Source organism: Burkholderia sp. AU31652 (assembly GCF_002223155.1).
Taxonomy (GTDB): Bacteria; Pseudomonadota; Gammaproteobacteria; order Burkholderiales; family Burkholderiaceae; genus Burkholderia.
On the sequence record NZ_NKFG01000003.1, the window covers coordinates 563168 to 1485913 of the forward strand.

Genomic DNA, 922746 nt, shown 5'->3' on the forward strand with positions numbered 1-922746 from the left:
AACACGCTGCACTACGGCGATTCGCTAGGTTTTCGACCCTGGCGTCGCGACGCCGACAGGGCTTAACTGACGTAAATGACCTCTGGCGGTATTGCTACCGGTCTTGCGACACTAGCCCGTCAGTGAACTAGGCAGAGGACGGCGGCCCTTAGGCTGCCAGTGCGAACGTATCGTCGTTTGCAGTTACGATTTTCCCATTGATTAACGAGGTGACGGGTCCTCGACATGCCCTAGCCGCTTCACAACCCCTGTCGAAACCAGGTCGCCCCCGCGGATAAGATCAATCATTATAGCCCAACATCGCGCAGCAGTTCGCGCAGTTGCAGCGTCGTGTCGACGAGATGCTGCGCTTGCCAGTCGGCCGGCGCCGCGCCATCACCGCAATAGCCGTACGCCGCCGCGACCGTCGCCATGCCGGCGGCGCTGCCGGCTTGAATGTCGCGCAGGTCGTCGCCGACGTAGACGATGCGCGCAGGCGCGAGCGTCAACTGGTCGGCCGCATGCAGCAGCGGGGCCGGGTGCGGCTTCGGGTGCGGCGTTGTGTCACCCCCGACGACGCAGGCGGCGCGCCGCGCGAGGCCGAGCAGGTCGACGAGCGGCGCCGTGAGCCGCATGGCCTTGTTCGTGACGATGCCCCAGCGCACGCCGCGCGCGTCGAGTTCGTCGAGCACGTCGTCGATGCCGGGGAACAGCGTCGTATGCACGCATAGATCCGTCGCGTAGTTGGCCAGGAACTCGTCGCGCATCGCTTCATAACCGGGCGTGTGCGGATCGATGCCGAATGCGCCGCCGAGCAGGCCGCGCGCGCCGGCCGAGGCTAGCGGCCGCAGCACGTCGAGCGGTGTCTCGGGCAGGTCGCGCACGCGTTGCATCTTGTTGACGGCGGCCGCGAGATCGGGGGCCGTGTCGGCGAGCGTGCCGTCCAGGTCGAACAGCACGGCATCGCAGTGCAGCAGGCGCGGTTCGTCGAGTGGCGCCCGCGCGGTCGAGAGGGGAGTCGTCATGCCGGTTGGAAGGTCACGCGCCGCGACGGCACGCGACGAGGTAGTTGATGTCGGCGTCGTTCGACAGCGCGAAGCGCTTGCCGATCGGGTGATACGTGATGCCCTTGATCTCCACGATGTGCAGATCCGTTGCCCGCACGAAGCTGGCCAGTTCCGACGGACGGATGAAGCGCGCGTAGTCGTGCGTGCCCTTCGGCAGCATTTGCGCGATGTACTCCGCGCCGATCACGGCGAACAGGTATGCCTTCAGGTTGCGGTTCAGCGTCGAGAAGAACACCCAGCCACCCGGCTTCACGAGCGTCGCGCAGGCGGCGACGATATCGCCGGGCGACGGCACGTGCTCGAGCATTTCCATGCACGTGACGACATCGTAGGTGCCCGGTTCGCGCGCGGCGATCGCTTCGGCCGCGATGGCCTCGTAATCGACCGAGATGCCGCTTTCGAGACTGTGCAGGTCGGCGACGCCGAGTGCTTCGGTCGACAGGTCGATGCCTTTCACCTGCGCGCCGAGTCCGGCCATTGATTCGGACAGAATGCCGCCGCCGCAGCCGATGTCGAGTGCGCGCTTGCCGGCGAGGTGCGCATGCGCATCGATCCAGCCGAGCCGGACCGGGTTCAGGTCGTGCAGCGGCTTGAATTCGGCATTCGGATCCCACCACCGATGGGCGAGGTCGCTGAATTTCTGGAGTTCGTGCGGGTCGGCGTTGGTCATGTCGGCAAACGGGCTACGGAAGGAGGGCGGTGCTGCGATTCGTCAGCCCCGAGTATATAAGAAGCGGACGAGCGGCGAAGCGGCGAGCGCCTGGACGGGCGTCAAAGAAAAAGCCCCGCCGGAGCGGGGCTTTGAAGCAGTCGAAAACCGCGGCTTAGTTTGCCGGAACGGTCGTCTTCTGCACTTGCTGCGTACCAACCACTTCCACTTCCACGCGGCGATCCGGTGCGAGGCAGGCGATGAGTTGCTTGCGGTTCTTCTGGTTGCAGCCAGTCGTAACCGGGTTGCGCTTGCCCTTGCCTTCCGTGTAGATCTTGTTGGCCGGCACACCCTTGCTGACCAGGTACGACTTCACGGCTTGCGCACGGCGCAGCGACAGACGGTCGTTGTACTTGTCCGAACCGATGCGGTCCGTGTAGCCCGTTGCGACGACCACTTCCGTGTTCATGCCTTCGATCTTCGAAGCCAGTTCGTCCAGCTTTTGCTTGCCCAGCGGCTTGAGCGTTGCCTTGTCGAAGTCGAACAGTGCGTCAGCTTGATACGTGATCTTCTGGCTCGTGATAGCCGGAGCGACCGGAGCGACCGGCGGCTGCGGTGCCTGGGCGACCAGTGCGCCATCGCACTTCGCGTTGGCGGTGGCCGGCGTCCAGAACGCATCGCGCCAGCAGAGCTCGTTCGTACCGTTCATCCACACCCATTCGCCCGTGCCGTTGACCCAGTTGTCATTGACGGCTTGGCGCGACGCCGGCACCGACTGTGCCGAAGCGGATGCAGCCATAACTGCGGTAGCTGCAATGAACGCGAGCTTTGAAAGTTTATTCATATTTCTCCTCTCGAAATTGAGATTACCGCAGGTTTACTGCGAGCCTGTTGACGGTGACAAGTCATACATTGCTCGAAGTATAACATTGGTGCGGCACAAAAAACGCGGCGCCGCCTCTGTGTAGACTTCGAGCAGCGTCTAACTTTCAGTGCGTTGGCATTTTGCCATATCGTTCCCTTCCTACGAAAAAAAATCCTCCCCACCCCAAGATCGCTTCAACTTTGTGGTGCATGCGCAACACTGGCCTGCCGTAACTTTTAGAAATTGTCAAGAGTGTGGCGGCGAAATTGCGCCGATGAATGCAGTTGTTTACTCGTGCGCGAGGAACGCGTGACGCGGCAATCGTCTGTGATGACGAGTCGGGGGCGATTGCGATGTGCCATTGCGGCCGATTCGCCGACGCCGCGATTTTTGCTATTCATATATAGAGGGGGCGAATTGGCGGCTGATGGGCGCATGTTAGAATCTCGCGTTGCGTTGCGCATGCAGCGCCCACGCGAAAGGCGTTCGCCGTCTTCGCTCCGAAACGATACGGATACATGGATCAATTCGCCAAAGAGACCCTGCCCACCTCCCTAGAAGAGGAAATGCGCCGTTCGTATCTCGATTACGCGATGAGCGTGATCGTCGGACGTGCCCTCCCGGATGTCCGCGATGGCCTGAAACCCGTGCACCGGCGCGTGTTGTTCGCGATGCACGAACTGAACAACGACTGGAACCGCGCGTACAAGAAGTCGGCGCGTATCGTCGGTGACGTGATCGGTAAGTACCACCCTCACGGTGACACCGCGGTCTACGACACGATCGTGCGGATGGCGCAGGACTTCTCGCTGCGCTACATGCTGATCGACGGGCAGGGCAACTTCGGCTCGATCGACGGCGACAATGCCGCGGCGATGCGTTACACCGAAATTCGCATGGCGAAGATCGGTCACGAGCTGCTCGCCGACATCGACAAGGAAACGGTCGATTTCGAGCCGAACTACGACGGCAACGAAATGCAGCCGTCGGTCCTGCCGTCGCGCATCCCGAACCTGCTGATCAACGGCTCGTCGGGTATTGCGGTCGGCATGGCGACCAACATCCCCCCGCACAACCTGAACGAAGTCGTCGACGCGTGCCAGCACCTGCTGGGCAACCCGGAAGCGACGATCGACGAGCTGATCGAGATCATCCCGGCGCCGGATTTCCCGACGGCCGGCATCATCTACGGCGTCGCCGGCGTGCGCGACGGCTATCGCACCGGGCGCGGCCGCGTCGTGATGCGTGCTGCCACGCACTTCGAGGAGATCGACCGCGGCCAGCGGATGGCGATCATCGTCGACGAGTTGCCGTACCAGGTGAACAAGCGCTCGCTGCTCGAGCGGATCGCCGAGCTCGTCAACGAGAAGAAGCTCGAAGGCATCTCCGACATCCGCGACGAGTCCGACAAGAGCGGCATGCGCGTCGTGATCGAGCTCAAGCGCGGTGAAGTGCCGGAAGTGGTGCTGAACAACCTGTACAAGGCGACGCAGCTCCAGGATACGTTCGGCATGAACATGGTCGCGCTCGTCGACGGCCAGCCGAAGCTGCTGAACCTGAAGGAAATCCTGCAGTGCTTCCTGTCGCATCGACGCGAAGTGCTGACGCGCCGCACGATCTACGAACTGCGCAAGGCCCGCGAACGCGGCCACGTGCTCGAAGGTCTCGCGGTCGCGCTCGCGAACATCGACGAGTTCATCGCGATCATCAAGGCCGCGCCGACGCCGCCGATCGCGAAGGCGGAGTTGATGGCGAAGCCGTGGGATTCGTCGCTCGTGCGCGAGATGCTCACGCGTGCCGAGAGCGAGAACGCGGCGGCCGGCGGCCGCTCCGCGTATCGCCCGGAAGGCCTGAACCCGGCGTTCGGCATGCAGGCCGACGGGCTGTACCGCCTGTCCGACACGCAGGCCCAGGAAATCCTGCAGATGCGTCTGCAGCGCCTGACCGGCCTCGAGCAGGACAAGATCATCGGCGAGTACCGCGAAGTGATGGCCCAGATCGCCGACCTGCTGGACATCCTCGCGCGCCCCGAGCGGATCACGACGATGATCGGCGAGGAGCTGACCTCGGTGAAGGCCGAGTTCGGCGACGCGCGCCGCTCGAAGATCGAGCTGAACGCGACCGAGCTGAACACCGAAGACCTGATCACGCCGCAGGACATGGTCGTCACGATGTCGCATGCGGGCTACGTGAAGTCGCAGCCGCTGTCCGAGTACCGTGCGCAGAAGCGTGGCGGTCGCGGCAAGCAGGCGACGCAGATGAAGGAAGACGACTGGATCGAGACGCTGTTCATCGCGAACACGCACGATTACATCCTGTGCTTCTCGAACCGCGGCCGCGTGTACTGGGTCAAGGTCTATGAAGTGCCGCAGGGCTCGCGCAACTCGCGCGGCCGCCCGATCGTCAACATGTTCCCGCTGCAGGAAGGCGAGAAGATCAACGTCGTGCTGCCGGTCAAGGAATTCTCGGCCGACAAGTTCATCTTCATGGCAACGTCGCTCGGCACCGTGAAGAAGACGCCGCTCGAGGCATTCAGCCGTCCGATGAAGAAGGGCATCATCGCGGTCGGTCTCGACGAAGGCGACTTCCTGATCGGTGCGTCGATCACCGACGGCGCACACGACGTGATGCTGTTCTCCGACTCCGGCAAGGCCGTGCGCTTCGACGAGAACGACGTGCGTCCGATGGGTCGCGAGGCGCGCGGCGTGCGCGGCATGCAGCTCGAGGATGGCCAGCAGGTCATTGCGCTGCTGGTTGCCGGCAGCGAGGAGCAGACGGTGCTCACCGCGACCGAGAACGGCTACGGCAAGCGCACGCCGATCACCGAGTACACGCGTCACGGCCGCGGCACGAAGGGTATGATCGCGATCCAGACGTCCGAGCGTAACGGCAAGGTCGTGGCTGCAACGCTCGTCGATGCCGAAGATCAGATCATGCTGATCACGACGGCCGGCGTGTTGATTCGCACCCGTGTCTCGGAGATTCGCGAGATGGGGCGTGCCACGCAAGGTGTTACACTCATCAGTCTCGATGAGGGTACCAAGCTCTCTGGCCTGCAGCAGATCGCGGAGGCCGAAGAGGGAGAGGGCGAAGCCGACGAGGCGTCGGACGGCGAAGCCTGAAGAACGGATGAGACTCTAGCCGCCGCAGGCGCGAAGCGCCGCGGCCGGCGAGCAACCATTCATATTTCCAAAAGGGAGTGATGATGCAAAAGCAATTCAAGCAACTGGTTCTGCTGGCTGCACTGGTGCCGACGTTCGCGATGGCGCAAGCGCTGTCGAATTCCGCACCGGCAGCTCCGGCAGCAGCTGCGCCGATCGACGCCGACAAGAAGGCAGCGATCAAGGATCTGCTCGACGCGATCGACGCGCCGAAGCTCGTGTCGGCAATCGGCAACAGCGCCGAAATGCAGGCCAAGCAACTCGTCCCGGCAATCCTGTCGGACGCGCTGTCGGAAAACAAGACGCTGAACGACAAGCAGAAGCAGGCTGCCGTTCCGACGCTGCAGAAGAACGCGGTGCCGAAGCTGGTTGACGGCGCAGGCAAGGTGTTCGGCACGCAACAGTTCCAGAGCGACGCGATGTCGGCTCAGTACGACGCCTACGCGAAGTACTACAGCACGTCGGAGATCAAGGATCTGACGACGTTCTACAAGAGCCCGACGGGCCGCAAGTTCATCCAGGTTCAGGATCAGGTCGGTCGCGACGTGGTCAACGGCCTGATGCAGAAGTACATGCCGCAAGCTATCCAGGCAACGCGCACGCAGGCTGACAAGGAAGTCGCAGCAGTCAAGCCGGGCAAGTAAAGCCGTCCGGGCACGCCCCCTGCCGTTCGGCCGGGTTTGGCGGGAGCCTGACGACAGTGCGATAATGGCCGTTTGCGCGCGAGCGCAAGCGGCCATTTCTTTTCTGGCGCGTTCTGCCGGCGGCGAGCCGGTCGCGTCCCTCCGAGGTTTTCACGATGCGCGTCTTTAATTTCTCCGCCGGCCCTGCGGCGATGCCCGAGGAAGTGCTGCGGCAAGCGGCCGACGAAATGCTCGACTGGCATGGCAGCGGCATGAGCGTGATGGAGATGAGCCATCGCGGCAAGGAATTCATGTCGATCCACGAGGCCGCGCTGACCGACCTGCGCGACCTGCTCGGCGTGCCGGCCAGTCACCGGATCCTGTTCCTGCAGGGCGGCGGTATCGCGGAAAACGCGATCGTCCCGATGAACCTGCTCGGGTCGCGCACGACGGCCGACTTCGTCGTCACGGGCTCGTGGTCGCAGAAGTCGTTCAGCGAAGCGAAGAAATACGGCACGCCGCATCTCGCCGCAACCGGCAAGACGGAAGACGGCTTCACGCGTGCGCCCGCGCGCGCCGAATGGCAGCTGTCGGACGATCCGGCCTACGTGCATCTGTGTACCAACGAGACGATCGACGGCGTCGAGACGTTCGAGATTCCCGATCTCGGTGACGTGCCGCTGGTCGCGGATGTCTCGTCGCACATCCTGTCGCGTCCGCTGGACGTCGCGAAGTACGGCGTGCTGTTCGGCGGCGCGCAGAAGAACATCGGGATGGCCGGCGTGACGCTCGTGATCGTGCGCGAGGATCTGCTCGACCGTGCGCTGTCGATCTGCCCGTCCGCGTTCGAATGGAAGACCATCGCAGCGAACAACTCGCTGTACAACACGCCGCCCACCTACGCGATCTACATCGCGGGCCTGGTGTTCCAGTGGCTGAAGCGGCAGGGTGGCCTCGAAGCGATCGAGGCCCGCAATATCGAAAAGGCGAAGCTGCTCTACGACACGATCGATGCGAGCAGTTTCTATCTGAACAAGGTCGAGCCGGCAGCACGTTCGCGGATGAACGTGCCGTTTTTCCTGGCCGACGAAACGCGCAACGAAGACTTCCTTGCCGGCGCAAAGGCGCGCGGGCTGCTGCAGCTGAAGGGCCACAAGTCCGTCGGCGGCATGCGGGCGTCGATCTACAACGCGGTGCCGCTCGAGGGCGTGAAAGCGCTCGTCGAGTACATGAAGGACTTCGAGCAGCGCGGCGCCTGACGGCGGCGCTGTTCAAACAGCACGGCAAAACGCATGGACGACGAACTGAATTCCCGCCTGAAACCGCTGCGCGATCGCATCGATGCGATCGATGCGCAGCTGATCGCGCTCCTGAACCAGCGCGCCGCGGTGGCGCTGGAGGTGGGCGAGGTCAAGAAGCATTTCAACGCGCCGGTGTTCCGGCCGGAGCGCGAGCTGCAAGTGATCGCCCGGCTGCAGGACATGAGCGCGGGGCCGCTCGCGAGCGAGCATATCAGCGCCATCTGGCGCGAGATCATGGCCGCGAGCCGCGCGCTCGAGCAGACGATCCACGTCGCGTTCCTCGGGCCGGTCGGCACGTATAGCGAGCAGGCGATGCTCGAGTATTTCGGCCAGTCGATCGAAGGGCTGCCGTGCCCGTCGATCGACGAGGTGTTCCGCTCGGTCGAGGCCGGCGCGTCCGCGTTCGGTATCGCGCCGGTCGAGAATTCGACCGAAGGCGCCGTGTCGCGCACGCTCGACCTGTTGCTACAGACGCAATTGCTGATCAGCGGTGAACTCGCGCTACCGATCCATCACAACCTGCTGACGCAGAGCGGCACGCTCGACGGCGTGAAGCGCGTCTGCGCACACGCGCAGGCGCTTGCGCAATGCCAGCAGTGGCTCGCGGCGAATGCGCCGCAGCTCGAGCGGCAGGCGGTGGCGAGCAACGCGGAGGCTGCGCGTCTCGCGGCGGCCGATCCGACCGTCGCGGCGATCGCGGGCGACCGCGCGGCCGCACACTACGGCTTGCAGATCGCGTTCTCGCTGATCCAGGACGATCCGCACAACCGCACGCGCTTCGTGATCATCGGCAAGCAGCCGGCCGGGCAGAGCGGTCACGACCAGACGTCGCTGATCGTGTCGGTGAAGAATGAACCGGGCGCCGTGTTCAAGCTGCTCGAGCCGCTCGCGCGGCACGGCGTGTCGATGACGCGCTTCGAGTCGCGTCCGGCGCGCGTCGGCACGTGGGAGTACTACTTCTACATCGACATCGAAGGGCACCGGGACGATGCGTCGGTTGCGGCCGCGCTCGCGGAACTCGGCCAGAAGGCCGCGTTCCTGAAGATACTCGGGTCGTATCCGCGCGCACGCTGATGCGTGGCGGCCCGTGGCCTGTTCGCGCAGGCGTTGCGGCCACGCGGGCAGGGCAGGCCGATCGGTGCTGCCGAAGGCGGGTTCGGGCGGCATCCGGCGCAGGTTGCGCCGGGTGCGGGCCCGTGGCCCGGAATCTGGAATTCCGCGTGCGGGGCGTCGTCCTGCGCGCGTAACTTGGCTCTAGTCGTGTCAGGCTTTGCATTCAACAAACTGGTCATCTTCGGCGTCGGCCTGATCGGCGGATCGCTGGCCCGCGCGCTGCGCGAGCGCGCGCCGGGCGGCGCGGGCGAGGTTGTCGGCGTGGGCCGTTCGCGTGCTTCGGTCGAGCGTGCGCTCGCACTCGGCGTGATCGACCGCGCGGCGGCGCTCGACGACGACGCGCAATTGCGCGACGCGCTGACGGGTGCCGATCTGGTGCTGCTGGCTGCACCTGTCGCGCAGACGGGCCCGCTGCTCGCGCGCATCGCGCCGTGGCTTGAAGCGGCGACGATCGTCACCGATGCAGGCAGCACCAAGTCCGATGTCGTTGCGGCCGCGCGCGAAGCGCTCGGCGCGCGGATCGCGCAGTTCGTGCCGGGTCACCCGATCGCCGGCCGCGAGTCGAGCGGCGTCGAGGCCGCGTTGCCGGATCTGTACGTCGGCCGCAACGTCGTGCTGTGCCCGCTGCCGGAGAACGCACCCGAATCCGTTGCGCGGATCGATGCGATGTGGCGTGCAACGGGCGCCGACGTGCGCACGATGAGCACGGAGCAGCACGATCGCGTATTCGCGTCGATCAGTCATCTGCCGCACGTGCTGTCGTTCGCGCTCGTCGAGCAGATCCTCGGCGAGGCCGACGCGGAACTGAAATTCTCGTACGCGGCGGGCGGCTTCCGCGATTTCACGCGCATCGCGGCGTCGAGCCCGGAGATGTGGCGCGACGTGTGCGTCGCGAACCGCGCGGCGCTGCTCGATGAGCTCGATGGCTACACGCGTGTGCTCACGCGGCTGCGCGCGGCGATCGACGCCGGCGACGGCGCGGCGCTCGAAGCGGTGTTCACGCGCTCGCGCGCTGCGCGCAAGGCATGGCAGGAGCGTGGCGGTACGCCCGCTGCCGAACCGGTCAAGAAATAACAGGACGATTCCCATGGACTATCTCGATCTCGGCCCGTACTCCAGCGCATCGGGCACCGTGCGCCTGCCCGGCTCGAAAAGCATTTCGAACCGCGTGCTGCTGCTCGCGGCGCTTGCCGAAGGCGAAACGACGATCACCAACCTGCTCGATTCCGACGACACGCGCGTGATGCTCGACGCACTCGGCAAGCTCGGCGTGAAGCTCGCGCGTGATGGCGACACCTGCGTCGTGGCGGGCACGCGCGGCGCATTCACCGCGAAGACGGCCGACCTGTTCCTCGGCAACGCGGGCACGGCCGTGCGGCCGCTGACCGCCGCGCTCGCGGTGAACGGCGGCGACTATCGCGTGCACGGCGTGCCGCGCATGCACGAGCGGCCGATCGGCGACCTCGTCGACGGTCTGAGGCAAGTCGGCGCGCAGATCGACTACGAGCTGAACGAAGGCTACCCGCCGCTGCGGATCAAGCCGGCGAACATTTCGGTCGACGCGCCGATCCGGGTGCGCGGCGACGTGTCGAGCCAGTTCCTCACGGCGTTGCTGATGACGCTGCCGCTCGTGAAGGCGAAGGACGGCAAGATCGTCGTCGAGGTCGATGGCGAGCTGATCTCGAAGCCGTACATCGACATCACGATCCGGCTGATGGAGCGCTTCGGCGTGACGGTCGAGCGCGACGGCTGGCAGCGCTTCGTCGTGCCGGCCGGCGTCCGCTATCGTTCGCCGGGGCGGATCATGGTCGAGGGCGATGCGTCTTCCGCGTCGTACTTTCTCGCGGCCGGCGCGCTCGGCGGCGGCCCGCTGCGCGTCGAAGGCGTGGGGCGAGCGAGCATCCAGGGCGATGTCGGCTTCGCGAACGCGCTGATGCAGATGGGCGCGAACGTGACGATGGGCGACGACTGGATCGACGTACGCGGCATCGGCCACGACCACGGCAAGCTCGAGCCGATCGACATGGACTTCAACCTGATCCCCGATGCGGCGATGACCATCGCGGTCGCGGCGCTGTTCGCGAACGGCACGAGCACGCTGCGCAACATCGCGAGCTGGCGCGTGAAGGAAACCGACCGCATCGCCGCGATGGCGACCGAGCTGCGCAAGGTCGGCGCGATCGTCGAGGAAGGCCCCGACTACCTCGTCGTCACGCCGCCGGAAAAGCTCACGCCGAACGCGGCGATCGACACGTACGACGATCACCGGATGGCGATGTGCTTCTCGCTCGTCAGCCTGGGCGGCGTGCCCGTGCGGATCAACGATCCGAAGTGCGTCGGCAAGACGTTCCCCGACTATTTCGACCGCTTCGCCGCGCTCGCCAAAGCCTGACCCCACTGTTCTGATGAAATCGACCCGACCCTTTCACCCGACTCCCGTCATCACGATCGACGGCCCGACTGCTTCCGGCAAGGGCACCGTCGCCGCGCTCGTCGCCGCGCATCTTGGCTTCCACCTGCTCGACAGCGGCGCGCTGTACCGGCTCGCCGCGCTCGCGAGCGTGCGCTATGGCATCGAGGCTGAGGACATCGACGCGCTGGTGAAGCTGATCGACGATCTCCACATCACGTTCCGCGAAGGCTGCGCGCAGCTCGACGGCGTCGATGTGTCGAACGACATCCGCGCCGAAGCGGTCGGCAACCGCGCGTCGGCGATCGCCGTGCACGGGCCGGTGCGCACCGCGCTCGTCGCGCGCCAGCGCGCGTTCCGCAAGACGCCGGGCCTCGTTGCGGACGGGCGCGACATGGGTACCGTGATCTTCCCGGACGCCGTGCTGAAGGTGTTCCTGACGGCCAGCGCCGAGGCGCGCGCGACCAGACGGCATAAGCAATTGATGCAAAAAGGTTTTTCTGCTAATATAGATGACTTGCTCCGGGATCTTCGTGAACGTGACGCGCGCGACAGCAATCGCGCGGCCGCGCCGCTTAAGCCCGCAGCAGATGCCAAGCTGCTCGACACATCGGCGCTTTCGGTCGATGAAGCGGTCGACCAGGTGCTGCAGTGGTACCGGGCGCTCGGCCAGCCGGCCTGAGAAGGCGGGCAGCGGTAGGTGTTCCGTGCGTAATTGCGGAGCGTGTTTCGAACCCTTAACCCCGTGTGGACCTCGATCTGGCCCTTTCAGCCTGCCATTCCGGCCGGCGTGGCACAGCGATCCATGCACAATCAGATTTTTATGTCCGACCTGCAAACCTCTACCCCGAATACTGAATCTTTCGCGGCTCTGTTCGAAGAGTCGCTGACCCGCCAAGACATGCGCGCCGGCGAAGTGATTTCCGCCGAAGTCGTGCGCGTCGACCACAACTTCGTGGTCGTCAATGCAGGCCTGAAGTCCGAGGCTTACATTCCGATCGAGGAATTCCTGAACGATCAGGGCGAGGTTGAGGTGCAGTCGGGCGATTTCGTGTCCGTCGCGATCGACGCACTCGAAAACGGCTACGGCGACACGATCCTGTCGCGCGACAAGGCGAAGCGCCTTGCATCGTGGCTGTCGCTGGAAAAGGCGCTCGACAACAACGAACTCGTCACCGGCACGATCACCGGCAAGGTGAAGGGCGGCATGACCGTGATGGTCAACGGCATCCGCGCGTTCCTGCCGGGTTCGCTGGTCGACACGCGTCCGGTCAAGGACACGACCCCGTACGAAGGCAAGACGCTCGAGTTCCGCGTGATCAAGCTCGATCGCAAGCGTAACAACGTCGTGCTGTCGCGTCGTGCAGTGATCGAAGCAACCCAAGGCGAAGAGCGCGCGAAGCTGCTCGAGACGCTGAAGGAAGGCGCGATCGTCAACGGCGTGGTCAAGAACATCACCGATTACGGCGCGTTCGTCGACCTCGGCGGCATCGACGGCCTGCTGCACATCACCGACATCGCATGGCGTCGTGTGCGTCACCCGAGCGAAGTCCTGTCGGTTGGCCAGGAAGTCACCGCGAAGATCCTCAAGTTCGACCAAGAGAAGAACCGCGTCTCGCTGGGCATCAAGCAACTGGGCGACGATCCGTGGGAAGGCATCTCGCGCCGTTACCCGTCGGGCACGCGCCTGTTCGGCAAGGTCACGAACATCACCGACTACGGCGCATTCGTCGAAGTGGAATCGGGCATCGAAGGCCTCGTCCACGTGTCGGAAATGGACTGGACCAACAAGAACGTTGCTCCGTCGAAGGTTGTCCAGCTGGGCGACGAAGTCGAAGTCATGGTCCTCGAGATCGACGAAGACCGTCGTCGTATCAGCCTCGGCATGAAGCAGTGCAAGCCGAATCCGTGGGATGACTTCAGCCGCAACTTCAAGAAGGGCGACAAGATCACGGGCGCAATCAAGTCGATCACCGACTTCGGCGTGTTCATCGGTCTGCCGGGCGGCATCGACGGCCTGGTCCACCTGTCGGACCTGTCGTGGAGCGAAGCTGGCGAAGAAGCGGTTCGCAAGTACAAGAAGGGCGACGAAGTCGAAGCAATCGTGCTCGGTATCGACGTCGAGAAGGAACGTATCTCGCTCGGCATCAAGCAGCTCGAAGGCGACCCGTTCAGCAACTACGTTGCAATGAACGACAAGGGCTCGATCGTCGACGGCGTCGTGAAGACGGTCGATGCGAAGGGTGCGGTCGTTACGCTGACGGGTGACATCGAAGGCTACCTGCGCGCGTCGGAAATCTCGCAGGATCGCGTCGAAGACGCACGCAACGTGCTGAAGGAAGGCGACAAGGTCAACGCGATGGTGATCAACATCGATCGCAAGTCGCGCGGCATCAACCTGTCGATCAAGGCGAAGGATTCGGCTGAACAACAGGAAGCGATCCGCGGCCTGCAGTCGGACTCCAGCGCTGCTGCGACCGGTACGACCAACCTCGGCGCGCTGCTGAAGGCGAAGCTCGACGGCCAGAACCAGTAAGCCTCACGAGGTCTGCTGAAGTATGACCAAATCCGAGTTGGTCGCGCAGCTGGCATCGCGATTTCCGCAACTTGTCCTCAAGGATGCGGATTTCGCGGTGAAAACGATGCTCGATGCGATGTCTGACGCCCTGGCGAAAGGGCATCGCATTGAAATTCGGGGTTTCGGCAGCTTTGGCCTCAACCGTCGCCCGGCGCGCGTCGGACGCAACCCGAAGTCAGGGGAGAAAGTGCAGGTGCCCGAGAAGTTCGTGCCGCACTTCAAGCCTGGCAAGGAATTGCGCGAACGCGTCGACGGCCGCGCCGGTGAACCGCTGAAGGCTGATGATCCGGACGACGAGCGTTAAGCGTCATCCGGTTTGCCCGGAACCTATCCGGCGAAGGCTGAAAAGAAAAGCGCCCCTTGCGGGCGCTTTTTTCATTTCCGGCGATCATCGCGCAACGGCGGCACGCAGGATCTGCGCAGCCGCGGAAACGCATCCTTTACAATACGGGTCGATTCGGTGCGACGAAGGGGAGTCGCGCGCCGCGGCAAACCTCAACAAAGAGAGGGCTTCATGAAGTTTATCGTCTGGCTGATCCGGGTATTGGTGTTCGTACTGCTGCTGGTGCTTGCGCTGGCCAATACGCAAACCGCGACGCTGAATTTCGTTGCCGGCTATTCATGGCAAGCGCCGCTGATCCTGATCGGCCTGGCGTTCTTCGCCGTGGGGCTGCTGGCCGGCTTGCTGTCCGCGCTGCCTTCGATCTTCCGCCTGCGTCTCGAGAACGGGCGCCTGAAGCGCGATCTGCGTGCGGCGCGCGAAACGCCGGCCGTCATCGACCAGCCGCCGATGCCGCCCGTCATTTAACACGGACGCCGCGCGGTCATCGCGCGGTTTTCGTCTCTGCTTCGATATTTCGCATGGATCTGGATTTCTGGTGGTTGCTCGCGATTCCGGTTGCGTTCGCGCTCGGTTGGGCGGCGTCACGCTATGACCTGAAGAATCTCCTGTCGGAGAGTGCCAACCTGCCGCGCTCGTATTTTCGCGGCCTGAATTTTCTGTTGAACGAACAACCCGACAAGGCGATCGATGCGTTCATCGAGGTCGCCAAGCTCGATCCCGAGACGGTCGAGCTGCACTTCGCGCTCGGCAACCTGTTTCGCCGCCGCGGCGAGACCGATCGCGCGATCCGCGTGCACCAGAACCTGCTGAGCCGCACGGACCTGCCGGTCAACGAGCGCGACCACGCGCTGTACGAGCTCGGCCAGGATTTCCTGAAGGCCGGGCTGCTCGATCGTGCCGAAGAGGCGTTTCACAAGCTCGCCGACGGCGATTACGCGCTCGGCGCGCAGCGGGCGCTGCTGACGATCTACGAGATCGAGAAGGACTGGAACAAGTCGATCGATACGGCGAAGCGCATCGAGTCGATGAGCGACAAGCCGCTTGGCGTCGAAATTGCCCAGTTCCACTGCGAACTCGCGCAGGACGCGCTGCAGCGAAAGAACGCGGCAGCGGCCGCCGAACAGCTGCGCCTGGCGCTGGCCGTGAACCCGCAGAACGTGCGCGCGACGGTGCTGTCCGGCGACGCGGCGGAAGCCGAGGGCAACCACGCGGCTGCGATCGAGCACTGGAAGCGCGTCGAGGCGCAGAATCCGGCGTATCTGCCGCTCGTCGCCGACAAGCTGATGAAGGCGTACGTCGCGCTCGGCAAGCATGCCGAAGGCGCCGAGCTGCTGATGGGGTATATCGACCGCTATCCGTCGAACGACCTGCTCGACATCGCGTACCAGCACATCGCTGGGTTGCGCGGCCAGGATGCCGCGCACACGCTCGCGCGCACGCAGATGGAGAAGTCTCCGAACCTGTCGGGGATGCTGCATCTGCTCGATGCGCAAATCGCCGCGGCCGACGAACCGCGTCGTAAGGAACTTGAAATGATGCGTGCGCTGATCAAGCAGCGCACGAAGAATCTGCCACGGTATACGTGCCAGAATTGCGGTTTCCGGGCACGGCTCTTCTATTGGCAGTGCCCCGGATGCAGCGGCTGGGAAACCTATGCGCCGCGCCGCGTCGAACCTGCGATGCCGGGCTGATCCCGGCGAGCGGAAACGCGCTGCGGTTGTCGCCGGGCTCGTCCCGGCGGCCAAGTTAGTCAATTACCGGGAAGTACCGGAACATCTATGAAAATCACCATCATCGGCACCGGCTATGTCGGTCTCGTCACGGGCGCCTGTCTCGCGGAGATCGGTCACGACGTCTTCTGTCTCGACGTCGATCAGCGCAAGATCGACATCCTGAACAACGGCGGGATGCCGATTCACGAACCGGGGCTGCTGGACATCATCGCGCGCAACCGCGCGGCGGGGCGCCTGCGCTTCTCGACCGATATCGAGGCGAGCGTCGCGCACGGCGAGATCCAGTTCATCGCCGTCGGCACGCCGCCCGACGAGGACGGCTCGGCCGACCTGCAGTACGTGCTCGAAGCCGCACGCAACATCGGCCGCCACATGACGGGCTTCAAGGTGATCGTCGACAAGTCGACAGTGCCGGTCGGCACCGCGCAGCGCGTGCGCGGCGTGGTCGACGAGGCGCTTGCCGCCCGCGGTCTGGCAGGCAGCGTCGCGCATCGCTTCTCGGTCGTGTCGAACCCGGAGTTCCTGAAGGAAGGCGCCGCGGTCGAAGACTTCATGCGTCCGGACCGGATCATCATCGGCGTCGACGACGACGAGACGGGCACGATCGCGCGCGAGAAGATGAAGAAGCTTTACGCGCCGTTCAATCGCAACCACGAGCGCACGATCTACATGGACGTGCGTTCGGCCGAATTCGCGAAATATGCGGCGAACGCGATGCTCGCCACGCGCATCTCGTTCATGAACGAGATGTCGAATCTGGCCGACAAGGTCGGCGCCGACATCGAGGCCGTGCGCCGCGGGATCGGCTCCGATCCGCGCATCGGCTATCACTTCCTGTACGCCGGCGTCGGCTACGGCGGCTCGTGCTTCCCGAAGGACGTCCAGGCGCTGATTCGCACGGCCGGCGAGAACGGCCAGCCGCTGCGCATCCTGGAGGCCGTCGAGGCGGCCAACTATGCGCAGAAGGACGTGCTGATCAGCAAGATCGAGCAGCGCTTCGGCGCCGACCTGACCGGCCGCGAGTTCGCGGTCTGGGGCCTGGCGTTCAAGCCGAACACCGACGACATGCGCGAGGCGCCGAGCCGTCGCCTGATCGCCGCGCTGCTCGAACGCGGCGCGACCGTGCGTGCGTACGATCCGGTCGCGGTCGACGAGGCGCGGCGCGTGTTTGCGCTCGATTTCGGCACCGATCCGGACGCGCTGACGCGGCTGCATCTCGTCGAGACGCAGGACATCGCCGTGACGGGCGCGGACGCGCTCGTGATCGTGACCGAGTGGAAGGAATTCCGGAGCCCCGACTTCACGCGCCTGAAGGCCGAACTGAAGGCGCCGGTGATCTTCGACGGTCGCAACCTCTATGAGCCGGATGCGATGGCCGAACTGGGCATCGACTACTACGCGATCGGCCGGCCGTATGTCGATCCCCAGTCGTCCACCCGTGGCTGACCACACGATGAATACTCTCCGCGAAGTCGTTCCGGTGCCGCGCGAGCAGATCGCGCGCTCGCGCGTGCTTGTCGTCGGCGACGTGATGCTCGACCGTTACTGGTTCGGCAACGTCGATCGCATTTCGCCTGAGGCACCGGTGCCGGTCGTGCACGTGCAGCGTCAGGAAGAGCGCCTCGGCGGTGCGGCCAACGTCGCACGCAACGCCGTGACGCTCGGCGGCCAGGCCGGATTGCTGTGCGTCGTCGGTTGTGACGAACCCGGCGAGCGGATCGTCGAGCTGCTCGGCAGCAGCGGCGTGACGCCGCATCTCGAGCGCGACCCGGCGCTGCCGACCACGATCAAGCTGCGCGTGCTCGCGCGCCAGCAGCAACTGCTGCGCGTCGACTTCGAGGCGATGCCGACGCACGAGGTGCTGCTCGCGGGGCTCGCGCGCTTCGATGCGCTGCTGCCGCAGCACGACGTCGTGCTGATGTCGGATTACGCGAAAGGCGGCCTGACGCACGTCACGACGATGATCGAGAAGGCGCGTGCGGCCGGCAAGTCCGTCCTCGTCGACCCGAAGGGCGACGACTGGGCACGCTATCGCGGCGCGTCGCTGATCACGCCGAATCGCGCTGAACTGCGCGAAGTGGTCGGGCAGTGGAAGTCGGAAGACGATCTGCGCGCGCGCGTCGCGAAGCTGCGCGCGGAACTCGACATCGACGCGCTGCTGCTCACGCGTTCGGAGGAAGGGATGACGCTGTTTTCCGCCACCGGCGAACTGCACGCCCCGGCGCTCGCGCGCGAGGTGTTCGACGTGTCGGGCGCGGGCGATACCGTGATTGCAACGGTCGCGACGATGCTCGGCGCGGGCGTGCCGCTCGTCGACGCCGTCGTGTTCGCGAATCGCGCGGCGGGCATCGTGGTCGGCAAGCTCGGGACGGCCACGGTGGACTACGACGAACTGTTTCACTGAGCGCATGCGGTGGCGCGACGAGCGCGCCGCACGCATGGCTCGCACTTTTCAGGCAGGACGATCATGACCCTCATCGTCACCGGCGCAGCCGGTTTTATCGGCGCGAACATCGTCAAGGCGCTCAACGAGCGCGGCGAAACGCGCATCATCGCAGTCGACAACCTGACGCGTGCGGACAAGTTCCGGAATCTCGTCGATTGCGAGATCGACGACTATCTGGACAAGACGGAATTCGTCGAACGTTTCGCGCGCGGCGATTTCGGCAAGGTACGCGCGATTTTCCACGAAGGCGCCTGTTCGGACACGATGGAAACCGACGGCCGCTACATGATGGACAACAACTTCCGCTACAGCCGCGCGGTGCTCGACGCCTGCCTCGCGCAGGGCACGCAGTTCCTGTACGCGTCGTCGGCCGCGACCTACGGCGGATCGACGCGCTTCGTCGAGGAGCGCGAGGTCGAGGCGCCGCTGAACATCTACGGCTATTCGAAGTTCCTGTTCGACCAGGTGATCCGTCGCGTGCTGCCGACCGCGAAGAGCCAGATCGCCGGCTTCCGCTATTTCAACGTGTACGGCCCGCGCGAGACGCACAAGGGGCGCATGGCGTCGGTCGCGTTCCACAACTTCAACCAGTTCCGTGCGGAAGGCAAGGTGAAGCTGTTCGGCGAGTACAACGGCTATGCACCGGGCGAGCAGACGCGCGACTTCGTGTCGGTCGAGGACGTGACGAAGGTGAACCTGTTCTTCTTCGATCATCCGGAGAAGTCGGGCATCTTCAACCTCGGCACCGGCCGTGCGCAGCCGTTCAACGATATCGCGTCGACGGTCGTGAACACGCTGCGTGCGCTCGACAACCAGCCGCCGCTGACACTCGCGCAGCAGGTCGAGCAAGGGCTGATCGAATACGTGCCGTTCCCCGACGCACTGCGCGGCAAGTACCAGTGCTTCACGCAGGCCGATCAGACGAAGCTGCGCGCGGCCGGTTACGACGCACCGTTCCTGACCGTGCAGGAAGGCGTCGATCGCTATGTGCGTTGGCTATCTGGCCAGGTTTAAACGGAAGCGTTGCATCGATAGACTGGGTCTCACGGTCGGCAGCCGCCGGCCGTTTTTCATCGGAGATCCAGCACATGATCAGGAAATGGTTGGCCGCAGCGGCAATGCTCGGCACGATCGCGTCGGCCTGGGCGGCCGTTGACGTCAACACCGCGAACGAGGATGCGCTCGTCGGCATCAAGGGCATCGGCCTGGCACGGGCGAAGGCGATTCTCGACGAACGCGGCGCACGCGGTCCGTTCAAGAATGCGGAAGATCTCGCGTCGCGCGTGAAAGGCATGGGCGGCCATACCGTCGAGCGGCTTCAGCGGGAAGGCCTGACGGTCGGTGCGGCCGGCACGGGTGCCACGCCGCCCGCACCGGGCAAGCCGCCCGGCAAGCCCGCGGCCCCACCTGCCCGCACGGCACAGAAGTAACGCGACGCGCGCGACCGACAACGAGCTCCTTCAGTCGCCGTCATTGCGACGGCTTCCCGCGGCATGCCGCGGGTTTTTTGCGTGGGCGCGGTGTAGGCGGCGGCGTGTTGCACGGCACGCGTATTCCATCGTCGCAATGGGGTTGCCGGCGTGAGCAGCGGTGCTGGTTTACAATCGATCGATTGATCGGCCTCGTACTCACGGTATCTCCATGGCTTACAAAACTATCGAAGACACGATCGGCAATACGCCGCTCGTCCAACTGGTCCGCTTGCCGGACGATGAAATTCGCGCGCGCAACAACGTGGTGCTCGCGAAGCTCGAAGGCAACAATCCGGCGGGTTCCGTGAAGGATCGTCCGGCACTGTCGATGATCAGCAAGGCCGAGGCGCGCGGGCGCATCAAGCCCGGCGATACGCTGATCGAGGCGACGAGCGGCAATACGGGTATCGCACTTGCGATGGCAGCGGCGATCCGCGGCTACAAGATGGTGCTGATCATGCCGGAGGACCTGTCGGTCGAGCGCCGCCAGAGCATGGCTGCCTACGGCGCCGAAATCATCCTGACGCCGGTGAAGGGCGGGATGGAGCTGGCACGCGATCTCGCGGACCAGATGCAGCGCGAAGGCAAGGGCGTGATCCTCGACCAGTTCGCGAACCCCGACAATCCGATTGCGCACTACGAAGCGACCGGCCCGGAAATCTGGCGCGATACCGAAGGGCGCATCACGCACTTCGTGTCGGCCATGGGCACGACGGGCACGATCATGGGCACGTCGCACTATCTGAAGGAACAGAATCCGGCAATCGAGATCGTCGGTGCGCAGCCGGAAGACGGTTCGCGCATTCCCGGCATCCGCAAGTGGCCGGAAGCGTACATGCCGACCATCTTCGATCGCAGCCGCGTCGACCGCGTCGAGAGCGTGAGCCAGGCCGCGGCGGAAACGATGGCGCGCCGGCTCGCGTCGGTCGAAGGCATCTTCGCGGGCATTTCGTCGGGCGGCGCATGTGAAGTCGCGATGCGCATCGCGCGTCAGGTCGAGAATGCGACGATCGTGTTCATCATCTGCGATCGCGGCGACCGCTACCTGTCCACGGGCGTGTTTCCTGCCTGAACGCAGGCAGGTGCGCGCAACGCGCGTGCGATAAAAAAAGCGCCGCTAGTGCGGCGCTTTTTCTTTGAGCGGTTGGTGCTTATTGCGATTCGGTGTCGGCGGTGGCCGGCTGAAGTGCGCCGCTCGCTTCCATCTGCGCCTTCACCGCCTCGCCAAGCTGGTACACGGTGAGCGCGTAGAAGAAGCTGCGGTTGTAGCGCGTCAGCACATAGAAATTCTTGAGGCCGAGCATGTACTCGGTCGCACGCCCCGGCGACGGCAGGTCGACCACCGTCACGGGGGTACCGCCTTCGGTCGTGATGTTGACCGTCGGCTCGTTCAGCGTCATGCCCGCGCGCAGCAGTTGCGACAGCGCCCAGTGCGGTTCGGGCTGGCCGTCGGCGGCGGCCTGGGCGATCCCCAGGCTGCCCGTGTCGGGCGTGATCTGCCAGACCACCGGGCGGTCGGTTTCCCAGCCGTGCTGCTTCAGGTAGTTCGCGACGCTGCCGATCGCATCGACGGGACTGCTGCGCAGGTCGACATGGCCCGTGCCGTCGAAGTCCACCGCGTATTCGCGGATGCTGCTCGGCAGGAACTGTGGAATCCCGATCGCGCCTGTATACGAGCCGAGCACGGTGGTCGGGTCGAGCTGGTTGTCGCGCGTCCAGACCAGGAAATCCTCGAGGTTCTTGCGGAACGTCGCCTGGCGGCTGTCGCGATTCGGCGTATCCGGATAGTCGAACGTGAGCGTCGTCAGCGCGTCGAGCACGCGGAAATTGCCCATGTAGCGGCCGTAGATCGTCTCGACGCCGATGATGCCGACGATCACCTCGGGCGGCACGCCGAATTGCTCGGACGCGCGCTGCAGCGTTGCCTGGTTCGCCTTCCAGAATTTCACGCCCGCGTTGATGCGGATCGGCTCGATGAAGCGCGAGCGGTAGACGCGCCAGTTCTTGACCGTCGGCGACGGGGCCGGCTTCACGAGCTTGACCGCTGTCGCCGAATAGCTGATGCGCGAGAACAGCGCATGCAAGCTGGCGGAGTCGAAGCCGTTGCGGCTGACCATCTCGTCGATGAACGCATCGACCTTCGCGTTGTTCGCGTAACGCTGCGGAACAATTTCCTCTTCGAAGGTCTGGCCTGGCGGCGTCGGCTGCTGCGGCTGGGCCTGCGCGACGAGCTTGCCCGTGGACTTCGCGGGTTGCGTCTGCGCGCCGGCAGGCGCGGTGCCGAGGGCCGCGACCACAGCGGCCGCGACGAGCGGCACGCGAGTACGGAACAGCGCGGAGAGAAGGGCGGCAGGCTTGCTGGAATTCATGTCGAAGCGGGCGGACAAGGCGATTGGGTTCGGCGCAGTATACCCGACGGATCCGGCGCGCCGGGGCGTGGCGGGCCCCCGTTGTGGTAAGTTAGCGGCGAATTCGCGGCAGACGATGGACATCATTGATGGAGACCTGCGGCGCACCGTGCGCCGCGGATGACAGCTTATGGCAACCGCTTTCTATACGCACCCCGACTGCATGCTGCACGAGATGGGGGAATGGCATCCGGAATGCCCGGCCCGCCTGTCGGCGATCCAGGACCAACTGATCGCGAGCCGCATCGACGACCTGATCGTGCACGAAACCGCGCCGTTCGCGAGCGAGGTGGCGCTGGGCCGGGTGCATACGCAGGCGCATATCGACTACATCCGGAGCATGACGCCGGTCGACGGTTACGTCGAGATCGATCCCGATACGCTGATGAACCGCGATACGTGGCGTGCGGCGCTGCGCGCGGCCGGTGCCGCGATCGCGGCGACCGACGCGGTGATCGAAGGCCGCTATGCGAATGCGTTCTGCGGCGTGCGCCCGCCTGGCCACCATGCGGAGCCCGCGCGTGCGATGGGTTTCTGCTTCTTCAACAACGTCGCGATCGCCGCGCGGCACGCGCTCGACGTACACGGTCTGGAGCGCGTGGCGATCATCGATTTCGACGTGCATCACGGCAACGGCACCGAGGCCGCATTCGCGAATGACGAGCGCGTGCTGATGTGCAGCTTCTTCCAGCATCCGCTGTACCCGTTCACGGGCGCCGATCACCAGGCGCCGAACATGGTCAACCTGCCGATGCCCGCGCGCAGCAACGGGATGGCGATCCGCGAAGCCGTCGACATGTTCTGGCTGCCGCGCCTCGATGCGTTCAAGCCGCAGATGCTGTTCGTGTCGGCGGGTTTCGATGCGCATCGCGAGGACGATATCGGCAACCTCGGCCTCGTCGAAGCCGACTTCGAATGGCTGACCGCGCAGATCGTCGACGTGGCGCGCCGGCATGCGCAGGGCCGCATCGTGAGCTGCCTCGAAGGCGGCTACAACCTGTCCGCGCTCGGGCGCAGCGTCGTCGCACACCTGCGCGTACTGGCCGGGATCTGATTGCCGATTGACCGGCCGGGCCGGGCGCGCTCAGCGCGCCGGCACGCGTGCGTGAATCCACGCGATCAACGCGTCGATCACGCGATCGCGTTCGAGATCGTTCATCGTTTCGTGAAAGCCGCCTTCGTATAGCGTCAGCGTGCGATCGGGCGAGCCGACGCGCGTGCCGAACGCCCGGCTGCCGTCGGGCTCGGTCAGCTTGTCCTCGGTCCCGTGATAGACGAGCACCGGAACGCGCAGCCCGCCGCGGCCGCTTTCGATGCGCGCCATCGCGTCGAGAATCTCCGCGCCAGTGCGCGCGGGCACCGCGCCGTGATGCACGAGCGGATCAGCACGATTGGCCGCGACGATGGCCGGATCGCGCGACAGCAGTGCTGCATCGATCCTGATGGCGGGGAAGGTCGGCCAGACGCGGCTGATGACGCGGCTCACCGCGAGCATCCAGCGTGGCACGTCGCGCCCCGGCGCGAGCGCCGGGCTCGACAGCACGAGGCCTGTCAACGCGTGGCCGCGCGTCGGCGCGCGTTCGATCGCGTACAGCGCCGAGACCGCGCCACCCATGCTGTGCCCCATCAGGAACAGCGGCGAATTGCCGCGCGCCGCTTCGGCGACCAGCGCATCCGCATCGTTCAGGTAGCCGTCGAAGCGCTCGACCCACGCGCGCTTGCCGGGTGACTGGCCGTGCCCGCGCAGGTCGATCGCGAGCACGTCGATGCCGGCCGCATTCAGCCGGCCGGCGAGTGCGGCATAGCGCCCCGCGTGTTCGGCAAGACCGTGAACGAGCGCGATCGTCGCGCGCGGCGGCGTGGAGCCGTCGCCGGCGGCCCACCGGTACGATGCCAGTTCGAGCCCGTCCGCGGTACGCAGCCGGCCCATGGTCGGCGCGGGCGGCGACGAAGGCGCCGGTCCGGCGGTGGCGGGTGCGGCGGCCGGCGTAGTGGTGGCGGTCATCTGGCGTGTCCCCTGTTAGTTGGCATGTGTGTTCCGGATCATAGTCGCGGCACCGTCGCGGCGCGCCAGCGGTGCTCCTCTAATTTCGTGCGGTTATGAAAAGATCGAAATCGATTATTAAGGGGAATGAGGGGTTTGCGGTAAAATCGACGGTTATTCCAGATGCATCGGCGGCCGACTGGCGGGCCAACTCGCCAGCCGGGCCGCCGTTTTGTTTACATGATCGAATTACGCAATCTTTCGCAGCGATTTCCCGGGCCGGGTGGCTGGGTCGAGGCGCTGCGCAACATCAACCTGACGATTCCGCAGGGTGAGGTGTTCGGCATCATCGGCCGAAGCGGCGCCGGCAAGAGCACGCTCGTGCGCACCATCAACCTGCTCACGCGGCCGACCGAAGGCAATGTCGTCGTCGGCGGGCGCGATCTCACGCTGCTGCCGGCCGGCGCGCTGCGCGAGGCGCGCCGCGAGATCGGCATGATCTTCCAGCACTTCAACCTGCTGTCGTCGCGCACGGTGTTCGACAACGTCGCGCTGCCGCTCGAACTGGCCGGCGCAAGCCGTGCCGAGATCGAGGCTGCCGTGCTGCCGCTGCTCGACCTCGTCGGGCTGTCCGCGCAGAAGGATCGCTATCCGTCGCAGATCAGCGGCGGGCAGAAGCAGCGCGTCGGCATCGCCCGCGCGCTCGCGAGCCGGCCGAAGGTGCTGCTGTCGGACGAAGCGACGTCCGCGCTCGATCCCGAGACCACGCGCTCGATCCTCGACCTGCTGAAGCGCATCAACCGTGAGCTCGGCCTGACGATCGTGCTGATCACGCACCAGATGGAAGTGATCAAGCAGGTGTGCGATCGCGTCGCGGTGCTCGATGCGGGGCGCGTGGTCGAGGAGGGCCGCGTGATCGACGTGTTCCTGCAGCCGCATCACGAAGTGACGCGCGCGCTGATCGGCGACGTGATCGCGCAGGAATTGCCGCCCGCGCTGAAGGTGCGCGTGGCCGAGCGGCTGAAGACGGGCAGCGGGCATTTGCTGCGGCTCGCGTTCACGGGCTCGGGTGTCGACCAGCCGATCCTGTCGGAGACGATTCGCCGGTACGAACTCGATTTCAACATCCTGCATGGCCAGATCGACGAGATCCAGGGGCAGGCATTCGGTTCGCTCGCGGTCCTCGCTGGCGGCGAGCCGGGCAAGGTCGGGCAGGCGCTCGCGTTCCTGCGCGAGCAAGGTGTGGTGGTAGAGGAGCTTTCGTATGTTGAGTGAGATGTTCGATATGTTCGTGCAGTCGTTTTGGGAGACGCTGATCATGGTCGGCATCTCCGGAGTGGTCGGCGCGCTCGTCGGCCTGCCGCTCGGCGTGCTGCTCTACCTGACCGACCGCCAGGGCGTGCTGCAGAATCTCGCGGTGAATCGCGTGCTCGGCGGCATCGTGAATGCCGTCCGCTCGACGCCGTTCATCATCCTGCTGGTCGCGGTGATTCCGTTTACGCGGCTCGTTACGGGGTCGTCGATCGGCACGGCCGCGGCGGTCGTGCCGCTGACGCTCGCGGCCGCGCCGTTCATCGCGCGTCTCGTCGAGACGGCGTTGCGCGAAGTCGACCGCGGGCTGATCGAGGCTGCGCAATCGATGGGCGCGACCACGTCGCAGATCGTCTTCAAGGTGCTGCTGCCCGAGTCGCTGCCGGGCGTCGTCGCGGGCCTGACGATCACGTTCGTGTCGCTGGTCGGCTATTCGGCGATGGCGGGCGCGATTGGCGGTGGCGGCCTCGGCGATCTCGGGATCCGCTATGGTTACCAGCGCTATCTGCCCGAAGTGATGTGGACGGTGGTCGCGATCCTGATCGTGTTCGTGCAGATCGTGCAGTCGTTCGGCGACTGGCTCGTCCGCCGGCTGAGCCACAAGTAAAACAAGATTGATCCGTCAGGGGACTCTCGATGCAACGACGCTTCATGCTGAAATTCGCGGCGGCACTGGGCGCGGCCGCGCTGTTCGCGGGCGCGCAAGCGCAGGCCGAAACCATCAAGGTGGGCGTGACGGGCGGGCCGCACGCGCAGATCATGGAAGCGGTGAAGAAGGTCGCGGCGAAGAGCGGCCTCGACATCCGCATCGTCGAATTCTCCGATTACGTGCAGCCGAACGCCGCGCTTGCGTCGGGCGACCTCGATGCGAACAGCTACCAGCACGATCCGTATCTGCAGGCGCAGGTGAAGGATCGCGGCTATAAGCTGGTCAAGGTTGCGGATACCGTCACGTTTCCGATGGGCATCTATTCGAAGCGCGTGAAGTCGCTGGCAGAACTGAAGCCGGGCGCACGCATCGCGGTCCCGAACGATCCGACCAATGGCGGCCGTGCGCTGCTGTTGCTGCAGAAGCAGGGCCTGCTGAAGCTGCGCGCGGACGCGGGGCTGAAGGCGACGCCGCTCGATATCGTCGACAATCCGCGCAAGCTGAAGATCGTCGAACTCGATGCGGCGCAGATTCCGCGCTCGCTCGGTGACGTCGACGCGGCTGCGATCAATACCAACTACGCGATGGAAGCGGGGTTGAAACCGAAACAGGACGCGATCGCGATCGAGGGCCCGAACGGGCCGTACGCGAACATCCTCGCGATCCGCGAGGCGGACCGGAACAAGCCGTGGGTCGCGAAACTGGTCGCGGCCTACCATTCGGCCGAGGTGAAGCAGTTCATCGAAGGCAAGTTCGGCGGCGCGGTCATTGCCGCCTGGTAACAGGCGAAGCACGGGACGCCCGGCGAGATTAGAGTCGATGATCGAAAACCCGGGCTTTGCGTCCGGGTTTTTTCTCTTTTAAAATAGAACGACCGTTCGCTATCATTGGCGCGTCGCCAAGAAGCGGTATCCTCGACAACCACGAAGGTTGGGTCCGCTTGGCCGCGCAGTCATGAGGCCTCGCTATAGAATGGCCTCTGGTCGTATTCGTAACTTTGGAGCGTGTGCATGAAAATCCTGGTGCCAGTGAAAAGAGTGGTCGATTACAACGTGAAGGTCCGCGTGAAGTCGGACAACACGGGCGTCGACATCGCGAACGTGAAGATGTCGATGAACCCGTTCGACGAAATCGCTGTTGAAGAAGCCGTGCGCCTGAAGGAAGCGGGCGTGGCGACCGAAGTGATCGCCGTATCGGTAGGCGTCGCGCAAGCGCAGGAAACGCTGCGTACGGCGCTGGCGATCGGCGCGGATCGCGCGATCCTCGTCGAGTCGAACGACAGCGTCGAGCCGCTGGGCGTCGCGAAGATCCTGAAGGCGCTGGTCGACAAGGAACAGCCGCAACTGGTGATCCTCGGCAAGCAGGCAATCGACGACGATTCGAACCAGACGGGCCAGATGCTGGCTGCGCTGGCAGGCCTGCCGCAAGCGACGTTCGCATCGAAGGTCACGGTGGCTGACGGTAAAGCAACGGTTGCACGCGAAGTCGATGGCGGTGCGGAAACGCTGTCGCTGACGCTGCCGGCCGTGATCACGACCGACCTGCGCCTGAACGAGCCGCGTTACGTGACGCTGCCGAACATCATGAAGGCGAAGAAGAAGCCGCTGGAAACCGTGAAGCCGGAAGACCTGGGTGTCGACGTCGCGCCGCGTCTGAAGACGCTGAAGGTGGTCGAGCCGCCGAAGCGCGCAGCCGGCGTGAAGGTGCCGGACGTGAAGACGCTGGTCGAGAAGCTGAAGACCGAAGCCAAGGTGCTGTAAGAGGGAGCGGAAAGAAATGACGATTCTGGTGATTGCAGAACACGACAACGCGTCGATCAAGGCCGCGACGCTGAACACGGTGGCGGCGGCGGCGAAGATCGGCGGCGACATTCACGTGCTGGTCGCGGGCCACAACGCGCAAGGCGCAGCCGACGCGGCAGCGAAGATCGCAGGTGTGTCGAAGGTCCTCCTGGCCGACGCGCCGCAACTCGAAGCGGGCCTCGCGGAAAACGTCGAAGCGACCGCGTTGAACATCGCGAAGGACTACTCGCACATCCTCGCGCCGGCGACGGCCTACGGCAAGAACATCGCGCCGCGCATCGCCGCGAAGCTGGACGTCGCGCAGATCTCGGACATCACGGCAGTCGATTCGGCCGACACGTTCGAGCGCCCGATCTACGCGGGCAACGCGATCGCGACGGTGCAGTCGAGCGATCCGATCAAGGTCATCACGGTGCGTGCAACGGGTTTCGATCCGGTGGCAGCGGAAGGCGGCAGCGCATCGGTCGACAAGATCGAAGCGGCAGCTGATGCAGGCAAGTCGCAGTTCGTGAGCCGTGAAGTGACGAAGCTGGACCGTCCGGAACTGACGAGCGCAAGCATCATCGTGTCGGGCGGCCGCGGTCTGGGCAGCGGCGAGAACTACACGAAGGTGCTGGAGCCGCTGGCGGACAAGCTGAGCGCGGCGCTGGGTGCCTCGCGCGCGGCAGTCGACGCGGGCTACGTGCCGAACGACTATCAGGTCGGCCAGACCGGCAAGATCGTCGCACCGCAGCTGTACATCGCGGTCGGCATCTCGGGTGCGATTCAGCATCTGGCCGGCATGAAGGATTCGAAGGTGATCGTCGCGATCAACAAGGATCCGGAAGCCCCGATCTTCAGCGTGGCCGATTACGGCCTCGTCGGCGATCTGTTCGCGCTCGTGCCGGAGCTCGTAGCCGAGCTCGGCTAAAGCAGTGTGACGCTTCGGCGGTAAGCACACGAGAAGAGGGGCGCCACGAGCGCCCCTTTTTTTCGCCATCGACAGAGGGGGAAGAGGGTGACACCTCATGAACCATCACGCCGCTGACCGGCATGACAACGCGATTCGATGAAATGAAAAGGCGCCCCGAGGGGCGCCGTTCTTTTTGATGCCGGCCGCTTGCACGGCTGCGGGCTGTGGCTTATGCGTACGCCGGGCGCGTCTCGCCGGCCACGTCCTTCAGGTAACGATGCACCGACAGGTCGTCGGCCTGGATCGCGGGCATCTTGCCCGAGATCAGGTCCGCGAGCAGCTGGCCCGAGCCGCACGACATCGTCCAGCCGAGCGTGCCGTGGCCGGTGTTCAGGAACAGGTTCGACACCGGCGTACGGCCGACGATCGGCGTGCCGTCCGGCGTCATCGGGCGCAGGCCCGTCCAGAACGTTGCCTTCGACGTGTCGCCGCCGCCCGGGAACAGGTCGTTCACGCACATTTCAAGCGTTTCGCGGCGCGCGGCACGCAGCTTCTTGTCGAAGCCGACGATTTCCGCCATGCCGCCGACGCGGATGCGCTGGTCGAAACGCGTGATCGCGATCTTGTAGGTCTCGTCGAGCACGGTCGACACGGGCGCGGCCGCTTCGTTGACGATCGGCGCGGTGATCGAATAGCCCTTCAGCGGATAGACGGGGATCTTCATCAGGTTCGAGATGAAGCTCGTCGAGTACGAGCCGAGCGCGACGACGTACGCGTCCGCGCGCACCGTTTCGCTGCCGCACTGCACGCCGGCGATCTTGCCGCCCGCGATCGCGAGCGCATCGATCGGCGTGTTGTAGCGGAACTTCACGCCAAGCGATTCGGCGAGCGCGGCAAGGCGCGTCGTGAACAGCTGGCAGTCGCCCGTTTCGTCACCCGGCAGGCGCAGGCCGCCCGTCAGCTTGTGCGAGACGGCGGCAAGCGCCGGTTCGGCTTTCTTCAGGTCGGCCGGCGACAACAGTTCGAACGGCACGTTCGCTTCCTGAAGCACGGCGATGTCCTTCGCCGCGCCGTCGAGTTGCTGCTGCGTGCGGAACAGTTGCAGCGTGCCACCCGTGCGGCCTTCGTACTGGATGCCGGTATCGGCGCGCAGTGCCTGCAGGCAGTCGCGGCTGTATTCGGCGAGGCGGACCATGCGGCCCTTGTTGACCGCGTAGCGCTCGGCCGTGCAGTTGCGCAGCATCTGATACATCCACTGGAGCTGGAAGCGCGTGCCGTCGAGGCGGATCGCGAGCGGCGCGTGCTTTTCGAACATCCACTTGACGGCCTTCAGCGGCACGCCGGGTGCGGCCCACGGCGCGGCATAGCCGGGGGAGATCTGGCCTGCGTTCGCGAAGCTCGTCTCGAGCGCCGGGCCGGCTTCCCGGTCGATCACCGTGACTTCATGGCCGGCGCGCGCGAGGTAATACGCGCTTGCCACGCCCACCACACCGCTGCCCAGAATGACGACTCGCATAGCTGCTCCAGATGGAAGGGACCAGATCGAGGCCGGGCGCACCTGCGTCTCCGTGTAACCTCTAGCTGATCTAGTTTTTTGCGCTATGGTATTGTCGAATGTGTAGGTTTTGTTATCGTATTTTTCAGGTTTTCAGCATAAACAAATGAGAACGCAACGTCAGCCCGTACGCTCGCTCGACAAGCTCGATCGACGCATCCTGAAACTGCTGCAGGACGACGGTCGGATGGCGATGAAAGACCTTGCGGAACAGGTTGGACTGACCGTGACGCCGTGTATCGAGCGCGTGCGGCGCATGGAGCGGGATGGCGTGATCACCGGTTATCACGCACGGGTCGACCCGCACCAGCTGGATGCCGCGCTGCTGGTGTTCGTCGAGATCACGCTCGGCCACAAGGGCGGCAACATGTTCGAGCAATTCCGCCGCGAAGTGATGAAGATCGACGAGGTGCTCGAGTGCCACCTCGTGTCCGGTGATTTCGACTACCTGATCAAGGCGCGGATCGGCGAGATGGCCGACTACCGGAAGCTGCTCGGCGACATCCTGCTGCAGCTGCCCGGCGCCGTGCAGTCGAAGAGCTATGTCGTGATGGAAGAAATCAAGGAGACGCTGACGATCGCGGTGGGCGACTGACGCGCCTGCGGCGGGCCGTCGGGCCCTTTATCCCGCCCTTGGCATGCTGCACCCAATACTGTATAAATATACAGTATTGGGTGCAGGCGAATGGGTGGGCACATGGACGATCGATCCGACAACGAATTTCCGATAGCGCCGCCCGTGCCCCGCAAGGGGCGCGGCGCGGTCGACAACCTGCAGGGGCGATACGAGATCGCGCAGCGCGAAGCGGTCGACGACGGCTGGGCACACGAGTCGGACGATACCGATTTCCCCGCGCCGCTGCGCACGCAAGTCTTCGAGGAGCGTGCGAAGAGCATCCTGACGCACAACCAGTCGCCCGACATTCCATTCAGCGTATCGCTCAATCCGTATCGCGGCTGCGAGCACGGTTGCATCTACTGCTTCGCGCGGCCGACGCACAGTTATCTCGGCCTGTCGCCGGGGCTCGATTTCGAAAGCCGCATCTATGCGAAGGTCAATGCGGCCGAACTGCTCGAGCGCGAGATTTCACGCAAGCGCTACGTGCCGGAGCCGATCGCGCTCGGCGTCAACACCGACGCCTACCAGCCGGTCGAGCGCGACCTGCGCATCACGCGCAGCGTGATCCAGGTGATGCACGATCGCGGGTTGCCGTTCGCCGCGATCACGAAATCGTCGCTGATCGAGCGTGATCTCGACCTGCTCGCACCGATGGCCGAACGCGGGCAGGTGATGGCGGCGGTCACGATCACGACACTCGATGCCGATCTCGCGCGCACGCTCGAGCCGCGCGCGGCAACGCCGGCGCGCCGGTTGCGTACGATTCGTGCGCTGAGCGAGGCGGGTGTGCCGGTCGGCGTGAGCATTGCCCCGATGATTCCGTTCGTCACCGAGCCCGACATGGAGCGCGTGCTCGAGGCGTGCGCGGAAGCCGGCGCGACGCATGCGAGCTACATCATCCTGAGGCTGCCGTGGGAAGTCGCGCCGCTGTTCAAGAACTGGCTTGCCGCGCATTTTCCCGATCGCGCGGAGCGCGTGATGAATCGCGTGCGCGACATGCGCGGCGGGAAGGACTACGACTCGGATTTCTCGAAACGGATGAAGGGCGAGGGGATCTGGGCCGACCTGCTGCGGCAGCGTTTCCGCCAGGCCGTCAAGCGGCTCGGGTTGAACGAGCGCACGAACGGGATTCTCGATCTGTCGCAGTTTCGCGGTGCGCCGGCCGCCGCGGCGCCGCGCGTTGCTGTTCGTTCAGCCGCGACGCGGTCGACGCAGTCGCGTGACGACACGCAATTGAACCTGTTCTGACCGGCGAGCCAAACCGGCGCACGGCGCCGGTGCGTAGCGGCCGTTACGCTTACTGCGAAATCTGCTTCGCCGCTTCGACCTGCGACTCGAAGTACGTCTGGAACGACAGCGCGAGTGCGGTCATCAGCAGGAAGGCACCGATCAGCAGCGAGAAGATCACCACGAAGATCACGGTCCAGCCCGACTTGCTGTGCTTGCCCGTCTCCGCGTTGAATTGCGCGTCCCATTTTTCGTCGGGGCGCAGCCCGTAGACGAGCGCGGCGAGGAACGCCGCCAGCAGCGAGATTGCGCCGGGAACGGCAAGCCACCAGCCGAGGCCCGCGCTGCGCTGGGTTGCGGCGAGCAGGAGGAAGCCCGGGATGCCGACGATCGTCGCGAGCAGGTGCGCCCAGCCGAACACGTCGCGGAAGCCATACAGATAGAAGCGGTGCGCGCCGAGCGATCCGAACAGGAACGCGAGGGCGGCGGTGAGCGTCTTGGAGCGAAAGCGGCGGGACGGTGCGGTGCTGCTGGACATGGATGGCGGCGTATTGTCGTTGGCATGGGCGGCCGGCGGGCCGGCGCGGGCGCGCGGCCCGGCACGCATTCTACGACGCCCGGTCGGGCCCGGTCACCCCTGTCCTGCGTCAAGGTGCCGCATAGGTCACGCGGTAGATCGCGCCCGCATAGTCGTCGCTGACGAGCAGCGAGCCGTCCGGCAGCGGCAGTACGTCGGCGGGGCGTCCCCATACCGTGCCGTCGGGTCGCAGCCAGCCGGTGACAAACGGAGTCTGGCGCGCCTGGCTGCCATCCGCCGAAACGACGACGCGCATCACGCGGTAGCCGACCTTCGTGCTGCGATTCCACGAGCCGTGTTCGGCGATGAAGACATTATTGCGATACGAGGCCGGAAACATCGACCCTGTATAGAAGCGCATGCCGAGTGCTGCGACGTGTGCGCCGAGTTTCAATACGGGCGGCACATAGCGGCGGCATACGTCGGCGCTGCCGAATTCGGGGTCGGGCGTGTCGCCGCCATGGCAGTATGGGAAACCGAAGTCGAGGCCGGCACGCGGTGCGCGGTTCAGCTTGTCGTCGGGCACGTCGTCGCCCATCATGTCGCGCCCGTTGTCGGTAAACCAAAGCTCGCCCGAATCCGGGTGCCACGCAAAGCCGACCGTATTGCGTACGCCGCGGGCAACAACCTCATTCCCGCTGCCGTCCGCCTTCATGCGTGCGATGATCGCGTAGCGGCTGCGATCGGCGAGACAGACGTTGCACGGTGCGCCGGTCGGTACATACAGCTTGCCGTCGGGGCCGAACGCGATGAATTTCCAGCCGTGATGGTGTTCGGTCGGCAGCGCGTCGGTGACGACGGCAGGTGCGGGCGGCGTGGCCAGCCGGTCGTCGATGTGATCGAGACGCAGGATGCGTGAGACGGCGGATATATAGAGTGCGCCGCCACGGTAGGCGACGCCGACCGGCATGTCGAGCCCGGACGCTACAACATAGCGCGCGCTGATCCGGCCCTCGTGCATGACGAATGCGTGAACGCGGCCTTCCCGCGTGCCGACATACAGGATGCCGCGCGGCGACCACGCCATTTCGCGCGCGGTCGGTACCGCGTCGACCAGCACTTCGATGTGGAAGCCGGGCGGCACGACGAGTTCGCCCACCGGCAACGGCGCGGCAAACGCCAGTGCGGACGCGAGGCAGGCAAGGCCGGCAAGCAGCGCCGCGAAACGGTGCTGCGCGCGGCGCGTCGAGGCGGCGCGAAGGGGCGGCATGACGGTGTAGAACGTCCCGGACACGACGATTGTATGCCCGGCGGACAGGCCGCCTCCGGATTTTTTCCGCGTAAGTGTTTGTTGTACCTCTGGTTTCCGGCTATAATCGCGTGTTTCAGTAGTTTCGAACCCGGTTTTCCCGAAGGACATCATATGGTTATCATCCGTCTGGCTCGTGGCGGCTCGAAGAAGCGCCCGTTCTACAACATCGTTGCTACCGATTCGCGCAACCGTCGTGACGGCCGCTTCATCGAGCGCGTCGGCTTCTACAACCCGGTCGCTACGAAGGGCGAATCGCTGCGTATCGCTCAGGATCGCCTGACGTACTGGCAAGGTGTTGGCGCGCAACTGTCGCCGACCGTCCAGCGTCTCGTGAAGGAAGCGCAAAAGGCGCAACCGGCTGCCTAACATGGCACGGTGTGCCGGTCGTGCCGGCTGTGAGGTGCATTGATGGCGGGTCACGATTCCGGTAATGCAAGGCGCGGGCGTGCGTCGTTTGGCGCATTCGTCCGCAAGCCGGTCGAGCGCGACGCTGTCGCGAACGCCGGTCAGGCTGCCGAGCAGCAGGGCAGTCTCGAAGTGGCGCAAGCCTGGCCCGACGATGCCGTCGAGGTCGGAGCGGTGGTCGACGCCTATGGCCTGAAGGGTTGGGTCAAGGTGGCGACGCATGCCGACGCCGGCCGCGGCGGCGATGCGCTGCTCAAGGCGCGCCACTGGTGGCTGGAACGCGGAGCGGAGCGGCTTTCCGTCCGCATCGTGCAGTCGAAGGCGCACAGCGACACCGTCGTTGCGCAACCCGCGGGCGTCAGCGACCGCGATGCCGCGTACGCGATGCGCGGCTTTCGCGTGTTCGTGCGCCGGGAAGATTTCCCGGCATTGGCCGCGGACGAATTCTATTGGGTCGACCTGATCGGTCTCGACGTCGTCAACGAGCAATCGGTGGCACTCGGGAAGGTGAGCGGGATGATCGACAATGGCGTGCATTCGATCATGCGTGTCGAGTATCCGGCGACCGGCAAAGACGGTCAGCCGACCACCGACGAGCGATTGATTCCGTTCGTCGGCGTATACGTCAAAACGGTGGATCAGGCGGCACGTCGTATCGTCGTCGACTGGGAAGCCGATTACTGAAATGAACCAGGTTACCGAGAGCGCGGTGCAGTTCGACGTCGTCACGCTCTTTCCCGAGATGTTCCGTGCACTGACCGACTGGGGGATCACCAGCCGGGCCGTCAAGCAAGGGCGCTTCGGGCTGCGCACCTGGAATCCGCGTGATTTCACGACGGACAACTACCGCACGGTCGACGATCGTCCGTACGGCGGTGGTCCGGGCATGGTGATGCTGGCCAGGCCGCTCGAAGCCGCAATCGATGCCGCGAAAGCGGCGCAGGCGGAGCAGGGCATCGCGAGCACGCGTGTCGTGATGATGTCGCCGCAGGGCGCGCCGCTCACGCACGATCGTGCGGTGCGGATGGCGCAGGAACCCGGTGTCGTCGTGCTGTGCGGCCGCTACGAAGCGATCGACCAGCGCCTGCTCGATCGTTGCGTCGACGAGGAAATCAGCCTCGGCGATTTCGTCCTGTCCGGCGGAGAATTGCCGGCGATGGCGATGATGGATGCTGTCGTACGATTGCTGCCTGGTGTGCTGAACGATTCGCTGTCGGCCGTGCAGGACAGTTTCGCTGACGGCCTGCTCGATTGTCCGCACTACACGCGCCCCGAGGAATACGACGGCGTGCGCGTACCGGACGTGCTGCTCGGCGGGCATCATGCCGAGATCGAGAAGTGGCGGCGCCAGGAAGCATTGAGGAATACGCTGCGGAAGCGGCCGGACCTGATCGTCCGGGCGCGCCGCGAGAAGTTGTTGAGCCGTGCCGACGAGGCGTGGCTCGCGAACCTCGCACGCGAAGCGAAGGACGCCTCCTGAGGCGGCTGCGCGAGCGGGAATTGGCGGTGCCGTACATGCGTGTGCGGCGCCTGATGTGAATCCATCCTCTATCGGGGCCAGGCCTGGAAGCAGGCGGGTGTGAACGCCGACACGATGGCATAAGGAGTCAGTAATGAATCTGATCGCAAAACTTGAGCAGGAAGAAATCGAGCGCGCGCTCGCCGGCAAGACGATCCCCGAATTCGCCCCGGGCGACACGGTGATCGTGAACGTGAACGTGGTTGAAGGTAACCGCAAGCGCGTTCAGGCTTACGAAGGCGTCGTGATCGCGATTCGCAATCGTGGTCTGAACTCGAACTTCATCGTCCGCAAGATCTCGTCGGGCGAAGGCGTCGAGCGTACGTTCCAGACGTACTCGCCGCTGCTGGCAAGCATCGTCGTGAAGCGCCGCGGTGATGTGCGTCGTGCGAAGCTGTACTACCTGCGCGAGCGTTCGGGCAAGTCGGCTCGTATCAAGGAAAAGCTGGTGTCGAAGGATCGCGCCGCAGCAGCTTCCCAAGAGTAAGAGCTGTAAGGAAAAAGCACCCAACCGGGTGCTTTTTTCATTCTGGCGCGAGAATATGCTCGATACGACACGAACCCGAGAGCCCCATTGAATCGCCGCCCCATCATCGATCCCGAAGTCCTGCCGGTCGAAGGCACCGGCGCCGGCCTGCCGGCCATCGATTCCCGCCTGATGACGCCGTCCGGCCTGCGCGACCGTTTCGCGCGCACGCTCGAATGGAGCGTCGAGCCCGGCGAGGCGAGGCTGCAGGAGGGCGTCGACCCACGCAGCGCGGCCGTCCTCGTGCCGCTCGTCGTCCGCGAGTCCGGCCTCACCATGCTGCTGACCCAGCGCGCCGACCACCTGAACGACCACGCCGGACAGATCAGCTTCCCCGGCGGTCGTCGCGAACCGTTCGATCGCGATGCAACCGCCACCGCGTTGCGCGAGGCGAAGGAAGAGATCGGTCTGGCAGACGAGCGTGTCGAGATCCTCGGCGCGCTGCCCGACTACCTGACCGGTACGGGCTTTTGCGTGACACCGGTGGTCGGCCTCGTACATCCGCCGTTCACCGTGCAGGCCGACACGTTCGAAGTGGCCGAGATTTTCGAGGTTCCGCTCGCGTTCCTGATGAATCCCGCCAACCATCAGGTCCGTGTGTTCCGCTGGGAAGGCGGCGAGCGTCGTTTTTTTGCGATGCCCTATCCGAATGGCGAACCCGGCGGGCATTACTTCATCTGGGGCGCAACTGCCGGCATGTTGCGCAATCTGTACCGCTTCTTGGCCGCCGGCTAGGCGTGCACGGTTGTCGGCGTGCGTGGCCGGCTGGCGGGCGGCTGCACCGGCAGCCATCCGGTGCTTACGCTGTGTTATCGTTATGCAAAAAATGACATAACTCCGAAGACGGCGCCACGCATGACTTTCTTTTCGGTTCTCCTCGCTCTCATCATCGAACAGGTCCGCGCGTTGTCGCCGAACAATCCGGTGTTCGCGCTGTTCCAGTTTCATGCGGAAACCGTCGCGCATGGTCTCGACGCGGGCAAGCAGAAGCACGGCATCCTCGCCTGGCTCGCGGTCGTGCTGCCGTGGGTGCTGATCGTCGCGCTGATCTATTTCCTGCTGTTCAAGGTGAGCTTCGTGCTCGCATTCATCTGGAACGTCGTCGTCGTGTATTTCACGCTCGGCTTCCGTCAGTTCAGCCATTACTTCACCGACATCCACCTCGCGCTCAATAACGACGACGTGCCGCGTGCGCGCGAAATCCTGCACGAGTGGACGGGCATTGACACGGTCGACATGCCGGTCGGCGAAATCGTCCGCCATACGCTGATTCACGCCGTGGTCGCATCGCATCGCCACGTGTTCGGCGTGTTCTTCTGGTATGTGCTGCCGATCGGCCCGGCCGGTGCCGTGCTGTACCGGATTTCCGAATACCTCGCACGCAGCTGGTCGACGCCGGGCGACGACCGCACGGCGGCCTTCTCGACGTTCGCGCAGCGTGCGTTCTTCGTGATCGACTGGATTCCCGCGCGATTGACCGCGCTCGGCTTCGCGATCGTCGGCAATTTCGAGGACGCGATCTATGCGTGGCGCAACCACACGCGCCAATGGCCCGATCCGAACGATGGCGTCCTGCTGGCAGCCGGCAGCGGTGCGCTCGGCGCACGCCTCGCGGGGCCGCTCGCGGAACCGTCGAGCCTCGATGCGCTGGCCGTCGGCGACAGCGGCCCGTTGACGGTCGGTGACGATTGCACGCCGCGTACGCTGCAATCCGCGGTGGGTCTCGTCTGGCGTGCGGTGATCCTGTGGATGATTCTGCTGCTGATGCTGACGCTCGCCGTCTGGGTGTCGTGACGGGGCAGTGCGGTATCCGATGAAAGGCAGAAGGCCGGCTTGAAGCCGGCCTTTTTGCTGTGGTTCAGTCGTCTTCCAGCGGATCGCGCACGGCGCCGCACTGCCAGCACGCGGTGAACTGGGCTTCGAGCGCCTCACCGCACTGCCGGCAGCGCCACGGCGCGGTGCCGGCCGACGGGCCGTGCGACGCGGCATCGAGGAGCCGGCGTGCGAGTGCGTCGTCGCGTTCGTCGTCGAGCCACAGTTCGGGCGTGCAGGCGTCGGCGGGCAGGCCGCCGAGCGCGCCGGTCGCGTAGCAGTTATGCAGCTCGCAACCGATGCCGGCTACCTGAAGCACGTTGGCCCAATGCTGCGCCGTCGCGAGATCGGGTGCCTTGAAACGCATCGCGGCTCCTGTCGGTGAACGCCGGCCCGCATGGTACCGGCTGCCCGCCGCGCGCGTGCCGCGCGGTCAGCGGACGATCTGGCTCGCCTCGTGCACGAGCTGCGCATACAGCGCATGCCGCGACGGTGCGATGCGGCCGTCGGCGACAGCGTCGAGAATCGCGCAGCCGGGTTCGTGCAGATGATGGCAATTATAGAAACGGCAGTCGGCCAGCAGCGGCCGGAACTCCGGGAAGGCGCGCTCGAGACGGCCTTCCGTTAGGTGGTAGAGGCCGAATTCCTGGAAGCCCGGCGAATCGATCAGCGCGCCGCCGCCCGCCAACGGGTAGAGGCGCGTGAACGTCGTCGTGTGACGGCCGCTGTTGAGTGCGGCCGAAATCTCGCGCGTGGCGGCTTCGGCATCGGGAACGAGCAGGTTCACGAGCGTCGACTTGCCCATCCCGGACTGGCCGAGCAGGATCGTCGAATGCCCGGCGAGGTGCGGCATCAGTTGTGCGCGCGCGTCGTCGGGCGAGCCCTTCACGGACAGCTCGAGCACGTCGTAGCCAAGGGCGCGGTAGGGCGCGAGGCGTTCGCGCGCGACCGGCAGCGCGGCTTCGACGTCGATCTTGTTCAGCACGACGAGCGGCTTCAGCTCGTTCGCCTCGGCGGCGATCAGCGCGCGGCCGAGCAGGTCCTCGCTGAAGTAGGGCTCGGTCGCTAGCACGATCAGCAATTGATCGAGGTTGGCCGCGAACAGCTTCGACTTGAACTGGTCGGAACGGTACAGCAGGTTGCGCCGCTCGCCGATCTCGACGATGACGCCCTGGTCGGCCGATGCGAGTTCGTACACGACACGGTCGCCGACCGCGATGTCGCTCTTCTTGCCGCGCGGGAAGCACTGCAGCATCGGGCCGCCGTCGTCGGGCGCGACGATGTAGTGGCGCCCGTGCGCCGCGATCACGCGGCCTTCGACCCGTTGCGCATTCGACGCGCGCGGGGCCGGCTTGCGGGAGGTCGGCCGGCTCATGCGTGCTGCATCAGGCGGTCGATCCGCTGCGACGCAGGCGGATGCGAGTAGTAGAAGGCCGTGTAGACGGGGTCGGGCGTCAGCGTCGACGCGTTGTCCTCATAGAGCTTCACGAGCGCGCTGACGAGATCCTGCGCGTCGGTCTGGCTGGCCGCGAATGCGTCGGCCTCGAATTCGTGCTTGCGCGACGTGAGGCTGCCGAACGGCGTTGCGAAGAACAGGAACACGGGAATCGCGAGGAAGAACAGCACGAGTGCGGCGCCCGCGTTGCTCGTGTCGAGCGATGGCGTGACGCCGAGCCCCGTGTAGAACCACGTGCGTTGCGCCAGCCAGCCGAGCAGCGCGAGCAGCACGAGGCTCAGCACGAACGACACGAGCATCCGCTTCATCACGTGGCGGCGCTTGAAGTGGCCGAGTTCGTGCGCGAGCACGGCCTCGATTTCCTGGCCGGACAGGCGCGCGAGCAGCGTGTCGAAGAACACGATCCGCTTCGATGCGCCGAAGCCCGTGAAGTACGCGTTGCCGTGCGCGGAGCGGCGGCTGCCGTCCATCACGAACAGCCCCTTCGCCGCAAAGCCGCAGCGCTTCATCAGCGACTCGATGCGCGCGCGCAGCGCGTCGTCCTTCAGCGGTTCGAACTTGTTGAAGATCGGTGCGATGAAGGTCGGGTAGATCAGCAGCACGAGCATCTGGAATGCGACCCAGACGATCCAGGTCCACAGCCACCACAGGCTGCCGGCCTGGTTCATCAGCCACAGCACGACGAACAGCAGCGGCAGGCCGAGCGCGGCGCCGAGCAGCGAGTTTTTCAGCATGTCGGTGAAGAACAGCCGCTTCGTCATCCGGTTGAAGCCGAAACGCTGTTCGATCCCGAACTGGCGGTAATACTCGAACGGGACGTCGATGACGCTCGTGATCACGAGCACCGCCGCGACGAGCGCGACCTGCTGCCCGTAGCCGCGGCCGATCCAGCCGGTGAGCAGCGTGTCGAGCGCGCCGACGCCGCCGAGCAGCGTGAGACCGACCAGCACGGCCGCGCTGACGACGATTTCGAGCATCGTCAGCCGGGTGCGCTCGACCGTATAGTCGGCCGCGCGCTGGTGGGCGGTCAGCGGGATGGTTGCGCTGAACTGCGCGGGGACGTCGTTACGGTGCGCCGCGACGAAGCGGATTTGCCGCGACGCGAGCCACAGCTTGGTGACGACCATCGCGAGCACGGCGAGCGCGAACAGCAGGGTGAACGAAAAGGGTGACATCGAAGGCGCCAAAGGGTTCTATGCGAGAATTATATGTTCTTGCGGACCGGCCCCGCTGATGCGATGCCGGCCGCCCGGGCGGCGCCGCGCGCCGTCCGCCATTTTCCAGGATGACTCATGACCGATACCGCCGCTTCCGCCAGCCAGCCCGCGCTCGTGCGCAACGAGTTGAACCTCGTCTGGCTCGACATGGAGATGACGGGCCTCGACCCGGATAACGACCGCATCATCGAGATCGCGGTCGTCGTGACCAATTCCACGCTCGACATCGCCGTCGAAGGCCCCGTGTTCGCGATCCACCAGAGCGACGAAACGCTCGCGAAGATGGACGACTGGAACAAGTCGACGCACGGCCGCTCGGGCCTGATCGACCGCGTGCGCGCGTCGACGGTGACCGAGGCGGAAGCCGCCGAGCAATTGCAGGCCTTCCTCGCGCAGTACGTGTCGCCCGGCAAGTCGCCGATGTGCGGCAACTCGATCTGCCAGGACCGCCGCTTCATGGCGCGCTGGATGCCCGAATTCGAGCGGTTCTTCCACTACCGCAACCTCGACGTCAGCACGCTCAAGGAGCTGTGCCGCCGCTGGCAGCCCGCGATCTACAAGGGTTTCCAGAAGCGGGCGATGCACACGGCGCTCGCGGACATCCACGAGTCGATCGACGAGCTGAAGTACTACCGCGAGCATTTCCTGATTCCGGCCGCGTCGGCTTCGGCAGGCGAGTCCGCGCCGGCCGCCTGAGCGGGCCGGCACGCGTTTAGCGCGGTGCGCGCTGAGCGCTTTTCGGCCGGAACGCCGCGACCACCGCGGCGTCGGTCTCGATGTACGGGCCGCCGATCAGGTCGATGCAGTAGGGCACCGCGGCGAAGATGCCGGGTACGGTCGACTTGCCGTCGGCATCGCGCAGCCCTTCGAGCGTTTCCCGGATCGACTTCGGCTGGCCGGGCAGGTTGACGATCAGCGCCGCATGGTCGGCCGTCTCGCGGATCACCGCGACCTGCCGCGACAGGATCGCGGTCGGCACGAAATTCAGGCTGATCTGCCGCATCTGTTCGCCGAATCCCGGCATTTCCTTCGTCGCCACGGCCAGCGTGGCCTCGGGCGTCACGTCGCGGCGCGCCGGGCCCGTGCCGCCCGTCGTCAGCACGAGGTCGCACCCCGCGACGTCGACGAGTTCGGCGAGCGTGGCGGAGATCGTCGGCGCGTCGTCCTGGATCAGGCGCGTTTCGGCGCGCCACGGCGACACCAGCGCGCCGGCGAGCCACTCCTGCAGCGCCGGAATGCCCTTGTCTTCGTAGACCCCCGTGCTCGCGCGGTCGCTGATCGACACGAGGCCGACGACGAGCTCGTCCGGGTGGTTACGCTTCGTCGTCGTCATGGTCGTCTCCGGCGTCGTCCGCCGCTTCGTCGTCCGCATGGGACGTGCCGCCGGCGGTCTTGATCCACTGGAACAGCTCGCGGAAATAGCGCGGCGGCTTGCCTTGCTGCGCTTCCTTGCGTGCGTTGCGGATCAGCGTGCGGCCTTCCTGGATGTCGGCTTCCGGGTGCTGGCGCAGGAATTCGGTCAGCGCGTCGTCGCTCGCGAGCAACTGTTCGCGGGTGCGTTCGATCCAGTGCAGGCGGGCCGTCGCGGCCTTGTTCACGCCGCGTTGCGCGTCGAGCGCGGTGCGCAGCGCGGCCGTCTCGTCGTCGGTCAGCGAGCGCATCACGCGGCCGACGTACTGGAGCTGGCGGCGCTTGCCTTCGTGATCGGTGATCCGGCGCGCCTCGCGCACGGCGTCGCCGAGGCTTTCGGGCATCGGCATGCGTTTCAGCGCGTCTTTCGGCAGATCGACGAGTGCCTGGCCGAGTACCTGCAGCTCGTGCATCTCGCGCTTCAACTGGGATTTGCTGGGGCGATCGTAGCCATTGTCGTCCTCTTCGGCGGCATGCTCGATCGGCTGGATTCGGGTTTTGCGTGTCATGGACGGCATTGTATCGCGCCGCGGACACCCCAAGCTTGTCGGTGTCCGGCCCCGGACCTTGCTATGATCGCGGGATACGCAACATTTTGAACATGCGGGCGCCCGCCCGCCACCGGATATCAAGACGATGGCAGCCAATCTCGACGTACAAGCGCGCTATTTCCCGCACACGCAGGACCAGCTCAAAGAAATCGCCTCCGACATCCTTCGCCATGCGAAGGCGCTCGGCGCGACGGACGCCGCGACCGAAATCTCCGAGGGCGACGGCCTGTCGGTGTCGGTGCGCCGCGGCGAAGTCGAAACGATCGAGCACAACCGCGACAAGATGGTCGGCGTGACCGTGTTCATCGGCAAGAAGCGCGGCAACGCGAGCACGTCGGATTTCTCGCCGGGCGCGATCAAGGATACCGTCGCCGCCGCGTACAACATCGCGCGCTTCACGGCCGAGGACGAGGCGGCCGGCCTGGCCGAAGCCGAGCTGCTCGAAACCGACCCGCGTGACCTCGACCTCTACCACCCGTGGGCGCTGTCGGCCGACGAGGCCGTCGAGCTCGCCCGCCGCGCGGAAGACGCCGCATTCGCGGTCAGCCCGCAGATCCGCAACTCGGAAGGCGCGAGCGTGTCGGCCCAGCATTCGCAGTTCGTGCTGGCCACGTCGCGCGGCTTCCTGTCCGGCTACCCGTACTCGCGTCATTACATCGCTTGCGCGCCGATCGCGGGCAGCGGCCGTCACATGCAGCGCGACGACTGGTATTCGTCGAAGCGCAGCGCGATCGATCTCGCGGCACCCGAAGCGGTGGGCCGTTACGCGGCCGAGCGTGCGCTTGCCCGGATGGGTGCGCGCCGCCTCGATACCCGCAAGGTACCCGTGCTGTTCGAGGCGCCGCTCGCGGCCGGCCTGCTCGGCGCATTCGTGCAGGCGGTGAGCGGCGGTGCGCTGTACCGCAAGACGTCGTTCCTCGTCGACAGCCTCGGCAAGCCGGTGTTCGCGCCGCACATCCAGGTCGTCGAGGATCCGCACGTGCCGCGCGCGATGGGCAGCGCGCCGTTCGACGAGGAAGGCGTGCGCACGCGTGCGCGCAGCGTCGTCAAGGACGGCGTCGTCGAAGGCTACTTCCTGTCGACCTATTCGGCGCGCAAGCTCGGCACGCAGACCACCGGCAACGCGGGCGGCTCGCACAACCTCGCGCTGCGCAGCTCGAACACGCAGGCGGGCGACGATTTCGACGCGATGCTGAAGAAGCTCGGCACGGGCCTGTTGCTGACCGAGCTGATGGGGCAGGGCGTGAACTACGTGACGGGCGACTATTCGCGCGGTGCGGCGGGCTTCTGGGTCGAGAACGGCGTGATCCAGTATCCGGTCGAGGAAATCACCGTCGCGAGCACGCTGCAGGAAATGTTCCGGCATATCGTCGCGATCGGTGCCGATTCGATCGTGCGCGGCACGAAGGAAACGGGCTCGGTGCTGATCGAGCAGATGACGATCGCCGGGCAGTAAGCGGCACGCGGCATCGGCCGCCATCAAACGAAAAAGCCCGACGGCTCGCGTGAACTGACCCCGTAAAGTTGGACGGGTTATGACGGCTAGGGCTGAGTTCTGTATTGCACGGGACTCAGCCCTTTTAGTTTCAGTTTGATGCGGTCGTGATTGTAGTAGTGGATGTAGCTTGCCAAGCCGGTTTGCAGTTCGTCCAGGTTGCGGAACCGATTCAGATGGAAGAACTCGGATTTCAGCGTGCCGAAGAAGCTCTCCATGGCGGCGTTGTCCAGGCAATTCCCTTTACGCGACATGCTTTGCGTGAGCGCTCGTTGCTGCAGTAGGCGGCGATACGCAGGCATCTGGTACTGCCAGCCCTGATCCGAATGCAAGAGAGGCCGCTCGTGTGACTTCAAGCGCGCCAATGCCTTGCGAAGCATTGCGCTGACCATCTCGAACGCCGGGCGCCTCGCGGTTTCATAAGCAATGATCTCGCCGTTGTACAGATCGAGCACTGGTGACAGGTACAGCTTCTGGCCACCCACGTTGAATTCCGTGACATCCGTTACCCACTTCTCATTCGGACGCTTTGCGTAGAACCGACGCTGTAAAACATGAGGTGCAACACGTCCGACGCTACCTTTGTAGGAGCGGTATTTCTTCGGGCGCACACAAGACTTCAGCCGCAACTCACCCATCAGACGCGCCACAGTCTTGTGGTTAATCACCTGTCCCAGATTACGTAGAGCGAGCGTGATGCGTCGATAGCCGTAGCGGCCCTTGTGCCGTTCGAACAGCGAGCAGATTCTTGCCCTTGTATCGGCATACTTGTCGGCTGCTCCGAGCAATTTCTGATGATAGTAGAACGTGCTGCGCGCCAAGCCGGCAACCTTCAACAAGCCCGCAAGCGGATATTGCTGCCTTAGCTCGAGCACGATTTGCGCTTTTTGCGTTGCGCTGATCGCTGCTGCGCTTGAGCCAAGGCTTCGAGCTTTTTTAAGTACGCGTTCTCCATGCGCAGGAAGTTCAACTCGTCGAGTAGTTCCTGTCGGGAGCGCGTATCGTCCTCGGGTAGCGGCGGTGGCGTGAGCGGTGGCTTGGGCATCTTCCTGGGGCGCCCCCGCTGGCGCGGCGACAGTGCGTCTATACCGCCTTCATCATACTGGCGTTTCCACTGGCCGATGGCCGTACGGTTCCTAATGTTGAAGCGTGCAGCCGTCTCACGCGCTGACAACCCTTCGCTACGCATTTGCTGCAGTACAAGCAACTTGAACTCTGCGCTGTAGCGCTCGCACTTCTTCTTCAAGCCTGCCGGACCATGTATGCGATGGGCCGCCACCCACTTGCGGATCGTCGCCTCATCGACGCCGTGGCGCTTGGACATCTCACGGAACCCAGCGTGGCCGGACTCGTACTCCTCTGCAATGGATACCTTGAACTGCTCCGTGTACTTGCTCATGAAAAACACCCCAAAGGTTGGATCGATGTCCAACTTTTGGGGTGCAGTTCAATGTGCGGGGCTTTTTTCATCGTGCTGACGCGTCAGCCGCGCTTGCGCTCGTAGACGACGAACGCATAGCCGAACGTATTCGGTGCGGCCGCCTGGTGCGCATCGCGCGACACTTCCTGCCACTGCGCGGCGTCGGGTGCAGGGAACGAGGCGTCACCGTCGAAGTCGGCATCGATCTCGGTGACGACCAGCCTGTCGGCGAGTGCGAGACCTTCCGTGTAGAGCTGCGCGCCGCCGATCAGGAACGCCTCGGGCACGCCGTCGCGCGCGGCGAGCGTCAGCGCATCGGCGAGCGACGTGACCGTGTCGCAGCCGTCGAAGCGACGCGTCGCGTCGCGCGTGACCACGATATTGCGGCGGCCAGGCAGCGGCCGGCCGATCGACTCGTGGGTCTTGCGGCCCATCACGATCGGTGCGCCCATCGTCGTGCGCTTGAAGAAGGCGAGATCCTCGGGAAGTTTCCAGGGCAACTGGTTGTCGCGGCCGATGATGCCGTTGCGGGCACGCGCGACGATCAGGGTCAACGTCGTCATGAAGGTCGGGGGAAGGAAAACCGGAATGGCGCCGATTTTACCGGAACGGCGGCCTGCGCCGGTTCCGGGTATGCGCATCCGCCTTTCCGCACTGCGCGCCGCGACGCCCGAGGCAATGCGTCGCGGCGACGGAATGAATAAAAAGAGTGCCCGCCGGGGGACGGAGCACAAAAACCGTTTCGTGTTGCGAGCGCGACGATGCCGGCATTGGGTCGATGCTGTCCGGCTCGTACAAATCAATACGTCATCCTGATCAAGTGGTTCTACTCGTGCCATCACTGATGGGTACTGCCGTGCGTGGTGCCTTCCATCACGTGCTGCACATCGCCCGGCTGCGGTGCCGGAAGCGGCATCGGCAATTGCGGTGGTGGCGGGATCTCGTCCCACAGGGTCACCGACGTCCTGCCGGTCGGCAGCGGTTGCGGTGACGACACGGTCACGATGCCGAACCCGTTGCCGTGCTGCATGCTCGGCGTGTTTTCCGCAAGCAGCATGGCGCGACCCGGATTCGTGCCTTCGTCTGCGTGTACGGGCGTGGGCGGGCCGGCGGCCGCGACCGCAATGGTCAGCGGCACGAAAGAAAGAAAAAGATGTTTTCGCATGGTCGCTGTCTCCGACGGTTTCCATGTTCAGCGAAATGCATGCCATCGCGCCGGGACCGTTGTCGAGACTGCGATTCGTGCTCAAGCGTTGCGAATTGTGTCGGAAAACGGCTGAAAATGTTTCAGGCCTGAAACGAGGGGGCTTGGGAATACTGCTGATTCAATCGATACGCCTCAAGGATGAAAATCGTCGCAAGTGTTGATGACAGAGCGTATCGCTGCGCCGGGGCTATGTGCAGACGATTGACATGCATCGACCTCCTGAGCGATACGGCCGCATCGCCCACCGCGCTGAAATTGGATTGTCGTATTCAGTGCCTATAACTAAGCTGTCTTGATCAAAATAACTGGACGCGAGATAAGCGCCATCATGCGAGGCTTTGTCGTCGCCACGCATCGGCATGGCGAATCGAGCCGCCTTCGGCTGACCCGATTCGATCCTTTTCGCACGTGACCTGACGTGCACGGCAATCGTTAGACGGTTGATGAACGGGGTGAGCTATGGGCGCCGATCAGCGGCACGTGATCTACTATTCGCGCGAACCGAACGACGCGTTGCGCGGCCATTTTGACGAATGCGGTTGGCGTGTCGATCTCGCGGAGACCGTGCGAGACGTACGGCGCGTCGTGCAGCATGGTGTCGCAACGGCCGGGCTGCTCGATTTTTCGCCGGGCTTCAAGCCTTCCGACCTGCGCGAACTCGAATCCTGTCTGAGCATTCAGCACATCGGCTGGATTGCGGCGACGCGCCGCGGCCAGTTGCAGGACGCTACGCTGCGCCATCTCATTCGCGACTACTGCTTCGACTACGTGACGATGCCGTACGAAACGGCGCGGATCGTCGAGACTGTTGGCCATGCACACGGAATGATCGCGCTGACCGAAACCGTTGCGCCGCCCGTCGGCGCCGGACGCAGCGAAGGCGAAATGGTCGGGACCTGCGATGCGATGCTCGGGCTCTTCAGGACGATACGCCGTGTCGCGGCGACCGACGCGCCGGTGTTCATCTCCGGCGAATCGGGTACCGGCAAGGAACTGACGGCGGTCGCGATTCATGAACGTTCGTCGCGCGCGCAGGCGCCTTTCATCGCGATCAATTGCGGTGCGATTCCGTCGACGCTGCTGCAGGCCGAACTGTTCGGCTATGAGCGCGGCGCGTTCACCGGCGCGAACCAGCGCAAGATCGGCCGCGTCGAGGCTGCCAACGGCGGCACGCTGTTTCTCGACGAAATCGGCGACTTGCCGCTCGAAAGCCAGGCGAGCCTGCTGCGCTTCCTGCAGGAAGGCAAGATCGAGCGGTTGGGTGCCCATGTGTCGGTGCCCGTCGACGTGCGCGTGATCTGCGCGACGCACGTGGACATGGAAGCGGCGCTGCGCGAAGGGCGGTTCCGTGAGGATCTGTTCCATCGCCTGTGCGTGCTGAAGATCGAGGAGCCGCCGCTGCGCGCGCGCGGCAAGGACATCGAGGTGCTCGCGCGCCACATGCTCGAGCGTTTCAAGGGCGACGCGCATCGTCGCCTGCGCGGCTTTTCCCCTGACGCGGTCGCGTCGCTGTACGGCTATTCGTGGCCGGGCAACGTGCGCGAGCTGATCAATCGCGTGCGCCGCGCGATCGTCATGTCGGAAGGCCGGCTGATCACCGCGGCCGATCTCGAGCTGAACGACTTCGCGACGCTTGCGCCCGTGTCGCTGCTGGAGGCGCGCGAGGCGGCCGAACGGCAGGCGATCGAGCAGGCGCTGTTGCGGCATCGCGGCCGTTTCGCGGATGCCGCACGCGAACTCGGTGTGTCGCGCGTCACGCTGTACCGGCTGATGTGCGCACACGGCATGCGCGATCGCGGCGACACGCTGGCAGGGTTTTCGGCGCCGTTGCCGGAGCTTCCTCGCCACGCTTGCTAAAATTGGCGGGTACGGCCGCCCTCGCGGCCGAAGGAACCCGCATGAAACAGTATCTCGATCTCGTTCGTACCATTCTCGATACCGGCACCTGGCAGGAGAACCGCACGGGGATCCGCACCATCAGCATGCCGGGCGCGATGCTGCGCTTCGACCTGCAGCAAGGCTTCCCGGCCGTGACGACCAAGAAGCTGGCCTTCAAGTCGGCGATCGGCGAACTGGTCGGCTTCCTGCGCGCGACGCGCAGCGCGGCCGATTTCCGCGCGCTCGGCTGCAAGGTGTGGGATGCGAACGCGAACGAGAACGCGCAATGGCTCGCGAACCCGTATCGCCAGGGCGTCGACGATCTCGGCGACGTGTACGGCGTGCAATGGCGCCAGTGGCCGGGCTACAAGGTGCTCGACGCGGGCGCCGACGCGCAGATCGCCGATGCGACGCGCCGCGGCTTCCGGATCGTCACGCGTTTCGACGAAGACGGTGCGCCGAAGGTGCTGCTGTACAAGGCGATCGACCAGTTGCGCCAGTGCCTGGACACGATCATGGAGAATCCGTCCGACCGCCGCATCCTGTTTCACGCGTGGAATCCGGCCGTACTCGACCAGATCGCGCTGCCCGCATGCCACCTGCTTTACCAGTTCCTGCCGAATGCGACGAAGCGTGAAATCTCGCTGTGCCTGTACATCCGCAGCAACGACGTCGGCCTCGGTACGCCGTTCAACCTGACGGAAGGGGCGGCGCTGCTGGAACTCGTCGGCCGGCTGACGGGCTACACGCCGCGCTGGTTCACGTACTTCATCGGCGACGCGCACATCTACGAGAACCAGCTCGACATGCTGCAGCGCCAGCTCACGCGCGAGCCTTACGACAGCCCGCGGCTCGAGATTGCCGAGCGCGTGCCGGAATACGCGAAGACGGGCGTCTACGCGCCCGAGTGGCTGGAACAGATCGAGCCGTCCGATTTCTCGCTCGTCGGCTACCGCCATCATGAGCCGCTGACCGCACCGATGGCGGTCTGATCGAGCAAGCCGGGGCGCGCGGATGCATCGCGCCGCGCCCCGTAGAAAAATGGCCCGTGATCCCGGTCGGGCCTTTTTGTTTCACGTTTGCGGCGCTTACTGGCGATGCCGCTCTTCGTGACCGCCTTGCGGCGGCGGGTTGCTCGGGTGAGGTGCCTCGACGTGCGGCGCCGGTTGCGGCCGCGGTTCCATGTGCGGTGCGGGCATCGACGGACGCGGTTCCATGCGTGGCGCCGGCTGCGGTCGCGGCTCCATACGCGGTGCAGGTTGCGGCCGAGGCTCCATGCGCGGCGCCTGCGGTTGCGGGCGCGGCATGTCATGCACGGCGGGGGCCGGCGGATGGTACTCGTTCACACGGGGCGGCGCGACTTCGCGATGCGGCGCCGGTTGCGCGAATTCGGCGTGCGGTTGCGGCGCAGGTGCGGCCCGTTCCGGTTGCGATTGCCCGTGCTGCGCCGGCGACTGGAAATCGGGGCGCGGACGCGGCTGCGGAATCTGCGCCGTGTTGTCGAGCCGCGGTTGCGGCAGGGCGCGCGGCGCTTCGTTCCGGCTGCCGGGCTGCGCGCCCTGCGGAGTCGGCACGCCTTCCGGATGTGGTACCGACGCGCTTCGCACGGGCGGCAGCGCATTCTGTCCCGCCGCGTGGAGCGCGGTCGGCGGCGCGGGGCGTTGACGTTCCATCGGTGTGTGCGGCTGCATCCACGCGGGTGACGGCGTCTCGGCCGCATGTGCATTGCCGATGCCCGCCGGACCGGTGTTCGCGACCGGCGGATGCGGGACGCCGTTGCCGGGCCCGAATGCCTGATGCGGCACCGGGTTGCCGGGCGCCTGCGGCATGCCGCCGTTGGCGAAACGCGCTGCGTTGGGGGTTTCGCCGTTCGCCGGCCGCGCGACATTCGGCATGCCCGGCATCGGTGTGCCCGGCCGCCCGGCCTGCCCGGCGGCCGGCTGGCCTTCGCGAGGCGCGCGAGCCGGTTGCACGACGGGGCCGTGCGGATTCACGAGCTGCACGTTGTGCATCGCCCATGCGCCGCCGTCCGGCTTGCCCGGAACGCGGACCGGGCGAGCCGTGTAGTCGGCCGGCACGTTCGTCTTCACGACAGGTGCGCCGGCACCCGGTACGCGCCCGCCTTGCTGCGCGAGGTGGGCCGCCGCGTGGTCGCGATACGCGGCCGGCACGGCGGGATTGCGCGTCGCGACGTACGGGTGTTGGGCAATCGCCGCAGGCGGACGGTAGCTCGCATTGCGCAGCCCGCCCGTGAAGCTCTGGCGCACCGGCGCAATCCCCGGTGTCCCCGGCGTGACGTGCGCGTTGCGCCATTGTTGCGGATCGACGTGCTGCGAGAAGTGCGCGACCGGCTGGCCGTGGACGAACGCGGAGGCCGGTACGGCCGTGATCGCGTGCGGCGCGCGGAAGTTCACGTACGTCTTGTTGATGTTGGTGATATTGGTGATGTTCGTCACGTTCACGGTCTTGTTCACGTTGACGTTGTTCACCACGATGTTGCGGTTCACGCGGTCGTAGTAGTGCGGGCTCCAGCCGCCCCAGCCCGGATGCCACGGTTCGCCCGGGCCGAGCGCGAACCACGCGCAGCCGGCCGCGGCGACGCCGCCCACCGTGAGCGCGACACTCCAGTCGGGGCCGCCGCCACCGCCGACGAACGCGACGAGTGCCGGCGCATAGACCGGCGGCTGGCTGACGACCATCGGGCCCGGTACCCAGGCCCAGCTATCGTCCACGTATGCCCAGCGGCCGTAGTGATACGGCGCGAAACCCCACGGCGCGTCGTCGACCCACGTCCAGCCCCATGGTGCCTGCCAGATCCAGTGGCCGTCGTGATACGGCGCCCAGTCGGCCGGCGTATCGTTCGGCACCCAGACCTGGCCGTAGTTCGGGGTTTCGCGCCACGTGCCGTTCGCGTCGAGATCCTGGTAGCCGGGGATGTCGCGGGACACATAGCGGGCCGATACCGAGCGCTCCTCGGCCGCGTCGCGGCTGGCGGCCCACTGGTCGAGCGGATCGGGGCCCGGGGCGGCGGATTGCTGCGCGACCTGCAGGTCGGTGCCCGTGAACACGACCTGCTGCCCGGGCGACAGCGGGTACTGGCCGTTGCTGCCGTAGACGGTCGCACTGCCGCTGCGCACCGTGACCGTCGTGCTCGCACCGTTCGGCGCGACGTCGACGCGATAGTCGCCGGGGCCCGTGATGCCGAGCGCGAGATTAGGCGTGTCGATTTCGTACGATCCGCCGGCCGGCAGATCGCGCACGTGTGTCGATACGGTGCCGAGCCCCACTTTCAGCTGGGTCGTCGTGTCGTCGAGGTTCAGCACCGACAGGTTCGTCGACTCGCCGAGCCGCACCGCGGTCGAGCCGATGTGCAGCTCCGAGCGCGCACCGGCATCGTTCCAGAGCTGGTCCCCGGTCGTCAGCGGCCGGTTCACGGCGGCATACGACCACGTATCGGTGCCGGCCGGTTCGGTCGTCACGGCACCCGACAGGTAATTGAGCCGCGCGACCCGGCTGGGTGGATCGCCGCCCGGTTGCCGTGCTGCGGCCGCGTAGGGCGGCGCGCCGGCCGATTGCGCGAATGCGGGGGGCAGTGCCGCAAGCGCGACGAACGCGACCAGCGTGCAGCGGGCGGTTCGCTTGAGCGTGAACAGGGTGGCCATGGTGAGCGTCTTCGTCATTATCGCGGCGCGTCGATTCGTGCCGTTGAGTTCACAATATCCGCTCGGCCTGTTTCAATGCTCGGTGTTTTGTAAGTCGAATGGCACCCGATGTAACAAAACCTGTCGATCGCGCGGCGTTGTCGTGCAGACGCAATCCAGGCGTCAAGCGGACGTAAGCCACTCGTCGAAAACCTGCTGTCCGGGCACCGTGACGCGCAGCACGCGCGGCCGTGCGGCGCGTTCGATCCAGCCGTGCGCGCAGAAGCTGTCGAGCAGCGCCGCACCGAGTGCGCCGCCGAGATGCGAGCGCCGTTCGCTCCAGTCGAGGCAGCCGCATGCGAAGCGGCGCCGGCGCGTGCGCTGCTGCGCGACGTCGATGCCCCATTGCGCGAGCGCCTGGGTGCCGAGTTCGGTGGTCTCGATCGCATCGCCGTCGGCAAGCAGCCAGCCGCGCGCGGTGAGCCCGTCGAAGATGCGCACCGCGAGTTCGCCGGCCATGTGGTCGTAGCAGGTGCGCGCATAGCGCAACTCGGCCGGGACCGTGCGGGACGGCGCCGGAACCGGGCGATGCGGCGCGGCTGCGCGGGCGACGTTCGCGAGCGCCTCGAGCGAGGCCGCGATGTCGGCCGACGCGATCCGGTAGTAGCGGTGCCGGCCGCGCACGTCGAGCGCGAGCAGGCCGCCCTCGGTCAAGCGCGCGAGATGGGCGCTTGCAGCGGACGGCGACAGCCCCGCGATCATCGTCAGCTCGCCTGCCGGTCGCGCGCTGCCGTCCATCAGCACCCACAGCATCGCGGCGCGCCCCGGGTCGGCGATCAGCGAGCCGATGCGGCTCAGGCCCGGGAAGTGGTGGTCGTCTTGGTCGGTCATCGTCGTGTCTCGTCAGGCGGGATGAGCTTCAGTGTAGTGGGCGTGCGCATTCGATGTTTCGCTTTTGGCTGAAATGTCGGATGCACTGGCGCGGGCGTCGTCGATGCGGCGGAGCCGGGCTGCGGCCGCTTGCGGCGCGCGCGTAGAATGGCTGAAAGCGGCCGCAGCGGGCGGCCGCACGTGACACGATGCAATGATGAAGACGATTTTCTGTTTGCTGGCGGCCGCGCTCGTCTGCGCGGCCTGTGCGCAGGGCGGTGCGGGTGCGTCCGGCGAGCGCGGCGGCAGCATCGAGATGTACGGAACCATCGATCAGGGCATCACGGTGCGCCGCTGACCGGTGCCGGCCGAGCGCGCGCCGGGCCAATCCCCGGCAGCCGCGCCATACGGGGCGCCCCGCGACGCGTTGCCGCAGTGCAACGTATAATGGCCCGATTACAGCGCCCCTGCCGCCTGGAGCCAACAAGATGTCCCAACCGTCCCCCGTACCGGCCGCCCTCGACCGCACCGAAACCGTATTCCGCTTCCTCGCCGAGCCGTCGTCCGTGAACTTCGGCGGCAAGGTGCACGGCGGCGCGCTGATGAAGTGGATCGACGAGGTTGCGTATGCGTGCGCGGCCGTCTGGTCGAGCCGCTATTGCGTGACGGTCAGCGTCGGCAACATCCGTTTCCAGCGTCCGATCATGGTCGGCAATCTGGTCGAGCTGAAGGCGCGCGTCGTCGCGACGGGCCGCACCAGCATGCACATCCATGTGTCCGTGCATGCCGGCGATCCGAAGGGCGGCATGCTGCGCCAGACGACCGATTGCCTCGTCGTGTTCGTCGCGGTCGACGAGAACGGCAACCCGGTGCCGGTGCCGCCGTTCGTGCCCGAGACCGACGAGCAGAAGGTGCTCGCGAAATATGCGGCCGACGTGCGGGCCGCGCTCGACAAGATCGTCGAGATGAAGCCGGAAGAGGTCGCGAAGGGCGCGGTCTGACCGCTGCGGGCGCCGCGCATCGCGCCGCGCCCGTCATCCTGCCTCTTCCTGCCGTTACTGCGACCCGATCATCTGCTCGGGACGTACCCACGCATCGAATTCCGCCTCGGTCAGGTAGCCGAGCGCGAGCGCGGCCGCCTTCAGCGTCGTGCCTTCCTTGTGCGCCTTCTTCGCGATCTGCGCCGACTTGTCGTAGCCGATATGCGGATTGAGCGCCGTCACCAGCATCAGCGATTCGTTCAGCAGCAGGTCGATCCGCGAGCGGTTCGGCTCGATGCCCACCGCGCAGTGATCGTTGAAGCTCTGCGCGCCGTCGGCGAGCAGCCGCACCGACTGCAGCACGTTGTGCGCGATCATCGGCCGGAACACGTTCAGCTCGAAATTGCCGCTCGCGCCGCCGACGTTGACCGCGACGTCGTTGCCGAACACCTGGCAGCACAGCATCGTCACGGCTTCGGACTGCGTCGGGTTCACCTTGCCCGGCATGATCGAGCTGCCCGGCTCGTTTTCAGGAATCGACAGTTCGCCGAGCCCGCAGCGCGGCCCGCTCGCGAGCCAGCGGACATCGTTCGCGATCTTCATCAGGCCGGCCGCGACCGTCTTCAGCGCGCCGTGAGCGAACACCAGCGCATCGGCCGCTGCCATCACCTCGAACTTGCTCGGCGCCGTCACGAACGGCAGCTTCGCAAGCCGGCCGATTTCATCGGCGACGCGCACCGCGAACTCCGGATGCGCGTTCAGCCCCGTACCGACCGCGGTGCCGCCGAGCGCGAGTTCGTACAGGTGCGGCAATGCCGATTCGACGTGACGGATGCCCTGGTCGAGCTGCGCGACGTAACCGGAAAACTCCTGGCCGAGCGTGAGCGGCGTCGCGTCCTGCAGGTGCGTGCGGCCGATCTTCACGATGTCGGCGAATGCCTTCGATTTCGCGTCGAGCGTCGTGCGCAGCGTGCGCAGCGCCGGCAGCAGGTGGTTGACGATCGCGTACGCGGCCGCGACGTGCATCGCGGTGGGGAAGACGTCGTTCGACGACTGGCCGCGGTTCACGTCGTCGTTCGGATGAACCTTGCGCGCTTCGCCGCGCTCGCCGCCCATCAGTTCGCTCGCGCGATTCGCGATCACCTCGTTGAGGTTCATGTTGGTCTGCGTGCCGGAGCCCGTCTGCCACACGGCGAGCGGGAATTCGCGCGGATGCTTGCCGGCGATGATCTCGTCGGCCGCGTCGATGATCGCGCGCGCCTTGTCGTCGGCCAGCACGCCGAGCGACTGGTTCACGGCCGCCGCGGCGCGCTTGACGATCGCGAGCGCGTGGATCAGCTCGGGCGACTGCTTCTCGGTCGAGATCCGGAAATTCTGCAGCGAGCGCTCGGTTTGCGCGCCCCAGAGCCGGTCGGCCGGCACGGCGATCTCGCCGAACGTATCGCGTTCCATCCGAACTGCTTCGTTCATGATCCACTCCTCCAGGAAAGGGGAAAGGCCGCGCGTGGTCGCGCGGCATCAGACGTAATCAGACGTATCGTGAGGCAGTCGCGCCGCTCGCGCGGCGTCTCGAGATCTTCAGCCGACTAGCATAGCGCCGGCGCGGATTTCGCGTCTTGTCGCGCTCAGTGCGGCGACGTCACGAGCGACGCGCTCTTCAGATGGAAGCGCCACGCCATCAGCACGGCCACGCTGGCGAGGCCGGCCGCGAGGCCCCACCAGAGGCCGCGGGCGCCGAGGCCCACGTGGAACGCGAACCAGTAGCCGGTCGGAAAACCGATGCCCCAGTAGCCGAGGGTGGCTGCGAGCATCGGGATGCGCGTGTCCTTCAGGCCGCGCAGCGCACCCGACCCGACGGTCTGCGCGCCGTCGACGATCTGGAACACCGCGGCGATGCCGAGCAGCGACGCGGCGAGCGACACGGTGGCTGCGTTGGCCGGATCGTCGAGGTTCAGGTACAGGCCGACGATCGCATGCGGCGCGACGATCAGCACGATGCCCGACAGCGTCATGAACGCCACACCGAGGCCGAGTGCGACGAAGCCGGCATGCCGCGCGGCGACGGGCGCCCCTGCGCCGACCCAGTAACCGACCCGCACGTTGGCGGCCTGGCCGATCGCGAGCGGCACCATGAACGCCACCGATGCGACGTTCAGCGCGATCTGGTGCGCGGCCAGCGACGTCGCGCCGAGCACGCCGACCGTCAGGCCGGTCGCGAGGAACAGTGTCGACTCGACCCCGTACGTGATCGCGACGGGCCAGCCGATGCCGATCAGTTCGCCCATCATCGGCAGCTTCGGGCGGGCGGCGGTGACGAAATGACGGAAGCGCTGCCGGCCGTGCAGCAGCCAGATCAGGGCGAATGCGGTGAGCCAGATCGTGATCGTCGTTGCGACCGCCGAGCCGAGGAAGCCGAGGCGCGGCAGTCCGAACGCGCCGTGGATCAGCCCGTAGTTCAGCACGGCATTGACGCCGACGCCGCCGATCGACACCCACAGCAGCCGGCGCGCCGCGCCGATCGCCGGCAGGAACGCGCGCATCAGCCCGACGCCGATCAGGCTGCCGAGCGCGGCGAAGCGCAGGATGCCGGTGTATTCGCCGACGTGATGGGCGAGCAGCGGCGGCTCGTGGAACATCAGCAGGATCGGTTCGGACAGCGACAGCGCGATGATGGCCGGAATCGCGAGCAGCACGGACAGCGCGAAGCCGGTCCAGTAGATGTGCGGGACGCGCTCGTCGGCCTTGGCGCCGCGCGCATGCGCGACGCTGACGCTGACCGACGACAGCACGCCTTGCAGCACGGTCACGATGACGAAGAAGAAGTTCGCGCCGAGGCCGCCCGCCGCGAGCGAATCGGGGCCGAGCGAGCCGAGCAGCACCGTGTCGGTGACGCTCATTGCCATCTGCGAGAGCTGCGCGATCGCGAGCGGCGCGGCAAGGCGCGCGGTATCGGCGGCATGACTGGACAGGGACGGCGGCGCGGCGGCCGTCCGCGTAAGACCGGAATGCGACATGGAATGGGCGCTCGCGCGGGTGCGGGCCCGCGCTATATGTATTTATTTTGAGAGACGGCTAGCTTACGGCTTTATTCGAACGGTGTCGAACGCGCGCGCCGATGGCCATGTCGCAGGCAGGGGGAACCGTCGGCCCTAGGCTTCGCGCACGGCAATGCGCGTGTCGCCGAGCAGGACGACCTGGCCCGCGCGGATCTTGCAGGTCTTGCGCAGCTCGACCGCGCCGTCGACTTTCACCGCGCCGGACGCGACGATCAGCTTCGCGGTGCCGCCGCTGTCCGCGAGGCCGGTGATCTTGAGAAGGTTGTGCAGCTCGACGTATTCGCCGGTCAGCGTGAAATCCAGATTGGGCATGACGAAGAAGGTGCGCAAAGCGCGGGAGGAATCGCCTCGCATCATACGGCACCGCGGGCCGGCGCGCGAGCGCGGCCGGCCGCCGCCCGCAGTTGTTAGGGAGTGTGAGCCATTCGTCAGCAAATGAAACGGTGGGTAACAGTCTGAGAGATTCGAGAACTGGCCGCGCGGGCTGCGGGTCTTCTGTCGTACCTGCTGCGTGTTGCGGCGGGGGACGCAACGGACCGCATCGCTGCGGTTCGGGCGCACAACTTCCTGAGGAGAATTGCCATGTCCAAGATTCGTACGATGCTGATCGGTGCCGCGTTGACGGCGTTCGCCACTTCGGCCGCATTTGCCCAGACGGGTACGGCGGTGCAGGGCGCAGCCGGTGCCGGCGTTCAGGGGCAGACGCCGGCGGCGGGTGCCGGTGCCGGCATGCAGGGCGGTGCGGGCGCGAATGCGTCGGGCAATGCGGCAGGCGGTGCAACCGATGCAGTCGGCGCGGCAGCCGATGGCGCGAAGGACTCGACGTCGTCGGCCGTCCACTCGGCCAAGAAGCATACGAAGCATGCCGCGAAGTCGGCCAAGAGCCATGTCGGCTCGGCCAAGGCGAAGGCCGGCGAAGCAACCGAAGGCGGTGCGTCGGTCGGCGCAGAGGGCGGTGCATCGGCCCAGGGCGCCACGCAGTAAGCGGTGCCAGGCGCCGCGCGACGCTCGCCCTCGACGACGCGTCGCGACGGCGGCCATCCGATGGCCCGGTTCGCGTTGCGCGAACCGGGCCGCTTTCATTTGTCGATGGGTTCGGGCGCGCCGTTAGGGCCGCCGTTGGCTCTGCCCTTGGCCCGGCTGACCCTGCGCCGGCCGCGCGGCCGTCGGCGTGAATACGCTGCGCAACCATGCGGCGAGCCGGGCGAAGACGTCGTACGGTTCCTCGACGAAGATCTCCGGCTTCAGCAGCCGCAGGTATTCCATGATCTGCTGTGCTTCCTGCTTCTGGAACGAACCGTGCGCGAGCCCGAGCCGCAGCAGCCCGCGCAGTTCGCCGAGCTTGTCGCGCGCGGTGCTGCCTATGCTCATCTCGCACGCAAGCTTGGCCTCGTAGACCCGTTGTCGCAGCGATTCCGCGAGCCGCCACGCAGGCGTCTGCATCAGTTCCTCGAGCGTCTGGATGTCTTGCGCGGCTCCCTTGATCTGCGAGGCGAGCGGATCGATCAGCGACGGGTCGCCCTGCGCTTCGGCGACGATCGCTTTCGCCCAGTCACGGCAAGCCTTCGCGAGTTCGTCGGGGGTCCATTCGGAGCGCGACGCGAAGCCGAAGCCGAATTCGCCGGCCTGTCGCATCAGGATCGCGACGACGTCCGGAAATTCCTTGTCGAGCGTGCGTTTTGCCCACGCGTACTGGCCGCCCTGCAGCATCCGCTGCACCGCGTGTTCGGTCAGCGGCACCATGTTGTCGAGCAGCTTGGCGCGCAGGAAATCCTCGAACGACGGCGTCGCGAACTGCGGGTCGAGTTTCAGCGACACGCGGACGAACGCGTCGTAGTCCTTGCGCAGGGACTCGAGCGTGTCGTCCTTGAGGGAAAGGGTGATCTGGCCCATGAATCGTCTCGATGGCGGCCCGTGCCAGCCGGCGGCCGGCACGGCGCACCGGGACGGGCGCAGCGTCGACTGACCGGTGCGCGCCGAGGCCGGTGGCGGGTATTCATTCCCTATATCGGCGCGCCGGGCGGAAACTTGAGTACGAATGACCGAGTGTGTACTCAGGCGGGTAGCCAGTGGGGCAGCACGACCCCTTGCCAGAAAAAGAACACCGCGAGCCCCACCGCGATCGTCACGAGCGGGCGGCGGGTGGCGGCCGACACGAGCACGGCGGCGAGCGCGCCGACGAGCTGTGGATTGCGCCAGGTCAGCTCGGCCGTGCCGCCGTGCGGCGAGACGACCATCGGCACGATGATCGCGGTCAGCACGGTGACGGGCACGAAGCCGAGCGCGGTCCGCACGAGCGGCGGGAAGGTCAGCCGTTCGCCGAACAGGAACAGCGTCGAGCGGATCGCGTACGTGATGACGGCCATCCCGAGGATCAGCAGCGCGTAGCTCACGATGCGGCCTCCGTGCGCGAGCCGGCGCGCGTGCGTTCGTGCCGCAACGTGAGCGCGACGCCGACCGCGACGCCGGCGGCGACCGCGCCGAGCAGCCCGAGCTTGTACGGCCAGCCCTGCCAGAAGTACGCGAGCGTGCCGGCCGTCACGGCTGCCGCGAAATAGCGCAGCGTGCCGAGTTGGGGGACGACGATCGCGATGAAGGTCGCCGCCATCGCGAAATCGAGGCCAAGCGACTGCAGGCCCGGGAATGCCGCGCCGAAGCCGATGCCCGCGAGCGTCCAGACCTGCCAGTTCAGGTACATCGCGAGCCCCGAGCCGAAGAAGTAGTGGGGGCCGATCGCGCCCGGCGGGAAATGCCGGTAGTGCGCATAGGCGACCGCGAACACCTCGTCGGTCATCAGTGCGCCGAGCGTCGCGCGCCAGCGCAGCGGCAGGTGGGCGACATAGGGCGCGAGCGTCGCGCTGTACAGCAGGTGACGCAGGTTCACGATCAGCGTGGTCGCGAGCACGACGACGAAGCTCGCGCTGCCCGCGATCAGGCCGAGCGCGATGAACTGCGCGGAGCCCGCGAACACGGCGAGCGACATCAGTGCGCCATGCCAGGCGGCGAGCGGGCCGCCGCCCACGAGCGTGCCGAAAATCACGCCGAACGGCGCGGCGCCGATCATCATCGGGATCGTGTCGCGCGCACCGTCGAGCCATTCGTTCAATGGACGGCGGGCAGGCGATGCGGGTATCGGATTCAAAGGGTGCTCCTCCATGAACGGGAGGATAGCGGGCAGGGGGTGTGCCGGCTTGTATGTTCTTGCGCTTGCGGGGTCGGGCGGTATCGCGGTGGCGGGCGGGACGCTGCGCGTCAGCTCGCCTGCCAGCGCCCGGGCGGCACGCCGAACATGCGTTTGAAATGCCGGGTGAAGTGGCTTTGGTCGACGAAGCCGCTGGCCGCCGCGACGTCGGCGACGGGCACGCCCGCGCGCAGCGGCGCCAGCGCGCGCTGCAAGCGCAACTGGTTGCGCCACGCATGCGGCGGCATGCCGGTCGTGCGGGTGAACAGGCGCGCCGCGTGGAACGGCGACAGGCCGGCCGCCTGCGCGACTTCGTCGAGCGTCACCGTGCACACGAGGTCGGCGGCGAGCCGCTCGCGCATGACGTCGACGCGCGGTTCGTCCGCTGCGAGCGGCGCCGGTCGCGGCTGTGCGTCGGCATGGCGCACGATCAGCGTCGACAACGCATCGAGCATCGCCGTTTCGGCGGCGAGCGGATCGTAGGCGCGCGGTGCGCCGGTCGCCGGATCATGCGCCGGCTGCCCGTGTGCCTGCAACGGCAGTGCGCGCTCGCTGCCGGCCTCCATCATTCGGTGCGCGAGCGTGAGCCGGGCCGCAAGATCGGCGTCGCGAATCACGTCGGGCGCAAACCACGGCGCGTCCTGCGGGCGGCCGGCGATCGAACAGGTGAGTTCGCGGATGAATTCGACCGGCATGTAGCTGACGCGATAGCACCAGCCTTCATCGGCCGCGCGCGACCCCGTATGCACCTCACCGGGATTGATGACGGGCACGGAGCCGGTTTCGGCGACATAGCCGCTGCCGCGATAGGTGAAGCGCTCCGCTCCTTCGAGAATCACGGGGATCGTGTACGCGTCGTGCCAGTGGGGGGCGAACGCATGATCGCGATAGGTGGCCGTGAGGAGGTCCGCATCCGGCAGCAGCGGCGTGCGCCAGTAGCGTGCGGAGTCGGGAAGGCGGGTGGCGGACATGATCGGGCGCGGGAGCGGTCGAATCGACAGTGTATCGCTCGCGCGCCCGGCAGGCGCGGGCTTTACTTGACCGGAATCGTCGTGCCGGCCGGCATCGGTACCGCGGTGACGGCGTTCTTCGGGCTGCCGCTCACGATGCGGTCGCTGTAGGTCAGGTAGACGATCGTGTTGCGCTTGGTGTCGACCACGCGCACGACGTGCAGGGTCTTGAAGATGAACGACATGCGCTCGCTGAACACGTCGGTCTGCTGCTTGAGCGGCTCCTTGAAGCTGATCGGGCCGACCTGCCGGCATGCGATCGACGCCTCGCTCGGATCCTCGGCGACGCCGAGCGTGCCCTTGATCCCGCCGGTGCGGGCGCGTGACACGTAGCAGGTCACGCCGTTCACGATCGGATCGTCATACGCCTCGACGACCACGCGATCGGAGCCCGTGACGCGGAAATGGGTGTTGACGCTGCCGACTTCCTCCGCGTGCGCGAGCGGCGCCGCGGCGAACGCGGAAAGCAGGAGGGCGAAGGGGGCTAAGCGGAGGAGGCGGTGCTTCATCGATGGAACCGGATGCGAATGCGGGACAGAGACTCTAGCATGCGCGCGACCGGACGATGAAAGCCGAATGGCAGGCCGGAAAAACAAAAGGCCCGTCGAATGACGGGCCTTTCGCTATTTGGCTCCCCGACCTGGGCTCGAACCAGGGACCTACGGATTAACAGTCCGGCGCTCTACCGACTGAGCTATCGGGGAATAAATCGGTACATCTGCATGCCTGTTTGTCTACCAGCAAAAAGCCCGTCCACTTTCAACGGGCCTTTGCGTTTTTGGCTCCCCGACCTGGGCTCGAACCAGGGACCTACGGATTAACAGTCCGGCGCTCTACCGACTGAGCTATCGGGGAACAAACAACAACAGCAGAGAAACGAGATTATATGGAGCGTTGATCAGGTCGTCAACACTTTTGAGCCGCAGCGCACAAAAAAATTTCTGCGCCGGCTGCGCGATCAGCGCTCGAGCAGGTGCAGCTTGTCCTGCACGTCCTTCCACTCGTCCGCGTCGGCGGGTGCCGGCTTGGTCTTCGTGATCGACGGCCAGTCCTTCGCCAGCTCGGCGTTCAGCGCGGTGAACTGCTGCTGGTCGCCCGGAACGTCTTCTTCGGCATAGATCGCATTGGTCGGGCACTCGGCGACGCATACGGCGCAGTCGATGCACTCGTCCGGATCGATGGCGAGAAAGTTGGGACCTTCACGGAAGCAATCCACCGGGCACACATCCACGCAGTCCGTGTATTTGCACTTGATGCAGCCTTCGGTCACAACGTGAGTCATTAAAACGCTCCTGCTTGGCGGTATATATGGGGTGGCGTTTGCGCCAAAACCGGCATTGTAACTGAAGCGCAAAACCCGCATGGCGTGGTCGGCTATCCGGCTTATATCGTTTCGTGATTAGTTTATGGGGCCCTCCACGGGGCGCTGAAGGGACGCACCGGCGGCAGTGCGTGCCCCATATACGCCGGAACGGGCAGTGCGGCCGGAGCAGGGCGGCAGGCGGTTTCACGATGGTCGGGCCCGCATTCGGGTAACATGGCCGACAGACCGGGCGGCGCGCGGTGCGCCGGGGCCCGGTCACGATATTGGCGGTGCCGTCATCATGATCATCACTTCGCTGCTCGACACGGATCTCTACAAGTTCACGATGATGCAGGTCGTCCTGCATCACTTTCCCGCTGCAAGCGTCGAATACCGTTTCCGGTGCCGCACGCCCGGCGTCGATCTCGTGCCGTACATCGACGAAATCCGCGACGAGGTGCGCGGCCTGTGCGCGCTGCGTTTTTCCGACGTCGAACTCGACTACCTGCGGAGGATGCGCTTCATCAAGAGCGATTTCGTCGACTTCCTCGCCCTGTTCCACCTGAACGAGAAGTACATCTCGATCACGCCGTCGCCGAAGGGCAACGGTGAAATCGACATCGAGATCACGGGGCCGTGGCTGCACACGATCCTGTTCGAGATCCCGGTGCTCGCGATCGTCAACGAAGTGTATTTCCGCAATACCCAGCGCGAGCCCGACTATCGCGAAGGCCGCGAGCGGCTGCGCGAGAAGATCAAGCTGCTCGGTGCGAAGCCCGAATTCGCCGACTGCAAGATCGCCGACTACGGTACGCGCCGGCGTTTCTCGAAGGTCTGGCACGAGGAGGTCGCGCTCACGCTGCGCGACGGCCTCGGCCCGCAGTTCGCGGGCACCAGCAACGTGCTGTATGCGATGAAGCACGGCATCACGCCGCTCGGCACGATGGCGCACGAGTACCTGCAGGCCTGCCAGGCCCTCGGCCCGCGGCTGCGCGATTCGCAGATCTACGGCTTCGAGATGTGGGCGAAGGAATATCGCGGCGACCTCGGGATCGCGCTGTCGGACGTCTACGGGATGGATGCATTCCTGAACGACTTCGACATGTACTTCTGCAAGCTGTTCGACGGCGCGCGCCACGATTCGGGCGATCCGTTCGAATGGGGCGAGCGGATGCTGCGTCATTACGAGATGAACCGTTGCGACCCGCGGACCAAGGTGCTCGTGTTCTCGGACGCACTCGACATCCCGAAGGTCATGCAGTTGTACGAACGTTTCCGCGGCCGCTGCAAGCTCGCGTTCGGCGTCGGCACGAACCTCACCAACGATCTCGGCTACGTGCCGCTGCAGATCGTGATCAAGATGGTCCGCTGCAATGGCCAGCCGGTCGCGAAGCTGTCGGATTCGCCGGGCAAGAGCATGTGCGACGACAAGGCGTATCTCGCGTACCTGCGCCAGGTGTTCGGCATCGCGCAGCCGGTCGAGGAAGACGCGTCGAAGTAAGCGTCGGCCGAACGGCCAAAACTGCGTGGCGGCGGGGGCGGCCGGTATAATCCGACGGTATCGCCCGCCAACGTCACGAGGACCGTTCATGGACACTTCCGCTGCCCGTCGCCAGATCCTCGCGCGCATTCGCGCGGCGCAGGGGCGTGCGGCCGAACCCGATGCGGCCGAGCGCGACGGCGTTGCCGATTATCTCGCCCGTCATCCGGAAGGCCCGCGCCCGCCGGCGCCGGCCGATCTCGTCGCTGCCTTCGTCGACGAAGCGGTACGCCTGTCGACGACGGTCGACGAAGTCGCGACGCTTGCCGACGTACCGGCCGCCGCGGCTCGCTACCTTTCCGCTCACGGCCTGCCGACGCAGGCCGTCGCGTGGCGCACGCTGGCCGATTTCGACTGGGCGGGCGCAGGCCTGTCGGTCGAATGCCGCAAGCCGCGCGACGGCGATCTGGTCGGCCTCACCGGCTGCTTTTGCGCGACGGCCGAAACGGGCTCGCTGGTGCTGCTGTCCGGCCCGGACACCTATGCGTCGGCCGGCCTGCTGCCGGAAACGCACATCGCGATCGTTCCCGCGTCGCGGATCGTCGCCGGTCACGAAGACGCCTTTGCGCTGATCCGCTCGGAGCGCGGCGAATTGCCGCGCGCGGTCAACTTCGTGTCGGGCCCGTCGCGCACGGGCGATATCGAGCAGACCATCGTACTGGGCGCGCACGGCCCGTACCGCGTGCACGTGATCGTCGTACGGGGCGCATGACGCGCCCGCTGCATCCACTGCCACTCGAACAAGGAAGTTCTGCATGAAACGACATGCCGCCTGGGCGGGCATGGCGTCGGGGATCGCGCTTGGCGCCGTCCCCGCGCTTGCATCGGCCGCAACGCTCGACGGTGCCACGCTGTCCGCTCTCTGGGGCATCCCGTTCGCCGGGATCCTGCTGTCCATCGCACTGTTCCCGCTCGTCGCCCCCGTGTTCTGGCATCACCACTTCGGCAAGATCGCGGCCGGGTGGGCGGTCGTGTTCCTGGTCCCGTTCGCGTTCGCGTTCGGCGCGGGCACCGCGTTCGGCACGCTCGTGCATGCGCTGCTCGAGGAATACATCCCGTTCATCGTGCTGCTCACCGCGCTCTATACGGTCGCGGGCGGCATCTGCGTGAACGGCAACCTGCACGGCACGCCGAAGCTGAACACCGCGATCCTCGCGCTCGGCACGCTGCTCGCGAGCGTGATGGGCACGACGGGCGCCGCGATGCTGCTGATCCGGCCGCTGCTGCGCGCCAACGACAATCGCAAGCATGTCGTGCACGTCGTGATCTTCTTCATCTTCCTGGTCGCGAACGCGGGCGGCTCGCTGTCGCCGCTCGGCGATCCGCCGCTGTTCCTCGGTTTCCTGAATGGCGTGAGCTTCTTCTGGACGACCACGCACCTCGCACTGCCGATGCTGTTCATCTGCGTGGTGCTGCTGACGCTGTTCTTCGCGCTCGATACGTACTTCTACCGGAAGGGCGGCGAGGAGCGGCCCGCCGCACTCGACCCGACACCCGACAGTGCCCGGCTGTCGATCGACGGCAAGATCAATTTCGTGCTGCTCGCGGCCGTGATCGGCCTGGTGCTGATGAGCGGCATCTGGAAGCCGGGCATCACGTTCGACGTGTGGGGCACGCACGTCGCGCTGCAGAATCTCGTGCGCGACGTCGCGCTCGTGGGCGTGACGCTCGCCTCGCTCGCGCTGACGCCGCGTTCCGCGCGCGAGGGCAACGCGTTCAACTGGGCGCCGATCGAGGAAGTCGCGAAGCTGTTCGCGGGGATCTTCGTGACGATCGCGCCGGTGATCGTGATCCTGCGCGCCGGTGCCGACGGCGCATTCGCGCAGATCGTCCATCTCGTCACGGGGCCGGACGGCAAGCCGATCGACGCGATGTACTTCTGGGCGACCGGCATCCTGTCGTCGTTCCTCGACAATGCGCCGACCTATCTCGTGTTCTTCAACCTCGCGGGCGGTGATGCGCAGTCGCTGATGACGACCGGCGCGTCGACGCTGGCCGCGATTTCTGCAGGCGCGGTGTTCATGGGTGCGAACAGCTATATCGGCAACGCGCCGAACTTCATGGTGAAGGCGATCGCCGAATCGCGCGGCGTGAAGATGCCGAGCTTCTTCGCTTATCTCGGCTGGGCGCTGATCGTGCTGATACCGGTATTCCTGCTTACGTCGTGGATCTTCTTCACGGCGTAAGCTGACGATTTTCAACCTAGAGCGGGTGGTTCCAGTGGCGCACGGCGCGCAGCGATCCGCCCGCGGCATGCGGAGATGGCGATGCAGAAGATCCTGGTCGCGCGTCCGATCTTTCCGGACGTGATCGAGCGGCTCAAGCAGTATTTCGACGTCGACTGGAACAACGGCGACGCACTCGCGCCCGACGCGCTCGCCGCGCGTCTGGCCGACAAGGACGGCGCGCTGACGGCCGGCGATCCGGTCGGTGCGGCCGAGCTCGCGGCGGCGCCGCGCCTGCGCGTCGTGGCGAACATGGCGGTCGGCTACAACAATTTCGACATGGCCGCGTTCAACGCGGCGAACGTGCTCGGCACCAACACCCCCGACGTGCTGAACGAGTCGACCGCCGATTTCGGCTGGGCGCTGATGATGGCCGCGGCCCGCCGGATCGCCGAATCCGAGCACTGGCTGCGGGCCGGCCACTGGCAGAAGTGGGCGTACGACGGTTTCCTCGGCAGCGACATCTACGGCTCGACGCTCGGCGTCATCGGGATGGGGCGCATCGGCCAGGCGCTCGCGCGCCGCGCGCGCGGCTTCGGGATGCAGGTGATCTATCACAACCGGTCGCGGGTCGCGCCCGAGATCGAGGCCGAGCTCAATGCCGAATACGTGTCGAAGGACGCGTTGCTCGCCCGCGCCGATCACGTCGTGCTCGTGCTGCCGTATACGAAGGAGAACCATCACACGATCGGCGCGGCCGAACTCGCGAAGATGAAGCCCACCGCGACGCTGACCAACATCGCGCGCGGCGGGATCGTCGACGACGCGGCGCTGGCCGTCGCGCTGCGCGCCGGGACGATCGCCGCGGCCGGCCTCGACGTGTACGAAGGCGAGCCGACGGTCCATCCGGCACTGCTCGAGGTGCCGAACGTCGTGCTGACGCCGCATATCGCGAGTGCGACCGAAAAGACGCGCCGCGCGATGGCGAACCTCGCCGCCGACAACCTGATCGCGGCGCTGGGCGAGGGGCCGCGCGCAGGGCAACCGCCGAATCCGATCAACCCTGACGTGATCGGGAAGCCGCGCGCATGACGATGACGTTGTTGCTTGCGGCGGTCGTCGTGCTGGCCGTCGCGCTTGCAGTGGCGATCGTCGCGCTCGTGCGTGGCGGTGGCCGCCACGACGACGCGGCGATACTCGGCGACCAGATCGAGGACGCCGCGCATGCGCAGGCGCGCGCAGTCGAGCGGCTCGAGCGCGAATTGCGCGGCGAGATCGTCGAGAACGCGCGCGGTTCGCGCACCGAGCTGGCCGGCAGCTTCGCGCAGCTTCAGCAGACGCTCGCCGCGCAACTGACGAGCGTCGCGACCGTGCAGAACAACCAGATCGAGGGTTTTGCACAGCAGCTCGGCAAGCTCGTCGCCGGCAACGCGCAGCAGTTCGACGCGATGCGCGAGAGCGTGCAGCGGCAGGCGCAGCAGGCGCGCGAGGAGCAGACGGGCGCGCTCAGGCTGTTCGGCGACACGTTGAACCGGCAGCTCACGCAATTGACCGAAGCGAACGACCGCCGGATCGGCGAGGTGCGCGCGACGCTCGAACAGCGGCTGAAGGAAATCGAGACGAACAACGCGGCGAAGCTCGAGGAGATGCGCCGCACCGTCGACGAGAAACTGCACGCGACGCTCGAGCAGCGGCTCGGCGAATCGTTCAAGCTCGTGTCGGACCGGCTCGAGCAGGTGCATCGCGGGCTCGGCGAGATGCAGACGCTCGCGGCGGGCGTTGGCGACCTGAAGAAGGTGCTGACCAACGTGAAGACGCGCGGCACCTGGGGCGAAGTGCAGCTCGAGGCGCTGCTCGAACAGATGCTGACGCCCGAGCAGTACGCGAAGAACGTCGCGACGGTGCCGAAGAGCAGCGAGCGCGTCGAGTTCGCGATCCGGCTGCCGGGGCGCGAGGCCGGCACGCGCGACGCGCCGCCCGTGTGGCTGCCGATCGACGCGAAATTTCCGCGCGAGGACTACGAGCGGCTGATCGACGCGCAGGAGCGTGCGGATGCGGTGGCGGTGGAGGAGGCGGCCCGCGCGCTCGAGGCACGCGTGCGGCTGGAGGCGCGCACGATCGCCGAGAAGTATGTCGCGCCGCCGCACACGACCGATTTCGCGCTGCTGTTCCTGCCGACCGAGGGGCTCTATGCGGAGATCCTGCGCCGCCCGGGGCTGACCGACCTGTTGCAGCGCGACTATCGCGTGACGGTCGCCGGCCCGACGACGCTCACCGCATTGTTGAACAGCCTGCAGATGGGTTTCCGCACGCTCGCGATCGAGCAGCGGTCGAGCGAGGTGTGGCAGGTGCTCGGGGCGGTGAAGACGGAGTTCGGCAAGTTCGGCGACGTGCTCGCGCGCACGAAGTCGCAGCTCGAAACGGTCACGCGCTCGATCGAGGCCGCCGAGCAGCGCACCCGCGTGATGAACCGCAAGCTGAAGCAGGTCGAGGCGCTGCCGGGCGATACGGCGGCAGGGCTGCTGGGTGCGGAAGGGGCCGACGGTGCCGATGCGGACGACGCATGACGCACATGGCCGACATCGGCTGGAAAGCAAAAACGGGCGCCGCGGCGCCCGTTTTCTTTTGACGCGATGGCCGGCGTGGCCGGCTCGCGGTCAATGCCCGGCGAGCGTATCCAGTGCGTCGCCCGTGACGCGAACGATGCGCCAGTCGGGCAGCACGGTTGCGCCCATCTTTTCGTAGAAATCGATCGCCGGCTGGTTCCAGTCGAGGACCGACCATTCGAAGCGTCCGCAACGGCGCTCGACGGCCAGGGCAGCGAGGTGACGCAGCATCGCGGTGCCGAGGCCCGTGCCGCGCTGCGACGGCTGCACGTACAGGTCCTCGAGATAGAGGCCGCGACGGCCGAGGAACGTCGAATAATTGTGGAAGAACAGCGCATACGCGACGATCGCGCCGTCGTGCTCGGCCACCCTTGCCTCGGCGGCAGGCTGCTCGCCGAACAGCGCGTCGGCGAGATCGGCCTCGGTCGCGACGAACAGGTGCGCAAGTTTCTCGAACTCGGCCAGCTCGCGCATCAGCGCGAGGATCGCGCCGACGTCGCGTGCCTGGGCCGCGCGGATCAGCGGTGTGCCGCTCACGCTTCTTCCGGCGGGTCGGACAGCACGATCTCGATGCCGCCGAAGCGCGATGCGACCCAGTTGTACGCGTGGCATGCGATCCACAGCAGTACGAAGCCGAGGATGGCGTTCAGCAGCAGCGCGCTCAGGATCGTGCTCAGTTCGACCATCCCGTAGCGAACGTACGCGACGAGAATGCCGAGCAGCACGATCGGCACGCTGAACGTCAGGTAGACGAGGATCAGCGCTTTTGCGGTCTGCCCCGCGGCGATCGACGAAATTTGTTTCTTCATGTGCGGATTGCCCCCGTAGAGATATACCGATAGTGGAATTCAGATCAGGCCGTCGAGCGGCAGGATGTCGACCGGGGTGCCCGCGTCGACTGCCGCGGTATCGTGGCCCAGGACGATGAAACAGTTGGCGGCCGCGAGGCCGCTCAGCGACGCGGAACTCTGCGAGCCGGCCGGTGCGACGTGCCAGCGGCCGTCGGCGGCGCGCGTCGCGACGCCGCGCAGGTAGTCGGTGCGGCCCGGGCGCGTCTTCAGCGCTTGCGTGCTGAGTGCGGTATGCATCGCCGGCGGCTGGGCCTGCGCGCCGGCCAGCGTCAGCAGCGCGGGGCGCACGATCGCGTAGAACGTCACGGCAGACGCGACCGGGTTGCCGGGCAGGCCGAAGAACAGCGTGTGACCGGCGCCGTCGGCGGCGCGTGCGAGCGTGCCGCACGCGAGCGGCCGGCCGGGACGCAGCGCGAGGCTGGCGAACGTTACGTCGCCGAGCCGTGCCATGACGTCGCGCGTGAAGTCGGCTTCGCCGACCGATACGCCGCCCGACGTGATCACCGCATCGGCCTGCGCGGCGACCGCGCTGCGCAAGGCGGCTTCGAGCGCGGCCGGGTCGTCGCGGACGATCCCGAGATCGACCGCGTCGACATGCAGCCTTTCGAGCATCGCGATCAGCATCCCGCGGTTGCTGTCGTACAGGGCGCCGGGGCCGAGCGGCTCGCCGGGCTCGCGCAGTTCGTCGCCGGTGGAGAACACGGCGACGCGCACGCGCCGGCGCACCGCAACTTCGGGGAAACCGAACGACGCGAGCAGGCCGAGATCGGACGGCCGCAGGATGCGGCCTGCGGCAAGCGCGCACGCGCCGCGCGCGAGGTCCTCGCCGGCCTTGCGGCAGTTCGCGCCGCGCGCGATGTCGTGCGCGGCGAAGTGGATCGTGTCGCCGTCGACGCGCACGCGTTCCTGCGGAATCACCGTGTCGCAGCCGGCCGGCATCGGCGCGCCCGTCATGATGCGCACGCATGATCCCGCCGCCACGGCGCCGTCGAACGGATGGCCGGCGAGCGCGGTGCCGGCGATCGTCAGCGCGACCTCCGCTTGCGGCGATGCGTGCGTGCCCGTGCTGCCGTCGAACGCATAGCCGTCCATCGCCGAGTTGTCGTACGCGGGAATGTCGAACGGGGCGTTCACGTCGGCCGCGAGCACGCGGTCGAGTGCATCGCGCAGCGTCACCGTGTCACACGCGTCGACCGGCACCGCGAAGCGGCACGCGAGCGCCTGCGCGTCGGCGAGCGACAGCGGGGCATCGGAATCGGGTGCGGTTCGGGGGGCGGGCGAGGATTGCGTGATCATCAGTCGGACTGCGCCGCAAGGCGTATCGGGTTCGTGGCCGGTGGCGCGAGGAGGGTGCCTGGGCGCGGGTTGCGCGTGCGGCGGGCGGGAACCGCGCGGGTGCCGTCAGCGGCGGGCCAGCGCGGCGAGTTCCTGCCAGGAGTTGGCATTGTAAAACGCACGCTCGTCGTGAAACTCGACTTCGACCGTCTTGTGGCGTGCGTACCACGCACGCACCTTGCGGTCGCCGGCGGCGAGCCGGGCGGCGAGATCATCGGCCAGCGACGTGCGCAGCAGCGCGAACGTCGGCTGCGGCGAGCGCACTTGTTGTGCATCGACGGTCACCGCCATGGCGATGTCGGCCTGCCGCGCGTCGAGCGCCGCTTGCAACCGTGCGACGAGGTCGGCCGGCAGATAGGGTGTATCGCATGGCGAACACGCGACGAGCGGCGCGCGTGCCGCCCGCATGCCGGCGAGCAGGCCCGCGAGCGGGCCGGGGAAGTCGGGTGTTTCGTCCGCGACGATGCGCGCGTCGAATGGCGCACCGAGTTCGGCGTAGCGATCGGCATGGCGATTCGCGCTGATCAGCGTCTCGTCGACCTGCGGCGAGAGCCGGCGCAGCACGTGCAGCGCGAGCGGCATGCCGTCGAGCAACTGCAGGCCCTTGTCGACGCCATCCATGCGTGTGGCGCGCCCGCCTGCGAGCAGCAGGCCGGCGATCGTGGGAGAGGCGGAAGCGGGCATGGTAAGAGGGCGGGATGGGCGGCGTGCGTCAGCCGCCGATATACGACATCTCGACCCGCTTGCCGGCGCCGTCGGGCACGGCGTCGGCCGATGCGCTGCCGCGCAGTTGCGAATAACGGTCGGTGCGGGCCTGCCAGATGCGGGCGATCGCGGTCGCGATCTCGGCGTCGCTCGCGCCGCCGCGCACGAGCGCGCGCAGATCGTGGCCGGTCGACGCGAACAGGCACAGGTACAGCTTGCCTTCGGTCGACAGCCGCGCGCGCGTGCAGTCGCCGCAGAAGGCCTGCGTGACGCTGGAAATCACGCCGATCTCGCCGCCGCCGTCCGCATAGCCCCAGCGCTGCGCGGTTTCGGCCGCCGTGTGCGGATCGAGCGGTACGAGCGGGAAGTGTTCGGCGATCCGTGCGATGACGTCGGCCGATGGCAGCACCTCGGTCATGTTCCAGCCGTTCGACGTGCCGACGTCCATGTATTCGATGAAGCGCAGGATCACGCCGGTGCCGCGGAAACGCTCGGCCATCGGCAGGATCTCGCTGTCGTTGGTGCCGCGCTTCACGACCATGTTGACCTTGACCGGTGCGAGGCCCACGGCCTGGGCCGCGAAGATGCCGTCGAGCACGTCGGCGCTCGCGAACTCGGCATCGTTCATGCGCTTGAACAACGTATCGTCGAGCGCGTCGAGGCTGACCGTCACGCGCGTGAGCCCGGCGTCCTTCAGCGCGCGCGCCTTGCGTGCGAGCAGCGAACCGTTGGTCGTGAGCGTCAGGTCGAGCGGGCGGCCGTCGTGGGTGGTCAGGCGGGCGAGGCGCTCGATCAGGAATTCGAGATTCTTGCGCAGCAGCGGCTCGCCGCCCGTGATGCGGATCTTCTCGACGCCGTGTGCGACAAAGAGTCGCGCCACGCGTTCGATTTCCTCGTGCGTGAGCAGCGCTCTGTGCGGCAGGAACGGGTAGTCCTTGTCGAAGACGGCGCGTGGCATGCAGTACACGCAGCGGAAGTTGCAGCGATCCGTCACCGAAATGCGCAGGTCGCGCAGCGGCCTGGCGAACGTGTCGGCCAGCGTGCCGTCCGGGGCGTGCGCGACGCCGGAGACGTCCGGCATCCCGCTGACGTCGGCGAGAGGAATGATGCGTCGGGACATGTTGAAAGAAGTGCGAACCAGACCTCTATTTTAGCCGCAAGCGGCCGGTCGGTCCGGTGGGCGGAAACCCGCAGCGCGGACATGAAAAAGCCCGCCGGAGGCGGGCTTTTCCTGGTCGGACGATACGTCGATCAGTGATGCGTCGTTTCGACCTGCTGCATCGGGGCCGTATCGACCGGCGGCAGCGCCTTGCGTTCGCGCGGCACGCGAGCCGGACGCGGGAGGCGCGACGCGGCTTCCTGCGCAGCGGCGAACTTGCCGGCGTCCGTGTTCACCCAGACGAGACCAGCCTGCTCCAGCACGGTATCCAGGCTCGCCGAAGCGGGCGCGGCCGCCGGTTGGGCGGGGGCCGGAGTCGGTGCCGGTGCGGCGACGGCCTCGACCGGCGCGGCTTCGACATGGGCCGGCTCCGCAGCCACCGGAGCGGCTTCGGTCGTCACGGCCGGTGCGGCTTGCTCGACGGGGGCCTGCTGAGGCGCCTCGACGGCGACGGGCGCTGCCGGCACTTCGAACGCGTCGGTCGGCGAAACCGCGACCGGAGCCGGACCGGCTTCCGTATCGACGGCCGGTGCGACCGGTACCGGTTCTGCTGCCTGGGCGACCACGGCTGCTTCGACCGGTGCTGCCTCGACGACGTGTACCGGTGCCGGTTGCGGCTCGACAGCGGCCGGTGCTGCCGGTTCGGCATGGTGCTCGACCACGGCTTCGGCGACGACGGCGCTTGCCGCGGCGGCTGCCACGACGACTGCCGGTGCGGCCGGGTGGGCCGGTTCGGCAGCAGCCGGTGCTTCCGGCGTCACGGCTTGCACCGTCACTTCGCCTTCTGCGCCTTGCTCGGCGTGGTCGACGACTGCGCCGTCTTCCTCGCGCTCGCGACGACCGCCGCGGCGGCCGCGACGGCGACGGCGACGTTCCTCGCCATCACGCGCGCCGGCTTCCGCATCGGCTGCCAGCTCGGCGCCGGGCAGGGCTTCCGCGACGGCCTTGTCGGCTTCCGCGTCCGGATGGGTTTCGCCGCGGGTGACGGTTTCCAGCGTGGCCGCATGCTGAGTCGGCTTGCGGCGCTCGCGACGTTCCTGGCGCTCGCCACGACCCGCAGCTTCAACGCCTTCCGGCTGCTCGACACGCTCGCGCGGTTCACGCGGTTCGCGGTTCTCACGCGGTTCGCGCGGCTCACGGCTTTCACGCGGCTCGCGGCCTTCGCGCGGGCTGCGGCCCTCGCGACCTTCGCGGTTCTCGCGACCTTCACGCGGTTCACGACCCTCGCGCGGTTCGCGGCCTTCACGCGGCTCACGAGCCTCACGCGGTTCGCGCACTTCCTTGCCTTCGCGCTCCTGGCGTTGCGGCTGGCCACGGCCTGCCGCGACCTGGTCGCGGCCGCCTTGCGCCTGCTGGGCGCCGCCGCGACGGTTGCGGTTGCGATCGCCACCGCGTTCGCCGCGTTGCTCGGACTTCTCGGCGCGTTCGCCGCGAGCCGGACGGGCTGCCTGCTCCTTCGCCGGGGCCGGAGCAACCGGTGCGGGTGCGGGCGCCGGCGATACGCCGAACAGACCCTTCAGCCAGCCGATGAAGCCGCCGGTTGCCGGCGCGACAGGCGCGGGCGCTGCAACGGGTTCGACCGGGCGCTGCGGTGCCGGGCTCGGGGCCGGACGCTCGGGCGTGATGCCCTTGACCGCGGCTTCCTGCTTCGGCTTCACTTCCGCCGCGCGCTTGCTGTAGCCGGTTTCCGACTCGAGTTCGCGGGCGGCTTCCTCGGCCATCTTCCAGGACGCGCGCGGGTCGTCGAGACGGGCGTCGTCGTGGCGCAGGCGCTCGAGCTTGTAGTGCGGCGTATCGAGGTGCTTGTTCGGGATCAGCACGATGCCGACCTTGAAGCGCGACTCGATCTTGTTGATTTCCTGACGCTTTTCGTTGAGCAGGAAGGCGGTCACCTCGACCGGCACCTGGCAGTGGATCGCCGCGGTGTTTTCCTTCATCGCTTCTTCCTGAATGATCCGCAGGACCTGCAGCGCGGACGATTCGGTATCGCGGATGTGACCGGTGCCGTTACAACGCGGGCAGGTCACGTGGCTGCCTTCCGACAGGGCCGGACGCAGGCGCTGGCGCGACAGTTCCATCAGGCCGAAGCGGGAGATCTTGCCCATCTGGACGCGCGCGCGGTCATGCTTGAGCGCGTCTTTCAGGCGCTGCTCGACTTCGCGCTGGCTCTTCGCCGATTCCATGTCGATGAAATCGATCACGATCAGGCCGCCGAGGTCACGCAGGCGGAGCTGGCGGGCGACTTCGTCGGCCGCTTCGAGGTTCGTGCGGGTCGCCGTTTCCTCGATGTCCGCGCCCTTGGTCGCACGCGCCGAGTTCACGTCGATCGCGACGAGCGCTTCGGTGTGGTCGATCACGATCGCGCCACCCGACGGCAGCGGTACCGTGCGCGAATACGCGGTTTCGATCTGGTGTTCGATCTGGAAGCGGGAGAACAGCGGCACGTCGTCGTGGTAGCGCTTCACCTTCGCGACGTTGTCCGGCATCACGATGTCCATGAAGGCGCGGGCCTGATCGTGGATTTCGTTCGTGTCGATCAGGATTTCGCCGATATCGGGCTGGAAATAGTCCCGGATCGCGCGGATCACGAGGCTCGATTCCAGATAGATCAGCATCGGCTGGCCGGGGTTGCCGCTTTGCGACGCCGCTTCGATCGCGCGCCACAGTTGCAGCAGGTAGTTCAGGTCCCACTGCAGTTCCTCGGCGCTGCGGCCGATGCCCGCGGTACGGGCGATCATGCTCATGCCGTCCGGGATCTGCAGTTGCGCCATCGTCTCGCGCAGTTCCTGACGCTCGTCGCCTTCGATCCGGCGCGACACGCCGCCGCCGCGCGGATTGTTCGGCATCAGCACCAGGTAGCGGCCGGCGAGCGAGATGAACGTGGTGAGGGCGGCGCCCTTGTTGCCGCGCTCTTCCTTCTCGACCTGGACGATCAGTTCCTGGCCTTCGCGCAGGGCATCCTGGATGCGCGCGGAGCGCATGTCGATGCCTTCCTTGAAGTACTGGCGGGCGACTTCCTTGAACGGCAGGAAGCCGTGGCGGTCCTCGCCGTAGTTGACGAAGCACGCTTCGAGCGACGGCTCGATACGGGTGATGACACCTTTGTAGATATTGCCTTTGCGCTGTTCGCGCCCGGCTGTCTCGATGTCGATGTCGATGAGCTTTTGCCCATCGACGATGGCGACGCGCAGCTCCTCCTGCTGCGTCGCATTGAACAGCATGCGTTTCATGAACGACTCCAGGCGGCTCTGCTGGCGGCGCCTCGCGGTTGTCAGTCGCGAGGGCGGGAACGACGGCAGGCCGCACCTTGTTGTGTTGTCACGAGCACGCTGGAGCGGGAACGATGGCGGGGAGAATTGCCTGAAGAGGCGCTTGGGCCCGAAAGACGGGGCCGGCGGCCATAGGGCACCTGCGAACACGGCTTCAAAGCACGGCGTCCACACACCGCACGCTGTCAAAGCGCGCTAAGCCTGAGGCCGGGCACTGCCGCGGGGCGCGTCGCCATGCGACGCGCGTGCCAACGGGCGGCAGATGCTGCGGCTCGGGCCGCAGCGGGGAGTATCGAATCCAGCCCGACTTTCCCGCCTGGGGTGTACTTCCCTGGTTTGACGTCGCCAGGCCCCGCACGCTTCGCGGAGCCAAATCGGGCGCAACGCCGTAATTTTCGCAACCGGCAGCCTGCGCGGACGCACTTCGCGCCGTCGGGCTGCCGATCAAATTCTTTTCAACCAACTTTCCGTTACCGCGGCGCCTTGCCGACCGAATCCGCCTGTGGGCGCGATCCTTGCCGACGGGCGGCGCCGTGCGTGCAACTTGCTGCATCTCTTTGATTAGGGGCGAGCAGCAGACCCCCGGCGCAAGTAAAATAACGGTTTGCGCTTGCGCCTTGCCCGGTTGGTCCGGGCCGGCCGGTGAGGCCGCCCGCAACGTCAGGCTGGGCAAAATTATATTCAGTATGAACGAGTTAGGCAAAATATCCCAGAATTCGGTCGCAAGCGGCCAGGTATCGATGATCGAGATCGATGAAAACTCGGCCGGTCAGCGTATCGACAACTTCCTGTTGCGCGTCTGTAAAGGCGTGCCGAAAAGCCATATTTACCGGATCCTGCGCAGCGGCGAAGTGCGCGTGAACAAGGGTCGGGTCGATGCGCAGTACCGGCTCGCGTTCGGCGACATCGTCCGCGTGCCGCCCGTGCGCGTGGCCGCCGCCGACCTCGCGCGTGCCGAAGCCACCATCGTGCCGCCCGCGCACTTCGACGTGCTGTTCGAGGACGACGCGATGCTCGTCATTAACAAGCCGGCCGGGGTGGCGGTCCACGGCGGCAGCGGCGTCGCGTTCGGCGTGATCGAGCAGATGCGCCAGGCGCGCCCGCGCGCGAAATTCCTCGAACTCGTGCACCGGCTCGACCGCGAGACGTCCGGGATCCTGATGCTCGCGAAGAAGCGTACGGCGCTGGTGGGCCTGCACGAACAGATTCGCGAGAACAGGATGGACAAGCGCTACTTCGCGTGCGTCCACGGTGAATGGCAGTCCGACTGGGGGCGTCGCCGCGCGGTGAAGGCGCCGCTGTTCAAGTATTCGACCCCGGAAGGGGAGCGCCGCGTGCGGGTGCAGGACGACGGGCTGCCGTCGCATACGGTGTTCAACCTCGTCGACCTGTGGCCCGAGTACGCGCTTCTCGAGGCGGAACTCAAAACGGGTCGGACCCATCAGATCCGTGTGCACCTCGCGCATCTCGGCCTGCCGATCGCCGGCGACGCCAAGTACGGCGATTTCGCACTGAACAAGGCGCTGGCGCGCGCGAATGCGCAGCCGTCGTTGAAACGGATGTTCCTGCATGCGTACCGGCTGCGCCTCGCCCACCCGCTGACCGGCGAGGCACTGCAGTTCGATGCGCCGCTGCCGGACGAATGCCGGCGCTTCCTCGATCAACTCAGCGCACTGCGCGATACCGCCTGAACTGCATGGCTCGACAGCAATTTGACCTGATCGTCTTCGACTGGGACGGCACGCTGATGGATTCGACTGCGCACATCGCGCACAGCATCCAGGCCGCATGCCGCGATCTCGGCTTGCCCACGCCGTCCGACGAGGCGTCACGCTACGTGATCGGCCTCGGCTTGCGCGATGCGCTGCAGATTACGGCTCCGACCCTCGATCCGTCCGACTATTCGCGGCTCGCCGAGCGCTACCGCTATCACTATTTGCTCGACGACCAGCGCATCGAGTTGTTCGCCGGCGTGCGCGAGCTGCTGGCCGAGTTGCGCGACACGGGCTATCTGCTCGCCGTTGCAACCGGCAAGGGTCGGGTCGGGTTGAACCGCGTGCTCGACCAGTCGAAGCTGACGAGCCTGTTCGATGCGACGCGCTGCGCCGACGAGACCTTCTCGAAACCGCATCCGGCGATGCTGCACGAACTGTCCCGGGAATTGGGGCAGGACCTGTCGCGCACCGTGATGATCGGCGACACGACCCACGACCTGCAGATGGCCGCGAGTGCCGGGGCCGCCGGCGTCGGCGTCGCGTACGGCGCGCACACGGCCGACGCACTGGCCGCGCTCGCGCCGCGCTTCGTCGCGCCGGACGTCGGTGCGCTGGCCGCGTGGCTGCGGGAGCACGCATGAGCGCGGCGCCGGACGCCGTGCGCGTGTGCGCATCGGATGCGCTGGCCGACGGCGGCGCCGGCGTGCGCGTCGATGCGACGCTGCGCGGCGAGCAAGCCGTCGTGTTCTTCGTGCGCTACGAGGGCCACGCATACGGCTACCTGAATCGCTGCGCGCATGTGCCGATGGAGCTCGACTGGGCCGAAGGGCAGTTCTTCGAATCGTCGGGCCTCTACCTGATGTGCGCGACGCATGGCGCGATCTACGAGCCGAACACCGGCAAGTGCGTCGGCGGCCCGTGCCGCGGCGGCCGCCTGCGACCGGTCGAGGTCGACGAGCGCGACACGTCCGACGGGCGTGCGGTATTCTGGGTGCCCGACGCCGACCTGCGTCCCGCTGTTCCCGCCACGACCGACTAACGATAACCCTGCATGGCCGACCAACCGAATTCCCCTGATTCCTCCCCCCGTTCCGATAGCCGTGAACCGAACTGGGAGCGTGCGGCGCTCGAGCGGATCGCGCTCGCGGCCGTCAAGGAGCAGCGCGCGGCGCGGCGCTGGAAGATCTTCTTCCGCTTCGCGTTCCTCGCCGTATTCGTGCTGTTCGCGTTCGCGCTGATCGATTTCTCGAGCGATTCGAAGTTCTCGTCGAGCGGGCGGCATACGGCGCTCGTGACGATCGACGGCGAGATCGCGGCCGGCGTCAACGCAAATGCCGAGGACATCAACACGGCGCTCGACGCCGCGTTCGACGACGACGGCACGGCCGGTGTCGTGCTGCGGATCAACAGCCCGGGCGGCAGCCCGGTGCAGGCGGGGATGGTCTACGACGAGATCCGCCGGCTGCGCGCGAAGCATCCGGACAAGCCGTTGTATGTCGTCGTGACCGACATGTGCGCATCGGGCGGCTATTACATCGCGTCCGCGGCCGACAAGATCTTCGTCGACAAGGCGAGCATCGTCGGGTCGATCGGCGTGCTGATGGACGGGTTCGGCTTTACCGGGCTGATGGGCAAGCTCGGCGTCGAGCGGCGCCTGCATACGTCGGGTGAAAACAAGGGCTTCTACGACCCGTTCTCGCCGGAAACGCCGAAGATGGACGCGCATGCGCAGGCATTGCTCGACCAGGTGCACGCGCAGTTCATCAAGGCCGTGAAGGATGGCCGCGGCAAGCGGCTGCACGAGACACCCGACATGTTCTCGGGACTGTTCTGGACCGGCGAGAAGAGCGTCGAGCTCGGGCTGGCGGACGGTTACGGCACGACCGACACGGTCGCGCGCGACGTGCTGAAGGCGCCGGATCTTGTCGACTATACGGTGAAGGAAAGCCTGACGAACCGCGTCGCGCGCAAGTTCGGTGCGGCCGTCGGCGGCGCCGCGATGAAGGCGCTGACGGCCGGCGGCGCGTCGGTCAGCCTGCGCTGACCGGAGGCGGGCGGGCCGCGATGGCCCGCCGTTCACCTGGCGGAGCGCCTGCCGCGTTCAGTTCGCCAGCAGCAGGAAGATCGCAGGGCGCTTGTGCAGATTCGGCGCAGGCGCCTTTTTCCAGTCCGCGACGGTACGACTCGCGATCGTCTCGGTCGCGAGGGTCAGGTCGGCCGCGACGCAGATCTGCGTCGACGGCGCGCAGGTCGCGACGAGCGTGTCGAGCATCGCCTGATTCCGGTACGGCGTTTCGATGAAGATCTGCGTCTGGCGCGCCTTGCGTGACAGTTGTTCGAGTTCGCGCAGGCGTTTCGCGCGCGCGGCCGCGTCGACCGGCAGGTAGCCGTTGAATGCGAAGCTCTGGCCATTCAGGCCCGATGCCATCAGGGCGAGCAGGATCGAACTCGGCCCGACGAGCGGCACCACCTTCACGCCGCGCTCGTGCGCGCGGCGCACCAGCAACGCACCGGGGTCGGCGACGGCCGGGCAGCCGGCTTCGGACACGAGGCCGGCGTCCGCACCGGCCAGTACGGGCGCGAGCAGCCGGTCGATGGCGCCGGCCGGCGTGTTGACGTTCAGTTCGCTGATCTCGATTTCCTGGATCGGGCGCGTCGTGCCGATCTTCTTCAGAAATGCACGCGTCGTCTTCGCGTTCTCGCCGATGTAATAGCCGAGCGTGCCGGCGCGCGCCTGCACGGCCGCGGGCAGGACGGCCGCGAGCATCGATTCGTCGCCTTCGCCGAGCGTGTTCGGGACGAGGTAAAGCGTGCCGGCGGTCATGCGCGGTCTCCACGGGTGGTTGCAAACAACGGATAGTCGGCGGCGCGCAGCATGCGCGTGAGCGCGATCAGCGGCAGGCCGACGAGCGCGGTCGGGTCATTCGAGTCGATCGCGTCGAGCAGCGCGATGCCGAGCCCTTCGGACTTCGCGCTGCCGGCGACGTCGTACGGCGTTTCGGCGCGCAGGTACGCATCGAGTTCGGCCTCGGGCAGCGAGCGGAAGCGCACGTGCGTGACGATGTCCTCGACCTGCGCTTCACCCGTCCGGCTGTCGTACAGGCATAGCGCGCTGTGGAATTCGACTTCGCGGCCCTGCATCGACACGAGTTGCGCGAGCGCGCGCTCATGGGTGCCGGGCTTGCCGATCTGGAGCCCGTCGAAGGTCGCGACCTGATCCGACCCGATCACGAGCACGCCGTCGGGCGCGTCGATCGTCGCGGCGACGGCGCGCGCTTTCGCGCCGGCGAGCCGCAGGGCGGTCGCGGCCGGCGTTTCGCCGTCGTGCGGGGTTTCGTCGAGGTCGGGCGACACGACGTCGAAGGGGATGCCGAGGCGCTCGAGGAGCGCGCGGCGGTAGCGTGAACTGGAGGCAAGAATCAGCCGCGGCGGGCGGCAAACGGTATCCGGCATGGTCGGTTGGATCGGTGAGTCGTCAGGTGTTGTGCGGCGTTGCGCGGACGCAAGCTTAAGTGATTGACCGCAAAAGGTAAAACAGGTATGCTTTCCCGCTTTTCGTCGGCAGGCTTCCGTGTGGTGGCGCCTGCCGGGTCTTCGGAAGTAAAGTACGTCATCCGTGGATGAGCCGTACGCGAGCGGTACCAAGCCGGATTCGCAAGTCAGCCTGTAGGCAGGAGCGCACATGAACACTTCTTCTGGCAAACCGGCTGCGGCGCTTGATCCGCATGCAATCGACCTGTTCGAGTTCGCCCGCAGCGGGCGGCAGGCATCTGGTGCGGTGCGCCTCTCGCAACTGCCGCGCATGTTAAACGAAGTGCCCGCGGACGCGCCAGATCGCGACACGGTCTTCACATGGCAGGCGGAAGGGTTCACCCAGAAGGAATTGCAGGACGACGGCGCCGACGGGCAGCAGCCGTATCTGCGACTTGCGGTGCACGGCCATGCGTGGCTCACGTGCCAGCGCTGCATGACCCCGTACGACCAGGCGTTCGACGTCGACATGACGTACCGGGTCGTCGCGACCGAAGAAGAAGCTGAAGAATTTCCGCTCGACGACGATGAAGCCGATGTGATCGTGGGCTCACGCCAGTTCGATCTCGTCGACTTGATCGAAGAGGAATTGCTGCTTTCGTTGCCGCTCGTGCCCAAGCACGAGGTTTGCCCGGCAGTTCACGAAAGCCTCGTGTCGGGTGCGAGCGGTCCCGCGGAAGCGGCGGACGAAGAGTCCGACGAAGCCGGGGACGAAGGCAAACGGCCGAATCCGTTCGCAGCGCTGCAAGCGCTGAAGAAGGACGGTGACGGCACCAAGAAACACTAAGCAGTTGTGGCGCGGGAAGGCGTAAAGGCTTTGGGCCAGGGTAGTTAAGCGCCGGATCGGGCTGTGTTAGAATCCGGAAAATTATTTAGGAGTTAGTCATGGCAGTCCAGCAAAACAAGAAGTCGCCGTCGAAGCGCGGCATGCATCGTTCGCACGATTTCCTGACGGCAGCGCCGCTGGCAGTCGAGCCGAGCACGGGTGAAGTGCATCTGCGTCACCACGTCAGCCCGAACGGCTACTACCGCGGCAAGAAAGTCGTCAAGACGAAGAACGACTAAGCGTCAAGTCACGCGTTGCGCGCTACGCTTGCCGTTCGCGTGACAACTGGTTCGCTTGACACTTTCCTGGCTCAACAAAAAGGCGGCATTCAACTGCCGCTTTTTTGTGCCTGAAATTCGTCGCATTCCATGACCGTAAAGCTCACAATCGATTGCATGGGAGGCGACCACGGCCCGTCCGTGACCGTTCCCGCGGCAGTCAAGTTCGTCCGCGCGCATCCCGATGCGCACCTGATGCTCGTCGGCATCGAAAGCGCGATTCGCGCTCAGCTGAAAAAGCTGAAAGCCCTCGACGATCCCGCGCTGACCATCGTTCCCGCCACCGAAGTCGTGGCGATGGACGACCCTGTCGAAGTGGCGCTGCGCAAGAAGAAGGATTCTTCGATGCGCGTCGCACTCAACCACGTCAAGGAAGGCGCGGCGCAGGCCTGCATCTCCGCCGGCAATACCGGCGCGCTGATGGCCGTTTCCCGTTACGTACTCAAGACGCTGCCCGGCATCGAGCGGCCCGCGATCGCGTTCGCGCTGCCGAACCCGACCGGCTACACGATGATGCTGGACCTCGGCGCGAACGTCGACTGCGAGCCGCAGCACCTGCTGCAGTTCGCGGAAATGGGGCACGCACTCGTGGCGGCGCTCGAAGGCAAGGAGCGTCCGACGATCGGCCTGCTGAACATCGGCGAAGAGGTGATCAAGGGCAACGAGACGATCAAGCGCGCAGGCGAACTGCTGCGTGCCAGCACGCTCAATTTCCGCGGCAACGTCGAAGGCAACGACATCTACAAGGGCACGGTCGACGTGATCGTGTGCGACGGCTTCGTCGGCAACGTCGCGCTGAAGACGTCCGAGGGGCTCGCGCAGATGCTGTCGGACATCATCCGCGAGGAGTTCGGCCGTTCGCTGATGTCGAAGCTGATGGCGCTGCTCGCGCTGCCTGTCCTGATGCGTTTCAAGAAGCGCGTCGACCACCGCCAGTACAACGGCGCGGCGCTGCTGGGGCTGAAAAGCCTCGTGATCAAGAGCCACGGTTCGGCCGATGCCTACGCGTTTGAGTGGGCGATCAAACGCGGGTATGATGCCGTCAAAAACGGCGTGCTGGAGCGCCTCGCGCGCGCGATGGCGGATAATTCAGTGTCGCTCGGCGAAGGCGAGCACGACGCGGGCGGTGCGGGCCATGCAAGCCCTGCCGCAGGCCATCACGCCGACCCTTCCGCTGCGCAATCCTCTAAAGCATAAATGGCCCAATCGACTCTCTATTCCCGCGTGCTCGGCACGGGCAGCTACCTGCCGCCTGACCGCGTCACGAACCAGCAGTTGACCGATCGCCTTGCGAAGGAAGGCATCGAGACGAGCGATGAATGGATCGTTGCGCGCACGGGTATCCATGCGCGCCATTTCGCCGCACCCGACGTCACGACCAGCGATCTCGCGCTCGAGGCGTCGCGTCGCGCGATCGAAGCCGCCGGCATCGATCCGCAGTCGATCGACCTGATCATCGTCGCGACTTCGACCCCCGATTTCGTGTTCCCGAGCACCGCGTGCCTGCTGCAGAACAAGCTCGGCATCAAGAACGGCGGCGCGGCATTCGACGTGCAGGCCGTGTGCTCGGGCTTCGCGTACGCGATGGCGACGGCCGACAGCTTCATCCGCAGCGGCCAGCACCGCACGGCGCTCGTCGTCGGCGCGGAGACGTTCTCGCGCATTCTCGACTTCAAGGACCGCACGACCTGCGTGCTGTTCGGCGACGGCGCGGGCGCGGTGATCCTGTCCGCGTCGGAAGAGCCGGGCGTGCTCGGCAGCGCGCTGCACGCGGACGGCAGCTATTCGCACATCCTCTGCACGCCGGGCAACGTCAACCGCGGCGTGATCGAAGGCAGCGCGTTCCTGTACATGGACGGGCAGGCCGTGTTCAAGCTCGCGGTCAACGTGCTCGAGAAGGTCGCGATCGAGGCGCTCGCGAAGGCGAATCTCGCGCCCGAGCAGATCGACTGGCTGATTCCGCACCAGGCCAACATCCGCATCATGACCAGCACCTGCCGCAAGCTCGGCCTGCCGCAGGAGCGCATGGTCGTGACGGTCGACCAGCACGGCAACACGTCGGCCGCGTCGATCCCGCTGGCGCTCGATACCGCGGTGCGCGACGGCCGCATCCAGCGCGGCCAGCACGTGCTGATCGAAGGCGTCGGCGGCGGCTTTACCTGGGGCGCGTCGGTCTTCCGCTACTGATCCGCGGCGCGCGACAGCTGCGCGCGGATCCCATCGGCGCGCCATTCGTGCGCACCGTCCGAATCGATTCAATTGGGGACGATATGAAATTTGCATTCGTATTTCCGGGGCAGGGCTCGCAGGCGGTCGGCATGCTCAACGCATTCGCCGATCTGGCCGTCGTGCGCGAGACGCTCCAGGAAGCGTCCGATGCACTCAATCAGGATCTCGGCAAGCTGATCGCCGAAGGCCCGGCCGAAGAGCTGAACCTCACCACCAACACGCAGCCCGTGATGCTGACCGCAGCCTATGCGTGCTATCGCGCGTGGCAGCAGGCAGGCGGCCCGGCGCCGTCGATCGTCGCCGGCCACAGCCTCGGCGAATACACGGCGCTCGTCGCTGCCGGCGCGCTCGCATTCAAGGACGCGGTGCCGCTCGTGCGCTTCCGTGCGCAGGCGATGCAGACGGCCGTGCCGGTCGGCCAGGGCGGCATGGCCGCGATCCTGGGCCTCGATGACGACACGGTGCGCGCGGTCTGCGCCGAAGCCGCGGAAGCGGGCATCGTCGAAGCGGTGAACTTCAATGCACCCGCGCAGGTCGTTATCGCAGGCAACAAGGCCGCGGTCGAAAAGGCCTGCGAGATCGCGAAGGCGAAGGGCGCGAAGCGCGCACTGCCGCTGCCGGTGTCGGCGCCGTTCCATTCGTCGCTGCTCAAGCCGGCGTCGGACCAACTGCGCGACTATCTTGCGAACGTCGACGTCAAGGCGCCGCAAATTCCGGTCGTCAACAACATCGACGTCGCCGTGGTCAGCGATCCGGCTGCGATCAAGGATGCGCTGGTGCGCCAGGCCGCGGGCCCGGTGCGCTGGGTCGAGTGCGTGCAGCACATCGCCGGCACGGGCGTCACGCACGTGATCGAATGCGGCCCGGGCAAGGTGCTCGCCGGCCTGACGAAGCGCATCGACGGCAACCTGGCGGGCGCGTCGGTATTCGATCCGGCTTCGCTCGACGAAGCGCTCAAGCTGGTGACCGCCTGACGCGGCGCCTTTTCTCAAGAGACGGATATTCGATTCATGGACAAGACTCTCGATAAACAGGTTGCGATCGTCACCGGCGCATCGCGCGGCATCGGCCGTTCGATCGCGCTCGAGCTCGCGCGCCTGGGTGCGACGGTGATCGGCACGGCGACGAGCGAATCGGGCGCCGCTGCGATTACCGCGGCGTTCGCGGAAGCGGGCGTCACGGGCCGCGGCGCGGTGCTGAACGTCAACGACGCGGCAGCCGCCGAGGCGCTGATCGACGCGACCGTGAAGGAATTCGGCGCGCTGAACGTGCTCGTCAACAACGCGGGCATCACGCAGGACCAGCTCGCGATGCGGATGAAGGACGAGGACTGGGACGCGGTGATCGACACCAACCTGAAGTCGGTGTTCCGCCTGTCGCGCGCGGTGCTGCGCCCGATGATGAAGGCGCGTGGCGGCCGCATCATCAACATCACGTCGGTGGTCGGCTCGGCCGGCAACCCGGGTCAGGTCAACTACGCGGCTGCGAAGGCCGGCGTGGCGGGCATGACGCGTGCGCTTGCACGTGAAATCGGCAGCCGCGGCATCACCGTGAACTGCGTGGCGCCGGGCTTCATCGACACCGACATGACGAAGACGCTGCCGGAAGAACAGCAGGCCGCGCTCAAGACCCAGATTCCGCTCGGCCGCCTCGGCAGCCCGGAAGACATCGCCCATGCCGTCGCGTTCCTCGCATCGCCGCAAGCCGGTTACATCACCGGTACGACGCTGCACGTGAACGGCGGCATGTACATGTCGTAACGATTTTCGTTTACCATCCGCGCCGTATCCCGTTTTTCAGGCGGACCGGCGCTTGATCGACCATCAAGCCAACGCGCGTTTTGGCGTCAGCAAACCTGATAAAATGCGCGCACTTGTAAATCTGAACTTTCCCTCGGAGGGGTAATGGACAACATCGAACAACGTGTCAAGAAGATCGTCGCTGAACAACTGGGCGTCGCGGAAGCCGAGATCAAGAACGAAGCTTCGTTCGTGAACGACCTGGGCGCCGACTCGCTCGACACGGTCGAACTGGTGATGGCTCTGGAAGACGAGTTCGGCATGGAAATCCCGGACGAAGAAGCAGAGAAGATCACGACCGTTCAGCAAGCGATCGACTACGCTCGCGCAAACGTCAAGGCGTAAGCGCCTTTCGCGCTTGTCCGCCACGTCTCCGCGATCTTCGCGATTGACGCGCCATCCTGCCGGCTTCGCGCCGGACGGACTAACAGCCACAGGGCTCGCAGGGCTGGTTCCTGTGGCCACTGTGGCTTTTGTTTTTGTCATCCAATAATGGAAAAGAGGTTACCGTGAGCCGCCGTCGTGTTGTTGTTACAGGCCTGGGGCTGATTTCGCCTGTTGGCAATAATGTTGCCGACGGCTGGGCCAATCTCGTCGCCGGCAAGTCCGGTATCGCCACCGTCACGAAGTTCGATGCGTCGAACCTCGCCTGCCATTTTGCGGGCGAAGTGAAGGGCTTCAGCGCCGAGGAGTACATCCCGGCGAAGGAAGCCCGGAGCATGGATACGTTCATCCATTACGGCATCGCCGCCGGCGTCCAGGCCATCAAGGACAGCGGGCTGGAAGTGAACGAAGCCAATGCGGAGCGCATCGGCGTGATGGTCGGTTCCGGCATCGGCGGCCTGCCGATGATCGAAGATACGCACCAGACCTACGTCGATCGCGGCCCGCGCCGGATTTCGCCATTCTTCGTGCCGGGTTCGATCATCAACATGATCTCGGGTCACCTGAGCATCATGTTCGGCCTGAAGGGCCCGAACCTCGCGGCCGTGACGGCCTGCACGACCGGCCTGCACAGCATCGGCCTCGCCGCGCGCCTGATCCAGGCCGGCGACGCCGACGTGATGGTTGCGGGCGGCGCCGAATCGACGGTGTCGCCGCTCGGCATCGGCGGTTTCGCGGCAGCGCGTGCGCTGTCGACCCGCAACGACGATCCGGCCAGCGCATCCCGCCCGTGGGACAGGGACCGCGACGGCTTCGTGCTGGGCGAGGGTGCCGGCGTGATGGTGCTCGAGGAGTACGAAGCGGCGAAGGCACGCGGCGCGAAGATCTACGCGGAAGTCTCGGGCTTCGGCATGACGGGCGACGCGTACCACATGACCGCGCCGAACATGGACGGCCCGCGCCGCTGCATGGTCGCGGCACTGCGCGACGCCGGCATGAACGCGGACGAGGTCCAGTACTTGAACGCGCACGGCACGTCGACGCCGCTGGGCGACAAGAACGAGTCCGACGCGGTGAAGGCGGCCTTCGGCGAGCATGCGTACAAGATCGTCGTGAACTCGACGAAGTCGATGACGGGCCACCTGCTGGGCGGCGCGGGCGGCCTCGAATCGGTGTTCACGGTGCTGGCGCTGCACAACAACGTGTCGCCGCCGACCATCAACATCTTCAACCAGGACCCGGAGTGCGATCTCGACTACTGCGCGAACACCGCGCGTGACATGAAGATCGACGTTGCCGTGAAGAACAACTTCGGCTTCGGCGGTACGAACGGCACGCTGGTGTTCAAGCGCGTCTGACGCCGTAATCGCTTGACGAGTCCATTCGATGCTCCGGCCGGGCGCCCGCAACGTTTTGCGTTGCGGGCCTCGGCCGTGTCGTATTTCGTGCTGGCCGTGTTCGTCGCGTCGGCTACCGCGTCGGCCTATCTGTTCTGGGCGCCGCGCGCGGGCGCGGCCGCCGGCGCAGGCGTGTCAGCCGTGACGGCCGCGCTGCTGGCCCTGTGCGCTGCGCGGGCCTGTGCCCGCCGGCTGCCGGCCGAGTTGCAGATCGACGCGTTCGGGGAAGTCGCGGCGTTTGGCCGCACCGGGCGCCTGCTGGCGCGCGGCCGCGTGACGGGGCATGCGCACTGGAGCAGCCTGCTGCTGGTGCTGTCGGTCGGGCAGGGTGCCCGGCGGGCCCGGCCGCTGCTGATTCCGGCCGATGCGCTCGACGCCGCATCGTTCAGCGCGCTGTCCGTGCTGGCGAGAACGGCGGGCGCGGCGGGGCGGGTTTGACGGCGGCACGGTTACCTACCGTAACCAGCGGCCGGCGCGGGAACGCTACAATAGCGCTCCGCGTTGCATCCCTAGTTAACGGATTTGTCAGGTGAGTGAAAAAGAAATCGATCAGGCTCTGGTCGAGCGCGTACAGAAGGGCGACAAGGCAGCGTTCGAACTCCTGGTCTCCAAATACCACCGCAAGATCATTCGGCTGATTTCGCGCCTCGTGCGGGATCCCGCCGAGGTCGAGGATGTGGCCCAGGACGCGTTCATCAAGGCGTATCGTGCGCTGCCGCAATTCCGCGGCGAGTCGGCGTTCTATACGTGGTTGTACCGAATTGCCGTCAACACGGCGAAGAACTACCTTGCGACGCAAGGCCGCCGGGCGCCGACCTCGACGGAGGCCGATGCGGAGGAAGCGGAAACTTTCTCCGACGCAGACCAACTAAGGGATATCAACACGCCTGAGTCGATGTTGATGAGCAAGCAGATTGCCGAGACGGTCAACGCTGCCATGGCTCTGCTGCCCGAAGAACTGCGCCAGGCAATTACGCTGCGCGAGATCGAGGGCCTGAGCTACGAAGAGATCGCGGAAATGATGGGCTGTCCGATCGGGACGGTCCGGTCGCGGATCTTCCGCGCACGCGAGGCAATCGCTGCCAAATTGCGTCCGCTGCTCGATACGCCCGAAGGCAAGCGCTGGTAAGCGCGATGGGCGGAGCGACGCGGGTCGGGGTCTAGTTACGGTTAGAGTCGTGAAGTCACGACGGGGTGTGCAAGATGGGGAGCATCATGGGGTCGGTCAATACGCAGTCGCAAGCGTGCTCGCGCGGCGAGCGCCTTTCCGCGCTGGTCGACGGCGAAATGTTCGAGGGCCCGGACAACGGGCAGTTTCTGGCTGAGCTCAACCGCGCGGATCGCGCTGCGTGGGCCCATTACCACCTGATCGGCGATGCGCTGCGCTCGGACGAGCTCGCGCTGTCGCCCGCGCTGAGCGTGGCGTTCACCGCGCGCATGTCGGCTGCGCTCGAAAGCGAGCCGCACCTGCTCGCGCCGGCGGCCGCACCCGTCGCGCGCAAGCTGCTGTCGCTGCGCCGGCGCGTCGTGCCCGCGTTCGCGGTTGCTGCCGCGGCGGCCACGCTGACGTGGATCGTCGTCCCGCAAATGCAGACGGCCGGTGCCCCGGGCGCCGTCCAGGTCGCGTCGGCCGGTGCGCCGCAAGGCGGCAACCTGCAGCGCGTGACGGTTGCGCAGGCATCGGCCCAGCCGGGCCTGCAGGACGTCAACATCATTCGCGACGCCAGCCTCGACCAATACCTTGAAGCGCACCAGCAATTCGCGCAGCAGCCCGTCGTCACGGGTTCGATGCCGCTGATCCGCGCTGCCGTGACCACCACGCCAGGCCAATAAACCCGATGCGGACATTGCAGTTGAATCACGCCATCTCCGGATGGAAGCGGCTGCCGGCCCTCCTGCTTTGCGCAGCCGCCCTGTTGTCCGTTCAATCCCTTCCTGCCAGCGCCCAGCAACCGGACGATCCCGTCGCGACCCGCAAGGGTGCCGCCGACTGGCTCGACCGTGTCCAGCAAGCGGCGCAGCAGCAGAGTTACGAAGGCACGTTCGTCTACCAGCGCGGCGGTTATGTGCAGTCGTCGCGCATCGCGCACGTCGCGTCCCGCGACGGCGAGTTCGAGCGCATCGAGACGCTCGACGGCAAGCCGCGCAAGCTTCTGCGACATAACGACGAGCTGTACACGTTCGTGCCCGAGCGCAAGCTGTGCGTGGTCGAGCGCCGTCAGACGCGCGACTCGTTCCCCGCGCTGCTCGGCGCGAGCGGCGAGCACGTGATGTCCGTCTACGACGCGAAGTCGCTCGGCAAGGACCGCGTGGCAGGGATCGACGCGCAGGTCGTCGAACTCGTGCCGAAGGATGCGTACCGCTTCACGTACAAGCTGTGGGCCGACGCGCGCACGGGGCTGCTGCTGCGCTCGCAGACGCTCGATGCGAACGATCACGTGCTCGAGCAGATCGCGTTCTCGCAACTGCAGACGGGCGGCGCAAGCGGCGACAAGGCCGCGATCGCGGCCGGCATGCGCAACCTGAGCGGCTGGACGGTCGTGCGGCCGCCGGTCGCGACGGTCGACATGGAAGCACAGGGCTGGCAGCTCGCCCCGAGCGTGGCCGGTTTCCAGAAGATTCGCGAAGTGCGCCGGCCGATGGCCGCGCGTGACGCGGGCGAGCCGCCGATCCCGGTCGATCAGGCCGTCTTCACCGACGGCCTCGCGACGATCTCGGTTTTCATCGAGCCGGCCGAAAAGAATACGCGCAAGGAAGGCGCGGGCAGCACCGGTGCGACGAACGTTCTCGTGAAGCGCCGCGGCGACTACTGGATCACCGTACTCGGAGAAGTGCCGCCGGCTACGTTGCAGCAGTTCGCGTCTGCCATAGAATACAAGGCTTCCAAGTAACGCTACGGCTTCCGACATGACGAAACTCACGCTGCGCAAAGTGCTCGCGGCGGCGGCGCTGTGTGCCTGCCTGCCGCTCGTCCCGCAAACCGCGGTCGCTGTCACGCCTCCCGCTGCCAGCCTTCCCGATTTCGCCGATCTCGTCGAAAAGGTCGGCCCCGCGGTCGTGAACATCCGGACCACCGCGAACGTGCCGGTACCCGGCCCGCGCGGCGTGCTTCCGCCGGGCTTCGACAACGGCGACATGTCGGAATTCTTCCGTCGCTTTTTCGGCATTCCGCTGCCGCAGGCGCCGGGCAACGGTAGCGGCAATGGCGGCGGCAATCCGAAGAACGCGCCGACGCCGGACAATCCGCCCGACACCGAACAGAATCGCGGCGTCGGCTCGGGCTTCATCGTGTCGGCCGACGGCTACGTGATGACCAATGCGCACGTCGTCGACGATGCGGACACCATCTACGTGACGCTGACCGACAAGCGCGAATTCAAGGCGAAGCTGATCGGCGTCGACGATCGCACGGACGTCGCGGTCGTCAAGATCCAGGCGTCGAACCTGCCGGTCGTCGCGATCGGCGATTCCAACAAGGTGCGCGTCGGCGAGTGGGTCGTCGCGATCGGTTCGCCGTTCGGCCTCGACAACACGGTCACGGCCGGCATCGTCAGCTCGAAGAGCCGCAATACGGGTGACTACCTGCCGTTCATCCAGACCGACGTCGCCGTGAACCCCGGTAACTCGGGCGGTCCGCTGATCAACATGCAGGGCGAGGTGATCGGCATCAACTCGCAGATCTACAGCCGTACCGGCGGCTTCATGGGCATCTCGTTCGCGATTCCGATCGACGAGGCGATGCGCGTGGCCGACCAGCTGAAGGCGACGGGCAAGGTCACGCGCGGCCGGATCGCGGTGGCGATCGGCGAGGTGACGAAGGACGTGGCCGATTCGATCGGGTTGCCGAAGGCCGAGGGCGCGCTCGTCAGCAGCGTCGAGCCGGGTGGCCCGGCCGACAAGGCGGGTATCCAGCCGGGCGACATCATCCTGAAGTTCAATGGTCGTTCGGTCGACGCGGCGTCGGATCTGCCGCGCATGGTCGGTGACACGAAGCCCGGCACGAAGGCGACGGTCAGCGTATGGCGCAAGGGTCAGGCACGCGATCTGCCGATCACGATCGCGGAAACGCCGGCCGAAACGACGGCAAAGGCCGAGCAGCGCAAGAACGCGCCGCAGAAGCCGCGCCAGACCAATTCGCTCGGTCTGACGGTCAGCGACCTGACGGCGGAGCAGATGAAGACGCTGAAGCTGAAGAACGGCGTGCAGATCGACGGCGTCGACGGCCCGGCCGCCCGTGCGGGCCTGCAGCGCGGTGACATCGTGCTGCGCGTCGGCGACACCGACATCACGAACGCGAAGCAGTTCGCCGACGTGACCGCGCAGCTCGATCCGCAGAAGGCGGTCGCGGTGCTCGTGCGGCGTGGCGACAACACGCAATTCGTGCCCGTGCGGCCGCGCCAGAAGTAACGCGCCGATGTTCACGCTTTACGGACGCGGCTGGTGTCACCTGTGCGACGACATGCGCGACGCACTGGCGCCGGTGGCGGCCGAATTCGGCGTCGCGGTCGATTACGTCGACATCGACGCCGATGCGGCGCTCGTCGCCCGCTACGACGAGGACGTGCCCGTGCTGTTGCTGGACGGGGCGGAGGTATGCCGCCACCGGTTCGACGACGCGCGGGTGCGCGACGCGCTGTCGTCCCGGCGCCGAGCCTGACCTGCCGCGGGCGCGCGTCGTTTCGCACGGGGCTTGGCCCGGCGGGCGCCCCCCCGGCGACCACCGCCCGGCCCGGCGTAGGAAATACCGCCCGGCAAAGGCCTTTTCGGCTAAAATAAGCTGTTTTTTCACCGACTTACACAAGGCGTGCTCTGCAGTCGTCGAGCGCGCCTTTTTCGCTTGATCGGCACTGAATGGATCATATTCGCAATTTCTCGATCATCGCGCACATCGACCATGGCAAGTCGACGCTCGCGGATCGCATCATCCAGGTATGCGGCGGCCTCGCCGACCGTGAAATGGAAGCGCAGGTGCTCGACTCGATGGATATCGAGCGCGAGCGCGGCATCACGATCAAGGCGCAGACTGCCGCGCTGTCCTATCGCGCGCGCGACGGCAAGGTCTACAACCTGAACCTGATCGACACGCCGGGGCACGTCGACTTCTCGTACGAAGTCAGCCGTTCGCTGTCCGCGTGCGAAGGCGCGTTGCTGGTCGTCGATGCGAGCCAGGGCGTCGAGGCGCAAACCGTCGCGAACTGCTACACGGCGATCGAGCTCGGCGTCGAGGTCGTTCCGGTGCTGAACAAGATCGACCTGCCGGCCGCGAACCCCGAGAACGCGATCGAGGAGATCGAGGACGTGATCGGCATCGACGCGACCGACGCGACGCGTTGCAGCGCGAAGACGGGCCTCGGCGTCGAGGACGTGCTCGAGTCGCTGATCGCGAAGGTGCCGCCGCCGAAGGGCGACCCGGCCGCGCCGCTGCAGGCGCTCATCATCGACTCGTGGTTCGACAACTACGTCGGCGTCGTGATGCTGGTGCGTATCGTCAACGGCACGCTGCGCCCGAAGGACAAGATCAAGATGATGGCGACCGGCGCGCAGTATCCGGTCGAGCACATCGGCGTGTTCACGCCGAAGTCGCGCAACCTCGAATCGCTGTCGGCGGGGCAGGTGGGCTTCATCATCGCGGGCATCAAGGAACTGACGGCCGCGAAGGTCGGCGATACCGTCACCCACGTGTCCAAGGCCGCCACCGAGCCGCTGCCGGGCTTCAAGGAAGTGAAGCCGCAGGTGTTCGCGGGGCTGTATCCGGTCGAGGCGAACCAGTACGACGCGCTGCGCGAATCGCTCGAGAAGCTGAAGCTGAACGACGCATCGCTGCAGTACGAGCCGGAAGTGTCGCAGGCGCTCGGCTTCGGTTTCCGCTGCGGCTTCCTCGGGTTGCTGCACATGGAAATCGTGCAGGAGCGGCTTGAGCGCGAGTTCGACATGGATCTCATCACGACCGCACCGACGGTCGTCTACGAGGTCGTGCAGAGCGACGGCTCGACGATCAAGGTCGAGAACCCGGCGAAGATGCCGGAGCCCGGCCGTATCGCCGAAGTCCGCGAGCCGATCGTCACCGTGAACCTGTACATGCCGCAGGATTACGTGGGCTCGGTGATCACGCTGTGCGAGCAGAAGCGCGGCTCGCAGATCAACATGCAGTATCACGGCCGCCAGGTGCAGCTCACGTACGAGATCCCGATGGCCGAGATCGTGCTCGACTTCTTCGATCGCCTGAAGTCGGTGTCGCGCGGCTATGCGTCGATGGACTACGAGTTCAAGGAATACCGTTCGTCGGACGTCGTGAAGGTCGACATGCTGATCAACGGCGACAAGGTCGATGCGCTGTCGGTCATCGTGCACCGTTCGCAGTCGCAATATCGCGGCCGCGAAGTGGCCGCGAAGATGCGCGAGATCATCCCGCGCCAGATGTACGACGTGGCGATTCAGGCCGCGATCGGCGCGCACATCGTCGCGCGCGAGAACATCAAGGCGTTGCGCAAGAACGTGCTCGCGAAGTGCTACGGCGGTGACATCACGCGAAAGAAGAAGCTGCTCGAAAAGCAGAAGGAAGGCAAGAAACGAATGAAGCAGGTGGGTTCGGTCGAGATCCCGCAGGAAGCGTTCCTTGCGATCTTGCGCGTCGAAGACAAATAACAGGACTGATCCTTTTATGAATTTTGCGCTGATTCTTTTTGTGCTCGTCATCTTGACGGGCGTAGCGTGGGTGCTGGACAAACTGGTGTTTCTGCCGCAGCGTCGCAAGGCGGCCGACTCGGCGATCGAGGAGTTCGATCGCCAGCAGTCGCGCATCGACAAGCGCTTCGCGGATGAAAACGCGGTGCAGACGCGTTCGAAGCTGCGCGACGAGAAGTTGCGCCAGCCGTGGTGGCTCGAGTACACGGCGAGCTTCTTCCCGGTGATCCTGGCGGTGTTCGTCGTGCGTTCGTTCGTCGTCGAGCCGTTCAAGATTCCGTCGGGCTCGATGGTGCCGACGCTGCTCGTCGGCGATTTCATCCTCGTCAACAAGTTCGAATACGGGCTGCGCCTGCCGGTCACGAACACGAAGATCACGCAGGGCAGCCCGCTGTCGCGCGGCGACGTCGTCGTGTTCCGTTATCCGAAGGACGAGTCGGTCGACTACATCAAGCGCGTGATCGGCCTGCCGGGCGATACCGTCGCGTACCAGGACAAGCAGCTCACGATCAATGGCCAGCCGGTGCCCGAAACGCCGCTGCCCGATTTCTTCGACGACGAGCGCCAGAATTACGCGAAGCAGTTCGAGGAAACGATCGGCAACAAGAAGAACGCGATCCTCAACAACCCGGCCGTGCCGCCGTTCGTGATGGGCGCATACGACTATCCGTTTCGCGACAACTGCACGTACAACAGCCGCGGTGTGATCTGCAAGGTGCCGCCCGGTCACTACTTCATGATGGGCGACAACCGCGACAACAGTGCGGACAGCCGCTACTGGGGTTTCGTGCCGGACCAGAACATCGTCGGCCGCGCGTTCTTCATCTGGATGAACTTCAGCGACCTGAAGCGCATCGGTTCCTTCAACTGATCGCAATCGACTCACTCGCACTACGCGACGCACGGGCCGCGTCGCGTATTGCCGAACTACTTTAAGAACCGGCGGTAACACCGCCTCGTCACGCCTTTTCGCGTCCGGCCGTGCCGTTTCGGCCCGACCGGGCGCCCGCGTTATACTCCTGCACATGCCCTCATCCCAGTTGGAAAGCCGGCTGCGCTACGAATTTCGCAATGCGGAATTGTTGCGCCAGGCTTTGACCCATCGCAGTCACAGTGCCACGCACAACGAACGGCTCGAGTTTCTCGGCGACTCCGTTCTGAATTGCGCGGTGGCCGCCCTTTTGTTCCAGCGTTTCGGCAAGCTGGACGAAGGCGATCTGTCGCGCGTACGCGCCAACCTCGTCAAACAGCAGTCGCTGTACGAAATTGCTCAGGCCCTGAATATCTCGGACGGACTGCGGCTCGGCGAGGGCGAGCTGCGCAGTGGCGGGTTCCGCCGCCCGTCGATCCTCGCGGACGCGTTCGAAGCCATCATCGGGGCCGTGTTCCTCGATGGCGGCTTCGAAGCCGCCCAAGGGGTCATCAAGCGCCTCTATATCCCGATTCTCGACCACATCGATCCGCGCACGCTCGGCAAGGACGCGAAGACGCTGCTGCAGGAATACCTGCAGGGGCACAAGATCGCGCTGCCGACCTACACGGTGGTGGCGACGCATGGTGCGGCGCACAATCAGCAATTCGAAGTCGAATGCACGGTGCCGAAGCTCGACGTGAAGGTGTCGGGCTCCGGTGCGAGCCGGCGCGCAGCCGAGCAGGCTGCCGCGAAGAAGGCGCTCGATGAAGTGATGGCGGCCGCGCCGATGCTGGCCGCGAAGCCGAAGCGCTCGAAAAACGCGCGCGGGTCGAAGCATGTCGAACCCGAAATCGTGCCGGGCGTGAAGGGCGTGCAGGAAGCGCTCGACCTGCGCTCGCCGGAGCGGAAGGAACGCGCGGCGGCGCGCGAGGCGAGGGCGGCCGGTGCGGCGCCTGCGGCCACCGCTGCGACCGGTACCGAGCCGGCCGCGGCGCCGATGGCCGCGATTCGCGCGGCGCATGTCGACGCGGCTGCGGAAAAGGGCGAACGGGCGGCGAAGCCGGCGGCCGACAAGCCTGGCGACAAGCCGGCCGAGCGAGCCGACAAGGCCGCGGAGAAGCCCGCGGAAGCCGTGCCCGCTGCACGCGCAGCCGACAAGCCGGCTGGCCAGTCCGCCGATCCGGCATCGTCGTCCGCCGACAAGTCTTCCGCCGGTACCGACCCCGCTTCGCGTGCGGCTGCGCGCACACGCGACGCCGCGGCACCGGATTCCGAGACGCCTCCGGGCGGCGCGAGCCTCGCCGCTGCGCAGGCGCGCGTGGCCGATGCCGACCACTGAATTGCCCATCGATCGTGCCGCGCGCCGCGCGGCCGTTTCCGAACCTGTCTCCCAAACGATATGAACACTCCCGCTCCTACCGGTTTCCGTTGCGGCATGATCGCGATCGTGGGCCGCCCGAACGTCGGCAAGTCGACGTTGATGAACGCACTCGTCGGCCAGAAGATCAGCATCACGTCGCGCAAGGCGCAGACGACCCGCCACCGCATTACCGGCATCAATACGTTCGACGACGCGCAATTCGTGTTCGTCGACACGCCGGGTTTCCAGACCCGCCACAGCACCGCGCTGAACCGTTCGCTGAACCGCGCGGTCACGTCGACGCTGACGTCGGTCGACGTGATTCTGTTCGTGATCGAGGCCGGCCGCTTCGGCCCCGACGACCAGAAGGTGCTCGACCTGATTCCGCCCGGCATGCCGACGCTGCTGATCGCGAACAAGATCGACCGCGTGAACGACAAGGCCACGCTGTTCCCGTTCATGCAGAAGGTGAGCGAGCTGCGCGAATTCACCGAGCTCGTGCCGCTGTCGGCGCAGAAGCCGGAAGACATCAAGCGCCTGCTGGACACGATCAAGCCGTACCTGCCGGAAGGCGAGCCGATCTACGGCGAGGACGAGCTGACCGACCGCAGCTCGCGTTTCCTCGCAGCCGAAATCCTGCGCGAGAAGGTGTTCCGCTGGACCGGCGACGAACTGCCGTACACGAGCACCGTGCTGATCGACAAGTTCGAGGAGGAAGGGCGCCTGAAGCGCATCTTCGCGACGATCCTCGTCGAGCGCGATTCGCACAAGGCGATGGTGATCGGCAAGAAGGGCGAGAAGCTCAAGCAGATCAGCACCGAGGCGCGGATGGACATGGAGAAGCTGTTCGACGGCCCGGTGTATCTCGAGACCTTCGTGAAGGTGAAGAGCGGCTGGGCCGACAACGAGGCAGGGCTGCGCGCCTATGGGTACGAATGACGCGCTGACGTCGACTGAAGACGCGGTGACGGCCGGCGCGAACGACGCGCCGCTGCCGGCACCGCCTGAACCGCCGCGCAAGGCGCGGCGCGCGACGTCACGCACGTCCGATTTCCGCGTCGCGGAGCAGCCGGCATACGTGCTGCACAGTTATCCGTATCGGGAAACGAGCCTGATCATCGACGTGCTGACGCGTGATCATGGCCGGCTTGCGCTCGTCGCGAAGGGCGCGAAGCGCCCGCACTCCGCGCTGCGCGGCGTACTGCAGACCTTCCAGCCGCTGCTGCTGTCCTGGTCCGGCAAATCCGAGGTGCGCACGCTGACGGGCGCCGAGTGGGTCGGCGGGATGCTGCCGCTCGGCGGCGACGGGCTCTTGTGCGGCTTCTACGCGAACGAGCTGCTCGTGAAATTCTGCGCACGCGAAGATCCCCAGCCGCCGCTCTTCAATCATTACGTGCTGACCCTCACGCGCCTCGCGCACGGCGAACCCGCGGTGCAGGTGCTGCGCTCGTTCGAGCGCGTGCTGCTGCGCGAGACCGGCTACGCGATGGCGCTGAACCGCACGGTCGCGCGCCGCGCGGTCGAGCCCGACCGTCGCTACGTGTTCGATCCCGAGCGTGGCGTGCGCAACGCGGACGACGAAGTCCCGTCGCATTGGCCGGTCATTTCCGGACAGACGTTGCTCGATATGGAGCAGGACGATTACCATCGAGCCCAGACGGTTGCGCAAAGCAAGACGCTGATGCGCTTCCTGCTGAACACCTATCTCGGCGGTACGCCGCTTGCCACGCGTCAGATCCTGATCGACCTGCAAAACCTATGAGTTTCTTCCTGACAACGCCCACCGCCATCGACCTCGGCGTCAACATCGACCACGTCGCGACGCTGCGCAATGTGCGCGGCACGACCTATCCCGATCCGATCCGCGCGGCGCTCGCCGCCGAAGAAGCCGGTGCGGATGCGATCACGCTGCACCTGCGCGAGGATCGCCGCCACATCGTCGATGCGGATGTGCGCAAGCTGCGTCCGCTGCTGAAGACGCGCATGAATCTCGAATGCGCGGTGACGGCCGAGATGCTCGATATCGCCTGCGAAGTGCGTCCGCACGACGCGTGCCTCGTGCCCGAGAAGCGCGAGGAACTGACGACCGAAGGCGGTCTCGATGTCGCCGGCCACTTCGAGGCCGTGCGTGCGGCATGCAAGCAGCTTGCCGACGTGGGTGTGCGCGTGTCGCTGTTCATCGACCCGGACGAGACGCAGATCCGTGCCGCACACGAAGCGGGCGCGCCGGTGATCGAGCTGCATACGGGCCGTTACGCGGAAGCGCACGACGAAGCCGAGCAGCAGCGCGAATACGAACGCATCGTCGCGGGCGTTCAGGCGGGCGCGCAGCTCGGCCTGAAGGTCAATGCCGGTCACGGCCTGCACTACACGAACGTGCAGCAGATCGCCGCGATCGACGGCATCGTCGAACTGAACATCGGCCACGCGATCGTCGCGCACGCGATTTTCGCGGGCTGGGACAACGCGGTGCGCGAAATGAAGGCGATCATGGTCGCCGCACGCGTTGCCGCGCTGCATGGCGGCGCGCGCTGAAGATGACATGCCACCGCGCGTCGCGCGTCATGCCTGACCCGGCCCGGCCGGGTCGTACCGGCGCGTACTGACATGGCGATCTACGGCATCGGTACCGACATCGCCCAGGTGAGCCGCATCGCGGCCGTGCTCGAACGCACGGGCGGCCGGTTTGCCGAGAAGGTGCTGGGCCCGGACGAGCTGCGCGTGTTCCATGCGCGCCGCGCTCGCTCCGAGGCGCGCGGCATCGCGTTCCTCGCGACGCGCTTTTCCGCGAAGGAAGCGTTCTCGAAGGCAATCGGCCTCGGCATGCACTGGCCGATGACGTGGCGTGCGCTGCAGACCCTCAACCACCCGAGCGGCGAGCCGTACGTGGTCGCATCGGGCGAGCTGGCCGACTGGCTGGCGGCCCGTGGCATCACGGCGCGCGTGACGGTCAGCGACGAACGCGACTATGCGGTGTCGTTCGTGGTCGCCGAGACGGACGCCGCGCCTGCACCTGTTTCCCGAACCTCCTCCTGACGGAATACCCGATTCGATGAAAACGACTCCCGGCCCGGTCATGCTCGACGTCGTCGGCACGGCCCTGTCGCGCGACGATGCGCGGCGCCTCGCGCATCCGAATACCGGCGGCGTGATCCTGTTCGCGCGGCACTTCCAGAACCGCGCGCAACTGACCGCGCTGACCGACTCGATCCGCGCGGTGCGCGAAGACATCCTGATCGCCGTCGATCACGAAGGCGGGCGCGTGCAGCGTTTCCGCACCGACGGCTTCACGGTGCTGCCCGCGATGCGCCGCCTGGGCGAGCTGTGGGATCGCGACGTGCTGCTCGCGACGAAGGTCGCCACGGCCGTCGGCTACGTCCTGGCCGCCGAGCTGCGCGCGTGCGGGATCGACATGAGCTTCACGCCCGTGCTCGACCTCGACTACGGGCACTCGAAAGTGATCGGCGATCGCGCGTTCCATCGCGATCCACGCGTCGTCACGCTGCTCGCGAAGAGCCTGAACCACGGGCTGTCGCTCGCCGGGATGGCGAACTGCGGCAAGCATTTCCCGGGGCACGGCTTCGCGGAGGCCGACTCGCACGTCGCGTTGCCGACCGACGACCGTACGCTCGACGCGATCCTCAAGCAGGACGTCGCACCGTACGACTGGCTCGGTTTGTCGCTGTCCGCGGTGATTCCCGCACACGTGATCTACACGCAGGTCGACAAGCGGCCGGCCGGTTTCTCGCGCGTGTGGCTGCAGGACATCCTGCGCGGACGGCTCGGCTTCACGGGCGCGATTTTCAGCGACGACCTGTCGATGGAAGCCGCGCGCGAAGGCGGCACGCTCACGCAGGCGGCCGACGCCGCGCTCGCGGCCGGTTGCGACATGGTGCTCGTCTGCAACCAGCCGGACGCGGCCGAGGTCGTGCTGAACGGGCTGAAAGCGCGGGCCACGGACGCGTCGGTGCGACGTATCAAGCGGATGCGTGGGCGCGGCAAGGCGCTCAAGTGGGACAAGCTGATCGCGCAGCCCGAGTATCTGCAGGCGCAGGCGCTGTTGAGCAGCGCACTGGCCTGAGCGGGGAGGGGATGGCGCGCCCCGCGCCGTTCCGGTTACCGAAACAAAAAGCCGCGCAATCGCGCGGCTTTTTCATGGATTACTGCTGGTGCGAACCGGGCAGCTTCAGGAATCAGGCAGGTCGACGTAGTGAGTTTCAGCGCAACTAACGGTCAAGCCATGCAGTACCCTCGAGCATCGCCGCCTGCTCAGTTCACCTTCATCCGCTGCAGCTTGTTGTACAGCGTCTTCGGACTGATGCCGAGCAACGTTGCCGCACGGTGGCGCGTGCCGCCGACGGCGTCGAGCGTCGCGCGGATCAGCAGATCCTCGACATCGGACAGCGGCGTGCCGACCTTGATCTGCACGCTGCTGCCGTTCAATGAGGCGCCTGCCGAGAAGCTCGGCTCGCCCGCGCGCAGCGTCTCGATGAAATCGCCCGATGCGTCGTACGCGAAGCGAACGCGCTCCTGCAGCTCGCGCACGTTGCCCGGCCATTCGTAGGACAGGCATTCACGGACGAAGCCCGGCGCCGCGCGCTTGTCGGTCGTGCTGCGGCCGGTTGCGCGCGCGTCGCGGTTCAGTTCGTCGATCAGCGCATCCGCGATCGCGAGCGCATCGCCGTCGCGCTCGCGCAGCGGCGGCATCGTGATCGATGCCGCATCGAGGCGCAGCCACAGATCCTCGCGCAGCGTGCCGTTCGCGACCGCTTCGCGCGCCGGGCGGCGCGTGGTCGCGATCAGCCGGAAATCGCTCGTGATCGAGCTCGTGCCGCCGATCCGCATGAAGTTCTGCGAATCGAGCGCATGCAGCAGCGCTTCCTGCAGCACGAGCGGCAGTGCGGTGATTTCGTCGAGGAACAGCGTGCCGCCACCGGCCTGTTCGAACAGGCCCGATTCGCGGCGCTCGGCGCCATCGAACGCACCGCGCTCATGGCCGAACAGCACGCTGTCGAGCGACGCACCGTGCCGCCCGGCCTGTGCGATCGTCCGGCAGTCGAACGATACGAACGGCCCCTTGCGGCGCCGGCTCAGGTCGTGCAGCGTGCGCGCGGCCAGTTTCTTGCCGGTACCCGCTTCGCCCGAGAACAGCACCGCCGTTTCGGTGCGCGCGTTGTGCTCGATCATGTCGTACACGTGCTGCATCGCGTCGCTGCGGCCGACCAGCGCGCCGAAGCGGCCGAGATGGCGCAGCGACGCGCGCAACGACTGCACTTCGTCGATCAGTTCGTACGGACGCGGGATCCGCGCGAGCAGGCTGCGCAGGCGCGGAATGTTGATCGGCTTCAGCAGGTAGTCCCAGATGCCGTGACGCAGCCCCTCGATGGCGCTCTCGACCGTCGCATTGCCGGTCAGCACGATGACGGGCAGCGAGCCGTTCGGCTGTTGCTGCGGCAGGTGCTGGAGCAGGTCGAACCCGCTGCCGTCCGGCAGGTTCAGGTCGACCAGGACGACATCGGGAATCGAGCGGCCGAGCGCCGTGCGCGCTTCTGCGAGCGACGTGGCCGTGTCGACCGAGAAGCCGTCCGCGGCGAGCAGCGCGGTGAGGCCGGACAGACTGTTGGGATCGTCTTCGACAATCAGGGCGTGTGGCATGGTGGACGCAAGTCGAGTCAAGAGAGGCGGGCTGTCGGTCATCGTGGCCGCAGCCGCATGTCAGATTAAAGACTGATTTTATGCCCCGCTGAACGCGTAACGAGCAATATTTCTCCGGCGCTATAAAACAGTTACCGATGATACAAATTGAATATCTTTACCGGTGGCTTTTGTGCTTTACATGAGCCTGACTCTCGCCCGGTTGTTGGTGCCGGACAAACAAAAAGCGCCCCGAAGGGCGCTTTGTTCGATGCGGGTATCGCTGGCGATTACGCGCGGCTGCGGTATTCGTTCGTACGCGTATCGATTTCGATCTTGTCGCCGGTGTTGCAGAACAGCGGCACTTGCAGTTCGAAGCCCGTTGCGAGCTTGGCGTTCTTCAGCACCTTGCCCGACGACGTGTCGCCCTTGACAGCCGGTTCCGTGTAGGTGATCTCGCGAACCAGGACCGTCGGCAGTTCGACCGAGATCGCCTTCTCGTTGTAGAACACGACTTCGCAAGCCATGCCGTCTTCGAGGTAGTTCAGCGCTTCGCCCATCATTTCCGCTTCGACTTCGAACTGGTTGTAGTCGGCGTCCATGAACACGTACATCGGATCGGCGAAGTACGAGTACGTCACTTCCTTGCGGTCGAGCACGACGACGTCGAACTTGTCGTCAGCCTTGTAGACCGCTTCCTGGCCTGCGTTCGTCAGCAGGTTCTTCATCTTCATCTTGACGACGGCGGAGTTACGGCCCGACTTGTTGTATTCAGCCTTGGCGATGACCCATGCGTCGCTGCCGATCTGCACGACGTTGCCTACGCGGAGTTCCTGTGCGGTTTTCATAAAAAACTGTCCTGATCAAATCAAATAAATAGGTGCCTGAGCGTTGCGCAACGGGTGAGGCGCCAAGCGGTGCATTCCGGTGGACGCCAAAAGCGAGCGCTTGCCTGGTCAGCCGTCGGATAACCGCTTATTTTAACTGAGATTTTGCGTATTCCGCCAGCTTTCCTGCGAGATCGCCGACGGCCGCGAGCGCATCGGCCCAGCGGGCCGCGTTGGCGTCCAGTGCGGCGCGGTGCTGCCAGAAATCGGCCCAGTCGGGCGTGCCGACGCCGTTCCATGCATGCCAGAACCGCTCGAGCGCCGCGCGCGGCGCGTCGGCGAGGCCGGCCGACAGGTGCGCGAGCGCCGCGTCGAGCTTCGGCAGGTGGACGTCGTCGGCCTGCGGGTAGATGTGCCACACGAACGGTTTGCGGGCCCACTGCGCCCGGACGAACGAATCCTCGCCGCGCACGAAATTGACGTCGGCCACCCACAGCAACGGATCGTAGTCGGCCTGGGGGACGAACGCGAGCCCGTGAGCAGTCAGGTTGCCGCTGCGCGCATGCGTGCCCGCGCCGAACGACTCGACCCCGAAAAAACGGGCGACGGCAGGCGACACGCGGCCGGCCGGCACGAGTGCGACGACCGGCGTCGGGCCGTCGCGCCACTGCGCGAGCAGCGTGTCGACGGCCGGATTCTCGTACGCGAACAGGCTGACGACCGTCGTGCCGGCGGCCGGCGGCGCGCCGCCGGTCGCGCGCTGCCACCAGGCATCGCGCGCCGCCGCGTCGGCTTCGAAGGCCGTGCGGCGCGCATCGAGGTCATGCTCCTTCAGGACGCCGCCGGTTCCGGCCGACAGGCCGGGGAAGAAAAACGTCTTCAGCAGCGGGTAGCGCGGATGCGGCGACGGCCGCAGATGGAAATCGGCGACCCAGTCTTCGGCGCTCAGGTATTCGAGGTTGATCCACACCGGGCGCCGTTCGCGTCGCGCCATCGCCGCGAGATACGCGCCGGGCAGCTCGCACGCGAACGCTTCGATCACGACATCGGCGATCTCCAGCGCGTCGCCGGCTTGCGCATGCCAGTGCTCGATCACGATCGCGTCGACCGTCTGCCGCCCCGCGTCGGGATCGACCCCGGGCAGCAGGCGCGCGAACGTGCGCAGGTCGTCGACGAACAGGCGAACCTGCCAGCCGTGCTCGTGCGCGAGCTGGCGCGCGACGCGCCAGCAGACGCCGATGTCGCCGAAATTGTCGATCACCGTACAGAAGAGGTCGCAGGCAATCGGTTCGCCCGGCGCGAGCGGCGCGGCGGGCAGGGGGGCAGCGGTGGTGCGGGGCATCGAAGCGGGCCGGTGAATGCTCTAAACTGGCGATTCTAATAGACCCGTTCCGCGTTACAAGGCGCCCGGATCACGCATGACATCCCCTGAAGCTTCCGATACCCCGTTCGAACCGAAGAAGATCCTTGCGCAATTGCCGCACATGCCGGGCGTCTATCGCTATTACGACACGGCGGGCGCCGTGCTCTATGTCGGCAAGGCGCGCGACCTGAAGAAGCGTGTATCGAGCTATTTCACGAAGACGCAGCTGTCGCCGCGCATCGCGATGATGGTCACGCGCATCGCGCGCATCGAGACGACCGTCACGCGCTCGGAGGCCGAGGCGCTGCTGCTCGAGAACAACCTGATCAAGGCGCTCGCGCCGCGCTACAACATCCTGTTTCGCGACGACAAGTCGTATCCGTACCTGAAGCTCACCGCGCACCGTTTTCCGCGGATGGCCTACTACCGCGGCTCGGTCGACAAGCAGAACCAGTATTTCGGGCCGTTCCCGAGTGCCTGGGCCGTGCGCGAGAGCATCCAGATCCTGCAGCGCGTGTTCCAGCTGCGCACCTGCGAGGATTCGGTCTTCAACAACCGCACGCGGCCGTGCCTGCTGCACCAGATCGGGCGCTGCACGGCGCCGTGCGTCGGCGCGATCTCCGACGAGGATTACGCGATCGACGTATCGAATGCCGCGCGTTTCCTGCTCGGCCGGCAGTCCGAAGTGATGAAGGAACTCGAGCAGAAGATGCACGCGTTCGCGGCCGAACTGAAATTCGAGCAGGCGGCGGCCGTGCGCAACCAGATGAGCTCGCTCGCGACGGTGCTGCACCAGCAGGCGATCGAGGTCGGCAGCGACAGCGACGTCGACATCCTGGCCGTCGTCGCGCAAGGCGGGCGCGTGTGCGTGAACCTCGCGATGGTGCGCGGCGGCCGGCATCTCGGCGACAAGGCGTATTTCCCGACGCACGTCGAAAGCGCGCTGACGCTCGCCGAGGGCGGGATCGGCGACGAGTCCGAGCTGGCGGAGGCGGCCGATGCGTCCGCCGATGTATTGCCCGACCTGCCCGCGGAAGAACCCGGCCGCACGCGCGGTGACGCGGTGGCGTCGGTCGAGGCCGAAGTGCTCGACGCGTTCATCGCGCAGCACTATCTCGGCAACCGCGTGCCGCCGGTGCTGGTCGTGAGCCATGCGCCCGCGAGCCGCGACCTCCTCGAGTTGCTGTCCGAGCAGGCCGGCCACAAGGTGTCGCTGGTGCGGCAGCCGCAGGGGCAGCGGCGCGCGTGGCTGTCGATGGCCGAGCAGAATGCGCAGATCGCGCTCATGCGGCTGCTGTCCGAGCAGGGCTCGCAGCAGGCGCGCACGCGTGCGCTCGCGGAGACGCTCAGCTACGAATGCGACGATCTCGCGACGCTGCGGATCGAATGCTTCGACATCAGCCATACGATGGGCGAGGCGACGCAGGCGTCGTGCGTGGTCTACCACCATCACAAGATGCAGTCGGGCGAATACCGCCGCTACAACATCACCGGGATCACGCCGGGCGACGACTACGCGGCGATGCGGCAGGTGCTCACGCGCCGCTACGAGAAGATGGTCGAGCAGGCCGCGCAAGCGGCTGCCGCCGACGATGCGGCCGGCATCGACGGCGAGTCGACGCGCCAGGCCGAGGCGTCGAGCCTGCTACCGAACATCGTGCTGATCGACGGCGGCAAGGGTCAGGTCGAAATCGCGCGCCAGGTGTTCACCGAGCTCGGCCTCGACACGTCGATGCTGGTCGGCGTCGCGAAAGGCGAGGGGCGCAAGGTCGGCCTCGAGACGCTCGTGTTCGCGGACGGCCGCACGCCGCTCGAACTCGGCAAGGAAAGCGCCGCGCTGATGCTCGTCGCGCAGATCCGCGACGAGGCGCACCGCTTCGCGATCACCGGTATGCGTGCCAAGCGGGCGAAGGCTCGCCAGACATCGCGGCTCGAGGAACTCGAGGGCGTCGGCGCGAAGCGCCGGCAGCGGCTGCTCGCGCGGTTCGGCGGGTTGCGCGGCGTGGTTGCCGCGAGCGTCGAGGAACTCGCGAGCGTGGAGGGCATCTCGCACGCGCTCGCCGAGCAGATCTACAAGCAGCTTCACTGACGCGGCCGTGCGGCCGGCCGCGTTGCCAGCGTTCTTGTGGCAGGCCGGTCGACACGGCACAATTGCGAATCCTTTACTGTCCCGCATGCCATGCCGTTCAATTTCCCGATTTTCCTGACGTGGGTACGGATCGTGCTGATTCCGCTCGTCGTCGGCGTGTTCTATCTGCCGGACACGGTGATGGGCGGCGCGCACCGCAATCTCGCGGCGGCGGCGATCTTCATTCTTGCGGCGCTGACGGACTGGTTCGACGGCTACCTGGCACGAAAGTGGAACCAGACATCGTCGTTCGGCGCATTTCTCGATCCGGTGGCGGACAAGCTGATGGTGACGGCCGCGCTGCTGATCCTCGTACAGATTTCGCGGGTCGACGCGGCAATCGCACTCGTAATCGTCGGGCGCGAGATCGCGATTTCGGCGCTGCGCGAGTGGATGGCGCAGATCGGCGCGTCGAAGAGCGTCGCGGTGAACCAGCTCGGCAAGTTCAAGACCGCATGCCAGATGGTCGCGATTCCGATGCTGCTGTTCTACGGGCCGCTGCCGCTCGGCGTCGCGACGATCGACACGCGCGTGTGGGGCGAATGGCTGATGTATCTCGCGGCGGTGCTGACGATCTGGTCGATGCTGTACTACATGAAGCTTGCATGGCCGCAGATTCGCGAGCGCGGCGGCGCGTGATGCGTCCGGTCGAGCAGGTTTTTGTAAAAAGGGCTGGAAAAGCCCTTGACACACGAATGTGCCTTCGACATAATCTCGCTTCTCCGCTGCACGACGAAGTAAGTGTGTGACGGGGAAGCAGTAGCGCAGCAATACGCGGGAGTAGCTCAGTTGGTAGAGCGCAACCTTGCCAAGGTTGAGGTCGCGAGTTCGAGACTCGTCTCCCGCTCCAGATTTTTTCTGGCAGCGTGTTGTACGGCAAAGCGCTGCAGATGCAGGACACATGCGGGAGTAGCTCAGTTGGTAGAGCGCAACCTTGCCAAGGTTGAGGTCGCGAGTTCGAGACTCGTCTCCCGCTCCAGATTTTTCTGGCAGCGTGTTGTACGGCGAAGCGCTGCAGATGCAGGACAATGCGGGAGTAGCTCAGTTGGTAGAGCGCAACCTTGCCAAGGTTGAGGTCGCGAGTTCGAGACTCGTCTCCCGCTCCAAGTAATGGGGAAGCCACGCTTCCCTTTTTATTTGATGGACTTTCAGTCCTCGAATAAAAATCTGTCGCTTGCCTCACGGCATTCGCACAGTCCGCTTTTGGCGCGATAGCAAAGCGGTTATGCAGCGGCCTGCAAAGCCGTTTAGGCCGGTTCGACTCCGGCTCGCGCCTCCAGGTAGAAAGAGAAAAAGCCCCGCTTCGGCGGGGCTTTTCTTTTTTCTGCATCGCTTGCGGCCGTCGTGCATGGTGCATGCGACGGCCTGCGGGCGATCAACCATCCACCGGCTGCGCCGGCGTGTCGAGCGTCAGCTGATAGAACGCCGCGTCGAGCCACCGGCCGAACTTGAATCCCGCCTGCGTGATCGTGCCCGAGTGCGCGAATCCGAGCTTCGTATGCAGTGCGATGCTTCCCGCATTGGTCGCATCGATACAGCCGACCACCACGTGCACCTGCGCTTCGCGCGCGCGCCGGACTACCTCGCGCAGCAGCACCTCGCCCAGCCCGCGGCCGCGCTGGTCGCGATGCACGTACACACTGTGTTCGACCGTGTACTTGAAGGCGGGAAACGCGCGGAACGTGCCCCAGCTCGCAAAGCCCAGCAGCGTGCCCGACGCGTCGACCGCGCCGATGACCGGGAAGCCGCCCGCGCGCTTCGCCGCGAACCACGCGACCATCGCTTCCGGCGGACGCGGCTTGTAGTCGTACAGCGCGGTCGAGTTCGCGATCGCGTCGTTCAGGATCTCGAGGATGGCCGGCGCATGCTCGGCCTCGCTGCAATCGATCAGGCGGACGTCGTCGCGCTGTTTCGGGGAATTCATACCGGCTCCTGTAGGCAATAAATAGGGCGCGCGCATCGCTGCTGCGACGACGCGCTCATCAGGGGTTCCGCACGCCGGCGGCGGCAGACGCATCGCAGATCGCGACGACATAGCGCGCGGCATGCGACGACGGATTGCTGAAAATCAGCGGCTGGTCGAGCCGCATGGCCAGGCAGTCGCCTTCGTGAAGTTCGTGAAGTGCGTCGCCGAACGTGACGTCGACGCGGCCACTGATGACCCACACCTGCTGATGCAGCGCGCTTTCACGTCCGCCGCTGTCGTACGCGACGCGTGCACCGGGCGGGAAATCCACCTCGACGAGCTGGATCGGCGACGGCCAGCCGGCCGGGGAGAGGTTGCGGCGCACATAGCCGGACGCCGGATCTCGCCATTCGGCCTGCTGCGCGCGGCGGGCCAGCGGCTGCGCGGGCGTGTCGTCCTGGTCGCCGCCGAACAGGCCGGCCAGCGATACGCCGAGGCCGGCCGCGAGCTTGTCGAGCACGACGGCCGTCGGGCTGGCCGAAGCGCGTTCGATGAGCGAGATCATCGAACGACTGACGCCGGAGCGCGCGGCCAGCGCATCGAGCGTGTAGCCTCGCACGGTGCGCAGGTCGCGTACGCGCCGGGCGATGCGTTCGTTGATGCCGGTGTCGTCGGCAACGGCGGTTGCTGATTCTTTCATGATGGATTTATTTTCCAGCAAACTGGAATTCGATGTCAACGGGGTCGACCTCAGGCGGCTCGACGGAACTCGAACGGCTTGCTCGGCAGTCGTGCGCGGCGTAATATACGAATCGACTACGTTTCGTTTAATTGGGGATATATGGGCATCATCAAGATTTCCGAGCACATGCACGAGCGGCTGCGCTCGACCAGCACGGCGCTGAGCCGCTCGATCAACGCGCAGGCCGAACACTGGCTGCGCGTCGGGATGCTGTCGGAACTCAATCCGGCGCTGTCCTACGGCGATATCTGCCGGATGCTGATCGAGGCCGAAGCGCGGGGCGGTGAGACGGGGCCGGCGGAACCGGTCGAGCACGGCATCGAGCAGGTGGCGTAATGGCGAAACGAGAAATCCCGATCCGCGGCGCCGCGGAAATCGCCAAGTCGCGTGAAGCCGCGAAGCTCGCGTCGCAGGTGCTGACGATGATTACCGAGCATGTGAAGCCGGGTGTCACCACCGACGAGCTGGACGCGCTCTGCCGCAACTACATCGTCGACGTGCTCGGCGCGATACCGGCGAACATCGGCTATCACGGCTTTCCGAAAACCGTGTGCGCGTCGGTCAATCACGTCGTGTGTCACGGCATTCCGACGTCGCGGCCGCTGCGCGACGGCGACATCGTGAACCTCGACATCGCGGTGATCAAGGACGGCTGGTTCGGCGATACGAGCCGCATGTATTTCGTCGGCGAACCGAACGAGCTCGCGCGGCGCCTCGTCGCGACGACCTATGAGGCGATGCACGCGGGCATTCGCGCGGTGCGTCCGGGTGCGACGCTCGGCGACGTCGGCTACGCGATCCAGCAGGTCGCGCATCGTGAAGGATTCAGCGTGGTTCGCGAGTACTGCGGGCACGGCATCGGCGACGTCTATCACGACGAGCCGCAGGTGCTGCACTACGGCCGCCCGGGCACCGGCGTGCCGCTCCGGCCGGGGATGATCTTCACGATCGAGCCGATGCTCAACGCGGGCAAGCGAGACACGCGCATGCTGGCGGACGGCTGGACGGTGGTCACGAAGGACCATTCGCTGTCGGCACAATGGGAGCACATGGTCGTCGTGACGGAAACGGGCTTCGAGGTGCTGACCGAGGACGCGAAGCCGCAGGCGTTCCCGGCGCTGTCGGGCACGCACGCCGCCTGACGCATGCAGTGCGCCACGAAGGGTGGTGCGGTGGCACAGTGGAACGGGCCCCTTTGCGGGGCCCGTTTCGTTTTCGTTCGAGGTCGCGAAGCGCGGCGCGATTTACGCGCGAACGCGGCGAACGGTTGCTTGGTGGCGGAGCGCGGCCCGGCCGCCGCTCAACTGCGCGCCTTCTGCCATGCGGATTCAACGAACATGCGGCACAGCGCTTCCATCCCCTTGCAGTCTTCGTCGTCGAAGCGCGCGGCGACCGGGCTGTCGACGTCCCACACGCCGATCAGCGTGCCGTCGGCGGCCACCAGCGGCACGACGATTTCCGATTCCGAGGCGGCGTCGCACGCGATATGGCCGGGGAAGTCATGCACGTCGCGCACGACCTGCGTTTCGCGCGTCTGCGCGGCCGTGCCGCACACGCCCTTGCCGAGCGCGATCCGCACGCAGGCGGGCTTGCCCTGGAACGGCCCGACCACGAGTTCCGTCCCGTCGAAGAAGTAGAAGCCGGCCCAGTTGAGACGGTCGAGCGAGTGGTAGACCAGCGCGGAGAAGTTGGCCGCGTTCGCGGTCAGGTCGCGTTCGGACTCGACGAGCGCGCGTGCCTGCTCGACGAGCGTCGCGTATTGATCGGCCTTGGAGGCGTTGGGGTCGTTGGACAGCGTGAACATGGCGGGAAAGCGATCAGGGTTGTGGAATGCGCGATGCGCGTACCGCAGTCTACGGCACGCGCGCAGGGTTTGCAGCGCCCGGTCACGCGTGAAGCGGCGCGCTCAATCAGGTTCGAGTTCAGCAAACTGCTCCGCGAGAAAATCGAGCAGGGCGCGCACCGCGGGCAGCAATCCCCGGCGCGACGCGAACACCGCATGCACGATTTCTCGACGCGGCGCCCAGTCGGGCAGCAGGGTCACCAGCTCGCCGCGCGCGACCTCATCGCGCACCATCATCGTCGGCAACTGCACGATGCCGACGCCCGCGACGGCTGCCGCGCGCAGCGCGAGCATGCCGCCCGTCACGAAGCGCGGCTGGTGATGAATTTCCGCGTGAGCACCGTCGGGCCCGCGCAGCCGCCACACGTGCGCGGACTGCGGGGCGCCGTGATCGAGGCTCGGCAGGCGCGCGAGATCGGCGGGAACGGCCGGGGCGCCATGCTCGCGCAGCAGCGCCGGGCTTGCGACGAGGCACTGGCCGCGCTCGGCCAGCACGCGCAGCGCGAGATCGCTGTCTTCGAGCGGCGGCGGGCGCACGCGGATCGCGACGTCGATTCCTTCACCGACCACGTCGACGCGCCGGTTGGTCGCTTCAAGGTGAATTTCGACGCGCGGGCACGCGACCATGAACGCGGCGATCATCGTGCCGACCAGCGAATCGAGCAGCACGATCGGGCAACTGACGCGCACGATGCCGCGCGGCTCCTCGTGCAGCAGCGCGATCGCCTCGTCGGCGGCATCGGCCTCGACGAGCATCGCGCGGCAATGCGCGTAATAGGTCTGTCCGACGTCGGTGACCGTGAAGCGGCGCGTCGAGCGCTGGATCAGCCGCATCCCGAGCCGCGCCTCGAGCAGCGCGATGCGGCGGCTCAGCTTCGATTTCGGCATGTCCAGCGCCCGCCCGGCCGGTGCGAAGCCGCCGTGTTCGACGACTTGTACGAAGTAATAGAGATCGTTCAGATCCCGCGCTTTATCGTTCATGAAATGGAACGCTGCGTGCGATTTTGGCAGTCTACCGGATCGATCGTTCCACCACTATATTTCTACCCAGGATGCGAAACACGTGTTTCGCCGCAATTCGGAGAAGGCAATGAAGAAGATCCAGGGTGTGTACAGTGCGCCGCGCGGCCATTGGGTCGGCGACGGTTTCCCGGTGCGTTCGATGTTCAGCTACCAGTCCCACGGCGCGCACCTGAGCCCGTTCCTGCTGCTCGATTACGCCGGCCCGACCACGTTCGAGCCGGGCTCGGCCTCGGCACCGCGCGGTGTCGGCCAGCATCCGCACCGCGGGTTCGAAACGGTGACGATCGTCTATGACGGCGAGGTCGCGCACCGCGACTCGACCGGCGCGGGTGGCGTGATCGGCCCGGGCGACGTGCAGTGGATGACGGCCGCGAGCGGGATCCTGCATGAGGAATTCCACTCGGAAGGGTTCACGCAGCGGGGCGGCCCGCTCGAGATGGTGCAGCTGTGGGTGAACCTGCCCGCCGCGGACAAGATGGGGGCGCCCGGCTACCAGACGCTGCTGAACGCCGACATCCCCGTGGTGGAGCTGCCGGACGGCGCGGGGCGCGCGCGGATCATCGCGGGTGAACTCGACGGGCGGCGCGGGCCGGCCCGCACGCATACGCCGATCGACGTGTGGGACGTGCGGCTCGTGGCCGGCGGCCATGCGCGGTTCCCGGTCGCCGAAGGGCGCACGCTCGCGGTGGTCGTGCTGAGCGGTACCGTGCAGGTGAACGGCGAAACGGTCGCCCGCGAAGCGCAGTTCGTGCAGCTCGGCCGCGAAGGCAGCGACGTCGAGATCGAAGCGAACGGCGACGCGAAGCTGCTGATCCTGAGCGGCGAACCGATCGACGAACCCGTCGTCGGTTACGGGCCGTTCGTGATGAACTCGCAAGCGGAGATTCGTACCGCGATCGAGGACTTCAACAGCGGCCGCTTCGGCCAGATGCCGGCATGACGGACAGGCCCCGCGCAATGCGGGGCCTGTTTTTATGCGCGGGCAGTCGGTCGCGCGGCGCGTGCGCTTCGAGGCATAATCGTCGATTGCCGCGCGCCGGCCGGCGCGCCCGAATCAGGACCGACCATGAACGCATCCGCTGCATCCCCGAGCGCCGCCGATCTCGACTGGCGCTGGAAATCCTTCGACGCGCTGACGGCGCGTGAAGTCTATTCGATCCTCGAAGCACGCAGCGCGGTGTTCGTCGTCGAGCAGAACTGCGTGTATCGCGACATCGACGATGCGGACCAGGCTGCATGGCACCTGGCCGCCTTCGATCCGGCAGGCCGCCTGGCCGGCTATCTGCGGGTGCTGCTGCCCGATGCGCAGAACACCGACGTACGCATCGGCCGCGTGCTGACGACCGCCGCGTTTCGCGGCGCGGGCCTCGGCAACGGGCTGCTGTCGCGCGCGCTCGAGCATATCCGCGCGCAGTGGCCGGAGACGCCGGTGAGCCTGCATGCGCAGGCCCACTTGCAGCGTTTTTACGGCGCATTCGGCTTCACGCCGAGTTCGGACGTGCACGACGAGGACGGCATCCCGCACGTGTGGATGAGCAGCGCACGCGCGTAATGCGCGATGCGCCGCGCCGCGCAGCAGTCAGTGCGCGGCGTGCGCCACCGGCGGCCGGTTCGCGCGCTGCGCGGCACGTTCATCGATCAGGCGGCCGCGCGCGGACAGCCGCAGCCAGTGGCGCAGCGCGATCAGCGCGCCGATCACGCTCATCATCGAGCCGGGAATCCACAGCATCAGGCCGCCGATCTGCTGGTCACGCAGCGGGCTCAGCCACGTGAACGCACGGCCGCAAATCGAATAGATCGGATACAGCTCGTGCGGCGTGAAGAAGATCAGCGCGCCGAGCGCGATCTGCGGCGGGATCGCCGCGACGACGATCAGGATCCGGCGGCCCGGCGACAACCGCGCGGGCGGCGCGGGACGCGGATCGACGACGAGCCACCAGAACAGCAGCCCGTCGATCACCATGCTCCAGTTCATCACGCGATAGAGACGCCAGTCGAGCATCGCGATGAAATGGATCGGCGACAGCAGCCAGAAATAGATCAGCCCGACGAACAGCACGACCGCGACGACGGGATGGAACACCACGTCGAGCGTCGCGCGCACGGGCGCCCACGCGAGCGCGGGGCGCACGAAACGCTGCCGCCAGCGAAACGGGATGCCCGCGCGCATCGCCGCGCCCGGATACGACAGCGCGATGAAGAACGGCCCGAGGTGGTGCAGCACGAGGTGCTGCGCGCGGTGCAGGAAGAACTCGTGCTCGAAGAAATAGTCGAGCCGCGTATGCAGCGCGATGTAGAGCGCCGTTAGCCCGAACCAGAACGAGAACTGCCGCAGCGGCGACACCTTCGCCTTCTTCACGCCGCGTGCGAACAGCACGGCGGCGGTCAGCACCGCGATCACCACGGTGGGCGACGGTTCCCACGGATCGAGCCAGTACAGGAGGTTCATCGCGCGCGCATCACTTCGCCTGGGCCGGCGATTTCACGGCGAACGGCGCATCGACCGTTGCGCCGTCGGAGAATTTCAGGCGCAGGTGCACGGTGTCGCCCGGCTTGATCGCGTGCTTCGGCTCCTCGAGCATGAAGTGGTAGCCGCCCGGCGCGATATCGACCTTGCCGCGCGCGGGGATCGTCAGCTTGTCGACCATTTCCATTTTCTGCGTCGAGCCGTTCGAGACGGTCTGGTGCAGCATCGCCATCCCGTAGTCGGGGCTGTCGACGTCGACGAGATCGACCGGCTTGTCGCTCGTGTTCACGAGCGTCACGTAGCCGCCGGCCGGCAGCTTGTTCGGCAGCCAGCGCACCCAGGCGTTCTGCGCGGTGACCGCGCCGGCGGCATACGCGTGGGCGCCGGCGCACAGCGCGGCGAGGAGGGCGAGTGTCTTGAGGGTCGTTTTCGTTTTCATGTCGGGATGCATTCAGGTCGTGGAGGCGGTGTCGATGATCCGGCGCAGATCGGCGGCGATGGCGTCGGGCGAGTCGCGGTCGGTCGCCAGTAGGCGGGCGCGGCCGCTCGCGTCGAAGATGTAGACGGCCGAGCTGTGCGTGACTTCGTAGCCGCCGGACGGATCGCGCTTTTCCATCTGGTACGCGACGCGATAGCGCTTCGCGAGCGATTCGATCTGGCGGTCGGTGCCGGTCAGGCCGCGCGCATGCGCGGCGTCGAACGCGGCGACATACGATTGCATTGCCTGCGGCGTGTCGCGTGCAGGGTCGACCGAGACGAACAGGATGCGCACGTTGTTGGCCTGCGGGCCAAGCTTCGCCAGCACTTCCATCAGCCGCGCCATCGTTTCGGGGCAGACATCGGGGCAGTGCGTGTAGCCGAAGTAGACGAGCGCGACCTGGCCGTGGAACGCGTCGGCGTCGACGGGATGGCCGTCGCCGCCCGTCAGCGTGAACGACAGGTCGGGCAGGTGGCCGGTAACGTTGGTCAGGTTCCAGCGCGGCTCGTCGTGCGTGCACGCGGCGAGCGCCACGGCGGCGGCGAGGGCCGCGGCCGTGCGGATGAGGCGGGAGAAGCGCCGGTGCGGCGTGGTGCAGGCAGACGACATCCTGGGGCTCGATCGGACGGAAGGTTGGCCGGCCGGCGCGGCGCCATGCGTCGCGCGGCAGGCGGTTGCGACTGTAGCGCAATTCGCGCGCCCGCGTCCTTTCGAAACCCGTACGCCGCGGGCGAGCGGGGCAATATGTCGCAGTTGACGCAAGCCGCGGCGCGATGCCGGCGCCGCACCGGTTTCGCCCATCTCGATGCGCAGGCGCGGTAAGATGCGCACAATTCCATTCGCGCAGCGGCCGCCCGGCGTTTGCCGGCCGGCCCTCACACTATCGAATCGATGCAATCCGTTCCGGCTTCCCTGTCCCTGACCGATACCGCGTTCTTCTTCGACTTCGACGGCACGCTCGTCGAACTGGCGCCGACGCCCGACAGCATTCATGTTCCGCCGTCGCTGCTGACGCTGCTCGACGAGCTGCGGCGCCGCTCGCACGGCGCGGTCGCGATCGTGTCCGGGCGCGGCATCGACAACATCGACACGTTCCTGAAGATGCCCGGCATGCCGATCGCCGGCCTGCACGGCGCGGAGCGCCGCGATGCGAACGGCGACACGCAGCGCATCGGCTTCAACGACGAACGCCTGCTGCGCATCGAGCGCGAGCTGGCGGCCGTCGTCGACCGTCATCCGGGCATGCTGCTCGAAATCAAGGGCGCGGCCGTCGCGCTGCACTACCGCAACGCGCCCGAGCGCGAGGCGGCGGCACGCGCGGCCACCGAGCGCCTCGTCGCCGACTATGCCGATGCGTATGTGCTGCAGCCCGGCAAGATGGTGTTCGAGATCAAGCCGAAAGGCGTCGACAAGGGGCGCGCGCTCGCTGCGTTCCTCGACGAGCCGCCGTTCGCGGGGCGCGTGCCCGTGTTCGCGGGCGACGACCTGACCGACGAGAAGGGCTTCGCGGTGGTCAACGCGCGCGGCGGCCTGTCGATCAAGGTCGGCGCGGGCGAGACGTCTGCCCGCACGCGGCTCGATTCGGTCGACGCGCTGCATGAGCAGATCGCGCGCTGGCTCGGTGCGGAGCAGCCGGACGCATGAGTCGCCTCATCATTGTTTCAAACCGCGTCGCGCCGATTTCGGAAGGCGAACCGGCAGCGGGCGGCCTCGCGATCGGCGTCTACGATGCGCTGAAGGAGACGGGCGGCATGTGGTTCGGCTGGAGCGGCGAGGTCGTCGCGTCCGGTGCGCCGCAGATCCGCGTCGAGGAGCACGGGCCGGTCACGTTCGCGACCATCGGCCTGTCGCGGCGCGACTACGACCAGTATTACCGCGGCTTCTCGAACGCGACGCTGTGGCCCGCGTTTCACTACCGCACCGACCTGATCCAGTACGACCGTCACGAGTTCGAAGGCTATGGCCGCGTGAACGTGTGGCTCGCCCAGCAGCTCGTGCCGCTGCTGCAGGACGACGACGTGATCTGGGTGCACGACTATCACCTGATCCCGTTCGCGCGCGCGCTGCGTGCGGCCGGCGTGAAGAACCGCATCGGCTTCTTCCTGCACATCCCGTTTCCGGCTGCGCAGGTGCTCGTCAGCGTGCCGCCGCATCGCGACCTCGTCGAGTCGCTGTGCGCGTTCGACCTGCTCGGCTTCCAGACCGAACCCGACCTGCGCGCGTTCTGCGACTACGTCGAGTCGGAAGCGGACGGCGCGATCGAGCGCGACGGCCACCTGGCGACGGTGCACGCATTCGGCCGGACGCTGCGCGCGGCCGCCTATCCGATCGGCGTGCATCCGGACGAGATCGCGTCGCTCGCGCAGGCCGGCGAGCACGGCAAGGCGGTGCGTACGCTCGCGACCTCGCTGCGCGGCCGCAAGCTGATCATGAGCGTCGACCGGCTCGATTACTCGAAGGGGCTCGTCGAGCGCTTTCGCGCGTTCGAGAAGCTGCTCGAGCACGAGCCGTCGCATCGCAATCGCGTGTCGTTCCTGCAGATCGCGCCGTCGACCCGCGCGGAACTGCGCGCGTACCAAGACATCCGCCTGCAGCTCGAAGGGGAGTCGGGGCGCATCAACGGACGCTTCGCCGAGCTCGACTGGGCGCCGATCCTCTATATCCATCGCCAGTACGACCGCCAGCTGCTCGCCGCGCTGTACCGGCTCGCGCGGGTCGGCTACGTGACGCCGCTGCGCGACGGGATGAACCTCGTCGCGAAGGAGTACGTGTCCGCGCAGAATCCGGACGATCCGGGCGTGCTCGTGCTGTCGCGCTTCGCCGGTGCCGCACGCGAGCTGACCGGGGCGCTGATCGTCAATCCGATCGATATCGACGGGATGGCCGATGCGCTGTCGCAGGCGCTGACGATGCCGCTCGCCGAGCGGCGCGCGCGTTATACGGACATGATCGCGCAGCTGCGCGAGAACAACGTGTCGGTGTGGCGCGACAACTTCCTGCGCGATCTGCAGCACGCGTAACCGGCGGTTCATCGAGCAATGAAAAAGCCGCAGTGCGACGCGCACTGCGGCTTTTTTGTCGGCTGCGGACCGGTGTGTCAGGCCACGCGTTCGCCGGTCGGCGTGCTGCCGTCGGGGGCCGGGTGGTGGCGGCCGTGCTGTTTCGCGAGCAGGTCGCGGTACAGGCCCGGACGGTTGCGCAGCACGTCGGGCGGGCCGTCGTCGATCACCTTGCCGTTGTTCATCACGATGATCCGGTCGAAGTTGCGCAGCGTCGACAGGCGGTGGGCGATCGCGATCACCGTGCGGCCGACCATCAGGCGGTCGAGCGCGCTCTGGATCGCTTCCTCGGATGCGCTGTCGAGCGCGGACGTCGCTTCGTCGAGCAGCAGGATCGGCGCATCCTTCAGGATCGCGCGCGCGATCGCGATACGCTGGCGCTGGCCGCCCGACAGCTTGACGCCGCGGTCGCCGACGATCGTGTCATAGCCTTCCGGCATCGCTTCGATGAACTCCGCGCAGCGGGCGTCGCGCGCGGCGGCGAGCACTTCCTCGCGAGTCGCGTCGGGGCGGCCGTACGCGATGTTGTCGTAGATCGTCCGGTGCAGCAGCGAGATGTCTTGCGGCACGAGCGCGATCGCGTGGCGCAGGCTGTCCTGCGTAATCGTCTTCACGTCCTGGCCGTCGACCTTCACGGCGCCGTCCTGCGTGTCGTAGAAGCGCTGCAGCAGCGCAAGCACGGTCGACTTGCCGGCGCCCGACTTGCCGATCAGGCCGACGCGCTGGCCCGGCTCGATATGGAGTTCGAAGTGGTCGAGGATCGCGCGGCGGTGCGGATACGCGAACGTCACGCGCTCGAAATCGACGCGGCCGCCCTTGGCCGACAGCGGCTGCGCGTCGGAGCTGTCCGGCATCCCGTGCGGCTCGAGCAGCGTCTTGACCGCCTCGGACAGGCGCGCGATGTGCTGCGTGACGTCGACGAGCGCGACCGCGAGATCGCGTGTGCCGTGCAGGATCGTGAAGCCGAGCGAGCTGACGAGCACGATGTCGCCCGACGTCGCGCGGCCCTGATCCCACAGCCACAGCGCCCAGCCGAGCAGGCCGGCGGACAGCATCGCGGTGATCACCGCGTGCAGCAGGCGCAGCTTCTCGAGATAGAGCAGGCTCTGCTGGCGCGCATCCATCTCGGCCTTGACCGTCGCGCCGAAGCGCTTCTGCTCGCGCAGCGTCATCCCGAACGCACGCACGAGGCCCATGTTGCCGATCACGTCGACGAGCTCGCCGTCGACCGCCGCGGCCTTCGCCGCGAACGCGTGATGGCGGGCCGAGCCGCGCCCGGCGAGCTTGAACAGGATGACGGACAGCACGGCCGAACAGCCGAGCAGGCCGGCCGCCATCATCGGATTGACGACGATGATCATCAGGATCGCGCCCATCACCGCGATGCACGGCGGCAGCACGTTCCACGCCATCGTGTTCTCCGACGTGTAGACCGCGTTCGACGTGGCCGTGATGCGGCTCGCCAGCGTGCCGGGCTGCTTTTCGGCGTAGTAGGTGGGCGAATGGCCGATCAGGTACTGGAACAGGTCGCGCCGCAGGTCGCCGGTGACCGCGACGAACGTGTGCGCGGCGAACCAGCCGCCGACGCGCCACAGCAGGTTGTCGGCCGCGATCAGCCCGACGAGCAGCGCGAACGCGCTCCACAGCGGGCCGGGGTGATGCCGCCCGGTCGCCAGCACGTCGATCAGGTGCTTGATCGCGTATTGCGAGCCGAGCGCGCAGCCGACGGCGGCCAGCACGCTGCCGAGCACGATCAGGTGGGCGACGGGATGCAGGCGGATGTAGCGGAACAGGAACGCGATCGGTCGATGCGCGTAGCTCGACAGCTTCGCGTTGTGGGCGTTGCGCTGGGCAGGGGTGAGAGATTCCAAAATATGCGTGCGGTGATTCGGTGAGTGAGCGTGGCGGCTGGATCGCAGGCCGGCGTTCGCCCGGACTGAATAATCCGGCATTGTAAACAAGCCCGCGTGTCGCGCTGCGCGAATCTTGCCTTGGCCAGGGGCTCGCGGTCGATTTTGAGATAAAATCCGGCATCCCGTCCTGCCTCATGTGCCGGAATCACGCTGCCGGCGGTCACGGGGTCAAGGAATGCCAAAAGGGCCTTCCACTCTAGAACGGACGCCCAAGTCCGCGGGTTGCAAAGTGTTGCACCTTTGTAACAAAGTAAAGTGTTTGAAATGTTGTGCGCCGTATCGGGATTAACCCTAGATAATCGGCTCCGGGTTCGATTCCAGGTTTTTTACGAACCCCTGTCAACGGGTCTTCGTTTCAAACGTTCTATGCCTGTCGCGTCGCCGACGCTCCTTGAGCAGCGCGGGTTCGACGCCCCCGGCAGGCTGATTCGTCCGATCTTCGGACGACCTGCATCCAGCCCGGACCGCCGGCAGGTTGCCGACCCATACCTGGTTTTTAGCCGATTTTTTAGGAGTTACGCATGCGAATCGCCCAAATCGCTCCGTTGCACGAAGCGGTGCCCCCGAAACTGTACGGCGGCACCGAGCGAGTGGTGTCCTACCTCACCGAAGCACTTGTCGAGATGGGGCATGACGTCACGCTCTTCGCGAGCGGCGATTCGCAAACCTCCGCGAAGCTCGAAGCCTGCTGGCCGCAGGCGCTGCGCCTCGACCCGACGATCCGCGACGTGATGGCCCCGCACATGCTGCTCCTCGAGCAGGTGCGCCGCCGCGCGGAAGAGTTCGATGTCCTGCACTGCCACATCGACTACTACCCGTTCTCGCTGTTCTCGCGCCAGCCGGTCCCGCATCTGACGACGATGCACGGCCGTCTCGACCTGCCGGAACTGCAGCCGATCTTCAACGCATTCAGCGACGTGCCGGTCGTGTCGATCTCCGACAACCAGCGCATCCCGCTGCCGCAGGCGAACTGGCTGTCGACCGTCTACCACGGCCTGCCGGAAAACCTGCTGACGCCGATCCCGAACGTCAAGCCGAGCTACCTCGCGTTCCTGGGCCGCATCTCGCCGGAGAAGCGCGTCGACACGGCGATCCGCATCGCCGAGCAGGCCGGCCTGCCGATCAAGATCGCCGCGAAGCTCGACAAGGCTGACCGCGCGTACTACGAAGAGAAGATCAAGCCGCTGTTCGCGCTGCCGCACGTCGAGTACATCGGCGAAATCAGCGAGTCGGAAAAGACCGAATTCCTCGGCAACGCGCATGCGCTGCTGTTCCCGATCGACTGGCCGGAGCCCTTCGGCCTGGTGATGATCGAGGCGATGGCCTGCGGCACGCCGGTGATCGCGTTCAAGCGCGGCTCGGTGCCGGAAGTGATCGACAACGGCGTGTCGGGCTTCGTCGTCGAAGACGAGCTGTCGGCCGTTGCCGCGCTCAAGCGCCTCGATACGCTGCCGCGCGAGAAGGTCCGCGCCGCGTTCGAAGCCCGCTTCTCGTCGAAGGTGATGGCGCAGAACTACGTGAAGGGCTACGAGGAACTGCTGCGCCAGAAGCGTCGCACGGTGCTGCGCGAAGTCAACGCAAGCTGATTGCGGGCCGCCGCCGCGCTGCGGCGCGCGGCTTGCCATCGACGCCCCGTCCGGGTTCCCGGCGGGGCGTTGTCACATCCACGGCGCGGATCTGTTGTATTCTCGCCGCGCCCGACGCTGCGAACGGCCCCCGAAGCGGCCCGGCAGGGCATCCGTCCGTCTGTCCAGACGGTAATGTCCCTATAATGGCCGTGCCGTGAAATCCGGCCCCGCACGAATAACCAGAGGAGAGCAGTCTTGGCGAGAACGAAATCCACGCGCGCAGCGCCGGCCCCCGGCGCCGGTGTGATCTTCGCGTTGCGTGCGATCGGTCTCGTGCTGCTCGCGCGCTGGCTGTTCTCGATGTCCCAGATGGGCTATCGCTCGTCGCTGTCGGCGATGGTGTCGTCGCCCTGGGCGTTCATCTACCTTCTCCTGATCTTCCTGCTGCTCGCGCTGCCGGGCGCCGTCGCGCGCGCCGAACGGCCGTTCCATCCGCTGCCGCAATGGCTGCGCCAGGCGCTGCGCGTCTTCGCGCTGATCGGTTTGCTGTTCGCGGTCTGGTCGATCGGCATGTTCGTCTGGGTGGACGGCTGGCGCCTCGCGCTGCAGGCGGTGACGGCGACCAACGGCTGGCTTGTCGCCGCACCGGCGCTTTATGCGGCGATCGTCTGGATCTGCCGCCCGCGGCCGCTGTGGCGGACCAACGTGGCCGCCCGCCGCTTCGCGGTCGGCCGTTATGCGATTTCGCTCGACGTGCTGACGCGCACCGCGATCGTGTGGATGGAAAGCCGCAAGGTTGGCCAATACGACGCGCGCGAACTGTCGGTGCGCTGGCCCGGCCGGGCGGCGCCTGCCGCAGGCGACGGTGCCGCGGACGCGCAGCCGGCCGTCGTGCCGCCGCGCCGCGGCAGCCTGTTCAATCGGCCGAAGGTCGAACTGCTGTGGGATTCGCCGGCGGCCGTCGGCCATAACCGGCAGATCGTCATGCGGGCGCCGCTCGCGACCGAAGGTGATCGCGTCGCGGTGCTCGCGCTCGACGCCGCGCTCAAGCAGATCGTCTGACAAGGCCCGCGCACGGCGTGCGGGCGACAAGGAGGCGAGATGATCGTCCGTTGGTTGCTGGCTGCCGTTCACCTGAGTGCGTTCGGCGTCGCGTTTGCCGCGATTGCGGGGCGTAACCGCGCGTTGCGCCGGCTCATCGCGTCGGCGCAGGCGGCCGACTTGCCCGGCGTATTCAAGGCGGATGCCGCGTGGGGGCTATCGGCGCTCGTGCTGATCGCGACGGGCATAATGCGCGCGTTCGGCGGTTTCGAGAAAGGCGCCGCGTACTACCTGCACGAACCGCTCTTTCACCTGAAGATGACCGCGCTCGTGCTGATCCTGCTGCTCGAGGTCGTGCCGATGCTCGGGCTGATCCGGTGGCGCATCGCCGCGCGGCAGCAGCAGATGCCTGATCTCGGCCGTGCGCGCACCTATGTGCGGATCGGCCATTGGCAGGCGGTGCTCGTGATCGTCATCGTGTTCGCCGCGTCGGGGATGGCGCGGGGGATTGGGGCGGCCGGCTAGGCCTGGCCGGGTAGGTGCGGCCGGGTAGGGCCGGCCCCAGCTCGACCGGGCGACCCTGCCGCCCGGCCGCACCCGCGCTCAGCGCACGAGGCAGGGGCGCTTGTTGTTGAAGGTCCAGCCCGGAATCAAATACTGCATCGCCGCCGCGTCGTCACGGGCACCGAGCCCGTGCTGCTTGTACAACTCGTGCGCGACCGCGACGGCATCCATGTCGATATCGATGCCGAGCCCCGGCCGTTTCGGCACTTCCACCAGCCCGTTCTCGATCTTCAGCGGTTCGCGCGTCAGCCGCTCGCCGTCCTGCCAGATCCAGTGCGTGTCGATCGCGGTGACCTGGCCCGGCGCGGCGGCCGCGACGTGCGTGAACATCGCGAGCGACACGTCGAAATGGTTGTTCGAATGCGAGCCCCACGTGAGGCCCCAGTCGCGGCACATCTGCGCGACGCGCACCGAACCCTGCATCGTCCAGAAGTGCGGGTCGGCGAGCGGGATGTCGACGGCCTGCAACTGCACCGCTTGACCCATTTGCCGCCAGTCGGTCGCAATCATGTTGGTGGCGGTCGGTAGCCCCGTCGCGCGGCGGAATTCGGCCATCACCTCGCGGCCCGAGTAGCCGTTCTCCGCGCCGCACGGATCTTCCGCGTACGCGAGCACGTGATGCTGGTCGCGGCACAGCCGCACGGCCTCGTCGAGCGACCACGCACCGTTCGGGTCGAGCGTCACGCGCGCGTCGGGGAAGCGCTCGGCGAGCGCCGTCACGGCCTCGATCTCGCTCGCGCCTTCGAATACGCCGCCCTTCAGCTTGAAGTCGTTGAAGCCGTAGCGCGCATGCGCGGCCTCGGCCAGCCGCACGACGGCCTCGGGCGTCAGCGCGGCTTCGTCGCGCACGCGCGTCCAGTCGTCGGTCGCGCCGCTGCCGTCGCGGTAGGCGAGTGCGGTCTTCGTGCGATCGCCGATGTAGAACAGGTAGCCGAGCATTTCGACGCGCTCGCGTTGCTGGCCCTCGCCGAGCAGCGCGGCGACCGGCACGCCGAGATGCTGGCCGAGCAGGTCGAGCAGCGCGGCTTCGAGCGCGGTGACCGCGTGGATCGTCGTGCGCAGGTCGAAGGTCTGCAGCCCGCGGCCGCTCGCGTCGCGGTCGGCGAAGGTGCGCCGCACGTCGTTGAGCACCGCGTGGTAATTGCCGACCGGCTGGCCGACGACGAGTGCGCGCGCATCGTCGAGCGTGCGTCGGATACTTTCGCCGCCCGGGACTTCGCCGACGCCGGTGCGGCCCGCGCTGTCCTTCAGGATCACGAGGTTGCGGGTGAAGAACGGGCCGTGTGCGCCGCTCAGGTTGAGCAGCATGCTGTCGTGGCCGGCGACCGGAATCGCTTGCAGGTCGACGATACGCGGCGTGTCGTGGGAGGGCGAGGCAGTGACGGCGTTCATGGGCGGCGATGGCGAAAGGGTGGGCAATGCCGTGCGGCAAAAGCTTTGCCGCGCGCGACGGGAGGTGCGATCATTCGACAACCGACATGCGCGGCGCGCAAGCCCCGCAGGTCGACGCAACCCGAAACGGGGTGGGAGCGACAACCTGACCAGCGGAGCGCAGAACGCGAACGCTGGCTGATCGTAAGACATGGGACCAGGCGGCGCAGGAGTGCTCGCTTGAGTCGACAGGAGATCCGTGTTTCGATCATCAGTCGTCGGATGACTTGTGACGCAGTATAATGAATCATCGGCTTTCGCTCAAACCCCGCGTAAACCCTCGGCTCACATTACGATCATTCAAAAAGGAACCGGCCTCATGTCCGTGCCTACGCTTCCCGCAGCGCCGCGCCGTCGCGCACGCAGCCTCGCACAAGATGTCGTCGACGCGCTGACCGCGCAGATCGAAAACGGCACGCTGCGTCCCGGCGACAAGCTGCCGACCGAAACCGAAGTCATGGCGGCGCAGGGGGTGAGCCGGACGGTCGTGCGCGAGGCGATCTCGCGGATGCAGGCGAGCGGCCTCATCGAGACGCGCCACGGCATCGGCAGCTTCGTGCTGGAGCCGTCGCGCCGCCAGACGCTCGGCATCGACCCGGCGACGATCACGACGCTGCGCGACGTGCTCGCGGTGCTGGAACTGCGCATCAGCCTCGAGAGCGAATGCGCGAGCCTGGCCGCGCAACGCGCGAACGATACCGACCTGGCCGCGCTGCGGCGCGCGCTCGACGCGATCGCATCGGGGGCGGGCGGCGGCCGCGACACGGCGCAGCTCGACTTCCAGTTCCACCTGCAGATCGCGCAGTCCACCGGCAACCGCTATTTCGTCGACATCATGACACAGCTCGGCACGTCGATCATTCCGCGCACGCGCGTGAATTCGGCCCGCTTTGCCGGCGACGATCTGGAGCGCTACGTCGGCCGGCTGAACCACGAGCACGAGGATATCTACGAGGCGATCGCGCGCCACGACCCGGAAGCGGCACGTGCGGCGATGCGCACGCACCTCACCAACAGCCGCGAACGGCTGCGCCGCGCGCACGAGGCGGCCGAAGCCGAGGCCGGCTGACGCACCGGGCGGCGCGGCCCACGGTGCCGCCGGCCGGTCGAATCGCCTCAACATCAGTCGTCATACAAGATCGATCTCCCTTCATCGATCGCCGAGGCCGGGCGGCGTTGCCGCCGCCGGCCGCCGGCACCGCCGATCAGCCTCCCTTCGTCGTGATCGTCTTCCACGCGCCGCTCTTCACCTGGTACAGCGTCGACATCCCGCTCTTCAGCGAGCCGTCGGTCGCGAACGAGATGCGGCCGGTCACGCCTTCGAAGTCGATCTTCTTCAGCGCCGGGCGATAGACCTTCGGGTCGGTCGAGCCGGCCGCCTGCATCGCCTTGATCGCCGCCCACGCCGCGTCGTAGCCGAACTGCGCGTACGACAGCACGTCGACGCCGAAGCGCTTCTTGAAGCGCGCCTCGAAATCCTTCCCTTGCGGCAACTCGTCGAGCGGCCGGCCGTATTCCCACGCCATCGCGCCTTCGGCGGCCGGGCCCGCGATCTTGATGAACTCGTTGTCCTTCACGCCGCCGCCGCCGACGAACTGCGCATTCAGCCCGAGCTGGCGCATTTGCTTGATGAAGTTCGCGGCGAGCGAATCGAGGCCGCCGAAGAAGATCAGGTCGGGATTCTTCGCCTTCAGGCTCGTGATCTGCGCGCGGAAGTCGACCGCCTGGTTGCTGGTGAATTCGCGGCCGATGAGGTTCCCGCCCGCCGCCTTCACGGCCTTCTCGAACTCGTCGGCCTCGCCCTGGCCGAACGCGGTGCGGTCGTCGATGATCGCGATGCGCTTCGCCTTCGTCACGTCGACCGCGTACTTGCCCGCGTTGCCCGCGTTCTGGCCGTCGGTCGCGATCACCATGAACATGTTCGCGAGCCCGCGCGCGGTGAGCGTCGGGTTGGTCGCCGCTGGATCGATCACCGGGATGCCGGCCTTGTCGTAGACGACCGATGCCGGAATCGTCGTCCCCGAGTTGAAGTGGCCGACCACGACCGACACGTTCTGGTCGACGAGCGCCTGCGCGGCCTGCACGCCGATGCGCGGGTCGGCTTGGTCGTCCTGCACGACGAGGTTGAAGTGGACAGGCTTGCCGGCGATCTGCACTTTCTGCGCGGCGGCATCGTCGAGCGCGAGCTGCACGCCGTTCTGCAGGTCCTTGCCGTAACCGGCGTTCACGCCGGTGAGCGGCGCGGCGAAGCCGACCTTCACGTCGGTCGTATCGGCGGCCTGGGCGGCCTGTTGCGAGAGGAGAGCAAGCGCGGATGCAATCGACACCGACAGCAGGGAATGACGGAATTTCATGTTGTTCCTCTTGTTCGACACCTGCGAGTGAGTACCGCATGCGCCCGGGCGGGCCGGACGCGTGCGACGGGCGGGCGGTTCGACCGCTTCTCGGAATCGGGCGGGGAGGTCGGCATCGTTATCCTCGGAAGAATCTCCCGTCAGGCTCTGCGAAGAAGCGCCCCGATCGCCTCGATATATAGGTCGCCGATATGCCGGGGTCTTGGCAATTCGCCGCGCATTCGGTGCGGATTTGCGCATAGCTTCCGCGCGTGCGGCGGCAGCCGGTATCGGGAGTTTCCCGTCGCGAACGGAGCGGGCGGAGAGGAGGGGGAGACAGGAAGGCGGCGCGGCCCGCCGGGGCCGCGCCGCGCACGCGACGCCGTCAGTCGGACAGGGCGTCCGATGCGGCTTCGGCATCGTCGTGCGATGCGTGCGTGCGGATCAGGGGATCACTGGTGCTCGGGCGGCCGGTTTCGACGTGCCCCGCGAAGCGGCGCAGGAAGCCGAGCAGGCGGCCGTCGCTGACGGTCAGGTCGTACCAGCCGTGGCTGCCGCGCAGATCCCAGTAGTCGTCGACCTGCTGGCCCGGTGCGAGGTCGAACGTGCGCGCGCGGCCGTGGCCGTACGCGTTCGTGACCTTGAGCCGCACGGCCTTGTGGCCGCGGTTCATCAGGCGCAGCGTGATGTTGCCGTTCGCGACGTCGTAGCCGTAGATCACCTCGGGGTTCACGTTCGCGCTGCCGACGCCGGTCGCGAACGGGCCGCGGAAATGGCAGTAGAAGCCGTTCGGGCCGTACACGTCGAGGTCGTACAGGCCGAGCGACGCCGCGGCGCTCCACGTGTCGGCGATCCGCTTGCCGGCTTCGACCGTGTACGCCCACGGGCCGTCGAGGCGATTGCGCGACTGCACCTGGAACGCGGCGCCTGCCCGGCCCGTGTTCGCGAAGGTCAGCCGGAACAGCCCGTTCACCGATTCGACGCGGCCGTGCACGAACAGCTCGTACGGCAGCGCGCGCGCCGGACGCAGCCCGGCCTCCTGCTTCGGCAGCTTCTGCAGCACCGGCGGCACGGGGATGTAGTCGGGATGGCGCAGGCGGTCGGGCGGCGCATAGCTGCTCGTATCCGGCAACGTCGGCCAGCCGGCATCGGCCGTGGCGAAATCGAACGCGGCGGTCAGGTCGCCGCACACCGCGCGGCGCCACGGCGAGATGTTGCCGGCCTTGACCGGGTATTGCGCGCCGAAACGTGCCTCGATGAATTGCAGCAGCGACGTGTGATCGTAGGTCTGCGAGCAGACCCAGCCGCCCTTCGTCCACGGCGACACGACGAGCATCGGCACGCGCGGCCCGAGCCCGTACGGGCCGGCCATGTGCGATGCGTCGCCGGGGAACACCTCGTTGGTCGTCGCGACCGTCGACAGCCCGTTGTCGCGCGACTGCGGCGCGAACGGCGGCTGCACGTGGTCGAAGAAGCCGTCGTTTTCGTCGTACGTGATGAAGAGCGCGGTCTTGCTCCATACCTCCGGGTTCGACACGAGCGCCTTCAGCACCTGCTCGATGTACCACGCGCCGTAGTTCGCCGGCCAGTTCGGGTGCTCGGAATACGCTTCCGGCGCGCAGATCCACGACACCTGCGGCAGCGTGCCGTTCTTCACGTCCTGCTGCAGGATGTCGAACAGCGTGCCGCCCGCGCTGATGTTGGTGCCGGTGCGCGCCTTGTCGTACAGCGGCGTGCCGGGCAGCGCGGTGCGGTACTGGTTGAAGTAGAGCAGCGAGTTGTCGCCGTAGTTGCCGATGTACGGGTTCTGCGTCCAGCCCCACGACCCGGTGGCGTTCAGGCCGGTGCCGACGTCCTGGTAGATCTTCCACGACACGCCGGCGTTCTCGAGCACTTCCGGATAGGTCGTCCAGCCGTAGCCCGCTTCCTCGTTGCCGAGCACGGGGCCACCGCCCGTGCCGTCGTTGCCGACGTAGCCCGTCCACATGTAGTAGCGGTTCGGGTCGGTCGAGCTCGGGATCGCGCAGTGGTACGCGTCGCAGATCGTGAACGCGTCGGCGAGCTGGTAGTGGAACGGGATGTCGTCGCGCTTCAGGTACGCCATCGTCGTGGTGCCCTTGTTCGGCACCCACTGGTCGTAGCGGCCCTTGTTCCAGGCGGCGTGCATGTCCTGCCAGCCGTGCGGCAGGTCCTGCAGGAACTGCAGGCCGAGCTTGTCCGCGCCCGGGTGGAACGGCAGCAGCTCGGCCGGGCCGACCGGCTGGTGGAACACCGACTTGCCGTTCGCGAGGCGCAGCGGACGCGGGTCACCGAAGCCGCGGACACCGCGCATCGTGCCGAAGTAGTGGTCGAACGAGCGGTTCTCCTGCATCAGGATCACGATGTGTTCGATATCGCGGATGGTGCCGGTGCGGCGGTTCGCAGGAATCGCAAGCGCATCGCGAATCACGGGGGGGAACAGGTTCAGCGCGGCGGCGCCGGCGGTGCCGGCAGCGACGCGCAGGAAGTCACGACGGTTCGATCGGGTCATGGTCGTTATCGTGCGGTAAAGGGGGGAGCCGATTGGCAGGACCTGCTGGAAGGGCGCGCCCGGGTCGCAGGATGCGGCTGCGCCGGGTGGTGCCGCCGCGAGCATAGCGAGAAATCGGTGTCATTCATGTGAAGTCCGGAAACGTTTGCATCCGCGTCGAAGCGATATCGAAGCGGCGTCGGGCGAATGTCGCCAGCGGTCGCGGTGCGGCAGGGATGAGGCGGGAAAGCGATGTGGCGCGGGATGCGCGCCGGTGAAGCGCAGGGCGATGCCGGCGTGTCAGGCGTCCGTGACCCACGCGCCGAACCATTCGCTCGGGCGCGCGATTTCGTCCTGCGCGGCGACGAGTTCGAGCTCGTAGCGGCGCGCATCGTAGGTGGCCTTCACGACCGCGTGCACGGCCGCGAGCGTGTGCTCGAATGCCGCGCGCACGGAGTCGCCGCGCAGCCGGCAGGCGACGAAAATCGCGCTGGTCAGGTCGCCGACGCCGACCGGATGGCGCGGAAACGCGTACAGGGGGCGCTGGCCGATCCACGCTTCGGTTTCGGTGACCGCGAGCATGTTGAAACGATCGGCGGGGCTGTTGCGGTCGTGCAGGTGCTTGACGAGGATGATCTGCGGGCCGCGACGGATCAGCGAGCGGCAGGCTTCGACGGCTTCGGCGACGGTTTCGATGCGCCGCCCGGCGAGCTTCTGCAGTTCGGTGTGGTTCGGCGACATGCCGTCCGCGAGCGCCGGCACCTCCTGGACCATGAATTCCTCGACGCCGGGCTCGGGCCGGATGCCGCCCGTCTGGCCCATCGCCGGATCGCAGAAGTACCACGCGTTCGGATTCATCGCCTTCACCGAGCGGACGATCTCGATAGCCGCACGCGCCTGCGGCGGCGAACCGAGGAAGCCGGACAGCACGGCGTCGCAGCGCTTGAGTGCGCCGATCGCCGCGATGCCGTCGACGAGCTGCTCCATCTTCGCGGCATCGATCGCGCTGCCGGCCCAGTGACCGTACTGCATGTGATTCGACAACTGGACGGTATTGAGCGGCCAGACGTTGACGCCGAGGCGCTGCATCGGGAACACGGCCGCACTGTTGCCGGCATGGCCGTAGATGACGTGCGACTGAATGCTGAGGACGTTTTTCATGGGAAGCGCCTGCACGCGTTTCAGGGTCACGTCACACGATACCCGAGTTCGTCGCGGGCGCGGAAGTCGCGCGGCGCCGGAGTGTTGCGCGCCGTCGTCAGCGCGACCGCGTAGAATCGCGGGGCGCGAGAACGGCCCGGCCGCCCGCGTGCGTCTCCAATCACCGTGATCGCCATGCTTTCGATTCGCAAGATGTTGTTTGCCGCGCGCGCCGCCGTGCTCGGCGCGGGTGTCGCCGTCGCGTGCGCCGTGCCTGCCATGGCGGCCGCCGCATCGCCCGCCGGCAACGACGGGCCCGTGTATGGCCCGCGCCTGGAAGGGTTCGCCTATCCGGCGCCCGTGCATCTCTACACGTTCGTGTCGCAGCGCGAAACCCTCGAGATGGCCTACCTCGATGTGCAGCCGGCCCACCCGAACGGCCGCACCGTCGTGCTGCTGCACGGGAAGAACTTCTGCGCGGCGACCTGGGAGGACACGATCGGCGTGCTGAGCCGCGCCGGCTATCGCGTGATCGCGCCGGACCAGATCGGTTTCTGCAAGTCGTCGAAGCCCGATCGTTACCAGTACAGCTTCCAGCAGCTCGCACGCAATACGCATGCGCTGCTCGAATCGGTGGGGGTGAAGTCGGCGACGATCGTCGGCCACTCGACGGGCGGGATGCTCGCGATGCGCTACGCGCTGATGTATCCGAAGGCGACCGACCAGCTCGTGCTCGTGAACCCGATCGGCCTCGAGGACTGGAAGGCGCTCGGCGTGCCGCCGCTGCCGGTCGACTACTGGTATGCGCGCGAGCTGAAGACCACGGCCGACGGCATTCGCCGCTACGAGCAGGGCACGTACTACGCGGGCAAGTGGTCGCCGTCGTACGAGCGCTGGGTGCAGATGCTGGCCGGGATGTACCGTGGCGTCGGTCGCGACGCGGTCGCATGGAACTCCGCGCTGATCTACGACATGATCCTCACGCAACCGGTGATCTATGAACTCGGCGCGATCCGCGTGCCGACGCTGCTGATGATCGGCGACAAGGACACGACCGCGATCGGCAAGGACGTCTCGCCGCCCGACGTGCATGCGAAGCTCGGCCGCTACCCGGAACTCGCGAAGCGCACGCAGGCGGCGATCCCCGGCGCGCAGCTCGTCGAGTTCCCGGCGCTCGGCCACGCGCCGCAGATCCAGGATCCGGACGCGTTCCACAAGGCGCTGCTCGACGGGCTGGAGGCCGTGCACCCGCAGTGATGCGGGGCCGGCCGCAGGCGGCCCGGGCGCGCGCCGTCAGCGCGCTTCGCTCGCGAGCTCGTCGCGGATCTGCGCGGTCAATTCGAACGAGCGCAGCCGTGCCGCATGATCGTAGATCTGCGCGGTGACGATCAGCTCGTCGGCTCCCGTCTGCGCGATGCGGTCGCGCAGCTTGTCGCGCACCGTGTCGCGCGAGCCGACCGCCGCGAACGACAGCGAATGCGCAACGGTCGCGAGTTCGAGCTCGTTTGCCTCGAGCACGTCGACCGGCGGCGGCAGCTTGCCCGGCGTGCCGCGCCGCAGATTGATGAACTGCTGCTGCAGCGACGTGAACAGGCGCCGCGCCTCGTCGTCGGTATCGGCGACGAACACGTTGACGCCGACCATCGCATGCGGCTTCGGCCATGCGGCCGACGGCCGGTACTGCGCACGATAGATCTCGAGCGCGCGCATCAGGTAATCCGGCGCGAAGTGCGACGCGAACGCGAACGGCAGCCCGAGCATCGCGGCGAGCTGGGCGCTGAACAGGCTCGAGCCGAGCAGCCACACGGGCACGTCGAGCCCTGCGCCGGGCACCGCGCGCACGCGCTGGCCGGGCACCGGCTCCGCGAAGTAGCGCTGCAGCTCGGCGACATCATCCGGAAACGAGTCGGCGCTGCCGATCAGGTCGCGGCGCAGCGCGCGCGACGTGGTCTGGTCGGTGCCGGGCGCGCGGCCGAGGCCGAGGTCGATGCGCCCCGGATACAGCGACGCGAGCGTGCCGAACTGCTCGGCGATCACCAGCGGCGCGTGGTTCGGCAGCATGATGCCGCCCGACCCGACCCGGATCGTCCGCGTGGCGCCCGCGACATGGCCGATCACGACGGCCGTTGCCGCGCTCGCGATGCCGGGCATGTTGTGATGCTCGGCGAGCCAGTAGCGCTGGTAACCCCAGCGCTCCGCGTGCTGCGCGAGATCGACGGTGTTGCGGAATGCCTGGGAGGCGTCGGCGCCGGCCGGAATGGGGGCGAGATCGAGTACGGAAAACGGAGTCATCGGATGGCCTTCGAAAGGGGCGCGCGCGGTGATGCGCTGACGCAACAAATGCCAAGGATTTTGCCAAAGGGTTCCGGAACGTGCTGGCGGCGGCCCGATACCCATGCGCGGTTCAGGGGTGCAGGGTCGAATTCGGCGGTCGTTGCAAAAATCAATCTAATCGCCGATTAATTACCGTTCTTTACGGCGATTGGATGTGAATCCGCATCGACGTACAAATTTGCACGAAACGTAGTCTTTTCAAGACTGCAATACGCCTGCAAACCGCTTACGCTAACGTGAACGCGGGTGCGCCCAAATGGTTCGCCGACTGCGCAGCTTTGCCGGAATTGCACCAGTCCGTTTCTCGTAGCGCCGAGCGCGGGGTGCCGCAGGCTGCTAAAATCCGGCGCCTACCCATGTTGTGCCGAAGGTAGCCATACGAATCTTCCCGCATCCCGTCCGGGCGTCGCGCGGAGATGCACCACGCGAAGCCGGGCATGGCCGTATCCGAAGGATGGGCCGAGCCTCCCTCATATACAGGCGCTGCTGGAACAAGGAGTCGGGTCGTGCCCGCGTTCGTCGTTGTCGGAATACCGAATCACGCGCAATCATGCTCAAGCGTTCTCCATGGCGTTCAGGTCGCCGGGAGGCGTCGCGCATGACGGCAACCGCAACGATGCTCGACTGGCTCCTGATCGTCTTCACGCTGGCCGCGGCCGGCTATGCGCTCGTCGCCGCGTTCGCACCGCGGCCGCGTACGCCGCGCACGGCCGTGCGCGACGGCTTCGAGCCGGTCAGCGTGCTCAAGCCGCTGTGCGGCGCGGAGCCGCACCTGTACGAAAACCTCGCGACGTTCTGTGAGCAGCGCCATCCGCGGTATGAAGTGCTGTTCGGCGTCGCGTCGGCGGCCGATCCGGCGATTGCCGTGGTCGAACGGCTGCGCGCCGATTATCCGGAGTGCGACATCACGCTCGTGATCGACGCGCGCGTGCACGGCAAGAACCTGAAGGTCAGCAACCTGATCAACCTCGCCGAGCGCGCGAAGTACGGCCGCATCGTGATCGCGGACAGCGACATCGCGGTGAAGCCCGACTATCTGGAGTGCGTGACGGCGCCGCTCGCCGACGTGTCGGTCGGTGTCGTCACGTGCCTGTATCATGCGCGCAGCGTCGGCGGGTTCTGGACGCGGATCGGCGCGCAGTTCGTCGACGCATGGTTCGCCCCGTCGGTCCGGATCACGCACCTCGGCCGCTCGAGCCGCTTCGGCTTCGGCGCGACGCTCGCGCTGACGCGCGACACGCTCGACCGGATCGGCGGCTTTCCCGCGCTGAAGGACGAACTGGCCGACGATTTCTGGCTGGGCGAGCTGCCGCGCCGGCTCGGGCGACGCACCGTGCTGTCGGAGGTCGAGGTCGCGACCGACGTGATCGAACCGTCGTTCGGGCCGCTGTGGCACCGCGAGACGCGCTGGCTGCGCACGATCCGTTCGCTGAACCCGGCCGGCTTCGCGTTCCTGTTCATTACGTTTACCGTGCCGTGGCTCGCGATCGGCGCGGCGCTCGCGCTGCGCCTCGACGGCACCTTCGCCGGCGCGCTGGCGGGCTGGGCGGCCGTGGTGGGCGCGTTCGGGCGGCTCGTGCTGCACGCCCGCGGTGAAGATGGCTGGCGCGCGTTCTGGCGCGACCTGCCGCTCGTCGCGGTGCGCGACACGCTGCTCGCGCTCGAGTGGCTCGCGGCCGTGTTCGGCACGCACGTGGTGTGGCGCGGCGCGAGGATGACGGTCGTCGGCGGCGAACGCGCGACGGCGGCGGTGGAAGCAGTGGACGGCCGCTAGGGCCGTTCCGACCGAACCCGGCCCGAGGGCCGAGACGCGCTGCGCGGCGAGGCCGCGCGGCGCGACATGACAGAGAGGCGGGCGCCGGCAGGGCGGCCCGCGGTTTTTTGACTGAATCGTTGTGACGAATCGAACTATGCAGGCTACCGGAGCATTCATGAAAACGCTGTTCTTGCAGGCCCCTTCGTATGACGGCTTCGACGGCGGAGCCGGGTCGCGCTATCAGGCGAAGCGCGAAATCCGTTCCTTCTGGTATCCGACGTGGCTCGCGCAGCCGGCCGCGCTCGTGCCGGGCAGCCGCGTCGTCGACGCACCGGCCGACGGCCTGTCGGTCGAGGAAACGCTGAAGATCGCCAACGACTACGACCTCGTGATCATCCACACGAGCACGCCGTCGTTCCCGACCGACGCGATGTTCGCGCAGGACCTGAAGAAGATGAAGCCGTCGATGCTGGTCGGCATGGTCGGCGCGAAGGTGATGGTCGATCCGCACAACTCGCTCACGGCGAGTGACGCAATCGACTTCGTGTGCCGCGAGGAATTCGACTACACCTGCAAGGAAATCGCCGAAGGCAAGCCGTTCCCCGAGATCAAGGGCTTGAGCTGGCGCGCGAAGGACGGCTCGATCGAGCACAACGAAGCGCGTCCGATCCTCGAGAACATGGACGAACTGCCGTTCGTCGCGCCCGTCTACAAGCGCGACCTGAAGATCGACAACTACTTCATCGGCTACCTCAACTATCCGTACGTGTCGATCTACACGGGCCGCGGCTGCAAGTCGCGCTGCACCTTCTGCCTGTGGCCGCAGACGGTCAGCGGCCATCGCTACCGCACGCGCTCGGTCGAGAACGTGCTCGCGGAAGCGAAGTGGATCCGCGACAACATGCCGGAAGTGAAGGAACTGATGTTCGACGACGACACCTTCACCGACGACCTGCCGCGCGCTGAAGCCATCGCCATCGGCCTGGGCAAGCTCGGCATCACGTGGTCGTGCAACGCGAAGGCGAACGTGCCGTACAAGACGCTGAAGGTCATGAAGGAAAACGGCCTGCGCCTGCTGCTGGTCGGCTTCGAATCCGGCGACGACCAGATCCTCGTGAACATCAAGAAGGGCGTGCGCACCGATTTCGCGCGCCGCTTCAGCGCGGACTGCAAGAAGCTCGGCATCAAGATCCACGGCACCTTCATCCTCGGCCTGCCGGGCGAGACGCAGGAGACCATCAAGAAGACGATCGAGTACGCGAAGGAAATCAATCCGCACACGATCCAGGTCTCGCTCGCCGCACCGTATCCGGGCACGACGCTCTACAAGCAGGCCGTGGAAAACGGCTGGATGGAAGAGAACAAGACCATCAACCTGGTGAGCAAGGAAGGCGTGCAGCTCGCGGCGATCGGCTATGCGCACCTCTCGCGCGACGAGATCTATCACCATCTCGAGCAGTTCTATCGCCAGTTCTACTTCCGCCCGTCGAAGATCTGGGAGATCGTCCGCGAGATGCTGACGAGCTGGGACATGATGAAGCGCCGCCTGCGCGAAGGTGTCGAGTTCTTCCGCTTCCTGCGCGCACACGAGGCCTGATTCATGGCGACGCAGCCGGCGGCGCGGGCGCTGATCTTCACCGCGGACGACTTCGGGCTGCACCCGCGTGTCAACGCGGCGGTCGAGCGCGCGCACCGCGACGGCGTGCTGAATGCCGCCAGCCTGATGGTCGGCGCGCCCGCCGCGCACGATGCGATCGAGCGCGCGCGGCGGCTGCCGTCGCTCGCGGTCGGCCTGCATCTCGTCCTCGCGGACGGGCCGGCCACGCTGCCCGCACGTGAGATTCCCGCGCTCGTCGGCCCCGACGGGCGGTTCGGCGATGCGATGGCGAAGGACGGCTGCCGCTTCTTCTTCCTGCCGCACGTGCGGGCGCAGCTGCGCCGCGAGATTCGCGCGCAGTTCGACGCGTTCGCGGCGAGCGGCTTGCCGCTCGACCACGTGAACGCGCACAAGCATTTCCACCTGCATCCGACCGTCCTGTCGCTGATCATCGAGATCGGCCGCGACTACGGGTTGCGCGCGGTGCGGCTGCCGTACGAGACGAGCGCGCCCGCGCTGCTCAAGCCGTGGATCGCGCTCGTGCGCGCGCGGCTCGACCGCGCGGGGCTCGCGCACAACGACTATGTGGTCGGCATCGAGCATACGGGCGCGATGGACGAGGCCGTGCTGCTCGATGCGCTCGCCAAGCTGCCGCCGGGTGTCGGCGAGATCTACTGCCATCCGGCCGAGGCCGGCGACGGCCCGATCACGCCGACGATGGCCGGCTACCGTCCGGCGGACGAACTCGATGCGCTGCTGTCGCCGCGCGTCGCGGCCGCATTGAAGGCGGCGGGCGTCGCGACCGGCGGCTTTGCCGACGTGTTCGGCCAGCCCGCCGCACGGCGCGCCGCGCCGGCGTCGCGCGCACCGGGAGCGCAGCCGTCATGACCAAGTGGATCAAATGGCTCGGCTGGCCGCTCGGCATCGGCATCCTGCTCGCGCTGGGGCTGCACGAAGGCATCGGCGACGTGTCGCAGATGCTCGCGCGCGCCGGTTATGCGTTGCTGTGGCTCGTGCCGTTTCATGCGCTGCCGCTGCTGCTCGACGCCTACGCGTGGCACCTGCTGCTCGACAAGCGCTCGTCGCTGCCCTTCCTGTGGTGGATCGCGACCGTGCGCGAGGCCGTGAACCGGCTGCTGCCGGTGGTCGGGATCGGCGGCGAGATCGTCGGCATCCGCCTCGCGCGCTGGCAGGTGCCCGACGCGAGCCGCGTGACGGCATCGGTGATCGTCGAGTTGCTCGTGACGATCGTCGTCCAGTATGCGTTCGCCGCGCTCGGTCTCGTGCTGCTGCTCGCGACGACGGACAGCATGGGCGGCGGCACGATCGGTCTCGCGTTGCTGCTCACGCTGCCGCTGCCGGTGCTCGGCGTCGTGCTGATGCGCCGTGGCGGCATCTTCCATGCGATCGAGCGTTTCGCGGGCCGCCTGCTCGGCGATTCGCACCGGCTGCTGCAGGGCGTCGACGGCAAGCGGCTCGACGCCGACATCGATGGGCTGATGTCGCGCACGGGCCTGCTGTTCAGCGCATTCTTCTGGCAGCTGGCCGGCTACGTGCTCGGCGCGCTCGAGATCTACTGGGCGCTCGCGCTGCTCGGCCATCCGGTGTCGATCGGCGGCGCGATCGCGATCGAGGCGATGGCGCAGGCCGTGCGCCATGCGGCATTCATGGTGCCGGGCGGCCTCGGCGTACAGGAGGCGACCGTCGTGCTGCTCGCGCAGATGTTCGGCGTCGACCGCGAGACGGCGCTGTCGCTCGCGCTGGTCAAGCGCGGCCGCGAGGTGCTGTTCGGCTGCCTGGCGCTCGGTTCGTGGCAACTGGCCGAACTCGTGCGCACGCGGCGCCGTATCGACGTGCCGCCGGCCGTGCCACGGGCGCCGCAAGCGACGAGCCGCACGACCCGGGCCGAGACTGAAACCGAAACGATGCATTGAACGCGAGACGGGCCGCGCGCCCGTCTCGCGCTTTTGGCGCTGCGCGGGTATCCTTGCCGCGTGTTTTCTCGACGCGCATTTCTTCCGATGAATTTCCGTTTCCGGCTGCTTCCCGTGACGATGCTGGCCGCCGCGCTGGCGCTGACCGGCTGCGACGACAAGCAAGGCAATCTCGACGTGCAACGTATCAGGGATTTCTTCAACGCGATCAAGCCCGCGCCGCTGCTGCTGAAGGGGCTGAAGGTCGGCGAATCGACCGAGGCCGACGTGCGCGGCACGATGGGCAAGCCCGAGACCGAGCGCGACTTCACCGACGGCTCGAAGCGGCTCGAATACCCGCGCGGCCCGATGGGCAACCAGACGTGGTTCGTCGATCTCGATGCGAACGGCCGCTACACGGGCGCGACGCAGGTGCTGACCGCCGAGAATTTCGCGAAGGTGCGCCCCGGGATGAACGAGGACGAGGTGCGGCGCCTGCTCGGCAAGCCCGGCGACATCGCGCAGTATCCGCTCAAGCCCGAGATCGTCTGGAGCTGGCGCTGGCTCGAGGACGGCGTCAACACCGACGCATTCTTCAACGTCCATTTCGGCCCGGACGGGCTTGTCTATACGACTTCGCGCTCCGACATCCTGAAGGGGCGATAGGCGTAGCCGCAGCCTCCTTCGGCGCTATATCGAAAAAGCGACCGGAAAATTGCAAAAAGTCCGCTTCCCCGCCGGTTATCCGGTTGTCAGGAAGCGGCTTTTTTCCTTTTGAAACAGCGGCGTACGCCGTGGTTGCAAATGATGGGACGGATTGTTGCGACGCAGCAATCACGCGCAAGGTGGTTTGAGGCAATCAATTTCGCTTGCGACTATCCGCGTCAGCCCGGCGCGGGACAGGCAGACGCGTCGGCATCCATTCCAACTCTGGAGACGCGCGTGTTCCTTTACGGCTTTGGTCCTGTCCTCTGGGCCGGCACCGTGCAGACCATCGAGCTGTCGGTGCTGTCGCTCGCCACTGCGGTGGCGCTGGGGCTGATCGGCGCGGTGGCGAAGCTGTCGCACAACCGGGTGCTGCGAGCGATCGCGACCGGCTATACGACGCTGATCCGCTCGGTGCCCGATCTCGTCCTGATGCTGCTGTTGTTCTACAGCATCCAGATCTGGCTGAACCAGTTCACCGACTTCGTCGGCTGGGACCAGATCGACATCGACCCGTTCGTGGCCGGCGTGCTGACGCTCGGCTTCATCTATGGCGCGTACTTCACCGAGACGTTCCGCGGTGCGTTCCTGTCGGTGCCGCGCGGCCAGCTCGAAGCCGGCGCGGCGTACGGGATGAGCGGCGCGCGCGTGTTCGCGCGGATCATGTTTCCGCAGATGATGCGCTTCGCGCTGCCGGGGATCGGGAACAACTGGCAGGTGCTCGTGAAGGCCACCGCGCTGGTGTCGATCATCGGCCTCGCGGACGTCGTGAAGGCCGCGCAGGACGCCGGCAAGAGCACGTTCAACATGTTCTTCTTCATCCTCGTCGCGGCGCTGATCTATCTCGCGATCACGACCGTTTCCAACCTCGTGCTGATCCAGCTCGAGAAGCGTTATTCCATGGGCGTGCGGCACGCAGATCTATGATCGAAATTCTCCAGGAATTCGGCCAGGCGTTCCTTTACTGGGACGGCCAGCGCCTCTCCGGCCTCGCGGTGACGCTGTGGCTGCTCGTCGCATCGATTTCGCTCGGCTTCGTATGCGCGGTGCCGCTCGCGGTTGCACGCGTGTCGAAGAACAAGTGGGTGTCGACGCCGGTGCGGTTCTACACGTACGTGTTCCGCGGCACGCCGCTCTACGTGCAGTTGCTGCTGCTGTACACGGGCATGTACAGCCTCGAGTTCGTGCGATCGCACTCGCTGCTCGACGCGTTCTTCCGCAGCGGCTTCAACTGCGCGATTCTCGCGTTCGCGCTGAATACCTGCGCGTACACCACGGAGATCTTCGCGGGTGCGATCCGCGCGATTCCGCACGGTGAAGTGGAGGCTGCACGGGCGTACGGGATGTCGCCGTTCACGATGTATCGCCGCGTGATCCTGCCGTCGGCGCTGCGCCGCGCGCTGCCGCTGTACAGCAACGAGGTGATCCTGATGCTGCACGCGACGACTGTCGCGTTCACCGCGACCGTGCCGGACATCCTGAAGGTCGCGCGTGACGCGAATTCCGCGACCTACATGGCGTTCCAGTCGTTCGGGATCGCCGCGCTGATCTATCTTGCGGTATCGTTCGCACTCGTCGCGGCGTTTCGCCGCGCGGAGCGCCACTGGCTTGCGTATCTCGCGGCCGCCCGTCATTGAATCACTTCGAGGAGAGCCAGTTGGCCGAGATCACTCAAACGAGCGCTGCCGCTTCCACCAAGCTTGCCGCGGTCGACATTCACAAGCGCTACGGTGACAACGAAGTGCTCAAGGGCGTGTCGCTGAACGCGAAGGCCGGCGACGTCATCAGCATCATCGGCGCGAGCGGCTCGGGCAAGAGCACGTTCCTGCGCTGCATCAACTTTCTCGAGCGGCCGAATGCGGGGCAGATCGTCGTCGACGGCGAGGCCGTGCGCACGAAGACCGACCGCGCCGGTGCGCTCGAAGTCGCCGATCACAAGCAGCTGCAGCGCATCCGCACGAAGCTCGCGATGGTGTTCCAGCACTTCAACCTCTGGGCGCACATGAACGTGCTCGAGAACGTGATGGAAGCGCCGGTGCACGTGCTCGGCATTTCGAAGAAGGAAGCCGAGGAGCGGGCGCGCGAGTACCTGGAGAAGGTCGGCTTGCCGCCGCGCGTCGAGAAGCAGTATCCGTCGCATCTTTCGGGCGGCCAGCAGCAGCGCGTGGCGATTGCACGGGCGCTGGCGATGCATCCGGACGTGATGCTGTTCGACGAGCCGACGTCGGCGCTCGACCCTGAGCTGGTGGGCGAAGTGCTGAAGGTGATGCAGAAGCTCGCCGAGGAAGGCCGCACGATGATCGTCGTCACGCACGAGATGGGTTTCGCGCGCAACGTGTCGAACCACGTGATGTTCCTGCATCAGGGGCGGACCGAGGAAGAGGGCGATCCGAAGGAAGTGCTGGTCCGCCCGCAGAGCGAGCGGCTGAAGCAGTTCCTGTCGGGCAGTCTCAAGTAACGCGACAGGGCAGGTTTCGACCGTGGTACCGGTGTCTCGTCCCGCAGGCGCCACCCGCACGACGCAGGTGGCGATCGTTGCATTGCCGCCCGTGTCGATGTCGGGCGTGGGTCCGATCGTCGATGCGCTGAATCTCGCGAACGAGATCGACGGGCGGCTGCTGTATCGCTGGCAGGTGTGTTCGTGGGACGGGCGGCCGGTGCCGCTCGCCGGCGGCGCGCAGTGGCATGCCGATGCGGCGTTCAACGATGCGATCGCGTGTGACTGGGTCATCGTCGTGTCGGAGCGGTTTCAGCAGTTTGCCGACTATCGGTTGTTTCTCGCGAGTCTCGCGAGGGTGGGGCAGCGCACGCCTGTCGTGACCGGCATTCATCATGGCGTTTGGTGGCTGGCCATGGCCGGGCAGCTTTCCGGGTATCGCGTGAGCGTGAACTGGGAGACGTATCAGCAGTTCGCCGAACAGTTCGAGCGGTCGATCGTCACGCAGCAGATCTTCGAGATCGATCGCGATCGGGCTACCTGTGCGGGTGGGCAAGCCACCGTTGACTTCATGCTGGCCATGATTGGCCGGGAACATGGGCCGGATCTCGCGGAAAGGATCGCCGATGCGCTCGGCGCCGGGACTTTGCGGAGCGGCGAGGAGCGGCAGCGGATTCCTTTTGTGACTGCGCCGGGCGAGCGGCATCCTCGGTTGAATGACGCTTTGCTTTTGATGGAAGCCAATGTCGAGGATCCGTTGACCACCGATGAAATCGCCGAGCTCGTTGGCGTGTCACGCCGGCAACTGGAACGGCTCTTTCGACAGTATCTCGGGGCGATGCCCTCCAAGTATTACCTCAATCTTCGGTTGCTCAAGGCTCGGACTCAGTTGCAGCGGACTAGCAAGTCGGTTGTTCAAGTTTCTCTCGCCTGTGGGTTCTCTTCTGCTGCGCACTTTTCTAACGCTTACCGCGAAAGGTTTGGAGTCACGCCTCGGGAGGATCGGCGAGCCTGGCTCGAGAAGCAGACCGGGGGCGGCGGCGAGCCTCGTGGGGGCGCGCTTGTCGAGCGCGGGGATAGGGGGTGATTTTGTTCTTTTGGTGGTTCGCTTGCGGTTTTCGTGAAGCACCTGCTGTCTTGTCGGTCTATTAGCGTCGCCCCTGCGCGGGGCGGCGGTTACTTTTCTTTGTCTTGCCAAAGAAAAGTAACCAAAAGAAAGGCGCTGTGAGAACGCATGACCTCCCGGTGCCGTAGTGCGCGGAGTGGACCGCGCCTAAGTGTCCGCGCCAGTCCAGAACGCGGAGTGGTTCGAGCAATGGTTCTGACATCCTCCACTACCCAACAGAGCGGTATACCGCCCGCCAGCTCCATCCTCGCTACGCTCGGCTGCAAGGTACTTCACGTCGCATTGCTGCACTTGCGTGCTTCTGCTGGCGATGCATCAGCAAACCACCCAACCCTCTTTTCTCACATCATTCGTACCTATCGGACTGCTTGCCATTGGTGAGTGTTTGATAACGTCGTGAGCACGTAGGTGCGTGCTGCGTCCCTTTTTCCTGGCGAATGAGGGCATGCCTTGATTCGCTGAATTAGGGGGCTCGCGAGTGATTGCTGGACTGATTGACCTGGAGCGTTACTGGAGGGGGTGTACCTGTCGGCCGAGCGAAGCGAGGGCGGAGCTGGCGGGCGGTATACCGCTCTGTAGGGTAGTGGGAGGTGTCAGAACCATTGCTCGAACCACTCCGCGTTCTGGCCTGGCGCGGACACTTAGGCGCGATCCACTCCGAGTGCCATGGCACCGGGAAGTCATGCGTTCTCCGAGCGCCTTTCTTTTGGTTACTTTTCTTTGGCAAGACAAAGAAAAGTAACCGCCGCCCCGCGCAGGGGCGACGCTAATAGACCGCTAAGACAACAGGTGCTTCACGAAACCCGCAAGCGAACCGCCCAAAAAGCCTCAAAATACGCCCACCAAAACCGAAGCCCCCGCCCGGAAGGGCAAAAACAAACCGCACTATCCGCTTCCGATAGAACCCGTCGCAATTCCGCAAGACGCTTGCGTCACCCTTACCTAAACTTGATCCTGTTGAACCCTCTTACGAAACCGAAAGGAACGACCATGACGACCTCGACCGTGACCCGCCAGACATTCGATGAAGTGATGGTGCCGGTATTTTCCCCCGCGCCGTTCGTGCCGGATCGCGCAGAGGGCTCCCGCGTGTGGGATACGGCCGGCCGCGAGTACATCGACTTCGCGTGCGGCATCGCGGTGACGTCGCTCGGCCACGGCCACCCGGAACTGCTGAAAGTCCTGGACGAACAAGGCCGCAAGCTCTGGCACATCGGCAACGGCTACACGAACGAGCCGGTGCTGCGCCTCGCGAAGCGCCTCGAATCGCTGACTTTCGCCGACCGCGCGTTCTTCGCGAACTCCGGCGCGGAAGCGAACGAAGCCGCCCTGAAACTCGCGCGCCGCGTCGCATTCGATCGCCACGGCGCCGATAAAGCCGAAATCATCTCGTTCGTGCAGTCGTTCCACGGCCGCACGTTCTTCACGGTCAGCGTCGGCGGCCAGCCGAAATACTCGGAAGGCTTCGGCCCCGTGCCGGAAGGCATCAAGCACCTGCCGTACAACGACATCGAAGCCGCCAAGGCCGCGATCGGCCCGCAAACCTGCGCGGTGATCGTCGAACCCGTGCAAGGCGAAGGCGGCGTGATCCCGGCCGATCCGGCCTTCCTGAAGGCACTGCGCGAAGCGTGCGACGCGCACGGCGCGCTGCTGATTTTCGACGAAGTACAAACGGGCGTCGGCCGCACCGGCCAGTTCTACGCTTACATGGATACCGGCGTCACGCCGGACATCCTGACGACCGCCAAGGCGCTCGGCAACGGCTTCCCGATCGGCGCGATGCTGACGACGAACGAACTCGCTGCGCACTTCAAGGTCGGCGTGCACGGCACGACGTACGGCGGCAACCCGCTTGCCTCGGCAATCGCCGACAAGGTCGTCGAACTGATCAGCGACCCGGCGCTGCTCGAAGGCGTGCGCGAACGCAGCGTGCGCCTGAAAGGCGCGCTCGAGCGCATCAACGCGCGCTTCGGCATCTTCAAGGACGTACGCGGCAAGGGCCTGCTCGTCGGCGCGGAACTCACCGCGGCATTCGACGGCCGCGCGAAGGACTTCGTCACCGCCGCCGCGGAAAACGGCCTGATCATGCTGATCGCCGGCCCGAACGTGCTGCGCTTCGTGCCGTCGCTGGTGATCCCGTTCGACCTGCTCGACGAAGGCATGAAGCGCTTCGAGAAGGCAGTCGAGCAAGTGCTCGCCGCCCAGGAAGCCACCGCGCGCTGATCGGCGCACCCATCGCAGACAGGAACGACGATGCTATTTGTTCGCCCCGGCAAACTCACGGATCTCGATGCGCTCGCGCACATGGCGCGCACCGCGCAGCCGGTCCTGCACTCGCTGCCGCACGACCGCGCGGCGCTCGAAGCGCGTGTGGCGCTCTCCGAGGATTCGTTTCGCGCGGACGTCGACTTCGCCGGCGAGGAGTTCTACCTCTTCGTGCTCGAGGATTCGTCGACCGGCAAGCTGCTCGGCACGGCGAGCATCGTGGCCGCGGCCGGCTACTCGGAACCGTTCTACGCGTTCCGCAACGACGCCTTGATCCACGCGTCGCGCGAGCTGCACGTGAACCGCAAGATCCACGCGCTCACGATGTCGCACGAGCTGACCGGCAAGAGCCGGCTGGCGGGCTTCTACGTCGATCCGTCGCTGCGCGGCGACGCGGCCGCGCACCTGATCTCGCGTGCGCGGATGATGTACATCGCCGCGAACCGCCGCCGCTTCACGCCGGAAGTGTTCACGCTGCTGCTCGGCGTGAGCGACGGCACCGGCGCATCGCCGTTCTGGGAAGCGGTGGGCCGCAAGTTCTTCGGCCGCGACTTCGCCGACGTCGACATCGCGTCGGGCGGCCGCAGCCGCACCTTCATCGCCGAAGTGATGCCGGCATATCCGCTCTACGTGCCGCTGCTGCCGGAAGCCGCGCAGCGCGTGCTCGGCGAGCCGAACGAGTCGGCGCTGCTCGCCTATGACATCCATCTCGAGGAAGGCTTCGAGCCCGACCGCTTCGTCGACATCTTCGACGCGGGCCCGGTGCTGACCGCGCAAGTCGACCGCACCGCGTGCGTGAAGCACGGCGCCGAGCGCACCGTGCGCGAGGCCGCGCACCAGCAGGGCGATGTCGCCTACATGGTGTCGACGGGCAGCGGCGAATCGTTCCGCTGCGTGCTGGCCGAGCTGCCGGGCGAGACGGATGACGCGCCGCTGGCCGGCGACGTGCGCGCGGCGCTCGATGTGAAGGATGGCGATGTCGTGCGCTGCGTGCCGCTGCACCGCCGCGACGATGAAGATTTGAAGGGAGACGCAGCATGATCGTCGTTCGGGTCGTACAAACGGGCGACGTCGACGCGCTCGTGTCGCTCGCGAAGGAAACCGGGCCGGGCCTGACCACGTTCAAGCCCGATCGCGACGCGCTCGCCGCGCGCATCGAGCGCACGCGCCGCACGCTCGCGGGCGAGGCGGCGGCCGGCGAGGCCGGCTACTTCTTCGTGATGGAAGAGTCGAAGACGGGCGACATCGCGGGCGTGTGCGGGATCGAGACGCAGGTCGGCCTCGAACAGCCGTTTTACAACTACCGCGTGAGCACGGTCGTGCACGCGAGCCAGGAGCTCGGCGTGTGGACGCGGATGTCCGCGCTGAACATCTCGCACGACCTGACCGGTTACGCGGAAGTGTGCTCGCTGTTCCTGAGCCCGCGCTATCGCACGGGCGGCGTGGGCGGGCTGCTGTCGCGCTCGCGCTTCATGTTCATCGCGCAGTTCCGCGAGCGCTTTCCGGAACGCATCTGCGCGGAACTGCGCGGCCACTTCGACGACGACGGCACGTCGCCGTTCTGGCGCGCAGTCGGTTCGCACTTCTACCAGATCGATTTCAATGCGGCCGACTATCTCAGCTCGCACGGCCGCAAGTCGTTCCTCGCGGAACTGATGCCGCGCTATCCGGTGTACGTCGACCTGCTGCCGCAGGACGCGCAGGACGCGGTCGGCCTCACGCACCGCGATACGCTGCCGGCCCGCAAGATGCTCGAGGCGGAAGGGCTGCGTTACCAGAATCACGTCGACATCTTCGACGCGGGCCCCGTGCTCGAATGCCACGTCAACGACCTGCGCACGGTGCGCGAGAGCGTCGTCGTGCCGGTCGCGATCGGTGTGCCGGATGCGCGGGAAGACGCCCCGAAGTCGCTCGTGTCGAACACGTCGCTCACCGACTTCCGCGTCGGCGTCGCGCCGGGCGTGGTCGCGAACGGCTCGTTCGTGCTGTCGGCCGACGATGCCGTCGCGCTCGACGTGAAGGCCGGCGATCCGGTGCGCGTGCTGCCGCTCAAAGTCAAACAGGGATAAACGAATCATGACGGAACTCTTCATCGACGGCGCCTGGGTCGCAGGCTCGGGCCCCGTGTTCGCTTCGCGCAACCCCGGCACCGACGAGATCGCGTGGCAAGGTGAAAGCGCGTCGGCAGCCGACGTCGATCGTGCGGTCGCAAGCGCGCGCCGTGCCTTCGCCGGCTGGTCGGCGCTCGACTTCGAATCGCGCTGCGCGATCGTCAAGCGTTTCGCCGCGCTGCTCAACGAACGCAAGGAAGCGATCGCGACCGCGATCGGCCGCGAGACGGGCAAGCCGCTGTGGGAAGCACGCACGGAAGTCGCGTCGATGGCCGCGAAGGTCGGCATCTCGATCCAGGCCTATCAGGAACGCACCGGCGAGAAGCGCCAGGACATGGCTGACGGCGTCGCGGTGCTGCGCCATCGCCCGCACGGTGTCGTCGCGGTGTTCGGCCCGTACAACTTCCCCGGCCACTTGCCGAACGGCCATATCGTGCCCGCGCTGATCGCCGGCAATGCGGTCGTGTTCAAGCCGTCGGAGCTCGCACCGGGCGTCGCGCGTGCGACGGTCGAGGTGTGGAAGGACGCCGGCCTGCCGGACGGCGTGCTGAACCTCGTGCAGGGCGAGAAGGACACCGGCATCGCGCTCGCGAACCATCGGCAGATCGACGGGCTGTTCTTCACCGGCAGCTCGGATACCGGCACGCTGCTGCACAAGCAGTTCGGCGGCCGTCCGGAAATCGTGCTCGCGCTCGAGATGGGCGGCAACAACCCGCTCGTGATCGGCGAAGTCGAAGATATCGACGCGGCCGTCCATCACACGATCCAGTCGGCGTTCCTGTCGGCCGGCCAGCGCTGCACGTGCGCGCGCCGCATCTTCGTGCCGCAGGGCGCGTTCGGCGACCGCTTCCTCGCGCGTTTCGCCGACGTGACGTCGAAGATCACGGCCGACGTGTTCGACGCCGATCCGCAGCCGTTCATGGGCGCGGTGATCTCGGCACGCGCAGCGGCGAAGCTCGTCGATGCACAGTCGCGCCTGGTCGAGCAGGGCGCGAAGCCGATCATCGCGATGACGCAGCGCGATCCGCGCCTCGGCTTCGTGAACGCGGCGATCGTCGACGTGACGGGTGTCGCGAACCTGCCCGACGAAGAACATTTCGGCCCGCTCGCGCAGATCGTGCGCTACGCAACGTTCGACGAAGCGATCGAGCGCGCGAACGACACGGCGTTCGGCCTGTCCGCCGGCCTGCTCTCCGACGACGCGAAGGTGTGGGAACACTTCCGCCGCACGATCCGCGCCGGGATCGTCAACTGGAACCGGCCGACCAACGGCGCGTCGTCTGCCGCGCCGTTCGGCGGCACCGGCCGCTCGGGCAACCATCGTCCGAGCGCGTACTACGCGGCCGACTATTGCGCGTATCCGATGGCGTCGGTGGAAAGCACGCAACTGACCTTGCCCGCGAGCCTGTCGCCGGGCCTGCATTTCTGATCGAGGGAACGACGATGAACGCACAAGAAGCCAATTTCGACGGGCTCGTCGGCCCGACCCACAACTACGCCGGGCTGTCGTTCGGCAACGTGGCGTCGCTCAACAACGAAAAGTCGGCCGCGAATCCGAAAGCCGCCGCGAAGCAAGGGCTGCGCAAGATGAAGCAGCTCGCGGATCTCGGCTTCGCGCAAGGCGTGCTGCCGCCGCAGGAGCGGCCGTCGCTGCGCCTGCTGCGCGAGCTCGGCTTCTCCGGCAAGGACGCGGACGTGATCGCGAAGGCCGCGAAGCAGGCGCCCGAACTGCTCGCCGCGGCGAGCTCGGCATCGGCGATGTGGACCGCGAACGCAGCCACCGTCAGCCCGTCGGCCGATACGAGCGACGGCCGCGTGCACTTCACGCCGGCGAACCTGTGCAGCAAGCTGCATCGCGCGATCGAGCACGAAGCGACGCGCCGCACGCTGTCGACGCTGTTCGCCGATCCCGCGCATTTCGCGGTGCATGAAGCGCTGACCGGCACGCCGGCACTCGGCGACGAAGGCGCGGCGAACCACACGCGCTTTTGCGCCGAATACGGCAAGCCGGGCATCGAGTTCTTCGTGTACGGCCGCGCGGAGTACCGCCGCGGCCCCGAGCCGAAGCGCTTCCCGGCGCGCCAGACCTTCGAGGCGAGCCGCGCGGTCGCGCATCGCCACGGCCTCGACGAAGAAGCGACGGTCTATGCGCAGCAGGATCCGGACGTGATCGACGCGGGCGTGTTCCACAACGACGTGATCTCGGTCGGCAACCGCGACACACTGTTCACGCACGAGCGCGCGTTCGTCAACAAGCAGGCGATCTACGACACGCTGACCGCCGCGCTCGACGCACGCGGGGCGCGCCTGAACGTGATCGAGGTGCCCGAGGCCGCCGTGAGCGTGAACGACGCGGTGACGTCGTACCTGTTCAACAGCCAGCTGCTGTCGCGCGCGGACGGCTCGCAGGTGCTCGTCGTGCCGCAGGAATGCCGCGAGAACGGCAACGTCGCGGCCTATCTCGACGAACTCGCGGCCGGCAACGGCCCGATTCACGACGTGCTCGTGTTCGACCTGCGCGAAAGCATGAAGAACGGCGGCGGCCCAGCGTGCCTGCGCCTGCGCGTCGTGCTGAACGAAGCGGAGCGCGCGGCCGTCACGTCGAACGTGTGGATCAACGACACGCTGTTCGCGTCGCTCGACACGTGGATCGACCGGCACTATCGCGACCGCCTCGCACCGGAAGACCTCGCCGATCCGGCGCTGCTCGACGAATCGCGCACCGCGCTCGACGAGCTCACGCAGATCCTGCGCGTCGGTTCGCTGTATGACTTCCAGCGCTGATTCCCGCATGGCCGGCGCGCTGCTCGACGACTTCCTCGCGTTCACGCTGACCGGCGGCGCACCGTCCGCGACGGACGGCACCTGCGCGGCCGGCGCCGTGCGCTGGCAATGGCGCGGCGACGGGCTGCTCGCGCTCGAACCGGTGGCGGCCGAGGCCGCCGGCGCGGCGCGCGCGAGCGTGCTCGTGTCGGCCGGCGTGCACGGTGACGAGACGGCGCCGATCGAGCTGCTGTCGATGCTCGTGCGCGATCTCGCATCGGGCGCGCTGCCGCTCGCGTGCCGGCTGCTCGTCGTGCTCGGCAACGTGCCGGCGATGCGCGCCGGCGAACGCTATCTCGACGACGACCTGAACCGCCTGTTCAGCGGCCGTCACGCGCAGGTGCCCGACAGCCGCGAAGCACCGCGCGCCGCGCAGCTCGAAGCGGCCGCCGCTGCATTCTTCGCGGCCGCGCCGGCCGGCGCCGCGCGCTGGCACATCGACATGCACACGGCGATCCGCGCGTCGGTGTTCGAGCAGTTCGCGCTGCTGCCGCACACGGGCATGCCGCCGACACGCACGATGTTCGAATGGCTCGGCGACGCGCGGATCGCGGCCGTGCTGCTGCATACCGCGAAGGGCAACACGTATTCGCATTTCACGGCCGAGCATTGCGGTGCGCTCGCGTGCACGCTGGAACTCGGCAAGGTGCGCCCGTTCGGCCAGAACGACCTGGCGCGCTTCGCGCCGGCCGACCGCGCGGTGCGCAAGCTCGTGTCGGGCGCCGCTTGCGAGGCCGACGCGCCGTTGCCGCGCGTCTTCACGGTGATCGACCAGATCACGAAGCAGAGCGACGCGCTCGAGCTGTTCGTCGCGGCCGACGTCGCGAATTTCACCGCGTTCGCACGCGGCACGGTGCTCGCGCAGGACGGCGATTACCGCTACACGGTGACGCACGACGAAGAGCGCATCGTGTTTCCGAATCCGTCGGTGAAGCCGGGGTTGCGCGCGGGCCTGCTCGTCGTCGATACGACCCGCGAGACGGTCGCCGCGCTCGTCTGACGGTGCCCGACTGCGCGTGGCCGCGGTGACCCGCGGCCCGCGCATCGCCCGGCCACCATTCCTGTTTCGAGATAATGCCCACCCGCTGCGCAGAAGGCCCGCGGGTCGCGCTTGCGTATTTGCGACATCGTCTTGCAAGTTCGACGGGCCGCCCGGCTGACGTCGGCGCCCGCAGCGCAGCATCACGTGCCGGCGGCTGCTTTGCCATATCGGGCCGCGCGGATTGGTACAATCGCGGCCTTGCGGCTGTTGCGCCGCATCACGGCGCGGCGGCAGCATTGCCGTGGTCATCCGACCCTGCAATGATGCATGCGCCCGTAGTTCCGGAACATTCGAGTATCGAGGAGAACACCTGATGAAGTTGGATTGGCGTAAAGTGGCCGCGCATGCGGTGGTGGCGGCATCGGCCGTGGCGGCAGGCAGCGCGATGGCAGCGGATCTGAAAGAGATCCGTTTCGGCGTCGAAGCCTCGTACGCGCCGTTCGAATACAAGACGCCCGACGGCAAGCTGACCGGCTTCGACATCGATATCGGCAACGCGGTGTGCGCGAAGCTGAAGACGAAGTGCGTGTGGGTCGAGAACGACTTCGACGGCCTGATCCCGGCGCTGCAGGCGCGCAAGTTCGACGCGATCAACTCGGACATGACGATCACCGACCAGCGCAAGCACGCGATCGCGTTCACCGATGCGATCTACACGATCCCGAACCAGCTGATCGCGAAGCAGGGCAGCGGCCTGCTGCCGACCCCGCAATCGCTGAAGGGCAAGCGCGTGGGCGTGCTGCAGGGCACGATCCAGGAAGCGTACGCGAAGAAGAAGTGGGCGCCGGCCGGCGTCGAAGTCGTGCCGTACCAGACGCAGGACCTGGCCTACGCCGACCTGAAGTCGGGCCGTCTCGACGCGACGTTCCAGGACGCGGAAGCCGGCTCGAAGGGCTTCCTGACGAAGCCGCAAGGCCAGGGCTTCGCGTTCGCGGGCGGTACCGTGAGCGACGCCGAGATCCTCGGCTCGGGCGTCGGCTTCGGCCTGCGCAAGAACGACGCGGCGCTGAAGACCGCGCTCGATCAGGCGCTGAAGGAACTGAAGACCGACGGCACGATCGACAACCTCGCGAAGAAGTACTTCAGCGTGCCCGTGACGCTCAAGTAAGCGCTGCGCTCGATCGCACGATGCAAGCAAACCGGCCGCTGATGCGGCCGGTTTGTTTTTGGGGGCGGGAAATGACGAAAAACCGCGGACGACGGGAAACCGCGGACGGGAACCCGCGCGGCAGCGGCCAGCGGTGGCGTCAGGCCGGAAAGAACCGGCCCAGTTCGCGCGCCAGCTCGTTGAGCACGGCCATCTCCTGCTGCGTGATCTTGCGCGCGGGCTGCGCGCCGGCCCAGTCGCCGTACAGCAGCGCGACGGTCGTCGTGCCGACGCGCACCGGCAGCAGCACGAACGCGCGCGTGTCGTCGAATGCGTCGAGATACCACGCGGGCAGGCGCTTGAGCATCTTCGGCTCCTGCGCCTGCTCGATGAAGATGCCGACCGAGTTCGAGATCGCGAGATGAAACACGTCCGGCTCGAAGCGCTCGTCGAAGCGCAGCCGGTCGAGCGTCGTGTCGACGCCGGGGCCGAAGCCGAGGCGCGCGGCGAACATGCCGTCGTCGTGGCGCACGAACATCACGGTGCGCGTGAACGCGAGGCCGGCCAGCAGGCTTTCCGACGCGAGCGCGAGCACCGGCGTCAGCACGTGCTCGGACGGCAGCGCACGCAGGTCCGCGAGGCCGGCTTCGAGGCACGCCTCGGGCGCGGCCTGCGCGCGCGCGATCGCATCGGCGTTCGCGCGCAGCTCGACGATCTCGCGCATCACGGTGTCGCTCGCTTCCTCGCGCGCGAGCCGCTCGGCGATCTCGACGAGCGCGTCGGATTCCATGTCGAGCTCCGCACCGTAGTGCTGCGCGAGCGCCGCGATGCGCGCGTCGCGCTGCGGGCTCGCGGGCATCACCAGCGCGCCCGCGACGTCGGTCGAGCAGCGGCTGATCGCGCGCAGCCAGCGGACGCGGTCGGCCGGGCCGTCATCGGTCGCACGGCCCGCGTCGTGATCGTCATCGTCGTTGCCGAACGCGTCGGCATGGACCACGTGGTCACGATCGGCCATCCCCGCGCGGATCACGTCGGGCAAGCGCCAGCGCGCGGCGGCCTCGAGCCCGATCTCGTCGAAGCCGACGCCGAGCACGTCGATGCAGGCGGCCGCTTCGTCGCCGTTCAGCTCGGCCGCGCGACGGCGGATCCGGTCCCATTCGCTGTCGAGATAGCAGACCACGAGCAGCTTGCCGACCTGGCGCATCAGCGTGCAGACGACGGCTTCCTCGCCCGCGCGCAGCTCGGCGCGCTCGGTGAGCTTGCGTGCGACGCAGCCGGACAGCAGCGCCCGGTTCAGCTCGAGCTTCGCGTCGATGCGCCGCGGCGTACTGTGGTGGAAATGGTCGACGAGCTTGAGCCCGACGACGAGGTGGCCGACGGCGTCCATGCCGAGCACCATCAGGGCGCGGGTCACGGTCGTGATGTTGCCGCCGAACGCCATGTACATCGCGGAGTTCGCGAGCCGCAGCACTTTCTGCGTGAGCGCGAAGTCCGACAGCACGACGCGCACGAGCGCGGTGAAGTCGAGGTCGTCGTTCTTCATCGCGGCCATCGTCGCGCGCAGCGATTCCGACAGCAGCGGGAAATCGCCCCGTTCGTTCATCCGGGCCCACAGCTTGTCGAGCAATGCGGTGCGGGGCAGGTGTTCGGTGATTGACATTCGGATCTGTCCGGTTCGCCGCGCGCGTCAGGCGGCGGCGTGCAGGTGCAGCTGCTGCGCCTCGAAGCGCCGCGCGAGCTCCTCGGACGGCAGCGCCTGGCAGACGAGCCAGCCCTGGATATGGTTGCAGCCCATCTCCGTCAGCAATTCGCGCTGCGCCTCGGTCTCGACGCCTTCGGCGACGAGTTCGAGATCGAGCGTCTGCGCGAGGCCGACCACCGCCGACACGATCGCGCGGTCGTTGCGCGAGGTCAGCAGGTTCTCGACGAAACTGCGGTCGATCTTCAGCTTCGCGAGCGGGAAGCGCTGCAGGTACGCGAGGCTCGAATAGCCGGTGCCGAAATCGTCGATCGCGAAGCGGATGCCGAGATCGGTCAGCTCCTCGAGCAGCCCCTTGGCCTGCGCGGGATCGTGCATCAGCAGGCTTTCGGTGATTTCGAGCACGATGCGGCGCGGGTCGATGCCCGTCAGCGCGATCGCCTCGCGCACGCTTTGCGTGAAGCGCGGGTCGCGGAACTGCTGCGGCGACACGTTGACCGCCACGTACTGCAGCGCGAGCCCCTGACGGTCCCAGGCGACGAGCTGCATGCACGCGGCCTTGAGCACCCAGTTGCCGAGATAGTTGATCAGGCCGATCGATTCGGCGAGCGGAATGAAGGTCGCCGGCGGCACGAGGCCGTGCACCGGATGGCGCCAGCGGATCAGCGCCTCGACCCCGACCACCGCGCCCGACTGGCTGCGCGTGATCGGCTGGAAATGGAGCGAAAACTCGCCGTTGCGCACGCCGTCGTACAGGTCGGCCTCGAGCTTCAGCCGTTCGGCGTCGGCCGGATCGTCGACGGGGGCGTGGAACGCGAGCGCATTGCCGCCCGACGCCTTCGCCTGCGCGAGCGCGTGGTCGGCGCGGCGCAGCAGCGGGCTGTGGTGCTGCGCGCGGTGCGGCGCCGAGCGCTCGTCAGGGTAGAGCGCGATGCCGATGCTCGCGGACAGGTGCACGGTCTGCCCCTGGTACACGTAGGGCTCGCGCACCGCGGCCTGCAGCCGGCGTGCGAGTGCGTCCGCCGCATTGCTCGCCTGCGTGCGGTTCGGCGCGCCGAGCACGACCGCGAACTTGTCGCTCGCGACGCGCGCGAGCTGCTCGTTCGGCGTGACGAGTGCCTTCAGCCGCTGCGCGGTCTCGCGCAGCAGCGTGTCGCCCGCGTCGTAGCCGAGCGCGCGGTTGATCCGCTGGTAGTCGTCGAGGTCGAGCAGCAGCAGCGCCGCGCAGGAGCCGTCCCCGTCGGCGGCCTGCTGCGCGCGCATCAGCGCGGGCACGAGCGCGGACAGGTTGTCGAGCCCCGTCATTGGGTCGTGGTGCATCTCGTAAGTCAGGCGCGCCTCGAGCGCGCGCCACGACGACACGTCGAACGCCGCGATCGCGAACCCGTCGACGCCGTGGTGACGGCTCTTGAACGCGCGGATCTCGACGTCCAGCGGGTAGGTGAGCGACTTGACGATGCACATCGTCGCCTTCTCGACCTGGCCGGAACGCGCGGCGCGTGCAAGCAGGCCTTCGAGCGCCGCGGTATCCTGTTCGGCGATCAGGTCGCGCAACGTCAGCGTGTGCAGGTAGTCGCGGTGGTAGCCGATGAAGCGCAGGCTCGCGTCGGACACGTACAGAAAGCGCAGTTCGCGGTCGACATGGGCGAGGAAATCCACCGTGCCGACCGTCTGTTCCAGCCAGTTGCGCACGGAGTCGTCGCGTCGCGGCGTACCGGCGCGCGCGGGCATCAGCGCGCCGCCCGACCAGGCGAAGCGGCGCAGCGTATGCAAGGCGCTGCGCCAGGAGCCCTTGCGTGACGTCTGTTTCCTGTTGGCTTCCATGTTTCTCGCTGACGTGAAGGGCTGGAACCGGTTGTCCGGAAGGAATAACGGCAGACTGTGCGGAATCTTTAACGGACCGGTCGCGGATGGCGTTGCCGCTGGACCGGATCGGCCACGCGGGTGTTCGACAGGCGAACGCAGGCGGGGCCTACATCGAGGCTGACTTTATAAGAAATGAGGACGCAGATGAAGCGAAAACTGTTGCTGGGCGCCGCCGTGGCGGCGCTGGTGGCCGGCCATGCGCTGATGGCGCAGGCGGAATTGAAGCCGGGTGCCGCGGCGCCCGATTTCACGACGCAGGCGTCGCTGGGCGGCAAGACTTACACGTACTCGCTCGCGGACGCGCTGAAGCAGGGGCCGGTCGTGCTGTATTTCTATCCGGCCGCGTTCACGAAGGGCTGCACGATCGAGGCGCACGCGTTCGCGGACGCGGTCGACCGTTACAAGGCTTACGGTGCGACGGTGATCGGCGTTTCGGCCGACAAGATCGACACGCTGACGAAGTTCTCGGTGAGCGAGTGCCGGAGCAAGTTCCCGGTCGCGGCCGATCCGGATGCGAAGATCATCCGGGAATATGATGCGAAGCTGCCGGCGATCGACAAGGCGAACCGCGTGTCCTACGTGATTTCGCCGGAAGGGAAGGTGCTCTACGAATACACGAGCATGTCGCCCGACAAGCACGTCGAGAACACGCTCGCCGCCGTGAAGGCGTGGGCTGACGCGCATCCGAAGCAGTAATCGGGCGGCCCGCACGGCAAAGCGGCCCGTCCTGCGGGCCGCCGGTACGGAGCAACGCGCCGCCCGGGCGGCGGCGCGAGGGGCCGCTAGGCGCGCAATGCCTGCTCGATCGGCACGCTGCCGCCGACGAAGCCGACGATCTTGCGCGAGATGCCCAGCTTGATCGCCTCGATCGCGGCCCAGGCGACATCCTGGCGCGACACGGGTGGGGCGCCATCGAACCATGCGTCGGTGAGCGCGATCTTGCCGACACCCGGATCGTCCGTGAGCGGGCCGGGGCGCAGGATCGCGTAGTCGACGCCCGACGCGATCACGCGATCGTCGCCTTCGCGCTTCATCTGCGAATAGTGGCGCAGCGCGTCCGGGCCGAGCTCGGGCCGGTACGCGGACAGCGAGCTGATCACCACCAGCTTCTGCGCGTTGTAAGCCAGCGCGTATTCGGCGGCGCGGGCGACCGCGTCGCGGTCGACCTGCTCCTCTTCGGCCGCGCCCTCCGATTCGGCCGAGCCGGCCGCGTAGATCACGTGCGAGATGCCCTGGAATGCGTGCGAGAAATCGTTCTTCAGGTCGGCTTCGACCACCCGTGCGCCCGCCAGCGCATAGCCGTGCCGGCGCACGAGCGCCGTGACCTCGAACTCCGGCTGCTTGAGCAGCAGATCCGCGCAGGCCTGGCCCGTTCGACCGGTCGCGCCAATCAGCAGTACCTTCGTCGTCATGAAACCGCTCCTTGCTCGATGCGTCATCCTCCCAGATAGGGACGGACGACCGATAACTCAAGTGTAATGTCGATTTGCCGATGCGGCGGGTGTGTATTAAGGGGCATACCGGCATCGGGCATACCGGCAGCGGGCGTACCGGGAGCGACATCCCGGCGGCCATTCATTCACACGGATGCGGGAATGACGCGCCGACCGGCTATCATGTGCGCGATGCATTTTTCGCCGTTACGTCATACAACGCATCGGCCCACTGGTTGGAGTACACATGGCAATACCCCTGGACAACGTCAGCATGGCCGTGTTCTGCGACTTCGAGAACGTCGCGCTCGGCGTGCGCGACGCGAAGTACGAGAAGTTCGACATCAAGCCCGTGCTGGAGCGCCTGCTGCTGAAGGGCAGCATCGTCGTGAAGAAGGCCTATTGCGACTGGGATCGCTACAAGGGCTTCAAGGCGTCGATGCACGAGGCGAGCTTCGAGCTGATCGAGATTCCGCACGTGCGCCAGTCGGGCAAGAACTCGGCCGACATCCGGCTCGTCGTCGATGCGCTCGACCTCTGCTACACGAAGTCGCACGTCGATACGTTCGTGATCATCAGCGGCGACTCGGATTTCTCGCCGCTGGTGTCGAAGCTGCGCGAGAACGCGAAGAAGGTGATCGGCGTCGGCGTGAAGAAATCGACGTCGGACCTGCTGGTCGCGAACTGCGACGAATTCATCTTCTACGACGACCTGGTGCGCGAGCAGCAGCGCGCGCTCGCGAAGCGCGAACAGCAGCAGCGTGCGGGCAACGGCGGCGCGAAGCGGCCGGACGAGCCGTCGTCGCGCAAGCACGACATGGACGCGCGCAAGGCCGAGGCGATCGCGCTGGCGGTCGAGACGTTCGACGCGCTCGCGTCGGAGCGGGACGACGTCGGCAAGATCTGGGCGTCGGTGCTCAAGAGCGCGATCAAGCGTCGCAAGCCGGATTTCAACGAGTCGTACTACGGATTCCGCGCGTTCGGCAACCTGCTCGACGAGGCGCAGGCGCGCGGCCTGCTCGAAGTGGGGCGTGACGACAAGTCGGGCGCGTTCGTGTCGCGGGCACGCCAGTCGGCGGCTGTGGAGCATGTCACAGCGGGCGGTGAAGGCGGCGGGCACGGCGGCGCGCACCACGGCACGCGTGCGGCCGAGCCGGCGCGGGCCGGGCGCAATGCGCAACGTCGCGGGCAGCGGGCGGAAGCGGTCATGCACGAAAGCGTGCAGGTCGACGCGGACGAGACGGAAGTGGCCGAGGTCGCCGAGGCGGCCGAGGCGGCACCGCTGATGTCGCCGGCGGAAACGGCCGGAGTGGCCGAAGTGGCCGATGCGCATGGCGATGCGAAGGATGGCCGCAAGCGCGCGCGCAAGACCGCGGCGAAGAAGGCCGGCGCGAAGAAGGGCGCCGCCGCGAAGAGCGCAGGCCGTCAGGCAGCCGGGAAGCCGGACGCTGCCGGGCATGGCGCGCCGATGCACGGCGACGACAGGCACGCGCACGGCAAGCATGCCGACGACGCGCATCGCGACGCGGCGCAGGTCGACGAGCAGCATGTCACGATGACGCACGCCGGGCCGGCGGCAGGCGATGCCGGCGGCGAGCGTGCCGCTGCGCAGCCATCGCACGACGCGGCGCCGGCTGAAGCCCATGCCGACGCGGTTGCGCAAGCGCCGGCCGCTGCCAAGCCGAAGAAGCCGGCCCGCAAGGCCGCACCGCGCGCGCGTCGTCCGCGCAAGACGGCGGCGGACGCTGCCGAGTAACACCGATCGGCCGGATGCCGTCCCGAGCGGGGCGGCAGCCGCGCCACGGGGCCGGCCGGTGCAATGCCGGCCCGTCGAACTAGCCGTTCAGCGCATAAGGCTGCGTCATCACTTCGAGGAAGTGGCCGTCCGGATCGTCGAAGTACACGCCTCGGCCGCCGTTGTGGCGGTAGATGTCATCGGGTTGCCGCTTCGCCGGATCGGCCCAGTGCGGCAGCCCGCGCTCGCGAATGCGCGCGAGCACGCGATCGAAGCCTGCTTCGTCGAGCAGGAACGCGTAATGCTGCGACGCGATCTCTCCCGATTGTTCATAAAAATCGAGCGACACCCCGTTGCCGAGCGGGACGACCAGCATCGCGCCGAACGGGGTCGGCGGCGGCAATTCCAGCAGCTCGGTGAGGAAGCGGCTCGACGCGCGCTTGTCGCGGCACCAGACGATCGTGTGGTTGAGCTGGACGTTCATGGCGGGTTCCCGGGAAGGGGACGGCGGTGGGCATGGACACACGATAGCCGATTGCGGCCCGTCCGCAAGCCGGGGCTGCGGCGAGCCGGGCGGCACGCGCCATTCGTCGACTGAAACGATCTGGACGAACGGCTACTTTTTCGGGAGCAAAGGTCATTGGCGCCGCTTTTTGCGCCGCCAAGAATTCCTGTCAGGCCATCGCCGTCATCCGCCGGATGACGAACGGGCGATGCGCAACAGGGAGACAGACGATGCGCTTCATGCTGAACGGCCAGCCGTTCGATTTCGACGGCGATCCCGATACGCCGCTCCTGTGGGTCATTCGCGACTCGGCCAGACTGACGGGCACCAAGTACGGCTGTGGCATCGGCGCGTGCGGCGCCTGCACCGTGCACCTCGACGGCGAAGCCGCGCGTGCGTGCGTGCTGCCGGCGGCGAGCGTCGCGGGCCGCGCGGTCACGACGATCGAGGGGCTGTCGCACGATCGCTCGCATCCGGTGCAGCGCGCGTGGATCGAGAAGGACGTGCCGCAATGCGGCTATTGCCAGTCGGGGATGGTGATGGCGACGGCCGCGCTGCTCGTGCGCCACCGCAAGCCGACCGACGCGCAGATCGACGCGGCCGTCACGAACCTGTGCCGCTGCGCGACCTATCAACGCATTCGCGAGGCGATCCATGTCGCGGCCGGCTGACGCGGTGCGGGTACAGCCGGTGCCGAACGTGGCGCGGCGCGTGTTCCTGAAGGGCGGCGTCGCGCTGGCGGGCAGCCTGCTGCTGCCCCTGGCGTTCGGCGACGTCGTTCAGGCGGACGGCGACGGTGCGCGCTTTCGCGAGATCAACGACTGGGTGCGCGTCGATACGGACGGCAGGACGATCATCGGGCTGTCGCAGGCGGAAGTCGGGCAGGGCGTCTATACCGGGCTGCCGCAGGTGCTGGCTGACGAGATGGATGCGGACTGGCGCAGCGTGACGGTCGAGTTCGTCACGGGGCGCGATGCGTACCGGATCGATGCCGCGAACGAGGCGCCGCAGCAATTCGTCGGCGCGTCGATGTCGGCGACGATGTTCTACACGCGCTTGCGGATCGCAGGTGCGCAGGCGCGCTCGGCGTTCCTGCGGGCCGGCGCCGCGCTGCTCGGCGTGCGCGACACGCAGTGCGTGACGCGCGACGGCCGCGTCGTCCATCCGCCGAGTGGTCGTTCGCTGTCGTACGGCGTGCTCGTCGACGATGCGGCCAGGCTGCCGCACGATCTGCAGCCGCGCCTGAAACCGGCCTCCGCGTACACGCTGATCGGCCGTCCGCTGCACAAGCTCGACGTGCCCGCGAAGGTCGACGGCAGCGCGATCTTCGGCATCGACGTGCAGGTGCCCGACATGCTGGTCGGCGCGCTGACGATGGCGCCCACGCTGAACGGCAAGCCGACCGCCGTGAAGAACCGCGACGCGCTGCGCGCCATGGCGGGCGTGACGGACGTCGTGCTCGCGAAGGACGCGGTGATCGTCGTCGCGCAGACCTATTGGCAGGCGAAGAAGGCGTGCGATGCGGCGGACATCGTGTGGGACGCGGGCCCGACGCCGGCATTCGACAGTGCGACGATCCTCGCGCAGCGCAAGGGCGCGCTGCAGGCGGAGCACGCGGTGGTCGCGACGCAGATCGGCGAGCCCGGGCGCCATCTTGCCGAGTCCGGCAGCGTCGTCGAGGCCGACTACCACACGCCGTACATCGTTCACGCGACGATGGAGCCCGTCAACGCGACCGTGCACGTGCGAGCCGGCGAGATCGAGGTCTGGGGGCCGATCCAGGGGCAGGACAAGGTGCGCTGGACGCTGTCGGCGCTGTTCGGCGTGCCGGCCGAGCGCGTGATCGTCAACACGACGTTTCTCGGCGGCAGCTTCGGCCGCAAGTACGTGCCGGATTTCGTCGTGCATGCGGCCGTCGCGTCGAAGGCGGTCGGGCGGCCCGTGAAGGTGATCCGCTCGCGCGAGGACGATATCCGTCACGGTTTCTACCGGCCGTGCGCGTCCGCGCGGTTTCGCGCGGCGCTCGGCCGCGACGGCCTGCCGGTCGCGCTGCATGCGCGCGTCGCCGGTCATTCGCTGTATGCGGCAATCAAGCGCGACCGCTACAACAAGGCGGGCGGCTGGGACGAGACGATGCTCGACGGCCTGTACGACCTTTGCTACGACGTGCCGAACCTGCTGGTCGATTCGGTCACGGTGATGCAGCCGATCCCGGTCAGCTTCATGCGCAGCGTCGGCAGCACGTCGACCGTGTTCTTCCTCGAAAGCTTCGTGAACGAGCTCGCGCATACGGTGCGGGCCGACCCGGTGCAATACCGGCGCGCGTTGCTGAAGCACGATGCGCTCGCGTTGCGCGTGCTCGAGGCGACGGCCGCGCGCGCGAACTGGTTCGGCCGCGCGCCGGCCGGCCTGTCGCGCGGGGTCGCGTATTCGCTGTACACCGGGCGCGGCGGCGCATTCAGCACGTACGTCGCGGCGATTGCCGAGGTGCGCGTCACGCGCGGCAACGTGAAGCTCGAACGGATCGTGTGCGGGATCGACTGCGGCCGCGCGATCAATCCGCTGCTGATTCGCGAGATGGTCGAGGGCGGCGTCGGCTTTGCGCTCACCAACACGTTCAGGAGCGAAATCACGTTCGAGCATGGCGCGGTCGTGCAGCGCAATTTCGCCGACTATCCGCTGCTCGGCCTGGCCGCGATGCCAAAGATCGAAGTGGTGATCGTCGACAGCGACCGCGATCCGCAAGGCTGCGGCGAGGTCGCGTTGCCGCCCGTCGCACCGGCGGTGGCGGATGCGATCTGGCGCGCGACCGGCGAGCGGCCGCGCGCGATGCCGTTCGATACGCCGCTCGCGACCTGAACGACCCGATATCCCCCACCGGCCGGCGGCGCCGAGTGCGTCGCCGGTCGATAGAAAGCATAACTACACGATTGGTCTGGAGACTTCGATGAAAACCTTTCGCACGGCCGCGACGGCCATCTCGTTCGCGGCCGCCGCCGCCGCATCGCCGGACGCGCAGGCGCAGGGCAGCGTGACGCTGTACGGCATCGTCGACACCGGCGTGCAGTACTACAACCATGCAGCCGGCGGTGGCGCGGTCGCCGGCATGCCGTCGCTGACCGGCGAAGTGCCGTCGCGCTTCGGGTTGCGCGGCGTCGAGGATCTCGGCGGCGGCTTCCGCACGTTCTTCGTGCTCGAAAACGGCTTCGCGCTGAACTCGGGCGCGCTGAACTACGGCGGCCGCCTGTTCGGCCGACAGGCGAACGTCGGCGTCGATTCGCCGTATGGCACGCTCACGCTCGGGCGGCAGATGAACATGTCGATGCTCGTGCTGCTCAACGCCGACGTGATCGGCCCGTCGATTCATTCGATGGCGAGCTTCGACAGCTATCTGCCGAACGCGCGCAGCGACAGCGCGATCGGCTATCTCGGCCACGTCGGCGGCGTGACGCTCGGCGGCACGTACAGCACCGGGCGCGATGCGGCGGGCCCGGCCGGCCCGTCGGCCACGAACTGCGCGGGCAACGTGCCGGGCGACCCCGTTGCCTGCCGGCAATACACGATGATGGTCGCGTACGACGCGCCGCAGTTCGGCATGGCCGCTTCGTACGACGTGATGCACGGCGGCACGGGCGCGTCGGCGCCGCTGTCGAACCCCGGCTATACCGACACGCGCACGATCGTCGATGCGTACGTCAAGTTCGGCATCGCGAAACTCGGCGCGGGCTGGATCCGCCGCAACACGGCGGCCGCGGCCCACGGCCAGTCGGACCTCTTTTTCGCGGGCGGCACGGTCTACGCGACGCCGGCGCTATCATTCGACGCACAGGCCGTGCGCTATCTGCTGCGTGGCCGCTACGACTCGAACCTGTTCGTCGGGCGGGCCAACTACAGCCTGTCGAAGCGCACGCTGGTCTATACGTCCGTCGGTTACATGATGAACAGCGCGCTCGGCACGTCGGCGGTGGCAGCAGGCGGCACGGTCCGCACCGGCCGCGACCAGGTCGGTGCGATGGCGGGCATCCAGCAGCGCTTCTGACGCGGCGGCGCGCTCCACGGAGATTTCGACGATGACGACCGATCTTCTCAGCGACGTGCTGACCGACCTGCGGGCCGGTGCAGTGGTCACGGGACGCTTCACACTGAGCGCACCGTGGGCGATCCGCAAGCCGGCCGTCGCGGGCGCGCCATTTCGCACCTGCGCGGGCAGCCCGTTCTTCCTGTCGGTCGCCGGCGCCGCGCCCGTGCACGTCGAGCCGGGCGACTTCGTGCTGCTGCCGCACGGCGACGAGCACGTGATGGCGTCGTCGCTCGACGTGCCGCCCGTGCCGTTCGATACGCTGATGGCCGACAAGGGCATCCGGCCGCGCTTCGACACGCCGCTCGCGTTTGCCGCGGGCGGCGGTGGCGCGACCAGCGAACTCTATACGGGGATCGTCGTGTATCGCGACATCGTGCGCAGTCCGCTGTTCTCGGTGTTGCCGACGCTGATTCACGTGCGCGCCAACGATGCGGCCGTCGCGCCGTGGCTCGCGAGCACGCTGCAGAGCTTCATCCAGGAATCGATGGCGTGCCAGCCGGGCTGGGCGATCGCCGCGACGCGCCTGGCCGACGTGCTGTTCGTGCAGTTGCTGCGCGCGCATCTGCAATCGTCGGCGAATCACACGGGCTGGCTGCGTGGCCTCACCGATCCGCAGATCGGCCGCGCGATGGCGCTGATGCATCGCGATCCGCGGCGCAACTGGCAGCTCGCGAGCCTCGCGGCCGAGGCCGGCATGTCGCGGTCGCGCTTTTGCACGCATTTCGCCGAACTCGTCGGCGAGACACCGATCGGTCATCTGACCGCCTACCGGATGTATCTGGCGAGCGGCGAGCTCGCGAACGGCAAGCTGCGGCTGATCGAGATCGCCGAGCGGGTCGGCTACACGTCGGAGAAGGCGTTCGCGCGCGCGTTCCATCGCTGGTCGGGGATGGCGCCGCGCCGCTATGCGCGCAACGCACGGGACCTGTATGACCTTGCACGACATGGATGACCGCGCAGCGCGCCCTCGGGTGCCGGCGCTCGCGCGCGGGCTCGCGATTCTCGAAGCGGTTGCGGCCGGGTCGTCGTCCGCGACCGCCGCGGACCTCGCGTCGCGGCTCGGCGTGCCGCGCAACTCGATCGCCCGGCTGCTGAGAACGCTGGTTCGGTACGCGTTTCTCGTTGTCGATCCGCACGGCCGCTATCGACCCGGGCCGGCTGCCGCGCGGGTCGCGGCCGCGTATCTCGGCGCGCGGCCTGAAGTCGCGCATGCGCAGCCGGTGCTGGACGCGTTGTGCGCGCGCAGCGGGCTCGCTGCGCAGTTGCTCGGACGGGATGGCGCGGAAGTCGTCGTGCTCGCGCAGGCGGCGCCCGACGGGGCCGCCTGCCTCATCACGCGCGTCGGCGCGCGGTTCGCGGGGCGGGCGGTGGCGGATGTGGATGGCGAAAACGATGCGGCCGAGCCCGACGGCCAGCCCGTCCGGCGGTTGGGCCGGCAGGGCGTGTCCCGGCAGGCGGCCGGCATCGTCGCGACGCCGGTGGTTGCGGGCGGTGCGCTCGCGATCGGCGTCGCGCTCGATGTGCCGGACGACGCGCGATGGCGGCAGATACCGGAAATGATCGGCGACGCGGCGCGGCGCCTGTCGGACGCGCTGGCCGATCCGGCCGAGGCCGCCCACCGCTGAGCGCCATCGGCCGTCGTCGCGGTCCACCGGCGCGGGCGCCGGCCGCGCGCCACGTTCGCGGCGACGCGGGCCGACGAACGGAGCGGGCGGTACGACATGTCCCGCCCGCGGGCCGCTTCATCACTCCCCGGCGACGGCCGGCCCGCCGTTGTTCCCGCGGCGGTTGCGCCGTTTCTCGGCCCACACGCGGAAGCGGTCCATGTACAGGTAGACGACCGGCGTCGTATAGAGCGTCAGCACCTGCGACACGATCAGCCCGCCGGCGATCGCGATCCCGAGCGGCGCGCGCAGCTCGGCGCCGTCGCCGTGGCCGAACGCGAGCGGCAGCGCGCCGAGCAGCGCGGCCATCGTCGTCATCATGATCGGGCGGAAGCGCAGCAGGCACGCCTCGTGGATCGCGTCGAACGACGACTTCTGGTTGTTGCGCGTCTGGTCGATCGCGAAGTCGACCATCATGATCGCGTTCTTCTTCACGATCCCGATCAGCAGGATCACGCCGATCAGCGCGATGATGCTGAACTCGGTCTTGAACAGCAGCAGCGCGAGCAGCGCGCCGACGCCGGCCGACGGCAGCGTCGACAGGATCGTGATCGGGTGGATGTAGCTCTCGTACAGGATCCCGAGCACGATATAGACGGCCAGCAGCGCCGCGAGGATCAGGATCGGCTGGTCGTTCATCGACTGCTGGAACGCCTGCGCGGTGCCCTGGAAGCTGCCGACGATGGTCGGCGGGACGCCGACCTGCGCCATCGTCTGGTAGATCACCTGCGTCGCCTGCGACAGCGACACGCCGGGCGGCAGGTTGAACGAGATCGTCGTCGCGACGAACAGCCCCTGGTGGTTGACCGACAGCGGCGTCGTGCTCGGCCCGAACGTCGCGATCGCCGACAGCGGGATCATCGTCGACTTCGACGTCGATACCGACGCACCCGACGACGCGCTCGACTTGCCGCTCGCCGCGATCGAGTTGAGCGCCTGGTTGCGCGCGGAGTCGGACGCGATCGCCGCGGCGCTCTGCGTGGCCGTGCCGGCGCTCGACGTGCCGGCGGAGGTCGCGACGTAGGTGCCGGCCGCCGCGTTGGTGGTCTGCGAGCCGTTCGCGCTGCCGCCCGACGTGCTGATCCACACCTGGTTCAGCATCTCGGGGCTCTGCCAGTACTTCGGCGCGACTTCCATCACCACGTGGTACTGGTTCAGCGGGTTGTAGATCGTCGAGACCTGGCGCTGGCCGAATGCGTCGTACAGCGTATTGTCGATCTGCGCGGGCTTGATGCCGAACCGCGCGGCCGTCGCCCGGTCGATCGTCACCATCGCTTCCATGCCGCCTTGCTGCTGGTCGGAGTTCACGTCGGTCAGCTCGGGGCGCTTCTGCAGCGCCTCGGTCAGGATCGGCCCCCACTTGTACAGGTCGGCGCTCGAATCGCCGAGCAGCGTGAACTGGTACTGCGCGTTGCTCTGCCGGCCCCCGACGCGAATGTCCTGCGCGGCCTGCAGGAACGTGCTTGCGCCGGCGACATCCGACAGCGGGACGCGCAGTTGCTGGATCACCTGGTCGGCGGACAGCTTGCGCTCGGTGCGATCCTTCAGCGTGACGAACATGAAGCCCGAGTTGGTCTGCGTGCCGCCGGTGAAGCCCGCGACGCTCTTCACGTTCGGGTTGCTCTGCACGATGCGCATCATCTCGGAGAATTTCAGCTTCATCGCCTGGAACGACGTCGACTGGTCGGCCCGGATGCCGCCGATCATCAGCCCGGTGTCCTGCTGCGGGAAGAAACCCTTCGGCACGACGATGTACAGGTAGACGTTCAGCCCGATCGTCGCGAACAGGGTCAGCAGGATCAGGAGCGGCCGGCGCAGCGCCCACGACAGCGAGCGCTCGTAGCCGCGCTGCATGCGGCTGAAACAACGTTCCAGGAAACGCCCGAAGCGGCCTTCGTTTTGCGGGTCGTGCGACTCGGGCAGCAGGCGCGCGCACATCATCGGCGTGACCGTGAGCGACACCGCGAGCGAGACGGCGATCGCGAGCGACAGCGTCAGTGCGAACTCGCGGAACAGTCGCCCGACGATGCCGCCCATCAGCAGGATCGGCAGGAACACCGCGACGAGCGAAATGCTCATCGACAACACCGTGAAGCCGACCTCGCGCGCGCCGTCGAACGCGGCCTGCATGCGCGACTTGCCGTTCTCGATATGCCGCGAGATGTTCTCGAGCACGACGATCGCATCGTCGACGACGAAGCCGGTCGCGACGATCAGCGCCATCAGCGACAGGTTGTCGATCGAGAAGCCGAGCAGGTACATCGCGCCGAACGTGCCGATGATCGAGATCGGCACCGCGACGCTCGGGATCAGCGTGGCGCGCCAGTTGCGCAGGAACAGGAACACGACCATCACGACGAGGCTGACCGCGATCAGCAGCGTGTGCTCGGTGTCCTTCAGCGACGCGCGAATCGTGGTCGAGCGGTCGAGCACGGGCGTGACGGTGATGTCGGCCGGCAGCGACGCGGTGAGCTGCGGCAGCGCCGCGCGCACGCGGTCGATCGTGTCGATGATGTTCGCGCCGGGCGAGCGGTAGAGGATCACGAGCACCGCGCGCTTGCCGTTCGACAGGCCGAGGTTGCGGAGATCCTCGACCGAATCGACGACGTCCGACAGGTCGGACAGCCGCACGGCCGAGCCGTTGCGGTAGGCCACGACGAGGTCGCGGTATTGCGACGCCTGGGATGCCTGGTCGTTCGTATAGAGCTGGTAGTGCCGCGGGCCGAACTCGATCGCGCCCTTCGGCGCGTTGGCGTTCGCGGAGGCCAGCGCCGCGCGCACGTCCTCGAGGCCGATCCCGTAGTGGAACAGCGCCTGCGGTTCGAGCTCGACGCGCACGGCCGGGTTCGCGGAGCCGCTCACCGTCACCTGGCCGATCCCGTCGATCTGCGACAGCGACTGCTGCAGCACCGTCGACGCGGAGTCGTACAGCTTCGCGGGCGACGAGGTCTCCGACGTCAGCGACACGATCATGATCGGCGAATCGGCCGGGTTGACCTTGCGGTAGGTCGGGTTGCTCTTCAGCGCGGCGGGCAGGTCGGCGCGCGCCGCATTGATCGCGGCCTGCACGTCGCGCGCGGCGCCGTCGATGTCGCGGTTCAGCCCGAACTGCAGGATGATCCGCGCGTTGCCGACCGTGCTCGTCGACGTCATTTCGGACACGTCGGCGATCGAGCCGAGATGCCGCTCGAGCGGGCTCGTCACGCTGGTCGCGACCGTTTCCGGGCTCGCGCCGGGTAGCGACGCCTGCACCGAGATCGTCGGGAAGTCGACCTGCGGCAGCGGCGACACCGGCAGCTTGACGAACGCGAACAGGCCCGCGAGCGCGACGCCGATCGCGAGCAGCGTCGTCGCGACGGGGCGGGTGATGAAGGGGCGTGACAGGTTCATTGCTTGCTACGCATCCGTGCGCGGGCCGGCTTGCGGGCCGTGGCGTTCGAACCAGCCGCGCACGCGGCGCGCGAGCGAGTCGAAGCCGAGGTAGATCACGGGCGTCGTGAACAGCGTCAGCACCTGCGACACGATCAGGCCGCCGGCGATCGCGATCCCGAGCGGCTGGCGCAGCTCGGAGCCCGCGCCGGAGCCGACGATCAGCGGCACCGCGCCGAGCAGCGCGGCGAGCGTCGTCATCAGGATCGGCCGGAAGCGCAGCAGGCACGCCTGGTAGATCGCCTCGCGCGGCGGCTTGCCTTCGACGCGCTCGGCCTCGAGCGCGAAGTCGATCATCATGATCGCGTTCTTCTTCACGATGCCGATCAGCAGCACGATGCCGATGATCCCGATGATGTCGAGGTCGTGCCCGGTGATCATCAGCGCGAGCAGCGCGCCGACGCCGGCCGACGGCAGCGTCGACAGGATCGTGATCGGGTGGATGTAGCTCTCGTACAGCACGCCGAGCACGATGTACATCGTGACGACCGCGGCCAGGATCAGGAACAGCTGGTTCGACAGCGATGCCTGGAACGCGAGCGCCGCGCCCTGGAAGCGCGTCTGGAACGACGCGGGCAGCCCGATGTCCTTCTCGGCGGCGCCGATCGCCTTGACCGCCTCGCCGAGCGACGCGCCCGCCGCGAGGTTGAACGAGATGGTGGTCGACGGGAACTGCGACAGGTGCGCGACCAGCAGCGGCGACGGCCGCTCGTGGAACGACGCGATCGACGACAGCGGCACCTGGCCGCCGCCCGCCGACGGCAGGTAGATGTCGTTCAGCGATTGCGCGTAGTGCTGCTCCTTTGGCTCGGACTCGAGAATCACGCGGTACTGGTTCGACTGCGTGAAGATCGTCGACACGATGCGCTGGCCGAACGCGTCGTACAGCGCGTTGTCGACGGTCGCCGGCGTGATGCCGAAGCGCGCGGCGCTCGGGCGGTCGATCTCGATGTAGACGGACTGGCCGTTGCTTTGCAGGTCGGTCGCGACGTCGGCGAGCGACGGCTCCTGCTGCAGCCGGGCCACGAGCTTCGGCACCCAGGTCGCGAATTCTTCCGAGTTCGGGCTCGTCAGCATGAACTGGTACTGCGTCGGGCTGACGGTCGAGTCGATCGTCAGGTCCTGCACCGACTGCATGAACAGCGAGATGCCGGTGATGTTCGCGACGCGGTGCTGCAGGTCGCGGATGATCTGCGCGGCCGACTCGGCGCGTTCGTCGCGCGCCTTCAGGTTGATCAGCATCCGGCCGCTGTTCAGCGTGATGTTGCTGCCGTCGACGCCGATGAACGACGTGAGGCTCTCGACGTTCGGATCCTTCAGGATCTCGGCCGCGAGCGCCTGCTGGCGCTCCGCCATCGCGCCGTACGAGATCGACTGCGGCGCCTGCGTGATCGCCTGGATCACGCCGGTATCCTGCGCGGGGAAGAAGCCCTTCGGCACGTAGACGTACAGCAGGCCGGTCAGCGCGAGCGTCAGCAGCGCGACGACGAGCGTCGAGCGCTGGCGGTTCAGCACCCATTCGAGCGCGACCGCGTAGCGCGCGATCACCCAGTCGATCGCCCGGTGCACGCGCGCCTCGAAGCGATGGCTCTCGGGCGGCGGCGAATGGCGCAGCAGCTTCGCGCACATCATCGGCACGAGCGTGAGCGACACGATCGCCGAGATCACGATCGTCACCGCGAGCGTGATCGCGAATTCATGGAACAGGCGCCCGACCACGTCGCCCATGAACAGCAGCGGGATCAGCACCGCGATCAGCGACACCGTCAGCGAGATGATCGTGAAGCCGATCTGCCGCGAGCCCTTCAGCGCGGCCTCGAGCCCCGTCTCGCCTTCCTCCACGTAGCGCGCGATGTTCTCGATCATCACGATCGCGTCGTCGACGACGAAGCCGGTCGCGATGGTGAGCGCCATCAGCGACAGGTTGTTCAGCGAGAAGCCGGCCATGTACATCACCGCGAGCGTGCCGATCAGCGACAACGGCACCGACAGGCTCGGGATGATCGTCGCGTAGACGTTCGCGAGGAACAGGTACATCACGAGCACGACCAGCGCGACCGCGAGCATCAGTTCGAACTGCACGTCGCGCACGGCGGCGCGGATCATCGTCGTGCGGTCGGTGACGATCTCCACGTCGAGCGCGGCCGGCAGCGTTTCCTGCAGCTTCGGCAATTGCGCCTTGATCGCGTCGACGGTCGCGATCACGTTCGCGCCCGGCTGGCGCTGCACGTTCAGGATGATCGCGGGGTCGGCATTCACCCACGCGCCGAGCTTGGTGTTCTCCGAGCCGGCGACGACCGTCGCGACGTCGGTGAGCATCACCGGGCGGCCGTTCTTGTAGGCGACGACCGCGCTGTTGTACTGGTCGGCGCTCGTCAGCTGGTCGTTCGCGTTGATCGTGTACGCGCGCGTCGGGCCGTCGAAGTTGCCCTTCGGCGTGTTCACGTTCAGGTTCGAGATCGTCGTGCGCAGGTCGTCGAGGTTCATCCCGTACTTCGCGAGCGCGGTCGGGTTCGCCTGGATCCGCACGGCCGGGCGGTTGCCGCCCGACAGGCTGACGAGACCGACGCCCGCGACCTGCGAGATCTTCATCGCGAGGCGCGTGTCGGCGAGATCCTGCACCTGCGTGAGCGGCAGCGTCTTCGACTTGACGGCGAGCGTCAGCACCGGCGCATCGGCCGGGTTGACCTTCGCGTAGATCGGCGGGGCAGGGAGGTCGGACGGCAGCAGGTTGCCGGCCGCGTTGATCGCGGCCTGCACTTCCTGTTCGGCGATGTCGAGCGGCAGGTCGAGCGAGAACTGCAGCGTGATCACGGACGAGCCGGCCGAGCTTTGCGACGACATCTGGTTCAGCGACGGCATCTGCCCGAACTGCCGTTCGAGCGGCGCGGTGACCGACGAGGTCATCACCTCCGGGCTCGCGCCCGGGTAGAAGGTCTGGACCTGGATCGTCGGATAGTCGACTTCCGGCAGCGCGGCGAGCGGCAGGAAGCGCAGCGCGACGAGACCGGCCAGCATGATCGCCGCCATCAGGAGGGCGGTGCCGACCGGCCGGAGAATGAAGAGGCGGGATGGATTCATCGAGCGGCCCGCGCGTTACTGGGCCGCGGAGGCCGCTGCCTGCGACGCGCCGTGCTTGCGTTCGCCGCGATGGCCGCCGGCGCCCGATGCGCCCGACGCCGCACCGGCGCCGCGCGCGCCCGACGCGCCTTTCGGCTTGTCGGCCGGGATCGAGATCTTCGCGCCTTCGCGCAGGCGGTCGGAGCCGTCGGTCACCACGCGCTCGCCGAGCGACACGCCGCTGACGATGCTCGTGCGTTCGCCGTCGACCGGGCCGATCGTGACCTTGCGCACGGTCACCGTGTTGTCGGGTTTCACGACGTAGACGAACTGGCCGATCGAGCCGGTCAGCACGGCCGAGGTCGGCACGATCGTCGCGTTGCGCAGCACGTCGACGAGCAGGCGCGTGTTCACGAACTGATTCGGGAACAGCATGCCTTCCTTGTTATCGAAGTTCGCGCGCAGCTTGACGGTGCCCGTGCTCGTGTCGATCTGGTTGTCGAGCGTCGCGAGCGAGCCCGTCTCGAGCGGCACCGTGTTGTTGCGGTTGTACGCGGTGACCGACAGCTTCTGGCCCGCGTTCACCTGCTTGAGGATCTGCGGCAGGTTGTCTTCCGACGTCGTGAAGATCACGCTCATCGGCTGCAACTGCGTGATCACGACGAGGCCGTTGGTATCACCGGGCGTCACGTAGTTGCCGGGGTCGACCTGGCGCAGGCCGACGCGGCCCGACACCGGCGCGGTGATGCGCGCATACGTGAGGTTCAGCTTCGCGGAGTCGATCGCGGCCTGGTCGGTCTTCACCGCGCCTTCGTATTGCTTGACGAGGGAGGCCTGCGTATCGACGGTCTGCGACGCGATCGAGTCCTGCGACAGCAGCGTCTGGTAGCGCTTCAGGTCGAGGCGGGCCGTCGCGAGCAGCGCCGAGTCGCGCGCATGCGTGCCTTCGGCGTTCTCGAGCGCGACCTGGTACGGGCGCGGGTCGATCTGCGCGAGCAGGTCGCCCTTCTTGACGATCTGGCCTTCCTGGAACGCGACCGACTGCAGGTAGCCGGACAACTGCGTCTTGACCGTCACGTTCGCGAGCGGCGTGACGGTGCCGAGCGCGGACAGCACGATCGGCATTTCGCCCTGGGTCGCGGTCGCGACCTGCACGGGTTGCGGAACGTTCGCCATCGCGGCGGGGCCGCCACGGCCGCGGTGGCCGCCGGCACCCCCGGCGGCGCTTGCGCCCGCACCGCTCGCACCACTGCCGGCTGCCGGCGTGCGGTTCCACGGATGCCACCACAGCAGGCCGCCGATGACGACGACCGCGAGTGCGCCGGCCATCAGCGTGCGGCGCGGGCGCCGCGCGGCGGGGGACGCGGGGTCTTTCGAAGGAGGCGTGGGCTTTTGTTCGTTATCCATCGTGATCTGTCAGGAAGACGGCGCGGCGGGCCGGAAATCGGGCTGCCGGGCTGCGCGTGGGCAAGCGGTGCCGGGGGAGGCGCCCGGCTCGGTCCGGGCCCCCGCCGGTCTGCGCGGGAAAAGAGCGGTGCGCACCGCGAGTGCGGCGCGACGATGGGCATGATCCTACGTCCCGTCCCCGTTACAGTCCAGTGGCCTATCTTTCAACGGGTTACGGTCGTTACAGAACGCGACAGTGCGATGACGAAACGATTACACGCTGATGCGACGGGCCGGTGCGCCGCCGATCTCGCGGGTGATTTTCGCGATACATTCATGCAGCGCGGGCACCACGTGTTCGTGCAGCCACTCGGGCGGGCACTGGTGCGACGCGCCACCGCAATTCACCGAATAGCGCTGGCCCGACGGGCCGACGAAACCGGCCGCGACGGCATTCAGGCCTTCGCGCCATTCGCCGATCGCGATCGCGTGGCCGTCGCGCATCGCGTCGTCCAGCGCGGGGGTCAGGCGGGCCGACACATGCGGCCAGTCGTCGCCCGCCGTGGTGCGCAGCGACTCGAGCAACTGGCGGCGTTCGTCGTCCTCGAGTGCGGCGAGATACGCGCGGCCGACCGCGGTGCGCGCGATGTCCATCCGCGAGCCGATTTCGAGGCGCGTGACGAGTACGGCCGAACGCGGACGGATCACGTCGATCGCGACCATGTCGAGCCGGTCGCGCACCGCGAGGTGCACGGACAGCGACGTGCGTTCGGCCAGCTCGATCATGAACGGCCGCGAACGCGCGCGGATGTCGAAGTTGCGCAGGAAGCCGTGGCTCAGCTCGAGCACCGACGCGGTGAGCACGAAGCGCTCGCTGTCGGGCAACTGGAACAGGAAGCCGGCGCTGACGAGCGTCGCGGTGATGCGCGAGACGGTCGGCTTCGGGATGCCGGTCAGTTCGGTCAGCTCGCGGTTGCTGACGGGCGCGTCGGCCGCCGCGATGCGGCGCAGCACGGCGAGGCCGCGGGCAAGGGCGGTGATCTCGTCGGGCGACGATTCACGGTCCCGCGACGCGGGAGGGGTTACAGTTGTCGACACGAGGGATTCTCTCTAATTCCGAAACTCGATTTCAATTTTGTTGGTATTGTAGGACTATTGTCAAAGGATGCATGTTCTGCGGGCGAACCGGTCATTGGATGAGATTTTACGGGTTCACCCTTGGTTTATTAGGAAAACGCTCAAATGAGCGTTGCCAGAAAGTGCATGAACCGGTGCAAATACCGCTTGACTTGTCGGGCGGAAACGGAAAGAATGTCTCACGTTTTCGAAACATCGTTTCAAGAGTTTAACCGGCAACGATGTTTCGCGCAGTCTCTCAGGTTCTAGCACGGCCCTCGGAATGGCTAGAACTTTTTTAGCGCCACGGTCTCCGTGGCGCTTTTTTTTGCCTGTCTTTCTGCCCGTCCGCCCGGACGCGTCAGGCCCGTATTATCCCCCGATCGTCGCAACCCCCGTTTGAACGCGGGCAGCGTCTGTTTGCGCGCGCGCCTTGCGTGATTCGCGTGCGCAAAAAAAAGCGCGATGCCCGCCCTGGGCATCGCGCATCAAACGGCGTGGAGCGCCGACGAATGAACGGTGATGAAGAAAGGGGCCCACCAGGGGGCGGACCTCCTCGCGTGACCCGGTCAGGCCTTCGCGAGCTGGATGCTGGTCTGCTCGGCCGTCAGGTAGCCGACGCTGGCGCCGAAGCGGTCCTTGAAGTTCGTGCGCACGAGCGGATCGAGCGTCGGCTTGACCTTGTCGTGCAGCGGCGATTCCCAGTCGCCCGCGTGCTGGAAGTTGCTCATGATGTAGGTCCAGCCGTTGATCTCGTCGACCGCGTGCAGGCCCGTCGATTCGGCGCCGGCCGGGCACGACAGCACGCGTACCAGCGACTTCGTGTCGACGTTGTAGGCCCACAGGAAGTTGTTCACGTGCATGCCCGAGTCTTCGCCGATGAAGAGCGTGCGCAGCTTTTCGGAGAACTTCAGGTTGTCCGGGTTCGCGATCTTGTCCGGGTTCGCGAGGTTGCCGAGCCCGTCGGCCGCGGCGAGATCCTCGCCGACGAGCGCGGCCGGCGCGCCCATGTCGACCGGCACCCATTCGCTGTCGATCGCGCTGCCCGTCGTGTCGCGCTGGCTGCCCTTCAGGTTCAGTGCATAGACGGCGCCCGCGGCGATCTTCTTGTCGACCGCGACGTCGCGCGACACCGCATTGCCCTTGACCATCGACGTCTCGATCCGCGACATCGCCGTGTAGACGATCTTGTCCTTCGCGTTCACGGTCGTGCCTTCGAGCTTCGTGAAGCCCATGCTGCCGCCGAGCAGCGCCGCGTAGCGGTGGGTCTCGAGGAATGCGGCCGCCTTTTCCATCCCCGGCTTCACGCGCATCCAGTTGAACTTGCCGCCGAAGTGGATCTTCGTGTAGCTCGCATCGTTCGGGTCGGTGGTCGCGAGGTCCATGATGTCCGACGCCTTCAGCGTGTTCGCGAGCGCTTCGATCTCGCTGCTGGTTGCGTGGCCGATCTTGATCCACGTGAGCGTCGCGGTGCCCGCGCCGGCCGACGACGTCTGCGTCCACTTCGCGACGTACAGCGTGCCGGCCGACAGGTCGGCCGCCTTGTCGGCGACGAACATGAACAGGCCGCCGTTGGTGGCGTCGTCACCCATCATCACGGTGCGCTGGTCCGGCATCACCTGGATCAGCTCATGCGAGATGCGGCCGAGGCAGTAGTGCTTCTTCACGGTGCCCGTGCCGTCCGGATTCACGGTGATCTCGGGCAGGTGGCCGTAGTGGTAGGGGTTCGCCTTCGTCTCGTCGCCGAACGTGTTCTTGCTGAACGCCTTGAACTGCGCGTCGGTCGCGACCTTCGTCGCGTCCGGCTCGTACTCCTCGCTCGACAGGTGCGTGCCCCACGGCGACAGGCTCGCGCCGCACGTGATCCACAGGCCGTGCGCCTTCGACGTGTCGACGTTGTGGTACTTGACGACCTTCAGCGCGCCGTTGGCCGGATCCTGATCGAGCGTGATCACCGCGATCGGCGACGGCAACTGGCCGTATTGCGACGCGCTCGCCTGGTCGCGCGTCGTGTATTCGAACTGCACGACGGCGAACACCGTGTTGCCCTTCACGCCGGGCACGTTCGCGTTCTTCAGCGTCAGCAGCGAGCTACCGTCCGGGCAGTCGGAGTAGAACTGGCGCTCCTTGCCGGCCACCGAGCGATCGATGATCGGCTGGTTGTTGATGTCGTAGTAGCCGCCCGCGAGCGTCGTGCCGCCCTTGCCGTCCGGCACCAGGTCGCCCGTCACGAAGAACGGCCGGTACGCGAGCTTGAAGTTGCGCGCCGAGCCGTCCGAGAACGACACCGACAGCGTCGAGCCGACCGTCGTCGTGGCCATCGCGGCCGCGTTGTCGAGCGTCGGGGCGGCCATCGCCGAGAACGTCGCCGACGTGTATGCAGCGGCGACCGGGGCCGGCGTCGACGCGGGATTGTCGTCGCCGCCGCAACCCGTCAGCAGGGCCGGCAGCGCGAGGCCGGAAAGAGGAAGCATCGGCGCGCCGGCGAGGATCTTCAGGGCCTGACGACGGGCAGCATTGGGCAACGCGGGCATGTGGAGTCCAGTTTCAGTTGTTGGAAGAATGGCCTTTGCGAAGCAGGCGGTCGGCAAGCTCGGCGAAGGCAAATTGAAAACTGGACGGAAGTGTAGGGACGCTAGATGAAAGTTTTTTGAATTGAAAACGTAATGATGTGTCGGGCGGCCGTCAGGTGAGCGGACGGCCGCCGGTCGCAAGCGTTTGCGCTCAATCGCGTTCGGGCGTCGCCGAGATGCGGTGGATCGACAGGTCCGCGCCGTCGAACTCGGCTTCGCGGTCGAGGCGCAGCCCGACGGTCGCTTTCAGCGCGCCGTAGACGAGCGTGCCGCCGGCGGTCGCGATCGCGATGCCGCCGAGCGTGCCGACGAGCTGCGACATGAACGACACGCCGCCGAGACCGCCGAGCGCGGGCAGGCCGAACACGCCGGCCGCGAGGCCGCCGAGCGCGCCGCACATGCCGTGCAGCGGCCACACGCCGAGCACGTCGTCGATGCGCCACTTGTTCTGCACGCAGGTGAACATCGCGACGAACAGCGCACCGGCCGCGGCGCCGGTGACGAGCGCGCCGATCGGGTGCATCACGTCGGAGCCCGCGCACACCGCGACGAGGCCCGCGAGCGGCCCGTTGTACGTGAAGCCCGGGTCGTTGCGGCCGGCCATCCACGCGGCGAGCGTGCCGCCGACCATCGCCATCAGCGAGTTCACGGCGACGAGGCCGCTGACCTTGTCGAGCGTCTGCGCGCTCATCACGTTGAAGCCGAACCAGCCGACCGCGAGTACCCACGCGCCGAGCGCGAGGAACGGGATGTTCGACGGCGGGTGCGCGGCGATCCGGCCGTCCTTCGCATAGCGGCCGTGGCGCGCGCCGAGCAGCAGCACGGCGGGCAGCGCGACCCAGCCGCCGAACGCGTGCACGACGACGGAGCCCGCGAAATCATGGAACGGCGCACCGAACGCGTGCGTGAGCCAGGCCTGCACGCCGAAGCGGTTGTTCCAGGCGATCCCTTCGAAGAACGGATAGATGAAGCCGACGATGATCAGCGTCGCCACGAGCTGCGGATTGAACTTCGCGCGTTCGGCGATGCCGCCGGACACGATCGCCGGGATCGCCGCCGCGAAGGTCAGCAGGAAGAAGAAGCGCACGAGCGCATAGCCGCTGTGCTGCGACAGCGTGCCGATGTCGTCGAAGAACTCGACGCCGTACGCGATCGTGTAGCCGATGAAGAAATACGCGAGCGTCGACACCGAGAAGTCGACCAGGATCTTCACGAGCGCGTTGACCTGGTTCTTCTTGCGGACCGTGCCGAGTTCGAGAAATGCGAAGCCCGCGTGCATCGCGAGCACCATGACGGCGCCGATCAACAGGAACAGTGTGTCGACGCCGGATTTCAGACCATCCATGCCGTGGCTTCCTTGCGCAAAAAACGGGCGAGGAATGCAAGTATCGAGCCAACTTGGTGAACGGCTGCGTGGAGTTGGTGCTTCAACACCGTGTGGTGCGGCAATCCGGTGAATCGTGCACGGGAAGGGGGCGTGGCCCTTGCGGGTGCGACGGGATGCCGATTGCACGCGTGTGGTGCGACGTGTGCGGAACTGGTGCGCGTGATGGGCCGATTGGCGCGACGTGGTGCGTGGTGGTGCGGTGCCGCGCACCGTTTCGGCGCGTCAGTGGCGCGGGAACAGCAGCGGCGGCCGGCGCAGCCGCAGTGCGCACGCCGACCAGTAGGCGGCGACGGTCGCCAGCCCGAGGGCGGCAAACGCGAGTGCCGCGAAGCCCGCCAGCGACTGACCGTCGGCGGTGGGGCCGAGGATGCCTTCCGCGACGATCAGCGCGGCCGTCCAGAAGCCGATCACGGCCTGTGTGAGCAGGCGCGCGGACGCGACGCGGCGCGGGCGCCCGGATTCGGCCAGGCGGCGCGCCGACGGCGGGCGCAGGCACAGGAAAAGGGTGGCGGCGAGTACGGCGGCCAGGGCGATGAACCAGTCGACGAGGAAATCCATGAGAAAAAGGGGGCGCGTCCAAAGCGGATTGAAGCGTGCCCACTTTAGTGTCCTCGCGTGTGCGATTGAATCAGACGAGTCCGAAATTGAAAGCCATTTTTAATCACGGTGCGTGATTGGCCCTGTTCCACAGGCGGTATCATCGACGTCGGTCCAACCACGAGGCCGCGCGACGCGCGGCCGGAGATTGCTGATGAACATGAAGACATCGCGGGCGCGTCGCGTGCCCGGGTTCGTACTGGCGGCCGTGGCCGCCGGTGCGCTGCTGTTGCTCGCGGGCTGCGAGAAGTCCGGTGCGCCGGTCACGCAACCCGATACGGCCGCGAGCGCGGCCGCCGATGCCGCGAACAATGCGGCCAAGGCGCTCGACCAGGTGGCGAGCACCGTCAACCAGCAGCTCAACGCCGCGAAGGCCGGCATCGCGTCCGCGGCGTCGGCCGTGCCGCCGCTGTCCGCGAGCGGCCTCGCCTCCGCCGCGCAGGCACAGATCGACGCGGCCGCGTCCGCGGTCGTCGCGCATGCGGCTTCCGAAGCCGGCGCGAAGATCGCCGAAGCCGGCAAGAAGCTCCAGCAGTGGAGCCAGCAGAATGCGCCGGGCGCCAAGCCCGCGAGCGGAGAGTGACGCGGGCTTGCATGATCCGCTAAATGTAATTATGATGGTTACACATGTCGCCGGCTGCGGGATGGGCCGGCGTCGTCAAATGAGTCAGGAATGAATACCAGCAGCCGGTTCGCGTTTGCCGTCCACGTGCTTGCCTTGCTGTCGATGCAGGAGGGCGTGCCGTTGTCGTCCGACATCATCGCGGGCAGCGTGAACACGAATCCGGCGCTGATCCGCCGGTTGCTGTCGATGCTGGCGGCCGCGGGGCTGACCACGTCGCAACTGGGCGCGGGCGGCGGTGCGTTGCTGGCGCGCGAGCCCGGCGCGATCACGTTGCTCGACGTGTATCGCGCGGTCGACGATGCGCAACTGTTTGCGCTGCACCGTGAGGCGCCGAATCCCGCGTGTCTCGTCGGGCGGCACATCCAGGGCGCGCTGATCGATTACATCGGCGACGCGCAGCGTGCGATGGAAGCATCGCTTGGCACGCGCACGCTGGCCGACGTGACGGCCGACGTGCTGGAGTTGGAGCAGCGCACGCAGCAGGCGGCACGCGCCGGCGGGTGAGTGGCGGCAAGGCAGGAGGCCGGACGGCGCGCGAGGCGTGGCGACCGGCGCAACGGGGGCTTTGCCCCGTTTTTTTCGGTCTTATATGTAATTAACTACGTTACATATTTTTCTTACTGGAGAATCGATATGACGCAACGTACCTTGAATTTCGCGCTGTTCGGCGCCACCGGCACGATCGGCTCGCGCATCGCCGCGGAAGCGGCACGACGCGGCCATCGCGTGACCGCGCTGTCGCGCCATCCGGGCGCAGCCGGCGACGGCATCACCGCGAAGGCGGCCGACCTGTTCGACGCGGCCAGCATTGCGGCCGCACTGCCGGGCCATGACGTCGTTGCGAGCGCGTACGGCCCGAAGCAGGATGATGCGGCGAAGGTCGTCGCAGCTGCGAAGGCGCTGGTTGCCGGCACGCGCCAGGCGGGGCTGAAGCGGCTCGTGGTGGTGGGCGGCGCCGGTTCGCTCGAAGTTGCGCCGGGCAAGCAGCTGGTCGACAGCGAAGGTTTCCCGGAGGCGTACAAGGCGGTCGCGCTCGCGCACCGCGACGCACTCGACTACCTGAAGACGGTCAGCGATCTCGACTGGACGTTCTTCGCGCCGGCCGCGCTGATCGCCCCGGGCGAGCGCACGGGCACGTTCCGCACGGGCGTCGGCAAGCTGATCGCGGACGCACAAGGCAACAGCAAGATCTCGGCGGAAGACTACGCGGTCGCGTTCGTCGACGCGCTCGAGCAAGGCAGCTTCGTGCACGAGATCGCGACGGTCGCGTATTGAGCAGTGCGCTGACGCTGGCCCGTGGCGCGTGAGCGCCGGGCTGGCCGCGACGTGCAGGAACGCCAGGCGATTCCACCTTCACGGGCGGAGTCGCCTGTTTCATTTGGCGCGTGCGGTGTGGCGGCGGATTCGCTCGCTGCGCGCGCGTGCCGGATCGGTATTTATACCGGTCGACGCGGCGAAGCCGTTTTCATATTGTTCCCCGTTGTGCAGGATGAATAGAATAAATTTCTATCTACGAGGGACTGGAGAAATGGACGCCATCGATCGCAAGCTGCTGGAGCTGTTGCAGGCCGATGCCACGCTGCCGATCGCGGAACTGGCGCAGCGTGTGAACTTGTCGCAGACGCCGTGCTGGAAGCGCGTGCAGCGGCTCAAGGAAACCGGCGCGATTCGCGCGCAGGTTGCGCTGTGCGATCCGCGCAAGCTCGGGGTCGGCACGACCGTGTTCGTCGCGATCCGCACGAACCAGCACACCGAGGAATGGGCGCAGCGTTTCACGCAGGCCGTGCGCGACATGCCGGAAGTGGTCGAGGTGTACCGGATGAGCGGCGAGACCGATTACCTGCTGCGCGTCGTGGTGGCCGGCATCGACGATTACGACCGCGTCTACAAGCAGCTGATTCGCACGGTGCCGCTGTTCGACGTCAGCTCGTCGTTCGCGATGGAGCAGATCAAGTATTCGACCGCGCTGCCCGTGCGCGATCTTGCCGAGCCGGCCTGACACGGCAATGAAGCGCGGCAACGAAACGCGGCGATGAACCAACCGGGGCGCGCATCGCGCCCGCGGGTTCAGCGGCCGCGCGCCAGTGCGCGCGCGCGTTCGTCGGCCAGCGCGTCGCGGCGCACGAAATCCGCGACGAACGGGCTGGCCGGATGGTGATGCAGCGCGTACGGCGTATCCCATTGCGCGAGCAGGCCATCCTTCATCACGCCGATCCGGTCGGCGATCGCGAACGCTTCGGCCTGGTTGTGCGTGACGAGGATCGCGGTGTGGCCCGTGCGTTTCAGGATGTCGCGCAGCTCGAACGCAAGCCGCTCGCGGGTATCGACGTCGAGGTTCGAGAACGGCTCGTCGAGCAGCAGTAGCTCCGGCGACGGTGCGAGCGCACGCGCGAGTGCGACGCGCTGCTGCTGGCCGCCCGACAGCTCGTGCGGATACGCACCGCCGGAATCGGCGAGGCCGACGAGTTCGAGCATTTCCGCGACACGCACGCGCCGTTCGGCCTTCGGCATGCGCCGCAGGCCGAACGCGACGTTGTCCGCCGCGCTCAGGTGCGGGAACAGCGCGTAATCCTGGAACATCATGCCGATGCGCCGCCGCTCGGGCGGCACGTCGAGCGACGGCGCCGCGACGGGCACGCCGTCCAGCATGATGCGCCCCATGCGCACCGGCTCGAAGCCGGCGATCGCGCGCAGCACGGTGGTCTTGCCGCAGCCGGACGCGCCGAGCAGGCAGCCGATGTCGCCGCGCGGCAGCGCGAGGCTCAGCCCGTCGACCACGGTGCGGCGGCCGTGCGGCGTGTCGTAGGCGAGGCAGAGGTCATCGAGTTCGAGCAGGTTCACGGTGTCAGGCTCCGATCTTGTGGCGGGTGCGGGCGAGCAGGATCACGGGCACGAGCCCGGCCAGCACGATCGCGAGCGCGGCGACCGCGCCTTCCTCGTAGGTGCCGCGCGCGGCTTCCGCATACAGCCAGGTCGCGAGCGTGTCGAAGTTCAGCGGACGCAGCAGCAGCGTCGCCGGCAATTCCTTCATCGCGTCGACGAACACCAGCAGCGCGCTCGTCGTGAGCGCGGGCCGCAGCAGCGGCAGGTGCACGCGGCGCAGCGTGCCGCCGGCCGTCTCGCCGAGCGAGCGCGCCGCCTGTTCGAGCGACGGCGGAATGCGCGCGAGGCCGGCCTCGATGCTGCCGGCCGGGATCGCAAGAAAGCGCACGGTATAGGCGATCACGAGCGCGGCGGTCGATCCCATCAGCAGCAGCCCGTCGCGGCCCAGCACCATGCCGAACAGCCGGTCGGCCGCCGCGAACGGGATCAGCAGGCCGATCGCGAGCACGGTGCCGGGCACCGCATAGCCGAGGCTGGCGATTCTCGCGCACACGCGGGCCGGGCCCGCGCGGGCGCTGTCGCGTTGCGCGCGCGCGGCCCATGCGACGACGAGCCCGCACAAGAGCGTCGCGACGGTGGCGGCGGTGGCGATCGTCAGCGTGTTCGCGAGCCCCGTCACCAGCTGTGCGGATACGCCGCCGACCAGATGCAGCCGCTTGGCCGTCTCGACCGCGAGGTACGCGGCCGGTGCGCCGAAGCCGAGCAGCACGGGCAGCCAGCCGAGCACCGCGGCGCCCAACGCGGCCGTGCCCGTCAGGCGGCGCGGCGCGATCGGCCGCATGCGCCGGCCATGCGCATAGCGCTGGCGGCGGCGCCCGTAGCGTTCGAGCACGATCATGCCGACGACGATCGCGAGCATCGCGAGTGCGATCTGCGCGGCGCCGGCGAGGTCGGAGCGCGTGATCCACGTCGTGTAGACGGACACGGTCAGCGTTTGCACACCGAGGAATTCCGACGCGCCGATATCGTTCAGTGTTTCGAGCAGCGCGAGGCTCACGCCCACCGCGATCGCGGGCCGCGCGAGTGGCACGACGACGCGCCAGAACGTGGCGATGCGTCCCGCGCCGAGCGTGCGCGCGGCTTCGAGCAGGCTCGCGGACTGCGTGACGAACATCGCGCGCGTGCTCAGGTAAACATACGGATACAGCACGAAGCCGAGCACGAAGATCGCGCCGGGCAGCGAGCGCAGGTCGGGCAGGCGGAACTGGCGCGGGCTGTCGAAGCCGAGCAGCCAGCGGATCGCGCCCTGCACCGGGCCGATCGGGTGCAGCAGGTCGAGATAGGCGAACGCGACGATGTAGGTGGGAACCGCGAGCGGCAGCAGCAGCGCCCACGTCAGCATCCGGCGGCCGGGAAAGTCGTACGCGGTGACGAGCCACGCGCAGCCGGTGCCGACGATCGACACGATCGCGCCGACGCCCGCGAGCAGCAGCAGCGTATTGACGAGTGCCTGCGGCAGCACGAATTCGGCGAGATGGCGCCAGTGCGCGAGATCGGCGTCGAACGCGGCGGCCACGAGTACCGCAAGCGGCGCCGCGACCGCCGCGGCGATCGCCAGCGCCGCGAGCAGCCACAGGCTGCCCGCGCGCGGCAGCACGCTCGGCCGGCGCGTGCCGCCGGTGGTTGCGTCAGTTGTCAAAACCGACCTTGTCGACCAACTGGCTCGCCTGCTTGCGATGCTTCGCGATGTCCGCCAGCGGCAGCGGGTCGATCTTCAGCGTGCCGAAGCTGGCGATCACCGGGTCGAGCTTCACGTTCGCGCGCACCGGGTATTCGTAGTTCGCCTGCGCATACAGCGCCTGCGCTTCCGGCGATACGAGGTACTCGAGCAGTTTCACCGCGTTGGCCTTGTGCGGCGCGTGCTTCGCGACCGTCGCGCCGCTGATGTTCACGTGCGTGCCGCCGCTCTTCGCGTTGGTGAACGTCGGCCGCACGACCTTGATCGCGTCGCCCCACTTGCGCGCGTCGCTGCCGGGCTCCGCGTTCTTCATGTGGCCGACGTAGTAAGCGTTCGCGAGGCCGACGTCACAGATGCCGCCGAGGATGTCGCGCGCGACGTCGCGGTCGCCGCCCGTCGCCTTGCGCGCGAGGTTCGCCTTCACGCCGCGCAACCACTTCTCGGTCGCCGCTTCGCCGTCGTGCGCGATCATCGCCGCGACGAGCGCCGTGTTGTACGGGTGCTGGCCCGAGCGGATGCAGACCTTGCCCTTCCATTTCGGATCGGCGAGATCCTCGTAGCGGAATGCATCGACCTTCAGGTCCTTCTCGACGTACAGCACGCGGTCGCGCAGCGACAGCGCGTACCAGTCGCCGTTCGCGCCGCGCAGGTTCGCGGGAATCGCGTCGTCGAGCGCCTTCGAGCGCACCGGCTGCGTGAGCCCGCCGTCGACGAGGTCGAGCAGGTTGCCGACGTCGACCGTCATCAGCACGTCGGCCGGCGACTGCGCGCCTTCCGCCTTCACGCGCTCGAGCAGGCCGTCCTTCACGAACACCGTGTTGACCTTGACGCCGCTCTGCTTCGTGAAGGCGTCGATGAGCGGCTGGATCAGCTTCGGTTCGCGGGTGGTGTACAGGCTCACTTCCTCGGCCGCGTGGGCCAGCGGCGCGAATGCGGCGGCGGCAAGGACGAGGGCGCCGGCAAGCGGCAGCAGGCGGGTGCGCGGATTCGACATGAAGACTCCGGAAGGGGCAGGTGGACGATGGGAGCGTTCCGGGGCGCGCCTGCCGCCCGAGCGACCCGAAACATTACAAAATGAAAGACTGGAGATTCTAGATCGAAATGGGAATGGTTATCAAATGAAAGCTTGCGGTGGGCGGGCGGAGGACGGGGAAGGGGATCGGAAACGGCGCGTCGCAGCGGGCGCGCAAGCGCGTAGAATGCCCGCTTTGATGAATTTGACGGAATCGCCCCGACCATGAACGATCAGCGCAAGAAGAACCCTGTCCGCAACGTGAGCATCCTGATCGTCGTGGCCGTGCTGCTCGTGATCGGGACGATCCTGTACAACGCGATTTCGCAGAAGCACGCGTACGACGAGGCCCATCCGGCCGAGGCCGCGAGCGCGGCGTCGCACTGACGTACCGATGCGCGGCCCGGCGGGCCGCGCACGCAGGTGCATGCGAAGGCGCGGAATCCCCGGCTGCTGGCGCGCGGGATGCCGCGCGGAGCCGGGAGAGAAGCGGGCGCCGGAACCGGCGCGCCGCGTAGGCAGGTCAGTCGTGCGTCAACGTGACGCAGCGGCGAACTTCGGGCGGATCCGTGCGTAGAACACGACCGCGAGCAGCGCGAGCCAGGCCGCGCCGACGACCAGCGCGACGCGCGTGTCCTCGAACCAGCCGAGCATCACGATCACGAAGCCCATGAACGCGATCGTCAGTGCCGGCGCGACCGGCCACAACGGCACCTTGAACTTCAGCGCCGCGACTTCGGCGCTCGACAGCCGGCGGCGCATCGCGACCTGCGACAGCAGGATCATCAGCCACACCCACACGGTGGCGAACGTCGCGATCGCGGCGACCATCAGGAACACGTCCTTCGGCATCAGGTAATTGAGCAGCACGCCGACGAGCAGCGCGACCGCCATCACGAGCACCGTGACCCACGGCACACCGTGCCGCGACGTCGTCATCAGCACGGCCGGCGCCTGGCCCTGGCGCGCCATGCCGAACATCATCCGGCCCGCGCCGAAGATGTCGCTGTTGATCGCGGAGATCGCCGCGCTGATCACCACCAGGTTGAGGATGGTTGCGGCCGACTTCACGCCGAGCGCCGAGAAGATCTGCACGAACGGGCTGCCGTCGTTGCCGACACCCGTCCACGGGCTGATCGACATCAGCACGACCATCGTCAGCACGTAGAACAGCAGGATGCGCGCGGGCACCGCGTTGATCGCGCGCGGAATCACGCGCTCCGGATCCTTCGCCTCGCCGGCGCTCATGCCGATCACCTCGATCCCGCCGTACGCGAAGATCACGACCGACAGCGACGCGATCAGCCCGCCGACGCCGTTCGGCAGGAAGCCGCCATGGTTCCACAGGTTCGCGAACGTCGGCACGTCGGCCGAATGGCCGAAGTGCATGCCGGTCAGCAGGATCGCGACGCCGCCGCCGATCATCGCGACGATCGCGCCGACCTTGATGATCGACAGCCAGAACTCGAGCTCGCCGAACACCTTCACGTGGCACAGGTTCAGCCCGCAGATGATCGCGACCACGCCGAGCACCCAGATCCATTGCGGGACATCCGGAAACCAGAAGCCCATGTAGATGCCGAACGCGGTGATGTCGGCGATCGCGACGATCACCATTTCGAGCGTGTAGGTCCAGCCGGTGACGAACCCGGCGAACGGGCCGAGGTTCTCGGTCGCGTAGTGGCCGAACGAGCCGGCGACGGGTTCGCGCACGGCCATCTCGCCGAGCGCGCGCATCACCATGTAGACGGCCGCGCCGCCCAGGATGTACGCCAGGATCACGGCCGGGCCCGCGAGCTGGATCGCGGACGCCGACCCGTAGAACAGGCCCGTGCCGATCGCCGAACCCAGCGCGAGAAAGCGGATGTGCCGCGCGCTCAGGTGGCGCTGCAAGTTTTTCATCGTGTCTCCGATATCGTTATGCGACGGACCGGGCGAGCGGAGCCGGTCCGATTGGCTCAAGTTGTATAGACAACTTAAATGTGAACAAATGATAACAAGCCGGGCCGGGTGACCGGAATCGGGTATTCCCTGACTGGCGCGACGGGCGCAATGCGGGGCGGGGCGGTCGCGCTACGAGGGCGCGGGCCGCGTGGAACGGGCGGGTCATGCTTCGGGGATCGCTGAATCGGGGGGCGCCGGGGCCGATCCGCGGCAGGCGCGGGCCGGCCACCGGCGGGGTCAAGCCTGGGTCAGGCGGGCAGGCGGATCACGCTCGCATCCTTGCGGATCAGCAGCGACGACGCGAGCATCTGCTTGCACTGGTGCGCGAGCACCTTCAGGTCGTGCGTGAGCTCGGCCCCCACCGCATCGGATTGCTCCGCGGACACGACCATCGCGTCGAGGTCGCGCGTGATCTGCTTCGACGCGTCGAGCTGGTCGGCGGGCGGCGGCTCGCCCGCTTCGGCCTTCTCGAGATTGTCGAGCACGGCGGCGAGGCCGCGATGCAGCGCGTCATCGTGGAGGATGCTGCCGTCGGCCGCGCAGGCCGTGCGGATCAGCGGCGCGGCGGCCGTGATCTGCGCGCCGAGCACGTGCGTCTGCACGAGCAGGTCGTTCAGTTCGGGCACGAAGCGCTGGTGCGCCTTCGGCTCGATCATCATCCGCTGGAACGCCTGCCCGAGATTCGCGAACGCGATGTGCACGTCCTTGCGCGCGAGGCGGTAGCGGTAGTCGTCGTCGAGGGCCGTGGACGGTGTCTCGATGGCCGCGGCGACGACCGGCACGACGGCCGCGCCGTCGGCGGCCGGCACCGGCGGCGGCGACATGCCGCGCCCGGCGCGCCACACGGCTTCGAAATACTTGCGGGTGGCGGTGAGCATGTCGGCGACCTGCTTGCCCATCAGCCGGTATTCCCAGTACGGGAACAGCCGGCTCGCGGCGATCGCGATCATGCAGCCGACCACCGTGTCGATCGCGCGCTCGCCGATGATCCGCATGCTGCCCGGCGCGAGCAGGTGGAACATCAGCAGCACGTACGACGACGTGAACACGACGCTCGCCGCGTAGTTGAACAGCAGCAGGCTGTAGCTCATCACCATCGACCCGAACATGATCGCGATCAGCAGGTGCGTATCCTTGACCGTGTAGATCAGCGCGACGCTCGCCGCGCAGCCGATCAGCGTACCGACGATACGCGCCGCGTTGCGCTGCTTGGTGAGCGAGTAGCCGGGCTTCAGGATGATGATGGTCGTCATCACGATCCAGTACGCATTCGTGAGCGGCAGCAACCGGCCGAGCCAGAACCCGACCGCCACCGCGATCGTCACGCGCAGCGCGTGGCGGAAGCTCGGCGAGCGCATGTTCAGGTTCGAGAAGATCAGGAGCGGCGACATCCGGCGGCGCTGCAGGAAGCGCGTGAGCGCCTTGTCGATCTTCAGTTCGGTTTGCTGCGGATCGGCGTGGCCCGACAGGTTGCGGCGCATCCGGTCGATCAGGCGCGTCGCGCTCCAGATGCGCCGGAACGTGGCCAGCACGGCCGCATACGCTTCCGCATTGGTGGCCGGGAAGTTCTTCTTGCGCATCAGCTCGATCTCGTACTCGATCGCGCGCAGCTCGGCCTTCACGCTGATCCGCGAATGCGGTGCGCGGTTCTCGAGCACCGCGAGGCCGATTTCCTCGAGATCGGCAGCCGCCTTGCGGATCAGGTCGCGGTAGAAAATGATCAGGTCGGAGCCGCCGAACGTATTGCGCACCAGCGGGTAATCGGTGTGGGCGCCGACGAACAGCTCGTGCAGGTCGACGCTGTTGATGAACAGGTTGTACATCGTCGTGCGGCCGGGGTCGAGCTTGCCGCGCCGCAGCTTCGGCAGGTTGCGCAGCACGATGTCGCGCGCGGTTTCCTGCGTTTCGACCGCCGTGATCTGCTTGGCGACGAGATTGCGGTAGCACTCGTCGAGATCGGCATCGAGATCGTAGAACTGCGCGCGCGCGAGCAGGTAGTCGGCGCACGCGAACAGGCTCTCGGCAAGCGCCTGCTGCTCGATCCGGCGCGCCTGCCATTGCGACACGAGCGTGGCCCAGTACGTGTACCAGAGCCCGCCCGCGAGAATCCAGCCGGCGTTGATGAACGCCTGCAGCGGCGTGAATTTCTCCTCGAGCGTCATCACCATCATGAACAGCGTCGCGAAGCTGATCTGCGGCCAGCGGTTGCCGTAGACGACGATCAGCGACAGCACGAAGGTGAGCGGCACGATGGTGAGCCACAGCACGAAGATGTTCGGTGTCGCGAGGCCGGTGGCGAGCGCGGCCAGAAAACCGATCACGCTGCAAGCGAGCATTTCGTTGTGCTTGTACTTGAGCGGGCCCGGCATGTCGACGACGCAGGCGCCGAGCGCGCCCGTCGAGATCGTGAAGCCGAGCTCCCGGTTGTGAAACACGATCAGGCACAGCACGGCCGGCAGCGAAACGCCGACCGCGATCCGCAGGCCGCCGAAAAAGTACTGGCTGTAGAAAAACTTTCTGATTTCGACCGAATAGCGCATCGATGGGCTGAATAGCAGACGAAGACGCCCGGGGGCGGCATCTTGACTGGCGACGAGTCTATCGTATTTCGCGATCCGTAAAACCTGGCCTTCCGGACGAGGTTCGCGACGGCGGCCCATTTGCTATCCTTGGTGATCCTGTTCGCCCGGCCCGGCCGGCGCGAGGTTCCGACGCCTGCTTCATGCTCCATCTCTTCTATTCGAACCGTCACGAAACGCTGGCCGATGCGCTGCTCGAGGATCTGGCCGCGTTCCCGGCCCGCAATGGCCCGTGGGCGCCGCAACAGGTCATCGTGCCGAGCGCGGCGCTGCGCCGCCGTCTCGAGCTCGACATCGCCGCGCGCAACGGCGTGTGCGCGAACGTCGAGTTCACGTATCTCGCGCAATGGCTGTGGGCGCAGATCGGCCGCGTGCTGACGGTTCCCGCGCGTTCGCCGTTCGCACCCGATCGCCTCGTGTGGCGCTGCTACCGGCTGTTCGCGCAGGCGGCCGACGGCGCGCCGTGGCTCGCGTCGCCGCGGCTGGCCGCGTATCTGTCCGCGTCCGACGATGCGATGCGCTACGAGCTGGCACACCGCGTCGCGGCCGTGCTCGATCATTACCTGACCTATCGTCCCGAATGGCTGGCCGCATGGCAGGCCGGCGAGTCCGTGCTCGCGGGCGACGGCGCGCCGCGCGGGATCAGCGACGCCGCACGCGACGACGAACGCTGGCAGGCCGCGCTGTGGCGCGCGCTGCTCGCCGAGCTGAGCGACAGCGGCACGCCGCCGGCGCACCGTTTCCTCGTCGAGGCGCGCCATCTCGATCCGCAAGCCATCGCGCGCGCGGACTGGCCGGAATCGGTCAGCGTGTTCGCGCTGCCGACGATGCCGCCGCTGCACGTCGCGTTGCTGCGCGAGCTGTCGCGCTGGATCGACGTGCGCGTCTATGCGCTGAACCCGTGCCGCGAATTCTGGTTCGACATCGTGACCGCCGCGCATGCCGAGGCGCTCGATGCGGCCGGGCGGCTCGATTACCAGGAAGTCGGCCATCCGCTGCTCGCCGAATGGGGCAGGCAGACCCAGGCGCAGCTGCACATGCTGCACGAGCTGACTGAAAGCGCCGCGTCGGGCGACGCGTCGCGTTTCGTCGAGAATCCCGCGCCGACGTGGCTCGCGCGCGTGCAGAACGCGATCCTCGAACTGCAGCCGGAGGCCGAAATCGGCGACACGCCGGCCGAGCGCGGGATCGAGGTGCACGTGTGCCACAGCCTCGCGCGCCAGCTCGAGGTGCTGCACGACCGGCTGCTCGCGTGGTTCGACGCCGACGCGAGCCTGCAACCGTCCGACGTGCTCGTCGCGGTGGCCGATCTCGCCGCGGCCGGGCCGCTGATCGACGCGGTGTTCGGCACGGCCGGCGCCGGCGGCTCGCGTGTGCCTTACCGGATCACCGGCCTGCCGCCGTCGCAGGCGAACCCGGTCGCGCGCGTGCTGCTCGACTGGCTCGCGTTGCCGGAGCGGCAGGTCGGTGCGCCCGAACTGGTCGAATGGCTGCGCGTCGACGCGGTGGCGGCGCGCTACGGTATCGATGCGGCGGCGCTGGAGACGGTGCAGACCTGGCTCGCGGCCGCCGGCGCGCGGCGCGGGCTGGCGCCGCTCGCGAGCGACGATGCAGCCGTGCCGTCGCCGCGCCATACGTTCTCCGATGCGCTCGCGCGGCTCTTTCTCGGTTATGCGATGCCTGAGGGCGCGGCGCCGGTCGGCGCGTGGCTGCCGATCGAGGCGGCCACCGGCAGCGAGGCCGAACTGCTCGGCCGGCTCGCACGCTTCACCGACGATCTCGACGGCTTCTCGCGGCGGCTGGCCGAATCGCATACGCCGCAAGGCTGGAGCGAGCTGTTCGCCGATACGCTCGCGCGGTTCTTCGATTCGGGCGCCGCGTATGCGGACGCGCTCGCGGGCGTGCGCGACGCGCTCGACGCGATGCTGGCCGCGATGACGGAGGGCGCGCCGGACGAAGCGTTGCCGGCGGCGGTCGTCCGGGCGGGGCTGGCCGCCGCGCTCGACGATCCGGCGCGCGGCGGCGTGCCGTGGGGCGGCGTCACGTTCTCGTCGCTGACGAGCCTGCGCGGCCTGCCGTATCGCGTCGTCTGCCTGCTCGGGATGGACGATGGCGTGCTGCCGAGCCTCGCGCGCGCCGACGAATTCGACCTGATGGCCGTGTTGCCGAAGCTGGGCGACCGCCAGCGCCGCGACGACGAGCGCAACCTGTTTCTCGACCTGCTGCTCGCCGCGCGCGACCGGTTGATGATTGCCTACACGGGCCGCAGCATTCGCGACAACGCGCCGTTGCCGCCCGCGGCACTCGTCGACGAACTGCTCGACCATCTCGCGCTCGTCACGGCCGGGCCCGACGCGGCGCCGGACGCGGTCGATGCCGCGCGGCGTGCATTCGTCGTCGAGCATCCGCTGCAACCGTTCGCGGCCGCCTATTTCCAGCCCGGCAGCGAACTCGTTTCCTTTGACGCCGAGCGTGCGACGCTCGCGTCGCTGCTGGCCGCCGAGGCGTCGCGCGACGGGCCGCGCGAGTTGCCGTTCTTCGCGCAGCCGCTGCCGGCCGAACCGGTCGAGCCTGTCGCATTCAGCGAATTCGAACGCTTCTGGCGCCATCCCGCGCGTGCGCTGCTGCGCGCGCGGCTCGGCATCGTGCTCGCCGACGCGCAGGCCGAACTGCTCGACACCGAGCCGTTCGCGCTCGACTTCGCCGGCAGCGATGCACTCGCCGAGCGCGTGCTGCCGTTGCTGATCGAGTCGGACGAGGGCGGCGTGCACGATCACGCGCTGCGCATTGCGGACGCGAGCCCCGAACTGCCGGGCGGCGCGACCGGCGCCGTGTGGCGCGACCAGGCGCTCGGATCGATGACGCAGCTTGCGTCGAACGTGCGCCGCGCGCTGGCCGACGGGATGGAGCGGCGGCCGTTCACGCTCACCGTCGTGCCGGCCTGGCCGGACACCGAACAGGCGCTGTTCGGCGCCGACGACGCGCGGCTGTCGGGCGACGCGGTGAGCGCGCCGCTCGACCTGCACGGCACGCTGAACCGGCTCACGCCGGCCGGGCAGATCATCTATCGCTATGCACGGCCGAGTGCGCGCGACTACCTGTCCGCGTGGCTCGCGCATCTTGTCTACTGCGCGGTGGAGCCCGGTGGCCCGCGCCGCACGCTGTGGTTCGGCAGCGGCGGTGCATTCGAGCTGACGCCGGTCGCGGCGCCGCTCGAGCAGCTCGCGCCGCTGGCCGCGCTGTTTCGCGCGGGGCGGCGCATGCCGCTGCGGTTTTTTCCGCGCAGCGCGTGGGCGAGGGTGTCCGACGGCGAGGCGAAGGCCGCGAGCGTCTGGATCAACGAACGGGTCGTGAGCGAGGCCGACGATCCGGCCATCGCGATCGCGTGGCGCGGTGCGCATGCATCGCTCGACGAGCCGTTCGGCACCCTCGCGCGGCTCGTGTTCGATCCGCTCGTCGCACATCTGAAGGAGGTCGCATGAGCGCCGTGTCGCAGCCGCAGCAGGCGCTCGAACTCGACGTGTTCGCGTGCCCGCTCGACGGTGTCAACCAGATCGAGGCGTCGGCCGGCACCGGCAAGACCTGGAACATCTGCGCGCTGTATGTGCGCCTGCTGCTGGAGAAGGATCTCGGTGCGGATGAAATCCTCGTCGTGACCTTCACGAAAGCAGCGACCGCCGAGCTGCACGAACGGATTCGCGGCCGGCTCGCGCAGCTGGCCCATGCGCTCGACACGGGTGACGACGGCGGCGATCCGTTCATCGAGCGTCTGCTGGAAACCACGCTCGGCGAAGACGGCGCGCTCGATCCCGAAACGGCCGCGAAGCGGATCCGGCGTGCGCTGCGCGCGTTCGACCAGGCCGCGATCCATACGATCCATGCGTTCTGCCAGCGCGCGCTGCAGGAAGCGCCGTTCGCGGCGGCGATGCCGTTCGCGTTCGACATGGAGGCCGACGATGCGTCGCTGCGCTTCGAACTGGCAGCGGATTTCTGGCGCACGCGCGTCGAGCCGGCAGCCGCGCGCTGGCCGGGCTTCGCGACCTGGCTCGTCGAATCGGGCGCCGGCCCGGCCGCGCTCGATGCGCAGCTCGCGCGCCGGCTGAAGAAGCCGCTCGCCGCGCTGCGCTGGGACGGCGTGACCGAGCCGGACGAATCGGCCGAGGCGGCGGCCGCCGAATGCTTCGCCGAGGCCGAGCGGATGTGGGCGGCCGAGCGCGACGCGATCGATGCGTTGCTGCGCACCGCGCAGTCCGCGCTCAACCAGCGCTCGCACAAACCCGAGGCCGTGGCCGATGCGCTGGCCGCATGGACCGCGCATTTCGCGCAGGGCGACGCGACGGCTGCGCTGCCGAAGGCTGCGCTGAAGCTCACGCACACCGCGCTCGTGAAAGCCACGAAAAAAGGCGGCGCGACGCCCGAACACGCATTCTTCGACGTGGCCGACGCGCTCGAAGCGGCCGTGGCCGCGGCCGAGGCCGCGCAGCGCGCGCGCTGGCTCGCGCTGATCGCCGAATGGCTCGACATGGCGCCGGGCGAGCTGGCCGAGCGCAAGCGCACGCGGCGCGTCGTCTCGTTCGACGATCTGCTCGCGAACCTGTACCACGCGCTGCATGCGCATCCGTGGCTTGCCGAAACGCTGCGCGCGCGCTATCCGGCCGCGCTGATCGACGAGTTCCAGGATACCGACCCGCTGCAGTTCGCGATCTTCGACCGGATCTTTGCGCCGGGCGGCCCGCTGTTTCTGGTCGGCGATCCGAAGCAGGCGATCTACAGCTTCCGCGCGGCCGATCTGCATACCTATCTCGCCGCGCGCGCACGGGCGAGCGCGTGCTACACGCTCGCGGTCAACCAACGTTCGACGCCCGCGATCGTCGATGCATGCAACCGCTTCTTCATGTCGAATCCGCGCGCGTTCGTGCTCGACGGGCTCGACTACTACGCGGTGCGTGCCGGCACGCGCGCGCGCGCGCCGTTCGTCGACGCAACCGATCCGGGCCCGGCAGGCGACTTCCGGGTGTGGGCGTTGCCGGGCGGCGAAGGCACGTTGCTCAAGCGTGATGCACAGGCACAGGCCGCTCAGGCCTGCGCCGCCGAGATCGCGCGGCTGATGCGCGGCGCGCGCGAAGGGCGCGTGCGGCTCGGCGAGACACCGCTGTCGCCGGGCGACATCGCGGTGCTCGTGCAGACGCACCGGCAGGGCAGTCTCGTGAAGCGCGTGCTGTCGACGTGGGGCATCGGTAGCGTCGAACTGGCGCAGGCTTCGGTGTTCTCGACCGGCGACGCCGAGCAGCTCGAGCGCGTGCTGGCGGCGATCGATGCACCGGGCGACCTGCGGCGCTTGCGCGCGGCGCTCGCATCCGACTGGTTCGGCCTCGATGCCGGTGCGCTGTGGCGGATGGAGCAGGGCGACGGCGACGCGCAACGGGAAGCATCGGCGGCGGACAGCGCCGACGCGATGAGCTGGGTCGAGCGCTTCTCGCGGTATCGGCTGTTGTGGCGCGAACGCGGCTTCGCGGTGATGTGGCGCACGTTCACGCGGGAGCTGCGGATTGCCGAGCGCCTGATGGCCGGCGCGGACGGCGAGCGCCGCGTGACCGACATCAACCATCTGGCCGAACTGACGCAGGCACGCGCGTCCGCGCAGCCGGGCATCGCGCCGACGCTGCGCTGGCTCGCCGCGCAACGGCTCGACGGCGGCGGCGAGGAAGCGCAGCTGCGGCTCGAATCCGATCGCAACCTCGTGCAGATCGTCACCGTGCACAAGTCGAAAGGCCTCGAATACGCGATCGTGTTCTGTCCGTTCCTGAACGACGGCGCGTTGCGCGAGCCGCCCGCGTCCGCATTGCCCGATGCGCGCGAGTATCACGACGAGGCGGGCGACGCGGTGCTGCATTACGGCTGCGACGACGAGGCGGCCGAGCATGCGGCGCGGCAGGCGCTGCGCGAGCAGGCGGCGGAACGCGCGCGGCTCGTCTACGTGGCGCTCACGCGCGCGGTTTATCGCTGCTACGTCGTCGCCGGGCCGTACCTGTCGTCGCGCTCGACGCGTGAATCACGGCGCAGCGTGCTCAACTGGCTCGTCGCGGGCGCCGGCCAGTCATTCGATGCGTGGCTCGACGAGCCGCCCGACGAGGCTGCGCTCGATACAGCGTGGCAGGCGCTCGCGGGTGGCCCCGTGAGCGTCGCGCCGCTACCGGCGCCCGTGCGACCCGAACGTCTCGCGGCCGGGCACGACGCGTCACAGACGCTCGCGGCGCGCCATGCGACGCGCGTGCTGCGCGATGCGTGGCGGATGGCCAGCTTCAGTTCGCTGACCGCGTCGATGGCGCGCGAGGAGGCGGGTGTCGCGGCCGTGCCCGATGACGAGCTGCGGCCCGATCACGACGCACTGGCCGCGGTGGCGCCGGATGGCGAATGGCTCTTGGCCGATCCGGTTGCGCCCGAGCCGCCGGACGACGATATCCTCGTGTTCCCGCGCGGCGCGGCGGCCGGCGAGTGCCTGCACCGCCTGTTCGAGCTCAGCCGCTTCACCGAGCCCGAGTCGTGGCCCAGGGCCGCGCTCGGCGCGCTGCACGACCGGCCGGTCGAGGCCGTGCCCGAGCTGGCCGCGCACCTGCCGGCGATGATGGTGCAGCTGGTCGACGATGTCGTGCACACCGAGCTCGTGCCGGGCATGCGGCTCGCCGATCTCGATCCCGCGAAGCGGCTCGACGAAATGGGTTTCCTGTTCCCGGCGCCCGCGCTCGACCTGATGGCGCTGCGCCGGCTGCTGGTCGCGCACGGCTACCCGGACGTTGCACTGGAGGCGGGCATGCTCGCCGGTTTCATCAAGGGTTTCATCGACATGATCGTCGAACACGACGGCCGCTTCTGGATCGTCGACTGGAAGTCGAACCATCTCGGCACGACGCCGGACGCCTATGGCCCGCGCGCGCTCGACGTCGCGATGGCCGATCACGCGTATCACCTGCAGGCGCTGCTCTATACGGTCGCGCTGCATCGCTACCTGCGCGGCCGGCTGCCCGACTATGACTACGACACGCATATCGCGGGCTACCTGTACCTGTTCGTGCGCGGTGTACGGCCCGGCTGGCGCAGCGGCGGCGAAGCGGCCGGCGTGCATGCGCGGCGGCCCGAGCGTGCGCTCGTCGACGCACTCGACCGGATGATGGAAGGGGGCCGCGCATGAACGTGAACGCGCAGGACGACACGCTCGAATTTACCGGTGGCCTCGTCGCACGGCTGCCCGAGCCCGCCGATTTCGGCATCGCGCTCGCGGAAGGGTTTGCGCGCCGCATCGGCGATCTGGCTCGTCGCGCCGGTGCGCCGGCCGCGGCCGCGCGCTGGGCGGCGCGTGCCGCGTTCGCGACGAGTCGCGCGACCGCGGGCGGCCACGTGTGCGTCGCGCTCGGCGCGCTCGCGCAGCGCTACGAAGCCCCGCTCGACGAAGTCCGTGCGGCGCTTGCCGCGAGCGGCGTGGTCGCGTTCGGCACGCTCGCACGCGGCGACGAGCGGCCGCTGATCGTCGACCGCCACGACCATCTGTACCTGTCGCGCTATTTCGACTACGAACGGCGGCTTGCCGATGCGCTCGTCGCGCAAGCCGGTGTGGCCGCGCCGGACGAAGGTCTCGCGCCCGACCGGTTGCGCGACAGCCTCGCGCGTTACTTCGGGCCGGCAACCGGCGAAGTCGACTGGCAGCGCGTCGCGGCGATCGTCGCGCTGACGGGCCGCGTGACGATCGTCAGCGGCGGCCCGGGCACGGGCAAGACGACGACCGTCGTCGGCGTGCTGGCCTGTCTGCTCGACGCGCATCCGGTGCTGCGCGTCGCGCTGGCCGCGCCGACCGGCAAGGCCGCGCAGCGGATGCAGGAAGCGCTGCATGCACGGGCCGGCGACCTGCCGCCCGAACTCGCGGCGCGCCTGCCGGATACGTCATACACGCTGCACCGGTTGCTCGGCGGCGGCGGGGCGGCCGGGTTCCGGCATCATCGCGACAATCCGCTGCCGTACGACCTGATCGTCGTCGACGAGGCGTCGATGATCGACGTCGCGCTCGCCGCGCATCTGCTCGATGCGCTCGCGCCGGGGGCGCGGCTCGTGCTGCTCGGCGACAAGGACCAACTCGCCGCGGTCGAGGCGGGTGCCGTGTTTGCAGAGTTGAGCGCGCGGCCGGCGTTTACCGCCGCGGCGCGCACGCGCATCGCGCAGGCGCTCGGCATCGACGAGGCGGCATTCGTCGCGGCGCTGCCGCTGCGGGACGACGCCGCGACCGCCGCCGCTCCCGCTGCGCATCCGGCTTCCGCCGCGGTGGAGGCGCCGGCGCCTGCCGCGGCCGCTACGCGCAAACCAGCGTCGCGACGGAAAGTCGACGTGCGACAGGCATCGCTTTTCGACGACGAATCGCAGGATGACGACAGTTCGCCGTCCAGCGTCGCGCCGCCGCCGGCCGCAGGTCCGGCGCTGACCGAAACCCGTGAGCCAGGTGAGGCTGGCGCGGCAGGCGACGCCCCCGCGTGGATCGAGGTCGACGAACTTGCGTGGCTCGACGCCGTCGAGCTGCCGCCGTTCGACGCGGGCGACGCGGCGCTTGCGTCGATCACATCGATATTGCCGGGCGAACCCGCCGCCGCGCCCGCCACGCCCGCACCTGCACCCGCACCCGCACCCGCACCCGCACCCGCACCCGCACCCGCACCCGCACCCGCACCCGCACCCGCACCCGCACCCGCACCCGCACCCGCACCCGCACCCGCACCCGCACACGCACCCGCACACGCACCGCTCGCCGACTGCGTGGTCTGGCTCGAACGCAATTACCGCTTCGGTCTCGATTCACCGATCGGGCGGCTGTCGCTCGCGATCCGCAGCGGCGACGTGCAGGCCGCGCTCGACGCGCTGCCCGCCGACGATTCGGCCGCCGCGTCATTCCACGACGATGCGGGCGAGTCGCTCGCGTCGTCGACGGTCGAGCGGCTCGCGCGGCGCTTCGGCGCTTACCTCGACGCGTTGCGCGACACGCTGGCCGCGCCGGCGCCCGATCCGTTGCCGCTGTTCGACGCGCTCAACCGGTTCCGGATCCTGTGCGCGACCCGCAGCGGCTTGCGCGGCGCGGAGCACGTCAATGCGCTCGTGGCCGCGCACGTGCGCCACGCGGCGCGGGTGCCGCTGGCGGTCGGCGCGCACTGGTTCACGGGGCGGCCGATCATGGTGACGCGCAACGACTATGCGCTCGGGCTGTTCAACGGCGATATCGGCATTGCGCTGCCCGACGCGCACGGCGTGCTGCGCGTGTGGTTCAGGCGCGCGGACGGCACCGCGCGCGCGGTGTCGCCGGCCGCGCTGCCGCCGCACGAAACCGCGTTCGCGCTGACGGTCCACAAGTCGCAGGGCTCGGAATTCGACGAAGCCGCGCTCGTGCTGCCGGCGTCGTTCGGCCGCGTGCTCACGCGCGAGCTCGTCTATACGGCCGTCACGCGTGCCCGCACGCGCGTGCAGGTGATCGGGCCGCGGCGCGTGCTCGCGCAGGCGGTCGCGACGCGTACGCAGCGCGATTCTGGGCTCGCGGCACGCGTCGACGAGGCGCTGGCACGGCGCCGCAAGGAGGCTGCGCGATGATGATCCGCTATACGCTCGATCCGGCCGAAGTCGAATGGACGGCCGTGCGCGCGCAGGGCGCGGGCGGGCAGAACGTGAACAAGGTGTCGAGCGCGATCCACCTGCGCTTCGATATCCGCGCGTCGTCGTTGCCGCCCGTCATCAAGGAGCGGCTCCTTGCACTGTCCGACCAGCGCATCACGCGTGACGGCATCGTCGTGATCAAGTCGCAGGAATATCGCACCCAGGAGAAGAATCGCGAAGCCGCGCTGGCGCGACTCGATGCGTTGATCAGCGGCGTTGCATTCACGCCGCGTGCGCGGGTCGCCACGCGGCCGACGCGTGCGTCGAAGGAGCGGCGGCTCGAGCACAAGTCGCGCCGCAGCGTGGTGAAGTCGGGAAGAGGGAAGGTGACCGACTGACGAGTGGATGAGCCGACGAGCGACGGGTGCGACAGCCGAACGCTCGCCGTCGTGCCGGCTAGCGCATCACGGTCCCGGCGCTGTCGAGCACGAAGTCGACGCAGAACACGACCAGCCGGTTCTGCGCGCGGATCGCGACGGCGGCCGTATAGCAGTCGCGGCCTTCCGTCAGCGAGAAGTGCGGGCCCATCAGCGCGACGCGTCCGGGCGCGGCGATCGCGCGCTGGAAATACGGGCGCCGCGACCAGTTGCTGTGGGTTTCCGGGAAGAGCGGCGAGAGGCGGGTGAAGCCCGCCTGGCCGTCGTCGGCGCGCGCGCCGATCGACGGCAGGAACTGCTCGCCGGTTTCGTCGGTGACGAACACGCGGCGCGCGGCCGGCACCGCGAACACGCGCTGCGCGGCGTCCTGCAGGTTGCCGCTTGCGGAAAACGCCGCCGCGCCGGACAGCACGAGCCGCTCGATCGCGTCGAAGCCGGGCTGCTCGGCGGCGACCGGTGCGTGCCGGCGCGCGATGAAGCGCTGCCACGCGGCGTCGAGCATCGCGGGTGCTGCCGCGCTGGCATGGGCGATCGATGCATCGGGCTGGCCGAACTGGAAACCCTGCACGAAATCGATGTCGGCTTCCATCAGCGCCTGCAGCGAGTCGTCGCTCTCGACGCCCTCGGCGAGCACCATCGCACCGGCCTGATGCAGCATCGACACGAGGTGATGCATGATCCTGCGATCGTCGGCCGAACCGGTCGAGCGGACGACGAGCGAGCGATCGAGCTTGACGATGTCGGGGCGCGCGCGCCACACGCGGTCGAAATTCGAGAATCCCGTGCCGAAGTCGTCGATCGCGATCAGGAAGTCGCGATGCTGGATCATGTCGATCGTGCGGGCGAGCGCGGCTTCGTCGCGCGACGGCTGTTCGACGACTTCCAGCACGATGCGGTTCGGCGGCAGCGCGAAATGGCGGCACAGCGCCTCGACGAATTCGCGCTGCACGAGGCCCGAGTCGAGCACGCGCGGGTTGACGTTCAGGAACAGCCAGCCGTCACCGATGCCCTGCGCGACGAAGTTGGCCGTGTGCAGGCAGCGCGCGAGCCGGTCGAGCAGCAGCGCGTCGGCGTCGGCGCGCGTCTTGTCGAACAGCGCGGCGGGCGAGATCAGGGCGCCGTTCGGATCGACGACGCGCAGCAGCGCTTCGTAGCCGACGACCCGCTTGTGCGTGATCGACAGCACGGGCTGGAACACGCTGCGCAACGTCGTAGTGCGATAGGTGGCGACCCAGCCGCCGGGCGTCGGCGTGAGGCGTTCGAGCAGGGAGTCGAGTGAGAGGTCGCGGGCGGGCTTCATGTCAACGGTGCCCGGGGCCAAGCGGCAGAACGACGGCGCGCCGCCACGCTGAAGCAGTCGCACGCGCCGGCGGACGCGAAAGGACATGGAACATCGAGGCCGCCTTCTGCGGGTAAGTGTCCGGAGTGTAACGGGAACGCGGCGGCTCGCGTATCAGGGAAACTCCAGACACACGCGGGAACGGAACTGCGGCCGGCGCCGCTCGCATGCGCGCCGCGCATGACCGCCGCGCAGCGTCGGGCGTCGCCGCCGCACATGACAATCCGGCAGCATGCCATGCGAGGCGAGGCGAGGCGAGGCGAGGCGGGAAATCCTGGCGGCCGGCAAGTAGTGAGCGGCGGTCGCCGTCAGACGAATGCCGTCGCGCCGCGGCACCATTCGCGGGCGCGGCGATCAACAGCCTGCGCCCGGTCGTCACGCATCACGGCCGGAACGATGGCGGCGCGTGCACCCGAATGTATCGTCAGGTCGCTTCGCCGCTGCGCGGCCGGATCCCGGGAATCCGCTTGATCGCGCCGGTCGCGAGCGCGGTGCCGACGAGCACGATCGCGCAGCCTTCGATCATCACGGCCGATACGTGTTCGCCGAGGAACAGCGCGCCCCACAGCAGGCCGAACACGGGGATCACGAACGTCACGGTAATCGCTCGCGCGGGGCCGATGTGCGCGATCAGGTGGAAGAAGATGAAATACGCGATGCCGGTGCAGGCGACGCCCAGCGCGAGCACCGAGCCCCATGCGTGCGCGCTGACCGGCGCGGCCGGCCAGGTGGCGATCGCGAACGGCAGCAGCAGGAGGGTCGAGCCGATCATGCTGCCGGTCGCGTTGACGAGCGGATCGACGCCGGTCAACTTGCGCTTCGTGTAGTTGGCCGCGATGCCATACAGCAGCGTCGCACCGAGCGCCGCGGCGGCGGCGAGCGCGGTCGCGGCGGCGCCCGTTTCGCCGTGCGCATTCGCGATCTGGTTCCACACGAGCGTGAGCACGCCGGCGAAACCGATCACGAGGCCGAGCGCGCGCGGCAGCGACAGCTTGTCCTTCAGCCACAGGTAGGCCACGAGCGCGCCCCACAGCGGCGTCGTCGCGTTGATCACCGACGTCACGCCGGCCGACAGCGTCAGTTCGGCGAACGCGAACAGGCAGAACGGAATGCCCGAGTTCAGTGCGCCGACGACGAACAATGGCCACGCATGACGGCGCAGCCGGGCGCCGAGATCGGTGGGTTTGAAGCGCGTCAGCGCGAAGCCGGCGAGAAACAGCGCGCCGATGCCCACCCGCAACGCCATCAGCGGCGCGACGCCGAAATCGACCACGCCGACTCGGATGAACAGGAAGGACGCGCCCCACAGGGCGGCGAGCACGGTCAGCAGGAGAGCGTTCTTGGGTGACATCGATCGGCGAGGGCGGGGACGGGATGCGAGGAATCTTACACCGCGTTACCGCCCCGTCGTTTCACGATCGGATGAAACGACAAGAAACGGCCATTCCGCCGGTTTGCCGCCGGCCGGCGGCCGCGCCGCCACGTGCGGCGCGGCCGATCAGGTCAGTGATGACGCCAGCCGCCGCGTCCGCCGAAGCCGAAATTGAGCGACAGCGCCGGGCCCCAATAACCGCCCCATGCGGGCGCATAGGCCGGCGCCGGATAGTAGTAGGCGGGGGCCGGATCGACATACACGGGCGCGGGCTGTACCGGCACCGGCGCCGCCGTGTAATAGCCGCCCGGATAGTAACCGTACGGGTAATAGCAGCCGGCAAGCGTCGTGCAGGCAAGCGCCGTGGCGACGAGGGTCCTGTTCATGATGTGTCTCCGGCGGAGCCGGCTATCGGCAGATGCTTGAAGCTTAGGCCGAGTCCCGATGACACGGTATGAGAAACGGTAACCGATCATTTCCGGGGGGCGGCCGCGCCAGTTGCGGCGCGACAGACGAAAACGGCGCTTCCGCCCCGCGGAAACGCCGTTGAACCGCCCGGCCCGCCGCTGGGCGACGACGCCCGGCCGGCCGATGTCGGACTGCTTACTTGCCGACCTGGTTACCGATGATGCCGCCGGCCGCCGCGCCGCCCAGCGTCGACAGCGCGTTGCCGCCGATCGCCGCGCCGGCGACGCCGCCGACGCCCGCACCGATTGCCGTATCACGCTGGCGTCGCGACATCGAATCGCAGGCCGACAGGCTGGCCACTGTCGCGACGAGGAGAGCGTATACCCCAAAACGCCGAATCGAATTCATGATCGTTGTCCTTGTGGTAGTGAACGGAAGGCGCACGACCGGCTGGCGGCCGTGCATGTCCCCAATCTACGCGCCGTCCCGCGCTGCTGCTGTAAGGACTTGTTAAGGCTCGCGCGGTTTCGTAATCAATTGTTTCGCATGGACCGGCAGGCACGCGACATGCGCAAAAAAGCCCGCTCGAAAGCGGGCTTCGTGCCTGGCGAGACGATCCGGCGGGGAGCGCCGGACCGCGCATTCGCTTACTGGCGATGATAGATTTCGGCGCCGGTCTTGACGAACTCGACCGCCTTCACTTCCATCCCCTTCTTCAGCGCCTCGGTTTCCGACACGCCCTGCTGCGCCGCGAACTCGCGCACGTCCTGCGTGATCTTCATCGAGCAGAAGTGCGGGCCGCACATCGAGCAGAAGTGCGCGACCTTCGCGGAATCCTTCGGCAGCGTTTCGTCGTGGAACTCGCGCGCCTTGTCCGGATCGAGGCCGATGTTGAACTGGTCTTCCCAGCGGAACTCGAAGCGCGCCTTCGACAGCGCGTTGTCGCGCACCTGCGCGCCCGGGTGGCCCTTTGCGAGATCGGCGGCGTGCGCGGCGAGCTTGTACGTGATGATGCCTTCCTTCACGTCGTCCTTGTTCGGCAGGCCCAGGTGCTCCTTCGGCGTCACGTAGCAGAGCATCGCGGTGCCGAACCAGCCGATCATCGCGGCGCCGATGCCGGACGTGATGTGGTCGTAGCCCGGTGCGATGTCGGTGGTCAGCGGCCCGAGCGTGTAGAACGGCGCTTCCTTGCACCAGTCGAGCTGGAGATCCATGTTCTCCTTGATCAGCTGCATCGGCACGTGGCCGGGGCCTTCGATCATCACCTGCACGTCGTGCTTCCACGCGATCTGCGTGAGCTCGCCGAGCGTCTTCAGTTCGCCGAGCTGCGCTTCGTCGTTCGCGTCGTAGATCGAGCCGGGGCGCAGGCCGTCGCCGAGCGAGAAGCTCACGTCGTACGCCTTCATGATCTCGCAGATCTCTTCGAAGTGTTCGTACAGGAAGCTTTCCTTGTGATGCGCGAGGCACCACTTCGCCATGATCGAGCCGCCGCGCGACACGATGCCGGTCATCCGGTTCGCGGTGAGCGGCACATATTGCAGGCGCACGCCCGCATGGATCGTGAAGTAGTCGACGCCTTGCTCGGCCTGTTCGATCAGCGTGTCGCGGAAGATTTCCCAGGTGAGATCCTCGGCCTTGCCGTTGACCTTTTCCAGCGCCTGGTAGATCGGCACCGTGCCGATCGGCACCGGGCTGTTGCGGATGATCCACTCGCGCGTTTCATGGATGTGCTTGCCGGTCGACAGGTCCATCACCGTGTCGCCGCCCCAGCGGATCGCCCACGTCATCTTGTCGACTTCCTCGCCGATCGACGACGTGACGGCCGAGTTGCCGATGTTCGCGTTGATCTTCACGAGGAAGTTGCGGCCGATGATCATCGGCTCGGATTCCGGGTGGTTGATGTTCGCGGGGATGATCGCGCGGCCGCACGCCACTTCCGAGCGCACGAATTCCGGCGTGATCTCGGCCGGTGCGTTCGCGCCGAAGGCCGCTGCGCCGAACGCCTGGCCCGGGTGCTGGCGGCCCATCATCGCGGCGAGCTTCGCACCGTTCGGGCCGCTCGCCTTCAGGCTCTCGAGGTACTCGGCGCGGCGCTGGTTCTCGCGGATCGCGATGTATTCCATTTCCGGCGTGATGATGCCCTGGCGCGCGTAGTGCATCTGCGTGACGTTCTTGCCGGCCTGGGCACGGCGCGGGTTGCGGTGCAGGCCCGGGAACCGCAGGTCGGCGGTGGCCGGGTCGGCCGCGCGCTCGAGGCCGTACTGGCTCGACAGGCCGCCGAGCACTTCGGTGTCGCCGCGTGCCTCGATCCAGCCCTGACGCAGCGCGGCCAGGCCCGCGCGGATGTCGATCTTCGCGTCCGGATCGGTGTAGGGGCCCGATGTGTCGTACACGTAAATCGGCGGATTCTTTTCGCCGCCGAAGCCGGTCGGCGTGTCGGCCTGCGTGATTTCACGCATCGGCACGCGGATGTCGGGCTGGGAGCCGGTGACATAGACCTTGCGGGAATTCGGCAGCGGGGCGACGGCCGCGGCATCGACATGAGCGTCGGCGGACAGAAACTTCGGATTGGCGTTCATGCAATCTCCTGTGTGAGCGCCGGACAGGCGCTTCGGCGCTTGCCCGGAGCCCTTGACGTATGTGGGGCTCGAGCTAAGCAGGAGACGAGGCTTGGTGAGGCGGCGGATTTCGTCAGAAGGATGGCGGCGAAATCCGTACGCTTCCCTGCGCTGGCATTATCCAGATCAGGTTCAAAGGGTATTTCTCACCCGCAATGCCGGCTGTTTGACCGGGCGCATTGCAGGACCCCCGCGTTAGCAGGGCACACGATACACTGGCTTGGCGGCGGTTTCAACCGGGAGAGGATCGGCTGCCTCGGTGCGGCCGCAGCATGGCGGGCGGCACGGTGGCCCGTCGAAATGGCAGCGCGTGTCGCCGCCGCATGGCCTCCCGGCTGGGCCGGCCACGCAATGCGGTGCAGCATGACGCGCTTTCGCGCAACTTCAAAAAAAATTTTCGCAGCGGCTGTCATTTCCCGCGACGTCGTCCGTCTATTCGGCTCCTTAAACCCATGTTGTTTTGGAGAGATGTCATGAAAAAAGTACTGATTGCCGCTTGCGTCGCCGCTTTCGCCACGATCGCCACGGGCGCGTATGCGCAGAACGATGCGATGTCGCAGCCGGGCTCGTCGATGTCGAAGGACGCGATGGGCCACGACGCGATGGCCAAGGATGCAATGGGCCATGACGCGATGAAGAAGGACGGCATGAAGAAGCATGCGATGAAGAAAGACGCGATGAAGAAGGACGCGATGTCGCACGACGAGATGGGCAAGCCGTCGGGCGACAAGATGGCGCCGTCGAACTGACGAAAGGCGGACGCGGCGCGGCCGGCGCGTGCGTCGCACGGCGGCCGCCCGCATCGCGTCCCGTCCCGTTGACTCATTCCGGGAGTCTTCATCATGCAAACCGTTCCCGCCACCGGGCGCGCGGCCGCCACGCCGCCCGCGCGCCCGATCCATCCGCTGTGGGTGCGCGCGAGCCACTGGCTCAACGCGCTCGCGGCGATCCTGATGGTGCTGTCCGGCTGGCGCATCTACGACGCGTCGCCGATCTATCCGCCGTTCACGTTCCCGCACGGGATCACGATCGGCGGCTGGCTCGGCGGCGCGCTGCAATGGCATTTCGCGGCGATGTGGCTGCTCGTCTTCAACGGACTGTTCTACCTGACGATGTCGATCGCGACGGGGCGCCTCGCGCGCAAGATGCTGCCCGTCACGCCGGCGTCGATCTGGCGCGACATCCGTGCCGCGCTGGGCGGGCGGCTGTCGCACGCCGACCTGAGCGTCTACAACGCGGTGCAGCGCGCCGCCTACCTGACCGCGATTGTCGATCTCGTCGTGCTGGTGCTGTCGGGGCTCACGATCTGGAAATCCGTGCAATTCCCGCTGCTGCGCGAATTGTTCGGCGGCTACGACAACGCGCGAGTCGTGCACTTCTGGGCGATGTCGCTGCTCGTCGCATTCATTGCCGTTCACGTCGCGATGGCGCTGCTGGTGCCGCGCTCGCTGCTCGCGATGCTGCGCGGGCGCTGACCCGTCAACCTCGGGTGAAGGAAATCATCATGTCGGAATCCGAAACCAAGCGCGACGGTTCGCGCTGGACGCTCGACCGGAAGTCGCTCGAACTCGACGTGCGCCGCGAGCTCGAGATGCCGTCGCGGCGGCTGTTCAACCGGCGCGTGCTGACGCTCGGCGGGCTGACGATGCTGACCGGCTGCACGCTGAAGGACGACGCGTCGGTCAACACGTTCCTCGAGACGGTGTCGCGCATGAACGACCGCGTGCAGGCCTGGCTGTTCAGCGGCGAGCGGCTCGCGCCGACCTACACCGAAGCCGACATCACGCGACCGTTCCCGTTCAACGCGTACTACGGGATCGACGACGTGCCGCACGTCGACGCGTCGACGTATCGGCTCGTGCTGTCCGGCCGCGTGACGGGCAAGCGCGTGTGGACGCTCGACGAACTGTATGCGCTGCCGCACGCGGAACAGATCACGCGGCATATCTGCGTGGAAGGGTGGAGTGCGATCGGCCGCTGGGGCGGTACGCCGTTCGGCGCGTTTCTCGCCCGCGCCGGCGCCGACACGCGGGCGAAGTACGTCGGCTTCAAGTGCGCGGACGATTACTACGAAAGCATCGACATGCCGACCGCGCTGCATCCGCAGACGCTGCTCGCGTTCGACTACGACGGCCAGCGGCTGCCGCCGGAGTTCGGTTTCCCGATGAAGCTGCGGATGCCGACCAAGCTCGGCTACAAGAATCCGAAGCACATCATGGAGATCTTCGTGACCGATACGTTTCCGGGCGGCTACTGGGTCGACCAGGGGTACAACTGGTTCGGCGGATCGTGAGCGGTGCGGTGCGGTTGGCGGCGGGAGGTGGCGGCGCATGCGCGTGCCGCGATGCGTCGGGCATCGCGGCATCGCACGTGACGCGTCACGCGGATTCGCGCACCTGGAGGTCGACGCGCAGGCCGACGGCCGCCGCCATGTTCACGAGCGCGTCGAGCCCGAACAGGTTGATCTTGCCGCGCATCAGGTCGGAGACGCGCGGCTGCGTGACGCCCAGTTGTTCCGCAGCCTGGGCCTGACTGAGCTCGAGCTGCGCGATGCGCTGCTTGAGCGCGATCATCAGTTCGGATCGCAGCTTCATGTTCTCGGCTTCAGCCGGCTGGCCCTCGATTGCGTCCCAGACGCTTGAATGACGGTCGTTGGTCATCGTTTCCTCTCCATCGTCAGCACGCGATAGCGCCGGGCGGCCAGTTCGATATCGGCCCTGGTCGTGCGCGCCGCTTGCTTCCGGAAGCGGTGCAGCACGTAGACGGCGTCGGCGAATGTCGCGACGTAAATGATCCGGAACGCGCCGCTCGCATCGCGCAGGCGAATTTCCCGCACGCCGATGCCGACGGTGCGCATCGGCTTCCAGTCGTCGGGCGCGAACCCGCGTTGTACCTGGTCGATCTGGTGGCCGGCTTCGCGTCGTGCGGGCAGCGGAAAGCCGCGAAGATCCGCTAGCGCGCTGCCGACGAAGACAACAGGCTTCGTCGGGAGAATGGTTGGATTATACAAAATTTTGTATGGGCGGTACGGGTGTCGAAGGAAGGTCGTCCAGCGCATGACGCGCGTGAGCCGACCGTCACGATAAGGGGGAAGCGCGGGCCGGCGTGCAGGACTGGCCGTTCGGCCGATGGCTGACTCGATCGCGACGGATGGCGTGGATGGCGGGGCGGATTGACACCCTGGCAACGCACGCGTGTCGCATATCCGGCCCCCGATTTCACCCGCCCACCGGTCGGGAAATGTCGCGCGGAAACATCATTCGCGATCCTTTCAGACTGGTCCGACGATGCTTTCGAATCCTTGATGCCATAATGCCGAGCGTGCGCAGCCGAAACGGTTGCGCGCGTTTTTTTTGTCCCTCTGCCGCCGCTTGCCGGTTCTCTTTCGTCGCCGTTCGCACTGCCATGTCGTTCCGCACGTTCGCTCTGCCTTCCCGGTCCCGCCAGGGCCGTTTGCCGGCATCGCCGGCGCCTTTCAGCGGAGCACGCGGCGTGACGTGCGGGCAGGCTGCTCGATGACGCCGCTCGACCGCCTCCTCGATTTCTTCGCCCGCTTCTCGTTCCGGATCCGCCTGCCGCAAAGCCGCGGCGGCCGCGTCGCGCTGGCGCTCGTCTTCATCTATTTCGTCTGGGGTTCGACCTACAGCGGCCTGCATTTCGCGCTGCAGTCGTTCCCGCCGCTGCTGCTGTCGGGGCTGCGCAACCTGCTCGGCGGGATCGGCCTGTTCATCTTCGCGCTGCGGCGCAAGCCCGAATGGCCGACGCTGCTCGAAATCCGCAATGCGGGGATCGTCGGCACGATGCTCGTCGCGCTGTCGTCCGGCACGATCGCGCTCGGGATCAGTCTGGTCAGCAGCGGTTCGGCCGCGGTGATGGTGGCCACGGTGCCGCTGTTCGCGACCGTGATCGCCGCAGTTGCCGGGCGGCCGGTCACGAAAGGCGAGTGGTCGGCCGTGGCGCTCGGGATGGTCGGCATCGTCGTGCTGAACTCGGGCGGCGCGGCCGCGCACAATTCGGCGCTCGGCACGATCTGCGTGCTGGCCGGCGCCCTGTTCTGGGCCGGTGGCGCGCATCTCGCGACGCGGCTCAAGCTGCCGTCCGACCTGTTCCTGTCCACGTCGCTGCAGATCGGCCTCGGCGGCATGATCTCGACGCTCGTCGCGTGGCTGGTCGGTGAGCGCGTCGAGCACCTGATGGTGGGGCCGGTGTTCGCGTTCCTGTACCTGATGGTGTTCTGCACGATGGCCGCGTACGTCGCGTACGGCTACCTGATCCGCCACACGAGCCCGATCATCGCGAGCAGCTGCATGTACGTGAACCCGATCGTCGCGGTCGCGCTCGGTGCGCTGCTGCTTGGCGAGCCGGTGACGATGGCGACGGTGGTCGCGACCGTCGCGATCCTCGGCAGCGTCGGGCTGTCGTTCGTATTCGATCCGGCGCGCCGGCCCGCGGCGCGCGCGGCGGCTGCCAGCTCGGCGGCCGTGGCGGCTGCGTCGACGGCGGAGGCTGCAGCGGCGCCCGAACAGATCGCGGTGCCGGAGGCGGCGCCGATCCTGGCGCCTTCCGCCGTTCCGCTGGCCGTGCCGACGCCGGCTGCCGTGATGGATCCTGCCGCGGTCATTGAACCGGCACCGGCGTTCGCCACGCCGCCCATCGCCGAACCGGCACCGGCGTTCGCTCCATCACCCGCCGCCGAACCGGCCGCACCCCGCGCCGACGCGTGACGCGTGACGTGGCCGGTCGCGCTCAGTCGCGCCGGCCGCCGCGATGGTGGAACCATCCCCCGAGCGCGGTGAACACCAGCCCGGTTGCACACATGCCGATCCAGCCGAACGCGTGCCATGCGGCGACGCCGGCCGACGAGCCGAGTGCGCCGCCGATGAAATAGCACACCATGTACACCGTGTTGACGCGGCTGCGCGCCTCGGGCTTCAGCGCATAGATGCGCGACTGGTTCGAGATCTGCGCGGCCTGCACGCCGACGTCCAGCACGATCACGCCGATCACGAGCCCGACGAGGCTCGAGCCCGACAGCGCGAAGATCACGAACGAGAGCGCGAGCAGCGCGATCGCGAGCGAGATGATCGCGCGCGGGCCGCGCTTGTCCGCGAAGCGGCCCGCGTACGGTGCCGCGAGCGCACCCGCCGCGCCGACGATCCCGAACAGGCCGGCGGCCTGCGGGCCGAGATGGAACGGCGCGCCGGCGAGCAGCAGCGTCAGCACGGGCCAGAACGCGCTGAATGCCGCGAACAGCGCGGCACCCGTCAGCGATGCCTCGCGCAGCCCGCGCAATTCGATCGCCAGATGCCACATCGAGCCGAGCAGCTTGCCGTACGACAGCGTCGACGTCGGCGAGCTGCGCGGCAGCCGCAGCACGATCACGGCGGCGAGCGCGACGAGCGCCGCGACCGACGCGGCGAACACCGCGCGCCAGCCGAAATACTCGGCGACGAAGCCGGCGGCCGTCCGCGCGAGCAGGATGCCGAGCAGCAGGCCGCTCATCACGGTGCCGACTGCATGCCCGCGTTCGGCGGGCGGCGCGATCTCGGCGGCGAACGGCACGGCCTGTTGCGCGATGGTCGCGAGTACGCCGATCGCGAGGCTCGCGACGGCAAGCACGGCCAGCGACGGCGCGGTGGCCGCGACGATCAGCGCGACCGACAGGCCGGCGATCTGCATCAGGATCAGCCCGCGGCGGTCGAAGCGGTCGCCGAGCGGCGCGAGCAGGAACATGCCGGCCGCATAGCCGAGCTGCGTCGCGGTCGGCACCGCGCCGATCCACGAAGCGCCGTCGGGAAACGCCGAGCGGAAGCTGTCGAGCAGCGGCTGGTTGTAGTAGATGTTCGCGACGGACACCCCCGCGATCGTCGCGAGCAGCAACAGCAGGCTGCGCGAATAGTGAGGCGAGGCGGCGTCGGTCGGACGGTCGGTGGGGGCGGTGGACATGGCTGCGCGAACGGAAGTGGGGCGGCGCAGCGCGCGGCGCACGCGTCGGGTGCGCAGGCGGGCGGGGCGCCGTCGAGGCTGCCGATCATACCGGAGCGACGGGAATCCTGCCGGACGGGGGCAGATCGGCCAAACCGGCCAAATCTGTGTAACCGGCCGGTCGCTGCCCGTCATCGTGCGTGCGTCAACCCGTCAGTCGACCAGCTCACCCGTCGGTTCATAGAACGGATACGGCCCGGCCCCTTCGTCGACATACACGTGATGTGACGTCATCCCCGCATCGGGCACATAGTGATGGACCGCGAACGCCGGCGGTTCGAGCCGGAACGCGGAAGGCCCGTCGGGCCGCAGGTCGAATGCGACCTGATGCGCGGGCGACGGCACCGCGGCGGCGAGCGTGCCGCCGAAGCGCGTGAACATCGTGCGATGCACGTGGCCGCACAGCACGCGCTCGACGTTCGGATGGCCGCGCAGCAGCGCGTCGAGTTTCGCGGAGGCGGCCGGCGCGAGGCGCAGCTTGTCCATGTGGCCGATTCCCGACGCGAACGGCGGGTGATGCAGCGCGACGATCACCGGGCGGTCGCGCGCCGCGTCGAGTTGCGCGGCGAGCCAGGCGAGCCGTGCGTCACACAGGTCGCCGTAGCTTGCGCCCGGCACCTGCGAATCGAGCGCGAGCACGCGCACCGCGCCGATGTCGAGCGTGTATTGCACGAATTCGCCCGCCTGCAGCTCGGCGCGATCGGCGAACGCGCGGCGCAGCCCGGCGCGGTCGTCGTGATTGCCGATCATCAGGTAGTACGGAATCTCGAGCGCGGCGAGCAGCCCGCGCAGGTTGCCGTACTCCTCGTCGTGGCCGAAATCGGTCAGGTCGCCGGTGACGAGCACCGCATCCGGGCGCGGCACGAGCGCGTTCAGTTTTTCGATGCAGCGCGTGAGCGCGGCCGCGGTGTCGACGCGCCGGTACGCGAGCTGTCCCGGACGCTTGATGTGGAGATCGCTGATTTGAGCAAGCAGCATCGTCGTTCCTCGGAATTGTCTGATTGTTGTCACGGCGTCGTGCGCCGCGGTGGGGTGCTGCATGAATGATGCCGGAAGGACGGATCAGGCGCCGAGCGCGATCAGGCCTTCGGGCGCGACCGTGAGGCCGACCGCCGTGCCGCGTGCGAGTGCGATGCGGCCCGGCACGTCGATCACGAGCGCGTCGGGGGCCGCGTGCTCGATCGTGAGCCGCGTGCGCTCGCCGAGGAACGCGCATGCACTCACGACGCCGCGCAACGGCGCATGCGCGGGATCGGCCAGTTGCGCATCCTCGGGGCGGAAGAACCACTCGTCGGCGGCGTGCGGCGTCGCGATCGCGCCGCCCGTGGTCACCAGCGTGCCGTCACGCCATTGCCCGGCGAGCCGGTTCAGCGTGCCGATGAACTGCGCGACCGTGCGGTTGGCCGGGTGGTAGTAGATGTCGCGCGGCGTGCCGATCTGCTCGATGCGGCCCGCGCCCATCACGACGATGCGGTCGCCGAGCTCCATCGCTTCGGCCTGGTCGTGCGTCACGTAGACCGTCGTCACGCCGAGTTCGCGCAGCAGCGCATTCATCTCGCGACGCAGCGTGTCGCGCAGCTTTGCGTCGAGCGCGGTCAGCGGCTCGTCGAGCAGCAGCACGCGCGGTCGCACCGCCAGTGCGCGGGCCAGTGCGACGCGCTGGCGCTGGCCGCCCGACAGCTGGTCGATCGGCTTGTCCGCATGCGCGTCGAGCCGCATCATCGCGAGCAGCTCGTCGACGCGCTCGCGCAGCGCGCGTGGCTCGGTCTTGCGGATCTTCAGCCCGTAGCCGACGTTGCCGCGCACCGTCAGGTTCGGAAACAGCGCGTAGTTCTGGAACACCATGCCGACCTGCCGGCGCTCGATCGGCAGCGCGGTCACGTCGTCATGGCCGAATGCGATCGTGCCGCCGGCGTCCGGCGTGTCGAGGCCCGCGATCAGGCGCAGCGTCGTGGTCTTGCCGCAGCCGGACGGCCCGAGCAGCACGAGCGTTTCGCCCGCGCCGATCGACAGGTCGAGCGGCTCGAGCACGCGCGTGCCGCGGAACGTCTTCGCGCAGCGGGTGAGGGTGATGGGAGTGGAATCGAGTTTCATGTCTGCAAGAAATTCAGCGCGGGCGCTTCTTGAGTGCCCGCGTGCCGGACGGATCGACGCCGAGCCACTGCATCGCGACGAGCAGCGGCAGTGTCATCAGCAGGAACAGGATCGTGTACGCGCTGCCGACTTCGAGGCGCAGCGACGCATACGTGTCGGCGAGCCCGACCGGCAGCGTCTTGGTGTCGGGCGTGTGCAGCATCCACGTGAGGTTGAATTCGCCGATCGACAGCGTGAGCACCGCGAGCGCACCCGCGACGATGCCGGGGCGCAGGTTCGGCAGCACGATCGTGACGAAGCGCGTGACGAACGACGCACCCAGGCTGGCCGCGCCTTCCTCGAGCGTGCGCAGGTCGGCGCCGGCCGCGACGGCCGCCACCGCGCGCACCATGAACGGCAGCGTGAACACGACGTGGCCGACGACGATGAACCACAGGCTCATCCGGAACGCGGTGAAGCCGCCATACACGACCAGCAGCGCGAGCGCCGATGCAAGGCCGGGCAGCGCGACCGGCAGCACGAGCGCCTCCTCGATCGCGCGCGCGGCGCGGCTCTTGCTGCGCGCGAGCGCGTAGCCGGCCGGCACGCCGATCGCGAGCACGATCGCGAGCGTCGCGAACGCGACGTAAAGCGACAGCGCGACCGAGCCGTGATACTGCTGCCACACCTGTTCGAGCCAGCGCAGCGTGAGGCCGCTCGACAGGCCGCGGAAATAGTTGACGGTGAGGCCCGCGAGCACCGACATCACGACGGGCACGATCAGGAACGCGCAGAGCAGCAGCGTGACGCCCCATTGCAGCGCGGCGATCGCGCGCGCGCCGGTGACGCGCGGCGCGCGGCGGGCGACGCCGTTCGCCTGCGCGGGAGCGGGAGCCGGGGCCGGCGACGGCGCGGAAGAGCCGGAAAGCGATTGCATGCAGGAATCCTCAGGCCGCGGCGGCGGCGGTGTGGCCGGTGAAGCGGCGCGCGAGTGCGAGCACGGCCCAGGTGACGATGCCGAGCACGATCGACAGGCCGGCCGCCGTCGCGATGTTCGCGTTCAGCGTGAACTCGGTATAGATCGTCATCGGCAGCACGTTCAGGTCGGTGGCGAGCGTGAACGCGGTACCGAACGCGCCCATCGCGGTCGCGAAGCAGATCGCGCCGGCCGCGATCAGCCCCGGCGCGAGCGCGGGCAGCACGATGTCGACGAAGATGCGCCACGGCGATGCGCCGAGCGAACGCGCGGCTTCCTCGAGCGACGCGTCGAGCTTGGACGCCGCCGCGATCACGGTGACGATCACGCGCGGAATCGAGAAGTACAGGTAGCCGATGAACAGCCCGGCGACTGAGTACGCGAACACCCACTTGTCACCGGTGAGCTTCGCGGACAGCATGCCGATCAACCCCTGCCGGCCGGCGAGCATGATCACCATGAAGCCGACGACGACGCCCGGGAACGCGAGCGGAAACGTGAGCAGCGCGAGCAGCACGCGCTTGCCCGCGAATTCGCGGCGTGCGAGCAGGAGGCCCGAGATCGTCGACAGCGCGAGTGTCGCGAGCGTGACGCCCGCGGACAGCGCGATGGTCTCGCCGAGGCTCTTCATGTAGCGCGCATTGCCGAGCAGCGCCGCGTAGTGCGGGAAGAACGCGCCGTCGGCGGACACCTGCACGAGTGCCGCCATCGGCAGCAGCCAGAACGCGGCGAACACCGCAAGCGCCGGCGCGACGAGCGCGACGCGCCAGCGCAGCGGGAAAGTCAGGTCAAGCATCGATGAGGTCCGGCCGCTTACTGCATGACTTGCAGGTATTGCTGGCCGAATGCCTGCTGGCCGGCTGCCATCTTGCCGAAGTCGACCGGTTTCGCACGCGCATATTCGCTCGCCGGCAGGAACTTCGATGCGATGTCGGCGCCGAGCGTCTGCGCGCGCACCGGGCGCAGGTACGCGTTGGCCCACAGCTTCTGGCCTTCGTCGGACAACACGAAGTCGAGCACCTTCTTGCCGTTCGCGTCGTGCGGGGCGCCCTTCACGAGACTCATCACGTACGGCACGGCGATCGTGCCTTCCTTCGGAATCACGAACTCGACGTTCGCGCTGTCCTTGTACTTCGCGCGATACGCGTCGAAGTCGTAGTCGAGCAGGATCGGAATTTCACCCGACAGCACGCGCGCGTATGCGGTCTGCTTCGGCACGATCGGTGCGTTCGTCTTCAGCTTCCTGAACCAGTCGAGCGCCGGCTTGAAATTGTCGAGGCTGCCGCCGAGCGCCTGGTTCACGGCCACCGCGCCCGCATAGCCGACGAACGCACTCGACGGGTCGAGATAGCCGACCATGCCCTTGTATTCCGGCTTCAGCAGATCGGCCCACGAGCGCGGCACCGGCTTGCCGTCGAGCGCGTCCTTGTTCACGAAGAAGCCGAGCGTGCCCGAATGGATCGCGAACCAGTAGCCTTGCGGGTCCTTCAGGTTCGCGGGGATGTCGTTCCAGTGCGTGGGCTTGTACGGCGCGATCACGCCCTTGTCTTTCGCCTGGAACGCCGACGACACGCCGAGGTAGACGACGTCGGCGACCGGGCTCTTCTGCTCGGCGATCAGCTGCGCGATCGACTGGCCCGAGTTCTTGTTGTCGAACGGCACGCGGATGCCGGTCTTCTGCTTGATCGCCGCGATCTGCGCGGCCCAGTCGGCCCATTCGGGCGGGCAGTTGTAGCAGATCGCCGTTTCGTCGGCGTGGGCGGCGGGCGCGCCGGCGAGGAGCGCGGCGCAGGCGACGGGCGCTGCGAGCGCGCGCAGCAGCGAGGTCAGGCGAAAGGACACGGTAGGTCTCCGGGCGAGGGTGAGGCGCTGGGGTGGCGTGGTGGTGTACAGGGTGCGCGGCGCGGGTTCAGGCCTTGCGCAATTGCAGGTCGGTGGCCGGCGGCGCCACGGTTGCGCCGTCGCGCACTACGTGCGGCAGGATCAGCGACGTGCGTTCGATCGCTGCGCCGCCGATGCATTCGACGAGGCGCTGCCATGCGTGGCGGCCGATGTCGCGGTTCGGCGTCGCGACGCTCGCGAGCGGCGGTGCGAGCAGTTCGCCGAGCGCGATCCCGTCGAAGCCGAGCACCGACAGGTCGTCGGGAATCGAGAAGCCCGCGCGGCGCAGGCCGCGCATCACGACCATCGCGAGCAGGTCGTTGCTGCAGAAGAGCGCGGTCGGGCGCGTCGCGTGCGCGGTGAGATGCGCGAGCACCGCGTCGGGCAACTCGGGCGCGTTGAAGTCGACTTCGACCGGCGGCAGCGTGGCGACGCCGATTTCCTCGAGGGCCTGCGCATAGCCGAGATGACGCTGGCGTGCGCGATCCGACGCGGCGAGCGAGCCGGCCAGCATCAGCACGCGGCGGTGGCCGCGCGCGGTCAGCAGCCGCACGCCGTCATACGCGGCACGGCGGTTGTCGACCGACACCGACGGGCGACGCTGCGTGTCGTTGTGCATCAGCACGTAGTGCGGGCCGTCGTGGTCGAGCATGTCGAGCAGCGGGTGGGTATCCGCATCGGCGACGGTGAGGATCAGCCCTTCGACGCGCTGCTCGCGCAGCGTCTCGATCGCGTGACGCTCGCGCGCCGCGTCGTATTCGGTCGTCATCAGGATCAGCTTGAAGCCGGCCGCGGTCGCGAGTTCGTCGATGCCTTGCAGGCAGTCGGCGAACACGGGGTTCGACAACGTCGGCACGACGACGCCGACGAGGCGCGTGCGCTCGCCGCGCAGTTGCCGGCCGAGCGGGCTCGGGCGGAACTGCAGCGTATCGATCGCGGTGCGGATCGTTTGCAGCGTGGCGGGGCTGACGGTATGCGGGGCGTTGATCGCGCGCGAGACGGTGGCGATCGAGAAGCCCGCGAGGGCAGCGACGTCCTTGATGGTCGAGGTCATGAAAGCTTGCGATGTAAACGTTTTCGGCCGGGAAATTATCGAAAACGTTTGTGACTTCGCGATGACTTAGGCGACGCTTGTTTCGCAAAAAGCACGACACAAACGTCTGACGGATAGGGCCGTCGGACGACGCGGATTCGATTGTATCGGGGATGCTGCGGCGCGGGAGGAAATCGTTGGCGGCGGTGTGGCGGCGTCGACGACAAAGGATGAATCCGTGGGGGCGTGATGCGGCGGCGCGGAATAAGGGAACGCATGGGCAAGCAATGGTAGAATCGCGTCCGCCCTCTTGCCGGGGTGATGAAATTGGTAAACATAGCGGACTTAAACGATTGAGTGCCCGGTCGGAAACGGTCGGTGCAGAACCCTTCAAATTCGGCGAAACCCCTGATGCGCGCATCGAGGCAACGCCGAGCCAAGCCTCGCGGCATCCGCGAGGAAGGTGTAGAGACTAGACGGGGGGCGCCTAAGGCGCATGGGCAGCAGGTAAAGCCCGCGCGCGACGGCGAAGGCATAGTCCAGCGCACGAACGGCATCGCGCACGCGACGCCGGCTTTGAAAGAAGCAGTGTGACGAAAATCCGCCGCCTTAACTGGCTTGCCGGTTCGAGTCCGGTCCCCGGCACCAATTTGCAATCCAAGAGCGTCTCTGGGACATACAGAAACCCGCGATAGCGCAAGTCTTCGCGGGTTTTTAATTCCAGCGATGTCCAGTGCTGCCCTCCTGAATCCGGGGCATGTGGGGGCACCTTCGCGGGAATATGAGTTTGCAGTAAATACCCCTGAGAAAAATGCCCCCTCGGGCCGCAATGTGCTCCGTGCCGTTGACAGGCCGCGCTATCCGAAAACCCCCCACGTGATAAGTCGAACCGCCTTCCAGATGGCGGTGGAATGTATCTGGCGGTATCTCCAGCGGGTGGGAAATATTGGCGGCTTCAAGTATCGTTTTGCGGGCAAGGAGATCATCACTGAACTCCTGAAAGGAGAGAGGGGCGTCGACGTACGATTGCGTCGGCGAAGCGCCCGACTTGCTCGGGCTCTCAGCGGTGACATACGGCTCAAATATTTTTGAATTGTCGGGCCACGGGCAAGGTTCGAAAAGGGGGCGGCGTACGGGGGCCTTGAACTTCGATCCTGCCTTTCCGTTGTCAGCCACATTCCCGCATTGCGGCTCGCCTTCAGTTGCGGCGATGACTGGTCACATGCTGACGCAGCGCAAATATAGTGCCAATCGCGGGCAGGTGATAAAGTTGACCACTCAGCTATATTTACAAAAACGCATTGTCGATACGGGGTGCAGGGTGCATGAAACTACAGAGCATTCGACTGTCGGGTTTTCTGTCGTTCGGACAAGAACCAACTGAAATTACTTTCAATGACATTACATACCTGATCGGTCCCAACGGCTCAGGCAAGACTGCGGCACTTCAGGCTATATGTCGCCTGTTCGCCTTCGATCCCTCATTGAGACGAATTCAGCGCTCGGATTTTCACGTTCCATACGACGAGGATGCTGTTCCGGACGAAAGACAACTCTGGATCGAAGCCGATTTTGTCTTCCCTGAACTCGGTGAAGATGGCGAAAATTCGACGGTGGCACCGCACTTCAGCCACATGCGCTTGGACACCGCTGATGACTTACCGCGAGTTCGGTATCGGCTGAGTGCCACAATGGGAGTGGATGGCGATATCGAGGAAACCTTGGTCTATGTGCTGGATCTGAATGGCGACGGGTCTCCCCTGACGACTGCACAGGTTCCACGAGCCGAAAGAAATCACGTGCAGGTTCACTACCTGCCTGCTCGCCGCGATCCTGCGGAACACATTGCGTACAGTACAAGTGCATTACTCGGGCGGATGCTGAGAGCAGTTAACTGGGAAAACGAGCGCGAGGAAGTCAAAGGCTTCACGGACCAGATTAGTGAAAGTCTCGCCGCAAACCCCTCTATTGCGGCTTTGAGCGAGAGCTTGAAGACGACCTGGGGTACATTGCACAAAGGCAGTTTCTTTGCCGATCCGCATATCACCTTCGTTGCTTCCGAGATCGAGGCCCTTCTACGACATTTGTCTGTCTCCTTCTCGCCCGGACACGACGAAGATCTAGTCGATTTCTCTAGACTGAGTGATGGTCAGAAGTCCATGCTTTACTTGTCGTTGGTGCTCACAGCTCAGTCGATCGGGCGCGCCGTCCTCGCCGGAGAGGACGATTCATTCGACCCGGACAAGCTGCGTCCACCGGTATTTACGATCGTTGCGCTCGAGGAACCCGAAAACAGCCTATCGCCGCATTACCTGGGACGCATCGTGAATGCGTTAGTGGCCATGACGGGAAAGGAGGACGCGCAGGCCCTCATCGCCACGCACGCGCCCTCCATGCTGAGGCGTGTCGACCCGCAGCACATTCGCTACTTGCGACTCACGGATGAACGTACGACAAAGATCACGCGCATTCGAATGCCCAAGAAAACGGACGAGGCACACAAGTTCGTTCGGGAGGCTGTACAGGCGTACCCTGAAATCTACTTTTCCCGGTTGGTCATCCTGGGAGAAGGTGACAGCGAAGAAATTGTCTTGCCCCGAATCCTGCGTGCCAAGGGCGTCCCGGTTGACGAATCCGCAGTGACCGTCGCACCGCTAGGAGGCCGGCATGTCAACCACTTCTGGCGCCTGCTCTCCGCGCTCGAAATCCCGCATCTCACTTTGCTCGATTTGGATGTCGCCCGGTATCAAGGTGGATGGGGACGATTCAAATATGCCAACGATCAGTTATCGGAGTACCGAGCCAAAAACGTCCTTCCTGAAAATTACGGAATTCCCAAGTGGAATTCAGACAAAAATAAGGTCCGAAAGTACCCCTGGTACATCGAGGCGCTTGAAGAACGCGGAATCTTTTTCTCTTTTCCGATGGACCTCGACTTCGCGATGCTTCTTTCCTATCCGGAAGAGTATGGCGTTGAATTGAATCCACCGAGTGAGCCCACCATCAAGGCCGTCCTCGGCGACAGCCACCACGATGCCGAGCAATACAATACCGATGAGCTTGGTCTGTTCGGCACCTATCACAAGCGCTTCAAGCTGGGTAGCAAGCCGGCAGCACACATCGAAGCACTGGCCCAACTGAGCGACGAAGAACTCCTCGCTGACATGCCTGAGTCTCTGAGTCGCCTGGCGGACGCGGTGATCGCCAAGCTGGAGGAGTTGCCAGAGTGATCGCAGCGGACACTTGGCATCCAGCAGATGGGCTGACGCTCGAACCCAACGCCAGGCGCGCGGCGATGGAAGCGGAACGCTGCCTTGCCCTGACAGCTGGGCCCGGGGCGGGTAAGACCGAAATGCTGGCACAGCGCGCCGACTTCCTGTTGCGTACTGGAACCTGCCCCTATCCAAAGCGGATACTGGCTATCTCGTTCAAAGTTGACGCCAGTAAAAACCTGAAGGAGCGTGTGAAGCGCCGGTGCGGTTCAGATATGGCCGCGCGGTTCGACAGCTACACCTTCCATGCCTTTGCGAAGCGGATAATTGATCGGTTTCGACCGGTGCTAACCGGGCAAGATGCGCTTGATGTCGATTACCGGATTGGTGGCCAGCGAGTCGCGCGACGCCAGATCGAATTCACGGATCTGGTGCCTCTGGCTACTCAGATTTTGAGAGTCTCGGCCGTTGCCCGTCGTGCTGTCCGTCAGACCTACAGCGACGTCTTCTTGGACGAGTTTCAGGACTGCACAAATCACCAGTACGAGTTGGTGAAGATTGCCTTTCAAAGAACGGCCATCCGCCTTACAGCGGTCGGAGACACGAAGCAGAAGATTATGGGATGGGCGGGCGCGCTAGACGGTATCTTCCAGACCTTTGCAACAGACTTCGGTGCGGTGCCGCTCAACATGTACCGCAACTTCCGTTCGAAGCCCCGCCTGTTGCGCATGCAGAACGAGATCATCCGTGTGATGGACCCATCTTCTGTTATGCCCGATGAGCAACTTGGAGGTGAGGAGGGGCTCATCTTTGCGTGGCGTTTTCCGGACAGCCGGCAGGAAGCGGAGTGTGTGGCTAACGCAATTGACGGCTGGATCAATCATGACAAGCTTGTACCGTCGGAAATCGCAATTCTGGTTGCCCGACAACCCGACCTGTATGCCGATCATCTAATGGCAGCGATGGAGCGACGAAATATCCCATTCCGAAATGAGCAGCAGATCCAGGACATTTCGGTAGAGCCAGCCGCAAGACTCATCGTTGACTACCTGTCCTGTGTGTACGGGCAGCGCGCCCCCAAGGCTTGGATTCGTCTAATGGACCAGTTGATTCCTTTCGGTGATGAAGACGTCCAGGCCAACATGCGGCGAAACACCCAACGCTTCATAGCGGAGCAGCGGAAAAAGGCCGTTCTTGTCGAATCGTTGGGCGAGCCTGCAACGGATTGGTGGGAGTCCGTACGTGAATTCTTGCGCCATGTGGGGATCGAGATCCTGTCCGCACTTTTGCCGGACTACGAGTCCACGGCTCGATTGAAGGAGGTCATTGCTGACACCAAGGTTCGGATCGAAGAACTGCTGAAGATCGAGCCTGACTTGCCGAAGGCGCTAGAGCGTTTTTCCGACGATCAGGCGGTACGAATCCTCACCATACACAAGAGCAAAGGGCTCGAATTCGATTCAGTGGTAATTCTTGGTGTCGAAAACCAAACGTTCTGGGGCAACGCAGATGCAGAGCGATGTGCTTTTTTTGTGGCGGTCTCTCGAGCTAAGAGTCGTCTTGTCTTGACCGTAAGTGATCGCCGACAAACGCCCCCGTCGAATCCCCACCGATGGCAGGAAAATAGGACGACTCACAACGAATTCATGGCCTATGCCACACCGTTTCTCAGCCTCCAATGAGTGATGAATCGGTGAAGGTGGCATTCAACGAAAGTGACGATTGACAGGTGAATGTAGCGATGAACGTTTTCAAGTTGCGGCAGGGAGAGCACGATTACCAGAAGCTTACGGAGACGGGCTTCCATTTTGCGACAGGCAAGCAACATCCCTGGTATCAAAGCCGTGCCGGCAAGACGATGCACTATGCGGTTTGTCCAGAGTGCGAGAACCCGGTGCATATCGTCAACTTAGACGTTGACCGCAAGGTAGACGCCGACGGAAAGGGTTTGCCGTTGTACGCCAAGCACGCTGTTGGGGACATTGAAGGCATCGGCAAGTTCGATAAGGACGCGTACGACGAGTGCTCTCTCGCGGACCCGAAGTCGTTTAATGGTCGAAACAAAACTCGGCGGCCCGGGGTGATTACGGCCGGCGTCATCGAGATACTCGTGAATCATGCCGATGCGGTTCACTACATGGTCGAACGATTTCTCGGCGCGTCGGTGTCCGACCGACTGTTCGCGTCGATGCTCGAACAGTTCCACGAGCAGGAGGGCTATCTCTATCGGGAGGTAAGCACTTCCAACGTCCCATATGCCTTGTTGTACATGGCCGGAAATCAGCAAGTCACAGGTTGTGGGCCGAAAGACGATTCAGTGCTCGCCCGTGCTGTTGAGAAAAGCCAAAATTTCGAGCTGTCTCGGCGGCGAATTAGGCGGAAAGCAGATTCGAAAGCACAGCTCCATTTTTTCGTGACAAACCACGTTATCAAAAGGTCCGATTCTGGGAACGAGCAAACGATGACAGTCGTGATAGAGGAGGAAAACGCCGGGACTAGACATCTTCTCCTCCGAGAGGCGGTGGCGCTTGAGATCGACTACTTTCGCAATATATTGGCGAAGCGAAATCGTCTTCGCGACATGGCACGCAAAGAATTTAACGGCCTCCCGAGAGCGGACTGAGGAGCATCCTGCGATAGTGCAAATCAGCGTCGAGGGATGACCGCTACTCCGCGGGCGCAGCTGGATACGGAAACAAGCCGTAGCGCCCACGATGCGGACTCTTACCGAACATCAGGTATTGCTTGAGCTTCATAATTGCATCGGGCGGATCTCCTCCAGCTTCTTGCGCAGTTCACGTCGTTTCCCGGAGACATGCCGAAACTCCGCTTCCGTCGTGTTAACTTGAGCGGCTTGCTGGCGCAGCGATGTATCGATCTTCTCAAGCTGCTCTTCCAACTCTTTGGGGCTCCTCGTCAACTCTTTGAGTCGGTCCCGGTAACAACAGACAACCGGTTGCGTAGAGGTGCTGATAGAGAAATCCTCGGTGGACCGCTTCGATTCGTTTAAGTTGGAGCGAATCTAAGACGTTGGGCTGGCTAGCCATACGGGCGCGTTATATAGGTGAGGTTCATGCCGCAGACGGAGGCAGGGTAGGGGTTTGCATGTCGCGTCGTCGTGCGGTGCGCCCCGACTTTCCGGCCGGCCTATCCGATTCCGCAGCATTGCGGGCGGGCTTGTAGTTTGCGGTTTTCAGAAAGTCGGGGGTTATGTCGATACGTTCAAGCGCGACTCGGAAGCCAAGCCCATTCAAGCCAATGATTGCATTCTTGAGGGTAATTTTTGAAAAGAACGGCAGGTCCTTCGGAAGTTCCTTTGTGGTCGCGATGGCATAGACGATCCGATAGTTTTCGGCCATCGGACGCGCTAGAGGGTCGTCGAGCCTGATACTGGTGGGAAGCTTTTCATTGAGCTTGACCCGAAACTCTTCGTGGCGCATGAACGTCTCTGCCGAAACGCTACCTTGGGCGAAGAGGTGGCTGAGCGTCGCCGAACTTCGATACAGCTTGACGTGGATCAGGTCGCTTCCGTCGCGCACGAGATCGCAAAATTCAATCTTGTCATAGGCGTTGCCGAAAGAGATGTTCTTCTTGTCCAGCAGATCATATCCAGCATTCTCATTTGCGACGCTCTCGTTGTATAAGCCCTCGTTGGCATGTTGGTAAGCGGGCATCTTTGCCGGTTCGGCGTCGAGCCGCTTGAAGTAGGAGTCGATTTCGTCGACGAATTTCCTGCTGACTTCGTACCACAGTCCATTTCTCAGAATAAACGTCTCCTTACCCATCGGAAGCTCCGCATATAGGCAGCGGTAGGCGGTCCAGCTCTTGATCGACTGGTAATTCGCGTCGTTCACGTGTACCGAGATGGACCGCAGTAGCGCCGCGCTTGGCCTCTCTCCATGTTCGGTGATGTATTCGAGCAGCTGGTCGATTTGCAGCGTGCGGTGGCGGGCCGTCCTCGACCGCTGGTCGAACGAGTAGCCAGTCTGCGTTTCCCAGTCCACGATTTCCGGCTCTCCTAGCCAAAGGTTTTCAGGCCGAGGATCCGATCGCAAGGCGTCAGTGAGCGCGTCGTCAAGACATTCGATCATCGTCGAATCGCGGACTCGATGGACATTGTCAATCCAGGCGAATCGCTCGGGCAGAGGCTTGTTCCGGCGGGCGAGCGCTTCGGACAGAATCTTGGGGAGGTCGTCGAGGGTCACTGGTGGGTTGATCGTCAACGCGTCACGGCCGCTGATGTGTTCGCCGAAGAGTGCGACCTCTGATGTCCCGGTGACTGCGTGGACCATGTCGAGCTCTGGGTCGATGTTCAAATCGAATATGTCGGCGTCTCGCGCGCTCTGGCTCCGTATGTGCAACGGATTGACTTCGTGGCTCGCTTTGTCGAGGCTGCGCAGCTTTAGTGGATCGATCGAATTGAGCGTTACACGCAATCCGAAGTCGCGCTCGACCAGATCCAGGTTTATGAGGTGGTGCCCCATCCCGAACGACAGCGCGAAAAGCGCGCCGACATGCCGGACTAGCAGGACAGCCCCTTCGGACCGGGTGCCTTCGAAAAGGTTGGACGGCACGTCTTGGTTGCGAACGAGAAATGGAGCCCAGTCGGGCAGTTTCGGACGCGAGCTGTTCTTGGCGTAAAGGCGAGCGGCTCCCTCGCTTATTTTCAGTTCGTAGGGTGGCTTTGCCCGATCGGTCTTGACGATCTGTTCGTCTGTCAGTTTCGCGTCCTTGACGAGATATATTGTTAGATGCTCCCGCCTGGCTTGATGCTCTTTCATCATCGCCCCCGCAACCATTTTGTTTTTTCGCCATATCCCGCCCAGTGGCGCGATATGGAGATTTGAGACTTTGCTCCGCGGGCGGGCGATCGTCAACAAGTCGTGCCGTCCAGGGCTGTCCTGGATGACACAGTGGCATTCAGCAGTCGAGGGTGCTGGGCGTTGCGCTTGCCCCCATTCGGGCACTGAAGTCAAATGTGCTACTGAACCAAAGTGTTCCGGTAAGTTGGGGGCACATTTGGGGGCATGAACAAGTGATCGAGTGGATCAATTCCTTGTGTGGGCGTTGACGGGATTAATTCTGTTCCGGTCCCCACCACGATCGCTTCAGGGCGATTCGATAAAGGGACGAAAGCCCGCGAGAAGCCATGCGCTCGCGGGTTTTTTGTTTTGTGGCGTGGCATCGAGGGTGATTGCCGACCACCGAACGGCGACGCCACGCCATTAGCGACGCGTCAATGGACGGGCAGGCCGGTCTCCGGCGGCATTACGGCGAGTCGTCACAGGCGCGTGGTGGAACTCGCGGCTCCTGACGAAGCCGCGCGCCTCACCACGCAAACGCCACGTCATGAAGTGACTCGGAGTCTACGAATCACACCGCTCGCGCATGAAAGTCAAGTTGCGCGTGCGCGACGTGTCGATGCGAAAGCGCGTCACCTCGTGACCCGAGCGCTCCACCGTCAAGACGCCGTGCATGACGGCCATCTGACCGGCAGGGTCGAACGTGAAAATGTCGTCGGCCACCGGTTCCAGCCGATAGCCGGCACTGCCGGCGGCGCCGGTCATGGTGAGGGTGAGTTCACCGTTCGTCACGGCGATCGTCGCACGTGCCGCGGCATCGTGACCGTGATACGCGCCCGCCAGGCCCGCCGACGCATCGGAGAGCGACGGCGCGTGATCGGGCAAGCGCTCGAGCGTCTCCGCGTGACCGCAGTCCACCAGCTCGATCGCCGTCACGCGAGCCGCCGCCGTCGACGCTCGAGGTTTGATCAGCAGCGCTCTGCCTGTCCCGTCGTCTACCCGCAATCCGGCCTCCGTCTCGATGAGCGCCTGGGGCATCTGCTGGACGTTCTGAAAGCTCGCGTTGAGCTGCCCGTCGTGATCGCCGATCACGCAATACGTCCCGGACGTACGCGAGTGGTACCTGCCGAGCAAGGTTTCGTGCCCTGCCGTCGGCAACGGCGCGGCGGGCTTCGCGCCAAGGACGACGTCGCCCAGAACGATATCGACTATCTGCGTGGCCACTTCAACCGGATTGACTGCCGCGCCGTTCGTGAGAATGATGACGTCCAGTGCGTGCTCGGCCACCGTCAACATCTGACAAGACCCACCGAACACACCGCCGGCATGGTGCAGCACCTCCACGTCGCGATGCGGCGTGCGCATCAGCCCGAGCGCGTAGACGCCTTCCGCGCCGCTCGAATAGTGCGGTCGGGTCAGCATCTGGCGCCAGCTTGCTTCGCTGCCGACCCGCTTGGGGCCGCGCAGATGCGCGAGCCAGCGCAGCATGTCGTCGACCGTCGACACGATCCCGCCCTCGCCGAGCACTTCCCACGTCGGAAAGAGGCCGCGCATGAATCCGCCTTTTCCATCCGGCACATGCTGGGTCGCCATGCGCGGGCGAATGCGCATGTCGTCGGCGACCGATTCCGTGTCGACCATGCCCATCACGTCGAAGATGCGCGCCTTCAGAAAGGTCTCGAAGGGAATGCCGCTGACCCGCTCGATCGCGAGCGACAGCAGGTGATATCCGCCGTTGCAGTAGATCATCCGCTCGCCCGGCGGAAAATTGACGTCGCGTTGCCGGACTTGCGCCGCCAGCACGCCGCCACGCGGCAACGTCGCGACGCCTTGCGCAAGCAGCGTGAGATCGAGATAGCAGCGGTAGCCGCCCGTATGCGTCATCAGCTGGCGCAAGCTGGGGTCGCCTGCGAGCAGCGGCAGTTCAGGCAGGTACGTGCGGATCCCGGCGTCGACGTCGAGCTTGCCGTCTTCGGCGAGCAGGAGGGCGGCAAGGCACGTGAAGTGTTTGCTCGTCGAGCCGATGCGCAAGCGCGTGGCCGGCGTATTGGCGACGCCGTGTTCCAGGCTTGCCATGCCGAAGCCTCGCCGGTAGAGCACTTCGCCTCGATGCGCGACGGCCACGACGAGGCCGGGTTCGTCGCTCTTGTTGAAGCGTTCGAAAAGGGTATCCAGCTGCTCGACGATGTCGTGCGATGCTTGAGTCATTTTAGGTATCCATATGATCTAGAACGGAACGGTCAGCGCCGCGCCGATCGTGCGGGGCTGAATCACGCTGACGAGCGCCGGGCCGCCCATCGGTATCAGCGACGTGCCGGCCGCGATCAACGCGCGCCGGTCGAACAGGTTGCGAACGTAGAACGCCAGGCTGAACTTCCTGAAATCCACGCCCGCTTGCAGATCCGTGATCGCGTAGCCCGGCAACGGATAATCCGGCCGGCCCGAGCTGGCGTCGAACCCGCTATGACGTCGGCCGACAAAGCGTTGGGTCACACCCGCATACGACGGATACCCTTGCGCGCTGAACAGATAGGTGCCCGAGAGCGTGGCGGCGACCTTGGCCGAGTTCGGCAATGGCGCGCCCGCCGTCGTCCCCGCGTTAGCGTTGCCGCTCGTCAGGCTGGCGTCGATGAGCGACAGGTTCGCACTGAAGTTCCAGTGCGGGGTGGGGCGGAACGTGCCGGAGAACTCCAGGCCCTTGATGCGCGCGTTGCCGGCGTTGATGACCTGATTGACGCCATCGACCGTGCCGAGCTGCTGGATGTTCTTCCACTCGATGTCGTAGACCGACGTTTCCAGCGACAGCCGCTTGTCGAGCAGGTCGGCCTTGTAGCCCGCCTCATAGCTCCACAGCGTGTCGGGTGCGAAGGTCGGGCTGCCCGCTGCGCGCATGCCGGTGAGCGGATCGATCAGCAGGGCATTCGGGCCACCGGGCCGGTATCCGCTGGCGATGCGGACATACGCATTGCTGTTGGCGGTCAGCGCATAGCGCGCGGTGAACATGTAGGTCTTGCTGGTGTCCGACGACGGTGCCGAGATGGTCTGTGTCGGGCCGGCGAGCGTGCCGTAGGTCGTCTGTTCGTAGGTCTGGGTATTGTGGGCGATCCGCACGCCGCCGGTCAGCGAAAGGCGCGGCGTCAGGTGATAAGTCAGGTCGCCGTATGCCGCGTACTCGTTGTACGTGCTGGGCGCCTGGAGCTCCGACAGGTCCGGGCCGGGCGAGCCATCGGGCAAGGTCGTCAGAAAGCCCTCGCTCGAATGGCTGCGCTCGTGCGTATAGAAGAGGCCGGCCAGCCATTCGAGTCGCTGGTTGCCCGGCGAAGTCAGGCGAAACTCCTGGGTCACCTTGTTCGTGGTGGCCACATCCTTGGCGACCACCGAACCCAGGTTCAGCCCCTGGGCGGCAAATAGCGGCCCGTAGACACCGGTCAGGTCCTGCGGCGCACTCGTGTTGATCCTTTGATACGACGTGATCGAGTTCAGGCGCGCCCAGCCGAGCTCGTATTCGATCCCGGCCGAATAGAGCTGGATGTTTTGATGAAAGGGCTGCGGGGCGAACTGTCGCGTGGTCAGGTCCCCCCAGACCGGCTTGCCGTCGGCGCCATATTCAACGTAGTTCGGATCGTTGCGATTGATGTTCTGCGAGAGCGCGGTCAGCCGGACCGTCAGATCGCGGGTGGGCGTCAGCAGCAGCGACGCGCGAGCACCGTAGGTGTCGCCGCGATCGATGTGGGTGTCCGCCTTGGGGCCCACTGCGTCGACATACCCGCCATCGTGCTGCCCGAACACGGAGACGCGCAGTGCGGCAACGTCGGTCTTCAGCGGGATATTCAACGCCGCGTTGGCCGTCCCGCTCACACCGCCATGCGCCGTTCCCGATACGCCGGTGCCGACCTGCCCGGAAAACTGACTCGGGTCCGGTTCGTTGGTCACGTATTTCAGCAAGCCGCCCATCGCACCCGCGCCATACAACGTGCCCTGCGGACCTCGCAGGATTTCGACGTGGTTGAGGTCGAGCAGGCTCATGTCGAGCGAGAACGTCGCGCTTTGGGAGAACAGCGTGCTGCCGCCGAACGCGACGTCGTCGACATACATGCCGACGGTCGGCCCCGTCTGAACACCGGTCGTCACGCCGCGAATACTGACTTGCCCCGACCCGCTGCCGCCGCTGGCGTTCAAGTCGACGCCCGGCTCCGAGGACAGGAAGTCGGACATCGTTTTCGCGCCGCTCTTCTGCAGCTCGTCGGCCGACAATACATTGACCTGCATGGGGACTTCGCGAGCCGGTTCGCGTCGGCGTGTCGCGGTCACGACGACGGTGTTGAGCGTCGCGCCACCGTTGCCTTGCACCTTCGTCACCTCGGCCGGAGGGGGATTCGGCGCAGCGGCGGCAGGCGTCGCGTTGGACGCCGCATCAGGCGCGGCGACCTGTTGCGTCGTCGCGGGCGTTTGCGCGTGTTCCTGCGCGTGCACGCCCAACGATGCCAACCCGAATACGGGGCCGACGAAGAGGGGGGCGTAACGCCCGCCGTGTCGCAGCGGTAACGTTGCCGAGCCCGCCGCGCGCTTCGTCCGGTTTTTCATCTTCACCATCGTCTCCTCCTGGTTTTGCAATCGACTGAACGCGATGCCGTGTAGCGCAACTCAGGGTGAACGGTAAGTGCCGGTTATTTCTGGTTCATGTGGCGTTTGTATCGGTGCTGATACAAACGATCGATGACGGAGCGGGGCCGCCACGCCGGCCGACGCGGTGCAAAACCGGGACGAAGACTTGTTTCAGGTTTGCAATAAAGGGCTCACATGGCCCCTACATTCACGGGCGATAATCGACGCCATCGCTCGCCGTCGGCCAGGACCATGCACAAACCCCGCTTCGATTCGGCTTTCTATCGCCTGTTCTTCGTGATGATCTCGATCATCCTCGTGATGCAGATCAGTGCCGGCCTGCTGCTCTTCAAGCTCTACAGCACCGCGCCCTTCAAGCCGCCGCCGGGGATGAGCGCGGCGTTGCAGTGGGGCGCCGCGGTGATGATCCAGGTGATGCCCGCGCTGATCTCGTCCTGGATCGGCGCGCGCATGCTGGCCGCCCCGTTCCGAACGCTGGCCGTGGGGGCCGCCGAACTGTCGAGGAATATCGATGCGCCGCCCATCCGGGAAATCGGTCCTGTCGAGGCACGTCAGGCCGCCAGCGTGTTCAACACGATGCAGGCCTCGCTGCGGCGGCAAATGAGTGAGCGCAACCGCTTCCTCGCCGCCGTATCGCACGATTTGCGCACGCCGCTGACGCGCATGAAGCTACGTCTTCGCTCCGCTCAGGATGCCGAATTGAGCGAACGGATCAGGGACGACATCGACGAGATGACGCAGCTTCTGGAAGCCACCCTGTCGTTCCTGCGCAATGAAGAGGTGGTCGAGGAATTCAGTCCGGTCGATATCAATGCACTGGTGGATGCCATCGCGGAAGATGCGGCCGAACACGGTCAAAAAGTGACGATCAGTGGTGAGGTGCCGCCGATCTCGGCGCAACCGCTGGGCCTCAAGCGCTGCCTGACGAATCTGGTCGCCAACGCGATTCGATACGGTGAAGACGCGCACATCCGCCTGATCGACGCACCGTCGTGCGTGCGAATCCAGATCGTCGATCACGGCCCGGGCATCCCGGAGTCGCAACTGGAGCGCGCGCTGGAGCCGTTCTACCGGGTGGAAAGTTCGCGCAACCGGAACACGGGCGGGACGGGGCTGGGCCTCGCCATCGCGAACGACGTCGTGAAGCGTCACGGCGGGGAGCTGGTGTTGCGCAACGCTCCGGAAGGCGGGCTGGTCGCACAGGTCACGTTGCCGCGTCGATAGGGATAACGGCCCGGATCGACCGTTGGCACTGCTCTGTTTCACGCTTGATACAGACTGCTCACAAAGCGGAAATGGCGGGTGCTTATAGTCGTTTCACACCCTTCAATCCCATTCGGCAGACCTCGTCATGAAAATATTCACGGCTCAGCTTTCGACGGAAACCAATACCTTTGCCCCGTGCCCGACCGGATGGGGCGGCTTCGAAGAGAACACGATCTTTCACGGCGACGCGAGTGTGCGCGAGCCCGACGGCGTGGGGCATGTGCTCGCGGAAGTGCGGCGCCTCGCGCAGGCCGACGGTCACGACATCGTCGAAGGCCTGTGTGCCGAAGCCCAGCCGTCAGGCCGCACGATTCGCGCGGTCTACGAGTCCCTGAGGGACGACATTCTCGATGGCGTAAAGGCCGCCTTGCCGCTGGATGCCGTGATTCTGCTGCTGCACGGCGCGATGGTGGCGGAAGGCTACGACGATTGCGAAGGCGACCTGCTCGCCGGCGTGCGCGCCATTGTTGGCCCCGACGTTCCGATCTCGGTCACGCTCGACCCGCATTGTCATTTCACGCAATTGATGAAGGCGTCGGCCGATGTCCTGATCGCTTACAAGGAGTATCCGCATATCGACGCCGTCGAGCGGGCGCGCGACGCCTATCGACTGACGCTCGATATGGCTGCCGGACGCATCCGTCCGACGATCGGCGTGTTCGATTGCCGAATGGTCGGTGCCTGGCACACCACCAGCGAACCGATGGCGGGGTTCGTCCGGCGTATGCAGTCGTTCGAAGGGCGCGACGGCGTGCTGTCGGTGTCGCTCGGCCATGGGTTTCCGTGGGGCGACGTGCCGGAAGCCGGCGCGAAACTCTGGGTGGTGACGGACGACGATCTCGCCAAGGCCGACGCGCTGGCGGCGCAACTGGCGCGCGAGTTCTGGGCGTTGCGCGACGCGACACGCCCTGCATGGCTCGATATCGAGGCCGGGCTGGATCGCGCGCTGGCGGTCGAGGGCGGCCCGGTCGTGCTGGCGGATGTCGCTGACAATCCCGGCGGTGGCGCGCCGTGCGACAGCACGTTCATTCTGCGTCGCGTGGTCGAGCGACAGATTGCGAATGTTGCGATCGGGTGTTTCTGGGATCTCGGTGCTATCCAGATCTGCAAGGACGCGGGTGTCGGGGCCACGCTGAATCTGCGCATCGGCGGCAAATGCAGTGTGTACTCCGGAGAACCGGTGGACCTGCGCGTCACCGTCCGCAACGTGGTCGAGCGGCATACGCAAAGCATCATGGGCCTCGAGCAACCGCTCGGCCGGGCGGTGTGGGTGGAAGCGGACAACGGGCTCGACATCGCGCTGATATCGGTTCGCACCCAGGTGCTCGGCGTGGACGCATTCACCGGCCTTGGCATCGACTTTGCCGGCAAGAAGCTGGTGGTCGTGAAATCGACGCAGCATTTCCAGACCGACTTCGCGCCGCGTTCGAAGGCCGTCTTCCATATCGCCGCGCCAGGGGCGCTCTCGATGAACTTCGCCGAACTGGACTATCGGCTTCGTGACCTCAACTACTGGCCGCGCGTGTCGAATCCGTTTGCGTCGGTGAAGTGAATACGTGCCGGCGTCAACCGACGCCGGCCAGCGTCAGGCGTCGGCGTGTACCCGTGTGAAGGCCAGATGCCGGGTGCGCGGCGTATCGACGCGAAAGCCGGTCACGTCGCCGCGCGTTGCGTCGCGCGTCAACGTAAGCATTCCGGTCGTGATGTTTACTGGATCAATCGGCACCAGTTCGAAAGCATCGTGGGCCAATGGCGTGAGGCGGTAGTCGCAACGGCCCACCGCGCCGTGCAGGCGAAGAATGAGGGCTTCGTTGTCGAGCCGAATGATCGCGTGGGCATCGGCGTCGTGGCTTGCGAATACGCCGGACATCGCGGCGACGAGATCCGGCGTCATCGCGGGCGCTTCGCCGACGCGTGCGAACGTGTCGACGTGGCCGCAATGCACGATGCGCAGGCTCGAGAGATCGTTCGGTGTGCAGGATGATCCCCACCGCAGCGCCAACAGACCGTCGCCGCTCGCTTCGACCTGGACGTCGTTCAGTTCATCGGCGCTGTCGTAGAGCGTCATCGAGCGTCTGGGGCAAAGGGGGCCCGCCAACACCAGCGCGCCTTCGTGATCCTCCAGTGCATACACGGCGCCGCTGCGGGCCGACCGGTAGCGGCCGAGGCGTGCTGCGTGATCTGCGGCGCGCGCCGCGACAGGCGGGCCATCGCCATCCAGCTCGTCCGCCAGCACGATATCGACCACACGCTTCGACAGTTCGAGCGGTGCGTCGAGCGCGCCGTTGCTGAGCAATACGACGTCGAGCCCATGTGCCACCGATACCAGCATCTGGCAAGTTCCACCTACGACGCCACCGGAATGCTGTATCAGCTCGACACCGCGATAGGTGCTCTGCGTGAGACCGAGCGAGTATTGACTACGCAGACCGCTGGAGAATGCGGGCAACGCCAGCATCTGGCGCCAGGTGTCGGCGTTGCCGACGATCTTCTCGCTGCATCGCAGGTGCGCGGTCCATCGCAGCATGTCGTCGACGGTCGAGACGATCGAGCCTTCGCCGAGCAGTTCCCACGTCGGAAAGATGCCGCGCCGGAATCCGCCCATGCTGTCAGGCACATGCATCGTCGCGATGCCGTGCTCGATCGTCATGTCGTTGGGCACGCACGCGGTGTCATGCATGAGCAGGGGCGCGAAGAGCTGGGTCGCGAGAAACGCGTCGAACGCCATTCCGCTCGCACGTTCGACGGCAAGCGAAAGCAGGTGATAGCCGCCGTTCGAATACATCATGCGTTCTCCCGGCGGAAAATTTTCGTCGTGTTGACGTTGCTGCGATGCGAGGTACGCGCCAGGCGGTGACATCGCGAGACCCTGCGTCAGGAGCGCAAGGTCCAGCGCGCATCGCTGCCCGCCGCGATGCGACATCAACTGCCGCAGCGTCGGTCGGCCGGCGGCCGGCGGCAGCTCCGGCAGATACGTGCCGATGGGGGCATCGGCGTCGAGCGCGCCGCGCTCGCACAGGAGCAGCACGGCGAGGCAAGTGACATGCTTGCTGACCGAGCCGATGCGCATGCGGGTGGCCGGCGTGTTGGCGATGCCGTGTTCGAGGCTGGCCATGCCGAAACCGCGCCGATACAGCAGTTGGTCGCGATGGACGATGCCGGCGATCAATCCGGGTGCATCGGCGCGGCGATAACGCGCGAACAGCGCGTCGAGCTGCGTCGTCGTGGTGGATGAGTCGGATGTCATGTCGATGGCTCAGCGAGAGGAGGCAGGGGGGCCAGCGTGGCCCCAGACGTTGGACGGGCAGTGCAGCAGGCCGTCGATGTACGCGACACCCGGCTCGCGATCGCGTGCGAGGAAGATCGGTCCGTCGAGATCGACGTGATCGCACAGTTGCCCGAGCAGAAACGCGGGGGCGATCGCCAGCGAGGTGCCTGCCATGCAACCGACCATCACGGACAAGCCCGCTTCGCGTACCCGCGCGGCAAGGTCGAACGCGCGCGTCAGGCCGCCGCATTTGTCGAGCTTGAGGTTGACGATGTCATAACGGCGCGCGACGGCGGACAGGTCGCCGAGATCCTGAAACGATTCGTCGGCCGCGAGCGGGACCGGACAATCGATTGCTTCGAGACAGGCGTCCGCACCGATCGCAAACGGCTGTTCGAGCATGCGGACGTCAAGCTGTTGCAGCACGGGGAGCATCGTGTCGAAGTGCGCGCGCGACCAGCCCTGGTTCGCATCGACGGCGAGCGGTATTTCCGGGCGCATGTCACGGATGGCGAAGAGGCGCACGGCGTCGGCGGCGCTGCCGTCCAGCTTGACCTTCAGCGCCCGCGCGTGGCGCAATCTCTGCGCGGCCCCGGCCATGGCATTCGGCGTATCCACGCCGATCGTCATCGTGGTCCGCAACGGGCGTGGCTCGGAGAGGCCCGCGATGCGCCAGACAGGCATCGCTTGCCGTTGAGATTCGAGCGCCCACAATGCCGCATCGACTGCATTGCGTGCGCCGCCGGGCGGCAATACGTCGAGCAATCGCTCTCGCGTGATGCCCGCTTCGATCGATGGTCGGACGCGCTCGATTTGCGCGGCGATGGATTCCGGCGTTTCACCGAAGTAAAAGACCCCGGAGGCTTCGCCGTTGCCGGCGTGGTGCCCGTCGTCGACGGTCACGCTCACGAGGCGAGCGGCGTCGATGACGTGGCCGGTGATATGGAACGGAGCGGCCAACGGCCAACGTTCGATACGCAGCGAGAGTGAGAGCGGGCAGGGTGACATGGGAGCGGAAGGACGAAGGGAATCACGCATAGCGTTCGATTGCGTCGCGCACACCGCGGCCCGCCGCGCGCATCAACAGGCAGGCGGCAAAGAAGCCGAACGCCGCCACGCAGACGATCGACCACAGCAAGCCCTGGCTGAACGCATGCAGACGATCCGACATGAACCCGATGAACACGGGGCTGCCGGACTGCACGACGATCGACGTCAGGGCGCCGATCGCCGCCACGCGCGAGCGCAGGTGGGCAGGGCAGATGTTCTGCATGAGGGTGGGAAACAGCACCATGCCCGCGACCATGCAGGCGAGCTGTGCGCCGAAGAGCGCGTAGACCGGCGTGAGCGAGCCCACGGCCAGATAGAGGAAGGATAGGCCGCCGGCGACCAGCGCGCCACATTCACACACACGCAATGGCGCGAGCACGCCGAAGCGCGCTCGCATGCGGCCGGCAACGAGTCCGCTGAGCACGCAACCCGCGATGCCGCCGGCCATTGCCGCCACGCCCATGCCGCCGCCGGCTTCAGCCGGTGTCGCGCCGAAGGTGCGCACCGCCACGACCGGCATCCATGTCGCGACACCGCCGAACGACAGGTTGACCAGCCCGATGGCGCCGAAGAACTTGAGCATCATGAGGGCTTCGCGCCGGAAGTAGACCGGTGCGGAGGGCAGCGGCGCGGAAGTCCGGTGACGCGCGGTGGCTGCTTCCGTATCGCCGTGCTTGCCGGGTCGAATGAGCAGAACCAGCACGGCCAAAACGGGTGCGGGCAACGCAACGGCAAGGAACGCGAGCCGCCACGGTTCGAGATCGGCGAGTCCCGCTGGCAACGCGCCGTGCGCCGCCGCGATGCCGTGCATCAGTGCGCCGCCGAGCGCCATCCCCGCCCCCGAGCCCAACAGGTTGGCGAGCGCGAAGATCGCATTGGCGAGCACGCGCTGGCGCGCAGGGAACAGATCGGGAATCAGGCCGTAGATCACCGGCACCAGTCCGGCTTCGCCGATCCCCAGCCCGACGGTGGCGATGAACAACTGCCAGAAGTGGGTGGTCATGCCGCAGATCGCGGTGGCGGCGCTCCAGACGAGGACGCACGCAACCAGCACGACACGGCGGTCCACGCGATCGGCGACCCAGCCGATCGGCAACGATGCCACGCCGGCGAACAGGGCGATGCCTGCGCCTTGCATCAGGCCGATTTGCGTGTCGGTCAGCCCGAAATCGTGGCGGATGGGTTCCGTCAGCAGGATCAGCATCTGACGATCGACGAACGCGAAGAACGCCACGATCACGAGTATCGCGAGACCGAACCAGGCGCGTGGCCCGGCCGGTGAATCCGATGGCGGGCTCGAGGCCGCCACGGGGGCGAGCACGTCGGGGTTGGAGTCGAACATGAGGGCTCCGTGATGAGAAGGCGGTTACTGCATGAACTGCTCGTTGCCCACGAGCCCGATGCGGTTCGCGCCGAGCCGCTGCGCGGACGCCATGACCATGGCGACGGCGCGGTAAGGCGCCGCCTTGTCGGGCCGCAAATGCAGTTCGGTCGGCGCGGGGCCGACGGCGACGTCGTGCAAGCGCGTTTCCAGTTGCTCGCGCGAACTTAGCGTCTCGCCGTTCCATGCGATGGCGCCGTCGGCCGCGATATCGATCTGCACCACCGGCGGTGTCCGCGGTTGCGACGGCGGTGCGCCGGTCGGCATGTCCAGCTTGACCGCGTTCGTCTGTATCGGAATGGTGAGGATCAGCATGATGAGCAGGACCAGCATCACGTCGATGAGCGGCGTGGTGTTGATCTCGATCATCACGTCGGCTTCGTCGGCGTTGCCGGTGGGCATCGTCATGGCCATGTCGGGTCTCCTGGTCGGTATGAAGGGATCATTGGCGCGGCGGCGGTTCGGTGATGAAGTCGACCTTGACGATGCCCGCCCGCTGGCAGGCAAACACGACCCGGCCGATGGCGGCGTAGCGCGCGTCGAGGTCGCCGCGGATGTGGACTTCGGGTTGCGGCGACTGCACGGCAACCGCCTTGAGTTTCTCGACGAGCGTTGCCGCATCGGGCACGCGCCGTTCGTCCCAGAACACGTCGCCTTCTTTCGTCACGGCGAGAATCACGTTCTGCGGCGTCGTGTGCAGCGGCTGCACGGCTTCCTTGGGCAGCGTGACCGGCACGGTGTGCGACACCACCGGAATCGTGATGAGGAAGATGATCAGCAGCACCAGCATCACGTCGACCAGCGGCGTCGTGTTGATGGACGACATGGTCTCGTCGTGCTCGGCGCCGTCGCGCGGGCCCGTGGTCATGGCCATGGCTCACCCCACGCGGGTGAGGGCGGCGGCCTTGGTCGCGGCGGCGGCCCCGGCCGTGGTCGTGCCGGTCAGGATGACGATGTGCAGTTCCGTCGAAAACCCGCGCACGCGTTCCATCACCGCCTTATTGCGGCGCACGAGCCAGTTGTAGCCGAGCACGGCGGGCACGGCGACGGCCAGGCCGATCGCGGTCATGATCAGCGCCTCGCCGACCGGCCCCGCGACCTTGTCGATGGAGGCCTGGCCCGCGATGCCGATCGCCGTCAGCGCGTGATAGATGCCCCACACCGTGCCGAACAGGCCAATGAACGGCGCGGTCGAACCGACGGTGCCGAGAAACGCGAGGCCGTCCTGCAGGCGGCTCGAGACGGACGTGGTCGCCCGCTCGATGGCCGCCGCGACCCACTGGTTGAGATCGACCTGTTCGACCAGCGCGCCTTCGTGATGGTCGAACGCCGCGAGACCTGTTTCGGCGATGAAGCGGAACGGGCTGCCGGCGTCCAGCTTTTTCGTGCCTTCGCTGAGACTGCCTGCTTTCCAGAATCCTGCCTCCGCTGCCTTCGCGCGGCGCAGCACACGCGTTTGCTCGAGCAGTTTCGCGACGATGATGTACCAGCTGCCCATGGACATGACGACCAGGATGAGCAGCGTGCCGCGTGCAATGAAATCCCCGCCTTTCCAGAGCGCATCGAGACCGTAGGGATTCGTCACCGTGTCGGTGGTGGCGTGGGCGGCGCTGGCCGCGAGGAACAGTGCCGTCGCGAGGGCGGCCTTGCGGGTTCGGTTGAGCATGAACGTCTCCTGAAATGCGTTGCCAAGTGGAAAGGGAACGGCTGTCGAGGGCAGCCTCAATCGAGCTTGAAAGAGAAGGGCACCTGCACGCGGACTTCCTCGCCCTGTGCGACGCAGTGGAACTGCCGCACGGCGTTTTCCGCGGCCCGGTCGAGAACGGGCGCGGCCGACTGGGTCACGCTCAGGTCCTTGACGTTGCCGTCGGTGCCGACCACGAACGACACGACGACGTCGCCGGTCAGGTTGTCCTTGAGCGCTTCACGCGGATAGCGAATGGCGGCGCGAACCTGCGTCGAGTTGGGACACACCACGCCGACGCTCGTCGACACCGGCGCCGCAGCGGCGGGCGGCGCGGGCGGCGCGACGGGGGCCGACGGCGCGGGCGTGGTCGATTGCGCGGCGATCGCGTTCGGCGACGGCGGTGCCGCGACGCGCACTTCCGGGGGCGGCACGAACGGCGGCGGGGGCGCGACGTGCTTCGGCGGCGGCGGTGCGATGTGCTTCGGCGGTGGTGGTGGTGGAGGGGGCGGCGGCTTGATCTCTTCGATGATGCGCGTCTCGATCGGCTGGCGAATCACGTCCACGACTTTCGTCGCGAGACCGGTGAGCAGTGCGTAGACGATCACCGCATGCAATCCGACCACGAAGGCGATGCCGCCAATGCGCCGGACAGGTGGCTTGGGTTGTGCGTAGTTCATGTCCCGCGTGTCTCCTGCGTCGATATGACTTGGGAGCCACGTTAAAACCCGGGCATTTCTGGTTCATATCGGCTTTGTATCGGCGCTGACACAAAGTCTTTCCGGATGGGCCATGTCGCGGCGGGAGTCGAGAAACCAGACGGAGCGGCGAAGGCGGACGATGCCGAGCGGCGTTTCTTCGGGAAAATACCGGGCGGGTTATCCATGACGTGAGCGCTCGTCAGGCATCCCGATCGTTCCGGACGACCTTGTGGGGCAAGGTGCGGGGCAATTATTTCAACGCTGCAACAATTCGTGCAAAAAGCCCTTATATTGACGGGCAATAATGAGTGTGGGGCACATCTCACCGCCGCAACATCGGAGACAAGACGCCGTGAACAAAGCGATTCGTATTCTCGTCGTCGACGACGACTCGCAGATTCGCAGCCTGTTGTGCGACTGCCTGGCAGACTTCGGCATGACGACTGCGCAAGCCGGCAGCGGCGCGGAAATGCATCACGCGCTCGGCGAGGGCGGCTTCGATCTCGTGGTGCTCGACCTGATGCTGCCGGACGACGACGGCCTCAATCTCTGCCGCGAGATTCGTGCGACCTCGGAGATTCCGTTGATCATCCTGACCGCGCGCGGCGAGATGACCGACCGGATCGTCGGGCTGGAACTCGGTGCCGACGACTACATCGTCAAGCCGTTCGAGCCGCGTGAACTGGTCGCGCGCATCCAGACGATCCTGCGCCGCGTGCGTGCGCAAACGCAGGGCCGGACGCGGGCGCAGGAGGAAAGCCGCTTCGCCGGATGGCGGCTTCACCAGATCGGCCGCCACCTGATTGCGGCCGACAACACGGTCATTCCGTTGTCGAACGCGGAATTTCGCCTGCTCAATGCGTTCCTCGCCGCGCCGGGGCGAGTACTGAGCCGCGAATACCTGATGGATACCGCGCGCGGCAAGTCGATCGACACGTTCGACCGCAGCATCGACGTGCAGATATCACGCTTGCGTCAGAAGTTGCGCGAGGACATCAAGGAGCCGCGCCTGATTCGCACGATTCGCGGGGAAGGGTACATGCTGGATGTCGGTCATCGTTAGGTGTGCGTGCGGCTGATTGCACGGACCGAGTACGGTTCAGGCACGACGCCTGATGCGTCATTCAGATCAGGCCCATTGCCGACGCCTTGAGCGTCGCTGCCGCGCGTGTCGAACATCCGAGCTTGCGGAACACGCTTTCGATGTGCGTGCGCACCGTGCTCGGGCTGATGGTCAGTTCCCGCGCGGCCTCCTTGTTGCTCGCGCCGCGCGAGATCACACGCAGCACGTCGATCTCCCGCTCGGACAGGCCGGCGCCGGAGGATGCACTTCGGGAGACGCGTCTGGCGACGGGGCTGCCTGCCGACGTCAGCACACCGACCGCTTCGCCGCACAACCTGCCGTCTGCGACCTCGTCCTGCAACAGACGGGCGGCCGCGTCGTCGGTCATCGCGGCACGCCAGGGGCGCGGCGATCGCAGTGCGACCCACGCGACGGATGCCGCCAGCACGCGTGCTTCCAGTGTCAGCGCAGGCGCATGTGCGCCGCGAAAATACCCCGAACCGTCCAGCCGTTCGTAAGCATGCGATGCCAGCAGCGCGGCGTGGCGCAGCGCGCCGGACTGTTTGCCGGCGCGCTCCGTCCAGTACGGTACCAGCCGCACCTTCTCCCACGCGCTTGCGGGCAACGCCGTGGGCAGGTTCCAGATGTCGTTGGGTACGGCGGCCCTGCCGATGCCGTGAATCAGTCCGGCCTGGTAGACGAGCGAACGCCCGGCGTCATCCGCCTTGAGCCGCGCGTGACACCCGGCCGCCGTCACGGCGACCGCGCGCGAAAAACCCGTCATCCACGGCACTTTCAGGTCGACGATGTCGGCGATCAGTTCGGCGTAAGTCGTCCGTTGCATATCGGAGGTCGCCAGTGCGATGTCGAACTCGGCCGGCGACGTGCGTTCCAGTTCCGTCAGCCAGGCGTGCGCGTGACGTAGCGTCGTCGCGACGAGGTGCGCCGGATATCGCGTGTCGGCGCGCTGTTCGATCAGTCCCAGGGCCCGCTCGACGCCATACGTGCGACCCAGCACTTCCAGATCGCCGGCAAGCGCGACGACCGGCACGGCGGCGGGCACGTGTTCGCGTGCGAGCTGCGCCGGGAAGCCGCTGCCGTCCCAGGCTTCGAAAATGTGACGCAGCGCCGTTTCGGTCGCCGTCGACAGCCCGAGTATCCGCGCGACCTCGCCGGCGACTTCGCAGTGAATCCGTGCGAGTTGCGTCATCGACGCGGCGGCGCCTCCGATGGCCTCGGCTATGCCGGGCCGGTTATCGAGCATCGCCGTGCGGATCGCGATGTCGTCGCCGAACGCCTGCGCGAACCCGGCTGCGTTCGCCGTACAGCCCGACCAGCGAAGCAGCGACACCTCGCGAACCGTATCGCACGCGGACGCGCCCAGTCCGGCCGCGCCTGCGAGTCGTACACCCAGCCATGCGGTGCGAAGCGAATGGTCGGTCGGCTGTCCCATGCTCAGATCGCCGATGAAGGCGATCGCCCTCGCGGAATCGAAGATGCGCAGTGTGGCGTGGCTGGCGTCGGCGTCGAACATCGGGCTCGGCTTGGAAAAAACGCAGGGACGAGCGAACGATCATACGCCACGCGGGTGCGGGCGCCCCGTTGCGTGACGCTGTCCGGGGTCGGTCATTTGACCGATCCCGGACGGCCCGAGCGATCGGGACAATCTGGCTGCAAGTGGGGCAAGCGACATGCCATGCCGCATGAATGCTTCCTTGCGCCTTTGGAGTCGCCGGAGTCGTGGCGACCGGGGCCCACCTTGTCAGAAGGAGTCGTCGTCTTATGCCTCATCCCATTTCCGCCTTGGGTGCCGGTCACACCCTCGTCAGCCTGGTGACGTTCGCCGCGGGGCTCTACAGCTTTGCCCGGTATCAGAAGATCGACAGCGCGACCCGGTCCGCCAGGATTTACGTCGCAGGCATGGTGATATCCGTGTTCACGTCGTTCGGCTTGTCCAGTACCGGCGGTTTCAATGCCGGGCATGCACTCGGCATCCTGGCGCTGATCGCGACATCGGGAGGGCTCCTCGTGCCGCGCATCGAAGCGCTGGGGCGTGCACGGCGGTACCTGGCCCAGTTCGCATTCTCGTTCAGCTTCTTTCTGTTGCTGGTTCCCGGGATCAACGAGACGCTGACGCGGCTGCCGATCGGTCACCCGCTTGCCAATGGCCCCGCGTCGCCCCTCGTGCGCGGCTCGCTCGCCGCGTGGCTGGGCATCTTCGTGCTTGGATCGGTGGTGCAGCTGGTGCGGCTTCGGTCGTATCGTAGCCGCGCCTGAACGTGCGGAACGAGGGCGCTAAATTGCTTCATCGCCCGGCGGGCCCGGCCGTGCCGCTTTTCGAGTCGGTACGTGTTGGCCGCACTCGCACCATGTCGATCAACGCCCGCAGCCCGCCCGAAACATGGCGATGACCGGGGTAGTACAGGCACAGCCCCGGCATGACCGGGCACCAGTCTGCCAGCACGCGTTCGAGACGCCCATCGGCCAGCGCATCGCGAACGAGATGGTCGGGCACGAAGGCGATCCCGATCCCGTCGATCGCTGCGTCGACCATCAACGGCTGGTCGGTCAGCGTGAGCGGGCCGCTGACGTTCACCGTTTCGACGACACCGCGGCGCTCGAATTCCCAGCGGTAGAGCGCACCGCTATCGAAGCGAAAGCGGATGCAGTCGTGCCGGTCCAGATCCTGCGGCACGTCGGGGCGGCCGCGCGCGGCGAAATAGGCCGGCGACGCGACGGCGGCGAACCGCACCGGATCGGACACGCGCACCGCGATCATGTCCTGCGGCACGGCTTCGGCCAGCCGGATTCCCGCGTCGAAGCCGCCGGCGACGATGTCGCCGAGCTTGCCGTCGGTCACGATGTCGAGGTGGACCTGCGGGTAGTCGCGCAGGAAGCGCGCGAGCACCGGCTTCAGCACGAGGCGGATCGCCCCTTCGCTGGCGTTGATGCGGACGGTGCCGCTGGGCGTGTCGCGCATCCCGTCGACTGCGAGCATCGCCTCCGCGACCGACGAGATTGCCGGGCGGAGCTTGTCGGCGAGCCGCTCGCCGGCGTCCGTCAGCGACACGCTGCGCGTGGTGCGATTGAACAGGCGAACGCCCAGGCGCTGCTCGAGGCTCTTGATCGAATGACTGATCGCCGACGGCGTGACGTCGAGCTCGACCGATGCCGTGCGGAAGCTGAGGTGCGTGGCCGCCGCGAGGAACACATTGAGCGAGAAGAGATCGCCGCTTTTCAATTGATGAGCTGATTTCATCGTAACATAAAGATTGGCGAGATTGTCATGATAATGCGCCTTTTCTAGACTAGGCCCTGCGTTCGGTTGAACAAGGAGCAGGCAATGAAGATGAAGGCGATCGTGATGACGGGGGCCAACCGGCCCTGGGAAGTGCAGGAAGTGCCGATGCCGGTAGCCGGGCCGGGGCAGGTGCTGGTGAAGGTGCATGCGTCCGGGATGTGCTACACCGACGTGTGGGCCACGCAGGGCTACGGTGGCGACATCTATCCGCAGACACCGGGCCACGAGGTGGTCGGTGAAATCGTCGACGTGGGCGCGGGCGTGCAGGCGCGACGGGTGGGCGACCGGATCGGCACGACGTGGGTGCAGTCCGCGTGCGGGCGCTGCCCGTACTGCCGCGAACATCGCCCGCTTTCCGGCCAGACGGCCGTGAACTGCGATGCGCCGCGGACCACCGGGTTCGCATCGCAGGGCGGCCATGCGGAGTACATCGCCGTCGCGGCCGAGGGCACGGTGCTGTTGCCCGACGGGCTGGCCTATGTCGATGCCGCGCCGATGATGTGCGCGGGCTACACGACGTGGAGCGGCTTGCGCGATGCGGCGCCGCAACCGCACGAGAAGGTGGCCGTGCTCGGCATCGGCGGGCTGGGGCACGTGGCGCTGCAGCTGTCCCGCGCGTGCGGCTTCGAGACCATCGCGATCACGCATTCGGCCGACAAGCGCGATCTCGCGATCGGGCTGGGCGCGGACCGGGTCGTCGCGAACGGTGCGGAACTGCGCGATCTGGGCGGCGCGGATGTCCTGCTGGTCACGACCAACGAGTTCAGTACTGCAGAGGAAGCGATGACGGGCGTGCGGGTCGACGGCCGGGTGATCCTGTGCGGGCTCGACTTCAGCAAGCCGTTCTCGATCGCGTCGCAGCGCAAGCCGTTCCACATGATGCGCCAGCAGGTCATCGGCTCCACGCATGGCGGCTTGCGTTACCTGAGCGAGGTGCTGGACCTCGCCGCCAAAGGCAAGGTCAAGCCGATCGTCGAGACGTTCTCGCTGGACCAGGCGACCGATGCCTATGACCGCCTCGCGTCCGGGAAGATGCGCTTTCGCGGCGTGTTCACGCCCGCGCAAAGCCACTGACGCTCGAGCGTGCCGGGAGATGCGGGGACGTATCTCTCGGCAAGCGCGCGTGGCAGGCTCGCCGCGCTTCGCATTCGCGCAGTGATCGAATTGGCCACACCGATCGGCGGCGTTCGTCCGCGATCGCCGTTTCGCTGACATCGACTGCCGCCCGATCGGGCGCGGCGTGGCGATGTTGTCCGGCGCATCCGGTCGTAGCCCGGCATCGGTCGTAGCGACATCCGCGATTTCCCGTCAGGCCCTGCTTTGCGCCGGCACGGCGACGCCAGACCACCGGCCCATGCCCGCCTGGCGGCCCTCCCGCACCCGACATGGCAAATCTGCTCACCGCAATCGAGCGGCTTGGGCATCGACGTCCGCCGCCGCAAGGCATAGATTTCCAAGGTTGACGTGCCTATCCGCACGCCAGCCCGCGCGCAGGCCGGCAACCGGCCGCGCGTTCCCAATCAGCGTGAGACACAATCGAGCGTGGAGACGACACGATGAGCCTGTCAGAGCCATTGCGTCTGCATGTGCCGGAGCCCACTGGGCGCCCGGGCTGCAAGACGGACTTTTCCTATCTGCATCTATCGCCGGCCGGCGCCGTTCGCCGCCCGCCGATCGACGTTGCCGCGGCGGACACCGCCGATCTCGCCCGCAGCCTCGTGCGCGTGCTCGACGACAGTGGCAAGGCCGTCGGCCCGTGGGCACCGGATCTCGACGATGCGCGGCTGATCGCCGGCCTGCGCGCGATGCTCAAGACCCGCATTTTCGACGCGCGCATGATGATCGCGCAGCGTCAGAAGAAAATCTCCTTCTACATGTTGAGCCTCGGCGAAGAGGCGATCGGCACCGCGCACACGATGGCGCTGCGCGACGGCGACATGTGCTTCCCGACCTACCGGCAGCAAAGCATCCTGATCACGCGCGACGTCCCGCTCGAACGGATGATCTGCCAGCTGATGTCGAACGAAGGCGACCCGCTCAAAGGCCGCCAGCTCCCCGTGATGTACTCGGACCGCGAAGCGGGCTTCTTCTCCATCTCCGGCAACCTCGCGACGCAGTTCATCCAGGCGGTCGGCTGGGCGATGGCGTCGGCGATCAAGGGCGACACGAAGATCGCGTCCGCGTGGATCGGTGACGGCGCGACGGCCGAATCCGACTTCCATACCGCGCTCACGTTCGCGCACGTGTACCGCGCGCCGGTCGTGCTGAACGTCGTCAACAACCAGTGGGCGATCTCGACGTTCCAGGCGATTGCGGGCGGCGAAGGCACGACCTTCGCCGGGCGCGGCGTCGGCTGCGGGATCGCGTCGCTGCGCGTCGACGGCAACGACTTCCTCGCGATCTACGCGGCATCGAGCTGGGCGGCCGAACGCGCGCGCCGCAATCTCGGCCCGACGCTGATCGAGTGGGTGACCTACCGTGCGGGCGCGCACTCGACGTCGGACGACCCGACCAAGTACCGGCCGAGCGACGACTGGTCCCATTTCCCGCTCGGCGATCCGATCGAACGTTTCAAGCACCACCTGATCGTCAAGGGCATCTGGTCCGACAGCGCGCACGAAGCGTTGACGGCCGAGCTCGAGGCCGAGGTGATCGCCGCGCAGAAGGAAGCGGAGAAATTCGGCACGCTGGCCGACGACCGGATTCCGTCGCCGGCGTCGATGTTCGACGACGTGTACAAGGAGCTGCCCGCGCACCTGCGCCGTCAGCGCCAGGAACTGGGAGCGTGATCATGGCGCAACACGAGACAGGCACGGCAACGCAGCCGATGACGATGATCCAGGCGCTGCGCTCGGCGATGGACGTGATGCTCGGGCGCGACAGCGACGTGGTCGTGTTCGGGCAGGACGTCGGTTATTTCGGCGGCGTGTTCCGCTGTACCGAAGGACTGCAGAACAAATACGGCAAGTCGCGCGTGTTCGACGCACCGATCTCCGAAAGCGGGATCGTCGGCGCGGCGGTGGGGATGGGCGCGTACGGGCTGCGCCCGGTGTGCGAGATCCAGTTCGCCGACTATTTCTATCCGGCGTCCGACCAGATCGTGTCGGAAGGCGCGCGGCTGCGCTATCGCTCGGCGGGCCAGTTCATCGCGCCGATGACGATCCGCATGCCCTGCGGCGGCGGCATCTACGGCGGCCAGACGCACAGCCAGAGCCCGGAGGCGATGTTCACGCAGGTGTGCGGGCTGCGCACGGTGATGCCGTCGAATCCGTACGACGCGAAGGGGCTGCTGATCGCCTCGATCGAGAACGACGATCCGGTGATCTTCCTCGAACCGAAACGGCTATACAACGGGCCGTTCGACGGCCATCACGACCGGCCGGTCACGTCGTGGCTCAAGCATCCGGCCAGCGCGGTGCCCGAAGGCTACTACACGGTGCCGCTCGATACGGCCGCCGTGGTGCGCCCCGGCAACGACGTGACGGTGCTGACCTACGGCACGACGGTGCACGTGTCGCTCGCCGCGGCCGAGGAGACGGGCATCGACGCGGAGGTGATCGACCTGCGCACGCTGTGGCCGCTCGATCTCGACACGATCGTCGCGTCGGTGCGCAAGACCGGGCGCTGCGTCGTGGTGCACGAGGCGACGCGCACCTGCGGCTACGGCGCGGAACTGGTGTCGCTGGTCCAGGAACATTGCTTCTACCACCTCGAGGCGCCGGTCGAGCGCACGACGGGCTGGGATACGCCGTATCCGCATGCGCAGGAGTGGGCGTACTTTCCGGGCCCGGCCCGGGTCGGTGAAGCGTTGCGACGCGTGATGGAGGCGTGAGATGGGGATTCATGTCATCAAGATGCCGGATATCGGCGAAGGGATTGCCGAGGTCGAGCTGGTGGCCTGGCACGTGGAAGTCGGGCAGACGATCAAGGAAGACCAGCCGCTCGCCGATGTGATGACCGACAAGGCGGCGGTCGAGATTCCGTCGCCGGTGACGGGCAAGGTGATCGAGCTCGGCGGCCGGATCGGCGAGATGATGGCGGTCGGCAGCGAGCTGATCCGCCTCGAGGTCGAAGGCGACGGCAACCTGAAGGCCGGCGCACCGGTGCGGGAATCAAAGGTAGCAACCGCACCGGTCGCTTCGGCGCCGTCGAAGTCGGTGGTCGAGGCGCCGGCCGAATCGTCCGCCAAGCCGGCGGCGAAGCACGCACCGGCGGAGCCGCGTCGCGCGAAGCATGCCGAGCATGCGGAGAAAGCGGAACCGCCGCGCGCGGCGCTCGCGCCGGGCGAACGGCCGCTCGCGTCGCCGGCCGTGCGCCAGCGCGCGTGGGACATGGGCATCGAGCTGCGCTATGTGCGCGGCACCGGCGAAGCAGGGCGGATCCTGCACGCGGACCTCGATGCGTATGCGGGCACCGGCAGCGGTGCGGCGCGTGGTTCGCACGCGCATGGCTACGCCGAACGCAACGACGAAACCGACGTGCCGGTGATCGGCCTGCGGCGCGCGATCGCGCGCAAGATGCAGGAAGCGAAGCGCCGCATTCCGCACTTCAGCTACGTCGAGGAGATCGACGTCACCGAGCTCGAATCGTTGCGCACGGAACTGAATCGCCGCCACGGCGACACGCGCGGCAAGCTCACGCCGCTGCCGCTGCTGATCCGCGCGATGGTGATCGCATTACGCGACTTCCCGCAGATCAACGCGCGTTTCGACGACGAAGCAGGTGTCGTCACACGCTACGGCGCGGTGCACATGGGCGTCGCGACGCAGACGGACGGCGGCCTCACGGTGCCCGTGCTGCGTCATGCGGAAGCGCGCGACGTGTGGTCGATTTCCGCCGAGATCGCGCGGCTTGCCGACGCAGTGCGCGCGAACCGCGCGCAGCGCGACGAGCTGAGCGGCTCGACGATCACGATCTCGAGCCTCGGCGCGCTCGGCGGCATCGTGTCGACACCGGTCATCAATCATCCTGAAGTGGGCATCGTCGGCGTGAACCGCATCGTCGAGCGGCCGATGATCCGCGACGGCGCGGTCGTCGCGCGCAAGATGATGAACCTGTCGTCGTCGTTCGACCATCGCGTCGTCGATGGCGCGGATGCGGCCGAATTCATCCAGGCCGTGCGCGCGGTGCTCGAGCGCCCGGCACTGCTGTTCGTGGAGTGATCACGCAATGAAGAACGAACACACCACGCTGCTCGTGATCGGCGGTGGCCCGGGCGGCTACGTCGCCGCGATTCGCGCCGGCCAGCTCGGCATTCCGACCGTGCTCGTCGAGCGCGACCGGCTCGGCGGCACGTGCCTGAACATCGGCTGCATTCCGTCGAAGGCGCTGATCCACGTGGCCGATGCATTCGAACAGGCCCGCGGCCACGCGGGCGAGGGGGCGCTCGGGATCCGCGTGCGCACGCCCGAGATCGACATCGCGAAAAGCGTCGCCTGGAAGGACGGTATCGTCGACCGGCTGACGCGCGGGGTCGGCGCGCTGCTCAAGAAGAACGGCGTGCGCGTGCTGCACGGCGATGCGCAGGTGGTCGACGGCAAGACCGTCGACGTCGTCGGCGGCGGCCATACGACGCGCATCAGCTGCGAGCACCTGTTGCTCGCGACCGGCTCCGAGCCGGTCGCGCTGCCGTCGATGCCGTTCGGCGGGCATGTCGTGTCGTCCACCGAGGCGCTGTCGCCCGAGACGTTGCCGAAGAGGCTGGTCGTCGTCGGGGCCGGGTATATCGGGCTCGAACTCGGGATCGTCTATCGCAAGCTCGGCGTCGACGTGAGCGTGGTCGAAGCGGCGGAGCGCGTGCTGCCCGCGTACGATGCCGAACTCGCGCGGCCGGTTGCCGATTCGCTCGCGCGGCTGGGCGTGCGGCTGTTGCTCGGCCACAAGGTGCTCGGGCTCGCGGAGCACGGCGCGGTGCGTGTGCAGGCCGCCGATGGCGCGGAGCAGACGTTGCAGGCCGACCGCGTGCTGGTGGCGGTGGGCCGCCGGCCGCGTGTCGACGGCTTCGGGCTCGAGTCGCTGCCGCTCGATCGCAACGGCCGCGCGCTGTGGATCGACGACGAGTGCCGGACGTCGATGCGCAACGTCTGGGCGATCGGCGACGTCGCCGGCGAGCCGATGCTCGCGCATCGTGCGATGGCGCAGGGCGAAATGGTGGCCGAGCTGATCGCCGGCAAGCGCCGCAAGTTCGTGCCCGCATCGATCCCGGCCGTGTGCTTCACCGATCCGGAGATCGTCACGGCCGGCTGGTCGCCGGATGACGCGCGGGCGGCCGATGTCGACTGCGTGAGCGCGTCGTTCCCGTTCGCGGCGAACGGGCGCGCGATGACGCTGCAGGCGACCGACGGCTTCGTGCGCGTCGTCGCGCGGCGCGACAACCACCTGATCGTCGGCTGGCAGGCAGTCGGGCGCGGCGTGTCGGAGCTGGCTGCCGCGTTCTCGCAGTCGCTGGAGATGGGCGCGCGGCTGGAGGACATCGGCGGCACGATCCATGCGCACCCGACGCTCGGCGAAGCGCTGCAGGAGGCCGCGCTGCGTGCGCTTGGGCACGCGGTGCATGTGTGACGGGCGAGCCTCCTGAAAAAGCGCCGCGGATGCGCAACGCGCGTATCCGCGGCGATATTTACGACAGGTAGACGGCAGACACGTTCATTCGATATCCGGCACGCTGCGATGCCGGTGCTCCGGGTTTCGCCTAGTCCTCCGGATCGTATTGACCGTCGTCCGTCCTGCTGCGGCCGGCGGATGCCGCCCGCATCCTCAATTCCCGCGGCGTTACGCCGAAGTGCCGCCGAATCGCGGTCGACAGGTAGCTTTGCGTGCCGAATCCGCAGTCCAGTGCGATCGACAGGATGCTGTCCGACGTATGTTCGAGCAGCAGGCGTGCGCGTTCCAGCCGCCGCTCGATGATGTATTGCGCCGGCGTGCGGGAAAACTGCATCCTGAATGCGTCGATCGTCGCGCGCTCGCTCATGCCAACCAGTCGGCAGAGGTCGGCCGTGTCGATACGGCTTTCCAGCGACGCATCGATGAACCGGTTGATCGTCTGTGCGCACAGCGGCGCGCTGGCGGCGTCGGCTGTCAACGGCTGATCGGCGGCGTGCGGGTTTCGCCGGTAGGTGGCGCCGGGCGGTTCGCCGAAGCGACGGTAGTACTCCCGAATGAAGCGCGCCGTGATCGAGAATCCATGCGCATGCAACGTCGCATCGAAATCCGGCCCGTCGCCTCGCGCGAGCGCGCGGTTCACGTGGCGAAAGCGCGCTTCGTTGCGCAGCTCGGTCGATGACCGGCCTGTCAGGCGGCGGATGCCGTGCTCCAGCGCCTCGGTCGCGCAGCCGAGCACGTGCGCGATCGCGCCGAGCGTTTTCCACCGCAGCGGCGCGTCCTCGAGCATGTGGATTGCCATGCGAGTCTGGTGTTCGGGCGTGCAATGGTCGCGGTCGAACAGCGCGCCGTGGTTGTTCGCGTGGCCGGCCACCATGATCTTCAGCATGTGTTCGAGCAACGCGTCGACGGCGACGCCGGGAATGGGCGACATCCTGATCATCCGGCGCAGGCAACCGGCCGCGGCATTCCATTGCATCCGCAGCTCGGGCGAGACCGGTGTCAGCCCGAACTCGACCGGCTCGAGCCCCGGCCGGCCAATCCATTGTGCGAGAAAGCGGTTGACCCGGTCCGCATCGATGATGACCGACAGATGGCCGAATCCGTCGCCCCCCGTCGTGCAGAACGAGTGGCCAGTCGACGAAATCGGCATGACGTCACCCGTCGTGCAGGCCGCATCGTCACCGTTGCTTTCGTAACGAGCGTGGCCACGACGGCAGGACAGGAACAGGTAGTTCGGACGCGCATCGTTCGAGCGGAAGTGAAAAGGCATCAGGTAGTCGACGTCGTAGACGCCGATGCCGTTCCATTCATGTCCCGTCATGCTGACATTCCGACGAACCGCGTGCTGCGCCGTGAACTGGTTGTCGGCATAGATCGTGCCGATGAAATCGGACACTTCGTCGGGGTCGTCGCTGTGAAACCGGTGCGTCCTGCGAAGCGGGTCGCTCATGCTGGTTTCCACTCCGAACGGATGCCGGCGCGACTCGATGCCGGCGGCGGTGTGACGGGACGCACGCAACCGGCGTGCGTGCCCACTATTGCACCTTGCCGGCGCACCGTGCGTCAAGAATTGTCAAACGGGCGGCTGCACGCGGAAGGCCCGTGTTGTCTGATGAAACACCGCGCGGCAACGTCGATGTGTCCGCTCGGCCGGCTTCCGGATTTTCATTTTTCCGGTACGCATTCTTGAAAGAACCGGCACGGTCGGAACGCTAATATGGTTGAACCGATTGTTAGTCAATCGTGGATAGTGCATCTCGACGCGCCCCGTTCATTCGCGCCATCGGCTCGACTACACTCGATCCATCCCAATATTTTCAGTGATCCGGAGTTTTCGAATGAACACAGCATCGATGGCAGACAAGGTCGTATTGATCACTGGCGTCTCGTCCGGTCTCGGTCGCGAACTGGCGCAACGGCTGCTCGCAGAAGGCGCGCGGGTCGCGGGCACCGTACGCGGAGCGGAGCAGGTCGCCGAATTCGAACGGCTTGCGCCCGGGCGTGCGCTCGGTGTCCTGATGGACATCACGCAGCCCGACACGGTAGCGGCGGGCGTGCAGCGTGTGATCGAGCAGTTCGGCCGGATCGACGTGCTCGCCAACAATGCTGGCGTCGGCACGGTCGGCGCGGTCGAGGAGACGACCGAAGCCGATGCGCAGCAGATCTTCGACGTGAATTTTTTCGGCGGGTTGCGCCTGATCCATGCGGTCTTGCCCACCATGCGCCGCCAGCGCTCGGGGCACATCGTGCAGTTCTCGTCGATCGCCGGGTTCGCGGGCTACCCGGGGCTGGGCGTGTACGCCGCGGCCAAGGCCGCGACCGGCGTGCTCGGCGAGGCGTTGGCCGGCGAGCTCGCACCGCTCGGCATTCATGTGACGGTGCTGACGATCGGCATTTTCGAAACCCAGTTCGCCGGACGTTCGCTGGCGTATACGTCGAACCGGATCGACGACTACGCGGACACGCCGGCCGGCCAGTTCCGCGGATTCATCGGCCAACTGCAAGGCAAGCAGCCCAATGTGCCGGAAAAGGGCGCACAAGCGATCGTCGATATCCTCAAGGCGGAGAAGCCGCCGGTCCATCTCGCGCTTGGTGCCGATGCGGTGGGAACGATGCTCGGCCGAGCCGAATCGATCGAGCGTGATATCCGTGCATGGGAAACCGTGTCGCGATCGACTCAGCGCGACTGAGCGGGTATCCGGTTCGTTCGGGTAAGGTCCGGATCAATAGTATCGGTGTGCTAAGTAACGGGAAGGAATCGTCGTGAATCGGCCCTCGTCGCGATCGATATCGCGCGGGCCAGGCATGCGTCCGGATGCGCTGGACGCGAAACCGTGGAGAAGCAGACATGAACAATCGAACAAGCGTGGCGATCGTGACCGGCGCATCGCGAGGTATCGGCGCGGCAATCGCGCGGCGCCTGGTGGACGACGGGCTGGCCGTCGTCATCAATTACGCAGGCAAGGCGAGCGAGGCCGAGGAACTGGCGAGCGATCTCGCGGGCGAGGGCGGGCGGTCGCGGTCCAGGCGGACGTCAGCGATCCGGCTGCCGTGGCGCGGCTGTTCGATGTGGCCGAAGCGAAGTTCGGCGGCGTCGACGTGCTGGTGAACAACGCCGGAATCATGAAGCTGGCGCCACTGGTCGATAGCGACGACGCGCTGTTCGACACGCAGATCGCCATCAACCTGAAGGGGACGTTCAACACGCTGCGCGCGGCGGCGCGCCGGCTGCGCAACGGCGGGCGCATCGTCAACCTGTCGAGCAGCGTGGTCGGACTGAGGCCCGAGACGTACGGCGTCTATACGGCCACCAAGGCAGCGGTCGAAGCGATGACGGGCATCCTGTCCAAGGAGCTGCGCGGTCGCTCGATCACCGTCAACGCCGTCGCGCCGGGGCCGACCGCGACCGACCTGTTCCTGAACGGCAAGTCGGCGGAGCTGATCGAGCGCCTGTCGAAGATGAATCCGCTGGAGCGTCTCGGTACACCGGCCGATATCGCGAACGCGGTCGCGTTCCTCGTTGGTCCGGACGGCGGCTGGATCAACGGGCAGGTGCTGCGCAGCAACGGCGGGATGGTTTGAGTCCGCACGGTTCGTATCGAAGGATCGCAGTCGTCAATCAAGGAGCATCGTCATGGGCAAAACCATTCTCATTACCGGTGCGTCGAGCGGCTTCGGCCGCCTGACGGCCGAAGCGCTGGCGGCGGCCGGCCACACCGTGTTCGCGTCGATGCGCGATACGGCCGGACGCAATGCGCCGGTCGTCGCGCAGATGGCCGCGCAGTCGAAAGCGCAGGGCATCGATCTGCGCACCGTCGAGATCGACGTGCAGTCGCAGGATTCCGTCGACGCCGGCGTCGCCAGCGTGATCGCCGAGGCCGGCCGCATCGACGTGCTGGTGCACAACGCGGGGCACATGGTGTTCGGTCCCGCCGAAGCGTTTACGCCGGAGCAGTATGCGCACCTGTACGACGTGAACGTGCTGAGCACGCAGCGCGTGAACCGCGCGGTGTTGCCGCATATGCGGAAAAGCGCCCGAGGCCTGCTGCTCTGGGTCTCCAGCAGCAGCTCGGCGGGCGGCACGCCGCCGTACCTGGCGCCGTATTTCGCGGCGAAGGCCGCAATGGATGCGATCGCGGTGCAGTATGCGCGCGAGCTGTCGCGCTGGGGCATCGAGACGTCGATCGTCGTGCCGGGCGCATTTACCGGCGGCACCAACCATTTCGCGCATGCGGGCGCGCCGGCCGACGCGTCGCGTGCGGCCGAATACGATGCGGGGCCGTATGCGGGCTTCGGCGAGCAGGTGCTGAAGGCGTTTGCGGACATCGTGCCGGCCGACGCCGATGCAAGCGAGGTGGCACGTGCGATCGTCGACATCGTGGGCATGCCGTTCGGCAAGCGTCCGTTCCGCGTGCACATCGATCCGACGCAGGACGGCGCGGCTGTCGGCTTCGCGGTGCTCGACCGCGTGCGTGCGGAGATGCTGCATCGCGTCGGCCTGTCCGACCTGCTGCAGCCGAAAGCGAATGCGTGACGCGCCGGGCGGCCGGCCGCAGCCGGCGCGTGGCCACTGATCCGGAACGTCATCCCGGACGTGGATCGAACAGGAAATGAATCAGGAGAGCGAAATGGCAAATCATGAAATCAAGGGCAAGACCGTACTGATCGCCGGCGGCGCGAAGAACCTGGGTGGCCTGATCGCACGCGATCTGGCCGCGCATGGCGCGAAGGCCGTCGCGATTCACTACAACAGCGCAGGCTCGAAGGCGGACGCGGAGACGACGGTCGCGGCGATCAAGGCGGCCGGCGCCGAGGCGGTCGCATTCCAGGCGGACCTGACGAGCGCGGCGGCCGTCGAGAAGCTGTTCGCCGATGCGGTTGCGGCGGTCGGCCGCCCGGACATCGCGATCAACACGGTCGGCAAGGTGCTGAAAAAGCCGTTCACCGAAATCAGCGAAGCGGAATACGACCAGATGAGCGCGGTGAACGCGAAGTCGGCGTTCTTTTTCCTGCGCGAAGCGGGGCGGCACGTGAACGACAACGGCAAGATCGTCTCGCTGGTTACGGCGCTGCTCGGCGCATTCACGCCTTATTACGCCGCGTATGCGGGTACGAAGGCGCCCGTCGAGCACTACACGCGCGCGGCGGCGAAGGAGTTCGGTGAGCGCGGCATTTCGGTGACGGCAGTGGGGCCCGGCCCGATGGACACGCCGTTCTTCTATCCGGAGGAGGGGGCGGACGCGGTCGCGTATCACAAGACGGCCGCCGCGCTGTCGAAGTATTCGAAGACGGGGCTGACCGACATCGAGGACGTCGTGCCGTTCATTCGTCACCTGGTCAGCGACGGCTGGTGGATCACCGGCCAGACGATCCTGATCAACGGCGGCTATACGACCAAGTAACACACCTCGGCTGCCCGTGTTTTGCCCGGCACGCGTTGCCTGCCCGTCACGCGTCGGGGCAGGACGACGGGCGGCCGTCTTTCATCGAGGATCGGCATCGTGAACACCGACATACTCCACCATCCGGTCGTGCGGCGCGCGATCGACGCGCTCCAGCAAGGCGATGGCGCGGCATGGGCCGCGCTGTTCGCGCCCGATGCGACGCTGTACGACGACGGCCGGCCACGAGACCTGCACGCATTCAACCGGGACGCGATCGGGACCGAGCGCTTCACGACGATCGATCGCGTCGACAACGACGGGCTCGAGATCCACGGCCGGTTTCATTCGGATCGCTGGGGCACGTTCCGTACGTACTTCAAGTTCCGGGTCGACGCCGATGGCCGGATTACCCGGCTCGACATCGGGCAGGCCTGAGCCGTCCGCATGCCGCCCGTTGCCGCTCCGGCCGGCGGCTTCCCCAAGGAGAACGCGACCATGTCGAACCCCTACCAGTCCGTGCTCGACGCGCAACGTGCGCGTTTCGACTCGGACGTCACGAAAACCCTTGCATGGCGCATCGCGCAGCTCGACCGGATGGAGCGGATGCTGCACGATCACCAGGACGCGCTGTGCGCGGCGCTGTACGAGGATTTCGGCAAGCCGCCGTTCGAGCAACTGTTCGAAATCTCCGTGCCGACCGGTGTCATCCGCTACTACCGCGAGCATCTGCACGAACTGATGGCGCCGCAGACAGTGGCGATTCCGCCGGCGCTGGAGGCGGCCGGCAACGCCGGCATGATCTACAAGGAGCCGTACGGCGTGACGCTCGTGATCGGCCCGTTCAACGCGCCGATTCTGTTGCTGCTGGATCCGGCGATCGCGGCATTGGCAGCCGGCAATACGGTGGTGCTGAAGCCGGCGAACACCACGCCCGCGACGGCCGCGCTGCTGAGCCGGCTCGTGCCGCAGTACTTCTCACCGGAGGACGTCGCCGTCGTCACGGGCGGTCGCCAGGAAATCGGCGCATTGCTGGAGTTGCCGTTCGACTTCATCTTCTTCACCGGCAGCTCGGCGGTCGGCAAGGTCGTGATGCGCGCCGCCGCCGAGCATTTGACACCGGTCTTGCTGGAACTCGGCGGGCAGAACCCATGCATCGTCGACGAAACCGCGAATCTCGACATCGCGGCCGACCGTGTCGCGTGGGGGCACAACGCGATCTCGGGACAATGGTGCATCGCGCCCGGCTATGTGTACGTGCATGAATCGGTGGCCGAGGCCTTCATCGCGAAGCTCAAGGCGTCGATCACCGCGATGTACGGCGACGATCCGCAACAAAGCCCCGATTTCGCGCGAATGATCAGCGAACACGATGCCGAACGCGTCGCGTCTTACATCGTCGCCGACAAGGTCGTGCACGGCGGCCGCCACGACATCGCGGCACGCTATGTCGAGCCGACCGTGCTGTACCCGTCGACCTGGGACGATTCGGCGATGCAACAGGAAGTGTTCGGCCCGGTGCTGCCCGTGCTGCCGTACCGCGAACTGCGCGAGATCGTCGGCATCATGAAGCGCAAGCCGAAGCCGCTCGCGTGCTACGTGTTCAGCAAGCGGCAGGCGAGCATCGACTGCGTGCTCAACAGCCTGTCGTTCGGCGGCGGATGCGTGAACCAGACCAACCTGCATTGCTGGATCGACAGTTTGCCGTTCGGCGGCGTCGGCAACAGCGGGATGGGGAAGTACTACGGCAAGGCCGGCTTCGACGCGTTGAGCAATACCAAAGCGATGCTGATCGGCAATCCCGACGCGGTGCTCGACGTGTTCCCGCCGTATGCGGGAAAGGACATCGGCAAGATGCTCGGCGTCTTCGCGTAACCGGGGGCACGATGCATACACTTTGGACGATCGTCGCCGGCGTGCTGTTGCTGACCGTGTTCCTGTTGTTCGGGCAATTGTGGGGCACGCACGCGGCATCGCTGGCGTTTGCCGCCCAGGCGTTCGTGCCGGTCTGGCTCGTTGTCTCGCTGGCCAACCTGTGGGTTGGCGTGCATCGGGCCGGCTACGGCGTACGCGAGGAGCTGCCGATCCTCGCGATCGTATTCGGCGTGCCGGCCGTGGTTGCGGTGGCTGCCACGCTGCTGTTCCAACGCACCTGAATGGCAGGAGGACGACGGGCCGGGTGCGGGCACGGCCGTCGTCGACGTGCCGCTTCCATTCACCCGTCGTTCATCTCTTCGCCATGAAGATCGATATGCCATTGTTTGCCGCGCCGCCGGCGCAGGCCGTCATCACGTTCTGGATCGATGCCGGGCCCGCGCAATGGTTCGCAAAACATCCCGATTTCGATCGCCGCTTTCGCGAGCGCTTTCTCGATACGCACCTGGCCGCTGCAAGGCGCGAGCTGGACGGCTGGTTGTCGACGCCATACGGGACGCTCGCGCTGCTGTTGCTCACCGACCAGTTTCCGCGCAATGCGTTTCGCGGCACCGCGCGCATGTATGCGACCGACGCGCTCGCACGGCAGTTCGCGATGCACGCGTACGAGCACGATCAGATGGCGCAGGTCGAGCGGCCGCTGCGCCTGTTCTTCTGTTTGCCGTTCGCCCATTCCGAAGACCTCGACGACCAGCGGATTTCCGTCGAACTGAACGGCAGGCTCGGCCAGCCGTGGCTGTCGCATGCGATCGGGCACCGGGAGATCGTCGCGCGCTTCGGCCGCTTCCCGCATCGCAACGGGCTGCTCGGCCGCGAGACGACGCGCGACGAGGCGCGCTTTCTCGCATCCGGCGGCTTCGCCGGATGAGCCCACCGGTTCGCGCGGCATGGCCGCCGTGGCGGCCATGCGTGCGTCAGCGCAGGAACTCGATGCCGAACGTGCCGGCCGTATCGACGATATGCCCCGCGTGCGGTGCCTCGAAATGACCGGGCAGCAGCAGTGCGCCGTGCTCGACGCAATGCGCGAGCAGCTCGAAGCGGCTCTTCGCGGCGAGCGTGCGATCGTCGCAGACCTTGCTGCTCCATTGCCAGAACGGGATCTGGATCGGCGAGTGCAGCATGTCGCCGCTGAACACGCCGCGCGAGCCTTGCGACGTCAGCTCGATGCGCACGTGACCCGGAGAATGGCCCGGCGCGTGGCGGATCAGGAACGTGTCGTCGAGCTCGTAGGTGTCGTCGAACATCGTGGCCTGGCCGGCCTCGATCACGGGCAGCACGCTGTCGTTGTACATCGGGCTGAACCACGCGGGGCCGGCGGGGCCTTCGCCCCGGATCGCGCGGACCAGGTGATCGTGCTCGACCTGCGAGATCACGTAGCGCGCGTTCGGGAAGGTCGGCACCCACACACCATTGACGAGCTGCGTGTTCCAGCCGACGTGATCGGCGTGAAGGTGGCTGCACATCACGTAGTCGATCTCCTCGGGCTGGATGCCGAGTGCGCGCATCCGGTCGAGATAGCGCGTCGACAGCCGGTGCATTTCCGGCAGCCCCGGCCGCTCCTTGTGGTTGCCGATACAACTGTCGATCAGCACCGTATGCCGGCCGGTCCGCACGATCCAGCTGTGCACGGGCATCGGGATGCGGCCGCTTTCGGGATCGTAGTGTGTCGGCGCGAGCCAGTGCTCGTGTTCCGCCACGCGTGCGCGGTCGAAGTCCGGCAGCCAGCTCTGCGCGGTTTCGCCGAGCAGCGTCGTGTCGTACAGCCGGATGATTTCGACGTTGCCGAGCGCGAGGGAAAAAGCATGCGGTTCGGCATTCGTGATGTGCGCATGGCAATGCGCATGCCCGCAGGAATGGGTCATCGGTGTCTCCTGAATGAATTGGAATGAATCGAAGCGGGGCGTGGTGCGCTGCCCCGCGCGCGACTGTCTATATCCGTGCCGTGGCGCGTGCCTGCGCCTGCGGCACCGGCACGGCTTTCCCGGTCATGAAATCCGCCGCGCGTTCGGCCATCATCATGATCAGCGCGTTGGTCGGCCCGCGGATGATGCGCGGGATCGCGGAGCCGTCGACCACCCGCAAGCCGGCCACGCCGCGCACGCGCATCTGCGTATCCACCACGGCCGCCGGATCGTCGTCGCGGCCCATGCGGCACGTGCCGACCGGGTGATGAAGGGTGATCGCGATGCGACGAATGAACGCGTCGACATCTGCATCGCTCTGGACTTGCGGGCCCGGTGCGATCTCTGCGTCGATGAACGGGCGCAGTCCGGCCTGCGCGCCGATTTCCCGCATGCGCCGGAACATCTCCCGCGCAGCGATGCGATCATTCTCGGTGGCGAGGAAGTTTTGTTCGATCCGCGCATGCTCGGCCGGATCGGCCGACTTCAGCGACACGCGTCCGCGACTTTCGGGCGTGAGGAAAATGCCCTTGATCGCGAACGAATCGGCATACGCATGCTTGAACGGCTCGAAATACGGCGCGGCGTTCATCGCGCCGGCCGCGAGGATCAGCTGCACGTCCGGCAGCGGCAGGTGAGGCTGGCTCCTGACCAGGCCAAGCGCGGCGGCGGGGATCGTGCTCGAGAAGCCGTTGCCGCCGGCAAACGTGCGCACGACGTCGAACGCGATGCGATCGGCACGCATCATCCGGTGCAGCGGGCCGGGTTCCTTGCGGCTCCAGCGCAGGTCGAACACGATGTGATCGTGAAGGTTCGTGCCCACGCCGGGCAATTCGACCGTCGACGCGATGCCGTGCGTGCGCAGGCTGTCGGCCGCGCCGATGCCGGAGAGCATCAGCAGTTGCGGCGAATTGATCACGCCGCCGCAGAGGATGACTTCGCGGCGCGCATCGGCGCGGTAGTCGGATTCGCCCCGGCGATACTCGATCGCGATGGCGCGCGGCGCGCCCCGGTCGGTATCGAGCACGATGCGCTTCGCGAGGGCGCCCGTCACCAGCGTGACGTTGCCGCGCGCGAGCGCCGGGCGCAGGTAGGCGACCGCGGCGCTGCAGCGCAGGCCGTTGCGGATCGTGGCCTGCATCGGCCCGAAGCCTTCGACGGATGCGCCGTTGTAGTCGTCGTTCTCGGGATAGCCGCAGGCACGTGTCGCGTCGAGGAAGCCACCCACCAACGGGTCGCGATAGTCGAGCCGGATCACGGTGAGCGGGCCGCGGCCGCCGCGCAGCGCCGATTCGCCGCGCTCCCACGATTCGGAGCGCTTGAAGTACGGCAGCACCGCGTCGTAGGACCAGTCGGTCAGGCCGAATTCGTCGGCCCAGCCTTCGTAGTCTTCCCGCGCGCCGCGTGCGTAGGCCATGCCGTTGATCGACGACGAGCCGCCCACTACCTTGCCGCGCGCGCATTCGATCCGGCGGCCGTCCATGCCGGCTTCCGGCTCGGTGAAATAGCCCCAGTCGAACAGCCGGTTCTTCAGGATCTGGCCCCACGTCAGCGGCACCTTGATGTACGGCGAGCGATCCTGCTCGCCGGCCTCGATCACGAGGATGCGGACGTTCGGGTCCTCGCCGAGCCGGTAGGCGAGTGCGCAACCGGCCGAGCCGGCGCCGACGATCACGTAGTCGTACGTATCGGTTTTCATCGACGCACCTCGCGGTGCCGGGCGGCAGGGCAGGCCGGCGCGACCCGCGAACGCGGGGCGCGGCGACCGGCCGGAACAGACGTCGAACGAACCATGATGTCTCCAGGTGGGCCTGAACGCAGGCCTCTCGGTTGTGGGTTCATTCGATTGTGCGTAACCTGAAACATATCTTCCAATACGTATTACGGTGCCATCCGATACCCGGATGGCTATGGGCGAGGGGACTGTGCGCGGATTCGATTCGTATCTCACTTTTCAGAAGCTCGAGGTGTTCTGCACGGTGGTCGAGCTCGGCAGCGTCACGCGCGCGGCCGACCGCCTGTGCATCGCGCAGCCGGTCGTGACTGCGCACGTGCGCAGCATGGAGAAGCGGCTCGGCTACGCGCTCGTGAAGCGCGCCGGCCGCAACATCGCACTCACGGAAGCCGGCGAGCGCATCTATCGCTGGGCGACCGAGGTGATCACGCGCACTCGCGAGGTCGAGCGCGAACTCGCCGGTCTCGAACAGGGCGAAATGGGCACCGCGGTGGTGGCGACGTCGATGTCGATCGGCTCGTACGCGTTGCCGCCGCTGTTCGCCGAGTTCCACCGGCGGCAGCCCGACGGGCTCGTGACCGTGCAGATCCTGACGCCGCAGGCGGCCGTCGATGCGACCCGTGTCGGCGGTTGCGATTTCGCGGTCATCCTGATCGCGGCCAATCAGGATCTCGAAGGGTTGGCGACCATTCCCGTGTGGGAGGACGAACTGCTGCTCGTGTGCGGCGCGTCGAGCCCGTGGGCCGCGCAGCCGGCCGGCGATCTCGACCTGCGCCGCGTGCCGTTCGTGAGCACGCCGCGCAACCAGCCGCGCCGCGAGCTCGAAGAGGCGCTGCTGCGCGAGCGCGGCCTCGAACAGCGCAAGGTCGTGATGGAACTCGGGCATCCGGAGGCGATGAAACACGTGGTGCGCGAGAACCTCGGCGTGAGCTTCATGTTCGCGTCGGCGGTGCGTGCGGAGGTCGAGCGCGGCGAGCTGGTCGTGCTCGATCGCCCGGAGCTGTCGATGAAGGTGCCGATCTATCTCGTGCATCGCGACGACAAGCGCTTCTCGGCGTTCCAGGCCGAACTCGTGCAGTTCATCGTCGATTCCGCGTCGCCGGGCGCGGCAGCGGGCGTCCCGAATTCATAGTCATCGGGCTATCTGTTTGGCGATCAATAGCTAATAGACCTATGGTCGGCGCGGTCCTAAGCTGGCCGGGTGCTTGACGGTCCGCCTCGCGACGCGAAGCGGGCGTGCGCACTGCCAGTCAACCCGAAAACAGGCCGACCCATGTGTACTCTTCATCTTCAATCCGGCGGCGCAGCCGCGTATGCGGACGATGCCGGGCGTCCCGCCGATGCGCCGGATCCCGCGCTCGTCGAGGATCTCGTCTGCGCGAACCGCATCCTGTTCGACCAGGGCATCGTCGATGCCTTCGGTCACGTCAGCGTCCGTCACGACAAGGATCCGCAGCGCTTCCTGCTGGCGCGCAACATGGCGCCGGGCACCGTCGGCATCGACGACATCGTCGAATTCACGCTGGACGGCGTGCCGGTCAATGCCGGCGGGCGCGCCGTCTATCTGGAGCGTTTCATCCACGGCGAGATCTATAAAGCGCGTCCGGACGTGCAGGCGATCGTCCACAGCCATTCGCCGACCGTGCTGCCGTTCAGCGTGACGCAACGCACGCCGCTGCGGCCGGTGTGCCACATGAGCGGATTTCTCGGCGCGGGTACGCCGGTGTTCGAGATTCGCGATACCGCCGGCGATGCGACGGACCTGCTCGTGCGCGACAACGCGCTCGGCGCGGCGCTGGCGCAGCGGCTCGGCAGTGCGGCGTTCGTACTGATGCGCGGTCACGGTTCGACCGTGGTCGCGCCGACGCTCAAGCAGGCCGTGTATCGCGCGGTCTACGCGGAAGTGAACGCGCGGATGCAGATCGAGGCGCTGCAACTGGGTGACGTGGTTTATCTGAGCGAGCAGGAAGCCGCAACCGCGTGCGCGAACATCGAAACGCAGGTCGAGCGCCCGTGGGCGCTGTGGAAGCGGCGCGTGCAGCACGAGCAACACACGGGCGCGCGTTGACCGGCGATCGAATCATCGAGGAGACGAGTATGGACGAGCAGTGGATAACCGGCCGTTTGCTGATCGACGGCGAACTGGTGGAAAGCGAGACCGGCGAGTGGGCGGCGTCGATCAACCCGGCTACCGAGGAAGTGATCGGCCGCGCGCCAGCCGGCTCGCGCAAGGACGTCGCGCGGGCCGTGGATGCGGCCCAGCGCGCGTGGCCCGCGTGGGCCGAACGCACCGGCGAGGAGCGCGGCGAACTGTTGCGCGGGTTTGGCGAGCGCTTGCTCGAACGCGCGGAGGCGTTGTCACGCATCGAGGTGCTCGATTCAGGCAACACCTACGTGCCGACGCTTGCGAGCATGCACGAGACGGTGCGCAGCCTGCGCTATTACGCGGGGCTCGTGCACGGGCTGCACGGCGAGACGATCCCGGCCACCGGCCGCCATCTGCACATGACCGTGTACGAGCCGTATGGCGTCGTCGGCCGGATTGCCGCGTTCAATCATCCGGCGATGTTCTCCGCGGCGCGTACCGCATCCGCGCTCGTGACCGGCAACACGGTGGTGGTGAAGCCGCCCGAAACGTCGCCGTTGTCCGTGCTCGTGCTCGGTGAGGTCGCGCGCGAGACATTGCCGGCCGGCGTGTTCAACATCGTCAACGGAACGGGCGCGGAAGTCGGCGATGCGTTGGTGCGCCATCCGGACGTGAAGCGTCTTGCGCTGATCGGGTCCGTGCCGACCGGGCAGGCGATCCAGCGCAGCGCGGCGGAGGTGGGCGTCAAGCACGTGACGCTCGAGCTGGGCGGCAAGAATCCGATGATCGTGTTTCCGGACGCGGATCCGGACGCGGCCGCCGAGAGCGCGGTGCGCGGGATGAATTTCTCATGGCAAGGCCAGTCGTGCGGATCCAATTCGCGGCTGCTGGTGCACGACGACATTTACGACGACGTGCTCGCGCGTGTCGTCGAGCGCGTGGCCGCGATCCGCGTCGGCGATCCGATGTTGCCCGACACGGGCATGGGCCCGATCAATTCGCGCAAGAGCTACGAACACGTGATGAGCTTTCTCGACCCGGCGCAGACGCATGGCGCGCGGCTGATGACGGGCGGCCGCCGCCCGCCCGGGCACGCTTTCGAAAAAGGCTTCTGGGTCGAGCCGACCGTCTATGCCGATGTCACGCCCGAGATGCGGCTGTGGCGCGAGGAAGTCTTCGGCCCGATTCTGTCGGTCGCACGATGGCGTGATGTCGACGAAGTGGTCGCGATGGCCAACGACACGGAATACGGGCTCTCGGCCGCGATCTGGACCAACGACATCCGGCAGGCGCTCAACACCGCGCGTCGCATCCGTGCGGGCAGCGTGTTCGTCAACGGCAGCAACACGCACTTCCTCGGCGTGCCATGGGGCGGCTTCAAGAACAGCGGCGTCGACCGGGAAGAGGGGATCGAGGAAATGTATAGCTATGTCGAGAAGAAGGTCATCAACGTGATGCTGTAACACGCGCGACTCGCCGCCGGTCGTTCCCGTCATCGACGGGTTCGGCCGGCGACGGCGCGCGCGATCCATCAGTCGACGCCGGGTAACCCGGCCCACGGCGGCGCATCGAGCGGGGAACACATATCCCGCACGCGCCAATTAGATAGTTTTACTAATAAAAATGACAGTCCGACGTGTGGTTCGCTCGTATGCGAACGGTGCGTCGGACACTGACGGTTTGGAGACAGCATCCGTGAGAATGAAGACAATGGCCGTCGCGCTGGCGATGGTGTCGTGCCACGTGCACGCGCAGAGTTCGGTCACGCTGTTCGGTCTGGTCGACAACGGCATTTCGTACGTGAGCAATTCGGGCGGCAAGGCGCTGGTTCAGGCGATGTCCGGCATCCAGGCGCCCAACCTGATCGGGATCCGCACGGTCGAGGATCTCGGCGGCGGGTTCCAGGCGCTCGTCTTCATGGCGTCGCAGCCCGATATCAACAGCGGCACGGTGCGCGGCGGCGCACTGTCCGGACGCGAGTCCTATGTCGGCATCGTCACGCCGTACGGCACCGTGACGCTTGGCAGGCAGTTCGACTACATGTTCGACAACCTGTCGCTGCATCGCTGGGGGCACGAGATTTCGTATGTCAGCCTGTACCAGCTGCCGGGCGGCCCGTTCTCGAAACTGGGCGCGGCGCTCGGCACCTTCGACTACACGCGTACGACGGGCGGGGGCGCAACACCGAACGCGATCAAGTTCACGTCCGCGTATTACGGCGGGTTCCGGTTCGGCGCGTTGTATGGCTTCAGCAACATCGCCGGGCAGACCGGCAGCAACAGCCTGTCGAGCTTCGGCGTGTCCTACGACAACGGGCCGTTGCGGCTGGATGCGGCGTACACGTATTCGAAAGAAGAGGGAATCGACAACGGGCACCTCGGCATCCGCAATGCCGGCGCGGGCGGACGCTATACATTCGGCGACTTCGCGCTCGACGCGCTGTACGTGAATACGCGCAACACGCTGACGGGCGCGCACGTCGACACCTACGAGATCGGCGGGCTGTACCGGTTCGCGCCGGATTTCTTCGCGTATGCGAACTACCTGTACGCGAAGGGCAACCGGCAACTGACCGGCAATCATTCGAACCAGGCCGGCATCACGCTCGATTACCTGTTGTCGAAGAAGACCGACGTCTACATGAGTGCCGTGTATCAACAGGCGAGCGGCGGCGAGGACGTGATCGCATCGGTGTGCGGTACGTTCACCGCATCGTCGGGCGCGCGGCAGGGCGTGTTGCGGGTCGGCGTTCGAACGGTGTTCTAGGCGATCCGCGCCCGGCATTCACTTTGCCGTCACCTCCCGATAGAACGCATCGATCGCCTCGACCATCTGCGACAGCCCCGGCTGTTCGAGCGGATAGTGGCCCGCATTGTCCAGCATGACGACCTTCACCGGCACTTTCCGCACGCGCTGCAGGAACGGTTCGCTCAGGTGCAACGGCGTCCAGCGGTCCGCGGCCGGTTGCGTGAGCAGGATCGGGCACACGGCGAAATCCTCCGGCTCGACCGCCGGCCGGTACGACATGTAGGAATCGAGAAACGCGATCGTCATCGCGTTGCCGGCGGAGGTGCGATCAGACAGCCATACTTTCAGCGCATCCCGATCGTTGACGAGCGCGGACATCTTGCTGGCGAGCGTCATCGGCACCCGCATCGATTTCAGCGGCGTCATCGCGGTGAGATGCATCAACGGGCCGCCGACGCGGCTCATTAACACGTTGCGCGCGGTTTCGTCGCGCACCTGCTGAAGGCGCTGGTCGAGGAAGGTCATCCCGACGATGCCCTTGACCTTGCCGTTCAGCGCAGCCACGTGATACGTGAGCATGCCGCCGGCGCTGAGTCCGTAGAGCACGATCGGCCGGCCGTCCTTCGCGCGCTCCGCGTCGATCAGGTCGCTGCCCGCGCGCACCCAGTCGTCATAGCGGACCCGTTTGCCCGTGGCGACTTCGGTCATCCCGTACTCGGGCATGTCGACCGCGATCGCTTCGTAGCCGCGGCGCGCGAGCTGCTCGCCGAGGATCATCGACATCTGCCGGCCGTTGGTGCCCACGCCATGGAACAGGATCACCTTCACCCGCGCCTGGCGGTTGCGGTACGTGTCGAGATGCATGCGATGGCCGTGCCAGGACCACCATTCCTCCGTCGGTTGCCGGCCGTCCTTCCACTGGAAGTCGGTCGGAAGGAATGTCTGCATGTCGCGCCAGACGGGCTGGTCGGCGTAGGTCTTGGGCATGGTGGCGGACTCCGGTGGATGGGGCGAAACGGCGGCGTGGGCCAGTGCCGGTACGAGCGGTGCGCTCGACAGGCCGGCGGCCAGCAGCAGCGCGCGGGCAGCACGAAAGAGCGACGGACGCTTCATGGTGATCGACGCCGTGCGGGTTGCGATGGCGTTCATCATCGGCGCGCGGGCTCGCGCGATCCATGCTGGGGCGGGCCAACCGCTTTAGAATCTAGGCCAACCCACGTCGCGAGGCGTCTGATGAATGTCTGGAACTTTGCCCGCAGCCCGGCTTCCGTCCTGCTGATGATCGATTTCGGCCGCGACCGCAAGATCGCGCCGCAGGCGTTGCTCAAGGGGTCGCAGCTCACGCTGAAGCAGCTTGCCGACCCGGACTTCACGGTGCTGGCCGCGCAGGAGCTGGCCGTTGCGTCGAACCTGCTCGACCTGACCGCCGGGGAGGCCGGCGTCGGCCTCGAGGTCGGCCTGTCGTACCAGCTTTCGGCATACGGGCTGCTCGGCTACGGGCTGCTGAGCAGCGCGACCGGCATGGACGCGGTCGCGCTCGCGGGCCGCTACCTGGCGCTGACCTATACCTTCGTCGGGATGACGTTCCGCCGGGCCGGGCCGCGCGACGTGATTCAGTTCGACGCGTCGCCGGAGCTCGCCGCGAACGTGCAGCGCTTCTTCGTCGAACGCGCGATGGGCGCGACGTGCCGCGTGCTGCGCGACGTGATCGGCAGCGCGTTCGAACTCGCGACGTTCGATCTTGCGTATGGTGCCGGCCCCGGCGCTGGCGCGCAGCAGCCGGTGCTCGGCGCGACGATCCGGCACGGCCAGCCCGCCAGCACGCTCACGTTCGAGCATGCGCATCTCGAGCGACCGTTGCCGCAGGCGAATGCCGCGACCGCGGCGATGTGCGAGCGCATGTGTGCCGAGCTGATCACGCGCAGGCGGACGCGCGTCGACCTCGTATCGTTCCTGAACGAGTACCTGGCCACGCGCCCGTTCGACCGGCCGCCGCAGCTGAAGGACATCGCGACGTTGCTCAACACCAGCGAGCGCACGTTGAAGCGCCGGCTCCAGGAAGAGGGCGCATGCTTCCGGGACATTTCGAGCGCGGTGCGCAAGACCCGCGCGCAGGCGTTGATCGCGGAAGGGCGCCGGTCGATCAAGGAAATCGCGCAGGAACTGGGATTCAGCGACATGTCGTCGTTCTCGCAGGCGTACAAGCGCTGGACGGGTGTCGCGCCGAGCGTGTCGCGACAGGCGGCGGGTTTGTAGCGCACCCTGTAACTTTTGGAGATGTTGGAGGGTTGTCGGCGCCGAGTCGGCCGACGATCATGGGGGAAGCCGTAAGCCGGGCCGTTCCCGGCTCGCCAAGGCAGGCTCTACTCGGAGGGATCGGACATGAAATTGCTGCTCGTCGGCGCGACCGGACTCGTCGGGCGTCACGTCCTCGAAGTCGCGCTCGCCGATGCGCGGGTCGATCAGGTGATCGTCGTCGCGCGCCGCCCGTTGTCGCCGCACCCGAAGATGCGCGCGCTCGAGGTCGATTTCGATCATCTGCCCGACACGGCCGACTGGTGGCACGCCGATGCAGTGATCTGCACGCTCGGCACCACGATGCGCGCTGCGGGCTCCCAGGCGGCATTCCGGCGCGTCGACCACGACTATCCGCTCGCGGTCGCGCGGCTCGCACACCGCCACGGCACACCGGCTTACGTGCTGAATTCCGCACTCGGCGCGGATCCGGCGTCGCGCATCTTCTACAACCGCGTGAAGGGCGAGGTCGAGCAGGCGCTCGCCGGCGTCGGGTTCGCGGCGCTCACTTACGTGCGGCCCGGCCTGATCGGCGGCAGCCGCGACGAATTCAGGTTCGGCGAGCGGCTGCTGGTGTCCGTGTTGAACGTGGCCCGGCCCGTGCTGCCGGCGAAGTGGCGCGTGAATCCCGCGTCGCGGATCGCCCGCGCGATGCTCGACGCGGCAATCGACGCGCGGCCGGGCGTGCAGGTCATTGCGTCGGACCAACTCGTCTGACGCAAAGCGGGCGGCGCGCGCCGGTCACTGATCCGCGAAGCCGTCGAGCCCGCCGAACTGTTCGGCAAGCGCCGCCGTGAACGCCTCCAGCGCTTCGCTGCCGTCGCAGTTCCTCGGCGTCGCGAGCTGGAATTCGACCGTATGGCTCAGCTTGCTCGCGAGCAGCCGGCGCATCTTGCCTGCGGCGACCCACGGCGCCGCGACGTGGTCGGGCAGGAACCCCACATGCGCGCCGGACAGGATGAAGATCACGTCGGCGTCGACGTTTTCGGAGAACGCGGTCGGTTGCGCGTTGCGCGGCGCCGCACCCGACGTAGTCGTCTTGTAGAGCCGCGCGACGTTGCTCGCGTTCGCAATGTCGTTGACCGACACGGTCTTCTTCGCGAACAGCGGATGCCGCGCGCCGCAGTGCAGCGACTGGTGTTCGACGAACAGCGGTGCGTAGTGCAGGCCGGCCTGGTGGCCGGAAAAGTAGCCGATCGCGAGCTGCAGTTCGCCCTTCAGCAACCTGCGCTCCAGTTCATCGGGCGGCACCGCGATCATCTCGATCAGCACATCGGGCGCCCGTTCGCGGAAGCGGCCGACGCTCGTCGCGATCGATTCGACGATGTCCGGTGCGAGCCGCTCGGACAGCCCGATGCGCAGTTCGCCGAGCAACGTGCCCGACACGTGCTGCGTATCGCGCGTGAACACGTCCATCGCGTGCAGGAGCCGCCGGGTCGACTGCAGCACGCGTTCGCCCTTCGGCGTCAGCCGGAAGCCGCTCTTGCCGCGATCGCACAGCCGGAACCCGAGGCGCGTCTCGAGCTTGGCCATCTGCGTGCTGATCGTCGAAGGCGCCATGCCGAGCGTGCCCTGCGCGGCGCTGAAGCCGCCGCTTTCGACGATCGTCAGAAAGAGCCGCAGCAACTGCAAATCCATGTCTCTCAATCGGGTCAGCATGGCGATACGTCGCGTTTCGTGAAGTCGGCTTATGTTAGTTCAAATTTTTCGTCGGATGCCGTGACGGCAGAATCGGGCACGAGGTCGCCAGCCGCGCGGCCGTTTCCCACCAGACAGGAATCCGACGATGAGCCAGAACGATTTCGCGTTCACGCGCGCCAGCCTCTACGGCACGCAGGCCGAACCGACCTTCGCGGGCGCGACGAGCTTCATGCGCCGGCGTTTCAGCCGCGATCTCGGCGGCGTCGACCTCGCGATCACCGGCGTGCCGTTCGATTCCGCCGCATCGCACCGGCCCGGCACGCGCTTCGGCCCGCGCGGGTTGCGGATCGCGTCGACGGGCATCGCGTGGGCGCGCCCGTGGCCGTGGTCGTTCGATCCGTTCGACGTGCTGGCCGCGGTCGACTACGGCGATTGCGCATTCGATCTCGGGCAGCCCGAATCGGTGCCGGGCGCGATCGAGCGGCATGCGGATGCGATCCTCGCGCGCGGCTGCGCGATGCTGACGCTCGGCGGCGATCACTTCATCACGTATCCGCTGCTGAAGGCACATGCGAAGGTGCACGGGCCGCTGTCGCTCGTGCACTTCGATGCGCATACCGACACGTGGCCCGACCGCGACGTGAAGCGCATCGATCACGGCACGATGTTCTATCACGCGGCGCGGGAAGGGTGGGTCGTGCCCGAACGGTCGGCGCAGATCGGGATCCGGACGACCAACGACGAGCCGATGGGCTTCGACATCCAGGATGCGCGCCGGGTGCATGCGTCGACGCCCGCCGCGGTCGCCGCGCGCATTCGCGAGCGGGTCGGCGACCATCCCGTGTACCTGACGTTCGACATCGACTGCCTCGATCCGGCGTTCGCGCCGGGCACGGGGACGCCGGTCTCGGGCGGGTTGTCGAGCCATCAGGCGCTCGAGATCCTGCGGCATCTGGACGGCATCAACCTGGTCGGCATGGATGTGGTCGAAGTGTCGCCGCCGTACGATCATGCGGAAATCACGTCGCTGGCCGGCGCGACGATCGCGCTGGAACTGATCTGCCTGTACGCATCGCGCCGGCGGCGAGCCATGGGAAAATAGATTCGTAAAACTGTTTCGTCATACAAAACAATAGCGCGACCGCGGCCCTGCGCTGACCTACGATGGAAACATTGCATCCATCGTCCGCCGAGCCGTGTGCACTCACTACCGCGCCCCCGACGAAGACCCGGGCATCAGCGAACTGAAGATCGGCATCGGCGATCTGTATCGCCGCGACCCGTGGGCCCCCGACGTGTATCCCGACTACGCGGCGCCGATCGCGCGTGCCGATAGCGACGGCCTCGAAGTCGTCGCGGCCGTGTTCGGCTTCTGGCCGAAATTCATGCAGCCGGAGCGGCTCGACGAGAACGGCCGTAAAAAGAAGAAGCTCGACACGGTGAACGCGCGCGCGGAAACGGTCGGCTCGTCGCGGCTCTACGGCAACGCGTGGCGCAACGGCCAGCGCTGCCTGATTCCGGTGCGCTGGATCTTCGAACCCTGCTACGAAACCGGCCGCAACGTGTGGCAGCGGATCGGCGTCGACGGCTGGCAGCCGTACTGCGTCGCCGGCATCTGGCGGCGCTACGAAGGTGACGACGGCCGCGAGCGCGTGGGCATGGCGATGCTCACGGTCAACGCGGATACGCACCCGCTGTTCGCGCGGATGCATCGGCCCGGCGAAGAGAAGCGGGGCGTCGTGATGCTGCGTCGCGACGACTACGACGAATGGCTGCACGTGCGCGACATCGAGGCCGCCCGGCGCCTGCTGAATCTCCTTCCCGCCGCCGACATGACGGCCGAGCCCGATCAGGCATCGCCCGCACGCGCCTGAGCTTTCATTATTCCGACATTCATCTTTCGACTGGACAGGCCGAACGTGGCCCGATCATTCGGACATTTTCGAAAATCGGCGGATTCCGGGTAATCACCGATACCTCGCAAGTTGTATATACAAGATCATCCGCTGGCAATGTCGGCACACATCGTGCCGCTTGCGCGCCAGTGCGCAGACCATGCGTGCGTGGCGCATGCCGGCGATCCACGGCGCCCCGCACCCGCCGAGCCGAAAGGGCGGCTCGCAGCTTCCCGTCTCGTTCCAACCATTTGTGATCCTGAGTATTTTGGAGATTTCCCCGTGTCAACGAATCCCAGTGGAAAAGCCGGCGGCCTGATCGAAGTCCGTTCGATCGACTTCATTCCCGACGCCGAGCGCCACGGCGGCTTGCTGAGCCAGTTCACGCTTTGGCTGTCGGCGAACATGCAGATCACGGCCATCGTCACGGGCGCACTCGCGGTCGTGCTCGGCGGCGACGTGTTCTGGTCGCTGGTCGCGCTGCTGCTCGGCCAGTTCATCGGCGGCGCGGTGATGGCGCTGCATGGCGCGCAGGGGCCGCAGCTCGGGCTGCCGCAGATGATCTCGAGCCGCGTGCAGTTCGGCGTCTATGGCGCGATGATCCCGATCGTGCTCGTGTGCCTGATGTACATCGGCTTTTCCGCGAGCGGCTCGGTGCTGGCCGGGCAGGCCGTCGCGCAGCTGCTGCACATCGACGACGCGGCCGGCATCCTGCTGTTCGCGGCCGTGATCGTCGTGCTGACCGTGTTCGGCTATCGCGCGATCCACGCCGTCGGCCGGATCGCCAGCGTGGTCGGCATCGCCGCGTTCGTCTACATGTTCACGCAGCTGTTCGCGAACCACGACATCGGCGCGCTGCTCGCGAACAAGCATTTCTCGCTCGCGAGCTTCCTGCTGTCGATGTCGCTGTCCGCGTCGTGGCAGATCGCGTTCGGCCCGTATGTCGCCGACTATTCGCGCTACCTGCCGCGCTCGACGTCGTCGGTCGCGACGTTCGTGGCGGTCGGCCTCGGCTCGGTGATCGGCGCGCAGGCGGCGATGGTGTTCGGCGTGTTTGCGGCCGCGCTGGCCGGCGGCCAGTTCGCGCACCATGAGGTCGCGTATATCGTCGGTCTCGGCTCGACGGGCGCCGTGGCCGCGCTGCTGTACTTCAGCATCGCGTTCGGCAAGGTGACGGTGACGGCGCTCAACGCGTACGGCAGCTTCATGTCGATGGCGACGATCGTCAGCGGCTTTCGCGGCAAGCACGCCGTGTCGTCGCGCAGCCGCCTCGTCTACATCTTCGGGATGATCTGCGTATCCACGCTCATCGCGCTCGCGGGCCGCCATTCGTTCCTGAAGGAATTCACCGCGTTCATCCTGTTCCTGCTCGCGTTCTTCACGCCGTGGAGCGCGATCAACCTGGTCGATTACTACTGCTTCACGCGCTCGCGCTACGACGTGCCGGCGCTGTCCGATCCGGACGGCCGCTACGGCCGCTGGAACGTGATGGCGATCACGATCTACGTGGTCGGCATCCTCGTGCAGTTGCCGTTCATGTCGACGCACATCTACACGGGGCCGCTCGTCGACGCGCTCGGCGGCACCGACATCTCGTGGATCCTCGGCCTGGTCGTGCCGGCCGTGCTGTACTACATCGGCGCACGCGCATCGCGCCGCAGCATTCCCGAGCGCCTGATCCTGCCGCTCGAACGCGGCGAAGTTCACCACTGACGACACGTCACGCGCCTCGGGCCGGCCGGTTGCCGGCCTGACTGTCGCGCGAGCCGGGCGCCGCCTGCGCCCGGTTCTTCCCCACGTTTTCTTTTCCGCGATGCCGGTGCGGCGCGACTGCCGCGCCCGGTGTCGTTTCATTCTCTGACCATTGAATAGTATGACTAAACAAACGATAGCGCGCGGAAGCGATTCCCGGGCGCGGATGGTGCACGCCGGTCTTCGCATGACGGTCGCGGTGGCGTGCGTCGCCGGACCGGGCGCCGCGTTCGCGCAGGACGGCGTCACGCTGTACGGCGTGATCGACGAATTCGCGCAGTACGTGAATACGGGCAACGGCTACACGGCGGCGATCAATTCGGGCGGCCAGTGGGGCAGCCGGTTCGGGCTGAAGGGCGGCGAGGATCTCGGCGGTGGGCAGAAGATCGAGTTCGCGCTGGAGAACGGCTTCAATCCGAACAACGGTTCGCTCGCGAGTGCGGGCAGCCTGTTCAACCGGCAGGCATGGGTCGGCATCGCGGGGCAGTGGGGCAAGGTGCGCGCGGGCCGCCAGAATTCGCCGCTGTTCAACGACCAGGGCGGACAGGATGCGTTCGGCGGCGTCACGCAGGCGTCCGGCATGGACAACCTGACCGTGTTCGCGTTCCGCACCAGCAATACGCTGTCGTACCAGAGCCCGGAGATCGCCGGCTTCCAGGGTGGGCTGTATTTCGGGTTCGGCGATGCGGGCGGCGTGCGCTCGGCAGGCTCGAGCCAGCAGTTCGACCTGACCTACGAACACGGGCCGTTCGGCGCGTTCGTCGCGGGCCAGTGGCTGAAGAACGCGACGGCGACCACCACCGATCGCACGATCATGGCCGGCGCGTCGTACGAGATCGGCAAGGCCACCGTGTACGGCGGCTTCTCCGCGGTGAAGTGGGCCGACCTCGGCATCGATTCGCGCGTGTACGGGCTGTCGGTCAAATACCAGTTCAATCCGGCGAACTACGTAGCGCTCGGCTACGCGTATCTGCACGACCAGTCGTCGCAGGGCAACCATGCGGACCAGGTCGGGCTGATGTACGAGTACGACCTGTCGAAGCGCACGAGCTTCTACGGTGCGCTGTCGTACCTGCGCAACCGCAAGCAGGCCGGCTATACGCTTGCCGGCGCGGCGAACCCCGGCCTGCCGCTCGCGTATCCGGGGGCGAATGCACGGGGTGTGCAGCTGGGGATCGTGCATCGGTTCTGACGAGGCCGACGCGCATGGCCGTGCGCGCCCCGTGCATTTCGCGGGCGCGTTCGCGCGGCTACTTCCCCAACCGCTCCGCCAGCGAATAGCGCTGCATGCAGCGCTCCATCGCGTCGAGAAACGCGTGCTCCGCCGCGTTCATCTTGCGATCGCGATGCCACAGCAGGAACACGTCGACATCGACGAGCCCGTCGTCGGGCGGCAGCCGCCACAGTCGCTGCTGGGCGATGTCGTCGCGCACGATGTGCTCGGGCAGGCAGCCGATCCCGTAGCCGGCGAAGATCAGCCGCCGCACTTCCTCGAGGCTTGGTGACGACGCGACGATGCGCCCCGTGAAGCCCCGCTGGTCGCGAAACACGGTGAGCGGCGACAGGCTGTCGCCGATCTGGTCGCTCGTGAACGACACGAAATTCTCGGCGAGCAGGTCGTCCATCCGCAGTTGCGTCTGCCCGAACAGCCGGTGATGGCGGCCGCAGTAGATCGCATAGCGCTGGCGCAGGAAGCAGCGCATCTCCAGCTTGTCGTGCGGCGTGCGGCACAGGCCGAGCCCGGCCGTGGCCGTTTTCTGCAGCAGCGAAGACAGAATGTCCGACGAGCGCATCACTTCGATCTGCAGATCGATGCGCGGGTACGCACGATGGAAGTCCGCGAGGAATTCATCGTAGACGGGCGACTCGATGCGGCTCACCGTCAGCAGCCGGATCGATCCGGTCAGGTCGGCGGTGCTGTCGTCGATTTCGGTCTCGAGGCGCGAGATGCCGCCGTAGATGTCGCTCGCGATCCGGTAGACGGCTTCGCCGGCAGGCGTCGGCGCGAAGTGCGTGCCGCGCCGCTCGATCAGCTTGCGCTCGAGCGTGTCCTCGAGCCGCCGCAAGGCCTGGCTCACCGCAGGCTGCGTGACGTGCAGGCGCGCGGCCGCGCGGCTCACGCTGCGTTCCTGGATGATCACGAGATAGGTGCGCAACAGGTTCCAGTCGAGGCGGTCGTTCAGGAACGGGGCGAGGTCGGGGCGCATCGGGTCTCCGGGCGAGCCGTCAAGGTGGGTATTAGCTGAATTTATACGGCGAATAATAACTTGAAATTTGACTAATGATTTGCGGTCACCGATAAAGGAGGGGTGCCGCAGCGTGCGGCGCAAGGCCGCGACAGACGGCCGTCACACGAATTGTGCGTCGCCCGCAGCGGCGCGCATCAGGAGCCCGCATGACCCAGTCCCTTTCTTCCGCCCGCCAGCCGGCGCGCGCCGCGACGGCCGCATTCATCGGCACGATGATCGAGTGGTACGACTTCTACATCTACGCGACCGCCGCCGCGCTCGTGTTCGGCGAACTCTATTTCCCGTCGCATGACCGCTTCGTCAGCACGATGGCGTCGTTCGCGACGTTCGCGGTCGGCTTCTTCGCCCGGCCGCTCGGCGGCGTGATCTTCGGCCATCTCGGCGATCGAATCGGCCGCAAGAAGGCGTTGATGACGACGCTGATGATGATGGGCGTCGCGACCGTCTGCGTCGGGCTGCTGCCCGACTATTCGAAGGTCGGCATGCTCGCGCCGGTGCTGCTCGTCGCGCTGCGCGTGGTGCAGGGGATCGCGGTCGGCGGCGAATGGGGCGGTGCGGTGCTGATGGCGGGCGAGCATGCGCCGCAGGGGCGTCGCACGTTCTTCGCGTCGTTCGCGCAGCTCGGCAGCCCGGCTGGGCTGATCCTGTCGCTGATCGCGTTCCGCGCGGTCACGTCGATGGACAAGGCCGACTTCCTCGCGTGGGGCTGGCGTCTGCCGTTTCTCGCGAGTTCGGTGCTGCTCGTGGTCGGCATCCTGATCCGGCTCGGCGTGAACGAGTCGCCGGAATTCGCGCGTGTAAAGGAAGCCCACCGCACGGTGAAGCTGCCGGTCGCGGAAGTGTTCCGCTCCGCGTCGGGGCTCGTGGCGCTCTGCATCGGCGCGAACACGATCGGCATCGCGGGCGTCTATTTCACGAACACGTTCATGATCGCGTACACGACGCAGTACGTCGGCGTGTCGCGCTCGCTGATCCTCGACAGCCTGTTCGCGGTCGCGATCATCCAGTTCGTCGCGCAGCCGATCGCCGCATGGATCGCCGAGCGCATCGGCGGCGCGCGCTTCCTGAAGCTCGCGGCGCTGCTCGCGATGCTGTCGCCGTATCCGATGTTCATGCTCGTGCAGGGCGGCACGTCCGCGTCGCTGATCGCGGGCATCGCGCTCGCGGTCGTCTGCATGGCCGGCTTCTATTCGGTGATCGCGGGTTTCGTCAGCGACGTGTTCCCCGCGCACGTGCGCTATTCGGCGATCTCGCTCGCCTACCAGGTTTGCGGTGCGATCGCGGGCGGGCTGACGCCGCTGGTCGGCACGTGGCTCGCGCATCGCTTCGCGGGCCAGTGGTGGCCGCTCGCGGTGTTCTACACGTGTCTCGCCGGCATCTCGCTGCTGTGCATCGTCGCGCTCGACGCACGCCGCGCGGCACGGCCGGCCGCCGCCGAAGCGCTCGGCTCGCAGTGACCCTCAACGAACGAATTCATCCGGAGTGCACATGAAAGACCTGCTGGAAATCGACGGCGCCCGTTTGTGGCAGAGCCTGGCGGACATGGCGCGTGTCGGCGCGACGCCGCGCGGCGGCGTGCGACGCCTCGCGCTCACCGACGACGATCGTCGCGGGCGCGACCTGTTCGCGCAGTGGTGTCGCGACGCGGGGATGACGGTGAGCGTCGACGCCGTCGGCAACCTGTTCGCGCGGCGCAACGGCATCGATGCGCAGGCAGCGCCTGTGCTGATCGGCAGCCATCTCGACACGCAGCCCGAAGGCGGCCGCTTCGATGGCGTCTATGGCGTGCTCGCCGCGCTCGAACTCGTGCGCACGCTGAACGACGCCGGCATCGCGACCGACAAGCCGCTCGAGATCGTGTCCTGGACCAACGAGGAGGGCGCGCGCTTCGCGCCGGCGATGCTCGGCTCGGCCGTGTTCACGGGCGCGTTGCCGCTCGACGAAGCGCTCGCGAAGCAGGACGCCGACGGCGTCACGCTCGGCGTGGCGCTCGACGCATGCGGCTATCGCGGCGCGCGTGCGGCGGGCGGCGCGGTCGATGCGTACTTTGAGGCGCATATCGAACAGGGCCCCGTGCTCGAGGCGAACGGCACGACGATCGGCATCGTCACGGGCGGACAGGCGATCCGCTGGCTCGACGTGACGGTGACGGGCGTGGCCGCGCATGCGGGCACGACGCCGATGCCGTATCGCAAGGACGCGTATTTCGCGAGCGCGCAGATGGCGCTCGAACTCGAACGGATCGTCGCCGCTTATCCGCCGCGCGGGCTCGCGACGATCGGCCAGGTCGGCATCCGCAACGCATCGCGCAACACCATAGCGGGCGACGTGACGTTCACGGTCGACCTCCGCCATCACGACGATGCGCAAGTCGATGCGATGGAGCGCGACTTGCGCGAGGCGTGCACGCGTGTCGCCGCCGCGCGTGGCGTGCAGGTCGCGATTGAGACCTGCTGGCGCAGCCCGGCGACGCCGTTCGACCGCGACTGCGTCGAACAGGTCGCGCAGGCGGCCGCCGCGTTCGGCTATACGAACGAGCGGATCGTCAGCGGCGCCGGGCACGACGCGATCCTGCTCGCGCGTTGCGTGCCGACCGCGATGGTGTTCATCCCGTGCGTCGACGGCCTGTCGCACAACGAAGCCGAGGATGCGCTGCCGGATGACGTGACGCGCGGCACGAACGTGCTGCTTCATGCGGTGCTCGCGCGCGCCGGCGTCGCGGCGGGCGTTGCCGTGACGGCCGCCGCGCAGCACGCATGACGCGGCGAACCGATAATTCGAAAACCGACGAGGGCGAACGATGAAAACCTATTTCCATCCCGAGCAGTTGCTGCACCATCCGCGCAGCTACCTGTCGCGCGGCCAGATGCGTGAGCCGCAGGAAGTACCCGAGCGCGCGGCGCGGCTCGTCGCGGCCGTGCGCTCGCTCGACTTCGACGTGCGCGAGCCGGCCGACCGCGGCACCGCGCCGATCGCGGCCGTGCACGACATGAACTACCTGCGCTTCCTGGAAGAAGCGCATCGCGACTGGAAGCAGATGCCCGACGACTGGGGCGACGAAGTGATGTCGAACGTGTTCGTGCGCGACCCGAACCCGCTGCGCGGCGTGCTCGCGAAAGCCGCGCGCTACCTCGCCGACGGCAGCTGCCCGGTCGGCGCGAACACGTGGCGCGCCGCATACTGGTCCGCGCAGGGCGCGCTGGCGGCCGCGGCCGACGTCAACGACGGCGCGCGCGAGGCCTACGCGCTGTGCCGGCCGCCCGGCCATCACGCACGTCGCGACGCGGCCGGCGGCTTCTGCTACCTGAACAATGCGGCGATCGCCGCGCAGTCGCTGCTCGGCCGCCATCGCCGGGTCGCGATCCTCGACACCGACATGCATCACGGGCAGGGCGTGCAGGAGATCTTCTACGGCCGCGACGACGTGCTGTACGTGTCGATCCACGGCGACCCGACCAATTTCTACCCGGTCGTCGCGGGCTACGAGGAAGAGACGGGCACCGGGGCCGGCGACGGCTTCAACCTCAACCTGCCGATGCCGCACGGTGCGCCGGAGTCGGCGTTCTTCGAGCGGCTCGACGACGCGCTGCGCGCGCTTGCGCGGTTCGAGCCCGATGCACTCGTGCTCGCGCTCGGCTTCGATATCTACAAGGACGATCCGCAATCGCAGGTGGCCGTCACGACCGACGGCTTCGGCCGGCTCGGCGGCGCGATCGGCGCGCTCGGGTTGCCGACGGTGATCGTGCAGGAAGGCGGCTATCACCTCGACAGCCTCGACGCGAACGCGCGTGCATTTTTCGGCGGATTCGCCGCCGCGCGCTGACCGTCATCGCGGGGCCCGATCGCAGGCGTGCGGACTCAAGATTTCCGCACGCCTGCCGATAATTCGCGCATATGCTGGATGGATGCACGAAGGAGGGCCGAACGATGACAGCCGGCCAAATCAGACGCGGTGCGATCGCGCTCGCGGCGCTGGGCGTCGGGTCGCTCGCCAGCGCGGCCGATCCGTCGATCCCGCTGCGCGTCAGTCTCACCATTCCCGAAATCTGCACGATCGGCCCCGGCGTGCCGCAGGCCGTCGATGCCGACATGCCGAGCGTCAGTTGCGCGCACGGTACGCCGTTCGTGCTCAGTCACGCGCCGCCGCCCGACGTGCGATCGGCGCCGCGCAGCATCGGCGCGGGCGTGCTCCCCACCTGGACCGTCACGTTCTGAGCGCTCGCGCGCGCTCGCCCATGCCACTGAGCGCTAGAAACTGATCGTCGCGGTGATCGTGTCACTGTAGTTGCCGGGCGCGGGCGTCGTTTGCGCCGGCACCGCACCGTACACGGTCACGGCCTGCGAGGTGCCCGTGCCGACGCCCGTGACCGTCGAACTGCCACCCGTGCCGTCTCCCCACGCGATCGAACGCGCGGCATCGGTGTAAAGCCCGTAGCCGATCGTGCCGCCGCCGCCGCTGCGCTGCATCTGGCGCGCCGTCACGCTGCCGCTGCTGCCGCCGCTCAGCGCGATCTTCCACGCGTCGCCGTTGGTGCATTGCGCGGTGATCGAACCGGTCGCGGTGAGCGCGCCCGACAGCACGCTCGCGGTGCCGAAGCTGACGTTGGTCGCGCTGATGTTGCAGTTGTTGATGACGTTGGCGGTCGCGCTGAACGGGAAGGTGCCGTTCGACGCCGTCAGCGACGCGCAAGTGGGCGCACCGAGCAGGTAGAACCCCGCGTTGATCGATGTCGTGTTGCCGCCGAACGTCTGCGAGTAGGGGGTCGTGCTGTTGCCGGTCGTCGGCACGGTCGGCTGGTTCGCGGTGATCTGCCCGTAGATCGTGACCGTGGCGCTCGCGCTCGTGCCGAGCGCGGGTTTGACGAGCGTCACCGATGCCGGCGTCGTGCCGGAGTAGATGGAGCCCCACGCGACCGAATGCCCGGCATCGAGATAGAGGTCGTACTGCATCGCGTTGGTGCCGTTGACGAGGCTGCGCGGGCTCGTGCCGCCGAGACTCAGGCACACGAGCACGTTCGGCGTCAGCGTGACGGCCGACCACGTGCAGGTGATGCTGACGGTGCCGGTCGCGGCGACCGACGCGCGCGAGATCGGGCTGACCGAGCCGAAGCTCACCGTCGACGCGGTGGCCGTGCACGTCTCGGCCTGCGCATCGTGCGGCACGCCGCACCACATGGCGAACGCGACGAAGAGGAGCAGTGCGAACTTCATGGCGCGGGCCGGCAGGTGAGCGGGCCGAGGGTCGGCAGCGTGCCGTTGCCGGGCGCCGTGAACGCGAATGTCGCGACGCAGCGCTGCGTGCCGTAATCGATCACGAGATGGTTGTCCTCCTTCAGTCCGTCGATGAACGTGAGCCCGTCGTAGCCGACGATCGTGTCCGCGCCGCTTTCCGCGTGATGCACGTGCGCGCCGGCCGGCAGCGGGCGGCCGGCCGCGTCGTGCAGGATGACCGACGCCGCGCGATAGCGCGACACGCCGAAATGCGCGACGACGCCCGATTGCGCCTGCGGCACGACCGTCATCGAGGTCCGGGCGATCCGCGCATCGGCGGGCAGCTTCATCGAGTCGATCGCGATCTGGTTGTTCTGGTACGCGTTCAGGTCGGGCACGAGCAGGTGTCCCGCGCGATCCGTCGTGCCGATCACGCGGTTCTCGTGCAGCACCGGAATGCCCGCGACGCCGTCGGTCGACACGAGCGCGAAGCCGTCGTCGATGCGGCGTGACATCTGCAGGCTGCGGTCCATGAACACGAGCGCGCCGCTGACGTCGAGCGACGCGCCGGTCTGGCGGTCGATGTTCTGCGCGGCCGCGATGACTTCGCCCACGTGGCCCAGATAGCGCAGTTGCGCTTGCCGGTACGGCACCGCGCCCGTGCCGCCGGTCTGCACGCCCCAGCCCCAGCCGCCGTCGTAGTCGGGCGGGCGGCTCGCGTCGACGGTGTAGTTCGACTGGCCGCGCTGCCGGCCGACGGTCGTATTGATCGACGTGTTGCGGCCGAGCCCGATGTTCAGCGAGACGAACGCGCCGTTCGCACCCTGCTGCGCGAAGTCGCGGTACGCACTCACGCTCACCGACGCGAGATCGCCGAAGCTCAGCGTGTACGACACCGTGCCGATTCGCGCGCTCGGGCCTTGCGGCAGCCGGAAGCCGATATAGCTGAGCGACAGCGTCTGGCGGTGCATGAACGGCAGCGCGAGCGTGGCCTGGTCGGTCGCCGACGGCACCGGCGAGCCGTCGCGCGACGCGAGGTCGCCGTAGCGGCCGAACGCGCGGATCGTCTGCGCGTTGATCGAGAAGCGCGGTTCGATCACCTGGTAGCCGACGCTTACCTGCGTGCCCGGATAGCGTCCGGCGCTGCCCGCGACCGCGCCGCTCACGACGCCCGCGTAGCCGAGCCGCATCAGGGCGCCGACGCCGGCGTTGACCATGCCGCCGGTTGCTTCCGCATGCCCCTCGATGGTCAGCGCATCGGTCACGCCGCGCCGCATCGAGCCGCTGACGGCCGGCCGCGCGTCGTAGTCGAACGACTGCAGCCCGTAGTTGCGGCGCAGGAAGCCGGCTTCGAACGAATAGCTCGACAGCCCGGCGGACAGCATGCGCGTATCGACGTAGAGCGGCACCGACGTCGCGACGGTGCGCCCGAGCGCGTCGCGCGTGATGACGGTCGCCTGGCCGGCGCCCGTGATGCCCGGCACGTCGTGGATGATGAACGGGCCGCTCGGCACGTTGCCGGTGTACTGGCGCACGTTGTTGATGTACAGGTCGACCGCCGACGGCACGGCGGCGGAGCCCGCGAGCGACGGAATCGGGAACGTCACGAGGTCGGGCCGCAGCGCGAAGTTGCTGCGCCACTGGAAGCCGCCGAGGCGCACCGAGCGCGTCCACGCGAGCGATCCCGAGATCGCGTCGCCGATCTGCGTCGTGCTCGGCCGTGCCGGGTCCGAGCGGCTCCACGACGTATCGAAGCGCGTATAGCGCCGCTGGCCGTTGTAGAAATACGCGGTGCCCGTCGTGTTGAACACGCCGTTCGGGTCGAAGTAGCGCACGCCGGTATAGAGCGAGAACTGCCGGTCGCCGATCGTCTGCGCGTACGCCTCGTAGTTGATCGCGAGGCCGCGCGACGCGCTGGCCTCCTGCGTGGCCGGCAACGCGCGGCTGTCGACCGCGTACGGGCGGCGCAGCGCGTCGGGCAGCTGCAGGTCGACGCTCTGGCGTGCCGCGTCGTAGCGGTAGCGCAGGCCGGGAATCGTGTCGAGATCGACGGTCGCCGCATCGGCGATGCCGAGCCGGTCGGTCGCGAAGCCGATCGTGCGCAGGTCGGCGCCGCTCGCCGACAGATGGCCGTCGCGCTCGCGGAAGTGCGCGAGCAGCGCCGTGCTTTCGCCGTTGACACTGACTTCGAGGACCACGTCGTGCGTGCTGTCGGTCATCACGAGTGCCGCGGGTTCGTCCGCGCGGGCCGAGCCGATCACGAGCAGGCTGCCGGCCACGATGGCCGCAAGCGCGGCGCGCGGCGAGCGGTGCGGCGTTTCGCGTCCGTTGGCGGGGAACCTGCCGGCGCGTGGCGAAGGGGGCGAGGCCGGGCGGCGCACCGGCGGTCTAGCCCGGCGGCTCCACCGTGACGACCGCGCTGGCCGGCTGCGAATTGACGGCCGCCCGCACCGTGACCTTGCCGCCGAGCGTGACGCCGGCCGGCAGCGGCACGCTCCACTGGCCCGTGCGGCCCGCGAGCGCGTAGCCGAGCAATCCGCGCGTGAGCGGGTACGCGTGGCCGTCGCCGGTCACGAGCTCGACCGACGCGAGCTGCGCGCGGCGCGCGCCGCCGTTGCGCACCCGCAGCACCCAGCCGCCGTTGCTGCGCAGCAGCGCCCAGTCGAGCTGCGGCGCGCCGTCGGCCGCGGGCTCGACGAACACCGGAATCGAATAGCGCAGCCGGATCGACACGCCGTTGGTCGGCGCTTCGCCGGGCTGCGGCAGCTCGTCGATCAGCAGCCGGTAGCTCTGCTCGATGCCGGAAGGCGTGCGCGCCGCGCGCACGACGCGGATCAGCTGCTCGGACTGCATGCCGACCTCGATCAGCGGCGGGCTCGCGACCAGATCCTGGGTGGGCGTCAGCGTGTCCTGGCCGTCGGCCTGGTCCCAGCGGAACACGCGCACCTGCCCGTACACCGGGCGCTCGCCCGGATTGCGCAGCGTGATGCCGGTGGCCGTGTCGTCGGTGCCGAATTCGATCGTGACGGGGGAAATCTGCAGCGACGCGGCGTGCGCGGTGCCGGCCGCGCACAGCAGCGCGGCGAGCGTTCGACGTAATGCGGTCATGCGTTGCTGCGCCGGTCAGAAGTAGACGGTTGCGGTGACGGTCGTCTGATAGGTATCCGGCTTCGGCGTCGCCTGCGCGGGCACCTGGCCGTAGACGGTCAACGCCTGCGCGGCGCCCGTGCCGGTGCCGGCCACGGTGTTCGTGCCTTGCGTGTTGCCCCAGATCGTCGTGCGCCCGGCGTCCTGGTAGAGCTGGAAGCCGACGGTCGTCGTCGTGTTGCCGGTCGACGTGCCGGCCATCAGGCGGCTCGCGACGCTCGAACCCGTGACCGAGCCCGCGTCGAGGCCGACGTTGTACGGTGTCGTGTTGGTACAGGTGACGCTGACGGTCGTCTGCTGGTTGATTGCCGTGGCCAGCACCCCGTTGGTGCCGAAGGCCAGCGGGTTCGCGGCGATCGTGCAGTTCGGCTGCAGTGTCAGCGTGACGTTGAAGGTGGCGGTCGCAGTGCCGTTCGAATACGTGGCTGCGTCGGCGGCAGGTGTCGACAGGCCGATTGACAGCGCGAGCGACAATGTCGTGGAAGCGATGGCGACTTTCACACGGATCCCTCATCGAGCGGTTTTTCATTGGATTTATGCCGCGCTTCGCATGCCACGGCATTGCGAATGCTGATACGAATTGATGAGTCTTTCAATCGCAATGTTCGGGCTGTTTCATTTTGTTACAGTAAAGCCGGGAGTCGATGGAATAAAGCCGGAAAACATTACGGTTTTCGATTTTCTCTCGTGCGGCGCGAGCGAAAGATTTTCCTGTGATGCGGCAATAGTTTCGCGGCTTTGGCGGGGTGCGAAGCGATTTTTCCGATTGACGCAGTGGATTGAAACGGCCGATGCGGAATGGTTGACTGAAATGCCCGGTGAAGCGAAATAGGCAGGCATTGAATCGTTCAGGCAGATTGGATCGTTTTCAGTTTTCCGTTAATGAATCGGATTTTTCAGCGATGCAAGATGTGCCGAATTTCCCGATTTTTATGATTGGCGAATCGGTGAATCGGCATTGACGAGTGAAAACGAAGACGGCCGCATTGCGCGGCCGTGAGTGTGTTCGCCCCACGTGCGGCTGCCCGTCGCGCATGACCGGCGCGACGAGTCGCGATTACGAATTCGCGGCGGCCGGTGCGCGGCGCTGCTGCGCGATCTGCACGAACACGAGTGCGAGCCCGGCCGCGGCGATCAGTCCGCCGACGAGCGGCACGGCCGCATAGCCGAAGCCCGCCGAGAGCGCCGCGCCGCCGGCCGCGGCGCCGAGCGCGTTGCCGAGGTTGAACGCGCCGATGTTGACGGCCGACGCGAGGCCCGGCGCTTCGTGGGCTGCCCGCATCACGCGCATCTGCAGCGGCGGCACGACCGCGAACGTCGCGACACCCCACACGAGCAGCGTGACGGCGGCGCCCGCATGCGTGCGGGCGAGCACCGGGAACGCGGCCATCGTCGCGATCAGCAACAGCAGGAACCCGATCAGCGTGCCGTCGAGCGAGCGGTCGGCGAGGCGCCCGCCCGCGATGTTGCCGATCGAGAAGCCGACGCCGATCAGCACCAGCATCGCGGTCACGAAGCCGGGCGTCGCGCCGGTCAGGTGTTCGAGCGTCGGCGCGACATACGTGTAGAGCGTGAACATCGCGCCGGCGCCGAGCACGGTCGTCCCGAGCGCGCCGAGCACGACGGGGCGCGTCAGCACCGAGAGTTCGGCGCGCAGGTCGGGCATCTTGCCGGCTTCGCCCTTCGGCAGCGCGGCGAACAGCCCGGCGATCGCAACCAGGCCGAGGCCCGCGGTCGCCGCGAACGACATGCGCCAGCCGATGATCTGGCCGAGCCAGGTCGCGGCCGGCACGCCGCCGACGTTCGCGATCGTGAGACCCATGAACATCGTCGCGACCGCGCTGGCCTGCTTCTCGCGCGGCACGAGGCTGGCCGCGACCACCGAGCCCAGTCCGAAGAAGGCGCCATGGTTGAGGCTCGTCACGAGGCGGGCGAGCAGCAGCGTCGTGTAGTCCGGCGCGAACGCCGACAGCAGGTTGCCGATCGTGAAGATCGACATCAGCGCGATCAGCGCCGAGCGGCGCGACCAGCGCGCGAGCAGCAGCGTCATCAGCGGCGCGCCGACCATCACGCCGATCGCATAGGCGCTGATCAGCATGCCGGCTTGCGGAATCGACACGTGCACGCCGTCGGCGATCACGGGCAGCAGGCCCATCGGCGAGAACTCGGTCGTGCCGATGCCGAACGCACCGGCGGCGAGTGCCAGCAGCGGCAGCGCGGCGCTGCCACCCGGGCGGGAAGGAGAGGAAGTCGTGATCTTCACGCGATGGGCTCCTGTAGTCGAGGGACAACGGCAGGGGCCGTTGAGGACAGGGTGAAGTGTGCCTGCATGACTTTTGCGGAAAAAGCCGGGTCCGGACGAAATTATCTTGATTTCATGTCAACAATGCAGCGAGCGCTTGAAGCCCGGCGATGGGGCGAGCGAAAGCGATGTTTTTGTGAAAGATATTTGTAAAGGTCGGCATGCGGCTTCAGGGCGGGAGATCGCGATCCACCGGCGCTTCGACGCGGGCTGACGCTCGCTCCCGCCGGATGAGCGGGAAGCCGCCCACCGACTTCCCGGCGATGGGTGGCCGTGCGGATCGGACGGGCCGAGCAGGCGGTCGGCATCACGCCAGGCGAATCTCGCATCGTCGCCGAAAACCCTTTGCAGACAAGGCCCGCGGCCAAAAAAAGCCCCGATCACAGGGGGACCGTGACCGGGGCGGAAACGCATCCTCTCTTTGGCACGAGGGTTGGATGCGCGCGCAGTATATTTCGCACCATGACAATTCGAAGCGACGTTAAACGGCCGTTTTTGGTGCCAATTTAAAAACACCGGTGCTGAGGCGTCCGGTGTCGTCGTTTTGTAAGAATTTTCGTGGAAAAGATGCGGTTGTTTAGCGTGTTTCGGCAGTCGAAGCGACAGTTGGGCGAGAGGGGATTGCGCCCGTCATTCGGCATCGCGAATCGGGTCGCTCAAGTGCCGGGTGAGGTCGCCGCACCTGCTGTCCGCTCAGCCCGCTTCGCTCGCTTCGCCGGTCGCATCACGCACGGCCTCGAGAAACCGCGCGACGACGGGCGACGGGGGCACGGCCGCACCGTCGAACACGAACTCGATGTCGAAGCGGCGCGCGAGTTCGTCGAGCGCGACGAGCCGGACCGTGTGCGGGCAGGTCGGCGACGCGCTTTCCGGCACGAATGCACAGCCCATCCCGGCCGCGACGAGGCCGATCAACGTCGGAATGTCGCTGCCGACCTGCGCGATGCGCGGCGTGAAGCCGGCCTGCTGGCACTGCGCCATCAGGAATCGGTGGTGCGCGGCGGAGCGCTGCGCGTCGAACCAGACGAACGGTTCGTTCGCGACGTCGGCCAGCGTGCGCGGCGCGGTGGAGCGTCCGCCCGGCGGCGCGGGCATCGCGAGCACGAAGCGGTCGCTCAGCAGCCGCACGCCCGACAGGTGCGGCGCCTCGTCCTGACGCCACGCCATGATCCCGCCGTCGAGCTGGCCGCGCATCAGCGCATTCGCCTGTTCGGCCGACAGCATCGGCGCGATCGACAGCTTCACGTCCGGGCACGCGTCGCGAAACGCCTTGAGGACGGTGCCGACGACGGGCAGCGGCAGGCAGTTCGGCAACGCACCGAGCCGCAACTCGCCCAGCTGGCCGGCCGCGCTGCGCAGCGCGCGCTCACGGCTGTCCTGCAGCGTCGCGAGCAGGCCGGTCGCGTCCTGCAGGAAGCTGGCGCCGGCCGCCGTGAGCGTGACGCCCGTTGCGCGGCGCACCAGCAGCGGCGTGCCGATCGCGTCCTCGAGCTCGCGGATCTGTCGCGACAGCGCGGGCTGGACGATGCCGGCCGCGCGCGCGCCGGCCATCACGCTGCCGGCTTGCGCGACGGCCACGAAGTAGCGCAGGTGACGCAATTCGATCTGGCGCATGCGGCATCCTTTCAGGTTTATCAATATACCTGTCGAGCATAGCAAACGCCATTCGATGGTATTGGAAAGCATGGGAGGCGTGCCGTACGATGACCGTCATTGCCGCTCGCCGTTGCACGTCGCGTGCGTTCCCCCGTTTCCCTCCGTTTCCATTGGTCCCGCCCCATGCCGCTTCATATCCCGACCCCTTATCTTTGCTCGCCAATCGCATCCCGCCGGCTCGGCAGGACCATCCGGCTGAAGCTCGATGCGCTGCAGCCGTCGGGCTCGTTCAAGCTGCGCGGCATCGGCGCCGTCTGCGAAGCGCGGCACGCGGCCGGCGCGCGGCGCTTCGTGTCGTCGTCGGGCGGCAACGCGGGCATCGCGGTCGCGTATTGCGGCCGCGAGCTCGGCGTGCCGGTGCTCGTCGTCGTACCGGAAAGCGCGTCGGCCCGTGCACGCGAGCTGATCCGCGTCGAGGGCGCCGAGCTCGTCGTGCACGGGGCGAGCTGGGCCGAGGCGAATGCGTTCGCGCAGTCGGCGCTCGGCGAGCATGATGCGTTCGTGCATCCGTTCGACGATCGCGTGCTGTGGCAGGGCCACGCGACGATGATCGACGAGATCGCGGCGGCCGGCCCGAAGCCCGACGCGATCGTGCTCGCGGTCGGCGGCGGCGGGCTGCTGTGTGGCGTGCTCGAAGGGCTGGCGCGCAACGGCTGGCACGACGTGCCGGTGGTCGCGGCCGAAACGGAAGGCGCCGACTGCTATGCGCGCTCGCTCGCGCAGGGGCATGGGGTCGAATTGCCGGCAATCACGAGCATCGCGACGTCGCTCGGCGCGAAGCGGCCGTGCGACGCGGCGGTCGAGTGGGCCGCGCGACACGAGATTCACCCGGTTGTCGTGTCCGATGCCGAGGCGGTGGCCGCCTCGCTGCGTTTCCTCGACGAGCACCGGATCGTCGTCGAGCCCGCGTGCGGCGCCGCGCTGGCCGCGCTCGAGCGGCCAGTGGCCGGGCTCGCGTCGGCGAAGGAGATCGCCGTGATCGTCTGCGGCGGCGTGACGGCGACCGTCGAGCAGATGCAGACGCTGCGTGCGACGTTGCGGTAGGCGGGGCGGCCGGCGCCAGCCGGTTTGTCGTGGGACGGCTGGGTGGAGGTCGACGTCGACGACGGATATCTCTGCGATCGTCTGTGATGACGTGACGGCCATCGCCGAGCCGATGCAGACGCTGCGTGCGGCGTTGCAGAAGGCGAGAGGGGCCGGCGGCAAGCAAGTCTGCCGTGGGATGGTCGGATGGCGGTCGACGGCGGATATCGCCGCGATCATCTGCGGCGCGTGACATTGAGCATCGAGCCGATGCAGACGCTGCGTGCGATGTTGCAGAAGGCGGGGGCGGCCGGCGCTAGCCGGCCTGTCGGATGACGGCCGGACGGCAGTCGATCCCGGCGAACGTCGGCATCGGCTACGCATACACCGTCGCGAAGCATCGAAGCAACGTCAGCGACACAACGGGTATGCAGCCGGCGGCGCTGAGATTCCCGTGATGAATGAGGGAGAAGTGTGCGTATCGTCGCGCGGCGCCGGATATGGCCGCGCGACGATACGGACGGCCGGTCAGTGTGCGGCCGGTGCGCTCGCGCCGGACGGTGCGGACGAGGCGACGGGGTTGGCGGCGGCAGGCGCGGGCGATGCGCTCGAGGGCGCCGATGCCGATACGGGGGCCGAAGCGGTGGGTGCAGGCGCCGGTGCGACCGGTGTCGGTGTTGCAGCGGCCGGTGCCGAAGCAGCGGGCGACGATGCCGGGCCGGAAGCGGATGCAGGCACGGAAGCCGAAACCGGCACGGACGCCGATCCGGACGCCGGAGCGGGCGTCGACGACGCGGCCGCTGCAGGCACCCCACCCGAAGCCGATACCGCCCCCGCACCCGACGCCGCCGCCGGCGCGGCAGCCCGCATCGCCGCCGGCGCAACCACGGCCGACGCGGCGGCCGGCACGGCGTTCGCCCCCGACTCGGGCGCGACCGCCGGCAACGAAAGCGGCACCGGCGCCGCGGGCGGCGTCGGCACGACCGGGGTCGTCATCTTCATCGGCTCGCCTTGCGGCGTCGGCGCGGGTTCGGGCAGCGGCGCGACGGGTTCCTTCTCGGCGGCCTTGACGGTCGCGCGGTCGCGGCGGGCCGGGTCGATCTTCAGGAAATGCTCGACGAGATTGAAAAAGCGCTCATAGAACACGCCGGCGGGAATCGTCTCGCTGGCGGTCTTGACGAGCGCGTCGTCGCTCGACCCGATCGGCAGCGACAGCGAGCCGAACACGCTCAAGCCGACACTGGCCGACGTATTCGACTTCTTCAGCGTATAGCGATCCTGCACCGCGTTCACGTACGCGATGCTCGACGTGCCGTCCGCGTTCGCGTCCGCGCACACGACGTGAAACTCGATCACGACGTGCATGTCGTTGTTCGGCTGGAAATTCTTGCTGCCGTCGACCGCATCGTTGCGCGACGACGACACCACATAGCCCTGGCTCAGCAGCGCGCGCCGCGCGGCCTCGCAGGCTGCGTCGGATTTCGAGTGGAACGTATGCGCGTACGGGCTGCTGGTCGCGTCGAACTGTTCCTGCTGGTAGATCGGCTTGGGCGGCGACGAGCACGCCGCCAGCACGGTCGCGGCCGCGAGCGCGCACGAAACGGAAAACAGGCGAAATCGGTTGTGCATGGCGTCTTTCAGAAGGCTTGGCGAGAGGCCGCGCAACGGCGGTGCCTGGATGAAGCGCGCGGCAATCTCGTAAGGCCGGGGCGTCATTATAGTTTCCTTTGATGTCGCGCTCGCTTCAGTCGGCCGAAGCGCCGCGTGCCGCGGCCAGCAATTGCGACGTCAGCGGATGGTGTTCGCCGCGCCGCGAGCGGATCGCGTGGATCTCCTCGGTCACGTCGCCGGCACGCCCGAGCCGGCGCAACCCGCGCAGCAGCGACGCGTCGTTCGCGCCGAGTTCGCTCAACGGGAACACGCCGAGGCCGCGCGCCGCGAACACGGCCATCAGCGCGCTGTCCTCGAATTCCCCGGCCACGCGCGGCACGATCCGTTCACCTTCCAGCCACAGGTCGAGGCGCGCGCGCAGCGCGGAATGCGCGGTCGGCAACAGCACGGGCAGGTCGGCGAGGCACTGCGGAAAGTGCTGCCGCGCGGCCGGCGTGACGAGCGCCGCGGGGCCATACCAGTCGACCGGCGACGCGACGAGCCGCTCGCTCGTCACCCGCAGGTTCGAGCCGGACGGCGCGCCCTGGCCGGCCAGCACCAGATCGAGATGATGCAGCGCCAGCTCCGCGAGCAGCGCATCGTGCTCGCCTTCGTGGCACAGCAGCCGCAGCGTGGGCGTATCCAGCACGGGTGCGAGGATCGCGTGCGCGGCGAGCTTGGAAATGCCGTCCGCGAGGCCGACCGCGAGCCGCACGGTCGGCTGGCTGGCCGCCGCGCGCACATCGTCGGGGATCAGCCGCCCCATCTCGAAGATCACCTCCGCGCGCGCAAACGCGGCCTGGCCGGCGTCGGTCATCGTGACGCCGCGCCCGGCCGGGCGCAATAACTGGTGCCCGAGCGCTTTTTCGAGCTCGCGCACCTGCGCGCTGATGGTCTGCACGGCCATGTCGAGCCGCGCGGCCGCGCGCGCGAAGCCGCCTTCCTTCACGACGACCCAGAAGTAGTACAGATGTCGGAAATTGAGCATCGGAGCGAAATTTCGGAAAAACCGAACCAAAATTCAGATTCTCTCTGATTTTTCCGAAGTTCGGGGCGGCCTATGATCGGGCTTTCCACTTTCGTATCGGCCCATCTCATGGACTACCTGCTGACGCTTGCCGTTGACCCCGCCGTCTGGGCGGCGCTCCTGACGCTCGTCGTGATGGAAGTCGTGCTCGGCATCGACAACCTGATCTTCATCTCGATCCTCAGCAACAAGCTGCCCGAGGCGCAGCGGGCCCGCACGCAGCGCCTCGGCATCGCGCTCGCGCTGGTGATGCGCCTCGCGCTGCTCGGCAGCGTCGCATGGATCGCGAGCCTCACCGAACCCGTGTTCACGCTGCTCGACCATGCGTTCTCGTGGCGTGACCTGATCCTGCTGTCGGGCGGCCTGTTCCTCGTGTGGAAGGCGACCACCGAGATCCATCACCACGTGTCGCGCGACGGTGAAGGCGCGGGCGGGTCGGGCGGGGCGGTCGGCCTGACGATGTGGGCCGCGATCGGCCAGATCGTGATGCTCGACATCGTGTTCTCGATCGACAGCATCGTGACCGCGATCGGCATGACCGAGCACGTGCCGATCATGTTCGTCGCCGTGATCGTCGCCGTCGCCGTGATGCTGTTCGCCGCACAGCCGCTCGCACGCTTCATCGACCGCAACCCGACCATCGTGATGCTCGCGCTGTCGTTCCTGGTCGTGATCGGCATGACGCTGATCGCCGAAGGTTTCGGTTCGCATGTGCCGAAGGGCTATATCTACGCGGCAATGGCGTTCTCGGCTTTCGTCGAAGGCATGAACATGCTGGCGCGGCGCGCGAAGACGAAGCGCTCGGCACCGACGGATGGCCACTGAGCCGGCGCGCGTGACCCGGCTGCCGCTGCGGTGGCAGGCATCACGCGCGTCATATGGAATCCAGACGAAATTCGCACGGAAAGGAGAAGCGCGATGAAATGCCCTGTCTGCAAGACGCCCGACCTGCTGATGGCCGAGCGCCAGTCGATCGAGATCGACTACTGTCCAACCTGCCGCGGCGTGTGGCTCGATCGCGGCGAACTCGACAAGCTGATTGCGCGCGAAACCGGCGATGCGCCCGCGCGCCGCGATGAAGCCCCTGTGCGACACGATGCGCAAGCACCGCGCGGCCACGATGGCGGGTGGGGGCGCGACGCTCGCTCGCACGACAGCCGTGACAGACACGATGGCCGCTCGCACGACGGCCGGCGTCGCAAGAAATCGGTGTTCGACCTGTTCGACTTCGACTGATCGCACCGCACGTCGTAAAAGAAAGCCCCGCCGGGCGCGTACCCGGCGGGGCTTCTTCATGCGTGCGGGATCACGGCATGCACCAATGCTTACGCGTTGCCGGCCGTCACGTCGATGCGGCGCGGACGCGTTTCCTCGCGGCGCGGAATCGTCAGCGTCAGCACGCCGTCGCGCAGGTTCGCGTCGATCCTCGCCGTGTCGAGGTCCGGGCTCAGCACGAAGCTGCGCGCATAGCGCGTCCCACGGATTTCCGCGTGGCGCACGCGCAGGTCGGCCGGCGTGTCGAGACGCGTGTCGGCTTCGATCGTCAGCGTGTTGTCGTGCACCTTCACGTCGAGGTTCTCGCGCGGCACGCCGGGCAGGTCGGCCCGCAGCGTGACGCCGAGATGATCTTCGACGATGTCGACGGCCGGCGTGATCGCGGGACGGCGGGCCGCTTCGGCGGCAGCGGGGTGGACGGTGTTGGTCTGACGCTCGGCCAGGGTCGGGTTCGCATTCATGTCGGTATCCTGAATATTATTGAATGGTGATCGCACGCGGCTTCGATGCCTCGCGCCGGCCGACGCGAATTAGCAGGCAGCCGTTTTCGTAGCGGGCGCTGACCTGGTCGGGATCCGCGTCCCGCGGCAGCTCGACGACACGGCGGAATGCGCCGTGAAAGCGTTCCTGCGCATAGGTGCGCAGATCGTCGCCTTCGCCGCGCGGTGCGGGCTTGCGCTCGCCGCTGATCGTCAGCAGGTCCTTGTCGATCGACACGTCGAAGTCGGCCGCGGCCATGCCGGGTGCGAACGCGACGATCTCGATCGCGCCGTCGGTGGCACCGACGTTGAGCGCGGGAAAGGCGCCGGGCCGTACCGCGCGAATGCCGGCCGGACGATCGCCGAGCAGGCTGGCCACTTGCCGCTGCACGCGGGCGAATTCGTCGAACAGGTCGCTGCCGAAATGGATACCGCTCATGTTGGTCCTCCTGAACAGGGAACGCGGGAGACGTGACGGCGCGACGCCTGCGGCGGGCGCGTCGTGGAAGCTCCACTGGGTCGAAACGGGGGCGGTGCGCTGCATGCTGCACGGCCCGACGACGTGTAATTAGTGGCAGCCGAAGCGCATTTCAAGAGGGAATCCGCAATCTGCGTCAATGCAGGCCCGCGCGATTCGATGCGACAATCGCCGCCATCTATTGGCAGACCAACGACACGGGACAATCATGGACATTCGACGCATTGCGATCGTCGGCGCCGGCGTGATCGGCGCGAGCTGGGCCGCCTTCTATCTGACGCAGGGCTTCGACGTCGTCGCGACCGATCCGGCGCCGCAAGCCGACACGCGGTTGCGCGACGCGCTGGCCGCGTTTCTCGGCGACCGGGCCGCTGAACTTTCCGCGCGGCTGTCGTTCGACGCCGATCTCGTGCGTGCGCTCGACGGCGTCGACTTCGTGCAGGAGAACGGGCCGGAGCGGCTCGACCTGAAGCGCGAGCTGTACCGGCAGATGGACGACGTGCTGCCCGCGCACGTGCCGATCGCGTCGAGCTCGTCGGGCCTGAAGATGTCGGACATCCAGACCGCGTGCGACAAGCATCCGGAGCGTTGCCTGATCGCGCATCCGTTCAATCCGCCGCACCTGATTCCGCTCGTCGAACTGGTCGGCGGCGATGCCACCAGCCAGGACGTGATCGCGCGCGTGAAGGATTTCTACGATGCGCTCGGCAAGCAGACGATCGTCCTCAACAAGGAAATGACCGGCCATGTCGCGAACCGGCTCGCGGCCGCGCTGTTCCGCGAGGTGTATCACCTCGTCGGCGAAGGCGTGGTGAGCGTGGCCGATGCGGACAAGGCCGTCGCATGGGGGCCCGGCCTGCGCTGGGGGTTGATGGGGCAATGCCTGACCTATCACCTCGGCGGCGGCGCGGGCGGGATCGCGCACTTTCTCGAACACCTGTCGGGGCCGATCACGAGCTGGTGGGACGATCTCGGCACGCCGTCATTCGATCCGGACGTCGATCGCAAGCTGAACGACGCATTGCGCACGATCCAGGGCGAGCACTCGATGCAGGAGCTCGCGGCCGAACGCGACCGCCTGCTCGTCGAGCTGATCGACGCGCGCCGCCGCAGCTTCCTGCCGTGATCCTGATTGCGTTGCGCCGGCGCGGCGGCGCCGGTCATTGCTGCGACGTCGCCTGGCTGGCGGGCGGCGTGTGGGCCAGCCACGCCGGGCTCACGGCCTGCACGAGTTCGCGGTTGCGCGAACGTGTCGCGGCGTCCGGCGGGTAGTTGCCGTCGTTGGTCGGCAGTTCGCCGTCGAGATAGGCCTGCTTGAGCTGGTCGATGACTTCCGCGCGTGTCAGGCCCTGTTGTGCCGGGGCCGAAGCGTCGGTCTGGGCAAAGGCGGGGGAGAGCAAGGCGGCTGCAGCGGTCGCGACGGCGAATCGCAGGACGTTGTTCATGGCGGGCTCCGATCAAGGGGACGGGTACCGGACGCGCGCGGCGATGCGCGGTGCGTTCCGATGGGTCCCATTGTCGCGAGCGAGTGCTGCGCGGACGATGACGCGTTCCGGGCAAAGCTGTCAGGTGCGGGTGCGGCGCCCCCTGTGTGGGTCGCGCCAAGCGCGGCTACAACTCCGAAGCGGCTGTAATCAGCGTCGCTTCGAGGGCGAGCGTCGAACGCGACGCGGCCGTCGGCCGGTCGATCACGTATTCGAGTTCGCCGAGTTCGGGCAGCCCGGCGTCGAGCCGCGCGAGCCCGGCCGGGATCACGTAGCCGGCGAACGCGCTGACGCCGAGCCCCGCGCTCGCGGCAGCGCGCAACACCGCGACGCTGCTGCTCACGACCGCGATCCGGTACGGCCGCCCGATGGCCTCGAGCGATTCGAGCACGCGGCGGCGCGACACGCTCGGCTCCGGATGCATCGCGAGCGGCAGCACGGCCTCATGGCCGGTGATCCGCGAATCGGGGCCCGTGCACCAGTACAGCGGCTCGCTGCGGATCACGCGGCCGCGCCGGCTGCCGGCGATGCGCTTCGCGAACACGAGATCGTGCCGCCCCTCGTCGAGCGCATCGAACAGGTCGCCCGACAGCCCGGTCGAGATCGCGAGCTCGACGTCCGGATTGCGCTGCACGAAGCTCGCGAGCGCGGCCGTCAGGTGCGCCGACGCGAAATCCTCCGACATCGCGAGCCGCACCTTGCCCGACAGCGGCGGCCCGCACACCGACGTGACGGCCTCGTCCATCAGTTCGAGAATGCGCACCGCGTAGCGGAACAGCGCGTCGCCGTGCTGCGACAGGTGCACGTTGCGCGTGTCGCGCTCGAACAGCGGCCGGTCGAGCAGCTCCTCGAGGCGGCGGATATGCTGGCTGACGGTCGACTGCGACAGGCTCACGCGCTCGGACGCGGCGGTGAAGCTGCCGGACTGGGCGACGGCGACGAAGCTGCGCAGCAGCTCGGGCGGTAACGGGCGCATTGCTAAATCCACTGAATCGGTTTCGACAACTTCATAAATGGCCGGATTGTGCGGCGCTAGTATCGGATCACGCGCCAGTGCGGCCTCCGCCAATGGGGGGCACCGGACGCGTAGCCCGTGTCGCGCCGCCGATGGCATCGGTCAGTCTAAGCCATCCGGCGTCCGGCCCGAAACCGCATCATCCCATCGACCCCGAGAACGCGCTCGCACGACGAGCCGCCGGGCCGCGGCGCCCCGCCGCAGGAGACAGACAGTCCGCCCGGGACCGGCGTGCGGGCCTGGCTCCCGCACGCGTCAGGCGCCCGTCACGAAGAGACTGGAGACGACTCATGATCATCTACGGAACCGCGCTGCTGGCGTTCTGCCACCTGGCCGGACTGTTCCTCGGCGACCTGCTCGGCAGCGCGATCGGCGTGAAGACCAACGTCGGCGGCGTCGGCATCGCGATGCTGCTGCTGATCTGCCTGCGCCTGTGGCTGCACCGCCGCGGCTGGCTGCCGAAGGAGACCGAGGCCGGCGTCGGTTTCTGGGGCGCGATGTACATCCCCGTCGTCGTCGCGATGGCCGCGAACCAGAACGTCGTCGCCGCGCTGAAGGGCGGCCCGGTCGCGCTGCTGGCCGCCGTCGGCGCGGTCGCGATCTGCGCATGCTGCATCGCGGTACTCGTGCGCACCGGGCGCGACGACACGGCCTTCGCGGGCGTGCCGCAATTCGAAGAACAGTAACGGAGGCCGCCATGCTGCAGATGCTCGAAAAAACCGTCGCCCACAACGGGCTCGTCGCGTCGTTCGCGCTGGTCGGCCTGATCATGTGGCTGTCGTCGATCGCGTCGCGCAAGCTCACGTTCGGCCGCGTGCACGGCTCCGCGATCGCGATCGTGATCGGTCTCGTGCTGGCCTATGTCGGCGGCGCATTCACCGGCGGCGAGAAGGGGCTGGCCGACGTCAAGCTGTTCGCCGGCATCGGCCTGATGGGCGGCGCGATGCTGCGCGATTTCGCGATCGTCGCGACCGCGTTCGAAGTGCAGCCGACCGAGGCGCGCAAGGCCGGGCTCGTCGGCGTCGTGTCGCTGCTGCTCGGCACCGTGCTGCCGTTCATCGTCGGCGCGTGCATCGCGCGCGCCTTCGGCTATACCGACGCGGTCAGCATGACGACGATCGGCGCGGGCGCCGTCACCTACATCGTCGGCCCCGTCACGGGCGCGGCGATCGGTGCAAGCTCCGACGTGATCGCGCTCAGCATCGCGACGGGGCTGGTCAAGGCGATCATCGTGATGGTCGGCACGCCGGTCGCGGCCAACTTCATGGGCCTGAAGACACCGCGCTCCGCGATGATCTTCGGCGGCCTGGCCGGCACCGTCAGCGGCGTGAGCGCGGGGCTCGCCGCGACCGACCGACGGCTCGTCCCGTACGGCGCACTGGTCGCGACGTTCCACACGGGCGTCGGCTGCCTGCTCGGCCCGTCGCTGCTGTTCTTCACGACGCGCGCGCTGGTCGGCGCGTAGGCCCGACCGATGGGCGGCGCGTGCGCGGGCCGCATCCATCGCGGCGTCCTCTGAGTCGCATTCGTCAACATCATCAATCGGCGGCGGCGCCAGGCTTAGAATGCCGCTGAACCATCGAAGCGGGAGAACTGTTCATGACGGGATGGAATCACGCGCGGCAGGCGCGCGATGCACGGCTCGCGGCCGGCGCGGCTTACGCGCAGGGCAAGCGGGTCGATGCGCGCGACACCGTGGCGTTGCTCGAAGCGGTGCTGCGGCCCGGCGATCGCGTCTGCCTCGAAGGCGACAACCAGAAGCAGGCCGACCTGCTCGCGACGGCGCTCGCCGACGTCGACAGTGCGAAGATCCACGACCTGCACATGGTGCAGTCGGGCGTCGTGCTGCCCGAGCATCTCGACGTGTTCGAGCGCGGCATCGCGAAGCGTCTCGACTTCGCGTATTCGGGCCCGCAGTCGCAGCGCATCGCGAAGCTGCTGTTCGGCGGCAAGATCGCGCTCGGCGCGGTGCACACCTATCTCGAGCTGTTCGCACGCTACTTCATCGACCTCACCCCGCAGGTCGCGCTGATCGCCGCGGTCAGCGCCGATCGCGACGGCAATCTCTACACCGGCCCGAACACCGAAGATACGCCGACCGTCGTCGAAGCCACCGCGTTCAAGGACGGCATCGTGATCGCGCAGGTCGACCGCATCGTCGACAAGGTGCCGCGTGTCGACATCCCGGGCGATCGTGTGCATTTCGTCGTCGAGGCCGGCCGGCCGTTCTACGTCGAGCCGCTGTTCACGCGCGATCCGGCGGCGATCACCGAAACGCAGATCCTCACCGCGATGCTCGCGATCAAGGGCATCTACGAGCCGTACGGCATCAAGCGCCTGAACCACGGGATCGGCTTCAACACGGCCGCGATCGAGCTGCTGCTGCCGACCTACGGCGAGAAGCTCGGGCTGAAGGGCAAGGTCTGCTCGCACTGGGCGCTCAATCCGCACCCGACGCTGATTCCCGCGATCGAGTCGGGCTGGGTCGAGCAGATCCACTGCTTCGGCTCGGAAGTCGGGATGGACGACTACATCCGCGCGCGTTCCGACATCTGGTTCACGGGCTCAGACGGGTCGCTGCGCTCGAACCGCGCGTTCTGCCAGACCGCCGGCCTCTATGCGTGCGACATGTTCATCGGCTCGACGCTGCAGATCGACCTGTCCGGCCATTCGTCGACGGTCACGGCCGAGCGTATCGCCGGTTTCGGCGGCGCGCCGAACATGGGCAGCGACGCGCGCGGCCGGCGCCATCCGAGCGAGCCGTGGCTGAAGGCCGGCGCGGAAGCCGACCCCGACACGCCGGCGGCGCTCAGGCGCGGCCGCAAGCTCGTCGTGCAGATCGGCGAGACGTTCGGCGACAAGAACGTGCCGATGTTCGTCGAGAAGCTCGATGCGCTGAAGCTCGCGGACAAGCTGCAGCTCGACCTCGCGCCGATCATGGTCTACGGCGACGACGTCACGCACATCGTCACCGAGGAAGGGATCGCGAACCTGCTGATGTGCCGCGACAAGGACGAACGCGAGCACGCGATCCGCGGCGTCGCCGGCTATACGGAAATCGGTCGCGGCCGCGACCGGAAGATGGTCGAGCGGCTGCGCGAACGCGGCGTGATCCGCCGCCCGGAGGATCTCGGCATCGATCCGCTCGACGCCGACCGCCGCTGGCTCGCCGCGCGTTCGATCAAGGATCTCGTGCACTGGTCGGGCGGCCTGTATGCGCCGCCGGCCCGGTTCCGCAACTGGTAAGGACAAGGGCATGGAACAGTTGAACTATCGCTTCATCGCGCGCGAGCGCGCGAAGGGCGAGCAGGCCGCGGCGCTCGTCGGCGTGGTGGCATCCGGCAATCTCGAAGTACTCGTCGAACGTGTGCTGCCGGGCAACGAGTGCGAGATCGACATCAGCACGGCGGCGGTCGGCTTCGGCGCGGTGTGGCAGGCCGTCGTCGCGGATTTCGTCGAGCGGCGCACGCCGGGCGGCCTGAAGCTGTCGATCAACGACGGCGGCGCGCGGCCCGACATGGTGTCGCTGCGGCTCGCGCAAGCGGTGCGGGCGATCGAGGGGGACGCCAAATGAACAACCCCCACGCTCACATTCGTTCGCTGCCCCCCGAGGGGGCGGGCGCCTCCCTAGGGGCGGCCCGTCGGGAGGCGCCGAACGACGCGATCCACGATACGCGCGATACGCCCGCGTTCGTCGCGAATGCCGCGAGCTGGTACGAAGCATCGGCGCGGCAGCGCATCGACGGGCTGCTGGACGCCGGCAGTTTCAGCGAATTCCTCGGCCCGGCCGAGCGCGTGACGAGCCCGCACCTGCCGCTGTTCGACCTGCCGCAGCAGTTCGACGACGGGATGGTGGTCGGCCACGGCCGGTTCGACGGCCAGCCGGTGTTCGTCGCCGCGCAGGAAGGCCGCTTCATGGGCGGCGCGTTCGGCGAAGTGCACGGCGCGAAGCTCACCGGGCTGCTGCGCGCCGCGCGCGACACCGGCAAGCCGGTGCTGATCCTGTTCGATACGGGCGGCGTGCGGCTGCAGGAGGCGAACGCGGGCGAACTCGCGATCGCCGAGATCATGCGCGCGCTCGTCGAAGCGCGCACGGCCGGCGTGCCGGTGATCGGGCTGATCGGCGGCCGTGCGGGCTGCTACGGCGGCGGCGGGTTGCTCGCCGCGTGCTGCTCGGCGCTTGCGGTATCGGAGCAGGGCCGCATCAGCGTGTCGGGCCCCGAAGTGATCGAGACCAATCGCGGCGTCGAGGAATTCGATGCGAAGGATCGCGCGCTGATCTGGCGCACGATGGGCGGCAAGCACCGACGGCTGATCGGTGGTGCGGATCGCTACGTGGCCGACACGCCCGCTGCGTTCCGTGCAGCGGCGCTCGCGCTGATCGGCCGTGCACCGAAGTTCGATGCGGCGATGCTGCGCGCGGAGCAGGCCCGCCTCGAAGCGCGGGTCGAACGGTTCGGCGCATGCAAGGATGCGCTCGACGTGTGGCGTGCGCTGCGCGCATCGGCGCCGGAAGCGATCCCAGGGATGCCGGACGATGCGTTCGCCGCGCTCGCGGACCAACTGCAGGAGAGCCCGCATGACGCTCGATGAAGTATTGAGTTCACTGTTCCCGCAAGGCCATTCGATCGCCCGTCACGGCGGGCTGCTGACCGGCCACGCGGAACTGGCCGGCACACGCGTCGACGTGATCGGCGTCGCCGACCGTTTGCCGTTCGGCATCGACGAGGCGCTGACGCTCGCGTCACACGTGCTCGACACGATCGCACGCGGCGACGACACGCCGATCCTCGTACTGGTCGACAGCGACAGCCAGCGGATGAGCAAGCGTGACGAACTGCTCGGCCTGAACGAAGGGCTGTCGCATCTCGCGAAGTGCCTGATGCACGCGGATCTCGCCGGGCACCGGACGATCGGCGTGCTGTATGGCCACACGGCCGCCGGCGCGTTCATCGCGACCGCGCTCGCGACGCGCACGCTGCTCGCGGTGCCGGGCGCAGAGCCGGAGGTGATGGACCTGCCGTCGATGTCGCGCGTGACCAAGCTGCCGATCGACGTGCTGAAGGAGATGTCGCGCTCGACGCCGGTGTTCGCGCCGGGGCTCGACAATCTCGTGAAGATGGGCGCCGTCGACGCCGTGCTCGATCCGGCCCGCTCGCTCGACGCGCAGGTCGTTGAATGGCTCGGCAAGCCGGCCGACCGCGTCGACCGGCGTGCGTCACGCGGCCGGCCGGTTGCCGCCGACGTCGCCCGGCGCGTCGAGGCACTCGCGCGTGCTGCACGCTGAGCTGCCGCTGCGCCGCCACACGCTCGTCACGCTGACGGCGGCGGGGTGGGGCGCGGCATTCGCGCGCGATCCCGCGCTCGCGGCCGATCCGCTCGCGCGCGCGTGGGCCGAACGTGGCTGGCCGCTGATCGTGCGCCGCGCGTCGCCCGACGAGGCCGATGCCGGTCGCGTGCCGCTTGGCCTGCCGCTGCCGCCTTCCGCGGGCAAGCGGCGCATCGCGCTGAACGCGGCGGCCGACGCGCTCGCGACGGTTGGCCCGCTGCCCGCGTTGTCCGACGTGCTTGTCGCCGCGCCCGACGCATGGCGCACGGCGTTGCGCGAACTCGATGCGCTCGGCGTGCGTTACGGCGTGCCGGGCCGCGTGTTCGGCAGCCTCGCATGGCAGGCGCTGACGGGCGAACCCTACCTGGGGACGTCGTCCGATCTCGACATCGTGTTCCCGCTGCCGGACCCTGCGTCGCTCGCGCCGCTGCTCGACGGCCTCGCGGCGATCGACGCGCGCGCGCCGATGCGCATCGACGGCGAACTGCTGCGCGACGACGGCGCGGGCGTCAACTGGCGCGAACTGCACACGCGGCAGCGTGAAGTCGCGGTCAAGACCGCGATCAGCGTCGAACTGATGCCGGCCGACGCATTCATCGGAGGTGTGCAATGAGTGCATGGGCTGCCTGCCGCGTACCGGCGCCGTCAGAGGCCGAGCGCATCGCCGAACTGGCCGAGCGCAGCCTCGTGCTCGAGATCGAGACCTATCCGAAGCCGGGGCTCGTCAGTCACGTCGACACCGGCAGTCACACCGACATGGACGCCGCGACGTTCGCCCGCAGCTCCGCCGTGCTGCGGCCGTACTTCGCCGAGTTGGCCGACGCGGGCGCGCGCGGTGCGGACATGGCCGTGCTGCGCAAGATCGGCCTGCGTGCCGAGCACGCGATGCTCGCCGCGACCGGTGGCGTCAACACGCATCGCGGCGCAATCTTCGGGCTCGGGCTGCTGTGTGCGGCCGCGGGCCGCCGTGCGGCGCCGGGGGCCGTACCGGTCGGAATGACGCTCGGTGCGATCGTCTCCCGCCGCTGGGGTGCCGAGATCCTCGGTGGCCCGCGCTTGCCCGACAGCCACGGCGAACGCGCGAGCCGCAGCTACGGTGTCGGCGGTGCACGTCGCGAGGCGGCCGACGGTTTCACGACCGTCTATGCGGTCGGGCTGCCCGCGCTGCGTCGCGCGCAGCGTGACCTGCCGGGCGATCCGGAAGCCGCGCGCGTCGATGCATGCTTCGCGCTGATCGCCGCGCTCGACGATACGAACCTGCTGCACCGGGGCGGGCAGGCCGGCCTCGAGTTCGCGCGGGTAACCGCACGCGCGTTCGTGGCACGTGGCGGCGTGCGGGCGCGCGACTGGCGGCTGCGCGCGGCCGCCGCGCATCGGGCGTTCGTGGCACGGCGGCTGAGCCCGGGCGGCGCGGCCGACCTGCTCGCGATGAGCGTCTTCGTCGATGCGCTCGAAATTGACGAGGGCGCGCGATGACGCTGGCCATCCTCTGTTCGGGGCAGGGCGCGCAGCGCGCCGACATGTTCGACCTGACCGGCACCGCGTCGCAGGCCGACGCGCTGTTCGCGCATGCCGGCCGGCTCCTCGGCGACGATCCGCGCGCGTGGGTTCGGCAGGCCGGGCCGGACGCGCTGCGCGAAAACCGTGCCGCGCAGATTCTCTGCACGGTCCAGGCGCTCGCCGCCGCCGCGCTGCTCGACGCGGTGTGGCCGCGCCGGCGTTGCGTCGCCGGCTACAGCGTCGGCGAAGTCGCGTCGTGGAGCGTCGCGGGGATGATCGAATCGGACGCCGCGCTCGACCTGGCCGACGCGCGTGCGCGCGCGATGGATGCCGCGAGCGGCGGCGACGAGCGGATGGTGTTCGTACGCGGCCTGACGCGTGCCCAACTCGCGCGGTTGTGCGACGGCCGCGACGCGGCGATCGCGATCGCGAATCCCGGCGACGCGTTCGTGGTCGCGGGGCGGCAGGCCGATGTCGACGCGGTGGCCGACGATGCGTCGCGCGCCGGCGCGCTGCGCGTCGCGCCCGTCTGCGTGCGGATCGCGTCGCACACGCGTCGGCTCGCCGCGGCCGTGCCGGTGTTTCGCGCGTCGCTCGCCGCGACCGACGTACGGCGGCCGCTGCCCGGCACGCGGCTGTTTTCGGGGATCGATGGCGCATCGGTGCTGGACGTCGACGCCGGCCTCGACAAGCTTGCGCGGCAGGTCGCGGAGCCGGTCGAGTGGGCGGCCTGTCTGGCCGCGTGCGTGGAGGCCGGTGCGACCGCGTTCCTCGAGCTCGGTCCCGGCCGCGCGCTGGCCGAGATGGCCGGTGGTGCCTATCCGGCGCTGCCGGCGCGCAGCCTCGCGGATTTCCGCTCCGTCGACGGCGTGGCGAGCTGGCTCTCACGCGTCGCGGCGGGCTGATCGGCCGCATGAAAAACGCGCGCTGGCCCGTTCGCCAGGCACCCGTTTTGCGCTGTGTGTTGCGCCGGCGCAGCAGCCTCTCAGGTGGTGCTTGCCACGCGAATTGGCGTCGCTACAATGGCGCCCGCCATGAGACCAGCCGCCTTCCTTCTCGCCGCGCTTTGCTGCGCGGCGAGCGCCCACGCCAGCCAGATTCCGTCCGATGCCGCATCGGTCGGCACATACTTTTCGTATGACAATGCAGCGGCCGACGCGACCGTCGACCTGATCGGGCAGGCGCAGCGCCGCGTGCTGCTGGCCGGCTACACGCACGTGCCGCCGGCGGTCGCGAGCGCGCTGCGCGCGGCCCGCGCGCGCGGGGTCGAGGTGCGTGTCGTGCTCGTGCGTTCGCCGCGCGCGGGCCGGTACAGCGGCGCGGGCTATCTGAAATCTTCCGGTATCGACGTGGCGATCGATTCGCGGCACGGCGATCCCGCCCCGCGCTTCGTGATCGTCGACGACAGCGTCGCGCTGACCACGCTGTCCGAAGGCGCGGCCGCGCATGCGGAAACGGTGAACGTGTTCCAGCGTGCGCCCGAGCTCGCGCAATCCTATGCCCAGTCGTTCTGGCGGCTGTACCGGCAGGCCGGCGGCCTCTGACCCTTTCCGTCGGCGCCGCGCGTGCCGGTGTGACCCTGCTTGCATCGGCGCGGCCGATGAACCATGCTCGTTGACAGGCGCCGACGCGGGTTTCGCGCATCCGGCGCAACGGCAGGGAGCCGATCGTGTTCGAGTGTTTTGCCGATCGCGCCGATGCCGGCTGCCAGTTGGCCGGTGCTTTGCGCGAATACGCGGGGCGAGGCGATGTCGTCGTGCTCGCGTTGCCGCGCGGCGGTGTGCCCGTCGCCTATCCGGTCGCGTGTGCGCTGCATGCACCGCTCGACGTGCTGGTCGTGCGCAAGCTCGGCGTGCCGTACGATCCCGAGCTCGCGATGGGCGCGATCGCGACGGGCGGGGCGATTCATCTGCAGCGTTCGGTGCTCCGCTCGATGAACGTGCCCGACGCGGAGCTCGCCGACGTGATCGCGCGCGAGACGGCCGAGCTGCATCGACGCGAAGCGCTGTACCGCGGCGCCGAGCCGCCGCTGCCGGTCGAAGGGCGCATCGCGATCGTCGTCGACGACGGCGTCGCGACCGGCGCGTCGATGCGTGTCGCGCTGCAGGCGTTACGCGAGCGTCATCCGGCGCGGATCATCGCGGCTGCACCGGTCGCGCCGGCAGGTACACGGCACGTGTTCGACGATCTGGCCGACGCGTTCGTCACGGTGATGCTGCCGCTGGTGTTCTTCGGGATCAGCCAGTTCTACGCGCGCTTCGAGCAGACGAGTGACGACGAGGTGCGCGCGTTGCTCGACGCGGCGCGGCGCTGATTCGGTGTCACGTCCGCCTGATGCGGCGCGGGCGAGGGCGGCGGGCTTCGGCCCACGCGAACACGCGCTGCAGCATCGGATGCACGTCCCCGTGCCAGCGCGCCCCCGTAAACAGCCCGTAGTGATCGCAGTCGTCGATGTCGATGCGAAAGCGCTCGTCGTCGGCGAGGCCGCTGCACAGGTCGAGCGCCGCATGTGTCTGGCCGGCGCCCGTGACCTTGTCGCATGCGCCTTCGACGGTCAGCAGGACGATGCCGCGCATAGCCGCCGGCTCGACGCGCTGGCCGCCCACGTCCCACGTGCCGAGCGCGAGGCTCATGCGCTGGAACACGATGTCGACCGTATCCAGGAAATACTCGGCCGGCATGTCGAGCAGCGCCGTGTATTCGAGCAGCGCGCGCCGCGCGCCGGCGAGTCCGGTCATGTCGAAGCGCGACGCGGCCAGCGCGTACGCTTCGATCAGCGACAGGAAGCGCTGCGGGTACACGAGCGCGATCTCGCCCTGTTGCAGATAGGTGGGAAACACGTGGCGGCCGTGCCCCGCGAAACCAGGTGGCACGACGTCGATCAGGTGGCGGCGGCACCAGCCGAGCGAATGGGCGGCAGCGGCGGTGCCGAGCGCACTCGGATTCCGGCGCGCGTCGAGCGGGCCGCCGATCAGCGTGACGCTCGCGGGCGAGGGGAGACCGCGCGCCGCCCGCAGCGCGAGCGCGCCGAGCGCCGGCACGGTCGCCTGGCACACGGCGACGACATGCAGCGGCCGGTCGTCGTGCGCGAGCCCGTCGACGAAGCCGTCGAGCGTCGCGACGTACTCGTCGAGCCCGAAACGGCCCGACGCGAGCGGCACGTCGCGCGCATTGCGCCAGTCGGTCACGCAGACATCGCCGTCCGCGAGCAGCGTCTCGACGGTTTCCCGCATCATCACGGCCGCGTGCCCGGCGAGCGGCGCGCACAGCAGCACCGTGCGCTGCGCGTCGGCCCGCGTGAAGCGCCGCAGGTCGCAGAACGGCGTGCGCGCGACGACGCGCTCGCCGAGCGCCGGCCATCCGATGTCGAAGTGCGGGGGGCCGTCCGGCGGCCCGAGCAGCGGCTCGAACAGATCGTCGTAGCACGACGACGCCGCGTGCGGCAGCGTGGCCGCGGGCCACGCGTCGAACGCGTGCCGCGTCGCCGCGCGCCACGCGCGCATCCATTCCCGCTGCTGCTCGACGAGGGCATACCACATGGCGAACCTTGGGGCGGAAGGGGGGTGAACTTGCATTATGGTCACTGTGGCCGGACATCGTGAGTCCCGCGCGCGGCGGGTTGATGCGCATCGGGCGCACGGGCGCGAAGGCCGGCCGAGCACGTTCCGCCATTCGGCAAACGCGGTCGCGCAGCCGGCCCCCGCTCGTTGCGGGCGGGAACGGGCCCTAGGCGATGCCGCGCGACGCTGCTACAGTCGTCGCTCCCATTCCCCTCAAGCGGAGCGTTCGCGATGAAGCTGATCGGCATGCTGGATTCCCCGTTCGTGCGTCGGGTCGCCATTTCGGCGAAACTGCTCGACCTCCCGTTCGAACACGAGTCGATCTCGGTGTTCCGTCATTTCGAGCAGTTCAGGGCGACCAACCCGGTCGTCAAGGCGCCGACGCTCGTGACCGGCGACGGCGCGACGCTGCTCGATTCGTCATTGATCGTCGACTATCTCGATCATCTGGTCGCGCCCGAGCGGCGCTTGCTGCCCGATACCGCCGATGCTCGGCTGCGCGCGCTCGTGCCGGTCGGCTTCGCGCTGGCGGCCGCCGAGAAGACCGTGCAGGTCGTCTACGAGCAGGCGCTGCGTCCGGCCGACAAGCAGCATGCGCCGTGGCTCGAGCGCGTGCTGAGCCAGATCGAGGGCGCATACGGCGCCCTGGAGCCGCTCGTCGCGGCCGCGAACGGCTGGTTCGGCGGCGCGCGCCTGCTGCAGTCCGACGTGACGGTCGCGGTCGCATGGCGCTTCACGCAGTTCATGGCGGCCGACTACCCGGTGCTCGCGCGGATCGATCCGGCCCGTTATCCGGCACTGGCTGCGCATTCGGCGCGGGCGGAAGCGCTGCCGGCGTTCGTCGAAACACCGCTCGTCTAGGCGTCGAGGCGACCTGCGGCGGGGCCCCGCGCCGCGGCCCGTCGCCCGCCCAGCCTTGTCAGGCAAGGTGTTGTCGATTGTTCTCGGCGGCTGACAAGTGACTTCGCATTCGCGCTGTTTATCCGGACGCGGCCGGTCCCTAGAATCCACTCCATCGAATGACGCCTTGCCTGATGGAGCCGCAGATGAAAGCCCTGATCGAATCGAGCCTGTACCACCCGTCCCTCGTGTTGCCGCTTGCCGCGCTGACGCAGTTGATGGTCGAGCGCGATTTCAATCTCGGTCAGGTCGGGCTGATCGTCGCGGCGCGCGGTGCGCAGGCCGCCGTGTCGCGCTCGCGAGCGCTGATTTTCTGCCGCCACTGCGAAGCGCAGGCATGAGCGCGCCGGCGTCGAATGGATGAAAAAAAGCCCGGCCGGCGCAAGCCGGTCGGGCGGATCGGGTTCGATCGGGCCCCGGCTTCGGCCGGGGCTTTTTCATGGGTGACGCTCAGGCGCGTGCCGGCGACCCGACACTGTAGATATCCGCTTCGTCGTCCTCGCGCATCTGGCGCACGAGCTGGTGGGCTTCGCGGCGCGACGCGACGGCCGGCGGCGAGCCCTTGAGCGGCTGGCGCGCGGTTTCGGCGAGCGCGACGACCGACACGATGCCGATCACGGCGGCGCCCATCATGTAGTACGCGGGCATCATCAGGTTGTGCGTGACGTCGACCAGCCAGGCGGTCACGAGCGGCGTCGTGCCGCCGAACAGCGACACCGACACGTTGAAGCCGATCGCGAGCGCGCCGTAGCGGATCTCGGTCGGGAACAGCGCCGGCAGCGCCGACGGCATCACGCCGGTAAAGCACGACAGCAGCACGCCGAGGATCAGCAGGCCGCCGAACACCGACGCCGTGGTGCCCGCATGGATCAGCATCATCGACGGGATCGACAGCGCGAGCAGGCCGACGCAGCCGGCGAGCATCACGGGCTTGCGGCCGACCTTGTCCGACAGGCGGCCGGCGGCGAGCGTCAGCGGCATCATCAGCACCATCACGATCAGCACGAGCACGAGGCTATGCGATTCGTCGAAGTGCAGCGTCGACGACATGAAGCTCGGCAGGTACGACAGCACCATGTAGTCGGTCACGTTGAAGATCAGCACGAGGCCGACGCACAGCAGCAGGGCGCGCCAGTTGCGCATCAGCGTTTCGCGGAAGCGCGCCTTCGGCACGGCCTTGTCCTGCGCTTCGCGCTCTTCGGCCTGGCGCTTGAACGCGGGCGTTTCCTCGAGCCGCATCCGGATGTAGAGGCCGATCAGGCCGAGCGGGCCGGCGATCAGGAACGGCACGCGCCAGCCCCACGACAGCAGTGCTTCCTGCGACAGCGACGCGGTGAGCAGCGCGACGACGCCCGCGCCCATCACGTAACCGATCAGCGTGCCGAACTCGAGGAAGCTGCCCATGAAGCCGCGGCGCTTGTCGGTCGAGAATTCGGCGATGAAGGTGGCGGCGCCGCCGTACTCGCCGCCGGTCGAGAAGCCCTGCACGAGGCGGGCGACGAGCAGCAGCACGGGCGCCATGATGCCGATCGACGCGTAGCTGGGGATCAGGCCGATCGCAAAGGTGCCGACGGCCATCATGATCATCGTGGCGGCGAGCACGCGCTGGCGGCCGATGCGGTCGCCGAGCGGGCCGAACACCATGCCGCCGAGCGGGCGCACGAGGAACGCGGCCGCGAACGTGCCGAAGGTCGCGAGCAGCTGCGCGGACGGGCTGCTGGACGGGAAGAACACCTTGCCGAGCGTGACGGCGATGTAGCTGTAGACGCCGAAGTCGAACCATTCCATCGCGTTGCCGATGGCCATGGCGCTGACGGCGCGCTTGAGGAGGCTCTGGTCGACGACGGTGATGTCGTCCGCGACGAGCGGGGCTTCGCCGGACGACGAAGCGGTGGAAGAAGCAGCGGTCGGGCTGACGTGTGTTGCGGTCAAGGTCATGCACTCCTTTGACTGCGCCGAACGGGCGGGCCGTCCGACACGGTTTGCCGGCGAGCGCGGTGTCGGATGCGGCGCGTCGGGGCAGACCTTTAAGCACTTACTGCATTGCAGGCGGTAAAGGGCCGTAAGGGGCTGCTTCGACGCGGGCCCGATGGGCCGTCGCGACAGTGCGCTCATGAAGAATGGGCCGCGTGATGCTGGCGGCAGATGCCGGCGCGGACGGTGTCCAGCGTTCCGGCAAGCGCCCCGGAGGGGCAACGAAACGAGAAAAGCGGGCCTGTCGGGCGGGCTTTCCTGTGTGTGCAATTTCGGTCGAAGCGCCGGCCCGCAACGCGCGGATGGACTTCTCTCGAAATCGAATAGACAGAGATTGAATGTTGAAACAGGCGACATGATAGCACGATGACGGATGATCGTGCAAATTGCCGGGAAACGCCCGGCTGGCGGGGCGTCCGGCGGGGGCGGCTCGGGTATGATCGGCGGCGCACGGCGGGGCCGTGCGGCCCCGGGTGACGGGGGCCGAATTCACGAGGAACCGGATGACCGAACTGATGAGGATCGCGGCGCTGTTTGCCGCCACCGCGCTGGCCGAAATCGTCGGCTGTTACCTGCCGTGGCTCGTGCTGAAGGACGGCCGGCCGGTATGGTTGCTGGTGCCGGCCGCGCTGTCGCTCGCGCTGTTCGCGTGGCTGCTGACGCTGCACCCGAGTGCGGCGGGGCGCACCTATGCCGCGTACGGCGGCATGTATATCGCGGTGGCGCTGGTCTGGCTGCGGGTGGTCGACGGTGTCGCGCTGACCCGCTGGGACGTGGCCGGCGCGGTGCTCGCGCTCGGCGGAATGGCGGTTATCGCGCTGCAGCCGCGCGCGTGAGCGCGGCCGCGGCGCGTGCCGCCGGCCACCTGCTTCAAGCCGCTTCGGCGGCGCCCGTGTCGGCGGACGTGCGCCACACGCAGGTGCCCTTGACCGACTTGTCGAGTTCGTCGAGCTGCGCCTGGTGCGCGGCGAGTTCGTCGTCGCTCGCGGTCACCACGGCCAGGTCGAGCGCGGCGAGCGACACGCGCTGGCCGTTGCCCGCGCCGCCGTCGGCGCCCACGTCGTCGAGCATGTCGATCACGAGGCTGTCCTGGCCGCGCGTCATCGCCAGATACACCTCGGCGAGCAGCTCCGAGTCGAGCAGTGCGCCGTGCAGCGTACGGTGCGCGTTGCTGATGCCGAAGCGGTCGCACAGCGCGTCGAGCGAGTTGCGCTTGCCGGGGAACATCTGCTTGGCCTGCACCAGCGTGTCGATCACGCCGCCGCAATGCTCGGTGAACGGCGGCAGACCGAGCCGCGCGAATTCCGCGTCGAGGAAGCCAAGGTCGAACGGCGCGTTGTGGATGATCAGCTCGGCATCCTTCACGAAGTCGAGGATCTGGTGGGCGACTTCCGCGAATTTCGGCTTGTCGCTCAAGAATTCGGTCGTGAGCCCGTGCACCGCCAGTGCGCCCGGATCGCTGTCGCGCTCCGGGTTCACGTAGAAGTGCAGGTTGTTGCCGGTGAGCCGCCGGTTCAGCAGCTCGACGCAGCCGATTTCGATGAGGCGGTCGCCCGTGCGGGCGTTCAGGCCGGTGGTTTCGGTATCGAGAATGATCTGGCGCATGTCGGGAAAAACAAAAGAAACAGGGGAGCGGCCCGCGTTCAGGCCGTGAGCGATTCGACGCCGCGATTCGCGAGTGCGTCCGCGCGCTCGTTTTCGGGATGACCCGCGTGGCCCTTGACCCAGCGCCACTCGACCTCGTGCTGCGCGACGAGCGCGTCGAGCCGCTTCCACAGGTCGGCGTTCTTCACGGGCGTCTTCGCCGCGGTGACCCAGCCTTTCTTCTTCCAGCCGTGGATCCACTCGCTGATGCCTTTCTGCACGTATTGCGAGTCGGTGTGCACGATCACCTGGCACGGCCGCTTCAGCGCTTCGAGTGCGGCGATCACGCCCATCAGCTCCATGCGGTTGTTGGTCGTGTTGGGCTCGCCGCCGAACAGCTCCTTCTCCTTGTCGCCGTAGCGCATCAGTGCGCCCCAGCCGCCGGGGCCGGGGTTGCCCTTGCAGGCGCCGTCGGTATAGATGTCGATGGTATCGGTAGTCATGAATGTTCTTGATGGGTGGTCGGGGAGGCCGCCGGCGTCAGGCCCGGTGCGAGCACGGGCTTCTTCATCCGGATCTGGCCGACGAGGCGCATGCCGCGCACGCGCTTGACGGCCGTCACCATGTAGACGGCGCCGAAGATCGGCCACCAGCGGTCGCCGGCGGCTTCCATGAAGCCGTAGCGGGCCAGCCACTTGTCGGTGACGAGCGGCGGCCGGTAGCAGCCGAAGCGGCCGCGTTCGAGGTCGAAGCCGAGCAGCTTGATCCAGTCCTTGAGCCGGATGAACGCGATCTGGTCGCGCGTGGCCGGCACGAACGGGCGGTTCGCCATGCGACCGAACGATTGCCGCATGCCCCACAGGCTGAGCGAATTGAAGCCGGTGATCACGAGCTGGCCTTCCGGCATCAGCACGCGCTCGGCCTCGCGCAGCAGCCGGTGCGGATCGGACGTGAATTCGAGCGTGTGCGGCATCACGATCAGGTCGACGCTCTGCGACTCGAACGGCAGGTCGAGCAGGTCGCACCAGGTCGTGCTGCGGCCGTCGGGCGCGTGCTCGGGCGCATGCGCTTCGCGCGCCCACGGATACTGGTATGGCGCGCTCGCGCCGCTCGCCGGATCGAGCACGAGGCCGCGATACGGCATGCGGTTCTCGCGCAGCGCGTCGAGCTGCGGCAGGCCGAGTTGCAGCGCGTGGAACCCGAAGACGTCGGACACGATCCGGTCGAGCTGCGCCTGTTCCCAGCCCAGCACGTAGCGGCCGGGTGGTGAGTCGGTCCAGGCGGGCCAGTCTATAATTTGACGATCGGACATAACGATGATTGCGCGCCCATGAACGAGCTGGAATACATGCCGGTTCCGGCATTCGATGACAACTATATCTGGCTCGTCTCGGACGGCCGCGATGCGATTGCCGTCGATCCGGGGGAAGCCGCGCCGGTGCGCCGGGTTCTAGCCGAACGAGGCTGGCGGTTGACCGCTATTTTACTCACGCACCATCACGCCGACCACGTCGGCGGTGTCGCGGCCCTGCGCGATAGCCAACCGGACGATGTTCCGCTCGTCGTTTACGGCCCCGCGGCCGAGGCGATCGGCGTGGTCACGCGGCCGCTTTCGGGCGGCGCACGCGTGACGCTCGACGCACCCGCCGCCACGTTCGACGTGCTCGACGTGCCGGGCCATACGCGCGGCCACATCGCCTATTTCCAGGCGGCCGGGCCGGGCAACGCGGCGCCGCACGTGTTCTGCGGCGACACGCTGTTCTCGTGCGGTTGCGGGCGCCTGTTCGAGGGCACGCCCGCGCAGATGCTCGCGTCGCTCGACGCGCTCGCGGCGTTGCCGGGCGACACCCACGTGCATTGCGCACACGAATACACGCTGTCCAACATCCGCTTCGCGCTCGCGTGCGAACCCGGCAACGCGGCGCTCGCCACGTGGCGCGACGACGCCCAGGCGCTGCGCGCGCGCGGCGTGCCGACACTGCCCACTACGATCGCGCATGAGCGTGCCGTTAACCCGTTCATGCGGGCGGACAGCGAGGCGATCCGCGCGACGCTCGAAGCGGAACTGCATGAAACGGTGCCGGATCGTCTGACGGCGTTCACGCTGATGCGCGAGTGGAAAAACCGGTTCCGATGATGATTTTCGGAGGACTCCAAAGCTCAAGCGGAGTCTGTAAAAATTGCTCCAAATGTAGGATTTCGCTGAGTTTTCGGTGTTTTTATTGACGTGAAGCACGCACTTCCGTAGTATCGCCTGCAATTTCCAGCCGTCGGAAGCAGAGATTTTCATGCGACTTATATTGAGTGCGATGGTGGTTCTGCTGCTCGCCGCTTGTGCGAGCCAGGCCCCTGTCGCCAACAACGCCGCCGATTCGCAGGCGACGTCCACCTACCTCCGCAAATCAGCCACCGCCAAAGAAACGGTCGACGTCGACAAGCAATCCGTCGGCGACCTGACCAGTGCGGATTCCGATCTCTGGGGTCGCATCCGCCGCGGTTTCCAGATGCCCGACCTGCAGACCGACCTCGTCGACATGCAGACCACGTGGTACACGCAGCGCCCGGACTACGTGCAGCGCATGACCGAGCGCTCGCAGAAGTACCTGTACCACATCGTCGAGGAACTCGAGGCGCGTCACATGCCGACCGAGCTCGCGCTGCTGCCGTTCATCGAGTCCGCGTACAACCCGCAGGCGCTGTCGGTCGCGAAGGCGGCCGGCATGTGGCAGTTCATGCCCGGCACGGGCCGCACGTACAACCTGAAGCGCAACATGTGGCAGGACGAGCGCCGTGACGTGCTCGCGTCGACGAGCGCCGCGCTCGACTACCTGTCGCGCCTGCATGACATGTTCGGCGACTGGTATCTCGCGCTGGCCGCGTACAACTGGGGCGAGGGCAACGTGCAGCGCGCGATCGCGCGCAACCAGGCGGCCGGCCTGCCGACCGACTACCTGAACCTGCGGATGCCGAACGAGACGCGCAACTACGTGCCGAAGCTGCAGGCGGTGAAGAACATCATCGCGAATCCGCAGCAGTACGGCCTTGCGTTGCCGGACATCCCGAACCACCCGTATTTCGTGACGGTCACGACGTCGCGCGACATCGACGTGGCGGTGGCCGCGAAGCTCGCGAACCTGTCGCTCGACGAGTTTCGCTCGCTGAACCCGTCGTTCTCGAAGCCGGTGATCCTCGGCGCGACCGAGCCGCAGATCCTGCTGCCGTTCGACAACGCGTCGGCGTTCGAGAAGAACCTGAAGGCGTACAACGGCCAGCTGTCGTCGTGGACCACCTATACGGTCAGCGAGCGGGCGCGGCCGGCCGCGATCGCCGAGAAGATCGGCGTGGACGCCGATACGCTGATGTCGATCAACAAGATTCCGGCCGGCATGCGCCTGAAGCCGGGCTCGACGATCGTCGTGCCGCGCGGCGATGACGACGACGAGGACATCAGCGCCGACGTCGCCGAAAACGGCGCGCTCGCGATGGAACCCGACGTACCCGACACGCGCAAGATGCTGATCCGCGTGCGCCGCAAGCAGTCGATGGCGGCGCTCGCCGGCCGCTACGGCGTGTCGGTCGGCCAGCTCAAGGCGTGGAACCGTACGCACCGCGATCTCGTGATGCCGGGCCAGGCGCTCGTGCTGCACGTGCCGGTCGGCCGTTCGGTACCGGCGGAACCCGGTCCGGAGCGGATCGCGACGTCGGCCGGCGGGGCGCACATCGAGCGCGCGAGCCTGGCGGTGGGCGGCAAGTCGCACGGCGCGAAGCGCGGCGCGGCGAAGCCGGCGGCCAAATCGGCGAAGGCGGCCCCCGCGAAAGCGGCACCGGCCAAGGCCGCCGCGCACAAGGGCAAGAAGAAGTAACGCCGTCGCGCGCGCATCGTGCGGCCGGCCCGGTTCGCGCGGTTGCGGTATCATCCGACGAAATGCAAGAAACGCCGTCACCGAGGTGACGGCGTTTTTGTTTGTGCGCGGCGCGGGGGCGCTGCTTCGCAGGTCTTCATATAAGAAGGGGAAGAGATGTCGTCGGTGCAGGTGAGGGTACTCGCGCTGTTTTCGGTCGGGTATTTCGTGTCGTACGTGTTTCGCGGCGTCAATCTGGGCTTCGCGCCGTTCGTCACGCAGGAGCTCGGATTGTCGGCCGCCGATCTCGGCCTGCTCACCAGTCTCTATTTCCTCGGCTTCGCGGGCGCGCAGATCCCGGCGGGCGTGATGCTCGACCACTTCGGCCCGCGCCGCGTGACGGCCGGCATGCTGCTGTTCGCGGCCGCCGGCGCGGCCGTGTTCGGCGCCGCGCACAGCCTCGGCACGATGATGGTCGGCCGGCTGCTGATCGGCGTTGGCGTCTCGGTGTGTCTCGGCGCGGCGTTCAAGGCGCTCGCGCAGCATTTCCCGGTCGGCCGGCTGCCGCTCGTCAACGGCCTCGTGATGGCCGTGGGCGGCCTGGGCGGCGTGATGGTCGGCTCGCCGCTGACCTGGCTGCTCGGCTGGACGAGCTGGCGCGCGATCTGTTTCGGCCTCGCGGTGCTGACGGTGATCGTCGCGGCGTCGATCGGCCTCGGTGCACCGGAAGCGCAGCAGGTGCGCCACCAGGGCGGGCTCGTCAGCCAGTTCAAGGGCACGTGGCATATCCTGAGCAGCCGCGCGTTCTGGAAGATTTCGTCGTTCTCCGTCGTCACGCAGGGCGTGTTCTACGCGATGCAGTCGCTGTGGGTCGGGCCGTACCTGCGCGACGTCGCGGGGTTCGATGCGCCGCATGCCGCGCGCCTCGTGTCGGTGCTCGGCTTCGCGATGATGGCCGGCTGCGTCGGCTTCGGCGCCGCGGCGCGGGTGCTCGAGCGGCGCGGCGTGTCCGTGTACGCATTCTGCGGCGTCGGCATGGCGCTGTTCGTCGCGACGCAGGCCGCGATCGTCGCGCGCGTGCCGTTGCCGCCGGCCGTGCTGTGGGCCGCCTACGGGATGTTCGGCGGCGTCGGCATCCTGACCTACGCGGTGATGGCCGGGCATTTTCCCGCTCACCTGATCGGCCGCGCGAACACGACGCTCACGCTCGTGATTTTCCTGCTGATCTTTGCGTTCCAGATCGGGGTCGGCGCGGTGCTGTCGCACTGGCCGGCGGTCGACGGCCGCTATCCGGCCGCCGCGCACTTCGCCGCTTGGGGTGTGCTGCTCGCGCTGCAGCTCGCGAGCGCGGTCTGGTACGTCTGGCCCGCGCGCGGCGCTGGTCAAGCGCACTGATCCGGCGGTACGCTGGCGGGTAGGGCGGCCGCGTAAACGGGGCCGCAGCGCGTTGCGCCGCGTCGCCGGACGCGGCGCGCGCACGATCGGACGGCCATATCAATTGAAGATAGGGCCATTTTCAGGCTATAATTTGAAAGTTTGTGCTGATCAACCTCGCACCCTAGCGCCTACCTCATTCATCCGTTCATCCGCCGCACGCCGCCTGCCGGGCGATGCCGCGAAGCCTCGTGCGCCACGCGCCGGGTTCGCGTCTCGACAACGCAGGTCGCGTCCAGCAAGCGACCACGCGCGCCCACGCAGCGCGGCGCTCGCGCGGCAGGGTAAACAGGTCGGCAGCAGGGTGTTCCCCAAGGAGCCTCCCGTGTTGCCGTCTTTTACTCCCGCCTTGCTTGCACTCGCCGACGGCACGGTCTTTCGTGGTTATTCGATCGGGGCCGAAGGCCACACGATCGGCGAAGTCGTGTTCAATACCGCGATCACCGGCTATCAGGAAATCCTGACTGACCCGAGCTACTCGCGCCAGATCGTCACGCTCACCTATCCGCATATCGGCAACGTCGGCGTCAACGCCGAAGACGTCGAAGCCACGAAAGTCCATGCCGCCGGCCTGATCATCCGTGATCTGCCGTCGCTCGCATCGAACTTCCGCATGGACCGCACGCTCGGCGATTACCTGCGCGACGAAGGCGTCGTCGCGATCGCCGGCATCGACACCCGCAAGCTGACCCGTATCCTGCGCGACAAGGGCGCGCAGAACGGCTGCATCCTGACGGGCTCGGACGACGAAGCGAAGGCGATCGAGCTCGCGCGCTCGTTCCCGGGTCTCGCGGGCATGGATCTCGCGAAGGTCGTGTCGACCACGAAGCCGTTCGAGTGGAAGCAGACCGAATGGCGCCTCGAAGGCGGCTACGGCATGCAGGAAGCGCCGAAGTACCGCGTCGTCGCGTACGATTTCGGCGTCAAGTACAACATCCTGCGCATGCTCGCGGAGCGCGGCTGCCACGTGACGGTGCTGCCGGCACAGGCGAGCGCGGAAGATGCGCTCGCGCTGAATCCGGACGGCGTGTTCCTGTCGAACGGCCCCGGCGATCCGGAGCCGTGCGACTACGCGATCGCGGCCACGAAGCAGTTCATCGAGCGCGGCGTGCCGACCTTCGGCATCTGCCTGGGTCACCAGATCATGGGCCTCGCGGTCGGCGCGAAGACGCTGAAGATGAAGACGGGCCACCACGGCGCGAACCACCCGGTGAAGGATCTCGGCGACGGTCGCGTGGTGATCACGTCGCAGAACCACGGCTTCGCGGTCGATGCGGATTCGCTGCCGGCCAATGCGCGCGTGACGCACGTGTCGCTGTTCGACGGCACGCTGCAGGGCTTCGAGCTGACCGACAAGCCGGCATTCTGCTTCCAGGGCCACCCGGAAGCGTCGCCCGGCCCGCACGACATCGGCTACCTGTTCGACCGTTTCACCGCGCTGATGGACGCGGCGAAGCAGCGCAACGCCTGACGTCAACGACGCAACCGAAGAACGGGAGATTCGCATCATGTTCGGCCACGCACTCGGCATCACGGATATCTGGACCTACGTGTTCGGCGTGATCTTCATCATCCTGCTGCCGGGGCCGAACTCGATGTACGTGCTGTCGCTCGCGGCGCAGCGCGGCGTGAAGGCCGGCTATCGCGCGGCGTGCGGGGTGTTCGTCGGCGACACGGTGCTGATGGTGCTGTCCGCCGCCGGCGTCGCGTCGCTGCTGAAGGCGAACCCGCTGCTGTTCTCCGTCGTCAAGTACGGCGGCGCCGCGTATCTGCTCTACATCGGCACCGGCATGCTGCGCAGCGCGTGGCAGAAGCTGCGCGCGCCGGCGAATGCGCCGGTCGAGGCAGCGCCCGCGGTCGATGGCGAGCGGCCGTTCCGCAAGGCGCTGATCGTGAGCCTGCTGAATCCGAAGGCGATCCTGTTCTTCATCTCGTTCTTCATCCAGTTCGTCGACCCGGCATTCCCGCATCCCGCGCTGTCGTTCGTCGTGCTCGGGGCGATCGCGCAATGCGCGAGCTTCCTGTACCTGAGCACGCTGATCTTCGCGGGGGCGCGGCTTGCCGAGCACTTCCGCCGCCGCCGCAAGCTTGCAGCAGGCGCGGCGAGCAGTGTGGGCGGCCTATTCATCGGATTTTCGGTGAAGCTCGCGCTGGCCACGATGAGCTGAGCGGGTCACCCGACGAGCGAACGCCTGCGCGTTTGCAGGTCGGGTGTCGGGCCAATAAAAAGAATCGACCAATCATCCGGGGAAACCATTTTGACTGACACGCCAGGAAGCAATTCATTGAGCGAGAGCACTGCATCGATCGATTTGACGGCCGCATCCGCGGCTGCCGCGCCGCGGAACGAGGCGGACGGGGCGGTCGCGCGCATTCGGACGTCGATCGACATCGAGTCGTCCACTGCCGTGCTGTCCTTCGGCGACGACGCGATGCGCGAGCTCAGCGCGTATTCGGATCGCATCCTGGCAGACGTGAAAGGCAAGGATGTAGGCGAAGCGGGGGCGCTCCTGTCGAATCTGCAGGACCAGATCCGTTCACTGGATCCGGAGTCGTTGCAGAAGCAGGGTTTCGTTTCGCGTATGCTCGGCACCGCGCAGCGGGCAGTCGAGCGTTTCGTGCGCCGCTACGAGGATGTGTCGGCCCAGATCAACGAGGTGGCGCTGCGGCTCGAGATGTGGCGCGAGGCGATGCGTCGCGACATCGCGATGCTGGACGACCTGCACGCGAACGGCGTCCAGTATGTGAAGAACCTGGACACCTACATCACGGCGGGCGAGCAGTACGTCGCCGAATTCCGGCAAAGCCGTATGCCGGAACTGCAGGCCGCGATGAGCGGCTTGTCGGACGACGAGCGCGCGCTCCAGCAGGAGAAGGTGCAGGATCTCGCACGCAACATCGATCGGCTCGAGCGCAAGGTGCATGACCTGAAGCTCGCGCGCATGGTCGGGTTGCAGCGCCTGCCGCAGATCCGCATCGTGCAGAACGGCGATGCCCTGCTGGTGGACAAGATCCATACGGCGATTCATACCGCGATTCCCGCATGGAAGGCGCAGTTCATCACCGCGCTTGCGCTTGAGCGGCAGAAGCAGGCGTACGAGACGCAGCAGGCCGTGGTCGACATGACCAATGAACTGCTGCGCAAGAATGCCGAGCAGCTGCACCGCAGCGCTACGTCGATCGAGCAGGCAAGCCAGCGTAGCGTCATCGATATCGAATCGGTGCGTCATGCGAATGAACTGCTGCTGCGCACGGTCGGTGACGTGATGGAAATCCAGGCGGAAGGCCGGAAGAACCGCGCAGCGGTCGAGGTCGAGTTGAAGAAGCTCGAGTCGGATCTGCGGACGTCGTTGGCGCGTCAGGCGGCGGGGGCGTAATGCTGCGCTGGAGCGGACGTCTTCAATTGCCCAAGGTGCGGCCGAAAGGCGGCACCCGGCTCTTTGTCCGTGCGCTGTGGATGAGCTTGTGGCACGGATTCGTGGCTTACGGTTCCGCGTTCGCGGGAACGGCGGTCGGGGTCGGCGCGGCGTCGCTAGTCGCCGCAGTCGGTCTGGTGGACAAGTTGCAGGAATTCGACAAGCACGCCCGGTTCGTGGATTTTGGGCCGTGGGTGATCGCGGTGATGATTGCGGGTGCAGGCATGTCGCTCTTCCTGATGGGAGCGGTGATGGGGTTGGCGTTTCGCCACCTGTACCTGGTGCCGCGCATCCATCTCGGCATCGGGCTTCTGACCGCTTTTGCCTATTTTCTGCCGACGGTCTGGCTGAGCGTAGGATGGATCGTGTTGCCGGCTGCGCTGCTCGTCTGGTGGGGGTTGCGCGCGCTGGAAAACCCGGACTCCGCGCGGATCGAGTGGTTGTTGCACAAGTATTACCGCGGGTTCCCGGAACTGCAGGACTGGATTCGGGAATACGTCCTGACCGCGTGGATGTCGTCGTCTCGACCGGCGCCGCAGCCGCTGCAGCAAGCCGAGCTTTCGTCCGTGGCTGGTGCGGCGGCGAACCGGCACGGACTGGCGTCAAGCCTCCTCGACGAACAAATGGCCGAGATGAGCCGGATGTACGCGCAACTGAAGGGCAGTGTGATCGAGGACGAATGGAGTGCGCTGATCAGGACCAGCCAGCGTATCCATCGAATGGTGGGCACCGATGCCGAGCGGTACAGCCTGTTGAACCACTTTCTCGCGTCGCAATTGCCCAACGCGATCAGGCTTGGTTGGTTTTTCATCAAGGCTGACGGATTGACGGAATCGAACCCGTCCCGAGCGGAACACATGCGTGAAATCGAGGCGGGTCTCAAGGGACTGGTCGGGCAGTTCGAGAAGGTGCAGAACCAGATGGCGGAGAGTGATCTGGAGGGACTCCAGGCGCTACTTCGCGTCCTGAATGAAGATTTGAAGCAGGCAGAGCAGCGGGAGGCCAGCGCGCCTCCCCTGTGAAGTCGGCGGCCGGCAAACCGGTCGCGACATGCAGCATTAACGTTTATTTATTGATTGACAGAGCCATGCCAAAACGCACAGACATCAAAAGCATCCTCATCATCGGCGCCGGCCCGATCATCATCGGCCAGGCGTGCGAGTTCGACTATTCGGGCGCGCAGGCTTGCAAGGCGTTGCGTGAGGAGGGCTACAAGGTCGTTCTCGTCAACAGCAACCCGGCGACGATCATGACCGACCCGAACACGGCCGACGTGACCTACATCGAGCCGATCACGTGGGAAGTCGTCGCGCGCATCATCGAGAAGGAGCGCCCGGACGCGATCCTGCCGACGATGGGCGGCCAGACCGCGCTGAACTGCGCGCTCGACCTGCACCACCACGGCGTGCTCGAGAAGTTCGGCGTCGAGCTGATCGGCGCGTCGCCAGAAGCGATCGACAAGGCGGAAGACCGCCAGAAGTTCAAGGAAGCGATGACCAAGATCGGTCTCGGTTCCGCGAAGTCGGGCATCGCGCACTCGATGGAAGAAGCGACCCAGGTGCACGCCGAGATCATGGCGCTCACCGGCGGCAGCGGCTACCCGGTCGTGATCCGCCCGTCGTTCACGCTCGGCGGTTCGGGCGGCGGCATTGCCTACAACCGCGAAGAGTTCGAAGAGATCTGCAAGCGCGGCCTGGACCTCTCGCCCACGCGCGAGCTGCTGATCGAAGAGTCGCTGCTCGGCTGGAAGGAATACGAGATGGAAGTCGTGCGCGACCGCGCCGACAACTGCATCATCGTGTGCTCGATCGAGAACCTCGACCCGATGGGCGTGCACACCGGCGACTCGATCACGGTCGCGCCGGCGCAGACGCTCACCGACAAGGAATACCAGATCCTGCGTAACGCATCGCTCGCGGTGCTGCGCGAGATCGGCGTCGACACGGGCGGCTCGAACGTGCAGTTCTCGATCAACCCGAAGGACGGCCGCATGGTCGTCATCGAGATGAACCCGCGCGTGTCGCGTTCGTCGGCGCTCGCGTCGAAGGCCACGGGCTTCCCGATCGCGAAGGTCGCGGCGAAGCTGGCGGTCGGCTACACGCTCGACGAACTGAAGAACGAAATCACCGGCGGCCAGACCCCGGCGTCGTTCGAGCCGACGATCGACTACGTCGTCACGAAGATCCCGCGCTTCGCGTTCGAGAAATTCCGCGAAGCCGATTCGCGCCTGACCACGCAGATGAAGTCGGTCGGCGAAGTGATGGCGATCGGCCGCACGTTCCAGGAATCGTTCCAGAAGGCGCTGCGCGGCCTCGAAGTGGGCGTCGACGGTCTCGACGAGAAGTCGACCAACCGCGACGAGATCGCGATCGAGATCCACGAGCCGGGCCCGGACCGCATCTGGTACGTCGGCGATGCGTTCCGGATCGGCATGACGGCCCAGGAAATCTTCGCGGAAACCGCGATCGACCCGTGGTTCCTCGAGCAGATCGAGCAGATCATCCTGAAGGAAAAGGCGCTCGGCGGCCGCACGCTCGCATCGCTGTCGTTCGACGAACTGCGCTACCTGAAGCAGAGCGGCTTCTCCGACCGCCGCCTCGCGAAGCTGCTCGGCGCGACGCCGGAAGACGTCCGCAAGCGCCGCGTCGAACTCAACGTGCGCCCGGTCTACAAGCGCGTCGACACCTGCGCGGCCGAGTTCGCGACGAAGACCGCGTACATGTACTCGACCTATGAGGAAGAGTGCGAGGCGCAGCCGACCACCAACAAGAAGATCATGGTGCTGGGCGGCGGCCCGAACCGGATCGGCCAGGGCATCGAGTTCGACTACTGCTGCGTGCACGCGGCCCTCGCGATGCGCGAGGACGGTTACGAAACGATCATGGTCAACTGCAACCCGGAAACGGTGTCGACCGACTATGACACGTCCGACCGCCTGTACTTCGAGCCGCTGACGCTGGAAGACGTGCTCGAGATCGTCGACAAGGAAAAGCCGGTCGGCGTGATCGTCCAGTACGGCGGCCAGACGCCGCTGAAGCTCGCGCTCGACCTCGAGGCGCACGGTGTGCCGATCGTCGGCACGTCGCCGGACATGATCGACGCAGCCGAAGACCGCGAACGCTTCCAGAAGCTGCTGCAGGACCTCGGCCTGCGCCAGCCGCCGAACCGCACCGCACGCGCCGAAGACGAAGCGCTCGCGCTCGCGGAAGAGATCGGCTATCCGCTGGTCGTGCGCCCGTCGTACGTGCTGGGCGGCCGCGCGATGGAAATCGTCCACGAGCCGCGCGACCTCGAGCGCTACATGCGCGAGGCCGTGAAGGTGTCGAACGATTCGCCGGTGCTGCTCGACCGCTTCCTGAACGACGCGATCGAGTGCGACGTCGACTGCATCTGCGACGGCGAAGCCGTGTTCATCGGCGGCGTGATGGAGCACATCGAGCAGGCGGGCGTCCACTCGGGCGACTCGGCATGCTCGCTGCCGCCGTACTCGCTGTCGAAGGAAACCGTGGCCGAGTTGAAGCGCCAGACGGGCGCGATGGCGAAGGCGCTGAACGTGGTCGGCCTGATGAACGTGCAGTTCGCGATCCAGCAGGTGCCGCAGGCGGACGGTTCGAAGCAGGACATCATCTACGTGCTGGAAGTGAACCCGCGCGCATCGCGCACGGTGCCGTACGTGTCGAAGGCGACCAGCCTGCCGCTCGCGAAGATCGCGGCGCGTGCGATGGTCGGCCAGAAGCTCGCGCAGCAGGGCGTGACGAAGGAAGTCGAGCCGCCGTACTTCAGCGTGAAGGAAGCGGTGTTCCCGTTCGTCAAGTTCCCGACCGTCGATCCGGTCCTCGGGCCTGAAATGCGTTCGACCGGCGAAGTGATGGGTGTCGGCCAGACGTTCGGCGAAGCGCTGTTCAAGTCGCAGCTCGCGGCCGGCTCGCGCCTGCCGGAGTCGGGCACGGTGCTGCTGACCGTGATGGACGCCGACAAGCCGAAGGCGGTCGAAGTCGCGCGCATGCTGCACGACCTCGGCTACCCGATCGTCGCGACCAAGGGCACGGCTGCCGCGATCGAAGCGGCCGGCGTGCCGGTGAAGGTCGTGAACAAGGTGAAGGACGGCCGTCCGCACATCGTCGACATGATCAAGAACGGCGAGATCGCGCTCGTGTTCACGACGGTCGACGAGACGCGCCAGGCGATCGCCGATTCGCGTTCGATCCGCATGAGCGCGCAGGCGCACAAGGTCACGTACTACACGACGATGTCGGGCGCGCGCGCGGCGGTTGAAGGCTTGCGCTACCTGAAGGATCTGGAAGTCTATGATTTACAAGGTCTTCACGCTCGCCTAAACTAAGCAGTCAGTTACCTGTCGAAGCAACACGTGCCGCGATTAGGCGGTGTTTCCAGTGCATCGGAAACGCGCTTAATCGCGGTGATTTTTTTTAAAGCCGTTTTTAGCGATTGAGCCGTTTATGAGCACCATTCCGTTGACAAAGCGTGGCGCGGAACTCCTGCGCGATGAATTGCAGCGCCTCAAGTCCGTCGAGCGGCCGGCCGTGATCAACGCGATCGCGGAGGCCCGCGCACAGGGCGACCTGTCCGAAAACGCCGAATACGATGCCGCGAAGGAAAAGCAGGGCTTCATCGAGGGTCGTATCGCGGAACTCGAATCGAAGCTGTCGGCCGCGCAGGTCATCGATCCCACCGTGCTCGATGCCGAAGGCCGCGTGGTTTTCGCATCGACCGTCGAACTCGAGGATCTCGAGTCGGGCGACACCGTCAAGTACCAGATCGTCGGTGACGACGAAGCCGATATCGACCACGGCCTGATCTCGGTCAGCTCGCCGATCGCGCGCGCACTGATCGGCAAGTCCGAAGGCGACGTCGCGGCCGTGCAGGCGCCGAGCGGCGTGCGCGAGTACGAAATCATCTCGGTCAGCTACATCTGAAGCGGGGCGACGTGATGCCGCATCGCGTGTTCCGTCTGCTGTCGGCCGTGTGGGTCGGCAGCCTGCTGACGATCGGGTATGCGGTCGCGCCCGTGCTGTTCAAGACGCTGGAGCGGATGACGGCCGGTTCGGTCGCCGCCCAGCTGTTCCGTATCGAGGCGGTCCTCGGTGTCGTGTGCGGCGTGCTGCTGCTCGCGTTGTCGAACCAGCAGGTGCGGCGCGGCAGCAGCGAATATCGCCGCGTGCGCTGGATCGTCGCCGCGATGGTCGTGTGCGTGCTGGTCGGGTATTTCGCGCTGCAGCCGTTCATGAATGCGCTGCGGGTGGCCGCGATGGACGCGGGCACCGATATCGCGAACTCGCCGTATGCGAGCCGCTTCGGGATGCTGCACGGCGTCTCGAGCGTGTTCTACCTCGTCGAGAGCGTGCTGGGGCTGATGCTGATCTGGCGTCTGCCGGCGCGCGACGCCTGACGCGAATGCCGCGCGGGCCCGGTCGAGGCCGGGCCCGCGCGGCAGGGTGGCGACACGGTGAGCCGTGCCGCCTCGATGCTTACTTGTCCTGGAACGGACGCTTCGTGCTGGCCTGGCGCTTCTTGGCGCGCTTCACGTTGCCGCCTGCCGTCACGCGCTCGTTGCCGCGCACCGTGACCTTGACCGGCCGCGGGCGACGCACGGGGCTCGCGTTCGGCGATACCTTGACGACCTTGACGGTGCGCGGTGCACGGCCTTTCTTGTCGTCGACGGCTTCGGCCGCGCTGGGCACGGTGCCGGCACGACGGCCGCGAGCCGGAGCCGCTGCGGCGCCTTCGGGCTTCCAGATCACCAGCAGCTTGCCGATGTGCTGGATCGGTGCCGCGCTCAGGCGGTCGCAGATCTCGTCGTAGATCGCGATGCGCTCGTCGCGCTCGTCGCCGAACACGCGGATCTTGATCAGCTGGTGCGCGTCGAGGTGCACCTTGATTTCCTTCAGCACGGCATCGGTGAGCCCTTCGGCGCCGATCAGCACGACGGGCTTGAGCGCATGGGCCTGGGAGCGCAGCGCGGAGCGCTCGGCGGGAGAAAGCGAAAGGGCGGGCATGGAAATGTCGAAATCTAAATAAGGGCGCGCTGACTGAATAGCGATCGCGGGTAGTTACCGCGTCAGCCGTGCGCCGAAACCACGTAAAATCGCGGCTTGGGCCTGAAAAGGGGCCGCAGCCGCGCGAAGAAGACGCGTATTATCCGCTAAAAGCGCGGCTTCACGAAGCAATTGGCAGCAATCTCTCTCTCGAATGGCAAAAAACCGCTTCAACCAGCACTGGCTGCACGACCACATCAACGACCCCTACGTCAAAATGGCGCAGCGGGAGGGCTATCGCGCGCGCGCCGCGTACAAGCTGAAGGAAATCGACGAGCAGGACAAGCTGATCCGTCCGGGCCAGGTGATCGTCGACCTCGGCGCGACGCCGGGCAGCTGGAGCCAGTATGCCCGCAACAAGCTCGCGCAGGGCAAGAAGCGCGACGCGGAGCGCGAAGGCGGCATCGACGGCACGATCGTGGCGCTCGACATCCTGCCGATGGAGCCGATCGCCGACGTCCACTTCCTGCAGGGCGACTTCCGCGAGGACGAAGTCCTTCACCAGCTCGAAGAAGTGCTCGAAGGGCGCGCGGTGGACCTTGTTATTTCCGACATGGCCCCCAACCTCTCTGGCGTGGCCTCGGCAGACGCGGCGCGCATCGAGCATCTGTGCGATCTGGCGCTCGAATTTGCGCAGAATCATCTGAAGCCGGATGGTGCGCTGCTCGTGAAATGCTTTCACGGCAGCGGCTACAGCCAGATCGTCGAGAAATTCAAACAGCAGTTTAAGACCGTCGCGCCGCGCAAGCCGAAGGCGTCCCGCGACAAATCGTCCGAAACGTTCATTTTGGGTCGGCATCTGAAACGTCCGCGCTGATGCGCAGCGAGGTGCCGCAAACGGGCTCCGGCCCTTGCCAGACAAGCGAAGCGCTATCGCGGCGGTTGTCAATGCTTATGGCGAGGGTGGTCGGACTGGATTAGAATGACCGAGGGGCGCCGCAAGGAAAATGTAGGCGCTCGTCTACGAGTGAAGGAGTGGTGCTTTGAACAACAATATGTTTTCGAAGGCAGCGGTGTGGCTGGTGATCGCACTGGTGCTGTTTACGGTGTTCAAGCAGTTCGACAAGCCCCGCGTCCAGGAAGGCGTGTCCTATTCGCAGTTCATGGACGACGCCAAGAACGGCAAGGTCAAGAACGTCATCGTTCAGGGGCGCAACCTCACCGTCACTCCGGCTGATGGCCAGAAATACCAGATCGTGTCGCCCGGCGACATCTGGATGGTTGGCGATCTGATGAAGTACGGCGTGCAGGTCAGCGGCAAGGCCGACGACGAGCCGAACGCGCTGATGTCCGCGCTGTACTATCTCGGGCCGACGATCCTGATCATCGTGTTCTGGTTCTACATGATGAGGCAGATGCAGGGGGGCGGCAAAGGCGGCGCATTCTCGTTCGGGAAATCGCGCGCGCGGCTGATCGACGAGAACAACAACGCGGTGAACTTCTCCGACGTCGCGGGCTGCGACGAAGCGAAGGAGGAAGTGTCCGAACTCGTCGACTTCCTGCGCGATCCGCAGAAATTCCAGAAGCTGGGCGGCCGCATTCCGCGCGGCGTGCTGCTCGTCGGCCCTCCGGGTACCGGCAAGACGCTGCTGGCCCGCGCGATCGCGGGTGAAGCGAAGGTGCCGTTCTTCAGCATCTCGGGTTCGGACTTCGTCGAAATGTTCGTCGGTGTCGGCGCGGCGCGTGTGCGCGACATGTTCGAGCAGGCGAAGAAGCATGCACCGTGTATCGTGTTCATCGACGAAATCGACGCGGTCGGCCGTCATCGCGGCGCCGGCATGGGCGGCGGCAACGACGAGCGCGAACAGACGCTGAACCAGATGCTCGTCGAGATGGACGGCTTCGAGGCGAACTCGGGCGTGATCGTGATCGCCGCAACCAACCGTTCCGACGTGCTCGACAAGGCGCTGCTGCGTCCGGGCCGCTTCGACCGCCAGGTCTACGTCGGTCTGCCGGACATCCGCGGCCGCGAACAGATCATGCGCGTGCACCTGCGCAAGGTGCCGATCGCGAACGACGTCGACGCGGCAGTCATCGCACGCGGCACGCCGGGCTTCTCGGGCGCCGATCTCGCGAACCTCGTGAACGAGGCTGCGCTGTTCGCCGCACGTCGCGGCAAGCGTATCGTCGAGATGCAGGATTTCGAAGACGCGAAGGACAAGATCTTCATGGGTCCGGAGCGCAAGTCGGCCGTGATCCGCGAAGAAGCGAAGCGTGCGACCGCTTATCACGAGTCGGGCCACGCGGTGATCGCGAAGCTGCTGCCGAAGGCGGACCCCGTGCACAAGGTCACGATCATCCCGCGCGGTCGCGCGCTGGGTGTCACGTGGCAGTTGCCGGAGCATGACAACGAAACGTACTCGAAGGACTACCTGATGGACCGCCTTGCGATCCTGTTCGGTGGCCGGGTGGCGGAAGAGCTGTTCATGAACCTGGTCAGCACCGGCGCATCGGACGACTTCAACAAGGCAACGCAGACGGCGCGTGCGATGGTGGCCCGTTTCGGCATGACCGACGCGCTCGGGCCGATGGTCTACGTCGACGATGAGAACGATGCATCGCCGTTCGGCCGCGGCTTCACGCGCACGATCTCGGAAGCGACGCAGCAGAAGGTCGATTCGGAAATCCGCCGTGTGCTCGACGAACAGTACGGCCTTGCGCGCCGCCTGCTCGAAGAGAACCGCGACAAGGTCGAAGCGATGACCGCCGCGCTGATGGAGTGGGAGACGATCGATGCCGATCAGATCAACGACATCATGGAAGGCCGTCCGCCGCGCTCCCCGAAGAGCTCGCCGGCTGTCGGCGGCGATTCGTCGGGCGGTGGCAGCAGCGCCGAGGTGAAGCCCGCCAACGCGCCGGCGCCTGCTTCGCCGGCGGCATAATCTCCGCTTTAGCGCCGTTCACGGGCTGGTGTGGCTTCACACCGGCCCGTTTTGCATTCATTCACGCCAGTTGCTCGTGTCCGATTCCGCTGTTTCCCCATACACTCCCGCGCCACTCCGGTGCGGCCGCTTCGAACTGACGTTCGAACGCCCGCTCGTGATGGGCATCCTCAACGCCACGCCTGATTCGTTCTCCGACGGCGGCCGCTTCCTCGCGCGCGACGATGCGCTGCGCCAGGCCGAGCGGATGATTGCCGAAGGCGTCGACCTTCTCGATATCGGCGGCGAATCGACGCGCCCCGGCGCGCCGCCCGTGCCGCTCGACGAGGAGCTTGCACGCGTGATCCCGCTCGTCGAAGCGCTGCGGCCGCTGAACGTGCCGCTGTCGATCGATACCTACAAGCCGGCCGTGATGCGTGCGGCGCTGGCTGCCGGCGCCGACCTGATCAACGACATCTGGGGGTTCCGCCAGCCGGGCGCGATCGACGCGGTGCGCGACGGCAACTGCGGGCTGTGTGCGATGCACATGCTTGGTGAGCCACAGACGATGCAGGTCGGCGAACCCGATTACGGCGACGTCGTGACCGACGTGCGCGATTTTCTCGCCGAGCGCGCGCTGGCGCTGCGCGATGCGGGGATTGTGCCGGAGCGGATCTGCGTCGATCCCGGCTTCGGATTCGGCAAGGCGGTTGTCGACGACAACTATGCGTTGCTGGCCGCGTTGCCGGACACGGCACCCGTGCGGCCCGACGGCCGCGCGTACCCGATACTCGCGGGCATGTCGCGCAAGTCGATGCTCGGCGCGGTGATCGGCGGCAAGCCGCCGATGGAGCGCGTCGCGGCGAGCGTGGCGGCCGCGGTGTGCGCGGTCGAGCGTGGGGCGGCGATCGTGCGCGTGCACGACGTCGCGGCAACGGTCGACGCGCTGAAAATCTGGGTTGCCGTGCGCGAAGCCGCGCGGCAACGATAAGTCAGAAGACGAAGGAGGAAGATTCACCATGGGACGTCGATATTTCGGCACGGACGGCATTCGCGGCACGGTGGGCGAGGCGCCCATCACGCCGGATTTCGTGTTGCGTCTCGGCTACGCAGCCGGCAAGGTACTGGCCAGCTCGGCCGATGTCGCGGCAGGCTCGCGCCCGACCGTGCTGATCGGCAAGGACACGCGCGTGTCGGGCTACATGCTCGAAGCCGCGCTCGAGGCCGGGTTCTCGGCGGCCGGCGTCGACGTGATGCTGGCCGGCCCGATGCCGACGCCGGGCGTCGCGTACCTGACGCGCGCGCTGCGCCTGTCGGCGGGCGTCGTGATCAGTGCATCGCACAACCCCTATCACGACAACGGGATCAAGTTCTTCTCCGCCGACGGCAACAAGCTGCCGGACGACACCGAAGCCGAGATCGAAGCGTGGCTCGACAAGCCGCTCGAGTGCGCATCGTCCGACGGTCTCGGCAAGGCGCGCCGCCTTGACGACGCGGCCGGCCGCTACATCGAGTTCTGCAAGAGCACGTTCCCTGCCGCATTCAACCTGCGCGGGCTGAAGCTCGTGATCGACTGCGCGCACGGCGCCGCGTACCAGATCGCGCCGCACGTGTTCCACGAGCTCGGCGCGGACGTGATCCCGATCGGTGTCGCACCGAACGGCTTCAACATCAACGATGGTGTCGGTGCGACCGCGCCGGACGCGCTGGTGCGCGCGGTGCGTGCGAACCACGCCGATCTCGGGATTGCGCTCGACGGCGATGCAGACCGCCTGCAAGTGGTCGACTCGACCGGTCGCCTGTACAACGGCGACGAGCTGCTCTACGTGCTCGTGAAGGACCGGATCGCGACCGACGGCAAGGTCGAAGGCGCGGTCGGCACGCTGATGACGAACCTCGCGGTCGAAGTCGCGCTGCAGCGTGAGGGCGTGAAGTTCGTCCGCGCGGCGGTCGGCGATCGCTACGTGCTCGAGCAGTTGCGCGAACACGGCTGGCAGCTCGGCGCGGAAGGGTCGGGCCACATCCTGTCGCTCGATCGCCACTCGACCGGCGACGGCATCGTGTCGGCGCTGCTCGTGCTGGCCGCGCTGAAGCGCAGCGGCAAGACCCTCGCGCAGATGCTCGACGGCGTCACGCTGTTCCCGCAGAAGCTGATCAACGTGCGGATGAAGCCGGGTGCCGACTGGAAGGGCAGCACGTCGATTCGCGCCGCGATCGACGCAGCCGAAGCCGCGCTCGCCGGCAGCGGCCGCGTGCTGATCCGCGCATCGGGCACGGAGCCCGTGCTGCGCGTGATGGTCGAGGCGCAGCAGGCCGCCGACGCGGTGCGCCATGCGGAGACGATCGCCGACGCGGTGCGCGCGGCGACGACCTGACGCGCGGGCCCGGCGCGTCAGGTCAAACACCTGCGCGCCGGTGTTCCGGTGAACCCGCACACGGCGCCTTCGGGGCGCCGTGTTTTCGTCAGACGCAAAGGTTTGCGATACCTATAGAGAGAAGGGCGCGTCGCCCCCGCAATCCAGGGTCGAAAAATCGTCAGACCCCTGATATCGGGGCAGCCACAAGCGGGGGCTTTCCATGGCGCGGACACCGCGCTACGATCCGCTCGCACCGATGTAAGACGGGAAATCTCCGTCCCTTCCAGGCAGGCAATTCTTGCCGCCGCCACCGTTCCGGCGCCGCCCGGGCGCCGCGCCCGCCGCACCCGATACTCCCTTTCAACCAGTCATGTTACTGTCACGCCAGTTTCATCGATTGTCACATTACCGTCATGAGGAGCCCCTAACCTTCGCGGTGCCGTAGTCATCCGCTCACACACTGGAGGTCTCATGAAATTGATGCAAACCGCGATTGCCGGCCTGGCTGGCGCGCTTTTCGCCGTCGCCGCCCACGCTGCCGACATCACGGGCGCAGGCAGCACGTTCGCGATGCCGATCTATACGAAATGGGCTGCTGACTACCAGCAGACCGGCGGCGCGAAGGTCAACTACCAAGGTATCGGCTCGTCGGGCGGCCTGAAGCAGATCGTCGCGAAGACGGTCGATTTTGCCGGTTCGGACGCTCCGCTGAAGGATGACGAGCTCGCGAAGGAAGGCCTGTTCCAGTTCCCGACGGTGGTCGGCGGCGTGGTGCCGGTCATCAACGTGCCGGGCGTGAAGCCGGGCGAACTGACGCTGTCGGGCCCGGTGCTCGGCGACATCTACCTCGGCAAGATCAAGAAGTGGAACGACCCGGCGATCGCCGCGCTGAACCCGAAGGTCAAGCTGCCGGACACGGACATCGCCGTGGTTCGCCGCGCTGACGGCTCGGGCACGAGCTTCATCTGGACGAACTACCTGTCGAAGGTCAACGACGAGTGGAAGTCGAAGGTCGGCGAAGGCACGACGGTCAACTGGCCGACGGGCACGGGCGGCAAGGGCAACGACGGCGTCGCAGCGTTCGTGCAGCGCCTGCCGGGCGCGGTCGGCTACGTCGAATGGGCGTACGCGAAGAAGAACAACATGGTCTACACGGCCCTGAAGAACTCGACGGGCACGGTGGTCGAGCCGAAGACGGAAACGTTCAAGGCCGCTGCTGCCGGCGCGAACTGGTCGAAGTCGTTCTACCAGATCCTGACGAACCAGCCGGGCAAGGAAGCATGGCCGGTCGTCGGCGCGACGTTCGTGCTGCTGCACGCGAAGCAGGACAAGCCGGAGCAGGGCGTGGAAACGCTGAAGTTCTTCAGCTGGGCGTTCAAGAACGGCGAGAAGGCTGCTGACAGCCTCGACTACATCTCGCTGCCGCCGGCAGTCGAAGCGGAAATCCGCAAGCAGTGGAAGGTCAAGGTGACGGACGCTTCGGGCAAGCCGGTCGCCGCCGAGTAAGCATTGCAGCGGTTCGCTGCCCGGCCGTGCCGGTCGGGCAGTGTGTGCGGTAAAGCCGGGCGTTACGGCGCCCGGCAATCAAACGCAGGCACCCATGTCTGATATTTCCTATACGTCCTCACGGTCCGCCGACGTTGCGCAGCAACGCGCGCCGAGCCGCCTCGGGGATGTCGTATTCGGCGGTCTCGCACGGCTTGCCGCCATCGTGACCCTGCTGCTGCTCGGCGGGATCATCGTTTCCCTGATCATCGCGTCGATGCCGACCATCCAGAAGTTCGGCCTCGGCTTCCTGTGGCAATCCGAGTGGGATCCCAACTCGGACATCTACGGCGCGCTCGTGCCGATCTACGGCACGATCGTGACGTCGGTCATCGCGCTCGTCATCGCGGTGCCGGTCAGCTTCGGCATTGCGCTGTTCCTCACCGAGCTGTCGCCCGTGTGGCTGCGCCGCCCGCTCGGCATCGCGATCGAGCTGCTCGCCGCGATTCCGTCGATCGTGTACGGCATGTGGGGCCTGCTCGTGTTCGCGCCGATCTTCGCGGAATATTTCCAGAAGCCGATCGGCCGCCTGTTCAAGGACGTGTGGGTGCTCGGCCCGCTGACCGCCGGCCCGCCGATCGGTATCGGCATCCTGGCCGCCGGCGTGATCCTCGCGATCATGATCATCCCGTACATCGCATCGGTGATGCGTGACGTGTTCGAGGTCACGCCCGTGCTGCTGAAGGAGTCGGCGTACGGGATCGGCTGCACGACCTGGGAAGTGATGTGGAAGGTCGTGCTGCCCTACACGAAGACCGGCGTGATCGGCGGCGTGATGCTCGGCCTCGGCCGCGCGCTCGGCGAGACGATGGCCGTGACCTTCGTGATCGGCAACACGAACCTGCTCGACAGCGTGTCGCTGTTCGCGCCGGGCAACAGCATTACGTCGGCACTCGCGAACGAATTCGCGGAAGCGCAGCCGGGCCTGCATACGTCCGCGCTGATGGAGCTGGGCCTGATCCTGTTCGTGATCACGTTCATCGTGCTGACCATCTCCAAACTGCTGCTGCTTCGTCTCGAGAAGGGAGAGGGCAAGAAATGAGCGAGCCCATCATGAATTTCCCGGGTCCGGACGGCGCCGTGCTCGACGCGATGCGCAACCGCCTGCAGCGCAAGCGCAAGGCCATCAACGCGATCGCGCTCGCCGCGTCGCTCGGTGCGATGGCATTCGGCCTCTTGTGGCTCGTGTGGATTCTCTACACGACGGTGCATCTCGGCGTCGGCGGCCTGTCGCTGCAACTGTTCACGGAATCGACGCCGGCCCCGAACACGGAAGGCGGCGGTCTCGCGAACGCGATCGTCGGCAGCTTGCTGCTGTGTGGTTTCGGCACGCTGGTCGGCACGCCGATCGGCATCCTGGCGGGCGTCTATCTCGCCGAATACGGCCAGAAGAACCTGCTGGCGAGCACGATCCGCTTCATCAACGACATCCTGCTGTCCGCGCCGTCGATCGTCATCGGCCTGTTCGTGTACGCGATCGTCGTTGCAAAGTCGGGGCGCTTCTCAGGCTGGGCCGGCGTGATCGCGCTCGCGCTGCTGCAGATTCCGATCGTGATCCGCACGACCGAGAACATGCTGAAGCTCGTGCCGAACGCACTGCGCGAAGCGGCCTTCGCGCTCGGCACGCCGAAGTGGCGCATGGTGCTGAAGATCACGCTGCGCGCGTCGGTCGGCGGGATCATCACGGGCGTGCTGCTCGCCGTCGCGCGGATCGCCGGCGAAACGGCGCCGCTGCTGTTCACCGCGCTGTCGAACCAGTTCTTCTCGGTCGACATGAGCCAGCCGATGGCGAACCTGCCCGTCACGATCTACAAGTTCGCGATGAGCCCGTTCGCGGAATGGCAGTCGCTCGCATGGGCGGGCGTGTTCCTGATCACGCTCGGGGTGCTTGGACTCAACATCCTGGCGCGCTCGATCTTCTCGAAAAAGTAACGGCGGAGCAATCCGATGAATATGGCAGAAAGCCACCTGAATCCCGTCGAGCGCACCGCTGCGCCCGCCGGCACGCACGACGCGGCGCACGGCCGTCCGCTCGAGCCGCTGAACGCGAAGATCGAGGTCAACAACCTCAACTTCTTCTACAACAAGTTCCACGCGCTGAAGAACATCAACCTGAGCATTCCCGAAGGGAAGGTGACGGCGTTCATCGGCCCGTCGGGCTGCGGCAAGTCGACGCTGCTGCGCACGTTCAACAAGATGTTCGCGCTCTATCCGGAGCAGCGCGCCGAAGGCGAAATCCTGATGGACGGCGAGAACCTGCTGACGACGAAGCGCGACATCTCGCTGCTGCGCGCGCGGATCGGCATGGTGTTCCAGAAGCCGACCCCGTTCCCGATGTCGATCTACGACAACATCGCGTTCGGCGTGAAGATGTTCGAAAAGCTCACGCGCTCGGAGATGGACGATCGCGTCGAGTGGGCGCTCACGAAGGCCGCGCTGTGGAACGAAGTGAAGGACAAGCTGAGCCAGAGCGGCTACGGCCTCTCGGGCGGCCAGCAGCAGCGTCTGTGCATCGCGCGCGGCATCGCGATCCGTCCGGAAGTGCTGCTGCTCGACGAACCGTGCTCGGCGCTCGACCCGATCTCGACGGGCCGCATCGAGGAGCTGATCGCGGAGCTCAAGAGCGACTACACGGTCGTGATCGTCACGCACAACATGCAGCAGGCCGCACGCTGCTCGGATTTCACGGCCTACATGTACCTGGGCGAGCTGATCGAATTCGGCGAGACCGAAAAGATCTTCATCAAGCCGGTGCGCAAGGAAACGGAAGACTACATCACCGGCCGCTTCGGCTGATGACGGAGAACAACAGCCATGTCGGATAAACATCTGTCGAGCCAGTTCGACGCCGATCTCAACGCGGTGTCGTCGAAAGTGCTGGAAATGGGCGGGCTCGTCGAGTCGCAGATCGTCGGCGCGATGCACGCGCTGAACGAATTCGATCGCGATGCGGCCGAGAAGGTGATCGCGAACGAAGAAGTCCTGAACACGATGGAAGTCGACATCGACCAGGAGTGCGGCAACATCATCGCGCGGAGGCAGCCTGCCGCGCGTGACCTGCGCCTTTTGATGTCGATTTCGAAAACGATTACGAACCTCGAGCGCGCAGGCGACGAGGCCGAGAAGATCGCGAAGCGCGTGCGCCGCCTGGTCGACGAGCCGACCGCGCGCACGGTCAACATCGCCGAGATCAAGGTGTCGGGCGAGATGGCCGTGACGATCCTGCGCCGCGCGCTCGACGCGTTTGCGCGTCTCGATACCGTGGCCGCCGCGCAGATCGTCAAGGACGACAAGGAAATCGACCAGGAATTCCGTGCGTTCGTGCGCAAGCTCGTGTCGTACATGCAGGAAGATCCGCGCACGATCTCGGTCGGCCTCGACTACCTGTTCATCGCGAAGGCGATCGAGCGGATCGGCGACCACGCGAAGAACATCGCCGAATTCATCATCTACATCGTGAAGGGCACCGACGTGCGGCACCAGCCGCGCGACACGCTCGATCGCGAAGCCAACAGTTAATCGACTCCGTAAGGAAGAACAGAGGTGCCGATGCCCAGCAACATTCTCGTCGTTGAAGATGAGCCCGCGATTTCCGAACTGATCTCGGTGAATCTCCAGCACGCCGGTCACTGCCCGATTCGGGCGTACAACGCCGAACAGGCGCAGAACCTGATCAGCGACGTGCTGCCCGATCTCGTGCTGCTCGACTGGATGCTGCCGGGCAAGTCCGGCATTGCGTTCGCGCGCGACCTGCGCAACAACGAACGGACCAAGCACATCCCGATCATCATGCTGACTGCACGTGGCGATGAGCAGGACAAGGTGCTCGGCCTCGAAATCGGCGCGGACGACTACGTGACGAAGCCGTTCTCGCCGAAGGAGCTGATGGCGCGGATCAAGGCCGTGCTGCGCCGTCGCGCGCCGCAGCTGACCGAGGACGTCGTGTCGATCAACGGGCTGCGCCTCGACCCGGCCACGCATCGCGTCGCCGCGCATGCGGAAGGCAGCGAGATCAAGCTCGATCTCGGCCCGACCGAGTTCCGCCTGCTGCATTTCTTCATGACGCATCCGGAGCGCGTGCACAGCCGCACGCAACTGCTCGACCAGGTGTGGGGCGACCATGTATTCGTCGAGGAGCGCACCGTCGACGTGCACATCAAACGATTGCGCGCGGCCTTGAAACCGGCCGGCTGCGATGCGATGATCGAGACCGTGCGCGGCAGCGGCTACCGGCTCGCCAAGCACGCGTAACGTATCCACGCATGCCGTGTGCCACGGCATGCCGTTCATTCTTTCGGGCGCTGAATCATGAACATCATCTGGGCGCGCTTTCTGGTGTCGCTCGTGCTGCTCGTGCTGATCGGCGTATTGGTCGGCGTCTTCGCCGGCCCGACCGCGGGCCTCGTGTTCGTGGTCGTGATGCTGGTCGCGCAGGGCTTTTTCAGCACCTTTCATACGCAGCGTCTGTGGCGACTGCTCGATGCACCCGTCTATGGCGAGGTGCCGAGCGCGCCGGGCATCTGGGGCGAGATCTACTATCGTCTGCACAAGCTCGCGAAGCAGTGGCATGCGCAGGTGCGGCAGGTCGAGCAGCAGCATTCGCGCTTCATCCAGGCGATCCAGGCGTCGCCGAACGGTGTCGCGATGCTCGACGATCACGACCAGATCGAGTGGTGCAACGCGATCGCCGAGGTCCATTTCGGCCTCGACGCGAAGCGCGACCTGCGCCAGCACATCACCAACCTGGTGCGCCATCCCGAGTTCGTCCGCTATCTGAACGCGCAGCATTACGAGGAGACGCTCGTGATGCGCGGCATGGGCGATTCGCGGCAGAACGTGCTGGAAGTGCAGGTGTTTCCGTACGGCGAGAATCGCAAGCTGCTGCTCACGCAGGACATCACCGAGCTCGAGCGGACCGACGCGATGCGGCGTGACTTCGTCGCGAACGTGTCGCACGAGCTGAAGACGCCGCTCACCGTGCTGTCGGGGTTCCTCGAGACGATGCGCGAGCTGCCGCTGAACGAGGAAGACCGCGCGCGCTATCTCGACATGATGGAGCAGCAGGCCTCGCGGATGCGGCACATCGTGACTGACCTGCTGGTGCTCGCGAAGCTGGAAGGCGAGAGCAAGCCGCCGCTCGATCGCGCGATCGACATGCGGGCCGTGTTCGACCATCTGAAGGAGGACGCGCAGACGCTGTCGAACGGGCATCACGACATCGCGTTCTCGATCGACGAGACGCTCGGCGTCACCGGCGCGCAGACGGAGCTGTTCAGCGCGTTCGCGAACCTCGTCACGAACGCGATCCGCTATACGCCGGAAGGCGGCAAGATCGTCGTGACGTGGCGGCGCGAGGGCGCGCAGGGCGTGTTTTCCGTCACCGACAGCGGCTTCGGGATTCCGGCCGCCGACCTGCCGCGGCTCACCGAGCGCTTCTATCGCGTCGACCGCAGCCGTTCGCGCGACACCGGCGGCACGGGGCTCGGCCTTGCGATCGTCAAGCACGTGCTGCAGCGGCATGACGCGCACCTGTACGTGCAGAGCGAGGAAGGGCGCGGCAGCACGTTCACCGCGCGCTTCCCGGGCTCGCGCATCATCGCGATCCGGCCGGCCGCTTACGAGGCATGATCGCGTAACGGTATCCGTCGCTCGTTCGGTGAGCGGAGGTAGGCCGGCTCCGCAACAAAAAACGCAGCCAGTCGGCTGCGTTTTTTATTGGGAGCGACGCGGCGCGCGACTTGTGCCGCGCGGCCGATTCTTCAGGAGCAGAACTTCGCGAGCAACCCGAGTTGCGCGTTGCGGATCGTCTTGCCGGCGCGGCGGCGGCGGTAGTGACCGTCGCTGTGCATCTGCCACGCCGACTGGTTGTCGCCGAGGCACACCGACAGGCCCTCGGCGATCACGCGCCGCTTGAGCTTGCGATCGCGGATCGGGAACGCGACTTCGACGCGGCGGAACAGGTTGCGGTCCATCCAGTCGGCGCTCGACAGATAGACCTCCTCGGCGCCGTTCGCGTGGAAGTAGTAGATCCGGTGGTGCTCGAGGAATCGGCCGACGATCGAGCGCACGGTGATGTTTTCCGACAGTCCCGGCACGCCGGGCTTCAGCGCGCAGACACCGCGCACGATCAGGTCGACCTTGACGCCGGCCTGCGACGCTTCGTACAGCGCGGCGATCACCGTCGGCTCCAGCAGCGCGTTCATCTTCGCGACGACGCGTGCGCGCTTGCCGGCGCGCGCATTGTCGATCTCCGCGCGGATCGAATCGATGATGCGCGGATGCAGCGTGAACGGCGACTGCCACAGCTCGTGCAGCGTGAGTTCGCCGCCGATGCCGGTCAGCTGCTGGAACACGTGATGGACGTCTTCGCAGATCTTCTGGTCGGCCGTCATCAGGCCGAAGTCGGTGTAGAGGCGTGCCGTGCGCGGATGGTAGTTGCCGGTGCCGAGGTGCACGTAGCGGCGCAGCGACGCCTTGCCGGCCTGCACGACGCGCCGCACGATCAGCATCATCTTCGCGTGGCACTTGTGGCCGACCACGCCGTACACGACATGCGCGCCGACGGCTTCGAGCTGCGACGCCCAGTTGATGTTGGTTTCCTCGTCGAAGCGCGCGAGCAGTTCGACGACGACGGTCACTTCCTTGCCATTGCGCGCAGCTTCCATCAGCGCGTCCATCAGCGGCGAATCCGTGCCGGTGCGGTAGATCGTCTGCTTGATCGCGACGACGCTCGGATCCTTCGCGGCCTGCTGCAGCAGCTCGAGCACCGGCTGGAAGCTCTCGTACGGGTGGTGCAGCAGGATGTCGCCGTTGTCGATCGCGTCGAACATCGTCGGCGCGTTCGTGATCGCGGACGGCGTCGACGCGGTGAACGGCGTGAACTTCAGGTCGGGACGGTCGACGAGATCGGGAATCTGCATCAGCCGCACGAGGTTCACCGATCCGGCCACGCGATAGCAGTCCTTCTCGCCGAGTTCGCTTTCCTCGAGCAGGCGGCGCACGATGTGCGGCGGCGTGTCGGCCGACACCTCGAGGCGCACTGCATTGCCGAGGTGGCGCGCGGGCAGTTCGCCCTGCAGCGCCACGCGCAGGTTCGTGATTTCGTCCTCGTCGACGAACAGCTCGCTGTTGCGCGTGATGCGGAACTGGTTGCAGCTCTTCACGCTCAGCTGCGGGAAGAGTTCGCCGACGAAGCGCTGCATGAACGAGCTCAGCAGCACGAAGCCGTGCTCGAAGCCCGACAGCGCGTGCGGCATGCGCACGACGCGCGGCAGCGCGCGCGGCGCCTGCACGATGCCCATCACGGCCTGGCGTCCGAACGCGTCGCGGCCTTCGAGCTCGACGACGAAATTCAGGCTCTTGTTCAGCACGCGCGGGAACGGATGGGCGGGATCGAGGCCGATCGGCGTGAGCACCGGCAGCAGCTCGTCGAGGAAGTAGCGCCGCGCCCATTCGAGCTGCTCGTCGTTCCACGTGTCGCTCGCGTGGAAGTAGATGCCTTCCTGTTCGAGCGCGGGCAGCACGGTTTCGTGCAGCATCGTGTACTGTCGATGGACGAGCCGCTGCGCGCGTTCGACGACGAGGTCGTAAGCATGTTGTAACGACATGCCGTCGGGCGTCAGTGCGCCGGGGTTGTCGCGGATCTGCTCCTGCAGCCCGGCCATCCGGACTTCGAAGAATTCGTCGAGGTTGCTGCTGGTGATGCAGATGAAGCGAAGGCGCTCGAGCAACGGGACTTGCGGATCAGCGGCCTGGGCCAGCACGCGCTCGTTGAAACCGAGGATGCCGAGTTCACGATTGAGAAGCGGATAACGGACGGACATCGGCAGAGTAGGGGGTGATTCGGGCGATGATTCGAAAGGACGCTCGGAAACTCTCACGGTACGATGACGTGCGAATGACAATGATGTATTTATATCGGGAAATTCTACGCTGTAACCGTTTCGTCTCATAAATGTTTCGGCTATATGCAATCGAGCAGTGTGCATGCCCGTGAAGCGTGGCAATGGCAAGCGTTCCACGCTTAAAATGTCGCCTTTGATTGATCGTCCGCGGTTGCCGCACAGGCCGCCTCGGGTGAACGCGCACGGAGCCCCCTTCTGATGGTTACAACCCCCCACTTGCTGGCTGCCGTGGATCTCGGCTCGAACAGCTTCCGGCTGATCGTCGGACGTGTCGAGGAAACGCCGGCGGGCAGCCAGATCTATCCCGTCGACGCGCTGCGCGAGCCCGTCCGGCTGGCCGCGGGCCTGTCGAGCGACAAGATGCTCGATCGCGCGTCGCAGGAGCGTGGCTGGGAAGCGCTCAAGCGGTTCGGCGAGCGCCTGCGCGATTTCCATCCCGATCACGTGCGCGCGGTGGCGACCAACACGCTGCGCGTCGCGAAGAACGCGGGCGAATTTCTGGGCGAAGCCGAAGCGGCACTGGGTTTCCCGATCGAAGTGATCGCGGGCCGCGAAGAAGCGCGGCTGATCTATGCGGGCGCCGCGCATTCGGTGCCGGCGAGCGCGGGCAAGCGGCTCGTCGTCGACATCGGCGGCGGCTCCACCGAATTCATCATCGGCTCGCACTACACGCCGATCGTGATGGAGAGCCTCTATATCGGCTGCGTGAGCCATAGCCGCACCTTCTTCCCGGCCGGCAACGTCGACGAATACACGATGCGGCAGGCCGAACTCGCGGCCAAGCGCGAGATCCAGATCATTTCAAGCGAGTACAAGAAGGCCGGCTGGGACCAGGCGATCGGCTCGTCGGGCACCGCGCGTGCGCTCGCGGAACTCGTCGAGGCAAACGGCTTCAACGATCCGGGCATCACGCACGGCATTTCGCGCGGCGGCCTCGAGCGGCTCAAGCGTGCGCTGATCAAGTCGGAGAACGTCAATCGGCTGAAGCTGATCGCGCTGAAGCCCGATCGCGTGCCGGTGCTCGCGGGCGGCCTCGCGATCATGCTCGCGGTGTTCGAGGAACTCGGTGTCGACTACGTCGATACGACCGACGGCGCGCTGCGCCTCGGCGTGCTGTACGACCTGCTCGGCCGGACGCAGCACGAGGACATGCGTGCGGTGACCGTCGAGGGCTTCACGCGCCGCTACGGTGTCGATCGTGCGCAGGCCGAGCGGATCGGCGCGCTGGCGGGGCGTTTCTACGACGAACTCGAGGAAGCCGACGAAGAGGCGCGCGAGGAAGGGCGGATGTTCCTCGGCTGGGCGGCCGCGTTGCACGAGATCGGTTTGTCGATCTCGCACAGCGCGTATCACAAGCACTCGGCTTATATTGCGAGCAACGCGGACATGCCGGGTTTTTCGCGCACCGACCAGGCGCGCCTCGCCGCGCTCGTGCTCGGTCACGCGGGCAAGCTCGGCAAGCTGTCGCAGGCGCGCGAGGTCGAGTGGCCGCTGCTGTTCTGCCTGCGACTCGCGGCGCTGCTGTGCCGGCGCCGGACCGATGCCGGGCTGCCGGACATTTCCGTTTCGCAGATGAAGAAAGGCGGGTATGAAGTGCGCCTGCCGAGCGCGTGGGTCGAGCAGAACCCGCTGACCGACTACAGCCTCAGCCAGGAGGCGGCCGAGTGGGAGAAGGTCGGTATCCCGTATCGCGTGGTGTATACCGGCGCGTAACCGGCCGATAGCGAGGCCGAAGCGAGGTCGATAGCGGGGCTGGGAGGGGCCGGGCAGCAGGCAGGCTTGGTGCCCCTCAGGCTTGCCGCATCATCGTCCTGACGGCCGCTCAGTCCGACGAGCAGACGATCGCAGTCAGGAACGGAAACGCCTGCTTGACGGTCGCGTCGCTGCCGGCCTTGCGCACGGCTTCTTCCACCGCGCTTTTCGTGCCCCGCACCACGACGCCATAGGCCCAGTCGCCGATCGGCGTGCCGTCGCCCGGACGGAAGATCGGGTCGTTCGCCTGGTATCCGAGCACGACATAGACGCCGAAGCCGTACGCCGTCAGGGCGTGGCTCGTGCGGAATGCATTGACCGAGTTCGATTCGACGTGCATCGGCTCCGACTGGATGTCGCCGGCGGCGAGCAGCGGCGCGACGAATTTGTGGCCGGTCGAGTGGCAGTCGAGTGCGTCGTCGAGCGCCTTGGCCGACGCGGTGCCGGCAGTCGCGAGCGCGAGCAGCGATGCGCAGAGGGCGGTCTTGAGGATGTTGTTTTTCATGCGCGAAGGCAGGGTTGTCCACGCGCATTATCGCGTGTTCCGGCAAGTGCCGTATGCGGGCTGCGGATGGCTCGTTGGCCCGTATGTCGGTGATTCGACGGGCCGGCCAGGTGGACGCTCGATCCTTTCCAGTCAGCCTTTCCTGCATTGAAAGCGCAAGGCCTTAAGCCATTTGCTTTGTGCCGACGTTCGAAATATGGCCGCCCAAGGCTGCGTGGATCGTTGTAGCGTCGATGCCCCAATTGATCCCTACAATGAATCGAGGCGCTGCGAACCGGGAATCCCGGTTGACGCTTGAAGGGCCCAGAAACGGAAAAGGGGCTACGGTATTAACCGTAACCCCTTGATTCCTTGGTCGGAGCGATAGGATTCGAACCTACGACCCTCTGATCCCAAATCAGATGCGCTACCAGGCTGCGCTACGCTCCGACGAGCCAAAGATTGTATCGTTGAACATCTGACCCGGTCAATCCCTATATGCGGGTAAATGCCGCGGCGGCAAACGCCCGCAATTTGCGACAATTCGCCCGGTCATCGGCGGGCCCGCTCGCCGCAGCAAGGAGAACATCATGATGAACCTGATCCTGTGGCGCCATGCCGAAGCCGAAGACTACGCGACGAGCGATCTCGCGCGGCAGTTGACCGTCCGGGGCCGCAAGGACGCGCAGGCGATGGCCAAATGGCTGCGTGGCCGGCTCGAGACGAACGCCGTGATCCTCGTGAGCCCGGCGGCCCGCACCGTGCAGACGGTCGAGGCGCTGACCGACCAGTACCGGACGGTCGACGCGCTCGCGCCGGGCGGCAGCGTCGACGACGTGCTGGCGGCGGCCGGCTGGCCGGAAGGCATCGCGCCGACGGTCGTGATCGTCGGGCACCAGCCGACGCTCGGCAGCGTTGCCGCGCAATTGATCGCCGGCGGCGACGACAGCTGGAGCGTCAAGAAGGGCGGAATCGTGTGGCTGGCGAGCCGCACGCGTGACGGCAGCCGGCAGGCCGTATTGCGCGCGGTATTGACGCCCGATCTGCTGTGAGGCCCGCCTGAAGTGCTTTGAAGGGATTCATCGTACGGTTCTGCAAGCTTTCTGCTAAAGTCAATTCGGCGACACGTCATTGAAAGGACACGGTCGTGCCACATAACGGTCACGGCCGATTACTACATTGGCGGGCATGTCGCCCTATTCCTTACGACCAGGAAAGCCTAATGCGAGAACTGCCGACGCCTACGCTCCCTTTTGCCTCGCTGCCCCTCGACACGTCGCGGCGTCACCTGCCGCGCGCTGCTGAAACCGTCACATCGGAGTATCGCCTGCGCGCCGCATGGGCGCGTACGGAAGACGAATTGCGCGAAGCCCAGCGCCTGCGTTACAGCGTGTTCGCCGAAGAGATGGGCGCGCAGGTCAGCGGCCCGTCCGGTCTCGACGTCGATCCGTTCGATGCGTACTGCGACCATCTGCTGGTTCGCGATCTCGACACGTTGAAAGTCGTCGGTACGTACCGCGTGCTGCCGCCGCACCAGGCGGCGCGGGTCGGCCGCCTGTACGCCGAAGGCGAATTCGACCTGTCGCGCCTCACGCACCTGCGCGGCAAGATGGTCGAGGTGGGCCGCTCGTGCGTGCACAGCGACTACCGCAGCGGCGCCGTCATCATGGCGCTGTGGGGCGGCCTTGGCGCGTACATGATGCAGAACGGCTACGAGACGATGCTCGGCTGCGCGAGCGTGTCGATGGCCGACGGCGGCCACTATGCGGCGAACCTGTACCAGTCGCTGTCGGCAGGCTCGCTGACGGCGCCGGAATATCGCGCGTTCCCGCACACGGCCCTGCCGGTCGACGAACTGCAGACGGGCACCGTCGTGGCGCCGCCGCCGCTGATCAAGGGTTACCTGCGTCTCGGCGCGAAGATCTGCGGTGCGCCGGCCTGGGATCCCGACTTCAACTGCGCGGATTTCCTGACGCTGTTCCGCCTGTCCGACATCAACGCGCGCTACGCCCGCCACTTCCTGGGCTGAGCCGTCGGAATCGCGTCGCGCCCGCTCGCCCGGGCGCGCGCAAGCGAACGCCGTCGCGTGGCACGAGCCGCGCGACGGCGTTCGTCCATCTGATCGATGTGTGTGAGTCGAACCCTGTTAATTTCGGCGATACGCGATCACCACCGTGCCGAGCGACGGCACGTTCGAGAACGGCCCGGGGAAGGGCCGGACGGCAGCGGCGCGCTTAGTGCTTGCGCCGCCAGTCGAGCAGGTGGTGTTCGGCCATCCAGTGGTGGATCATCCCTTCGCCTTCATGGTTGCGCTTGTATTCGCGCGACTCGAAGAACGACAGGGCGACGAGCACCATCAGACCGACGAACAACCCGATCAGGCCGGCAATTTCTTCAGACGACATGGCAGCCTCCTTTCCACGGCACAGCGCCATGCGTACATAGTAGGACATGCGCGGCACGACTCCGAAGCGAGATTTCCGCTAGACTCGGCGCGGTCCCGGCGTGCGATGGGCGCGCCGATTTCCGGAGCCCTACCCGATGACCCGTTTCATGCTGGCCGTGCTGGCCGCATCCTTGCTCGCCGGCTGTACCAGCGATCCGCATCAGGCCCGTCGCGGCCATCCGCCGGAAGATCCGGCCGACTATCACGGCGTGCCGACCGACAGGACGCCGCCGTCGATGCTCGACGCGCCGCCGCCGAAACCCACGCAGTAACGGCTGGTTCGGCTCGCCCGTCAGGCGCGGGCTGCGGGCGCGTCGGCGCCGATGAGCCGCAGCAGCCCCGGCAGGTAGCGCGCCAGCGTCGCGCCGCGCGCGGCCATGAACAGCAGCAGCGCGAACCAGAGGCCGTGATTGCCGAACGTGCCGACGGCGGCGAGCGTGGCCACGACGAAGATCGAGAACGACGCGACCATCGCACGCATCAGCGATTGCGTCTGCGTGGCGCCGATGAACACGCCGTCGAGCAGGAAGCCCCAGACCGACACGATCGGCGAAAGCGCGGCCCACGGCAGGTAGCGCAGCGCCGTTTCGCGGATCTCGGCCTGGTCGGTCAGGCGCGCGACGATCCAGCTGCCGGCGGCCCAGTACACGAGCGTGAACAGCAGCGCGCCGAGCGCAGACCAGAGCAGCGTGACGCGTACGGCCTGCCGGAACGCGCGGCGGTCGCGCGCGCCGGCCGCCGCGCCGACGAGCGCCTCGGCCGCATGTGCGAAGCCGTCGAGGCCGTACGCCATGAACGTCTGGAAATTCAGCAGCAGCGCGTTCGCCGCGAGCGTCGCATCGCCCTGTTTTGCACCGAGGTGCGCGAACCAGCCGAATGCGCCGAGCAGGCACAGCGTGCGCAGGAAGATGTCGCGATTGAGCACGATCAGCCGCTTGAGCGCGACGCGGTCGGCGAGTGCACGTACCGCGATCGGCGCAAGGCCGCGCGGCCGCAGCCGCCACAGCATCCATGCGCCGAGCGCGAAACCGCATGTGTCCGCGGTGGCCGTCGCGGCGCCGATGCCGGCGATGCCCCAGCCGAAGCCATACACGTAGAGCAGCACGGCGCCGATGTTCACGGCATTGATGAACACCTGCGCGACGAGCGCGAGCCGCACGTGCTGCATGCCGAGCAGGTAGCCGAGCACGACGTAGTTCGCGAGCGCGAACGGTGCGCTCCAGATTCGCGCATGGCTGTAGGCGAGCGCCGTGGCGCGGACGGCGTCGCTGCCGCCGAGCGCGGACAGCGCAAATGACAGCAGCGGCACCTGCAGCGCCAGTACCGCGGCGCCGAGTGCGAGCGCGACGATCAACGCGCGCAGCAGGTTCAGGCGGATCCCGGCGGCGTCGCCGGCGCCATGCGCCTGCGCGACGAGGCCCGTCGTCCCCATCCGCAGGAAACCGAACCCCCAGAACACGAAATTGAAGAACAGCCCGCCGAGCGCGACGCCGCCCAGGTACTGCGTGCCGTCGAGGTGGCCCGCGACGGCCGTGTCGACGGCACCGAGGATCGGCTGGGTCAGGTTCGCGAGGACGATCGGGAACGCGAGCGCGAGGACACGCCGGTGCGTGACGGCGGCCGTGCCGGCCCCGTGCGGTAACGCGGCTTCGGACATGGCGGACGCGTCAGGCGCGTTCCTGCACGCAGACCCAAGGCGAGACGACGACCGCCCACAGCTCCGGGTTGCGCGCCGCGTAATCGGCAGCGGTTTCGGCCGGCATGCGTACGACGAGGCCCGCCGACAGCCAGCGCGTGACCTGCTCGGCATCGTCGTCGGCAACGGCTTCCGCGACGCTGACGAGATCGAGGTCGCGTGCCACGGACAGCAGCTTGCCCTGCGCGAAGAAGCGTTCGAGATCGCACCAGTCGATCTTGGCGGTTTCGCCGAGGAGTTTGGCGTAGAGCGGGCTGGGCGACGCGCCCGCGTCGGAGTGGTGATCAGAGGACATCGTTTTCTAGGAAAGACTGCGTGGTGGCGCCACTATAAACCATCCGGCCGGGCCGGCGGCACGGGGGGCGGCCGGCCTACGCGTCGCGCAGCGCGCGGCGCACGATCTTGCCGGTCGCGGTCATCGGCAGGCTGTCGACGAACGCGATCGCGCGCGGATACTCGTGCGCGGCGAGGCGCGTGCGCACATGTGCCTGCAGCGCCTGCACGAGCGCCTCGTCGCCGGTGTGGCCGGGATTCAGCACCACGAACGCCTTGACGATCTCGGTGCGCGTCGCGTCGGGCACGCCGACGACGGCGGCCATCCGCACCGCCGGATGCGTGAGCAGGCAGTCCTCGATCGGGCCCGGGCCAATCCGGTAGCCGGCGCTCGTGATCACGTCGTCGTCGCGGCCGACGAAGCGCACGAAACCGTCGGCGTCGATCGTGCCCGTGTCGCCGGTGAGCAGGTAGTCGCCGGCGAACTTGTCGCGCGTCGCGTCGGCGTTGCGCCAGTATTCGAGGAACATCACCGGATCGGGGCGGCGCACCGCGATGCGCCCTTCGACGCCGGGCGGCAGCGGCGTGCCGTCCGCGTCGACGATCGCGACCGCATGGCCGGGCACCGCCTTGCCGATCGCGCCGGGCTGCGCATCGAACAGCGCCGCGCACGACGACAGCACCATGTTGCACTCGGTCTGCCCGTAGAACTCGTTGATCGTCACGCCGAGCGCGTCGCGCCCCCAGGCCGTCAGCTCGGTGCCGAGCGATTCCCCGCCGCTCGCGACGGATTTCAGCGACAGCGCGTAGCGTTCGCGCGGTGCCGTGACGGTGCGCATCAGCTTCAGCGCGGTGGGCGGCAGGAATGCATGGGTGACACCGTGCCGCGCCATCAGCGCGAACGCCGCGTCGCCGTCGAATTTCTCGAAGCGGCGCGCAAGCACCGGCACGCCGTGATGCCACGACGGCAGCAGCACGTCGAGCAGGCCGCCGATCCATGCCCAGTCGGCGGGCGTCCAGAACAGGCGCGCGTCGCGCGGGAAGCACTGCTGCGACATCTCGACGCCCGGCAGGTGGCCCAGCAACACGCGATGCGCGTGCAGCGCGCCTTTCGGTTTGCCCGTCGTGCCGGACGTATAGATGATGACCGCCGGATCGTCGGCGGCCGTATCGGCCGGCACGAAGTCGGGTGTTTCGGCGGCGAGCGCCGCGTCGTAGCGCAGCACGCCCGGGTGATCGGGCTCATCGGGCGTATCGGGCGCATCGTCGCCGATGCAGTAGACGTTATGCAGTGCCGGCAGCCGGGCGCGCAGCGGCGCGATTTTCGCGTAGCCGGCCGCATCGGTGACGAGCGCAGCCGCCTCGCTGTTCGCGAGCCGGTATTCGAGCGCATCGACGCCGAACAACGTGAAGAGCGGCACCGCGATTGCGCCGAGCTTGTATGCGGCGAGGTGCGCGACGGCCGTTTCGGGGCCCTGCGCGAGAAAGATGCCGATCCGGTCGCCGCGCCGAAGGCCGGCGCGCGCAAAGCTGTTCGCGAGCCGGTTAGAAGCATTCTTCAAGTCGTCGAACGTGATCCGAAAAACGTCGCCTTGCGCCGTTTCATGGATCAGCGCGAGGCGTCCGCTGCCGTCCGCCCACTTGTCGCAGACATCCACGCCGATGTTGTAACGCGCCGGAACGTCCCACGCGAAGCGGGAGAGCAGGTCGTCGTAGCGGTCGGCGGCGGGCAGCATCGAGGTGTCTCCTGGGGGGCGAACGTGGCGTCGCGCGAGCGGCTTACATCAGGATTTCACGCAAACGAATCCACAATGGCGTCTGAGGGTAGGGAATCTTCGTACTCGTCCAATAGCCTCGGCTCAGTGCACGATTCCACAATGACGCATAAGATCACGAAAAAATCAGTGTGTGACCATGGATTTGCTTCTGATAGCTGCGGGGTTCAGCCTGATCGGAATCGGCGTACTGGTAGCGTTTGCCCGTCACGTCGATCCGTTGTCCGGCCGGTTCACCGGACGTCTGCGCAAGCGCTGACATCACCTTTCCCGGTTTTCACCGCGACGACACGCGATGCGTGCCGGCATCGCGTGTCGTCCATCGGGTGCTCAGCGCGCCGGCAGGTAGCGTGACGGGTCGATCGATCGGCCGCCGTAGCGCAACTCGAAATGCAGCGCGACGCGATCGCTGTCGCTGTTGCCCATCTCGGCGATCGATTGCCCTTGCGTGACCGACTGGCCTTCCTTCACCAGCAGCGCGCGGTTGTGCGCGTAGGCGGTCAGGTAGTCGGCGTTGTGCTTGAGGATGATCAGGTTGCCGTAGCCGCGCAGCCCGTTACCCGCATAGACCACCACACCGGGCGCAGCCGCGACCACCGGCGTGCCCGGCGAATTCGCGATGTCGATGCCCTTCGATTTCGAGCCGTCGAACGTGCGGACCACATTGCCGGCTGCCGGCCAGATCAGCGCGATGCTCGAGGCCGGCTTGACGGCCGATTCGACCGGCGCGGAAGGCGCGGGGCGGGCCCGGCCGGCACTGCCGGTGCCGGTGGTCGACGGCGTCGATGCCGTGGTCGTGCCGGGCGGCGGCGCGACGCGCAGCACCTGGCCGACTTCGATCGCATCGGGGTTCGTCATCTGGTTCCAGCGCACGATGCTCGATACCGACGTGCGGTTGTCGCGCGCGATCTTGTAGAGCGTATCGCCGCGTTCGACGCGATAGAACCCGGGGCCGACGGGCGCGGAGCCGCACGCGACGAGCAGGGCGGCGCAGGCGGCTGCGAAGAGTCGCTTCGTTGTTGTTCCGAACATTGAACCTCGCAAAACCCTGCCGCGCGTGACGCGGCAGGCAACACAAAACGTCCGATTTTAACGGGTTCGACCCGCGCACCGCAGTTTGGGCCCTTATCGGGGCTGCGGCGCGCCGGTTCCACGGGTTGCCTGAGGGCGTTTCAGCCTGCGTATCAAGCCTGTGTATCAGCCGGCGAGCGGAAGGACGCGAATCCGCAGCGTGGCCGTTTCGGTCGCGCCCGGCGCGAGCAGGCGCAGCCCGAGGCCGTTGTGGATCGCATCCGGCAGGCCGAGCCACGGCTCGACGCAATAGAAGTCCGAATCCGGCTTTTCGGTCCAGGTCGTGACCGCGTACCACGGGATCGAGCCCGGCACGTCGAGCGCGATCTCGATCGTGCGGCGGCGGCCCGGCATCACGATGCGCACCGGTGTGGCCGGCACGCTGTCGAGGCAGTGGAAGCGGTCGAGGATGTCCGGATTGTCGAGGTGATAGCGGGCTTCGCCCGGCTCGGGCGTGCTGATCGAACCGTCGGCCTGCTGCGCGCAACGATGCGTGGGCGGCAGCTCGAGCGTGGTTTCGGCGCGTTCGCCGTGCGGCAGCGCGAAATAGAAATGGTGGCCGGCGTAGTAGGGCAGCGGCGTGTCGCCGCGATTGGTCGTCGTCAGCGCGACTTCGAGCGTGTGCGAGTCGGCCAGCCGATAGGTCGTTTCGAACCGGAAGTCGAACGGGTAACCGGCGCGCAGCGCGTCGGTCGCGTCGAGCGTCATCGACAGCGCGGCGCCATCGGTCGACGGGTGCGCGGCGAACGGCAGGTCGCGCGCGAACCCGTGCATCGGCAGGTCGCGCACCACGCCGGCGGCGTCGCGCCAGCGGCCGAGTTCGCCGTCGACGCGGTGTCGGCCGAGGAACGGGAACAGCAGCGGGTTGCCGCCGCGCACGCGTGCGAGGTTGCTCCAGTCGGCCGTGTCCGGCCAGAAGATCACCGGTTCGCCGTCGACATCCCATGACAGCAGGCGGCCGCCGAATTGCGGAGCGACCCGGACGAGCGACGGGCCGGCGTGAAGTTCGTGAATGTCGTGTTGCTGGAAGGTCGGCATGGCGAATCGGGTTGGGCGGGTGGACGGGAACGGCGCGCTCCATTATCGGGCCGTGGCGGCTCGGGGAAAACCCTTCTCGGGAAATTGCGAGTTTTTAAGACCGTCATCGGTCGGGATAATGCCTCTAAACCGGTGATGTTGCCGGGTCATGACACTTCGTGGAGGGGGCCATGGATCTGGCAATGGCAATGGGTATCGCACTGTTCGGCATGTTCACCGGCAGCACGGTATTATTTTTCTATCAGCTCGGCCGCTGACGGCAATTCCTGCCGAAGTCGAAAGGCCCGCCATGCAAATGGCGGGCTTTTTACTTTCTAAGTGCTTACAAATTGCAAGCGTTTGTGTGCATTGCCGCAATATCCAGCCAAATGCCTTGGCGCAGTAATCCGGGCTCGGCATAATCGGGGCGCGTTTTTACGGACGCGCATCGCGTCGTCCGCTTCTCTTTCCGCTTAATTTTCACTAAAAGGACCGACGCGTGAGTCTCTGGTTTCTGGTATTCCTGAGCGTCCTGCAGGGCGTCACCGAACTCTTCCCCGTCAGCAGCCTTGGCCATACGCTGCTCGTGCCGGCGCTGTTCGGCATGCACATCGACAAGCACGCCCCGCAACTGCTGCCGTTCCTCGTCGCGCTGCACCTCGGCACCGCGCTGGCGCTGCTGTGGTATTTCCGCGCGCGCTGGATCGCGTTGATCAGCGGCTTCTTCGCGCAGCTCGGCGGCCGCAAGAACGACGACGGGCACCTGATGTGGGCGCTCATCATCGGTACGATCCCGACCGGCATCGTCGGGCTGCTCCTCGAGAAGCGCATCGAACGCGTGTTCCACGACCTGCGGATCGTCGCGGTCGCACTGATCGTGAACGGCGTGCTGCTGTGGCTCGGTGATCGCATCCAGCGCAGCCGCGCGCATCAGGCACCGGAGAAGATGACGTTCAAGCAGGCGTTCTTCGTGGGTCTCGCGCAGATCGGTGCGCTGATTCCGGGCTTCTCGCGCAGCGGGCTGACGATGATCGCCGGTAACGCCGCGGGGCTGACGGCGGAGAAGGCTGCGGAATTCTCGTTCCTGCTCGGTACGCCGATCATTTTCGCGGCGGGGGTGCTCGAGCTGCCGAAGCTGTTCCATGCGCGCGACCAGCTCGCCGATGCGCTGCTCGGCGGCGTGCTGACGGCGATCGCCGCGTACCTGAGCGTGCGGTTCCTGATGCGCTACTTCGAAGGGCGTGGCCGGCTGGCTTCGTTCGGCGTGTATTGCGTGATCGCCGGTGTGTTCTGCCTTGGCTGGTTCATGCTGCATCCGCAGCCGGTTTGATGCTGCGAAGGTCGATCTCGCGTGATGTGGCGCGATGATCGGGTATAATTTCGGGCTTGGGTTCATGCCGGGCCCGTTTTGTTTCGGGGCTTCGAGTTGGTGGTTTTGCTGCCGCTTGAAGCCTTGCATCAAATGCAGCCCGCGCCGGCCGTGTCTTTTCTCCCCGACCGCCCTTAGCTCAGTTGGATAGAGCAACGGCCTTCTAAGCCGTAGGTCACACGTTCGAATCGTGTAGGGCGGGCCAGTCCGATCAAGCTTCTGCGGTTGCCTTCCTCGACGCACGTCTCCGTACTGGAGTTCCATGTAACCGCTATGTAACCTGATTTCATCAATTCGGGGCGAGGACCGTGCCGCACACAAGTTTTGGAATGCACGCGCCGCGCTCGGTGGATTCCAGGATCGCGTCTCGATACAAAACCTAGCAAATTCGCCATACCCCTTATAAGACAAGGTCCCATCAATTCGACAGGGCCATTGTGTACCGTAGTGTGTACCATAAACATTGGGTGCCAAATCAATCGAGCGCAGGATTTGCCGGCGGCCTCCGGACATGCTGAGCGGAAATGGCAGAGTTCGGGCGTAGGGCCCAACTTGAAAATTCATGGCGATGGAGCGAACCATCGTGCCCGCAAAGCGAGCTTCCACTTAATAGCAGGCGATGTCCCAGCCGATGTCGATGCCTTACCTAGGCGAGGTGTGAGCCAAGATTAACTGGGCGGAACACGGCAGGTAACATTTTTCGGGTACTCACGACTTGTCAAGCTTCACACTTCGGCCGGATGATAGCCGACGTTACAGATTGACGCATGCGCGCTTTGATGATTGCCGTCACATTGCTGACGGTTTCGCAAAGTGACGTCGCCCATTCCAACGAGGACAGCCACCAACTGCAACGTTGGATAGCGGCAAAACCCGCGTCGTCAATGTTCTCGTGCGATACCTCCAAGAGCACGCGCAAATAAGACAATCGTTTTGAAAGATAACGGGGTACGGGGTGAAACATGAAGATCGGACAACTTCGGGGCGCAGCTGCCTGCATATCTCTCGCCGCGGCCTGCAACACGTTTGCGGCAAACTGGGTCGAGATCGGCCGATCTTCGGATGGAACCGCAACCGTCCTACTTGACGTCACGAGCGTGGCATTCTCTGGCGGCCATGCAAAAGCATGGTTTCTACAGGACAACATGTACTCACTGGATGTGCCCGGCACATACGTCAACACGAGATATGTGTCCGATAAGGCGCTAGTGCTGTTTAACTGCGATCAGCGAACGTCTGCTGCAACACAAACCGTCTACTACGACGATCATCGCGGGAATGGCAAAGTCGTTTGGTCGTGGTCGACGGCTCCAGCTACAGCAGTCTATTCAGACATCGTTCCAGACACCATTGGAGAGGCTATGCTCGAAAGCGTCTGTGCATTCCGACACAAGACAAAGTCCGCACGAAAGTCGCTCGGGCCATCGATGTGATCGGGTCTTGTATCAGCTGAGCACTAAGCCGGCGCGAATGTCAAACCCCAACGAATTCAGTGGCGCCTATCCGGAACCTCGGGACGCGCTAATTGCGCGACTCACAGCGCTGTATCCGCACCTTATGGACGTGGAGCTGGAGGCGTTCGGTCTGTAGAAACCAACGGGGACGTTGGCCCCCATTTTCGATTGCATTGCGTTCCCCCCTTAGGGAGACTTACGAATATCCTCAGCGGCCTTTTCCTTCATCAGGTCACACATCTGCCGCGTCATCCGGCGCTCACTCCCCAATGCGCTATCAGCGATCATTTGATCGCATGCTGCTTCAACCCGTGCTTGCTGATCATATGCTGCACTTCTTTCTGGTGACATCGTTGCCCCGACGATGAGCAACACGGTTAAAAAAACGCATGCGCCGCCGCCCACGATATACATTGCCTTTTTCATTGTTTCCCCCGAATACCCACCTCGACGACGGCGAGCTTTAATAACTGCCGGCATGCAGTCGAGCAGCGACCTCGACTCGACGTCGACCAATGCGGCTACTTTAGTAGACGCGCATTTCACTCTAAATGCTCCATGCGTCGTCACGGCCCGTTCGCATTCGCTTGAACGGTGACCGCCGTCAGAGCCCACACGAACGCCGCGATCCAGCCGATCACGGACCACCCGAGTAGCACGTTTAGCGCTGTAATCGCGGTTCGGTTGTGGTGACGCCGGCGAAACGCGATGATGGCCGGAATAAAATAAAGCAGGAGCAACATGATGAGGAAGCCGCTGCCGTCGTGAGTCTGTGACGACGTACTGCTTTCGGCAGCATGTGCGCTCTGCGCAATAAAGGACTGATGGTCATGCATGGTGGTCACCCCGTACCTAGACAGTCGCGCGAGACGGCCGCGAACAAATTCGCGACACCTTGCCGGCCGTTCGTTCGCCCGATGGTTATCTTTGTGGCTCACTGAGCGTGATGTGCAGCCGTTCACCTGCGCGTCTTGGCCATGCTGCAAGTCGCATGCCACCCGTTGCGTTTGCGATTCGCGCATTGAAACCGTGCCTCAAAGGTGACGAAACGCACTTTGACGAGAGGAGAATGTTTCAACTTCGAAACAGGCTGGACGCCTCACGAGGCTGCACCACTGCTGCTTCCCCGCTGATAGGCCCTGTCAGCGCGCCAGATGCGCAGCTGAGAACCGACTGCGCGCCGTGCTGCTCGACGATCGAATTGGTTGCGAAAGCGAAACCTGCGTTCTATAAAGGCGGCCAAAGCCGCCATGCCCGATCAGGACGTCCTGGCATACTGCTCCAGTCGGCCGATTCGCTGTTCGAGATCGCACATTTCGAACATCTTCGCGATCTGCGACAGCGCGAAGACGAAGCGCGCGCCGTCCTGGCTGTCGATCCGGTTCGTCCGCATGTCGCGGTAGACTTTCGCCATTTCTCGGCGTACAGCGTCGAGGTTGTGCAAGTTGACGCGGGGGGCAGGCAAAACGACGAGTTCAGTCGTTGCCTCGCTCACCGGGTAGGCGTTTGTGAATTTTCGCCGCATAGCACCTCCCTTTTTTCACGGTCGCGACGGCCGTTATCCGGCAACCAGACGACGTAAGTCAGGTCGCGTTCTCGCGCAACCGCGTCGAAGTCCGGCGGGTTGCTAGGATCGTAGATCAGCACGCAATAGGTAACGTTCGTCTCGACGGACTGAACAGCGAGCGTCTCCTCAAGTCGCTCGATGCGAGTCTTGATTGTCATGGCATCCCTCCGGTACCCGAGCGTGGTATTACCGGCGGTGGTTGCTGCTGAACGTCCTGCGCGGCGCGGCTGCGCACGACGTTCAGCCTGTCGCGAAACCACGTGAGATCGTCGCGCACGGTCGAGAGCGAAGGCTGGTGCTCAACCAGGTAGAAGATGTAGGCGCGGTACTCTGCTGACCATCTGTCGATCGCAGCCAACTCCGCGACCAGCATGCGCAGTTCGCACCGCCACTCCGCTAGCATCTCCAGCGTGATGCACGGCCCCCAAGGGCAAAACGATGCTCCGCTCTCTTCGTCACGAGGCCAGCCGACGCCGGCGTCGCGACTAGAACGAGCATCAGGCGAGGCAGTGCCAGAAGTGCCATGAACCCCTTCTGGCACCTCTGGCACCGAAGCGTGTACACCCCTTTTCAGTTTCAGGCGTTCGAGATACGGATTCATGGTTGCGTATCCGGGTGCATTTCGAACACCGTTTTAGTGCGCCCGTCTGTTGCTAGGGTGACGCCGCGAACCCAGCCATACTCGCCGAGCACGCTAAGCGCGTTGGCAACATCTTCCGGTGTTTGCAACATCGACCAATGGTGACGATAAATGTCGCGTGCTGTGAACCGGTCAGCCACCTCACCATGACGTATACGCTTGAGCAGCGCCTTTGCACTGTCAAGGTCATCACCGGTTCCCAGGGCATAAGCACGTTCGGCATGCGATCGAAGGTAATGAGCCCAGGCCAGTGCACGCAGCATCGCGGAATCACTTATTGCCCCCTTGCCGTCGTTCGCAAGATGACAAAGCAGCGCCAGACTGGGCACAAGCTTCCGGTACTTCGCGAGATGGGATTCGACAGCCGGGTGCAGATGTCCGCTGCGCAGATCGCTCTCGTAAGCAATTCGCCATTCGAGAAAGTGCTCGGCCGCCGCCTCGTCGAGTCGAAGGAAAGGCGGCTGTCGGAAATCTGGTTGATTGTCGTGTCCGGTGACGATTTCGGCTCCCCAGTCGCCCAGCGGATCGGCAGCATCAAGCCTCGCGAATAACGCAAAGGCTTTTCGCTGCGCGTCACTGTCGGGAATTCGATCGACGTTGCACCACTCGCCTGCGACGTCTGGATACACCAACAGGCCGAAGCGTTGAATCAATCCATCGTCGGCAGCGCCACCTTGCGTCGCGGCACGGATGTATCCCGCAATTCGGCCCGGTTGCGTCGAGCCGAGCACGGACAGGCAAACAGCCTCCGCGCGCAGGTTACGGCCACGGCCGATTCGGTCAGCCACATATGGTTGGTTGCCGTTCCACCCGGTCAGATAGAAGCCGCGTGAACCTTCCTGTCCGTCCCGTTCAAGAGATTGCAACAGGGACGCCAGCTCGTCACGATACGCACCGATGCCTTTCGGATTCTCACGACAGATTTCGAGTAGCGCTTCACACGTCGTATCGTTGACCAGATAGCGCCGCATGCCCGGCGCTTCGGGTTCCAGGATCGATTCAAAATTGACACTCGCCGCCGGATTCTCCGCAAGCTGTCTTGCGATGCTCTTTTTCTGCGCGTCGAGCCGCATCGCATGAATCTGCGCGGCTGCATCATATTCGGCCTTCTAAGCCGTAGGTCACACGTTCGAATCGTGTAGGGCGGGCCAGCTTGATTCCTCAAGGACCTTCACCAGTCCGCCTCGGTTATCCAGCCCCCTCACTCAACCGTCACCGATTTCGCCAGATTCCTCGGCTTGTCGATATCCGCGCCACGCAGACACGCCGCGTGATACGCAAGCAGCTGCAACGGCACCACATGCAGGATCGGCGACAACAACCCGTAGTAATCGGGCATCCGCAGCACCGACACGCCTTCGCTGTTGTCGATTCGCGTATCGGCATCGGCGAACACGTAAAGCTGCCCGCCGCGCGCCCGCACTTCCTGCATGTTCGACTTCAGCTTCTCGAGCAACGCGTCGTTCGGCGCGATCGTGGCAACCGGCATCGTGTGCGTTACGAGCGCGAGCGGCCCATGCTTCAACTCGCCCGCGGGATACGCCTCCGCGTGGATATACGAAATCTCCTTCAGCTTCAGCGCGCCTTCGAGCGCGATCGGGTAGTGCAGCCCGCGCCCGAGAAACAGCGCATTCTCGTGTTGCGAGAATTCCTCCGCCCAGCGCTCGATTTGCGGTTCGAGCCCGAGCACATCCTCGAGTGCACCAGGCAGCCGCCGCAATTGCATCGTGTAGCGCGCGAGCTGCGCATCGTCGACGTAGCCGCGCAGCCGGCCGAGCGTGACCGCGAGAATGAACAGCGCAACGAGTTGCGTCGTGAACGCCTTGGTCGACGCGACGCCGATTTCCGGGCCGGCCCGCGTCAGGAAGCGCAGGCCGGTCTGCCGCATCATCGCGCTGGTCGGTACATTGCAGATCGCCAGCGTGTCGATATGGCCCAGCGCCTGCGCGTACTTGAGCGCGGCGAGCGTGTCGGCGGTCTCGCCGGATTGCGACACGCTCACCACCAGCGTATTCGGCATCGCGAGTGCGTCGCTGTAACGGTATTCGCTCGCGATCTCGACCTGCGCGGGCACGCGCGCGATCGTTTCGAGCCAGCGGCGCGCGGTCAGGCCGGAATAGTGGCTCGTGCCGCACGCGAGAATCAGCACGTTGTCGATCTGCTCGAACGCTCGCGCGGCGTCGGGGCCGAATACGGCCGGATCGAACAGCCCCGCGTCCGGGATGGTCGCGGCCACGGCCTCCGGTTGCTCGAAAATCTCCTTCTGCATGAAATGCCGGTACGGCCCGAGTTCGACCGCGGCCTGCGCGGAGGAAATGGTTTGTACCGCGCGCTCGACCGGTGCGCCGCCACGATCGAGTACGCGAACGCCGCCCGGCGTCAGTTCGACGATGTCGCCTTCCTCGAGAAAGATGAAGCGGTCGGTGATGCCAGCGAGCGCGAGTGCGTCGGAGGCGAGAAAGCACTCGCCGTCCTTCAAGCCGACGACGAGCGGTGAGCCGACCTTCGCGCCGATCAGCCTTTGCGGCTCATGCTTGCTGAACACGGCGATCGCGTAGGCGCCGTGAAGCTGCGATGTCGCCGCGCGCACGGCGGCGAGCAGGTCGCCGCGATACTGGCTGTGGATCAGGTGCGCGACGACCTCGGTGTCGGTCTGACCGTCGAATTCGTAGTGCGCGTCTGAAAGTTGCCTGCGCAACGTTTCGTGGTTTTCGATGATGCCGTTGTGCACGAGCGCGATTTCGTCGCGCGAGAAGATCGGATGCGCGTTGCAGGTTGCCGGTGCGCCATGCGTCGCCCAGCGCGTGTGCGCGATGCCGGTGCTGCCGGTCAGGCCGGTGGTGCGCACGTGCGCGTCGAGATCGGCGACACGCGACACACTGCGTTCGCGACGCGCCTGGCCGTTCACGACCGTCGCCACGCCGCATGAATCGTAGCCGCGATACTCGAGGCGACGCAATCCTTCAATCAGAATCGGGACGATGTCCCGTTGCGCGACCGCGCCGACGATGCCACACATGACACGTTTCCTCCCTGTTAGTCCTCATGGACCGCGCACGCCGTTGCGTCAGCGCGATGCGGTTGCCGTTGCCGCTGCCGTCGTGAATCCGCATCGAGCGGGGATGACGGGCGCGGCCATCCGGCTTTCGAATGCCAGATAAAGCGACTCCTCCAGTACGTTCCAGTGCGCGCCGTGCCGGTATGGGGCCGATCGCGCTTGCCAGCAGGCGACGGTGCCCCAATCGTTCATCTTGAGCGCAACCAGCGCGATCAAGCTCCACGGATAATCGGTGTTGGCGAGTTGCGGCCAGCTCTTGCCGTGCTTCCGCATCCACTGCGCGTAGAACGTCTCGCCGGATTGTTCGGGTACCTGAATACCTGAGAGGAGCGGGAGGATCTGCGCGATCTTCGCCGGATAAAAACTCGTATCGCTGACCTGCTGCGTGCTCGCACGAAACCCGGATCCGCTGCCGCGCCAGAAGACCCTCAGGATCGCGGATGCCAGCTGGTCGGCACGCTGGCTCCACGGTCCCGCATGCGTGGAGTCGGCGCGTCGGACGTAGTACGCCGCGAGGGCCTGGAACGCGCTGTGGACTTCGACGTTGTCCATCAGTAATGCGACATGCAGCGACGACGAGATCTGATAGACGCCGGACGCCTTGTCGAGCAGCGTGTCCAGGTGCAAACCGGCACGGTTCAGGCTGAGTTCCCACGCGGCGGGCAAGCCGTCGGGCGGCGCGAAGCGAGCGAGCAGTTCGATCCAGGTCGCGATCATCGCGTCGTCGGTTTCCGCGTCGGCGCATGCGCGGTAGCGGCCATTCTTCACGCAGTAGCGATCGAAACCGCCATCCGGGCGCTGGCGCGGCAGCAGCCATGCGATCCACGCGAGTGCCGCCGGACGGGCATCGAGTTGCGCGTCGGACGCGGCGAGCAGCGCCTTCGCCGCGAAATACGGATCGATGCCGACGCCGTTCAGGCGCACGGTGATCGCACCGTCGGCGCGTTGGTACAGCCCGTTGAGGCGAAGTTCGGCGGCGCTTGCGTGCAGCGCGAAACCGCACGCAGCGATACAGCAGGCGACGTGCCACAGGCGACACAGTGCGACGGTGGCCGCTACGCGAGAGCGTACGGTCGGGCAAAGCGCGGGCCGGTTCATGGTCTTGGGCTCCTGCGCGGCGGTCCTGTGCAATCGTCGCCGGGCGAGGCGTTGGCCGCGTCGCGCCCGGCGTGCGTGTCGACGTTGTGGCTCGGGCCGCCGTAGTGCGGGTGAACCCGAGGCTGGTACCGATGTTTGCGTTCACGGGCCGGTTCCTGGCTTCGAAGCCGGAACCGGGCTCGTGGATCGCGCGTACTTCAACGGGTCGCGTCGGCTCGTTCGGATCGCCGGAGCACTCGTTCGCTCCACGCGGACGCGTCGCGTTTCCCTCCTGTTTCGTTGCCTGGGTGCCCCGGTTCGTCCGCTGCCGGGCGAGTGTTTCGGGGCACACCTGTCTGTCATTAAGCAAGGCGTGAGCCATCGGCCGCGATGCCACGCGCGGCAAGGGGCGGGGGTGGAGGGTGGGCGCCTGGCGCGAACGACGGCGATGATTTTTGATTCAACGAAGAATCAGCGTGCGCACCCGCCGAATGCCCGCACTTGATCGGCGTCGCGGCATGGACGTGTCGTGCGTGGAGCGAATCGTCTGCCGAACCTGCGCCGCCTTGGCAGTGCGATGTCGCGCGGGGATGCGCATCGCGTCGTGCGTTCCATGTGCATCGGCTGGCGTGCCGGTGTGCTTCATGAGCGCGCGTGGGTTAGATGGGCCGGACGCCGATGCAACCGCCCCGTTCCGGACCCGCGTTACACATTCGCAACGTTTCCCGCGCCGTCGATTCGTGCGACGTGAATGACGTTGCGTGTCGGGTTGAACCATCGAGGATGACCACCGCCAGACGATCGATCTTGCCGCCGTCTGCACAGACAAAAGTGGCGGATCAAGGAAGCGCAACGCGCTTCGACAGATGCGAGCGATTCGATGCGCGACGGACGCTCGACATGCGTTCGAGATTCGTCGGACGACGTCGTCGAAGGGACCGTGCGACTGCCCCGGTGTTTGCGTGTATCGCGCCTGATTGGCGTAGCAGTTGTGAAACATTCCGTCGCGCACTGCAGGTGCGCGGTGCACGCAGCGGTGAACCGGATACGGTCGCAGGGCGGCTGGTTTGAATATTGCTGTAGAGGAAAAGACGTGAAGAACCGACGTGACGCCTGGCCAAACGAGGAACGACTCATGACGTGACTGATCAAGCGCAACAGGACGCCGGTAGTACGACGATTCGCGTGGCGTGGACCGCGCGAACCGGGCGGCGCGCTCGCTCCGCGACACCGCAACGTGTCGACCGCGTGCGAGTACGGGAGGCGCCGCCTGAATACATGCTTCGCGCCACGAGCAGGGTCATTCAGCGCGAAATGGCTCAACGAGGATAACGATGAAAAAGATTTTGCTTGTGTTCGGGACTCGGCCGGAGGCCATCAAGATGGCACCGCTGGTGCGTGCATTGAAGGCGCAAGCCGGTGTCGACGCCAGGGTATGCGTAACCGCGCAGCACCGCGAAATGCTCGATCAGGTGCTGACGCTGTTCGACATCAAGCCGGACTACGATCTCAACGTGATGCGTCAAAGTCAGACGCTGACCGACGTAACGACGGGCATTCTGCAGGCAATCGGCATCGTGTTCGACGAATTGCGCCCCGACGTCGTGCTGGTACACGGCGATACGACGACCACGCTCGCGGTCAGTCTCGCGGCGTTCTACCGCTATCTGCCGGTCGGGCACGTGGAGGCCGGCTTGCGCAGTGGTGACATCTGGTCGCCGTGGCCGGAGGAGCTGAACCGCCGTGTGACCGACGCAGTGTCGTCGTGGCATTTCGCACCGACCGGGCAAGCACGCGACAACCTGCTCAGCGAGGGCGTACCGGGTGGGGCGGTCGTGCTGACCGGCAATACCGTGATCGATGCATTGCACGAGGTGAAGCGCATGCTCGATCACACCACGGCGTTGTCGGAAAAGGTTGCGGGGCAGTTTCCGTTTCTCGAACCGTCGCGGCGCGTCGTGTTGATCACCGGGCATCGTCGCGAAAGTTTCGGCGAGCCGTTCCAGAATTTCTGCGATGCGTTGTGCACGCTCGCGAACCGTTATCCCGACGCGCAGTTCGTCTATCCGCTGCACATGAATCCGAACGTGCGGGAGCCGGCGCGTGCGCGGCTCGGCCACCTGCCGAACATTTACCTGATCGAGCCGCAGGAATATCTGTCGTTCGTATTCCTGATGTCGCGCGCGCATTTCATCATCACCGATTCGGGCGGCATTCAGGAGGAAGGGCCCGCGCTGGGCAAGCCGGTGCTGGTCACGCGCGAGACGACGGAGCGACCCGAGGCGATCCAGGCCGGCACCGCGCGGCTCGTCGGCACCAATCAGGAGCGGATCGTGTGGGAGGCATCACGGTTGTTCGATAGCGACAGCGCGTACGGGGAGATGGCGCGCGCGAGCAATCCGTACGGCGACGGTCATGCGAGTGAGCGGATCGTTCACGCGCTGATGCGCAATCCGGGGGCACCCACGAAGGCGACGAGCTTTTCGATGGGGTCGTCGGAGATGCCGTTCAATGCGCTCACGCTCGGGTTGCAGGCGTTGCGATCGCCGTGAGCGTGGTGCGTGCCCGCATGCCGTATGAGCGGGGTGCCCGGCAATCACTTTGAGCGCCGATCGCGGCCACGCAAGTCGGGAATCGTACCGGGTCACCCGGCGCGGCATCGTTCCCGGCCTGCGTCGGCAATCCATTGAAGCTCGTGCAATCGGCTTGAAGCATTGGCGCTCGATGTCGGCGCCATGTGGCGCACGCGTGCTTCGTTCACGACTCATCCGCCCTGACGGCGTGATCGAGTAATTTGCGCTCGGTTCGCACGGCGACCTGAAGCAGGCTGCGATCACGATCTGTCGCGGCAGGGATCACGAGAAGGCCGTTGCGGATGGGGTCCGGATATCACGAAGTACCGCCGCGAACGGTCGGCGCGTGGGTTCTCGCGCTAGCGTCGCCCCCTTATCGCTCGCCGGAACAGGCGCGTCAGTCGGTTCCACTCGCATGACAAACGTCATGCGTCATCAATTCCCTTTCAACATCTCCCCGGTTTGTCTCTCGCCCGTGCCGATACGCACCGACGACGCAAAACTGCCGCACATCAGTTAGAGTTGGAGCCCGGGCGATTCCACATACGATTCTGGCTCCCCGGGCAATGTCGAAGCCGCCGGGGGCTGGACGTGGCACGCAAGTCCAGCGATCCGAGTCGCCATTTCTGGCAGTTCCGACATGATCGCGTTGCCTGAGTGACGGTTTGCATGGGGCAGAATCCGGGCTGGTGCGTGCCCGCTATCCATCCGGATCGCATGCCCGGTGGCCATCCCGAGCCAGCCGCACCGATCACCACGCATTGACCGCCGGTCCTGCCGGCGGAGCAGTCCACAAGACGGCATCGGGCCGGCGCAGCAGGACGCACCCGCCGCCGTTCGAATCCCCACCCGGCACCCGTGGTGCGATGCGGGCGCCTCGACCAGGAGGTGAACGATGATCACGCTGACCGTCAACGGTAGCGAGCAGCACTTCGACGGCAATCCCGACATGCCGTTGCTCTGGTATCTGCGCGATGTCCTCGGCGACACCGGCACCAAGTTCGGCTGCGGCATGGCGCTGTGCGGCGCATGCACCGTGCACCTCGACGGCGTTGCGATCCGCTCGTGCATCACCCCGGTCGCGGCCGCTTCCGGCAAGCGCGTGACGACGATCGAGGGACTGTCGACGGACGTCAATCATCCGCTGCAGCAGGCCTGGCAGGAACTGAACGTCGCGCAGTGCGGCTACTGCCAGTCCGGGCAGATCATGCAGGCCGCGTCGCTGCTGAAGACGAATCCTCATCCGAGCGACGCCGACATCGATGATGCGATGTCCGGCAACATCTGCCGCTGCGGCACCTACACGCGCATTCGTGCGGCGATCCGCCTGGCCGTACGCCGCGGAGGTGCCGCATGAGCGCGCCTGAACTCTCCGTCCATAACGAAAGCCGTCGCGCATGGCTGCTCGGCTTCGCATCCGGCGGGCTGCTGCTCGCGTTCGGCGTGCCGTCGCTCGTCCGTGCGGCGACACCGGTGCAGCCGCCCGTCAGCGCGAATCCGCAGTATGGCGGCGCCGGGATGCCGCACGGGTTGCGCGACGATCCGCACCTGTTCGTCGCGATCGCACCGGACGGCACGGTCACCGTGACCTGCATCCGCTCCGAGATGGGGCAGGGCGTGCGCACGAGCGTCGCGCTCGTCGTGGCGGACGAACTGGGCGCCGACTGGGCGCGCGTGAAGGTCGCGCAGGCCGTGGGCGACGAGCCGCGCTACGGCAACCAGAACACCGACGGATCGCGCAGCCTGCGCCAGAGCTTCGCCGCACTGCGTCGCGCGGGTGCGGCCGCGCGCACGATGCTCGAACAGGCGGCGGCCGCGGCATGGGGCGTCGATGCGCGTCAGGTCAAGGCGACGGTGCATGAGGTCGTCGACACGAAGAGCGGGCGCAAGCTCGGCTTCGGCGAACTGGCGGCGAAGGCGGCCGCGTTGCCGGCGCCGGATCCGGCCACGGTGGCGCTCAAGGCGCCGGCCGAATTCCGCTATATCGGCAAGGGCGAAACGGCGCTGATCGACGGGCGCGACATCGTCGGCGGCCGCGCGCACTACGGGATCGACACGCGGCTCGACGGGATGCTGTATGCGGTCGTCGCGCGATCGCCGGCCTATGGAGACACGGTCGCGTCGTTCGATGCATCGGCGGCGGAGAAGCTGCCGGGGGTCGTCAAGGTCGTGCAGTTGGCGCCCACACCGCTGCCGTCCGGTTTCCAGCCGCTCGGCGGCGTGGCCGTCGTCGCGCGCGATACGTGGACGGCGATCCAGGCGCGCGCGCAACTGAAGATCGACTGGAAGCACGGGCCCAACGCGAACTACGATTCCGCAGCGTATCGCAAGACGCTCGAAGCGGCTGCCGCGCAACCGGGCGACGTGATCCGCAACGACGGCGATGCGGCGGCGGCGCTGGCCGGCGCCGCGAAGCGCGTGCGCGCAACGTACTACATCCCGCATCTCGCGCACGCGACGATGGAGCCGCCCGCGGCCGTCGCGCGCGTGGCCGACGGCCGCTGCGAAGTGTGGACCTGCACGCAGGCGCCGCAGACCACGCGCGACGAGGTCGCGAAGGCGCTCGGGTTGCCGACGGAGCGCGTGACGGTCAACGTGACGCTGCTCGGCGGCGGTTTCGGCCGCAAGTCGAAGCCGGACTACGTGGTGGAGGCGGCGTTGCTGTCGAAGGCGGTCGGCGCACCCGTCAAGCTGACGTTCACGCGCGAGGACGACATCGCGCACGACTACTTCCACGCGGTGTCGCTCGAGGCGTTCGACGGCGGGATCGATGCATCGGGGAAGGTGGTCGCGTGGCAGCATCGCACGGTCGCGCCGTCGATCCAGTCGACGTTCAGGGCCGGTGTCGAGCATGAGCAGCCGGGCGAGCTCGCGCAGGGGATCGCGGACCTGCCGTTCGCGATTCCGAACGTGCGGATCGAGAATCCCGCCGCGCAAGCGCACACGCGGATCGGCTGGTTCCGCTCGGTCTACAACATCCCGCATGCATTCGGCATCCAGAGCTTCGTATCGGAGCTGGCGCACGCGGCCGGTCGTGACCCGAAGGATTTCCTGCTCGAACTGATCGGGCCCGCGCGGCGTTTCGAGCCGCACATCACGGTGAAGAACACGAACTACGGCGAGGATCCGGCGCTGTATCCGATCGATACCGGCCGGCTGCGGCGCGTGGTCGAGACGGTCGCGCGCGGCGCCGGCTGGGGGCGCAAGCTGCCGAAGGGGCACGGGCTCGGGATCGCCGCGCATCGCAGCTTCGTGTCGTACACGGCGGCGGTGTGCGAGGTGCAGGTCGATGCCGACGGCAAGATCACGGTGCCACGAGTCGACGTCGCGATCGACTGCGGCCCGCAGGTCAACCCGGAGCGGGTACGCTCGCAACTCGAGGGCGCGGTGGTGATGGGGCTCGGCATCGCGCTGCACGGCGAGATCACGTTCAAGGACGGCCATCCGGAGCAGAGCAACTTCAACGGCTTCCAGGTGCTGCGCATGAACGAGGCGCCGCGCGAAATCCGCGTGCATCTCGTCGCGCCGGATGATTTTGCGACGCCGCTCGGCGGCGTGGGCGAGCCGGGCCTGCCGCCCGTCGCGCCGGCGCTGACCAATGCGATCTTCGCGGCGACCGGCACGCGCATCCGCAGCCTGCCGGTTGCCGATCAGTTGTCGAAGCCGAGAGCGGCGTAACGACGCATTGCGCGCCAGGCCGTCCGCATGGCCCGGCGCGCGCTTTCCAGAATCAACTGCGGGCATTCAATCGCAGTATTCAGGCTCGACATTCTCAATAAAACAGAATAAATCTCGCTGCAATATCGGGTTTGCCCGATGGTGCGGTATCGTACAAAGAACGCCCGGAAAGTGTCGGATCATTGGGCCGTCGAATTCAGTGCTGTAAAAATTTCAGAGGGGAAATCGGGTGTCGATAAACCGTTCGACGATGTTTAGTTTGATTCGGTGAACGACATTTAACGCGCAATTATTCCCGGTCGATCCTCCGGCGAGTATTCATTCTCATTTCATTCTTTGCATTTCATGACGTGCGGGCGCTGCGGCATCCACGCGCGGCGGCGTCTGCGCGTCCGTTGTCCGGCGCCTTGCAGCGAGGGGCGCCGGGGGGCGGGGGAACAATCGCAGGTCGTCGGTAAATCACTGTCCGGTTTCCGATTAGGGTTAAAGATCGATGGATTCATTCGGGTCGCCGGGATTTTGCGTGTCATTCGAATGGAATCGACGAATTGAATTAATTCGGCTCGAACGATGTGATCGTGCCGTTCGAAAGTTTAAATGTATTTAACGTATTGATCATCGTCGCAATTGCGGCGTTGTTCGATGCCCCGCTAGATGGGTTATCTAGCATTTTCAAACTGGAGAAATGCAATGCAAGAGCTGAATCAGCAGGAAATCGCCCAGGTTGCCGGTGGCTACTACGGCGGCCCGGGCATTCCCTCGGCGCTGGGCAACATCATCGAATGGGGCGGCAGCACCGCGGAGAGCATCGGCAATGCGCTGACGTTCGGCATCTTCGCCGCACCGGTCAAGCAGGCATACAACATCGGCGAGACGATCACGACCGCCGCCGTGAACCTGCTGGACGGCCTGTTCGGCGGCCCGATTTACTGAGTTGCCGCAATTGAGGCAACGCGGTAGACGCCGCGTTTCCCGATGATGGAAGCGATGATCCGGTATGCATGGACCTACTTTGCATACCGGATCGCTTTGGCCGGCTCCGGCGCGCGGCCGCGGGGCGACGGCTGATTCCGCAATTTGGCGATACGTGGGTGAAAATGGAGTTCGGTCTCTTTCGTTCTGAAGCGGCACAGGCTCAACGGATGCGCGTGCTGGGCGACATCGTGCTCGTGCACCCCATGTCCATGACGCTGATGACGGCCGTCGCGCTGGTCATGGCCACCTGCGTGGTGCTGTTCTTCGCGTTCGGTACCTATACGCGGCGCACGACGGTCAGCGGCGTGGTGATGCCGGATTCGGGGCTGGTCAAGGTCTACGCATTGCAGCCGGGCATCGTCGTCGAGCGCGACGTGAAGGAAGGGCAGCACGTGACGCGCGGGCAGACGCTCTATACGGTATCGACCGACTTGCAAAGCGCGGCGGAAGGCGCGACGCAAGCCGCGCTGATCGCGCAGGCGCGGCAGCGCAAGGCGTCGCTGCTCACGGAAATCGACAAGACACGCAGCCTGCAGCAGGACGAGCGCGACACGCTGCGCGCGAAGATCGCGAACCTGAAAGGCGCGCTCGCGCAAATCGATGACCAGCTCGCGGCCCAGCGGCTGCGCACGTCGATCGCGGCCGACGGCGCGGCACGCTATCGCGGCCTGCTCGCGCAGGATTACATCTCGAAGGACCAGGCGCAGCAGCGCGAGGCCGATCTGCTCGACCAGCAGTCGAAGCTGAACGGGCTGCTGCGCGACCGCGCATCGACGCTGCAGTCGCTCACCGAGGCGAGCAACGAACTGTCGGGGCTCGGCTTCAAGCAGCAGAACCAGCTCGCGCAGATCGACCGCAACGTGATCGACGTCGACCAGAACCTGATCGAAAGCGAGGCGAAGCGCCGGATCGTCGTCGCCGCGCCGGAGACGGGCATCGTGACGGCCGCGATCGCCGACGTCGGCCAGTCGGTCGAACCGTCGCGACCGCTCGCGAGCGTCGTGCCGGGCGGTGCGCGCTGGCAGGCCCACCTGTTCGTGCCGAGCACGGCGATCGGCTTCGTGCGGGTCGGCGAGCCGGTGCTGATCCGCTATCAGGCGTTTCCTTACCAGAAGTTCGGCCAGTACGGCGCGACGGTCGTGTCGATCGCGCGCACGGCGCTGTCGGCGGCCGAACTCGCGAACGACGGCGGCCCGGCGGCGACCCCGGGCGAGGGCCGCGACGCGACCTTCTACCGTGTGACCGTCGCGCTTGAGGCGCAGCACGTCACCGCGTACGGCGCGCAGCAGCCGCTGCAGGCCGGCATGACGCTGCAGGCGGACATCCTGCAGGAACGCAGGCGCCTGTACGAGTGGGTGCTCGAGCCGCTCTACAGCCTGACCGGCAAACTCTGACGAGGTCGCGCATGGCATTACTCGATCGACTCTCGTTCGGCCTCGGCCGCCGGCTGCCGATGATCCTGCAGACCGAAGCCGCGGAATGCGGGCTCGCGTGTCTCGCGATGGTGGCCGGCTATCACGGTCACCACGTGGATCTCGCGACGCTGCGCGGCCAATTCCCTGTCTCGCTGAAGGGCGCAGGCCTCGCTCGCGTGATCGAGGTCGCGCAGCGTCTCGCGCTCGGCACGCGCGCGGTGAAGCTCGACCTGGCGCAGCTCGGGCAGCTTCGCCTGCCGTGCCTGCTGCACTGGAATTTCAACCACTTCGTCGTGCTGAAGGAAGTGAACGGCAAGACCGCGACGATTCACGATCCGTCGCACGGCGTCCGCAAGGTGCCGCTCGCCGACGTGTCGCGCGCGTTTACCGGCGTCGCGCTCGAGCTGTGGCCGGCCTCCGGCTTCGCGCCGCGCGCGGCGCGTCCGGCGGTCAAGCTGCGCGAACTGCTGGGCCCGGTGTCGGGACTGTCGCGCTCGCTCGCGCAGATCCTGGGGCTGGCAATCGCGCTGGAAGTGTTCATGCTCGTGCAGCCGTTCTTCCTGCAGTGGGTGATCGACGAAGTGATCGTCAGCGCCGATCGCGACCTGCTGACGGTGCTGGCGCTCGGTTTCGGCCTGCTGCTGCTGATGCAGCAGGCGACCGGCGCGATGCGTGCGTGGGCGCTGATGTATGTCGGCGTCACGCTGAACATCCAGTGGCGCGCGAACGTGTTTACGCATTTGCTGAGCCTGCCGGTGCGCTATTACGAGCGGCGTCATCTCGGCGACGTCGTGTCGCGCTTCGGTTCGATCGACACGATCCAGCAGACGCTGACGACGTCGTTTCTCGGCGCGGTGATCGACGGGCTGATGACGATCGTCACGCTCGCGATGATGTTCGTGTACAGCCGCGTACTCGGCGTGGTCGCGCTCGCGACGATGGCGCTGTACGCGCTCGTCCGATGGATGTGGTACGCACCGCTGCGGCGCGCGACCGAGGATCAGATCGTGCACGCGGCCAAGCAGCAGAGCCATTTCCTCGAGACGGTGCGCGGCGTGAAGACGATCAAGCTGTTCAATCGCCAGACGGAGCGCCGCGCGAGCTGGATCACGCTGCTGGTCGAGCAGGTCAATGCGGGCCTGCACGTGCAGAAGCTGCAGATCTTCTACCAGCAGCTCAACGGCCTGCTGTTCGGCATCGAGAACGTGCTGATCATCTGGCTCGGCGCGCGGATGGTGATGGACGGTCAGTTCACGGTCGGCGTGCTGATGGCGTTCAACGCGTACAAGAGCCAGTTCGACAGCCGGGTCGGCAGCCTGATTGACAAGTATTTCGAAGTCAGGATGCTGCAGCTGCAGGGCGAGCGGCTGGCCGACATCGTGTTCGCGCAAGCGGAGCCGGACGCGAGCCTGCGCAACGTGCCGGGCGAGGCCGAGGCGCTCGACGCGAGCATCGAGATCGACGGCCTGTCGTTCCGTTACGCAGACGGCGAGCCGCTGGTGCTGGACGGTGTCAGCGCGACGATCGCGGCCGGCGAATCGGTCGCGATCGTCGGGCCGTCCGGTTGCGGCAAGACGACGCTGATCAGCGTGCTGCTCGGGATTCACGAACCGACGGGCGGCACCGTGCGGATCGGCGGCCTCGACGTCGCGCGACTCGGCATCGACCGGCTGCGCGGGCTCGTCGGCACGGTGCTGCAGGACGACGTGCTGTTCGCGGGCTCGATCGCGGACAACATCAGCTTCTTCGACCCGGAGGCGGACCCGCAGTGGGTGGCCGAATGCGCGCGCATCGCGGCCGTGCACGACGACATCGCCGCGATGCCGATGGGCTACAACACGCTCGTCGGCGACATGGGCACGGTGCTGTCCGGTGGCCAGAAGCAGCGCGTGCTGCTGGCGCGCGCGCTGTACAAGCGGCCGGCCATTCTGGTGCTCGACGAGGCGACGAGCCATCTCGACGTTCAACGCGAGAAGCAGGTCAACGTGGCCGTCACGCAGCTCGCGATGACGCGGCTCATCGTCGCGCACCGGCCGGAGACGATCGCGTCGGCGCAGCGCGTCATCATGCTGCAGGGTGGCAAGATCGTGCTCGACCAGTCGACCGAGGCGCTGCGCGCGGCGGCCGCGGCGAAGGCGTCCGGCAGCGTGCCGGCCGCATCGCCCCAGGCGATGCACGCGACGCAGGATGCCGGTTCGGCACAGCCGGTCGCGGGGCGCTAGACGATGACACGCGCTCTCACCATCGTGTCGGCCGCCGTTGCATGCGCGGCATTCGCGTCGTCCGCAGGCGCGCAGATGCTCGACGTCTATCGCACGCGCGACGATGTCGCGGCGACGCAGGCCGGGTCGATGGCGTCGGCGACCGCGTGCGGCGCACCGCACGTCGACGGCCGCCCGCTCGCGCTCGAGGATGCGATCCTGCAGGCCATCTGTGCTCATCCGAAGTTGACCCGGACGTGGTCGGACGCACGCGCGGCGGCGGCCGAGGTCGGCGTGTCGAAGGCCGCGTACTGGCCGACGCTGAACGCGACGGCCGGCATCCAGCGCGACAACCTGACGACGGACTACAGCGGCGGCTTCTCGCAGAACCAGCGCAGCAGCAGCCGCTACGGGATGCTCAACCTGAGCTGGGTGCTGTTCGATTTCGGCAAGCGCGGCGCGAATCTCGATCGTGCGCGCGCGCTGCTGCGCGCGGCCAACGCCGCGCACGACGATACGTTGCAGAGCGTCTTCTACGACGCGGCGCAGGCGTTCTATGCGCTGCGCGACGCGCAGGCGGCGCTCGAGGCGGCGCAGGCCGTCGAGCGCGCGGCGCAGGAGAGCTTCGCCGAAGCCACCGCGCGTCACGACGGCGGCGCGGGCACGCTCGGCGACGCGTTGCAGGCCCAGACGACCTATCGCAAGGCGCTGCTCGATCGTGTGAGCGCGGAAGGCGACCTGCAGAACGCGATCGGCACGCTCGCGACGACGCTCGGCGTCGATGCCGACACGCCGTTGCGCATCGCCGACGCGGAACCGTCGCCCGATCGCGACGACTTCACGCGCGGCGTCGCCGACCTGATCGCCGAAGCGAAGCGCCATCACCCGAAGCTGATCGCCGCGCGCGAGAAGCTCGAGGCCGCACGCGACCAGATCCGCTCGGTGCGGGCGCAGACGCTGCCGACGATTTCGCTGACGGGCAGCCTGTCGCGCAACAACCCGTCGTACCAGCAGCAGCCGTCGCTGTTCCAGATCCAGAGCAGTCACGGCAATTCGATCGGCATCCAGGTGTCGATTCCACTGTTCGAAGGGTTCGCGTCCGGCTATCGCGTCGCGGAGGCGAAGGCGCAGGCCGATGCGCAGGAAGCCGATGTGCGCAGCACCGAACTCAAGGTGTCGCTCGACGTGTGGAAGAGCTACCAGAGCCTGCAGACCGACACGACGAACCTCGACAACTCGCAGCATCTGCTCGACACCGCGCTGCATTCGCTCGACATCGCGCGCGGCCGTTACAAGGCCGGCGTCGGCACGTTCACGGAACTGTTGAATGCGCAGTCGGCGCTCGCGGATGCGCGCCGGCAGCGCGTGCTCGCGGTGTCGAAATGGCGCACCGCGAGACTGAAGTTGGCCGAGAGCCTCGGGAGATTGGGATTATGGAACGACGCGAGTTGATTCATGCGGGGCCGGAGGCGGGCGGCGCGCAAGCGCGCGGCTGTGCGTTCCTGTTCCCCGGACAGGGCGCGTTCTACGCGGGCGCGCTGCGGCAGCTCGCCCGCGAGCACCGCAGCGTGCGGCAGACGCTCGACACGATCGACGCGATCGCGAGCGAACGGCTCGGCCGGCCGCTGACCGGCGCGCTGTGGCGTGACGACGCGGGGCTCGACACGTGGCTGCGCGACGCCCCCGATTTGCTGCAGCTCGGGATCTTCGGCGCGTCCGTCGGGATGTTCGGCGTGCTGCACGCACGCGGCGTCGTGCCCGACGTGCTGATCGGACACAGCTTCGGCGAGATCGCGGCGCTGGTGTGCGGTGGCCTGTATTCGATCGAGCAGGGTGCGCACATCGTCTGCGACCGGATTGCGTCGCTGCAGGCGGCCGCGCCGGCAGACGGGATGATGGCCGCGATTTCCGCGGGCGCCGACGCGACGCGCGAGCTGATCGATGCGAGCGCCTACACGCATGCGGTGCGCAACGTGTGCGTCGCGGTCGAAAACCATCCGTCGCAGACCGTCGTGTCGGGCCCGCGCGATGCGCTGGAATGCTTCGTCGCGGTCTGCGCGGCGCGCGGCGTGACCGCTCAGGCGATCAGGTCTCCGTATGGATTTCATCATCCGGACCTGGCCGGCGCGCGTGAACAGTTTGCCGCGCGGCTGGCCGCCTATCCGCATCGCACGCTCGCGATTCCGGTGTATTCGCCGATCCTCGGGCGCCGCTACAGCGTCGCCGACGATCCCGGTGCGCGGCTCGCGTCGCATTTCGTGCTGCCGGTTCGGTTCGCGGATGCGATTCGCGCCGCGCGCGCGGACGGCATCGGGCGCTATGTCGAATGCGGCGCGCTCAACACGCTGGCGCGCATCGTCGTGCGCATCGCGGGGCCCGGCACGGTGAGGACGTTCGGCGGCCCGTCGAACGCGACAGAGGAGTCGAGCGTCGTCACGACGATCACCCGATATTTCCAGGAGGACAGCATCATGAAAGACGATATTCGCATCGACAACGCCGGGTCCGGTTTCGACGCGTTCTGGCATGCACGCGGACCGCACATCGTCGACTGGCTCAAGGGCGAACTGCGTCGCGCATTCGACGCGGCGAGCGCGGCACCGGCAGGCGCCGCACCGAGCGCGACGTCGTTCGCGCCGCAGCCGGAGTCGAGCGTCGCACCTGCGCCGCGGCTGGCCGCCGTCGGCGGGCCGGCGTTGACGGCGGCGCCGGCACCGTCGGTCGCACACGAACCGTTCGCGGCGGCGGCTGCCGCGGCTCGCGCTCCCGCTCCCGCGGCGGCAAGACCCGCACACGTGCCGCGCGAGCGGCTGTTCTCCGAGCTCGTCGATATCTATGCGCAGGCGATGGAGTATCCGGCCGAGGTGTTCTCCGAATCGATCGAACTCGAGGCCGAACTCGGCATCGACTCGGTCAAGCAGACCGAGATCATCCAGCGCATCACGGCGCGCTACGCGCTGCCGCCGCTGCCCGCGAATTTCCGCAGCGGCGATTTCAAGGCGATGGGGCAGATCGTCGATTTCGTCTACGAGAACCAGGGGAAGGCAGCCGCCTGACGGCGGCGGACCGAAACGGTGATCGGCAGGGGGGCCCTGCCCGAAATGACACATTCTCGATAGGCAGGCGATCCATGTCGAATACCAGCATGCGCGGCAAGCTCGTTCTCGTGACGGGCGGTGCGAAAAACGTGGGCAAGGCGATCTGCAGGCGGTTCGCCGAGCAGGGCGCGCACGTGATCCTGAATTTCTTCCACTCGCTCGACGCGTCGAAGGAGACCGCGGAGGAACTGCGCGCGCTCGGCGCGACGGTCGACGTGATCCGCGCGTCGGTCGCGCAGCAGGCGCAGGTCGACCGGATGTTCGACGAGATCGAACGGCGCTACGGCCGCCTGGACGTGCTCGTCAACAACGCGGCGTCCGGCGCGCTGCTCGGCGTCGACGAGATCGGCGCCGAGCATTTCGATCGCGCGCTCGATACCAACCTGAAAGGCGCGTTCTGGTGTGCGCGACGTGCCGCGGCGCTGATGGCGCGCTCGGGCGGCGGCGCGATCGTCAACGTGTCGTCGGTGGGGGCGACGCTCGTGCCGGCGAACTATCTCGTCGTCGGCACCGCGAAGGCGGCGCTCGAGTCGCTCACGCGCTATCTCGCGGTCGAGTACGCGGGCCGTGACATACGCGTGAACGGCGCATCGTCCACGCTGATCGACGGCGACGTCGCCGCGCAGTTTCCGGACCCGGAGAACACCAAGCGCTCGAGCATCGCGGCGACGCCGCTCAAGCGACTCGCGCGCGCGGAAGACCTCGCGGATCTCGTCGTGTTTCTCGCGTCGGACGCGGCGCGCTGGATCACCGGGCAGGTGGTCGTCGCGGACGGCGGGCTGTCGCTGTGCAGCGAGGGATTGTCGCCGCGCGCGGAATGGGCGACGGCGGCGCCGGCTGCGAATGCGGGCGACGATACGGTTGCCGCGGCCGCGCGGACGGCACACGCACCGGCCGCACGGGCCGATCACGCCCCCGCCGGCGACGACAGCGAGGATAGCGACGACATCGCCGTGGTCGGCATGGGCGTCGCGCTGCCCGGCGCGAGCGATCCGGAAGCATTCTGGCGCGCGCTGCTGGACGGCCCCGAGCTGTTCGGCAACGTGCCGCCGGATCGCTGGGATTACCGCTCGTTCTACTCGCCCGATACGTCGGCGGAGGACAAGAGCTATCAGTCGCGCTCGGTGTTCATCGAGCGGTTCGAGCCGTGCCCGACGGTGCGCGCGGAGCTCGACGCCGGCACCGCGCCGCGAGAGCTGACGACGCTGTGGCTGCGCCACGCGCTGTGCCAGTCGCTTGTCGGCGTGACGCTGCGCGACGCCGATCGCGTCGCGTTCCTCGTCGGCTATACGGCCGACGGCAGCCAGCATCTCGAAGAGGGCATGGTGCTGGCCGCTGCCCGCGAGCGCCTGAACGCGGTGCTGATCGACGCGGGTGTCGATGCGGCCGAGCGCGCGCGTCGCGTGGCCGCGATCGATGCGGTGCTGAGCGCGCGCTATGCGCGCGGCGCCGGCGAGCTCGCCTCGTTCTTCCCGCACCGCGTCGGCCTGAACGCGATGAAGGGCGTGCTGCCGGACGACGCGCAAACCATGATGGTCGATACCGCCTGTTCGTCGTCGCTGTATTCGATCGATCTCGGGATCAAGGCGTTGCTGCTCGGCCAGCAGGACGTGGTCGCGTGCGGCGGTGCATTCGCGCTCGCGCCGCGCGGCTCGATCCTGTTCTCGAAGCTGCACGGGTTGTCGCGCAGCGGCGAGGTGCGGCCGCTCGATCGCAACTGCGACGGCGTGCTGTTCGCGGACGGCGCGGGCGTCGTGATCCTGAAGCGCGTCAAGCGCGCGCGCGCGGACGGCGACCGCATTCTCGGCGTGCTCAAATCGTTCGGCTCGTCGTCGGACGGCAAGGGCAAGGCGATCTATGCGCCGAATTCGGCCGGCCAGCGTATCGCGATCGACCGCGCGTACGCGCGCACCGCGACGGTGCCCGCCGACGTCGACTGGGTCGTTGCGCACGCAACCGGTACGCCGGCCGGCGATCTCGCCGAATTCCAGAGCCTGCGGGATGCGATCCGGCGCGACCGGCCGGTGCAGCTGACGTCGAACAAGTCGCTGGTCGGACATACGGGCTGGGCGGCCGGCGTCGTGTCGGTGATCCAGGTGCTGCTCGGCTTGCGGCATCAGATGATCCCGCCGCAGCATCGCTTCAGCGAACCGCCGCCGGAGTTCGACCTTGGCGGCACCAGCCTGCGGATTCCGGTCGCGCCGGTACCGTGGCCGGCGCGGCGCGAATCGGCGCGCGTCGCCGCGGTGTCCGGGTTCGGCTTCGGCGGGACGAACGGGCACCTGATCGTGTCGGAATACCGCGAGGATCTGCCGGCCGGCGCGGCGAGCGGCCGCTTCAAGCGCGAGCCGCTCGCGATCGTCGGATGGTCGGCGAAGTTTCCCGGCCTCGACGACGACGCGCAGGTCGCAGCCTGGCTGCGCGGCGAAGGCCGCGCGCCCGACGCGAGCTTCGGGGTCGGCTATCCGCTGCCGAGCTTCGCGCGCGTGAAGATGCCGCCGGCCGTGCTGCGCGCGCTCGACCGCTGCCAGCTGATGGCGCTCGATGCCGCACACGACCTGCGCGAACGCCTCGGCCCGTTCTGGCGCGAGCACGCGGACACGATCGGGCTCGTGATGGGGCACATGGGGCCCACGCGCAACGCGGCGCTCTACGCGAGCCGCTGCTATCTCGACGACATCGCGACCGCGGTGCTCGACGCGACGCGGCCGGACGAGCGCGCGGCGACCGAACGCCTCCTGAACGGCCTGCGCGAGGCGACGAAGCAGCTCGTCGCGCCGACGACCGAGAATTCGTTCCCGGGGATGATGCCGAACGTGATTCCGGCGCGCGTCGCGAATTATCACGACCTGCACGGGATGAACATGACGGTCGACGCGGGGCATGCGTCGACGCTGGCCGCATTCGAGGCGGCCGAGCGCTTTCTGTGCAGCGGCGAACTCGACATGGCGATCGTCGGCGGGATCAACGGCAACTCGGCGGAAGAAGTGCGCCCGGCGTTCGACCTGCCGCTCGCGGAAGGCATCGTGCTGTTCGCGGTGACGACCGTGCGGCGGGCGCAGGCCGAAGGGCTGCCGGTGTTCGCGGTGGTCGGCGGCGGCGACGCGCGGGCGGCCGTCGAACCGGCCGCGCCGCGCGACGCAATGGGCCGCGCGGTCACCTATGCGGGCGCCGACTCGGCGATTGACGTGCTGCGCGCGGTCGTCGCGCGTGAGGCCGGCACGACGCTCACGCGCGACAGCGGCCGCGATCGTGCGCGCTATGCGCTGCACGTCGCCTGCGACTGCGCGGGCACGCAAGCGGCCGCGTCAGGCGAGGCGCATGGCGCGGCGACGCATGAGCTGTCTGCCCACCGGGCGGCGCCAGCCGCCGCTGCGGTCGCGCCGGCCGACCCGTGCACCGCACCCATTTCCCCCGGCGCCTTGCTGCACGGCACGCTGCGCCGGACCGGCGTCGCGGCCGACGGCGAGCCGCTCGGCGTCGCGCGTTACCGGATCGAATGGCGCGACGCGCCGTGGCGGCCCGCGGGGCAGTCGACGCCGTTCATCACGCCGCGCTGCGTGATCGTGACCGACATGCCGGAAGTCCTGGCCGCGCAGGCCGAGCCGGGGCCCGGTTGCGTGGTGCTGTCGACGCGGCCGTTCGCCGCCCGCAGGCCGGGCTGGCACTGGATCGAGCGGATCGACGCGGCGGCGCTCGACACGCAGCCCGACGACATCGGCCACGTGCGCGTGCTGACGTCGCTCGACGCCGGCGCGCTCGCACCGGACGCCGCCGCGCCGGCCGCACCCGCGCGGCTCGCATTGCACGACCTCGCGTTCCTCGCGATCAAGCGTTGCCACGACGCACTCGAGCGCGACGGCACGTTCGTCGCGTTGCTGCTCGACGCGCTCGTGGGCGACGTGCCGCATCCGGATGCCGGCCTGTTCACGGGCCTCGTGAAGGCGCTCGCGATCGAGATGCCGAAAGCCCGCCCGGTCGCGGTGCTCACCGATGCACGCACGCTGCCCGATGCGTTGCGCGATGCCGAGCGCGAGAGCGGCGCACGGCACTGGCTGCCGGTCGTCGCATTGGGCGCGGGGCGGCGCCGCACGCCGCGCGTGATCGAGGAAGCAGGCGAGTTGCGTGCCGACGAGCGGCTGTCGCTTGGCCAGGACTCGGTCGTCGTCGCGATCGGTGGGGCGCGCGGGATCACCGGCGAGCTGATGAAGACGCTCGCCGCGCACGTGCGCCCGACGCTGTACCTGATCGGCAGCAGCGCGCTCGACGTGGTCGATGCGGCGTGGCTCGAGATGGACGACGAAGCGTTCGCGAAGAGTCGCCCCGATTACATTCGCCAGCAGAAGGCGCTGCATCCGGAACGGCCGTTGCCGGAAATCATCCGCGCATTCGAACGGCGTGCCGACGCGCGCACGGCGTGCATCAACATCGAAGCGATGCGCGCGTTCAGCGGCGCGCATCGTGTGACCTACGTGCGCGCCGACGTGCTGGACCCGGACAGCGTGAAGACGGCCATCGACGCGATCCTCGCACGCGAGCCGCGCGTCGACCTGCTGGTCAACGCGGCCGGGTTGAACCGTTCGGCGTCGGTGCGCGTGAAGTCGCTCGACGACTTCGTCGCGGTGCGCGACATCAAGGTGCGCGGCTACTGGAACCTGCGCCGTGCGTTCGGCGCGCGGCAGCCGCGGCTGTGGTGCAACTTCGGGTCGTTCATCGGCCTGACGGGCCAGGCCGGCGAAACCGACTACGCGTCGGGCAACGACTTCCTGAACACGCAGGCGTCGTATCACCGCACGGCGCTCGGCCACGACGAATTCACGATCGGCTGGACGCTGTGGCGCTCGGTCGGGCTCGGCGCGAATCCGGTCACGCGCGCGTTCCTGGAGAAGAGCGGGTTGTTCACGAGCATGCGCACCGCGGAAGGGCAGCATCACTTCATGCGCGAGCTCGGGCTCGGCGAGCGCGCGGCGATGTCCGTCCATCTCGGCGATGCCGAGCGACGTGCGATCGAAACGCATCTGCCCGGTTACTTCGAAACCGACGAACCGGCGCCGGCCGCGGCGTGCGCGCCCGATTTCTATCTCGGCCGCGAGCTCGCGCGCAGCGCCGACAGCGTGACGTTCGAGCGCGTGTTCGATCTCGAGCGCGACGCGTACCTGCAGCATCACGTCGTCAACGGCTTCCCGACGCTGCCCGGCACGTTCGTGCCCGAAGTGGCTGCCGAAGCCGCGCTGCGGCTCGTGCCGGGCCTCAAGGTGGTCGGTTTCGCGGACGCGACCTTCCTGCACTTCCTGCGTGTCTACGATGCGAAGCGGCCGAGCGTGAAGCGCATCCATGCGCGGATCGTGTCGCGCGACGCCGACGCCGTGCTGGTGCACGTGCGGATTGCCGGCGACGTGCTGGCGCCGGGCGGCCAGGTACTCGTGCGCGACAAGCCGCACTTTGAGATCACCGTGCGTCTCGCCGAGACCTACCCGCCGGCGCCAGTGTGGAGCGAACCGGCGGTCGGCACGTTCACGCCCGTCGCCGATCCGTATCACTTCGACGCGGCGCCGGTACGGCTGACCGGCATGTTCGTGTCGACGTCCGACACCGGCATGAGCGAAACGGGCAAGCATGCGCGTTTCCGTCTGAACGTACCGGACGGCGATCCGGTGTTCTCGCGTTTCGTGGTGCCGAGCATCCTGCTCGACGGGCTCGCGCGCGTGGCGGCGCTCGATCATGTCGCAGGAGACTACATCCCGCTCGCGGCGCCGATGTCGATCGGCCGCATCGATCTGTACGAAGCCGGCAACGACTGCGAGCTGTCGGCCCGCCACGCGTCGATCGCGCTGCGCGTGACGCCGCGCGCGTTCGCGCTCGAGGGGCCGGCAAGCAGCGGCAACCGGTTCGTCGCGGTGCGCCCGGACGGCAGGGTCCTGATGCAGATGCGCGACGTGACGGGCATCGTGATCGGCTACGTGCATCGCGTGACGGGCGCGTTCGCCGCGCGTGGCGAAGTCGACGCGCAACGCGCGGCGCAGGCGGCTGCCGAACAGGTGTCCGCATGAGCACGAAGCGTCTCGCGCCCGGCCCGCGCGGCAGCGTCGTGATGGGCAATCTGGCGCAATACAAGCGCAATCCCGTCACGATGCTGCTGAAGCTGCAGCAGCAGTACGGCGACGTCGCCCGCAACCGCCTCGGGCCGTTCCTCACGCATGCGCTCGCGCATCCGGACGGCGTCCAGCACGTGCTGCAGGACAATCACCGCAACTACGTGCGCGGCCGCTTCTACGACAACTTCAAGATGTTCTTCGGCGACGGGCTGCTGACGACCGACGGCGAATTCTGGCGGCGTCACCGGCGCGTCGTGCAGCCGCTCTTTCACCGCAAGCAGGTGGACGCGCACACGGCCGCGGTCGGCGACGCGGCGCTCGCGCTCGTCGAGCGCTGGTCGAGGCGGCCCGCGCATGCGCCGTTCGACGTCGTCGAGGACATGATGCACGTGAGCCTGCGCATGCTCGGGCTGATGCTGTTCAACGCGGACATCTCGCGGCACGCGGACGAGGTCGGGCCGGCCGTGCGCTTCGGCATCGAGGCGATGATGCCGCAGGGCAACCTGAACGATTTCGTGCCGCGCTGGATGCCGACGCCGTTCAATCGCCGGATCGCGCACGCGCGCCGCGGCATCGACACGATCGTCGACGCGATCGTCGCCGGGCATCGCGCGGGGCGCAGCGAGCCGAGCGACGTGATTTCGCTGCTGCTCGCCGCGCGCGACCCCGACACGGGCGCGCCGCTGACCGAGCGCGAGGTGCACGACGAGGTGATGACGGTGTTTCTCGCCGGCCACGAAACGACCGGAAGCGGCATGGCGTGGGGGCTCCATGCGCTCGCGCAGCATCCGCACGTGCTGCGCCGGCTGCGCGAGGAGCTCGACGCGGTGCTCGGCGGGCGCGCGCCCGACGCGGGCGACCTCGAGCGCCTGCCGTATCTGGTGCAGACCGTCGACGAGATCCTGCGCCTGTATCCGCCGATCTGGGGCTTCACGCGCGATCTGGTCGACGACGACGAAATCGGCGGCTATCACGTGCCGGCCGGCTCGTCGGTGTTCATGTCGCCGTACGTCACGCATCGTCATCCGGCGCTGTGGGCCAACCCCGACGCATTCGATCCGGAGAACTTCGGATCGCACGCGCCGGCGCGGCACAAGTATGCGTATTTCCCGTTCGGCGGCGGCATGCGCAAGTGCATCGGCTATCAGACCGCGCTGCTGCAGATGCGCGTGCTGATCGCGGTCGTCGCGCAGCACGTCGACCTGAGCGCGGTGCCGGGGCATTCGCTCGAGACCGGTGCGACGATCTCGCTGCGCCCGCGCGACGGAATCCGAATGATCGCGAAGCCGCGCTCGCGCGAACGGGTGCCGACGCAGCAAACGGTACGCGACGCGAGTGTGCCGGCCGGGCGCACAGCTGCGTGTCCGTTCACGGGCACGCCAGCGCGACACGTGCAAGCAGGCGCGCCCGAGTCGTCGTGGCAGGGGCCCGATGCGGCGCAACCGGCGAGCGCGGCATCACCCACGCGCACGCCGACGCCCGTGCAGCCCGCCGGCCCGACGCTGGCTCCGGACGTGCTGGCTTTTTTGCAGCGCGACTTGACGACGTACGACGCACGGCAGCGTACCGACGCAGCGCCGACACACCGCTTCACGTGGCGGCCGGTCGAGATCGAGCCGTTGCCCGACGTGCCGGCGGCCGAACTGAGCGGCAAGCGGATCGCGATCGTCAACGGTCTCGGCCGCACGGTCGAGCGCGTGGTGGCGGCGCTGCTGCGCGCGTGCGCGAAGCCGAGCGTGTTCGCGCCGGCCGACGGCGTCGATCCGGCGAGCGCCGCGATCGCGTTCGTCGCGCAGTCGGGGCCGTTCGACGGCATCGTCGATCTCGGCGTCGAGGCGCCGTTCTCGCTCGACGGACGCGACCAGTGGGAGGCGCCGTTGCGCCGCACGGTCGCGTTGCTGCAGGCGTGCTACGGCGACTGGGCGCAGGAGGAATCGACGTCGCGGCTGTTTTATCTCGCGCTCACGTGGCAGGACGGGCTGATGGGCTACGGCGACGACACGCTCGTGCAGCCGCTCGGCGGCTTGTGGGCCGGGCTCGCGAAGACGCTGCCGCAGGAATTGCCGAACTGCAACGTGCGCGTGCTCGACATCGCGCCCGACGAGACGGGGCGCGTCGACCGATTGATCGTGCGCGAACTTTACCGCTGGGGGCGCTTCGAGGTCGGCCATCGCGGCGGGCGCCGCCATACGCTCGTCGCGAGCCGCGACGATCTGCCGGCGCACGCGGCGCCCGACTGGGGGCCGGGCGACGTCGTGCTGTTCTCGGGCGGCGCACGCGGGATCGGGTTCCTGGCCGCCTGCGAGATCGCGAAACGTCACCGCTGCACGGTGATCGTCACCGGCCGCGACGCGTTGCCGGCCGGCGACGAGCCGTGGCTCGCGCTCGACGACGCCGGCTTCAAGCGTTACGGGCTCGACCTGCTGCGCCAGGCGACGCCGGAGCGGCCGCCGAAGGCGATCCGGCACACGTTGCGGCAGCTCGAACGGCGTCGCGAACTGAAGGCGTCGCTCGACGCGGTGGCCGCGCTCGGCCTGCCGGTGCACTACCGCATATGCGACGTGACCGATGCAGCCGCGGTGCGCGCGCTGTGCGACGAATGCGGCGATCGGCTGCGCGGCGTGATCCACAACGCCGGCATCGACCAGCCGGTGCGGTTGTCGCGCAAGCGCGCCGACGAATTCCTCGGCACCGTGCGCGTGAAAGTGCTCGGCTTCATGAATCTTTACGCGGCGGTGCGCGAGCGGTCGCGCGTCGACTGCTTCGTCAACGTCGGCTCGCTGACCGGCCGCTGGGGCGGGATGACGGGCGAGACCGACTATGCGGCGGCGAACGAGGCGCTTGCGCGGCTCGGCTGGTGGGCGCGACGCGACGCCGGCAAGCGCAGCGTGAAGACGCTCGCGTGGCCGACGTGGAACGGTGTCGGGATGATCACGAACCTTGCCGTCACGCGGCGCTACGTGACGCCGATGCGCATCGACGACGGCGTGCGTCACTGGCTCACGGAGCTCGCGGCGCCCGTGGCGTCCGCGGCGTCCGATAGCGGCGAACCGATGTACATGGGCGCGGTCGGCCGCGCGCTGACGCCGATCCAGTTGCGCGGCTTCGACGCGGTCGACGGCTTGCCGAATCTCGGCGAACTCGCGACGCGCCGGCATCACGCGGGCGAGCCGACACGATTCCGGCCGTTCGCGTTCTTCTCGACGCGCTATCGCACGGCCGGCGCACCCTATACGCGCGCATTCCGCTTCGGCGCTCGCGCGGCGATGCCCGCGTCGCTGCTGCTCGAGCATGCGCGCGTGGTGGCCGACTGGGTCGCGCCGCCCGACGGCGAGCCCGCCTACCTGCACGAAGCCGTCGACGTGACGATCGCGCTCGATGCGCTCGCCGACGCGCTCGACGCGCGCGGCGACGTCGTGCTCGACACCGACGCGGCGGGCCGCACGGCGGATGACGGCTGGCGCGTGACGGTCCGCTGCGCATCGGTGGCCGGCCGCGCGTTGCTCGATGCGACGTTCGTGTATCGCAGCCGTCCGCCGGCAGGCTCGATGGTGTCGTTGCCGCGCGATGCGCAACGCGATGCGTCGCGGCCGGTCACGCGCGCGAGCTGGCGCGGCGACTTGCTGCCCGACGCGTGCTGGCGCGATGGAATCGGGCAGGCGCCGGCCGCCGACGCCGACGCGTTGTGGCGTGCGTCGTCCGACGGGGCGGGCGCGGGCGACGACGCGCCGTGCCCGCAGCTCTGGCTGCCCGTCAACCATCTGGAAAACGTGTTGCGCGTGCTGCTCGGCGCGTGGCCCGACGACGGCGAACCGCCGCGCACGTGGCGCATCGGCGGCATCGTGTTCGGCGCGGCGCAGCCCGGCGACGCCGAGATGCTGCTGCGCTATCCGCACGGCCGCTTCGCGATCGGCGATCGCGCGGGCGCGTCGATCGTCGATCTGCACGACGCTCGGCTCGCGGGCGCGACCGACGCGCAGGCCGTGGCCGCGTCGGTTCTTTGAACGGGAAGAGGAGATCCACCATGACGGAACGCAACGACGGCGCACGGTACTGCATCATCGGTGCGGGCGCGGCCGGGATTGCCGCCGCGAAGAACCTGCTCGCGGCCGGCATCGGCTTCGACGTGATCGAGCGCGAGGACGATGTCGGCGGCAACTGGTACTACGGCCGGCCGAGCGGCGCGGTGTATCGCTCGATCCACATGATCAGCTCGAAGCGGTTTTCCGAATACACCGATTTTCCGATTCCCGACGATTACCCGACCTACGCGCGCGGCGACCAGGCGCTCGCGTATCTGCGAGCGTACGCGCGGCGCTTCGGCGTGTACGACCGGATCGAGTTCGGCCGCTCGGTGCTCGAGATCGCGCCGGTTGCCGGCAGCACGCAGTGGCGCGTCGAACTGGATCGCGGCGAGGTGCGCACCTATCGCGGCGTGATCGTCTGCAACGGCCATCTGTCGCATCCGCAACTGCCCGACTATCCGGGCCGCTTCGACGGGCTGCAACTGCATTCGTCGCAGTACCGCACGCCGGAGATCTTCAGCGGCAAGCGGGTGCTGGTGGTGGGCGCCGGCAACTCCGGCTGCGACATCGCGGTCGAGGCCTCCCATCATGCACGCGCGGTGTTCCACAGCACGCGGCGCGGCTACTACTACTGGCCGAAATTCCTGTTCGGGATGCCGGCCGACGAGTGGGCCGAATGGCCGCTGCGGCTGCGCATGCCGCTGTGGGCGCGGCGTTTTTTCGGCGAGCGGCTGCTGCGCCTGACCACGGCCGGGCAGCCGGCGGACTACGGGCTGCGCAAGCCGGACCACAAGCTGTTCGAATCGCATTTCATCATCAACTCGACGCTGTTCTATCACCTGGGCCATGGCGACCTCGCCGCGCGGCCCGACGTGCGCGAGCTGAAGGGCGATCGCGTCGTGTTCGTCGACGGCAGCGAGGAGCCGGTCGACGTGATCGTGTACGCGACCGGCTACCGGCCGAGCTTTCCGTTCATCGACCAGGCGCATCTTCAATGGCCGAAGTCGCGGCCGTCGCTGTACCTGAACATGTTCGACGCGCAGCACCGCGACCTGTTCTTCATCGGGCTGTTTCAGACATCGACCGGCAACTGGCCACTGATGGACTATCAGGCGCAACTGCTCGCGCGCTACCTGCATGCACGCGAGGCGGCGCCGCGCAAGGCCGCGCGCCTGGACCGGCTGATCACGCGCGGCCGCTCGGACTGGAGCGGCGGCATCGCGTTTCATCGCACGCCGCGGCACGTGATCGAGGTCGAGCATTTCGCCTACCGGCTGCAGTTGCGGCGGCTGATCCGCGGGCTGCCGGCCGTACCCGGCGCCCACGCCGGCGCGAGCGCGTCGCAAGCGGCGCCGGTGCGGCACGTGCGCGCGGGAGGGGCGTCGTGAGTCTCGTGACCGTCGAACACCTGTCGAAGACCTACCTGCTCGACAGCGTGCGCGTGACCGGGCTCGCCGACGTGTCGGCGACGCTCGACGCGGGCCGCTTCACCGTGCTCAGCGGCCCGTCGGGAAGCGGCAAGACGACGCTGCTGAACATGATCGGCTGCATCGACCGCCCCGACAGCGGACGCGTGACGATCGCGGGCCAGGACACCGCGTCGCTATCCGACGACGCGTTGTCGGATTTTCGTGCGCGCCACGTCGGCTACGTGTATCAGACGTTCAACCTGCTGCCGGTGCTGTCCGCGTACGAGAACGTCGAGTATGCGCTGCTGATGGCGGGCTGGGCGCCCGCGCGGCGCGCGGCGCGGGTGCGGGACCTGCTCGATGCGGTCGGGCTGGCCGACAAGGCGCGGCACCGGCCGAGCCAACTGTCGGGCGGCCAGCGCCAGCGGGTCGCGATCGCACGGGCGCTCGCTGCCGAGCCGGCGATGGTGCTCGCGGACGAGCCGACCGCGAACCTCGACAGCGCGACCGGGCACGCGATCATCGAACTGATGCGCGCGATCCAGCGCGAGCGCGACGTGTCGATCATCGTGTCGTCGCACGATCCGCAGGTCGTGCGCGTCGCCGACGAGGTGATCCGGATCCTCGACGGCCGCATCGTCGGCCACGACCGCGGCGGCGACGATGCCGCGGCGCAGGAGGCAGGCCGATGACCCATACGCTGATGCTCGCGCTGCGCAACCTGCAGCGCAACCGCCGGCGCTCGCTGACCACGCTGCTCGCGATGATCGTCGGCGTCAGCGCGATCCTGCTGTTCGGCGGCTTCAGCCGCGACATCACGCTCGGCCTGCAGACCGACTTCGTGCAGCGCAGCGGCCATCTGCAGATCCAGCGGCAGGGCTATTTCCTGTACGGTACGGGCGACCCGGCCGCGTACGGCATTCGCCGCTACCCGGCGCTGATCGAGCAACTGCGGCGCGATCCGCTGCTCGCTCCGCTGCTGCAGGTCGTCACGCCGACGCTGCAGTTCGGCGGGATCGCCGGCAATTTCGCGGCCGGCGTGTCGCGCACGGTGATGGGCTTCGGCGCGATTCCGGACGATCAGTACCGGATGCAGCAATGGAATGCGTACGGTTTTCCGCTGCGGCCGCGCGAATTCGCGTGGCGAGGCAGCGCCGACGACGCGGCGATCGTCGGCCTCGGCGTCGCGCGCGTGCTGCATCTGTGCGGGCCGCTGCACGTGCCGGATTGCCAGGACGCCCCGGCCGGGCCGGCCGAGCCGCCGGCCGACGCCCCGGCCGCGACCGCGCCGCCCGACGTGCTGGCGCTCGCGCAGGGCGAGGCCGGTGCGCGGCCGGCCGACGGCGGCGCGACCCATATCGAGGTGCTGACCGCGAGCGCGGGCGGGGCGCCGAACGTCGGCCGCTTCTCGGTCGTGAAGGCGGAGCAGCAGGGCGTGAAGGAACTCGACGACGTGTATCTCGCGGTGCGTCTGCCGCAAGCACAGCGGCTCGTCTACGGCGGCGCCGAACCGCGCGCGACCGCGATCGAGATCCAGCTCGCGCGCACGGCCGATCTGCCGGCGGCGCGCGCGCGCCTGGCGCAGTTGCTGCACGGCGGCTTCGACGGCCAGCCGCTCGACGTCGTCGACTTCGCGACGCTGAACCCGTTCTACGACCAGACCAACCGGATGTTCTCGGTGATCTTCGGTTTCGTGTTCGTGCTGATCAGCGCGATCGTGCTGTTCGTGATCAGCAACACGATGAGCACGGCGATCATCGAGCGCACGGTCGAGATCGGCACGCTGCGCGCGATGGGGATGCGGCGCGGCGGCATCCAGGCGCTGTTCGTCTGCGAAGGCGCGCTGCTCGGCGTGGCCGGCGCGTCGCTCGGCGTGCTGGTCGCGCTCGCGATCGCCGCGGCTGTCAATCACAGCGGGCTCGCGTGGACGCCGCCCGCGCGGATCGACGCCGTCGCGCTGACGGTGCGCGTGTGGGGCGAGTGGCGCTCCATCGCCGTCACGTTCGTCGGGCTCGCGTGCGTGGCCGGGCTGTCCGCGTGGCTGCCGTCGCGGCATGCGGCGCGGCTGTCGATCGTCGACGCGCTGCGGCATGTGTGATGCCGCCCGTGCATCGCGTGGTTCGTTCATTTCACTTTCGGGAGAGCGCACGTGCGTCGCCTGTTCGTTTCATGCTGTCTGAGTCTTTCGTTCCTGGCCGGCGTCGCGCCTGCGCAGCCGGCGCCCGATCCGCAGAAGGTGCTCGCGGCGAGCGACGCGATCCGCACGCCGGAGAAATCGTTCGTGCTGACCGCGACGCTCGTCGAGTACCGGTCCGGCAAGCAGGTCGACGGCAATACGCTGTCGATCTATTCGAAGCCCGATGCGCCGGGCGGCGCGTTCCGCACGCTGGTGCGCTTCGTCGCGCCGGCGCGCGACACGGGCAAGCTGATGCTGAAGAACGGCAACGACCTGTGGTTCTACGATCCGGCGAACCAGGCGAGCGTGCGGATCTCGCCGGACCAGCGGCTGCTCGGTCAGGCCGCGAACGGCGACGTCGTGACGGTCAATCTCGCGCACGACTATACGGCCGAGCTGAAGGGCATCGAGGACATCGCCGACGGCGACCGGCAGACGCGCCGCGCATACCGGCTCGCGCTCACCGGCCACGGCGACGGGCTGACCTACCGCCGCATCGAGATCTGGATCGACGCGGCGAACAGCCGGCCGCTGAAGGCGCGCTTCTATTCGGAAAGCGACCGGCTGCTGAAGACGGCGTTCTACCGGCGCTACACGATGCAGCTCGGCGTCGAGCGGCCGACCGAGACCGTCATCATCGACGGGCTCGACAGCAACTGGGTCACGGTCATGCGCTCTTCCGACTACGCATGGCGCGACATTCCCGATGGCTGGCTGCAGCGCGACTACCTGTCCCGCTTCCAGGCGCAATGACGGTGCGGCGTCGAGGCCGGATCACCGCGCTCGCGTGTGTGCTGCTGCCGGCGCTCGCGTGCGCGGCCGAGGCGGGCGGGGCGGTGGGGGCGGCCGGCATGGGCGGTGCGGGCGGCGTGGATACGGCCGCCGTGGATACGGCCGACGTGGATACGGCCGACGCCGCGGCGCTCACGCTCGCCGACCAGTCGCCCGCGCCGTTGGCCGATACCGCGAAGCCGTGGAAGCTGAACGTGCAGGACGCGTTGCGCACGAGCCGCTATCGCGACGGCGGCGATGCGGGCCGCAACCAGCTGTCGATCGAATTCGAATACGGGCAGTGGCTGACGCCGGCCTTCGCCGCGCACTTCTCGATGCGCTTCGACCGCTTCGATCCGCTCGGGACGTCGCGCACGTCGTCGCGCGACGTGACGCTCGTGAAGGAAGCGTATGCGAGCTGGCGTGCGTCGCCGGCGTTCGTCGTCGACGCGGGGCGCGTGAACGAGCGGCTCGGCGCGGCGATCGGCTACAACCCGACCGACTTTTTCCGCGCGGGCGCGGTGAGCCTCGACGTGCCGCCCGACCCGGACAGCCGCCATACGAACCGGCTCGGCACCGTCGCGCTGCGCGCGCAGCAGGTGTGGGACACGGGCTCCGTCGCGGCGCTGCTGTCGCCGCGGCTCGAACGCCGCGCCCTGCCGGGCGACGCGGCCGCGGCGTCCGACCTGCAGCGCACCAACGGCGTCGATCGCTGGATGCTCGTCGCGAGCCAGCGGTTCACCGCCGCGCTCCAGCCGCAATGGATCGTCTACGGCGAAAGCGGGCAGGCGCCGCAGTTCGGCCAGAACCTGAGCGTGCTGCTCGGCAACTCGGTGGTCGCGTACGTCGAATGGGCGGGCGGCTACCGGCGCTCGTTGATCGCGCGGGCGACCGGCGCGGGCCACGACAGCGCGTTTCGCACCAGTTCGTCGGTGGGCGCGACGTGGACGCTGCCGGTCGACCTGTCGCTGAGCGCCGAATTCCAGAGCAACGGCGGCGGCGCGGATGCCGCGCAGTGGCGATCGCTGCAGCGCGCGAACCCGTACGCGTGGGGCAGCGCGGTGCGCACGACCATTGCCGCGCAGGAGCTGCAGACCCGTCACGGCGTGTTCCTGATGGCGGCGTGGCGCAATGTCGGCGTGCGCCGTCTCGACCTGTCGGGTTTCATGCAGGCCGATCTCGGCGGCGGCCGGCAATACTGGGTCGAGCTGCGTCGCCGCTTCGACCGGTTCGACGTCGCGCTGCAGTGGCTGCGTCAGGACGGGCCGTCGTGGAGCCGCTTCGGTGCGATGCCGGAGTCGAGCAGCGTGCAGGTGCTGGGCATTTTCTATCGATGACGAGGCAGGGAGAATTCGAATGAGCAAACGTGCGCTTCAGGCGGCGACCGCCGTGCTTGCGCTGGTCCCGACGATCACAGGGGGGCTCGGCATGATGGGCATTCACGATCCGCTGTATGCGTCGCTCGGCATTGCGCTGCCCGCGGACGCGACGCTGGACGGCAACCTGCGCTTCTACGCGGGCGTGTGGTTCGGGCTCGGGCTCGCGGCGTTCTCGGTGATCCCGCGAATCGAGCGCCAGGGGCGATTGTTCGCGACGCTCTGGGCGATGATCTTTCTCGGCGGTATCGGGCGGCTGATTTCACTCGCGTCGCTCGGGCTGCCGTGGCCGCCGTTCGTCGGCTTCACGGCGCTCGAAGTCGTCGGCGCGCCGGCGTTCATCGCCTGGCAGCGGCACGTGGCCGCCCGCGCAACCGGGGAGCACGCACATGCATGACATCGACCGCTTCATCGACCGGCGCGCCGCGCTCGCGCGACGCCTGGCTCGCGTGTGCGCGCGCTTCCTGTCCCGCGCGGCGCTGCTCGCCTGCGTCGCGCTGGCTACGCCGCCGGCCGGCGCGCAGACGGCGGCCGGCGCCGCGCTCGACCACTACGCGGCCACCCGCTATCCGATCATCCTCGTGCACGGCCTGACCGGTACCGACGACTATTTCGGCGTCGTGCCGTACTGGTACGGCATGCAGGCCGACCTGCAACGGCATGGCGCGACCGTCTATGTCGCCGACCTGTCCGGTTTCCAGAGCGATCTCGGTCCCAACGGGCGCGGCGAGCAACTGCTCGCGTACGTGAAGCAGGTGCTCGCGGTCACGGGCGCGGCCAAGGTGAACCTGATCGGGCACAGCCAGGGCGGGCTGACGTCGCGCTACGTGGCGTCGGTCGCGCCCGCGCTGGTCGCGTCGGTCACGACGATCGCGACGCCGCATCGCGGCTCGCAGTTCGCCGATTTCGTGCTGGGCGCGCTGAAGCTCGACCCGACGGGCCTCACGACACCGGTGTTCGGCACGCTGCTGAACCTGTTCGGGATCCTCACCAGCGACAAGCACAATACGAACCAGGATGCGATCGCCGCGCTCAACGCGCTCGGGACGACGTCTACCGCGCAGTTCAACCGCTTGTTCCCGAGCCCGGGCCTCGGCGCCGGCGCGTGCGGCACCGGCGCACCGGCCGAGACGATCGGCGGCAACCTGCATCTGCTGTATTCGTGGAGCGGCGCCGCCTACCAGCCCGTTTCGCTGCTCGGCATCGTGACGGGGGCCGTCGACACCAGCGTGATTCCCGTCATCGACCCGGCCAATGTGCTGGATCCGTCGACGCTGATGTTCCTGACGGCCGGCAACGTCATGGCGCTGGCCGGCGCGGGGCCGAACGACGGCTTCACGTCGACCTGCAGCGCGCTGTTCGGCACGGTCATCTCGACGCGTTACCGCTGGAATCACTTCGACGCGATCAACCAGTTGCTCGGCATTCGCGGCGCGTATGCGGAAGATCCGGTCGCGGCGCTGCGCGTGCATGCGAACCGGCTGAAACTGCAGGGCGTGTGAGCGATGAGGACCGGGACGCTGTTGCAGCGCGCAGTGCTATATGGCGCGGCCGGCACGATCGCGGCGGCCGCGGTGTGGCACGCGCTCGGGCCGCCTGCGGTGCCGGCGGCCGTCGCGGGCGCCGCGCCCGCCATCGACGCCGGGGCGCCCGGCGCGGCGGCGGTGCGCCCGCCCACGGGCGCCGGGGCCGATGTCGCGCTGCCCGCGGCGCTGGCGGGGTCGAGTGCGCCGCGCCTGCCGGTCGGGCCGGACGGGCATCTCGCGAAGCGGCGCGCGGTGCGGGAATTCTTCGATTACTTTCTGCTCGCCCGGCACGATCTGACGCCGGCCGCGCTCGACGCGCTGGTGGCGCGCGCGCTCGCCGCGCAGCCGATCGGCCCGCTCGCGCAGCGCGATGCGCTCGACCTGTGGCCGCGCTATCGCGCGTGCGTCGCGGCGTTCGATGCGCAGCCGGGTGTCGCGTCGCCCGGCCCCGGCCTCGATCCGGACGCGATCGCGGGCGCGCTCGAGCGGCGCGCGTCGCTCGCGAGCCGTTGGCTCGGCGACTGGAGCCCGCCGTTTTTCGGCGACGAATTCCGGCAGCAGCGCGACGACCTCGAGCGAATCCGGATCGCGCGCGATCCGTCGCTCGGCGATGCGCAGAAGCGCGAACGTCTGGCCGCGCTCGATCAGTCGCTGCCGCCCGGCATGCGCGACGCACGCGAGCGGCTCGCGCGGCAGCGTGACGCGATCACGACGGTCGCACGGCTCGACGCGCAGCGCGCGACGCCCGATGCGCTGCGCGCGCAGCTCGGCGCCGACATCGCCGGGCGGGTCGTGCAGATGCAGCAGCGCGACGACGCCTGGCAAGCGCGCTATCGCGACTACACCGCTGAACGCACGCGGCTCGACGCGCAACACCTCGCGCCCGACGCACGCGACGCGCAGCTCGCGCAACTGCGACAGCGCGATTTTCCGGATCCGGCGGACGCGCTGCGCGCCGCGTCGCTCGACGCGGGCAGCACGTCCGGCGCCGCAGCCGCGCACTAGCGCGCGGCCTCACCCGATGTCGGCACGGCATGCCGGCGCGAGCCCGCTCATTCCACGCCCGTCATCGCGGAAGTGTGGGGCATGTCACTCAACCCGCATTATTTCCGATAATGAATTATTTTGATTTGCGGATGTAATCGCATTCCGGGGAATTGAATTTCATTGGTAATTTTCAATGATTCAAAAGGAATCCATTTTTGTTGAGCGGAGATTTAAGCGTTCAATGAATGATTGGCCGTGAAAAAACTCCCTGTGGCTGAATAAACTGTCAAATTACTTCATGTAACAAAGGCGGGGCGGCGCGAAGGACGGGCCTGCGTGATACCTTTTTGCTCAATGAAACCGGGATGAAAGCGTCAAAGCCGGGAAAACCGGAAAATCCATTCGGTTTAAAAGAGCATGAAGTTCGATGGCAGGGGCAGGGATACAACGTACGAGGTGCGCCGTGATACACGAGGCAAACAACGTCATCGAGTTGCCGCATGCACTTGGTGCCAATCATTTCCTGGCTGCGCTTGACGGAATGAAACTCGCGGAACTGGCGCCTCATCTGCAGCTGGCGAATCTCAAGACCGGCGAGGTGCTGTGCGAAGCCGGCGAGAACCCCGGTGCCGCCTATTTCCCCGTGACGGCGGGCATTTCGCTGCAGTACGCGTCAGGGGGCAAGGCGACGCTGAGTGTCGCGGAAATCGGCCGCGAGGGTGTCGTGTGCGACGACATCATCGGCAGTGTGATGCAGCGGCGCGTGGTCGTCTATCGCGGCGGCTTCGCCTACCGGCTGCCGTCACGCCGGTTCGCGCAAGCGTGCGACGCATCGGCCGCGATGCGGCGGCAGGTGTTCGCACGCATGCAGCTCGCGCTCTCGCAGGCGTCGCAAGTGATGTTCTGCAGCCGTCATCACGCGATGCGGCAGCAGCTCGGCCGATGGCTGTTGATCGCCTACGAGCGCTCGCGCAGCATCGAGATTCCCGTCACGCACGGCATGCTCGGCCAGTTGCTGGGCGTACGGCGCGAGACCGTCTCCGACACCACGCGGCAGCTCCACGAACTGGGCCTGATCCATCAGCACCGCGGCGCGATCGTGCTGTCGGATCTCGCGAATCTCGAACGGCACGGGTGCGACTGCCATCGCGTGATCCGGGACGAAGCGCGCCGCATCCTGGCGGTCGATGCCGTGGCGAATGCCGGCGTCGGGTCGTCGTGCCGGGTGAGGACGACCTAGCCGCCCCGGGGCGCGGCGAGCCACGCGGGCGCGGAGCAGGGAGAGGCATCGATGCCGGACGCCCGGCCGGTGGCGTCGACAATAATCAGAAAAGCAGCCATTCAGTATGGAAAACATGTCGAAGCGCCAGAGTGAGCGCAGCTCGTTTTACGTGTGGCCGTGGAGTCCGGCGCTGGGCATCCTGCCGATCGTTGTCGTGATCGTCGCGCTGGCGGGGTTCGTTGCGGTCAGCCTGATCGTGATCATGTCGCTGCGTGTGTATGTCGGCGGCGAGAGCAGCTGGTCGAAGGCGCAGAAGGATGAGGTGATCCTGCTGACGCGCTATGGCCAGACCGGCGACGAGAAGCTGTTCGGCGACTACCTGACGGCCGACCGGACCCTCACGTTTCTCGGCGTCGCGCGCCGCGCGATGGTCGGCGTGCCGGCGGATTCCGGCATCGCGCGCGCGGCGATGATCGCGGCCGGCATCAATCCCGTCGATGCGGCGGCGGTGGTGTGGTTCTATCCGCTCCTGAGCAGCTTCGCGAGCCTGAGCGTCGCGCTGCGGTACTGGGAGGACGCGGACCGGCAACTGGTCGACCTGCGCCGGCTTGCCGACGCGCTGCGCGAGGCCGTGCAGGCGGCCGACGTGCGCCGCACGCGCCGTCTGAACCGCGAGATCTGGGATCTCAATTCGCGCATCGAGCCGCTGCCGAAGCGCTTTTCCGACGAACTGAGCGCCGAATTCCGCTCGGCGGTGATCCAGCTGTTCCTGTCGTACCTCGTGGCGTCGCTGCTGATCCTCCTGCTGTCGGTGCGCTGGGCGAGTCGAGCGCGACGTCAGCAGCTGTCGATGCAGACGGAGCTCGACCGGAGCCAGGCGTTCGCGGAAGCCGCGCTGCGCTCGGTGGCCGACGCGATCATCACGATCGGCCTCACGCGCAGCATCGAGACGCTCAACCCGGCGGCCGAGCAACTGCTCGGCGCATCGTCGGACCAGTGCGTCGGCAAGCCGATCAACGACGTGCTGGACCTGATCGATACGTCGACCGGCATGTCGATCAAGCTGCTCGCGTCGTTCAGCAACAGCGGCGATCACACCTTCACGCGCGATCTCGACCTGATCCGCGGGTGCCGTTCCGCGGTGGCCGTGCGCGCCTCGCTGTCGAAGATGGACAACGCGGCGGGCCACTGCGTCGGATACGTGCTGATCCTGCGCGACATGTCGCGCGAATACCAGCTGATCGAGAAGCTGACCTGGCAGGCGTCGCACGATGCGCTGACCGGCCTCATCAACCGCTCCGAGTTCGAGCGGCGCCTCGGTGAAGCGCTGACGCAGCGCGCGGGCGGGATGCTGATGGTGCTCGATCTGGACGGCTTCAAGGAAATCAACGACGTATGCGGCCACGCGGCCGGCGACGCGCTGCTGCGCGACGCGACGGCGCTGTTCCGGCGCGGCCTCGACGACGCCGACGTGGTCGGTCGGCTTGGCGGCGACGAGTTCGGCATCCTGTTGCCGGCCGGCCGCGACGGTGTGCCGGACGGCGGCAAGGCCGAGCGGATCCACGCGAGCGTGGAGGATTTCACGTTCCGATGGGAAGGCGAGCCGTTCAAGATCAGCGTCAGCATCGGCGTGCTGGATCTCGCATGCCGGCCCGACAACGTCGAGACGGCGATGCAGATGGCCGATATCGCCTGCTATGTCGCGAAGGACCGCGGCCGCAATCGCGTGCACGTCGCCGATTCGCGCGACCTGAATTCGGGCCGCCAGGCGTATCACATGCAATGGAGCCGCCGCGTGAAGACGGCGCTCGAAACGGATTCGTTCCAGTTGTATGCGCAACGGATCGTGCCGATCCAGTCGGGACACGACGCGCAGGAACACGCGGAAATCCTGCTGCGCATCCCGGACGCTGACGGCAAGCTGATCTCGCCGGTGTTCCTGCCGGCCGCGGAGCGCTACGGCCACATGACGATGATCGACCGCTGGGTCGTGCGCACCGTGATCCGGCGCCTCGCGCGGCTCGAGCGGCGCCAGTACGTCGAATACAACGTGAACCTGTCGGCGATGTCGATTACCGACGAGCGCTTCGTCGAATTCGTGATGGCCGAGCTGTCGGCGTCGGCGCTCGATCCGTCGTTGCTGTGCTTCGAGATTACCGAGACGAGCGCGGTGCGCAACCTGGAAATCGCGTCGCGCTTCATGTGCGAGCTGCGCGATCTCGGCTGCCGGTTCGCGCTCGACGATTTCGGCGCCGGCATGTCGTCGTTCTCGTATCTGCGCCAGTTGCCGATCGACTATCTAAAGATCGACGGCGGCCTCGTGTCGAATATGACGTCCGACCACATCAAGCGCGGCATCGCGTGCGCGATCAACGACGTCGCGCACGTGCTGCAGTACCGCACCGTCGCCGAGCACGTCGAGGATACGGCGACGGCCGACATGCTGCGCGCGCTGGGCGTCGATTATTGCCAGGGCTATTACTTCGGCCGCCCCGCGCCCTGGCAGGAAGGGGGCTTTCATTGAACCACGGAGGATCGAACGCATGAGTGCTCCATTTGAGCTGACCGGCGACCTGATGGACCTGGCCAGCTATCCCGGCTGGTTGCGCGATGTGGTCGGCGCGACCGACGAGCTGAAGGCCCGCGTTCTCGCGCATCCGGTGTTCGCGGCGATGAGCGCCGGCACCTTGCGCGCGTCGCAGCTGCGCACGTTCTTCGTGACCGGCTGGGCGGTGGTCAGCCAGTTTCCGGAGTACATGGCGATGAACCTGGTGAAGACCGCCGCGTATCGGTCGCGCGGCGACGAGAAGGCGCGGCGCTACCTGATCCGCAACATCCGCGTCGAGCAGAATCACGTCGACCACTGGGCCAACTGGGCCGCCGAGTCCGGCGTGACGATCGACATGATGCTGGGCGGCGATGCGTCGCCGGACGGCTTCGCACTGAGCCACTGGTGCTGGCGCAGCGCCAGCGCCGACGCACTCGCGCCGAGCATCGCCGCGACCAACTATGCGATCGAAGGCGTGACGGGCGAATGGAGCGCGCTGCTGTGTGCGTCGTCGTACGAGACGCAGTTCGATCCGGCGGCGCGGCATCGCGCGATGCGCTGGCTCAAGTTGCATGCCGACTACGACGACCGGCATCCGTGGGAAGCGCTCGACATCGTCGCGACGCTGCTCGGCCGGTCGCCCGCCGCCCGCGACGTGCGCGACGTCGAGACGTCGATTCGCAAGAGCCTCGGCTATTTCGCGACGAGTCTCGATTGCTGCATGCAGGGGTAGGAGCCGGCACCGCGCGATCGCCGGCGCGCGAGCCGGCAGGATCGGCGCAACGTCGGCGTGTGTCGTCCAGGTTGTCGTGTCGAGCAATTTTTCATGGCCACCCAAGTTCTCGTCGTAGAGTCGAATCCGCGCACGCGCGACATGATCCGCGCGTTGCTGCGCAGTGCGCAGATCGATACGGCCGCGTTCGACGACGTGTCGATGTTGCCGACGCGCGTGGCGGCGGGGCCGCCGGCGCTGGTCGTGCTGCGCGTCGAGCAGCCGGCGACGCCCGCGTATGTGGCGCTCCGCGCGCTGCGCCGCGCGGGGTGCGACATCCCGGTGATCGTGCTCAGTCGCAGCGCGCAGACGCCCGACAAGGTCGTCGCGCTCGAGATCGGCGCGGACGACTACGTCGTCGAGCCGTTCGAGCCGATGGAGTTCATCGCGCGCGTGCGCTGCGCGATGCGCCGCCACGCGGCGACCCGTCCTCAACGGCCGCGCGCATCCGGCATTCCCGCGCCCTATGCATTCGGCGACATCGAGGTGGATTTCGCGAACCGGCGCGCGAGCCGCGCGGGGCGCGATCTCGGGTTGCGCGCGAGCGAGTTCACGCTGCTCGAGCTGTTCATCACGCAGCCGATGCGCGTGCTGTCGCGCACCGAGATCCTCGTGCTGCTCGGACTCAAGACGGCCGGGCGTTCCGAGCGCGGGCTCGACGTGCTGATCTTCCGCCTGCGCAACCTGATCGAGCAGGCCGTCGGCGACTATCGCTATATCCGCACCGTGCGCGGCAAGGGCTACATGTTCGTGCCGCTCGGCACGCTCGCCGACGACGGGCCGGCACCGCCGGACGCATGAGCGCCGCGGCCGGCTTTCACGATCCTTCCCGCCGGCCCGCTTGCAGCCGGATGACCGGGCAAGCGAGCATCCGGGCATTGTCGGTTTAGAACGACCGTGCTAAATTCCCGCCAGCACTAGCAGTCACCGACTCACAGATCCGGTGCCGGCAACCGGCGCCCACGACGCGCGCCGGCGGGCCGCCCGACAGGAGACAGACGTGATGGAGCTTGCATCGTTCGGGCGTGCGCGGATCGACCGCGGCGCGCAGCGTACCGGCCGCGCGCCGCGGGCGCCGGGCACGCGGAGGGCAGCACGATGAGCCTGTTGATGTCGCGGCGCGATCTCGCGTTCCTGCTGTATGACTGGCTCGACGCGCAAGCGCTCGTCGCGCTGCCGCGTTACGCCGAGCACAGTCGCGAGACGTTCGACGCAGTGCTCGACACCAGCGAGCGGATTGCCGAAGACCTGTTCGCGCCGCATGCGGCGCGCGGCGATCGCGAGGAGCCGCAGTTCGACGGCGAGCGCGTGACGCTGATCCCGGAAGTCGAACCGGCCGTGCGCGCCTTTGCGGATGCCGGGCTGATCGCCGCAGGCCACGACGAAGCGCTCGGCGGCATGCGCTTGCCGAAGCTGGTCGAGGCCGCGTCGTTCCTGTTCTTCCAGGCAGCGAACATCGCCACGTCCGCCTATCCGTTCCTGACCGCCGCCAACGCGAACCTGCTCGTCGCGCACGGCAGCCCCGCGCAGATCGACGCATTTGCGCGCCCCGAGCTGGAAGGGCGCTATCTCGGCACCATGTGCCTGTCCGAGCCGCAGGCCGGTTCGTCGCTGTCCGACATCGCGACGCGCGCGGATTTCGAAGGCGATTCGCCGCTCGGCCCGCGCTACCGGCTGACCGGCAACAAGATGTGGATCTCGGGCGGCGAACACGAACTGACGGAGAACATCGTCCACCTCGTGCTCGCGAAGATTCCCGACGAACACGGCCGGCTGCTGCCCGGCACGCGCGGCATCTCGCTGTTCATCGTGCCCAAGTACCTGCCGGGCGGCGACGGCGCGGCGCAGGGCGAGCACAACGACGTGGTGCTCGCGGGGCTGAACCACAAGATGGGTTACCGCGGCACCACCAACTGCCTGCTGAACTTCGGCGAAGGCACGCGCTACCGCCCGGAAGGGCGCGCAGGCGCGATCGGCTATCTGGTCGGCCAGCCGAACCACGGCCTCGCCTACATGTTTCACATGATGAACGAGGCGCGCATCGGTGTCGGCGCGGGCGCGGTGGCGCTCGGCTACACGGGTTACCTGCACGCGCTCGACTATGCGCGCAACCGGCCGCAAGGGCGCCCGCTCGGGCCGGCGGGCAAGGATGCCGCCGCGCCGCAGGCGCCGATCGTCGACCATCCGGACGTGCGGCGCATGCTGCTCGCGCAGAAGGCCTATGTCGAAGGCGGTCTCGCGCTGATCCTGTATTGCGCGAAACTGGTCGACGAAGCACGCGCGCACGACGATGCGGACGTGCGCGCTCAATCCACGCGCCTGCTCGACATCCTGACGCCGATCGCGAAAAGCTGGCCGTCGCAGTGGTGTCTCGCGGCGAACGACCTCGCGATCCAGGTGCACGGCGGCTATGGCTACACGCGCGACTATGCGGTCGAACGGCTCTATCGCGACAATCGTCTCAACCCGATCCACGAAGGCACGCACGGCATCCAGGCGCTCGACCTGCTGGGCCGCAAGGTCGCACAGGACGATGGCGCGTTGCTGCACGCACTCGATGCGCGGATCGGCGCGACTGTCGAACGCGCGCGGACGCTCGATGCCGACCTGCGCGAGCGGGCCGATGTGCTGGCGCGGCGGTGGGCGCGGCTGGTCGAGGTCACACGGCAACTCGGCGCGATCGGCGATCCGCAGGCGCGGCTCGCGAACGCGAGCGTCTATCTGGAAGCGTTCGGCCATCTTGTCGTGGCATGGCTGTGGCTCGACGTGACGCTCGCCGCGCACGGGCACGCCGACGATTTCCACGACGGCAAGCGTGCGGCGGCCCGCTATTTCTTCAACTGGGAATTGCCGAAAGTGGATGCGCAGCTCGATCTGCTCGCGAGCGTCGACACGACGACGCTCGACATGCGCGACGCGTGGTTCTGATCATTGCTTCACCGACATTCCGGTATGAAGACGATGTCGCGGATGCCGATTCCGTCGGCTGTTGCGGATTCGTCGTGAACCGGCCATGCGGGCGCGCCCCGCAGGATGACTCGATGCGCGGCGACGCCGCACAAGGAGAGAGACGAACATGAAAGCCCTGTTGTGTACCGCATTCGGCCCGATCGACAGCTTGCGCATCGAGGACGTGGCGATTCCCGAGCCGGCCGCGGGCCAGGTCCGGGTTCAGGTGAAGGCCGCGTCGCTCAATTTCCCCGACGCGCTGATTGTCCAGGGGCTGTACCAGGTGAAGCCGGCGCTGCCGTTTTCGCCGGGCGCGGAATTTGCCGGCGTGATCGACGCGGTGGGCGAGGGCGTGACCGCGTGGCAGCCGGGGGATGCGGTGGTCGCGTTCACCGGGCACGGCGGCTTTGCGCAGCAGTGCGTGGCCGACGTGCACCAGATTGCCGCGCTGCCGCCGGGCATGACATTCGAGCAGGGCGCGGCGCTCGTGCTGGCGTACGGCACGTCGCTGCACGCGTTGCAGCAGCGGGCGCGGCTGCAAGCAGGCGAGACATTGCTCGTGCTGGGCGCGGCGGGCGGCGTTGGCCTCGCCGCGATCGAGATCGCGAAGGCACTCGGCGCACGCGTGATCGCGGCGGCGTCGAGTGCGGACAAGCTGGCGCTGTGCCGCGAAGCGGGCGCCGACGAGACGATCGACTATGCGACCGAAGACCTGCGCCGCCGCGTGGACGAATTGACCGGCGGGCGCGGTGCGGACGTCGTCTACGATCCGGTGGGCGGTGCCTACAGCGAAGCGGCGTTGCGCGCGACCGCGTGGCGCGGCCGGTTCCTCGTGGTCGGCTTCGCGGCCGGCGAGATTCCGAAGCTCGCGCTGAACCTGGCGCTGCTCAAGGAGCGCGACATTCTGGGCGTGTTCTGGGGCGATGCGGTGCGCCGCGAACCGAAGCAGCATGTCGCGAACATGCGCCTGCTGGCCGAATGGTTCGCGGCCGGCAAGGTACGACCCGCGATCACCGAGCGTGTGTCGCTGGCCGGTGCGGCCGATGCGATCGCGCGGATGGCCAACCGGCAGGTGAAGGGCAAGGTGGTGATCCTGCCGGACGCATGACCGGCTTTCCGCGCGCGGCGTGCCGTGTTCCGGCACACGCCGCGCCGCTGCCGTTCGGCGCTCGTGCGCGTTACGCGATCTGCTGCAGAAGGGCCGCGACCCGCTGCCCGAGCGCACGATGCTGATCGGCCGCGAAGTGAACGCCATCCACCGGGCTCACCTCGATGATCGCGCCGGCATCGAGAAAGTGCGCACCGGCGTCGCTTGCCACCTGTTCGTACCGCTTCGCGAGCTGCCGCGACTTCGCTGCGCCGCCCGCGAAGATTTCGCCGAGGAAGCCGACTTCGATGATCGGCGCAGGTGCCATCAGCACGAGCGTCGGTGACGTACCGGACGGGCCGGCACCGCACGCGGCGATCTCGGCAAGCAGCACGCCGACCGACGTCGCGATGTCGGCCGGTGTGACCGAGAAGCGTGTCTTCAGATCGTTGGTCCCGAGCATCAGCACGACGACATCGACGGGCAAGTGACTTTCGACGCACGCGCGCAGATACGACAAACCGTTCTTGTGCCGGCCTTCGATCGGATCGTCATGCACGGTCGTGCGCGCGGGCAATCCTTCTTCGATGACCCGCCAGCTCGCGCCGAGCGTTTGCGCCAGCACGCCGGTCCAGCGTTCTTCGCGTGCGAACCGCTCCAGTACGCCGGCACGCGTCATCGGGCGTGTACCGTGTGTGTTCGAATCGCCGTAGCAGAGCACGGTTTTCTGCGTCATCGTCAGGTCCTCCGTCAGTCGTTCAGTCGTTCAGTCTTTCGGCAAGCGCAGCACGTCGAGCGCGTGCTGCGAGAATTCGACCCAGAACCGCTCGTTCGCGATGCCGGCTTGAAGGACCAGGTGCTGAAGGCGCTTCGTGCGCGAATCGGCGCTTTCCGAAAAGTCGCGAGCCTCGATCTGCAGATACAGGTCGAGCTTCTCCTGGTGCAGCGCGATGCGCCGCCTGATTTCGTCCTCGAGGCCGGCTGGGCCGAGCACCGCTTCCGCGCGCAGGCGCACCATCAACGCTTCGCGCAGCGGCGTCGGGTCTTCCGGTTCGGCGATCCAGCGGCGCAACTCCTTCTTGCCCGCCGGCAGGATCCGGTACGCGCGCTTGCGGCCGCGCCCCGATTCGGCCGGCAGCGATTCGATCCAGCCCGTTTCCTCGAGACGTCCCAGCTCGCGATAGATCTGCTGGTGCGTCGCCTGCCAGAAATAACCGATCGAGCGATCGAAACGGTCGGCGAGTTCGGAGCCCGAACCCGGGCGTTCGGCAAGCGCGGTGAGGAGTGCGTGGGGCAGGGACATGTCGGATCGGAGGAGGCCGCGGAATGAACCGCATCTTGCCATATCGGGGCCACAGTACAAGATGACGGATGCGTTTATGCAACGGGTTGCATAAACGAAAGCGGTCGACTACTATCTGTGCAACTTGTTGCATAAAAATTGGAGACACCCCATGACATCGCGTTATCCGCATCTGACGACCCCGCTCGAGCTCGGCTTCACGTCGCTCAGGAACCGCGTGCTGATGGGGTCGATGCACGTGGGCCTCGAGGAAGCGCCGAACGGCTTCGAGCGGATGGCGGCGTTCTATGCGGAGCGTGCGCGCGGCGAGGCCGGCCTGATCGTCACGGGCGGATTTGCGCCGAACGAGCGGGGCCGTCCGGCGCCCGGCGGCGCGATGCTGACGACCGAAGCAGAAGCGGAGCGTCATCGTGTCGTGACGCGCGCGGTGCATGCGGAGGGCGGCAAGATCGCGCTGCAGATCCTGCATTTCGGGCGCTACGCGTATCACCCGGCGCTCGCCGCGCCGAGCGCGCTGAAGGCGCCGATCAACCCGTTCACGCCGCATGCGCTGACGAGTGATGAAGTCGACGAGACGATCGCCGATTTCGTCCGATGTGCGGCCCTCGCGCAGCAGGCGGGCTACGACGGCGTCGAGATCATGGGATCCGAAGGCTATCTGATCAACGAATTCATCGCCGCGCGCACGAACCATCGCGACGACGCATGGGGCGGCGCGTACGAGAACCGCATCCGTTTCCCGGTCGAGATCGTGCGGCGCGTGCGCGAGCGGGTCGGCACGAACTTCATCATCATCTACCGGTTGTCGATGCTCGATCTCGTCGAAGGCGGCTCGACGCTCGACGAAGTGATCCGGCTCGCGCAGGCGATCGAAGCGGCCGGTGCCACGATCATCAATACGGGCATCGGCTGGCACGAGGCGCGCATTCCGACCATCGCGACGAAGGTGCCGCGCGCCGCGTACGCCTGGGTCACGCGGCAGTTGATGGGCAAGGTCGGCATCCCGCTCGTCGCGACCAACCGGATCAACACGCCGGAAGTCGCGGAGCAACTGCTGGCCGACGGCTATTGCGACATGGTGTCGATGGCGCGGCCGTTTCTCGCCGATGCCGAGTTCGTGCGCAAGGCACGGGAAGGGCGCGCGGACGAAATCAACACGTGCATCGGCTGCAACCAGGCCTGCCTCGACCACACGTTCAGCGGCCGGATCACGTCGTGCCTCGTGAATCCGCGTGCGTGCCATGAAACCGAGCTCGTGATTCGCCCCGCGCAGCAGCGCAAGCGGATCGCCGTGGTCGGCGCCGGGCCGGCGGGCCTCGGCTTCGCGGTCACCGCGGCCGAGCGCGGTCATGCGGTGACGCTGTACGAAGCCGGCGCCGAGATCGGCGGCCAGTTCAACATCGCGAAGAAGGTGCCCGGCAAGGAGGAGTTCAACGAGACGCTGCGCTATTTCCGTCGGCAGCTCGAACTGCGCGGCGTGACGCTCCACCTCAATACGCGCGCGACCGCCGAGCTGCTGCTGCAACACGAATTCGACGAAGTGGTGATCGCGACGGGCATCGTGCCGCGCACGCCGCCGATCGACGGTGTCGGGCACGCCAAGGCGCTCGGCTATCTCGACGTGCTGCGCGACGGCAAGGCGGTAGGACGCAGCGTTGCGATCGTCGGCGCCGGCGGGATCGGCTTCGACGTCGCGGAATATCTTGTGCATCGTGCGGGCGCCGGGCACGTCGACGCGGACCGCTTTTTCGCCGAGTGGGGTGTCGACCCGTCGTATGCGAACGCAGGCGGCTTGCGTCACGCGCACCCCGAGCCGGCAGCGCGGCAAATCCATCTGCTGCAGCGCAAGGCATCGAAAGTTGGCGACGGGCTCGGCAAGACCACCGGATGGATCCACCGCACGGCGCTGAAGGCGCGCGGGGTCGGGATGTCGTCGGCGGTGACCTACCGGCGTATCGACGACGAAGGATTCCACGTGACGATCGATGGCGTCGAGCAGACGCTGCCGGTGGACAACGTCGTGATCTGCGCGGGGCAGGAGCCGTTGCGCGAACTGGCGGAGCAACTGGAGGCCGCCGGGCGCAAGGTGCACGTGATCGGCGGCGCGTACGAAGCGGCCGAGCTCGACGCGAAGCGCGCGATTCACCAGGGCACGACGCTGGCCGCGACCCTTTGAGACCGATACGTTTCTTTTCCGCCCGACGATACAGGAGTTTTCGATGACGAACGCACCGCTGCATCTTCAACCCGCTGTCGCGCAATCGCTCGACACGTGGCACGCGATGGTCGAACGCAAGGATTTTGACGCACTGGAATCGATCGTCCATCCGGACGCCGTGTTCCGCTCACCGATGGCGTTCAAGCCGTACGGGCCGGCGCCCGCGTTATTGCTGGCGTTGCGCACGGTCATCACGATCCTCGAGGATTTCACCTATCACCGCCAGTTCGTCACCGACGACGGCGAGAGCGTGGTGCTGGAGTTCAGTGCGGCCATCGGCGACAAGGCGCTGAAGGGGATCGACATGATCCGCTTCGACGAAGAAGGGCGGATCGTCGAGTTCGAGGTCATGATCCGGCCGTTCAATGCGCTGCAGGCACTCGGTGCCGAAATGGGCGCGCGGCTCGCCCAGCAGTTGCCGTCGTTCAAGCTCGGCGGTTGAGCGGGGCGATTGCGGCGCAGTGGCCGCCGCGCGCTTAGCGCGCGAGTTGTGCCTGCGCGAGCCGCCCCAGGCAGCGGACGCCGTCCTCGATGTGTTCGTTCCACACGTGCCCCGCGCTCAGGCGCAGGCAATGGCGAAAGCGCCGGCTGGCCGAGAAGATGTCACCCGGCGCGAAGCAAATACCCTGTTCGAGCGCGGCATCGAACAGCGCGCGTGAATCGAATCGCTTCGGCAGTTCGAGCCAGAGCACGAAGCCGCCGGCCGGCCGGCTCACTTTCGTGCCAGGCGGAAAGCTGGCCTCGATCGTGCGCGTCATCCGCGCCAGGTTGTCCTCGAACACGCGCCGGACGCGGCGCAAATGCGCGTCGTATGCGCCGCTCCGCCAGGAAGTCGGCCAGCGCGAGCTGCAGCAACACGGGGCCCAGCATCGATGCGGCGACGAGGCCGGTCGGGCCGTAGCCGACGATCGCGTCGTCACAGTGTTCGATTCAGCGCGCGGTCGTACCGGGCAGGTTGCCGTCGAATGCGTCCTGCAGCAGCGCGCGCAGGCCGTCGCGTTCGATCGGGCGCGGGTTCCAGTACGGATTGGCGGCCGCGAGATCGGCGGCGCGATCGAGGTCGGCTTCCTGCATCCCGATCGCCTTCAGCGAGACCGGCGCGCCGTTGTCGAGCGCCAGGGCGTAAAGGCCGCGTGCGGCGTCGTTCGTGCCGATCGCGCGGGCGATCCGCTGCATTGCTTCCGGCGCGTGCGCGGCGTTGTACGCGAGCGCATGCGGCAGCACGACCGTGTGGGTCGGCGCGTGAGGCAGGTTGAAGCTGCCGCCGAGCGTGTGACAGAGCTTGTGGTGCAGCGCCATGCCGACGTTGCCGAGCACCATGCCGCACAGCCACGCGCCGTAGAGCGCGTCGCTGCGCGCGTCGAGATCGGCCGGGTCGCGCCGCACGCCGGGCAGGCCGCGCGCGAGTGCGCGAATGCCTTCTTCGGCCACGAGGCTCATCACCGGATTCGCGTTGTTCGCGTAGAGGCCTTCCGCCGCGTGCGCGATCGCATTGAGGCCGCTCGTCACCGACAGCCCGATGGGCAGCGTGACGGTGAGCGCGGGATCGTAGATCACCGTCTTCGGCAACACGCGAGCGTCGGAGCCCGTGCGCTTGACGCCGCCTTCGGTCAGGCCGTAGATCGGCGTCATCTCGCTGCCGGCGTACGTCGTCGGAATCGCGAGGATCGGCAGGCTGCTTTCGAGCGCGATCGCCTTGCCGAGGCCGATCGTCGAACCGCCGCCGATCGCGATCGCGCAGTCGGCATCGCGCGACCTGGCGAACGCCTGCGCGTCGCGGGCAATCTCGATCGGCACGTGCATCGTCGCGCGATCGTACAGCCCGGCCGCGCGCGCACCGAGCCGCTCGACGAGGCGTTGCGCGAGATCGCGCTGTTCCGGCGTGCAGAGCACGATCGCGCGTTGCGCGCCCAGTTCCAGCACTTCGCGTTCGAGATGCTCGAGGCTGCCTGCGCCGAAGATCACGCGGGCGGGGCGGGCCTGGTAGATGAAGTTCATGGCGTCGTTACTCCGTTGCGTAGTCGACCTGATGGCGCGAGATGCGCAGGCCCGTCAGTGCGTCGCGTACGCGTGCGTGTTCGGGATGCGTCGCGTATGCGTCGAGTGCTTCGCGCGATTCGAAATCGGCGACGAGAATCAGGTCGCACGCGTAGTCGGCCGCGCTGAAATCCGCGCCGACTTCGAGGTGCATCATGCCCGGAATCCGGCCGCGCAGGCTTTCGAAGGCGGTCTTGACGATGGTGCGTGCCACCGCGCGCTCGGGTTCGGTCGCGCCGGCGACGTTCCACATCACGACGTGGCGGATCATGCGGCGCGCTCCGCGGGATTGAGCACGAAGTCGTAATCGAGCGTGTAGAACGGCGTGTCCATGCGCGAGCCGTCCGGCGCGATGCCGGGCGCGTGCCGGATCCAGTCGGCGACGAGCGTCGACCGTACGCCGAACACCGCATCGGAGTCGAGATAGCGGTCGCCGTCGCGGAACACGTGCGTAATCAGCGTTTCGTAGCCGCGCGCCTCGATCATGAAGTGCAGGTGCGCGGGCCGCCACGGATGACGGCCGAGCGCGTCGAGCATCGCGCCGACGGGGCCGTCGTGCGGAATCGGATACGGCTCCGCGAGGATCGAGCGGAATGCGTAGCGGCCGTCGGTATCCGTGCGCAGCCGGCCGCGCGCGCGGTGCGTGACCGAGCCGTCGTCGGCCGGAAGCTGCACGTCGTAGTGCCCGTCCTCGTCGGCTTGCCAGACTTCCAGCGACGCGTGCGCGATCGGCAGGCCGTCGATGCCGCGCACGTGGCCCGACACGAAGCACGGCTCGCCGCAGGCGCCGTTCGCGATGTCGTCGAACATCCCGAAATCGCGGCTGCCTTCGACGTAGAACGGGCCGAACACGGTCGCCTCCGTGCAGCCGGCCGGCTTCGCGTGATTCTGCGCGGTGACGAGGGTCGACAGCCCGAGCACGTCGGACAGCAGGATGAACTCCTGGCGCTTGTCGTCGGTGATGTGGCCCACGGCCGTCAGGAAGCCGATCGCGGCTTGCCATTCGGCCTCGGTGAGCTTCGTCTCCCGTGCAAACGAGTGCAGGTGCTGGACGAGGCTGGTCATCACCGTGCGCAACCGCTCGTCGCGACAGCCGCCCAGCGACGCGATCACGGCCTGTGTGATGGTGTCTTCGTTGAGATTGCGCATAGGGGGTGTCTCCTGATGTCGTTGGATAGCGCGTTGACGTAACATTAATTCCTCCCGGGATCGTAAAAAAGAGGGTTTGGAGGAGTTTTGTTCTCCGCCAGGTGGAAGAATCGAACGCATGGACAAGTGGACGCAGATCGAATTTTTCGTGCAGGTCGCCGAGCTGGGCAGCCTGTCGAAGGCCGCCGAGCGGCTCGGGATGTCGAGCGCGGCGGCGAGCCGCTGCCTGAACGCGCTGGAGGAGCGGCTGGGGGCGCGGCTCGTCGAGCGCACCACGCGGCGCCTGTGGCTGACCGATGCCGGGCATGAATACCACCGGCGTTGTGTGGCAATCCTGATGGAACTGTCGGAGGCCGATGCGGCGGTCAACGAGGCGAGCGTCAACCCGGCCGGCACGCTGCGCGTGACCGCGTCGGTATCGTTCGCGTCGATCTATATCGCGCCCGCGTTGCCCGAGTTCCATCGGCGCTACCCGAACCTGAACGTGCAGATCGTCGCGGCGAACCGCTATCCGGATTTCATCGAGGCCGGCATCGACGTGGCGATCCGCACGCGCGAGCATGAAGCGGATTCGGGCATCACCGTGCGCAAGCTCGCCGAGACGCGGCGCGTGCTGGCCGCGTCGCCCGGGTATCTGGCGAAGCACGGCGCGCCGGCGACGCCCGATGCGCTGTGCGACCACCGGCTGCTGGTGTACAACCTCGCGAACGATCCGTACGTCCTGCATTTCCGCCACGGCGCGAAGAAGCAGTCGGTCACGATCAAGAGCGTGCTCGATGCTAACGAAGGGCAGGTGATCCGCGCGGCGGCGCTTGCCGGGCTCGGCATCCTGATCCAGCCGCTCTACATCATTCACGACGATATCGTCGCGGGGAAGCTGGTGCCGGTGCTCACCGACTGGCAACTGCCGGCGCTCACCGTCAACATCGCGTACCAGAGCCGCCGTCACCAGCCGGCGAAGATCCGCGTGTTCACCGAGTTCCTGATCGAGCGCTTCGAACGCCTCGGGCTCGCGCGCAAATGGAAGGAAGTCGGCCGTTGATCGCAGGACGGCGTCAAGGTCGCGTCGGACGGCTCGCGGGCAATCGGTCGCGATCGGCCCGCAGCTGCGTGTCATGTGGGGGCAGGCGTCGGGCGTGGTTGAAGTACCAGCACGAGTTCGCGGTGCGCAACCGGCCGCGGGGCGACAAGCTGTGGGTGCAGTTCAGTTTTCCGTTGTAGGCGCGGCGTACGGCCCCGGCCACGCACCCGGCCGGGACAACCTGACGAAATCCTGACGAATCAAGGTGATATATTGTATCATCTGAGGTTTGCGTCACCGACGGGCCGGGCTGCCGGGCACGGCCGCGTGCGACGCCACCCTCCGAAGATCGATACGACGTGACGAAAACCAGACACACCCCGGCGCGCGGGGAGCGGCACCACGCCGCGTCGCGCCGGAACGGCGACGCCTGGCGCGTTCGCGCGGCCCGCGGCTGCACGGCCCTGCTGGGCTGCGCGATGGCGAGCTCCGGCGCGTTGGCCGCCGAAGCGGCCGCACCCGCACCGGACGAACGGCATGCGCTGCCGGCGATCAACGTCAGCGCGCCATCCGCACCGGCCGACCCGCTGACGCAACCGCTCGAAACCGGCTCGCGGCTCGGGCTCGCGAGCCTCGACACGCCCGCGAGCGTCGAGACGGTCACGGCCGACACGATCGACGCGCGCGGCGATCGCACGGTGCTCGACGCGGTGACGCGCACCGCGGGGTTCTCCAGCGCGATGGCGCCCGGCACCGGCGGCACCGCATTGAGCGTGCGCGGCTTCAGCGGACAGGAATCGGTGATGACGCTGCTCGACGGCGTGCGGCTGATGCCGGCCGCCGGCACGATCACGTTCCCGTTCGATACGTGGTCGGTCGAGCGCATCGAGGTGCTGCGTGGCCCGGCGTCGGTGCTGTACGGCGAAGGGGCGATCGGCGGCGTCGTGAACGTGGTGCCGAAACGGCCGCAGCGCACGCGCGAGACGACGCTGCAGGTCGGGGTCGGCCTGGATGGTGCGAAGCGCGCCGCGTTCGATACGACGGGCGCGCTCGGCCCGAAGCTGTCGTATCGCTTCCATGCAAGCGATGCGCGCGCGAACGGTCTCGCCGAGCGGGCCGATACGCATACGACGGCCGTCGGCGGCGCGCTGAAGGTCGACGTGAGCCCGACGCTCACGCTGACGCTCGACTTCGACTATGGCCGCCAGATGCCGGCGGCCTACTATGGCGTGCCGGCGCCGAACGGCGTGCTCGATCCGTCGCTGCGCAAGCACAACTACAACGTCGCCGACGCGTCGATTTCCTATTACGACCAATGGACGCGCCTGTCGGCGACCTACCGGCCGACGGCCGGCGTGACGATCGACAACCAGCTCTACTACCTGACGTCGAATCGCCACTGGCGCAATGCCGAATCGTATGCGCTCGATGCCGCGACGGGGCGCGTCACGCGCGGCGACTATCTCGACATCGGCCACCACCAGCGGCAGATCGGCGATCGGCTGAGCGCACGCTTCGACGGCACGCTGTTCGGCCGCGCGAACCGCTTCGTCGTCGGCACGGAATTCAGCCAGATCACGTTCAGCGGCACCAACAATTCGCCGTACGGCGGCGAATCGATGGTGCCCGCGCACGGCTTCGACCCTGGCGTGTTCACGAGCCCCGACCCGACGGTGCCGCAGTTCAGCACGCGCGCGCGGCAGGCGGCGGTGTTCGCCGAGAACCGGCTCGAAGTGCTGCCGCGGCTCGCGTGGGTGAGCGGGCTGCGCTACGACCACATCGCGTTCAGCCGCGAGCAGGCAGCGACCGGCGCGGGCTTCGACAAGCGTTTCGCGAACGTCGGCTGGCGCACCGGCTTCGTGTTCGAGGTCGCGCCGACGCTCAGCGCATATGCGCAGTACACGACGGGCGCGGAGGGCCTCGGCTCGCTCGTGACGCTGTCCGCGTCGCAGGCGGGCTACCGGCTCGCGACCGGCGAGCAGTGGGAAGCCGGCGTCAAGCAGACGTTGCTCGACGGCCGCGCATACTGGACGTTCGCCGTGTACGACATCACGAAGCGCAACCTGCTCAGCACCGATCCGTTCAATCCCGCGCGGCGCCAGCAGGTCGGCCGGCAATCGTCGCGCGGCCTCGAGCTGACGGGCGGCGCGCGGCTGCCGCACGGCTGGACGGTCGATGCGAACGTCGCGCTGCTGCGCGCGCGCTATGACGCGTTCAACCAGAAGGTCGGCAGCGCGACGGTGTCGCACGCCGGCAATACGCCGGCCAACGTGCCGCGGCAGACGGCGAACCTGTGGCTCGGCTGGGCGTTTGCCGAGCGCTGGCAGGCGAACGCGGGCGTGCGCTACGTCGGCGCGACCTACGGCGACGACGCGAACCGCGTGCAGGTGCCGTCGTACACGGTGTTCGACGCGTCGCTGCGCTGGCAGCCGACGTCGCGCACCGAGCTGGCGCTGATCTTGCGCAACCTCGCGAACCGCACGTATGCGGTGACGACGTCGAACGCCGGCGAGCAATGGCTGCTCGGCCCGTCGCGCTCGGCGGAGCTCGTCGCGACGATGCGCTTCTGATGCGGCACGGCGCACCTCCCGTGATGCACATGCTCGACATCGAACGCGTGAGCTGGTCTCCCGGCGGCGCGATCACCGTGCTCGATTCGGTGACGCTGAGCGTGGCCGACGGCGAGTTCGTCGGGCTGGTCGGCCCGAACGGCAGCGGCAAGACGAGCCTGCTGCGCTGCGTGTTCCGTTATGCGCGGCCCGATGCCGGCCGTGTCGCGCTCGATGCGCAGGACGTGTGGCGCATGCGGCCGCGCGCGGTCGCGCAGCGCGTCGCGGTGCTGCAGCAGGAGACGCCGGACGATTTCGGGCTGACGGTCGACGAACTGGTCGGATTGGGGCGCACGCCGCACCAGCGGCCGTTCGATGCAGAGACGGCGGACGATCGCCGGATCGTCGAATCCGCGCTGCACGACGTCGGCCTCGTCGAGCGCCGTGCGCAGCGCTTCGCGTCGCTGTCGGGCGGCGAGAAGCAGCGCGCGCTGCTGGCCCGCGCACTCGCTCAGCAGCCCGAACTGCTGCTGCTCGACGAACCGACCAACCATCTCGACCTGCGCCATCAGCTCGAACTGCTCGCGCGCGTGCGGCGCCTCGGCATCGCGACGCTCGCCACGATTCACGACCTCAATCTCGCGGCCGCGTATTGCGACCGGCTCTACGTGCTCGCGCACGGCAGGGTCGTCGCGTCGGGCGTGCCGGCCGACGTGCTGACCGAAGCGCTGCTGCGCGACGTGTTCGGCGTCGCCGCGCTCGTCGATCGCCATCCCGTCACGGGCCGGCCACGCATCACGCCGCTTCATCCGGAATGATTGCCATGCCGTTTCCTGTCTTGTCCTCTGCTTTGTCGCCTGTATTTCGCCGGCTGGTTGCCGCGACCGTGCTCGGCTGCGCGGCCGCGCATGCGGGCGCCTATCCCGTCACCGTGCGCAGCTGCGATCGCGACGTGACGTTCGAGCGCGCGCCGACGCGTGCGGTGAGCAACGACGTGAACCTGACCGAGATGATGCTCGTGCTCGGCCTGAAGGACCGGCTCGTCGGCTACACCGGGATCGGCGGCTGGAAGACGGGCACCGCACGCGTGCGTGAAGCGCTGCGCGGCGTACCCGAACTGGCGAGCCAGTATCCGTCGCTCGAGGTGCTGGCGGCCGCGCGCGCCGACTTCTATCTCGCGGGCTGGAACTACGGGATGCATGTCGGCGGCCCGGTGACGCCCGCGACGCTCGCGCCGTTCGGCATCCGTGCGTACGAGCTGACCGAATCGTGTTCGCACGTGATGAAGCAGGCGGCCGCGTCGTTCGACGACGTGTTCCGCGACCTGAACAATCTCGGCCGGATCTTCGGCGTCGACGCGCGCGCCGCGCAGGTCGTCGCGTCGATGCGCACGCGTCTCGCGGCGGTGTCGCGCACGATCGGGCATCCGGAGCCGCTGCGCGTGTTCGTCTACGACAGCGGCACCGACAAGCCGATGACGGCCGGCGGGCTCGCGATGCCGACCGCGCTGCTGGCGGCGGCCGGCGCGCGCAACGTGATGGCCGACCTGCCGCGCAGCTGGACGCAGGTGAGCTGGGAAAGCGTGGTCGCGCGCGATCCGCAGGTGATCGTGATCGTCGACTATTCGGCCGTGACGGCTGCGCAGAAGCAGCAGTTCCTGCTGAGCCAGCCGTCGCTCGCACGGGTGGCCGCGATCCGCGACCGGCGCTTCATCGTGATTCCCTACGATGCGGCGACGCCGGGCCCCGAGAACGTCGCGGCCGTCGAGACGCTGGCGCGCGCGCTGTATCCGGCCGCGTTCGCCGGGCCGGCGCGATGAGCGTGCACGCGCGTGCAGCGCGGCCCGCCATGCGCGTGGTGCTGCCGGCGCTGGCGCTGCTGCTGATCGTGTCGATCGTCGCGTCGGCCGCGTTCGGGCCGGCGCCGATCGCGATGCCGGCGGCGGTGCGGATCGTCGCCACGCATATCGTGTCGGCGTTCGGCGAGGCCGGCGCAGTGGCGGCGGGGGCGGGCGACGACAGCATCGTCTGGCTGATCCGGATGCCGCGCGCACTGCTGGCCGCGATCGTCGGCGCGACGCTGGCGGCGGTCGGCGTCGCGCTGCAGGCCGCGACCGCGAACCGCCTGGCCGATCCGCACCTGCTCGGCGTGAGTGCGGGGGCGATGCTCGGCGCCGTCGCGGTCACCGTGATGGCCGGTGCGGCGTTCGGCCCGTTCACGCTGTCGGCTGCCGCGTTCGCGGGCGCGCTCGCGGCGACCGCCTGCGTCGTCGCGCTCGCTTACCGGCGCGGCCGGCTCGAATCGGACCGGCTGCTGCTCGCGGGGGTCTCGGTGTCGTTCATGATGGCCGCGTTCGGCAACCTGCTGCTGTATCTCGGCGACCAGCGCGCCGCGTCCTCCGTGCTGTTCTGGATGCTCGGCGGCGTCGGGCTGGCGCGCTGGGATCTGCTGCCGGTGCCGGCCGTCTGCGCGGCGCTCGCCGGCGGCGCGTTGTACGCGCGCCGGCGCGAACTGAATGCGCTGATGTCGGGCGATGTTGCTGCGGCTGCGCTCGGCGTGCCGAGTGCGCGGCTGCGGCGCGAGGTGTTCGTCGTCGCGTCGTTCGCGACGGGCGCGATGGTGGCGGTGAGCGGGGCGATCGGCTTCGTCGGGCTCGTGACGCCGCATCTGTGCCGTCGCGTCGTCGGCGCCGAGCATGGCAGGCTGCTGCCGGTGGCCGCGCTGACGGGCGCGATCCTGCTCGTCTGGGCCGATGTGGCCGCCCGCACGCTCGCGGCGCCGGAGGATCTGCCGATCGGGATCGTGACTGCGATGTTCGGCAGCCTGTTCTTCGTCGCGCTGCTGCGCCGCCGCTGAGCGGCGCGCAGGTCAGGCGACGGCGGCCGGGGCGCCGCCTGCCGCGCGCTTCATTGCCGCGGGAGGGCCATGCCGGTGCTGGCGCCGAACGCGTCGGCATGCGAGAGGGGCTCCGGCAAGTCGAACAGGTTGTCCGGCAGCGACAGCGCGGGCAGCGTGATCACGAAGCGTGCGCCGCCGAGCGGTGAATCCTCGAGCCGCACGTCACCGCCATGCACCTGCGCGACGCGCCGCACGATCGCGAGCCCGAGCCCGAAGCCGCCGGTCTGCCGGTCGCGGCTGGAGTCGAGCCGCTGGAACGGTTCGAACACGCGGGCGCGTTCGGCGGCCGGAATGCCGGGGCCATCGTCGTCGACGCTCAACACGAGCGCGCCGGACGCGTTGTGCTCGGCGGCGAGTAGCACCGTGCGCGAGGCGTAACGTGCGCCGTTGCGGATCAGGTTCAGCAATGCACGGGCGACCAGCTTCGGGTCGCATACGTGGGTCGCGGGCGCGTCGAGGGCCGACACGTCGAGCGTGATGCCGCGATCGACGATGTCGTTCGCGACGTTGCCGGCGACACTGTCGAGCAGCGCGTCGACGACGACTTCCATCGGCGCGAGCTGGCTTGCACCCTGTTCGAGCCGGCCGATCGTCAGCAGCTCGGTGACGAGCTCGTCGAGCTCGCGCACGTCGCGCCGCAGCGCGTCGCGGCGTTCGCGCATCCGGGCCGTTTCGTCAGGCTCGGCGAGCAGCGCGAGCCCGAATTCGAGCCGCGCGAGCGGCGTCTTCAGTTCGTGCGAGATGCCGTGCATCATTTCGCGCTGCTGCTTGATCGACGCCTCGATGCGCTCGGCCATGTCGTTGAACTGCTGCGACAGCTCGTAGATGTTCGACTTGCCGGACAGCTTCACGCGCGTCGACAGCGTACCGGCGCCGAATGCGCGGGCGGCTTCCTGCAGCCTGCGCAGGTCGCGCCAGTGATAGTGAATCCACAGCACCACCGCGAACAGCGTGCTGAGCGCGAGCAGCATGTACGCATAGATCCTGATGTCGAGGCTGAATGCCTCGATCGGCCGCGCATGCAGCACCGAACCATCCGCGAGCGGCATGTAGTAATCCTTCGCGTCGTAGCTGATCGCGATCAGGCCGGCGTCGAGATCGCGCAGCGGCTCGCCGCTCAATTGCGCGCGGGCGGTGGCCATCGGCATGAAGTCGAACCGTTCGTTGCCGTGCTTCGCGAGCTCGCGCAGCGCCACCTTGCGCTGCTCGCCCGGATGGCGTTCGAGGTAGTCGTTGAGCACGAACGCGTAGGTCGTCAACGCGTCGCGCTCCGCCTGCGCGCTGCGATCGTAGAAGATCCGGTCGAACGACAGCTGGATGAAGATGATCGACGCCGCGACGAACAGGATCACGACGAGGTACAGCCGAATCAATGGGCGGAGCATTTATTCGTCCCACGCGGAAGGGCTGAACAGGTAGCCGCGGCCCCAGATCGTCTTGATCTTGTGCGGCTCCGACGACGCATCCTCGAAGCGGCGGCGCAGCTTCGAGATGCCGGAATCGACCGAGCGATCGAGCCCGTCGAACTCGATCCCGCGCAGCTGCTTCAGGATGTCGTCGCGGCTCAGCACGGTGCCGGCCGCGCGCGCGAGGATCAGCAGCAGGTTGAATTCGGCGGTCTTCAGGTCGACCGGCTCGCCGCGCCACGTGACGGTGCGGTTTGGCGGCGAGATCGCCAGTTCGCCGAACACGAGCGCTTCGGGCGCGGCCACCGGCGCTTCCGCGACGGCCGGCTGCGCGCGGCGCAGCAGCGCGCGGGCGCGGGCGACCAGCACGCGTGGTTCGATCGGCTTCGTCACGTAGTCGTCGGCGCCCGTCTCGAGGCCCGCGACCTGGTCGTAGACGTCCAGGCGCGCAGTCAGGATCAGCACGGGGACGTTGGTGAACGCGCGGATGCGCCGGCAGACTTCCATGCCGTCGAGGTTCGGCAGCATCAGGTCGAGTATCACGAGGGCCGGCTGGTGCTCGCGCACCGCGGCGACGGCGAGGTCGCCGCGTCGCACGATCGTCACCGCGAATTCATAACCGTCGAGGTATTCGCGGACGAGCTGCGCCAGGCGGTCGTCGTCTTCGATCAGCAGTACACGGTATTTGAGTGGGTCTTCGTTCATGGTCTCCTCGAGGCGCACGCGCCAACGCACGCCCGGGCAAGCCGGTGCGTGGCGCGGCACGCGAATTCTATCCGGCGCATCGAAGGCCGGGGGAGCGGGGCGACAATCTCGAACAATCGAACACAATTGAGCACAGATTCTCCGAATATTCAGGACAGTCGCGGCGCAGGGCGGCACCTAGACTGCGGGCTCCGTCACTTTTATCTCAATATTGTGCGCCCACTACTCCGCCGCTACCGCTATTGCATGCCGCTCGCCGGCCTGACCCTTGCCGCCGCCGCCCACGCGGAAAACCAGTATTCGTTGTCGCTGGGTGGCGGTATCGCGCCGCGCTACCCGGGCAGCAACCAGTCTCGCGGCGTCGTCGCGCCGGGGTTTTCCGCGAAGTTCGGCAATGGCTTCTTCATCGACAGTACCCAGGGCGCCGGTTACCGGCTGGACCTGCCGCACGGCGCGTTCGTGTCGGCGGCGGTGAGCTATGACCCGGGTCGAGCCGACGAGAACCGCCTCGACTTGCCGGGCTCCGACTACCTGAAGGGCATGGGCCGGGTTCCGGGCTCGGTGCTGGTCGGCGTGCGCGCGGGCGTGACGCTGTTCAACGCGGCGGAACTGAGCGTCACGATCGACTCACCCGTGACGCATACGTCGCGCGGCGTGTCGGGGCACATGGATCTCGCGGTGCCGGTGTTCAAGACCGCGCAGCACGAGATCATCGTGACGGGCACCGTGCATGCGGGCTCGGGGCGCTACACGCAGACGTTCTACGGCGTGACCGATGCGCAGTCGATGACGAGCCGGTTCCGGCCGTATTCGACGCGCGGCGGGATCGACAGCGCGTCGATGGCGCTCGCGTGGAACTGGACGCTGTCGCAGCACTGGTCGGTGCTCGCGACCGGCGGCGTGACGCGATTGCTCGGCCGCTACGGCGACAGCCCGATCGTCCAGTCGCGCAGCAACTACTACGCCATCGCGGGCGCGACCTACAAGTTCTGAGCGAATCGTCGCGGCACGCATCGTGTGGCGCGATCGGCCTGCACGTGCCGTCACGCCGCGCGGCGTGCGGTAACATGCAGGCGGCTTCGGCGGCAGGCCGAACCCGCGGCTGGGGACACGCGGAATCGGCGTGGCCCGGGCGCGCGGACCGAACATGCATGCAACGCCCGGTCGGCGGGAACGCCGCACAGGTTCCACCGGGCGCAACAGGGAGAATCCGATGAAGAAGACGATCGCGATGATGATGGCGCTGGTTGCGGGCGCAACGTTTGCGGGATGCACGGACATGAAAACGAAGAATGCGACCGCGGGCGGCATGGTGATGAATGGCGAGCCTGCACGCACGTCGCAGGCCTGCAAGGCGGACGCGGGGCCGGACGACGCGCTGGTCGGCAAGACCGAGGCCGATGCGGCGGCGCAACTGGACGGCTGCCTGTGGCGCGTGCTCGAGCGCGACGGCAAGTCGTTGCCGGGCACGATGGATTACCGGCAGGAACGCCGCAATCTCGGCATTCGCGACGGCAAGGTGATCTGGGTGCGGCGCGGGTGAGCGGTATGGCCGGCGGCGGCGTGTGTGCGGGTATGCGCGTGAATGTGGTCGGCATGCGTGCGGTGTCCGGGATTGCCGCGTTTGCGAGGCTGTCGACGCAGACCAGGGCAGGGGCCCGCGCGCTGACACTGGCGGTGCTGGGCGTGCTCGGCATGCTGGCCGGATGCGAACGACATGACGGCGCAGCATCGTCGGCGCGTCGCACCGTTTGCGTCACCGGCTATAACGAGTACACCCGCAAGCTTCACGAGTTCTGGCTCGACGGCGAACACAAGTCCGGATGCTTCGGCAATCCGTCCGCGCGGGAAGTCGGTGAAGCCTTCGGCGGGGGTGGCGGGTTCGCTTGCGGCTGCAAGGTCGCGCCGGGGCAAACAGTGAAGCTCGCGTGGGTGTTCGCGCAACCGCTGGACGAGATCGAGCGTGGCGTCGCGGCGGAACACAAGACGATCGACGTGACGATTCCGCAGCCGGAATCGTCGACGTCGCGCTATTTGCGCGTGTATTTCAGGAAGAACGGCACGGCCGAACTGCAATGGGTGGACGACATGAACGCGCCCAAGCTGCCGCCGACCGTGGCGCAATGATCGCCGCGCGACGCGCGCGATCGGCGGTGCGCTACTTCGAGATGTACCACAGCGCATCCGCGCTGGCGCGCGACGGCTGAGCGGCTGCAGCGGGCACCTGGGCCGGCGCGGGCGGCGGCGTGTTCGACGTGATCGCGGTCGGCAGCGTGGCCGGCATGTTCGCGGTCGACGGCGAGGCCGCCGCGGTTCCCGACGTCGAAGGCGTATTCACGTACCACAGCGCATCGGCCGACGCCGTGCGCTTTGCCGCGGTCGCTGCCGCCGCCGGATTGGCTGCCGTATTCGTCGCCGTATTCGCCGACTTTTTCGACCCGGCGGCCGCAGCCGCGCCCCCCGTCCCGGCCTGCGCCGTCATCCCGGCGCCATTGCCCGCGCTACGCTGCGCGCGTGCCTCGAACGGCCCGAGCTGGAAGATCAACGTTTGCGCGGGACGTGTCAGGACGGCATACGGAAACTGCAGCTCCCACGACATCAGCACGCGCCCGGACGACGTCTCGGTGAAGATCGCCGGCACGTGCTTCATGTCGCTGAACTGCACGTAGATCCGCGCGCCGTCGTCGAACACCTGGGTCGGCTTCGCCTGGTCCGCCCCCGTGACCGTCCATCCGAAGTTGTATGAGCCGGCCGGGCCGGCGGGGCCGCCCTGCGGCGGCGGAGGCGGCGGAGCCGACGAAATGGTGCGCGGACGCGTGACCTGCTGCGGGGCGGACACGCTCAGGCTCGCGAACGGGTTGTACGCCTGGGCCTGTTGCGGCGGCGTAAAGGACGGTGGAAGGATGGGCATGGGAGTATCCGGCGAATCCGGCATGGTCCGGATTGCATCATAGACCTTGCGCGCATACGCGAGGCGCTTGTCGGGCGAGGCGGAGTTGTACGCGCCGATCGCGTTCCAGTTGGCGCCGAGTTGGCGAATGTTCTGCGACAGGATCCACGCGCCGACGTACGCGTTCGTGCAGGCATCGAACAGGCTCTCCCGCGTGATGCCTTCGCGCGCGAGCGTCGGCAGCCAGGTGCTGTTGATCTGCATCAGGCCGATGTCGACCGTGCCGTTCGTGTTGGTGTTGACGGCGCTCGGATTCATGCCCGACTCGACCTGCGCGATGCCGCGCATCAGGCTGACGCTCACGTGCTGGAACGCGGCCGCGTCGTCGAGGCAATCGGCCCGCGCGACACCGGCGAGCGCGCACGACAGCGCAATCGTCGCGGCGATTTTCAGCGTATCTCGGCTGATCGAACGGGTTGTCTGACGCGGCATGGCAGGATGGGGCGGAAACCGGCCGCCCGGTGCAAGGAAATTACGCAGACGCGAAGTGTGCCATAGCGCGCACGCAAATGGCTCACGTCAAACTTTCCTTTGCATTTGCCCATGCGTTCGCCACGCATTTTTATCGCGTCGGATCACGCGGTTCGGCGAAGCATTATCGGTAAAAATGGCCGGATTTTCGCGCGAATACCAGCGTAATGGCGGGGCCGGAATACTGACGCGTCGCGTCATTTACTCGCGGAAATCGGTGCTGAATCAAACCGGATGGAAATCGCGCTGAAGTCGATATCCGGGATGAAAAGGGAAGGGCGATTCAAAAGCAACGGCGGCCGAAGCCGCCGTATCGGTGAAAGCGCACCCGACCGGCCGCGCGGCGCGCAGCCGGCCGTCTCGCATCAGAAGCGGTGCCGCAGGCCGAGGTTGACCATCGTCTGCGAGCTCGTGCCCGCATAGCCGTACGAACCGATCGACGCCTGCGCGGCCATCGAGCCGCCCTGGCCGTCGCCGGTCTGGCCGCTGGCGTGCTGGTACGCGGCGGTCAGGTAGACGTCGGTGCGCTTCGACAGGGTGTAGTCCGCGCCGGCCGATACCTGGTGATAGGTGGCCGACGTGTCGCCGCCCGAGCGCGTATAGCTGTAGCCGACGCCGACCAGCAGCGCATTGGTCGCCTGGTAGTTCACGAAGCCTTGCCCGGTGTTGTAGTGCTCGTTCGAGCCGAACACCGAGCTGCCATCGCGGCGGTACTGCGCGTTGCTGTAGCCGAGGCCGACCGTGAACGGGCCGGCGACGTACTGGCCCGCGATGCGCGCGATGCCGATCGAATGCGCGCTCGCATAGCCGCTGTTGACCGGGCCGTCGAACGTGCCGTCCGACGAGCTGGTCCAGCCGGTGCGCTGCGTGTTCGACGCGGGGCTGTTGGTCGTGTGGAAGTAGCCGCCCGCGACGCTGAACGGCCCGTTGCTGTACGACACGGCGGCCGAATACGAATTCGCGGCGCCGGTGCTGCCGGCGATGCCGCCGAACGAGTACATCGCCGAGAACTGCAGGCCCGAATAGACGGCCGACGTGTACTTCACCGCGTTGTCGACGCGGAAGCTGTTGTCGTAGTTGTCGACGTCGCCCGCCGTTGCGAACACGCTGCCGAGATAGTTGTCGGCGGTGATGCCTTGCACGAGATCGACGAGCGGATCGTACTGGCGGCCGAACGTGAGCGTGCCGTAGCGGTCGCTCGTCAGGCCGACGAACGCCTGCCTGCCGAACAGGCGGCCGCCCTGGCCCATCCGGCCGTTGCTCGGGTCGAAGCCGTTCTCGAGCTGGAACAGCGCCTTGAGCCCGCCGCCGAGATCCTCGGTGCCTTTCACGCCCCAGCGGCTGCCGGCCAGGTTGCCCGCGCTGCTGTTGCCGAGCATCCACGCGTTGTCCTTGCCCTGCGCATGATTCACGTAGGTGATCGACGTGTCGATCACGCCATACAGCGTGACGCTCGACTGCGCCTGCGCGACGGGTATCGCCGCGAATGACGCGACGGAAATCAGCGAGAGGGTCGTGCGTTTCATTGTCATCTCCTTGCGCATTGGCTTGTGTGCGTGATCCGGAATGGCAGGAGACTACCGAGCCCGATTAAAACGGCAAAAATGAAATTCTCTTTTGTGGCCTGACGCAGACAGGGATGTCCTCCGATTGCCGCGATCGAGGGATTTGAATTGTTGAAAATTGCGTATCAATCGATTGGCATTTCGCGATTTGGCCATTGCGGCTTGCATATCTCGCGATAATTTCGGGCAATTCGCGGAGGAATCGGGATGGCCGGGATATTGTTATCGATCCGTCAAATAATTATTGAATGAATCGAATTGGCCCGGGTGTAATGAATGTGTTAATTACGCGGCGCGTGCGGCCGGCGACGGCCTCATGGTTGGGTGGCCGATTCCTCATCATGGGTGCCGCGCATGTGGAACGTCGTGCGTGTGTCACGCCGGCGTGACCGACAGCACCGCGCCGCCCGCCCCAGCGCAGCCATCACCCCCGCGCACCGAAACGCCGGTCGCCGATCTGGTTTTGTATATAATAATCATTCTCATTTACAAAATCGTTGACGCCTGCGCCTCCCGGAACCCGGCCATGTCTGCTGACAAGCTGTCTCTCCATCGAGAAATCGACGCCCTCTACACCGGCCATCACGCGTGGCTGCGCGGCTGGTTGAGCCGGAAGCTCGGTTGCGCGCACCGCGCGGCCGATCTCGCGCACGACACGTTCATGCGCCTGCTTGCGCGCGACGAGCCGATCGGCGCCGACGAGCCGCGCGCGTTCCTGACGACGGTCGCGCAGCGCGTGCTGAGCAATCACTGGCGGCGCGAGCAGATCGAGCGCGCGTATCTCGATGCGCTCGCACTGCGCCCCGAAGCGCATGCGCCGTCGCCGGAGGAGCGGGCCGTCGTGCTCGAGACGCTGCTCGAAATCGACCAGCTGCTCGACGGCCTGCCGCTCGCCGCGAAGCGGGCGTTCCTGCTCGCGCAGCTCGACGGGCTCACGCAGGCCGAGATCGCGCGCGAACTCGGCGTGTCGCTGGCGACGGTGAAGCGCTATCTCGTGAAGGCCGGCACGCAGTGCTTCTTCGCGATGGCGGCCTGACCGATGGCCGCCCCGGGAGCGCCGGTGGTGCCGCCGCAAGTGGCGCGGCGCGCGGTGGAATGGTGGGTCGACCGGCAGGCCGGCCGCACCGACGAAGCGTTCGATGCCGCGCTCGCGCGCTGGCGCGCCGAGGATCCGGCGCACGACGTGGCATGGCGTCATATCGAAGCGATGCAGCGCCGGTTCGGCGGGCTGGCGGCCGGGCTCGACCCGCAGGCCGCGCAGGCGGCGCTGCTGCCGCCGCGGGCGGGCCGCCGCCGCGCGGCCGTGAAGGCGCTGGCCGTGCTGCTGTGCGCGGGCGGTGCCGCATGGATGGCCGAACCCGCGCGGCGCGCGGCGATCTGGCCGGCGGACCTGCGCACGGCGGTCGGCGAGCGGCGCACGGTGACGCTCGCGGATCGCACGGTCGTCGTCCTCGATACCGACACGGCGCTCGACGTGCGCTTCGACGATACGGCGCGCGGCCTGCGCCTCTTGCGCGGCACGATCATGGTGACGAGCGGCCGCGACGAACGCGTGCCCGCGCGGCCGCTGGTCGTCGCGACGGCACAGGGCGAACTGCGGCCGCTCGGCACGCGCTTCGCGGTGCGGCAGCGCGACGGCGCGACCCGCATCGAGGTGTTCGCCGGTGCCGTGCGCGTGCAGCCCGACGATGCGATGGCCGACGCGCGCGTGATCGCAGCCGGAGAGGGCGCGGATTTCACGCGCGACACGATCGGTGCGCCGTCGCCGCTCGATGCGTATGCGTCCGCGTGGACGGGCGGCATGCTCGTCGCGTCGCGCATGCGGCTGGCCGACCTCGTCGCCGAGCTCGATCGTTACCGCCGCGGCAGCCTGCGCTGCGACGCGGCCGTGGCCGACCTGCGCGTGTCGGGCACCTATCCGCTCGACGATCCCGCGCGCGTGCTCGATACATTGAAGGCGACGCTGCCGATCGACGTTCACTACCTGACGCGCTACTGGGCGACGGTCGTGCCGGCCCGTTCGTGAGCGTTTCAAAAAATATTTCCGCTGACCTGAGCTGTTTCTCGATGTTCGCGTGACAGGGGTAGTGAAAGCAGCACTGGCCCATCGTCCACCGACCTCCCGATCATGGTTTCCATCCGTCTCACGTATCGGCGCCGTCCGGCGCCTGCCCGACATCTGCCGCGCGCGTCGCGCCCGGCCGCATCCGCCGCATCGGCCGCGCCGGGTCGCCTCGCGCGCCGGCTGGCCGGCGCCGTCCTGGTGTCGGCGCTGCTGCCGCTGCCCGCGCTGGCCGACACCGACACCGATGCGGCGCCGGCCGTGCAGCGCGCGGCGCGCCGTGCGTTCGACATTCCGGCCGGGCCGCTCGAAGCGGCGCTGAACCGGTTCGGCCGCGACGCGGGCATCCTGCTCGCGTTTCCGGCGGAACTGACCGCCGGCCTGACGAGCGGCGGCGTGCAGGGGCGCTTCGACGTCGACGGCGCGCTCGACCGCCTGCTCGCGGGCACCGGGCTCGTCGCGTTGCGGCAATCGGGCGGCGGTTACACGCTCAAGCGCGCGGACGGTTCGGTCGCACGGCCCGCGGCGGCCGGCGTCGCGGCGGGCGCCGAGTTGCCCGCGATCAATGTGCGCACCCGCGCGCTGCGCGCCGAAAGCTATCGCGCGCCGAAGGAAGCGGGCGTGCTGCGTTCCGAGATCCCGCTGCTCGACACCGCGCAGGCCGTCAACATCGTGCCCGCGCAGGTGCTGCGCGACCAGCGGCCGCGCAACCTGGACGATGCGCTCGGCAACGTCAGCGGCATCACGCAGGGCAACACGCTCGCAGGCACGCAGGACACGATCATGAAGCGCGGCTTCGGCGGCAACCGCGACGGATCGGTCATGCAGAACGGGATGCCGCTCGTGCAGGGGCGCGCGTTCAACGCGGCGGTCGACAGCGTCGAGGTGCTGAAGGGGCCGACGTCGCTGCTGTACGGGCTGATGGACCCGGGCGGCGTGGTCAACGTCGTCACCAAGCAGCCGCAGCTCAAGCGCTACAACGCGATCTCGCTCGGCGCGTCGACGTTCGGGCACGGCAAGAACGGCGGCAGCGCGACCTTCGATTCGACCGGGCCGGTCGGCGATTCGCGGCTCGCGTACCGGCTGATCGTCGACCAGTCGAACGAGCAGTACTGGCGCAACTTCGGCGAATACCGGCAGACCTTCGTCGCGCCGTCGCTCGCGTGGTACGGCCGCGATACGCAGGTCGCGGTGTCCTACCAGTACCGGAAATTCCATTCGCCGTTCGATCGCGGCACCGCGCTCGACCCGCGCACCAACGCGCCGCTCGACATTCCCGCGCGGCGGCGCATCGACGAGCCGTTCAACAACATGGACGGCGAATCGCACCTCGCGCAGGTGAGCGTCGATCACCAGTTCAACGCGGACTGGAGCGCGCATTTCGGCTACAGCTACAACCGCGAGACCTACGACGCGAACCAGTTGCGCACGACCGGTGTCGATCCGGTGAAGGGCACGATGACGCGCAGCAACGACGCGACGCACGGCTCGCTCAGCACCGACAGCTACGGGATCGGCTACGTGAACGGCAAGCTGATGCTGGGCGGGATGCGGCACGACGTGCAGGTCGGCTTCGATACCGAATACCGCCGCATCTACCGCAAGGACATGCTGCGGCAGGCCGTGAAGACGCCGTTCAGCTATCTCAACCCCGTCTATGGGCTGCTGCCGCCGTCGAGCACGGTGTCCGCGAGCGACAGCGACCAGACCGACACGCTGCACGATGCGTCGGCGTTCGTGCAGGACACGATCCACCTGACCGACAAGTGGATCGTGTCCGGCGGGTTGCGCTACATCACGTACAACCAGGTCGCGGGGCGCGGGCGGCCGTTCGTCGCGAACACCGATCTCAGCGGCTCGAAGTGGCTGCCGCGCGCGGGTGTCGTCTACAAGTGGACCGACACGTTCTCGCTGTACGGCAGCTATTCGCAATCGCTGAAGCCGTCGTCGTCGATCGCGCCGATGACGGGCTACATCATCGACGGTGCGACGCCGCCCGAGGAAGCGACCGCGTGGGAAGTGGGCGGCAAGCTCGACCTGCCGGGCGGCATGACGGGCACGCTCGCGCTCTTCAACATCGACAAGAAGAACGTGCTCGTGTCGCAGTACAACGACGCAACCAAGCTGACCGACTGGCGCACGTCGGGCAAGGCGCGCTCGCGCGGGATCGAGCTCGACGTGTCGGGCAAGATCGGCGAGCGCGTGAACGTGATCGCGAGCTACGCGTACATCGACGCGAAGACGACCGAGGATCCGCTGTACGCGGGCAACCAGCTGTGGAACGTCGCGCGTCACACCGCGTCGCTCGCGGCCGTCTACGACTTCGGCACGGTGGCCGGCGGCGACGACCTGCGCATCGGCGCGGACATGCGCTACGTCGGCGCGCGGCCCGGCGATTCGGCGAACAGCTTCACGCTGCCGTCGTACGTGCTCGCCGACGCATTCGCCACGTACGACACGCGGATCGGCAAGCAGAAGCTGTCGTTCCAGCTCAACGTGAAGAACCTCTTCAATCGCACGTACTACCCGTCGAGCGCGAACCGTTACTTCGTCGCGATCGGCGATGCGCGACAGGTGTCGCTGCTCACCACGCTGCAATTCTGACCATGCAATCGCCGCGCGGCCGTCACGGCGGCGCGCGGCTTCGGAGAAGATCCAGATGAACCGGAACATGAAGACCGGCGCCGTGCGCGCCGTGGCCGCGAGCGCTCGGCGCCGCGCAATGCGCGCGATCGCGGGCTCGGTGCTCGCGATCGGCGCGGGCCTCGGCCTCGGCGCAGGTGCCGCTACGCCTGCATTGGCGGCCGATGCACCACAGGCCGTGACGCGCGTCGCGATGCTCGTGCAGCTGCGCGGGCCGAACCTGAAGGTCGACGAACGCATCGTCCAGCATCTCGGCGAGCGCGGCTACGCGGTGCGCCTGATCGACGAGTCGTCGACGCCCGATGCGGCGCGCGATGCCGACCTGGTCGTGATTTCGTCGACGGTGTCGTCGAAGAACGTGCGACCCGGCTGGCGCACGCTCGACAAGCCGCTCGTGACCTGGGAAAACGACCTGCTCGACGATCTCGCGATGACGGGCAAGCGCCACGACGTCGACTTCGGCGAAACGGGCAAGGAGCGCTACCTGTGGCTCGTCAATGCACCGCACCCGATCGCGGCCGGGCTGCCGGCCGGCGCGACGAACGTGTACGGCAAGCAGGCGCCGATGAGCTGGGGCAAGCCGGGGCTCGGCGCGATCACGATCGCGACCGTGTATGGCCAGCCCGACAAGGCCGCGATCTTCGCGTACGAGAAGGGTGCGACGATGGACTACGAAGCGCTCGCGCCCGCGCGTCGCGTGATGTTCTTCCTCGACAACGACACGTTCGTGAACCTGTCGCCGGCCGGTGTCGCGCTGTTCGACGCGGCCGTCGACTGGGCGGCCGGGCGGCGCTGATCGGCAACGCCGGCGCTAGGCCGGCTGCCGTGCCGCCGCTTCGATCAGTTGCGCGAGCTTCTGCGCCGGCTCCGACATCGTGCGCCGCGCGCGATGCACGAGCCCGATGTCGCGGTGGAACGTGTGATGCCCGAGGTCGATCGCGCGTACGCCGGCCGGCCAGCGGCGATACACGGCGGTCTGCGGGACGATTGCGACGCCGACGCCGTTCTCGACCAGCTTGACGATCGCGTCGAGCTCGTCGAGCTCACACGTGTCACGCACCGCGATATGCATCTTCCTCAGGAAGCGGTCGACCTGTCGGCCGCCGAACGACGCGCGGTCGTAGCGCACGAACGGCTCGCGCGCGAGCAGCTCGGCCCAGTCCTTGCCCTTCACGCTGCGCGGCACGATCAGCCGGAACGGTTCCTGCACGAGGGTCGTCCAGTGCAGGTCGCTCTGCAGCGAAAACGGCGGCCGGATGATCGCGGCCATGTCGATTTCACCGGCGTCCACCCGGTTGACCAGCTCGATCGACAGCCCCGGGATCACGCGCGTCCGGCACGCGGGATCGCGGCGATGGAAATCGGCGAGCGCGGCCGGCAACAGCGCGCTCTGCACCGACGCGATCGCGCCGATCGTCACGCGCACGGCGGCCGGCGAGCCGGGCGACGTCGAGCTCAGGTTCTCGTACAGACCGATCAGCGCCTGCGCCTGGTCGAGCACGTGATGACCCATCTCGTTGAGCCGCGCCGAGCGGCCTTGCCGGTCGAACAGCGCGAAGCCGAGTTCCGCTTCGAGCCGCTGCATCTGCGCGCTCACGGCCGCCTGCGTGAGCCCGATACGGTTGCCGGCCGCGGCGAACGTGCCTTCCCGGGCGACGGCGACGAGGGTTTTCAGTTCGCGGATCATTCATCAATTTCGTTTGTGAATGACGCAACTATATATTGATTTAATTTCTGCTTGACCTTGACTACCATGGTGCCGTCCTCGCGCCACGCGAGCGTTCCATCACGAGGCCACCATGAGTCTTTCCCCGTTTCACCTGGCGATTCCCGTCTACGACCTGCCGGCCGCGCGCGATTTCTACGGCCGTGTGTTCGGGCTGGCAGAGGGGCGCTCGAGCGCGCAGTGGGTCGACTTCGACTTCTACGGGCACCAGCTCGTGATTCACGAGCATCCGAAGACCGCGTCGCAGGAAGGCGCGCATACGAACGCGGTGGACGGTCACGACGTGCCGGTGCCGCATTTCGGGATCGTGCTCGACTGGCCGAGCTGGGAAGCGCTGGCCGAGCGGCTGAAGTCGTTCGGCGTGACCTTCGTGATCGAGCCGTATGTGCGGTTCCAGGGGCAGGTCGGCGAACAGGCGACGATGTTCCTGTTCGATCCGTGCGGCAACGCGCTCGAGTTCAAGGCGTTCCGCGATATCGGCCAGTTGTTCGCGAAGTGACCGGCGGCGCGGTCAGCGCCGATTGACATTGGGTGCGAGAATGCGGCCTCCGGCCCGGTTGCGCGCCTGCGCACCGGCCGGCGCCGCGCCGCACGGCATCCGTCCGTGCGAGCCGTTCTCCAAGGAACCCGTATGGACAGTCACATCGCTCCGGTGGAGCTGAAGAAGGCCTACCGTCTCCTCAACCACGGCCCGACCGTGCTCGTGTCGGCCCGCCACGATGGCGTCGACAACGTGATGGCTGCCGCCTGGGCGTGCGCGCTGGATTTCCTGCCGCCGAAGCTGACGGTCGTGCTCGACAAGACCGCGAAGACGCGCGAGCTCGTCGAGCGCAGCGGTACGTTCGTGATCCAGGTGCCGACGGCCGCGCAGCTGCGGCTCACGCATGCGGTCGGCAGCCACAGTCTCGCGGAGCGCCCCGACAAGCTGCGCGAAGCGGGTGTCACGCTGTTCGACGTCGAAGGCCACGACCTGCCGTTCGTCGCCGGCTGTTCCGGCTGGCTCGCGTGCAGGCTGGTTCCGGAGCCGCACAACCAGCAGACCTACGACCTGTTCATCGGCGAGGTGGTCGCGGCGTGGTCCGACACGCGCGTGTTCCGCGACGGCCACTGGTATTTCGAATCGGCCGATCCGGCGCTGCGCAGCCTGCACTACATCGCGGGCGGCAATTTCTATGCGATCGGCGAATCGCTGCACGTCGATCCGGACGCGAAGTAAGCACCGATCCGGGCGCGCGGTTCACGCGCGCTTGTTCAATTCCGTCAGCATGGCTTCGGCGAACGCCTGCGCGACGCGCGGCAGCGTGCGGCCGCGCTTCGTGACGAGCGCGATCGGCCGCACGAACGCGGGGTCGTCGATCGGCTTCGCGACCAGCTCGGGCTCGGCGCGCACCTCGCGCGCGGTTGCCGGCAGGATCGTCACGCCGAGCCCGCCGCGCACCATCGCGACGGCCGTCATCATGTAGGTCGGCTCGCACGCAATGGCGGGCGTGCAGCCGGCCGCGTCCAGCGCGGCATCGACGACGCTGCGCACGCTCGTACCCCGTGCGGTGAGCACGAGCGGCACGGCTGCGACGTCCGCAGTGGTCAAGCGGCGCTTGCGCGCGAGCGGATGATCCTTCGGGCACACGGCGACGAGCTGGTCGGCGCCCGCATACAGCACCTCCAGCGACGCATCGAAGGTGTCGCCACCCGTCAAGCCGAGATCGGCTTCCTCGTTGCGCACGAGCGCCGTGACGAGGCTCGCGACGCCGTCGCGGATCTCGAAGCCCGCAAGCGGCACCTCGCGCCGGAACGACTGGATCAGCTCGGGCAGCACGCTGGACGCGAAGGTCGGCAGGCACGCGAGCCGCACCGTGCCGCTCGTGCCTTCGCCGAGCGCACGCGCGTCGCGCAGCACGCGCTCCATGTCGTCGAGCGAGTGTTGCAGCAGCGGCAGCAGCTCGCGCCCGGTCTGCGTGAGCGCGACGCTGCGGCTGTTGCGGTCAAACAGGCGCGCGCCGACGATCTCCTCGAGCCGGCGGATCTGCACGGTCAGCGCCGGCTGCGACAGATGCAGGCGTGCGGCCGCACGCGTGAAGTTGCCGGCCTGCGCGACGGTGACGAACGCGCGAATGTCGCGAAGATTCAGATCCATAACGGTTCGTGATTGCTGCGATCAAATCATTTCAATTGTGCTATCGCTGCGCCGACCTTACGCTCGTCTCCAACAAAAGACAAGGTAGGAGACACGGATGCTGCCGTTACTCGGGCTGGGCACGATCGTCGTGCTGCTGGCCGCGATTCTGTCGAAGCGGATGTCGCCGCTCGTCGCGCTGATCATCGTGCCGATCGCCGCGTCGCTGATCGGCGGCTTCGGGCTGCACACCAGCAAGTTCGTCATCGACGGGCTGAAGGGGCTCGCGCCCGTCGTCGGGATGTTCGTGTTCGCGATCCTCTATTTCGGGACGATCACCGACGCCGGCACGCTCGACCCGATCATCGACCGCATCCTGCGCGCGGTCGGCACGCGGCCCACGCGTATCGTGATGGGGACGACGCTGCTCGCGCTGCTGATTCACCTCGACGGCTCGGGCGCCGTCTGCTTCCTCGTGACGATTCCGGCCGTGCTGCCGCTGTACGACCGGCTGAAGATGGACCGGCGCGTGCTGGCCGCCGCGGTGTCGATGGCCGCGGGCATCAACTTCCTGCCGTGGACGGGGCCGATGATCCGCGCGTCGGCGTCGCTGCACCTGCCGGTCTCGGCGCTGTTCAATCCGCTGATCCCGGTGCAGGCGATCGGGCTCGTGTTCGTGTTCGGCGTCGCGTACTGGCTCGGGCGGCGCGAGGAGAAGCGGCTCGGCCTGTCGCGCGACGATGCGTCGATCCCGCTGCCGAAGCGCGAGCTGACGCCCGACGAGCAGGCGCTGCGCCGGCCGCACCTGTTCTGGTTCAACCTGGTGCTGACGCTCGTCGTGCTCGGCACGATGGTCGTGATGGGCGAGAAGATCCCGCCCGCGATCATGTTCATGGTCGGCCTGTGCATCGCGCTGATGGTGAACTACCCGGACGTCGACATGCAGAGAAAGCGCATCGACGCGCATGCGCGCGCCGCGCTGATGATGGCCGGCATCCTGCTCGCGGCCGGCGTGTTCACGGGGATCATGCAGGGCAGCGGAATGCTGAAGGCGATGGCGCAGGCGGCGGTCGGCTTCGTGCCGCCGTCGATGGCCGGCCACATCCCGGTGGTGCTCGGCCTCGCGTCGATGCCGCTCAGCATGCTGTTCGATCCCGATTCGTTCTATTTCGGCGTGCTGCCCGTGATCGCGGAAGTGGCCGGCCAGCTCGGCGTGCCGGCCGTGCAGGTCGGGCAGGCTGCGTTGCTCGGCCAGATGACGACCGGGTTCCCGGTCAGCCCGCTGACGCCCGCGACCTTCCTCGTCGTCGGCCTGTGCGGCATCGAGCTGGCCGAGCACCAGAAATTCACGTTCCCGCTGCTGTTCGGCGCCTCGATCGTGATGACGATCGCGTGCGTCGTGCTGGGCATCTTTTGATCTTTCCCGGCGGTGACCGCCGCCGGACGACGGTACGGACATGACAGCAAAGCAACCTGAACGGCGCGTGCGCATCGGCGCGGGCGCCGGCTACTCGGGCGACCGGATCGAGCCCGCGGTCGAACTGGCCGAACACGGGCAGCTCGACTATCTCGTCTTCGAATGCCTGGCCGAGCGCACGATCGCGATCGCGCAGCAGGCGCGGCGCCAGGACCCGGCACTCGGCTACGACCCGCTGCTCGACGCGCGGATGCAGGCGGTGCTGCCGGTCGCCGTGCCGAAGGGCGTGCGCATCGTGTCGAACATGGGTGCGGCGAATCCGCGTGCGGCCGCGCGGCGCACCGCGCAAATCGCGCAATCGCTGGGTTTCGCGAAGCTGAAGGTCGCGGCGGTCGAAGGCGACGACGTGCTCGACGTCGTGCTGCGCGGCGCATTCCGCTTCGAGGAATCGGGCGACGACGTCGCCGCGTATCGCGACCGCATCGTGTCCGCGAACGCGTACCTCGGCGCCGCGCCGATCGTCGATGCGCTCGCGGCCGGCGCGGACGTCGTGCTGACCGGGCGCGTCGCCGATCCGTCGCTGTTCGCCGCGCCGCTGATCCACGCGTTCGGCTGGCGGATGGACGACTGGGACACGCTTGGCGCCGCGACGGTCGTCGGCCACCTGCTCGAATGCGCGGGGCAGGTGACGGGCGGCTATTTCGCCGATCCCGGCTACAAGGATGTGCCGAACCTCGCGCGCCTCGGGTTTCCGATCGGCGAAGTCGCGGCCGACGGCACGCTCGTGATCACCAAGGTGCCGCACGCGGGCGGCCGCGTGAGCGCGGCGACCTGCAAGGAACAGCTGCTCTACGAGATTCACGATCCGGCGCGGTATCTGCAGCCCGATGTCGTCGCGGATTTCACGCAGGTCACCGTCGCCGAGGAGGCGACCGATCGCGTGCGCGTGACGGGCGGGCGCGGCACCGCGCGGCCCGATACGCTGAAGGTATCGGTGGCTTATGTCGACGGCTGGATCGGTGAAGGCCAGATCTCGTACGGCGGGCCGGGCGCGCTCGAACGCGCGCGTCTCGCGCTCGAGATCGTTCGCGAGCGGTTGGCATTGACCGGCGTCGCCGCGACCGAGTTGCGCTTCGACCTGATCGGTGCCGATGCGCTGTATGGCGACGCGACGCCGGCCGTGCGCGGCGAGCCGGCCGAGGTGCGCGTGCGGGTGGCCGGCCGTGCGGCGAGCGCCGCCGAAGCCGCGCGCATCGGCAACGAAGTCGAGACGCTCTATACGAACGGGCCGGCCGGCGGCGGCGGCGCGTTCAAGTCGACGCGCGAGGTGATCGCGGTGCAGTCGGTGCTGCTGCCGCGCGCGGCCGTGACGCCGTCGTTTTCATTCGTGGAGGCATGATGCAACTGCGTGAACTCGCGCATGCGCGCACCGGCGACAAGGGTAATACGCTGAACGTGTCGGTCATCTGCCACGATCCGCGTCATTACGATCACCTGCGCACGCATCTGGATGCCGACGCCGTGAAGGCGTGGCTCGCGGGCATCGTGCACGGCGACGTCGTGCGCTATGAACTGCCGGCGCTCGGCGCATTCAATTTCGTGCTGCGCGATGCGCTCGGCGGCGGCGTCACGCGCTCGCTCGCGCTCGACGCGCACGGCAAGTCGGTCAGTTCGGCGCTGCTGGCGATCGAGGTGCCCGCCCCGGCGTGACGGATGTCGCCGCCGGAGGCGGGCAGCCGCTTAAGGAATCAGCAGTTCGCGCAGGCCGTTGGCATGCTCGATGCGTTCGCCTGCGATGCGCAGGCGCTGATCGCGGCGATAGTCGTAGACCGCGCGCGACGCGGCGAGCTGGTCGAAATCGAGTTCGACCGCATGACGCGATTCGGTATTGCCGGCCTCGAAGATCAGGTTGCCGAACGGATCGGCCGCGAGGCTGCCGCCCGCGAACACGATGTCGTGCGCGCTGCCGCCGACGCGGTTGGCGACCACTGCGAACACCTGGTTCTCCATCGCCCGCGCCGTGGCCGACGTGCGGTGGACGGGGCGGTACGGCTCCATGTTGCCGTCGGTGATGAGGATCAGCTCGGCGCCGAGCGCGGCGAGCGCGCGGCCGGTTTCGGGGAATTCGTTGTCGTAGCAGATCAGCAGGCCGATCCGCACGCCGCGCCATTCGATCGTCGCGAAACGGTCGCCGGGCAGCACGACGCCGTGCTCGCTCACCCACAGATGCGTCTTGCGATAGCGCAGCGCGATGCCGTCCGGCGTGACGAAGACGGTCGTGTTGTAGAAGCGGCCGCCGTCGTTTTCGATCAGCCCGACCACGACCGCCACATCGCGTGCGCGTGCGGCTGCCATGACCGCGCCGACGCTCGGGCCATCGAGCGGCTCGGCGCATTCCGCGAGATTCGACGGATCGAGGAAGCCGGTGAGCTGCGCTTCCGGGAACATCACGATGTCGGTGCCCGGTGCGCAGGTTGCGATCGCGTCGAGCGTGCGTTGCAGGTTGTAGGGCGTGTCGCCGTCGCGACCGGCGAGCTGGACGATATCGAGCTTCAGTTTCATGGCGATGTCGGTAAGCAGGGGCCCGTCGCCGGTGGCGCCGGAAGGGTGGGTAAGGAGGCCCCAGTATGCGCCGAAGCGGCGGATTTCCCATCCCGCCGGCGCGTTAACCCTTCGGGGGTATTGATCTGTGACGCCGCCGGTGCCGGCGAGCACCGGCACGCGCGGCCCGCGATGCGTGTCAGGTGCCGGTTTGCGCGTTCAGGAACAGCGAGAACAGCTCCGATTGCGAGTTGATGGCGAGCTTCCCGTAGATGTTGCGGCGATGGACCTTGACCGTTTCGGCGGATATCGCCAGCTTGTTCGCGACTTCCTTGTTCGAGCGCCCGCTCAGGATCAGCCGGATCACGTCGAGTTCGCGCGCGGTGAGCGGCGTGCCGAGCCGCGCCATGGCGCGCTCGAAGCCGTCCTGCGTACGCGTGCCGGCCCGCGGCGGCACCGCGGCTTCGACGGCGGCCGGCTCGAACGCGAGCCGCTGCCGCATCAGACCGGCCACCCATGGCCGGATCAGGTCGAGCAGCGCCACCTGCTCGGGGCCGAAGCGCCGCTTGCTGCCGAGCGACAGGCACAGCGTGCGCGCATCGTCGAGCACGACGTTGAACTGCACCTCGTCCTCGACGACGTTGTGCGTGAAATAGAGCGTGTAGTACTCGGTATCGCGGAAGCATTCGGGCGCGACGTCGGACAGCCGGAACAGGCCGCTCTTGGGCGCGTCGCGGTTCGCGATGTAGAACGGGTCGAGCTGGTACAGGCCCTGCACGTAGTCGCGGAACAGCGGGTCGGGGCCGCCGCCTTCGTACGGGCATTCGGCGAACACCTGCGGGCGGCCGTCGCCGAACGTCAGCGCGACCCAGCTGTCGACCGCGACGTATTCCTCGATCAGCCGGATCAGCGCCAGCCAGAAGCCCGGCTGGTCGAGCGACTCGATGAGCCGCCCGACCGAGCGGTGCCAGGCGACGTCCTGCAACGTGAGGTTCATGCGTGTTCCGGGTCGGGCGGGACCGGTCGGGACGCATCGCGCCGTCGCGCCATGCGCATCGACCGGATCCGGGAATGAAGAACGAGATCGTAACGCCGGACGACGCGAATGGCGAGGCCGCGCACCGCCTCCGTCTCCTGATAAGCTATCGCGATTCCGAGAGGGGGGTAGCCGTTGCCCCCAGTGCCTATACCAAGACCAAGACTCATAACGATATGACAACGATGCCTTTGACGGGCCAGTCGCTCGACACGCTGATGAACCGGCTCGAAGCCGATCTCGAAGAAAGCGACTCGAGCCGCGAGAGCGACCTTGCGGCAAGACTGCGGGCCCAGCCGTTGCGTGCCGATTCGCTCGACGCGATCGAGCGCCTGCACACGCTCTGGATGCACGCCGGCGATCCGGCCGCTGCACGCGCCGTGCTCGACGACGACGGCGCAGGCGTGCACGACGCGGCGCCGCCCGACGCGCGGCCCGACATCCGCATGCAACTCGCGCTGTACCGGTTGCAGATCGCCCGGCACCTGGGCGAGAACGACGCCGTCACCCACGCGATCGGCGAGATGCATGACGTCGTGCGCACGTCGCCGACGCTCGATGCCGATCGCTTCGTCCGCGCCCGCATTCTCGATACGCTGGAATACGACCACGCGGAGCACGCGCTCGACGCGATCGAACTGCGTCACGCATTGAATGGCGCACTGGCCGACCGCGCCGCGTTTCGCGCCTGGGACGAAGCGAACCGGCAATGCCTGCGTGCGTGGGCCTTGCGGCGGCTTGGCCGGGACGACGACGCGCGGGCGGCGGCCGAGGCCGCGGTGGCGGCCATCGCATCGGCAGGTGCGGACCAGGACATCGACGCCGATGACTGGCTGCGGATCGGCCGGGCGATGATCGAGATTGCGCCGCTGCAGTTCGACACGATTCGCCGGGCCGTCGAGTCGCGCATCGCCGACTGGGCACTGCCGCCGCGCCGCGAGGCCGAGGTGAGGCTGGCGCGGCTTGCCGCGCGGGCGGCACATGCGCAAGGCGATCTCGACGGCGCGCTCGCCCGGTGCGAGATGGCGAGTCACAGCCTCGAGTCGGACGGCGGCGACGACTTCATCGAATACGAACTGCCGTGGCTGCTCGAGGCGGGTCGCTTCGACGACGCGGGGCGCCGCGCGTTCTTCCACGTGTACCAGATCGAAAGCAGCATGCTCGACCGGGTGGGGCAGATCATCCACGCACGCCTCGCCGAGCCGACCGACACATCGGTCTGGTGGCCGCTGTGTGCGATGCGCGCAGCCGGTTTCGCGCCGACGCTCGAACGGCTCGTCGAACTCGGCGCGGAACAGCCCGACGCGCTGGCCGCGCGTTCGCCGACCCACGGCGAGATCTTTGCCGCGCTCGGCTCGCTCGAGGGCGACGCGTTGCGCTACGCGATCGCCGACGCCGCGCGCGAGGTCGCGCTGCGGCGCGCGCCCGGCCATCCGTGGATCGCGCGGCTCGCGGCGGTCTACGACGGCGAAACCGGCCGCATCGATGCGACGACCCAGGCCGCGCGCCTGTTCGCGGCCGCGCAGGAAGGCGAGATGCACGACAACCGCACCGCGTTCACGCTGACCGAGGCGCGCATACGCGCGCTGGGGGTCGCCGCCGCGCTGAGACTGCCGCCGCCGTCGCTGCGCAGCGGCTTGTGGAGCTACGCATTCTCGGGCTGGATCGAGGACCGGGTCGAGGAGGCGATCGAGGCACTGCCGGCCGCGGAACGGGCGCCGGTGCGTGCCGACCTTCAGCGCCTGCGGATCGCCGCGTACGAGCAGGGCCGTGCGTGCATGGAGCGCTTCTTCGAGACCGGCAAGGGGCACCCGTACGATTCTTGTGCGCACCTGTATTCGATGCTCTGCAACAACCTCGCGATTCTCTACCGCGACGAGGACCGTTACGACGAGGCGCTGGTCCTGCATCGCAACGGGATTGCGGCGAGCTCGTTTGCCGAGCATTACTCCGGTGTCCGCTACGTGCTCGCCTGCCAGGGCAAGGACGACGAGATGGTCGAGGCCGCCGAGCAGCTCTGGCATTACGCCGCCGAATACGGTTTCAGCCGGCATGACCCGAACTGGTACGTGCGCGACGTGGTGCGCGCGCTGTATCGCCTCGATCGTTGCAACGAACTGCCGATCTGGCTCGAACGCCTCGTCGGCTGGCAGCGCGAACACGATCAGGTCGACGGCAGCCTGCCCGACGAAGCGCTGATCGCCCGCTTCGTGTTCGCCTCCCACATGGCGGCATCGCATCCGGATCAGGCGTCGGCGCTGTACGACGCCGCGCGCGGGCAGGCCGATGCGTCGCACGATCTGGATGTCCTGCTCCGGGCTGCCGACGCGGCATACGAACTGGGCCGCCGGTCGGATGCGAAGTATTTCTACGAGCGTGTGCTTGCCGGCAACCGGCACGCTGCGGAACCGCTCGACCTGATGGAGGACGTGATCGAGCGACGGATCCGCGAGGCCGATGCGCCGGCCTCGCCGGATTCAGCGACCGCCGCGCCGAACAAGCGCTGGTGGAAGTTCTGGCAATGACGGCCGTCGATCGGCGGGCCGGCTACGCGCCGCGCAACGCGCTGAACGCCGATGCGCTGAAAGCGGCGATCGCCGCGCGCAGCACCGCGCGGGGCGATGCCGACGCGGTGCGCGCGTGGCTGCTCAATCATTTCTACCGGCATGTCGTCGCCAACTTCGAGCCCGCGCGCACGATCGGGTCGCTCGACGAGGCGCGGCAGGCGCTCGGCCAGGCCGCGCCGCCGGCGTGGGTCGCGCGGCGCTTCGGGCCCGGCGCGAAGACGATCGGCGAGGGCGACGCCGGCCGGCAGGCCCCTGTCGTCTGGGTCGACCCGGCCGATCCGCACCTTCTCGCACTCGAAACCACGCTCGTCGAGTTTCTCGAATCGCGCAAGGGCACCGGGCTCGAGGGCAAGCTCGACCGTGTCAATTGCCCGCAGGCGCTCGCGATGTGGGAACGCGAGCATGCGGAGATGGCGGACCGGATCGCGCGCGGCTGGCGCGAGAGCCAGCCCGATGCGCTGCGCACGTGGTGCGAAACCGCCAACGGGCGCTTTGTCGAATTCCTGCCCGACAGCGCGCTGCTGCGCGCCGAAATGGCGTTCGAGAGTTACGTGATGCGCCATTGCCTCGGCCAGTTCGCCGACCGGCAAGCGCTGACGGGCGGCTACGGCGGGCGCTATGCGGAAGCGATCGAGGCGCGCACGCTGCGGTTGCTGAGCTTTCGGGATGCGGGCGGCCAGCCGCACATCACGATCAGCGTCGCGGTGCAGGCGGACGGCAGCCTCGACGTCGATCAGGTCAAGGGCAAGCAGAACCGGCCGCCGGTCGAGCGCTACGTCGACGACGTGCTGGCCTGCCTGAATGCGCTGGGGACGACGGATCGCACGCCGCCCGACTGCATCGCGCTCGGCGTCGTCCATACGCCGTCGGGGTGGTGCAGGATCGAGGACGTGACGGATGCCGCGTCGCAAGCACGGCTCGTCGCGCGCCATCCGCAATTGTTCGGACGGCTCGCCGAGCCGACGCCGACCGTCGAGTGGCTGGTCGCCGCGCGGCAGCCTGAACTGCTGCACGCGCGGCCGCCGCGTGCCGGTTCGGTGCGTTACGCGGTGCGCGCGACGCTGGCGCCGGCGGTGCCGTCCGCACGGCCGGACGACGCGCAGCCTGCCTTTGCCACCGAGGGCGTGCGCTGGCCCGGCTACGACGCGCCGCGTGGCGTCGGTGCCGCGCAATGACGGGGCGAAGACCATGATATTCAAGTTGATCGTTGCGCTGTTCGTGCTGTGGCGCATCGTGCGCTACTTCCGCCGGCGCGGTGGGCGCTATTCGGCGTTGCCGGCCCGCAAGCACTGGGCGCTGCTGCTCGCGCACCCGTACGTGGAAGCGACGGGATTCTCGGGTTTCGACGATGCGGACACGAGCCACCTGAACGACACGTCGCGCAAGTTCCTGCGTGCCCAGATGCTGCACCAGATGGAGTTGCGCACCGACGCGACGGACGACGATGCGCGCGCGCACCTGGCGCGCGTGCTCGAGACGCAGTGGTTTCGCGCCGACCTGCATGCGCTGCGGCCGACCGACGACCCGCGTGCGGCGCTCGCGTTCGCCTGTGCGCGGATGGCGTTCCTCGCGCGCGTGGCGATGCTGATGGGCTGGACCGAGCCGGACACCGCCTGGCGCGTGTTGTTGCTCAACGCGCAGCGCGCCCAGGACTGCTTCGACAGCTGGACGGATTTCGGCCACGCGTACGTCGCGGGCCGCAGGCAGTGGGTGGCGGGATTTCGCGCCGATCCGTTCGGCAAGGCGTTCGACGACGCGACGCTGCAAGGCTGGCTCGCACCGGGTGGCGGTGCATGGGGGCACGCGGCGTGGCCGGGGCTGGCGGCGTTCGATCCCGAGCCGGTCGCGCAACCGCGTTGATGCCGTGATGCCGCTGGCCGTTTGCTTCCCGCACCGTTTCTCATTCCTGGCGACGCCGACATGATTTCATCCATTCCTCCCCTGGTGCGACGCCTGGGGCTGTCCGCTGCGTGTGCGGTGCCGGCGTTGACGTTGCCGGCTGCGGCGCACGCGATCGAGCCGGCGGTGGCCGACCGGCTGCTGCGCACGTTCATCCACGACAGCTATGGCAACTGGCGTGCGGACCGCAAGGGCTGGCAGGCGGACGGGGACGATCTTGTCTATGCACCATGCGGCTCGCTGCGCGTCGCGACCGCGGAGGGCCCGCGCACGCTGCTCGCGATGTGCGGCGAGACCGAGGCGGCCGTGCAGAACGGGATGCCGGGCATGGATACGGACGCGACGACCGGCACGATCGACCTGTACGTGCTGAAACCGGCGGCGGACGGCAAGACGCTCGAGCCGGTCATGAAGAAAACGGAGATCGCGTCGGGCGGGCGCGGCGAGCCGGGCACGGTGCGTATCGAGCGGCTCGGGCCGCATCTGTTCGGGTTCGTCATCGGCGAAAGCGACACGCGGCAAGGCTATTCGCAACGCTTCCGCGCGATCTGGCTGCCGGTCGGCAATGCACTGGTGCTGGCGGCGGCGCGCATCGACGAGGCGCTCGACAACGCGGAGTCGACCGAATGCGCGCACGCGCGGGCGCGCTGCGAGGAACGCCGCTTCGAGATCGCGCCGGACCTGACCGGCGCCGGCGACGTCTATCCGCTGACGGTCACGGAAACGGGCACGCGCGGCGACAGGACGATCCACGCGCGCCATACGGTGAAGTTCGACGCGGCGCGTGGCCGCTACGTCGTGCCGAAGGCCTTGCGCGAAGGGTACTGATCCATCGCGCGCAGGAACGGGCGGCGTGGCGCCGCCCGCGCATCACACGTACAGATACCGCACGAGGTGGAAGAACACCGGCGCGGCGAAGCAGATCGAGTCGACGCGATCGAGCATCCCGCCGTGGCCCGCGATCATCGAGCCCCAGTCCTTGGTGCCGAGCGAGCGCTTGACGGCCGACAGCACGAGGCCGCCGACGAAGCCCGCGATCACGATCGCGAGCGAGATGCCGAACGCCGACCCGAAGCTGAACGGCGTCACGCGATACAGCGAGGCGCCGCACAGCGTGGCCAGCAGGCCGCCGCCGATGAAACCCTCGATCGTCTTCGACGGCGACAGCTGCGGTGCGATCTTGCGCTTGCCGAACAGCTTGCCGACCACGTACTGCAGCACGTCGCTGATCTGCACGACGAACAGGAAGAAGAACAGCAGCAGCGCGTTCTGCCCCGCGTAGTGCGGAATGTCGAGGATCAGCACGGCCGGCGCATGGCTCAGCCCGTACACGCACACCATCAGCGCCCAGTTGATCTTCGCGTTGCGGCTCAGGAAGTCGCGCGTGTCCTGCGTGAGTGCCGACACGAGCGACATCGCGAAGAACAGGTGCACGGGCACGAAGATCGAATACATCCCGTACCAGTTGATCCCGAGCAGCAGGTATTGCACGGGGATCGCGACGAAGAACGCGATGAACAGCGTCGTATGGTCGCTCGGCGTGGTGGGCGTGAGCGTGATGAATTCGCGCAGCGTCAGGTAGGACAGCACCGCGAACACGAGATAGGTGATGTTGTTGCCGAGGCCGATCGCGATGGCCATGATCGCGATCATCGCCCACCACGCACGGATGCGCTGGTTCAGGTTGACGATGGTCGCGCTGGTGCCGCCGCTGCGTGCGCCGAGGATCGCACCGATCACGGTCGCGACGACGAGCACGCCCGTGACGCCCGCGACCAGTTCCCAGAAAATGGTTCGCATTATTGATATCCGGAAAAGGGAGAAGAGAGCGCCGCGTTCAGCCGGCCGGCCGCTGCGGCGGCGCGAGCGCGACGACCGCGTCGCGCATGCGGGCGAGGAACGTCGGCTTGTCCTCGTCGGCGCCGCGCTGTTCGTTCGCGCCGAAGTGCACCTTGCAGATCAGCGGCACCGGCCAGATCGCGCCCTTCGGCATGATCCGCTGCAGGTTCTCGAGATAGACGGGCGCGAGCGCGACGTCCGGAAACTCGGTCGCGAGGTGGAACAGCCCGCTCTTGAACGGCTGCGGCAGGATCTCGGCGCCGCGCGTGCCTTCCGGGAAGATGATGATCGAATGGCCCTGCTTGAGCGCGTCGCGCACCGGGTCGAGCGGGTCACCGCCGGATTCGCGGTGGCGGTCGATCAGCACGACGTTCAGCAGCTTCTGCGCGATGTGGCGCTTCATGTCGCTGCTGTCCCAGTAGTCGCGCGCGGCGACCGGCCGCACGACCGCGCGCACGTTGCGCGGCAGCGCGGCGAGGATCGCGAGCGTGTCGATGTGGCTCGTGTGGTTCGAGAAGTAGATCTTCTGCGTCGGGGACGGCGGCGCCTGATGCCAGACCGGATACGCACCGGCGACGAGCCGCACGATGGACAGCAGGAAATCGCGCTGCCAGACGTTGAGGATGTTCATCGGCGCTGCGCCTCCTGCGTGCCTGCATGGCCCGCTGCGCATGAGCGGCGGGCGGGACCCCGGAATGCCGGCGCGGCAGGATGCGCGCCGGACGGCCCTTGTTTAAATTTTTTCAAATTCGTGGCTGCCTGTCGCAGGTCCGCGATAATCGGACGAGTCGCCGTCATACGCTGTTGCGTCGCGGCGAATGCGCCGGTCGGCGGCGTGATAATCGGCTGTTGCACGCGTGCCCGTTTGCAGTTCGAATGGATCTCGCTGCGATCGGGCCAGCGGATTATCGCGAGTTTCCGTCAAAAACGCCAGATTGGCGCCGCGCGTGCGGGCCGGGCGCGTGCTTGACGCATCGGGGCCGCTCGGCGACGATGAGGGCCGTCCATGGAAGGCCGTCCAAGGCCGTTTCGCCGCCCGGGGCATGGCGGCGGGAAATGTATCCGACTGTGCCGCGCAAATAAAACGATGAGCCTCTACGCACTCAAACCCAAATTCCAGAACACCCTGCGCCCGTTCGCGAACTCGCTCGCGGAACGCGGCGTGACGGCCAACCAGGTCACGCTGTTCGCGGCCGGCGGCTCGATCGTCGTCGGCGCGCTCGCCGGCCTCGGCGTGTTTGCCCGCGCGCTGTTCCTGCTGATCCCGCTGTGGCTGTTCGCGCGCATGGCGCTCAACGCGATCGACGGGATGCTCGCACGCGAGCACGGCCAGAAGAGCACGCTTGGCGCGTACCTGAACGAGCTCGGCGACGTCGTGTCCGATGTCGCGCTGGTGCTGCCGTTTCTCGCGATTTCCGCGTTCGCTCCGGCAGACGTCTGGCTGTTCGCGCTGACGGCGGTGATCGTCGAATGCGCGGGGCTGATCGGCCCGCTGGTCGGCGTGAGCCGCCGCTACGACGGCCCGTTCGGCAAGAGCGACCGTGCGCTCGCGCTCGGCGCGTTCGCGCTGTGGATCGGACTCGGCTTTCCGGTCGGCGGCGTCGCCGTCTGGCTGTGGCGCCTGCTGATCGTGCTGTCGATCGTGACCGTGGTGCGGCGCGTGCAGGCCGGCATCGCGGAAAAGGGCGGTTGAAAGGGCAGTTGAAGCGGCGGGTGAAACAGTCGTCAACACAGTTGCGGTACCGGGCGCCGGAGGGCGGCGCACCAAGATTCGAATAACGAAACGAGAGAGAAACGCATGAGCGCACGCATGGCCCGCGAGGCCGACTTCATCACGCACGACGGCGAAACGCTGTTCTATCGTCACTGGCCCGCCACGGGCCCGCGCTGCCGCGGCGCCATCGTGTTGCTGCACCGCGGCCACGAACACTCGGCGCGCGTCGCGCACCTGGTCGACGAGCTCGACCTGCCCGATTTCGCATTTTTCGCATGGGATGCGCGCGGCCACGGCCGCTCGCCCGGCGCGCGCGGCTACAGCCCGAGCGCGGCCGCGTCGGTGCGCGACCTGCAGACCTTCGTCGAACATATCCGCGACTCGCACGGCATCGCGATCGAGGACATGGCGGTGGTCGGCCAGAGCGTCGGCGCGGTGCTCGCGGCCACCTGGGCGCACGACTACGCGCCGCCGATCCGCGCGCTCGTCGTCGCATCGCCGGCGTTCCACATCAAGCTCTACGTGCCGTTCGCGCGGCAGGGCCTGCGGTTGATGCACAAGCTGCGCGGGCTGTTCTACGTGAACAGCTACGTGAAGCCGAAATTCCTCACGCACGATCCCGAGCGGATCGCGAGCTATGCGTCCGATCCGCTGATCACGCGGCCGATCGCGGTCAACATGCTGCTCGACCTGCACGACACCGCGCAGCGGATCGTCGCCGACGCGGCCGCGATCACCGTGCCGACGCAGCTGCTGATCTCCGGCGCCGACTGGGTCGTGCATCGCGGCCCGCAGGACCGCTTCTTCGAACGCCTCGGCGCCGCGCGCAAGGAGCGCATCGTGCTGCCGGGCTTCTATCACGACACGCTCGGCGAACGCGACCGCGCGCAGGCGCTCGCCCCGCTGCGTGCATTCGTGCTGCGCGAATTCGATGCGCCGAGCCCGCGCGTGTCGCTCGCCGACGCCGACCGGCGCGGCGCGTTCCACGACGAATACGCGGCGCTCGGCCGGCCGCCCGCGAATGCGTTCGCGCGGGCGTACTGGGCGCTCACGCGCGCCGGCCTGAAGGCCGGCGGCGCGCTGTCGGACGGCATCGCGCTCGGGCTGCGCCTCGGCTTCGATTCGGGCTCGACACTCGACTACGTGTACCGCAACCGCGCGCAAGGGCGGCTCGGCGTCGGCGCGCTGATCGACCGCACCTATCTCGATTCGCCGGGCTGGGTCGGCATCCGCCAGCGCAAGGTGCATCTGCAGGAGCTGATCGGCGCGGCGATCGGCCGCCTGCGCGGCCACGGCGCACCGGTGCGGATCGTCGACATCGCGGCCGGGCACGGGCGCTACGTGCTCGACGCGATCGCGTCGGCCGCCGAGCGCGACGGCGCGGCGCCCGACGACATCACGCTGCGCGACTACAGCCCGCCGAACGTCGAGGCCGGGCGCGTGCTGATCGCGCAGCGCGGCCTCGAGTCGATCGCGCGCTTCGAGCGCGGCGACGCGTTCGACGAGGCATCGCTCGCGACGCTCGAGCCGCGTCCGACGCTCGCGATCGTGTCGGGCCTCTACGAGCTGTTCGGCGAGAACGCGCTGATCGAGCGCTCGCTGCGCGGGCTCGCGCAGGCCGTACCGCCGGGCGGCTATCTCGTCTATACGGGGCAGCCGTGGCATCCGCAGCTCGAGTTCATCGCCCGTGCGCTGAACAATCACCGCGGCGAAGCGACCTGGGTGATGCGCCGCCGCTCGCAGGCCGAGATGGACGAGCTCGTCGCGCGCGCGGGCTTCCGCAAGCTCGACCAGCGGATCGACGAAATGGGCATCTTCACGGTCAGCCTCGCGCAGCGGGTCGACGCGTCATGAGCGCGCTCGGCGGCGGCGCGAGCGACCTCGCCGAACCGGCCCCGGCGGCCGGCGCCGGCGCGCGCGACGCGTCGTTCGCGCTGCGTTTCGGCTGGCTCGCGGTGATGGGGGCCGTGTTCTTCTCGACCTACGGCTTCGCGAACTGGCTCGCCGCGCGCCGCGTGGCGGTGCCGACCTTCGCGTTCGGCTGGGAGCACGCGATCCCGTTCGTGCCGTGGACGATCGTGCCGTACTGGTCGATCGACCTGCTGTATGCGCTGTCGTTCTTTTTCTGGACGCGCCGCGCCGACCTGCTCGATCACGTGAAGCGGCTGTTGACCGTGCAGCTGATCTCGGTCGCGTGCTTCATCGCGTGGCCGCTGCGCTTCGGGTTCGAGCGGCCCGACGCCGGCGGCGTGGCCGGTGCGCTGTTCACGCTACTGATGGGCTTCGACAAGCCGTTCAACCAGGCGCCGTCGCTGCACATCGGGTTGCTCGTCGTGCTGTGGGCCGTGTATGCGAAGCACCTGCGCGGCACGCTCGCGCGCGGCGTGCTGCACCTGTGGTTCGCGGCGATCGGCGTGTCGGTGCTGACCACCTACCAGCATCACGCGATCGACGTGCCGACCGGCGCGGCCGTCGGCTGTCTCGCGCTGTTCCTGTTTCCGCTGCGCGATGCCGCGGGCCGGCTGCCGGGCGCCGATGCGTCGCCGGGCGCGGCCGGCCGTGCGCTCGCGCGCCGCTATGCGCTTGGCGCGGCGGCGCTCGCGCTCGTGGCGCTCGGGTGCGTGCCGCGCGCGCCCGGCTGGGCGCTGGCGGCCGGGTGGGTCGCGCTGGCGCTCGCCTGTGTCGCGTGGATCTACCGGCGCGGCGCGCCCGGCGCCTTCCAGAAGGACGCGTTCGGGCGGTTCCCGGTCGTCATGCGCTGGCTGCTCGCGCCGACGATTGCGGGCGCGTTCATCAATTCGCGGCTGTGGACGTTCCGGCAGCCGGCGCCGGTGCGGATCGACGAACGCGTGTCGATCGGGCGTACGCCGACGACACGCGACGTGCGCCGCCACGGCTTCACGGCGCTGGTCGACCTGACCGCCGAAATGCCGCGCTGGGCGTCGGTGGATGCGTCGCTCGCGTATGCGACCGTGCCGCAGCTCGATCTCGTCGCGCCGACGGCCGGGCAACTCGCGCAGGCCGTCGCGGCGCTCGAAAGCCTGCACAGGGAAGGGCGCGACGTGCTGGTCTGCTGCGCGCTCGGCTACGGGCGCAGCGTGCTGTGCGCGGCCGCGTGGCTGGCGGCGCGACGCGGGCTCGGCGATGCGCGCGACGCGCTGGCCGCGGTGCGTGCGGTGCGGCCGCATGCGGTGTGGTCGGACGACGGCGTGGCCGTGCTGCAGCAGTGGATCGATCGCCGTCGCGGCGCGGGAGGCGCGTGATGCGCGACCCGTCCGCGCCATTCAGGATTGCCGCCGCGCGCGGCGCGCTCGATGCGGGTGCGTGGGCGATCGCGGCCGCGCTGGCCGCGGCCGGCGCCGGCTGGTGGATCGCGTCGGGCTGGGCGCCGGCGACGATCGCCCGCGTGCTGCTGGCGGTGGTCAGCACCGGGTCGGGGATCGTGGCGCTGTGGTACGCGGTGCGCATCGAGATCGACCGCCGGCTGTTCGCCGCGCTCGCGCGTGCGGCGGCGGGCGACGGATCGGTCGACGACGGCCTCGCGGCGCTCGACCGCGCACTCGCCGATCTCGGCTGGATCGATGCGTCGAAGGCCGGGCGCGCACTCGACGCACGCGTGCGCGGTGCGGTCGGGCTGTGCCGGGCCAGTGTGCTCGTCGCGATCGTCCAGTGGCTCGTGGTCGGGCTCGCGATCGCCGTTCCGCAGATCGGCTAGCGCCCGTTCAAGGCAGCCGCCGCCGCCGGCTGGTCGAGCCGCGTTACGCGTGAGCGACCCGCTGCGACCGCGTGCGTTTCACTTCATACATCGCCTGGTCCGCGTGCTCGATCAGCGCGTTCATGTCGGTGCCGTCGTCGGGCAGCAGCGCGATCCCGACGCTGACGCCGAGCCGCATCGGGCGCCCCTCGAATTCGAACGGTTCACCGACCTGGCGCGCGAGCCGCGTGCTTTGCGCATGCGCATCGTCGCGATTGCCGATGTTCGGCAGGATCACCGCGAATTCGTCGCCGCCGATGCGCGCGACCGTGTCCGAGCGCCGCACCGCCCCCTGCATCCGCGTGGCGATCTCGCGCAGCGCCGCGTCGCCCGCGCGATGGCCGAACCCGTCGTTGATCGGCTTCAGCCCGTCCATGTCGATGTTGAGGATGCCGAGCCGGCCGTTCGCGCGCAGCGTCGTGTGCATCGACTGCCGCAGGCGGTCGTAGAACAGCGCGCGGTTGGGCAGGCCCGTGAGCGCGTCGTGTGTCGCGCGCAGGTACAGTTCGTTCGCCTCGTTGCGCGCCGCGTGGAACATCGCGGCGGCGATCAGGTCGGCCGTCAGCCGCAGCGTGGCCGCGTCGGCCTGCGAAAAGCCGTCGACTTCCGGCGACATCACTTTCAGCACGCCGACGGTCGTGTCGGCATGGGTGAGCGGCATCACGAGCATCGAGCGCAGGCCGACCCGGCGGCAGGCGTCGCGGTCGACGCGCGGGTCGGTTTCCGAATCGATGCAGTGCAGCAACGCGCCTTGCTGCACGCACAGGCCCGACAGGCTGCCCGAGCGCCGCAGCCGCAGGCCGAGCATCCCGGCGGCCGTGCCCGACGCGGCGCGGTACACCATGTCGTCGCCCTCGGCGAATTCGACCGCGGCGGCGCTCGCGCCGGTGAGCTGCGGCACCTGCTCGGCCACGTAGGCCATCACGCTGCCGAGATCGAGGCCGAGCTTCGCGATCTCGGTCTGCACGGCGATGATGCGCAGCAGCGTATCGGGGGACGGGGTGGCAGTGTCGACGATTTGATTCAAGTCAGTTTTCCGTGAAAGAAAGCACGTCCGGCAGCGCGGATTGCGGTAGCATACGCGCCGCCTCGCGGCCGCGCGTTTGGCGGGGTGGTGGTCTGCAACGGACCGCCGCCGGCCAGCCGATCCGCGCCGGCAGTATGCCGTTCGGCCTGCCGGGCGACAACGGCGCAATTCTTACCATTCATCCCTCTCGCGCAGCATTTCCGACCGGATTGAGGTTTTTTCGCTTCAATGTCGCGAATCGTGGTGAGTTTTGTCCTGTTTTTGAGATAGTGTGACGAATGGGCGTGTGCCGGTGCCAGGCGCGCGTAGCACGATGCCGTGCGATTAAAGAAATCGCCGCATCGTTTCGATAAATGAATCAGGCCAGTTGGATACATATGAGGGAAGCAGTGGGGATGTTCACTCACGGGCATAGCTGCTTTGCGGGCATCGATTTCGATGCGACGGACGACCGGATGATCCTGATGAAACGGAGTGCCGCATGAAGCCGGCCGTGTCGCTGCTCATCCTCTCGGCCGCGATGGTCGGCGCCTTTCATGCCGCCGCGCTGTCGGCCGCGCCGATGCCGGCCGTGCCAGTTGCGGCCGCGTCCGGCGCTGCGCCGGCGCCGGTGCTTGCGGCCGCGCCCGCGGCGGCCAGCGCGAGCCCAGCCGGCCTGCCGGCGACGACGGTGCGCCTGCCGTTCGCGTCGCTCGGCGCGTTCGATCCGCTGCGCCTGCGCGGCGCCGACGACGCCCGCACGATCAATGCGGGCGTGCGGCTCGACCGCGTGGTCACCGGCGCGCGGCTGCGCCTGACCTACGCGTATTCGCCGTCGCTGGTGTTCCCGATGTCGCACCTGAAGGTGTCGGTGAACGGCGAGGTCATCGCGACCGTCCCGTTCGACGCCGCGCAGGCGGGCCGCACGGTCACGCAAGAGATCCCGATCGATCCGCGCTACTTCTCGGATTTCAACCAGATCGGCCTGCGCCTGATCGCGCACTACACGCTCGACCATTGCGAGGATCCGTCGAACTCGGCGCTGTGGGCCGACGTGAGCCCGAAGAGCGAGCTGATCCTCGACGAATCGCCGGTCCGCCTGCCGAACGATCTCGCGCTGCTGCCCGCGCCGTTCTTCGACCGGCGCGACAACGGCCGCGTGCGGCTGCCGTTCGTGCTGCCGGCGTCGCCCGATTCGGCGACGCTGCGCAGCGCGGGCGTGCTCGCGTCGTGGTTCGGCGCGCTGGCCGACTACCGGCATGCGCGCTTCCCGGTGTCGACCGGGCTGCCGGCCGACGACCAGGCGGTGGTGATCGGCACGGCCGCGACGCTGCCGGCCGGCCTCGCGCTGCCGTCGATCAACGGCCCGCTGCTCGCGGTGGCCGACAACCCGGCCGCGCCGGGGCGCAAGCTGCTCGTCGTCACGGGCCGCACGGCGGCCGAGGTCGACGATGCGGTCGCGACGCTCGTGCTGGGCCGCGCGGCGCTGTCGGGGCCGTCGGCGACGGTCGCGCACGTCGATCTCGGCGCACCGCGCAAACCGTACGACGCGCCGCGCTGGCTGCCGGTGAACCGGCCGATCACGTTCCGCGAGCTCGTGTCCGATACGCGCGAGCTGGAAGTGCGCGGCACGTCGCCCGACGCCATTCGCCTGAACCTGCGCGTGCCGTCCGACCTCCATTCGTGGAACGGCGCGGGCGTGCCGATCACGCTGCGCTACCGCTACACGGCGCCGACGGTGCAGGACAACTCGACGCTTGCCGTCGAGATCAACGACCAGCTCGTGAAGTCGTACCGGCTCGGGCCGGCCCATGCCGAGGACGCGCACGGCCGCATGCAGCTGCCGTTGCTGTCGGTGCCGGAAGGGCGCGTGACGAGCGACGTCGACATCCCGGCGTTCCGGGTCGGCAGCGGCAACCAGCTGCAGTTCCGCTTCACGCTCGACTCGCAGAAGACGGGCCTGTGCTCGAGCACGGCGACCGAGCCGCAGCGTGCGGCGATCGATCCCGATTCGACGATCGACTTCTCGCACTTCGTCCATTACGCGCAGTTGCCGAACCTGGCGTTCTTCGCGAACAGCGGCTTCCCGTTCACGCGCTTCGCCGACCTGTCGCAGACGGCCGTCGTGATGCCCGACCGGCCGTCGCCGCAGGAGCTCGAGGCCTACCTGACGATGCTCGGCCACATGGGCGAATGGACCGGCTTCCCGGCGCTGCGCGTGCAGGTCGCGCGGCCCGGCGACGTCGCCGCGCTGTCGGGCAGCAAGGATCTCCTCGTGATCGACGGCTCGCCCGCGTCGCCGCTGCTCGCGCACTGGCGCTCGGCGCTGCCGCTCGTGATCGGCGAGCAGGGCAGCGCGGGCGGCGAGGGCGCCGCGCGCATCGCCTTCTCGGTGAAGGAGCGCTGGCGCAACGGCGTCGGCCTGACCGAAGGCGGCGCGCACATCGAGCAGACGGGCTCGCTCGCGGCGCTCGCCGGGTTCGAGCTGCCGGGCAGCCGGGGGCGCAGCGTCGTTGCGCTGACGGCGACCGACCAGCCGCGCCTCGGCGATCTGCTCAACGTGTTCGAGAACGCCGGGCTCGTGTCGCAGCTGCAGGGCGACCTGGCGCTGGTGCGGCCGGGGCAGGTCGACAGCCTGCGCGTCGGCGAGCCTTACGTGGTCGGGTTCGTGCCGTGGTATGCGCGGGTGTGGACGCAGGCGGCGCGGCATCCGGTCGTGCTGGGCGCGGTCGGCGTCGTGGCGGGGCTGCTGCTCGCGCTTGGCGTGTTCAGCGTGCTGCAGAGAATCGCCGCGCGTCGACGGGGGATGTAACGGATGGCGCGGGCAATGGCGAAGCGACGGGCAACGCGGCCGGCGCGGCGCGTCGGCGCGGCACTCGCGCTGGCGGTGGCGATGACGTGCGCGGCGGCCGGCATGGCCACGCGCGCGCAGGCCGCGGGAGCCGCTGCGGCCGACGCGGGATGCAGTGCGTCGTGGCCGCGCTGGGACGCGTTCAAGCGCGATTTCATCTCGGCCGACGGCCGCGTGATCGACGTCGGCTCGGCCGATTCACGCACGGTATCGGAGGGGCAGGCGTATGGACTTTTCTTCGCGCTGGTCGCGAACGACCGGCGCATGTTCGACACGATCCTCGCATGGACCGAGAACAATCTCGCGCAGGGCGACCTGAGCGCGCACCTGCCCGCGTGGCTGTGGGGCCGCGCGCCCGACGGCGCGTGGCGCGTGCTCGACGCGAACGCGGCATCGGACGCCGACCTGTGGATCGCGTATGCGCTCGTCGAGGCCGGGCGGCTGTGGCACGAACGCAGCTACACGGCGCGCGGCGCGCTGCTCGCGAAGCGCGTGCTCGACGTCGAGACGGCGACCGTGCCGGGCCTCGGCCTCACGCTGCTGCCCGGGCCGACGGGGTTCAAACTCGCCGACGGCCAGTGGCGCGTGAACCCGAGTTATTCGCCGCCGCAGGTGATCCGTGCGCTCGGCGCGCGCCTGCCCGACGACAAGCGCTGGGCCGCGCTCGTCTCCAGTACCGGCCGCGTGCTGCTCGACACCGCACCGAAAGGCTTTTCGCCCGATTGGGCGCTGTATCGCGCGGGCACGGGTTTCGGGCCCGACCGCGACACGCATGCGGAGAGCGCGTACAACGCGATTCGCGTGTATCTGTGGGCCGGCATGCTCGACCGCGCCGATCCGCTCGCCGCGCCGCTGCTCGCGCGTTTTGCGCCGTTCGCCGACCATATCGCCGCACATGGCGCGCCGCCGGAGAAGGTCGACACGACGACCGGCGTCGCCGGGCCGAACGACGGCAACGGCGGCTTCTCGGCGGCGGCCGTGCCGTTCCTCGACGCACGCGGCCAGCGCGCGCTGGCCGATGCCCAGGCGGCGCGTGTCGATACGCTCGCGCGCCAGTCGCCGCCCGGTTACTACACGAGCGTGCTGACGCTGTTCGGGCTCGGCTGGCGCGACGGGCGCTACCGGTTCGGCGCGGACGGCACGCTCGACGCCCGCTGGGGAGGCCGCTCGTGCGCCGCCCGCTGAAGCGCGCCGCGCCGCACGTCGCGGGATTCGCGTGGCTCGCGTCGTCGGTGTGCGCGGCGGCGCCGGGCACCGCCGCGCACGCGCCGCTGGCGAACCCCGCAGCGCCGGCGACTGCCGCGTCCGCCGATGCGCAGCGTCTGCTCGACACTGCGCGGATGTGGGGCGTCAAGCATCGCGACGACCTCGCGCGCGACGCGCTGCGCAAGGGGCTGCTGATCGCGCCGGGCGATCCCGAGCTGCTGGCCGAACAAGTGCGCGTGCTGTTGCGGCTCGGCGACGCGAAAGGCGCGCAGGCGTCGCTCGCGCGGCTGCAGGCGCAGTCGCCGAATGCGCCCGCCACGCGGCGGGTGGCTGACGAATATCGCGTCGCGACGAGCGGGCGCGGCGAGATGGCACAGATCCGCCTGCTCGCGCGCAGCGGCCGCGCGGACGAAGCGGCCCGGCGGATCGTCGCGCTGTTTCCGAACGGCGCGCCGTCGGGTGCGCTCGGCGCCGAGTATTACCAGATCGTGTCGAATGCGCCGGGCGGACGCGAGCCGGCGATCGCCGCGCTGCGCCGCGCGGTCGCGGCCGATCCGCAGGACACGAGCGCGACGATGGCGCTCGCGCGGCTCTTGAACCAGCGTGCCGACACGCGACCGGAGGCGAACCGGATCGCCTGGGCGCTCGCGAAGCGCGCCGACGCCGACCATACGGAGGCGATGGCGCTGTGGCGGCGCGTGCTGCAGTCGGCCGGCAGCGATCCCGCGTATCTCGATGCACTGCATGCGTATCTCGTGCTCGTGCCGGGCGATACCGAATTCGTCGACCGCGTCGCGGAACTGGATCGCCAGCGCGACGCGCAGCGCCAGCTCGAACGCAATCCCGACTACATCGCGCAGCAGCGCGGCCTGCAGGCGCTCGCGCGCGGCGACCTGGCCGGCGCCGATCCGCTGCTCACGCGCGCCGCGCGGGCGCGGGCGGACGACGCCGACGCGGTCGGCGGACTCGGCCTGCTGCGCCTGCGCGAAGGGCGGCACGACGAAGCGCGCACGTTGTTCACGCGCGCCGCGACGCTGTCGACCGACCAGCGCGGCAAATGGCAGGGCCTCGCGCGCACCGCGCAGTTCTGGGGGCTGCTCGCACAAGGCCGCGCGGCAGCCGCGGCAGGCCGTCCGCAGGACGAGGAGCGCGCCGCACGCGCGGCACTCGCGATGCAGCCGGACAGCCCGGATGCGAAGCTGCAGCTTGCCGACGCGTTGCTCGCGCAGCGCGACTGGGCACGCGCGGAGCCGTTGCTGCGCGAGTTGCTGGCCGCACGTTCGCCGGACCTCGCGGCCGTGCGCGGCACGGCCACGCTGTACGAGAACACCGGCCGCGCGGACCAGATCGGCCCGCTGCTCGGTGCGCTGCAAGGCCGCGTGACGGGCCGCGACGATCGGCGCGCGCTCGACGGCCTGCGTGCCGACCTGCTCGCGGACCAGGCGCGCGCGCTGGCGGACAAGGGCGAACGCGGGCCCGCCGCGCAGCGCTACGAGGCGGCCGTGCGCGCGGCGCCCGACGCGCCGTGGACGCGCTTCGCACTCGCGCGCCTCTATCGCGACATGGGGCTGCCGCAGCTCGGCCGCACGGTGATGGACGACGGGCTGGCGCAGAGCGCGACGCCCGAGATGCGCTACGCGACCGCGCTGTACCGCAATTCGCTCGACGACGTCGCGGGCGCGCAGGCCGCGCTCGCGCCGGTCGACGACGCGCACCGTTCGGACGGGATGCGCGCGCTCGCGCGCAAGCTCGATGCGCAACGCGCGCTGGCCGACGCACGCGGCGCGCTCGCGCGCGGCGACCGCACGGCGTTTGCCGCGTTGCTCGCACAGGCGCAGGCGAGTGCGCCGGACGATCCCGACATGCTCGCCGCGATCGGCGCGCAATGGATCGACGCGGGCGAAGCCGACCGCGGGCTCGCACCGTTGCACGACTGGATCGCCGCGCACCCGCGCGAAGCCGACGCGGACGTGCGGCTGCGCTACGGCGACCTGCTCGGCAGCGCGGGGCGCGACGACGCGCTCGCCGCATGGCTCGACACGCTGCGCCGGGAACCGTCGCTGACGCCCGCACAGACGGCGAGGATCGAGGACCAGTCGCTGCGGCTCGTGCTGCGGCAGACGGACGACGCGATCGCGCAGCAGGATTACGCGCAGGCGCGCAAGCTGCTCGATCGCGCGAGCCCGGCCGGCCGCGCGGACCAGCGTTATGCGCTCGAACTGGCCGATCTCGAACGTGCGCAAGGCCATTACGATGCGGCGCGCGCCGCGCTTGCGCCGGCCGTCGCGCGCACGCCGGACGATGCGGATACGCAGCTCGCGCTGGCCCGCATCGACGAGGACAGCGGCAATCGGGCCGCGGCGCTTGCACGCGTGCAGGCGGTGCTGGCCCGCACGCCGGACGACGACGTCGATACGCAACTGTCGGCCGTGCGTCGCCTGAATGCGCTGCGCCGTCCGGACGAAGCCGGGCAGGTGACCGATCGGCTGCATGCCGCGTACCCGGCGCGCGCCGACGTGACGGTCGCGGCCGGCCGCGTGGCCGAGGCGCAGGGGCGCTATGACGATGCGGCGTCGCTGTACCGGATGTCGCAGTCGCAGGAGCGCACGACGGGCGTGAGCCCGGGCCGTGACGGACTGACGCCCGCGCAGGCCGCGTTCGCGGATCTCCAGCAGCGGCGCAATCCCGAGATCGAAACCGGCTGGACGCCCGCCTACAAGTCGGGCGACGAAGGCATCTCGTCGTATCGCGCGCAGCAGGTGCCGATCTACATGCAGATGCCGATCCGCTACGACGGGCACGTGTTCGCGCAGATCGACACCGTGCATCTCGACCCGGGCACGCTCGACACGAGCAACCCGAACGCGTATTCGCTCAGCACGTTCGGCAGCTACGCGGCGCTCAAGGCGCAGAACGCGCTGACCCCCGCATCGATCGCGAATCCGCCGGGCTCGCTGCACCAGACCGCCACGGGCGTCGCGCTCGGCGCCGGCTACCTGACGGACGCATGGCGCTTCGATCTCGGCACGTCGCCGCTCGGTTTCCCCGTGCATTACCTGGTCGGCGGCGTGCGCTATCGCTTCGACGCCGGCCCGGCCAGTTTCTCGGTGAATGCGTCGCGGCGGCCGGAAACGAGCAGCGTGCTGTCGTACTCGGGGATGCGCGACCCGTGGACGGGCGCGGTCTGGGGCGGCGTGCGCCGCGACGGCGTGACCCTGCGCGCGTCGGTCGACGTCGGCCGCACGAACCTGTTCGCGGAACTCGGCGCGGGCGTGCTGTCCGGCCGCAACGTCGAACGCAACGCGGAAGTCACGCTGCGCACCGGCTTCACGGTGCCCGTGTACGAGCGTGCGACGATGAAGGTCAGCACCGGGCTCGTCGGCAACGCATGGCACTACGCGGAGAACCTGCGCTACTACACGTACGGGCAGGGCGGCTACTACAGCCCGCAACGCTACCTGTCGCTCGGCGTGCCGATCGAATGGGCGGGGCGGCACGATGCGCTGTCGTGGGACCTGACCGTCACCGGCGGGATCTCGAACAGCTACGAGAAGGATTCGCTGTATTACCCGATGTCGTCGGACCAGCGGGCCGCGCAGGTGGCGGCCGGGTTCGTGTACACGGGCAGCTCGACGCGCGGCGTGTCGTTCTCGTACGGGATCAACGGGATCGTCGAGTACCGCGTGAACCCGCACCTGAGCGTCGGCGCGCAGCTGAAGGTCGACCGGTCGCACGACTACGCGCCGAGTTCGGCGCTCGTGTACCTGCGCTATGCGTTCGACGCGCGCGCGCAACGCAGCTGGCTCGTCACGCCGACGCCGGTGCGGCTTTATTCGGATTACTAGGTTACTAGGGGAACGCCGTGAATACGGAACTCGATGCCACCCGTCCCGCATTCGGCGCCGCCGGCCTGCTGGGCCGCCTGCGTGCGCTGCTGGGCGCGCCGGCCGGCGGCCGTATCGGCACGGTGAGCCGGCTCGCGATCGACGGCTTGCCCGATGCGTGGACGCAACTGGAAGCCGGCGGCCTGTACGCGATCTACGCGGCCGGCGGCACGCCGGCCTGCGACGCGCTCGTGTGGGAGAGCGCGCGACAGGCGCGCACGCGCGACGTGACGGTCGTGCTCGCGCGCGACGCGGCCCACGTTGCCGACCAGATGCAGGCGCGCGGCTTCGCGGGCGGCGCGCAGCCGGCCGGCTGGCCGCGCAACCTGAACGTGCTGGCGATGCCGCCCGCGGCCGAGCCGGCCAACGGTGACAACCCCGGCGCCGGCGCAACCGCGGACGCCCCGCGCCGCGCGCCACCGGGCCCGTTTGCACGACTGACCGGCGGCCTGCGCGCGCTGAAGCGCTACGGCTTTCGGGCGCGCTCGCTGTATTTCGTCGAGGGCGCGCAGCGCTGGTTCAGCTGGGACGACCCGATCGCGCTCGCCGACGAGGCGCACGCACTCGCCGACTGGTGCCGCACGCGCCGGATCGCGCTGGTGCTGCTGCTCGATCCCGAGGCGACCCGTGCGGGCGGCGCGGCGCGCACCGACGATGCGCCGCTCGTGCGCGATGCGGATCGCACGCCGCGCAGCGGTTTCCACGGTATCTGCTCGGGCGTCGCGCAGTTGCAGCGCACGCACGGCGAGCTGCTGTGGGTCGTCGATTTCTGGCGGGCGGGCGACACGCTCGCGGCCGGCGAAGTGCGGCCGCTGCGCTTCGCGCCGGGCGGCCGGCTGTCGGCGAACGTCGACGGCGGCGCGACCGAGCCCGCGCACCGGATGAAGCTCGCGAGCGACGAGGATCGCGTCGTCGTCAGCCGCGCGGTGCTCGAAGGCGCGAACCGCGTGCCGGACGGCTGGGAGATCGTCGAAGACAACGCGGCCGTCGTCGCCGCCTGCGCGCATGCGCAGGCCGCCACCGCGGTGCTCGTGTTCCGCTCGCATGCGCAGCTCGAAGCGCTCTGCGCGGACGTGCACGCATTGCGCCGGCAGTGCGGCGGTGCGCTGAAGATCGCGGTCGTCGAGCGCGGCGAAGTGCTGCGCCAGCAGTTCGAGATGCTCGTGCTGAGCGTCGGCGCGAGCCGCGTCGTCGCGCGCGACCTGCCGGTCTCGCGGATGCAGGCCGCCGTGCACGCGTTGCGCGGCCAGCTCTATGCGCGGCCCGTCGCGGCCGACTATCGTGCGGCGCTCGCGGCCGCGCTCGGCGATTCGGTGCTCGGCTACCTGCCGGTCGGCGCGTTCTGCCTGCGGATTCGCGCGGTGCTCGATCGCGGCGCCGTGCTCGCGCTGCCGCACACGCTCGCGAAGATCGCGCTGCTGCCGGGCGTGTCGCACGTCGACGCGCTGCGGTGTTGCCGGCCGCGCCGCGCGGGCGACGTCGTGACGGCCGATGCCGCGCACCTGTACGTGTTCCTGTTCGCGTGCGAGCCGGCCGATGCGGAGGACGCGCTCGCGCGCATCTTCGACGTGCCGGTCGACACGCTGTCCGACCGCGTCGTGTGCCTCGGCCACGGCAGCATCGACACCGAGCTCAATGCGCTGAAGGCCGAGAACCGGCGCGCGCCGATCGCCGACTACAGCGACCTGTTCGCGGCCACGCAGCCGGCGGGCGCGACGCGCCAATCGTCGGTCGACCTCGGCGCGGCGGTGCCCGACGCGGGCGAAGTGAGCGGCGCGATCGACGCGATCGATACGATCGTCGCGCTCGAGGCGATCGGTGCGACATCGACGGCCGCGGCTGTCGACGCATCGGCGCCGGAACCCGTCATTCCCGCCGCGCGCAAGCGCAGCGCCGTCCGCAGCGCGATGCCGCTGCGCAAGGAGGGAGTCGCATGATTGCCGAAATCGTCATCGGTTTCATCGTCGGCATCGTGATCGCGGTGCCGGTGTGGATCGTCGCACAGCACCTCGGCATCGGCCGCGGTTTTCATGCGCCGCGCGGCCTCGACCGGCGCGACGCGGTGCCATGCGAGCTCGTGCCGGTCGCGCTGCGCGGGCGGCTGCTGCCCGATGCGGCGCGCGGCGAGCGCAGCGGCGAGGCGGCCCGATGAAGACGATCGCTATTGCGTCGACGACGGGCGGCGCGGGCCGCACGACGCTCACGGCCGCGCTCGCGGTGCTGCTCGCGCGTCGCGGCCGACCGGTCGTCGCCGTCGAATTCGATGCACAGAACCTGATGGGCGCGACGCTCGGCCTCGACTCGCTGGCCGAGCATGGCCTCGCGCAGAGCCTGCTCGGCGGCGGCGAGCCGTGGCATGCCCATACGTGGCGCAACGCCGACGGCGTGCTGTTCGTCCCGTACGGGCAGGTCGACGCGGCCGGCGCCGCCGCGTGCGATGCGCGGCTCGCGGCCGATCCCGCGTGGCTCGCGCGCGCGCTCGACGAGATTGCGCTGCCGGCCGACGGCGTCGTGCTGATCGACACCGCGCGCTATCCGTCGACGCAGGCCGAGCAGGCGATTCGCCGCGCGGACCTCACGCTCGTCGTCGTGCCGCCCGAGCCGACCGCGTGCGCGACGACGGCCGCGCGGCTCGGCGCGCTGCGGGCCGGCGGCGGCGAACTGCAGATCGTCGTGAACCGGCTGAATCCGGCGCGCGACATGCAGCGCGACGCGCTCGGCATGCTGCGCGCGGTCGCGGGGCCGGCGTCGATGCTCGAGCAGCGCATCCACGTCGATGCGGCCGTGCCCGAAGCGCTCGCACGCGGCAGCTGGATCTTCGACGACGCGCCGTATTCGCAGGCGTCGCACGACCTGAACGGCGTCGCGAACTGGGTCGATGCGTGGCTGGCGGCAGGCGCCGCCGGTCGCCGCGGAGCGGCGCGATGAACGCGGGCTTCGCGCTGCGCCTGCGTGTGCTCGGCCGTCGTGCGGCCGACTGGCTCGCACGCGGCATCGGGTTGCCGGCGCAACGCACGCTGGTCGACTGGATCGTGCGGCTGTTCTTCCACGCGCCGCCGCCGGGCCGGCCCGATCACGTGCGCCGCTGGGTGCGCGTCGCGTCGCTGCGGCTGGCGCAGGAGTGGGGCGTGCTGCAGCCGCTCAGCCCGCGCGAATGGCTGTGGCGCGCGATCGTGCGGGCGCCGCGCTCGGCGGAAGGCCGGCCCGCGCGCGATCCGCTCGCCTGGTTCGACCGGTATGTCGTGCCCGTCTACGTGGCCGGGCGCGCGGTCGGCCGGCGCATCGATGCGCTGCTCGCGCGCCTGCCGTGGGTGCGCTGGGGCGGCTGGCTCGATGCGCGCGCGAACGGTGTCGGCCGGCACCGCTGGCTCGCACCGCTGCTGCTGGTGGCCGGCGCGCTGCTGTGGGCCGCGGCCGGGATGTCGCCGCTGATGCCGGGCGCGCAGTTCGCGTTCTTCGCGATCGTCGCGGTGCTGGCGCTCGCGCTGCGCCGCCTGCCGGGCCATCTGCCGACGCTCGCGCTCGCGTCGCTCGCCCTGCTCGCGACGGTGCGCTACATGTGGTGGCGCACCACGCAGACGCTCGATTTCCGCAGCCCGGTCGAGGCCGTCGCCGGCTATCTGCTGTACGGCGCGGAAGCCTATACGTGGATGATCCTGCTACTTGGCTTCGTGCAGACCGCATGGCCGCTCGACCGGCCGATCGTGCCGCTGCCCGACGACCCCGACACCTGGCCGACCGTCGACATCTACATCCCGACCTACAACGAGCCGCTGTCGGTCGTGAAGCCGACCGTTTTCGCCGCGCAGAGCATCGACTGGCCGACGGCCAAGCTGCGCGTGTATCTGCTCGACGACGGCAAGCGCCCCGAATTCGAGGCGTTCGCGCGCGAGGCCGGCATCGACTACGTGACGCGCGACGACAACCGCCACGCGAAGGCCGGCAACATCAACCGCGCGCTGCCGAAGACGCACGGCGAATACATCGCGATCTTCGACTGCGATCACGTGCCGACGCGCTCGTTCCTGCAGACGACGATGGGCGTGTTCCTGCGCGACCCGAAGTGCGCGCTCGTGCAGACGCCGCACCATTTCTTCTCGCCCGATCCGTTCGAGCGCAACCTCGGCACGTTCCGCGAGATCCCGAACGAAGGCAACCTGTTCTACGGCCTCGTGCAGTCGGGCAACGACCTGTGGAACGCGACGTTCTTCTGCGGCTCGTGCGCGGTGCTCAAGCGCAGCGCGCTGGAAGAGGTGGGCGGCGTCGCGGTCGAGACCGTGACCGAGGATGCGCACACGGCGCTCAAGCTGCACCGGCGCGGCTATACGTCGGCCTACCTGCCGACCGTGCAGGCGGCCGGCCTCGCGACCGAAAGCCTCGCGGGCCACGTGAAGCAGCGCACGCGCTGGGCACGCGGGATGGCGCAGATCTTCCGCATCGACAACCCGTTCCTCGGGCGCGGGCTCGGCCTCATCCAGCGGATCTGCTACGGCAACGCGATGCTGCACTTCTTCTACGGGATCCCGCGGCTGGTGTTCCTGACGATCCCGCTCGCGTACCTGTTCTTCCACCTGTACTTCATCAACGCGTCGGCGCTCGCGCTCGCGAGCTACGTGATCCCGTATCTCGTGCTCGCGAACGTCGCGAACTCGCGGATGCAGGGGCGCTACCGCCATTCGTTCTGGGCCGAGGTCTACGAATCGGTGCTCGCGTGGTACATCGCACTGCCGACCACCGTCGCGTTCTTCAGCCCGAAGCACGGCAAGTTCAATGTGACCGACAAGGGCGGCAAGATCGACGAAGGCTACGTCGACTGGTCGACGTCGAAGCCGTATCTGGTGCTGTTCGGGATGAACGTGCTCGCGATCCTCGCCGGCCTGTGGCGGCTCGTGGCCGACCAGGGCGACGAGGCGTCGACGATCCTGATCACGCTCGGCTGGACCGTGTACAACCTCGCGATGCTCGGCGCGGCGCTGGCCGTGGCGCGCGAAACCAAGCAGGTGCGCGTCACGCACCGGATCGCGATGCGCGTGCCGGCCATGCTGCTGCTCGCCGACGGGTCGACCGCCGCGTGCTTCACGAGCGACTACTCGACCGGCGGCCTCGGCCTCGAAGCGGTGCCGGGCCTCTCGCTTGCCGTCGGCGACACGCTGACGGTGTGCGTGACGCGCGGCGACCGGCCGTTCCCGTTCCCGGTGCGCGTGAGCCGCGTGACGCCGACCCATGTCGGCGTGAGCTTCGACGAACTCACGCTCGAACAGGAGCGCCAGCTCGTGCAATGCACGTTCGGCCGCGCGGACGCGTGGCTCGATTGGCACGAAGGCCAGCGGGTCGACACGCCGCTCGGCGGGCTGAAGGAAGTGTTGCGGATCGGCCTGGACGGCAACGTACGGATGTGGAAGGGTGCGGCGCGCGGCCTGCTGGCCATGCTGGCGCCGAAACTCGATCGGGCGCGCGACTGACGCGGCGCTCATCATGGAGTGGGTTAGATGACGTTCTGGAATCTGTATTTCATCCTGAAGTTCGCGCTGTTCGCGACCGGGCACCTGCAGCCGTTCTGGCTCGCGAACCTCGCGTTCGCGGTGGCGCTCGCGGCGAGCGCGCCGATCCGGCGGCGCGCGTGGCGCATCGTCCGGCAGGTCGTGGCGATCGCGATCGCGGTGCCGCTGCTCGCGCGCGAGATGCATGCGCCGCCGCTCGCGCGGCTCGCCGAAGCCGCGCGCGAAGTGAGCACGTTCCGCCTCGAGTACTGGATGGAGCTGCTGCCGCGCCTGCTGCCGCCGGTGCTGCTGCTGACGGTGGCCGGTGTGCTGATCGTCTATTTCATCGTCAATCGCTGGCTGCGCGTCGCGACGTTCGTGCTGGCCGTGCTGGTCGTGATGCCGCTGTGGCAGGCCGGCAGCGGGCTGATGGCGCGCGTCGTCGCACCGCTTCCGCAGCAGGCGAGCGCCACGGGCACGACGCTCGCCGGCCAGCCGGAGGATCACAACGCCGCGCTCGCGACGTTCCGCACGCAGGAATCGCAGCGGCAGGTCGCGTTCGGCCATCTCGGCAACGATCCATCCGCGCAATTCGACGTGATCGTGCTGCACATCTGCTCGCTGTCGTGGGACGACCTCGATGCCGCGAAGGTGCGCAACCATCCGATGCTGAGCCACTTCGACTACCTGTTCAATAACTTCAGCACGGCCGCGAGCTACAGCGGCCCGGCGGCGATCCGCGTGCTGCGCGCGAGCTGCGGGCAGGAAGCGCACGCCGACCTGTACAAGCCGGCGCCGCAGCAGTGCTACCTGTTCTCGCAGTTGGCGAGCGCGGGCTACAAGGTGCAGTCGCTGCTGAACCACGACGGCCACTTCGACAACTTCCTGCAGGTGATCCACGACAACATCGGCGTGCCCGACGCGCCGCCGGTGTCGAACGCGGCCGCGCCGGTCGCGATGCACGCGTTCGACGGCTCGGAGATCAAGAGCGACTACGCGACGCTCGCGAACTGGTACGCGCAGCGCGCGTCGGTGCCGGGCCCGGTCGCGCTGTACTACAACACGATCAGCCTGCACGACGGCAACCGCGTCGTCGGCAGCGCGCTGACGAGCATCGACTCGTATCCGCAGCGCGTGACGAAGCTGATGGACGACTTCGATCACCTGGCCGACCTGATCGCGCAATCGGGCCGGCGCGCGGTGATCGTGTTCGTGCCCGAGCACGGCGCCGCGCTGCGCGGCGACAAGTACCAGGTCGCGGGCCTGCGCGAGATCCCGACGCCGCGCATCGTGCACGGGCCGGTCGGCGTGCGGCTCGTCGGCTTTACCGGCAACCACGGCGCGACGACCGTGATCGACCAGCCGACCAGCTTCCTCGCGCTCGCGCAACTGCTGTCGAACCTCGTGTCGAACAGCCCGTTCAAGCCGGGCACGACGCTCGCGCAGTACGCGGCCGACCTGCCGCGCACGCGGATGGTGGGCGAGAACGAGGGCACGGTGACGATGCAGACGGCCGCGGGCTACGCGGTGAAAACTCCGGATGGCGTATGGATCGACGAACAGTGATGCTCCCCGCCGACAGCGACGATGATCGCCTGTCGCAACCGAACGACGTGCTCGGCCTCGCGCGGCATTTGCCCGCGCTCGATCCCGAGCGTTACGTCGACGAGCAGGCGCGCCGCGCGTTCATCGAGTCGCTCGACCGCTGGCCGACGCTCGCGAAACTGATGGGATTGAAGCGGTAAACGCGCGACGGCCGTCATGGGAGCCGGCCGTTGCTTGCATGCGTGCGAACCCGCTTGCTGCGCGTTGTGACCTTACTGCGCCTTGCGTTCCGGCTGGCGCGTCCACTCGTGTTCTTCGCCCGGCACCTTGCCGAAGGTCTGATCGGCCCACGCTGCACGGGCCGCATCGATCTTCGCGCGCGCGCTCGATACGAAATTCCATTCGATGAACCGCTCTCCCGGCAGATGGGCGCCGCCGAGCAGCATCACGCGGGCGCCGTTCGTGCTGGCGAGCGTCACGGTCGCGCCCGGCTCCAGCACGGCCATCGTCGCGGCGGCGAGCGGCGTGCCGTCGATCGAGAGATCGCCGTCAACGAGGTACACGCCGCGCTCCTCATGTTCGGCATCGAGCGCCAGCGTGCCGCCTGCCGCGAATTCCGCAACCGCATAGAGCGTGGGCGAGAACACGGCGACCGGCGACGTGAGCCCGAACGCGGTGCCCGCGATCACGCGCACGCTCGCACCGTCGCGCGTGAACGACGGCAGCGTGTCGGCCGCATGATGGACGAACGCGGGCGCGGTGTCTTCATGCTCGACCGGCAGCGCGACCCAGGTCTGGATCCCGTGGACCGGCTGATCGCGCGGCCGATCTTCGTCGGGCGAGCGCTCCGAATGCACGATGCCGCGGCCGGCGGTCATCCAGTTCACGTCGCCCGGCACGATCTTCTGCCGGCAGCCGAGGCTGTCGTGATGCATCAGCGAACCGTCGAACAGGTAGGTGACGGTCGCGAGGCCGATGTGCGGATGCGGCAGCACGTCGATGCCGCTGCCGGCCGGCAGCACGGCCGGCCCCATCTCGTCGAAGAAGATGAACGGGCCGACGAGGCGGGCGGCGCGCGCGGGCAGCACGCGGCGCACGACGAGGTTGCCGATGTCGCTTTCGCGCGGCGTGAGCAGGGTCTTGATCGAGGCGGACATGGTGGGGTTCTGGTAGTCGAGGCGGGGCGCGTCAGGCGATCGCCGTGTCGATGGTGATCGGATGCGTGAGGATCTTGTGCACCGGGCACGCGTTCGCGATCTGCAGCAGCCGTTCGCGCTGTTCGCCGGACAGGTCGCCTTCGAGCGTGATGCGGCGCACGATCGTGCTGCCCGCGCTGCCCGATTCGTGCGCGAGCTTCACGTGTACTTCGGTGAGCGGCCAGCCCTTGCGCTGTGCGTACATTTTCAGCGTGATCGCGGTGCACGCGCCGAGGCTCGACAGCAGCAGCGTGACGGGCGCGGGCGCCGCATCGCCACCGCCGAGCGACGCCGGTTCGTCGGCGCGCCACTGGTGGACGCCATCGCTGAAGTGGACGAGGTAATCGACGGAGCCGATGCTCGCTTCGACGGACAGTTCGCTCATTGCAGTTCCATGTGAAAAAAGGGGAGGCCGGCGGCCGGGCCGGGCGTCACGGTTCGAGCAGCCGCTGCAGCCGCAGTTCCTCGAAATCGAGTTCCGATTCGATCCGGTGCAGCACGGCGTCGTCGACCTTGCCGTCGCGATGCAGGTCGAGCAGCGCGCGGCGCGACACGCCGACGAGGTCGAGTTCGACGCGCAGCATGCGCGCGCGCACCTGGGCCGGCTCGGCGCCGTGGCGATGCGCGCGCTCGTTGAAGGTGACGCGGTTCCGGTATTCGGCGAGCAGGCGGTCGAGCGACGGCCGCTCGAGGGTCGAGCCGCGCTGTTCGAGCGCGTCGAGTTCGGCGAGCGCCGCGCCGAACGCGTGTGCGCGCACCGCATGCTCGGACATCGTGTGCCGCGCGGCCGGGCGCAGCTTCAGCACGCGGATCAGCGGCGCGAGCGTGCCGCCCTGCACGACGAGCGTGGCGATGATCAGCAGGAACGTGCTGAACAGGATCAGGTCGCGGCCGGGGAAGTTGGCGGGCAACGCGATCGCGGCCGCGAGGCTCACGACGCCGCGCATGCCCGACCAGCCGAGCACGACGGCCTCGCGCCACGACCACGGTGCGTGGCCGGCGCGCGGCGCGCGCAGGCGGCCCGGCAGCCACATCGCGACGAACACCCACACGATGCGCGCGGCGATCGTGGCGGCGGTGGCGGGCAGCGCGACGCGCAGGCCGGCCATCAGCACCGCGCCTTCGTGGTTCACGCGCGCGAGGATCGCGTGCAGCGCGAGGCCGATCAGGATGAACACGAGCGCGTCGAGCACGAACACGATCGCTTCCCAGGTCGCCTTCGCCTTGATCCGCATGTCGGCGTCGAACACGCGATGCTGGCGCACGCCGAGCACGAGCCCGCAGGTGACGACCGACAGCACGCCCGAGCCGTCGACGGCTTCCGCGATCCCGTAGCTGCCCCACGCCATCGCGAAGGTCACGACGATGCCGAGCATCGGGTCGCGCAGGCGCGGCAGCACCCAGCTCATCGCATGGCCGCACGCGAGGCCGACCGCGATGCCGATCAGCGTGAGCGAGAAGAACAGGCCGGTGGCGCTCGCGGCCGTGATCGACACGGCGAGCGCGGCCGACACGGCCATCTGGTACAGCAGCAGGCCCGACGCATCGTTGACGAGGCTTTCGCCTTCGAGCACCGCGACGAGTCGCGCGGGCAGCGGGTGGCGCTGCAGGATCGCCTTCGCGGCGACCGCATCGGGCGGCGACACGATCGCGCCGAGCGTGAAGCAGGCGGCCCATGGCAGCGCCGGGTTCACCGCATGCACGGCGAGCGCGACCGCGACGGTCGTGAACACCACGGCCCCGAGCGCGAGCGACGCGATCGATGCGAGCTCCTGCCGGAATTCCTTCCACGCGGTGTAGAACCCGCTCGACATCAGCAGCGGCGGCAGCACGGCCGCGAGCAGCAGCGCCGGGTCCATGTCGGGCACGCGCTTGCCTGCAACCGCGACCACGCAGCCGCCGAGCAGCAGCACGACGGCCGGCGGAATCGAGATCCGTTCGGCGAGCCACGTGAGTGCGCCGGCACCGCAGATCAACAGCAGCAGGTAATGAAACAGTTCGACGTTGGTCATGCGTGGCCGGTGATGAACGATTGCGTCACGACGGCTTGCGGTCGTTCGTGGTGCCGCCGGGCAGCGCGCCGAACATGTGCTGGCTGCACTTCGCATCGCGCCATGCGGTGTTCAGCCGGTGGCCCGCGAGCATGCGTCGCGCGACCGGCAGGATCTGTTCGCCGGCCAGCATGCCGAGCAGGCAGGTGAGCGCGATGATCGGCGGGGCCGGCGAGTTCACGCCGAGCGCGCCGTAGATGACACCGGCGAGGACGCCGGCGAGCAGCGACAGGACATAGGCTTTCATGATGGGCGTCTCGTGGTCTCGTGATCGAACGACGGGTGGCGACGAGTGCATCGTCGAGGTCCCTCGAAGCGTATCGGGTTTACGTGAAGAAAAAAAGGGCGGATTGCCCTTGGGCGACCACCTATTCTGGAATCCGAGTGATTCCATTTTTTGGGTGTTCGTATCAGAGGATTGCGGTTTTAATGAATCGAGACGGACGAAGCAGATCAAGCGTCGTACCCAACTCGATTCCTCCCGCGTTCGCGGCGAGGCAAGATTCCCCTTCCGTTCCAAGGATGATCACGCCATGAGCAACCCGAAGCTTGAAGTACTTACTCCGCAGAACAGCCAGGTGATCTTCATCGACCAGCAGCCGCAGATGGCGTTCGGTGTGCAGTCGATCGATCGTCAGACGCTGAAGAACAACGTCGTCGGCCTGGCGAAGGCCGCGAAGGCGTTCAATATCCCGACCACGATCACGACGGTCGAAAGCGACAGCTTCTCCGGTCACACGTATCCGGAGCTGCTCGACGTCTTCCCGAACCAGAAGACGCTCGAACGCACGTCGATGAACTCGTGGGACGACCAGAAGGTGCGCGACGCACTGGCCGCGAACGGCCGCAAGAAGGTGATCGTGTCGGGTCTGTGGACCGAAGTCTGCAATACGACGTTCGCGCTGTGCGCGATGCTCGAAGGCGGTTACGAGATCTACATGGTGGCCGACGCATCGGGCGGCACGTCGCAGGCGGCGCACGATTTCGCGATGCAGCGGATGGTGCAGGCCGGCGCGGTGCCAGTGACCTGGCAGCAGGTCATTCTCGAGTGGCAGCGCGACTGGGCGCGTCGCGACACGTACGACGCGGTGATGGCGGTTGTGAAGGAGCATTCGGGCGCGTACGGGATGGGCGTCGACTACGCGTACACGATGGTCCACAAGGCCGCGCAGCGTACCGCGACGCCGCACGAGTCGATCCCGGCCGTGCCGGCGAAATAACGGGCGACCGGCGGCGGGCGACCGGCTGCGGGCGCCGTATCCGATGCAAGCGGCGGCCCGCGGCGATCCGCCGGCCGCCGCCCGCTCAGGCCGCGGGCAGCGCCCACGGCGCGTGCGAGAAATGTTCGGCGAGGAAATCGAGCAGCACCGTCACGCGCGCGGCACGCAGCATGCCGGGCGGCGTCATCAGGTTGACGTTGACGTCGGCGATCCTCCAGTCATGCATGACTTCTTCGAGTACGCCGCGCTGCAGTTCGTCCCACACCAGGAACTCGGGCTGAAGCGCGAGGCCGTGGCCGGCGATCAGTGCGGGGACGATCACGTCGGCGTTGTTGGTGCGGATGCGCCCGTGCACGTTCACGCCGAAGTCGTCGCCCGAGGCCGGGTGGCGAAAACGCCAGTGCTCGGGCGTCGGCAGGTTGGTGTAGGTGAGGCACACGTGCTTCTCGATGTCACGCGGATGCGTGGGCCGGCCATGCCGGGCCAGATACGCCGGCGACGCGACGAGCGGACGGCGCACCGCACACAGGCGGCGCGAGCGCAGCGACGAATCGCTGAGCTCGGCAATCCGGATCGCGACGTCGAACCCGCCGGACACGATGTCGACGATGTGGTCGGTGAGCACGAGGTCGATATCGACGCGCGGATGGCGCTCGAGAAACGCGGGCAGCAGCGGCGACAGATGGCGCAGCCCGAACGACATCGGCGCGTTCACGCGCACGAGGCCGTGCGGTTCGAGCGCTTGCGCGGACGCCTCGCTCTCGATCAGCTCCGCATCGGCGAGCAGGCGGATCGCACGGTCGCGCAGCAGTTCGCCGGTCGGCGTGAGCGACAGCTTGCGCGACGTGCGGTACAGCAGCATCGCGCCGAGGCGCTTTTCGAGACGCGCGATCGCCTTCGAGACGGTCGGTTGCGACACGCCGAGGAGCTCGGCGGCTTTGGCGAACGAACCGAGCTCCGCGACGCGCGCGAAGATGGCCCAGGCTTCGAGATCAGGAAGGTGTTGCATGGTCGGACAGAGTGGCAGGGAAGCGAAGTGGATACGGCGGCGCAGCATGCGGCCGGCGCGATGCGGCTCATTCTAATCCGGCCGGGGAGAATAATCGTTATGGAATCTTATCTATTGTCGCTGGCGGCAGGCGTGCTGATCGGCGTCGTGTACAGCGTGATCAAGGTGCGCTCGCCGGCGCCGCCGCTCATTGCGCTGATCGGCCTCGCCGGCATGCTGATCGGCTCGCAGGCCATCGGCTCCATCCGCCACTGGCTCGGCTTCTGACCGCATCGAGGACATATTAATGAGTGCAACTGATAATCAACCGGATCTTATCCTGCACAACGGACGCATCACGACGCTCGACCGTGCGAACCCCGTTGCCACTGCGGTCGCGATCAAGGACGGCCGCTTCGTCGCGGTCGGCAGCGACGCGGAGGTCATGCCGCTCGCGGGCCGTGCGACGAAGGTGGTCGACCTCGGCTGCCGCCCGGCGCTGCCGGGCCTGACCGACAACCATTGCCACGTGATCCGTGGCGGCCTGAACTACAACATGGAGCTGCGCTGGGACGGCGTACGCTCGCTCGCGGTCGCGATGGAGATGCTCAAGCAGCAGGTTGCGATCACGCCTGCGCCGCAGTGGGTGCGCGTGGTCGGCGGCTTCACCGAACACCAGTTCGCCGAGAAGCGCCTGCCGACGATCGACGAGCTCAACGCGGTTGCGCCCGATACGCCGGTGTTCATCCTGCATTTGTACGACCGTGCGCTGCTGAACGCGGCCGCGCTGCGTGTCGTGGGTTATACGAAGGACACGCCCGAGCCGCCGGGCGGCACGATCCTGCGCGACGCCGCGGGCAATCCGACGGGCCTGCTGCTCGCGAACCCGAACGCGACGATCCTCTATGCGACGCTCGCAAAAGGCCCGAAGCTGCCGTTCGAATATCAGTACAACTCGACGCGTCACTTCATGCGTGAGCTGAACCGGCTCGGCGTGACGGGCGTGATCGATGCAGGCGGCGGCTCGCAGAATTACCCCGACGATTACGAGGTGATCCGCAAGCTGCATGACGCGGGCGAGATGACGATCCGGATCGCCTACAACCTGTTCACGCAGAAGCCGAACGCGGAGAAGGAAGACTTCGTCAACTGGACGAAGAGCAGCAAGTACCACGACGGCACCGATTACTTCCGTCACAACGGCGCAGGCGAGATGCTGGTGTTCTCGGCAGCCGACTTCGAGGATTTCCGCGTCGCGCGCCCGGATCTGCCGGCGCAGATGGAAGACGATCTCGAAGGCGTCGTGCGCGTGCTCGCGCAAAACCGCTGGCCGTGGCGCATGCATGCGACCTACGATGAAACGATCAGCCGCGCGCTCGACGTGTTCGAGAAGGTCAACCAGGACATTCCGCTCGAGGGGCTGAACTGGTTTTTCGATCACGCGGAAACGATCTCCGAGAAGTCGATGGACCGGATCGCGGCGCTGGGCGGCGGCATCGCGGTGCAGCACCGGATGGCGTACCAGGGCGAGTACTTCGTCGAGCGCTACGGCGCGCAGGCGGCCGAAGCGACGCCGCCGGTCGCGAAGATGCTGTCGAAAGGCCTCAAGGTGTCGGCCGGCACCGACGCGACGCGGGTGGCGTCGTACAACCCGTGGGTGTCGCTCGCATGGCTGGTGACGGGCAAGACGGTGGGCGGGATGCGCCTGTATCCGCAGCGCAACCTGCTCGATCGCGAGACCGCGCTGCGGATGTGGACCGAGTACGTGACGTGGTTCTCGAACGAAGAGGGCAAGAAAGGGCGCATCGCGGTCGGGCAACTGGCCGACCTGACGGTCCCGGATCGCGATTTCTTCACGTGCGCGGAGGACGATATCGTCGATACGACGGCGCTGCTGACGGTGGTGGGCGGCCGGATCGTGTGGGGGGCGGGGCCGTTCGCGTCGCACGACGCGCCGATTCCGCCGGCGATGCCGGACTGGTCGCCGGTGCGCGCCTACGGCGGCTACGGTGGCTGGGGCGCGACGCAGCGCGACGGCGCACCGCTGCAACGCGCGGCGGCTGCCGCGGCGATGTGCGGTTGCGCGAGTGCGTGCGGCCTGCACGGCCATGCGCATGCCAGCGCATGGAGCCGCGCGCTGCCGACCTCGGACGCGAAGGGCTTCTGGGGCGCATTCGGCTGCTCGTGCTGGGCGGTCTGACATGACGGCGCGCACTGCCCATGGCAACCCGGCATGGATCCGCGCGCTGCTGTCGCAGCCGTGGGTCCTGCCGCTCGCGCGTCTGGCGCTCGTTTCCGCGTTCCTCATCGGCGGCGTCAACAAGGCGATGCACTTCGGCGACGCGGTGGCCGAGCAGGCGCATTTCGGCCTGCAGCCGGCCGCGCTGTGGGCGGCGCTGGCGATCGTGGTCGAGATCGTCGGCTCGTTGTGCGTGGTGTTTCGCCGCTTCACGTGGCTCGGCGCCGGCGCGCTTGGCATGCTGACGCTGGTCGCGATGGTCGTGGCGAACGATTTCTGGAACCGCTCGGGTGCCGAACATTTCATGGCACTCAACAGCTTTTTCGAGCATCTTGGGCTGATCGCGGCCCTCGTGCTTGCGACCGTGCTCGGCGATGCACGGCAACCGGCCGATGACGGCCGCTCCATCCGATGACAATGAAACAACCAGGGAATCCCGTGATGAAATCCATTCGTTCCGTGCTGCTCGCCGCGCTGTTCGCGGGCGGTCTTGCCGTCGCACCGGTGGCGTTCGCGAAGCCGCCGGTGCCGCCGGCGGCCACGCCGACGGTGGCCGTCGGCCCGCAATACGACACGACGCACGTGTGCGTGGCGCCGGAAGACTTCGACCGCTTCACCGACAGCTTCGTCGCGACGTTCGGCGGCAAGAAGTCGAAGCAGGGCGTGTTCCAGGTCACGCCCACGCCGAGCCAGACGATGTCGCAACTGGTGCTCACGCCGGTCGGCACGGTCTCGGTGTTCGGCTTCAAGACACCGATCCCGTATCCGTTCTGCGCGGAGCGCACCGGTTATCTCGTCACCGACATGGACGTCGCGATGAAGACGGCACGCGCACACGGCGCGGACGTGATCGTCGACACGTTCCCCGATCCGATCGGCCGCGACGCGATCATCCGCTGGGCCGGCGTCCTGAACATGCAACTCTATTGGCATACCGAAGCGCCGCGCTACGACGCGCTGGAGACGGTGCCCGAGAATCGCGTGTACGTATCGCCGGAAAGCGTGCGCAAGCTGGTGCACGATTTCGTGAAGTTCTCGAACGGCAAGGTGGTATCCGACACCCTCAAGGCGCCGGGCATCGAGATCGGCCGGCCGAACGACACGTATCGCCGCATTCGCATCGAATCGGGCTTCGGCAAGATGACCGTGCTCGTGACCGACGGCCACCTGCCTTACCCGTTCGGCCGCGAAATGACCGGTTACGAAGTGCACGATCTCGCCGCGACGCTGGAGAAGGCCAAGGCAGCCGGCGTGACCGTGCTCGTGCCGCCGTTCACGTCGGACGGCCGTGACGCGGCGCTCGTGCAGTTCCCGGGCGGCTACGTCGCCGAGATCCACGCGAGCGCCGCGCGATGAAGCACGAGGACACGATCCTTGCCGCGGTGGCCGGCTTCGTCGACACGCTGAGCTTCGTCGCGCTGTTCGGGCTGTTCACCGCGCACGTGACCGGCAACTTCGTGCTGATCGGCGCGGGCATCGCGGGCTTCGGCCAGGGTGTCGTGCTGAAGCTCAGCGTGTTTCCCGCGTTCGTCTGCGGCGTGATCGCGAGCAGCCTGATCGCGCGGTCGATGTCCGGGCGGCCCGCCTGGCAGGGCACGCGCACGCTGCATGCGGTGCAGGCCGTGCTGCTGCTCGGCTTCTGCGCGGCCGGCGTATGGGCGACGCCCGTCACGCAGCCCGACAGCCTGCCGGCACTCGTGGCCGGCATCGTCGGCACGTTCGCGATGGGCGTGCAGAACGCGCATCCGCGCGTGATTGCGCGCGCCGGCGGCGTGCCGAACACGGTGATGACCGGCAACGTGACGCAGGCGATCCTCGACGTCGTCGACATGCTTTCCGCCGGCACCGCCGAGGCCGCGCGCGCGGCGGCGCGGGCGCGCTTCGGCAAGATGCTGCCGGCGATCGTGGCGTTCGCGCTCGGTGCCGCATGCGGCGCGCTCGGGTTCCGCTTCGTCGGGTTTTTCGCGCTGCTCGCGCCGGTCGGCGCGCTCGCGACGCTTGCCCTGTGCGCGGCACAAACGGCGGGGACGACCACACAGGAGCGCGCATGATCGAGCGGGGAGGGGGGAGACATCACGGCCAGCACGCCGCACGGGCCGCGCGCGCGTCGATCGTCGCGGGGCTGCTGTTCGCGGGCGCCGACGCGGCATGCGCGCAAACGGCGCCGGCATCGACGCCGGCTTCCACGCCGGTGCAGGAGCCGGCGCCGGCCGCGTCATCGGCAACGCCAACCGCCGCTGCCGCATCGACCTGCACGGCCAAGCGCCCCGTGGTGCTGTTCAACCGCTGGCAGGAGGACTGGTCGGTGCTCGCGAATCCGTGCGTGCCTCGCGCACCCCTCGACGGCCTGAAATATCTTCCGCTCGGCAACGATCCGGCCTCCTATCTGTCGCTCGGCGTGAACCTGCGCGAGCGTCTCGAGACCAATGACGCGCCGCTGTTCGGCATCGGTTCCGCGCAATCGGATACGTACCTGATCCAGCGCATCGAAGTGCATGCCGATGCGCATCTCGGCCAGCACTGGCAGTTCTTCGTGCAGTTGCAGGACGCCCGCGCGTTCGGCAAGAACACCGTGTCGCCGGTCGACAAGAACCCGCTCGATCTCGAGCAGGCGTTCGCGACCTACACGGGCGCGCTCGGCGGCGGCACGTTCAAGTTCCGCGTCGGCCGGCAGGAGATGGCGTTCGACTTGCAGCGGTTCATCGCCACGCGCGACGGCCCGAACGTACGGCAGGCGTTCGATGCGGTCTGGGCCGTTTACGAGTACCAGAAATGGCGCTTCATCGGCTATGCGACCCAGCCGGTGCAGAACCGCAACGCGTCCGATTTCGACGACGTGTCGAATCGCGACCTCACGTTCAGCGGCGTGCGCTTCGAGCGGCAGTCGGTCGGGCCGGGCGACCTGTCCGGCTACTGGTCGCGCTACAACCGCAACAACGCACGGTTCCTCGACGCGAGCGGTCCCGAGCATCGCGACGTGTGGGACGTGCGCTACACGGGCACGCTGGGGCGCTTCGATTGGGATCTCGAAACGATGCTGCAGACCGGCACGGTCGGCAACGCGACGATCGGGGCGTGGGCCGTGGGGTCGATCGCCGGCTACAAGCTCGATGCGCCGTGGTCGCCGCGCATCGCGCTGCAGGTCGACGCGGCGTCGGGCGACCGGCATCCGCACGACGGCCGTGTGAGCACCTTCAACCCGCTGTTTCCGAACGGCTATTACTTCACGCTGGCTGGCTATACGAGTTACGCGAACCTGATTCACGTGAAGCCGTCCGTGACGCTGAAGCCGTCGGCGAACCTGTCGCTGCTCGGTGCGCTCGGCTTCCAGTGGCGCGAGACGACCGGCGACGCCGTCTATCAGCAGCCGAACATCCCGGTGCCGGGCACGGCGGGCAAGGGCGGGTTGTGGACCGGGATGTACGTGCAGCTGCGCGCGGACTGGACGATCGCCGCGAACCTGATCGGTGCGATCGAGGCCGTGCATTTCCAGGTCGGCGATGCGATCCGCCAGGCGGGCGGGCATAACGCCGACTATGTCGGCGTCGAGCTGAAGTATGGGTGGTAGCACGCGCGGCGCTGCGCGTGCGCTGGCGAAGCGTTGCCCGATGCGTGGTGCCGGATGAATGCGCGTGTGCAGGTGCTCGCGTATTCGGACGAGATGCTGATCGTGCGCTGGCTCGCGCCGGGCGGCGCGGAACAGCGCTGGGCGCCGGCGCGTGCGCTGCGCTCGGGCCACTGCGCGCTGTCCGGCGAGAAGATCGTCTGCGGCGACGCCGTGTTCAGCCCGCGCGGGCGGGCGCCATTCGAATCGAAAGCGATGATCCTGGCGGCGGCGCTCGACCGTCCGCGCGTGTCGACGGTTCGCCCGCACGTCCAGGTGCTCGAGCGCTCGGCGCAGCTGCTGGTCGTGCGCTGGGTCGAGCCGGGGCGTGCGCATTTCGGCGAGCAGCACTGGAAACCGGGGCGCGCACGGCAGGCCGGTGTCTGCGTGCTGTCGGGCGCGCGGATCGCGTGCGGGGACGACGTGTTCCGCCCGAGTGGGCGCCCGACGCCGCCGAATGCGCGCGCGATGATCCTGGCCATCGCACTCGATACCGCCGGGCTGAAGCACGGCGGGTGATGCGACGCGCACGTGCCGATGTTCGCATGGGTGCGTTTGCGCCATGACACAGGGCGGCCGAAGCCGCCCTGTGTCATGAGGTGGCCGGCATCGCGCCGGCCGGTTCATTGCAGAGCCGCCAGGCCGTTACAGGTTCGGCGACAGTTGCAGCGCGTTCGTCAGGTCGCCCATCGGCTGCCCGCCGTTGGCCTTCAGCGCGTCGTCGCGCTGTTGCAGGCCCGCGAGGCGCGGCAGCGAGAAGCGGCGCGTGATGAAGCGCAGGATCGAACCCGTGTCGTACTGCGTGTGGTCGACGAAGCCCTTCTTCGCGTACGGCGACACGATCAGCGCCGGAATGCGGGTGCCCGGGCCCCAGCGGTCGGCATTCGGCGGCGCGGCATGATCCCAGAAGCCGCCGTTTTCGTCGTACGTGACGACCACGACCATGTTCTTCCACTGCGGGCTTGCCTGCAGGTGCGCGATCACGTCGGCGATGTGCTGGTCGCCGGAGGTGACGTCGGTGTAGCCCGGGTGCTCGTTCAGGTTGCCTTGCGGCTTGTAGAACGCGACCTGCGGCAGCGTGCCCGCGTCGATCGCCTTGATGAACTCGGCGCCGTTCGCGCCGCCGTCGAGCAGGTGCTGCGCGCGGCTCGCGGTGCCCGGCGCCTGGTTCGCGAAGTAGTTGAACGGCTGGTGGTGCGGCTGGAAGTTCGGCGTCGACAGATCGGCACCGTAGATCACGTTCGACGTGCCGTTCTGGCTCGCCTGCAGCGCCTGGCCCCACGCGCCGCCGTACCATGCCCACGACACGCCCGCATTGGTCATCAGGTCGCCGATGTTGGTCGCAGTCTGCGGCGGCATCGTCGACGGGTTGGCCGGGTCGGCGAGCAGCGGATCGCCGCCCGTGGCCGCCTTGTTGCCGCTCGGCTGGTACGCCGGCTGCATCGTGTTGATGCCGTAGAAGTCAGGCGTCAGCGCGCCGTCGTTGACGAACTTGGGCGGCCCGCTCAGCGCGGAGGCCGGCGAGTTCGCGGCGACCTTCAGCGACTTGCCGTCGGCGTTCAGGACTGCGATCTTGCCGGCCGCCGGGCTCTTGTCCGCGTTCGCATAGAACGGCGCGCACGCGCAGATCAGGTACTGGTGGTTCAGGAACGAGCCGCCGAACGCACCCATGAAGAAGTTGTCGGCCAGCACGTACTGCTGCGCGACCTTCCACAGCGGCAGCTTCGACGGATCGGCGGTGTAGTGGCCCATCGTCAGGCCGCCCGCATCGGTCCACGCGGCATACATGTCGTTCTTGCCGCCGTTGATCTGCATCTGGTCCTGGTAGAAGCGATGCACGATGTCGCGCGTCGCGATGCTCATCGACTGGTTGAAGCCTTTCGGATCGTCGATCGCGAACGGCGTGTTCGGCAGGTTTGCCGTCATCGCCTCGGTCACCGCCGGCGTGATGCCGGTCGCGGTCAGGCCGCCCCAGATCTTCGGCAGTGTCGCCATCGTCGAGCCGTCGCGATCCTTTTGCACCGAGTTCGCGGCCGTTGCGTTCTGCAGGCCGTTCGCGCCGGGGAAGTTGCCATACAGGTTGTCGAAGCTGCGGTTTTCCGCATAGATCACGACAACGTTCTTGACGGCCGACAGGCCTTGCTGCGTGACATCGTCGCCGCCGCAGGCGGTCAGGCTGAGCGCGGCCGCGAGGGCGATCGGCGTATAGCGAATCCAGGCGTGCTTCTTCATGCGATGTTCTCTCTTTCGTCGTTTGTCGCGTGTGGGAACCGGGTTGATGTACGGCCGGTGCGGGCACTGCGAGGCACCGACCGGTTGCGCGCATTATCTGGAACCGATTTGACAGGCGGGTGTAGGGCCGCTTTCAATTGACTGTCGGTGGAACGTCATGCAACGGTCATGGAACTGACATAAGCTCCGGCCGATTGCCCACCGCTACAAGAAGAACGACGATGCACAGCCTTCTGAAACCCGTCGCGTTCGCGCGATCGTTGACCCCTGCCGCGGCCGCGCTTGCGCTGGCCGCCGGGCTCGCGGCGCTCGCCGGCTGCGATGCGCGGCCCGGCGCGACTACGTCGGCCGCGTCCGTCGTGCCGGCGGCGCAAGCGGCCCCGGCCGCTCCCGCGGTCGCGCCGGCCAGCCAGCCGCAGACGCGCGCGCAGGTATTCGAGGGCGTCAAGCAGATGACGGCGCTCGGCAAGCAGCTGTTCTTCGATCCTTCGCTGTCGGGCTCCGGCAAGCTCGCGTGCGCGTCGTGCCATAGCGCCGAGCATGCGTTCGGGCCGCCGAACGCGCTGTCGGTGCAGCTCGGCGGCGACGACATGCACCGCACGGGCTTTCGCGCGGTGCCGTCGCTGAAGTACCTGCGCGGCATCCCGCCGTTCAGCGAGCACTTCCACGATTCGCCGGACGAAGGTGACGAAAGCATCGACGCGGGTCCGACCGGCGGGCTGACCTGGGACGGCCGCGTCGATACGCGCGATGCGCAGGCGCGCATTCCGCTCACGTCGCCGTTCGAGATGAGCAGCTCGCCGGCGAGGGTCGCGCAGGCGGTTCGCGCCGCACCTTATGCGGACGCGTTCCGCAACGCGTTCGGCGCTCAGGTGCTCGGCAACGACCAGGCGACCTTCGACGCGGTGCTGCGCGCGCTCGACGCCTTCCAGCAACAGCCGGCGCTGTTCGATCCGTACACGAGCAAGTACGACGCGTACCTGGCCGGCCATGCGCAGCTCACGCCCGCGGAACTGCGCGGGCTGCAGCTGTTCAACGATGAGAAGAAGGGCAACTGCGCGAGTTGCCACATCAGCCAGCGCACGCTCGAAGGCGGCCCGCCGCAGTTCAGCGATTTCGGGCTGATCGCGGTCGCGGTGCCGCGCAACCGCGCGCTGCCCGTCAATCGCGACCCGCGCTTCTACGATCTCGGCGCCTGCGGCCCCGAGCGCACCGACCTGAAGGGCCGCGACGAATTCTGCGGGTTGTTCCGCACGCCGTCGCTGCGCAACGTCGCGCTGCGCAAGACGTTCTTCCACAACGGCGTGTATCACTCGCTGGAGGACGTGATGCGCTTCTACGTCGAACGCGACATCCATCCGGAGAAGTTCTATCCGGTCGTGCACGGCAAGGTGCAGATCTACGACGATTTGCCGAAGCGCTACTGGCCGAACATCAACCGCGAGCCGCCGTTCGACCGCAAGCGCGGCGACCAGCCGGCGCTGAACGCGGCCGAGATCAAGGACGTGATCGCGTTCCTCGGCACGCTGACTGACGGATATCAGCAAACGGCCGCACCGGCCAAGCCGTAGGGGCATTCATTACGGCACGCATGCTATGCTCGCTCGCTGACGGGCGTGGTGCGTACCGGATGGCCGGCCCCCGGTTCGCCGGTATGCACCACGCCGTTCGATCGAACATCCAAGGAGAAAAAACATGTCGATGCGTGCATCCCTTTCCGTCGTCACGCGCGTGCTGGCCGGCGCCGCGTGCGCAGCCGCGATGCTGCCCGCCCATGCACAGAACAACCTGAACTTCCTGAACGACACGCCGATCAGCTATTTCAGCAAGACCGACCGCGCGTCGCTGTCGAAGGCGGTCGTGCAGGTGCGCGACGAAGGCAAGGACGGCGAGACCACGACGTGGCAGAGCAGCGGCCGCGGCACGCAGATCGATGCGAAGCTCACGCCGAGCACGACCGAGACGGACGGCAAGACCTGCCGCGAAATCGCGACCGAAATCACCGCGAAGGGCCAGACGATGACGCTCAAGCCCGTCTATTGCAAGACGGCCGCGGGCAAGTGGCAGCTGCAGAAGCGCTGAGCACGCGCGTGATGAAGCGGGGCGCCGCGCCGCGCACGGTGTCGTGCGGCGTCGTGATCCTCGATGCGGCCGGCCGCGTGTTCCTCGCGCACGCGACCGATACCACGCACTGGGACATCCCGAAGGGGCAGGGCGAGCCGGGCGAGACGCCGGCCGACGCGGCGCTGCGTGAACTGCTCGAGGAAACCGGCATCGTGATCGGCGCCGAGCGGCTGCTCGATCTTGGCCGCTTCGCGTACCGGCACGACAAGGATCTGCACCTGTTCGCGGTGCGCGTGGCCGACGACGAAGTCGATCTCGCGCACTGTACGTGCACGTCGCTGTTTCCGAGCCGCCGCGACGGCTCGATGATTCCCGAGATGGATGCGTATCGCTGGACCCCGCCCGGCGACATCGACGCGTATGCGAGCCGCAGCCTCGCGCGGCTGTTTCGCACGAAGCTGTCGCTCGCGGACTTGCATCGGCGGTTGATGGGTCCGTGACCTCGGCATGCATAAAAAAACCGGCGAAAGCCGGTTTTTTCGTTCATCCAATTCGTCGTCAATGGGTCACGATGGTCCATCGGTCCGTGTCGCGATGCTGGTCGAGCCCGATCGCTTCGAATTCATCGCGCGCCTCGCCTTTGGCGACGCCGAGATAGCGAAGCGCTTCGTTGATCGCATGGTCCGACACGACGAGCGGGCTAGCCGCACGGCCATCCGAAAAGAGCACATGTGCCTGGCAGCCGCTGCCGCCAAAGAATTCGGCTTCGATATAGGCGAGTGCAAATTGCACACTCAATTGTTGGCACAGCGATAGAAGTGCGGGCGGCAGCACCGTACCGTCGCCGTCCGTAAACGGACAGAACGGGATGTCGTGAGCCTTCCGGAATGCAGTGTGGAGCGGGATCATGTCGATGTCACCGCGCAGGCGAACGACGTGCAGCCCTTGCGGCAATGGCGCGGACGAAAACGCGCCGGATCTGGCGACAATGGCCTGAAGCGAATATGCCACGGTAACGGTTCCTGACATGGAGTCCGGGGAAGGCTGCCCCGACGATCGGTCAATCGGGCTACGCATCGGTGCAGCCGTTGACCGCGAATGACGATCTGACCGGGCGCGTGCGTTCGGCACTGCGCCCGACCAACCGTCAAGCCGGCTTGCCCCAGCTGTCGCGCAGCCCGACGATCCGGTTGAACACCGGCTTGCCCGGCTTCGAATCGACCCGATCGGCGACGAAGTAGCCGTGACGCTCGAACTGCAGGCGCGTCTCCGGTGCGATGTCGTCATTGCCCGGTTCGATGTAGGCCTGCACGATCTTCTTCGAGTCGGGATTCAGCGCCTCGAGGAAGTTCGCGCCGCCCGCGTCCGGATGCGGCTCCTTGAACAGGCGGTCGTAGATCCGCACTTCGGCCGGCTGCGCATGCTTCGCGCTCACCCAGTGGATGTTGCCCTTGACCTTGTACGTGTTCGCGCCTTCGGTGCCCGACTTGCTGTCCGGGAAGTAGTTGCAGTGCACGGCCGTCACGTTGCCGTCGGCGTCCTTGTCGAAGCCCGTGCATTCGATCACGTAGCCGTAGCGCAGGCGCACCTTGTTGCCCGGGAACAGGCGGAAATAGCCCTTCGGCGGGTTCTCGACGAAGTCCTCGCGCTCGATCCACAGCTCGCGCGAGATCGGGAACGTGCGCACGCCGCGATCCGGGTGGTGCGGGTGCACGGGCGCCGTGCACGCTTCCTCGAGGTCTTCCGGGTAGTTGTCGATCACGAGCTTCAGCGGATCGAGCACGGCGACGGTACGCGCCGCCTTGTCGTCGAGGTCGTCGCGCAGCGCGCCTTCGAAGATGCTCATGTCGATCCACGAGTCGATCTTCGTCACGCCGATCCGCTCGCAGAACAGGTGGATGCTCTCCGGCGTGAAGCCGCGGCGGCGCACGCCGACGATCGTCGGCATCCGCGGGTCGTCCCAGCCGTCGACGTGGCCTTCGGTCACGAGCTGCAGCAGCTTGCGCTTGCTGGTGATCGCGTACGTGAGGTTCAGTCGCGAGAATTCGATCTGTTGCGGCAGCGGGCGCGTGAACATGCCGGCTTCCGCGAGTTCGTTCAGCACCCAGTCGTACAGCGGGCGGTGATCCTCGAATTCGAGCGTGCACAGCGAATGCGTGATGCCTTCGAGCGCATCCGAGATGCAGTGCGTGTAGTCGTACATCGGATACACGCACCATGCGTCGCCGGTGCGGTAGTGGTGCGCGTAGCGGATCCGGTAGATCACCGGGTCGCGCATGTTCATGTTCGGCGAAGCCATGTCGATCTTCGCGCGCAGCACGTGCTCGCCTTCCTTGAACTCGCCGGCCTTCATGCGGCGGAACAGGTCGAGGTTTTCTGCCGGCGTGCGATCGCGGAACGGCGACGGCTTGCCGCCTTCCGTCAGCGAGCCGCGGTTCGCGCGCATTTCATCGGCGCTCTGGCTGTCGACATAGGCCTTGCCGCGCTGGATCAGCAGCTCGGCGAACTCGTACAGCTTGTCGTAGTAGTCGCTCGCGAAGTACTGGTGATCGACCGCGTCCTTGCGCCAGTCGAAGCCGAGCCAGCGCACCGCGTCGACGATCGAGTCGACGTACTCGACGCTTTCCTTTTCCGGGTTCGTATCGTCGAAGCGCAGGTGGCACACGCCACCGTAGTCGCGCGCGACGCTGAAGTTCAGGCAGATGCTCTTGGCATGGCCGATGTGCAGATAGCCGTTCGGCTCGGGCGGAAAGCGCGTCTCGACGCGGCCGCCCCATTTGCCGGTGCGGTTGTCGTCGTCGATGATGTTGCGGATGAAATTGGAAGCCGCGGGGGCGTCGTTGCGTTCGGTGCTCATGCGGATGGCGTCAGGTTGTGTCGGCGCGTCGCGCCGGTTTAATCCTGTGATTCTACCTGACCGGGGTCCGTCCCGCGCGGCTTGCGGCATGACGGGGGCGGGTTTCGACCGATTATCTCGATATTGTGTCGGCTGTAACACGACGTAAATCGGATTGCCCGTGCCGTTTGGCGTTGCCTATGATGGCTTCACCAAATCAATGCCGCCGTTCGGGATGCCGCGCGGCGGGAGGACAAAAAAATCATGATGAAGAAGACCACGTTTATCGTTCGTACCGCCGTGATCGTCGCGGCCCTGTCGCAACTCGGCGCGTGCGCCATGACGCATACGCAGCGCAATGCCGGTATCGGCGCAGCCGCCGGCGGCGCGCTCGGCTACCTGGTCACGGGCGGCCCGCTCGGCACGGTCGCCGGCGCCGCGGCAGGCGGCATCGTCGGCGCGAACGTGCGCTGACCGATGACATGACGCGAGCCGCCTGCACGGCGGCTCGACGTCCGGTCGCGACGCTGCGCTCGACGCGTCCCGACCCCACGCACATCCTTCCGGTATCAGACAGGCAGCATCAGGGAGGAACGGGTGTGCGACACTGCGCCGACGCACCATAACGATTTCACCCGTCGACGCACTTTCCATGAGCCGATTCCCCGTTCTCGTCCTGCCGGGCTACGCCAATTCGGGCCCGCTTCACTGGCAGAGCCGCTGGGAGCGTGCCGATGCACGCTTCTCGCGCGTCGCGATGCCCGACTGGGACCGCGCGTTCCGCAACGGCTGGTGTCTCGCGCTCGATCGGGCGGTCGAGGCCGCGCGCGGGCCGGTGCTGATTGCCGGTCATAGCCTCGGTACGCTGACCACCGCGTGGTGGGCGACGCGCTATGCGCGCCCGGCCGCGCTCGCCAAAGTGCGCGGCGCGCTGCTCGTCGCGTTGCCCGATCCCGACGGTCCCGCGTTTCCGGCCGACGCGCACGGCTTCGGGCCGGTGCCGTATGAACGGCTGCCGTTTCCGACCTGCGTCGTCGCCAGCAGCGACGATCCGTATGGCTCGCTCGCGTTCGCCCGAACCTGCGCGAATGCATGGGGCAGCGCCTTCCACGACATCGGCCCGCGCGGCCACATCAACGCGGACAGCGGGCTCGGCGACTGGCCCGAAGCGTGCGGCTGGCTCGACGCGCTCGCCAATCGCGATTGAAAGATCGATTCACCGCTCGATGGATCGCGCGGGGCGGGGCGGCGGTTGAGGCCGCTGCCACGCCGGCCGTCCGCACCCGCACCACCTGCCGCGTTCAGATCGCCTGTTTCGCCCGCAGCGCGGCGATCTTCGCGTCGTCGTAGCCGAGCATGTCGCGCAGCACGTCGTCGGTCTGCGCGCCGAGCAGCGGCGGGGCCGTGCGTGCTTCGGGCGGCGTCGCGCTCATCCGGATCGGGTTGCGCACGAGCTTCGCGTCCGCGCCGCACGGGTGCGGCAGCGACACCTGCATCCCGCGCGCGACCACCTGCTCGTTGTCGAACACCTCGTCGAGATCGTTGATCGGGCCGCACGGCACGCCGGCTGCTTCGAGCGCACCGATCCAGTCGGCCTTGTCGCGCGCCTTCACCATTTCCGCGAGGATCGGCACCAGCGTGTCGCGATGGCGCACGCGCGACGGGTTCGTCGCGAAACGCTCGTCGTCCGCCAGCTCGGGCCGGCCGCCGGCCTCGACGAACTTGCGGAACTGCCCGTCGTTGCCGACCGCGACGATGATCCAGCCGTCGCTGGTCTGGAACGTCTGGTACGGCACGATGTTCGGATGCGCGTTGCCCCAGCGCACCGGCGGCTTGCCGCTCGCGAGGAAGTTGGTGTTCATGTTCGCGAGCAGCGCGACCTGCACGTCGAGCAGCGCCATGTCGATGTACTGGCCTTCGCCGGTCCGGTCGCGGTGCGCGAGCGCGGCGAGCACCGCGATCGTCGAGTAGAGGCCGGTCGCGAGGTCGGCGATCGCGACGCCGGCCTTCTGCGGGCCGCCGCCCGGCTCGCCGTCGCGCTCGCCGGTGATGCTCATGAAGCCGCCGATCCCCTGGATGATGAAGTCGTAGCCCGCGCGGTGCGCGTACGGGCCGGTCTGGCCGAACCCGGTGACCGAGCAGTAGACGAGGTCGGGCTTCACCGCGCGCAGCGAATCGTAGTCGAGCCCGTATTTCTTCAGCTGGCCGACCTTGTAGTTCTCGAGCACGACGTCGCTCTGCGCGGCGAGCTCGCGCACGATCTGCTGGCCTTCGGGCGTCGCGATGTCGACCGTCACCGAGCGCTTGTTGCGGTTCGCCGCGAGGTAGTACGCGGCCTCGGCGGTATCCGCGCCGTCCGCGTCCTTCAGGTACGGCGGCCCCCAGTGGCGCGTGTCGTCGCCGGCGCCGGGGCGCTCGACCTTGATCACGTCCGCGCCGAAATCGGCAAGCGTCTGCGCGCACCACGGGCCCGCGAGCACGCGGGTGAGGTCCAGCACGCGGATATGGCTCAGGGCACCCATCGTCGAATCGTCTCCTTTCATGGCTCGCCTTGTCGGGCAGGGCCGGTTGGCATGCCGAGCATCTTAAGGCGAATCGGCTGCGGCAGTGGCCCGGCGCGCTCGTCCGCGGAGGCGGGCCGCCCGTACGGCCGCGCCGGCTGGGGCGCCGGTCTGTATCGTATAATCGATCGTTTACGATAACTGCCGCCGTGCGTCCGTGAGGACGGCCGGCGTTTGAAGCCGTCTCAGCCAGACACTCCCCGCACGCCATGAAAGCTGCCGAAATCCGCGAGAAATTCCTCAAATTCTTCGAATCGAAGGGCCACACGATCGTCCGCTCGTCGAGCCTCGTGCCCGGTAACGACCCCACGCTGATGTTCACGAACTCGGGCATGGTCCAGTTCAAGGACGTGTTCCTCGGCACGGACCCGCGTCCGTACTCGCGCGCCACGACGGCGCAGCGCAGCGTGCGCGCGGGCGGCAAGCACAACGACCTCGAGAACGTCGGCTACACGGCGCGCCACCACACGTTCTTCGAGATGCTCGGCAACTTCTCGTTCGGCGACTACTTCAAGCACGACGCGATCAAGTTCGCGTGGGAACTGCTGACCACGGTCTACCAGCTGCCGAAGGAGAAGCTGTGGGTCACGGTCTACCAGGAAGACGACGAGGCGTACGACATCTGGGCGAAGGAAGTCGGCGTGCCGACCGAGCGCATCATCCGCATCGGCGACAACAAGGGCGCGCGCTACGCGTCGGACAACTTCTGGACGATGGGCGACACCGGCCCGTGCGGCCCGTGCACCGAAATCTTCTACGACCACGGCCCGGACGTGTGGGGCGGCCCGCCGGGGTCGCCTGAGGAAGACGGCGACCGCTACATCGAGATCTGGAACCTCGTGTTCATGCAGTTCAACCGCGACGCGCAGGGCAACATGACGCGCCTGCCGAAGCAGTCGGTCGACACCGGCATGGGCCTCGAGCGTCTCGCCGCGGTGCTGCAGCACGTGCACAGCAACTACGAGATCGACCTGTTCCAGAACCTGATCAAGGCCGCCGCGCGCGTGACCGAAATCAGCGACCTCACGAACAACTCGCTGAAGGTGATCGCCGATCACATCCGCGCATGCTCGTTCCTGATCGTCGACGGCGTGATTCCCGGCAACGAAGGCCGCGGCTACGTGCTGCGCCGGATCGTGCGCCGCGCGATCCGCCACGGCTACAAGCTCGGCCGCAAGGGCTCGTTCTTCCACAAGCTGGTGGCCGACCTCGTCGCCGAGATGGGCACGGCCTATCCGGAGCTGAAGGAAGCCGAACAGCGCGTGACCGACGTGCTGCGCCAGGAAGAAGAGCGCTTCTTCGAGACGATCGAGCACGGCATGTCGATCCTCGAAGCCGCGCTGGCCGACGTCGAGGCGAAGGGCGGCAAGGTGCTCGACGGCGAGCTCGCGTTCAAGCTGCACGACACCTACGGCTTCCCGCTCGACCTCACGGCCGACGTGTGCCGCGAGCGCGGGATGACGGTCGACGAGCCGGCATTCGACGACGCGATGGCGCGCCAGCGCGAGCAGGCGCGTGCGGCCGGCAAGTTCAAGGCCGCGCAGGGCCTCGAATACACGGGCGCGAAGACCACCTTCCACGGCTATGAAGAAATCGCGTTCGACGACGCGAAGGTCGTCGCGCTGTACGTCGACGGTTCGTCGGTCAACGAAGTGAAGACGGGCCAGGACGCGGTCGTCGTGCTCGACCACACGCCGTTCTACGCGGAATCGGGCGGCCAGGTCGGCGACCAGGGCGTGCTCGCGAACGCCGCGACGCGCTTCGCGGTAGCCGACACGCTGAAGGTGCAGGCCGACGTGATCGGTCACCACGGCACGCTGGAGCAGGGCACGCTGAAGGTCGGCGACGTGCTGCGCGCGGAAATCGACGCGCATCGCCGCGCCCGCACGCAGCGCAACCACTCGGCCACCCACCTGATGCACAAGGCGCTGCGCGAAGTGCTCGGCGCCCACGTGCAGCAGAAGGGTTCGCTGGTCGACGCGGAAAAGACCCGCTTCGACTTCGCGCACAACGCACCGATGACCGACGACGAAATCCGTCGCGTCGAGCAGATCGTCAACAACGAAATCCTCGCGAACGCGCCGGGCATCGTGCGCGTGATGCCGTACGACGAAGCCGTGAAGGGCGGCGCGATGGCGCTGTTCGGCGAGAAGTACGGCGATGAAGTGCGCGTGCTCGACCTCGGTTTCTCGCGCGAGCTGTGCGGCGGCACGCACGTGCACCGTACCGGCGACATCGGCTTCTTCAAGATCGTCGTCGAAGGCGGCGTCGCGGCCGGCATCCGCCGCGTCGAGGCGATCACCGGCGACAACGCGGTGCGCTACGTGCAGGAACTCGACGCGCGCGTGAACGAAGCCGCGGCCGCGCTGAAGGCGCAGCCGTCGGAGCTCACGCAGCGTATCGCGCAGGTGCAGGACCAGGTGAAGTCGCTCGAGAAGGAGCTGGGTGCGCTGAAGTCGAAGCTGGCGTCGAGCCAGGGCGACGAGCTCGCGCAGCAGGCGGTCGAAATCGGCGGCGTGTTCGTGCTGGCCGCGACGCTCGACGGCGCCGACGCGAAGACGCTGCGCGAAACGGTCGACAAGCTGAAGGACAAGCTCAAGAGCGCGGCGATCGTGCTGGCCGCCGTCGAAGGCGGCAAGGTCAGCCTGATCGCGGGTGTCACGCCCGACGCGAGCAAGAAGGTCAAGGCCGGCGAGCTCGTGAACTTCGTCGCGCAGCAGGTCGGCGGCAAGGGCGGCGGCCGTCCGGACATGGCGCAGGCAGGCGGCACCGAGCCGGCGAACCTGCCGGGCGCGCTGGCCGGCGTGAAGGGCTGGGTCGAAGCGCGGCTCTGATCGTCACGACCGATGTGATGCCGTCTCGTGGCGGCATCGCTTGAAACAAGAAAGACCCGATCGGCATCTGCCGGTCGGGTCTTTTTGTTGGTACGCGGGCACAACGCGTGCCGGCCGCCCGGCGATCAGGCCGGTACGGTGACTGGCGGCTTCGTTGCATCGTCCGGTTGTCGCGCGGCTTCGGTGAGCGCCTCGCGCAACGCGGCCAACGCCGCCGATGCATAACCCTGCCGCCACGCGAGCAGCGTATCGATGCCTTCCAGTTCGGGGATCACGTGCGCGGTGATGTTGCCGGTCTCGGGCTGCAGGTCGAGCACCGAACGCGGCGCGACCGCGATGCCGGCCCCCGCCGCGACGCACGCGACGATCGCGTGATACGACCCGAGTTCGAGCACGCGCGCCGGCTTGACGCCGTGCCCCGCGTACCACTGCTCGACGTACTTGCGATACGTGCAGCCGCGCTCGAACGCGATCAGCGTCGGCAGGATCACGTCGCGCGGCGTGCGCACCGGCGGGTGGCCGCGCGGCGTGAGCAGCACCAGGTCCTCGCGGAAGATCGGCACCGTCTCGAACGTGTCGGGGAGCGTCTCCGGCGCGGGCGGGCGGGCGAACAGCGCGGCGTCGATCTCGAAGTCGCGCACGCGGTCGATTAGCCAGCCCGTCGTGCCCGTCAGCAGCTCCAGCGACACGTCGGGCCACGCATGGTGATAGCGCGCGAGCACGGTCGGCAGGCGGCTCGCGGCCGTGCTTTCCATCGTGCCGAGCCGCAGCCGCCCGCGCGGCGTGTCCTCGCGTATGGCGTCGCGTGCCTCGTCGGCGAGCGCGAGCAGGCGCTCCGCATACGGCAGCAGCGTGTGCCCGGCCGGCGTCAGCACGAGCCGGCGGCCGTCGCGCACGAACAGCGCCGCGCCGAGTTCCTCCTCGAGCTGCTTGATGCGCGTCGTGACGTTCGACTGCACGCGATTGAGCTTGGCCGCCGCGCGCGTCACGCCGTTCTCGCGCACCACGGCCCGGAAAATCGCCAGCGCCGCCAGGTCCATGATTCTCTCCGAGCGATGATTGGATTCTCAATTATTCATTTTTCGAGAACGTTTGGTCAAGCTAGGATGGAAGCATTCCGATTTCCGATCCGGCCTGCGCGTTGAACGCCGGCCCTTGCCGCCATGTCCCGCTCCGATGCCCCGACCGCCGCCGCCGGCGCGCCTTCCGTCGATGATGCCGACCGCCGCGCCCGCACGGCCGCGCTGGCCTGCATGGTCGGCCTCGCGGTCGTGCTCGGCGTCGGCCGCTTTGCGTTCACGCCCTTGTTGCCGCTGATGCTCGCGGACGGCTCGATCGGCCTGAAGGCCGGAGGCTGGCTCGCGTCGGCGAACTACGCGGGCTACTTCGTCGGCGCGGTCAGTTGCGCGGCGCTGCGGGTGGCGCCCGCGCGCATGGTGCGCGTCGGGCTCGTGGCCACCGTGCTGCTTACCGCCGCGATGGGCGTCGGCCACCTGCTGCCGGTGTGGCTCGCGGTGCGTTTCGTCGCGGGCATCGTCAGCGCGTGGACGTTCGTGTTCGTGTCGCAATGGGGGCTGCGGCGGTTGGCCGACCTGCATGCGCCGGAGTGGAGCGGGGTGATCTATGCGGGCCCCGGCGTCGGCATCGTGGTGACGGGCCTGATCGGCAGCGCACTGGCCGGCCAGCGCGCGGCGTCGGGCTGGCTCGGTTTCGCCGCGCTGTCCGCGGTGCTGTCGGTCGTGATCTGGCGCACGTTTGCGGCCACCCCGGCGCAAGCCGTGCCGTCGGGCGGCGCCGCGCCGCAGGCGGCCGCCGCAACCGCGTCGCACCACGCGCACCACGCGCACAAGCGCCGCCATCGCGCGGACGCCGCTTGGCTCGTCGTGCTGTACGGCATGCCGGGCTTCGGCTACATCATCACCGCGACGTTCCTGCCGCTGATCGCGCGCGCGGCGCTGCCGGCCGGCTCGCCGTGGCCCGACCTGTTCTGGCCGATGTTCGGCGCGGCGCTGATCGTCGGCGCGATCACCGCCGCGCGGCTGCCCGGGCACTGGGACAACCGGCTGCTGCTGGCGGCCGGCTGCGCGACGCAGGCGCTCGGCATTGCCGCCGGGATCGTGTGGCCGAACGCGGCCGGTTTCTCGGTCGGCAGCGCGCTGCTCGGCCTGCCGTTCACCGCGATCACGCTGTTCGCGATGCGCGAGGCGCGGCGTCTGCACGGCGAGCGGGCCGCCGGGCTGATGGGCTATGCGACCGCGTCGTACGGGGTCGGGCAGATTCTCGGCCCGCTCGTCGCCGCGCCGCTGGCCGCGCGCTTCGGGTCGTTTTCCCCCGCGCTGTGGGTCGCGGTGGCCGCGCTGCTGCTGGGCGCCGCCGGTTTCGCGGCGACCGCCGCACGCGGGCGGCGGCAACCCTGACGTCGGCGGGGCCGGATCGTCTGCGGCACGGGCAAACTCGCTAGAATGAAGCCTTTCCCGCGCCGAGCGGGTGCGCGGGCAGCCGGCAGGCGGCCGTCCGGCGCCTGCCAGATTCCCATCGATGACCACCGCCGATTACCGCTTTTGCCCGCGCTGCGCGAGCCCGCTCACCGAGCGCGCCGATCCCGACCATGAAGGCGGCCGCCTTCGCCAGGCGTGCCCCGACGACACCTGCGGCTATGTGCACTGGAACAACCCGCTGCCCGTCGTCGCGGCGATCGTCGAGCTCGACGGCAAGATCCTGCTCGCGCGCAACGCGGCCTGGCCCGAAGGCATGTTCGCGCTGATCACCGGCTTCCTCGAGAACGGCGAGACGCCCGAGGACGGCATCGCGCGCGAGGTGTTCGAGGAAACGGCGCTGAAGGCCGAGCACGTGTCGCTGGTCGGCGTCTACGAATTCATCCGCAAGAACGAGCTGATCATCGCGTACCACGTGCGGGCGTCGGGCACGGTCGCGCTGTCGCCGGAACTGCTCGAATACAAGCTCGTCGATCCGCCGCTGCTGCGACCGTGGCGCGCCGGCACGGGCGTCGCGCTCGCCGACTGGATGCGGGCGCGCGGCCTCGATTTCGAATTCGTCGACCGGCCGGGGCAGTGACGGGCCGGCCCGTCAGCCGCGTTGCATCCGCCGTGCCGCGAGCGATCGCGGCGCGGCGTTCCGCTTCTCGCCGGCGCGCCGTGTCATGCGGCCGCTGCGCTTCGCCCACCTCGCTTCCCTCGTCCTGACCGCCATCGCCATGTCCGACAAGCCGCAACCACGCCCGCGCGACGCCTATCGCCACTTCCTGCCGATCACGACCCGCTGGATGGACAACGACGTCTACGGGCACGTGAACAACGTCGTCTACTACAGCTACTTCGACACGGTCGTGAACGAATACCTGATCCGCGCCGGCGTGCTCGACGTCGAGCACGGGCAGACGATCGGCCTCGTGGTCGAGACGCAGTGCAACTACTTCGCGCCGCTCGTGTTCCCGCAGTCGGTCGACGCCGGGTTGCGGGTCGTGAAGCTCGGCACGTCGAGCGTGCGCTACGAGGTCGGGCTGTTCGCGCAGGGCGACGCCACGCCCGCCGCGCAGGGGCACTTCGTGCACGTGTACGTCGATCGCGGCACGCGCCGGCCGGTGCCGCTGCCCGATGCGCTGCGCGCCGCGCTCGAGCCGCTCGCGGCCTGACGGCGCGGTGCACGCGTTCGCGCTCCAGGCCTTCAACGGCCTCAGCTACGGCTTGCTGCTGTTCATGCTGTCGGCCGGCCTCACGCTGATCTTCAGCGTGCAGGGCGTGCTCAATTTCGCGCATGCGAGCTTCTACATGCTCGGCGCGTACGTCGGCTACAGCATCGCGGCCGGCGCGGGCTTCTGGCCCGCGCTGGTGCTCGCGCCGCTCGCGGTCGGGCTGCTCGGCGCCGGCTGCGAACGCATGCTGCTGCGCCGCGTGCAGGCGCGCGGCCATACGAGCGAACTGCTGCTGACCTTCGGCCTCGCATACCTGATCGGCGAGGGCGCGAAACTCGTGTGGGGCCTCGCGCCGCTGCCGGCGCCCGTGCCGGCGCTGTTCGACGGCGCGCCCGTGACCGTATTCGGCCTCGCGCTGCCGCGCTACCGGCTGTTCATGATGGCGATGTCCGCAGCGATGCTGGTCGCGCTCGGCGCGCTGCTGCGCGCGTCGCGCATCGGGCTCGTCGTGCGCGCCGCGCTCACGCACCGCGCGGCCGTCGAGGCGCTCGGCTACGACGTGCCGCGCGTGATGACTGCACTGTTCGGCGCGGGCACCGCGCTCGCGGCGCTGGCCGGCGTGATCGGCGCGCCGCTCGCGGTGATCGAACCCGCGCTGGCCGAAACGGTCGGGTCGGTCGTGTTCGCGGTCGTCGTGATCGGCGGGCTCGGCTCGCTCGGCGGCGCGTTCGCGGCGTCGCTCGCGGTCGGCTTCGCGCAGACCTTCGCGGCCGCGAGCGACACGTCGCTGCGCGACCTCACGGAATGGGCGGGCATCGCGCTGCCCGACAGCATGGCCGCGGTGTCGATCGCGCAGCTGGCGCCGCTGGTGCCGTACCTGCTGCTCGTCGCGGTGCTGGTCGCGCGGCCGCGCGGGCTGTTCGGCGAGCGTGCCGATGCGTAACCGCATGCTCGCCGGCGTGATGCGCTGGTCTCTGTTCTCCGCCTGCGTCGTGCTGCCCGCGTGGCTGTGGCCGCATGGCGCGGTGCTCGGCTATCTCGCACAGACGGCCGCGCTCGTCGTGCTCGCCCTGTCGTACAACCTGCAGCTCGGCACGACCGGGCTGCTGTCGTTCGGGCACGCGGCGTTCGCGGGCCTCGGCGCGTTCGCGGCCGCGCACTGGTTCAACCACTTTGGCGGCCCGCTGCCGCTATTGCCGCTCGTCGGCGGCGTGGCCGGCGCCGGTTTCGGCTTTGCCGCCGGGCTGCTCGCGACGCGCCGCTCGGGCACCGCGTTCGCGATGATCACGCTCGGGCTCGGCGAATGCGTCGCGGCCGCCGCGTGGAGCGTGCCGGCCTGGTTCGGCGGAATCGGCGGCGTGCCGATCGACCGCGCGAGCGGCACGCCGTGGGGCGGCTGGCATTTCGGCGCACCCGTCCAGGCGTATGCGGTGGTCGCCGCGTGGTGCCTCGCGTCGGCGTGGGCGATGCATGCGCTGACGCGCACGCCGCTCGCGCGGCTCGCGAATGCGGTGCGCGACAACCCGGTGCGCGTGGCCGCGCTCGGGTCCGATCCGCGCCGCGTGCGGCTCGCGATGGTCACCTGCGCGTCGTTCTTCGCCGGCGTCGCCGGCACGCTGACGCTGATCGACGTCGAGATCGCGACGCCCGACAGCGTATCGATGGCGCGTTCGGCGACCGTGCTGATCGCTGCCGTGATCGGCGGCACCGGCGCGTTCTTCGGGCCGGCGGCCGGTGCGGCCGTGCTCACGGTGCTGAGCATCGTCGTCGCGGGCGTGTCGCGCGCGTGGGCGCTGTATCTCGGCGTGCTGTTCGTCGTGGTCGTCATGGCCGCGCCGCGCGGGATCGCCGGGATCGTGCAAGCGCTCGCGCAGGCGTTGCGGCGCGGCGCGCCGGCGGCCGAACGGTGGCGCATGCTGTGCGCGGTCGGTGCGTGCGTGTTCTGGAGCGTCGCTGTCGTCTGCGCGGCCGAGCTCGGCTACGCGTGGCGCTTCGCGCAGGACGACGGCGCGGGCTTCGCGTTCGGCGCCTGGAGCGTCGACGCCGATACGCCGGCCGGTTGGGCCGTCGCGTGCTCCGCGTTCGGCATCGGCACGCTGCTGTGGGGCTGGCGCACGCGGCTCGCGCCGGGCGGGCAAGCCGGCAAGCGGGAGGACGGGCGATGAACGGCAACGCGATCGCGCTGCACGGCGTGGTGCAGCGCTTCGGCGCGCAGACGGTGCTCGACGGCGTCGAACTGAGCATCGCCGCCGGCGAGCGTCATGCGCTGATCGGGCCGAACGGCGCGGGCAAGTCGACGCTGTTCGGCGTGATCGCCGGTGCGGTGCGGCCCATGCGCGGGCGCGTCGTGCTGCATGGCGTCGAGCTGCGCGGGCGCGGGCCGGTCGTCGCGAGCCGGCTCGGCATCGGCCGCAGTTTCCAGCAGACGAGCGCGTTCGCGCGGCTGACCGTGTTCGACAACCTGCGCTGCGCGGCGCTGCATGCGCCGGCTGAGCGGCGGCGCTGGTGGAACCGGCTGCGCGAAGCGGCGTCGGTCGATCTCGCGGCCGCTCGCGTGCTGCACGACATCGGCCTCGATGCGCACCGCGACACGCTGGCCGGCGAACTGAGCTATGCGGAACAGCGCGCGCTCGATCTCGGGATCGCACTCGCGAGCGGCGCGCGCACGCTGCTGCTCGACGAGCCGACGGCCGGGATGAGCCGCGCGCAGGCGGCGCGGATGATCGCGCTGATTCGCGCGACGACGCAGGGGCGCACGGTCCTGCTGATCGAACACGACATGGATGCGGTGTTCGGTTTCGCCGAACGCATCACGGTGCTCGTGCGCGGCACGGTGGTCGCGACCGGCGCGCCCGATGCGATCCGCGCCGATCCGGCCGTGCGGGCCGCCTATCTGGGCGAGGGCGGCCCATGAGCGCGCTGCTCGACATTCGCGACCTGCGCGCATGGTACGGGCTGCAACCCGTGCTCGACGGCGTCGATCTCGCGCTGGCGCCAGGCGAGACGCTCGCGCTGCTCGGCCGCAACGGCTCGGGGCGCTCGACGCTCGCGAAGGCCGTGATGGGGCTCGTGCGCACGGCCGGCTCGGTGCGCATCGGCGGCGCCGAATGCGTGGGGGCGCGCACGTTCGAGATCGCGCGGCGCGGCGTTGCTTACGTCGCCGAAAGCCGCGACGTGTTTCCGCTGCTGACGGTACGCGACAACCTGCGGCTCGGGCTGCGCGGCGTCAGCGGCGTGGCCGAACGCACGGCGCTCGAACGGCTGTTCGACCGCTTTCCGTTGCTGGCCGCGCGCGCGGACGTGAAAGCGGGGCGGCTGTCGGGCGGCGAGCAGCAGGTGCTCGCGCTGGTGCGGGCGCTGGCCGGCCGCCCGCGCGTGCTGATCGTCGACGAACCGGCCGAAGGGCTCGCGCCGCTCGCCGTCGACGAAGTCGGCGCGTGCCTCGCCGCGCTGCAGGCCGACGGTGTCGCGATCGTGCTGATCGAGCAGCGGCTGCAGTTCGCGCCGCGGCTCGCGCGGCGCGTCGCGGTCATGGGGCGCGGACGGATCGTCTATGACGGCGCGCTCGACGGCCTGGGCGGCGAGGTCGCGAACGCGTGGCTGAGCGCCGGTTAAGTGCCCCTGTCGTGCACTTCCATCTCTTCATCGAACGGGCCGATCGGTAGCGTAAAAATTTCGCTCTCCTTCTCAGCGCAGATGCCGCGCGGCATACTTGAATTCGTGTGATAAATACACTATTGATTTGATTGTTGTATTCGCACGTCATGATCGATACAGGGCGCTGTCTGTCAGACGGCCGGTCGAACGCCATGGTCGGCCCTTTTAGCTACCGTGAGTGGTCTGTCCATGGAGAACGGGGCCATGAGGCGAGCGGTTATTACGGGCATCGGCATCGCGTCCAGTATCGGTAGCGATGTGCGTACCGTGGTCGACGCGTTGCGCACAGGCCGCAGCGGCATCACGTCGTCGGCACTGTTCCAGGAGGTGGGTCTGCGCAGCCACGTATGGGCGCCGGTCGACCTGCCGTACGCGGACCGCGTCGATCGGCGCCACCTTCGCTTCATGACGCCGGCCGCGCTGCAGGCGCATGCGTGCATGCAGCAGGCGATCGATGACTCGCGGCTCGCGGCGCACGACGTATGGAACGCGCGCACGGGGGTTGTCGTCGGCAACGCGTGCGGGATTCCGAATGGCTATCTCCATGCGACTCAGGCGATGCGTGAGCGTGGGCTGCGCGGCGTCGGCGCCTACGATATCGTGCAGTCGATGCCGTCAATGTACGCGGCGTGTCTCGGCGTCGCTTTCGGTATCCGCGGAGTCTGCTACGCGATCTGCGCCGCTTGTGCGGCATCCGCGCAATGTATCGCACACGCAGTCGATCTGATTGCGTTTGACCGGCAGGACGTTGTGTTCGCCGGCGGCGCCGAGGAAGTCGGGTGGGAAATCGCGTGTCAGTACGACGCGATCGGCGCGCTGTCGACTCGCTACAACGACGCACCCGCGTGCGCGTCTCGCACCTACGATGCTGAACGTGACGGCTTCGTGATTTCCGGCGGTGCCGGACTTGTCGTCGTCGAGGAACTGGCACACGCGCTTGCGCGTGGCGCGCGCATCTACGCAGAGGTGATCGGGCATGGAACGACGACCGACGGCGTGGACATGGTCGCGCCGTCGGGCGAGGGAGCGGCGCGCAGCATGCGTCTCGCATTGCGCGGCGTCGCGGCTCCGATCGATTATCTCAATACGCACGGCACGTCCACCCCGGTCGGCGACATTCGCGAACTGGACGCGATTCGCGAAGTCTTCGGTGCCGGCGCGCCTCCGCTGTCGTCGACGAAGACGACCACCGGCCATGCCCAGGGCGCAGCCGGGGTGCACGAATTCATCTATACGCTGCTGATGCTCGAACATGGCTTCATCGCGCCGAATGCCAACGTGGCACGGCTGGACGATGCGGCGGAAGGCTTCGATATCGTCATGCACCCGACCGATCGGTGTCTCAAGACCGCGATGTCCAACAGCTTCGGTTTCGGAGGCGTGAACGTTTCGCTCGCGATCGGTAAGCTGGATCACGTGCACGCGGGTTTGTCGTGACGCGGCATGCACGCTGTTCGCATTCTGTTTGCTTACGTTTCAGGAGGCCGTGACATGCACCGTGTTCCCGATCATCGCAGTCACCATTATTCGATGCGCGTACCGTTCGCTGACATCGATCTCGGCGGCGTCGTTTATCACGCTCACTACCTGCGTTACTTCGATCAAGCAAGGATGGAATGGTATCGCGCGAACGGTGTCGATCTGGCCGAGATGATGAGCGGGCAGCGGCGCGGCCTCATTGTCTGCGGCATCGAGACCGAATTCATGTCGCCGGCATGCCACGATGAGCTGCTCACGATTCAGACCACACTTGACGAGTTCACGGGCGTAAGGCTCGCGTTTCGTCAAGATGTATACCGCGAGGACAGGTTGATTGCGCGGGGCCGCACCAAGCTTGCCGGAATCAGCATGGATACGCTACGGCCGGCGCGGATTCCGTTCTCGTTTGCACTCGAGTAGGCCGGCAGGGTCCTACCTGTCGTCAGCGAATTACACGGTGTCGCATCAAAGCTCGTGCTGGTTTCCAGCTTCGTCGATACGAACACGCCGTAGAGGGAGGCGCATGTTGCGCTCAGTGGGTTGCGGCGCTCGCTCGCTGATCCGTGGCTGAGCGCCATCTGACATGACGACGATAACGGCGCGCGAGCGATTGTTCGGAAAACGCTGCCAGTCAATTCGTGTCGAGCCGCTTTATCGCCGCGGTACCGCACAGTAAATTGCCAGTCATACCGGTTGCATCTCGACGCAACGACGCAACAGCGCGGCAGCCGGCACCCTCCATCGAAAGTCTTCTGACTGAGGAATGAAATCATGAGCAAGCTGGCAAACAAGGTCGCGATCGTCACGGGCGGATCGAAGGGCATCGGCGCGGCGATCGCGAAGGCACTGGCCGCGGAAGGTGCGTCGGTCGTCGTCAACTACGCGAGCAGCAAGGCAGGCGCCGATGCGGTCGTGAGCGCGATCGTCGAAGCCGGCGGCCGCGCGGTCGCGGTTGGCGGCGACGTGTCGAAGGCAGCCGACGCGCAACGCATCGTCGATACGGCGATCGACACGTACGGGCGTCTGGACGTGCTCGTCAACAATTCCGGCGTGTACGAATTCGCGCCGATCGAAGCGATCACCGAAGAGCACTACCGCCGGCAGTTCGACACGAACGTGTTCGGCGTGCTGCTGACCACGCAGGCCGCGGTCAAGCACCTCGGCGAAGGCGCGAGCATCATCAACATCAGCTCGGTGGTGACCAGCATCACGCCGCCCGCCAGCGCCGTGTACAGCGGCACCAAGGGCGCGGTCGACGCGATCACCGGCGTGCTCGCGCTCGAACTCGCGCCGCGCAAGATCCGCGTGAACGCGATCAACCCGGGGATGGTCGTGACCGAAGGCACGCACAGCGCGGGCATCATCGGTTCCGATCTCGAAGCGCAGGTGCTCGGCCAGACGCCGCTCGGCCGCCTCGGCGAGCCGGACGACATCGCGTCGGTGGCCGTGTTCCTCGCGTCGGACGATGCGCGCTGGATGACCGGTGAGCACCTCGTCGTGAGCGGCGGGTTGAACTGATCCGGCAAGGGCGGTGCAGCGGCGCGCGTGCGCCGATCGCGCCGCCCGTATCGTTACGCGTGCATCGCGAGCGCGTAACGGCCGACGTGCCACTGCAGGCTCTCGACGACGAGCGTGTGATTGTGCTCGGAGTCGAGTCCCGCGATCGTCATCGCGCCGACGATGCCGGCCCCGGCGAGCCGCAACGGCACGCCGCCGCCGTCGAGCGCATAGTCGTCATCCGACAGCCCCTGTGACTGCAGTGACCAGCCGGCGCGGCGAAACCGCTCGCCGACCGCGAGCGAACTCAGGCCGAAGCGCAATACCGTGTTTTGCCGCCGGCGGATCGCATCGCTGTTGCCGGCATCGCTGCCGTCGAGCGCGCAGTAGAACAGCGGCGCCTGCTCGCCGACGATGCTCACCGCGATCGGCAGCCCGCGGCGCGACGCAAGGTTGACAGCGATTTCACCCATCCGGCGGGCGACCGCTGCGTCGAAGCGCGGCAGCGCCGGGTTCGACGCGTCGTCGTCGAAGGGATGGGGTTCGAGGCGAAAGAGGGTCGTCACCATGGCGGCTCCGTGGCGTCGCCGGCGCTGGGTGCGCGTGCCGGGCGTCGCATCGTCACGGGCCGCGCGCGGGCCCGTCTTTCCATCAGCGCTTCGGGGCGTCGAGCATCCATTCGTGCGCGGGATCGTTCTTGAACGCCCACGCGCGGCTCGGGCCGGCCATCACGTTCAGGTAGTACAGGTTGTAGCCGTGCGGCGCGACCACCGGGTGGTAGCCGCGCGGCACCATCACGACGTCGTGGTCCTCGACCGCGCACGCTTCGTCGAGGCTGCGGTCGTCCGTGTACACGCGCTGGAACGCGAAACCCTGCGGCGGATCGATCCGGTGGTAATAGGTTTCCTCGAGCGACGTTTCGTCAGGCGCCGCGTCGCGGTCGTGCTTGTGCGGCGGATAGCTGCTCGAATGGCTGGCCGGCGTGACGACTTCGACCACGAGCAGCCGGTCGGCCGCCGGGTTGTCGCCCATCAGGATGTCGCACACGTAGCGCGTGTTGGTGCCTTGCCCGCGTACCGAGCGCCGCATCCGCTCGCCGTCGAGGCGTTGCACGCGCTTGTCGCCGCTCGCGTACGGCGCGGTGCACAGCGCGATTTCCGCATCGCGCGTCGCGACCAGCGTGACCGTCTTGCCGCCCGGCACGTACAGCGCGTCCGGCGATACATCCTCGAAGACGCTGTCGCGCTTGCCGAGCGCATCGTAGGTGGCACCGTCGACCTCCGCGCGCACAGTGCCGGTGAGCACGACGACGCACAGCTCGCGCGCGCCGGTGTCGAGCGTTTCGGTGTCGCCGGCCTTCAGGCGCAGCGCACGGAAGCCGACGTGCTTCCAGCCGGCCGATTCGGGCGTGACGTTGCAGATCTCGCGGTCGGCCGAGGCCTTGATCAGCAGGGGAGAAATCGTCATGGGGTGGGGCTCCGCAACAGGGTAGGGCTCATGCGTTCACGCGCTTACGCGCTCAACCGGTCGACGATCGCGCGCAGCGATTCGTAACCCTTCTTCGCATACGCATAGCTTGGCGCGACGGCCGGATCCTGCTCGGCCTCGACGACGAGCCAGCCTTCGTAGCCGGCGTCCTTCAGCGTGTGCAGCGTCGCCTCGTAGTCGAGCGCGCCGTCGCCCGGCACGGTGAAGGTGCCGTTGATCACGCCGTTCAGGAAGCTCCAGCCGTCGTTGCGCGCCTGCGTGACGACCTGCGGTCGCACGTCCTTGCAATGCACGTGAACCACGCGCGACACATGCTTCTTCAGCAGCGTGACCGGGTCGGCCGCGCCGCCGAAATACGCGTGGCCGGTATCGAACAGCAGGAATACCTTCGCCGGGTCGGTCAGCGCCATCAGCCGGTCGACGTCGTCGGGCGACTCGACGTACGCGCCCATGTGGTGATGGTAGGCAAGCTTGATGCCGTACGTGTCGAGCAGGTGCGCGCCGAACGCGTCGAGGCGCGCCGCGTAGCGTCGCCAGGCTGCGTCGTCGACGAAGCGCGGCCGCTTCGCGACCGGCATGTCGATGTTGCCCTGGATCGTGCCCGCGCATTCGCCGTACACGACGACCTTCACGTCGTTGACCTGCAGCTTCGTCAGGTGTGCACGGCAGCGCTCGATCTCGGCGGCGACCGCATCGGCGTCGCTCATGCCCGGCTCGACCTCGGCGAGGAAGCCCGAATACCAGCCCGACACGCACACGAGCCCGAACTCGGCGAGCTTCGCCTTCAGCTCGGGGCCCGTCTTCGGAAACTTGTTGCCGAGCTCGAAGCCCGCGTAGCCGATTTCGGCGCCTTCCTTCAGCGCCGTTTCGAGCGGTGTCTCGCCGCCGAGCGACGGCAGGTCGTCGTTCATCCACGACAGGGGATTGATACCGATGCGGACGTTCCAGCTCATGACGTGCTTCCTTGGTTCGGATGTATTGTTCGCGGGGAGGGTGCGTGGGCCGTGCGCGCGATCAGCGCCGCTGCCGGGTCTTCGCATCGAGATACGCGCGGTGCGCTGCATCGACGCCGGCGCGCTCGGATACTTGCGGCACCGCGACTTCCCACCATGCGCCGCCGTCGTCGGTCGTGCGCCGGTGCGTGGTGTCGATCACGAGCACCTGGCTCGTCGTCGCCGCGCGGGCGCGTTTCATCTCGCTGCGCAGCTCGCCGATGTCGCGCACGTGCACGGCTTCGGCGCCCATCGCGCGCGCATGCATCGCGAAATCGATCGTCGAGCGCTCGCCGCCTTCCGGCACGCAGTCGTCGAGCATGTTGTTGAAGCTCGCGCCGCCGCAATTCAGTTGCAGCCGCTCGATGCAGCCGTAGCCGCGGTTGTCGAGGATCACGACGATGAGCTTGCGGCCGAGCATCACCGACGTCGCGAGTTCCGCGTTGAGCATCATGTACGAGCCGTCGCCGACGATCACGATCACTTCGCGTTCGGGCCGCGCGAGTTTCGCGCCGAGGCCGCCCGCGACCTCGTAGCCCATGCACGAGTACGCATAGTCCATGTGGTAGTTGCCCGCCACGCCGCTGCGCCACAGTTTGTGCAGTTCGGCCGGCAGCGTGCCGGCCGCGCACACGACGAGATCATCGCGCGCGCTGTCGCGGCCCGCGTCGGCCGCGGAGTCGCGCACCGCGCCGATCACTTCCGCGTCGTACGGGAGCGTGTCCTTCGGAATCCGGGTCGTGAGCTCGGTCACGCGCGCATTCCATGCGGCGGCCTGGTCGCGGTTGCTGGCGGTCCAGGCCGGATCGGCTTGCCAGCCGGCCAGCGCGGCCGACAACTGGCCGAGGCCCGTGCGCGCATCGGCCACCAGTTGACGGCCGCGTTTCTTGCCCGCGTCGAACGGCTGCACGTTCAGGCTCAATAGCGTCGCATTGCCGTAGAGCGCATGCGAGCCGGTCGTGAAATCCTGCAGCCGCGTGCCGACGGCGAACACCACGTCGGCCTGCGCGGCCGCACGGTTCGCGGCCGGCGAGCCCGTCACGCCGATCGACCCGAGATTCAGCGGATGGTCCCACGCGAGGCTGCCCTTGCCGGCCTGCGATTCGGCGACCGGCACGCCATGCGTCTCGGCGAACGCGCGCAGCGCATCCCACGCCTGGCTGTACAGCACGCCGCCGCCCGCGACGATCAGCGGCTTCTTCGCGGCCTTCAGCACGTCGAGCGCATCGGCGAGTTCGAGCGCGTCGGCCGGCGGCCGGCGCATCCGGATCACCGGCGGCGCGAAGAAATCCCCGGGCCAGTCGTATGCGAAGGTCTGCACGTCCTGCGGCAGCGCGAGGCACACGGGGCCGCACTGCGCGGGGTCGGTCATCACCTGGATCGCGCGCGGCAACGCGACGAGCAGCTGCTCGGGCGACGTGATGCGGTCGAAGTAGCGCGTCACCGGCCGGAAGCAGTCATTCGCGCTGACGTCGCCCTGTTCGAAATCCTCGACCTGCTGCAGCACCGGGTCGGGCAGCCGCGACACGAACACGTCGCCGGGCAGCAGCAACAGCGGCAGCCGGCCGACGTGCGCGAGCGCGGCCGACGTCAGCATGTTGGTCGCGCCGGGGCCGATGCTCGACGTCGCGGCCATCATCCGCTGGCGGAAATTCGCTTTCGCGAATGCGACGGCCGCATTGGCCATCCCTTGCTCGTTGTGCGCGCGGAAGGTCGGCAGGCGGTCCTTTTCCGCGTGCAGCGCCTCGCCGAGCCCGGCCACGTTGCCGTGGCCGAAGATCGCGAACACGCCGCCGCAGTACGGCAGGATCTCGGTGCGGCCGTCGGGCTGGACGACTTCGGCGCGCAGGGCGGCCAGGTAGCGCACGAGCGCCTGGCTGACGGTCAGTCTCACGGTAGAGGTCATGTCGGTCGGTGAAGAGGAAAGGGTCATCGCAGGCGTCGCGTCAGGCCGCGGCGGCGCGGGCGGCCGCGGCACGGCGGCCGAGCCACGCGTCGACCAGCTGCGCGAAGTTGCCGGCGACTTCGTCGATCAGCGCCTGGTCGTCGATCCGGCCGGCGAACCAGTTCAGCGACGCGTCGGCCCACAGCGTGCGCCCGACCATGAAGCCCTTGACGATCGGGTTGGTCGCCGAGCGGAAGCTGTCGACGAGGTATTGCAGCGGCTGGTTCAGCCCGAGGATCACGGCGCCCCGGCAATGCGGGTCGCGCTCGGCGATCAGCGCGGCGAGCCGCGTCCAGCCGTCGGCGGTGAGCGGCGTGAGCTTCCACCATTCGGGCTTCACGCCGAGGTTGTAGAAGCGCGCGATCGTGCGCAGCACCGCGTCGTCCTCGGTGCCGGCCGGCGTGACCGCGCGCGGCGGAATCATTTCCAGCAGCAGTTCGTTGCCGCTGGCGCGCGTGGCTTCCCACAGCTCCAGCACGCGCTGCTCCTGTTCGACGCGCAGGTCGACCGGGTCGTCCGGGTGATAGTGCACGAGGCACTTCACGACCTGTTCGGTCGGCCAGTGCGTGAGCGACGAGCCGACCGAGCGCGTTTCGTCGAAGCGCAGCGGCCGCGAGCCCGGCAGCTCGACCGGGCGGCCGACCCACCAGCCGCGTCCGGTCGCCGACGCCAGCGCGTCGCTGCCGTAGCCGCCGCCGTCGATCAGCACGCCCACATGGCCTTCGATCTGGCGATCGCGCTCGACCTGTTCGACCGCGCGCACGAGCAGGCGCTTCAGCGTCTTGATCCGCGCTTCGTCCGCGCCGGCCTGCACCGCGAGTTCGTAGAACTGGCTGCGATGGTCGAACGCCATCACGCACAGGTCGTCCCATTCGCGGCGCGGCACCGTCACGCGATGCAGGTGCGCGAGCGTGTGGTCGGCGTCGACCACCGGATTGCGGCTGCCGTCGAACCAGTGGGCCAGCTCGGCCGGCGTCGGCATCGCGGCGGAGCATGCATGGCGCGACACGACGATCGCGCCGCACGCGTTCGCGATGCGCGTCGACTCGGCCCAGTCGCGCCCGCGCAGCAGCCCCGACAGCAGGCCCGACAGGAACGCATCGCCCGCGCCGAGCACGTTGAGCACCTCGACGCGCTCGCCGAGATAGGTCGGCGCATCGTCGATGCGGGCGGGAATGTCGCCCTCGATCACGCAGCAGCCGAGCGCGCCGCGCTTGACGACCAGCGTCGCGTTCGTGATCTTGCGCACCGCGTGCAACGAGCCGATCACGTCGTGCGGCACGCCGCCCGCGATCAGGAATTCCTCCTCGGTGCCGACCAGCAGGTCGAATTCGCCGAGCACCTGCTGCAGCTGCCGCGTCACCTGCGCGTCCGGCACGTAGCGGTTTTCGCCCGCGCCGCGCGCGGTCAGCCCCCACAGCACCGGCCGGTAGTCGATGTCGAGGATCCGCACGACACCATGGCGGCGCGCATAGCCGAGCGCGGTCAGCGACGCCTCGCGCGTGCCCGGCGTCGACAGGTGCGTGCCGGTGATCGCGAGCGCGCGGCAGCCGGCGATGAAGTCCTCGCTGATCTCGTCGGCGCGCACGGCCATGTCCGCGCAGTTCTCGCGCACGAACAGCAGCGGGAACGTGTCGCGGTCCTTCAGCCCGAGCAGCACCAGCGCGGTGAGGCGCTCGCGGTCGGTCTGCAGCTGGCTCGTGTCGCAGCCTTCGCGCTCGAGCGTCTCGCGCAGGAAGCGGCCCATCTGTTCGTCGCCGACGCGCGAGATCATCGCGGTCTTCAGCCCGAGCCGGGCCACGCCGAACGCGACGTTGCCGGACGAGCCGCCGAGATACATCTGGAAACTGCGCGCGTCTTCCAGGCGGCTGCCGTACTGCTGCGCATAGAGATCCACGGCCACGCGGCCGAGGCAGGCGAGATCGATGGGGCGGTCACTCGGAAAGGTCAGCAGGCTCATATCACGTGTCACGCTCGCGGCCGGCGTTCGGCGATGCCGGCAGATTAGGGGACCGAAGCTCGGGCGACGCTTCGCATCGTGTGCTGCACGACGCGGGACTGCCTGCCGCAAGGAATCGGGCTACGGAACGGAGTCTAGACTTTTTGGAAATCCAGTTCCCTAGGTGAAATCACGTAGAAATAAATTTCCAAATTTTCGAGGAAGTGATCTACAGTTTCATCCGGATGCTTCAGTCCGTATCGGCTTCGATCGGACTCGGCCCGGCGGCGCGCAACGCGCCGTCTTCCGCCCCCCGGAGATGAGGAGACAGATTGATCATGAAGACCAAGCTGATGGCCGTCGCGGCCGCCGCGATCCTGGCAGCGCCGCTCGCGCATGCCGAGAAGATCGGCGTGACGATGGCGTCGTTCGACGACACGTTCCTGACCATCCTGCGCAACAGCATCGCCGATTCGGCGAAGAAGGACGGCGCGACGGTGCAGATCGAGGACGGCGGCAACGACGTCGGCAAGCAGTTGAGCCAGGTCCAGAACATGATCGCGCAGAAGGTCGACGCGATCATCGTGAACGCGGTCGATACCGACGCGACGCCGAAGATCACCAAGATGGTGACGGCGGCCAAGATTCCGCTCGTCTACGTGAACCGCAAGCCGGTCGATTTCGACAAGCTGCCGGCGGGCGTCGCGGTGGTCGCGTCCGACGAGAAGCAGTCGGGCACGCTGCAGGCGCGCCAGGTGTGCAAGTTGCTCGGCGGCAAGGGCGACCTTCTCGTGCTGATGGGCGAGCTGTCCAACGAATCGGCGCGCGCCCGCACCAAGGACATCGAGGACGTGATCGCGACGAAGGATTGCGCGGGCATGAAGATCGTCGACAAGCGCGAAGGCAAGTGGAGCCGCACGCAGGGCCAGGACATCACGATGAACTGGCTGAGCTCCGGCACGAAGTACGACGCGATCATCTCCAACAACGACGAGATGGCGATCGGCGCGATCAACGCGCTGAAGGCCGCGCGCAAGTGGACGCCGAAGACGATCGTCGCCGGCATCGACGCGACGCCGGACGGCCTGGCGTCGATGAAGAGCGGCGAGCTGAAGGTGTCGGTGTACCAGAACGCATCCGGGCAGGGGCAGCAGGCCGTCGCGGCCGCGCTCAAGCTCGCGAAGAAGCAGCCCGTCGACCGCTACGTGAACGTGCCGTTCGAGCTCGTGACGCCCGAGAACATGAACCAGTACGCGAAGCATTGACCGGTGATCCGTTGAATGGCGCGGGCCCGGCACGACCGGGTTCGCGCACGACTTGTCGAGGAACGTCCATGTTTACAGCCAGAGTCGCGCGCCCGATGGCCGGCGACGATGCGCGGGCCGCTTCGTCCGGCTCGACCGGCGCGTCGGCCCCGCCGGCTTCTTCCGCGGCCGACTGCGTGCTCGAGGTGCGCGGTGTCGGCAAGTCCTTTCCGGGCGTCGTCGCGCTCGACGGCGTGCAGTTCCGCGTGCGCCGCGGCACCGTCCACGCGCTGATGGGCGAGAACGGCGCGGGCAAGTCGACGCTGATGAAGATCATTGCCGGCGTCTACACGCCCGACCAGGGCGAGATCCTGATCAACGGCGAGCCGGTCGTGCTGAACGGCCCGCTCGATGCGCTCGACCGCGGCATCGCGATGATCCACCAGGAACTCAACCTGATGCCGTACATGACGGTCGCGGAGAACATCTGGATCCGCCGCGAACCGAAGAACCGTTTCGGCCTGATCGATCACGCCGCGCTGCGCCGCCAGACGGCCGAGCTGTTCGAACGGCTGTCGATCGACATCGATCCGGAAACCGACGTGCGCACGCTGACCGTCGCGAGCCGCCAGATGGTCGAGATCGCGAAGGCCGTGTCGTTCGACTCCGACGTGCTGATCATGGACGAGCCGACTTCCGCGCTGACCGACAAGGAAGTCACGCACCTGTTCCGGATCATTCGCCAGCTGCGCGAGCAGGGCAAGGGCATCGTCTACATCACGCACAAGATGAACGAGCTGTTCGAGATCGCCGACGAGTTCTCGGTGTTCCGCGACGGCAAGTACATCGGCACGCATGCATCGAGCGACGTCACGCGCGACGACATCATCCGCATGATGGTCGGGCGCGAGATCACGCAGATGTTCCCGAAGGAAGAGGTGCCGATCGGCGACGTCGTGCTGTCGGTGCGGAACCTCGGCGTCGACGGCGTGTTCCGCGACGTGAGCTTCGAGCTGCGCGCGGGCGAGATCCTCGGCGTGGCCGGCCTCGTCGGCTCGGGGCGCTCGAACGTCGCGGAGGCGCTGTTCGGCGTCGTGCCGGCCACGTCGGGCGAGATCCGCATCGACGGCAAGCCGGTGCGCATCACGACGCCCGCGCAGGCGATGAAGCACGGGATGGCCTTTCTCACCGAAGACCGCAAGGACACCGGCTGCTTCCTGAATCTCGACCTGCTCGCGAACATGGAAGCGGCGGTGCTCAGCCACCGCTACGTGAAGTTCAATTTCGTGCAGCAGGCGCAACTGAAGCGCGACTGCGAGGAAATGAGCCGGATGCTGCGCGTGAAGTCGCCCGGGTTGCACGAGGAAATCCAGAACCTGTCGGGCGGCAACCAGCAGAAGGTGCTGATCGGCCGGTGGCTGCTCACGCAGCCGCGCATCCTGATCCTCGACGAACCGACGCGCGGCATCGACGTCGGCGCGAAGGCCGAGATCCACCGGCTCGTCAGCGCGCTCGCCGGCAAGGGCGTCGCGGTGCTGATGATCTCGTCGGAGATGCCGGAAGTGCTGGGAATGAGCGATCGCGTGATGGTGATGCACGAAGGGCGCATGACCGGCATCGTCGATCGCAAGGACGCCGACCAGGTCCGCATCATGGATCTCGCGTCGCGCTGAGCCGCAACAAGATTGGAGACAAAGCAATGGGCAACCTGAACCCGGTCGCGGATGCGCAGACCATGACCCTCAAGACGCGGCACACGAAGTGGCCGCCCGAGCTGAGCATCTTCCTCGTGCTCGTCGGCATCAGCCTGTTCTTCGAGATCGTCGGCTGGATCGTCGTCGGCCAGAGCTTCCTGTTCAACACCGAGCGGCTCGAGATCATCGTGCTGCAGATGGCCGTGATCGGCATCATCGCGGTCGGCGTGAACCTCGTGATCATCACCAGCGGGATCGACCTGTCGTCGGGCTCGGTCGTGGCCGCGGCGGCGGTCGTCTCGGCCAGTCTCGCGCAGGTGTCCGACTTCCCGCGCGCGGTGTTTCCGCACCTGACCGACCTGCCGATCATCTGGCCCGTGCTGGCCGGCGTGTGCGTCGGGCTGCTGGTCGGCCTGCTGAACGGCTCGCTGATCGCGATGACGGGCATCCCGCCGTTCATCGCGACGCTCGGCACGATGGTGGCCGCGCGCGGCTTCGCGAAGTGGTTCACCAACGGGATGCCGGTGTCGATGCTGACCGACCAGTTCGCGGCCATCGGCGCGGGCGCCAATCCGGTGATCATCTTTCTCGTGATCGCCGCGATCTTCCACGTCGTGCTGCGCTACACGCGCTTCGGCAAGTACACCTATGCGATCGGCGCGAACCGTCATGCGGCCGTCGTGTCGGGCATCAACGTCACGCGCCACCTGATCTTCGTCTACGCGATCGCGGGCCTGCTGAGCGGGATCGCCGGCACCGTGACGGCCGCGCGCGCGATCTCCGGCCAGTCGGGCATGGGCGTGATGTACGAGCTCGATGCGATCGCGGCGGTCGTGATCGGCGGCACGTCGCTGTCGGGCGGCCTCGGCCGCGTGACGGGCACCGTGATCGGCGTGCTGATCCTCGGCGTGATGACGTCGGGCTTCACGTTCATCCGCATCGACGCGTATTACCAGGAGATGGTCAAGGGCGCGATCATCGTCGCGGCCGTGATCGCCGACCAGTACCGCAACAAGAAGAAGCGCCGCTGACCCTTCGTGCATCGCAGATCGAGGGTGGCACGTGCCGCCGCCTTCGCCTGGAACCCGCCACCGTCGAGGATATTCGATGAAGATCGCGCTGGACCCCTACATGATTCGCCACCTGCCGCTCGACCGCCTGCCGCACGCGGTGGCCGAGCTCGGCTACGACCAGATCGAGCTGTCGCCGCGCAGCGACTTTCTCGACTGGTGGGTGATGCCCCGCGCCACACGCGAGCGGATGGCCGCTTTCCGGCAGGCGATGCGCGCGAGCGGCGTCGGCCTCGCGTCGCTGCAGCCGATGTACCGCTGGGCGAGCCCGTTCGAGGACGAGCGGCAATGGGCGGTGCGCTGCTGGAAGCAGGCGATCGAGGTGGCGGTCGAGATGGAGTGCGCGCTGATGGTGTCGGAGTTCGGGCGCGGCGCGTCACCCGAGCGCTCGGTCGGCGAACGGCCGGGGGCGAACCCGAAGGAGCTGTGCGAAGCCGCGTGGTTCCGGTCGATGGACGAGTTGCTGCCGATCCTCGAGCGCGAACGCATCGTGCTGTCGGTCGAGCCGCATCCGGAGGACTGGATCGAGCAGCTGCAGCCGGCGATCGACATCGTCACGAACATCGGCTCGCCGTCGCTGAGGCTGTCGTACATCGCGCCGCACACGTTCTACTACGGCGACGACATGGCCGCGATGATCGCGCAGGCCGCGCCGATCCTCGCGCACGTGCGCGTGGCCGACACCTTCGACCATCGCAAGAGCAGCCAGCTGCGCTACATCGTGAACCCGCCCGGTTCGAACCAGATTCGCGTGCACCAGCATCTTGACATCGGGCAGGGCGAGATCGACTGGGACGTGTTCTTTCGCGCGCTCGGCGCGGCAGGCTTCGACGGCGTGATGTCGTCGTGCGTGTTCGCGTGGGAGGACCGTGCGGAAGCGTCGTCGCGCTACATGCGCGACACGATCCAGCGCTACGTCGATCGCCATTTCGATCGCGCCGCGCGCTGACGGATGACTGACCGGTGCGGCGCGTGCCGCGCCGCCAATGAACGACTGGAGACTTTTAGATGACCTTGCAAATCGGCGTGATCGGCTGCGGTGCGATCGGCCAGGACCATATTCGCAGACTGACCCGCACGCTGTCCGGCGCGCGCGTCGTGGCCGTCAACGACATCGATCCGCAGCAGGCGCGCGACGCGGTGACGAAGTATGGGCTCGACGCGGAGATCTACGGCGACGGCCACGAGGTGGTCGCCGCCGCCGACGTGCAGGCCGTGCTCGTCACGTCGTGGGGGCCGACGCACGAAGCGTTCGTGCTCGACGCGATCGCGCACGGCAAGCCCGTGTTCTGCGAGAAGCCGCTCGCCGTCACGGCCGAAGGCTGCATGCGGATCGTCGAAGCCGAAGTCGCGCACGGCAAGCGGCTCGTGCAGGTCGGCTTCATGCGGCCGTACGACGAAGGCTATCGCGCGCTGAAGCGGGTGATCGACAGCGGCGAGATCGGCGCACCGCTGATGCTGCATTGCGCGCACCGCAACCAGTCGGTCGGCGAGCGCTACACGACCGACATGGCGATCACCGACACGCTGATCCACGAGCTCGACGTGCTGCGCTGGCTGCTCGGCGAGGACTACGTGAGCACGCAGGTCGTCTATCCGAGGAAGACGCGCCATGCGTCCGCGCATCTCGCCGATCCGCAGATCGTGCTGCTGGAAACCGCGAGCGGCGTGCGCATCGACGTCGAGATCTTCGTGAACTGCCAGTACGGCTACGACATCCAGTGCGAGGTGGTCGGCGAGCAGGGCATCGCGAAGCTGCCCGATCCGCCGGCCGTGGGGCTCAAGCATTCGGCGCGGCAGTCGGTCGAGATCATGACCGACTGGAAGGAGCGCTTCATCGCGTCGTACGACGTCGAGCTGCAGGCGTTCATCGACGGCGTGCGCGCGCATGCGCTCACCGGGCCGTCGGCCTGGGACGGCTACGCGGCGGCGGTCGCGGCCGACGCCTGCGTGCGTGCGCAAAAGAGCGGGGCGGTCGAGCCGATCGCGATGGCCGAACGCCCTGCGTTCTATCGCGGCTGAACCGCAGCCGCCTACTTGCCGGACTGACCGACATGACGATGAAGATGGGTTGCGCACCGTGCTGCTGGGGTGTCGACGACGTGAAGAACCCGCACCTGCCGCCGTGGCGGCAGGTGCTTGCCGAAGCCGCCGAGGCCGGCTACTCGGGCATCGAGCTCGGGCCGTACGGCTACATCCCGCTCGAACTCGACGTGGTGAGCGCCGAGCTCGAGCGGCAACGCCTGAGCATCACCGCCGGCACGATCTTCGACGATCTCGTGTCGCCTGAGAACCTGCCGAACCTGTTGCGCCAGACGCGCGAGATCTGCGCGCTGATCACGCGGCTGCCGAAGCTGCCGACGCAGGACGGCCAGCGCTACGCGGCGCCGTACCTCGTCGTGATGGACTGGGGCCACGACGAACGCGACTACGCGGCCGGCCACGGCGATCGCGCGCCGCGGCTGTCGGACGACAGCTGGGCGGCGATGGTCGACCACATCCGGCAGATCGCGACGATCGCGCGCGACGAATTCGGCGTGCGCACGGTGATTCATCCGCATGCGGGCGGCTACATCGAGTTCGCGGACGAGATCGACCGGATCGTCGCCGACATTCCGGCCGGCACGGCCGGCCTCTGTCTCGACACGGGCCACCTGTACTACTCGGGCATGGATCCGGAAGCCTGGCTGCGCCGCCACGCGGCGCGCCTCGACTACGTGCATTTCAAGGACATCGACGCGGCCGTGTACGACGCGGTGATGGGCGAGCACATCGCGTTCTTCGCCGCGTGCGCGCGCGGCGTGATGTGCCCGATCGGCACCGGCGTGCTCGACTACCGGTCGATCCGGCACGCGCTCGACGACATCGGCTACGCGGGATACATCACGATCGAGCAGGAGCGCGACCCGCGCAATGCCGGCACGAGCCTGCGCGACGTCGCCGCGAGCCGCGCGTTTCTCGCATCGGCCGGCTTCGCGTGATCCACCGCATCACACCCACCCTGAACTGAACACGGACCAGGAACACCCTCATCATGATTGACGGACAGATTCTGCTTGGACATTCGATTCGCTGGGGCATGGTCGGCGGCGGGCTCGGCAGCCAGATCGGCTACAGCCACCGGTCGGCCGCGCTGCGCGACGGCAGCTTCCAGCTGGTCGCCGGCGCGTTCGACATCGATCCCGAACGCGGCCGCCAGTTCGGCGTGAAGCTCGGCGTCGCGGCCGAGCGCTGCTATCCCGACTACGCGACGATGTTCGACGCCGAGGCGCGCCGCCCGGACGGCATTCGCGCGGTCTCGATCGCGACGCCGAACAACACGCACTTCGAGATCTGCCGCGCCGCGCTGAACGCGGGGCTGCACGTGGTCTGCGAGAAGCCGCTGTGCTTCACGACCGAGGAGGCCGAGGCGCTGCAGCGGCTGTCGGTCGAGAAGAACCGGATCGTCGGCGTCGCGTACGGTTATTCCGGACACCAGATGATCGAGCAGGCGCGCGAGATGATCGCGCGCGGCGATCTCGGCGAGATCCGCATCGTGCAGATGCAGTTCGCGCACGGGTTCCACAGCGAGGGTGTCGAGGCCGCGAGCGCGGCCGCGCGCTGGCGCGTCGACCCGAAGTTCGCGGGCCCGAGCTACGTGCTCGGCGACATCGGCACGCATCCGCTGTACATCTCCGAGGTGATGGCGCCCGAGCTGAAGATCCGGCGCCTGATGTGTTCGCGGCAGAGCTTCGTGAAGAGCCGCGCGCCGCTGGAAGACAACGCGTTCACGATCATGGAATACGACACGGGTGCGGTCGGCTACGTGTGGTCGAGCGCGGTGAACGCGGGCTCGATGCACAGCCAGAAGGTGCGCGTGATCGGCTCGAAGGCGAGCGTCGAGTGGTGGGACGAGCATCCGAACCAGCTGCGCTACGAAGTGCAGGGGCAGCCGGCGCAGGTGCTCGATCGCGGGATGGGTTATCTGCATCCGCATGCATTGCGCGAGGATCGCATCGGCGCCGGGCATCCGGAAGGGCTGTTCGAGGCCTGGTCGAATCTGTATGCGCGCTTCGCGCTCGCGATGGATGCGGCCGACCGCGGCGACGTCGCGGCACTGAAGAGCATCCGCTATCCGGACGTCCATGCGGGCGTGGAAGGCGTGCGCTGGGTCGAGAACTGCGTGCGCTCCGCCGATGCGGGCGGCGTGTGGGTCGACTATCGTTGAACCGGTCGAACCGCGCGCGACGGGCCGGCTGCAGTGCGCCGCGCGCCCGTCGCGCAAGGCTTCGCGCCGTCGGCCGGCGTTGGTAGACACCCTAATCTTTACGACGCCGCGTGAGCGTTGGACAATCGCTTCCAGTGTTGCCGTGGAGCGTAGGCAAGTGATGATCGAGCGCGTGGGAGCGAGCACGCGGCGCGGGCCGCGTCGCAAACGTGATTAAATTCGCCCTTCATGCATGTATCCAGTCGAGTCCCGGGCCGCGCCCGCCAGTATCGCGCGCACATCGGGGCCGTCAACTTCGCGCTATCCGATGAGTTCATCCGAGAAACCTCCCGCCACCGTCGAGCAGTTCCTGCAGCACCTGACGCAGGAGTACGACGGCCTCAGCAATCGCCTGAAGGTGATTGCGCGCCACGTGGAAACGCATCGGGACCAGCTTGGCCTGGAAGGCATCCAGACGCTCGCGCAGGCGTGCGGCGTCCAGCCGTCGGCCGTCGTGCGCTTCGCGAAGCATTTCGGCTTTTCCGGCTTCTCCGAGATGCAGAAGCTGTTCCGCGAAGGGCTCGCGCAGCAGATCGCGCCGGGGCGCGCGTACAACCTGCGGCTGCGCGACGTGATCGAATCGGGCTCGTCGAGCCTGCAGCCCGAGCAGATCGCCGACGAATTCATCAAGGGCAGCATTGCCGGGATGCAGCAGCTGCGGCAGACGCTCGACTCGCAGGCGCTCGCGCAGGCCGTCGACCTGCTCGCCGATACGCAGGCGATCTGGATCGCGGGCTCGCGGCGCGCGTTTCCGATTGCCGTGTATCTCGATTACGCGCTGCAGCACACCGACAAGCGCATCGGGCTGTTCAGCGCGCTCGGCAGCATGCATCTCGGGCAGATCCGCTCGGTGCGCGAGGGCGACGTGATGATCGTCATCTCGTTCATGCCGTATGCGGAGGAAACCGTGCAGGTCGCGCAGCAGGCCGTGCAGCGCGGCGCACGGCTGATCGCGATCACCGACAGCCGGATGAGCCCGCTGGCGCGGGAGGCCGAGGTGACGCTGATGGTGCAGGACAGCGCGACGTTCGGCTTCCGCGCGTTGACGGCCACGATGGGTCTTGCGCAGAGCCTGTTCGTCGCGCTCGCGTACCGGCTCGAACTGTCGTACCTGCCGACCGCCGACGGCGCGCACGGCACGCAGGCCGGCTGACGCCTCCTGCCGGTGTTGCCGGCGCACCGCCCGCGCGACAGCGCAGCGGGCGGTGTACCGTCAGGCGGTTACTTCGCGGTCGGCATCGCGAATTCGGCGCCCTTGCCGATGCTCGACGACCAGCGCTGCATCACCGACTTCTGGCGCGTGTAGAAGCGCACGCCTTCCTCGCCGTACGCGTGCATGTCGCCGAACAGGCTCTTCTTCCAGCCACCGAAGCCATGCCACGCCATCGGCACCGGAATCGGCACGTTGATGCCGACCATGCCGACCTGGATGCGCCGCGCGAACTCGCGCGCGATGCCGCCGTCGCTCGTGAAGCACGACACGCCGTTGCCGAATTCATGCGCGTTGATCAGGTCGACCGCTTCGCCGAAATCCTTCACGCGCACGCAGCCGAGCACGGGCCCGAAGATTTCTTCCTGGTAGATGCGCATGTCGGGCGTCACGTGATCGAACAGCGTGCCGCCGGTGAAGAAGCCGGCCTCGCGGCCCGGCACGCGCAGCCCGCGGCCGTCGACCACCAGTTGCGCGCCTTCGTTCACGCCTTGCTCGATATAGCCTTCGATGCGCTTCAGCGCGTCGCCGGTGACGATCGGGCCCATCTCGACTTCCGGCGACATGCCGTCGCCGATCACCAGCTTGCGCGCGCGCTCGGCCACCAGCGGCACGATCTGGTCCGCGATGTCGCCCACCAGCACCGCGACGCTGATCGCCATGCAGCGTTCGCCGGCCGAGCCGTACGCGGCGCCGATCAGCGCATCGACGGCCTGCTCGAGGTTCGCGTCGGGCATGACGACGAGGTGGTTCTTCGCGCCGCCGAGTGCCTGCACGCGCTTGCCCGATTGCACGGCACGCTGCTGCACGTATGCCGCGATCGGCGTCGAGCCGACGAAGCTGACGGCCTGCACGTCGGGGTGGTCGAGCAGCGCGTCGACCGCGCCCTTGTCGCCCTGCACGACGTTGAACACGCCGGCCGGGAGACCGGCCTGCGTGAGCAGGTCGGCGATGAACAGGGCCGCCGACGGGTCGCGCTCGCTCGGCTTCAGCACGAACGTGTTGCCCGTCGCGATCGCGACCGGGAACATCCAGCACGGCACCATGCACGGGAAGTTGAACGGCGTGATGCCCGCGACGACGCCGAGCGGCTGGCGCATCGTCCAGTTGTCGATGCCGGTGCTGACCTGGTCGGTGAAGTCGCCCTTCAGCAGCTGCGGCACGCCGCACGCGAATTCGATGATGTCGATGCCGCGCGCGACTTCGCCCTGCGCGTCGGAGAACACCTTGCCGTGCTCGGCCGTGATGATCGCCGCGAGGGTGTCGCGGTGCTCGTTCATCAGTTGCAGGAAGCGGTGCAGCACGCGCGCGCGGCGGATCGGCGGCGTCGCGGCCCAGGCCGGGAACGCGGCGTGGGCCGACGCGACGGCCTGCTGCACTTCGCTGTCGTCGGCGAGCGCCACGCGGCGCACCGCGCGGCCGAGCGCCGGGTTGAGGACGTCCTGGAAGCGGCCGCTGCGGCCGGCGATGGGCGCGCCGTCGACATAGTGGCCGACGTCGGCGTCGGAGGTGTACGCGGGAACCGGATTCATCGTGTCTCCTGGGGGATCGGGTGAGGGTGGACAGCGCCCAGTCTAGGCAAACGGGCGGGGCGGGAGAAGGCCGCTCAGCTTGATTCACTGTTCAGAATTCTGAATAATCACCGGATGAATCAGCAAAATGTCCAGGCGCTCTGGCCGCATATCCATTCGCTGACGGTGCTGGCCGCGGCCGGCAGTTTCACGGCCGCCGCGCAGCGGCTCGGCATCAGCAAGGCCGCGATGAGCCAGCGTATCGCCGATCTCGAAAAGGCCGCCGGCGTGCCGCTCGTGCGGCGCACGACGCGCAGCGTGCGGCTCACCGACGCTGGCCAGACGCTCGTCGACAGCACGCGCGACGCGTTCGAGTCGATCGGGCAGCACTTCGCGCGCGTGAAGGACCTGGCCGGCGAGCCGCGCGGCCTGCTGCGCCTGACGGTGCCGGTCGCGCTCGGGCGCCAGCAGGTCGTGCCGCACCTGCCCGATTTCCTGCGGCAGCATCCGGGCGTGCAGATCGAGCTCGACCTGTCGGACCGGCTGCATTCGCTGACGCAGGAGGGTTTCGACCTCGCGATCCGCCATACGACCACCGCGCCGCAGACCCACGTCGCATGGAAGTTGTGCGACACGCGCTCGCTGCTCGTCGCGAGCCGCGACTATCTCGACGCGCGTGGCGTTCCGCGCCACCCGAGCGAGCTCGTCGAGCACAGTTGCCTGTGCTATCTGCGCGACAACGAGCCGGCCGCATGGAGCTTCGAGCCGCACGGCCGGCGGCGCGAGCGCGTGAGCGTGCCGGTGCGCGGCAGCTTCGCGGCGAACAACAGCGAGGCGATGCGCGAGGCCGCGCTCGGCGGGCTCGGCATCGCGCTGCTGCCGGATTTCAGCGCGCAGCGCGATCTCGACGCCGGCCGGCTGGTCGCGCTGCTCGACGGCTGGCGGCCGTCGGGCGCGTTCGGCGACCACATCTTCGCGATCCGCCCGTACAGCCCGGTCGTGCCGAGCGCGGTGCGCGCGCTCGTGCGGCACCTGCGCGAACGGCTCGCGGGCGGCTTTTCGGGCACCTGAGCCCGGTGTCCGCGGGCGTCCGCCTGGTGGCGGCCCGGGCAGGCACGGCGGCGCTGCGGTAAAATCGCGGCTTCTCTCCGCGCCTTGAACGGCGCGTCATTCGAAGGTCGACAGCCGATGCAGATTCACAAGGAAGTGGACGCGCGCGGGCTCAATTGCCCGTTGCCGATCCTGCGTGCCAAGAAAGCGCTCGCCGATATGGAAAGCGGGCAAATCCTCAAGGTGCTCGCGACCGATCCCGGCTCGCAGCGCGATTTCGCGGCGTTCGCGAAGCAGACGGGCAACGAGATCGTCGAATCGACGACGCAGGACAAGACGTTCGTGTTCCTGATGCGCCGTCGCTGACGGCCCGTATCACGGTGCCGGCAGCGCCTGGCGCCGGTCACACTTTTCTGACAATTCTTAAACCTCGCTGCGTGATCGGCTGCGTATACTGACCCGGCCGGTCGTCCGCTCCCAGCGGATGCGCCGGCCACGGTACGTCGTACGGCGGGCACGGGGGCCATGCCTGATGCTACCGTCGTACAACGGGGAGAGGACATGTCCTTCAGACCAGGGACCATTCGAAGTCCGTCCGGAGCGGAACGCAGCGTATCGGGACTGAGCCGTATCGAGCTCGACCCGCAACAGGATCGCCACGCGCGTGCCGCGCTGGAAGCCTACGCGGATTCCGCCGCGGCCGAGATGCCGTGGCTGGCCGAGTGGCTCGACGAACGGCTGCGCGATGCCGCGCAGGACGACGGCTCGGGCCTGACCTACTGCGGTGCGACGATCGAGCGTGTGTTCGATCTGGCGCAGGCGTGGGCAGCGAGCCAGCCGGACTACGCGGCCACCGCGTGGGAGCGCGTGCGCGGCCAGCTGCAGCGGATGCTTGCCCAGCCGGCGCGTCCGGAGCCGCTGGCGCATTGCGTGCCGTCCGACGATGCTGTCGAGCCAGTGGCGGGCATCACGGGCGCCGATTAGGCGCTCGATTGCGCGGTGGGTAGGATTATTCGAAGAAAAGACGGTAGTCCGCGCAATTTATTGGCGAATTTCATACTACTATGATGAAATCGCCGGTTCGTCCGTACCCCGTTTTTGAGATATTTGGCTGGGGTCGCCGGTTTGCGCAGGTGGCGCGAGCGGCGAACGACGGCTCGCCGGCCGGTATCCGGAAGCCGCGCACGTGCTGCGCGGCCGGGTGGGGCGGGGAGCTGAACAGGACGAATCGATTTCGATTTGCGGGGTGCTATGAGAATTGCTGTACTGGATGACGATCCGGCCCAGACGGATTTCGTCAGTCAAACGCTGACGGCCGTTGGCCATACGTGCTACGCGTTCAAGGAAGGCAAGGCCCTGAAGAAGCGCCTGCAGCGCGAGACGTTCGATCTGCTGGTGCTCGACTGGAACGTGCCCGACATGTCCGGCGAGGAAGTGCTGAAGTGGGTGCGCGCCAATCAGACCGAGCACAGCCTGCCGATCATCTTCATGACGAGCCGTGACGACGAGGCGGGGATCACGCAGATCCTCAACGCCGGCGCCGACGACTACGTGGTCAAGCCGGTGTCGGGCCCGATCCTGCGCGCGCGCATCGGCTCGCTGCTGCGGCGCGCGTATCCGGTCAACGCCGAGGCCACCGTTCGCGAATTCGATCAATTCCGTTTCGACGTGAACCTGAAGCAGGCCTACGTCGGCGACAAGGCCGTGAGCCTCACGCAGAAGGAATTCGAACTCGCGCTGCTGCTGTTCCAGCACCTCGACCGGCCGCTGTCGCGCGCGCACATTCTCGATCTCGTGTGGAAGCAGGCGACCGACATCCCGTCGCGCACGATGGATACGCACATCTCGATGCTGCGCACCAAGCTCGGCCTGCGGCCCGAAAACGGTTATCGCCTCGCGCCGATCTACGGCTACGGCTACCGGCTCGAACGGGTCGGGCAGGGAGAACCGGAGTGACCACGGGAATCACGCAGCGCACGGCGAACCTGCGCACGGTCGCGCTGCGCGCAGCCTGCGCGGTCGCGTTTGCGTTCGCCGCGCAGCATGCGGCGGCCCAGCCGCCCGCGGCGGCGGGCAAGATGGTCGTCTACCGCACGCAGGCGGGCGACACGCTGTACGACGTCGCCGCGCGCTATCTGCAGGGCGCGGACGACTGGCAACTGCTGCAACAGATCAACGGCGTGCCCGCGCCGAAGCATCTGCAGCCCGGCATCGCGCTGAAGCTGCCGGTGGCGCGCCTGCGCAAGGAAAAGCTGACCGCTCGCGTCGTCGCGGTGCAGGGCACGGCCGAACGCGCGTCCGGCGATGCTTTTGCGCCGCTCGCGAACGACGCGACGCTCGCCGAGGGCGACCGCGTGCGCACGGGCCCGAACGGCTTCGTGACGCTCGAGCTCGCCGACGGCACGCACATGAGCCTGCCGCCCGACAGCCAGCTCGACCTGAAGGCGCTGCGCCGCACGGTGCTGACCGGCACGCTCGATCGTGAGTTCGAACTCACGCGCGGCTCGGTCGACAGCGAGGTCACCCATCTGAAGAAACGCGACGACCGCTTCCAGATCCGGTCGCCGTCGGTCGTGGCCGGCGTGCGCGGCACGCACTTTCGCGTGAACTACGACGCGGCCGGCAGTGCGTCGACGCGTGTCGAAGTGCTCGACGGCACCGTCGGCGTCGCGGGCGGCCGGAAGCCCGCCGATCCGACGCTCGTGCATGCGAATTTCGGCAGCGTCGCGACGTCGTCCGGCGCGGTCGGGGCGCCCGTCGAGCTGCTGCCCGCGCCGGCGCTCGCGCATCCCGACAAGGTGCAGGACGAGCCCGAGGTCGCCTTCGACGTCGCGCCGCTCGCCGACGCGCATGCGTACCGCGTGCAACTCGCGCACGACGCCGGACTGCTCGACCTGTTCCGTGAAACGCGCACCGATTCGCCGCGCGCGGTCTTCCGCGACGTGCCGAACGGGAACTACTTCGTGCGGGTCGCCGCGATCGATGCGAACGGCCTCGAGGGCCGGCCGCGGACGTACGCGTTCGAACGCCGCGTGATGGGGCTCGACGCGAGCGCGTCGCCCGGCGCCGGCGGCTACGAGTTCCGCTGGTCGCCGAACGGTTCGGGCGACGGTGCGCGCTACCGGTTCGTGCTGTCGCGCTCGAAGGACCTGAGCGCGCCGGTCGTCGACCAGGTCGGCCTGCATACGCGCCAGATCACCGTCGCGCACCTGCCGCCGGGCGAGTATTTCTGGGCCGTGACCGTCGAGGAGTTCGAAGGCGGCAAGTTCTACGAGAAGACCAGTCCGGTCAGCGCGTTCACGCTGTCGCGCTGACCCGCGGCGCATGAAACCCGATTCCGTTTCTCCGCGGCGGCGCCTCGGCCGCCGCTTCCTGATCGAATGGATCGCGATCGGCTGCCTCGGGATCGCGGTGATCCTCGCGTGCGCGCTCGGCCGGCTGTCGGCGAGCGTCGACGGCCTCATCTACGACCGGCTGCTGATGCTGCGCAGCCTGCCGCTGTCACCCGACGTGGTCGTCGTCGACATCGACAACCAGAGCGTGTCCGCGCTTGGCCGCTGGCCGTGGTCGCGCGACGTGCATGCACGGCTGCTCGACACGCTGGCGCGCGCGCAGCCGGCCGCCGTCGTCTACGACGTGCTGTTTACCGAACCGTCGCCGGAAGATCGCGCGTTCGCGGACGCCATGACCCACGTGCCGACCTTCCTGCCCGTGCTGCTGAGCCCCGAGCAGGCGGACGGCTCGCGCGCGGTCGATCCGCCGGTGGCCGCGCTCGCGGCGCGCGCGGTCGGGCTCGGCCACATCAACCTCGAAGTCGACCGCGACGGCATCGTACGCAGCGTGGCGCTGTACGAAAGCGACGGCCGCGTGCGCTGGCCGCAGCTGATGGTGCCCGTCTACCGCGCGATCCAGGCCGGCCGGCTGCACCCGGTCGGCGGCATGCCTGGCGCGGATGCGCACGACCTGTCGCGCGATGCGGCGGGCGAGGGCCGCTACCTGATCCCGTTCAGCCGCAACACGCCCGCGTATCCGACGCTGTCGTTCGACGACGTCCTCGAAGGGCGCGTGAAACCCGACGCGCTGCGCGGCAAGATCGTCGTCGTCGGCGTGACGGCGTCGGGGCTGTACGACCGCTTCGCCACGCCCGTGTCCGGCGAGTTCGGGCCGCTCGCCGGCGTGTATATCCATGCCAACGTGCTCGACATGCTGGCGACCGGCAGCGCGATCTCGCCGGCGTCGCCCGCCGGGCTGTTCATCGCGTCGCTGCTGCCGCTCGCCGCGCTGCTGGGCGGCTTCCTGATGCTGTCGCCGTGGCGCGCGCTGCTGCTGACGCTCAGCCTGGCCGCGCTGGCCGTCGTCGCGAGCATGGCGCTGCTGTTCGAGGCGCGCATCTGGCTGTCGCCGGCGCCCGCGATCTTCGGGCTGGTCGCCGTCTACCCGATCTGGAACTGGCGGCGCCTGGAAATGACGATGTCGTATCTGCGCCGCGAGCTGCAGCGGCTCGCCGACGAGCCGCACCTGCTGCCCGAGGCGCCGCGCACGCGCAGCGTCGGCGGCGACGTGCTGGAGCGACAGATGGCGCTGATGGCGCAAGCCGCGCAGCGCGTGCAGGACATGAAGCGCTTCGTGTGGGACAGCCTCGACAGCATGCCCGAGCCGATTTTCGTGACCGACCTGGCCGGCACCGTGCTGATCGCGAACCATGCGGCCAAGCGCTACGGGTCGCGCCTGTCGCTGCCGCTGCCGGAAGGCCGGCCGCTGCGCACCGCGCTCGGCGAGCTGACCTTCATGAAGACCGTCGACGGCAACGCCGAACACGACGCGGTGATCCGCGAACACTGGCCGGCGGCACTCGACCCGACGCTCGAGGCCGAGCACGACGCGATGGCGCGCGGCATCGAGGTGCGCGATCGTGACGGGCTCGACCATCTGCTACGCTACGCGGCGTGCACGAACGCGCAGGGCCGCGTGACGGGCTGGATCGCCGGCCTCGTCGACGTGACCGAACTGCACGCGGCCGAGCGGCAGCGCGAGGAAGCGCTGCACCTGTTGTCGCATGACATGCGCTCGCCGCAGTCGTCGATTCTCGCGCTCGTCGAGATCGAGCGCGACCGCGCCGAGACCGACGCGATGCGCGGGCTGCTCGCGCGGATCGAGCGCTATGCGCACCGCGCGCTGTCGCTGGCCGACGAGTTCGTGCAGCTGGCGCGCGCGGAGTCGCAGGTGTACCAGCTCGAGGTGACGAGCCTCGTCGACGTGCTGATCGATGCGAGCGACGAGGTGTGGCCGCAGGCGCAGGCGAAGCACATTCGCGTCGACACCGACGTCGGCACCGACATGTGCTGGGTGCGCGCGGACCGCTCGCTGATCACGCGCGCGTTCGTGAACCTGCTGAACAACGCAGTCAAATACAGTCCGTCCGATACCGTGATCACGTGTACGCTGGCGGTCGAGCACGCGTCGAAACGGATGTTCTGTACGATTCGCGATCAGGGATACGGCATTGCGCCGGAAGATCAGCGGCATCTGTTCGAGCGTTTCAAGCGATTCCATGCCGGCGAGCGGCCCGAAATCTCGGGCTCCGGGCTCGGCATGGCATTCGTGAAGACGGTCGTCACGCGCCATGGGGGCAGCGTGTCGGTCGACAGCGAGGTGGGTGTCGGCACCGCGGTGACGGTGTCGCTGCCCGCGATCGACGAGCCGTCCGCCTGACAGGGCCGGGCGCGACGGCAGGCATTTGGGGAAAGCCATGAGAAAGGAATGGGCAGCGACCGCGCTGGCGGCGTCGCTGTTGACGGGTTGCGCCGGCGTGACGAGCGGCGTCAGTGCGGTCGGGCAGCCGAACGCGTTCGCATCCGGCGCGCACGGCTACGATTTCGTGCGGACGGCCGCGCAGGCCGATGATGCCGAATACCGGCAGATCGAGACGCTCGTGCGCGACGAACTCGCGCACCGCGGCTTCGATGCGAAGCCGCTCGCGGCCGCGCGCTACCGGCTGTCGATCGCGTATGCGACGCAGCCGGCCTCGGTCGCGGCGATCGCCGACGGGTGCGGGGCCGCGAGCAGCGCATGCGTGACGGTCGACGGGCCGGCGCCGTTCGCGCTGCCGTTCATGGGCCGCGTGTATCGCCATGTGCTGACGCTGCGCTTCGTCGACGCGAAATCGGGCGCCGACGTCTACCGCGTATCGGCCGCGCTGCGCGATCGCGATCCCGGCACGCAGCAGGCCGCGCCTGCGCTCGTGAAGAGCGCGCTCGCGAAGGTGCCGTTCGGCGACGGCGGCGGCTGGCTCGTCAAGACGAAAAAAGACGACGCGGGCGGGATGCCGGGCGTCGTCTCGGTGAAGCCGGTCGAAGCGCGCTGAGCGTCGGCCGGTGAGGTGAGGGCGGGCCCGCCGGAGCGGGGCCTTGCCCTTGCCGCGTTCAGGCGGCCGGATGTGCGCCGTCGCGCGTGCGCAGGTATGCGTCGAACTCCGCGCCGACTTCCGCGTGGCGCAGCGCGAATTCGACCGTCGCCTTCAGGTAGCCGAGCTTGCTGCCGCAGTCGTAGCGCGTGCCCTGGTACTTGTAGGCCAGCACTTGCTCGTCGGCGAGCAGCGCCTGGATCGCGTCGGTGAGCTGCAGCTCGCCGCCCGCGCCGGGCTTCAGCGCGCGCAGGTGCTCGAAGATCCGCGGCTTCAGGATGTAGCGGCCGACCACGCCGAGGTTCGACGGCGCGACTTCCGGCGCCGGCTTCTCGACGATCGCCGACATCTTGACGATCGACTCTTCCCACTCCTTGCCGTCGACGATCCCGTACGACTTCGTCTCCGACGGCGGGATCTCTTCGACGCCGATCACCGAGCTGTGATAGTGGTCGAACACGTCGACCATCTGCTTCATCACGGGCGGGTTGCCGTCGAGCAGGTCGTCTGCGAGGATCACCGCGAACGGGTTGTCGGCCACCAGCTTTTCCGCGCACAGCACCGCATGGCCGAGGCCGAGCGCTTCCGGCTGGCGCACGTAGAAGCAGTCGACATGGCTCGGCTTGATGCTGCGCACCAGTTCGAGCAGCTTTTCCTTGCCGCGCGCCTCGAGTTCGGCCTCGACCTCGTACGACTTGTCGAAGTGGTCCTCGATCGCGCGCTTGCTGCGCCCGGTGACGAAGATCATCTCGGTGATGCCGGCGGCGATCGCTTCTTCAACCGCGTACTGGATCAGCGGCTTGTCGACGACCGGCAGCATTTCCTTGGGGCTCGCTTTCGTTGCCGGGAGGAACCGCGTGCCGAGACCAGCAACGGGGAACACTGCCTTGGTAACTTTCAACATGATCGAACCTTTATTCCTGTAATCGACTTGTCAGATGGTCTATGTTCACGTCCCCATTATAGTGAACGCAAACGACCTTACCCTTTGTTACGCAGGCAACCGATCGAGCTGAGCGCGCAGTTTGTCGAGCGTGCTCTGGAATTCCGCGACGCGCTTCTGCTCCTGTTCGACCACGGCCGGCGGCGCTTTCGCGACGAATGCCTCGTTGCCGAGCTTCGCATTGCACTTCGTGATCTCGTTCGTCAGGCGCGTGATTTCCTTCGACAGGCGCTCGCGTTCGGCCGCGACGTCGATCTCGACCTTCAGCACCAGCTTGTTCGGCCCGACGATCGCGATCGGCGCGCCGTGCGCTTCCTTGTCGAGCGTCGCTTCGTCCGCGAGGATCTGCACGTCCGACAGGCGCGCGAGGGCCTGAACGTACGGCGCGAACGAGCGCAGGCGCTCGGCATCGCCGGCTGCGAGCAGCGGCACCTTGGTGGCCGGCGACAGGCTCATCTCGCCGCGCAGGTTGCGGCATGCGTCGACGATCGCCTTCAGGTCGGCCGCCCACTGTTCGGACACCTCGTCGATCTTCTGCAGGTTCGCGACCGGGTATGCCTGCGTCATCAGCGACGCTTCGCCTTCGGCCTTGCCTTGCGGATAACGGCCGGCGAGCGGCGCGACCTTCTGCCAGAGCGCTTCGGTGATGAACGGGATGATCGGATGCGCGAGGCGCAGCACCGTCTCGAGCACGCGCAGCAGCGTGCGGCGCGTCGCGCGCTGCTGTTCCGGCGTGCCGTTCTGGATCTGCACTTTCGCGAGCTCGAGATACCAGTCGCAGTACTCGTCCCACACGAACTTGTAAATGCCGCTGGCGATGTTGTCGAAGCGGTAATCGGCGAAGCCCTTCGCGATGTCGGCCTCCGTGCGCTGCAGCAGCGACACGATCCAGCGGTCGGCCGCCGAGAAGTCGAGGTAGCCGCCCGGGCCGCAATCGCCCGCGCCGCAGACTTCCGGCTTGTCGCTGCCGCAGTCGTGGCCTTCGCAGTTCATCAGCACGAAGCGCGTGGCGTTCCACAGCTTGTTGCAGAAGTTGCGATAGCCTTCGCAGCGCGCGAGGTCGAAGTTCACGTTGCGGCCGAGCGTCGCCATCGACGCCATCGTGAAGCGCAGCGCGTCGGTGCCGAACGCGGCGATGCCGTCCGGGAATTCCTTGCGCGTCTTCTTCTCGATCGTCGCGGCCTGCTTCGGGTTCATCAGGCCCGTCGTGCGCTTCGCGACCAGCGTGTCGAGGTCGATGCCGTCGACGATGTCGATCGGGTCGAGCGTGTTGCCCTTGCTCTTCGACATCTTCTGGCCTTCCGCGTCGCGCACGAGGCCGTGCACGTAGACGGTGTGGAACGGCACCTTGCCCGTGAAGTGCGTGGTCATCATCACCATCCGGGCGACCCAGAAGAAGATGATGTCGAAGCCCGTGACGAGCACCGACGACGGCAGGAAGTGCTTCAGTTCAGGCGTTTCGTTCGGCCAGCCGAGCGACGAGAACGGCACGAGCGCCGACGAGAACCACGTGTCGAGCACGTCTTCGTCGCGCTTCAGCGCACCGGTGTAACCCTTCGCGGCAGCCTGCGCGCGCGCTTCTTCCTCGTTGCGCGCGACGAACACCTCGCCGTTCTCGCCGTACCACGCGGGAATCTGGTGGCCCCACCACAGCTGGCGCGAGATGCACCAGTCCTGGATGTTCTCGAGCCACTGGTAGTAGGTGGTCGTCCAGTTTTCCGGGACGAACTTGATCTGGCCGCTGCGCACGACGTCGAGCGACGTTTCCGTGATCGACTTGCCCGGATTGAACGTGCCTTCCGGCGCCGGCTTCGTCATCGCGACGAACCACTGGTCGGTCAGCATCGGCTCGATCACGACGCCCGTGCGGTCGCCGCGCGGCACCATCAGCTTGTGCGGCTTCACCGAGTCGAGGAAGCCTTCCGCGTCGAGGTCGGCGACGATCGCCTTGCGCGCGTCGAAGCGGTCGAGGCCGCGATACTGCTCGGGGCCGTTGTCGTTGATCTTCGCGTCGAGCGTCAGGATCTCGATCGGCGCGAGCTTGTGGCGCTGGCCGACCTGGTAGTCGTTGAAGTCGTGCGCGGGCGTGACCTTCACGACGCCCGTGCCGAACTCGCGGTCGACGTAGTCGTCGGCGATCACCGGGATCTCGCGGCCCGTCAGCGGCAGCGTGACGAGCTTGCCGATCAGGTGCGCGTAGCGCTCGTCTTCCGGGTGGACCATCAGCGCGACGTCGCCGAGCATCGTTTCCGGGCGCGTCGTGGCCACGGTCAGCGAGCCCGAGCCGTCGACAAGCGGGTAGCGGATGTGCCACAGGTGGCCGTTTTCCTCTTCGCTCACGACTTCGAGGTCCGACACGGCAGTCAGCAGCACCGGATCCCAGTTGACGAGCCGCTTGCCGCGGTAGATCAGGCCCTGTTCGAAGAGCGTGACGAACACGTCGCGCACGGCGGCCGACATCTTGTCGTCCATCGTGAAGTATTCGCGCGACCAGTCGGGCGATGCGCCGAGGCGGCGCACCTGGCCGGTGATCGTCGAACCCGATTTTTCCTTCCATTCCCACACGCGCTCGACGAACTTCTCGCGGCCGAGGTCGTGGCGCGACACACCCTGCGCGTCGAGCTGGCGCTCGACGACGATCTGGGTTGCGATCCCCGCGTGGTCGGTGCCGGGCACCCACAGCGTGTTCTCGCCGAGCATCCGGTGGTAGCGGGTGAGGCCGTCCATGATCGTCTGGTTGAACGCGTGGCCCATGTGCAGCGTGCCCGTCACGTTCGGCGGCGGCAACTGGATCGAGAAATCGAGGCGGGCCGGATCGAAGGCCGGGGCCGCGTAGCCGCGTTTTTCCCACTCCGGCCCCCATTGGGACTCGATGGTGTGGGGCTCGAAGCTCTTCGCAAGCGTGTTGTCGCTCATGTTGGAAATCTGCCGAAAAATGCGTGAATTGGATGCCGAATCTGACAATTATAAATGGATGCACATCGACCAGCCATCGCCTTGCCGGCGCAGGCCTCTCGGGACGCCGCCGCAGCACGTCCGTGACGTGCCGCCGAACGGATCGGGAACGGCATCGCGCGGCCGACTTATAATGTGGGGTCCGCATTTTTCTCGCCCGTTCGCTGCCGCTCCATGCCCGACCTGCTCGCCAATCTGAACCCCGAACAACTCGCCGCCGTCACGTTGCCGAACGAACCGGCGCTGATCCTCGCAGGGGCGGGCAGCGGCAAGACCCGCGTGCTGATCACCCGCATCGCGTGGCTGATCCAGCAGGGCTACGCGTCGCCGCCCACCGTGCTCGCCGTGACCTTCACGAACAAGGCCGCGCGCGAAATGATGGCGCGCCTGTCGGCGATGATGCCGATCGACACGCGCGGGATGTGGATCGGCACGTTCCACGGCCTGTGCAACCGGATGCTGCGCACGCACTGGCGTGACGCCGGCCTGCCGCAGACCTTCCAGATCCTCGATACGGCCGACCAGCTGTCCGCGATCAAGCGGCTGATGAAGGCGGCGAACGTCGATGATGAAAAGTACCCGCCGAAGAACGTGCAGTACTTCATCAACAACGCGAAGGAGCAGGGGCTGCGTCCCGACAAGGTCGATGCGTCCGACAACTTCAACCGCAAGTTCGTCGAGCTGTACCAGGCGTACGACCAGCAGTGCCAGCGCGAGGGCGTCGTCGATTTCCCCGAGCTGCTGCTGCGCTGCTACGAACTGCTCGCGTACAACGCGCCGCTGCGCGCGCACTACCAGGCGCGCTTCCGGCACATCCTCGTCGACGAGTTCCAGGACACCAACAAGCTGCAGTACGCGTGGCTCAAGATGCTCGCGGGCGGCGAAAACGCGATCTTCGCGGTCGGCGACGACGACCAGTCGATCTACGCGTTCCGCGGCGCGAACGTCGGCAACATGCGCGACTTCGAAGACGAATTCCGCGTGCGCAACCTGATCAAGCTCGAGCAGAACTACCGGTCGCACGGCAACATCCTCGACGCGGCGAACCAGCTGATCTCGAACAACGCGCACCGCCTCGGCAAGAACCTGCGCACCGATGCGGGCCACGGCGAGCCCGTGCGCGTGTACGAAGCGAGCACCGATTCGCAGGAAGCCGGCTGGATCGTCGAGGAGATCCGCTCGCTGATCAACACCGGGATGGCGCGCAGCGAAGTGGCCGTCCTGTACCGCAGCAACGCGCAGTCGCGCTCGATCGAGCACACGCTGATGTCGTCGGGCATCCCGTACCGCGTGTACGGCGGCCTGCGCTTCTTCGAGCGCCAGGAAGTGAAGCATGCGCTCGCGTACCTGCGCCTGATCGACAACCCGAACGACGACACCGCGTTCGTGCGCGTCGTGAACTTCCCGACCCGCGGCATCGGCGCGCGCTCGATCGAGCAGCTGGCCGACGCCGCGCGCCTGTACGGCTGCTCGATGGCCGCCGCGATCCCGTACGTGACGGGCAAGGCCGGCACGAGCCTCGGCGGGTTCGCGAACCTGGTCGCGAAGATGCGCGCCGACACGCAGCATATGAACCTGCCCGACACCGTCGAGCACATCGTGCGCGCCAGCGGCCTCGCCGATTTCTACCAGGGCGAGCGCGAAGGCCAGGATCGTCTCGAGAACTTGCAGGAACTCGTGAACGCGGCCACCGCGTTCATCGCCGAGGAAGGCTACGGGCTCGACACGCCAGCCCGTTCGATCCCGCTGCGCGCGGGCGCGATCGCGGCGCCCGAGCTCGGCACCGCGACGGACGATCCGGCGCTCGACGTGCTCGACCCGGTATCGCCCGCCGACCCGGCACAGAATCCCGACACGATGACGCCGCTCGCCGGCTTCCTGTCGCATGCGTCGCTGGAGGCCGGCGACAACCAGGCGCAGGCCGGGCAGGACGCCGTGCAGCTGATGACGGTGCACGCGGCGAAGGGGCTCGAATTCTCGGCCGTGTTCATCACGGGCCTCGAGGAAGGGCTGTTCCCGCACGAGAACAGCGTGCTCGAATCCGACGGCCTCGAGGAAGAGCGCCGGCTGATGTACGTCGCGATCACGCGTGCGAAGGAGCGGCTCTACCTGTCGTTCGCGCAGAGCCGGATGCTGCACGGCCAGACGCGCTACAACGTGCGCTCGCGCTTCTTCGACGAACTGCCCGAGCACGTGTTGAAGTGGCTGACGCCGAAGGTCGAGGCCGGTTCGCGCTGGGGCGGCCGGTCGGACAACGCCGGATACGGGCGCGACTGGTTCGCGCGGCCGGGCGGCGGCAGTCGCGAGCAGATCGTCGACCCGGCCGTATCCGCGCCGCTGCCCGCGTTCGCGGACAAGCAGCGCGCCGCCGATGCCGGCTTCCGGGTCGGTCAGCAGGTGTTCCACACCAAGTTCGGCGAAGGCACGGTCACCGCGCTCGAGGGCAACGGCACCGATGCGAAGGCGCAGGTGAAATTCAAGCGGCACGGCGAGAAGTGGCTCGCGCTCGCGGTCGCGAAACTGCAGGCGGTGGAATGACGGGCATCGACCTGGATGTGACGCCTGCGGCCCGCCCGCTCGGCATTCTGGCCGCGCTGCCCGAGGAACTCGGCGACCTGATCGCCGCGATGCGCGCCGACGGCGCGATGAAGACGGTCACGCTCGGCCGTCGCGATTATCACGTCGGCACCGTGCACGGCGCGGCCTGCGTCGTGACGCTCGCACGGGTCGGCAAGGTCGCGGCCGCCGCGACGGTCAGCGCGCTGATCCACGTGTTCGGCGTGGCGGGCGTCGTGTTCACCGGCGTGGCGGGCGGCGTGTCGCGCACGGTGCGCGTGGGCGATGTCGTCGTGGCCGACACGCTGCTGCAGCACGATCTCGATGCGTCGCCGCTCTTTCCGCGCTACGAGGTGCCGCTGCTCGGCATCACGCGTTTCGCGACCGACGCGGCGCTGAGCGCCAGCTTGCGGGCGGCGTGCACGCAGTTCGTCGAGGAAGAGGGCGCGCAGTTCGCCGCGCGCTTCGGCCTGGCCGGTGCGACGCTGCATGCGGGGCTCATCATCAGCGGCGATCGTTTCGTGTCGAGCGAGCGCGAGGTCGTCGCGCTGCGCGACGCGCTGCCGGATGCGCTCGCGGTCGAGATGGAAGGCGCCGCGATCGCGCAGGTGTGCGCGGAGCACGACGTGCCGTTCGCGCTCGTGCGCACGATCTCCGATACGGCCGATGATCATGCGACGCAGTCGTTCTCGCACTTCCTGTCGGCGATCGCGAGCAGCTATTCGTCGGGCATCCTCAAGCGTTTCCTGACGCTGCATGCGACGACGGCGGCCTGAAGCCGCCGCCGTTTTCTTCATTCCTTCCTTCGAGCCGTTCCACCGGCCGCGGCGCGCACGCCGCGGCCGGTGCGTCACGCCTGCTTGCGCCGGCTGCTTTCGAGGTTCGGCAGGAACACGGTGAGCACGCCGATCAGCGGCAGGAACGAGCACACCTTGTAGACGAACGGGATGCTCGTCGCGTCCGCGAGCTGGCCGAGCACGGCCGCGCCGACCCCGCCGAGACCGAACGCGAAGCCGAAGAACAGGCCCGCGACCATCCCGACCTTGCCGGGCATCAGCTCCGTCGCATAGACGAGGATCGCGGCGAACGCCGACGCGAGCACGACGCCGATGATCACGGTCAGCACGCTGGTCCAGAACAGGTTTGCGTACGGCAGCAGCATCGTGAACGGCGCGACGCCGAGGATCGACACCCAGATCACGTACTTGCGGCCGATCCGGTCGCCCACCGGCCCGCCGATCAGCGTGCCGGCCGCCACGGCCGCGAGGAACACGAACAGGTGGATCTGCGCGGCCTGCACCGACAGGTGGAACTTGTCGATCAGGTAGAACGTGAAATAGCTGTTGATGCTCGCGAGGTAGAAGTATTTCGAGAACACGAGCAGCACCAGCACGCCGATCGCGCCCAGCACGCGGCCGCGCGACAGCGTCGGGTGGCCGGCCGCCGCGGCCTTCTTCTTCATCGACGGATGCTTCTTGTACCAGTGGCCGATCTGCGTGAGCACGATCATCGCGACGAGCGCGGCCGCCGAGAACCACGCGATGCTGTGCTGGCCGTGCGGAATGATCACGAGCGCGGCGAGCAACGGCCCGAGCGCGGAGCCCGCGTTTCCGCCGACCTGGAACACCGACTGCGCGAGCCCGTGCTGGCCGCCCGACGCCATCCGCGCGACGCGCGACGACTCGGGATGGAATACCGACGAGCCGCAGCCGACGAGCGCGGCGGCCACCAGCAGCATCGGGAAATTCGGCGCGACCGACATCAGCAGCAGCCCCGCGAGCGTGAAGCCCATGCCGACCGGCAGTGAATATGGCTTCGGACGCTTGTCGGTATAGAGGCCGATGAGCGGCTGCAGCAGCGACGCGGTGATCTGGTAGGTGAGCGTGATCAGGCCGATCTGCGCGAACGACAGCGCGAACTGGCTCTTGAGCATCGGATAGATCGCGAGGATCAACGACTGGATCATGTCGTTGAGCATGTGCGAGAAGCTGATCGCGCCGAGCACCGGGTACACGGTGCGGGCGACGGGGGGCGTGGATGGCTGGGCGGCGGCTGCGCCGGCGGAGCCGGTGTCGAGGCTGGTTTCCATGTGAGAGCTGAACGAGTTGAGGTGGCGGGCGCGCTCTGCTGGGGATTGGCGCGTCTTGATTCGTTGCTGCGTCAAAGAAGTGTAATGTGGCGTATCGAGAATGTCCGGACAACTTTTATCGTGAATCGGACATTCATCTGATGGATCGTCAGGTGCGCGTTTTTTTGACCGGGTATAACGCTGGCGGCGCGCCTGCCCGTCATGGGAGGGCGCGCCCGGGGCCGGTGCGTGGTTTCCCGGACTCAAGAAACGGCGGTGGCGGCCGTAGAACGACCCAATGACAACAGGCGCGCCGCGCCCGGCACCGGCTATCCGCCGGTGCGGGCGCAGGACGCGCGGCAAGGCCAGCCATCGCGGGAATGCCGGGACCGACCTTTCCGGCCGCGTGATCAATACGGGGATAGTTCGATGAAAGCAGCATCTTTGCATCCACAGCCGGGTGCGGCCGCCGCCGCCCCCGACGTTGCCGCCGGCCGCGCCGCACGGCGCCTGCGCGTGGCGCGTCGCGAGCGCCGGCCGTGGACCGTCAAGGCGACGTTGCGCGCCGCCTTCGCGATCCTGCTCGCCGGCACGCTGGCGATCGGCATGTTTTCGCTCTGGCAGATCAGCCGGCTGAATGCGTCGATCGCGTCGGTCTACGAGCAGGGCCACGTCGCGAGCCGCGCGGCCGCGGAGGTTCGGGCCGAAGTGCTGCGCGCGAGCCGTGCCCAGAAGATGCTGCTGACCGCGACCACCGCGAAGGAGCGCGACGAACTGGGCGCCGACGTGGGTGCGGGGCTCGCGTCGATCGGCCAGGCGCTCGGCACGCTGCAGCGCTACGCGGATCCGGCCGACGCCGACGATTCGGCGCGGCTGCACGCGTTCTCGACGGCGGTCGGCACCTGGAGCGCGCATCTGCGCGATTTCGTCGAACTCGTGCGTGCGCAGCCGCTCGACCTGTCGCAGATGAACTGGCAGGTCGGCACGCAGGACGTGTCGCTGCTGGTCGAAACCGGCAAGCTCGAGAAACTCGTCGCCGAACTCGTGAAGACGCGCGGCGCGAAGTCGAAGGCGACGCTCGATGCGTCCGCCACCATTTTCTCGTCGTCGTTCGCGATGATCGCGGCGATGACGGTTGCGCTGATCGTGCTCGCGATCGTGATCGCCGAGCGCGTCGTGCGCCGTCTCGCGTCGCAGCTCGGCGGCGAGCCCGCGCACGCGAAGGCAATCGCCGCGGACATCGCGCGCGGCGACCTGACGCGCCCGATCACGCTGGGCCGGCACGACCGCGACAGCATGGTGCGTGCGCTGGCCGAGATGCAGACCGGGCTCGCGGCGACCGTCGGCGAGATCGCCGTCAGCGCCGAGGCGATCGCGGCGGCGTCGGGCGAGATCTCCACCGGCAACCTCGACCTGTCGAAGCGTACCGAGCAGCAGGCCGTCGCGCTCGAACGCACCGCGGCCAGCATGGAGCAGCTCACGTCGACCGTACGCCAGAACGCCGAGAACGCGCGGCAGGCGAGCGCGCTCGCGGCCAATGCGTCGGCGGTCGCGGAGACGGGCGGGGAAGTCGTCGGGCGTGTGGTGGCGACGATGAGCGAGATCGACGACAGCGCGAAGAACATCCGCGACATCATCGGCACGATCGAGGGGATCGCGTTCCAGACCAACATTCTCGCGTTGAATGCGGCGGTCGAGGCCGCACGCGCGGGCGAACAGGGGCGTGGTTTTTCGGTGGTCGCGGGCGAGGTGCGGTTGCTCGCGCAGCGCTCGGCGACCGCGGCGAAGGAGATTCGCGAGCTGATCGGTGCATCGGTCGAACGCGTCGCGAACGGCGCGACGCTCGCGCACGATGCGGGCCGCACGATGGGCGACGTCGTGCGCGCGGTGAAGCGCGTGACCGACATCATCGGCGAGATTTCGGCGGCATCCGACGAGCAGAGCGCCGGCATCGAGGAGATCGGCCGTGCGGTCACGCAGATGGATGCCGGCACGCAGCAGAACGCGGCGCTCGTCGAACAGGCGGCCGCGGCCGCGAATGCGCTCGACGAGCAGGCGCAGGCGCTGAAGTCGCTGGTCGGGCGTTTCCGCATCGCCGCGTAAGCGCCGCCGGCCATCCGGCGCTTAGGACTTCTTCTGCTTGTCCGGATCGATGATGACCGTGCAGGTCGTGCCCGCCGACAGCACCACGTCGGCCGGCACGTCGTCGATCTTGATGCGCACCGGCACGCGCTGCGCGAGCCGCACCCAGTTGAAGGTCGGGTTCACGTCCGCGACGAGATCGCGGCTCTGCGGGTTGTCGCGATCGTAGATGCCGCGCGAGATGCTTTCGACGTGGCCTTTCATCACGCCGCCGCTCATCAGCCGCATCTCGGCCGGCGCGCCGATCTTCACGCGCGGCAGCTTGGTTTCCTCGAAGTAGCCGTAGACCCAGAACGAATGGCTGTCGACGATTGCGAGCTTCGCCTGGCCGGCCACCGCATAGTTGCCTTTGAAGGTCTGCAGGTTCGTGATGTAGCCGTCGACCGGCGCGACGACGCGCGTGCGCTCGAGGTTGAGCTTCGCGGCATCGAGTGCGGCGATCGCCTGCTGGTACTGCGCATCGGCGCTCGACGCGCTGTGCGCGGCGTTCTCGCGGTTTTCCTTCGACACGACGAGCGCATCGAGATCCGCGCGGCGCGCCGCGTCGTCGCGGCGCATCTGCAGTTCCGCGCGGCGGGCGGCGACGGCCGCCTGCGCCTGCTCGACCGCGATCTGGTAGTGCGACGGGTCGATCTGCATGATCAGGTCGCCTTTCTTGACGAGCTGGTTGTCATGCACGGGCAGCTCGACGATCGCGCCCGACACGTCCGGCGCGACGTTGACGATCTCGGCGCGCACGCGCCCGTCGCGCGTCCACGGATCGTCCATGTAGTGCACCCACAGCGAGCGCCCGATCAGGATCGCGACGAGAAGGATGACGGCGGTCGCGACGAAGCCGAAGAGTTTTCTGAGAATCATGATGGTTCGGAATCAACGGTAAACGGCAAGACTCAGTCCGCCGCAAATGCAGACGAGAAGGCAGGCCCGGAACAGCGACGGGTGCCAGACGAGTCGGTAGAGGCCCGTGTAGGCGAGCAGGCGGTCGACGGCCCAGGTCGCGAGCGCGCCGAGGACGAACATCAGCACCACCGTGGGCATGTAGGCATCGAGAATGGCGATTTCACGCGGCATCATGACGAGGCTCCTGGTTGGGGACGCACGGGGCGGTTGCGGTTGAGCGCGGCGAGCGGCGATTCGGGATCGAGCAGCGCCGTGCGCACGAAATGCAGGTGGCTCAGGATGCGCTGCAGCCGGTGGCGTTCGTCGCGCGTCGGCTCGACCGCGTCGAGCGTTTGTCGGGTCGCGTCGATCGCCGCGTTGGTGGCGGCGAGCGCCGCATCGAAACGCTGGGCGGCCGGCTTCGAGAACAGCGCCGACAATGCGGTGCGCATCGTCTCGATCGCGCGACGCCACGGCATCGCGGGCGCATAGCGCGGGTCGGGCGGCAGCGTCGCGAGCTCGTGACGCAGGTCGATCGTCGCGTTGCCGGTTTCGAGTACCGCGAACATCCAGCGCAGCGCGTCGCGCTGCACGTCCGGCTGGTCGGCCGACAGCGTGTGCGCCTGGTACATCAGGTCGCGCGCGCCGCTTTCGAAGCGCGTGCGCAAGCCCGCGAGTCGCGCGTGGCCGGCCGCGACGGCCTGGTGGCGCAGGTCGGCGAACAGCCGCTTCTTGAGCCACGGTGCGGTCGGCGGGAACAGCACCGCAAACGCGATCGCCGATACCAGCATCGACAGCAGGAGCGCGAGCGCGTCGTTCATGAAGCCCGTCGGGTCGTAGTGCGTGATGTTGTCCGGGCCGGCGAGGAAGCAGAAGAAAATCAGGTAGCCCATCCCGTACCCGGCAAGCTTCGGCTTCAGCGTCATGTAGATGCCGATCGCGAGCAGCGGCGCGAGCGCCACGCACAGCAGCGGAAAGCCGTCGATGTGCGGATAGATGCCGAACATCAGCACGAAGCCGGTGCAGACGGCGAGCGCCGTGCCCATGCCCATCTGCGCGGACATCGCGGTCGGGCGCGGCGTCGACGACGCGAGCGCGCAGGTCGCCGCCGCCGTCAGCGTCATCGTCACGCCGCTCGGCCACGCAGTCTCGATCCAGAACCACCCGAGCACCAGGATCACGGTCGCCGTGCGGATCGCCGCGATCACCATCGCCGTCGCATTGGTGCGCGGCTCGTAGCGCTCGATCCAGCGTTCGCGTTCGTGCGTCGCGGTCGACAGCGACGCGTAGGTGGCCGCGTACTCGTGCAGGTCGGTGATGAAGCGGTACAGCAGCTCGGCGGCCGTATCGAAGTCGAGCAGCGGAAACCCCGGCTGCGTTTCGAGCGCAGCGCGCGTCGCGCGGATGCGGCGCGGCAGCGCGTCGCGCCACGCGAGCAACTGCCCGGCCGCGTGGCCCGCGTCGGTCGACGTGCGCACCGGTTCGCCGGCGGGCGTCAGCAGCAGCGGGGCGATCTCGCGAAAGTACGGTTCGATCGCGTCGATCGCGGCCTGCGCGCCGGCCGCGTGCAGCCGGTTCATCAGCTGGTGCAGCGCGTGGAAGCGGCTCGACGCGCTCATGAACTCGCTGTTCAGCCGCGCGAGGCGGCCGCTGCGCATGCGCGTGCCGGGATCCTCGAACACCGCCATGCTGCGTGCGGCCTCGAAGCCCACCACGTCGGCGACGAAGCGCGTGTGGATGGTCTCGATGTGCGCGCGGTCGAGCTGGCCCGACAGCGCCGACGCGACATAGTCGACGAAGCTGCCGAAGCGCTTGCGGACCGTCGTGCGCATCTGCTCGCCCGTGTACTGCGGAAACACGAGCGCGCTGACGACGCCGGCCGACACGATCCCGATGATGACCTCGGACACGCGCGTCATCGCGCTCATGAAGGCGCCGTCCGGGTGTTGCGACGCGGGCAGGCCGATCAGCGCGGTCGTATAGCCGGCGAGCAGGAAGCCGTAGCTGCGGAAGTTGCGGTTGCGCGCGGCGCCGGCCGTGCACAGCGCGATCCACAGCGCGATGGCCAGCAGGAACAGCTGCGGCTGCTGCGGGAACAGCCCGACGAACGTGAGCGTCGCGATCAGCCCGAAGATCGTGCCGGCGACGCGGTAGAAGCTCTTCGCGAGCACCGCGCCGCTTTGCGGCTGCATCACGATGAACACCGTGGTCATCGCCGTCTTCGGCGCGGGCAGGTCGAGCCGCATCGACACGCCGGTCGCGATGAACGCGGCGAGCAGCGCCTTGAACAGATAGAGCCACGCGGCGCCGTCGGTACGGGCCCAGTCGCCGAACGCGGCGGTCCAGGCCGCGAACGGGCCGCCGGCGTGCGTGGAAGCGGGGGAGGAGGCTGACATGGCGTCGCTCCGCGTTACCGTGCGGCCGGCACGCCGGACGCACCGGCGGCGGCCACCTGCGCGGGCCGGGCGACGGCTGCCACGGGCTTCGCGCCCGACGCGGCGGCAGGCGCGGCTGCGCCCGCGGCGGATTCGTCGTGCGACGGATGGCCGCCCCGAACGTCCGTACCCGTCTCGACCCCACCGCCGAGCGCGGCCATCAACTGCGCGTGCGCGGCGAGGCGTTCCGCATCGATGCGGGCGGCCGTTTCCTGCGCACGCAGCAACTGCTGCTGCGCGACCAGCACGTTCACGTAGTCGGTCAGCCCGCGGCGGAAGCCTTCGCGCGACAGCTGGTAGCTGCGGTCGTTGGCGGCCACCGAGCGTGCGGCGTCCTTCTTCTGCGTATCGAGCGAACGGATCCGCACGACCTGGTCGGCGATGTCCTTGAGCGCGCCGACGATCGTCTGGTTGTAGCGCTCGACTGCCTGGTCGTAGCCGGCATTGGCCGCGCCGAGCTGCGCACGCAGCCGGCCGCCTTCGAAGATCGGCAGCGACAGCGCGGGGCCGGCCGTCCAGCCGCCGTTCATCGCGCGCAGGAAGTCGGTGAACGGCGCGGTCACGCCGAAGCCGCCGACCGTCGCGAGCAGGTCGATGTTCGGGTAGAACGACGCCTTCGCGACATCGATGCCGCGCGCCTGCGCGTCGACCGTCCAGCGCGCCGCGACGACGTCGGGGCGGCGGCCGAGCAGGTCGGCCGGCATCGCCGACGGCAGGCCGGCCGGTGCGTCGAGCGACAGCTGCGGCCGCTTGATCGCATCGCCCGCGCCGGGGCCCTTGCCGGCCAGCGCGGCGAGCTGATGCCGTGCGAGCTGGATCGCTTCCTCATAGCTGTCGATCTGGCGCTCATAATCGGGCAGCGTCGATTCCGCCTGGCTCACTTCGAGCTGAGTGCCGAGGCCGGCCTGCAGCCGCTTGCGCGCCAGATCGGCGAGCGAGCGCTGGCGTTCGAACGTTTCGTGCGCGAGGTCGAGCAACGCGTAGTTCATCGACATGCCGACGTACGCGCGCACGACGTTGACTTCGAGCTCGAGCTTGGCCGCCCGCGCGTCGGCGGCGGTTGCATGCGCGGTGTCGAGCGCGCGCTCGGTCGCGTTCTTGTCCTTGCCCCACAGGTCGAGGTGGTACGACAGGCCGAGCGTGCCGGTGTTGTTCCAGGTATCGGTGTTCGCGAGCGGGCCGGGGCCGTAGTACACGTTGTCCGGCCAGTGCTGGCGCATCAGCGACAGGTTGCCGTTGATCTGCGGCAGCTCGGCCGAGCGGGCCACGCGCGCCATCGCCTGCGCTTCGCGTACCCGTGCCTCGGCGGCCGCGAGCGTCGGGTTGCCGGCCTGGGCGTTGGCGATCCAGGCGTCGAGTTGCGGATCGCGGTAGGCGCGCCACCAGTCGGCCGCGGGCCAGCCCGCGTCACGGTCGGCCGCGCGGATCGCAGCGCCGGCATCGAGCGCGTTCGCCTCGATGCGGGCCGACTGCGGCTTGTTGTCGCCCATGCTCGCGCATCCGGCCATTATTAATGAGACTGCAAGAACCGCCAGTGCGAGCGTCCCTTTTGTCGCCGGAGACTGCACGATTTTCTCCCTTTCGGATATAGATGAGTCGGATGCGATTATATTTTTCAGTGATTCCTGAATAAATGGACAAGGGTGCAAGTCATTTTTACGAATCCTGAGACAATACTTGTTCGCCTCTGTGCAACAATCCGTCCGGATTCAAACGGGTAATGGGATGGATACGTTACAAAACATGCGGGTGTTCGTCCGCGTGGTCGACGCGGGAAGTTTTACCGCGGCCGCCCAGCAGATGAATTCGACTACCGCCTACGCGTCGCGCGCGGTCTCGGACCTCGAGGCGCACCTGCGCACGCGTCTCCTGAACCGCACGACGCGCCGGATCGCGCTGACCGAAGCCGGCGAGCGCTACCTGCAGCGCTGCGAAGAGATCCTCGCGTATGTCGACCAGGCCGAAGCCGAGGCGGGCGACGCGCATGCGCGCCCGTCGGGCAAGCTGAAGGTGCATTGCTTCACGAGCCTCGGCCAGCACTACCTGGTGCCGGCCATCGCGCGCTATCGCGAGCGCTACCCGGATGTGCACGTCGAGCTGACCCTTGCGCAGCGGATGCCCGATTTGCTCGACGAGGGGTATGACGTCGCGATCGTCGTCGGCCGCGACCTGCCCGATTCGGGGCTCGTGTCGCAGCGGCTCGGTGTGAGCTACAGCGTCGTGTGCGCATCGCCCGGGTATGTCGAGTCGCACGGCGTGCCGCAGCGGCCGGCCGACCTCGCGCAGCATGTGTGCCTCGGGATGATCGCGCCGGGCTTTCACTTCGACGAATGGGCGCTGTCGGGGCCGAACGGCGATGAGGTCGTGCCGGTCACGGCGCCGCCGTTTCGCGTGAACGTCGCCGAGGCGCTCGCGGTGGCCGTGCGGGAAGGGATGGGGATCGGCGGCCTGCCGCTCTATTCGGCGATCGGCTGGCTGCGCAGCGGGCACATCGTGCGCGTGATGCCCGAGTATCGGTCGCACGTGATGAACATCTACGCGCTGTATCCGTCGCGCCAGTACCTCGACGCGAAAATTCGCACCTGGGTCGATTTCCTGCGCGACGAACTGCCGGCCACGCTCGCCGCCGACGAAGCCGCGCTCGAGCAGTACACGCGTGCGACATGACAGCGCGGTTGACCGCGATCTGACGAGATTTGTCCTTCACGCAACATTTTTTTACGAACGCGTGTCAGACAGTTTGATACTGTGGGAATTAACGAGATACGCAACCCCGGAGTAGCAATGGATACGCACCTGATGATCGGCCTTGGAGTCCTGCTGGGCGCGGCCGCGGCCGCCGCGGCGACCCGCGACCTGCTGCGCGCGATGAAGGCGAAGGCGCAGATGAAGCCGGTGCCGGTGCGGGTGCGCGAGCAACGCCGCCCCGGCCGCTGATCCGGCCGTCACGCTCCGGGTTGAAAAAGGCCGCGCAACGCGGCCGCGCGGGCCGGCGTTCAGCCGAGCTCGACGACCTTGTCCCATGCGAACGCGGTATTTTCCAGTTCGCCGGTGCGCCTGTGGATGTAGCCGCGCGGGTTGCACACCACGCGCGTGCCGCCGTCCGCCACATAGTCGAATGACGTATGCGTGTGGCCGTGGAGCCACAGATTGACCGGCGGCTGCACGAGCTCCGCCATGTCCGTTACGAATCCCGCCGACGCAAGATCTTCCGCATAGCGCTCCGCCAGCGAGCGCCGGTGCGGCGCATGGTGGGTCACGACGATCGTCTGGCCCGCGAACGGTGTGGCGAGCTGCGCTTCGAGCCATGCGCGGCTGCGTCGATGCAGCGCGATCGCGTCCGCCGGCGAGAAATCCCGCTCCGGCGTGCCCGGCGTCGCATGCAGCGCCGCATCGTGCGGCCAGGTCACCTGGATCAATCCCTTGAAATCGAGCATCACGCGCTGCCCGGCCTCGATCGAACCGGCAAGGCTGGCTTCGTCGGCGCCGAACAGCGAAAAATCGGCCCAGAGCGTCGTGCCGAGCACGCGGTAGCGCTGCCCGGGATCGACGTAGACGTCGTTGTTCAGGTAATGCACGTTGTCGAGCGCCTGCGCCGCATCGCGCATTGCCGACTCCAGCGCGCCGAATTCCCCGTCGTAGTACTCGTGGTTGCCCGGCACGTAGATCACCGGCACCGCGGGATCGAACGTTTCGGCGGCCCAGCGCAGGCCTTCCGCGTGATTGTGGATGTCGCCGGCGAGCACGACGAGATCCGCGTCGGCATGCGGGATCGCGTCGGGCAGGTTGCTTTCGAGATGCAGGTCGGACAGGACGCGGACTTTCACGGGTGTGGCTCCGGAGTGGACGGCTTCAGCGCAGGACCTTGCCGGGATTCATCAGGCCGCGCGGATCGAGCGCGGTCTTCAGCGTGCGCATCAGCGTCGTTTCGACCGGCGACTTGTAACGCTGCGCGTCGTCGATCTTCAACTGGCCGATGCCGTGCTCCGCGCTGATCGTGCCGTGGTGGCGATGCACGTTGTCGTAGACGATCCGGTTGATCGGCGCCTGGAACGTGGCCAGGAACGCTTTCGGGTCGCCGCCTTCGGGCATCTGCACGTTGTAGTGGAGATTGCCGTCGCCGAGGTGACCGAACGTGACCATCCGCGCGCCCGGCGCGGCTTGCTGGATCGCCGCGTCGGTCTCGTCGATGAAGCGCGCGATCGACGAAATCGGCACCGCGATGTCGTGCTTGATGTTGAGCCCCTCGTCGGCCTGCGCGAGCGGGATGTGTTCACGCAGATCCCAGAACGCGCGCGACTGCGCGAGATTCTCCGCGACCACCGCGTCGACCACGAGCCCGGCCTCGAACGCTTCTTCCATCAGTTTCTCGAACAGCGCGCGCGCATGCGCTTCGCTTTCGTTGTCGGACAGTTCGAGCAGCACCGTCTGCGCATGCGTCTGCGCGAACGGGTAGCGCAGCTGCGGGTAGTGCTTGCCGACGAGCTGCATGCAGAAGTCCGACATCAGCTCGAAGCCGGTCAGCAGCGGCCCGGCCGCGCGCTGCGCGAGGGCGAGGAAATCGAGCGCCGCGTGCGGCGATTCGAGCGCGGCGAGGGCGGTGACCTGCGCGGCCGGCAGCGGATGCAGCTTCATCACGGCCGCCGTGATGATCCCGAGCGTGCCTTCCGCGCCGATGAACAGGTCGCGCAGGTCGTAGCCCGTATTGTCCTTGCGCAGCCCGCGCAGGCCGTCCCAGATTTCACCTTGCGGCGTCACGACCTCGAGCCCGAGACACAGCTCGCGCGCGTTGCCGTAGCGCAGCACCGCGGTGCCGCCCGCGTTGGTCGACAGGTTGCCGCCGATCGTGCAGCTGCCTTCCGCCGCGAGGCTCAGCGCGAACAGCCGGCCGCCTTCGCGGGCGCGCGCCTGCACGTCGGCGAGGATCACACCGGCTTCGACGGTGATCGTGTTGTTGTGCGGGTCGAGCGCGCGCACGCGGTTCAGGCGCGCGACGCTCAGCACGGCCTGGCTGCCGCTCGCGTCGGGCGTGGCGCCGCCGGCCAGGCCCGTGTTGCCGCCTTGCGGCACGAGCGCGATGCCGTGTGCGTTGGCCAGCTTGACGAGCGCGGCGACTTCGGCGGTGTTCGCGGGCTTCAGCACCGCGCATGCGGCACCCTTGTAGCGGCGGCGCCAGTCGGTCAGGAACGGTTCGGTATCGTGCGGGTCGGTCAGCACATGATCGGTGCCGATCGCGTCACGGCACGCGGAAACGAAAGCTTCGGAGGACATCATCACCTTGTCGCGTAAGGGTCAGGACGCGGCGCGCGACTTTTTCGCCGCGCGCTTGAACGGCGCGACGTACGCCAGCGCCGCCACGAAGAAGACGACGGCGAGCGCGGTCTCGCACCAGCCGAGCGTCGCGGACAGCCCGCGATCGGACATGCCGCGCACGACGCCTTCGGCGAAATAGACGAGTATCAGCATGCTCGCCCACTGCATCGTATAGATGTTACGCCGCCAGACGCCGGGCAGCGCGAGCGCGAGCGGGATCGCCTTGAGCATCAGCGCGGAGCCGCCCGGGCGCAGCGGCGCGAGCCACAGCTCCCACGCGAGCGACAGCGCGATCAGTGCGACGAGGCACGCGGTGGCGATCAGCGCGTGGCGCGGCCGGGCCGCGACGGCGGGGGCGTTCATGCGGTCTCGGCGGCCTGGGCGCTGGACAGGGCGGCCGCCGCGCGCGCGAGCCGCACGCCGAGCGCGGCCGCGAGCGCCTTTTCGTCTGCCGACAGCCCGGCGGCTGCCGAGCGATCGTGCTGCGCGACGTGCGACGCGCCGTACGGCGTACCGCCGGTGCGCGTCGTGGTGAGCGCGGATTCCGTGTACGGGATCCCGACGATCATCATCCCGTGATGGAGCAGCGGCAGCATCATCGACAGCAACGTCGATTCCTGGCCGCCGTGCAGGCTGCCCGTCGACGTGAACACGCAGGCCGGCTTGCCGGTCAGTGCGCCCGACAGCCATTGCGGTGTGGTGCCGTCGAGGAAATACTTGAGCGAGGCGGCCATGTTGCCGAAGCGGGTCGGCGAGCCGAGCGCGAGGCCCGCGCACTCCTCGAGATCCCGCAGTTCCGCGTACGGCGGGCCGTCGGCGGGGATGTCGGGGGCAGTGGCTTCGCAGACGGCCGACACGGGCGGCACGGTGCGGATGCGGGCCTGCATGCCCGGCACGCTGTCGATGCCGTTCGCGATCGCGAGCGCGAGATCGCGCGTGGCGCCGTGGCGGCTGTAATAGAGGACGAGGATGTCTTTCATGGGCGACGGAGCCGCGTGCGGCCGCGCGCGTGCCCGGTGCAGTCGGCCCCTGCTGGAATCGAGCGGCTATTATAGGGGCTGAAGCCGTCGCGCAGCGCGACGGCGGCGCGCCGTCGGGCGCGCGGCATCAAGAAGGAGAAGTCGTTTGCCGAAGTTGAGCGTCGATCTCGACACCATCAAGCGCCTCGCGCAGTTCGCGGCCCGGCGCAGCGCCGAGGATCGCATCCCGCAAGTGGCGGGCAGCCTCACGTTCACGACGATGCTGGCGCTCGTGCCGCTCGTGACGGTCGCGTTCGCGCTGTTCACCGCGTTCCCGATGTTCGCGTCGTTCCAGATCTCGCTGCAGGGGTTCCTCGCGGATCACCTGATGCCCGCGCAGTTCAACGTCCAGATCTTCAAGTACCTGAACCAGTTCGCGTCGAAGGCGAAGGGGCTGACGACGGCCGGCCTGATCGTGCTCGTCGTCACGTCGGTGATGACGATGATGACGATCGAATCGGCGTTCAACCTGATCTGGCGGGTGCGCAAGCCGCGGCCGTTCGCGCAGCGCGTGCTCGCGTACTGGGCGCTGATCACGCTCGGCCCGTTGCTGTTCGGCGTGAGCCTGTCGATCTCGTCGTACCTGTTCACGCAGTCGCTGGCGTTTACGGGCGCCGCGCCGTCCACGTCGATCGTCGAGTGGCTGCTCGCGCTCGTCTCGCTGCCGTTGACGGTGCTCGCGTTCACGCTGCTGTACGTGTACCTGCCGAACTGCACGGTTGCATGGCGCGACGCGGTGATCGGCGGGCTGTTCGCGGCCGTCGCGTTCGAGCTCGCGAAGCGCGGCTTCGGCTACTACGTGCGGCGCATTCCGACCTATACGGCCGTCTATGGCGCGTTCGCGGCGCTGCCCGTGTTCCTGTTGTGGGTGTACCTGAGCTGGTTCATCGCGTTGCTCGGCGCGATGGTGGCGTCCGCGCTGCCGGCGATCCGCGTCGGCCAGTTCCACCGCATCCACTACCCGGGCAGCGACCTGCTCGACGCGCTGGAAATGCTCGCGCGGCTGGCCGAGGCGCGCACGGCCGGCAAGCGCGGCTACACGGCGCTGCGGCTCGCGACCATGTTGCGCTGCGACATGGAAACCGCGCAGCGCCTGCTGACGACGATGGAGGAGCGGGAATGGATTGCGCGGCTCGACGGCGGCGGCGAGACCACGCCGCGCTACATCCTGCTCGCGAACCCGGAGCAGCTGACGCTTGCGCAGCTGTTCGACGTGCTGGTGATCGACCGCACGGAACTCACCTACCAGCTGCAGCGGCGCCGCAGCCACGTGGATGGCGCTGCGTTGCTCGCGGTGCTGTCGAGCGACCGCTTCGACGTGTCGCTCGCGACGCTGATCGCCGCGCACCGGCTCGCGGGTGCGCAGCCGACGGCGATGCCGGGGCAGGCGCCGGGCGCCGTGCCCGATCCGCACGCGCGGCCGCCGCGCCCCGCGTGAGCGCGGCGCCCGGCCGCGTCATAACGGAATCTTGCCCGTACAGATATCCTTGAACATCACCCAGTCGCCCATCAGGCTGTAGATCGGGTGCCGGAACGTGGCCGGGCGGTTCTTCTCGAAGAAGAAGTGTCCGACCCACGCGAAGCCGTAGCCGCAGACGATCGCTGCCGGCAGCCACAGCCAGTCGCCGGTCGCGATCGCCATCGCGACGCAGCCGATCACGCCGAGCGAGCCGATGAAGTGCAGCCGCCGCGACGTCCGGTTCTGGTGTTCATTCAGGTAATACGGGTAGAAATCGGCGAAGCTGGCGAATTGCTCCGAATGCGTATGCGCCATGGACGTCTCCTCCGGCCGCTGTTCATGGGGCCATTGTGCTGCCGGCAGTCCGCTTCCGCAAGCGGGGGCGGCCCGCCGCGGCGGGCCCGCGCTTTCCTTTTGACAGGCTTTCCGATACGATCGAACGAGGTTTTGCATTCAAGCATGAGGGGACTACGATGCGCGTCAGCGATATTCTGAAAGTGAAGGGCAACACGCTGTTTACGGTGACGCCCGATAAGCCGCTGCGCGAAGCGGTCGATACGATGGCCGAACACGACATCGGTTCGCTCGTCGTGATGGAGTACGGCGATCTCGTCGGGATGCTGACGTTCCGCGAGATCATCCTGCGTCTGCACGTGAACGGCGGCGCGATCGGCGACGTGCAGGTGCGCAAGGTGATGGACGAGCCGCTCACGTGCACGCCGGAAACGGACGTCAACGAAGTGCGCCGGATGATGCTCGAGCGCCATGCGCGCTACATGCCGGTGCTCGACAAGAAGGTGCTGATGGGCGTCATTTCGTTCTACGACGTCGCGAAGACGGTCGTCGAGGCGCAGAGCTTCGAGAACCGGATGCTGAAGGCATACATCCGCGACTGGCCGGAATCGGAAGCCGAAGCGCACAAGTCGTGAACCATGCCGCGCCCGTCGCCGTCATGCGCGGGCGCCGCTACCCGGCACGCGGCGGCGCAGGTGGGTCCTGCGCCGCCTTTTTTTCAATGACCACACGAGGCCCGCGCAGCGCTGCCCAGACGGCGCGCGCGTATTCCGCATGAGCGATCAAACGCAAGCCACTTCCAGGCGGCGTGACGAACGGCGCGCGCACGCGTCGCAGTTCGACCTGCTGCGCGAGCGCCGTTTCGCGCCGTTCTTCACGACCCAGTTCCTCGGCGCGCTGAACGACAACGTCTTCAAGATCGGCTTCACGTCGCTCGTCACCTATCACACCGCGCGGTTCTCCGGCGTCGATGCGAAGACGGCGGCCTTCCTGATTTCCGCGATCTTCATCTTGCCGTTCGTGCTGTTCTCGGCGACGTCCGGCCAGATCGCCGACAAGTACGACAAGGCGACCCTCACGCGTTTCGTGAAGACCTTCGAGATCGTGCTGATGCTGGTCGGCGCGGCCGGTTTCGTCACGCACAGCGCGCCGCTGCTGTATCTGTGCACGTTCATGATGGGGATGCACTCGACGCTGTTCGGGCCCGTCAAGTATTCGTACCTGCCGCAGCATCTCGGCGAGCACGAGCTGGTCGGCGGCAACGGCCTCGTCGAGATGGGCACGTTCATCGCGATCCTGATCGGCACGATCATCGGCGGCGCGGCCGCGGGCATCGAAGGCAACGGCGAGCGCGTGCTCGCGGTGAGCGTCGTCGTCATCGCGCTCGCGGGGCGGTTCGTCGCGCAGCGCGTGCCGTCCACGCCGGCGCCGCAGCCCGATCTCGTGATCAACTGGAATCCGGTCAGCGAGACCTGGCGCAACCTCGGGCTCGCCCGGCAGAACCGCACCGTGTTCCTGAGCCTGCTCGGCATCTCGTGGCTGTGGTTCGTCGGCGCGACGTTCCTCACGTCGTTCTTCAATTTCGCGAAGGACGTGCTGTCCGCCAGCCCCGACGTCGTCACGATCCTGCTCGCGACGTTCTCGGTCGGTATCGGCCTCGGCTCGCTGCTGTGCGAGCGCCTGTCGCAGCGGCGCGTCGAGATCGGTCTCGTGCCGCTCGGCTCGATCGGCATCAGCGTGTTCGCGATCGAGCTGTATTTCGCGAGCCATGCGCTGCCGTCGCCCGGCCATCTGCTGTCGGTCGGCGAGTTCCTGGCCGGCGCGCGCCACTGGCGCATCCTGGCGGACCTGTTCCTGCTCGCGATGTTCGGCGGCTTCTACAGCGTGCCGCTGTACGCGCTGATCCAGAGCCGCAGCGCCCCGACGCACCGTGCGCGGATCATCGCCGCGAACAACATCCTGAACGCGCTGTTCATGATCCTGTCGGCCGTGATGGCGATGGGGCTGACCAAGGCCGGCGTCGACATCCCGGGGCTGTTCCTCGTCACCGCGCTGCTGAACGTGATCGTCGCCGCGTATATCTATCTGCTCGTGCCCGAGTTCCTGCTGCGCTTCGTCGCATGGGTGCTCGTGCATACGTTCTACCGGATTCGCCTCGTGCACGCGGAGCGGATTCCGGCGGAAGGGGCGGCCGTGCTCGTGTGCAACCACGTCAGTTATGTCGATGCGCTCGTGCTGGCCGCCGCGAGCCCGCGCCCGATCCGTTTCGTGATGGACCACCGGATCTTCAAGACGCGCTTCGCGAGCTGGGTGTTCCGGCATGCGAAGGCGATCCCGATCGCGCCGCGCCACGAGGATCCCGCGATGCTCGCGCGTGCGTACGACGCATGCGAGGCCGCGCTGAAGGAAGGCGAACTCGTGTGCATCTTCCCGGAAGGCAAGCTGACGAAGACGGGCGACATCAACACGTTCCACCACGGCATCACGGAGATTCTGGGTCGCACGCCGGCGCCGGTGATCCCGATGGCGCTGCGCGGGCTGTGGGGCAGCTATTTTTCGCGGCATTCCGATGCGCGGATGCCGCGGCCCATCAAGCGCGGCGTGATGAGCCGGCTGACGCTGGCGGTCGGCGAGCCGATCCCGGCGTCGGTCGCGACACCCGAAGCGCTTCAGGCGGCAGTCACCGAACTGCGCGGCGCGCGGAAGTAGGCGGGGCGGGCCCGGCGGCGCCGCCCCGGGCCGTCATGGCCGCCGTGAACGGGCTTGTTCGACCGGAACGGCGCGGGTCCGCAATCGTCGCCCGGGCCGTTCCCGTGCCAGGCCGGTATGGTCCGAACGGTTCACACGGCCCGCGTGCCCGGGACGGCTGGCATAATAGCGGCTTACCTCTTTTCTCGACCGGCAAACGATCGACCTGCCTGCGGCCTGGGCAGCGCATCGGTTTGTCCATTTCTCTTTGGGCGGTTCCATCATGTCCGGCAATACCCTCGGCACGCTTTTCACTGTCACGACCTTCGGCGAATCGCACGGTCCCGCGATCGGCTGCGTGATCGACGGCTGCCCGCCGGGAATGGGGCTGACCGAAGCCGACATCCAGGTCGAACTCGATCGCCGCAAGCCCGGCACGTCGCGCCACGTGACGCAGCGGCAGGAGGCCGACGAGGTCGAGATCCTGTCGGGCGTGTTCGAAGGCGTGACGACCGGTACGCCGATCGCGCTGCTGATCCGCAACACCGACCAGCGCAGCAAGGACTACGGCAACATCGTCGAGACGTTCCGCCCCGGCCACGCCGACTATACCTACTGGCAGAAATACGGCATCCGCGACTATCGCGGCGGCGGCCGTTCGTCCGCGCGCCTGACCGCGCCGATCGTCGGCGCGGGTGCGGTCGCGAAGAAGTGGCTGCGCGAGCGCTTCGGCGTCGAGGTGCGCGGCTACATGAGCGGCCTCGGGGAGATCGACGTGCCGTTCGTCGACTGGTCGCACGTGCACGAGAATCCGTTCTTCTCGCCGAATGCGGCGGTCGTGCCGGAGCTCGAGGCGTACATGGATGCGCTGCGCAAGGATGGCGATTCGATCGGCGCGCGCATCGACGTCGTCGCATCGGGCGTGCCGGTCGGCTGGGGCGAGCCGGTGTTCGACCGTCTCGATGCGGACATCGCAAAGGCGATGATGAGCATCAACGCGGTGAAGGGCGTCGAGATCGGCGCGGGCTTCGACAGCGTCGCGCAGCGCGGCTCGGTGCACGGCGACGAGCTGACGCCGGGCGGTTTCGTCGGCAACCATGCGGGCGGCGTGCTCGGCGGGATTTCGACGGGGCAGGACATCACCGTGTCGATCGCGATCAAGCCGACGTCGAGCATCCGCACGCCGCGCCGTTCGATCACGAAGGCCGGTGAGGAAGCGACGGTGGAAACGTTCGGCCGCCACGATCCTTGCGTCGGCATTCGTGCGACGCCGATCGCGGAGTCGATGCTCGCGCTGGTGCTGATCGACCATGCATTGCGCCATCGCGCGCAGTGCGGCGATGTAGAGACGCCGACGCCGAAGATCGCGGGCAGCGCGACCTGACGCGAGCGGGCGGGGCGCAGCGCGTCTCGCCGCCAGTTGCGCGGAGCATGCAAAACGGGGCGCTGCATCAAGCAGCGCCCCGTTTCGTTTGCGGCAACCCAAAAAGCGCGCCGCGCGTGGCGGCGCATTCCGGCAATTACATGTTTGGGTAGTTCGGCCCGCCGCCGCCTTCCGGCGTGACCCACACGATGTTCTGCGTCGGGTCCTTGATGTCGCAGGTCTTGCAGTGCACGCAGTTCTGCGCGTTGATCACCAGGCGATCGCTGCCGTCGTCGTTCTTCACGAACTCGTACACGGCCGCCGGGCAGAAACGTGCCTCCGGCCCCGCGTACGTACGCAGGTTCACGTTCACCGGCACGCTCGCATCCTTCAGCGTCAGGTGCGCCGGCTGGTTCTCTTCGTGGTTCGTGTTCGAGATGAACACCGACGAGAGCCGGTCGAACGTCAGCTTGCCGTCCGGCTTCGGATACTCGATCGGCTGGCATTGCGACGCGGGCTTCAGCATTTCGTGGTCCGCGTGTTTGTGGTGCAGCGTCCACGGTACGTTGCCGCCCATCACCTTCTGCTCCAGCCCGACCATCAGCGTGCCGAGGTACAGCCCCTTGGCCATCCACTGCTTGAAGTTGCGCGCGCGGTACAGCTCCGTGTACAGCCACGATTGCTTGAAGGCATCCGGATACGCGTTGAGCTCGTCGCTCTGGCGGCCGGCCTGCACCGCGTCGAACGCGGCGTCGGCCGCCAGCATGCCGGTCTTGATCGCCGCGTGGCTGCCCTTGATCCGCGATGCGTTCAGGAAGCCCGCGTCGTCGCCGATCAGCGCGCCGCCCGGGAACACCGTCTTCGGCAGCGACAGCAGCCCGCCGGCCGTGATCGCGCGCGCGCCGTACGACACGCGCTTGCCGCCTTCCAGGAACGCGCGGATCGACGGGTGCGTCTTGTAGCGCTGGAATTCCTCGAACGGCGACAGGTACGGGTTCGTGTAGCCGAGGCCCACCACGAAGCCGACCACGACCTGGTTGTTGTCCATGTGATACAGGAACGAGCCGCCGTACGTATCCGACTTCAGCGGCCAGCCGGCCGTGTGGATCACGAGGCCCGGCTTGTGCTTGGCCGGGTCGATTTCCCACAGTTCCTTGATGCCGATCCCGTAGGCCTGCGGATCCGCGTTCGCGTCGAGCTTGAACTTCGAGATCAGCTGGCGGCCCAGATGGCCGCGGCAGCCTTCGGCGAACAGCGTGTATTTCGCGTGCAGCTCCATGCCGAGCTGGAAGTTCTCGGTCGGCTCGCCGTCCTTGCCCACGCCCATGTTGCCGGTCGCGACGCCTTTGACCGAGCCGTCGTCGTTATAGAGAATCTCCGCAGCGGGGAAGCCCGGGAAGATCTCGACGCCCAGCGCTTCGGCCTGTGCCCCAAGCCAGCGCGTGACGTTGCCCAGCGAAATCACGTAGTTGCCGTGATTCTGGAAGTTGGCGGGCAGCGCCCAGTTCGGCGTGGTGACCGCGCTCTTCTCGGACAGGAACAGGAAGCGGTCTTCCGTCACCTCGACGTCGAGCGGCGCGCCGCGTTCCTTCCAGTCGGGGAACAGTTCGTTGATCGCGCGCGGGTCCATCACCGCGCCCGACAGGATGTGCGCGCCGATCTCGGAACCTTTCTCGAGCACGCACACGCCGATCTCGGTGCCTTTCTCGGCGGCCAGCTGCTTGAGCCGGATCGCCGCCGACAGCCCGGCGGGGCCGCCGCCGACGATCACGACGTCGTATTCCATCGATTCGCGCGGGCCGTACTGCTCGATGAGGCTTGCGGGGGTCATTGGCGTTCCTCTAACCGTTAGAATGCTTTTATTCGGGAGCGTATTGTCTGCGAAACGAAACGCTTGCCGCAACAGCATGCGGCTAGATTAGCACGATCGTTCTATTTTCGTGCTAGGGTAATGCCGCTCGAACCATGTTGCTCGTGGCGGCGAAACGATATCGAAAGGGGAAGTGCAAATGGGTCGGTCGATCAATCTGGAAGGCAAGGTTGCGCTGGTCACGGGCGCGTCGAGCGGCCTCGGGCAGCGCTTTGCGCAGGTGCTGTCGCAGGCCGGTGCGAAGGTCGTGCTCGCGAGCCGTCGGGTCGAGCGCCTGAAGGAACTGCGTGCCGAGATCGAGGCGGCGGGCGGCGCCGCGCACGTCGTGTCGCTCGACGTCACCGACGTCCAGAGCATCAAGGCGGCGGTCGCGCACGCGGAGACGGAAGCCGGTACGATCGACATCCTCGTGAACAATTCGGGCGTCTCGACGATGCAGAAGCTCGTCGACGTGACGCCGGCGGATTTCGAGTTCGTATTCGACACCAACACGCGCGGTGCGTTTTTCGTCGCGCAGGAAGTCGCAAAGCGGATGATCATGCGCGCGAACGGAAGCGGCAACGGCAAGCCGCCGTGCCGGATCATCAACATCGCGTCGGTGGCCGGGCTGCGCGTGTTTCCGCAGATCGGGCTGTTCGCGATGAGCAAGGCCGCAGTCGTGCAGATGACACGCGCGATGGCGCTCGAGTGGGGGCGCCACGGGATCAACGTCAACGCGATCTGTCCGGGCTATATCGATACCGAAATCAATCATTATCTGTGGGAAACCGAGCAGGGCCAGAAGCTGCAGTCGATGCTGCCGCGCCGGCGCGTCGGCAAGCCGCAGGATCTCGACGGGCTGTTGTTGCTGCTCGCGGCCGACGAGTCGCAGTTCATCAATGGCTCGATTATCTCCGCCGACGACGGCTTCGGCCTCGCCTGAGCGGACGACATACCGCAACAAAGAAGACTGCAATGAGTGATTATTCCCCCGTTTTTGAGATGTCGATGCCGATCCGCTGGGGCGACATGGACGCGTTCGGCCATGTGAACAACACGGTCTATTTCCGCTACATGGAGCAGGCGCGGATCTCGTGGTTCGAGGAGCTCGGCATCGCCGGCGGCAACGGCGAGGGGCAGGGGCCCGTCATCGTCACGGCGTCGATGGAATTTCTCAAGCAGCTGCACTATCCGGGCGACGTGATTGCGAAGATGTCGGCTGCGAAACCCGGCCGCAGCAGCTTCGATACCGGTTTCGAGCTGACGCGCGCCGACGATCCGCAGCATGTCTATGCGCGCGGCAATGCGCGCTGCGTGTGGGTCGACTACGCGCTCGGCAAGTCGGTGCCGCTGCCCCAGTTGCTGCGCGACACGATCGAGCGCGCGCTCGCGGCGAAGGTCGGCTGAGCGTCGGGTCGGCGAGTCCGGGCCGGCACAAGGTCGCCGGGGCGTCACGCCATACCCGTTGTTTCCCGAATCGGCCGCCCGGTGCGGCCGATTGTCATCCGGGCGCCGACACTCACTGCCCGAGCAGGCGCTGCAGCAGCTCCGGTGTATTGTTGGTCCCGTACTTGCGCATCAGCCGTGCACGGTAGATGTCGACCGTGCGCGAGCTGATGTCGAGCACGCGCCCGATCTGCTTGCTGGTCTTGCCAGTCGCGAGCTGCGCGGCGATCTCGCGCTCGCGCGGGGTCAGTTCGACGGCGACCCGGCGCGTCGCGCTCAAATCCTCGAAGGTCCACACGCCCGCCGCAAGCGGGGCGGTGCGGTCGATCGCACGGCCGGTGACGTGGCACCAGAACAGCTCGCCGTCCGCCCGCTTCATGATTCTGTCATCCGAGTAGATGCCGTTCGCGGCCATCACGCGCGCGATACGTTCGCCGATGCGCTGGAATTCGTCCGTCGACGGGTAGAGCACCTCGTACGATTTCCCGATCAGGTCGGCCCGCGCGCAGCGGAAGATCGACGCGAGCGCGTCGTTGCAGTCCTCGATCACGCGGTCGCGCGACAGCACGAGGCCGAGCGGCGCGAGGTGGAAGGCAGTCTGGTAATCGAGAGCGGGCATGGCGCAGGCAAGCGGAGGCAAACGCTTATGTATTTTTGCGTATTGTGCCGCATCCGCGCCGCATCGTACCCTTTCAGGCATCTCGTGGCGGTCTGCCGCGGTATAAAAAACAGCGCGCCTCGACGCAGGCATCGCCGTGCATGCATAGAATGATGCGGCGGGCTTGCGGGCCACGTGGGCGCGTGAACCGGTTTCGCTGGTTTCCATAGAGGAAGGGACAACTGATGAACAAAGTCTATCCAAGCGCGGCTGCCGCGCTGGAAGGGATCGTCCGCGACGGACAGACCTTCGCGGTGGGCGGCTTCGGCCTGTGCGGGATTCCCGAGGCGCTGATCGCGGCGTTGCGCGATACGGCCGTCAAGGGCATCACCTGCATCAGCAACAACGCGGGCGTCGACGGTTTCGGCCTCGGCCTGCTGCTGGAAACGCGCCAGATCAAGAAGATGATCTCGTCGTACGTCGGCGAGAACAAGGAGTTCGAGCGCCAGTACCTGGCCGGCGAACTCGAGCTCGAATTCACGCCGCAAGGCACGCTCGCCGAGAAGCTGCGCGCGGGCGGTGCGGGCATCCCGGCGTTCTTCACGAACACGGGCTACGGCACCGTGATCGCGGAAGGCAAGGAAACGCGCCAGTTCGGCGATCGCCACTACGTGCTCGAGCCGTCGCTGACGGCCGATGTCGCGCTCGTGAAGGCCTGGAAGGCCGACAAGTCCGGCAACCTGATCTTTCGCCGCACCGCGCGCAACTTCAACCCGATGTGCGCGATGGCCGGCAAGATCACCGTCGCCGAGGTCGAGGAGATCGTCGAGAACGGCGAACTCGATCCCGACCACATCCACACGCCGGGGATTTTCGTGCAACGCATCGTGCTGAACGCGACGCCCGAAAAACGCATCGAACAACGCGTCGTACGCGCGAAAGGAGACTGACATGGCCTGGAATCGTGACCAGATGGCCGCGCGCGCGGCGAAGGAATTGCAGGACGGCTTCTACGTGAACCTCGGCATCGGCTTGCCGACGCTCGTTGCGAACCACGTGCCGGAAGGTGTCGAGGTGTGGCTGCAATCGGAGAACGGCCTGCTCGGCATCGGCCCGTCGCCGACCGAAGACGAAGTCGACGCCGATCTCATCAACGCCGGCAAGCAGACCGTCACGACGCTGCCGGGCTCGTCGATCTTCTCGTCGGCCGATTCGTTCGCGATGATCCGCGGCGGCCACATCAACCTGGCGATCCTCGGCGCAATGCAGGTCAGCAAGCAGGGCGACCTCGCGAACTGGATGATCCCCGGCAAGATGATCAAGGGGATGGGCGGCGCGATGGATCTCGTCGCCGGCGTGAAGCGCGTCGTCGTGCTGATGGAGCATGTCGCGAAGGGCGACCAGCACAAGATCCTCGAGGAATGCAACCTGCCGCTGACGGGCGTCGGCGTGGTCGACCTGATCATCACCGATCTCGGCGTGATCGAAGTGACGCCGTCCGGCCTGAAGGTGCTTGAACTCGCCGACGGCGTGAGCGCCGACGAGATCCAGGCGAAGACGGGCGCGCCGCTCGACATCAGCGCGGTCGCATAAGGTTCTGCGCGTACGCGCAGCTTCGACGCCCCGCATGCCGGACGACGGCATGCGGGGCGTTTGTCATGGTGTCCTCGGTCAGGCCGATCGTCGGATGCCCGACGAGCGGACCCGTGCGGCTGAAGCGGTTTACAATCGTTTGCATCGGGCGTCGCAAGCGTTGCCCTGCGCGTCGCCCCCGTTCGACAGGATGCCAACGATGCCAACGACCCCAGCGAATTCCCAGGTTCCTCGCCAGCGGCGCGTGCAGTGTGCGAGCGCTGCCGGCCTTCACCACGTCGCCTATACCGAGTGGGGCGATCCCGCCAACCCGCGCGTGCTGGTCTGCGTGCACGGGTTGACCCGTTCCGGGCGCGATTTCGACCGGCTCGCCGCGGCGCTGTCCGACACGTATCGCGTCGTCTGCCCCGATGTCGTCGGGCGCGGCCAGTCGGACTGGCTGGCCGATCCGCGGCTCTATGCGATCCCGCAATACGTGTCCGACATGGTGACGCTGATCGCGCGGCTCGACGTCGAATCGGTCGACTGGTTCGGCACGTCGATGGGCGGGTTGATCGGCATGGCGTTCGCGGGGCTACCGGGTTCGCCGCTGCGCCGGATGATCGTCAACGACGTCGGCCCGCGCATCGAACCCGAGTCGCTCACGCGCATCGGCGAATATCTCGGCGTGCAGCCGCGCTTTGCGACCCGGCAGGAGGGCATCGACTATCTGACGTCGCTGTCGCTGCCGTTCGGGGCGCTGACCGCCGACGAGTGGCGCGAGATCAACGGGCCGCTGCTGCGCGAGCTGCCCGAAGGGGGCTGGACGGTTCGCTACGATCCGCGCATCGCCGAACCGTTCAAGGCGACGACGCCCGAATTGGCGGCGCTCGGCGAGGCTGCGCTGTGGCACGCGATCGAGACGACGAACGCGTCGCTGCTCGTCGTGCGTGGCGAGACGTCCGACCTGCTGTCGCGCGAGACGGTGGCCGAGATGGAGCGTCGCGGCCGGCATGTGACGCACGCCGAGATCCCAGGGGCGGGCCACGCGCCGGCGTTCATCGACGCAAGCCAGATTGCGCTCGCGCGGCGGTTTTTCGTCGAAGGCGGTGCATAAACGCGTCATAATATGCGGTTCGGCGGCACGCGGGCCGTGCCGCCGCCCGAATCTCCATCCACTCACGACCGGAACATTCCATGGCAGTCATTCGTCACCACGTCGGGGCCCGTCTCTCCGAAACCGCGATCCACAACGGTACCGTGTATCTGGCCGGCCAGATCGCCGAAGACACCACCCAGGACATCAGGGGCCAGACGCGCGAAGTGCTCGGCCACATCGATCGCCTGCTCGCCGAAGCGAACAGCGACAAGGCGCATCTGCTGTCGGTTCAGATCTACATCTCGGATCTGGCGAACTTCGAAGGCATGAATGCGGAGTGGGACGCATGGGTCGCGCACGGCAACACGCCGCCGCGCGCCACCGTCGAGGCGAAGCTCGCGGATCCGGCACTGCTCGTCGAGATCGTGGTCGTCGCTGCGCAACGGAGCTGAACGCAACCCGACGATGATCGCATTCCGCCAGGCCGAGCAATGACCGAGTCCGTTTCCGCCTCTCCCGTCGCGACGCCGTCGTTCGACGACGTGCTCGCGTTCGTGCGCGAGCGGGCCGGCGACGTGCGCCTGTCGTCGGGCGAACTGCTCGCCGATCACTCGGCCGGCACGGCGTCGATCATGCGCACGCTGAATGTCGATCCGTCCGCGATGCAGGCGGCCGCGCTGTTCGTGCTGACGCCGCACCTGAGCGACCCCGAGCGCGAGCTCACCGAGCGGTTCGGCGACGAAGTGGCGCGGCTCGTGTCCGACGTGCGCAAGCTGTTGCGGCTCGGTACCGTCAGCCTGCGTGCCGCGCAGAACGCGGGGGCCGACGCGGGGCGCGATGCGGCCGAAGAGCGGCGCACGCAGATCGAGGCGCTGCGCAAGATGCTGCTGGCGTTCGCGCAAGACATCCGCGTGGTGCTGATCCGGCTCGCGTCGCGCTTGCAGTCGCTGCGCTACTACGCGGCCGCGAAGATCGACCCGCCGCCCGACGTCGCGCGCGAGACGCTCGAGATCTATGCGCCGCTCGCGAACCGTCTCGGCATCTGGCAATTGAAGTGGGAGCTCGAGGATCTCGCGTTCCGTTTCGAGGATCCCGTCACCTACAAGCGGATCGCGAAGCTGCTCGACGAGAAGCGCATCGAGCGCGAAGCGTACGTCAAGCAGGCGATCGACCGGTTGCAGCAAGAGCTGGCGGATGCGCACATCCAGGCCGACGTGAGCGGCCGGCCGAAGCATATCTACAGCATCTGGCGCAAGATGCGCGGCAAGGAACTCGACTTCTCCGAGCTGTACGACGTGCGCGCGTTTCGCGTGATCGTGCCGGACATCAAGGATTGCTACGCGGTGCTCGGCATCGTGCATCACCTGTGGCAGCCGGTGCCGAAGGAATTCGACGACTACATCTCGCGGCCGAAGCCGAACGGCTACAAGTCGCTGCACACGGTCGTGATCGGCGACGATGGCCGCGCGTTCGAAGTGCAGATCCGCACGCAGGAGATGCACCGCTTCGCCGAGTACGGCGTCGCCGCGCACTGGCGCTACAAGGAAGCCGGCGCGCGCGGCTACGGCGGCCAGTTCTCGGCAAGCGACAAGTACGACGAGAAGATTGCATGGCTGCGCCAGCTGCTTGCGTGGAAGGATGACGTCGAGGACGGCGCGGAACAGTCGGGCGACAAGGCGTGGGCGCAATTGCGCGAGACGTCGCTCGACGACGATCACATCTACGTGCTGACGCCGCAGGCGCGCGTGATCGCGTTGCCGCAGGGCGCGACGCCGGTCGATTTCGCATACCACCTGCACAGCGAGCTTGGCCATCGCTGCCGTGGCGCACGTGTCGACGGCGCGATGGTGCCGCTCAATACGCCGCTCGCAAACGGCCAGACGGTCGAGATCGTCGCGGTGAAGGAGGGCGGCCCGTCGCGCGACTGGCTGAACCTGCAGCTCGGCTATATGAAGAGCCCGCGCGCGCGTCAGAAGGTGCGGGCGTGGTTCAACTCGATCGAGCAGGAAGAAAACGTCGCGCATGGCCGCGCGCTCGTCGAAAAGACGCTGCAACGCGAGGGCAAGACGTCGGTCAGCCTGGACAATCTCGCCGCGAAGCTCGGCTTCAAGTCGCCCGAGGAGTTGTTCTCGGTCGTCGGCAAGGAAGAGTTCAGCCTGCGCAATGTCGAGCACGCGCTGTCCGATGCGCCGCCGCCCGAACCGGCGCCCGAGGCGCCTGCCGATTTCGAGAAGCGCAGCAGCGGCGCGAGCGTGGCGCATGGCGCGTCGACCGGTGTGCTGGTCGTGGGCGTCGACGCGCTGCTGACCCAGCTCGCGCGATGCTGCCGTCCGGCGCCGCCCGATCCGATCAGCGGTTTCGTCACGCGCGGCAAGGGGATGTCGATCCACCGCACCGATTGCCCGACGTTCCGCCGGATGGTCGAGCGCGCGCCGGAGCGCGTGCTGCAGACGACCTGGTCGGCCGACGTGCTCGGCGGGCGCGGTGCGTCCGTCTATCCGGTCGACCTGATGATCGAGGCGAGCGACCGGCAAGGGTTGCTGCGCGACATCTCCGAAGTGTTCGCGCGCGAGAAGATGAACGTGGTGGGCGTGAAGACGCAGAGCCGCCGCAATGCGGCATTCATGCAGTTCACGGTCGAGGTGTCGAACTCGGCGCAGGTGCAGCGCGCGTGCACGCTGCTCGGCGAGGTGCAGGGCGTCGTGCGGGCGGGGCGGAAGGCCTGATGTGGGGTTCGAACACCGTTATTTTGCTGCGACCGCATAAAAATACTTGCCAAGCGGGTAGCGGCTCCATATAATCTTAGCTTCACTAGGCTCGTAGCTCAGCTGGTTAGAGCACCACCTTGACATGGTGGGGGTCGTTGGTTCGAGTCCAATCGAGCCTACCAACGAATTGAGAATGCCCGGTCTCCGGGTGTTCGATGCAGCAAATAACTCAACGCGAACAAGGCGAATACGGTTATGACACCGCGAACGTTGACCGAAACCTTTTCGGAGCGACGCTAGTCGAGGAACCCTTTCGCCCTTTCAGTTTGAGTGAAGTATCGAATGCGGCCCCTCGAAAGCGGGGCCGCATTTTTTTTGTCGCGACATTTTCCCGCGTGATTTTTATATCGCGTACCTGGTCTGCCGCCCACTGTCGGCATCACGGAGATTGCTATGGTTTCGATACGCTTGCCTGACGGCTCAGTTCGACAATACGAGCATCCGGTGACAGTTGCCGAGGTTGCAGCCTCGATCGGTCCCGGCCTTGCGAAGGCTGCGCTTGGTGGCAAGCTCGATGGCGAGCTCGTCGATACGTCGGCCGTGATCGACCGCGACGCATCGCTCGCGATCGTGACCGACAAGGACGCCGACGGTCTCGACATCATCCGTCACTCGACGGCGCACTTGCTCGCGTACGCGGTGAAGGAACTGTACCCGGACGCGCAGGTGACGATCGGCCCGGTGATCGACAACGGTTTCTATTACGACTTCTCGTACAACCGCCCGTTTACGCCCGAAGATCTGGAGAAGATCGAAAAGCGCATGCAGGAGCTCGTGAAGAAGGACGAGCCCGTGACGCGTCGTGTCGTGTCGCGTGACGAAGCGGCGGGCTACTTCCGCAGCATCGGCGAGAAGTACAAGGCCGAGATCATCGAGTCGATTCCGCAAAGCGACGAAATCAAGCTGTATTCGCACGGCGGCTTTACCGATCTGTGCCGTGGCCCGCACGTGCCGTCCACCGGCAAGCTGAAGGTCTTCAAGCTGATGAAGGTCGCCGGCGCGTACTGGCGCGGCGATTCGAAGAACGAGCAGCTGCAGCGCATCTACGGCACGGCCTGGACGAAGAAGGAAGACCAGGACCAGTACCTGCACGTGCTCGAGGAAGCGGAAAAGCGCGACCACCGCAAGCTCGGCAAGCAGCTCGACCTGTTCCACATGCAGGAAGAGTCGCCGGGCATGGTGTTCTGGCATCCGAAGGGCTGGGCGCTGTGGCAGCAGGTCGAGCAGTACATGCGCCGCCGCGTGAACGAAGCCGGCTACCTCGAGATCAAGACGCCGATGATCATGGACCGCTCGCTGTGGGAAGCGTCGGGTCACTGGCAGAACTACCGCGAGAACATGTTCACGACGGAGTCGGAGAAGCGCGACTACGCGATCAAGCCGATGAACTGCCCGGGCCACGTCCAGGTGTTCAAGCACGGCCTGCGCTCGTACCGCGACCTGCCGCTGCGTTACGCGGAATTCGGTTCGTGCCACCGCAACGAGGCGTCGGGCGCGCTGCACGGGCTGATGCGCGTGCGCGGCTTCGTGCAGGACGATGCACACATCTTCTGTACGGAAGACCAGTTCATCTCGGAATCGATCGCGTTCAACACGCTGGCGATGAGCGTGTACAAGGACTTCGGTTTCGACCACATCGACATCAAGCTGTCGCTGCGCCCGGAGCAGCGCGCCGGTACGGACGAGACCTGGGATCGCGCCGAGCAGGGCCTGCGCGACGCGCTGACGGCGTGCGGCCTCACGTGGGAAGAGCTGCCGGGTGAAGGCGCGTTCTACGGTCCGAAGATCGAGTACCACATCAAGGATGCGCTCGGCCGTTCGTGGCAGTGCGGCACGCTGCAGCTCGACATGGTGCTGCCGGAGCGCCTCGGCGCCGAGTATGTCGCGGATGACAGCAGCCGTCGCCGTCCGGTGATGCTGCACCGTGCGATCGTCGGTTCGATGGAGCGTTTCCTCGGCATTTTGATCGAGCACCACGCTGGTGCGATGCCGGCCTGGCTCGCGCCGTTCCAGGCAGTTGTGCTCAATATCGCCGAAAGTCAGGCCGAATATGCGCAATCTCTGGCCCAAACGTTGCAAAAACAAGGGGTTAGAGTGACGGCCGATTTGCGCAATGAGAAGATTAGCTATAAAATACGCGAGCACACGCTGGAAAAGGTGCCTTATCTCCTCGTCGTGGGGGATAAGGAGCGTGATGCGCAAACGGTAGCCGTGCGTGCCCGTGGCGGCGTCGATCTTGGCGTGATGCCGGTCGAAGCCTTCGTTGAGCGTCTGCAGGAAGACCTGCGCTCGTTCAAGTAACCGCCCTGGCAGCGCGGCTCGTTTTTTTAATTTTTAGAGGAAACGTAACATCGCTACTGATAAGTCGTCGCACCGCATCAACGGTGAAATCACTGCGCCGGAAGTGCGCCTGGTCGGGATCGAGAACGAACCGCTCGGTATCGTAAAACTCGCTGATGCTTTCCGTAAATCGGAAGAACTGGATGTTGACCTGGTGGAAATCGCGCCGCAAGCGGTTCCCCCGGTTTGCCGTCTGATGGATTACGGCAAGTTCAAGTACCAGGAGTCGAAGAAGCAGCACGAAGCGAAGCTGAAGCAGAAGGTCATCCAGGTCAAGGAAGTCAAGTTCCGCCCGGGTACCGATGACGGTGACTACAACGTCAAGCTCCGCAATCTCGTGCGCTTCCTCGAAGAAGGCGACAAGACGAAGATCACGTTGCGTTTCCGCGGCCGCGAAATGGCTCACCAGGAAATCGGTATGCGGATGCTTGAGCGTCTGCGCACGGATCTCGAGGAAGTCGGCCAGGTCGAGCAGATGCCGAAGATGGAAGGGCGCCAGATGATCATGGTGCTCTCGCCGAAGAAAAAGAAGTAACGAGCCCGCGCGCGTCGCGCGCAGGTTCGCAGAGGTTCGGCGCGTTGCCCGGTCAGGGCGGCGCGCCAACAATGACGGCGGCTGCGCAAGCGGTTCACCGTACACAAGTGGACTGGGTTTCGAAGGGCGGGTCCAGGGCGCAAGCCAACCGCACACCCATCGCCATCTAATAAACTGGAGTTGTTCGTCATGCCTAAGATGAAGACCAAGAAGAGTGCTGCAAAGCGCTTCGTGGTGCGTCCGGGCGGTACCGTCAAGCGCGGTCAAGCCTTCAAGCGTCACATCCTGACCAAGAAAACCACGAAGAACAAGCGTCACCTGCGCGGCGCAACGGCAGTTCATGATTCCGATCTGAACTCCGTCCGCGCGATGCTGCCGTTCGCGTAACCCCTAACTGATACTCTAAGGAGAGAAACATGCCTCGAGTCAAACGTGGGGTAACCGCACGGGCCCGCCACAAGAAGATCATCAACCTGGCCAAGGGTTATCGCGGCCGTCGCAATAACGTCTACCGCATCGCCAAGCAGGCGGTGATGCGCGCTGGTCAGTACGCGTACCGCGATCGCCGCAACAAGAAGCGTGTGTTCCGCGCACTGTGGATCACGCGTATCAACGCGGCAGTTCGCCAGCACGACATGACCTACAGCGTGTTCATCAACGGCCTGAAGAAGGCGTCGATCGAACTCGACCGTAAGGTTCTGGCCGACATGGCGGTGTTCGACAAGGCTGCTTTTGCTGCGATCGTCAAGCAGGTGAAAGCCGCCGTTGCAGCCTAATTGCGAAATTAGCACTGCGTGGTTAGTTGCAGCGAGGTTCCGGTAGTCTCGGCCGCTGCAGCGAAAACGGGGCTCTTCCGAGCCCCTTTTTTGTTTGGTGGGCGATTTCGCTCGCCAAGACCGAATGACGTTGGAAATGATGGGATCTATGGATCTGGACCAGATTGTCGCCGACGCGCAGCAGTCCTTCGAACAGGCTGCCGACATCACCACGCTCGAAAACGAGAAAGCACGATTTCTCGGCAAGTCGGGTGCGCTGACCGAGTTGCTGAAGGGCCTCGGCAAGCTCGATCCCGAAGCACGCAAGACCGAAGGCGCACGCATCAACGTCGCGAAGCAGCAGGTTGAAGCCGCGCTGACCGCCCGTCGCCAGGCACTGGCCGACGCGCTGCTGAATCAGCGCCTCACTGCCGAGGCGATCGACGTGACGTTGCCTGGCCGCGGCGCCGGTGCAGGCAGCCTGCACCCCGTGATGCGCACGTGGGAGCGTGTCGAACAGATTTTCGGCTCGATCGGTTTCGATGTGGCCGACGGCCCCGAAATCGAGACCGACTGGTACAACTTCACGTCGCTGAACAGCCCGGAGAACCATCCGGCGCGTTCGATGCAGGACACCTTCTACGTCGAAGGCAAGGATGCCGACGGCCGCCAGCTGCTGCTGCGCACGCACACGAGCCCGATGCAGGTGCGTTACGCGCGCATGAACCGTCCGCCGATCAAGGTGATCGCGCCGGGCCGCACGTATCGCGTCGACAGCGATGCGACCCACTCGCCGATGTTCAATCAGGTCGAGGGGCTGTGGATCGACGAAAACATCAGCTTCGCCGACCTCAAGGGCGTCTATACCGACTTCCTGAAAAAATTCTTCGAGCGCGACGACATTCTCGTGCGCTTCCGTCCGTCGTATTTCCCGTTCACGGAACCGTCGGCCGAGATCGACATGATGTTCGAGCAAGGCAAGAACGCCGGCAAGTGGCTCGAGATCTCCGGTTCGGGGCAGGTGCATCCGACCGTGATTCGCAACATGGGCCTCGATCCCGAGCGCTACATCGGCTTTGCGTTCGGCAGCGGCCTCGAGCGCCTGACGATGCTGCGCTACGGCGTCCAGGATCTCCGGCTGTTCTTCGAGAACGACCTGCGTTTCCTGCGCCAGTTCGCGTAACGCCGCGCGCCGCGCCGACCTGTGCCCGTGCACGCCCCGACGGACGTTTCCGAGGGGCCCGGGCGTCGATCTAACCTGTTTCGAACGTAGACATCCATGCAATTCCCTGAATCCTGGTTGAGAACCTTTGTCGACCCGCAGCTGACGACCGACGAACTGTCGCACGCGCTGACGATGGCGGGGCTCGAAGTCGAATCGCTGAGCAAGGCTGCGCCGCCGACGTCGAAGATCGTCGTCGGCCGCGTGCTCGAAGTCGTCAAGCATCCGGATGCGGACAAGCTCAATGTCTGCCAGGTCGACGCCGGCACCGGCGCGACGCTGAATATCGTCTGCGGCGCACCGAACGTCGCTCCTGGCATCAAGGTACCGGTCGCGCTGGTCGGTGCGGAACTGCCGCCGGCAGAAGAGGGCGGCAAGCCGTTCGCGATCAAGCTGTCGAAGCTGCGCGGCGTGGAGAGCCAGGGGATGCTGTGCTCGGCGCGCGAGCTGAAGCTGTCCGAGGATCACAGCGGCCTGCTGGTGCTGCCGGAAGACACGCCGGTCGGCCAGGGCATCCGCGAGACGCTCAATCTCGACGACACGATCTTCGAAATCAAGCTGACGCCGAACAAGGCCGACTGCCTGTCCGTGTTCGGCATCGCACGCGAGACGGCTGCGATCACCGGCGCACCGCTGACGCCGGTCGACATCCGCCCGGTGCGCGCCGAGCTCGACGAGACGCTGCCGGTGCGCATTGCCGCGCCCGATCTGTGCGGCCGCTTCTCGGGTCGCGTGATCCGCGGCGTGAACGCGCATGCGAAGACCCCGCAGTGGATGGTCGAGCGCCTCGAGCGTTCCGGCCAGCGCAGCGTGTCGGCGCTCGTCGACATCTCGAACTACGTGATGTTCGAGCTCGGCCGTCCGTCGCACGTGTTCGATCTCGACAAGATCCACGGCGGCATCGAGGTGCGCTGGGGCAAGCGCGGCGAATCGCTGAAGCTGCTCAACGGCAACACGGTCGAACTCGACGAAACGGTCGGCGTGATTTCGGACGACCGTCAGGTCGAAAGCCTGGCCGGCATCATGGGCGGTGACAGCACGGCCGTCACGCTCGATACGACCAACATCTACCTGGAAGCCGCATTCTGGTGGCCGGACAGCATCCGCGGCCGCGCGCGCAAGTACAACTTCTCGACCGATGCGGCGCATCGCTTCGAGCGCGGCGTCGACTACGCGACGACCGTCGAGCACGTCGAGCGCATCACGCAACTGATTCTCGAGATCTGCGGCGGCAAGGCCGGCCCGGTCGACGATCAGTCCGTGAACCTGCCGCAGCGCGCGCCGGTGAAGATGCGCGTATCGCGCGCGAACCGCATCATCGGCGTGCAGATCGGCGCCGACGAGATCGCGAGCATCTTCACGCGCCTCGGGCTGCCGTTCGAGCGTGAAGACGACGCATTCCTCGTCACGCCGCCGTCGCATCGCTTCGACATCGAGATCGAGGAAGACCTGATCGAGGAAGTGGCGCGCATCTACGGCTTCGAAAAGATCCCGGCGCGTCCGCCGGTCGCGACGAGCGAAATGCGCGCGACCAACGAGACGCGTCGCTCGATCCACGACATCCGCCACGCGCTGGCCGCGCGCGACTACGCGGAAACCGTCAACTTCAGCTTCGTCGATGCGGAGTGGGAGCAGGATTTCGCGGGCAACGACCAACCCATCCGTCTGCTGAACCCGATCGCGAGCCAGCTGTCGGTGATGCGCACGACGCTGTTCGGCAGCCTGATTTCCGTGCTGCGCCACAACCTGAACCGCCGCGCGGATCGCGTGCGCGTGTTCGAGGCTGGCCGCGTGTTCCTCACCGATACGGCGGCGAAGGCCGGCGAGCTGACGGTCGAGGGCTACGTGCAGCCGAAGCGCGTCGGTGCGCTTGCCTACGGTCCGGCGCTCGACGAGCAATGGGGCACGGCGACCCGCGCGGTCGATTTCTTCGACGTGAAGGGCGATCTCGAAGCACTGCTCGCGCCCGCAACCGCACGCTTCGTGAAGGCAGAGCATCCGGCCCTCCATCCGGGCCGCAGCGCGCGCATCGAAGTCGATGGCCGTGCGGTCGGCTGGATCGGCGAGCTGCACCCGCGCCTGATGCAGAAGTACGAGCTGCCGCACGCGCCGGTGATGTTCGAGGTCGACGCGGACGCGCTGATTGCACGTGCGTTGCCCGCGCCGACCGACGTATCGAAATTCCCGCCGGTTCGTCGCGATATCGCCGTTGTCGTCGATCAGGCGGTCGAGGTTCAGGCACTTTTCGACGAAATGAAGAAGGCGCTTGCCGAAGAGGCCTGCCGATTCGTTCAGAGGGTTGTACTCTTCGACGAATTTCGTGCAAAATCAAATACTTCCGGTGGTCTTGCCGCGCACGAGAAGAGCCTTGCCTTCCGCGTGACGCTGCAGGACGCGGCTGGCACGCTACAGGACGAGGTCGTCGATCAGGCGATCCAGACGCTGGTCGAGCGGATGGCTCGTGCCGGTGCGCGCCTGCGCGGCTAAGGAGGAGGTCCGCCCGCTCGCGGGCGGCCTGTTCCGATCGTAAGTTTTGATTTAACGCGCTGTATGGCAGATATGAACGACATGACCTCGAGTGAATTCGAAGCCCTCCTGACGGCGCAACGCAGCGCCATGAACCGCGACGCTTCGGCGCCGGCGTCCACCGAGACGCCCACGCTGACGAAGGCGGAACTGGCGGAGCTGCTGTTCGACAGCGTCGGGCTGAACAAGCGTGAAGCGAAGGACATGGTCGAGGCGTTTTTCGAGGTGATCCGTGACGCGCTCGAAAACGGCGAGAGCGTCAAGCTGTCGGGGTTCGGCAATTTCCAGTTGCGCGACAAGCCGCAGCGCCCGGGTCGCAATCCGAAGACGGGCGAGGCGATTCCGATCGCGGCCCGCCGGGTGGTAACCTTCCACGCGAGCCAGAAGCTGAAGGCGCTGGTCGAAAACGGCGCGGAGTAAGCCCCGCGCGCTGACGTCTCCGCGCGGCCGCCGCGCACCCTTACCGACGGTTAACCGACGATGACCACTACGGTTGAGAAAGTCGTCTTGCCTCCGATTCCCGCGAAGCGCTACTTCACGATCGGTGAAGTCAGCGAACTGTGCGGGGTCAAGCCGCATGTGCTGCGTTATTGGGAACAGGAATTCACTCAACTGCGGCCGGTGAAGCGGCGCGGCAATCGTCGGTATTACCAGCACCACGAAGTGCTGCTGATCCGGCGGATTCGCGAGTTGCTGTACGAGCAGGGATTCACGATCAACGGCGCGCGCAACCGGCTCGATTCGCCGGCCGGCGAGCGGGCCGCGGCAGCACCCGTCGAGCCGGAGGCGCAGGCCGCCGATGCACGCACACCAGGCAAGCCAGGCACGACCGTCGACGTCATTGCATTGCGGCAGGCGCTGCTCGACGTGATCGACGGACTGAAGCACGACTGAGTGCGAAGCGCGAAGAATGAAATGAAAAGCCCGGTTGGCAACGTGAACTGACCCCGTAAAGTTGGACGGGTTATGACGGCTAGGGCTGAGTTCTGTATTGCACGGGACTCAGCCCTTTTAGTTTCAGTTTGATGCGGTCGTGATTGTAGTAGTGGATGTAGCTTGCCAAGCCGGTTTGCAGTTCGTCCAGGTTGCGGAACCGATTCAGATGGAAGAACTCGGATTTCAGCGTGCCGAAGAAGCTCTCCATGGCGGCGTTGTCCAGGCAATTCCCTTTACGCGACATGCTTTGCGTGAGCGCTCGTTGCTGCAGTAGGCGGCGATACGCAGGCATCTGGTACTGCCAGCCCTGATCCGAATGCAAGAGAGGCCGCTCGTGTGACTTCAAGCGCGCCAATGCCTTGCGAAGCATTGCGCTGACCATCTCGAACGCCGGGCGCCTCGCGGTTTCATAAGCAATGATCTCGCCGTTGTACAGATCGAGCACTGGTGACAGGTACAGCTTCTGGCCACCCACGTTGAATTCCGTGACATCCGTTACCCACTTCTCATTCGGACGCTTTGCGTAGAACCGACGCTGTAAAACATGAGGTGCAACACGTCCGACGCTACCTTTGTAGGAGCGGTATTTCTTCGGGCGCACACAAGACTTCAGCCGCAACTCACCCATCAGACGCGCCACAGTCTTGTGGTTAATCACCTGTCCCAGATTACGTAGAGCGAGCGTGATGCGTCGATAGCCGTAGCGGCCCTTGTGCCGTTCGAACAGCGAGCAGATTCTTGCCCTTGTATCGGCATACTTGTCGGCTGCTCCGAGCAATTTCTGATGATAGTAGAACGTGCTGCGCGCCAAGCCGGCAACCTTCAACAAGCCCGCAAGCGGATATTGCTGCCTTAGCTCGAGCACGATTTGCGCTTTTTGCGTTGCGCTGATCGCTGCTGCGCTTGAGCCAAGGCTTCGAGCTTTTTTAAGTACGCGTTCTCCATGCGCAGGAAGTTCAACTCGTCGAGTAGTTCCTGTCGGGAGCGCGTATCGTCCTCGGGTAGCGGCGGTGGCGTGAGCGGTGGCTTGGGCATCTTCCTGGGGCGCCCCCGCTGGCGCGGCGACAGTGCGTCTATACCGCCTTCATCATACTGGCGTTTCCACTGGCCGATGGCCGTACGGTTCCTAATGTTGAAGCGTGCAGCCGTCTCACGCGCTGACAACCCTTCGCTACGCATTTGCTGCAGTACAAGCAACTTGAACTCTGCGCTGTAGCGCTCGCACTTCTTCTTCAAGCCTGCCGGACCATGTATGCGATGGGCCGCCACCCACTTGCGGATCGTCGCCTCATCGACGCCGTGGCGCTTGGACATCTCACGGAACCCAGCGTGGCCGGACTCGTACTCCTCTGCAATGGATACCTTGAACTGCTCCGTGTACTTGCTCATGAAAAACACCCCAAAGGTTGGATCGATGTCCAACTTTTGGGGTGCAGTTCACAACGTGCCGCCGGGCTTTTTTCATGCGTGCCGCGTGTGTTTCAGCGTGACGCGAGCGGGTTCTTCTGCCCCATGTCGACGACCAGCGTGCCGTCCGGCAGCATCCGCACCGAGCCCTGCGCGACCTGGCTGCGGTAGCCGTACAGGTCGAAACGCATCGGGCCGGCCTCGGCCGAATTCCGGATCAGCGCGCGCACGTTCAGTTCGAGCACGTTGAACATCTTCATGTCGCCGCCTTCCATCCACATGTAGCTCGGTGCATCGATCTGCGGCCGTTGCGGCGCGGGCGCGCCCGCCATGCGCCTGAACGTGAGGCGCAGCCCGTCGCGCTCGACCGTTGCCTGTCCGAGCTTGCCGTTCAGCACGGGGGGCGGGAACACCGTGTACTGGTCGAGCACGAGCGTGTCGCCACGCAGTTCCGCGCCGCGCCGCTGCAACGGCGTCAGCGACGCGAGCTCGATGCCGAGCGAACGCAGCAGCTTCGCCTGCGGGATGCCGAGCACCGACACCTGGGACGGTTTGAATGCAAGATGCCGGTCGTCGAGCACGGACAGCGTGCCTTTCATGTCGGTCGGCAGCCAGACGCCCGGCACGTGGTTCCACAGCTTGATGCCGCCCTGGACGCGCAGGTTCGTGCCGTCCGCGCTCAGTTGGAGGTCGTTGAGGGAGCGGGGTGAGTAGTCGAGCAGATAGTTGTTGAAGAGCGCCGACATCGCTTTCCACGACTCGACGACGGTGCCGCCGAGAATGCGGATGTCGTACTGGTTCGGATCGTCGAGGTCGACGGGTTCGCCGGGCCGCTTCGAGACGAGCTCGACGTCGAGGTCCTCGACGTGAAAGCCGATATCCCCAGACAGGTTGAAGTCGACGTTGCGCAGATGGATCGTCGGGTTGCGGTTCGACACATGCCGTTCGTTGAACGGCGTGGTCGACGTGCGCCGCATCGCGACCTTCTGCATGCCGGGGTGGGCGGGGTTCGCCGCGAGTGCGTAGGCTTCCCAGTGCTGGCGTAAGTCGCGCAACGCACTCTGTTGCGCGGCGAGGAAGCTGTCGTTCAGGCGCGCGGTCGCGTTGCCGAGCAACGCGCCGCTGGCCGGGCCCGCATACGACGGCATCCGGATCGCCATCGCGCCGCTTTCGTCGAAATTGAAGTAGCCGGCCGACACCTGGTCGCGATAGTGATAAAGGTCGAACACGAAAGTCTGGTCACGTTTCGTGGCATCGACCGGACCGATCAGGATGTCCGCGTTCATCGGCATCGAGCGCATGAACTTCACGTCGCCGCCGCGAATGTACATCGCTTGCTGCGGCGCGTTCGCGGGCATCGCGAAGCCGGCATGCGTGCCGTCGTCGAGCTTCAGGTCGAGCCCGGCCGGCGTCACGCGCAGCGCGGTGATCGTGAGCTTCAGGCGCGGCGGCGGCATCAGCTTGTCGACCGACATCACGAGATCGTCGCCGGCGAGTTGCGCGATCGGCGTCTGGACTTTCAGCAGGTCGGCCATCTTCACGTTGGCCGCGCGCATCACCGGCTGCGCGTTGATGCCCGATACGCGCACGCCCGTCGGATGGAACACGAGCTGGCTGCCGTCACGGATCGCGAGGGTGCCGGTCAGCGAGAACGGCACCCAGCCGTCGCGCTGCATCTCGCCTTGCAGGTGGATCACGCCGTCGCCGGCCGACACGGCGAGCTTGCGCAGCGGCGCGTTGCGGTAGCCGAAGATGTACGTGTTGAAGAGGGCGGTGAGCTTCGCGTCGTCGAGCGTGACCGTGCCTTCATGTACGTCGATCTGGAAACTGGTCGGATCGTCGAACACGATCGGCGCGCCGGCTTGCGTCGGCACGAGCGTGGCCGACAATTGATGGATGAAGAAGCCGAGATTGTTGACGATGCGGAAATCGACGTCGCGCAGGAACGTCATCGCGCCGTTCTGGCCCGAGTCCCGCAGCGTGAACGGACGCGGTTGCGTGAGGCTGATCGATGCGAGCGACGGCACGGTGCGTGCGACCTGCTGCTCGCGGGCGAGGCGTTCGGCCTTGGTGCGTTCGATCTTCGTCGACGCGACCGACGCGTTGCCGTCACGCTGCGCGGATGATTCCGCGCAACCGGCGCACAGCAGCGCGAGCGCCAGCACGCCGCAGCCGAACACGCGGGACGTCGCGGGCGACAGGGGGCGGGCCGCGCGTGGCGGGCCGGAAATCCAGTCGAAAATTGCCAAAGGCGAGCGATGGCCGCGCCGGACCGCATTCCGCATCGTCTGTCTCCATGTCTTGTCGTGATCGACGGCGGCGCGCGCCACTGCACGGCGCGAGCGTCGATGCCGTGCAGTGTGGCATAGCGTGCTAGAGCGGCGTTACCAAACAACGGGCGCCGGGGTGCGCCTGTCCGGCGGGCTGCGGGACAATGGATTCGGGGTGGTTGGGTGGCCGGATCAAACGGCCGTTTGGTTTGCTCGGCCCGTCGTCGGCGAATGTTTCCGCGACCGGGAAAATCCACCGCAGCCTTGGCCGATGCGGGTTTCGCCGAACGCGACGGGCAGCGGCCGCGGCGGTCGAAGCGGGGATGCGATCCGGCCCCCGTCGCAGCAGCCGCGGGTCGGTCAGACCAGCATGTGCCGCCGGATTGCGTTCAGCGTCGCCTGGTCGAGTTGCAGCCCGTTCGCGATATACGACGTCATCGAGCCGTACGACGCGGCGACCTGGTCGAATGCCGCCTGCAGATAGTCGGTGTGCGCGCCTTGCAGCGCAGTCATCATGTCTGCCGCATTTTGGCCGCCGGCTTTCTGCGCCTGGGCGACCGAAGCGGCGATTTCCGATGCGCTATAGACGTTCGTCAGCAGATAGTCGGCGAGTATCGTCTGCTCGGACGCGCCCAGGATCGTGTGCAGGATCGCGGTTGCCCAGCCCGTGCGATCCTTGCCGGCCGTGCAGTGGAACACCAGGTTTTCGCCGGAGCCAGCGAAGCCGGTGAAGAGCGCGTGATAGCTGGCATGCGCGGTGTCCGACGTGACGAACGCGCGGTACATGCTCAACATGAATGCCGTCGCGGTGGCGCCGGTAGTCGGGATCGGATCGATGCTGGCAGCCCCGAGCACGTTGAGGTTTTGCCAGGTGGCGCCGGCCAGAGGCACATCCGGTTGCGTCTTGATCTCGGCGGGTGTGCGCAGGTCGCAGACCTGCCTGATGCCAAGCGTGCCGACGGTGGCGATGTCCGCGGCCGACAACGCGAGCGCGGATGAACGATAGATCACACCTTTTTTCATCTTGGCGCCGCTCGTTGTCACGTAGCCGGTTCCGTCCGGCCCGGCCGTGTCGCGAAAATTCGATGCGGAACTCAGCCGAGGTGTCGTGACCGGCGCGACCGAAATCGAGTCGCCTCCGCATGCCGACAGAAGCGATGCGCTTCCCAGCGCCACGCCTATCGTGCCGGCGCCCAGCCGGAGAAACTGTCGACGGGAAATTTCGTTTTTCTGATGCATTCAATGCCCTGTGTCGAAGACGGTTACAAGAGGTCGCGACTGCGGTGGTGATCGAAGTCGCCCCTGTATCACGCGACGCGGCAAAGCCGGGGCGGCCGGATCGATCGGCATGCAGTCGGACGGTTCGCCGGTGCGCATCAATTTCGCGCCGGGTAACCGCACGGTAGCGATTTGCGGCGAACCGGCCATCGTCCTTTTCGATTAGGTCGTAATGCGGGTTGCCGGTGTCGGCTACGCGTTGTCGACAGGTAGGATCGGCGGCAGCAGCGAGGTAAGATCGGCAGCAGTGGCTGTATCGACCAAAGCACAGTAGCCATCACGGGGAAACGTCATGGATCTCAAGGAAGTCGACGTATTGGGTGCGGGCGTGGGCGATCACTGGTACTACGCGTCGAAGGCGAGTGCGATCCGTCGGTTCCTGGGGGTGCCAGGTGCAAACCGGATACTCGATGTCGGTGCAGGCTCAGGCTTTTTCTCGAAGCACTTGCTGGAGCGTACGCAGGCGACGGAGGCGTGGTGTGTCGATACGAGCTACGCGGACGATACCGACGGCGAAGCGTCCGGCAAGCCCATCCACTTTCGGCGATCCATTGATCGATTCGACGCCGATCTCGTGTTGCTGATGGACGTACTCGAGCATGTCGACGACGATGTCGGTCTGCTCACGCAGTATGTAAAGGGTGCGCCTTCGGGTAGCCGCTTTCTGATCACGGTTCCCGCGTTCCAGTTCCTCTGGAGCGGTCATGACGATTTTCTCGAACACAAGCGCCGATATACGCTGGGCAATCTCGAGGACGTGGTGCGTCGCTCGGGGCTCGACGTCGAGCACGGCGCCTATTATTTCGGTCTCACGTTTCCGCTTGCGGCAGCGTTGCGGCTCGGCGAGCGGGTGCGTCGGCAGCCGAACGAGCCGGCGTCGCAATTGCGTCGTCACCATCCGTTCGTCAACGGCTTGCTCAAGTCGATCTGTCGGATCGAGTTACCGATATTCCGTTTCAACCGCGTCGCCGGGCTGACGGTCATCTGTGTTGCGCGCAAGCGGTGAAGGCGAGGCGGAGTCGTGTGGTTGGTGGGCAATTCGTCCATGCCACGCGCGTCGTTGCTCGCATCGGCGCCTTCACGCCAAAAAATTTCACAAGAATATTCACAAAATGCATGCGACCCGTTCTAAATCGGAAAACTGTCTGTTATAATTTTTTTCTTTCGGGGCGTAGCGCAGCCTGGTAGCGTACCTGCATGGGGTGCAGGTGGTCGGAGGTTCAAATCCTCTCGCCCCGACCAGACAAAGAACCCGCGTCAGCTCAGGCTGACGCGGGTTTTTTCTTGCCCGTCGCTTTTTTGCACATCGCGGCGCGGCCCCGGTAAAATGCAAGGTTGATCCACGGAAAGCGCCGTGATTTAGCGGAAGAGGATTCCCCGAACATGACTGATCTTCGTCTTACCATGCGGTTCGCTGCAGTGCTCGCCACCGGCGCGCTCGTCGCCGGTTGCGGTACGTCGTCGCCCACGAAAGTGGACTACAAGAGCGATTCGAAATCGAAGGAAGCGTCGCTCGCAGTGCCGCCCAACATGCTCGACGAGACGGCCGATCAGCGTTCGCTGCCGCCCCAGGGCGGCGCGACTTCCCTGTCCGCGCTTCAGCAGGTCCAGCAGGCAGCGCCTGCGCTGGACACTGTTGCTCCGGCCGTCGCCGGCATGCATATCCAGCGCGACGGCACCGAGAGCTGGCTCGTGATCGACGGCAAGCAGCCCGCCGCCGTCTGGCCGCAGGTTCGCCGCTTCTGGCAGGAGCAGGGCTTCCTGCTCGTCGTCGACCAGCGCGACAAGGGCGTGATGGAAACCGACTGGAACGAAACCCATCCGCAGATCAATGACGGCCTGATCCGTAGCGTGATCTCGAAGGCGATGGGCAACTCGTACGTGACGGCCGAGCGCAACAAGTACCGTACGCGTCTCGATTCGGCGCCGAATGGCGGCACCTACGTGTTCATCAGCCAGAAGGGGATGCGCGAAGCGATCACGGGCTCGAACAACGATTCGAGCAAGTGGGAGCCGAAGCCGAATGATCCCGCGCTCGAGACCGAATACCTGAAGCGATTGATGGCGGTGCTCGCACAGAACGAGCAGCGCGCGAAGAACGGCGAGCCGCCAATCGCGAACATCAAGGACAACACGGTACCGGCGGCCAAGGACAAGAAGGCCGACGACGCATCGTCGAAGGCTGCTGCAGCGATTGCCGCGCAAAACGTGTCCCGCACGTCGGCGCAAGGCAACGATGCGGCTGATGCTGCTGTCCCGTCGGAAGTCACGCTCGGCGAGCCGTACGACCGGTCGTGGCTGCGCGTCGGTCTCGCGCTCGATCGTGCGAACTTCACCGTCGACGATCGTGATCGCACGAAGGGCCTGTATTTCGTGCGCTATGTCGATCCGAAGGATCTGACCTCGGCCGAGCAGGGCTTCTGGAGCCAGTTGTTCCACGGCAAGAAGGAAAAGCAGGCGAAGCAGTACCGTGTCAATGTAAAGGCACTCACGGCCGACCAGACGCGCATCGCGATCGTCGACGATTCGGGTGCGATCGATACGTCGTCGCCGGCTCGCCAGATCATGGGGCTGCTCGTGAATCAGCTTCGCTGATCTCGACTTTCTCCGCATCAATGAAAAAGCCCGCCACATGGCGGGCTTTTTCATTGCCGCTCGCTGGCGCGCATGTGTGCCGGAGGTTCGGTCCCTCCTCGTGACGTTACGTAACATCCGCGCGTTACGGCGGCAAAACCCATGTCGCATCGTCGAAAGCCAAAAATTTATCCTTATAAATCAATGAGGTGGTCGGTTTGTGGCAGTTGGCACGCAACCTGCTTTATATGTTGGAATTGTTGAAACAGGGAGGATGGCGTCAGATGCCGGGGGTGCGCCGCGAGCGCCGGAACAACGGTATCGACGTCTTCGAATGTCGACGCAACAAGCGTCGGCGCAACGGATGACGATCCGCGCCAGCGTGCGGATCCCGATGGCCCCGTCGCCTATCCTCGTAGGGCGACGGTTTCGCCCGCGCTTCTCTGAAGCGCGGGCTATTTTTTTGGGGGCCGTCGTGCGACGCCGTGCTGGCGCAGCCAATGCGCGATTCGCGTATTCTCGGGCTTTTCCAGATGAAGGGGGAGCGGGAATGGCGGAAATTGCAGTCGTGGCGCTGATCGTGGCGAAGCCGGGCGCCGAGGAGAAGTTGCGTGCCCAGCTCGAAGGGATTGTCGAGCCGACCCGCAACGAAGCAGGAGCGTTGCAGTACGACCTGCATCGGGACTTGAAGGAGCCGGCGCGATTCGTATTCGTCGAGCGCTGGGAAAGCGAGGAGGCGCTGGCTGCTCATGCGCGTTCGGCGCACATTCTCGCTTATCGGGAAGCGGCCGCGGACTGGATCGAGCGTTCCGAAATCCGCGTGCTGTCGAAGCTCGTCTGAGCCGGGCAGGGCGACCGGACGTGTCCGGTCGCGGGATGCGTCAGTGCGACGTGTTGGGTACGTCGAGGATCAGGATGATCGTCCAGTCGGCGTCGCCGTCGTGATGGTACTGGCGCTCGGCGACGATGAACGGTTGCTGCTTGCCTTGCGGGCCGAGGAAAAGCACGTCGCCCTCCATCGGCAGGCACTCGATCGGCGGCAGCGCGAGGAACGCGTCAGCCGAGCCGCGGGGCATCAGTTGCTTGATCTGGCGAGTGGCGGCTTCGGTCCACTCGATGTCGAGTTGAATGTTGCTCATGCTGTCCTCCGCACCGGGGTGCGCACGGGTGGAAAATTTCGGTGCGCGACTTTAGCACAGCGCACGGGCACCGCAACCAAAAAAGCCGAACCCGGTTGCCCGGATTCGGCTTTTCGCTTGTGCGGTGCCGCCGAACTTACTGGCTGGCGGCGTCTGCGGCCTTGGCAGCCTTCTTGCCGGCCTTCTTCGCAGCAGCCTTGTGGTGAGCAGCCTTCTTGCCGTGGTGATGCTCTTCCTGCACCGCCGGCTGTGCGGCTTCCGCCGCTTGCTGCTGCTGCAGCGCCTGTGCGCGCTGCTCGATCTCGGAGATCTTGGCCGGATCGGTAATCGTCTTGATTTCCGTGCTCTCTTGCGCATACGCTGCGCCAGTCAGCGCCGACATCGCTACCAGGATAGCCAGGGACGTCTTCTTCATTGCTTTACCTCCGCTAAGTGGTGATGAACCCGAGTGTTGCCGTTTTGTCTGGCGACTGCAATCGAGTGCGTGTCGAGTGTAACAAAAGTGACGGATCAATGTGCACCGGATCGTGGCGCGACGCAACGCCCCGTTGAAGTCGCGCAACACTTCGCACGCTTCGTCACGCGGCTGCCATCGTCGTCGTCGCAGTCATTTTCGCTCCGGTTTCCCCGGGGTCGTCAGAACCACCCGAGCCATCGATAGACATGGAACTGCGCGATGCCGACCAGTTCGTGCAGCGCCTGCTCGGCGTTGACTACATTGCGCCAGCGCGGCAGCCAGCCCGTTTGCGCAGGCCGGCGATTCGCATAAACGGGCTGCGGATCGATCCCGAAACGGTGGAAATCGAGCAACGCGCGGCGCATCTGGTATGAGGAAGTGACGAGAATGCGTGCGTCGTCATACTGTGAGCGTAGTATAGACGCAGTGAATTTCGCGTTTTCGTAGGTTGTGCGGCTATCCGGTTCCAGAACGAGGTCCGCGGGCGCGACGCCTTCGGCGACGAGTTGGCGCCCGTATACGGCAGCCTCGGTTTCGCCGTGATGCTGCGGGTCGCCGCCCGACATCACCACGGTGCAGCGCTCGGCTTGCTGCCGGCAGGTGCGGTAGAGCGCTGCGACCTTGTGGATGCGGGCGGTTCCGTCCGGTGGCGGCCGCAGCCCGGAGTCGGTGTGCTTCGTCCCTGCGCCGATGAGAATCAGTGTGGTCCGTCCATGCATGTCCGGGTCCTCGACGGGTGCGACGCCCGCCTCGGTCCAGGCGATCAGCGGCGCGGCGAGCCAGCCTGTCGCGAGCAGCCAGAACAGCGCAACGGCGGCGATCGAGATGATTCGTCGCCGCTTGCGGCAGAGCATGAAACCGATGAAGAGAAGTACAAATGAATCGAACAGAATCAATTTGATTGGGGTATGGTGTCTTTTTATGGACGGCTGACGATCCGGCCCTGACGCGACGCCGAACGTCGGCGTCCAGAATCGGTGGCGGTATCGGCGGGCGGAGACACCGCCCGGCGCGCCGCTTCGCATTGTCGCTGCACTTTAAGAAAGAATCGAGATGGCCACGTATTCCAACGAAGCGGTGCTCGACGCATTGAGACGAGTGCAGTACCGCCAGGTACCGTGGGCACGCCGCCCGGGCGTGTTCGAGTATCTCCGTTCGCTCGGGCTGATGGACACGGTCAGGCAGAAAACCGTTGCCCCCGCACCGGGCTTCCATGCACCGGTCGACATTGCCGTACTGACCGAAAGCGGTCGAGCCGAATTCTCGCGCCTCGAGCGCGACGAGAAATTACTTTCCTGGACCGATCGCCGCATGGCCGACTACGCATTGAGCGAAGCGAGCGCCGTGGCGATTCTCGAAAGCCGCCTGTAGCGGTCGATCATCCCGCCGAAAAAAAGCCCGTATCGCGAGGATACGGGCGTACCGGATACTTTTGCTGTTGCCACGCTGTGCTCATGGCAAGGTTCTGACTCGTCGCATGCGGCGCAGTTCCCGATCGCGGGCGTTTTCTTTTGCGAAATTCCGAAATTGGCAGGACTACGGATGACGCGGTACGTCGGTCGGCTGCGAGCCGATGCGCGCTCGCGCGTTGCTGGCGATGTCGCCACGCAGGTCGCCACGCGGCACGGTTTGCCGGCCGGGCGGATTGGCAGACGGCGGCTGGCGGAGGGTGTTCCGGTGATCCTGCTGGCGGTGGGGCGGCTTCACGCGATCGTCGGCGTGGGCTGGAGCCGACAACGCCACGGAAATGACAATGCCGCATGCAACGAGCAGTGACATTGGTTTCATGGCGGGGCTCCCTTCAAGCCGTCGACGCGGCCTGTTGATATTTCGCTAAGGTAAGCGTGGGAGTGCAGGCTTGCTGTAAATATTGGTAAATAGATGTATCGCGGCACGACAACGGTAATCGACGGCAATGCGGGCGTCGCGAACGGGTCGCGTCGCTGAAAGAAACCGGGCGGCCGAAGCCGCCCGATCGAGCATTCGTTACGCCATCTTGACGGGCGCGCGCCAGGATTCCGGATTGGTCCAGAAGGCGCCGCGCAGCCGGTCGCGGCTCGGCGGTGCGGGCGGCTTCGCGGCGCTTGCGCCGATGCGCCCGCGCAGGGAGATCTGCCGGCCGCTCGTGCCGAGTCGCTTCACGATTTCGGCGAGCGTGCCGTCCGCCTGCCATTCGTCGAAGCGACGGCGGCAAGTCGGCGGCGACGGATAGCGGCCCGGCAGCTTCGACCAGCCTTCACCCGTCGACAGCACCCACAGCACGGCGTTCACCACCGAGCGGGCTTCCACGCGGGGGCGGCCGCGCCGCTCACTCCGTGCGGGTTCAGAGCAAAACAGACCCTCGACCAGCGCCCACTCGTTATCTCTCAAATCGTCGAACAGCATCATGTCCTCACCTCAGCGAAGCTAACTCCGGTGCGCTGCCCTGCGCCGCGCACTCTTCAGGCACTCGATCGTCGAGTGCCGGGTGGGGGCGTCCGGTTGGCCGGCAGCGGCGTTTCTGCTCTTCCGTCCGATCAAACCTGTGCCCTGTGCGCCAGGTAATGCACGAAGCGTGCCATGTCGGAGGTAATTCCCTCGAGAGCCGCTTGGCAGCGAGCTAACGGCTAAGTCAGCTAGGGGCGTATAAGACGCCAAAATAACCCGCCAGCAAATCGGGACAATCACCAATCTTGTGCAGCTCGCCCGCACCACGTGCGTTCGCGGATGTATTGCACCGCAGCGAAACATGTGGGGCAGGTGCCTGATTCGCACCTCGAAGCCGGATTCGCGCATTAAAATCGCGCATCGATATCGACGATTGATGAGGTCAGGAAATGAACGTCACGCTGCGCCAGCTTCGCGTCTTCATCGAGGTCGCGCGGCTCAAGAGCTTCAGTCGCGCGGGTGACGAGATCGGGCTCACGCAGTCCGCGGTCAGTCGCTGCGTGCGCGAACTCGAGGCCGAGCTCGGGCTGAAGCTGATCGATCGTACGACGCGCGACGTGCAGCTGACCGATGTCGGTGCGAACCTGATCGCGAGCGTGTCCCGTCTGCTCGACGATCTCGACGACACGCTGCGCGAGATTCGCGAAATCGGCGAGCAGCGCCGCGGGCGCGTGATCGTCGCAGCCAGTCCGACGATCGCGTGCCGGCTGATGCCGCGCGTGGTTGCGTCGTGCGAGCGCCAGTTTCCGTTCGTGACGCTGGGTTTGCGCGACGACGTGCAGAGCGACGTGTTGCGCAAGGTGAAGTCGAGCGAGGTCGATTTCGGCGTCGTGATCGGTCCGCTCACGGTGGCCGATCTCGTCTGCGAATCGTTGATGACCGATTCGTTCTGCCTGGTCGCACGCGCTGACCATCCGCTCGCGGCGCGCGCCGAGGTGCCCTGGACGGCGCTGGATGGCGAGCGCCTCGTACTCCTCGATCACGCATCGGGAAGCCGGCCGCTGATCGACGCCGCGCTGGCCGCTCATCATGTCAACGCGACGGTCATGCAGGAGCTCGGGCATTCGGCGACCGTGTTCGGACTCGTCGAGGCCGGCGTCGGCGTGAGCGTGCAGCCGTGGCTGTCGCTGCCGCTACCAGCCGGCTCGACGCTCGTTGCGCGGCCGCTCACGCCACGCACCGAGCGCACGGTCGAACTCGTGCGCCGCCGCGACCGGTCGTTGTCGCCCGCTGCGCAGGCGATCTGGGAACTCGTGCGGCAGATGCCGGCGAGGGCAGAGGACCTCGACTGAAGCGGATCGACGTGCGCCGGCCCTGCTTGCAGGCCGGTACACTACGCGGACCGTGTTCCTCGAAGGTGGTTCTCGATGGTGCATTCCGCAGATTCTCTTCCGGTGGCCGGTTCGCCGGCGGCCCGCGATGCCGTGCACGCGTTGCGTCCGTCGCTGATCCGGGAAGTGGCAAACGCCGGCTTTGGCGTGCCGGACATGCTGCCGTTCTGGTTCGGCGAATCCGATCGCGCGACGCCGGACTTCATCCGGGACGCCGCCGCGGCGGCACTGCGCGATGGCGCAACCTTCTACACGCACAACCTCGGCACTGCGCCGCTGCGCGATGCGATCGCCTCCTACGTCAGCGCCCGTCACGGGGCGACGGCGGCCGACACCGTCGCCGTGACGAGTTCGGGCGTGAGCGCGCTGATGCTGGCCGCGCAGATGCTGGTCGGTCCGGGCGAGCGTGTCGTCGCGGTCACGCCGCTGTGGCCGAATCTCGTCGAGATTCCGAAGATCCTTGGGGCGCAGGTCGAATGCGTACCGCTCCGCTATGGCGATGCGGGTTGGCAGCTCGATGTCGGGCGGCTGCTTGCGGCGCTGACGCCCGATACGCGGATGCTGCTGATCAACTCGCCGAACAATCCGACCGGCTGGACGATGTCGCGCGACGACCAGCAAGCGGTGCTCGCCCATTGCCGCCGCCACGGCATCTGGCTGGTCGCCGACGAGGTGTACGAGCGGCTCGCGTTCGACGCGGGCGGCGCGGACGGTGCGCCATCGTTCCTCGACATCGCGTCACGCGACGAGCGGGTCGTGGTCGTGAATTCGTTTTCGAAAGCGTGGGCGATGACGGGCTGGCGCCTGGGGTGGCTCATCGCGCCGGCAGCGGTGATGGCTGACCTGTCGAAGCTCGTCGAATACAACACGTCGTGTGCGCCGGGCTTCGTGCAGGCCGCGGGTGAGGTCGCGCTGCACGATGGCGAGCCGTTCGTGCGGTCGTTCGTCGCGGCGCTGCGCGATGCGCGCGATCACCTGGTCGCCGCGCTGCGCACCCTGCCGGGTGTCGAGGTGCCGCCTCCGCCGGGCGCGATGTACCTGTTCCTGCGCCTGCCGGGCGCGTCAGACAGCCTCGCGTTCTGCAAGACGCTGGTGCGCGAGGCGGGGCTCGGGCTCGCGCCCGGGCGTGCATTCGGCCCGGAGGGGGAAGGGTTCGTGCGCTGGTGCTACGCATGCGATCCGGCGCGGCTCGACGCGGGTGTCGAGCGGTTGCGGCGGTTCCTTGCACGGGGCGTGGCCGACCGCTGAAGCGGGGCCGGAGCGGGCACGGCGTGCTGGCGGCACCCCGTTCGGCTCATCTTTACGCACCGGACAATTTTGCGTAATATGGCGCTCAGTCACGCGGTTCCGTCGTTGAACCGTGCTGTTCCGTCCGGTTTGGGCCTGGCCTGAAGTTGGTTCGCCGCCCCCGGTTCGTGCTCCCATCAATATGACCGATCAGAATCGGGCGAGCGCGTCTTCCGTTCCTTTCGTCTGTTTGTTGATCCGGTTCGTTTGACCACAGGGTCTGGCCTAGCTGCATGAATACCCAAGAGGCGAAGATCGTCCTCGAGACTGCTTTGATCTGCGCGCAGGAACCGCTGAAACTCGGCGATTTGCGCAAGCTCTTTGCCGACGGCGTGTCGGCTGACACGGTCCGCACGTTGCTCGAAGATCTGAAACAGGATTGGTCCGGCCGCGGCGTCGAACTGGTGGCGCTGGCAACCGGATGGCGCTTCCAGAGCAAGCCGGCGATGCGCCACTATCTGGATCGCCTGCATCCCGAGAAGCCGCCGAAATATTCGCGTGCGGTGCTCGAAACGCTCGCGATCATCGCGTATCGGCAACCTGTCACGCGCGGCGACATCGAAGAGATTCGCGGCGTGACGGTCAATACGCAGGTGGTCAAGCAACTCGAGGATCGCGGCTGGATCGAGGTGATCGGTCATCGCGACGTGCCGGGACGCCCGGCGCTGTATGCGACGACCAAGCAATTCCTCGACGACCTCGGCCTGAAGGCGCTCGATGATCTGCCTGCACTCGAAGAGCCGGCCGCGAACATCGAGGCCGCGCTGCTGGCGCAGCAGGCGATGGATTTCGACGAGGGCATGCCGGTTGCCGGTGACGCAACGGGCGACGCGCCGCAAACGGATGAGGCATCCAGCGATCAATCGGCAGGCTTGCCGGATGATCCTGCGGCGGACGTCGCGTCGACGCATGAAATCGCGAGCCGCGATACGCTCGATGCTGGTCGCGGGCAAGCTGAACGAATGGAACAGGCTGGCGCCGAAGCAGTGCCAGCCGGTGTGCAGCCCGAGCCGCTGCGCGCGGATTGGAGCGAGGAAGATCGCAAGCCGGCTGCCGAAGCGGTTGCCGGAGACGGAGCGGAAGCGGCCGGCGACATGCCCGGCGAGGCCGGCCAGGCCGACGCCCCCCGTTCCCGTCCTGCGGACGACGAGATGCTGGACGACACGTCCGACAGTCTCGCCGATGCCGTACGAAGCGCCAGTGCACCCATCGGTGCCGATGCGTTGCCGGACGACGAAGCAGAACCTGAACAGCGTCGCGCCTGATCGCGGCCAACTTCTTGCCGCGCCCGCGCCGGGCGCGAGACCTGACATTTTGAGGTTGTTTTGACAGATATCCACGATATTGAATCGTCCGCGCCTGCCGTACAGGCAGCGCGTGCCGACGATGCACCGGAGCAGGGCGCTTCGGCCGAGGGCGGCGACGAGCGTCCCCGCCGCGGTCTGCGGCGAGGCCCGCGCAGCCTGATCGCGCGGCGTCGCGCGGCGGCCAAGTCGAAGGGCGCCGAAGGCGAGCCGCAGGGAGGGGAAGGCGCTGACGCGCAGCCGGCCGAGGCCACCGAAGCGCAGCAGCCGACGCGTGCGCCGCGCAAGGAAGGTGCGGCCAAGGGTGCTCGCAAGCCGGCGGCCAAGCGCGAAGGCGCGGCCAAGGCTCAGGGCGGCCAAGGCGGCCAGGGTCGTCGCGGCAGCGCGCCGAAGGCTGAAGGCGGTGCGGCAAAGGTGGAGGGCGATGCGTCCCAGGACGAACTGTTCGCCTACGTGACGTCGCCGGCATTCGACGCGGACAACTCCGCGGGCGGTAGCGGCGTGCGTGCACCGATGCTGCGTCGCGGCCGTAGCCAGCCGGCGAACAAGCGCGTGCTGTCGCCGGACGACGACGCGCCGAAGCTTCACAAGGTGCTGGCGGAAGCGGGCATGGGCTCGCGCCGCGAAATGGAAGAACTGATCGTCGCCGGCCGCGTGTCGGTGAACGGCGAGCCCGCGCACATCGGCCAGCGCATCATGCCGACCGACCAGGTGCGGATCAACGGCAAGCCGGTCAAGCGCAAGCTGCCGAACAAGCCGCCGCGCGTGCTGCTGTACCACAAGCCGACGGGCGAGATCGTCAGCCACGCGGATCCCGAAGGCCGTCCGTCGGTGTTCGACCGCCTGCCGCCGATGAAGACGGCGAAATGGCTTGCGGTGGGCCGCCTCGACTTCAATACCGAAGGTCTGCTGATGCTGACGACTTCGGGTGACCTCGCCAACCGCTTCATGCACCCGCGCTACAGCGTCGAGCGCGAGTACGCGGTGCGCGTCGTCGGCGAACTGGCCGAAGGCATGCGGCAGAAGCTGCTGCACGGCGTCGAGCTCGATGACGGCCCGGCGAACTTCCTGCGCATCCGCGACGGCGGCGGCGAAGGCACGAACCACTGGTATCACGTTGCGCTGGCCGAAGGCCGCAACCGCGAAGTGCGCCGGATGTTCGAGGCGGTCGGTCTGATGGTGAGCCGTCTGATCCGTACGCGTCACGGCCCGATTCCGCTGCCGCGCGGCCTGAAGCGCGGTCGCTGGGAAGAGCTCGACGACACGCAGGTGCGCAAGCTGATGGCGACCGTCGGCCTGAAGGCGCCGACCGAGGAGAAGGGCAAGCGCGGCGGTGCCGGCCAGGCAGAACGTCGCCAGCCCGATCCGATGCAGACGTCGATGGGCTTCATCGGCCGAGAGCCGGTGCTGACGACACACGGGCAGCTGGATCAGCCGCGTCGCGGCGGCGGTCGTCGCGGCGGGCCGGGCCTGCCGGGTCTGAGCGGCTACGGCAGCCTGCCGGTCGCACCGTCGGGCTACGGCAATCGCGCCGGCGGCGGCGGACGCGATGGCAATCGCGCTGGCGGTGGCCGTGGTGATGTCGACGGCAACCGCGCGTCGTATGGCGCAGGCCCCAAGCGCGACGGCGCGGGCCCCAAGCGCGGCGGCAGCAAGGGTGGTAACCGCAATCCGAACGGCAATCGTGCCGAGGGTGCCGGCAACGGCGGCGGCCCGCGCGGCGGTCAGCGTCCGCAGCGCAGCCGCACGCGCAGCCGCTGAGCAATCAGGCACGCGGCGCAAGGCCGCCGGTGTGCCGGCCGGATCGGCATCCGGCCGGTTTTGTCGGCGCGAGGCATTGCGTTTGTTGCTTTCGACTGTATATATGTCACGCGGTGCGGGATGGCCGCCGGCATGACCGATCTCCGGCCTGCCTTCATGGCGCCGGTTGATCGTGCAGCCCGATTTCGCATTTTTGGGCCCGTAAAGGCAGACGACACGCTGCTTTTACCGGCTGGCTTGGCGTTTGCGCCAAAAATCGCTATAATCGCGGAGTCGCTGGGCGTACGGATTCAATGTGCGGCTCAGGTGCGACCACCAGTAAGAAGATGGGCGTTCCGCCCATTTTTTTTTGCTGAAACGGTTAGGCATCTCGGGTAGCGCTTCCTGCGCCGGCTAAGGCGCGCGCCCGCGGGTGTAATCGCGAGCGGCGGGCGCGAACACCTGAGAGGACACAGTGCAACTGACGGAACTGATAGAAACCACGGTCACCGGGCTCGGCTACGAGCTGGTGGATCTCGAGCGCACCGGGCGCGGCATGCTTTGCATCTATATCGATCAGCCTGCCGGCATCTCGCTCGAAGATTGCGAAAAGGTCACGCGTCAGCTCCAGCACGTCTTGACGGTCGAAAACATCGATTACGAACGGCTCGAAGTCTCGTCCCCGGGGCTCGACCGCCCGTTGAAGAAGCTGGCCGACTTCGAGCGCTTCGCTGGCAGCGAAGTTTCCGTGACCTTGAAAAAGCCGCTGGACGGGCGCAAGACGTACCGGGGCATTCTGCACGCGCCGAATGGCGAAACGATCGGTTTGGAATTTGAGAGGAAGAAGGGCGAGGCGGCCATGCTGGATTTCACGCTGGCCGATATCGACAAAGCCCGCCTGATTCCGCAAGTTGACTTTAGGAGCCGCAAATAATGAGTCGCGAAGTGTTGATGCTGGTGGATGCGCTGGCGCGCGAGAAAAACGTCGACAAGGATGTGGTGCTGGGCGCCCTCGAGGCTGCGCTCGCGTCCGCTTCCAAGAAGCTGTTCGACGAAGGCGCCGAAATCCGCGTCCATATCGATCGCGAAAGCGGCGAGCACGAAACCTTCCGTCGCTGGCTCGTCGTGCCCGACGAGGCAGGCTTGCAGGAGCCGGATCGCGAGATCCTGCTGTTCGAAGCACGTGAGCAGAAGCCCGACGTCGAAGTCGGCGAGTATGTCGAGGAACCCGTTCCGTCGATCGAGTTCGGTCGCATCGGCGCGCAGGCCGCCAAGCAGGTGATCCTGCAGAAGGTGCGCGACGCCGAGCGCGAGCAGATCCTGAACGACTACCTCGAGCGGGGTGAAAAGATCATGACGGGTACGGTGAAGCGCCTCGACAAGGGCAACTTCATCGTCGAATCGGGCCGTGTCGAGGCGCTGCTGCGCCGCGATCAGCTGATCCCGAAGGAAAACCTGCGCGTGGGCGACCGCGTGCGCGCCTACATCGCGAAGGTCGACCGCACCGCGCGCGGCCCGCAGATCGAGCTGTCGCGTACGGCGCCCGAGTTCCTGATGAAGCTGTTCGAGATGGAAGTGCCGGAAATCGAGCAGGGCCTGCTCGAAATCAAGGCGGCTGCCCGTGACCCGGGCGTGCGCGCGAAGATCGGCGTCATCGCGTACGACAAGCGGATCGATCCGATCGGCACCTGCGTCGGCATCCGCGGTTCCCGCGTGCAGGCCGTGCGCAACGAGCTCGGTGGCGAAAACATCGACATCGTGCTATGGTCGGAGGATCCCGCCCAGTTCGTGATCGGCGCGCTCGCGCCGGCAGCTGTTCAGTCGATTGTCGTCGATGAAGAAAAGCACTCGATGGACGTCGTCGTCGACGAGAACGAGCTGGCTGTCGCGATCGGCCGCAGCGGTCAGAACGTTCGTCTTGCAGGCGAACTGACCGGCTGGCAGATCAACATCATGACGCCGGACGAATCCGCCCTGAAGCAGGGTGAAGAGCGCGACCGGCTGCGTGCACTGTTCATGGCGCGTCTCGACGTCGACGAAGAAGTTGCCGACATCCTGATCGACGAAGGCTTCACGAGCCTGGAAGAGATCGCGTACGTGCCGCTCAACGAAATGCTCGAAATCGAGGCGTTCGACGAGGACACCGTGCACGAACTGCGCAACCGCGCACGCGACGCGCTGTTGACGATGGCCATCGCGAACGAAGAAAAGGTCGAGAACGCAGCGCTGGATCTCAAGAGCCTCGACGGCATCACGCCGGAGCTGCTCGCGAAGCTGGCCGAACACGGCGTGCAGACGCGCGACGATCTCGCCGAGCTGGCTGTAGATGAACTGGTCGACATGACCGGAATGGAAGAGGATGCCGCTAAGGCGTTGATCATGAAAGCACGTGAACATTGGTTCCAGTGAGAAATGACCATGGCGCACTGATTTGATGGCGGCCGTATGGCCTGACCCGATGCTAACCGCAAGGAATCGGTCCTTGCACTAAGAGGAATGAATGGCGAGTAACAACGTAGCCCAATTTGCCGCGGAACTGAAAATGCCTGCTGGTGTGCTGCTCGAACAGCTGCAGGCAGCGGGCGTCCAGAAAGCGAGTGAAGACGATGCGCTGTCCGAAACGGACAAGGCGCGTCTGCTCGATCATTTGCGCAAGTCGCACGGCGCAACCGACGGCGACAAGCGCAAGATCACGCTGACCCGCAAGCATACGTCGGAGATCAAGCAATCTGACGCGACGGGCAAGGCTCGCACCATTCAGGTCGAGGTCCGCAAGAAGCGTACGTTCGTCAAGCGCGACGACGTGAGCGAGGGTGCGGAACAGGGTCAGGCGCAGGTCGCCGAAGCGGACGACGATGCGGAACTGAAGCGTCGCGAAGAAGAAGCGCGCCGTGAGGCCGAGCTGCTCGAGAAGCAGGCGCAGGAGCTTCGCGAGCGTCAGGAACGCCTCGAGCGCGAGGAAGCAGAGCGCCGCGCCCGCGAGGAAGCGGCTGAAGCCGAGCGTCGTCGCGCCGAGGAAGAGGCAGCGACGAAGCGTGCTGCAGCCGAAGCTGCGGCCGCACAGCAGCAGGCAGCCGCACAGCAGGCTGCAGCAGCCGAGCAGCAGGAAACGGCGAGCACGCAGTCCGCGCAGGACGAAGCACGCGCAGCCGCCGAACGTGCGGCTCAGCGCGAAGCGGCGAAGAAGGCTGAAGACGCTGCCCGCGAGGCGGCGGACAAGGCGCGCGCCGAGCAGGAAGAGATCAGCAAGCGTCGTGCAGCGGCAGAAGCCGAGGCGCGTGCGATCCGCGAAATGATGAACACGCCGCGCAAGGCCGTGGTCAAGGCAGTCGAGCCGCCGAAGCCGGTCGAGCCGCCGAAGCCGGCCGAAGCGAAGGGCACGCTGCACAAGCCGGCAAAGCCGGAAGGTGCGCAGGCGCGTCCGGCCGTGAAGAAGCCGGCCGGTGCGGCAGCGCCGGCTACGACTGCGCCGGCAGGCGCGGGCGACCGCAACAAGAAGCCGGGCGCAGGCAAGGGCGGCTGGCAGGACGACGCGTCGAAGCGCCGCGGCATCAAGACGCGCGGCGATTCGAGCGGCGGTGTCGACCGCGGCTGGCGCGGCGGCCCGAAGGGTCGCGGCCGTCACCAGGACAGCTCGACGTTCCAGGCGCCGACCGAACCGATCGTTCGTGAAGTGCACGTGCCGGAAACCGTGTCGGTTGCCGACCTCGCGCACAAGATGTCGGTCAAGGCCTCCGAAGTCATCAAGGTGATGATGAAGATGGGCCAGATGGTCACGATCAACCAGGTGCTGGACCAGGAAACGGCGATGATCATCGTCGAAGAACTGGGCCACCGCGCGGTTGCCGCGAAGCTGGACGATCCGGAAGCGCTGCTCGTCGAAGGCGAAACCGGTACCGATGCGGAGCAACTGCCGCGTCCGCCGGTCGTCACGGTCATGGGTCACGTCGACCACGGCAAGACCTCGCTGCTCGACCACATCCGCCGCGCGAAGGTTGCAGCGGGCGAAGCGGGCGGCATTACGCAGCACATCGGCGCATACCACGTCGAAACGCCGCGCGGCGTCATCACGTTCCTCGATACGCCGGGTCACGAAGCGTTCACGGCAATGCGTGCACGCGGCGCGAAGGCGACCGACATCGTGGTGCTGGTGGTAGCAGCCGACGACGGTGTGATGCCGCAGACGAAGGAAGCCATCGCCCACGCGAAGGCAGGCGGTGTGCCGATCGTCGTCGCGATCAACAAGATCGACAAGCCGGACGCGAATCTCGATCGCGTCAAGCAGGAGCTGGTCGCGGAAGGCGTCGTGCCGGAAGAGTACGGTGGCGATTCGCCGTTCGTGCCGGTTTCGGCGAAGACGGGCGCGGGTATCGACGATCTGCTCGAGAACGTGCTGCTGCAAGCCGAAGTGCTGGAACTGAAGGCGCCGGTCGAGGCGCCGGCCAAGGGCATCGTGATCGAAGCGAAGCTCGACAAGGGCAAGGGCCCGGTCGCGACGATCCTGGTGCAGTCCGGTACGCTGAACCGAGGCGACGTCGTGCTGGCGGGTACGGCCTATGGCCGCGTGCGCGCGATGCTCGACGAAAACGGCAAGCCGACGAAGGAAGCCGGCCCGTCGATTCCGGTCGAAATCCAGGGTCTGTCGGAAGTGCCGGGTGCGGGCGAAGAAGTGATCGTGCTGCCGGACGAGCGCAAGGCGCGCGAGATCGCGCTGTTCCGTCAGGGCAAGTTCCGCGACGTCAAGCTTGCGAAGCAGCAGGCCGCGAAGCTGGAAAGCATGCTCGAGCAGATGGGCGAAGGCGAAGTGCAGAACCTGCCGCTCATCATCAAGGCGGACGTGCAAGGCTCGCAGGAAGCACTCGTGCAGTCGCTGCTCAAGCTGTCGACCGACGAAGTGCGCGTGCAGATCGTGCACAGTGCGGTGGGTGGCATCAGCGAAAACGACGTCAACCTCGCAACGGCATCGAAGGCGGTCATCATCGGCTTCAACACGCGTGCAGATGCACAGGCGCGCAAGCTGGCCGAGTCGAACGGCATCGACATCCGTTACTACAACATCATCTATGACGCAGTGGATGAGGTGAAGGCGGCGATGTCGGGCATGCTGGCGCCGGAGAAGCGCGAAGTCATCACCGGCATGGTCGAGGTGCGCCAGGTCTTCAAGGTACCGAAGATCGGTGCAGTCGCCGGCTGTATGGTGACGGACGGTGTCGTCAAGCGCTCGTCGTCGGTGCGCGTGCTGCGCAACAACGTCGTGATCTTCACGGGCGAACTTGAATCGCTGAAGCGCTTCAAGGACGACGTGAAGGAAGTGAAGCAAGGCTTCGAGTGCGGTATGTCGGTGAAGAACTTCAACGACATCGTCGAAGGCGACCAGTTCGAAGTCTTCGAAGTGACCGAAGTCGCGCGTACGCTGTAACCCTCGCGCATCGGCTCATGGGCGGGGCAGGCTTGGGCCTGTCCCGCCCATTTTCATGGTGGCGTGCCAACACTGGCCGCCGCTTTATCCTGATAAACGGATCACGGATCGATCATGTCCAGGAAACGTACTTCCCCCAATCGCAACGTGCAGATCGCTGACCAGATTCAGCGCGATCTGTCCGAACTCATCATGCGCGAGGTTAAAGACCCGCGCATCGGCATCGTGACCATCCAGAGTGTGGAACTCACGCCGGATTACGCACACGCGAAGGTCTACTTCACCGCGTTGACCGGCGATCCGGACAAGACGCAGGAAGCGCTGAACCACGCGTCGGGTCACTTGCACAACCTGTTGTTCAAGCGTCTGCACATCCATACGGTGCCGACGCTGCATTTCCACTACGACCAGACGATCGAGAAGGCCGTGGAAATGTCGCGCCTGATCAAGGAAGCGAACTCGACGCGCGCGAAGGACGACGACGAGGCCGATTCGGCCGCCAAGGACGACTGAGCTCGACCGGCCTATGACGACTGCAGCACCCCAACGTCCGCGCGTGCCCCGGCGCGTGCTGGACGGCGTCCTCCTGCTCGACAAGCCGGTCGGCCTGTCGAGCAACGATGCGCTGATTCGCGCGAAGCGTCTGCTGCTCGCGAAGAAAGCCGGTCACACCGGTACGCTCGATCCGCTGGCTTCGGGCCTGCTGCCGCTGTGCTTCGGCGAGGCGACGAAGTTTTCGCAGGATCTGCTCGAAGCGGACAAGACGTACGAAGCGACGATGCGTCTCGGCCAGCGTACGGCTACCGGCGACGCGGAAGGCGAGGTGATCGAAGCGCGGCCGGTCGAATGCGACCGCACGGCGGTGGAAGCCGCGCTCGTGCGCTTCACCGGCGAGATCGTGCAGGTGCCGCCGATGTATTCGGCGCTCAAGCGCGATGGCAAGCCGCTGTACGAATATGCGCGGGCGGGGCAGACCGTCGAGCGCGAGGGCCGCAACGTGACGATCCTCGCACTCGACCTGCTCGCGTGCGACCTGCCTGATGTGACGTTTCGCGTGACCTGCAGCAAGGGCACTTACGTGCGTACGCTGGCGGAGGATATCGGCGAGGCGCTCGGTTGCGGCGCGCATCTGACGATGCTGCGTCGCACGGGCGTCGGCGCGCTGACGCTCGAGCATGCGGTGACGCTCGATGCGCTGTCCGATGCCGACGAAGCGTCGCGCGATGCGTGGCTCCAGCCGGTCGACGCGTTGCTGTCGACGTTTCCGCTGGTTCGTCTCGATGAAACCAGCGCGAAACGGTTCCTGCACGGCCAGCGTCTGCCGCTGTCGGCGCTCGATCCGATCGATGCGGCCGAAGGTGAGCGTGTGCGCGTCTATGACGCCACTCGGTTGCTCGGCGTGGCGCGCAAGGCGAACGGCGTACTTGCGCCGGAACGGCTCGTCGTCACGGCGGCCTGACGCCGCCGCGCGAACGCGCTCCCGTTGGAATAAAAAAGCCCGGTCGATGTGAACTGACCCCGTAAAGTTGGACGGGTTATGACGGCTAGGGCTGAGAGGGCTGAGTTCTGTATTGCACGGGACTCAGCCCTTTTAGTTTCAGTTTGATGCGGTCGTGATTGTAGTAGTGGATGTAGCTTGCCAAGCCGGTTTGCAGTTCGTCCAGGTTGCGGAACCGATTCAGATGGAAGAACTCGGATTTCAGCGTGCCGAAGAAGCTCTCCATGGCGGCGTTGTCCAGGCAATTCCCTTTACGCGACATGCTTTGCGTGAGCGCTCGTTGCTGCAGTAGGCGGCGATACGCAGGCATCTGGTACTGCCAGCCCTGATCCGAATGCAAGAGAGGCCGCTCGTGTGACTTCAAGCGCGCCAATGCCTTGCGAAGCATTGCGCTGACCATCTCGAACGCCGGGCGCCTCGCGGTTTCATAAGCAATGATCTCGCCGTTGTACAGATCGAGCACTGGTGACAGGTACAGCTTCTGGCCACCCACGTTGAATTCCGTGACATCCGTTACCCACTTCTCATTCGGACGCTTTGCGTAGAACCGACGCTGTAAAACATGAGGTGCAACACGTCCGACGCTACCTTTGTAGGAGCGGTATTTCTTCGGGCGCACACAAGACTTCAGCCGCAACTCACCCATCAGACGCGCCACAGTCTTGTGGTTAATCACCTGTCCCAGATTACGTAGAGCGAGCGTGATGCGTCGATAGCCGTAGCGGCCCTTGTGCCGTTCGAACAGCGAGCAGATTCTTGCCCTTGTATCGGCATACTTGTCGGCTGCTCCGAGCAATTTCTGATGATAGTAGAACGTGCTGCGCGCCAAGCCGGCAACCTTCAACAAGCCCGCAAGCGGATATTGCTGCCTTAGCTCGAGCACGATTTGCGCTTTTTGCGTTGCGCTGATCGCTGCTGCGCTTGAGCCAAGGCTTCGAGCTTTTTTAAGTACGCGTTCTCCATGCGCAGGAAGTTCAACTCGTCGAGTAGTTCCTGTCGGGAGCGCGTATCGTCCTCGGGTAGCGGCGGTGGCGTGAGCGGTGGCTTGGGCATCTTCCTGGGGCGCCCCCGCTGGCGCGGCGACAGTGCGTCTATACCGCCTTCATCATACTGGCGTTTCCACTGGCCGATGGCCGTACGGTTCCTAATGTTGAAGCGTGCAGCCGTCTCACGCGCTGACAACCCTTCGCTACGCATTTGCTGCAGTACAAGCAACTTGAACTCTGCGCTGTAGCGCTCGCACTTCTTCTTCAAGCCTGCCGGACCATGTATGCGATGGGCCGCCACCCACTTGCGGATCGTCGCCTCATCGACGCCGTGGCGCTTGGACATCTCACGGAACCCAGCGTGGCCGGACTCGTACTCCTCTGCAATGGATACCTTGAACTGCTCCGTGTACTTGCTCATGAAAAACACCCCAAAGGTTGGATCGATGTCCAACTTTTGGGGTGCAGTTCACGTTGCCAACCGGGCTTTTTGTTTGCGTCCAGGCTGCGTGTTCAGTGTGCGGCCGATGCCGCGGCACCTGCATCGCCACCCGAGCGCTCGGGCTTCGTGATCCAGATCAGCCCGATCAGCAGCACGAAGATCGCCGCGGAGATGTAGAACAGGTCGTTCACGCCGAGTTGCGCGGCCTGCTGCGTGGCCATGTTGTTGATCAGCCCGTGCGCCTGGTCCTGCGTCAGCCCGAGGTTGCCCATCTGCGTGACGGCCTGGTTGAACGTCGGGTTGTAGACGTTCGTCTGCTCGACCAGTTGCGCGTGATGGAAGTTGTTGCGATGGTCCCAGGCCGTCTGGAAGATCGACGTGCCGATGCCGCCGCACATGATCCGCACGAAGTTCGACAGGCCCGATGCCGCGGGAATGCGGTGGCCGGGCAGGCCGGACAGCGTGATCGACACCAGCGGGATGAAGAAGCCGGCCATCGCGATGCCCTGCACGAGCGTCGGCAGCGTCAGCGACCATTCGTCGACGCCCGTCGTGTAGCGCGAGCGCATCCAGAAGCACAGCGCAAACGTCAGGAACGACGCCGTCGAGATGAAGCGCGGATCGGTGCGCGGCAGATACTTCCCGGTGAGCGGAGACAGCAGGATCGCAAACAGCCCGACCGGCGCCATTACGAGACCGGCGTCGGTCGCGGTGTAGCCGATCTGCGTCTGCAGCCACAGCGGCAACAGTACGAGGTTGCCGAAGTACAGACCGTACCCGATCGACAGCGCAACCGTGCCGCCGGTGAAGTTCCGCATGCGGAACAGCGACAGGTCGACGACCGGATGCTCGGCAGTCAATTCCCAGATGACGAAGAACGCGAACGCAATGACGGCGGTCAGCGCGAGCACGATGATGGTTGTCGACGCGAACCAGTCGAGATCCTTGCCCTTGTCGAGCATGATCTGCAGCGAGCCGACCCAGACGACCAGCAGCGCGAGGCCTACGCCATCGATCGGCGCGCGGCGCACGGCCGACTCCCGGTTGCGATAGATCATCCACGTCGCGGCGGCGGCGGCGATGCCGACCGGGATGTTGACGTAGAAGATCCACGGCCACGAGTAGTTGTCCGAGATCCAGCCGCCGAGGATCGGGCCGGCGACGGGCGCGATCAGCGTCGTCATCGCCCATAGCGCGAGCGCCATCGGTGCCTTGGCGCGTGGATAGCTCGACAGCAGGAGCGCTTGCGACAGCGGAATCATCGGGCCTGCCACCGCGCCTTGCAGCACGCGCGACCCCAGCAGGAACGGCAGGTTGGGCGAGAGACCGCACATCCACGACGAAATCACGAACAGGATGATCGACGCGAGGAACAGGCGCACCTGCCCGAAGCGGTCGGTCAGCCAGCCGGTCAGCGGCACCGAGATCGCGTTCGCGACCGCGAACGACGTGATGACCCACGTGCCCTGGTCGGACGACACGCCGAGGTCGCCCGAGATGGTCGGGATCGCGACGTTCGCGATGGACGTGTCGAGCACGTTCATGAACACCGCGAGCGATACCGCGATCGTCCCGATCACGAGTTGCCCGCCCTGCAAGGGCGGGTGAGAGACAGGAGCCTGTGCCATGTCGGTTGATTTTCCGGAGTCGGAACGGTTACATCATCTTCGCGACGGCATTCGACTTCGACGCGGCCGGCGCCGATGCGTTGCCGCCTGCGTTCTCGGCGATGACGCGGGCGATTTCGGCATCGGCTTCGTCGCCGTACTTCGCGAACACGTTGGTCTCGTAGACGGTGTTCGGCGCGTTCACGAGCTGGTCGCCGCGTTCGTCCTTGATGTCCACGTCGACCTGCATCGACAGGCCGATGCGCAGCGGGTGCTTGTCGAGATCCTTCGGATCGAGTTCGATCCGCACCGGCAGGCGCTGCACGACCTTGATCCAGTTACCCGTCGCGTTCTGCGCCGGCAGCAGCGAGAACGCCGAGCCCGTACCGGCCGAGAAGCCGACCACCTTGCCGTGGTAGACCGCCGACGAGCCGTAGATGTCGGCCGTCAGTTCGACCGGCTGGCCGATGCGCATGTGCTTGAGCTGGACTTCCTTGAAGTTCGCGTCGACCCACACGGCATTGAGCGGCACCACCGACATCAGCGGGTTGCCGGGCGACACGCGCTGGCCGACCTGCACCGAGCGCTTCGCGACGTAACCAGTGACCGGCGCGGGCAGCACGTTACGCGCGTTCGCGAGGTACGCGTCGCGCACCTTCGCGGCGGCGGCCATCACGTTTGGGTGCGATGCGATCGTGGTGTTCGCGGTCAATGCGCGATTCGATGCGAGCTGCTGCTGCGCGGCGTCGACCGACGCCTGCGCGGCCTTCACCGCGTCGCGAGCATGCGAGATTTCCTCCTGCGACACGGCGCCCGTCTGCGCGACGGCGAGGCGGCGACGCAGGTCGTCCTGCGCCTTCGACAGGTCGGACTGGCGCAGCGCGACTTGCGCGCGGTACTGGTCGTCGTTGACGAACAGCCCGCGCACCTGGCGCACCGTTTGCGCGAGATTGGCCTCGGCCTGCTGCAGCGCGACTTGCGAGTCGGCCGGGTCGAGCACGACGAGCGGATCGCCGGCCTTGACGGTCTGCGTATCGTCGGCCTTCACCGCGATCACGGTACCGGTGACTTGCGGCGTGATCTGCACGACGTTGCCGTTCACGTACGCGTCGTCGGTCCCTTCATGGAAGCGGGCGACGAGGAAGTAATACAGGCCGTACGCGATGGCCGCGATCACGATGACCGCGACGAGCAGCGTCATCATCCGTTTGCGCTTGCCATTGTTCTGCGGCTGCGCGCTGGCGGCGTTTTGTTGGTCGCTCATGGCGATTTTCTCCGTCCGTTATTTCGAGTGTCTGCGTAGTGGTGGCGCCGGATCAGTTGGCGGCCTGTTTTGTCGGCTTGTCGGCATCGGGTGCGGCGAGCGGCGTGCCGGTCGCGTCGAACCCGCCGCCCAGCGCCTTGATCAGCGCGAGCTGCATGTCGCGGCGGCGCATCTTCAGGTTGGTCACCGTCTGTTCCGATGCGAGGCGGTTGCTGTCCGCGGTCAGCACCTGCAGCTGCGGCGACAGGCCGGCCTTGTAGCGGATGACCGCGAGGTCATAGGCGCGCGTCGATGCGTCGAGTGCGCGTTGCGCATCGCCCATCTGTCGATCGACCGCGCGGATCGATGCGACCTGCGTCGCGACGTCGTTCAGCGCACTGATCAGCGTCTGGTTGTAGTTCGCCACCGACAGGTCGAAGTCCGCGTAGCGGCCCTTGAGCTGCGCGCGCAGCGCGCCGGCGTCGAAAATCGGCAGGTGGATCGCCGGGCCGAACTGCGCCTGACGGCTCGCGAAGTTCAGGAATTTGCCCCAGCCGAACGCATCGAAGCCGAAGCCGGCCGCGAGGTTTACGTCGGGATAGAACTCGGCCTTCGCTTCCTTCACGTCGTGCATCGCGGCTTCGACCTGCCAGCGCGCGGCGACGATGTCGGGGCGGCGCGACACGAGATCGGCCGGCAGGTTGCCGGGCAGCGCGACTTCGCCGCTCGGGTTGACCACGGGCGCGGCGATCTGCAGCCCCCGATCCGGGCCCTTGCCGAGCAGCGCGGCGAGCTGGTAGTGCACCGTCGTGATCTGGCCGTCGAGATCGGACAGCGAAGCCTGGGTCGTTGCGATATTGCCGCGCGCCGTCTGGCGTTCGACGTTGGTGTCGAGACCGGCCGACACGCGGCCGTCGGTGATCTTGCCGACCGTCTCGCGGTTGGTGATCTCGCGCTGCGCGATATCACGCAGCGCATAGAGTTGCGCGAGCGAGTTGTACGTGCGTGCGACCGACGACGCGAGCGTGATGCGTGCCTGCTGCATGTCGGCTTCGGCCGCCTTTTCCTGCGATACCGCGGTGTGCAGGCGTTCGCGATTCTTGCCCCACAGGTCGAGCTCCCACGATGCGCTCGCGAGCGCGTTGTTCTCGCTGTACCACTGGCCGCCGTACGGGGGCGGGAATAGCGCGTTCGACGAATACAGCTCGCGCGTCCACGAATAGCTGGCTTCCGCCTTCGGCATCAGGTTCGAGCGCGACGATTCGATGTATGACGACGCCTTTGCGATGCGCGCCTGCGCCTGCGCGATCGACGGATTGCCCTGCAGGGCTTCGTCGATCAGCTTCGGCAACTGCGGATCGCCGAACTGGCTGGCCCAGTCGAGCGCCGGCCACTGGCCGCCCTGGGCCGGCAGGCTCTGGGCGGATTCGAATTGCGACGCGGGGGCGATCTGCTTGTCGCTCTTGATGCCGATGTAGTTCGCGCAGCCCGCCAGCGCCAGTGCGGCGACCGCGGCGGCGACGGCGGCGCGGCACGACCCGGCGCGCACGGACAACGGGGAGGATTTCATCGCGCTGATCCCTGACTCGGAATGAATGATGGACACTGCAAGGATTTCCTTACATTAATCTGTCAAAAGTAATTGTTATGGCAACTATTACGTGATGCTGCCGCCGGCGGTCTCGCAGTAGTTGCTGAGAATGCGGCGCAGCATGCTCTTCAGGAACCCGACTTCTTCCGGCGTAAACCCGTCCAGCACCTGGTCGAGCACGCTGCGGAAAATCGGCGGCAGCCGTTCGGCGAGCGCACGGCCTTCGTCGGTCAGCTCGAGGCGCACGACACGCCGATCCTCGATGCTGCGCACTCGGGACAGCAGGCCGCGTTTCTCGACCCGGTCGAGCAGGCGCGTGACCGCGCTCGCGTCGATCCCGTACTCGCGCGCGAGTTCGGCGGCCGTCGAGCATTTGCCGACCGCGATCATGAACAGCATGCTCGCCTGCGTGCCCGTGATGCCGAGCTCTTCCTGCGTGCGTTGCGTGACGAGGTTGGTCATCACCGACTTCACGCGCGACATCAGATAACCGACGCTGTCGTTCATCTGATATGAAGACAGCTGCGAGACGGGTGGTTGGGTAGAAGAATCCGGCATAAAACCCTGAAGCTGCAATAGTTGACTAGGCAGCAGTATAGGCACAGTTGCTTGCCGCGGCAAATGTTAATCGAACGGCAAAGGGCGCGCTTTGTGTCCCATAAATCCACTACTCCAATAAGGTTTTTGGGCTTGCCGATGATGCGGGCTTCGGCCGACCGGCGGGTTCGAGGGGAGGGCGTGCCGGCCGTCTGGTGTCGCGTCGCAACGTGCCTGTCAGCTCGCGACATCCGCACGTGCTATAATTTGTGGCTTTCCAAGCTGCAATGCGCGCGCCCGTGAAAAACGAGCGGGCGCTTTTGCGCGTTCAAACGATTTCCAGGTTTCTATGACCCGCGCCCTTCGCAATATCGCCATCATCGCCCACGTCGACCACGGCAAGACCACGCTCGTCGACCAACTGCTTCGCCAGTCCGGCACCTTCCGCGAGAACCAGCAGATTGCCGAACGGGTGATGGACTCGAACGACATCGAAAAAGAGCGCGGGATCACGATTCTCGCGAAGAACTGCGCGGTCGAGTACGAAGGCACGCACATCAACATCGTCGACACGCCGGGGCACGCGGACTTCGGTGGCGAGGTGGAGCGCGTGCTGTCGATGGTCGACTCGGTGCTGCTGCTCGTCGACGCGGTCGAGGGCCCGATGCCGCAGACCCGCTTCGTCACGAAGAAGGCACTCGCGCTCGGCCTGAAGCCGATCGTCATCGTCAACAAGATCGACCGTCCGGGTGCGCGGATCGACTGGGTCATCAACCAGACCTTCGACCTGTTCGACAAGCTGGGTGCAACCGAAGAGCAGCTCGACTTCCCGATCGTCTACGCATCGGGCCTGAACGGCTATGCGTCGCTCGACCCGGCCGCGCGCGAAGGCGACATGCGCCCGCTGTTCGAGGCAGTCCTCGAGCACGTGCCGGTTCGCCCGGCGGATCCGGACGCGCCGCTGCAGCTGCAGATCACGTCGCTCGACTATTCGACGTACGTCGGCCGGATCGGCGTCGGCCGCATCACGCGCGGTCGCATCAAGCCGGGCCAGCCGGTCGCGATGCGCTTCGGCCCGGAAGGCGACGTGCTGAACCGCAAGATCAACCAGGTGCTGTCGTTCACGGGTCTCGAGCGCGTGCAGGTCGAATCGGCCGAAGCGGGCGACATCGTGCTGATCAACGGTATTGAAGACGTCGGCATCGGCGCAACGATCTGCGCGGTGGATACGCCGGAAGCGCTGCCGATGATCACCGTCGACGAGCCGACGCTGACGATGAACTTCCTCGTCAACTCGTCGCCGCTCGCCGGCCGCGAAGGCAAGTTCGTCACGAGCCGCCAGATCCGCGACCGCCTGATGAAGGAACTGAACCACAACGTCGCGCTGCGCGTGAAGGACACCGGCGACGAAACGGTGTTCGAAGTGTCGGGCCGTGGCGAGCTGCACCTGACGATTCTCGTCGAGAACATGCGTCGTGAAGGCTACGAGCTGGCCGTGTCGCGTCCGCGCGTCGTGATGCAGGAAATCGACGGTGTGCGTCACGAGCCGTACGAACTGCTGACCGTCGACGTCGAGGACGAACATCAGGGTGGCGTGATGGAAGAGCTCGGCCGCCGCAAGGGCGAGATGCTCGACATGGCGTCGGACGGCCGCGGCCGCACGCGTCTGGAGTACAAGATCTCGGCACGTGGCCTGATCGGCTTCCAGAGCGAATTCCTGACGCTCACGCGCGGCACGGGCCTGATGAGCCACATCTTCGACTCGTACGCACCGGTCAAGGACGGCTCGGTATTCGAGCGCCGCAACGGCGTGCTGATCTCGCAGGACGACGGCGCTGCCGTGGCCTATGCACTGTGGAAGCTGCAGGATCGCGGCCGCATGTTCGTGAAGCCGGGTGACGCGCTCTATGAGGGCATGATCATCGGTATCCACAGCCGCGACAACGACCTCGTCGTGAACCCGATCAAGGGCAAGCAGCTGACCAACGTGCGCGCGTCGGGTACCGACGAAGCCGTGCGCCTGGTGCCGCCGGTCCAGATGTCGCTGGAATACGCGGTCGAATTCATCGACGACGACGAACTCGTCGAAGTGACGCCGCAATCGATCCGCCTGCGCAAGCGCTTCCTGAAGGAGCACGAGCGTCGCCGCGCGAGCCGCGAAGGCGCGGTCGACTAAGCGTTCCGGCCGTTTGCTGCATCACGGAAAAGGCTGCCTGCGGGCAGCCTTTTTTGCATCTGCGCGATGCGCAATCGGGCTGTCTGCAAAACACTGTTCCCGCGGGTCGTGGCAATCCGGCAAAACCCCGTCGCGCGGTGCTTTCGGGCACATTTCGCCGTGAACTCCGGTATCGGTTCTGTGATATGCTGCGCGCACGCAAGTTTTAGGTCCTTCCAAGCAAGACTTGATTCGCAATCCGCTAAACGGTCAGGCCGTGTCGCGGAAGGTTGAGTAACCCGCTATTTCTCGAGAAGCTCGAAGAAAGGTGAGCGTAAAATGTCAGATGTAATGAAGCAGTTTCAGCTGAACTCCTATCTGTTCGGCGGCAATGCTTCGTACGTTGAAGAACTGTACGATGCATACCTCAACAATCCGGCATCGGTGCCGGAGAACTGGCGAGAGTATTTCGACGCGCTGCAGAATGTGCCTGCAACGGACGGTTCGAATGCCAATGACGTCGCCCATTTTCCGATCGTCGAATCGTTCGCCGAGCGCGCGAAGGCCAATGCCTTCATCCCGCGCGAAAGCACGACCAACCTGGCTGCGGCACGCAAGCAGGTGCACGTCCAGTCCCTCATCAGCGCGTATCGCTTCCTCGGCTCGCAATGGGCCAATCTGGATCCCCTGAAGCGTCGCGAACGTCCCGCCATTCCCGAGCTCGAACCCGCGTTCTACGATTTCTCCGAAGGCGACCTCGACCAGACGTACAGCGCAAGCAACCTGTACTTCGGTTTCGACCAGGCTTCGCTGCGTGACATCGTCAAGGGTCTGCGCGACACGTACTGCGGCACGATCGGCGCCGAGTACATGTACATCAGCGACCCGGAACAGAAGCGCTGGTGGCAGGAGCGCCTGGAGTCGACCCGCGCGACGCCGAACTTCTCGGCAGACGAGAAGAAGCACATCCTGAATCGCCTGACGGCCGCTGAAGGCCTCGAGCGTTACCTGCATACCAAGTACGTCGGGCAGAAGCGCTTCTCGCTCGAAGGCGGCGAAAGCTTCATCGCGGCGATGGACGAAGTCGTCCAGCACGCGGGCAAGCGCGGCGTGCAGGAAATCATCATCGGCATGGCCCACCGTGGCCGTCTGAACGTGCTGGTCAACACGCTGGGCAAGATGCCGGCCGACCTGTTCGCCGAATTCGAAGGCAAGCACGTCGACGACCTGCCGGCCGGTGACGTGAAGTACCACAAGGGCTTCTCGTCGGACGTGTCGACGGAAGGCGGCCCGGTCCACCTGTCGCTCGCATTCAACCCGTCGCACCTCGAAATCGTGAACCCGGTGGTCGAAGGTTCCGCTAAGGCGCGGATGGACCGTCGCGGCGACGAAGACGGCCTGCAAGTGCTGCCGGTGCAGATCCACGGTGACGCGGCCTTCGCTGGCCAGGGCGTCGTGATGGAAACGCTGAACCTCGCGCAGACGCGCGGCTACGGCACGCACGGCACGCTGCACATCGTCATCAACAACCAGATCGGCTTCACGACGTCCGACCCGCGCGATGCGCGCTCGACGCTGTACTGTACCGACGTCGTCAAGATGATCGAAGCGCCGGTGCTGCACGTGAACGGCGACGATCCGGAAGCGGTCGTGCTCGCGATCCAGATCGCGATCGACTACCGGATGCAGTTCCACAAGGATGTCGTGATCGACATCGTCTGCTTCCGCAAGCTGGGCCACAACGAGCAGGACACGCCGGCGGTCACGCAGCCGCTGATGTACAAGAAGATCGCGCAGCACCCGGGCACCCGTGCGCTGTACGCCGAGAAGCTCGTGCAGCAAGGCGTGATCACCGCGGAAGACGCCGACAACTTCGTGAAGGCGTACCGCAAGGCGATGGACGACGGTCACCACACGGTCGACCCGGTCCTGTCGAACTACAAGAGCAAGTACGCGGTCGACTGGGTTCCGTTCCTGAACCGCAAGTGGACGGATGCAGCCGACACGGCCGTGCCGCTCGCGGAACTGAAGCGCCTCGGCGAACGCATCACGACGGTCCCGGAAAACTTCAAGGTCCACCCGCTCGTCGAGCGCGTGATCAACGACCGTCGCAACATGGCGCGTGGCGACCAGCCGCTCGACTGGGGCATGGGCGAACACCTCGCGTTCGCGTCGCTCGTCGCATCGGGTTACTCGGTGCGCCTGACCGGCCAGGACTCGGGCCGCGGCACGTTCACGCACCGTCACGCGGTGCTGCACGACCAGAACCGCGAGCGCTGGAACGACGGCACGTACGTGCCGCTGCAGAACATCGCCGAAGGCCAGGCGAAGTTCACGGTGATCGACTCGGTGCTGTCGGAAGAAGCGGTGCTGGGCTTCGAATACGGTTACTCGACCGCCGAGCCGAACACGCTCGTGCTGTGGGAAGCGCAGTTCGGCGACTTCGTCAACGGCGCACAGGTCGTGATCGACCAGTTCATCTCGTCGGGCGAAGTGAAGTGGGGCCGCGTGTCGGGTCTGACGATGCTGCTGCCGCACGGCTACGAAGGCCAGGGTCCGGAGCACTCGTCGACGCGTATCGAGCGTTTCCTGCAACTGTGCGCGGATCACAACATGCAGGTCGTTCAGCCGACGACGCCGGCGCAGATTTTCCACCTGCTGCGTCGCCAGATGATCCGCCTGTTCCGCAAGCCGCTGATCGTCGCGACGCCGAAGTCGCTGCTGCGTCACAAGGAAGCGGTGTCGGACCTGTCGGAACTCGCGAAGGGTTCGTTCCAGCCGGTGCTGGGCGAAACCGACGGCGGCATCGACGCGAAGAAGGTCAAGCGCGTGCTGGCATGCTCGGGCCGCGTGTATTACGACCTCGTCGCGCATCGCCGCGAAGCGAAGGCGAACGACGTCGCGATCATCCGTATCGAGCAGCTGTATCCGTTCGCGCACAAGCAGTTCGAAGCCGAAATGAAGAAGTACGAGAACGCGACTGAAGTGGTCTGGGTGCAGGACGAGCCGCAGAACCAGGGCCCCTGGTTCTACGTCGAGCACCATCTGAAGGAAGGCATGAAGGAAGGGCAGAAGCTGGCATACAGCGGCCGTCCGGCTTCGGCCTCACCGGCGGTTGGCTACTACGCGAAGCACTACGAGCAGCAGAAGGCCCTGATCGAAGGTGCTTTCGGCCGCCTGAAGAGCGCATCGATCGCGAAATAACCGACGGAAGCGAAACGGGAAGGCGCCATGCGCTTTCCCGTCTCTTTTGGCCCGCCGGGCGCGTTGCGCGCCGCACCGGCCGAAGGAATCGCACGAACCTCGTCATTACCCAGATTAAGCATCCAGGAAAATCACATGGCTATCGTAGAAGTCAAAGTCCCCCAGCTTTCGGAGTCGGTTTCGGAAGCCACCATGCTGCAGTGGAAGAAGAAGCCGGGCGAAGCAGTTGCTCAAGACGAAATCCTGATCGAACTCGAGACCGACAAGGTCGTGCTCGAAGTGCCGGCACCGGCCGCGGGCGTGCTCGCGCAAGTGCTGCAGAACGACGGTGACACCGTTGTTGCCGATCAGCTGATCGCAACGATCGACACCGAAGCGAAGGCAGGTGCAGCCGAAGCCGCGGCAGGCGCCGCCGAAGTCAAGCCGGCAGCAGCGCCTGTTGCAGCCGAACCGGCAGCACAGCCGGTCGCTGCAGCCGCAGCCGCATCGTCGACCACCGCATCGCCGGCCGCATCGAAGCTGCTGGCCGAGAAGGGTCTGTCGGCGGGCGACGTCGCAGGTTCGGGCCGCGACGGCCGCGTCACGAAGGGCGACGCGCTGGCCGCAGGCAGCGCACCGAAGGCCGCACCGGCTGCCGCACCGGCGAAGACCGCCGCTGCGAAGCCGTCGCTGCCGGAAGTGAAGGTGCCGGCATCGGCCGCGACCTGGCTGAACGACCGTCCGGAACAGCGCGTGCCGATGTCGCGCCTGCGCGCGCGTATCGCCGAGCGTCTGCTCGAGTCGCAGCAGACCAACGCGATCCTGACGACGTTCAACGAAGTGAACATGGCTCCGGTCATGGAACTGCGCAACAAGTACAAGGACAAGTTCGAGAAGGAACATGGCGTGAAGCTCGGCTTCATGTCGTTCTTCGTGAAGGCGGCCGTCCACGCGCTGAAGAAGTTCCCGCTCGTGAACGCGTCGATCGACGGTAATGACATCGTCTACCACGGCTACTTCGACATCGGTATCGCTGTCGGCTCGCCGCGCGGCCTCGTCGTGCCGATCCTGCGCAACGCGGATCAACTGAGCCTCGCCGAGATCGAGAAGAAGATCGCCGAGTTCGGCCAGAAGGCGAAGGACGGCAAGCTGTCGATCGAGGAAATGACGGGCGGTACGTTCTCGATCTCGAACGGCGGCGTGTTCGGCTCGATGCTGTCGACCCCGATCATCAACCCGCCGCAGTCGGCAATCCTCGGCGTGCACGCGACGAAGGAGCGTCCGGTCGTCGAAAACGGCCAGATCGTGATCCGTCCGATCAACTACCTCGCGCTGTCGTACGACCACCGCATCATCGACGGCCGCGAAGCCGTGCTGTCGCTCGTCGCGATGAAGGATGCGCTGGAAGATCCGGCACGCCTGCTGCTCGACCTGTAAGCCGAGTTTCACCGCATTGACCCGCACCGCACGGGCGCGCGACACGCGCGGCCCGTGCGGCTGCACAAGAAGAAAGGATTGTCATGTCCAAGGAATTTGACGTCGTCGTGATCGGCGCCGGCCCCGGCGGCTACATCGCCGCGATCCGCGCCGCGCAGCTCGGCAAGACGGTTGCCTGTATCGAGAAGTGGAAGAACCCGGCCGGCGCGCTGAAGCTCGGCGGTACGTGCCTGAACGTCGGCTGCATCCCGTCGAAGGCGCTGCTCGCATCGTCGGAAGAGTTCGAGAACACGTCGCACCACCTGGCCGACCACGGCATCACGGTTGACGGCGTGAGGATCGACGTCGCGAAGATGCTCGGCCGCAAGGACGCGATCGTCGAGAAGATGACGAGCGGGATCGAGTTCCTGTTCAAGAAGAACAAGATCACCTGGCTGAAGGGCCATGGCAAGTTCACCGGCAAGACCGACGCCGGCGTGCAGATCGAAGTGAGCGGCGAAGGGGAAACAGAAGTCGTCACCGCAAAGAACGTGATCATCGCGACGGGCTCGAAGGCGCGTCACCTGCCGGGCATTCCGGTCGACAACAAGATCGTGTCGGACAACGAAGGTGCGCTGACGTTCGACTCGGTGCCGAAGAAGCTCGCCGTGATCGGCGCAGGCGTGATCGGCCTCGAGCTCGGCTCGGTGTGGCGCCGCCTCGGTGCCGAAGTGACGGTGCTCGAAGCGCTGCCGGCCTTCCTCGGCGCAGCTGACGAAGCGCTCGCGAAGGAAGCGGCCAAGCTGTTCAAGAAGCAGGGCCTCGACATCAACCTCGGCGTGAAGATCGGCGAAGTGAAGACGACCGCGAACGGCGTGTCGATCGCTTACACGGACAAGGACGGCAACGCGCAGACGCTCGACGCCGACCGCCTGATCGTGTCGGTCGGCCGCGTGCCGAACACCGACAACCTCGGCCTCGAGGCAATCGGCCTGAAGGCGAACGAGCGCGGCTTCATCGACGTGGACGACCACTGCCGCACGGCGGTGCCGAACGTGTACGCGATCGGCGACGTGGTGCGTGGCCCGATGCTCGCGCACAAGGCGGAAGACGAAGGCGTGCTGGTCGCGGAAGTGATCGACGGCCAGAAGCCGCACATCGACTACAACTGCATTCCGTGGGTGATCTACACGTACCCGGAAATCGCATGGGTCGGCAAGACGGAGCAGCAGCTGAAGGCGGAAGGCCGCGAGATCAAGTCGGGCAAGTTCCCGTTCTCGATCAACGGCCGCGCGCTCGGCATGAACGCGCCGGACGGCTTCGTGAAGATGATCGCGGACGCGAAGACCGACGAACTGCTCGGCGTGCACGTGATCGCGGCGAACGCGTCGGACTTGATCGCGGAGGCCGTGGTGGCGATGGAATTCAAGGCGGCGTCGGAAGACATCGCCCGCATCTGCCATCCGCACCCGTCGATGTCGGAAGTGATGCGCGAAGCGGCGCTCGCCGTCGACAAGCGCTCGCTGAACAGCTGAGCGCGGTATAGCGCCGGCCGGCCATCGGCCGGCGCAGCCGTCTCATGACGAAGGCGGGCGGGGATTCCCGCCCGCCTTCGTTTTTTCCGGTTTGCCCGATGAACGTCACCGAATACTACACGCGCGAACTGACCACGCGCGGCTATCAGTCCGATCCCGCACAGCGCGCGGCCGTCGATCGCCTGCAGCAATGTTTCGACGAGTGGGTCGAGTACAAGGCGCGCCGCTCGAACGCATTCAAGAAGCTCATCAACCATCCCGACCTCCCGCGCGGCGTCTACATGTGGGGCGGCGTCGGTCGCGGCAAGAGCTTCCTGATGGACAGCTTCTACGCGGTCGTGCCCGTGCAGCGCAAGACGCGCCTGCATTTCCACGAATTCATGCGCGAAGTGCACCGCGAGCTCGAGGAGCTGAAAGGGCAGGCCGATCCGCTCGACGAACTCGCACGGCGCATCGCGAAGCGCTACCGGTTGATCTGCTTCGACGAGTTCCACGTGTCGGACATTGCCGATGCGATGATCCTGTACCGTCTGCTCGACCGCCTGTTCAACAACGGCGTGCAGTTCGTGATGACGTCCAACTACGATCCCGACGACCTGTATCCGGACGGCCTGCATCGCGACCGCATGCTGCCGGCGATCGCGCTGATCAAGTCCAGGCTCGACGTGCTCAACGTCGACGCAGGCGTCGATTATCGCCAGCGCACGCTCGCGCAGGTGAAGATGTATCACACGCCGCTCGGCGCGGATGCCGATCGCGAATTGCGGCATGCGTTCCAGAAGCTCGCTGCCGTTCCCGACGAAAGCCCGCTCCTGCATATCGAGAAGCGCGAACTGAAGGCGCTGCGCAAGGCGGACGGCGTCGTATGGTTCGACTTCGCGACGCTGTGCGGCGGCCCCCGCTCGCAGAACGACTATCTCGAGCTGGCGAGCCGCTTCCACGCGATCGTGCTGTCCGAAGTGCCGCAGATGTCGCCGCGGATGGCGTCCGAGGCACGGCGCTTCACGTGGCTCATCGACGTGCTGTACGACCACAAGGTCAAGCTGCTGATGTCCGCGGCGGTGCCGGCGGAGCAGTTGTACATCGAAGGCCCGATGGCCAACGAGTTTGCGCGTACGGTCTCGCGAATCGTCGAGATGCAGTCGAAGGAATACATCGAAACGCCGCGCCGCATCGTCGATACGTCGCTGACCTGAGTGCGATTTCCGGCAATTGACGGGATTCAAACGTCAATTCCGGTCAAATTAAGGCAATCTCAGGGTAATTTCGGATTTGTCTTATATTCATTGTTGAGGTGAGCCGATATCGTTGTGTCATGGTTACTAAGGCTGGAGATATCCATGACACCGTATCGCGATCTGACCGATCAAGAGTGGCGCTGCGTTGCGTCGCTTCTGCCCGAAATGCAGCCGCGCACCGAGTTGCGCGGCCGCCCGTTGGCCAATACGCGTGCCGTCCTGAACGGCGTGCTCTGGGTGATCTACAGCGGCGCAACGTGGTCGGCCATGCCGCGTCGTTACCCTTCGTACCAAACTTGCCATCGTCGCTTCAAGGTCTGGCACGAGACGGGCACGTTGATGAGTGTCATGCGTGAACTCTATGGCGACGCAGGCGTGAATCTGTGCAACGAGTTGTCCACGCGGATGCGCAAGCACACGCAATCGAAGGCTGCGGAAGCACGCAGCAATGCGGCGCCCGCGTATCGCGCACCTGGCAGCTATGCGTCGGACGCGCTGAAGCATGCAGCGTGATGTTCATCAGCTCCCGCCGCGCATGCACCAAAACAAAATCGGCCTGACGACTTCGTCGCAGGCCGATTTTTTCATTGAGCTGCGCATTTAAGCGCGAACCGCATTACTGCTGGCGAACCCAGGTCTGCGAACGACCGAGCAACGACACGCCGATGTAACCGCGCACGACGAGTTTCTGGCCGCCGTCTTCAAGCGTCATCTTGCACTTGTAGACCTTGCCGTTCTCCGGGTCGAGAATGTTGCCGCCGTCCCAGTGGTCGCCTTCCTTCTTCATGGCCTTGATGATCGTCATGCCCTTGATGAGCTGATCCTTGCGTTCGTCCGTGCAGGCGGTGCAGCGGCGATCGGGCGTATCGTTCGCGCCGAGGCCCTTCACGACCTTGCCGGTCAGCGCACCGTCACCGTCCTCGGCGATCTGCACGAGTGCCTTCGGCTGATGCGTGTTGTCGTCGATCGTCTGCCACATGCCGATGGGGCTGTCTGCCTGTGCGAACGTGGGAGCGGCGCAAGCGAGCAATACGCCGGCGACGGCGATGGCACGAAACGGGCGGGTCAGTTGAATCATTGTCGTCCTCCTTGTTTTGCATGTCGTGTTCGATTTGCTCGCACGACCGTCTGCATGGGGCGGGCATGTTGCGAGCTTCGCCAGAATACGTGAAACCGCGTGCCACGTTTGATAGAGGGGACTCTAATCGAAACAGCCCACGTGGCGCGGGCTGTTTGGTGACCGATCAGTTGAGCTGATATGAGAATGCGGCGTTGATGCGCGGGCTGCGTGACGCGCTTTCGACGGGTGCGTCACCCACCGGCTTCGCGACGTTCAGGTCGAGGCTGTAGAAGCGGCTGTCGGTGAAACGTACGCCGATACCGACCGACGACATGCGGTTCGGCGACGGTGTGCCTGCGTGCAGGTACACACGCGCCATGTCATAGGCGATGTACGGCGTAATGGATTTCATATACGTCCAGCCCGGCGTGAAGCCGCGGTTGACCTCCAGCGACATCCCCCATCCCGAGTCACCCGACGCTTCGCCCGGCTGATAGCCGAGCGCGTAACGCGTCGAGCCGAACGAGATCTGCTCGGACGTCGGCAGCGAGTCGGGGCTGTATTGCCCGGTCAGCGAAACCGACGTGCCGATCCGGAACGGCCACTCGTTGGTTTGCGTGAAGGTCGCGCCGGTACGGACGAAGGTCAGTGAGGTCGGGTCGGCGTACGTGATCGTCGAGCCGTTAACCAGGCCGGTCTGCGATTTCGATGCGCCGAGGATGTCGAACGCCTTTGCGACGTTGACGCTCAGTTTTCGCACCTGCTTCGGTTGTACGCTCGTGTAGTCGAGCTGCAATTGCAGCACGCGTACCTGCGACCTGTTGTCGAGGGTATTGCCGTTGATTTTGTTCTGATAGTTGTCGTCGTTATGCGCTGCATAGCCCGACACCGTGCCGAGCAGGCTGCGCTGGTTGTTGAGAAGTATTGGATAGGATGCCGAAAGGCCTAGCTTCTCGTTCTTTACGGTTCGCTGGACGCTCGACGGCAGCCCCGGATTGTCAGTCGGCTTGCCGCGATAGGTACTCGCGTCGAGGCGCGTGATCAGGCCGCTGCTGCCCACGGGTACCGCGCCGCTGAATGCGAAATAAGTTTGCTTGTCGCGCCCCGGCGGCGCCAGCGCGGAAATGCTCAGTTGCTCGCCGAACGACGTAAGGCCGTTTTCGGTCGCGGTGATGAGTCCCTGGACGCCCGGGTGGTTGAAGTCGATGCCGGTGCTGACGTTGAACGGCTTGCGGTCGACCGCGAGTTCGAGCGTCGTGGCACCGTCGGTGGTTTGCGGCGGCGGTACGTTCGCCTTGACCGTGAGGCCGGGCAACAGGCCGAAGGTGTTCACGTAGCGTTCGAACGTCGCGCGGCGCAGCGGGCGATCGGCAGTGATATGCGCGGCGATTGCACGAATCTTCGATTCCATCGCACCGGGCTTGCCGGTGACCTTGACGTCCGATACATAGCCTTCGACAACCGTGATGCGCACGACGCCGTTCTCGAACGTCTGCGCCGGAACGAACGCGAACGACAGCGCGAAGCCGCGATCCTGGTACAGCTTCGTCACGCCGTTGGCGGTTTCGATCAGTTCGCCGATCGTGATGTCCTTGCCGACGAGCGGGGTGAAGCGACGCGAGATCTCCTCGAACGGAACGGACTTCACGCCTTCGACCTGAAATGTGGTCGGCGTCAGGTGGCGCGACAGCAACTCCTGCAATTGCGGCGCTTGCGGTGCGACCTGCACGGTCACGTTCGGGCCGGTTTTCGGCGCGTTGATCTGGGGCAGGGAGTCGAGCGGGTTACCGCCGACGCGCGTTTGTGCATGTGCCGTGCCTGCTGCCGCGATGGCGAGCAGCATCATCCATCTGTCGAGTCTGGATTTCATTGTTCTTCCTCGTTGGCCTTGCTCTTCGTCTTCTTTGTAATGCCGGCGCGCGACACCAGGGTGCCGCGCGCCGCGTGCCGCAATGCCGGTTGTGTTTGTACGGCCGCGCCATCCGCTCCGGCTGCGAAGGTGCGACCGTCCTCCTTACTTGCCAACGCTACCCAGCGTACCCAGCAACCCCGTTACCGGTGCCAGCAGCCCCGTCGAGCCGCCGCCCGCCGTTGCCGTACCCGTGACGCCGCCAACCAGCGACGTGACCGGTGCGAGCGGGCTCGATCCCCCGGATCCTGCTGCGCCGCCCACTGCTCCGGTGACAGTATTCAGCAAACCGGTGACAGGCGCGAGAGGGTTTGCACTGCCTGCGCCACCCGTTGCGCCACCGAGCGTGCCCGTGACCGTCGACACGAGATTCGTGACGGGGGCGAGCGGGCTGCTGCCCGAACCGCCGGTCGCGCCGCCGAGTGCGCCCGTGAGCGAGCCGAGCGGCGTCGAGCCGAGACCCGACAGCAGGCCGCCGAGCGGATTCGTCGAGCCGGAGCCTGACGACGTGCCGTTTTGTACGGTCGCCGTCGAGCCGCCAACGAGGCTCGTGATCAGGCCGGGGATCGGTGCCGCGCCGTTCGGGCCGTTCGGGTTGACGAGGCCACCCGCGTTGGTCACGGTGTTGCCGACCGCCGTGACGAGCTGACCGACGTCGCCGACGAGCGGCTGGCTCGACGTGCCGCCCACCTGCTTGCCGGCCGAGCTGATCGCGCCGCCGACCTGGCCGAGCAGGCCCGAGACGGGTTGGCCGAGGCCGGTCGTCGTGCCGACCTGTTGCGTGACCTGGCCGGCGGTGATCACGAGCGGCGTGATTGCCGAGCTGAGCGGTTGCGTGACCTGCTGCACGGCGCCCGACGACAGCGTCGAGCCGATCGTCGTGCCGGCAGCCGTCAAGCCGTTGGCCACCGTGTCGAGCACGGTGCCGACCGGCGTCGTGACGGGCGCGAGCGGTGCGAGCTGGCCGGTGCCGAGCGCCTTGACCGTCGAGCTCAGGCCGGACACCGTGTTGCTCGTCGCGCCGACCACGTTGCCGAGGCCCGCGACGGTCGTGCCGACCGGATCCTTGGTCGTGCCGATCTGTCCCAGCCCGTTGCTCACCGCATCGGCGGCTGCGCCGACGATCGTGCCGGTGCTGGAGAGCGTGCTGCCGACACCCTTCGTCACGCCGTCGCCGAGGCCCGGCACGCTGATGTTGCCGACCGTGCTGCCGAGGTCGGTGGCCGTCTGGCCGACCGTGCTGACCACGCCCTTGGTGCCGGTGGACGTACCGCTGGTGCCGCTCGTGCCTGGCGTACCGCTCGTGCTCGGATTGTTATTGTCGTTGCTGCTGGTCGGCGGCGAGCTGACGCCACCGCCGCCGCAGGCGGCCAGCAGGCAGGCGGCGGCGAAGGCCGTGAGGGGCGCGCGCCACTGGCGCAGGGCGACTGTCGTGAGAGAACGTTGCTGGGACATGATGGACTCCTCGCTGTCTTGTCGATTGATGGATGTTGGTTTACTTGCCGTGCGTGCCGCCGAGCAGGCCGCCGATCAGCGACGTGACGGGCGCGAGCGGATTCGACGACGAACCCGAGTTCGTGACGGCGCCCGTACCGCCGGTCAATGCCGGTGCGCCGACCGTGCTGGTCACCGTGGACACGACGTTCGTCACCGGAGCGAGCGGGCTGCTGCCGCCTGCACCGCCCGTCGCGCCGCCGAGTGCGCCCGTGACCGCGCCGAGGAGACCCGTGACCGGGGCGAGCGGGCCACCGCTCGTGCCGCCCGTGGCGCCGCCGAGTGCGCCCGTGACCGTGGAGACAAGGCCGGTGACCGGGGCGAGCGGGCCGCCGCTGCCGCCTGCTGCGCCGCCGAGTGCGCCCGTGACCGTGGAGACAAGGCCGGTGACCGGGGCGAGCGGGCCGCTGCCGCCGCCTGCTGCGCCGCCGAGCGCACCCGTGACCGTCGAGACGAGGCCGGTAACCGGGGCGAGCGGGCTGCTGGCGCCACCCGTTGCGCCGCCGAGCGTACCCGTGACCGTCGTGAGGAGACCCGTGAGCGGGGCGAGCGGATTGGTCACGCCGCCGCTGCCGCCCGTGAGCAGGCCGCCGACGGCCTTCACGGTGTTGCCCGTCGACGAGACCGTGTTGCCAAGGCCGGTCGTGACAGGGTTGCCGCCGGCCGACGCGAGCAGGGCGCCGGCCTGGTTCAGGCCGTTGCCGACCGTGCCGAGCAGCGTGTTGACGGGCGCGCCGAGGCCGGTCGCGGTGCCGATCGTCTGGGTCGTCTGGCCGACCATCGTCGTGATCGGCGTGATGGCCGAGCTGACCGTCTGCGTGACTTGCTGGATCGGGCCGGTCGACAGTGCGTTGGTGAGGGTGGTGCCGCCGTTCGATACGGCGCCGCCGAGCGTCGACACGAGGCCGCCGACGGCGCCCGTGACCGGTGCGAGCGGCGTCAGCGGACCGCTGCCGAGGCTCGAGACCAGGTTGCCCGTCTGCGTGACCGCGCCGCCGAGCTGGTTGACCACGCCGCCCGTGCTGGCGAGCGTGGTGCCGAGCGGATCCTTCGTCGCGCCAAGCTGGCCGAGACCGTTGCCAAGGCCGTTGCCGAGTGCGGTCACGGCGCCGCCAACGCTCTGCACGATGCCGCCCGCGGCTTGCGTGGTGGCCGGGTTGACACCTGGCAGCGACTGGTTGGCGATGACGGAGCCGAGGCCCGAGACGGTCCCACCGGCGCTCGTGATGATGTTGCTGCTGCTTGCGAGGACAGTTCCCACTGCGTTCGACGACACCCCCGAGGTGCCGCTCGTGCCCGACGTACCGCTGGTTCCGGAGGTGCCGCTCGTGCCCGAGGTGCCGCTGGTGCCGGAGGTACCGCTCGTACCGGACGTACCGCTGGTGCCCGAGGTACCGCTGGTGCCGCTGGTACCGCTCGTGCCCGAGGTACCGCTCGTGCCCGAAGTGCCGCTCGTGCCGGAGGTGGAGATCGTATCGCCGCCGCCCGAGCTCGAGCCGCCGCCGAGACCCTGGCTGATGGAGCCGGAACCGCCGCACGCGGAGAGGGAAAGCATGGCTGAAACGGTGGCCGCGATCAGAGTCGTCCGGAACACGCCATGAGGGATAACCTTAATGTCCATTTCGTCCTCGCATTAAAAATGTGTTGTGAACTTCGTTGTGTTGAGTGGTGCGCGGACTACTCTGCAACTGTCGTGCCATTTCGATGCTCGACGGTTCGACAACAGGTTTTAAACGGGGCAATTCCTTGTCGGAAAAGGAGGTTATGGAAATTGAAAGATTGTTGAATCTGTTTAAGGACAGGCGAATGAGAACGGTTTCGCGCGTTTCGTAACGTAACGTCACAACATTGGCGTTACGCGTGCGGCGTAACGTGGAGGCCGCGCAGGCTTGGTGGACGAGGCAATTGTTTTACTGGTGGATTAGGTGTGCACATCTAACCTATCGTAAATCCTATGTGTAAGTCGTACCGAAACGCCGTACAAATACGTTGTGCTCCTGGTCATTTTTTTCTATCCAAGCCGTTAAAAGAGGTTGGAAGTTAAATAGGATCGGAGATAGAATCCGGAGCAGATGTAAGGAAATGTACGGTTCGGTACACAACGTTCGAGGAGGGTCACTATCGCGAATGTTAACTTGCATCAAATGTTGAGCCATGCCCCTCGGGGCAATCTATAAAGAAAGCGCACCCGGTTGTCGTTACAGCAGATGTGGCGAACAGCGCGGGGCAAGGGCCAGATATGCGGGGACGTATACGTATAAAAGGCCAAAGAACGTAAATACAGGCACGAGGAATAAAATGAAAGCAATCATCAAGCGCTTCCTTAAGGAAAGCAACGGGGTTACCGCGATCGAGTACGGGCTGATTGCGGGTCTTATCGCTGTCGCGATCCTGGCTGGTGCTTCAACGATCGGCACTAATCTTGGCAATATGTTCACGAACCTCGGGACATGTCTGACCACCCCGAGCGGCACGAACTGTACGGCTGCCAGTATCTTTAAGTGACCCACCTGGCGTTAATTGGTACGACCTCGAAACATTGAGTCGTCGTCTTGATGTTGTGGCGGGCGGATTGCCGTTGGCAGTCCGTCCTCCGCGACATTTGTCGCAGGTTGCGGTGCGATGGCACATTTCATTTTCAGCGGGGTGTTCCTGGTCTGGGCTGCGTTCGTCGCAACCAGCGACATCCGTTATCGGCGCGTTTCGAATTCGCTCGTTCTGGCGGGGTTGATCTTTGGCCTGGGCGGAGCGTATTTCAACGCCGGTCCATTCGGCATTCTCCCGGCGCAGGCGATGATCGGCCTGCTGGCCGGGTTGGTCGCCTTTATTCCGCTTTTTTTGCTGCGCGTCATGGGCGCGGCGGACGTCAAGATCTTTGCCGCGATCGGCGTGTGGTGCGGCGCACATGCGCTGCTGTGGATCTGGATTGCCGCCAGTCTTGTCGCCGGTATTCATGCTCTGGCCCTGATGTTGCTGTCGCGCACGTCGATCGGCGCGTTGTGGCAACGGGGCCAGCCGGCAATGGTGCTTGGCAAATACCGGGCAACGCCTTACGCGGCATGTCTCATGGCACCAGCTGCCGCATGGGTTGTCTTTCTTGTCGCAAGGGGGGGCGTGCGATGAAACGACAGATGCGTCCGCGTGGACGCCGTCGGCAGCGTGGCGCGACGGCGGTCGAGTTTGCGATCGTGTTCCCGTTGTTGTTCGTGATTTTCTACGGCGTCGTCAGTTTCGGGATGATCTTCACGATTCAGCAGAGCCTGACATTTGCCGCCAGCGAAGGCGCACGGGCCGGGTTGGTTTACGCCCCCACTCTTGCGGCGCGCATAACGAACGCCACAACGACTGCGCAGAGTGTCGTGGCCTGGCTGAATGTCGGTACGCCGCAAGTCGTGGCACCGCCGTGCAGTTACGACACGTCGGTTCCGCCGTCGTTGTACTGCCTGTCGGTTACGGTGAATTACACCCCCAAGGATTGGATAACGACCATGCCGTTTCTGGGAAGCATACTGAATCGACCGTTGACGAGTACGGCGGTCGTGCAGATTCCGCAGTCGATCCTTTGAAGTACGTATCGTGACGCGAAGGGCCAGCTGACGCGCGAATCACGCAGAAACCCATCGGACTTTCATCCCGGCATCCACACAACAACATGGCCAACAATTTAACGAAGATCATCGCGGGACTGCTGATTGCAATCGCCGTATTGCTCGGAATCTACGCGTGGATGCTCGGGCGCAGCACGCAGAATGCGACGCCAGTTCAGCAAACCGTGGCGGCCAGCCCGTTTCCTGTCGTGATCGCGACACGGGTGTTGCCCGCCGGCCAGCCGATCACGGCCGACGCACTGAAGATCAAGCAGACGGCACCGGTACCGACGGGTGCGTTTGCCGATCCGTCCGTGCTCGTTGGCCGGGTGCCGGCAGCGGATATTCCGGCTTCGTCGCCGGTTGTCGCGGGAGCGCTGGTGTCGGGGCTTGCCGAGGACGTACAACCGGGCGAGCGTGCGGTCGCAGTGCGGGTCGACGAAACCAATGCGGTCGGCAACCGGTTGCGGCCCGGAAATTTCGTCGACGTATTTCTGAATTTGAAGCGCGAAGGCGGGGGCACGATGCTTGACGGCGAAGTTTCGCAGACACAGGCGCGGTTGCTGTTGTCGAAGGTGCGGGTGTTGTCGTTCGGAGACGCGACACCCGATCGAGATAGCGGCAACACTGCCAACGGCAACAACGGTCAACCGTCCGGTGTCCGCATCGCGGTGCTTGCGGTGCCGACCGCGCAAGTCGATGCGCTGACGCTCGGCGAGGCGAGTGGGCGCCTGACGTTCGCGTTGCGCAACCCGCGCGACGACGAGCTTGCGATACAAACGGTCGCGGTGCGGACGGACAACAAGCTGTCGCCGTCGGCGCTCGCCGCCGCTGGCGTCTCGCTGCAGCAACTATCCGGCACACAGAGAACCGCGGTGGCCAATGTGAACGTGCCGCCGTTGCCATCGCGTCTGCCGCCGGCGGTGCGGACGGGAGGGGGCGGCGGAGGCGGAAGCGGCATCGAGGTGATCCGCGGCGGCCGGTCGGAAACGGTTGCCTATTGAACGACATCGACGGTCATCGATATCAGCGACGACAAGTAAAGGGCCGCGTGACGGTCTACCAAACAATGAAAAACACACTGATTGGATTCGCGATTGCTATCTGCACCATGACTTTGGCGTCGTTTGCGAGCGCGAACGGCACGATCGAGCTGGCGGTCGGCGCGCAGCGGCAGCTTTCGGCGGGCCGTGCGCTGCAGCGTGTCGCGGTTGGCGATCCGACAATCGCCGACGTACTGATCATGAAGGGCAGCCGCTCAGGTACCGTGCTGCTGACGGCGAAGGCACCCGGCGCGACGAATGTGATGCTGTGGGAGCGCGGTCACGACGAACCGACGATCTGGAACGTCGAGGTTGTCGACGCGGCGGCACAAGCGGTGCTCGACGGCTCCACGCCGCGCGTGAATGCATACGGTGGCACTGCCGTGCTGCAGGGGTCGTCGGCGTCGCTCGATGCGCATGCGCGCGCGGCCGCAGTCGGCAAGAACATGAGCGGGAAGGGCGCCGTGATCGATCGCTCGACGATCGCGGGCAAGAGCGTCGTGCAGGTCGACGTGCGGGTCGTTGAATTCAGCCGCTCGGTCCTCAAGCAAGTCGGGTTCAATTTCTTCAAGCAGAGCAACGGCTTTTCGTTCGGATCGTTTTCGCCCGGCGGCGTGCAATCGTACAACGGTGGGTCCCCCGGCGGGGCGGGGTACATTCCGACGCTCGGCTCGCCTGTCTCGTCCGCGTTCAACCTGGTCGTGAACGCTGCGGGCCGCGGGATCTTCGCCGACCTGTCGCTGCTCGAGGCGAACAATCTCGCCCGCGTGCTTGCGGAGCCGACGCTCGTTGCGTTGTCCGGCCAGAGCGCGAGCTTCCTCGCCGGTGGCGAGATTCCGGTACCGTCACCGCAAGGGCTTGGCTCGACCGCGATCCAGTGGAAGCAGTACGGTGTCGGACTGTCGCTGACGCCCACAGTGCTGAGCCCGCAGCGGATCGCGTTGAAGGTTGCGCCTGAATCGAGCCAACTCGATTACGTGAACAGCGTGACGATCAGCGGTGTTGCGGTGCCGGGGATCACAACGCGTCGTGCCGACACGACGGTCGAGCTCGGCGACGGCGAGAGCTTCGTGATTGGCGGCCTGATCGATCGCCAGACCATGTCGAACGTCAACAAGGTGCCGCTGCTCGGTGATTTGCCGATCATCGGTACGTTCTTCAAGAATCTGAACTATCAGCAGAACGACAAGGAATTGCTGTTCATCGTGACGCCGCATCTCGTCGCACCGATCGCTAAGGGAGCGGTATTGCCCGCGACGCCTGGTGAGCTGTCTGAGCAGCGGGACGGGCCGGTCTGGAAATCGTATTTGGGCGGAGCCGCATCGCCGGATGCAGCTCCGGGTTTTTCGAAATGAGTGCGATGCATCGCGAGTCGCGACGTATTGCCACGCCTTGCGTAATCGGGGGTGTTCAACATGAACGCGCGAAACCAATCATTGTGTGAACCCGCCGTGACAGACTATTTCGTTTGCGCATCGCAACAGGAGGCGCACGTCCGCTGGTTGGCCGATACGCTTGTATCGGCCGGTGCGGTCGAGCCTGCGTCACTTGAGCCTGGCGTGCTCGCGCAGCGCATTACGGGTCTCAACCCTGCTCTCGTATTCATTGATTTTTCCGGTGGCAGCACGGCGGCGAGCGTGGCGGCCGCAGCGGTACGCGCATCGCATCCGGGCCTGCCGATTGTTGCGCTCGGCTCGCTCGCACAGCCGGAGAGCACGCTGGCTGCATTGCGTGCAGGCGTGCGCGATTTCATCGACGTGTCGGCTCCGCCAGAGGAGGCATTGCGCACGACTCGCGGACTGCTTGCCAACGTCGGCGAGCCGGCGAGCCGCCATGGCAAGGTCGTCGCATTGCTTGGCGCGCGCGCCGGCATGGGTGTGAGCACGCTCGCTGCGAATCTCGCCGTATGGCTGCAGAAGCGCGCGGTGAGTCCGGGGGGGAGCGGCGAGTCGAATGGCGGCACACCGGCCGGTCGCCAGACTGCGCTCGTCGACCTGGGACTGCCGGCAGGCGACGGCGCGCTGTTCCTGAATACCCGCTGCGAATTCCATTTCATCGATGCGGTTCACAACCTGCGCCGCATCGACCGAACCTTCGTGAATACCGCACTGACCCGGCATGAGAGCGGTGTTGCATTGACGACGCTTCCTGCCGATCTCGGCGGCCTGCGCGATGTCTCGTATGCATCGTGTGCCGGATTGCTGAACCGGTTTCGAGCCTTCTTCGATCAGCAGATCGTCGATCTCGGTGGTTTTTCGAATCGCGAGTTCGTTGCCCAGATGGCGACGTCGGCCGATGAGGCGTGGCTCGTCTGCGATCAGGGCGTCGCGTCGATCGTGTCCGCAGCCGATCTGCTCACCGGGCTGCGCGACGCGGGTGTCGACACCGATCGCGTCCGGCTCGTCGTCAACCAGTACGATCCCGCACTCGACCTGACACCTGCGCAGATTGCCGAGCGTCTCGGCCTGGCGCTGGTGGGTACGTTGCCGTCGCGACGCGTCGCGATCGGCCATGCGGCAAACCAGGGCCGGCTCATCGTCGACATGACGGAGCGCGACCCGTACGTTCGCGCGCTCGAGTCGCTTGCCGCGCGGCTGCCGGGCGTGTCGGTCAGATCGACCGCCACGCGACCGGCATCCGGCCTGTCTGCGCTGAAGCGCTTCATTCAACCCTCGTCCAAGCGGTCGTAAGTGATGGCACACGACATTCAATTCGCCGACGGCGCAGCGCCGTTCTCTCAGACGCAGCAATTCCACGATATCAAGAATGCCGCGCATGAACATCTGCTGACGCGCATCGAAGAACTGGGCGCCGAGTTCGGCCGATGGTCCCGACAGGCGATCAACCAGTTCGTCGATCTCGAGATCGACAGCTTCGTGCGCCTGCGCCGCATTCCGCTCAACGAGAACGAGGTGCGTGCGATCGCCGAAGCGCTGACCAAGGAGCTTGCGGGATTCGGGCCGATCGAGGACCTGCTCGCGGACCCGGCCGTCGAGGACATCCTGATCAACGGTTACAACGACGTGTACGTGTCGCGTCACGGGATCCTCGCGAGGCTGCCGGTGCGCTTTACCGACAACGCGCACCTGCTGCGGATCGTGCGCCGGATTCTCGCGCCGATCGGTCGTCGTCTCGACGAGTCTAACCCGATGGTCGACGCACGACTGCCCGACGGTGGCCGCGTGAACGTCGTGATCGAGCCGCTGTCGATCGACGGCCCGGTCGTATCGATCCGGAAATTCCGCAAGGATCCACTGAAGCCGTCCGATCTGCTCGGCAATGGCACGTTCAACGAAGAGATCAACACGCTGCTCCAGGCAGCGGTCGAGGCACGCTGCAACATCCTCGTGTCGGGCGGCACGAGTTCCGGCAAGACGTCGCTGCTCAACGCGCTCGCATTCCACATTCCGGAGATCGAGCGTGTCGTGACGATCGAGGATACGGCGGAGCTGTCGCTGAACCACCCGCACGTCGTGCGGCTCGAAAGCCGTCCGGGCGGGTTCGACGGCACCGGTGTCGTGTCGATTCGCGACCTGTTGCGCAATACACTGCGGATGCGCCCTGACCGGATCATCGTCGGCGAAGTGCGCGGCGGCGAAGTGCTGGAAATGCTGCAGGCGATGAATACCGGTCACGACGGCTCGATGGGCACCGTGCATGCGAGCTCGCCGCGTGAGTGTCTGTACCGTCTCGAGATGCTTGCCGGCTTTGCTGGCTTCCAGGGCACCGAATCGAGCCTGCGCCGGCAAATCGCGAACGCGATCGACTTCATCGTGCAGATCGGGCGTCTGTCGAACGGACGGCGGCGGATCTTGTCGATCACCGAAGTGACCGGATTGTCCGACAACATCATCGCGACGCAGGAGCTTTACCGCTATGAAGCGCGCGTGACGCCGGAGGGCGAGGAAGTCGACAACTGGGAAACGCTGGGCATTCATCCGCATTCGCCGAAGCTCGCACGCTTCCGTCAGACGCTGACGAGCGGCGGGTTTGGCGGTGGCTTCGGGGGGGGCGGGTTCGGCCGCGGCGGCGGGGGCTTCAATGTATAGCGCGATGGCATGGGTGCTGGCTTTCGCGATGCTGTGCGTCGCGGCCGCGGTGATGCTGTGGCGTCACGCGGAGAACCTGCGCGTACGGACCGACGCGAAGCGCTTTATCGACAGCCGGCTCGAACCGGGCGCACGTGCCGGGGTGGCCGCACAGGCGGCGCGGTCGTCGACGGCAGGCGCCGCGCGTGCAGTGCCGCCGCAACCTGGCACCGCACGGAGCGCATTGTCCGATACGTTCTGGAAGCATCAATATGCGATCGCATCCGAGTATCTGACGAACCTGGCGAGTCGCGCGGGGATCGAGGATGCGCGCGGCAAAGCGCTTGTCGCGCTCGCCGCGCTGGTTGCGATCGCGGTGTTCGCGGGCAACCGCGGTGGCGCGCTCGCGTGCTTTGCCGCGCTTGCGTGCGGATGCTCGATTTTCGGCGTCTGGCTCGCGTCGCGAATCCAGCGGCGCAGGCTGAAGATTGTCCGGCAGATTCCGTCGTTCCTCGACGGCATCGTGCGTCTTGTGACGCTTGGCAATAGCGTGCCGGCGGCATTCCAGTCCGCGCTGCTGACGACCGAGGAGCCGCTTCGCGGCTGTCTCGACCACGTGTCGAGGATGCTGCGAGGCGGTGTCGAAATCGATCGCGCAATGGTGCACATCGCGAAAATCTACCGGACCGAGGAGTTCGAACTCGTCGGTTCCGTGTTGCGACTGTCGGTCAAGTACGGCGGCCGCGCGGACGTGATGCTCGAGCGCATGGCCGTGTTCATGCGCGACCTCGAACAGGCGGAGCGCGAGTTGACAGCAATGTCGGCAGAAACGCGGTTGTCGGCGTTCGTGCTCGTGATGTTGCCGATCGGGATCGGCAGCTTTATCGTCGTAACCAATCCGAAGTATCTGCACGGGATGTGGAACGACCCGGGCGGGCGGACGCTCCTGATGTTCGCGTTCCTGTTGCAATTGGCCGGCAGTGTCTGGCTGTATCGAATGGCTCGGCTCAGGTGATGCTATGACAGCGACTCAGATCGGAGCGATTGCCTTGGCGAGCGGCGCACTCGGCGTGCTGCTGTTCGGCGTGATCGCATTGTTACGCGCAAGTGCCGCGACGCGCGCCGAGCGCGCGCTTGTCGATGCGCTCGACCGGCGCATGGCCACGCTCGAAGCAGCGAAAGCGCGGACCGCGCCGGACGGCGGCGAGGCGCCAGCCAAGCCTGACGTCCGGCGGGGACAGCGCGTCGAACGTATTCTCGATCGTCTGTCGGCGGCCGGTGTGCGCTGGCTCGATACCGGACTCGGCAAATACGCTGTCGCGGAAGAGGATCGCCGCTTGCTCGAGCAATGCGGTTACGTCGACACGCGCACGCGCGGGCTGTTCCTGAGCGCGCGGGTCGCGTGTGGGATCGGGCTGCCGCTGCTGTTCGCGATTTTCGCGAGCGGCCATATGAAGGGCAGCATGTGGATGGTCGGCATGTTTGCCGCTTTCGGGCTCGGCTTCATGTTGCCGAAGCTATACGTGCAGCGCCGCGCGGCGGCGCGGCGTCAAAGCGTGATCGACGAACTGCCGTTGCTCGTCGACATGCTGCGTCTGCTGCAAGGCGTCGGATTGTCGCTCGATCAGAGCCTGCAGGTCGTGACGAACGATTTTCGCGGAATGATGCCGGTACTGTCGTCGGAAATGGGGATCGCACAGCGTCAGTTCGCGGCAGGCCGGACGCGCGAGCAGTCGTTGCAGCGTCTGTCCAGCGGATTCGACAACGAGGATCTGCGCGCGATCGTGCGATTGATGGTGCAGGTCGACAAACATGGCGGTGCGGTGCAGGAGCCGCTCAAGCAGTTCGGCGACCGGTTGCGTGAGACGCGCCGCGCGATGTTGCGTGAACGGATTGGCCGACTGACCGTGAAGATGACGGGCGTGATGGTGTTGACGTTGCTGCCCGCCTTGCTGATCGTGACAGCCGGGCCGGGTTTGCTGGCGGTGACACACGCACTGTCGTCGCGCCATTGACGGTGGAAGGAAAGACGATGAAGCGGATCAGCGGGATGGCATCGCAAATAGGTGCGGCTGCGGCAGTAGTGCTGCTGCTCGGGGCGTGCGCAACCAAGGAAAACGGGTACGGCGTCAGCTCGCAGACCGAGCGTGCGGCGCTGATGCAGGCGGCCGATCAGAAGCAGTCCGTGCCGGATACGCCCGGGATGTACCTCGGTCTGATCCAGCGGATGCAGGGGCAGGGGCTCTACTTTGCATCGCTCGCGCATATCGATGCGTACGACAAGACCTATGGCGCGATTCCGGAGTCGATCCTGTTGCGCGCGGACGCACTGCGGATGACCGAACAGCCGGCCGCAAGCGCAGCCGTCTATACGCAACTGCTGAAAACGCCGCTTGCCGCGCGAGGCTATCGCGGGCTCGGGTTGATCGCGGGCGCGGCAGGCGATTTCGATCGTGCGGCGCAGGTGCTCGCGCAGGCGTCGGATCTTGCGCCGACCGATGCGTCGCTGCTGTCCGATCTCGCATACGCGAAGTTGCGCAGCGGCGACGTCGTCGGTGCGCGGGTGCCGTTGATGAAGGCGGCCGAACTGGATCAGCGCAATCCCAAGATCGTCAGCAATCTTGCGCTTTACCTGATCGCGGCGGGGCGTACACAGGATGCTCAGAGGTTGATGAATCAGCAACATCTGTCGGCGGATATCCGCAAGGACATCGTCGGCGACGCGGCGAAGATCGTCGCGGCGGCACGGGCGCAGCAGCGTGCGGTCGCGACACCATCGGTGGTGTCGCGTCGCGCTGCCGCAGCGCCGATTACACCGATGGCGAATAATTTCGGCTATGACCAGACCGTGCCACTGTTGCAGCGTTTTGCACAATGAATAGACATCGGGGGAACGACATGAACAATAAACATCATCGAAACGTGCGCGTGGGCCGGATCGCAGCACTCGGAGCGATCGTGTGGATCGTGGTCGGATCGGCTGTCGCCCATGCACAGGATGCAGGTGCGCCGCGCGCGTCCGACGTCGAGCGCTCCGCGAAGGAATGGCTCGCCATGCAGCGCGACAATCGCGCTGCGGCGCCGGCGCAACCGGTGCTCGGCGACGTTGCGTCGCTTGTCTATCAACGCTATCTCGACTCGTTCAAGAACAAGATTCCCGACACGATGAATTCGCAGCTCGGCTCTGCCAGCGGCATGTCGGGTGGCGGTCAAAGCGCGCAGTAAGCGAGACGTTGATGCGCACAGATCAATCACACGTGGCTCGGCGGCGTCGCGTCGGCTGCCCGGGGGGGCGTCGCCAGCGTGGTGGTGCGGCGATCATGGCGACGATATTCCTGGCGATCGCGGTCATCGTGTTGGGCGCGACCGATATAGGCCGCTTCTATGCCGAACGACGCCATATGCAGGCGGCCGCCGATACGGCCGCGCTGTCTGCCGTGACGCAGGTCGCCAGCGATGCCACTTGTGCGGCCGCAACGACTGCGGTCAATCAAGTCACGAACGTGCCGGCAAGCCTGCTGTCGGGAAAGGCCACGGCAGTCGTGACGTGCGGGATCTGGAGCCCGCCGGCAACCAGCGGCGCGAGCGCCCAGTTCACACGCACCTCGGGAGCAGCGCTGCCGGCCAATAACCAGTGCGCCGGCTTGTCAGGCGGCGCGGTCGGTGCCGGGCAATCGGTCAACGCCGTGTGCGTGACCGTTTCGGAGCCGGTGAGCGGGATCTTTATCAACGGCGTAACGATCAGTGCGTCGGCTATCGCCAAGAGCGTGCCGACCGACAGCTTTACGCTGACCACGTCGCTGGCAGCGTTGAACGGCGGGTTGGCCAACAAGTTGCTGCAAGTGCTGACGGGGTCGCCGAATGCGCTGAGTCTGAAGGTCCTTGACTACCAGGGTCTGGCGCAAGTCAACCTGAAACTGGCCGGTATTCTCGCCAATCTGCCGGTCGGCACGACCACGGGCGTATTGAACGGTACCGTGACGCTTGGCCAATTGGCGAACGCGACAGTACAAGCGGCGACGCAGCAGAATCTGGTCGGGGCGAACCTGAACGTCCTGAACGCGATTGTCGCCGCGCTTTGTTCCGGCAGCGTCTGCGGCGGTCCGCAGATCGCGCTCGGCCAACTGGTTGCTGTCGCAACCGCTACCGGAACCTCTGCCGCCAATGCCAGCGTCAATGCACTTGGATTGCTGTCGACAGCTTTGCAGATCGCGAACGGCACGAGTTCGGTCAATATTCCCAGCGTCACAGTTCAGACGCCTACCTTGCTCTCGCCGCTACTGAACGTAACCGTGTCGGGTTCGGTCAAGCTCGGGGCGAATCCGCCGGCCACCGCGAGCGGTCCGCCCGGGCCATCGACCTGCGGGACATCCAATTGCACGACCAATACGTCGACTGCGCAGGGGAACGTATTCCTCAACACGTCGATATCGCTGCTGTCGACTTGTCCTACAGGCGGGCTGGTGTATCCGGGAGGCACTTGTCCGTCCGGCAGTCCCACGCCGCTTGCCGCGGTGCAACTGCCGATCACCGCCTACGTGGCGCCGGCGACAGCCGGCCTGGCGTCGGTCACCTGCTCCGCGAACGGCACGAAAAGCGCGACCGTGAATGTTCAGACCGGATTGCTCGCCGTTTATATCGGCGGCGCGGCGAATACGCCGATCAACCTCAACGCATCGTCCGGGTATTCGCCGGACGGCAGTGCGGCCCCGATTCAGCTGGTGTCCGTCAACCTGTCGAGCCTGCTTGGCCTGTTGAACCTGGGTGGCTTGACGTCCACGCTGGCTTCGTTGATCAATGTCCTGACGTTGGGTATCGTCAATTTGAATGCCATTACGGTCAACATCAGCCTGTTGCCCGGGCAGATGACGGTTGTTCCTGATGCCAATCAAAGTCCGACGCCGCTGGTATTCACGTATCCCGGACCCGGATCGTCCGCTTCGCCATCCCCGGCATCGCCGTACACGCTGGGAACGGGCACGGATCAGTTTCTGTCACCTGCGGTCACGGGAGTCGCGAATAACGGCCTGAAGGTGTCGTTGTCGCTGGGGAACAGCGGCCTGCTCGGAGCGCTGGCGGCTGTGGGGGTCGATCTGAGCGGGGTACTGAGTCAGTTGTTGAACACCTTGCTCGGACCGCTGCTGAACGCACTGGCCAATACGCTCGTTCCGCTGCTCCTGCAACCGGTCGATTCTCTCCTGACCTCCGTCACGGGCCTGCTCGGTCTGAGCTTGGGGAACGCCTATGTCACGAACACACCGGACTCGATCAAATGCGGCAACCCCATGCTGGTTCAATAAATGCCTGAACGTTCGGGCATCAACGCGGGCAGCGTCGCTGTTGCCTGCAACAGTTCACTGATCTGCAATGCAAAGCAACTCGTCAATCACTGAAGCCGCACCCGAATCATGAGAACCACGCCCGCAATCGAAGAGCTCGACCTGTACGTCTGGGAAGGCAAGGCGGACATCGTCGACCGCGTCGCCCGGTGCATGGCGAGCTTCGACGTCGAAGTGATCCGCGCCGACAACGCGGAGATCTCGCCCGAGCGCGCCGCCTTGCGGCCGTCGCTGGCGATCATCAGCGTGACGATGATCGAAATCGGCGCCGCGTTCCTGCGCGACTGGCAGGCCAACATCGGCATGCCGGTCGTCTGGGTCGGCGCGGCGCGCGATCACGACGCGTCGCAGTATCCGCCCGAGTATTCGCACATCCTGCCGCTCGACTTCACGTGTGCCGAACTGCGCGGCATGATCGGCAAGCTCGTCACGCAGCTACGGGCCCATACGGCCGAAACGTCGCATCCGACCGAACTCGTCGCGCACTCGGAATCGATGCAGGCCCTGCTGCACGAAGTCGATACGTTCGCCGATTGCGACACCAACGTGTTGCTGCACGGCGAAACCGGCGTCGGCAAGGAGCGCATCGCGCAACTGCTGCACGAAAAACATTCGCGCTACCGGCATGGCGAATTCGTGCCCGTGAACTGCGGCGCGATTCCCGACGGCCTGTTCGAATCGCTGTTCTTCGGTCATGCGAAGGGATCGTTCACGGGCGCGGTTGTTGCGCATAAAGGCTATTTCGAGCAGGCGGGCGGCGGCACGCTGTTCCTCGACGAAGTCGGCGATCTGCCGCTGTACCAGCAGGTCAAGCTGCTGCGCGTGCTCGAGGATGGCGCGGTGCTGCGCGTCGGCGCGACGTCGCCGGTCAAGGTCGATTTCCGCCTGGTCGCGGCGAGCAACAAGAAGCTGCCGCAGCTCGTGAAGGATGGCCTGTTCCGTGCCGATCTCTACTACCGGCTCGCGGTGATCGAGCTGAGCATTCCGTCGCTGGAGGAGCGCGGCGCCGTCGACAAGATCGCGCTGTTCAAGTCGTTCGTCGCGCAGGTCGTCGGCGAGGAGCGGCTCGCTCAGTTGTCCGATCTGCCGTACTGGCTGACGGATTCCGTCGCGGACAGCTATTTCCCCGGCAACGTGCGTGAACTGCGCAACCTCGCCGAGCGTGTCGGCGTGACGGTGCGGCAGACGGGCGGGTGGGATGCCGCGCGGCTGCAGCGGCTGATCGCGCACGCGCGCAGTTCGGCCCAGCCGGTCCCGGCGGAGAGTGCGGCCGAGGTGTTCGTCGATCGCAGTAAGTGGGACATGAACGAGCGCAACCGCGTCATTGCGGCGCTCGACGCAAACGGCTGGCGGCGTCAGGATACGGCGCAGCAACTCGGCATCAGCCGCAAGGTCCTGTGGGAAAAAATGCGCAAATACCAGATCTTCGACGAGGAGCCCGAGACCCGCGAAAGTGAGTAATTAATGAGATAAAATCGCGCTGAATTACAACGACTCGGGCGGGAATAGAACTTCATGAGCCATATGACGGGGTTGGGAAGGGCGTGCGTATTGTTCGCCCTGGCGGGAGGCATGCAGGGCGCATACGCGCAAAGTCTGGCGGACAGCGGTTCGCCCGTCGTACAGCAGGCATCGGCGCCGGTGGCGGCGATTCCGGTGATCGATTCGCAGACGTCGCTGCAGCCGCAGGCTGGCGAGTCGACGGGGCCGAGCACGGTCGACGACTTGCAGCGCCAGATTCAGGGGCACTCGCTGACGGAAATGCGCACGAGCTACAACGGCAGCTACGGCGCGAGCCTGCTGTTCAACGTGAAGGACGGTGCGTACTTCGTCGCGCTGTTCCAGCAGAAGGCGTTCTGGCGCGTCATCAAGACTTACGACGAAACGCGTGCGGAAGCGATCTATCGCGATTTCTCGCGCCAGGCGGAGCGGCTGGCCGTGAACGAACTGCGGGCGGCGAAGCTGGAATCGCAGAAGGCGCAAATGGACAAGCAGATCGAGGTCACGCAGGATCGCGCGCGGCGTCTGCAGGCGGATATTTCGATCGCCCGCCAGCAGCAGGCGGCGGTCGCGGATCGCCAGAAGAGCGTACGCAACGAGACGGCCGCCTTGCAGGCGCAGCAGGCCGAGCTTCAGTCGCAACTGCGTGCGTTGCAGCAGCAGGTGCGTTCGTTGCAGCGTGAGGCCGATGCAGGCCTGCCGACGACGGCACGCTGAACCCGGCGGCGGTGCGGCGACATGCCGCGCCGGCCGCACCAGTAAAAAGGGCAAGCCGGTTGGCTTGCCCTTTTGCTTTACTGGCCGTCCGGCACGATTCGCCGGCGGCGCGTCACGATGACCGGCCCGCTGCCGCCGCGGGAATCCGACGACGAGGCGTTGCCGGATGCGTCGCCGGTGTCGCGCGGTGAGCCGTAGCTTTCGCGCGGTTCACGGGGTTCGCGCGGCGCACCGTAGCCTTCGCGCGGCTCACGCGAGCCGTAACCCTCGCGCGGTTCGCGCGAGCCATAGCCTTCACGGGGTTCGCGGGAGCCGTAGCCGCCGTCGCCGCGCGATTCACGCGGGCCGCCGTGCGAGCCGTACGGGCTGTGACCGCCGCCTTCACGGCCGCCGGGGCGACCGCCGGTGCGCGGCCCGCGGGGGCCGCTGCCGCCCGGGCGCGAGCCGCCCGTGTCGAGCTGGATCGTGGAAATCGCGCGCTTGTAGATGCCTTGCAGACCCACGGGGGTGCGCAGCATCACCAGGTACTGGTCGAACGACTCGATACACCCCGTCAGACGAATGCCGTTGACGAGATAGATTTCAACGCGCTTACGTTCCTTGCGCGCCGAATTGATGAAGTCGTTTTGCGGATGGGATTCTGCGGGATTGGCCATTGAGGTGCGGCAGGAGCCTGCGTCAGAGAATATGTTGTGCGTGTGTGTGGCGTGTTCGTCCACAAGGTGTTTGGCGGGATTCTACCCTGTTCAATCGGGGAGCGCGAAGTCGTGATTGTGTCGAACCGTAACCCACTATAGACGTTCCAGCGCATTTTCGCGATTCGGCCAAACGGCTAATGCCATTTCGTTACGTTGCGTTACGACTCTCGCAAGGCCGTATCACCTGGGTTCGCGCGCGACGTTTACTTTAGTCGCGCGAGCCGGGCGGGCCGGCATATCAGGGATTCAGAACATGAACAAGAGACGATGGGCAGGGTGGGTCGGGAGCGTGGCGTTGCTGGCTTCGGGCAGTGCGATGGCGGGGCATGTCGACCTGTCCGTCGGCATCGGCGTACCGGTCGCACCGGTCTATGTCGAGCCGGCCCCGGTCTATGTGGCGCCGCAACCTGCCGTGGTCGCCTATCCAGGCTACGGATACGGCTACTACGGCGATGACGACGACGACCGCTATCGCAAGTGGCGCAAGCACTATTACAAGCATTGGCGCCGGCACCACGGCGACGACGATGACGATTGAGCCCGAGGCCAGCCCCGCCGGCGCGCATCAGAACGCGTAGTCGGGGTTTTTCGGGTCGAATGCGGTGTCGTCGAGCGTCGCCGGGGCAATTTTCTCGATGACGATCCGCTCGAAGATCTTGCCGTCGTTGTCATACGACTCGACGGTCCGGAAATAGGGCGCGTGCAGGTCGAGCCCCAAAACTTCCTTCTTCGCATAGAACTGCGGCCGGCCGGTCGGTGTTTCGTAGGTGAGCGTAACGACGCGCACGCCGTTGATCGTTCTGGCTTCCACATTGGTCGGCCGCTGCACGCCGGCTTCCAGATATTTCTTCCCTTCGGTCAGGTACAGGTTCGTGATGAATTCGGTGCCGAGATCCTTCACCTGGTGATTCGACTGGGCGCGCGCGAGTGCGCCGTCGATGGCCGTCCACAGCGGAATCTTGCCGAGCAGGCCGCCGAGGTGGCCGTACATCTCGTCCTTGCGCTGCGTCGTGTCGTAGATGGTCTCCTGTCCGGCGTGCGCGCCGCCCGGCAGCCATTTCGCATAGACGCGCAGCGGCTCGCGGGTGGTCTTCACGAGCATGCGGTCGGGCGTATCGGACCATTTTCCGCTGATGCGTTCCTGGCGCACCATCGTGAACTGGTAGGACGGATAGCCGTTGGGACCGTTACGGATATAGAGCGGCACGGCGAGCGGATCGAGCGCCTTGAAGAGCGTGGTGAGCGTCGCGTCATCGAGTTGCGCGAGCGTGCCGCGCTGCGCGGCCGTGCGCAGCCAGCGTGCCTGCTGCGCGACCGGCTCGCGGGTGATTTTCGCGAGATCGGCCGGCAGGGCGACCTCCTGCGTCGCGCCCGCGGCGCTGGCCGCTTCCTGCGCATGCAGGCCAGTCTGGGCGAGCGACAGCATGCACGCGACGGCCACGGCGGCGGCATGCCGCGCGTGGCGCTTCTTTCCTTCGTTCATCGGCGGCGTCTCCCGGGGCGATGGATCGTTCAGCCTTGCTTCGTGGCCTTGATTTTGGCGAGTTCCTCGTCGCGCAATGCACGGCGCAGGATCTTGCCGACGTTCGTCTGCGGCAGCGCGTCGCGGAACTCGACGAATTTCGGCATCTTGTAGCCGGTCAGGTTCTTGCGGCAGTGTGCGAGCACGTCGTCGACCGTCAGCGACGGGTCGCGGCGCACGACGAACACCTTGATCCGTTCACCCTGCACCTCGTCGGGAATGCCGATCGCCGCGGCTTCGCTGATGCCTGGATGCATCACCAGCACTTCCTCGATTTCGTTCGGGTACACGTTGAAGCCCGACACGAGGATCATGTCCTTCTTGCGGTCGATCAGGCGGATGAAGCCGCGTTCGTCCATCACGCCGATGTCGCCGGTGCCGAGCCAGCCGTCGGCGTCGATTACCTTGGCCGTCTCGTCGGGGCGCTGCCAGTAGCCGCGCATCACCTGCGGACCATGCACGCACAGCTCGCCGGGTTCGCCGACGGGCGCCCAGGTGCCGTCCTCGCGACGAAAGCGCACGACGGTGGACGGCGCGGGCAGGCCGATCGAACCGCTGAACGCGGCCATGTCGTTCAGGTCGACGGGGTTCATCGTGACGATCGGCGAGCACTCGGTCAGGCCGTAGCCCTCGACGACGGGCCGGCCCGTCACCTGCTGGAAGCGCTCCGCGACCGCGCGCTGCATCGCCATCCCGCCGGCCATCGCAAGCTTCAGCTTCGAGAAGTCGCGCTTGCGGAATTCCTCGTTGTCGAGGAACGCGTTGTACAGCGTGTTGATGCCGGTGATCCCGGTGAACGTCTCGTTGCGGATGATCTTCATCACCATCGTCATGTCGCGCGGGTTCGCGATCAGGATGTTGCGCCCGCCGAGCCCCATGAAGATGAAGGCGTTCACCGTCAACGAATAGATGTGATACAGCGGCAGCGGCGTGAGCACGGTTTCGACGTCGCCCGAGACCTGGTCGGCGATCCAGGCCTTCGCCTGCAGCAGGTTCGCGATCAGGTTGCCGTGCGTGAGCATCGCGCCTTTCGCGACGCCGGTCGTGCCGCCCGTGTACTGCAGGAACGCGAGGTCGTCGCGCGTGATCGGCACCGGCTGCGGCTTGCCGCGCGCGCCGAGCGCGAGCGCCGAGCGCAACCGGATGGCCTGCGGCAGGTGGTAGGCCGGCACGAGCTTCTTCACGTGCTTCAGCACGAAATTGATCAGGCGTCCTTTCGCGTTCAAGCCGTCGGCGAGCAGGTCGCCGAGCGCGGTGACGACGATGTTCTTCACCTGCGTTTCCGGCAGCGCGTCCTGCAGCGTGCGCGCGAAGTTCTCGAATACGACGATCGTCTGCGCGCCGCTGTCCTTCAGCTGGTGCGCGAGTTCGCGCACGGTATAGAGCGGATTGACGTTGACGACGATCGCGCCGGCCTTCAGCGTGCCGAACAGTGCGACCGGGTACTGGAACGTGTTCGGCAGCATGATCGCGACGCGGTCGCCGGGCTTGATGCCGATGCCTTGCAGGTAAGACGCGAACGCGTCGACCTTCTGCGCGAGCGTGCGATAGGTCATCGATGCGCCTGCGCTCACGTAGGCGACGCGCTCGGCGAAGCGGCTCGTGCATTCGTCGAAGAACTGCACGAGCGATGCGTACTGCGTGACGTCGATCTCGTGCGGGACGCCGGGCGGGTATGACGCGTACCAGATGCCGTCGGTGTTCGGCGGAACCTGGGCCGCTGCGGTTGCTGCGGAAGATGACATGACGAGTCTCCGGTCTTTGCTCTCGGCGAAGGCGGGCGCTTCGGCGCCGGCCCGTGCCCCGTGCCGCACGGTCGATCGACGGGGCGCCTCGACGCCCCGCGCGACCGCGCGTTTCAATCAAATCGTGAACAGGAAGCGGCGCGTGGCCTCGCGCGCTCAGTTCGTGGAATGCAGCGTCGCCGTATCGACGGCGGGCGCAGCCGACTGCGGCAGCCCGAACGCTTCGCTGGCCCCCGCATCGTCGAGCACGGCCGCGAAGATCGACAGTTGCGCGCTGTCGGGCATCGGCGCTTTCAGCGCGGCGACGATCAGCGACGACAGTCGCGCGATCATCTGCACGTCGTTCATCGTGCGGCCTTGCGAGAACTCGTCGATCAGGCTTTCCGTTTCGGCGCCCGCGAGCGCGCCGGACAGCGCGCCGATCGCGAAGTGCAGCCGCCAGCCGAGCTCCGTGCGCGGCAGGTGCGGCAACGCGCGCTGGAACGCGTCGAAGAAGCGGCCCGCGACGCTCGCGTAGTGCGCGGTCAGGAAGTTGCGCACGAACGGCGACGGATCGGTGTACGCACGGCCGATCAGGCGCAGGAAGCCGGGCCCGCCGCGTTCGGGATTGCGCGAGGCCTTCAGCGCGGGAATGAACATCGCGCCGAGCACGTGCTCGCAGGTGATGTGCGTGCCGAGTTGCGCATCGAAGCGGTCGAGGATGCCCAGGCGCTCCTGGTTGAGCTGGTCGAGCCGACGCGACAGCATCGCGTGGATCAGCGCTTCCTTGCTGCCGAAGTGGTAGTTGACCGCGGCGAGGTTGACCGCCGCGCGCGAGGTGATCTGGCGCATCGACATCGCCTCGAAGCCATGCTCGATGAACAGGTCCTCGGCCGCATCGAGGATGCGCGCCTTCGTCCCGCCGGTCTGCCGCGTGCCGGATGACCGTGCCCCGGACGGCCGTCCCGCGGATGGCCGCCCCTCCTGACTTACTGCCATGTCCCGCCTCCCATGCCGGTCGCCCGGCCGCGAACTGGTGATTTGTTTGTCTGATTCAAACAGTCGTTTTTATTAAGATAAAAAATCGCGCACCGAGCGGGCAAGCGGGGAATCTGGACCAATTCCTCTAGTTCGATGTGCGAATGCGGAAAGTATTGCGCGTGCCCTCGGCGGGACGGGGCACGCGCGATGATGCGATGCGGCAATGTGCGGGTTCAGCCGACCGTGCTACGCGTATTGACCGATTGCGTCATGTCGATGCCGCGCCGCTCGCGGCTGAACAGGATCAGCACGGCGATCACGACGGCGACGATGCCGGCCACGAGCGCGAGCGCGAAGCTGTAATTGTTGTTGTGCGAAACGGCGAGCGACGCCTGCATCGTCGCGTTGCCCGACGCGAGCAGGTTGCCGAGCTGGTAGACGACGCCGGGGAAGGTCGCGCGGATCTCGTCGGGCGAGATCTCGTTCAGGTGAACCGGGATCACGCCCCACGCACCCTGCACCGAGATCTGCATCAGGAACGCCCCCGCGGCGAGGGCAACCGGGCCGCTCGAGAACGCCCACAGCGGCAGCACGGGCAGGGCGATCAACGCGGCGATGAAGATGGCGCGACGCCGCCCGATCCGCTCCGAGATCGCGCCGAACGACAGGCCGCCGACGATGGCGCCGATGTTCAGCACGATCGTGATCCACGACACGGTATGCGGATCGAAGTGATGCTGTTCGCGCAGGAACGTCGGATAGAGATCCTGCGTGCCGTGCGAGAAGAAATTGAACGCGGTCATCAGCACGATTGCGTAGATCGTGAGCTTCCAGTTCTGCTTCAGTGTGGAGCCCAGGCTTGGGCGCGGGCGCTTTTCCATCTGCTTCCATGCCGGCGATTCGGGTACGTGTGCACGCACGTACAGCACGAGCAGCGCGGGCAGCACGCCGACCATGAACATGCCGCGCCAGCCGATGTACTGGTAGAACAGGCCGAACACGACGGACGCGAGCAGGTAGCCGCTCGGATAGCCGGCCTGCAGCAGCCCCGACACGAAGCCTCGCGCATGGGTCGGCACGGTTTCCATCGTCAGTGCCGAGCCGACCCCCCATTCGCCGCCCATCGCGACGCCGAACAACGCGCGCAGCACGAGCAGCGCGGTCAGGCTCGGCGCGAAACCCGATGCGAGCTCGAGCAGCGAGTAGCACGCGATGTTGACCATCAGCGTCGGGCGGCGGCCGAAGCGATCGGCGAGCCGGCCGAAGATCAGTGCGCCGAGCGGGCGCATCGCGAGCGTCAGGGTGAGCGCGAACGCGACGGCGGGAATCGTCGACCCGAATTCGGCGGCGATGTCCTTCAGCACGAACACCATCAGGAAGAAATCGAACGCATCGAGTGTCCAGCCGAGGTAGGCGGCGATCGTGACGTTGCGTTGTTCGCGGGTCCAGCTCATGTCCGAGGTCTCCTCGTTGGCTTGCGCGCTCACGTTGTGGATGCGGATGCCGGCCCGGCCTGCGCGCGGTGCGGGGGCATGGATCGAGTGTAGGCGGCGGCGCCGGACGATGTGGGGCGCGATAACGTCGAATCGGGAATAATCCCTAGGAAATGAACTGTTTCGGAAATGGCAATGCCGTCGCACCAGACCGGCGACAGGCCTCTGTATCATTCCGGAAGGCTGTTTGTAGCTGTTTTGTAATGCGCCCGGTGCGCATCGTCACCGAATCAGGAGTCCAGATGACCGAACGTTCCGCCGCCACGCTGCCCGTGCTCGAGACTGCGCGGCTGTGGCTGCGTCCGCGTGTGCTGGCCGATCTCGACGCATGCCTCGCGATGGATCGCGATCCCGAGGTCACGCGGCACATCGCGGGCCCGTGGCACGATCCCGTCGAGCATCGGCGCTTCGTCACGCACCGGATCACGTGCGACTATCCGCCGGGCCTCGGCTACTGGTCGATCTTCGAGAAGGCCGCCCCCGATGCGTTCGTCGGCTGGATCCTGCTGATTCCCGACTATGCGGACGGCGCGCGCGACGTCGAGATCGGCTGGCGGCTGGTGCGTGCGACATGGGGGCGCGGCATCGCGAGCGAAGCCGCGGCAGCCGTCGTGCGTCACGCGTTCGACACCGTGCGGCTGCCGCGCGTGATCGCCGATATCGCCGAGGCGAACAGCGGTTCGCTGAATGTCGCGCGCAAGCTCGGGATGCGCCGCGTGAGCGTCGTGCACGATGGCATTCCTTACATTCGGCATCGTCTCGAACGCAACGATCTGCGCGCGTAGCGCGGCGTCGTGCGGGGGCGGGGGCGTCGGGCGGTTGTCAGAGATCGTCAACCGCAGGCGTATCGAGGTCATGACGTATTAACGGCTCGCGTGTTCAGGAGTATCGTTGCCGGAATTTCGCAACATGGGGTACGACCATGGCTCTCGGCAACGATGTTCACCTGATTCCCGTCAAGCTTGAAGAACTGCGTCCCACGCAGATGACGGTCGGCTATCGCGAAGTCAAGGCGAAGCGCAAGCACTGGAAGGCGCTCAACAAGCGGGCACGCAAGGCCGCGATCGAATCGCACTGGTTTCCGGCCGTGCTCGGCCCGGGCGGGCTGCACTACATCACCGATCACCACCACCTCGGCCTCGCGCTGATCGAGGAAGGCGAGGCTCGCGTGAACGCGATGCTGCTGAAGGACCTGTCGTGGCTCGACGACACGATCTTCTGGCGGATGATGGAACACAACCAGTGGGTGCATCCGTTCGGCGCGGACGGCACGCGTCGCGACTACGCGAATCTGCCGAAGGCGCTGACCGGGCTCGTGGACGATCCATACCGCAGCCTTGCCGGCGAGCTGCGCACGGCAGGCGGCTATGCGAAGGATGCGACGCCATTCAGCGAATTCCTGTGGGCCGACTACCTGCGCCAGCACGTGTCGCTCGACCAGATCCGCAAGAATTTCGCGAAGGCGCTCGACATCGCACTGCATCGCGCGCACGACCAGGATGCACGCTATCTGCCCGGCTGGTCGGGCGTCATCGCCGTCAAGCCCTGATCGCCTCATGACGACCGCCCCGATCCGCCCCGATGCCGGCCCGCAGCATGCCGACCATTTCGCCGCGCTCGACACGGCTTCGCCGCCGCCCACGCGACGCATCGGCCTCGATGCGCTGGCCGGCCTGTCGATCGCGGGCCTGCTGATCCCCGAGGCGGTCGCGTACGCGGGGCTGGCGAACCTGCCGCCGCAGGCCGGTCTCATCGCGTTGCTGTCGGGGCTCGTCGTCTATGCGCTCACCGGCAGCAGCCGCTTCGCGATCGTGTCGTCGACGTCGTCGTCGGCCGCCGTGCTTGCGGCGACCGTGCTCGCGGAGTCGGGGATGGCGCTCGCCGCGCAGCTCGCGCTCGCGGCGGCGCTCGTCGCGATGACGGGCGTGCTGTTCATCCTGGCCGGTGCCGCGCGGCTCGGCGGCATGTCGGACTTCGTCGCACGGCCGGTGCTGCGCGGCTTCACGTTCGGCCTCGCACTGACGATCGTCATCAAGCAGTTGCCGAAGATCCTCGCGATTTCGGTGCAGCACAGCGATGCGCCGCGTGTCGCGCTCGACCTGATCACCGGCGCGCCGCACGCGAATCTCGCGAGCGTCGTGCTCGGCGCCATTGCCCTGGCGTTGCTGTTCACGCTTGGGCGCAGCTCGCGCGTGCCCGCGACGCTCGTCGTGATCGTGCTGTCGATCGCGGCCGGCTACGCGATCGACTGGCAGCGATACGGGATCGCGATCGTCGGCCATATCGATTTCAAGCATATCGAGTTCGGCCTGCCGACCCTCGACCGCAACGCGTGGATGCAGACCGTCGAACTTGCGTTCGCGCTGATGCTGATCCTGTATGCGGAATCGTACGGATCGATTCGCAACTTCGCGTTGAAGCATGGCGACAGCGTGTCGCCGAACCGCGACCTCGTCGCGCTCGGCTGCGCGAACCTCTTGTCGGGCCTGCTGCACGGGATGCCGGTCGGCGCCGGCTATTCGGCGACCTCGGCGAACGAAGCGGCCGGCGCGCAGTCGCGCTTTGCCGGCCTGTGGGCGGCGGGCGTGGTCGCGCTGATCGTCTGGCTGCTGCTGCCGCAGCTCGCGCGCACGCCGGAGCCCGTGCTCGCGGCGATCGTGATCTTCGCGGTCAGCCACTCGCTGCATCCGTCGGTATTCCGGCCTTACTGGGCCTGGCATCGCGACCGCCTCGTGGTGATCGCCGCGCTGCTCGCAGTGCTCGTGCTCGGCGTGCTGCACGGGTTGCTCGCGGCCATCGGCGTGAGCCTGCTGCTGACGCTGCGCAAGCTGTCCGAGCCGAACGTCAGCGTGCTCGGCAGGCTGCGCGACAGTCACGATTTCGTCGACGTGGCGAGCCATGCCGACGCGAAGCCGGTGCCGGGTGTGCTGATCGTGCGGCCCGAGGCGCAACTGTTCTTCGCGAATGCGGACCGGATGCTGAACCGCGTGCGTGCGCTGATGAAGGCCGCGCCGGACGCGCATACCGTGATGCTGAGCCTCGAGGAAACGCCGGATGTCGACAGCACGACGATCGAATCGTTGCGCACGTTCGCGGCCGAATGCACGGCGCGCGGGTTGCGGCTCGCGATCGTGCGGCTCAAGGTGCACGCGCTGCATGCGTTGCGCCGCGCGGCCGACGATACGCTGCACGACGACGAAATGTCCGAACTGAGCGTCGACGAGAGCCTGCAACTGCTGCAGGCCCGGATGCCGCCGGACGGCAGCGACGGCACGACCGCCGCGTGACGAGGCGGCGCGCCGGCGCGCGCTATGGCGAAATCACGGCGTCGGCGGAGCGATCGATCATGGCGGTCACTTCGGCCGCCGTCGGCGCATAGGCGCCTGCATGCGCACAGGCGACCGCCGCGCATGCGGCTGCGTAGCGCAGGTGTTCGGCGGCTGATGCATCGGGACGCGCGAGCTGGCTCGCGAGCCAGCCGCCGATGCTCGCATCGCCGCAGCCGACGGTGTCGGCCACGTCGGTCGGGAACGCGGGCTGGAACAGCACGATGTCGCGATGCAGGAGCTGCATGCCGGATGCGCCGCGCGTGACGAGCATCGCGGCGTCCGGCGCCCACGTGCGCAGTTGTGCGAGCGCGGCGGCTTCATCGAGTTCGGGAAACAGCCCGCGCAGATCCTCGTCGGATACCTTGATCCAGTCGGCGAGCCCGGCCAGCCGGCGCAACGTGTCGCGATACGATGGCGCGGCCATCGGTGCGCGAAAGTTCGGGTCGAACGAGATCCGCTTGCCGGCCGCCCGCGCAGCCTGCGCCACGTCGATCAGGCGCGACGCGAGCGGCTCGCGCACGACACCGAGCGAACCGACGTGCACGATCTCGGCCGCGTCGAGTGCGCCGGCGGGCAGGTCCGCCGGATCGAATGCGAGATCGGCGCTGTTCTCGCCGATGAAGAAGTAGTGGGGCGGCTGCTTCGACACGACCATCGCGAGCAGCGGCGCGCGATCGACCTGCCGGATGAAGCGCAGGTCGAGCCCCGCGTCGGCGCTCTTGCGCATCAGCTCGTCACCGAAGGTGTCGCGGCTGACCGTGCCGGCGAAGGCCGTCGGCACGCCGAGTCGCGCACCGACGCGCGCGACGTTCCAGCATGAGCCGCCGGCGATGCTGTGCCAGTGCTGTGCGTCGTCGCGGATGAAATCGGTCAATGCTTCGCCGAATACGATCAGGCGGGGAAACGTCGTCGTCATGTCGAAACCTTGTGCCGCGCCGCTGTGCGCGGCGATGCAGCGATTGATCTGAAAAGGCGGGCAGCGCGGGCCGTCGCATGCAGCGACGCGGCCCTGCACCGCCCGGTTGCTCGGGCGGACGGGGGCGCGATCAGCGCGGGGTGCTCCAGCCCTTGTAGCTCTTCACGTTGTCGCGCGTGATGAGCGTCGGCTCGATCAGGATCATCGGGTTGGCCGGCTTCTGGCCGTTCATGATCCCGTAGCCGACGTTGACGGCCTGCTGCGCCATCGCCCAAGGGTCCTGGCTCGACGACGCCTGCACGAGCGTATTCGACTTGAGCGCGACCTCGATATCGGGCGCGCCGTCGACCGACGTGATCACGATGTTCGGGCGGTTCAGCTGCTTCGCGGCGAGATCGCTGCCGATTGCCTGCGGGTCGTTGATCGTGAACACCGCGTCGAGCTTCGGAAAGCGCGTCAGGTAGCCCTGCATCGCATTCATCCCGCCTTCACGCGAGCCCTTGCCGTCCTGGTCGCTCGACAGCACCTTGATGCCGGCGCTTTTCGCGAGCACGGTCTTGCAGCCGTTGACGCGATCGATCACGGCCGACACCTGCGGGCCGTTCTCGATGATCACGTTGCCCTTACCGTTGAGTTTCTTCGCGATGTAGTCGCAGGCCAGCTCGCCGGCCTTCACGTTGTTGGTCTGCACGGTCGCGTTCGCGCCGGCTGCCGCGACGTCGACCGCGACGACGGTGATGCCGGCCGCCTGCGCCTTCTTCACCGCCGGCTCGATCGCCTTCGGATCGGTTGCGTTGAGCAGGATCATGTCGACGTGCGCGGAGATGAAGTTGTCGATCTGCGTGAACTGCTTGTTCAGGTCGTAGTCGGCCGATACGGCCGTGACCTTCGCATTCGGGTTGATCTGCCTGGCGCGCGCCTCGGCGCCCTTGACGATCGTGACGAAGTACGGGTTGCCGAGCGACCCGACCGTGACGCCGATCGATTTGAGCGGCTTGTCGGCCGCGTGCGCGGCGGAAGCGCCGAAGGCGAGTGCGCAGGCGACGGCGGTCAGGGCGGCTTTGTGCTTGAACATGTCGTGGTGTCTCCGTGAAGTGGCTTGGCGGGTGGGCGCAGGGATCGGCCTGCGCCGCCAGGTTGAATGGACGGGCAGGGGCTCAGGTACGCGCCGAATCGCGCTGGCGGTAGCGGTCGAGCGCGACGGCGCCGATGATCACGAGCCCCTTGATGATGTACTGCCAGATGTCGGACACGCCGAGCAGCACGAGCCCGTTGGTCAGCACCGCGATGATCAGCGCGCCGATTAGCGTGCCGACGATCGAGCCGACGCCGCCGACGAAGCTCGTGCCGCCGAGGATCACCGCGGCGATCGCGTCGAGTTCGTACGACTGGCCGAGCTGCAGGCCGTTGGCCGCATAGAGCCGTGCGGCCGACATCACCGCGCCGAGGCCGGCGAGCAGCCCCGACGCCGCGTACACGAACAGCTGGATCGCCCGCACGTTGATGCCCGACAGGCGCGCGGCTTCCGGATTGCCGCCGACCGAATAGATGCGCATCCCGAGCACCGTGCGGCGCAGGATGAACCACGAGATCGCGATCACCGCGCACGCGATCACGACGAGCCACGGTACGCCGAGGATCGTGCCGTTGCCGATGAACGCGAACGGCAACTGCGGATTGAACACGGTCGTGTCGTTGCCGATCAGGCGCGCGACGCCGCGCACGGCCGTCATCGCGCCGAGCGTGACGATGAACGGCGGCAGGCGCAGGAACGAGATCAGGCCGCCATTGATCGCGCCGAACACGAGGCCGACGAGGAGCGCGAACGGCACGCCGAGCCAGCCCCAGCCCGGGATGGTCGACGCGAGTAGCGCCGCGACGGCCGCGGCGGCGAGCACCGAGCCGACCGACAGGTCGATGCCGCCCGTCAGGATCACGAAGGTCATGCCGGCGGCCAGCACGATGTTGATCGACGCCTGCTGCGTGACGATCGACAGGTTCTGCAGCGTGAAGAAACCGTCGGTCAGGAAGCCGAAGCCGATGCACAGGACCAGCAGCACCGGCAGCATGCCGGCGGTGCGGATCAGCGACTGCATGCGGGCGCGTTGATCGGCGCCGCGCAACAGCGGCGTGCGGGTGGCCACCGGCTGGGCCGTCGCGGAAGCGAGGTTCCGCTGCTTGGTCGGGTTGATCATTTCGGTAACCTGGATGTAAGAAGGAAATGAAAAGGGCGAGGCTCAGTGCGCGTCGGCGAGTTCGGCCTGCGAGCCGGTGGCGAGCGCGATGATGGCTTCCTGCGTGATGGGCGTCTGCGTGTAGCCGCCGAGTTCGCCGGCGATCTCGCCTTCGCGCATCACGAGCACGCGGTCGGCGACACCGATGATCTCCGGCAGTTCGCTCGAGATCACGATCACGCCCACGCCGGCCCGGGCCAGTTCGTTGATGATCCGGTAGATCTCGGATTTCGCGCCGATGTCGACGCCGCGTGTCGGTTCGTCGAGGATCAGCACGCGCGGCTTCGTTTCGAGCAGGCGCGACAGCAACACTTTCTGCTGGTTGCCGCCCGACAGCGCGCCGACGTTGACGTTCGCGTTCGGCACGCGGATCGACAGCGACGCAATGGCGTCCCGCGCGCGTTCGGCGCCGCGCGCGAGATCGAGTGCACCGAGCCGCGCATCGCGGTTGCAGACCGAGATGTTGATGTTGTCGCGCACGCTCATGTCGAGGAACAGGCCCTGGCGCTTGCGGTCTTCGGTCAGGTAGACGAGACCCGCGTCGATCGCGTCGCGCGGCGAGTGCGCGCCGAACGTGCGTTCGCCCACCTTCACGTCGCCGCGCACGCGCGGTTCGGCGCCGAAGATCAGCCGCGCGAGTTCGGTGCGGCCTGCGCCGACCAGCCCCGCGATGCCGAGCACTTCGCCGGCGTGCAGGTCGAGACTGCAGCCGCGCACGCGTGCGCCGTCGGCGATGTCGCGGACCGACAGCAGCAGGTGGCCGGGGTCGTACGGCGCGTGTTCCTTCTTGTAGAAGCCGGAGATGTCGCGGCCGACCATCATCGCGACGAGGCGCTCGGCCGACAGCGATGCGCGCTCCAGCGTGCCGACGTACGCGCCGTCGCGCAACACCGACACGCGGTCGGACAGCTCGTAGATCTCCGCCATCCGGTGGCTGATGTAGATGATCGCGAGACCTTCCTCGCGCAACTGGCGGATCAGGCGGAACAGGTGCTCGGTTTCGCGCGACGACAGCGGCGTGGTCGGCTCGTCCATCACGAGGATGCGTGCGCGGGTGTGCACGGCGCGTGCGATCTCGACGAGTTGCTGCTCCGCGATCGACAGCGTGTCGACGAGCGTGTCGGGCCCGAACGATGCGCCCAGGCGCGCGAGCACGTCCTCGCAGCCGCGCGCCATCGCCGCGCGGTCGATCGTGCCCCAGCGCCGGTTGCCGCGCCGCAGTTCGCGGCCGATGTAGATGTTTTCCGCGACGCTCAGGTTCGGCGACAGGCACAGTTCCTGGTAGATCACCGCGACGCCTGCATCGCGCGCGGCAAGCGGGCCGTCGATGTCGATGCGGGCGCCGTCGATCAGGATCTCGCCGCCGGCGTCGGCGCGGTAGGCGCCCGACAGGATCTTCATCAGCGTCGATTTGCCCGCGCCGTTTTCGCCCATCAGCGAATGGATCTCGCCGGGATAGACGGTCAGGCTGACGTTGTCGAGCGCGCGCACGGCCGGGAACGTCTTGCTGATCCCGCGCATCTCGAGCAACGGGCGGGGCGACTCAGATCGCGACATGGTTGACCTCCTGCGAGTCGGTGCGGGCGCCCTTGAGGATGCCGGCCCGCGGGGAGAAGTTGAAGAACATCGGCAGCGTGGCCGCGCCGATCGCACCGGCGTCGGCGCCGAACGTGCCGCGTACGAGCACCGGCGTGCCGCGGGCTTCGGGCGCGGTGGCCACGAGCGCGGCGCGCAGGCGCGTCGTGACCGCGTCGAGCAGGCCCGCGTCGGTATCGGCGTCGAGCACGACCACCGGCGCGTCGACCACGCACAGCACCGCGCGCAATGCCGGCGCAAGCGCGTCGACGCAATCATCGATCCATTCGTCGACGGCGGGCAGGCCGCGGGCGATGCACGCTTCGAGATCGGCCCGGTTGTCGACCGTTTCACCGTGATGGCGCAGATGGCGCACCAGCGCGTGCAGCGATGCACGCGCGAGCAGGATGTCCCACGGGCCGCGTGGGGGCGGCGCGGAAGCCAGCCGGCTCGGCGGCACGGGAATCACGGCGATGTCGCCTGCATTGCCGGTCACGCCGCGCAGGCAGTCGCCGTCGATCGCGATGCCGCCGCCGATGGCCGGCCCGATGAACAGGTAGACGAAGTCGTCGCACTGCCGGCCGTATCCGTAGAACAGCTCGGCGATGGCGGCTGCGTTGCCGTCGTTTTCGCCGAACACCGGAAGCGACAACATGCGACCGAGGTCGGCCGCGAAATCGACGTCTTCCCACGCGCGGAACGTGTCCGGTGCGAGGCCGAGTTCGCGCATCCACGCGCCGAGGTTGTAGGGCTGGGCGACGCCGATACCGGTCAGGCGGGCGCGCTCGTGGTCGGGGAGCAGCGCCTGCATCGCGTCGATGTCGTGGCGGACGATCTCGAGCACATCGGCGGGCGGTGGCAGCAGCGTGTCGTGCGAGCGGCGGCCGAGCACGTCGCCGGCGAAGTTGACGAGCGCCGTTTCGATGCGCATGCGGTCGAGATGGACGCCGATGCCGAACGCGCCGCGCGGGTCGAGGCGGATCAGCGAGGCCGGCTGGCCGCGCTGGCCTTCGGTGCGGCCCGCGAATTCGATCAGCTTCGCATCGGCGAGCGACGCGATGATGCTGCCGACTGCCGTACCCGTCATGCTCGCGAGGCGGGCGAGGTCGGCCTTCGACGCGCTGCCTGCGCGGCGCAGCGTCTTCAGCAGCAGGCGCTCGTTGTAACGGCGCACGTTGGCCGAGTTGCTTCCCTGGCCGAAGTGCGGGCTTCTCATGGCGTCTCCTTCCATGGTGCGCCGTCTGGCAGCGCATTAAATAAATCACGTTGATTTATTTAACCGCGCGCACGTCGGCGTGTCAGCCTAGGGAAATCCCGGTTTCGGTGGAAGCGGGACGTTGGTGCGAGGTGTTTGGAATCGGGGATGGATCGCGGAGATCGAGAAAATCGGATGCAGGTGGCTTGAGGGGAGTACGACCGTGTGGCGCCGGGTTGTTGCCGGATTTGCCGCATGCCGGGGCGCGCAAACCAAAGTGATTGGTTTGCCCTCGGTGATGGGGGAGGTGCGTTTCCGGCGCCGGAAATGAAAAAAGGCCGGCTAGAAGCCGACCTTTTTATAAAACAGATGGTGCCCAGGAGAGGACTCGAACCTCCACGATGTTGCCACCGCTAGGACCTGAACCTAGTGCGTCTACCAATTCCGCCACCTGGGCACGTTTCGCTTGTTGCTGCATCGCGAAAGAACGCAATTATAGCGTGTCCGAAGAGGCTGTCAACACAATTTCAGGTCGCGAACGAAAATAATTGAGCACGCTGTTCGGTGGGGCGAAGGAGGGGCATGCGAGCCGCTTGCATGTGCGGCGACGCCATCTTGCGATTGACGCGTATTTTCGGCGCCGGAAATGAAAAAAGGCCGGCTAGAAGCCGACCTTTTTATAAAACAGATGGTGCCCAGGAGAGGACTCGAACCTCCACGATGTTGCCACCGCTAGGACCTGAACCTAGTGCGTCTACCAATTCCGCCACCTGGGCACGTTTCGCTTGTTGCTGCATCGCGAAAGAACGCAATTATAGCGTGTCCGAAGAGGCTGTCAACACAATTTCATCGAAAGCGATGAAAAGTGTTCACGTCGAACGGCCTGCCACACACTGGCCGGGGCTGGCCCGTCTCGCTGCGAAAATTCAGCCCGACGCCGGCTTCGTCTCGACGTGCGTCGGCAAACCATTCGGTCGGGAAAAACGTGTTGCGAAATTTCTCGCCGTTCATCAAAGTTTGGCAGGATCGCTTCACGGGTGAACATCCAGGGCAAACAACCGCATCGTCTGCACGAACTCAACTGGGATCGAGGATCCCGAACGGGTCGCACCGGCACGGTATCGACGCGTCCTGACGACCGTCTGAATGGCAAAAATTAGGACGAGTCCGAAACGAAATAGAAACCATATGGGACGAGGTCTAATTGGACCCGGTGCCTAATAAAAATCGAGATGGTTCCGGCAACATGGCGACATTGGAACCCGCGGCAGCATGCCGTGCGGTTGCCTGTTGAGGGACCCGGGGCCGCCTGAGCGCTAGTCGCGTGGCGGGATCGCGAGCGCGACGAAAAATGTGGCCGTGGCCGCAACCATGCAGGAAGTGCGCGACTGCAACGAACTCGGGCGAATAAAACAATAACGTGGACCAAACCATGCCTGACTGGCTCAATCGAGTCTTGAAAATTGCAACATCCGTTCGACCTGCCGTATGGCCGCTCACGGCCGGCGCGGTGTTGCTGGCGGTGCTCAGCTGCACGCCGACCGCCGAGGCGTTGCTGTCGCCGCTCGACCGTTTGTACTGGAACCTGGTGGTGACCGGCGTCGATCACGGGGATCGTGACGAGGTCGTCGTCATCTCGATCGACAACAAGACCATTGCCGAACTCGGCAGCGGCGAAAGCTATGCGCGGACGTCCCATGCGCAGGTGCTCGATCGGCTGGGTGCCGCCGCGAGTGTCGTGCTCGACATGACGATGTTCAGCGCGGCGTCCGGCGATCGGCCGCTGGCGGGCGCGATCGCGCGGCAAGGGCACGTCGTGCTGCCTGCCCACGTATCGCAGGAGGCCACGCGTGCCGACACCGTGCTGTTGCCCGAGGCGCGCTTGCGTGCCGCGGCCGCGGCCATCGGCCAGCGCAGCGTGGTGCTGGGCAGCGACCATCTGGTGCAGGGCATCGTGCCTTATATTCACGCGGACAACGCGGAGGCGGAACTGCCGCACGTGGCGCTGGAGGCGATTCGCGTGGCGGGTGCGTCGCTGCCGGCCGGCGACGTGCGCCACCAGGTGCAGGACCACGTGTCGAATCTGGGGCATGTCGAGACCGGTTCGCTCGCGCTGTTCCTGCCTGCGCGCTTCGACCTCGATCGCTATTCATACGTCGACGTGCTGAAAGGGCGCATTCCCGAGTCGGCGTGGCGCGGTCGCATCGTCTTCATCGGCGACGCGATATCGGACTTTTCCGGGGTGTACGACCTGTCGACGTCGGAAGGGGGGCGGCTGCGGCGCGTCGAGGTCGATGCACTGGTGACGCAGGCGCTGCTCGATGGCCGCATTCTGCGGCGCGAGCCGGCGGCGATCCAGGTTGGCGTCAGCGTCGCGGTCGCGACGGGGATGCTGCTGATCTGCATGCTGGTGCCGGGCTGGCGCATGTACGCATTCGCGATCGCGTGGATGGCCACGTTCGTCTCCGTCTCGCTGGTGCTGCTGGTGCATTGGTCGTACTGGATGCCGCTCGGGCCGATGTTTGCCGTGTGCGCGCTGATTTTCGCGTTCTGCGGCTGGCGGCGTGCCGGCAGCCTGCGGACGTTCATGCTGAAGGAATATGGGCTGCTGCACCGGCTGGCCGGCAAGCATGCGTTCGCCGGCTTGCCGCACGCGGCGGGCGCCGATACCGAGCTGCCGAGCGCGGACGAAGTCGAGATCGCGATGCAGCAGATTCGCGCCTGGCAGACGGCCTATGTCGACATGATCGAGACGTTGCCGTATCCGATCTTCGTCGAACAGCACGGCCGGCTGCTGCTGTGCAATGCGGGCGGCCGCGCGATGCTGGAGACGTTCGACACCGCGGGTGACCGCGACGCGGCCGTCCGGCACGTGCTGTCGATCGCGCACGACGAAGTGCGGATCGCGAAGGCGAGCGGCAAGATTCACTCGGCGGAGCTGACGCTGAACGGGCGCACGCAGATGATGATGGTGACGCCGTTCGGCGACGGCGAGCAGCATCGTTCCACGGCGAGCATGATCTGCTTCGTCGATATCCACAACATCAAGGCCGCGGTCGAAAGCGACCGGCTGACGCTGCGACACATGGCGCACGACCTGCGCAATCCGCTGTCGACCGTGCTGTCGCTGCTCGAGGAGCGCAACCGCGCCGACGGCGCGACCGACGAGGATTTCCTGACGGACCTGCACAAGCTGGTGGACTACAGCCTGCGCGTCGCACAGGATTTCACGCAGCTGTCGCGCGCCGAGCATCTCGACACCCGCGCCTACGTGGCCGTGTCCGCCAACGATCTGGCGACGGAGGCGGTCGATCATCTGTGGCACAGCGCGAATGCGAAGCGAATCCGCGTCGAAGGTCCGCATTACGAGGGCGACGACGTGTTCGTGTCCGGCAATCGCGACATGCTGCTGCGTGCGCTGACCAATCTGCTCGACAACGCGATCAAGTACTCGGACGAGGAGACGGTGGTCGACGTATGGATCGCTGCCGACGATCGGCAGGTGACGATGACGGTGCAGGATCAGGGGATCGGCATCCCCGCCGGCGCGCTGCCGCGCCTGTTCGAGCCGTTCTTTCAGGTCGACGGCTCGCACCGCGACGCCAGCCGCGGCGTTGGGCTCGGCTTGCCGTTCGTGAAGGCCGTGGTCGTGCGCCATGGCGGCTCGATCGACGTGACGTCGACGCCGGGGCAGGGCAGCCGCTTCATCGTGCGCTTGCCGAGAACCGCTGCGGAAGCGCTCGAAGACGCGTGAGCCGTGCCGGGCCGCAACGGTAGTGCGGCCGCCAGCTTCGTCGAGGTCGGGTAGAGATTGAACCGGATGGATGGAAAGCCGGGCCCTGTATCGCACAGGGCCTGGCTTTTTTTCGTTCGGGCCTGGTGTGTGTCGCGACACGGCGGATGACGAGACGGGCGCGCCTGTCGGCGCTTCGGACTGCGTCACGATCGCGCCGTCCCGAGCGGTGCCGACCTGACGAGACTTGCGGATGGAGGCTCGTCGCCGTGAACCGCGGGATAGCGGACGGTGCGGCGATGGCCTGCCACGTCGGCACGAGAGACGAAGGCGCGGGGGCCGCGTGTCGTCTTCCGACGCGGACCTGCCGTCAAGCCGGACTTCGATCCCGCAGGCGCGGCGCGACCTCGGACGCGAAGCAGCGGAAAGGTCGAGGACGCCATCGACATGACGCGATGACATCGGGGCGACGTCGATCCTGGCGGTGGCGTTTGCGGTCCGCGCATTCCTTGCGCATCGGCCGCACCTTCACAACCGTCCGCAGCGTTGCGGATGCCCATCCGCCAACCGAAACCCAAACGAAAACGCCCTCGCGCGAGGCGAGGGCGATATCGGCATCAGCCGTTGTGCGTCGGAAGACGCGGGTTCGGATTGACCGGGGCGCCGCGCTGGCGCCGCCGGCCGGACCGGGCATTACTCCTTGTGTTCATCCCACGCCTGGTCCCACGCGGTGCCCTTGCCCGGCTCGTACGCCCAGGCTGCCATCGAGCACCAGTTGGTGTACGGGAACGGCTTGCAACGGAACAGCTTGCCGTTATTGGAAACGATGTCGCCCGCGTTGTACTTCGTGCCTTCCTTGTACTGCGGGTGGTTGCCACCGCTGCCGCCACCTTCGCCGCCGCCGTTGCCACCGTTACCACCGTTACCACCGCCGCTTTCGCCACCACCGCCTTCGCCGCCGTTACCGCCGCCGCTGCCGCCGTCGTTGCCGTAGAGCGTCCACGCGTCGTTCCACGCGAAGCCCTTGCCCGGCTCATACGCCGTCGGCGCGCCCGAGCACCAGCCGCTGTTCGGGAACGGCTTGCACTGGTAAAGCTTGCCGAGGTTCGACACGATGTCGCCGGCGTTGTACTGCGTACCGGCCTTGTACGCCGGGTGCTTGCCGCCTTCGCCGCCACCGTTGCCACCGTTGCCGCCGCCTTCGCCGCCGTTACCGCCGCCCGCATCCTTGGCCTTCACGAGGACGGTGTGCTTCGCGGTGCTCGACAGCTTGCCGTCGCTGACCGTGACCGAGAACGTGAACGACTGGTCCTTCGCGAGCGTGGGCGCATTGAAGTTCAGCTTCGCGCCGGCCGGCGTCGCCTGGATGCCGGTCGGGACGTTCCACTTGAAGCTCAGCTTGTCGCCGTCCGGGTCGGTCGATTTCTCGGCCGACAGCACGACAGCCTGGCCGGCCTGAGCCGTCGCCGGGCCGCCGAGTTGCGCGACCGGCGGGCGGTTTTCCGCCGGCGGCGGTTCCACTGCCGTGTCGGCCTTGGCGGTCACGACGACTTGCGCGCTGTCCTTCAGGCCGGCCGGATCGGTGACCGTCACGCGGAACGTGTACTTCGTGTCCTGCTTGACCGACGGAATGTCGACGCTTGCCTTCGCGCTCGTCGCGTTGGCGAGCTGCAGCGCCGTGCCGGCGACCTGTTCCCACTTGTAGGTCAGCTTGTCGCCGTCCGGATCGCGCGACTTCGACGCGTCGAGCGTCACCGTCGCCGGCCCGGTGACGGTCATGGCGGCGCCGGCGTTTGCGATCGGCGGATGGTTTTCCGCGCCGCCGCCTTCATTGCCGTGGCCGAGGCCCTTGTGCATCGCATTCAGGATGTCGCCGTTGTCCGAGTCGATTTCCCACGAGAACAGGCCGCCCAGCTGGTGTGCGCGCACGTAGTCGCCCTTCGCGAGAACGGAGCGCTCGTCGTCGAAGGTGAGGAGTTCACCGGTGCTCTTGTTGAATACGTACGGTGCTTCGGCCGTCTGGTCGTAGTGGTACTCGTAGCCGTTGATGCCGGCGTTGTTCGGCCCGATCATCTCCGCCTTGAGTTTCTTGTAGTCGAGGATGCCCGGCTCCCACTGACCCTTGTGCGCACCCGTCGCCGTGCCGGTGAACGGATTGCCGTCGGCATAGCCGTGTACGCCGGTCCAGCCGCGGGCATAGGCCGCCGCGCCGACCACGAGCTTCTTCGGATCGACGCCCTGCGCGAGCAGCGCCTTGATCGAATTGTGCGTCGTGTACGCGGTGTCCGGCTTCCAGCCCGGTGCATACAGCGCGGTCTGGTGGCCGAGTTCCTTCAGGCTGAACGCACCGTAGAAGTCGTACGTCATGTCGAAGATGTAGTCCATGTACTTCGTGGCTTCCTTGTAGTTCACCACGTCGATCTTGTCCTTGCCCGCGCCGATCGCCGACGTCAGTTCGTACGTCCGGCCGGTTTCCTGCGACAGCTTGTCGAGCATCTGCCGCAGTTCCTTCATCAGCGTCACGTACAGCGGGCCGTCTTTCACCGGATCGCCGAGCGACGGGTTCACGCCCTTGCCGCCGGGGAATTCCCAGTCGATGTCGACGCCGTCGAAGAACTTCCACGTGCGCAGCAGCTGCTCGGTCGAGTCGACGAACACCTTGCGCTTCGCCGGGTCATGCAGCTTGAAGAACGGATCGGACAGCGTCCAGCCGCCGATCGACGGCAGGATCTTCATGTTCGGGTTGCGTTTCTTCGCGGCCATCATCTGGCCGAGCACGCCCTTGAGCTTCGAGTTCGCGGTCTGCCCCGGCAATGCCTTGGCCATTTCACCGTAGGTGTCGTGGATCGCGACGCTGAAGTCGGGCAGGCCTTTGCAGCTCTGCTGGAGCGTGTTGAACGAGCCCGGCAGGTCCTTCGCGAGCGAGGCGTTGACGTCCGCACCGCCGCAGATCGGGATGAAGCCGTACAGCATGTGCGTGAGGTTCTCGACCGGCACGTTGTCGACGTTGAACTTGCGGTCGTAGATCGACCAGGTCGCGAAGTACGTGCCGACCACCGAGCCGGACGTGTTCGCGTACGGCTTGTGGTTCTTGCTCGCGTTGTTCGGCAGGTCGTCGGCGAGCTCGGGAATCGTGTCGAACACGACCACGTCGAGCGGTGCGCTGTCGGTCACCGCGCCGTTCGCGTCGATCACGCGCACCTGCATCTTCTTCACGCCGGGCGTCTTCACGTTCGCGACCACCTGGCCGCTCTGCGTGCCGCCGGGCGTCATCTTCACCTCGGACGCGGGGTCGACGATGCCGTCGACCAGCGCGACCGCCTTCACCGCGGTGCCGTTGCTCCAGATGTCGAACGGCAGCGGTACGTCGACCTTCTTGTTCAGCTTGACGATGTCCTTGTACGGCGCGACGCCTGCCTTCTGCATGTCGATTTCGACGAAGCCGTGCGGCTGCGAGGTGATTTCGTACTGTTTGAGGCTGGGTTTGCCGGGTGCGGCGAATGCGGCGTTGGCAAAGCTGAGTGCGCTGGCCGCGGCGAGTGCCGCATAGGCGATGTGCGTGCGGCGCAGCGAGCGGCGTCGAACCACGAGATCAAGAGTCGGTTTCTTCGAATTCAATTTGATAGCCATCCATCCTGGTGTTGAAAAAAGTGTCGCTAATGCCAGCGCATTTTTCTTCGTGGATGGCGGGGCGGCAACGAATCTCAATGCAATCTAAACGCGGGCCGGTCAACGCGGGACATGCCTATGTCAGGACTGCGGATGACCCGGCAGGGAATCGTTTAGAGATCGTTGAGGAAGATTCTCGATTGAAAGACGCTTGCCGATACTTCACTCAGCGTTTCGTCAGCAGAACATGCGTCACGCCATTCCGGACGTTCGAACGCGATCCGTCGAACGAAGCCAACCCTGACCAACTTTCAACCAAACGAAATCAGATGAGAACCCGAACTGCGAAAAAGACCCTCTTTACCCTGTCGCCGCTCGTTGCCTGCGCGTCGATGTTCTTCGCCCAGGCCGCATTCGCGCATGGCTACCTGTCCGAGCCGCCGTCGCGCGGCCTGCTGTGCAGCGCGAAGTCGGGGAAGATCGAAAACTTCAACTGCGGCTCGGTTGCCTATGAACCGCAAAGTATCGAAGGCAAGCAAGGCTTCCCGGCAGCCGGCCCGAAGGACGGCGAAATCGCGAGCGGCGGCGTGACGCAGTTCAGCGAACTCAACGAGCAGTCGGTCGATCGCTGGAAGCAGACCAGCATCAAGCCGGGCGCGCAGAAGTTCAAGTGGACGTTCACCGCGGCGCACGTGACGAAGGAATTCAAGTACTACCTGACGAAGCAGGGCTGGAATCCGAACGCGAAGCTCACGCGCGACCAGTTCGACCTGAACCCGTTCTGCACGGTCGACGGCGGGATGAAGAAAGCCGACGAGATCGGCCCGCACAACTGTACGATTCCGGCGGACAAGAAGGGCCATCACGTGATGCTGACGACGTGGCACGTCGGCGATACGGCCGGCATGTTCTACAACGTTGCCGACCTGAACATCACCGACGACGGCGGCGCGACCGATCCGGGCAAGCCCTCGTGGTCGAACGTCGGCAGCATCGCGCCGATCATGGACCTGAAGGCCGGCGACAAGGTCACGAACCGCGTGTTCAAGTCGAGCGGCGAAGTGCCGTCGATGAAGACCACGGTGACGATCGGCTCCGCACAGCAGGGCGAACGCAACATGTGGCCGATGCTGCTCGCGAAGGAAATCAACCGCGTGCAGTCGGCGAACCTGATGGCGGGCGTCGAGCGCGACGGTCGCATCGAGCCGTCGCTCGGCAAGAACGACGTGTTCTCGAAGAAGGGCAGCGGCATCGTGCGCACCGAGACGACGATCGATCACCAGCCGGAAAGCGGGCTCGACGAAGGCTTCAGCATCTCGAACAACGGTGAATTCAAGATCCAGAACGGCAAGGCGACCGCGAAGTTCTTCCTGAAGTTCAATCACGCGAAGGACACGAACGTCAACGTGAAGGTCTATGACGCGTCGAATTCGCTGGTCGACTCGAAGTCGTCGACGATGCGCATGCAGGGCGACGTGAGCGTCGACATCGCGAACGCGAAGGCCGGCCAGCACACGGCCGTGGCGACGTCGCAGATCGAAGGCGGCACGCTGAAGCAGGAAACCACCACGTTCAAGCTGACCGGCGACGCGGGTGGCGGCGAAGGCGCGCAATGCCAGGCCGAGTGGAAGCAGGGCACGGCCTACACGGGCGGCGCGAAGGTGCAGCACAACGGCCGCACGTACGAGGCGCGCTGGTGGACGCAGAACGAGGTTCCGGGCAGCCCGGCCTCGACGGGTGCGGACCACACCGGCAAGGTGTGGAAGGACCTGGGCGCCTGCGCCAAGTAACGACCTGAAAGGGCGTTGAGACGAGCCGCACGCAGCAATGCGTGCGGCTTTTCTTTTGGTGTCGGCGCGTACCGCCCCGCACCTGGAAAACCTTATTGATATTTCGTTGAGGAAGGTGGTGGCGCAGGGCGCCCCCCGGGAAAATGACGTCATCGATCGGCGCTTTCCTTCAATCGAATACGCATCAGCGAAAGCGCGATTCACCTGCCGTCTGCGATACGACGGCCTCCGGCCGCGATGCCGCGCCGGGATCTCTACCGAGGGCATACGACGTGAAACCGAACTATCTGAAATGGACGAAACGACGGGGCCAGAAGGGCTTCACCCTGCTGGAGCTGCTGGTCGTGCTGCTGATCATTGCGCTGCTGGCCGGCTATGTCGGTCCGAAGCTCTTCTCGCAGGTCGACAAGGCGAAGGTCAAGTCGACGGAAGCGCAGATGAAGACGCTGGGCGACGCGGTCTCGCAATTCCGGCTCGACATGGGCCGCTATCCGACGGCTGACGAAGGGCTCGACGCACTGGTCGCGGCGCCGCAGGGCACCGACGGCTGGAACGGCCCGTATCTCGCGAAGGCCGTGCCGAAGGACGGCTGGGGCCGCGTGTACCAGTGGAACGTGCCGGGCCGCGACGGCGAAGCGGAGATCGTTTCGCTCGGGCGCGACGGTCGGGTTGGCGGGAGTGGTCTCGATGCAGACCTCGTCTATGGCATGTAAGGGCCTGCGTCGCTGGGTGGCCGCGGTGGCGCTGTTCGCCGCCGGCACCTCCAGCGTCGCTGCCAGGGATTGCTGGACCTGGGCAGGCGAGCAGCATGGCATCGATCCGCTGCTGCTCGTCGCGATCGCGAAAGTGGAATCGTCGATGAATCCGCGCGCGATGAACTGGAACCGGAACGGCACCTACGACATCGGGCTCATGCAGATCAACAGCACGCATCTGCCGCGTCTGGTCAAGGTCGGCGTGACGCACAAGCGGCTGATCGACGAGCCGTGCACGTCGATTGCCACCGGCGCATCGATTCTCGCCGATTTCATCGATCGGCACGGCTATACCTGGAACGCGGTCGGTGCGTACAACGCCGGGTCTTCGCCGAAACGCGAGCCGGCCCGCAAGGCCTACGCGACCAAGGTCTGGAAGGAATACCGGGTGCTGACGAGCGATCGTGAAGCGAGCCTCGCGAAACTCGACGAATGGCGGAGGACGTCGCGATGAACACGTTTCGGGTACGGGTGCTTGCCGACGGCAAGGTCTCGCAGCAGACGGCCGAAGGGGCGAGCGAGACGGAGGTGCGCGCGCGGCTCTCGGCACAGGGCTGGGTCGTGGTCGAGATCCGGCGCGAGGCGGGCTTCGGGCGCCGCCGCGCGGCGCCGAAGTTTGCGCTGACGCTGTTCCTGCAGGAGTTGTCGACGCTGCTCGATGCGGGCCTCGTGCTGATCGAGGCGCTCGAAGCGCTGCGCGACAAGGCGGATTCGGGCAAGGACGCGAAACACGTGATCGACCGGATTCTCGCGGTGATGGTCGAAGGGCAGCCGTTGTCGAAGGCGCTGGCGCAGCAACCGGCGATCTTTCCGCCGCTGCTCGTCGCGACGATCGAATCGTCGGAGGGCAGCGGCCAGTTGCCGGTCGTGCTGAAGCGCTACCAACAGTACGAAGTGCGAATCGAACAGGTTCGCAAGCGCGTCACCGGCGCGCTGATCTATCCGGTCGTCGTGATCGGCGTGGGTATCGCGATCCTGCTGTTCATGGCGTTCTTCGTGATTCCGCGCTTCGCGGTGGTGTTCGAGTCGCTGGCCACGCTGCCGGCGACCGCGCAGGCGATGCTCTGGTGGGCAACCCTGCTGCGCGAGAACGGCATGGCGGTCGGGCTGGCGGTCGTGGCGTCGTTCGTGGGCATGGGGCTGGCGGTGCGCTCGGCGGCCGTCAAGCGCGCCGCGCAGCGGCTGATGTGGCGCGCGCCGAAAGTGCGCGACATCTGCGCGCTGTTCGCGCTCACGCGGTTCTACCGGACCGTCGGCCTGCTGATCGCGGGCGGCACGCCGGTGATCGTCGCGCTGGAGCTGTCCGGCAAGGTGTTGCCCGAGCATTTCCGCGGGCGGCTGGCGGCGGCCCTCACCGAAATGCGCGCAGGGCGTCCGGTCGCCGCCGTGCTCGCCGCGCATGCGCTGACGACGTCGGTTGCCGAACGGCTGTTGCGCGTCGGCGAACAGAGCGGCGACCTGGGCGGGATGTGCGAACACATCGCGCAGTTTCATGACGGCGCGCTCGACCGCGCGATCGAGATGCTCAGCAAGGTCTTCGAACCGGTGCTGATGCTGGCGGTGGGCGCGACGGTGGGCGCGGTGGTCCTGCTGCTCTACATGCCGATCTTCGAATTGGCCGGCAGCGTCGGATAGCGATCCGGGCCGACCCGGCTCTCGCGAACCCGCTGACCAACAGGAGAAAACTGAATGAAAACGGAACACATCGCTCAACGCTGGCAGTCGGAATCGGAGGCATCCGGCGTTGGCTTCGCGCAATACGTCGACGGCCTGCTGAGCGGCGACGCATCGGTGCTGGCCGAAGTGGCGGCCTGCCTCGGCGTCGACGCGGTCGACGCGCAGACGCTGCAGGCGGCGCCGACGCGCTTCGACCTGCTGCCGCTGCACGATGCGCTGACCTGGCGCGTGCTGCCGATCGAGCGCGACGGATCGGCCTGCGTCGTCCTGGCCGATCCGTTCGCGCGCCAGGTGCGCGACGAACTGCTCGCGCGCTTCGGTGCGCAGCCGGTGCAGATGGCGATGAGCGTGCCGGGCGAGGTCGAGCGGCTGCTCGGCGACGTCGAGTCGAACGAGCGTCTGATGGACGACGTGACCATCGATGCGCAAGGCGATTCGCTCGCGCAGGCGATCGAGTCGATCTCGCTCGCGAGCATCGCGAAGGACGAAAGCCCGATCATCCGGCTCGTCAATACAACCCTCTACGACGCGCTGCAGAGCCGCGCGAGCGACATCCACCTCGAAGCGGTACCCGACGGCCTGGCGATCCGCTACCGGATCGACGGTGTGTTGCAGTCGATCCGTCACATCCCGGGGCTCGAGACGGCCGCGCAGACGCTGTCGCGTCTCAAGGTGCTGGCCGCGCTCGACATCGCGGAAAAGCGCGTGCCGCAGGACGGCCGTTTCAAGGTCGTGATGCAGGGCCGCGAGATCGATTTCCGCGTGTCCATCATTCCCGGCACCTATGGCGAGAACGCGGTGATGCGCGTGCTCGACAAGTCGCAGCGCGGCGACAGCGTGAGCCTCGACGTGCTCGGCTTCGACGCGCAGACGGCCCGGCGCGTGCGCGCGCTCGCGCACCGGCCGTACGGGCTGATGCTCGTGACGGGGCCGACCGGCAGCGGCAAGTCGACGACGCTGTATGCGGTGCTGTCGGAAGTCAACACCGGCGACGACAAGATCATCACGATCGAGGACCCGGTCGAATACGAACTGAAGGGCGTGCTGCAGATTCCCGTCAACGAGCGCAAGGGGCTCACCTTCGCTCGCGGGCTGCGCGCGATCCTGCGGCACGATCCGGACACGGTGATGGTCGGCGAGATCCGCGACGAGGAGACCGCGTCGATCGCGGTGCAATCGGCGCTCACCGGTCACCGCGTGCTGTCGACGGTGCACGCGAACGACGGCTTCAGCGTGATCGACCGCTTCATCTACATGGGCGTCGAGCCGTCGACGTTTCTCGAGGCGCTGAACGGCGTCGTGTCGCAGCGGCTGGTGCGGCGCATTTGCGAAAGCTGCGGCGGCGCGGCGGCCGATGGTGCCGATCTGGCGGGGGCGTCGCTCGACGACCTGAAGCACGTGGTGACGCCCGGCGAGGGTTGCGAAACCTGCCGGGGCACCGGTTATCACGGCCGGATCGGCCTCGCCGAAGTGCTGACGCTCGACGCGGCGATGAAGGCTGCGTTGCTCGAGCGTTCGATCGAGAAGCGCGCGCAGGCGCTCGCGAACAACGCGGACTACCAGTCGATGCGCGATGCGGGCCTCGCCGCGATTCGCGCGCGACTGACGACGTTTCAGGAGGTGCAGCGTGCGATCGCCGTGGAATAACGTGTTCGCGGTGCTCGACGCCGACCGGCTGCGCGTATGGACGAGCGACGACTGGCGCGCACGGCGCGCCGGCGAGCCGCGGATCGTCGTCGCGCACGACGGCGCGCCCGCCGAAGCGCTGGCGCGGGTGCTCGGCGACCTGCCGAAGGCGCGCCTGCCGATGCTGAACCGCGTGCACGTCGTCGCGGGGCATCCGTGGACGCATGGCGTCGTGCTGCCCTGGCAGGACGGGCTGGTGTCGGACGCCGCGTGGGACGGTTATGCGCGCGCGCTGTTCGCCGCCCGTGCGCAGCGCGGCGCGCTGCGGATTCGCCTCGAAGGCGGGCGGCGCGGCCGCGCGCAACTCGCGGTGGCGGCTTGCGACACGTTGCTCGTGTCGCTCGACGAGACGTGCCGCGCAGCCGGCTGGCGGCTCGTCAGCGTGCGCGACGCGCTGTCGGTGGCGCTCGCCACGCATGCGAAGCACCTGGGCGGCGACGACTACCGCTATGCGTTGCTGCAGCCGCGCGTCGTCACGTGCGTGTTCCGGCGTGCGGGCGAGTGGGCCGACGTGGTCACGCTGCCGCGCGCGGGGGGCAGCCGTCTCGACGACTGGTTCGCGGCCGCGGCGTTGATGGCCGGACAGCCGCTCGCCGGCGCGGCCTTCGCGAGCGCGCTCGACGGCACGCTGCCGAGCGCGGCCGCCGACGGTGTCACGTTGCTCGACGACGACATGGACCAGGCCGTGCTCACGCAGGAGGAGCCGGCATGAAGCGCCTGAATGGACTGGATTTCACGGCGCCTCGCACGCGTGTCACGCCGTGGGCGGCCGTCGCGCTGTGCTGCGCGCTGCTGACCGGCGCGTTCGTCGCGAGCGAGTGGTCCAACGTCGAGCAGTTGCGCGACGAGGTCGACAGTATCGAAAGCCGCATCGACCAGCGCCAGCGCGCGATCGAGCGCGAGCAGCGCCGGCAGAAGAACATGACGGCGGAGGAGCGCCGCATCGCGCGCGTGCTCGACCAGCAGCGCACGAGTGCAACCGGCGCGGGACCGGCGGTGGTCGACTGGATCGAGCAGGCGTGGACGCCGCAGATCGCGCTGAAGCTGCTGACGGTCGACAAGGCCGGACAGGAAGCGCGCCTCGAAGGCGGTGCCGCGCATCTGTCGCACATCTACATGTTCGTCGACCGCCTGAAGGACCGTCACCCCGACCGCAAGGTCCGCCTGCTGCAGCACCGGACGAAAGCCGAGGACGGCAAGAACATTTTCTATTTCAGCCTGAACATCGAACACCCATGACGAACCTGAAATCAATCGACATGACCGCGCTCGCCGAGCGGCTGCGCTGGGGCGCCTATGCGGCGTCCCGCAAGCTGGGCGTGCCGGGGCTGGTGGCAGGGGGGCTCGTCGTGGCGCTGATCGGCGTGCACGCGTGCTACCTGCAGCCGGGCGCCGAGCAGCTCGAGGCCGATCGCGACGCGCGGACGAAGGCGCTGGCCGCGCTGCCGAAACCGGGCCAGAAGGCCGGTAACGGCGGCATGACGCTGCAGCAGGTGCAGCAACTGCGCAGCACCGAGCAGGCGTACTCGATCGTCCAGATCCTGACCCAGCACGGTATGGAGCGCAAGCACGCGACCTATCGCCGCGAAGTCGAGGTGCAGGGCAAGCTGCGCCGGCTCACGATCAACGTCGCGCTGTCCGGCAGCTATGTCGGGCTGCGCGAAGCGATCCGCGAGATTACGCAGCAGCCGATGGTACGCATCGAGGGACTGTCGGTCGAGCGTGAGCGGATCGACAGTCCCAACGTGATCGCCGACCTGCGGGTCAGCCTGCTGGGGCCGGATGCATGATGCGCGCGCCCCTGATCCCGATCGCGGCCGCGCTCGCGCTGGCTGCCGCGTGCGTCGCCGGCGGCAGCGCGGCGAATGAGACGCACGAGCTGGCGCCGGTCGTCGACCTTTTTCCCGCGCAGAGCTGGGCATCGCTCGGCGCGGAGACGGCGACCGACGCCGAGCCGCCGCCCGACGCGGCGCCCGAATCCGACATGCCGCCGCTCGACACGCCGATCGACGCGCCACCGGTTGCGTCGGCGCCGTTCGACATTGCCGGCGAGTGGCGCGAGAACGGTCATCGCATCGTCGTGCTGGACGGCGCGGGCAAGACTTTCCTGCTGTGCGAATCGCGTTGCGGCGTGCGTGACGCGGTGCTGCCGGGCGGCGAGATCGCCGAAGGCTACCGGCTTAAGAAACTGGGCAAACAGGGCGCGGTGATCGTGACCCGTGGCGGCAGCGACATCGAGCTGTCGCCGCCCGTCCCGACTCCATGAACCCCGATTTGAACCTGTTCCGAACATCATCATGAAACGTAAACTCAGTCTTTTGCTCCTGATCTCGGCGCTCGCGCTGACAGGATGCGCGAGTACCCCATTCAACGCCGCGCCTGCCGCCGCCACGACACCCGCCGAGCGCCTCAGCACGCTGCAGCAGCAGAAGCAGGCCGCGCCCGACGACATCGCCCTTACCACCGCCGTCGAGGGCAGCCGGCAGGAGTATGTGCGCGCCGAGCTGAAGGCAGCCGACCGCCAGGTCGCGCAGGGCAACCATGCCGCCGCGATCGACCACCTGAACAACGTGCTGCGCGAGGAGCCGGGCAACTTCAAGGCCAGCCAGTCGCTCGAGCAGGTCAAGCGCCGCCAGCAGATGTCGGTCGACCTCGCGCGCGCGCAGCGCATCGGCGGCGAGAAGCCGCAGGAAGCGCTCGAGATCGTGCGGCGAATTCTCGCCGAGCAGCCGAACCATGCGGACGCGAAGCGCCTGCGCGACACGCTGCTGAATCAATCGCAGGCCGGTCGCACGGTGCGCCCGCAACTGGCCGACGCGCTGCGCAAGCCGGTGTCGCTCAACTTCAAGCAGCAGCCGCTGATGAACATCTTCGACGTGATTTCGCGCGTGTCCGGCGTGAACTTCGTGTTCGACCGCGACGTGGATACCACCCAGCCCGCGACGCTGTTCGCGGAGCGCACGACCGCCGAGGACGCGATCAACCTGCTGCTGCGCACCAACCAGCTCGAGAAGAAGGTGCTCGACAAGCACACGCTGCTCGTCTACCCGTCGCAGCCGGACAAGGCGCGCAACTACACGGAGTTCGCGATTCGCACGTTCTTCCTGTCGCACGCGGACGCGAAGTCGGTGATGGCCGCGCTGCGCCAGATGATCAAGCCGAAGGACGTCTACGTGGACGAGCGCGTGAACGCGGTCGTCATGCGCGACACGCCGGAGACGATCCAGGTCGCGGAGCGCGTCGTGATGGGCCTCGATATCCCGCAGTCGGAAGTCACGCTCGACGTGCAGGTGCTGGAAGTCAACATGAACGACAGCCTCGATCTGGGCGTGCAATATCCCGGCAAGGTCCAGTTCAACGCGCTGGGCAGCGTGGAGGGCGGTGCACTGACGCTCGGCGACCTGCTGCGCCTGAATCGCGATCGCGTCGGCGTGTCGAGCGAATCGGGCGGGCTCGCGCTCGCGATCGACATGTTGCAGAAGCAGGGCAAGACCAAGACGATCGCGAATCCGAAGATCCGTGTGCGCAACATGGAGAAGGCGAACATCAAGATCGGCGAGCGTGTGCCGATCGTCACGACCACCAATGCGAACGGCGTCGTCACCGAATCGGTCAGCTACCAGGACGTAGGCCTGATGCTGAAGGTCGAGCCGCGCATCAGCCTGAACGAGGAGGTGAGCGTCAAGGTGAACATGGAGGTCAGCAGCATCCTGTCGAAGGAAACCACGAAGACCGGGCTCGTCGCCTATTCGCTCGGGACGCGCAACGCGGAGACGCTGATGACCGCGAAAAACGGCGAAACGCAGATCCTGGCCGGCCTGGTGAAGCGCAATGAAAGTGAAAGCATCGCGGGGCTGCCGGGCATGTCGGGCCTGCCGGTGCTCGGCCGGCTGTTCGGCTCGAACGGCCGCAGCAGCGAGCGTTCGGAGATCGTGCTGCTGATCACGCCGCATATCGAACGCAATCTCGACCTGCCGACGTCGGCGGTGACGACCTTCCTGTCGGGTACCGAGTCGCGCGTGACCACCGAGGCGCTGACGCTCGAGTCGGCACGCGCCGTGCCGGCGCGGATGACGTCGTCGGACGGCCCGGACCTGAACGCGCCGATCGAGCCGTCGAAGCCCGCAGCCAACGATGCGAGCGCCGAACCGGCCAACGCCGACGCCGAGCCGCAGGCACCCGCTCAGGCCGAGCAGGGCGACGCGACGAGCCCGGCGGCCGAGCACGGCGCGCGCGGTACCGGGATGATGCGTACGCGTGCGGATGCCGGGCGGCAACCGGCTGCGGCGATCAAGACCGTAGCGGCCCCGGTCGCCCCGATCGCACCGAGCCGTGCGGCCGCGCCGCGCGGCGAGATCACACGCGCCGTCGCTGCGGCGGCACCGGCTGCCGGCCCGCGTGCGGAAGTCGTCGCCGCGCAGGGTGACGTCGACGCGGCTCCGCAGGCGGTGCAATCGCCCGCCGTCGTGCGCGCCGTTGCGCCGGTGACCGTAGCCGATGCCGCCGCGCCGCGCGCGGCGCTCGCCGAGTCGAAGGCACGTGGTGAGCATCGCATCACCGCCGCGGTACGCTCGCTGATCGGCTCGCTCCACGCGCTCGTCGTGCGTTTGACGGGCGAGCGCGAACCGGCGCCGGTGCGGTATGCCGACGCGCCGGTCCTGCTGTCGCGTGCACGGGGCTTCGCATGAGCATCCGTCGACGTGCGCGCGCGCGCGGTTTCACGCTGATCGAGCTGCTGGTGGCGTTGACGCTGCTCGCGTTGCTCGCGACCGTCTCGCTGCCGCTGACCGACCTGGTCAAGCGCCGCTCGGACGAGGCCGAACTGCGCCGTGCGCTGGTGGTGATCCGCTCGGCGCTCGACGCGTACAAGGCGGCGGCCGATGACGGGCGCATCGAGCGCAGTGTCGACGCGAGCGGCTATCCGCCCGACCTGCACGCGCTCGTCGACGGCGTCGAGGACAAGAAATCGCCGGACGGCGCGAGACTGTACTTCCTGCGCAAGCTCCCCGCCGATCCGATGTGCGAATGCGAGGGCAAGGCGCCGGAGGACACCTGGGAAACGCGCAGCTATGCGAGCGACCCCGATGCGTTCTCGTCCGGCGAGGACGTGTTCGACATTCGCTCGACCAACCGCAAGGAGAGCCTCAATGGCGTCCCGTACAACCAGTGGTAAGCGTGCACGCCGCACCGCGGGCTTCACGCTGATCGAACTGCTCGTCGTGATGGCGATCATCGCGTCGCTCACCGCGTTCGTCGCCCCCGGCTACCTGAAGCAGAGCGATCGCGCGAAGGAAACGGTGCTGCGCCACAACCTGAACACGCTGCGCCAGTCGATCGACGACTATCGGGCGGATCACGGCCGCGATCCCGACACGCTCGAGGTGCTGGTCGACAAGCGCTATCTGCGCGAGATCCCGCTCGACCCGGTCACGGGCAAGCGCGGCTCCTGGCAACCGCAGGCCGGCGACCGGGGCGGCGTCGCGGACGTGAAGAGCGGCGCGAAAGGGCGTGCGCTCGACGGGAGCGCATATGGGACATGGTAATCGGCGGCGTGGCGGCCGATGCCGCGGCCCGCGCGGGCAGCGCGGCATCGCGTATCTCGGCGTGCTGATGCTCGTCGCGGCGCTGGGGCTCGGCATGACGCAGGCCGCGCGCATCTGGCAGACGGTGCAGCAGCGCGATCGCGAGGCGCAGTTGCTGTTTGTCGGCGACCAGTATCGCGCGGCGATCGCAAGCTACTACAATGCGGCGGGAGGCAGCCGCTATCCGGAGTCGCTCGACGTATTGCTCGAGGACCGCCGCGCGCTGCCGACGCAGCGTCACTTGCGGCGTCTGTACGCCGATCCGCTGACCGGGTCGACGCAGTGGGGGCTCGTGAAGGCGCCGGACGGCGGCATCATGGGCGTGTTCAGCGAGGCGCCGGGGCAGCCGCTGAAGCGCCAGGGCTTCCCCGCGCGGTACGATACGTTCGGCGACAGCGACGCCTATGGCGAATGGGCTTTTGTTTACTTGCCGCCCGCTTCGGCCGACGGAGTGGCGAACGGGCCCGAGGACGGGGCGGCATCTTGAGACTGGATCGAACATGATTGTCGCAATACTCGAAGACATGGTGACGCAGGCGGGCGTCGTGGCCGGCTGGCTCAACAAGGCCGGCTACGACACGGAGGTGCGTCACGACGGCGACAGCTTCATCGAGCTGGTGCGCACGCAGCGCGTCGACGTGCTGCTGCTCGACTGGGACGTGCCCGGCAAGTCGGGGATCGAGGTGATGCGCTGGGCGCGCGAATCGTTTGCCGACACGCTGCCGATCATCATGATGACGCAGCACGACGGCGAGAACGACATCGTGTTCGGTCTGAACACCGGTGCAGACGACTATCTGATCAAGCCGTTGCGGGAGCGCGAACTCGTCGCGCGCGTCAATGCGCAGGCGCGCAAGTACTATCCGGAGACGCAGCGCGCGAAGGTCGTCGAGGTCGGCAAGTTCGTGCTCGACACGAGCTCGCATGCCGCGACCGTCGACGGCGTGCCGGTCGAGCTGTCGCAGCGCGAGTTCGATCTCGCGCTGATGCTGTTCGAGAGCGTCGGGCGGATCGTGTCGAAGGACATGATGATCAAGCGTATCTGGGGCGTGGTGGACCGGAAGTACGATGCGACGCTGGCCACCTATGTCAGCAAGTTGCGTACGAGCCTCGGGTTGCGGCCGAAGAACGGGCTCGCGATCACGACGATCTACAACTACGGGTATCGGCTCGAGTTGACCTGAGCAAGCGGCCGGCCGCGGCGACGCGCGCCGGCTGACCACAGGATCGGTATCGCCGATCCTTCCAGTCCCCATCCGTATTCCCGTTCCGGCAAGGCTGTCGCGGCACGCCGCTTCAGCCGCCGTTCGGCATTGAATCGACGCGCCTGCGCGAGGCTATCCTGAGGCTTTCGCGAGGCACGGCAGCCCGTCTCGCCGCGCTCCGGTCACATCCCGTCCCCCCGTCGTTCGTCATCGCCGCCGCGAGCGGTACGCTCGGTCGTGCCGGCCTCGGGCGCGTTTGCGCGCACCATCCGTGTCGATGGCCATATCGCTGCACGATGCATCTTTCGCCAGATGGTGAGGATTCCTTTCGTATTTCCCGCGTGCTGTCCGCTACGTCGACAGGTGCGCCCGTAATGGCTGGGCAGCGTCGTCGCCGGCATCGCATTGCATTGCGATTCATCCGTCCAGGCGGCACGCGTTGAGAATTTTCTTAAGTTTGTTGGGTGGCGATGGCCGGATCGGAATAATGCCTGCGAACTCGACGGGTTCGTTGTTCCGCTGTCAGGGACCGGCAGCGGAAATCCTCAATTCTCTACCCAGATACTCGATGAAAAAGACCCAGAAATCCCTCCTGTTGGCCGCGCTCCTGGCCGCATTCGGTTCGACGTCCGCACTCGCCGCGGATGGCACGATCAACTTCCACGGCAAGATCGTCGCGACGACCTGCAAGATCGACAACAGCAATATTCAGGTGCCGCTCGGCGCGATCGGTATCGACCAGCTCGCCACCGCCGGCCAGGAAAGTCGCCGCGTGCCGTTCCAGATCGCGCTGAGCGAGTGCAACGACCAGCTGAGCGGCGTGCGCGCGCAGTTCGAGGGCACGTCGAACGACGACGATCCGACGCTGCTCGCGATCGGCACCGGCGCGCAGGACGATGCGAAAGGCGTCGGCATCCAGTTGATGGACGAAGGCGGCAAGCAGATCGGCATCAACACCGAGACCGACACGCTCAAGCTGACGCCGGGCAGCAACGTGCTGAACTTCGCCGCGAACTACGTCTCGACGTCCAACCAGACCGAGGCGGGCGAGGCGAACGGCACGGCGTCGTTCACGCTGCACTACCGCTAAGCAGACGGGATCGACCGATGACGATTCAATTCGGACAACGTACGCTGGCCTGCGTGCTCGGGCTGTGCATGACCCACGGCGCGCTGGCGGGCGTGGTGGTGGGCGCGACGCGCATGATCCTGCAGGAGGACCGGCGCGAAGCCGTCGTGCCCGTGAAGAATGCGGACAGCCAGCCTTACGTCGTGCAGGCCTGGATTGACGGCGGATCGACGAAGGGTGGCGCGAAGGCACCGTTCTTCGTCACGCCGCCGCTGTCGCGGCTCGATCCCGGCAAGGAAAACCTGCTGCGCGTGATGCCCGTCAAGCACGGGCTGCCGTCCGATCGCGAGTCGCTGATGTGGCTGAACGTGAAGGAGATTCCGGCCACGCCGAAGCAGGACAACGTGCTGCAGATCGCGATCCAGACGCGGATCAAGGCGTTCTATCGGCCGCAGGGCCTGACCGGCTCGTCGGCCGATGCGCCGGCGGCGCTGACCTGGCGCATCGCGCCGTCGGGCGACGGTGTGCTGCTGACGGTGAACAATCCGACGCCTTATCACGTCACCTTCTCGAAGATCGGCATCGATGCCGGCACGATCGAGGACGTCGATCTCGAGATGGTGCCGCCGCTGCAGGCGGCGACCTACAAGCTGCGCTACATCCACGCGGTGCCGACGCAGCCCGTCACGCTGCGGTTCAGCACGATCAACGATTACGGCGCGGTGACGCCGTCCGTCACGATGAAGGTGCCGACCGGCGCCGTTTGACGCAACGCGGTCGCGGGGCCGGCCAGCGGCCACTCCGCGATCCGCTTTTCCGACTTTCCATTTTTTTGACTTCATGCGGCGTGCGCTCATCCGGCGCGCGCCGTTCCCCCATTCATGACACGATGCCTTGACCCGCTGCGCCGATGCGTGCTCGCGCTCGCTTCGACCTTCGCGTTCGGATTGCCGACCGCGGGGGCGCACGCGCACGCGAACACGGCATTCAATCCCGCGTTCCTCGCGTTCGGCAACCCGCAGGCGGACGTGGATCTCGACGTGTTCGCCGAAGCAAACGTGCTGCTGCCTGGCGTGCACCCGGTCGAGGTGTCGGTCAATGGCGAAGCGTCGGGCATGCACGACATCCGCTTCGAGCGCGATCCACGCGACGAGCAAGGCAATGCGGTGCGGCCCTGCCTGAGCGCCGCCCAGCTCGACGGGTTCGGCGTGAACCTCGCGGCCTATCCGCGCGTCGCCGAGGTGGATGCCGCAGATGCCGCAGATGCCGCAGATGCCGCAGATGTCGCAGATGCGCCCGGCGCTACGCTTGCGTGCGTCGATCCGCGTGATGCGATGCCGGACGCAACGGTCACGGTGGATCCAGATCGTCAGACGCTGGCGCTGACGGTCCCGCAGGCGAAGATGAAGCGCGTGCCGCGCGGCTCGGTCGATCCGTCGCGCTGGGACGAAGGCATCAATGCACTGCGCTTCGACTATCGCTTCAACGCCGCGCAGCGGCGTTACGACGGGCCGTCGGGCCACGCGACGGAAGCGTACGGCAGCGTGCGCGCGGGCCTGAACCTCGGCGCGTGGCGCCTGCGCAGCAGCGCGATGGTGAACCACAACGCGTCGGGGCTGCAGACGCAATTCATGAATACCTATCTCGAGCGCGACATTCCCGGCTGGCGCAGCCGCGTCACGTTCGGCGAGAACTTCACGTCCGACAACGTGTTCGACAGCGTGGCGTTCCGCGGCGTGCAGCTCGCGTCCGACGACACGATGCAACCGGACAGCCAGCGCGGCTACGCGCCGGTCGTACGCGGCATCGCGCAAAGCCATGCGAAGGTCGAGATTCGCCAGAACGGCTATCTGATCTACAGCAGCTACGTGCCGCCGGGGCCGTTCGAGATCGACGACCTGTACGCGATCGCGGCGCATGCGGACCTCGAGGTGACGATCGTCGAGGCGGATGGCCAGAAGCGCAGCTTCATCCAGCCGTCGGCGAGCATTCCGACCCTGCTGCGCCAGAATGCGTGGTCGTATCGCGCGGCCGCGGGGCGCTTGCGTGCCGATTCCGCCCAATCGCAGTGGTTCACGTCGGCGAGCGCCGCTTACGGCTTGCCTGGCGAGACGACGATCTACGGCGGCGCGACGTTCGCGAACGGATACGCGGCGCTGGCGGCCGGCGCCGCGCGCAACCTGGCGCGGATCGGTGCACTGTCGGTGGACGTGACGCACGCCCGTTATCGGGACCAGGCGGGGCAGGCGGGCGCGGGCAGCGCAGTGCGCGCGATGTACGCGAAGGCGTTCGCGTCGACCGGCACGGAACTGCGCGCCGCGCATCACCAGTACTCGGGCGGCTATCGCAGCCTGTCCGACGTCGTGGTGCGCTACGCGACGTCGGTCGACACGTGGGCCGGCCGCGCGGGCAAGCGCAGCCGCAGTGAGCTGAGCGTGTCGCAGAGCCTGGGGCGCGCGGGCTCGCTGTACGTCAGCGCGAGCCGGCGCGCCTACCGCGACGGTGCGGGCGAGGACCGGCTGCTCCAGCTCGGCTATTCGGGCAGCGTGTCGCGCGTGTCCTACAACGTGAGCCTGAGCGCCGAGCAGCGCGCGCGCGGCGAGCGCAGCCGGCAGGTGTCGCTGAACCTGTCGATTCCGTTCGGCGGCGGGCGCACGACGACACCGCACGCGTACGGCAGTGCGACGCTGATCGCCGGTACCGCGGGCACCGAGCAGCGCGCGGGCGTGTTCGGCACGTTGTTCGACGACGATCGCCTGAGCTATGGCGTCGACGCCGATCGCACGGCACACGGCCTGGGCGGTGCGGTGAACCTGAACTACCGTGCGACGGCCGGCCAGTTCGGGGTCACCCACAACCAGACGCGCAGCGGCTCGCAGACCTCGGTCAGCGCGGCGGGCGGGATGGTCGTGCACGGCGGCGGCGTCACGCTGTCGCAGCCGCTCGGCGAAACCGTCGCTCTGGTGCGTAGCGAGGGTGCGGCCGACGTCGGCGTGATCGCGCATGCCGGCGTGCGTACCGACCGCGCGGGCTATGCGGTCGTGCCGAGCGTCACGCCGTACCGGCAGAACCGCATCGCGTTGCGCACGGCGGAACTCGATCGTCAGCTCGAGATCCGCAACGCGATCGTGCACGTCGTGCCGACGCACGGCGCGGTCGTGCTGGCGCCGTTCGAGGTCGAGGCGGGGCGCCTGATGCTCGACATGACCGACGACGCGGGCCAGCCGGTGCCGTTCGGTGCCGCCGTGCTGACGACGGCCGGCAAGGAGGTCGGCATGGTCGGCCCGAACGGGCAGGGCTTCGTCACCGGCGTCGGCCGGGCCGGCGACCTGTTCGTGCGATGGGGCGCGCGCCCGGACGAGCGTTGCGCGCTGTCGTACAACATGGGCGAGTCGACGCCGCACAGCAATTTCCCCGAACTCGAGGTCGTCTGCTCGCGCACGCATCCGGCGCTGCGGGCCGACGCTTCTTCACCCACTTCCCCCCGTTCATGAAACCCATGATTTCCCGATTTGCCGCATGCCTGCGCCGCTGGGCGGCGTTCGTCGCGCTGACGCTCTGCACGGCGCCCGCGTTTGCCGCGTGCCTGAGCCTCCCCGAAGATTTCAATCCGATCGAGTTCGGTTCGATCGCGGCCGACGGCGTCGAGGTCGGCGGCGTCGTCCGGTCGATCCGGTTCACGCTGACCCTCACCTGTGCGCCGAACGGCCAGGGCGAGCCGCTGGCGCGGACCTTGAATTACTCGAGCGAGTTCGGCCCCGCGCCGGGCATGAACCTGTGGGCAACCAATCTCCCCGGCCTTGCGCTGCGGATGGTGCGCGACGGCGAGGATCTCGGCAGCAAGACGGAAGGCGTGCTCGGGACGCATCCGGGGGACGGCTCGGCGCGCGAGTTCATGATCGACATGGAGCTCGTCAAGATCGGGCCGGTGACGCCCGGCTTCCTGCTGGGCCAGGCGTTTGTCGTCGAGGCGTCGCCCGTGAGCGGCGATCCGGGCCATTACGTGGTGCGCAAGCACATTACGAGCAGTTACGTGCGGGGCGTCGCGTGCACCGTCAATACGGCCTCGAAGCATCTCGTCGTGCCGCTCGGCGCCGTGCCCGCGTCGGCCTTCGACGGTCCGGGCTCGACCCAGGCGTCACGCGAATTCGCGATCGACCTGACCTGCAGCCCGTTCGGCGAGGCACGGCCGACACCGCTGTCGATCCAGCTGCTCGGCGAGACGGTGCCGGGCACGACCGACGTGCTGAAGCTGCTCGGCGATGACGCCGCGCTGGGTGTCGGCATTCGCGTGCTGAAAAACGATGCGCCGGTCACGTTGAACACCTGGCACAGCCTCGGCGACGCGACGGTCGGGGCAACCACGTTGCCGTATACCGCGCAGTACTACCAGTACGGCGAGCGCGTGACGGCGGGGTCGGGCGACGGCGTGATGACGTTCCTGATCGAGATGCGCTGACGCTGCGCCGGGTATTTTGAAATCCTTGAGAATGGTTATCAACACGGGTTTCCGCCTCGATAATTTCATCCACATATCCATGGCAACCATGTCTTCGCAACCGATAAAGGATGAATCATGCAGGTGGCTTCCCAAACAGATTTGCAGAACGAAACATTATCCAGCGGTCGATACGACCGCTTTTCCCGCGCGCTGCACTGGATTTTCGCGGCCGTGATCCTGTACACGATGGTGGCTGGAATTTCGCTGCACTTCATCACGCAGCCGGATCTATGGCGTTTCGTGTCGACCCTGAACATGTCGCTCGCGAGCTGCCTGATCGTGCTGTTTCCGCTGCGCTACGTGTGGTCGTTCTTCCGCCGCACGCCGCCTGACGTCGCGTCGATTCCGCGTCAGCAGCAATCGATCGCGCACCTGGTGCACTCGCTGATTTACGCGCTGGTCGCCTTCGTGCTGTTCAGCGGGTTCGTGATGGTGCCGGACGGTTACTGGCTGTTTGGCCTGCTTTACGTGAAGACGCCGTATAGCGCGGGGCCGGTGACCGAGCACTGGTTCGAACTTCACAAGTTCGGCTGCTATACGCTGGCATTCGTGGTGGTGGTACACGCGGGGGCGGCACTCAAGCATCATTTCGTGTCGAAGAACGACGTGCTGAAGCGCATGCTCTGATGGTGACGTGGCGCGAGGCGGATTTCGATCCACCGCGCGCGCACCACTTTGGTGCTGATTCGCGACGATGCCGGGCGGGCCGCGATGGGCGCGCCCAAGGCTCGGAAACGAAGGGGAGGTGGCCGGCACGATGCCGGCCTTTTTGCTTTTTTAAAACCGAGGCTGCCGAGGAGAGAACTCGGCAGCACATGCGCGACCCCGGCGCAGTGCTTCCTGGGCTTGAAATGAAAAAAGGCCGGCTAGAAGCCGACCTTTTCATAAAACAGATGGTGCCCAGGAGAGGACTCGAACCTCCACGATGTTGCCACCGCTAGGACCTGAACCTAGTGCGTCTACCAATTCCGCCACCTGGGCACGTTTTGCAGTAGCTGCTTGCTGCAAAGAAGCGAAATTATAGCGCCCCAATTATTCGTGTCAACACTTTTTTGCGATGCATCGCAAACCTGGCTCCACCATGCCTGCCGGCGGCATTCCGGTCATTTGGCGACACAGGCGGGTGATAGAATGACCCGCCGCCGTCAATATAGAACTGTCTGACGGACACCTCTATGTTGATGCCGTGCACCATCAATCAACGCAACGAGAACAACCATCGACAAACCCTTGAGCAAATATCCGTACCCCATTCCGAGCCGTGAAGAAATTCTCGGCGTGCTGCGTACGAGCGACGCGCCGCTGGCCGCCAACGACATCGCGGAAGCACTGTCGATCAAGCGTCAGGAGCGCGAGGGGTTCTTCCGGCGTGTCGCCGCGATGGAACGCGACGGCCAGATCCGCCTCGACAAGCGCGGCCACTACCAGTTGACCCATCCGTCGAACTTCGTCGCCGGGCGCGTGCAGGGGCATCGCGACGGCTACGGGTTCGTGATCCGCGACGACGGCCAGGACGACCTGTTCTTGCCGAACGGCGAAATGCAGAAGGTGATGCACAACGATCGCGTGCTCGCGCGGATCGTCGGCTACGATCGCCGCGGCCGTCCGGAAGGGCATGTCGTCGAAGTCACCGAGCGCGCGAACAAGCGCGTGATCGGCCGCCTGCTCAACGAGAACGGCGCGCTGATCGTCGCACCGGAAGACAAGCGTATCGGCCACGACATCCTGATCACGCAGAACGTGAAGAAGGCGAAGGTCGGGCAGGTCGTCGTCGTCGAGCTGACCGATTTCCCGAGCCGCCATTCGCAGCCGCTCGGCCGTGTCGTCGAGGTGCTCGGCGACATCGACGATCCGGGCATGGAAATCGAAATCGCGGTGCGCAAGTACGGCGTGCCGCATGAGTTCAGCCAGCCGGCGCTCGACGAAGCCGCCGCGCTGCCCGACAAGGTGCGGCCGACCGACCTGCGTTTCCGCGTCGACCTGCGCGACGTGCCGCTCGTGACGATCGACGGCGAGGACGCCCGCGACTTCGACGACGCCGTCTACTGCGAGCCGGTCAAGGTCGGCCGCGGCGACGGCTACCGGCTGATCGTCGCGATCGCCGACGTGTCGCACTACGTACAGCCGGGCAGCGGGCTCGATGCCGACGCGCTCGAGCGCAGCACGTCGGTCTACTTCCCGCGCCGCGTGATTCCGATGCTGCCGGAGAAGCTGTCGAACGGCCTGTGCTCGCTGAATCCGCAGGTCGACCGCTGCGTGCTCGCGTGCGACATGGTGATCACCGCGCGCGGCGAGATCAAGGCGTACCAGTTCTATCCGGCCGTCATCCATTCGGCGGCGCGCCTGACGTACACCGAAGTCGCCGCCGTGCTGTCGAACACGAAGGGGCCGGAGGCTGCGCGCCGCGCGGATCTTCTGCCGCACCTGCAGGACCTGTACGGCGTCTACAAGTCGCTGTTCGCCGCGCGGCAGAAGCGTGGCGCGATCGACTTCGACACGACCGAGACCTACATCGTCTGCAACTCGCAGGGCAAGATCGAGCAGATCGTGCCGCGCCAGCGTAACGATGCGCACAAGCTGATCGAGGAATGCATGCTGGCCGCGAACGTCTGCGCGGCCGATTTCCTGAAGCGCAACAAGCATCCGGGCCTGTATCGCGTGCACGCGGGGCCGACGCCGGAGAAGCTCGAGAACCTGCGTGCGTTCCTGCGCGGCATGGGTCTGTCGCTCGGCGGCGGCGACAAGCCGCATGCGAGCGACTACGCGGCGCTGATGGCGCAGATCCGCGACCGGCCCGATGCGCAGATGCTGCAGCCGATGCTGCTGCGCTCGATGCAGCAGGCCGTCTACAGTCCGGACAACATCGGTCACTTCGGCCTGGCCTACGAGGCGTACGCGCACTTCACGAGCCCGATCCGTCGTTATCCGGACTTGCTCACGCACCGCGCGATCTACGCGATCCTGTCGGGCAAGAAATACGTGCCGAAGGCGCCGGAAGGTTTCGAGCTGAACACCGCGCTGTCGCCGCGCGCTCGCGCGATGCAGCAGGCCGACGACGAATCGCGCGGCCGCTCGCGTTCGAACACGGCGATCTGGGAAGAACTCGGCCTGCACTGCTCGGCGAACGAGCGCCGCGCGGATGAAGCGTCGCGCGACGTCGAGGCCTGGCTCAAGTGCTACTTCATGCGCGACAAGCTCGGCGAGGAGTACGGCGGGATGGTGAACGGCGTCACGTCGTTCGGCATCTTCGTGCAGCTCGATACGCTGTTCATCGAAGGGCTCGTGCACGTCACGGAACTCGGCTCGGACTACTTCCAGTACGACGAGATCAAGAACGAGCTGCGCGGTGAACGCACGGGCATCCGCTATCGCCTGTCGGATCGCGTGCGCGTGCAGGTGAGCCGCGTCGATCTCGATGCACGCAAGATCGACTTCCGCCTCGTGCGCGATACGCCGGTGAAGGCGCCGCGTCCGTCGCCCGCGCCGGCGTCCGCTGGCGGCGGTGTCGACCGCGGCAATGGCCCGCGCGTACGCACGCTGCCGCAGGTGGAGGATCCCGTGCCGCGCCGCAAGAAGGCCGCGAGTGCGCCGAGCGTTGCGGTGAATGAAGCGCGCGCCGCGCGCAAGAAGGGTAGCAGCGGTGGCGGTGCAGCGGCGAAGCCGACCGCGAAGAAGACGCGCGCCCGCAAGAAGTATTGAGCGTGCGGGGCGGCGCCAGCGCCCGCCCTGCAGTATCGAGAGACGCCGCGTGACCGGTCATCAGCCGGCAACGCGGCGCTTTCCTTTTCCATGGATCGCGGCTGCGCGCGTCGCGCGGCCGCACGTTTGATCGAAGGTTGTTCCAGTCATGTCACGTCTGAAGGTTCTTTACGGTTTTCATGCGGTGACCGCACGTTTGCGGCACGATGCATCGACGGTTGCGGAGGTGCTGTACGACCAGACGCGCCGCGACCGCCGCATGCAGGACTTCCTGCACACCGCGAAGGAAGCGGGCGTGCGGTTGATTGCAGCCGACGAAACGCGCCTGTGGGGCCTCGCGCATACCGAGCGTCACCAGGGTGTCGTCGCGCGTGTCGAGGACATCCCGCTCGCGCAGAACCTGTCCGAGCTGCTCGACGGCATCCAGGGCCCGGCGCTGCTGCTGGTGCTCGACGGTGTCACCGATCCGCACAACCTCGGCGCGTGCCTGCGTGTCGCCGATTCGGCCGGCGCGCATGCGGTGATCGCACCGCGCGACCGCGCGGTCGGCCTGAACGCAACCGCGGCCAAGGTGGCGAGCGGTGCGGCGGATACGGTGCCGTACATCACGGTGACGAACCTCGCCCGTGCGCTGCGCGAGCTGAAGGAGGCCGGCGTGTGGATCATCGGCACGTCGGACGAGGCATCGGCGACGCTCTACGAAACCAAGCTCGACGGCCCCGTCGCGCTCGTGATGGGCGCGGAAGGCGAAGGCATGCGCCGGCTGACGCGCGACACCTGCGACGAAGTGATGAGCATTCCGATGGCCGGCAGCGTGGAAAGCCTGAACGTATCGGTCGCAAGCGGCGTGTGCCTGTACGAAGCCGTGCGCCAGCGGCGCGTGAAGGGCTGACGCAGCCCGTCCCGCGCGCCCTGCGCGGGCCTCGAATGAACCGAACGACGCGTGCCGCGATCCGCTGCGGCACGCGGCTCTCCGGAGCTCGCGACCGATGACCCTGTTTCGCGCTGGCGCATCCTGCGCGGTGCTGTGCCTGCTGGCTGCCTGCACGTCGCCGTCGCTCGTCGAACGCGGTACTTACTACGCCGACACGAGCCTGCACGCGCGCGGCGCCGATGCGCGGATCCGCTTTCTCGTGATGCATTACACCGAAAGCGACGAGGCGAAATCGCTGCGCACGCTGACGGGCGATTCGGTCAGCGTGCATTACGTCATCCCGCCGCAGCCGCGCATCGAGCGCGGGAGGCCGGTCGTCTTCCAGCTCGTTCCGGAATCGGAGCGCGCATGGCACGCGGGCGTCAGCGAGTGGCAGGGCACGACCGAGCTGAACGCGGTGTCGATCGGCATCGAGAACGTGAACCGCGGGCCGCTCGATCCGCAAAACCGCACCTGGCAGCCTTATCCGCCCGAACAGGTCGCGGCGCTGACCCGGCTGTCGAAGGACATCGTCGCGCGCTACGGGATTCCGCCGACGCGCGTGGTTGGGCACAGCGACATCGCGCCGCAACGCAAGATCGATCCGGGGCCGCTGTTTCCCTGGCATGCGCTGGCCCTGGCCGGCGTCGGCGCGTGGCCGGACGATGCGGTCGTGGCCGCGCGGCTCGGCGGTCGCGATCCGCATGCGCCGGTCGACGTGCGCGAACTGCAGCTCAAGCTCGCGCGCTACGGTTACGACGTGGCCACCGATGGCGTGCTCGACGCACGCACGCGACGCGTGTTCGCGGCCTTCCAGATGCATTTCAGGCCGTCCGACTATGCAGGCAACCCGGACGCCGAAACCGACGCGATCGCGCAGGCGTTGCTCGACAAGTACTTTCCCGGCACGCAACCGGCGGACAACGCGCCCGCAGCGGGCGCACCCTGAATCCGCCGTGCCCGGCACGCCGAAAAACCCGGGCCGTCATCCGAGTCCGGTAAACTGGCGGTTTTCCGCAATCCCGCAGCATCACCATTCCATGACTCAAGACGAACTCAAACGCCTCGTCGGCCAGGCCGCCGCTGATTACGTGATCCAGAACGTGCCGGAAGGTGCCGTGATCGGCGTCGGCACCGGCTCGACCGCCAACTGCTTCATCGACGCGCTCGCCGTCGTCAAGGCGCGCTATCGCGGCGCCGTGTCGAGCTCCGTCGCCACCACCGAGCGCCTGAAGTCGCACGGCATCAAGGTGTTCGACCTGAACGAGGTCGACTCGCTGCAGGTGTACGTCGACGGCGCCGACGAGATCGACGCGAGCGGCGCGATGATCAAGGGCGGTGGCGGCGCGCTGACGCGCGAGAAGATCGTCGCATCGGTGGCCGATACGTTCGTCTGCATCGCGGACGCCAGCAAGCGCGTGCCGGTGCTGGGTGCGTTCCCGCTGCCGATCGAAGTCGTGCCGATGGCGCGCACGGCGATCGGCCGGCGCGTGACCGCGCTCGGCGGCGTGCCGGTGCTGCGCGTGACGAAGGACGGTGCGCCGTATATCACCGACAACGGCAACGAGATCATCGACGTGAAGGGGCTGCAGATCGCCGATCCGCGTGGTTTCGAAGCGCAGGTGAATGCATGGCCGGGCGTCGTGACGGTCGGCCTGTTCGCCGAGCGCGGTGCGAATCTGTGCTTGCTCGGCACGGAAAACGGCGTTGAAACGATCGTTTATTCGGCTAATTGAAAGATATGGAAAGCAGTCCGTAATGATGTGTCGCGTCGTAATGGACTGAATGTTTAAATCTTGTGGAAATCGGGGCCCGGTAGGCGCAATGCGCTTCCCGGGCCTTATTTTTAGCCGTATAAATCACCCGGTCAAAAAGAGGGATAACCCTGTCAGGTGTTTACCAGATAGCGAAATATCCTCGAACTCATCAACTTATAGATCATAAGAACAGTCGTAACCAGGGCCGGCGGAACTGCGGAGCAGGTGTTCGCAAATCGACGCACGGGGAGGTGTCATGGAGCAGGGCAAAGACCGGTCACTGGTCGCGAAAGTGATGGATGGGCTTGTCTCGGGTATCGTCGAGGACAAGTACGGCGGCATCTTGCCGCCGCAGGACGTGCTGTCGAAAGAGTTCGATGTGAGTCGCACCGTGATGCGGGAAGCGCTATCGATGTTGCTTGCGCGCGACATGCTGGACGTGCGTCCGAAAGTCGGCACGCGCGTGCGGCCGATGCGCGACTGGCGGATGATCGACGAAGACGTGGTGAGCTGGCGATTCCGGGCGAAACCCGATCCGCAGTTCATGCGCGACGTCATCGAATTCCGGATGCTGATCGAACCGCGCGCGACCGCGCAGGCGGCGGTGCGTGCGACGGCTGCCGACATCGCGAGCATCCGCGAAGCGTTCGATGCGTTCAAGGTGCTGCAGCCGGGCGACTCCGGCTACGACACGGCGGACGAGTTGCTGCACACGCGGATCGTGCAGGCGAGCGGCAACCAGTTCTTCCAGCAGATGGCGGCGATCGTGCGCGGTGCGGTGCGTCTCGTGAATCCGCGTGTCGTGCAGAAGGAAGGTGCACACGACGTCGTCGTGAAGGCGCATGCACGTGTGGTCGATGCGATCGAGCGGCGCGACCCGCGCGAAGCCGAAGCCGCTTCGCTCGCGCTGATCGATTTCAGCGCCGACGAGATCTCGCGCGATTTCTCCGTCGACGTGCCCATGCGCGCCTGACGCTGCGCGAATCGCTCATCCGTGTGCCGCGGGCCGTTTATCATGACGGCCGGCCGGCAGCGTGCCGGCCATCGTCATACGACCGACACGGAAGATCAGGATGAACGACAACGACCATCGCACGGTGCGCTTCGGCATCATTGGCGCAGGCAGCATCGCGCGCCGTTTCGCGCAAAGCCTCGCGCACGTGCCGGGCGCCACGCTCGCCGGTGCCTGGGCCCGCCGCGCCGATGCCGCGGCAGACTTTTGCGAAGCGTACGGCGGTACGCCTGCTGCAAGCCTCGAAGCACTCCTCGCGAGCGATATCGACGCGGTCTACATCGCGACGCTCCATGACAGTCACGCGCAGTACACGCTGGCCGCGCTTGCTGCCGGCAAGGCCGTGCTGTGCGAAAAGCCCGCGACGCTGAACGCGGCGCAGCTCGACACCGTGCTGCGTGCGGCACGCGACGCCGGGCGGCTTTTCATGGAGGCGATGAAGCCGCCGTTCTTCCCGCTGTACCGTCAGTTACGTGCGCATCTGCATGACGATCCGATCGGCGAGATCCGGCTCGTGCGGGCAGGGTGCGCGTCGTCATCGGTGCCGGACGACCATGCCGTCTATCGTCTCGATCGCGCGGGCGGCGCGCTGCTCGATATCGGGATCTACGAGGCGTTTCTCGCGGTCGACTGGCTCGGTGCGGCGCGCGACGTGCAGACACTCGGCCGCGTCGGCGCAACGGGTGTCGACCTGTTCGCAAGCCTGAACAGCGTGCACGCGAACGGCGGGATCGCGCAGCTCTTTTGCGGGCTCGACGTGATGGGGCGCGGCGACGCGCTGATCGCCGCGGCCGGCGGCCACGTGACGATTCACGAGAAATGGTGGAACCCCGCGCGTGCGACGATTCGTTATGCGGACGGGCGCACCGTCGAACTCGATGCGCCGGTCGACGGCGGCGGGCTGAACTACGAGACCGCGCATTTCTGCGACCTGCTGCGCGCGGGCCAGACCGAAAGCCCGATCATGACGCACGACCATTCGCGGCAGATGATCGCGATGACCGATGCCGCGCGAGCGGCGCTTGGCGTGCGTTATTCGGGCGAGTAAGCGGGAAGGCGGGAGCCGGGCACGCGCGAGCGGCCCGGTGCACGGCGTGCGCTCAGTGCCGCGACGGCAGCGACAGGCGCTTTTCGTACCAGCGCTGCACCCATTCGAGGATCTGGCACAGGATCCAGTACACCGCCGCGGCGGCGAGATAGAGCGGCAGCGGCTGATAGGTCGCGGCGATCACTTCCTGCGCGCTGCGCAGCAGTTCGGTCACGGTGATCACGGACACGAGCGACGTGTCCTTGATCAGGCTGATCAGGCTGTTCGACAGGCTCGGCACCGCGATGCGCAGCGCCTGCGGGCCGATCACGTAGCGCAGCGTCTGCCCCCACGACAGCCCGAGGCTGTACGCGGCCAGCCATTGACCGCGTGCGATCCCGTTGATCGCGCCGCGCATGCTTTCCGACATGTAGGCCGCGACGTTCGCGGACAGCGCGATGACGCCGGCGGGCGTCGGGTCGAGCGAGATGCCGAGGCTCGGCAGCCCGTAATAGATGACGAAGATCTGCACGAGCAGCGGCGTGCCGCGCATCAGGCTCACATACGCGCGTGCGAGCCACGCGAGCGCGTTGACCCAGATGCGTTCGAAGCCGTCGAGCGCTTCGCTTTGCCGGATGCCCATCATCGCGAGCACGACGGCGCCAAGCAGGCCGAACACCATCGACAGCACGGCGAACTTGACGGTCAGAACGGCGCCTTGGGCGAGCACCGGCAGCGATTGGACGAGCAGGGACGTTGTCGACATGGAATACGAATCGAATGCGTGCGCGAAAGCGCAATCATAAACCGGACGAATAAAACAAAGGGCGGCATCGTTACGGATGCCGCCCTTTCCGGCCCGCCGTCAGGCGGGAAATGCAGGCGTGCTTACTTGATCGGCTTCGTCACGTCGATGCCGAACCACTTGTCCGAGATCTTCGTGAAGGTGCCGTCGGCCTCGAGTTGCGCCATCGCGTCGTCGATCGCCTTCTGGAACTTCGGGTTGCCCTTCTTGAACGGGATGCCCGACGGGTTCGCCGAACCGACGTTCGCGCCCGGGCGCAGCGGCAGTTGCGAGTTCTTCGTCAGGTACGCGAGCATCAGGCGGTCGTTGAGCGCCGCGTCGAGACGGCCGGCCGCGAGATCGCGCAGGTACTCGGGCGCGCCCGGGTACGTCTTCACGTCGATGCCCGGCACCGACTTCGCCATGTCCATGTAGTTCGTGCCGAGCGCGACGCCGAGCTTCTTGCCCTTCAGGTCTTCCAGCGACTTGAAGTCACGCGTGTCGTCCTTGCGCTGGATCAGCTGCGCGGACGAGTACGTGTACGCCGGCGAGAAGTCGAGCGTTTCCTTGCGCTTGTCGGTGATGCCGACCTGATTGGCGATCACGTCGAACTTGCCGGCCTGCAGGCCCGCGATGATGCCGCTCCATTCGGTCGTCACGAATTCGGCCTTCACGCCGAGCTTCGCGGCCACGGCCTTCGCGATGTCGACGTCGAAGCCGACGAGTTCGCCTTGCGGGTTCTTCGAGTTGAACGGCGGGAACGTGCCTTCGAGGCCGACCCGCAGCGTGCCGCGTTGTTTCACCTGGTCGAGAAGGTCGGCCGCATGCGCGGTGGCAGCGGCGAACGACGTGCCGATCAGGCCGGCAACCAGCAGCTTCTTCAGCAGCGCAATTTTCATCGTGTGTTTCCTTGCCCTGTCCGGGTCATTGATTCTGATATCGAGGCCAATGATAGCAAAAATGCAATCGACCTCTAAATATCGTTTGTTTATGGCTATATTACGCGGTGCGTTCGCGGGCGACGGCCTTCACGCATTCCGCGACGAGCGCGGGACCGCGGTAGATGAACCCCGTGTAGAGCTGCACCAGCGCCGCGCCGGCCGCGAGCTTCGCCCGGGCATCCTCGCCCGAGAAAATGCCGCCGACGCCGATGATCGGCACTTCGCTGCCGACTTCGGCGTGCAGCTTGCGGATCACTTCGTTCGACGCGTCGAACACGGGGCGGCCGGACAGGCCGCCGGCTTCGTCCGCATGCGGCAGGCCCTGGACAGCCGCGCGCGACAGCGTCGTGTTGGTGGCGATGACCGCCTCGATCTTGTGGCGCAGCAGCGTGTCGCCGATTTCCTTGACCTGTTCGTCGTCGAGATCGGGCGCGATCTTCAGCGCGAGCGGCACGAGCTTGCCGTGCAGGTCGGCGAGGCGCTGCTGCTTGTCCTTCAGCGCCGCGAGCAGTGCGTCGAGCTCGCCCGCACCCTGCAGCTGGCGCAGGTTCTTGGTGTTCGGCGACGAGATGTTGATCGTCACGTAGCTCGCGAACGGGTACACGCGCTCGAGGCAGTACAGGTAGTCCTCGGCGGCGCGCTCGATCGGCGTATCGGCGTTCTTGCCGATGTTCAGGCCGAGGATGCCGCGATAGCGGGCAGCCTGGACGTTCTTCACGAACTGGTCGACGCCGTGGTTGTTGAAGCCCATCCGGTTGATCAGTGCTTCGGCCTGCGGCAGGCGGAACATCCGCGGGCGCGGGTTGCCGGGCTGCGGGCGCGGCGTGACCGTCCCGACCTCGATGAAGCCGAAGCCGAGCGCCGCGAGGCCGTCGATGGCCGCGCCATCCTTGTCGAGGCCGGCCGCGAGGCCGACCGGGTTGCGGAACGTGAGCCCCATCACGGTGCGCGGCGCGTCGGGCACGCGCGCCGACAGCGCACAGGCAAGGCCCGTGCGGCCGGCCGCGCCGAGCGCGCGCAGCGTGAGGTGGTGAGCGTCTTCCGCATCCATCTTGAACAGGGATGCGCGGGCCAGCGGATAGAGGGAACTGAACACGGGAATTGGGCGGACAGCCGGAATGAATGACAACCCGCTATTTTACCGGGAGTTGGGCGGCAGGGGCGCGCTTCGCTTCGTCACCCCCGCGGCGCGCGTCAGCCCGAGCCGGAATGCCCGCCCGGCAACGGCGCACGGGCCAGCGCCGCATCGACGGGCGGCAGGTCGATCCGTTCCGGATCGAGTATCTTCCAGCGGCCGTCGATCAGCCCTTCGAGCGGGTGGAAGTTCGCCTTGTAGGCCATCTTCGGACTCTCGCGGATCCAGTAACCGAGGTACACGTAGGGCAGGCCGAGGCTCTTCGCCTGCTCGATCTGCCACAGGATGTTGTAGGTGCCGTAGCTCGTGTGCCGGTCGTCGGGCTCGAAGAACGTGTAGACGGACGACAGCCCGTCGCCGAGGATGTCGATCATGCTGACCATGCGCAGCTTCCCGGGCTCGCCGCCCGGGGCGTCGAGGTCGCGGAATTCGACGAGGCGCGAGTTGATCCGGCTCTGCAGCAGGAATTGCTCGTACTGGTCGCGGCTGTCGCGATCCATGCCGCCGCCCGCGTGGCGCGCGGACTGGTAGCGCATGTAGAGCGCGTAGTGCTCTTCGTCGTAGTGCAGCGGCGAAACCGTCGCGACCAGCGTGCGATGCCGCTTCCACATCCGGCGCTGCGTACGCGACGGCGCGAACGCGGCGACGGGGACGCGCACCGGCACGCAGGCACGGCAGCCGTCGCAGTACGGACGATACGTGAAGACGCCCGAGCGCCGGAAGCCGGCTTTCACGAGCTCGGTGTAGATGTCGGAGTTGATCAGGTGGCTCGGCGTCGCGACTTGCGAGCGCGCGACGCGGCCGTCCAGATAGCTGCACGGATAGGGCGCCGTTGCATAGAATTGCAGCGCCGAAAGCGGTGAAAGCGGCAGCTCAGTCGGGTGAGTCATGGGCAGCTCTCGTTGCAGGGAGGGAGTGCCGCGCTAGCGCTCGATCCCGGAGGGGGCCGCCGTTTCGGCGCGGCCCGTCAGCGCGGCGAGCACGCGCTTGTCGAACTGCCACGGAATCGGCGGTTCGGCTACCGCGCTGCGCACGTGAGCGACAAAGGCCTTGCGTGCGATCTCGCGGCCGCCGAGCGACGCTAGATGCGACGTATTCTGCTGGCAGTCTATCATTTCCAGCCCCTGCTCGCGAAGGTGCGCGACGAGCGCGGCCAGCGCGATTTTCGACGCATCGGTCGCGTCCGCGTACATCGATTCGCCGAAAAACATCCGCCCGAACGATACGCCGTACAGGCCGCCGACGCGCCGCCCGTCGTGCCACGTCTCGATGCTGTGCGCGTTGCCGGAGCGGTAGAGCGACGTGTACGCATCGATGATCTCGGCCGTGATCCACGTGCCGCGCTGCCCGCGGCGCGGCGCCTGCGCGCACGCGCGCATCACGCCCGGAAAGTCGTGGTCGACGCGCACTTCCCATTCGGGCTCGCGCAGCACGCGCTTCAGCGTCTTGCGCAGCGAAGGCGACACCTTGAATTCGGCCGGCACGAGGATCATGCGCGGGTCGGGGCTCCACCACAGCACGGGCTGGCCGTCCGAATACCACGGGAAGATGCCGCGCAGGTACGCGTCGATGAGGCGCGAGGGCAGCAGGTCGGCGCTCGCGGCGAGCAGCCCGGGCGCGCCGGTCGCGGGACCGAGCGCGCGTTCGATGGGCGGAAACGGATCGTCCGGGCCGAGCCAGGGGACCATGGGGCGGGGGCTCAGCCGTTGCGCAGCGAGCGGAAGATATCGCCGGTGTGCACGCCGTAGTCGCCCGCGGCGCGATCGGCGAAGAAGAATCGCAGGGTCTGGCTGACGGTCGGGAACGCGATTTCGTCCCACGGGATGTCGGCTTCGTCGAACAGCTTCACTTCGAGGCTTTCCTCGCCGGCCTCGAACGCCGGATCGGTGAGCCGCGCGAGGTAGAACAGGTGAACCTGGTGCACGTGCGGCACGTTGAGCAGCGTGAACAGGTTCTGCACCTCGACGCGCGCGCCGGCTTCCTCGAGCGTTTCGCGCGCGGCGGCTTCGGCCGTCGTCTCGCCCATTTCCATGAAGCCCGCGGGCAGCGTCCAGAACCCGTAGCGCGGTTCGATCGCGCGGCGGCACAGCAGGATCTGATCGCCCCAGACCGGAACCGTGCCGACGACGTTGCGCGGATTCTGGTAGTGGATCGTGCCGCAGTGATCGCAGATGAAGCGCTCGCGGTTGTCGCCCGGAGGAATGCGCGCGATGACTTCGTGACCGCAGACGGAGCAGAATTTCATGTCGAGTGGAAGGGACGAGGTGATGCGAGTGTATCACCGGGGCGCGGCATTCTTGAACGCCTGCGCGTGCAGGCCGCGTGTCGCGCGAAGCGGGACGGGGCGTGCGGCGGGAAAACAAAAAGCCCGGCGCGGAGCCGGGCTTTTTGCGTAAGTAATTCTGGTCGGTTGGTTGCGGGGGTAGGATTTGAACCTACGACCTTCGGGTTATGAGCCCGACGAGCTGCCAGACTGCTCCACCCCGCGTCCGTCGAAAAAATGAATTATAAGGAGTAACCCGAATGCGTGCAAGCGGTTTCTGACAATTTCTTGTCGCTGCTTGTGGGGCCGGTACGGCGGGTGCGTGCGCTAGAATCGAGCGGTTTGTTTCGCTTCTTCGACAGCGGGGCCGTGCGCGATCGCTTCGGCGCTGTTGCGACTCTCATTACTGTACCGACGGATTCATGGACATCGCTCACGATCTGCAATCGATCGGCGCGCAGGAACAGGCGCTCGTATTTCCCCATTTCGACCCGGCCCGCGCATGGGCGCTCGGCAGCCGGATGCACGCGCTCGCGACGTCGCGCGGCCATGCGATCGCGATCGACATCGTTACGTTCGGCCAGCCGCTGTTCTACGCGGCGCTGGCTGGCGCCACGCCCGACAATGCCGACTGGGTACGCCGCAAGCGCAACGTCGTCGCCCATTTCCGCCGCAGCTCGTACGCGATCGGCCTGCGCATGCAGCAGGCCGGTGCGACGCTCGCCGACAAGCATGGGCTGCCGATCGCCGAATATTCGCCGCACGGCGGCTCGTTCCCGCTGACCGTCGCCGGTGCCGGCGTGATCGGCTCGATCACCGCGTCGGGGCTGCCGCAGCGCGCGGACCACGAATTCGTCGTCGAGGCGCTGTGTGCCGAGCTCGGCCACGACTACGCCGTGCTGGCCCTCGCAAGGAGCTGAGCGATGCAGCTTCCCGGTTACGCATGGCTCGCGATCGCGATCGTCGCGGAAGTGATCGGCACGTCGGCGCTGCGCGCGGCGGACGGCTTCACGCGCCTCTGGCCGTCGTTGCTGGTCGTGGCCGGTTATGGCATCGCGTTCTACTGCCTGTCGATCACGTTGCGCACGATGCCCGTCGGCATCATCTATGCCGTCTGGTCGGGCGCGGGCATCGTGCTGATCACGCTCGTTGCGATGCTGCTCTATCGCCAGGTGCCGGACTTGCCGGCCGTGATCGGCCTCGGCCTGATCATCGCCGGCGTCGTGGTGCTGAACCTGTTCTCGAAGATGCAGGCGCACTGAGCGTGCGACTGCCATTTGCCGGATGACTCTCATGACCGATTCCACTTCCGCTGCCGTTTCCGCCGAATCCACTCAGCCCGACGTGCGCGCGACTGTCGCGAACCGCATCGGCTTTCTCGAACTGAACCGGCCGAAGGCGCTGAACGCGCTGTCGGTCGGCATGATCCGGCTGATGCAGCAGGCGCTCGACGCGTGGCGCGACGATCCGGAAGTCGTCGCGGTCGTCGTGCACAGCCCGCATCCGCGCGCGTTCTGCGCGGGCGGCGACGTGCGCTTCTTCCACGATGCGTGGCAGCGCGGCGACCGCGATGCGGTCGACACGTTCTTCATCGAGGAATACACGCTGAACCACACGATCTTCACCTACCCGAAGCCTTATATCGCGCTGATGCACGGCGTCGTGATGGGCGGCGGCATGGGGATTTCGCAGGCGGCGCGGCATACGGGCGGCCTGCGGGTCGTGACCGACTCGACGAAGATGGCGATGCCTGAAACCCGTATCGGCCTGTTCCCGGACGTCGGGATGAGCTGGTTCCTCGCACGCACGCCCGGCGCGCTCGGCCGCTATCTCGCCGTGACCGGCGCGACGCTCGACGCGGCCGGCGCGCTGTACGCGCAGCTCGCCGACGTCTATCTGCCCGATGCCGCACTGCCGGCGCTGCTCGATACGCTGCGCAGTGCGCGCATCGACAGCGGCGAGCAGGCGGTCGCGTGCGTGGCCGACGCGGCGGCCGCACACAAGGTCGTGCCGACGCCCGACACGTCGGCGCTGGCCGACGCGCGCGCCGGAATCGACCGGCATTTCGCGCAGCCGGACATCGGCGCGATCCTCGCGTCGCTCGACACCGAGCAGGATTGCGCGGCCGTCGACGGCTGGGTCGAGAAGGCGACCCACGCGATGCGCGAACAGTTGTCGCCGCTGTCGATGGCCGTATCGCTGGAAGTCGTCGAACGTGCACGCGGGGCAACGATGGCCGATTGCCTGCGGCGCGATCTCGATCTCACGCGCTCGACGTTCGCGCGCGGCGACGTGATCGAAGGCGTGCGCGCGCTGATCGTCGACAAGGACCACCAGCCGGCCTGGCGCTTCAAGTCGTCCGCCGATATCGACCGCGCGGACGTGCTCGCGATGTTCGACAGCCCGTGGACGCCGGACACGCATCCGCTGCGGAAACTGCAGGACTGACGTCGGTCGGACTGACCGAAGCGCGCGCTGGAAACGACAAGGCCGCCTGCACGAGCAGGCGGCCTTTTGCATGGGTGTCGACCGGCGGGCGGCGAAGGGTGCAGCGCTTGCCGCCGCGTTATTCGTCGCCTGCGTCGTCCGACATGAACGCGCGCATGAACACGAGGGCGCCGAAGCCCCATACCGCGTTCGCCGCGAAGCCGGCCGCGAGCACGGGCATCATGTTGCCCGACGGCCAGATGCCGCGCAGCGGATCGATCGCGAACACGCGGGCGGCCGTCAGCACGATGCCGCCGAACACCAGCGCGCCGATCCACGAGGCCTCGCGCTCCGGCGAGACGCGCAGCAGCCACGCCATCGGGATCGCGCAGCACGCGCTGATCAGCGCATTCGCGACAAATTCAGGAATGCCGAGCGGCGCGAACGGCTGCGTGGAGAAGCCGGTTGCGGCGATCAGGTCGGCCGTATGAAGGAGGGCGAGCGTGGCTTCGCGGAAGAACAGGGCGGCCAGGAAGCCGGACAGGAATGGCAGGATGACTTTCTGCATCGATGAGTGCACCGCAGGCGCGCACGGCCGGGGCCGTCCGCGCGGAGTTATTCGGATAGGTGCGCCATTATAGGGCCCGCCCGCCGCGATATTCGCTCCAGCGTCGTGCTAATCACGAAAGCGGAAAACCTAAGCTCAAAAAAATCGTTCCAAAGCCCTGCACCGATCCCTAGACTGATTTCCCAGAAACAGCCGTGCAATCGCGTCCTCGCCCGCTGCACGGCCTGACCGGCGAGCCATCCCGATTCGAACGCACACCATGCATGCGCTGCGCATCCGCGACGCGAGCAGGGCGGTGTCTTTTTCAAATTCCGGCAAGGACAGTCAAGCAGGAGCAGCAGATGAATGTGTTCTGGTTTATCCCCACGCACGGCGACAGCCGCTACCTCGGTACGGCCGAAGGTGCGCGCGCCGCGGATTACGATTACTTCAAGCAGGTCGCGGTGGCGGCCGATACGCTCGGCTACGAGGGCGTGCTGCTGCCAACCGGCCGTTCCTGCGAGGATGCGTGGGTCGTTGCGTCGAGCCTCATCCCGGCGACGCAGCGCCTGAAATTCCTGGTCGCGATCCGTCCCGGCATCGCATCGCCGGGGCTGTCGGCGCGGATGGCCGCGACCTTCGACCGCCTGTCGGGCGGCCGCCTGCTGATCAACGTCGTGACGGGCGGCGATGCCGCCGAGCTCGAAGGCGACGGCCTGTTCGCGGATCACGACACGCGCTATGAAATCACCGACGACTTCCTGAACATCTGGCGCGGGCTGCTGTCCGCGTCGCACGACAACGGCGGGTTCGACTACATCGGCAAGCATCTGCAGTCGAAGGGCGGCAAGGCACTGTATCCGCCCGTGCAGCGTCCGCATCCGCCGCTGTGGTTCGGCGGCTCGTCGCCGGCTGCGCACGAGATCGCGGCCGATCACATCGACACCTACCTGACCTGGGGCGAGCCGCCCGAGGCCGTCGCGAAGAAGATCGCCGATATTCGCGCCCGCGCCGAGGCGCGCGGCCGCAAGATCAAGTTCGGCATTCGTCTGCACGTGATCGTGCGCGAGACCGAGGACGAAGCATGGCGCGACGCCGAGCGCCTGATCAGCCGCCTCGACGACGAAACCATCGCACGCGCGCAGAAGGCGTTCGCGAACATGGATTCGGAAGGCCAGCGCCGGATGGCCGCGCTGCACGGCGGCAAGCGCGGCGGCCGCGAGGCGCTCGAGGTGTACCCGAACCTGTGGGCCGGTGTCGGCCTCGTGCGCGGCGGCGCGGGCACCGCACTCGTCGGCAACCCGGAGCAGGTCGCCGAGCGCATGCGCGAATACGCGGATCTCGGCATCGAGACCTTCATCCTGTCCGGCTATCCGCACCTGGAGGAGTCGTACCGTTTCGCGGAACTCGTATTCCCGCTGATCAAGGGCAACGGCGCGGCGAAGGCGACCGGCCCGCTGTCGGGCCCGTTCGGCGAAATCGTCGGCAACAGCTATCTGCCGAAAGCGGCCCAGAGCTGAGCGACAGGAGGCCTGCGATGACAACGAAAACGTCGACGACGGGCGCGGCCCTGGCCGCCCGCGCATGGCGCGGCGTCGCGCCGTGGCTCGTGCCGCTCGCGCTGCTGGCGGCCTGGGAAGTCGGCGCGCGCATCGGCTGGCTGTCGACCCGCGTGCTGCCCGAACCCGTGGCGGTCGTGCGAGCGGCCTGGTCGCTCGTGACGTCGGGTGAAATGTGGGCGAACGTGAAGGTCAGCACGTGGCGCGCGCTGTTCGGTTTCGCGATCGGCGGCGGCGTCGGCCTCGTGCTGGGGCTCGCGACCGGCTTGTCGAAGGCGGCCGAGGTCGCGCTCGATTCGACGATCCAGATGATCCGCAACATCCCGGCGCTCGCGATGATTCCGCTCGTGATCCTGTGGTTCGGCATCGACGAGAAGGCGAAGCTGTTCCTCGTTGCGCTCGGGGTGTTCTTCCCGGTCTATATCAACACGTATCACGGGATCCGCTCGGTCGACGCGAACCTGATCGAGATGGCGAAGAGCTACGGCGTGCGCGGCTTTGCGCTGTACCGCGACGTGATTTTGCCCGGTGCGTTGCCGTCGATTCTCGTCGGCGTGCGCTTTGCGCTCGGGCTGATGTGGGTGATGCTGATCGTCGCGGAAACGATCTCCGCGCAGTCGGGCATCGGCTACATGACGATGAACGCGCGTGAATTCCTGCAAACCGACGTGGTGGTGGTCGGCATCCTGCTATACGCGGTGCTCGGCAAGCTGGCCGACGTGCTGGCGAAATGGCTCGAGCGCGTGACGCTGCGCTGGCACCCCGCTTATCAATCAGGAGCAAAGGCATGAATGCGACGACTTCGGCGGCCGCCTACGGCCCGCTTGCCGGCGCAGACCTCGAGGCCGAGCTGGCGCAGGCGCGTGTCGCGGACGGTGACGCGCGGGACGCAGCGGTTCTCGAACGTGACGCCAGTGCATCCGTCGTTCCGCTCGCGCGGCGACGGCCAGGAAGCCCGGCAACCGACGATGCCGTGACGCTGTCGGGTGTCAGCAAGCGCTTCGGGGCACGCACGGTGCTCGACAACGTCGAGCTCGGCATCGCGCGCGGCAGTTTCGTCGCGATCGTCGGCCGCAGCGGTTGCGGGAAATCGACGCTGCTGCGTCTCGTCGCGGGACTCGAGCAGCCGAGCAGCGGCACGCTCGAAACGCGCGGCGAGGGCGGCGGCGAACTCGATACGCGGATCATGTACCAGGACGCGCGCCTGCTGCCGTGGAAGACCGTGCTGCAGAACGTGATGCTGGGCCTCGGGCGCGGCGCGCGCGACCAGGCACGCGCGGTGCTCGATGAAGTCGGCCTGCTGGAACGCGCGAACGACTGGCCCGCGCAACTGTCGGGCGGCCAGCGGCAGCGTGTCGCGCTGGCCCGTGCGCTCGTGCACCGGCCCCAACTGCTGTTGCTCGACGAGCCGCTCGGCGCGCTCGACGCACTGACCCGCATCGAGATGCACGCGCTGATCGAGCGGTTGTGGCGCGAGCATCGATTTACCGCGCTCCTCGTTACGCACGACGTGCAGGAGGCCGTCGCGCTTGGCGACCGCATCCTGCTCATCGAGCAGGGGCGGGTGGCGCTGGATCAGCCGGTGCCGCTCGACCGGCCGCGCGCCCGCGCGTCGGCCGCGTTTGCGGCGCTCGAGGATCGCGTGCTGAAACGCGTGCTCGCCGGCGGGCCCGGTGCGGCCGACCACGACGCACCGCATGAGGCAGACAACGTTCGACCGGTCGGGCAGATCCGCTGGGCCGTTTAAATCCGGGCGGCAGCGGCCGCCCGTTCTGAGATCTTTTTCTTCGGAGCGATCAACCTGATGAGCATCACTGCAATCAACGTACGTAACCAGTTCAAGGGCAAGGTCAAGGAGATCATTCGCGGATCGGTGGTCTCCGAGGTCGACGTCGAGACGCCGTTCGGCATCGTCACGTCGGTGATCACGACCCGTTCGGTTGACGAACTCGAACTGAAGGTGGGCGCGGAAGTCGTCGCGCTCGTGAAATCGACCGAAGTCTCGATCGCGCGCCTCTGAGCCCGCGTGTGCTGCAACGGCGCGGCGCCGCGGGCAACCTGCCCGTTGGCGCCGCCCGGCATTGGCGCAGCGCGTTTGCCTTGGTATTCGACGTCCGGACGAAGTGCTAGGATGGAGCGACACCGATGCCGGAGGCCAACGCATGACCCCCATCCTTTCCCCCGAAGCCATCGAGGCGCTGAAATGGATCGACCAGTTCGGTGAAAGCCGGCCGGTTCCCGCCGTGTTCGACGACGTCGTCTACGCGTTGCTGAACGAGGGGCTGATCTACCAGGCGGCGGCCGACCGGGTCGACCTGACGGCCGATGGCAAGTCCTTTTTATCCGACGAATACGATTGAGCGCACGGCGCCGGCCGCCCGGGCGGCCTGGCGCTGCGTCGCCACGGAGCGTGCGATGGAACCGAGAGGCAGCGACCTCGGCGATTTCAGCGAGCCGTATCGCGGCTTCGAGATCGAGGTGAAGACCGAGCAGGTCTGGGACGGCGAGCATGCGCATTACCGCGTGCTGCAGGGCGACGCGGTGCGGATCGACTGGCGGCTCGTCAAGGTCGACGGGATGCTGCTGACCGAACGGCGCGTGATCGAGCGCGTGCTCGACGAGGCCCGGCGGGCGGTCGATGCGGAGCTGGGTGAGGGGTAGCACGCGTGCCGGGCAGGCATGGCCCGTGTTGCGGTAAAATACCCGGTTGTTTCCGCGCCGCTGGCCTGTTGCCCGAAATCCATGTCCGTACCGTCTTCACTTCCTCCCCGCCGCGTATCCGTCGCGCCCATGCTGGACTGGACTGACCGCCATTGCCGGTCGTTCCACCGTACGCTGACGCGCGACACGTGGCTGTATACGGAGATGATCACGACGGGCGCGCTGCTGTTCGGCGATGCCCAGCGGCATCTCGCGTTCACGCCGAACGAATCGCCGGTCGCGCTGCAGCTGGGCGGCAGCGAGCGGGACGATCTCGCGCGCGCGGCGAAGCTCGGCGAGCAGTGGGGCTACGACGAAATCAACCTGAATTGCGGATGCCCGTCCGAGCGCGTGCAGCGCGGCGCGTTCGGCGCGTGCCTGATGAATGAGCCGCAACTCGTTGCCGACTGCGTGAAGGCGATGCGCGATGCGGTGTCGGTGCCGGTCACGGTCAAGCACCGGATCGGGGTCGACGCGGTCGAGGACTACGCGTTCGTGCGCGACTTCGTCGGTACGGTGGCGGAGGCTGGCTGCGAAACGTTCGTCGTGCATGCGCGCAACGCGATCCTGAAGGGGCTGTCGCCGAAGGAGAATCGTGAGATCCCGCCGCTCAAGTACGACTATGCGTATCAGCTGAAGCGCGATTTTCCGTCGCTCGAGATCGTCATCAACGGCGGTATCACGACTCTCGACGAGGTTGCGCAGCATCTCGAGCATGTCGATGGCGTGATGCTTGGCCGTGAGGCGTATCACAACCCGTACGTGCTCGCGGAGGTGGATACGCGCTTCTACGGGTCGACCGCGGCGGTGCCGACGCGCGAAGAGGCCGAGGCGAAGCTGATCGAATACTGCGCGGCCGAACTGAAGCGCGGGACCTACCTCGGCGCGATCGTGCGGCACGCGCTCGGACTGTATCGCGGCATGCCCGGCGCACGCGGCTGGCGTCGTGTGCTGTCCGACAACAAGAAGCTCGCGCGCGCTGATCTGGCCGTGTTCGACGAGGCGCGCGCGCATCTGAACGAGGCCGAAGAAGTTTTTGAAAAAAAAGCTTTGCAAGATTCAAAAGTGTTCGTATAATCTTGTTCTTCGCTGCTGAAACACAAAAGCAGCGAAGAACAAAAAGCAGTAACAGTGGTGGCTGTAGCTCAGTTGGTAGAGTCCAGGATTGTGATTCCTGTCGTCGTGGGTTCGAGTCCCATCAGCCACCCCACAGAATTCCAAGCAGTATCAAGTTGTTAAGAACGGCACTGTCCCAAAAGACAGTGCCGTTTTTGTTTTGGCATTTCACAAAATGGAATTCACAGCGCTTTCCGATTTTGTTTCGGTCGTACACCCGTGCGGTTGTCGCCGGGTTCGCATGCCAGTCGGGCAGGGCGCCGCGCTCGCTCTAATGTTGGGTGCGTAATATGCGCGCAAGTCATGGAATGCGAATCGACCGGCAATGACCTCCACCTCGATCGTTTCGCCCATCAACTTCCCTCGGCATCCCTTGAATCCGTCGCGCGTGTAGTGTGTGCCGCACTTCGGCGTGAACACGGACAGGCATTCCTTCGTGCCGAATCGCCTCCAACCGATCGGGGCGTGCCGCAAGCGCCGGCGTGATCTCGAACTGCTCGATTACCTTGCGGCGCATCTTCCGGCGCTGCATTGCGCGCTTCACGCGAATGTGACCGGCCTTGCGGTTGTGCGAGGTCAATGCATTCGATCTTGCGGTTTCCGGCGAGCGGAGCATTCGAACGCAGGGCGATTGCGCGGATCGCGCACTTGGGCGCTCCCTTCGATTCCTTCCCCGGATAGCACGTGCGAGGCGATGCACGTCGCGCTCGACAGTTCGAATGAGGTAACAGTGGTGCGAGTGTCGACCGGCTAAGCGAGTGCCTTCGATTGACGCAAGGTGGTCGAGACGCGGAAACGCCCCTTCAACGTTGGATATACCGCAACCGCCTCCGCTACGAGTGCCGTTCCCGCGATGACTGATTTGGCTGGCCTATGACAAACGCCCAGTGTATTTTTTTGCCGGGCGTGATTGAATATGTGCTGACAGGACGGACACACCGTCAATAAAAAGCATGGCCGGGGAAAATATGAGAACGAGCGTATTGGGGGCGTTTGCAATTGCTTGGATACTGACGGGTGTCATGTTTGCTGTCGATTTCGCGACCATGGGCCGATTTGGGCTGTCCCTCATTCACGAGTGGTATCCGCAATCGGTCGAGACGTGCGGCATGACGCTACTGATCTGCGGTGTCTTGGTCGGCATCGGACGTATCCCGCGCTATCGGGAAATTGCCGAAAAACTTCGTTGTCGGGATATCGCGCTCTCGGTCCTTTGCTTTCGGACCGTCACGATGAATGCGCAGGCGGCAGTGATTGCGACGTATATCGGGGCAGCCGTCAACCGTCCCGAGATCCAGGATGCGCTTCTGGCATGGGAGCAATCATTCGGATTCGATTGGCTGAAAAGCTACCAATGGGTCGTGCGTTACGAGGTTATTCAGCAAGTACTTGTGTTTGCATATAAAACCATTTCATATCAGATGGTTCTGTTGTGCTTTTTATTCGGACTGTTGCGCCGAAAGCAAGAGCTTTGCGAGATGATGCTGATATTCGTGATTTCGCTGATATTCGTCGTTGCGATTTCGACGTGGTATCCGGCGGCGAGTGCATTCCCGTACTTCGGTATTAGCGATTCCGGGCCGGCGTCTCACCTTTCCGATTATTTCAGTGCCAGAAGTGGGGCGCCCATCGTGATGAATCCCATGGCGATGCAGGGAATCGTTTCGTTACCGTCATTTCATGCAGTCGTCGCGGTAATGTTGATCTACGTCACACGTAATCTTCGCTTCATTTTTCCCGTCGCGCTCGCGCTCAATTCGGTCATGCTGGTATCGACGTTCTCGGTTGGTGGCCATTACCTGGCAGATATCGGTGCCGGCGTGATCGTGGGCATCGTCACGATATGGCTGGTGCGTCGCTGGTTCTTGGGATATGAAATCGCGCGGCGACCGCTCCTGACGGGACGCTGAATCAACCTTTCCACCGTCTGCATGCTTACTCCACGCGCTGAAGCTGACACGGGCTGGTATCTGCGCGTCGAATTTCTTCTTCCATCAAAGCGTAGTCAGCGATATCTGGACAGAACTCGTCGTCACCGATCAACCACATTGCTCGCGATCCCCGCCTGAACCGTTCGAGTGTTTCGAAAAACCACCCACGACCACAAAGCGCCACCCGCGACCTTTGCGACGAACTGCAATGCGGCGATCGTCGGAAACACTGCCCCGAACGCAATCAGCGGAAAGACGATGGAGTCGACAGCCGCACCCGCGACGTTCGCACCGTTTGCGCGCGCCAGTATCGGAAAGCGACGTGCGAGTTGGAACACGATTGCACTTGCTACGGCCGCCGAACCGAACGCCACGAGAGACGCGAGGGCGATTTCCTTGGCAGCCGGATTGAGCGCGTAACTGACAACGCCAGCGGCCGCGATCAACGCAAGCATCCTTGACCAAAGCGCGCGGCCGCGCCAGTCCAGATGGAGTCGGTCTCGAATCGCGAGATCGAGTCCGATCAGAAAGAACGCAATGATCGGTGTAGCAGCTGGTCCGAAATGAGCGACCATCAGGTTCGCGACAGCGACTGCTGCGATATAGATCAAGACGTACATGATTCCCCTGCAATGAAGAGTGCGCGCTGCGTCGATTCGGAGCCGAAGTTTGCCATACATGGCCGATTGAACGGAGTGGTGCTTTGCTACGAGCGAGCCGGGTGGAGCTTCGCACGGTTCGCGGCCAGCGTTGCGGGCGACAGGATATCGTCACCGGGTCGCCGGTTTTCATCAATGGATCTTCGACACGGGATTGGATGGCCGTATCCCGCCGACATGATGTTGCGAGTTTCCTGTCCCAGCTAAGGTTCTTGCGCCCCGTGCCGTTATCTTCCATGGACAGCCCTCGTGCCTCGAATGCTGATCCGTTTTCTTGCCTGCTCGCGTTCCGCGTGAGCAGGCTTTTTTCGTTTACGGCCGCGCTTTGCGCATGAATGGCGGAATGGGACAGGGACTTGGCGTGAACCGACAGCGCGCAACAGTCTTACATTGGTGTAATGTGTCGGCTTCCTCGTGCCCTCATGCTTTGCAGGGCCGTTCGATCCCGACGACCAATGATGGTGTCGGGATTTTTTTTGCCTGCATCCCGTTGCACGGGCAACGAGTTGCAGCGACGCCCGGCGAGCAGGCGCTGACGCGATCGCGTCAGGCGTGAAGAAGACGAGCGCTGGCGGACGTCACGAGCCGGTGCTTGGCCTGTTGCTCGACTGCCTGCACGTCCATCCTTCGCATCACGGAAGCGGCATGGGCAAGCGCATGATCGAAGCCGTTCGTGCCTGGGCGCGCACGATTGGCGTGGACAAGGTTCACCTGAAGGTGCTGGAGGACAACGAACGCCCGATCGATTTCTATGAACACAATGGATGGCAACTGGCGGGCATCGAGACGAGCCGCATCGGCCAGACGGAGGTCACCGACCGGATCTATGCGATACGGGCGTAGCGGCCTGGCGACATTCGAGCGAACGGTCGCACGATGTGCGGCCGTCGCCGGGCGCAAGCCGAGCGGACTCCGTCGCTACTCGCCGCAATACCGCATGAGCAAATCGGCTTCCGTCTCGTGCACCTCGACGGGCAGGGTCGTTGCGCCTGCATAGGCCAGATAGCGTGCGCGATGCTGGCCGTTGCGGAACGACGCGACGCCGACCTTCGACAGGCCGGGGATGCCGAGCAGCGTTCGCGTTCTCGTCTCGCGAAACGTGATGTACGGCATGTCCGCAATCCTGTCCTGTTCAGGATCGAGGAATTCGCGAATGCCCGCGGCTTTTCCAGGAGCCCAGTACAGAACGGACGGCAACACGTAGTCCGTCGTGTCTCGGTCGGCACATGCCAGCAGTTTCGTCAGGTCGATCGTCACGACCCGATGGCGCGTATCGTCAGACGAGAACACCCGCTTGAGGTGCGTATAGGCATAGGGTGTGTGCCCGGGAAGCTGGATAACCCAGACTTCTACGCCATTTTCCTGTGCGTGGGCGAGTGCCATTGTTCCTCTGATGTCGCAAGCGGCCTTATTGATTCCAGTTTAGCAGCGCGATTGCGGCGGCGAGGCAGGACAATACCCGAAATAGGAAATCGGAGCGATTCGCGGCAGAACCTCAACCGCGAGCAAAAGCGCGGTGAGGAAGGGTGGGGCAATCGCATGCGGTCATGTGTCGGCGATCGATATCGACAGGTCACGAGAATATCGCGATACTGCTCGCGGACATGATGCACCGCGCGAATTTCATCGAAGATTCATACAGTGTCGGGGAGTCCGAGGCGCTGCTCATCGTAAGTACAGAACTGGCAGATTGGCCGGAGAAAACCATGTCGTCGAAACTTGAAATCGAGTACCTCGATTACTGTTTCACCGCGAGGCTCGAAATCAGGGTGTCCGGGCGGACAGGTGTGGTCGACTGGCATCTCGAATCCGATTCGCGAAGCAAGACGCTTGCGTGGATCGTGTTCGATCGCTTCTCGAGCGGCATGATTTCGTCGATGAAGAGGATGCGCGTGCCAACATCGTCGACTGGCTGGAGCGGCTGGCCGATCCAAGATCGGGCGCGCCGGTCGAAATGGCGAAGGCGAACGCGGTTGCTGCCGGGGCGGTGGCGACGGGCGTATCGACCACATTGACTGCCGAAATCGTCGGCGAAACCGTCATCGATATCGCGGGCGAACTCGACTGGATAGAGATGGTCGCAGAATGGCTTTTCAGCTGACCGTCACGATGACGAAACCCGGTTGTCATGACGCGAGTCACGGCGTTCGCAAAATGCAGTTTCTAAAAAATCGGTGCAAGAAAATGAAACCAGAATCGTGTCGATCGGAAAAATAGAATAAACCTGCTTTGACAACACCTGCGACTTACCGGAGACTGGGCCCGGACTGAAAATATCCAATTGAATTAAAACAAAATAAAACTCCAGGCATGAAAAGAAGAACGCTGTTGACGGCTGGCGCGATCGTTGTCGCTGCCGGCCTGACAGGCTGCACTGCCATGCTGTTCGAAGACGGCCATTACGAAGAGACAGTCGACCGATTCCTCGTCAGCGAGGACGGCAAGCAATTCGTCGTGCTCGGCAAGAAATATCACTACATCTTCGATATGCCGGCGCATCTCGGCGCGGTGCTGGCATCGCCTTACCGGAAATCGATCAAGGCGTCGCTATCTGGGTTCGTCGCGCAGGGCAGCAAGATTTCGGGCGATTTCTCGCTGCGGCTCCATCGCGATGACATGACCAATGAGGATTGGAATCGTGCGCTGGAGGACGGCTTCACGAAGCTCGGAGACCGGGATCTCGGGATGAAGGGTGAACTGGCCGGATCGCGCTATCTCGCCGATGGTTTTGCGCAAGGCAAGACGTGGTCGTCGTTTGCGCATTCGTACAAGATTCCGGTCACCGACCGTATCACGACGGCGGGCAAGGCCGTGCGCGTGCTCGCGACGCCTGTCACGCTCGCGGCCGACGGCGTGATGATGATCGGGGCCGTGGTGCTGTCGCCCATCATCGTGGTGATGCTCGCGCCGGTCGCGGGCGTTGCGCTCGGACCGTGACGCGATCCGCGCGGCACGCGGGCGAACCAATTGCTGCGGCATTGTCACCAAATGGTGAGTTGCCGCACAGATCGTTGCGCGGCCCACGCTCACAATTTGGTCGGTTGACCGTTCTTCCCCGGCCCGGTCAACCGTTTCCCCGCTCGCTCGCGCAGGAGCGGGGGCTTTTTGCCCGTGCGACGCGGGAAGGCTGCGTCGACGGAACCGGACAGGCGTCCGGCGGGCGGCGTGAGCGCATCGATTGCGCACCCCGGCATCCGTTCGCCTGATCCGCACGAATCGCTTTCCTCGTGCCTGGGCGAACCCTCAGGCCCATCGCCGGTTTCGGCCGGTGATGCCTTGGTCCCGGCGGCGCGCAAGCATGCCGCCGGGATATTTTTTGCGCCGGATGCGTTGCATCACGTGTCGCACAGCGGGCAGGTCGACCCGCTCAGCCAGCCTGTTCGACGCTGGTTTCCCATCCGTCGTAATCCCCGCCGAGTGCACGCACTTCGTGGTTGATCGCGATCGTATGGCGCGTGATGTCGGCCAGCGCCATGGTGCCTTCATGTGAAAACCGGACGGCCGACTTGCCGTCCTCGGTGGGCGCCACCGATTCGACCGGATAGCCTTTCGACTCGGCCCAGTCCGCGAACTGATGCGCGTCGCTCGGGTCGGGGAAGTACGCCCAGTGCATCACGCGCCGGCTTACGTCGCTGGCGTCACCTTTCTTCCGCAATTCATCCAGCACGCGCATGTCGCGCATGATCAGCCAGTCGTCATCGGTCGGGTAGAGCGTCTGCCAGTACGCTTCCTTGTCCGGATCGTCCTGATGCGCGTACTGCAGCGCGTAAGTCGTCCGATCGGCCAGCGCGTCGACGATCTCCGCCGCTGCCGCTTCGTCGAACGGCACGTAGAAAAGGAAATCGCGGTGGCCGTCGACGGTGATGCGGCCCACCTGCACGCCGCCTTTCGCGGTCATCGTGGCGTCGAGCAGATCCTCGATCGTTGCGAGGTCGGCGAATTCGTCGCCGCTCGGCAGGCCTTCCGGTGTCGGATGCGCAAAGGGGACGCGCACGCTGAGCAGCGACGTGCGCGGATCGCCTTCGGCGATTTCCGCAAAGCTGTGGTTGAAGCTGATGAAAGCCTGATGGTCGCCCATTCTGGCAGGGAAGGTTCCCCAGGCGTCGGTCATGTGTTTCTCCCGTGCACGATTGTCTGTTGACGGTGGTAAAGCGTCCCAATGTATCATCGAAAATCACGTGGGCCGGAGAAGCACGCATGATCGCGAGTCTGGGCATCCTGGTGCCGGTCGAAGACGATCGCTTCCGGGCGGTGGTGGGTTTCTATCGGTTGGCGCTCGCGCTGCCCGTGCATGCCGAAGGCGTGTCGGCTGCGGGGAATCCGTGGCATCGCTTTGTCGTGAACGGGGCGACGTTGACCATCCATACGGGTAGCGGTGGCAAGTTTCCGTACCCTGAGTTTCGTCCGACCGGCCATGGCATTGCGCTGGCGATCGAAGTGGCGCACGTGTCGGAAGCCGTTGCGCGACTTGAGTCGTGTCGCGTCAGTATCCTGAACGAATGGGACTACGGCGACGGCACGATCGCGATTTCCGTGGCGGATCCGGCGGGAAACGTCTGCGAGATCTGGGGCCGTCCGTGACCGCGTATCGGTACGGCGAGCCGCAAAAAATTCGAAGGAGATGCCGATGTCGATGTTTGCGGTGAATGGCGTGCGAATCGATCCGCTCAGCGCGCGCGTGACGCACGTGCGCTGGGCGGCCGTGAATCCGGCTGACCGGTCGTGGGCGGCGACGCCCAGCGAAGCGCCGGTGGCGGACGTGGCGCGCGCGCTCGCGTCCGGAAACGATGTCCGCGCAATCTTCTCGGCATCGGACGCCACCGCGATCGGGCCCCGGCTGAAGCGCGTGCTGTATCGCGATGCATCGGAAGGCATCGAGCTCGACATCGATGCAACGAACGAGTCGCGTACTTTGCGCGACCTGCCGCAAATCTGACCGGCGCGGCATGCGTCAGCGATGGCGCGTGCCGCCGCATGGAGGGCGGCACCTGGCCGAATGGCCGCTCGCGCGACGTCGATCGCGAGGAGTAGTATTGGATGACCGTCATGCTGCATTGGCGGTTGCGCCGAACGGTCTGACGGGCACGTGATCTTGAGCCAGCCCGTTTTACCGGAAGCGAACATCGCAAACGCGTACGAGATCATGTCCAGACCGCTCATCGCCCTGTTGGCATCCGCTCTTTGTCTGGCATTGTCGGCTTGCCAGGCCGCGCCCGAGCCGTCTCCGCTACCGTCGCCCGACACCGCGTCGGTTGCCGCGGCCGTTCCGGCATCGTCGCCGTCCGAGCCGATCCGTGGCGTCGGCCAGGCACCTCATCTGGCAGGGCAGAGCCACTGGGCCACTGGTCAATGCACGACCAACGGTACCGTCAAGGTGTGCAACTGAACATGACCGATGCCGACGGAGCGTGGCCCGTTCCGCGCGGACGAAGGCGCGTTGTCGTGGGTCGATGCTCACCGTCGTCGATCCCGACCATTTTCCGGCGACGGACAGCCTGTCTCGGCGCGTCGATCGGGTGCCCGGCCTCGATGAGCGGGTTGCCTTCGATGTGAGCGATTGCGCGATGAACGACGAAAGCGAAACCACCGATTCCTCCGGCTGGCACGTCGATCCCGACGCGGGAACCGTCGTCGGCCGGTTGCCGGTGACGCTGGCGGTCGACGGCCGGAGCCTGAAAGGAAGGGCGATCGCGTGCGCGGTGCTGGCCGTGGCGAGCCTGTGCGGTTACGCGGCCGCGCCGGCGCTTTGGCCGGTGGCGGCACTGGCCGTGTTGCTGGCGCTGGCGGGGGCCGCCTTCTTCGTGTCGTCGCGGCGCAGGATGGCGCTGCAGGTCGACGAGACGGGCTTCAGGCTGATCGGGGCTTTGCGCGAGCAACCCGTCACGCGATGGCGTGACGTCACCGAATTCCGGATCATCAGCGTTGCCGGAAATCGCTACATCGGCTACCAGTTCTCGGCGCTTTCATCGCGCAACAAGGTACCGGGTGGCGTGATGCTGCCGATCGCCCGGTTTGCCGATCTGCCGCTCGATGCGGTGGCCGGATTGCTGGAGGCATGCCGCCGGCAGTTCGGCGTACGGGACAACGAGGCCGACCTCACGGGCCGATGACGCCCGGTGCGGGGAACCCGTGTGCGCCGATCCCCGGGAAAACAAAAAAATGTCCGCCGCCGTGTCGATTTCCGCCGGGTTCGTCCGTCGTAGCATCGGAGGCGTGCGCATCGCGCGTCCGTCCCGATTCCGATACGACAACCGCCCGAAGGAGCGACACCCATGTCCACGTCCGTCAAACCGATCCCGGAAGGGATGCGCACGCTGACGCCGCACCTGATCTGCGCCGGCGCAACCGCAGCCATCGATTTCTACAAGCGCGCGTTCAATGCGAGCGAACAGTTTCGCCTGGCGATGCCCGACGGCCGGCTCGCGCACGCGTGCCTCGTGATTGGCGATTCGACACTGATGCTGGTGGATGAAATGCCCGAGCACGGCGCGCTCGGGCCGAAGGCACTGAAAGGCACGCCGGTGTGCCTGCACCTGTACGTGCCGGACACCGACGCGGCGATCGCGAAGGCGGTCGCGGCCGGCGCGACGGTCACGATTCCGGCTGCCGACATGTTCTGGGGCGATCGCTACGGACAGGTCGAGGATCCGTTCGGCCATCGCTGGTCGCTCGCGACACATCAGCGCGACCTGACGCCCGAGCAGATCGCGGAGGCCATGGCCAGCGCGCCGCCGTGCGGAAGCTGACGCAACCACGCAACCCCAGTTGAGCGGCGGGGCGGCAGGGCGGCGGCAGGCGCCTGCGCCCGGTCCGCCCGCGCTTACGTGCCGGCCGTCTTGCCGCGCTGCTTGTCCTCGTACATCCGTTGATCGGCCGATGCGAGCAGGTCGGCCACGTCGCGATGGTGTGCGGGATCGTAGTCGACGTGGCCGACACTGAACCGGATGTCATAGCCGCGTGCGTCGGCCGCGTTGCGCAGCGCGAGCGCCTGCGTCACGCGTTCGACCGGCTCGGCAACGTCGGCCGGATCGGTGGCGCTCAGCAGCACGACGAACTCGTCGCCGCCAAGCCGGGCGACCACGTCGCTGTCGCGCAGCGCGCCCGTCAGCGTGTCGGCGAAGGCCTTGAGCGCGTGGTCGCCTTCGGCGTGGCCGAAGCGGTCGTTGATCGACTTGAAATCGTTCAGGTCGAAGAACAGCAGCACCGCGTGACGGTCGAGGCGATCGCACAGGCTCAGCACGTGGCGGGCGAGAATCTCGAAGCCGCGCCGGTTGGTCAGTTGCGTGAGTTCGTCGGTGGTCGCGAAATGCAGCGCGGCGATCTCGCGCTCGGTCATGTGGGCGAGATCGCCGAGCAGCGCGAGTTCGTCGGGTTCGAGCGAGCGCGGCCGCGTGTCGATCAGGCACAGCGTGCCGATGGGTGCGCCGTTCGGCGCCGTGAGCGGTCGACCGGCGTAGAAGCGGATGCCGGGCGCGCCGGTGACGAGCGGATTGTCGTGGAAGCGATTGTCGTTCAGCGCATCCTGGATCACCATCGTATTGCCCTCGAGCAGCGCATGGGCGCAGAACGACACGTCGCGCGACGTTTGCGCGACATCGAGCCCGGCACGGCTCTTGAACCACTGGCGATCGGCGTCGACGAGGCTGACGAGCGCGATCGGTACGTCGAACAGCCTGCGTGCGAGACGCGTCAGGCGATCGAAGCGCTCTTCGGGTGGCGTGTCGAGGATCGAGAGCGAATGAAGCGTATCGAGCCTGGCCGCCTCGTCGGCCGGTTTCGGTGCGATTTGCATGGGCCTTGCCTTTTGTCCCGGCTGCGAGGCCGGTCACGGGATCGTATGTCGGACAGTATCGCGCATTGTTCGGCGCATCGCCACGTTACGAATCCGCCGGCCGGTGGTTTCGGCCCGGCGCGAATCGATGCAGATCGGGTGCGAAGCAGGCGCCATGGGCCCGTGTTTCGCCCCGATGCTCAATCGGAGGCGCGATACCTCAAGGTGCCCGGCGCAGTGCCGTAAACAGGTCGAGTCCATTCGTTCATCGCTTCCCATCGCACCATGGTTCGATTCCTGTACGCGGGCTATCTCGCGTTTGCGCTGTATCTTCTTTATCCGATGGTCCAGAACACGCTGGCATTCGGCGTCGTTTGCGTGAGCAGCGCGCTGCCCGGCGGTTTGCCGACGTCTTCGGCAAGCGGCGCGAGCGGACACGCGAATCGCTGTGCGCCGACGACGCAGGCCGGTGCGGCGACCGGGCGGACGCCCGACATCCATTGAGTGCGGCGGCGCGCTGGCCATTCGGCTGAATTGAGTTTCGCGCCGCGCTCGCCGATCATCTGCAACACGGCGGATCGAACACGGGGCAAGCGCCGCGCGGCCTGCCTCAATAGCTGGAGCGGTACGGCGTGCCCTGGTCGAAGCGGCTTTGCCAGTGCGTGAGATAGCGCGACGCGAGTTGCGGGTTGTTCCACACCACGACGACGTTCTCGGAATTGCGGCTGGCCGCCGATGCGCTGTAGTTGAACGAGCCCGTTTCGACGTGTTCGGCGTCGATCACGAGGTACTTGTCGTGATGGATCGCGTAGGCGTCGATCGTGCGCGTCGGGATACCTGCGTTGACGAGCAGGTTCAGCGCCTGCTTGCTGCTTTTTGCGCGATTGCCCTTGTCGTCGACGACCACCGCGACATTCACGCCGCGTCGCTTGGCGGCGAGCAGTGCGCGCGTGACAGGCGGCGACGTGAACGAATAGGCGGCGACGCGGATCGAGCTGCGCGCGGCGCCGATCGCTTTCAGCACGAGCGCTTCGGCACCGCCGTCGGGCGAAAATGCCGATTCGACGACCTGTGTCGCGGGTGCTTCGTGAGTGGGGGCCGGCAGCCAACGCGACACGAGGTCGATCGCCTGCTGAAGCAGCGATTCACTTTGCGTCTTGCCGAAGGCGGCGAACGGAGTGGCGAGCAGGGAGGCGGCGAGACAGGCAGCGGCGAGGCGATTGCGCGACAACATCTTGGACAGCGAACAATTTCGAGACAGCGGGCCGTGAGTGTAACGCAGACGTGGCGGCCCGGTCACGTGTGGATGAGACGGGATGACGCATCGCGATGACTGCGACGGCCGAGACGGTGACGCAAAGTTGCGTTGTGCGGGATCCGAGCGCGTGATCGGTTTGATCAGCGGATGGAGCCGAAAGCAGCGCGCGATTGCGCGTGCGGTGGTGGGGAATCGCGGCATGCATGCAAGCCCTGCGCGCGTGCAGCCGGGCGGGTTCGACGCGGCACGCAACAGCAGCGCGAGTGCGACTAACGATCCGTGTGCGTTACGCGTTCATTCAAGGATGCACGACGCTGCATCAATTCTCGTCCGCGGGCGCCCCGGCCGCCTCGGCTGCAATCCACCCGGGGCCACGCTCCGGCTGCACGTCGTGTGCGTCGAGCGGTTCGCCGCACGCGGAGCATACGGTGACCGCATGCATCAGCTGGCCGCAAGTGCGGTGACGCAACTGCACCGGCGGCCCCTGGCCGTCGTCTTTCCAGCGGTCGCCCCACGCCGTCAGCGCGAGCAGGGTCGGGTAGAGGTCGAGGCCCTTGTCCGTCAGCCGGTATTCGAACCGCGGCGGCCGCTCCTGGTACGCGCGCTTGACCAGCACGCCTTCGTCAACGAGTCGCGCGAGCCGCTCGGCCAGCACATGACGCGTGATGCCAAGCTGGGCCTGGAACGCGTCGAAGCGGCGGCAGCCGAGGAACGCGTTGCGGAGGATCAGCATGGTCCAGCGGTCGCCGAGCACGGCGAGCGTGCGCGCGACCGAACAGTTCAGCGTGCCGATGTCATCCCATTTCATCGTCGAGTCTCTTGCATCCTTTGCGGCGGTTCGGCGAAATAGCGGGTTCGATTATAGAACCCGTCTTCGGTTGCAACGGGCCCGGCCACGTTGACAACGGGCGCCGTCGTTGCCAATAATGAGTTCCAATTTAGAACTTACTCGCGCGGCGACGCGCTTTCAACCCGGAGACAACCCGATGAACCCGCTTTCCCTGTCTGGTCTCGATCTGTTGCGCGCAGCGGTATCGGGCGATGCGCCGCTCGCGTCGATTTCCGAGACGATCCCGATGCGTCCGCTCGACGTCGAACTCGGTTATGTGAAGTTTTCGGCGCGGGCGGACGGCCGGCACCTGAATCCGCTCGGTGGCGTGCACGGCGGGTTCGCCGCGACGGTGCTCGATTCGGTCACCGGGTGCGCGGTGCATTCAATGCTGGATGCGGGTGTCGGCTACGGCACGGTCGATCTGCATGTGAAGATGCTGCGGCCCGTGCCGCGCGACGTCGACCTGGTCGCGGAAGGGCGCGTGATCCACCTGTCGCGTTCGCTGGGCGTCGCGGAGGGCACGCTGAAGACCGCGGACGACAAGATCGTCGCGCATGCGTCGGCAACCTGTTTCATCCAGCGGCCGCAGTGACGGCGGGCGGGAGCACCATCATCCGGGCCGGCGCGTGAACCTCGCTGCCGGCGCCGAAGGCCGCCTGTAAGCGTAGGCGGCGCCTGTCTGAAGCAGTCGCTTCAATGTGATAGCGTTCCTGCTTTCCACCGACGCGACAGGAACAGCATGGAATACCGCACACTTGGCGATTCGGGCATCGAGGTCAGCCTGATCGGCCTGGGCACGATGACGTGGGGTGAGCAGAATTCGGAGCGCGATGCGCATGAGCAGATCGACTACGCGATCGGACAGGGCGTCACGCTGATCGATGCCGCGGAGATGTATCCGGTGCCGCCGAAACCCGATACGCAGGGGCGCACCGAGGCGTACATCGGCACCTGGCTCGCGCAGCATCGCGCGCAGCGCGAGCGCATCGTGCTCGCGACGAAAATCGCGGGGCCGGCGCGGCAGCCGCACAATCCGCGCCATATTCGCGGCGAAGGGAACCAGTTCGACCGCAAGAACCTGACCGAAGCGCTCGACGGCAGCCTCAAGCGCCTGCAGACCGACTACGTCGATCTCTACCAGCTGCACTGGCCCGATCGCAGCACGACGACGTTCGGCCGTCCCGCCTATCCGTGGGTCGACGACGCCTATACGGTGCCGATCGAGGAAACCCTCGGCGTGCTCGCGGAATTCGTGAAGGCCGGCAAGGTGCGTGCGATCGGCGTGTCGAATGAAACGCCGTGGGGCGTCGCGCAGTTCCTGCGCGCGGCCGAGAAGCTCGGGCTGCCGCGCATCGCGAGCATCCAGAATCCGTACAGCCTGCTGAACCGCACGTTCGAGAACGGGCTGTCGGAATTCACGCATCGCGACGGCGTCGGCCTGCTCGCGTATTCGCCGCTCGCGTTCGGCTGGCTGTCCGGCAAGTACGAGAACGGTGCGCGTCCGGCCGGCGCGCGCATCACGTTGTTCGAACGCTTCCAGCGTTACAGCAAGCCGCAGGCCGTCGAGGCGACGTCGCGCTATGTCGCGCTCGCGCGGCGTCACGGACTGTCGCCCGTGCAGCTCGCGCTGGCGTTCGTCAACAGCCGGCCGTTCACGCGCAGCAACCTGATCGGGGCGACGTCGCTCGAGCAGTTGAAGGAGAACATCGGCAGCGTCGACGTGAAGCTGTCCGACGAGATCCTCGCCGAGATCGACGCGCTGCACGAACTGCAGCCGAACCCGGCGCCTTGACCTGAAGCAGGTGGCGCCCGGCCCGCGCGGCAGCGATGCCGCGACGGGCCGCACCGGCGGCGCATCGCCGCGCCATCGGTTGTTCCGTTATCGCATCTTGAGCCGCGTGCGCGCGACGAACAGCGCGGCGAGGCTCAGCAGCGCGCACCCCATCAGGTAGAGCGCCGGCGACAGCCGGTTGCCGGTCGCGCTGATCAGCCAGGTGATGACGAACGGCGCGAAGCCGCCGAACAGCGTGACACCCGTGTTGTAGCTGACCGCGAGCCCCGTTGCGCGGGTTTGCGACGGGAACAGCTCGGCCATCAGCGCCGGCAGCGCGCCGCAGTACATCGCCTTCAGCGCACCGATCCAGACCAGGGCGGCGAGCATCGTCGCGAACGACGCGTGACGCGTGAGCCACGCGAACGTCGGGTACACGGTGACGAGCATCATGACCGCCGCGACCGCCATCATGCGGATCCGCCCGGTACGATCGGACAGGTGGCCGACGACCGGCGTGACGAGCGTGAGCACGAAGCCGGTCGCGAGCGTGGCCGCGAAGCCCGTCGAGGCGGGCAGGCCGAGCTGCTTGATCGCGTAAGTCGGCATGTACAGGATCATGTAGTTGATCGCGGTCGAGATCACGAGCGCGCCGATCGACAGCAGCACCCGCACCTTTTGTTCCGCGAACAGCTCGCGCACCGGCGCTTCCGAGCGTGCCTGCGTCTTGAACTCGACGCCCTCGTCGACGTAGCGGCGGATATACAGCCCGACCGGGCCGATCGCGAGCCCGAACAGGAACGGCACGCGCCAGCCCCAGCTTTCGAGTTGCGCGGTCGTCAGCGTGGAGGTCAGCAACGCGCCGAAGCCCGATGCGAGCAGCGTCGCGAGGCCCTGGCTCGCGAACTGCCAGCTCGACATGAAACCGCGCCGCTGCGGTGCGTGCTCGACGAGGAACGCGGTCGAGCTCGCGAATTCGCCGCCCGCGGAAAAGCCCTGCATCAGCCGCGACAGCATGATCCCGAGCGGCGCGAGCAGGCCGATCGACGCGTAGGTCGGCATCAGTGCGATCAGCAGCGTGCCAGCCATCATCATCGCGATCGACAGCAGCAGCGACGCCTTGCGGCCCGCGCGATCCGCGTACGCGCCGAGCACGAAGCCGCCGATCGGCCGGATCAGGTAGGACAGCCCGAACGTGCCGAGCGTCAGCATCAGCGACGTCGCTTCGCTGGTGGCGGGGAAGAACAGCTTGGCGATCGTCACCGCGAAGAAGCCGTAGACGATCAGGTCGAACCATTCGAGCGCGTTGCCGATCGACGCCGCGAAGATGATGCGCCGGATCTTCGCGGCGCTGGGGCGGGCGGCTTCCTGCGAGGTCAGGGTGGTCGTATTCATCGTGTGTGCAGGTCCCGTGAAAGGGGCGAAGCGCGTTACAGGGCGGCGTCGGCCGCGGCGGGCGCCGTGCGGCGAGCGGTCGGTGCGTCGTCGCCGAGATCCCAGAAGAGGCCGGCCATCATCTGCAGCCCCTCGCTGACGACGCTCGCGAGCAGGTGCTCGTCCGGTGCGTGCTGCGAGCACGCCGGGTACGAGTGCGGCACCCACAGCGTCGGCAACCCGAGCGTGTCGGCGAACACTTCGTTCGGCAGCGTGCCGCCGAGATTCGGCAGGATCGCGGGCTTCTTGCCGGTGGTCCGCGCCAGCGACGCGACGGCCCAGCGCACCCACGGATCGTCCGGCGGCACGCGCGTCGCCGGCGCGCCGCGTTCGACGTCGATCTCGATGTCGGCGAAGCCGTGTGCATCGAGGTGCGTGCGCAGATGCGCGTGCAGCGCTTGCCAGTCGGTGCCGACGACGAAGCGCAACTGGCAGTGCGCGTACGCGGCGGGCGGGATCGCGTTGACGGGGTGCTCGGGGTTGCCGGCCTTGAACGCGAGGATCTCGAACGTGTTCCAGCCGAACACGCGCTCGGGCGCGGTGAGGCCGGGCTCGCCCCAGTCGGCGTCGAGCGCCGGATCGCCGGGGCCGTCGCCGACGGAGAGGTCGGCGAGCGCATCGCGCACGGCCGCCGGGATCGGCGGCGGACGCAGCCCCGCGACGCGAATCGCACCGCGCGCGTCGACGAGGCTCGCGAGCGCATGGGCGAGCACGATCGCCGGATTGCGCAGCAGCCCGCCCCAGTTGCCGGAGTGATGCGCGCCGTCACGGGCGCGCAGGCTCAGCTTGAAATTGATCGAGCCGCGCGAGCCGAGGAATACCGTCGGGCGCGCGGCGGCGATGCGCGGGCCGTCGGATGCGATCAGCACGTCGGCCGCGAGCGCGTCGCGTTCCTGGCGGCACAGTGCGTCGAGGCCCGGCGAACCCGTTTCCTCGCCCATTTCGATCAGCAGCTTTGCGTTGAAGCCGAGCCGGCCGCCGCGCGCGTCGAGCACGCTCGCCAGCGCGGCCAGGTTGATGGTGTGCTGGCCCTTGTTGTCGGCGCTGCCGCGGCCGTACCAGCGGTCGCCGTCTGCCGTCAGCGTCCACGGCGACAGCGGCGCGCGCCACTGCGCGTCGTAGCCGCGCACGACGTCGCCGTGGCCGTAGATCAGCACGGTCGGCAGCGCGTCGTCTTCGTGGCGCGAGGCGAGCAGGAACGGGCCGCCGCCGTCGACGGGATTGTCGACGATCCGCGACGTGAAGCCGAGGCGCGCGGCTTCGGGGGCGATCTCGTCGGTCAGGTAGGCGCGCAACGCGGCTTCATTGCCGCTCTCCTGGCTTTCGGTGCGCAGGCCGACGCGGCGGCTCAGGGTCGTGAAGAACGCACCGGATTCGAACTGGTTCAGCGCGTGCTGGATGGCGGCGGTACGGCTCAAGTCGGGTCTCCTCTGACGGCTTCGCTGCACGCGCCGGATCGGGCATGCAGCGTGAAATTCGATCGATTCTAGGAAGCCGTTTTTTTTGTCACAATGATCGAATTTCGAACCTTTCTTTGCCGAAAAGGCAAAGCGGCAAGCCCGGCAGCCGGGCGGAGACAGAGCGATGGCGGCTTTCCTGCATGGCCTGGCGTTGCGGTATTTCGTCGAGGTGGCGCGCACCGGCTCGATCAGCGACGCGTCCGCGCGGCTGCACGTGGCCGTATCGGCGATCAGCCGCCAGATCGCGAAACTGGAGAACGAGCTCGGCGCACCGCTGTTCGAGCGCCGGCCGCGCGGAATGGCGTTGTCGGAGGCCGGCGAGCGGCTGCTGGCGTTCGCGCAGCGCAGCCTGCTGGAGGCCGAGCACGTGATGAAGGACATCGGCGGGCTCGACGCGCTGCACGGCAGCCTGCTGAAGATCGCGTGCTCGGAAGGGTTCGCGATCGATTTCCTGCCCGGCACGCTGGCCAGCTTCAAGGCGCGCCATCCGGGTGTCGATTTCTCCGTATGGGTGGTGTCACCGGCGGACGCGACGCGGCGTGTTCGCGATGGAGATGTGGACATCGCGTTGAGCTTCAGCCTCGCGCCGGAGAAGGGCGTGCGCGTCGACCACTCCGAGCGCGCGCCGATCTTCGCGCTGGTGCGGCACGACCATCCGCTCGCGACGCGGGAAGCCGTGTCGCTCGCCGATGTTGCGCGTCACCCGCACGTGCTGCCCGAGGCCGGCACGACGGTGCGCCAGCTGATCGACATCGCGTGCGCGCTCGACGGGCTGCTGCTCGAGCCCGAACTGACGAGCAACAACACGGCGGCGATGTACGGTTACGCGCGCCGCACGGGCGCGGTGATGTTCACGGGGCTGCTGTCGGTGCGTGACCGCTGCGCCGCGGACGGCTTCGTCGTCGTGCCCGTGACGAACCCGCAGCTGCGCGAGCGCAGCATCCAGGTGCAGACGATGGCGGGGCGTGACCTGCCCGCGTCGGTTCGCGCGTTCCGCGACCATCTGATCGATGCGATGCAGGCCGCGTCGGCGCCGCCAACTGCCGCGCGCGGCCCGAGACGCCGGCCCGTGAGATAATCGTCAATCCGCCTTCCGTGCCCATGCGGCTCATCGAGCCGCATCGCCCCCGTTCGACGCCAAATTGAAGAACCTGATTGTCACCCTCGATCGCGCCGGCGAGTTCGACGAGATCATCGACGTGCGCACGCCGCTCGAGTTCGCCGAGGACCATATTCCCGGCGCGCTGAACGCGCCCGTGCTCAGCAACGAGGAGCGCGTGCTCGTCGGTACGATGTACCGCCAGGTGTCGCCGTACGAGGCGACCCGGGTCGGCGCGGCGATGGTCGCGCGCAACATCGCGCGCCATCTCGACACGACGTTCGCCGACCGTCCGCGCAACTGGCGGCCGCTGATCTATTGCTGGCGCGGCGGCAAGCGCTCGGGCTCGATGACGACCTGGTTCAACCTGATCGGCTGGAAGGCGCGCCAGCTCGACGGCGGCTACAAGGCGTACCGCCAGTCGGTGTGCGCGACGCTCGACTCGCTGCCGACGCGCTTTCGCTACATCGCGCTCGTCGGCCATACGGGCTGCGGCAAGACGCGCCTGCTGAACGCGCTGCGCGACGTGGGCGCGCAGACGCTCGATCTCGAGGCGCTCGCGTGCCATCGCGGTTCGCTGCTCGGCGCGCTGCCGGGCAAGCCTCAGCCGGCGCAGAAGGGGTTCGATTCGGGGCTCGTCGAAACACTCGGACGTTTCGACCCCGAATGGCCGGTGTTCGTCGAGTCGGAAAGCCGCCGGATCGGGCTCGTGCAGTTGCCGATCGCGTTGATCGAAGCGTTTCACGCAGGGCCGTGGGTGCATGTCGACGCGGCGCATGACGAGCGCATCGCATTTCTCCTCGACGATTACGCTCACCTGTTCGACGAACCGGATACGTTCAAGGCGCAGCTCAATCGGCTGATCGGCCTGCACAGCCGCGAGCAGGTGACGCACTGGAAGGCGCTGATCGATGCGGACGCGCGGGCCGAACTGTTCACCGAACTGATCGACAAGCATTACGATCCGGCCTACGCACGGACCTACCGCGCGGCATACAACAAGCCGAACCGGGCGCTGACGTTCACGTTCCGGCCCAACGCCGCCGATGGGCGCGAGCAGGCGCGTGCGCTGCTGGCCCAGCTCGCACAGGCCGGGCTACCCGCATCGGCCGCGTTTGCTGCAGGCGCGACATTCGAAACTGACCAAAACCAATCGACCACCACACGATGACGACCACCCGCACCCAACCCAGTCCGGCCCTCGGCTGGATGACCTTCCTGCTGATCGCGGTCGCAGGCCTGTTCTATGTGAAATGGTTTCCGTACTACAACAAGGCGTTCGTGGCCGCCGAGCACCATTCGATCGGCCAGTCGATCCTGATGGGCACGTCGGCGACCGCGCCCGAACCGTCGCTGAAGGCCGCGCTCGACTACGCGTGGGCGTACGGCAAGGCGATCTGGCAGGCAATGGTGCTGGGCCTGCTGCTCGGTTCGGCCGTGCAGGCGCTGCTGCCCGCGCACTGGGTCGCGCGCGTGCTCGGCCGCACCGGCTTCGGCAGCGTCGCCGCGGGCGGCCTGCTGTCGCTGCCCGGCATGATGTGCACGTGCTGTGCGGCGCCGGTCGTCGCGGGGCTGCGTGCGCGCCATGCATCGCCGGGCGGTGCGGTCGCGTTCTGGCTTGGCAACACGGTGCTGAACCCGGCGGCGCTGGTCTTCATGGGCTTCGTGCTCGGCTGGCACTGGAGTGCGTTGCGCCTCGTGCTCGGCATCGCGATGGTGTTCGGGATCGGCTATCTGCTGAACCGCATCGCACGCCCTGAAGAGCGCAGCATCGACGATGCGCAGCTCGCCGCGCTGGCGGCCGAGCAGGCCGCGGCCGGCAATCCGTTCGTCCGCTGGATGAAGCTGCTCGCGCGCATGGCCGTGCGGCTCGTGCCCGAATACATCGTGCTCGTGCTGCTGCTCGGCGCCGCGCGCGCGTGGCTGTTCCCGCATATCGGCCCGGACATCGGCAATCATCTCGGCTGGATCATTGCATTCGCGGTCGCGGGCATGCTGTTCGTGATCCCGACGGCCGGCGAGGTGCCGATCATCCAGGCGATGCTGTCGCTCGGCATGGGCGTTGGCCCGGCCGCCGCGCTGCTGATGACGTTGCCGCCGATCAGCGTGCCGTCGCTCGCGATGCTCGCGCGTTCGTTCAAGCCTTACATGCTGGCCATCGTCGCGACGCTCGTCGTCGTGTTCGGGATCGCGAGCGGCCTGCTCGCGGTCGCGCTCGGGTTCTGACGCGCGCAAGCGGCGCGCCAAACGGGCGCAATCGTCGTATTCATCCGGCGCCGCCGTTTCGCGCGTGCGGCGCCATTTACAAGAAGCAAACAGGAAAACGCATGACCCAACCGAAGATCCATCCTCGACTCGAAAAGGCGCTGACGCGCGGCGATCTCGCGATCCGCCAGGCCAATTCCGCGCGGGCGACTGCCGTGCTGAACGCACTCGGCTCGATGATCATCGAGGCCTCCGCAACGATCGGCGTCGAGGCCAGCATCGACATTCCGCAAGGCGATCGCATCTACGATCCGGTCAACGGCCTGTGGCCGCAGAAGATGCTGGTGTCGTTCGACGGCCCGGTGGACGAAGCCGACAAGGAAGAGCTGCGCACGGTCTATCTGCTGGCCGACGATCCGGGCACGCAGTTTCGCGTCGAATGGCATCGCGCGGACGGCAAGCTCGGCCGCCAGGAAGGCGGCCCGCTCGCGACCGTCGCGTTCCTGACCGACGTCGAAATCCCGTGGAGCGACGACGACGAGTAAGGTCGTCGCAGGAAGCCGGCGCCCGTGCGCCGGCCGTCAGCGCATCATCCGCCGCCGGAACAGCCACGCGGACAGCAGGAATCCGCCGACCGCGTAACCGGCGAGCACCGCGACATGCAGCGCGACGTCGGTTGCCGGCCGGCCGAGCATCGCGGGCCGGATCAGCTCGACGGCATTCGCGAGCGGCAGCGCCTGCGCCGCGTGTTGCGCGATCGGCGGCAACTGCGTGATCGGGAAGAACACGCCCGACAGCAGCAGCATCGGCGTCAGCACGAGCGTCTGATAAAACATGAAGAAATCGTAGGACGGCGCGAGCGCCGTGACGATCATCGCGATGCTGGCAAACGCGAGGCCTGCGAGCACGATCACGGGCAGCGCCGCGAGCATCGACGGAAACTGCGCATAGCCGAGCGCCCCCGCGACGAGCATGATCGCGGCCCCCGACAGCATCGCCTTGCTGGCTCCCCAAACGATCTCGCCGAGCACGATGTCGCCGAGCGCGAGCGGCGTATGCATGATCGCTTCCCACGTGCGCTGCACGTGCATGCGCGAGAACCCCGAATACATCGACTCGAAGCTCGCGGACATCATCACGCTCGACCCGACCGTGCCGGCCGCGAGGAACGCGATATACGACACGCCGTCGACATGGCCGAGCATCAGCCCGAGCCCGAACCCCAGCCCGAACAGATAGATCATCGGATCGGCAAGATTGCCGAACATCGACGCGAGCGCGAGCTTGCGCCAGACGAGATAGTTGCGCCGCCAGACGGCGATCCAGTTGGTCGCGTTCGCGGGCATCGCAATCGCGAAGCGCGACACGCGCGGCGGTGCCGACGGTGCGGCGGTCGAATAGTTGCGGACATCCATGATCGATCAGTCCTGCATTTCGCGGCCGGTGAGCCGCAGGAACACATCTTCAAGATTGGCCGGGCGATGCAGATAGCGCAACCCCGTGCGACCCTTGAGTCGCGCGCTCAGCGGTTCCGGATCGCTCACGTAGCAGAACAGCGTCTCGCCGCTGATCTCGGTGTGCTTCGCGAACGCCGACAGCTCGTCACGCAGCGTGGCCGGATCGGGCCCGTAGATCTCGATCACGTCGCAGCCGATCTCCGATTCGATCAGCGCGTGCGGCGCGCCTTCGGCGATCTTGCGGCCTTCCTCGATCACGCACAGGCGGTCGCACAGGCGCTCGGCTTCTTCCATGAAGTGCGTGGTGATCAGGATCGTCTTGCCGCGCGCGAGCAGCGAGCGCAGCCGCTCCCACATGAGGTGACGCGCCTGCGGGTCGAGGCCCGTCGTCGGCTCGTCGAGCACCAGCACGTCCGGATCGTTGACGAGCGCGCGCGCGAGCGTCAGGCGGCGCTTCATGCCGCCCGACAGCTCGCCGACCTTCGCATCGGCCTTGTTCTCGAGCTTCGCGAATTCGAGCAGCGGCTTCACGAGCGCGTGCGCGGCCTGCGCCGACATGCCGAAGTAGCGGCTGAAGACGAGCAGGTTCTCGCGCACGGTGAAGTCGGGGTCGAGATTGTCGAACTGCGGGACGACCCCGACGCGCTGGCGCGCATGCCGCGCACGCGATGGAACCGGTTCGCCGCAGAGCGAAATGGTGCCTGCATCGGGATGCGTGAGGCCGAGCAGCATTTTCAGCGTGGTGGTCTTGCCGGCGCCGTTCGGCCCGAGCAGGCCGTAGCATTCGCCGGCCTGGACGGTGAAGGACAGGCCGTTGACGACGAGCTTGTCGCCATAGTGCTTCTCGACGTTCCGGAAATCGATCGGTGCAACGGACATGGGCATGTTGTCGTTGTAGGCGGCGCGGAAGCGTTCCGCTGCCGGATGCGTGGCCGGTTGACGAACCGATCGGACGATTGCGTGTCACACGGGCATGACCGAAGCGCACGACGCCGGCGCCTGATGGCCCGCTGGAGTACGAACGGGCCATTCTAGTGCATCGGCTGCGTCTCTTCAGGGCATGCCTGCACGATGCGATGCATGGTCGCACCGATCGTGCACTGCATCATCGCGCACGAGCCGAGCGGGGCGAATCAGCGTTTTCCATCCCTTGCGTCCTGAATTGCGGCGCACCATGATGAATGCGTAGGCTCGGTGTTGTGACAGGGAGGTTTCATGGCTAGCTACAACAAGATTTTGCTGTGTTACGACGGCACGCTCGAAGGACGCAAGGCACTGCGTTGCGGCGCCAATCTCGCGATGGACCTGAAGGCCGAGACGCATTTGCTGTCGGTGGTCGACATGCGCTCGAGCATCGCACAGAGCGCGGGTTTGCTGACCGACGTCGCATGTGGCCGGTTCGAGGAAACCGCGCGTGAAATCCTGCAGGAAGGGGTGAACTGGCTGCGCGAGCGCGGCGTGCAGGCCGAAGGCCATTTCGCGTTCGGCTATCCGATCGACGAAATCGCGAATCTTGCGACGGAGCTGAAGGCCGACCTCGTCGTCGTTGGCCATCGGTGCCGTAGCGGGTTGTCCAGATGGTGGATGGGGTCGGGCAACACGCAACTGCTCGATCGCGTGAACTGCAGCATTCTGGTTGCGTGTTCGTCGGCGCAGGAGCAGAAGGAAGAAATCGCGCGGGAGCGTGAAGCGGCCACGGCGAACGGCAAATGATCCAATGATTCGGATGATTCGATGACTGCCTGACCGGCGAATCGCGCCGGTCGGGCGTCGTGCCACGTCCGTGGGGTGGGCGCTGACCGCGGCCACTCAAGACCGCTCAAGCGTGTAGGTCGATCGCGGACAACTTCCACGAGAACAGGCCGAAGCGGTGGAATATCGCCGCATAGCGCGTGCCGTCGGCACTGCGCTGGTAGGTCACGACGAATTCATCGATATTCCGGTAACCGGCGCTGGTTTGCTGCTGGTGCGGCACATGCGTTGCATCGACCGGGCTGGCCGGTGCGGCAGCGGCGGGTGGTGCCGATGACGCAGCCGTAGAGGCCGTGTTGCTACCCGGAGCGGCTGCGCTTGCCGGTGGAGCCGGATTGGCCGCCGGCGTATTGCTGCCTGGCGGCAGATTCGACCATTCGGGTGGGCGCTCTCCTGGATTGCCACGCGGTGGCAATCCGCTCATCAGCGCGGCTACGCCTTCCGGGGTCGCGTACGCATCGACCAGCGGGCCGATCAGTGCCGACCCGATCAGCGCACCGATCACCGCGAACGGATTGTTCTTCTTCACCGCGTCGATCCGGCGCATCAACTCTTCCGTGACCTGCTGCTTCAGGCTGATGCGCAGCGACGGGAAATCGACATATTCACTGATGGCCTGTGCATCGCGCGCATCGATCGCCGATTTCAGGCGACCGAGCGCGACGTACGGCGATGCGTAGGCATAGCCGATCGCCGTAACGATGGCGACGGCCAGCACGACGATCAGAAGGGGCTTGAGCCGCCATGCGCGGCCCGAAGATCCGGTCACGTTGCCTCCGGTGCGGGGATGTTCCGCAATCAGAGACCGCCGGGCGTGGCCGATCGTTCCTCTGCGATGCAGCGATCGATCATCCGGCATACGGCGTCGATCGTGCCGACCATGATCAGGCGCGAACGGCCGTGATAGACGCGCACCGGTGCACGGCGCGCGGGTTCGGCGTGATTCAGGCCGGCGTTCAGCGATACCCGCGCGAAAGCGGGGAGCGCCGACGGCAGCAGGGACGCCTGCCGTTCGACTGCGACTTCTTCTTGCACAGGCGCCGCCGCGGACAGCGGTGCGCAGGGCGTGCGGCCGCGCAGGTGACGCAGGCGGCCGAATTGACGGAAAGGCAGCAGACGGGCAAGGCGTTCCATGATGTTCTCCTCAGCGAGACGGAATGTCAGAGTTCGCCCGAGCGAATCAGCCCGACGGCGATGCCTTCCAGCGCGAATTCCGCGCTGCCGGCCTTGACGAAGATGTTTTCGTAATCGGGGTTCTCCGCGATCAGCTCGAGACCGCCAGGCCGGCGCATCAGGCGCTTGACCGTGACGTCGTCGCCGAGACGCGCGACGATGATCTGGCCGTCCTTCGCTTCCGTGCGCTTCTGCACGGCGAGGAGGTCGCCGTCGAGGATGCCGGCGTCGCGCATCGACAGGCCGCGCACTTTCAGCAGGTAATCGGGCTTGCTGGAGAACAGCGCGGGATCGCACGCGTAATGCTGCGAGATGTGCTCCTGCGCAAGGATCGGGCTACCGGCCGCGACGCGGCCGACGAGCGGCAGCGACAACTGCATCAGGGCGGCGTGCGGCAACGTGAACTGGTGCGGGGCATCGTCGATGCCGAGCAGGCGGATGCCGCGCGACGCGCCGGCGGCCAGCTCGATCACACCCTTGCGCGCCAGCGCGCGCAGGTGCTCCTCGGCCGCATTCGGCGAACTGAAGCCCAGTTCGGCCGCGATCTCGGCACGGGTGGGCGGGAATCCGGAGCGCTCGATCGCGCGACGGATCAAGTCGAACACTTGCTGCTGACGGGCGGTGAGTTTGGTCATGGCTCAACTGTATGGATAGACAGTGAGCTGTATTTTTATACAGTAGTCCGCGAATTTCAAGTGTTACGTGAGGTTCGACGCGATCGCGCCGGTTCCGACGCGATTTCACGACGCCCGGACGCCGGTTCATCTGCCACAACCGTCCATCCCGTCTGCGTTAGCACTTTTGAGTATTAAAAAATAAGGAACGATTATTTTTAATCATGTAACCCGTTCGTTAGACTGGCCCGACATCGCAATACCGACAACACTGGAGAACCAAGGATGGGCAAGCGCAATACGGGGCTGGTGGGCGGAGTGGGCCGCCTGATCGCAACACTCGCGCTGGGCGCGGCGGCGGCGCTGGGCGTCGCGACGCACGCACAGGCCGATACGACCTTCCTGAACGTGTCGTACGACCCGACGCGCGAGCTGTATCAGGACTTCAACCAGGCGTTCGGCAAGGAGTGGAAGGCGAAGACGGGCGAGACCGTCAACTTCAAGCAGTCGCACGGCGGTTCGGGCGCGCAGGCGCGCTCGGTGCTCGACGGCCTGCAGGCCGACGTCGTCACGCTGGCGCTCGCGTACGACATCGATGCGCTCGCGAACAAGGGGCTCGTCAACAAGGACTGGCAGAAGCGCCTGCCCGACAACGCGTCGCCGTACACGTCGACGATCGTGTTCCTGGTGCGCAAGGGCAATCCGAAGGGGATCAAGGACTGGGACGACCTGACCAAGCCGGGCATCTCGATCGTCACGCCGAATCCGAAGACGTCGGGCGGCGCGCGCTGGAACTACCTGGCCGCATGGGCGTATGCGGTGCACAAGCCGGGCGGCAACGAGCAGACGGCGAAGGAATTCGTCACGAAGCTCTACAAGAACGCAGGCGTGCTCGATTCGGGCGCGCGCGGCGCGACCACGAGCTTCGTGCAGCGCGGGATCGGCGACGTGCTGATCGCATGGGAAAACGAGGCATTCCTGTCGGTCAAGGAATTCGGCACCGACAAGTTCGAGATCGTCGTGCCGTCGGTGAGCATCCTGGCCGAGCCGCCCGTCGCGGTGGTGGACAAGGTGGTCGACAAGAAGGGCACGCGCAAGCTGGCCGATGCGTACCTGAACTTCCTGTACAGCCCGCAGGGCCAGGAGATCGCGGCGCGCAACTACTACCGGCCGCGTTCGAAGAACGTGCCGGCGGAGCTGACGAAGCAGTTCCCGAAGCTGAAGCTGTACACGGTCGACGATACCTTCGGCGGCTGGACGAATGCGCAGAAGACGCATTTTGCGGACGGCGGCGTGTTCGATTCGATCTACAAGCCGCAGTAACGCCATAACGACAGCGGCGCGCCACGATAGCGCGCCGCATCCCCGACGGGCCGCCGGCGCGATTCACTGCGCCGGCGTTTGCGTCGGACCCATGAGCAGCATCGACCCAGCAAGAGCATCCGATGACGACGTACACCTTTCGCAAGCCGAGCGCGCTGCCCGGTTTCGGCGTGACGCTAGGCATCACGGTGGCCTATTTGAGCCTCGTGGTGCTGATACCGCTCGCCGCCACGTTCCTGAAGACCGCGACGCTGTCGTGGGACCAGTTCGTCACCGCCGTCACGTCGCCGCGCGTGCTCGCGTCGTACCGGCTGACGTTCTCCGCCGCGCTCGGCGGCGCGCTGATCAACGCCGTGTTCGGCTTTCTTGTCGCCTGGGTTCTGGTGCGCTACACGTTTCCGTTCAAGCGCCTCGTCGATGCGGTCGTCGATTTGCCGTTTGCACTCCCGACGTCGGTCGCCGGCATTTCGCTCGCGGCCGTTTACGCGACCAACGGCTGGGTCGGCCAGTATCTCGCGCCGCTCGGCATCAAGATCGCGTTCACGCCGGCCGGCGTGCTGGTCGCGCTGACCTTCATCGGGCTGCCGTTCGTCGTGCGCACGGTGCAGCCGGTGCTCGAGGATTTCGAGCGCGAGCAGGAGGAGGCCGCCGCATGCCTCGGCGCGTCGCGCTGGCTGACGTTCCGCCGCGTCGTGCTGCCGGCCGTGCTGCCGGCGCTCCTCACCGGTTTCGCGCTCGCGTTCGCACGCGCGCTCGGCGAATACGGCTCGGTGATCTTCATCGCCGGCAACGTGCCGATGAAATCCGAGATCACGTCGCTGCTCATCATCACCAAGCTCGAGCAGTACGACTACGCGGGCGCGACCGCGCTGGCGGTCGTGATGCTGGTCGTGTCGTTCCTGATGCTGCTGCTGATCAACACGCTGCAGTGGTATCTGCAGCGTCGTACGAGCAAGGGCGCGAGCGGCCCGGCGCCCGCCACCGTCGCCGTAGCAGCAGGAGGCCAGCAATGAGCCAGGAGGCCACCGTCGTGCTGAAAACCCCGTCGCCGGCCGCGCGTGCCACGAAGCGGCTCGACCCCGTCAGCGAGTCGCGCGTCGTGCGCTGGCTGCTCACGGGCATCGCGCTGGCGTTCCTCGCGTTTTTCCTCGTCGTGCCGCTCGCCGCGGTGTTCGTCGAGGCGCTGCGCAAGGGCGTCGGCTTCTATTTCGAATCGCTGGCCGATCCCGATGCGTGGTCGGCGATCAAGCTGACACTGACCGTCGCCGTGATCGGGGTGCCGTTGAACCTCGTGTTCGGCGTGTGCGCATCGTGGGCGATCGCGAAGTTCGAATTCCGCGGCAAGGCGCTGCTGACGACGCTGATCGACCTGCCGTTCTCGGTGTCGCCGGTGATCTCGGGCCTCGTGTACGTGCTGCTGTTCGGCGCGCAGGGCTGGTTCGGGCCGTGGCTGCAGGATCACGACGTGCAGATCATTTTCGCGGTGCCGGGCATCGTGCTCGCGACGATCTTCGTCACGTTCCCGTTCGTCGCGCGCGAGCTGATTCCGCTGATGCAGGCGCAAGGCACCGACGAGGAAGAAGCCGCGCGCGTGCTCGGCGCGTCGGGCTGGCAGATCTTCCGTCGCGTGACGCTGCCGAACGTGAGGTGGGGCCTGCTGTACGGCGTGATCCTGTGCAATGCGCGCGCGATGGGCGAGTTCGGCGCGGTGTCGGTCGTGTCCGGCCACATCCGCGGCGTGACCGACACGATGCCGCTGCACGTGGAGATCCTGTACAACGAATACAACTTCGCGGCGGCGTTCGCGGTGGCGTCGGTGCTGGCGCTGCTCGCGCTCGTCACGCTCGCGCTGAAGCTGATCGCCGAGCGTCATCTGGCGGCCGAACTGGCCGACGCGCACGACGCCGTTCCCGCACATGCCGGCCCCGTCGGCGCCGTTTCGTCGAAATCGTAAAGAGGCAACCAGAATGGGTATCACCGTCCGTAACCTTCAGAAGCGCTTCGGCGATTTCACGGCGCTCGACAACGTATCGCTCGACTTCCCGCCGGGCGAGCTGGTCGCGCTGCTCGGGCCGTCCGGCTGCGGCAAGACCACGCTGCTGCGCGTGATCGCGGGCCTCGAGCACGCGGATGCCGGCCAGGTCGTGCTGCAGGGGCTCGACGTGGCATCGGTCGGTGCACGCGACCGCCAGGTAGGTTTCGTGTTCCAGCACTACGCGCTGTTCCGCCACATGACCGTGTTCGAGAACGTCGCATTCGGGCTGCGCGTGAAGCCGCGCCGCGAGCGGCCGTCGGAAGCCGCGATCCGCGAGAAGGTGCACGAACTGCTCAAGCTCGTGCAGCTCGACTGGCTCGCGCAGCGCTATCCGTCCGAGCTGTCGGGCGGCCAGCGCCAGCGTATCGCGCTCGCCCGGGCGCTCGCGGTCGAGCCGAAGGTGCTGCTGCTCGACGAGCCGTTCGGCGCGCTCGACGCGAAGGTCCGCAAGGAGCTGCGCGGCTGGCTGCGTCGTCTGCACGACGACCTGCACATCTCGACGATCTTCGTCACGCACGACCAGGAGGAGGCGCTGGAAGTCGCGGACCGCATCGTCGTGCTGAACCGCGGCCACGTCGAGCAGGTCGGCAGCCCGCAGGACGTCTACGATCATCCGCAGAGCGCATTCGTCTACGAATTCCTCGGCGCGGCCAACCGGTTGCCGGGCACGGTCGCCGGGCGTGGCTTCGTCGCCGAGGGGGCGGCCGCGCCGATCGAGGTCGACGCCGATTTCGCGGGCCCCGCGAACGCCTATGTGCGCCCGCACGACCTGCAGCTGTGGCCGGTTGGCGAAGCCGGGCACCGCGACGGCATCGCGGTGGACGTGCGCCGCGTGATCCCGCTGGGCGGCTCGGTGCGCGTGGAGCTCGAGGCGCGTGCGGGTGGCGCGCTCGAGGCGGAACTCGATCGCGATGCATGGCGGGCGCTGTCGCTGCAGGTCGGCGACGGTGCGACGGCGGTGCCGCGCGCGGTGCGTGTGTTTCCCGCGCGTTGACGAGAAAATGCAGGGCAGGGGGCGGGATACGCTCGGAATCGACAATCAAACAACGACAGCCTAAGAGGCATACCCATGAATTTTCAGCAATTGCGGTTCGTGCGCGAAGCGGTGCGCCAGAACATGAACCTGACGGAAGTCGCGAACGTGCTGTACACGTCGCAGTCGGGCGTGTCGAAGCAGATCAAGGATCTCGAGGATGAGCTGGGCGTCGACATCTTCATCCGGCGCGGCAAGCGGCTGACGGGGCTCACGGAGCCCGGCAAGGCCGTGCACCAGCTGATCGAGCGGATGCTGCTCGACGCCGAGAACCTGCGCCGCGTCGCGCGCCAGTTCGCCGACCAGGACAGCGGCCACCTCGTCGTCGCGACGACGCACACGCAGGCGCGCTACGCGCTGCCGAAGGTGATCCGCCAGTTCACCGACGTGTTCCCGAAGGTGCATCTCGCGCTGCGCCAGGGCAGCCCGCAGCAGATCGCGCAGATGATTTTGAACGGCGAGGCCGATCTCGGCATTTCGACCGAAGCGCTCGACCGCTATCCGGACATCGTCACGTTCCCGTGCTATTCGTGGCACCACACGGTCGTCGTGCCGAAGGGCCATCCGCTCGTCGGCCGCGAGAACCTGACGCTCGAGGAAATCGCCGAGTACCCGATCATCACGTACGACCAGGACTTCACGGGCCGCTCGCACATCGACCAGGCGTTCACGCAGGCGGGCGCCGTGCCCGACGTCGTGCTGACCGCGATCGACGCGGACGTGATCAAGACCTATGTCGAGCTCGGCATGGGGATCGGCGTGGTCGCGGCGATGGCCTACGATCCGCAGCGCGACACGGGGCTCGTCGCGCTCGATACGCAGCACCTGTTCGAAGCGAGCACGACGCGGGTCGGGCTGCGCAAGGGCGCGTTCCTGCGCGCGTATGCGTACCGGCTGATCGAGATGTTCGCGCCGCATCTGAACGAAGCGGAAATCGCGGGGCTGTTGCGCGAAGCCGTTTGACGGCAGCGCGTCGCGCGTCATCCACGCGCTCACCGCGGATGGCGCGACATACCGGCGCGGGTCGTCATGTATTGGGCAGCGGCAGGCGATTTGCCGCTGCCTGGGTGATTCGACTCACCGTATCATCGGCCGCCATCGCGGTTTCCGTCCGATTCTTCGCTGCGCGCGGCGAACGACATGCATTCGCTTGCCGACCCAACGACAAGAACAAGAGGGTGCGCGTGTACGCCTCGTTTCGGGTTCGGCCATATCGGGCGATCCATTGGCCGGCAAATGTGATTCAATGCGCGTGAATGCCGGGTGACGTGCGCTCGGGCCGTCCGTTGGTCGCCATCCTGCCGGCCGGATCGCACCAGCGATGCAACGCGCAACACCGGAACGAAGTGCGAAAGGCAAAGCCGGCAGCCCGTCCGCCTTCAAGAAACAACGCACATGGATCGCCGGTCCCGGCACGCTCGGAGACCTACCGCGCAGCACGCAACACGCGTGACGAAGAGGTAAACAATGAATCTGAAATGGCTTCTCTTTTCGTTCGAAGGCCGGATCGGGCGCCTGCCGTGGTGGATCTACGCGCTGGTTTCCACGGTGCTCAGCGCGATTTTCGATGCGGGTTCCCGCGGTGCGCCGGAAGACGATCTGCCGCCGCTGGCGTTGCTGGTGGCCGTCGTCATCGCGGTCGTCGCGGTGTGGTCGTCGATTGCGGTCGGCGTGAAGCGGCTGCACGACATCGACAAGTCGGGATGGTGGATGCTGCTGCTGTTCGTGCCGATCGTCGGCGCGCTCGCGTTGTTCGTGATGAACGGCTTCATCGCCGGCACGCCGCATGCGAACCGCTTCGGCGAGCCGCCGTCGGCCGGTGAAGACGAACCGGCGCCGCGGGGCCCGGCGTGACTCGCGCTCCGAATAAACCCTTAAATATTGATCAGACAGGTTGCACACCGACGCGAATCGGTACAGCATAGCCTTCACTCCGCCGGCGTCCCGCCGGCGGCGGCGCGTAAACGACAGCACGCGCCAGGCAGTCGGCCGTCTGCCTCGCTTCCATTCCGTGGTACCGACAGCAGCATCGATGGCCATTGCCCGGGTAGTGTGGCGCAAACGTTTGCTCACATTAAAACAACAGTCAAACAATAGTCCGGCCCTTAGGGGCCGGTCGCCAGGAGATGAGTATGAATGTCCTCTTTCGCCGTCGCTTCCTGACCGCCGCGCTCGCCGCCGTCGCGGTCGCCGCCGCACCGGCCGTCCACGCGCAATCGGCAGCCAAGCCGAAGGTTGCGCTCGTGATGAAGTCGCTCGCCAACGAGTTCTTCCTGACGATGGAAACGGGCGCGAAGGAATACCAGAAACACAACGCGGGCCAGTTCGACCTGATCACCAACGGCATCAAGGACGAAACCGACACCGCGAACCAGATCCGCATCGTCGAGCAGATGATCGTGTCGAAGGTCGACGCGATCGTGCTCGCGCCGGCCGATTCGAAGGCGCTCGTGCCGGTCGTGAAGAAGGCGGTCGACGCCGGCATCGTCGTCGTGAACATCGACAACCGGCTCGATCCCGACGTGCTGAAATCGAAGAACCTGAACGTGCCGTTCGTCGGCCCGGACAACCGCAAGGGCGCGCGCAAGATCGGCGATTACCTCGCGAAGCGGCTGAAGGCGGGCGACCAGGTCGGCATCGTCGAAGGCGTGTCGACGACGACCAATGCGCAGCAGCGCACGGCCGGCTTCCAGGACGCGATGAAGGCGGGCGGGATGAAGGTCGTGTCGGTGCAGTCCGGCGAATGGGAGATCGACAAGGGCAATGCGGTCGCCGCCGCGATGCTCAACGAATACCCGAACCTGAAGGCGCTGCTGTGCGGCAACGACAACATGGCGATCGGCGCCGTGTCGGCCGTGCGCGCGGCCGGCAAGCAGGGCAAGGTGCTCGTGGTCGGCTACGACAACATCAACGCGATCAAGCCGATGCTGAAGGACGGCCGCGTGCTCGCGACCGCCGATCAGTACGCGGCGAAGCAGGCCGTGTTCGGTATCGACACGGCGCTCAAGGCGATTGCGGAGCATCGCAAGCAGGCCGACATGTCGGGCGTGGTCGAGACGCCGGTGGATCTCGTGACGAAGTGACGCGGCCCCGATGCGGCCGCCGCCCTCAAGAATCGGGCGCGGCGGCCGTTATCCGGGGTGAGCGCGATCACGGCCACTGCATGCACATGCACTTGTGAGCGTCACACCCGCGCGCCGCGTGCGCGCGGCCGCAACCAGGATCGCGATGGACCCGACTTTCCAACCCTCCCGCGCAGCCGCTCCCGTGCTGTCCGTCTCCGGCGTCGGCAAGACCTATGCCGAACCCGTGCTCGCCGACGTCACGCTGACGCTCGAGGCGGGCCACGCGCTCGCGTTGACGGGCGAGAACGGCGCCGGCAAGAGCACGCTGTCGAAGATCATCGGCGGGCTCGTCGAGCCGACCGCCGGCACGATGCAGCTCGGCGGCATGCCGTATGCGCCGGCGAGCCGGACGCAGGCCGAGGCACTCGGCGTGCGCATGGTGATGCAGGAGCTGAACCTGCTGCCGACACTGACGGTCGCCGAAAACCTGTTCCTGAACCGCCTGCCGCGGCGCTTCGGGATCATCGATCGCGCGCGGCTGCGCGACGATGCGCGGGCCGCGATGGCGCAGGTCGGGCTCGACGCGGTCGATCCCGATACGCCGGTCGGCGCGCTCGGCATCGGCCACCAGCAGATGGTCGAGATCGCACGCAACCTGATCGGCGACTGCCGTGTGCTGATTCTCGACGAACCGACCGCGATGCTGACCGCGCGTGAAGTCGAGTTGCTGTTCGAGCAGATCGACCGGCTGAAGGCGCGCGGCGTCGCGATCGTCTACATCTCGCACCGGCTCGAGGAACTCGCGCGGGTCGCCGAGCGCGTCGCAGTGCTGCGCGACGGCCGGCTCGTCCATGCGGGCGACATGGCGGCGACGACGTCCGACGGGCTGGTCACGCTGATGGTCGGGCGCGAGATCGGCGAGCACATCGATCTTGGCGAGCGTCATATCGGCGCGCCGCGGCTCGTCGTGTCGGGCCTCAGCCGCGGGACGGCGGTGCGCGACGTGTCGCTCGAGGTGCGCGCGGGCGAGATCTTCGGCATTTCTGGGTTGATCGGTGCGGGACGTACCGAGCTGTTGCGGCTGATCTACGGCGCGGATGCGCCGGACGCGGGGACGATCGCGATCGGCCAGCCGCCGAAGCCGGTGCGGATCGGTTCGCCCGTCGAGGCGGTGAAGCAGGGCATCGCGCTGATCACCGAGGATCGCAAGGGCGAAGGGCTGCTGCTGACGCAGTCGATCACCGCGAACGTGTCGCTCGGCCAGCTCGACCGGCTCGCGCGCGGCGGGATCGTCGACGGCGCGCGCGAAACGGCGCTCGCCGAGCAGCAGATCGACGCGCTGCGGATCCGCGCGCACGGCGCGACGCAGGCGGTCGGCGAGCTGTCGGGCGGCAACCAGCAGAAGGTCGTGATCGGCCGCTGGCTCGCACGCGACATGGGCGTGCTGCTGTTCGACGAGCCGACGCGCGGGATCGACGTCGGCGCAAAGTTCGAGATCTACACTTTGATGGGCGCGCTCGCGCGCGAAGGCCGCGCGCTCGTCGTCGTGTCGAGCGACCTGCGCGAGCTGATGCTGATCTGCGACCGGATCGGCGTGATGTCGGCCGGGCGCATGACCGCCGTGTTCGAGCGCGGCAACTGGACCCAGGATGCGCTGCTGGCCGCGGCGTTCGCCGGCTTCGGCCGCGAGACGCCGCCGGGCGGCGCGCAGCATCCGGACGCGGGGCAGGCGCAAGGCGCTGCTCCCGGCACTTCGAATACAGGACGACCGCAATGACCCAGCCTCCCGTAACCCCGACCGACGCAGGCGCGCAGCAGGACGTGACGGGGCGCCGTGCGCGCACGCTGTCCGGCACGCGGCTCGGCCTGTCGAACTACCTCGGGCTCGCCGGTGCGCTCGCCGCGATGATTGCGCTGTTTTCGGTGCTGAGCTCGCATTTCCTGACCTACGATACGTTCAGCACGATCGCGAACCAGATTCCCGATCTCGTCGTGATGTCGGTCGGGATGACCTTCGTGCTGATCATCGCCGGGATCGACCTGTCGGTCGGCTCGGTGCTCGCGCTCGCCGCGTCGATGGTCAGCGTTGCCGCGCTGAAATGGCAGTGGGGGCCGCTGCCGGCCGCGCTGATCGGCATCGCGGTCGCGACCGCGACGGGTGCGCTGACCGGCGCGGTTACCGTCGGCTGGCGGATCCCGTCGTTCATCGTGTCGCTCGGCGTGCTGGAGGCCGCGCGCGGCCTCGCATACCAGCTGACGAATTCGCGCACGGCCTACATCGGCGACGCGTTTGATTTCCTGTCGAACCCGATCACGCTCGGCATCTCGCCGGCGTTCCTGATCGCGGTCGCGGTGATGATCGCGGCCCAGTTCGTGCTGACGCGCACCGTGTTCGGACGCTATCTCGTCGGGATCGGCACGAACGAAGAAGCGGTCCGACTTGCAGGGGTTAACCCGAGGCCGTATAAAATTCTCGTATTCGCATTGATGGGCGCCCTCGCAGGGCTGGCGTCGTTGTTCCAGATTTCGCGGCTCGAGGCGGCCGACCCGAATGCGGGCGTCGGTCTCGAACTGCAGGTGATTGCCGCCGTCGTGATCGGCGGCACGAGCCTGATGGGCGGGCGCGGCTCGGTGATCAGCACGTTCTTCGGCGTGTTGATCATCTCCGTGCTGGCCGCGGGGCTGGCGCAGATCGGTGCGAACGAGCCGACGAAACGGATCATCACCGGCGCGGTGATCGTGGTGGCGGTCGTGCTCGATACGTATCGCAGCCGGCGCACCCGCGTGCGGTAGAAAGACAGACAGAACAGACCAGAGAGAAACGGGAAATGGCGACGATCAAGGATGTGGCGGCCATGGCGGGCGTGTCGTTTACGACCGTCTCGCACGTGGTGAACAATTCGCGGCCGGTGTCCGCGGATGTGCGTGCGAAGGTCGAGGGCGCAATCCGCGAGCTGAATTACGTGCCGTCGGCCGTGGCGCGCTCGTTGAAGGCGCGTGCGACGGCGACCATCGGCCTTGTCGTGCCGAACAGCACGAATCCGTACTTCGCCGAGCTTGCGCGCGGGATCGAGGACCAGTGTGCGGCCAATGGCTATTGCGTGTTCTTCTGCAACTCGGACGACGATCCCGTCAAGCAGCGCAACTACCTGCGCGTGCTGCAGGAAAAGCGCATCGACGGGCTGATCGTCGCATCGGCCGGCGAGGATGCGGTGCTCGCTCAGACGCTCGCGGATATCCACGCGCCGCTCGTCGTCGTCGACCGCAACATCGAGGGGCTCGCGGCCGACCTCGTGCAGATCGACCACGAGCGCGGTGCGTACCTGGCGACGCGTCACCTGCTCGAGCTCGGGCACGCGAAGATCGGCTGCATCACGGGGCCGACCGACACGGCGGTCAGCGCCATGCGCGTGCATGGCTTCATCCGCGCGATGGCCGAGCGCGGGGTCGACATCGTGCCGGGCGCGATCGCGGAAAGCGACTTCTCGTGCCTCGGCGGTTATCACGCGGCGTCGCGGCTGTTCGAATCGGTGCGGCCGAGCGCGATCTTCGCGGGCAACGACCTGATGGGCGTCGGCGCGCTGCGCGCGGCGGCCGAGCGCGGCATGCGCGTGCCCGACGACTGTTCGATCATCGGGTTCGACGACATCGAATTCTCCCGCTACACGTATCCGGCCCTGTCGACGGTCGGCCAGTCGGTGCGCGCGCTCGGCGAAATGGCCGCGCAGACGCTGATCGAGCGCATCGGCGGCGGCTCGACCGCCGTGCCGAGCCGCCGCCGCGTCGTGTCGCCGCGCCTCGTGCTGCGCGAATCGACGGCGGTCTATCGCGAGCCGCCGGCCTCCGGCGGTCGCGCATGACGGCGCCCGCGGCAGGCACCGGCCGCGTGACGGTGGTCGGCAGCCTCAACATGGATCTCGTCGTGCGCGCGCCGCGCCTGCCGCTGCCGGGCGAAACGCTCGCCGGTCATGCGTTCGCGCAGGCGGCGGGCGGCAAGGGCGGCAACCAGGCCGTCGCGGCCGCCCGGCTCGGCGCGCAGGTCGCGATGATCGGCTGCGTCGGCGCGGATGCGCACGGCACGGCCCTGCGCACGGGGCTCGAAGCCGAGGGGATCGACTGTGCGGGGCTCGCGACGAGCGCGTCGGCGTCGACCGGCGTCGCGCTGATCGTCGTCGACGATGCGAGCCAGAACGCGATCGTGATCGTCGCGGGCGGCAACGGCGAGGTCACGACCGAGACGGTCGCCCGGCACGAGGCCGCACTGGCGTCGGCCGACGTGCTGATCTGCCAGCTCGAGACGCCGCCGGACGCGGTGTTCGCGGCGCTGTCGGCCGGGCGGCGGCTCGGCCGCACCGTGGTGCTCAATCCGGCTCCGGCTGTCGCACCGCTGCCGGACGGCTGGCTGCCGCTCGTCGATTACCTGATCCCGAACGAGGTCGAGGCCGCCGCGCTGACCGCACTGCCGGTGCGCGACCCGGCGGAGGCGGAAGCCGCCGCGCGCGTGCTGCAGGCAGGCGGCGCGCGCAACGTGCTGGTGACGCTCGGCGCGCGCGGCGTGCTGGCGCTGACGGCCGATGGCGCGGCGCGGCATTATCCGGCGCCTGCCGTGCAGGCCGTCGACACGACGGCGGCCGGCGATACCTTCATCGGCGGCTTTTCCGCACGGCTCGCGGCCGGCGCGGACGTCGATACGGCCATCCGCTTCGCGCAACGCGCCGCGGCACTGTCGGTCACCCGAGCGGGCGCGCAGCCGTCGATTCCCACGCTGGCCGAACTGGCCGAATAGGGCCCGATCAAGCATCTCGGCCGGTACGTCGCAAACGACGGCCGGCCGCCCACCTGCGACGCGCGCCGGCAGCGGAGCGCCGCCCATCCATTGACTCCCAAAACACGCTGAAACACGCATTATTCATTTAGCTGTTTGTAATAAACAGACGAATAATTCGAAAAAATAGCGGAAACACCATCAAGTTGTGCGGTGCATGGTCGTAAATGCACCAAGTGAAGCAATGCTTCGACGCGACGGGCCCGTCCCGTCCATCACGACGCAACACAGGAAGGATGATGGTGTTCAAAAACCTGACGATTCGTGCGCGCATCGGTTTCACGATGGCGTTTCTGGCGGTGCTCCTGGGGGTGATCGGCGCGCTTGGCGTGTACGGCATGACGCGCGCGAACGACACGACGCGCGACGTTTTCACGAACCAGATGCCCAGCGCGGTCGACGTTTCGGTGGCCGAGATCTACGCCGCGCGCGAACGCCTTGCGCTCGACCGTGGGGCGCTGCTGGCCGGCACGCCGGACTCGGCGGCGGCCGTGGAACGAAGCCGCGCGATGCGCGCGCAGTCCGACACGTGGTGGCAGAAATACCTCGCGTTGCCGCGCGGCCCGGAGGAAGACCGGCTCGCACAGGACGTCGCCGCGAAGCGGCAGGCGTTGCAGCACGCGTGTGACGCGTTCGCGAGCGTGATCGGAGCGAATCAGGCCGACCGGATCGGCGAAGGCGCGAAGCAGCTCCAGGCGAGCTACAACGACCTCTCGGTGGCGAGCGAGGCGCTGCGCAACTTCCAGTTCACCGATGCGCAAGCCGGCTTCGACCGTGCGGAATCGGCGTTCGACACGGTGCGCGTGCTGGCGATCGCCGCGCTGGCGGCCGGCCTTGCCGCCGCGGTGGTGTCGTGGCTGACGCTGAGCCGCGCGATCGGCCGTCCGATTTCCGACGCGCTCGCGCATTTCGACGCGATTGCCGCCGGCGACCTGCGCCGGCCGATCGTCGTGGATCGCCGTGACGAGATGGGCCAGCTTCTCGAAGGCCTCGGCAAGATGCAGCGCGGGCTCGTCGACACGGTGCGCACCGTGCGCGGCGGCAGCGAGTCGATCGCGACCGCGGCGCGCCAGATCGCGGCCGGTAACATCGACCTGTCGTCGCGCACCGAGGAACAGGCCGCGGCGCTGCAGGAAACCGCGTCGAGCATGGAGCAGCTGACCGGCACCGTGAAGCAGAACGCGGACAATGCACGCCAGGCGAGTTCGCTGGCCGCGAACGCGTCGGAGATTGCAAACAAGGGCAATACGGTGGTCGGGCAGGTGGTCGGCACGATGGGCGAGATCAACGACAGCTCGGCCAAGATCGCGGACATCATCGCGATCATCGAAGGAATCGCGTTCCAGACCAACATTCTTGCGCTGAATGCCGCAGTCGAAGCCGCGCGGGCAGGCGAGGAGGGCCGCGGTTTCGCGGTCGTCGCGGGCGAGGTGCGCAGCCTGGCCCAGCGTTCGTCGACCGCGGCCAAGGAGATCAAGGTGCTGATCGACGCATCGGTGGAGCGCATTCGCTCGGGTTCCACGCTGGTCGACGAAGCAGGGCGCACGATGAGCGACGTGATCAGTGCGGTGCAGCGCGTGACGGACATCATGGGCGAGATCGCGGCGGCGTCCGAGGAGCAGAGCGGCGGGATCGACCAGGTGGCGCGCGCGGTCGCGCAGATGGACGAGGTCACGCAGCAGAATGCGGCGCTCGTCGAGGAAGCCGCGGCTGCCGCGCAATCGCTCGACGAACAGGCCGGGCGCCTGCGTGAAACGGCAGCGGTCTTCCAGCTCAATGAAGACGAGGCTCGCCCGGGTGTCGCGGCACCGGTTGCCGTGCGTCACGCGCCGCGTGCGGCCGCCGCAACGGTGGCGGTGCCCGTCCAGGCTGCTGCGCGCGACGAGCGCGACGCCCCCCCGAAACGCGTCGCCGCAGCGGCGCCGGTACGCCGGCCTGTCGCGGCTTCTGCAGCACCCGCGCAAGCGGCCGCTACCGCCGACGCGGACGATTGGGAAACCTTCTGATTCGCGCGCGCCGCGCATCTATCCCCATTTGGTGACGAACGACGCCCGCGACATGCGGGCGTCGTCGTTTCCGCGACGGAAGAAATGTGACAGGCGACCGGCATGAATGACGAGCGTGCCACGTCGCATGCCGGGTGAAACGTGCATCGAAGGATGCGTGCGCAGGTGGTGCGTCATGTTCCCGCATCCGTCGTACGGGTATTTCCGTAAGGGCGCTGCGAAAAAAATTTGTAACGGCGCGCGCAACGTGTCGTCGAAAACGACCGCTCGAACGTATAGGGATGAAGGGGAGAAGCGACGACGTCGGCGGTGTCCAACACACAAGACGTTCCGTTGTTCGACGAGACGCGCCGGATGCAGTTTCTGCGGCTCGGGAGGTCGATTGTAAAACGACGAAATGTGTTGTCCAAGCGGTGTTGTCGAGAATGACGAACTTCATACGAAGAGTTCGTGAAAAAAAATAAGAAAGGGTTTAGGATGAATTCGAACGCGCTTGCTTCTGCGCAGTCGTACGAAGGCAGGCACGTCTTCAGACTCAGGCGAGGGAGGTAGCATGGATATTTACAGCAGCTTCGCGAACCGCTTCGAAAAAACGCGAGAGGAAGAGCTCTCGCTGGAGGAGTATCTCGCGCTCTGCAAGAACGATCCATCCGCGTACGCGACGGCTGGTGAACGCATGCTGGAAGCAATCGGGGAACCTGAACACATCGATACCCGCAACGACCCGCGCCTGTCGCGAATCTTTGCGAACAAGGTCATCAAGGTCTATCCCGCATTCCGTGAGTTCTACGGAATGGAGGAGGTGATCGAGCAGGTGGTCGCCTATTTCCGCCACGCTGCGCAAGGGCTCGAAGAGAAGAAGCAGATCCTCTATCTGCTTGGCCCGGTGGGCGGCGGCAAGTCGTCGATCGCCGAGCGTCTGAAGCAACTGATGGAGCGCGTGCCGTTCTATTCGCTGAAGGGTTCGCCCGTCAACGAATCGCCGCTCGGGCTGTTCGACTACGACGAAGACGGTCCGATCCTCGAGGAACAGTACGGCATTCCGCGCCGCTACCTGAAGAACATCCTGAGTCCGTGGGCCGTGAAGCGGCTGCACGAATACAACGGCGACATCCGCCAGTTCCGCGTGGTGCGCCGCTATCCGTCGATCCTGCGGCAGGTCGGCATCGCGAAGACGGAGCCGGGTGACGAGAACAATCAGGACATCTCGTCGCTGGTCGGCAAGGTCGATATCCGCAAGCTCGAACAGTACGCGCAGGACGACGCCGACGCGTACAGCTACTCGGGCGGCCTGTGCCTGGCGAACCAGGGGCTGCTCGAGTTCGTCGAAATGTTCAAGGCGCCGATCAAGGTGCTGCACCCGCTGCTCACCGCCACGCAGGAAGGCAACTTCAAGGGCACCGAGGGCTTCGGCGCGATTCCGTTCGACGGGATCATCCTCGCGCACTCGAACGAGTCGGAGTGGAAGGCGTTCCGCAACAACCGCAACAACGAGGCACTGCTCGACCGGATCTTCGTCGTGAAGGTGCCGTACTGCCTGCGCGTGTCGGAAGAGACCAAGATCTACGAGAAGCTGATCCGCAACTCGTCGCTGGCCGAAGCCGTCTGCGCGCCGGGTACGCTGAAGATGATGTCGCAGTTCTCGGTGCTGTCGCGCCTGCACGAGCCGGAGAATTCGAGCCTGTTCTCGAAGATGCAGGTGTATGACGGCGAAAACCTGAAGGACACCGATCCGAAGGCGAAGTCGTATCAGGAATACCGCGACTACGCGGGCGTGGACGAAGGGATGACGGGCGTGTCGACACGCTTCGCGTTCAAGATCCTGTCGCGCGTGTTCAACTTCGATTCGAGCGAGGTCGCGGCCAATCCCGTGCACCTGATGTACGTGCTCGAACAGCAGATCGAACGCGAGCAGTTCCCGCCGGAAACCGAGCAGAAGTACCTGTCCTTCGTGAAGGACGTGCTCGCGTCGCGCTACGCGGAATTCATCGGCAAGGAGATCCAGACGGCGTACCTCGAGTCGTATTCGGAGTACGGCCAGAACATCTTCGACCGCTACGTCACGTATGCGGACTTCTGGATCCAGGACCAGGAATTCCGCGATCACGACACGGGCGAGAGCTTCGACCGCGCCGCGCTGAACGCGGAGCTGGAGAAGATCGAGAAGCCGGCCGGCATCAGTAATCCGAAGGATTACCGCAACGAGATCGTGAACTTCGTGTTGCGTGCGCGGGCGGCGAATGCCGGCAAGAACCCCGTGTGGACGAGCTACGAGAAGTTGCGCGTCGTGATCGAGAAGAAGATGTTCTCGAACACCGAGGAACTGTTGCCGGTGATTTCGTTCAACGCCAAAGGTTCGGCGGAGGAGCAGCGCAAGCATGAGGACTTTGTGAACCGGATGGTCGCGAAGGGCTATACGCCGAAGCAGGTGAGGCTGCTTTGCGACTGGTACCTGCGCGTGCGCAAGTCGTCATGACGCGCGCGGTACCGCGCCCGTACGGCGTCGCCGTACGGGTGTTTTCAGAGACGCCGCCCGCATGACGGGAGACGGCATGTGCGGCGAGCGTCCCGGCATATCGACTTTCGAGCGGGAGACCGGGAGTGCTTCATCAAATCATCGACCGCAGGCTGGCCGGCAAGAACAAGAGTATCGCCAACCGCGAACGCTTTCTGCGTCGCGTCAAGAACTACATTCGTCGTGCCGTGTCCGACGCGGTGCGCGACCGTAGCATCAAGGATATCCAGAGCACGCAAAGCATCACGATTCCGCGCAAGGACATCGCGGAGCCGAATTTTCGGCACGCCCCTGGCGGACGTCGTGAATACGTGCACCCCGGCAACGAGGACTACGTGCGCGGCGACAAGATCCCGCGTCCGCAGGGCGGCTCGGGCGGCGGAGGCAGTCAGGCGAGCAACGAGGGCGAAGGGCAGGACGACTTCGTATTCGAGTTGTCGCGCGACGAGTTCATGCAGTACTTCTTCGACGATCTCGAACTGCCGCGCCTCGTGAAGACGCACCTGCTGACGGTGCCGAGCTGGAAGAACGTGCGCGCGGGCTGGTCGGCGGAAGGCACGCCGAACAACATCGACGTCGTGCGTTCGCTGCGCAGCGCGCTCGGGCGTCGCATCGCGCTCGGCTCGCCGCTCGTCAACGAGCTGCGCGAACTCGAGGCGCAGCTCGAGGCGATGAAGAGCGATCCGGAAGACCGGCGCGCGGAGATCGCGGTGCTCGAGGCCGAGATCCATCACCTGAAGGGGCGCATCTGGCGGATTCCGTTCATCGATCCGTTCGACCTGCGCTACATCAACCGCGTGAAGCAGCCGCAACCGTCGAGCCAGGCCGTGATGTTCTGCCTGATGGACGTGTCGGGCTCGATGGACGAGCAGCGCAAGGATCTGTCGAAGCGCTTCTTCATCCTGCTTTACCTGTTCCTCAAGCGGAACTACGAGCGCATCGAGGTCGTGTTCATCCGTCACCACACGCGAGCCGAGGAAGTCGACGAGGACACCTTCTTCCATTCGACCGAGAGCGGCGGCACGGTGGTGTCGAGCGCGCTCGAGCTGATGCGCAAGGTGATGAACGAGCGCTACTCGCCGACCGAGTGGAACATCTACGGCGCGCAGGCGTCCGACGGCGACAACTGGACTGACGATTCGCCCAAGTGTCGCAAAATCCTGGAAGAGGATATCCTCACGAAGACGCGTTACTTCGCGTATATCCAGGTCGCGCCGGAAGAGCAGAACCTGTGGCTGGAATACGCGCAACTGGCCTTGTCTCAGCCGCACCTCGCGATGAAAAAAGTGGAATCGGCTGCCGACATCTACCCGGTGTTTCGCGAATTGTTCGAAAAGCAGGTGGAAATGTCATGACGACCCGCCATCTGCACAACGAGTCGCGCGGCTATGCGCCGCGCCCTTCCGGCGACGACACGGCCGGCCCTGCCGCATCGCAGCAACGCGGACAGGCCGAACCACCGCCGCCGGCCGCCGACTTGCCCGGCTCCGGGCGAAAGGAAGCGCGTATGAACGTTGCCGAACGCAAGCCGCTGCCGTGCCCGTCCGACTGGACGTTCGAACTGCTCGAGGAATACGACACGCACATCTCGCAGGTTGCCGAACAATACGAGCTCGATATCTACCCGATCCAGCTCGAACTGATCAGCGCCGAGCAGATGATGGACGCGTATGCGTCGGTCGGGATGCCCGTCAACTACCGTCACTGGTCGTTCGGCAAGCATTTCCTGTCGACCGAGAAGAGTTACCGTCGCGGCCAGATGGGGCTCGCGTACGAAATCGTCATCAACTCGAACCCGTGCATCGCGTACCTGATGGAAGAGAACACGATGACGATGCAGGCGCTCGTCATCGCGCACGCGGCGTACGGGCACAACTCGTTCTTCAAGGGCAATTACCTGTTCCGGCTGTGGACCGACGCGCACGCGATCATCGACTATCTCGTGTACGCGAAGAACTACGTCGCGGAATGCGAGGAGCGCTACGGCCTCGATCGCGTCGAGGAATTGCTCGATTCGTGCCATGCGCTGATGAACTACGGCGTCGACCGGTACAAGCGGCCGCAGAAGCCTTCGCTGTCGAAGGAAGCCGCGCTGCGGCGCGAGCGCGAGGCGTACCTGCAGTCGCAGGTGAATGAACTGTGGCGCACGCTGCCGGGCAAGAAGCCCGAGCTGATGGAAGAGCAGGAAGACCGCTATCCGCCCGAGCCGCAGGAGAACCTGCTGTATTTCGCGGAGAAGAATGCACCGCTGCTCGAGCCGTGGGAGCGGGAAGTGATCCGCATCGTGCGCAAGATCGGCCAGTATTTCTACCCGCAGCGGCAGACGCAGGTGATGAACGAAGGCTGGGCGACGTTCTGGCACTACACGCTGCTGAACACGCTGTACAACCAGGGGAAGCTGGAAGACAGCTTCATGATGGAATTCCTGCACTCGCACAGCAACGTGGTCTACCAGCCGCCCGTCACGAAGCCGTACTACAGCGGGATCAACCCGTATGCGCTCGGCTTCTCGATGATGAGCGACATCCGGCGGATCTGCGAAGCGCCGACGGAAGAGGACTACAAGTGGTTTCCGGAGATCGCGGGCACCCCGTGGCTGCCGGCGATGCACTACGCAATGCGCAACTTCAAGGACGAGAGCTTCATCGCGCAGTACCTGTCGCCGAGCCTGATCCGCGACATGCGGCTCTTCTCGGTGCTCGACGACGACATGCGCGATTCGCTCGAGGTGTCGGCGATCCACGACGATTCGGGCTACCAGTACGTGAGGCAGGCGCTGTCGCGGCAGTACGACATCCATCACCGTGAGCCGAACATCCAGGTGTGGGCGGTGAATACGCGCGGGGATCGCAGTCTCACGCTGCGCCACTTCATGACCGACAACCGCCACCTGTCGAACGACAGCGACGAGGTGCTCAAGCACATGGCGCGGCTCTGGCAATTCGACGTGTTCCTGGAAAGCGTCGACGAGGCCGGCACCGTGCGCAAGCGCTACGAGTGCCGCTACGTGCCGCCGGAGGTGCGGATCTGAACGTCGCCAGCAGAAAGTTTGCATCGGACGCCAGCCTTGCGGCTGGCGTTTTCATATGACGAACGCGTGGCAGGAGAAAAATTTTCTACATCCGGACGAACCCGGAGAGCCCGTTACTTTACATTTCGCTAAAATTCCATAGCGCCGTGCGCCGGAACCGGTGCCACGTACGATCGCACGCGGCGGCCCCCAGCCGTCTCGCCCAGAAAGCACTAAAAGGAACTGACCAATCCATGGACGTCCAGACCGACCAAGCTGCGCTGTCCGCGCATGACACCCGGCGGCGCGTGTTCGCCATCGTCGGCGCCTCGTCGGGCAACCTCGTCGAGTGGTTCGACTTCTACATCTACTCGTTCTGCGCGCTGTACTTCGCGCCGGCGTTCTTCCCGAGCGGCAACACGACGACGCAGCTGCTGAACACGGCCGGGGTGTTCGCGGCCGGCTTCCTGATGCGCCCGATCGGCGGCTGGCTGTTCGGCCGCATCGCCGACCGCCACGGCCGCCGCAACGCGATGATGATCTCGGTGCTGATGATGTGCGGCGGCTCGCTCGTGATCGCGGTGCTGCCGACCTATGCGCAGATCGGCGCGCTCGCGCCGGCGCTGCTGCTGATCGCGCGGCTGTTCCAGGGGCTGTCGGTGGGCGGCGAATACGGCACGAGCGCGACCTACATGAGCGAGGTGGCGCTGAAGGGCCGTCGCGGCTTCTTCGCGTCGTTCCAGTACGTGACGCTGATCGGCGGCCAGCTGTGCGCGCTGCTCGTGCTCGTGATCCTGCAGCAGACGCTGTCGGCCGACGAACTGAAGGCGTGGGGCTGGCGCATTCCGTTCGTGGTCGGCGCGGCGGCCGCGCTGATCTCGCTGTACCTGCGCAAGTCGCTCGACGAGACGTCGACGACCGCATCGCGCGACAAGAAAAACGCGGGCACGATTCGCGGCGTGTGGCAGCACAAGGGCGCGTTCTTCACGGTGGTCGGCTTCACGGCCGGCGGCTCGCTGATCTTCTACACGTTCACGACGTACATGCAGAAGTACCTCGTGAACACGGCCGGCATGCATGCGAAGACGGCCAGCAACGTGATGACCGTCGCGCTGCTCGTCTACATGCTGATGCAGCCGGTGTTCGGCGCGCTGTCCGACAAGATCGGCCGCCGCACGTCGATGATCCTGTTCGGTTCGTTCGCGGTGATCGGCACGGTGCCGCTGATGCATGCGCTGAAGGACGTGACGAGCCCGGTGGCCGCATTCGTGCTGATCACCGTCGCGCTCGCGATCGTCAGCTTCTACACGTCGATCAGCGGGCTGATCAAGGCCGAGATGTTCCCGCCGGAAGTGCGCGCGATGGGCGTCGGCCTGTCATATGCGGTCGCGAACGCGATCTTCGGCGGTTCCGCCGAGTACGTCGCGCTGTGGTTCAAGTCGATCGGCAGCGAGGAAACCTTCTACTGGTACGTGACCGTGCTGTGCGCGATCTCGCTGCTCGTGTCGTGGCGGATGCGCGATCCGAGCAAGGAAGGGTATCTGCGTCACGAGCCGTGATCGGCTGCGCAGTGTGCGCATCGAGCGCATTCGCATCATGACGAACGTCCCGCCATCCGGCGGGACGTTTTTTTTTGCGGCATGCGATTACGCGGGCGGAGGCGTCGCGTGGTCGGGCGCCGGATCGGATGCGCTCGACAGGCTGCCTTGCTCGACCAGCCATTCGAACATCCGCTCGACGATCGGCGAGCGCGACGGGCCTTCCATGCGCGACAGCCACCACGTGGTGCCGGGCAGGCGCGGGTAATCGGCGAGCACGGTCAGCGTGCGCTGGTCGATGCCTGCCTGCGCGACGAGGCGCGGCAGGCACGCGATGCCGCGGCCGCGCAGCACGGCGTCCAGCACGAGCCGCTGGTCGTCGTAGATCGCATGCATCCGGAATGCCGACAGCTGCTCGCGAAACACCGTCGCGAGACGCTCGTCGGTCAGGCTGGCTTCGAGACAGATGACGCCCGCGTGCTGCGGGTGCGCGTCGCGCGGCACGCGTTCGAGTTGTTCCGCCAGCGGCGTCGCGCACACCGTCACCCATTCGTCCCGCATGAACGGGATATCGAGCAGGCCGGGCTGCAGCATCGGCCGCGTGCCGATCGTCATGTCGACGTCGATCTCGTCGACGTAACGCGCGGTTTCGTCGGTCGACAGCAGCGGGCACAGGTCGGGCAGCGCGTGCTGCAACTGCTCGAGGCGCGGCTGCAGCCAGCCATGCAGCAACGGCGCGGGACACACGAGCACGACGAGCCCCGGGTTCAGGTAGGTCGCGATGCGGTCGAGGCCGCCGCGCAACGTGCCCATCGCGCGCTGCACGCTGCGCTGCAGGACCTCGCCGGCGATGGTCAGTTCGACGCCGCGGCCGCGCCGGCGGAACAGCGGCTGACCGAGTTGCGCTTCGAGTTGCTGGATCTGATGGCTGATCGCCGATTGCGACAGGTGCAGCTCGTCGGCCGCGCGCGAGAAATTACCCAATCGGGCCGCGGCTTCGAAGCCGGTCAGCAGTTTCAGGGAAGGAACGCGTTGCATCGAGGCATGAGGCAGATTGATTGATTCGGCCAAGAAATATCAATATTCATCAAGTTTAACCTGACGCACAATCGGCCATCAATCACAACGGAGGCTGAACGATGGGTCGCTTTGATGCTCGCCAGCGCGGTTACCGGATGCCCGCGGAATGGGAATCCATGGATGCCACGTGGCTCGGATGGCCGGTTCTCCACGATCGCGAGGATCTGTGGGGGAGCCACTACGCGCAGGTGTGCCGCGAATTCGCGCTGGTTGCGCGGACGATCGCCCGCTACCAGCGCTGCGTGGTGGCCGCGCACCACAGCCAGGCCGACGCCGCGCGCGAGATGGTCGGCGCGAGCGTCGACGTGCTGCCGGTCGCGGCCGAGGACAACTGGCTGCGCGACTGCGGGCCGGTCTTCCTGGTGAGCGAACAGCGCGGGCTGGGCGCGGCCGTGTTCCGCTTCAACTGCTGGGGCGAGAAGTACCAGCCGTACGACGGCTGCCAGCAGGCCGGGCAGGACATCGCCCGCGCGGCCGGCGCCGAGATCTTCAATTCGCACCTGGTGCTGGAGGGCGGCGCGTTCTACGTCGATGGGCAGGGCACGCTGGTCACCACCGAGAGCTGCCTGCTGCATCCGAATCGCAATCCGCACCTGAGCCGCGCGGAAATCGAAACTGAGCTGCGCCGCATGCTGGGCGTCGAGAAGATCATCTGGCTGCCGGGCAATCCCGACGAAGTGGAGACGAACGGGCACGTGGACGGCATCGCGTCGTTCATCGCACCCGGCCGGATGCTGTGCCAGACCGCGCTGCCGGAGCAGGGCGACTATTTTCACGTGATGCGGGAAAACCGTCGCGCGCTGGAGCTGGCGACCGATGCGGCGGGGCGTCGCTTCGAGCTGCTCGACCTGCCGTCGCCGATCGTCACCGAACGCTTCGGCTCCGAGCGCTACTGCGATTGCTACGCGAACTACATTCTGGTGAACGGCGCAGTGATCGTGTCCGCGTTCGGCGTCGAGCAGGATCAGGCCGCGCGCGAGGCATTCGGTCGCGCGTTTCCCGGGCGCAACGTGGAGATGCTGCCGATCCCGACGTTGTCGGTCGGCGGCGGCAGCATCCACTGCTCGACGCAGCAGCAGCCGTGCGTCGCGAACTGAGCGACGTTTCGTCAGCGGTTTCCGGTTCGACCGAGGAGCAATCGCAATGCCGTCCAAACACATTACCGTCGCCGCCGTCCAGATGGCGTCGGGCAGCTGGAATCTCGAAGACAACATGGCCACCGCGGAGCGCCTGATCCGCGCGGCCGCCGCACAGGGCGCGAATCTCGTGCTGTGCCCGGAGCTGTTCGCGATGCCGTATTTCTGCCTCGACCAGAACGTGCGTCATCTCGAGCTTGCGCAGCCGTTCGAAGGCAACGCGCAGATCGCCCGTTTCGCGGCGCTGGCCGGCGAGCTCGGCGTCGTGCTGCCGATCGGCTTCTTCGAGCGCGCGGGCAATGCCGCGTACAACTCGATCGCCGTGGCCGACGCGGACGGGCGCGTGCTCGGCGTCTATCGCAAGACGCATATCCCGGACGGGCCGGGCTATACGGAGAAGTTCTATTTCACGCCGGGCGACACCGGCTTCAAGGTGTGGGACACGCGCTTCGGCCGGATCGGCATCGGCATCTGCTGGGACCAGTGGTATCCGGAAACGGCGCGCAGCCTCGCGCTGATGGGCGCCGAGATCCTGTGCTTTCCGACCATCATCGGCTCGGAGCCGTTCAGCAGTGCGTTCGATTCGTCCGGCCACTGGCAGCGCACGATGCAGGGCCACGCGGCCGCCAACATGGTGCCGGTCGTGGCCGCGAACCGGATCGGCCGCGAAGTCGGCTTCGGCAACGGCAATCCGGCGCAGCAGGGGCTCACGGGCGTGTTCTACGGGTCGAGTTTCATCGCGGATCACACCGGCGAGAAGCGGGCCGAGGCGAACCGCACCGATGAAGCCGTGCTCGTGCACACGTTCGATCTCGACGCGATCCGCGCCGACCGGCAATCGTGGGGCTTTTTCCGCGATCGCCGCCCGGAGATGTACCGCACGTTGCTGACCAGCGACGGCGTGTCGTCGTGTTATCGATGAGGGAGGCCCGATGAAACGGAAAGGAGGGTTGCGCTTCGTGGTGCCGGGCCTCGCGCTGTGCGTGCTGGCCGGCATGGCCCGCGCCGACGAAGAGAAGGTGCTGAACCTGTACAACTGGAGCAATTACTTCGCGCCGGATACGCTGGCCGGCTTCGAGAAGGAAACCGGCATCAAGGTGCGCTACGACGCGTACGACAGCGACGAGACGCTGCAGTCGAAGCTGCTGACCGGCAACAGTGGCTACGACCTCGTGTGGCCGACCAACGACTTCATGGCCAAGCAGATCCAGGCCGGCGTGTTTCGCAAGCTCGACAAGAACCGGCTGCCGAACCTGAAGTATCTCGATCCGTCGCTGCTGAAGCAGATGGCGCAATCCGATCCGGGCAACCAGTATGGCGTGCCGTACATGTGGGGCACCGTGGGCGTCGGCTACGACCGCGCCAGGGTGCGCGCGATCCTCGGCAAGGACATGCCGGCCGACAGCCTCGACCTGCTGTTCAAGCCGGAGATCGCGGCGCGCGTCGCCGCGAAGTGCGGGCTGGGCCTGCAGGATTCCGCGAGCACCGTGCTGCCGCTGGCGCTGCGCTATGTCGGCCGCGATCCGATGCACCCGTCCGCGCAGGACTATGCAGCCGCGCAGGCGATGCTGATGAAGATCCGGCCGTTCATCCGCGAGTTCGTCAATTCGTCCGATGCCAACGAGTTGATCGACGGCGAGCTGTGCGTGACGGTCGGCTTCTCCGGCGCGATCAACCTGGCCGCGCAGAAGGCGAAGGCGCGCGATCCGAAACGCGACGTCGCGTACGACATTCCGCGGATCGGCACCCTGATGTGGTTCGACGCGATGGTCATCCCGGCCTCCGCGAAGCATCCGGACAACGCGCATGCGTTCATCAACTACATCCTGCGTCCGGACGTGATCGCGAGGATCTCGAATTCGACGCGCTACGCGAATGCGAACCAGGGCGCGCTGAAGCTGATGGACCCGGCGCTGGTACGCGATCCCGGCATTTATCCGGACGAGGCGACGCGGCGCACGCTGTTCACGCCGATCGCCGAATCGCCGGCCGCGATGCGTGTGGAAGGCCGGACCTGGCTCGGTTTCAAGACGGCGCGGCCGTGACCGCGCATCACGAAGCCGCCGAACGATTGAAACAACCGAAGCAAACGAAGCAACCGGCAAGCGAAAGAGGAATGCCATGACAACGAGACGTCAACTGTTGCAACGCGGCCTGTCCGTATCGGGGGCGGCGCTGGCCGCCGGCGCGCTCGGCGGGTTGCTCGGCCGCGCCGCGCACGCGCAGCAGGGCGCAACCTGGCACATGCCGGACGAGGGCGCGCCGCACACGGCGACCTGGATGGCGTTCGGCCCGAGCGAGGACATCTGGGGCGCGCGGCTGTTGCCCGTTGCGCGCGCGAACCTGGCCGCGATCGCGAAGGCGATCGCCGCGCACGAGCCGCTCAAGATGCTGGTGCGCGAGCAGGACTATGCGATCGCATCGCGGCTGTGCGGTTCATCGGTCGAGCTCGTCCAGCACCCGGTCGACGATCTGTGGATGCGCGACACGGGGCCCGTGTTCGTGAAGAACGCGTCGGGCCAGCTCGGCGGCGTGAGCTTCAATTTCAACGGCTGGGGCAACAAGCAGGAGCACGACCAGGACGCGGAAGTCGCGCCGTTCGTGGGGGAGTGCGCCGGTGCGCGGCTGCTCGACACGCGGCTGGTGCTCGAAGGCGGCGGCATCGAGGTGGACGGCGAGGGCACGGCGATCATCACGCGCAGCTGCGTGCTCAACCGCAACCGCAATCCGGGCGTCAGCCAGGCACAGTGCGAGGCGGAGCTGAGCCGGCTGCTGGGCCTGAAGAAGATCATCTGGTTGCCGGGCATCGCGGGCAAGGACATCACCGACGGGCATACCGACTTCTATGCGCGCTTCACGAGCCCGGGTGTGGTGGTGGCCGGGCTCGATACCGATCCGTCTTCATACGACCACGCGGTGACGCGGCAGCATCTGGAGATCCTGCGGAAATCCACCGATGCAAAGGGCCGCCCGTTGAAGGTCGTCGTGCTGCCGGGGCCGAAGTCCGTCCGGCATCAATACGAGAACGATGAGTTCGCGGCCGGCTACATCAACTTCTACGTGTGCAACCGCGCGGTGATCGCGCCGGCGTTCGGCGACAGCCGCGCCGACCGCAATACGCGCGACACGCTCGTCGACCTGTTTCCGGGACGCGAGATCATCCAGCTGAACATCGACGGCATCGCCGCGGGCGGCGGCGGCATCCACTGCACGACGCAACAGCAGCCGGCCTGAGCACGGCCGCGGGCCGGCATGTGTGACCGGCCCGTACGACCGTAGCAGGCAGCAGTTCATTCCGGACTACCGAAAACAATGCGGAGTCCGTCTTGCGAGACGGAAGCCGGCGTGCACGCGTGCGCGCCGACCGCACAAAGGAGTTGAAACATGACGAAACGACGTACCCATGCGAGCACCGGCAAGCGCATGCAGCGCACACCCGATAACGGCCGGCGCGGCTTCATCCGATATTCGGCCGCCTTTCTCGGCGTGCCGCTGCTGGGCAGCCTGACCGCTTGCGGTGGCGGTGGCGATGGTGCATCCGGCGCGGCTTCCACGTCGCCAGGCACGACATCTGGCACGACGCCGTCGACGCGGCAGGTCAAGTACCGGCTGCCGGCCGAAGATGCGCCGCACGCGTCGACCTACATGGCTTTCGCGTCCGGCGCGGATGGCATCTGGAGGCCCGTCACGCCGCAAAGCACGGATGCCGGCATCGACCGCGTGCGGGCCGACTTGATGGACGTCGCGAAAGCGATCGGCGCGACCGAACCGGTCGACATGCTGGTGCTGCCGGCCGATCTCGACACGGCCCGCGCGCTGCTCGCGACCGCGAGCGTCGCGAACCCCGACCTGCACGCGCGCTATGCGGCACGCGCCGCGGGAGCCGGCGGGATCAACCTCGTGCCGTTCGCCGACGGCTTCAACGATTTCTGGGTGCGCGACACGGGGTGCCTGTTCGTCAGGGATACGACGAACGGCGATGCGCTGAATGCGGTCGGCTTCAATTTCAACGGCTGGGGCAACGCGAATACCGACGGCGCCGGCATGAGCCCGGGCGCGACGGTCCCGCCGGAAGTCGCGGCCGCGAGCAACCGGTCGAAGGCGGGCAAGTTCTTCCAGCCGTTCAGCCGCGACAACGCGATGGCGGACTGGATGGCGCAGCGGAAAGGCGCAAACCTGATCCGCAGCACGCTGACGCTCGAAGGCGGCGCGATCGAATTCGACGGCGACGCGACGGCGATCCTCACCGAATCGTCCGTGCTGCACGTGAACCGGAATCCGCAGCTGTTCGACATCCCGAACGGCGTGATCGCGAATGCGACGCTGCTGCCGACGGCGAAAGACACGGTGCTCGCCGAACTGCAGCGCACGCTCGGCGTGCGGAAGATCATCTGGCTGCCCGGTACGGCGACCTATCCGCGCGGCAGCGGCGCGGGCGGCGCCGGCGGCGCGGCGACCCCGGCCGGCGAGACCGACATCACGAACGGGCACGTCGACTTCTACGCGCGCTTTCTCGCGCCCGGCGTGGTCGCGTGCTGTTACGACGCGTCGAATTCGACCGGCGAGCGCGCATTGACGGACGCGAACCGGCAACGGCTCGCCGGCCAGACCGATGCGAACGGCCGGCCGCTGCAGATCGTCGAGCTGGTGCCGCCGGTCAATTTCGGCACGTCGGCCGGCACCAGCCTGACCGACCGGCAGATGACGAATTTCGCGGCCGGCTATATCAATTTCTACGCCTGCAACGGTGCGATCGTCATGCCGAAGTTCAACGACGCGGCGGCAGATGCGGCTGCAGTTGCCGCGATCCGGCCGTATGCGGGGAACCGGTCGATCGTGCAGGTCGACATCCTCGGCATCGCGTCGGGCGGCGGCGGCATCCACTGCTCGACGCGGGAGGTGCCGGCGTGAGCGAATCCCGTCATATCGATATTGAAATCGATTCGTTGTCCAGGACGGGCGAATTCCTTAATCTGGGCCTGTAGTTCGTGTGACACCTCCTTGACTGGGATTCGCGCCCGCTGCTTGCAGCGGGCGTCTTTTTTGGTGCGCTGCGTCTCACGCCGGTCTCGGCGGAATTGGTCGCGCCCGTCGGCTCGCCTGTGCTGGCTGCTGCATGTCCGCGCGACGGTCCTGATCGGCCGGGCCGGTGACGGTTTGATGACATGCCATGTCAAGAAGAGAAGCGCTCGTGACGGCCGTCACGCAGAAGGCGCCGGGGGCGAGCACCTTCGCGGACACCATTCACGCGCCGGCCTGGCGCGTGAAACCGTCGTGGTACCAGATCTCGAGCGAAGACCGGATGATCGCGCCGGAGAACCAGCAGCGGATGTCGGCGCGGATGGACGCGCGCAAGGTCATCACGCTCGATGCAAGCCATGCGTCGCTCGTGTCGAAGCCGGTGGCGGTCGCAGCATTGATCGACGAGGCGGCGACCGCGCTCGTCGGGTGATGTAGCGGCAGGACACGGCGCGGTGCCGCGCTCCGGGCCTGTGCGGCAACGCGCATCTCGTCGCGAAGCGACGGGTCTTCACCCCTTCCATACGCCAACAGTTTCCTGTCCGCAAGCGGCGTCGCATGCAGCCGGTTCGTGTGCGATTTGACTTCCCGCGTTCTCGGTGAAATGCGACGCCGTGACGAGAAGTCGAATTCGAAAACCCGAGCAACATGTCGATGCGCGATCTTGCGCGGCCCACTCATGTTCGAAAGCGGGGATCGGACTTTTCTTATTTTTAACGCTGATAAATGGCGGGTTGTCAATATTATCTGGTTCACATGGTCATTTGGATTAGAAATAATCCAATCAATTGTTAATTTCCAGGAGTCTGTACGATGCGCGATACCGAATCGCCAGTGGTACGTGCATCCTGCTTGCAGCTCAAGTTCGATGAACCAGGCCTGCCAGTCGCGATCGTCGTCACCCGAGGGGAGGATAAAAGGAGTTCATATTTCTTACTCGTACTATTTGAGAAAAATTTACGGGCCAATAGAATTGCGATGTCGTCGTTTTTCGGGATAAAAATTCATTTATTCGAGAGGGCGCGATGCGATCTGTATTTCGGGAATTTGAGCTCCTCCGGAAATTCCTGAGTCGATCGGACTGTTTTCGAAAAATCATTCATTTGAGAGGAATTCCAAAGATGAAAATGAACTTGCTTCGGGGTTGCGTTGCAGCAGGCATCGCCAGCGCTGCGCTGGTACCGTCGCTTGCCCACGCGTTCGACGGCGAGCTGGCCTTCTACGGCAGCATCTCCGACGTGACCTGCAACGTCAACGGCCAGGCACCTGGCTCCAGCAATCGGCAAGAGGTACAACTTGGCGATCGCATCAACCCGGCCATGTTCGACGTGATCGGCAAGACGTCGAATGACGTCGAGTTCAGTGTCAAGATCGGCGGCAATACGGGCTGTACCAACGGCACGAAGGTCGTGATGGAATTCGATCCGGTGTCGGTCAACATCAACCCGTCGACCGGCAACCTGAAGCTCATCGGCACCAAGCCGGCGGAGGGGATCGAAATCCAGATCAAGGACGCGGGTAACACCAAGAACGGCAAGATCATGCTCGGCACGCCGCAGACCGACCCGCAGATCGCGACCGTCGCGAACAACACCGCGACCCTGACCTACAAGGCGGCATACGTGTCGACGGCCTTGCCGGCTGGCATCAAGACCGGTTCCGGTAACTCGTTCATCCGGTACATACTCGCTTATCACTGATCGGTCTCGTTCCCATTACACGTCATGACATTGTCAATTCGGATTCCTTATCCAAGAGTCGTGGCCGGTGTCGTGGCGTGGGCTGCCTGCGCCACGCTGGCGCAGGCGGCTCTACTGCTGAACGGTACCCGCGTGATCTTTCCCGAGCGGGCTCGCGACGTGACGGTCCGGATGGAAAATTCCGGTACGGAACCGGTGCTCGCGCAGAGCTGGATCGACGATGGTCGCGTCGACGTTCCGCCCGAGAAGATGCGCACGCCGTTCGTCGTTGCGCCGACACTGGTGCGCGTCGAAGCCGGGCGGGGCGCCGTATTGCGCATCACGAACATGCAGGCGTCGCTGCCCACCGATCGCGAATCGGTGTTCTGGCTGAATGTGCTCGAGGTGCCGACGGTGCAGCAAGACGCGGACAACCAACTGCGCTTTGCCTTCCGAACCCGTATCAAATTGTTCTACCGGCCCTCGGCGCTGGCGAACGACGTCGGGATGGCGGAGAACAAGCTGGTCTGGAAGGTGGCTGACGGTGCGGCGCATGCGGGCAGGCACCCGGTCGCGCTCGAGGTGTCCAATCCGACGCCGTATTACGTGTCGTTCGGCAAGGTCGAGGGCGAGGTTGGCGGCGCTTTCGTCGAGGCCGGTGGCGGGATGGTCGAGCCGTTCGGTGCCCAGCGCTTTCCGTTGCCGGGCGTCACGCCGTCGCAACGCCCGACGACCGTGCGCTACATGACCATCGACGACTACGGCGGCCGCAGCACGATAACAAAGAAACTGACCGACTGAGCAGTTTTTTCACGCAACGCATCCAGCAGGCACGACCCCGGCATACCGATCCGCATTATCGATTCGGTATGCGAAATTAATGTATCCACATGCGCAGTTCAGCAGGTTTTCATCATTCATGCGCGCCGGACCTCGCCCCGCGGCTGACGAAGCGGCCGTGCCTGTTGGCAGTCGCCTCGGTATTTGCGTCGGTCGCGATGACGTCGGGGGCGAATGCCGTCGCGGATACGGTCGACACGGCGGTGCGGGACGACGCGCATCGCAAGACCGCAGGCGCATCGCCGGCTGCGGGCAAGACGCATTTCGACGATTCGATGCTGATGCACGGCCCCGACAGCGGGCCGATCGATACGACGGCGTTCGAACGTCCGAACGCCGTCGTGCCGGGGCAGCATCGTGCAGACCTGATCGTCAATGGTCAGTGGCGCGGCGTGGAAGACATCACGTTCCGCCACGATGCGCGCGATGACGTGCAGCCTTGCTACGACCGGCTGTTGTTGCAGCGCGCCGGTGTCGACCTCGAGCGGAGCGCACGGGGCCAGGACGGCAGCCAGCCGCCGAATCCGCTGCCCGACGGGTTGATCTGCGACACACCTTCCCGCTACGTACCGGGGGCCGCATTGTCGTTCGACGCGGCGGAGCAGAAACTGTATCTGACGGTGCCGCAGTTCTACATGCGCGTCGCCAGTCAAAGTAGCTACGTCGATCCGGCGAACTGGACGAACGGTGTGCCGGCCGCGCTGCTGAGCTACAACGCCAGTGTGTTCTCGACGCGTTCGGGCGGCTACGAATCCTCGCAGCTCTACACGGGGCTCTCGATGGCGGCCAGCGCCGGGCGGTTCCGGATTCGCCACAACGGCAACCTCACGTGGTCGCAGCGCGGGGGTGCCCGCTACCAGCGCGGCTACATCTACGCGCAAACCGATTTGCCCGACTGGCACGCGCAACTGCTGGCCGGCGAGAGTTCGACCAGCGGCGCGCTGTTCGACGCCGTGTCGTTCCGCGGTGTACAGATCGACAGCGACGACCGGATGCTTCCCGACGAGCAGCGCTACTACGCGCCGGTCGTGCGTGGCGTCGCACAGTCGAATGCCAAGGTGACGATCCATCAACGCGGCTATCTCGTTCACGAGACGACGGTCGCGCCGGGGCCGTTCGCGATCGACAACCTGCAGGCGATGAGCTACGGCGGCGATCTGAACGTGACCGTGACCGAGGCTAACGGCGAGACACGCAGCTTCGTGGTGCCGTTCGCGACGACGGTCCAGCTGCTGCGTCCCGGCCGCACACGGTTCAGCGCGATGGCGGGCCGGGCGATCGAGCTCGGTGGCGACATCGGCACGCAGTACGTCGGCCAGTTCACGGTGCAACGCGGCGTCAACAATGCACTGACGGCCTATGGCGGCGCCGCGTTTGCAAACCGCTACCAGTCGGTACTGATGGGCGTCGGGCTCAATACGCCGATCGGCGGCTTCGCCGCAGACGTCACGATCGCGCGAACCCAGCCGCCAGGCAGCGAGCGCCTGAGCGGTTCGAGTATTCGCGTGTCTTACAGCAAGAACCTGCCGAATAGCGGCACGAACTTTTCGCTGCTCGCGTATCGCTACTCGACCAAGGGCTATCTCGGCCTGCGCGATGCGTTAGTACTGAACGGCCGGAGCGATCAGCGCGTGGGCGCCGAGGCATTCGCGCGGCTGCGCAATCGGGTCGATCTCAACGTGAGTCAGCAGATCGGGCGATCGGGCAGCGTCTACGCGAACGGATCGGCGCTCAGCTACTGGGCGGGAGGCGGGCAATCGCTCAGCTTCACGCTCAGCTACAGCACGCAATGGCGCGATGCGACCGTGACGGCGTCGGTGCAGCGCGTGCGCAACCTGTCCACCCGTTACGCGTCGTCCGGCGGCGGGGCGGGCAGCACGCTCGTCAGCGTGAACGTTTCGATTCCGCTCGGACGCGACTCGCGGCGCGCGCCGATCTTCAGCACGCTGATGACGCGTGACAGCAGCAACGGCACGAGCGCCACGGCGAGCCTGGCCGGGCGTTTCGGCGAGCGCAGCGATGGATCGTACTCGCTGTCGTCGAGCTACGACGGCAACAACCGCGCGTCGTCGGGCAGTTTCGGCGTGGGCTACCAACTGCCGGTTGCGTCGGTGTCGGCGAACATCGGCCTCGGGCGCGACTATCAGCAGGCGTCTGCGAACGCGGCGGGCGCCGTGGTGCTGCACCCGGGCGGCCTGACGCTCGCGCCAACCCTGAGCGAGACGATCGGCGTCGTGCACGCGCCGCACGCGCGCGGCGCCCTGGTGGCGAACACGAACGCACGCGTCAACCGGTTCGGCTACGCGATCGTGCCGAGCCTCACACCGTATCAGCTCAACCAGGTCGACCTCGATCCGAAGGATATTCCGGACGATGTCGAACTCAAGATGACATCGCGCAGCGTCGCGCCGCGCTCGGGATCGGTCGTCATGCTGTCGTACGACACGCTGAAGGCGCGCGCGCTGCTGATCGACGCGCAGACCGAGGACGGCCGGCCGCTGCCGTTCGCGGCGCGTGCGCTCGATGCTCGCACCGGCGCCATGCTGGGCGCGGTCGGGCAGGGCAGTCTCCTGCTCGCGCGCAGCGCGGACGACGACGGGCAAATTCGCGTCGAGTGGGGCGCGCGTGCTGATCAGCAGTGCGTGATCGACTACTCGGTGTCGCCGCAGGAGCGGACCGCGCGCGGCTACGTGACGCTGACGCGCGTCTGCCGTGCGATCCCCGTGACGGCGCCGGTCGCTCCAGGCCGTGGCGAGGGGCAATAGTTCGATGCACGGTCACGATTTCCTTCCCGCACCGGTGGTTATCCGATCGTCGTGCCGAGCCGTCGCCACGACCCGCGCTGCGAGGATCGTGCGCGCGGCGGTGGTGGCTTGCGCGGCGAGCGTCGGCGCAGTCACCGGCCACGCGGCGCTGTCCGTGGTCGGCACCCGCTTCGTCTATCCCGGCGATGCGCGTGCGCTGACGATCCTCGCGCGCAACGGTGGCGCTGAGCCGATCCTGGTTCAGGCGTGGCTCGACGTGGGCGACGCGAATGCCGATCCCGACCGCCTGCGCGTGCCGTTCGTCGTGACGCCGCCGCTCGTGCGACTCGATCCGGCTCGGCCGCTGGCGATTCGCGTGCAGTCCATCGGCGGCGATTTGCCGACTGACCGGGAATCCTGTTTCTGGATCAATGTGCTCGAAGTGCCGCCGGCCGTGCCGACGCACGACAACACCCTGCGCATCGCTTACCGGCTGCGCATGAAGCTCCTGTATCGACCACCCGGCCTGGCCGGCGATCCGGATCGTGCGCCAAATGCACTGACCTGGACGCGCGCGAACCGGCAGGCTGCTGCCACGATCGTCGCCACCAATCCCACACCGTACTACGTGACGCTGACGCGCGTGCTGCTGAACGGCGAACCCGTCTTGTCGGCGAGCCGCGCGGTGGACGTCGCGCCGTTCGGTCGGGCCGAGATTCCGGCCGGCACGCAGCTCGACGGGAAAGGGGACGCCGAGATCGTGTTCGACGCCGTCGACGATAGCGGCACATCGAACGAATACCGGGCGCGGTTCGCGCCGCCGTGACTGACGGACCGTCAGTGCTTGCAGTACCCGTCCTGTCGGGGCATCGACAGGGTTTCAACCACAACAAGGAAAACGAGCATGAACAAGACATACGCTTTGGTATGGAACGCCAGGCAGGGCGTTTGGCAGGCAGTCGGCGAACGGGTACGCCGGCACGGCAAGTCCACGATGCGCGCGCGCGTCGTCGCGGTGGCGACACTGCTTGCGGGTAGCGCGGCGACGTCCGTGCATGCGCTGCCGACGGGCGAGAACATCGTGTCCGGGAAGGCCGACATTCTGCGCTACGACAACGGGCAGCAGATGTCGGTCAACCAGCACACCGACAAGCTGGTGGCGGACTGGCAGTCGTTCAACGTCGACAAGGGGCAGCGCGTCACGTTCAACCAGCCGTCCGTGACGTCGATCGCGCTGAACCGGGTCGTCAGCCAGGACGGCAGCGCGATCTACGGCAACATCGACGCGAACGGCCGCGTGTTCCTCGTCAATCCGAACGGCATCCTGTTCGGCAAGGGCGCGCAGGTCAATGTCGGCGGCCTGGTGGCGACGACGCTGGATATCAAGAACGAAGACTTCGAAGCAGGCCGCTTCCGGTTCTCCGGCCAGTCTCCGAGCGAAGTGCAGAACGCAGGCAATCTCGTGGCGAGCGAAGGCGGCTCGATCGCGCTGCTCGGCGCAAGAGTATTCAACAGGGGGATCGTTCAGGCACAGATGGGTACCGTCGCGCTGGCGGCGGGCAGCGACGCCACGCTGAACTTCGACGGCAGCAAGCTGCTCAGCGTGCAGATCGACCAGGGAATCGTCAACGCGCTGGTCAGCAACGAGCAGTTGCTGAAAGCCGATGGCGGGCAGGTGCTGATGAGCGCGAAGACCGCCGATACGGTGCTGCGCACGGTGGTCAACAACCAGGGCACGATCGAGGCGCGCATGCTCAGGAATACGGCAGGCCGGATCTCGCTGGACGGTTACGACGCCGGCACCGTCAACGTCGCGGGCGTGCTGAACGCGAGCGCGACGACGCCGGGCAACGGCGGCACGGTCGTCACGCGCGGTGCCGACGTGAAGGTGGCGCTCGGTGCGATGGTCGATACGCGCGCGACCAACGGTCGCGGCGGCAACTGGCGCATCGCGTCGTCCGACGTGTCTGTCACGGCAGGCGCGAACCAGACCGGGACGATCGTGGCCGACACGCTGTCGCGCAATCTCGCGACCACCGATGTCGAGCTGGTCGCCGAACGCGGCCGGACGTCGGTCGACGGGCCGGTGACCTGGGCCAGTGGCAACCGGTTGACGCTGGCCAGCCGGCAGGGCGACGTGTCGGTCAACGGTGCGCTGCGGGCAACCGGCGCGAATGCGCGCGTGGCCATCGACGCACGGAAGAACGTGCGGATCGCGGCGCCGATCGCGCTGACCGGCACGAATGCGCTGCTGACGCTCGACTACGGTGTCGCGCAGTTGCTCTCGGGCGGCGCGGCCGTGACGCTGTCGGGGGCCGGGGCCGGCTTCGAGTCGAACGGCTATCGCTATACCGTGATCCAGAACCTGCAGCAGCTGCAGGCCGTCAATACGAATCTCGACGGTCTGTACGTACTCGGCAACAACATCGCCGGTTACTGTTCCTATTATTCGTGCACCACGTTCAAGACCATCGGTTCGGGCGCGTCGTTCTCCGGCGTGTTCGACGGCCTCGGCAACACGATCAGCAACCTCACCATCACGAGCAGCGATCCGTACGCGGGGCTGTTCGGCCGCAACACGGGCACCCTTGCCAACCTCAACCTGAAGTCGTTGCGCGTCAGCGCCGCGTCGGGCGTCGGTCCGGTGTCCATCGGCGGGCTGGTCGGCGAAAACGCCGGCAAGATCTCGAACGTGACCGCGACGGGCATGCAGATGAGTGCGGGCGCCAACCGCAGCAATGCACTGGGCGGGCTGGTCGGCATCAACAGCGGCGAGATTTCCCAGGCGTCGTTTGCCGGATCCGTGTCGGGCAACAGCATGTCGTATGCCGTTGGCGGTCTGGTCGGCGAGAACCGCGTCGATCAGCTTGCCGGGATCGTGTCCGACAGCGAGTCCAACGCGACCGTATTCGGCGGCGCATCGAATCTCGCCTCGATCGGTGGTCTCGTCGGTGTGAACCGGGGCGGCGACATTCTGAGGTCGACGAGTCGCGGGACCACATCGGGCGCCAATATTGCCGGCGTGAACGTCGGCGGGCTCGTGGGCGCGAACCTGCTCGGCACGATCGACGACTCGGCCGCGCTGGGGCGTGTGACAGGCGGCTCGGGCGGTACGGCGGGCGGGCTCGTCGGCCTCAATACCGGCAAGATCGTCAAGTCGAGCGCAAGCGGATTCGTCGACGGCCGATATGCGCAAGCGATCGGCGGCTTTGTCGGGCTGAACCAGGGCACGGTGACCGACAGCAAGGCGCTGGGCGGCGTCGCAAGCGCGTCGACCGGTTCGACGGGGGGGTTCGTCGGCATCAACCTCGGCGCGAATGCATTCATCGACATGGCGGAAGCGCACGGTACGGTGAGCGGCGGTCAGGGCAGCAATGGCGGCTTCGTCGGCAGTCATCTCGGCGGCCGGATTGCTCATGCGGTCGCGCGCGGCAAGACGACGGGCGGTAACTACAGCAAGACGGGCGGCTTCGTCGGCGCCAACGCGGCCGAACTGAGCAACGTCGATGCGAGCGGCGACGTGTCCGCCGGGGCCGGTGCGTCGGTGGGCGGTTTCGCCGGCACCAACGCGACGTCCGGCACGATCGAGGCCGCGTCGGCAACCGGCAACGTGACGGGCGGTTCGTCGAGCACGGTGGGCGGCTTTGCCGGCGAAAACCTCGGCGCGGTGCGCGATGCGTCGGCATCTGGGACGGTCGGCGCCGGGTGTTACGCGACGCTCGGCGGCCTGATCGGCCTGAACGCGGGGCTTGTCGAGCGCTCTGCCGCGAACGGGCGGGTCAACGGATCGTCGACCCAGACCTTCGGCGGCCTCGTCGGCATCAACCGCGGCATTTTCCGCAACAGCATCGCATCCGGCGAGGCTGGGCTGCAGAAGATCGCCGGCCTCAATCTGGGTGTGATCGAGTAATGCAACAGGCGGCGGGCGAGCATGACCGGCGCCCGCCGCCGATACAAAGGTAGGGCAGCATGAAGACGATTCAAGGGCGCAGGCCGGGGCGAGTGGGCCGGGCGATGCATCGCCTCGCGATGGCGGGATACCTGGTGCTGGCATTCGGCACGCACGTCATGGCGCAAGGCAGCAGTGGCGCAACGGCGCTGGATTGCAGTTTCAGCAACATCGAGGCGTCACCTTGGCGCATGATGACGCCGCTGACGAGTACGACACCGCAAAATTCAATCCTGTATCAACGCACCGTTTCGCTCATGGTCTCGTTCAAGTACGGCACGGCGCCGACGGCGCACGAACTCGTGACTGCGGCACATTGGGCGTCGGGCAGTATCGTCGCGAATGGCGTCGCGCAGACGAACGTCAACGGCATCGGCTTCAAATGGGCCGGCGTGTCCGGCGACGACGTCGAGCGTACGCTGCAGCAAGGTGCGGATCCGATGGTGACCGCGAAGCACGACCTCATTCGCTCGAACGCAGGTGGTGCCGACTTGCGGATGATGCGCTTCCGGCAGTTTCTGGTACTCGACAAGCCGGTTTCGCAGTTGCCGCAGGGCAAGCTGGTCGTCAAGAACCTGCCGGGCAATCCGACCGTCGCGATTTATGCGATCGACTTCCCGAAAGGCGTTGCGTCGATCGGCAGCCCGGTGACGGTGCCGGAGTCGACGACGCCGCCCAATCTGTGCAAGCAGATGAAGGCCTTTGTCGGCGTCGGCAACGTGTGCATCGGCAGCGAGTGCGAGATTCATGTGCCGAACCGCTGCGAGATCACGTCGAACTGGATCGTGCCGGTGACGCTCGGCAATTTCGCGATCAATCGATTTCCCAGCCTGAACGCGACGTCGAGGCCGGTCGGTTTCGATATCGCGCTCAGCCAGTGCGCGGCGTCGGCAAAGCCGTCGATCAGCTTCCGCGACAAGGCTGCGCAGCCGAATCCGGACAAGACGCTGCTGCAACTGAGCGCGCCGGCGGGCCAGACGGTCGCGCGCGGGTTCAACATCGTGATGACGAACGGGTTGACCGGCGAGCGGATCGCGTACGGCGAGCCGGGTGCGGCGATCGAGTATCCGATGCAGCGCACGGGCGACATGGCCGTGATGCCGCTGCGCGCGCAGTACATCCGTACCGGGGCGGATGCGGAGCTGGCGCCCGGCTATGCGGGCGGCGGCGCGGAATTTTCGTTTACGTTTCCGTGAAGGCGGCGCACGGCCCGGCCTCATCACGAAACCCGCTGAGCAAAGCACCATTTGTTGGTTCGGATTCGCGGTATGCGCTGGTACGTTAGCGGCTTCGCGGCAACACTGAGCTGCGATATTTCTCGAACCGGGCCGCCGCGCGATCCGCGGCGGCCTTCATAACAAATCAGGTCGTGCTCATGAAATTCCACACGCTCGCTACGTGGCTCGTCGGAGCCGCGCTCATCACCGCAGGCACCGTCGCGCATGCGGACCGTCTCGACGACATCAAGAAGGCCGGTGTGCTGCGCGTCGCGACGTTCGACAGCAACCCGCCGTTCGGCTATGTCGACGGCAAAAGCAATCACATCGTCGGCCTCGACGTCGACTACGCGAAGGCACTCGCCGACAAGCTCGGCGTGAAGCTGCAGCTCCAGCCGACCAATCCGGCGAACCGCATTCCGTTCCTGACGTCCGGCAAGGTCGATCTCGTGCTCGCGAACTTCACGATTACCGAAGAGCGCGCGAAGCAGGTCGATTTCAGTATTCCGTATTTCTCGTCGGGCCAGCAGTTTCTCGCGAAGAAGGGCGTGCTGAAATCGGCCGACCAGCTGAACGCGCTGCGCGTCGGCGCCGACAAGGGCACGACCAACGAGATCACGCTGCGCGAGAAATTCCCGAAGGCGACGATCGTCGCGTACGACGACACGCCGTTCGCGTTCGCCGCGCTGCGCGCCGGCAACGTGCAGGCAATCACGCAGGACGGCCCGAAGCTGATCGGACTGCTCGCGAACGTGCCGGACAAGCAGAACTACGAGATCCCGGCGTTCACGATCTCGAACGACTACATGGGCGTCGGCGTGCCGAAGGGCGAGACGCGCCTGCTCGGCTTCGTCAACGACACGCTGAAGGGGCTCGAGGCGAACGGCCGCGCCGTGCAGATTTACGACGCATGGTTCGGGCCGACGACGAAGACGCCGCTCACGCGCATCTTCCGGATCGGCGACAAGACCTGATCCGCATCGCACGCGCGCCGCGACTGGCCAAAGCATCGGCCGCGCGGCGCTTTTCGTTTTCTTCCGATCGCGCGCTTCGCGCCCGCAACACAGCATGCTCGGGTTGGCTCCCAAATACCTGTCCTGGCTCTGGCAGGGCTTCCTGCTGACGCTCGGCCTCGCGGCCGCGTCGGCCGTCGTCGCGACCGCCGGCGGACTGTTGCTCGCGGTCATGCGCCATGCGCGCGGCACGGCGCCGCGCACGGTGGCGGCCGCGTACGTCGTCACGTTCCGCAACACGCCGCTGCTCGTGCAGTTGCTGTTCTGGTATTTCGGTGTCGCGTCGCTGCTGCCCGAACCATGGATCGCGTGGCTGAACGCGCGTCATGCGTTGAGCATCGGCCCGTTCACGCTCGCGTGGCCGTCGTTCGAATTCGTCGCGGGCTGGGTCGGGCTGAGCGCCTATACCGCCGCGTTCGTTGCCGAGGAGTGCGAAGCCGGCCTGCGCGGCGTGCGGCGCGCGCAGCACGATGCGGCGGCCGCGCTCGGCCTCACGCCGATGCAGTCGCTGCGTTACGTGGTGCTGCCGCAGGCGGTGCGCATCGCGTTGCCGCCGCTGTTCGGCCAATACATGAATCTCGTGAAGAACTCGTCGCTCGCGATGGCGATCGGCGTGGCCGAGCTGTCGTATGCATCGCGGCAGGTCGAGACCGAGACGTTCAAGACGTTCGCCGCCTTCGGCGTGGCAACCGTACTGTACGTCGCGGCGGTGGCCGCGATCGAAGCGGGCGCGTATGCGGCCACGCAATGGCGCGACCGGCTGGGAGCGGGGCGCTGACGATGGACCTTTCGCTGCTGTTCGCCAATCTGCCGTACCTGCTCGTCGGCGCGTTCCCGGAAGGGCCGCTCGGCGGCGCCGCGCTGTCGCTGCTGCTCGCGATCGCGTCGGCCGTCGCGTCGGCCGTGCTCGGCATCGCGCTCGGCGTTGCGATGGCGCTCGCGCGCGGCCCCGTGCGCGTGCTGCTGCTCGCGTTCATCGGCTTTTTCCGCGCGATTCCGGTGCTGATGCTGATTTTCTGGACCTACTTCCTGATGCCCATGCTGCTGCACATGGACGTGCCGGGGCTCGCGACGGTCGTATGCGCGCTCGCGCTGATCGGCGGCGCGTATCTCGCGCACGCGGTGCATGCGGGCATCGTCGCGGCCGGCGACGGGCAATGGCAGGCCGGGCTGTCGCTCGGGCTCACGCGCTGGCAGACGGTGCGCTACGTGCTGCTGCCGCAGGCGATCCGCATCATGACGCCGTCGTTCGTCAACCAGTGGGTCGCGCTCGTGAAGGACACGTCGCTCGCGTATATCGTCGGCGTGCCGGAGCTGTCGTTCGTCGCGACGCAGGTGAACAACCGGCTGATGGTGTATCCGGCGCCGATCTTCCTGTTCGTCGCGCTGATCTATCTGGTGCTGTGCACGTCGCTCGACGGCGCGGCACGCTGGCTGCTGTCGCGGGGGCGGCGGGAGCGGCGTGTCGCGAGCACGGCGGTCGAACGGATCAAATCCTTGCGATGATGTAATCGCGATAGGCAGTTACAAGAGATCTGATTACCGGCCGCATGCCGATCCGAGTGACCTTGCCTCCGTTCCACGAATCCCATAGCCGAGAAAATCAGGCCGCCTCTCGTTCCTGTGCGGCGGCCCAGTTTTTCTCGAACGTCATGGGACTAACGTAGTTCAGTGTCGAATGCACACCGAACAGGGTGCCCATCGGAGCGACGACTGAGCCGGTCTCGGCCCCGGCGAGGGTGGCGGCCATGCCGCCTGTCCCTCCGGCGACGCTGCCGACTGTGCTGCTGACCGTGCGGACGCGATTGCGCGTGTCGATGGGCAAGGACTGCCAACGTGGATAGCGGATCGCCGGATTGGGCGACAACGGCGCCGCGGTCTTGGCCGGCTCGTCCATCAACGATTCAATCGCATCGTGCAAGGCGTGGCGAGCCTCCGAGCGGACGCGTAGGCGGGTTCTTCGCGCCGGCCGAATGACGGATAGCTATTGCTCGATTCGGTGCAGCCTTCATGCGTGGCGTGAATGGCGTGGTCGGGATACGGCTCGAGCGACTCCAATTGATCGAATTCGTCGACGTCGACGGAACATGAAATGGTGTGCCGCGAGTCAGTGAGCGAGCGACAGGAGCGTGCCTGCGTGTCGGCCGGTCCTCGGTGGCGAGCAATTGGAAACTCCCCGTGAACATTGCGACGAGCGCGAGGCCCAGCGCGATCTGCACAAAGGTAGGGGGATTAGAGACCACGGAAACGCCTGAGCGGAGTGCGTCGGTGCGGGAGCGCATCGGCGGAGCGGCCGTATATGGCCGTGCCGAGGAAGATGATATTTCGTTGAAAGAAAGTCAATTGCCGATCGTGCGCCGATTGCGCCTCGCAATTCTGCCAGGGATTTTTGAGATGATGGGGGAGGTAATATTCGCGAGAATTGCGTAACCAATACGTCGATATTGACGACCAACCGGTTGCGCTGTTTAGTCTGCGCAGCTGCGATTGCCTATTGGCGCGCTCGTCGCTAATACGAATGTGAAGAGGTCACCGGGTCGTTGATTCTCGGCAACGCTTGACACTTGTTGACGCTGTTCTATTAGATTCCGTGCGATGTTCGAGGCCCGTGAGAGCGGATCGGATGAATCGCGAGTAGACCAAGATCATGAATAAAAACCATTATCGGCTGGTATTCAGCCGTGTGCGCGGTATGTTGGTTGCGGTGGAAGAAACCGCAAGTGCATCAGGTAACGCAGTGCAGGGTGAAATTGGTTTCGCCATTCTCTCGCCGCCCGCATTCGCAAGATTCGCGCTTCGTCAGGCGGCACTCGCGGTACTGGTTGCGGCCGGCGTGATGCCGATATGGGCCAATGCCCAAGTTGTTGCGGGCGGCGCGCATGCGCCGTCCGTGATCCAGACACAGAACGGACTTCAACAGGTGAACATCAATCGCCCCGGCTCGTCGGGCGTGTCGATGAACACGTACAACCAGTTCGACGTACCCAAGCCCGGGATTATTCTCAACAACTCCCCGGTTAACGTCCAGACTCAACTGGGCGGCATAATCGGCGGCAATCCCAATTTCCAGGCTGGCGATGCGGCGCGTCTGATCGTCAACCAGGTCAACAGCAACAACCCGAGCTTCATTCGCGGCAAAGTGGAAATCGGCGGCGCAGCGGCGCAGCTCGTGATCGCGAATCAGGCGGGGCTGGTCGTGGATGGCGGCGGCTTCCTGAATACGAGCAGAGCCACGCTGACCACCGGCAATCCGAACTTTGGGCCTGATGGGTCGCTCACGGGTTTCAACGTCAACCAGGGCTTGATTTCGGTCGTCGGCGCGGGGCTCGACACAGCGAATGTCGATCAGGTGGATTTGTTGGCCCGCGCCGTCCAGATTAATGCGAAGGCGTACGCGAAGACCCTGAACGTGGTCGCTGGATCGAATCAGATCGACTACGCCACGCTGAACGCGACGCCGATCGCGGGCAACGGCGCAGCGCCGTCCATTGCGATCGATGTCAGCCAGCTCGGCGGCATGTACGCGAATAGAGTGTTTTTGGTCTCCTCGGAAAATGGGGTCGGTGTTGCTAATGCTGGCGACATCGCCGCACAGGCGGGCGACCTGACACTGCAAGCGAACGGCCGGCTCGTGCTGTCAGGCCAGACCAATGCGACCGGCAATATGTGGCTGTCGGCTTCGGGCGGCATCCAGAACAGCGGCGTCACGTATGGAAAGCAATCGGTCACGGTCAACACGGGCGCGGCCGACCTGACCAACACTGGGGCACTCACGGCGCAGCAGAACCTGACGGCCAACGTCGGCAGCCTCAATTCAGCGGGCACGCTCGGCGCGGGCATCAACGCCGACAGCACGGTTGGCGCGAACGGCGATCTGAGTGTGACGAGCGCGGGACAGCTCACCGCGACGGGCACCAACAGCGCGGGCGGCAACGCGACCTTCACCGGCAACGGCGTCGATCTGTCGAACAGCGCGACGGCCGCGAACGGCAACCTCGCGTTGACTGCGACGGCGGGCGATGTGAATCTGGCCGGCTCAACTGCCAGCGCCAAGGGTGCCGTGAACGCGCAGGCGAGCGGCACGGTCATTAATGATCGGGGCAATCTGTCCAGCGGCGCGGGCATGACTATCGGCGGCGGCAACCTGTCGAATCAGGGCGGTCGCGCCAATTCGCAAGGGCCGCTGTCGGTGCAGATGGCTGGCAACGTGTCGAACCAAAGCGGCATGCTGAGTTCCCAAAGCACGGCCGACGTGCGCGGGAGCGCGATCCTGAACAACGCCGGGCTGATTCAGAGCGCGGGCAAGCAAACGATTGCTGGCGCGTCGATCGACAATAGCGCTGGCCGGCTGATTTCCCTGAACGCAGACGGCTTGTCGGTAACGGCAACCGGCGCGATCACGAATGCAGCCGGCACGAACGTGAGCGGGGACCCGGGCGGCGTCATCGGCGGCAAGGGTGATGTGACCGTACAGGGCAACACCGTCACGAACAGCGGCTCGGCGTCGGCCGACGCAATCCTGCACGTGATCGGCCAGAGCGTCGACAACGGCAACGGTATCCTGCACGCCGGGCAGACTGCGACAGTCGACGCCGGCAATCATTTTGCGAATGCCAACGGCCGAGTTGAAGGCCAAATCGTCGTGTTGAACGGCACGACGCTGGACAACTCTCAAGGCACGGTCAATGCGGCGACGGTCTCGCTGAACGGCTCGACTCTGCTGAACCACGGCGGTACGGTCACGCAGACTGGCACCGGCCCGATGACGGTCGCGATTACCGACACGCTCGACAACTCGAACAACGGTCTGATCCAGACGCGCAGCACGGATCTGTCGCTCACACCCGCCGTCCTGATCAACGACAACGGCGGCGCGATCACGCACGTCGGCACAGGCACGCTGACGGTCGGCAACGCTTCGGGCACGGTCAGCAACAAAGCCGGCTCCATCGCCAGCAATGGCCGAACCGTCCTGCAGGGCAAGACGATCGATAACTCGGCCGGTTCCGCCGCCGGCCAAACGGGCCTGAGCGTCAATGCGGCCGACTCGATCACGAATATGAGCGGCAAGCTCACGTCGAACGCCAACGTCGACGTGACCGTGGGCGGTGCACTGGTCAACGATGGTGGCGAACTTGGTTCGAAGACGGCGACCACAACGATTCATAGCGGCTCGCTGTCGAACCTCGGCGGCAAAATCGTTTCGCCCACGCTCACGGCAACCATCGCCGGACTCGTGGACAACAGCCAGAATGGCGACATCGAAAGCAATCAGCTCTCGCTGACGGCCGCGAACCTGAAAAACCAGGGCGGCCGCATTTCGCAATGGCAGAGCGGGCCGACCACGCTTGCTATTTCCGGCTCGCTCGACAATTCGAATGGCGGTGTCATCCAGACCAACAGCACGGACCTGACGCTTGCGCCGGCCGTTCTGGAGAATTCGCACGGCGCCATCACGCACGGCGGGACCGGCACGCTAACCGTCACGCCCGGCAACGGCGCGGGCGCCTTAAACAATATCGGCGGCACGATCGGTACCAACGGACAGGCCATCGTGAAGGCCGGTAGTCTGGACAATGGTAGCGGCGTCATCGCGGCGAAACTGGGTCTGGCGACCACGATTGCCGGAGCGGTGAACAACGCTCAGGGCCTGATGCGCTCGAACGCAAATCTGTCGTTGATAAGCGGCGGCGCATTGTCGAATCAGCAGGGGCACATCGAAGCCGGCCAGACGGGTGACGCCAGCACGCTGTCGATTCAGGCCGCGTCGATCGACAATACCGACGGCGTGGTGCACGACTTCGGCAGCGGCGCGATGAACGTGCAGGGCGGCAGCCAGATCGTGAACAGCCATGCGGGCGGTGTCGCCGGCATGGGGCAGATGACAGGGCAAGGCGATGTGACGATTGGCGCGACCTCGATCTCGAACACGCAGGGCGGCCAGTTGATGGGCGGATCGCTCCATGTCAAAGGCGATACGGTTGACAATTCCGGCGCGCAAATAGGCAACGTCGCGAACTCGACCGGCGACGTGGATGTCGCGACGACGGGCGCGATCTCGAACGCCAACGGTTCGATCAGCTCGACTCGCGACCTGACGATAGCGGCTTCGACGCTGCTTGGCGGCGGCGCATATAGCGCGGCGCACGACGCGACGATCAACCTGCAAGGCAACTTTACGGCCACGCCACAGACGCAGTTCAACATCGGTCACGACCTGACCTTCACGTTGCCGGGCACGTTCACGAACAGCGCGAACCTGCAATCGGTCAACAACCTGACGGTCAACGCCGGCAACATCGTCAACACGGGGGCGATCACGGCCGGCAGCTTGCTCAGTACGCACTCGGGCGACCTGACGAACTATGGTGCGATGGTCGGCGGCAGTGTCGCCATCCAGGCAAGCGGAACGGTGTCGAACCTCGGCCCTGTCGCGCTGATCGGCGCATCGGACACGTCGGGTCTGCTGGAAATTCTCGCGCACGACATCGAGAACCGCGACGACACGACGTTGGGCGACTCGATGCCCACCACGACGATCTTCGGGCTCGGCAAAGTGGCTTTGGCGGGCGGCAAGGATGCGAACGGCAACTACACGAACGCGGCGTTGATCAACAATTCGTCGGCGGCGATCCAATCGGGTAGTTCGATGGAATTGCACGCCGACAAGGTCACGAACACGCGGCGCGTGATGCAGACCTCGGGCAACACGAATCAGGTCGATCCGGCGCTGCTTCAACAGCTCGGCATCAGCATGTCGGGGTGCGCCGCCTACTACATCGCGGCCTGTAGCGGTCAGGACGTGCACTGGATCAACCTGTTCCACGATCCGAATTACCCGGATTACGATCCCGCTCCGATCATCGCCGCGCTCAAATTGCAGCCGGGTGGCGTTTTCACGGTACCGCCGAACGGCGGTCAGTGGAACAGCGGTTATCAGTACACGACCTACGACGGTAAGGCGACCGCCAACACCGTGACGAAGCTGAGTCCGGGCGCGCAGATCGCGTCCGGTGGCGATCTTGATGTGTCGACGGTTAAGACGTTCCAAAACTACTGGAGCAGCGTGACGGCAGTCGGCAACCTCAAGCAGCCCGTGAGTCTCGACATGGATGGTTGGGGCGCGACGGGCCAGCAAGCACCGGGCGTGACCGTCGTGTATTCCGGCTACTATCACTACAACAACTACGACAATACCGAACACAACTGGACCTTGCCGTTCGGCGATAAGCCGTTCGTCGGCGGGCCGGGGGGCTATACGCAGGCCGCGCCTGCCGACGTGAGGAAATTCGGTCTGCCCGACTATCGCTCGACCTGGGGAGCGAACCGCACGATCTCGGGCAATGGGGTTAGCGTGAACAACACGGCGGCCAATGCGACCATTCCGTCGCTCGGCCTGCTGCCCGGTCAGGCCGTGCCGGGGCTGACGATCGGCACAGTCAGCGGCAACGCGAGCGGTACGCAATCGGGAGGATCCGCGATCAAGGGCGATACGCCCACCTGGATTGATCCGGTGATCGCCAGCGCGACGGCCGTCAACGTGCTGAACAACCTGACGATCCCGCAAGGCGGGCTGTACCGGCCGAATCCGGCACCGAACCCGACGTACCTCATCGAGACGAACCCCGCGTTCACTCGCATGAATAATTTCCTGTCGAGCGACTATTACCTGAACCAGATCGGCGTGAATCCGCTGACGACAGAAAAGCGTCTCGGTGACGGGTTCTACGAGCAGCAGCTCGTGCGCAACCAGGTCACGCAACTGACGGGCAAGGCGGTATTGGGGCCGTATACGGACCTTCAGGGCATGTATCAGTCGCTGATGCTGGCGGGCGCTGAATTGTCGAAGTCGCTGAACTTGCCGCTCGGCATGAGCTTGTCGCCGCAGCAGGTGGCCGCGCTCACGACCAACGTGATCATCATGCAGACCGAGACGGTCGGCGGCCAGCAGGTATTGGTACCGGTCGTGTATCTTGCGAAGGCTGATCAGCAGAACGCGAACGGTCCGCTGATCACGGCCGGCAATATCGATTTGAAGAACACGCAGGTCTTCACGAACAGCGGCACCGTGAAGGCGGACACGACGCTCGCGCTTCAAGGCAAGCAGATCGACAACGCATTCGGCGCGCTGCAAAGCGGCGGGCTGATGTCGCTCGATACGACGGGCAACGTGGACCTCACCTCGGCCAATGTGAAGGCCGGTAGCCTCGACCTGAACGCGGGCAACAAGCTGATTCTGGATACCGCGACGCAGACCACACACCAGGTCAGCCGCGACGGCGCGACGAGCGACAAGACGACGCTTGGGCCGGCCGCGACCCTGAACGTGGCCGGCGACGCGTCGATCAAGACCGGCGGCGACTTCCAGCAGAACGCTGGGAACCTGAACGTCGGCGGGAACCTGAGCGCGGATGTTGGCGGGAACTGGAACCTCGGCGTGCAGCAGACCGGCGAGCATAAGGTCGTGCAGCGTGCGAACGGCGTGTCGGATACGGACCTCAACAGCGCGACCGGCAGCACCGTGAACGTGGGCGGCAAGTCGGCCATTGGTGTGGGCGGCGATCTGACGGCACAAGGTGCGCAACTCGACTTCGGGCAGGGCGGCACGGTTGCGGCCAAGGGCAACGTGACCTTCGGTGCGGCGAGCGTCACGTCGACCATCAATGCGAACAGCTCGGGCGACCAAGGCAATCGCAGCTATGCGGAAACCCGGCATGGATCGGATCAGGCGCTGACGGGCACGACCGTCAAGGGCGGCGATACGCTCAATGTGGTGTCGGGCAAGGACATCAATGTCATCGGCAGCACGATCGACTTGAACAAGGGCGATGCGAACCTGCTGGCGGCCGGCGATGTGAATATCGGGGCCGCGACAGAAACGCACGTGTACAACTCGCGCGAGACGCATAGTCGCAGCGGCGTCGTGAGCGGCACGAAAATCGCCAGCAGTCAGGACGCGACCAGCACCGTGGCAAGCGGCAGCCTGATCTCGGCGGACGGTGTGTCGATCGGCAGCGGCAAGGACATCAATGTCCAGGGCAGTACGGTTGTCGGCACGCACGATGTCGCGCTCAACGCCGCGCACGACGTGAATATCACGACCTCACAGGACACCCGCCAGTCGTCGACCACCTACCAGGAGCAGCACTCGGGCCTGATGTCGGGCGGCGGCCTGTCGTTCTCGGTCGGCAACAGCAAGCTCGCGCAGCAGAATCAATCGTCGAGCGTCACGAACAATGCCAGTACGGTTGGTTCGGTCGACGGCAATCTGTCGGTGCACGCGAACAATACGCTGCACGTGCAAGGCAGCGATCTGGTCGCGGGCAAGGACATGACCGGAACGGCCGCGAATATCGTGATCGATTCGGCCACCGACACCACGCATCAAGCGCAACAGCAGCAGACGAGCAAGAGCGGGCTGACGGTCGGCCTGTCAGGCTCGGTGGGCGATGCAATCAACAATGCGATCAGCGAGACGCAGGCCGCGCGCCAGTCCGCGAAGGACGACAACGGCCGTGCGTCGGCGCTTCACAGCATCGCGGCGGCCGGTGACGTGGCATTCGGCGGTATGGGGGCCAAGGATCTGTTGAACGGCGCGAAGGGGACGCAGGCCCCGAGCATCGGCGTGCAGGTCAGCGTCGGTTCGAGCCATAGTTCGATGCAATCGTCCGAAGACCAGACGATTCAGCGTGGTTCCAGCATCAATGCGGGTGGGAACGCGAAACTGGTTGCGACGGGCAACGGCACGTCGAAGGACGGCAACATCACGATCGCCGGTTCGAACGTGAACGCGGCCAACGTGGCGCTGATTGCAAACAACCAGGTCAACCTCGTCAACACGACCGATACGGACAAGACGCAGAGTTCGAACTCGTCGTCGGGTTCGAGCGTCGGCGTGTCGATCGGCACGAACGGAATCGGCGTGTCCGCGTCGATGCAGCGTGCGCATGGCGACGGCAATTCGGATGCAGCGATCCAGAACAACACGCACATCAACGCGAGCCAGACGGCGATCATTGTGAGCGGCGGCGACACGAACGTGATCGGTGCGAACGTGAACGCGAACAAGGTCGTGGCCGACGTGGGCGGCAACCTGAACGTGGCGAGCGTTCAGGATACGACCGTGAGCGCCGCGCATCAGTCGAGCGCGGGTGGTGGCTTCACGATCAGTCAGGCGGGCGGCGTCGGCGGGAGTTTCAGCGCGCAGAACGGCCACGCGGACGGCAACTATGCGGGCGTGAACGAACAGGCGGGCATTCAGGCCGGTGCTGGCGGGTTCGACGTGACCGTGAAGGGCAGCACCGACCTCAAGGGCGCGTATATCGCCAGCACGGCCAATCCGTCGAAAAACAGCCTGACGACCGGCACGCTGACGACGAGCGACATCGAGAACCACTCTCACTACAGCGCGAACAGCGCGGGCTTCAGCGCAGGGGCGTCGGTCGGGCCGAGCACCAAGGCAGTCGGCCCGTCGTCGGTATCGGGTTCGGGCGGCGTCACGCCGATGGTGTTCCAGAACGACAGCGGCGACCAGAGCGCGACGACGAAGAGTGCGGTGAGTGTCGGCACGATCAATATCACGAAGCCGGGCGAGCAGACTCAGGATCTCGCGAACCTGAACCGCGATGCGACGAATCTGAACGGGACCGTTTCGAAGACGCCCGACGTTCAGAAAACGCTGTCGCAACAGGCCGACACGATGAATGCGGCGCAGGCGGCCGGGCAGACGGTGTCGCAGGGGATCGGCCTGTATGCGGACAACAAGCGCAAGGATGCGATCGAAGCGGCAAAGGCGGCGTCCGAGCGCGGCGATCTCGATGCGATGCAGTCGTACATCGATCAGGCGAAGAGCTGGGATGAGGGCGGGGCGTCGCGGGCGGCATTGCAGATGGGCGGCGGTGCGTTGATTGGCGACCTCGGCGGCGGTAGCGCGCTCACGGCGTTCGGGGGCGCAGCGGGCGCGGGCACGTCGTCGCTACTGGCGAACCAGGCAGAGAAGGTCAGCCAATCGGTCGGCGACGCGACCGGCTCGTCGTTGGTTGGCAATATCGCCGCGAACGTGGCCGCGACGGTTGGTGGTGCACTCGTTGGCGGCAGCGCCGGGGCAGCCGCCGCATCGAACGTCGAGCTTTACAATGCCAGCGAAGATAAGAACCGAGGCGAGGATCAGAAAGAAATCGCGGAGCTTAAGAAGGATCTTGATAAGCGGCGCGCGATGGTCGGTCAAGTCAATCTGACACAACGCCAAGAGGATGGACTGACTGTTGTGCCGTTTACGTCTGTGGCGGGTGCGTTGGCCGGCGGAAAAAAAGGAAGTACGATTACTGCGAACAAGGCTGCAGGAGATGCGTTTGAAAATTCTAAAGCAGCGTCTTATCGGAACCAATTTCCAGAAGTTGGGCAGCAAGTTACTCTGAAGACAACCGATGGCACACGAACCCGACTCGATATTGTGACAAAAGATTCAAGTGGCACAATCGGGTGTGTTGAATGTAAATCGTCAGAAACTGCGCCGCTGACAAAAAATCAAGCTAAAGCCTTTCCTCAAATCGAAACCGATGGTGCGGTAGTGGTTGGGAAGGGAAAGCCGGGGTTCCCCGGTGGGACTATAATACCGCCAATGAAGGTCGATATTGTTCGCCCAGACAGTGGCGCTCAGCCGTCGGGCAAGGAAAAGGGAAATTGAATGTCTATTCTCGAAACGAATGTTGTTGATTTGATTGGGGTTGATCCCTCCAATAAAATCGCCAAACTCGGGATTTCCGATCATTTGGAATGGTCTGCGCCAGAAGGTGAACATCTTCTTCTTCTTCAGGAGAAAATCAACACATATTTGAGCTTTATTGAGGGTGGTGAGTTATATCAGCACTTTCCGAACGCGCGCGATTGTCGGTGCGAGATTGAATTGCTTGCAAAATATCCGCTGTCGCCGGTTGCAATCGATTTTTTTGAGAAGGCGAGAGCGGTTATTCGCGAGGCGGGATTTGATTTGTCATGTCAAGTTGGGTGAGCTTGGGGTGGCCAGGTTAATTTGATAAAGGCTACGGTCGCCGCTCCGCCAGGAGGACGCAAATGAAAAGTTCCTTGGTAGATATGAAAAAGCGTCTCACTGATGGTCAATTGGCGAGGAGCATTGAAATTTATTTTCCGGAGCTTGGGCGGTCAAGTCCAATCATTACGTCGAGAAATTACGGAGATTCCAGCAAAGCCCTATACGCACAGGGGCGGCGGGAAAACGAATGGTGTTGGATCAACGTAATAGAATGGCCACCGGGGCAGCGAATCGTTAATGACTATCCCTACGCATGCTCGATCGAGAGTCGGGGGGATGCATTGTTTTCGGCTATTGTTGTTTCTGCAATCTCGTTGGTGACAGGCGGGAAAATTTACGACGATGCGGGATATCTATGTTCCGGGCATGAATTTTCTTCTGATGAATTCAAGGAAAAATTGCTCGTTGAAGTTAATAAAAAATATTCTTGACCAGAAGTGACCAATCTTAAAAGGGAAATTATGAGGAGGTTTGCGTTTTGGTCACTTATCGTCTTCAGCCCGTTCGCCGCACGGGCACAACAGGTCCCCACTCCGAACGACCAGGCCGCCGCCCGTGCGAACGCTGAGCAGAGTCAGCAGGCGCAACAGCGCCGTGACGCCCAGCAACGCGACGCCACCGTGCAAGCGCCGGGCGTGCGCTCCGATGTGTCACGTCCAGAAGCTTACCCCGTATGCGACTGAGACGCCGTGCTTCCGAATCGATCAACGTACTGAGAGACCTCCAGAATGCATTGAAGGGAAAGCGATGAGTACATGGAAAGATTTTGTTGCCGATTTGACGAAAATCGAATTTCTTCGGCTGGCTAGAGATGAAGCTGTCGAGGATTGGGGGGAAGACATTCCTACAACACTCCTATTCGGAAAGCTAGGGAAGAGTGTCGCAGAAAAATTCGATGAATATTCACCCGAGGACCGGATGTATATCTTCGATATTATCGAGCGTGGCATGAGGGCAGAGAACGTTGATCTGAAGACATTCGTTGCAACGGGTCTATTGGAGTCTCTATACGCGCAAGCAAACAGAGATGGTGCCCTTCTGATGCGTATGGAAGCGCAGCTTGGGAATATGTCGAGAGCATACTTAAAAGATTGGGCAATATGGCATCAATCATGACTATTAAGCGGTTGTCGATCGTGCCATTGTCGGCGTTGGTCACATTCTCTGCGCAGGCGCAACAGACCCCCACTCCGAGCGACCAGGCCGCCGCTGCCCGCGCGAATGCCGAGAAGAACCAGCAGGTGCAACAGCGCCGCGACGCCCAGCAGCGCGATGCCGCCGTGCAGGCGCCGGGCGTGCGCTCGGACGTGCCGCGCCCGGAAGCCTATCCGGTACTGCCGACCGAATCACCGCGCTTTCGAATCGACCGCTTCGCGCTCGACGTGCCCGATTCGTTACCGGCCGCCGCGAAAATGCAGGGCGCATCCGCCTTGCCGATGGATCGCTTCGCCTTTGCGCGCGACTGGCTCGCGCACTACGCCGGCCAATGCGTCGGCAAGCAAGGTGTCGACCTGATCGTCAAAGGGGTGTCGCAGGCCATCCTCGCACGCGGCTACATCACGACCCGCGTACTCGTGCCCGAGCAGGATTTGTCCACCGGCACATTGAAGCTTGCCCTGATTCCGGGCGTCATCCGGCACGTGCGTTTCGAGGACGAGAAGTTGCGCGGAACGTGGAAGACCGCGTTCCCGACGCGCGACGGCGAAGTGTTGAACCTGCGCGACATCGAACAAGGGCTTGAGCAGATGAAGCGCGTCTCAAGTCAGGATGTGTCAATGAGGATTGCACCCGGAGATACGCCCGGCGAAAGCGACGTCGTGCTCGACGTGAAGCGCAGCAAACCATGGACCGTTGTTGCGTCCATCGACAATTCCGGTACGCGCGCGACCGGCAAACTGCAAGGCAATGTGTCGCTTGGCATCGACAACCCGCTGGGCCTGAACGACATCTTCAACGTCGGGTTCAACCAAGACCTAGAATTCGGCGACAAGCGCTTCGGCTCGCACGGTTGGAACGCGTTCTACTCGGTTCCTTGGGGCTACTGGACCGGCACCCTGTCGGCCTATACCAGCACGTACTTTCAACCGCTCGCGGCCGTGAACCAGACGTTCGTTGCGAGCGGCAACATGAAGACGGTCGACTTCAAGCTCAATCGTGTGCTGACGCGCAGCCGGAACGATGTGTTCGGTGCGCAGGTTCGCCTGACGCGCCGCTTTGGCGACAGCTACATCGAAGGCACGACGATACCGTCGTCGCACCAGAACGCGACCTTTCTCGAGTTCGGGCTGAACGACCGGCACTATTTCGGCTCGTCGCAGTTCGACGGCTCGCTTGCCTATCGTCAGGGCTTGGGGTGGCTCGGCTCTACCGACAGCATGTTCGCGGCAGAGGGTGGACAGACTTACAGATTCAAGATGGTCGTGTTCGATGCGAATCTGTCGATACCGTTCGCGATCGGTACGCAGCCGTTCAAATATGTGACGACCTTTCATGGTCAGTACACCGGCAATACGGTTTCATACCTCGATAGCGTCACGATTGGCAGCCGTTATACCGTGCGGGGATTCGACGGTGAAACGCTGCTGGCGGGATCGCGCGGGTTTTACTGGCGCAACGAATTGCAGGTCCCCATCGCGCAGACCGGGCTTGCGGCCTATGCCGGTCTCGACTACGGTCGGGTCTGGGGGCCAGAGCCGGTTGCCTTGGTCGGCACGCAGCTCGCTGGCGCAGTGATTGGCGTCAAGGGCAGTGTCGCGACTCGGTTCGGCGGATACGGCTACGATCTCTTCGCGGGTACGCCTGTCTACAAGCCGTCCGGTTTTCCAACCGCGCGCGTGACGCTCGGTTTTCAGGTGACTGCTCAGTTCTGAAGACGCAATGAGCCAAGGTACTTCTGCTGTACGTACACGTCGCAAGCCCGATGTTGCGTATGCCCGTCTGGTCGAAATTGCCGTCGAACAGGGGCTTACGCTTCTGACGCTCGAATGGCGAGGGTTGAAATCCCACTATGAATTCCGCTGCGAGTCGGGCCATGACTTCACGCGCATAGGCACCGTCGCGATGCGAGGCACGATAACTTGCCTCCAGTGCGAACAAGTGCGCGTGCAGCACCGCTTTCAGGAGCTACTGAGTGAACGCGGTTTTGTGTGTCATGAGGGAACCTATCTCGGTCAAACGGCGCGGCAACACTTCACTTGTCGTGCTGGACACGAATGGACAGCTGAAGCACGCAAGATTCTAGATGGCCATGGCTGTCCACGGTGTGCCAAATACGACTTGGCTTCCTGTCTCCTACATTCGGATGGGTTGGAACGTCTTCACGAGGCGGCGACGGAGCGCGGCGGTCGTTGTCTGACTGACACGTATAACGGTATCGCCATGCATTACGAATGGGAGTGTGCCGAAGGCCATCGATGGAAAGCTGTGGCTTACCGAATCGTCGACGGCGGATGGTGTCCGAACTGTGCTCGAATCAAGCGCGGAGAACAGCAACGCGATCCGAAGGGGCTCGAGCGATTGCAGGCCGCAGCGAAGTTACGTGGTGGACAGCTTCTTTCGACGGAGTATCACTTAACAAATTCGAAGTACCGATTTAGATGCGCACGTGGACATGAATGGGCGACGTGGGGACATTTGGTGCTCGGCGGGGCGTGGTGTTGGCATTGCGCCAATCTTGCGAAGCGCCGAACGATAGAGGACATGCAGGCAATTGCTGCGGAGCGCGGTGGCCGATGCTTGAGTACCGAATATCACGGCAATCGAGTCAAATTGACATGGCAGTGCGCACACGGACATGTGTGGGACTCAATGCCTAACACGGTGGTCAATCGTGGCGCGTGGTGCCCGAACTGTTTTCGGTTGCGAATCACACGAGATCCGGCATTGCGCCGGCGCTATGACCGTGAGAGGTAGTGCAAGCTATCGGCAGTATCGGGCGCAGGTGTGGTTGGCCCTTGCGCCAGAACATTGGTTTAAGCCCGTAACCAGCTGACGGCGTAGAGAAGAGCGGCGGAGCATTTTGACCGTGCGCTCTTCTGCAACCAGGATCGTACCTCGGAGTCAGCTTCTTTCCGCCGAGTAGTGCGTATCGAACACCGAACGCAGCGTCGACGGGCCGGTCGCGAAATCGCCCCACAGCGGCCCGTCGTTCTGCGCGAACGCGAACGGTGCCGTATTGATCGACGCGAGACGGAAGCGCCATTGCGCCGCTTCCTGGCGGAAGGCGGTGAGCTGCATGTCGGACAGCGCCGTCTGCGCGCTCGCGAGCGTGACGAGCGGATCGACCGGATTGTTCGCGACGCGCACCTCGAAGTGCAGGTGCGGGCCCGTCGCGGCGCCGGTCATCCCGACCGAGCCGATGCGCTGACCCTGCTTCACGGTCTCGCCCGTCTTGAGGCCATGCGCGAACGCGGACAGATGCGCGTAGTAGGTCGAGTAACCATCGGCGTGATCGACGATCACGTAGCGGCCGTAGCCGCCTGGATCGGTGCCGACGAACGAGACGACGCCGTCAGCCGCCGCATCGACGGGCGTGCCGCTCGGCGCGGCGAGATCGACGCCCGTGTGGAACGCCATCGCCTGCGACAGCGGGTGAATGCGTTCGCCGAAGAACGAGCTGATGCGTGTCCACTTGACCGGCATCGTGAAGGCGGCGGCTTCGAGCGGCGAGCCGTCGAGCGCGTAGTACGCGCCGTGCTCGGCGCCCGGCGCGCGGAACCAGATCGCGCCGAACGTGCGGCCGGCGACGCGCAGTTCGAGCGCGGTGAGGCGCGGCGTGCCGTCGCTCATATTGAATGCGACGCGGTAGTAGTCGCCGCGCTGCGCGCTCGCCCGCATCGCGACCTTGCCGCTGACGAGATCGCCGAGCTGGATGCGCACCTCGGGCGGCACGTCGAGATGGTTCAGCGTATCGGACAGCGTGAGTTCGATGTCGCCCGCGCGCATCCCGTGCTGGTTTTCAGGGGCCGCGAACTGGAACAGGTTCGCGTAGCCGAGCATCTCGTTGCGGTGCGCGCTGAGCGGCGCGAACAGCCCCGGCTGCTGGCTGCGGTCGTTGCGTTCGCCGGCATCGTTGCGCTCGCCGATCGTGCGGGCGAGCTCGCTCGTCACGAAATGCTGCGCGGTGGGAAACGGCGTGTCGGACAGCACGCGCTGCGGCAGCGCGGCCGTGCCCGAATCGACGGCGCCCGGCAGTTGCGACACGGCCGGCAGCGCGGCGAGGCCGAGTGCGGCGAGGGCGCCGAGCACGGCGGCCGGCACGAGCGCGCGCGCAATGCGCTGCGCGCGGCCGGGCGCGAAAGCATCAGGGGTAGCGGCAGACTTGACCAAGGTGTCCACATCCAGGAAAGCGGTTCAAAGGGGGTGTGGGCAGGGTCCACCGGCGGCACATCCGTCGGGCAGCGACGGGGCGGGCGGCGGGCGTGCAACAAAACAGGCCCCGCCAGGGGCCTGTATCGTTTCCGTTCGACCCAACGCGCGGGGGGACCCGCTTCGAACGGCGGCGTGCATGCCGGGTCGTACCCGGTTATCACGAAGACGCTAAAGAAAGATGACAGCGTCAGTCTACCGATGTTCCGCGGAACGTTAAAAATTTTAAAGGGGGTCAGCTCATTCGTTTCGCAGTGCGGTAAATCGGGTTAAATCAGCATTTATTACGACAAATTCCGTCAGTCCGGCAATTTGTGCGCGCGGCTTCGCAGCGCGGCGGACGTGCGCACGGTGTCGAAGCCGGCGTCGAGCATGGCCTCGGCGTCGTTCCACAGGTTGCCGCGCAGCCGGTTGGTCCAGATCATCGACGCGAACACGCCTTCGAGCAACGACACGAGATAGACGGCGGCCAGGTGCACGTCGAGATCGGCGGCGACTTCGCCGGCCGCGATCGCGCGGCGCAGCAGCGCCTTCGTGATCCGCAGCATCTGCAATTCGAGCAGCATGCGGCGCCGCTGCAGCGCGCCGTTCTCTTCGCTCTGCTCGCACTTCGTATAGAGGATCACGAGCACGCGTTGCATCGGGCCCGGCTCGCCGCATTCCTGCAGATAGTGCGACGCGGCGCGCCGCAGCGTGGCGAGCGGGGGTAGCCCTTCGCCCGCGTCGAAGCCTTCCGACGTGCGCGCGAACGCGCGGTCGCACATCGCAAGACACACTTCCATCTTGTTGCGGTAATGGCCATAGACGGCGCCCCGCGACATCCCGGCGGCCTCGGCGAGGTCCGCCATCGCGGTTTGCGCCACGCCTTTCTCGAGCAGCACGAGCTCGGCGGCGTCGAGGATCCGGTGCTTGATGGCGAGCGATTCTTCGCGGGTCTTGCGGGCCATGTCCTGAAATTCCTTACAGTTCGCTGTCGTTTTATTGAGACAGTGTGGCGGTCAGATTGAAGCGGCGTGTATTTAATCAGTCGTGACTGATTATAATCGGCCACCCTGAGCCGCCGCATTTTATCGGTGGCGAACGATCCGAGGTCACACATGAATAACAATCGCTCCCTGTTGCGCCACCGACTGGCGCCGTTCGCGCTGGCGGCCGTGCTGGCCCTGGCCGGATGTGGAAAGGGCGACAAGGACGCCGCGCCGGAGGCCGCGAAGCAGGCGACGGTCGTGACGGTGCGCCCGACGGCCGTGCCGATGACCGTCGAATTGCCGGGCCGGCTCGACGCGTACCGGCAGGCGGAAGTGCGTGCGCGGGTCGCGGGCATCGTGACCGCGCGCACCTACGAGGAAGGCCAGGAAGTGAAGCAGGGCGCGGTGCTGTTCCGCATCGATCCCGCACCGCTGAAGGCCGCGCGCGACGCCGCGCAGGGCGCGCTCGCGAAGGCGCAGGCCGCCGCGCTCGCGGCGAGCGACAAGCGCCGCCGTTACGACGATCTCGTGCGCGACCGTGCGGTGAGCGAGCGCGACCACACCGAGGCCGTCGCGGCCGACACGCAGGCGAAGGCCGACGTCGCTTCCGCGAAGGCGGAACTCGCGCGGGCGCAGTTGCAGCTGGACTATGCGACCGTCACCGCGCCGATCGCGGGCCGCGCCCGGCGCGCGCTCGTGACCGAAGGCGCGCTCGTCGGCCAGGACCAGGCGACGCCGCTCACGACCGTCGAGCAGCTCGATCCGATCTACGTGAACTTCTCGCAGCCGGCCGCCGACGTCGACGCGCTGCGCCGCGCGGTGAAGAGCGGGCGGGCGACGGGCATCGCGCAGCACGACATCGCGGTGACGCTGCTGCGCACCGACGGCACCGCGTATCCGCTGAAGGGCAAGCTGCTGTTCAGCGACCTCGCGGTCGATCCGACCACCGACACCGTCGCGATGCGTGCGCTGTTCCCGAATCCGGAGCGCGAGCTGCTGCCGGGCGCGTATGTGCGGATCGCGCTCGACACGGCGGTCGACCAGCGCGCGATCCTCGTGCCGCGCGATGCGCTGCTGCGCACGGCCGACCGCACGTCGGTGCGGGTCGTCGGCACGAACGGCAAGGTCAAGGACGTCGAGGTCACGGCCGACCAGATGAGCGGCCATGACTGGCGCATCACGCGCGGCCTCGCGGGCGGCGAGCGCGTGATCGTCGACAACGCCGCGCAGTTCGCGCCCGACACGGCCGTCAAGCCCGTCGAGCAGGCGCCGCCGTCGAAGGCAGCGCCGGCCGTGGCCGCCTCGCAGGCGGCCGCCCGTCAAACCTGACTGGTCAACACCACACCACCATGGCACGTTTCTTCATCGATCGCCCCGTCTTCGCGTGGGTGATCGCAATTTTCATCATGCTGGGCGGCGCATTCGCGATCCGCGCGCTGCCCGTTGCGCAGTACCCGGACATCGCCCCGCCCGTCGTCAGCATCTATGCGACGTACCCGGGCGCGTCCGCGCAGGTCGTCGAGGAATCGGTGACCGCGCTGATCGAGCGCGAAATGAACGGCGCGCCGGGGCTGATGTACACGTCGGCCACCAGCAGTGCGGGGGCCGCGTCGCTGTACCTGACGTTCAAGCAGGGTGTGAACGCCGATCTCGCGGCCGTCGAAGTGCAGAACCGGCTGAAGACGGTCGAGGCGCGGCTGCCGGAACCGGTGCGGCGCGACGGCATCCAGGTCGAGAAGGCCGCCGACAACATCCAGCTCGTGGTGTCGCTGACGTCCGACGACGGGCGGATGACCGACGTGCAGCTCGGCGAATATGCGTCGGCGAACGTCGTGCAGGCGCTGCGCCGCGTCGAGGGTGTCGGCAAGGTGCAGTTCTGGGGTGCCGAGTACGCGATGCGGATCTGGCCCGACCCGGTGAAGATGGCCGGGCACGGCCTCACCGCGTCGGATATCGCATCGGCCGTGCGTGCGCACAACGCGCGCGTGACGATCGGTGACATCGGGCGCAGCGCGGTGCCGGCCAGCGCGCCGATCGCGGCAACCGTGTTCGCCGATGCGCCGCTGAAGACGCCCGCCGATTTCGGCGCGATCGCGCTGCGCGCGCAGGCCGACGGCGCCGCGCTTTACCTGCGCGACGTCGCACGCATCGAGTTCGGCGGCAACGACTACAACTATCCGTCGTACGTGAACGGCAAGGTCGCGACCGGGATGGGCATCAAGCTCGCGCCGGGCTCGAACGCGGTCTCCACCGAGAAGCGCGTGCGCGCGACGATGGACGAGCTGTCCGCGTATTTCCCGCCGGGCGTGAAGTACCAGATCCCGTACGAGACGTCGTCGTTCGTGCGCGTATCGATGAACAAGGTCGTCACGACGCTGATCGAGGCCGGCGTGCTCGTATTCCTCGTGATGTTCCTGTTCATGCAGAACCTGCGTGCGACGCTGATCCCGACGCTCGTCGTGCCGGTCGCGCTCGCGGGCACGTTCGGCGTGATGTATGCGGCCGGCTTCTCGATCAACGTGCTGACGATGTTCGGGATGGTGCTCGCGATCGGCATCCTCGTCGACGACGCGATCGTCGTGGTCGAGAACGTCGAGCGGCTGATGGTCGAGGAGGGGCTCGGGCCTTACGACGCGACCGTCAAGGCGATGAAGCAGATCAGCGGCGCGATCATCGGGATCACCGTGGTGCTGACGTCGGTGTTCCTGCCGATGGCGTTCTTCGGCGGCGCGGTGGGCAACATCTACCGGCAGTTCGCGCTGTCGCTCGCGGTGTCGATCGGTTTCTCGGCCTTCCTCGCACTGTCGCTGACGCCCGCGCTGTGCGCGACGCTGCTCAAGCCCGTGTCGGGCGACCATCACGAGAAGCGCGGCTTCTTCGGCTGGTTCAACCGCCTGGTCGCGCGCTCGACGCAACGCTATGCCACGCGCGTCGGCAAGATGCTGAAGAAGCCGGTGCGCTGGCTCGTCGTGTACGGCGCGCTGACCGGCGCCGCGGCACTGATGCTCACGCAGCTGCCGACCGCGTTCCTGCCGGACGAGGACCAGGGCAACTTCATGGTGATGGTGATCCGGCCGCAAGGCACGCCGCTCGCGGAAACGATGCAGAGCGTGCGGGAAGTCGAGTCGACCATCCGCCGCGACGAGCCGACCGCGTTCACGTATGCGCTCGGCGGCTTCAACCTGTACGGCGAAGGGCCGAACGGCGGGATGATCTTCGTCACGCTGAAGAACTGGAAGGAACGCAAGAACGAAGACGCGCACGTGCAGGCGATCGTCGCGCGCATCAACGAGCGCTTCGCGAGCACGCCGAACACGACGGTGTTCGCGATGAACTCGCCGGCGCTGCCCGATCTCGGCTCGTCGAGCGGCTTCGACTTCCGGCTGCAGAACCGCGGCGGGCTCGACTACGCGACGTTCAGCGCCGCGCGCGAGCAGTTGCTCGAGACGGGCCGCAAGGATCCGGCGTTGACCGACCTGATGTTCGCCGGCACGCAGGACGCGCCGCAGCTGAAGCTCGACATCGATCGCGCGAAGGCGTCCGCGCTCGGCGTGTCGATGGACGAGATCAACACGACGCTCGCGGTGATGTTCGGCTCCGACTATATCGGCGACTTCATGCACGGCACGCAGGTGCGGCGCGTGGTCGTGCAGGCCGACGGGCTGCACCGGCTCGACCCGGACGACGTGAAAAAGCTGCGCGTGCGCAACTCGCACGGCGAGATGGTGCCGCTCGCGGCGTTCACGACGCTGCGCTGGACGCTCGGGCCGCCGCAGCTCACGCGCTACAACGGCTTTCCGTCGTTCACGATCAACGGCTCGGCCGCGGCAGGCCACAGCAGCGGCGAGGCGATGAGCGCGATCGAGCGGCTCGCCGGGAAGCTGCCGGCCGGCACCGGTTTCTCGTGGTCGGGGCAGTCGTTCGAGGAGCGGCTGTCGGGGGCGCAGGCGCCGATGCTGTTCGCGCTGTCGGTGCTCGTCGTGTTCCTCGCGCTCGCGGCGCTCTACGAGAGCTGGTCGATTCCGTTCGCGGTGATGCTGGTCGTGCCGCTCGGCGTGATCGGCGCGGTGCTCGGCGTCACGCTGCGGATGATGCCGAACGACATCTACTTCAAGGTGGGGCTGATCGCGACGATCGGGTTGTCCGCGAAGAACGCCATTCTGATCGTCGAAGTCGCGAAGGACCTGGTCGCGCAGCGCATGTCGCTCGTCGACGCGGCGCTCGAGGCCGCGCGCCTGCGGCTGCGGCCGATCGTGATGACGTCGCTCGCGTTCGGTGTCGGCGTGCTGCCGCTCGCGTTCGCGTCGGGCGCCGCGTCCGGCGCGCAGATGGCGATCGGCACCGGCGTGCTGGGCGGCGTGATCACGGCGACCGTGCTCGCGGTGTTCCTCGTCCCGCTGTTTTTCGTGATCGTCGGCCGCCTGTTCGACGTCGGCCCGCGCCGGCGCGGCGGGGCCCAGCCGGCGACGATGGAGGGTTCTCAATGATGTTTGCGCTGAATGCACGCGCCGCGCTGCGGGCCCAGGTTGCGCTGGCCGCCGCGCTCGCGCTGGCCGGCTGCACGCTCGCGCCGCGTTACGAGCGGCCGGCGGCGCCGGTGCCGGCGACTTATACGCCGGTAGACGGCAGTGCCGCACCGGCGGCCGAGGTGTCGCCCGCCGACGCCGCGCTGCTCGACGACTGGCGCACCTACTTTACCGATGCCGTGCTGCAGGCGTGGATCGACGCGGCGCTCGCGAACAACCGCGACCTGCGGGTCGCGGCCGGCCGCCTCGAGGAAGCGCGCGCGCTGTACGGCGTGCAGCGTGCGGACCGGATGCCGTCGGTCGATGCGAACCTGGGCTATGACCGTACGCGCCAGTACGACCCGGTCGTGCGCGAAAGCGCGATCAGCGGGTTGTATCGCGCGGGCGTCGGCGTCAGCGCGTACGAGCTCGACCTGTTCGGCCGCGTGCGCAGCCTGTCGGACGCGGCGCTCGCCGAATATTTCGCGACGGCCAACGCGCAACGCACGGTACGCATCGGCGTGATCGCCGACGTGGCCGGCGCGTATGTGTCGGAGCGCTCGCTGCACGAGCAACTCGCGCTGGCGCAGCGCACGCTGGATGCGCGCCAACGCATGGCCGCGCTCACGCAGCGGCGTTATGCGGCCGGCACGAGCGACGCGATCGAGCTGCGCTCGGCCGAGATGCTGGTGGCATCCGCGCGCGCGTCGCAGGCCGCGCTGGAGCGCGAGCATGCGCAGTCCGTGCGGGCGCTGCAGTTGCTCGCGGGTGACTTCGCGCGCAACGTGCCGGATGACACCACTGCGCTCGACGCACTGTCGATCGCGCCCGTGGCGCCCGGCGCACCGAGTGCGCTGCTCGAACGGCGGCCGGACATCCGGCAGGCAGAGGCACGGCTCAAGGCCACCAATGCGCAGATCGGCGCCGCGCGCGCGGCGTTCTTCCCGCGCATCACGCTGACGAGCGACTACGGCTCGGTCAGCGATGCGTTCTCGAGCCTGTTCGCCGGCGGCACGAGCGTGTGGACGTTCGCGCCGCGCCTCACGCTGCCGATCTTCGCGGGCGGCCGCAATCAGGCGAACCTCGACGTCGCGAACGCGCGCAAGCACATCGCGGTCGCCGATTACGAGAAGACGGTGCAGACCGCATTCCGCGAAGTGGCCGACGCATTCGCCGCGCGCGACTGGATCGATCGCCAGCTTGCCGCGCAACAGGACGTGTATGCGGCCGACGGTGCGCGATTGAAGCTCGCCGAGCGCCGTTACGCGGGCGGTGTCGCGACGTATCTCGAACTGCTCGACGCGCAGCGCAGCACGTACGAGTCGGGGCAGGAGCTGATCCGGCTCAAGCAACTCAGGCTCGCGAATGCGATCACGCTGTACCGCGCGCTCGGCGGCGGCTGGTCGCCGGCGTCGGCGGAGGCCGCGGCATCCGCGTGATGCCTGTCGCCTGACGCAAGCGTGTCGGGCGGCATGACGGCGGCGGTGCGCTTCGACGTGCCGCTGCCGCTTTCTTCGATCCATACCGCTGTTCCGGCGATATCTTCCCCCTCACTGACAGGCTGGCCAGGACGTTTTCATCCTGCCGGAACGCGCACGTGCGCGTTCCGGGGCAGCCCTCGTCGTGCGACCGCTCGTGTCGCGATTCCGCGCAAACGTGTGCGGGCCATTTTTCCTTCCTGCGCTGCCGCGATACGGACCGGACGACGGGTTCCGGCGACCGCTCATGCATGTGATTTACGATCAGGAATTGACGATCGAATTAATCAATATATTGGAAATAATGAGAGCGGCAAAGTGTCGCAGTAAAACGTTTGTATTCGTGTCGCAATCGTTTGCGCGAAAAAATTGAATTGATTGAATCGCGGTTTAATTTCCTGTTTGTTGAAAATGATTTGATATTGCCGTTGTCGTTCTGCAACGATGGCGGCATTGGACAATGCTTTGTCCTTTCCGACGATGATTTCGCGGAAGTCAATCCCAGCAAGGTGGAGTGGGGCGGCTCCGGCTGTCGATCGAAAATCCCCTTAATCTTCAATTGCTTCCTGAAAATAAAAAAGGACTGCGGATAAAAGTTGAAGGATTGTAAATCGACAGGAAAGAGTGTGGATTTAGAGGGGTAAATCGGACATTGTCAGATGCATTTGACAATGATTTACAGAAAACTTTCACGATTATCTCGATAATGCCGCCTCGTGTCGGACGGAAGCCACCATGCGCTGCCGTTTGTGTCCGCCACGTCAACTACTCCATTTGCAGTCCTTACGGGAAACGTCATGAAAAAATCCATCCTGACCGCTGTCGCACTCGCGGCCCTGTCGACCTCGGCCTTCGCAGCGGGCACCGGCACGATCAACTTCACGGGCGAGATCGTCGCGGGCGCATGCGGCATCGATTCGGGCTCGGTCAACCAGACCGTGAACCTCGGCAAGGTGCCGACCAACGTGTTCAAGCAGGCTGGCGACAAGTCCACGCCGACCAACTTCGACATCAAGCTGACCGACTGCGACACGAGCGTCGCGCAGAACGCGTACTTCACGTTCACGGGCACGTCGAGCGCAGGCCAGCCGAAGCTGCTCGCGACGATCGGTTCGGCGACCAACGTCGGTATCCGCCTGCAGGCAGCGTCGGGTGAATACCTCGACAACGGCGCCGAGCAAAAGGCACCGACCGTGCTGCAGAACGGCACGAACATCGCGCGCTTCGCTGCGATGTACGAAGCGACCGCAGCCGGCGTGACGCCGGGTACCGCCGAAGGCGTCGCGAACTTCACGGTTCGCTACCAGTAAGCCGCCGTACCGGGGAAGGGTGCGCGCACCCTTCCTCGTTCGCTTTTCCTCCTTTTCTCCCTTCCTGGACTTCCGGTAGCGCCGCGTGCGAATCAGACATTCCTTCCTTTGCGTCTCCGTGCTGGTGGTCGGCAGCCAGAGCCATGCGACGGAATTCAATTCGTCGTTCCTGAACATCGACGGTTCGAACAACGTCGATCTGTCGCAGTTCTCGCAGGCGGACTTCACGCTGCCGGGCGAGTACATGCTCGACGTGCAGGTCAACGACCTGTTCTACGGGCTGCAGGCGATCGAATTCATCGCCGTCGATACGTCAGGGGCGGGCAAGCCGTGCCTGCCGCCGGAACTCGTCGCGCAGTTCGGGCTGAAGCCGTCGCTCCTGAAGGACCTGCCGCGCTTCCAGGGCGGACGTTGCGTCGACCTCGGCGCGATCGAGGGCGCGACCGTGCGCTACGTGAAAAGCGACGGGCGGCTCAAGATCACGATTCCGCAGGCCGCGCTCGAGTTCACCGATTCGACCTACCTGCCGCCGTCGCGCTGGTCCGAAGGGATTCCGGGTGCGATGCTCGACTATCGCGTGATCGCGAACACGAACCGCAACTTCGGGACGGACGGTCGCCAGACGAATTCGATCCAGGCCTACGGGACGGTGGGCGCGAACTGGGATGCATGGCGCTTTCGCGGCGACTACCAGGCGCAATCGAACGTGGGCAATACGGCCTACGCGGACCGCACGTTCCGCTTCAGCCGGCTTTACGCATTTCGTGCGTTGCCGTCGATCCAGTCGACGGTGACGTTCGGCGACGACTACCTGACTTCCGACATCTTCGACACGTTCGCGTTGACGGGCGCGTCGATCCGCAGCGACGATCGCATGCTGCCGCCTTCGTTGCGCGGCTATGCGCCGCTGATCTCGGGTGTCGCGCGCACCAACGCGACCGTGACCGTGTCGCAGGCAGGCCGCGTGTTGTACGTGACGCGCGTGTCGCCGGGCGCCTTCGCGCTGCAGAACATCAATACGAGCGTGCAGGGCACGCTCGACGTCGCGGTCGAGGAAGAGGACGGCAGCGTGCAGCGCTTCCAGGTGACGACGGCCGCCGTGCCGTTCCTCGCGCGCGCCGGGCAATTGCGCTACAAGGCCGCCGTCGGCAAGCCGCGCCAGTTCGGCGGCGCCGGCATCACGCCGTTCTTCGGCTTTGGTGAAATCGCCTACGGTCTGCCGTTCGACGTCACGGCGTACGGCGGCTTCATCGCCGCGTCGGGTTATACGTCGATCGCGCTCGGCCTGGGCCGCGATTTCGGCGCGTTCGGCGCGCTGTCGGCCGACGTCACGCATGCGCGGGCGAAGCTGTGGTGGAACGGCGCGACGCGCAACGGCAACTCGTACCGCATCAACTATTCGAAGCACTTCGACGGGCTCGATGCCGACGTGCGCTTCTTCGGTTATCGCTTCTCCGAACGCGAATACACGAACTTCGCGCAGTTCTCGGGCGACCCGACCGCGTACGGCCTCGCCAACAGCAAGCAGCGCTACTCGGCGACGCTGTCGAAGCGTTTCGGCGATACCTCGACCTATTTCTCGTACGACCAGACGACCTACTGGGAACGCGCGAACGAGCAGCGCGTCGGCCTCACGCTCACGCGGGCGTTCTCGATCGGCACGCTGCGCAACCTGAACGTGAGCGTGTCGGCGTTCCGCACGCAGAGCGCCGGTGCAAGCGGCAACCAGGTCTCGGTCACCGCGACGTTGCCGATCGGCGGCCGTCACACCGTCACGTCGAACCTGACGACGGGCAGCGGCAGCACGAGCGTGAACGCGGGCTACATCTACGACGATCCGAACGGCCGTACCTACCAGGTCAACGCGGGTGCGACCGACGGGCGTGCATCGGCGAACGCGAGCTACCGCCAGCGCTCGTCCGCGTATCAGCTGACCGCGCAGGCGTCGACGCTCGCCAATGCGTATGCGGCGGCATCGCTCGAAGTCGACGGTTCGTTCGTCGCGACGCAATACGGCGTGTCGGCGCACGCGAACGGCAATGCGGGCGACACGCGCCTGCTGGTGTCGACCGACGGCGTGCCCGACGTGCCGCTGTCCGGCACGCTCTCGCACACCGATTCGCGCGGCTATGCGGTGCTCGACGGCATCTCGCCGTACAACGTGTACGACGCGACCGTCAACGTCGAGAAGCTGCCGCTCGAAGTGCAGGTGACGAACCCGATCCAGCGCATGGTGCTGACCGACGGCGCGATCGGCTTCGTGAAGTTTGCCGCCGCGCGCGGCAGCAACCTGTACCTGACGCTGACCGACCCGGCCGGCAAGCCGCTGCCGTTCGGTGCATCGGTGCAGGACGTGGCGAACGGCAAGGAACTCGGCATCGTCGGCGAGGGCGGTGCGGCGTTCCTGACCCAGGTTCAGCCGAAATCCACGCTGGCGGTGCGTGCGGGCGAACGCACGCTCTGCACGATCGACACGCTGCCGAACCAGCTCCAACTCGAAGGCACGCCGATTCCGGTGACGTGCCAGACGCCCGGCGAGTCGCATGCAGCGGCCGCACGGGTCGAACGATGAATTCACGGATCCCGCGATGAAACATTCCTTCTCCCTTTCCTTTCCGCGGCGCGCATGGTGCGTGCTCGCGACCGCCGGCGCGCTGTTCGCAGGCGCCGCGCAGGCGGCGATCGTGCCCGATCGCACGCGCGTGATCTTCAACGAAGGCGAACAGGCCGCGATCGTCACGATCACCAACAAGAGCGCGACGTACCCGTATCTCGTGCAGTCGTGGCTCGAGGACGCGAAGGGCAACAAGATCACGTCGCCGCTGATGGTCGTGCCGCCGCTGCAGCGCGTTGAGGCGAACGAGCGCAACGTGCTGCGGATCGCGAAGCTGCCGGGCACCGAGCTGCCGGCCGATCGCGAAACGGTGTTCTACCTGAACATCCGCGAAGTGCCGCCGAAGACGGATACGCCGAACACGTTGCAGATCGCGCTGCATACGCAGATGAAGCTGTTCTACCGCCCGAAGGCCGTGCAGCCGGCGCGTGACGAGGACTGGACGTTGCCGATGACGTTGCGGGTCGACTCGGCCGCGCACACGCTCGTGTTCGACAATCCGACGCCGTATCACATCACGATCGTCAACCTGGCTTCGGGGGCGCAGAAGACGCCCGTGCCGCTGGAGCCGGTGATGGTGAGCCCGATGAGCAGGACGGACGTGCCGTTCAAGGCCGCGACGCCGTCGACGCTGTTCGTCACGCATGTCGATGATTACGGTGGCCAGGTGGCGGTGGAGTATGCGTGTGAGGCAGGGGCTTGCAAGAGCGTGAAGAAATGAGCGGGGGCGCAAGACAACGCCTGTCGCCGCTCGCGGCATGGCTGCGCTGGGTCGTGCTCGCGATGCTGATCGCGGTGGTGCAGCCGGCATGGGCGCTGCGCTGCCTGAGCGACGGCGGCGCGGATTCGCTTACCGAGCCGATCGGCGGCGTCGCATCGTATCCGACGGACGCGCAGGACGGGTACGTGATCTGGGTATCGCCGCCGCGCACGACGACGGGGTACTGCTACAAGGACTACGGCGGGGACGCACTGGCCTTTTCCGAGAAGGTTTACTTCTACGCGAACCCGAGAATGCAGGATCCCGCCGCATGGGGACTGGAAATCGGCATTCGCTATGGTGGCCGGGACTATTTCGGCCTGGGTAGCGGGCTGGGCGCGCGCGTGGAAACCACCACCGAAGTGGGTCCGTGTTCGCCCCGGGACTTTGCATGGGGGCGCTGCGAGAAGGTGCCACTCAGCATTACCTATCAGGTGGTGGTGCGCAAGAAGGGTCAATGGATGCAGCCGCCGAACGATATCTATGCGGTCTTCCAGTTCGACGGCAAATACGGCCTCAACGCGGCCCGATCGAGTTTTCAGTACCGGCTGAGCGGGTTGTCGCGCCTGAAGCCGACACCGTGCCTCGTCGACGTGCTGGTGACGCCCGAGCCCGGCATCGTCAATTTCGGTCAGGTGCAGGCGTCCGGCAATGGCTTCCTGCCGGCCGTGCCGCGCCGGCGGTTCTCGTTGTCGCTGACGAAGAAATGCAGCATCCCGATTCGCGTCGACGGCTATTTCGAGGCGACCAAGGGCACCGTACAGAACGGTTTGCTGGTGCCGGCAGCGAACAGCAATTTCGGGATCGGCCTCGAGGATAGTCAGGGCAAGGCGATCGAGTTCAACAAGCAGTTCACGCTCACGCAGTTTGCGGCCAACGTTGCGAATCAGACCGTGATGCTCGATGCGGTGCTCAAGTCGTTCGGACCACCGAAGATCGGGCCGTTTGACGCAGCCGCCACGATCCGGATTTTCCTGTATTGAGCGTGGTGCGGTGTGAGCGGCGTGCGCCGCGCAACATGCTGCGTGCACTGAATTTTCATTGATGTACGGACGGAGGAGAAGGGGATGCATCCGAGACGCAGTGTCGTCGCGGCCGTGCTGGCCGTGTCGGCAATGAGCGCGGTTCACGCGCAGACGGTATCGGCCGGCGGTTATTCGCTGACGGTGATTGGAGACCTGGGCGGGCCGCGCGACGTGCAGTACAACGGCAATGCCGTCAGTGCGGACGGCAAGACGATCATTGGTTCCTACTGGAGCGAAGCGCAGCCCGGTGGCTCGATGGCCTTCTCTTGGTCGGCCGCGACGGGCTGGCAGCGGCTGGCCGCGCCGGCGAACGCCTATGACTCGCAGGCACAGACGGTGTCGGCCGATGGGCAGGTAATCGGCGGCTCGATCAGCGCGCGCCAGGCGGACAGCAGCAACCTCGATCGATGGGCGGTGCGATGGCCCGGCGACGGTCGCACACAGAAACTCGTTCCGGATACGGCCGGCCGGGGCGCAAGGGTCGACGTTGCGAACCTCGCCGGCACGAGGATGGCGGGCAGTTTTACGACGACAGGCGGCCGGAATGCACGGTTCATGTGGGACCAGCCGAGGGGTTTCCGCGAGTTGCCGCCGGGCGGCGACTATCTCGTGCAACTGCTCGCGATGACCTCGTCCGGGAATGCTGCAACCGGGTTCGCCGGCAATGTCGACGGCGTGTATGGTTCGCGCGCGCTCCTTTGGACAGAACGAACCGGCGAACGACTGTTGCCGACGATCAACGCGGGCGCGGCCAGAATGGATATGGCCCGTGGCGTGACCGAAGACGAACGGACGATCGCCGGCTCGCTCGGCACTCTCGTGGACACGCCGGATGGACAACGGCTCGATTCGGAAGCCGTGCTGTGGACGAACGGCGGCGACAGCATCCAGCGGCTCGGTTTTCTCGAAGGCGATGACAGCAGCTACGCGTTGTCGATCAGTATGGACGGGCAGATTGTCATCGGTGGCTCGAGCAACGAGCAGACCGGTGTCGCGCGTGTCTTCGTCTGGACGCCGCAAAGCGGCATGCGCAGCCTCGTTGCGTTGCTCGAAGCGGCCGGCCTGTCGGCCGGCACGCTGAATCTGAGCCGCGTGATCGGCGTGAGCCCTGATGGGCAGACCATCACGGGGCAGGGCTATCGCGAAGACGACCCCGACGGGAGGCCGCAATTCTGGCAAGTGCACATCGATGCGGCGACGCTGCGCGCATTGCGGCCGGCGAGCCCGGGTGCGGACGCATCGCGCGTACGGGCGTCGCAGCCGAAGGCGATGTCACGCATGCTGGCGGCAAAGCCGAACGCCGCGATGCAGCGAGATGTCTGCCGCATGCCGGTCACCCCGGCGCGGCTGGTGCAATGCCGGCTGCTGCCGGCCGCACGCTAGCGATCACGGTCGCAATCAGGTAAAGCGATGAAGCAAGGCGCCGGTTCCCCGACGCCTTGTGTCGTTTACCGCACCCAGCGGCAAACCTTGTGATGGTGATGCTCGAAGTGACACACGCGGTGCGGATGGGCTTCGGCGATCGCCGGCACGAGCACGGCGGCGGCGAGCGCCGCGACGGTCAGGGTCTTGAGTAGCGTCTTCATGTTTGAGGTCCTGTCGTTGAATAGTGGGTCACGGGAGCGGCGGCGCGTTACCACTGCGGCCGCTGATCGTCGCGATGGTCGTCCCGGCGATCGTCGCGGCGGTCGTCATGGCCGCCGCGATGCTGAGCCTCCCAGTCGCGGCGCTCCCAGTAGCGATTTCCGTCCCAGTAACGATCGCCATGCCAGCCGATCGTGACTTCGGCCGGGCCCGGATAGGCGACGCATCCGGTGAGCATCACGCTCGACAGCGCGCCCAGCATGACAGCGGATAGCACGATGGATTTCATGTTTGTTCTCCCTGGGGAAACGACACGTCGATCGTACGAGCCCTCAAAATTTCACGTGGTAAGAAGTTGCTACCGCACATGACATGACACCCCAGGCGTTTCGTCAGAACCCCGTGAAAGCAGCGGTAGCCGTGCGCGCCGGACAGACGAGTCGGTGTCTCCTGCCACGACCAGCGGCATGCGTCCCATCTGCCCCGGCAACGATTCCGCCGATTGTTCAGACAAATCCTGACAACCGAAAGGGTCATTTCGTAATCGTATTGAGAATGATTTGCGTTTACGTTAAATTTCGCTATCTCGGAATTTGACGGAGCAGATCGATGGCGATGGCGGAAGTGCTCGACCGACCGGCGGCGGCAGCGGCAAACCCGTTCCTCGGCAGTTATCCCGACCGGCCGCCGCGTGCGCGCCGCACCGCGGAGCCCCGTGCGCAGGGTGCGTTGCTGGACGTGCTGATCTCGCATCGGGCGATGCTCGTCAATGTCGCGCGCGGCTTCGTCGGCTGTGCGAGCCGCGCCGAGGACGTCGTGCACGACGTGTTCGTGAAGCTCGTCGAATTTCCGAACCAGGACGCGGTGCGCCAACCGGTCGCGTACGTGACGCGGATGGTGCGCAATGCGTCGATCGATGCGTGCCGCCGGCAAAGCCTCGAGAACGTCTATCACACGGAAGAGGACGACGGCTTCGACGTGCCGTCGCCCGAGCCGACGCCGGAAGCCGCGCTGCTGACGCGCGACACGCTGCGGCGCGTGTGGGCGGCGCTCGACGACCTGCCGGCGCGCAGCCGCGCGGCGTTCGAGATGGTGCGGCTGCGCGAGGAGACGCTGCAGACCGCGGCGCGCGCGCTGAACGTGTCGCAGACGCTCGTGCATTTCATGGTGCGCGACGCGGAGCGCCACTGCGCGGAATGCCTCGACGCGTGCCATCGCGGCGTCGCGTGCCCGGTGTTCCTGGGCGGCCGCGCACGGCGCCGGTAAAAAACCGCGCCGGCCAAACGTCTATCAGTCAGGAGCGGCCGAAACCGCCGCTTCGCCACCTTCAACCGCCTCAGCGATTTCCGATCATGACGCAAGCCACGACGCCTTCCGCCGACACCGATGACCTCGTCTACGCGGTCGTCATCAACGACGAAGAACAGTATTCGATCTGGCCGACGTTCCGGCCCGTGCCGGCCGGCTGGCGCGAGATCGGCGTGAGCGGCCCGAAAGCCGACTGTCTCGCGCACATCGAGACCGTCTGGACCGACATGCGCCCCGCGAGCCTGCGCCGCGCGATGGACGGCGAGCGCGCACCGCGCGCGTCGTGACCCGCTGCGCCGTGATCCGGCGCGCCACCTGAAGAGGACGTTGCATGACCCTGCTTTCGTTGCCGACGCTCGACGACCTGCGTATCGAGCCGGGGCTGCCCACCGTCGTGTCGCCGCGCGGCAGTGACGGCATGTCGATCGACGACGTCTCGCCGCTAGCGCGCGAGATCGCGGCCGACACGCTCGAACGGGCGGGCGGCGTGCTGTTCACGGGTTTTCACGTGCCGTCGATCGACGCGTTCCAGCAGTTCGCGGCGTCGTTCGGCGATCCGCTGATCGGCTATGAATACGCATCGACGCCGCGCAGCCAGGTCGAGGGCGCGGTCTACACGTCGACCGAATACCCGCCGCACCGCGCGATTCCGCTGCACAACGAGCAGTCGTATACGCGCGAATGGCCGCTGCGGATCTGGTTCCACTGCGCGCTCGCCGCGCCGAAGGGCGGTGCGACGCCGATCGCGGACAGCCGCGCCGTCTATCGCGCGCTCGATCCGGCGCTGATTGCGCGTTTCGAGAAACGTGAACTGCTGTACGTGCGCAATTTCGGGCAGGGGCTCGACCTGCCGTGGCAGCAGTCGTTCGGCACCGACGAGCCGGCCGAAGTCGAGCGGATGTGCGCGGCGCGCGGCATTGAATGCGCATGGCGCACCGACGACGACGGCGAGCTGCTGCTGCGCACCCGCGAACGCTGCCAGGCCGTCGCGCGGCATCCGCGCACCGGTGACCGCGTGTGGTTCAACCAGGCGAACCTGTTTCACCTGTCGGCGCTCGACGACGACATGCAGGAAGCGCTCGTCGACGCGGTCGGGCTCGAGAACGTGCCGCGCAACGTGTATTACGGCGACGGCGAACCGCTCGAAGCCGACGCGCTCGCGGAGATCCGAGGCGTGCTCGACCAGCAGCGCATCGTGTTCCCGTGGCGCACGGGCGACGTGCTGATGCTCGACAACATGCTGACCGCGCATGCGCGCGACCCGTTCGAGGGGCCGCGCAAGGTCGTCGTCGCGATGGCGCAGAGTTATACGGTCCCGCGCGGCCGAACGGAGGATTGATGACGCGTAGTACCGCCGCGCTTGCCGCGCGCGGGCTGTCGGTAGGGTATCGCGACCATGTCGTGATCGACGGGCTGGACCTGTCGATCGCGGCCGGCCGCGTAACCGCGCTGTGCGGACCGAACGGCTGCGGCAAGAGCACGCTGCTGCGCACGCTCGCGGGCCTGCAGCCCGCACGTGCCGGCCATGTCGAAGTCAACGGCCAGCCGCTCGCGGCGTTTCGCCGTCGCGCGCTCGCGCGCGAGCTGACGATGCTCGCGCAGTTCAACCAGATTCCATCGGGCCTCACCGTGCGCGAACTCGTCGCGTACGGGCGCTATGCGTACGGCGGCTTCCTGCGCGGCCTGTCGCGGGCCGATCACGCGGCGATCGACGAGGCGCTCGAGACGAGCGGCCTCGCGGGCGACGCGGACCGTGACGTCGGCGCGCTGTCGGGTGGCGAGCGCCAGCGCGCGTGGATCGCGATGGCGCTCGCGCAGCAGGCGCCGATCGTGCTGCTCGACGAACCGACGACCTATCTCGACATCCATCACCAGCTCGACATCCTCGATGCGCTGCGCACGCTGAACCGCACGCGCGGGCTGACGATCGTGTGGGTGCTGCACGACCTGAACCAGGCGGCCGCGTACAGCGACGAGATCGTGCTGATGCGCGCGGGCCGTCTCGTCGCGCAGGGCACGCCCGACGCGATGCTCGATCCGGCGCGGCTGCGCGCGGCGTTCGGCGTCGAGATGCTGAAGCTTTCGCATCCGCAGACGGGCGCGCCGATGTGCGTGCCGGCCTACGGGCCGACGACCGACGGCGCGCCGCAGGCGGCCGGCGTCTTCGACCGGGATCTCGCCGTATGACGACGTTCGCGATGCGCAAGCGCCTCGCGGCGGCGGGGAAGGGCACGGCGTCGGGCCGGGCCGGCGCGATCGCGTTCGGCCTCGTCACGTTGATCGCGCTGCTCGCGGTGCTGCGCGTCGCGCCCGATCTGCGCGTGTGGTGGAGCGCCGTGCCCGGCAGCGATGCCGCCGCGCTCGCGCACGTGTTCCTGTTCGACCTCAACCTGCCGCGCGTCGCGGCCGCGCTCGTCGCGGGCGGCTGCCTCGGCATCGCGGGCGCGCTGTTCCAGTCGCTCACGCGCAATCCGCTCGCGTCGCCCGACCTGCTCGGCGTGACGGGCGGCGCCCAGCTCGGCCTGCTCGCGGCGATGCTCGTGCCGGCGCTGGCGGGTGTCGCATCGGTGCCGCTGCTGTTCGTCTGCGGGCTGGCCGCGGCCGGCTGCGCGATAGTCGCGGCCGGCGGCTGGCGCGCGACGCCGTTGCGCCTCGTGCTCGCCGGCAGCGTGTGCATGCTGCTGTTCGCGGCGCTGTCGACGCTCGTGCTCGCGTTCTTCGAGCAGAACATCGCGGGCGCCGCGCTGTGGACCAACGGCAGCCTCTACCAGCCGGGCGCGACGGGCCTCGCGCTCGCCGCGCGCTGGCTCGTCGTGCCGCTCGTCGCGTTGCCGTTCGTGATCCGGCCGCTGAATCCGCTCACGCTCGGCGACGATGCGGCGGCGGCGGCCGGCGTGCGCGTCGACGCGACGCGGCTCGCCGCGACGATCGTCGCGGTCGCGTTCACGAGCGTGGCGGTCAGTATCGCGGGCCCGCTGTCGTATGTCGGCCTCGTCGCGCCGAACCTGCTGCGCCAGGTGCGCGGCGCGCGCGCCGCGCGGCTCGGCGTGCTGGTGCCGCTGTCGGCGCTCGCGGGCGGTGCGCTCGTGCTCGTCACCGACAGTGCGGTGCTCGCGTCGGGTCTCGACGCGACGCTGTCGACCGGCGTCGCGATCGCGCTGGTCGGCACGCCGCTGATGCTCGCGATGATCCGGCGCGGTGCCGCGTGGTCGGGCGTGCTGCACGCGGATGCCGAACGCGCGTCGGGCGGCGGTTCGACGTGGCTCGTCGGCTGGCTCGAACGGCTCGGCTGGCCGCTGCGCACGGCCCTGTTCGTCGCGGCGGGCGTGCTGATCGTGTTCGTCGGCGTGTCGGCCGGCCCCGAGTGGCTGTCGATCGCGCGCTGGTCCGCTGCGCTGTCCGGCCACGATGCGCTCGCGCGGATGCTGATCGACCTGCGCATGCCGCGCCTGTTGTGCGCGCTGCTTGCCGGCGCGTTGCTGGCGGTGAGCGGCGTCGCGATGCAAAGCGTCGTGCGCAATCCGCTCGCGGGCCCCGAAGTGCTCGGCGTCACGCAGGGCGCGGGGCTCGTCACGCTGTTCGCGTTGTCGACGTGGCCGCTGATGGGTCATGTGACGCTCGCGGCGGCCGCGCTGATCGGCGGCGGGCTGTCGCTCGCGGTCACGCTCGCGTTGAATCACCGGCACCGCTATGCGCCGCTCGCGGTGGCGCTGACGGGCATCGTGATCGGCGCGCTGTGGACCACGCTCGCGCAATGGCTGATCACGCAGGAAAGCGTGCAGCCCGCGCGCTTCGTCGTATGGCTCGTCGGCGGTACCTATGGGCGGAGCTGGGGCGAAGTGTCGATGCTGCTGCCGTGGTGCGTGCTCGCGGTGCCCGTGTTCGCATGGCTCGCGAAACCGCTCGACATGCTCGCGCTCGGCGACGACCAGGCCGCCGCGCTCGGCCTGCCGGTGGCGGCACTCCGGCCGCTCGCACTGACGATCGCGACGCTCGCCGCGTGCGCGGCCGTCGCGGCGGTCGGGCCGGTCGGTTTCATCGGGTTGATGGCGCCGCACGTCGCGACGATGCTCGGCGCGCGCCGGCACCGGACGCGGCTGTGGCTCGCGGCCGCGTGCGGCGCGCTGATCCTCGGCGCGGCGGATCTCGCGGCGCGTACGGTCGTCGCGCCGCGCGAAGTGCCGGCCGGCGTGCTGACCGCGCTGATCGGCGCGCCGTACCTGCTCGGGCTGCTGATCCTCGAGGGGCGCCGCGCCCGGCGCGCAGGGCGATGACGCCCGCGCTCGACGGCGCGCGCGCCACGCGCTTCTCGGCGTTCGCGCCCGAACCGTTCGCCGAACACCTCGACGTCGTCTGGCTCGGCATGCCGGACGACGCGCACGATGCGCCGGGCCGGATCGTCGTACCCGTCAGCACGCTGCCCGATCACCGCGAGGCAATCCTCGACGCGATGGTCGGCCATTACGGCGGCGATCCGGCGCAGCATGCACGCGCGCTGATGTCGCAATGGAGCAAATACTATTTCGGTCGCGCGGCGCCGGCCGGCGTCGTCGCCGCGCTGACGCTCGGCCGGCCGCTCGACATGTCGCCCGAGCGCACATTCGTCGCGCTCGACGACGGGATGCCCGCCGCGCTGTACGTCCCGCACGATGCGCTCGGCGCGCCGTGCGACGACCCGGCGCCCCGCTATGCGGGGCTCGTCGCGCATCTCGGCGCGGTGATCGACCTGCTCGCGGCAATGGGCCGCGTCACGCCGCGCGTGCTGTGGAGCAACGCGGGCAACCTGCTCGACTATCTGCTCGATACGTATCGTGCGCTGCCATGCGCGGCCGATCCCGTCCGCGATGCGGACTGGCTGTTCGGCTCGCGCTGCGTGCACGGCGAGCCGAATCCGCTGCGCGTGCCCGTGCGCGATACCGTGCCGCGCTCGGCGCTGCTGCCGACGCCGTTTCGCGCGCGCCGCGTGTGCTGCCTGCGCTATGAAATTCCTGGAGAAACGCAACTGTGTGGAAGCTGCCCCCTGCTACTGACGATGGACGACGCGGCGCTGGCCGGGCAGGACGCGATCCGGTGATGGACGCCGGCCGCCGGCACGCGCTCGGCGCACTCGCGGCGCTCGGCGCCGCGTGCTGCGGTGCGTTTGCCGCATCGTCCGGCGCGGTTGCCGCGCCCCTCGATGCCCATCGCGAGCAGGGCGCGCGTGCGCCGGGGGCGGTGTCGCTGGCCGGTAACCCCGTCGTGTCGCAGGCGAGCACGACGATGCCGGTGCGGCCGCAGCGCGTGGTCGCGCTCGACTTCATGTTCGCGGAAAGCGTGATCGCGCTCGACCTCGTGCCGGTCGGGATGGCCGATACCGCGTTCTATCCGGGCTGGCTCGGATACCAAAGCGACCGGCTCGCAAACGTGACCGACATCGGGTCGCGCCAGGAGCCGGGCCTCGAAGCAATTGCGGCGGTCAAGCCCGACCTGATCATCGGCGTCGGTTTTCGCCATGCGCCGATCTTCGACGCGCTCGACCGGATCGCACCGACGATCCTGTTCCAGTTCAGCCCGAATGTGTCCGATGGTGGCGTGCCGGTCACGCAGCTCGACTGGATGCGGCAGATCTTCCGGACGATCGGTGCGGTGACAGGGCGCGACGCGCGCGCGCAGGCGGTCGATGCGCAGCTCGATGCGGGCATCGCGCGCAATGCGGCGCGGCTCGCGGCCGCGGGCCGCAAGGGAGAGCGCGTCGCGCTGCTGCAGGATCTCGGCTTGCCCGACCGCTACTGGGCCTATACCGGCAACAGCACGTCGGCGGGGCTCGCGCGGGCGCTCGGGCTCGATCCGTGGCCGAAGAAGCCGACGCGGGAAGGCACGCTGTACGTGACGTCGGCCGATTTACTCAGGCAGCGCGAGCTGGCCGTGCTGTTCGTGACCGCGTCGGGGATGGACGTGCCGCTATCCGCGAAACTCGATTCGCCGGTGTGGCGCTTCGTTCCCGCGATGAAGGAACACCGGATCGCGCTCATCGAACGCAATATCTGGGGGTTTGGCGGCCCGATGTCGGCGCTGAAGCTGGCCGACGTGATGACCGACACGATGCTGAAGCTGCCGGCCGTGCGTTGAGTGCGCGGCGCTCCTCGATCGGCGGATGACGCCGCTTCGACTTGGACGGGCAGGGCGTTGCGGTCGGCCTGCGCGCGCCGCGCGGCGATCCGGGTCGACCCGGCCGCGTGGCCGGCGGTCGCGCTCGATGCGATGCGCTTCGGTCGGGTGGCATACTCGCCGACGGCGGCCGCTGCATGTGCGCGGGACGCGCGGTGAATCGCCCCAGGGCGTTCTGCGGTCGCGCGACGCGCCGGCCACATTGCTTCCTGAAACGAAAATCACCGACGCACTGCCATGGCAGCGCGTCGGCGTTTTTTTCATCGACTTGCCGTGTTACGCGCTCAGCGCATCGACACCATCCTGCGCGCGAGACCGCGCCGGCGTCGTATCGCTGACGATGCGCCCGTTGTCCAGCTTCAACAGGCGGTCGGCGAGATCGAAGTAGCGGTCGTCGTGCGTGATCACGATCACGGCCTTGCCGCGCGCACGCAGCTCGGGCAACAGTTGCTCGTAGAACACGGCCTTGAACGACGGGTCCTGGTCGGCCGCCCATTCGTCGAACAGGTAGAACGGCCGATCCTCCAGGTACGCGACGACGAGCGCGAGCCGCTTGCGCTGCCCGGTCGACAGCGCGCGGGTCGAGAACGCGCCGTCGACCACCTTCACCTTGTGATCGAGCGCGAGCTTCGCGACCAGCGCGTTCGCGCGTGCATCGGCCTGCGCGCGGGACGGATCATCGGGGTCGACGATGCCGAGCAACGCATCGAACAGGTGGAAATCGTTGAACACCGCACTGAAGCGCTGCCGGTACGCGGCGCGCTCGCGCCAGCCGATCGTGCGGCCGTCAACCTCGATCGTGCCTTCCTCGGGTTCGTAGAGGCCCGTCAGCACCTTCGCGAGCGTCGTCTTGCCGCTGCCGTTGCCGCCGACGATGAACACGAGCTCGCCCGGCTGGATCGTCAGGTTGATCGGCCCGATGCTGAACATCCGTTCGTCGCGTTCGTGGAAGTACGCATGCGTGACGCCGCGCAGCGTGACGGCGCCGGCCGGCGGCACGTCGGGGGCGTCGGACGCGGGCGGCACCGTGCGCAGCGCGCCGAATTCAGCCATCACGCCTTCGATCCGCGTGAGCGACACGCGGGCCGCGTTGACGGTCGGCAGGTTGTTCAGCAGCCCGTCGAGCGGCACGAGCATGAACAGGAACACGACGACGTAGCCGGCGGCCGCGGCCGGATCGGCATGCACGCCGAGCTGCGGCCAGAACGACGCGATGCCGAGGAACACGTAGAACAGGAAGATGATCCAGCCAACCCCGACCGCATACGCGCTGAACGCGCGGCGGCGGTGATCGCGCACTTCGCCGATCGCGGCGCCGAGCTGGCCGTCGACGAACTGGCGGGCGCGTTCATCGTGCAGCTTCAGCTCCTTCGCGCCGGAAAACAGCGAGCCGAGATAGCCGAACAGGCGATCCTGCGCCTGGCCGGCCGCTTCGAGCGCCGCGATCGCGCGGCGGTCGCCGGTGTGATAGCCGAGCGAGCCGGCGATGATCGCGGCCAGCGCGAGCAGGCACACCGGCCACGACAGCCACGCGAGATAGCCGAGGCAGCCGAACACGATCGAGCCGTGCATGACCAGGTTCGGCAGCGCGAAGAACAGCATCGACACGTTGGTGGCGTCGTCGGTCAGCACCGACTGCACGGGCGCCGCGCCGATCCGCTCGATGTCGCGCAGCTCGGCCGCGCCGACGCGCCGCGCGAGATGCACGCGCAGCCGCGCCATCGTGTCCTGCGACAGGCGGGCAAACAGCGTGCCGGACACGATCCGCGTGACGAGTGCGATCACCGCGCACAGCGCGAAGCGCCACGCGAGCGACGCGTCGGCCGCGCCCGGCTGCGAGAGCGCGCGGTTCAGCGTCGCGACGAGCAGCACGCTCGCGACGCCGTTCAGCACGCACGCGGTGAGCGCCAGCGCGAGCGACACGCGGCTTTCGCGCAACAGCGCAAGGATCAGGCGCGCCGCGGGGCGGCCGGGGGAAGCGTCGAGGGACGGCGGGGAAGAAGGCTCGTGGGCGGCTGTCATCGGCAACGTCGGTAAAGGGAAGGCAAGCGAAAACGCGGAAACGGCAAAACTGACGCGAAAGCGGCGGGCGAGGCGGGGCCCCGTTCCGGCTTTCCTCCCTGATAGACGAACGGGCCGCGCAAATATTTAGCGGCCCGTTCAAAAAAAGCGTCCGCACGCGCTTTGCGCACAAAACGGTAAAAAATCGGCCGCGCCGTTCGTCACACCAGTGAAGCCGCCCCCAAGCGGCCCCGAGACTTGGCCGAAGCGGCCGGACCGAAGGACTTCACGCACATGACGAGTTTCCCGACTGCGCTGCATCACCGAATCCGCGAACTGGCGCGCGTCGCGCCCGACGCACCCGCCATCGCGGTCCCTTTCCAGAATGACTTGCGCCTGTCGCGCGGCGCGCTTGACGCGCGGGCGTCGCGACTGGCCCGGCAACTGCGCGCGGCCGGCGTCGGCGCGGAAGTGCGGGTGGGCGTGTGCGTCGAGCGCTCGGGCGACCTGTTCGTCGCGCTGCTGGCCGTGCTGAAGGCGGGCGGCGTGTTCGTGCCGCTCGATCCGCGTCATCCGGCCGCGCGCCTCGACTGGATCGTCCAGGATGCGCAGTTGCGGCACGGGATCGTCGACGCGGCCGGCCGCGCGGCGCTCGGCACGCCGTTCGACCACACGTTTGACGCGGCCGGCGGCGCGGCGCACGGGCAGGAGATCGTTGCGGATGACGAAGCAGTGCCCGTCCACCCGCGTGCGGCCGCCTACATGATCTATACGTCGGGTTCGACGGGCACGCCGAAGGCGGTCGTCGTCGAACACGGGCCGCTCGCCGCGCACTGCGACGCGCTCGCGGCCGCGCTGCCGATCGAGGCCGGCGACCGCCTGCTGCATTTCGCATCGGTCAATTTCGATGCCGCGCACGAATGCTGGCTCGCGCCGCTCGCGACCGGCGCCAGCATCGTCGTGGCGCCGCCGCAGCCGTTCGCGCCGGATGCCGCGCATGCGCTGATGGTGAACGAATCGGTCAACGTGGCCGCGTTCCCGCCCGCGTACCTGCGCGAATTCGCGGCGGTGGCCGCGCGCGACGGCGTGCCGCCGGCCCTGCGCGTGCTCGCGTTCGGCGGCGAAGCGCTGCCGCAGCAGGCGTTCGAATTCGTGCGCGGCACGTTCCCGTCGGTACGCCTGATCAACGGCTACGGGCCGACCGAGGCCGTGATCTCGCCGATGCTGTGGCCGGTCGAGCCGGGCGAGACGCCCGTGCTGGCCGCCGACGATGCGTATGCGTCGTTGCCGATCGGCCGCGTGATCGGGCCGCGCGTCGCGCGTGTCGATGGCGGCGAGGCAGATGGCGTGGGTGAGCTGCTGCTGGGCGGCGTCTGCGTCGCGCGCGGCTATCACGGCCGCCCGGCGCTGACGGCCGAACGCTTCATTCCCGATGTCGACGGCGAACCCGGTGCGCGCGTGTACCGCACCGGCGACCTCGCACGGCTGCGCGACGACGGCGCATTCGATTACCTTGGCCGCCTCGACGACCAGGTTCAGGTGCGCGGCGTGCGTGTGGAGCCCGCTGAAATCGCCGCGTGCCTGCGCTCGCATCCGGCCGTGGCCGACGCGGCCGTGGTCGCTGAAACCGGCAACGGGCCGACGCGGCTGATCGCATGCGTCGCGCTGCGTGCGGCGGCCGACGATGCGGCGCTGAAAGCGCATGTGGCCGCGCAACTGCCGGCCGCCTGGCAGCCGCACCGGTTCGTGCGGTGCGATGCGCTGCCGTATACGCTGAACGGCAAGCTCGACCGTGCCGCGCTGCGCGAGACGATTGCCGCCGCGCGCGATACCGCGCAAGGCAGCGGCGACGCACCGCGCACGCCGACCGAGCAGCAGCTCGCCAGCCTCTGGCAGACGCTGCTCGGCCTCGACGTCACGCCGTCGCGTGACGACCGATTCTTCGCGCTGGGTGCCGATTCGCTCGCGGCGATGCAGTTGCAGGCCGCGATCCGTGCCGCGGTACGCGTGAACCTGCGGCTCGACACCCTGTTCGCCGATCCGGCGCTCGTCGAACTGGCCGACGCGGTCGATCGTGCGGAGCGCGAAACCGGCGAGCCGCTCGCCACGATTTCCGCACGCCGTGTACCGGCCGATGCGACCGTGTCCACCGCACCGCATGCCGACCGCGCTGCATCGCTCGCCCAGCAACGTTTCTGGGTACTCGCGCAAACGCGCGATGCAAGCGCCGCGTATCACGTCGCCGCACACTGGACGATCGACGGCACGCTCGATCGCGCGGCGCTGCAGCGCGCGCTCGATCACGTGATCGGCCGCCACGAAGCCTGGCGCACGACACTCGTCGACAACGACGACGGCGTCGTGATGCAGCGGATCCACGCCCATTTGCCGGTGTCGATCGCCGACCTCGACCTGCGCGACCAGCCGCCCGCCGCGCGGGACGCACAAGCCGCCCGTCTCGCCGAGCGCGAGGCGGCCGAGCCGTTCGACCTCGCACGCGGCCCGCTGCTGCGCGCGACGCTGGTTGCACTCACCGACGACCGTCACCGCCTGCTGCTGACCGCCCATCACGCGATCACCGACGGCTGGAGCTCGCGCTGCGCGTTCGACGAACTGTCGGCCGCCTATCGCGCGTATGCCGAAGGCCGCGAGCCGTCGCTGCCCGACCTGCCGATCCAGTACGCCGACTACGCGGACTGGCAGCGCGACATGCTGGCCGGCGGCGAGGGCGAGCGCCAGCTCGACTACTGGCGCGGCGCGTTGCGCGACGTGCCGGGCCCGCTCGCGCTGCCGGTCGATCGTCAGCCGGGCGCTACACGCACGCTGCAAGGCGCGCGCGTGTCGGTGCGGCTGCCCGACGCGGTCGCGGCCGACGTGCGGCAACTCGCGCGCGACGCGCAGGCAACGGTCTTCACGGTGCTGCTGGCCGGGCTCGACGCATGGCTGTCGCGCCTGACCGGCGCAACGGACGTCGTCGTCGCGGTGCCGGTCGCGCATCGCCAGCGCCCGGAAACGCGCGCGCTGCTCGGGCTGTTCCTGAATACGGTCGCGCTGCGTGTGCAAGTGGCGCCGACGCTGCCGTTCCGTGCACTCGTCGATGCGACGCGCAAGGCGGCGCTCGATGCGGTCGCGCATCAGGACGTGCCGTTCGAGCGTGTCGTCGATGCGGTGAAGCCGCCGGTCAAGCGCGGCGACGAATGGCTGCGCGTGAAATTCGCGCAACAGTTCGACGCGCGGCACGACAGCGTGCTGCCGGGCGCGACGGCTGTTGCCACGCCGGGGCCCGACCTCGCCGCACGCTTCGATTTCGCCGTGGATTTCACCGACGATGCAAATGGCATCGAACTGGTCGCGGCCTATGCGACCGACTGCATCGACGCCGACACCGCGCGGGCGTGGCTCGACAGCTATGCGGCGCTCGTCGGTGCGGCCGCGCGCGATCCGCACCAAACGACGGCCGTATTGCCGTGCGACACAGCGGCCGCTTCGCGCCAGCCGCGCGACGGCCGTGCGCTGCACATTGAACATGCGGACATCGTCGCCGCGTTCGCGCGGCAGGCGGCCGCGTATCCGCACCGCATCGCGCTCGCCGATGCGTCGGCGTCGCTGACATTCGCCGAACTCGACGATGCGTCGAACCGCATCGCCCGCGCGCTGACCCAGCGCGGCGTGGCCGCCGAAGCGTCCGTCATCGTCTGCATCGAACGCTCGGCGCGCTTCGTCGTCGGCCTGCTCGGCGCGCTGAAGGCCGGTGCGCTCGCCGTGTTGCTCGATCCCGCGCAGCCGGCCGCGCGCCTCGCTGCCGCGGCAGACGACTGCGGCGCGCGCTGGGCGCTCGTCGCGGACCCGGCCGCATGGCCTGCCGGCATCGACGCACAGCCGCTCGACGTCGACGCGCTCGCGCAGGACGCGACGCTCGCACACGCCACCGGCGTGCGCATCGCACCGCATCCGGAGCAGGGCGCGTACCTGATCTATACGTCGGGCTCGACCGGCACGCCGAAGGGCGTCGTCGTGTCGCACGGCGCGCTGGCCGACTACGTGCAGGGGATGCTCGACGAACTCGCGTTCGCACCGGACGCGTCGTTCGCGATGGTGTCGACCGTCGCGGCCGACCTTGGCCATACGACGCTGTTCGGCGCGCTGTGCGCAGGCCGCACGCTGCACCTGCTGCCCGCCGCATGCGCGTTCGATCCCGACCTGTTCGCCGAAGAGATGCGCCACCGCGACGTCGGCGTGCTGAAGATCGTGCCGAGCCACCTGCAGGCGCTGCTCGACGCACGTGTGCCGGCCGACGTGCTGCCGCGCCACGCGCTCGTGACGGGCGGCGAAACGCTCACGTGGGCGCTCGTCGCGCGCCTGGCCGCGCTGGCGCCCGCCTGCCGCGTGATCAACCACTACGGGCCGACCGAAGCGACCGTCGGCGCGATCGCCTGCGATACGGCGTCGATCGCCGCCGATGCGCGCGATCCGGCGAGCGGCGTGCCGCTCGGCCTGCCGCTGCCGAATGCGCGCGCGCTGGTGCTCGACGCGTTCGGCGCGTGCGTGCCGGCCGGTGCGACAGGCGAGCTGTATCTGGGCGGGCCGGGCGTCGCGCGTGGCTACCTCGGGCGTCCGGCGCAGACCGCCGAGCGCTTCGTGCCCGATCCGTTCACGCCCGGTGCGCGGCTGTATCGCACGGGTGACCGCGTGCGCTTGCGCGCGGACGGCCGCCTCGCGTTCCTCGGCCGTATCGACGATCAGGTGAAGATTCGCGGCTATCGCGTCGAACCGGGCGAGGTGAGTGCGGCGGTGCGCGCGGCCGGCCCGGTCGCGCAGGCCGAGACGCTCGCGATCGAACACGACGGCCGCCTGCGGCTCGCGACGTTCGTCGTGATGCGCGATGGCGCGACCTTCGACGAGGCTGCCGTGCGTGCGGCGCTTGCCGCGAAGCTGCCCGACTACATGGTGCCCGCGCAATTCGTCGCGCTCGCGCGCCTGCCGGTGACCGCGAACGGGAAGATCGATCGCGCGGCGTTGCGTGAACTGGCGGTCGCCCCGGTCGTGACCGCCGCTGGCGATGCACCGCAGGGCGCGGTCGAAACGGTGCTCGCCGAAGTCTGGCAGGCCGTACTGAAAGCGCCGAAGGTCGGCCGTGACGACAACTTCTTCGAGCTCGGCGGCGATTCGATTCTCGTGCTGCAGGTGATCGCCCGCGCGCGCAAGCGTGGTGTGCGCTTCACGCCGAAGCAGCTGTTCGACGGCCCGACGGTCGCCGAACTCGCACGTATCGCGAAGACGGAAGCCGTGACTGCCGCTGCCGCGCAGCCTGCCGTTGCCGCCGCAGCCAGCGCGCCTGTAACAGCCAAGGTCCTGACGCCCGCACAGCAGCGCTTCTTCGCGCTGGACATCCCGCATCCGGGCCACTGGAACCAGTCGGTTGCGTTCGACGTGCGCGGGCCGTTCGACGCGGAGGCATTCGCGCGCGCGTTCGACGCATTGCTGACGCATCACGACGCGTTCCGCCAGCGTTTCGCGCGCGACGCGGACGGCACGTGGCACGCCAGCGATGCGGCGAAGCCGTACGACGCGCTGCCGTTCGTCGAAGTCGCCGCCCGCGACGCAACCGACGCGCTCGCACGTTTCGACGCGTTGCAGCGCCGTCTCGACCTCAGCCGCGGGCCGCTTGCCTGCGCCTGCGCGGCGCGCTTGCCGGACGGCTCGACGCAGCTCTATCTCGCGATTCACCACGTGATCGTCGATGGCGTGTCGTGGCGCATCCTGCTCGACGACCTCGACACGGCCTATCGCACCGCATGCGAACGCGCGCCGGTCCGACTGTCGCAGCCGGGCCTGCGTGCGGATGCATGGGCGGCACGGCTTGCCCGTGCGGCAACGGAACCGGCATCGCCGTTCGCGGCCGAAGCCGCGTACTGGGCCGACATGGCGCAAGGCGACGACATCGCGTCCGATCATCCCGACGCAGCGGCGACGAACGCCGATGCGGCCGTCGTCGTGCAGACGATCGACGCGGCCTTGACCCGCGCGGCGCTGACCGATGCGCACGCGGCCTATCGCACGCAGACGATCGAACTGCTGGGTGCCGCGCTCGCGCTGGCGCTGGCCGGCGTGAGCGGTGCCGCATCGTGCCGTGTCGAACTCGAAGGGCACGGTCGCGAGGCGCTGTTCGACGACGTGGATGCCAGCCGCACGATCGGCTGGCTGACGAGCCATTACCCGGTGACGCTGCCGGTCACGGCCACGGCAAGTGACACGCTATGCGCGGTCAAGGACACGCTGCGTGCGGTGCCGCACAAGGGGCTCGGTTTCGGTGTGCTCGCGCACTACGGCGATGCGGCGACGCGTGCGGCGCTGGCCGCCGTGCCGCGTCCGCGCGTCACCTTCAACTATCTCGGCCAGTTCGACGCGCCGCGCGACGCCACGCTCGTGCCGCGCTTCGGCGGCACCGGCGTGGAGCGCGATCTACAGGGGCCGCTCGGCAATACGCTCGCGATCCACGCGTATCTCGACACGGATCGCGACGGCGCACGCACGCTGAAAGTGCACTGGGTCTACGGCGCACCGCAATTCGAGCGCGCGACGATCGACGCATTCGCCGAACGCTTCGCGGCGGCGCTGCGCGAACTCGTCGACGCGTGCGCGTCGCGCGTCGCGCAGCGCGGCGGTGGCGCGACGCCGGGCGATTTCCCGCTCGCGCAGGCCGCCGGCCTCACGCAGGCCGCGATCGAGCGCACCCCGCTCGACTGGCGCACGATCGACGACGTCTACCCGTTGTCGCCGATGCAGCAGGGCATCCTGTTCCATGCGCTGTTCGCCCCCGGTCATGCCAGCTACGTGAACCAGCTCGTCGCGACCGCGGCAGCACTGGACGCCGACCGGTTCGCGGCCGCGTTCGACGCGTCGATCGCACGCCACGACATCCTGCGCACGAGCGTAATGCCGGACGAAGCCGCGCCGCTGCAGTGCGTGCATCGCCACGCGCAAATGCCGGTCGAACAGCTCGACTGGCGCACCCGCGGCGACACCTTCGATGCCGATTTCGACGCATGGCTTGCCGCCGATCGCGCACGCGGCTTCGACTGGCGCGAGCCGCCGCTGATGCGGCTTACGCTGATCCGTGTGAGCGACGACGCCTGGCGCGTCGTGTGGACGCGTCACCACGTGCTGCTCGACGGCTGGAGCACCGCGCGCCTGCTCGCCGACGTGCTGCGCGACTATCGCGACCCGGATGCCGTGTCGCCGTTCGCGAGCCGCCCGGCGCTGCGTTATCGCGACTTCATCGCGTGGCTCGGCACGCGCGACCGCGACGCCGACGAACGTTTCTGGACCGAACGCCTCGCACGACTCGACGCACCGACGCTGATCGCGGAACGCACGGCCGACCGCGCGGATGCCGACATGGTCACGTGGCGCGCGACGCTCGATGCCGACACGCTGACGCGTGTCGCGCTGACGGCGCGCGCACTGAAGCTGACGGTCAACACGCTGGTGCAGGGCGCGTGGGCGCTCGCGCTGCAGCGGATGACGCACCAGCCGGCCGTCGCGTTCGGCGCGACCGTCGCGGGCCGCCCCGATGCACTCGCCGACGTCGATTCGGTGCTCGGTCTCTTCATCAACACGCTGCCGGTGATCACGGCGCCCACGCCGCAGCAACGCGCGGCCGACTGGCTGCAAACGCTGCAACGCGAGAACGCGGCCGCCGCCGAGCACGCGCACACGCCGCTCGCCGACATCCAGCGCTGGGCGCGCGGCGCGGGCGGCGCACTGTTCGACACGCTGGTCGTGTTCGAGAACTACCCGGTCGACGACACGGCGCGCGACGCCGATCCGCGTGCGCTGGCATTGAGCGACGTGCGCAGCATCGAAGCGACCGATTTCGCGCTGACGCTCGTGATCGAAAGCGGTGCCGAACTGACGATCGACTACGGCTACGACACCGCGCGCATCGACGCGCGGCAGGTTGAAACGTCGCACCGCGCGTTCGTGTGCGCCCTCGATGCACTGGCCCGCACGCCGGATGCGCTGCTCGGCACGCTATCGATCGCCGACGAAGCCACCCGTGACGCACTGGCGCGGGCGCAAGACACTACCCAAGCATGGCCGGCGTCGCAGCAACAGCCGCTGCACCTGCAATTCGCCGAGGCGGCACGGGCGACGCCCGACGCGATCGCGCTCGAATACGCGGACGTTCACGGCGGCGTGCATCGCGCGACCTATCGCGAACTCGACGTCAGCACGTCACGCATCGCGGCGGCGCTGCGCCGGCGCGGCGTGCAGCCCGACACGCCGGTCGCGCTGTGCGTCGAGCGCTCGTTCGACATGGTGATGGCGCTGGTCGGCGTGCTGAAGGCCGGCGCGGCTTACCTCCCGATCGATCCCGACTATCCGGCCGAGCGCATCGCCTACATGCTGCGCGACGCGCGGCCGGCCGTCGCGATCACGCAGGCCCATCTGCGCGAGCAGGTCGAGGCCGCGCTTGGCGAGGGCGTCACGACGCAGCTGCTGACGGTAGCGGACCTGCTCGCCGACGAAGCCGAAAGCGACGCTGCCGAGGTGACCGCCACGAGCGACAACGCCCAGCTCGCGTATTTGATCTACACGTCCGGTTCGACCGGCAAGCCGAAGGGCGCGGGCAACACGCACGGCGCGCTCGCGAACCGGATCGCGTGGATGCAGCACGCCTACGGGCTGACGCGCGACGACGTCGTGCTGCACAAGACGCCGTTCGGCTTCGACGTGTCGGTGTGGGAATTCGTATGGCCGCTGGCGATCGGCGCGAAGCTCGCGATCGCCGCGCCCGGCGACCATCGCGATCCGGCGCGTCTCGCGGCCGCGATCCATGCGCACGGCGTGACGGTGCTGCACTTCGTGCCGTCGATGCTCGCCGCGTTCGCCGCGTATCTCGACGATTTCTCGGCCGCCGCACAGTGCGACAGCGTGCGCCTGATCGTCGCGAGCGGCGAGGCGCTCGCGCCTGAACTCGTCGCGAAGATCGCGCGGCTGCTGCCGAACGCGACGCTCGTGAACCTGTACGGGCCGACCGAAGCGGCCATCGACGTGTCGCACTGGACCTGCGGCCCCGACGACGCGCATGCGGCCGCGGTGCCGATCGGCCATCCGATCGCGAACCTGCAACTGCACGTGCTCGACGCGGCATGGCAGCCGGTGCCGGCCGGCGCGACCGGCGAACTGTATCTCGCGGGTGCGGGCCTTGCGCGCGGCTATCTCGGCCGTCCGGCGCTGACCGCCGAGCGCTTCGTGCCCGATCCGTTCGTGCCGGGCGCGCGCATGTACCGCACGGGCGACCTCGCACGCCGGCGCGCCGACGGCGCGCTCGACTATCTCGGCCGCGTCGACACGCAGGTGAAGCTGCGCGGCCAGCGGATCGAGCCGGGCGAAATCGAAGCATTGCTGCGCGCGGCGCCCGGCGTGAACGACGCGGTCGTGATCGTGCGCGACGAGCAACTGATCGGCTATGTCGCACGCGGCGACGCGGGCCCGCTCGACCGGGCGGCACTGCTCGACACGCTGCGCGCGCAGTTGCCGGCCTACATGGTGCCGTCGCAACTGATCGAACTCGATGCGTTGCCCGTGACGCCGAACGGCAAGTGCGACCGTCATGCGTTGCCCGCGCCGGTGCGCGAAGCAGTGGCGGAAGTCGAGCTGGCGACCGACACCGAACGCGCGCTCGCCGGGATCTGGCAACGCGTGCTGCACGTGGACGCGATCGGCCGCGACGGCGATTTCTTCCTGCTCGGCGGTCATTCGCTGCTCGCGACGCAGGCCCATGCGCAGGCGAACCTGCACTGGGGGCTCGCGTTGCCGCTGCGCACGCTGTTCGACACGCGCACGCTGGCGCGCTGCGCGGAGGCGATCGACGCGGCCTGCGCGGCCCGCGGCGCGACCGATGCGGCGAGCGCGATCGATGCGCTGCTCGGCGAACTGGAAACCCAATAAGGACGACGGATGACGAAGGTTCAACCCGACTGGCTCGCGCTCGCGACGCGTTTCGCGCAACTGCCGGACGCGCAGCGCGCGGTCTTCATAGACAAGCTCGGCGCGGCCGGCATCGACTTCCGCGTGCTGCCGATCCCGCCGCGCACCCCACGCAGCGACCGCGTGCCGGCGTCGTTCGCGCAGACGCGGCTGTGGCTGCACGCGCGGCTGATCGATGCGCCCGATGCGTATCACATCACCGAGCGCCTGGCGCTGACGGGCCCGCTCGACGCGCATGCGCTGCGTCTTGCGTGCGATGCGCTGATCGCGCGCCACGAGGCGCTGCGCACGACCTTCGACGAAGCGCAGGACGGCGTCGCGCAAACGATCCACGCACCGTTGCGCTGCCCATGGCGTGAAACCGATCTCGAAGCGCTGCCGGATACGCAGCGCATGGCGCGCGCGGAAACCGTCGCGACGGCCGACGAAGCCGAGCCGTTCGATCTCGGCGTGGCGCCGCTCGTCCGCGCGCATCTGGTGCGCTTCGATGCGACGCATCACTGGCTCGCGCTGACCGTGCATCACATCGTGTCGGACGGCTGGTCGTCGGGTGTGATGCTGTTCGAGCTTGCGTCGTTCTACCGCGCCTATGCGTCAGGCGAGCCGGTGCCGCTCGCGCCGCTGCCGATCCAGTACGCCGATTACGCGCTGTGGCAGCGCCGCTGGCTCGACGCCGGCGAACGCGACCGCCAGCTCGCGTTCTGGCGCGAACGGCTCGATCCGCAACGCGGCGTGCTGGCGCTGCCGGGTGCGACGGCACGACCCGCACGCCGCAGTGCGCGCGGCGCACGCCATGTGTTTTCGCTCGACGCGCGCGTCGGTGCGCAACTGCGCGCATTCGCGGCCGCATCGGGCGCCACGCCGTTCGCGGTGCTGCTCGCCGCGCTCGATGCGCTGCTGGCGCGCGCGACCGGCGACGCGCGGATCTGCGTCGGCGTGCCGGCCGCGAATCGCGAACGCGCGGAGGTCGCCGGCCTGATCGGCTTCTTCGTCAACACGCTGGCGATCGACGTCGACGTGCCCGCGCACGGCGATTTCTCGTCGCTGGTCGCGCGCACCCAGCGTGCGCTCGTCGACGCGCAGATGCACCAGGACGTGCCGTTCGAGCAGGTGGTCGATGCGCTCGGCGTGCCGCGCAGCGCGAGCCATCATCCGCTGTTCCAGGTGATGGCCGCGTACGGCGAGCGCCGTGCGCTGCCGGCGCTCGGCGCGGCAGCGGCCGCGTTGCTGCCGTCGGGCACGCCGTCCGCGAAATTCGACCTGACGCTGTCGGTCGAAGCGACGCCGGACGGCACGTTCGACGCCGCCTTCATCTACGCGCTCGACCTGTTCGAGGCGGACGCGATCGCCCGATTGGCCGCGCGCTTCGTCACGCTGCTGACCGATGCGCTCGCACGCCCGGACATGCCGATCGGCGATCTCGACTGGCTGCCCGCCGATGAGCGCGCGCAACTCTTCGCATGGAACGCCCCGGCGGGCGCGACCGAAGCCGAACCGTTCGTGCCCGTGCATGCCCGCATCGCCGCGAATGCTCAGGCACGGCCGGACGCACGCGGCGTGGCCGACATCGATCGCGCGTTGACGCGCGGTGAAGTCGACGCGCGCGCGGCACGCCTGGCGCGCCATCTGGTCGCGGCCGGCGTCCGCCCGGAAATGCGCGTCGGCGTCGCGCTGCAGCGCTCGGTTGACCTGCTCGTCGCGCTGATCGCGGTGCTGAAGTCGGGCGCCGCGTTCGTGCCGCTCGATCCCGCGCATCCGCGCGAACGGCTCGCGCAGATCGTCGGCGACGCGAACATCGCGCACGTGCTGACCGACCGCGCGAGCGCCGCGTCGCTGCCCGAGCTGCCGGATCTGCGCGTGTGGCGCGCGGATGAAGTCGATGCCCTCGACGAAGCCGCGCACGTCGTGCTGCCGGACGTGCTGCCGGGTCACGCGGCCTATGCGATCTACACGTCGGGCTCGACCGGCAAGCCGAAGGGCGTGATCGTCGATCATGCGTCGTTCGCGCTGCATTGCGCGGCGATCGCCGAACGCTACGGCGCCAGCGAGAACGACGTGTTCCTGCTGTTCCAGTCGGTCAACTTCGACGGCGCGCACGAAGGCTGGTTTTCGCAATACATGTCGGGCGCGGCCGTGTCGGTGACGGCCGACGTGCTGTGGCCGCCCGCGCAGACCTGCGCGATGATGGTCCGCGACGGCGTGACGATGACGTACGTGCCGCCCGGCTGCGCCGCGCAACTCGCCGAATGGGCGCTCGCGCATGGCGCACCGCCGACGCTGCGTTCGCTGACGGTCGGCGGCGAGGCGACGTCGCGCGAGGCGTTCGCGATGCTGCGCCGTGCGCTGCCGAACGTGCGCGTGGTCAACGGCTACGGCCCGACCGAGACGGTCATCACGCCGACGCTGTGGATGTTCCGACCCGGCGACGATCTCGCGAAGCTCGGCGACGCCGCATACCTGCCGATCGGCACGCTGGTCGGCGCGCGCACCGCGCACGTGCTCGACGAACGGCTGCATCCGCTGCCGGTCGGCGTGATCGGCGAACTGTACCTGGGCGGCGAGGGGATCGGCGTCGCGCGCGGTTATCTCGACCGCCCGTCGTTGACGGCCGAGCGCTTCGTGCCCGATCCGTACGGCGCGCCGGGCGCGCGCCTGTACCGCACCGGCGACCTCGTGCGGCGTCGCGCGGATGGCGTGTTCGACTTCATCGGCCGCGTCGACCACCAGGTGAAGCTGCGCGGGCTGCGCATCGAACTCGGCGAGATCGAGGCGCAGCTTGCCGCGCACGACGCGGTGCGCGAAGCCTGCGCGGTCGTGCACGGGCAGGGCGCACTGGCGCAGCTCGTTGCGTATGTCGAACTGACCGCCGACGCACAGGCGGCCGCGCGGCCGGTGGAAGCCGCGACGCTCGACGCGCACCTGCGCCGCACGCTGCCCGACTACATGGTGCCCGCGCAGCTGATCGTGCTCGACGCGCTGCCGCGCAACACGAACAGCAAGGTCGATCGCGCACGGCTGCCGGCGCCGGTACGCGTCGAACGCGCGTACGAAGCGCCGCACGACGGCGACGAAGCCGCGCTCGCGGCGATCTGGTGCGACGTGCTGAATCTCGAGCGCGTGGGCCGCGGCGATCACTTCTTCGATCTCGGCGGCCATTCGCTCGCCGCCGTGCGCGTCGCGACACGCGTGGCCGAACGGCTCGGCCGCGACGTGCCGGTGCGCGCGCTGTTCGAAGCGCCGGTGCTCGCGCAGTATGCGTTGCAGGTGGCCGATGCGCCGCGCGCCGCGCATGCCGGTGCGGCAGCGCCGGGCGTGGCCCTCGCCAAACCGGATGCACACGGCGTGTGGCCGCTGTCGCCGGCGCAGCTCGGCCTGTGGTTCCTGTGGCGCGCACAGCCGGACAGCGCCGCGTACAACATTCCGGTCGCGCTGCGGGTGCGTGGCCCGCTCGACGTCGATGCGCTGCGTGCCGCGTTCGCGGATGTCACCGTCGAGCATCCGGCGCTACGCGCGCGGCTCGTGGCACGTGACGGCGCACTGCCGGGCCAGCGGATCGATGCCCATGCTTCTGTCGAACTGCCGGTGATTGACCTGTCGGCGCAAGCCGATGTGCTCGCCCGCGCCGCAGCACTGACCGACGAGGATGCACTCGCACCGTTCGACCTCGCTGCCGATGCGCCGCTGTGGCGTGCGCGCGTGCTGCGTCTGGATGCGGAAGACCACGTGCTGTCGGTGACGATTCATCACATCGTGTCGGATGGCGAATCGATCGAGCTGTGGCTCGATGCGGTTCGTGCGCGCTATGTTGCCCGCGTGCAGGGCGGCGCCGGCGCCGTGCCGGCCGATGAGGTCGTCCAACAGTCCGCCCAGCCGCTCGTGCTGCCCGCACCGTGCCATCCGGCCCGCGTCGCCTACTGGCGTGACGCGCTGGCCGACCTGCCGGCGCGCGTGCTGCCGCAGCGCGCGGACGCGCCGGCCGTGCCGCAATGGCGCGCGGCCCGCTTCGCGTTCGAATTCGACGGCGCGCTGATCCGCGCCGCACGCGACACCGCGTCGGCCGCGCACGCGACGCTGCCGATGCTGCTGCACGCGGCGCTCAACACCGCGCTGTTCCGCGCGACGGGCGCGGCCGACCAGCCGGTCGGCGTGCTCGCGTCGACGCGCGAGCTGACGGGCGATGCGGCCCGCGATGCGCTCGGCCTCTTCATCAACTCGGTCGTCGTGCGCACGCGGCTCGACCCGGCCGCGCGTCGTGCGGACGTGCTCGCACAAGTGCGCGACACGGCGCTCGCAGCCTACGCGCATGCGGACGTGCCGTTCGCGGACGTCGTCGCGGCGCTGCGTGCGCCGCGTGCCGCGCAGGCCAATCCGCTGTTCCAGGTGATGTTCAACTACCTGCGCCCGACCGGTGCCGCGACACGCGACTGGGCCGGCCTGGCGCTGGCCGGATTCGACGATGTGCGCCATCGCGTCGTGTTCGCGCTGGAGCTGGACGTCGTCGAGCATCCGGACGGCCGCGTGAGCGGCGCGTTCTCGTATGCGGACGAACTGCTCGATAGCGGCTTCGTCGATGCGCTCGTCGAGCTCTATCACGACGAAGTCGCGCGCTTCGCCGGCGCGTCGGAGGCGGTGCTCGGTGCGCCCGACAAGCTTGTCGTCGAGCAGGCGTCGCATCGCGCGCGGACCGAAAGCCATGCATGCGCCGCAACGCTTTCACGTGCACCGCATGCGGCGGCCGTGCTCGCGGCGCTGTGGTCCGACACGTTCGCGACGGCCGCGCCCGAACCTGACGCCGACCTGTTCGAAGCCGGCGCGACGTCGTTCGACGTCGTGCGCTTCGTCGACGCGGCCAGCCGCGTCGGTCACGCGTTGACGGTCGCCGACGTGTTCGCGTCGCCGACGCTCGCGGCACTCGGCGCGCGGCTCGATGCGCACACGGAAACGGGACAGGAGGCGCGCCATGCTGGCTGAAGTGCGTCCGGACGGATTCACGATGCTCGATACCTACCGCCTCGCATTCGCGGACGGCCTGTTCGCGGTGCGCGACGGCGCGGAGATCCGCGTCGCGCAGGGCGACGGCATCGGCGCGCAGTTGCTGCGCGCACAACTCGGCGACGACGGCGCGCTGCGCCTCGTCGCGTACAACCATCGCGCGGCAGCGGCCGACCAGCGGCGTGCGCTGCTGGCGGCACTCGCCGCGGCCTTTTCGGACAGCGCGCGCCACGCCGCGATCCGGCTCGACCCGGCCGCGTGGCCGGCGGTCGCGCTCGATGCGTTGCGCGCGAGCGGCGTGCTCGCCGACGGCGGCCGCTGCATGCGTGAAGGCTGGGCGCAGCAGGCCGATCTGTGGCGCGTCGGCGCGCATCTGCCGTGCGCGACGTTGCCGATGTTCACCGACGGCCGCCGTCATCCGCGCCGGCCGCCCGCGCCGCGTGGCGAGGTCTACGCGCGCGACCTGCCGGCGCTCGGCGTGCGCTTCACGCTGCGCGGCTGGCAGCCGGCCGAGGATGCCGAACGCCTCGCGCGCTGGTTCGACGAACCGCGCGTGCGCGACGGCTGGCCGGGCACGCAGCCCGACGCGGACGGCCCGCAAGGCACCGCGCCCGACACCGATCCGCACGTGATTCCGCTGGTCGGCTGCTTCGACGGCGAACCGTTCGCGTATGTCGAGGCGTACTGGCTGAAGGAAGACGCGCTCGCGCCGCACGTCGCGGCGCGCGACTACGACCGCGGGCTGCGGATGCTGGTCGGCGAGTCGCGCTGGCGCGGCCCGCAGTGCGTGGCGGGCTGGCTGCCGTCCGTCGTGCATTACCTGTTTCTCGACGACCCGCGTACCGAAGCGGTCGGCTGTGCCGTTCCGGCCGGCCACGCGCGGGTTGCCGACCATCTCGCGCGGCACGGCTTCGCGCGGCAGCGCCGTCTCGCGCTGGCCGACGCGCAGCCGCTGTGGATGCGCACGCTGCGCGAGACGTTCTTCTCCGGCCGTCACGTCTGACGCGCCGGATTCACCGACAAGGGAGCTGAGACATGCAGAGAGAAACCGTATTCGACCTGATCGGCGTCGGCTTCGGGCCGTCGAATCTGGCGCTGGCCATCCGCCTCGAGGAGCGGCGCGCGGCGCGCCCGCTCGCCCATTGCTTCATCGAGCGCCAACCGGAATTCGGCTGGCATCGCGGCATGCTGCTCGACGACTGCCGGATGCAGATCTCGTTTCTGAAGGATCTCGTCACGATGCGCGATCCGACAAGCCGCTACACGTTCATCAACTATCTGTTCGAACGCGGCCGGCTGAACGAATTCGTCAACCTGAAGAACTTCTATCCGACCCGCGTCGAATTCCACGACTACCTGAGCTGGGTGGCCGACGCGTTCGACGATAGCGTCCACTACAGCGAGACCGTCCTCGCGATCGAACCCGTGCACGGCGACGGCGAGAAGATCGACGCACTGCGCGTGCTGTCGCGCGACGCCGCCGGCCACGAGCGCCAGCGCGTCACGCGTGCGCTGTCGGTCGGCGTCGGCGGCACGCCGGCGATCCCGGACGCGTTCGCCGCGCTCGGCCGCGACCGCGTGATCCACTCGTCGTCGTACCTGACCGACATAGACCGGCTCGTCGCGTCGCCGGACGGCGAGCGCCGCCGCGTCGCGGTGATCGGCGCGGGGCAGAGCGCGGCCGAGGTGTTCATCGATCTCGCGCGCCGCTTCCCGCATGTCGACGCGAGCCTCGTGATGCGCGCAGGCGCCTTGAAGCCGGCGGACGACAGCCCGTTCGTCAACGAGATCTTCAGCCCCGAGTTCACCGATGTCGTTTATGCGCAGCCGCACGACGCGCGCCGCGCGCTGCTCGAGCGCTATCGCGACACGAACTACGCGGTGGTCGACCGGCCGCTGATCGAGCAGATCTACGAAATGCTGTACCTGCAGCGCATCGACGGCACGCCGCGTCATGCGCTGCTCGCGAACAGCGCGATCGAGGCGGCGGTGCGCACCGCCGACGGCCGCATCGAGCTGACGCTGCGCGACCGGATGAGCGGCGACACGCGCGTCGAGCGCTTCGACGCGCTCGTGCTGGCCACCGGCTACCGCCGCGACACGCATTCGGCGCTGCTCGACGGGCTCGCGCCGCACCTGGGCGACGCGCTCGCCCGCGGCGACGTCACGCGCGACTACCTGCTCGCGACGCCCGCGCACTTCGCGCCGCGCATCTACCTGCAAGGCTGCTGCGAAGACAGCCACGGCCTGTCCGACACGCTGCTGTCGGTACTGGCGCGCCGCGCGGACGAAATCTGCGCGTCGCTCGAAGACGGGATCGCACCCGCCCATGAAGAAGGCGCGGCCCGGGCAACACAGGAAAAACGACAGGAAAACGGGGCGAGCGCGAGCCGGATGGCTTTCGCTCTTTGACAAAGGCGCGGTCGGAGACCGCATGAAAAAACTGGAGCAGAGAAAGATGGAGTGGGCAACAGGCACGCGTTTGCGTGCGATCGCAGCCGCGGCGAGCGTGGCGTTCGGGGTGGCGGCAGGGCACGCACAGGCCCAGACGGCGCCGGCCGTGAACGCAGGCGCGGCGGCGTCGGCCAGCAGTGCGCAGAACGGTGCGGCCGCGAGTGCGTCGGCCAGTGCGTCGACCGGCACGCTGCCGACGATCAACGTCAACGCGGCCTCGGAAGGAGATGGCACGGTCGGGCTCGTCGCGAAGCGCAGCCGCACCGGCACGAAGACCAGTACGTCGATCAACGAGATCCCGCAGACGATCAACGTCGTCACCGCGCAACAGATCGAGATGACCGGCGCGACCGACGTGAACGCGGCCCTGCGCTACGTGCCGGGCTTCTCGTCGTACGGCTCGGACAACCGTTCCGACTGGTACGCGGCGCTGCGCGGCTTCACGCCGACCGCGTATGTGAACGGGCTGCAGGTGCCGAACACGATCAACCTCGCGAGCTGGCGCGTCGATCCGTACATGATCGACAGCATCAGCGTGCTGCGCGGGCCGACCTCGGTGCTGTACGGCGCGGGCGACCCCGGCGCGATCGTCGACGTGCAGACCAAGCTCGCCGACGGCGAGCGCGTGCGCGAGGCCGGCGTGCAGATCGGCAACTACGCGCGCAAGCAGTTCATGATCGACGTCGGCGACAAGCTCGACCCGGACGGCAAGTACGCGTACCGCTTCGTCGGCGTCGCACGCGACGGCAACGCGCTGACCGGCCCGAACAACGACCAGCGCGTTGCGCTCGCGCCGTCGTTCCGCTGGCGTCCGAACGCGGATACGTCGCTGACGCTGTCGGCCACCTATCTGCAGGACTGGGGCGACATCTCGTCGAACTTCCTGCCCGCGGCGGGCACGGTGCTGCCGAATCCGAACGGTCAGATCAACAAGGACGTGTACGAAGGCGATCCGAACTTCAACTACTACCGCAAGAAGCAGTGGTCGGTCGGCTATCAGTTCGAGCGGAACCTGACGCCGGCGTGGACGTTCCGCCAGAACACGCGCCTGATGCACCTGTCGCTCGACAACGGCTCGGTATTCGGCAACGGCTTCGTCGACGGCAGCACGACCGACGTGTCGCGCTGGGCCGGTGTGTTCCAGATGAACTACAGCCGCTTCGACATCGACAACAACCTCGAAGGCCGCTTCGCGACGGGCCCGCTCCAGCACACGCTGCTGCTCGGCTTCCAGTACAACCGCCAGACCGCGACCGACAGCGAGTGGCTCGCTGCCGCGCCGCCGCTGAACATCTACAACCCGGTCTACCTGCCTGTCACGAAGGCGGTGTTCACGCCGGACTCGACGTTCCGCACCAACACGTACACGACGATGAACACGTTCGGCCTGTACGCGCAGGACCAGATCAAGTGGAACCGCTGGACGCTGACGCTCGGCGGCCGCGAGGACTGGGTCAACATGCGGATGGACGACCGTGCGGCCGGCACGTCGACGAAGGCGGACGTCACGGCGTTCACCGGCCGTGTCGGCCTCACGTACCAGGGCGATTACGGGCTGTCGCCGTACGTCAGCTACGCGACGTCGTTCAATCCGCTGATCGGCGTGAACCTGGTCGGCGGCGGGTTGCCGCAGCCGACCCGCGGCAAGCAGATCGAAGCCGGCCTGCGCTGGCAGCCGCCCGGCAAGAACCTGATGCTGAACGCGGCGATCTACCAGATCAACCAGACCAACGTGCTCACGCCGGCGCTGCCGAGCCAGGACAATACCGGCACGAAGTCGGTGCAGACGGGCGAGGTGCGTTCGCGCGGGATCGAGCTGAGCGCGACCGGCAAGGTCACGCGCAACCTGTCGGTGATTGCCTCGTACGTGTATCAGGACGTGAAGAACGTGAAGGCCAACGACGTGTCGCTGAACAACTGGCCGGTCGACATTCCGCGTCCGCGCCAGATGGCGTCGCTGTGGACCGACTGGACGTGGCACACGGGGCCGCTCGCGGGCTTCGGCCTGGGCGGCGGCGTGCGCTACCAGAGCGCGTCGGCCGGTGGGGCCGACAACTCGCTGACGGTATCGAGCGTCACGCTGTTCGACGCGGGCGTGCACTACGACACGCGTAACTGGCGCTTCGCCGTGAACGGAACGAACCTGGCCAACCGTCACTACATCAGCGGTTGCCAGTCGGCGAACGTCTGTGTGTTCGGCACCGACCGTACCGTGATCGCGACCGCGAAATACAACTGGTGATGATGCGCGCCGCGGCCCGCCGGCCGGTCCTCGCGGCCGGCGCGGGCGGGCCGCGGCGCCTTCGTCCGCTTTTCCACGACGCATCCATGCCGAAGAAAAATCTCGTCTACATCCAGTCGCTGCGCAACGGCGCGGCCGATCGTGCCGGCCAGCCGGTCGCTTATCGGGGCGGCACGCGCTACATGAAGGCGCCGCTCGAATATCTCGTCGAACGCCTGAACGACTCGCCGCTCGGCGAGCGTTACACGCTCAAGGGCGTGATCGTCGACGACGACGACGGTTCGCCGGCCGACCGCGCGAAAGTCGCCGACTACGGTTTCGCCCGCACGCCGGGCCGCCCGTGGATCCTGCCGGAAGGGTTGACGGTGCAGGGCCGTCCGGTCGACGAACTGTTCTGCACGATTGCGTCGACGTACCGGCGGCTGCCGCGCGACGCGCGCGAGCGCGTGGCTGGCAAACAGGCGTTCGAGCGCCGCCTGCTCGAGCGCCTGCTCGAACTCGACGCCGACGTCGTCGTGCTCGACGGGCTGCTCGTGATCCTCGACGAACTCGTGCGGCCCGGCGCGCGCTTTCACCGGCGCATCGCCAACATCCACCCGGGCATCACGGCCGACGGCTCGCCGTACCAGCGGCGCGGCGCATGGGCGACGCTCGACGCGCTGCACGGCGCGCGCGGCGAACGGGTCGACTGGTCGAACGGCACGACGTCGTCCGTCGAGCCCGTGATGATGACGGGCGCGTCGTTTCACTACGTCGACAACGGCATCGATTCCGGCGAGGTGATCTGCGACGTGCTCGACACGCCGATCGCGCCGGACGACACGATTCTCGAACTGCGCTGGAACAACTTCCAGCGCAGCCTGTTTCCGGCACTCGAGCGGGGGCTGCACGTCCTCGCCGACCGCCACGACGCGGGAGCACTGTGATGGAAGACACGTTGACGAAACCGGCCGGCGCCGCGGACGCCGTCGAAGGTGAAGTGGCCGCCGCGCTCGACGGCGCCGCACACGGGCAGGCGATGGCCGTCGCCGAGCATACGCTCGACGCGTGGCGGCCCGACGACTCGCCGGACGAACTGCTCGCGGCGTTCGTCGCGCTGTTCAACACCGACACGCGCTACGACGCGGCGACGATCACGGTGCCGCTCGGCGACGCCGACGCGGCCGCCGTGGCGGCGTACGTCGCGCGCGCGGTGCGCGAGGGCGTGATCGACGGCGCGCAGGTTGCCGGCGACGCGCTGCGCTTCACCGTATCGCGTGCGACGTTCTGGCAGAACCCGCGGCCGTGGCTGAAGGCGCCCGCGTCGGGTGGCATGCCGCTGCGCCATGTGATCACGAACGGCCACCGCCACCCGGTGCGGCCGCCGTCGCCGGCCGGCGAGATCTACGCACGCACCATGCCGCAGGTCGGGATGACGTTCAGCCTGCGCACCGTCGATGTCGACGCGCACGCGGACCTGTTCAGCGGCTGGATGAACCTCGATCGCGTCGCGCACTTCTGGGACCAGCGCGGCACGCGCGACGAGCACGCGGCGTATCTCGCCGAGCGGCTCGCCGATCCGCACATGCACCCGATGATCGGCTATTTCGACGACACGCCGTTCGGCTATTTCGAGTTCTACTGGGCGAAGGAGGACCGTCTCGCGCCGTTCTACGACGCGCACGACTACGACCGCGGGCTGCATCTGCTGATCGGCGATTCGCGCTTCCAGAGCGCCGGCAAGCTGCATGCGTGGTGGAGCGGGGTGCTGCACTACATGTTCGTCGACGAACCGCGCACGCAGCGGCTCGTGGGCGAGCCGCGCGTCGATCACGTGCGGCACATCGCGTACATGCACCGGCTCGGGTTCTACACGCTGAAGGAGTTCGACTTCCCGCACAAGCGCGCGGCGCTCACCGTGATCGAGCGCGATACATTCTTCGACACTTTCAAATTGCCGTGACGGCGCGGGGGCGCGGTGCGGCGCGAGGTGGCGCGCCGGCATCGGCCATCCGGGATATGGACCGCGCGGCCTGCGTCGTGAAGAATGGATCGCTCTCCTCATCGACGACAGGCCCGCGACATGGCAAAAATATCCGCGACAGCATGGGGCGCGACATTCGGTTTGCGCGCGCCCGCATTGACATATGCCGGCATATGCCCAGAATGGACGCATCGTACTCCCATGGAGTGGCTCATGCGCACCGTTTCCATTTTCAAGAACGCCCGTAACCAGGCCATCCGCATCCCGAAGGACATGGAGTTCGGGGGGGTGACGGAACTCGAGATCCGCCGCGAAGGCGACACGCTGCTGCTGCGGCCGGTGCGGCCCACGTGGCTCTCGTTCGCGAGCGAACCGCCGGCCGACGCCGACTTCCTCGCCGAACGCCCGGCCGTCATCGAGTCCGGCCGCTTCGACCTGTCCGATGGCGGTGGCGCCGCACCGACGGAGTCCGGCCAGTGACCACGCTCTACATGCTCGATACGAACATCTGTTCGTTCATCATGCGCGAGCGGCCGCCCGTGGTGCTGTCGCGGCTGCAATCGTGCGTCAATGCGCAGCACCGGATCGTCGTCTCGGCAATCACCTATGCCGAAACGCGGTTCGGCGCGGTCGGCAGGAAGGCATCGCCGAAGCATGCGGAACTCGTGACGGCCTTTGTTTCGCGGCTGGACGGCGTGCTGTCGTGGGACACGGCGGCCGTCGATGCAACGGCCGCGATTCGTGCCGATCTCGCCGCGCGCGGCACGCCGATCGGCGCGAACGACGCGTCGATCGCCGGCCATGCGATCGCGGCCGGTGCGGTGCTCGTCACGCACAACAGCCGCGAGTTCGGTCGTGTCGCCGGGTTGTCGCTCGAAGACTGGGCGGCGTGAGCGCCGTTCGGGATCTGTTCGATCGCTCGGCTGTTGCGCATCGGCGCGTCAAGCGCGCGACGCGGGTTCATCTGCGAGAAAGGCGTTGCGGAATGCGTCGAGATAGCGGTCGGCGTCATCGCTGAATTCACCGGGTAACAGCGCAAAGGCACGTGCCAGCAGATCCTGGCCGAGCACGGCATAAGTTGCTTCGTCCGACAACAGCGCACGGATCGCGTCACGCGTTTGCGGCGAAGCGATGCGTTTCGCCTCTCGCGCGAGCAGCGCGGCAGCGGCGAGTCCCGGCTGGAACGCGTGGATCTCGAGCAGGTCCGGCGCGGCATCCCAGATACGTTCGCGATTGCCCGCGTCGTGAAAATTCCGCAGCAGGAACAGCAGGTCGTACGCATCGCTGTTCTGGCGCGCACGCAGGTCCTTCCAGGCGAGCAGCTTCAGCAGCGCCAGTGCCGGCAGGCTGGCCACCGGTACCACGGTGCGCGCATCGATCGACACAGGCTGTGCGGTGTCCACGGCTTCCTGAAACCCGAGCACGTTCAGCACGAATTCACCGTCGGGCGGCCATGCGATTTCGCCCGGAGGCGTTTCGAGCGGCCCGAACGGCACGAGATCCAGCTCCGTACGAAAACCGTGCGCGCCGCTGTCGAACAGCAGTTTCTGCTGCTGTTTCGGTGCGCGCGTGCTGCCCGGTCGCGACAAGTGCCTCGACGAGTTGCGCGTGAAACGGCCAGCTCACCGCGCACACTGCGACGTCGACATCTCGCGTCGCGCGCACCGGCCGGATGCCGTGCACGTGCCACATCAGGATGTCGCGCGCGGTGGCGCCGGCGACCACGAACGCCGTGTCGAGGCGCGCGCAGGCCGAGCCGACGGCCTGCAGCAACGCGACCGCCGCGGGCTCCAGCGGCCGGCGTGCGTCGACCTCAAGCGGGCGGTTGGGCGAGGTATCGGTCATGGATGCGATCGGCGATGGAAAGATTGCGGCTGTCGCCGGACGCGACGAGATCCGCGTAGATCAGCAGCGGCGGTACGACCGGTACTTCCTGCTCGCGCCAGGCAAGCTCCGCGGACCGCGGCCAGAACGCTTCGACGATCTCGACATCGCCGCGCTCGTCCGGACGCAGGCGGCCCTGAAGCAGCAGCCGGTTCGACGCGGTGCCGTGCGTATAGACGGTGATCGAGGCGGGTTTCAGGCCGTGCGTCAGCAGGTCGGCTGCCGGCTCGCCGCCGAATCGCGCATCGAATGCCGCGAAATCTACGCCGCGCCACCAGTCGGGCGCGAGGCTGGCAAACCGGCGGCTCGGCAGTTTCGCGCGCAAGCGGCTCGGATAGAGCGCGACCCATTCGTGCACGAAGCGCGGCCAGTCGGGCATCAGGCGCTCGCCGTTGCGGCGTTGCCCGACGAGGCCACGCGCGATCAGGTCGTCCATCGCGAGATTGACCGTACCGAGTGCGACGTCCGATGCAGCGGCGATCGCCCGATACGGTTGCGCGACCAGGCCCGGCTGTGTCGCGAGTGCGAACATCACGGCCAGCCCCTTCGGCGTCGTCGCGCGCGACGCCTGTCGGCGCGGTGTGCGTGCGGGCTTCGGCCGGCCCGCGATCATCACGGTCGCCCCCGGTTCGATCAGGCATGCGTTGCCGGCGGTATCGAGAAACGGGATGCCCTGGTCGGTCAGGCCGGCGGCCAGTTCCGCCGAAAGATACGGTGCGACCAGCATCAGCGGCCGTTCGCCGGGCGCTGCGGTGTCGCCGCGGCGGCGCAATTCCGCGAGTGCGCCCGCCAGCGATTCGACGCGCAGGCTGATGACGACCGGCATCTCGAATGCCTGCTCGGCAACGTCGAAGCGGATCATGGCGTCGGCGCGCGCCTCGCAGGCGGCCGGCACACGCACGGGCCGGGCACGAAAGCGCCGGGTCGCGCTTTCGAACGCGGCGCAGGCTTCGTCGAGCACGTGCTGTTCCGACACGGGGAGGGAAGTGTTCACGGGCATCAAAGGGAATCGCTTGTTCACCTTTTTATCAGCGTACACAAAAAATGTACAAGCGTCAAAAAGTGAACAAGAATTCCCAAGATATTGATGTATCGGAACTATTTTTTGATTCTGAACGATAGTCACCGGGGCCCTCATGCGCAAGAAATCGATGGGTGGCACACAGTTTTGCGCGTTCGGCTTCCGCGCGGCAGTCGTCCGGACGGCCGGCTTGCGCGTGCCGCGCATCATGCCGAATATGGCAACTGCCGGTTGCTACCGCGACGACTTTCCATCTGCCCGGTTGCCGTCGAACCCACTATCCTTGCCTGCATATTCCCCACAGGACAGGAGACGACACCGTGACGCACAGCGTGATTCCCGCAAGCCTCGCCGACGAAATGATCGAGATCCGGCACCGCATCCACGCCCACCCCGAGCTCGGTTTCGAGGAATTCGCGACGAGCGACCTCGTCGCGGAGCAACTGCAGTCGTGGGGCTACACGGTGCATCGCGGGCTGGGCGGCACGGGCGTCGTCGCGCAGTTGAAGGTCGGCAGCGGCGCCCAGCGTCTCGGCCTGCGCGCCGACATGGACGCACTGCCGATCCACGAGGCCACGGGCCTGCCGTACGAGAGCAGGATCGCCGGCAAGATGCACGCATGCGGCCACGACGGCCACACGGCGATGCTGCTCGCGGCCGCGAAGCATCTGGCGCGCGAGCGCCGTTTCTCCGGCACGCTGAACCTGATTTTCCAGCCGGCCGAGGAAGGGCTCGGCGGCGCGAAGAAGATGCTCGACGAAGGGCTGTTCGAGCTATTCCCGTGCGACGCGATCTTCGCGATGCACAACATGCCCGGTTTCCCGACGGGCAAGTTCGGCTTCCTGCCGGGGTCGTTCATGGCGTCGTCGGATACGGTGATCGTCGACGTGCAGGGCCGGGGCGGCCACGGCGCGGTGCCGCACAAGGCGGTCGATTCGGTGGTCGTCTGCGCGCAGATCGTCATTGCGCTGCAGACGATCGTGTCGCGCAACGTGTCGCCGCTCGACATGGCGATCGTCACGGTCGGCGCGATCCACGCGGGCGAAGCGCCGAACGTGATTCCCGATCGCGCGCAGATGCGCCTGTCGGTGCGCGCGCTGAAGCCGGAGGTGCGCGACCTGCTCGAGACGCGCATCAAGGAAGTCGTGCATGCGCAGGCGGCCGTGTTCGGCGCGACCGCGACGATCGACTACCAGCGCCGCTACCCGGTGCTCGTCAACGATGCGGAAATGACCGCGTTCGCGCGCAACGTCGCCCGCGAGTGGGTGGGCGATGCGAACCTGATCGACGGGATGGTGCCGCTCACCGGCAGCGAGGATTTCGCGTTCCTGCTCGAGAAGCGGCCGGGCTGCTACCTGATCATCGGTAACGGCGACGGGGAGGGCGGCTGCATGGTGCACAACCCCGGCTACGACTTCAACGACGCGGCGCTACCGACTGGCGCGTCGTACTGGGTGAAGCTGGCGGAGACGTTCCTGGTGTGATCAGGGAACGGCACAGGCGGCGCGAGGCTGGACTTCGGCAACGTTGCCGCAGCGGCCGAGCGCCTGAAGTACCAAACTTTGGTATATGATGGTCGCATTGAAACAGGAGGTGACTCATGTCGCGAAACACATCCGTTTCCCTGGGCGACCACTTTGCCGAATTCGTCGACGCTCAAGTCCAGTCGGGACGATACAGTTCCGCGAGCGATGTCGTACGAGCTGGCTTGCGACTTCTCGAATCACATGAAACGCAGGTGCGCGCATTGCAGGAAGCGTTGAAGGCTGGTGAGGCATCGGGAACACCCCAACCATTCGACAACGAGGCCTTCCTGGCCCGGATGCGGGCGACGCATGGCGGTTAAAGGCAGACAGCTTCAGCTCACACCGCTGGCCGAACTCGATCTCGAAGACATTTGGCGCTATACCGTCGGGCGTTGGTCACTCAAGCAAGCCGACCTTTACCATCGCGATCTGATCGGAACCATGGAAGCGCTGGCGCGCGGTGAAAAGGTCGGCCGGACTTGCATTGTTCGCGATGGATATTTCCGGTACGCCGTGGGCTCCCACGTCGTGTTCTATCGTGAAACGGAATACACGATCGATGTGATTCGGGTCCTGCATCAACGCATGGACATCGAACAACATTTGTAATCGCACAAGGCAGGCGTGTGATCGTTGCGACGGGGCATGCAATCCCGGTATGACTCGTGCGATCCCGAATCTAGAACGCTTCCCCGCTGAACAACGCCACGACCGCATCCGGATTCGACGGCCAGTACATGTGCATGTACGTCGCGACGATCGCATCGCGACAATAGACGGCTTCGCCGTAGCCCGGCGCGCCATCGGGACGCGCGGCATGCGCGACCGGTTCCAGCGGCGTCGCGAGCCGCGAATAATGGAACGTATGCCCCCGCATCGTCCCGCTGCGCGTGTCGAGCTGCTGCATGCCGAGCGCCGCGAACCGGCGCTGCATCGTCGCGTGCCCCGGCAACAGCCCAAGCATCGGCGTCGTCACGCCGTCCACATCGGTCAGCGATTCACACAGATACACCATCCCCCCGCATTCCGCGACGATCGGCCGGCCGGCCGCTGCGTGCGCACGAATCGACCGCGCGGTCGCGGCATTCGCCGCGAGTGCCGCCGCATGCAATTCCGGATAGCCGCCCGGCAGGAACAGTGCGTCGCAGTCGTCCGGCACGGGTTCGTCGGCGAGCGGCGAAAAGAATCGCACCTGCGCACCGAGCGTGTCGAGCAACGCGAGATTCGCCGGATAAGTGAACGAAAAAGCCGCATCGCGCGCCACCGCGATCCGCTTGCCGGCGAGCGCACGTGGCAGCGGCGCCGTGGCGTCCGGTTCCGCGAACGCCACAGCCGGCGGCAACTCGGCAAGCGCCGTTTGCGCGAGCACGTCGGCCGCGCGATCGAGCCGCGCGTCGAGATCGTCGATGTCGCCCGGCTGATGCAGGCCGAGATGCCGCTCCGGCAGCGCGATGCCCGCATCGGCCGGCACGTGCCCGAGCCAGCGCAGGTCGCCGGGCAACGCCTGTTGCAGCAGTTCCGCATGCCGGGCCGACCCGACGCGGTTGGCCAGCACGCCGTGAAACGGCAGCCCCGGCCGGAACCGCGCGAGCCCGAACGCGATCGCCGCGAAGGTCTGCGCCATCGACTTCGCCGAAATCACCGCGACGACCGGCACGCCGAACGCGGCCGCGAGGTCGGCGCTGCTCGGCGTGCCGTCGAACAGCCCCATCACGCCTTCGATCAGGATCAGGTCCGCGTCGCGCGCGGCGTCGGCCAACAACGCGCGGCAGCCGGCCTCGCCGACCATCCCGAGGTCGAGCGCATGCACGGGCGCGCCGCTCGCGCGCGCCAGCAGCATCGGATCGAGAAAATCGGGCCCGGTCTTGAACACGCGCACGCGCCGGCCGAGCCGGCGGTGCAGCCGCGCGAGGCCGGCCGTCACCGACGTCTTGCCCTGGCCCGACGCGGGCGCACTGACGAACAACGCGGGGCAGGCAGGCATGCTCAGAACTCCACGCCGCGCTGCGCCTTCACGCCTTGCTCCTTGTACGGATGCTTGACGAGCCGCATTTCGGTGACGAGGTCGGCCGCGTCGATCAGCGCATCGGGCGCATGCCGCCCGGTCACGACGACGTGCACCGACTCGGGCCGCGCAGTCAGCGTCGCGAGCACTTCGTCGAGCGGCAGGTATTCGTACTTCAGCACCGTGTTCAGCTCGTCGAGGATCACCATCCGGTAATCGCCGCTCTCGATCATCCGGCGCGCCTCGTCCCAGCCCTTGCGCGCGGTCGCGATGTCGGCGTCGCGGTTCTGCGTGTTCCACGTATAGCCGTCGCCCATCGTCACGAAGTCGCATTCGGCCACCGCGCCGAGGAAGTCGCGCTCGGACGTGTGCAGCGCGCCCTTGATGAACTGCACGACACCGAGCCGCATGCCGTGGCCGAGCACGCGCACGGCCATGCCGAACGCGGCCGTGCTCTTGCCTTTGCCGTTGCCGGTGTTGACGATCAGCAGGCCCTTTTCGTTGACGGCGGCGGCCTGCTTCTTCTCGTGGCCGGCACGGCGGCGTTCGGTCATCCGTTGATGGGATTCAGCGTCGGTTTTCATCGGATTCGTCCTGTCGAAAGAAAGCGAAACAAAAGGTTCAGAGCGGGCCGGCGAGTGCGACCGTCACGCCGTCCCGGATGGATTTGGGGCCCAGCAGCCGGCCGCGCGGCGCCGCGAGCTGCGCGCACGGCTCGGCCACGCCCGCGACGCCGAAGCGGGCGAGCGCGGCAGCCGACGGGCCGCTCGCGGCCAGTTCCGGGCGGCTCGCGAGTTGCGCCACGTCAAACGCGACGAGCGGCCAGCCGCGTCGCGCGCAGAGCGTGCGCAGCGCGCGGGCACACGCCTTGTCGGCGAGCGTGGCCACGAGCGCGGGTTCGGCGGCCGGGTACGGCATCAGCGCCGCGCGGATCGCGGCATCGAGTTGCGCGGCCGTCACGCCCGCACGAAAACCGATGCCGAGTGCGACACGCATCATGCGCCGCCGCCGAGCGCGGCCCGTACCGCGGGATCGTCGGCGAACGCCGCGACGCGGCCGATCACGATGATCGCCGGCGAACCGATGCCGGTCGTGCCGATGCGTTCGACGAGCGTGTCGAGCGTCGCGAGCACGTGCCGCTGTTCGGCGCGCGTCGCATGCTCGATCGCCGCGCACGGCGTCGCGCCGGGCAGGCCGCCATCGCGCAGCGCGGTGGCAATCGCGTCGAGCCGGCGGATGCCCATGTAGATGACGATCGTCATGCGCGTGGCCGCGAGCGCGCGCCAGTCGGGTTCGTCGGCACCCGCGCCGTGGCCCGTGACGAAGATCACGCCCTGCGCGTCGCCGCGCTGCGTGACCGGGATGCCGATTGCGGCCGGCGCGGCGATGCCCGCGGTGACGCCGTTCACGACCTCGACCGGGAATCCCGCCGCGCCGAGCGCGGCCAGCTCCTCGCCGCCGCGGCCGAACACGAACGGATCGCCGCCCTTGAGCCGCGCGACGCTGCGGCCCGCGCGCAGATGCGCGAGCATCGCGGCGACGATCGTCTCCTGCGGCGTCGACGCATGACCGCCGCGCTTGCCGACGTGCTCGATGTGCGCATCGGCGCGCGCATGGCGCAGCACGTCGGGATTCACGAGATCGTCGACGAGCAGCACGTCCGCCGCGCCGATCGCGTGGACGGCCTTGAGCGTCAGCAGGTCGGCGTCGCCGGGGCCGGCGCCGACGAGCCAGGCGCGGCTCATCGGGCGCGGCACGGCGCGCGCCGTGTCGTCACAGTGGAAAAGGGCAGGCGGCCGGCACGGCGGCGGCCAGCGGACAGGTAAGCCATGACGGATCGAACGAAGCCCGCGCGGACGCGGGCGGAATGCGCACCTCATCCGTCCCCCGCGGATCGGGCGTTCGGCAAGCGTCGGGCTCGCCCCTTGCGTCGGCCGGTATCCGGGCTGGCCGCTTGCCAGGCCGCAGCCTTCCCGCCCGGCTGACGGGCAGTGGCATCGTGGGCGGCCTGGGCGCGTGCGCGGGGAAGCGCGTCGCGCGGGCGGCGTACCGTTGCGGGGACAGCACAGGCCGGGCGGGGGTCCGCCTCCTGTTTCCCGTTTAACTGCACGCGCGGAATGCGCATGCGGGCACCGAACGCGGCGCTACGATAGCACAGCGACTCCCCCGCGCGAACCGCCGCGCACGGCTTCCGGCCACACGCGGCGGCCATCCGGAACCGGGCCCGGCGGCCCGCTCCGCCTTGACGCTCCCCGCACCGCCGCCTACACTCGCACGCGTTTTGGTGCTCGCGCGCGCCGCTCCGGTGCGCGCAGTTAAACGGGAAACAGGGAGCCTGCCTGCGCCGCAGTCGAGCCAACCTGTGCTGCCCCCGCAACGGTAAGCGAACGCGTCGCGCGAGAAGCGCCACGCAACGCCGCTTCGCCGCATGCCGCGCGCATGCGGACGACCGCCACTGGATGCCGCGCATCCGGGAAGGCGAAGCGGCGTGTTCGTCAGCCCGGATACCGGCCGAAACGTTGGGGTTCAGCGCCGCGGGGAGGCGGCGCATCGTCCACGGCCGCAGCCGGCCCGACGCCCGCGTATTGCCCGCTTCCTCCACCGATCCGTCCCCGCGCGAACCCGCACCGGCCGGCGTGGCGAATGGCAGGCAGCGCGAGCGGGCCGGCGGCAGCCGTGTTGGCATTCACGATGTCGACCGTTCGCAAGGAAGCACCATGTCCGATTCGTCGTCCCGCCCGTCCCGCGACTGTCCGTGCGGATCGCGCGGCGGCATGCCCGCGATCCACCCGATGAACTGCCACGCCGCCCTCGACGCGACGATCCCGGGCTGATTCCATTTTCGACACAGGACCTACCATGACCCTACGCAAGCTTCCCGTCACGATCGTCACGGGCTTTCTCGGCAGCGGCAAGACGACGCTGATGCGCCACATCCTGCAGCACGCCGAAGGCCGCCGCATCGCGGTGATCGTCAACGAATTCGGCGAGCTCGGCATCGACGGCGAAATCCTCAAGGGCTGCGGCATCGGCTGCGAGGATGCCGACGGCGCGCAGGGCGAAGCGGCGGGCCAGCTGTACGAACTCGCGAACGGCTGCCTGTGCTGCACCGTGCAGGAAGAGTTCTATCCGGTGATGGAAGCGCTCGTCGAGCGCCGTGCGGACATCGACCACGTGCTGATCGAGACGTCGGGCCTCGCGCTGCCGAAGCCGCTCGTGCAGGCGTTCAACTGGCCGACGATCCGCAACAGCTTCACGGTCGATGCGGTCGTGACCGTGGTCGACGGGCCGGCGGCCGCCAGCGGCCAGTTCGCGGAAAACCCGCAGGCCGTCGACGCGCAGCGCCGCGCCGATCCGAACCTCGACCACGAATCGCCGCTGCACGAGCTGTTCGCCGATCAGCTGTCGTCCGCCGACCTCGTGATCGTGAACAAGGCCGATCTCGTCGGCGACGCCGAGTTCGCGCAGATCGAAACCGCGATCCGCGAAGAAATCCCGTCGCAGGTGAAGATCGTGCGCGCGACGCGCGGCGAGCTCGATCTCGCGATGCTGCTCGGCCTCGAATCGGCATCCGAAGAAACGATCCACCTGCGTCACGACCATCACGGCTCGGCCGACGACGGCGATCACGATCACCATCACGACGATTTCGACTCGGTGGTCGTGTCGGGCGACGCCGGCACGCGCGAAGCGACGATCGCCGCGCTGCAGCGCGTCGTCGAAGCGCACACGATCTACCGCGCAAAAGGCTTCGCCGCGCTGCCCGGCGCGCCGATGCGGCTCGTGATCCAGGGCGTCGGCCGCCGCTTCGACAGCTATTTCGACCGTCGCTGGCAGGACGGCGAAACGCGCGCGAGCCGCTTCGTGCTGATCGGCGAGGATCTCGACGCGGCCGCGCTGCAACGCGCGTTCGATGCCGCGTGCGCGGCCGAGCCGCAACAGGCGTAACGCACGATGCATCTGCTGCGCACCACGCCGGGCGGTTTCGTCGACGATACGCAGGGCGTCGTCCGGATCGACCAGCAACCGGCCGACATCGTGATCCTGAGCTCGGCCGACACGACGCTGTCGCTGCTCGCGAGCGTCGTGCCGCATCTGCCGGCCGGCTTCCCGAGCGTGCGGCTCGCGAACGTCACGTTCCTGCGGCAGCCGGCGTCGGTCGACTTCTATGTAGACGACGTGCTGCAGCACGCGAAGTCGGTCGTGATCGATCATCTCGGCGGCGAGGCGTACTGGCCGTACGGGATCGAGCAGGCCGTGTCGCTCGCGTCGAAGCGCGGGCAGCCGCTCGCGATGTTCTCGGGCGACCTGCAGGAAGACCCGAACCTCGTCGCGAAAAGCACCGTCGCGCCCGACCTGTGCCGGCTGTGGTGGCGCTACCTGCGTGAAGGCGGCGTGCACAACGCCGAGGCGCTGCTGCGCAGCATCGCCTTCCACACGCTCGGCTTCGGCGACGAACCCGAATTGCCGCGCCCGCTGCCGGCCGCCGCGCTGTATCACCCGGCGCGCGACCGCGCGAGCGTCGACGACTGGCGGCCGCGCTGGACGCCCGGCGCGCCCGTCGTCGCGATCCTGTTCTATCGCGCGCACTGGCAGGCCGCGAACACGGCCGTGTTCGACGCGCTGGCCGACGCGCTCATCGTCGAAGGGCTGAATCCGCTGCCGATCGCGGTCACGTCGCTGAAGGACGCGGTGAGCCGCGAAGTCATCACGCAGCTCTGCGACACGCACGGCGTCGCGCTCGTGCTGAACACGACCGCATTCGCGGCGGGTGCGATCGACAGCCCCGAGCACGACGTGCTCGCCGGCGACGCGCCGGTACTGCAGGTGATCTTGTCCGGAGGCAATCGCGACGCGTGGGTGGCCGACAACCAGGGCCTGCATGCGCGCGACATCGCGATGCACATCGCGCTGCCCGAGGTCGACGGCCGCATCGTCACGCGTGCGGTGAGCTTCAAGGGGCTCGCGTACCGCTGCCCGCACACCGAGGTCGACGTCGTGCGCTACCAGCCGGATGCCGAGCGGATCGCGTTCGTCGCGGCGCTTGCGCGCGGCTGGTGCCGGCTGCGCACGCTCGATAACGCCGACAAGCGCGTCGCGCTGATTCTCGCGAACTATCCGCAAAGCGAAGGGCGGATCGGCAACGGGGTCGGGCTCGATACGCCGGCGTCCGCGCTGCGCGTGCTCGCGGCGCTGCGCGACGCGGGCTACGCGGTGGCCGACCTGCCGCCCGACGGCGACGCGCTGATCGCGCGGCTCACCGAAGGCGTGACCAACGACGCGGCCGTGCATGCGTTGCGCCCCGCATTCCAGAGCTTCCCGCTGGCGGACTACGTCGCGCGTTTCGCGCGGCTGCCGACGGCCGTGCGCGACGCGCTGAACGAACGCTGGGGCCCGCCCGAAGCCGACCCGACGCTGCGGCAAGGCCGTTTCACGATCGCCGGCTGGCGCGCGGGCAACGTGTTCGTCGGCATCCAGCCGTCGCGCTCGCGCGGCGAGAACGACTACGCGAGTTACCACGACGCGGATCTCGTGCCGCCGCACGCGTATCTCGCGTTCTATTTCTGGCTGCGCGATGCGTACCGCATCGACGCGGTCATCCACCTCGGCAAGCACGGCAACCTCGAATGGCTGCCGGGCAAGAGCGTCGCGCTGTCCGACGCGTGCTGGCCGGACCTGACGCTCGGGCCGCTGCCGCACCTGTATCCGTTCATCGTCAACGATCCGGGCGAGGGCAGCCAGGCGAAGCGCCGCGCGCAGGCCGTGATCATCGATCACCTGATGCCGCCGCTCACGCGCGCGGAAAACTACGGCCCGCTGCAGGATCTCGAACGGCAGGTCGACGAATACTACGAAGCACTGATGGTCGATGCGCGGCGCGCGAAGCTGCTGCGCAAGACGATCCTCGCGACGATCGCCGAGCACCGGCTGCACGACGAACTGAGCGTGTCGCCGCCGCGCGATACGGGCGACGAGGATGCGCTGCTCACGCGCGTCGACGCGTGGCTATGCGAACTGAAGGAAGCGCAGATCCGCGACGGGCTGCACGTGTTCGGCGTGTCGCCGGCCGAGCGCCAGCGGCGCGATACGCTGCTCGCGCTTGCGCGCTTTCCGGTGGGCGACGGCAAGGGTGCGCGCGCCGGGTTAATTGGTGCGCTGGCGCGCGATCTCGCACTCGGCGACGACTTCGATCCGCTCGTGGCCGATTGGGCCGCGCCGTGGGTTGGCCCACGACCGGCGATCCTGCAGGCGCTCGATGCATCGCCGTGGCGCCATGCGGGCGATACGCGCGAGCGGCTTGAACGGCTCGCGCAGCAATGGCTCGACGGGCTGTGCGCAGCGGACGGCGGCGGAACGGGCAACGACGCGACACCGCCCGGCGACTGGCCGCACACGCTCGCCGTGATCGCGCGAGTCCGCGCGACGCTGCTGCCCGCGCTCGACGCGTGCGGCGGCGAGGAAATGCGCCAGCTGCTGCGCGGGCTCGATGGCCGCTTCGTGCCGCCGGGGCCGAGCGGCTCGCCGTCGCGCGGCCGCCCGGACGTACTGCCGACCGGCCGCAATTTCTATTCGGTCGATACACGCGCGGTGCCGACGCAGGCCGCGTGGTCGCTCGGCCTGAAATCCGCGCAGCAACTGATCGAGCGCCATCTGCAGGATCACGGCGACTATCCGCGCGCGATCGGCCTGTCCGTCTGGGGCACGGCGACGATGCGCACGGGCGGCGACGACATCGCGCAGGCGTTCGCGCTGCTCGGCGTGCGGCCGAAATGGGCGCACGGCAGCCATCGCGTGACCGACTTCGAGATCCTGCCGATCGAGATCTTCGACCGGCCGCGCATCGACGTGACGCTGCGCGTGTCGGGCTTCTTCCGCGACGCGTTCCCGAACCTGATGCACCTGTTCGACGCGGCCGTGCAGGCGGTGGCCGCGCTCGACGAGCCCGAGGCACTGAACCCGGTCCGCGCGCGCATCGAGCGCGAACGCGAGAAATGGGTCGCGCAGGGCGTGGCGCCGGACGAAGCGCGACGCCGCGCCGGCTGGCGCGTATTCGGCGCGCGGCCGGGCAGCTACGGCGCGGGCCTGCAGGACCTGATCGACCAGCGCCGCTGGCAGACCGACGCCGATCTCGCCGATGCCTACCGCCAGTGGGGCGGCCATGCGTACGCACAGAACAGCGCGGGCGATGCGGCGGCCGACGTGTTCGGCGAGCGGCTCGCGACGATCGATGTCGTCGTACAGAACCAGGACAGCCGCGAGCACGACATCCTCGATTCGAACGACTACTACCAGTTCCAGGGCGGGATGACGGCGGCCGTGCGGCACCTTTCGGGGCAGCAGCCGAGCATCTACCACGGCGACCATGCGAACCCGGCCGCGCCGAAGATGCGCACGCTGCGCGAGGAAATCGCGCGCGTGATCCGCTCGCGCGTCGTCAACCCGAAATGGCTCGACGGCGTGAAGCGTCATGGCTACAAGGGCGCGGCCGAGCTGGCCGCGACGGTCGACTACCTGTACGGCTATGACGCGACCGCGCGCGTGCTGTCCGACCATCAATACGCGCTCGTCGCCGACGCGTACCTGTTCGACGACGCCACCCGCGCGTTCCTCGAACGGCACAATCCGAAGGCGCTGCACGGCATCTGCGAACGCTTCGTCGAGGCGATGCAGCGCGGCCTGTGGCAGCAGTCGGGCGACTATCGCGAACGGATCGAAGCGGTCTGGCTCGCGAGCGAACAACTCCAGGAAGGGGGACGGCGATGACCGATCCGACGACGCACCGCGCCCGCGCGGTTTTTCCGTTTGCGGCGCTCGTCGCGCAGGACGCATTGCAGCAGGCGCTGCTGCTCGCCGCGATCGACCCGTCGCTCGGCGGCGTGCTCGTGAGCGGGCCGCGCGGCACCGCGAAATCGACCGCGGCGCGCGGCCTGGCGGAGCTGTTGCCCGAAGGGCAGTTCGTCACGCTGCCGCTGTCGGCGAGCGACGAGCAGGTGACGGGTACGCTCGATCTCGCGCATGCACTCGCTGAAAACGGCGTGCGCTTCCGGCCGGGCCTGCTCGCGCGGGCGCATCTCGGCGTGCTGTACGTCGACGAAGTGAACCTGCTCGCCGACGGGCTCGTCGACACGCTGCTCGACGTCGCCGCGAGCGGCGTGAACATCGTCGAGCGCGATGGCGTGTCGCACGCGCACGATGCGCGCTTCGTGCTGATCGGTACGATGAATCCGGAGGAGGGCGAGCTGCGTCCGCAACTGCTCGACCGCTTCGGGTTGATGGTCGAGCTGGAGAACTGCTTCGACGCCGCGCAGCGCGAGCGGATCGTGAAGGCGCGGCTTGCATTCGATCTTGATTCCGATGCATTCCGCGCACGTCATGCATCCGCGCAACGCGCACTCGGCGACCGGATTCACGCGGCACGCGCACGGCTCGCGGCGCTCGATTTCGACGATACGGTTCATGCGCGCGTCAGCGCGCTGTGCATCGACGCGGCCGTCGACGGGCTGCGCGCCGATCTCGTGATGCTGCGCGCGGCGCGTGCGCTCGCCGCGCTGGAGCACGCCGACGCGGTGACGGTGTCGCATGTCGAGCGGGTGGCCGACGCGGTGCTGCGGCATCGGCGCCACGCGGGGCCGCCGCCGTCGTCCGGCGCGCAGCAACCCAACGACGAACGCGACGGTCGCTCTGCGCCCAATGCGCCTGACACGCGCGGTCGCCCCGACGATTCGTCCGATGTGACGAAGAACGACGCCACGGCATCCCAGGGCGACTGGGGCTACCTGCCGCCCGAGCCGGCCGGGCTGCGCGACGTGAAAGGCGTGGTGCCGCTGCCGCTAAAAAAACGCTGAGCCATCGAGCCGGCGCCGCCGCGAACACTGTTCGCGGTCCTCGATGGCAATCAGGCGCAGCCGCGCGCGTGCCGGGCACGGTGCGCGCCGGCACGGCCGTGGCGTGGCCGGCGACGCTCGCCGCGAAGCGCGGCGGCCCGCTGCAGCGCGACCATCTGCGCTTTCGCCAACGCGCCGGCACGCCGCACGCACTGCATTGCTTCGTGCTCGACTGCTCGGCGTCGATGCTGTCGCACGAGCGGCTCGCACTGGCGAAGGGGCTGATCGTCGCGTATTTCGACCAGGCCGCGCGCGACCGTGTCGAAACCGCGCTGATCTGTTTCGGCGGCCATGGCGCCGTGCGCCGCTTCGGCCCGGCCGTGCCGCGCTGGTGGAATGCGCGCTGGCTCGAACCGGTCGAAGGCGGCGGCGGCACGCCGCTCGCGGACGGCATCGCGGCCGCCGCGCAAATGCTCGCACGCGCGGCGCGGCGCGCGCCGGCCAAGCAGCGCTGGCTGTGGGTGCTGTCCGACGGCCGCACGCGCGAGACGCCCGCGAAACCCGCGGCGGCCGATCACGTCGTGTTCGTCGACTTCGACGATGCGGCCGTGCGGATCGGGCAGGGCGCGCGGCTGGCCGCGGCGTGGGGCGCGCAGTGGGTGACGGCCGACGCGCTGTGCACGGGCCGCGCCGGCTGATGGCCGGCCGGCGGTACGCTATGATCGCCGTTTCTGCTTCAACCCATTGGAACAACCCGCCATGCAAGTACTGGTCGATGCCGACGCGTGTCCCGCCGTCATCAAGGACATGCTGTTTCGCGCCGCGCGTCGTGCCGAAATCTGCGTGACGCTGGTCGCGAACCAGTTTCTGCGCACGCCGCCGCCGTGCTCGACAAGGGCGCGCATGCGCTCGACCCGCGCGGCAACTGGTTCAGCCGCGAGAACATCGAGGAACGCCTGTCGACGCGCGCGATGATGGATCAGTTGCGCAGCGCGGGCATCGACACGGGCGGGCCGGCGCCGTTCAGCGCACGCGACGGCAAGGCGTTTGCCGCGCAGTTCGACCGGTTCCTGGCGCGACAGGGCAAGCCTTGAGGTTGTGTCGCGGCCGCCGCGTGTCGTGATCGCCCTGCGCGGGGCGACACCTGCGCGCCATGCGCTATATCACCGAATCCGCATTCAATCGCGCGCATCGCTGCTGCGAGGATGCAGGTTTGTCCCTACGCTGCTATCGTGGCGCAAACCACAACACAGCATAGGAGCGCACGCGTGTCACCGACTCAACTTCTCGTTCCGACCTTCTCCCAGATGCTGCGCGCGCAGTCCGCGTGGCTCGACAAGGCTGCCGCACACCGCCAGGCCGCGGGCGACGCGCCCGACGCGGCGATGTCGCTGAAGCTGGCGCCCGACATGTATCCGCTCGCGGCACAGGTGCGCTTCTCGTGCTTCCAGGCGATGGAGCCCATCCATCGGCTGCGCGGCGAACCGCTGCCGGCCGCACTGCTCGCATTGCGCGAGGCGGGATGGCATGCGGATGCGCAGCCCGGCACGCTCGCCGATGCGCAGGCGATCATCGCCGGCACGCTCACGTTTCTCGGCGACCTCGCGCCGGATGCGCTCGATGCCGGTGCCGCGCGGCCGATCGCGCTCGACATGCCGAACGGGATCGCATTCGACATGACGGGCGAGCAGTACGCGCGCGACTGGGCGCTGCCGCAGTTCTATTTCCACGCGATCACCGCGTACGCAATCCTGCGCCACCACGGCGTCGAACTCGGCAAGGCCGACTACGTGCCGCACATGCTCGCGTACGTCCGGCCGGGCACGATTCCGCAAGGGTGAGCAGGCAGGCGCCAGGCAACCGCGAAGCGACATGACGCGGGCACTCTTCCTCTGCAGCCGCAACCGGCTGCGCAGCCCGACGGCCGAAGCGGTGTTCGCCGCGTGGCCGGGCGTCGAAACCGACTCCGCGGGCCTCGCGCCCGATGCGGACACGCGCGTGTCCGCCGAGCAGCTCGACTGGGCCGATGTCGTATTCGTGATGGAGCGTGCGCACAAGGCGCGGCTGGCAGCGCAATTCGGTGCGCATCTGCGGGACAAGAAGATCGTGTGCCTCGATATTCCCGACCGGTACGCCTACATGCAGCCGGAACTCGTCACGTTGCTCGAACGCAAGGCCGGCCCGTTGCTGCGCGCATGACCGGCGGGAGCGCTATCGACGTCAGCGCAGCCGGCCGCTTGCGATCGCCGAGAAACAGTCGAGACGCAGCAGCTCGATGATCTTGCGCGTCGGCACGCTCGCACGCAGCGTGTCGAGCCGGTCGACGGTGAACCACTTGCAGCGGGCGATCTCGTTGCTCGCGCGCGGCGTCAGGTGTGCCGGCACGTCGGCCACGAACACATGATGGAGCTTCGTCAGCCCGCCGAACTGCACCGCGTAGTCGAGCGCGAGCCCCTCCAGCCGCGTTTCCTCGGCAAGCTCCCGCAGTGCAGCATCGAGCGGCGTCTCGCCACGCCGGATCGTGCCGCCCGGCAGCGACCAGCGCGATGCGGTGCGGGCGACCAGCAGCACGCTGCTACGCTGACGGCACACGATCGTGGCGCGTTCCTTGATGACGGCGAGAGTGTCCGGCCCGGTACGCATGTTCGGTCAAACAGGTGCTGAATCGTGGAGGAAATGCATGTCGGCGGCGCGCGACCCGCCAGCCGGCCGCAACGGCGTAGAGGCCGCCGTACCGATCTTAGCGGCCGTTCATGACAGTTCCATGCACGCCTTCGCGGGGCAAACGCCGAGTCACGCGTGCGTATAGATGCCGCTGCGCGCGGGCTTCACGTGACGCGGCTGGCGGCGCTTGTGAACAGCCCGCCGATGGTGGGACGGCGGCGGCGTGACGTGCCGGCGCGCGGGCGCGGGCCGGGCGGTCGGTGAGGACGACTGCGGCGCTCCCCCCGGCATCCCGGTCTGTCCTTCGCCGAAGTGGAACGTCTGGGTTTGCGCATGTCCGACGCCCAGCGTCGACGCCAGCATGAAGGCCGCCAGCAGCATCCGTTTCATGAATGATCCGTCCGATTTTTTTGAGATGAAGATTGCCCGCCAGCTTAACGAAAGGCGGGATGCCACCGCAACCGGCCCGGGTTCGGTGTCGCCCCGACTTGCGCACGGCGGCGTCTTTCGCTTCGCCTCAGGGTGCCGCCGGGGTTGACAACGAATTTCCTGAGTGTGAATATAAATTCACATACAAGAATTATTCGTCGAATCCGGACGGCCGCGCCCAAGCGCCGGCCTACCGGGACCGGCAGGCCGATCAACGGAACCAGGAGCGGGACGCATGGCGGAACACGAGCAGCAGGGCGCGCTGGCGGGATTGCGCATCATCGATCTGTCGCGGGTGCTGGGTGGCCCGTATGCGACGCAGATCCTGGCCGACCACGGCGCGGAGGTGATCAAGGTCGAACCGCCGTCCGGCGACGAGACGCGCACCTGGGGCCCGCCGTTCGACGGCGATACCGCGTCGTACTTCCTCGGCGTGAACCGCAACAAGCTCGGTATCGCGCTCGACCTGACGCAACCGGCCGACCGCGAGCGGCTGCTCGGCCTGCTCGAACATGCGGACGCGATCGTCGAGAACTTCAAGATCGGCACGATGGAGCGCTGGGGGCTCGGCTTCGACGCGCTGCATGCGCGGTTTCCGCGCCTCGTCCATTGCCGCGTGTCGGGCTTCGGCGCGGACGGCCCGCTGGGCGGGCTGCCCGGCTACGACGCGGCCGTGCAGGCCCTCGCGGGGTTGATGAGCGTCAATGGCGAAGCCGGCGGCGCGCCGCTGCGGGTCGGCGTGCCGATCGTCGATCTCGTCACCGGGCTGAACGCGGCGCTCGGCGTGCTGATGGCGCTGCGCGAGCGCGACACGAGCGGCCGCGGCCAGTTCGTCGAATCGACGCTGTTCGACTGCGCGCTGTCGATCCTGCATCCGCATACGCCGAACTTCTTCCATTCTGGGAAAGCACCCGTGCGCACCGGCAACGCGCATCCGAACATCACGCCGTACGACAGCTTTCCGACGGCGAGCGTCGACATCTTTCTGGCGGTCGGAAACAACGGGCAGTTCGCGGGCTTGTGCGACGTGCTCGGCACGCGCGACTGGCTCGACGATCCGCGTTTCGCGGACAACCGCGCGCGCAGCGCGAACCGCGCCGCGCTGCGCACGCTGCTCGAAACGGCGTTGGCCGGACACGACGGCGCGGCGCTCGCCGAGCAACTGATGCGGCGCGGCGTGCCGTGCGCGCCGGTGCTCGGGCTCGATGCGGCGCTCGACCATCCGCATGTCGCGCATCGGCAGATGAAGGTCGAGCTGGGCCGGCATCGCGGCATCGCGTCGCCGATCAAGCTCGGCCGCACGCCGGCCACGTACCGGCGGCCGCCGCCCGCGCTGAACGAGCACGCGGCGCAGGTGTTTGCCGACGCCGAGCCCAACGCTGAAGACCGCGACCACGACACACGCCGGGACTGACCCGCATCGCGGCCGCCGGCCGTGTCGCGCGCCCGACGGCGCCGCACGGCCACTCGAACACCACGCCGGGCGACGACGCGCGCACCGGCTGAAGAGGAGACGCATCATGCTTGCATGGATCGGCGCGATCGCCATCGTCGCGCTGTTCGGCCTGATCATCACGAAGCGGCTATCGCCGCTCGTCGCGCTGATCGTCGTGCCGGTGGCCGCGTCGCTCGCGGCCGGGTTCGGGCTTGCGACCGGCAAGTTCATCGTGCACGGCGTACAGAACATCGGCCCGATCGCCGGGATGTTCGTTTTTGCGATTCTTTTTTTCGGAATCCTCACCGACGCCGGGATGCTCGATCCGATCATCGCGGGCGTGCTGCGCGTGATCGGCTGCCATCCGCCGCGTATCGTGATGGGCTCGGCGCTGCTCGCGCTGCTGATCCATCTCGACGGCTCGGGCGCCGTCACGTTTCTCGTCACGCTGCCCGCGATGATGCCGCTCTATACGCGGCTCGGGATGGATCGCCGCATCCTCGCCTGCGTCGCGTCGATGGCGGCCGGCGTCAATTTCCTGCCGTGGGTCGGGCCGATGCTGCGCGCATCGGCGGCGCTGCACATTCCCGGCTCGGCGATCTTCATGCCGATGATTCCGGTGCAGATCGTCGGGCTCGTGTTCGTGTTCGGCACCGCCTACGTGCTCGGCGTGCGCGAGGCGAAGCGGCTCGGGCTCGATCGTGCCGGCGCGGCGTCGCTCGCGATCGCGCCGCGGGCGCTGACCGACGACGAGCGCGCATTGCGCCGGCCGGAGCGCTTCCGGATCAATCTCGTGCTGACGCTCGTCGTGCTCGTCACGCTCGTGGCGGGCATCGTCGACCCGATGGTGATGTTCATGCTCGGCACGGTCGCCGCGCTCGTGATCAACTACCCGGACGTGCAGGCCCAGCGCGAGCGGATCGACGCGCACGCCAAGGCCGCGCTGATGATGGCGAGCGTGCTGCTCGCGGCCGGCGCGTTCACCGGCATCATGTCCGGCACCGGGATGCTGAAGGCGATGGCGGACGTGGTCGTCGCGCACGTGCCGGTCGAGCATGCGCGCCACATGCCGTTCGTGCTCGGGCTGCTGTCGATGCCGCTCAGCCTGCTGTTCGACCCCGATTCGTTCTACTTCGGCGTGCTGCCGGTGCTCGCGGAAAGCGCGAAGCTGCTCGGCGTGCCGCCGATCCAGATGGCGCAGGCCGCGCTGCTCGGCCAGATGACGACGGGCTTTCCGGTGAGCCCGCTCACCCCCGCGACGTTCCTGATCGTCGGCCTGACCGGCGTCGAGCTGGCCGAGCACCAGAAATTCACGATTCCGTTCCTGTTCGCCGCCACCGTGCTGATGGTGTTCGCCGCCGTGATCGTGGGCGTGTTTCCGTTGTGAGCGTGCGAGACCTGCCGCTTCGTGCCAACCCGCCGGGCGATCCCGCAAGGGGACGCGCGTCGGAGTGGAAGCCTCGACGCCGCCGGGCGTTTTCCTTCTTGAAAGCGGCGTAGCCGCTTGGCCTTTTCCAGGAGTGCATGCCATGCAGTTCGACCTGACCGATGACCAGCGCGCGATCGAAAGCGCGATCGAGAAAATCTGCGCGCGCTTCGGCGACGATTACTGGCTCGAACGCGATCGCGCGGGCGGGTTTCCGGCCGATTTCCACGCGGCGCTCGCCGAGGCCGGCTGGCTCGGCATCGCGATGGACCCGGCCCATGGCGGCGCCGGGCTCGGGATGACCGAGGCCGCGCTGATGATGCGCACGATCAGCGCCTCGGGCGCCGGCCTGTCCGGCGCGTCGGCCGTCCACATGAACATCTTCGGGCTGAATCCGGTGCAGGTGTTCGGCACCGACGCGCAGAAGGCGCGCTTCCTGCCGCCGCTGATCGCCGGGCGCGACAAGGCGTGCTTCGCGGTGACGGAACCCGATGCGGGCCTCGACACCACGCACCTGAGCACGCAGGCGCGCCGCGACGGCGACCATTACGTGCTGAGCGGGCGCAAGATCTGGATCTCGACCGCGCAGGTCGCGAACAAGATGCTGATCATCGCGCGCACGACGCCGCTCGACCAGGTCGCGAAGCCGACCGACGGGCTGAGCCTGTTCTATACCGACCTCGACCGCTCGCGCGTCGAGGTGCGCGAGATCGAGAAGATGGGCCGCAAGGCGGTCGATTCGAACATGCTGTTCATCGACAACCTGCGCGTGCCGGAAGGCGACCTGATCGGTAACGAAGGCGACGGCTTCCGCTACCTGCTGCACGGGCTGAATCCCGAACGGATCCTGATCGCCGCGGAGGCGATCGGGCTCGGGCAGGCCGCGCTGCGCCGCGCGACGCAGTACGCGTGCGAGCGTGTCGTGTTCGGCCGGCCGATCGGGCAGAACCAGTCGATCCAGCATCCGCTCGCGCAGGCGTGGATGCAGCTCGAGGCCGCGTGGCTGATGGTGATGAAGGCGGCGACGCGCTACGACGCGGGGCAGTCGTGCGGCGCCGAGGCCAACGCCGCGAAGTACCTCGGCGCGGAAGCCGCGTTCCAGGCGTGCCAGACGGCGGTCGCGACGCACGGCGGGATGGGCTATGCGAAGGAATACCATGTCGAGCGCTACCTGCGCGAGTGTATGATTCCGAGGCTCGCGCCCGTGAGTCCGCAACTGATCCTGTGCTACATCGCGGAGAAGGTGCTCGGGCTGCCGAAGTCGTACTGACCGGTCCGACCCGGCAGCCGGCCCGGTGCGCGGTTTCCCGTTCCGATTCAAGCACTCGTCATGGACGTCAAACTCGTTGCCCGCACGCTCGACCTGTTCGAGCTGTTCGCCGCCGAACGGCGGCCGCTGCCGCTCACCGAACTCGCGCGCCTGCTCAATGTGCCGGCGTCGAGCTGCCTCGCGATGGCGCGCACGCTCGTGAGCCGCGGCTACCTGTACGAAGTGCGCAAGCGCGGCGGCTACTACCCGACGCGCCGCCTGCAGACGATCGCCGCCGCGATCGACGCGACCGACCCGGTCGTCGACATCGTCCATCCGCATCTCGTCGCGCTGCGCGACGCGAGCCGCGAGACGGCCGTGCTCGGCAAGATCCAGGGTGTGGCGGTCACGTATCTCGACGTCGTCGAGTCGGAGCAGGCGATCCGCTATACGCGCGCGCCGGGCGAACTGCGCCCGCTGCATGCGAACTCGATCGGCAAGGCGATCTTCGCGGAACTGGCCGGCGACGCGCAGCAGGCGCTCGGCGCGCAATTGCCGTTCGAGCGCTTCACCGATGCGACGGTGGCGGATCTACCCGCGCTCGTCGCGCAAACCGCCCGGTTTCGCGAACTCGGCTGGGCCGAGAACTTCGGCGAGAGCGCGCCCGAGCTGTCGGCGATCGCGGTTGCGTTGACGCTCGACGGCGACTGGTACGGGCTGTCGGTGGTCGGGCCGACCGAGCGGATTCGCCAGCATCGCGACACGCATGCGGCGCTGCTCGTCGACGCGAAGGCCAGGCTGCTGGCCGAGCACGCGCGCGACTGAAAGCGGGCAGGGCGCGCCGCCCAGCGGGCCGTCCGCCGGCGATCCGGTAGCGGGCGATCGCCGTGAACGGCCCCGGATGCGCAGGCCTCGCGCCTAGCGCCGGCCGCTGCGCCGCATCACGACTTCACCCACACGCCGCCCGCACTCGGGTTGTCGCCTTGCGTCCACCATTTCGCACAGTATTTCGCGCCCTGGTACATCACGCAGGTGCCGCCCGAATACGCGGTGGTGGCCGACCACGTGGGCGTGCCGCCGCCGACCACTTTCCACACGGCGGCCTGGCCGGGCACGTCGCCCTGCGTCCACCATTGCGCCTGGTACGTCGTGCCCTGGTAGGTGACCGTCGCGCCGGCCGTATAGACCTGGCCGGCCGCCCAGGGCGCGCCCGGTTGCGGCGTGCCGCCGTCCGAGCCGCCGCCGTAGTTCGGATCCTGCGTGACGCCCGTGCCCCACTTGCCGTCGAGCCGCTTGAAGATCGTCGCGAACGCGTACGGCTGCTGCGCGACGCCCGAGCAGGTCGGCGACGCATACGTGCCGCCCGACGGGCACGCCTGATCGCGGCCGACCGACCAGTTGCCGAAGAAGCCGTAGCCGTTGCTGACCGCCGCGTTCAGCACGCTTTGCGCATTCGCGAGCGTGAAGGTTTCGCCTTGCACGTCGTTCACGCCGATCATCGGCGTGACGCCGACCATCTGCCAGAGCTGCGCATTCGTCTTCGGCTGGCCGGCCGACTTGAAAGCCGTATCGAGCTGCGAGTAGAGCGCCTGCGCGGCACTGATCGCGGCCGCGCCCATGTCGAGGTTCGCGGGGCCGTAGTCCATCGCCATCACGTTCACCGCATCGAATGTGGTCTTGTTCGCGATCGCCGCGTTGACGACGTTCAGGCCGTCCTGCGTGAGCCCGGTCGGCATCGTCGGCAGCGTCAGCGTGACGTGCAGCGGCTTGCCTTTCGCCGCATAGCTCGCCTGCAGCTGCGTGACCGCCTGGAAGTTGCGCGCGACCGCGGCCGTGTCCGTTTGCGACGCACCTTCGATGTCGAAGTCGACGTGCGTGAGGCCGTACGTGTCAATCACGGTCTGGTACGCGCTCGCCAGCGCGGGGACCGTCGAGCACGCCTGCATCAGCGGCGTGCCGTTCGCACCGCCGAACGACACGGCGACTTCGCCGCCTTTCGCGCGATAGCTCGCGATCGACGTCGACAGCGCGGTCAGCAGGCCGCCGCTCGCGCCGTTGCCGATCGGCTGCACGCCGCCCCATGACGGCACACAGCCGTTGCCCGCGACCACGAACGCGAGCGTGAACTGCTGGATGCCTTGCCGGACGCCGATCTGGTCGACGAGCGGCGTCGGGTAGAGCGTCACGTCGACGTAGGGCGCATAGACGCCGGCGCCCTGAGACACGCTCGCCACGGCAAGCAGGCAACCCGCTGCAAGTGCGCGCGGGATGAAACGCGGCAACACATTGTTGTTCATTGTGTTCTCCAAGTGGAAGAGGGATACGCTGGCCCGCGTATCGCCGCCGGTCGGGCGACCGGGCAGGCCCGGCCGACGGCGTGCTCATCTTGGAGGATTCGCGTCGAATAGTGAATAGTCAGGAGTTCTTTTTGTTATTTGATTCCCGATACGTAACGATCTTGCCGATTCGACACAGTTCCTGAATGCGTGACACGGGTGATTTTTCCGATCGACCGGGAGAGGCCCGACGCGTGTCGCTCGTCGCGCTTCAAGCCGATGGCGGCTGCACGAGCGAGCGCGCCAGTGCGACGAAGCGCTCGACGCACGCCGACGCGAACGGCTCGTTCCACGACACGATCTGCTCGACCGCGCGCGTGCCGGCGAGCGGCACGTAGACGACGCCCGGACGCTGCAGCGTGGCCGTGAAACCCGGCACGATCGCGATGCCGCGTTCGGCGGCCACCAGCGACACGAGCGTCGTGATCTGTGCGGCGGTCGCGCCGATCCGCGGCGTGAATCCGGCTTGCGCGCACAGGTCGTCCAGTGCCGCGGTCAATGCCGAGCCGTAACCGGGCGGAAAGGTGACGAAGGTTGCGTGCGCAAGCGCCGCGACGTCGACGCTCGCACGGCTCGCGAGCGGATCGCCGGCCGGCACGGCCGCGACGAGCGGTTCGCGCGACACGACGAGCGATGCCACCGGCACGCCGGGCGCACCGTGCCACGCCCAGCCGAAACCGATGTCCATCGTGCCGTCCGCGATCTGCTGGCGCTGGCTCGCGGTCGCCGCCTCGCGGAACGCCAGCTCGACGTCGGGCATCGTCCGGCTCGCGACGCGGATAACGTCCGGGAACGTGTCGGACATCGGGATCGAGCTCGCATAGCCGATCACGATTCGCCCGGCAACGCCCTGCGCGATCTTGCGCGCGCTCGCCTCGGCCTCGGCGGCCGCGCTGACGACGTGGCGCGCATGGTCGAGGAACGCGGCGCCTTCCGGCGTCAGCCGCACCGCGCGCGTCGAACGCTCGAACAGCCGGACGCCGAGCTCGCTTTCGAGTGCAGCGATATGGCGCGTCAGCGGCGGCTGCGCGACCCGCAGGCGCAACGCCGCGCGGCCGAAGTGCAGTTCGTCGGCGACGACCACGAAATAGCGGAGGCGGCGTAGGTCGAGCATTGTTGTCGTTCCGGTATCAATCGCGATGAAAACGGTATTGGCGTGCACGCGGCGCGCTCGTCAGACTGTCGGTATCGACGACCAGGCCGCTCCGATGAACGACAGGACCACGCGCATCGCGTTCTTTCTCTGCGGCTTCGCCGCGTTTCTCAATCTGTATTCGACGCAGGGCATCCTGCACGAACTCGCGGCCACCTTCGGTGTCAGCGCGGAGCGCGCGGGGCAGGGCGTGAGCGCCACCACGACGGCCGTCGCCATTATCGCGCCGTTCGTCGGCATGCTGGCCGCGCGCATCGAGCGGCGCGTCGCGATCTCGCTCGCGGCGGTGGCCGTCGCGCTGCCGGTCGTGTGGTCCGCGCAGGCGGGCGGTTTCACGTCGTTCCTCGGCGCGCGCTTTGCAGCCGGTCTCGTCATGCCCTTCATTTTCGCGCTGTCGATCGCCTATATCGCCGAGCGCTTCGATCGCGGCACCTCCGCCGAGATCAGCGCGCTGTTCGTCGCCGGCACGACGCTCGGCGGTTTCGCCGGCCGCTTCGCGACCAACCTGATGACGTCGATCTGGGGCTGGCGGCATGCGCTCGACGTCGTCGCGGCGCTGTGTCTCGTCACGGGCGTCGCGATCTACGCGAGCCTGCCGGCGTCCGGCGCGATCGCGCGGCGCGTCGAGCACGTTGCGGATAGCGGTGCGGGGCCGTCCTGGCGCATCGTCACGCGCGGCCCGCTGCTTGCATCGTTCGCGATCGGCGCATGCGTGCTCGCGTCGCAGGTCGCGACGTTCACGTTCGTCGGCCTGCGCCTGGCCCGCGCGCCGTTCAACTTCGGCACGGTCGGGATCGGCGCGATCTACGCGGTGTTTCTGGTGGCGGTGGTCGTGACCCCGCTGGCAGGGCGCCTCGCGCGGCATCGCGGCCCGCGCGCGCCGGGGCTTGCCGCGGCCGCGCTCGCGATCGGCGGGGCGCTGCTCACGCTGTCCAACCACGTGCCGGTGATCCTGGCCGGCCTCGCGCTCAGCTCGACCGCCGTGTTCGTCGAACAGGCGTCGGCCAACACGTTCATCTCGCAGGCGGCGTCGAGCGCGCGCTCGACGGCGATCGGCATCTACCTGTCCTGCTATTACTTCGGCGGCAGCCTCGGCTCGATCCTGCCGGTGCCCGGCTGGCATCGGTGGGGATGGGCCGGCTGCGTCGCGTTCGTGGTCGCGACGCAAGCGATCGTCGGCGTGCTCGTGTACCGGTTCTGGCGCGCCGACGGCACAGCCGGCACCGCGCAGGCCGACGCACGCGGCGTCACACCGACGCGCTGACCGGGTTCAGCGATACCAGCGCGGCGTATAGACCCACTCGCGTGTATTGCCGATTGCGAAGCGCCGCGTCGTCGACGAGCCGACGATCACCATCGTGCGCATGTCGACCTGGTCGCTGCGCAACGCGCCGAGCGTCGTCGTCGTGAGCGTCGCGCCCGGCCGGCCGATGTCGCGGCCGAGCACGACCACCGTCTCGGCGCTGCGGTGCGCGCGCACGACGTCGAGCGCACGATCGAGCTGCCACGGCCGTGCACGCGAGATCGGGTTGTAGAACGCCATCACCAGATCGGCCTGCGCCGCGTGCCGCAGGCGCGTCTCGATCACATCCCACGGCTTCAGGTTGTCCGACAGCGAAATCGCGCAGAAGTCGTGACCGAGCGGCGCACCGGCCTGCGCGGCCGTCGCGAGCGACGCCGAGATGCCGGGTTCCACGCGCAGGTCGACCGCGGCCCAGTGCGGATCGCGCGCTTCGTCGAGCGCTTCGAGCACGGCCGCGGCCATCGCGAACACGCCCGGGTCGCCCGACGACACGACCGCGACGCGCCGGCCTTCGGCTGCAAGCTCGAACGCATGGCGCGCGCGCTGCATCTCCTCGCGATTGTCGGTGCCGTGCACGCGCTGGTCGGCGCGGAACGGGCCGGCCATGTTCACGTAGGTCGTGTAGCCGAGGATGTCGGTCGCGTCCTCGAGCGCGGCGCGCGCGGCCGGCGTGAGCCACTCGGCGCCGCCCGGGCCGAGGCCGAGCACCGTCAGTCGGCCGCGTGCACGGCCGAGCGTGGCGGGATCGACCGGATGCGACGCGACCGCGCATGCGATGCCGTTCGTCGGGGCGCGCAGCGTGTGCGCGACGCGCAACGCGCGGCCGAGCAGGGTGGCCGCATCATCTGTCGCGTCAGCGTCGGCATCTACGAAGCGCAGCGGCACGTCGAGCGTTTGCGCCGCTTCTTCCAGTACGCCATCACCGATTGCCGATGCGGGCGCAACGATCGCGGCGAGCGCCAGCCGCGCGAGACCTTGCGAATCGAGTGCTGCATCAATGCGTGCGGCAAGCGCTTCATCCGCGTGGATAGCCCGCGCATCGACGCCGACCACGACGCTGCGCGGATGAATCACGAGTTCGTCGCGCGTACCGCGCCATGCGTCGGGGGTCACGCGGATCGCATGCGCGGCGGCTTCGTCGCGCGGCAGCGCAACATCGTCGAGCCACGGCGCCGCGCCGTCGATGCGCGTCGACGCGCCCGCGAGCAGATCGGAGACGAAGCGCTTGCCCTGGCCGAGATCGGCAAGCGCATAGCCTTCCGGCGGATTGAGCACGCACGCGCCGAAGCGCAGTTCGCCGCTCGTCGTGATCGCCGGCGCGACGCCGACGCATGCGGCGATTTCCCGCGCGATCACGTTGACACCCGTCAGCCCGCCGAGCAGCGGCACGACCGCCGAGCCGTCTTCCGCCACCGCGAGCACGGGCGGCTCGATGCCCTTGTCGGCGAGCGCGGGGGCGATGCAGCGGATCACGATGCCGGCCGCGCACAGCGCGACGATCGGCACACCGCGCGCATAGAGTTCACGCAGATGCGCGCCGAGATCGTCGAACGGCACGTCGGCCGCGACACGCGATGCGAGGCCATGCACGAGCGCACCCGGATAACGCGCCTGGATGCGCCGCGCGGTATCGAGCGCGCCCGCGCCGAGAATCACGATCGCGGGCGGCGTGGTCATCCTTGCCATTTTTCCCCCGGCACGACGAGCAGCGAGAAATACGGCGACGCCATCGGGTCGACTTCGTCGAGCGGCACGATGCGCTGGCTCGCCATCGTCGCGCGCTCGACATACAGCGCGCGCTTCGCGAGCCCCAGCTCGTCGAGCACGCGCCGCACCTTGTCGAAATTGCGCCCGAGCTTCATCACGACGGCCGCGTCGGCCCGCGCGAGCCGCTCGCGCAGTTCATGCTCGGGCAGCACGCCCGACAGCACCGACAGGCTCTGGTTGCGATAGACGAGCGGTTGGCCGAGCACCGCGGTGCCCCCGAGCATCGCGCACACGCCCGGAATCACCTCGGTGTCGTAGCGCGGCGCGAGGCGGTCGTGCAGGTACATGTACGAGCCGTAGAAGAACGGGTCGCCTTCGCAGATCACCGCGACGTCGCGCCCCGCGTCGAGGTGCGCGGCAACGATCTCGGCGGCCGTGTCGTAGAAGTCGGCGATCACCGTCTCGTAGCACAGCGGCGGCGGCAAGGCCTCGGTCGTCACCGGATAGACGAGCGGCAGCTGCGTCTGCGCGTCCTGGAGGTGCGCTTCGACGATGCCGTACGCATTGCCTTTCTTGCCCTTCGCGACGAAATACGCGACCACGTGCGCGGCCTGCAGCACGCGCAGCGCCTTGATCGTCATCAGTTCGGGATCGCCGGGGCCGACACCGACACCGAACAGGCGTCCGCGCGCGGTCGTCATTCGACCTCCGTCGCGAGCGCGTTGACCGCTGCCGCCGCCATCGCGCTGCCGCCGCGCCGGCCGAGCAGGGCGACGTACGGCACGCCGCGGCTGTCGGCATCGAGCAGCGCCTTCGATTCGGCCGCGCCGATGAAGCCGACCGGGAAACCGAGGATCAGCGCGGGGCGCGGCGCACCGGCGTCGATCATGTCGAGCAGGTGGAACAGCGCGGTCGGCGCATTGCCGATCACGACGACGCTGCCCGCGAGATGCGGACGCCACAGCTCGAGCGCGGCGGCCGAACGCGTGTTGCCGAGATGCCGCGCGAGATCGGGCACCTCGGGCTCGCCGAGCGTGCAGATCACGCGGTTGTCGGCAGGCAGCCGCGCACGCGTAATGCCTTCGGCGACCATCCGCGCATCGCACAGGATCGGCGCGCCGGCGGCGAGCGCCGTGCGGCCCGCCGTGCCGGCGCCGGCCGAGAAGCGCAGGTCGTAGACGACGTCGACCATCCCGCACGCATGGATCACGCGCACCGCGAGTTTCTCGAGGTCGGGCGGAACCTGCGACAGGTCGGCCTCGGCGCGGATCGTCGCGAACGACTGGCGGTAGATTTCCTGCCCGTCGCGAATGTAGTCAAGCATCGGTGGTGTCCTGGCTGTGCCGCGCGCCCGTCAGTCGGGCCGCGGCCTGGTCAATCGTCAGATGGCGCGCGAGCGGGGCGCCAAGGCCCGCGGCGGCGTCGCGCCGGTAAAGGTCGTAGTGCGCGGGCGCCACCGCGACGAGCGTGTGCGTCGCGGGATGCGGCAGCGCGCAGTGGCGTTCGCAGCCGGTCAGGTGCACGTCGACTGCATGGCCGATGCGGGCGGCGAGCGCGCGTGCGTCGTGCTTCGTGTCGGCGCGCGCTTTCGCGCAGCCCGCGCTGCCGGTGCACGCGACGAGCGTCGCCAGCGGGTCCGACGACGCGCAGACGAGGCCAAGCGACGCGAGCGCATCGAGCGTGGCCGGTGCGCGTTCGCGCGAGACGTCATGCAAGAACACGCCTTGCCATGGCGTCATCGACAGCGTGCCGTCGCCGTCGGTTTCGGCCAGCGCCGCGAGCCGTTCCAGTTGGGTGGCATCGAGTCGGCCGAGCACGAATTGCGCGCCGACGTTGCAGCGCGTCGCATCGAGCGACGGGCGCACGCCGAAACGCAGCGTCGGGTCGGTGCACGTGCGACGCCAGCCGGCGAGTGCCGGATCGGCTTCAAGCGGGAAGGGCAGGTAGTGCTGCGCGCGTTCGAGCAGCGCGCGTTCGCCGCATGTTGCGAGCAGCGGGCGCATCCGCGTGACGTCGGCCGGTGCGAGATCGAGAAACGCGAGCAGCAGCGCACGGCCCAGCGCAGCAGCTTGATCGGGCGCGACATCGACCGAAGCGGGTGGGTCATCGTGCGCGACCGGCGGACAACCGGCCAGCCCGGCCGCGACGCGCACCGCGCCGTCGCCGCGACGCCGGGCGGCCAGCCAGATGTCGTGAGGATGATCGAGCGCCGCAACCGATTCGCCGCCGTCGAGCTGGATCGAGAATTTCGGCGACAGCTCGCCGCGGCGGGGCTCGCGCGCCAGCATGTCGAAGAGCGGCGCGGCAAGCGCGCGGCTGTCGACGAGCGCGGCAGGGTCGTGGCCGGCGAGCGGGCTGAGCAGCACGTTGCGCACGTCGTCGCTCGCGGCGAGCGCGGCCGCATCGGCGTCTGCATTCGAGGTGGCGTCGACGGGCGGGCCGAGACCCGCTTCGAGCAACGCACGCGTCAGCGCGTCGGCCGCGCCGTCACGAATGCCGCGCAGCTGGAGATTCGCGCGATTGGTGGCGTCGATCGTGCCGGAGCCGAAGGCGCGCGCGGCGGCGGCGATCGCACGCGCCTGCCGCGCATCGAGCCGGCCGCCCGGCAGCTTGATCCGGCACAGCCCGCCGTCGGCGGCCGCGACCACGCGCACGAGCCCCGGGCAGGCCGACGGGCGCACGACGGGCGACGCAGGAATCGAAACGGGGGCGGAGCTCAACGGGGTACCGGGACAGTGTCGGGCCGCGGCCAACGCATCGGTACACCCCGCCCGACGCCGACTGGCACGCACGCACTTTCTGGCCGGCAGGTCTCCTGGCTGACAGGTCGGCGCCGGCTCCCGGCCTTCCCGGTGGAACCAGTGGCATGAGGGGGAGATCGGCTCGCTGTCTACAGTTGCGGGGGCAGCCACAGCGGCGCGTGGCGCGCCCTGTGTTCCCTCTTCGGCCCCGAAGGGCACCGGCGAACGAACGGCCGTAGGATACCCGATTTTCGAGACGATCCGGCATTGTCGATATGCCGCGCAACCGCGTCACAGCGCGGTCGCAGCCGGTTTGGCGCTATCTCGCAAATGGTACGATTGGCGGCTCGACACCCGATCGGCGACCGCCGGCATCCGCGATGGCACTCGGCAGGACGGAGCTGTTCGGCATGGGCATCGCGCTGGGCCTGCTGGCCATCCCGGCCTGGATGCTGCTCGCGTGCATACTGATCCCGCTTGCGCCGTCGGCCGAGTGGCCGAAGAATGTCGGACTCGCCGGCCTCGGCGTGCCGATCGCGGCGGGCGGCACGTTCCTGTACCGGAAAACCGATGCACGCTCGCTCATGTGGCTGCTGCTCGGCTGGCTGCTGATCGCGTCGATCGGCGGGATGGTTCTGGCCTTGCTGACGTTTGTCGTCGGCGTGCCGCTCGGCCGACGTCGTGGCCGTATCGCACCGGCGGGCGGGCGACACGCACGGCGCGGGAGCGGATCGGGATCGTCAACGAATCAACGCGCGGCAGCCCAGCCGCCGCGCATCGCAACACACGGTAGGAAATCGAACGATGGGGAAGGGTGCATGACGGCGTGGCTGACGGTAGTGGGCATCGGCGACGACGGTTACGCGGGGCTCGGGCGCAGTGCGCGTCGCGCACTGCTCGACGCGACGCTCGTCGTCGGCGCGAAGCGGCATCTCGACATGCTGCCCGCGCGGCTGCCGGCCGCGCGCGAAGCGTGGCCGTCGCCGTTCGACCTCGCGGGCGTGCTGGCGCGGCGCGCGTCGCCCGTCTGCGTGCTCGCCAGCGGCGACCCGATGCTGTTCGGTGTCGGCGCCACGCTCGCGCGCCAGCTTTCCCCCGACGAATGGCGCGTACTGCCCGCGCCGTCCTCGCTGTCGCTCGCGGCCGCGCGCCTCGGCTGGGCGCTGCAGGAGGTCGGCGCGGTCTCGCTCGTCGGCCGGCCGCTTGCGACGCTCGCGCGTCATCTGCTGCCCGGGCGCCGCCTGTTCGTGCTGAGCGCCGACGGCCGCACGCCGGCCGCCGTCGCGGCCGAACTCGTCGCACGCGGCTTCGGGCCGACGCGCATCAGCGTGTTCGAACATCTCGGTGGCCCGCTCGAGCGGCGTCTCGACGCTCTCGCGCAGGACTGGCGCATCGACGAAACGGCCGCGCTCAACCTGGTCGCGCTCGATTGCCAGGCCGGCCGTGACGCGCCGCGCCGCGCGCTCACGCCCGGCCTGCCCGACGATGCGTACCGTCACGACGGCCAGCTCACCAAGCGCGACCTGCGCGCGATGACGCTCGGGCGTCTCGCGCCCGCGCCCGGCGAGCTGCTGTGGGACGTCGGCGCCGGCAGCGGCTCGATCGGCATCGAATGGATGCGCGCGCATCCGTCATGCCAGGCGATCGCGATCGAAGCGCATGCGGAGCGGCAGCGCTTCATCGAGCACAACCGCGACGCGCTCGGCGTGCCGGGCCTGCAGCTCGTCGCGGGCCGCGCGCCCGATGCGCTCGCGGGGCTCGCCGCGCCCGACGCGATCTTCATCGGCGGCGGGGCGACCGCGCCCGGCGTGCTCGACGCGTGCTGGGCAACGCTGAAGCCCGGCGGCCGGCTGGTCGCGAACGCGGTCACGCTGCAGGGCGAGATGACGCTCGCCGCCTGGCGCGAGGCGCACGGCGGCACGCTCACGCGCGTGTCGCTCGCACACGCCGAGCCGCTCGGCCGCTTCGATACGTGGCGACAACCGTTGCCGGTCACGCTGTACGACGTGCGCAAGCCCGACGCGGCCGACACGTCCGCAGCGCCGGCCACGACGAACGCAACGGACGCGTGATGCGCGACGAGACTCCCGAACAGCCCGCGCCGCTACGCTTCGGCTATACGACCGGCAGCTGCGCGACCGCGACGTCGCTCGCCGCCGCGCGATTGCTGCTCGCGGGTAGTGCGGACGACGCGGTCGAGATCGTGCTGCCGAAGGGGCAGCGCGTGATGATGCGGCTCGAGTTCTGCCGGGCGACCGCCGACGGTGCGGAAGCCGGCACGATCAAGGATGCCGGCGACGATCCGGACGTCACGCACGGCGCGCTGATCTTCGCGCGCGTCGCGCTCGCGGCGGTGCCCGGCGTGCGGTTTCATGCGGGGCCGGGCGTCGGCACGGTCACGCGCGCGGGGCTGACGCTGCCGGTCGGCGAACCGGCGATCAACCCGGTGCCGCGCCAGATGATGACGACGCACCTGGACGCGCTGGCGGCCGAGCACGGCTATGCGGGCGGCTTCGACGTGACGATCGGCGTCGAAGGCGGCGAAGCGCTCGCGCTGAAGACGATGAACCCGCGCCTCGGCATCGTCGGCGGCCTGTCGATCCTCGGCACGACCGGCATCGTGCGGCCGTTCTCGTGTTCGGCCTATATCGCGTCGATCCACCAGGGCATCGACGTCGCCCGCGCGAACGGCATCGCGCACATCGCCGCGTGCACGGGCAACGCAAGCGAGGACGCGATGCGCGCGCACTATCACCTGCCCGACATGGCGCTGATCGAGATGGGCGATTTCGCGGGCGCGGTGCTCAAGCACCTGCGGCGCGCGCCGGTCGCGCGGCTGTCGATGTGCGGCGGCTTCGGCAAGCTCAGCAAGCTCGCGGCCGGCCATCTCGACCTGCATAGCCGCCATTCGAGCATCGACCTGCCGCTGCTCGCGCAGTGGGCGGCCGAGGCGGGCGCAAGCGACACGCTGCAGGCCGCGATGCGCGCCGCGAACACGAGCCAGGAAGCATTGAAGCTCGCACACGCCGACGGCGTGCCGCTCGGCGATCTCGTCTGTGCACAGGCGTTGCGCGTCGCGCGCGACATCGTGCCGCCGTCGGTCGCCGTCGAGATGTTCGCGATCGACCGGCAGGGCCGCTTCGTCGGGGAGGCGCGATGAGCGTGCGCATCCTGCTGCTCGGCGGCACCGGCGACGCACTGAAGATCGCGCGTGCACTCGGTCCTCACCACGTGTACAGCCTGGCCGGCCTCGGCAAGGTGCCCGACGACCTGCGCTGCGACGTGCGCGTCGGCGGCTTCGGTGGCGCGGCCGGCCTGGCCGCGTATCTGCACGACGCCGGCATCGGCCTCGTGATCGACGCGACCCATCCGTATGCGGCGCAAATCAGCGCGAATGCCGCCGCCGCGGCGCGTGAAGCGGGCGTGCCGCTGTGGGCGCTGCGCCGCGCGCCGTGGGTGGCGCAACCCGGCGATGACTGGCGCATGGTCGACGACTGGGCCGGCATCGAGGCCGCGCTCGCGCCGTTCAGGCGGCCGCTGTTCACGCTCGGCCGCGAACCGCTCGCGCATCTCGACGCGATCCCGCCGCACCAGTTCTGGCTCGTGCGCTGCCTCGACGCGCATCCCGGCAATGCCCATGCGCAGATCGTCGCCGCGCGCGGGCCATTCACGCTCGACGGCGAGCGCGCGCTGTTCGCGCTGATGGGCATCGACGTCGTCGTCAGCAAGAACAGCGGCGGCGCGGCCACGGAAGCCAAGCTCGATGTCGCGCGCGAACGCAGGCTGCCGGTCGTGATGCTGCGCCGGCCGCCGCTACCCGACGCCGACCGCGCGTTCGATTCCGCCGCGGCGCTCATCGACGCGCTCGATCCCGCCGCGCGCGCATGACGCCGCGCGGCCGGTCACCCCATGAATTGACGGAGATTTTTCGATGACGGTGTATTTCATCGGCGCGGGCCCCGGCGACCCGGAGCTGATCACGGTGAAGGGCCAGCGCCTCGTGCGCACGTGCCCGGTGATCCTGTATGCGGGTTCGCTCGTGCCGGCGGCCGTGCTCGACGGCCATCGCGCGGAGCAGGTCGTCAATACCGCCGAACTCGACCTCGACGCCATCGTCGCGTTGCTCGCCGACGCGCATGCGAAAGGGCAGGACGTCGCGCGCGTGCATTCGGGTGACCCGTCGCTGTACGGTGCGATCGGCGAGCAGATTCGCCGCTTGAAAGCGCTCGGGATTCCGTATGAAATCGTACCCGGCGTCACGGCCACGGCCGCGTGCGCGGCAACGCTCGGCGTCGAGCTGACGCTGCCCGGTGTCGCGCAGACGGTGATCCTCACGCGCTTCGCGGGCAAGACGACGATGCCGGAAGGCGAAGCGCTCGGCGCGCTCGCCGCGCACCGCGCGACGCTCGCGATCCATCTCGGCGTGCGCCATCTCGCCCGTATCGTCGACGAAGTGCTGCCGCATTACGGCGCAGATTGCCCGGTCGCGGTGATCTATCGCGCGAGCTGGCCGGATGAAGAGCGTGTGACCGGCACGCTCGCCGACATCGTCGGCCAGGTGCAGGGCACGCAGATCGAGCGCACCGCGCTGATCCTGATCGGGCGCGTGCTGGACGCCGAAGGGTTCGCGGATTCGACGCTGTACGCGAGCGCGGGCTGAGCACGCGCGGGCCGGCCCGGGTTCGGTGCGGCGCTCACGCAGGGGCGCGCCGCGCCGATCGTGATCGCGCCGCCGGCGAAGCAGATCGGCGACGCCGATTCGCCGAGGATCAGGATCGACGCGGCGATGCCGACGACAGGGAGCAGGTTGAGCAGTTGAGCACGACCACAGCCCTGTCCGATCGCGGCGGGGCAACATTGCGCGGGACACGCGCTACGCACGCGCGGCGTGCAGCACCCGCTTCGGCGCAAACCCCGCCGCCAGCGCGAACAGCGCGACACACAGGCAGGCCATCGCGATCCATGCGGGCGTCAGATCCGCGAGGTGTTGGCGCACGATGCCCGCCGCGAACGGAAACAGCCCGGCGATCAGGTAGCCGATGCCCTGCACGAACCCCGTCAGCGACGCGGCATCGGCCGGCGTCGCCGCATGGTCGACGGTGACGATCAGCGACAGCGGAAACAGCGCGCCGATCCCCGCGCCCATCAGCAGCGCGGCCGGCAACGCCAGCGCCTCGGGTGCGGCCAGCATCACCAGCAAGCCGACGAACAGCGACGCGATCGCCGCATGCAGCGCGGGCCGGCGATCGGGCAGGCGGTCGATCGTCGCCGAGATCGTCAGCCCCGCGACGACTTCCGCGAGCGTCACGCCGCCGAGCAGGCTGCCGGCCGCCGTCGGCGACCAGCCGAGCCGCATGTAATACGGCGGCAGCCACGCGAGCACGAGCGTGTACGCGCCCGTCGCGATGCCGAAGAACAGCGCGAGTCGCCACGCGCGCGGCGAGCGCGACGGTTGCGCGTTCGACGCCGACGTCGGCCCGGCGGCGAGCGCGTCGCCGCCGCGACTGGCCAGCGGCCACGCCAGCGCGGCCACCCCGGCCGGCAGCGCCCAGCCCGCGAGCGCGGGGAGCCAGCCCCACTGGGCCGCGGCGAACGGCGCGACGACGCTCGCGAGCACGGCGCCGCCCATGATCGACGTCGAGTAGACGCCCATCGCACCGCCGATCCGCGTCGCGAAATGCGCCTTCACGAAGCCGGGCAGCAGCGCCTGCACCATCGCGATCCCGACGCCCGCGCAGCAGGCGCTCGCGAGCAGCAGCCACGCGTGCTGCGCGCCGATACGCGACACGCAGGCGAGCCCGATCAACGCGACGCCGAGCCAGACGCCGCCCGCGATGCCGGTCAGGCGCTGCAGGCGCCGCGCACTCAGTGCGCCGAGGCCCATCAGCAGGATCGGGATCGTCGTCAGCAGGCTCGCCGCGCCGTCACTGATGCCGGTCGCGCGCTGGATCATGTCGAGCAACGGGCCGACCGCGGCGAGCGCCGGCCGCAGGTTCAGCCCGACCAGGACGATGGCGGCAAGCCGCCATCCGGGGGAAGTGAAGCGATTCATTGCAAGGCCCTCGATATCGGTGCGCGGCGCCCTCCGGTGAGGTGCCGCGCTTTTCATGTAAAGTATCTCGACATCAAGATAAATGCTGATTTATCTCGACGTCAAGATAACTGGTGAGCCGAGGAGGGTTAATGGATCGAGCCGCGCATGCGCTCGCGCAATGGCGCGCCGAGCGTCCGGATCTCGACGCGTCGTCGATGGTGGTGATGGGGCGCCTGCAGGAAGCGGCGCTCGTGATCGCGCGCGACCGTCTCAATCCGCTGTTCGCGCGCTACGGGATGCAGCCGGGTGAGTTCGACGTGCTGGCCACGCTGCGGCGCGGCGGAGCGCCGTTCGCGCTGACGCCGACGGCGCTGTACGACGCGCTGATGATGTCGTCGGGCGGGATGACCGCGCGCATCGACCGGTTGCAGAAGGCCGGGTGGGTGGAGCGCCGGCCGAACCCGGCCGACGGGCGCGGCACGCTCGTCGCGCTGACGGAGACCGGCCGCGCGCTGATCGATGAGGCAGTCGTCGCGCATATCGACAACCAGCGGGAGTTGCTGGCCGTGTTGTCGGATGCGGAACAGGCGCAGTTGTCTGAACTGCTGGGGAAGTTGCTGGCGGGGTTGGGAGAGGGGGCGTCGAAAGGGGCGGAGGGGAAGTAGCACCGCGGCATGCGTGAGGCGAACGCACGAGGCGGGCAAAAAAATCGTCATGATTTACGTGGACGCCGCTTGCCGCCCGGTGGCGGACACCCCGTCACGCGGATCCACGTCTGCCCCTCACCGCAAAACGGCCCATAAAGCGACCCAACCGAGCTTTTCGTACGACGCATAACCATTGAAGCATGTCGTTGCGGTCGAGCCCGAAGGTACGGCTCCCTTACCGCAAAAGCTCGACCATCACGACATCGGTGTCGTCTCGTGCCACCAACGTGAGCCGCGCTTCGTCGCGAACGGCAACCCCGTCGCGCGGCGCGAGCCGGACTTCGCCGACATCGAGCCGGCCATGATCTGCAACCAGATACGCCACGCCTGACCCCGGCAACACGTGATGCACCGTCGTGCCCTGGCGTAACGTCGCGATGCGCACGCGCGCGTCGGCGTGGATGGGCAGCGCACCCGCGCACACGTCATCGGGATCGCCGCTCGCCAGCGTGACGAAGCGGCCTTCGCGACATTCGCGCGAACAGGTTCGCGTCGCCGAACGCGGCGTGCCGCCGGGCGTGCGCGGATGCAGCCAGATCTGGAACAGCCGCGCAGCGACGTTCTCCTCGTTGCGCTCGGCAAGGTGGATAGCGGCGCCGGCATGCATCACCTGCATGGAATCGGCAACCAGCCGCGTGCGATTGCCCGCGTCGTCTTCGAACGTGATCGCGCCCGAGCGCACCCAGGTCACGATCTCGACGTTCCGGTGAGCGTCTAGGCCAAAGGCGGCATGCGGTGCGATCGCTTCGTCGTCCCAAGCGTAGAGCGCGCCGAGCGAACCGTGATCGGGGCGTCCGCAGGCGCCGACGCGGAAATGCATCCGCGTGTCGCGCCGGTCACTGCGGGTCGCGCCAAGCAACTGAAACGATCGATGTTCGATCATGAGGGGTCCGGGTTCAAATGCGCGTATGCGCCGGGCGCGGGCTCGATCATCGACGATCGCATCCGCGCCCGGCGCAATGCTTAAATCTGCTGCTGGCCGCCATCGACGAACAGCTCGACGCCGTTCACGAAGCTCGCGTCGTCCGACGCGAGGAACAGCGCGGCACTCGCGATCTCGCCCGGTTCGCCGAGGCGCCCCATCGGGATCTGGGCCGCCAGGTAATCGGCGAGACCCTGGCGCTGGGCGGCGTCGTCACCGGCGAGGTCGAGCAGGCCGGGCGTGCGGGTCGCCCCCGGGCTGATCGTGTTCACGCGGACGCGGCGGTCCTTCAGGTCGAGAATCCAGCTGCGTGCGAAGGCGCGCACCGCGGCCTTCGACGCCGAATACACGCTGAAGGCAGCGGTGCCGGCACTGCCGGCGGTCGAGCCGGTGAGAATCACCGATGCGCCTTCGGCGAGCAGCGGCAGCGCTTTTTGCACCGTGAACAACACGCCCTTCACGTTGCGATCGAAGGTGTCGTCGTAGTGTTCTTCGGTGATGTCGCCGAGCGGCAGCATCGAACCGCCGCCGGCGTTCGCGAACAGCACGTCGAGGCGCCCCTGTTCTTCCTTGATCTGCGCGTACAACGCGTCGAGTTCATCGAGCTTCGTGGAGTCGACGCGGACGCCGGTCGCGTTCCCGCCCGCGGCCTGGATCCCGTTCACGGCGGCATCGAGTTCGGCCTGACGGCGACCGGTGAGATAGACGTGCGCGCCTTCTGCCGCGAAACGTTGGGCGGTGGCCAGGCCGATGCCGCTGGTTGCGCCGGTCACGAGGGCGATCTTGCTGTCGAGTTTGCGTGCCATTTTGCTTCTCCTTGCGTTCGATAAGTGGGACTGCGTTCGGTGTTGCGTGCTGCGATGTGAGGAGAATATCGACGCCCCGATCATTTCGAAATAGAATTGATTGCAACCTAACGTTGCATAAATGAAAAGATGAGGGGCGATGGCCAAGCTGCCGGATTTCGAAGGACTCGCGATGTTCGCGAAGGTCGCCGAGGAAGGATCGTTCGCGGCGGCGGCGCGTGCGATGGGGGTGTCCGTCGCGACGGTCTCGCGGGGCGTCGCCCGTCTGGAAGACCGGCTGGGTGCGCGGCTCTTCAATCGCACGTCGCGACAGCTCGCGCTGACCGAATTCGGCCGGACCATTTGCGAGACGGCCGGCGAGATCTATCGTCGGGCCGAGGAGGCGGAAAACGCCGCGCGCGAAATGTCGTCGCAGCCGCGTGGATTGGTGCGGCTCGCCGTGCCGATGTCGTTCGGGCTGCGCTGGGTTGCGCCACTGTTACCCGGCTTCTTTCGCACGTATCCCGAGGTGTCGATCGACTTGCATCTTTCCGATGCGTCGGTCGATCTGGTCGCCGACGGTTTTGACGCCGCGCTGCGCATCGCCGCGCTGCCGGATTCGTCGCTGGTCGCGCGCCGGCTGTGCGCGGTTACCCAGTTCGTCGTGGCGTCGCCCGCGTATCTGAAGCGGGAAGGACGGCCCGCCCATCCGCGCGAACTGGTGGATCGGCCGTGCCTTTCCTATGCGTATCGCGCACGCGGCGATGTGTGGCGGTTCACGAACGACGCGGGTGAGGAGGAACCGGTCATGCCGACCGGACCGCTGCGCGTGACGAATGCCGATGCGTTGCTGCCCACGCTGCTCGATGGCCTCGCGATTGCAGAGCTGCCCGAATTCATCGCCGGCGAATATTTGGCCAATGGCCGCCTCGAAGCGCTCCTGACCGACTGGTCGTTGACGAAGGGCGGCCTTTACTTCGTCACGCCGTCCGCGCGCGCCCGTCCGGCCAAGGTGGCGGCGCTGTCCGATTACTTTGCGGAACACCTGTCCGATCCGTCGTGGCGGTGGCCCACGTGACGCGCTGACGTGACTGGCACCGCTACCTCGGCAACTCGGACGTTCGCCGCCGCGCCGAACAACGACATTCTTCACGGCGCTCCCGGAAAATTCGCGAAGACCTTCAAATAAAAAACCCGCCGCGCAATGAACTGCACCCCAAAAGTTGGACATCGATCCAACCTTTGGGGTGTTTTTCATGAGCAAGTACACGGAGCAGTTCAAGGTATCCATTGCAGAGGAGTACGAGTCCGGCCACGCTGGGTTCCGTGAGATGTCCAAGCGCCACGGCGTCGATGAGGCGACGATCCGCAAGTGGGTGGCGGCCCATCGCATACATGGTCCGGCAGGCTTGAAGAAGAAGTGCGAGCGCTACAGCGCAGAGTTCAAGTTGCTTGTACTGCAGCAAATGCGTAGCGAAGGGTTGTCAGCGCGTGAGACGGCTGCACGCTTCAACATTAGGAACCGTACGGCCATCGGCCAGTGGAAACGCCAGTATGATGAAGGCGGTATAGACGCACTGTCGCCGCGCCAGCGGGGGCGCCCCAGGAAGATGCCCAAGCCACCGCTCACGCCACCGCCGCTACCCGAGGACGATACGCGCTCCCGACAGGAACTACTCGACGAGTTGAACTTCCTGCGCATGGAGAACGCGTACTTAAAAAAGCTCGAAGCCTTGGCTCAAGCGCAGCAGCGATCAGCGCAACGCAAAAAGCGCAAATCGTGCTCGAGCTAAGGCAGCAATATCCGCTTGCGGGCTTGTTGAAGGTTGCCGGCTTGGCGCGCAGCACGTTCTACTATCATCAGAAATTGCTCGGAGCAGCCGACAAGTATGCCGATACAAGGGCAAGAATCTGCTCGCTGTTCGAACGGCACAAGGGCCGCTACGGCTATCGACGCATCACGCTCGCTCTACGTAATCTGGGACAGGTGATTAACCACAAGACTGTGGCGCGTCTGATGGGTGAGTTGCGGCTGAAGTCTTGTGTGCGCCCGAAGAAATACCGCTCCTACAAAGGTAGCGTCGGACGTGTTGCACCTCATGTTTTACAGCGTCGGTTCTACGCAAAGCGTCCGAATGAGAAGTGGGTAACGGATGTCACGGAATTCAACGTGGGTGGCCAGAAGCTGTACCTGTCACCAGTGCTCGATCTGTACAACGGCGAGATCATTGCTTATGAAACCGCGAGGCGCCCGGCGTTCGAGATGGTCAGCGCAATGCTTCGCAAGGCATTGGCGCGCTTGAAGTCACACGAGCGGCCTCTCTTGCATTCGGATCAGGGCTGGCAGTACCAGATGCCTGCGTATCGCCGCCTACTGCAGCAACGAGCGCTCACGCAAAGCATGTCGCGTAAAGGGAATTGCCTGGACAACGCCGCCATGGAGAGCTTCTTCGGCACGCTGAAATCCGAGTTCTTCCATCTGAATCGGTTCCGCAACCTGGACGAACTGCAAACCGGCTTGGCAAGCTACATCCACTACTACAATCACGACCGCATCAAACTGAAACTAAAAGGGCTGAGTCCCGTGCAATACAGAACTCAGCCCTAGCCGTCATAACCCGTCCAACTTTACGGGGTCAGTTCACAATGCGGCGGGTTTTTCAGATCGCGGCCCGCGCAACGTGCGCCCGCGTAGCCTCTTAGCCCCGTGCCGGAATATTCAGCCCACGCTCGACAGCCGGACGCGCAACGAACGCGTCGAGCACCCGCTTGACGTTCCGGAATTCGCTGAAGCCCACGAGATCACCCGCTTCGTAGAAGCCAACGAGGTTCCGCACCCACGGGAAGATCGCGATGTCGGCGATCGTGTAGGTATCGCCCATCACCCACTGGCGATTCGCGAGATGCGCGTCGAGCACGCCGAGCAGGCGCTTGGACTCATCGACGTAGCGGTCGCGCGGACGCTTGTCCTCGAAGTCGCGGCCGGCGAACTTGTGGAAGAACCCGACCTGGCCGAACATCGGCCCGATGCCGCCCATCTGGAACATCACCCACTGGATCGTCTCGTAGCGGCCCGCGAGATCCTTCGGGATCAACTGGCCCGTCTTGTCCGCGAGATAGATCAGGATCGCGCCCGATTCGAACAGCGGCAGCGGCTTGCCGTCCGGGCCGTTCGGATCGATGATCGCCGGGATCTTGTTGTTCGGGTTCAGCGACAGGAACGCGGGCGACAGCTGGTCGTTCGTGTCGAAGCGCACGAGGTGCGGCTCGTACGGCAGGCCGGTTTCCTCGAGCATGATCGACACCTTGACGCCGTTCGGCGTCGGCAGCGAGTAGAGCTGGAGACGGTCGGGATGCTGGGCCGGCCACTTTTGCGTGATCGGGAAGGCGGACAGGTCGGACATGGAGGGTCGCTCGTCGAAGTGAAGGATCCGCGCCCCGTTCCTGCCGCCGCACGCGCCACGGTCGATGGCGAGACGGCAGGGCGGAGCGCGCCGAAAACGCCCACTGTAGCCGATCCCGCGGATCGATGCAGGCGGTGGCCACGCGCGACCGCCGCGGCATCGTCAGGCGCCGCCGGCAACCGTCAGAAGGTGTGCCGCAGCCCGATCATCGCGGCCGTCGTGCCGACGCCCGGCGCAACCGGCTGCCCGTACACGAGCATCTGGTCCATCGTGCCGCGGTTGTTCACGTGGCCGACCTGCGCATAGACCATCGTCCGCTTCGACAGGCTGTAGTCGGCCGCGACCACGACCGCCGTCGACTTGTTCGTCGAGACGTTGCGATCCTTCAGGTAATACACCGCGGACGTCACCTGCAGCGCGGGCGTGAAGCGATAGCCGATGCCGGCCGACAGCATGTCGAGGTTCACCTTGTCCGCATGCGACGGATTCCTGCCGTTGCCGTACGACGCCGACACCGAGAAACCGTGGATCGTGTACTTCGCGCCGACGTAGATGAAACGGTTATTGTCGACGCCGGTCGGCGCGACGCCCGGCACCGGGCTCGTGTCGTGGCCGTTGTAGTAGGCGGCCGAAGCGTTCAGCCCGTCGTTCGCATACCTGAGCACGACCGACTCGCGCGTGCCGCCCTGGAACTGCCCGGCCACGCCACCCGGCGCGTATTCGAGCGCGATCGACGCACCCGCGAAGGTCGGCGACTGGTAGACGAGCGCATTGCTGTCGTACAGCGCGCCGATCGCTGCGTTGGTGCTCGTCCCCGACCAGCCGGCTGCCGTGTTCAGGCCGAGCCACGCGATCAGCACGCTGCCGAAGAACTGCGCGTTGCGCACGTCGGTGTCGGCCATCGCGTAGATCATCGGCACGATCTGGCGGCCGGCCGTGAACGTGCCGAACGGGCCCGACACGCCGAGCGACGCGACCTGGTTGAAGATCGCGACGGCGCCCGGCGTGTCGCTCAACTGCAGCTTGCCGCTGCCGCTGTCGAACGAGCCCTGCAGCTTGAAGTTGACCTTGTAGCCGCCGCCGATGTCCTCGCTGCCCTTGATGCCCCAGAAGCTCGAGTAGATGCCGCCGTCCTTCATGCGAAACACCTTGCCGGTATTCGGCGCGGTCGGGCTGAACGACGCCGCCGACGTGCTCTGGTACAGCAGGCCCGAGTCGATCACACCGTAGAGCGTGACGGAGGATTGGGCATGCGCGAGCGCCGAACAGCCGGCAAGCGCCGCGAGCGCGGCCAGTTTCGTCTTCATCGAAGTCTCCAGGGTCGTATTGGACCGGACGGGGTCGAGCCCGTCCGGGTGAAGCAGGGAGGCTAGCGGGAGGGTGTGACAGGCGACGCCCGCCTGAGCCGTGCGGAAAGACTACGCAACGGCGGGCGGCCGCTCCCCCCCATGCGCGGGGGGCAGGGTTGCGGAGAATCGAAGGAAAGCGGGCGCGACGATGCGCCCGACTGGCGAAACCGGCGTTACGACGTCAGGGCGCGCTTTCGAGCAGGCCGAGCACCAGCGCGCGGCGCACCGCATGCTTGCGCGAACTGGCGTCGAGCTTGCCGAACAGGTTCTTCAGGTGCCACTTCACGGTTTCCTCGCCAACGGCCAGCGCCACCGCGATCTCCTTGTTCGACAGGTTGCGCGCAAGCAGCTCGAGAATCGCGCGCTCCTTGGGCGTGAGCACGACGCTCGGCACCGCGCGCGGGCTGGCCGCGACGCGCGGGGCCGGCGGCACGATGCGTGGCTGCGGCAGCGCGTGCCGCGCGGGGCCGGCGCCGGCGACCGCTTCGCCGCCGGCACGGCGCGCCCAGTCGGCGATGGCCGGATGCGCGTCGGCGAGCGTGCGCGTCAGCCCGAACAGGTCGGCCAGGTTCATCGCTTCGTCGAGCAACGCACGGCCGCCGCCGCACGACTGTTCGCGCGCGAACGCGCTGAGCGCCATGATCTCGATGCGCGCCTGCCCCATGCTCATTTCGCGGGCCAGCACGGCGGCTTCGTCGAGCGCTGCGCTTGCGTCGTCCCAGCGGCGCGCGGCCAGCGCGGCACCCGCGTGCGCGGTGGCCTGAAGCAGCACGACGGGGCGCCGCCACAACGGCCCGTGCGACGGAAACTCGGCCGCGGCGATTGCATCGATCCGCTCGACGAGCGCGTGGCAGGTCGCCTCGCGATAACGCGCCGCATGAATGCGCACCTGTTCGGCGAGGCTCGCGACCGACAGGCGCGGCAGGCGGCGCACGACACCCATCGCGTCGAGCGCTTCGAGCAGGTCGATCGCGCGGTGCTCGACGCCGCGCAGCAGCGCGATGCGCGCGGCGGTGCGATAGCCGAGCAGCACGGTGTCGGGCGTGCCCGCATGTTCGAGCACATCGAGGCGGTTCGCGAGCAGCGCGGCGGCCTGGTCGACACGGTCGGCCTCGTACGCGAGCGCCGCGCACATCGCCGCGAGCATGCAGGTGAGCGGATGGCGGCGCCCGAGATCGGCTTCCGCACGCGCCAGCGCCGGAGACAGCGCGTCGTCGGCCAGCCGCACCTGGCCCTCGCGCAGGTAGCTCAGGCCCGTGATCAGCTCGCCCCAGCGTGCGACGTAGCCGAACCCGGCCGCCGTCTCGCCGCGCGGCGCCGCGTGCTGGAAGCGGCGCGCCTGCGCCGGTTCGCCGACGATGATCGCGCGCGCCGACAGCCGGTTCGCGTGCATTTGCGCGAGCCACGTCGCCGCCGGCGGCGTGAAGTCGGCCCACGGCTCGAACAGCTCGACGAAGCGGTCGATTTCGTCGGCGTAATACGCGGCCGCGCTGAGGATCAGCGCGCATTCGTAGCGCATCGCCGCGGGTGTGCCAGGATCCGCGAGGATGCCCGCGATCTGGCGTTGCGCCTCGACATGGCGCTCGCCGAGCGCCAGCGCCCAGGCCACCGCGACACGCAGCGTCGGGCGCTTGTCGAGCTCCGCATCGGGCAGCAGCGCGAGCCAGTCGAGCACGTCGTTGATGCGGCCCTGCTTGATCGCATCCTCGAGGCAGCGCTGCGCGAGCGCGTACGCGACCTCGAACTGGCCGGCCGCATACGCGTGGCGCGCGGCTTCCTCGGTCATCCCGTGCGCGTCGAGCCAGGCAGCCGCCCGCGCATGCAGCGCGCTGCGCTCGGTGTCCGGGCCCGCGGCCAGGCGGTCGCGCAGCGTGTCGCGCACGAGCGGATGCAGCCGGCACCAGTCCGAATCGTCCGACGCAATGAACAGCGGCGTGTCGCGTGCGAGTCGGGCGAGACGGTCGGGTGCGCCTGCGTCGTCGAGCAACGCGGCGCACAGCGACGGATGCAGGCGATCGGCGACGCTCGTGCGCGTCAGGAACACAGTGTCGTCGGCCGACAGGTTCGCGAGCAGCAGCTCGACGAGCCGGTCGCGCGTGCCGTCCACGCGGGCGGCGAGTGCGTCGACCGCCTGGCGCGGATCGGCCGAGCGCGCCATCGCGGCCATCGCGAGCTGCAGGCCGAGCGGCCAGCCGTCGACGCGTTCGAACAGCCGCGCGCACGCGTCGGCGTCGACCCGCTGCGCAAAGCGCGCGCCGACCAGCGCGATCGTCTCGTCGAGCGTGAAGCGCAGCCAGTCGGGGCCCGCGAGCGTGCACTGCCCGCCGGCGAGCAGGTCGCCGGCCACGTGATCGAGCCCGCGCCGCGCGGCAACCACGACATGCAGGTTTTGCGGCGCGTTGTGCAGCACGTAGGTCAGCGCATCGAGGCCGGCGGGCGGCAACCGCTCCGCATCGTCGACGATCAGCAGCGCATCGATCGACAGTTGCGCGACCTCGGCCAGCCACGCCGTCACGCCTTCCAGCGCGCGCGCCGCGTCGGCCGTGCCGACCGGGATCAGGCGCCCGAAGCCGGGCCGCGCGCAACCGGTCCGCACCGCCTGCACGAGCCCTTGCAGCAAGCGCGCCGCATCGTCGCGCTCGTCGGCCGACAGCCATACGACCGCACGGCCGAGCGCGAGGGTTTCGCGGCGCCATTGCGCGAGCAGCGACGTCTTGCCGTAACCGGCCGGCGCCTGCACCAGCGTGACCGGCCGGCCGTCGAAAGCGGGTGCGGCAAGGCTCAGCCGCGCGCGGGCCAGCAACTGCGCCGGCACGCGCGGCGCGGTCGTCTTCAGGACCAGTTCGGTGGGAGGCGCGTCGGCGCGATCGGGTGGGTGAGCCATCGGGGCAGCAGTCGGAATCCGGCGGTGCCGTGGGGGCCAGCGTCCGGGGTGGGTGTGGGGGGAAGGATCGGCCGAACCGCGTTCGCGCGTCAATCCCCCCCGCGACGAGTGGGGCCGCGCCGGCACGGCGTCGATAGCATGGGTTCCGATGCAAGACGAACACCACGAGGAGCCCACCCATGAAGATCGTATCGACCGGCACGCGGCGCAGCGCGCCGCTCGCCGGATAAGCGGAGCGGCACGATGTACCGCCATCTGCTCGTGACGGTCGACGGCTCGCCCGGCGGCATCGACGCGATCGGCCATGCGCTCGAACTGGCGCGTGCGGTCGGCGCCCGGGTCACGTTCATGCTGACCGGCGCCGCGCCGGACTCGCGTTTATCCGGAGCGCGGCTGCCGGAGCACGGTGCGAAAGTGGAAGCCGCCGCGCGGGCACAGGGGTTGTCTCATGCGATCGCGGGGGCCGGCCATCCGGGGGCCGGCCATCCGGGGGCCGGCCATCCGGGGGCCGGCGACGCAGCGCCCGGTGCGCTGGCGGCCGAACTCGGCTGCGACCTGATCGGCGTCGCGGCGCTGCCGCACGATGCCGATGCGGCGGCCTGCGCGCAACGGCAGCACCTGCTCGCGATGAGCGGCGTGCCGGTGCTCGTGTGCACGTCGCGGCGCACGCCTGCCGAGGCGCGCGTGATGGCGCGTTGCCTCGATGCGCATCGTGCGGTCGAAGGGTGGCTGCATGCGTTGATGACGACCGGCGTACCCGCAAACGTGGACGCGCCGCAGCGGCAAGCGGCCGATATGCAGGAGGCGCTGGCATCGCTCGCCGCCTTGCAGCACGCCCGGGTCGGCACAGCCGCCGAAGCGCGCCTGTTCGCGGCATTGCGCATCCGTGCGGAGTGCGTCGCGGCCGAACTGGACGAACTCGACCGCCAGCGGCAGCGCGACGCGCAAGCGCTCGATGCGCTCATGCGGATCGCCGCGGAAGGGCTGCCGTCGGCCGCGTTCGACACGGCGCTCGCCCGCTATGCGCACGGCGCGTTCGAGCAGATGGGACGGATGGAAGGCGTGATTTTCCCGGCCGCGCGGCGCTATCTCGGCGACGCGGACTGGGCAGAGCTAGATGAATCGCTGGCGGACGGCGCAGCCGCGACGCCGCCACGCGCAAACGAACCGAACGAACCCGACGATGCGCGGCGCGCATCCGACTGACACCCTACGGAGAACACCATGGCACATGCAGTGCGATTCCACGAAACCGGCGGCCCCGAGGTCCTGCGCTGGGAGGAAGTCGACGTCGGCGACCCGGGCCCCGGCCAGGTGCGCCTGCGCCACGACGCGGTCGGCCTGAATTTCGCCGACACGTACTTCCGCAGCGGCCTGTATCCGGTGCCGCTGCCTGCCGGCCTCGGCGTCGAGGCGGCCGGCGTGGTCGAAGCGGTCGGCCCCGGCGTGACGAACGTCGCCGTCGGCGACCGCGTGACCTACACGGGCTTCCTGAACACGCTCGGCGCGTACAGCACCGAACGGCTGATTCCCGCCGCGCCGCTCGTGCGGCTGCCGGCCGGCATCACGTGCGAAACGGCCGCGGCGATGACGATGCGCGGCCTGACGTCGGCCTACCTGCTGCGCCGCATCCATGCGTTCGCACCGGGCGACACGATCCTGCTGCACGCGGCCGCCGGCGGCGTCGGGCTGATTGTGTCGCAATGGGCGAAGCTGCTCGGGCTCAAGGTGATCGGCACCGTCTCCAGCGAGCACAAGGCCGAAATCGCCCGCGCACACGGTTGCGATCACACGATCGACTACAGCCGCGAGGACGTCGCGAAGCGCGTGCGCGAGCTGACGGACGGTGCGGGCGTCGACGTCGTGTTCGACAGCGTCGGCAAGGACACCTTCGAAGGCTCACTCGATTCGCTGAAGCGGCGCGGGCTGATGGTGTGCGTCGGCACCGCGTCGGGCCCGATCCCGCCGTTCGATCCGCAGCGCCTCGCGATGAAAGGCTCGCTATACCTGACGCGCCCGGCGCTGGCCGACTACATCGCCGATCCGGCCGAGAAGAACGACCTGGCCGGCGAACTGTTCGCGCACGTCGCGGCCGGCCGGATCCGGATCGAGATCAACCAGCGCTACGCGCTGCAGGACGCCGCGCAGGCGCATCGCGATCTCGAATCGCGCAAGACGACCGGTTCGTCGGTGTTCATCGTCTGAGGAGACGCGCATGCGAGTCGAACCCCTGACCTGCGCGATCGGCGCGGAACTGCTGGATGTGAGCCTCGCCGACGCTGTGCACGACGACGGCCTGTTCGCCGAGATCCGCGTGCAGCTGCTTCGCCATCGCGTGCTGTTCCTGCGCGACCAGGACATCACGCGCGCCGAGCATGTCGCGTTCGCGCGGCGCTTCGGCGAGCTCGAGGATCATCCGGTGGCGGGCAGCGATCCCGAGCATCCGGGGCTCGTGCGGATCTACAAGTCGCCCGACCAGCCGAACGACCGCTACGAGAATGCGTGGCACAGCGATGCGAGCTGGCGCGTGGCGCCGCCGTTCGGCTGCGTACTGCGCTGCATCGACGGTCCGCCGGTTGGCGGCGACACGATGTGGGCGAACATGGTGCTCGCCTACGAACGCCTGCCTGAACACGTGAAGCAGCAGATCGACGACTTGCGCGCGCGCCACAGCATCGAGGCGAGCTTCGGCGCGGCGATGCCGATCGACAAGCGCCTCGCGCTGAAGGCGCAGTACCCGGACGCCGAGCACCCGGTCGTGCGCACGCATCCCGAAACCGGCGAGAAAGTGCTGTACGTGAATGCGTTCACCACGCATTTCACCAACTTCCACACGCCGGCGCGCGTGCGGGTCGGGCAGGACGCGAATCCCGGCGCCGGCCAGTTGCTGCAATACCTGGTCAGCCAGGCGTACATCCCCGAGTACCAGGTGCGCTGGCGCTGGAAGAGGCACAGCGTCGCGATCTGGGACAACCGCAGCACCCAGCACTACGCGGTGATGGACTACCCGCCGTGCGTGCGCCAGATGGAGCGCGCGGGCATCGTCGGCGACGTGCCGTTCTGAGCCCGCCAACACCGTAGCCCATCTCTGAAACCCCATGCAACGCGCCGGGCCCGCCGCCCGGCGCGGCGGGATACGCACGCCCATACGCCCGCAATACAACGATTTCCACTGGAGGACGACATGCAATTTCTCGACGATTCGCTGCACCCGGAAAACCAGGACAAGGTGGTCATCACGGTCGCGCCGTACGGCCCCGAATGGATGCCGGCCGATTTTCCGGAAGACATTCCGGTGACGATGGACGAGCACGTGCAGAAGGCCGTCGACTGCTACAACGCGGGCGCGACGGTGCTGCACCTGCACGTGCGCGAACTCGACGGCAAGGGCAGCAAGCGCCTGTCGAAGTTCAACGAACTGCTCGGCCGGCTGCGCGAGGCGGTGCCCGACATGATCCTGCAGGTGGGCGGCTCGATCTCGTTCGCGCCGGAAGGCGAGGGCGCCGACGCGAAATGGCTGTCCGACGACACGCGCCACATGCTTGCCGAATTGACGCCGAAGCCCGACCAGGTGACGGTCGCGATCAACACCGTGCAGATGAACATCACCGAGCTGATGAACCGCCAGGACATCGCCGGCACGTCGTTGAACGAAGCCGCGTACTGGGACGCGTACCGCGAGATGACCGTGCCGGCCGGCCCCGGCTGGGTCGACGAGCACCTGCGCCGCCTGCAGGCGGCCGGCATCCAGCCGCATTTCCAGCTCACCGGCATGCACGCGCTGGAAACGCTCGAACGGATCATCCGCCGCGGCGTCTATCGCGGCCCGCTGAACGTCACGTGGGTCGGCATCGGCGGCGGCTTCGACGGCCCGAATCCGTACAACTTCATGGAATTCGTGCGGCGCTGCCCGGACGGCGCGTGCATCACGCTCGAATCGCTGATGAAGAACGTCCTGCCGATCAACACGGTCGCGATGGCGCTGGGCCTGCATCCGCGCTGCGGGATCGAGGACACGATCATCGACCAGAAGGGCAACCGGATGACGTCGGTGCAGCAGGTCGAGCAGTGCGCACGGATCGCGCGCGAACTCGGCCGCGACATCGCCACCGGCAAGGAGGCGAAGGCGATCTACCGGATCGGCGTGCAGTACGACGGCATCGACGAAACGCTGGCGCACCTCGGGATGGCGCCGAACCGCCGCGCCGGCCAGGTGAACGTGCCGCTGCGGGCCGCCTGACGCGCCGCGCACCCGGGTAAGCGGCCGTGACGGCCGCCGCCCGCCGATCGTTGTGGCGTGGCACCACCCCTGCGCAGCGCGCGGGAGCGGACTCCGGTCAACGGAGCGGTGCCACGCAAGCCGCGCCGAAGCACGACCTCCGGCGCCGGAGGAGACACGCATGCTGATCCATCAAGTCGAGCCGTCGATGCAGGACGTCGCCGCCGCCGGCCGGCGCGCGCCCGCGTATGCGTGGCTCGTGTTCGGCCTGACCGTCGGCCTGCTGCTGTCGGACTACATGTCGCGGCAGGTGCTCAATGCCGTGTTCCCGCTGCTCAAGCACGCGTGGGCGCTGTCGGACACGCAGCTCGGTTCGCTGTCCGGCGTCGTCGCGCTGCTGGTCGGGTTGCTGACGTTCCCGCTGTCGGTACTCGCCGACCGCTTCGGGCGCGTGCGCAGCATCGTGCTGATGGCCGCGTTGTGGAGCATCGCGACGCTCGGCTGCGCGCTGTCGACGAACTACGCGGAGATGCTCGTCGCACGCGGCCTCGTCGGGCTCGGCGAAGCCGCGTACGGCAGCGTCGGCGTCGCGCTGATCCTCAGCATCTTTCCGGCACGGCTGCGCGCGACCCTGACCGGCGCGTTCATGGCCGGCGGCGCATTCGGCTCCGTGTTCGGGATGGCGCTCGGCGGGCTGGTCGGTGCGCATCTCGGCTGGCGCTGGTCGTTCGGCGTGATGGCCGCGCTCGGCATCGTGCTGCTCGTCGCGTATCGCTGCGTCGTGACCGAACGGCGGCTCGCCGCGTATCGGATCGAACCGTGCCGGCGCGACGCCGGCGTGCCGCGCGACCTGCGCGGCAACGTGCGCGCGCTGATGTCGGGGCTGTTCGCATCGCGTTCGGTGATCTGCGCGTACCTCGGCAGCGGGCTGCACCTGTTCGTGCCGGGCGCGCTGTTCGCGTGGCTGCCGAGCTACCTGAACCGCTACTACGCGATGGCGCCCGACCGCGCGGCGGTGCTCGCGGCCGGCTTCGTGCTGCTCGCGGGCGTCGGGATGGTCGGCTGCGGGATCGTCACCGACCGCGTCGGCAAGACCGACGGCAAGCGCAAGTGGCTGACCGCGATCGCGTATTGCGTCCTCACGGGCGTGTGCCTCGCGATTGCGTTCCGGCTGCCGCCCGGGCCGCTGCAGCTCGCGCTGATCTGCGCGGGGATGCTGGTCGGCGCGGGTGCGTCCGGTGCATCGGGCGCGATGGTCGCGAACCTGACGCCGGCCGCGATCCACGCGTCGGCGTTCGCGACGCTCACGCTCGCCAACAACCTGCTCGGCATGGCGCCGGGCCCGCTGCTGACGGGGTGGGTCGCCGATCGCGCCGGGCTCGTCGGCGCACTGCAATGGATTCCCGTCGTGCCGCTCATGGCCGCCGTGCTGTTCGCCATCGGACGAGCGAGCTATGTGTCCGACCTCGCGCGCGTCGAACGCGAACGGCGCGCGTCCCACCTTTCCTGAACGTTTCGGAGACTGCATGACCCTGACGACCACCCCCACCATCCTGATCGTGCCCGGCTTGCGCGATCACGTCGAAGACCACTGGCAGACGCACCTCGAACGGCGCCTGCCGAACGCACGCGCCGTCGCGCCGCTCGAAGCCGACAAGCTGAGCCGCGCCGCACGCGTCGCGGCGCTCGATGCGGCGCTGGCCGAAATCGACGGCCCGGTGATCCTCGTCGCGCACAGCGCGGGCGTGATGATCACGGTGCACTGGGCACGGCAGGCCACGCGCCAGATCCACGGCGCGCTGCTCGCGGCGCCGGCCGATCTCGAGTCGCCGATGCCCGCCGGTTATCCGGCGCCCGATGCGATCGCCGCGAACGGCTGGACGCCGATACCGACCGGACGGCTGCCGTTTCCGAGCATCGTCGCCGCGAGCCGCAACGATCCGCTCGCAGGTTTCGAACGCGTCGAGGCGCTGGCGGCAGGGTGGGGCAGCAAGCTGGTCGATCTGGGGGAGGTCGGGCACCTGAACCCGGCGTCGGGGTATGGCGAGTGGCGGGATGCAGAGCGGTTGATCGAAGAAGTGGCCGCTCTCGGCACGGCCTGACTGACTGAATATTCCCGCCTTTCGCGCGCCGCGCCCGACCGGGCGCCCGGCGCGCGCGCCGTCACCGTCGGGTCGCGATGCGGCCTCGAACCGATTCCATTTCGCCGCTCGCCGAGATACGACGTCTTAACACGCAGCACAATCGACCCGGCACGACGCCCCAGCATCGGTCGGCACCCAAATCGTCAACAAACGGAAGGTATTTGTCAGGGAAAGTCCCGCCCCGCGCGCCGTGGTTTTTTGTTGACCGACATCGTATAACGCCGTCATGATTTCCTGAAAAGAAAGGTCCCATCCACCGACCGAAGTGAGGAGACATGAACGCCACCCCGATCGCTCGCCGTGTCCGCCGGATCGCACTCGCCGTGGGTTTCACGCTGTCTGCCACGGCCGCCGTCGCCGCCCCCGTCTCGCTGAACATCGTCGATGTCGCGGGGAACCTTCAGCTCACGCAGAAGGCCATCGAAGCCTTCAAGGACAAGAACCCGAACCTCGTCTCGAACGTCACGTTCACGAACGCGCCCGCGCCGCAGTTGCCGGGCAAGATCAAGGCGATGCAGGCGGCGGGGCGCGCCGACATCGACCTCGTGCTGACGGGCACCGACGCGCTGGCCGCCGGCATCGAGCAGAACCTGTGGCAGAAGCTGCTGCCCGACGACGCGGCCGCGCTCCCCGGCGTACTCGACAAATACGCGCCCGGCCCGCGCAAGATGCAGGATCTCGCGCAGGGCTACGGCCTCGAAGTCACCTACATGCCGGCCGGCCCGCTGCTCGAATACAACCCGGCGAAGGTCAGCGACCCGCCGAAGACACCCGATCAGCTGCTCGCCTGGTGCAAGGCGCACCCGAACAAGCTGATCTATGCGCGCCCGGCGAACTCGGGCCCCGGCCGCACGTTCCTGATGGGGCTGCCGTACGTGCTCGGCGACAAGAATCCGCAGGATCCGATCAACGGCTGGGACAAGACCTGGGCGTTCCTCAAGGCGCTGAACGACTGCGTGCCGTACTACCCGGGCGGCACGTCGGCGGTGATGAAGGAACTCGGCGAGGGCACGCGCGACATGACCGTGACCGTCACCGGCTGGGACCTCAACCCGCGCGCCCTCGGCATCGTGCCGGCGGAATTCAAGGTCCAGGCCTTCGACAACATGACGTGGGTCAACGACGCGCACTACATGGTGATCCCGAAGGGTGTGCCGAAGGAAAAGCTCGACGTGCTGTTCAAGCTGATGAACTTCCTGCTCGAACCGGCGCAACAGGCGATGACCTACGACGACGGCTACTTCTATCCGGGCCCGGCGGTGAAGGGCGTGACGCTCGAGATGGCGCCCGCGCACAGCCAGGAGGTGATCAAGAAATTCGGCCGCCCCGAGTACGCGAAGCTGCTCGCGGAGCGCCCGCACGTGCAGCCGCTCAACGCGCAGGCGATGGTCGCCGCGTTCCAGAAGTGGGATCGCGAGATCGGATCGCAGAAGTCGAAGTGACGCAGGAACCGGCGGGCGCCGCGGCGCCCGCGTCGAGGGAGTTCGCGCAATGAAGCACAGTTTCGAACGGTTGCGGCTCGATGGCGTGTGCCGCAGCTTCACCAATGCGGAAGGCGCGCAGGTCGCCGCGCTGAACGGGCTCGATCTCGAGATCCGGCGCGGCGAATTCATCGCGCTGCTCGGCCCGTCGGGCTGCGGCAAGTCGACCGCGCTCAACTGCATCGCGGGGCTGCAGCCGCTCACGCGCGGCGGCATCTGGCTCGACGACACGCGCATCGACGTGCTGCCGCCCGAGCGCCGCGGCTTCGGGATGGTGTTCCAGAACTACGCGCTGTTTCCGCACATGTCGGTGCTCGACAACGTCGGCTTCGGCCTCAAGATGCGCGGCGTGCCGAAGCAGGAAACGCGGCGGCGCGCGCAGCAGGCGCTCGAACTCGTGCAGCTCGTCGGCCACGAGGGCAAGCTGCCCGGGCAGCTGTCGGGCGGGCAGCAGCAGCGTGTCGCGATCGCACGCGCGATCGTGATCGAGCCGCCGCTCGTGCTGATGGACGAGCCGCTGTCGAACCTCGACACGAAGCTGCGCATCGAGATGCGCGCCGAGATCCGCCGCATCCACACACAGCTCGAACGCGCGACGATCTACGTGACGCACGACCAGGACGAAGCGCTGTCGATGGCTGACCGCATCGTCGTGATGAAGGAGGGCGTCGTGCAGCAGGTCGCGACGCCGAAGGACGTCTACACGCGCCCGCACAACCTGCACGTCGCGCGCTTCATGGGTTATCGCAACGTGCTGCCGTTCACGCTCGAAGGGATGGCCGGCGATTACGTGAACGTCGCGGCCGGTGGCGTGCGCGTCACGGGCGTGCCGATGGCCGGCTTCGATACGAAGGAGGTCGTGGTCGCGCTGCGCCCCGACGACATCGAGCGGGCAGACGATGCGGGCGACAACACGAACGCGTTCGACTCGACCGTCGAAACGGTCGAGTACGGCGGCCGCGACTCGCTGATCCGCGCGGTCACGCCGTTCGGCCCGATCTGGGCGCGCGTCGCCGGCGAATTCACGGAAGGCGAGCCGCTGCGGCTGCGCGTTGCGCCGTCACGCACGCTCGTCTACCCGGGAGCGCCGACATGAGCGGCGTGGCCGCCGCGCCGTCATACCGGGAGGCCGCATGAGCACGGTCGCATCCGGCGGCACGCCGCGCGACGCGAAAGCGTGGCTCGTCACGCCCGCGCTCGCATTCATCGTCGCGCTGTTCATCTATCCGTTCGCGTACGGCCTCGTGCTGTCGTTCCAGCCGATGAACGGCGGCGGCGCGCTCGCGAACTACGTGCAGTTCTTCACCGACGCGGCGATGTGGCCGACCGTGCTCGTCACGCTGAAGCTCGCGGTGCCGGCGACGCTGCTCAACGTCGGCATCGCGGTACCCGTCGCATTCGCGCTGCGCCGCCACTCGCCGTACCAGAAGTTCGTCACGACGCTGCTCGTGATTCCCGTCACGCTCGGCACGGTGCTCGTCGCCGACGGGATGCTCACGTATTTCGGGCCGAACGGCTGGTTCCCGCAGGCGCTGCAGGGGCTGCACCTGTACACCGACGAAGTGCGCCTCACCCACAACTACTGGGGCGTGCTGCTGTCGCTGATCGTGTCGGGCTTTCCGTTCGCGTTCCTGCTGATGCTGTCGTACATCAGCGGCATCGACCCGACGCTCGCGCGCGCAGCGGCGACGCTCGGCGCGAACCCGTGGCAGCAGTTCCGGCAGATCTACCTGCCGCTGCTCGTGCCGGGGCTGACGATGGCCGCGTGCCTGTCGTTCGTGCAGGCGTTCTCGGTGTTCCCGTCGGCCGTGCTGCTCGGCGCGCCGGCCGGCCCCACACGCGTGATCTCGATCGCGGCGGCGGAAGCCGCGTTCGAGAGCTACGACTATTCGCTCGCATCGGCGATCGCGATCGTGATGGGCTTCGTGCAGTTGCTGGTGGTCGCGTCGATGCTCGGCGCGCGCCGCTTCTTCTATACGGGCGCGGTGACGGGAGGCAAGGGCTGATGGCGACCGACAATCATGCCGCGCGCACCTGGCCGCCGAAGCACGACACGCCCGATGCGCCCGATGCGCGCCCCGTCGACGCGAGGAAACCGCAGAAGATGACAAGCAATCTCGCCGGCCGCGCGTGGAAGGCGCTCGTGTGGGGGCTGATGGCGTTCTTCCTGCTGAACGTGATGCTGCTGATCGCGACCGTCGCGGTGAATTCGATCGCGACCCGCTGGTTCGGCACGCCGCTGCCGCAGGGCTTCACGCTGCACTGGTACGCGAAGGCGTGGGAGGACTTCCAGCTCGCGAGCGTGCTGTGGGTGACCGTCGAGGTCGTCGGCGCGGTCGTGCTGCTGTCGATCGCGCTCGGCGTGCCGGCCGCGTATGCGCTTGCGCGCGTGCAGTTTCGCGGCAAGCGCTTCGCGCTGCTGGTGTTCCTGCTGCCGCTGATGGTGCCGCCCGTCACGTACGGGATCCCGATGGCCACCGTGATGTACAAGGTCGGGCTCGCGGGCACGCTGCCGGGCGTGATCCTCGCAAACCTCGTGCCGGCGCTGCCGTTCGTGATCCTCGTGATGACGCCGTTCATCGAGCAGATCGACCCGAATCTCGAAGCCGCCGCGCGCATCTTCGGCGCGAACACGTGGCGCTATTTCCGCTACGTGCTGCTGCCGCTGCTGGTGCCCGGCATGCTCGCGGCGGGGCTGCTCGTGCTGGTGCGCACGATCGGGATGTTCGAGCTGACCTTCTTCACCGCGGGGCCGAGCACGCAGACGCTCGTCGTCGCGCTGTATTACGCGGTGTTCTCGACCGGCGTGCGCGCGCCGCAGTCGATCGACGCGATGGCGATGATCTACATGGCCATCACGCTCGTGTGGGTCGTGATCGCGCTGCAGTTCGTGAGCCCGACGCAGCTCGTCAGCCGCGTGAAGCAGGAGCGGCAATAGGCGAGGGCGACGCACGGGCACGCGATGCCGCTCGCGCCTCCGTGCAATTGGTTACAAATGGATACCGCGCACCGCGCGCGGACGTTGCAGACTACGCGGCGTTCCCCCGATAACGGATATCCATGAAGTTCCACACGCTGCTGACACTCGCCGGTGCATCGACGCTGCTGGCTGCCTGCAACCTGCTCCACGACGGCCCCGGGTCGAGCGACGTCGACGCCGCCGTGCGCCGCGCGCTCGAGGCGGAAAACCACGGCGGCCTGAACGCGCTGTTCGGCCAGCCGCTGCCCGTCTCGGCCGATGTCGTGTCGGCGAAGCCCGACGGCGACTGCAAGAAGCTCGGCGATCGCACCTACTCGTGCGACGTCGTGGTCACGTGGCGCAATGCCGACTACAAGCCTTCGCGCGCGAACCTGACCTTCGTGCAGGCCGCCGACGGCGCGTGGCAGACGTCCGGCGTCGACGCCGCGATCGTAACCGGCACCGCGAAGTCGCTGGTCGACGAAATCGGCAAGGCGTGGCCGGGCAATGCGGCGAGCGGCGCGTCGGCGCCGCAGTGACGCGCCGGCGGCACGGCGCGCCCGGATTCCGCGGGCATGCGACTTCGTCCTTGCGGGCCGCGATCGTCCCGTTTCTTCAAGCCATCGATGACCATCGCCCCGTGCAGGCGCGACCACGGCCGGCGGGGTGGCGCCATTCGACCGGCGCGACCCGCGTTCGACACCGATTCACTGAAAAGGGGTGCGAACACCTGACCCCAAAGACCGAACGCATCCTCGGTATGTGGGCCACGTTATAGGGAAAACCCTTATTTCGAGATATAATCACGGCCTAAGAGATAGGTCGAACCATGCCTGAACGTTTCCAAACCCTTGAAAAATTTGTGTTTTCCCTCGTCGTGATGTCCGCCGTCGTGTGCTCGGCCTTCCTCGCGTACGAGCGTCACCCCGAGATCAAGATCGCGCTGCACGAAGGCGAAGCGCTGATGCGCGAGAGCGCCAAGTACTCGGTCATCTGCTCGCCGTCCAAGGTCGATCCTTGCGTCGAGATGTCGGCTTACTGAGATTCGCGTCGGTCGCGGTACGCTGCGATCGAAACGGCCGTTTCCAGAATTGGCCCCATTCAGTTTCGGACTTGTCCTATATCGCTGGTCGTCTGGATTCCTTAAAGTAGAGCCCATCAGGCATTCAGAAACCGGCCGCAAGATAGGGCGGATGCACGAACCCGTAACGTGCCGAGTCGCTGGCGTAAGCAGCCCCGAATTCAGCCGGCCCCGCTTCGAGCCATCGAGCGGGGCCGTTCTGTTTGCGCGGGTTGAATGACCTTCAGCCGCGCCATGCGCCGCGCACGTTACACCACATGCCGCGGCGTGCCGCCCACGAACGCGGCGACGTTGTCCACGAGCTGATCGGCGAGCGCCTGCATCGCTTCGTCACTCGCCCACGCGACGTGCGGCGTCAGGATGAATGCCGGATGCGACAGGATCGCGTGGAACGGATGCGCGGCCGGCAGCGGCTCCTGCGTGACCACGTCGAACCCCGCGCCCGCGATCTGCCCCGACTGCAATGCGTTGACGAGCGCACCTTCATCCACGAGCCCGCCGCGCGCGGTATTGATCAGCAATGGCCGGCGCGCCATCCGCGCGAACGCGGCCGCGTCGATCAGGTGCCGCGTCGCCGGCGTGAGCGGGCAGTGCAGCGTGATCACGTCGCTGTCGCGCAGCAGCGTGTCGAGCGGCGCGTAGTCGTCTCCCGCCGTATCGCCGTGCGCCGCGAACCGCACCCGCATGTCGAGCGCGCGGGCGATGCCGGCCACCGCGCGCCCGAGCACGCCGTCGCCGACGATCCCGAGCGTCGAGCCGGCCAGGTCGCGAATCGGATGATCGAAAAAGCAGAACTGCCCGCTGTCGAGCCAGCGCCCGCCACGCACCGCGTCGCGGTACGCGACGAGGCTGCGGCGCAGCGCGAAGATCAGCGCGAACGTATGCTCGGGCACCGTGCGGACCGCATACCCGCGAATATTGCTCACCACGATGCCGCGCGCCGCGCACGCGTCGAGATCGACGATGTCGGTGCCCGTCGCGGCGATCGCGATCATCCGTAGGCGCCGCGCATCGGCGAGCGCTGCCGCGTCGAGCCGCACCTTGTTGGTCACGACGATGTCCGCGTCACCGATGCGCGAGGCTATCTCGTGCGCGGCCGTCCGGTCGAAGGTCTGCAATACGTGCGGGAACGGAAACGGCTTCAGCACGGTGTGCGGCGACAGCGTCGCGCGGTCGAGAAACACGATCTTCGCGGGAGAGGAAGCAGAAAACATGGCGGGTCTCGCTGACAGGCGCTCGGCGGGCGCGGAACGGGTTCGATTCTGCCGGCGGCGCGCGTGGCGTCGTTTGCCCGTTGCGCGAGCGCGCTTTCCCGGATGGAAAGGCTGACGCTACGCGTTGCACGAGGGGCGTGACGCGCGCCTTTCCGAAACGGAAAGGCTGGTTGAGCATCGATCGATTTTCGCCGGGCGCGAACGCCGTCATGATCGCCTTCATCGACACCACGATTTCATCGGAGACAGCCATGACACGCCCCCTGGACGGCATCCGCGTGCTGGAACTCGGCCAACTGATCGCCGGGCCGTTCGCGGGCCGGATGCTCGCCGAATTCGGCGCCGACGTGCTCAAGGTCGAGCCGCCCGGGCTCGGCGACCCGCTGCGCAAATGGCGGCTGCTGCATGAGGGCACGTCGGTCTGGTGGGCCGCGCAGTCGCGCAACAAGACCTCGCTCACGCTCGACCTGCGCACGCCCGAAGGGCAGGACGTCGTGCGCCGCCTTGTGGCCGAGACCGACGTGCTGATCGAGAACTTCCGGCCCGGCACGCTCGAAGGCTGGGGGCTCGGCTGGGACGCGCTGTCCGCGATCAACCCGGGGCTCGTGATGCTGCGCGTGTCGGGCTTCGGGCAGACGGGCCCGTACCGCGACCGTCCCGGCTTCGGCGTGATCGCCGAGGCGATGGGCGGCCTGCGGCACCTGACCGGCGAGCCCGGCCGCACACCGGTGCGCGTCGGCATCTCGCTCGGCGATTCGCTGTCGGCGCTGCACGGCGTGATCGGCGTGCTGCTTGCGCTGCGGCATCGCGAGCAGCAGGGCGGCAAGGGGCAGGTCGTCGACGTCGCGCTGTACGAGTCGGTCTTCAACATGATGGAAAGCCTGCTGCCCGAATACTCGGCGTTCGGCGCCGTGCGCGAGGCGGCCGGCAGCAGCCTGCCCGGCATCGCGCCGACCAACGCGTACCGCTGCCACGACGGCAAGTACGCACTGATCGCGGGCAACGGCGACAGCATCTTCCGGCGCCTGATGGAGCTGATCGGCCGGCCCGATCTCGGCAACGATCCCGCGCTCGCGCACAACGACGGACGCGTCGCGCAGGTCGAGCGCATCGACGCGGCAATCGGCGAATGGAGCGCGCAGCACGATCTCGATGCCGTACTGGCCGCGCTGAACGACGCGCGCATCCCGTCCGGGCGCATCTACGACGTGGCCGACATCGCGGCCGATCCGCATTACCGCGCCCGCGACATGCTCGTCGATGCCGCGTTGCCCGACGGCACGCCGGTACTCGTGCCGGGCATCGTACCGAAGCTCGGCGCGACGCCCGGGCGCATCGAACACGCGGCGCCCGCGCTCGGCGCGGATACCGACGCGGTACTCGAATCGCTCGGCATCGATGCGGCGACGCGCGGCGACTGGCGCACGCGCGGCGTAATCTGAGATGCGGAAACAGGAGAAAACAACATGAGCGGCCAACGCAAACGCCTCTACCTCCACGAAGTCGCGACGCGCGACGGTCTCCAGAACGAAGCGGCATTCGTCGACACCGACGACAAGATCGCGCTCGTCGACGCGCTGAGCGCGTGCGGCTACGCGAAGATCGAGGTCACGTCGTTCACGTCGCCGAAGGCGATCCCTGCGTTACGCGACGCGGAGGCCGTGATGCACGGCATCGCGCGCGCACCCGGTGTCGTCTATACGGTGCTCGTGCCGAACGTGCGCGGAGCGGAGCGCGCGCTGTCGTGCGGGGTCGACGAAGTGAACCTCGTGATGTCGATGAGCGAAAGCCACAACCGCGCGAACCTGCGGATGACGCGCGAGCAGTCGTTCGCACAACTGCGCGACGTGATCGACGCGGTACGCGGCGCCGGTGTCGCGATCAACGTGTCGCTGTCGACCGCGATGGGCTGCCCGATGGAAGGCGATGTTGCAGCAGAAGGCGTGCTCGCATGGATGCAGCGCTTCGCGGATCTCGGCGTGCATGGCTTCACGCTGTGCGACACGACGGGCATGGCGTTTCCGTCGCAGGTGCGCGACCTGTCGGCACGGGCACGCGAACGCTTCGGTGCGCTGCAGCTCACGCTGCACTTCCACAACACGCGCGGGATGGCGCTCGCGAATACGCTCGCGGCGCTCGACGCCGGGATCGACCGCTTCGACGCGTCGCTCGGCGGGCTCGGCGGCTGTCCGTACGCGCCGGGCGCGACCGGCAACGCGTGCACCGAAGAACTCGTGCACATGCTCGAACTCGACGGCTTCGATACGGGCATCGATCTCGCGGCCGTGCTGGCCGCGTCGGCACGGCTGCCCGCACTGATCGGGCATGACGTGCCGAGCCAGATCCTGAAAGCCGGGCGCCGCTCGGACCTTCATCCGCCGCCGCGCGCGGACGCCGGCGACATGCCCGCGCAGCGCGCGTTCTCATGAACCACGAACAGGAGCGAACCTCATGGCGCTGATCGATCACCTCGACCATCTCGTGCTGACCTGCGTCGATCCCGACCGGACGAAGCATTTCTACACCGAGGTGCTGCAGATGCGGCTCGAAACCTTCGGCGCGGGCCGGATCGCCTTCCGCTTCGGCAACCAGAAGATCAACCTGCACGTGCGCGGCGCGGAATTCGAACCGAAAGCGCATGTGCCGGTGCCCGGCGCGCTCGACCTGTGCTTCATCGCGTCCGTGCCGCTCGACGACGTGATCGCACACCTGAAGCGCGTCGCCTGGCCGATCGTCGAAGGGCCGGTCGAGCGCACGGGCGCGACGCAGAAGATCCGGTCGGTCTACGTGCGCGATCCCGACCTGAACCTGATCGAGATCTCCGAGTTGATCTGAGCACCGGCGCACCACCGTGTCGTATCGCCGCGTCGCCCTCACGCGAGCGGACCTGATCACGGTGCGGCCGCATGCCGCGCCGATCTCCCGCCGAAATCGGACAGCCGGCCTCCGCGCTCGCCGATTCCGGATAGCCGACCCATGCCGCGCTGCGGATAATGCAGGCATCGGCGACTGAGAAGCCGCCTTCGCAGCGGACGCGACGCTCGCGTCCGCGCTTCCGCAACCCGACCGAGGCGATTCCCGATGACGATCCTCTACCGCGGCATGGACCGCGCGGCGCTCGACGCCGCTTATCTGAACACGAAGGTGGTACCCGATTTCCCTGCGTTGCTCGCGTCGATGCAGGCGCGCAGCGCAGCGCTCTATGCAGCCGCGTCCGTCCGGCGCGACCTGCGTTACGGCGCGCAACCCGCGCAGCGTTTCGACTGGCTGTCGTGCGGCCAGCCCGAGGCGCCGCTGTTCGTGTTCGTTCACGGCGGCTACTGGCAGCACTGCGCGAAAGAGGATTTCGCGTACGGGGCGCGCGGGCCGCTCGCGCGCGGTTTCGACGTGATACTCGCCGAATACACGCTCGCGCCGATCGCGACGATGACCGACATCGTCGGCGAGATCGGCGCGCTGCTCGACTACCTGGCGAACGACCCGGACGGCCTCGGCACCGCGAAGCGGCCGATCCACCTGAGCGGCCATTCAGCGGGCGGCCATCTGACGGCCGTGCACCGCGCGCATCCGGCCGTCGTCTCGGCGCTCGCGATCAGTCCGCTCGTCGATCTCGAACCGATCTCGCTGTGCTGCCTGAACGACAAGCTGCAGCTCACCGCGCACGAAGTCGACGCGTACAGCCCGTTGCGCCACGTCGGGCCCGGCGCGCCGACGGTCGTCGCGGTCGGCGAAGCCGAGCTGCCCGAACTCGTGCGGCAAGCACGCGACTACGCGACGGCGTGCGAAGCGGCCGGCGAACGAATCATCCACGTAGGATTGCCCGGCATGCAGCACTTCGACGTGCTCGACGATCTCGAGAAGCCGGACGGTGCGATGCTCACCGCCTTGCTGTCGATCGCGCTGCGCTAGGCGCGCCGTATCGCGCGGGGGCGGCCGGGCGTATGATCGGCGTCAGGCCGCCGCGCCGACGGTAGGCGCCGGCACCGCCTTCCCAGGACCCACGACATGGTGAACCCGCTTCATTTCGATCTGCAGTCGCTGCGCGTGTTCGCGCTCGTCGCCGAGCACGGCAGCCTGACGAAAGCGGCCGAACACGGCCAGCTCACGCTGTCCGCGGTCAGCAAGCGTATCGCCGAGCTGGAAAGCGTGACGGGCAGTGCATTGTTCGTCCGGCATGCGCGCGGTGTCGAGCTGACGCCCGCGGGCCGCGCGCTGCTCGACCATGCGGCGAAGGTGATCGAGCAGGTCAACCGGATGGCGCACGAGATGAGCGATTACGTCGCCGGCGTGCGCGGCCATATCCACGTGTGGACCAACACGTCCGCGATCGTGCAGTTCCTGCCCGCCGATCTCGCCGCGTTCCTCACCGACCATCCGGGCATCAAGGTCAGCCTCGAAGAGCGGCTGAGCCACGAGATCGTCGACGCGCTCGCATCCGGCAAGGCCGATCTCGGCGTGTTCGCCGACAACGTGCCGGCCCCCGGCATCGAACGGCGGTTGTACCGGCGCGACGAGCTCGTGCTGCTCGTGCCGCGCACGCACCGGTTCGCCGCGCGCGACAGCATCCGCTTCGCGGATACGCTCGACGAAGACTACGTGGGGCTCAGTGACGGCAGCTCGCTGCTCGCGCGCATGACGGACGCGGCGTTCGCGGTCGAGCGCTCGCTGAAGCTGCGGATCCAGGTATCGAATTTCGACGGTGTGAGCCGGATGATCGAGGCGGGGCTCGGCATCGGCATCCTGCCGCGCGATGCGGTGACCGGCGAGCGCGCGGCGCGGCTCGGGGTCGTGAAGCTCGACGATGCGTGGGCGACGAGAACGCTGTGGGTGGGGGTGAAGGCCGGCGCCGTGCTGACGACCGATATCGCGAAGCTGTTCGATTTCATGTCGGCGCGGTGAGGCGACGCGGCGTGCGCAAAGCCGTTTTGGCCCGGATTCCGAAGAACACGATCATAGGTTCACGTTCGCACCGATTACCGACGTTCTGTCCAATTCCTCAACCGCTGGATCCGGGGCCGCCACATGAACGAATCGAGCTACCGCCTTGTTGTCGGCTTTGTCGTTGTCGCTTACGGCATCGCGATGTCCGCCGTCATGGCATTTCGTCCGGAACGGATCTTGGCCTTCCATTGCCGATCGAGGGCCTGGCGATGGACGTACAAATTCTTTTACAACATGTCGACCGAAGACATCATGTCGGCCAGAATGATTCGAATAACCCGATTCGAGGGGTGGGTAGGGCTGGTGTTCTGTACGGTCCTCATGTGGGGCTTCCTGTTCCGCAAGTAGCAAGGCGTAACCGGCTCGCGCATTCATGAGCGCCCCTTTGGGGATCGGGCAAACGTGTCACCACAGATGACTGGCGACATATCGCCCAGGAAATCCAGCAGCCATCGAAAATGATGCGGGCGCACGTTCCCATGCCCCGCATTCCCCCGCTCAAACCGGATTGATCTCATCCTGGCTGCGCCGCGTAGTCAGCGGCCCGAGCACGCGCAGCGTGACCGCGACGATACCGAGCGCGACCGAGATTACCCCGAACATCGCACCCGCGCCATAACTGCCGAGCACCGGCAGCAACACGAACGGCAACACCCCGCTGACGATCCGCGACAGCGCATAGGTGCTGCCGATCGCCGTCGAGCGCACCCGTGCCGGGAAAATCTCCGCCTGGTACACGTGATACGCGTTGCTGAACACGTTCGACGCACAGGTCGTCAGGAACCCGAAGCCGACGATCAGCGCGGTATTGCCCGAATACGCGAAGCACAGCCCGAACACGGCGATCGACAGGATCGACACGATCACGAGCGTGCGGCGCTCGATCCAGTTGAGCAACGGAATCGACAGCAGCGAGCCGACCGGATAGCCGATGAACGACAGCGCGATGAACAGCGTGCTGTCCGTCACGTCGAAGCCGCGACTTTTCACGACCGTGCCGGCCAGCGTGCCGAACCCGTAATAACCGAAGCCCTGAAACAGGTGAAAGGTCGCGAGCATCACGTAGCGCGCGCCGTACGGTTCGCGTCGCAGCAGCGCGATACGCTCGCCAAGCCCGAGCGGCCGTTGCGGCTCGACCGGCTCCGCGAATTGCTCTGGCACGCACACGCCGGTGCCTTCCGCGAAGCGTCGCAATGCCGCATGCGCGTCGGCGGTGCGACCCTGCGCGAGCAGCCAGCGCGGGCTCTCCGGCAGCCGATGCTCGACGAACAGCACGTACACGGCGCCGAGGCTGCCGATCGCGAGGATGATGCGCCAGCCGGCCACGCCACCGACACGAAGCGGGTTCAACCACAGCGCCAGAAACCCGACGAGAGGCACCGCGACATAGGAAGTCGTATAGGCCCACGCGGCGAGCCTGCCGCGCTTTTCCTTCGGCAGGATCTCGGACAGGAAGCTGTCGGCAACCGGATAGATCGCGCCGACGCCGATGCCGGTCAGGAACCGGCACGCGACGAGCATGTCGGCATTCACCGCAAACGCGCCGACCAGCGAGAATGCGCTGTACCACGTGAGCGTCAGCAGGAACGCCTTGCGCCGGCCGATGCGGTCGGCGAGGCTGCCGAGGCACATCGCGCCGACGAACATGCCGATGAACGCCGATGCGAGCAGCAGCTTGAAATCGGTGCTCTGCCGGCTCAGCCCGTATTCGTTCTGCAACGCGGAACCGATCGTGCTGACGAGGAAGATCTCGTACATGTCGAAGAACAGTCCGATGCCGATCACCCAGACGACGAACCGGTGCAACGCGCCGACGGGCAGGTCGTCCATGAAATCGCCGAGCGTGACGCGGCGGGCGGGGAGGGCCGACGCATCGGCGCCGGCGGCAGTGGCCGGCGGCCGTGCGAACGCGGGTTCGCCCGCGCTGCCGCCGAGATCGAGGGAATGGCTGTTCATCGTGTCTCCTGATTATCGATACGCCGTGGCGCGAGGCCCGGCCGTTCGCAACCGGCGCGCTGCATCCGGTCGCACGACGTGGCGGCAGGCACCGCAAGGCCAGTGAAAGGGCCGAATAGGCGGGCTGTACCGATCGTTCGACACATGGTGGGCAAATCCGCGGCACGTGATAATTGCGGATGCCTCAAGCGTCCTTTCCTGCGCAGAAAGGGTGCGGAACACGCGGCAACCGGCATGCACGCGGCAGGCCCGTGCAGCCTGCCTGGCGCGCGGTCATGCACCGGAGCCGATTGCGCGCTCGCACAACCGGCAGGCCGGGAAAACCATGAGGCCGATGGCCTGGCCGCCGGCGCGAACACCACCGGCGGCCACGCGTTCGCGCTCAGTCGGCCGGCACGAACGCCGTCCCGTGAAACACGCGCACGGGGTTGCCGCGCTCCAGCGCAAAGTGCTGCATCCGCCGCTGCCGGCGCGCATCGGACGCGTGACGGTCGGCTTCCTGCTGCAGGCGAACCTGCAGCAACTGCAGCGCCAGGCGCTTGTTCGCGTGCTGGCTGCGCTCGCTTTCCACGCGCACCGACAGGCCGGTCGCGACATGGGTCGCACGAATCGCGGAGCTCGTCTTGTTCACGTGCTGGCCGCCCGGCCCGCGTGCGCGCATCGCTTCGAACCGCACATCGCCATCCGGCAGCGGCTGCGCGTTGGCGCAGCACGTGACGCCGATGAACCAGTTCTTGCGCGGATGGCGCAACCGGTACGGGCTCGCGCAAATCCATTGCAGCGTGCCCGTCCAGCGGTCCGCGAGCGCCTGCGCACCTTCACCGTCGAGGTCGAGCAGCGCCGAGCGCAGCGTGCCGGGCCGTTCGCCCGGCTGCGCATCGAGCACGGTGACGACGACGCGCTTCGCATCGGCTTCTGCCTGCAGCCGCCGCAACGCATTGGCCGCGGCCAGCTGGCATTCGAGCGGGCCGTGCGCCGAAGAAATCTGCATCAGCATCGGCCAGCCTCCCCGGACGTCTTGTAGGTCAGCACCGGCGCGAGCCGCGCCAGCTTGCGCAGCAGCCCGGCCGCTTCGAGCGCGTCGACGACGCTGTCGATCGGCTTGTAGGCCTGCGGCGCTTCCTCGTACAGCAGTTCGCGGGCTTCGCAGATCACGTGGCTGCCGCGCGGCGTGCGCGTGAGCTGCGACGGCGTGAAGCGCCGTTCGAGGCGCCCCTTGCAGTCGCCGCGCGCCCACTTGCGGCCCGCACCGTGCGCCAGCGACGCCAGGCTGGCCGCATCGTCGGGCCGCACCGGCGCGACGAGGTAGCTGTAGTCGCCGCGCGATCCGGGAATGACGACCGGCCCCGCATCGGCCGGCGTCGCACCTTTGCGATGCAGCCAGCCCGCCTCGCCGTCGACCCTCGCGCGGCTCACCAGATTGTGGTTCACGTCGAGCACGCACCGGCCATCGGTGCGCCAGCGCGCCAGCATGCGCCGCGCGATCAGGTCGCGATTCGCGATCGCGTAGCGCAACGCCGCATCGTGACGCGCGAGGTACGCCGTGCATGCGGCATCCGTGTCGACGAGACCGTTGTAGCCGTGCTCGCGCATGTGCTGCTCGAGGATCGACTGGCCGAAGCCGCGCGATCCGCTATGCACGAGCAGCAGCAGGCGATCGGGATCGAGGCCGAGCGCCGCGACGGCATCGGTGTCGTACACCGCGTCGATCCGCTGCGCCTCCGCGAAATGATTGCCGCTGCCGATCGTGCCGAGCGATGCCGCGTACGCGTGATCCGCGAACCCGGCGGCCGCGACGAGCGGCTGCCAGCTTGCATCGGGCGTGGCGTCGATCGAGCCGAGCCGGCTCGCGAGCTTCGACGCGCTGATGCGCCGCGCATCGAGCGCGGTTTGCCACAGCGCCATCCCGCAGCCGATATCGCCGCCGATCAGCGCCGGATACAGCCGGCCCGTCGAGAAGAACGCGGCGCCAACGGGATAGCCGCGTCCGGGGTGAAGATCGGGCATGCCGGCGACGCGCCGCATGCCGGGGAGGGTGGCAGCGTGTTCGAGCTGCCGGATCGCCTCACCTTCGATCCAGGTGGTGGCGCAAGCGCACAACGTGATGCGCTCGCCCAGGTATTGCATGGAATTGCCCATGGAGGTTTCCGTTCGATGAAAAGGAAGAACGGCGGGCCATGGTGCAGGCAGCGCACACATGCGCTGCCCGACATCGGAAGTCGGGAAGAGGGCGGCACGACCGGATCGGAACGACCCGGCTCATCGCCGTGACGGCGATACGGGGTGCTGCTTGGCGTGAACGATGAAACGAACGGACGCGAAAAACCCGAACTACGACCCGCGACGGGAGGAGTGCTGGCGTGACGTCATGATTTCTTCTCCTTGCGAGTGAGGGGTTGATCGGAATGGCGGCGACTCTAGCATGCACGCGACGAGCGCAGCAAGCGGGTGGCGCGGCGTGGCCCATCGAATCACGGCTCGATGTGGCGAAAAACACACAAACAGGAATCCGGATCATTTCCATGTCGATGGCGCGCGTGGCACGCCGCAGCAGGCATTCGACGCACGCCGACAACCGCAACGGCCGTACCCGGCCGCGCTTGACAGCACACATGCCGTTTCGTAGCATCCGCCTGCTTCATCCCTGAACCCTCATCGAATCGGTGATCCAAGTGCCCGCAAACATTCGTCCCTTCGCCTGATACGCCGACGACTGCCGTCCCGGCCGCGTGTCGTCCTGCCCGTTCCCGTCCGCCTCGCGGCACCGGAACAGTGATCGCAGGGCCGCGCCCGGACACGCACTGACACCGCAACGCACACCCCATCGTTCGTTCACGTCGTCGGCTTTTTCTGATGTTTCCGGAGAAAGACCATGACGCTGGATTTCCGCGCCTACGCGCAATCGCTCGACCTCGCCCGCTACCCGCGCACGCCGCACCTCGAAGGCTCGCGCCTGCAGGACGGCGACGAAGGTCACGACCACGTTCCCTATCGCACCCTCGCGGGCGCCCATCTCGTCGTCGAGGAAAAGCTCGACGGCGCGAACACGGGCATCAGCTTCAGCCCCGCGGGCGAACTGCTGCTGCAGTCGCGCGGCCACTATCTGGCCGGCGGCGGCCGCGAGCGGCAGTTCGGGTTCGTGAAGACCTGGGCCGCCGCCCATGCCGGCTGGCTGCTCGATCGCCTCGGCGATCGCTACGTGATGTACGGCGAGACGATGAGCAAGAAGCACGCGGTGTTCTACGACGCGCTGCCGCATCACTTTTTCGAGTTCGACGTGTTCGATCGCGCAACGGGCCGTTTCCTGTCGACACCCGCGCGTCGCGCGCTGCTCGCCGACGGGCCCGTGCTGTCGGTGCCCGTGCTGTACGAAGGCATCGCGCCGGCGCGACTCGCGGACCTGAAGGCCATGCTCGGCCCGTCGCTCGCGAAGACGCCGGACTGGCGTCGCGCGTTCGAGGAAACGGTGCGGCGGCAGGGGCTCGACCTCGCGCGTGCATGGCAGCAGTGCGACAAGTCGGAGCGCTCCGAAGGGCTCTACGTGAAGGTCGAGACGGACGACACGGCGACCGCGCGCCTGAAGTGGGTGCGCCACGATTTCGTGCAGGCCATTCTCGAATCGGCTCGCCATCACTCGGAGCAGCCGTTCATCCCGAACCTGCTCGCGCCGGGTGTCGACCTGTATGCGCCGCGCCCGACGGTCACGTGGGCATCGATCCCCGCCGCGCGCCCGAACCCATGAATTCGGAACGGCCGTGTGCCGTTTCGAGAGGAGTCTTGATCATGAAGTACGAACAATTGCGGGCACTCGTGCCCGCGCCCGGCCGGCAGCCGGACTATCACGCGTGTCTCGCGGCATTTCCCGCGCTCGAACACGCGAAAGCGACACCGCAGGAGCCCGCGCACCACGGCGAAGGCGACGTGTGGACGCATACGATGATGGTGATCGATGCGCTGCTCGCGCTGCCCGAGTACCAGGCCGCATCGCGTGGCGACCAGGAGATCGTGTTCCTGGCCGCGCTGCTGCACGACGTCGCGAAGCACGGCACGACGGTCATCGATCCCGTTACCGGTGCGATCGGCCATCCCGGCCACTCGCGCAAGGGCGCGATCGATGCGCGGATTGCACTGTGGGATGCCGGCGTGCCGTTCGCGGTGCGCGAAGCGATCTGCCGGATGATCGCCGTGCACCAGGTGCCGTTCTTCGCGATGAGCGGGTCGCGCCGCGGCACGCCGGAGTTCATCGCGCGCGAGCTGTCATGGCAGGTCAGCCTGCCGCTGCTGTGCCTGCTTGCAGAAGCCGACATTCGCGGGCGCATCTGCGACGACACGCAGCGCGTGCTCGACAACATCGAACTGTTGCGCGAACTGGCGCGGGAAGAGGGCTGCTACGGCCAGCCGCGTGCATTCGCCGACGCTCACACGGCGCTCAGCTACTTCCGCGGTGCGGACGTGCATCCCGACTATCCGCTGTTTCGCACACCGGGCGCGCAGGTCGTCGTGATGTCGGGCCTGCCTGCGTCGGGCAAGAACACGTGGGTGGCGCGGCATCATCCGGATCTGCCGGTCGTGTCGTTCGACGATGCGCGCGATGCATTGGGTCTGCGTCATGGGCAGAACGAGGGCGCGGTCGCGCACCATGCTATCGACGCCGCGAAGGCACTGTTGCGCGCGCAACAACCGTTCGTGTGGAATGCGACGAACCTGTCGCCGCTAATGCGCAAGAAGACGCTCGACCTGCTGTTTGCATACAACGCCGACGTGACGCTCGTCTACCTCGAACAGCCGCGCGCGGAACTGTTGCGCCGCAACGCGCGGCGTGACACGTCGCTGACGAACCGCGCGCTCGAGGCGATGCTGTTGCGCTGGGATTTGCCGCTGCCCACCGAAGCGCACGCAGTGCGGTATGAAGTCTGATGCGGCAACGTCACGACACGAGCCGGTACGCCGCAATTTACCGCGGCGTACCGGCTCGTTTCATTTCAGCGATGCATTCCGCTGCGTCGTGCAAGCGTGCAGCTCAGTGACGCCGCGACGCCGTGGCCCTAGTGAGCCAGCACGAGGAGCGTGGTAAGTGCGATCGGCGCCAGCGCGACACCCAGCAGGCCGAGCGCACCATCGGCTGCAATCGTGATCGGCGACAGCGCGATCTTCGCCCCCTTACCGAGCACCGACGGTCGCTCGATCACCGTGACGTTGTACGCGTGATTGAACGCCTGAGGGATCGACGAAGGCGTGACATCGTTCGGCTGATAACGCTTTCCGGTGATCGTGCCTCTCTCCGTCAGCTCAAACCGCCCGTCCTTGAAACCGTCGGCAAGCGCGCGCTCGCGAAGCTCGGAGCCGGCCGGTGCGTCCTCGCGCGCGAGCCGCAACACGTAACGCCCCGAGATCTTGTCGCCGTGCGTCTCGAAATCGTCGAAATCGGTATACAGCTTGGAGCGATAGGGTGCCGTGAGATTGACGGCGAGGGCCGGCGGCACATCGAAAATGTAGTGATACTGCTTGCCGATGACGACGAGGCTCTTTCCGTCCGCGCTGATCAGAAATGCCGAGAGCGTTTCACGGTATTCCGGATCCTTCATCATGCGATTGGTGATGGGGCCGATGTCGGCGTCGGCGCAGCCGGCGAGCATGCCGGACGCTGCCACGGCGGGCAGCGCGAGAAATGTTCTTCTTTTCATGTGTGCTGTTGGATGTTGTTGGTTATTCAGCGGAACCGCTTGAATGTCGGACGCTGCGTTCGATGAACGCGGCACCCTGACGGCCGATCATGCGGTTTCTTCGCCTGCGCATTGTAGGGCCAAAACGGCAAGCGCAGTATCCCCCGGCAAAGCGCGTCACCATCGAACACCATCCGGCCGTGGCCCGCGCAGTTCGGCGGGCAGATCGGCGTCGCGCCGGGGCTGCATTCGGTGTTCTCCGTGACGGGCGTGCTGCTGGCGCCCTGCGCGGGGCTTGCGCATTGGGCGCGCGGCCGATAGCGGCTGGCCCGCGGAGCGCGGGCTGGCGTAGGATGGGCGCAGTGACCGGTGCCGCACCGGGAAGCGGCGACAACGAGCACCGTCGCGTCGCCGGCATTACAGACACCGCCGCACCGCACGGCTACCCATCGTTTCCGACATGACGCTCACGTGACCGGTCGCGCGCAACGCACGACGAACGCGCACCGATCCGAACCCGACCCACGCGCGTCGGCCCGCATCCGGCCGACGCATTTCGACGACGAATCTTGCAGGAGACAAGCGACATGAATCCATCGACCGACCACCGGACGCTGTTGCGCACGCTCGGCATGCGCGCCCCGATCGTCCAGGCGCCGATGGCCGGCGTCAGCACGCCGGCGCTGGCGGCCGCCGTGTCGAATGCGGGCGGGCTCGGCTCGCTCGGCGTGGGCGCGACGAACGCCGACGGCGCCCGCAAGATGATCCGCGACACGCGCGCGCTCACCGACCGGCCGTTCAACATCAACGTGTTCTGCCACCAGCCGGCGCACGCCGACGCGGCCGTCGAACGCGCGTGGCTCGACTGGCTCGCGCCGGTGTTCCGCGAATACGGCGCGACGCCGCCCGCCACGCTGTCGGAGATCTATACGAGCTTCGTCGCGGACGAAGCCATGCAGGCGCTGCTCGTCGAAGAAAAGCCGGCCGTCGTCAGCTTCCATTTCGGGCTGCCGTCCGCGGACGTGATCGCCGCGCTGAAGCGCGCGGGCGTCACGCTGTTCGCGTCCGCGACGAACCTCGACGAAGCACGCCAGATCGCCGCCGCCGGCATCGACGCGATCGTCGCGCAGGGGATCGAAGCGGGCGGGCACCGCGGCGTGTTCGATTCGACCGCGCATGACGATCGCCTCGGCACGTTCGCACTCACGCGCCTGATCGTGCGCGAGTGCGCGCTGCCGGTGATCGCCGCCGGCGGCATCATGGACGGCGAGGGCATCGCCGCCGCGCTCGCGCTCGGCGCGCAGGCCGCCCAGCTCGGCACCGCGTTCGTCGCGTGCCCGGAGACGTCGATCGACGACGGCTATCGCCGCGCGCTGCTGGGCGATGCGGCACGCCATACGACGTTCACCGCCGCGATCTCGGGCCGGATCGCACGCGGCCTCGCGAATCGCTTCACCGCGCTCGGCGACGACCCGCGCGTGCCGGCCATACCCGCATACCCAATCGCGTACGACGCCGGCAAGGCACTGCATGCGGCCGCGAAGGCAAAGGGTGAATTCGGCTACGGCGCGCAGTGGGCCGGGCAGGCGGCGCCGCTCGTGCGGCCGCTGCCGGCGGCCGAGCTGTTCGCCGCGCTCGAACGCGAAACGCGGGCGGCGATCGAGCGGATGCAGCACGTGCTGGATTGATCGCCCGATTCGCGGGCATGGGGCCGCGGCCCCATGCCGGCGATCGGGGAACGCACCCTGGTCGCCGCGCCGATACGTCGCCGCCCGCCGTCAATTTGCAATGTTCTGTATCTGCACGAACTGCGGATACATCGCGATACAACGCAAGTTCGGGCGTCCGCTATAAAGCAGGCATGACCTCTTCGGGAGTGCGCCATGTCTGCAACCTGGTTCAAAGGGTCCTGCCATTGCGGGGCCGTCAAATTCGAAGTCCGAACGGCCATTACGCCGGCGACGCGCTGCAACTGCAGCCTGTGCCGCCGGCGCGGCGCATTGATGAGCCCGATGTTCGCCGCCAGCGAACTGAAGATCGTCGAAGGCGAGGGCGCGCTGACGTGCTACCAGTTCAACACGCGCACGGCCCGTCACTATTTCTGCAGCCATTGCGGCATCTATCCGTTCCATCAGACGCGCAAGGATCCCGCCTGCTGGCGCGTCAATCTCGGCTGCCTCGATGGCGTCGACCCGTATGCGCTCGACGCGACGGTCGCCGACGGCGCGAGCCTCTCGGTCGTGGAGGACGCATGAAACGCTGGCTGATGATCCTGCTGTTTGCCGCGGGCGGGCTCGCGACCGAAATCGCGCATCCGGTGCAATGCACGCTGCTGTCGGTCAGCCGTCCACCGACCGGCAAGCGCCGCAGGGCGGCCTGACGGCGCGCCGGTTCATCGAGACCGATTATCATGCTTCCGATAAGATCGCACGCGATATATAATGCGTCCATCTGCGGCCGTTCGCGTCGCTGGAGGACGTTCATGAAACCGACCGAAACCCCATCCGACCCTGCACCGAAGTTGTCCGAGTTCCTGTGCTTTGCGATCTACTCGACGAACCTCGCGTTCGGCAAGGCGTACAAGCCGATCCTCGAATCGCTCGGCCTCACGTATACGCAATACATCACGATCATTGCGCTGTGGGAGCAGGACAACCAGACGGTCGGCCAGCTCGGCGAGAAGCTGTTCCTCGAATCCAATACGCTGACGCCGATCCTGAAGAAGCTCGAGGCGATGGGCTACCTGGAGCGGCACCGCGATCCGTCGGACGAACGCCAGGTGCTCGTCAGCCTGACGAAAAGCGGCCGCCGCGTGCGCGAGAAGGGGCTCGACATGAACCTGGTCGAAGCCACCGGGTTGAAGCCGGACGAATTCGCGAAAATGCAGAAGGCGATCGTCACGCTGCGCGGCAACCTGATCCGGTCGACCGACGAATAAACGCCCGGTTACACTGCGGCCGACACGACCCGCGTGCCGGCCGCGTCGTCATGCGTGCCCGTCGCCCAGCACCAGCAGGTTCATCTCGCGGCGGACGACGAAACCGAGTGCGAGATAGCGCTCGATCGCCACCTGGTTCGACGTGAGGACGTGCAGGAAAGGCGTATCCTCGCGCGCATCGATCTCCGCAATCAACGCCCGCATCAGCCGCGCCGCCAGCCCTTGCCGGCGGAATGCGGCATCCACGCAGACGGCGCTGATTTCCGTATACCCGTCGACCTGCATCCGCTCGCCGGCCATCGCGGCCAGCCTGCCGTCGCTGCGAATGCCGATGTAATGGCCGAGCTCGAACGTGCGCGGGCCGAACGGGCCGGGCTGCGCGGCCGTGGTCAGCGCGAGCATGTCCGGCACATCGGCTTCGCCGAGCGTGACGTAACCCGATTCGGGCGCCGGGTCGCGCGTCCGCTGCCAGACCATCTGCAACAGGTTCGCGCGCCGGATCACCGACAATCCCGCCGGCGGCTCGATCTCGTCCGGCGTGACCAGTGCCGCCGGCCCGTGAGCGGCGATCAGTGTACGCAATGCATCGAACGACGCCGCGCTCGTATCCTCCGTCGCGGCAAACGGCGCGACCGCCGCCGGAAACCGCCATGCACGGTCGTGGCCGAGCGCCAAGCGACGCTGCCTGCCCGTCAGCGCATTCCACACCACACGGTCGAGCGGGTGCGCACGGCCCGGCGCGGTTCCGGTCGTTGCATCGGACATCGGCTGCTCCTCGATTGAAGGTTTCGATCGCACAGCATAGACCGGGATCGGGCGGGCCGGGCACGGCCTGCACAGCGCGACTTGCCGCGGCCCGCGCTACCGCTGCCAGCGCTCCGGATCCACCCAGATCGGGAACGACAGGACCACCGCCAGCCCGTTTCCCCCGATTCCGGCTGTCACCTCGACCGACCCGCCGTGAGACGCGGCGATTCGCGCGACGAGCGACAGGCCGATGCCGCTGCCCGGCTGCACCGTCCCCGGTACGCGATAAAAGCGTTCGAAGATCCGCTCGCGCTCGTGCATCGGCACGCCGGGCCCGTCGTCCGCGATCCGCAGCCTGACCCGCGTCCCGCCCGCATCGGCAGGGACGTCGCACGTGATCTCGACCTGCCCGCCGTCACGGCCGTAACGCAGCGCGTTGTCGATCAGGTTGCGCACCGCAATCGCGATCTCGTCCAGATCGCCCCAGACGCGCACCGGTTCGACCGCGACCCGCACCGTCTGTCGGCGTGCATGCGCGCCCGCGTCGAAGTCGCTCGCGATCAGCGCAACGAGTCGCGACAGGTCTACCGGCCCGTGCTGGTCGACGCGCGATCCGGCATCCAGCCGCGCCAGCTCGAGCAATTGCCCGGAGAGCCGCGCACTGCGTTCGACGCCCATGGCGAGCCGACGCAATGCCGCGTTCTTGTCCGCCAGACTATCCGCCTGCAACGCGACTTCCGCCTGGGCCGACAACGCTGCCAGCGGCGTGCGCAACTCGTGCGCGGCATCGCCGATGAAGCGGCGTTCGGTGTCGACGGCCTGACTCAGCCGCGCCAGCAGGCGATTGAACGACTCGACGAGCGGGCGGAGTTCGCGCGGCAGCGTCACCAGCGGCAGCGGCGAGAAATCGAACGCGGCCTTGTGCTGGATCGCTCGCTGGACCTCGCGCACCGGCCCGAACGACCAGCGGATCACCCACCAGATCACGACGCCCAGCATCCCGAGCATCACCGCCGTATTGAACAGGCCGAGTTGCAGTGCGTTGCTCGCCTTCTCCTGCCAGGTCGTGGCCGGGCAGCCCGTCTGAACGTGAATCCGGCCCGCCGGATCCGACAGCGAATAGACCCGCCAGGTCTCGTCGTGCGCGGCGCCGCGCCCGGTGCTCACGCCGTATCCGTCCCGCAGGTCCGCCTTGAGCGCCGGCCCCGGCGCATCCGCGCTGTGCATCACGTTGCGGCCATCGACCCAGACCTGGAACGCGACGTCGTATTTGCCATACGCGGTGTTCGGCACCACCGCCTGGGCGTTCGCTTCGGGCAGGCGATCGATCGCATCCGGCAACGACAGCAGCAGCAGTTGCGCGGCGCTCTCGAGCATGCCGTCGCGCCAGCCGCGCTGCTCGCGCCACAGGCCGATGCCGAGAAACGCCCCCCAGCTCGCCCAGAACACGACGACCGCTGCCATCACGGTCGCGAGCAGGCGCACGCGTAGCGACTTCATGCCGGGTTCTCCCCGACGCGATAGCCGAAGCCGTGCACCGTCACGATCAGCTCATCGCCAAGCTTGCGCCGCAGTTGGTGGATATACACCGCGATCGTGTTGCTTTCGATTTCGCTGTCGTTGCCGTAGACGCGCGCTTCGAGCTGCGTGCGCGTGACGACGCGGCCTTGCCGCTCCATCAGCGCGAGCAGCGTGCGGTACTCGTGGATGCTGAGCGCAACGGGTTCGCCGGCGCGCGTGACTTCCTTGCGCGCCGGATCGACGTGCACGTCGCGGTAGACCAGGCGCTCCGACACGCGGCCCTGGCTGCGGCGCGTCAGCGCGCGCAGCCGTGCATAGAGCTCGTCGAGCTGGAACGGCTTCACGAGATAGTCGTCGGCGCCTGCGTCGAGGCCGCGGATCCGGTCGCTCAGCTGATCGCGCGCGGTCACGATCAATACCGGCGTCGGGTCGTAGTTCGCGCGCATCGCAGCAAGCAGCGTGAAGCCGGATGCGCCTGGCAGTTGCAGGTCGAGCAGCACCGCGTCGTAGTCGTGGCCGACGAGCGCGAGCCGCGCGGCCGGCACGTCGGCCGACCAGTCCGCGCGCCAGCCGTTCTGCCTGAGGCCCGCGCAAACGGCGTCGGCCAGCATGACATCGTCTTCCACCAGCAGGATATCCATCGGTTTCGCTCCTCGACTGTCGAGGTCGCCAGCCTGACCGACCGCGATTAAAAACTTCTTAAAGCCCGGGGGCCACGATGCGTGCCATTCGCCGCATTGCCGGTGCAATGCATCTGGCGTTTTATCGAGAGGCTCGCGATGACCGTGTCATACCCATCAATTCCGTTGCTGCAATGCAATGCGGCGCGAGGCTCCACCTGCGCGCCGTGCGGGTGCGGGCCATTCTGGCATGGAAGGTCGTGCACGTTGCGCACTCGCCGCGCGGGAGCGGCGCGATGAACCAGCTCACCACGCTCGTCCCGTTCGGCGTCGCGCTCAGCGTGGCCGGCGCCAACAGCATCGCCTGCCTCGTCGGCCTGTCGCTGATCGAGCGGCTGATTCCGGTGCTGCCGTCCCACGTGCTCCTCACGACGATCGGCGTCGCCAGCGCGCAGGGCGCATGGACACTGCCGGAAGCCATCGTCGTCACGGCGCTCGGCAGCTTCGCGGGCTGCCTGTTGCATTACGCGCTCGGCAACCTGTGGCCGGAAGACAGCGTGCTGGCCCTGCTGCGCCGCGTCGCGCCGCTAGGCAGGCTGCAGCCCGCGCGAATGGACGCGCTGATCGACGGCATCCGCGCGCGGCCCACGCGGCTCGCACTCTGGTCGCAACTGGTGCCGTTCGTCCGGCTCGTCGCGCCGGCGCTCGCCGGCTTGCTGGAAACGAGTTTCGTGCGATTCGCGTCCGGCGCCGCGGCCGGCATCGCGCTCTGGAACACGCTGTTCATCACGGCGGGCTACCTGGCCGCACAAGCGGCCGCCTAGCCCGACATGTCGTTGACCGATCGATCCCGCCTGGAGCCTGTCGATGCGAATCCCTGAATGGATGCTGTTCCTGCGTACCTGGTTGCGCAATCCGCGCCGGGTCGGCGCGCTTGCGCCATCCAGCCCCGCGCTCGCCGCGCTGATCACCGCCGATATCCCGCGCGACGGCGCCGCCGTGATCGAACTCGGCGCGGGCACCGGCGTGTTCACACGGGCGCTGCTCGCGCGCGGTGTCGCGAGCGACCGGCTCGTGCTGGTGGAAGCCGATCCGGCTTTCGCGGACGCGTTGCGACATCGGTTTCCCGCGTTGCGGATCATGCAGATGGATGCGGCGCAGCTCGGCATGACAGGGGATTTCTTCGGCGGGGCGCGCGCGGATGCGATCGTGAGCGGGCTGCCGCTCGTCGCGATGCCGGTCGAACAGGCCGTCGCGATCGTTCACGGCGCGTTCGCGCGTCATCTGGCTGCCGACGGCGCGTTCTACCAGTTCACCTATGTGCCGCGCTGCCCGATTCCGGCACGCTATCTGGAGGCCATGCGTATTCGTGCCGTCCGGGTCGGCGTCGCGTGGATGAACTTGCCGCCCGCCATCGTGTATCGGTTCGAACGCCGGATCGACACGACCCGACCTCAGTGGCCGGGTGCACGGCCGCAGCTCGATGTGATTGCGGAAACAACCACGTTGCGCGGCATCGATATCACCCGGTTTCCCCATACGCCATCACGCCATTCGAGCGGCGTCGGGCCATCGACGGATGGACGTCCAGCATCGTGAGCGCGTTCGGGTAGGGGGTTACTGTCTGGCTGGCCGCTGGTCGCGAAAACCGGGATCGGCGTGGGCGCCGCGCGCTGTCGAATCCCGCACGGACGCAAACGCGCAGGGCATGTCAATTGGCAACGCTACGCTCCATCGCAGGCTGACGAGGAACGCACCGTGCTCGTGCGCCCCCGTTTCCCATACGTTGCCCGGCCTTGCGCGACGATTCCGACGCGCCATGCTCAATGGCCGAAGTAGATCGACCGCTCGGCCGTGCGAACCGCGCTGCGGCTGCCCGACTGCGTTGCACTGCCGGCGTCGCTGCCGTAACTGGACACCTGCGAATCGACCGCGACCGCAGTGTTGTCGTGAACCCGGCGCAGCGCAGCCTGGAGATTGTCCGGATAGTTCGGGTCGTTGGGCCGGTTCGGCAGGTAGCCGGCCTGCTGCAGCGCGGCCAGTTCCGCACGCACCTGCGAGCGCGTCACGGTGCTGTCACCCGCAAACGCCGGCGCGGCAACGGCAGCCGACACGGCAACGAGAAGGGCAGCGATCAGTTGGGTCTTCATCATTTACCTCGACAAGAAAGTGGAATTCAGGAGTTACGCATCGTGCGCCAGCCACCGGCGCCGTTCGCGGTGTCGTTCAATGACCGAAGTAGATCGAGCGTTCGGCGATTCGCGTCGCGTGCCGGCTGCCCGACTGCGTCGCGGCGGCGGCATCGCTGCCGTAACCGGACGTCGCTGCGTCGGCCACCGCGGTGTCGTTCGCATGAATGCGCGTCAGTGCGGCCTGCAGATCGTCCGGATAGTGCGGATCGTTCGCGCGGCCCGGCCGATAGCCGGCCTGTTCGAGCTGGACGAGCTCGGCACGCACCTGCGCGCGGGATACGGCGGCTGCATCGGCGAACGCCGGTGCGGCAGCGGATGCGGAAACGGCCACGAGAAGGGCGGCGATCAGTTGGGTTTTCATCATTTACCTCGACAGAAGAGAAATAGAAGGGATTCAGGGTTCACGTATCGACGATGCGTCGCGCTCAATGACCGAAATACACCGAGCGGTCGGCCACGCTGACCGCATGCCGGCGGCCCGATTGCGTTGCCGCCTCGCCGTTGCTGCCGTAGCCGGACGCCTGCTCGTTGCTGGCGACCGAATCGGTGGCATGGATCTGCGTGAGTGCAGCCTGGAGATCATTCGGATAGGTGGCGTCGGTCGCGCGATTCAGCGGGTAGCCGGCCTGTTGCAACTGCGCGAGCTCGGCGCGCACCTGTGCACGCGTCACGGTGGATTCGCTGGAGAACGCCGGTGCGGCAACCGTGGCCGAAACAGCGACGAGAAGGGCGGCGATCAGTCGGGTATTCATCATTCACCTCAAAAGGAAAGAAAGGAAATCGGGCATTCGGCAAGGCGGCGCCAGGCCGCCTGATGCATCGTTCAAGCGATACGGATGTCGACGTCGATGTTGCCGCGCGTCGCCTTCGAATACGGGCAGGTCTGGTGTGCCGCATCGACGATGCGCTGCGCGACGTCGCGATCGAGCCCCGGCACGCTCACGTTCAGCCGGGCCTGCAGGAAGTACGCATTGCCGGCGGTGCCGAGATCCACTTCGGCGTCGACCGCGAGATCGGCCGGCAGCGTCACCTTCGCGGCACGCGCCGCGAGCTGCATCGCGCCGATGAAGCAGGCCGACCAGCCGGCCGCGAACAGCTGCTCCGGGTTGGTGCCGGTGCCGGCGCTGCCCGGCGACGACAACTGGATGTCGAGGCGGCCATCGGAACTGCGCGCCTCGCCGTCACGGCCGCCCGAAGTCGTATGCGTCTTGCCCGTGTACAGCACTTTTTCGATCTTGCTCATCATTTGCTCCGTCAGTTGGGTGGTTTGTTTCAGATGCGATTCGATCGCATGCGATGGAGTTTCGTCGAGACGACCACCCTCGTCAAGCGCATTCGATTAAATCGCATGCGATATTTTGTATTTCAATGTATCTGGAACGTGTACAGCCTTGCGGGAGAAGGCATTCCGGCGATCGATCCCCGATATTCGACGCGCGACGCATCCGGGCAGGGCAGGTGAAAACGCCCCGGGAACGGCTGGCCGCCGCGCAGGGCGGCCGATCGGTCAGGCCGGGTCGATCTCGGCGATCACGACGAGGATCACGGCCGCATCGGCCGGCAACTGGCGCTGGGAGAACGCCGAGCGCGCGTGGCCCGACTTTTCGCCCAGCACGGCGGCGAACAGGTCCGACGCGCCGTCGATCACGGCCGGCTGCCCGAAAAAGCCGTCGGACGAACTCACGTGCCCCTCGACGCGCACGATCTTGCGCAGGCGCTCGAACCCGCCCAGGTGCCGGCGAATCTGCGCGAGCACGTTCAGCGCCGCGAGCCGGGCGGCATGCTTGCCTTCGTCGACGTTCAACTGCTCCCCGACGCGGCCGGTATAGGCAATCTTGCCGTCGACCAGCGGCAGTTGTCCGGAGACGAACAGCAGGTTGCCGGCTTCGCTGGCGGCCGTATAGCTGCCGAGCGGGTTCGGCGGCTCGGGTAACGCGAGGCCGAGGTCGGCCAGTTTCTGTTCGACGGTCATGTCGTGCTCCTTGCAGGAAAGGGGTTCGGCGATCGGTCCGGCCTGTGAGTCACAGTAGCCAGGCGGCCGAAGCCGGTAAATGTCAGCCGCGCAATTGATTCACGACGCGGTGTAACGAATCGCGTCGTGTGCGCCCGCTGGTTTCCGCCACGAGATTCATGCACACTCGGCGTCATCGCGCGCCACGCGCCGCAGACGGCAGGAATCGCCTCATGCAACGACAATTCGACGATCTGCTGCTGGGCAGCATCGAGCTGTTCTGCCTCGCCGCCGAACTCGGCAGCTTCACGCTGGCGGCGAACGCGGCGAGCGTCACGCCGGCCGCGGTCAGCCGGTCGGTCGCGCGGCTCGAGGCGCGTCTCGGCGTGCGGCTGTTCGTGCGCACGACACGCCAGATCCGCCTGACCGATTCCGGCCGCCGCTACTTCGAGCAATGTCGCGACGCGCTGTCGCAACTGGTCGACGCGGAGCGCGAGGCGACCGGCCAGCAGGCAACGCCCGCCGGCGTGCTGCGGATCAGCATGCCGACACCGTACGGGCACTATCGCGTGCTGCCGCTGCTGCCAGCGTTTCGCGAGCGCTATCCGGACGTGCGCGTCGACACCCACCTGAGCAACCGCAACATCGACTTCGCCGAGGAAGGCTACGACCTCGCGATCCGCGGCCGCGCGCCGGCCGATTCGAACCTGATCGCACGCAAGCTGGAGGATGCCGAACTCGTGATCGTCGCGGCGCCCGGCTACCTGAAGCGCGCGGGCATGCCGACCGCCGTCGACGACCTGCATGCACACGAATGCATCCAGTTCGAGCTGCCGAGCAGCGGGCGGACGATTCCGTGGCTGTTCATCGATGGATCGGAGGGGATCGACGTCACGACGACCGGCAGTTATGGCACGTCGGGGGACTATCTCGCCGGTGTGACGCTCGCGCGCAGCGGCGCGGGCCTGTTCCAGACCTATCGCTTCGTCGTCGAGCAGGATCTGCGGGCCGGCACGCTCGTGGAAGTGCTGCCCGGCCTCGGCGGGCGGTCGCTGCCGTTCATGCTGCTGTATCCGCATGCGCGCTTTTTGTCGTCGCGCGTACGCGTGTTCGTCGACTTTCTCGTCGAGCATCTGGCGCGCGCGCCGGCCGGGCAGCCGGCCGAGAAACGCGCCAAACGAGCCGGCGCATCGCGTTAGGCGCGCCGGCTCGCGGTGTCGACGCCGCGTCTCAATGCCCGGCGCTCTGGCCGCCGTCGACATGCAGGATCTCGCCCGTGACGAACGGCGCCGAATCCAGGTACAGGATTGCGTCGACGATGTCGCTCATTTCGCCCATGCGGCCGACCGGATGCAGCGACGCGAGCGTCGCGTGCGTTTCGGGCGCGTGCATCGGCGACTTGATGATCCCGGGCGATACCGCATTCACGCGAATGCCGGCCTTCGCATACTCGATCGCGAGCGACTTCGTCGCCGCATTCAATCCGCCTTTCGTCAGCGACGCAAGCACCGACGGCACGTTGCTGTTCGCGTGATCGACCAGGCTCGTCGTGATGCTGACCACGTGGCCGCCGCCGTGTTTCTGCATCGCGGCGATCGCATGCTGCGTGACGTGGAAGAAGCCGCTCAGGTTGACGTTCGTGATCTGCGCGTAGTCGTCCGCGGTGTACTGCGTGAACGGCTTCGCGATGAAGATGCCCGCGTTGTTGACGAGCGTGTCGACGCGGCCGAAGCGTTCGATCGCGGCGTCGACCACGCGCCGTGCGACGGCCGCGTCGCCGATGTCGCCCGCGACGGTGACGAGGTCCGGATCGTTCGACGGCCCGATCGAACGTGACGTTGCGACGACGCGATGGCCGCGGGCCCGGAATGCGTCGACCGTTGCCGCGCCGATGCCTTGCGATGCACCGGTGACGATGATGACTCTGGATGCGCTCATGATTTGCCTCGATAAGTGAAGGGTTCTCGGCTTCGGTGCCGACCGGATCCGTGAATCCGATGGGCGAACTGTAGGCGCGCCGGTTGCGATCTCGAACACCCACCGTGGAGCAACAGTCTTGCGTCGGGGGAACAAATGCGGGGAGGGGGCAGCCAGGGTGGCTCACTCGGACGAACCAAGGTCGGGCATTGCCCTGGCGTCGCCCGACCGATGTACGAGCTCGGCCGCTTTACTGGGAGACCGGCCGAAATGCCGGCGATATTCTCAACTTAACTGCGGAGGATCCGGATCGTTGACTAGACCGGAAACCACGGGATCGAACGCGCCCTCTGGTTGATCAGGCCGCATTTCGCGACTGTCAACATACGCATGGTCGAGCAACCTTGCTCCGCCCACCTTGAACGCGATCCCGCCAACTCAGTGTCGGTGACCATCCGCTAAAAACCGCATGGATTCCGGCGATTCCAGTTTCCGACCCGCCCACTCGGCGGCGGCTGACCGGTGTGCGGCTCCTTCGCGTACATTGCCTGGATGGTCGGGCAATGCGCGTTCACGTATGCGTCGATCCCTTTAAGGTCGGCTGCGCTGACATCGAGGCCGCCGTGTGCCACACAATAGTCATGCTGTTCTTCTGCGACACACAGGTCGTGATTCCACACTGCCCGCTTGAACCGCATTCCCTGCTTCTGATCTTGCTCGATCTTGACCTCTTGCGCACATGGCGAACCCCGCTCAAACCAGAAGGTGAGCCATGTACCGAAATCGTCGTTGGTTAGCCCCTGTGTCCCGAAAAACTTGACTGCGAACGGTGCGCCAATGCTGCCGCCAGTCTGATGAGCGGTGGGCAGTGCATGAACGACATCGGCCTCCGTGATGCAGGCGAACCGGCTCAGGGACGCGAATTTCAGCATGGCACGCGTCGTGTCCTGCGGTGGATGGTCGACGGCATATTCGAATGCTGGCGGAAGCGCCGCATTTACGGTCGACTCGTTCGATAGCCACGTGAATTGGGTGGGTTGATACCAATTTGGCGTATCCGCGATGACGGTCGTGCGATTGATCCTTCTGGCGTTGCAGTCGCCATGACAGTTCGGTGCTAACGGGGCACTACCGATGGTGTCCGCCTGGTAGCGCAGATCGAGCCGGTGCATCGTCGCATCAACGTCAAACATCTCTCCTGAATTCGCAACATCGGCCAACCGCTTCACGAAAGCGTCGATCAAGGCTGTCCGGTCGCGGTCCGCGCCGGGTGCTGGCGGCATTGCTTTCGTGGCCACTTGCGGAGCGTGGCTACAGGCCGCAAGCAGCGCTGTCACGATGATCAAGAGAAAAAATCGCATAGAGCAGGGCTCCGGTGAATGCGCGGCCCCGATCTTAACGCCGTTGCGCCGCCCGTGAGCACCGCTCAGTGGCGCCGCTGCCGAATACTTGGGGCAAATCCGGGCAGCGCAGGTCATGCTGAGTCGCCGGAAACAAGGCGAATACGAGAGATTTCACGCCCGACAAGATAACTTTTCTTATCACAATAGCGTCATTTCATTTCAAAACTGACCAGTCGGCAAACGCGTCAGTCTCGGTAGCCGAGCATGCCGCGGTCAGCATCGCCCGCCGGATACTTTGCGAGGCGGCAGGCGAGCGGGGCACCTGTCCGCGACCGGCAGACAGCGCTCCACGAAAAGCGCCCCGAAAGCCGGATCGCTATCCGGCCTTTGGGGCGCAGTTCATCGAGTCGCGTTTCGAGGGTTTCGACTGGCAGGATCGGACCAGCCGGCAACCTCCGCCGGCAGTTCCCTCACGATTGCGGCAGCCGGCAGCCGACACCCGATCCGCCTGCCCGACACCTCACGACGAATCGCGAGCGGGTTGGCTTCAGGACGTTTGCGCGGTGGACGTCAGGAAGATCTCCCTCATGCAGACGTGCTGCGGCTGCGCATAGGCGAAGCACACCGCGCGTGCGACGTCGTCGGGATGCAGCACCGAAGCCAGCGAACTCATCCACTCGCGAAACATCGTCTTGGCGGACTCCGACGTGGTGGCGTCGAGCAGGGGCGTGTCAACCACGCCCGGCGCGATGGTCGACACGCGGATATTGTGCTGGCCGAGATCGGCGCCCAGCGCGGCCGACATGCCGTGCACCGCGAATTTCGATGCGCAATACGCCGAATGAAATGGAAAGGCCTGGCGGCCGGTGATCGAGCTGACGTTGAAAATGCTGCCGCGCCGCCGCTCGATCATGCCGGGCAGCACGCTCTGAATCGCGTTCATCGTCCCGACGACGTTCACGTCCAGCATGGTCCGCAGTTCGTCGGCCGATTGTTCGAGCGGCTCGCCGAGCAGCATCGTTCCCGCGCTGTTCACGAGGCAGTCGACACCGCCGAACTGCGCCTGCGCGGCCTGCACCGCGGCCCGCACCGCACATTCGTCGGTCACGTCCGCCGCAACGCATGCGGCGTTGGGCAAATCGAGCGCCTGCAGCTCCGCCAACCGCCGCGACACCAGCAGCAGCGGATGCCCGAGCGCCGCGAACGCACGCGCGACCGCCGCGCCAATGCCGGAGCTCGCGCCCGTCACCATCACCAGCGGCAAAGTCGTCACGACGCGCCTCCCGTGCGGACCCCGCGGTCGCGCTTGCGCTGCGCGCGTTGCTGCACGTCGGCATACATCGCCTTGACCGCATTCGCCGTGAAGAACGCCATGTGCTCGTCAAAACGTCCCGGATGGACGATCGAGAACGGGGCGGGCGGCCGTTTGCCGAGCGTCGCCTCGTAAAGCGGGCCGATCGGATCGTTCATGTGCGAGTTGCGGAAGTTGTGCGCGGTCTGGGCCGCGTTTTCGGCGCCCGAAATCGAGGCGGTCGGCGTGTTGTCTTCCGGACTCACACCGATCTGCGTCTTGACGAACTGGATGTGCTCGTCACGCCATGTCCGCACGTACTGGTACACGTAGACCGTCTGGCGAATCATCGCGGCGAGCGCCGGTTGCGTGTTCAGGCGCAGCACCTGTTGCGCCTGCTCGAGCACGGCGTCGTCGTCGCGCGCGGCAGTGTCGTTGAATGCCATCAGCCGCAGGCGGAGCGAACGGACCAGCAGCGGGTAGATCGTCAGGAACAGCCCCTTGCGCAGATTGTGCGAGTGAGACCCGCTCGTGATGCCAAGCGCCGGCCGGATCGCGAAGTAAGCCTTCGGACTCAGCGTCCGCACGATCGGCTTGATGTTGTCGGTGACGATCTGCAGCAACTTGTTGCACAGCGCCAGCGACGTCGCCTCATGCTCGAACGACTCGTTCGCTTCGTTCACGAGCGCCAGGATCGAATCCGCGATCACGTCGTTGACGAGGCCCACGAGGACTTCGCTGATCTGGTGGTACGCACGGAACTGCATCAGGTACGTCGGATCCTTGAGGTCGACGCAGGTGACCGCATCGCGCACCTCGTCGTTCTGCACGACCCGCTGATAGAACTGCTCGGCGCTCTCGCCCTCGAGACGAAACACGCCCGGCACGCGAACGTGGCGCAGCACGGCCAGCCAGATCGTTTCGTAATTGGTATTGACGAAGGTGTGAAAGAACGTGAAGCGCTGCGGATCGTCGAGGTCCTTCTCCGAAACGTCACCGACCGCTTCCGGCGCCGATTTCAGCGCTTCGTACATCGCTTCGGTTTTTTTCGCGGCAGCCTGATAGGTGGACGAATCCTCGATCGAAAGAAAGTCCCCGCCATTGCGCCCGAGATCCGTTTGCACCAGCAACTGCGAAAAGCGGTACAGGGAATCGTTGAAATGATTCATCCACGAAATCTTGACCGACACGTCGCCGAAGCGGGAATGGCTGACGTCGTCGATGATCCGGTCGGCGAGGACGGAAATGTTATTCAGGCAGATTTCCGTCCCTCTGAAGATGGCGACAATACATTTTGCATCGATTTGCTGCTTTTCGCAGTTTATGAGTCGATCCAGGTATTTCACGCCATGCAGAAGTTCGTAGTTCGCAAGCACCGCGGTGCTGTCGATCTCCGCATGCGTCGAGAACGCCTCGCGACGGCGCGAGATTTCGTCGAGGTCCAGTGATTTGGCGAGAAGCTTCTCCGTCGCGTGTTCCGCGGTGACGGGGAGATTGCTTTTGCTGCGCAGGAACGACGCGATTTCTTGCCGAATCGACCGGGCCGATTCGCTCTCAGGTGCTTTCACTTCCATTTAAAACCTCTCGATGGTCCGATGTTGATTTAATTGATTTTCAAGACGTATCAGGGTGGAGCGGGGGAGGATTGTATCGACTATTTTCTCGAAATGATCGCTGTCAGAACAGACAGCTTTATTCACGCCGATGACACCTGATGTTTGTGTCAGGGATATCTGTCAGATATTGCAGGTTCACGACAACGGATTTTGATTGTCTAATCACATTCCGCAACAGTGATTTGATATTTAATATATTTTTAGCATGTTCAAAGAAACGTGCGGTTTGCAAATCGGGTAAATACAGAATGATGCGGACGGACGATATCGCCCCGCGCCTGCGGGCCAGCATGGCCCAGGTTCTCGGAGCGCCGCTCCATTACGGTTTTCTCGCGGCGTTGTGCCGCGCCGGGGTGCGGGGCATCGATGGCGGCAACGACACGACCATCACGATCCGCAGACGCTCGGCCGTCGGCGCTGCGCCCCCGGCGATCACGATCGGATCGCCCGAGATCGCCGGGGCTTTCCGCACGCTGGTTCGACGGGTCGCCGATCGTCTCGACGCGGCGGGGGGCGCGGACGCCGGCGCCGCCATCGATCAATGGGAGCTCGAGGTCCGCGGCGGCGCGCACGGCCCCATCCTGCTGCGGCCGCACGACCCGACGCACGCGAACACATGGCAGGTGAGCGTTGCCGGCGCGCCGGCGCTCGCGGCCGCCATCGGCGACAGGTGGCGTCACACCGCAGCCGAGCTCGCCGATCAGTTGGCCGTCGATCCGATCGTCGACGTCACCCGCGTGCTCGCCGGACGCCCGGCGCGCGACGCAAGCGATGCCGTGCTGACCCTGATTCACGGCGCCGACGGCAGCGTCGTGCCGTTCGCGCCGCTGGCCGCGCGGCTGCCGTTCATCGTCAGGGCGTTTCGCGGGGTGCCGGCGCAACTCGCGCAGGCCACCGACCTGAAGGACCTCGCGCACCGCTATGTCGATGCACTGTGCGAGATCGATGACCGGCCTTTCCACTGGATCGGCGGTCACTCGTTCGGTGCGGTGGTGGCGCGCGAAATGGCCGCGCTGCTCGAGCAGCGCGGCAAGCGCCTGGGCGTCGTGGTCAGTCTCGATCCGTCGCTGGCCCTGGCGGCCCGCGAGCGTGTGAGCGACGACCGCACGGAGCGCGTCACGCTGCTCAAGGCGATGTTTCCGCCGGCGGAAGCCGATCGCGTCCTCGCCGAATCGCCCAGCGACAGCGAAATCGACGCCTGCCTGCGTCGGCGCATGCCCGCCGCCCGCCTGCGCGAGGTGCTCGACATGCGCCGCACGTGCCTGGCATTGCTGAAGTCCCACCGCACCGCCGCGGCCCCGGCCGCGCGCGTGGCCTGCCTGCACGCGCGCGAGCCGCTGCTGCCCGACTGGCATGCGCACGCGCTGCAGCATCGCGTGCAGGGCATCGAAGTACCCGGCAATCACTTTTCAATGCTCTCGGAGCCGCACGTCGCCTGTGTCGCTTCGATCGTTCAATCCCTTCGTCCTGAATCCTGCGATGACTGAACCTGTCTATTCACCCCACATCCCGCATCTGGCCTTCGAGCAGCGCGCCGCAGCGGCACCCGATCGAATCGCGGCCCTCTCGGAGCGCGAAAGCGTGACCTACGGTGAGATGAACGCGCGCGCGAACCGGCTGGCGCGTTTCCTGCGCGATGAAGTCGGCATCCGCGCCGGCGAGGCCGTCGGCGTGTGCACGGATCACGATCCTGTCAGGCTCGTCGCGTTACTGGCCATCCTGAAGTGCGGGGCCGTCTACGTGCCGGTCGACGCCGCGTGCCCCGAGGACCGGATGCGTCACATGGTCCAGCGCGCGCGCATCGCGTTCGTGCTGACGGCCCTGGAAGGTCGTGCGATGACGCAGCTCGGCGACGTGCCGCAAAGCGACGTCTATGCGGCGTTGAATCGGGCGAGCCAGTTGTCGTCCGACAATCTCGGGCTGGGTGCCGAACTGCACGATCCGCTCTACATCATCTTCACGTCCGGTTCCACCGGGCTGCCGAAGGGCGTTGCCGTCTCGCATGCCGCGGCGTGGAATCACTTCAGCTGGATCATCGACTACCTCGGTTTCCGCGAGGACGATCGCTGGCTGCAAAGCATCAACCCGTGTTTCGACCCCTCCATGCACGAGCTGCTCGCGCCGCTGACAATCGGCGCGACGGTGTGCTTTCTCGGCGGCACGCACCGGATCGACAGCGTCGAGATCGTGGCCGCGATCCGGCGGCATGCGGCCACGCACATCACCACCGTGCCGACGATGTTCAATCTCATCACGCAAACGCCGGGCTTCGATCAATGCACGAGCCTGAAGGCGATCTGCGTCGGCGGCGAGGTCTTCCGTCCGTCGCTCGCGGAGCGCGCCCGGCGCCTGTTGCCCAACACGGTCGTCCACAACGTGTACGGGCCGACGGAGGCGACGATCATGGCGAGCGCATGGCCGTTTGACGACGCGCCGCGGGATTCGCTGCCGATCGGTGCACCGGTTTCGCACACGCGCTTCTACCTGCGTCGAACCGCGGCGGACGGCGTGACCGACACGATCGTGCCCACGACGCCGGGGGAGGAGGGCGAGCTCTGCATCAGCGGCGCGGCGCTGGCCAACGGCTACGTGAACGACGCCGCGGAAACGGCGCGGCGCTTCATCGCGAATCCGCTGTTCGAGACCGGTGACCTGCCGGTGTACTCGCGCATCTACCTGACGGGCGACATCTGCCGGGTCGATGCAGACGGCCTCGTCCACTGCGTGGGGCGCGTGGACGACCAGGTGAAGATCAACGGCCAGCGCGTCGAACTGGCGGAGATCGAATCCGCGGTGCTGCGCTCGCCGCTGGTTCGCGATGCCACCGCGCTCGTCGTCGGCGACCGGCTGACCGCCATTGTGGTTCTGGCCGACGGCCACGACACCGCGTGGATGCGAACACTGAGCGAAACCGCTGCCCACGCGCTGCCGGCCGCCTGGCTGCCGAAGGACTGGGTCGCGGTCGCGGAGATCCCGCGCCAGGCGACGAGCGGCAAGGCGGACCGGCGCGCGCTCGTCGACCTCTGCCGCCAGGCCAGCGAGCGCACCCGGGCGGATGACGTGCCGGCCAACGACGTCGAGTCCGAAATCGGCCGCGCGCTGGCCCAGCTGATCGGCCTGGGCAGCGATGCGTTGATCGACCGGGACGAACCGTTCGCGGATATCGGGCTCGATTCGCTGGGCGTACAGGCGCTGTCGCTGCGGCTCAGCGCCACCTTCGGGGTGTCCCTCCGTGCCGAAGACATGTTCGAGTACTACACGATCGACCTTCTTTCGCGGGAAATCCACTCGCGGCTTGCAACGGCATGAGAACGACACCGGACGCCGCGCGCAATGGCGCGCGCGGCACCGGGTCTTCCAGACGGAGAATTCATTTGGATACCGATGTACTGATCGCCGGTGGCGGTCTGGCTGGCCTGTATGCCGCCCATGAACTGAAGAAGCGTCACCCCGGACTGCGGGTTCGCCTGGTCGAGATGCTGTCTCGCATCGGCGGCCGGGTGCAGACCGACGAGATGCTCGCCGGCGCATTCCGTGCGGAATACGGCGCCGTGCGAATCGAGCCCGATCTTCAGCCGCTCGTCGACGCCTTCGTGCAGGCGCTGGGCGTCCCCGTGCAACCCATTTCGTCGCACGAGGCAGGTTCGTCGATCCGTCCGTGTGCGGCGAAGCTGACCGAGGACGAGCGCGCGCTGCTGGCGGATCCGCGCGCGCACGATCCGCCCTGGGCGCTGCTGATGCATGCGGTGCGCGTGATCGTCGCGGACCAGTGGGACCTCGACGGCGACCGCTTCGACCGGCCCGGCCGGGCCGAGGCACTGGCGAGATTCCGGACGGACGCCCGGTTCGGGGGCGTGCCGCTTTACCAGCAGGGTATCTGGAACGTGCTGTCGAACGTACTGAGCCATGAAGCGGTCGAGTTCACGCGCGAGAAGGGGGCGTTCTACAACTTCAAGAACGCGAATCCGAATGCCGCGGAATGGATCGCGACGCTGCTCGACCTGCGCCTGCTCGAGCGTCCGTCCTACCTGCCGGTCGGCGGCATGCAGACGCTGATCGACTACGCGGGGCGCGCGGTGCGCGCACTGGGCGTCGACGTGGTCGTGGATCACGCGCTCGTCGACTTGTCGGAGCAGCCCGACGGCGCCATCGCCGCGACGATCGAAGACGTGTCGACTGCGGAGCGGCGCCGCGTCGTCGTCCGGTGCGGGCGCGTCGTGCTCGCGCTGCCGCAGCGCCCGCTCCGGGCGCTTGCCCGCTGCCTGCCGCCGGCCGTGACCGCCAGCCTCGATGCCGTCGTCCCGTTCCCGATCACGTGGGCATGCTGCGTGGTCGAGGACCCGTGGTGGAACGCCGACACGCCGCCAGGCAGCGGCGAAGGCGCGATGGTCCGGGCCGCTCATTTCGAGGTCCACCCCAGCCAGCCGGAACGGTACGGCATGGCGATGTTCTACAGCGATGAACCGTGGCATCAGTACTGGGCCAACCTGATCGACACGGAAGAAGGCCGCCGCGGCTGGCAGTCGGCCCCGTACCGCAACCGGGGCGAGCGCCTGAAGGCGGCGCTCGTCCGGACGCTGCAGCAGACGTTCTCGCGCGACGACACGCCGCGCATCCTCGAATGGGGCATCCGCGACTGGAGCATGGCGCCGTTCGGCGCCGGCGTGCACTTCTGGCGTCCCGGCTACCGCTCGGCGGACGTGATTCGGCAACTGGCCGCCTTCGGCATCGGCGCCGATCCGGCCAACCGGCGCGTGCATATCTGCGGCGAGGCCTATTCGGACCTGCAGGGCTTCTTCGAAGGCGCCTGCCGTTCGGTGCAATGCATGCTGCAACAGATCGACGCGCAGAACGGAACGGAAAAACACAACGCAACGACGGAGTCGAGCAATGAAGCAGCGTGAACGGGTACCGGAGGAAATCTCCATTGTCGGCATGGCGTGCGAGTTGCCCGGAACTGCCCATTCGCTCGATGCTTTCCGTGCCGTGGTGCTGGACGGGCGGGAAGCGACCGGGCCGATGCCGGCCGGCCGTTTCGGCGCGGACGGCGCCGCGACGCCGCCGCAAGCGCTGCACGGAGGCTTCCTTGCCCGCTCGCCGTGGGCATTCGATCCGGCGGTGTTCTCGATCGCGCCGAAAGAGGCCATCTACATGGATCCGCAGCATCGGTTGCTGCTGGAAACGAGCTATCACGCCATCGAGGACGCGGGCATCGACCCGTCGTCGCTGAGGAAGCAGCGCTGGGGCGTGTTCGTCGGCCTGAGTACGCTCGACTATGCACGCCGGATGGCGAGCAGCGACGACTACAACGGCTTCCTGAGCCGCGGCGCGCTGGGCAGCATGGCCGCGGGGCGGATCGCCTATCATCTCGGCCTCGAAGGCCCGGCATTCGTCGTCGATACCGCCTGCTCGTCGTCGCTGGTGGCGGTTCACCAGGCACTCGGCGCGCTGGCCGCGGGCGAATGCGACGCGGCGATCGTGGCCGGCGCGTCGCTCATGCTGACGCACGATTACAGCGTGGATCTGGCACAGGCCGGCATGCTGGCCGCCGACGGTCGCTGCAAGACCTTCACGCGACACGCCGACGGCTTCGCGCGCGGCGAAGGCATCGGCGCCGTCGTGTTGATGCGCCAATCGGACGCCGTGCGCACCGGCAAGCGGATCTACGCGAACCTGCTCGGCAGCGCCGTGAACAGCGACGGCCGCAGCAACGGCATCACCGCGCCTTCGCAGGCCGCCCAGCGCCGCGTGATCGAAGACGCGCTGTCGAGCGCCGCGCTGACGCCGGCCGACGTCTCCTATGTCGAAACACACGGGACCGGCACCGACCTCGGCGATCGAATCGAGCTGTCGGCGCTCGCCGACGTGTTCGGCAAGCGCATGCATCCGCTGTATCTCGGGGCGGTCAAGGCCAATATCGGCCATTGCGAGGGAAGCGCCGGGATCGCGAGCCTGATCAAGGCGGCTCTGTGCGTGTCCGCGCGGCAACTCGCGCCGCATTGCATGGCCGACGATATCAGCGAGGATCTGCCGCTTGCCCGCTTCCAGGGCGTGATCCCTGCGACTGCCACGCACTGGCTGCCTGGCGATCCGGACGGGCGGCTGATCGCGGGTGTCAGCTCGTTCGGCATGAGCGGCACCAACGCGCACGTCGTGCTGGGCGAGTCGCGCGCCCATCGTGCGGCCACGCCGGCGGCGGAGCGCCGCAGCGGCGCAAGCCTGCTGTTCCTGTCGGCCCGCACGCCGGCGTCGGTTCAGGCGCTGGCTGACGCCTATGCGGATGCGATCGAGGCATCGCCCGATATCGACCTGCACGCGCTGTGCGACGCGGCGCTGGCGAACCGCCAGGTGTGGCCGCATGCGTCGATCGCGGTCGCGGCCGGCAACCCGGCCGAACTGGTCGAACGGTTGCGCGAGCGTTGCGCCGCACCGGCCCCGACGACGCGGCTGCAGCGCATCGCGATGGTCTTCACCGGGCAGGGCAGCCAGTACGCCGGCATGTCTCGCAGCCTGTTCGACGCCAACCGGCGATTCCGCGCGTTGCTCACGGAATTCGCGGATCACGTCGACCGCATCGTCGGCTGGAGCACGCCGTTGCTGCCGCGCATGCTGGCCACCGGGCAGGCTGCGGGCGCGGCGCTGCCGCTCGTGCGCGAACAGCGGACGTCCCAGCTCTCGCTGCTCGTCCTGCAATGCGCACTCGCGCGGTTCTGGCAGGAACTCGGGTGCCGGCCCTACGCCGTGCTCGGGCACAGTGTCGGTGAATATGCGGCGGCGTGGTTCGCCGGCGCATTCGACTTCGACACGGCGGCCCGCCTGGTGCTGGCGCGCGCCGATGCCATGGAGCGGGCGTGTACGGTCAGCCCCGGAAAGATGCTGTCGATCGCTGCGCCGCGGCAGATCGTCGAGGCACTGATCGACGAGGTCAATCACGGCCTGCCGTCGGCCGCGCTGTGGCTGTCGGCGCTGAACGCACCGGAATCGACCGTGATCGCCGGGTCCGAGGCGGCCGTGCTGGCCGCCGCGGAGCATGCCCGGCGGCAAGGCCTGACGACCCTGCCGCTCGACACGCAGGGCGCGTTTCATACGCCGCTGATGCAATCCGCGGCAGACGAATTCGCCGCGCATGCGGCGCGTCTCCTGGCCAGCGGTGTCGCGGTGACGCGACCGTCCGTCCGCTTCGTGAGTTCCGTCGAAGGGTGGGTCGGGTCCGTGCAAATGGACGCGGCACCGGGTTCGCCGGCCTACTGGGCCGAACAGATCGTGCGCCCCGTCGATTTCGCGGCGGCCGCCGCCGGGCTCGTCGGCGACGACGTCGACGCGGTGCTCGAAATCGGGCCGCGTCCGGTGCTCTGCGGCCTCGTCGCGGCCACCGCGCGGGCGGCACGGCGCGGGTTGGCGTGCCTGCCCAGCATCGACCGGCGCGGCGCCGACGACGAAACGTTCCTGCGTGCTGCAGGACGCCTCGCGGAAGGCGGCGCACTGGACATCCGGAAGGCCATGCAGGCATTCGGCGATGCGCGGGCCGCCGAGCCGTTCGTCGAACTGCCGACATATCGTTTCGACCACACGCTGCTGCAACCGGCGTCGTGGCCGCACACCGTCTCCCGCGCGAGCACCCGCGCCGCGCCGCCACAGCCGCTGCGCGATGCGCCGGCCTGGTCGGGCATCGACTTTCGCGCGACCTTGCAGGTCGACCTCGGCACGCCCGCGCTGGACTGGATCAATCAGCACCGGATTCACGGCCGGGCGATCGTACCCGGCGCGTTCTACCTGTCGACAGGTGTCGCGCTCGCGATGCAGGCTATCGCGCAAACGCCCCGACAGGGCCCTGCCGGCGCGATGATTCAGCTCGACGATCTGACGGTCAGCCGGCCGCTCGCCTTCGACGATCCGGCGGCGACGCACGAGGTGGCCTGCCAGGTGACCGGTCCCGCGCACGATGGCCGCTACACGATCGTCTATCGACTGCCGGGCGATGGCGATGCCGAACTGGCGCGCGTGCACGTCGCAGCGGAACACGCGCCGCTGCCGCCGTCGAGCGGCCGGTTCGACGAGCAGCCAGGCGAATGGGCGCGACCGGACGCGTTCTTTGACGAATATGCGCGTCGGGGCGTCCAGTACGGCCCGCTGTTCCAGCGGATCGCCGCCTACCAGCGCGTCAGCGACACCGAGGTACGCTGCCGCATCGCACCGCCGGACGCGCAGCCGGCGCTGCCGCTCAGTCACAGTGCGTTCATCGACACGTGCTTCCAGTCGCTCGGTGTATGCCGAGGCCGTCCGGAAAGCGCCTATGCCCCCGTCGCACTCGAGTCGATCCGGATCGATCCGCACGCGCGCTGGTCGTTGGCGCTGACTTGCCGGGCCGTGCTTCGGGAGTCGAGCGACACGATGCTGGTCGGCGACGTGCTCGTCCAGGACGAATCCGGCCGGGACGTTGCCATACTGCATGGCGTGACCTGCGTGCGCCTGTCGGCAAGCGCCGCCGAGCGCCATGACGTGCACTTCCGGGTCGAATGGGTGCGCGACGGTGTCCCGGCGTTGCCGGCCGGCGCGTCGCTGACCGGCGAAACGTGGCTGTTGCTCGCACCGGCGGATGCACCGGCGCCCGATCGCTGGCACGAGGGCCTTGCCACGCGCGGGGCAGCAAGCCGCTTGCTCGCGTTGCCGGGGGAGTCGCAGCGCGACGGCAAGCCGATCGACGAACCGCAGGCGGACGGTGCGCGAGTACGCACGATCGTCGTCTGGGCGCCTCACGCGTGGCTGTCCGGCGCAGCGTCCTACGGCACGGTCGCCGCTTTCGTTCGCGACGTGCGGCGCAGCATCGAGACGGTGTCGGACCGACAACCGGGACAGCCGCTACAAGTCTGCCTCGTGACGGAGACGGGTCACGCCGCGCCGGACGTGCTGGGCGCGGCGACGATGCAGGCGCTCGCGGTTCATTTGCAGGCCGAACTGCCCGCGCTGGACGCGGCACAGCTCGAATTCGCCGTCGCGGGCGATCGCGTCGTCGACGCGATCCTCGCGGTACGGGACGTCAAGCCGGGCATCACGTCGCGGCGCATCGCGACACCGCTATGGCGTATCGACGACGCGGGGCTGGCGCGCCGCGAAACCGTGGCCGGCCTGCCGGAAGTCGACGGCGACAACGCGCTGCAGCCGCGCAGCGACGGCCGCTACCTCGTGACCGGTGCGTTCGGCGGGGCGGGCAAACATCTCGTCGAACATCTTGTCGACGATTGCGGATGCCGGAACCTCGTGCTGATGCGCCGACGCGCGTTGACGCCGGACGACGAGGATCACCGATGGGTGGCGGGCCTGCGCGAGCGGTCCGGCGCGACGATTCAACTGCTCGTCGCGGATCTGGCCGCCGCCGAGGTCGACGGTGCGTGGCTGACTGCCCATGCCGGCGCGCTGGACGGCATTTTTCACCTGGCCGGCGCGACCGCCGACCGGAACATCCTGGACACCGACGCGGCGCAACTCGACACCGTTCTCGGCGCCAAGTTGCGCGGGGCGTCGGTGCTCCACGACTACGCGTGCGGGCAGCCTTCGATCGGGTTCATCGTGTATTTCTCGTCGCTGGCGTCGCTGGTCGAGTCGCCAGGCCAGATTTCGTATGCGATCGCGAACGCGGGGCTGCAACGGCTGGCCGCGCACGGTGCTTCGCTCGGCCTGCCGGCCATCGTGGTCGACTGGGGGCCGTGGGCGGACACCGGCATGTTGAAGCGGGTGGGGGCGCGTACACCGTCGCGCTCGCTGCGACGGCTGCAACCGCTCGCCCCGCAAGCCGCCTGCGCGGCACTGACCGCCGCGATGGCGCGCATCGGGCACGGCGCGCATCTGGCGATTTATCGCGTCGTCCCGGAAGCGCCCGCACGATCGGGCGACACGCTCGCGACACGCGACGCGGCCGCGATCGGGCCGGCGTCGGCCACGACGACAGCCGACGGCGCGTTCGCGCTGCTGACCGGGCTGATCGCCGCGGAAACGGGCCATGCGCCGCACCAGATTGCCAGGACGTCGACGCTGGACGAACTCGGGCTCGATTCGGTCGGCACGATCCGGATTCGCAGCGAACTGCAGGCGCGGCTCGGGCTGAGCCTGCCCGCGAGCCTGTTCTTCGACAGCGCGACGCTCGCCGATATCCATGACCGGCTGGTGGAGTCGATGAGCCAGGCGACGGCGACGGCTCACGCCGAGGCCGCGCCCGTGAAGGAGGGCGGTGCACCGGCCCGCGTACCGCTTTCGTACAATCAGTTTGCGATCTGGTACGAGCAGATCCGCCACCGCGACAGCCGCGCCTACAACTGCGCAGTCGGCTGGCGCGTGGCCGGCGAGGGGCTCGACCTGGATCGGCTGGCGGCGCGATGGCGCGCGCTGCTTGGCGAACACGAGTTGCTGCGCGCGACGTTCGACGAAGTCGAGCACGAGCCGGGATACGTCATTCATTCGCTTGACGAAACGCTCTCGCGTTGCGCGATCGCGACCGAGGACGCCGCAGCGGGTGTCGACGTCGACGCCCGGATCCAGGCGCTGCTGGCCGCGTCGCCCGACCTCGCGACCGACTTCGCGACCCGCGTGAACGTGCTGCGCGTGTCGCCGCACGAATGGTATCTGGTCGTGACGTCGAATCACCTCGTGATGGATGCCGCGACCATTTTCATCGTGGGCGTCCAGCTTCTTCAGGCGATGTGCGGCACCACGGCACCGCTGGTCGATTCCGATGCACCCTATCGCGACTTCGTGGCCACGCAACGGGCACTCGATGCGACGACCCTGACGGCCGCACGCGCATTCTTCGTCGAGCGGATCATCGACGGCGACGGCGTACCCGTCAGCGTCGACCTGCCGGTGGATCGGGTGCGCACGGAGCAGGGCGCGAAGACCGGCGGCACGGTGCGCGTACCGGTGTCGCGGCGCCTGGCCGACCAGCTCAACGCGATGCCGGGCGGACGACGCGCGGCCGTGCACCTTGCCACGTGGCTGTTGCTGCTCGCGCGATACTCGAACCAGAATCGCGTGATCACGGGCGTCGCGTTCAACGGTCGTTCGGCACAACGCTGGCGCAACACGGTTGGCCATTTCGTCAACGTGCTGCCGCTCGTCAGCGAAGTCGACGAAAACCAGACCGTCACGGCGGCGGTCGACCAGGTCCGGCGTGCGCTATTCGAGTTGGTCGATTACCAGGACGTCCCGCTCGCGCTGTTGATGCGCGACGAACGCCTGCGTTCCGCCAGCCGTTCGGCAGGGCTGTTCCAGACGTATTTCAACTACTTCGATGCCTCCGAGATGGTGGTCGACGTCGGTGCCCGGTGCGACGCGACACCGCTCGACATCACGCAGCAGGAAGCGCAATTCGACCTGAGTGCATGGGTGACGCAACGTCAGCACGATTGGGCGATCGACCTCAAGTACGCCGATGCCGTGTTCGACCGCGCGACGGTCGAACAGATTGCGGAGCATTACGCGACGCTGCTGGTTGCGTTGTCCGACCCCGGTCATGCCGAACGCGAAGTGGGCTCGATCACGATGCTGGCCGCCGACCAACTGCGGTTGCTGGCATCCGGGCGCGGCCCGGTGCCGCGCGACACGCGGGATGTCGATCCGGGCGACACGGCATGCGTGCACGAGCAGTTCGCACGGCGCGCGCACGAGACGCCGGATGCGGTCGCCATCGAATGGGGCGAACGACGGCTGACCTATCGTGAGTTGAACGCGCTGGCCGATACGGTGGCCGATACGCTGCACCGCCAGGGCGTCGGCAGCGAGACGACCGTCGGCATCCTGATGCCGCGTTTCGGGTGCCCGGAATCCATCATCGCGATCCTCGCGATCTGGAAATGCGCTGCCGCGTACGTCGCACTCGACCTGAAGCATCCGGCGGCGCGCACGGGCTACATGATCGACACGGCCCGCTGCGCAATGGTGTTGACGCAACGGCACCGGCTGTCCGACGACGTGCGGCAGGCGCTCGCCGAGCGCGACGCGCTGGGGTTGTGCAACGTCGTGCTTCGCGCGGACCACACCGCGATCGACTGCGACGTCGTGCAAGCCGGCCGCATGCAGCATCACGCTCGACTGGAACCGAACGGCGACTACGCCGATCGCGGCGGCAAGCTCGCTTACGTGCTGTTCACTTCCGGCAGCACCGGCAATCCGAAGGGCGTGCTGGTCGAGCATCTGGGCCTGACCCAGCGCCTGCGCTGGATGGAGCGCCATTTCGGCTTCTCGGCGCGCGACCGGTTCCTGCAAGGGACGGTTCTGACGTTCGATATCTCGGTGCCCGAATTCTGCCTGCCGCTGATGACGGGCGGGGTCGTCGTGCTGATGGACGAAACGGACGGGCCGGCCGGCCACGCCGCCGTGTGCGTGCGCCACGACGTGACCATGATGAGCACCGTGCCGTCGCTGCTGAACCTGCTGCTCGAGCCGCTCACCCGCTGCCCGACGCTGCGCCACGTGATTTCGGTCGGCGAGGCCTTGATGCAGCCGGTGGTGCGCGCGTGGCTCGCGTCGGGCACGACCACGACGCTCAACAACCTGTACGGGCCGACGGAAGTGACGATCTATGCAACGCATCATGCGTGCACCCGGGTGCCCGACGGGCCGGGCGCATCGATCGGCCTCGCGTGCGACGGGGTGCGCTGCTGGGTGCTGGACGCACGCGGCCGCCCGGTGCCGCCCGGCGTGCCCGGCGAGTTGTACCTCGGCGGCAGCGGCGTGGCGCGCGGCTACATCGGCACGCTCAAGGCGCCCGACGCGTTCTCCGCCAATCCGTATCAGGACGGTGCGACGCGCATGTACCGCACCGGCGACATCGTCAAATGGCGGCGCGACGGCGAACTCGACTACATCGGTCGCAACGATTTCCGCGTGAAGCTGCGCGGGCTGCTGGTCGAGCTGGGCGAGATCGAACACGTGCTGATGTCGCACCCGGGCGTCCGTCACGCGAGCGCACTCGTGGTCGATGTCGGCGCCGCCTCGTCAGTCGGACGGCAGATCGTCGGCTGCGTCATTGCGGACGGGTTCGACGAGCCTGCCGTGTTGGCCGGCGCGAAAGCGCGGTTGCCGGATTACATGGTGCCGTGGCGCCTGATGCAGTTCGACGCATTTCCGTCGAACAGCAGCGGCAAGGTCGACCGGAAGGCGCTCACGGAACGCGTGCTGGCCCGGATCGAGCAGGACGCCGATGCACGGCGTCCCGCCGACGCGGCGGAGGCGTTGTCGCCGGAACAGGCGGCCTTGTGCACGCTATGGAAGACGCAGCTCGACCTGGCCTCGATCGGGACCCGCGAGAACTTCTTCCAGCTCGGCGGCGATTCGCTGTCGTTGACGCGCATGGTCCTCGCCGCCGAACGCGAGCTCGCGCTGAAGGTCGATTTCAGCCGCTTCCTGACCAACCCGACGATCGACGGTTTCCTTGCCGCATGTGCGCACCGGCCCGACGGGGCGACGACGACGAACGACGCCGTCAACCGGCAGGAGGATGCGCCGTATGCGGCGGATCTGGCGGCCGCCGCGACGCTGCCGGCATTCACGGGGACGGCGGCGAAGGCAGCGGACGCCTATCTGCTGACCGGCGCGACCGGGCACCTCGGCGCCTGGCTGCTGCGGATGCTGCTCGAGGAAACGCACGCGGACGTCTACGTGCTGGTGCGCGGCAACGACGACGCCGACGCGCGCGCGCGTCTCGACGCACGTTACCGTGCCATGTTCGGCGGCGCGCTGCCCGTCGCGCGTGTCCGGATCTGCCGCGGCGACGCAACCTTGCCGCGGTTCGGCATGGACGACGACAGCCATGCGCAGTTGCTGACCCATGTCACGCAGGTCGTGCATTGCGCGGCGCACGTCAATCACGCGGCCGACTACGCCTTCATGCGCGAGGGCAACGTCGGCGCGAGCCGGCACGTCCTGGCGTTTGCGTCGGCCGCGAAAGTCGCCCACGTGCACTACATTTCGACGCAGTACACGGAGCTCGGATCGCTGCCGGAACAATGGCTCGACCACGCGGCGATCCGCGCGTTGTCGTCGGGTTACGAACGCTCGAAGTTCGTGGCGGAAGCCTGCTTCGCGCAATCGGTACTGCACGGCTATCCCACGTCGATCTATCGGCTGCCGCTGCTGATCGACGACCGCGATCCGAACCTGAAACGGCAGAACCATTTCGTCGCGTTCAGCAATAAGTGCGTGGCGATGGGCGCTTACCCGGATCTTCCCGTTGCGGTGCCGGTCATGCCGACGGAACACGTGGCCCGCTACATCGTCCGTCGCAGCAAGGTCACCATGATGTCGGCCGTGCGCAATGTCCATATCGACGATCTGGATTTTCGCGCGATCGTGGCGCGGCTGCGCAACGGGTCGACGCTGCGCGGGATACCGGCCGCCGAATGGGTGGCCCGCGCTCGCGACGAGACGCCCGAATCCGATCCGTTCTTCAGGATGTTGCCGCTGTACAGCGCGCTCGGCGACGGCGTGGGGTGCGGGCGGCCCGTTGAACATGCCGCGTATCTCGACGAACTCGGCCGGCTGGAAATGCCGGCCGCCGACGACTCGGGCAACTGGCTGCTCGACACGACCGCAGCTTGCCTGGACCGGCTCGCGGCGCTTTGATCCCTTTCCCTGAACCCGGACGGACGGTTGCCCGTCCGTCCGCACGCTGACCATGAAGACATCCAAACTTGCCATTGCCTCGCTGTTCCTGACCATCTTTGTCGATGCCGCCGGAATCGGCATCGTGTTTCCCGCGCTGACGCCGATGCTGCTCAACAACGAAACCGGCCTGTTTGCCGCGTCGGTGAGCGAGGCCACGCGCTATCAGATCTACGGCATCGTGC

Annotated in this window: 796 protein-coding genes, 16 tRNA genes, 1 other RNA gene, 9 pseudogenes and 4 riboswitches (2 of these 826 only partly in view); of the genes and pseudogenes, 538 read left to right on the forward strand and 284 right to left on the reverse strand. The window is 67.1% G+C overall.

Annotated elements, in window-relative coordinates; translation table 11 throughout:
* The 4 genes from ssrA to ompA form a co-directional block, all read right to left on the reverse strand.
* Positions 1-270: a transfer-messenger RNA gene (gene ssrA / locus CFB40_RS05295) on the reverse strand; it reaches 100 nt to the left of the window's first position.
* Positions 271-287: 17 nt separating this feature from the next.
* Positions 288-1004, reverse strand: coding sequence for a phosphoglycolate phosphatase (gph, locus tag CFB40_RS05300; protein WP_089424796.1), 717 nt, complete (start codon positions 1002-1004; stop codon positions 288-290).
* A 13-nt stretch (positions 1005-1017) separates the two neighbouring features.
* Positions 1018-1716: a bifunctional 2-polyprenyl-6-hydroxyphenol methylase/3-demethylubiquinol 3-O-methyltransferase UbiG gene (gene ubiG, locus CFB40_RS05305; protein WP_089424797.1), complete on the reverse strand. Its 699-nt coding sequence runs from the start codon at positions 1714-1716 to the stop codon at positions 1018-1020.
* 154 nt (positions 1717-1870) lie between these two features.
* On the reverse strand, positions 1871-2539 hold the full coding sequence (gene ompA, locus CFB40_RS05310; RefSeq protein WP_006476579.1) for an outer membrane protein OmpA: 669 nt from the start codon (positions 2537-2539) through the stop codon (positions 1871-1873).
* A 539-nt stretch (positions 2540-3078) separates the two neighbouring features.
* Between ompA and gyrA the strand changes: the two genes are divergently transcribed.
* From gyrA to cysM, 16 genes are all read left to right on the forward strand, one after another.
* Positions 3079-5682: a DNA gyrase subunit A gene (gene gyrA / locus CFB40_RS05315; protein ID WP_089424798.1), complete on the forward strand. Its 2604-nt coding sequence runs from the start codon at positions 3079-3081 to the stop codon at positions 5680-5682.
* Positions 5683-5765: 83 nt separating this feature from the next.
* On the forward strand, positions 5766-6365 hold the full coding sequence (locus tag CFB40_RS05320) for a DUF2059 domain-containing protein (protein ID WP_006486966.1): 600 nt from the start codon (positions 5766-5768) through the stop codon (positions 6363-6365).
* A 155-nt stretch (positions 6366-6520) separates the two neighbouring features.
* Positions 6521-7603, forward strand: a complete 1083-nt coding sequence (serC, locus tag CFB40_RS05325) for a 3-phosphoserine/phosphohydroxythreonine transaminase (RefSeq protein WP_089424799.1) — start codon at positions 6521-6523, stop codon at positions 7601-7603.
* A gap of 33 nt (positions 7604-7636) precedes the next feature.
* On the forward strand, positions 7637-8719 hold the full coding sequence (gene pheA / locus CFB40_RS05330) for a prephenate dehydratase (RefSeq protein WP_069247429.1): 1083 nt from the start codon (positions 7637-7639) through the stop codon (positions 8717-8719).
* Between the two features lie 186 nt (positions 8720-8905).
* The gene (locus CFB40_RS05335; RefSeq protein WP_089424800.1) at positions 8906-9832 is read left to right on the forward strand and encodes a prephenate dehydrogenase/arogenate dehydrogenase family protein; all 927 of its coding nucleotides are present in this window, start codon (positions 8906-8908) and stop codon (positions 9830-9832) included.
* A 13-nt stretch (positions 9833-9845) separates the two neighbouring features.
* Complete coding sequence (gene aroA / locus CFB40_RS05340; RefSeq protein WP_089430764.1) at positions 9846-11150, forward strand: 3-phosphoshikimate 1-carboxyvinyltransferase; 1305 nt, start codon at positions 9846-9848, stop codon at positions 11148-11150.
* A 13-nt stretch (positions 11151-11163) separates the two neighbouring features.
* On the forward strand, positions 11164-11850 hold the full coding sequence (cmk, locus tag CFB40_RS05345; protein ID WP_039343267.1) for a (d)CMP kinase: 687 nt from the start codon (positions 11164-11166) through the stop codon (positions 11848-11850).
* A 141-nt stretch (positions 11851-11991) separates the two neighbouring features.
* Complete coding sequence (rpsA, locus tag CFB40_RS05350) at positions 11992-13704, forward strand: 30S ribosomal protein S1 (RefSeq protein ID WP_011544885.1); 1713 nt, start codon at positions 11992-11994, stop codon at positions 13702-13704.
* 22 nt (positions 13705-13726) lie between these two features.
* Positions 13727-14050, forward strand: coding sequence for an integration host factor subunit beta (locus CFB40_RS05355; RefSeq protein WP_006486894.1), 324 nt, complete (start codon positions 13727-13729; stop codon positions 14048-14050).
* A 210-nt stretch (positions 14051-14260) separates the two neighbouring features.
* Positions 14261-14554 carry a lipopolysaccharide assembly protein LapA domain-containing protein gene (locus CFB40_RS05360; RefSeq protein ID WP_021157458.1) on the forward strand — a complete coding sequence of 98 codons (294 nt, stop codon included), beginning with the start codon at positions 14261-14263 and terminating at the stop codon, positions 14552-14554.
* Positions 14555-14607: 53 nt separating this feature from the next.
* Complete coding sequence (gene lapB / locus CFB40_RS05365) at positions 14608-15780, forward strand: lipopolysaccharide assembly protein LapB (protein WP_089424802.1); 1173 nt, start codon at positions 14608-14610, stop codon at positions 15778-15780.
* 87 nt (positions 15781-15867) lie between these two features.
* Positions 15868-17268: a UDP-glucose dehydrogenase family protein gene (locus CFB40_RS05370; protein ID WP_089430765.1), complete on the forward strand. Its 1401-nt coding sequence runs from the start codon at positions 15868-15870 to the stop codon at positions 17266-17268.
* A 7-nt stretch (positions 17269-17275) separates the two neighbouring features.
* A complete protein-coding gene (gene rfaE1, locus CFB40_RS05375) occupies positions 17276-18226 on the forward strand; it encodes a D-glycero-beta-D-manno-heptose-7-phosphate kinase (protein WP_089430766.1) in 951 nt (316 codons plus the stop codon).
* A gap of 63 nt (positions 18227-18289) precedes the next feature.
* Positions 18290-19282 (forward strand): ADP-glyceromanno-heptose 6-epimerase, encoded by a 993-nt coding sequence (rfaD, locus tag CFB40_RS05380; protein WP_039343257.1) that lies wholly within the window; start codon positions 18290-18292, stop codon positions 19280-19282.
* A 74-nt stretch (positions 19283-19356) separates the two neighbouring features.
* Entirely contained in the window at positions 19357-19698 is a 342-nt protein-coding gene (locus CFB40_RS05385; protein WP_089430767.1) for a ComEA family DNA-binding protein, read from the forward strand.
* Positions 19699-19909: 211 nt separating this feature from the next.
* Positions 19910-20812: a cysteine synthase CysM gene (gene cysM / locus CFB40_RS05390; RefSeq protein ID WP_089424806.1), complete on the forward strand. Its 903-nt coding sequence runs from the start codon at positions 19910-19912 to the stop codon at positions 20810-20812.
* 79 nt (positions 20813-20891) lie between these two features.
* On the opposite strand, the gene mltB is transcribed toward cysM, so the two are convergent.
* On the reverse strand, positions 20892-22235 hold the full coding sequence (gene mltB / locus CFB40_RS05395; RefSeq protein WP_089430768.1) for a lytic murein transglycosylase B: 1344 nt from the start codon (positions 22233-22235) through the stop codon (positions 20892-20894).
* A 43-nt stretch (positions 22236-22278) separates the two neighbouring features.
* On the opposite strand from mltB, the gene CFB40_RS05400 reads away from it, so the two are divergent.
* The gene (locus CFB40_RS05400; protein WP_089430769.1) at positions 22279-23202 is read left to right on the forward strand and encodes a histone deacetylase family protein; all 924 of its coding nucleotides are present in this window, start codon (positions 22279-22281) and stop codon (positions 23200-23202) included.
* A 30-nt stretch (positions 23203-23232) separates the two neighbouring features.
* Here CFB40_RS05400 and CFB40_RS05405 read toward each other — a convergent pair whose 3' ends face one another.
* Positions 23233-24153 (reverse strand): alpha/beta hydrolase, encoded by a 921-nt coding sequence (locus CFB40_RS05405; protein ID WP_089430770.1) that lies wholly within the window; start codon positions 24151-24153, stop codon positions 23233-23235.
* Positions 24154-24372: 219 nt separating this feature from the next.
* On the opposite strand from CFB40_RS05405, the gene CFB40_RS05410 reads away from it, so the two are divergent.
* The 5 genes from CFB40_RS05410 (at position 24373) to CFB40_RS05430 (ending at position 28804) form a co-directional block, all read left to right on the forward strand.
* Positions 24373-25407, forward strand: a complete 1035-nt coding sequence (locus CFB40_RS05410; protein WP_089430771.1) for a methionine ABC transporter ATP-binding protein — start codon at positions 24373-24375, stop codon at positions 25405-25407.
* Positions 25397-26050, forward strand: coding sequence for a methionine ABC transporter permease (locus CFB40_RS05415; RefSeq protein WP_011351347.1), 654 nt, complete (start codon positions 25397-25399; stop codon positions 26048-26050). Before CFB40_RS05410 ends, CFB40_RS05415 begins: the two co-directional genes overlap by 11 nt.
* A gap of 29 nt (positions 26051-26079) precedes the next feature.
* Positions 26080-26874, forward strand: a complete 795-nt coding sequence (locus tag CFB40_RS05420) for a MetQ/NlpA family ABC transporter substrate-binding protein (RefSeq protein ID WP_089424811.1) — start codon at positions 26080-26082, stop codon at positions 26872-26874.
* A 228-nt stretch (positions 26875-27102) separates the two neighbouring features.
* Positions 27103-27852: an electron transfer flavoprotein subunit beta/FixA family protein gene (locus CFB40_RS05425; protein ID WP_089424812.1), complete on the forward strand. Its 750-nt coding sequence runs from the start codon at positions 27103-27105 to the stop codon at positions 27850-27852.
* 16 nt (positions 27853-27868) lie between these two features.
* A complete protein-coding gene (locus tag CFB40_RS05430) occupies positions 27869-28804 on the forward strand; it encodes an electron transfer flavoprotein subunit alpha/FixB family protein (protein WP_089430772.1) in 936 nt (311 codons plus the stop codon).
* A 211-nt stretch (positions 28805-29015) separates the two neighbouring features.
* Here the strand turns inward: CFB40_RS05430 and CFB40_RS05435 are convergent, their stop codons facing one another.
* The gene (locus CFB40_RS05435; protein ID WP_089424813.1) at positions 29016-30302 is read right to left on the reverse strand and encodes a D-amino acid dehydrogenase; all 1287 of its coding nucleotides are present in this window, start codon (positions 30300-30302) and stop codon (positions 29016-29018) included.
* A gap of 145 nt (positions 30303-30447) precedes the next feature.
* Here CFB40_RS05435 and CFB40_RS05440 point away from each other — a divergent pair, with 145 nt between their 5' ends.
* Complete coding sequence (locus CFB40_RS05440; protein WP_011351353.1) at positions 30448-30936, forward strand: Lrp/AsnC ligand binding domain-containing protein; 489 nt, start codon at positions 30448-30450, stop codon at positions 30934-30936.
* Positions 30937-31026: 90 nt separating this feature from the next.
* Positions 31027-32208 carry a PA0069 family radical SAM protein gene (locus CFB40_RS05445; protein WP_089430773.1) on the forward strand — a complete coding sequence of 394 codons (1182 nt, stop codon included), beginning with the start codon at positions 31027-31029 and terminating at the stop codon, positions 32206-32208.
* Positions 32209-32257: 49 nt separating this feature from the next.
* Here CFB40_RS05445 and CFB40_RS05450 read toward each other — a convergent pair whose 3' ends face one another.
* Positions 32258-32725, reverse strand: a complete 468-nt coding sequence (locus tag CFB40_RS05450) for an NINE protein (RefSeq protein ID WP_039370986.1) — start codon at positions 32723-32725, stop codon at positions 32258-32260.
* A gap of 109 nt (positions 32726-32834) precedes the next feature.
* Positions 32835-33974, reverse strand: coding sequence for a PQQ-dependent sugar dehydrogenase (locus tag CFB40_RS05455; protein WP_089431367.1), 1140 nt, complete (start codon positions 33972-33974; stop codon positions 32835-32837).
* Between the two features lie 153 nt (positions 33975-34127).
* On the opposite strand from CFB40_RS05455, the gene rpsP reads away from it, so the two are divergent.
* The 6 genes from rpsP (at position 34128) to CFB40_RS05485 (ending at position 38260) form a co-directional block, all read left to right on the forward strand.
* On the forward strand, positions 34128-34382 hold the full coding sequence (gene rpsP, locus CFB40_RS05460) for a 30S ribosomal protein S16 (RefSeq protein ID WP_006476550.1): 255 nt from the start codon (positions 34128-34130) through the stop codon (positions 34380-34382).
* Between the two features lie 42 nt (positions 34383-34424).
* Positions 34425-35105 (forward strand): ribosome maturation factor RimM, encoded by a 681-nt coding sequence (gene rimM, locus CFB40_RS05465; RefSeq protein ID WP_089424816.1) that lies wholly within the window; start codon positions 34425-34427, stop codon positions 35103-35105.
* Between the two features lies 1 nt (position 35106).
* On the forward strand, positions 35107-35901 hold the full coding sequence (gene trmD / locus CFB40_RS05470; protein WP_006476548.1) for a tRNA (guanosine(37)-N1)-methyltransferase TrmD: 795 nt from the start codon (positions 35107-35109) through the stop codon (positions 35899-35901).
* Between the two features lie 133 nt (positions 35902-36034).
* Entirely contained in the window at positions 36035-36427 is a 393-nt protein-coding gene (rplS, locus tag CFB40_RS05475) for a 50S ribosomal protein L19 (protein ID WP_006753174.1), read from the forward strand.
* An 87-nt stretch (positions 36428-36514) separates the two neighbouring features.
* Positions 36515-37201: a CoA pyrophosphatase gene (locus tag CFB40_RS05480; protein ID WP_069247448.1), complete on the forward strand. Its 687-nt coding sequence runs from the start codon at positions 36515-36517 to the stop codon at positions 37199-37201.
* 120 nt (positions 37202-37321) lie between these two features.
* Positions 37322-38260: a CobD/CbiB family protein gene (locus CFB40_RS05485; protein WP_011351361.1), complete on the forward strand. Its 939-nt coding sequence runs from the start codon at positions 37322-37324 to the stop codon at positions 38258-38260.
* 64 nt (positions 38261-38324) lie between these two features.
* On the opposite strand, the gene CFB40_RS05490 is transcribed toward CFB40_RS05485, so the two are convergent.
* From CFB40_RS05490 to CFB40_RS05500, 3 genes are all read right to left on the reverse strand, one after another.
* Complete coding sequence (locus tag CFB40_RS05490; RefSeq protein ID WP_089430774.1) at positions 38325-38645, reverse strand: putative signal transducing protein; 321 nt, start codon at positions 38643-38645, stop codon at positions 38325-38327.
* 66 nt (positions 38646-38711) lie between these two features.
* Positions 38712-39653, reverse strand: a complete 942-nt coding sequence (gene rsgA, locus CFB40_RS05495) for a ribosome small subunit-dependent GTPase A (protein WP_089430775.1) — start codon at positions 39651-39653, stop codon at positions 38712-38714.
* Positions 39650-40909, reverse strand: coding sequence for a M48 family metallopeptidase (locus CFB40_RS05500; protein ID WP_089424819.1), 1260 nt, complete (start codon positions 40907-40909; stop codon positions 39650-39652). The genes rsgA and CFB40_RS05500 overlap by 4 nt, the downstream gene beginning before the upstream one ends.
* A gap of 117 nt (positions 40910-41026) precedes the next feature.
* Here CFB40_RS05500 and orn point away from each other — a divergent pair, with 117 nt between their 5' ends.
* On the forward strand, positions 41027-41647 hold the full coding sequence (gene orn / locus CFB40_RS05505) for an oligoribonuclease (protein ID WP_046545212.1): 621 nt from the start codon (positions 41027-41029) through the stop codon (positions 41645-41647).
* Positions 41648-41663: 16 nt separating this feature from the next.
* Here orn and mog read toward each other — a convergent pair whose 3' ends face one another.
* Together mog and yjgA are read right to left on the reverse strand one after the other, a co-directional pair.
* A complete protein-coding gene (mog, locus tag CFB40_RS05510; RefSeq protein ID WP_011351366.1) occupies positions 41664-42284 on the reverse strand; it encodes a molybdopterin adenylyltransferase in 621 nt (206 codons plus the stop codon).
* Positions 42265-42870 (reverse strand): ribosome biogenesis factor YjgA, encoded by a 606-nt coding sequence (yjgA, locus tag CFB40_RS05515; protein ID WP_272481932.1) that lies wholly within the window; start codon positions 42868-42870, stop codon positions 42265-42267. Before yjgA ends, mog begins: the two co-directional genes overlap by 20 nt.
* 127 nt (positions 42871-42997) lie before the next feature.
* Between yjgA and pmbA the strand changes: the two genes are divergently transcribed.
* On the forward strand, positions 42998-44368 hold the full coding sequence (gene pmbA / locus CFB40_RS05520; protein ID WP_039370934.1) for a metalloprotease PmbA: 1371 nt from the start codon (positions 42998-43000) through the stop codon (positions 44366-44368).
* Between the two features lie 86 nt (positions 44369-44454).
* On the opposite strand, the gene CFB40_RS05525 is transcribed toward pmbA, so the two are convergent.
* The 3 genes from CFB40_RS05525 to CFB40_RS05535 all read right to left on the reverse strand — a co-directional run bounded on the left by CFB40_RS05525 (position 44455) and on the right by CFB40_RS05535 (position 46992).
* A protein-coding gene (locus tag CFB40_RS05525) for an IS3 family transposase (protein WP_089430986.1) occupies positions 44455-45806 on the reverse strand; the annotation gives its coding sequence in 2 pieces (ribosomal slippage) (positions 44455-45332 and positions 45332-45806; 1353 coding nt in all).
* 83 nt (positions 45807-45889) lie between these two features.
* Positions 45890-46390: a dihydrofolate reductase gene (locus tag CFB40_RS05530; RefSeq protein WP_089424820.1), complete on the reverse strand. Its 501-nt coding sequence runs from the start codon at positions 46388-46390 to the stop codon at positions 45890-45892.
* 275 nt (positions 46391-46665) lie between these two features.
* The gene (locus CFB40_RS05535; RefSeq protein WP_089424821.1) at positions 46666-46992 is read right to left on the reverse strand and encodes a hypothetical protein; all 327 of its coding nucleotides are present in this window, start codon (positions 46990-46992) and stop codon (positions 46666-46668) included.
* A gap of 501 nt (positions 46993-47493) precedes the next feature.
* Here CFB40_RS05535 and CFB40_RS05545 point away from each other — a divergent pair.
* Together CFB40_RS05545 and CFB40_RS05550 are read left to right on the forward strand one after the other, a co-directional pair.
* A complete protein-coding gene (locus tag CFB40_RS05545; protein WP_089424823.1) occupies positions 47494-48891 on the forward strand; it encodes a sigma-54 dependent transcriptional regulator in 1398 nt (465 codons plus the stop codon).
* 41 nt (positions 48892-48932) lie between these two features.
* A complete protein-coding gene (locus CFB40_RS05550) occupies positions 48933-49904 on the forward strand; it encodes a thymidylate synthase (RefSeq protein WP_039370925.1) in 972 nt (323 codons plus the stop codon).
* A gap of 96 nt (positions 49905-50000) precedes the next feature.
* On the opposite strand, the gene CFB40_RS05555 is transcribed toward CFB40_RS05550, so the two are convergent.
* Complete coding sequence (locus CFB40_RS05555; RefSeq protein ID WP_089425867.1) at positions 50001-52574, reverse strand: DUF6600 domain-containing protein; 2574 nt, start codon at positions 52572-52574, stop codon at positions 50001-50003.
* Between the two features lie 162 nt (positions 52575-52736).
* Positions 52737-53444 (reverse strand): ArsR/SmtB family transcription factor, encoded by a 708-nt coding sequence (locus CFB40_RS05560; protein WP_089424824.1) that lies wholly within the window; start codon positions 53442-53444, stop codon positions 52737-52739.
* Positions 53445-53640: 196 nt separating this feature from the next.
* On the opposite strand from CFB40_RS05560, the gene CFB40_RS38550 reads away from it, so the two are divergent.
* Together CFB40_RS38550 and CFB40_RS05570 are read left to right on the forward strand one after the other, a co-directional pair.
* Positions 53641-53781, forward strand: coding sequence for a hypothetical protein (locus CFB40_RS38550; protein ID WP_164991999.1), 141 nt, complete (start codon positions 53641-53643; stop codon positions 53779-53781).
* Positions 53782-53911: 130 nt separating this feature from the next.
* Complete coding sequence (locus CFB40_RS05570) at positions 53912-54424, forward strand: acyl-CoA thioesterase (protein ID WP_039370920.1); 513 nt, start codon at positions 53912-53914, stop codon at positions 54422-54424.
* Positions 54425-54478: 54 nt separating this feature from the next.
* Here CFB40_RS05570 and fumC read toward each other — a convergent pair whose 3' ends face one another.
* The 3 genes from fumC to CFB40_RS05585 all read right to left on the reverse strand — a co-directional run bounded on the left by fumC (position 54479) and on the right by CFB40_RS05585 (position 57771).
* A complete protein-coding gene (fumC, locus tag CFB40_RS05575; RefSeq protein WP_047850516.1) occupies positions 54479-55873 on the reverse strand; it encodes a class II fumarate hydratase in 1395 nt (464 codons plus the stop codon).
* Between the two features lie 155 nt (positions 55874-56028).
* Positions 56029-57417, reverse strand: coding sequence for a multidrug efflux MATE transporter NorM (gene norM, locus CFB40_RS05580; protein ID WP_089424825.1), 1389 nt, complete (start codon positions 57415-57417; stop codon positions 56029-56031).
* A gap of 135 nt (positions 57418-57552) precedes the next feature.
* Complete coding sequence (locus CFB40_RS05585) at positions 57553-57771, reverse strand: RNA-binding S4 domain-containing protein (protein ID WP_006486208.1); 219 nt, start codon at positions 57769-57771, stop codon at positions 57553-57555.
* 270 nt (positions 57772-58041) lie between these two features.
* On the opposite strand from CFB40_RS05585, the gene CFB40_RS05590 reads away from it, so the two are divergent.
* Complete coding sequence (locus CFB40_RS05590) at positions 58042-58443, forward strand: hypothetical protein (RefSeq protein WP_089430777.1); 402 nt, start codon at positions 58042-58044, stop codon at positions 58441-58443.
* A gap of 123 nt (positions 58444-58566) precedes the next feature.
* Here the strand turns inward: CFB40_RS05590 and CFB40_RS05595 are convergent, their stop codons facing one another.
* The 8 genes from CFB40_RS05595 to fdxA form a co-directional block, all read right to left on the reverse strand.
* Positions 58567-59352 carry a DUF4088 family protein gene (locus tag CFB40_RS05595; protein ID WP_089424827.1) on the reverse strand — a complete coding sequence of 262 codons (786 nt, stop codon included), beginning with the start codon at positions 59350-59352 and terminating at the stop codon, positions 58567-58569.
* 161 nt (positions 59353-59513) lie between these two features.
* The gene (locus CFB40_RS05600; protein WP_089424828.1) at positions 59514-59852 is read right to left on the reverse strand and encodes an AzlD domain-containing protein; all 339 of its coding nucleotides are present in this window, start codon (positions 59850-59852) and stop codon (positions 59514-59516) included.
* On the reverse strand, positions 59849-60616 hold the full coding sequence (locus tag CFB40_RS05605) for an AzlC family ABC transporter permease (protein ID WP_089424829.1): 768 nt from the start codon (positions 60614-60616) through the stop codon (positions 59849-59851). Before CFB40_RS05605 ends, CFB40_RS05600 begins: the two co-directional genes overlap by 4 nt.
* A gap of 95 nt (positions 60617-60711) precedes the next feature.
* Positions 60712-61611, reverse strand: coding sequence for an AraC family transcriptional regulator (locus CFB40_RS05610; protein WP_089424830.1), 900 nt, complete (start codon positions 61609-61611; stop codon positions 60712-60714).
* Between the two features lie 62 nt (positions 61612-61673).
* The gene (locus CFB40_RS05615) at positions 61674-62159 is read right to left on the reverse strand and encodes a CreA family protein (protein WP_089424831.1); all 486 of its coding nucleotides are present in this window, start codon (positions 62157-62159) and stop codon (positions 61674-61676) included.
* Positions 62160-62278: 119 nt separating this feature from the next.
* Positions 62279-62354, reverse strand: a tRNA-Asn gene (locus tag CFB40_RS05620).
* A 75-nt stretch (positions 62355-62429) separates the two neighbouring features.
* Positions 62430-62505 (reverse strand) — tRNA-Asn (locus CFB40_RS05625).
* A 103-nt stretch (positions 62506-62608) separates the two neighbouring features.
* Positions 62609-62932, reverse strand: a complete 324-nt coding sequence (fdxA, locus tag CFB40_RS05630) for a ferredoxin FdxA (protein WP_011351384.1) — start codon at positions 62930-62932, stop codon at positions 62609-62611.
* Between the two features lie 322 nt (positions 62933-63254).
* Here fdxA and pncB point away from each other — a divergent pair, with 322 nt between their 5' ends.
* The 5 genes from pncB to rmuC all read left to right on the forward strand — a co-directional run bounded on the left by pncB (position 63255) and on the right by rmuC (position 69225).
* Entirely contained in the window at positions 63255-64454 is a 1200-nt protein-coding gene (pncB, locus tag CFB40_RS05640) for a nicotinate phosphoribosyltransferase (RefSeq protein WP_089424832.1), read from the forward strand.
* Between the two features lie 88 nt (positions 64455-64542).
* Positions 64543-65205 carry a LutC/YkgG family protein gene (locus CFB40_RS05645; RefSeq protein WP_089424833.1) on the forward strand — a complete coding sequence of 221 codons (663 nt, stop codon included), beginning with the start codon at positions 64543-64545 and terminating at the stop codon, positions 65203-65205.
* A 43-nt stretch (positions 65206-65248) separates the two neighbouring features.
* Positions 65249-66679: a sodium:proton antiporter gene (locus tag CFB40_RS05650; protein WP_089424834.1), complete on the forward strand. Its 1431-nt coding sequence runs from the start codon at positions 65249-65251 to the stop codon at positions 66677-66679.
* 81 nt (positions 66680-66760) lie between these two features.
* Positions 66761-67750 carry a 2-hydroxyacid dehydrogenase gene (locus tag CFB40_RS05655; protein ID WP_089425869.1) on the forward strand — a complete coding sequence of 330 codons (990 nt, stop codon included), beginning with the start codon at positions 66761-66763 and terminating at the stop codon, positions 67748-67750.
* Positions 67747-69225: a DNA recombination protein RmuC gene (gene rmuC, locus CFB40_RS05660; protein WP_089430778.1), complete on the forward strand. Its 1479-nt coding sequence runs from the start codon at positions 67747-67749 to the stop codon at positions 69223-69225. Before CFB40_RS05655 ends, rmuC begins: the two co-directional genes overlap by 4 nt.
* A 90-nt stretch (positions 69226-69315) precedes the next feature.
* Here the strand turns inward: rmuC and CFB40_RS05665 are convergent, their stop codons facing one another.
* The 6 genes from CFB40_RS05665 to CFB40_RS05690 all read right to left on the reverse strand — a co-directional run bounded on the left by CFB40_RS05665 (position 69316) and on the right by CFB40_RS05690 (position 76544).
* A complete protein-coding gene (locus CFB40_RS05665) occupies positions 69316-69801 on the reverse strand; it encodes a GNAT family N-acetyltransferase (protein ID WP_089424836.1) in 486 nt (161 codons plus the stop codon).
* On the reverse strand, positions 69798-70073 hold the full coding sequence (locus CFB40_RS05670) for a hypothetical protein (protein WP_006401288.1): 276 nt from the start codon (positions 70071-70073) through the stop codon (positions 69798-69800). The genes CFB40_RS05665 and CFB40_RS05670 overlap by 4 nt, the downstream gene beginning before the upstream one ends.
* A 39-nt stretch (positions 70074-70112) precedes the next feature.
* Positions 70113-71411, reverse strand: coding sequence for a molybdopterin molybdotransferase MoeA (moeA, locus tag CFB40_RS05675; RefSeq protein WP_089430779.1), 1299 nt, complete (start codon positions 71409-71411; stop codon positions 70113-70115).
* 105 nt (positions 71412-71516) lie between these two features.
* The gene (mobA, locus tag CFB40_RS05680) at positions 71517-72134 is read right to left on the reverse strand and encodes a molybdenum cofactor guanylyltransferase MobA (RefSeq protein WP_089430780.1); all 618 of its coding nucleotides are present in this window, start codon (positions 72132-72134) and stop codon (positions 71517-71519) included.
* Positions 72135-72162: 28 nt separating this feature from the next.
* Positions 72163-73275 carry a GTP 3',8-cyclase MoaA gene (gene moaA / locus CFB40_RS05685; RefSeq protein ID WP_089430781.1) on the reverse strand — a complete coding sequence of 371 codons (1113 nt, stop codon included), beginning with the start codon at positions 73273-73275 and terminating at the stop codon, positions 72163-72165.
* A 131-nt stretch (positions 73276-73406) separates the two neighbouring features.
* On the reverse strand, positions 73407-76544 hold the full coding sequence (locus CFB40_RS05690; RefSeq protein WP_089430782.1) for an Rne/Rng family ribonuclease: 3138 nt from the start codon (positions 76542-76544) through the stop codon (positions 73407-73409).
* 725 nt (positions 76545-77269) lie between these two features.
* Here CFB40_RS05690 and CFB40_RS05695 point away from each other — a divergent pair.
* The 4 genes from CFB40_RS05695 to CFB40_RS05710 are packed head-to-tail and all read left to right on the forward strand — an operon-like array spanning position 77270 to position 80342.
* Positions 77270-78274 (forward strand): RluA family pseudouridine synthase, encoded by a 1005-nt coding sequence (locus CFB40_RS05695; protein ID WP_089424841.1) that lies wholly within the window; start codon positions 77270-77272, stop codon positions 78272-78274.
* A 5-nt stretch (positions 78275-78279) separates the two neighbouring features.
* Positions 78280-78939, forward strand: coding sequence for an HAD-IA family hydrolase (locus tag CFB40_RS05700; RefSeq protein ID WP_043181953.1), 660 nt, complete (start codon positions 78280-78282; stop codon positions 78937-78939).
* A complete protein-coding gene (locus CFB40_RS05705) occupies positions 78936-79337 on the forward strand; it encodes a Rieske (2Fe-2S) protein (RefSeq protein WP_089424842.1) in 402 nt (133 codons plus the stop codon). Before CFB40_RS05700 ends, CFB40_RS05705 begins: the two co-directional genes overlap by 4 nt.
* 12 nt (positions 79338-79349) lie before the next feature.
* Positions 79350-80342 carry a S49 family peptidase gene (locus CFB40_RS05710; protein WP_089424843.1) on the forward strand — a complete coding sequence of 331 codons (993 nt, stop codon included), beginning with the start codon at positions 79350-79352 and terminating at the stop codon, positions 80340-80342.
* A 57-nt stretch (positions 80343-80399) separates the two neighbouring features.
* Here the strand turns inward: CFB40_RS05710 and CFB40_RS05715 are convergent, their stop codons facing one another.
* Positions 80400-81122 (reverse strand): SAM-dependent methyltransferase, encoded by a 723-nt coding sequence (locus CFB40_RS05715; protein WP_089424844.1) that lies wholly within the window; start codon positions 81120-81122, stop codon positions 80400-80402.
* Positions 81119-81751 carry a Maf-like protein gene (locus CFB40_RS05720; protein WP_089424845.1) on the reverse strand — a complete coding sequence of 211 codons (633 nt, stop codon included), beginning with the start codon at positions 81749-81751 and terminating at the stop codon, positions 81119-81121. Before CFB40_RS05720 ends, CFB40_RS05715 begins: the two co-directional genes overlap by 4 nt.
* 229 nt (positions 81752-81980) lie before the next feature.
* Here CFB40_RS05720 and CFB40_RS05725 point away from each other — a divergent pair, with 229 nt between their 5' ends.
* From CFB40_RS05725 to nagZ, 22 genes are all read left to right on the forward strand, one after another.
* Positions 81981-82616 (forward strand): YceD family protein, encoded by a 636-nt coding sequence (locus tag CFB40_RS05725; RefSeq protein ID WP_089430783.1) that lies wholly within the window; start codon positions 81981-81983, stop codon positions 82614-82616.
* 98 nt (positions 82617-82714) lie between these two features.
* Complete coding sequence (gene rpmF, locus CFB40_RS05730; RefSeq protein WP_006051932.1) at positions 82715-82894, forward strand: 50S ribosomal protein L32; 180 nt, start codon at positions 82715-82717, stop codon at positions 82892-82894.
* A 129-nt stretch (positions 82895-83023) separates the two neighbouring features.
* A complete protein-coding gene (gene plsX, locus CFB40_RS05735) occupies positions 83024-84130 on the forward strand; it encodes a phosphate acyltransferase PlsX (RefSeq protein ID WP_089424847.1) in 1107 nt (368 codons plus the stop codon).
* On the forward strand, positions 84131-85120 hold the full coding sequence (locus CFB40_RS05740; RefSeq protein ID WP_027788011.1) for a beta-ketoacyl-ACP synthase III: 990 nt from the start codon (positions 84131-84133) through the stop codon (positions 85118-85120).
* 83 nt (positions 85121-85203) lie between these two features.
* Positions 85204-86136 (forward strand): ACP S-malonyltransferase, encoded by a 933-nt coding sequence (gene fabD / locus CFB40_RS05745; protein ID WP_089430784.1) that lies wholly within the window; start codon positions 85204-85206, stop codon positions 86134-86136.
* 36 nt (positions 86137-86172) lie between these two features.
* A complete protein-coding gene (gene fabG, locus CFB40_RS05750; RefSeq protein ID WP_006476504.1) occupies positions 86173-86922 on the forward strand; it encodes a 3-oxoacyl-ACP reductase FabG in 750 nt (249 codons plus the stop codon).
* A 144-nt stretch (positions 86923-87066) separates the two neighbouring features.
* Positions 87067-87306 carry an acyl carrier protein gene (gene acpP / locus CFB40_RS05755; protein ID WP_004197638.1) on the forward strand — a complete coding sequence of 80 codons (240 nt, stop codon included), beginning with the start codon at positions 87067-87069 and terminating at the stop codon, positions 87304-87306.
* Between the two features lie 164 nt (positions 87307-87470).
* Positions 87471-88703: a beta-ketoacyl-ACP synthase II gene (gene fabF / locus CFB40_RS05760; protein ID WP_089424849.1), complete on the forward strand. Its 1233-nt coding sequence runs from the start codon at positions 87471-87473 to the stop codon at positions 88701-88703.
* Positions 88704-88715: 12 nt separating this feature from the next.
* Positions 88716-89180 carry a hypothetical protein gene (locus tag CFB40_RS05765; protein ID WP_089430785.1) on the forward strand — a complete coding sequence of 155 codons (465 nt, stop codon included), beginning with the start codon at positions 88716-88718 and terminating at the stop codon, positions 89178-89180.
* Positions 89181-89271: 91 nt separating this feature from the next.
* On the forward strand, positions 89272-89871 hold the full coding sequence (rpoE, locus tag CFB40_RS05770) for an RNA polymerase sigma factor RpoE (RefSeq protein ID WP_006490873.1): 600 nt from the start codon (positions 89272-89274) through the stop codon (positions 89869-89871).
* An 86-nt stretch (positions 89872-89957) separates the two neighbouring features.
* Positions 89958-90575 carry a sigma-E factor negative regulatory protein gene (locus CFB40_RS05775; RefSeq protein WP_089424851.1) on the forward strand — a complete coding sequence of 206 codons (618 nt, stop codon included), beginning with the start codon at positions 89958-89960 and terminating at the stop codon, positions 90573-90575.
* Positions 90576-90580: 5 nt separating this feature from the next.
* Positions 90581-91633 (forward strand): MucB/RseB C-terminal domain-containing protein, encoded by a 1053-nt coding sequence (locus CFB40_RS05780; protein ID WP_059527587.1) that lies wholly within the window; start codon positions 90581-90583, stop codon positions 91631-91633.
* Positions 91634-91649: 16 nt separating this feature from the next.
* Positions 91650-93149 (forward strand): DegQ family serine endoprotease, encoded by a 1500-nt coding sequence (locus tag CFB40_RS05785; RefSeq protein WP_089424852.1) that lies wholly within the window; start codon positions 91650-91652, stop codon positions 93147-93149.
* 7 nt (positions 93150-93156) lie between these two features.
* Complete coding sequence (locus CFB40_RS05790) at positions 93157-93399, forward strand: glutaredoxin family protein (RefSeq protein WP_089430786.1); 243 nt, start codon at positions 93157-93159, stop codon at positions 93397-93399.
* 194 nt (positions 93400-93593) lie between these two features.
* Entirely contained in the window at positions 93594-95387 is a 1794-nt protein-coding gene (gene lepA / locus CFB40_RS05795) for a translation elongation factor 4 (protein ID WP_089424854.1), read from the forward strand.
* 16 nt (positions 95388-95403) lie between these two features.
* Entirely contained in the window at positions 95404-96297 is an 894-nt protein-coding gene (lepB, locus tag CFB40_RS05800) for a signal peptidase I (RefSeq protein ID WP_027788005.1), read from the forward strand.
* 154 nt (positions 96298-96451) lie between these two features.
* Complete coding sequence (gene rnc, locus CFB40_RS05805) at positions 96452-97678, forward strand: ribonuclease III (protein WP_089424855.1); 1227 nt, start codon at positions 96452-96454, stop codon at positions 97676-97678.
* Between the two features lie 60 nt (positions 97679-97738).
* Positions 97739-98638 (forward strand): GTPase Era, encoded by a 900-nt coding sequence (gene era / locus CFB40_RS05810; protein WP_006476493.1) that lies wholly within the window; start codon positions 97739-97741, stop codon positions 98636-98638.
* The gene (gene recO, locus CFB40_RS05815; RefSeq protein ID WP_011351416.1) at positions 98625-99461 is read left to right on the forward strand and encodes a DNA repair protein RecO; all 837 of its coding nucleotides are present in this window, start codon (positions 98625-98627) and stop codon (positions 99459-99461) included. The genes era and recO overlap by 14 nt, the downstream gene beginning before the upstream one ends.
* Positions 99458-100234 (forward strand): pyridoxine 5'-phosphate synthase, encoded by a 777-nt coding sequence (pdxJ, locus tag CFB40_RS05820; protein ID WP_046545252.1) that lies wholly within the window; start codon positions 99458-99460, stop codon positions 100232-100234. Before recO ends, pdxJ begins: the two co-directional genes overlap by 4 nt.
* Positions 100235-100306: 72 nt before the next feature.
* Positions 100307-100735 carry a holo-ACP synthase gene (acpS, locus tag CFB40_RS05825; RefSeq protein WP_011351418.1) on the forward strand — a complete coding sequence of 143 codons (429 nt, stop codon included), beginning with the start codon at positions 100307-100309 and terminating at the stop codon, positions 100733-100735.
* Positions 100736-100751: 16 nt separating this feature from the next.
* Positions 100752-101780, forward strand: coding sequence for a beta-N-acetylhexosaminidase (nagZ, locus tag CFB40_RS05830; RefSeq protein WP_089430787.1), 1029 nt, complete (start codon positions 100752-100754; stop codon positions 101778-101780).
* Between the two features lie 188 nt (positions 101781-101968).
* On the opposite strand, the gene CFB40_RS05835 is transcribed toward nagZ, so the two are convergent.
* The 3 genes from CFB40_RS05835 to earP form a co-directional block, all read right to left on the reverse strand.
* Entirely contained in the window at positions 101969-103354 is a 1386-nt protein-coding gene (locus CFB40_RS05835; protein ID WP_089424858.1) for a sigma-54-dependent transcriptional regulator, read from the reverse strand.
* A gap of 269 nt (positions 103355-103623) precedes the next feature.
* The gene (efp, locus tag CFB40_RS05840) at positions 103624-104181 is read right to left on the reverse strand and encodes an elongation factor P (RefSeq protein ID WP_011351421.1); all 558 of its coding nucleotides are present in this window, start codon (positions 104179-104181) and stop codon (positions 103624-103626) included.
* Positions 104182-104308: 127 nt separating this feature from the next.
* Positions 104309-105502, reverse strand: coding sequence for an elongation factor P maturation arginine rhamnosyltransferase EarP (earP, locus tag CFB40_RS05845; RefSeq protein WP_089430788.1), 1194 nt, complete (start codon positions 105500-105502; stop codon positions 104309-104311).
* A gap of 76 nt (positions 105503-105578) precedes the next feature.
* On the opposite strand from earP, the gene uvrC reads away from it, so the two are divergent.
* The 6 genes from uvrC to CFB40_RS05875 all read left to right on the forward strand — a co-directional run bounded on the left by uvrC (position 105579) and on the right by CFB40_RS05875 (position 108930).
* The gene (gene uvrC / locus CFB40_RS05850; RefSeq protein WP_089424860.1) at positions 105579-107612 is read left to right on the forward strand and encodes an excinuclease ABC subunit UvrC; all 2034 of its coding nucleotides are present in this window, start codon (positions 105579-105581) and stop codon (positions 107610-107612) included.
* Positions 107613-107702: 90 nt separating this feature from the next.
* The gene (gene pgsA / locus CFB40_RS05855) at positions 107703-108290 is read left to right on the forward strand and encodes a CDP-diacylglycerol--glycerol-3-phosphate 3-phosphatidyltransferase (protein ID WP_011351424.1); all 588 of its coding nucleotides are present in this window, start codon (positions 107703-107705) and stop codon (positions 108288-108290) included.
* Positions 108291-108425: 135 nt separating this feature from the next.
* Positions 108426-108501 (forward strand) — tRNA-Gly (locus tag CFB40_RS05860).
* A gap of 53 nt (positions 108502-108554) precedes the next feature.
* Positions 108555-108630: transfer RNA gene (locus CFB40_RS05865), tRNA-Gly, on the forward strand.
* Between the two features lie 51 nt (positions 108631-108681).
* A tRNA-Gly gene (locus CFB40_RS05870) sits at positions 108682-108757 on the forward strand.
* A 99-nt stretch (positions 108758-108856) separates the two neighbouring features.
* A tRNA-Cys gene (locus tag CFB40_RS05875) sits at positions 108857-108930 on the forward strand.
* A gap of 96 nt (positions 108931-109026) precedes the next feature.
* Here CFB40_RS05875 and CFB40_RS05880 read toward each other — a convergent pair.
* Both CFB40_RS05880 and CFB40_RS05885 read right to left on the reverse strand, forming a co-directional pair.
* Complete coding sequence (locus CFB40_RS05880; protein ID WP_089424861.1) at positions 109027-109575, reverse strand: GNAT family N-acetyltransferase; 549 nt, start codon at positions 109573-109575, stop codon at positions 109027-109029.
* Between the two features lie 58 nt (positions 109576-109633).
* A complete protein-coding gene (locus CFB40_RS05885) occupies positions 109634-110257 on the reverse strand; it encodes a helix-turn-helix domain-containing protein (protein WP_089424862.1) in 624 nt (207 codons plus the stop codon).
* 141 nt (positions 110258-110398) lie between these two features.
* Between CFB40_RS05885 and CFB40_RS05890 the strand changes: the two genes are divergently transcribed.
* Both CFB40_RS05890 and map read left to right on the forward strand, forming a co-directional pair.
* Entirely contained in the window at positions 110399-110635 is a 237-nt protein-coding gene (locus CFB40_RS05890) for a ParD-like family protein (RefSeq protein WP_069247499.1), read from the forward strand.
* Entirely contained in the window at positions 110635-111441 is an 807-nt protein-coding gene (gene map, locus CFB40_RS05895; RefSeq protein WP_089424863.1) for a type I methionyl aminopeptidase, read from the forward strand. The genes CFB40_RS05890 and map overlap by 1 nt, the downstream gene beginning before the upstream one ends.
* A gap of 158 nt (positions 111442-111599) precedes the next feature.
* Here the strand turns inward: map and CFB40_RS05900 are convergent, their stop codons facing one another.
* Positions 111600-112103 carry a GAF domain-containing protein gene (locus CFB40_RS05900; protein WP_089430789.1) on the reverse strand — a complete coding sequence of 168 codons (504 nt, stop codon included), beginning with the start codon at positions 112101-112103 and terminating at the stop codon, positions 111600-111602.
* Positions 112104-112205: 102 nt separating this feature from the next.
* A complete protein-coding gene (locus tag CFB40_RS05905) occupies positions 112206-113123 on the reverse strand; it encodes a LysR family transcriptional regulator (RefSeq protein WP_089430790.1) in 918 nt (305 codons plus the stop codon).
* Positions 113124-113232: 109 nt separating this feature from the next.
* On the opposite strand from CFB40_RS05905, the gene CFB40_RS05910 reads away from it, so the two are divergent.
* Both CFB40_RS05910 and CFB40_RS05915 read left to right on the forward strand, forming a co-directional pair.
* Entirely contained in the window at positions 113233-114105 is an 873-nt protein-coding gene (locus CFB40_RS05910; protein WP_089425870.1) for a pirin family protein, read from the forward strand.
* Positions 114106-114231: 126 nt separating this feature from the next.
* The gene (locus CFB40_RS05915) at positions 114232-114717 is read left to right on the forward strand and encodes a GNAT family N-acetyltransferase (protein ID WP_089424866.1); all 486 of its coding nucleotides are present in this window, start codon (positions 114232-114234) and stop codon (positions 114715-114717) included.
* Between the two features lie 27 nt (positions 114718-114744).
* Here CFB40_RS05915 and CFB40_RS05920 read toward each other — a convergent pair whose 3' ends face one another.
* Genes CFB40_RS05920 through CFB40_RS05930 form a run of 3 tightly spaced genes read right to left on the reverse strand, consistent with a single transcriptional unit; the run spans position 114745 to position 116719 of the window.
* On the reverse strand, positions 114745-115614 hold the full coding sequence (locus CFB40_RS05920) for a cytochrome c oxidase assembly protein (protein WP_089430791.1): 870 nt from the start codon (positions 115612-115614) through the stop codon (positions 114745-114747).
* 10 nt (positions 115615-115624) lie between these two features.
* Positions 115625-116071 carry a copper chaperone PCu(A)C gene (locus CFB40_RS05925; RefSeq protein WP_089431369.1) on the reverse strand — a complete coding sequence of 149 codons (447 nt, stop codon included), beginning with the start codon at positions 116069-116071 and terminating at the stop codon, positions 115625-115627.
* Positions 116072-116083: 12 nt separating this feature from the next.
* On the reverse strand, positions 116084-116719 hold the full coding sequence (locus tag CFB40_RS05930; protein WP_089424868.1) for an SCO family protein: 636 nt from the start codon (positions 116717-116719) through the stop codon (positions 116084-116086).
* A 282-nt stretch (positions 116720-117001) separates the two neighbouring features.
* On the opposite strand from CFB40_RS05930, the gene otsB reads away from it, so the two are divergent.
* Positions 117002-117754 carry a trehalose-phosphatase gene (gene otsB / locus CFB40_RS05935; protein WP_089424869.1) on the forward strand — a complete coding sequence of 251 codons (753 nt, stop codon included), beginning with the start codon at positions 117002-117004 and terminating at the stop codon, positions 117752-117754.
* On the forward strand, positions 117751-119130 hold the full coding sequence (gene otsA / locus CFB40_RS05940; protein ID WP_089424870.1) for an alpha,alpha-trehalose-phosphate synthase (UDP-forming): 1380 nt from the start codon (positions 117751-117753) through the stop codon (positions 119128-119130). Before otsB ends, otsA begins: the two co-directional genes overlap by 4 nt.
* A gap of 77 nt (positions 119131-119207) precedes the next feature.
* Here otsA and CFB40_RS05945 read toward each other — a convergent pair whose 3' ends face one another.
* A complete protein-coding gene (locus tag CFB40_RS05945) occupies positions 119208-121040 on the reverse strand; it encodes an ABC transporter ATP-binding protein (RefSeq protein WP_089424871.1) in 1833 nt (610 codons plus the stop codon).
* 563 nt (positions 121041-121603) lie between these two features.
* On the opposite strand from CFB40_RS05945, the gene CFB40_RS05950 reads away from it, so the two are divergent.
* The 3 genes from CFB40_RS05950 (at position 121604) to CFB40_RS05960 (ending at position 124216) form a co-directional block, all read left to right on the forward strand.
* Positions 121604-122668, forward strand: a complete 1065-nt coding sequence (locus CFB40_RS05950; RefSeq protein WP_006476459.1) for a glycosyltransferase family 4 protein — start codon at positions 121604-121606, stop codon at positions 122666-122668.
* Between the two features lie 237 nt (positions 122669-122905).
* Positions 122906-123712: a hypothetical protein gene (locus CFB40_RS05955; protein WP_089424872.1), complete on the forward strand. Its 807-nt coding sequence runs from the start codon at positions 122906-122908 to the stop codon at positions 123710-123712.
* 39 nt (positions 123713-123751) lie between these two features.
* The gene (locus tag CFB40_RS05960) at positions 123752-124216 is read left to right on the forward strand and encodes a DUF2214 family protein (protein WP_089430792.1); all 465 of its coding nucleotides are present in this window, start codon (positions 123752-123754) and stop codon (positions 124214-124216) included.
* Positions 124217-124294: 78 nt separating this feature from the next.
* On the opposite strand, the gene gudD is transcribed toward CFB40_RS05960, so the two are convergent.
* The gene (gudD, locus tag CFB40_RS05965) at positions 124295-125647 is read right to left on the reverse strand and encodes a glucarate dehydratase (protein WP_089430793.1); all 1353 of its coding nucleotides are present in this window, start codon (positions 125645-125647) and stop codon (positions 124295-124297) included.
* A gap of 358 nt (positions 125648-126005) precedes the next feature.
* Here gudD and CFB40_RS05975 point away from each other — a divergent pair, with 358 nt between their 5' ends.
* A complete protein-coding gene (locus CFB40_RS05975) occupies positions 126006-126755 on the forward strand; it encodes a FadR/GntR family transcriptional regulator (RefSeq protein WP_069247513.1) in 750 nt (249 codons plus the stop codon).
* Positions 126756-126891: 136 nt separating this feature from the next.
* Here CFB40_RS05975 and CFB40_RS05980 read toward each other — a convergent pair whose 3' ends face one another.
* From CFB40_RS05980 to pdxY, 3 genes are all read right to left on the reverse strand, one after another.
* The gene (locus CFB40_RS05980; RefSeq protein WP_089430794.1) at positions 126892-128040 is read right to left on the reverse strand and encodes a branched-chain amino acid ABC transporter substrate-binding protein; all 1149 of its coding nucleotides are present in this window, start codon (positions 128038-128040) and stop codon (positions 126892-126894) included.
* A gap of 364 nt (positions 128041-128404) precedes the next feature.
* Positions 128405-130549: a phosphocholine-specific phospholipase C gene (locus CFB40_RS05985; protein WP_089430795.1), complete on the reverse strand. Its 2145-nt coding sequence runs from the start codon at positions 130547-130549 to the stop codon at positions 128405-128407.
* 279 nt (positions 130550-130828) lie between these two features.
* On the reverse strand, positions 130829-131689 hold the full coding sequence (gene pdxY, locus CFB40_RS05990; protein WP_069249245.1) for a pyridoxal kinase PdxY: 861 nt from the start codon (positions 131687-131689) through the stop codon (positions 130829-130831).
* Positions 131690-131863: 174 nt separating this feature from the next.
* Between pdxY and CFB40_RS05995 the strand changes: the two genes are divergently transcribed.
* Positions 131864-132925 (forward strand): alpha/beta fold hydrolase, encoded by a 1062-nt coding sequence (locus CFB40_RS05995; RefSeq protein ID WP_089430796.1) that lies wholly within the window; start codon positions 131864-131866, stop codon positions 132923-132925.
* 36 nt (positions 132926-132961) lie between these two features.
* Here the strand turns inward: CFB40_RS05995 and CFB40_RS06000 are convergent, their stop codons facing one another.
* A complete protein-coding gene (locus tag CFB40_RS06000; protein WP_089425872.1) occupies positions 132962-133960 on the reverse strand; it encodes an LLM class flavin-dependent oxidoreductase in 999 nt (332 codons plus the stop codon).
* 640 nt (positions 133961-134600) lie between these two features.
* Here CFB40_RS06000 and hpnI point away from each other — a divergent pair.
* The 16 genes from hpnI (at position 134601) to CFB40_RS06090 (ending at position 152885) form a co-directional block, all read left to right on the forward strand.
* Complete coding sequence (gene hpnI, locus CFB40_RS06005; RefSeq protein WP_089430797.1) at positions 134601-135776, forward strand: bacteriohopanetetrol glucosamine biosynthesis glycosyltransferase HpnI; 1176 nt, start codon at positions 134601-134603, stop codon at positions 135774-135776.
* 136 nt (positions 135777-135912) lie between these two features.
* Positions 135913-137355: a hopanoid biosynthesis associated radical SAM protein HpnJ gene (gene hpnJ, locus CFB40_RS06010; RefSeq protein WP_306426918.1), complete on the forward strand. Its 1443-nt coding sequence runs from the start codon at positions 135913-135915 to the stop codon at positions 137353-137355.
* Positions 137356-137358: 3 nt separating this feature from the next.
* Positions 137359-138243 (forward strand): hopanoid biosynthesis-associated protein HpnK, encoded by an 885-nt coding sequence (gene hpnK, locus CFB40_RS06015; RefSeq protein ID WP_089424880.1) that lies wholly within the window; start codon positions 137359-137361, stop codon positions 138241-138243.
* Positions 138240-139289: a lysylphosphatidylglycerol synthase domain-containing protein gene (locus CFB40_RS06020; protein ID WP_089424881.1), complete on the forward strand. Its 1050-nt coding sequence runs from the start codon at positions 138240-138242 to the stop codon at positions 139287-139289. Before hpnK ends, CFB40_RS06020 begins: the two co-directional genes overlap by 4 nt.
* Positions 139290-139376: 87 nt before the next feature.
* Positions 139377-139934 (forward strand): hypothetical protein, encoded by a 558-nt coding sequence (locus CFB40_RS06025; RefSeq protein ID WP_011351454.1) that lies wholly within the window; start codon positions 139377-139379, stop codon positions 139932-139934.
* 276 nt (positions 139935-140210) lie between these two features.
* Positions 140211-140900: an ABC transporter permease gene (locus CFB40_RS06030; protein ID WP_011351455.1), complete on the forward strand. Its 690-nt coding sequence runs from the start codon at positions 140211-140213 to the stop codon at positions 140898-140900.
* Positions 140897-141610, forward strand: a complete 714-nt coding sequence (locus tag CFB40_RS06035; RefSeq protein ID WP_011351456.1) for an ABC transporter permease — start codon at positions 140897-140899, stop codon at positions 141608-141610. Before CFB40_RS06030 ends, CFB40_RS06035 begins: the two co-directional genes overlap by 4 nt.
* 20 nt (positions 141611-141630) lie before the next feature.
* Positions 141631-142431, forward strand: a complete 801-nt coding sequence (locus tag CFB40_RS06040; RefSeq protein WP_039348269.1) for an ABC transporter ATP-binding protein — start codon at positions 141631-141633, stop codon at positions 142429-142431.
* Between the two features lie 22 nt (positions 142432-142453).
* Entirely contained in the window at positions 142454-143497 is a 1044-nt protein-coding gene (locus CFB40_RS06045; RefSeq protein ID WP_089430798.1) for a GlxA family transcriptional regulator, read from the forward strand.
* 1029 nt (positions 143498-144526) lie between these two features.
* The gene (locus CFB40_RS06055; protein ID WP_089430799.1) at positions 144527-145759 is read left to right on the forward strand and encodes an aspartate aminotransferase family protein; all 1233 of its coding nucleotides are present in this window, start codon (positions 144527-144529) and stop codon (positions 145757-145759) included.
* A 30-nt stretch (positions 145760-145789) separates the two neighbouring features.
* A complete protein-coding gene (aruF, locus tag CFB40_RS06060; protein ID WP_089430800.1) occupies positions 145790-146842 on the forward strand; it encodes an arginine/ornithine succinyltransferase subunit alpha in 1053 nt (350 codons plus the stop codon).
* Positions 146839-147870 (forward strand): arginine N-succinyltransferase, encoded by a 1032-nt coding sequence (gene astA / locus CFB40_RS06065; RefSeq protein WP_089424886.1) that lies wholly within the window; start codon positions 146839-146841, stop codon positions 147868-147870. The genes aruF and astA overlap by 4 nt, the downstream gene beginning before the upstream one ends.
* Before the next feature lie 7 nt (positions 147871-147877).
* On the forward strand, positions 147878-149341 hold the full coding sequence (astD, locus tag CFB40_RS06070; RefSeq protein WP_089430801.1) for a succinylglutamate-semialdehyde dehydrogenase: 1464 nt from the start codon (positions 147878-147880) through the stop codon (positions 149339-149341).
* A gap of 14 nt (positions 149342-149355) precedes the next feature.
* On the forward strand, positions 149356-150696 hold the full coding sequence (astB, locus tag CFB40_RS06075) for an N-succinylarginine dihydrolase (protein WP_089424888.1): 1341 nt from the start codon (positions 149356-149358) through the stop codon (positions 150694-150696).
* The gene (gene astE, locus CFB40_RS06080; protein WP_089430802.1) at positions 150680-151735 is read left to right on the forward strand and encodes a succinylglutamate desuccinylase; all 1056 of its coding nucleotides are present in this window, start codon (positions 150680-150682) and stop codon (positions 151733-151735) included. Before astB ends, astE begins: the two co-directional genes overlap by 17 nt.
* Before the next feature lie 355 nt (positions 151736-152090).
* Positions 152091-152885, forward strand: coding sequence for an ABC transporter substrate-binding protein (locus CFB40_RS06090; protein WP_089430803.1), 795 nt, complete (start codon positions 152091-152093; stop codon positions 152883-152885).
* A 139-nt stretch (positions 152886-153024) separates the two neighbouring features.
* On the opposite strand, the gene CFB40_RS06095 is transcribed toward CFB40_RS06090, so the two are convergent.
* Complete coding sequence (locus CFB40_RS06095; RefSeq protein WP_089424890.1) at positions 153025-154524, reverse strand: HDOD domain-containing protein; 1500 nt, start codon at positions 154522-154524, stop codon at positions 153025-153027.
* Positions 154525-154551: 27 nt separating this feature from the next.
* Positions 154552-156294: a cyclic di-GMP phosphodiesterase CdpA gene (gene cdpA, locus CFB40_RS06100; RefSeq protein ID WP_218829596.1), complete on the reverse strand. Its 1743-nt coding sequence runs from the start codon at positions 156292-156294 to the stop codon at positions 154552-154554.
* 279 nt (positions 156295-156573) lie between these two features.
* On the opposite strand from cdpA, the gene CFB40_RS06105 reads away from it, so the two are divergent.
* Complete coding sequence (locus CFB40_RS06105; protein ID WP_089430805.1) at positions 156574-157125, forward strand: peroxiredoxin; 552 nt, start codon at positions 156574-156576, stop codon at positions 157123-157125.
* An 86-nt stretch (positions 157126-157211) separates the two neighbouring features.
* On the opposite strand, the gene CFB40_RS06110 is transcribed toward CFB40_RS06105, so the two are convergent.
* On the reverse strand, positions 157212-157841 hold the full coding sequence (locus tag CFB40_RS06110; RefSeq protein WP_089424893.1) for an NAD(P)H-binding protein: 630 nt from the start codon (positions 157839-157841) through the stop codon (positions 157212-157214).
* 268 nt (positions 157842-158109) lie between these two features.
* On the opposite strand from CFB40_RS06110, the gene CFB40_RS06115 reads away from it, so the two are divergent.
* Entirely contained in the window at positions 158110-159618 is a 1509-nt protein-coding gene (locus tag CFB40_RS06115; RefSeq protein WP_089430806.1) for an NYN domain-containing protein, read from the forward strand.
* A gap of 79 nt (positions 159619-159697) precedes the next feature.
* On the opposite strand, the gene CFB40_RS06120 is transcribed toward CFB40_RS06115, so the two are convergent.
* Positions 159698-160081: a VOC family protein gene (locus CFB40_RS06120; RefSeq protein ID WP_089430807.1), complete on the reverse strand. Its 384-nt coding sequence runs from the start codon at positions 160079-160081 to the stop codon at positions 159698-159700.
* A 251-nt stretch (positions 160082-160332) separates the two neighbouring features.
* On the opposite strand from CFB40_RS06120, the gene CFB40_RS06125 reads away from it, so the two are divergent.
* From CFB40_RS06125 to CFB40_RS06145, 5 genes are all read left to right on the forward strand, one after another.
* Positions 160333-160773: a (2Fe-2S)-binding protein gene (locus tag CFB40_RS06125; RefSeq protein ID WP_089424896.1), complete on the forward strand. Its 441-nt coding sequence runs from the start codon at positions 160333-160335 to the stop codon at positions 160771-160773.
* The gene (locus CFB40_RS06130; RefSeq protein WP_089430808.1) at positions 160757-162961 is read left to right on the forward strand and encodes a xanthine dehydrogenase family protein molybdopterin-binding subunit; all 2205 of its coding nucleotides are present in this window, start codon (positions 160757-160759) and stop codon (positions 162959-162961) included. The genes CFB40_RS06125 and CFB40_RS06130 overlap by 17 nt, the downstream gene beginning before the upstream one ends.
* A gap of 88 nt (positions 162962-163049) precedes the next feature.
* The gene (locus CFB40_RS06135; RefSeq protein WP_089430809.1) at positions 163050-164141 is read left to right on the forward strand and encodes a porin; all 1092 of its coding nucleotides are present in this window, start codon (positions 163050-163052) and stop codon (positions 164139-164141) included.
* 31 nt (positions 164142-164172) lie between these two features.
* A complete protein-coding gene (locus tag CFB40_RS06140; protein WP_089424899.1) occupies positions 164173-165135 on the forward strand; it encodes an AraC family transcriptional regulator in 963 nt (320 codons plus the stop codon).
* Complete coding sequence (locus CFB40_RS06145; RefSeq protein WP_256976560.1) at positions 165128-165808, forward strand: helix-turn-helix domain-containing protein; 681 nt, start codon at positions 165128-165130, stop codon at positions 165806-165808. The genes CFB40_RS06140 and CFB40_RS06145 overlap by 8 nt, the downstream gene beginning before the upstream one ends.
* 120 nt (positions 165809-165928) lie before the next feature.
* Here the strand turns inward: CFB40_RS06145 and CFB40_RS06150 are convergent, their stop codons facing one another.
* The 7 genes from CFB40_RS06150 to CFB40_RS06180 form a co-directional block, all read right to left on the reverse strand.
* Positions 165929-169237, reverse strand: a complete 3309-nt coding sequence (locus CFB40_RS06150) for an efflux RND transporter permease subunit (RefSeq protein ID WP_089424901.1) — start codon at positions 169235-169237, stop codon at positions 165929-165931.
* 6 nt (positions 169238-169243) lie between these two features.
* The gene (locus CFB40_RS06155; protein WP_089424902.1) at positions 169244-172357 is read right to left on the reverse strand and encodes an MdtB/MuxB family multidrug efflux RND transporter permease subunit; all 3114 of its coding nucleotides are present in this window, start codon (positions 172355-172357) and stop codon (positions 169244-169246) included.
* 15 nt (positions 172358-172372) lie between these two features.
* The gene (locus CFB40_RS06160; RefSeq protein WP_089430811.1) at positions 172373-173743 is read right to left on the reverse strand and encodes an MdtA/MuxA family multidrug efflux RND transporter periplasmic adaptor subunit; all 1371 of its coding nucleotides are present in this window, start codon (positions 173741-173743) and stop codon (positions 172373-172375) included.
* Between the two features lie 252 nt (positions 173744-173995).
* On the reverse strand, positions 173996-174820 hold the full coding sequence (locus tag CFB40_RS06165) for an IclR family transcriptional regulator (protein WP_089424904.1): 825 nt from the start codon (positions 174818-174820) through the stop codon (positions 173996-173998).
* A 587-nt stretch (positions 174821-175407) separates the two neighbouring features.
* Positions 175408-177372, reverse strand: coding sequence for a PhoX family protein (locus CFB40_RS06170; protein ID WP_089424905.1), 1965 nt, complete (start codon positions 177370-177372; stop codon positions 175408-175410).
* 190 nt (positions 177373-177562) lie between these two features.
* Positions 177563-178756 (reverse strand): ammonium transporter, encoded by a 1194-nt coding sequence (locus CFB40_RS06175; RefSeq protein ID WP_089430812.1) that lies wholly within the window; start codon positions 178754-178756, stop codon positions 177563-177565.
* Positions 178757-179020: 264 nt separating this feature from the next.
* Positions 179021-179356 (reverse strand): hypothetical protein, encoded by a 336-nt coding sequence (locus tag CFB40_RS06180; protein ID WP_089424907.1) that lies wholly within the window; start codon positions 179354-179356, stop codon positions 179021-179023.
* A 193-nt stretch (positions 179357-179549) separates the two neighbouring features.
* On the opposite strand from CFB40_RS06180, the gene CFB40_RS06185 reads away from it, so the two are divergent.
* From CFB40_RS06185 to CFB40_RS06200, 4 genes are all read left to right on the forward strand, one after another.
* A complete protein-coding gene (locus CFB40_RS06185; RefSeq protein WP_089430813.1) occupies positions 179550-179978 on the forward strand; it encodes a hypothetical protein in 429 nt (142 codons plus the stop codon).
* 90 nt (positions 179979-180068) lie between these two features.
* Positions 180069-180524: an Rrf2 family transcriptional regulator gene (locus CFB40_RS06190; RefSeq protein ID WP_089424909.1), complete on the forward strand. Its 456-nt coding sequence runs from the start codon at positions 180069-180071 to the stop codon at positions 180522-180524.
* Between the two features lie 129 nt (positions 180525-180653).
* Positions 180654-181295 carry an NAD(P)-dependent oxidoreductase gene (locus tag CFB40_RS06195; protein WP_089430814.1) on the forward strand — a complete coding sequence of 214 codons (642 nt, stop codon included), beginning with the start codon at positions 180654-180656 and terminating at the stop codon, positions 181293-181295.
* A gap of 253 nt (positions 181296-181548) precedes the next feature.
* The gene (locus CFB40_RS06200) at positions 181549-182019 is read left to right on the forward strand and encodes an Lrp/AsnC family transcriptional regulator (protein WP_006484401.1); all 471 of its coding nucleotides are present in this window, start codon (positions 181549-181551) and stop codon (positions 182017-182019) included.
* A gap of 68 nt (positions 182020-182087) precedes the next feature.
* On the opposite strand, the gene CFB40_RS06205 is transcribed toward CFB40_RS06200, so the two are convergent.
* From CFB40_RS06205 to CFB40_RS06215, 3 genes are read right to left on the reverse strand one after another with little or no spacing between them, the layout of a single operon-like run.
* Positions 182088-182861 carry an ABC transporter ATP-binding protein gene (locus CFB40_RS06205; RefSeq protein ID WP_089424911.1) on the reverse strand — a complete coding sequence of 258 codons (774 nt, stop codon included), beginning with the start codon at positions 182859-182861 and terminating at the stop codon, positions 182088-182090.
* Positions 182862-182865: 4 nt separating this feature from the next.
* Positions 182866-184542, reverse strand: a complete 1677-nt coding sequence (locus tag CFB40_RS06210) for an ABC transporter permease (RefSeq protein WP_089430815.1) — start codon at positions 184540-184542, stop codon at positions 182866-182868.
* Positions 184532-185575, reverse strand: a complete 1044-nt coding sequence (locus CFB40_RS06215) for a Fe(3+) ABC transporter substrate-binding protein (protein ID WP_089430816.1) — start codon at positions 185573-185575, stop codon at positions 184532-184534. Before CFB40_RS06215 ends, CFB40_RS06210 begins: the two co-directional genes overlap by 11 nt.
* Positions 185576-185818: 243 nt before the next feature.
* Here CFB40_RS06215 and CFB40_RS06225 point away from each other — a divergent pair, with 243 nt between their 5' ends.
* Entirely contained in the window at positions 185819-185980 is a 162-nt protein-coding gene (locus CFB40_RS06225) for a hypothetical protein (RefSeq protein ID WP_006476417.1), read from the forward strand.
* Positions 185981-186127: 147 nt separating this feature from the next.
* Here CFB40_RS06225 and CFB40_RS06230 read toward each other — a convergent pair whose 3' ends face one another.
* Entirely contained in the window at positions 186128-187495 is a 1368-nt protein-coding gene (locus CFB40_RS06230) for an amino acid permease (RefSeq protein WP_089424915.1), read from the reverse strand.
* A gap of 290 nt (positions 187496-187785) precedes the next feature.
* Positions 187786-190077, reverse strand: coding sequence for an FUSC family protein (locus CFB40_RS06235; protein ID WP_089424916.1), 2292 nt, complete (start codon positions 190075-190077; stop codon positions 187786-187788).
* A gap of 182 nt (positions 190078-190259) precedes the next feature.
* Here CFB40_RS06235 and recC point away from each other — a divergent pair, with 182 nt between their 5' ends.
* Genes recC through arfB form a run of 4 tightly spaced genes read left to right on the forward strand, consistent with a single transcriptional unit; the run spans position 190260 to position 200135 of the window.
* A complete protein-coding gene (gene recC, locus CFB40_RS06240) occupies positions 190260-193598 on the forward strand; it encodes an exodeoxyribonuclease V subunit gamma (protein ID WP_089430818.1) in 3339 nt (1112 codons plus the stop codon).
* A complete protein-coding gene (gene recB, locus CFB40_RS06245; protein WP_089430819.1) occupies positions 193595-197305 on the forward strand; it encodes an exodeoxyribonuclease V subunit beta in 3711 nt (1236 codons plus the stop codon). Before recC ends, recB begins: the two co-directional genes overlap by 4 nt.
* Positions 197306-197307: 2 nt before the next feature.
* On the forward strand, positions 197308-199734 hold the full coding sequence (locus CFB40_RS06250; protein ID WP_089431371.1) for an AAA family ATPase: 2427 nt from the start codon (positions 197308-197310) through the stop codon (positions 199732-199734).
* On the forward strand, positions 199731-200135 hold the full coding sequence (gene arfB, locus CFB40_RS06255; protein ID WP_011351491.1) for an alternative ribosome rescue aminoacyl-tRNA hydrolase ArfB: 405 nt from the start codon (positions 199731-199733) through the stop codon (positions 200133-200135). The genes CFB40_RS06250 and arfB overlap by 4 nt, the downstream gene beginning before the upstream one ends.
* 58 nt (positions 200136-200193) lie before the next feature.
* Here the strand turns inward: arfB and CFB40_RS06260 are convergent, their stop codons facing one another.
* The 5 genes from CFB40_RS06260 to thiC all read right to left on the reverse strand — a co-directional run bounded on the left by CFB40_RS06260 (position 200194) and on the right by thiC (position 205872).
* Positions 200194-201474, reverse strand: coding sequence for a sensor domain-containing phosphodiesterase (locus CFB40_RS06260; protein WP_089430820.1), 1281 nt, complete (start codon positions 201472-201474; stop codon positions 200194-200196).
* Between the two features lie 463 nt (positions 201475-201937).
* Positions 201938-202864, reverse strand: coding sequence for a DMT family transporter (locus CFB40_RS06265; RefSeq protein WP_089430821.1), 927 nt, complete (start codon positions 202862-202864; stop codon positions 201938-201940).
* A gap of 152 nt (positions 202865-203016) precedes the next feature.
* On the reverse strand, positions 203017-203271 hold the full coding sequence (locus CFB40_RS06270; protein WP_089430822.1) for a hypothetical protein: 255 nt from the start codon (positions 203269-203271) through the stop codon (positions 203017-203019).
* 217 nt (positions 203272-203488) lie between these two features.
* Positions 203489-203701 (reverse strand): glycine zipper 2TM domain-containing protein, encoded by a 213-nt coding sequence (locus tag CFB40_RS06275; RefSeq protein WP_069247576.1) that lies wholly within the window; start codon positions 203699-203701, stop codon positions 203489-203491.
* 239 nt (positions 203702-203940) lie between these two features.
* A complete protein-coding gene (thiC, locus tag CFB40_RS06280) occupies positions 203941-205872 on the reverse strand; it encodes a phosphomethylpyrimidine synthase ThiC (RefSeq protein WP_048024440.1) in 1932 nt (643 codons plus the stop codon).
* A gap of 124 nt (positions 205873-205996) precedes the next feature.
* Positions 205997-206113, reverse strand: a riboswitch (TPP riboswitch).
* A 271-nt stretch (positions 206114-206384) separates the two neighbouring features.
* Here thiC and CFB40_RS06285 point away from each other — a divergent pair.
* The 3 genes from CFB40_RS06285 (at position 206385) to CFB40_RS06295 (ending at position 208204) form a co-directional block, all read left to right on the forward strand.
* Positions 206385-206660 (forward strand): pentapeptide MXKDX repeat protein, encoded by a 276-nt coding sequence (locus tag CFB40_RS06285; protein WP_011351498.1) that lies wholly within the window; start codon positions 206385-206387, stop codon positions 206658-206660.
* 93 nt (positions 206661-206753) lie between these two features.
* Complete coding sequence (locus CFB40_RS06290) at positions 206754-207386, forward strand: cytochrome b/b6 domain-containing protein (protein WP_089430823.1); 633 nt, start codon at positions 206754-206756, stop codon at positions 207384-207386.
* 29 nt (positions 207387-207415) lie between these two features.
* Entirely contained in the window at positions 207416-208204 is a 789-nt protein-coding gene (locus CFB40_RS06295) for a molybdopterin-dependent oxidoreductase (protein WP_089425873.1), read from the forward strand.
* Positions 208205-208289: 85 nt separating this feature from the next.
* Here CFB40_RS06295 and CFB40_RS06300 read toward each other — a convergent pair whose 3' ends face one another.
* Positions 208290-208571 carry a helix-turn-helix domain-containing protein gene (locus tag CFB40_RS06300; protein ID WP_089430824.1) on the reverse strand — a complete coding sequence of 94 codons (282 nt, stop codon included), beginning with the start codon at positions 208569-208571 and terminating at the stop codon, positions 208290-208292.
* A complete protein-coding gene (locus CFB40_RS06305) occupies positions 208568-208921 on the reverse strand; it encodes a type II toxin-antitoxin system RelE/ParE family toxin (protein WP_089430825.1) in 354 nt (117 codons plus the stop codon). The genes CFB40_RS06300 and CFB40_RS06305 overlap by 4 nt, the downstream gene beginning before the upstream one ends.
* 505 nt (positions 208922-209426) lie before the next feature.
* Between CFB40_RS06305 and CFB40_RS06315 the strand changes: the two genes are divergently transcribed.
* Positions 209427-210635: an EamA family transporter gene (locus CFB40_RS06315; RefSeq protein WP_089425874.1), complete on the forward strand. Its 1209-nt coding sequence runs from the start codon at positions 209427-209429 to the stop codon at positions 210633-210635.
* A gap of 22 nt (positions 210636-210657) precedes the next feature.
* Here the strand turns inward: CFB40_RS06315 and CFB40_RS06320 are convergent, their stop codons facing one another.
* The 7 genes from CFB40_RS06320 to CFB40_RS06350 all read right to left on the reverse strand — a co-directional run bounded on the left by CFB40_RS06320 (position 210658) and on the right by CFB40_RS06350 (position 217880).
* Positions 210658-211857, reverse strand: coding sequence for an MFS transporter (locus CFB40_RS06320; RefSeq protein WP_089430826.1), 1200 nt, complete (start codon positions 211855-211857; stop codon positions 210658-210660).
* Positions 211858-212049: 192 nt separating this feature from the next.
* Positions 212050-212874, reverse strand: a complete 825-nt coding sequence (locus CFB40_RS06325) for a phosphodiesterase (RefSeq protein WP_089424927.1) — start codon at positions 212872-212874, stop codon at positions 212050-212052.
* A gap of 84 nt (positions 212875-212958) precedes the next feature.
* Entirely contained in the window at positions 212959-213990 is a 1032-nt protein-coding gene (locus CFB40_RS06330) for an ABC transporter ATP-binding protein (RefSeq protein ID WP_089424928.1), read from the reverse strand.
* Positions 213991-214003: 13 nt separating this feature from the next.
* Positions 214004-214906 (reverse strand): ABC transporter permease, encoded by a 903-nt coding sequence (locus tag CFB40_RS06335; RefSeq protein ID WP_089430827.1) that lies wholly within the window; start codon positions 214904-214906, stop codon positions 214004-214006.
* A gap of 10 nt (positions 214907-214916) precedes the next feature.
* Positions 214917-215741 carry an ABC transporter permease gene (locus tag CFB40_RS06340; protein WP_089430828.1) on the reverse strand — a complete coding sequence of 275 codons (825 nt, stop codon included), beginning with the start codon at positions 215739-215741 and terminating at the stop codon, positions 214917-214919.
* 17 nt (positions 215742-215758) lie between these two features.
* Positions 215759-216787, reverse strand: a complete 1029-nt coding sequence (locus CFB40_RS06345; RefSeq protein ID WP_089430829.1) for an ABC transporter substrate-binding protein — start codon at positions 216785-216787, stop codon at positions 215759-215761.
* A gap of 67 nt (positions 216788-216854) precedes the next feature.
* Positions 216855-217880 (reverse strand): LacI family DNA-binding transcriptional regulator, encoded by a 1026-nt coding sequence (locus CFB40_RS06350; RefSeq protein ID WP_089430830.1) that lies wholly within the window; start codon positions 217878-217880, stop codon positions 216855-216857.
* A gap of 887 nt (positions 217881-218767) precedes the next feature.
* Here CFB40_RS06350 and CFB40_RS39475 point away from each other — a divergent pair.
* The 4 genes and pseudogenes from CFB40_RS39475 to CFB40_RS06375 all read left to right on the forward strand — a co-directional run.
* Positions 218768-218851, forward strand: a pseudogene (locus CFB40_RS39475) (hypothetical protein); the annotation flags it as partial.
* A gap of 333 nt (positions 218852-219184) precedes the next feature.
* Entirely contained in the window at positions 219185-221089 is a 1905-nt protein-coding gene (locus tag CFB40_RS06365; protein WP_089430832.1) for an ATP-dependent nuclease, read from the forward strand.
* Positions 221086-222753, forward strand: a complete 1668-nt coding sequence (locus CFB40_RS06370) for a UvrD-helicase domain-containing protein (RefSeq protein WP_089430833.1) — start codon at positions 221086-221088, stop codon at positions 222751-222753. The genes CFB40_RS06365 and CFB40_RS06370 overlap by 4 nt, the downstream gene beginning before the upstream one ends.
* A 59-nt stretch (positions 222754-222812) precedes the next feature.
* On the forward strand, positions 222813-223694 hold the full coding sequence (locus tag CFB40_RS06375) for a hypothetical protein (protein WP_089430834.1): 882 nt from the start codon (positions 222813-222815) through the stop codon (positions 223692-223694).
* 129 nt (positions 223695-223823) lie between these two features.
* On the opposite strand, the gene CFB40_RS38555 is transcribed toward CFB40_RS06375, so the two are convergent.
* The 4 genes from CFB40_RS38555 to CFB40_RS06390 form a co-directional block, all read right to left on the reverse strand.
* Positions 223824-223970 (reverse strand): hypothetical protein, encoded by a 147-nt coding sequence (locus CFB40_RS38555; protein ID WP_179255253.1) that lies wholly within the window; start codon positions 223968-223970, stop codon positions 223824-223826.
* 172 nt (positions 223971-224142) lie between these two features.
* Positions 224143-225951, reverse strand: coding sequence for a TIGR04141 family sporadically distributed protein (locus CFB40_RS06380; RefSeq protein ID WP_218829595.1), 1809 nt, complete (start codon positions 225949-225951; stop codon positions 224143-224145).
* Positions 225952-226437: 486 nt separating this feature from the next.
* Complete coding sequence (locus CFB40_RS06385) at positions 226438-228081, reverse strand: serine hydrolase domain-containing protein (RefSeq protein ID WP_089430835.1); 1644 nt, start codon at positions 228079-228081, stop codon at positions 226438-226440.
* Positions 228082-228099: 18 nt separating this feature from the next.
* Entirely contained in the window at positions 228100-230466 is a 2367-nt protein-coding gene (locus CFB40_RS06390; protein WP_089430836.1) for a TonB-dependent receptor, read from the reverse strand.
* A 264-nt stretch (positions 230467-230730) separates the two neighbouring features.
* Between CFB40_RS06390 and CFB40_RS06395 the strand changes: the two genes are divergently transcribed.
* Both CFB40_RS06395 and CFB40_RS06400 read left to right on the forward strand, forming a co-directional pair.
* The gene (locus CFB40_RS06395; protein ID WP_089424935.1) at positions 230731-231723 is read left to right on the forward strand and encodes an ATP-binding protein; all 993 of its coding nucleotides are present in this window, start codon (positions 230731-230733) and stop codon (positions 231721-231723) included.
* A gap of 127 nt (positions 231724-231850) precedes the next feature.
* Positions 231851-233317, forward strand: a complete 1467-nt coding sequence (locus CFB40_RS06400; RefSeq protein WP_089430837.1) for a M81 family metallopeptidase — start codon at positions 231851-231853, stop codon at positions 233315-233317.
* Between the two features lie 33 nt (positions 233318-233350).
* Here CFB40_RS06400 and CFB40_RS06405 read toward each other — a convergent pair whose 3' ends face one another.
* The 7 genes from CFB40_RS06405 to CFB40_RS06435 form a co-directional block, all read right to left on the reverse strand.
* Positions 233351-235012 (reverse strand): serine hydrolase domain-containing protein, encoded by a 1662-nt coding sequence (locus tag CFB40_RS06405; protein ID WP_089430838.1) that lies wholly within the window; start codon positions 235010-235012, stop codon positions 233351-233353.
* A gap of 9 nt (positions 235013-235021) precedes the next feature.
* Positions 235022-236071 carry a dipeptide epimerase gene (locus CFB40_RS06410; protein ID WP_089430839.1) on the reverse strand — a complete coding sequence of 350 codons (1050 nt, stop codon included), beginning with the start codon at positions 236069-236071 and terminating at the stop codon, positions 235022-235024.
* Entirely contained in the window at positions 236064-237323 is a 1260-nt protein-coding gene (locus CFB40_RS06415; protein ID WP_256976562.1) for an MFS transporter, read from the reverse strand. Before CFB40_RS06415 ends, CFB40_RS06410 begins: the two co-directional genes overlap by 8 nt.
* Before the next feature lie 126 nt (positions 237324-237449).
* Positions 237450-237878, reverse strand: coding sequence for an ExbD/TolR family protein (locus CFB40_RS06420; RefSeq protein ID WP_089430841.1), 429 nt, complete (start codon positions 237876-237878; stop codon positions 237450-237452).
* Between the two features lie 28 nt (positions 237879-237906).
* Complete coding sequence (locus tag CFB40_RS06425; protein WP_089430842.1) at positions 237907-238338, reverse strand: ExbD/TolR family protein; 432 nt, start codon at positions 238336-238338, stop codon at positions 237907-237909.
* A gap of 3 nt (positions 238339-238341) precedes the next feature.
* Entirely contained in the window at positions 238342-239130 is a 789-nt protein-coding gene (locus CFB40_RS06430; protein ID WP_089430843.1) for a MotA/TolQ/ExbB proton channel family protein, read from the reverse strand.
* 56 nt (positions 239131-239186) lie between these two features.
* The gene (locus CFB40_RS06435) at positions 239187-239828 is read right to left on the reverse strand and encodes an energy transducer TonB (protein ID WP_089430844.1); all 642 of its coding nucleotides are present in this window, start codon (positions 239826-239828) and stop codon (positions 239187-239189) included.
* A gap of 373 nt (positions 239829-240201) precedes the next feature.
* Here CFB40_RS06435 and CFB40_RS06440 point away from each other — a divergent pair, with 373 nt between their 5' ends.
* Entirely contained in the window at positions 240202-240912 is a 711-nt protein-coding gene (locus tag CFB40_RS06440; RefSeq protein WP_197523792.1) for a response regulator, read from the forward strand.
* A 61-nt stretch (positions 240913-240973) separates the two neighbouring features.
* Here CFB40_RS06440 and CFB40_RS06445 read toward each other — a convergent pair whose 3' ends face one another.
* Positions 240974-242446 (reverse strand): HD domain-containing phosphohydrolase, encoded by a 1473-nt coding sequence (locus CFB40_RS06445; RefSeq protein ID WP_089430845.1) that lies wholly within the window; start codon positions 242444-242446, stop codon positions 240974-240976.
* Between the two features lie 248 nt (positions 242447-242694).
* Here CFB40_RS06445 and CFB40_RS06450 point away from each other — a divergent pair, with 248 nt between their 5' ends.
* A complete protein-coding gene (locus tag CFB40_RS06450) occupies positions 242695-243189 on the forward strand; it encodes a hypothetical protein (RefSeq protein ID WP_089430846.1) in 495 nt (164 codons plus the stop codon).
* 28 nt (positions 243190-243217) lie between these two features.
* On the opposite strand, the gene CFB40_RS06455 is transcribed toward CFB40_RS06450, so the two are convergent.
* Complete coding sequence (locus CFB40_RS06455) at positions 243218-244171, reverse strand: LysR family transcriptional regulator (RefSeq protein WP_089430847.1); 954 nt, start codon at positions 244169-244171, stop codon at positions 243218-243220.
* A gap of 84 nt (positions 244172-244255) precedes the next feature.
* On the opposite strand from CFB40_RS06455, the gene CFB40_RS06460 reads away from it, so the two are divergent.
* The 5 genes from CFB40_RS06460 to lpdA (CFB40_RS06480) all read left to right on the forward strand — a co-directional run bounded on the left by CFB40_RS06460 (position 244256) and on the right by lpdA (CFB40_RS06480) (position 250774).
* Positions 244256-245287 carry an alcohol dehydrogenase catalytic domain-containing protein gene (locus tag CFB40_RS06460; RefSeq protein WP_174975749.1) on the forward strand — a complete coding sequence of 344 codons (1032 nt, stop codon included), beginning with the start codon at positions 244256-244258 and terminating at the stop codon, positions 245285-245287.
* 482 nt (positions 245288-245769) lie between these two features.
* The gene (locus CFB40_RS06465) at positions 245770-247002 is read left to right on the forward strand and encodes a 3-methyl-2-oxobutanoate dehydrogenase (2-methylpropanoyl-transferring) subunit alpha (RefSeq protein WP_089430848.1); all 1233 of its coding nucleotides are present in this window, start codon (positions 245770-245772) and stop codon (positions 247000-247002) included.
* Positions 247003-247004: 2 nt separating this feature from the next.
* The gene (locus tag CFB40_RS06470) at positions 247005-248045 is read left to right on the forward strand and encodes an alpha-ketoacid dehydrogenase subunit beta (RefSeq protein ID WP_034197866.1); all 1041 of its coding nucleotides are present in this window, start codon (positions 247005-247007) and stop codon (positions 248043-248045) included.
* A gap of 1 nt (position 248046) precedes the next feature.
* Positions 248047-249375, forward strand: a complete 1329-nt coding sequence (locus tag CFB40_RS06475) for a dihydrolipoamide acetyltransferase family protein (protein ID WP_089430849.1) — start codon at positions 248047-248049, stop codon at positions 249373-249375.
* Positions 249376-249382: 7 nt separating this feature from the next.
* Positions 249383-250774: a dihydrolipoyl dehydrogenase gene (gene lpdA, locus CFB40_RS06480; RefSeq protein ID WP_089424949.1), complete on the forward strand. Its 1392-nt coding sequence runs from the start codon at positions 249383-249385 to the stop codon at positions 250772-250774.
* 130 nt (positions 250775-250904) lie between these two features.
* Here the strand turns inward: lpdA (CFB40_RS06480) and CFB40_RS06485 are convergent, their stop codons facing one another.
* On the reverse strand, positions 250905-252266 hold the full coding sequence (locus CFB40_RS06485; RefSeq protein ID WP_089424950.1) for an AraC family transcriptional regulator: 1362 nt from the start codon (positions 252264-252266) through the stop codon (positions 250905-250907).
* A gap of 388 nt (positions 252267-252654) precedes the next feature.
* Here CFB40_RS06485 and CFB40_RS06490 point away from each other — a divergent pair, with 388 nt between their 5' ends.
* The 8 genes and pseudogenes from CFB40_RS06490 to CFB40_RS06525 all read left to right on the forward strand — a co-directional run bounded on the left by CFB40_RS06490 (position 252655) and on the right by CFB40_RS06525 (position 259000).
* A complete protein-coding gene (locus CFB40_RS06490; protein ID WP_174975752.1) occupies positions 252655-253506 on the forward strand; it encodes an oxidoreductase in 852 nt (283 codons plus the stop codon).
* Between the two features lie 158 nt (positions 253507-253664).
* Positions 253665-254398: pseudogene (locus CFB40_RS06495) on the forward strand (SDR family oxidoreductase).
* Between the two features lie 52 nt (positions 254399-254450).
* Positions 254451-255350: an SDR family oxidoreductase gene (locus CFB40_RS06500; RefSeq protein WP_069353672.1), complete on the forward strand. Its 900-nt coding sequence runs from the start codon at positions 254451-254453 to the stop codon at positions 255348-255350.
* 94 nt (positions 255351-255444) lie between these two features.
* Positions 255445-256218: an SDR family oxidoreductase gene (locus tag CFB40_RS06505; protein WP_089425877.1), complete on the forward strand. Its 774-nt coding sequence runs from the start codon at positions 255445-255447 to the stop codon at positions 256216-256218.
* A 99-nt stretch (positions 256219-256317) separates the two neighbouring features.
* Positions 256318-256635 carry a nuclear transport factor 2 family protein gene (locus tag CFB40_RS06510; protein WP_069353673.1) on the forward strand — a complete coding sequence of 106 codons (318 nt, stop codon included), beginning with the start codon at positions 256318-256320 and terminating at the stop codon, positions 256633-256635.
* 60 nt (positions 256636-256695) lie between these two features.
* Complete coding sequence (locus tag CFB40_RS06515) at positions 256696-258072, forward strand: aldehyde dehydrogenase family protein (protein ID WP_089431376.1); 1377 nt, start codon at positions 256696-256698, stop codon at positions 258070-258072.
* Between the two features lie 11 nt (positions 258073-258083).
* Positions 258084-258353 (forward strand): hypothetical protein, encoded by a 270-nt coding sequence (locus tag CFB40_RS06520; protein ID WP_089430850.1) that lies wholly within the window; start codon positions 258084-258086, stop codon positions 258351-258353.
* Positions 258354-258436: 83 nt separating this feature from the next.
* Positions 258437-259000 (forward strand): DUF924 family protein, encoded by a 564-nt coding sequence (locus CFB40_RS06525; protein WP_089430851.1) that lies wholly within the window; start codon positions 258437-258439, stop codon positions 258998-259000.
* Between the two features lie 46 nt (positions 259001-259046).
* Here CFB40_RS06525 and CFB40_RS06530 read toward each other — a convergent pair whose 3' ends face one another.
* Both CFB40_RS06530 and CFB40_RS06535 read right to left on the reverse strand, forming a co-directional pair.
* Positions 259047-259994 (reverse strand): MBL fold metallo-hydrolase, encoded by a 948-nt coding sequence (locus CFB40_RS06530; protein WP_089430852.1) that lies wholly within the window; start codon positions 259992-259994, stop codon positions 259047-259049.
* A gap of 67 nt (positions 259995-260061) precedes the next feature.
* Positions 260062-261732 (reverse strand): GMC family oxidoreductase, encoded by a 1671-nt coding sequence (locus tag CFB40_RS06535; RefSeq protein ID WP_089424955.1) that lies wholly within the window; start codon positions 261730-261732, stop codon positions 260062-260064.
* A 211-nt stretch (positions 261733-261943) separates the two neighbouring features.
* Here CFB40_RS06535 and CFB40_RS06540 point away from each other — a divergent pair, with 211 nt between their 5' ends.
* From CFB40_RS06540 to CFB40_RS06555, 4 genes are all read left to right on the forward strand, one after another.
* A complete protein-coding gene (locus CFB40_RS06540; RefSeq protein ID WP_241025879.1) occupies positions 261944-262900 on the forward strand; it encodes a LysR family transcriptional regulator in 957 nt (318 codons plus the stop codon).
* A gap of 141 nt (positions 262901-263041) precedes the next feature.
* On the forward strand, positions 263042-263836 hold the full coding sequence (locus CFB40_RS06545) for a class II aldolase/adducin family protein (protein WP_089430853.1): 795 nt from the start codon (positions 263042-263044) through the stop codon (positions 263834-263836).
* Positions 263837-263865: 29 nt separating this feature from the next.
* The gene (locus CFB40_RS06550) at positions 263866-265317 is read left to right on the forward strand and encodes an aldehyde dehydrogenase family protein (RefSeq protein WP_069353680.1); all 1452 of its coding nucleotides are present in this window, start codon (positions 263866-263868) and stop codon (positions 265315-265317) included.
* A 238-nt stretch (positions 265318-265555) separates the two neighbouring features.
* Positions 265556-266620 (forward strand): porin, encoded by a 1065-nt coding sequence (locus tag CFB40_RS06555; RefSeq protein ID WP_256976647.1) that lies wholly within the window; start codon positions 265556-265558, stop codon positions 266618-266620.
* Positions 266621-266638: 18 nt separating this feature from the next.
* On the opposite strand, the gene CFB40_RS06560 is transcribed toward CFB40_RS06555, so the two are convergent.
* Positions 266639-267589: an alpha/beta hydrolase gene (locus CFB40_RS06560; protein WP_089431378.1), complete on the reverse strand. Its 951-nt coding sequence runs from the start codon at positions 267587-267589 to the stop codon at positions 266639-266641.
* A gap of 246 nt (positions 267590-267835) precedes the next feature.
* Between CFB40_RS06560 and CFB40_RS06565 the strand changes: the two genes are divergently transcribed.
* Together CFB40_RS06565 and CFB40_RS06570 are read left to right on the forward strand one after the other, a co-directional pair.
* On the forward strand, positions 267836-268858 hold the full coding sequence (locus CFB40_RS06565) for an AraC family transcriptional regulator (RefSeq protein WP_089430855.1): 1023 nt from the start codon (positions 267836-267838) through the stop codon (positions 268856-268858).
* A 126-nt stretch (positions 268859-268984) separates the two neighbouring features.
* On the forward strand, positions 268985-269614 hold the full coding sequence (locus CFB40_RS06570) for an NAD(P)H-binding protein (protein WP_089424961.1): 630 nt from the start codon (positions 268985-268987) through the stop codon (positions 269612-269614).
* 24 nt (positions 269615-269638) lie between these two features.
* Here CFB40_RS06570 and CFB40_RS06575 read toward each other — a convergent pair whose 3' ends face one another.
* A complete protein-coding gene (locus tag CFB40_RS06575; protein WP_089430856.1) occupies positions 269639-270556 on the reverse strand; it encodes a LysR family transcriptional regulator in 918 nt (305 codons plus the stop codon).
* A gap of 127 nt (positions 270557-270683) precedes the next feature.
* Here CFB40_RS06575 and speB point away from each other — a divergent pair, with 127 nt between their 5' ends.
* From speB to CFB40_RS06600, 4 genes are all read left to right on the forward strand, one after another.
* The gene (gene speB / locus CFB40_RS06580) at positions 270684-271640 is read left to right on the forward strand and encodes an agmatinase (protein WP_089430857.1); all 957 of its coding nucleotides are present in this window, start codon (positions 270684-270686) and stop codon (positions 271638-271640) included.
* Positions 271641-271734: 94 nt separating this feature from the next.
* Positions 271735-272412, forward strand: a complete 678-nt coding sequence (locus tag CFB40_RS06585) for an SOS response-associated peptidase family protein (protein ID WP_089430858.1) — start codon at positions 271735-271737, stop codon at positions 272410-272412.
* 303 nt (positions 272413-272715) lie between these two features.
* Positions 272716-274146 carry a purine-cytosine permease family protein gene (locus CFB40_RS06595; protein ID WP_089424963.1) on the forward strand — a complete coding sequence of 477 codons (1431 nt, stop codon included), beginning with the start codon at positions 272716-272718 and terminating at the stop codon, positions 274144-274146.
* A 160-nt stretch (positions 274147-274306) separates the two neighbouring features.
* Entirely contained in the window at positions 274307-275377 is a 1071-nt protein-coding gene (locus CFB40_RS06600; protein WP_089430859.1) for a porin, read from the forward strand.
* A 58-nt stretch (positions 275378-275435) separates the two neighbouring features.
* Here the strand turns inward: CFB40_RS06600 and CFB40_RS06605 are convergent, their stop codons facing one another.
* Positions 275436-276392, reverse strand: a complete 957-nt coding sequence (locus tag CFB40_RS06605; protein WP_069256256.1) for a LysR family transcriptional regulator — start codon at positions 276390-276392, stop codon at positions 275436-275438.
* A gap of 188 nt (positions 276393-276580) precedes the next feature.
* On the opposite strand from CFB40_RS06605, the gene CFB40_RS06610 reads away from it, so the two are divergent.
* The 4 genes from CFB40_RS06610 to CFB40_RS06625 all read left to right on the forward strand — a co-directional run bounded on the left by CFB40_RS06610 (position 276581) and on the right by CFB40_RS06625 (position 280649).
* On the forward strand, positions 276581-277891 hold the full coding sequence (locus CFB40_RS06610) for an MFS transporter (RefSeq protein WP_089424965.1): 1311 nt from the start codon (positions 276581-276583) through the stop codon (positions 277889-277891).
* A 31-nt stretch (positions 277892-277922) separates the two neighbouring features.
* Positions 277923-279194 carry a Zn-dependent hydrolase gene (locus tag CFB40_RS06615; RefSeq protein WP_089430860.1) on the forward strand — a complete coding sequence of 424 codons (1272 nt, stop codon included), beginning with the start codon at positions 277923-277925 and terminating at the stop codon, positions 279192-279194.
* 40 nt (positions 279195-279234) lie between these two features.
* On the forward strand, positions 279235-280257 hold the full coding sequence (locus CFB40_RS06620; protein WP_089430861.1) for a histone deacetylase family protein: 1023 nt from the start codon (positions 279235-279237) through the stop codon (positions 280255-280257).
* A 104-nt stretch (positions 280258-280361) separates the two neighbouring features.
* Positions 280362-280649 carry a hypothetical protein gene (locus CFB40_RS06625; RefSeq protein ID WP_143329815.1) on the forward strand — a complete coding sequence of 96 codons (288 nt, stop codon included), beginning with the start codon at positions 280362-280364 and terminating at the stop codon, positions 280647-280649.
* 33 nt (positions 280650-280682) lie between these two features.
* Here the strand turns inward: CFB40_RS06625 and CFB40_RS06630 are convergent, their stop codons facing one another.
* The 4 genes from CFB40_RS06630 to CFB40_RS06645 are packed head-to-tail and all read right to left on the reverse strand — an operon-like array spanning position 280683 to position 285254.
* Complete coding sequence (locus CFB40_RS06630) at positions 280683-281645, reverse strand: Csu type fimbrial protein (RefSeq protein WP_089430863.1); 963 nt, start codon at positions 281643-281645, stop codon at positions 280683-280685.
* Positions 281642-284026 carry a fimbria/pilus outer membrane usher protein gene (locus tag CFB40_RS06635; protein ID WP_089430864.1) on the reverse strand — a complete coding sequence of 795 codons (2385 nt, stop codon included), beginning with the start codon at positions 284024-284026 and terminating at the stop codon, positions 281642-281644. The genes CFB40_RS06630 and CFB40_RS06635 overlap by 4 nt, the downstream gene beginning before the upstream one ends.
* Before the next feature lie 7 nt (positions 284027-284033).
* Positions 284034-284753, reverse strand: a complete 720-nt coding sequence (locus CFB40_RS06640) for a fimbrial biogenesis chaperone (RefSeq protein ID WP_089430865.1) — start codon at positions 284751-284753, stop codon at positions 284034-284036.
* Positions 284754-284768: 15 nt separating this feature from the next.
* Positions 284769-285254 carry a Csu type fimbrial protein gene (locus CFB40_RS06645; RefSeq protein WP_373452675.1) on the reverse strand — a complete coding sequence of 162 codons (486 nt, stop codon included), beginning with the start codon at positions 285252-285254 and terminating at the stop codon, positions 284769-284771.
* 121 nt (positions 285255-285375) lie between these two features.
* Here CFB40_RS06645 and CFB40_RS37800 point away from each other — a divergent pair, with 121 nt between their 5' ends.
* On the forward strand, positions 285376-285624 hold the full coding sequence (locus CFB40_RS37800; protein WP_143329816.1) for a hypothetical protein: 249 nt from the start codon (positions 285376-285378) through the stop codon (positions 285622-285624).
* Positions 285625-285849: 225 nt separating this feature from the next.
* On the opposite strand, the gene CFB40_RS06650 is transcribed toward CFB40_RS37800, so the two are convergent.
* Together CFB40_RS06650 and CFB40_RS06655 are read right to left on the reverse strand one after the other, a co-directional pair.
* Positions 285850-287055, reverse strand: a complete 1206-nt coding sequence (locus CFB40_RS06650) for an MFS transporter (protein ID WP_089424973.1) — start codon at positions 287053-287055, stop codon at positions 285850-285852.
* 732 nt (positions 287056-287787) lie between these two features.
* The gene (locus CFB40_RS06655; protein ID WP_089430866.1) at positions 287788-288708 is read right to left on the reverse strand and encodes a LysR family transcriptional regulator; all 921 of its coding nucleotides are present in this window, start codon (positions 288706-288708) and stop codon (positions 287788-287790) included.
* A 165-nt stretch (positions 288709-288873) separates the two neighbouring features.
* Here CFB40_RS06655 and CFB40_RS06660 point away from each other — a divergent pair, with 165 nt between their 5' ends.
* Positions 288874-289794: a pyridoxal-phosphate dependent enzyme gene (locus CFB40_RS06660; RefSeq protein WP_089430867.1), complete on the forward strand. Its 921-nt coding sequence runs from the start codon at positions 288874-288876 to the stop codon at positions 289792-289794.
* A gap of 91 nt (positions 289795-289885) precedes the next feature.
* Positions 289886-290026 (forward strand): hypothetical protein, encoded by a 141-nt coding sequence (locus CFB40_RS38560; RefSeq protein ID WP_179255254.1) that lies wholly within the window; start codon positions 289886-289888, stop codon positions 290024-290026.
* A 275-nt stretch (positions 290027-290301) separates the two neighbouring features.
* Here the strand turns inward: CFB40_RS38560 and CFB40_RS06665 are convergent, their stop codons facing one another.
* Positions 290302-291402, reverse strand: a complete 1101-nt coding sequence (locus CFB40_RS06665) for a DUF2242 domain-containing protein (protein ID WP_089431380.1) — start codon at positions 291400-291402, stop codon at positions 290302-290304.
* A gap of 115 nt (positions 291403-291517) precedes the next feature.
* The gene (locus tag CFB40_RS06670; protein WP_089430868.1) at positions 291518-292411 is read right to left on the reverse strand and encodes a LysR family transcriptional regulator; all 894 of its coding nucleotides are present in this window, start codon (positions 292409-292411) and stop codon (positions 291518-291520) included.
* Between the two features lie 108 nt (positions 292412-292519).
* Here CFB40_RS06670 and CFB40_RS06675 point away from each other — a divergent pair, with 108 nt between their 5' ends.
* Both CFB40_RS06675 and CFB40_RS06680 read left to right on the forward strand, forming a co-directional pair.
* Positions 292520-293275 (forward strand): TerC family protein, encoded by a 756-nt coding sequence (locus tag CFB40_RS06675; RefSeq protein WP_089430869.1) that lies wholly within the window; start codon positions 292520-292522, stop codon positions 293273-293275.
* A gap of 93 nt (positions 293276-293368) precedes the next feature.
* Positions 293369-293686, forward strand: coding sequence for a TFIIB-type zinc ribbon-containing protein (locus tag CFB40_RS06680; protein WP_089424977.1), 318 nt, complete (start codon positions 293369-293371; stop codon positions 293684-293686).
* 89 nt (positions 293687-293775) lie between these two features.
* Here CFB40_RS06680 and CFB40_RS06685 read toward each other — a convergent pair whose 3' ends face one another.
* Positions 293776-294186 (reverse strand): Hsp20/alpha crystallin family protein, encoded by a 411-nt coding sequence (locus CFB40_RS06685; RefSeq protein ID WP_089430870.1) that lies wholly within the window; start codon positions 294184-294186, stop codon positions 293776-293778.
* Between the two features lie 16 nt (positions 294187-294202).
* The gene (locus CFB40_RS06690; RefSeq protein WP_089430871.1) at positions 294203-294643 is read right to left on the reverse strand and encodes an Hsp20/alpha crystallin family protein; all 441 of its coding nucleotides are present in this window, start codon (positions 294641-294643) and stop codon (positions 294203-294205) included.
* 247 nt (positions 294644-294890) lie between these two features.
* Here CFB40_RS06690 and CFB40_RS06695 point away from each other — a divergent pair, with 247 nt between their 5' ends.
* Positions 294891-295808: a 3-hydroxyacyl-CoA dehydrogenase NAD-binding domain-containing protein gene (locus tag CFB40_RS06695; protein ID WP_089430872.1), complete on the forward strand. Its 918-nt coding sequence runs from the start codon at positions 294891-294893 to the stop codon at positions 295806-295808.
* A gap of 34 nt (positions 295809-295842) precedes the next feature.
* Here the strand turns inward: CFB40_RS06695 and CFB40_RS06700 are convergent, their stop codons facing one another.
* Positions 295843-296127, reverse strand: coding sequence for a DUF4148 domain-containing protein (locus CFB40_RS06700; protein ID WP_089424981.1), 285 nt, complete (start codon positions 296125-296127; stop codon positions 295843-295845).
* Positions 296128-296293: 166 nt separating this feature from the next.
* Positions 296294-297142: a LysR substrate-binding domain-containing protein gene (locus tag CFB40_RS06705; RefSeq protein WP_089430873.1), complete on the reverse strand. Its 849-nt coding sequence runs from the start codon at positions 297140-297142 to the stop codon at positions 296294-296296.
* A 329-nt stretch (positions 297143-297471) separates the two neighbouring features.
* Here CFB40_RS06705 and madL point away from each other — a divergent pair, with 329 nt between their 5' ends.
* The 11 genes from madL to CFB40_RS06760 all read left to right on the forward strand — a co-directional run bounded on the left by madL (position 297472) and on the right by CFB40_RS06760 (position 306324).
* A complete protein-coding gene (gene madL, locus CFB40_RS06710; RefSeq protein ID WP_034186756.1) occupies positions 297472-297867 on the forward strand; it encodes a malonate transporter subunit MadL in 396 nt (131 codons plus the stop codon).
* 11 nt (positions 297868-297878) lie between these two features.
* Positions 297879-298646, forward strand: a complete 768-nt coding sequence (madM, locus tag CFB40_RS06715) for a malonate transporter subunit MadM (RefSeq protein WP_027784056.1) — start codon at positions 297879-297881, stop codon at positions 298644-298646.
* 134 nt (positions 298647-298780) lie between these two features.
* Positions 298781-300427, forward strand: coding sequence for a malonate decarboxylase subunit alpha (gene mdcA / locus CFB40_RS06720; protein WP_059677620.1), 1647 nt, complete (start codon positions 298781-298783; stop codon positions 300425-300427).
* A 10-nt stretch (positions 300428-300437) separates the two neighbouring features.
* Positions 300438-300755, forward strand: coding sequence for a malonate decarboxylase acyl carrier protein (gene mdcC / locus CFB40_RS06725; protein ID WP_089430874.1), 318 nt, complete (start codon positions 300438-300440; stop codon positions 300753-300755).
* A complete protein-coding gene (locus CFB40_RS06730; protein WP_256976565.1) occupies positions 300752-301774 on the forward strand; it encodes a biotin-independent malonate decarboxylase subunit beta in 1023 nt (340 codons plus the stop codon). Before mdcC ends, CFB40_RS06730 begins: the two co-directional genes overlap by 4 nt.
* Positions 301761-302468, forward strand: a complete 708-nt coding sequence (gene mdcE / locus CFB40_RS06735; protein WP_089430875.1) for a biotin-independent malonate decarboxylase subunit gamma — start codon at positions 301761-301763, stop codon at positions 302466-302468. The genes CFB40_RS06730 and mdcE overlap by 14 nt, the downstream gene beginning before the upstream one ends.
* A complete protein-coding gene (mdcG, locus tag CFB40_RS06740; protein ID WP_089431383.1) occupies positions 302455-303123 on the forward strand; it encodes a malonate decarboxylase holo-[acyl-carrier-protein] synthase in 669 nt (222 codons plus the stop codon). The genes mdcE and mdcG overlap by 14 nt, the downstream gene beginning before the upstream one ends.
* On the forward strand, positions 303120-303986 hold the full coding sequence (gene mdcB, locus CFB40_RS06745) for a triphosphoribosyl-dephospho-CoA synthase MdcB (protein ID WP_089430876.1): 867 nt from the start codon (positions 303120-303122) through the stop codon (positions 303984-303986). Before mdcG ends, mdcB begins: the two co-directional genes overlap by 4 nt.
* Positions 303983-304915, forward strand: coding sequence for an acyltransferase domain-containing protein (locus CFB40_RS06750; protein ID WP_089430877.1), 933 nt, complete (start codon positions 303983-303985; stop codon positions 304913-304915). The genes mdcB and CFB40_RS06750 overlap by 4 nt, the downstream gene beginning before the upstream one ends.
* A 117-nt stretch (positions 304916-305032) precedes the next feature.
* Complete coding sequence (locus CFB40_RS06755; protein WP_089424988.1) at positions 305033-305554, forward strand: phospholipase D-like domain-containing protein; 522 nt, start codon at positions 305033-305035, stop codon at positions 305552-305554.
* A 125-nt stretch (positions 305555-305679) separates the two neighbouring features.
* Entirely contained in the window at positions 305680-306324 is a 645-nt protein-coding gene (locus tag CFB40_RS06760; RefSeq protein ID WP_089430878.1) for a phosphoribosyltransferase, read from the forward strand.
* 7 nt (positions 306325-306331) lie between these two features.
* On the opposite strand, the gene CFB40_RS06765 is transcribed toward CFB40_RS06760, so the two are convergent.
* Complete coding sequence (locus CFB40_RS06765; protein ID WP_089424990.1) at positions 306332-307549, reverse strand: polyhydroxyalkanoate depolymerase; 1218 nt, start codon at positions 307547-307549, stop codon at positions 306332-306334.
* 252 nt (positions 307550-307801) lie between these two features.
* Between CFB40_RS06765 and CFB40_RS06770 the strand changes: the two genes are divergently transcribed.
* Positions 307802-308431, forward strand: a complete 630-nt coding sequence (locus tag CFB40_RS06770) for a glutathione S-transferase family protein (RefSeq protein ID WP_089430879.1) — start codon at positions 307802-307804, stop codon at positions 308429-308431.
* Positions 308432-308616: 185 nt separating this feature from the next.
* Positions 308617-308811: a hypothetical protein gene (locus CFB40_RS06775; protein WP_069249260.1), complete on the forward strand. Its 195-nt coding sequence runs from the start codon at positions 308617-308619 to the stop codon at positions 308809-308811.
* A 109-nt stretch (positions 308812-308920) separates the two neighbouring features.
* On the opposite strand, the gene proP is transcribed toward CFB40_RS06775, so the two are convergent.
* Complete coding sequence (proP, locus tag CFB40_RS06780; RefSeq protein WP_089424992.1) at positions 308921-310408, reverse strand: glycine betaine/L-proline transporter ProP; 1488 nt, start codon at positions 310406-310408, stop codon at positions 308921-308923.
* A 539-nt stretch (positions 310409-310947) separates the two neighbouring features.
* On the opposite strand from proP, the gene CFB40_RS06790 reads away from it, so the two are divergent.
* Positions 310948-311280, forward strand: a complete 333-nt coding sequence (locus CFB40_RS06790; protein ID WP_089430880.1) for a YnfA family protein — start codon at positions 310948-310950, stop codon at positions 311278-311280.
* 34 nt (positions 311281-311314) lie between these two features.
* Here CFB40_RS06790 and dnaQ read toward each other — a convergent pair whose 3' ends face one another.
* From dnaQ to CFB40_RS06805, 3 genes are read right to left on the reverse strand one after another with little or no spacing between them, the layout of a single operon-like run.
* Positions 311315-312049 (reverse strand): DNA polymerase III subunit epsilon, encoded by a 735-nt coding sequence (dnaQ, locus tag CFB40_RS06795; RefSeq protein ID WP_089424993.1) that lies wholly within the window; start codon positions 312047-312049, stop codon positions 311315-311317.
* Between the two features lie 38 nt (positions 312050-312087).
* Complete coding sequence (gene rnhA / locus CFB40_RS06800; RefSeq protein ID WP_039347704.1) at positions 312088-312531, reverse strand: ribonuclease HI; 444 nt, start codon at positions 312529-312531, stop codon at positions 312088-312090.
* Entirely contained in the window at positions 312528-313340 is an 813-nt protein-coding gene (locus tag CFB40_RS06805) for a class I SAM-dependent methyltransferase (protein WP_089430881.1), read from the reverse strand. Before CFB40_RS06805 ends, rnhA begins: the two co-directional genes overlap by 4 nt.
* 18 nt (positions 313341-313358) lie before the next feature.
* Here CFB40_RS06805 and gloB point away from each other — a divergent pair, with 18 nt between their 5' ends.
* The 5 genes from gloB (at position 313359) to leuE (ending at position 319472) form a co-directional block, all read left to right on the forward strand.
* Positions 313359-314165 (forward strand): hydroxyacylglutathione hydrolase, encoded by an 807-nt coding sequence (gloB, locus tag CFB40_RS06810; RefSeq protein ID WP_089424995.1) that lies wholly within the window; start codon positions 313359-313361, stop codon positions 314163-314165.
* 151 nt (positions 314166-314316) lie between these two features.
* Positions 314317-315891, forward strand: a complete 1575-nt coding sequence (locus CFB40_RS06815; protein ID WP_089424996.1) for a transglycosylase SLT domain-containing protein — start codon at positions 314317-314319, stop codon at positions 315889-315891.
* A gap of 156 nt (positions 315892-316047) precedes the next feature.
* Positions 316048-317265, forward strand: coding sequence for an MFS transporter (locus CFB40_RS06820; RefSeq protein ID WP_089424997.1), 1218 nt, complete (start codon positions 316048-316050; stop codon positions 317263-317265).
* A gap of 364 nt (positions 317266-317629) precedes the next feature.
* Positions 317630-318775 carry a glutamine-hydrolyzing carbamoyl-phosphate synthase small subunit gene (gene carA, locus CFB40_RS06830; RefSeq protein WP_041492797.1) on the forward strand — a complete coding sequence of 382 codons (1146 nt, stop codon included), beginning with the start codon at positions 317630-317632 and terminating at the stop codon, positions 318773-318775.
* 37 nt (positions 318776-318812) lie between these two features.
* Positions 318813-319472 carry a leucine efflux protein LeuE gene (gene leuE / locus CFB40_RS06835; protein WP_046545364.1) on the forward strand — a complete coding sequence of 220 codons (660 nt, stop codon included), beginning with the start codon at positions 318813-318815 and terminating at the stop codon, positions 319470-319472.
* A gap of 5 nt (positions 319473-319477) precedes the next feature.
* Here leuE and CFB40_RS38565 read toward each other — a convergent pair whose 3' ends face one another.
* Positions 319478-319696: a hypothetical protein gene (locus tag CFB40_RS38565; protein ID WP_179255246.1), complete on the reverse strand. Its 219-nt coding sequence runs from the start codon at positions 319694-319696 to the stop codon at positions 319478-319480.
* Between the two features lie 16 nt (positions 319697-319712).
* On the opposite strand from CFB40_RS38565, the gene CFB40_RS06840 reads away from it, so the two are divergent.
* The 5 genes from CFB40_RS06840 (at position 319713) to CFB40_RS06860 (ending at position 326130) form a co-directional block, all read left to right on the forward strand.
* Positions 319713-320681 (forward strand): toxic anion resistance protein, encoded by a 969-nt coding sequence (locus tag CFB40_RS06840; protein WP_256976566.1) that lies wholly within the window; start codon positions 319713-319715, stop codon positions 320679-320681.
* Positions 320681-321742: a 5-bromo-4-chloroindolyl phosphate hydrolysis family protein gene (locus CFB40_RS06845; protein ID WP_143329817.1), complete on the forward strand. Its 1062-nt coding sequence runs from the start codon at positions 320681-320683 to the stop codon at positions 321740-321742. Before CFB40_RS06840 ends, CFB40_RS06845 begins: the two co-directional genes overlap by 1 nt.
* A 65-nt stretch (positions 321743-321807) precedes the next feature.
* Positions 321808-325062: a carbamoyl-phosphate synthase large subunit gene (carB, locus tag CFB40_RS06850; protein ID WP_089424998.1), complete on the forward strand. Its 3255-nt coding sequence runs from the start codon at positions 321808-321810 to the stop codon at positions 325060-325062.
* Between the two features lie 118 nt (positions 325063-325180).
* The gene (gene greA / locus CFB40_RS06855; protein WP_057927897.1) at positions 325181-325657 is read left to right on the forward strand and encodes a transcription elongation factor GreA; all 477 of its coding nucleotides are present in this window, start codon (positions 325181-325183) and stop codon (positions 325655-325657) included.
* 14 nt (positions 325658-325671) lie between these two features.
* A complete protein-coding gene (locus CFB40_RS06860; protein WP_089424999.1) occupies positions 325672-326130 on the forward strand; it encodes a DUF4149 domain-containing protein in 459 nt (152 codons plus the stop codon).
* A 79-nt stretch (positions 326131-326209) separates the two neighbouring features.
* Here CFB40_RS06860 and CFB40_RS06865 read toward each other — a convergent pair whose 3' ends face one another.
* Positions 326210-326737: a YhbY family RNA-binding protein gene (locus tag CFB40_RS06865; protein ID WP_089425000.1), complete on the reverse strand. Its 528-nt coding sequence runs from the start codon at positions 326735-326737 to the stop codon at positions 326210-326212.
* Positions 326738-326930: 193 nt separating this feature from the next.
* Between CFB40_RS06865 and CFB40_RS06870 the strand changes: the two genes are divergently transcribed.
* The 11 genes from CFB40_RS06870 (at position 326931) to phoR (ending at position 339167) form a co-directional block, all read left to right on the forward strand.
* Positions 326931-327593, forward strand: coding sequence for an RlmE family RNA methyltransferase (locus CFB40_RS06870; RefSeq protein WP_046545366.1), 663 nt, complete (start codon positions 326931-326933; stop codon positions 327591-327593).
* A gap of 166 nt (positions 327594-327759) precedes the next feature.
* A complete protein-coding gene (gene ftsH / locus CFB40_RS06875; protein ID WP_039347669.1) occupies positions 327760-329658 on the forward strand; it encodes an ATP-dependent zinc metalloprotease FtsH in 1899 nt (632 codons plus the stop codon).
* A gap of 76 nt (positions 329659-329734) precedes the next feature.
* On the forward strand, positions 329735-330628 hold the full coding sequence (gene folP, locus CFB40_RS06880; protein ID WP_143329818.1) for a dihydropteroate synthase: 894 nt from the start codon (positions 329735-329737) through the stop codon (positions 330626-330628).
* A gap of 28 nt (positions 330629-330656) precedes the next feature.
* Entirely contained in the window at positions 330657-332012 is a 1356-nt protein-coding gene (gene glmM, locus CFB40_RS06885; RefSeq protein WP_089425002.1) for a phosphoglucosamine mutase, read from the forward strand.
* Between the two features lie 453 nt (positions 332013-332465).
* Positions 332466-333500: a phosphate ABC transporter substrate-binding protein PstS gene (pstS, locus tag CFB40_RS06895; protein ID WP_089425003.1), complete on the forward strand. Its 1035-nt coding sequence runs from the start codon at positions 332466-332468 to the stop codon at positions 333498-333500.
* A 94-nt stretch (positions 333501-333594) separates the two neighbouring features.
* Entirely contained in the window at positions 333595-334581 is a 987-nt protein-coding gene (gene pstC, locus CFB40_RS06900; RefSeq protein WP_089430885.1) for a phosphate ABC transporter permease PstC, read from the forward strand.
* Positions 334578-335471: a phosphate ABC transporter permease PstA gene (gene pstA, locus CFB40_RS06905; RefSeq protein ID WP_089425005.1), complete on the forward strand. Its 894-nt coding sequence runs from the start codon at positions 334578-334580 to the stop codon at positions 335469-335471. The genes pstC and pstA overlap by 4 nt, the downstream gene beginning before the upstream one ends.
* Positions 335472-335486: 15 nt before the next feature.
* Complete coding sequence (gene pstB / locus CFB40_RS06910; protein WP_089425006.1) at positions 335487-336335, forward strand: phosphate ABC transporter ATP-binding protein PstB; 849 nt, start codon at positions 335487-335489, stop codon at positions 336333-336335.
* 18 nt (positions 336336-336353) lie between these two features.
* The gene (phoU, locus tag CFB40_RS06915; protein ID WP_089430886.1) at positions 336354-337058 is read left to right on the forward strand and encodes a phosphate signaling complex protein PhoU; all 705 of its coding nucleotides are present in this window, start codon (positions 336354-336356) and stop codon (positions 337056-337058) included.
* A 30-nt stretch (positions 337059-337088) separates the two neighbouring features.
* Entirely contained in the window at positions 337089-337790 is a 702-nt protein-coding gene (gene phoB / locus CFB40_RS06920; RefSeq protein WP_027787869.1) for a phosphate regulon transcriptional regulator PhoB, read from the forward strand.
* Positions 337791-337847: 57 nt separating this feature from the next.
* Positions 337848-339167, forward strand: a complete 1320-nt coding sequence (gene phoR / locus CFB40_RS06925) for a phosphate regulon sensor histidine kinase PhoR (RefSeq protein ID WP_089425008.1) — start codon at positions 337848-337850, stop codon at positions 339165-339167.
* A 131-nt stretch (positions 339168-339298) separates the two neighbouring features.
* On the opposite strand, the gene ppk1 is transcribed toward phoR, so the two are convergent.
* Positions 339299-341362 carry a polyphosphate kinase 1 gene (gene ppk1, locus CFB40_RS06930; RefSeq protein ID WP_089425009.1) on the reverse strand — a complete coding sequence of 688 codons (2064 nt, stop codon included), beginning with the start codon at positions 341360-341362 and terminating at the stop codon, positions 339299-339301.
* 279 nt (positions 341363-341641) lie between these two features.
* Between ppk1 and ppx the strand changes: the two genes are divergently transcribed.
* Positions 341642-343156 (forward strand): exopolyphosphatase, encoded by a 1515-nt coding sequence (gene ppx, locus CFB40_RS06935; protein WP_046545374.1) that lies wholly within the window; start codon positions 341642-341644, stop codon positions 343154-343156.
* A 109-nt stretch (positions 343157-343265) separates the two neighbouring features.
* Here the strand turns inward: ppx and CFB40_RS06940 are convergent, their stop codons facing one another.
* Positions 343266-343700 (reverse strand): hypothetical protein, encoded by a 435-nt coding sequence (locus CFB40_RS06940; protein WP_089425010.1) that lies wholly within the window; start codon positions 343698-343700, stop codon positions 343266-343268.
* 352 nt (positions 343701-344052) lie between these two features.
* Positions 344053-344129 (reverse strand) — tRNA-Pro (locus CFB40_RS06945).
* Between the two features lie 140 nt (positions 344130-344269).
* Here CFB40_RS06945 and sixA point away from each other — a divergent pair.
* On the forward strand, positions 344270-344731 hold the full coding sequence (sixA, locus tag CFB40_RS06950; protein WP_089425011.1) for a phosphohistidine phosphatase SixA: 462 nt from the start codon (positions 344270-344272) through the stop codon (positions 344729-344731).
* A gap of 170 nt (positions 344732-344901) precedes the next feature.
* Positions 344902-345708: a GNAT family N-acetyltransferase gene (locus CFB40_RS06955; RefSeq protein WP_011351620.1), complete on the forward strand. Its 807-nt coding sequence runs from the start codon at positions 344902-344904 to the stop codon at positions 345706-345708.
* Positions 345709-345913: 205 nt separating this feature from the next.
* Here the strand turns inward: CFB40_RS06955 and CFB40_RS06960 are convergent, their stop codons facing one another.
* Positions 345914-346084, reverse strand: a complete 171-nt coding sequence (locus CFB40_RS06960) for a hypothetical protein (protein WP_171026759.1) — start codon at positions 346082-346084, stop codon at positions 345914-345916.
* Positions 346085-346220: 136 nt separating this feature from the next.
* Between CFB40_RS06960 and CFB40_RS38570 the strand changes: the two genes are divergently transcribed.
* A complete protein-coding gene (locus tag CFB40_RS38570) occupies positions 346221-346397 on the forward strand; it encodes a hypothetical protein (protein ID WP_089430887.1) in 177 nt (58 codons plus the stop codon).
* Positions 346398-346417: 20 nt separating this feature from the next.
* On the opposite strand, the gene CFB40_RS06970 is transcribed toward CFB40_RS38570, so the two are convergent.
* The 5 genes from CFB40_RS06970 to CFB40_RS06990 form a co-directional block, all read right to left on the reverse strand.
* Positions 346418-347782 (reverse strand): MATE family efflux transporter, encoded by a 1365-nt coding sequence (locus tag CFB40_RS06970; protein WP_089430888.1) that lies wholly within the window; start codon positions 347780-347782, stop codon positions 346418-346420.
* Positions 347783-347792: 10 nt separating this feature from the next.
* Positions 347793-348116: a DUF2288 domain-containing protein gene (locus CFB40_RS06975; RefSeq protein ID WP_089425015.1), complete on the reverse strand. Its 324-nt coding sequence runs from the start codon at positions 348114-348116 to the stop codon at positions 347793-347795.
* Positions 348117-348192: 76 nt separating this feature from the next.
* On the reverse strand, positions 348193-349830 hold the full coding sequence (locus tag CFB40_RS06980) for an acyl-CoA synthetase (RefSeq protein WP_089430889.1): 1638 nt from the start codon (positions 349828-349830) through the stop codon (positions 348193-348195).
* 369 nt (positions 349831-350199) lie between these two features.
* Entirely contained in the window at positions 350200-350901 is a 702-nt protein-coding gene (locus tag CFB40_RS06985; protein ID WP_089430890.1) for a peptidoglycan DD-metalloendopeptidase family protein, read from the reverse strand.
* A 165-nt stretch (positions 350902-351066) separates the two neighbouring features.
* Complete coding sequence (locus CFB40_RS06990) at positions 351067-351978, reverse strand: aldose epimerase family protein (protein WP_089430891.1); 912 nt, start codon at positions 351976-351978, stop codon at positions 351067-351069.
* Positions 351979-352456: 478 nt separating this feature from the next.
* Here CFB40_RS06990 and CFB40_RS06995 point away from each other — a divergent pair, with 478 nt between their 5' ends.
* From CFB40_RS06995 to CFB40_RS39480, 3 genes are all read left to right on the forward strand, one after another.
* Positions 352457-353287 (forward strand): undecaprenyl-diphosphate phosphatase, encoded by an 831-nt coding sequence (locus CFB40_RS06995; RefSeq protein WP_039347620.1) that lies wholly within the window; start codon positions 352457-352459, stop codon positions 353285-353287.
* Positions 353288-353454: 167 nt separating this feature from the next.
* Positions 353455-353531: transfer RNA gene (locus CFB40_RS07000), tRNA-Arg, on the forward strand.
* A 757-nt stretch (positions 353532-354288) separates the two neighbouring features.
* Positions 354289-354759 (forward strand): surface-adhesin E family protein, encoded by a 471-nt coding sequence (locus CFB40_RS39480; protein ID WP_368035225.1) that lies wholly within the window; start codon positions 354289-354291, stop codon positions 354757-354759.
* Between the two features lie 207 nt (positions 354760-354966).
* On the opposite strand, the gene CFB40_RS37810 is transcribed toward CFB40_RS39480, so the two are convergent.
* The 6 genes and pseudogenes from CFB40_RS37810 to CFB40_RS07020 form a co-directional block, all read right to left on the reverse strand.
* Positions 354967-355206, reverse strand: a complete 240-nt coding sequence (locus CFB40_RS37810; protein WP_143329819.1) for a hypothetical protein — start codon at positions 355204-355206, stop codon at positions 354967-354969.
* A 140-nt stretch (positions 355207-355346) separates the two neighbouring features.
* Entirely contained in the window at positions 355347-355616 is a 270-nt protein-coding gene (locus tag CFB40_RS07005; protein ID WP_089431385.1) for a superinfection immunity protein, read from the reverse strand.
* Between the two features lie 422 nt (positions 355617-356038).
* Positions 356039-356275, reverse strand: coding sequence for a hypothetical protein (locus CFB40_RS07010; protein WP_208457426.1), 237 nt, complete (start codon positions 356273-356275; stop codon positions 356039-356041).
* The gene (locus tag CFB40_RS37815; RefSeq protein ID WP_143329820.1) at positions 356272-356505 is read right to left on the reverse strand and encodes a hypothetical protein; all 234 of its coding nucleotides are present in this window, start codon (positions 356503-356505) and stop codon (positions 356272-356274) included. Before CFB40_RS37815 ends, CFB40_RS07010 begins: the two co-directional genes overlap by 4 nt.
* A complete protein-coding gene (locus CFB40_RS37820) occupies positions 356502-356948 on the reverse strand; it encodes a hypothetical protein (protein ID WP_143329821.1) in 447 nt (148 codons plus the stop codon). The genes CFB40_RS37815 and CFB40_RS37820 overlap by 4 nt, the downstream gene beginning before the upstream one ends.
* Positions 356945-358081, reverse strand: a pseudogene (locus CFB40_RS07020) (DUF3987 domain-containing protein); the annotation flags it as partial. The pseudogene CFB40_RS07020 and the gene CFB40_RS37820, both read right to left, overlap by 4 nt.
* Between CFB40_RS07020 and CFB40_RS38575 the strand changes: the two are divergent.
* Positions 358060-358138 (forward strand) — tRNA-Arg (locus tag CFB40_RS38575). The pseudogene CFB40_RS07020 and the gene CFB40_RS38575 overlap by 22 nt on opposite strands.
* 50 nt (positions 358139-358188) lie before the next feature.
* Here CFB40_RS38575 and glmS read toward each other — a convergent pair.
* On the reverse strand, positions 358189-360006 hold the full coding sequence (gene glmS, locus CFB40_RS07025; protein WP_089425068.1) for a glutamine--fructose-6-phosphate transaminase (isomerizing): 1818 nt from the start codon (positions 360004-360006) through the stop codon (positions 358189-358191).
* A gap of 48 nt (positions 360007-360054) precedes the next feature.
* Positions 360055-361143, reverse strand: a complete 1089-nt coding sequence (locus CFB40_RS07030) for a hypothetical protein (protein ID WP_089430895.1) — start codon at positions 361141-361143, stop codon at positions 360055-360057.
* A gap of 1313 nt (positions 361144-362456) precedes the next feature.
* On the opposite strand from CFB40_RS07030, the gene wecB reads away from it, so the two are divergent.
* The 24 genes from wecB (at position 362457) to CFB40_RS07150 (ending at position 402026) form a co-directional block, all read left to right on the forward strand.
* Positions 362457-363674 (forward strand): non-hydrolyzing UDP-N-acetylglucosamine 2-epimerase, encoded by a 1218-nt coding sequence (gene wecB, locus CFB40_RS07035; protein ID WP_089425070.1) that lies wholly within the window; start codon positions 362457-362459, stop codon positions 363672-363674.
* A gap of 916 nt (positions 363675-364590) precedes the next feature.
* Positions 364591-365052 (forward strand): (2Fe-2S)-binding protein, encoded by a 462-nt coding sequence (locus tag CFB40_RS07040; protein ID WP_089430896.1) that lies wholly within the window; start codon positions 364591-364593, stop codon positions 365050-365052.
* A complete protein-coding gene (locus CFB40_RS07045; RefSeq protein WP_089430897.1) occupies positions 365049-367373 on the forward strand; it encodes a xanthine dehydrogenase family protein molybdopterin-binding subunit in 2325 nt (774 codons plus the stop codon). The genes CFB40_RS07040 and CFB40_RS07045 overlap by 4 nt, the downstream gene beginning before the upstream one ends.
* Positions 367374-368063: 690 nt before the next feature.
* Positions 368064-368306: a hypothetical protein gene (locus CFB40_RS07050; RefSeq protein WP_069247669.1), complete on the forward strand. Its 243-nt coding sequence runs from the start codon at positions 368064-368066 to the stop codon at positions 368304-368306.
* 164 nt (positions 368307-368470) lie between these two features.
* Entirely contained in the window at positions 368471-369742 is a 1272-nt protein-coding gene (locus CFB40_RS07055) for an HlyD family secretion protein (protein WP_179255060.1), read from the forward strand.
* 11 nt (positions 369743-369753) lie between these two features.
* Positions 369754-371985, forward strand: coding sequence for a peptidase domain-containing ABC transporter (locus tag CFB40_RS07060; RefSeq protein ID WP_089430898.1), 2232 nt, complete (start codon positions 369754-369756; stop codon positions 371983-371985).
* Positions 371986-371988: 3 nt separating this feature from the next.
* Entirely contained in the window at positions 371989-373416 is a 1428-nt protein-coding gene (locus CFB40_RS07065) for a TolC family protein (RefSeq protein WP_089430899.1), read from the forward strand.
* Positions 373398-375020: an acyltransferase domain-containing protein gene (locus CFB40_RS07070; protein ID WP_089430900.1), complete on the forward strand. Its 1623-nt coding sequence runs from the start codon at positions 373398-373400 to the stop codon at positions 375018-375020. The genes CFB40_RS07065 and CFB40_RS07070 overlap by 19 nt, the downstream gene beginning before the upstream one ends.
* 74 nt (positions 375021-375094) lie before the next feature.
* The gene (locus CFB40_RS07075) at positions 375095-381112 is read left to right on the forward strand and encodes an SDR family oxidoreductase (protein WP_089430901.1); all 6018 of its coding nucleotides are present in this window, start codon (positions 375095-375097) and stop codon (positions 381110-381112) included.
* Positions 381109-385161, forward strand: a complete 4053-nt coding sequence (locus tag CFB40_RS07080) for a cytochrome P450 (RefSeq protein WP_089430902.1) — start codon at positions 381109-381111, stop codon at positions 385159-385161. Before CFB40_RS07075 ends, CFB40_RS07080 begins: the two co-directional genes overlap by 4 nt.
* 20 nt (positions 385162-385181) lie before the next feature.
* Entirely contained in the window at positions 385182-386570 is a 1389-nt protein-coding gene (locus CFB40_RS07085) for a flavin-containing monooxygenase (protein WP_089430903.1), read from the forward strand.
* Positions 386567-387283, forward strand: coding sequence for an ABC transporter ATP-binding protein (locus CFB40_RS07090; protein ID WP_089425080.1), 717 nt, complete (start codon positions 386567-386569; stop codon positions 387281-387283). Before CFB40_RS07085 ends, CFB40_RS07090 begins: the two co-directional genes overlap by 4 nt.
* On the forward strand, positions 387280-388689 hold the full coding sequence (locus tag CFB40_RS07095; protein ID WP_089430904.1) for an ABC transporter permease: 1410 nt from the start codon (positions 387280-387282) through the stop codon (positions 388687-388689). Before CFB40_RS07090 ends, CFB40_RS07095 begins: the two co-directional genes overlap by 4 nt.
* A gap of 51 nt (positions 388690-388740) precedes the next feature.
* Positions 388741-389520 carry an outer membrane lipoprotein-sorting protein gene (locus tag CFB40_RS07100; protein WP_089430905.1) on the forward strand — a complete coding sequence of 260 codons (780 nt, stop codon included), beginning with the start codon at positions 388741-388743 and terminating at the stop codon, positions 389518-389520.
* A complete protein-coding gene (locus CFB40_RS07105; protein WP_179255256.1) occupies positions 389517-390875 on the forward strand; it encodes a hypothetical protein in 1359 nt (452 codons plus the stop codon). Before CFB40_RS07100 ends, CFB40_RS07105 begins: the two co-directional genes overlap by 4 nt.
* Positions 390876-390894: 19 nt before the next feature.
* Positions 390895-391311, forward strand: a complete 417-nt coding sequence (locus CFB40_RS07110; protein WP_089430906.1) for a DUF4345 domain-containing protein — start codon at positions 390895-390897, stop codon at positions 391309-391311.
* Positions 391304-392416 carry an esterase/lipase family protein gene (locus CFB40_RS07115; RefSeq protein ID WP_089430907.1) on the forward strand — a complete coding sequence of 371 codons (1113 nt, stop codon included), beginning with the start codon at positions 391304-391306 and terminating at the stop codon, positions 392414-392416. Before CFB40_RS07110 ends, CFB40_RS07115 begins: the two co-directional genes overlap by 8 nt.
* Before the next feature lie 3 nt (positions 392417-392419).
* Positions 392420-393445 (forward strand): lipase secretion chaperone, encoded by a 1026-nt coding sequence (locus tag CFB40_RS07120; protein ID WP_089430908.1) that lies wholly within the window; start codon positions 392420-392422, stop codon positions 393443-393445.
* 445 nt (positions 393446-393890) lie between these two features.
* On the forward strand, positions 393891-394667 hold the full coding sequence (locus CFB40_RS07125) for a Crp/Fnr family transcriptional regulator (RefSeq protein ID WP_089430909.1): 777 nt from the start codon (positions 393891-393893) through the stop codon (positions 394665-394667).
* A gap of 106 nt (positions 394668-394773) precedes the next feature.
* Positions 394774-397173 carry a putative bifunctional diguanylate cyclase/phosphodiesterase gene (locus CFB40_RS07130; protein ID WP_089430910.1) on the forward strand — a complete coding sequence of 800 codons (2400 nt, stop codon included), beginning with the start codon at positions 394774-394776 and terminating at the stop codon, positions 397171-397173.
* A gap of 19 nt (positions 397174-397192) precedes the next feature.
* Positions 397193-397930 carry a TenA family transcriptional regulator gene (locus tag CFB40_RS07135; protein ID WP_089425088.1) on the forward strand — a complete coding sequence of 246 codons (738 nt, stop codon included), beginning with the start codon at positions 397193-397195 and terminating at the stop codon, positions 397928-397930.
* Positions 397931-398023: 93 nt separating this feature from the next.
* Entirely contained in the window at positions 398024-398770 is a 747-nt protein-coding gene (locus tag CFB40_RS07140; RefSeq protein ID WP_089430911.1) for a response regulator transcription factor, read from the forward strand.
* Positions 398771-399067: 297 nt separating this feature from the next.
* Complete coding sequence (locus CFB40_RS07145) at positions 399068-400897, forward strand: acyl-CoA dehydrogenase (protein WP_089430912.1); 1830 nt, start codon at positions 399068-399070, stop codon at positions 400895-400897.
* 148 nt (positions 400898-401045) lie between these two features.
* On the forward strand, positions 401046-402026 hold the full coding sequence (locus CFB40_RS07150) for an NADPH:quinone oxidoreductase family protein (protein WP_089430913.1): 981 nt from the start codon (positions 401046-401048) through the stop codon (positions 402024-402026).
* Positions 402027-402096: 70 nt separating this feature from the next.
* Here CFB40_RS07150 and CFB40_RS07155 read toward each other — a convergent pair whose 3' ends face one another.
* Positions 402097-402741 (reverse strand): SGNH/GDSL hydrolase family protein, encoded by a 645-nt coding sequence (locus CFB40_RS07155; protein ID WP_089430914.1) that lies wholly within the window; start codon positions 402739-402741, stop codon positions 402097-402099.
* 30 nt (positions 402742-402771) lie between these two features.
* Positions 402772-403308, reverse strand: a complete 537-nt coding sequence (locus CFB40_RS07160; RefSeq protein WP_174975641.1) for a PadR family transcriptional regulator — start codon at positions 403306-403308, stop codon at positions 402772-402774.
* A gap of 151 nt (positions 403309-403459) precedes the next feature.
* Between CFB40_RS07160 and CFB40_RS07165 the strand changes: the two genes are divergently transcribed.
* Complete coding sequence (locus tag CFB40_RS07165) at positions 403460-405484, forward strand: oxidoreductase (RefSeq protein ID WP_089430915.1); 2025 nt, start codon at positions 403460-403462, stop codon at positions 405482-405484.
* A gap of 43 nt (positions 405485-405527) precedes the next feature.
* The gene (locus CFB40_RS07170; RefSeq protein ID WP_089425095.1) at positions 405528-405968 is read left to right on the forward strand and encodes a nuclear transport factor 2 family protein; all 441 of its coding nucleotides are present in this window, start codon (positions 405528-405530) and stop codon (positions 405966-405968) included.
* A gap of 34 nt (positions 405969-406002) precedes the next feature.
* On the opposite strand, the gene CFB40_RS07175 is transcribed toward CFB40_RS07170, so the two are convergent.
* The 4 genes from CFB40_RS07175 to CFB40_RS07190 form a co-directional block, all read right to left on the reverse strand.
* Entirely contained in the window at positions 406003-406308 is a 306-nt protein-coding gene (locus tag CFB40_RS07175; RefSeq protein ID WP_254600308.1) for a hypothetical protein, read from the reverse strand.
* Positions 406309-406456: 148 nt separating this feature from the next.
* Positions 406457-407524, reverse strand: a complete 1068-nt coding sequence (locus CFB40_RS07180) for a maleylacetate reductase (protein WP_089430916.1) — start codon at positions 407522-407524, stop codon at positions 406457-406459.
* Positions 407525-407531: 7 nt separating this feature from the next.
* Positions 407532-407834 (reverse strand): Dabb family protein, encoded by a 303-nt coding sequence (locus CFB40_RS07185; protein WP_089430917.1) that lies wholly within the window; start codon positions 407832-407834, stop codon positions 407532-407534.
* Positions 407831-408712: an intradiol ring-cleavage dioxygenase gene (locus tag CFB40_RS07190; RefSeq protein WP_089425098.1), complete on the reverse strand. Its 882-nt coding sequence runs from the start codon at positions 408710-408712 to the stop codon at positions 407831-407833. Before CFB40_RS07190 ends, CFB40_RS07185 begins: the two co-directional genes overlap by 4 nt.
* Positions 408713-408830: 118 nt before the next feature.
* On the opposite strand from CFB40_RS07190, the gene CFB40_RS07195 reads away from it, so the two are divergent.
* From CFB40_RS07195 to CFB40_RS07215, 5 genes are all read left to right on the forward strand, one after another.
* Complete coding sequence (locus tag CFB40_RS07195) at positions 408831-409754, forward strand: LysR family transcriptional regulator (protein WP_089430918.1); 924 nt, start codon at positions 408831-408833, stop codon at positions 409752-409754.
* A 458-nt stretch (positions 409755-410212) separates the two neighbouring features.
* Positions 410213-412303: a TonB-dependent receptor gene (locus CFB40_RS07200; RefSeq protein ID WP_089430919.1), complete on the forward strand. Its 2091-nt coding sequence runs from the start codon at positions 410213-410215 to the stop codon at positions 412301-412303.
* Between the two features lie 23 nt (positions 412304-412326).
* Complete coding sequence (locus tag CFB40_RS07205) at positions 412327-413100, forward strand: ABC transporter ATP-binding protein (RefSeq protein ID WP_256976649.1); 774 nt, start codon at positions 412327-412329, stop codon at positions 413098-413100.
* A 5-nt stretch (positions 413101-413105) separates the two neighbouring features.
* Positions 413106-414101 (forward strand): ABC transporter substrate-binding protein, encoded by a 996-nt coding sequence (locus CFB40_RS07210; RefSeq protein ID WP_373452672.1) that lies wholly within the window; start codon positions 413106-413108, stop codon positions 414099-414101.
* Positions 414098-415138 carry a FecCD family ABC transporter permease gene (locus CFB40_RS07215; RefSeq protein WP_179255257.1) on the forward strand — a complete coding sequence of 347 codons (1041 nt, stop codon included), beginning with the start codon at positions 414098-414100 and terminating at the stop codon, positions 415136-415138. The genes CFB40_RS07210 and CFB40_RS07215 overlap by 4 nt, the downstream gene beginning before the upstream one ends.
* A gap of 50 nt (positions 415139-415188) precedes the next feature.
* Here CFB40_RS07215 and CFB40_RS07220 read toward each other — a convergent pair whose 3' ends face one another.
* Complete coding sequence (locus CFB40_RS07220; RefSeq protein ID WP_089430921.1) at positions 415189-416565, reverse strand: ATP-binding protein; 1377 nt, start codon at positions 416563-416565, stop codon at positions 415189-415191.
* Complete coding sequence (locus tag CFB40_RS07225; RefSeq protein ID WP_089431389.1) at positions 416566-417291, reverse strand: response regulator; 726 nt, start codon at positions 417289-417291, stop codon at positions 416566-416568.
* 246 nt (positions 417292-417537) lie between these two features.
* On the opposite strand from CFB40_RS07225, the gene CFB40_RS07230 reads away from it, so the two are divergent.
* From CFB40_RS07230 to CFB40_RS07240, 3 genes are all read left to right on the forward strand, one after another.
* Positions 417538-418284 carry a MipA/OmpV family protein gene (locus tag CFB40_RS07230; protein ID WP_089425103.1) on the forward strand — a complete coding sequence of 249 codons (747 nt, stop codon included), beginning with the start codon at positions 417538-417540 and terminating at the stop codon, positions 418282-418284.
* A gap of 220 nt (positions 418285-418504) precedes the next feature.
* A complete protein-coding gene (locus CFB40_RS07235) occupies positions 418505-418834 on the forward strand; it encodes a hypothetical protein (protein ID WP_039347574.1) in 330 nt (109 codons plus the stop codon).
* Positions 418835-418872: 38 nt separating this feature from the next.
* Entirely contained in the window at positions 418873-419418 is a 546-nt protein-coding gene (locus CFB40_RS07240; RefSeq protein ID WP_256976570.1) for a hypothetical protein, read from the forward strand.
* Positions 419419-419449: 31 nt separating this feature from the next.
* Here the strand turns inward: CFB40_RS07240 and CFB40_RS07245 are convergent, their stop codons facing one another.
* Together CFB40_RS07245 and CFB40_RS07250 are read right to left on the reverse strand one after the other, a co-directional pair.
* Positions 419450-420673 (reverse strand): transglycosylase SLT domain-containing protein, encoded by a 1224-nt coding sequence (locus CFB40_RS07245; RefSeq protein WP_089430922.1) that lies wholly within the window; start codon positions 420671-420673, stop codon positions 419450-419452.
* Positions 420674-421077: 404 nt separating this feature from the next.
* Positions 421078-422238, reverse strand: coding sequence for a porin (locus CFB40_RS07250; RefSeq protein WP_089425889.1), 1161 nt, complete (start codon positions 422236-422238; stop codon positions 421078-421080).
* Between the two features lie 565 nt (positions 422239-422803).
* On the opposite strand from CFB40_RS07250, the gene CFB40_RS07255 reads away from it, so the two are divergent.
* From CFB40_RS07255 to CFB40_RS07270, 4 genes are all read left to right on the forward strand, one after another.
* Positions 422804-423313 (forward strand): sigma-70 family RNA polymerase sigma factor, encoded by a 510-nt coding sequence (locus CFB40_RS07255; RefSeq protein ID WP_089430923.1) that lies wholly within the window; start codon positions 422804-422806, stop codon positions 423311-423313.
* 3 nt (positions 423314-423316) lie between these two features.
* Entirely contained in the window at positions 423317-424303 is a 987-nt protein-coding gene (locus CFB40_RS07260) for a FecR domain-containing protein (protein ID WP_089430924.1), read from the forward strand.
* 102 nt (positions 424304-424405) lie between these two features.
* The gene (locus tag CFB40_RS07265; RefSeq protein WP_089430925.1) at positions 424406-426943 is read left to right on the forward strand and encodes a TonB-dependent siderophore receptor; all 2538 of its coding nucleotides are present in this window, start codon (positions 424406-424408) and stop codon (positions 426941-426943) included.
* Positions 426944-426998: 55 nt separating this feature from the next.
* Positions 426999-427778, forward strand: coding sequence for a hypothetical protein (locus CFB40_RS07270; RefSeq protein WP_089425108.1), 780 nt, complete (start codon positions 426999-427001; stop codon positions 427776-427778).
* A 15-nt stretch (positions 427779-427793) separates the two neighbouring features.
* Here the strand turns inward: CFB40_RS07270 and CFB40_RS07275 are convergent, their stop codons facing one another.
* Positions 427794-428669 carry a LysR family transcriptional regulator gene (locus CFB40_RS07275; RefSeq protein ID WP_089430926.1) on the reverse strand — a complete coding sequence of 292 codons (876 nt, stop codon included), beginning with the start codon at positions 428667-428669 and terminating at the stop codon, positions 427794-427796.
* Between the two features lie 112 nt (positions 428670-428781).
* On the opposite strand from CFB40_RS07275, the gene CFB40_RS07280 reads away from it, so the two are divergent.
* Both CFB40_RS07280 and CFB40_RS07285 read left to right on the forward strand, forming a co-directional pair.
* The gene (locus CFB40_RS07280) at positions 428782-429207 is read left to right on the forward strand and encodes a VOC family protein (protein ID WP_011351673.1); all 426 of its coding nucleotides are present in this window, start codon (positions 428782-428784) and stop codon (positions 429205-429207) included.
* A gap of 132 nt (positions 429208-429339) precedes the next feature.
* Positions 429340-429924 (forward strand): flavin reductase family protein, encoded by a 585-nt coding sequence (locus CFB40_RS07285; RefSeq protein ID WP_089430927.1) that lies wholly within the window; start codon positions 429340-429342, stop codon positions 429922-429924.
* Positions 429925-429945: 21 nt separating this feature from the next.
* On the opposite strand, the gene CFB40_RS07290 is transcribed toward CFB40_RS07285, so the two are convergent.
* Entirely contained in the window at positions 429946-430842 is an 897-nt protein-coding gene (locus CFB40_RS07290; protein ID WP_089430928.1) for a LysR family transcriptional regulator, read from the reverse strand.
* A 97-nt stretch (positions 430843-430939) separates the two neighbouring features.
* Here CFB40_RS07290 and CFB40_RS07295 point away from each other — a divergent pair, with 97 nt between their 5' ends.
* From CFB40_RS07295 to CFB40_RS07305, 3 genes are read left to right on the forward strand one after another with little or no spacing between them, the layout of a single operon-like run.
* The gene (locus CFB40_RS07295; RefSeq protein ID WP_089430929.1) at positions 430940-432238 is read left to right on the forward strand and encodes a CitMHS family transporter; all 1299 of its coding nucleotides are present in this window, start codon (positions 430940-430942) and stop codon (positions 432236-432238) included.
* A gap of 40 nt (positions 432239-432278) precedes the next feature.
* A complete protein-coding gene (locus CFB40_RS07300; RefSeq protein ID WP_089430930.1) occupies positions 432279-433637 on the forward strand; it encodes an acyclic terpene utilization AtuA family protein in 1359 nt (452 codons plus the stop codon).
* Complete coding sequence (locus CFB40_RS07305) at positions 433637-433948, forward strand: AtuA-related protein (protein ID WP_089425890.1); 312 nt, start codon at positions 433637-433639, stop codon at positions 433946-433948. The genes CFB40_RS07300 and CFB40_RS07305 overlap by 1 nt, the downstream gene beginning before the upstream one ends.
* 30 nt (positions 433949-433978) lie before the next feature.
* Here the strand turns inward: CFB40_RS07305 and CFB40_RS07310 are convergent, their stop codons facing one another.
* Complete coding sequence (locus CFB40_RS07310) at positions 433979-434800, reverse strand: carbon-nitrogen hydrolase family protein (protein ID WP_089430931.1); 822 nt, start codon at positions 434798-434800, stop codon at positions 433979-433981.
* A gap of 178 nt (positions 434801-434978) precedes the next feature.
* Positions 434979-435776: a response regulator transcription factor gene (locus tag CFB40_RS07315; RefSeq protein ID WP_089430932.1), complete on the reverse strand. Its 798-nt coding sequence runs from the start codon at positions 435774-435776 to the stop codon at positions 434979-434981.
* 224 nt (positions 435777-436000) lie between these two features.
* Here CFB40_RS07315 and CFB40_RS07320 point away from each other — a divergent pair, with 224 nt between their 5' ends.
* The 4 genes from CFB40_RS07320 to CFB40_RS07335 are packed head-to-tail and all read left to right on the forward strand — an operon-like array spanning position 436001 to position 441109.
* A complete protein-coding gene (locus tag CFB40_RS07320) occupies positions 436001-438340 on the forward strand; it encodes a hypothetical protein (protein ID WP_143329822.1) in 2340 nt (779 codons plus the stop codon).
* Positions 438337-439557, forward strand: a complete 1221-nt coding sequence (locus CFB40_RS07325; protein ID WP_089425117.1) for a hypothetical protein — start codon at positions 438337-438339, stop codon at positions 439555-439557. The genes CFB40_RS07320 and CFB40_RS07325 overlap by 4 nt, the downstream gene beginning before the upstream one ends.
* Before the next feature lie 13 nt (positions 439558-439570).
* Positions 439571-440242: a DUF1266 domain-containing protein gene (locus CFB40_RS07330; protein ID WP_217481539.1), complete on the forward strand. Its 672-nt coding sequence runs from the start codon at positions 439571-439573 to the stop codon at positions 440240-440242.
* A 60-nt stretch (positions 440243-440302) separates the two neighbouring features.
* Positions 440303-441109: a topoisomerase IV gene (locus CFB40_RS07335; RefSeq protein WP_089430934.1), complete on the forward strand. Its 807-nt coding sequence runs from the start codon at positions 440303-440305 to the stop codon at positions 441107-441109.
* A 42-nt stretch (positions 441110-441151) separates the two neighbouring features.
* On the opposite strand, the gene CFB40_RS07340 is transcribed toward CFB40_RS07335, so the two are convergent.
* Both CFB40_RS07340 and CFB40_RS07345 read right to left on the reverse strand, forming a co-directional pair.
* A complete protein-coding gene (locus CFB40_RS07340; RefSeq protein WP_089425119.1) occupies positions 441152-442081 on the reverse strand; it encodes a phosphatidate cytidylyltransferase in 930 nt (309 codons plus the stop codon).
* Between the two features lie 37 nt (positions 442082-442118).
* The gene (locus tag CFB40_RS07345) at positions 442119-442751 is read right to left on the reverse strand and encodes a lysophospholipid acyltransferase family protein (RefSeq protein ID WP_071334306.1); all 633 of its coding nucleotides are present in this window, start codon (positions 442749-442751) and stop codon (positions 442119-442121) included.
* Positions 442752-443207: 456 nt separating this feature from the next.
* Between CFB40_RS07345 and CFB40_RS07355 the strand changes: the two genes are divergently transcribed.
* The 4 genes from CFB40_RS07355 to CFB40_RS07370 all read left to right on the forward strand — a co-directional run bounded on the left by CFB40_RS07355 (position 443208) and on the right by CFB40_RS07370 (position 447549).
* Positions 443208-443813, forward strand: a complete 606-nt coding sequence (locus CFB40_RS07355) for a CDP-alcohol phosphatidyltransferase family protein (protein WP_089425120.1) — start codon at positions 443208-443210, stop codon at positions 443811-443813.
* Between the two features lie 105 nt (positions 443814-443918).
* Positions 443919-445688 carry a bifunctional alpha/beta hydrolase/class I SAM-dependent methyltransferase gene (locus CFB40_RS07360; protein WP_089430935.1) on the forward strand — a complete coding sequence of 590 codons (1770 nt, stop codon included), beginning with the start codon at positions 443919-443921 and terminating at the stop codon, positions 445686-445688.
* On the forward strand, positions 445685-447097 hold the full coding sequence (locus CFB40_RS07365) for a phosphatase PAP2/dual specificity phosphatase family protein (protein ID WP_089430936.1): 1413 nt from the start codon (positions 445685-445687) through the stop codon (positions 447095-447097). The genes CFB40_RS07360 and CFB40_RS07365 overlap by 4 nt, the downstream gene beginning before the upstream one ends.
* Positions 447097-447549: a hypothetical protein gene (locus CFB40_RS07370; RefSeq protein WP_089430937.1), complete on the forward strand. Its 453-nt coding sequence runs from the start codon at positions 447097-447099 to the stop codon at positions 447547-447549. Before CFB40_RS07365 ends, CFB40_RS07370 begins: the two co-directional genes overlap by 1 nt.
* Positions 447550-447592: 43 nt before the next feature.
* On the opposite strand, the gene CFB40_RS07375 is transcribed toward CFB40_RS07370, so the two are convergent.
* Together CFB40_RS07375 and CFB40_RS37825 are read right to left on the reverse strand one after the other, a co-directional pair.
* A complete protein-coding gene (locus CFB40_RS07375; RefSeq protein ID WP_089430938.1) occupies positions 447593-448615 on the reverse strand; it encodes a sensor domain-containing diguanylate cyclase in 1023 nt (340 codons plus the stop codon).
* Positions 448612-449022: a hypothetical protein gene (locus tag CFB40_RS37825; RefSeq protein WP_143329823.1), complete on the reverse strand. Its 411-nt coding sequence runs from the start codon at positions 449020-449022 to the stop codon at positions 448612-448614. Before CFB40_RS37825 ends, CFB40_RS07375 begins: the two co-directional genes overlap by 4 nt.
* A 74-nt stretch (positions 449023-449096) precedes the next feature.
* Between CFB40_RS37825 and bcsB the strand changes: the two genes are divergently transcribed.
* From bcsB to CFB40_RS07420, 9 genes are read left to right on the forward strand one after another with little or no spacing between them, the layout of a single operon-like run.
* The gene (gene bcsB / locus CFB40_RS07380) at positions 449097-451406 is read left to right on the forward strand and encodes a cellulose biosynthesis cyclic di-GMP-binding regulatory protein BcsB (RefSeq protein WP_089430939.1); all 2310 of its coding nucleotides are present in this window, start codon (positions 449097-449099) and stop codon (positions 451404-451406) included.
* A gap of 3 nt (positions 451407-451409) precedes the next feature.
* The gene (gene bcsZ, locus CFB40_RS07385) at positions 451410-452630 is read left to right on the forward strand and encodes a cellulose synthase complex periplasmic endoglucanase BcsZ (protein ID WP_089430940.1); all 1221 of its coding nucleotides are present in this window, start codon (positions 451410-451412) and stop codon (positions 452628-452630) included.
* Complete coding sequence (locus CFB40_RS07390) at positions 452615-456496, forward strand: cellulose synthase subunit BcsC-related outer membrane protein (protein WP_089430941.1); 3882 nt, start codon at positions 452615-452617, stop codon at positions 456494-456496. The genes bcsZ and CFB40_RS07390 overlap by 16 nt, the downstream gene beginning before the upstream one ends.
* A 17-nt stretch (positions 456497-456513) precedes the next feature.
* Positions 456514-458472 carry a cellulose biosynthesis protein BcsE gene (gene bcsE / locus CFB40_RS07395; RefSeq protein WP_089430942.1) on the forward strand — a complete coding sequence of 653 codons (1959 nt, stop codon included), beginning with the start codon at positions 456514-456516 and terminating at the stop codon, positions 458470-458472.
* Entirely contained in the window at positions 458469-458687 is a 219-nt protein-coding gene (locus tag CFB40_RS07400) for a hypothetical protein (protein ID WP_089425129.1), read from the forward strand. The genes bcsE and CFB40_RS07400 overlap by 4 nt, the downstream gene beginning before the upstream one ends.
* On the forward strand, positions 458684-459463 hold the full coding sequence (gene bcsQ, locus CFB40_RS07405; RefSeq protein ID WP_089425130.1) for a cellulose biosynthesis protein BcsQ: 780 nt from the start codon (positions 458684-458686) through the stop codon (positions 459461-459463). Before CFB40_RS07400 ends, bcsQ begins: the two co-directional genes overlap by 4 nt.
* Positions 459460-461997: a UDP-forming cellulose synthase catalytic subunit gene (gene bcsA, locus CFB40_RS07410; RefSeq protein ID WP_089425892.1), complete on the forward strand. Its 2538-nt coding sequence runs from the start codon at positions 459460-459462 to the stop codon at positions 461995-461997. Before bcsQ ends, bcsA begins: the two co-directional genes overlap by 4 nt.
* 27 nt (positions 461998-462024) lie before the next feature.
* On the forward strand, positions 462025-463581 hold the full coding sequence (gene bcsG, locus CFB40_RS07415) for a cellulose biosynthesis protein BcsG (protein ID WP_089425131.1): 1557 nt from the start codon (positions 462025-462027) through the stop codon (positions 463579-463581).
* Positions 463563-463760 (forward strand): hypothetical protein, encoded by a 198-nt coding sequence (locus CFB40_RS07420; RefSeq protein ID WP_089425132.1) that lies wholly within the window; start codon positions 463563-463565, stop codon positions 463758-463760. The genes bcsG and CFB40_RS07420 overlap by 19 nt, the downstream gene beginning before the upstream one ends.
* 72 nt (positions 463761-463832) lie before the next feature.
* Here the strand turns inward: CFB40_RS07420 and CFB40_RS07425 are convergent, their stop codons facing one another.
* Genes CFB40_RS07425 through CFB40_RS07440 form a run of 4 tightly spaced genes read right to left on the reverse strand, consistent with a single transcriptional unit; the run spans position 463833 to position 467054 of the window.
* Positions 463833-464717, reverse strand: a complete 885-nt coding sequence (locus tag CFB40_RS07425; RefSeq protein ID WP_089425133.1) for a pirin family protein — start codon at positions 464715-464717, stop codon at positions 463833-463835.
* Positions 464718-464748: 31 nt separating this feature from the next.
* Entirely contained in the window at positions 464749-465141 is a 393-nt protein-coding gene (locus tag CFB40_RS07430; protein ID WP_011351699.1) for an OsmC family protein, read from the reverse strand.
* Positions 465142-465187: 46 nt separating this feature from the next.
* Positions 465188-466768 carry a cation:proton antiporter gene (locus CFB40_RS07435; RefSeq protein ID WP_089430943.1) on the reverse strand — a complete coding sequence of 527 codons (1581 nt, stop codon included), beginning with the start codon at positions 466766-466768 and terminating at the stop codon, positions 465188-465190.
* Positions 466769-466793: 25 nt separating this feature from the next.
* Positions 466794-467054, reverse strand: coding sequence for a XapX domain-containing protein (locus CFB40_RS07440; protein WP_089430944.1), 261 nt, complete (start codon positions 467052-467054; stop codon positions 466794-466796).
* A 286-nt stretch (positions 467055-467340) separates the two neighbouring features.
* On the opposite strand from CFB40_RS07440, the gene CFB40_RS07445 reads away from it, so the two are divergent.
* Positions 467341-468027, forward strand: a complete 687-nt coding sequence (locus CFB40_RS07445) for a hydrolase (protein ID WP_089430945.1) — start codon at positions 467341-467343, stop codon at positions 468025-468027.
* 85 nt (positions 468028-468112) lie between these two features.
* Here the strand turns inward: CFB40_RS07445 and CFB40_RS07450 are convergent, their stop codons facing one another.
* A complete protein-coding gene (locus CFB40_RS07450; RefSeq protein ID WP_089425137.1) occupies positions 468113-469036 on the reverse strand; it encodes a LysR family transcriptional regulator in 924 nt (307 codons plus the stop codon).
* A 99-nt stretch (positions 469037-469135) separates the two neighbouring features.
* On the opposite strand from CFB40_RS07450, the gene CFB40_RS07455 reads away from it, so the two are divergent.
* From CFB40_RS07455 to CFB40_RS39000, 7 genes are all read left to right on the forward strand, one after another.
* Complete coding sequence (locus CFB40_RS07455) at positions 469136-469303, forward strand: DUF1427 family protein (RefSeq protein ID WP_089425138.1); 168 nt, start codon at positions 469136-469138, stop codon at positions 469301-469303.
* 19 nt (positions 469304-469322) lie between these two features.
* Positions 469323-471215 (forward strand): amidohydrolase, encoded by a 1893-nt coding sequence (locus CFB40_RS07460; protein WP_089430946.1) that lies wholly within the window; start codon positions 469323-469325, stop codon positions 471213-471215.
* Between the two features lies 1 nt (position 471216).
* Positions 471217-471669, forward strand: coding sequence for a DoxX family protein (locus CFB40_RS07465; protein WP_089425140.1), 453 nt, complete (start codon positions 471217-471219; stop codon positions 471667-471669).
* A 26-nt stretch (positions 471670-471695) separates the two neighbouring features.
* Positions 471696-472610: a glyoxalase gene (locus CFB40_RS07470; protein ID WP_089425141.1), complete on the forward strand. Its 915-nt coding sequence runs from the start codon at positions 471696-471698 to the stop codon at positions 472608-472610.
* A complete protein-coding gene (locus CFB40_RS07475) occupies positions 472607-473305 on the forward strand; it encodes a YoaK family protein (protein ID WP_089425142.1) in 699 nt (232 codons plus the stop codon). The genes CFB40_RS07470 and CFB40_RS07475 overlap by 4 nt, the downstream gene beginning before the upstream one ends.
* Positions 473302-474822: an alginate export family protein gene (locus CFB40_RS07480; RefSeq protein WP_089425143.1), complete on the forward strand. Its 1521-nt coding sequence runs from the start codon at positions 473302-473304 to the stop codon at positions 474820-474822. Before CFB40_RS07475 ends, CFB40_RS07480 begins: the two co-directional genes overlap by 4 nt.
* A 93-nt stretch (positions 474823-474915) precedes the next feature.
* Positions 474916-475377 carry a DUF3331 domain-containing protein gene (locus CFB40_RS39000; RefSeq protein ID WP_373452676.1) on the forward strand — a complete coding sequence of 154 codons (462 nt, stop codon included), beginning with the start codon at positions 474916-474918 and terminating at the stop codon, positions 475375-475377.
* Positions 475378-475503: 126 nt separating this feature from the next.
* Here CFB40_RS39000 and CFB40_RS07490 read toward each other — a convergent pair whose 3' ends face one another.
* Positions 475504-477090: an acid phosphatase gene (locus CFB40_RS07490; RefSeq protein ID WP_174975609.1), complete on the reverse strand. Its 1587-nt coding sequence runs from the start codon at positions 477088-477090 to the stop codon at positions 475504-475506.
* A gap of 221 nt (positions 477091-477311) precedes the next feature.
* Between CFB40_RS07490 and CFB40_RS07495 the strand changes: the two genes are divergently transcribed.
* From CFB40_RS07495 to CFB40_RS07505, 3 genes are all read left to right on the forward strand, one after another.
* Positions 477312-478661: a cytochrome-c peroxidase gene (locus CFB40_RS07495; RefSeq protein WP_089430949.1), complete on the forward strand. Its 1350-nt coding sequence runs from the start codon at positions 477312-477314 to the stop codon at positions 478659-478661.
* A gap of 124 nt (positions 478662-478785) precedes the next feature.
* On the forward strand, positions 478786-479172 hold the full coding sequence (locus tag CFB40_RS07500) for a hypothetical protein (protein WP_089425147.1): 387 nt from the start codon (positions 478786-478788) through the stop codon (positions 479170-479172).
* Positions 479173-479183: 11 nt separating this feature from the next.
* The gene (locus CFB40_RS07505; protein WP_089431395.1) at positions 479184-479654 is read left to right on the forward strand and encodes an NUDIX hydrolase; all 471 of its coding nucleotides are present in this window, start codon (positions 479184-479186) and stop codon (positions 479652-479654) included.
* Positions 479655-479712: 58 nt separating this feature from the next.
* Here the strand turns inward: CFB40_RS07505 and CFB40_RS07510 are convergent, their stop codons facing one another.
* On the reverse strand, positions 479713-480165 hold the full coding sequence (locus CFB40_RS07510) for a hypothetical protein (RefSeq protein WP_143329824.1): 453 nt from the start codon (positions 480163-480165) through the stop codon (positions 479713-479715).
* A gap of 136 nt (positions 480166-480301) precedes the next feature.
* A complete protein-coding gene (locus tag CFB40_RS07515; RefSeq protein WP_089425149.1) occupies positions 480302-482011 on the reverse strand; it encodes a glutamine--tRNA ligase/YqeY domain fusion protein in 1710 nt (569 codons plus the stop codon).
* Between the two features lie 243 nt (positions 482012-482254).
* Here CFB40_RS07515 and CFB40_RS07520 point away from each other — a divergent pair, with 243 nt between their 5' ends.
* Positions 482255-482464 (forward strand): ornithine acetyltransferase, encoded by a 210-nt coding sequence (locus CFB40_RS07520; RefSeq protein ID WP_011351716.1) that lies wholly within the window; start codon positions 482255-482257, stop codon positions 482462-482464.
* A gap of 178 nt (positions 482465-482642) precedes the next feature.
* The gene (locus CFB40_RS07525) at positions 482643-483197 is read left to right on the forward strand and encodes an RBBP9/YdeN family alpha/beta hydrolase (protein ID WP_089430951.1); all 555 of its coding nucleotides are present in this window, start codon (positions 482643-482645) and stop codon (positions 483195-483197) included.
* 94 nt (positions 483198-483291) lie between these two features.
* Here CFB40_RS07525 and CFB40_RS07530 read toward each other — a convergent pair whose 3' ends face one another.
* Positions 483292-484512, reverse strand: coding sequence for a CaiB/BaiF CoA transferase family protein (locus CFB40_RS07530; RefSeq protein WP_089430952.1), 1221 nt, complete (start codon positions 484510-484512; stop codon positions 483292-483294).
* 248 nt (positions 484513-484760) lie between these two features.
* On the opposite strand from CFB40_RS07530, the gene alaS reads away from it, so the two are divergent.
* Positions 484761-487385: an alanine--tRNA ligase gene (alaS, locus tag CFB40_RS07540; protein WP_089430953.1), complete on the forward strand. Its 2625-nt coding sequence runs from the start codon at positions 484761-484763 to the stop codon at positions 487383-487385.
* A gap of 125 nt (positions 487386-487510) precedes the next feature.
* Here the strand turns inward: alaS and CFB40_RS07545 are convergent, their stop codons facing one another.
* Positions 487511-488425, reverse strand: a complete 915-nt coding sequence (locus CFB40_RS07545) for a LysR family transcriptional regulator (RefSeq protein ID WP_089430954.1) — start codon at positions 488423-488425, stop codon at positions 487511-487513.
* Positions 488426-488548: 123 nt separating this feature from the next.
* Here CFB40_RS07545 and CFB40_RS07550 point away from each other — a divergent pair, with 123 nt between their 5' ends.
* The 10 genes from CFB40_RS07550 to CFB40_RS07595 all read left to right on the forward strand — a co-directional run bounded on the left by CFB40_RS07550 (position 488549) and on the right by CFB40_RS07595 (position 497691).
* On the forward strand, positions 488549-489802 hold the full coding sequence (locus CFB40_RS07550) for a YbfB/YjiJ family MFS transporter (protein WP_089430955.1): 1254 nt from the start codon (positions 488549-488551) through the stop codon (positions 489800-489802).
* Between the two features lie 121 nt (positions 489803-489923).
* Positions 489924-490460: an NUDIX domain-containing protein gene (locus tag CFB40_RS07555; protein ID WP_089425155.1), complete on the forward strand. Its 537-nt coding sequence runs from the start codon at positions 489924-489926 to the stop codon at positions 490458-490460.
* Positions 490461-490599: 139 nt separating this feature from the next.
* Positions 490600-491037: an acyl-CoA thioesterase gene (locus CFB40_RS07560; protein WP_089425894.1), complete on the forward strand. Its 438-nt coding sequence runs from the start codon at positions 490600-490602 to the stop codon at positions 491035-491037.
* Between the two features lie 7 nt (positions 491038-491044).
* Complete coding sequence (locus CFB40_RS07565; RefSeq protein ID WP_089431397.1) at positions 491045-491980, forward strand: branched-chain amino acid ABC transporter permease; 936 nt, start codon at positions 491045-491047, stop codon at positions 491978-491980.
* Positions 491973-493202: a branched-chain amino acid ABC transporter permease gene (locus tag CFB40_RS07570; RefSeq protein ID WP_089430956.1), complete on the forward strand. Its 1230-nt coding sequence runs from the start codon at positions 491973-491975 to the stop codon at positions 493200-493202. The genes CFB40_RS07565 and CFB40_RS07570 overlap by 8 nt, the downstream gene beginning before the upstream one ends.
* Complete coding sequence (locus CFB40_RS07575) at positions 493199-493951, forward strand: ABC transporter ATP-binding protein (protein ID WP_089430957.1); 753 nt, start codon at positions 493199-493201, stop codon at positions 493949-493951. Before CFB40_RS07570 ends, CFB40_RS07575 begins: the two co-directional genes overlap by 4 nt.
* The gene (locus CFB40_RS07580) at positions 493948-494652 is read left to right on the forward strand and encodes an ABC transporter ATP-binding protein (RefSeq protein ID WP_089425158.1); all 705 of its coding nucleotides are present in this window, start codon (positions 493948-493950) and stop codon (positions 494650-494652) included. The genes CFB40_RS07575 and CFB40_RS07580 overlap by 4 nt, the downstream gene beginning before the upstream one ends.
* A 246-nt stretch (positions 494653-494898) precedes the next feature.
* Complete coding sequence (locus CFB40_RS07585) at positions 494899-496131, forward strand: beta-ketoacyl synthase N-terminal-like domain-containing protein (protein ID WP_089430958.1); 1233 nt, start codon at positions 494899-494901, stop codon at positions 496129-496131.
* Positions 496132-496185: 54 nt separating this feature from the next.
* Complete coding sequence (locus CFB40_RS07590; RefSeq protein ID WP_179255258.1) at positions 496186-496593, forward strand: acyl-CoA thioesterase; 408 nt, start codon at positions 496186-496188, stop codon at positions 496591-496593.
* A 351-nt stretch (positions 496594-496944) separates the two neighbouring features.
* On the forward strand, positions 496945-497691 hold the full coding sequence (locus tag CFB40_RS07595) for an SDR family NAD(P)-dependent oxidoreductase (protein WP_089425159.1): 747 nt from the start codon (positions 496945-496947) through the stop codon (positions 497689-497691).
* 53 nt (positions 497692-497744) lie between these two features.
* Here the strand turns inward: CFB40_RS07595 and CFB40_RS07600 are convergent, their stop codons facing one another.
* The 5 genes from CFB40_RS07600 to CFB40_RS07620 form a co-directional block, all read right to left on the reverse strand.
* A complete protein-coding gene (locus CFB40_RS07600; RefSeq protein WP_089430960.1) occupies positions 497745-498239 on the reverse strand; it encodes a heme-degrading domain-containing protein in 495 nt (164 codons plus the stop codon).
* An 82-nt stretch (positions 498240-498321) separates the two neighbouring features.
* A complete protein-coding gene (gene iolB / locus CFB40_RS07605) occupies positions 498322-499137 on the reverse strand; it encodes a 5-deoxy-glucuronate isomerase (RefSeq protein WP_089430961.1) in 816 nt (271 codons plus the stop codon).
* 44 nt (positions 499138-499181) lie between these two features.
* Positions 499182-500111 carry a myo-inosose-2 dehydratase gene (gene iolE / locus CFB40_RS07610; protein WP_089430962.1) on the reverse strand — a complete coding sequence of 310 codons (930 nt, stop codon included), beginning with the start codon at positions 500109-500111 and terminating at the stop codon, positions 499182-499184.
* Positions 500112-500172: 61 nt separating this feature from the next.
* On the reverse strand, positions 500173-502056 hold the full coding sequence (iolD, locus tag CFB40_RS07615; RefSeq protein WP_089430963.1) for a 3D-(3,5/4)-trihydroxycyclohexane-1,2-dione acylhydrolase (decyclizing): 1884 nt from the start codon (positions 502054-502056) through the stop codon (positions 500173-500175).
* A gap of 40 nt (positions 502057-502096) precedes the next feature.
* The gene (locus tag CFB40_RS07620; protein ID WP_089430964.1) at positions 502097-504055 is read right to left on the reverse strand and encodes a bifunctional 5-dehydro-2-deoxygluconokinase/5-dehydro-2-deoxyphosphogluconate aldolase; all 1959 of its coding nucleotides are present in this window, start codon (positions 504053-504055) and stop codon (positions 502097-502099) included.
* Between the two features lie 317 nt (positions 504056-504372).
* On the opposite strand from CFB40_RS07620, the gene CFB40_RS07625 reads away from it, so the two are divergent.
* The 8 genes from CFB40_RS07625 (at position 504373) to CFB40_RS07660 (ending at position 513441) form a co-directional block, all read left to right on the forward strand.
* Positions 504373-505299 carry a sugar ABC transporter substrate-binding protein gene (locus tag CFB40_RS07625; RefSeq protein WP_089430965.1) on the forward strand — a complete coding sequence of 309 codons (927 nt, stop codon included), beginning with the start codon at positions 504373-504375 and terminating at the stop codon, positions 505297-505299.
* A 68-nt stretch (positions 505300-505367) separates the two neighbouring features.
* The gene (locus tag CFB40_RS07630; protein WP_089430966.1) at positions 505368-506951 is read left to right on the forward strand and encodes a sugar ABC transporter ATP-binding protein; all 1584 of its coding nucleotides are present in this window, start codon (positions 505368-505370) and stop codon (positions 506949-506951) included.
* 26 nt (positions 506952-506977) lie between these two features.
* Positions 506978-508003, forward strand: a complete 1026-nt coding sequence (locus tag CFB40_RS07635) for an ABC transporter permease (RefSeq protein ID WP_089425167.1) — start codon at positions 506978-506980, stop codon at positions 508001-508003.
* Between the two features lie 76 nt (positions 508004-508079).
* The gene (locus tag CFB40_RS07640; RefSeq protein WP_089425168.1) at positions 508080-508991 is read left to right on the forward strand and encodes a sugar phosphate isomerase/epimerase family protein; all 912 of its coding nucleotides are present in this window, start codon (positions 508080-508082) and stop codon (positions 508989-508991) included.
* 59 nt (positions 508992-509050) lie between these two features.
* Positions 509051-510064: a Gfo/Idh/MocA family protein gene (locus tag CFB40_RS07645; protein ID WP_089430967.1), complete on the forward strand. Its 1014-nt coding sequence runs from the start codon at positions 509051-509053 to the stop codon at positions 510062-510064.
* A 32-nt stretch (positions 510065-510096) separates the two neighbouring features.
* Positions 510097-511023, forward strand: coding sequence for a TIM barrel protein (locus tag CFB40_RS07650; protein WP_089430968.1), 927 nt, complete (start codon positions 510097-510099; stop codon positions 511021-511023).
* Between the two features lie 53 nt (positions 511024-511076).
* Complete coding sequence (locus CFB40_RS07655; RefSeq protein WP_089430969.1) at positions 511077-512249, forward strand: Gfo/Idh/MocA family protein; 1173 nt, start codon at positions 511077-511079, stop codon at positions 512247-512249.
* 307 nt (positions 512250-512556) lie between these two features.
* Positions 512557-513441, forward strand: coding sequence for a MurR/RpiR family transcriptional regulator (locus CFB40_RS07660; RefSeq protein WP_089425172.1), 885 nt, complete (start codon positions 512557-512559; stop codon positions 513439-513441).
* 68 nt (positions 513442-513509) lie between these two features.
* Here CFB40_RS07660 and CFB40_RS07665 read toward each other — a convergent pair whose 3' ends face one another.
* The gene (locus CFB40_RS07665) at positions 513510-515030 is read right to left on the reverse strand and encodes a CoA-acylating methylmalonate-semialdehyde dehydrogenase (RefSeq protein ID WP_089425173.1); all 1521 of its coding nucleotides are present in this window, start codon (positions 515028-515030) and stop codon (positions 513510-513512) included.
* Between the two features lie 114 nt (positions 515031-515144).
* On the opposite strand from CFB40_RS07665, the gene CFB40_RS07670 reads away from it, so the two are divergent.
* From CFB40_RS07670 to CFB40_RS07700, 7 genes are all read left to right on the forward strand, one after another.
* Positions 515145-516080, forward strand: coding sequence for a LysR family transcriptional regulator (locus CFB40_RS07670; RefSeq protein ID WP_089430970.1), 936 nt, complete (start codon positions 515145-515147; stop codon positions 516078-516080).
* A 117-nt stretch (positions 516081-516197) separates the two neighbouring features.
* Positions 516198-516425, forward strand: coding sequence for a sulfurtransferase TusA family protein (locus CFB40_RS07675; RefSeq protein WP_006402122.1), 228 nt, complete (start codon positions 516198-516200; stop codon positions 516423-516425).
* A gap of 195 nt (positions 516426-516620) precedes the next feature.
* Complete coding sequence (locus CFB40_RS07680; protein ID WP_089425175.1) at positions 516621-517043, forward strand: peptidase; 423 nt, start codon at positions 516621-516623, stop codon at positions 517041-517043.
* A 267-nt stretch (positions 517044-517310) separates the two neighbouring features.
* Positions 517311-518015, forward strand: a complete 705-nt coding sequence (locus CFB40_RS07685) for a response regulator transcription factor (protein WP_006490421.1) — start codon at positions 517311-517313, stop codon at positions 518013-518015.
* Positions 518012-519373 carry a FecR family protein gene (locus tag CFB40_RS07690; RefSeq protein WP_089430971.1) on the forward strand — a complete coding sequence of 454 codons (1362 nt, stop codon included), beginning with the start codon at positions 518012-518014 and terminating at the stop codon, positions 519371-519373. Before CFB40_RS07685 ends, CFB40_RS07690 begins: the two co-directional genes overlap by 4 nt.
* A 10-nt stretch (positions 519374-519383) precedes the next feature.
* A complete protein-coding gene (locus CFB40_RS07695) occupies positions 519384-521771 on the forward strand; it encodes a CHASE2 domain-containing protein (protein ID WP_089430972.1) in 2388 nt (795 codons plus the stop codon).
* Positions 521772-521808: 37 nt separating this feature from the next.
* The gene (locus CFB40_RS07700; RefSeq protein WP_089425178.1) at positions 521809-522423 is read left to right on the forward strand and encodes a DUF4136 domain-containing protein; all 615 of its coding nucleotides are present in this window, start codon (positions 521809-521811) and stop codon (positions 522421-522423) included.
* A gap of 58 nt (positions 522424-522481) precedes the next feature.
* Here the strand turns inward: CFB40_RS07700 and galU are convergent, their stop codons facing one another.
* Positions 522482-523366 (reverse strand): UTP--glucose-1-phosphate uridylyltransferase GalU, encoded by an 885-nt coding sequence (gene galU, locus CFB40_RS07705; RefSeq protein ID WP_089425179.1) that lies wholly within the window; start codon positions 523364-523366, stop codon positions 522482-522484.
* A gap of 87 nt (positions 523367-523453) precedes the next feature.
* Positions 523454-526321: a valine--tRNA ligase gene (locus CFB40_RS07710; RefSeq protein ID WP_089430973.1), complete on the reverse strand. Its 2868-nt coding sequence runs from the start codon at positions 526319-526321 to the stop codon at positions 523454-523456.
* A gap of 213 nt (positions 526322-526534) precedes the next feature.
* Here CFB40_RS07710 and CFB40_RS07720 point away from each other — a divergent pair, with 213 nt between their 5' ends.
* Together CFB40_RS07720 and CFB40_RS07725 are read left to right on the forward strand one after the other, a co-directional pair.
* On the forward strand, positions 526535-528898 hold the full coding sequence (locus tag CFB40_RS07720) for a UvrD-helicase domain-containing protein (protein ID WP_089425181.1): 2364 nt from the start codon (positions 526535-526537) through the stop codon (positions 528896-528898).
* Entirely contained in the window at positions 528895-529692 is a 798-nt protein-coding gene (locus CFB40_RS07725) for a 5'-methylthioadenosine/adenosylhomocysteine nucleosidase (RefSeq protein ID WP_089430974.1), read from the forward strand. Before CFB40_RS07720 ends, CFB40_RS07725 begins: the two co-directional genes overlap by 4 nt.
* Before the next feature lie 74 nt (positions 529693-529766).
* Here CFB40_RS07725 and CFB40_RS07730 read toward each other — a convergent pair whose 3' ends face one another.
* Positions 529767-531005 carry an MFS transporter gene (locus CFB40_RS07730; protein WP_089425183.1) on the reverse strand — a complete coding sequence of 413 codons (1239 nt, stop codon included), beginning with the start codon at positions 531003-531005 and terminating at the stop codon, positions 529767-529769.
* 408 nt (positions 531006-531413) lie between these two features.
* Here CFB40_RS07730 and CFB40_RS07735 point away from each other — a divergent pair, with 408 nt between their 5' ends.
* On the forward strand, positions 531414-533087 hold the full coding sequence (locus tag CFB40_RS07735) for a methyl-accepting chemotaxis protein (RefSeq protein ID WP_089425184.1): 1674 nt from the start codon (positions 531414-531416) through the stop codon (positions 533085-533087).
* A 21-nt stretch (positions 533088-533108) separates the two neighbouring features.
* Here the strand turns inward: CFB40_RS07735 and CFB40_RS07740 are convergent, their stop codons facing one another.
* The 4 genes from CFB40_RS07740 to CFB40_RS07755 are packed head-to-tail and all read right to left on the reverse strand — an operon-like array spanning position 533109 to position 538008.
* Complete coding sequence (locus tag CFB40_RS07740) at positions 533109-533984, reverse strand: efflux RND transporter periplasmic adaptor subunit (RefSeq protein WP_011351755.1); 876 nt, start codon at positions 533982-533984, stop codon at positions 533109-533111.
* Between the two features lie 12 nt (positions 533985-533996).
* Positions 533997-534200, reverse strand: coding sequence for a DUF1656 domain-containing protein (locus CFB40_RS07745; RefSeq protein ID WP_011351756.1), 204 nt, complete (start codon positions 534198-534200; stop codon positions 533997-533999).
* Positions 534197-536401 (reverse strand): FUSC family protein, encoded by a 2205-nt coding sequence (locus CFB40_RS07750; protein WP_089430975.1) that lies wholly within the window; start codon positions 536399-536401, stop codon positions 534197-534199. Before CFB40_RS07750 ends, CFB40_RS07745 begins: the two co-directional genes overlap by 4 nt.
* 14 nt (positions 536402-536415) lie before the next feature.
* Positions 536416-538008 carry an efflux transporter outer membrane subunit gene (locus CFB40_RS07755; protein WP_089430976.1) on the reverse strand — a complete coding sequence of 531 codons (1593 nt, stop codon included), beginning with the start codon at positions 538006-538008 and terminating at the stop codon, positions 536416-536418.
* 157 nt (positions 538009-538165) lie between these two features.
* On the opposite strand from CFB40_RS07755, the gene CFB40_RS07760 reads away from it, so the two are divergent.
* Together CFB40_RS07760 and CFB40_RS38580 are read left to right on the forward strand one after the other, a co-directional pair.
* Entirely contained in the window at positions 538166-539107 is a 942-nt protein-coding gene (locus CFB40_RS07760) for a LysR family transcriptional regulator (RefSeq protein WP_089425187.1), read from the forward strand.
* A gap of 117 nt (positions 539108-539224) precedes the next feature.
* The gene (locus CFB40_RS38580; RefSeq protein WP_163008969.1) at positions 539225-539377 is read left to right on the forward strand and encodes a hypothetical protein; all 153 of its coding nucleotides are present in this window, start codon (positions 539225-539227) and stop codon (positions 539375-539377) included.
* Between the two features lie 59 nt (positions 539378-539436).
* Here CFB40_RS38580 and CFB40_RS07765 read toward each other — a convergent pair whose 3' ends face one another.
* The 4 genes from CFB40_RS07765 to wrbA are packed head-to-tail and all read right to left on the reverse strand — an operon-like array spanning position 539437 to position 542733.
* Positions 539437-540267, reverse strand: a complete 831-nt coding sequence (locus CFB40_RS07765) for a metallophosphoesterase (RefSeq protein ID WP_089430977.1) — start codon at positions 540265-540267, stop codon at positions 539437-539439.
* A gap of 25 nt (positions 540268-540292) precedes the next feature.
* The gene (locus CFB40_RS07770; RefSeq protein WP_089430978.1) at positions 540293-541714 is read right to left on the reverse strand and encodes an FAD-binding oxidoreductase; all 1422 of its coding nucleotides are present in this window, start codon (positions 541712-541714) and stop codon (positions 540293-540295) included.
* Positions 541715-541732: 18 nt separating this feature from the next.
* Positions 541733-542116, reverse strand: coding sequence for a DUF2069 domain-containing protein (locus tag CFB40_RS07775; protein WP_089430979.1), 384 nt, complete (start codon positions 542114-542116; stop codon positions 541733-541735).
* A complete protein-coding gene (gene wrbA / locus CFB40_RS07780) occupies positions 542113-542733 on the reverse strand; it encodes an NAD(P)H:quinone oxidoreductase (RefSeq protein ID WP_089425191.1) in 621 nt (206 codons plus the stop codon). The genes CFB40_RS07775 and wrbA overlap by 4 nt, the downstream gene beginning before the upstream one ends.
* Before the next feature lie 145 nt (positions 542734-542878).
* On the opposite strand from wrbA, the gene CFB40_RS07785 reads away from it, so the two are divergent.
* The gene (locus CFB40_RS07785) at positions 542879-544210 is read left to right on the forward strand and encodes a YihY family inner membrane protein (RefSeq protein ID WP_089425192.1); all 1332 of its coding nucleotides are present in this window, start codon (positions 542879-542881) and stop codon (positions 544208-544210) included.
* A gap of 18 nt (positions 544211-544228) precedes the next feature.
* Here the strand turns inward: CFB40_RS07785 and CFB40_RS07790 are convergent, their stop codons facing one another.
* Positions 544229-544546, reverse strand: a complete 318-nt coding sequence (locus CFB40_RS07790; RefSeq protein ID WP_039347312.1) for an Mpo1-like protein — start codon at positions 544544-544546, stop codon at positions 544229-544231.
* A gap of 158 nt (positions 544547-544704) precedes the next feature.
* Between CFB40_RS07790 and CFB40_RS07795 the strand changes: the two genes are divergently transcribed.
* From CFB40_RS07795 to aroC, 3 genes are all read left to right on the forward strand, one after another.
* Positions 544705-545160: a CBS domain-containing protein gene (locus CFB40_RS07795; protein ID WP_006755543.1), complete on the forward strand. Its 456-nt coding sequence runs from the start codon at positions 544705-544707 to the stop codon at positions 545158-545160.
* Positions 545161-545299: 139 nt separating this feature from the next.
* Complete coding sequence (locus CFB40_RS07800; RefSeq protein WP_089430980.1) at positions 545300-547234, forward strand: MFS transporter; 1935 nt, start codon at positions 545300-545302, stop codon at positions 547232-547234.
* 262 nt (positions 547235-547496) lie between these two features.
* The gene (aroC, locus tag CFB40_RS07805) at positions 547497-548597 is read left to right on the forward strand and encodes a chorismate synthase (protein ID WP_089425194.1); all 1101 of its coding nucleotides are present in this window, start codon (positions 547497-547499) and stop codon (positions 548595-548597) included.
* A 136-nt stretch (positions 548598-548733) separates the two neighbouring features.
* Here aroC and CFB40_RS07810 read toward each other — a convergent pair whose 3' ends face one another.
* A complete protein-coding gene (locus CFB40_RS07810; RefSeq protein WP_089430981.1) occupies positions 548734-550407 on the reverse strand; it encodes an electron transfer flavoprotein-ubiquinone oxidoreductase in 1674 nt (557 codons plus the stop codon).
* Positions 550408-550585: 178 nt separating this feature from the next.
* Between CFB40_RS07810 and CFB40_RS07815 the strand changes: the two genes are divergently transcribed.
* Positions 550586-551368, forward strand: a complete 783-nt coding sequence (locus tag CFB40_RS07815) for an SDR family oxidoreductase (RefSeq protein WP_089425196.1) — start codon at positions 550586-550588, stop codon at positions 551366-551368.
* Between the two features lie 32 nt (positions 551369-551400).
* Positions 551401-551832: an acyl-CoA thioesterase gene (locus tag CFB40_RS07820; protein WP_069247799.1), complete on the forward strand. Its 432-nt coding sequence runs from the start codon at positions 551401-551403 to the stop codon at positions 551830-551832.
* A 112-nt stretch (positions 551833-551944) separates the two neighbouring features.
* Here CFB40_RS07820 and CFB40_RS07825 read toward each other — a convergent pair whose 3' ends face one another.
* Positions 551945-552490, reverse strand: coding sequence for a LuxR C-terminal-related transcriptional regulator (locus tag CFB40_RS07825; protein ID WP_089425197.1), 546 nt, complete (start codon positions 552488-552490; stop codon positions 551945-551947).
* A gap of 224 nt (positions 552491-552714) precedes the next feature.
* On the opposite strand from CFB40_RS07825, the gene CFB40_RS07830 reads away from it, so the two are divergent.
* The 14 genes from CFB40_RS07830 to CFB40_RS07900 all read left to right on the forward strand — a co-directional run bounded on the left by CFB40_RS07830 (position 552715) and on the right by CFB40_RS07900 (position 566180).
* Positions 552715-553419, forward strand: a complete 705-nt coding sequence (locus tag CFB40_RS07830) for a CoA transferase subunit A (RefSeq protein WP_085038865.1) — start codon at positions 552715-552717, stop codon at positions 553417-553419.
* Between the two features lies 1 nt (position 553420).
* Positions 553421-554062 carry a CoA transferase subunit B gene (locus CFB40_RS07835; RefSeq protein ID WP_011351774.1) on the forward strand — a complete coding sequence of 214 codons (642 nt, stop codon included), beginning with the start codon at positions 553421-553423 and terminating at the stop codon, positions 554060-554062.
* 199 nt (positions 554063-554261) lie between these two features.
* Positions 554262-555158: an alpha/beta fold hydrolase gene (locus tag CFB40_RS07840; RefSeq protein WP_089430982.1), complete on the forward strand. Its 897-nt coding sequence runs from the start codon at positions 554262-554264 to the stop codon at positions 555156-555158.
* Between the two features lie 80 nt (positions 555159-555238).
* The gene (locus CFB40_RS07845; RefSeq protein ID WP_069247804.1) at positions 555239-555592 is read left to right on the forward strand and encodes a RidA family protein; all 354 of its coding nucleotides are present in this window, start codon (positions 555239-555241) and stop codon (positions 555590-555592) included.
* A 39-nt stretch (positions 555593-555631) separates the two neighbouring features.
* The gene (locus CFB40_RS07850) at positions 555632-557866 is read left to right on the forward strand and encodes a RelA/SpoT family protein (RefSeq protein ID WP_089430983.1); all 2235 of its coding nucleotides are present in this window, start codon (positions 555632-555634) and stop codon (positions 557864-557866) included.
* A gap of 87 nt (positions 557867-557953) precedes the next feature.
* Positions 557954-558030, forward strand: a tRNA-Val gene (locus CFB40_RS07855).
* A gap of 271 nt (positions 558031-558301) precedes the next feature.
* The gene (gene thrS / locus CFB40_RS07865; RefSeq protein ID WP_089430984.1) at positions 558302-560209 is read left to right on the forward strand and encodes a threonine--tRNA ligase; all 1908 of its coding nucleotides are present in this window, start codon (positions 558302-558304) and stop codon (positions 560207-560209) included.
* A gap of 49 nt (positions 560210-560258) precedes the next feature.
* Positions 560259-560783, forward strand: coding sequence for a translation initiation factor IF-3 (gene infC / locus CFB40_RS07870; protein WP_071734130.1), 525 nt, complete (start codon positions 560259-560261; stop codon positions 560781-560783).
* Between the two features lie 189 nt (positions 560784-560972).
* A complete protein-coding gene (rpmI, locus tag CFB40_RS07875; RefSeq protein ID WP_004191477.1) occupies positions 560973-561170 on the forward strand; it encodes a 50S ribosomal protein L35 in 198 nt (65 codons plus the stop codon).
* Positions 561171-561199: 29 nt separating this feature from the next.
* Positions 561200-561559: a 50S ribosomal protein L20 gene (gene rplT, locus CFB40_RS07880; protein ID WP_004192938.1), complete on the forward strand. Its 360-nt coding sequence runs from the start codon at positions 561200-561202 to the stop codon at positions 561557-561559.
* Between the two features lie 148 nt (positions 561560-561707).
* On the forward strand, positions 561708-562721 hold the full coding sequence (gene pheS / locus CFB40_RS07885) for a phenylalanine--tRNA ligase subunit alpha (RefSeq protein WP_006486107.1): 1014 nt from the start codon (positions 561708-561710) through the stop codon (positions 562719-562721).
* Positions 562722-562817: 96 nt separating this feature from the next.
* On the forward strand, positions 562818-565247 hold the full coding sequence (gene pheT / locus CFB40_RS07890; protein WP_089430985.1) for a phenylalanine--tRNA ligase subunit beta: 2430 nt from the start codon (positions 562818-562820) through the stop codon (positions 565245-565247).
* A gap of 72 nt (positions 565248-565319) precedes the next feature.
* Positions 565320-565706, forward strand: coding sequence for an integration host factor subunit alpha (locus CFB40_RS07895; RefSeq protein ID WP_006486093.1), 387 nt, complete (start codon positions 565320-565322; stop codon positions 565704-565706).
* A gap of 60 nt (positions 565707-565766) precedes the next feature.
* Positions 565767-566180, forward strand: a complete 414-nt coding sequence (locus tag CFB40_RS07900) for a MerR family transcriptional regulator (RefSeq protein ID WP_089425202.1) — start codon at positions 565767-565769, stop codon at positions 566178-566180.
* A gap of 79 nt (positions 566181-566259) precedes the next feature.
* Here the strand turns inward: CFB40_RS07900 and CFB40_RS07905 are convergent.
* The 3 genes from CFB40_RS07905 to CFB40_RS07920 all read right to left on the reverse strand — a co-directional run bounded on the left by CFB40_RS07905 (position 566260) and on the right by CFB40_RS07920 (position 571075).
* A protein-coding gene (locus CFB40_RS07905) for an IS3 family transposase (protein ID WP_089430986.1) occupies positions 566260-567611 on the reverse strand; the annotation gives its coding sequence in 2 pieces (ribosomal slippage) (positions 566260-567137 and positions 567137-567611; 1353 coding nt in all).
* A gap of 92 nt (positions 567612-567703) precedes the next feature.
* Complete coding sequence (locus CFB40_RS07910) at positions 567704-569914, reverse strand: hypothetical protein (RefSeq protein ID WP_089431399.1); 2211 nt, start codon at positions 569912-569914, stop codon at positions 567704-567706.
* Positions 569915-570259: 345 nt separating this feature from the next.
* On the reverse strand, positions 570260-571075 hold the full coding sequence (locus CFB40_RS07920) for a tyrosine-protein phosphatase (RefSeq protein WP_256976578.1): 816 nt from the start codon (positions 571073-571075) through the stop codon (positions 570260-570262).
* Positions 571076-571469: 394 nt separating this feature from the next.
* On the opposite strand from CFB40_RS07920, the gene CFB40_RS07925 reads away from it, so the two are divergent.
* The 4 genes from CFB40_RS07925 to CFB40_RS07940 all read left to right on the forward strand — a co-directional run bounded on the left by CFB40_RS07925 (position 571470) and on the right by CFB40_RS07940 (position 574592).
* Positions 571470-572183, forward strand: a complete 714-nt coding sequence (locus tag CFB40_RS07925; RefSeq protein WP_089425204.1) for a class I SAM-dependent methyltransferase — start codon at positions 571470-571472, stop codon at positions 572181-572183.
* Positions 572184-572342: 159 nt separating this feature from the next.
* Positions 572343-572419, forward strand: a tRNA-Pro gene (locus CFB40_RS07930).
* Positions 572420-572560: 141 nt separating this feature from the next.
* Complete coding sequence (gene bamC / locus CFB40_RS07935; protein WP_089430988.1) at positions 572561-573772, forward strand: outer membrane protein assembly factor BamC; 1212 nt, start codon at positions 572561-572563, stop codon at positions 573770-573772.
* A 529-nt stretch (positions 573773-574301) separates the two neighbouring features.
* Positions 574302-574592 (forward strand): putative quinol monooxygenase, encoded by a 291-nt coding sequence (locus tag CFB40_RS07940; protein WP_039339313.1) that lies wholly within the window; start codon positions 574302-574304, stop codon positions 574590-574592.
* A gap of 40 nt (positions 574593-574632) precedes the next feature.
* Here the strand turns inward: CFB40_RS07940 and CFB40_RS07945 are convergent, their stop codons facing one another.
* From CFB40_RS07945 to CFB40_RS07955, 3 genes are all read right to left on the reverse strand, one after another.
* Positions 574633-574890 carry a hypothetical protein gene (locus CFB40_RS07945; protein ID WP_021162409.1) on the reverse strand — a complete coding sequence of 86 codons (258 nt, stop codon included), beginning with the start codon at positions 574888-574890 and terminating at the stop codon, positions 574633-574635.
* A 136-nt stretch (positions 574891-575026) separates the two neighbouring features.
* Entirely contained in the window at positions 575027-575305 is a 279-nt protein-coding gene (locus CFB40_RS07950) for a hypothetical protein (RefSeq protein WP_039339310.1), read from the reverse strand.
* 221 nt (positions 575306-575526) lie between these two features.
* On the reverse strand, positions 575527-576243 hold the full coding sequence (locus tag CFB40_RS07955; protein WP_089425206.1) for a YdcF family protein: 717 nt from the start codon (positions 576241-576243) through the stop codon (positions 575527-575529).
* Between the two features lie 157 nt (positions 576244-576400).
* On the opposite strand from CFB40_RS07955, the gene CFB40_RS07960 reads away from it, so the two are divergent.
* A complete protein-coding gene (locus CFB40_RS07960; protein WP_011351791.1) occupies positions 576401-576718 on the forward strand; it encodes a hypothetical protein in 318 nt (105 codons plus the stop codon).
* Positions 576719-576883: 165 nt separating this feature from the next.
* Here the strand turns inward: CFB40_RS07960 and CFB40_RS39005 are convergent, their stop codons facing one another.
* Together CFB40_RS39005 and CFB40_RS07970 are read right to left on the reverse strand one after the other, a co-directional pair.
* Positions 576884-577135: a hypothetical protein gene (locus CFB40_RS39005; protein WP_089425207.1), complete on the reverse strand. Its 252-nt coding sequence runs from the start codon at positions 577133-577135 to the stop codon at positions 576884-576886.
* 201 nt (positions 577136-577336) lie between these two features.
* Positions 577337-577732: pseudogene (locus tag CFB40_RS07970) on the reverse strand (transposase); the annotation flags it as partial.
* A gap of 431 nt (positions 577733-578163) precedes the next feature.
* On the opposite strand from CFB40_RS07970, the gene CFB40_RS07975 reads away from it, so the two are divergent.
* The 9 genes from CFB40_RS07975 (at position 578164) to truB (ending at position 590314) form a co-directional block, all read left to right on the forward strand.
* Entirely contained in the window at positions 578164-579066 is a 903-nt protein-coding gene (locus CFB40_RS07975) for a LysR family transcriptional regulator (protein WP_071334368.1), read from the forward strand.
* A gap of 75 nt (positions 579067-579141) precedes the next feature.
* Positions 579142-580353 (forward strand): pyridoxal phosphate-dependent aminotransferase, encoded by a 1212-nt coding sequence (locus tag CFB40_RS07980; protein WP_089430989.1) that lies wholly within the window; start codon positions 579142-579144, stop codon positions 580351-580353.
* A gap of 272 nt (positions 580354-580625) precedes the next feature.
* The gene (gene scpB, locus CFB40_RS07985; RefSeq protein WP_089425209.1) at positions 580626-581657 is read left to right on the forward strand and encodes an SMC-Scp complex subunit ScpB; all 1032 of its coding nucleotides are present in this window, start codon (positions 580626-580628) and stop codon (positions 581655-581657) included.
* A gap of 60 nt (positions 581658-581717) precedes the next feature.
* Complete coding sequence (gene rluB, locus CFB40_RS07990) at positions 581718-583457, forward strand: 23S rRNA pseudouridine(2605) synthase RluB (protein WP_089430990.1); 1740 nt, start codon at positions 581718-581720, stop codon at positions 583455-583457.
* A 454-nt stretch (positions 583458-583911) separates the two neighbouring features.
* Positions 583912-584370, forward strand: a complete 459-nt coding sequence (gene rimP, locus CFB40_RS07995; RefSeq protein WP_014897219.1) for a ribosome maturation factor RimP — start codon at positions 583912-583914, stop codon at positions 584368-584370.
* Positions 584370-585845, forward strand: coding sequence for a transcription termination factor NusA (gene nusA, locus CFB40_RS08000; protein WP_006476166.1), 1476 nt, complete (start codon positions 584370-584372; stop codon positions 585843-585845). The genes rimP and nusA overlap by 1 nt, the downstream gene beginning before the upstream one ends.
* Before the next feature lie 91 nt (positions 585846-585936).
* On the forward strand, positions 585937-588855 hold the full coding sequence (infB, locus tag CFB40_RS08005; RefSeq protein WP_089425211.1) for a translation initiation factor IF-2: 2919 nt from the start codon (positions 585937-585939) through the stop codon (positions 588853-588855).
* Between the two features lie 114 nt (positions 588856-588969).
* Entirely contained in the window at positions 588970-589368 is a 399-nt protein-coding gene (gene rbfA, locus CFB40_RS08010) for a 30S ribosome-binding factor RbfA (protein WP_089425212.1), read from the forward strand.
* Between the two features lie 13 nt (positions 589369-589381).
* The gene (gene truB / locus CFB40_RS08015) at positions 589382-590314 is read left to right on the forward strand and encodes a tRNA pseudouridine(55) synthase TruB (RefSeq protein ID WP_089425213.1); all 933 of its coding nucleotides are present in this window, start codon (positions 589382-589384) and stop codon (positions 590312-590314) included.
* An 85-nt stretch (positions 590315-590399) separates the two neighbouring features.
* On the opposite strand, the gene CFB40_RS08020 is transcribed toward truB, so the two are convergent.
* The 5 genes from CFB40_RS08020 to CFB40_RS08040 form a co-directional block, all read right to left on the reverse strand.
* A protein-coding gene (locus CFB40_RS08020; RefSeq protein WP_089425429.1) for an IS3-like element ISBam1 family transposase occupies positions 590400-591760 on the reverse strand; the annotation gives its coding sequence in 2 pieces (ribosomal slippage) (positions 590400-591301 and positions 591301-591760; 1362 coding nt in all).
* A gap of 92 nt (positions 591761-591852) precedes the next feature.
* The gene (locus tag CFB40_RS08025) at positions 591853-593409 is read right to left on the reverse strand and encodes a DHA2 family efflux MFS transporter permease subunit (RefSeq protein WP_089430991.1); all 1557 of its coding nucleotides are present in this window, start codon (positions 593407-593409) and stop codon (positions 591853-591855) included.
* A 28-nt stretch (positions 593410-593437) separates the two neighbouring features.
* Entirely contained in the window at positions 593438-594652 is a 1215-nt protein-coding gene (locus tag CFB40_RS08030) for an HlyD family secretion protein (protein ID WP_089425215.1), read from the reverse strand.
* Positions 594653-594704: 52 nt separating this feature from the next.
* Complete coding sequence (locus tag CFB40_RS08035) at positions 594705-596201, reverse strand: efflux transporter outer membrane subunit (RefSeq protein ID WP_089430992.1); 1497 nt, start codon at positions 596199-596201, stop codon at positions 594705-594707.
* 87 nt (positions 596202-596288) lie between these two features.
* Positions 596289-596780 carry a MarR family winged helix-turn-helix transcriptional regulator gene (locus CFB40_RS08040; RefSeq protein WP_089425217.1) on the reverse strand — a complete coding sequence of 164 codons (492 nt, stop codon included), beginning with the start codon at positions 596778-596780 and terminating at the stop codon, positions 596289-596291.
* 328 nt (positions 596781-597108) lie between these two features.
* Between CFB40_RS08040 and typA the strand changes: the two genes are divergently transcribed.
* From typA to CFB40_RS08070, 6 genes are all read left to right on the forward strand, one after another.
* A complete protein-coding gene (gene typA / locus CFB40_RS08045) occupies positions 597109-598935 on the forward strand; it encodes a translational GTPase TypA (RefSeq protein WP_039358989.1) in 1827 nt (608 codons plus the stop codon).
* A 318-nt stretch (positions 598936-599253) separates the two neighbouring features.
* Positions 599254-602118 carry a 2-oxoglutarate dehydrogenase E1 component gene (locus tag CFB40_RS08050; RefSeq protein ID WP_046545499.1) on the forward strand — a complete coding sequence of 955 codons (2865 nt, stop codon included), beginning with the start codon at positions 599254-599256 and terminating at the stop codon, positions 602116-602118.
* A gap of 135 nt (positions 602119-602253) precedes the next feature.
* Entirely contained in the window at positions 602254-603534 is a 1281-nt protein-coding gene (odhB, locus tag CFB40_RS08055) for a 2-oxoglutarate dehydrogenase complex dihydrolipoyllysine-residue succinyltransferase (protein ID WP_089425218.1), read from the forward strand.
* 83 nt (positions 603535-603617) lie between these two features.
* Complete coding sequence (gene lpdA, locus CFB40_RS08060) at positions 603618-605048, forward strand: dihydrolipoyl dehydrogenase (protein WP_089430993.1); 1431 nt, start codon at positions 603618-603620, stop codon at positions 605046-605048.
* A gap of 98 nt (positions 605049-605146) precedes the next feature.
* Entirely contained in the window at positions 605147-606244 is a 1098-nt protein-coding gene (zapE, locus tag CFB40_RS08065; protein WP_089425220.1) for a cell division protein ZapE, read from the forward strand.
* Positions 606245-606358: 114 nt separating this feature from the next.
* The gene (locus tag CFB40_RS08070; protein WP_143329825.1) at positions 606359-606799 is read left to right on the forward strand and encodes a transposase; all 441 of its coding nucleotides are present in this window, start codon (positions 606359-606361) and stop codon (positions 606797-606799) included.
* 103 nt (positions 606800-606902) lie between these two features.
* Here the strand turns inward: CFB40_RS08070 and CFB40_RS08075 are convergent, their stop codons facing one another.
* The 4 genes from CFB40_RS08075 to CFB40_RS08090 form a co-directional block, all read right to left on the reverse strand.
* Positions 606903-607364: a DUF2147 domain-containing protein gene (locus CFB40_RS08075; RefSeq protein WP_046545504.1), complete on the reverse strand. Its 462-nt coding sequence runs from the start codon at positions 607362-607364 to the stop codon at positions 606903-606905.
* Between the two features lie 166 nt (positions 607365-607530).
* Complete coding sequence (locus tag CFB40_RS08080) at positions 607531-609216, reverse strand: ShlB/FhaC/HecB family hemolysin secretion/activation protein (protein WP_089430994.1); 1686 nt, start codon at positions 609214-609216, stop codon at positions 607531-607533.
* A 144-nt stretch (positions 609217-609360) separates the two neighbouring features.
* Entirely contained in the window at positions 609361-610710 is a 1350-nt protein-coding gene (locus CFB40_RS08085; RefSeq protein WP_089430995.1) for a collagen-like triple helix repeat-containing protein, read from the reverse strand.
* Between the two features lie 40 nt (positions 610711-610750).
* Positions 610751-612025 (reverse strand): collagen-like triple helix repeat-containing protein, encoded by a 1275-nt coding sequence (locus CFB40_RS08090; RefSeq protein WP_441299783.1) that lies wholly within the window; start codon positions 612023-612025, stop codon positions 610751-610753.
* On the opposite strand from CFB40_RS08090, the gene CFB40_RS39530 reads away from it, so the two are divergent.
* The 15 genes from CFB40_RS39530 to CFB40_RS08165 all read left to right on the forward strand — a co-directional run bounded on the left by CFB40_RS39530 (position 611976) and on the right by CFB40_RS08165 (position 626963).
* Positions 611976-612350 carry a hypothetical protein gene (locus tag CFB40_RS39530; protein WP_441299784.1) on the forward strand — a complete coding sequence of 125 codons (375 nt, stop codon included), beginning with the start codon at positions 611976-611978 and terminating at the stop codon, positions 612348-612350. The two genes, CFB40_RS08090 and CFB40_RS39530, sit on opposite strands and share 50 nt — an antisense overlap.
* 697 nt (positions 612351-613047) lie before the next feature.
* Entirely contained in the window at positions 613048-613254 is a 207-nt protein-coding gene (locus CFB40_RS08100) for a Flp family type IVb pilin (protein ID WP_089425226.1), read from the forward strand.
* Between the two features lie 117 nt (positions 613255-613371).
* On the forward strand, positions 613372-613872 hold the full coding sequence (locus tag CFB40_RS08105) for an A24 family peptidase (protein WP_089430998.1): 501 nt from the start codon (positions 613372-613374) through the stop codon (positions 613870-613872).
* On the forward strand, positions 613869-614315 hold the full coding sequence (locus CFB40_RS08110) for a TadE/TadG family type IV pilus assembly protein (protein WP_089425228.1): 447 nt from the start codon (positions 613869-613871) through the stop codon (positions 614313-614315). The genes CFB40_RS08105 and CFB40_RS08110 overlap by 4 nt, the downstream gene beginning before the upstream one ends.
* Positions 614316-614401: 86 nt before the next feature.
* Positions 614402-615340 (forward strand): Flp pilus assembly protein CpaB, encoded by a 939-nt coding sequence (cpaB, locus tag CFB40_RS08115; protein WP_089425229.1) that lies wholly within the window; start codon positions 614402-614404, stop codon positions 615338-615340.
* A 65-nt stretch (positions 615341-615405) separates the two neighbouring features.
* On the forward strand, positions 615406-616734 hold the full coding sequence (locus CFB40_RS08120) for a type II and III secretion system protein family protein (protein WP_089425899.1): 1329 nt from the start codon (positions 615406-615408) through the stop codon (positions 616732-616734).
* A 60-nt stretch (positions 616735-616794) separates the two neighbouring features.
* Positions 616795-618069 carry a fimbrial protein gene (locus CFB40_RS08125; RefSeq protein WP_089431401.1) on the forward strand — a complete coding sequence of 425 codons (1275 nt, stop codon included), beginning with the start codon at positions 616795-616797 and terminating at the stop codon, positions 618067-618069.
* 3 nt (positions 618070-618072) lie between these two features.
* The gene (locus CFB40_RS08130; RefSeq protein WP_089425230.1) at positions 618073-619428 is read left to right on the forward strand and encodes a CpaF family protein; all 1356 of its coding nucleotides are present in this window, start codon (positions 618073-618075) and stop codon (positions 619426-619428) included.
* Positions 619421-620422, forward strand: coding sequence for a type II secretion system F family protein (locus CFB40_RS08135; RefSeq protein WP_089425231.1), 1002 nt, complete (start codon positions 619421-619423; stop codon positions 620420-620422). The genes CFB40_RS08130 and CFB40_RS08135 overlap by 8 nt, the downstream gene beginning before the upstream one ends.
* 4 nt (positions 620423-620426) lie before the next feature.
* Positions 620427-621422 (forward strand): type II secretion system F family protein, encoded by a 996-nt coding sequence (locus CFB40_RS08140; protein WP_089425232.1) that lies wholly within the window; start codon positions 620427-620429, stop codon positions 621420-621422.
* A gap of 17 nt (positions 621423-621439) precedes the next feature.
* A complete protein-coding gene (locus CFB40_RS08145; protein ID WP_174974647.1) occupies positions 621440-622285 on the forward strand; it encodes a tetratricopeptide repeat protein in 846 nt (281 codons plus the stop codon).
* A gap of 20 nt (positions 622286-622305) precedes the next feature.
* Positions 622306-622632 (forward strand): DUF3613 domain-containing protein, encoded by a 327-nt coding sequence (locus CFB40_RS08150; RefSeq protein WP_089425233.1) that lies wholly within the window; start codon positions 622306-622308, stop codon positions 622630-622632.
* Between the two features lie 11 nt (positions 622633-622643).
* Positions 622644-624707: a pilus assembly protein TadG-related protein gene (locus tag CFB40_RS08155; RefSeq protein WP_306427336.1), complete on the forward strand. Its 2064-nt coding sequence runs from the start codon at positions 622644-622646 to the stop codon at positions 624705-624707.
* Between the two features lie 108 nt (positions 624708-624815).
* On the forward strand, positions 624816-626207 hold the full coding sequence (locus CFB40_RS08160; RefSeq protein WP_089425235.1) for a sigma 54-interacting transcriptional regulator: 1392 nt from the start codon (positions 624816-624818) through the stop codon (positions 626205-626207).
* 54 nt (positions 626208-626261) lie between these two features.
* On the forward strand, positions 626262-626963 hold the full coding sequence (locus CFB40_RS08165) for a DUF2968 domain-containing protein (protein ID WP_089431000.1): 702 nt from the start codon (positions 626262-626264) through the stop codon (positions 626961-626963).
* Positions 626964-627040: 77 nt separating this feature from the next.
* Here the strand turns inward: CFB40_RS08165 and hfq are convergent, their stop codons facing one another.
* Positions 627041-627619 carry an RNA chaperone Hfq gene (gene hfq, locus CFB40_RS08170; protein ID WP_089431001.1) on the reverse strand — a complete coding sequence of 193 codons (579 nt, stop codon included), beginning with the start codon at positions 627617-627619 and terminating at the stop codon, positions 627041-627043.
* A gap of 295 nt (positions 627620-627914) precedes the next feature.
* Here hfq and CFB40_RS08175 point away from each other — a divergent pair, with 295 nt between their 5' ends.
* Positions 627915-628199 (forward strand): hypothetical protein, encoded by a 285-nt coding sequence (locus CFB40_RS08175; protein ID WP_089425237.1) that lies wholly within the window; start codon positions 627915-627917, stop codon positions 628197-628199.
* 27 nt (positions 628200-628226) lie between these two features.
* Here the strand turns inward: CFB40_RS08175 and CFB40_RS08180 are convergent, their stop codons facing one another.
* The 4 genes from CFB40_RS08180 to CFB40_RS08195 form a co-directional block, all read right to left on the reverse strand.
* Entirely contained in the window at positions 628227-629144 is a 918-nt protein-coding gene (locus tag CFB40_RS08180) for a DUF1571 domain-containing protein (protein WP_089431002.1), read from the reverse strand.
* Between the two features lie 29 nt (positions 629145-629173).
* On the reverse strand, positions 629174-630928 hold the full coding sequence (locus CFB40_RS08185; RefSeq protein WP_089431003.1) for an AMP-binding protein: 1755 nt from the start codon (positions 630926-630928) through the stop codon (positions 629174-629176).
* Positions 630929-631084: 156 nt separating this feature from the next.
* Positions 631085-631906, reverse strand: a complete 822-nt coding sequence (locus CFB40_RS08190; RefSeq protein WP_089425240.1) for a TetR/AcrR family transcriptional regulator — start codon at positions 631904-631906, stop codon at positions 631085-631087.
* 215 nt (positions 631907-632121) lie between these two features.
* On the reverse strand, positions 632122-633342 hold the full coding sequence (locus CFB40_RS08195; RefSeq protein WP_089431403.1) for an MFS transporter: 1221 nt from the start codon (positions 633340-633342) through the stop codon (positions 632122-632124).
* Positions 633343-633623: 281 nt separating this feature from the next.
* Between CFB40_RS08195 and CFB40_RS08200 the strand changes: the two genes are divergently transcribed.
* The 3 genes from CFB40_RS08200 to CFB40_RS08210 all read left to right on the forward strand — a co-directional run bounded on the left by CFB40_RS08200 (position 633624) and on the right by CFB40_RS08210 (position 636668).
* Positions 633624-634166, forward strand: a complete 543-nt coding sequence (locus CFB40_RS08200) for a GNAT family N-acetyltransferase (protein WP_089425903.1) — start codon at positions 633624-633626, stop codon at positions 634164-634166.
* 137 nt (positions 634167-634303) lie between these two features.
* Positions 634304-634930, forward strand: a complete 627-nt coding sequence (locus CFB40_RS08205; protein WP_089425241.1) for a ParB-like protein — start codon at positions 634304-634306, stop codon at positions 634928-634930.
* Positions 634931-634937: 7 nt separating this feature from the next.
* Positions 634938-636668, forward strand: a complete 1731-nt coding sequence (locus CFB40_RS08210; RefSeq protein ID WP_089431004.1) for a SulP family inorganic anion transporter — start codon at positions 634938-634940, stop codon at positions 636666-636668.
* A 22-nt stretch (positions 636669-636690) separates the two neighbouring features.
* Here CFB40_RS08210 and CFB40_RS08215 read toward each other — a convergent pair whose 3' ends face one another.
* From CFB40_RS08215 to CFB40_RS08245, 7 genes are all read right to left on the reverse strand, one after another.
* Positions 636691-637626: a carbohydrate kinase family protein gene (locus tag CFB40_RS08215; RefSeq protein WP_089431404.1), complete on the reverse strand. Its 936-nt coding sequence runs from the start codon at positions 637624-637626 to the stop codon at positions 636691-636693.
* 130 nt (positions 637627-637756) lie between these two features.
* A complete protein-coding gene (locus tag CFB40_RS08220) occupies positions 637757-638701 on the reverse strand; it encodes an ABC transporter substrate-binding protein (RefSeq protein WP_089425243.1) in 945 nt (314 codons plus the stop codon).
* Positions 638702-638783: 82 nt separating this feature from the next.
* On the reverse strand, positions 638784-639821 hold the full coding sequence (locus CFB40_RS08225) for an ABC transporter permease subunit (RefSeq protein ID WP_039358899.1): 1038 nt from the start codon (positions 639819-639821) through the stop codon (positions 638784-638786).
* Between the two features lie 42 nt (positions 639822-639863).
* Positions 639864-641417 carry a sugar ABC transporter ATP-binding protein gene (locus CFB40_RS08230; RefSeq protein WP_089425244.1) on the reverse strand — a complete coding sequence of 518 codons (1554 nt, stop codon included), beginning with the start codon at positions 641415-641417 and terminating at the stop codon, positions 639864-639866.
* Positions 641404-642651, reverse strand: a complete 1248-nt coding sequence (locus CFB40_RS08235) for an ROK family protein (RefSeq protein ID WP_089425905.1) — start codon at positions 642649-642651, stop codon at positions 641404-641406. The genes CFB40_RS08230 and CFB40_RS08235 overlap by 14 nt, the downstream gene beginning before the upstream one ends.
* 349 nt (positions 642652-643000) lie before the next feature.
* Positions 643001-643087: transfer RNA gene (locus CFB40_RS08240), tRNA-Leu, on the reverse strand.
* Between the two features lie 232 nt (positions 643088-643319).
* Positions 643320-643406 (reverse strand) — tRNA-Leu (locus tag CFB40_RS08245).
* Between the two features lie 680 nt (positions 643407-644086).
* Between CFB40_RS08245 and CFB40_RS08250 the strand changes: the two genes are divergently transcribed.
* Positions 644087-646384, forward strand: a complete 2298-nt coding sequence (locus tag CFB40_RS08250; protein WP_256976582.1) for a CHASE2 and HATPase_c domain-containing protein — start codon at positions 644087-644089, stop codon at positions 646382-646384.
* Positions 646385-647056: 672 nt separating this feature from the next.
* On the opposite strand, the gene CFB40_RS08255 is transcribed toward CFB40_RS08250, so the two are convergent.
* The gene (locus tag CFB40_RS08255; RefSeq protein ID WP_089431006.1) at positions 647057-649993 is read right to left on the reverse strand and encodes a glycosyl hydrolase family 18 protein; all 2937 of its coding nucleotides are present in this window, start codon (positions 649991-649993) and stop codon (positions 647057-647059) included.
* 308 nt (positions 649994-650301) lie between these two features.
* Between CFB40_RS08255 and gbpA the strand changes: the two genes are divergently transcribed.
* The 19 genes from gbpA (at position 650302) to CFB40_RS08350 (ending at position 668864) form a co-directional block, all read left to right on the forward strand.
* Positions 650302-651762 carry an N-acetylglucosamine-binding protein GbpA gene (gene gbpA, locus CFB40_RS08260; RefSeq protein WP_089431007.1) on the forward strand — a complete coding sequence of 487 codons (1461 nt, stop codon included), beginning with the start codon at positions 650302-650304 and terminating at the stop codon, positions 651760-651762.
* Between the two features lie 272 nt (positions 651763-652034).
* Positions 652035-652475 carry a type II secretion system major pseudopilin GspG gene (gene gspG, locus CFB40_RS08265; protein WP_089425248.1) on the forward strand — a complete coding sequence of 147 codons (441 nt, stop codon included), beginning with the start codon at positions 652035-652037 and terminating at the stop codon, positions 652473-652475.
* Positions 652450-652971: a lytic transglycosylase domain-containing protein gene (locus CFB40_RS08270; RefSeq protein WP_089431406.1), complete on the forward strand. Its 522-nt coding sequence runs from the start codon at positions 652450-652452 to the stop codon at positions 652969-652971. The genes gspG and CFB40_RS08270 overlap by 26 nt, the downstream gene beginning before the upstream one ends.
* On the forward strand, positions 652968-654152 hold the full coding sequence (locus CFB40_RS08275; protein WP_089425907.1) for a type II secretion system F family protein: 1185 nt from the start codon (positions 652968-652970) through the stop codon (positions 654150-654152). Before CFB40_RS08270 ends, CFB40_RS08275 begins: the two co-directional genes overlap by 4 nt.
* A 54-nt stretch (positions 654153-654206) precedes the next feature.
* Positions 654207-655841 (forward strand): GspE/PulE family protein, encoded by a 1635-nt coding sequence (locus CFB40_RS08280; RefSeq protein WP_089431008.1) that lies wholly within the window; start codon positions 654207-654209, stop codon positions 655839-655841.
* On the forward strand, positions 655822-656592 hold the full coding sequence (locus CFB40_RS08285; RefSeq protein ID WP_256976583.1) for a hypothetical protein: 771 nt from the start codon (positions 655822-655824) through the stop codon (positions 656590-656592). The genes CFB40_RS08280 and CFB40_RS08285 overlap by 20 nt, the downstream gene beginning before the upstream one ends.
* The gene (locus tag CFB40_RS08290; protein ID WP_089431009.1) at positions 656589-657119 is read left to right on the forward strand and encodes a hypothetical protein; all 531 of its coding nucleotides are present in this window, start codon (positions 656589-656591) and stop codon (positions 657117-657119) included. Before CFB40_RS08285 ends, CFB40_RS08290 begins: the two co-directional genes overlap by 4 nt.
* Positions 657116-657670: a hypothetical protein gene (locus CFB40_RS08295; RefSeq protein ID WP_089425251.1), complete on the forward strand. Its 555-nt coding sequence runs from the start codon at positions 657116-657118 to the stop codon at positions 657668-657670. Before CFB40_RS08290 ends, CFB40_RS08295 begins: the two co-directional genes overlap by 4 nt.
* A complete protein-coding gene (locus CFB40_RS08300; RefSeq protein WP_254600244.1) occupies positions 657670-658146 on the forward strand; it encodes a hypothetical protein in 477 nt (158 codons plus the stop codon). Before CFB40_RS08295 ends, CFB40_RS08300 begins: the two co-directional genes overlap by 1 nt.
* Positions 658147-658177: 31 nt before the next feature.
* On the forward strand, positions 658178-660568 hold the full coding sequence (locus CFB40_RS08305) for a secretin N-terminal domain-containing protein (RefSeq protein WP_089431011.1): 2391 nt from the start codon (positions 658178-658180) through the stop codon (positions 660566-660568).
* Entirely contained in the window at positions 660565-661053 is a 489-nt protein-coding gene (locus tag CFB40_RS08310; protein WP_089425254.1) for a type II secretion system protein, read from the forward strand. Before CFB40_RS08305 ends, CFB40_RS08310 begins: the two co-directional genes overlap by 4 nt.
* Positions 661028-661423: a type II secretion system protein gene (locus CFB40_RS08315; RefSeq protein ID WP_089425255.1), complete on the forward strand. Its 396-nt coding sequence runs from the start codon at positions 661028-661030 to the stop codon at positions 661421-661423. The genes CFB40_RS08310 and CFB40_RS08315 overlap by 26 nt, the downstream gene beginning before the upstream one ends.
* A 67-nt stretch (positions 661424-661490) precedes the next feature.
* Complete coding sequence (locus CFB40_RS08320; protein WP_254600247.1) at positions 661491-661949, forward strand: type II secretion system protein; 459 nt, start codon at positions 661491-661493, stop codon at positions 661947-661949.
* A gap of 13 nt (positions 661950-661962) precedes the next feature.
* Positions 661963-662646 (forward strand): response regulator transcription factor, encoded by a 684-nt coding sequence (locus CFB40_RS08325; RefSeq protein ID WP_089425257.1) that lies wholly within the window; start codon positions 661963-661965, stop codon positions 662644-662646.
* A gap of 589 nt (positions 662647-663235) precedes the next feature.
* Positions 663236-663757 (forward strand): fimbrial protein, encoded by a 522-nt coding sequence (locus CFB40_RS08330; RefSeq protein WP_174974610.1) that lies wholly within the window; start codon positions 663236-663238, stop codon positions 663755-663757.
* 17 nt (positions 663758-663774) lie between these two features.
* Positions 663775-664503, forward strand: coding sequence for a fimbrial biogenesis chaperone (locus tag CFB40_RS08335; protein ID WP_089425259.1), 729 nt, complete (start codon positions 663775-663777; stop codon positions 664501-664503).
* Positions 664504-664617: 114 nt separating this feature from the next.
* Positions 664618-667230: a fimbria/pilus outer membrane usher protein gene (locus CFB40_RS08340; protein ID WP_089431013.1), complete on the forward strand. Its 2613-nt coding sequence runs from the start codon at positions 664618-664620 to the stop codon at positions 667228-667230.
* Positions 667231-667235: 5 nt separating this feature from the next.
* The gene (locus tag CFB40_RS08345) at positions 667236-668195 is read left to right on the forward strand and encodes a fimbrial protein (protein ID WP_179255259.1); all 960 of its coding nucleotides are present in this window, start codon (positions 667236-667238) and stop codon (positions 668193-668195) included.
* 117 nt (positions 668196-668312) lie between these two features.
* On the forward strand, positions 668313-668864 hold the full coding sequence (locus CFB40_RS08350; protein ID WP_089425262.1) for a cytochrome b: 552 nt from the start codon (positions 668313-668315) through the stop codon (positions 668862-668864).
* 267 nt (positions 668865-669131) lie between these two features.
* Here CFB40_RS08350 and CFB40_RS08355 read toward each other — a convergent pair.
* Positions 669132-669218: transfer RNA gene (locus CFB40_RS08355), tRNA-Leu, on the reverse strand.
* Between the two features lie 249 nt (positions 669219-669467).
* On the opposite strand from CFB40_RS08355, the gene rnr reads away from it, so the two are divergent.
* The 6 genes from rnr to CFB40_RS08385 all read left to right on the forward strand — a co-directional run bounded on the left by rnr (position 669468) and on the right by CFB40_RS08385 (position 676666).
* Positions 669468-671936: a ribonuclease R gene (gene rnr / locus CFB40_RS08360; RefSeq protein ID WP_089425263.1), complete on the forward strand. Its 2469-nt coding sequence runs from the start codon at positions 669468-669470 to the stop codon at positions 671934-671936.
* Between the two features lie 148 nt (positions 671937-672084).
* Positions 672085-672828 (forward strand): 23S rRNA (guanosine(2251)-2'-O)-methyltransferase RlmB, encoded by a 744-nt coding sequence (rlmB, locus tag CFB40_RS08365; RefSeq protein ID WP_011351846.1) that lies wholly within the window; start codon positions 672085-672087, stop codon positions 672826-672828.
* A 97-nt stretch (positions 672829-672925) separates the two neighbouring features.
* Positions 672926-673798: an N-acetylmuramoyl-L-alanine amidase gene (locus CFB40_RS08370; protein ID WP_089431015.1), complete on the forward strand. Its 873-nt coding sequence runs from the start codon at positions 672926-672928 to the stop codon at positions 673796-673798.
* A 91-nt stretch (positions 673799-673889) separates the two neighbouring features.
* Complete coding sequence (rpiA, locus tag CFB40_RS08375; RefSeq protein WP_011351848.1) at positions 673890-674585, forward strand: ribose-5-phosphate isomerase RpiA; 696 nt, start codon at positions 673890-673892, stop codon at positions 674583-674585.
* Positions 674586-674862: 277 nt separating this feature from the next.
* Positions 674863-675579, forward strand: coding sequence for a FadR/GntR family transcriptional regulator (locus CFB40_RS08380; protein ID WP_089425265.1), 717 nt, complete (start codon positions 674863-674865; stop codon positions 675577-675579).
* Positions 675580-675679: 100 nt separating this feature from the next.
* Positions 675680-676666: a Gfo/Idh/MocA family protein gene (locus CFB40_RS08385; RefSeq protein WP_089431016.1), complete on the forward strand. Its 987-nt coding sequence runs from the start codon at positions 675680-675682 to the stop codon at positions 676664-676666.
* Positions 676667-676718: 52 nt separating this feature from the next.
* Here the strand turns inward: CFB40_RS08385 and CFB40_RS08390 are convergent, their stop codons facing one another.
* From CFB40_RS08390 to CFB40_RS08420, 7 genes are all read right to left on the reverse strand, one after another.
* Entirely contained in the window at positions 676719-677411 is a 693-nt protein-coding gene (locus CFB40_RS08390; RefSeq protein WP_006484207.1) for an amino acid ABC transporter permease, read from the reverse strand.
* A 122-nt stretch (positions 677412-677533) separates the two neighbouring features.
* Positions 677534-678328, reverse strand: a complete 795-nt coding sequence (locus tag CFB40_RS08395) for a cystine ABC transporter substrate-binding protein (protein WP_039358847.1) — start codon at positions 678326-678328, stop codon at positions 677534-677536.
* Between the two features lie 100 nt (positions 678329-678428).
* A complete protein-coding gene (locus CFB40_RS08400; RefSeq protein WP_021161559.1) occupies positions 678429-679466 on the reverse strand; it encodes a quinone-dependent dihydroorotate dehydrogenase in 1038 nt (345 codons plus the stop codon).
* A gap of 98 nt (positions 679467-679564) precedes the next feature.
* The gene (locus tag CFB40_RS08405) at positions 679565-680395 is read right to left on the reverse strand and encodes an arginyltransferase (RefSeq protein ID WP_089425267.1); all 831 of its coding nucleotides are present in this window, start codon (positions 680393-680395) and stop codon (positions 679565-679567) included.
* Positions 680396-680428: 33 nt separating this feature from the next.
* Positions 680429-681193 carry a leucyl/phenylalanyl-tRNA--protein transferase gene (aat, locus tag CFB40_RS08410; RefSeq protein ID WP_069247864.1) on the reverse strand — a complete coding sequence of 255 codons (765 nt, stop codon included), beginning with the start codon at positions 681191-681193 and terminating at the stop codon, positions 680429-680431.
* An 11-nt stretch (positions 681194-681204) separates the two neighbouring features.
* Positions 681205-681750 carry an NUDIX hydrolase gene (locus tag CFB40_RS08415; protein ID WP_089425269.1) on the reverse strand — a complete coding sequence of 182 codons (546 nt, stop codon included), beginning with the start codon at positions 681748-681750 and terminating at the stop codon, positions 681205-681207.
* A gap of 166 nt (positions 681751-681916) precedes the next feature.
* A tRNA-Met gene (locus CFB40_RS08420) sits at positions 681917-681993 on the reverse strand.
* Positions 681994-682190: 197 nt separating this feature from the next.
* Here CFB40_RS08420 and CFB40_RS08425 point away from each other — a divergent pair.
* From CFB40_RS08425 to CFB40_RS08435, 3 genes are read left to right on the forward strand one after another with little or no spacing between them, the layout of a single operon-like run.
* Complete coding sequence (locus CFB40_RS08425) at positions 682191-682688, forward strand: heme-degrading domain-containing protein (protein WP_089425270.1); 498 nt, start codon at positions 682191-682193, stop codon at positions 682686-682688.
* A 3-nt stretch (positions 682689-682691) separates the two neighbouring features.
* Positions 682692-683030 (forward strand): DMT family transporter, encoded by a 339-nt coding sequence (locus CFB40_RS08430; protein WP_039358831.1) that lies wholly within the window; start codon positions 682692-682694, stop codon positions 683028-683030.
* Between the two features lie 31 nt (positions 683031-683061).
* Positions 683062-684216 (forward strand): enoyl-CoA hydratase/isomerase family protein, encoded by a 1155-nt coding sequence (locus CFB40_RS08435; protein ID WP_089431017.1) that lies wholly within the window; start codon positions 683062-683064, stop codon positions 684214-684216.
* A 118-nt stretch (positions 684217-684334) separates the two neighbouring features.
* Here CFB40_RS08435 and CFB40_RS08440 read toward each other — a convergent pair whose 3' ends face one another.
* Entirely contained in the window at positions 684335-684763 is a 429-nt protein-coding gene (locus CFB40_RS08440; RefSeq protein WP_006484223.1) for a hypothetical protein, read from the reverse strand.
* A gap of 341 nt (positions 684764-685104) precedes the next feature.
* Between CFB40_RS08440 and ssuD the strand changes: the two genes are divergently transcribed.
* The 9 genes from ssuD (at position 685105) to CFB40_RS08490 (ending at position 692027) form a co-directional block, all read left to right on the forward strand.
* Positions 685105-686262, forward strand: a complete 1158-nt coding sequence (ssuD, locus tag CFB40_RS08445) for an FMNH2-dependent alkanesulfonate monooxygenase (protein WP_089425272.1) — start codon at positions 685105-685107, stop codon at positions 686260-686262.
* Between the two features lie 17 nt (positions 686263-686279).
* Positions 686280-687092 carry an aliphatic sulfonate ABC transporter permease SsuC gene (gene ssuC, locus CFB40_RS08450; RefSeq protein WP_089431018.1) on the forward strand — a complete coding sequence of 271 codons (813 nt, stop codon included), beginning with the start codon at positions 686280-686282 and terminating at the stop codon, positions 687090-687092.
* Positions 687089-688048, forward strand: coding sequence for an ATP-binding cassette domain-containing protein (locus CFB40_RS08455; RefSeq protein WP_089431019.1), 960 nt, complete (start codon positions 687089-687091; stop codon positions 688046-688048). Before ssuC ends, CFB40_RS08455 begins: the two co-directional genes overlap by 4 nt.
* Before the next feature lie 57 nt (positions 688049-688105).
* Positions 688106-688321 carry a TOBE domain-containing protein gene (locus CFB40_RS08460; RefSeq protein ID WP_006476104.1) on the forward strand — a complete coding sequence of 72 codons (216 nt, stop codon included), beginning with the start codon at positions 688106-688108 and terminating at the stop codon, positions 688319-688321.
* 142 nt (positions 688322-688463) lie between these two features.
* The gene (locus tag CFB40_RS08465; protein WP_089425274.1) at positions 688464-688661 is read left to right on the forward strand and encodes a hypothetical protein; all 198 of its coding nucleotides are present in this window, start codon (positions 688464-688466) and stop codon (positions 688659-688661) included.
* A 55-nt stretch (positions 688662-688716) separates the two neighbouring features.
* Positions 688717-688962: a hypothetical protein gene (locus CFB40_RS08470; protein WP_089425275.1), complete on the forward strand. Its 246-nt coding sequence runs from the start codon at positions 688717-688719 to the stop codon at positions 688960-688962.
* Positions 688963-689091: 129 nt separating this feature from the next.
* Positions 689092-690078 (forward strand): tRNA dihydrouridine(20/20a) synthase DusA, encoded by a 987-nt coding sequence (gene dusA, locus CFB40_RS08475; protein WP_071334403.1) that lies wholly within the window; start codon positions 689092-689094, stop codon positions 690076-690078.
* 57 nt (positions 690079-690135) lie between these two features.
* A tRNA-His gene (locus CFB40_RS08480) sits at positions 690136-690211 on the forward strand.
* Between the two features lie 928 nt (positions 690212-691139).
* Entirely contained in the window at positions 691140-692027 is an 888-nt protein-coding gene (locus CFB40_RS08490; protein ID WP_174974602.1) for a phosphatase PAP2 family protein, read from the forward strand.
* Between the two features lie 122 nt (positions 692028-692149).
* Here CFB40_RS08490 and CFB40_RS08495 read toward each other — a convergent pair whose 3' ends face one another.
* Positions 692150-692668: a VUT family protein gene (locus tag CFB40_RS08495; RefSeq protein WP_089425329.1), complete on the reverse strand. Its 519-nt coding sequence runs from the start codon at positions 692666-692668 to the stop codon at positions 692150-692152.
* 630 nt (positions 692669-693298) lie between these two features.
* Here CFB40_RS08495 and CFB40_RS08500 point away from each other — a divergent pair.
* Positions 693299-693550, forward strand: a pseudogene (locus CFB40_RS08500) (GNAT family N-acetyltransferase); the annotation flags it as partial.
* A 75-nt stretch (positions 693551-693625) separates the two neighbouring features.
* Here CFB40_RS08500 and CFB40_RS08505 read toward each other — a convergent pair.
* On the reverse strand, positions 693626-694090 hold the full coding sequence (locus CFB40_RS08505; RefSeq protein WP_089425330.1) for a plasmid fertility inhibition factor family protein: 465 nt from the start codon (positions 694088-694090) through the stop codon (positions 693626-693628).
* Between the two features lie 451 nt (positions 694091-694541).
* Between CFB40_RS08505 and CFB40_RS08510 the strand changes: the two genes are divergently transcribed.
* Both CFB40_RS08510 and CFB40_RS08515 read left to right on the forward strand, forming a co-directional pair.
* The gene (locus tag CFB40_RS08510) at positions 694542-694808 is read left to right on the forward strand and encodes a hypothetical protein (RefSeq protein WP_256976586.1); all 267 of its coding nucleotides are present in this window, start codon (positions 694542-694544) and stop codon (positions 694806-694808) included.
* A 278-nt stretch (positions 694809-695086) separates the two neighbouring features.
* On the forward strand, positions 695087-695644 hold the full coding sequence (locus CFB40_RS08515) for a hypothetical protein (protein ID WP_256976587.1): 558 nt from the start codon (positions 695087-695089) through the stop codon (positions 695642-695644).
* A 430-nt stretch (positions 695645-696074) separates the two neighbouring features.
* On the opposite strand, the gene CFB40_RS08520 is transcribed toward CFB40_RS08515, so the two are convergent.
* A complete protein-coding gene (locus CFB40_RS08520) occupies positions 696075-696818 on the reverse strand; it encodes a DUF695 domain-containing protein (protein ID WP_089431022.1) in 744 nt (247 codons plus the stop codon).
* 86 nt (positions 696819-696904) lie between these two features.
* On the opposite strand from CFB40_RS08520, the gene CFB40_RS08525 reads away from it, so the two are divergent.
* The 5 genes from CFB40_RS08525 (at position 696905) to CFB40_RS08545 (ending at position 699453) form a co-directional block, all read left to right on the forward strand.
* Positions 696905-697288, forward strand: a complete 384-nt coding sequence (locus CFB40_RS08525) for a VOC family protein (protein ID WP_089425334.1) — start codon at positions 696905-696907, stop codon at positions 697286-697288.
* A 46-nt stretch (positions 697289-697334) separates the two neighbouring features.
* Positions 697335-697643, forward strand: coding sequence for a phosphatidylserine/phosphatidylglycerophosphate/cardiolipin synthase (locus CFB40_RS08530; RefSeq protein WP_046546333.1), 309 nt, complete (start codon positions 697335-697337; stop codon positions 697641-697643).
* A 207-nt stretch (positions 697644-697850) separates the two neighbouring features.
* On the forward strand, positions 697851-698093 hold the full coding sequence (locus CFB40_RS39395) for a hypothetical protein (protein WP_089425913.1): 243 nt from the start codon (positions 697851-697853) through the stop codon (positions 698091-698093).
* Between the two features lie 178 nt (positions 698094-698271).
* Positions 698272-698817, forward strand: a complete 546-nt coding sequence (locus CFB40_RS08540; RefSeq protein WP_089431408.1) for an aspartyl-tRNA synthetase — start codon at positions 698272-698274, stop codon at positions 698815-698817.
* A gap of 162 nt (positions 698818-698979) precedes the next feature.
* The gene (locus CFB40_RS08545; RefSeq protein ID WP_046545626.1) at positions 698980-699453 is read left to right on the forward strand and encodes a VOC family protein; all 474 of its coding nucleotides are present in this window, start codon (positions 698980-698982) and stop codon (positions 699451-699453) included.
* 74 nt (positions 699454-699527) lie between these two features.
* On the opposite strand, the gene CFB40_RS08550 is transcribed toward CFB40_RS08545, so the two are convergent.
* Entirely contained in the window at positions 699528-700499 is a 972-nt protein-coding gene (locus CFB40_RS08550; RefSeq protein WP_089431023.1) for a GGDEF domain-containing protein, read from the reverse strand.
* A 264-nt stretch (positions 700500-700763) separates the two neighbouring features.
* Between CFB40_RS08550 and CFB40_RS39010 the strand changes: the two genes are divergently transcribed.
* A complete protein-coding gene (locus CFB40_RS39010; RefSeq protein ID WP_089431024.1) occupies positions 700764-700982 on the forward strand; it encodes a hypothetical protein in 219 nt (72 codons plus the stop codon).
* Between the two features lie 106 nt (positions 700983-701088).
* Here the strand turns inward: CFB40_RS39010 and CFB40_RS08560 are convergent, their stop codons facing one another.
* Positions 701089-701712 carry a phospholipase D family nuclease gene (locus CFB40_RS08560; protein WP_034201824.1) on the reverse strand — a complete coding sequence of 208 codons (624 nt, stop codon included), beginning with the start codon at positions 701710-701712 and terminating at the stop codon, positions 701089-701091.
* A 343-nt stretch (positions 701713-702055) separates the two neighbouring features.
* Positions 702056-702544: a winged helix-turn-helix transcriptional regulator gene (locus CFB40_RS08565; RefSeq protein ID WP_089431025.1), complete on the reverse strand. Its 489-nt coding sequence runs from the start codon at positions 702542-702544 to the stop codon at positions 702056-702058.
* Between the two features lie 178 nt (positions 702545-702722).
* Between CFB40_RS08565 and CFB40_RS08570 the strand changes: the two genes are divergently transcribed.
* Both CFB40_RS08570 and CFB40_RS08575 read left to right on the forward strand, forming a co-directional pair.
* A complete protein-coding gene (locus CFB40_RS08570; protein WP_039358790.1) occupies positions 702723-703160 on the forward strand; it encodes a PaaI family thioesterase in 438 nt (145 codons plus the stop codon).
* Positions 703161-703307: 147 nt separating this feature from the next.
* Entirely contained in the window at positions 703308-704360 is a 1053-nt protein-coding gene (locus CFB40_RS08575) for an NADP(H)-dependent aldo-keto reductase (RefSeq protein ID WP_089425338.1), read from the forward strand.
* Between the two features lie 87 nt (positions 704361-704447).
* Here CFB40_RS08575 and CFB40_RS08580 read toward each other — a convergent pair whose 3' ends face one another.
* Positions 704448-705734 (reverse strand): MFS transporter, encoded by a 1287-nt coding sequence (locus CFB40_RS08580; protein ID WP_089431026.1) that lies wholly within the window; start codon positions 705732-705734, stop codon positions 704448-704450.
* Between the two features lie 35 nt (positions 705735-705769).
* Positions 705770-707191: a M20 family metallopeptidase gene (locus CFB40_RS08585; RefSeq protein WP_089431027.1), complete on the reverse strand. Its 1422-nt coding sequence runs from the start codon at positions 707189-707191 to the stop codon at positions 705770-705772.
* Positions 707192-707357: 166 nt separating this feature from the next.
* On the opposite strand from CFB40_RS08585, the gene CFB40_RS08590 reads away from it, so the two are divergent.
* The 4 genes from CFB40_RS08590 to CFB40_RS08605 all read left to right on the forward strand — a co-directional run bounded on the left by CFB40_RS08590 (position 707358) and on the right by CFB40_RS08605 (position 711082).
* On the forward strand, positions 707358-708311 hold the full coding sequence (locus CFB40_RS08590) for a LysR family transcriptional regulator (protein WP_089425341.1): 954 nt from the start codon (positions 707358-707360) through the stop codon (positions 708309-708311).
* A 64-nt stretch (positions 708312-708375) separates the two neighbouring features.
* Positions 708376-709503 (forward strand): tRNA 2-selenouridine(34) synthase MnmH, encoded by a 1128-nt coding sequence (gene mnmH / locus CFB40_RS08595; protein WP_089431028.1) that lies wholly within the window; start codon positions 708376-708378, stop codon positions 709501-709503.
* Positions 709500-710558, forward strand: a complete 1059-nt coding sequence (locus tag CFB40_RS08600; RefSeq protein WP_089431029.1) for a permease — start codon at positions 709500-709502, stop codon at positions 710556-710558. The genes mnmH and CFB40_RS08600 overlap by 4 nt, the downstream gene beginning before the upstream one ends.
* A 101-nt stretch (positions 710559-710659) precedes the next feature.
* A complete protein-coding gene (locus tag CFB40_RS08605; protein WP_179255261.1) occupies positions 710660-711082 on the forward strand; it encodes a hypothetical protein in 423 nt (140 codons plus the stop codon).
* Between the two features lie 36 nt (positions 711083-711118).
* On the opposite strand, the gene CFB40_RS08610 is transcribed toward CFB40_RS08605, so the two are convergent.
* Positions 711119-711952: an ABC transporter permease gene (locus CFB40_RS08610; RefSeq protein WP_089425344.1), complete on the reverse strand. Its 834-nt coding sequence runs from the start codon at positions 711950-711952 to the stop codon at positions 711119-711121.
* Between the two features lie 6 nt (positions 711953-711958).
* Positions 711959-712873, reverse strand: coding sequence for a nodulation factor ABC transporter ATP-binding protein NodI (gene nodI, locus CFB40_RS08615; protein ID WP_244115410.1), 915 nt, complete (start codon positions 712871-712873; stop codon positions 711959-711961).
* Positions 712874-713209: 336 nt separating this feature from the next.
* On the opposite strand from nodI, the gene CFB40_RS08620 reads away from it, so the two are divergent.
* On the forward strand, positions 713210-713707 hold the full coding sequence (locus CFB40_RS08620) for a universal stress protein (RefSeq protein WP_039358765.1): 498 nt from the start codon (positions 713210-713212) through the stop codon (positions 713705-713707).
* A gap of 106 nt (positions 713708-713813) precedes the next feature.
* Here the strand turns inward: CFB40_RS08620 and CFB40_RS08625 are convergent, their stop codons facing one another.
* From CFB40_RS08625 to lexA, 3 genes are read right to left on the reverse strand one after another with little or no spacing between them, the layout of a single operon-like run.
* Positions 713814-714515, reverse strand: a complete 702-nt coding sequence (locus CFB40_RS08625) for a DUF2939 domain-containing protein (protein ID WP_089431030.1) — start codon at positions 714513-714515, stop codon at positions 713814-713816.
* Between the two features lie 29 nt (positions 714516-714544).
* Positions 714545-714880 carry a hypothetical protein gene (locus CFB40_RS08630; RefSeq protein WP_006476078.1) on the reverse strand — a complete coding sequence of 112 codons (336 nt, stop codon included), beginning with the start codon at positions 714878-714880 and terminating at the stop codon, positions 714545-714547.
* Between the two features lie 26 nt (positions 714881-714906).
* Positions 714907-715554 (reverse strand): transcriptional repressor LexA, encoded by a 648-nt coding sequence (gene lexA, locus CFB40_RS08635; protein WP_089425347.1) that lies wholly within the window; start codon positions 715552-715554, stop codon positions 714907-714909.
* A 264-nt stretch (positions 715555-715818) separates the two neighbouring features.
* Between lexA and CFB40_RS08640 the strand changes: the two genes are divergently transcribed.
* The 12 genes from CFB40_RS08640 (at position 715819) to CFB40_RS08695 (ending at position 729820) form a co-directional block, all read left to right on the forward strand.
* Positions 715819-716856 carry a sulfate ABC transporter substrate-binding protein gene (locus CFB40_RS08640; protein ID WP_011351893.1) on the forward strand — a complete coding sequence of 346 codons (1038 nt, stop codon included), beginning with the start codon at positions 715819-715821 and terminating at the stop codon, positions 716854-716856.
* A 122-nt stretch (positions 716857-716978) separates the two neighbouring features.
* Positions 716979-717869, forward strand: coding sequence for a sulfate ABC transporter permease subunit CysT (gene cysT, locus CFB40_RS08645; protein ID WP_089425348.1), 891 nt, complete (start codon positions 716979-716981; stop codon positions 717867-717869).
* Positions 717866-718810 carry a sulfate ABC transporter permease subunit CysW gene (gene cysW, locus CFB40_RS08650; RefSeq protein WP_089431031.1) on the forward strand — a complete coding sequence of 315 codons (945 nt, stop codon included), beginning with the start codon at positions 717866-717868 and terminating at the stop codon, positions 718808-718810. Before cysT ends, cysW begins: the two co-directional genes overlap by 4 nt.
* A 13-nt stretch (positions 718811-718823) precedes the next feature.
* Positions 718824-719885, forward strand: coding sequence for a sulfate/molybdate ABC transporter ATP-binding protein (locus tag CFB40_RS08655; RefSeq protein ID WP_089431032.1), 1062 nt, complete (start codon positions 718824-718826; stop codon positions 719883-719885).
* Positions 719886-719960: 75 nt separating this feature from the next.
* A complete protein-coding gene (locus tag CFB40_RS08660; protein ID WP_006484201.1) occupies positions 719961-720887 on the forward strand; it encodes a CysB family HTH-type transcriptional regulator in 927 nt (308 codons plus the stop codon).
* Between the two features lie 504 nt (positions 720888-721391).
* A complete protein-coding gene (locus CFB40_RS08665) occupies positions 721392-721778 on the forward strand; it encodes a DUF805 domain-containing protein (RefSeq protein ID WP_089431033.1) in 387 nt (128 codons plus the stop codon).
* A 278-nt stretch (positions 721779-722056) separates the two neighbouring features.
* A complete protein-coding gene (locus tag CFB40_RS08670; protein ID WP_089425352.1) occupies positions 722057-723007 on the forward strand; it encodes a sugar ABC transporter substrate-binding protein in 951 nt (316 codons plus the stop codon).
* A gap of 145 nt (positions 723008-723152) precedes the next feature.
* The gene (locus CFB40_RS08675) at positions 723153-724766 is read left to right on the forward strand and encodes a sugar ABC transporter ATP-binding protein (protein ID WP_089431034.1); all 1614 of its coding nucleotides are present in this window, start codon (positions 723153-723155) and stop codon (positions 724764-724766) included.
* The gene (locus CFB40_RS08680) at positions 724763-725782 is read left to right on the forward strand and encodes an ABC transporter permease (protein WP_089425354.1); all 1020 of its coding nucleotides are present in this window, start codon (positions 724763-724765) and stop codon (positions 725780-725782) included. The genes CFB40_RS08675 and CFB40_RS08680 overlap by 4 nt, the downstream gene beginning before the upstream one ends.
* A gap of 35 nt (positions 725783-725817) precedes the next feature.
* Positions 725818-726849 (forward strand): LacI family DNA-binding transcriptional regulator, encoded by a 1032-nt coding sequence (locus CFB40_RS08685; protein WP_039358736.1) that lies wholly within the window; start codon positions 725818-725820, stop codon positions 726847-726849.
* Positions 726846-727775, forward strand: coding sequence for a ribokinase (gene rbsK / locus CFB40_RS08690; protein WP_089425355.1), 930 nt, complete (start codon positions 726846-726848; stop codon positions 727773-727775). The genes CFB40_RS08685 and rbsK overlap by 4 nt, the downstream gene beginning before the upstream one ends.
* A 278-nt stretch (positions 727776-728053) precedes the next feature.
* On the forward strand, positions 728054-729820 hold the full coding sequence (locus tag CFB40_RS08695; protein WP_089431412.1) for a methyl-accepting chemotaxis protein: 1767 nt from the start codon (positions 728054-728056) through the stop codon (positions 729818-729820).
* An 18-nt stretch (positions 729821-729838) separates the two neighbouring features.
* Here CFB40_RS08695 and CFB40_RS38595 read toward each other — a convergent pair whose 3' ends face one another.
* The gene (locus CFB40_RS38595) at positions 729839-729997 is read right to left on the reverse strand and encodes a hypothetical protein (protein ID WP_174974573.1); all 159 of its coding nucleotides are present in this window, start codon (positions 729995-729997) and stop codon (positions 729839-729841) included.
* 376 nt (positions 729998-730373) lie between these two features.
* Here CFB40_RS38595 and CFB40_RS08705 point away from each other — a divergent pair, with 376 nt between their 5' ends.
* From CFB40_RS08705 to CFB40_RS08720, 4 genes are all read left to right on the forward strand, one after another.
* Positions 730374-732296 carry a PrkA family serine protein kinase gene (locus tag CFB40_RS08705; protein ID WP_011351905.1) on the forward strand — a complete coding sequence of 641 codons (1923 nt, stop codon included), beginning with the start codon at positions 730374-730376 and terminating at the stop codon, positions 732294-732296.
* A gap of 125 nt (positions 732297-732421) precedes the next feature.
* Positions 732422-733690, forward strand: a complete 1269-nt coding sequence (locus CFB40_RS08710; protein ID WP_039358726.1) for a YeaH/YhbH family protein — start codon at positions 732422-732424, stop codon at positions 733688-733690.
* Positions 733687-735366, forward strand: a complete 1680-nt coding sequence (locus CFB40_RS08715; protein WP_089425356.1) for a SpoVR family protein — start codon at positions 733687-733689, stop codon at positions 735364-735366. Before CFB40_RS08710 ends, CFB40_RS08715 begins: the two co-directional genes overlap by 4 nt.
* A 233-nt stretch (positions 735367-735599) precedes the next feature.
* Positions 735600-736904, forward strand: coding sequence for an MFS family transporter (locus tag CFB40_RS08720; RefSeq protein ID WP_089425357.1), 1305 nt, complete (start codon positions 735600-735602; stop codon positions 736902-736904).
* An 87-nt stretch (positions 736905-736991) separates the two neighbouring features.
* Here CFB40_RS08720 and CFB40_RS08725 read toward each other — a convergent pair whose 3' ends face one another.
* Positions 736992-737921: a LysR family transcriptional regulator gene (locus CFB40_RS08725; protein WP_089431035.1), complete on the reverse strand. Its 930-nt coding sequence runs from the start codon at positions 737919-737921 to the stop codon at positions 736992-736994.
* Positions 737922-738058: 137 nt separating this feature from the next.
* Between CFB40_RS08725 and CFB40_RS08730 the strand changes: the two genes are divergently transcribed.
* The 15 genes and pseudogenes from CFB40_RS08730 to CFB40_RS08800 all read left to right on the forward strand — a co-directional run bounded on the left by CFB40_RS08730 (position 738059) and on the right by CFB40_RS08800 (position 757066).
* Positions 738059-739060 (forward strand): agmatine deiminase family protein, encoded by a 1002-nt coding sequence (locus CFB40_RS08730; protein WP_256976651.1) that lies wholly within the window; start codon positions 738059-738061, stop codon positions 739058-739060.
* 46 nt (positions 739061-739106) lie between these two features.
* Entirely contained in the window at positions 739107-740021 is a 915-nt protein-coding gene (aguB, locus tag CFB40_RS08735) for an N-carbamoylputrescine amidase (RefSeq protein WP_089431036.1), read from the forward strand.
* Positions 740022-740031: 10 nt separating this feature from the next.
* Positions 740032-741144, forward strand: a complete 1113-nt coding sequence (locus tag CFB40_RS08740) for a polyamine ABC transporter substrate-binding protein (RefSeq protein WP_089431037.1) — start codon at positions 740032-740034, stop codon at positions 741142-741144.
* A gap of 76 nt (positions 741145-741220) precedes the next feature.
* Positions 741221-742333, forward strand: coding sequence for an agmatine deiminase family protein (locus CFB40_RS08745; protein WP_089431038.1), 1113 nt, complete (start codon positions 741221-741223; stop codon positions 742331-742333).
* Positions 742334-742483: 150 nt separating this feature from the next.
* A complete protein-coding gene (locus CFB40_RS08750) occupies positions 742484-744010 on the forward strand; it encodes an agmatine deiminase family protein (protein ID WP_089431039.1) in 1527 nt (508 codons plus the stop codon).
* A 259-nt stretch (positions 744011-744269) separates the two neighbouring features.
* A pseudogene (locus CFB40_RS08755) lies at positions 744270-744551 on the forward strand (alpha/beta fold hydrolase); the annotation flags it as partial.
* 592 nt (positions 744552-745143) lie between these two features.
* Complete coding sequence (locus CFB40_RS08760; protein WP_256976591.1) at positions 745144-745818, forward strand: fimbrial protein; 675 nt, start codon at positions 745144-745146, stop codon at positions 745816-745818.
* Between the two features lie 60 nt (positions 745819-745878).
* Entirely contained in the window at positions 745879-746598 is a 720-nt protein-coding gene (locus tag CFB40_RS08765; protein ID WP_256976592.1) for a fimbrial biogenesis chaperone, read from the forward strand.
* A gap of 164 nt (positions 746599-746762) precedes the next feature.
* Positions 746763-749402, forward strand: a complete 2640-nt coding sequence (locus CFB40_RS08770; RefSeq protein WP_256976593.1) for a fimbria/pilus outer membrane usher protein — start codon at positions 746763-746765, stop codon at positions 749400-749402.
* 88 nt (positions 749403-749490) lie between these two features.
* Entirely contained in the window at positions 749491-750207 is a 717-nt protein-coding gene (locus CFB40_RS08775) for a fimbrial biogenesis chaperone (protein ID WP_256976595.1), read from the forward strand.
* A gap of 78 nt (positions 750208-750285) precedes the next feature.
* The gene (locus CFB40_RS08780; protein ID WP_089431042.1) at positions 750286-753291 is read left to right on the forward strand and encodes a two-partner secretion domain-containing protein; all 3006 of its coding nucleotides are present in this window, start codon (positions 750286-750288) and stop codon (positions 753289-753291) included.
* Positions 753292-753350: 59 nt separating this feature from the next.
* Entirely contained in the window at positions 753351-754526 is a 1176-nt protein-coding gene (locus tag CFB40_RS08785; protein WP_089431043.1) for a fimbrial protein, read from the forward strand.
* A gap of 179 nt (positions 754527-754705) precedes the next feature.
* Positions 754706-755521 (forward strand): ABC transporter substrate-binding protein, encoded by an 816-nt coding sequence (locus tag CFB40_RS08790; RefSeq protein ID WP_089425367.1) that lies wholly within the window; start codon positions 754706-754708, stop codon positions 755519-755521.
* Positions 755522-755615: 94 nt separating this feature from the next.
* Positions 755616-756338: an amino acid ABC transporter permease gene (locus CFB40_RS08795; protein WP_089431044.1), complete on the forward strand. Its 723-nt coding sequence runs from the start codon at positions 755616-755618 to the stop codon at positions 756336-756338.
* 2 nt (positions 756339-756340) lie between these two features.
* Positions 756341-757066 carry an amino acid ABC transporter permease gene (locus CFB40_RS08800; RefSeq protein WP_089431413.1) on the forward strand — a complete coding sequence of 242 codons (726 nt, stop codon included), beginning with the start codon at positions 756341-756343 and terminating at the stop codon, positions 757064-757066.
* Positions 757067-757163: 97 nt separating this feature from the next.
* Here CFB40_RS08800 and CFB40_RS08805 read toward each other — a convergent pair whose 3' ends face one another.
* Positions 757164-757481, reverse strand: a complete 318-nt coding sequence (locus CFB40_RS08805) for a hypothetical protein (RefSeq protein WP_143329827.1) — start codon at positions 757479-757481, stop codon at positions 757164-757166.
* A gap of 257 nt (positions 757482-757738) precedes the next feature.
* Between CFB40_RS08805 and CFB40_RS37850 the strand changes: the two genes are divergently transcribed.
* The 6 genes from CFB40_RS37850 to CFB40_RS08825 all read left to right on the forward strand — a co-directional run bounded on the left by CFB40_RS37850 (position 757739) and on the right by CFB40_RS08825 (position 770482).
* Entirely contained in the window at positions 757739-757990 is a 252-nt protein-coding gene (locus CFB40_RS37850) for a hypothetical protein (RefSeq protein WP_143329828.1), read from the forward strand.
* A gap of 217 nt (positions 757991-758207) precedes the next feature.
* Positions 758208-767246: a hemagglutinin repeat-containing protein gene (locus CFB40_RS08815; RefSeq protein WP_089431047.1), complete on the forward strand. Its 9039-nt coding sequence runs from the start codon at positions 758208-758210 to the stop codon at positions 767244-767246.
* Positions 767247-767570 carry a DUF6572 domain-containing protein gene (locus CFB40_RS08820; RefSeq protein WP_089431048.1) on the forward strand — a complete coding sequence of 108 codons (324 nt, stop codon included), beginning with the start codon at positions 767247-767249 and terminating at the stop codon, positions 767568-767570. It begins immediately after the preceding gene.
* A 62-nt stretch (positions 767571-767632) separates the two neighbouring features.
* Entirely contained in the window at positions 767633-768043 is a 411-nt protein-coding gene (locus CFB40_RS37855; RefSeq protein ID WP_143329829.1) for a hypothetical protein, read from the forward strand.
* A gap of 316 nt (positions 768044-768359) precedes the next feature.
* Positions 768360-768728 (forward strand): hypothetical protein, encoded by a 369-nt coding sequence (locus CFB40_RS38600; RefSeq protein WP_174974553.1) that lies wholly within the window; start codon positions 768360-768362, stop codon positions 768726-768728.
* The gene (locus tag CFB40_RS08825; RefSeq protein ID WP_179255262.1) at positions 768725-770482 is read left to right on the forward strand and encodes a ShlB/FhaC/HecB family hemolysin secretion/activation protein; all 1758 of its coding nucleotides are present in this window, start codon (positions 768725-768727) and stop codon (positions 770480-770482) included. The genes CFB40_RS38600 and CFB40_RS08825 overlap by 4 nt, the downstream gene beginning before the upstream one ends.
* A gap of 1189 nt (positions 770483-771671) precedes the next feature.
* Here CFB40_RS08825 and CFB40_RS08835 read toward each other — a convergent pair.
* Both CFB40_RS08835 and CFB40_RS08840 read right to left on the reverse strand, forming a co-directional pair.
* Positions 771672-772940, reverse strand: coding sequence for a M23 family metallopeptidase (locus tag CFB40_RS08835; RefSeq protein WP_089431050.1), 1269 nt, complete (start codon positions 772938-772940; stop codon positions 771672-771674).
* 338 nt (positions 772941-773278) lie between these two features.
* Positions 773279-773926: a TetR family transcriptional regulator gene (locus tag CFB40_RS08840; RefSeq protein WP_089425370.1), complete on the reverse strand. Its 648-nt coding sequence runs from the start codon at positions 773924-773926 to the stop codon at positions 773279-773281.
* A gap of 150 nt (positions 773927-774076) precedes the next feature.
* Here CFB40_RS08840 and CFB40_RS08845 point away from each other — a divergent pair, with 150 nt between their 5' ends.
* From CFB40_RS08845 to CFB40_RS08885, 8 genes are all read left to right on the forward strand, one after another.
* Positions 774077-775276 (forward strand): MexX/AxyX family multidrug efflux RND transporter periplasmic adaptor subunit, encoded by a 1200-nt coding sequence (locus tag CFB40_RS08845; protein ID WP_089431051.1) that lies wholly within the window; start codon positions 774077-774079, stop codon positions 775274-775276.
* Between the two features lie 20 nt (positions 775277-775296).
* Positions 775297-778434 (forward strand): multidrug efflux RND transporter permease subunit, encoded by a 3138-nt coding sequence (locus CFB40_RS08850; protein WP_089431052.1) that lies wholly within the window; start codon positions 775297-775299, stop codon positions 778432-778434.
* The gene (locus CFB40_RS08855) at positions 778434-779891 is read left to right on the forward strand and encodes an efflux transporter outer membrane subunit (RefSeq protein ID WP_089431417.1); all 1458 of its coding nucleotides are present in this window, start codon (positions 778434-778436) and stop codon (positions 779889-779891) included. Before CFB40_RS08850 ends, CFB40_RS08855 begins: the two co-directional genes overlap by 1 nt.
* 836 nt (positions 779892-780727) lie before the next feature.
* On the forward strand, positions 780728-781240 hold the full coding sequence (locus CFB40_RS08865) for a fimbrial protein (protein WP_089425375.1): 513 nt from the start codon (positions 780728-780730) through the stop codon (positions 781238-781240).
* 118 nt (positions 781241-781358) lie between these two features.
* Entirely contained in the window at positions 781359-783812 is a 2454-nt protein-coding gene (locus CFB40_RS08870; RefSeq protein WP_089431054.1) for a fimbria/pilus outer membrane usher protein, read from the forward strand.
* A 16-nt stretch (positions 783813-783828) separates the two neighbouring features.
* The gene (locus CFB40_RS08875; protein ID WP_089425920.1) at positions 783829-784575 is read left to right on the forward strand and encodes a fimbrial biogenesis chaperone; all 747 of its coding nucleotides are present in this window, start codon (positions 783829-783831) and stop codon (positions 784573-784575) included.
* On the forward strand, positions 784572-785597 hold the full coding sequence (locus tag CFB40_RS08880) for a fimbrial protein (protein WP_089425377.1): 1026 nt from the start codon (positions 784572-784574) through the stop codon (positions 785595-785597). The genes CFB40_RS08875 and CFB40_RS08880 overlap by 4 nt, the downstream gene beginning before the upstream one ends.
* A gap of 132 nt (positions 785598-785729) precedes the next feature.
* Entirely contained in the window at positions 785730-787022 is a 1293-nt protein-coding gene (locus tag CFB40_RS08885) for a calcium-binding protein (protein WP_256976596.1), read from the forward strand.
* Positions 787023-787087: 65 nt separating this feature from the next.
* Here the strand turns inward: CFB40_RS08885 and CFB40_RS38605 are convergent, their stop codons facing one another.
* Together CFB40_RS38605 and CFB40_RS08890 are read right to left on the reverse strand one after the other, a co-directional pair.
* Positions 787088-787225, reverse strand: a complete 138-nt coding sequence (locus CFB40_RS38605; RefSeq protein WP_163008971.1) for an HHHH-motif protein — start codon at positions 787223-787225, stop codon at positions 787088-787090.
* Positions 787226-787272: 47 nt separating this feature from the next.
* Complete coding sequence (locus tag CFB40_RS08890) at positions 787273-787512, reverse strand: hypothetical protein (RefSeq protein ID WP_046545673.1); 240 nt, start codon at positions 787510-787512, stop codon at positions 787273-787275.
* Between the two features lie 320 nt (positions 787513-787832).
* Between CFB40_RS08890 and CFB40_RS08895 the strand changes: the two genes are divergently transcribed.
* The 7 genes from CFB40_RS08895 (at position 787833) to CFB40_RS08925 (ending at position 794639) form a co-directional block, all read left to right on the forward strand.
* Positions 787833-788489 (forward strand): RNA polymerase factor sigma-70, encoded by a 657-nt coding sequence (locus tag CFB40_RS08895; protein ID WP_089425379.1) that lies wholly within the window; start codon positions 787833-787835, stop codon positions 788487-788489.
* An 86-nt stretch (positions 788490-788575) separates the two neighbouring features.
* Complete coding sequence (locus CFB40_RS08900; RefSeq protein ID WP_089431055.1) at positions 788576-788818, forward strand: MbtH family protein; 243 nt, start codon at positions 788576-788578, stop codon at positions 788816-788818.
* 44 nt (positions 788819-788862) lie between these two features.
* Complete coding sequence (locus CFB40_RS08905; protein ID WP_089431056.1) at positions 788863-789870, forward strand: TauD/TfdA family dioxygenase; 1008 nt, start codon at positions 788863-788865, stop codon at positions 789868-789870.
* Positions 789870-790718, forward strand: a complete 849-nt coding sequence (locus tag CFB40_RS08910; protein ID WP_089431057.1) for an ABC transporter ATP-binding protein — start codon at positions 789870-789872, stop codon at positions 790716-790718. Before CFB40_RS08905 ends, CFB40_RS08910 begins: the two co-directional genes overlap by 1 nt.
* On the forward strand, positions 790715-792805 hold the full coding sequence (gene fhuB / locus CFB40_RS08915) for a Fe(3+)-hydroxamate ABC transporter permease FhuB (protein ID WP_089431058.1): 2091 nt from the start codon (positions 790715-790717) through the stop codon (positions 792803-792805). Before CFB40_RS08910 ends, fhuB begins: the two co-directional genes overlap by 4 nt.
* Positions 792802-793605 carry a siderophore-iron reductase FhuF gene (gene fhuF / locus CFB40_RS08920; RefSeq protein ID WP_089425383.1) on the forward strand — a complete coding sequence of 268 codons (804 nt, stop codon included), beginning with the start codon at positions 792802-792804 and terminating at the stop codon, positions 793603-793605. The genes fhuB and fhuF overlap by 4 nt, the downstream gene beginning before the upstream one ends.
* Positions 793602-794639, forward strand: coding sequence for an ABC transporter substrate-binding protein (locus CFB40_RS08925; protein ID WP_089425384.1), 1038 nt, complete (start codon positions 793602-793604; stop codon positions 794637-794639). The genes fhuF and CFB40_RS08925 overlap by 4 nt, the downstream gene beginning before the upstream one ends.
* A gap of 315 nt (positions 794640-794954) precedes the next feature.
* Here the strand turns inward: CFB40_RS08925 and CFB40_RS08930 are convergent, their stop codons facing one another.
* Positions 794955-796700, reverse strand: coding sequence for a cyclic peptide export ABC transporter (locus CFB40_RS08930; RefSeq protein WP_089425385.1), 1746 nt, complete (start codon positions 796698-796700; stop codon positions 794955-794957).
* Positions 796701-796973: 273 nt separating this feature from the next.
* Here CFB40_RS08930 and CFB40_RS08935 point away from each other — a divergent pair, with 273 nt between their 5' ends.
* The 9 genes from CFB40_RS08935 (at position 796974) to CFB40_RS08975 (ending at position 819219) form a co-directional block, all read left to right on the forward strand.
* The gene (locus CFB40_RS08935) at positions 796974-806636 is read left to right on the forward strand and encodes a non-ribosomal peptide synthetase (protein WP_089431419.1); all 9663 of its coding nucleotides are present in this window, start codon (positions 796974-796976) and stop codon (positions 806634-806636) included.
* A 9-nt stretch (positions 806637-806645) separates the two neighbouring features.
* Positions 806646-811646: a non-ribosomal peptide synthetase gene (locus CFB40_RS08940; protein ID WP_089431059.1), complete on the forward strand. Its 5001-nt coding sequence runs from the start codon at positions 806646-806648 to the stop codon at positions 811644-811646.
* Complete coding sequence (locus tag CFB40_RS08945) at positions 811636-812670, forward strand: GNAT family N-acetyltransferase (RefSeq protein WP_089431060.1); 1035 nt, start codon at positions 811636-811638, stop codon at positions 812668-812670. The genes CFB40_RS08940 and CFB40_RS08945 overlap by 11 nt, the downstream gene beginning before the upstream one ends.
* A 32-nt stretch (positions 812671-812702) precedes the next feature.
* Entirely contained in the window at positions 812703-814079 is a 1377-nt protein-coding gene (locus CFB40_RS08950) for a lysine N(6)-hydroxylase/L-ornithine N(5)-oxygenase family protein (RefSeq protein ID WP_089431061.1), read from the forward strand.
* A gap of 22 nt (positions 814080-814101) precedes the next feature.
* A complete protein-coding gene (locus CFB40_RS08955) occupies positions 814102-816363 on the forward strand; it encodes a TonB-dependent siderophore receptor (protein WP_089425389.1) in 2262 nt (753 codons plus the stop codon).
* A gap of 86 nt (positions 816364-816449) precedes the next feature.
* A complete protein-coding gene (locus tag CFB40_RS08960; RefSeq protein WP_089425922.1) occupies positions 816450-817289 on the forward strand; it encodes a formyltransferase family protein in 840 nt (279 codons plus the stop codon).
* Positions 817289-818305 (forward strand): GNAT family N-acetyltransferase, encoded by a 1017-nt coding sequence (locus CFB40_RS08965; protein WP_089431062.1) that lies wholly within the window; start codon positions 817289-817291, stop codon positions 818303-818305. The genes CFB40_RS08960 and CFB40_RS08965 overlap by 1 nt, the downstream gene beginning before the upstream one ends.
* Positions 818306-818539: 234 nt before the next feature.
* On the forward strand, positions 818540-818806 hold the full coding sequence (vapB, locus tag CFB40_RS08970) for a type II toxin-antitoxin system VapB family antitoxin (protein WP_089431421.1): 267 nt from the start codon (positions 818540-818542) through the stop codon (positions 818804-818806).
* Positions 818803-819219: a PIN domain-containing protein gene (locus tag CFB40_RS08975; protein ID WP_089431063.1), complete on the forward strand. Its 417-nt coding sequence runs from the start codon at positions 818803-818805 to the stop codon at positions 819217-819219. Before vapB ends, CFB40_RS08975 begins: the two co-directional genes overlap by 4 nt.
* Before the next feature lie 48 nt (positions 819220-819267).
* On the opposite strand, the pseudogene CFB40_RS39485 reads toward CFB40_RS08975, so the two are convergent.
* Positions 819268-820171 (reverse strand): annotated as a pseudogene (locus CFB40_RS39485) (nucleotidyl transferase AbiEii/AbiGii toxin family protein).
* A complete protein-coding gene (locus tag CFB40_RS08985; RefSeq protein ID WP_089431064.1) occupies positions 820140-821210 on the reverse strand; it encodes a type IV toxin-antitoxin system AbiEi family antitoxin in 1071 nt (356 codons plus the stop codon). The pseudogene CFB40_RS39485 and the gene CFB40_RS08985 overlap by 32 nt, the downstream one beginning before the upstream one ends.
* A gap of 341 nt (positions 821211-821551) precedes the next feature.
* Between CFB40_RS08985 and CFB40_RS08990 the strand changes: the two genes are divergently transcribed.
* The 3 genes from CFB40_RS08990 to CFB40_RS09000 all read left to right on the forward strand — a co-directional run bounded on the left by CFB40_RS08990 (position 821552) and on the right by CFB40_RS09000 (position 823366).
* Complete coding sequence (locus tag CFB40_RS08990; protein WP_089425393.1) at positions 821552-822715, forward strand: M20 aminoacylase family protein; 1164 nt, start codon at positions 821552-821554, stop codon at positions 822713-822715.
* A gap of 116 nt (positions 822716-822831) precedes the next feature.
* Positions 822832-823077 (forward strand): type II toxin-antitoxin system ParD family antitoxin, encoded by a 246-nt coding sequence (locus CFB40_RS08995; protein ID WP_089425394.1) that lies wholly within the window; start codon positions 822832-822834, stop codon positions 823075-823077.
* Positions 823067-823366: a type II toxin-antitoxin system RelE/ParE family toxin gene (locus CFB40_RS09000; protein WP_089425395.1), complete on the forward strand. Its 300-nt coding sequence runs from the start codon at positions 823067-823069 to the stop codon at positions 823364-823366. The genes CFB40_RS08995 and CFB40_RS09000 overlap by 11 nt, the downstream gene beginning before the upstream one ends.
* Positions 823367-823436: 70 nt before the next feature.
* Here the strand turns inward: CFB40_RS09000 and CFB40_RS09005 are convergent, their stop codons facing one another.
* The 4 genes from CFB40_RS09005 to cobA are packed head-to-tail and all read right to left on the reverse strand — an operon-like array spanning position 823437 to position 826507.
* Positions 823437-824741: a cobyrinate a,c-diamide synthase gene (locus tag CFB40_RS09005; RefSeq protein ID WP_089431065.1), complete on the reverse strand. Its 1305-nt coding sequence runs from the start codon at positions 824739-824741 to the stop codon at positions 823437-823439.
* A 2-nt stretch (positions 824742-824743) separates the two neighbouring features.
* Positions 824744-825346, reverse strand: coding sequence for a cob(I)yrinic acid a,c-diamide adenosyltransferase (gene cobO / locus CFB40_RS09010; protein ID WP_089425397.1), 603 nt, complete (start codon positions 825344-825346; stop codon positions 824744-824746).
* Positions 825347-825383: 37 nt separating this feature from the next.
* Positions 825384-825761, reverse strand: coding sequence for a cobalamin biosynthesis protein (locus CFB40_RS09015; protein WP_089425398.1), 378 nt, complete (start codon positions 825759-825761; stop codon positions 825384-825386).
* Positions 825758-826507, reverse strand: coding sequence for a uroporphyrinogen-III C-methyltransferase (gene cobA, locus CFB40_RS09020; RefSeq protein WP_089431066.1), 750 nt, complete (start codon positions 826505-826507; stop codon positions 825758-825760). Before cobA ends, CFB40_RS09015 begins: the two co-directional genes overlap by 4 nt.
* 170 nt (positions 826508-826677) lie before the next feature.
* Positions 826678-826914: riboswitch (cobalamin riboswitch) on the reverse strand.
* Between the two features lie 113 nt (positions 826915-827027).
* Positions 827028-827292, forward strand: a riboswitch (cobalamin riboswitch).
* Between the two features lie 329 nt (positions 827293-827621).
* Here cobA and cobW point away from each other — a divergent pair.
* The 7 genes and pseudogenes from cobW (at position 827622) to CFB40_RS09055 (ending at position 835786) form a co-directional block, all read left to right on the forward strand.
* Positions 827622-828710 carry a cobalamin biosynthesis protein CobW gene (cobW, locus tag CFB40_RS09025; protein ID WP_089431067.1) on the forward strand — a complete coding sequence of 363 codons (1089 nt, stop codon included), beginning with the start codon at positions 827622-827624 and terminating at the stop codon, positions 828708-828710.
* A 6-nt stretch (positions 828711-828716) separates the two neighbouring features.
* A complete protein-coding gene (gene cobN / locus CFB40_RS09030) occupies positions 828717-832526 on the forward strand; it encodes a cobaltochelatase subunit CobN (RefSeq protein WP_089431068.1) in 3810 nt (1269 codons plus the stop codon).
* Positions 832523-833608 carry an ATP-binding protein gene (locus tag CFB40_RS09035; protein ID WP_089431069.1) on the forward strand — a complete coding sequence of 362 codons (1086 nt, stop codon included), beginning with the start codon at positions 832523-832525 and terminating at the stop codon, positions 833606-833608. Before cobN ends, CFB40_RS09035 begins: the two co-directional genes overlap by 4 nt.
* A 68-nt stretch (positions 833609-833676) precedes the next feature.
* Positions 833677-834285, forward strand: a complete 609-nt coding sequence (locus CFB40_RS09040) for a vWA domain-containing protein (RefSeq protein WP_089425403.1) — start codon at positions 833677-833679, stop codon at positions 834283-834285.
* Positions 834286-834346: 61 nt separating this feature from the next.
* Positions 834347-834681, forward strand: a pseudogene (locus tag CFB40_RS09045) (YaiI/YqxD family protein).
* 174 nt (positions 834682-834855) lie between these two features.
* Positions 834856-835428: a DUF1993 domain-containing protein gene (locus tag CFB40_RS09050; protein WP_089431070.1), complete on the forward strand. Its 573-nt coding sequence runs from the start codon at positions 834856-834858 to the stop codon at positions 835426-835428.
* A gap of 31 nt (positions 835429-835459) precedes the next feature.
* Positions 835460-835786, forward strand: a complete 327-nt coding sequence (locus CFB40_RS09055) for a low molecular weight protein tyrosine phosphatase family protein (protein WP_089431071.1) — start codon at positions 835460-835462, stop codon at positions 835784-835786.
* Between the two features lie 21 nt (positions 835787-835807).
* On the opposite strand, the gene CFB40_RS09060 is transcribed toward CFB40_RS09055, so the two are convergent.
* Entirely contained in the window at positions 835808-836230 is a 423-nt protein-coding gene (locus tag CFB40_RS09060; RefSeq protein WP_089431072.1) for an NUDIX hydrolase, read from the reverse strand.
* A 150-nt stretch (positions 836231-836380) separates the two neighbouring features.
* The gene (locus CFB40_RS09065; RefSeq protein ID WP_089425408.1) at positions 836381-836641 is read right to left on the reverse strand and encodes a hypothetical protein; all 261 of its coding nucleotides are present in this window, start codon (positions 836639-836641) and stop codon (positions 836381-836383) included.
* Between the two features lie 274 nt (positions 836642-836915).
* Between CFB40_RS09065 and CFB40_RS09070 the strand changes: the two genes are divergently transcribed.
* The 4 genes from CFB40_RS09070 to CFB40_RS09085 all read left to right on the forward strand — a co-directional run bounded on the left by CFB40_RS09070 (position 836916) and on the right by CFB40_RS09085 (position 841615).
* Positions 836916-838094, forward strand: a complete 1179-nt coding sequence (locus tag CFB40_RS09070) for a CaiB/BaiF CoA transferase family protein (RefSeq protein WP_089425409.1) — start codon at positions 836916-836918, stop codon at positions 838092-838094.
* 106 nt (positions 838095-838200) lie between these two features.
* A complete protein-coding gene (locus tag CFB40_RS09075; RefSeq protein ID WP_089425410.1) occupies positions 838201-839502 on the forward strand; it encodes a CitMHS family transporter in 1302 nt (433 codons plus the stop codon).
* 142 nt (positions 839503-839644) lie between these two features.
* Complete coding sequence (locus CFB40_RS09080) at positions 839645-840811, forward strand: acyl-CoA dehydrogenase family protein (protein ID WP_089431073.1); 1167 nt, start codon at positions 839645-839647, stop codon at positions 840809-840811.
* Positions 840812-840871: 60 nt separating this feature from the next.
* Entirely contained in the window at positions 840872-841615 is a 744-nt protein-coding gene (locus tag CFB40_RS09085; protein ID WP_089431074.1) for an IclR family transcriptional regulator, read from the forward strand.
* 116 nt (positions 841616-841731) lie between these two features.
* Here CFB40_RS09085 and CFB40_RS09090 read toward each other — a convergent pair whose 3' ends face one another.
* Both CFB40_RS09090 and CFB40_RS09095 read right to left on the reverse strand, forming a co-directional pair.
* Entirely contained in the window at positions 841732-843087 is a 1356-nt protein-coding gene (locus CFB40_RS09090) for a chitinase (RefSeq protein ID WP_089431075.1), read from the reverse strand.
* Between the two features lie 250 nt (positions 843088-843337).
* The gene (locus CFB40_RS09095; RefSeq protein ID WP_089431076.1) at positions 843338-844240 is read right to left on the reverse strand and encodes a LysR substrate-binding domain-containing protein; all 903 of its coding nucleotides are present in this window, start codon (positions 844238-844240) and stop codon (positions 843338-843340) included.
* A gap of 94 nt (positions 844241-844334) precedes the next feature.
* Here CFB40_RS09095 and CFB40_RS09100 point away from each other — a divergent pair, with 94 nt between their 5' ends.
* Complete coding sequence (locus CFB40_RS09100) at positions 844335-845543, forward strand: MFS transporter (protein WP_089431077.1); 1209 nt, start codon at positions 844335-844337, stop codon at positions 845541-845543.
* A gap of 6 nt (positions 845544-845549) precedes the next feature.
* Here CFB40_RS09100 and cobJ read toward each other — a convergent pair whose 3' ends face one another.
* The 4 genes from cobJ to cobG are packed head-to-tail and all read right to left on the reverse strand — an operon-like array spanning position 845550 to position 849970.
* The gene (gene cobJ, locus CFB40_RS09105) at positions 845550-847259 is read right to left on the reverse strand and encodes a precorrin-3B C(17)-methyltransferase (protein WP_089431078.1); all 1710 of its coding nucleotides are present in this window, start codon (positions 847257-847259) and stop codon (positions 845550-845552) included.
* Positions 847256-847990, reverse strand: a complete 735-nt coding sequence (locus tag CFB40_RS09110) for a precorrin-2 C(20)-methyltransferase (protein ID WP_089431079.1) — start codon at positions 847988-847990, stop codon at positions 847256-847258. The genes cobJ and CFB40_RS09110 overlap by 4 nt, the downstream gene beginning before the upstream one ends.
* Complete coding sequence (locus CFB40_RS09115; RefSeq protein ID WP_046545711.1) at positions 847987-848613, reverse strand: precorrin-8X methylmutase; 627 nt, start codon at positions 848611-848613, stop codon at positions 847987-847989. The genes CFB40_RS09110 and CFB40_RS09115 overlap by 4 nt, the downstream gene beginning before the upstream one ends.
* A complete protein-coding gene (cobG, locus tag CFB40_RS09120; RefSeq protein WP_306427340.1) occupies positions 848606-849970 on the reverse strand; it encodes a precorrin-3B synthase in 1365 nt (454 codons plus the stop codon). The genes CFB40_RS09115 and cobG overlap by 8 nt, the downstream gene beginning before the upstream one ends.
* A gap of 107 nt (positions 849971-850077) precedes the next feature.
* Positions 850078-850268: riboswitch (cobalamin riboswitch) on the reverse strand.
* Between the two features lie 580 nt (positions 850269-850848).
* On the opposite strand from cobG, the gene cbiE reads away from it, so the two are divergent.
* From cbiE to cobM, 4 genes are read left to right on the forward strand one after another with little or no spacing between them, the layout of a single operon-like run.
* Entirely contained in the window at positions 850849-852102 is a 1254-nt protein-coding gene (cbiE, locus tag CFB40_RS09125) for a precorrin-6y C5,15-methyltransferase (decarboxylating) subunit CbiE (RefSeq protein WP_089425420.1), read from the forward strand.
* The gene (locus tag CFB40_RS09130; RefSeq protein ID WP_089431081.1) at positions 852102-853190 is read left to right on the forward strand and encodes a cobalt-precorrin-5B (C(1))-methyltransferase; all 1089 of its coding nucleotides are present in this window, start codon (positions 852102-852104) and stop codon (positions 853188-853190) included. The genes cbiE and CFB40_RS09130 overlap by 1 nt, the downstream gene beginning before the upstream one ends.
* Complete coding sequence (locus CFB40_RS09135) at positions 853187-853918, forward strand: cobalt-precorrin-6A reductase (RefSeq protein WP_089431082.1); 732 nt, start codon at positions 853187-853189, stop codon at positions 853916-853918. The genes CFB40_RS09130 and CFB40_RS09135 overlap by 4 nt, the downstream gene beginning before the upstream one ends.
* 43 nt (positions 853919-853961) lie before the next feature.
* Entirely contained in the window at positions 853962-854690 is a 729-nt protein-coding gene (gene cobM, locus CFB40_RS09140; protein ID WP_089425423.1) for a precorrin-4 C(11)-methyltransferase, read from the forward strand.
* Between the two features lie 213 nt (positions 854691-854903).
* Here the strand turns inward: cobM and CFB40_RS09145 are convergent, their stop codons facing one another.
* Positions 854904-856082 (reverse strand): MFS transporter, encoded by a 1179-nt coding sequence (locus CFB40_RS09145; protein WP_089425424.1) that lies wholly within the window; start codon positions 856080-856082, stop codon positions 854904-854906.
* A 131-nt stretch (positions 856083-856213) separates the two neighbouring features.
* Here CFB40_RS09145 and CFB40_RS09150 point away from each other — a divergent pair, with 131 nt between their 5' ends.
* Entirely contained in the window at positions 856214-856729 is a 516-nt protein-coding gene (locus tag CFB40_RS09150; protein WP_089425425.1) for a MarR family winged helix-turn-helix transcriptional regulator, read from the forward strand.
* Between the two features lie 217 nt (positions 856730-856946).
* On the opposite strand, the gene CFB40_RS09155 is transcribed toward CFB40_RS09150, so the two are convergent.
* Both CFB40_RS09155 and CFB40_RS09160 read right to left on the reverse strand, forming a co-directional pair.
* Positions 856947-857654, reverse strand: coding sequence for a pirin family protein (locus tag CFB40_RS09155; protein WP_089431083.1), 708 nt, complete (start codon positions 857652-857654; stop codon positions 856947-856949).
* An 80-nt stretch (positions 857655-857734) separates the two neighbouring features.
* Positions 857735-858499 carry an SDR family NAD(P)-dependent oxidoreductase gene (locus tag CFB40_RS09160; protein WP_089425427.1) on the reverse strand — a complete coding sequence of 255 codons (765 nt, stop codon included), beginning with the start codon at positions 858497-858499 and terminating at the stop codon, positions 857735-857737.
* A 139-nt stretch (positions 858500-858638) separates the two neighbouring features.
* On the opposite strand from CFB40_RS09160, the gene CFB40_RS09165 reads away from it, so the two are divergent.
* On the forward strand, positions 858639-859556 hold the full coding sequence (locus CFB40_RS09165; RefSeq protein ID WP_089425428.1) for a LysR family transcriptional regulator: 918 nt from the start codon (positions 858639-858641) through the stop codon (positions 859554-859556).
* 178 nt (positions 859557-859734) lie between these two features.
* A protein-coding gene (locus tag CFB40_RS09170) for an IS3 family transposase (RefSeq protein WP_089430986.1) occupies positions 859735-861086 on the forward strand; the annotation gives its coding sequence in 2 pieces (ribosomal slippage) (positions 859735-860209 and positions 860209-861086; 1353 coding nt in all).
* 91 nt (positions 861087-861177) lie between these two features.
* On the opposite strand, the gene CFB40_RS09175 is transcribed toward CFB40_RS09170, so the two are convergent.
* The 3 genes from CFB40_RS09175 to CFB40_RS09185 form a co-directional block, all read right to left on the reverse strand.
* Entirely contained in the window at positions 861178-861882 is a 705-nt protein-coding gene (locus tag CFB40_RS09175; protein WP_089425430.1) for a glutathione binding-like protein, read from the reverse strand.
* Positions 861883-862064: 182 nt separating this feature from the next.
* Positions 862065-863189 carry a porin gene (locus tag CFB40_RS09180; protein ID WP_089431084.1) on the reverse strand — a complete coding sequence of 375 codons (1125 nt, stop codon included), beginning with the start codon at positions 863187-863189 and terminating at the stop codon, positions 862065-862067.
* Between the two features lie 223 nt (positions 863190-863412).
* Positions 863413-866115, reverse strand: coding sequence for a LuxR C-terminal-related transcriptional regulator (locus tag CFB40_RS09185; protein WP_089431085.1), 2703 nt, complete (start codon positions 866113-866115; stop codon positions 863413-863415).
* A 243-nt stretch (positions 866116-866358) separates the two neighbouring features.
* Here CFB40_RS09185 and CFB40_RS09190 point away from each other — a divergent pair, with 243 nt between their 5' ends.
* From CFB40_RS09190 to CFB40_RS09245, 12 genes are all read left to right on the forward strand, one after another.
* Positions 866359-867321 carry a universal stress protein gene (locus CFB40_RS09190; protein WP_089425433.1) on the forward strand — a complete coding sequence of 321 codons (963 nt, stop codon included), beginning with the start codon at positions 866359-866361 and terminating at the stop codon, positions 867319-867321.
* Between the two features lie 18 nt (positions 867322-867339).
* Entirely contained in the window at positions 867340-868320 is a 981-nt protein-coding gene (locus CFB40_RS09195) for a quinone oxidoreductase family protein (RefSeq protein ID WP_089431086.1), read from the forward strand.
* A 10-nt stretch (positions 868321-868330) separates the two neighbouring features.
* Complete coding sequence (locus CFB40_RS09200; RefSeq protein ID WP_089425435.1) at positions 868331-869179, forward strand: TauD/TfdA dioxygenase family protein; 849 nt, start codon at positions 868331-868333, stop codon at positions 869177-869179.
* A gap of 120 nt (positions 869180-869299) precedes the next feature.
* Entirely contained in the window at positions 869300-870355 is a 1056-nt protein-coding gene (locus CFB40_RS09205) for a 3-keto-5-aminohexanoate cleavage protein (protein ID WP_089431087.1), read from the forward strand.
* A 160-nt stretch (positions 870356-870515) separates the two neighbouring features.
* Positions 870516-871844 (forward strand): MFS transporter, encoded by a 1329-nt coding sequence (locus CFB40_RS09210; protein ID WP_089431088.1) that lies wholly within the window; start codon positions 870516-870518, stop codon positions 871842-871844.
* 16 nt (positions 871845-871860) lie between these two features.
* Positions 871861-872436, forward strand: a complete 576-nt coding sequence (locus CFB40_RS09215; RefSeq protein ID WP_089425438.1) for an RBBP9/YdeN family alpha/beta hydrolase — start codon at positions 871861-871863, stop codon at positions 872434-872436.
* A 317-nt stretch (positions 872437-872753) separates the two neighbouring features.
* The gene (locus tag CFB40_RS09220) at positions 872754-873920 is read left to right on the forward strand and encodes an ABC transporter substrate-binding protein (RefSeq protein ID WP_089425439.1); all 1167 of its coding nucleotides are present in this window, start codon (positions 872754-872756) and stop codon (positions 873918-873920) included.
* Positions 873921-873969: 49 nt separating this feature from the next.
* Entirely contained in the window at positions 873970-875055 is a 1086-nt protein-coding gene (locus CFB40_RS09225) for an ABC transporter ATP-binding protein (RefSeq protein ID WP_089425440.1), read from the forward strand.
* 37 nt (positions 875056-875092) lie between these two features.
* Complete coding sequence (locus tag CFB40_RS09230) at positions 875093-875965, forward strand: ABC transporter permease (protein ID WP_089431089.1); 873 nt, start codon at positions 875093-875095, stop codon at positions 875963-875965.
* Positions 875965-876897 carry an ABC transporter permease gene (locus CFB40_RS09235; protein ID WP_089425442.1) on the forward strand — a complete coding sequence of 311 codons (933 nt, stop codon included), beginning with the start codon at positions 875965-875967 and terminating at the stop codon, positions 876895-876897. The genes CFB40_RS09230 and CFB40_RS09235 overlap by 1 nt, the downstream gene beginning before the upstream one ends.
* A gap of 122 nt (positions 876898-877019) precedes the next feature.
* Entirely contained in the window at positions 877020-877457 is a 438-nt protein-coding gene (locus CFB40_RS09240; protein ID WP_089425443.1) for a hypothetical protein, read from the forward strand.
* 290 nt (positions 877458-877747) lie between these two features.
* Entirely contained in the window at positions 877748-877960 is a 213-nt protein-coding gene (locus CFB40_RS09245) for a hypothetical protein (RefSeq protein ID WP_006497261.1), read from the forward strand.
* Positions 877961-878247: 287 nt separating this feature from the next.
* Here the strand turns inward: CFB40_RS09245 and CFB40_RS09250 are convergent, their stop codons facing one another.
* On the reverse strand, positions 878248-879213 hold the full coding sequence (locus tag CFB40_RS09250; protein ID WP_089431090.1) for a D-2-hydroxyacid dehydrogenase: 966 nt from the start codon (positions 879211-879213) through the stop codon (positions 878248-878250).
* A 251-nt stretch (positions 879214-879464) separates the two neighbouring features.
* On the opposite strand from CFB40_RS09250, the gene CFB40_RS09255 reads away from it, so the two are divergent.
* From CFB40_RS09255 to CFB40_RS09280, 6 genes are all read left to right on the forward strand, one after another.
* On the forward strand, positions 879465-880655 hold the full coding sequence (locus CFB40_RS09255) for a CaiB/BaiF CoA transferase family protein (protein WP_089431423.1): 1191 nt from the start codon (positions 879465-879467) through the stop codon (positions 880653-880655).
* 24 nt (positions 880656-880679) lie between these two features.
* Positions 880680-881642: a hydroxymethylglutaryl-CoA lyase gene (locus tag CFB40_RS09260; protein ID WP_089425445.1), complete on the forward strand. Its 963-nt coding sequence runs from the start codon at positions 880680-880682 to the stop codon at positions 881640-881642.
* 22 nt (positions 881643-881664) lie between these two features.
* Entirely contained in the window at positions 881665-882048 is a 384-nt protein-coding gene (locus CFB40_RS09265) for a VOC family protein (RefSeq protein ID WP_089425446.1), read from the forward strand.
* Positions 882049-882294: 246 nt separating this feature from the next.
* Entirely contained in the window at positions 882295-883122 is an 828-nt protein-coding gene (locus CFB40_RS09270) for an alpha/beta hydrolase (RefSeq protein WP_089431091.1), read from the forward strand.
* A 96-nt stretch (positions 883123-883218) separates the two neighbouring features.
* Positions 883219-884112 (forward strand): LysR family transcriptional regulator, encoded by an 894-nt coding sequence (locus tag CFB40_RS09275; RefSeq protein ID WP_089425448.1) that lies wholly within the window; start codon positions 883219-883221, stop codon positions 884110-884112.
* A 123-nt stretch (positions 884113-884235) separates the two neighbouring features.
* Positions 884236-884502, forward strand: a complete 267-nt coding sequence (locus CFB40_RS09280; RefSeq protein WP_089431092.1) for a hypothetical protein — start codon at positions 884236-884238, stop codon at positions 884500-884502.
* Between the two features lie 150 nt (positions 884503-884652).
* On the opposite strand, the gene CFB40_RS09285 is transcribed toward CFB40_RS09280, so the two are convergent.
* The 3 genes from CFB40_RS09285 to CFB40_RS09300 form a co-directional block, all read right to left on the reverse strand.
* Positions 884653-886110, reverse strand: a complete 1458-nt coding sequence (locus CFB40_RS09285) for an MFS transporter (protein WP_089431093.1) — start codon at positions 886108-886110, stop codon at positions 884653-884655.
* A gap of 382 nt (positions 886111-886492) precedes the next feature.
* Positions 886493-887101 (reverse strand): peptide chain release factor H, encoded by a 609-nt coding sequence (gene prfH, locus CFB40_RS09295; protein ID WP_306427337.1) that lies wholly within the window; start codon positions 887099-887101, stop codon positions 886493-886495.
* The gene (locus tag CFB40_RS09300) at positions 887101-888249 is read right to left on the reverse strand and encodes an RNA ligase RtcB family protein (RefSeq protein WP_089431095.1); all 1149 of its coding nucleotides are present in this window, start codon (positions 888247-888249) and stop codon (positions 887101-887103) included. Before CFB40_RS09300 ends, prfH begins: the two co-directional genes overlap by 1 nt.
* 733 nt (positions 888250-888982) lie before the next feature.
* Between CFB40_RS09300 and CFB40_RS09305 the strand changes: the two genes are divergently transcribed.
* Together CFB40_RS09305 and CFB40_RS09310 are read left to right on the forward strand one after the other, a co-directional pair.
* The gene (locus CFB40_RS09305; RefSeq protein WP_089431096.1) at positions 888983-889852 is read left to right on the forward strand and encodes an RNA ligase family protein; all 870 of its coding nucleotides are present in this window, start codon (positions 888983-888985) and stop codon (positions 889850-889852) included.
* 41 nt (positions 889853-889893) lie between these two features.
* On the forward strand, positions 889894-891027 hold the full coding sequence (locus CFB40_RS09310; RefSeq protein ID WP_089431097.1) for an AAA family ATPase: 1134 nt from the start codon (positions 889894-889896) through the stop codon (positions 891025-891027).
* A gap of 128 nt (positions 891028-891155) precedes the next feature.
* Here CFB40_RS09310 and CFB40_RS09315 read toward each other — a convergent pair whose 3' ends face one another.
* On the reverse strand, positions 891156-891761 hold the full coding sequence (locus CFB40_RS09315) for a 5-formyltetrahydrofolate cyclo-ligase (RefSeq protein ID WP_256976604.1): 606 nt from the start codon (positions 891759-891761) through the stop codon (positions 891156-891158).
* A 599-nt stretch (positions 891762-892360) separates the two neighbouring features.
* On the opposite strand from CFB40_RS09315, the gene CFB40_RS09320 reads away from it, so the two are divergent.
* From CFB40_RS09320 to CFB40_RS09330, 4 genes are all read left to right on the forward strand, one after another.
* Positions 892361-893461 (forward strand): NAD(P)H-dependent flavin oxidoreductase, encoded by a 1101-nt coding sequence (locus tag CFB40_RS09320; protein WP_089425457.1) that lies wholly within the window; start codon positions 892361-892363, stop codon positions 893459-893461.
* 195 nt (positions 893462-893656) lie between these two features.
* Positions 893657-894028 (forward strand): GFA family protein, encoded by a 372-nt coding sequence (locus CFB40_RS09325; RefSeq protein ID WP_089425458.1) that lies wholly within the window; start codon positions 893657-893659, stop codon positions 894026-894028.
* A complete protein-coding gene (locus CFB40_RS39030) occupies positions 894025-894153 on the forward strand; it encodes a hypothetical protein (RefSeq protein WP_256976606.1) in 129 nt (42 codons plus the stop codon). The genes CFB40_RS09325 and CFB40_RS39030 overlap by 4 nt, the downstream gene beginning before the upstream one ends.
* A gap of 102 nt (positions 894154-894255) precedes the next feature.
* The gene (locus tag CFB40_RS09330; protein ID WP_089431099.1) at positions 894256-894711 is read left to right on the forward strand and encodes a MarR family winged helix-turn-helix transcriptional regulator; all 456 of its coding nucleotides are present in this window, start codon (positions 894256-894258) and stop codon (positions 894709-894711) included.
* A gap of 48 nt (positions 894712-894759) precedes the next feature.
* Here CFB40_RS09330 and CFB40_RS09335 read toward each other — a convergent pair whose 3' ends face one another.
* From CFB40_RS09335 to CFB40_RS09345, 3 genes are all read right to left on the reverse strand, one after another.
* Complete coding sequence (locus tag CFB40_RS09335; protein WP_089431100.1) at positions 894760-895476, reverse strand: GNAT family N-acetyltransferase; 717 nt, start codon at positions 895474-895476, stop codon at positions 894760-894762.
* Between the two features lie 96 nt (positions 895477-895572).
* Positions 895573-896958 (reverse strand): ATP-binding protein, encoded by a 1386-nt coding sequence (locus CFB40_RS09340; protein WP_089431101.1) that lies wholly within the window; start codon positions 896956-896958, stop codon positions 895573-895575.
* Complete coding sequence (locus tag CFB40_RS09345) at positions 896955-897620, reverse strand: response regulator transcription factor (protein ID WP_089425462.1); 666 nt, start codon at positions 897618-897620, stop codon at positions 896955-896957. Before CFB40_RS09345 ends, CFB40_RS09340 begins: the two co-directional genes overlap by 4 nt.
* A 275-nt stretch (positions 897621-897895) precedes the next feature.
* On the opposite strand from CFB40_RS09345, the gene CFB40_RS09350 reads away from it, so the two are divergent.
* Positions 897896-898423, forward strand: a complete 528-nt coding sequence (locus tag CFB40_RS09350; protein ID WP_089425463.1) for a DedA family protein — start codon at positions 897896-897898, stop codon at positions 898421-898423.
* 43 nt (positions 898424-898466) lie between these two features.
* Positions 898467-899075 (forward strand): annotated as a pseudogene (locus CFB40_RS09355) (class I SAM-dependent methyltransferase); the annotation flags it as partial.
* 347 nt (positions 899076-899422) lie between these two features.
* Here CFB40_RS09355 and CFB40_RS09360 read toward each other — a convergent pair.
* From CFB40_RS09360 to CFB40_RS09380, 5 genes are all read right to left on the reverse strand, one after another.
* On the reverse strand, positions 899423-899752 hold the full coding sequence (locus CFB40_RS09360) for a DUF4148 domain-containing protein (RefSeq protein WP_089431103.1): 330 nt from the start codon (positions 899750-899752) through the stop codon (positions 899423-899425).
* A 73-nt stretch (positions 899753-899825) separates the two neighbouring features.
* Positions 899826-900155 (reverse strand): DUF4148 domain-containing protein, encoded by a 330-nt coding sequence (locus CFB40_RS09365; protein WP_089431104.1) that lies wholly within the window; start codon positions 900153-900155, stop codon positions 899826-899828.
* A 61-nt stretch (positions 900156-900216) separates the two neighbouring features.
* Entirely contained in the window at positions 900217-900543 is a 327-nt protein-coding gene (locus tag CFB40_RS09370) for a DUF4148 domain-containing protein (RefSeq protein ID WP_089431425.1), read from the reverse strand.
* A 71-nt stretch (positions 900544-900614) separates the two neighbouring features.
* Complete coding sequence (locus tag CFB40_RS09375) at positions 900615-901034, reverse strand: organic hydroperoxide resistance protein (RefSeq protein WP_089431427.1); 420 nt, start codon at positions 901032-901034, stop codon at positions 900615-900617.
* A 264-nt stretch (positions 901035-901298) separates the two neighbouring features.
* The gene (locus tag CFB40_RS09380; RefSeq protein ID WP_089431105.1) at positions 901299-901763 is read right to left on the reverse strand and encodes a RidA family protein; all 465 of its coding nucleotides are present in this window, start codon (positions 901761-901763) and stop codon (positions 901299-901301) included.
* 212 nt (positions 901764-901975) lie between these two features.
* Between CFB40_RS09380 and CFB40_RS09385 the strand changes: the two genes are divergently transcribed.
* Positions 901976-902941: a LysR family transcriptional regulator gene (locus tag CFB40_RS09385; protein ID WP_089425468.1), complete on the forward strand. Its 966-nt coding sequence runs from the start codon at positions 901976-901978 to the stop codon at positions 902939-902941.
* A gap of 31 nt (positions 902942-902972) precedes the next feature.
* On the opposite strand, the gene CFB40_RS09390 is transcribed toward CFB40_RS09385, so the two are convergent.
* From CFB40_RS09390 to CFB40_RS09405, 4 genes are all read right to left on the reverse strand, one after another.
* Positions 902973-903680 carry an SDR family NAD(P)-dependent oxidoreductase gene (locus CFB40_RS09390; RefSeq protein ID WP_089425469.1) on the reverse strand — a complete coding sequence of 236 codons (708 nt, stop codon included), beginning with the start codon at positions 903678-903680 and terminating at the stop codon, positions 902973-902975.
* A 437-nt stretch (positions 903681-904117) separates the two neighbouring features.
* Positions 904118-905020: a hypothetical protein gene (locus CFB40_RS09395; RefSeq protein WP_089425470.1), complete on the reverse strand. Its 903-nt coding sequence runs from the start codon at positions 905018-905020 to the stop codon at positions 904118-904120.
* Between the two features lie 529 nt (positions 905021-905549).
* Complete coding sequence (locus CFB40_RS09400) at positions 905550-906275, reverse strand: SDR family oxidoreductase (RefSeq protein ID WP_217481523.1); 726 nt, start codon at positions 906273-906275, stop codon at positions 905550-905552.
* Entirely contained in the window at positions 906272-907462 is a 1191-nt protein-coding gene (locus tag CFB40_RS09405) for a hypothetical protein (protein ID WP_143329832.1), read from the reverse strand. Before CFB40_RS09405 ends, CFB40_RS09400 begins: the two co-directional genes overlap by 4 nt.
* A gap of 36 nt (positions 907463-907498) precedes the next feature.
* Between CFB40_RS09405 and CFB40_RS37870 the strand changes: the two genes are divergently transcribed.
* The 6 genes from CFB40_RS37870 to CFB40_RS09430 all read left to right on the forward strand — a co-directional run.
* On the forward strand, positions 907499-907741 hold the full coding sequence (locus CFB40_RS37870) for a hypothetical protein (protein WP_143329833.1): 243 nt from the start codon (positions 907499-907501) through the stop codon (positions 907739-907741).
* Between the two features lie 458 nt (positions 907742-908199).
* Positions 908200-909396: a thioesterase domain-containing protein gene (locus CFB40_RS39035; protein WP_256976612.1), complete on the forward strand. Its 1197-nt coding sequence runs from the start codon at positions 908200-908202 to the stop codon at positions 909394-909396.
* Positions 909389-911218: an amino acid adenylation domain-containing protein gene (locus tag CFB40_RS09415; RefSeq protein WP_256976653.1), complete on the forward strand. Its 1830-nt coding sequence runs from the start codon at positions 909389-909391 to the stop codon at positions 911216-911218. The genes CFB40_RS39035 and CFB40_RS09415 overlap by 8 nt, the downstream gene beginning before the upstream one ends.
* A 65-nt stretch (positions 911219-911283) precedes the next feature.
* Entirely contained in the window at positions 911284-912813 is a 1530-nt protein-coding gene (locus tag CFB40_RS09420; RefSeq protein WP_179255264.1) for a flavin monoamine oxidase family protein, read from the forward strand.
* Positions 912800-922522, forward strand: a complete 9723-nt coding sequence (locus CFB40_RS09425; protein ID WP_089431109.1) for a hybrid non-ribosomal peptide synthetase/type I polyketide synthase — start codon at positions 912800-912802, stop codon at positions 922520-922522. The genes CFB40_RS09420 and CFB40_RS09425 overlap by 14 nt, the downstream gene beginning before the upstream one ends.
* A gap of 52 nt (positions 922523-922574) precedes the next feature.
* A protein-coding gene (locus CFB40_RS09430; RefSeq protein WP_089431110.1) for an MFS transporter crosses the window boundary here: on the forward strand, positions 922575-922746 show its start. Its footprint extends 1067 nt past the window's final position; the window shows 172 of its 1239 coding nt (coding positions 1-172); it begins with the start codon at positions 922575-922577; its stop codon lies off the right edge, out of view.

Coding starts and splice junctions, on each gene's coding strand:
- gph (WP_089424796.1), bottom strand. CDS start 1,004: ATGACGACTCCCCTCTCGACCGCGCGGGCGCCACTCGACGAACCGCGC.
- ubiG (WP_089424797.1), bottom strand. CDS start 1,716: ATGACCAACGCCGACCCGCACGAACTCCAGAAATTCAGCGACCTCGCC.
- ompA (WP_006476579.1), bottom strand. CDS start 2,539: ATGAATAAACTTTCAAAGCTCGCGTTCATTGCAGCTACCGCAGTTATG.
- gyrA (WP_089424798.1), top strand. CDS start 3,079: ATGGATCAATTCGCCAAAGAGACCCTGCCCACCTCCCTAGAAGAGGAA.
- CFB40_RS05320 (WP_006486966.1), top strand. CDS start 5,766: ATGCAAAAGCAATTCAAGCAACTGGTTCTGCTGGCTGCACTGGTGCCG.
- serC (WP_089424799.1), top strand. CDS start 6,521: ATGCGCGTCTTTAATTTCTCCGCCGGCCCTGCGGCGATGCCCGAGGAA.
- pheA (WP_069247429.1), top strand. CDS start 7,637: ATGGACGACGAACTGAATTCCCGCCTGAAACCGCTGCGCGATCGCATC.
- aroA (WP_089430764.1), top strand. CDS start 9,846: ATGGACTATCTCGATCTCGGCCCGTACTCCAGCGCATCGGGCACCGTG.
- cmk (WP_039343267.1), top strand. CDS start 11,164: ATGAAATCGACCCGACCCTTTCACCCGACTCCCGTCATCACGATCGAC.
- rpsA (WP_011544885.1), top strand. CDS start 11,992: ATGTCCGACCTGCAAACCTCTACCCCGAATACTGAATCTTTCGCGGCT.
- CFB40_RS05355 (WP_006486894.1), top strand. CDS start 13,727: ATGACCAAATCCGAGTTGGTCGCGCAGCTGGCATCGCGATTTCCGCAA.
- CFB40_RS05360 (WP_021157458.1), top strand. CDS start 14,261: ATGAAGTTTATCGTCTGGCTGATCCGGGTATTGGTGTTCGTACTGCTG.
- lapB (WP_089424802.1), top strand. CDS start 14,608: ATGGATCTGGATTTCTGGTGGTTGCTCGCGATTCCGGTTGCGTTCGCG.
- CFB40_RS05370 (WP_089430765.1), top strand. CDS start 15,868: ATGAAAATCACCATCATCGGCACCGGCTATGTCGGTCTCGTCACGGGC.
- rfaE1 (WP_089430766.1), top strand. CDS start 17,276: ATGAATACTCTCCGCGAAGTCGTTCCGGTGCCGCGCGAGCAGATCGCG.
- rfaD (WP_039343257.1), top strand. CDS start 18,290: ATGACCCTCATCGTCACCGGCGCAGCCGGTTTTATCGGCGCGAACATC.
- CFB40_RS05385 (WP_089430767.1), top strand. CDS start 19,357: ATGATCAGGAAATGGTTGGCCGCAGCGGCAATGCTCGGCACGATCGCG.
- cysM (WP_089424806.1), top strand. CDS start 19,910: ATGGCTTACAAAACTATCGAAGACACGATCGGCAATACGCCGCTCGTC.
- mltB (WP_089430768.1), bottom strand. CDS start 22,235: ATGATGTCCATCGTCTGCCGCGAATTCGCCGCTAACTTACCACAACGG.
- CFB40_RS05400 (WP_089430769.1), top strand. CDS start 22,279: ATGGCAACCGCTTTCTATACGCACCCCGACTGCATGCTGCACGAGATG.
- CFB40_RS05405 (WP_089430770.1), bottom strand. CDS start 24,153: ATGACCGCCACCACTACGCCGGCCGCCGCACCCGCCACCGCCGGACCG.
- CFB40_RS05410 (WP_089430771.1), top strand. CDS start 24,373: ATGATCGAATTACGCAATCTTTCGCAGCGATTTCCCGGGCCGGGTGGC.
- CFB40_RS05415 (WP_011351347.1), top strand. CDS start 25,397: ATGTTGAGTGAGATGTTCGATATGTTCGTGCAGTCGTTTTGGGAGACG.
- CFB40_RS05420 (WP_089424811.1), top strand. CDS start 26,080: ATGCAACGACGCTTCATGCTGAAATTCGCGGCGGCACTGGGCGCGGCC.
- CFB40_RS05425 (WP_089424812.1), top strand. CDS start 27,103: ATGAAAATCCTGGTGCCAGTGAAAAGAGTGGTCGATTACAACGTGAAG.
- CFB40_RS05430 (WP_089430772.1), top strand. CDS start 27,869: ATGACGATTCTGGTGATTGCAGAACACGACAACGCGTCGATCAAGGCC.
- CFB40_RS05435 (WP_089424813.1), bottom strand. CDS start 30,302: ATGCGAGTCGTCATTCTGGGCAGCGGTGTGGTGGGCGTGGCAAGCGCG.
- CFB40_RS05440 (WP_011351353.1), top strand. CDS start 30,448: ATGAGAACGCAACGTCAGCCCGTACGCTCGCTCGACAAGCTCGATCGA.
- CFB40_RS05445 (WP_089430773.1), top strand. CDS start 31,027: ATGGGTGGGCACATGGACGATCGATCCGACAACGAATTTCCGATAGCG.
- CFB40_RS05450 (WP_039370986.1), bottom strand. CDS start 32,725: ATGTCCAGCAGCACCGCACCGTCCCGCCGCTTTCGCTCCAAGACGCTC.
- CFB40_RS05455 (WP_089431367.1), bottom strand. CDS start 33,974: ATGCCGCCCCTTCGCGCCGCCTCGACGCGCCGCGCGCAGCACCGTTTC.
- rpsP (WP_006476550.1), top strand. CDS start 34,128: ATGGTTATCATCCGTCTGGCTCGTGGCGGCTCGAAGAAGCGCCCGTTC.
- rimM (WP_089424816.1), top strand. CDS start 34,425: ATGGCGGGTCACGATTCCGGTAATGCAAGGCGCGGGCGTGCGTCGTTT.
- trmD (WP_006476548.1), top strand. CDS start 35,107: ATGAACCAGGTTACCGAGAGCGCGGTGCAGTTCGACGTCGTCACGCTC.
- rplS (WP_006753174.1), top strand. CDS start 36,035: ATGAATCTGATCGCAAAACTTGAGCAGGAAGAAATCGAGCGCGCGCTC.
- CFB40_RS05485 (WP_011351361.1), top strand. CDS start 37,322: ATGACTTTCTTTTCGGTTCTCCTCGCTCTCATCATCGAACAGGTCCGC.
- CFB40_RS05490 (WP_089430774.1), bottom strand. CDS start 38,645: ATGCGTTTCAAGGCACCCGATCTCGCGACGGCGCAGCATTGGGCCAAC.
- rsgA (WP_089430775.1), bottom strand. CDS start 39,653: ATGAGCCGGCCGACCTCCCGCAAGCCGGCCCCGCGCGCGTCGAATGCG.
- CFB40_RS05500 (WP_089424819.1), bottom strand. CDS start 40,909: ATGTCACCCTTTTCGTTCACCCTGCTGTTCGCGCTCGCCGTGCTCGCG.
- orn (WP_046545212.1), top strand. CDS start 41,027: ATGACCGATACCGCCGCTTCCGCCAGCCAGCCCGCGCTCGTGCGCAAC.
- mog (WP_011351366.1), bottom strand. CDS start 42,284: ATGACGACGACGAAGCGTAACCACCCGGACGAGCTCGTCGTCGGCCTC.
- yjgA (WP_272481932.1), bottom strand. CDS start 42,870: ATGACACGCAAAACCCGAATCCAGCCGATCGAGCATGCCGCCGAAGAG.
- pmbA (WP_039370934.1), top strand. CDS start 42,998: ATGGCAGCCAATCTCGACGTACAAGCGCGCTATTTCCCGCACACGCAG.
- CFB40_RS05530 (WP_089424820.1), bottom strand. CDS start 46,390: ATGACGACGTTGACCCTGATCGTCGCGCGTGCCCGCAACGGCATCATC.
- CFB40_RS05535 (WP_089424821.1), bottom strand. CDS start 46,992: ATGCGAAAACATCTTTTTCTTTCTTTCGTGCCGCTGACCATTGCGGTC.
- CFB40_RS05545 (WP_089424823.1), top strand. CDS start 47,494: ATGGGCGCCGATCAGCGGCACGTGATCTACTATTCGCGCGAACCGAAC.
- CFB40_RS05550 (WP_039370925.1), top strand. CDS start 48,933: ATGAAACAGTATCTCGATCTCGTTCGTACCATTCTCGATACCGGCACC.
- CFB40_RS05555 (WP_089425867.1), bottom strand. CDS start 52,574: ATGGCCACCCTGTTCACGCTCAAGCGAACCGCCCGCTGCACGCTGGTC.
- CFB40_RS05560 (WP_089424824.1), bottom strand. CDS start 53,444: ATGACCGACCAAGACGACCACCACTTCCCGGGCCTGAGCCGCATCGGC.
- CFB40_RS38550 (WP_164991999.1), top strand. CDS start 53,641: ATGAAGACGATTTTCTGTTTGCTGGCGGCCGCGCTCGTCTGCGCGGCC.
- CFB40_RS05570 (WP_039370920.1), top strand. CDS start 53,912: ATGTCCCAACCGTCCCCCGTACCGGCCGCCCTCGACCGCACCGAAACC.
- fumC (WP_047850516.1), bottom strand. CDS start 55,873: ATGAACGAAGCAGTTCGGATGGAACGCGATACGTTCGGCGAGATCGCC.
- norM (WP_089424825.1), bottom strand. CDS start 57,417: ATGTCGCATTCCGGTCTTACGCGGACGGCCGCCGCGCCGCCGTCCCTG.
- CFB40_RS05585 (WP_006486208.1), bottom strand. CDS start 57,771: ATGCCCAATCTGGATTTCACGCTGACCGGCGAATACGTCGAGCTGCAC.
- CFB40_RS05590 (WP_089430777.1), top strand. CDS start 58,042: ATGTCCAAGATTCGTACGATGCTGATCGGTGCCGCGTTGACGGCGTTC.
- CFB40_RS05595 (WP_089424827.1), bottom strand. CDS start 59,352: ATGGGCCAGATCACCCTTTCCCTCAAGGACGACACGCTCGAGTCCCTG.
- CFB40_RS05605 (WP_089424829.1), bottom strand. CDS start 60,616: ATGGAGGAGCACCCTTTGAATCCGATACCCGCATCGCCTGCCCGCCGT.
- CFB40_RS05610 (WP_089424830.1), bottom strand. CDS start 61,611: ATGTCCGCCACCCGCCTTCCCGACTCCGCACGCTACTGGCGCACGCCG.
- CFB40_RS05615 (WP_089424831.1), bottom strand. CDS start 62,159: ATGAAGCACCGCCTCCTCCGCTTAGCCCCCTTCGCCCTCCTGCTTTCC.
- fdxA (WP_011351384.1), bottom strand. CDS start 62,932: ATGACTCACGTTGTGACCGAAGGCTGCATCAAGTGCAAATACACGGAC.
- pncB (WP_089424832.1), top strand. CDS start 63,255: ATGATCATCACTTCGCTGCTCGACACGGATCTCTACAAGTTCACGATG.
- CFB40_RS05645 (WP_089424833.1), top strand. CDS start 64,543: ATGGACACTTCCGCTGCCCGTCGCCAGATCCTCGCGCGCATTCGCGCG.
- CFB40_RS05650 (WP_089424834.1), top strand. CDS start 65,249: ATGAAACGACATGCCGCCTGGGCGGGCATGGCGTCGGGGATCGCGCTT.
- CFB40_RS05655 (WP_089425869.1), top strand. CDS start 66,761: ATGCAGAAGATCCTGGTCGCGCGTCCGATCTTTCCGGACGTGATCGAG.
- rmuC (WP_089430778.1), top strand. CDS start 67,747: ATGACGATGACGTTGTTGCTTGCGGCGGTCGTCGTGCTGGCCGTCGCG.
- CFB40_RS05670 (WP_006401288.1), bottom strand. CDS start 70,073: ATGAAGAAACAAATTTCGTCGATCGCCGCGGGGCAGACCGCAAAAGCG.
- moeA (WP_089430779.1), bottom strand. CDS start 71,411: ATGATCACGCAATCCTCGCCCGCCCCCCGAACCGCACCCGATTCCGAT.
- mobA (WP_089430780.1), bottom strand. CDS start 72,134: ATGCCCGCTTCCGCCTCTCCCACGATCGCCGGCCTGCTGCTCGCAGGC.
- moaA (WP_089430781.1), bottom strand. CDS start 73,275: ATGTCCCGACGCATCATTCCTCTCGCCGACGTCAGCGGGATGCCGGAC.
- CFB40_RS05690 (WP_089430782.1), bottom strand. CDS start 76,544: ATGAAACGCATGCTGTTCAATGCGACGCAGCAGGAGGAGCTGCGCGTC.
- CFB40_RS05695 (WP_089424841.1), top strand. CDS start 77,270: ATGAACGAGTTAGGCAAAATATCCCAGAATTCGGTCGCAAGCGGCCAG.
- CFB40_RS05700 (WP_043181953.1), top strand. CDS start 78,280: ATGGCTCGACAGCAATTTGACCTGATCGTCTTCGACTGGGACGGCACG.
- CFB40_RS05705 (WP_089424842.1), top strand. CDS start 78,936: ATGAGCGCGGCGCCGGACGCCGTGCGCGTGTGCGCATCGGATGCGCTG.
- CFB40_RS05710 (WP_089424843.1), top strand. CDS start 79,350: ATGGCCGACCAACCGAATTCCCCTGATTCCTCCCCCCGTTCCGATAGC.
- CFB40_RS05715 (WP_089424844.1), bottom strand. CDS start 81,122: ATGACCGCCGGCACGCTTTACCTCGTCCCGAACACGCTCGGCGAAGGC.
- CFB40_RS05720 (WP_089424845.1), bottom strand. CDS start 81,751: ATGCCGGATACCGTTTGCCGCCCGCCGCGGCTGATTCTTGCCTCCAGT.
- CFB40_RS05725 (WP_089430783.1), top strand. CDS start 81,981: ATGAACACTTCTTCTGGCAAACCGGCTGCGGCGCTTGATCCGCATGCA.
- rpmF (WP_006051932.1), top strand. CDS start 82,715: ATGGCAGTCCAGCAAAACAAGAAGTCGCCGTCGAAGCGCGGCATGCAT.
- plsX (WP_089424847.1), top strand. CDS start 83,024: ATGACCGTAAAGCTCACAATCGATTGCATGGGAGGCGACCACGGCCCG.
- CFB40_RS05740 (WP_027788011.1), top strand. CDS start 84,131: ATGGCCCAATCGACTCTCTATTCCCGCGTGCTCGGCACGGGCAGCTAC.
- fabD (WP_089430784.1), top strand. CDS start 85,204: ATGAAATTTGCATTCGTATTTCCGGGGCAGGGCTCGCAGGCGGTCGGC.
- fabG (WP_006476504.1), top strand. CDS start 86,173: ATGGACAAGACTCTCGATAAACAGGTTGCGATCGTCACCGGCGCATCG.
- acpP (WP_004197638.1), top strand. CDS start 87,067: ATGGACAACATCGAACAACGTGTCAAGAAGATCGTCGCTGAACAACTG.
- CFB40_RS05775 (WP_089424851.1), top strand. CDS start 89,958: ATGGGGTCGGTCAATACGCAGTCGCAAGCGTGCTCGCGCGGCGAGCGC.
- CFB40_RS05780 (WP_059527587.1), top strand. CDS start 90,581: ATGCGGACATTGCAGTTGAATCACGCCATCTCCGGATGGAAGCGGCTG.
- CFB40_RS05785 (WP_089424852.1), top strand. CDS start 91,650: ATGACGAAACTCACGCTGCGCAAAGTGCTCGCGGCGGCGGCGCTGTGT.
- CFB40_RS05790 (WP_089430786.1), top strand. CDS start 93,157: ATGTTCACGCTTTACGGACGCGGCTGGTGTCACCTGTGCGACGACATG.
- lepA (WP_089424854.1), top strand. CDS start 93,594: ATGGATCATATTCGCAATTTCTCGATCATCGCGCACATCGACCATGGC.
- lepB (WP_027788005.1), top strand. CDS start 95,404: ATGAATTTTGCGCTGATTCTTTTTGTGCTCGTCATCTTGACGGGCGTA.
- rnc (WP_089424855.1), top strand. CDS start 96,452: ATGCCCTCATCCCAGTTGGAAAGCCGGCTGCGCTACGAATTTCGCAAT.
- era (WP_006476493.1), top strand. CDS start 97,739: ATGAACACTCCCGCTCCTACCGGTTTCCGTTGCGGCATGATCGCGATC.
- recO (WP_011351416.1), top strand. CDS start 98,625: ATGGGTACGAATGACGCGCTGACGTCGACTGAAGACGCGGTGACGGCC.
- pdxJ (WP_046545252.1), top strand. CDS start 99,458: ATGAGTTTCTTCCTGACAACGCCCACCGCCATCGACCTCGGCGTCAAC.
- acpS (WP_011351418.1), top strand. CDS start 100,307: ATGGCGATCTACGGCATCGGTACCGACATCGCCCAGGTGAGCCGCATC.
- nagZ (WP_089430787.1), top strand. CDS start 100,752: ATGAAAACGACTCCCGGCCCGGTCATGCTCGACGTCGTCGGCACGGCC.
- CFB40_RS05835 (WP_089424858.1), bottom strand. CDS start 103,354: ATGCCACACGCCCTGATTGTCGAAGACGATCCCAACAGTCTGTCCGGC.
- efp (WP_011351421.1), bottom strand. CDS start 104,181: ATGAAAACCGCACAGGAACTCCGCGTAGGCAACGTCGTGCAGATCGGC.
- earP (WP_089430788.1), bottom strand. CDS start 105,502: ATGCCCCGCACCACCGCTGCCCCCCTGCCCGCCGCGCCGCTCGCGCCG.
- uvrC (WP_089424860.1), top strand. CDS start 105,579: ATGACATCCCCTGAAGCTTCCGATACCCCGTTCGAACCGAAGAAGATC.
- pgsA (WP_011351424.1), top strand. CDS start 107,703: ATGCCGTTCAATTTCCCGATTTTCCTGACGTGGGTACGGATCGTGCTG.
- CFB40_RS05880 (WP_089424861.1), bottom strand. CDS start 109,575: ATGAATTCCCCGAAACAGCGCGACGACGTCCGCCTGATCGATTGCAGC.
- CFB40_RS05885 (WP_089424862.1), bottom strand. CDS start 110,257: ATGAAAGAATCAGCAACCGCCGTTGCCGACGACACCGGCATCAACGAA.
- CFB40_RS05890 (WP_069247499.1), top strand. CDS start 110,399: ATGGGCATCATCAAGATTTCCGAGCACATGCACGAGCGGCTGCGCTCG.
- map (WP_089424863.1), top strand. CDS start 110,635: ATGGCGAAACGAGAAATCCCGATCCGCGGCGCCGCGGAAATCGCCAAG.
- CFB40_RS05900 (WP_089430789.1), bottom strand. CDS start 112,103: ATGTTCACGCTGTCCAACGACCCCAACGCCTCCAAGGCCGATCAATAC.
- CFB40_RS05905 (WP_089430790.1), bottom strand. CDS start 113,123: ATGAACGATAAAGCGCGGGATCTGAACGATCTCTATTACTTCGTACAA.
- CFB40_RS05910 (WP_089425870.1), top strand. CDS start 113,233: ATGAAGAAGATCCAGGGTGTGTACAGTGCGCCGCGCGGCCATTGGGTC.
- CFB40_RS05915 (WP_089424866.1), top strand. CDS start 114,232: ATGAACGCATCCGCTGCATCCCCGAGCGCCGCCGATCTCGACTGGCGC.
- CFB40_RS05920 (WP_089430791.1), bottom strand. CDS start 115,614: ATGAACCTCCTGTACTGGCTCGATCCGTGGGAACCGTCGCCCACCGTG.
- CFB40_RS05925 (WP_089431369.1), bottom strand. CDS start 116,071: ATGAAAACGAAAACGACCCTCAAGACACTCGCCCTCCTCGCCGCGCTG.
- CFB40_RS05930 (WP_089424868.1), bottom strand. CDS start 116,719: ATGTCGTCTGCCTGCACCACGCCGCACCGGCGCTTCTCCCGCCTCATC.
- otsB (WP_089424869.1), top strand. CDS start 117,002: ATGCAATCCGTTCCGGCTTCCCTGTCCCTGACCGATACCGCGTTCTTC.
- otsA (WP_089424870.1), top strand. CDS start 117,751: ATGAGTCGCCTCATCATTGTTTCAAACCGCGTCGCGCCGATTTCGGAA.
- CFB40_RS05950 (WP_006476459.1), top strand. CDS start 121,604: ATGCGAATCGCCCAAATCGCTCCGTTGCACGAAGCGGTGCCCCCGAAA.
- CFB40_RS05960 (WP_089430792.1), top strand. CDS start 123,752: ATGATCGTCCGTTGGTTGCTGGCTGCCGTTCACCTGAGTGCGTTCGGC.
- gudD (WP_089430793.1), bottom strand. CDS start 125,647: ATGAACGCCGTCACTGCCTCGCCCTCCCACGACACGCCGCGTATCGTC.
- CFB40_RS05975 (WP_069247513.1), top strand. CDS start 126,006: ATGTCCGTGCCTACGCTTCCCGCAGCGCCGCGCCGTCGCGCACGCAGC.
- CFB40_RS05980 (WP_089430794.1), bottom strand. CDS start 128,040: ATGAAATTCCGTCATTCCCTGCTGTCGGTGTCGATTGCATCCGCGCTT.
- CFB40_RS05985 (WP_089430795.1), bottom strand. CDS start 130,549: ATGACCCGATCGAACCGTCGTGACTTCCTGCGCGTCGCTGCCGGCACC.
- pdxY (WP_069249245.1), bottom strand. CDS start 131,689: ATGAAAAACGTCCTCAGCATTCAGTCGCACGTCATCTACGGCCATGCC.
- CFB40_RS05995 (WP_089430796.1), top strand. CDS start 131,864: ATGCTTTCGATTCGCAAGATGTTGTTTGCCGCGCGCGCCGCCGTGCTC.
- CFB40_RS06000 (WP_089425872.1), bottom strand. CDS start 133,960: ATGACTCCGTTTTCCGTACTCGATCTCGCCCCCATTCCGGCCGGCGCC.
- hpnI (WP_089430797.1), top strand. CDS start 134,601: ATGACGGCAACCGCAACGATGCTCGACTGGCTCCTGATCGTCTTCACG.
- hpnJ (WP_306426918.1), top strand. CDS start 135,913: ATGCAGGCTACCGGAGCATTCATGAAAACGCTGTTCTTGCAGGCCCCT.
- hpnK (WP_089424880.1), top strand. CDS start 137,359: ATGGCGACGCAGCCGGCGGCGCGGGCGCTGATCTTCACCGCGGACGAC.
- CFB40_RS06020 (WP_089424881.1), top strand. CDS start 138,240: ATGACCAAGTGGATCAAATGGCTCGGCTGGCCGCTCGGCATCGGCATC.
- CFB40_RS06025 (WP_011351454.1), top strand. CDS start 139,377: ATGAATTTCCGTTTCCGGCTGCTTCCCGTGACGATGCTGGCCGCCGCG.
- CFB40_RS06035 (WP_011351456.1), top strand. CDS start 140,897: ATGATCGAAATTCTCCAGGAATTCGGCCAGGCGTTCCTTTACTGGGAC.
- CFB40_RS06055 (WP_089430799.1), top strand. CDS start 144,527: ATGACGACCTCGACCGTGACCCGCCAGACATTCGATGAAGTGATGGTG.
- aruF (WP_089430800.1), top strand. CDS start 145,790: ATGCTATTTGTTCGCCCCGGCAAACTCACGGATCTCGATGCGCTCGCG.
- astA (WP_089424886.1), top strand. CDS start 146,839: ATGATCGTCGTTCGGGTCGTACAAACGGGCGACGTCGACGCGCTCGTG.
- astD (WP_089430801.1), top strand. CDS start 147,878: ATGACGGAACTCTTCATCGACGGCGCCTGGGTCGCAGGCTCGGGCCCC.
- astB (WP_089424888.1), top strand. CDS start 149,356: ATGAACGCACAAGAAGCCAATTTCGACGGGCTCGTCGGCCCGACCCAC.
- astE (WP_089430802.1), top strand. CDS start 150,680: ATGACTTCCAGCGCTGATTCCCGCATGGCCGGCGCGCTGCTCGACGAC.
- CFB40_RS06090 (WP_089430803.1), top strand. CDS start 152,091: ATGAAGTTGGATTGGCGTAAAGTGGCCGCGCATGCGGTGGTGGCGGCA.
- CFB40_RS06095 (WP_089424890.1), bottom strand. CDS start 154,524: ATGTCAATCACCGAACACCTGCCCCGCACCGCATTGCTCGACAAGCTG.
- cdpA (WP_218829596.1), bottom strand. CDS start 156,294: ATGCCCGCGCGCGCCGGTACGCCGCGACGCGACGACTCCGTGCGCAAC.
- CFB40_RS06105 (WP_089430805.1), top strand. CDS start 156,574: ATGAAGCGAAAACTGTTGCTGGGCGCCGCCGTGGCGGCGCTGGTGGCC.
- CFB40_RS06110 (WP_089424893.1), bottom strand. CDS start 157,841: ATGACGACGAAGGTACTGCTGATTGGCGCGACCGGTCGAACGGGCCAG.
- CFB40_RS06115 (WP_089430806.1), top strand. CDS start 158,110: ATGGCAATACCCCTGGACAACGTCAGCATGGCCGTGTTCTGCGACTTC.
- CFB40_RS06120 (WP_089430807.1), bottom strand. CDS start 160,081: ATGAACGTCCAGCTCAACCACACGATCGTCTGGTGCCGCGACAAGCGC.
- CFB40_RS06125 (WP_089424896.1), top strand. CDS start 160,333: ATGCGCTTCATGCTGAACGGCCAGCCGTTCGATTTCGACGGCGATCCC.
- CFB40_RS06130 (WP_089430808.1), top strand. CDS start 160,757: ATGTCGCGGCCGGCTGACGCGGTGCGGGTACAGCCGGTGCCGAACGTG.
- CFB40_RS06135 (WP_089430809.1), top strand. CDS start 163,050: ATGAAAACCTTTCGCACGGCCGCGACGGCCATCTCGTTCGCGGCCGCC.
- CFB40_RS06140 (WP_089424899.1), top strand. CDS start 164,173: ATGACGACCGATCTTCTCAGCGACGTGCTGACCGACCTGCGGGCCGGT.
- CFB40_RS06145 (WP_256976560.1), top strand. CDS start 165,128: ATGGATGACCGCGCAGCGCGCCCTCGGGTGCCGGCGCTCGCGCGCGGG.
- CFB40_RS06150 (WP_089424901.1), bottom strand. CDS start 169,237: ATGAACCTGTCACGCCCCTTCATCACCCGCCCCGTCGCGACGACGCTG.
- CFB40_RS06155 (WP_089424902.1), bottom strand. CDS start 172,357: ATGAATCCATCCCGCCTCTTCATTCTCCGGCCGGTCGGCACCGCCCTC.
- CFB40_RS06160 (WP_089430811.1), bottom strand. CDS start 173,743: ATGGATAACGAACAAAAGCCCACGCCTCCTTCGAAAGACCCCGCGTCC.
- CFB40_RS06170 (WP_089424905.1), bottom strand. CDS start 177,372: ATGCCCGCGTTGCCCAATGCTGCCCGTCGTCAGGCCCTGAAGATCCTC.
- CFB40_RS06175 (WP_089430812.1), bottom strand. CDS start 178,756: ATGGATGGTCTGAAATCCGGCGTCGACACACTGTTCCTGTTGATCGGC.
- CFB40_RS06180 (WP_089424907.1), bottom strand. CDS start 179,356: ATGGATTTCCTCGTCGACTGGTTCATCGCCCTGGCCGCCGTACTCGCC.
- CFB40_RS06185 (WP_089430813.1), top strand. CDS start 179,550: ATGAACATGAAGACATCGCGGGCGCGTCGCGTGCCCGGGTTCGTACTG.
- CFB40_RS06190 (WP_089424909.1), top strand. CDS start 180,069: ATGAATACCAGCAGCCGGTTCGCGTTTGCCGTCCACGTGCTTGCCTTG.
- CFB40_RS06195 (WP_089430814.1), top strand. CDS start 180,654: ATGACGCAACGTACCTTGAATTTCGCGCTGTTCGGCGCCACCGGCACG.
- CFB40_RS06200 (WP_006484401.1), top strand. CDS start 181,549: ATGGACGCCATCGATCGCAAGCTGCTGGAGCTGTTGCAGGCCGATGCC.
- CFB40_RS06215 (WP_089430816.1), bottom strand. CDS start 185,575: ATGTCGAATCCGCGCACCCGCCTGCTGCCGCTTGCCGGCGCCCTCGTC.
- CFB40_RS06225 (WP_006476417.1), top strand. CDS start 185,819: ATGAACGATCAGCGCAAGAAGAACCCTGTCCGCAACGTGAGCATCCTG.
- CFB40_RS06230 (WP_089424915.1), bottom strand. CDS start 187,495: ATGAAAAACTTGCAGCGCCACCTGAGCGCGCGGCACATCCGCTTTCTC.
- CFB40_RS06235 (WP_089424916.1), bottom strand. CDS start 190,077: ATGCGCTATTCGGTCGAAATCAGAAAGTTTTTCTACAGCCAGTACTTT.
- recC (WP_089430818.1), top strand. CDS start 190,260: ATGCTCCATCTCTTCTATTCGAACCGTCACGAAACGCTGGCCGATGCG.
- recB (WP_089430819.1), top strand. CDS start 193,595: ATGAGCGCCGTGTCGCAGCCGCAGCAGGCGCTCGAACTCGACGTGTTC.
- arfB (WP_011351491.1), top strand. CDS start 199,731: ATGATGATCCGCTATACGCTCGATCCGGCCGAAGTCGAATGGACGGCC.
- CFB40_RS06260 (WP_089430820.1), bottom strand. CDS start 201,474: ATGAAGCCCGCCCGCGACCTCTCACTCGACTCCCTGCTCGAACGCCTC.
- CFB40_RS06265 (WP_089430821.1), bottom strand. CDS start 202,864: ATGTCACCCAAGAACGCTCTCCTGCTGACCGTGCTCGCCGCCCTGTGG.
- CFB40_RS06270 (WP_089430822.1), bottom strand. CDS start 203,271: ATGAACAGGACCCTCGTCGCCACGGCGCTTGCCTGCACGACGCTTGCC.
- CFB40_RS06275 (WP_069247576.1), bottom strand. CDS start 203,701: ATGAATTCGATTCGGCGTTTTGGGGTATACGCTCTCCTCGTCGCGACA.
- thiC (WP_048024440.1), bottom strand. CDS start 205,872: ATGAACGCCAATCCGAAGTTTCTGTCCGCCGACGCTCATGTCGATGCC.
- CFB40_RS06285 (WP_011351498.1), top strand. CDS start 206,385: ATGAAAAAAGTACTGATTGCCGCTTGCGTCGCCGCTTTCGCCACGATC.
- CFB40_RS06290 (WP_089430823.1), top strand. CDS start 206,754: ATGCAAACCGTTCCCGCCACCGGGCGCGCGGCCGCCACGCCGCCCGCG.
- CFB40_RS06295 (WP_089425873.1), top strand. CDS start 207,416: ATGTCGGAATCCGAAACCAAGCGCGACGGTTCGCGCTGGACGCTCGAC.
- CFB40_RS06300 (WP_089430824.1), bottom strand. CDS start 208,571: ATGACCAACGACCGTCATTCAAGCGTCTGGGACGCAATCGAGGGCCAG.
- CFB40_RS06315 (WP_089425874.1), top strand. CDS start 209,427: ATGACGCCGCTCGACCGCCTCCTCGATTTCTTCGCCCGCTTCTCGTTC.
- CFB40_RS06320 (WP_089430826.1), bottom strand. CDS start 211,857: ATGTCCACCGCCCCCACCGACCGTCCGACCGACGCCGCCTCGCCTCAC.
- CFB40_RS06325 (WP_089424927.1), bottom strand. CDS start 212,874: ATGCTGCTTGCTCAAATCAGCGATCTCCACATCAAGCGTCCGGGACAG.
- CFB40_RS06330 (WP_089424928.1), bottom strand. CDS start 213,990: ATGAAACTCGATTCCACTCCCATCACCCTCACCCGCTGCGCGAAGACG.
- CFB40_RS06335 (WP_089430827.1), bottom strand. CDS start 214,906: ATGCAATCGCTTTCCGGCTCTTCCGCGCCGTCGCCGGCCCCGGCTCCC.
- CFB40_RS06340 (WP_089430828.1), bottom strand. CDS start 215,741: ATGCTTGACCTGACTTTCCCGCTGCGCTGGCGCGTCGCGCTCGTCGCG.
- CFB40_RS06350 (WP_089430830.1), bottom strand. CDS start 217,880: ATGACCTCGACCATCAAGGACGTCGCTGCCCTCGCGGGCTTCTCGATC.
- CFB40_RS06365 (WP_089430832.1), top strand. CDS start 219,185: ATGAAACTACAGAGCATTCGACTGTCGGGTTTTCTGTCGTTCGGACAA.
- CFB40_RS06375 (WP_089430834.1), top strand. CDS start 222,813: ATGAACGTTTTCAAGTTGCGGCAGGGAGAGCACGATTACCAGAAGCTT.
- CFB40_RS06385 (WP_089430835.1), bottom strand. CDS start 228,081: ATGACTCAAGCATCGCACGACATCGTCGAGCAGCTGGATACCCTTTTC.
- CFB40_RS06390 (WP_089430836.1), bottom strand. CDS start 230,466: ATGGTGAAGATGAAAAACCGGACGAAGCGCGCGGCGGGCTCGGCAACG.
- CFB40_RS06395 (WP_089424935.1), top strand. CDS start 230,731: ATGCACAAACCCCGCTTCGATTCGGCTTTCTATCGCCTGTTCTTCGTG.
- CFB40_RS06400 (WP_089430837.1), top strand. CDS start 231,851: ATGAAAATATTCACGGCTCAGCTTTCGACGGAAACCAATACCTTTGCC.
- CFB40_RS06405 (WP_089430838.1), bottom strand. CDS start 235,012: ATGACATCCGACTCATCCACCACGACGACGCAGCTCGACGCGCTGTTC.
- CFB40_RS06410 (WP_089430839.1), bottom strand. CDS start 236,071: ATGCGTGATTCCCTTCGTCCTTCCGCTCCCATGTCACCCTGCCCGCTC.
- CFB40_RS06420 (WP_089430841.1), bottom strand. CDS start 237,878: ATGGCCATGACGATGCCCACCGGCAACGCCGACGAAGCCGACGTGATG.
- CFB40_RS06425 (WP_089430842.1), bottom strand. CDS start 238,338: ATGGCCATGACCACGGGCCCGCGCGACGGCGCCGAGCACGACGAGACC.
- CFB40_RS06430 (WP_089430843.1), bottom strand. CDS start 239,130: ATGCTCAACCGAACCCGCAAGGCCGCCCTCGCGACGGCACTGTTCCTC.
- CFB40_RS06435 (WP_089430844.1), bottom strand. CDS start 239,828: ATGAACTACGCACAACCCAAGCCACCTGTCCGGCGCATTGGCGGCATC.
- CFB40_RS06445 (WP_089430845.1), bottom strand. CDS start 242,446: ATGTTCGACGCCGACGCCAGCCACGCCACACTGCGCATCTTCGATTCC.
- CFB40_RS06450 (WP_089430846.1), top strand. CDS start 242,695: ATGCCTCATCCCATTTCCGCCTTGGGTGCCGGTCACACCCTCGTCAGC.
- CFB40_RS06455 (WP_089430847.1), bottom strand. CDS start 244,171: ATGAAATCAGCTCATCAATTGAAAAGCGGCGATCTCTTCTCGCTCAAT.
- CFB40_RS06460 (WP_174975749.1), top strand. CDS start 244,256: ATGAAGATGAAGGCGATCGTGATGACGGGGGCCAACCGGCCCTGGGAA.
- CFB40_RS06465 (WP_089430848.1), top strand. CDS start 245,770: ATGAGCCTGTCAGAGCCATTGCGTCTGCATGTGCCGGAGCCCACTGGG.
- CFB40_RS06470 (WP_034197866.1), top strand. CDS start 247,005: ATGGCGCAACACGAGACAGGCACGGCAACGCAGCCGATGACGATGATC.
- CFB40_RS06475 (WP_089430849.1), top strand. CDS start 248,047: ATGGGGATTCATGTCATCAAGATGCCGGATATCGGCGAAGGGATTGCC.
- lpdA (WP_089424949.1), top strand. CDS start 249,383: ATGAAGAACGAACACACCACGCTGCTCGTGATCGGCGGTGGCCCGGGC.
- CFB40_RS06485 (WP_089424950.1), bottom strand. CDS start 252,266: ATGAGCGACCCGCTTCGCAGGACGCACCGGTTTCACAGCGACGACCCC.
- CFB40_RS06490 (WP_174975752.1), top strand. CDS start 252,655: ATGAACACAGCATCGATGGCAGACAAGGTCGTATTGATCACTGGCGTC.
- CFB40_RS06500 (WP_069353672.1), top strand. CDS start 254,451: ATGGGCAAAACCATTCTCATTACCGGTGCGTCGAGCGGCTTCGGCCGC.
- CFB40_RS06505 (WP_089425877.1), top strand. CDS start 255,445: ATGGCAAATCATGAAATCAAGGGCAAGACCGTACTGATCGCCGGCGGC.
- CFB40_RS06515 (WP_089431376.1), top strand. CDS start 256,696: ATGTCGAACCCCTACCAGTCCGTGCTCGACGCGCAACGTGCGCGTTTC.
- CFB40_RS06520 (WP_089430850.1), top strand. CDS start 258,084: ATGCATACACTTTGGACGATCGTCGCCGGCGTGCTGTTGCTGACCGTG.
- CFB40_RS06525 (WP_089430851.1), top strand. CDS start 258,437: ATGAAGATCGATATGCCATTGTTTGCCGCGCCGCCGGCGCAGGCCGTC.
- CFB40_RS06530 (WP_089430852.1), bottom strand. CDS start 259,994: ATGACCCATTCCTGCGGGCATGCGCATTGCCATGCGCACATCACGAAT.
- CFB40_RS06535 (WP_089424955.1), bottom strand. CDS start 261,732: ATGAAAACCGATACGTACGACTACGTGATCGTCGGCGCCGGCTCGGCC.
- CFB40_RS06540 (WP_241025879.1), top strand. CDS start 261,944: ATGGGCGAGGGGACTGTGCGCGGATTCGATTCGTATCTCACTTTTCAG.
- CFB40_RS06545 (WP_089430853.1), top strand. CDS start 263,042: ATGTGTACTCTTCATCTTCAATCCGGCGGCGCAGCCGCGTATGCGGAC.
- CFB40_RS06550 (WP_069353680.1), top strand. CDS start 263,866: ATGGACGAGCAGTGGATAACCGGCCGTTTGCTGATCGACGGCGAACTG.
- CFB40_RS06555 (WP_256976647.1), top strand. CDS start 265,556: ATGAAGACAATGGCCGTCGCGCTGGCGATGGTGTCGTGCCACGTGCAC.
- CFB40_RS06560 (WP_089431378.1), bottom strand. CDS start 267,589: ATGCCCAAGACCTACGCCGACCAGCCCGTCTGGCGCGACATGCAGACA.
- CFB40_RS06565 (WP_089430855.1), top strand. CDS start 267,836: ATGAATGTCTGGAACTTTGCCCGCAGCCCGGCTTCCGTCCTGCTGATG.
- CFB40_RS06570 (WP_089424961.1), top strand. CDS start 268,985: ATGAAATTGCTGCTCGTCGGCGCGACCGGACTCGTCGGGCGTCACGTC.
- CFB40_RS06575 (WP_089430856.1), bottom strand. CDS start 270,556: ATGCTGACCCGATTGAGAGACATGGATTTGCAGTTGCTGCGGCTCTTT.
- speB (WP_089430857.1), top strand. CDS start 270,684: ATGAGCCAGAACGATTTCGCGTTCACGCGCGCCAGCCTCTACGGCACG.
- CFB40_RS06600 (WP_089430859.1), top strand. CDS start 274,307: ATGACTAAACAAACGATAGCGCGCGGAAGCGATTCCCGGGCGCGGATG.
- CFB40_RS06605 (WP_069256256.1), bottom strand. CDS start 276,392: ATGCGCCCCGACCTCGCCCCGTTCCTGAACGACCGCCTCGACTGGAAC.
- CFB40_RS06610 (WP_089424965.1), top strand. CDS start 276,581: ATGACCCAGTCCCTTTCTTCCGCCCGCCAGCCGGCGCGCGCCGCGACG.
- CFB40_RS06615 (WP_089430860.1), top strand. CDS start 277,923: ATGAAAGACCTGCTGGAAATCGACGGCGCCCGTTTGTGGCAGAGCCTG.
- CFB40_RS06620 (WP_089430861.1), top strand. CDS start 279,235: ATGAAAACCTATTTCCATCCCGAGCAGTTGCTGCACCATCCGCGCAGC.
- CFB40_RS06625 (WP_143329815.1), top strand. CDS start 280,362: ATGACAGCCGGCCAAATCAGACGCGGTGCGATCGCGCTCGCGGCGCTG.
- CFB40_RS06630 (WP_089430863.1), bottom strand. CDS start 281,645: ATGAAGTTCGCACTGCTCCTCTTCGTCGCGTTCGCCATGTGGTGCGGC.
- CFB40_RS06640 (WP_089430865.1), bottom strand. CDS start 284,753: ATGACCGCATTACGTCGAACGCTCGCCGCGCTGCTGTGCGCGGCCGGC.
- CFB40_RS37800 (WP_143329816.1), top strand. CDS start 285,376: ATGAGTCTTTCAATCGCAATGTTCGGGCTGTTTCATTTTGTTACAGTA.
- CFB40_RS06655 (WP_089430866.1), bottom strand. CDS start 288,708: ATGCGCCAGATCGAATTGCGTCACCTGCGCTACTTCGTGGCCGTCGCG.
- CFB40_RS06660 (WP_089430867.1), top strand. CDS start 288,874: ATGCCGCTTCATATCCCGACCCCTTATCTTTGCTCGCCAATCGCATCC.
- CFB40_RS06665 (WP_089431380.1), bottom strand. CDS start 291,402: ATGCACAACCGATTTCGCCTGTTTTCCGTTTCGTGCGCGCTCGCGGCC.
- CFB40_RS06670 (WP_089430868.1), bottom strand. CDS start 292,411: ATGCTCAATTTCCGACATCTGTACTACTTCTGGGTCGTCGTGAAGGAA.
- CFB40_RS06675 (WP_089430869.1), top strand. CDS start 292,520: ATGGACTACCTGCTGACGCTTGCCGTTGACCCCGCCGTCTGGGCGGCG.
- CFB40_RS06680 (WP_089424977.1), top strand. CDS start 293,369: ATGAAATGCCCTGTCTGCAAGACGCCCGACCTGCTGATGGCCGAGCGC.
- CFB40_RS06685 (WP_089430870.1), bottom strand. CDS start 294,186: ATGAATGCGAACCCGACCCTGGCCGAGCGTCAGACCAACACCGTCCAC.
- CFB40_RS06690 (WP_089430871.1), bottom strand. CDS start 294,643: ATGAGCGGTATCCATTTCGGCAGCGACCTGTTCGACGAATTCGCCCGC.
- CFB40_RS06695 (WP_089430872.1), top strand. CDS start 294,891: ATGGACATTCGACGCATTGCGATCGTCGGCGCCGGCGTGATCGGCGCG.
- CFB40_RS06700 (WP_089424981.1), bottom strand. CDS start 296,127: ATGAACAACGTCCTGCGATTCGCCGTCGCGACCGCTGCAGCCGCCTTG.
- CFB40_RS06705 (WP_089430873.1), bottom strand. CDS start 297,142: ATGCGCCCGTTACCGCCCGAGCTGCTGCGCAGCTTCGTCGCCGTCGCC.
- madL (WP_034186756.1), top strand. CDS start 297,472: ATGATCATCTACGGAACCGCGCTGCTGGCGTTCTGCCACCTGGCCGGA.
- madM (WP_027784056.1), top strand. CDS start 297,879: ATGCTGCAGATGCTCGAAAAAACCGTCGCCCACAACGGGCTCGTCGCG.
- mdcA (WP_059677620.1), top strand. CDS start 298,781: ATGACGGGATGGAATCACGCGCGGCAGGCGCGCGATGCACGGCTCGCG.
- mdcC (WP_089430874.1), top strand. CDS start 300,438: ATGGAACAGTTGAACTATCGCTTCATCGCGCGCGAGCGCGCGAAGGGC.
- CFB40_RS06730 (WP_256976565.1), top strand. CDS start 300,752: ATGAACAACCCCCACGCTCACATTCGTTCGCTGCCCCCCGAGGGGGCG.
- mdcE (WP_089430875.1), top strand. CDS start 301,761: ATGACGCTCGATGAAGTATTGAGTTCACTGTTCCCGCAAGGCCATTCG.
- mdcB (WP_089430876.1), top strand. CDS start 303,120: ATGAGTGCATGGGCTGCCTGCCGCGTACCGGCGCCGTCAGAGGCCGAG.
- CFB40_RS06750 (WP_089430877.1), top strand. CDS start 303,983: ATGACGCTGGCCATCCTCTGTTCGGGGCAGGGCGCGCAGCGCGCCGAC.
- CFB40_RS06755 (WP_089424988.1), top strand. CDS start 305,033: ATGGCGCCCGCCATGAGACCAGCCGCCTTCCTTCTCGCCGCGCTTTGC.
- CFB40_RS06765 (WP_089424990.1), bottom strand. CDS start 307,549: ATGTGGTATGCCCTCGTCGAGCAGCAGCGGGAATGGATGCGCGCGTGG.
- CFB40_RS06770 (WP_089430879.1), top strand. CDS start 307,802: ATGAAGCTGATCGGCATGCTGGATTCCCCGTTCGTGCGTCGGGTCGCC.
- CFB40_RS06775 (WP_069249260.1), top strand. CDS start 308,617: ATGAAAGCCCTGATCGAATCGAGCCTGTACCACCCGTCCCTCGTGTTG.
- proP (WP_089424992.1), bottom strand. CDS start 310,408: ATGACCTTGACCGCAACACACGTCAGCCCGACCGCTGCTTCTTCCACC.
- CFB40_RS06790 (WP_089430880.1), top strand. CDS start 310,948: ATGACCGAACTGATGAGGATCGCGGCGCTGTTTGCCGCCACCGCGCTG.
- dnaQ (WP_089424993.1), bottom strand. CDS start 312,049: ATGCGCCAGATCATTCTCGATACCGAAACCACCGGCCTGAACGCCCGC.
- rnhA (WP_039347704.1), bottom strand. CDS start 312,531: ATGACTACCGATACCATCGACATCTATACCGACGGCGCCTGCAAGGGC.
- CFB40_RS06805 (WP_089430881.1), bottom strand. CDS start 313,340: ATGTCCGATCGTCAAATTATAGACTGGCCCGCCTGGACCGACTCACCA.
- gloB (WP_089424995.1), top strand. CDS start 313,359: ATGAACGAGCTGGAATACATGCCGGTTCCGGCATTCGATGACAACTAT.
- CFB40_RS06815 (WP_089424996.1), top strand. CDS start 314,317: ATGCGACTTATATTGAGTGCGATGGTGGTTCTGCTGCTCGCCGCTTGT.
- CFB40_RS06820 (WP_089424997.1), top strand. CDS start 316,048: ATGTCGTCGGTGCAGGTGAGGGTACTCGCGCTGTTTTCGGTCGGGTAT.
- leuE (WP_046545364.1), top strand. CDS start 318,813: ATGTTCGGCCACGCACTCGGCATCACGGATATCTGGACCTACGTGTTC.
- CFB40_RS38565 (WP_179255246.1), bottom strand. CDS start 319,696: ATGTCGATCGACGTCCGAATGCGCGCGACCGCCCCGTCCGCCTCGTTC.
- CFB40_RS06845 (WP_143329817.1), top strand. CDS start 320,681: ATGCTGCGCTGGAGCGGACGTCTTCAATTGCCCAAGGTGCGGCCGAAA.
- carB (WP_089424998.1), top strand. CDS start 321,808: ATGCCAAAACGCACAGACATCAAAAGCATCCTCATCATCGGCGCCGGC.
- greA (WP_057927897.1), top strand. CDS start 325,181: ATGAGCACCATTCCGTTGACAAAGCGTGGCGCGGAACTCCTGCGCGAT.
- CFB40_RS06860 (WP_089424999.1), top strand. CDS start 325,672: ATGCCGCATCGCGTGTTCCGTCTGCTGTCGGCCGTGTGGGTCGGCAGC.
- CFB40_RS06865 (WP_089425000.1), bottom strand. CDS start 326,737: ATGCCCGCCCTTTCGCTTTCTCCCGCCGAGCGCTCCGCGCTGCGCTCC.
- CFB40_RS06870 (WP_046545366.1), top strand. CDS start 326,931: ATGGCAAAAAACCGCTTCAACCAGCACTGGCTGCACGACCACATCAAC.
- glmM (WP_089425002.1), top strand. CDS start 330,657: ATGGGACGTCGATATTTCGGCACGGACGGCATTCGCGGCACGGTGGGC.
- pstS (WP_089425003.1), top strand. CDS start 332,466: ATGAAATTGATGCAAACCGCGATTGCCGGCCTGGCTGGCGCGCTTTTC.
- pstC (WP_089430885.1), top strand. CDS start 333,595: ATGTCTGATATTTCCTATACGTCCTCACGGTCCGCCGACGTTGCGCAG.
- pstA (WP_089425005.1), top strand. CDS start 334,578: ATGAGCGAGCCCATCATGAATTTCCCGGGTCCGGACGGCGCCGTGCTC.
- pstB (WP_089425006.1), top strand. CDS start 335,487: ATGAATATGGCAGAAAGCCACCTGAATCCCGTCGAGCGCACCGCTGCG.
- phoU (WP_089430886.1), top strand. CDS start 336,354: ATGTCGGATAAACATCTGTCGAGCCAGTTCGACGCCGATCTCAACGCG.
- phoB (WP_027787869.1), top strand. CDS start 337,089: ATGCCCAGCAACATTCTCGTCGTTGAAGATGAGCCCGCGATTTCCGAA.
- phoR (WP_089425008.1), top strand. CDS start 337,848: ATGAACATCATCTGGGCGCGCTTTCTGGTGTCGCTCGTGCTGCTCGTG.
- ppk1 (WP_089425009.1), bottom strand. CDS start 341,362: ATGTCCGTCCGTTATCCGCTTCTCAATCGTGAACTCGGCATCCTCGGT.
- ppx (WP_046545374.1), top strand. CDS start 341,642: ATGGTTACAACCCCCCACTTGCTGGCTGCCGTGGATCTCGGCTCGAAC.
- CFB40_RS06940 (WP_089425010.1), bottom strand. CDS start 343,700: ATGAAAAACAACATCCTCAAGACCGCCCTCTGCGCATCGCTGCTCGCG.
- sixA (WP_089425011.1), top strand. CDS start 344,270: ATGATGAACCTGATCCTGTGGCGCCATGCCGAAGCCGAAGACTACGCG.
- CFB40_RS06955 (WP_011351620.1), top strand. CDS start 344,902: ATGCGAGAACTGCCGACGCCTACGCTCCCTTTTGCCTCGCTGCCCCTC.
- CFB40_RS06960 (WP_171026759.1), bottom strand. CDS start 346,084: ATGTCGTCTGAAGAAATTGCCGGCCTGATCGGGTTGTTCGTCGGTCTG.
- CFB40_RS38570 (WP_089430887.1), top strand. CDS start 346,221: ATGACCCGTTTCATGCTGGCCGTGCTGGCCGCATCCTTGCTCGCCGGC.
- CFB40_RS06970 (WP_089430888.1), bottom strand. CDS start 347,782: ATGTCCGAAGCCGCGTTACCGCACGGGGCCGGCACGGCCGCCGTCACG.
- CFB40_RS06975 (WP_089425015.1), bottom strand. CDS start 348,116: ATGTCCTCTGATCACCACTCCGACGCGGGCGCGTCGCCCAGCCCGCTC.
- CFB40_RS06980 (WP_089430889.1), bottom strand. CDS start 349,830: ATGCTGCCCGCCGCCGACCGCTACGACGACCTGCTCTCCCGCTTCGCG.
- CFB40_RS06985 (WP_089430890.1), bottom strand. CDS start 350,901: ATGTTCGGAACAACAACGAAGCGACTCTTCGCAGCCGCCTGCGCCGCC.
- CFB40_RS06990 (WP_089430891.1), bottom strand. CDS start 351,978: ATGCCGACCTTCCAGCAACACGACATTCACGAACTTCACGCCGGCCCG.
- CFB40_RS39480 (WP_368035225.1), top strand. CDS start 354,289: ATGAAGATCGGACAACTTCGGGGCGCAGCTGCCTGCATATCTCTCGCC.
- CFB40_RS37810 (WP_143329819.1), bottom strand. CDS start 355,206: ATGAAAAAGGCAATGTATATCGTGGGCGGCGGCGCATGCGTTTTTTTA.
- CFB40_RS07005 (WP_089431385.1), bottom strand. CDS start 355,616: ATGCATGACCATCAGTCCTTTATTGCGCAGAGCGCACATGCTGCCGAA.
- CFB40_RS37815 (WP_143329820.1), bottom strand. CDS start 356,505: ATGACAATCAAGACTCGCATCGAGCGACTTGAGGAGACGCTCGCTGTT.
- CFB40_RS37820 (WP_143329821.1), bottom strand. CDS start 356,948: ATGAATCCGTATCTCGAACGCCTGAAACTGAAAAGGGGTGTACACGCT.
- glmS (WP_089425068.1), bottom strand. CDS start 360,006: ATGTGTGGCATCGTCGGCGCGGTCGCGCAACGGGACATCGTCCCGATT.
- CFB40_RS07030 (WP_089430895.1), bottom strand. CDS start 361,143: ATGAACCGGCCCGCGCTTTGCCCGACCGTACGCTCTCGCGTAGCGGCC.
- wecB (WP_089425070.1), top strand. CDS start 362,457: ATGAAAAAGATTTTGCTTGTGTTCGGGACTCGGCCGGAGGCCATCAAG.
- CFB40_RS07040 (WP_089430896.1), top strand. CDS start 364,591: ATGATCACGCTGACCGTCAACGGTAGCGAGCAGCACTTCGACGGCAAT.
- CFB40_RS07045 (WP_089430897.1), top strand. CDS start 365,049: ATGAGCGCGCCTGAACTCTCCGTCCATAACGAAAGCCGTCGCGCATGG.
- CFB40_RS07050 (WP_069247669.1), top strand. CDS start 368,064: ATGCAAGAGCTGAATCAGCAGGAAATCGCCCAGGTTGCCGGTGGCTAC.
- CFB40_RS07055 (WP_179255060.1), top strand. CDS start 368,471: ATGGAGTTCGGTCTCTTTCGTTCTGAAGCGGCACAGGCTCAACGGATG.
- CFB40_RS07060 (WP_089430898.1), top strand. CDS start 369,754: ATGGCATTACTCGATCGACTCTCGTTCGGCCTCGGCCGCCGGCTGCCG.
- CFB40_RS07065 (WP_089430899.1), top strand. CDS start 371,989: ATGACACGCGCTCTCACCATCGTGTCGGCCGCCGTTGCATGCGCGGCA.
- CFB40_RS07070 (WP_089430900.1), top strand. CDS start 373,398: ATGGAACGACGCGAGTTGATTCATGCGGGGCCGGAGGCGGGCGGCGCG.
- CFB40_RS07075 (WP_089430901.1), top strand. CDS start 375,095: ATGTCGAATACCAGCATGCGCGGCAAGCTCGTTCTCGTGACGGGCGGT.
- CFB40_RS07080 (WP_089430902.1), top strand. CDS start 381,109: ATGAGCACGAAGCGTCTCGCGCCCGGCCCGCGCGGCAGCGTCGTGATG.
- CFB40_RS07085 (WP_089430903.1), top strand. CDS start 385,182: ATGACGGAACGCAACGACGGCGCACGGTACTGCATCATCGGTGCGGGC.
- CFB40_RS07095 (WP_089430904.1), top strand. CDS start 387,280: ATGACCCATACGCTGATGCTCGCGCTGCGCAACCTGCAGCGCAACCGC.
- CFB40_RS07105 (WP_179255256.1), top strand. CDS start 389,517: ATGACGGTGCGGCGTCGAGGCCGGATCACCGCGCTCGCGTGTGTGCTG.
- CFB40_RS07110 (WP_089430906.1), top strand. CDS start 390,895: ATGAGCAAACGTGCGCTTCAGGCGGCGACCGCCGTGCTTGCGCTGGTC.
- CFB40_RS07115 (WP_089430907.1), top strand. CDS start 391,304: ATGCATGACATCGACCGCTTCATCGACCGGCGCGCCGCGCTCGCGCGA.
- CFB40_RS07120 (WP_089430908.1), top strand. CDS start 392,420: ATGAGGACCGGGACGCTGTTGCAGCGCGCAGTGCTATATGGCGCGGCC.
- CFB40_RS07130 (WP_089430910.1), top strand. CDS start 394,774: ATGGAAAACATGTCGAAGCGCCAGAGTGAGCGCAGCTCGTTTTACGTG.
- CFB40_RS07135 (WP_089425088.1), top strand. CDS start 397,193: ATGAGTGCTCCATTTGAGCTGACCGGCGACCTGATGGACCTGGCCAGC.
- CFB40_RS07140 (WP_089430911.1), top strand. CDS start 398,024: ATGGCCACCCAAGTTCTCGTCGTAGAGTCGAATCCGCGCACGCGCGAC.
- CFB40_RS07145 (WP_089430912.1), top strand. CDS start 399,068: ATGAGCCTGTTGATGTCGCGGCGCGATCTCGCGTTCCTGCTGTATGAC.
- CFB40_RS07150 (WP_089430913.1), top strand. CDS start 401,046: ATGAAAGCCCTGTTGTGTACCGCATTCGGCCCGATCGACAGCTTGCGC.
- CFB40_RS07155 (WP_089430914.1), bottom strand. CDS start 402,741: ATGACGCAGAAAACCGTGCTCTGCTACGGCGATTCGAACACACACGGT.
- CFB40_RS07160 (WP_174975641.1), bottom strand. CDS start 403,308: ATGTCCCTGCCCCACGCACTCCTCACCGCGCTTGCCGAACGCCCGGGT.
- CFB40_RS07165 (WP_089430915.1), top strand. CDS start 403,460: ATGACATCGCGTTATCCGCATCTGACGACCCCGCTCGAGCTCGGCTTC.
- CFB40_RS07170 (WP_089425095.1), top strand. CDS start 405,528: ATGACGAACGCACCGCTGCATCTTCAACCCGCTGTCGCGCAATCGCTC.
- CFB40_RS07180 (WP_089430916.1), bottom strand. CDS start 407,524: ATGAACTTCATCTACCAGGCCCGCCCCGCCCGCGTGATCTTCGGCGCA.
- CFB40_RS07185 (WP_089430917.1), bottom strand. CDS start 407,834: ATGATCCGCCACGTCGTGATGTGGAACGTCGCCGGCGCGACCGAACCC.
- CFB40_RS07190 (WP_089425098.1), bottom strand. CDS start 408,712: ATGCGCAATCTCAACGAAGACACCATCACACAGGCCGTGATCGCGTCG.
- CFB40_RS07195 (WP_089430918.1), top strand. CDS start 408,831: ATGGACAAGTGGACGCAGATCGAATTTTTCGTGCAGGTCGCCGAGCTG.
- CFB40_RS07200 (WP_089430919.1), top strand. CDS start 410,213: ATGGCGAGCTCCGGCGCGTTGGCCGCCGAAGCGGCCGCACCCGCACCG.
- CFB40_RS07205 (WP_256976649.1), top strand. CDS start 412,327: ATGCACATGCTCGACATCGAACGCGTGAGCTGGTCTCCCGGCGGCGCG.
- CFB40_RS07210 (WP_373452672.1), top strand. CDS start 413,106: ATGCCGTTTCCTGTCTTGTCCTCTGCTTTGTCGCCTGTATTTCGCCGG.
- CFB40_RS07215 (WP_179255257.1), top strand. CDS start 414,098: ATGAGCGTGCACGCGCGTGCAGCGCGGCCCGCCATGCGCGTGGTGCTG.
- CFB40_RS07220 (WP_089430921.1), bottom strand. CDS start 416,565: ATGCTCCGCCCATTGATTCGGCTGTACCTCGTCGTGATCCTGTTCGTC.
- CFB40_RS07225 (WP_089431389.1), bottom strand. CDS start 417,291: ATGAACGAAGACCCACTCAAATACCGTGTACTGCTGATCGAAGACGAC.
- CFB40_RS07230 (WP_089425103.1), top strand. CDS start 417,538: ATGCCGCTCGCCGGCCTGACCCTTGCCGCCGCCGCCCACGCGGAAAAC.
- CFB40_RS07235 (WP_039347574.1), top strand. CDS start 418,505: ATGAAGAAGACGATCGCGATGATGATGGCGCTGGTTGCGGGCGCAACG.
- CFB40_RS07245 (WP_089430922.1), bottom strand. CDS start 420,673: ATGCCGCGTCAGACAACCCGTTCGATCAGCCGAGATACGCTGAAAATC.
- CFB40_RS07250 (WP_089425889.1), bottom strand. CDS start 422,238: ATGAAACGCACGACCCTCTCGCTGATTTCCGTCGCGTCATTCGCGGCG.
- CFB40_RS07255 (WP_089430923.1), top strand. CDS start 422,804: ATGTCTGCTGACAAGCTGTCTCTCCATCGAGAAATCGACGCCCTCTAC.
- CFB40_RS07260 (WP_089430924.1), top strand. CDS start 423,317: ATGGCCGCCCCGGGAGCGCCGGTGGTGCCGCCGCAAGTGGCGCGGCGC.
- CFB40_RS07265 (WP_089430925.1), top strand. CDS start 424,406: ATGGTTTCCATCCGTCTCACGTATCGGCGCCGTCCGGCGCCTGCCCGA.
- CFB40_RS07270 (WP_089425108.1), top strand. CDS start 426,999: ATGAACCGGAACATGAAGACCGGCGCCGTGCGCGCCGTGGCCGCGAGC.
- CFB40_RS07275 (WP_089430926.1), bottom strand. CDS start 428,669: ATGATCCGCGAACTGAAAACCCTCGTCGCCGTCGCCCGGGAAGGCACG.
- CFB40_RS07280 (WP_011351673.1), top strand. CDS start 428,782: ATGAGTCTTTCCCCGTTTCACCTGGCGATTCCCGTCTACGACCTGCCG.
- CFB40_RS07285 (WP_089430927.1), top strand. CDS start 429,340: ATGGACAGTCACATCGCTCCGGTGGAGCTGAAGAAGGCCTACCGTCTC.
- CFB40_RS07290 (WP_089430928.1), bottom strand. CDS start 430,842: ATGGATCTGAATCTTCGCGACATTCGCGCGTTCGTCACCGTCGCGCAG.
- CFB40_RS07295 (WP_089430929.1), top strand. CDS start 430,940: ATGCTGCCGTTACTCGGGCTGGGCACGATCGTCGTGCTGCTGGCCGCG.
- CFB40_RS07300 (WP_089430930.1), top strand. CDS start 432,279: ATGACAGCAAAGCAACCTGAACGGCGCGTGCGCATCGGCGCGGGCGCC.
- CFB40_RS07305 (WP_089425890.1), top strand. CDS start 433,637: ATGCAACTGCGTGAACTCGCGCATGCGCGCACCGGCGACAAGGGTAAT.
- CFB40_RS07310 (WP_089430931.1), bottom strand. CDS start 434,800: ATGAAACTGAAGCTCGATATCGTCCAGCTCGCCGGTCGCGACGGCGAC.
- CFB40_RS07315 (WP_089430932.1), bottom strand. CDS start 435,776: ATGAACCTCACGTTGCAGGACGTCGCCTGGCACCGCTCGGTCGGGCGG.
- CFB40_RS07320 (WP_143329822.1), top strand. CDS start 436,001: ATGCCTTTGACGGGCCAGTCGCTCGACACGCTGATGAACCGGCTCGAA.
- CFB40_RS07325 (WP_089425117.1), top strand. CDS start 438,337: ATGACGGCCGTCGATCGGCGGGCCGGCTACGCGCCGCGCAACGCGCTG.
- CFB40_RS07330 (WP_217481539.1), top strand. CDS start 439,571: ATGATATTCAAGTTGATCGTTGCGCTGTTCGTGCTGTGGCGCATCGTG.
- CFB40_RS07335 (WP_089430934.1), top strand. CDS start 440,303: ATGATTTCATCCATTCCTCCCCTGGTGCGACGCCTGGGGCTGTCCGCT.
- CFB40_RS07340 (WP_089425119.1), bottom strand. CDS start 442,081: ATGCGAACCATTTTCTGGGAACTGGTCGCGGGCGTCACGGGCGTGCTC.
- CFB40_RS07345 (WP_071334306.1), bottom strand. CDS start 442,751: ATGAACATCCTCAACGTCTGGCAGCGCGATTTCCTGCTGTCCATCGTG.
- CFB40_RS07355 (WP_089425120.1), top strand. CDS start 443,208: ATGAGCCTCTACGCACTCAAACCCAAATTCCAGAACACCCTGCGCCCG.
- CFB40_RS07360 (WP_089430935.1), top strand. CDS start 443,919: ATGAGCGCACGCATGGCCCGCGAGGCCGACTTCATCACGCACGACGGC.
- CFB40_RS07365 (WP_089430936.1), top strand. CDS start 445,685: ATGAGCGCGCTCGGCGGCGGCGCGAGCGACCTCGCCGAACCGGCCCCG.
- CFB40_RS07370 (WP_089430937.1), top strand. CDS start 447,097: ATGCGCGACCCGTCCGCGCCATTCAGGATTGCCGCCGCGCGCGGCGCG.
- bcsB (WP_089430939.1), top strand. CDS start 449,097: ATGAAGCCGGCCGTGTCGCTGCTCATCCTCTCGGCCGCGATGGTCGGC.
- bcsZ (WP_089430940.1), top strand. CDS start 451,410: ATGGCGCGGGCAATGGCGAAGCGACGGGCAACGCGGCCGGCGCGGCGC.
- CFB40_RS07400 (WP_089425129.1), top strand. CDS start 458,469: ATGATTGCCGAAATCGTCATCGGTTTCATCGTCGGCATCGTGATCGCG.
- bcsQ (WP_089425130.1), top strand. CDS start 458,684: ATGAAGACGATCGCTATTGCGTCGACGACGGGCGGCGCGGGCCGCACG.
- bcsA (WP_089425892.1), top strand. CDS start 459,460: ATGAACGCGGGCTTCGCGCTGCGCCTGCGTGTGCTCGGCCGTCGTGCG.
- bcsG (WP_089425131.1), top strand. CDS start 462,025: ATGACGTTCTGGAATCTGTATTTCATCCTGAAGTTCGCGCTGTTCGCG.
- CFB40_RS07420 (WP_089425132.1), top strand. CDS start 463,563: ATGGATCGACGAACAGTGATGCTCCCCGCCGACAGCGACGATGATCGC.
- CFB40_RS07425 (WP_089425133.1), bottom strand. CDS start 464,717: ATGTCCGCCTCGATCAAGACCCTGCTCACGCCGCGCGAAAGCGACATC.
- CFB40_RS07430 (WP_011351699.1), bottom strand. CDS start 465,141: ATGAGCGAACTGTCCGTCGAAGCGAGCATCGGCTCCGTCGATTACCTC.
- CFB40_RS07435 (WP_089430943.1), bottom strand. CDS start 466,768: ATGACCAACGTCGAACTGTTTCATTACCTGCTGCTGTTGATCTGCGGT.
- CFB40_RS07440 (WP_089430944.1), bottom strand. CDS start 467,054: ATGAAAGCCTATGTCCTGTCGCTGCTCGCCGGCGTCCTCGCCGGTGTC.
- CFB40_RS07445 (WP_089430945.1), top strand. CDS start 467,341: ATGAGCAACCCGAAGCTTGAAGTACTTACTCCGCAGAACAGCCAGGTG.
- CFB40_RS07450 (WP_089425137.1), bottom strand. CDS start 469,036: ATGCAACACCTTCCTGATCTCGAAGCCTGGGCCATCTTCGCGCGCGTC.
- CFB40_RS07455 (WP_089425138.1), top strand. CDS start 469,136: ATGGAATCTTATCTATTGTCGCTGGCGGCAGGCGTGCTGATCGGCGTC.
- CFB40_RS07460 (WP_089430946.1), top strand. CDS start 469,323: ATGAGTGCAACTGATAATCAACCGGATCTTATCCTGCACAACGGACGC.
- CFB40_RS07465 (WP_089425140.1), top strand. CDS start 471,217: ATGACGGCGCGCACTGCCCATGGCAACCCGGCATGGATCCGCGCGCTG.
- CFB40_RS07470 (WP_089425141.1), top strand. CDS start 471,696: ATGAAATCCATTCGTTCCGTGCTGCTCGCCGCGCTGTTCGCGGGCGGT.
- CFB40_RS07475 (WP_089425142.1), top strand. CDS start 472,607: ATGAAGCACGAGGACACGATCCTTGCCGCGGTGGCCGGCTTCGTCGAC.
- CFB40_RS07480 (WP_089425143.1), top strand. CDS start 473,302: ATGATCGAGCGGGGAGGGGGGAGACATCACGGCCAGCACGCCGCACGG.
- CFB40_RS39000 (WP_373452676.1), top strand. CDS start 474,916: ATGCTGATCGTGCGCTGGCTCGCGCCGGGCGGCGCGGAACAGCGCTGG.
- CFB40_RS07490 (WP_174975609.1), bottom strand. CDS start 477,090: ATGAAGAAGCACGCCTGGATTCGCTATACGCCGATCGCCCTCGCGGCC.
- CFB40_RS07495 (WP_089430949.1), top strand. CDS start 477,312: ATGCACAGCCTTCTGAAACCCGTCGCGTTCGCGCGATCGTTGACCCCT.
- CFB40_RS07500 (WP_089425147.1), top strand. CDS start 478,786: ATGTCGATGCGTGCATCCCTTTCCGTCGTCACGCGCGTGCTGGCCGGC.
- CFB40_RS07505 (WP_089431395.1), top strand. CDS start 479,184: ATGAAGCGGGGCGCCGCGCCGCGCACGGTGTCGTGCGGCGTCGTGATC.
- CFB40_RS07515 (WP_089425149.1), bottom strand. CDS start 482,011: ATGAGCACCGAACGCAACGACGCCCCCGCGGCTTCCAATTTCATCCGC.
- CFB40_RS07520 (WP_011351716.1), top strand. CDS start 482,255: ATGATGAAGAAGACCACGTTTATCGTTCGTACCGCCGTGATCGTCGCG.
- CFB40_RS07525 (WP_089430951.1), top strand. CDS start 482,643: ATGAGCCGATTCCCCGTTCTCGTCCTGCCGGGCTACGCCAATTCGGGC.
- CFB40_RS07530 (WP_089430952.1), bottom strand. CDS start 484,512: ATGGGTGCCCTGAGCCATATCCGCGTGCTGGACCTCACCCGCGTGCTC.
- alaS (WP_089430953.1), top strand. CDS start 484,761: ATGAAAGCTGCCGAAATCCGCGAGAAATTCCTCAAATTCTTCGAATCG.
- CFB40_RS07545 (WP_089430954.1), bottom strand. CDS start 488,425: ATGGACCTGGCGGCGCTGGCGATTTTCCGGGCCGTGGTGCGCGAGAAC.
- CFB40_RS07550 (WP_089430955.1), top strand. CDS start 488,549: ATGTCCCGCTCCGATGCCCCGACCGCCGCCGCCGGCGCGCCTTCCGTC.
- CFB40_RS07555 (WP_089425155.1), top strand. CDS start 489,924: ATGACCACCGCCGATTACCGCTTTTGCCCGCGCTGCGCGAGCCCGCTC.
- CFB40_RS07560 (WP_089425894.1), top strand. CDS start 490,600: ATGTCCGACAAGCCGCAACCACGCCCGCGCGACGCCTATCGCCACTTC.
- CFB40_RS07570 (WP_089430956.1), top strand. CDS start 491,973: ATGCGTAACCGCATGCTCGCCGGCGTGATGCGCTGGTCTCTGTTCTCC.
- CFB40_RS07575 (WP_089430957.1), top strand. CDS start 493,199: ATGAACGGCAACGCGATCGCGCTGCACGGCGTGGTGCAGCGCTTCGGC.
- CFB40_RS07580 (WP_089425158.1), top strand. CDS start 493,948: ATGAGCGCGCTGCTCGACATTCGCGACCTGCGCGCATGGTACGGGCTG.
- CFB40_RS07585 (WP_089430958.1), top strand. CDS start 494,899: ATGAGGCGAGCGGTTATTACGGGCATCGGCATCGCGTCCAGTATCGGT.
- CFB40_RS07590 (WP_179255258.1), top strand. CDS start 496,186: ATGCACCGTGTTCCCGATCATCGCAGTCACCATTATTCGATGCGCGTA.
- CFB40_RS07595 (WP_089425159.1), top strand. CDS start 496,945: ATGAGCAAGCTGGCAAACAAGGTCGCGATCGTCACGGGCGGATCGAAG.
- CFB40_RS07600 (WP_089430960.1), bottom strand. CDS start 498,239: ATGGTGACGACCCTCTTTCGCCTCGAACCCCATCCCTTCGACGACGAC.
- iolB (WP_089430961.1), bottom strand. CDS start 499,137: ATGACGATTTCTCCCCTGCTGATCAAGGCCTCGGCCGACCGCGAGATC.
- iolE (WP_089430962.1), bottom strand. CDS start 500,111: ATGAGCTGGAACGTCCGCATCGGTATCAATCCCCTGTCGTGGATGAAC.
- iolD (WP_089430963.1), bottom strand. CDS start 502,056: ATGACCTCTACCGTGAGACTGACCGTCAGCCAGGCGCTCGTGCGCTAC.
- CFB40_RS07620 (WP_089430964.1), bottom strand. CDS start 504,055: ATGAGCCTGCTGACCTTTCCGAGTGACCGCCCCATCGATCTCGCCTGC.
- CFB40_RS07625 (WP_089430965.1), top strand. CDS start 504,373: ATGAAGACCAAGCTGATGGCCGTCGCGGCCGCCGCGATCCTGGCAGCG.
- CFB40_RS07630 (WP_089430966.1), top strand. CDS start 505,368: ATGTTTACAGCCAGAGTCGCGCGCCCGATGGCCGGCGACGATGCGCGG.
- CFB40_RS07635 (WP_089425167.1), top strand. CDS start 506,978: ATGGGCAACCTGAACCCGGTCGCGGATGCGCAGACCATGACCCTCAAG.
- CFB40_RS07640 (WP_089425168.1), top strand. CDS start 508,080: ATGAAGATCGCGCTGGACCCCTACATGATTCGCCACCTGCCGCTCGAC.
- CFB40_RS07645 (WP_089430967.1), top strand. CDS start 509,051: ATGACCTTGCAAATCGGCGTGATCGGCTGCGGTGCGATCGGCCAGGAC.
- CFB40_RS07650 (WP_089430968.1), top strand. CDS start 510,097: ATGACGATGAAGATGGGTTGCGCACCGTGCTGCTGGGGTGTCGACGAC.
- CFB40_RS07655 (WP_089430969.1), top strand. CDS start 511,077: ATGATTGACGGACAGATTCTGCTTGGACATTCGATTCGCTGGGGCATG.
- CFB40_RS07660 (WP_089425172.1), top strand. CDS start 512,557: ATGAGTTCATCCGAGAAACCTCCCGCCACCGTCGAGCAGTTCCTGCAG.
- CFB40_RS07665 (WP_089425173.1), bottom strand. CDS start 515,030: ATGAATCCGGTTCCCGCGTACACCTCCGACGCCGACGTCGGCCACTAT.
- CFB40_RS07670 (WP_089430970.1), top strand. CDS start 515,145: ATGAATCAGCAAAATGTCCAGGCGCTCTGGCCGCATATCCATTCGCTG.
- CFB40_RS07675 (WP_006402122.1), top strand. CDS start 516,198: ATGCAGATTCACAAGGAAGTGGACGCGCGCGGGCTCAATTGCCCGTTG.
- CFB40_RS07680 (WP_089425175.1), top strand. CDS start 516,621: ATGTCCTTCAGACCAGGGACCATTCGAAGTCCGTCCGGAGCGGAACGC.
- CFB40_RS07685 (WP_006490421.1), top strand. CDS start 517,311: ATGAGAATTGCTGTACTGGATGACGATCCGGCCCAGACGGATTTCGTC.
- CFB40_RS07695 (WP_089430972.1), top strand. CDS start 519,384: ATGAAACCCGATTCCGTTTCTCCGCGGCGGCGCCTCGGCCGCCGCTTC.
- CFB40_RS07700 (WP_089425178.1), top strand. CDS start 521,809: ATGAGAAAGGAATGGGCAGCGACCGCGCTGGCGGCGTCGCTGTTGACG.
- galU (WP_089425179.1), bottom strand. CDS start 523,366: ATGTTGAAAGTTACCAAGGCAGTGTTCCCCGTTGCTGGTCTCGGCACG.
- CFB40_RS07710 (WP_089430973.1), bottom strand. CDS start 526,321: ATGAGCGACAACACGCTTGCGAAGAGCTTCGAGCCCCACACCATCGAG.
- CFB40_RS07720 (WP_089425181.1), top strand. CDS start 526,535: ATGCCCGACCTGCTCGCCAATCTGAACCCCGAACAACTCGCCGCCGTC.
- CFB40_RS07725 (WP_089430974.1), top strand. CDS start 528,895: ATGACGGGCATCGACCTGGATGTGACGCCTGCGGCCCGCCCGCTCGGC.
- CFB40_RS07730 (WP_089425183.1), bottom strand. CDS start 531,005: ATGGAAACCAGCCTCGACACCGGCTCCGCCGGCGCAGCCGCCGCCCAG.
- CFB40_RS07735 (WP_089425184.1), top strand. CDS start 531,414: ATGAAAGCAGCATCTTTGCATCCACAGCCGGGTGCGGCCGCCGCCGCC.
- CFB40_RS07740 (WP_011351755.1), bottom strand. CDS start 533,984: ATGATTCTCAGAAAACTCTTCGGCTTCGTCGCGACCGCCGTCATCCTT.
- CFB40_RS07745 (WP_011351756.1), bottom strand. CDS start 534,200: ATGATGCCGCGTGAAATCGCCATTCTCGATGCCTACATGCCCACGGTG.
- CFB40_RS07750 (WP_089430975.1), bottom strand. CDS start 536,401: ATGTCAGCCTCCTCCCCCGCTTCCACGCACGCCGGCGGCCCGTTCGCG.
- CFB40_RS07760 (WP_089425187.1), top strand. CDS start 538,166: ATGGATACGTTACAAAACATGCGGGTGTTCGTCCGCGTGGTCGACGCG.
- CFB40_RS38580 (WP_163008969.1), top strand. CDS start 539,225: ATGGATACGCACCTGATGATCGGCCTTGGAGTCCTGCTGGGCGCGGCC.
- CFB40_RS07770 (WP_089430978.1), bottom strand. CDS start 541,714: ATGATGTCCTCCGAAGCTTTCGTTTCCGCGTGCCGTGACGCGATCGGC.
- CFB40_RS07775 (WP_089430979.1), bottom strand. CDS start 542,116: ATGAACGCCCCCGCCGTCGCGGCCCGGCCGCGCCACGCGCTGATCGCC.
- wrbA (WP_089425191.1), bottom strand. CDS start 542,733: ATGAAAGACATCCTCGTCCTCTATTACAGCCGCCACGGCGCCACGCGC.
- CFB40_RS07790 (WP_039347312.1), bottom strand. CDS start 544,546: ATGGCGCATACGCATTCGGAGCAATTCGCCAGCTTCGCCGATTTCTAC.
- CFB40_RS07795 (WP_006755543.1), top strand. CDS start 544,705: ATGCGCGTCAGCGATATTCTGAAAGTGAAGGGCAACACGCTGTTTACG.
- CFB40_RS07800 (WP_089430980.1), top strand. CDS start 545,300: ATGAGCGATCAAACGCAAGCCACTTCCAGGCGGCGTGACGAACGGCGC.
- aroC (WP_089425194.1), top strand. CDS start 547,497: ATGTCCGGCAATACCCTCGGCACGCTTTTCACTGTCACGACCTTCGGC.
- CFB40_RS07810 (WP_089430981.1), bottom strand. CDS start 550,407: ATGACCCCCGCAAGCCTCATCGAGCAGTACGGCCCGCGCGAATCGATG.
- CFB40_RS07815 (WP_089425196.1), top strand. CDS start 550,586: ATGGGTCGGTCGATCAATCTGGAAGGCAAGGTTGCGCTGGTCACGGGC.
- CFB40_RS07820 (WP_069247799.1), top strand. CDS start 551,401: ATGAGTGATTATTCCCCCGTTTTTGAGATGTCGATGCCGATCCGCTGG.
- CFB40_RS07825 (WP_089425197.1), bottom strand. CDS start 552,490: ATGCCCGCTCTCGATTACCAGACTGCCTTCCACCTCGCGCCGCTCGGC.
- CFB40_RS07830 (WP_085038865.1), top strand. CDS start 552,715: ATGAACAAAGTCTATCCAAGCGCGGCTGCCGCGCTGGAAGGGATCGTC.
- CFB40_RS07835 (WP_011351774.1), top strand. CDS start 553,421: ATGGCCTGGAATCGTGACCAGATGGCCGCGCGCGCGGCGAAGGAATTG.
- CFB40_RS07840 (WP_089430982.1), top strand. CDS start 554,262: ATGCCAACGACCCCAGCGAATTCCCAGGTTCCTCGCCAGCGGCGCGTG.
- CFB40_RS07845 (WP_069247804.1), top strand. CDS start 555,239: ATGGCAGTCATTCGTCACCACGTCGGGGCCCGTCTCTCCGAAACCGCG.
- CFB40_RS07850 (WP_089430983.1), top strand. CDS start 555,632: ATGACCGAGTCCGTTTCCGCCTCTCCCGTCGCGACGCCGTCGTTCGAC.
- thrS (WP_089430984.1), top strand. CDS start 558,302: ATGGTTTCGATACGCTTGCCTGACGGCTCAGTTCGACAATACGAGCAT.
- rpmI (WP_004191477.1), top strand. CDS start 560,973: ATGCCTAAGATGAAGACCAAGAAGAGTGCTGCAAAGCGCTTCGTGGTG.
- rplT (WP_004192938.1), top strand. CDS start 561,200: ATGCCTCGAGTCAAACGTGGGGTAACCGCACGGGCCCGCCACAAGAAG.
- pheS (WP_006486107.1), top strand. CDS start 561,708: ATGGATCTGGACCAGATTGTCGCCGACGCGCAGCAGTCCTTCGAACAG.
- pheT (WP_089430985.1), top strand. CDS start 562,818: ATGCAATTCCCTGAATCCTGGTTGAGAACCTTTGTCGACCCGCAGCTG.
- CFB40_RS07895 (WP_006486093.1), top strand. CDS start 565,320: ATGAACGACATGACCTCGAGTGAATTCGAAGCCCTCCTGACGGCGCAA.
- CFB40_RS07900 (WP_089425202.1), top strand. CDS start 565,767: ATGACCACTACGGTTGAGAAAGTCGTCTTGCCTCCGATTCCCGCGAAG.
- CFB40_RS07910 (WP_089431399.1), bottom strand. CDS start 569,914: ATGCGGAATGCGGTCCGGCGCGGCCATCGCTCGCCTTTGGCAATTTTC.
- CFB40_RS07925 (WP_089425204.1), top strand. CDS start 571,470: ATGGATCTCAAGGAAGTCGACGTATTGGGTGCGGGCGTGGGCGATCAC.
- bamC (WP_089430988.1), top strand. CDS start 572,561: ATGACTGATCTTCGTCTTACCATGCGGTTCGCTGCAGTGCTCGCCACC.
- CFB40_RS07940 (WP_039339313.1), top strand. CDS start 574,302: ATGGCGGAAATTGCAGTCGTGGCGCTGATCGTGGCGAAGCCGGGCGCC.
- CFB40_RS07945 (WP_021162409.1), bottom strand. CDS start 574,890: ATGAGCAACATTCAACTCGACATCGAGTGGACCGAAGCCGCCACTCGC.
- CFB40_RS07950 (WP_039339310.1), bottom strand. CDS start 575,305: ATGAAGAAGACGTCCCTGGCTATCCTGGTAGCGATGTCGGCGCTGACT.
- CFB40_RS07960 (WP_011351791.1), top strand. CDS start 576,401: ATGGCCACGTATTCCAACGAAGCGGTGCTCGACGCATTGAGACGAGTG.
- CFB40_RS39005 (WP_089425207.1), bottom strand. CDS start 577,135: ATGAAACCAATGTCACTGCTCGTTGCATGCGGCATTGTCATTTCCGTG.
- CFB40_RS07975 (WP_071334368.1), top strand. CDS start 578,164: ATGAACGTCACGCTGCGCCAGCTTCGCGTCTTCATCGAGGTCGCGCGG.
- CFB40_RS07980 (WP_089430989.1), top strand. CDS start 579,142: ATGGTGCATTCCGCAGATTCTCTTCCGGTGGCCGGTTCGCCGGCGGCC.
- scpB (WP_089425209.1), top strand. CDS start 580,626: ATGAATACCCAAGAGGCGAAGATCGTCCTCGAGACTGCTTTGATCTGC.
- nusA (WP_006476166.1), top strand. CDS start 584,370: ATGAGTCGCGAAGTGTTGATGCTGGTGGATGCGCTGGCGCGCGAGAAA.
- infB (WP_089425211.1), top strand. CDS start 585,937: ATGGCGAGTAACAACGTAGCCCAATTTGCCGCGGAACTGAAAATGCCT.
- rbfA (WP_089425212.1), top strand. CDS start 588,970: ATGTCCAGGAAACGTACTTCCCCCAATCGCAACGTGCAGATCGCTGAC.
- truB (WP_089425213.1), top strand. CDS start 589,382: ATGACGACTGCAGCACCCCAACGTCCGCGCGTGCCCCGGCGCGTGCTG.
- CFB40_RS08025 (WP_089430991.1), bottom strand. CDS start 593,409: ATGGCACAGGCTCCTGTCTCTCACCCGCCCTTGCAGGGCGGGCAACTC.
- CFB40_RS08030 (WP_089425215.1), bottom strand. CDS start 594,652: ATGAGCGACCAACAAAACGCCGCCAGCGCGCAGCCGCAGAACAATGGC.
- CFB40_RS08035 (WP_089430992.1), bottom strand. CDS start 596,201: ATGAAATCCTCCCCGTTGTCCGTGCGCGCCGGGTCGTGCCGCGCCGCC.
- CFB40_RS08040 (WP_089425217.1), bottom strand. CDS start 596,780: ATGCCGGATTCTTCTACCCAACCACCCGTCTCGCAGCTGTCTTCATAT.
- typA (WP_039358989.1), top strand. CDS start 597,109: ATGACCCGCGCCCTTCGCAATATCGCCATCATCGCCCACGTCGACCAC.
- CFB40_RS08050 (WP_046545499.1), top strand. CDS start 599,254: ATGTCAGATGTAATGAAGCAGTTTCAGCTGAACTCCTATCTGTTCGGC.
- odhB (WP_089425218.1), top strand. CDS start 602,254: ATGGCTATCGTAGAAGTCAAAGTCCCCCAGCTTTCGGAGTCGGTTTCG.
- lpdA (WP_089430993.1), top strand. CDS start 603,618: ATGTCCAAGGAATTTGACGTCGTCGTGATCGGCGCCGGCCCCGGCGGC.
- zapE (WP_089425220.1), top strand. CDS start 605,147: ATGAACGTCACCGAATACTACACGCGCGAACTGACCACGCGCGGCTAT.
- CFB40_RS08075 (WP_046545504.1), bottom strand. CDS start 607,364: ATGATTCAACTGACCCGCCCGTTTCGTGCCATCGCCGTCGCCGGCGTA.
- CFB40_RS08080 (WP_089430994.1), bottom strand. CDS start 609,216: ATGAAATCCAGACTCGACAGATGGATGATGCTGCTCGCCATCGCGGCA.
- CFB40_RS08085 (WP_089430995.1), bottom strand. CDS start 610,710: ATGTCCCAGCAACGTTCTCTCACGACAGTCGCCCTGCGCCAGTGGCGC.
- CFB40_RS39530 (WP_441299784.1), top strand. CDS start 611,976: ATGATGTTGCTGCTGCTTGCGAGGACAGTTCCCACTGCGTTCGACGAC.
- CFB40_RS08100 (WP_089425226.1), top strand. CDS start 613,048: ATGAAAGCAATCATCAAGCGCTTCCTTAAGGAAAGCAACGGGGTTACC.
- CFB40_RS08105 (WP_089430998.1), top strand. CDS start 613,372: ATGGCACATTTCATTTTCAGCGGGGTGTTCCTGGTCTGGGCTGCGTTC.
- CFB40_RS08110 (WP_089425228.1), top strand. CDS start 613,869: ATGAAACGACAGATGCGTCCGCGTGGACGCCGTCGGCAGCGTGGCGCG.
- cpaB (WP_089425229.1), top strand. CDS start 614,402: ATGGCCAACAATTTAACGAAGATCATCGCGGGACTGCTGATTGCAATC.
- CFB40_RS08120 (WP_089425899.1), top strand. CDS start 615,406: ATGAAAAACACACTGATTGGATTCGCGATTGCTATCTGCACCATGACT.
- CFB40_RS08125 (WP_089431401.1), top strand. CDS start 616,795: ATGAACGCGCGAAACCAATCATTGTGTGAACCCGCCGTGACAGACTAT.
- CFB40_RS08130 (WP_089425230.1), top strand. CDS start 618,073: ATGGCACACGACATTCAATTCGCCGACGGCGCAGCGCCGTTCTCTCAG.
- CFB40_RS08135 (WP_089425231.1), top strand. CDS start 619,421: ATGTATAGCGCGATGGCATGGGTGCTGGCTTTCGCGATGCTGTGCGTC.
- CFB40_RS08140 (WP_089425232.1), top strand. CDS start 620,427: ATGACAGCGACTCAGATCGGAGCGATTGCCTTGGCGAGCGGCGCACTC.
- CFB40_RS08145 (WP_174974647.1), top strand. CDS start 621,440: ATGAAGCGGATCAGCGGGATGGCATCGCAAATAGGTGCGGCTGCGGCA.
- CFB40_RS08150 (WP_089425233.1), top strand. CDS start 622,306: ATGAACAATAAACATCATCGAAACGTGCGCGTGGGCCGGATCGCAGCA.
- CFB40_RS08155 (WP_306427336.1), top strand. CDS start 622,644: ATGCGCACAGATCAATCACACGTGGCTCGGCGGCGTCGCGTCGGCTGC.
- CFB40_RS08160 (WP_089425235.1), top strand. CDS start 624,816: ATGAGAACCACGCCCGCAATCGAAGAGCTCGACCTGTACGTCTGGGAA.
- CFB40_RS08165 (WP_089431000.1), top strand. CDS start 626,262: ATGAGCCATATGACGGGGTTGGGAAGGGCGTGCGTATTGTTCGCCCTG.
- hfq (WP_089431001.1), bottom strand. CDS start 627,619: ATGGCCAATCCCGCAGAATCCCATCCGCAAAACGACTTCATCAATTCG.
- CFB40_RS08175 (WP_089425237.1), top strand. CDS start 627,915: ATGAACAAGAGACGATGGGCAGGGTGGGTCGGGAGCGTGGCGTTGCTG.
- CFB40_RS08180 (WP_089431002.1), bottom strand. CDS start 629,144: ATGAACGAAGGAAAGAAGCGCCACGCGCGGCATGCCGCCGCCGTGGCC.
- CFB40_RS08185 (WP_089431003.1), bottom strand. CDS start 630,928: ATGTCATCTTCCGCAGCAACCGCAGCGGCCCAGGTTCCGCCGAACACC.
- CFB40_RS08190 (WP_089425240.1), bottom strand. CDS start 631,906: ATGGCAGTAAGTCAGGAGGGGCGGCCATCCGCGGGACGGCCGTCCGGG.
- CFB40_RS08195 (WP_089431403.1), bottom strand. CDS start 633,342: ATGAGCTGGACCCGCGAACAACGCAACGTCACGATCGCCGCCTACCTC.
- CFB40_RS08200 (WP_089425903.1), top strand. CDS start 633,624: ATGACCGAACGTTCCGCCGCCACGCTGCCCGTGCTCGAGACTGCGCGG.
- CFB40_RS08205 (WP_089425241.1), top strand. CDS start 634,304: ATGGCTCTCGGCAACGATGTTCACCTGATTCCCGTCAAGCTTGAAGAA.
- CFB40_RS08210 (WP_089431004.1), top strand. CDS start 634,938: ATGACGACCGCCCCGATCCGCCCCGATGCCGGCCCGCAGCATGCCGAC.
- CFB40_RS08215 (WP_089431404.1), bottom strand. CDS start 637,626: ATGACGACGACGTTTCCCCGCCTGATCGTATTCGGCGAAGCATTGACC.
- CFB40_RS08220 (WP_089425243.1), bottom strand. CDS start 638,701: ATGTTCAAGCACAAAGCCGCCCTGACCGCCGTCGCCTGCGCACTCGCC.
- CFB40_RS08225 (WP_039358899.1), bottom strand. CDS start 639,821: ATGATCAACCCGACCAAGCAGCGGAACCTCGCTTCCGCGACGGCCCAG.
- CFB40_RS08230 (WP_089425244.1), bottom strand. CDS start 641,417: ATGTCGCGATCTGAGTCGCCCCGCCCGTTGCTCGAGATGCGCGGGATC.
- CFB40_RS08235 (WP_089425905.1), bottom strand. CDS start 642,651: ATGAGAAGCCCGCACTTCGGCCAGGGAAGCAACTCGGCCAACGTGCGC.
- CFB40_RS08255 (WP_089431006.1), bottom strand. CDS start 649,993: ATGGCTATCAAATTGAATTCGAAGAAACCGACTCTTGATCTCGTGGTT.
- gbpA (WP_089431007.1), top strand. CDS start 650,302: ATGAGAACCCGAACTGCGAAAAAGACCCTCTTTACCCTGTCGCCGCTC.
- CFB40_RS08270 (WP_089431406.1), top strand. CDS start 652,450: ATGCAGACCTCGTCTATGGCATGTAAGGGCCTGCGTCGCTGGGTGGCC.
- CFB40_RS08275 (WP_089425907.1), top strand. CDS start 652,968: ATGAACACGTTTCGGGTACGGGTGCTTGCCGACGGCAAGGTCTCGCAG.
- CFB40_RS08280 (WP_089431008.1), top strand. CDS start 654,207: ATGAAAACGGAACACATCGCTCAACGCTGGCAGTCGGAATCGGAGGCA.
- CFB40_RS08290 (WP_089431009.1), top strand. CDS start 656,589: ATGAAGCGCCTGAATGGACTGGATTTCACGGCGCCTCGCACGCGTGTC.
- CFB40_RS08295 (WP_089425251.1), top strand. CDS start 657,116: ATGACGAACCTGAAATCAATCGACATGACCGCGCTCGCCGAGCGGCTG.
- CFB40_RS08300 (WP_254600244.1), top strand. CDS start 657,670: ATGCGCGCGCCCCTGATCCCGATCGCGGCCGCGCTCGCGCTGGCTGCC.
- CFB40_RS08305 (WP_089431011.1), top strand. CDS start 658,178: ATGAAACGTAAACTCAGTCTTTTGCTCCTGATCTCGGCGCTCGCGCTG.
- CFB40_RS08310 (WP_089425254.1), top strand. CDS start 660,565: ATGAGCATCCGTCGACGTGCGCGCGCGCGCGGTTTCACGCTGATCGAG.
- CFB40_RS08315 (WP_089425255.1), top strand. CDS start 661,028: ATGGCGTCCCGTACAACCAGTGGTAAGCGTGCACGCCGCACCGCGGGC.
- CFB40_RS08320 (WP_254600247.1), top strand. CDS start 661,491: ATGCTCGTCGCGGCGCTGGGGCTCGGCATGACGCAGGCCGCGCGCATC.
- CFB40_RS08325 (WP_089425257.1), top strand. CDS start 661,963: ATGATTGTCGCAATACTCGAAGACATGGTGACGCAGGCGGGCGTCGTG.
- CFB40_RS08330 (WP_174974610.1), top strand. CDS start 663,236: ATGAAAAAGACCCAGAAATCCCTCCTGTTGGCCGCGCTCCTGGCCGCA.
- CFB40_RS08335 (WP_089425259.1), top strand. CDS start 663,775: ATGACGATTCAATTCGGACAACGTACGCTGGCCTGCGTGCTCGGGCTG.
- CFB40_RS08340 (WP_089431013.1), top strand. CDS start 664,618: ATGACACGATGCCTTGACCCGCTGCGCCGATGCGTGCTCGCGCTCGCT.
- CFB40_RS08345 (WP_179255259.1), top strand. CDS start 667,236: ATGATTTCCCGATTTGCCGCATGCCTGCGCCGCTGGGCGGCGTTCGTC.
- CFB40_RS08350 (WP_089425262.1), top strand. CDS start 668,313: ATGCAGGTGGCTTCCCAAACAGATTTGCAGAACGAAACATTATCCAGC.
- rlmB (WP_011351846.1), top strand. CDS start 672,085: ATGTCACGTCTGAAGGTTCTTTACGGTTTTCATGCGGTGACCGCACGT.
- CFB40_RS08370 (WP_089431015.1), top strand. CDS start 672,926: ATGACCCTGTTTCGCGCTGGCGCATCCTGCGCGGTGCTGTGCCTGCTG.
- rpiA (WP_011351848.1), top strand. CDS start 673,890: ATGACTCAAGACGAACTCAAACGCCTCGTCGGCCAGGCCGCCGCTGAT.
- CFB40_RS08380 (WP_089425265.1), top strand. CDS start 674,863: ATGGAGCAGGGCAAAGACCGGTCACTGGTCGCGAAAGTGATGGATGGG.
- CFB40_RS08385 (WP_089431016.1), top strand. CDS start 675,680: ATGAACGACAACGACCATCGCACGGTGCGCTTCGGCATCATTGGCGCA.
- CFB40_RS08390 (WP_006484207.1), bottom strand. CDS start 677,411: ATGTCGACAACGTCCCTGCTCGTCCAATCGCTGCCGGTGCTCGCCCAA.
- CFB40_RS08395 (WP_039358847.1), bottom strand. CDS start 678,328: ATGAAAATTGCGCTGCTGAAGAAGCTGCTGGTTGCCGGCCTGATCGGC.
- CFB40_RS08405 (WP_089425267.1), bottom strand. CDS start 680,395: ATGACTCACCCGACTGAGCTGCCGCTTTCACCGCTTTCGGCGCTGCAA.
- aat (WP_069247864.1), bottom strand. CDS start 681,193: ATGGTCCCCTGGCTCGGCCCGGACGATCCGTTTCCGCCCATCGAACGC.
- CFB40_RS08415 (WP_089425269.1), bottom strand. CDS start 681,750: ATGAAATTCTGCTCCGTCTGCGGTCACGAAGTCATCGCGCGCATTCCT.
- CFB40_RS08425 (WP_089425270.1), top strand. CDS start 682,191: ATGGACATCGCTCACGATCTGCAATCGATCGGCGCGCAGGAACAGGCG.
- CFB40_RS08430 (WP_039358831.1), top strand. CDS start 682,692: ATGCAGCTTCCCGGTTACGCATGGCTCGCGATCGCGATCGTCGCGGAA.
- CFB40_RS08435 (WP_089431017.1), top strand. CDS start 683,062: ATGACCGATTCCACTTCCGCTGCCGTTTCCGCCGAATCCACTCAGCCC.
- CFB40_RS08440 (WP_006484223.1), bottom strand. CDS start 684,763: ATGCAGAAAGTCATCCTGCCATTCCTGTCCGGCTTCCTGGCCGCCCTG.
- ssuD (WP_089425272.1), top strand. CDS start 685,105: ATGAATGTGTTCTGGTTTATCCCCACGCACGGCGACAGCCGCTACCTC.
- ssuC (WP_089431018.1), top strand. CDS start 686,280: ATGACAACGAAAACGTCGACGACGGGCGCGGCCCTGGCCGCCCGCGCA.
- CFB40_RS08455 (WP_089431019.1), top strand. CDS start 687,089: ATGAATGCGACGACTTCGGCGGCCGCCTACGGCCCGCTTGCCGGCGCA.
- CFB40_RS08460 (WP_006476104.1), top strand. CDS start 688,106: ATGAGCATCACTGCAATCAACGTACGTAACCAGTTCAAGGGCAAGGTC.
- CFB40_RS08465 (WP_089425274.1), top strand. CDS start 688,464: ATGACCCCCATCCTTTCCCCCGAAGCCATCGAGGCGCTGAAATGGATC.
- CFB40_RS08470 (WP_089425275.1), top strand. CDS start 688,717: ATGGAACCGAGAGGCAGCGACCTCGGCGATTTCAGCGAGCCGTATCGC.
- dusA (WP_071334403.1), top strand. CDS start 689,092: ATGCTGGACTGGACTGACCGCCATTGCCGGTCGTTCCACCGTACGCTG.
- CFB40_RS08490 (WP_174974602.1), top strand. CDS start 691,140: ATGTTTGCTGTCGATTTCGCGACCATGGGCCGATTTGGGCTGTCCCTC.
- CFB40_RS08495 (WP_089425329.1), bottom strand. CDS start 692,668: ATGTACGTCTTGATCTATATCGCAGCAGTCGCTGTCGCGAACCTGATG.
- CFB40_RS08505 (WP_089425330.1), bottom strand. CDS start 694,090: ATGGCACTCGCCCACGCACAGGAAAATGGCGTAGAAGTCTGGGTTATC.
- CFB40_RS08515 (WP_256976587.1), top strand. CDS start 695,087: ATGCTGTTCGAAGACGGCCATTACGAAGAGACAGTCGACCGATTCCTC.
- CFB40_RS08520 (WP_089431022.1), bottom strand. CDS start 696,818: ATGACCGACGCCTGGGGAACCTTCCCTGCCAGAATGGGCGACCATCAG.
- CFB40_RS08525 (WP_089425334.1), top strand. CDS start 696,905: ATGATCGCGAGTCTGGGCATCCTGGTGCCGGTCGAAGACGATCGCTTC.
- CFB40_RS08530 (WP_046546333.1), top strand. CDS start 697,335: ATGTCGATGTTTGCGGTGAATGGCGTGCGAATCGATCCGCTCAGCGCG.
- CFB40_RS39395 (WP_089425913.1), top strand. CDS start 697,851: ATGTCCAGACCGCTCATCGCCCTGTTGGCATCCGCTCTTTGTCTGGCA.
- CFB40_RS08540 (WP_089431408.1), top strand. CDS start 698,272: ATGAACGACGAAAGCGAAACCACCGATTCCTCCGGCTGGCACGTCGAT.
- CFB40_RS08545 (WP_046545626.1), top strand. CDS start 698,980: ATGTCCACGTCCGTCAAACCGATCCCGGAAGGGATGCGCACGCTGACG.
- CFB40_RS08550 (WP_089431023.1), bottom strand. CDS start 700,499: ATGCAAATCGCACCGAAACCGGCCGACGAGGCGGCCAGGCTCGATACG.
- CFB40_RS39010 (WP_089431024.1), top strand. CDS start 700,764: ATGGTTCGATTCCTGTACGCGGGCTATCTCGCGTTTGCGCTGTATCTT.
- CFB40_RS08560 (WP_034201824.1), bottom strand. CDS start 701,712: ATGTTGTCGCGCAATCGCCTCGCCGCTGCCTGTCTCGCCGCCTCCCTG.
- CFB40_RS08565 (WP_089431025.1), bottom strand. CDS start 702,544: ATGAAATGGGATGACATCGGCACGCTGAACTGTTCGGTCGCGCGCACG.
- CFB40_RS08570 (WP_039358790.1), top strand. CDS start 702,723: ATGAACCCGCTTTCCCTGTCTGGTCTCGATCTGTTGCGCGCAGCGGTA.
- CFB40_RS08575 (WP_089425338.1), top strand. CDS start 703,308: ATGGAATACCGCACACTTGGCGATTCGGGCATCGAGGTCAGCCTGATC.
- CFB40_RS08580 (WP_089431026.1), bottom strand. CDS start 705,734: ATGAATACGACCACCCTGACCTCGCAGGAAGCCGCCCGCCCCAGCGCC.
- CFB40_RS08590 (WP_089425341.1), top strand. CDS start 707,358: ATGGCGGCTTTCCTGCATGGCCTGGCGTTGCGGTATTTCGTCGAGGTG.
- CFB40_RS08600 (WP_089431029.1), top strand. CDS start 709,500: ATGACGACCACCCGCACCCAACCCAGTCCGGCCCTCGGCTGGATGACC.
- CFB40_RS08605 (WP_179255261.1), top strand. CDS start 710,660: ATGACCCAACCGAAGATCCATCCTCGACTCGAAAAGGCGCTGACGCGC.
- CFB40_RS08610 (WP_089425344.1), bottom strand. CDS start 711,952: ATGGATGTCCGCAACTATTCGACCGCCGCACCGTCGGCACCGCCGCGC.
- nodI (WP_244115410.1), bottom strand. CDS start 712,873: ATGTCCGTTGCACCGATCGATTTCCGGAACGTCGAGAAGCACTATGGC.
- CFB40_RS08620 (WP_039358765.1), top strand. CDS start 713,210: ATGGCTAGCTACAACAAGATTTTGCTGTGTTACGACGGCACGCTCGAA.
- CFB40_RS08630 (WP_006476078.1), bottom strand. CDS start 714,880: ATGGAACGCCTTGCCCGTCTGCTGCCTTTCCGTCAATTCGGCCGCCTG.
- lexA (WP_089425347.1), bottom strand. CDS start 715,554: ATGACCAAACTCACCGCCCGTCAGCAGCAAGTGTTCGACTTGATCCGT.
- CFB40_RS08640 (WP_011351893.1), top strand. CDS start 715,819: ATGGGCAAGCGCAATACGGGGCTGGTGGGCGGAGTGGGCCGCCTGATC.
- cysT (WP_089425348.1), top strand. CDS start 716,979: ATGACGACGTACACCTTTCGCAAGCCGAGCGCGCTGCCCGGTTTCGGC.
- cysW (WP_089431031.1), top strand. CDS start 717,866: ATGAGCCAGGAGGCCACCGTCGTGCTGAAAACCCCGTCGCCGGCCGCG.
- CFB40_RS08655 (WP_089431032.1), top strand. CDS start 718,824: ATGGGTATCACCGTCCGTAACCTTCAGAAGCGCTTCGGCGATTTCACG.
- CFB40_RS08660 (WP_006484201.1), top strand. CDS start 719,961: ATGAATTTTCAGCAATTGCGGTTCGTGCGCGAAGCGGTGCGCCAGAAC.
- CFB40_RS08665 (WP_089431033.1), top strand. CDS start 721,392: ATGAATCTGAAATGGCTTCTCTTTTCGTTCGAAGGCCGGATCGGGCGC.
- CFB40_RS08670 (WP_089425352.1), top strand. CDS start 722,057: ATGAATGTCCTCTTTCGCCGTCGCTTCCTGACCGCCGCGCTCGCCGCC.
- CFB40_RS08675 (WP_089431034.1), top strand. CDS start 723,153: ATGGACCCGACTTTCCAACCCTCCCGCGCAGCCGCTCCCGTGCTGTCC.
- CFB40_RS08680 (WP_089425354.1), top strand. CDS start 724,763: ATGACCCAGCCTCCCGTAACCCCGACCGACGCAGGCGCGCAGCAGGAC.
- CFB40_RS08685 (WP_039358736.1), top strand. CDS start 725,818: ATGGCGACGATCAAGGATGTGGCGGCCATGGCGGGCGTGTCGTTTACG.
- rbsK (WP_089425355.1), top strand. CDS start 726,846: ATGACGGCGCCCGCGGCAGGCACCGGCCGCGTGACGGTGGTCGGCAGC.
- CFB40_RS08695 (WP_089431412.1), top strand. CDS start 728,054: ATGGTGTTCAAAAACCTGACGATTCGTGCGCGCATCGGTTTCACGATG.
- CFB40_RS38595 (WP_174974573.1), bottom strand. CDS start 729,997: ATGACGCACCACCTGCGCACGCATCCTTCGATGCACGTTTCACCCGGC.
- CFB40_RS08705 (WP_011351905.1), top strand. CDS start 730,374: ATGGATATTTACAGCAGCTTCGCGAACCGCTTCGAAAAAACGCGAGAG.
- CFB40_RS08715 (WP_089425356.1), top strand. CDS start 733,687: ATGACGACCCGCCATCTGCACAACGAGTCGCGCGGCTATGCGCCGCGC.
- CFB40_RS08720 (WP_089425357.1), top strand. CDS start 735,600: ATGGACGTCCAGACCGACCAAGCTGCGCTGTCCGCGCATGACACCCGG.
- CFB40_RS08725 (WP_089431035.1), bottom strand. CDS start 737,921: ATGCAACGCGTTCCTTCCCTGAAACTGCTGACCGGCTTCGAAGCCGCG.
- CFB40_RS08730 (WP_256976651.1), top strand. CDS start 738,059: ATGCCCGCGGAATGGGAATCCATGGATGCCACGTGGCTCGGATGGCCG.
- aguB (WP_089431036.1), top strand. CDS start 739,107: ATGCCGTCCAAACACATTACCGTCGCCGCCGTCCAGATGGCGTCGGGC.
- CFB40_RS08740 (WP_089431037.1), top strand. CDS start 740,032: ATGAAACGGAAAGGAGGGTTGCGCTTCGTGGTGCCGGGCCTCGCGCTG.
- CFB40_RS08745 (WP_089431038.1), top strand. CDS start 741,221: ATGACAACGAGACGTCAACTGTTGCAACGCGGCCTGTCCGTATCGGGG.
- CFB40_RS08750 (WP_089431039.1), top strand. CDS start 742,484: ATGACGAAACGACGTACCCATGCGAGCACCGGCAAGCGCATGCAGCGC.
- CFB40_RS08760 (WP_256976591.1), top strand. CDS start 745,144: ATGCGATCTGTATTTCGGGAATTTGAGCTCCTCCGGAAATTCCTGAGT.
- CFB40_RS08780 (WP_089431042.1), top strand. CDS start 750,286: ATGAACAAGACATACGCTTTGGTATGGAACGCCAGGCAGGGCGTTTGG.
- CFB40_RS08785 (WP_089431043.1), top strand. CDS start 753,351: ATGAAGACGATTCAAGGGCGCAGGCCGGGGCGAGTGGGCCGGGCGATG.
- CFB40_RS08790 (WP_089425367.1), top strand. CDS start 754,706: ATGAAATTCCACACGCTCGCTACGTGGCTCGTCGGAGCCGCGCTCATC.
- CFB40_RS08795 (WP_089431044.1), top strand. CDS start 755,616: ATGCTCGGGTTGGCTCCCAAATACCTGTCCTGGCTCTGGCAGGGCTTC.
- CFB40_RS08800 (WP_089431413.1), top strand. CDS start 756,341: ATGGACCTTTCGCTGCTGTTCGCCAATCTGCCGTACCTGCTCGTCGGC.
- CFB40_RS08815 (WP_089431047.1), top strand. CDS start 758,208: ATGAATAAAAACCATTATCGGCTGGTATTCAGCCGTGTGCGCGGTATG.
- CFB40_RS08820 (WP_089431048.1), top strand. CDS start 767,247: ATGTCTATTCTCGAAACGAATGTTGTTGATTTGATTGGGGTTGATCCC.
- CFB40_RS37855 (WP_143329829.1), top strand. CDS start 767,633: ATGAAAAGTTCCTTGGTAGATATGAAAAAGCGTCTCACTGATGGTCAA.
- CFB40_RS38600 (WP_174974553.1), top strand. CDS start 768,360: ATGAGTACATGGAAAGATTTTGTTGCCGATTTGACGAAAATCGAATTT.
- CFB40_RS08825 (WP_179255262.1), top strand. CDS start 768,725: ATGACTATTAAGCGGTTGTCGATCGTGCCATTGTCGGCGTTGGTCACA.
- CFB40_RS08840 (WP_089425370.1), bottom strand. CDS start 773,926: ATGGCCCGCAAGACCCGCGAAGAATCGCTCGCCATCAAGCACCGGATC.
- CFB40_RS08845 (WP_089431051.1), top strand. CDS start 774,077: ATGAATAACAATCGCTCCCTGTTGCGCCACCGACTGGCGCCGTTCGCG.
- CFB40_RS08850 (WP_089431052.1), top strand. CDS start 775,297: ATGGCACGTTTCTTCATCGATCGCCCCGTCTTCGCGTGGGTGATCGCA.
- CFB40_RS08855 (WP_089431417.1), top strand. CDS start 778,434: ATGTTTGCGCTGAATGCACGCGCCGCGCTGCGGGCCCAGGTTGCGCTG.
- CFB40_RS08865 (WP_089425375.1), top strand. CDS start 780,728: ATGAAAAAATCCATCCTGACCGCTGTCGCACTCGCGGCCCTGTCGACC.
- CFB40_RS08875 (WP_089425920.1), top strand. CDS start 783,829: ATGAAACATTCCTTCTCCCTTTCCTTTCCGCGGCGCGCATGGTGCGTG.
- CFB40_RS08880 (WP_089425377.1), top strand. CDS start 784,572: ATGAGCGGGGGCGCAAGACAACGCCTGTCGCCGCTCGCGGCATGGCTG.
- CFB40_RS08885 (WP_256976596.1), top strand. CDS start 785,730: ATGAGCGCGGTTCACGCGCAGACGGTATCGGCCGGCGGTTATTCGCTG.
- CFB40_RS38605 (WP_163008971.1), bottom strand. CDS start 787,225: ATGAAGACGCTACTCAAGACCCTGACCGTCGCGGCGCTCGCCGCCGCC.
- CFB40_RS08890 (WP_046545673.1), bottom strand. CDS start 787,512: ATGAAATCCATCGTGCTATCCGCTGTCATGCTGGGCGCGCTGTCGAGC.
- CFB40_RS08895 (WP_089425379.1), top strand. CDS start 787,833: ATGGCGATGGCGGAAGTGCTCGACCGACCGGCGGCGGCAGCGGCAAAC.
- CFB40_RS08900 (WP_089431055.1), top strand. CDS start 788,576: ATGACGCAAGCCACGACGCCTTCCGCCGACACCGATGACCTCGTCTAC.
- CFB40_RS08905 (WP_089431056.1), top strand. CDS start 788,863: ATGACCCTGCTTTCGTTGCCGACGCTCGACGACCTGCGTATCGAGCCG.
- CFB40_RS08910 (WP_089431057.1), top strand. CDS start 789,870: ATGACGCGTAGTACCGCCGCGCTTGCCGCGCGCGGGCTGTCGGTAGGG.
- fhuB (WP_089431058.1), top strand. CDS start 790,715: ATGACGACGTTCGCGATGCGCAAGCGCCTCGCGGCGGCGGGGAAGGGC.
- fhuF (WP_089425383.1), top strand. CDS start 792,802: ATGACGCCCGCGCTCGACGGCGCGCGCGCCACGCGCTTCTCGGCGTTC.
- CFB40_RS08930 (WP_089425385.1), bottom strand. CDS start 796,700: ATGACAGCCGCCCACGAGCCTTCTTCCCCGCCGTCCCTCGACGCTTCC.
- CFB40_RS08935 (WP_089431419.1), top strand. CDS start 796,974: ATGACGAGTTTCCCGACTGCGCTGCATCACCGAATCCGCGAACTGGCG.
- CFB40_RS08940 (WP_089431059.1), top strand. CDS start 806,646: ATGACGAAGGTTCAACCCGACTGGCTCGCGCTCGCGACGCGTTTCGCG.
- CFB40_RS08945 (WP_089431060.1), top strand. CDS start 811,636: ATGCTGGCTGAAGTGCGTCCGGACGGATTCACGATGCTCGATACCTAC.
- CFB40_RS08950 (WP_089431061.1), top strand. CDS start 812,703: ATGCAGAGAGAAACCGTATTCGACCTGATCGGCGTCGGCTTCGGGCCG.
- CFB40_RS08955 (WP_089425389.1), top strand. CDS start 814,102: ATGAAAAAACTGGAGCAGAGAAAGATGGAGTGGGCAACAGGCACGCGT.
- CFB40_RS08960 (WP_089425922.1), top strand. CDS start 816,450: ATGCCGAAGAAAAATCTCGTCTACATCCAGTCGCTGCGCAACGGCGCG.
- CFB40_RS08965 (WP_089431062.1), top strand. CDS start 817,289: ATGGAAGACACGTTGACGAAACCGGCCGGCGCCGCGGACGCCGTCGAA.
- vapB (WP_089431421.1), top strand. CDS start 818,540: ATGCGCACCGTTTCCATTTTCAAGAACGCCCGTAACCAGGCCATCCGC.
- CFB40_RS08985 (WP_089431064.1), bottom strand. CDS start 821,210: ATGCCCGTGAACACTTCCCTCCCCGTGTCGGAACAGCACGTGCTCGAC.
- CFB40_RS08995 (WP_089425394.1), top strand. CDS start 822,832: ATGTCGCGAAACACATCCGTTTCCCTGGGCGACCACTTTGCCGAATTC.
- CFB40_RS09000 (WP_089425395.1), top strand. CDS start 823,067: ATGGCGGTTAAAGGCAGACAGCTTCAGCTCACACCGCTGGCCGAACTC.
- CFB40_RS09005 (WP_089431065.1), bottom strand. CDS start 824,741: ATGCCTGCCTGCCCCGCGTTGTTCGTCAGTGCGCCCGCGTCGGGCCAG.
- cobO (WP_089425397.1), bottom strand. CDS start 825,346: ATGAAAACCGACGCTGAATCCCATCAACGGATGACCGAACGCCGCCGT.
- CFB40_RS09015 (WP_089425398.1), bottom strand. CDS start 825,761: ATGATGCGTGTCGCACTCGGCATCGGTTTTCGTGCGGGCGTGACGGCC.
- cobA (WP_089431066.1), bottom strand. CDS start 826,507: ATGAGCCGCGCCTGGCTCGTCGGCGCCGGCCCCGGCGACGCCGACCTG.
- cobW (WP_089431067.1), top strand. CDS start 827,622: ATGACCCTACGCAAGCTTCCCGTCACGATCGTCACGGGCTTTCTCGGC.
- cobN (WP_089431068.1), top strand. CDS start 828,717: ATGCATCTGCTGCGCACCACGCCGGGCGGTTTCGTCGACGATACGCAG.
- CFB40_RS09035 (WP_089431069.1), top strand. CDS start 832,523: ATGACCGATCCGACGACGCACCGCGCCCGCGCGGTTTTTCCGTTTGCG.
- CFB40_RS09055 (WP_089431071.1), top strand. CDS start 835,460: ATGACGCGGGCACTCTTCCTCTGCAGCCGCAACCGGCTGCGCAGCCCG.
- CFB40_RS09060 (WP_089431072.1), bottom strand. CDS start 836,230: ATGCGTACCGGGCCGGACACTCTCGCCGTCATCAAGGAACGCGCCACG.
- CFB40_RS09065 (WP_089425408.1), bottom strand. CDS start 836,641: ATGAAACGGATGCTGCTGGCGGCCTTCATGCTGGCGTCGACGCTGGGC.
- CFB40_RS09070 (WP_089425409.1), top strand. CDS start 836,916: ATGGCGGAACACGAGCAGCAGGGCGCGCTGGCGGGATTGCGCATCATC.
- CFB40_RS09075 (WP_089425410.1), top strand. CDS start 838,201: ATGCTTGCATGGATCGGCGCGATCGCCATCGTCGCGCTGTTCGGCCTG.
- CFB40_RS09080 (WP_089431073.1), top strand. CDS start 839,645: ATGCAGTTCGACCTGACCGATGACCAGCGCGCGATCGAAAGCGCGATC.
- CFB40_RS09085 (WP_089431074.1), top strand. CDS start 840,872: ATGGACGTCAAACTCGTTGCCCGCACGCTCGACCTGTTCGAGCTGTTC.
- CFB40_RS09090 (WP_089431075.1), bottom strand. CDS start 843,087: ATGAACAACAATGTGTTGCCGCGTTTCATCCCGCGCGCACTTGCAGCG.
- CFB40_RS09095 (WP_089431076.1), bottom strand. CDS start 844,240: ATGCTCGACCTACGCCGCCTCCGCTATTTCGTGGTCGTCGCCGACGAA.
- CFB40_RS09100 (WP_089431077.1), top strand. CDS start 844,335: ATGAACGACAGGACCACGCGCATCGCGTTCTTTCTCTGCGGCTTCGCC.
- cobJ (WP_089431078.1), bottom strand. CDS start 847,259: ATGACCACGCCGCCCGCGATCGTGATTCTCGGCGCGGGCGCGCTCGAT.
- CFB40_RS09110 (WP_089431079.1), bottom strand. CDS start 847,990: ATGACGACCGCGCGCGGACGCCTGTTCGGTGTCGGTGTCGGCCCCGGC.
- CFB40_RS09115 (WP_046545711.1), bottom strand. CDS start 848,613: ATGCTTGACTACATTCGCGACGGGCAGGAAATCTACCGCCAGTCGTTC.
- cbiE (WP_089425420.1), top strand. CDS start 850,849: ATGACGGCGTGGCTGACGGTAGTGGGCATCGGCGACGACGGTTACGCG.
- CFB40_RS09130 (WP_089431081.1), top strand. CDS start 852,102: ATGCGCGACGAGACTCCCGAACAGCCCGCGCCGCTACGCTTCGGCTAT.
- CFB40_RS09135 (WP_089431082.1), top strand. CDS start 853,187: ATGAGCGTGCGCATCCTGCTGCTCGGCGGCACCGGCGACGCACTGAAG.
- cobM (WP_089425423.1), top strand. CDS start 853,962: ATGACGGTGTATTTCATCGGCGCGGGCCCCGGCGACCCGGAGCTGATC.
- CFB40_RS09145 (WP_089425424.1), bottom strand. CDS start 856,082: ATGAATCGCTTCACTTCCCCCGGATGGCGGCTTGCCGCCATCGTCCTG.
- CFB40_RS09150 (WP_089425425.1), top strand. CDS start 856,214: ATGGATCGAGCCGCGCATGCGCTCGCGCAATGGCGCGCCGAGCGTCCG.
- CFB40_RS09155 (WP_089431083.1), bottom strand. CDS start 857,654: ATGATCGAACATCGATCGTTTCAGTTGCTTGGCGCGACCCGCAGTGAC.
- CFB40_RS09160 (WP_089425427.1), bottom strand. CDS start 858,499: ATGGCACGCAAACTCGACAGCAAGATCGCCCTCGTGACCGGCGCAACC.
- CFB40_RS09165 (WP_089425428.1), top strand. CDS start 858,639: ATGGCCAAGCTGCCGGATTTCGAAGGACTCGCGATGTTCGCGAAGGTC.
- CFB40_RS09175 (WP_089425430.1), bottom strand. CDS start 861,882: ATGTCCGACCTGTCCGCCTTCCCGATCACGCAAAAGTGGCCGGCCCAG.
- CFB40_RS09180 (WP_089431084.1), bottom strand. CDS start 863,189: ATGAAGACGAAACTGGCCGCGCTCGCGGCGCTTGCCGGCTGTTCGGCG.
- CFB40_RS09185 (WP_089431085.1), bottom strand. CDS start 866,115: ATGGCTCACCCACCCGATCGCGCCGACGCGCCTCCCACCGAACTGGTC.
- CFB40_RS09190 (WP_089425433.1), top strand. CDS start 866,359: ATGTACCGCCATCTGCTCGTGACGGTCGACGGCTCGCCCGGCGGCATC.
- CFB40_RS09195 (WP_089431086.1), top strand. CDS start 867,340: ATGGCACATGCAGTGCGATTCCACGAAACCGGCGGCCCCGAGGTCCTG.
- CFB40_RS09200 (WP_089425435.1), top strand. CDS start 868,331: ATGCGAGTCGAACCCCTGACCTGCGCGATCGGCGCGGAACTGCTGGAT.
- CFB40_RS09205 (WP_089431087.1), top strand. CDS start 869,300: ATGCAATTTCTCGACGATTCGCTGCACCCGGAAAACCAGGACAAGGTG.
- CFB40_RS09210 (WP_089431088.1), top strand. CDS start 870,516: ATGCTGATCCATCAAGTCGAGCCGTCGATGCAGGACGTCGCCGCCGCC.
- CFB40_RS09215 (WP_089425438.1), top strand. CDS start 871,861: ATGACCCTGACGACCACCCCCACCATCCTGATCGTGCCCGGCTTGCGC.
- CFB40_RS09220 (WP_089425439.1), top strand. CDS start 872,754: ATGAACGCCACCCCGATCGCTCGCCGTGTCCGCCGGATCGCACTCGCC.
- CFB40_RS09225 (WP_089425440.1), top strand. CDS start 873,970: ATGAAGCACAGTTTCGAACGGTTGCGGCTCGATGGCGTGTGCCGCAGC.
- CFB40_RS09230 (WP_089431089.1), top strand. CDS start 875,093: ATGAGCACGGTCGCATCCGGCGGCACGCCGCGCGACGCGAAAGCGTGG.
- CFB40_RS09235 (WP_089425442.1), top strand. CDS start 875,965: ATGGCGACCGACAATCATGCCGCGCGCACCTGGCCGCCGAAGCACGAC.
- CFB40_RS09240 (WP_089425443.1), top strand. CDS start 877,020: ATGAAGTTCCACACGCTGCTGACACTCGCCGGTGCATCGACGCTGCTG.
- CFB40_RS09245 (WP_006497261.1), top strand. CDS start 877,748: ATGCCTGAACGTTTCCAAACCCTTGAAAAATTTGTGTTTTCCCTCGTC.
- CFB40_RS09250 (WP_089431090.1), bottom strand. CDS start 879,213: ATGTTTTCTGCTTCCTCTCCCGCGAAGATCGTGTTTCTCGACCGCGCG.
- CFB40_RS09255 (WP_089431423.1), top strand. CDS start 879,465: ATGACACGCCCCCTGGACGGCATCCGCGTGCTGGAACTCGGCCAACTG.
- CFB40_RS09260 (WP_089425445.1), top strand. CDS start 880,680: ATGAGCGGCCAACGCAAACGCCTCTACCTCCACGAAGTCGCGACGCGC.
- CFB40_RS09265 (WP_089425446.1), top strand. CDS start 881,665: ATGGCGCTGATCGATCACCTCGACCATCTCGTGCTGACCTGCGTCGAT.
- CFB40_RS09270 (WP_089431091.1), top strand. CDS start 882,295: ATGACGATCCTCTACCGCGGCATGGACCGCGCGGCGCTCGACGCCGCT.
- CFB40_RS09275 (WP_089425448.1), top strand. CDS start 883,219: ATGGTGAACCCGCTTCATTTCGATCTGCAGTCGCTGCGCGTGTTCGCG.
- CFB40_RS09280 (WP_089431092.1), top strand. CDS start 884,236: ATGAACGAATCGAGCTACCGCCTTGTTGTCGGCTTTGTCGTTGTCGCT.
- CFB40_RS09285 (WP_089431093.1), bottom strand. CDS start 886,110: ATGAACAGCCATTCCCTCGATCTCGGCGGCAGCGCGGGCGAACCCGCG.
- prfH (WP_306427337.1), bottom strand. CDS start 887,101: ATGCAGATTTCTTCGGCGCACGGCCCGCTCGAATGCCAGCTGGCCGCG.
- CFB40_RS09300 (WP_089431095.1), bottom strand. CDS start 888,249: ATGGGCAATTCCATGCAATACCTGGGCGAGCGCATCACGTTGTGCGCT.
- CFB40_RS09305 (WP_089431096.1), top strand. CDS start 888,983: ATGACGCTGGATTTCCGCGCCTACGCGCAATCGCTCGACCTCGCCCGC.
- CFB40_RS09310 (WP_089431097.1), top strand. CDS start 889,894: ATGAAGTACGAACAATTGCGGGCACTCGTGCCCGCGCCCGGCCGGCAG.
- CFB40_RS09320 (WP_089425457.1), top strand. CDS start 892,361: ATGAATCCATCGACCGACCACCGGACGCTGTTGCGCACGCTCGGCATG.
- CFB40_RS09325 (WP_089425458.1), top strand. CDS start 893,657: ATGTCTGCAACCTGGTTCAAAGGGTCCTGCCATTGCGGGGCCGTCAAA.
- CFB40_RS39030 (WP_256976606.1), top strand. CDS start 894,025: ATGAAACGCTGGCTGATGATCCTGCTGTTTGCCGCGGGCGGGCTCGCG.
- CFB40_RS09330 (WP_089431099.1), top strand. CDS start 894,256: ATGAAACCGACCGAAACCCCATCCGACCCTGCACCGAAGTTGTCCGAG.
- CFB40_RS09335 (WP_089431100.1), bottom strand. CDS start 895,476: ATGTCCGATGCAACGACCGGAACCGCGCCGGGCCGTGCGCACCCGCTC.
- CFB40_RS09340 (WP_089431101.1), bottom strand. CDS start 896,958: ATGAAGTCGCTACGCGTGCGCCTGCTCGCGACCGTGATGGCAGCGGTC.
- CFB40_RS09345 (WP_089425462.1), bottom strand. CDS start 897,620: ATGGATATCCTGCTGGTGGAAGACGATGTCATGCTGGCCGACGCCGTT.
- CFB40_RS09350 (WP_089425463.1), top strand. CDS start 897,896: ATGAACCAGCTCACCACGCTCGTCCCGTTCGGCGTCGCGCTCAGCGTG.
- CFB40_RS09360 (WP_089431103.1), bottom strand. CDS start 899,752: ATGATGAAGACCCAACTGATCGCTGCCCTTCTCGTTGCCGTGTCGGCT.
- CFB40_RS09365 (WP_089431104.1), bottom strand. CDS start 900,155: ATGATGAAAACCCAACTGATCGCCGCCCTTCTCGTGGCCGTTTCCGCA.
- CFB40_RS09370 (WP_089431425.1), bottom strand. CDS start 900,543: ATGAATACCCGACTGATCGCCGCCCTTCTCGTCGCTGTTTCGGCCACG.
- CFB40_RS09375 (WP_089431427.1), bottom strand. CDS start 901,034: ATGAGCAAGATCGAAAAAGTGCTGTACACGGGCAAGACGCATACGACT.
- CFB40_RS09380 (WP_089431105.1), bottom strand. CDS start 901,763: ATGACCGTCGAACAGAAACTGGCCGACCTCGGCCTCGCGTTACCCGAG.
- CFB40_RS09385 (WP_089425468.1), top strand. CDS start 901,976: ATGCAACGACAATTCGACGATCTGCTGCTGGGCAGCATCGAGCTGTTC.
- CFB40_RS09390 (WP_089425469.1), bottom strand. CDS start 903,680: ATGAGCGCATCCAGAGTCATCATCGTCACCGGTGCATCGCAAGGCATC.
- CFB40_RS09395 (WP_089425470.1), bottom strand. CDS start 905,020: ATGCGATTTTTTCTCTTGATCATCGTGACAGCGCTGCTTGCGGCCTGT.
- CFB40_RS09405 (WP_143329832.1), bottom strand. CDS start 907,462: ATGAATCATTTCAACGATTCCCTGTACCGCTTTTCGCAGTTGCTGGTG.
- CFB40_RS37870 (WP_143329833.1), top strand. CDS start 907,499: ATGGCTGACGTCGTCGATGATCCGGTCGGCGAGGACGGAAATGTTATT.
- CFB40_RS39035 (WP_256976612.1), top strand. CDS start 908,200: ATGGCCCAGGTTCTCGGAGCGCCGCTCCATTACGGTTTTCTCGCGGCG.
- CFB40_RS09415 (WP_256976653.1), top strand. CDS start 909,389: ATGACTGAACCTGTCTATTCACCCCACATCCCGCATCTGGCCTTCGAG.
- CFB40_RS09425 (WP_089431109.1), top strand. CDS start 912,800: ATGAAGCAGCGTGAACGGGTACCGGAGGAAATCTCCATTGTCGGCATG.